This window comes from Vibrio ostreae, assembly GCF_019226825.1.
In the GTDB taxonomy this organism is placed as follows: Bacteria; Pseudomonadota; Gammaproteobacteria; order Enterobacterales; family Vibrionaceae; genus Vibrio; species Vibrio ostreae.
In genome coordinates, this window is sequence record NZ_CP076643.1 from 403,435 (window position 1) to 1,326,180 (window position 922,746).

769 protein-coding genes, 6 tRNA genes, 1 other RNA gene, 30 pseudogenes, 5 riboswitches and 1 other annotated feature (2 of these 812 cut by a window edge) are annotated in these 922,746 nt (G+C 49.7%); of the genes and pseudogenes, 426 read left to right on the forward strand and 380 right to left on the reverse strand.

The annotated features are described in order from the left end of the window. The 4 genes from KNV97_RS08125 to KNV97_RS08140 form a co-directional block, all read right to left on the reverse strand. A protein-coding gene (locus KNV97_RS08125; RefSeq protein ID WP_218562860.1) for an error-prone DNA polymerase crosses the window boundary here: on the reverse strand, window positions 1–2,447 show its 5' portion. The gene continues 625 nt to the left of window position 1, outside the view; 2,447 of the gene's 3,072 nt are visible here — the first part of the coding sequence; the start codon lies at window positions 2,445–2,447; the stop codon falls past the left edge of the window. A gap of 31 nt (window positions 2,448–2,478) precedes the next feature. Next, entirely contained in the window at window positions 2,479–4,008 is a 1,530-nt protein-coding gene (locus tag KNV97_RS08130; protein WP_218562861.1) for a Y-family DNA polymerase, read from the reverse strand. 2 nt (window positions 4,009–4,010) lie between these two features. Beyond that, window positions 4,011–4,685, reverse strand: coding sequence for a translesion DNA synthesis-associated protein ImuA (imuA, locus tag KNV97_RS08135; RefSeq protein WP_218562862.1), 675 nt, complete (start codon window positions 4,683–4,685; stop codon window positions 4,011–4,013). Window positions 4,686–4,812: 127 nt separating this feature from the next. After that, window positions 4,813–5,556, reverse strand: coding sequence for a YciK family oxidoreductase (locus KNV97_RS08140; RefSeq protein WP_218562863.1), 744 nt, complete (start codon window positions 5,554–5,556; stop codon window positions 4,813–4,815). A gap of 89 nt (window positions 5,557–5,645) precedes the next feature. Between KNV97_RS08140 and sohB the strand changes: the two genes are divergently transcribed. After that, the gene (gene sohB, locus KNV97_RS08145; RefSeq protein ID WP_136482773.1) at window positions 5,646–6,707 is read left to right on the forward strand and encodes a protease SohB; all 1,062 of its coding nucleotides are present in this window, start codon (window positions 5,646–5,648) and stop codon (window positions 6,705–6,707) included. A gap of 188 nt (window positions 6,708–6,895) precedes the next feature. Here the strand turns inward: sohB and KNV97_RS08150 are convergent, their stop codons facing one another. Further along, window positions 6,896–7,843, reverse strand: a complete 948-nt coding sequence (locus KNV97_RS08150; RefSeq protein WP_218562864.1) for a LysR family transcriptional regulator — start codon at window positions 7,841–7,843, stop codon at window positions 6,896–6,898. Between the two features lie 125 nt (window positions 7,844–7,968). Between KNV97_RS08150 and KNV97_RS08155 the strand changes: the two genes are divergently transcribed. Further along, a complete protein-coding gene (locus KNV97_RS08155; RefSeq protein ID WP_256612643.1) occupies window positions 7,969–8,442 on the forward strand; it encodes a GNAT family N-acetyltransferase in 474 nt (157 codons plus the stop codon). Window positions 8,443–8,561: 119 nt separating this feature from the next. On the opposite strand, the gene KNV97_RS08160 is transcribed toward KNV97_RS08155, so the two are convergent. Beyond that, window positions 8,562–9,455 (reverse strand): DMT family transporter, encoded by an 894-nt coding sequence (locus KNV97_RS08160; RefSeq protein WP_218562866.1) that lies wholly within the window; start codon window positions 9,453–9,455, stop codon window positions 8,562–8,564. Beyond that, entirely contained in the window at window positions 9,452–9,721 is a 270-nt protein-coding gene (locus tag KNV97_RS08165; protein ID WP_136482779.1) for a hypothetical protein, read from the reverse strand. The genes KNV97_RS08160 and KNV97_RS08165 overlap by 4 nt, the downstream gene beginning before the upstream one ends. A 97-nt stretch (window positions 9,722–9,818) precedes the next feature. Between KNV97_RS08165 and soxR the strand changes: the two genes are divergently transcribed. Next, on the forward strand, window positions 9,819–10,271 hold the full coding sequence (gene soxR / locus KNV97_RS08170) for a redox-sensitive transcriptional activator SoxR (RefSeq protein ID WP_240798103.1): 453 nt from the start codon (window positions 9,819–9,821) through the stop codon (window positions 10,269–10,271). A 174-nt stretch (window positions 10,272–10,445) separates the two neighbouring features. On the opposite strand, the gene KNV97_RS08175 is transcribed toward soxR, so the two are convergent. Then, window positions 10,446–11,642 carry an MFS transporter gene (locus KNV97_RS08175; protein WP_136482783.1) on the reverse strand — a complete coding sequence of 399 codons (1,197 nt, stop codon included), beginning with the start codon at window positions 11,640–11,642 and terminating at the stop codon, window positions 10,446–10,448. Window positions 11,643–11,834: 192 nt separating this feature from the next. Between KNV97_RS08175 and KNV97_RS08180 the strand changes: the two genes are divergently transcribed. Further along, window positions 11,835–12,728 carry a LysR substrate-binding domain-containing protein gene (locus KNV97_RS08180; protein WP_218562867.1) on the forward strand — a complete coding sequence of 298 codons (894 nt, stop codon included), beginning with the start codon at window positions 11,835–11,837 and terminating at the stop codon, window positions 12,726–12,728. A gap of 34 nt (window positions 12,729–12,762) precedes the next feature. Here KNV97_RS08180 and rrtA read toward each other — a convergent pair whose 3' ends face one another. Continuing rightward, complete coding sequence (rrtA, locus tag KNV97_RS08185) at window positions 12,763–13,314, reverse strand: rhombosortase (RefSeq protein WP_218562868.1); 552 nt, start codon at window positions 13,312–13,314, stop codon at window positions 12,763–12,765. 3 nt (window positions 13,315–13,317) lie between these two features. Between rrtA and KNV97_RS08190 the strand changes: the two genes are divergently transcribed. Further along, window positions 13,318–13,929 (forward strand): tRNA-uridine aminocarboxypropyltransferase, encoded by a 612-nt coding sequence (locus KNV97_RS08190; protein WP_218562869.1) that lies wholly within the window; start codon window positions 13,318–13,320, stop codon window positions 13,927–13,929. Window positions 13,930–13,968: 39 nt separating this feature from the next. On the opposite strand, the gene KNV97_RS08195 is transcribed toward KNV97_RS08190, so the two are convergent. The 3 genes from KNV97_RS08195 to KNV97_RS08205 form a co-directional block, all read right to left on the reverse strand. Beyond that, window positions 13,969–15,297: an anti-phage deoxyguanosine triphosphatase gene (locus KNV97_RS08195; RefSeq protein WP_218562870.1), complete on the reverse strand. Its 1,329-nt coding sequence runs from the start codon at window positions 15,295–15,297 to the stop codon at window positions 13,969–13,971. Between the two features lie 45 nt (window positions 15,298–15,342). Then, window positions 15,343–15,927, reverse strand: coding sequence for a 5'-deoxynucleotidase (gene yfbR, locus KNV97_RS08200; RefSeq protein WP_136482795.1), 585 nt, complete (start codon window positions 15,925–15,927; stop codon window positions 15,343–15,345). A 106-nt stretch (window positions 15,928–16,033) separates the two neighbouring features. Then, entirely contained in the window at window positions 16,034–17,248 is a 1,215-nt protein-coding gene (locus KNV97_RS08205) for a pyridoxal phosphate-dependent aminotransferase (protein ID WP_136482797.1), read from the reverse strand. Between the two features lie 314 nt (window positions 17,249–17,562). Between KNV97_RS08205 and KNV97_RS08210 the strand changes: the two are divergent. From KNV97_RS08210 to KNV97_RS08240, 7 genes and pseudogenes are all read left to right on the forward strand, one after another. Continuing rightward, window positions 17,563–18,871: pseudogene (locus KNV97_RS08210) on the forward strand (isochorismate synthase). Further along, entirely contained in the window at window positions 18,868–20,616 is a 1,749-nt protein-coding gene (gene menD, locus KNV97_RS08215) for a 2-succinyl-5-enolpyruvyl-6-hydroxy-3-cyclohexene-1-carboxylic-acid synthase (protein WP_218562871.1), read from the forward strand. Before KNV97_RS08210 ends, menD begins: the two are co-directional and overlap by 4 nt. Beyond that, window positions 20,606–21,439 (forward strand): 2-succinyl-6-hydroxy-2,4-cyclohexadiene-1-carboxylate synthase, encoded by an 834-nt coding sequence (gene menH / locus KNV97_RS08220; protein ID WP_218562872.1) that lies wholly within the window; start codon window positions 20,606–20,608, stop codon window positions 21,437–21,439. The genes menD and menH overlap by 11 nt, the downstream gene beginning before the upstream one ends. Next, window positions 21,432–22,298, forward strand: coding sequence for a 1,4-dihydroxy-2-naphthoyl-CoA synthase (gene menB, locus KNV97_RS08225; RefSeq protein WP_218562873.1), 867 nt, complete (start codon window positions 21,432–21,434; stop codon window positions 22,296–22,298). The genes menH and menB overlap by 8 nt, the downstream gene beginning before the upstream one ends. A 131-nt stretch (window positions 22,299–22,429) precedes the next feature. Beyond that, window positions 22,430–23,425, forward strand: coding sequence for an o-succinylbenzoate synthase (gene menC, locus KNV97_RS08230; protein ID WP_136482807.1), 996 nt, complete (start codon window positions 22,430–22,432; stop codon window positions 23,423–23,425). Further along, the gene (gene menE / locus KNV97_RS08235) at window positions 23,422–24,846 is read left to right on the forward strand and encodes an o-succinylbenzoate--CoA ligase (protein ID WP_218563401.1); all 1,425 of its coding nucleotides are present in this window, start codon (window positions 23,422–23,424) and stop codon (window positions 24,844–24,846) included. Before menC ends, menE begins: the two co-directional genes overlap by 4 nt. Before the next feature lie 56 nt (window positions 24,847–24,902). Beyond that, complete coding sequence (locus KNV97_RS08240; RefSeq protein ID WP_240798104.1) at window positions 24,903–25,115, forward strand: hypothetical protein; 213 nt, start codon at window positions 24,903–24,905, stop codon at window positions 25,113–25,115. Here the strand turns inward: KNV97_RS08240 and KNV97_RS08245 are convergent. From KNV97_RS08245 to KNV97_RS08255, 3 genes are all read right to left on the reverse strand, one after another. Next, window positions 25,066–26,013, reverse strand: a complete 948-nt coding sequence (locus KNV97_RS08245; protein WP_136482809.1) for a YeiH family protein — start codon at window positions 26,011–26,013, stop codon at window positions 25,066–25,068. The two genes, KNV97_RS08240 and KNV97_RS08245, sit on opposite strands and share 50 nt — an antisense overlap. Window positions 26,014–26,155: 142 nt before the next feature. Continuing rightward, complete coding sequence (locus KNV97_RS08250) at window positions 26,156–28,027, reverse strand: MFS transporter (protein ID WP_136482811.1); 1,872 nt, start codon at window positions 28,025–28,027, stop codon at window positions 26,156–26,158. A gap of 16 nt (window positions 28,028–28,043) precedes the next feature. Beyond that, a complete protein-coding gene (locus KNV97_RS08255) occupies window positions 28,044–28,634 on the reverse strand; it encodes a TetR/AcrR family transcriptional regulator (RefSeq protein WP_136482812.1) in 591 nt (196 codons plus the stop codon). 406 nt (window positions 28,635–29,040) lie between these two features. On the opposite strand from KNV97_RS08255, the gene KNV97_RS08260 reads away from it, so the two are divergent. Next, a complete protein-coding gene (locus KNV97_RS08260) occupies window positions 29,041–29,916 on the forward strand; it encodes a Tim44 domain-containing protein (protein ID WP_218562874.1) in 876 nt (291 codons plus the stop codon). Between the two features lie 204 nt (window positions 29,917–30,120). Further along, window positions 30,121–30,438, forward strand: coding sequence for a DUF1244 domain-containing protein (locus tag KNV97_RS08265; protein WP_168796926.1), 318 nt, complete (start codon window positions 30,121–30,123; stop codon window positions 30,436–30,438). Window positions 30,439–30,506: 68 nt separating this feature from the next. Here the strand turns inward: KNV97_RS08265 and KNV97_RS08270 are convergent, their stop codons facing one another. The 4 genes from KNV97_RS08270 to flgA all read right to left on the reverse strand — a co-directional run bounded on the left by KNV97_RS08270 (window position 30,507) and on the right by flgA (window position 32,852). Continuing rightward, window positions 30,507–31,163, reverse strand: a complete 657-nt coding sequence (locus KNV97_RS08270; RefSeq protein ID WP_218562875.1) for a lytic transglycosylase domain-containing protein — start codon at window positions 31,161–31,163, stop codon at window positions 30,507–30,509. Window positions 31,164–31,234: 71 nt separating this feature from the next. Continuing rightward, on the reverse strand, window positions 31,235–31,678 hold the full coding sequence (gene flgN / locus KNV97_RS08275; RefSeq protein WP_218562876.1) for a flagellar export chaperone FlgN: 444 nt from the start codon (window positions 31,676–31,678) through the stop codon (window positions 31,235–31,237). 23 nt (window positions 31,679–31,701) lie between these two features. Beyond that, the gene (gene flgM / locus KNV97_RS08280) at window positions 31,702–31,983 is read right to left on the reverse strand and encodes a flagellar biosynthesis anti-sigma factor FlgM (RefSeq protein ID WP_136482818.1); all 282 of its coding nucleotides are present in this window, start codon (window positions 31,981–31,983) and stop codon (window positions 31,702–31,704) included. Window positions 31,984–32,162: 179 nt separating this feature from the next. Further along, window positions 32,163–32,852 carry a flagellar basal body P-ring formation chaperone FlgA gene (gene flgA / locus KNV97_RS08285; protein ID WP_256612660.1) on the reverse strand — a complete coding sequence of 230 codons (690 nt, stop codon included), beginning with the start codon at window positions 32,850–32,852 and terminating at the stop codon, window positions 32,163–32,165. 216 nt (window positions 32,853–33,068) lie between these two features. Between flgA and flgB the strand changes: the two genes are divergently transcribed. From flgB to KNV97_RS08345, 12 genes and pseudogenes are all read left to right on the forward strand, one after another. After that, entirely contained in the window at window positions 33,069–33,431 is a 363-nt protein-coding gene (flgB, locus tag KNV97_RS08290; RefSeq protein WP_218562878.1) for a flagellar basal body rod protein FlgB, read from the forward strand. Window positions 33,432–33,433: 2 nt separating this feature from the next. After that, complete coding sequence (flgC, locus tag KNV97_RS08295; protein ID WP_136482823.1) at window positions 33,434–33,865, forward strand: flagellar basal body rod protein FlgC; 432 nt, start codon at window positions 33,434–33,436, stop codon at window positions 33,863–33,865. Next, on the forward strand, window positions 33,865–34,548 hold the full coding sequence (gene flgD / locus KNV97_RS08300) for a flagellar hook assembly protein FlgD (protein WP_136482825.1): 684 nt from the start codon (window positions 33,865–33,867) through the stop codon (window positions 34,546–34,548). Before flgC ends, flgD begins: the two co-directional genes overlap by 1 nt. Before the next feature lie 27 nt (window positions 34,549–34,575). Further along, on the forward strand, window positions 34,576–35,820 hold the full coding sequence (gene flgE, locus KNV97_RS08305) for a flagellar hook protein FlgE (protein ID WP_136482827.1): 1,245 nt from the start codon (window positions 34,576–34,578) through the stop codon (window positions 35,818–35,820). Window positions 35,821–35,831: 11 nt separating this feature from the next. After that, window positions 35,832–36,564, forward strand: a pseudogene (gene flgF, locus KNV97_RS08310) (flagellar basal-body rod protein FlgF). Window positions 36,565–36,589: 25 nt separating this feature from the next. Then, window positions 36,590–37,375: a flagellar basal-body rod protein FlgG gene (flgG, locus tag KNV97_RS08315; protein ID WP_136482832.1), complete on the forward strand. Its 786-nt coding sequence runs from the start codon at window positions 36,590–36,592 to the stop codon at window positions 37,373–37,375. 28 nt (window positions 37,376–37,403) lie between these two features. Next, window positions 37,404–38,075: a flagellar basal body L-ring protein FlgH gene (gene flgH / locus KNV97_RS08320; RefSeq protein ID WP_136482834.1), complete on the forward strand. Its 672-nt coding sequence runs from the start codon at window positions 37,404–37,406 to the stop codon at window positions 38,073–38,075. Then, window positions 38,060–39,196: a flagellar basal body P-ring protein FlgI gene (locus tag KNV97_RS08325; protein WP_136482836.1), complete on the forward strand. Its 1,137-nt coding sequence runs from the start codon at window positions 38,060–38,062 to the stop codon at window positions 39,194–39,196. Before flgH ends, KNV97_RS08325 begins: the two co-directional genes overlap by 16 nt. Beyond that, window positions 39,196–39,783, forward strand: coding sequence for a rod-binding protein (locus KNV97_RS08330; protein ID WP_136482838.1), 588 nt, complete (start codon window positions 39,196–39,198; stop codon window positions 39,781–39,783). Before KNV97_RS08325 ends, KNV97_RS08330 begins: the two co-directional genes overlap by 1 nt. After that, window positions 39,770–41,143: a flagellar hook-associated protein FlgK gene (gene flgK, locus KNV97_RS08335; protein ID WP_218562879.1), complete on the forward strand. Its 1,374-nt coding sequence runs from the start codon at window positions 39,770–39,772 to the stop codon at window positions 41,141–41,143. The genes KNV97_RS08330 and flgK overlap by 14 nt, the downstream gene beginning before the upstream one ends. 9 nt (window positions 41,144–41,152) lie before the next feature. Next, entirely contained in the window at window positions 41,153–42,052 is a 900-nt protein-coding gene (gene flgL / locus KNV97_RS08340; RefSeq protein WP_136482841.1) for a flagellar hook-associated protein FlgL, read from the forward strand. Window positions 42,053–42,063: 11 nt separating this feature from the next. After that, window positions 42,064–43,104: a flagellin gene (locus KNV97_RS08345; protein WP_136482843.1), complete on the forward strand. Its 1,041-nt coding sequence runs from the start codon at window positions 42,064–42,066 to the stop codon at window positions 43,102–43,104. A gap of 138 nt (window positions 43,105–43,242) precedes the next feature. Here the strand turns inward: KNV97_RS08345 and KNV97_RS08350 are convergent, their stop codons facing one another. The 19 genes and pseudogenes from KNV97_RS08350 to KNV97_RS08440 form a co-directional block, all read right to left on the reverse strand. Beyond that, the gene (locus tag KNV97_RS08350; protein ID WP_136482845.1) at window positions 43,243–43,755 is read right to left on the reverse strand and encodes a copper resistance protein NlpE; all 513 of its coding nucleotides are present in this window, start codon (window positions 43,753–43,755) and stop codon (window positions 43,243–43,245) included. 128 nt (window positions 43,756–43,883) lie between these two features. Further along, on the reverse strand, window positions 43,884–44,171 hold the full coding sequence (locus KNV97_RS08355) for a hypothetical protein (RefSeq protein WP_136482847.1): 288 nt from the start codon (window positions 44,169–44,171) through the stop codon (window positions 43,884–43,886). A 77-nt stretch (window positions 44,172–44,248) separates the two neighbouring features. Next, on the reverse strand, window positions 44,249–45,247 hold the full coding sequence (locus KNV97_RS08360) for a flagellar motor protein MotB (protein ID WP_136482849.1): 999 nt from the start codon (window positions 45,245–45,247) through the stop codon (window positions 44,249–44,251). Beyond that, window positions 45,247–46,105: pseudogene (motA, locus tag KNV97_RS08365) on the reverse strand (flagellar motor stator protein MotA). The gene KNV97_RS08360 and the pseudogene motA overlap by 1 nt, the downstream one beginning before the upstream one ends. A 9-nt stretch (window positions 46,106–46,114) precedes the next feature. Continuing rightward, window positions 46,115–46,843, reverse strand: a complete 729-nt coding sequence (locus tag KNV97_RS08370) for a FliA/WhiG family RNA polymerase sigma factor (RefSeq protein WP_136482853.1) — start codon at window positions 46,841–46,843, stop codon at window positions 46,115–46,117. A 10-nt stretch (window positions 46,844–46,853) separates the two neighbouring features. Beyond that, window positions 46,854–47,351 carry a flagellar basal body-associated FliL family protein gene (locus KNV97_RS08375; RefSeq protein WP_136482855.1) on the reverse strand — a complete coding sequence of 166 codons (498 nt, stop codon included), beginning with the start codon at window positions 47,349–47,351 and terminating at the stop codon, window positions 46,854–46,856. 21 nt (window positions 47,352–47,372) lie between these two features. Next, a complete protein-coding gene (locus KNV97_RS08380) occupies window positions 47,373–48,512 on the reverse strand; it encodes a flagellar hook-length control protein FliK (RefSeq protein ID WP_256612669.1) in 1,140 nt (379 codons plus the stop codon). Between the two features lie 2 nt (window positions 48,513–48,514). Then, window positions 48,515–48,829: a LafD gene (locus tag KNV97_RS08385; protein WP_136482857.1), complete on the reverse strand. Its 315-nt coding sequence runs from the start codon at window positions 48,827–48,829 to the stop codon at window positions 48,515–48,517. Further along, entirely contained in the window at window positions 48,813–49,199 is a 387-nt protein-coding gene (gene fliS / locus KNV97_RS08390) for a flagellar export chaperone FliS (protein ID WP_136482858.1), read from the reverse strand. The genes KNV97_RS08385 and fliS overlap by 17 nt, the downstream gene beginning before the upstream one ends. Window positions 49,200–49,220: 21 nt before the next feature. After that, a complete protein-coding gene (fliD, locus tag KNV97_RS08395) occupies window positions 49,221–50,558 on the reverse strand; it encodes a flagellar filament capping protein FliD (protein WP_218562880.1) in 1,338 nt (445 codons plus the stop codon). A gap of 495 nt (window positions 50,559–51,053) precedes the next feature. Continuing rightward, window positions 51,054–51,926, reverse strand: a complete 873-nt coding sequence (gene lafA / locus KNV97_RS08400; protein WP_136482862.1) for a lateral flagellin LafA — start codon at window positions 51,924–51,926, stop codon at window positions 51,054–51,056. A gap of 229 nt (window positions 51,927–52,155) precedes the next feature. After that, complete coding sequence (locus KNV97_RS08405; RefSeq protein WP_136482864.1) at window positions 52,156–52,968, reverse strand: EAL domain-containing protein; 813 nt, start codon at window positions 52,966–52,968, stop codon at window positions 52,156–52,158. Further along, window positions 52,961–55,054, reverse strand: coding sequence for a flagellar biosynthesis protein FlhA (gene flhA / locus KNV97_RS08410; protein ID WP_136482866.1), 2,094 nt, complete (start codon window positions 55,052–55,054; stop codon window positions 52,961–52,963). The genes KNV97_RS08405 and flhA overlap by 8 nt, the downstream gene beginning before the upstream one ends. Before the next feature lie 27 nt (window positions 55,055–55,081). Then, window positions 55,082–56,212, reverse strand: coding sequence for a flagellar biosynthesis protein FlhB (gene flhB, locus KNV97_RS08415; protein ID WP_136482868.1), 1,131 nt, complete (start codon window positions 56,210–56,212; stop codon window positions 55,082–55,084). Continuing rightward, window positions 56,209–56,985 carry a flagellar biosynthetic protein FliR gene (gene fliR, locus KNV97_RS08420; protein ID WP_136482870.1) on the reverse strand — a complete coding sequence of 259 codons (777 nt, stop codon included), beginning with the start codon at window positions 56,983–56,985 and terminating at the stop codon, window positions 56,209–56,211. Before fliR ends, flhB begins: the two co-directional genes overlap by 4 nt. Continuing rightward, on the reverse strand, window positions 56,985–57,254 hold the full coding sequence (gene fliQ / locus KNV97_RS08425) for a flagellar biosynthesis protein FliQ (RefSeq protein WP_136482872.1): 270 nt from the start codon (window positions 57,252–57,254) through the stop codon (window positions 56,985–56,987). Before fliQ ends, fliR begins: the two co-directional genes overlap by 1 nt. Window positions 57,255–57,271: 17 nt before the next feature. Continuing rightward, window positions 57,272–58,030, reverse strand: a complete 759-nt coding sequence (gene fliP / locus KNV97_RS08430) for a flagellar type III secretion system pore protein FliP (protein ID WP_136482874.1) — start codon at window positions 58,028–58,030, stop codon at window positions 57,272–57,274. 30 nt (window positions 58,031–58,060) lie between these two features. Then, window positions 58,061–58,429 (reverse strand): flagellar motor switch protein FliN, encoded by a 369-nt coding sequence (gene fliN / locus KNV97_RS08435; protein WP_218562881.1) that lies wholly within the window; start codon window positions 58,427–58,429, stop codon window positions 58,061–58,063. Further along, entirely contained in the window at window positions 58,426–59,244 is an 819-nt protein-coding gene (locus tag KNV97_RS08440) for a FliM/FliN family flagellar motor switch protein (RefSeq protein ID WP_218562882.1), read from the reverse strand. Before KNV97_RS08440 ends, fliN begins: the two co-directional genes overlap by 4 nt. Before the next feature lie 484 nt (window positions 59,245–59,728). Here KNV97_RS08440 and KNV97_RS08445 point away from each other — a divergent pair, with 484 nt between their 5' ends. From KNV97_RS08445 to fliJ, 9 genes are read left to right on the forward strand one after another with little or no spacing between them, the layout of a single operon-like run. Continuing rightward, the gene (locus KNV97_RS08445) at window positions 59,729–60,253 is read left to right on the forward strand and encodes a hypothetical protein (protein WP_218562883.1); all 525 of its coding nucleotides are present in this window, start codon (window positions 59,729–59,731) and stop codon (window positions 60,251–60,253) included. Then, complete coding sequence (locus KNV97_RS08450) at window positions 60,202–60,726, forward strand: OmpA family protein (protein WP_218562884.1); 525 nt, start codon at window positions 60,202–60,204, stop codon at window positions 60,724–60,726. Before KNV97_RS08445 ends, KNV97_RS08450 begins: the two co-directional genes overlap by 52 nt. Beyond that, complete coding sequence (locus tag KNV97_RS08455; RefSeq protein WP_168796928.1) at window positions 60,726–62,057, forward strand: sigma-54-dependent transcriptional regulator; 1,332 nt, start codon at window positions 60,726–60,728, stop codon at window positions 62,055–62,057. Before KNV97_RS08450 ends, KNV97_RS08455 begins: the two co-directional genes overlap by 1 nt. A gap of 13 nt (window positions 62,058–62,070) precedes the next feature. Further along, the gene (fliE, locus tag KNV97_RS08460; RefSeq protein WP_136482882.1) at window positions 62,071–62,427 is read left to right on the forward strand and encodes a flagellar hook-basal body complex protein FliE; all 357 of its coding nucleotides are present in this window, start codon (window positions 62,071–62,073) and stop codon (window positions 62,425–62,427) included. A 2-nt stretch (window positions 62,428–62,429) separates the two neighbouring features. Further along, window positions 62,430–64,178, forward strand: coding sequence for a flagellar basal-body MS-ring/collar protein FliF (fliF, locus tag KNV97_RS08465; protein WP_136482884.1), 1,749 nt, complete (start codon window positions 62,430–62,432; stop codon window positions 64,176–64,178). After that, window positions 64,141–65,160 (forward strand): flagellar motor switch protein FliG, encoded by a 1,020-nt coding sequence (locus KNV97_RS08470; protein WP_136482886.1) that lies wholly within the window; start codon window positions 64,141–64,143, stop codon window positions 65,158–65,160. Before fliF ends, KNV97_RS08470 begins: the two co-directional genes overlap by 38 nt. Window positions 65,161–65,163: 3 nt before the next feature. Further along, window positions 65,164–65,907 carry a flagellar assembly protein FliH gene (fliH, locus tag KNV97_RS08475; RefSeq protein ID WP_136482888.1) on the forward strand — a complete coding sequence of 248 codons (744 nt, stop codon included), beginning with the start codon at window positions 65,164–65,166 and terminating at the stop codon, window positions 65,905–65,907. After that, window positions 65,900–67,246: a flagellar protein export ATPase FliI gene (gene fliI / locus KNV97_RS08480; RefSeq protein ID WP_218562885.1), complete on the forward strand. Its 1,347-nt coding sequence runs from the start codon at window positions 65,900–65,902 to the stop codon at window positions 67,244–67,246. The genes fliH and fliI overlap by 8 nt, the downstream gene beginning before the upstream one ends. Window positions 67,247–67,290: 44 nt before the next feature. Further along, window positions 67,291–67,731 carry a flagellar export protein FliJ gene (gene fliJ / locus KNV97_RS08485; protein WP_136482892.1) on the forward strand — a complete coding sequence of 147 codons (441 nt, stop codon included), beginning with the start codon at window positions 67,291–67,293 and terminating at the stop codon, window positions 67,729–67,731. A gap of 62 nt (window positions 67,732–67,793) precedes the next feature. Here the strand turns inward: fliJ and KNV97_RS08490 are convergent, their stop codons facing one another. Then, window positions 67,794–68,861, reverse strand: coding sequence for a PLP-dependent cysteine synthase family protein (locus KNV97_RS08490; RefSeq protein ID WP_218562886.1), 1,068 nt, complete (start codon window positions 68,859–68,861; stop codon window positions 67,794–67,796). 120 nt (window positions 68,862–68,981) lie between these two features. On the opposite strand from KNV97_RS08490, the gene KNV97_RS08495 reads away from it, so the two are divergent. Continuing rightward, window positions 68,982–69,443 (forward strand): Lrp/AsnC family transcriptional regulator, encoded by a 462-nt coding sequence (locus tag KNV97_RS08495; protein WP_136482896.1) that lies wholly within the window; start codon window positions 68,982–68,984, stop codon window positions 69,441–69,443. A 221-nt stretch (window positions 69,444–69,664) separates the two neighbouring features. On the opposite strand, the gene tesB is transcribed toward KNV97_RS08495, so the two are convergent. After that, the gene (tesB, locus tag KNV97_RS08500) at window positions 69,665–70,528 is read right to left on the reverse strand and encodes an acyl-CoA thioesterase II (RefSeq protein WP_136482898.1); all 864 of its coding nucleotides are present in this window, start codon (window positions 70,526–70,528) and stop codon (window positions 69,665–69,667) included. 133 nt (window positions 70,529–70,661) lie between these two features. Here tesB and KNV97_RS08505 point away from each other — a divergent pair. Beyond that, a pseudogene (locus tag KNV97_RS08505) lies at window positions 70,662–71,123 on the forward strand (YbaY family lipoprotein); the annotation flags it as partial. An 82-nt stretch (window positions 71,124–71,205) separates the two neighbouring features. On the opposite strand, the gene KNV97_RS08510 reads toward KNV97_RS08505, so the two are convergent. Further along, the gene (locus KNV97_RS08510; protein WP_136482903.1) at window positions 71,206–71,511 is read right to left on the reverse strand and encodes an MGMT family protein; all 306 of its coding nucleotides are present in this window, start codon (window positions 71,509–71,511) and stop codon (window positions 71,206–71,208) included. A gap of 61 nt (window positions 71,512–71,572) precedes the next feature. Here KNV97_RS08510 and KNV97_RS08515 point away from each other — a divergent pair, with 61 nt between their 5' ends. From KNV97_RS08515 to ffs, 3 genes are all read left to right on the forward strand, one after another. Continuing rightward, on the forward strand, window positions 71,573–72,310 hold the full coding sequence (locus KNV97_RS08515; RefSeq protein ID WP_218562888.1) for a VP0952 family biofilm-associated protein: 738 nt from the start codon (window positions 71,573–71,575) through the stop codon (window positions 72,308–72,310). 127 nt (window positions 72,311–72,437) lie between these two features. Then, a complete protein-coding gene (locus KNV97_RS08520; RefSeq protein WP_218562889.1) occupies window positions 72,438–74,450 on the forward strand; it encodes a GGDEF domain-containing protein in 2,013 nt (670 codons plus the stop codon). Window positions 74,451–74,589: 139 nt separating this feature from the next. Continuing rightward, an RNA gene (gene ffs / locus KNV97_RS08525) (signal recognition particle sRNA small type) lies at window positions 74,590–74,686 on the forward strand. Window positions 74,687–75,156: 470 nt separating this feature from the next. Here the strand turns inward: ffs and nagK (KNV97_RS08530) are convergent. Next, window positions 75,157–76,104 carry an N-acetylglucosamine kinase gene (gene nagK, locus KNV97_RS08530; RefSeq protein ID WP_218562890.1) on the reverse strand — a complete coding sequence of 316 codons (948 nt, stop codon included), beginning with the start codon at window positions 76,102–76,104 and terminating at the stop codon, window positions 75,157–75,159. A gap of 618 nt (window positions 76,105–76,722) precedes the next feature. Between nagK (KNV97_RS08530) and KNV97_RS08535 the strand changes: the two genes are divergently transcribed. The 8 genes and pseudogenes from KNV97_RS08535 to KNV97_RS08570 all read left to right on the forward strand — a co-directional run bounded on the left by KNV97_RS08535 (window position 76,723) and on the right by KNV97_RS08570 (window position 88,107). Further along, window positions 76,723–78,732, forward strand: coding sequence for a methyl-accepting chemotaxis protein (locus KNV97_RS08535; RefSeq protein WP_218562891.1), 2,010 nt, complete (start codon window positions 76,723–76,725; stop codon window positions 78,730–78,732). A gap of 205 nt (window positions 78,733–78,937) precedes the next feature. Next, window positions 78,938–79,946: pseudogene (locus KNV97_RS08540) on the forward strand (LacI family DNA-binding transcriptional regulator). Between the two features lie 17 nt (window positions 79,947–79,963). Beyond that, window positions 79,964–81,208 carry an ABC transporter substrate-binding protein gene (locus KNV97_RS08545; RefSeq protein ID WP_218563403.1) on the forward strand — a complete coding sequence of 415 codons (1,245 nt, stop codon included), beginning with the start codon at window positions 79,964–79,966 and terminating at the stop codon, window positions 81,206–81,208. Between the two features lie 56 nt (window positions 81,209–81,264). Further along, window positions 81,265–82,251, forward strand: a complete 987-nt coding sequence (locus KNV97_RS08550) for a carbohydrate ABC transporter permease (protein ID WP_136482913.1) — start codon at window positions 81,265–81,267, stop codon at window positions 82,249–82,251. Between the two features lie 37 nt (window positions 82,252–82,288). Next, window positions 82,289–83,149, forward strand: a complete 861-nt coding sequence (locus KNV97_RS08555) for a carbohydrate ABC transporter permease (protein WP_136483189.1) — start codon at window positions 82,289–82,291, stop codon at window positions 83,147–83,149. A 20-nt stretch (window positions 83,150–83,169) separates the two neighbouring features. Further along, window positions 83,170–84,520 (forward strand): annotated as a pseudogene (locus KNV97_RS08560) (GH1 family beta-glucosidase). Continuing rightward, window positions 84,520–85,611 carry an ABC transporter ATP-binding protein gene (locus KNV97_RS08565; protein WP_136482917.1) on the forward strand — a complete coding sequence of 364 codons (1,092 nt, stop codon included), beginning with the start codon at window positions 84,520–84,522 and terminating at the stop codon, window positions 85,609–85,611. Before KNV97_RS08560 ends, KNV97_RS08565 begins: the two are co-directional and overlap by 1 nt. Before the next feature lie 81 nt (window positions 85,612–85,692). After that, a complete protein-coding gene (locus KNV97_RS08570) occupies window positions 85,693–88,107 on the forward strand; it encodes a GH36-type glycosyl hydrolase domain-containing protein (protein ID WP_218562892.1) in 2,415 nt (804 codons plus the stop codon). Between the two features lie 32 nt (window positions 88,108–88,139). Here KNV97_RS08570 and KNV97_RS08575 read toward each other — a convergent pair whose 3' ends face one another. Continuing rightward, window positions 88,140–89,087, reverse strand: coding sequence for an aldose 1-epimerase (locus KNV97_RS08575; RefSeq protein ID WP_218562893.1), 948 nt, complete (start codon window positions 89,085–89,087; stop codon window positions 88,140–88,142). A 66-nt stretch (window positions 89,088–89,153) separates the two neighbouring features. Here KNV97_RS08575 and KNV97_RS08580 point away from each other — a divergent pair, with 66 nt between their 5' ends. Then, window positions 89,154–92,234, forward strand: a complete 3,081-nt coding sequence (locus KNV97_RS08580; protein ID WP_218562894.1) for a GH116 family glycosyl hydrolase — start codon at window positions 89,154–89,156, stop codon at window positions 92,232–92,234. 110 nt (window positions 92,235–92,344) lie between these two features. Then, window positions 92,345–93,364: a LacI family DNA-binding transcriptional regulator gene (locus tag KNV97_RS08585; protein ID WP_136482926.1), complete on the forward strand. Its 1,020-nt coding sequence runs from the start codon at window positions 92,345–92,347 to the stop codon at window positions 93,362–93,364. Between the two features lie 71 nt (window positions 93,365–93,435). On the opposite strand, the gene KNV97_RS08590 is transcribed toward KNV97_RS08585, so the two are convergent. After that, the gene (locus tag KNV97_RS08590) at window positions 93,436–95,775 is read right to left on the reverse strand and encodes a glycoside hydrolase family 9 protein (RefSeq protein ID WP_136482928.1); all 2,340 of its coding nucleotides are present in this window, start codon (window positions 95,773–95,775) and stop codon (window positions 93,436–93,438) included. 543 nt (window positions 95,776–96,318) lie between these two features. Between KNV97_RS08590 and KNV97_RS08595 the strand changes: the two genes are divergently transcribed. The 11 genes and pseudogenes from KNV97_RS08595 to KNV97_RS08645 all read left to right on the forward strand — a co-directional run bounded on the left by KNV97_RS08595 (window position 96,319) and on the right by KNV97_RS08645 (window position 110,259). Continuing rightward, window positions 96,319–96,930 carry a family 16 glycosylhydrolase gene (locus KNV97_RS08595; RefSeq protein ID WP_168796930.1) on the forward strand — a complete coding sequence of 204 codons (612 nt, stop codon included), beginning with the start codon at window positions 96,319–96,321 and terminating at the stop codon, window positions 96,928–96,930. Window positions 96,931–96,968: 38 nt separating this feature from the next. After that, window positions 96,969–98,189: a putative glycoside hydrolase gene (locus KNV97_RS08600; protein ID WP_218562895.1), complete on the forward strand. Its 1,221-nt coding sequence runs from the start codon at window positions 96,969–96,971 to the stop codon at window positions 98,187–98,189. A gap of 166 nt (window positions 98,190–98,355) precedes the next feature. Then, window positions 98,356–99,546 (forward strand): carbohydrate porin, encoded by a 1,191-nt coding sequence (locus KNV97_RS08605; RefSeq protein ID WP_136482934.1) that lies wholly within the window; start codon window positions 98,356–98,358, stop codon window positions 99,544–99,546. A gap of 521 nt (window positions 99,547–100,067) precedes the next feature. Continuing rightward, the gene (locus KNV97_RS08610; RefSeq protein WP_218562896.1) at window positions 100,068–100,733 is read left to right on the forward strand and encodes a response regulator transcription factor; all 666 of its coding nucleotides are present in this window, start codon (window positions 100,068–100,070) and stop codon (window positions 100,731–100,733) included. Further along, complete coding sequence (locus KNV97_RS08615) at window positions 100,730–102,160, forward strand: sensor histidine kinase (RefSeq protein ID WP_218562897.1); 1,431 nt, start codon at window positions 100,730–100,732, stop codon at window positions 102,158–102,160. Before KNV97_RS08610 ends, KNV97_RS08615 begins: the two co-directional genes overlap by 4 nt. After that, a complete protein-coding gene (locus tag KNV97_RS08620; RefSeq protein WP_240798108.1) occupies window positions 102,157–103,218 on the forward strand; it encodes an ABC transporter substrate-binding protein in 1,062 nt (353 codons plus the stop codon). The genes KNV97_RS08615 and KNV97_RS08620 overlap by 4 nt, the downstream gene beginning before the upstream one ends. 118 nt (window positions 103,219–103,336) lie before the next feature. Beyond that, window positions 103,337–104,401, forward strand: a complete 1,065-nt coding sequence (locus tag KNV97_RS08625) for a 4-oxalomesaconate tautomerase (protein WP_218562898.1) — start codon at window positions 103,337–103,339, stop codon at window positions 104,399–104,401. A 169-nt stretch (window positions 104,402–104,570) separates the two neighbouring features. Continuing rightward, complete coding sequence (locus KNV97_RS08630; protein WP_218562899.1) at window positions 104,571–105,686, forward strand: Bug family tripartite tricarboxylate transporter substrate binding protein; 1,116 nt, start codon at window positions 104,571–104,573, stop codon at window positions 105,684–105,686. Between the two features lie 137 nt (window positions 105,687–105,823). Next, the gene (locus KNV97_RS08635; RefSeq protein WP_218562900.1) at window positions 105,824–107,809 is read left to right on the forward strand and encodes a tripartite tricarboxylate transporter permease; all 1,986 of its coding nucleotides are present in this window, start codon (window positions 105,824–105,826) and stop codon (window positions 107,807–107,809) included. A gap of 33 nt (window positions 107,810–107,842) precedes the next feature. Continuing rightward, window positions 107,843–108,673, forward strand: coding sequence for a universal stress protein (locus KNV97_RS08640; RefSeq protein WP_256612689.1), 831 nt, complete (start codon window positions 107,843–107,845; stop codon window positions 108,671–108,673). 622 nt (window positions 108,674–109,295) lie between these two features. Beyond that, window positions 109,296–110,259, forward strand: a pseudogene (locus KNV97_RS08645) (OmpA family protein). Between the two features lie 517 nt (window positions 110,260–110,776). On the opposite strand, the gene KNV97_RS08650 reads toward KNV97_RS08645, so the two are convergent. The 12 genes from KNV97_RS08650 to KNV97_RS08705 form a co-directional block, all read right to left on the reverse strand. Further along, the gene (locus KNV97_RS08650; protein ID WP_136482951.1) at window positions 110,777–110,998 is read right to left on the reverse strand and encodes a hypothetical protein; all 222 of its coding nucleotides are present in this window, start codon (window positions 110,996–110,998) and stop codon (window positions 110,777–110,779) included. A gap of 110 nt (window positions 110,999–111,108) precedes the next feature. After that, window positions 111,109–112,767 (reverse strand): pilus assembly protein TadG-related protein, encoded by a 1,659-nt coding sequence (locus tag KNV97_RS08655; protein ID WP_218562901.1) that lies wholly within the window; start codon window positions 112,765–112,767, stop codon window positions 111,109–111,111. A gap of 2 nt (window positions 112,768–112,769) precedes the next feature. Continuing rightward, complete coding sequence (locus KNV97_RS08660; RefSeq protein WP_136482955.1) at window positions 112,770–113,036, reverse strand: DUF3613 domain-containing protein; 267 nt, start codon at window positions 113,034–113,036, stop codon at window positions 112,770–112,772. Continuing rightward, window positions 113,033–113,707 (reverse strand): tetratricopeptide repeat protein, encoded by a 675-nt coding sequence (locus tag KNV97_RS08665; RefSeq protein WP_136482957.1) that lies wholly within the window; start codon window positions 113,705–113,707, stop codon window positions 113,033–113,035. The genes KNV97_RS08660 and KNV97_RS08665 overlap by 4 nt, the downstream gene beginning before the upstream one ends. After that, the gene (locus KNV97_RS08670; RefSeq protein ID WP_240798109.1) at window positions 113,708–114,544 is read right to left on the reverse strand and encodes a type II secretion system F family protein; all 837 of its coding nucleotides are present in this window, start codon (window positions 114,542–114,544) and stop codon (window positions 113,708–113,710) included. Window positions 114,545–114,639: 95 nt separating this feature from the next. Next, complete coding sequence (locus KNV97_RS08675; protein WP_136482961.1) at window positions 114,640–115,518, reverse strand: type II secretion system F family protein; 879 nt, start codon at window positions 115,516–115,518, stop codon at window positions 114,640–114,642. Continuing rightward, complete coding sequence (locus KNV97_RS08680) at window positions 115,512–116,771, reverse strand: CpaF family protein (RefSeq protein ID WP_136482963.1); 1,260 nt, start codon at window positions 116,769–116,771, stop codon at window positions 115,512–115,514. Before KNV97_RS08680 ends, KNV97_RS08675 begins: the two co-directional genes overlap by 7 nt. Before the next feature lie 59 nt (window positions 116,772–116,830). After that, window positions 116,831–117,952, reverse strand: coding sequence for a type II and III secretion system protein family protein (locus tag KNV97_RS08685; RefSeq protein ID WP_240798110.1), 1,122 nt, complete (start codon window positions 117,950–117,952; stop codon window positions 116,831–116,833). Window positions 117,953–118,000: 48 nt separating this feature from the next. Beyond that, window positions 118,001–118,921, reverse strand: coding sequence for a Flp pilus assembly protein CpaB (gene cpaB, locus KNV97_RS08690; protein WP_136482965.1), 921 nt, complete (start codon window positions 118,919–118,921; stop codon window positions 118,001–118,003). A gap of 9 nt (window positions 118,922–118,930) precedes the next feature. After that, window positions 118,931–119,476, reverse strand: coding sequence for a TadE family protein (locus KNV97_RS08695; protein WP_240798111.1), 546 nt, complete (start codon window positions 119,474–119,476; stop codon window positions 118,931–118,933). Window positions 119,477–119,478: 2 nt separating this feature from the next. Next, window positions 119,479–119,889 (reverse strand): prepilin peptidase, encoded by a 411-nt coding sequence (locus KNV97_RS08700; protein ID WP_136482967.1) that lies wholly within the window; start codon window positions 119,887–119,889, stop codon window positions 119,479–119,481. Between the two features lie 38 nt (window positions 119,890–119,927). Further along, the gene (locus tag KNV97_RS08705; RefSeq protein WP_136482969.1) at window positions 119,928–120,158 is read right to left on the reverse strand and encodes a Flp family type IVb pilin; all 231 of its coding nucleotides are present in this window, start codon (window positions 120,156–120,158) and stop codon (window positions 119,928–119,930) included. Between the two features lie 414 nt (window positions 120,159–120,572). On the opposite strand from KNV97_RS08705, the gene KNV97_RS08710 reads away from it, so the two are divergent. The 6 genes from KNV97_RS08710 (at window position 120,573) to msrQ (ending at window position 127,767) form a co-directional block, all read left to right on the forward strand. Next, on the forward strand, window positions 120,573–121,148 hold the full coding sequence (locus tag KNV97_RS08710; protein ID WP_136482971.1) for a YfbU family protein: 576 nt from the start codon (window positions 120,573–120,575) through the stop codon (window positions 121,146–121,148). A gap of 15 nt (window positions 121,149–121,163) precedes the next feature. Further along, on the forward strand, window positions 121,164–122,438 hold the full coding sequence (locus KNV97_RS08715) for a collagen-like triple helix repeat-containing protein (protein ID WP_136482973.1): 1,275 nt from the start codon (window positions 121,164–121,166) through the stop codon (window positions 122,436–122,438). 62 nt (window positions 122,439–122,500) lie between these two features. After that, the gene (locus tag KNV97_RS08720) at window positions 122,501–124,153 is read left to right on the forward strand and encodes a ShlB/FhaC/HecB family hemolysin secretion/activation protein (RefSeq protein ID WP_168796931.1); all 1,653 of its coding nucleotides are present in this window, start codon (window positions 122,501–122,503) and stop codon (window positions 124,151–124,153) included. 253 nt (window positions 124,154–124,406) lie between these two features. Then, entirely contained in the window at window positions 124,407–125,699 is a 1,293-nt protein-coding gene (locus tag KNV97_RS22130) for a methyl-accepting chemotaxis protein (protein ID WP_168796932.1), read from the forward strand. A gap of 446 nt (window positions 125,700–126,145) precedes the next feature. Next, on the forward strand, window positions 126,146–127,150 hold the full coding sequence (gene msrP / locus KNV97_RS08730; RefSeq protein ID WP_136482979.1) for a protein-methionine-sulfoxide reductase catalytic subunit MsrP: 1,005 nt from the start codon (window positions 126,146–126,148) through the stop codon (window positions 127,148–127,150). Beyond that, window positions 127,147–127,767, forward strand: coding sequence for a protein-methionine-sulfoxide reductase heme-binding subunit MsrQ (gene msrQ / locus KNV97_RS08735; protein WP_407701898.1), 621 nt, complete (start codon window positions 127,147–127,149; stop codon window positions 127,765–127,767). Before msrP ends, msrQ begins: the two co-directional genes overlap by 4 nt. Before the next feature lie 70 nt (window positions 127,768–127,837). Here the strand turns inward: msrQ and KNV97_RS08740 are convergent, their stop codons facing one another. Further along, window positions 127,838–128,320: an Lrp/AsnC family transcriptional regulator gene (locus tag KNV97_RS08740; protein ID WP_136482983.1), complete on the reverse strand. Its 483-nt coding sequence runs from the start codon at window positions 128,318–128,320 to the stop codon at window positions 127,838–127,840. A gap of 222 nt (window positions 128,321–128,542) precedes the next feature. Here KNV97_RS08740 and KNV97_RS08745 point away from each other — a divergent pair, with 222 nt between their 5' ends. Together KNV97_RS08745 and KNV97_RS08750 are read left to right on the forward strand one after the other, a co-directional pair. Continuing rightward, window positions 128,543–128,797: a hypothetical protein gene (locus KNV97_RS08745; RefSeq protein ID WP_218562902.1), complete on the forward strand. Its 255-nt coding sequence runs from the start codon at window positions 128,543–128,545 to the stop codon at window positions 128,795–128,797. Next, a complete protein-coding gene (locus KNV97_RS08750; protein ID WP_256612700.1) occupies window positions 128,746–130,206 on the forward strand; it encodes a 2-isopropylmalate synthase in 1,461 nt (486 codons plus the stop codon). Before KNV97_RS08745 ends, KNV97_RS08750 begins: the two co-directional genes overlap by 52 nt. A 235-nt stretch (window positions 130,207–130,441) precedes the next feature. Here the strand turns inward: KNV97_RS08750 and KNV97_RS08755 are convergent, their stop codons facing one another. The 4 genes from KNV97_RS08755 to mtgA form a co-directional block, all read right to left on the reverse strand. Further along, the gene (locus KNV97_RS08755) at window positions 130,442–130,870 is read right to left on the reverse strand and encodes a hypothetical protein (protein ID WP_136482987.1); all 429 of its coding nucleotides are present in this window, start codon (window positions 130,868–130,870) and stop codon (window positions 130,442–130,444) included. Window positions 130,871–130,893: 23 nt separating this feature from the next. Continuing rightward, on the reverse strand, window positions 130,894–131,820 hold the full coding sequence (locus tag KNV97_RS08760) for a zinc dependent phospholipase C family protein (RefSeq protein ID WP_136482989.1): 927 nt from the start codon (window positions 131,818–131,820) through the stop codon (window positions 130,894–130,896). Window positions 131,821–132,109: 289 nt separating this feature from the next. Continuing rightward, complete coding sequence (locus KNV97_RS08765) at window positions 132,110–134,143, reverse strand: PhoX family protein (RefSeq protein WP_136482991.1); 2,034 nt, start codon at window positions 134,141–134,143, stop codon at window positions 132,110–132,112. 219 nt (window positions 134,144–134,362) lie between these two features. Beyond that, complete coding sequence (mtgA, locus tag KNV97_RS08770; RefSeq protein ID WP_218563405.1) at window positions 134,363–135,040, reverse strand: monofunctional biosynthetic peptidoglycan transglycosylase; 678 nt, start codon at window positions 135,038–135,040, stop codon at window positions 134,363–134,365. Between the two features lie 523 nt (window positions 135,041–135,563). Between mtgA and KNV97_RS08775 the strand changes: the two genes are divergently transcribed. Further along, window positions 135,564–135,851 (forward strand): hypothetical protein, encoded by a 288-nt coding sequence (locus KNV97_RS08775; protein WP_136482993.1) that lies wholly within the window; start codon window positions 135,564–135,566, stop codon window positions 135,849–135,851. 151 nt (window positions 135,852–136,002) lie between these two features. On the opposite strand, the gene KNV97_RS08780 is transcribed toward KNV97_RS08775, so the two are convergent. Beyond that, window positions 136,003–136,668 carry a pyridoxamine 5'-phosphate oxidase family protein gene (locus KNV97_RS08780; protein ID WP_136482995.1) on the reverse strand — a complete coding sequence of 222 codons (666 nt, stop codon included), beginning with the start codon at window positions 136,666–136,668 and terminating at the stop codon, window positions 136,003–136,005. 134 nt (window positions 136,669–136,802) lie between these two features. Between KNV97_RS08780 and pdxR the strand changes: the two genes are divergently transcribed. Continuing rightward, window positions 136,803–138,224 (forward strand): MocR-like pyridoxine biosynthesis transcription factor PdxR, encoded by a 1,422-nt coding sequence (pdxR, locus tag KNV97_RS08785; protein WP_256612704.1) that lies wholly within the window; start codon window positions 136,803–136,805, stop codon window positions 138,222–138,224. 65 nt (window positions 138,225–138,289) lie between these two features. Here pdxR and KNV97_RS08790 read toward each other — a convergent pair whose 3' ends face one another. After that, window positions 138,290–139,462, reverse strand: a complete 1,173-nt coding sequence (locus KNV97_RS08790) for an MFS transporter (protein WP_218562903.1) — start codon at window positions 139,460–139,462, stop codon at window positions 138,290–138,292. 281 nt (window positions 139,463–139,743) lie between these two features. Between KNV97_RS08790 and KNV97_RS08795 the strand changes: the two genes are divergently transcribed. Next, entirely contained in the window at window positions 139,744–140,562 is an 819-nt protein-coding gene (locus tag KNV97_RS08795) for a pyridoxal phosphatase (protein ID WP_218562904.1), read from the forward strand. Window positions 140,563–140,691: 129 nt separating this feature from the next. Here KNV97_RS08795 and KNV97_RS08800 read toward each other — a convergent pair whose 3' ends face one another. From KNV97_RS08800 to KNV97_RS08815, 4 genes are all read right to left on the reverse strand, one after another. Beyond that, window positions 140,692–141,231: a histidine phosphatase family protein gene (locus tag KNV97_RS08800; RefSeq protein ID WP_218562905.1), complete on the reverse strand. Its 540-nt coding sequence runs from the start codon at window positions 141,229–141,231 to the stop codon at window positions 140,692–140,694. A 216-nt stretch (window positions 141,232–141,447) separates the two neighbouring features. Further along, window positions 141,448–142,476, reverse strand: a complete 1,029-nt coding sequence (locus KNV97_RS08805; protein WP_256612707.1) for a TRAP transporter substrate-binding protein — start codon at window positions 142,474–142,476, stop codon at window positions 141,448–141,450. A gap of 28 nt (window positions 142,477–142,504) precedes the next feature. After that, window positions 142,505–143,455, reverse strand: coding sequence for a PDR/VanB family oxidoreductase (locus tag KNV97_RS08810; RefSeq protein WP_218562906.1), 951 nt, complete (start codon window positions 143,453–143,455; stop codon window positions 142,505–142,507). A gap of 28 nt (window positions 143,456–143,483) precedes the next feature. After that, window positions 143,484–144,554, reverse strand: a complete 1,071-nt coding sequence (locus KNV97_RS08815; RefSeq protein ID WP_218562907.1) for an aromatic ring-hydroxylating dioxygenase subunit alpha — start codon at window positions 144,552–144,554, stop codon at window positions 143,484–143,486. 269 nt (window positions 144,555–144,823) lie between these two features. Between KNV97_RS08815 and KNV97_RS08820 the strand changes: the two genes are divergently transcribed. Then, the gene (locus tag KNV97_RS08820) at window positions 144,824–145,531 is read left to right on the forward strand and encodes a GntR family transcriptional regulator (protein ID WP_218562908.1); all 708 of its coding nucleotides are present in this window, start codon (window positions 144,824–144,826) and stop codon (window positions 145,529–145,531) included. A 41-nt stretch (window positions 145,532–145,572) separates the two neighbouring features. On the opposite strand, the gene pdxY is transcribed toward KNV97_RS08820, so the two are convergent. Then, window positions 145,573–146,430, reverse strand: a complete 858-nt coding sequence (pdxY, locus tag KNV97_RS08825; RefSeq protein ID WP_218562909.1) for a pyridoxal kinase PdxY — start codon at window positions 146,428–146,430, stop codon at window positions 145,573–145,575. Window positions 146,431–146,850: 420 nt separating this feature from the next. Between pdxY and KNV97_RS08830 the strand changes: the two genes are divergently transcribed. Beyond that, entirely contained in the window at window positions 146,851–148,233 is a 1,383-nt protein-coding gene (locus KNV97_RS08830; protein ID WP_218562910.1) for an MFS transporter, read from the forward strand. Between the two features lie 135 nt (window positions 148,234–148,368). On the opposite strand, the gene KNV97_RS08835 is transcribed toward KNV97_RS08830, so the two are convergent. Then, the gene (locus tag KNV97_RS08835) at window positions 148,369–150,084 is read right to left on the reverse strand and encodes a S8 family serine peptidase (RefSeq protein ID WP_218562911.1); all 1,716 of its coding nucleotides are present in this window, start codon (window positions 150,082–150,084) and stop codon (window positions 148,369–148,371) included. Between the two features lie 333 nt (window positions 150,085–150,417). Here KNV97_RS08835 and KNV97_RS08840 point away from each other — a divergent pair, with 333 nt between their 5' ends. Further along, window positions 150,418–151,923: an EAL domain-containing protein gene (locus KNV97_RS08840; protein ID WP_240798112.1), complete on the forward strand. Its 1,506-nt coding sequence runs from the start codon at window positions 150,418–150,420 to the stop codon at window positions 151,921–151,923. A 53-nt stretch (window positions 151,924–151,976) separates the two neighbouring features. Here the strand turns inward: KNV97_RS08840 and KNV97_RS08845 are convergent, their stop codons facing one another. Next, entirely contained in the window at window positions 151,977–153,449 is a 1,473-nt protein-coding gene (locus KNV97_RS08845; protein ID WP_218562912.1) for a mannitol dehydrogenase family protein, read from the reverse strand. A gap of 199 nt (window positions 153,450–153,648) precedes the next feature. Between KNV97_RS08845 and KNV97_RS22135 the strand changes: the two genes are divergently transcribed. From KNV97_RS22135 to KNV97_RS08875, 7 genes are all read left to right on the forward strand, one after another. Next, window positions 153,649–154,164, forward strand: coding sequence for an enolase-like domain-containing protein (locus tag KNV97_RS22135; protein WP_322972725.1), 516 nt, complete (start codon window positions 153,649–153,651; stop codon window positions 154,162–154,164). A 97-nt stretch (window positions 154,165–154,261) separates the two neighbouring features. Beyond that, window positions 154,262–154,858: an enolase C-terminal domain-like protein gene (locus KNV97_RS22140; protein ID WP_322972726.1), complete on the forward strand. Its 597-nt coding sequence runs from the start codon at window positions 154,262–154,264 to the stop codon at window positions 154,856–154,858. Between the two features lie 20 nt (window positions 154,859–154,878). Next, window positions 154,879–155,559: a FadR/GntR family transcriptional regulator gene (locus KNV97_RS08855; protein WP_136483020.1), complete on the forward strand. Its 681-nt coding sequence runs from the start codon at window positions 154,879–154,881 to the stop codon at window positions 155,557–155,559. Window positions 155,560–155,568: 9 nt separating this feature from the next. Further along, window positions 155,569–156,582, forward strand: coding sequence for a Zn-dependent oxidoreductase (locus tag KNV97_RS08860; protein ID WP_136483022.1), 1,014 nt, complete (start codon window positions 155,569–155,571; stop codon window positions 156,580–156,582). A gap of 59 nt (window positions 156,583–156,641) precedes the next feature. Beyond that, entirely contained in the window at window positions 156,642–157,595 is a 954-nt protein-coding gene (locus tag KNV97_RS08865) for a TRAP transporter substrate-binding protein (RefSeq protein ID WP_206208365.1), read from the forward strand. A gap of 71 nt (window positions 157,596–157,666) precedes the next feature. Beyond that, complete coding sequence (locus KNV97_RS08870) at window positions 157,667–158,203, forward strand: TRAP transporter small permease (RefSeq protein WP_168796935.1); 537 nt, start codon at window positions 157,667–157,669, stop codon at window positions 158,201–158,203. Continuing rightward, a complete protein-coding gene (locus KNV97_RS08875) occupies window positions 158,204–159,481 on the forward strand; it encodes a TRAP transporter large permease (protein ID WP_136483029.1) in 1,278 nt (425 codons plus the stop codon). A 183-nt stretch (window positions 159,482–159,664) separates the two neighbouring features. Here the strand turns inward: KNV97_RS08875 and KNV97_RS08880 are convergent, their stop codons facing one another. Next, entirely contained in the window at window positions 159,665–161,806 is a 2,142-nt protein-coding gene (locus KNV97_RS08880) for a TonB-dependent receptor (RefSeq protein ID WP_218562913.1), read from the reverse strand. Between the two features lie 355 nt (window positions 161,807–162,161). Here KNV97_RS08880 and KNV97_RS08885 point away from each other — a divergent pair, with 355 nt between their 5' ends. The 4 genes from KNV97_RS08885 to arsC all read left to right on the forward strand — a co-directional run bounded on the left by KNV97_RS08885 (window position 162,162) and on the right by arsC (window position 167,019). Further along, on the forward strand, window positions 162,162–164,534 hold the full coding sequence (locus tag KNV97_RS08885; protein ID WP_218562914.1) for a glucose/quinate/shikimate family membrane-bound PQQ-dependent dehydrogenase: 2,373 nt from the start codon (window positions 162,162–162,164) through the stop codon (window positions 164,532–164,534). Between the two features lie 309 nt (window positions 164,535–164,843). Continuing rightward, window positions 164,844–165,584 (forward strand): arsenical resistance protein ArsH, encoded by a 741-nt coding sequence (gene arsH / locus KNV97_RS08890; protein ID WP_218562915.1) that lies wholly within the window; start codon window positions 164,844–164,846, stop codon window positions 165,582–165,584. Further along, window positions 165,560–166,606, forward strand: a complete 1,047-nt coding sequence (gene arsB / locus KNV97_RS08895) for an ACR3 family arsenite efflux transporter (protein ID WP_136483037.1) — start codon at window positions 165,560–165,562, stop codon at window positions 166,604–166,606. Before arsH ends, arsB begins: the two co-directional genes overlap by 25 nt. Then, the gene (arsC, locus tag KNV97_RS08900; protein WP_136483039.1) at window positions 166,603–167,019 is read left to right on the forward strand and encodes an arsenate reductase (glutaredoxin); all 417 of its coding nucleotides are present in this window, start codon (window positions 166,603–166,605) and stop codon (window positions 167,017–167,019) included. The genes arsB and arsC overlap by 4 nt, the downstream gene beginning before the upstream one ends. A 128-nt stretch (window positions 167,020–167,147) precedes the next feature. On the opposite strand, the gene copI is transcribed toward arsC, so the two are convergent. The 7 genes from copI to KNV97_RS08935 form a co-directional block, all read right to left on the reverse strand. Next, window positions 167,148–167,675: a copper-resistant cuproprotein CopI gene (gene copI / locus KNV97_RS08905; protein ID WP_136483041.1), complete on the reverse strand. Its 528-nt coding sequence runs from the start codon at window positions 167,673–167,675 to the stop codon at window positions 167,148–167,150. 2 nt (window positions 167,676–167,677) lie between these two features. Next, window positions 167,678–170,866, reverse strand: coding sequence for an efflux RND transporter permease subunit (locus KNV97_RS08910; protein WP_256612716.1), 3,189 nt, complete (start codon window positions 170,864–170,866; stop codon window positions 167,678–167,680). Then, window positions 170,863–172,575 carry an efflux RND transporter periplasmic adaptor subunit gene (locus KNV97_RS08915; protein WP_218562916.1) on the reverse strand — a complete coding sequence of 571 codons (1,713 nt, stop codon included), beginning with the start codon at window positions 172,573–172,575 and terminating at the stop codon, window positions 170,863–170,865. Before KNV97_RS08915 ends, KNV97_RS08910 begins: the two co-directional genes overlap by 4 nt. 2 nt (window positions 172,576–172,577) lie before the next feature. After that, window positions 172,578–173,960 carry a TolC family protein gene (locus KNV97_RS08920; RefSeq protein WP_218562917.1) on the reverse strand — a complete coding sequence of 461 codons (1,383 nt, stop codon included), beginning with the start codon at window positions 173,958–173,960 and terminating at the stop codon, window positions 172,578–172,580. 759 nt (window positions 173,961–174,719) lie between these two features. Beyond that, entirely contained in the window at window positions 174,720–175,691 is a 972-nt protein-coding gene (locus KNV97_RS08925; protein ID WP_136483046.1) for a LysR substrate-binding domain-containing protein, read from the reverse strand. Window positions 175,692–175,905: 214 nt separating this feature from the next. Further along, entirely contained in the window at window positions 175,906–176,055 is a 150-nt protein-coding gene (locus KNV97_RS08930) for a PA3496 family putative envelope integrity protein (RefSeq protein ID WP_168796936.1), read from the reverse strand. Between the two features lie 456 nt (window positions 176,056–176,511). Further along, window positions 176,512–176,724 carry a cold-shock protein gene (locus KNV97_RS08935; RefSeq protein WP_136483048.1) on the reverse strand — a complete coding sequence of 71 codons (213 nt, stop codon included), beginning with the start codon at window positions 176,722–176,724 and terminating at the stop codon, window positions 176,512–176,514. Between the two features lie 487 nt (window positions 176,725–177,211). Between KNV97_RS08935 and KNV97_RS08940 the strand changes: the two genes are divergently transcribed. After that, a complete protein-coding gene (locus tag KNV97_RS08940; RefSeq protein WP_218562918.1) occupies window positions 177,212–178,735 on the forward strand; it encodes a DEAD/DEAH box helicase in 1,524 nt (507 codons plus the stop codon). Between the two features lie 77 nt (window positions 178,736–178,812). Here KNV97_RS08940 and KNV97_RS08945 read toward each other — a convergent pair whose 3' ends face one another. From KNV97_RS08945 to KNV97_RS08955, 3 genes are all read right to left on the reverse strand, one after another. Next, entirely contained in the window at window positions 178,813–180,768 is a 1,956-nt protein-coding gene (locus tag KNV97_RS08945; RefSeq protein WP_218562919.1) for an LTA synthase family protein, read from the reverse strand. Further along, window positions 180,756–181,010, reverse strand: coding sequence for a diacylglycerol kinase (locus KNV97_RS08950; RefSeq protein WP_240798114.1), 255 nt, complete (start codon window positions 181,008–181,010; stop codon window positions 180,756–180,758). Before KNV97_RS08950 ends, KNV97_RS08945 begins: the two co-directional genes overlap by 13 nt. 145 nt (window positions 181,011–181,155) lie before the next feature. After that, window positions 181,156–182,748 carry a phosphoethanolamine transferase gene (locus tag KNV97_RS08955; protein WP_136483056.1) on the reverse strand — a complete coding sequence of 531 codons (1,593 nt, stop codon included), beginning with the start codon at window positions 182,746–182,748 and terminating at the stop codon, window positions 181,156–181,158. A 425-nt stretch (window positions 182,749–183,173) separates the two neighbouring features. Here KNV97_RS08955 and KNV97_RS08960 point away from each other — a divergent pair, with 425 nt between their 5' ends. Further along, window positions 183,174–185,240, forward strand: coding sequence for a bifunctional metallophosphatase/5'-nucleotidase (locus KNV97_RS08960; RefSeq protein ID WP_218562920.1), 2,067 nt, complete (start codon window positions 183,174–183,176; stop codon window positions 185,238–185,240). 230 nt (window positions 185,241–185,470) lie between these two features. Here KNV97_RS08960 and KNV97_RS08965 read toward each other — a convergent pair whose 3' ends face one another. The 5 genes from KNV97_RS08965 to KNV97_RS08985 all read right to left on the reverse strand — a co-directional run bounded on the left by KNV97_RS08965 (window position 185,471) and on the right by KNV97_RS08985 (window position 190,999). Then, entirely contained in the window at window positions 185,471–186,376 is a 906-nt protein-coding gene (locus KNV97_RS08965) for a DMT family transporter (RefSeq protein WP_218562921.1), read from the reverse strand. 252 nt (window positions 186,377–186,628) lie between these two features. After that, on the reverse strand, window positions 186,629–187,108 hold the full coding sequence (locus KNV97_RS08970; protein WP_136483064.1) for an LPXTG cell wall anchor domain-containing protein: 480 nt from the start codon (window positions 187,106–187,108) through the stop codon (window positions 186,629–186,631). Window positions 187,109–187,644: 536 nt separating this feature from the next. Beyond that, complete coding sequence (locus KNV97_RS08975; protein WP_136483066.1) at window positions 187,645–187,998, reverse strand: hypothetical protein; 354 nt, start codon at window positions 187,996–187,998, stop codon at window positions 187,645–187,647. Window positions 187,999–188,296: 298 nt separating this feature from the next. Continuing rightward, window positions 188,297–188,728: a DoxX family protein gene (locus tag KNV97_RS08980; RefSeq protein WP_136483068.1), complete on the reverse strand. Its 432-nt coding sequence runs from the start codon at window positions 188,726–188,728 to the stop codon at window positions 188,297–188,299. A gap of 351 nt (window positions 188,729–189,079) precedes the next feature. Beyond that, window positions 189,080–190,999: a monovalent cation:proton antiporter-2 (CPA2) family protein gene (locus tag KNV97_RS08985; RefSeq protein WP_218562922.1), complete on the reverse strand. Its 1,920-nt coding sequence runs from the start codon at window positions 190,997–190,999 to the stop codon at window positions 189,080–189,082. Between the two features lie 318 nt (window positions 191,000–191,317). Between KNV97_RS08985 and KNV97_RS08990 the strand changes: the two genes are divergently transcribed. Next, window positions 191,318–192,508 (forward strand): sugar transporter, encoded by a 1,191-nt coding sequence (locus tag KNV97_RS08990; protein ID WP_136483072.1) that lies wholly within the window; start codon window positions 191,318–191,320, stop codon window positions 192,506–192,508. Between the two features lie 388 nt (window positions 192,509–192,896). Here the strand turns inward: KNV97_RS08990 and KNV97_RS08995 are convergent, their stop codons facing one another. The 4 genes from KNV97_RS08995 to KNV97_RS09010 form a co-directional block, all read right to left on the reverse strand. Continuing rightward, window positions 192,897–193,901, reverse strand: a complete 1,005-nt coding sequence (locus KNV97_RS08995) for a LacI family DNA-binding transcriptional regulator (protein ID WP_136483074.1) — start codon at window positions 193,899–193,901, stop codon at window positions 192,897–192,899. Between the two features lie 105 nt (window positions 193,902–194,006). Continuing rightward, window positions 194,007–195,443: a 6-phospho-beta-glucosidase gene (locus tag KNV97_RS09000; RefSeq protein ID WP_218562923.1), complete on the reverse strand. Its 1,437-nt coding sequence runs from the start codon at window positions 195,441–195,443 to the stop codon at window positions 194,007–194,009. 212 nt (window positions 195,444–195,655) lie between these two features. Continuing rightward, window positions 195,656–196,552, reverse strand: coding sequence for a response regulator transcription factor (locus tag KNV97_RS09005; RefSeq protein ID WP_256612720.1), 897 nt, complete (start codon window positions 196,550–196,552; stop codon window positions 195,656–195,658). After that, complete coding sequence (locus KNV97_RS09010; protein ID WP_256612722.1) at window positions 196,542–199,913, reverse strand: ATP-binding protein; 3,372 nt, start codon at window positions 199,911–199,913, stop codon at window positions 196,542–196,544. Before KNV97_RS09010 ends, KNV97_RS09005 begins: the two co-directional genes overlap by 11 nt. A 421-nt stretch (window positions 199,914–200,334) precedes the next feature. On the opposite strand from KNV97_RS09010, the gene urtA reads away from it, so the two are divergent. The 13 genes and pseudogenes from urtA to KNV97_RS09075 all read left to right on the forward strand — a co-directional run bounded on the left by urtA (window position 200,335) and on the right by KNV97_RS09075 (window position 211,570). After that, window positions 200,335–201,558 carry an urea ABC transporter substrate-binding protein gene (gene urtA, locus KNV97_RS09015; protein WP_407701905.1) on the forward strand — a complete coding sequence of 408 codons (1,224 nt, stop codon included), beginning with the start codon at window positions 200,335–200,337 and terminating at the stop codon, window positions 201,556–201,558. Between the two features lie 862 nt (window positions 201,559–202,420). Beyond that, window positions 202,421–203,299: pseudogene (gene urtB / locus KNV97_RS22250) on the forward strand (urea ABC transporter permease subunit UrtB); the annotation flags it as partial. Between the two features lie 3 nt (window positions 203,300–203,302). Continuing rightward, a complete protein-coding gene (gene urtC / locus KNV97_RS09025; RefSeq protein WP_136483084.1) occupies window positions 203,303–204,385 on the forward strand; it encodes an urea ABC transporter permease subunit UrtC in 1,083 nt (360 codons plus the stop codon). Beyond that, on the forward strand, window positions 204,382–205,212 hold the full coding sequence (gene urtD / locus KNV97_RS09030; protein ID WP_218562926.1) for an urea ABC transporter ATP-binding protein UrtD: 831 nt from the start codon (window positions 204,382–204,384) through the stop codon (window positions 205,210–205,212). The genes urtC and urtD overlap by 4 nt, the downstream gene beginning before the upstream one ends. A 2-nt stretch (window positions 205,213–205,214) precedes the next feature. After that, window positions 205,215–205,910, forward strand: coding sequence for an urea ABC transporter ATP-binding subunit UrtE (gene urtE, locus KNV97_RS09035; protein WP_136483088.1), 696 nt, complete (start codon window positions 205,215–205,217; stop codon window positions 205,908–205,910). Between the two features lie 4 nt (window positions 205,911–205,914). Then, window positions 205,915–206,778: an urease accessory protein UreD gene (locus KNV97_RS09040; protein ID WP_136483090.1), complete on the forward strand. Its 864-nt coding sequence runs from the start codon at window positions 205,915–205,917 to the stop codon at window positions 206,776–206,778. Between the two features lie 11 nt (window positions 206,779–206,789). Next, entirely contained in the window at window positions 206,790–207,092 is a 303-nt protein-coding gene (gene ureA, locus KNV97_RS09045) for an urease subunit gamma (RefSeq protein ID WP_136483092.1), read from the forward strand. A 9-nt stretch (window positions 207,093–207,101) separates the two neighbouring features. Beyond that, a complete protein-coding gene (locus tag KNV97_RS09050) occupies window positions 207,102–207,407 on the forward strand; it encodes an urease subunit beta (protein WP_136483094.1) in 306 nt (101 codons plus the stop codon). An 11-nt stretch (window positions 207,408–207,418) separates the two neighbouring features. Next, window positions 207,419–209,125, forward strand: coding sequence for an urease subunit alpha (gene ureC / locus KNV97_RS09055; RefSeq protein WP_218562927.1), 1,707 nt, complete (start codon window positions 207,419–207,421; stop codon window positions 209,123–209,125). Window positions 209,126–209,142: 17 nt separating this feature from the next. Further along, window positions 209,143–209,709 (forward strand): urease accessory protein UreE, encoded by a 567-nt coding sequence (gene ureE, locus KNV97_RS09060; RefSeq protein WP_218562928.1) that lies wholly within the window; start codon window positions 209,143–209,145, stop codon window positions 209,707–209,709. Beyond that, a complete protein-coding gene (locus KNV97_RS09065) occupies window positions 209,709–210,371 on the forward strand; it encodes an urease accessory protein UreF (protein WP_136483196.1) in 663 nt (220 codons plus the stop codon). Before ureE ends, KNV97_RS09065 begins: the two co-directional genes overlap by 1 nt. A 3-nt stretch (window positions 210,372–210,374) precedes the next feature. Beyond that, complete coding sequence (ureG, locus tag KNV97_RS09070) at window positions 210,375–211,013, forward strand: urease accessory protein UreG (protein ID WP_136483100.1); 639 nt, start codon at window positions 210,375–210,377, stop codon at window positions 211,011–211,013. A 20-nt stretch (window positions 211,014–211,033) separates the two neighbouring features. Continuing rightward, complete coding sequence (locus KNV97_RS09075; RefSeq protein WP_136483102.1) at window positions 211,034–211,570, forward strand: HupE/UreJ family protein; 537 nt, start codon at window positions 211,034–211,036, stop codon at window positions 211,568–211,570. A gap of 185 nt (window positions 211,571–211,755) precedes the next feature. Here KNV97_RS09075 and KNV97_RS09080 read toward each other — a convergent pair whose 3' ends face one another. The 4 genes from KNV97_RS09080 to thiD all read right to left on the reverse strand — a co-directional run bounded on the left by KNV97_RS09080 (window position 211,756) and on the right by thiD (window position 214,911). After that, window positions 211,756–212,451, reverse strand: a complete 696-nt coding sequence (locus tag KNV97_RS09080) for a pirin family protein (protein ID WP_218562929.1) — start codon at window positions 212,449–212,451, stop codon at window positions 211,756–211,758. A 128-nt stretch (window positions 212,452–212,579) separates the two neighbouring features. After that, window positions 212,580–213,227, reverse strand: coding sequence for a thiamine phosphate synthase (gene thiE / locus KNV97_RS09085; protein WP_218562930.1), 648 nt, complete (start codon window positions 213,225–213,227; stop codon window positions 212,580–212,582). After that, window positions 213,224–214,048, reverse strand: coding sequence for a hydroxyethylthiazole kinase (thiM, locus tag KNV97_RS09090; protein ID WP_218562931.1), 825 nt, complete (start codon window positions 214,046–214,048; stop codon window positions 213,224–213,226). The genes thiE and thiM overlap by 4 nt, the downstream gene beginning before the upstream one ends. Beyond that, entirely contained in the window at window positions 214,045–214,911 is an 867-nt protein-coding gene (gene thiD / locus KNV97_RS09095; protein WP_136483110.1) for a bifunctional hydroxymethylpyrimidine kinase/phosphomethylpyrimidine kinase, read from the reverse strand. The genes thiM and thiD overlap by 4 nt, the downstream gene beginning before the upstream one ends. A gap of 136 nt (window positions 214,912–215,047) precedes the next feature. Next, window positions 215,048–215,172: riboswitch (TPP riboswitch) on the reverse strand. 160 nt (window positions 215,173–215,332) lie between these two features. On the opposite strand from thiD, the gene KNV97_RS09100 reads away from it, so the two are divergent. Both KNV97_RS09100 and KNV97_RS09105 read left to right on the forward strand, forming a co-directional pair. After that, window positions 215,333–216,208: an AraC family transcriptional regulator gene (locus KNV97_RS09100; RefSeq protein ID WP_218562932.1), complete on the forward strand. Its 876-nt coding sequence runs from the start codon at window positions 215,333–215,335 to the stop codon at window positions 216,206–216,208. A gap of 92 nt (window positions 216,209–216,300) precedes the next feature. Then, a complete protein-coding gene (locus KNV97_RS09105; protein ID WP_218562933.1) occupies window positions 216,301–218,448 on the forward strand; it encodes a TonB-dependent siderophore receptor in 2,148 nt (715 codons plus the stop codon). Window positions 218,449–218,524: 76 nt separating this feature from the next. Here the strand turns inward: KNV97_RS09105 and KNV97_RS09110 are convergent, their stop codons facing one another. After that, on the reverse strand, window positions 218,525–219,964 hold the full coding sequence (locus tag KNV97_RS09110) for a sucrose-specific PTS transporter subunit IIBC (protein WP_136483115.1): 1,440 nt from the start codon (window positions 219,962–219,964) through the stop codon (window positions 218,525–218,527). A gap of 254 nt (window positions 219,965–220,218) precedes the next feature. Between KNV97_RS09110 and KNV97_RS09115 the strand changes: the two genes are divergently transcribed. From KNV97_RS09115 to KNV97_RS09125, 3 genes are all read left to right on the forward strand, one after another. Further along, window positions 220,219–221,208 carry a LacI family DNA-binding transcriptional regulator gene (locus KNV97_RS09115; RefSeq protein ID WP_136483117.1) on the forward strand — a complete coding sequence of 330 codons (990 nt, stop codon included), beginning with the start codon at window positions 220,219–220,221 and terminating at the stop codon, window positions 221,206–221,208. 234 nt (window positions 221,209–221,442) lie between these two features. Beyond that, complete coding sequence (locus KNV97_RS09120; protein WP_218562934.1) at window positions 221,443–223,074, forward strand: glycoside hydrolase family 32 protein; 1,632 nt, start codon at window positions 221,443–221,445, stop codon at window positions 223,072–223,074. A gap of 6 nt (window positions 223,075–223,080) precedes the next feature. Continuing rightward, window positions 223,081–223,269 carry a hypothetical protein gene (locus KNV97_RS09125; protein WP_218562935.1) on the forward strand — a complete coding sequence of 63 codons (189 nt, stop codon included), beginning with the start codon at window positions 223,081–223,083 and terminating at the stop codon, window positions 223,267–223,269. Window positions 223,270–223,357: 88 nt separating this feature from the next. Here KNV97_RS09125 and KNV97_RS09130 read toward each other — a convergent pair whose 3' ends face one another. Continuing rightward, window positions 223,358–224,746, reverse strand: coding sequence for a carbohydrate porin (locus KNV97_RS09130; protein WP_218562936.1), 1,389 nt, complete (start codon window positions 224,744–224,746; stop codon window positions 223,358–223,360). A gap of 344 nt (window positions 224,747–225,090) precedes the next feature. Then, window positions 225,091–226,014, reverse strand: coding sequence for an aminoimidazole riboside kinase (locus KNV97_RS09135; RefSeq protein WP_218562937.1), 924 nt, complete (start codon window positions 226,012–226,014; stop codon window positions 225,091–225,093). 251 nt (window positions 226,015–226,265) lie between these two features. Here KNV97_RS09135 and KNV97_RS09140 point away from each other — a divergent pair, with 251 nt between their 5' ends. The 6 genes from KNV97_RS09140 to oppF all read left to right on the forward strand — a co-directional run bounded on the left by KNV97_RS09140 (window position 226,266) and on the right by oppF (window position 233,034). Continuing rightward, window positions 226,266–226,649 (forward strand): DMT family protein, encoded by a 384-nt coding sequence (locus tag KNV97_RS09140; protein ID WP_218562938.1) that lies wholly within the window; start codon window positions 226,266–226,268, stop codon window positions 226,647–226,649. 830 nt (window positions 226,650–227,479) lie between these two features. Continuing rightward, window positions 227,480–229,111, forward strand: a complete 1,632-nt coding sequence (locus tag KNV97_RS09145) for an ABC transporter substrate-binding protein (protein ID WP_136483127.1) — start codon at window positions 227,480–227,482, stop codon at window positions 229,109–229,111. Window positions 229,112–229,210: 99 nt separating this feature from the next. Next, complete coding sequence (oppB, locus tag KNV97_RS09150) at window positions 229,211–230,131, forward strand: oligopeptide ABC transporter permease OppB (RefSeq protein ID WP_218562939.1); 921 nt, start codon at window positions 229,211–229,213, stop codon at window positions 230,129–230,131. Window positions 230,132–230,146: 15 nt separating this feature from the next. Next, window positions 230,147–231,049, forward strand: a complete 903-nt coding sequence (gene oppC / locus KNV97_RS09155; RefSeq protein ID WP_136483131.1) for an oligopeptide ABC transporter permease OppC — start codon at window positions 230,147–230,149, stop codon at window positions 231,047–231,049. A 24-nt stretch (window positions 231,050–231,073) separates the two neighbouring features. After that, window positions 231,074–232,045, forward strand: coding sequence for an ABC transporter ATP-binding protein (gene oppD, locus KNV97_RS09160; protein WP_168796943.1), 972 nt, complete (start codon window positions 231,074–231,076; stop codon window positions 232,043–232,045). Next, complete coding sequence (oppF, locus tag KNV97_RS09165; RefSeq protein ID WP_168796937.1) at window positions 232,042–233,034, forward strand: murein tripeptide/oligopeptide ABC transporter ATP binding protein OppF; 993 nt, start codon at window positions 232,042–232,044, stop codon at window positions 233,032–233,034. The genes oppD and oppF overlap by 4 nt, the downstream gene beginning before the upstream one ends. Before the next feature lie 94 nt (window positions 233,035–233,128). On the opposite strand, the gene KNV97_RS09170 is transcribed toward oppF, so the two are convergent. From KNV97_RS09170 to KNV97_RS09195, 6 genes and pseudogenes are all read right to left on the reverse strand, one after another. After that, complete coding sequence (locus tag KNV97_RS09170) at window positions 233,129–235,243, reverse strand: type I secretion system permease/ATPase (protein WP_136483137.1); 2,115 nt, start codon at window positions 235,241–235,243, stop codon at window positions 233,129–233,131. Between the two features lie 11 nt (window positions 235,244–235,254). Further along, window positions 235,255–237,166, reverse strand: a pseudogene (locus tag KNV97_RS09175) (bifunctional diguanylate cyclase/phosphodiesterase). Window positions 237,167–237,171: 5 nt separating this feature from the next. Beyond that, on the reverse strand, window positions 237,172–237,834 hold the full coding sequence (locus KNV97_RS09180) for a transglutaminase-like cysteine peptidase (protein WP_136483141.1): 663 nt from the start codon (window positions 237,832–237,834) through the stop codon (window positions 237,172–237,174). Between the two features lie 126 nt (window positions 237,835–237,960). Then, the gene (locus tag KNV97_RS09185) at window positions 237,961–239,352 is read right to left on the reverse strand and encodes an HlyD family type I secretion periplasmic adaptor subunit (protein ID WP_218562940.1); all 1,392 of its coding nucleotides are present in this window, start codon (window positions 239,350–239,352) and stop codon (window positions 237,961–237,963) included. A 263-nt stretch (window positions 239,353–239,615) separates the two neighbouring features. After that, entirely contained in the window at window positions 239,616–240,245 is a 630-nt protein-coding gene (locus KNV97_RS09190; protein ID WP_136483145.1) for an OmpA family protein, read from the reverse strand. Between the two features lies 1 nt (window position 240,246). After that, window positions 240,247–241,560, reverse strand: coding sequence for a TolC family outer membrane protein (locus KNV97_RS09195; RefSeq protein ID WP_218562941.1), 1,314 nt, complete (start codon window positions 241,558–241,560; stop codon window positions 240,247–240,249). Between the two features lie 417 nt (window positions 241,561–241,977). Here KNV97_RS09195 and KNV97_RS09200 point away from each other — a divergent pair, with 417 nt between their 5' ends. The 3 genes from KNV97_RS09200 to KNV97_RS09210 all read left to right on the forward strand — a co-directional run bounded on the left by KNV97_RS09200 (window position 241,978) and on the right by KNV97_RS09210 (window position 266,023). Next, window positions 241,978–263,304 (forward strand): Ig-like domain-containing protein, encoded by a 21,327-nt coding sequence (locus KNV97_RS09200; protein ID WP_218562942.1) that lies wholly within the window; start codon window positions 241,978–241,980, stop codon window positions 263,302–263,304. 331 nt (window positions 263,305–263,635) lie between these two features. Continuing rightward, window positions 263,636–264,580, forward strand: coding sequence for a glutathione S-transferase family protein (locus KNV97_RS09205; protein ID WP_218562943.1), 945 nt, complete (start codon window positions 263,636–263,638; stop codon window positions 264,578–264,580). 165 nt (window positions 264,581–264,745) lie between these two features. Further along, on the forward strand, window positions 264,746–266,023 hold the full coding sequence (locus KNV97_RS09210) for an MgtC/SapB family protein (RefSeq protein ID WP_218562944.1): 1,278 nt from the start codon (window positions 264,746–264,748) through the stop codon (window positions 266,021–266,023). Between the two features lie 125 nt (window positions 266,024–266,148). Here KNV97_RS09210 and pta read toward each other — a convergent pair whose 3' ends face one another. Together pta and KNV97_RS09220 are read right to left on the reverse strand one after the other, a co-directional pair. After that, complete coding sequence (gene pta, locus KNV97_RS09215) at window positions 266,149–268,293, reverse strand: phosphate acetyltransferase (protein ID WP_136484409.1); 2,145 nt, start codon at window positions 268,291–268,293, stop codon at window positions 266,149–266,151. Window positions 268,294–268,447: 154 nt separating this feature from the next. Next, on the reverse strand, window positions 268,448–269,644 hold the full coding sequence (locus KNV97_RS09220; protein ID WP_218562945.1) for an acetate kinase: 1,197 nt from the start codon (window positions 269,642–269,644) through the stop codon (window positions 268,448–268,450). Between the two features lie 348 nt (window positions 269,645–269,992). Between KNV97_RS09220 and yfbV the strand changes: the two genes are divergently transcribed. The 4 genes from yfbV (at window position 269,993) to KNV97_RS09240 (ending at window position 273,872) form a co-directional block, all read left to right on the forward strand. Next, on the forward strand, window positions 269,993–270,445 hold the full coding sequence (gene yfbV, locus KNV97_RS09225; RefSeq protein ID WP_136484411.1) for a terminus macrodomain insulation protein YfbV: 453 nt from the start codon (window positions 269,993–269,995) through the stop codon (window positions 270,443–270,445). A gap of 661 nt (window positions 270,446–271,106) precedes the next feature. Next, on the forward strand, window positions 271,107–272,072 hold the full coding sequence (locus KNV97_RS09230) for an ABC transporter substrate-binding protein (protein ID WP_218562946.1): 966 nt from the start codon (window positions 271,107–271,109) through the stop codon (window positions 272,070–272,072). An 88-nt stretch (window positions 272,073–272,160) separates the two neighbouring features. Next, window positions 272,161–273,081 carry an ABC transporter permease gene (locus tag KNV97_RS09235; RefSeq protein ID WP_136484413.1) on the forward strand — a complete coding sequence of 307 codons (921 nt, stop codon included), beginning with the start codon at window positions 272,161–272,163 and terminating at the stop codon, window positions 273,079–273,081. Further along, complete coding sequence (locus tag KNV97_RS09240) at window positions 273,078–273,872, forward strand: ABC transporter ATP-binding protein (RefSeq protein WP_136484414.1); 795 nt, start codon at window positions 273,078–273,080, stop codon at window positions 273,870–273,872. Before KNV97_RS09235 ends, KNV97_RS09240 begins: the two co-directional genes overlap by 4 nt. A 67-nt stretch (window positions 273,873–273,939) precedes the next feature. Here KNV97_RS09240 and dusC read toward each other — a convergent pair whose 3' ends face one another. Further along, on the reverse strand, window positions 273,940–274,899 hold the full coding sequence (dusC, locus tag KNV97_RS09245) for a tRNA dihydrouridine(16) synthase DusC (RefSeq protein WP_136484415.1): 960 nt from the start codon (window positions 274,897–274,899) through the stop codon (window positions 273,940–273,942). Between the two features lie 203 nt (window positions 274,900–275,102). Here dusC and KNV97_RS09250 point away from each other — a divergent pair, with 203 nt between their 5' ends. The 5 genes from KNV97_RS09250 to KNV97_RS09270 all read left to right on the forward strand — a co-directional run bounded on the left by KNV97_RS09250 (window position 275,103) and on the right by KNV97_RS09270 (window position 280,817). Then, on the forward strand, window positions 275,103–275,732 hold the full coding sequence (locus KNV97_RS09250) for a YecA family protein (protein ID WP_218562947.1): 630 nt from the start codon (window positions 275,103–275,105) through the stop codon (window positions 275,730–275,732). A gap of 170 nt (window positions 275,733–275,902) precedes the next feature. Further along, window positions 275,903–276,502, forward strand: coding sequence for an outer membrane lipoprotein chaperone LolA (gene lolA / locus KNV97_RS09255; RefSeq protein WP_136484417.1), 600 nt, complete (start codon window positions 275,903–275,905; stop codon window positions 276,500–276,502). Between the two features lie 76 nt (window positions 276,503–276,578). Beyond that, window positions 276,579–277,928: a replication-associated recombination protein A gene (locus KNV97_RS09260; RefSeq protein ID WP_218562948.1), complete on the forward strand. Its 1,350-nt coding sequence runs from the start codon at window positions 276,579–276,581 to the stop codon at window positions 277,926–277,928. A 102-nt stretch (window positions 277,929–278,030) separates the two neighbouring features. After that, complete coding sequence (gene serS / locus KNV97_RS09265) at window positions 278,031–279,338, forward strand: serine--tRNA ligase (RefSeq protein ID WP_218562949.1); 1,308 nt, start codon at window positions 278,031–278,033, stop codon at window positions 279,336–279,338. Window positions 279,339–279,857: 519 nt separating this feature from the next. After that, complete coding sequence (locus tag KNV97_RS09270; protein ID WP_240798161.1) at window positions 279,858–280,817, forward strand: glycosyl transferase family protein; 960 nt, start codon at window positions 279,858–279,860, stop codon at window positions 280,815–280,817. Window positions 280,818–280,995: 178 nt separating this feature from the next. On the opposite strand, the gene bioA is transcribed toward KNV97_RS09270, so the two are convergent. Next, window positions 280,996–282,276, reverse strand: coding sequence for an adenosylmethionine--8-amino-7-oxononanoate transaminase (gene bioA / locus KNV97_RS09275; protein ID WP_218562951.1), 1,281 nt, complete (start codon window positions 282,274–282,276; stop codon window positions 280,996–280,998). Between the two features lie 131 nt (window positions 282,277–282,407). On the opposite strand from bioA, the gene bioB reads away from it, so the two are divergent. The 4 genes from bioB to bioD are packed head-to-tail and all read left to right on the forward strand — an operon-like array spanning window position 282,408 to window position 286,093. Next, a complete protein-coding gene (bioB, locus tag KNV97_RS09280) occupies window positions 282,408–283,460 on the forward strand; it encodes a biotin synthase BioB (RefSeq protein ID WP_136484422.1) in 1,053 nt (350 codons plus the stop codon). Further along, window positions 283,447–284,601 carry an 8-amino-7-oxononanoate synthase gene (gene bioF / locus KNV97_RS09285; protein WP_256612745.1) on the forward strand — a complete coding sequence of 385 codons (1,155 nt, stop codon included), beginning with the start codon at window positions 283,447–283,449 and terminating at the stop codon, window positions 284,599–284,601. The genes bioB and bioF overlap by 14 nt, the downstream gene beginning before the upstream one ends. Next, a complete protein-coding gene (gene bioC, locus KNV97_RS09290; protein WP_136484424.1) occupies window positions 284,598–285,401 on the forward strand; it encodes a malonyl-ACP O-methyltransferase BioC in 804 nt (267 codons plus the stop codon). The genes bioF and bioC overlap by 4 nt, the downstream gene beginning before the upstream one ends. Further along, a complete protein-coding gene (bioD, locus tag KNV97_RS09295; RefSeq protein WP_218562953.1) occupies window positions 285,398–286,093 on the forward strand; it encodes a dethiobiotin synthase in 696 nt (231 codons plus the stop codon). Before bioC ends, bioD begins: the two co-directional genes overlap by 4 nt. Window positions 286,094–286,223: 130 nt before the next feature. Here the strand turns inward: bioD and KNV97_RS09300 are convergent, their stop codons facing one another. Then, on the reverse strand, window positions 286,224–286,388 hold the full coding sequence (locus tag KNV97_RS09300) for a hypothetical protein (protein ID WP_168796999.1): 165 nt from the start codon (window positions 286,386–286,388) through the stop codon (window positions 286,224–286,226). A gap of 305 nt (window positions 286,389–286,693) precedes the next feature. Between KNV97_RS09300 and htpX the strand changes: the two genes are divergently transcribed. From htpX to KNV97_RS09365, 13 genes are all read left to right on the forward strand, one after another. Further along, the gene (htpX, locus tag KNV97_RS09305; RefSeq protein WP_218562954.1) at window positions 286,694–287,557 is read left to right on the forward strand and encodes a protease HtpX; all 864 of its coding nucleotides are present in this window, start codon (window positions 286,694–286,696) and stop codon (window positions 287,555–287,557) included. Window positions 287,558–288,353: 796 nt separating this feature from the next. Then, window positions 288,354–289,202: an MIP/aquaporin family protein gene (locus KNV97_RS09310; RefSeq protein ID WP_136484427.1), complete on the forward strand. Its 849-nt coding sequence runs from the start codon at window positions 288,354–288,356 to the stop codon at window positions 289,200–289,202. Window positions 289,203–289,282: 80 nt separating this feature from the next. Then, window positions 289,283–290,800, forward strand: a complete 1,518-nt coding sequence (gene glpK / locus KNV97_RS09315) for a glycerol kinase GlpK (RefSeq protein ID WP_136484428.1) — start codon at window positions 289,283–289,285, stop codon at window positions 290,798–290,800. 155 nt (window positions 290,801–290,955) lie between these two features. After that, entirely contained in the window at window positions 290,956–291,732 is a 777-nt protein-coding gene (locus KNV97_RS09320; protein ID WP_136484429.1) for a DeoR/GlpR family transcriptional regulator, read from the forward strand. A 166-nt stretch (window positions 291,733–291,898) separates the two neighbouring features. Beyond that, window positions 291,899–293,443 carry a glycerol-3-phosphate dehydrogenase gene (gene glpD / locus KNV97_RS09325; RefSeq protein WP_136484430.1) on the forward strand — a complete coding sequence of 515 codons (1,545 nt, stop codon included), beginning with the start codon at window positions 291,899–291,901 and terminating at the stop codon, window positions 293,441–293,443. A 397-nt stretch (window positions 293,444–293,840) separates the two neighbouring features. Further along, window positions 293,841–294,260: a nuclear transport factor 2 family protein gene (locus KNV97_RS09330; protein ID WP_136484431.1), complete on the forward strand. Its 420-nt coding sequence runs from the start codon at window positions 293,841–293,843 to the stop codon at window positions 294,258–294,260. Further along, the gene (locus KNV97_RS09335; RefSeq protein WP_136484432.1) at window positions 294,257–294,982 is read left to right on the forward strand and encodes an SDR family oxidoreductase; all 726 of its coding nucleotides are present in this window, start codon (window positions 294,257–294,259) and stop codon (window positions 294,980–294,982) included. The genes KNV97_RS09330 and KNV97_RS09335 overlap by 4 nt, the downstream gene beginning before the upstream one ends. A gap of 12 nt (window positions 294,983–294,994) precedes the next feature. Then, window positions 294,995–296,272, forward strand: a complete 1,278-nt coding sequence (locus KNV97_RS09340; protein WP_136484433.1) for an NAD(P)/FAD-dependent oxidoreductase — start codon at window positions 294,995–294,997, stop codon at window positions 296,270–296,272. Beyond that, entirely contained in the window at window positions 296,272–297,096 is an 825-nt protein-coding gene (locus KNV97_RS09345) for a DUF1365 domain-containing protein (protein ID WP_136484434.1), read from the forward strand. Before KNV97_RS09340 ends, KNV97_RS09345 begins: the two co-directional genes overlap by 1 nt. Next, complete coding sequence (locus KNV97_RS09350; protein ID WP_136484435.1) at window positions 297,090–298,334, forward strand: SAM-dependent methyltransferase; 1,245 nt, start codon at window positions 297,090–297,092, stop codon at window positions 298,332–298,334. The genes KNV97_RS09345 and KNV97_RS09350 overlap by 7 nt, the downstream gene beginning before the upstream one ends. After that, window positions 298,331–298,885, forward strand: a complete 555-nt coding sequence (locus tag KNV97_RS09355; RefSeq protein ID WP_240798162.1) for a DUF2878 domain-containing protein — start codon at window positions 298,331–298,333, stop codon at window positions 298,883–298,885. The genes KNV97_RS09350 and KNV97_RS09355 overlap by 4 nt, the downstream gene beginning before the upstream one ends. Continuing rightward, complete coding sequence (locus KNV97_RS09360; protein ID WP_136484436.1) at window positions 298,809–299,366, forward strand: chalcone isomerase family protein; 558 nt, start codon at window positions 298,809–298,811, stop codon at window positions 299,364–299,366. Before KNV97_RS09355 ends, KNV97_RS09360 begins: the two co-directional genes overlap by 77 nt. Beyond that, on the forward strand, window positions 299,363–299,905 hold the full coding sequence (locus KNV97_RS09365) for a DUF3833 domain-containing protein (RefSeq protein ID WP_136484437.1): 543 nt from the start codon (window positions 299,363–299,365) through the stop codon (window positions 299,903–299,905). Before KNV97_RS09360 ends, KNV97_RS09365 begins: the two co-directional genes overlap by 4 nt. Window positions 299,906–300,079: 174 nt before the next feature. On the opposite strand, the gene purB is transcribed toward KNV97_RS09365, so the two are convergent. From purB to mnmA, 3 genes are all read right to left on the reverse strand, one after another. Next, window positions 300,080–301,450: an adenylosuccinate lyase gene (gene purB, locus KNV97_RS09370; protein WP_136484438.1), complete on the reverse strand. Its 1,371-nt coding sequence runs from the start codon at window positions 301,448–301,450 to the stop codon at window positions 300,080–300,082. 203 nt (window positions 301,451–301,653) lie between these two features. Next, complete coding sequence (hflD, locus tag KNV97_RS09375; RefSeq protein WP_136484439.1) at window positions 301,654–302,271, reverse strand: high frequency lysogenization protein HflD; 618 nt, start codon at window positions 302,269–302,271, stop codon at window positions 301,654–301,656. Window positions 302,272–302,306: 35 nt separating this feature from the next. Next, complete coding sequence (gene mnmA, locus KNV97_RS09380; RefSeq protein WP_218562955.1) at window positions 302,307–303,425, reverse strand: tRNA 2-thiouridine(34) synthase MnmA; 1,119 nt, start codon at window positions 303,423–303,425, stop codon at window positions 302,307–302,309. Window positions 303,426–303,810: 385 nt separating this feature from the next. On the opposite strand from mnmA, the gene KNV97_RS09385 reads away from it, so the two are divergent. Further along, window positions 303,811–305,115, forward strand: a complete 1,305-nt coding sequence (locus KNV97_RS09385; protein ID WP_136484441.1) for an inosine/guanosine kinase — start codon at window positions 303,811–303,813, stop codon at window positions 305,113–305,115. 331 nt (window positions 305,116–305,446) lie between these two features. Here the strand turns inward: KNV97_RS09385 and KNV97_RS09390 are convergent, their stop codons facing one another. Next, window positions 305,447–305,851 carry an H-NS family histone-like protein gene (locus KNV97_RS09390; protein ID WP_136484442.1) on the reverse strand — a complete coding sequence of 135 codons (405 nt, stop codon included), beginning with the start codon at window positions 305,849–305,851 and terminating at the stop codon, window positions 305,447–305,449. A 407-nt stretch (window positions 305,852–306,258) separates the two neighbouring features. Further along, a riboswitch (Lysine riboswitch) is annotated at window positions 306,259–306,442 on the forward strand. 111 nt (window positions 306,443–306,553) lie between these two features. On the opposite strand from KNV97_RS09390, the gene KNV97_RS09395 reads away from it, so the two are divergent. After that, on the forward strand, window positions 306,554–308,140 hold the full coding sequence (locus tag KNV97_RS09395; protein ID WP_218562956.1) for a Na+/H+ antiporter NhaC family protein: 1,587 nt from the start codon (window positions 306,554–306,556) through the stop codon (window positions 308,138–308,140). Window positions 308,141–308,302: 162 nt separating this feature from the next. Here KNV97_RS09395 and KNV97_RS09400 read toward each other — a convergent pair whose 3' ends face one another. Further along, on the reverse strand, window positions 308,303–309,172 hold the full coding sequence (locus KNV97_RS09400) for a sigma-54 interaction domain-containing protein (protein ID WP_256612987.1): 870 nt from the start codon (window positions 309,170–309,172) through the stop codon (window positions 308,303–308,305). A 469-nt stretch (window positions 309,173–309,641) separates the two neighbouring features. Continuing rightward, window positions 309,642–309,778, forward strand: a sequence feature (His leader region). Window positions 309,779–309,832: 54 nt separating this feature from the next. Between KNV97_RS09400 and hisG the strand changes: the two genes are divergently transcribed. The 8 genes and pseudogenes from hisG (at window position 309,833) to hisIE (ending at window position 317,012) form a co-directional block, all read left to right on the forward strand. After that, window positions 309,833–310,729, forward strand: a complete 897-nt coding sequence (hisG, locus tag KNV97_RS09405; RefSeq protein ID WP_218562958.1) for an ATP phosphoribosyltransferase — start codon at window positions 309,833–309,835, stop codon at window positions 310,727–310,729. Window positions 310,730–310,734: 5 nt separating this feature from the next. After that, window positions 310,735–312,027 (forward strand): histidinol dehydrogenase, encoded by a 1,293-nt coding sequence (gene hisD, locus KNV97_RS09410; RefSeq protein ID WP_136484446.1) that lies wholly within the window; start codon window positions 310,735–310,737, stop codon window positions 312,025–312,027. A 5-nt stretch (window positions 312,028–312,032) separates the two neighbouring features. After that, window positions 312,033–313,073 (forward strand): histidinol-phosphate transaminase, encoded by a 1,041-nt coding sequence (hisC, locus tag KNV97_RS09415; RefSeq protein WP_218562959.1) that lies wholly within the window; start codon window positions 312,033–312,035, stop codon window positions 313,071–313,073. 76 nt (window positions 313,074–313,149) lie between these two features. Continuing rightward, entirely contained in the window at window positions 313,150–314,223 is a 1,074-nt protein-coding gene (gene hisB / locus KNV97_RS09420; RefSeq protein WP_218562960.1) for a bifunctional histidinol-phosphatase/imidazoleglycerol-phosphate dehydratase HisB, read from the forward strand. Next, window positions 314,223–314,841 (forward strand): annotated as a pseudogene (hisH, locus tag KNV97_RS09425) (imidazole glycerol phosphate synthase subunit HisH). Before hisB ends, hisH begins: the two are co-directional and overlap by 1 nt. A 46-nt stretch (window positions 314,842–314,887) precedes the next feature. Continuing rightward, entirely contained in the window at window positions 314,888–315,625 is a 738-nt protein-coding gene (gene hisA / locus KNV97_RS09430) for a 1-(5-phosphoribosyl)-5-[(5-phosphoribosylamino)methylideneamino]imidazole-4-carboxamide isomerase (protein ID WP_136484450.1), read from the forward strand. Beyond that, a complete protein-coding gene (gene hisF, locus KNV97_RS09435; protein WP_218562961.1) occupies window positions 315,607–316,380 on the forward strand; it encodes an imidazole glycerol phosphate synthase subunit HisF in 774 nt (257 codons plus the stop codon). Before hisA ends, hisF begins: the two co-directional genes overlap by 19 nt. Then, window positions 316,377–317,012 (forward strand): bifunctional phosphoribosyl-AMP cyclohydrolase/phosphoribosyl-ATP diphosphatase HisIE, encoded by a 636-nt coding sequence (gene hisIE / locus KNV97_RS09440; RefSeq protein ID WP_136484452.1) that lies wholly within the window; start codon window positions 316,377–316,379, stop codon window positions 317,010–317,012. The genes hisF and hisIE overlap by 4 nt, the downstream gene beginning before the upstream one ends. 102 nt (window positions 317,013–317,114) lie before the next feature. On the opposite strand, the gene KNV97_RS09445 is transcribed toward hisIE, so the two are convergent. Then, window positions 317,115–317,828, reverse strand: a complete 714-nt coding sequence (locus KNV97_RS09445; RefSeq protein WP_218562962.1) for a pseudouridine synthase — start codon at window positions 317,826–317,828, stop codon at window positions 317,115–317,117. A gap of 481 nt (window positions 317,829–318,309) precedes the next feature. On the opposite strand from KNV97_RS09445, the gene KNV97_RS09450 reads away from it, so the two are divergent. After that, complete coding sequence (locus tag KNV97_RS09450; protein ID WP_136484454.1) at window positions 318,310–320,538, forward strand: NADP-dependent isocitrate dehydrogenase; 2,229 nt, start codon at window positions 318,310–318,312, stop codon at window positions 320,536–320,538. 186 nt (window positions 320,539–320,724) lie between these two features. On the opposite strand, the gene cspD is transcribed toward KNV97_RS09450, so the two are convergent. Next, window positions 320,725–320,946 (reverse strand): cold shock domain-containing protein CspD, encoded by a 222-nt coding sequence (gene cspD / locus KNV97_RS09455; RefSeq protein WP_136484455.1) that lies wholly within the window; start codon window positions 320,944–320,946, stop codon window positions 320,725–320,727. 533 nt (window positions 320,947–321,479) lie between these two features. On the opposite strand from cspD, the gene clpS reads away from it, so the two are divergent. Together clpS and clpA are read left to right on the forward strand one after the other, a co-directional pair. Beyond that, the gene (gene clpS / locus KNV97_RS09460) at window positions 321,480–321,800 is read left to right on the forward strand and encodes an ATP-dependent Clp protease adapter ClpS (RefSeq protein WP_136484456.1); all 321 of its coding nucleotides are present in this window, start codon (window positions 321,480–321,482) and stop codon (window positions 321,798–321,800) included. A 40-nt stretch (window positions 321,801–321,840) separates the two neighbouring features. Next, window positions 321,841–324,108, forward strand: a complete 2,268-nt coding sequence (gene clpA, locus KNV97_RS09465) for an ATP-dependent Clp protease ATP-binding subunit ClpA (RefSeq protein ID WP_218562963.1) — start codon at window positions 321,841–321,843, stop codon at window positions 324,106–324,108. Between the two features lie 324 nt (window positions 324,109–324,432). On the opposite strand, the gene infA is transcribed toward clpA, so the two are convergent. From infA to aat, 3 genes are all read right to left on the reverse strand, one after another. After that, window positions 324,433–324,651 (reverse strand): translation initiation factor IF-1, encoded by a 219-nt coding sequence (gene infA, locus KNV97_RS09470; RefSeq protein ID WP_006075347.1) that lies wholly within the window; start codon window positions 324,649–324,651, stop codon window positions 324,433–324,435. An 81-nt stretch (window positions 324,652–324,732) separates the two neighbouring features. Further along, a complete protein-coding gene (locus KNV97_RS09475) occupies window positions 324,733–325,434 on the reverse strand; it encodes an arginyltransferase (protein ID WP_136484458.1) in 702 nt (233 codons plus the stop codon). A 2-nt stretch (window positions 325,435–325,436) separates the two neighbouring features. Then, entirely contained in the window at window positions 325,437–326,165 is a 729-nt protein-coding gene (gene aat, locus KNV97_RS09480; RefSeq protein WP_136484459.1) for a leucyl/phenylalanyl-tRNA--protein transferase, read from the reverse strand. 42 nt (window positions 326,166–326,207) lie between these two features. Between aat and KNV97_RS09485 the strand changes: the two genes are divergently transcribed. Further along, window positions 326,208–326,663, forward strand: coding sequence for an outer membrane lipoprotein (locus KNV97_RS09485; protein WP_136484460.1), 456 nt, complete (start codon window positions 326,208–326,210; stop codon window positions 326,661–326,663). A gap of 195 nt (window positions 326,664–326,858) precedes the next feature. Continuing rightward, window positions 326,859–328,145 (forward strand): 3-phosphoshikimate 1-carboxyvinyltransferase, encoded by a 1,287-nt coding sequence (gene aroA / locus KNV97_RS09490; RefSeq protein WP_136484461.1) that lies wholly within the window; start codon window positions 326,859–326,861, stop codon window positions 328,143–328,145. A 61-nt stretch (window positions 328,146–328,206) separates the two neighbouring features. Here aroA and KNV97_RS09495 read toward each other — a convergent pair whose 3' ends face one another. Continuing rightward, window positions 328,207–328,455 carry a YciN family protein gene (locus KNV97_RS09495; protein WP_136484462.1) on the reverse strand — a complete coding sequence of 83 codons (249 nt, stop codon included), beginning with the start codon at window positions 328,453–328,455 and terminating at the stop codon, window positions 328,207–328,209. 339 nt (window positions 328,456–328,794) lie between these two features. On the opposite strand from KNV97_RS09495, the gene topA reads away from it, so the two are divergent. From topA to KNV97_RS09515, 4 genes and pseudogenes are all read left to right on the forward strand, one after another. Beyond that, window positions 328,795–331,425 (forward strand): type I DNA topoisomerase, encoded by a 2,631-nt coding sequence (gene topA / locus KNV97_RS09500; protein ID WP_218562964.1) that lies wholly within the window; start codon window positions 328,795–328,797, stop codon window positions 331,423–331,425. A 471-nt stretch (window positions 331,426–331,896) separates the two neighbouring features. Continuing rightward, a complete protein-coding gene (gene glgC, locus KNV97_RS09505) occupies window positions 331,897–333,114 on the forward strand; it encodes a glucose-1-phosphate adenylyltransferase (RefSeq protein WP_136484464.1) in 1,218 nt (405 codons plus the stop codon). Continuing rightward, window positions 333,104–334,569: pseudogene (gene glgA / locus KNV97_RS09510) on the forward strand (glycogen synthase GlgA). The gene glgC and the pseudogene glgA overlap by 11 nt, the downstream one beginning before the upstream one ends. Window positions 334,570–334,803: 234 nt before the next feature. Continuing rightward, on the forward strand, window positions 334,804–335,637 hold the full coding sequence (locus KNV97_RS09515; protein ID WP_136484466.1) for an alpha/beta fold hydrolase: 834 nt from the start codon (window positions 334,804–334,806) through the stop codon (window positions 335,635–335,637). Between the two features lie 15 nt (window positions 335,638–335,652). Here the strand turns inward: KNV97_RS09515 and KNV97_RS09520 are convergent, their stop codons facing one another. From KNV97_RS09520 to torD, 5 genes are all read right to left on the reverse strand, one after another. After that, the gene (locus tag KNV97_RS09520; RefSeq protein ID WP_136484467.1) at window positions 335,653–335,970 is read right to left on the reverse strand and encodes a putative signal transducing protein; all 318 of its coding nucleotides are present in this window, start codon (window positions 335,968–335,970) and stop codon (window positions 335,653–335,655) included. A gap of 15 nt (window positions 335,971–335,985) precedes the next feature. Next, window positions 335,986–336,669, reverse strand: coding sequence for a TVP38/TMEM64 family protein (locus KNV97_RS09525; RefSeq protein ID WP_218562965.1), 684 nt, complete (start codon window positions 336,667–336,669; stop codon window positions 335,986–335,988). A gap of 176 nt (window positions 336,670–336,845) precedes the next feature. Next, on the reverse strand, window positions 336,846–337,436 hold the full coding sequence (locus KNV97_RS09530) for a TfoX/Sxy family DNA transformation protein (RefSeq protein WP_218562966.1): 591 nt from the start codon (window positions 337,434–337,436) through the stop codon (window positions 336,846–336,848). Window positions 337,437–337,553: 117 nt separating this feature from the next. Beyond that, window positions 337,554–337,638, reverse strand: a riboswitch (cyclic di-GMP riboswitch). A gap of 163 nt (window positions 337,639–337,801) precedes the next feature. Beyond that, a complete protein-coding gene (purR, locus tag KNV97_RS09535; protein ID WP_136484470.1) occupies window positions 337,802–338,809 on the reverse strand; it encodes an HTH-type transcriptional repressor PurR in 1,008 nt (335 codons plus the stop codon). A gap of 339 nt (window positions 338,810–339,148) precedes the next feature. After that, a complete protein-coding gene (gene torD, locus KNV97_RS09540) occupies window positions 339,149–339,793 on the reverse strand; it encodes a molecular chaperone TorD (RefSeq protein ID WP_218563409.1) in 645 nt (214 codons plus the stop codon). Window positions 339,794–340,038: 245 nt separating this feature from the next. Here torD and torR point away from each other — a divergent pair, with 245 nt between their 5' ends. Further along, a complete protein-coding gene (gene torR, locus KNV97_RS09545) occupies window positions 340,039–340,746 on the forward strand; it encodes a two-component system response regulator TorR (RefSeq protein ID WP_218562967.1) in 708 nt (235 codons plus the stop codon). A 134-nt stretch (window positions 340,747–340,880) separates the two neighbouring features. Here the strand turns inward: torR and elyC are convergent, their stop codons facing one another. Further along, complete coding sequence (elyC, locus tag KNV97_RS09550; RefSeq protein ID WP_136484472.1) at window positions 340,881–341,690, reverse strand: envelope biogenesis factor ElyC; 810 nt, start codon at window positions 341,688–341,690, stop codon at window positions 340,881–340,883. Between the two features lie 115 nt (window positions 341,691–341,805). Here elyC and cmoM point away from each other — a divergent pair, with 115 nt between their 5' ends. The 5 genes from cmoM (at window position 341,806) to KNV97_RS09575 (ending at window position 349,530) form a co-directional block, all read left to right on the forward strand. Further along, window positions 341,806–342,588, forward strand: a complete 783-nt coding sequence (gene cmoM / locus KNV97_RS09555) for a tRNA uridine 5-oxyacetic acid(34) methyltransferase CmoM (RefSeq protein WP_136484473.1) — start codon at window positions 341,806–341,808, stop codon at window positions 342,586–342,588. An 11-nt stretch (window positions 342,589–342,599) separates the two neighbouring features. Continuing rightward, window positions 342,600–343,937, forward strand: a complete 1,338-nt coding sequence (mukF, locus tag KNV97_RS09560) for a chromosome partition protein MukF (protein ID WP_136484474.1) — start codon at window positions 342,600–342,602, stop codon at window positions 343,935–343,937. After that, window positions 343,918–344,646 (forward strand): chromosome partition protein MukE, encoded by a 729-nt coding sequence (gene mukE, locus KNV97_RS09565; protein ID WP_168797000.1) that lies wholly within the window; start codon window positions 343,918–343,920, stop codon window positions 344,644–344,646. Before mukF ends, mukE begins: the two co-directional genes overlap by 20 nt. After that, window positions 344,643–349,103, forward strand: a complete 4,461-nt coding sequence (mukB, locus tag KNV97_RS09570) for a chromosome partition protein MukB (RefSeq protein ID WP_218562968.1) — start codon at window positions 344,643–344,645, stop codon at window positions 349,101–349,103. The genes mukE and mukB overlap by 4 nt, the downstream gene beginning before the upstream one ends. 73 nt (window positions 349,104–349,176) lie before the next feature. Then, the gene (locus tag KNV97_RS09575; RefSeq protein WP_218562969.1) at window positions 349,177–349,530 is read left to right on the forward strand and encodes a hypothetical protein; all 354 of its coding nucleotides are present in this window, start codon (window positions 349,177–349,179) and stop codon (window positions 349,528–349,530) included. Window positions 349,531–349,651: 121 nt separating this feature from the next. Here KNV97_RS09575 and fhuB read toward each other — a convergent pair whose 3' ends face one another. The 4 genes from fhuB to KNV97_RS09590 all read right to left on the reverse strand — a co-directional run bounded on the left by fhuB (window position 349,652) and on the right by KNV97_RS09590 (window position 353,330). Continuing rightward, a complete protein-coding gene (gene fhuB / locus KNV97_RS09580) occupies window positions 349,652–351,655 on the reverse strand; it encodes a Fe(3+)-hydroxamate ABC transporter permease FhuB (RefSeq protein WP_218562970.1) in 2,004 nt (667 codons plus the stop codon). 84 nt (window positions 351,656–351,739) lie between these two features. Further along, window positions 351,740–352,405 carry an ABC transporter substrate-binding protein gene (locus tag KNV97_RS09585; RefSeq protein WP_256612763.1) on the reverse strand — a complete coding sequence of 222 codons (666 nt, stop codon included), beginning with the start codon at window positions 352,403–352,405 and terminating at the stop codon, window positions 351,740–351,742. 7 nt (window positions 352,406–352,412) lie between these two features. Next, complete coding sequence (locus tag KNV97_RS21965) at window positions 352,413–352,553, reverse strand: hypothetical protein (RefSeq protein WP_256612765.1); 141 nt, start codon at window positions 352,551–352,553, stop codon at window positions 352,413–352,415. A gap of 9 nt (window positions 352,554–352,562) precedes the next feature. Beyond that, window positions 352,563–353,330, reverse strand: a complete 768-nt coding sequence (locus tag KNV97_RS09590; RefSeq protein WP_218562971.1) for an ABC transporter ATP-binding protein — start codon at window positions 353,328–353,330, stop codon at window positions 352,563–352,565. 133 nt (window positions 353,331–353,463) lie between these two features. On the opposite strand from KNV97_RS09590, the gene KNV97_RS09595 reads away from it, so the two are divergent. From KNV97_RS09595 to KNV97_RS09610, 4 genes are all read left to right on the forward strand, one after another. After that, window positions 353,464–354,039, forward strand: a complete 576-nt coding sequence (locus KNV97_RS09595; RefSeq protein ID WP_136484481.1) for an MSMEG_1061 family FMN-dependent PPOX-type flavoprotein — start codon at window positions 353,464–353,466, stop codon at window positions 354,037–354,039. Window positions 354,040–354,168: 129 nt separating this feature from the next. Next, entirely contained in the window at window positions 354,169–356,193 is a 2,025-nt protein-coding gene (locus KNV97_RS09600) for a TonB-dependent siderophore receptor (protein WP_218562972.1), read from the forward strand. Further along, complete coding sequence (locus KNV97_RS09605) at window positions 356,181–356,342, forward strand: hypothetical protein (RefSeq protein WP_322972727.1); 162 nt, start codon at window positions 356,181–356,183, stop codon at window positions 356,340–356,342. The genes KNV97_RS09600 and KNV97_RS09605 overlap by 13 nt, the downstream gene beginning before the upstream one ends. Before the next feature lie 70 nt (window positions 356,343–356,412). Continuing rightward, complete coding sequence (locus KNV97_RS09610) at window positions 356,413–356,811, forward strand: VOC family protein (RefSeq protein ID WP_218562973.1); 399 nt, start codon at window positions 356,413–356,415, stop codon at window positions 356,809–356,811. 198 nt (window positions 356,812–357,009) lie between these two features. Here KNV97_RS09610 and KNV97_RS09615 read toward each other — a convergent pair whose 3' ends face one another. Continuing rightward, window positions 357,010–358,965, reverse strand: a complete 1,956-nt coding sequence (locus KNV97_RS09615) for a HAMP domain-containing methyl-accepting chemotaxis protein (RefSeq protein ID WP_218562974.1) — start codon at window positions 358,963–358,965, stop codon at window positions 357,010–357,012. Window positions 358,966–359,565: 600 nt separating this feature from the next. Here KNV97_RS09615 and KNV97_RS09620 point away from each other — a divergent pair. Further along, entirely contained in the window at window positions 359,566–360,333 is a 768-nt protein-coding gene (locus tag KNV97_RS09620; protein ID WP_407701899.1) for an EAL domain-containing protein, read from the forward strand. Window positions 360,334–360,598: 265 nt separating this feature from the next. Here the strand turns inward: KNV97_RS09620 and KNV97_RS09625 are convergent, their stop codons facing one another. The 6 genes and pseudogenes from KNV97_RS09625 to KNV97_RS09650 all read right to left on the reverse strand — a co-directional run bounded on the left by KNV97_RS09625 (window position 360,599) and on the right by KNV97_RS09650 (window position 367,006). After that, a complete protein-coding gene (locus KNV97_RS09625) occupies window positions 360,599–361,585 on the reverse strand; it encodes an alpha-L-glutamate ligase-like protein (RefSeq protein WP_168797002.1) in 987 nt (328 codons plus the stop codon). A gap of 1 nt (window position 361,586) precedes the next feature. Further along, window positions 361,587–363,095 carry an inactive transglutaminase family protein gene (locus KNV97_RS09630; protein WP_136484487.1) on the reverse strand — a complete coding sequence of 503 codons (1,509 nt, stop codon included), beginning with the start codon at window positions 363,093–363,095 and terminating at the stop codon, window positions 361,587–361,589. Between the two features lie 15 nt (window positions 363,096–363,110). Further along, on the reverse strand, window positions 363,111–363,851 hold the full coding sequence (locus tag KNV97_RS09635) for an ATP-dependent zinc protease family protein (RefSeq protein ID WP_136484488.1): 741 nt from the start codon (window positions 363,849–363,851) through the stop codon (window positions 363,111–363,113). 178 nt (window positions 363,852–364,029) lie between these two features. After that, window positions 364,030–365,004 carry a tRNA 5-methoxyuridine(34)/uridine 5-oxyacetic acid(34) synthase CmoB gene (cmoB, locus tag KNV97_RS09640; RefSeq protein WP_218562975.1) on the reverse strand — a complete coding sequence of 325 codons (975 nt, stop codon included), beginning with the start codon at window positions 365,002–365,004 and terminating at the stop codon, window positions 364,030–364,032. Window positions 365,005–365,214: 210 nt separating this feature from the next. Next, window positions 365,215–365,943 (reverse strand): carboxy-S-adenosyl-L-methionine synthase CmoA, encoded by a 729-nt coding sequence (gene cmoA / locus KNV97_RS09645; RefSeq protein ID WP_136484490.1) that lies wholly within the window; start codon window positions 365,941–365,943, stop codon window positions 365,215–365,217. A 195-nt stretch (window positions 365,944–366,138) separates the two neighbouring features. Then, window positions 366,139–367,006, reverse strand: a pseudogene (locus KNV97_RS09650) (DUF72 domain-containing protein). 415 nt (window positions 367,007–367,421) lie between these two features. Here KNV97_RS09650 and aspS point away from each other — a divergent pair. Further along, on the forward strand, window positions 367,422–369,197 hold the full coding sequence (gene aspS, locus KNV97_RS09655; protein ID WP_136484491.1) for an aspartate--tRNA ligase: 1,776 nt from the start codon (window positions 367,422–367,424) through the stop codon (window positions 369,195–369,197). Window positions 369,198–369,376: 179 nt separating this feature from the next. After that, on the forward strand, window positions 369,377–369,955 hold the full coding sequence (locus KNV97_RS09660) for a thymidine kinase (RefSeq protein WP_218562976.1): 579 nt from the start codon (window positions 369,377–369,379) through the stop codon (window positions 369,953–369,955). A 99-nt stretch (window positions 369,956–370,054) separates the two neighbouring features. On the opposite strand, the gene KNV97_RS09665 is transcribed toward KNV97_RS09660, so the two are convergent. Genes KNV97_RS09665 through KNV97_RS09675 form a run of 3 tightly spaced genes read right to left on the reverse strand, consistent with a single transcriptional unit; the run spans window position 370,055 to window position 372,397 of the window. Next, complete coding sequence (locus tag KNV97_RS09665; RefSeq protein WP_218563412.1) at window positions 370,055–370,687, reverse strand: YdcF family protein; 633 nt, start codon at window positions 370,685–370,687, stop codon at window positions 370,055–370,057. Further along, a complete protein-coding gene (locus KNV97_RS09670; RefSeq protein WP_218562977.1) occupies window positions 370,680–371,510 on the reverse strand; it encodes an NAD(P)H-binding protein in 831 nt (276 codons plus the stop codon). The genes KNV97_RS09665 and KNV97_RS09670 overlap by 8 nt, the downstream gene beginning before the upstream one ends. Beyond that, window positions 371,507–372,397: a LysR family transcriptional regulator gene (locus KNV97_RS09675; RefSeq protein WP_218562978.1), complete on the reverse strand. Its 891-nt coding sequence runs from the start codon at window positions 372,395–372,397 to the stop codon at window positions 371,507–371,509. The genes KNV97_RS09670 and KNV97_RS09675 overlap by 4 nt, the downstream gene beginning before the upstream one ends. A 105-nt stretch (window positions 372,398–372,502) precedes the next feature. Here KNV97_RS09675 and KNV97_RS09680 point away from each other — a divergent pair, with 105 nt between their 5' ends. After that, complete coding sequence (locus tag KNV97_RS09680) at window positions 372,503–372,922, forward strand: PACE efflux transporter (RefSeq protein WP_218563413.1); 420 nt, start codon at window positions 372,503–372,505, stop codon at window positions 372,920–372,922. A gap of 116 nt (window positions 372,923–373,038) precedes the next feature. On the opposite strand, the gene KNV97_RS09685 is transcribed toward KNV97_RS09680, so the two are convergent. Then, entirely contained in the window at window positions 373,039–373,272 is a 234-nt protein-coding gene (locus tag KNV97_RS09685) for a TIGR02647 family protein (protein ID WP_136484496.1), read from the reverse strand. 402 nt (window positions 373,273–373,674) lie between these two features. Between KNV97_RS09685 and focA the strand changes: the two genes are divergently transcribed. Further along, window positions 373,675–374,517: a formate transporter FocA gene (gene focA, locus KNV97_RS09690; protein ID WP_136484497.1), complete on the forward strand. Its 843-nt coding sequence runs from the start codon at window positions 373,675–373,677 to the stop codon at window positions 374,515–374,517. A gap of 309 nt (window positions 374,518–374,826) precedes the next feature. Here focA and KNV97_RS09695 read toward each other — a convergent pair whose 3' ends face one another. Together KNV97_RS09695 and KNV97_RS09700 are read right to left on the reverse strand one after the other, a co-directional pair. Continuing rightward, complete coding sequence (locus KNV97_RS09695; RefSeq protein ID WP_136484498.1) at window positions 374,827–375,627, reverse strand: ABC transporter permease; 801 nt, start codon at window positions 375,625–375,627, stop codon at window positions 374,827–374,829. A 101-nt stretch (window positions 375,628–375,728) separates the two neighbouring features. Beyond that, window positions 375,729–376,400 (reverse strand): substrate-binding periplasmic protein, encoded by a 672-nt coding sequence (locus KNV97_RS09700; RefSeq protein ID WP_218562979.1) that lies wholly within the window; start codon window positions 376,398–376,400, stop codon window positions 375,729–375,731. Window positions 376,401–376,671: 271 nt separating this feature from the next. On the opposite strand from KNV97_RS09700, the gene KNV97_RS09705 reads away from it, so the two are divergent. After that, the gene (locus KNV97_RS09705) at window positions 376,672–378,411 is read left to right on the forward strand and encodes a glycoside hydrolase family 36 protein (protein WP_218562980.1); all 1,740 of its coding nucleotides are present in this window, start codon (window positions 376,672–376,674) and stop codon (window positions 378,409–378,411) included. Between the two features lie 21 nt (window positions 378,412–378,432). On the opposite strand, the gene KNV97_RS09710 is transcribed toward KNV97_RS09705, so the two are convergent. Beyond that, a complete protein-coding gene (locus KNV97_RS09710; RefSeq protein ID WP_218562981.1) occupies window positions 378,433–379,632 on the reverse strand; it encodes a putative manganese transporter in 1,200 nt (399 codons plus the stop codon). Window positions 379,633–379,919: 287 nt separating this feature from the next. On the opposite strand from KNV97_RS09710, the gene KNV97_RS09715 reads away from it, so the two are divergent. After that, window positions 379,920–380,309 (forward strand): DUF2750 domain-containing protein, encoded by a 390-nt coding sequence (locus KNV97_RS09715; RefSeq protein ID WP_136484502.1) that lies wholly within the window; start codon window positions 379,920–379,922, stop codon window positions 380,307–380,309. Window positions 380,310–380,397: 88 nt separating this feature from the next. Here the strand turns inward: KNV97_RS09715 and KNV97_RS09720 are convergent, their stop codons facing one another. The 6 genes from KNV97_RS09720 to pspF form a co-directional block, all read right to left on the reverse strand. After that, window positions 380,398–381,186: a peptide ABC transporter ATP-binding protein gene (locus KNV97_RS09720; RefSeq protein WP_136484503.1), complete on the reverse strand. Its 789-nt coding sequence runs from the start codon at window positions 381,184–381,186 to the stop codon at window positions 380,398–380,400. A 2-nt stretch (window positions 381,187–381,188) separates the two neighbouring features. Continuing rightward, the gene (locus KNV97_RS09725; protein WP_136484504.1) at window positions 381,189–382,178 is read right to left on the reverse strand and encodes a peptide ABC transporter ATP-binding protein; all 990 of its coding nucleotides are present in this window, start codon (window positions 382,176–382,178) and stop codon (window positions 381,189–381,191) included. Beyond that, a complete protein-coding gene (locus tag KNV97_RS09730; protein ID WP_136484505.1) occupies window positions 382,178–383,065 on the reverse strand; it encodes an ABC transporter permease subunit in 888 nt (295 codons plus the stop codon). The genes KNV97_RS09725 and KNV97_RS09730 overlap by 1 nt, the downstream gene beginning before the upstream one ends. Further along, on the reverse strand, window positions 383,052–384,014 hold the full coding sequence (locus KNV97_RS09735; protein WP_136484506.1) for an ABC transporter permease: 963 nt from the start codon (window positions 384,012–384,014) through the stop codon (window positions 383,052–383,054). The genes KNV97_RS09730 and KNV97_RS09735 overlap by 14 nt, the downstream gene beginning before the upstream one ends. Then, the gene (sapA, locus tag KNV97_RS09740) at window positions 384,014–385,636 is read right to left on the reverse strand and encodes an ABC transporter substrate-binding protein SapA (RefSeq protein ID WP_136484507.1); all 1,623 of its coding nucleotides are present in this window, start codon (window positions 385,634–385,636) and stop codon (window positions 384,014–384,016) included. The genes KNV97_RS09735 and sapA overlap by 1 nt, the downstream gene beginning before the upstream one ends. Window positions 385,637–385,832: 196 nt before the next feature. Further along, the gene (gene pspF, locus KNV97_RS09745) at window positions 385,833–386,855 is read right to left on the reverse strand and encodes a phage shock protein operon transcriptional activator (protein ID WP_218562982.1); all 1,023 of its coding nucleotides are present in this window, start codon (window positions 386,853–386,855) and stop codon (window positions 385,833–385,835) included. 219 nt (window positions 386,856–387,074) lie between these two features. Between pspF and pspA the strand changes: the two genes are divergently transcribed. From pspA to KNV97_RS09765, 4 genes are read left to right on the forward strand one after another with little or no spacing between them, the layout of a single operon-like run. Then, on the forward strand, window positions 387,075–387,734 hold the full coding sequence (gene pspA / locus KNV97_RS09750; protein ID WP_218562983.1) for a phage shock protein PspA: 660 nt from the start codon (window positions 387,075–387,077) through the stop codon (window positions 387,732–387,734). 30 nt (window positions 387,735–387,764) lie between these two features. Next, window positions 387,765–388,004: an envelope stress response membrane protein PspB gene (gene pspB / locus KNV97_RS09755; protein ID WP_218562984.1), complete on the forward strand. Its 240-nt coding sequence runs from the start codon at window positions 387,765–387,767 to the stop codon at window positions 388,002–388,004. Continuing rightward, window positions 387,991–388,380 carry an envelope stress response membrane protein PspC gene (pspC, locus tag KNV97_RS09760; protein WP_136484513.1) on the forward strand — a complete coding sequence of 130 codons (390 nt, stop codon included), beginning with the start codon at window positions 387,991–387,993 and terminating at the stop codon, window positions 388,378–388,380. Before pspB ends, pspC begins: the two co-directional genes overlap by 14 nt. A 36-nt stretch (window positions 388,381–388,416) precedes the next feature. Then, a complete protein-coding gene (locus KNV97_RS09765) occupies window positions 388,417–388,995 on the forward strand; it encodes a DNA-3-methyladenine glycosylase I (RefSeq protein WP_218562985.1) in 579 nt (192 codons plus the stop codon). A 122-nt stretch (window positions 388,996–389,117) separates the two neighbouring features. Here the strand turns inward: KNV97_RS09765 and KNV97_RS09770 are convergent, their stop codons facing one another. Both KNV97_RS09770 and cls read right to left on the reverse strand, forming a co-directional pair. Next, window positions 389,118–390,323 carry a cystathionine beta-lyase gene (locus KNV97_RS09770; RefSeq protein WP_136484515.1) on the reverse strand — a complete coding sequence of 402 codons (1,206 nt, stop codon included), beginning with the start codon at window positions 390,321–390,323 and terminating at the stop codon, window positions 389,118–389,120. Between the two features lie 131 nt (window positions 390,324–390,454). After that, window positions 390,455–391,909, reverse strand: a complete 1,455-nt coding sequence (gene cls, locus KNV97_RS09775) for a cardiolipin synthase (protein WP_136484518.1) — start codon at window positions 391,907–391,909, stop codon at window positions 390,455–390,457. Between the two features lie 390 nt (window positions 391,910–392,299). On the opposite strand from cls, the gene KNV97_RS09780 reads away from it, so the two are divergent. The 5 genes and pseudogenes from KNV97_RS09780 (at window position 392,300) to KNV97_RS09800 (ending at window position 397,353) form a co-directional block, all read left to right on the forward strand. Continuing rightward, a complete protein-coding gene (locus tag KNV97_RS09780; protein ID WP_256612988.1) occupies window positions 392,300–393,628 on the forward strand; it encodes a sodium-dependent transporter in 1,329 nt (442 codons plus the stop codon). A gap of 111 nt (window positions 393,629–393,739) precedes the next feature. Further along, on the forward strand, window positions 393,740–395,125 hold the full coding sequence (locus tag KNV97_RS09785; RefSeq protein WP_218562987.1) for a class II fumarate hydratase: 1,386 nt from the start codon (window positions 393,740–393,742) through the stop codon (window positions 395,123–395,125). A 122-nt stretch (window positions 395,126–395,247) separates the two neighbouring features. After that, window positions 395,248–395,943 (forward strand): TIGR01621 family pseudouridine synthase, encoded by a 696-nt coding sequence (locus tag KNV97_RS09790; RefSeq protein WP_218562988.1) that lies wholly within the window; start codon window positions 395,248–395,250, stop codon window positions 395,941–395,943. Between the two features lie 6 nt (window positions 395,944–395,949). Then, window positions 395,950–396,883, forward strand: a pseudogene (locus tag KNV97_RS09795) (class I SAM-dependent methyltransferase). A 125-nt stretch (window positions 396,884–397,008) separates the two neighbouring features. After that, complete coding sequence (locus tag KNV97_RS09800; protein ID WP_136484529.1) at window positions 397,009–397,353, forward strand: YajD family HNH nuclease; 345 nt, start codon at window positions 397,009–397,011, stop codon at window positions 397,351–397,353. A 29-nt stretch (window positions 397,354–397,382) separates the two neighbouring features. Here KNV97_RS09800 and KNV97_RS09805 read toward each other — a convergent pair. After that, window positions 397,383–397,799, reverse strand: a pseudogene (locus tag KNV97_RS09805) (LPD1 domain-containing protein); the annotation flags it as partial. Window positions 397,800–397,824: 25 nt separating this feature from the next. Here KNV97_RS09805 and KNV97_RS09810 point away from each other — a divergent pair. The 4 genes and pseudogenes from KNV97_RS09810 to KNV97_RS22255 form a co-directional block, all read left to right on the forward strand. Next, a complete protein-coding gene (locus KNV97_RS09810; protein ID WP_407701906.1) occupies window positions 397,825–397,911 on the forward strand; it encodes a hypothetical protein in 87 nt (28 codons plus the stop codon). A 216-nt stretch (window positions 397,912–398,127) separates the two neighbouring features. Then, a pseudogene (locus KNV97_RS09815) lies at window positions 398,128–400,536 on the forward strand (LysM peptidoglycan-binding domain-containing protein); the annotation flags it as partial. Between the two features lie 666 nt (window positions 400,537–401,202). Continuing rightward, window positions 401,203–401,502 carry a hypothetical protein gene (locus tag KNV97_RS09820; protein ID WP_218562989.1) on the forward strand — a complete coding sequence of 100 codons (300 nt, stop codon included), beginning with the start codon at window positions 401,203–401,205 and terminating at the stop codon, window positions 401,500–401,502. Window positions 401,503–402,010: 508 nt separating this feature from the next. Beyond that, window positions 402,011–402,088 (forward strand): annotated as a pseudogene (locus KNV97_RS22255) (YajD family HNH nuclease); the annotation flags it as partial. Between the two features lie 29 nt (window positions 402,089–402,117). On the opposite strand, the gene KNV97_RS09825 reads toward KNV97_RS22255, so the two are convergent. Further along, the gene (locus KNV97_RS09825) at window positions 402,118–402,909 is read right to left on the reverse strand and encodes a CLCA_X family protein (protein WP_218562990.1); all 792 of its coding nucleotides are present in this window, start codon (window positions 402,907–402,909) and stop codon (window positions 402,118–402,120) included. Between the two features lie 248 nt (window positions 402,910–403,157). Between KNV97_RS09825 and KNV97_RS09830 the strand changes: the two genes are divergently transcribed. After that, a complete protein-coding gene (locus KNV97_RS09830) occupies window positions 403,158–403,538 on the forward strand; it encodes a hypothetical protein (RefSeq protein ID WP_218562991.1) in 381 nt (126 codons plus the stop codon). Window positions 403,539–403,722: 184 nt separating this feature from the next. Here the strand turns inward: KNV97_RS09830 and KNV97_RS09835 are convergent, their stop codons facing one another. Next, the gene (locus KNV97_RS09835; RefSeq protein ID WP_218562992.1) at window positions 403,723–404,394 is read right to left on the reverse strand and encodes a flavin reductase family protein; all 672 of its coding nucleotides are present in this window, start codon (window positions 404,392–404,394) and stop codon (window positions 403,723–403,725) included. Between the two features lie 629 nt (window positions 404,395–405,023). Here KNV97_RS09835 and KNV97_RS09840 point away from each other — a divergent pair. The 3 genes from KNV97_RS09840 to KNV97_RS09850 all read left to right on the forward strand — a co-directional run bounded on the left by KNV97_RS09840 (window position 405,024) and on the right by KNV97_RS09850 (window position 406,994). Beyond that, on the forward strand, window positions 405,024–405,371 hold the full coding sequence (locus KNV97_RS09840; RefSeq protein WP_218562993.1) for a hypothetical protein: 348 nt from the start codon (window positions 405,024–405,026) through the stop codon (window positions 405,369–405,371). Between the two features lie 139 nt (window positions 405,372–405,510). After that, window positions 405,511–406,197, forward strand: a complete 687-nt coding sequence (locus KNV97_RS09845; RefSeq protein WP_218562994.1) for a DUF4336 domain-containing protein — start codon at window positions 405,511–405,513, stop codon at window positions 406,195–406,197. Between the two features lie 176 nt (window positions 406,198–406,373). After that, window positions 406,374–406,994, forward strand: coding sequence for a peptidase E (locus KNV97_RS09850; protein WP_218562995.1), 621 nt, complete (start codon window positions 406,374–406,376; stop codon window positions 406,992–406,994). A 100-nt stretch (window positions 406,995–407,094) separates the two neighbouring features. On the opposite strand, the gene KNV97_RS09855 is transcribed toward KNV97_RS09850, so the two are convergent. Then, the gene (locus KNV97_RS09855) at window positions 407,095–408,264 is read right to left on the reverse strand and encodes an alkene reductase (RefSeq protein WP_206208401.1); all 1,170 of its coding nucleotides are present in this window, start codon (window positions 408,262–408,264) and stop codon (window positions 407,095–407,097) included. Window positions 408,265–408,432: 168 nt separating this feature from the next. Between KNV97_RS09855 and KNV97_RS09860 the strand changes: the two genes are divergently transcribed. The 3 genes from KNV97_RS09860 (at window position 408,433) to KNV97_RS09870 (ending at window position 411,821) form a co-directional block, all read left to right on the forward strand. Beyond that, window positions 408,433–409,329, forward strand: coding sequence for a LysR family transcriptional regulator (locus KNV97_RS09860; RefSeq protein WP_218562996.1), 897 nt, complete (start codon window positions 408,433–408,435; stop codon window positions 409,327–409,329). Window positions 409,330–409,698: 369 nt separating this feature from the next. Beyond that, window positions 409,699–411,174 (forward strand): LA2681 family HEPN domain-containing protein, encoded by a 1,476-nt coding sequence (locus KNV97_RS09865; protein WP_218562997.1) that lies wholly within the window; start codon window positions 409,699–409,701, stop codon window positions 411,172–411,174. Between the two features lie 431 nt (window positions 411,175–411,605). Continuing rightward, window positions 411,606–411,821, forward strand: coding sequence for a TIGR02450 family Trp-rich protein (locus KNV97_RS09870; protein ID WP_218562998.1), 216 nt, complete (start codon window positions 411,606–411,608; stop codon window positions 411,819–411,821). Window positions 411,822–411,890: 69 nt separating this feature from the next. Here KNV97_RS09870 and KNV97_RS09875 read toward each other — a convergent pair whose 3' ends face one another. The 5 genes from KNV97_RS09875 to KNV97_RS09895 all read right to left on the reverse strand — a co-directional run bounded on the left by KNV97_RS09875 (window position 411,891) and on the right by KNV97_RS09895 (window position 416,705). Beyond that, a complete protein-coding gene (locus tag KNV97_RS09875) occupies window positions 411,891–412,511 on the reverse strand; it encodes a CDP-alcohol phosphatidyltransferase family protein (protein ID WP_136484557.1) in 621 nt (206 codons plus the stop codon). Then, window positions 412,504–413,151, reverse strand: a complete 648-nt coding sequence (locus KNV97_RS09880) for an ATP-binding cassette domain-containing protein (RefSeq protein ID WP_218562999.1) — start codon at window positions 413,149–413,151, stop codon at window positions 412,504–412,506. Before KNV97_RS09880 ends, KNV97_RS09875 begins: the two co-directional genes overlap by 8 nt. Continuing rightward, complete coding sequence (locus KNV97_RS09885) at window positions 413,148–414,833, reverse strand: ABC transporter permease (protein WP_218563000.1); 1,686 nt, start codon at window positions 414,831–414,833, stop codon at window positions 413,148–413,150. Before KNV97_RS09885 ends, KNV97_RS09880 begins: the two co-directional genes overlap by 4 nt. Window positions 414,834–414,851: 18 nt before the next feature. Further along, window positions 414,852–415,997 carry an ABC transporter substrate-binding protein gene (locus KNV97_RS09890; protein ID WP_218563001.1) on the reverse strand — a complete coding sequence of 382 codons (1,146 nt, stop codon included), beginning with the start codon at window positions 415,995–415,997 and terminating at the stop codon, window positions 414,852–414,854. A 264-nt stretch (window positions 415,998–416,261) separates the two neighbouring features. After that, window positions 416,262–416,705, reverse strand: coding sequence for an META domain-containing protein (locus KNV97_RS09895; RefSeq protein ID WP_218563002.1), 444 nt, complete (start codon window positions 416,703–416,705; stop codon window positions 416,262–416,264). 162 nt (window positions 416,706–416,867) lie between these two features. On the opposite strand from KNV97_RS09895, the gene KNV97_RS09900 reads away from it, so the two are divergent. After that, window positions 416,868–417,116 carry a DUF1289 domain-containing protein gene (locus tag KNV97_RS09900; protein ID WP_218563003.1) on the forward strand — a complete coding sequence of 83 codons (249 nt, stop codon included), beginning with the start codon at window positions 416,868–416,870 and terminating at the stop codon, window positions 417,114–417,116. Window positions 417,117–417,450: 334 nt separating this feature from the next. On the opposite strand, the gene KNV97_RS09905 is transcribed toward KNV97_RS09900, so the two are convergent. The 5 genes from KNV97_RS09905 to KNV97_RS09925 form a co-directional block, all read right to left on the reverse strand. Continuing rightward, complete coding sequence (locus KNV97_RS09905) at window positions 417,451–417,672, reverse strand: hypothetical protein (protein ID WP_218563004.1); 222 nt, start codon at window positions 417,670–417,672, stop codon at window positions 417,451–417,453. Window positions 417,673–417,902: 230 nt separating this feature from the next. After that, entirely contained in the window at window positions 417,903–419,000 is a 1,098-nt protein-coding gene (locus tag KNV97_RS09910; RefSeq protein WP_218563005.1) for an ABC transporter permease, read from the reverse strand. Continuing rightward, on the reverse strand, window positions 418,997–419,923 hold the full coding sequence (locus tag KNV97_RS09915) for an ABC transporter ATP-binding protein (protein WP_218563006.1): 927 nt from the start codon (window positions 419,921–419,923) through the stop codon (window positions 418,997–418,999). The genes KNV97_RS09910 and KNV97_RS09915 overlap by 4 nt, the downstream gene beginning before the upstream one ends. Beyond that, window positions 419,920–420,879 carry an HlyD family secretion protein gene (locus KNV97_RS09920; protein ID WP_218563007.1) on the reverse strand — a complete coding sequence of 320 codons (960 nt, stop codon included), beginning with the start codon at window positions 420,877–420,879 and terminating at the stop codon, window positions 419,920–419,922. Before KNV97_RS09920 ends, KNV97_RS09915 begins: the two co-directional genes overlap by 4 nt. Window positions 420,880–421,107: 228 nt before the next feature. Then, window positions 421,108–422,364, reverse strand: a complete 1,257-nt coding sequence (locus KNV97_RS09925) for an aromatic amino acid transport family protein (protein ID WP_218563008.1) — start codon at window positions 422,362–422,364, stop codon at window positions 421,108–421,110. Between the two features lie 360 nt (window positions 422,365–422,724). Between KNV97_RS09925 and KNV97_RS09930 the strand changes: the two genes are divergently transcribed. Then, the gene (locus KNV97_RS09930; RefSeq protein ID WP_218563009.1) at window positions 422,725–423,585 is read left to right on the forward strand and encodes a DMT family transporter; all 861 of its coding nucleotides are present in this window, start codon (window positions 422,725–422,727) and stop codon (window positions 423,583–423,585) included. A gap of 105 nt (window positions 423,586–423,690) precedes the next feature. On the opposite strand, the gene KNV97_RS09935 is transcribed toward KNV97_RS09930, so the two are convergent. The 4 genes from KNV97_RS09935 to xylB form a co-directional block, all read right to left on the reverse strand. Then, window positions 423,691–424,818, reverse strand: coding sequence for a 5-methyltetrahydropteroyltriglutamate--homocysteine S-methyltransferase (locus KNV97_RS09935; RefSeq protein ID WP_218563010.1), 1,128 nt, complete (start codon window positions 424,816–424,818; stop codon window positions 423,691–423,693). Between the two features lie 236 nt (window positions 424,819–425,054). Beyond that, entirely contained in the window at window positions 425,055–425,348 is a 294-nt protein-coding gene (locus KNV97_RS09940) for a hypothetical protein (protein ID WP_136484586.1), read from the reverse strand. Window positions 425,349–426,365: 1,017 nt separating this feature from the next. Further along, window positions 426,366–426,698 (reverse strand): hypothetical protein, encoded by a 333-nt coding sequence (locus KNV97_RS09945; RefSeq protein WP_136484588.1) that lies wholly within the window; start codon window positions 426,696–426,698, stop codon window positions 426,366–426,368. A 197-nt stretch (window positions 426,699–426,895) separates the two neighbouring features. Further along, entirely contained in the window at window positions 426,896–428,353 is a 1,458-nt protein-coding gene (gene xylB / locus KNV97_RS09950) for a xylulokinase (protein ID WP_218563011.1), read from the reverse strand. Between the two features lie 196 nt (window positions 428,354–428,549). On the opposite strand from xylB, the gene KNV97_RS09955 reads away from it, so the two are divergent. Beyond that, on the forward strand, window positions 428,550–429,743 hold the full coding sequence (locus tag KNV97_RS09955) for a XylR family transcriptional regulator (RefSeq protein ID WP_218563012.1): 1,194 nt from the start codon (window positions 428,550–428,552) through the stop codon (window positions 429,741–429,743). Window positions 429,744–429,828: 85 nt separating this feature from the next. On the opposite strand, the gene KNV97_RS09960 is transcribed toward KNV97_RS09955, so the two are convergent. Next, complete coding sequence (locus KNV97_RS09960) at window positions 429,829–431,232, reverse strand: sugar porter family MFS transporter (protein ID WP_136484595.1); 1,404 nt, start codon at window positions 431,230–431,232, stop codon at window positions 429,829–429,831. A 326-nt stretch (window positions 431,233–431,558) separates the two neighbouring features. Between KNV97_RS09960 and xylA the strand changes: the two genes are divergently transcribed. After that, window positions 431,559–432,878, forward strand: coding sequence for a xylose isomerase (gene xylA, locus KNV97_RS09965; RefSeq protein ID WP_136484598.1), 1,320 nt, complete (start codon window positions 431,559–431,561; stop codon window positions 432,876–432,878). Between the two features lie 298 nt (window positions 432,879–433,176). Here the strand turns inward: xylA and KNV97_RS09970 are convergent, their stop codons facing one another. Continuing rightward, on the reverse strand, window positions 433,177–433,620 hold the full coding sequence (locus KNV97_RS09970; protein ID WP_168797005.1) for a DUF2798 domain-containing protein: 444 nt from the start codon (window positions 433,618–433,620) through the stop codon (window positions 433,177–433,179). Between the two features lie 68 nt (window positions 433,621–433,688). On the opposite strand from KNV97_RS09970, the gene KNV97_RS09975 reads away from it, so the two are divergent. The 20 genes from KNV97_RS09975 to KNV97_RS10070 all read left to right on the forward strand — a co-directional run bounded on the left by KNV97_RS09975 (window position 433,689) and on the right by KNV97_RS10070 (window position 452,104). Continuing rightward, window positions 433,689–434,126, forward strand: a complete 438-nt coding sequence (locus KNV97_RS09975; protein WP_136484602.1) for a MarR family winged helix-turn-helix transcriptional regulator — start codon at window positions 433,689–433,691, stop codon at window positions 434,124–434,126. Between the two features lie 161 nt (window positions 434,127–434,287). After that, window positions 434,288–434,923: an HTH-type transcriptional regulator RutR gene (gene rutR, locus KNV97_RS09980; protein WP_218563013.1), complete on the forward strand. Its 636-nt coding sequence runs from the start codon at window positions 434,288–434,290 to the stop codon at window positions 434,921–434,923. 408 nt (window positions 434,924–435,331) lie between these two features. Continuing rightward, on the forward strand, window positions 435,332–436,423 hold the full coding sequence (gene rutA / locus KNV97_RS09985; protein WP_218563014.1) for a pyrimidine utilization protein A: 1,092 nt from the start codon (window positions 435,332–435,334) through the stop codon (window positions 436,421–436,423). Beyond that, window positions 436,420–437,142 (forward strand): pyrimidine utilization protein B, encoded by a 723-nt coding sequence (rutB, locus tag KNV97_RS09990; protein WP_218563015.1) that lies wholly within the window; start codon window positions 436,420–436,422, stop codon window positions 437,140–437,142. The genes rutA and rutB overlap by 4 nt, the downstream gene beginning before the upstream one ends. Window positions 437,143–437,153: 11 nt before the next feature. Next, window positions 437,154–437,543, forward strand: a complete 390-nt coding sequence (rutC, locus tag KNV97_RS09995) for a pyrimidine utilization protein C (RefSeq protein ID WP_136484612.1) — start codon at window positions 437,154–437,156, stop codon at window positions 437,541–437,543. Window positions 437,544–437,567: 24 nt separating this feature from the next. Beyond that, complete coding sequence (gene rutD, locus KNV97_RS10000; RefSeq protein ID WP_136484614.1) at window positions 437,568–438,332, forward strand: pyrimidine utilization protein D; 765 nt, start codon at window positions 437,568–437,570, stop codon at window positions 438,330–438,332. Window positions 438,333–438,418: 86 nt separating this feature from the next. Further along, entirely contained in the window at window positions 438,419–439,009 is a 591-nt protein-coding gene (locus tag KNV97_RS10005; RefSeq protein WP_218563016.1) for a malonic semialdehyde reductase, read from the forward strand. Further along, window positions 439,002–439,559, forward strand: coding sequence for a flavin reductase (locus tag KNV97_RS10010; protein WP_218563017.1), 558 nt, complete (start codon window positions 439,002–439,004; stop codon window positions 439,557–439,559). Before KNV97_RS10005 ends, KNV97_RS10010 begins: the two co-directional genes overlap by 8 nt. 341 nt (window positions 439,560–439,900) lie before the next feature. After that, window positions 439,901–441,394, forward strand: coding sequence for an NCS1 family nucleobase:cation symporter-1 (locus KNV97_RS10015; RefSeq protein ID WP_218563018.1), 1,494 nt, complete (start codon window positions 439,901–439,903; stop codon window positions 441,392–441,394). A gap of 127 nt (window positions 441,395–441,521) precedes the next feature. Next, window positions 441,522–442,283, forward strand: a complete 762-nt coding sequence (locus tag KNV97_RS10020; RefSeq protein ID WP_218563019.1) for an SDR family NAD(P)-dependent oxidoreductase — start codon at window positions 441,522–441,524, stop codon at window positions 442,281–442,283. Between the two features lie 78 nt (window positions 442,284–442,361). Further along, window positions 442,362–443,366 carry a 3,4-dihydroxy-2-butanone-4-phosphate synthase gene (gene ribB / locus KNV97_RS10025; protein WP_218563020.1) on the forward strand — a complete coding sequence of 335 codons (1,005 nt, stop codon included), beginning with the start codon at window positions 442,362–442,364 and terminating at the stop codon, window positions 443,364–443,366. Between the two features lie 357 nt (window positions 443,367–443,723). Then, window positions 443,724–444,662 (forward strand): universal stress protein, encoded by a 939-nt coding sequence (locus KNV97_RS10030; RefSeq protein WP_218563021.1) that lies wholly within the window; start codon window positions 443,724–443,726, stop codon window positions 444,660–444,662. A gap of 488 nt (window positions 444,663–445,150) precedes the next feature. Then, window positions 445,151–447,817, forward strand: a complete 2,667-nt coding sequence (mbhE, locus tag KNV97_RS10035) for a hydrogen gas-evolving membrane-bound hydrogenase subunit E (protein WP_218563022.1) — start codon at window positions 445,151–445,153, stop codon at window positions 447,815–447,817. Continuing rightward, window positions 447,817–448,170, forward strand: coding sequence for a Na+/H+ antiporter subunit C (locus tag KNV97_RS10040; RefSeq protein ID WP_218563023.1), 354 nt, complete (start codon window positions 447,817–447,819; stop codon window positions 448,168–448,170). The genes mbhE and KNV97_RS10040 overlap by 1 nt, the downstream gene beginning before the upstream one ends. Further along, window positions 448,167–449,663 carry a proton-conducting transporter transmembrane domain-containing protein gene (locus tag KNV97_RS10045; protein WP_218563024.1) on the forward strand — a complete coding sequence of 499 codons (1,497 nt, stop codon included), beginning with the start codon at window positions 448,167–448,169 and terminating at the stop codon, window positions 449,661–449,663. Before KNV97_RS10040 ends, KNV97_RS10045 begins: the two co-directional genes overlap by 4 nt. Then, the gene (locus KNV97_RS10050; protein ID WP_136484636.1) at window positions 449,660–450,136 is read left to right on the forward strand and encodes a Na+/H+ antiporter subunit E; all 477 of its coding nucleotides are present in this window, start codon (window positions 449,660–449,662) and stop codon (window positions 450,134–450,136) included. Before KNV97_RS10045 ends, KNV97_RS10050 begins: the two co-directional genes overlap by 4 nt. Next, complete coding sequence (locus KNV97_RS10055) at window positions 450,129–450,407, forward strand: cation:proton antiporter (protein WP_136484638.1); 279 nt, start codon at window positions 450,129–450,131, stop codon at window positions 450,405–450,407. The genes KNV97_RS10050 and KNV97_RS10055 overlap by 8 nt, the downstream gene beginning before the upstream one ends. Next, complete coding sequence (gene mnhG / locus KNV97_RS10060; RefSeq protein ID WP_218563025.1) at window positions 450,407–450,700, forward strand: monovalent cation/H(+) antiporter subunit G; 294 nt, start codon at window positions 450,407–450,409, stop codon at window positions 450,698–450,700. Before KNV97_RS10055 ends, mnhG begins: the two co-directional genes overlap by 1 nt. Before the next feature lie 150 nt (window positions 450,701–450,850). After that, complete coding sequence (locus KNV97_RS10065; RefSeq protein ID WP_218563026.1) at window positions 450,851–451,351, forward strand: hypothetical protein; 501 nt, start codon at window positions 450,851–450,853, stop codon at window positions 451,349–451,351. Window positions 451,352–451,636: 285 nt separating this feature from the next. Continuing rightward, a complete protein-coding gene (locus KNV97_RS10070) occupies window positions 451,637–452,104 on the forward strand; it encodes a GNAT family N-acetyltransferase (protein WP_218563027.1) in 468 nt (155 codons plus the stop codon). Window positions 452,105–452,297: 193 nt separating this feature from the next. On the opposite strand, the gene KNV97_RS10075 is transcribed toward KNV97_RS10070, so the two are convergent. The 6 genes from KNV97_RS10075 to KNV97_RS10100 form a co-directional block, all read right to left on the reverse strand. Continuing rightward, window positions 452,298–453,260 (reverse strand): transposase, encoded by a 963-nt coding sequence (locus KNV97_RS10075; protein ID WP_218563028.1) that lies wholly within the window; start codon window positions 453,258–453,260, stop codon window positions 452,298–452,300. 447 nt (window positions 453,261–453,707) lie between these two features. Continuing rightward, entirely contained in the window at window positions 453,708–453,986 is a 279-nt protein-coding gene (gene rplY / locus KNV97_RS10080; protein ID WP_136484765.1) for a 50S ribosomal protein L25, read from the reverse strand. Between the two features lie 282 nt (window positions 453,987–454,268). After that, window positions 454,269–455,615: an ATP-binding protein gene (locus KNV97_RS10085; RefSeq protein WP_218563029.1), complete on the reverse strand. Its 1,347-nt coding sequence runs from the start codon at window positions 455,613–455,615 to the stop codon at window positions 454,269–454,271. Next, window positions 455,605–456,264, reverse strand: a complete 660-nt coding sequence (locus KNV97_RS10090) for a response regulator transcription factor (RefSeq protein ID WP_136484769.1) — start codon at window positions 456,262–456,264, stop codon at window positions 455,605–455,607. The genes KNV97_RS10085 and KNV97_RS10090 overlap by 11 nt, the downstream gene beginning before the upstream one ends. 66 nt (window positions 456,265–456,330) lie before the next feature. After that, complete coding sequence (locus tag KNV97_RS10095; RefSeq protein WP_136484771.1) at window positions 456,331–456,720, reverse strand: PepSY domain-containing protein; 390 nt, start codon at window positions 456,718–456,720, stop codon at window positions 456,331–456,333. Between the two features lie 150 nt (window positions 456,721–456,870). After that, window positions 456,871–458,607, reverse strand: coding sequence for a DEAD/DEAH box helicase (locus tag KNV97_RS10100; protein ID WP_218563030.1), 1,737 nt, complete (start codon window positions 458,605–458,607; stop codon window positions 456,871–456,873). Between the two features lie 86 nt (window positions 458,608–458,693). On the opposite strand from KNV97_RS10100, the gene rsuA reads away from it, so the two are divergent. From rsuA to KNV97_RS10115, 3 genes are all read left to right on the forward strand, one after another. Beyond that, window positions 458,694–459,395 (forward strand): 16S rRNA pseudouridine(516) synthase RsuA, encoded by a 702-nt coding sequence (gene rsuA / locus KNV97_RS10105; RefSeq protein WP_136484775.1) that lies wholly within the window; start codon window positions 458,694–458,696, stop codon window positions 459,393–459,395. Window positions 459,396–460,033: 638 nt separating this feature from the next. After that, complete coding sequence (locus KNV97_RS10110) at window positions 460,034–461,242, forward strand: Bcr/CflA family multidrug efflux MFS transporter (RefSeq protein ID WP_218563031.1); 1,209 nt, start codon at window positions 460,034–460,036, stop codon at window positions 461,240–461,242. Beyond that, complete coding sequence (locus KNV97_RS10115) at window positions 461,242–461,910, forward strand: DUF2913 family protein (protein WP_218563032.1); 669 nt, start codon at window positions 461,242–461,244, stop codon at window positions 461,908–461,910. Before KNV97_RS10110 ends, KNV97_RS10115 begins: the two co-directional genes overlap by 1 nt. Window positions 461,911–461,985: 75 nt before the next feature. Here KNV97_RS10115 and KNV97_RS10120 read toward each other — a convergent pair whose 3' ends face one another. From KNV97_RS10120 to KNV97_RS10130, 3 genes are read right to left on the reverse strand one after another with little or no spacing between them, the layout of a single operon-like run. Further along, on the reverse strand, window positions 461,986–463,968 hold the full coding sequence (locus KNV97_RS10120; protein ID WP_218563033.1) for an MtrB/PioB family decaheme-associated outer membrane protein: 1,983 nt from the start codon (window positions 463,966–463,968) through the stop codon (window positions 461,986–461,988). 9 nt (window positions 463,969–463,977) lie between these two features. After that, window positions 463,978–464,940: a DmsE family decaheme c-type cytochrome gene (locus tag KNV97_RS10125; protein ID WP_218563034.1), complete on the reverse strand. Its 963-nt coding sequence runs from the start codon at window positions 464,938–464,940 to the stop codon at window positions 463,978–463,980. A 57-nt stretch (window positions 464,941–464,997) separates the two neighbouring features. Further along, the gene (locus KNV97_RS10130) at window positions 464,998–467,268 is read right to left on the reverse strand and encodes an OmcA/MtrC family decaheme c-type cytochrome (protein ID WP_218563035.1); all 2,271 of its coding nucleotides are present in this window, start codon (window positions 467,266–467,268) and stop codon (window positions 464,998–465,000) included. Window positions 467,269–467,776: 508 nt separating this feature from the next. Here KNV97_RS10130 and KNV97_RS10135 point away from each other — a divergent pair. After that, the gene (locus tag KNV97_RS10135; RefSeq protein WP_136484788.1) at window positions 467,777–468,400 is read left to right on the forward strand and encodes a c-type cytochrome; all 624 of its coding nucleotides are present in this window, start codon (window positions 467,777–467,779) and stop codon (window positions 468,398–468,400) included. 23 nt (window positions 468,401–468,423) lie between these two features. Beyond that, window positions 468,424–469,053, forward strand: coding sequence for a NapC/NirT family cytochrome c (locus KNV97_RS10140; RefSeq protein WP_136484790.1), 630 nt, complete (start codon window positions 468,424–468,426; stop codon window positions 469,051–469,053). Window positions 469,054–469,095: 42 nt separating this feature from the next. On the opposite strand, the gene KNV97_RS10145 is transcribed toward KNV97_RS10140, so the two are convergent. Next, the gene (locus KNV97_RS10145; RefSeq protein WP_136484792.1) at window positions 469,096–470,529 is read right to left on the reverse strand and encodes a DUF2867 domain-containing protein; all 1,434 of its coding nucleotides are present in this window, start codon (window positions 470,527–470,529) and stop codon (window positions 469,096–469,098) included. Window positions 470,530–470,628: 99 nt separating this feature from the next. On the opposite strand from KNV97_RS10145, the gene KNV97_RS10150 reads away from it, so the two are divergent. The 5 genes from KNV97_RS10150 to nhaA all read left to right on the forward strand — a co-directional run bounded on the left by KNV97_RS10150 (window position 470,629) and on the right by nhaA (window position 477,847). Further along, on the forward strand, window positions 470,629–472,005 hold the full coding sequence (locus KNV97_RS10150) for an MATE family efflux transporter (RefSeq protein ID WP_136484794.1): 1,377 nt from the start codon (window positions 470,629–470,631) through the stop codon (window positions 472,003–472,005). Between the two features lie 123 nt (window positions 472,006–472,128). Further along, window positions 472,129–472,800 carry an ABC transporter ATP-binding protein gene (locus KNV97_RS10155; protein WP_136484796.1) on the forward strand — a complete coding sequence of 224 codons (672 nt, stop codon included), beginning with the start codon at window positions 472,129–472,131 and terminating at the stop codon, window positions 472,798–472,800. Next, window positions 472,781–475,234 carry an ABC transporter permease gene (locus KNV97_RS10160; protein ID WP_136484798.1) on the forward strand — a complete coding sequence of 818 codons (2,454 nt, stop codon included), beginning with the start codon at window positions 472,781–472,783 and terminating at the stop codon, window positions 475,232–475,234. Before KNV97_RS10155 ends, KNV97_RS10160 begins: the two co-directional genes overlap by 20 nt. Further along, on the forward strand, window positions 475,234–476,364 hold the full coding sequence (locus KNV97_RS10165) for a lipocalin-like domain-containing protein (RefSeq protein ID WP_136484800.1): 1,131 nt from the start codon (window positions 475,234–475,236) through the stop codon (window positions 476,362–476,364). The genes KNV97_RS10160 and KNV97_RS10165 overlap by 1 nt, the downstream gene beginning before the upstream one ends. A 298-nt stretch (window positions 476,365–476,662) precedes the next feature. Then, a complete protein-coding gene (gene nhaA / locus KNV97_RS10170) occupies window positions 476,663–477,847 on the forward strand; it encodes a Na+/H+ antiporter NhaA (RefSeq protein WP_136484802.1) in 1,185 nt (394 codons plus the stop codon). Between the two features lie 149 nt (window positions 477,848–477,996). On the opposite strand, the gene KNV97_RS10175 is transcribed toward nhaA, so the two are convergent. Together KNV97_RS10175 and KNV97_RS10180 are read right to left on the reverse strand one after the other, a co-directional pair. Then, window positions 477,997–478,608: an OmpA family protein gene (locus KNV97_RS10175; protein ID WP_218563036.1), complete on the reverse strand. Its 612-nt coding sequence runs from the start codon at window positions 478,606–478,608 to the stop codon at window positions 477,997–477,999. A 1-nt stretch (window position 478,609) separates the two neighbouring features. Next, window positions 478,610–479,887, reverse strand: coding sequence for a TolC family outer membrane protein (locus KNV97_RS10180; protein WP_136484805.1), 1,278 nt, complete (start codon window positions 479,885–479,887; stop codon window positions 478,610–478,612). A gap of 376 nt (window positions 479,888–480,263) precedes the next feature. Between KNV97_RS10180 and KNV97_RS10185 the strand changes: the two genes are divergently transcribed. The 4 genes from KNV97_RS10185 to nspC all read left to right on the forward strand — a co-directional run bounded on the left by KNV97_RS10185 (window position 480,264) and on the right by nspC (window position 492,628). After that, complete coding sequence (locus tag KNV97_RS10185) at window positions 480,264–486,656, forward strand: VCBS domain-containing protein (RefSeq protein ID WP_218563037.1); 6,393 nt, start codon at window positions 480,264–480,266, stop codon at window positions 486,654–486,656. A 555-nt stretch (window positions 486,657–487,211) separates the two neighbouring features. Further along, on the forward strand, window positions 487,212–490,097 hold the full coding sequence (locus KNV97_RS10190; protein ID WP_218563038.1) for a pyridoxal phosphate-dependent class III aminotransferase: 2,886 nt from the start codon (window positions 487,212–487,214) through the stop codon (window positions 490,095–490,097). Between the two features lie 15 nt (window positions 490,098–490,112). Further along, complete coding sequence (locus tag KNV97_RS10195; RefSeq protein WP_218563039.1) at window positions 490,113–491,357, forward strand: carboxynorspermidine synthase; 1,245 nt, start codon at window positions 490,113–490,115, stop codon at window positions 491,355–491,357. A 137-nt stretch (window positions 491,358–491,494) separates the two neighbouring features. Next, window positions 491,495–492,628, forward strand: coding sequence for a carboxynorspermidine decarboxylase (gene nspC, locus KNV97_RS10200; RefSeq protein ID WP_136484813.1), 1,134 nt, complete (start codon window positions 491,495–491,497; stop codon window positions 492,626–492,628). A 93-nt stretch (window positions 492,629–492,721) separates the two neighbouring features. Here nspC and KNV97_RS10205 read toward each other — a convergent pair whose 3' ends face one another. Beyond that, the gene (locus tag KNV97_RS10205; protein WP_136484815.1) at window positions 492,722–494,320 is read right to left on the reverse strand and encodes a methyl-accepting chemotaxis protein; all 1,599 of its coding nucleotides are present in this window, start codon (window positions 494,318–494,320) and stop codon (window positions 492,722–492,724) included. A gap of 392 nt (window positions 494,321–494,712) precedes the next feature. Further along, window positions 494,713–495,225, reverse strand: coding sequence for a glycine cleavage system protein R (locus KNV97_RS10210; RefSeq protein WP_136484817.1), 513 nt, complete (start codon window positions 495,223–495,225; stop codon window positions 494,713–494,715). Between the two features lie 334 nt (window positions 495,226–495,559). Here KNV97_RS10210 and KNV97_RS10215 point away from each other — a divergent pair, with 334 nt between their 5' ends. From KNV97_RS10215 to KNV97_RS10240, 6 genes and pseudogenes are all read left to right on the forward strand, one after another. Then, entirely contained in the window at window positions 495,560–496,576 is a 1,017-nt protein-coding gene (locus tag KNV97_RS10215) for a TRAP transporter substrate-binding protein (RefSeq protein WP_136484819.1), read from the forward strand. A 69-nt stretch (window positions 496,577–496,645) separates the two neighbouring features. Beyond that, a complete protein-coding gene (locus KNV97_RS10220; RefSeq protein WP_136484821.1) occupies window positions 496,646–497,203 on the forward strand; it encodes a TRAP transporter small permease subunit in 558 nt (185 codons plus the stop codon). Then, window positions 497,196–498,515, forward strand: a complete 1,320-nt coding sequence (locus KNV97_RS10225; RefSeq protein ID WP_136484823.1) for a TRAP transporter large permease — start codon at window positions 497,196–497,198, stop codon at window positions 498,513–498,515. The genes KNV97_RS10220 and KNV97_RS10225 overlap by 8 nt, the downstream gene beginning before the upstream one ends. A 69-nt stretch (window positions 498,516–498,584) precedes the next feature. Then, window positions 498,585–499,082, forward strand: a complete 498-nt coding sequence (locus tag KNV97_RS10230; RefSeq protein WP_136484825.1) for a gluconokinase — start codon at window positions 498,585–498,587, stop codon at window positions 499,080–499,082. A 279-nt stretch (window positions 499,083–499,361) separates the two neighbouring features. Continuing rightward, a pseudogene (locus tag KNV97_RS10235) lies at window positions 499,362–500,602 on the forward strand (CinA family nicotinamide mononucleotide deamidase-related protein). A gap of 278 nt (window positions 500,603–500,880) precedes the next feature. Further along, complete coding sequence (locus tag KNV97_RS10240; protein WP_136484829.1) at window positions 500,881–501,126, forward strand: 30S ribosomal protein S6 modification protein; 246 nt, start codon at window positions 500,881–500,883, stop codon at window positions 501,124–501,126. Window positions 501,127–501,378: 252 nt separating this feature from the next. Here KNV97_RS10240 and yfaE read toward each other — a convergent pair whose 3' ends face one another. The 4 genes from yfaE to ubiG form a co-directional block, all read right to left on the reverse strand. Further along, window positions 501,379–501,657: a class I ribonucleotide reductase maintenance protein YfaE gene (gene yfaE, locus KNV97_RS10245; protein ID WP_136484831.1), complete on the reverse strand. Its 279-nt coding sequence runs from the start codon at window positions 501,655–501,657 to the stop codon at window positions 501,379–501,381. After that, window positions 501,657–502,790 (reverse strand): class Ia ribonucleoside-diphosphate reductase subunit beta, encoded by a 1,134-nt coding sequence (nrdB, locus tag KNV97_RS10250; protein ID WP_136484833.1) that lies wholly within the window; start codon window positions 502,788–502,790, stop codon window positions 501,657–501,659. The genes yfaE and nrdB overlap by 1 nt, the downstream gene beginning before the upstream one ends. A 71-nt stretch (window positions 502,791–502,861) precedes the next feature. Next, complete coding sequence (gene nrdA, locus KNV97_RS10255; protein WP_136484835.1) at window positions 502,862–505,144, reverse strand: class 1a ribonucleoside-diphosphate reductase subunit alpha; 2,283 nt, start codon at window positions 505,142–505,144, stop codon at window positions 502,862–502,864. A gap of 582 nt (window positions 505,145–505,726) precedes the next feature. Continuing rightward, window positions 505,727–506,434 carry a bifunctional 2-polyprenyl-6-hydroxyphenol methylase/3-demethylubiquinol 3-O-methyltransferase UbiG gene (gene ubiG / locus KNV97_RS10260; RefSeq protein ID WP_136484837.1) on the reverse strand — a complete coding sequence of 236 codons (708 nt, stop codon included), beginning with the start codon at window positions 506,432–506,434 and terminating at the stop codon, window positions 505,727–505,729. A 350-nt stretch (window positions 506,435–506,784) separates the two neighbouring features. Between ubiG and gyrA the strand changes: the two genes are divergently transcribed. The 10 genes and pseudogenes from gyrA (at window position 506,785) to KNV97_RS10310 (ending at window position 519,425) form a co-directional block, all read left to right on the forward strand. Next, entirely contained in the window at window positions 506,785–509,499 is a 2,715-nt protein-coding gene (gene gyrA, locus KNV97_RS10265) for a DNA topoisomerase (ATP-hydrolyzing) subunit A (protein ID WP_136484839.1), read from the forward strand. A gap of 678 nt (window positions 509,500–510,177) precedes the next feature. Then, the gene (locus tag KNV97_RS10270) at window positions 510,178–510,357 is read left to right on the forward strand and encodes a hypothetical protein (RefSeq protein ID WP_136484842.1); all 180 of its coding nucleotides are present in this window, start codon (window positions 510,178–510,180) and stop codon (window positions 510,355–510,357) included. A gap of 171 nt (window positions 510,358–510,528) precedes the next feature. Continuing rightward, complete coding sequence (locus KNV97_RS10275; protein ID WP_136484844.1) at window positions 510,529–511,176, forward strand: GTP cyclohydrolase II; 648 nt, start codon at window positions 510,529–510,531, stop codon at window positions 511,174–511,176. Window positions 511,177–511,349: 173 nt separating this feature from the next. Further along, window positions 511,350–512,609: an imelysin family protein gene (locus KNV97_RS10280; protein WP_136484847.1), complete on the forward strand. Its 1,260-nt coding sequence runs from the start codon at window positions 511,350–511,352 to the stop codon at window positions 512,607–512,609. Between the two features lie 117 nt (window positions 512,610–512,726). Continuing rightward, window positions 512,727–514,109 (forward strand): di-heme oxidoreductase family protein, encoded by a 1,383-nt coding sequence (locus tag KNV97_RS10285; protein WP_136484849.1) that lies wholly within the window; start codon window positions 512,727–512,729, stop codon window positions 514,107–514,109. A gap of 8 nt (window positions 514,110–514,117) precedes the next feature. Further along, window positions 514,118–515,143 carry an imelysin family protein gene (locus KNV97_RS10290; RefSeq protein WP_136484851.1) on the forward strand — a complete coding sequence of 342 codons (1,026 nt, stop codon included), beginning with the start codon at window positions 514,118–514,120 and terminating at the stop codon, window positions 515,141–515,143. Then, window positions 515,133–516,209 carry a DUF1513 domain-containing protein gene (locus tag KNV97_RS10295; protein WP_136485000.1) on the forward strand — a complete coding sequence of 359 codons (1,077 nt, stop codon included), beginning with the start codon at window positions 515,133–515,135 and terminating at the stop codon, window positions 516,207–516,209. Before KNV97_RS10290 ends, KNV97_RS10295 begins: the two co-directional genes overlap by 11 nt. Window positions 516,210–516,383: 174 nt before the next feature. Then, the gene (locus KNV97_RS10300; protein ID WP_136484853.1) at window positions 516,384–517,937 is read left to right on the forward strand and encodes a L,D-transpeptidase family protein; all 1,554 of its coding nucleotides are present in this window, start codon (window positions 516,384–516,386) and stop codon (window positions 517,935–517,937) included. Between the two features lie 179 nt (window positions 517,938–518,116). After that, the gene (locus KNV97_RS10305; protein ID WP_136484856.1) at window positions 518,117–518,665 is read left to right on the forward strand and encodes a YcbK family protein; all 549 of its coding nucleotides are present in this window, start codon (window positions 518,117–518,119) and stop codon (window positions 518,663–518,665) included. 104 nt (window positions 518,666–518,769) lie between these two features. Then, a pseudogene (locus KNV97_RS10310) lies at window positions 518,770–519,425 on the forward strand (MBL fold metallo-hydrolase). Between the two features lie 57 nt (window positions 519,426–519,482). Here the strand turns inward: KNV97_RS10310 and KNV97_RS10315 are convergent. Beyond that, window positions 519,483–520,175 (reverse strand): DUF2982 domain-containing protein, encoded by a 693-nt coding sequence (locus KNV97_RS10315; protein ID WP_136484860.1) that lies wholly within the window; start codon window positions 520,173–520,175, stop codon window positions 519,483–519,485. 221 nt (window positions 520,176–520,396) lie between these two features. On the opposite strand from KNV97_RS10315, the gene KNV97_RS10320 reads away from it, so the two are divergent. The 6 genes and pseudogenes from KNV97_RS10320 to KNV97_RS10345 all read left to right on the forward strand — a co-directional run bounded on the left by KNV97_RS10320 (window position 520,397) and on the right by KNV97_RS10345 (window position 526,267). Next, window positions 520,397–520,786: a MarR family transcriptional regulator gene (locus KNV97_RS10320; RefSeq protein ID WP_136484862.1), complete on the forward strand. Its 390-nt coding sequence runs from the start codon at window positions 520,397–520,399 to the stop codon at window positions 520,784–520,786. Window positions 520,787–521,152: 366 nt separating this feature from the next. Then, complete coding sequence (locus KNV97_RS10325; protein ID WP_136484864.1) at window positions 521,153–522,241, forward strand: TRAP transporter substrate-binding protein; 1,089 nt, start codon at window positions 521,153–521,155, stop codon at window positions 522,239–522,241. A gap of 94 nt (window positions 522,242–522,335) precedes the next feature. Further along, window positions 522,336–522,876 (forward strand): annotated as a pseudogene (locus KNV97_RS10330) (TRAP transporter small permease subunit). Window positions 522,877–522,887: 11 nt separating this feature from the next. Beyond that, the gene (locus KNV97_RS10335) at window positions 522,888–524,171 is read left to right on the forward strand and encodes a TRAP transporter large permease (RefSeq protein WP_136484868.1); all 1,284 of its coding nucleotides are present in this window, start codon (window positions 522,888–522,890) and stop codon (window positions 524,169–524,171) included. Window positions 524,172–524,277: 106 nt separating this feature from the next. Then, entirely contained in the window at window positions 524,278–525,645 is a 1,368-nt protein-coding gene (locus KNV97_RS10340; RefSeq protein WP_136484870.1) for a cache domain-containing protein, read from the forward strand. After that, a complete protein-coding gene (locus KNV97_RS10345; protein WP_168797009.1) occupies window positions 525,629–526,267 on the forward strand; it encodes a response regulator transcription factor in 639 nt (212 codons plus the stop codon). The genes KNV97_RS10340 and KNV97_RS10345 overlap by 17 nt, the downstream gene beginning before the upstream one ends. A gap of 138 nt (window positions 526,268–526,405) precedes the next feature. On the opposite strand, the gene KNV97_RS10350 is transcribed toward KNV97_RS10345, so the two are convergent. Further along, on the reverse strand, window positions 526,406–526,882 hold the full coding sequence (locus tag KNV97_RS10350; protein ID WP_136484875.1) for a MarR family winged helix-turn-helix transcriptional regulator: 477 nt from the start codon (window positions 526,880–526,882) through the stop codon (window positions 526,406–526,408). Between the two features lie 379 nt (window positions 526,883–527,261). On the opposite strand from KNV97_RS10350, the gene KNV97_RS10355 reads away from it, so the two are divergent. Then, window positions 527,262–528,839 carry a BCCT family transporter gene (locus KNV97_RS10355; RefSeq protein WP_136484877.1) on the forward strand — a complete coding sequence of 526 codons (1,578 nt, stop codon included), beginning with the start codon at window positions 527,262–527,264 and terminating at the stop codon, window positions 528,837–528,839. Between the two features lie 206 nt (window positions 528,840–529,045). After that, window positions 529,046–530,929, forward strand: a complete 1,884-nt coding sequence (locus tag KNV97_RS10360) for a methyl-accepting chemotaxis protein (protein WP_136484879.1) — start codon at window positions 529,046–529,048, stop codon at window positions 530,927–530,929. A 174-nt stretch (window positions 530,930–531,103) separates the two neighbouring features. Here KNV97_RS10360 and KNV97_RS10365 read toward each other — a convergent pair whose 3' ends face one another. From KNV97_RS10365 to KNV97_RS10390, 6 genes are all read right to left on the reverse strand, one after another. Next, a complete protein-coding gene (locus tag KNV97_RS10365) occupies window positions 531,104–531,820 on the reverse strand; it encodes a 3'-5' exonuclease (RefSeq protein WP_136484881.1) in 717 nt (238 codons plus the stop codon). A 9-nt stretch (window positions 531,821–531,829) separates the two neighbouring features. Continuing rightward, a complete protein-coding gene (locus KNV97_RS10370; protein ID WP_136484883.1) occupies window positions 531,830–533,719 on the reverse strand; it encodes a DUF294 nucleotidyltransferase-like domain-containing protein in 1,890 nt (629 codons plus the stop codon). 441 nt (window positions 533,720–534,160) lie between these two features. Further along, window positions 534,161–535,351: an amino acid aminotransferase gene (locus KNV97_RS10375; RefSeq protein ID WP_136484885.1), complete on the reverse strand. Its 1,191-nt coding sequence runs from the start codon at window positions 535,349–535,351 to the stop codon at window positions 534,161–534,163. Between the two features lie 403 nt (window positions 535,352–535,754). Continuing rightward, the gene (locus tag KNV97_RS10380) at window positions 535,755–535,994 is read right to left on the reverse strand and encodes a hypothetical protein (protein ID WP_136485003.1); all 240 of its coding nucleotides are present in this window, start codon (window positions 535,992–535,994) and stop codon (window positions 535,755–535,757) included. Between the two features lie 234 nt (window positions 535,995–536,228). Beyond that, window positions 536,229–537,629: an asparagine--tRNA ligase gene (gene asnS / locus KNV97_RS10385; RefSeq protein ID WP_136484887.1), complete on the reverse strand. Its 1,401-nt coding sequence runs from the start codon at window positions 537,627–537,629 to the stop codon at window positions 536,229–536,231. A 193-nt stretch (window positions 537,630–537,822) separates the two neighbouring features. Then, on the reverse strand, window positions 537,823–539,436 hold the full coding sequence (locus KNV97_RS10390) for a methyl-accepting chemotaxis protein (protein WP_218563040.1): 1,614 nt from the start codon (window positions 539,434–539,436) through the stop codon (window positions 537,823–537,825). 285 nt (window positions 539,437–539,721) lie between these two features. On the opposite strand from KNV97_RS10390, the gene queD reads away from it, so the two are divergent. Beyond that, window positions 539,722–540,081: a 6-carboxytetrahydropterin synthase QueD gene (gene queD / locus KNV97_RS10395; RefSeq protein ID WP_136484889.1), complete on the forward strand. Its 360-nt coding sequence runs from the start codon at window positions 539,722–539,724 to the stop codon at window positions 540,079–540,081. A 143-nt stretch (window positions 540,082–540,224) separates the two neighbouring features. Here the strand turns inward: queD and KNV97_RS10400 are convergent, their stop codons facing one another. The 7 genes from KNV97_RS10400 to KNV97_RS10430 form a co-directional block, all read right to left on the reverse strand. Next, window positions 540,225–543,629, reverse strand: coding sequence for a hypothetical protein (locus KNV97_RS10400; protein WP_218563041.1), 3,405 nt, complete (start codon window positions 543,627–543,629; stop codon window positions 540,225–540,227). 402 nt (window positions 543,630–544,031) lie between these two features. Beyond that, window positions 544,032–545,399 (reverse strand): efflux transporter outer membrane subunit, encoded by a 1,368-nt coding sequence (locus KNV97_RS10405; RefSeq protein WP_218563042.1) that lies wholly within the window; start codon window positions 545,397–545,399, stop codon window positions 544,032–544,034. A 2-nt stretch (window positions 545,400–545,401) separates the two neighbouring features. Continuing rightward, the gene (locus tag KNV97_RS10410) at window positions 545,402–547,360 is read right to left on the reverse strand and encodes a MacB family efflux pump subunit (RefSeq protein WP_136484895.1); all 1,959 of its coding nucleotides are present in this window, start codon (window positions 547,358–547,360) and stop codon (window positions 545,402–545,404) included. Further along, a complete protein-coding gene (locus KNV97_RS10415) occupies window positions 547,360–548,547 on the reverse strand; it encodes an efflux RND transporter periplasmic adaptor subunit (RefSeq protein ID WP_136484898.1) in 1,188 nt (395 codons plus the stop codon). The genes KNV97_RS10410 and KNV97_RS10415 overlap by 1 nt, the downstream gene beginning before the upstream one ends. A gap of 194 nt (window positions 548,548–548,741) precedes the next feature. Continuing rightward, window positions 548,742–550,103, reverse strand: coding sequence for an L-serine ammonia-lyase (locus tag KNV97_RS10420; protein ID WP_218563043.1), 1,362 nt, complete (start codon window positions 550,101–550,103; stop codon window positions 548,742–548,744). 86 nt (window positions 550,104–550,189) lie between these two features. Continuing rightward, entirely contained in the window at window positions 550,190–551,443 is a 1,254-nt protein-coding gene (locus KNV97_RS10425) for an aromatic amino acid transport family protein (protein ID WP_136484902.1), read from the reverse strand. Window positions 551,444–551,734: 291 nt separating this feature from the next. After that, window positions 551,735–552,340, reverse strand: coding sequence for a CoA pyrophosphatase (locus KNV97_RS10430; RefSeq protein WP_218563044.1), 606 nt, complete (start codon window positions 552,338–552,340; stop codon window positions 551,735–551,737). Between the two features lie 83 nt (window positions 552,341–552,423). On the opposite strand from KNV97_RS10430, the gene KNV97_RS10435 reads away from it, so the two are divergent. Together KNV97_RS10435 and KNV97_RS10440 are read left to right on the forward strand one after the other, a co-directional pair. Next, window positions 552,424–552,969, forward strand: coding sequence for a heme NO-binding domain-containing protein (locus tag KNV97_RS10435; RefSeq protein WP_136484906.1), 546 nt, complete (start codon window positions 552,424–552,426; stop codon window positions 552,967–552,969). Between the two features lie 117 nt (window positions 552,970–553,086). Then, window positions 553,087–554,379 (forward strand): sensor histidine kinase, encoded by a 1,293-nt coding sequence (locus tag KNV97_RS10440; protein WP_218563045.1) that lies wholly within the window; start codon window positions 553,087–553,089, stop codon window positions 554,377–554,379. 60 nt (window positions 554,380–554,439) lie between these two features. Here the strand turns inward: KNV97_RS10440 and pabB are convergent, their stop codons facing one another. Continuing rightward, complete coding sequence (pabB, locus tag KNV97_RS10445) at window positions 554,440–555,807, reverse strand: aminodeoxychorismate synthase component 1 (RefSeq protein WP_407701900.1); 1,368 nt, start codon at window positions 555,805–555,807, stop codon at window positions 554,440–554,442. A gap of 217 nt (window positions 555,808–556,024) precedes the next feature. Here pabB and KNV97_RS10450 point away from each other — a divergent pair, with 217 nt between their 5' ends. The 8 genes from KNV97_RS10450 (at window position 556,025) to KNV97_RS10485 (ending at window position 563,880) form a co-directional block, all read left to right on the forward strand. Continuing rightward, window positions 556,025–557,542, forward strand: a complete 1,518-nt coding sequence (locus KNV97_RS10450) for a fumarate hydratase (protein WP_136484912.1) — start codon at window positions 556,025–556,027, stop codon at window positions 557,540–557,542. A 122-nt stretch (window positions 557,543–557,664) separates the two neighbouring features. After that, a complete protein-coding gene (locus KNV97_RS10455) occupies window positions 557,665–557,850 on the forward strand; it encodes a hypothetical protein (RefSeq protein WP_136484914.1) in 186 nt (61 codons plus the stop codon). Window positions 557,851–558,053: 203 nt separating this feature from the next. After that, complete coding sequence (locus KNV97_RS10460; protein WP_218563047.1) at window positions 558,054–559,433, forward strand: YcjX family GTP-binding protein; 1,380 nt, start codon at window positions 558,054–558,056, stop codon at window positions 559,431–559,433. Further along, a complete protein-coding gene (locus KNV97_RS10465; RefSeq protein ID WP_218563048.1) occupies window positions 559,430–560,452 on the forward strand; it encodes a YcjF family protein in 1,023 nt (340 codons plus the stop codon). The genes KNV97_RS10460 and KNV97_RS10465 overlap by 4 nt, the downstream gene beginning before the upstream one ends. A gap of 102 nt (window positions 560,453–560,554) precedes the next feature. Continuing rightward, window positions 560,555–562,099, forward strand: a complete 1,545-nt coding sequence (gene tyrR / locus KNV97_RS10470) for a transcriptional regulator TyrR (RefSeq protein ID WP_218563049.1) — start codon at window positions 560,555–560,557, stop codon at window positions 562,097–562,099. Further along, window positions 562,099–562,674 carry a ribosomal protein S5-alanine N-acetyltransferase gene (gene rimJ, locus KNV97_RS10475; RefSeq protein ID WP_136484922.1) on the forward strand — a complete coding sequence of 192 codons (576 nt, stop codon included), beginning with the start codon at window positions 562,099–562,101 and terminating at the stop codon, window positions 562,672–562,674. Before tyrR ends, rimJ begins: the two co-directional genes overlap by 1 nt. A gap of 143 nt (window positions 562,675–562,817) precedes the next feature. Further along, entirely contained in the window at window positions 562,818–563,396 is a 579-nt protein-coding gene (locus KNV97_RS10480) for an HD domain-containing protein (RefSeq protein ID WP_407701907.1), read from the forward strand. A 10-nt stretch (window positions 563,397–563,406) separates the two neighbouring features. After that, window positions 563,407–563,880, forward strand: coding sequence for a DUF2947 domain-containing protein (locus KNV97_RS10485; RefSeq protein ID WP_218563050.1), 474 nt, complete (start codon window positions 563,407–563,409; stop codon window positions 563,878–563,880). Window positions 563,881–563,985: 105 nt separating this feature from the next. On the opposite strand, the gene KNV97_RS10490 is transcribed toward KNV97_RS10485, so the two are convergent. From KNV97_RS10490 to KNV97_RS10520, 7 genes are all read right to left on the reverse strand, one after another. Beyond that, window positions 563,986–564,864, reverse strand: coding sequence for an EamA family transporter (locus KNV97_RS10490; protein ID WP_218563051.1), 879 nt, complete (start codon window positions 564,862–564,864; stop codon window positions 563,986–563,988). A 320-nt stretch (window positions 564,865–565,184) separates the two neighbouring features. Continuing rightward, window positions 565,185–566,126 (reverse strand): LysR family transcriptional regulator, encoded by a 942-nt coding sequence (locus KNV97_RS10495; protein ID WP_218563052.1) that lies wholly within the window; start codon window positions 566,124–566,126, stop codon window positions 565,185–565,187. A gap of 162 nt (window positions 566,127–566,288) precedes the next feature. Further along, on the reverse strand, window positions 566,289–566,585 hold the full coding sequence (locus KNV97_RS10500) for a putative quinol monooxygenase (protein WP_218563053.1): 297 nt from the start codon (window positions 566,583–566,585) through the stop codon (window positions 566,289–566,291). Window position 566,586: 1 nt separating this feature from the next. Then, a complete protein-coding gene (nfsB, locus tag KNV97_RS10505) occupies window positions 566,587–567,240 on the reverse strand; it encodes an oxygen-insensitive NAD(P)H nitroreductase (RefSeq protein WP_136484933.1) in 654 nt (217 codons plus the stop codon). A 333-nt stretch (window positions 567,241–567,573) separates the two neighbouring features. Next, window positions 567,574–569,118 carry a tripartite tricarboxylate transporter permease gene (locus KNV97_RS10510; protein WP_218563054.1) on the reverse strand — a complete coding sequence of 515 codons (1,545 nt, stop codon included), beginning with the start codon at window positions 569,116–569,118 and terminating at the stop codon, window positions 567,574–567,576. 9 nt (window positions 569,119–569,127) lie between these two features. After that, complete coding sequence (locus KNV97_RS10515; protein ID WP_218563055.1) at window positions 569,128–569,625, reverse strand: tripartite tricarboxylate transporter TctB family protein; 498 nt, start codon at window positions 569,623–569,625, stop codon at window positions 569,128–569,130. A gap of 211 nt (window positions 569,626–569,836) precedes the next feature. Then, on the reverse strand, window positions 569,837–570,808 hold the full coding sequence (locus KNV97_RS10520) for a tripartite tricarboxylate transporter substrate binding protein (protein WP_218563056.1): 972 nt from the start codon (window positions 570,806–570,808) through the stop codon (window positions 569,837–569,839). A gap of 344 nt (window positions 570,809–571,152) precedes the next feature. Here KNV97_RS10520 and KNV97_RS10525 point away from each other — a divergent pair, with 344 nt between their 5' ends. From KNV97_RS10525 to KNV97_RS10570, 10 genes and pseudogenes are all read left to right on the forward strand, one after another. Continuing rightward, a complete protein-coding gene (locus tag KNV97_RS10525; protein ID WP_218563057.1) occupies window positions 571,153–571,758 on the forward strand; it encodes a LysE family translocator in 606 nt (201 codons plus the stop codon). Further along, window positions 571,759–572,583: a helix-turn-helix transcriptional regulator gene (locus KNV97_RS10530; protein WP_218563058.1), complete on the forward strand. Its 825-nt coding sequence runs from the start codon at window positions 571,759–571,761 to the stop codon at window positions 572,581–572,583. Window positions 572,584–572,730: 147 nt separating this feature from the next. After that, on the forward strand, window positions 572,731–573,429 hold the full coding sequence (locus KNV97_RS10535) for a GntR family transcriptional regulator (RefSeq protein WP_218563059.1): 699 nt from the start codon (window positions 572,731–572,733) through the stop codon (window positions 573,427–573,429). Between the two features lie 10 nt (window positions 573,430–573,439). Continuing rightward, complete coding sequence (gene prpB / locus KNV97_RS10540; protein WP_218563060.1) at window positions 573,440–574,345, forward strand: methylisocitrate lyase; 906 nt, start codon at window positions 573,440–573,442, stop codon at window positions 574,343–574,345. Between the two features lie 175 nt (window positions 574,346–574,520). Next, window positions 574,521–575,666: a bifunctional 2-methylcitrate synthase/citrate synthase gene (prpC, locus tag KNV97_RS10545; protein WP_136484946.1), complete on the forward strand. Its 1,146-nt coding sequence runs from the start codon at window positions 574,521–574,523 to the stop codon at window positions 575,664–575,666. 247 nt (window positions 575,667–575,913) lie between these two features. After that, on the forward strand, window positions 575,914–578,520 hold the full coding sequence (gene acnD, locus KNV97_RS10550) for a Fe/S-dependent 2-methylisocitrate dehydratase AcnD (RefSeq protein WP_218563061.1): 2,607 nt from the start codon (window positions 575,914–575,916) through the stop codon (window positions 578,518–578,520). 12 nt (window positions 578,521–578,532) lie between these two features. Beyond that, on the forward strand, window positions 578,533–579,729 hold the full coding sequence (gene prpF / locus KNV97_RS10555) for a 2-methylaconitate cis-trans isomerase PrpF (protein WP_218563062.1): 1,197 nt from the start codon (window positions 578,533–578,535) through the stop codon (window positions 579,727–579,729). A 24-nt stretch (window positions 579,730–579,753) separates the two neighbouring features. Beyond that, window positions 579,754–581,630 (forward strand): annotated as a pseudogene (locus tag KNV97_RS10560) (propionyl-CoA synthetase). 228 nt (window positions 581,631–581,858) lie between these two features. Next, entirely contained in the window at window positions 581,859–582,248 is a 390-nt protein-coding gene (locus tag KNV97_RS10565) for a hypothetical protein (RefSeq protein WP_218563063.1), read from the forward strand. 38 nt (window positions 582,249–582,286) lie between these two features. Further along, on the forward strand, window positions 582,287–582,721 hold the full coding sequence (locus KNV97_RS10570) for a GNAT family N-acetyltransferase (RefSeq protein WP_218563064.1): 435 nt from the start codon (window positions 582,287–582,289) through the stop codon (window positions 582,719–582,721). 66 nt (window positions 582,722–582,787) lie between these two features. Here KNV97_RS10570 and KNV97_RS10575 read toward each other — a convergent pair whose 3' ends face one another. Further along, window positions 582,788–583,183, reverse strand: a complete 396-nt coding sequence (locus KNV97_RS10575) for a hypothetical protein (RefSeq protein WP_136484958.1) — start codon at window positions 583,181–583,183, stop codon at window positions 582,788–582,790. A 376-nt stretch (window positions 583,184–583,559) separates the two neighbouring features. Here KNV97_RS10575 and KNV97_RS10580 point away from each other — a divergent pair, with 376 nt between their 5' ends. The 3 genes from KNV97_RS10580 to KNV97_RS10590 all read left to right on the forward strand — a co-directional run bounded on the left by KNV97_RS10580 (window position 583,560) and on the right by KNV97_RS10590 (window position 585,932). Beyond that, window positions 583,560–583,865, forward strand: a complete 306-nt coding sequence (locus KNV97_RS10580; RefSeq protein WP_218563065.1) for a hypothetical protein — start codon at window positions 583,560–583,562, stop codon at window positions 583,863–583,865. Window positions 583,866–583,964: 99 nt separating this feature from the next. Continuing rightward, window positions 583,965–584,486: a class I SAM-dependent methyltransferase gene (locus tag KNV97_RS10585; RefSeq protein ID WP_322972728.1), complete on the forward strand. Its 522-nt coding sequence runs from the start codon at window positions 583,965–583,967 to the stop codon at window positions 584,484–584,486. 600 nt (window positions 584,487–585,086) lie between these two features. Next, entirely contained in the window at window positions 585,087–585,932 is an 846-nt protein-coding gene (locus KNV97_RS10590) for a DUF2971 domain-containing protein (RefSeq protein WP_218563066.1), read from the forward strand. A gap of 121 nt (window positions 585,933–586,053) precedes the next feature. On the opposite strand, the gene KNV97_RS10595 is transcribed toward KNV97_RS10590, so the two are convergent. Beyond that, a complete protein-coding gene (locus KNV97_RS10595; protein ID WP_218561663.1) occupies window positions 586,054–587,253 on the reverse strand; it encodes an IS4 family transposase in 1,200 nt (399 codons plus the stop codon). Between the two features lie 171 nt (window positions 587,254–587,424). On the opposite strand from KNV97_RS10595, the gene KNV97_RS10600 reads away from it, so the two are divergent. The 4 genes from KNV97_RS10600 to KNV97_RS10615 all read left to right on the forward strand — a co-directional run bounded on the left by KNV97_RS10600 (window position 587,425) and on the right by KNV97_RS10615 (window position 591,309). Further along, window positions 587,425–588,204: a S1 family peptidase gene (locus tag KNV97_RS10600; protein ID WP_218563067.1), complete on the forward strand. Its 780-nt coding sequence runs from the start codon at window positions 587,425–587,427 to the stop codon at window positions 588,202–588,204. 599 nt (window positions 588,205–588,803) lie between these two features. Next, a complete protein-coding gene (locus KNV97_RS10605; protein WP_218563068.1) occupies window positions 588,804–589,550 on the forward strand; it encodes a hypothetical protein in 747 nt (248 codons plus the stop codon). A 354-nt stretch (window positions 589,551–589,904) separates the two neighbouring features. Beyond that, entirely contained in the window at window positions 589,905–590,555 is a 651-nt protein-coding gene (locus KNV97_RS10610; RefSeq protein WP_218563069.1) for a SatD family protein, read from the forward strand. Next, window positions 590,548–591,309: a DUF3307 domain-containing protein gene (locus KNV97_RS10615; protein WP_218563070.1), complete on the forward strand. Its 762-nt coding sequence runs from the start codon at window positions 590,548–590,550 to the stop codon at window positions 591,307–591,309. Before KNV97_RS10610 ends, KNV97_RS10615 begins: the two co-directional genes overlap by 8 nt. A 60-nt stretch (window positions 591,310–591,369) precedes the next feature. Here the strand turns inward: KNV97_RS10615 and KNV97_RS10620 are convergent, their stop codons facing one another. Further along, window positions 591,370–591,987 carry an HAD family hydrolase gene (locus KNV97_RS10620; RefSeq protein ID WP_218563071.1) on the reverse strand — a complete coding sequence of 206 codons (618 nt, stop codon included), beginning with the start codon at window positions 591,985–591,987 and terminating at the stop codon, window positions 591,370–591,372. 34 nt (window positions 591,988–592,021) lie between these two features. After that, a pseudogene (locus tag KNV97_RS10625) lies at window positions 592,022–592,376 on the reverse strand (DUF805 domain-containing protein). Between the two features lie 336 nt (window positions 592,377–592,712). Between KNV97_RS10625 and KNV97_RS10630 the strand changes: the two are divergent. From KNV97_RS10630 to KNV97_RS10660, 7 genes are all read left to right on the forward strand, one after another. Next, entirely contained in the window at window positions 592,713–593,195 is a 483-nt protein-coding gene (locus tag KNV97_RS10630) for a GNAT family N-acetyltransferase (protein WP_136486336.1), read from the forward strand. 31 nt (window positions 593,196–593,226) lie between these two features. Continuing rightward, window positions 593,227–594,669, forward strand: a complete 1,443-nt coding sequence (locus KNV97_RS10635) for a bifunctional NUDIX hydrolase/phosphatase PAP2 family protein (protein WP_136486338.1) — start codon at window positions 593,227–593,229, stop codon at window positions 594,667–594,669. A 457-nt stretch (window positions 594,670–595,126) separates the two neighbouring features. Next, window positions 595,127–596,281, forward strand: coding sequence for a 4-hydroxyphenylpyruvate dioxygenase (hppD, locus tag KNV97_RS10640; protein WP_218563072.1), 1,155 nt, complete (start codon window positions 595,127–595,129; stop codon window positions 596,279–596,281). Beyond that, window positions 596,274–597,410, forward strand: coding sequence for a homogentisate 1,2-dioxygenase (locus KNV97_RS10645; RefSeq protein WP_136486649.1), 1,137 nt, complete (start codon window positions 596,274–596,276; stop codon window positions 597,408–597,410). Before hppD ends, KNV97_RS10645 begins: the two co-directional genes overlap by 8 nt. A gap of 8 nt (window positions 597,411–597,418) precedes the next feature. After that, window positions 597,419–598,468 (forward strand): fumarylacetoacetate hydrolase family protein, encoded by a 1,050-nt coding sequence (locus tag KNV97_RS10650; RefSeq protein WP_218563073.1) that lies wholly within the window; start codon window positions 597,419–597,421, stop codon window positions 598,466–598,468. After that, entirely contained in the window at window positions 598,468–599,115 is a 648-nt protein-coding gene (gene maiA, locus KNV97_RS10655) for a maleylacetoacetate isomerase (protein ID WP_218563416.1), read from the forward strand. Before KNV97_RS10650 ends, maiA begins: the two co-directional genes overlap by 1 nt. A 71-nt stretch (window positions 599,116–599,186) precedes the next feature. Then, the gene (locus KNV97_RS10660; protein WP_136486344.1) at window positions 599,187–599,792 is read left to right on the forward strand and encodes a DedA family protein; all 606 of its coding nucleotides are present in this window, start codon (window positions 599,187–599,189) and stop codon (window positions 599,790–599,792) included. Between the two features lie 9 nt (window positions 599,793–599,801). Here the strand turns inward: KNV97_RS10660 and KNV97_RS10665 are convergent, their stop codons facing one another. Continuing rightward, the gene (locus KNV97_RS10665) at window positions 599,802–600,653 is read right to left on the reverse strand and encodes a CPBP family intramembrane glutamic endopeptidase (RefSeq protein WP_218563074.1); all 852 of its coding nucleotides are present in this window, start codon (window positions 600,651–600,653) and stop codon (window positions 599,802–599,804) included. A 208-nt stretch (window positions 600,654–600,861) separates the two neighbouring features. Here KNV97_RS10665 and KNV97_RS10670 point away from each other — a divergent pair, with 208 nt between their 5' ends. Beyond that, the gene (locus tag KNV97_RS10670) at window positions 600,862–601,332 is read left to right on the forward strand and encodes a YhcH/YjgK/YiaL family protein (protein ID WP_136486348.1); all 471 of its coding nucleotides are present in this window, start codon (window positions 600,862–600,864) and stop codon (window positions 601,330–601,332) included. Window positions 601,333–601,369: 37 nt separating this feature from the next. Here KNV97_RS10670 and KNV97_RS10675 read toward each other — a convergent pair whose 3' ends face one another. Then, a complete protein-coding gene (locus KNV97_RS10675) occupies window positions 601,370–602,086 on the reverse strand; it encodes a glycerophosphoryl diester phosphodiesterase (RefSeq protein ID WP_218563075.1) in 717 nt (238 codons plus the stop codon). 459 nt (window positions 602,087–602,545) lie between these two features. Between KNV97_RS10675 and KNV97_RS10680 the strand changes: the two genes are divergently transcribed. Continuing rightward, entirely contained in the window at window positions 602,546–603,499 is a 954-nt protein-coding gene (locus tag KNV97_RS10680; RefSeq protein WP_136486352.1) for a lactate/malate family dehydrogenase, read from the forward strand. Between the two features lie 118 nt (window positions 603,500–603,617). On the opposite strand, the gene KNV97_RS10685 is transcribed toward KNV97_RS10680, so the two are convergent. Then, entirely contained in the window at window positions 603,618–604,136 is a 519-nt protein-coding gene (locus tag KNV97_RS10685) for a lipocalin family protein (RefSeq protein ID WP_322972742.1), read from the reverse strand. Window positions 604,137–604,324: 188 nt separating this feature from the next. On the opposite strand from KNV97_RS10685, the gene KNV97_RS10690 reads away from it, so the two are divergent. The 9 genes from KNV97_RS10690 (at window position 604,325) to KNV97_RS10730 (ending at window position 612,224) form a co-directional block, all read left to right on the forward strand. Then, complete coding sequence (locus tag KNV97_RS10690) at window positions 604,325–605,092, forward strand: DUF3450 domain-containing protein (RefSeq protein ID WP_218563417.1); 768 nt, start codon at window positions 604,325–604,327, stop codon at window positions 605,090–605,092. Beyond that, the gene (locus tag KNV97_RS10695; RefSeq protein WP_218563077.1) at window positions 605,093–606,463 is read left to right on the forward strand and encodes a MotA/TolQ/ExbB proton channel family protein; all 1,371 of its coding nucleotides are present in this window, start codon (window positions 605,093–605,095) and stop codon (window positions 606,461–606,463) included. A 9-nt stretch (window positions 606,464–606,472) separates the two neighbouring features. Next, complete coding sequence (locus KNV97_RS10700; RefSeq protein WP_136486360.1) at window positions 606,473–607,018, forward strand: MotA/TolQ/ExbB proton channel family protein; 546 nt, start codon at window positions 606,473–606,475, stop codon at window positions 607,016–607,018. Beyond that, window positions 607,015–607,419, forward strand: a complete 405-nt coding sequence (locus KNV97_RS10705; protein ID WP_136486363.1) for an ExbD/TolR family protein — start codon at window positions 607,015–607,017, stop codon at window positions 607,417–607,419. The genes KNV97_RS10700 and KNV97_RS10705 overlap by 4 nt, the downstream gene beginning before the upstream one ends. Then, window positions 607,419–608,039, forward strand: coding sequence for an energy transducer TonB (locus KNV97_RS10710; protein WP_218563078.1), 621 nt, complete (start codon window positions 607,419–607,421; stop codon window positions 608,037–608,039). The genes KNV97_RS10705 and KNV97_RS10710 overlap by 1 nt, the downstream gene beginning before the upstream one ends. Then, window positions 608,039–609,214 carry a tetratricopeptide repeat protein gene (locus tag KNV97_RS10715; RefSeq protein WP_218563418.1) on the forward strand — a complete coding sequence of 392 codons (1,176 nt, stop codon included), beginning with the start codon at window positions 608,039–608,041 and terminating at the stop codon, window positions 609,212–609,214. The genes KNV97_RS10710 and KNV97_RS10715 overlap by 1 nt, the downstream gene beginning before the upstream one ends. Before the next feature lie 169 nt (window positions 609,215–609,383). Then, the gene (locus tag KNV97_RS10720; protein ID WP_256612846.1) at window positions 609,384–610,241 is read left to right on the forward strand and encodes a siderophore ferric iron reductase; all 858 of its coding nucleotides are present in this window, start codon (window positions 609,384–609,386) and stop codon (window positions 610,239–610,241) included. Between the two features lie 132 nt (window positions 610,242–610,373). Next, window positions 610,374–611,204, forward strand: a complete 831-nt coding sequence (locus KNV97_RS10725) for a patatin-like phospholipase family protein (RefSeq protein WP_136486369.1) — start codon at window positions 610,374–610,376, stop codon at window positions 611,202–611,204. A 171-nt stretch (window positions 611,205–611,375) separates the two neighbouring features. After that, complete coding sequence (locus tag KNV97_RS10730; protein ID WP_218563079.1) at window positions 611,376–612,224, forward strand: DNA ligase; 849 nt, start codon at window positions 611,376–611,378, stop codon at window positions 612,222–612,224. Window positions 612,225–612,307: 83 nt separating this feature from the next. Here KNV97_RS10730 and KNV97_RS10735 read toward each other — a convergent pair whose 3' ends face one another. Together KNV97_RS10735 and KNV97_RS10740 are read right to left on the reverse strand one after the other, a co-directional pair. Next, the gene (locus KNV97_RS10735) at window positions 612,308–613,300 is read right to left on the reverse strand and encodes a DUF3080 domain-containing protein (RefSeq protein ID WP_218563080.1); all 993 of its coding nucleotides are present in this window, start codon (window positions 613,298–613,300) and stop codon (window positions 612,308–612,310) included. Between the two features lie 155 nt (window positions 613,301–613,455). Then, the gene (locus KNV97_RS10740) at window positions 613,456–614,826 is read right to left on the reverse strand and encodes an MATE family efflux transporter (protein WP_218563081.1); all 1,371 of its coding nucleotides are present in this window, start codon (window positions 614,824–614,826) and stop codon (window positions 613,456–613,458) included. 128 nt (window positions 614,827–614,954) lie between these two features. Here KNV97_RS10740 and KNV97_RS10745 point away from each other — a divergent pair. Continuing rightward, window positions 614,955–615,562, forward strand: a pseudogene (locus KNV97_RS10745) (riboflavin synthase subunit alpha). 182 nt (window positions 615,563–615,744) lie between these two features. Here the strand turns inward: KNV97_RS10745 and KNV97_RS10750 are convergent. Next, window positions 615,745–615,948 (reverse strand): CPXCG motif-containing cysteine-rich protein, encoded by a 204-nt coding sequence (locus tag KNV97_RS10750; RefSeq protein ID WP_136486381.1) that lies wholly within the window; start codon window positions 615,946–615,948, stop codon window positions 615,745–615,747. A 49-nt stretch (window positions 615,949–615,997) separates the two neighbouring features. Then, on the reverse strand, window positions 615,998–616,864 hold the full coding sequence (locus KNV97_RS10755; protein WP_218563082.1) for a fructosamine kinase family protein: 867 nt from the start codon (window positions 616,862–616,864) through the stop codon (window positions 615,998–616,000). A 382-nt stretch (window positions 616,865–617,246) separates the two neighbouring features. Between KNV97_RS10755 and KNV97_RS10760 the strand changes: the two genes are divergently transcribed. After that, window positions 617,247–617,588, forward strand: coding sequence for a DUF3802 family protein (locus KNV97_RS10760; protein WP_136486385.1), 342 nt, complete (start codon window positions 617,247–617,249; stop codon window positions 617,586–617,588). A gap of 33 nt (window positions 617,589–617,621) precedes the next feature. Here KNV97_RS10760 and KNV97_RS10765 read toward each other — a convergent pair whose 3' ends face one another. Then, window positions 617,622–618,149, reverse strand: coding sequence for an NlpC/P60 family protein (locus tag KNV97_RS10765; protein WP_218563083.1), 528 nt, complete (start codon window positions 618,147–618,149; stop codon window positions 617,622–617,624). A 112-nt stretch (window positions 618,150–618,261) separates the two neighbouring features. Between KNV97_RS10765 and KNV97_RS10770 the strand changes: the two genes are divergently transcribed. Continuing rightward, window positions 618,262–620,298, forward strand: a complete 2,037-nt coding sequence (locus KNV97_RS10770) for a methyl-accepting chemotaxis protein (RefSeq protein ID WP_218563084.1) — start codon at window positions 618,262–618,264, stop codon at window positions 620,296–620,298. Window positions 620,299–620,498: 200 nt separating this feature from the next. Here the strand turns inward: KNV97_RS10770 and KNV97_RS10775 are convergent, their stop codons facing one another. Then, window positions 620,499–621,290, reverse strand: coding sequence for a sterol desaturase family protein (locus tag KNV97_RS10775; protein WP_218563085.1), 792 nt, complete (start codon window positions 621,288–621,290; stop codon window positions 620,499–620,501). 228 nt (window positions 621,291–621,518) lie between these two features. On the opposite strand from KNV97_RS10775, the gene KNV97_RS10780 reads away from it, so the two are divergent. Both KNV97_RS10780 and nagK (KNV97_RS10785) read left to right on the forward strand, forming a co-directional pair. Next, window positions 621,519–622,244 (forward strand): tRNA-uridine aminocarboxypropyltransferase, encoded by a 726-nt coding sequence (locus tag KNV97_RS10780; RefSeq protein ID WP_136486656.1) that lies wholly within the window; start codon window positions 621,519–621,521, stop codon window positions 622,242–622,244. A gap of 218 nt (window positions 622,245–622,462) precedes the next feature. Next, window positions 622,463–623,374 (forward strand): N-acetylglucosamine kinase, encoded by a 912-nt coding sequence (gene nagK, locus KNV97_RS10785; RefSeq protein ID WP_218563086.1) that lies wholly within the window; start codon window positions 622,463–622,465, stop codon window positions 623,372–623,374. A 71-nt stretch (window positions 623,375–623,445) separates the two neighbouring features. Here the strand turns inward: nagK (KNV97_RS10785) and KNV97_RS10790 are convergent, their stop codons facing one another. The 6 genes and pseudogenes from KNV97_RS10790 to KNV97_RS10815 form a co-directional block, all read right to left on the reverse strand. After that, entirely contained in the window at window positions 623,446–623,718 is a 273-nt protein-coding gene (locus tag KNV97_RS10790) for a DUF2960 domain-containing protein (RefSeq protein WP_136486396.1), read from the reverse strand. A gap of 40 nt (window positions 623,719–623,758) precedes the next feature. Then, the gene (locus KNV97_RS10795) at window positions 623,759–625,570 is read right to left on the reverse strand and encodes a bifunctional molybdopterin-guanine dinucleotide biosynthesis adaptor protein MobB/molybdopterin molybdotransferase MoeA (protein ID WP_218563087.1); all 1,812 of its coding nucleotides are present in this window, start codon (window positions 625,568–625,570) and stop codon (window positions 623,759–623,761) included. Next, window positions 625,567–626,154: a molybdenum cofactor guanylyltransferase MobA gene (gene mobA / locus KNV97_RS10800; RefSeq protein ID WP_136486400.1), complete on the reverse strand. Its 588-nt coding sequence runs from the start codon at window positions 626,152–626,154 to the stop codon at window positions 625,567–625,569. Before mobA ends, KNV97_RS10795 begins: the two co-directional genes overlap by 4 nt. After that, complete coding sequence (locus tag KNV97_RS10805) at window positions 626,132–626,842, reverse strand: energy-coupling factor ABC transporter ATP-binding protein (protein ID WP_136486402.1); 711 nt, start codon at window positions 626,840–626,842, stop codon at window positions 626,132–626,134. Before KNV97_RS10805 ends, mobA begins: the two co-directional genes overlap by 23 nt. Before the next feature lie 177 nt (window positions 626,843–627,019). Next, on the reverse strand, window positions 627,020–627,718 hold the full coding sequence (locus KNV97_RS10810; protein ID WP_218563088.1) for an ABC transporter permease: 699 nt from the start codon (window positions 627,716–627,718) through the stop codon (window positions 627,020–627,022). Between the two features lie 9 nt (window positions 627,719–627,727). Beyond that, window positions 627,728–628,542, reverse strand: a pseudogene (locus tag KNV97_RS10815) (substrate-binding domain-containing protein). 454 nt (window positions 628,543–628,996) lie between these two features. Between KNV97_RS10815 and KNV97_RS10820 the strand changes: the two are divergent. Next, a complete protein-coding gene (locus KNV97_RS10820; RefSeq protein ID WP_136486408.1) occupies window positions 628,997–630,439 on the forward strand; it encodes a sigma-54-dependent transcriptional regulator in 1,443 nt (480 codons plus the stop codon). Continuing rightward, on the forward strand, window positions 630,426–632,495 hold the full coding sequence (locus KNV97_RS10825; protein ID WP_136486658.1) for a sensor histidine kinase: 2,070 nt from the start codon (window positions 630,426–630,428) through the stop codon (window positions 632,493–632,495). The genes KNV97_RS10820 and KNV97_RS10825 overlap by 14 nt, the downstream gene beginning before the upstream one ends. 150 nt (window positions 632,496–632,645) lie before the next feature. On the opposite strand, the gene KNV97_RS10830 is transcribed toward KNV97_RS10825, so the two are convergent. From KNV97_RS10830 to KNV97_RS10840, 3 genes are all read right to left on the reverse strand, one after another. Beyond that, window positions 632,646–633,554: a mechanosensitive ion channel family protein gene (locus KNV97_RS10830; RefSeq protein WP_407701901.1), complete on the reverse strand. Its 909-nt coding sequence runs from the start codon at window positions 633,552–633,554 to the stop codon at window positions 632,646–632,648. Then, complete coding sequence (locus tag KNV97_RS10835; RefSeq protein WP_218563089.1) at window positions 633,554–635,920, reverse strand: ATP-binding protein; 2,367 nt, start codon at window positions 635,918–635,920, stop codon at window positions 633,554–633,556. The genes KNV97_RS10830 and KNV97_RS10835 overlap by 1 nt, the downstream gene beginning before the upstream one ends. Before the next feature lie 226 nt (window positions 635,921–636,146). Next, window positions 636,147–636,977 carry a formate dehydrogenase accessory sulfurtransferase FdhD gene (locus tag KNV97_RS10840; RefSeq protein ID WP_218563090.1) on the reverse strand — a complete coding sequence of 277 codons (831 nt, stop codon included), beginning with the start codon at window positions 636,975–636,977 and terminating at the stop codon, window positions 636,147–636,149. 429 nt (window positions 636,978–637,406) lie between these two features. On the opposite strand from KNV97_RS10840, the gene KNV97_RS10845 reads away from it, so the two are divergent. The 11 genes and pseudogenes from KNV97_RS10845 (at window position 637,407) to cobB (ending at window position 648,973) form a co-directional block, all read left to right on the forward strand. Further along, complete coding sequence (locus KNV97_RS10845) at window positions 637,407–637,874, forward strand: DUF3305 domain-containing protein (RefSeq protein ID WP_136486413.1); 468 nt, start codon at window positions 637,407–637,409, stop codon at window positions 637,872–637,874. After that, window positions 637,864–638,547, forward strand: a complete 684-nt coding sequence (locus tag KNV97_RS10850; RefSeq protein WP_218563091.1) for a DUF3306 domain-containing protein — start codon at window positions 637,864–637,866, stop codon at window positions 638,545–638,547. The genes KNV97_RS10845 and KNV97_RS10850 overlap by 11 nt, the downstream gene beginning before the upstream one ends. A 245-nt stretch (window positions 638,548–638,792) precedes the next feature. Then, window positions 638,793–640,454 carry a 4Fe-4S binding protein gene (locus KNV97_RS10855; RefSeq protein WP_218563092.1) on the forward strand — a complete coding sequence of 554 codons (1,662 nt, stop codon included), beginning with the start codon at window positions 638,793–638,795 and terminating at the stop codon, window positions 640,452–640,454. Between the two features lie 14 nt (window positions 640,455–640,468). Next, window positions 640,469–641,155, forward strand: a complete 687-nt coding sequence (locus tag KNV97_RS10860) for a TorD/DmsD family molecular chaperone (protein WP_218563093.1) — start codon at window positions 640,469–640,471, stop codon at window positions 641,153–641,155. 59 nt (window positions 641,156–641,214) lie between these two features. Then, a complete protein-coding gene (locus KNV97_RS10865) occupies window positions 641,215–641,418 on the forward strand; it encodes a twin-arginine translocation signal domain-containing protein (protein WP_136486664.1) in 204 nt (67 codons plus the stop codon). 10 nt (window positions 641,419–641,428) lie between these two features. Further along, window positions 641,429–644,285, forward strand: a pseudogene (locus tag KNV97_RS10870) (formate dehydrogenase subunit alpha). A gap of 11 nt (window positions 644,286–644,296) precedes the next feature. After that, a complete protein-coding gene (gene fdh3B, locus KNV97_RS10875) occupies window positions 644,297–644,905 on the forward strand; it encodes a formate dehydrogenase FDH3 subunit beta (protein WP_218563094.1) in 609 nt (202 codons plus the stop codon). 5 nt (window positions 644,906–644,910) lie between these two features. Next, window positions 644,911–645,969: a formate dehydrogenase subunit gamma gene (locus tag KNV97_RS10880; RefSeq protein WP_136486425.1), complete on the forward strand. Its 1,059-nt coding sequence runs from the start codon at window positions 644,911–644,913 to the stop codon at window positions 645,967–645,969. After that, window positions 645,956–646,378, forward strand: a complete 423-nt coding sequence (locus KNV97_RS10885; RefSeq protein WP_136486427.1) for a hypothetical protein — start codon at window positions 645,956–645,958, stop codon at window positions 646,376–646,378. The genes KNV97_RS10880 and KNV97_RS10885 overlap by 14 nt, the downstream gene beginning before the upstream one ends. Before the next feature lie 421 nt (window positions 646,379–646,799). Further along, on the forward strand, window positions 646,800–648,020 hold the full coding sequence (locus tag KNV97_RS10890) for an ammonium transporter (protein ID WP_136486430.1): 1,221 nt from the start codon (window positions 646,800–646,802) through the stop codon (window positions 648,018–648,020). A 215-nt stretch (window positions 648,021–648,235) separates the two neighbouring features. Continuing rightward, the gene (gene cobB / locus KNV97_RS10895; protein WP_136486432.1) at window positions 648,236–648,973 is read left to right on the forward strand and encodes a Sir2 family NAD+-dependent deacetylase; all 738 of its coding nucleotides are present in this window, start codon (window positions 648,236–648,238) and stop codon (window positions 648,971–648,973) included. A 99-nt stretch (window positions 648,974–649,072) separates the two neighbouring features. On the opposite strand, the gene KNV97_RS10900 is transcribed toward cobB, so the two are convergent. The 5 genes from KNV97_RS10900 to potA form a co-directional block, all read right to left on the reverse strand. Then, on the reverse strand, window positions 649,073–650,110 hold the full coding sequence (locus KNV97_RS10900) for an extracellular solute-binding protein (RefSeq protein WP_136486434.1): 1,038 nt from the start codon (window positions 650,108–650,110) through the stop codon (window positions 649,073–649,075). 124 nt (window positions 650,111–650,234) lie between these two features. Continuing rightward, a complete protein-coding gene (locus KNV97_RS10905) occupies window positions 650,235–651,266 on the reverse strand; it encodes an extracellular solute-binding protein (RefSeq protein WP_136486436.1) in 1,032 nt (343 codons plus the stop codon). 88 nt (window positions 651,267–651,354) lie between these two features. Further along, window positions 651,355–652,125, reverse strand: a complete 771-nt coding sequence (gene potC / locus KNV97_RS10910) for a spermidine/putrescine ABC transporter permease PotC (protein WP_218563095.1) — start codon at window positions 652,123–652,125, stop codon at window positions 651,355–651,357. Then, the gene (potB, locus tag KNV97_RS10915; RefSeq protein ID WP_218563421.1) at window positions 652,125–652,982 is read right to left on the reverse strand and encodes a spermidine/putrescine ABC transporter permease PotB; all 858 of its coding nucleotides are present in this window, start codon (window positions 652,980–652,982) and stop codon (window positions 652,125–652,127) included. Before potB ends, potC begins: the two co-directional genes overlap by 1 nt. Further along, window positions 652,966–654,081, reverse strand: coding sequence for a spermidine/putrescine ABC transporter ATP-binding protein PotA (gene potA / locus KNV97_RS10920; protein WP_136486442.1), 1,116 nt, complete (start codon window positions 654,079–654,081; stop codon window positions 652,966–652,968). The genes potB and potA overlap by 17 nt, the downstream gene beginning before the upstream one ends. Before the next feature lie 352 nt (window positions 654,082–654,433). Between potA and KNV97_RS10925 the strand changes: the two genes are divergently transcribed. From KNV97_RS10925 to KNV97_RS10935, 3 genes are read left to right on the forward strand one after another with little or no spacing between them, the layout of a single operon-like run. Continuing rightward, window positions 654,434–655,231 carry a hypothetical protein gene (locus tag KNV97_RS10925; RefSeq protein ID WP_136486444.1) on the forward strand — a complete coding sequence of 266 codons (798 nt, stop codon included), beginning with the start codon at window positions 654,434–654,436 and terminating at the stop codon, window positions 655,229–655,231. Beyond that, window positions 655,224–656,018, forward strand: coding sequence for a glucosaminidase domain-containing protein (locus KNV97_RS10930; RefSeq protein ID WP_136486446.1), 795 nt, complete (start codon window positions 655,224–655,226; stop codon window positions 656,016–656,018). The genes KNV97_RS10925 and KNV97_RS10930 overlap by 8 nt, the downstream gene beginning before the upstream one ends. After that, complete coding sequence (locus KNV97_RS10935) at window positions 656,018–656,680, forward strand: DUF2987 domain-containing protein (RefSeq protein ID WP_407701908.1); 663 nt, start codon at window positions 656,018–656,020, stop codon at window positions 656,678–656,680. Before KNV97_RS10930 ends, KNV97_RS10935 begins: the two co-directional genes overlap by 1 nt. Before the next feature lie 170 nt (window positions 656,681–656,850). Here the strand turns inward: KNV97_RS10935 and ttcA are convergent, their stop codons facing one another. From ttcA to ccoN, 11 genes are all read right to left on the reverse strand, one after another. Further along, on the reverse strand, window positions 656,851–657,783 hold the full coding sequence (ttcA, locus tag KNV97_RS10940) for a tRNA 2-thiocytidine(32) synthetase TtcA (protein ID WP_136486450.1): 933 nt from the start codon (window positions 657,781–657,783) through the stop codon (window positions 656,851–656,853). 140 nt (window positions 657,784–657,923) lie between these two features. After that, window positions 657,924–658,871 (reverse strand): universal stress protein UspE, encoded by a 948-nt coding sequence (gene uspE, locus KNV97_RS10945; RefSeq protein ID WP_218563097.1) that lies wholly within the window; start codon window positions 658,869–658,871, stop codon window positions 657,924–657,926. Between the two features lie 135 nt (window positions 658,872–659,006). Then, window positions 659,007–659,759, reverse strand: coding sequence for an FNR family transcription factor (locus KNV97_RS10950; RefSeq protein ID WP_136486454.1), 753 nt, complete (start codon window positions 659,757–659,759; stop codon window positions 659,007–659,009). Between the two features lie 90 nt (window positions 659,760–659,849). Then, window positions 659,850–660,524, reverse strand: a complete 675-nt coding sequence (locus tag KNV97_RS10955) for a sulfite exporter TauE/SafE family protein (protein WP_218563098.1) — start codon at window positions 660,522–660,524, stop codon at window positions 659,850–659,852. Next, complete coding sequence (ccoS, locus tag KNV97_RS10960) at window positions 660,521–660,760, reverse strand: cbb3-type cytochrome oxidase assembly protein CcoS (protein WP_218563099.1); 240 nt, start codon at window positions 660,758–660,760, stop codon at window positions 660,521–660,523. The genes KNV97_RS10955 and ccoS overlap by 4 nt, the downstream gene beginning before the upstream one ends. Beyond that, window positions 660,761–663,133 (reverse strand): heavy metal translocating P-type ATPase, encoded by a 2,373-nt coding sequence (locus tag KNV97_RS10965; protein WP_218563100.1) that lies wholly within the window; start codon window positions 663,131–663,133, stop codon window positions 660,761–660,763. Window positions 663,134–663,137: 4 nt separating this feature from the next. Beyond that, on the reverse strand, window positions 663,138–663,617 hold the full coding sequence (locus KNV97_RS10970) for a FixH family protein (protein ID WP_218563101.1): 480 nt from the start codon (window positions 663,615–663,617) through the stop codon (window positions 663,138–663,140). A gap of 83 nt (window positions 663,618–663,700) precedes the next feature. Continuing rightward, window positions 663,701–664,678: a cytochrome-c oxidase, cbb3-type subunit III gene (ccoP, locus tag KNV97_RS10975; protein ID WP_136486465.1), complete on the reverse strand. Its 978-nt coding sequence runs from the start codon at window positions 664,676–664,678 to the stop codon at window positions 663,701–663,703. After that, window positions 664,678–664,851, reverse strand: coding sequence for a cbb3-type cytochrome oxidase subunit 3 (locus KNV97_RS10980; protein WP_218563102.1), 174 nt, complete (start codon window positions 664,849–664,851; stop codon window positions 664,678–664,680). Before KNV97_RS10980 ends, ccoP begins: the two co-directional genes overlap by 1 nt. Before the next feature lie 9 nt (window positions 664,852–664,860). Continuing rightward, a complete protein-coding gene (gene ccoO, locus KNV97_RS10985) occupies window positions 664,861–665,481 on the reverse strand; it encodes a cytochrome-c oxidase, cbb3-type subunit II (protein WP_136486469.1) in 621 nt (206 codons plus the stop codon). A 12-nt stretch (window positions 665,482–665,493) separates the two neighbouring features. Next, a complete protein-coding gene (gene ccoN / locus KNV97_RS10990) occupies window positions 665,494–666,921 on the reverse strand; it encodes a cytochrome-c oxidase, cbb3-type subunit I (RefSeq protein ID WP_136486471.1) in 1,428 nt (475 codons plus the stop codon). A 259-nt stretch (window positions 666,922–667,180) separates the two neighbouring features. Between ccoN and KNV97_RS10995 the strand changes: the two genes are divergently transcribed. The 4 genes from KNV97_RS10995 to KNV97_RS11010 all read left to right on the forward strand — a co-directional run bounded on the left by KNV97_RS10995 (window position 667,181) and on the right by KNV97_RS11010 (window position 672,327). Next, window positions 667,181–667,537: a hypothetical protein gene (locus KNV97_RS10995; RefSeq protein ID WP_136486473.1), complete on the forward strand. Its 357-nt coding sequence runs from the start codon at window positions 667,181–667,183 to the stop codon at window positions 667,535–667,537. A 104-nt stretch (window positions 667,538–667,641) separates the two neighbouring features. Further along, window positions 667,642–668,832 (forward strand): FIST signal transduction protein, encoded by a 1,191-nt coding sequence (locus tag KNV97_RS11000; protein WP_136486475.1) that lies wholly within the window; start codon window positions 667,642–667,644, stop codon window positions 668,830–668,832. Between the two features lie 6 nt (window positions 668,833–668,838). Next, window positions 668,839–670,590 (forward strand): ATP-binding protein, encoded by a 1,752-nt coding sequence (locus tag KNV97_RS11005; protein WP_218563103.1) that lies wholly within the window; start codon window positions 668,839–668,841, stop codon window positions 670,588–670,590. Window positions 670,591–672,087: 1,497 nt separating this feature from the next. After that, complete coding sequence (locus KNV97_RS11010) at window positions 672,088–672,327, forward strand: hypothetical protein (RefSeq protein WP_136486478.1); 240 nt, start codon at window positions 672,088–672,090, stop codon at window positions 672,325–672,327. 84 nt (window positions 672,328–672,411) lie between these two features. Here the strand turns inward: KNV97_RS11010 and KNV97_RS11015 are convergent, their stop codons facing one another. Continuing rightward, window positions 672,412–672,729, reverse strand: coding sequence for a DUF3634 family protein (locus KNV97_RS11015; protein WP_136486480.1), 318 nt, complete (start codon window positions 672,727–672,729; stop codon window positions 672,412–672,414). Between the two features lie 11 nt (window positions 672,730–672,740). Continuing rightward, on the reverse strand, window positions 672,741–673,190 hold the full coding sequence (gene matP / locus KNV97_RS11020; protein ID WP_136486482.1) for a macrodomain Ter protein MatP: 450 nt from the start codon (window positions 673,188–673,190) through the stop codon (window positions 672,741–672,743). Between the two features lie 265 nt (window positions 673,191–673,455). Here matP and KNV97_RS11025 point away from each other — a divergent pair, with 265 nt between their 5' ends. Then, complete coding sequence (locus tag KNV97_RS11025) at window positions 673,456–675,105, forward strand: S16 family serine protease (protein WP_218563104.1); 1,650 nt, start codon at window positions 673,456–673,458, stop codon at window positions 675,103–675,105. 65 nt (window positions 675,106–675,170) lie between these two features. Then, window positions 675,171–675,689 (forward strand): bifunctional 3-hydroxydecanoyl-ACP dehydratase/trans-2-decenoyl-ACP isomerase, encoded by a 519-nt coding sequence (gene fabA / locus KNV97_RS11030; protein ID WP_136486486.1) that lies wholly within the window; start codon window positions 675,171–675,173, stop codon window positions 675,687–675,689. A 159-nt stretch (window positions 675,690–675,848) separates the two neighbouring features. Here fabA and rmf read toward each other — a convergent pair whose 3' ends face one another. The 14 genes and pseudogenes from rmf to KNV97_RS11100 form a co-directional block, all read right to left on the reverse strand. Further along, window positions 675,849–676,022: a ribosome modulation factor gene (gene rmf / locus KNV97_RS11035; protein WP_136486488.1), complete on the reverse strand. Its 174-nt coding sequence runs from the start codon at window positions 676,020–676,022 to the stop codon at window positions 675,849–675,851. 165 nt (window positions 676,023–676,187) lie between these two features. Then, window positions 676,188–677,897 (reverse strand): DUF3466 family protein, encoded by a 1,710-nt coding sequence (locus tag KNV97_RS11040; protein WP_407701909.1) that lies wholly within the window; start codon window positions 677,895–677,897, stop codon window positions 676,188–676,190. Window positions 677,898–677,905: 8 nt separating this feature from the next. After that, the gene (locus KNV97_RS11045) at window positions 677,906–679,822 is read right to left on the reverse strand and encodes an ABC transporter ATP-binding protein (protein WP_218563106.1); all 1,917 of its coding nucleotides are present in this window, start codon (window positions 679,820–679,822) and stop codon (window positions 677,906–677,908) included. Next, on the reverse strand, window positions 679,800–680,042 hold the full coding sequence (locus KNV97_RS11050; RefSeq protein WP_206208420.1) for a glutaredoxin family protein: 243 nt from the start codon (window positions 680,040–680,042) through the stop codon (window positions 679,800–679,802). Before KNV97_RS11050 ends, KNV97_RS11045 begins: the two co-directional genes overlap by 23 nt. 26 nt (window positions 680,043–680,068) lie before the next feature. Continuing rightward, on the reverse strand, window positions 680,069–682,192 hold the full coding sequence (gene rlmKL, locus KNV97_RS11055; RefSeq protein ID WP_218563107.1) for a bifunctional 23S rRNA (guanine(2069)-N(7))-methyltransferase RlmK/23S rRNA (guanine(2445)-N(2))-methyltransferase RlmL: 2,124 nt from the start codon (window positions 682,190–682,192) through the stop codon (window positions 680,069–680,071). A gap of 524 nt (window positions 682,193–682,716) precedes the next feature. Next, window positions 682,717–683,262 carry a cell division protein ZapC gene (locus KNV97_RS11060; RefSeq protein ID WP_136486498.1) on the reverse strand — a complete coding sequence of 182 codons (546 nt, stop codon included), beginning with the start codon at window positions 683,260–683,262 and terminating at the stop codon, window positions 682,717–682,719. Between the two features lie 209 nt (window positions 683,263–683,471). Further along, window positions 683,472–684,482: a quinone-dependent dihydroorotate dehydrogenase gene (gene pyrD / locus KNV97_RS11065; RefSeq protein WP_136486500.1), complete on the reverse strand. Its 1,011-nt coding sequence runs from the start codon at window positions 684,480–684,482 to the stop codon at window positions 683,472–683,474. Between the two features lie 73 nt (window positions 684,483–684,555). Beyond that, complete coding sequence (locus KNV97_RS11070) at window positions 684,556–689,397, reverse strand: NAD-glutamate dehydrogenase (RefSeq protein WP_218563108.1); 4,842 nt, start codon at window positions 689,395–689,397, stop codon at window positions 684,556–684,558. Between the two features lie 185 nt (window positions 689,398–689,582). Continuing rightward, window positions 689,583–689,804 (reverse strand): DUF2835 domain-containing protein, encoded by a 222-nt coding sequence (locus tag KNV97_RS11075; RefSeq protein ID WP_136486505.1) that lies wholly within the window; start codon window positions 689,802–689,804, stop codon window positions 689,583–689,585. A gap of 110 nt (window positions 689,805–689,914) precedes the next feature. Beyond that, window positions 689,915–692,521 carry an aminopeptidase N gene (gene pepN, locus KNV97_RS11080; RefSeq protein ID WP_218563109.1) on the reverse strand — a complete coding sequence of 869 codons (2,607 nt, stop codon included), beginning with the start codon at window positions 692,519–692,521 and terminating at the stop codon, window positions 689,915–689,917. Between the two features lie 304 nt (window positions 692,522–692,825). Continuing rightward, window positions 692,826–693,501: pseudogene (locus tag KNV97_RS11085) on the reverse strand (hypothetical protein). Between the two features lie 308 nt (window positions 693,502–693,809). Further along, window positions 693,810–695,810, reverse strand: a complete 2,001-nt coding sequence (gene prc, locus KNV97_RS11090) for a carboxy terminal-processing peptidase (RefSeq protein WP_218563110.1) — start codon at window positions 695,808–695,810, stop codon at window positions 693,810–693,812. 17 nt (window positions 695,811–695,827) lie between these two features. Continuing rightward, window positions 695,828–696,451, reverse strand: coding sequence for an RNA chaperone ProQ (gene proQ / locus KNV97_RS11095; RefSeq protein ID WP_136486512.1), 624 nt, complete (start codon window positions 696,449–696,451; stop codon window positions 695,828–695,830). A gap of 99 nt (window positions 696,452–696,550) precedes the next feature. Next, window positions 696,551–697,024 carry a GAF domain-containing protein gene (locus KNV97_RS11100; protein WP_136486514.1) on the reverse strand — a complete coding sequence of 158 codons (474 nt, stop codon included), beginning with the start codon at window positions 697,022–697,024 and terminating at the stop codon, window positions 696,551–696,553. Window positions 697,025–697,111: 87 nt separating this feature from the next. On the opposite strand from KNV97_RS11100, the gene KNV97_RS11105 reads away from it, so the two are divergent. The 4 genes from KNV97_RS11105 to rsmF all read left to right on the forward strand — a co-directional run bounded on the left by KNV97_RS11105 (window position 697,112) and on the right by rsmF (window position 704,478). Continuing rightward, entirely contained in the window at window positions 697,112–698,908 is a 1,797-nt protein-coding gene (locus tag KNV97_RS11105) for an ABC transporter ATP-binding protein (RefSeq protein ID WP_218563111.1), read from the forward strand. Window positions 698,909–699,019: 111 nt separating this feature from the next. Then, entirely contained in the window at window positions 699,020–700,276 is a 1,257-nt protein-coding gene (locus KNV97_RS11110) for a paraquat-inducible protein A (protein WP_136486518.1), read from the forward strand. Then, window positions 700,269–702,905: an MlaD family protein gene (locus KNV97_RS11115; protein WP_218563112.1), complete on the forward strand. Its 2,637-nt coding sequence runs from the start codon at window positions 700,269–700,271 to the stop codon at window positions 702,903–702,905. The genes KNV97_RS11110 and KNV97_RS11115 overlap by 8 nt, the downstream gene beginning before the upstream one ends. 148 nt (window positions 702,906–703,053) lie before the next feature. Continuing rightward, a complete protein-coding gene (gene rsmF, locus KNV97_RS11120) occupies window positions 703,054–704,478 on the forward strand; it encodes a 16S rRNA (cytosine(1407)-C(5))-methyltransferase RsmF (RefSeq protein WP_218563113.1) in 1,425 nt (474 codons plus the stop codon). Window positions 704,479–704,829: 351 nt separating this feature from the next. Here rsmF and KNV97_RS11125 read toward each other — a convergent pair whose 3' ends face one another. After that, complete coding sequence (locus tag KNV97_RS11125; RefSeq protein WP_218563114.1) at window positions 704,830–705,666, reverse strand: CvfB family protein; 837 nt, start codon at window positions 705,664–705,666, stop codon at window positions 704,830–704,832. A gap of 102 nt (window positions 705,667–705,768) precedes the next feature. Here KNV97_RS11125 and KNV97_RS11130 point away from each other — a divergent pair, with 102 nt between their 5' ends. Further along, window positions 705,769–707,118, forward strand: coding sequence for a hypothetical protein (locus tag KNV97_RS11130; protein ID WP_136486526.1), 1,350 nt, complete (start codon window positions 705,769–705,771; stop codon window positions 707,116–707,118). 80 nt (window positions 707,119–707,198) lie between these two features. Here the strand turns inward: KNV97_RS11130 and KNV97_RS11135 are convergent, their stop codons facing one another. After that, window positions 707,199–707,681 (reverse strand): PaaI family thioesterase, encoded by a 483-nt coding sequence (locus tag KNV97_RS11135; protein WP_218563115.1) that lies wholly within the window; start codon window positions 707,679–707,681, stop codon window positions 707,199–707,201. 165 nt (window positions 707,682–707,846) lie between these two features. After that, on the reverse strand, window positions 707,847–708,734 hold the full coding sequence (locus KNV97_RS11140) for a putative PEP-binding protein (protein ID WP_218563116.1): 888 nt from the start codon (window positions 708,732–708,734) through the stop codon (window positions 707,847–707,849). Window positions 708,735–708,939: 205 nt separating this feature from the next. On the opposite strand from KNV97_RS11140, the gene KNV97_RS11145 reads away from it, so the two are divergent. Together KNV97_RS11145 and KNV97_RS11150 are read left to right on the forward strand one after the other, a co-directional pair. Then, on the forward strand, window positions 708,940–709,998 hold the full coding sequence (locus KNV97_RS11145) for a 3-deoxy-7-phosphoheptulonate synthase (RefSeq protein WP_136486532.1): 1,059 nt from the start codon (window positions 708,940–708,942) through the stop codon (window positions 709,996–709,998). A gap of 37 nt (window positions 709,999–710,035) precedes the next feature. Further along, the gene (locus KNV97_RS11150; protein ID WP_136486535.1) at window positions 710,036–710,518 is read left to right on the forward strand and encodes a YajQ family cyclic di-GMP-binding protein; all 483 of its coding nucleotides are present in this window, start codon (window positions 710,036–710,038) and stop codon (window positions 710,516–710,518) included. 78 nt (window positions 710,519–710,596) lie between these two features. Here the strand turns inward: KNV97_RS11150 and msrB are convergent, their stop codons facing one another. The 3 genes from msrB to KNV97_RS11165 all read right to left on the reverse strand — a co-directional run bounded on the left by msrB (window position 710,597) and on the right by KNV97_RS11165 (window position 712,130). Then, the gene (gene msrB / locus KNV97_RS11155) at window positions 710,597–711,043 is read right to left on the reverse strand and encodes a peptide-methionine (R)-S-oxide reductase MsrB (RefSeq protein ID WP_218563117.1); all 447 of its coding nucleotides are present in this window, start codon (window positions 711,041–711,043) and stop codon (window positions 710,597–710,599) included. Between the two features lie 177 nt (window positions 711,044–711,220). Next, window positions 711,221–711,952, reverse strand: coding sequence for a chromosome partitioning protein ParA (locus tag KNV97_RS11160; protein WP_218563118.1), 732 nt, complete (start codon window positions 711,950–711,952; stop codon window positions 711,221–711,223). A gap of 19 nt (window positions 711,953–711,971) precedes the next feature. Continuing rightward, a complete protein-coding gene (locus KNV97_RS11165; RefSeq protein WP_168797035.1) occupies window positions 711,972–712,130 on the reverse strand; it encodes a hypothetical protein in 159 nt (52 codons plus the stop codon). A 304-nt stretch (window positions 712,131–712,434) separates the two neighbouring features. After that, window positions 712,435–712,539, forward strand: a riboswitch (glycine riboswitch). Between the two features lie 102 nt (window positions 712,540–712,641). On the opposite strand from KNV97_RS11165, the gene KNV97_RS11170 reads away from it, so the two are divergent. After that, on the forward strand, window positions 712,642–714,024 hold the full coding sequence (locus KNV97_RS11170) for an alanine/glycine:cation symporter family protein (RefSeq protein ID WP_218563119.1): 1,383 nt from the start codon (window positions 712,642–712,644) through the stop codon (window positions 714,022–714,024). 86 nt (window positions 714,025–714,110) lie between these two features. Here the strand turns inward: KNV97_RS11170 and KNV97_RS11175 are convergent, their stop codons facing one another. From KNV97_RS11175 to KNV97_RS11185, 3 genes and pseudogenes are all read right to left on the reverse strand, one after another. After that, a complete protein-coding gene (locus tag KNV97_RS11175; RefSeq protein ID WP_218563120.1) occupies window positions 714,111–714,749 on the reverse strand; it encodes a LysE family translocator in 639 nt (212 codons plus the stop codon). 221 nt (window positions 714,750–714,970) lie between these two features. Next, a pseudogene (locus KNV97_RS11180) lies at window positions 714,971–716,905 on the reverse strand (type VI secretion system Vgr family protein); the annotation flags it as partial. A 192-nt stretch (window positions 716,906–717,097) separates the two neighbouring features. Next, complete coding sequence (locus KNV97_RS11185; RefSeq protein WP_136486549.1) at window positions 717,098–717,616, reverse strand: Hcp family type VI secretion system effector; 519 nt, start codon at window positions 717,614–717,616, stop codon at window positions 717,098–717,100. Window positions 717,617–717,962: 346 nt separating this feature from the next. Here KNV97_RS11185 and KNV97_RS11190 point away from each other — a divergent pair, with 346 nt between their 5' ends. Beyond that, the gene (locus tag KNV97_RS11190) at window positions 717,963–719,447 is read left to right on the forward strand and encodes a carboxypeptidase M32 (RefSeq protein ID WP_218563122.1); all 1,485 of its coding nucleotides are present in this window, start codon (window positions 717,963–717,965) and stop codon (window positions 719,445–719,447) included. A gap of 73 nt (window positions 719,448–719,520) precedes the next feature. Here KNV97_RS11190 and KNV97_RS11195 read toward each other — a convergent pair whose 3' ends face one another. From KNV97_RS11195 to hrpA, 3 genes are all read right to left on the reverse strand, one after another. Then, entirely contained in the window at window positions 719,521–719,850 is a 330-nt protein-coding gene (locus tag KNV97_RS11195) for a hypothetical protein (RefSeq protein ID WP_136486554.1), read from the reverse strand. Window positions 719,851–720,074: 224 nt separating this feature from the next. After that, window positions 720,075–720,551 (reverse strand): porin, encoded by a 477-nt coding sequence (locus KNV97_RS11200; RefSeq protein WP_218563123.1) that lies wholly within the window; start codon window positions 720,549–720,551, stop codon window positions 720,075–720,077. Window positions 720,552–720,669: 118 nt separating this feature from the next. After that, complete coding sequence (gene hrpA / locus KNV97_RS11205) at window positions 720,670–724,593, reverse strand: ATP-dependent RNA helicase HrpA (protein ID WP_218563124.1); 3,924 nt, start codon at window positions 724,591–724,593, stop codon at window positions 720,670–720,672. Between the two features lie 183 nt (window positions 724,594–724,776). Between hrpA and KNV97_RS11210 the strand changes: the two genes are divergently transcribed. From KNV97_RS11210 to KNV97_RS11225, 4 genes are all read left to right on the forward strand, one after another. Continuing rightward, window positions 724,777–725,364, forward strand: coding sequence for an FMN-dependent NADH-azoreductase (locus tag KNV97_RS11210; protein WP_136486560.1), 588 nt, complete (start codon window positions 724,777–724,779; stop codon window positions 725,362–725,364). 321 nt (window positions 725,365–725,685) lie between these two features. Then, window positions 725,686–726,054, forward strand: coding sequence for a VC1380 family protein (locus KNV97_RS11215; RefSeq protein ID WP_136486562.1), 369 nt, complete (start codon window positions 725,686–725,688; stop codon window positions 726,052–726,054). Between the two features lie 9 nt (window positions 726,055–726,063). Beyond that, window positions 726,064–728,001, forward strand: coding sequence for an alkaline phosphatase D family protein (locus tag KNV97_RS11220; RefSeq protein WP_218563125.1), 1,938 nt, complete (start codon window positions 726,064–726,066; stop codon window positions 727,999–728,001). A gap of 147 nt (window positions 728,002–728,148) precedes the next feature. Next, the gene (locus tag KNV97_RS11225; protein WP_136486566.1) at window positions 728,149–728,592 is read left to right on the forward strand and encodes a tellurite resistance TerB family protein; all 444 of its coding nucleotides are present in this window, start codon (window positions 728,149–728,151) and stop codon (window positions 728,590–728,592) included. Between the two features lie 215 nt (window positions 728,593–728,807). Here KNV97_RS11225 and KNV97_RS11230 read toward each other — a convergent pair whose 3' ends face one another. After that, entirely contained in the window at window positions 728,808–729,338 is a 531-nt protein-coding gene (locus tag KNV97_RS11230) for a 3'-5' exonuclease (RefSeq protein WP_136486569.1), read from the reverse strand. Window positions 729,339–729,788: 450 nt separating this feature from the next. Here KNV97_RS11230 and KNV97_RS11235 point away from each other — a divergent pair, with 450 nt between their 5' ends. The 4 genes and pseudogenes from KNV97_RS11235 to KNV97_RS22260 all read left to right on the forward strand — a co-directional run bounded on the left by KNV97_RS11235 (window position 729,789) and on the right by KNV97_RS22260 (window position 735,295). After that, window positions 729,789–730,421, forward strand: coding sequence for a DUF2760 domain-containing protein (locus KNV97_RS11235; RefSeq protein WP_218563126.1), 633 nt, complete (start codon window positions 729,789–729,791; stop codon window positions 730,419–730,421). Further along, window positions 730,421–732,346 carry an Hsp70 family protein gene (locus tag KNV97_RS11240; protein ID WP_218563127.1) on the forward strand — a complete coding sequence of 642 codons (1,926 nt, stop codon included), beginning with the start codon at window positions 730,421–730,423 and terminating at the stop codon, window positions 732,344–732,346. Before KNV97_RS11235 ends, KNV97_RS11240 begins: the two co-directional genes overlap by 1 nt. A gap of 134 nt (window positions 732,347–732,480) precedes the next feature. Beyond that, window positions 732,481–734,655, forward strand: a pseudogene (locus KNV97_RS11245) (Hsp70 family protein); the annotation flags it as partial. A 94-nt stretch (window positions 734,656–734,749) separates the two neighbouring features. Further along, window positions 734,750–735,295, forward strand: a complete 546-nt coding sequence (locus KNV97_RS22260; RefSeq protein WP_407701902.1) for a hypothetical protein — start codon at window positions 734,750–734,752, stop codon at window positions 735,293–735,295. A gap of 132 nt (window positions 735,296–735,427) precedes the next feature. On the opposite strand, the gene KNV97_RS11250 is transcribed toward KNV97_RS22260, so the two are convergent. Continuing rightward, complete coding sequence (locus tag KNV97_RS11250; protein WP_256612891.1) at window positions 735,428–736,393, reverse strand: GGDEF domain-containing protein; 966 nt, start codon at window positions 736,391–736,393, stop codon at window positions 735,428–735,430. 779 nt (window positions 736,394–737,172) lie between these two features. Here KNV97_RS11250 and KNV97_RS11255 point away from each other — a divergent pair. Further along, window positions 737,173–737,721: an MSHA operon transcriptional regulator gene (locus KNV97_RS11255; RefSeq protein ID WP_136486580.1), complete on the forward strand. Its 549-nt coding sequence runs from the start codon at window positions 737,173–737,175 to the stop codon at window positions 737,719–737,721. Here the strand turns inward: KNV97_RS11255 and KNV97_RS11260 are convergent, their stop codons facing one another. The 6 genes from KNV97_RS11260 to queE all read right to left on the reverse strand — a co-directional run bounded on the left by KNV97_RS11260 (window position 737,722) and on the right by queE (window position 744,344). Beyond that, entirely contained in the window at window positions 737,722–739,065 is a 1,344-nt protein-coding gene (locus KNV97_RS11260; RefSeq protein ID WP_218563129.1) for a diguanylate cyclase domain-containing protein, read from the reverse strand. Further along, on the reverse strand, window positions 739,062–740,081 hold the full coding sequence (locus KNV97_RS11265) for an ABC transporter substrate-binding protein (protein WP_218563130.1): 1,020 nt from the start codon (window positions 740,079–740,081) through the stop codon (window positions 739,062–739,064). Before KNV97_RS11265 ends, KNV97_RS11260 begins: the two co-directional genes overlap by 4 nt. Window positions 740,082–740,359: 278 nt before the next feature. After that, window positions 740,360–740,584 (reverse strand): hypothetical protein, encoded by a 225-nt coding sequence (locus tag KNV97_RS11270; RefSeq protein WP_218563131.1) that lies wholly within the window; start codon window positions 740,582–740,584, stop codon window positions 740,360–740,362. 184 nt (window positions 740,585–740,768) lie between these two features. Further along, the gene (locus KNV97_RS11275) at window positions 740,769–742,712 is read right to left on the reverse strand and encodes a GGDEF domain-containing protein (protein ID WP_218563132.1); all 1,944 of its coding nucleotides are present in this window, start codon (window positions 742,710–742,712) and stop codon (window positions 740,769–740,771) included. 263 nt (window positions 742,713–742,975) lie between these two features. After that, the gene (gene queC, locus KNV97_RS11280; RefSeq protein WP_218563133.1) at window positions 742,976–743,665 is read right to left on the reverse strand and encodes a 7-cyano-7-deazaguanine synthase QueC; all 690 of its coding nucleotides are present in this window, start codon (window positions 743,663–743,665) and stop codon (window positions 742,976–742,978) included. 10 nt (window positions 743,666–743,675) lie between these two features. Further along, window positions 743,676–744,344 carry a 7-carboxy-7-deazaguanine synthase QueE gene (gene queE / locus KNV97_RS11285; protein ID WP_206208415.1) on the reverse strand — a complete coding sequence of 223 codons (669 nt, stop codon included), beginning with the start codon at window positions 744,342–744,344 and terminating at the stop codon, window positions 743,676–743,678. Between the two features lie 255 nt (window positions 744,345–744,599). On the opposite strand from queE, the gene yidA reads away from it, so the two are divergent. Next, window positions 744,600–745,424 (forward strand): sugar-phosphatase, encoded by an 825-nt coding sequence (gene yidA, locus KNV97_RS11290; protein WP_136486594.1) that lies wholly within the window; start codon window positions 744,600–744,602, stop codon window positions 745,422–745,424. A 72-nt stretch (window positions 745,425–745,496) separates the two neighbouring features. Here the strand turns inward: yidA and KNV97_RS11295 are convergent, their stop codons facing one another. Beyond that, window positions 745,497–746,438 carry a precorrin-2 dehydrogenase/sirohydrochlorin ferrochelatase family protein gene (locus KNV97_RS11295; protein ID WP_218563134.1) on the reverse strand — a complete coding sequence of 314 codons (942 nt, stop codon included), beginning with the start codon at window positions 746,436–746,438 and terminating at the stop codon, window positions 745,497–745,499. Window positions 746,439–746,900: 462 nt separating this feature from the next. Here KNV97_RS11295 and KNV97_RS11300 point away from each other — a divergent pair, with 462 nt between their 5' ends. The 6 genes from KNV97_RS11300 (at window position 746,901) to KNV97_RS11325 (ending at window position 752,779) form a co-directional block, all read left to right on the forward strand. Continuing rightward, on the forward strand, window positions 746,901–747,929 hold the full coding sequence (locus KNV97_RS11300) for an amino acid ABC transporter substrate-binding protein (RefSeq protein ID WP_218563135.1): 1,029 nt from the start codon (window positions 746,901–746,903) through the stop codon (window positions 747,927–747,929). An 88-nt stretch (window positions 747,930–748,017) separates the two neighbouring features. Next, a complete protein-coding gene (locus KNV97_RS11305; protein ID WP_136486601.1) occupies window positions 748,018–749,226 on the forward strand; it encodes an amino acid ABC transporter permease in 1,209 nt (402 codons plus the stop codon). A gap of 1 nt (window position 749,227) precedes the next feature. Then, window positions 749,228–750,325 (forward strand): amino acid ABC transporter permease, encoded by a 1,098-nt coding sequence (locus KNV97_RS11310; protein ID WP_218563136.1) that lies wholly within the window; start codon window positions 749,228–749,230, stop codon window positions 750,323–750,325. A gap of 22 nt (window positions 750,326–750,347) precedes the next feature. Then, entirely contained in the window at window positions 750,348–751,103 is a 756-nt protein-coding gene (locus KNV97_RS11315; RefSeq protein ID WP_136486605.1) for an amino acid ABC transporter ATP-binding protein, read from the forward strand. A 413-nt stretch (window positions 751,104–751,516) separates the two neighbouring features. Continuing rightward, window positions 751,517–752,179: a Bax inhibitor-1/YccA family protein gene (locus KNV97_RS11320; RefSeq protein ID WP_136486607.1), complete on the forward strand. Its 663-nt coding sequence runs from the start codon at window positions 751,517–751,519 to the stop codon at window positions 752,177–752,179. 270 nt (window positions 752,180–752,449) lie between these two features. Beyond that, complete coding sequence (locus KNV97_RS11325) at window positions 752,450–752,779, forward strand: TusE/DsrC/DsvC family sulfur relay protein (protein WP_136486609.1); 330 nt, start codon at window positions 752,450–752,452, stop codon at window positions 752,777–752,779. A 37-nt stretch (window positions 752,780–752,816) separates the two neighbouring features. Here KNV97_RS11325 and yccX read toward each other — a convergent pair whose 3' ends face one another. Next, window positions 752,817–753,092 carry an acylphosphatase gene (yccX, locus tag KNV97_RS11330; RefSeq protein ID WP_136486669.1) on the reverse strand — a complete coding sequence of 92 codons (276 nt, stop codon included), beginning with the start codon at window positions 753,090–753,092 and terminating at the stop codon, window positions 752,817–752,819. Window positions 753,093–753,358: 266 nt separating this feature from the next. On the opposite strand from yccX, the gene KNV97_RS11335 reads away from it, so the two are divergent. Continuing rightward, the gene (locus KNV97_RS11335; RefSeq protein WP_136486611.1) at window positions 753,359–754,552 is read left to right on the forward strand and encodes a class I SAM-dependent methyltransferase; all 1,194 of its coding nucleotides are present in this window, start codon (window positions 753,359–753,361) and stop codon (window positions 754,550–754,552) included. 142 nt (window positions 754,553–754,694) lie between these two features. On the opposite strand, the gene KNV97_RS11340 is transcribed toward KNV97_RS11335, so the two are convergent. The 5 genes from KNV97_RS11340 to KNV97_RS11360 all read right to left on the reverse strand — a co-directional run bounded on the left by KNV97_RS11340 (window position 754,695) and on the right by KNV97_RS11360 (window position 762,166). Beyond that, window positions 754,695–755,615 (reverse strand): DMT family transporter, encoded by a 921-nt coding sequence (locus KNV97_RS11340; protein ID WP_218563137.1) that lies wholly within the window; start codon window positions 755,613–755,615, stop codon window positions 754,695–754,697. A 365-nt stretch (window positions 755,616–755,980) separates the two neighbouring features. Then, the gene (gene katG, locus KNV97_RS11345; RefSeq protein WP_218563138.1) at window positions 755,981–758,155 is read right to left on the reverse strand and encodes a catalase/peroxidase HPI; all 2,175 of its coding nucleotides are present in this window, start codon (window positions 758,153–758,155) and stop codon (window positions 755,981–755,983) included. Window positions 758,156–758,581: 426 nt separating this feature from the next. Further along, the gene (locus KNV97_RS11350; protein WP_218563139.1) at window positions 758,582–760,084 is read right to left on the reverse strand and encodes a sensor histidine kinase; all 1,503 of its coding nucleotides are present in this window, start codon (window positions 760,082–760,084) and stop codon (window positions 758,582–758,584) included. A gap of 8 nt (window positions 760,085–760,092) precedes the next feature. Further along, on the reverse strand, window positions 760,093–760,770 hold the full coding sequence (locus tag KNV97_RS11355) for a response regulator transcription factor (RefSeq protein WP_136486619.1): 678 nt from the start codon (window positions 760,768–760,770) through the stop codon (window positions 760,093–760,095). Between the two features lie 196 nt (window positions 760,771–760,966). After that, complete coding sequence (locus KNV97_RS11360) at window positions 760,967–762,166, reverse strand: type III PLP-dependent enzyme (RefSeq protein ID WP_136486621.1); 1,200 nt, start codon at window positions 762,164–762,166, stop codon at window positions 760,967–760,969. Window positions 762,167–762,647: 481 nt separating this feature from the next. Between KNV97_RS11360 and KNV97_RS11365 the strand changes: the two genes are divergently transcribed. After that, on the forward strand, window positions 762,648–763,670 hold the full coding sequence (locus KNV97_RS11365; RefSeq protein WP_218563140.1) for a GlxA family transcriptional regulator: 1,023 nt from the start codon (window positions 762,648–762,650) through the stop codon (window positions 763,668–763,670). Window positions 763,671–763,798: 128 nt separating this feature from the next. On the opposite strand, the gene KNV97_RS11370 is transcribed toward KNV97_RS11365, so the two are convergent. Further along, a complete protein-coding gene (locus tag KNV97_RS11370) occupies window positions 763,799–764,260 on the reverse strand; it encodes a DMT family transporter (RefSeq protein ID WP_218563141.1) in 462 nt (153 codons plus the stop codon). Between the two features lie 9 nt (window positions 764,261–764,269). Next, a complete protein-coding gene (locus tag KNV97_RS11375) occupies window positions 764,270–764,704 on the reverse strand; it encodes a DMT family transporter (protein ID WP_136486627.1) in 435 nt (144 codons plus the stop codon). A 98-nt stretch (window positions 764,705–764,802) separates the two neighbouring features. On the opposite strand from KNV97_RS11375, the gene KNV97_RS11380 reads away from it, so the two are divergent. The 5 genes from KNV97_RS11380 (at window position 764,803) to KNV97_RS11400 (ending at window position 768,087) form a co-directional block, all read left to right on the forward strand. Continuing rightward, a complete protein-coding gene (locus tag KNV97_RS11380; RefSeq protein ID WP_136486629.1) occupies window positions 764,803–765,735 on the forward strand; it encodes a LysR family transcriptional regulator in 933 nt (310 codons plus the stop codon). A gap of 64 nt (window positions 765,736–765,799) precedes the next feature. Then, a complete protein-coding gene (locus tag KNV97_RS11385; protein WP_218563142.1) occupies window positions 765,800–766,120 on the forward strand; it encodes a DUF1840 domain-containing protein in 321 nt (106 codons plus the stop codon). A 164-nt stretch (window positions 766,121–766,284) separates the two neighbouring features. Beyond that, on the forward strand, window positions 766,285–766,806 hold the full coding sequence (locus tag KNV97_RS11390) for a DUF2058 domain-containing protein (RefSeq protein WP_218563143.1): 522 nt from the start codon (window positions 766,285–766,287) through the stop codon (window positions 766,804–766,806). A 116-nt stretch (window positions 766,807–766,922) separates the two neighbouring features. Beyond that, window positions 766,923–767,360, forward strand: a complete 438-nt coding sequence (locus KNV97_RS11395; protein ID WP_136486636.1) for a DUF3859 domain-containing protein — start codon at window positions 766,923–766,925, stop codon at window positions 767,358–767,360. Between the two features lie 394 nt (window positions 767,361–767,754). Next, window positions 767,755–768,087, forward strand: coding sequence for a PBPRA1643 family SWIM/SEC-C metal-binding motif protein (locus KNV97_RS11400; protein WP_218563144.1), 333 nt, complete (start codon window positions 767,755–767,757; stop codon window positions 768,085–768,087). Between the two features lie 223 nt (window positions 768,088–768,310). Here KNV97_RS11400 and KNV97_RS11405 read toward each other — a convergent pair whose 3' ends face one another. From KNV97_RS11405 to KNV97_RS11450, 9 genes are all read right to left on the reverse strand, one after another. Further along, on the reverse strand, window positions 768,311–768,724 hold the full coding sequence (locus KNV97_RS11405) for a GFA family protein (protein ID WP_218563422.1): 414 nt from the start codon (window positions 768,722–768,724) through the stop codon (window positions 768,311–768,313). A gap of 138 nt (window positions 768,725–768,862) precedes the next feature. Then, window positions 768,863–769,381, reverse strand: a complete 519-nt coding sequence (locus KNV97_RS11410) for a GNAT family N-acetyltransferase (protein ID WP_218563145.1) — start codon at window positions 769,379–769,381, stop codon at window positions 768,863–768,865. Between the two features lie 148 nt (window positions 769,382–769,529). Further along, complete coding sequence (locus tag KNV97_RS11415) at window positions 769,530–770,267, reverse strand: SDR family NAD(P)-dependent oxidoreductase (RefSeq protein ID WP_218563146.1); 738 nt, start codon at window positions 770,265–770,267, stop codon at window positions 769,530–769,532. A 243-nt stretch (window positions 770,268–770,510) separates the two neighbouring features. Then, window positions 770,511–770,813, reverse strand: a complete 303-nt coding sequence (locus KNV97_RS11420) for a type II toxin-antitoxin system RelE/ParE family toxin (RefSeq protein WP_136486642.1) — start codon at window positions 770,811–770,813, stop codon at window positions 770,511–770,513. After that, a complete protein-coding gene (locus tag KNV97_RS11425) occupies window positions 770,801–771,058 on the reverse strand; it encodes a type II toxin-antitoxin system Phd/YefM family antitoxin (RefSeq protein ID WP_136486645.1) in 258 nt (85 codons plus the stop codon). Before KNV97_RS11425 ends, KNV97_RS11420 begins: the two co-directional genes overlap by 13 nt. A gap of 550 nt (window positions 771,059–771,608) precedes the next feature. Further along, window positions 771,609–772,172: a pyridoxamine 5'-phosphate oxidase family protein gene (locus tag KNV97_RS11430; RefSeq protein ID WP_218563147.1), complete on the reverse strand. Its 564-nt coding sequence runs from the start codon at window positions 772,170–772,172 to the stop codon at window positions 771,609–771,611. A gap of 219 nt (window positions 772,173–772,391) precedes the next feature. Continuing rightward, entirely contained in the window at window positions 772,392–772,604 is a 213-nt protein-coding gene (locus tag KNV97_RS11435; protein WP_218563148.1) for a hypothetical protein, read from the reverse strand. A gap of 138 nt (window positions 772,605–772,742) precedes the next feature. Continuing rightward, complete coding sequence (locus tag KNV97_RS11445) at window positions 772,743–773,585, reverse strand: DUF5677 domain-containing protein (protein WP_218563149.1); 843 nt, start codon at window positions 773,583–773,585, stop codon at window positions 772,743–772,745. Window positions 773,586–773,700: 115 nt separating this feature from the next. Then, window positions 773,701–775,251, reverse strand: a complete 1,551-nt coding sequence (locus KNV97_RS11450) for a sigma-70 family RNA polymerase sigma factor (RefSeq protein WP_218563467.1) — start codon at window positions 775,249–775,251, stop codon at window positions 773,701–773,703. A 715-nt stretch (window positions 775,252–775,966) separates the two neighbouring features. On the opposite strand from KNV97_RS11450, the gene KNV97_RS11455 reads away from it, so the two are divergent. From KNV97_RS11455 to mrcB, 3 genes are all read left to right on the forward strand, one after another. After that, a complete protein-coding gene (locus tag KNV97_RS11455; RefSeq protein ID WP_218563150.1) occupies window positions 775,967–776,560 on the forward strand; it encodes an undecaprenyl-diphosphatase in 594 nt (197 codons plus the stop codon). Between the two features lie 236 nt (window positions 776,561–776,796). After that, on the forward strand, window positions 776,797–777,834 hold the full coding sequence (locus KNV97_RS11460) for a CobW family GTP-binding protein (protein WP_218563151.1): 1,038 nt from the start codon (window positions 776,797–776,799) through the stop codon (window positions 777,832–777,834). Between the two features lie 153 nt (window positions 777,835–777,987). Continuing rightward, on the forward strand, window positions 777,988–780,330 hold the full coding sequence (gene mrcB, locus KNV97_RS11465) for a penicillin-binding protein 1B (RefSeq protein ID WP_218563152.1): 2,343 nt from the start codon (window positions 777,988–777,990) through the stop codon (window positions 780,328–780,330). Window positions 780,331–780,434: 104 nt separating this feature from the next. On the opposite strand, the gene lamB is transcribed toward mrcB, so the two are convergent. The 6 genes from lamB to KNV97_RS11495 all read right to left on the reverse strand — a co-directional run bounded on the left by lamB (window position 780,435) and on the right by KNV97_RS11495 (window position 788,620). Beyond that, window positions 780,435–781,676 (reverse strand): maltoporin LamB, encoded by a 1,242-nt coding sequence (gene lamB / locus KNV97_RS11470; protein ID WP_218563153.1) that lies wholly within the window; start codon window positions 781,674–781,676, stop codon window positions 780,435–780,437. A gap of 143 nt (window positions 781,677–781,819) precedes the next feature. Continuing rightward, a complete protein-coding gene (locus KNV97_RS11475; protein WP_256612907.1) occupies window positions 781,820–783,889 on the reverse strand; it encodes a beta-galactosidase in 2,070 nt (689 codons plus the stop codon). Then, the gene (locus KNV97_RS11480) at window positions 783,889–785,121 is read right to left on the reverse strand and encodes a glycoside hydrolase family 53 protein (RefSeq protein WP_218563154.1); all 1,233 of its coding nucleotides are present in this window, start codon (window positions 785,119–785,121) and stop codon (window positions 783,889–783,891) included. Before KNV97_RS11480 ends, KNV97_RS11475 begins: the two co-directional genes overlap by 1 nt. 158 nt (window positions 785,122–785,279) lie before the next feature. Further along, window positions 785,280–785,981 (reverse strand): sugar ABC transporter permease, encoded by a 702-nt coding sequence (locus KNV97_RS11485; protein ID WP_322972729.1) that lies wholly within the window; start codon window positions 785,979–785,981, stop codon window positions 785,280–785,282. Window positions 785,982–785,984: 3 nt separating this feature from the next. Continuing rightward, a complete protein-coding gene (locus KNV97_RS11490) occupies window positions 785,985–787,289 on the reverse strand; it encodes a carbohydrate ABC transporter permease (protein WP_136487550.1) in 1,305 nt (434 codons plus the stop codon). Between the two features lie 92 nt (window positions 787,290–787,381). After that, a complete protein-coding gene (locus KNV97_RS11495; protein WP_136487478.1) occupies window positions 787,382–788,620 on the reverse strand; it encodes an extracellular solute-binding protein in 1,239 nt (412 codons plus the stop codon). Between the two features lie 222 nt (window positions 788,621–788,842). On the opposite strand from KNV97_RS11495, the gene KNV97_RS11500 reads away from it, so the two are divergent. From KNV97_RS11500 to KNV97_RS11515, 4 genes are all read left to right on the forward strand, one after another. After that, window positions 788,843–789,946, forward strand: a complete 1,104-nt coding sequence (locus KNV97_RS11500; protein ID WP_136487479.1) for an ABC transporter ATP-binding protein — start codon at window positions 788,843–788,845, stop codon at window positions 789,944–789,946. An 88-nt stretch (window positions 789,947–790,034) separates the two neighbouring features. Further along, window positions 790,035–791,042: a LacI family DNA-binding transcriptional regulator gene (locus tag KNV97_RS11505; protein ID WP_256612910.1), complete on the forward strand. Its 1,008-nt coding sequence runs from the start codon at window positions 790,035–790,037 to the stop codon at window positions 791,040–791,042. A gap of 197 nt (window positions 791,043–791,239) precedes the next feature. Continuing rightward, window positions 791,240–792,283 carry a glycoside hydrolase family 53 protein gene (locus tag KNV97_RS11510; protein WP_218563156.1) on the forward strand — a complete coding sequence of 348 codons (1,044 nt, stop codon included), beginning with the start codon at window positions 791,240–791,242 and terminating at the stop codon, window positions 792,281–792,283. A gap of 194 nt (window positions 792,284–792,477) precedes the next feature. Next, window positions 792,478–792,717 (forward strand): hypothetical protein, encoded by a 240-nt coding sequence (locus tag KNV97_RS11515; protein WP_136487481.1) that lies wholly within the window; start codon window positions 792,478–792,480, stop codon window positions 792,715–792,717. Window positions 792,718–792,825: 108 nt separating this feature from the next. Here KNV97_RS11515 and KNV97_RS11520 read toward each other — a convergent pair whose 3' ends face one another. Then, window positions 792,826–793,767 (reverse strand): D-2-hydroxyacid dehydrogenase family protein, encoded by a 942-nt coding sequence (locus tag KNV97_RS11520; protein WP_218563157.1) that lies wholly within the window; start codon window positions 793,765–793,767, stop codon window positions 792,826–792,828. Window positions 793,768–793,882: 115 nt separating this feature from the next. Then, window positions 793,883–794,188 (reverse strand): YkgJ family cysteine cluster protein, encoded by a 306-nt coding sequence (locus KNV97_RS11525; protein WP_218563158.1) that lies wholly within the window; start codon window positions 794,186–794,188, stop codon window positions 793,883–793,885. 238 nt (window positions 794,189–794,426) lie between these two features. Between KNV97_RS11525 and KNV97_RS21980 the strand changes: the two genes are divergently transcribed. Together KNV97_RS21980 and KNV97_RS21985 are read left to right on the forward strand one after the other, a co-directional pair. Next, entirely contained in the window at window positions 794,427–794,723 is a 297-nt protein-coding gene (locus KNV97_RS21980) for a chorismate mutase (RefSeq protein ID WP_256612913.1), read from the forward strand. Beyond that, window positions 794,659–794,958, forward strand: a complete 300-nt coding sequence (locus tag KNV97_RS21985) for a chorismate mutase family protein (protein ID WP_256612915.1) — start codon at window positions 794,659–794,661, stop codon at window positions 794,956–794,958. The genes KNV97_RS21980 and KNV97_RS21985 overlap by 65 nt, the downstream gene beginning before the upstream one ends. Window positions 794,959–795,223: 265 nt before the next feature. On the opposite strand, the gene KNV97_RS11535 is transcribed toward KNV97_RS21985, so the two are convergent. From KNV97_RS11535 to KNV97_RS11575, 9 genes are all read right to left on the reverse strand, one after another. Continuing rightward, window positions 795,224–795,820: a DJ-1/PfpI family protein gene (locus KNV97_RS11535; RefSeq protein WP_218563159.1), complete on the reverse strand. Its 597-nt coding sequence runs from the start codon at window positions 795,818–795,820 to the stop codon at window positions 795,224–795,226. A gap of 454 nt (window positions 795,821–796,274) precedes the next feature. After that, complete coding sequence (locus tag KNV97_RS11540) at window positions 796,275–797,654, reverse strand: L-serine ammonia-lyase (protein ID WP_218563160.1); 1,380 nt, start codon at window positions 797,652–797,654, stop codon at window positions 796,275–796,277. Between the two features lie 14 nt (window positions 797,655–797,668). Continuing rightward, window positions 797,669–798,538: a formyltetrahydrofolate deformylase gene (purU, locus tag KNV97_RS11545; RefSeq protein WP_218563161.1), complete on the reverse strand. Its 870-nt coding sequence runs from the start codon at window positions 798,536–798,538 to the stop codon at window positions 797,669–797,671. Between the two features lie 65 nt (window positions 798,539–798,603). Beyond that, the gene (locus tag KNV97_RS11550; RefSeq protein WP_218563162.1) at window positions 798,604–799,272 is read right to left on the reverse strand and encodes a sarcosine oxidase subunit gamma; all 669 of its coding nucleotides are present in this window, start codon (window positions 799,270–799,272) and stop codon (window positions 798,604–798,606) included. Next, window positions 799,265–802,282, reverse strand: coding sequence for a sarcosine oxidase subunit alpha (locus KNV97_RS11555; RefSeq protein WP_218563163.1), 3,018 nt, complete (start codon window positions 802,280–802,282; stop codon window positions 799,265–799,267). Before KNV97_RS11555 ends, KNV97_RS11550 begins: the two co-directional genes overlap by 8 nt. A gap of 12 nt (window positions 802,283–802,294) precedes the next feature. After that, window positions 802,295–802,579 (reverse strand): sarcosine oxidase subunit delta, encoded by a 285-nt coding sequence (locus KNV97_RS11560; RefSeq protein ID WP_218563164.1) that lies wholly within the window; start codon window positions 802,577–802,579, stop codon window positions 802,295–802,297. A gap of 13 nt (window positions 802,580–802,592) precedes the next feature. Beyond that, entirely contained in the window at window positions 802,593–803,846 is a 1,254-nt protein-coding gene (locus tag KNV97_RS11565; protein WP_136487491.1) for a sarcosine oxidase subunit beta family protein, read from the reverse strand. Window positions 803,847–803,894: 48 nt separating this feature from the next. Further along, a complete protein-coding gene (gene glyA, locus KNV97_RS11570; protein ID WP_136487492.1) occupies window positions 803,895–805,157 on the reverse strand; it encodes a serine hydroxymethyltransferase in 1,263 nt (420 codons plus the stop codon). A 277-nt stretch (window positions 805,158–805,434) separates the two neighbouring features. Then, window positions 805,435–807,210 carry a methyl-accepting chemotaxis protein gene (locus tag KNV97_RS11575; protein ID WP_322972730.1) on the reverse strand — a complete coding sequence of 592 codons (1,776 nt, stop codon included), beginning with the start codon at window positions 807,208–807,210 and terminating at the stop codon, window positions 805,435–805,437. Window positions 807,211–807,518: 308 nt separating this feature from the next. Between KNV97_RS11575 and KNV97_RS11580 the strand changes: the two genes are divergently transcribed. Continuing rightward, complete coding sequence (locus tag KNV97_RS11580) at window positions 807,519–809,162, forward strand: BCCT family transporter (protein ID WP_218563166.1); 1,644 nt, start codon at window positions 807,519–807,521, stop codon at window positions 809,160–809,162. Window positions 809,163–809,311: 149 nt separating this feature from the next. Here the strand turns inward: KNV97_RS11580 and KNV97_RS11585 are convergent, their stop codons facing one another. From KNV97_RS11585 to KNV97_RS22145, 3 genes are all read right to left on the reverse strand, one after another. Beyond that, on the reverse strand, window positions 809,312–810,169 hold the full coding sequence (locus KNV97_RS11585; RefSeq protein ID WP_218563167.1) for a mechanosensitive ion channel family protein: 858 nt from the start codon (window positions 810,167–810,169) through the stop codon (window positions 809,312–809,314). 77 nt (window positions 810,170–810,246) lie between these two features. Then, window positions 810,247–811,218 carry a calcium/sodium antiporter gene (locus KNV97_RS11590; RefSeq protein ID WP_136487496.1) on the reverse strand — a complete coding sequence of 324 codons (972 nt, stop codon included), beginning with the start codon at window positions 811,216–811,218 and terminating at the stop codon, window positions 810,247–810,249. 237 nt (window positions 811,219–811,455) lie between these two features. Next, the gene (locus KNV97_RS22145; protein ID WP_218563168.1) at window positions 811,456–812,772 is read right to left on the reverse strand and encodes a methyl-accepting chemotaxis protein; all 1,317 of its coding nucleotides are present in this window, start codon (window positions 812,770–812,772) and stop codon (window positions 811,456–811,458) included. A 463-nt stretch (window positions 812,773–813,235) separates the two neighbouring features. Between KNV97_RS22145 and KNV97_RS11600 the strand changes: the two genes are divergently transcribed. Further along, the gene (locus KNV97_RS11600; protein ID WP_218563169.1) at window positions 813,236–814,129 is read left to right on the forward strand and encodes an MBL fold metallo-hydrolase; all 894 of its coding nucleotides are present in this window, start codon (window positions 813,236–813,238) and stop codon (window positions 814,127–814,129) included. Between the two features lie 84 nt (window positions 814,130–814,213). Here KNV97_RS11600 and KNV97_RS11605 read toward each other — a convergent pair whose 3' ends face one another. The 4 genes from KNV97_RS11605 to KNV97_RS11620 all read right to left on the reverse strand — a co-directional run bounded on the left by KNV97_RS11605 (window position 814,214) and on the right by KNV97_RS11620 (window position 818,465). After that, window positions 814,214–815,290: an iron-containing alcohol dehydrogenase family protein gene (locus KNV97_RS11605; RefSeq protein ID WP_218563170.1), complete on the reverse strand. Its 1,077-nt coding sequence runs from the start codon at window positions 815,288–815,290 to the stop codon at window positions 814,214–814,216. Between the two features lie 180 nt (window positions 815,291–815,470). After that, window positions 815,471–816,793, reverse strand: a complete 1,323-nt coding sequence (locus KNV97_RS11610) for a D-serine ammonia-lyase (RefSeq protein WP_218563171.1) — start codon at window positions 816,791–816,793, stop codon at window positions 815,471–815,473. Window positions 816,794–816,903: 110 nt separating this feature from the next. Further along, window positions 816,904–817,179 carry a M20/M25/M40 family metallo-hydrolase gene (locus KNV97_RS11615; RefSeq protein WP_218563172.1) on the reverse strand — a complete coding sequence of 92 codons (276 nt, stop codon included), beginning with the start codon at window positions 817,177–817,179 and terminating at the stop codon, window positions 816,904–816,906. A gap of 269 nt (window positions 817,180–817,448) precedes the next feature. Next, window positions 817,449–818,465: a 1-aminocyclopropane-1-carboxylate deaminase gene (locus KNV97_RS11620; protein ID WP_218563173.1), complete on the reverse strand. Its 1,017-nt coding sequence runs from the start codon at window positions 818,463–818,465 to the stop codon at window positions 817,449–817,451. A 192-nt stretch (window positions 818,466–818,657) separates the two neighbouring features. Here KNV97_RS11620 and KNV97_RS11625 point away from each other — a divergent pair, with 192 nt between their 5' ends. Continuing rightward, window positions 818,658–819,122 (forward strand): Lrp/AsnC family transcriptional regulator, encoded by a 465-nt coding sequence (locus KNV97_RS11625; protein WP_256612926.1) that lies wholly within the window; start codon window positions 818,658–818,660, stop codon window positions 819,120–819,122. Window positions 819,123–819,145: 23 nt separating this feature from the next. Here the strand turns inward: KNV97_RS11625 and KNV97_RS11630 are convergent, their stop codons facing one another. Both KNV97_RS11630 and KNV97_RS11635 read right to left on the reverse strand, forming a co-directional pair. Then, entirely contained in the window at window positions 819,146–819,679 is a 534-nt protein-coding gene (locus KNV97_RS11630) for a hypothetical protein (RefSeq protein WP_218563175.1), read from the reverse strand. A gap of 194 nt (window positions 819,680–819,873) precedes the next feature. Continuing rightward, window positions 819,874–821,469 (reverse strand): ABC-F family ATPase, encoded by a 1,596-nt coding sequence (locus KNV97_RS11635; protein ID WP_136487510.1) that lies wholly within the window; start codon window positions 821,467–821,469, stop codon window positions 819,874–819,876. Between the two features lie 215 nt (window positions 821,470–821,684). After that, window positions 821,685–821,783: riboswitch (TPP riboswitch) on the forward strand. Between the two features lie 91 nt (window positions 821,784–821,874). On the opposite strand from KNV97_RS11635, the gene KNV97_RS22000 reads away from it, so the two are divergent. Genes KNV97_RS22000 through KNV97_RS11650 form a run of 4 tightly spaced genes read left to right on the forward strand, consistent with a single transcriptional unit; the run spans window position 821,875 to window position 824,503 of the window. Continuing rightward, a complete protein-coding gene (locus KNV97_RS22000; protein WP_256612930.1) occupies window positions 821,875–822,003 on the forward strand; it encodes a hypothetical protein in 129 nt (42 codons plus the stop codon). Then, window positions 821,996–822,760, forward strand: coding sequence for an ABC transporter ATP-binding protein (locus KNV97_RS11640; RefSeq protein ID WP_218563176.1), 765 nt, complete (start codon window positions 821,996–821,998; stop codon window positions 822,758–822,760). The genes KNV97_RS22000 and KNV97_RS11640 overlap by 8 nt, the downstream gene beginning before the upstream one ends. After that, on the forward strand, window positions 822,753–823,541 hold the full coding sequence (locus KNV97_RS11645) for an ABC transporter permease (RefSeq protein ID WP_218563177.1): 789 nt from the start codon (window positions 822,753–822,755) through the stop codon (window positions 823,539–823,541). The genes KNV97_RS11640 and KNV97_RS11645 overlap by 8 nt, the downstream gene beginning before the upstream one ends. Before the next feature lie 17 nt (window positions 823,542–823,558). Beyond that, the gene (locus KNV97_RS11650; protein WP_218563178.1) at window positions 823,559–824,503 is read left to right on the forward strand and encodes an ABC transporter substrate-binding protein; all 945 of its coding nucleotides are present in this window, start codon (window positions 823,559–823,561) and stop codon (window positions 824,501–824,503) included. Window positions 824,504–824,561: 58 nt separating this feature from the next. Here the strand turns inward: KNV97_RS11650 and KNV97_RS11655 are convergent, their stop codons facing one another. From KNV97_RS11655 to KNV97_RS11685, 7 genes are all read right to left on the reverse strand, one after another. Continuing rightward, complete coding sequence (locus tag KNV97_RS11655) at window positions 824,562–825,248, reverse strand: response regulator (RefSeq protein ID WP_136487513.1); 687 nt, start codon at window positions 825,246–825,248, stop codon at window positions 824,562–824,564. Window positions 825,249–825,487: 239 nt separating this feature from the next. After that, complete coding sequence (locus tag KNV97_RS11660; RefSeq protein WP_256612933.1) at window positions 825,488–827,056, reverse strand: ATP-binding protein; 1,569 nt, start codon at window positions 827,054–827,056, stop codon at window positions 825,488–825,490. A gap of 371 nt (window positions 827,057–827,427) precedes the next feature. After that, on the reverse strand, window positions 827,428–828,930 hold the full coding sequence (locus KNV97_RS11665; protein ID WP_136487515.1) for a tripartite tricarboxylate transporter permease: 1,503 nt from the start codon (window positions 828,928–828,930) through the stop codon (window positions 827,428–827,430). Window positions 828,931–828,941: 11 nt separating this feature from the next. Then, a complete protein-coding gene (locus KNV97_RS11670; RefSeq protein ID WP_136487516.1) occupies window positions 828,942–829,436 on the reverse strand; it encodes a tripartite tricarboxylate transporter TctB family protein in 495 nt (164 codons plus the stop codon). Window positions 829,437–829,536: 100 nt separating this feature from the next. Next, complete coding sequence (locus KNV97_RS11675; RefSeq protein ID WP_136487517.1) at window positions 829,537–830,520, reverse strand: tripartite tricarboxylate transporter substrate binding protein; 984 nt, start codon at window positions 830,518–830,520, stop codon at window positions 829,537–829,539. 544 nt (window positions 830,521–831,064) lie between these two features. Next, window positions 831,065–831,141, reverse strand: a tRNA-Val gene (locus KNV97_RS11680). 37 nt (window positions 831,142–831,178) lie between these two features. Continuing rightward, a tRNA-Val gene (locus tag KNV97_RS11685) sits at window positions 831,179–831,255 on the reverse strand. A 277-nt stretch (window positions 831,256–831,532) separates the two neighbouring features. Between KNV97_RS11685 and KNV97_RS11690 the strand changes: the two genes are divergently transcribed. Next, a complete protein-coding gene (locus KNV97_RS11690) occupies window positions 831,533–832,588 on the forward strand; it encodes a GGDEF domain-containing protein (RefSeq protein ID WP_218563179.1) in 1,056 nt (351 codons plus the stop codon). Here KNV97_RS11690 and KNV97_RS11695 read toward each other — a convergent pair. The 5 genes from KNV97_RS11695 to KNV97_RS11715 all read right to left on the reverse strand — a co-directional run bounded on the left by KNV97_RS11695 (window position 832,580) and on the right by KNV97_RS11715 (window position 837,869). Next, entirely contained in the window at window positions 832,580–833,263 is a 684-nt protein-coding gene (locus KNV97_RS11695) for a DUF2726 domain-containing protein (protein ID WP_218563180.1), read from the reverse strand. The two genes, KNV97_RS11690 and KNV97_RS11695, sit on opposite strands and share 9 nt — an antisense overlap. Window positions 833,264–833,682: 419 nt before the next feature. Then, a complete protein-coding gene (locus KNV97_RS11700) occupies window positions 833,683–834,657 on the reverse strand; it encodes a chemotaxis protein (protein ID WP_218563181.1) in 975 nt (324 codons plus the stop codon). Between the two features lie 23 nt (window positions 834,658–834,680). Beyond that, window positions 834,681–835,457: a substrate-binding periplasmic protein gene (locus tag KNV97_RS11705; RefSeq protein WP_407701910.1), complete on the reverse strand. Its 777-nt coding sequence runs from the start codon at window positions 835,455–835,457 to the stop codon at window positions 834,681–834,683. A gap of 106 nt (window positions 835,458–835,563) precedes the next feature. Then, a complete protein-coding gene (locus KNV97_RS11710; protein ID WP_218563183.1) occupies window positions 835,564–836,247 on the reverse strand; it encodes a response regulator in 684 nt (227 codons plus the stop codon). After that, window positions 836,244–837,869 (reverse strand): ATP-binding protein, encoded by a 1,626-nt coding sequence (locus tag KNV97_RS11715; protein ID WP_218563184.1) that lies wholly within the window; start codon window positions 837,867–837,869, stop codon window positions 836,244–836,246. The genes KNV97_RS11710 and KNV97_RS11715 overlap by 4 nt, the downstream gene beginning before the upstream one ends. A gap of 350 nt (window positions 837,870–838,219) precedes the next feature. Here KNV97_RS11715 and KNV97_RS11720 point away from each other — a divergent pair, with 350 nt between their 5' ends. From KNV97_RS11720 to KNV97_RS11740, 5 genes and pseudogenes are all read left to right on the forward strand, one after another. Next, complete coding sequence (locus tag KNV97_RS11720) at window positions 838,220–838,438, forward strand: hypothetical protein (RefSeq protein ID WP_218563185.1); 219 nt, start codon at window positions 838,220–838,222, stop codon at window positions 838,436–838,438. A 203-nt stretch (window positions 838,439–838,641) separates the two neighbouring features. Further along, window positions 838,642–840,078: a TolC family protein gene (locus tag KNV97_RS11725; protein ID WP_218563186.1), complete on the forward strand. Its 1,437-nt coding sequence runs from the start codon at window positions 838,642–838,644 to the stop codon at window positions 840,076–840,078. Further along, window positions 840,075–841,050: pseudogene (locus tag KNV97_RS11730) on the forward strand (HlyD family secretion protein). The gene KNV97_RS11725 and the pseudogene KNV97_RS11730 overlap by 4 nt, the downstream one beginning before the upstream one ends. A gap of 2 nt (window positions 841,051–841,052) precedes the next feature. Next, window positions 841,053–842,300 carry an ABC transporter permease gene (locus KNV97_RS11735; RefSeq protein WP_218563187.1) on the forward strand — a complete coding sequence of 416 codons (1,248 nt, stop codon included), beginning with the start codon at window positions 841,053–841,055 and terminating at the stop codon, window positions 842,298–842,300. Further along, the gene (locus KNV97_RS11740; protein ID WP_218563188.1) at window positions 842,287–843,444 is read left to right on the forward strand and encodes an ABC transporter permease; all 1,158 of its coding nucleotides are present in this window, start codon (window positions 842,287–842,289) and stop codon (window positions 843,442–843,444) included. The genes KNV97_RS11735 and KNV97_RS11740 overlap by 14 nt, the downstream gene beginning before the upstream one ends. 86 nt (window positions 843,445–843,530) lie before the next feature. Here KNV97_RS11740 and KNV97_RS11745 read toward each other — a convergent pair whose 3' ends face one another. Next, a complete protein-coding gene (locus KNV97_RS11745) occupies window positions 843,531–843,905 on the reverse strand; it encodes an AAA family ATPase (protein ID WP_218563189.1) in 375 nt (124 codons plus the stop codon). Between the two features lie 140 nt (window positions 843,906–844,045). On the opposite strand from KNV97_RS11745, the gene metA reads away from it, so the two are divergent. Further along, entirely contained in the window at window positions 844,046–844,987 is a 942-nt protein-coding gene (gene metA, locus KNV97_RS11750) for a homoserine O-acetyltransferase MetA (RefSeq protein WP_218563190.1), read from the forward strand. 312 nt (window positions 844,988–845,299) lie between these two features. Further along, on the forward strand, window positions 845,300–845,998 hold the full coding sequence (gene pilW, locus KNV97_RS11755; protein ID WP_218563191.1) for a type IV pilus biogenesis/stability protein PilW: 699 nt from the start codon (window positions 845,300–845,302) through the stop codon (window positions 845,996–845,998). A gap of 44 nt (window positions 845,999–846,042) precedes the next feature. On the opposite strand, the gene KNV97_RS11760 is transcribed toward pilW, so the two are convergent. The 3 genes from KNV97_RS11760 to KNV97_RS11770 are packed head-to-tail and all read right to left on the reverse strand — an operon-like array spanning window position 846,043 to window position 848,044. Then, a complete protein-coding gene (locus KNV97_RS11760) occupies window positions 846,043–846,273 on the reverse strand; it encodes a hypothetical protein (protein WP_136487531.1) in 231 nt (76 codons plus the stop codon). A gap of 53 nt (window positions 846,274–846,326) precedes the next feature. After that, window positions 846,327–847,538: a 23S rRNA (adenine(1618)-N(6))-methyltransferase RlmF gene (rlmF, locus tag KNV97_RS11765; protein WP_218563192.1), complete on the reverse strand. Its 1,212-nt coding sequence runs from the start codon at window positions 847,536–847,538 to the stop codon at window positions 846,327–846,329. A gap of 2 nt (window positions 847,539–847,540) precedes the next feature. After that, window positions 847,541–848,044, reverse strand: a complete 504-nt coding sequence (locus KNV97_RS11770; protein WP_218563193.1) for a M48 metallopeptidase family protein — start codon at window positions 848,042–848,044, stop codon at window positions 847,541–847,543. Between the two features lie 221 nt (window positions 848,045–848,265). Here KNV97_RS11770 and KNV97_RS11775 point away from each other — a divergent pair, with 221 nt between their 5' ends. Further along, window positions 848,266–848,499, forward strand: coding sequence for a glutaredoxin family protein (locus tag KNV97_RS11775; RefSeq protein WP_136487534.1), 234 nt, complete (start codon window positions 848,266–848,268; stop codon window positions 848,497–848,499). An 81-nt stretch (window positions 848,500–848,580) separates the two neighbouring features. Here the strand turns inward: KNV97_RS11775 and KNV97_RS11780 are convergent, their stop codons facing one another. Continuing rightward, window positions 848,581–849,450 (reverse strand): LysR family transcriptional regulator, encoded by an 870-nt coding sequence (locus KNV97_RS11780; protein WP_136487535.1) that lies wholly within the window; start codon window positions 849,448–849,450, stop codon window positions 848,581–848,583. A gap of 118 nt (window positions 849,451–849,568) precedes the next feature. Between KNV97_RS11780 and KNV97_RS11785 the strand changes: the two genes are divergently transcribed. The 4 genes from KNV97_RS11785 to KNV97_RS11800 all read left to right on the forward strand — a co-directional run bounded on the left by KNV97_RS11785 (window position 849,569) and on the right by KNV97_RS11800 (window position 852,773). After that, a complete protein-coding gene (locus KNV97_RS11785) occupies window positions 849,569–850,795 on the forward strand; it encodes an MFS transporter (protein WP_218563194.1) in 1,227 nt (408 codons plus the stop codon). Window positions 850,796–850,899: 104 nt separating this feature from the next. After that, a complete protein-coding gene (locus KNV97_RS11790; protein WP_218563195.1) occupies window positions 850,900–851,460 on the forward strand; it encodes a DUF1415 domain-containing protein in 561 nt (186 codons plus the stop codon). Window positions 851,461–851,668: 208 nt separating this feature from the next. After that, on the forward strand, window positions 851,669–852,019 hold the full coding sequence (locus KNV97_RS11795) for a DUF2750 domain-containing protein (RefSeq protein WP_136487538.1): 351 nt from the start codon (window positions 851,669–851,671) through the stop codon (window positions 852,017–852,019). Between the two features lie 178 nt (window positions 852,020–852,197). Beyond that, window positions 852,198–852,773: a nucleoside triphosphate pyrophosphohydrolase family protein gene (locus KNV97_RS11800; RefSeq protein ID WP_218563196.1), complete on the forward strand. Its 576-nt coding sequence runs from the start codon at window positions 852,198–852,200 to the stop codon at window positions 852,771–852,773. An 87-nt stretch (window positions 852,774–852,860) separates the two neighbouring features. On the opposite strand, the gene KNV97_RS11805 is transcribed toward KNV97_RS11800, so the two are convergent. From KNV97_RS11805 to KNV97_RS11850, 10 genes are all read right to left on the reverse strand, one after another. Next, window positions 852,861–853,265 carry a MazG nucleotide pyrophosphohydrolase domain-containing protein gene (locus tag KNV97_RS11805; protein ID WP_218563197.1) on the reverse strand — a complete coding sequence of 135 codons (405 nt, stop codon included), beginning with the start codon at window positions 853,263–853,265 and terminating at the stop codon, window positions 852,861–852,863. Window positions 853,266–853,302: 37 nt separating this feature from the next. Next, on the reverse strand, window positions 853,303–853,611 hold the full coding sequence (locus KNV97_RS11810; protein ID WP_136484021.1) for a DUF1272 domain-containing protein: 309 nt from the start codon (window positions 853,609–853,611) through the stop codon (window positions 853,303–853,305). A 361-nt stretch (window positions 853,612–853,972) separates the two neighbouring features. Beyond that, window positions 853,973–854,728, reverse strand: a complete 756-nt coding sequence (gene btuD / locus KNV97_RS11815; protein WP_218563198.1) for a vitamin B12 ABC transporter ATP-binding protein BtuD — start codon at window positions 854,726–854,728, stop codon at window positions 853,973–853,975. Window positions 854,729–854,763: 35 nt separating this feature from the next. Next, window positions 854,764–855,753, reverse strand: coding sequence for a vitamin B12 ABC transporter permease BtuC (gene btuC / locus KNV97_RS11820; protein WP_136484023.1), 990 nt, complete (start codon window positions 855,751–855,753; stop codon window positions 854,764–854,766). 117 nt (window positions 855,754–855,870) lie between these two features. Then, window positions 855,871–856,899, reverse strand: coding sequence for a succinylglutamate desuccinylase (locus KNV97_RS11825; RefSeq protein WP_218563199.1), 1,029 nt, complete (start codon window positions 856,897–856,899; stop codon window positions 855,871–855,873). A 249-nt stretch (window positions 856,900–857,148) separates the two neighbouring features. Beyond that, complete coding sequence (locus KNV97_RS11830; protein WP_218563200.1) at window positions 857,149–857,769, reverse strand: histidine phosphatase family protein; 621 nt, start codon at window positions 857,767–857,769, stop codon at window positions 857,149–857,151. Then, window positions 857,766–858,311 (reverse strand): bifunctional adenosylcobinamide kinase/adenosylcobinamide-phosphate guanylyltransferase, encoded by a 546-nt coding sequence (gene cobU, locus KNV97_RS11835; RefSeq protein WP_136484026.1) that lies wholly within the window; start codon window positions 858,309–858,311, stop codon window positions 857,766–857,768. The genes KNV97_RS11830 and cobU overlap by 4 nt, the downstream gene beginning before the upstream one ends. 7 nt (window positions 858,312–858,318) lie before the next feature. Next, a complete protein-coding gene (locus KNV97_RS11840; protein WP_218563201.1) occupies window positions 858,319–859,131 on the reverse strand; it encodes an adenosylcobinamide-GDP ribazoletransferase in 813 nt (270 codons plus the stop codon). After that, window positions 859,131–860,129 (reverse strand): nicotinate-nucleotide--dimethylbenzimidazole phosphoribosyltransferase, encoded by a 999-nt coding sequence (gene cobT / locus KNV97_RS11845; RefSeq protein ID WP_218563202.1) that lies wholly within the window; start codon window positions 860,127–860,129, stop codon window positions 859,131–859,133. Before cobT ends, KNV97_RS11840 begins: the two co-directional genes overlap by 1 nt. Window positions 860,130–860,170: 41 nt before the next feature. Beyond that, window positions 860,171–860,782, reverse strand: a complete 612-nt coding sequence (locus KNV97_RS11850) for a flavin reductase family protein (protein WP_136484029.1) — start codon at window positions 860,780–860,782, stop codon at window positions 860,171–860,173. A 477-nt stretch (window positions 860,783–861,259) separates the two neighbouring features. Between KNV97_RS11850 and KNV97_RS11855 the strand changes: the two genes are divergently transcribed. Together KNV97_RS11855 and KNV97_RS11860 are read left to right on the forward strand one after the other, a co-directional pair. Continuing rightward, window positions 861,260–861,961, forward strand: a complete 702-nt coding sequence (locus KNV97_RS11855; protein ID WP_218563203.1) for an NAD(P)H-binding protein — start codon at window positions 861,260–861,262, stop codon at window positions 861,959–861,961. A gap of 341 nt (window positions 861,962–862,302) precedes the next feature. Beyond that, window positions 862,303–863,679, forward strand: coding sequence for an L-cystine transporter (locus KNV97_RS11860; RefSeq protein WP_136484031.1), 1,377 nt, complete (start codon window positions 862,303–862,305; stop codon window positions 863,677–863,679). A 202-nt stretch (window positions 863,680–863,881) separates the two neighbouring features. Here KNV97_RS11860 and KNV97_RS11865 read toward each other — a convergent pair whose 3' ends face one another. Together KNV97_RS11865 and KNV97_RS11870 are read right to left on the reverse strand one after the other, a co-directional pair. Next, the gene (locus KNV97_RS11865; protein WP_136484032.1) at window positions 863,882–864,931 is read right to left on the reverse strand and encodes an NAD(P)-dependent alcohol dehydrogenase; all 1,050 of its coding nucleotides are present in this window, start codon (window positions 864,929–864,931) and stop codon (window positions 863,882–863,884) included. Window positions 864,932–865,207: 276 nt separating this feature from the next. After that, window positions 865,208–866,830, reverse strand: a complete 1,623-nt coding sequence (locus KNV97_RS11870; RefSeq protein ID WP_218563204.1) for a methyl-accepting chemotaxis protein — start codon at window positions 866,828–866,830, stop codon at window positions 865,208–865,210. 422 nt (window positions 866,831–867,252) lie between these two features. Between KNV97_RS11870 and sbcB the strand changes: the two genes are divergently transcribed. The 7 genes from sbcB (at window position 867,253) to purT (ending at window position 874,076) form a co-directional block, all read left to right on the forward strand. Next, window positions 867,253–868,698 (forward strand): exodeoxyribonuclease I, encoded by a 1,446-nt coding sequence (sbcB, locus tag KNV97_RS11875; RefSeq protein ID WP_218563205.1) that lies wholly within the window; start codon window positions 867,253–867,255, stop codon window positions 868,696–868,698. Between the two features lie 194 nt (window positions 868,699–868,892). Continuing rightward, entirely contained in the window at window positions 868,893–869,267 is a 375-nt protein-coding gene (locus tag KNV97_RS11880; protein WP_218563206.1) for a CidA/LrgA family protein, read from the forward strand. Then, window positions 869,258–869,938: a CidB/LrgB family autolysis modulator gene (locus KNV97_RS11885; protein WP_136484036.1), complete on the forward strand. Its 681-nt coding sequence runs from the start codon at window positions 869,258–869,260 to the stop codon at window positions 869,936–869,938. The genes KNV97_RS11880 and KNV97_RS11885 overlap by 10 nt, the downstream gene beginning before the upstream one ends. Window positions 869,939–870,157: 219 nt before the next feature. Next, complete coding sequence (cdd, locus tag KNV97_RS11890) at window positions 870,158–871,048, forward strand: cytidine deaminase (RefSeq protein WP_218563207.1); 891 nt, start codon at window positions 870,158–870,160, stop codon at window positions 871,046–871,048. Between the two features lie 320 nt (window positions 871,049–871,368). After that, window positions 871,369–872,250: an AEC family transporter gene (locus tag KNV97_RS11895; protein WP_218563208.1), complete on the forward strand. Its 882-nt coding sequence runs from the start codon at window positions 871,369–871,371 to the stop codon at window positions 872,248–872,250. Between the two features lie 236 nt (window positions 872,251–872,486). Next, complete coding sequence (locus KNV97_RS22005) at window positions 872,487–872,792, forward strand: ferredoxin reductase domain-containing protein (RefSeq protein WP_256612992.1); 306 nt, start codon at window positions 872,487–872,489, stop codon at window positions 872,790–872,792. Window positions 872,793–872,900: 108 nt separating this feature from the next. Then, complete coding sequence (gene purT, locus KNV97_RS11905) at window positions 872,901–874,076, forward strand: phosphoribosylglycinamide formyltransferase 2 (RefSeq protein ID WP_136484039.1); 1,176 nt, start codon at window positions 872,901–872,903, stop codon at window positions 874,074–874,076. Window positions 874,077–874,266: 190 nt separating this feature from the next. Here the strand turns inward: purT and KNV97_RS11910 are convergent, their stop codons facing one another. Next, window positions 874,267–875,580, reverse strand: a complete 1,314-nt coding sequence (locus tag KNV97_RS11910; protein ID WP_136484040.1) for a methyl-accepting chemotaxis protein — start codon at window positions 875,578–875,580, stop codon at window positions 874,267–874,269. Between the two features lie 191 nt (window positions 875,581–875,771). Continuing rightward, window positions 875,772–876,419 carry a thiopurine S-methyltransferase gene (locus KNV97_RS11915; RefSeq protein ID WP_136484041.1) on the reverse strand — a complete coding sequence of 216 codons (648 nt, stop codon included), beginning with the start codon at window positions 876,417–876,419 and terminating at the stop codon, window positions 875,772–875,774. A 319-nt stretch (window positions 876,420–876,738) separates the two neighbouring features. Between KNV97_RS11915 and KNV97_RS11920 the strand changes: the two genes are divergently transcribed. Then, window positions 876,739–877,515, forward strand: coding sequence for a nucleotidyltransferase family protein (locus KNV97_RS11920; RefSeq protein WP_136484042.1), 777 nt, complete (start codon window positions 876,739–876,741; stop codon window positions 877,513–877,515). Window positions 877,516–877,590: 75 nt separating this feature from the next. Here KNV97_RS11920 and ihfA read toward each other — a convergent pair whose 3' ends face one another. The 3 genes and pseudogenes from ihfA to pheS all read right to left on the reverse strand — a co-directional run bounded on the left by ihfA (window position 877,591) and on the right by pheS (window position 881,726). Continuing rightward, the gene (ihfA, locus tag KNV97_RS11925; RefSeq protein WP_136484043.1) at window positions 877,591–877,887 is read right to left on the reverse strand and encodes an integration host factor subunit alpha; all 297 of its coding nucleotides are present in this window, start codon (window positions 877,885–877,887) and stop codon (window positions 877,591–877,593) included. Window positions 877,888–878,337: 450 nt separating this feature from the next. Beyond that, window positions 878,338–880,725, reverse strand: a complete 2,388-nt coding sequence (gene pheT / locus KNV97_RS11930) for a phenylalanine--tRNA ligase subunit beta (RefSeq protein ID WP_218563209.1) — start codon at window positions 880,723–880,725, stop codon at window positions 878,338–878,340. A gap of 18 nt (window positions 880,726–880,743) precedes the next feature. Next, window positions 880,744–881,726 (reverse strand): annotated as a pseudogene (pheS, locus tag KNV97_RS11935) (phenylalanine--tRNA ligase subunit alpha). A 376-nt stretch (window positions 881,727–882,102) separates the two neighbouring features. On the opposite strand from pheS, the gene KNV97_RS11940 reads away from it, so the two are divergent. Both KNV97_RS11940 and KNV97_RS11945 read left to right on the forward strand, forming a co-directional pair. Continuing rightward, window positions 882,103–882,603 carry a GNAT family N-acetyltransferase gene (locus KNV97_RS11940; RefSeq protein WP_218563210.1) on the forward strand — a complete coding sequence of 167 codons (501 nt, stop codon included), beginning with the start codon at window positions 882,103–882,105 and terminating at the stop codon, window positions 882,601–882,603. Between the two features lie 194 nt (window positions 882,604–882,797). Next, on the forward strand, window positions 882,798–883,880 hold the full coding sequence (locus KNV97_RS11945; RefSeq protein WP_218563211.1) for a PQQ-dependent sugar dehydrogenase: 1,083 nt from the start codon (window positions 882,798–882,800) through the stop codon (window positions 883,878–883,880). 61 nt (window positions 883,881–883,941) lie between these two features. Here the strand turns inward: KNV97_RS11945 and KNV97_RS11950 are convergent. From KNV97_RS11950 to uvrY, 7 genes are all read right to left on the reverse strand, one after another. Further along, window positions 883,942–884,017, reverse strand: a tRNA-Gly gene (locus KNV97_RS11950). Between the two features lie 22 nt (window positions 884,018–884,039). Continuing rightward, window positions 884,040–884,126, reverse strand: a tRNA-Leu gene (locus tag KNV97_RS11955). Between the two features lie 68 nt (window positions 884,127–884,194). Next, window positions 884,195–884,270, reverse strand: a tRNA-Gly gene (locus KNV97_RS11960). Window positions 884,271–884,273: 3 nt separating this feature from the next. Next, window positions 884,274–884,347 (reverse strand) — tRNA-Cys (locus KNV97_RS11965). A 273-nt stretch (window positions 884,348–884,620) separates the two neighbouring features. Then, the gene (pgsA, locus tag KNV97_RS11970) at window positions 884,621–885,178 is read right to left on the reverse strand and encodes a CDP-diacylglycerol--glycerol-3-phosphate 3-phosphatidyltransferase (protein WP_136484048.1); all 558 of its coding nucleotides are present in this window, start codon (window positions 885,176–885,178) and stop codon (window positions 884,621–884,623) included. Between the two features lie 46 nt (window positions 885,179–885,224). Next, on the reverse strand, window positions 885,225–887,054 hold the full coding sequence (gene uvrC, locus KNV97_RS11975) for an excinuclease ABC subunit UvrC (protein ID WP_136484049.1): 1,830 nt from the start codon (window positions 887,052–887,054) through the stop codon (window positions 885,225–885,227). Then, entirely contained in the window at window positions 887,054–887,698 is a 645-nt protein-coding gene (gene uvrY, locus KNV97_RS11980; protein WP_024374216.1) for a UvrY/SirA/GacA family response regulator transcription factor, read from the reverse strand. Before uvrY ends, uvrC begins: the two co-directional genes overlap by 1 nt. A gap of 581 nt (window positions 887,699–888,279) precedes the next feature. On the opposite strand from uvrY, the gene KNV97_RS11985 reads away from it, so the two are divergent. Beyond that, on the forward strand, window positions 888,280–890,643 hold the full coding sequence (locus tag KNV97_RS11985; protein ID WP_218563212.1) for a DNA polymerase II: 2,364 nt from the start codon (window positions 888,280–888,282) through the stop codon (window positions 890,641–890,643). On the opposite strand, the gene KNV97_RS11990 is transcribed toward KNV97_RS11985, so the two are convergent. Further along, window positions 890,625–892,706, reverse strand: coding sequence for an EAL domain-containing protein (locus tag KNV97_RS11990; protein WP_218563213.1), 2,082 nt, complete (start codon window positions 892,704–892,706; stop codon window positions 890,625–890,627). The genes KNV97_RS11985 and KNV97_RS11990 overlap by 19 nt on opposite strands. Window positions 892,707–892,855: 149 nt before the next feature. Next, window positions 892,856–893,623 carry a nucleotidyltransferase domain-containing protein gene (locus KNV97_RS11995; RefSeq protein WP_218563214.1) on the reverse strand — a complete coding sequence of 256 codons (768 nt, stop codon included), beginning with the start codon at window positions 893,621–893,623 and terminating at the stop codon, window positions 892,856–892,858. 214 nt (window positions 893,624–893,837) lie between these two features. Here KNV97_RS11995 and yeiP point away from each other — a divergent pair, with 214 nt between their 5' ends. Both yeiP and KNV97_RS12005 read left to right on the forward strand, forming a co-directional pair. Further along, complete coding sequence (gene yeiP / locus KNV97_RS12000; protein ID WP_136484053.1) at window positions 893,838–894,404, forward strand: elongation factor P-like protein YeiP; 567 nt, start codon at window positions 893,838–893,840, stop codon at window positions 894,402–894,404. Window positions 894,405–894,406: 2 nt separating this feature from the next. Beyond that, window positions 894,407–894,727, forward strand: coding sequence for an HI1450 family dsDNA-mimic protein (locus KNV97_RS12005; RefSeq protein ID WP_136484054.1), 321 nt, complete (start codon window positions 894,407–894,409; stop codon window positions 894,725–894,727). A gap of 138 nt (window positions 894,728–894,865) precedes the next feature. Here KNV97_RS12005 and yqfB read toward each other — a convergent pair whose 3' ends face one another. Then, window positions 894,866–895,180, reverse strand: a complete 315-nt coding sequence (gene yqfB / locus KNV97_RS12010) for a N(4)-acetylcytidine aminohydrolase (RefSeq protein WP_218563215.1) — start codon at window positions 895,178–895,180, stop codon at window positions 894,866–894,868. A 163-nt stretch (window positions 895,181–895,343) separates the two neighbouring features. Here yqfB and KNV97_RS12015 point away from each other — a divergent pair, with 163 nt between their 5' ends. From KNV97_RS12015 to hutH, 6 genes are all read left to right on the forward strand, one after another. Then, a complete protein-coding gene (locus tag KNV97_RS12015; protein WP_218563216.1) occupies window positions 895,344–896,312 on the forward strand; it encodes a DUF3187 family protein in 969 nt (322 codons plus the stop codon). Window positions 896,313–896,414: 102 nt separating this feature from the next. Next, window positions 896,415–897,128, forward strand: coding sequence for a histidine utilization repressor (gene hutC, locus KNV97_RS12020; protein WP_136484057.1), 714 nt, complete (start codon window positions 896,415–896,417; stop codon window positions 897,126–897,128). Between the two features lie 320 nt (window positions 897,129–897,448). Continuing rightward, a complete protein-coding gene (gene hutI / locus KNV97_RS12025; protein WP_218563217.1) occupies window positions 897,449–898,666 on the forward strand; it encodes an imidazolonepropionase in 1,218 nt (405 codons plus the stop codon). Next, the gene (gene hutG, locus KNV97_RS12030) at window positions 898,659–899,675 is read left to right on the forward strand and encodes a formimidoylglutamase (protein ID WP_218563218.1); all 1,017 of its coding nucleotides are present in this window, start codon (window positions 898,659–898,661) and stop codon (window positions 899,673–899,675) included. Before hutI ends, hutG begins: the two co-directional genes overlap by 8 nt. A 148-nt stretch (window positions 899,676–899,823) precedes the next feature. Further along, on the forward strand, window positions 899,824–901,521 hold the full coding sequence (gene hutU, locus KNV97_RS12035; protein ID WP_136484060.1) for a urocanate hydratase: 1,698 nt from the start codon (window positions 899,824–899,826) through the stop codon (window positions 901,519–901,521). Between the two features lie 11 nt (window positions 901,522–901,532). Further along, window positions 901,533–903,068: a histidine ammonia-lyase gene (gene hutH, locus KNV97_RS12040; RefSeq protein ID WP_218563219.1), complete on the forward strand. Its 1,536-nt coding sequence runs from the start codon at window positions 901,533–901,535 to the stop codon at window positions 903,066–903,068. A gap of 115 nt (window positions 903,069–903,183) precedes the next feature. Here hutH and KNV97_RS12045 read toward each other — a convergent pair whose 3' ends face one another. Then, the gene (locus KNV97_RS12045) at window positions 903,184–903,336 is read right to left on the reverse strand and encodes a DUF2256 domain-containing protein (protein ID WP_136484062.1); all 153 of its coding nucleotides are present in this window, start codon (window positions 903,334–903,336) and stop codon (window positions 903,184–903,186) included. Window positions 903,337–903,516: 180 nt separating this feature from the next. On the opposite strand from KNV97_RS12045, the gene KNV97_RS12050 reads away from it, so the two are divergent. Then, window positions 903,517–904,242, forward strand: coding sequence for a DUF3581 domain-containing protein (locus KNV97_RS12050; protein WP_136484063.1), 726 nt, complete (start codon window positions 903,517–903,519; stop codon window positions 904,240–904,242). A 96-nt stretch (window positions 904,243–904,338) separates the two neighbouring features. Here the strand turns inward: KNV97_RS12050 and KNV97_RS12055 are convergent, their stop codons facing one another. After that, window positions 904,339–904,800, reverse strand: coding sequence for a methyltransferase family protein (locus tag KNV97_RS12055; RefSeq protein ID WP_136484064.1), 462 nt, complete (start codon window positions 904,798–904,800; stop codon window positions 904,339–904,341). 120 nt (window positions 904,801–904,920) lie between these two features. Then, window positions 904,921–907,959: a D-2-hydroxyglutarate dehydrogenase YdiJ gene (gene ydiJ / locus KNV97_RS12060; protein WP_136484065.1), complete on the reverse strand. Its 3,039-nt coding sequence runs from the start codon at window positions 907,957–907,959 to the stop codon at window positions 904,921–904,923. A gap of 322 nt (window positions 907,960–908,281) precedes the next feature. Between ydiJ and KNV97_RS12065 the strand changes: the two genes are divergently transcribed. From KNV97_RS12065 to KNV97_RS12095, 7 genes are all read left to right on the forward strand, one after another. After that, window positions 908,282–908,965 (forward strand): DUF3334 family protein, encoded by a 684-nt coding sequence (locus tag KNV97_RS12065; RefSeq protein ID WP_218563220.1) that lies wholly within the window; start codon window positions 908,282–908,284, stop codon window positions 908,963–908,965. Window positions 908,966–909,142: 177 nt separating this feature from the next. Continuing rightward, a complete protein-coding gene (locus tag KNV97_RS12070) occupies window positions 909,143–909,826 on the forward strand; it encodes a DUF2786 domain-containing protein (RefSeq protein ID WP_168796994.1) in 684 nt (227 codons plus the stop codon). A gap of 186 nt (window positions 909,827–910,012) precedes the next feature. Next, complete coding sequence (locus KNV97_RS12075; RefSeq protein ID WP_136484068.1) at window positions 910,013–910,681, forward strand: OmpA family protein; 669 nt, start codon at window positions 910,013–910,015, stop codon at window positions 910,679–910,681. 226 nt (window positions 910,682–910,907) lie between these two features. Continuing rightward, the gene (locus KNV97_RS12080) at window positions 910,908–911,936 is read left to right on the forward strand and encodes a J domain-containing protein (RefSeq protein WP_218563221.1); all 1,029 of its coding nucleotides are present in this window, start codon (window positions 910,908–910,910) and stop codon (window positions 911,934–911,936) included. A gap of 142 nt (window positions 911,937–912,078) precedes the next feature. Continuing rightward, entirely contained in the window at window positions 912,079–912,273 is a 195-nt protein-coding gene (locus tag KNV97_RS12085; RefSeq protein WP_136484070.1) for a hypothetical protein, read from the forward strand. 416 nt (window positions 912,274–912,689) lie between these two features. Beyond that, window positions 912,690–913,085, forward strand: coding sequence for a SulA-like leucine-rich domain-containing protein (locus KNV97_RS12090; RefSeq protein ID WP_218563222.1), 396 nt, complete (start codon window positions 912,690–912,692; stop codon window positions 913,083–913,085). A 287-nt stretch (window positions 913,086–913,372) separates the two neighbouring features. Beyond that, window positions 913,373–915,211: a hypothetical protein gene (locus tag KNV97_RS12095; protein ID WP_218563223.1), complete on the forward strand. Its 1,839-nt coding sequence runs from the start codon at window positions 913,373–913,375 to the stop codon at window positions 915,209–915,211. A 406-nt stretch (window positions 915,212–915,617) separates the two neighbouring features. On the opposite strand, the gene KNV97_RS12100 is transcribed toward KNV97_RS12095, so the two are convergent. Next, window positions 915,618–916,457, reverse strand: coding sequence for a MurR/RpiR family transcriptional regulator (locus KNV97_RS12100; RefSeq protein ID WP_218563224.1), 840 nt, complete (start codon window positions 916,455–916,457; stop codon window positions 915,618–915,620). A gap of 363 nt (window positions 916,458–916,820) precedes the next feature. On the opposite strand from KNV97_RS12100, the gene KNV97_RS12105 reads away from it, so the two are divergent. Further along, window positions 916,821–918,656: a nitrilase-related carbon-nitrogen hydrolase gene (locus tag KNV97_RS12105; protein ID WP_218563225.1), complete on the forward strand. Its 1,836-nt coding sequence runs from the start codon at window positions 916,821–916,823 to the stop codon at window positions 918,654–918,656. A 318-nt stretch (window positions 918,657–918,974) separates the two neighbouring features. Continuing rightward, window positions 918,975–920,174 (forward strand): annotated as a pseudogene (locus tag KNV97_RS12110) (IS4 family transposase). A gap of 236 nt (window positions 920,175–920,410) precedes the next feature. Here KNV97_RS12110 and KNV97_RS12115 read toward each other — a convergent pair. Further along, entirely contained in the window at window positions 920,411–920,890 is a 480-nt protein-coding gene (locus KNV97_RS12115; protein WP_020329986.1) for a YehS family protein, read from the reverse strand. A gap of 437 nt (window positions 920,891–921,327) precedes the next feature. Here KNV97_RS12115 and KNV97_RS12120 point away from each other — a divergent pair, with 437 nt between their 5' ends. After that, on the forward strand, window positions 921,328–921,771 hold the full coding sequence (locus KNV97_RS12120; RefSeq protein ID WP_256612956.1) for a MerR family transcriptional regulator: 444 nt from the start codon (window positions 921,328–921,330) through the stop codon (window positions 921,769–921,771). A 23-nt stretch (window positions 921,772–921,794) separates the two neighbouring features. On the opposite strand, the gene KNV97_RS12125 is transcribed toward KNV97_RS12120, so the two are convergent. Beyond that, window positions 921,795–922,746, reverse strand: partial view of a coniferyl aldehyde dehydrogenase gene (locus KNV97_RS12125; protein WP_218563226.1) — the 3' portion only. The gene runs 443 nt beyond the window's last position; the window shows 952 of its 1,395 coding nt (coding positions 444–1,395); the start codon falls outside the window, past its right edge; the stop codon is at window positions 921,795–921,797.

Below are 922,746 nucleotides of genomic sequence, written 5' to 3' on the forward strand. Positions count from 1 at the left end.
CGCTGCTCAATCAGTGCCTGAGCGCCGGCCGCGCTGAGCCCTTTGATCTGGCGCAGACCAAGCCGTATGGCCAGTTGCTGCTGATGTTGCACGACCTGATGATCAATGGCGGAGTGGTTGACACACACCGGTAGGACACTGATGCCATGGCGGCGGGCATCCTGAATCAGCTGTGAAGCGCTGTAAAATCCCATCGGCAAACTATTGAGCAGCGCAGTGTAGAACGCTTGCGGGTAATGGTATTTCAGCCAGGCGGAACAATAGGCCAGCACAGCAAAAGACGCGGAATGACTTTCCGGAAAGCCGTATTCACCAAAACCACAAATCTGCTGATAAATCCGTTCGGCAAAGGCTTGCTGATAGCCACGTTGTCGCATGCCATCGACCAGCTTGTGTTTGAACTTGGCCAGCTCACCATTCTTCTTCCAGGACGCCATAGCACGGCGCAGTTGATCGGCTTCACCGCCGCTGAACCCGGCGGCGACCATGGCCAGTTTGATCACCTGCTCCTGAAAAATCGGTACACCCATGGTGCGTGACAGTACCGCTTCAACCTCCCGGGAGGGGTAAGTGATGGGCTCAAGGCCATCGCGCCGTTTGAGAAACGGATGCACCATATCACCCTGAATCGGCCCGGGGCGAACAATCGCTATCTGGATGACCAGATCATAGTAACAGCCGGGCTTCAGGCGCGGCAGCATACTCATCTGCGCCCGAGATTCTATTTGAAATACCCCGACTGTATCAGCACGCTGAATCATGCCATAGACATTGCTGTCATCCTGCAAACGGGTGATAGCGGCAATGTTCAGACTGCGCTGGTGGTGCTCTTCTACCAGGGCAAAACATTTTCGAATCGCAGTCAGCATGCCCAGCGCCAGCACGTCGACTTTAAACAGCCCGAGACTTTCCAAATCGTCCTTATCCCACTGGATAATGGTGCGCTCCGGCATGGCGGCATTCTCGACCGGAACCAGCTCATGCAGTGGTCCGGAAGAGATAACAAAACCGCCGACATGCTGAGATAAGTGACGCGGAAAACCGATCAGCTCACTGACCAGTTCAATAAACTGCTGGCCTTTAAGTGATTGCGGCTCCAGCCCCAGCTCGGTCAGTTGTGCCTGCCAGCCAAGAGCTTTATCCCGGCGGTTAACGTTCTGGATAAAAAAATCGAGCTGCGCCTGGTTGATGCCGAGTGCTTTGCCGACATCGCGTACTGCACTTTTAAAGCGATAGGAAATGACGGTGGCCGCCAGTGCGGCCCGCTCACGGCCATATTTTTGATACAGGTACTGAATGACTTCTTCACGACGTTCATGTTCAAAATCGACATCAATATCCGGCGGCTCGTCGCGCTCTTTACTGATAAAGCGTTCAAATAACACGCTGATCTGGCGCGGGTCAACCGAGGTGATTTCCAGGCAGTAGCACACCACGGAATTGGCTGCCGAGCCACGTCCCTGATAGAGAATGCCACTGCGTTTGGCAAACATCACAATGTCATGGATGGTGAGAAAATAGTAGGGCAGGTCAAGTTCGCCAATCAGTGCCAGCTCTTTTTCAATCAGTATCTGAATGTCTTGCGGTACCCCGTCAGGAAAACGCAGTGCTTTACCGCGTTCCACCAACTGGCGTAAATAGGCCATCGGTGTGATGCCCTGCGGTACCAGTTCGCTGGGATAGTGATAGTGCAACTCGCTGAGCTGAAACTGGCAGCGCTTGGCAATCCGCACACTCTCTGCCAGCCATTCGGCGGGAAACAGCTTGCTGAGTTTATTCTGACTGCGCAGTGCACGTTCGGTATTGCTTAGTAGATGGGCCTGAACCTTGTCCAGTGGCTGGCTATGGGCAACAGCGGTCAGTACATGCTGCAGGGGCAAGCGGGTCGCGTTGTGCATCAGTACGCCGCCGCAGGCGGTCAGCGGTAGTGCCAGTTGCTGGGCTAGCTGACAACAATGAGCGAGATACTCTTGATCCTGCGGCCCCAGATGGCGCTGTACTCCTATCCATAGACGGCCGCTGTGATGGTGTGTCAGCCATTGCCCCCAGTGCGTGTCACGCTCGTGGTGGCCCGGCAACCATACCAGCAGGCAGTGGCGCGCGGACATTACATCCCATTCCGACAGTTGATAGTGGCCTTTTTCACTGCGGCGACGGGCGTTGGTTATGATGCGGCACAATTCAGTGTATGCCTCGCGATCCGGGCACAGCAATACGAAGCGGCATTCATCATTCAGGGTAAATACGCTGCCGACAATTTGCCGGATGCCAAGCTGATGTTGCTTAATCGCAGTGTGAGCACGTACTACGCCGGCCAGTGAGCATTCATCAGTGATGGCAATCGCGTCATAGCGCAGAAAATCAGCTTGCATCACCAGCTCTTCCGGATGGGACGCGCCAGCCAGAAAGGAGAAATTACTCTGACAAAACAGTTCTGCGTAAGCCATAAAACCTCTTCAATTCAAACGGGTTGTGAAATTAACTGAACTGCCCGTGCACAAACCACTGCTGCTCGGGGGTACGAAATACCCATAGCCAGCGTCCCTGAGGAGTGCGGGCAATGAAATAGTCACGAATAATGTTGTGGCCGTCCCACCATCCGGTCGCAATCCGCTCCGGACCGTGGATAAGCGAGATCGGTTCCTGTAACGGCTGCGGCTGCGGTAAACGAAGGCTCGGTCTCAAGCGGCCAGAAGCGCGATGACAGGCAGAGTTAAGGCTTTGGGGCGGGGTACTCATTACGCTGACCGGTTGATCGGCAGGCAAGTAACGGCTGCGCAGCTCTGGACGGGGATCGTCACTTAACAGCAGTTTACACACTTGCTCTGTGCCCAGTTTGGCCTGCAGAAGGGTGATCAGTTCTGCGGAGCTCTGCTGACCCTGGCGGGCGCGAAAAAAGTCACCAGGAGTTTGTTCGGCAAGGCCGGAGCGAATGACTCGCAGGCTGAGGCTAAGTACTGGCCGGGTCAGTTGCACAGATTCCATGCTCAGCCAGCACAGCCGAGACCATTTGAGCGCCTGATATTCCCCTTGCGCTGAAGTAAAGCGCACCACATCGCATGCGTCATCGCGCTGTTGCAGCATCAGTTCCAGCTCAAACGCGACCTGATTACGCAGGGTGAGAAAGGCTTCCAGTCGTTTGAGCAGGCGGCGGAGGGGCTTTTCCAGCCACTGTACATTGTCTATCTCATACAACAGATCAAGATGGGCGTGGAAGGCCTGCGGAGGATGATAAAAGCTGAGCGGGTGTTTAAAGTGGCCAAGCAGGCGCCCGACATAGTTGACCAGGTCGATATCAAAGCGGCGTGCTATCTCTTGCATGGGTAGCGCCAGCAGAGCCTGAATATTCCGAATCCCCACCCGGGCGAGTTTGTCGATCTGCTTAGCATCCAGCTCGGTGGCACTGAGGGGATAATGCTCCAGTCGCTGACGCAGCGCTTGCTCGTCGCCGCAGATCCAGTCGGCTGCACTTTTGGCGAGCAACGTCGCAGCAAGAGGAGAGAAACCGCTGGCGTAGTGATAACGCACCTGACGCTGGTCCAGATGCTGACTCAGCGCCTGCCAGTAATTATTCAGTCCGGCGTACAGCGACAGCATATTGGTCACCCGCAGCAGCAGCCCCTGCGGCGGACAGAGCACGATATCGCACGTCAGCAGATACAGCCATTGAGCCAATTCCTCAATCGCTTGCCGCTCTCTGTCCGCTTCATACGGATAGACCTGAAGCTCGCTGCATAAAGCTGCCGCGCTGCCAAGCCCCATGCCCGGTTTGATGCCCTGCTTAAGCGCGGACTGACTGGCCTGCACCACCTGATGAGCAGGTCCGTTGACGATCACCACCGGTGCGGCAGCACGCTCTGCTGCGGTTTCAGACGCAGCCGGTGCCGTATCCGCGGACATGTTCTCAGCAGTCATACTTACTGCCGTCATATTCTCTGCGCATGGGGCCTCTGCAAACATCGTATCGAGCTGCAGGTTAGGAAAATGCAGATAGATCCATAGAGTCATGGTCAGCCCTGTTTACGCAGCGGAAATGGCACCACCACTGAAGAAGGCAGCGGCAGTACGAGACGTGACCAACGCTCTGCCATCGACAGGGTAAACGCACCGAGCGGCCAGCCGCCTCTGCGCTTCGGCACTCGTATTTCGAGTCCCTGCGGGTGGGCACTGAGGGATAGCGTCAAAGTAACCGGCAGTGAAAATAGGTTATCTTGTGCCGAACGGAAGAGAAAATTCAGACAATTTCCTGTTTCGCAGGCAACCTGCAGGCGCCGGGCGTGATGCACTTCCAGTTTATCCTGCCACAGCAGAACCTGGCTGCAGGCGCCGCTTCTGGCACACTGTTCGGCTGACCATAATCCATCTTTTTCTGATTTTGGCGTCACAATGAGTACGTTTTCGATGTTAATTCCGTCATTTCTCAGACTTTCAGCATCGACAATACCTGGCGGGTTGATCAGCACGGTCAGGCGCTCACCATGTTGCTTAAGGTAAGGATACACCAGGCGCAGTTCACCAATCCCGCTCTCGGAGTGGATATCGACAACACCATGCGCCGGGAAGCCGCCGCACAGCTTGTGGTCCAGCTCGTTGAAGCCGGTTGAATGAGTATCCGGTTCAGACTGGGTTTGCGAACCCTGCCAGAGCCAGTGTTTATTTTTGAGGTGTTCGATCAGTTCATACATAACAATTTACCTGTATATATGTACAGTATATTTTGTTGTGTTGAACATTCAAGGAAAATGTCGGCTCTGAAAAACACAAAGCCCTGCTCACAGAGCAAGGCTTTGAATTAATGAGATCTTTTGTGACTTATTTTTTCGGTTGCGCGTCAATGCACTCGCCGTGTACGGCTTTGCCTTCCGGTGCCATCAGGTACAGATAGAGCGGCATAATATCGAGCGGTGTCTTCAACTGATTGGCATCTTCCGCTGGGAACGCTTTGGCACGCATACCGGTACGGGTGCCGCCCGGGTTGATGGCATTGACACGAATCCGGGTATCGCTCAGCTCATCGGCCAGTACCTGCATCATACCTTCAGTGGCAAATTTAGATATAGAATAGGTGCCCCAGTATGCACGGCCAACGTGGCCCACGGTTGAACTGGTGAATACCAGGCGGGCATCGTCTGATTTGTGCAGTAGTGGCAACAGCGCCTGGGTCATCAAAAACTGGGCTCTGACGTTGACCTGCATCACTTCATCAAAAGTCTCTTCACCAATTTGATCGAACGGGCTCAGCACCCCCAGCAGGCTGGCATTGTGCAGCACACCATCCAGACGACTAAACTGGCCTTCAATCGTATCGGCCATATCGAGATAATTCTGTTTGCTCGCGCCTTTCATATCGAGCGGAATGATGGCCGGTTGCGGGTAGCCTGCGGCTTCGATTTCATCGTAAGTCTGTTCCAGCTTTTTCACTGTGCGGCCGAGCAGGATCACGGTCGCGCCATGTGCGGCATAAGAGAGTGCCGCTTGTTTTCCGATGCCGTCACCTGCGCCGGTGACCAGAATGACTTTATCTTTGAGGGCATCTGCAGAAACTGAATAATCCACGTTACGTTTCCTTATTCTTATGATTTGCTTTAAGTCTTCGTGACAAGGTGGTTACAATACACCAATTCGCATTGAAGAGGATGAACACATTGGAATTTTTATTAGACTACGGCCTGTTTTTGGCCAAGATTGCGACTGTCGTCGTCGCTATCGTAGCAGTGTTAGTCATTGTTAAATCCAGCGGCGGAAGACAAAGCTCAGCCAAAGGTGAACTGGAAGTGACGAACCTGACCGAGCAACATAAACAAACCGTGGAGCAGCTGGAATCACATCTTCATGACGACGCCTTTCTGAAAGCCCGTCATAAAGCGGATAAGAAAAGCGAAAAGGAAAAAGCCAAAGCGCGGGGAAAAGAGATCAAAAAAGCAGCGAAAAGCGGCGAACTTGAGGCGAAACATGAGCCTCATCTGTTCGTGCTCGATTTCCATGGCAGTATTGATGCTAAAGAAGTCGCGGCGCTGCGGGAAGAAGTCACCGCGATTCTGGCGGTGGCGAAACCTGGCGATGAAGTGCTGCTGCGTTTAGAAACCGGTGGCGGTATGGTGCATGGTTACGGCCTGGCGTCATCTCAGCTGGATCGCCTTAAAGCAGCCGGCCTGCCGCTGACGATCTCGGTCGATAAAGTTGCTGCCAGCGGTGGTTACATGATGGCGTGTATTGCCGATAAAATCGTCTCTGCACCGTTTGCGATTGTCGGCTCCATCGGGGTCGTGGCTCAACTGCCAAACTTTAACAAATTGCTGAAAAAGCATGATATTGAGTTTGAACAGCTGACCGCCGGTGAGTACAAACGTACTCTGACCATGTTTGGTGAAAACACCGATAAAGCGCGTGACAAATTTAAGCAGGAGCTGGAAGAGACTCATGTACTGTTTAAAGATTTCATTCGCGAACATCGCCCGGCACTGGAACTGGATAAAGTCGCCACCGGTGAACACTGGTTTGGTACTCAGGCCAAAGAACTCGGTCTGGTCGATGAGATCACAACCTCAGACGATCTGATCGTTGAAGCGTGCAAAGACAAAACCGTACTGGCTATCCATTACGTGCAGAAGAAAAAGCTGACCGCTAAACTGGCTGGCGCAGCAGCTGAAACTGCGGACAGTGTGCTGCTGAAACTGGCAAGCCGTGGCCAGCGTCCTATCGTGTAATCAAAGTCTAATACTTATATGAAAGCGCTTCCTCGAAGCGCTTTTTTTATCGCCGCAGAACCAAAAGAAAATAAACGGGACACACACCGTTATTACAGCGTTACAAAGTTGATTGCAGGATGCCGGTTTAGCTGAGTATTACTTCTCATAACGGATGTGTGTCCCTTAAATGGATATCAGAGTTGCCTTTATCTGCTGGTATTAGTGAGTGTCGTGCCGTTCTGGCCTGATAGTCGGCAGAGTAATTGAATCAACCAACTGACTTTGGCCTCTTTTTCGCGCACTTTATGCCAATATAATTTTATCTGGAAGTCGGGGATAGTGATGGGCGGTGCACGGTAAATCAGACCGAGCGAATTACTCACAGTTTGAATATACACTTCCGGGATAGCGAGAAAATACGGGGTGTTTTTCAGCAAGTAAGGCGCACTAAGCACGCTGGGCAGTGTCATTACGACCTGGCGTTTTTTGTTTATTTTTGCCAGCGCGCTATCCACAATCCCTCGTGACTCATTCCAGGGAGTGACCAGAATGTGCGGATAGTCCAGAAAGTCTTCAATCCGCATAACTTTCTTTGTATCGGCCATTTCATGCTGGCTGTCCATCGCAATACAGTAACGACCTGTGGTCCAGACCGCGTTGCCGATGTGGGCTGATTGCTCGGCTTCGTGGTCAAATCCTAACGCCAGATCGACGTCACCGGATTCAAGTTTTTCTGCTGGTATCTGTTCATTACTTTGCACTATCCGAACACCGATATTCGGGTAGTGTCTGGCAAGATAAGCATTCAATTCAGGCAGTACACACCAGATACTGAAATCGTAGCCGGAGATAATGAACTGATGTTGCCCGTTGGCTGGTTCAAAGGGGACGGCATTATTCAGACCGGATTGCAGCAGGCTGACAGCCGGTAATACCGATTCTGCCAGCAACAGAGCGCGCTCTGTTGCCACCATCTTGCCGTTAATACGAATAAACAGCTCATCATCCAGTCGCTCACGCAGACGAGCCAGGCTATGGCTGCAGGCCGACTGGCTTAGATGAAGTTTTTCAGCCGCCAGGTGAACAGACTGAGTCTGATAAATGTAATAGAAGACCTTGATCAGATTGAGGTCCAGATTTTCCAGCGTCGCCATAAGCTTCCTTTATCACCTTACCGCATATGTGAATATGATGCAGATTAACTATGAATACAATGCACTTAAATCATAATGTCCGGGTCGATATACTGTTCATACACCACAAAGAAAGGAAAGTAGTGATGAATATTCGACCGGCAACCCTAGGTGATGTCAGAGTGATTTTGGTTTTTATTAAAGAGCTGGCGCAATATGAAGAGGCACTGCACTGCGTACAGGCCAATGAAGCGGATATTGTGGCCAGTCTGTTCAGTTCAACTGCAACCGCAAAGGCACTGATTTGCGAGGTTGAGGGACGCCCGGTGGGGTATGCGGTCTACTTCTTCAATTATTCCACCTGGCTGGGTAAAAATGGTCTCTACCTGGAAGATCTCTACGTGACGCCTGCGTACCGGTCCTGCGGAGCAGGAAAGCGCCTGATGAAAACGCTGGCCGAGATCGCGCTAGAGAATAATTGTGGACGGTTTGAGTGGTCAGTACTGCACTGGAATCAACCGGCGATCGATTTCTACCAGCATATTGGTGCCGAAGAGCAATCCGAATGGCGAATCTATCGTTTGACCGGCGAGGCTCTGCAGCAGTTTGCCGAGGCGTAATTAACGTTCAGATGTAACGTGTGGAACGGATAATATTTAAGGGGACACACCCCTTGTTGAGTGATATTTTGGTGTGTGTCCTGGATAGAAAACCAGAGTGTTTGCTCGTTGTCCTTTTGTTATGACTGCTTCGTGCGGCTTGGCATCTGATTAAGCAGCAAAGCCAGCAGTATCACAGCCAGTGCCAACCAGGTTGTGAGAGGCAGCATTTCATCACTGAAGATCAGGCCGAAAACAACACCAAATGACGGAACCAGATAATTTGTCATTGATGTGAACACCGCACCGGCATTTTTCACGCTGATCATGTACAGATAATACACAACACCTGCGCACATGACTCCGAGGTAGATAACGGAAAAGACGTTAAAGACGGAGAGTTGATTGAAGTGCAAAGAAGCTAACTCAGTGGGGGCTTCAAGCAGGGTCAGAGCAGTAAGCTGCAGGCTGGCCATTATCAGAACATTCCTGGCGACCATCAGCGGGTGTTCATCGCGAACGCGGTTAAGCAGAAGCAGGGCGATGGCAAAGCAGGCAGCAGCGAGTAAAATGGCTCCCGCACTAGTAAGCGGAATGGTCTGGTCTTGTGAGGATAGCGCGGGATAAAACAACAATAATAAGCCGCCAAATCCCATGACCACACTGAGTAAACTGTACACACCTATTGTACTCCCCCTGATCAGCAGTGGCGCTAACAATAGGGTACAGAAGGGAACTGTACCCATTAATACGGCGGTCGTGGCGCTGCTCAGTTGGATCTGCCCCCAGGGAACAAGAATAAAAGGTATAACGGCTTCCAGCAGGCCAATAATGCAAAACAGCCCCCATTGTTTATTTTTGCTCTTCAGACCTGAGCACTTACACAGAATTATCAGTGTCAGCGCACCGAATAATGCTCGTAAAGTGGCTATCCACAGTGGAGAAAAGAGCGACAGTGCCTGTTGCTGAAAAATAAACTGTGAGCCCCAAATACCACCGATAATAAACAGGACTGAATAATTCCTTACCTTCATGATTTCTCCTCATCGACAGCAGGAGCACATTGGTCAGAGATCGATTTAAAGGCTGTGGCATCGACTTCAACTTTCATTCCGTCCAAAGCAAGGCGAGGTACCGGAATCACCGTACTGGCCGACAACTGATTTTGCGGCCAATATCGCTGTCCGGAAATAAAAATTAATCTGCCATTACCGGGAGCCGATATGGAGTGGCAAAAGCCGAAAGGTATCGGGTCAAACAGATTATCGGGATTAAGCCCAAAGGGCAGATTAGATTTCATAGGGTAACCTTTTATGATGATTAAAAATAAGATTGGCCAAGTATAAAAGTTCAAGTTAACTTGAGGTCAATAAAGGATGTTGAATTGGCGTTGGCTTGTGACAAAAAAGGTAAATACAAACTATCTGACTATCGGTCAGCTCGCTGAGCGCAGCGGGGTTGCGACCTCGGCACTGCGTTTTTATGAAGCTAAAGGTCTGATTGTTTCGATTCGGACGGAGGGGAATCAGCGCCGCTATTTGTTATCGATGCTGCGCCGTATTGCTTTGATTCAGGTCGCGCAGGCAGTCGGCTTTACTCTGGAAGAGATCACGCAAGAACTGCGTGGATTGCCGCTACACAAAGCTGCAACGAAGCGGGATTGGGAGCGGGTAGCTAAAAAATGGCAAGCGGACTTAGACCGTAAAATGGCTCAAATACAATCTTTAAGAGCGAATCTGACCGGCTGCATCGGTTGCGGGTGCCTGAGTATGAAAAAATGTCATCTGTTGAATCCGGAAGATAAACTCAGCCAGCAAGGAAAGGGTGCCCAACGAATCGGAATGGAGTAACGAGAACAGGTGAATTTTTAGCTCACTCGGGCTAAATCGACAGGACGCCCGCGAGTGTCCTGTCACATCATATTGCTGTTGCCAAGAGACGGTTTAGTTTGCTGCCTGTAACTCGGATGAGTTTTGATAAGGCGGGTAGTCAACATCGCCCTTTGTATCATCGGCGGTGAGCGGTTAAATCGCTCTGGCAATCGGGCGTTTGACCTGGCGCTCGGTAGCATAGATATAAGTGGCCAGCGCAAACAACGTTATGCTCAGGGCAGCGATCAGCCAGAAGACATCCAGCAGACTGCCGGTGTTTTCATTGACGATGCCGGCCAGCAGATTACCCAGCGCGCCACCCATGCCGAACGTGACCATACCGATGCCGTTGATCTGCATGGTTGACTTGGAGCTGTAGCGGCGGCTTATCCAGCCGGAAACGACGCCCCAGACCGGGAAATACATCAGGCCGTAGCCAAAGCCTGCCACCATAACGAATTTGGCGGGGTTGTAGGTGAAGGCGATAAGTCCCAGGGCAAAAGCGCCGAAAATCAGTAATAGCGCGAGGCTGTGACCACGTTTATCAGCCAGTTTACCGATAAAGAAGCCTGCCACCATGCCAGTAAATCCGATCACACTCCAGGTATAGCCTCCCAATGCCGAAGGTAGATTAAGCTGGGCCAGGAACGTATTCAGCCAGGTTGAAAAGGTCATGGTTGAGCAACCGACCAAAAACAGCATCAGACAGGAGAGGAAAGCAGTGCGTTCACGCAGTACGATGGAAAACAGCTCGCGGGTGCTGAGTGCTTTGGTCACTTTGATATTGTCCAGGTGCGGTTGACTGCGGAGATGTTTGAGCAGGTACATGGTGGCTATCAGCGTTACCAGCCCCATCACAGAGGCGACAATCCAGCCACTGCGCCAGCCCAGAACCGGTACAACCAGTAAAATGATGAGGCCGTTCAGGCTGCAGCCCCAAGCTGTGCCGCTGGCGGACACGGAAAGGTTGGTTGCGGTGCGTTTTTCTTCACCATAGCTGGTGGTCAGCTCAACAATGCCTCCCCAGCTCATAGCGGCGCTGGCGGCTAACACGGTCAGTACGCCAATCATAACCAGCGGATCGTTGAGCCAGGCCATAGTAAACAGCAAGACAGTGGTCAGTGAACCGGTAGCTAACAGTAAACGGCCGGAATCGATGCGATGCCCGATCACACCGAGAGCCATGGCGCCGGACAAATAAGAGATTTGGGTCAGAGCCCCTGCCGCGGCAAGGTACCAGCTGCTGATCTCAATTGAGGATTGCATCATCGGCATCATGGCCGCAAACAGAAACAATCCAAAGCCGTGACTGATAACCTGGTTAAAACCAAATGTCATTGCCATGCGCATCGTAATCCTCCTTGTCCAAGGTACTTTGGCCTCAACTGATTACCATCTAACCAGGAAAAGTCACTGAACCTAAAATGTTAAAAATTAACAATCCAGCTACAAAATAGCGATGACGCTATACTATGGGCTTGCGTTTATTCGGTAAATCGATAAATATTCAATTCTACGTTCGGATTTATTGAAAACTCAGCCATGCATGACTTACCTATTAATCTGCTGCGTACTTTTATGATGGTGGCAGACACTCTGAATCTTACCGAGGCGGCCAGGTTATTACACAAGGCTCCGTCTACGGTGAGTATGCAACTCAACCGCCTGGAAGACCTGGTGGCGAATCCGCTGATGGAGCGCGGCCAGCACGGCGTGCGCCTGACGGCGGCAGGAATGCAGCTCAAAACCCATGCCCAGCAATTGCTTAATCTGCACGATCAAATTGTCGGCTCTTTCCTTAACATGGATATTGACGGGGTAGTGCGACTGGGAACGCATGATCAGTATGCCAGCCAGACACTGGCCCCGATTCTGCAGGATTTTATCCTCAGTTATCCGGAAGCGGAGCTGGAAGCGTTTTGCGACTATCGTCCCGATCATCTGGTTGACTTACTGGATAAAGGCAAGCTCGATATCGCGTTAGTCGAAATGCTGGCCGGAACCCAAGGCGGAACGCGGCTGCGGCGCGATGAATTAGTCTGGATTGGTTCGAAAGATCACTTCGTCCATACCCATGCAGTGCTGCCGCTGGTGGTGTTTTATGAGGGGTGTCAGCATCGTCAATATGCCTGCTCTGCGCTGGAAAAAGCCAGGATGCCTTATCGCATTGCGTTTACCAGTCAAAGCCGATCCGGAGTTCTGGCGGCGGTACGTGCCGGAGTCGGGATTGCCGTGATGCCTTATCATACTCTGGAGGACGATCTGGTTATTTTAAGCGACCTGCCGGAGCTGCCGGATATGGAAGTAACCCTGTTCACATCTCCCAAAGTCAATGAAGCCACCCGGCGCCTGGAACAGATCATTATTAACAGCCCGGTGTTTAACCCGGTAGTAGTGGAAGTCGGGCCATCCATCGAAATCCAGACTAAGGGATAGCAGGAAAATAGCCACCGGCTTTGCATTCAAATAGTTATTCCGTTATTGAGGGACATTGTCGCTGATTAACCATTGCCAGCAGCAAACCACCCAGTACACCAGCCAGGTGCGCCTCGGTTGCCACCCGGGCCTGAATCAGCGCTTCAGTGCCGAGTGAGCTGCCGTAGCACTGCTCCCAGATCACTTTGGCTAGCACGCCGGCAACCAGCAGCCAACTGCTGCGCCGCCCCTGCCTGGCTTCTTGCAGGGCAAAACAGGCAAACAATCCGTGCAGGGTGCCGGACAGACCGACGTATGAACTCATGTCGGTCATTAATAGCGCAATACCGACCCAGAGACTGATAAGCACAAGAGCGGACAGTAACAGCCGAACGGTGGGCTTGAAGATATAGCTGATGAGCCATAACCCGGCCAGATTCATCGCCAGATGAGCAAAGTTGGTATGGGTGAAGTTTCCTGTTAGGATGCGCCACCATTGGCCGTGTTGAATGGCACTTAACTGCCAGGCTGCGGCAGAAGAAAGCGGTTCGAACTGCAGTCCGGCACAGACCATACTGATTATTACTAGCCACAGGTATAAATTCACACTATGTCCCGTTATTGTTCCCGGTGCGGTAAAGCACATAAAGCCTGTATCTGCGCTGCGATAGTGCCGATCGATTCACAGGTGGAGCTTATCATTCTTCAGCACCCGACAGAAGAACATCGCGCCATGGGGACTGCACGTATCCTCAGTCTGTCGCTGGCGAACTGCCGCTTGTTGGTCGGCGAAGATTTCCGTCAACATGAGGAACTGAATCGCCTGCTGGCAGAGAGCAGCGTGCAGCATTTTGTGTTGTATCCGAGCGAGCAGTCACAATCCAGTGCGCAGCTTAAGTTACAAGCTGAGCGGCCGATCCGGGTGATTGTATTGGATGGTACCTGGAAAAAAGCCTTTAAGATGTGGCAGGTGAATACCCAGCTTCATCACTTACCCGCCTTGCATCTGCCCAAAGATCTCAAGGGCAACTACCGGATTCGCAAAGCGCCGAGTGAGAATGCACTATCAACGGTGGAAGCTGGCTATCACTTACTGCAGACTCTCCAGCCTGAACAGGACTTTTCGCCGCTGATGACTGCATTTGACACCATGATCAATTATCAGATTCAGCAAATGCCACCCGGTGTGTTTGAGCGTAATTACCTCAATAAGGAAGAATAAGGGGCACAGATGCCCCTTGTCTTCGTTAAGTAGTCAGATTCAGTAATTAACGTGGGCCGAAAACAGCTGCTGATGCAGCCGCTGGGCATAACCATCGGTCATAGCGGCAATATAATCGCAGATGACCCGCATTCCATCTTCCGAGGCATGCTCCGCGGTGCGCCATTTCTCCTGGGTTGCATCCGGCAACAAGCGTTCCGGATCGGCGGCCAGTGCTTCAAACAAGTCCATTATGATCTGTTGGCCTTTATATTCAAAACGCTGCACTTGCGGCACTTGGATCACGTACTGACTGACAAAGCTTTTCAGTACTTCCAGCGCGTTATGCATGTTCGGCTCCAGATAGGCGTTAAAGGCCAGCAGATCGCTGTTGAACGCCGTATCAACCGGCTGGACGCTGACACTGGTTAGCAGGGCATTAACGATGCCGCCAATGGCATCTTTACGCACATGATGCTGGCCGGAAAACAGCATGCGGCTCAATGCTTCAATATGCTCAGCAAACCACTCATCACCGCACACGGCTAACTGGCTGGCCGCGGCCTGTTGCCACTGGGTCTGCGTGACCATACCGAGCACAATCGCATCTTCCAGATCGTGCACCCCGTAAGCGATGTCATCGGCCAGCTCCATAATTGAGCAATCGAGGGATTTAAAACGTGTCTTCTGGTGCTGATAAGGCGAGCGGGTTTCTGCCCGCATCTCGCCCAGCAGCTGACGATCATGGGTGCTAAGCGGCGCCAGTACCCAATCCAGTACTGCACTGTCACAGTTGTAGACACCTTTGGCCGGTGCCCAGTCTTTGGCTTTCAGCTGACGCTGGTGCGGGACTGATTCGGGCAGTTTTTCCGCCCGGGTGCGGCTGAGCAGCGCCGGGTATTTAAGCAGGCCGAGCAGGGTACGGCGTGACAGGTTCATGCCGTGATGCTCGGTATAGGGTTCGAGACAGGTGACGATACGAAACGTCTGCGCATTGCCCTCAAAACCGCCGTGCTCACGCATCATGTAGTTGAGTGCGATTTCACCGCCATGGCCGTAGGGCGGATGGCCGATATCATGCGCCAGGCACAGCGAGTCAATCAGGCTGTCTGACGGTAGCAAATGACGGAACTGGGGCTGCTTGAGTTTTATCTGCGCGACAATACCGGTTCCGATTTGCGCGGCCTCTAACGAATGGGTCAGCCGGGTGCGGTGGAAGTCGTTCAAACTGGTGCCGTGCACCTGGGTTTTGGCCTGTAAGCGGCGAAACGCGGCCGAGTGAAGAATTCGGGCCCGGTCACGCTGATATGGACTCCGGTGATCATTGCGACGAATCTTATGCTCGTCGTTGTTACGTTCTTGCCAGTCTGAACTGATGGTTACCTGCATGGATGGCTCCCGATATGACACGGTTTTTATAAAACCTACAGCGAGTTAGCTGATCTCGTCCAGTGTTAATTCAAAGCTGGGCGCAAAGGTTTGCAGAAAATAATCCATTTCTTCGGTGTAGCGCTCACGCAGCGTCACATCGAGGCGCTTTTTCGCCAGAGCAAATTCATGGTTACCGGCGCTGAGTTCTTCCAGACATTTCAGATAAGCACACAGGCAGTCGGCTTGTTTGACGATCGCGGAATCCTCGGCATGTGCTGCATCGGAGACCAGAAACGGCGCAAAATCGTCGTGGAATTCTTCCGGTAGCATCGACAGCAGGCGGCGTTCTGCGGCTGCTTCGATTTTTTTGTACTCTTTGGCGATGTCCGGGTTGAAGTATTTGATGGGCGTTGGCAGATCGCCGGTCAGCACTTCACTCGAGTCATGATACATGGCCAGAATCGCAATCCGCTCGGGATTGAGCTGTCCGCCGAACTTTTTGTTCTTAATCACGGCCAGTGCATGGGCAACAAACGCTACCTGCAGGCTGTGCTCGGAGATGTTCTCTTTGGAGACGGAACGCATCAGCGGCCAGCGCTGAATGAGTTTCATACGGGCGAGGTGGGCAAAAAAATGGCTTTCTTTCATAACGCTCGACATCCTGGTTGATCGCTGAATAAAACAAAAGGCGCTCTTTTAGTTTAGAAAAGAGCGCCTTTTTAGCCTAACTGATCAGGAAAGGGAGAGGAAAGCGTTATTGGCTGTAAGTGCTCAGGAAACGCTCAAAACGGCCGATCGCCACTTCCAGATCTTCAACATGGGGCAGGGTCACGATGCGTACGTGGTCCGGTTTCGGCCAGTTGAAGCCGGAGCCCTGTACCAGCAGGACTTTTTCCTGTTTCAGGAAGTCGAGTACCATTCGCTGATCGTCTTTAATACTGTACTTCTTGGTATCAATTTTCGGGAACAGATACATCGCGCCTTTCGGCTTCACACACGATACCCCGGGGATCTGGTTAATCAGTTCCCAGGCACGGTCACGCTGCTCCAGCAGGCGCCCGCCTGGCAGGATCAGTTCATTGATACTCTGATAGCCGCCCAGTGCAGTCTGGATCGCGTGCTGCATCGGTACGTTGGCACACAAACGCATTGAAGCCAGCATATCCAAGCCGGAGATATAGCCGCTGGCCTGATGTTTTGGCCCGGTCAGGAACATCCAGCCGCCACGGAAACCACACACACGATACGCTTTAGACAGGCCATTAAACGTCACGACCAGCACATCTTCAGTCAGCGTCGCTACAGAAGTGTGAGTCGCGCCGTCGTACAGAACTTTGTCATAGATCTCGTCTGCAAAGATAATCAGTTTATGTTTGCGGGCAATTTCAATTACTTCCAGCAGGAAGTCACGGCTGTAGACCGCGCCGGTCGGGTTGTTCGGGTTGATCAGGACGATGCCGCGCGTGTTCGGCGTGATCTTTTTCTTGATGTCGTCCAGTGAAGGATACCAGTCGGCCTGCTCATCACACAGATAGTGCACCGCTTTACCGCCGGACAGGGCAACGGCTGCCGTCCACAGCGGGTAATCCGGGGCCGGAACCAGCATTTCATCACCGTTATTCAGCAGCGCCTGCATCGCCATTACGATCAGTTCGGAGGCGCCATTACCAATGTAGACATCTTCGACATCCAGAGAACGGATGCCTTTTTTCTGATAGTGCTGTACGACAGCTTTGCGTGCCGAGTAGATACCTTTGGAATCACAGTAACCTTGTGAGGTTGGCAGGTTACGAATCACGTCGACCAGGATTTCATCCGGGGCGTCGAAACCAAACGGGGCCGGGTTGCCGATATTAAGCTTTAGTATTTTATGCCCTTCTTCTTCCATGCGTTTAGCATGTTTGAGCACTGGACCTCGAATGTCATAGCAGACATTATCGAGTTTTGACGACATCCCGATATTTTGCATTGTCTTGTTCCTGAAAATGATGAAATTTGTTTATTAAACCTCTACAGATTGCCTTTTTTTAGGATATAAATCTAGGCCATATTGTCCTTTCGAGGTTAAATTTTGTCAGTACCCCAAGTGGCTCAATTCAGAGGGTAGATAAGCTGTCCGAAAGTTTTTATGGCCTTATATTCGTTAAGGTAATGAATTTATATACAGAATGTGGCTGTGGCACGCAGAACTGGTGGGAAAAGATACGATATACCCTTGATTTTAGTGGGTTCTCTCAATAGAGTAACCGGGTTAGATCGAGTCTCAGCTAAGTCGAGGTCGTTTTGTTGAACTTTTATCAAGCCATTGCTCGCTTAACAGAGCAAATTCACGACGCGCAGGAAAACGACGTCCGTTTCATCCAGGAGTTGGCAGGCAAGCCGCCATTCGCGCTGATCGATTGGCTTGAAGCCCAACCGGTTTACCCTAAGTTTTACTGGCAGTCACGGGACAGTCGCGAAGAAGTGATTGCGCTCGGGCAGTTATATACTTTCACTGATCCAGCCCCGGCGTATGCCATGGTCGGTGAGAATCAGCGTGTCTGGGGGGGGACGCTCGTTTGACGGTCATACCGATAAAAACCAGCGCTGCATGTCGTCTTTCTTCTTTTTGCCCCAGGTCGAGCTGATACGGTTAGATAACACCTGGCACCTGGCGGCCAACGTTAATCAGGAATCGGCCCGGACACTCGCCACGCTCAACAAGCTGGTGGCGGACGTTAAACCGTTGCCTGCGATCCACCGTGAAGTCAGACAAGTCAGGCATGCTCCGAGTGAGTCCGGCTGGGCGCAGCTGGTACAGGACGTGTTGGACGGTATTGAAAAGCAGGATTTTAAAAAAGTCGTCCTCGCCCGTCAGACCCGTTTGACTCTCGATGGCCCGCTCAGTGCTGCTCAGCTGCTGAAAGCCAGTGCGCGGCAAAACCATCACAGTTTTCACTTTATGCTGGCGCTGGACAGTAAACACTGTTTTATGGGCTCGACGCCCGAGCGGCTCTATTTACGCCAGAGTCAGGAGCTGTATACCGAAGCGCTGGCCGGCACTATCGGGCGCGGCGCCAATGCGGCGCAGGATCTGCAACTGGCGAACTGGCTGACCCAAGACCGTAAGAATCTGCATGAGAATCAGGTGGTAGTGGATGACATTATCGAACGTCTTACGCCTTATGCTGAGTCAATCAATGTCGATCCTGAGCCGCACCTGGTGCGGCTGAGCAAAGTGCAGCACTTGAAGCGGGCGATTCACGCCAATCTGCAACCCGGGGTTAATGGCGTACAGCTGCTGAGAGCTTTACAGCCGACCGCTGCTGTAGCAGGGCTGCCGCGTAAACCGGCTCTGGATTTTATTACCCGACATGAACCTTTTGCCCGCGGCTGGTATGCCGGTTCGATGGGCTATTTTAGCCATCAGCAGGCAGAGTTTTGTGTTGCAATCCGCAGTGCTCTGGTACTGGAAAATGAAATCCAGCTTTATGCCGGGGCCGGGATTGTACCGGGCTCAGAAGCGCAGTATGAGTGGCAGGAGTTGGACAAGAAGATGTCCACTCTGCTCAGTTTGATCAGTGACGATCTGCCGCTGGGAGTTGCCTCATGAGCCACGACCAGGCACAGCTCAACCGTATCTGGAGCCGAACTTTGCTTGAAGAGCTGACCCGCTTTGGGGTCAGTGAGGTGTGTATCGCGCCCGGCTCTCGTTCGACACCGCTGACACTGGAAGCCGCCGCGCATCCCAATCTGACTCTGCATACCCACTTTGATGAGCGCGGGTTAGGCTTTTTAGCCCTGGGACTGGCCAAAGCCAGTACCCGGCCGGTGGCGGTGATCGTCACGTCCGGTACCGCGGTCGCCAATTTGCTGCCGGCGATTGCCGAATCCGGTCTGACCGGAGAAAAGCTGGTGGTGTTAACCGCCGACCGGCCAGTTGAGTTAGTCGGTTGTGGGGCTAACCAGGCGATCGATCAGGTCGGTATTTACTCTTCCCATGTCACTGCGGCGATGAATTTACCCAGTCCGGGAGTGCACTTATCTTTAAGCTGGCTGCTCAGTGCCCTTGATGATGCGCTGTTCAAACAGGCGCAGCAGGGCGGCGCAGTACATATTAACTGCCCGTTTCCCGAGCCGCTTTATTCGACCTCATGTACGGATTTATACCGCGATTATCGCGCGCGGGTAGCCGACTGGCACAATGCAGATGTGCCTTATACTCGGCGTCTGATGCCACAGACTAGCGTCATGCCACTCGAGGCGGCATCTTTTCATCGCAAAGGTCTGGTCATTATCGGTTCTCTGCCGTTGTGTCAGGCTCAGGTGGCGCGTGATTTTGCCCGTCAGCTCGGCTGGCCGGTGCTGGGTGATATCCAGTCCGGTGTCAGCAGTGAGTGGGCACATTATGATTTGTGGCTGCAAAATGCCACAGCCAGTGCCCGCTTGAATGAGTGCGAATTGGTGCTTCAGTTTGGTGCCAGAGTGGTATCAAAACGGCTTAATCAGTGGCTGCAACGCCAGATCAGCGCCGCCGACTGTGACTATTGGTATGTGTCGCCGGATGCCAGTCGTAACAACCAGTCTCATCTGCCGCAACAGCACTGGGTGGCCGATATCCGTGACTGGGTTGCGATTCAGTCCGCCGTCGTGCACTCCTCCGTTAAGCCGCCACTCAACAGCGCCGGCCGTGGCTGGGCAGATGAACTGCGTCATATTGCCGGTGCAACCGCGCAACTGGCAGTATCAACGTTGTCTGACGAGGGATTGAACGGCTCTGCCGGTGCACTGACCGAAGTCGCTGTTGCGCTCGATCTCAGTCAGCGCGTGCCGTGGGTGCCGCTGTTTATCGGTAACAGCCTGATAGTGCGTCTGACGGATATGCTGAGTGAACTGGATGATCGGGCAGTTTATTCCAATCGCGGAGCTTCCGGGATTGATGGCCTGGTGGCCAGTGCTTCCGGTGTGCAGCGCGCGCTTAACCAGCCGTTAATGATTCTGCTCGGTGACACCTCACTGCTGTACGATCTCAATTCACTCACTTTGCTGCGTCAAACTTCGCAGCCGGTTGTGATGGTGGTGACTAACAACGACGGCGGTGCCATCTTTGATCTTCTGCCCGTACCGGAGCAGGAGCGTCAGGCTTTATATCAGATGCCACACGGCATGCAGTTTGAATTCGCAGCCAGGCAGTTTGGTCTGGCTTATGCCCGCCCGCAAACCCTGGCCCAGTATCAAACCGTAATCGATGTCCATTTTGACTCGGGGCAGGGCACCTTGCTGGTGGAGGTTGTTACGCAGCCGCAGCAGGCCGCACGACACATCCAACAGCTTAGTGCGCAGATCCATGCTTTATAGTCGCTCGTCCGGTCATGTCTCCGTTAACACGCTATCGGTGGCAGAACGGCCGCTACTGGTGTTTCTGCATGGTTTGCTTGGTAGCACGGACGACTGGCAGCCGGTGTTGGATCGTTTACCGGATGCAGACTGGCTGGTTATCGATTTACCCGGACATGGTCATAGCCAAACGATTTGCTGCGACGATTTGCAGCAGTGCTGCGAGTGGGTTGCACAAACTATTGCCAGCCGGGCCGGAGCGAAACGCCCGGTATGGTTGGTCGGCTATTCACTTGGCGGACGCATTGCCATGACCGGGGCTGCGTGTGGCTGGTTCAGTGGCTTTAACCTCTCAGGTCTGCTGATTGAGGGGGGCCATTTTGGTTTGCCAACCAATCAAGAACGAGAGCCGCGCTGGATTCATGATAGTCGCTGGGCGATGCGCTTTGCGCACGAACCGATTGAACAGGTATTGAGCGATTGGTATCAACAAGCGGTATTTAGTTCACTAAACCATGCGCAAAGACAAACCTTAATCACTAAACGCAGTGCTAATCTTGGTCAGGCAGTGGCAAGTATGCTGTTATCAACCTCGCTGGCAACCCAGCCTTATTTGCTACCTGCACTGCAACAAGCCCGTTTAACCACGCATTACGTCTGTGGCGAACGGGATAAGAAATTTTCGCAGCTCGCGACACAAAGCGGGCTGAGCTTTAGTCAGGTCGGGCAGGCCGGGCACAATGTTCACCATGAGCAGCCTGATGCGTTCGCCCTGATCATTCAGCGTTTAATTGGCTCGTTGTCATCAACAACGAGTAACAACAATGGGAATCAGCATGGCTAAAACAGTAGGCATTTCAGAACAAGAACTTTATGCTCCGGTCGAATGGCATGATTGTGGCTCAGTTTATGAAGATATCGATTATCACAAGTCGCCGGATGGTATGGCCAAAATTACCATTGCCCGCCCGCAGGTGCGCAATGCGTTTCGTCCGCAGACTGTCAAAGAGATGATCAATGCACTGGCCGATGCACGCTACGATGAAAATGTTGGTGTCATCATTTTAACCGGTCTGGGTGAAGAGGCATTTTGCTCGGGCGGCGACCAGAAAATTCGTGGCGATTACGGCGGTTATAAAGATGAATCGGGTACCCACCATCTCAATGTGCTCGACTTTCAGCGCCAGATCCGGACCTGTCCGAAACCTGTGATCGCCTCTGTGGCCGGTTGGGCAGTTGGTGGTGGTCACGTACTGCATATGATGTGTGACCTGACCATTGCGGCAGAAAACGCCCAGTTTGGCCAAACCGGGCCAAAAGTCGGCTCTTTTGATGGTGGCTGGGGCGCATCTTACATGGCGCGGATTGTTGGTCAGAAGAAAGCGCGCGAGATCTGGTTCCTGTGTCGGTTCTATGACGCCAAAGAAGCGCTGGATATGGGGCTGGTGAATACCGTGGTACCACTGCAGGATTTGGAAAAAGAAACCGTACGCTGGTGCCGTGAAGTTCTGCAACACAGCCCGATGGCGCTGCGCTGTCTCAAAGCAGCACTGAACGCTGACTGTGATGGGCAGGCTGGCCTGCAGGAACTGGCTGGTAACGCCACTATGCTGTTTTATATGACAGATGAAGGCCAGGAAGGCCGTAATGCGTTTAACGAAAAACGTCGCCCGGATTTCAATAAATTCCCGCGTAACCCGTAAAATCGTTGCGGCCCGTGCAAAAGTGGGCCGCTTTTTGCTTACGACGTATAACCCTTTGTGATGTCATTGTCTTGGCGCATTCCGTGCCGACAGTGTGAACATCCAGGAATAACAACAGAGTTAGGTTGGATATGCGCAGCGCAAAACTGTATCGCTATCGTCTGCCGATGGATAGCGGTGTCATTCTTCGTGAAGAGAAGTTAACCGAACGTGAAGGATTCATTGTCGAACTTCAGGAAAATGGCCGAATAGGGCGTGGTGAAGTCGCGCCGTTAAAAGGATTTAGCGTCGAAACCATTGATGAGGCGGGAGCCCTGGCTAAAGAACAGCTGGAACTGTGGGTGAAGGGGCAACCTCTCGGACTGGACGAATTATTTCCTTCTGTCGCCTTTGGTGTGTCTATGGCGGAGCTGGAACTGGCCGGTGAGTTGCCCCAAGATGGGCAATATCAGGCTGCACCGCTGTGCACCGGTGATCCGGATGACCTGATCCCGCAACTCGAAGCCATGCCAGGTAACAAGGTCGCCAAAATTAAGGTGGGCCTGTACGAGCCGGTACGTGATGGCATGCTGGTTAACCTGTTTCTCGAATCCATGCCGGATCTGACGTTGCGTCTCGATGCCAATCGGGCCTGGAACAAAGAAAAGGCGGCTAAATTCGCTCAGTATGTCGCTCCGTCACGTCGTGGCCGGATTACTTATATCGAAGAGCCGTGCCATACACCGAGTGAGAGTCTGTCGTTTGCCATCGATACCGGGATCGCAATTGCCTGGGATGAGACGCTGCAGCAGGCGGTACGCATGGATGACTTTCGTCTCGAAGAGCTGACCGGCGCCAAAACCATCATTATCAAACCGACCGTGATAGGGTCCGTACCTTTCTGTATTCGTCTGGTTGAGAAAGCGAGAGCACTCAATCTTCAGGTGGTGATCAGTTCCAGTCTGGAATCGAGTCTGGGTCTGACCCAGTTAGCCCGCCTGTCAAAATGGTTATTACCGGATGAAATTCCGGGGCTTGATACCATAGGCCTTTATCAGGCGCAGCTTGAAACCGCCTGGCCGGGTTGTGAACTGCCAGTGCAGACACTGCAGGAGCAGGAGCTGGTGTGGCAGTCGCACCACGCATGACCCCCTGGCAACAATGGCAGCAGCGTACGCCGGATAAGGTGGCGCTGCGTCTTGAGCAAGAATCTCTGACCTGGCAGCAGCTGGCTGATCGTATCGAGCAGTATGCTCAGGCACTTCATCAGCAAGGTGTACAGGGCGGAGACGTACTGACACTGGTCGGTAAAAATCATCCGCATACGTTGCTGTGGTTACTGGCCGCGGTGTCGCGCGGTGTCATTTGTGCCCTGACGATGCCTCAGCCTGGCGAGGCTTTACACCTCAAACTGGACGCCCTTTATGGCGCGCATCAAACGCCCCATCTCTGGCTGGCTCCCGGGGCCGACGTTTCCCGGCACTCTATTTCCCGGCACTCTGATAGAGCCGTCAATGTCATTCAGATACCCAAGGCATTACACGTTACTGAACCGGTTGGGTGGCATGGCGATCTCTATCAGGCTGACAATCTGGCCACTTTGATTTTTACCTCTGGTTCAACCGGCGTTCCGAAAGCGGTGGCGCATACTCATGCCCAGCATTTGGCTTCTGCGCAGGGCTTATTGCAGGAGTTTGTGTTCAGCGCTGAAGATACCTGGCTGCTCAGCTTACCGCTCTATCATGTGTCCGGTCTGGCGATTGTTTACCGCTGGCTGCTGGCCGGCGGCTGCCTGAAAATTGGCCGTGGTGATCTGGCTTATGACATGGCTCAGGTCACACACGCGTCTTTGGTGCCGACCCAACTCAAACGGCTGCTGGAGGCCGGAATCGAGCTCAATCTGACCCATGTGTTACTTGGTGGCAGCCATATTCCGGTCCGGTTGGCGCAGCAGGCCGCGGCAATCGGCATTGAAACCTGGCTTGGCTACGGCATGACAGAAGCGGCCTCAACCGTGACGGCGAAACAGGTCGACGGGCACAGCGGAGCCGGGCATGTATTGGCCGGACGCCTGGTACAACTGCGCGGACAGCGGATTTATATTGGTGGCGAGACCCTGGCCAGCGGTTATTACCGCCGTGGGCTGCTGCATCCTATCCTGGAATCAGACGGCTGGTTTGACAGTCAAGATCTCGGCGAATGGCAGGATGAGCAACTGGTGATTATCGGACGCGCCGACAATCAGTTTATCTCTGGCGGCGAAAACATTCACTGTGAAGAAATTGAGTCCGTACTCAACCGTCATCCGGCGGTGCAACTGGCGATGGTGGTGGCGGTTGAAGATGACGAATTTGGCGCCAGGCCGGTTGCGATAGTGCATAGCGCAGAAGCGGTATTTTCATTGACGCAAGGTTCAGCCTGGTGCGAAGGGAAGCTTGAGAAATTCAAATGGCCGGTGGCTTATTTCACTATGCCCGAGCAACTGATGAACAGCGGCATTAAAGTATCGCGCCAGGCCCTGAAGCAATGGCTGGCGCATCATCAGACTCAATATCGGGTTATGAGTTAGACCAAAACAGAATTTTGCTTCTTATAACGATTGGGCATAATGAATCCGGATTAATAATGATTCGGGATTATCTGACCATGAAGAAAGGCTTACTTGTTGGCGTCATCGCCCTGCAACTGCTGATTGCACTGACCCAGGATGGCTGGCCGCGTTCGGTGGCTGAATTAAGTGCTTTCCTGTTGGTGCTGCTCGTCGCCTGGGAAGTGCAGCGCTCGCCTGTTATCCGTTCGTCTGGCTCAGCAGCCAAGCCAGAGACGAAGTCGATATAACTATCCAGAGTACAATACCGAACATCAGCGGCTTGGCACCGGCAGCGCGTAAACGGCGCACCGACAAGCTGCAGCCAATCAAAAACAGACACACCACCAGGGCTTGCTTGGCCAGGCCGAAAATCTGCTGATATACCACCTCAAACTGCGGCAACTGATCGCTAAATCCTATCGCCGCGCAGTAAAAGAGAATGAAATACGGGATTGTCACTTTTTTCGATTCACTGCGAAACATCCAGGCACTGAGCAGGGCAACGGGTACAATCCACAATGCGCGCGCCAGTTTGAGGGTGGTGGCTGTTTTTAGCGCCTCTTCACCGTATGCCGAAGCGGCGCCGACCACAGATGACGTATCATGAATGGCGATGGCGGCCCAGGTGCCAAAGGTATGCTGATCAAGATTGAGGGCATGGCCGATAAGCGGAAACAAAAACAGCGCCAGTGAATTGAGCAGAAATACCGTACCCAGGGCCACTGCGGTTTGATCGTCATCGGCATTGACTGCCGGAGCCACGGCCGCAATCGCACTGCCGCCGCAGATGGCTGTCCCCGACGCAATCAGGTGACCTGCAGTCGCATTAAGGCCGATAAACCGCGCCAGCACTGTGCCGAGAATCAGAGTGCCTGCAATACTGGCCACAATCAGGCCGATGCCGTCGCTGGTCACGCTGAGTGCTTGCTGTAGCGGAATACCAAAGCCGAGGCCGACAATCGAGTAAGCCAGCAATCTTTTGGTGATCTTCGCAAGTGGCAGTCCGCCGGGAACCCAGCCCAATGTTGCCAGCAAAAAGCCCAGCACCAGCGCAGTGGGCGAGGTGAGATAAGGGGTAAGACAGGCCAGCAGAATCAGCACAAAAGGCAGATATCTCAGCTTAACAGGCAGTGAGTTGCATGACATAGGATTGACCTTCAGCGAAGTGGAAACTGATTGTAACCCATTGCTAATGGTCAGAAAGTCTTAATGTTTTGAACAAGCGTTCAGTTAAACTGAACGCTTGTTCTTAGTGAACGCAAAGCAGCGAGCTGAAAGTCGTACAAAGCTACTTCCAGTCACCACGCAGCGCTGCGACTTCGGCGTGCATCAACTGGGTGTTAGCGTCGCAGGCGGCAACGGCGCGACCGGCTTCTATTTCAATCCGTGAGCGGAAACGACAGGGCAGGCTGCTGCAGGCACGACCTTTATATCGGCTGAAGAAACTGCCCCACAGTCCTTTAATCGCCATCGGAATCACAGGTACCGGACTGCGCCTCAGTATCAGGTCGATACCGCGCATAAACGGGTTCATCTCGCCATCTTCGGTCAGGCGACCTTCCGGGAAGATACACACTAGATGGCCTTGTTCCAAAGCTTGTTCTACCTCGGTAAATGCGCGGCGGATAGAGGCGCGGTCATCGGAGTCTATCGGGATAACGCCGGCCCGCTTGAGGAAACGGCGCGCAATGCGGATATTGGCGTACTCTTCGTGCATCACAAAGCGAATCAGGCGCGGGCAAACCGCACTCAGCAGCAGGGCATCCATATAGCTGACATGGTTACATACGATCAGAGCGCCGCCTTGCTGCGGCAAATGATGCAGATTTTTATGCCGGACGCGGTAAATGGTATGAGTCAGCGCCCAGACCAGAAAACGTACCACAAAAATAGGCACTTGCAGGAACAGGTATACGGCCATCAGCACATTCATGACCGACAGCAGGATAAACAGCTGCACTATGCTCAGGTTGAGCAGTGACAAACAGACAATGCCGAGCAGCGCGCTGCCGACCATAAACAGGGAGTTGTAAATATTGAGTGCGGCGATGACCTGAGCCCGCTCGCTTGCTTTGGCGCGTTGCTGCATCATGGCATACAGCGGCACGATAAAGATCCCGCCGGACACGCCCAGTAACAGCAGATAAATATACAGTGGCCACAACGGGGTGTAGCTGACGAATTCGCTAAATTGCTGGAAGAGCGGTAAATCATCGGGAATGCTGCTGGCCATCAGGTAGCCGAAAATACTTATCCCCAGACTGCCGAGCGGCACGATACCCACATCAATCCGGTGGCCGGACATTTTGTCACAAGCCAGTGAACCGGCAGCAATACCGATAGAAAACAGCGCCAGTAAGAAAGAGACTGAGCTTTCGGTACCATTAAGAAACAGTTTGGTGAAGTTGGGGAACTGGGTTAGGTAGGCCGCGCCAAGGAACCAGAACCAACTGATGGCCATCATCGACTGAAAAATGGTGCGGTCGCTGCGTGCGATAGCCAGAGTCTGGCGGGTCAGTTGAATAGGCCGCCAACGAAATTTGAGATCCGGCGCGCTGGCTGGCGCTTCAGGGATGGCCCGGCTGGCGAGGTAACCGAACAGGGCAAACAGCAGCACGGCTCCGGCAGCGATGTAGCGCGCATGTTCTGCAGAAGCGATGATGCCAGCTCCCAGCGTACCGAGCAAAATCGCTAAAAAAGTGCCGGTTTCGACCAGGGCGTTGCCCGGAACCAATTCGCTCGATTTCAGTTGCTGGGGTAGCAGCGCATATTTGACCGGACCAAAAAAAGCAGATTGGGTACCCATCAGAAACAGCATCAGCAGTAACAGGCCGTAGCTCTCAGTAATGAAGCCCAGAGCGCCGACACACATGATGGCTATTTCTGCCAATTTCACTTTACGGATAAAAGCAGACTTTTCATATTTGTCGGCCAGCACGCCGGCAGAGGCGGAAAACAGAAAAAAAGGCAGGATAAATAAGCCGGCAGCCAGGTTAATGAACAGGTCACTGGATACCGGCAGAGCGCTAGAGCCTGCAAAGGCAACCAGCAGCAACAATACGTTTTTAAAAATATTGTCGTTGAATGCGCCAAAGAATTGGGTAATAAAATAGGGCAGAAAACGCCGCTGGGTTAACAGTGACGTTTGAGAATGTGGCATTACGTTTCCTTGATGCTTACCAGTTGGCCAGATAGTTAGAGAGTAGATCTTCAATCAATGCCTTGCCATCGACAGGCTCAGCAGCAAAGAATTTGTCGTCTACACTCAGCAGGGTGATGCCATGCACTCCTGACCACAAAACTCGGCTGGTGCGCAGAATTTCACTGTCGGTACGCTGAGGGGCCATGACGTGCAGCAGGCCTTCCAGCATGCTGGTCATGTGTTCAATCCGCTGTGACTGCCACTCAGGCAACTGTTCGCCATTCATGTTATGGGCAAAGATTAACTGCCAGCGATAGGGGTTTTGCTTGGCAAAGTCGTGATAGCAGTAAGCGAGCTGATAAAGTGCCTGAGCCGGATCTTTACTCTGGCTAACCACGGCTTTGGCTTCGGTGGCCAGTTCGTCCAGCGTTTGTGCCACCACATGCAGCAGCAGCAGGTTGTAATTACCAAACACGTTCACTAATGTACTCGGTACATAGCCGATCATCGTCGCGATTTTACGCAGGCTCAGCTCGTGGTGAGAGTGAGTATGGAGAAATTCTTTTACCGTATTGAGCGTCAGCGCAATAAGCTCGTCTCGTGTATGGTCGTTTCGTCTTGCCATGTGGGATAATACTTAATGAACAATGTTCAATTATTCTAATAACCTCCCGATGGAGCGTCAACTAATCTCTCAATAAGCGTGTGCTTTTGAAAGCGTGCACAACGGACTTTGGCTGCGAAGTCGGCCTTTATTGCTGCCGTTTGTAACATCGCTTGTCGGTTGAGTTCCGTTCGGGATCCATGAAAATCTACAGCAACGCTTTGAAAATCAAAGGCTGTTGATGGGGTTTAGACAACCTAACACCGCAAATGGTTCATTATGTCCGAACGAAGTTTGCAATATCCTGATACAAGTCAGCAAAAGCAAAATGTTTGATTGTGATATTGAAGCCGCTATGATGACCCGGTATCAAAATAGGTTTAGGGTCCTTTTGAGGGCCATTACCAGTAACGAGCTAAGGATAAGTATGAAACGTCTGTTTTCTCTGGTCGCATTAGTGATGGTTTCTGTTGCGTTTACTCCAGTGGCGGATGCTGCCAAAAAATTTGGTGGCGGTAAGTCATTTGGTAAAAGCTACAACACATCGCCTGCGCCGACGCAAAGTAGCCAACCGACCAATTCGCTAAAACAACAAAACGGCACACAAACAGCACAGAATTCCTCTAAAAAAGGATTAATGGGTGGTCTGCTGGGCGGCCTTCTGGCTGGTGGTTTGCTGGCTGCCTTCTTCGGTGGCGCTTTTGAAGGTATCCAGTTTATGGATATCCTGATCATGGGTCTGATTGCCTTCGTGATCTTTAAACTGATGCGCGGAGTGTTGGGGGCCAAGCAGGGCAGTATGAACCAGCAGCAACCGGCGTTTGGCGGAATGAACCGCAACCAGTTTGAACAGCCGAATGTGCACAACTTTGAGCAGCCGCAGGCATCGGCAGGTGGTTTTGGCAGCACGATGCAAAGCGATGTACCGCACAATTTACCGGCCGGTTTTGATCGCGTGGCGTTCATCAACGGTGCGCGTGAGCATTACCGTATTCTGCAAGGTGCCTGGAACCACAACCAGCTGCACACCATTGAGGAATATGTGTCACCAAGCCTGTTTGAAGATCTGAAACAAGAGCGTGCCAAGATTGACTCGGCTCCACAGACAGACGTGATGTATGTGGATGCAGAAATCGTACGTGCAGATTATGACGCCAGCAAAGCACAGCTGAGCCTGCAGTTCAGCGGCCGTTACCGTGATGCGGGTGAAGGTATCGAAGAGGATATCGAGGATATCTGGCACCTGGAACGTGACCTGACAACGCCGAATGCACCATGGCTGATTGTTGGTATTCAAGGGTAATTTCCCTCAGTCACCAGTGCGGAATCTCAGCGCCCGGGCTCGTCCCGGGCGTTTTTGTTTGCTTGTTTTATAATGACTTTATGAGTTTTAAAATAGCGGTGTGAGTTTTATAAATAACTGGCAGCGTGTTATAAATAACAGATACACCTCTGTGACTGGTCTGCTTTGGCCGGTGGCAGGCAGACAACAAGAAAGGAAAGTCCCGTGGCCGAATTTAAACATAAAGATCTGACCCAAGAACAACAGGATAAAATGGATGCAGCGGTGTTCCGTCGCCTGCTGGCGCATCTGGATAATAATAAAGATGTGCAGAATATCGACCTCATGATTCTGGCAGGGTTCTGCCGTAACTGTTTCAGCAAATGGTATCTGGCCGAAGCGCAACAGCTGGGATTAGATCTGGATATTGATGATGCTCGTGAGCGTGTGTACGGCATGACCTACGATGAGTGGAAAGCCAATCATCAGCCAGCGGCAACGCCAGAGCAGATGGCCGCGTTTGAAGCGCGTCAGAAAAAATAATGGTCTAAAGCCGCCTCTTCTGGCGGCTTTTTTGTCGTCGTTGAACGACGATGAAGGGGCTTTGCTCGCTACAGTTTGACCAGAGGGGGCAGAGGCTGAAGGTCAATCAGCGGCTGGCGGGTGATCCTGGGTTGGCTGCTGAACAACATCAGTGGACTAAAGCTCCCGCTATCGAGCTTGTCCACATCAACCAGCCCATTGAGGGCATAAAAACGAGCCACGTACTGGCGGGTTTCAGCTGGCAGGATTAAGTGTTCAAACTCGCGGCTGTTGGCTCGCGCCATCGCGCGGGCAACACGGCCTTCTCCGGCATTGTAGGCAGCGATGGTCAGCGCCAGGTCGCCGCTAAATTTGTTATATAAAAATGTCAGGTACTGAAGCGCTGCATCGGTACTGTGAAATACATCCAGGCGTTGATCCTGCGGGGTAATCGTAAGACCAAAACGCTGCGCTGTGGCGGGCATCAGTTGCCACAGGCCTCGTGCACCAGCATGGGAAATAGCGTCAGGGTTCAAAGACGATTCGAGCATGGGCAGCAGAGCTAGTTGAGGTGGCAGGCTGCGCTTTTTAAGCTGGCTGAATATATGTCCGAGCAGAGGCTGATAAAGGTCAAAACGAGCGGAAATCTGCGTCTGATAAGGTGATAACACCTCGTGCTGGCGATCAATTTGCTGCTGAAAGGTTTGGGCGGCGCTCTGGGCGTTGGTCAGCGGAAGCACCAGCATGACAAAAAGGAGACTCCCGGCTAACCGACACAACTTGGAGTGGGAAAGGCGGTACAACAGGGAACCTTGATTCATAGTGTCGCGCTGCTGCGCTCTTGATAGAACGGGGACGGATTGGTCATTTCTGCCAGTAATTCGTGCAGCATAGCTGAGCTGTGGCCGTTGCTCTGATTGAGGTGCTGGCACTGTTCGATCATTGTGTTCAGCGCACGCCATTGCTTGCGTACCCGTTCCTGCAGATGCTGAGGCAGAGCACCAAACAGAAGTTTCACGCCAGCCTGGTCATTAGGTAAAACCAGGCGTTGCAGACACTGTGAGCGCTGGGTCGCGTTGCGGTTGAGCTGATTGAGCAGCGGAACCTGCTGACGAATATTGTTGCCAAGAGACTCGCCGTCAAACTGCAGATAGAGTGCTTTTTGCTGCTGCAGCAGTTGATGTAGCTGACGATACATTCTGACATCTTCATTGATGGTGTACAAAAAGCTCTGGATGAGTTGTCCGCGGTTTAAGGCCATGACTGCTTCCCTTTCTTGACGCGTTATTCGTGGCCGGTATGAAATTGCATCAGCGCCTGACTTAATGCTTTGCTGTCCAGGTTTAACTCGCCTTTAGCCAGCATCGCTCGCACCTGTTCCACTTTAGCCATGTCCACATCCGGCAGCTGAGCCAGTTCGGTCTGAGCTTTATCCAGTGCAACGGTGTTGGCGTTCATCGCCGGTTCGCTGGTCGGAGTGGCACTTTGAGTTTGCAGCGGTTGTTTACTGCTCTGTTGCAGCGCCGTTTGCGGTACGTGTCCACCGGAGACTTTGTCAATTTTCATAGCTGGGGTCCTCAATCTTCGTCGTCAATACCGATAGGCGACCGACCGCCGTGCTGAATTAAATCTGACGGCTATTTTGGTAAGAAAAATTTATCGCGCGGTTTTGTACCCGAAATCCGCGCTGCCATTCGAGTGCTGAGGGCTAAAAATGTTACCTTGAGTCAATAAAATCCGCTCAGTCAAAATTGAGTTCGAACCTGATTCAGGCCGCTGACCACGGCATGGATGACTTTCTGTGACGTGCTGTTTTGCACCTCAATCTGGTCTCCTTGGCTTCCATCTTCCAGTGCGACGCCTTGGGTACTGGCATTGATGCCGTTTTTAGCGGCGATGATGACAACCTGATTGCCCTTAAGAACCCAAGGCGGCTTGCTGACTAATGTCGGGCTGAGAATGTCGCCGCTGCGCACTCTTCTTGATACTTCCATTCCGATCGCGTCCCGGATATCTGTGAAAAATTCATCGGCCCGATCGAGCGTTCGTTTCTCGATCATCAGCATGGAGGCATCCAGCGACTGACCACGTGACAAGGCTGTTTGAGTGACGACAACCGGTAACGTCAGCGATGCTTTGATGGTGACATTGATATGCCAGGGGGATTGCCCTTGTTCGCAACTGACCTGACGTTTCAGACGTCCGACCGGCAGTAACTGGTTATCGCGTCCGGTGACGACAAGCTTGCCGGGACATTCCGGCAGGTGACGGGCCGCGCCCGGCACCCAGATCTCCCAGTCCGTTTGGTAAGCAGGCCATTGATGTAGCGCCGCGGTCTGCTCAGTTTCTTGCTGCAGTGCGGATCGCACAGTATGGCGTATTAACTGTTCCTGCTGGGGATTGGCACTTAAAGGCAGGCTGATGAGCAGCAGCATTCCACCCAAGACGAAGCCGGCACGGGGCTGCGTTATTGGTTTTGGTCTGGTGTGTTCTCGCCCTGAGGCTGTTTCCCCTTGCCTCGCTCTTGCTTCCGATGTGCGGAAGTCTATCTTCCTTGTTGTTTTGTAAGTCATTGATAATAAATATTTTGTTTTATGGCATGCATCTTGTTTCTTCTCAGGGCTACTTGAGCCAACTTGTAAGGAAGATGCATGGCTATTTCATTTGAAAGCGCGTTAGGAGTTCATCCCGAGGCTCTGAATTTTCGGGTTCAGCGTACCAAAGTCCTCGCGAGTAACCTAGCAAATGTTGATACCCCGGGGTACCTCGCCAGAGACCTGAGTTTCACCACCGCGATGCGCAGCGCGGGTCTGCACGGAGTGAACCCGGACGTACCGGAATTGCTGGTTAACACTCAATATGCAATTCCTTATCAGAACAGCAAAGACGGTAATACGGTTGAGCTGGGTGTCGAGCAGGGCAAATTCACGCAGAACAGTATGGATTTCCAAACCAGTCTGACATTTCTCAATATGAAATTCAGTGGTTTAGCCAAAGCAATTGAAGGACGTTAATCATGGCATTTACTGATATCTATTCCATTGCCGGCTCGGCAATGAATGCTCAGACCGTGCGTCTGAACACAGTGGCCAGTAACCTGGCGAACGCCGATGCCGTGTCGGCTAACCCGGATGATGCCTATCGGGCACTCAAGCCGGTGTTTGCGACGGTATACAACAAGAGCCAACTGACCGCAGGCGAAGATTATCCGAGTGCGGAAGTACGCATTGTCGATGTGGTGAAAGCGCAGGGCGAAGCGGAAAAACGTTTTGAACCGAGCAACCCGCTGGCAGACGGCGAAGGTTATGTCTATTACCCGGATGTCGATGTGGTGGCGGAAATGGCCGATATGATGTCGGCGACCCGCAGTTTCGAGACTAACGTTGAAGTGCTCTCCAACGTGAAGAGTATGCAGCAGGGGCTGCTGCGTCTGGGGCAGGGCAGCTAATGACGATTGCACAGTTTAATGCTTTATCGGCCGATACCAGTGGCGCTGCCACCACAACCGGCGGCGCTATCGCGGCTAATGGTGTCGATGCTAACTCGGCATCGTCGCTGCAAAATGAATTTATCAGCCTGATGGTGGCGCAGATCCAGAATCAGGATCCGCTCAACCCGCTTGATGGCACCGAATACGTTAGTCAGTTAGCGCAGTTTTCTCAGGTGCAGAGTACAGAGAACATGACCAGCCTGATGCAAAACAGCATGGTGCTGCTGGATAACATGCAGGTACTGAGTACCGCAGGTCTGGTCGGTCAGACCGTGCTGGTGTCCGCTAACCAGTTTGAGCTCGGTGCAGAAGCGCCACAAAGCGGCAAAGTCGAACTCGAATACGCGTCGAGTCAGGTCAATCTGCTTATCACTGATGAGTTTGGTCAAAGCACCAAGCTGCCGCTTGGCGCTCATCCGGCCGGCGATGTCGATTTCACTATTGATCCCCAGGAACTGGGCCTGAAACCGGGCAGTTATCAGGTCACGGTCGAGGTTCAGGATGGCCAGGCCAGTCCGAACGTGTTGCTGGCCGGCGCGGTCGAGCAGGTACGTATTCCGAGTAACGGCGGTTCGCCGCTGGTCAATATTGCCGGTCTTGGCAGTATTCCTTTTTATCAGATCACCCAATTTGGTGCTTAATCCCCTTAAGGACACAGAGGTTATTTTATGAGTTTAAACATTGCGCTGAGTGGCTTAGATGCATCCAACTCGGAACTGAACACCATCAGTCACAACATTGCCAACGCTTCCACTTATGGCTTTAAAGGCTCGCGCACCGAATTCTCTGCCGTTTATAACGGAATGCAGCCTGGGGGGGTGGAAGTGGCGTCCATTTCACAGAACTTTGATGAAAACGGTTCAATCAGCGGCACCGGTCGTGCAATGGATCTGGCTATTAACGGCAGTGGCTTTTTCGTCACTAAAGACAGTATGGGACAAACCCTGTACACCCGTGCCGGTGTGTTCGGTACCGACAGCAACAACTACGTTGTGGGCAACACCGGTGCCAAATTGCAGGGCTACAGCGTGGATGCCAACAACAACCTGATGACGGGTACTGTGGGTGATGTGCAAATCGCGACCTCATCTCTGGCGGCGCGTGCGACTGACTCATTGCAGTTTGTGGCTAACTTTGATGCCAGCGCGAGCGCGATCAATCTGGTTGCGGCGGGCGATCCGGCTCTGGACCCGGCGAATCCGGCTTATGACTCGACAGCGGTGGCTTTTGATCCCAATGATCCAACCTCGTTCAACTCGTCATATACCTCGCAAGTGTTTGACTCGCTCGGTAACAGCCACACCGTCACCCAGTATTTTACCAAAACCGACGCCAACAGCTGGGAAGTGAATGTCCAGGTGGACGGTGGAGCTGTGGTTGACACCGTTCCGGTCACTTTCAATACCGACGGTACGCTTAACTCTCCGGTCAGCGCGTTTAACGTCACTTTCCCGGCTGCCGGTGCCGAAGCCATGAGCATTGATGTGTCACTGACCGGCAGTACCCAGTTTGGCGCTGACTTTGGTGTCAGCACTAACAATCCAAACGGTTACACCTCGGGCGAGCTGGCCGGGGTACGGGTTGAAAATAACGGCATGGTTTACGCCACATACACCAATGGTGAGTCACAGCTGCAAGGTCAGGTTGTATTGGCTAATTTCGCCAACCCGCAGGGCTTGACCAAGGTCAGCGGCACTTCCTGGACGCAAAGTTTTGGTTCGGGTAACCCGACTGTGGGTGTGCCGGGTACCGGAACTCTGGGCGATCTGACGCCGGGTGCGCTGGAAGGCTCAAACGTCGATCTGACTGGTGAGCTGGTTGGTCTGATGACTGCGCAGCGTAACTACCAGGCTAATGCCAAAACCATCTCAACTGAAGATGAACTGATGCAAGTTCTGTTCAATTCAATCTAACGGAGCGGAACATGGATAGTTTGCTGTTTACTGCAACGTCAGGCGCGAGCCGGGTTCTCAAAGCCCAGCATGTGCGCTCCAACAACTTGTCCAACGCGGATACAGCGGGGTTCCGCGCCGATATGGAGCGGGTACGTAGTGTGCCGTTGCAGGGGGCAGGGTTCGATGGTCGTACCATGGTGGTCACCAACTCGGCCGCGACCCGTTTTGACAGTGGTGATGTGGTCAAAACCGGTCGCGCACTGGATGTGGCGATCATGGGTGACGGCTACCTGACCGTACAGACCCCCGATGGCGGGGAAGCTTACACCCGCGCCGGTAATATCTCGGTTGATGTTAATGGCGCTCTGACCATTAACGGTTTTGCCGTTATCGGTGAAAACGGCCCGTTAGTACTGCCTGACTTTCAAAAGGTGGAAGTGAGTGAACGCGGTGTGATCTCCGTGATGCCGCCGGGCGGGGGGGGCCGAGATTGAAGTGGGGACTTTAAAGCGGGTTAAGCCGGAGCCGGCTCAATTACAAAAAGAGAGTGATGCTCTGCTGCACAGTGTGAATGGGGTGCCGTTCGCGGCCGATGATACGGTGCAACTGGCACCGGAACATATTGAAGGCAGTAACGTTTCGGCGATTGATGAGCTGGTGAGCGTGATGTCTCTGACACGCAATTTCGAAATGCAAATCCGCATGATGAAAAGCGCCGAAACCCTGGCTCAGGCCGGAAACCGATTAATGAGCAACAGCTAAGCGCTCACACTAAGGAGAATTTCCCATGCATTCAGCATTATGGGTCAGCAAAACCGGTATGGCGGCTCAGGATACCAAGATGACCGCCATTTCCAACAATCTGGCCAACGTCAATACGGTTGGTTTCAAACGCGATCGGGTGGTGTTTGAGGATCTGTTTTACAGCATCCAGCGTCAGCCGGGCGCTCAGGTCGATCAGGTCAATGAACTGCCAACCGGGGTTCAACTGGGTAGCGGTGTACGCGTGGTCGGCACCCAAAAAGTCTTTACCCAGGGCAACACCCAAAACACCGGTCAGGATATGGACCTGGCGGTGATGGGGCAGGGCTTTTTTCAGATTGAAAACTCTGACGGCGAAATCATGTATAGCCGCAACGGCCAGTTTCACGTCAATTCTGAAGGACTGATGGTCAACAGCCAGGGCCTGCCGTTGCAACCACAGATTCAGATTCCTGATAACGCCACTTCTCTGTCGGTCGGTGTGGACGGTACGGTCAGTGTGACCAGTGCCGGCGATCCGGCGCCACAGCAAATCGGTCAGATCACGCTGGCGCGTTTCATCAACCCGGCCGGTCTGGAAGCGGTGGGCGGTAACCTGTTCCGTGAAACGGAAGCCAGTGGTGTTGCTGATGAGGTCGTGGCGGGTGAAGACGGCGTTGGCAGCATCAAACAAGGTGTGCTGGAAGGCTCAAACGTTGAAGTCGTGGAAGAAATGGTGGATATGATCACCACCCAGCGCGCCTACGAGATGAATGCCAAGGTGGTCTCGGCCGCCGATGACATGCTGCAGTTCGTTGCGCAGTCAATGTAAGGGGCAGTGAGCGATGAAGGAAAAGGTGATGACAACGCTGAGCAAAGTCGGATTACTGAGTGTATTAGTGCTGGCTGGTTGTGCCGGACGGGAGGAGTTTGGCCTGCCGTCACCGGACGAAGAAAAATATGGTCCGCCGGAGCTTGATTACTCTCTGCCTGAGGCTCAGTCCGGCAGCCTTTATCGCCATCACTATGCGATGACTCTGTTTCAGGACCGCCGGGCCTATCGGGTCGGCGATGTCCTGACCGTGCAGCTGTCTGAGTCGACCCAATCGAGTAAAAGTGCCGATACCCAGTATGGTAAATCCTCCAGTGTTGGCCTGGCGGCGCCGATTATTGGTGCCAAAACGTTTGACGATGTTTCTGCCTCGATAGATGGCAATCGCGCTTTTGACGGCAGTGCGTCCAGCTCGCAGGGCAACCGTCTGCAGGGGGCCATTACGGTCACTGTGAGTGAGGTTTTACCTAATGGCGTGATTCGTATTCGTGGTGAAAAGTGGATTCGCCTCAATCAGGGGGATGAGTTTATTCGCCTGACCGGCATTGTGCGTGTGGATGACATCAGCCGCAGCAACCAAATCTCTTCACAGCGTATCGGCGATGCGCGCATTACGTACTCCGGTCGCGGCGCGCTGGCAGACAGCAATGCCTCCGGTTGGCTGACGCAATTCTTTAACAGTCCATGGATGCCATTCTGATGATAAAACATAACGCATTTTTGACCACGCTGTTGCTGGTGCTGAGCTTGGGTCTGACGCCGGGAGTGAAAGCGGAAGCTGCTATCCCGCTGATGGATCTGGTGGATATTCAGGGCATTCGTCAAAACCAGTTGGTTGGTTATGGTCTGGTAGTGGGACTGGATGGTCAGGGTGACCGCAACCAGGTCGAATTTACCTCCCAGTCCATCACTAATATGCTGCGCCAGTTCGGGGTGCAGATTGATGAATCGTCCGATCCTAAACTGCGCAACGTGGCTTCAGTGAGTGTCACCGCATCGGTTGATCCTATGGCCGGGCCGGGCCAGACGCTGGATATCGTCGTGTCATCGATTGGTGATGCAAAAAGCCTGCGTGGCGGTACGCTGCTGATGACACCGCTGCGTGGTGTTGACGGCGAAGTGTACGCGGTGGCCCAGGGCAATGTCGTCGTTGGTGGCGTGTCGGCCCAGGGACGCAGTGGCAGCAGCATTGCCATCAATACCCCAACCACGGGGCGTGTGCCAAACGGCGCGACTCTGGAGCGTGAGATCCCGACCGACTTCAACCAGCGCGATACGGTGACGCTCAACTTGCGTGAAGCGAGCTTTACCACGGCGAAAAATATCGCCCGTGAAATCAACGATACGTTTGGTCCCAAAGTCGCGGTGGCGATCAACAAAGGTCGGGTTGAAATGCGCGCGCCGCAGGACACTCAGCAACGTGTCATCATGATGTCGATGCTGGAAGAGATGAGTGTGGTGCAAGGCCGTAAACCAGCCCGTATTGTGTTTAACTCCCGCACCGGCACTGTGGTGATTGGTAAGAACGTCAAGGTTGGCGAAGCCGCGGTAAGTCATGGCAACCTGACGGTCAGCATCAGCGAGTCACAGCAGGTCAGCCAGCCGAACGCGCTTTCTGGCGGCCAGACCCAAACCGTCGACCAGTCGAATGTGGATATTAATGAAGAGCAGGCGCAGATGATGATCTGGCCGGCAGGCACCGAGCTCAATACCATAGTCAATGCGGTTAACAGCCTGGGTGCAACGCCGACCGATCTGATGTCCATTTTACAGGCCCTGCATGAAGCCGGCGCCCTGAATGCCGAACTGGTGGTGATCTGATGAAAATTGACCATTCCAACCAATCCGTCGCCGGCGATGCTGTGCTTTATCATGACAATAGCGCGCTGGCCAATATCAAACATGCCGCGGATAAAGGTGAGGCGTTGCAAAAGGTGGCCGGCCAGTTTGAAGCCATGTTCCTGCAACTGGTGCTGCGTCAGATGCGCAGCAGCAGCGATGCGCTGGCTGACCAGGACAGCCCGTTTTCCTCCCAGCAGCAGGGGGTATTTCGCGATATGTACGATGGTCAGTTGGCGATTGAACTGGCCAAGAAGAACAATGCCGGCATCGCCGATATGCTGGTGCGCCAACTGGGGCCGGCGGCAGGACTCAGTGCGGCGCAAGCCAATTCAGTCAATGACAGTTCATTTGCCGCGATTGGTGCAGATATCGTACCGGTAGAGAGCGTGATGTTTTCTATCCCGGAAGCGGAGTCACAAAATGCAGCCGGATTACAGGCAGAACTTAACCCGGCTCCGCTGCATGCCGCCTTAGACCCAGAGCAAAACAGCAAAGTGATGGTCAATACGGCCTTCGCTCAGCCACTGATTCGACCATGGAGCGAGATCGGACATGAACTTGACTAACATAGCTTTAACCGGACTGAACGCGAACCGCGTTGCGCTCGATGTTACCGCGCAGAATGTGGCTAACGTCAATACGCCCGGCTACAGCCGCCAGCAAGCCCTGATGGCCTCAGTCGGTGGCGGCAAATATGACAGTTTAAGCGCGGGGATGGGGGTTCAGGTGACCAGCATCCGTCGCGTGACTGATCAGTTTCTGGTCAAACAGACCTGGTCGACCGGCAGTGAATCGGCCTATGCCTCGCGCTATACCACCAATATGAGTCAGATTGAAAATACGTTGGGTGCGGACGGTTTCAGCCTTTCCGCCGGGCTCGATAGCTTGTTTGCGGCGCTGCATGATGCCTCGACCAAACCTGAATCGACCCCGCTGCGTCAGCAGATTATCAATGAAGCGGAAGCGCTGTCGCGCCGCTTTAATACCCTGACTGAGTCGCTGTATAACCAGCATCAGGATATGAGCGAACAGCGCAGTGCGGCGGTCAGTCAGGCCAACAGCCTGCTGAGCAACATTGCCGAGATTAACCAGCAAATCGTTGAACTGCAGGGGACCGGCGGTAATCCGGCCCAGTTGATGGATACACGTGATGCGCTGGTCGGTGATTTGTCGCAGATGGTCGAGGTCAAAACCACCAATCAGGCCAACGGCAGTATGCAGATTTCGCTCAGCAATGGTCAGCCGTTAGTGATGGGTTCTGAATTCGGTACTTTACAGGCTGTTCCGGACAGCAGTGACGCTTATATGGCGAACATGCAGGTGGTCTTCGGTAATCAGAGTTTTGCCATTCCCGGTCAGATGGGCGGTGAAATCGGCGCGTTGAACGACTACCAGGCCGAGGTGCTGAAACCCTACATGACTGCCGTGGATGACATGGCGCAGTCAATGGCGGATGCCTTTAATTCAGAGCTGGCCCTGGGGCTGGATTTGGATGGGATGCCTGGCAAAGCATTGTTCAGTTACGATCCCGATAACCCGGCAGCCAGCCTGACCATGACGGATATTACCGCCACTGAGCTGGCACTGTCCGGTGACGGAAACCCCGGCAACAGTGACAATCTTCAGGCCTTGATTGCGATAGGTAATCAACCCTTTTCCATTGCCGGTTTTGGCACTCAGTCACTCAATGATGCGTTTACCAGTATGGTAGGAGAAGTCGCCATTAAAGCGCGTCAGGCCGAGTCGGATTCTCAGGCGAAAACCACCATGAATGAACAGGCTATCGCCAAACGGGACAACGTCAGTGCCGTCAACAGCGATGAAGAAGCGGCCAATCTGATGACCTTTGCTAATGCGCACAATGCCAATATGAAAGTGATCAGTACCGCCAATCAGCTATTCGATACCGTATTACAGTTATTTTAAGGAGTCAGGATGAGAATCAGTGACACTCAATTCAGTCAGATGATGTTGCAGAGCCTGCAGACTAATAATGCCGGTCTGGGCACTGTCATGCAGCAGATGGCGACCGGTGACCGCCTGACTAAACTGTCGGATGATCCGATGGCCTCGATTAAGTTGCTCAACCTGGATCGTGAAGACAGCGCCATCAGCCAGTATCAGAGCAATATCGCCAATGTGAAAACTACCTTGTCGAGTCAGGAAGTGTATCTGGATGCGGCGAACAGCAGCCTGATGAACATTCGTGACCGCATTTTGTGGGGGGCGAATGATACCCTGACTGATGCGGACCGCACCGCGATTGTGACTGAACTGCATAGCCTGCGCGACTCGGTCGCCTCTTCTTTTAATGCTCAGGATGAAGAGGGCGCTTATCTGTTTTCCGGTACCGCCAGTAATACGGCTGCGCTGGACGACAGTACAGGGTCTTATGTGATTCAGGGTAATACGGATAAACGCGTGGTTACGGTGGCCAAAGGGGTGAGCATGGAGTCCAATATGACGGCTCGCGATCTGCTCGATTTAGGCGCTGGCAGTAATGTACTCAACTCGATCGATGATCTGATTGCCGAATTTGAGGCACCGACGGCCAATTTTCAGAACCAGGTCGCGACGACACTCAACGCTGTGGATGGCACGATGGATAATGTGCTGGCGGCCATCACCGAACTGGGTGGACGGCAAAATAACCTGGATCTGCTCGACAGTGCCCATGGTGAGAACAAGTTGTTCGTGGATAAGGTTACCAGCGATCTGTCGGCATTAGATTATGGTGAAGCGTCAGTGCGTCTGAGTAACTTCATGGCCGCACTGCAGGCGACTCAGGCCAGCTACGTCAAAATTGACGGTCTGTCGCTGTTTGACCGGATTTAGAGGTTAACACTATGGTGATGAGTACAGTGGAAGTGCGCGGTCAGGGAATACGTCTGACCGGGCAGGATCAGACGAGTATTACTCCTTCCCGCACGACACAAAGTCCGCGCTTTAATCCACCGCGTAACCGTACTTTCCAGGCTGACCCACCGTCAGCCTATTCCATTTCTGCATTACGGCTGACGGCCGGGCAGCAGCAAGCGACATCGGTGCAGATCGCCACGAAAACCCTGCAGGTTGCCGGTAAAGAACTCACCCATATTAAGCGCAGTCTCACTCAGGCAGTGACACAGGGCGTTGAGCGGGTCCCCAATCTGAAAGAGACGCTGACCCGTTCTAAAATGCAGCTCGACAGCACGCTGGAACACGCCCGCTTTGATGGTCAGCGCGTGGTGAGTAACGAGCTGAAACTGCAACTGAATCAGGGCGATCTGCGCCGCTTTTCCGTGCCGGGGCTCAATGTACAGCGTTTGCAGGATAAGGCTGAGCAGATTCGTCTGGATTTTCCGCAGGGTCAGTCGGTGCTGATGCAGTTTGATGGTCGTAGCGATGGCAGTAAAACGGTAAAAATGCTGGATCGCAGCCTGATCCCGCTCGGGATGCGAGCTTCTCTGGGCAGTGATGGCAATATCGTGTTTGAGGCCACAGATACGGCCTATAAGCAGATGAAGCAAAAGGTGATGGTCACCGGACAGGGCCACCGTTTCCCGGCCGGGCAGGCCAATACCCTGACGCTCAAATCTGAGCCGGATGGTATTGCTGAATTGCGCTTTGATCTGGGTTCACGTGACGGCATCAAAAAAACCATTGCTAAGGTCAATCAGCACTTACAGCAGGTGCAGGTCAGTCTGGATCAGGCACGCAGTTATCACAGCGAACTGAATAGTCAGATGCAGACGCTGCGTGAGCAGAACCAGGTGTTGGCGGTGGATGGCGTGGCAGATAAGCTGGAAAGCTTTTATGCCGCGGGTGATACGTTTACCTCTACTTATCAGGCGCTTAATGCGCAGGCTAATGTACGTCGTCACACGGTTGTGGCACTGCTGCGCTGAAGATTCGACTCATTGCAGAATAATCCGTTTCATTACAGAATAAACAATAACGCCGGCCTCTGGGCCGGCGTTATTGTTACATCCGCATACAGCACGAATAACTGTTTTTACCGATTGATTACTGTAGTTGTCCGATGATTACTGCTTTTGCAGATTGTACAGTGCCGCCATATCGCCGGTCACTTTCTCACCATTGATGTCCAGTTTCATCAGCATATCATCACCAACAAAGTACTGGTTTGGTGTCTCGGAACCATCTTCCAGAGTAATTACGCTGCCGGTGTCGTTCCAGTGGAACTTACCTTCAGAAGTGGTTGGCTCTGCACCTTCTTTACCCTGATAAGCCTGCACCAGGCTGTAGCTCTGATCTTCGTTCAGAGTCAGGGTGTAGTCGATACCTGCGCAGTCAGCACAAGGAAGAGTGCCTTGATAGGTGCCTTGCCAGTTGGCTGCGTCGCCATCTTCAATCGATTCAGTCACTGCATTAGCCGCTGAAGAAACACTGTCGGTTACGGTTGCAACTGAATCGCTGACTTTACTTGGCAGGGTATCGGCAACCGGTTCTGCTTGTTGCGTTGCCGCGTTTTCCGCAGTGTCACAGCCAGCCAAAATAAACGTCAGTGCACTCAGGGCGAACATCGCTTTTTTCATCTTTTATCCTTATCTATTTGTTGTGTGGACAGGGTTGAAAAGATTATTCACCAAACTCATGTCAGAACCGTCAGTGCGTGGTCATGCTTTCTACCGGCGCGGTCAGGAAGTTGTTAGATTTCTGTGAATTAGATAAGGAAGAAGAAATAAAGGAAACAAATGAACGCCAGCAGCGTCGCTGAAAGGGTCGGATAGATGATATAGGCGTCGCGCTGACTGGTGCGCTGAAAACAGAGGAAACTGAGCAGTATATTGTAGATCAGCAGCAGCAAGCTGATGCTGGTGCCGGCATGCAGGGTCAGGTTGGTCAGTTGGGTCAGAAACAGGGCCAGCAGACAGTAATCCAGCACAATCAGCCATAGAAAGGCTTTCTTTAAAGTGTCTTTGTGGTTGGTGTGTCGGGTTAGCTGCGGCATAACGTTCTCTGAATCATGCTGATGGAACCTGCCCCGGAGCTACAGGGCAGGTTATGACGGTCCGTTAGCAGACCGTTTTAAGAGTCTGCTTGGTGATTGGCATTGATCTCAAGCCTGACCTCTTGCTGGCGGCTGATGGCAGGCTCGCGGCGAACCGGCTGATTAAAACTGGCCTCGCCTCGGGCCTTGTCCAGTTCGCCCGGTTGTTTATCACCAAAGAAAGTTTCCAGCACTTTGGCGGCTGGTGTGGTCAGGACAAACAGCTCAATCCGGCGGTTCTCACTGCCATCTGGCTCTTCCGGATTAAGCAGCGCCCGGTCCGACATCCCGGTCACCTGCAGTACACGCTGGTCCGGCATTCCGCCTGCGACCAGCGTCTGACGGGCAACATTGGCGCGGTTTGCCGACAGTTCCCAGTTCGTTTTACTGCCAAAGCGTTGTTTAAACGCGGTGGAGTCGGTATGACCACTGATGATCAACGGGTTTTCAACCCGTTTAAACACCGGTGCCAGAGCCAGCAGGAGATCTTCAAAAAACGGCGTGATTTCGCTGCCGCCGCGGCTGAACATATTCTGCTTAAAGTCATCTTGCAGAACGATGCGCAGGCCCTGCGGGGTCACCGAGACGTTGACATTACCCTGCGCATTGATTTGCCGCATCATTTCCTCAACCACTTTGGCCAGCGTCGCGAGCTGAGCCTGGGTATCAAAGGTGCCCGGCAGCAGAGCATCCGACTCCGGCCCTTCACCGTTACCATTATTAAATGAGGTTACGGTGTGATTGGAGTCATGCTTGCTGAGCACCGACGAATCGGCGGCCAGATCGATCGGTGAGATGCTTTGCGAAGTATCAAACGGGTTACCGTAGCTGCGGTCAAACACACTTGAGCTGTGCAGGTGGGCGACAATCGCTTTGCGCTCTTCTTTATCGACCACCTGCATGACCCACAGAACCAGAAACAGCGCCATCAGCGCTATCATGAAATCGGCAAACGCGACTTTCCATGCGCCGCCATGATGCTCTTCGTCATGACCACCTTTCGCGCGCTTGAAAACCACGTGCTCCTGTTTCTGCATTATGCCTCCTGTTCCGCCAGCCATTTCTCCATATCACTGAAGGTCGGTTTAATGTCTAGCTGGATGTGTTTACGGCCGGCGTCAATCGCCAGCAAGGTCGGTTTTTTTCGCTACGTAAGCAACCAGGGTTGCACGTACGCACTCATAAGCGGTCATGTCACGTTTGACCCGCTGCGCCATTGCATTGCTGGCCGGATCAAAACAGCAGTAGCAGCCGAAGATGCCGACAAACGTACCGACCAGCGCCGCAGCGACATGGTAGCCAATCATGGCGATTGAGCCGTCGATAGCCTGCATGGTGATAATGATGCCGCCTACGGCCGCCAGAATGCCAAACCCGGGCAGAGCCTCTGCGGTGCGCTGCAAAGAGCGGGACGGAAGGAGTAAATCGGTCTGAATCGCTTCGATTTCCTGCTCAAGTAACCCCTCAAGTTCATGAGGCGACATCTGTCCCATTGCCATTAAACGTAAATTGTCGGCAATGAAGGAAACCAGACGATTGTCCGCCGCGATAAGAGGGTAGCGAGAAAAGATCGGGCTTTGGTCCGGGTTTTCAATATGGCGGTCGAGCGATTTAAAGCCACCGCTGCGTACGGTTTCCAGCAGTACCTGCAATACCGCCATCAACTCCATGTAGTAGTCTTGTTCATTTTTCGGCGGCGACAGCAACTGACGCAATTGGCGGCGCATCTCTTTAATCACGTGCGGCGGGTTACCGATGATGGTCGCACCGAGCGCCGCGCCGAATATAATCAGATATTCGGCAGGCTGCCAGATGGCGCCCAGATTACCACCGGCCCACATATAGCCGCCAAAAACACATATCAGGATGGTAATGGCGCCAAGAAACTTTTGCATAACTGACTCCTAAGAGGACATATAGAGATTAAGTTGTTTGAGCGCCTGTTTATGCAACTGACAGATGCGCGGAGGCGTCAGATCAAGCACGAGCGCAATTTCGTGTAAGTTCAATTCATGTTGGTAAAACAGCGTCAGCAGCAGTTGATCGCGCTTCGACAACTGACTGACCGCTTGTTCCAGGCTGCGGCGCAGGTTTTCCTGCCTCATGCCGTCATCACGGCCTTCGGCGACCTGTTCCATCCCGTTTTCCAGCAGTTGATCCAGGCTTTGCATTTCACCGGCCAGTGAGGCATTGAGACGGGCGTAGTAGTCTTTTTCGTCGCTACCCAAGGCCTGGATAATTTCCTGGTCATTGGGTTGACGACCCAGTTTGCGGGTCAGATCCCGGGTGACGTCGTTCAGCTCGTGCGCCTGCTGGCGGGTTTTACGCGAACGCCAGTCGAGTCGGCGCAGTTCGTCCAGAATGGCGCCGCGAATCCGACATACCGCAAAGGCAGGAAAATTAGGATCGTCGAGGTTGCCGTAGCGACGCCCGGCTTCAAGCAGGCCAATCAAACCGATTTGCTGCATGTCTTCAATGCTGCAATGGGTCGTGGCATGCACGCGTAGCTGGTTAGACACCCGTTTAACCAAGTGCTGAAACTGGCTCAGCAGACGGTTTTCATCAATCGGTAACGTGGGCGAAGCGATATCATCCGAGATGTCATAGCTGTCCTGATATTGCATATCCAACATATCAGCGCCCTTACTGTACGACGTATTTCGTCAGCAGGACGTCATCGATGTGGCGGATGAGCGGGGTCTTGTCAAACGCGGTCAATATGGTCTGTTTGACCTCGCGCTGCAGATGATCCACCGCACCGTCGGCTTGTAAATCTTCATAGGTTTTATCGCTGAACAGTTTGATCAGTGAATTTTCGACCACCGGCATGTAATCGTTAAGGTTGGCGATTTTCTCCGGATTGCGCGTTTCCACGGCCAGTTCCAGCATCAGGAAGTGATTCTGCTGTTTACCTTTGACGCTCAGTACCACTTTTTCCAGCGAATGATAACTGGGCGCTTGTTCAGTACTGTTTTCTTCAGTCAGGAAAGCAAGCGGAGTGCCGCTTAGCCAGTCTTCGGCGGACTGATTGGCAGACGATTGTTTCATATACCACAGGCCACCGAAAACGGTACCGGCTGAGACAAGAATACTGGCCACCAGCATGATGATAAAAATAAGAGTGAGTTGCTTTTTGGTCATGATTTTTTCCTGCTATGAGCCTCAGGCCTGAGTACTGAGCCAGTGCTCAGACATCGAAAGGTTGGGCGTCGATGAATCGCTGTTCCGGGCGGCGAAAACCGTCGTGGTATTGTCTTCCTGCGCATCGGATTGATGTTGCGGCTGACCGCCACGCTCCGAGCCGACATTGACGTCGACATGCACAAAGTTCTGGTTTTGTAATTCCGCTCGTAAACGGTCAGAAACCTGCATCAGCGCTTCGCGGGTGGCGGCACTATTGGCGTGGATTTGTACGCTGAGACGATCGCCTTCAACCCGTACCGTCAAATCCAGTTTGCCCAGATCCGGCGGGTCAAGTCTGATTTTGGCTTCCTGCAGATTTTGCTGCGCTTGCAGGGTTACCCTATCCTGCAGAACCTGCAGCATTTGCTCACCCCATTTACCCGCCTGAGTGTCAATGCGGACACTGGCCCATTCTGCGCCGCCGTTACTGCTGGCTGTCGAACCGGTCAGTACTGACGATAAGGCCGTCGTCGTTGCAGTTGTTACTCCTGTGGCAGATGGCACGGGCTGCACATTGTCCAAACTGAGCGATGCGGTTTTATGCAGAGGCATGTCCTGGTCGCCGGTTAACCCAGGCAGCAGCTGTGAACTGAGTGCAGATACCTGAGCGGCTGAGCCAGTCGTGTTCTGATTGAGTGAGGATGCGGAATTGCTGATTGACATTGCGCTCTCAAAGCCCGCGTTGTTTGGTAGAGCGCCTGCTGACAGCGCCTGAGCGGTCATTACCGGTTTATCACTCGGCATGGCAACAGCAGCAAAGAACTGCTGCATCAGATCAGACATTTCTTGTTCTGAGTCTGTGTTATCACCGTCATTGTTCGCGTCCGCCTGTCCGGTTTTGTCGGCGCTCAATGCAACGACTGGCGCCTCCGGCAGTGCAGAGCCCTTCTCAGCAATGGCCGCATACTGACTGGCTACTTTATCTTCTGGTGTCGATTGAGCAGAACCTGAGCGAGATGCCGTCGAATTTGACGCCAGACGAAAACCATCTGCCTGGCCGGATGACTGGCCGTCAAACTGACGTGCTTGTTTGATTTCGCTGCGGGTGGCGCTTTGCTTATGCTGCGCCGCCGATGTCTGGGCAGGCATCACACTTTGCATTGTTTGGCTACTTGGCATCGTTACATCTCCATCGTCATTGCCAGTTGGTAGGCGAGGGCACGCTCCTGCTGGGCGTTCATGGTTTCCATTTCTGACTCGAGTGCTTTGGTGGCTGCCTGTAGTGCGCGCAAGGCGATCTGATGCTCGCTTTTTACTTCATTGATGACGTCAGCCAACAAAGGTTCGCTCACAAACGGCTTGTGACTGTGCAGTAACTCGCGCAACTCGCTGTCACAGCGTGCCAGTGCCCGCCAGTCCTCTAGTTTGGCGGCAATTTTGATTTTTTGGGCCAGGTGCCGGAAACGCTCCGGCGAGACCTTATGCCTGTTGACCAAAATTCATCCATCCCTGTTTGATGTTTTCCATCACGCTTTCAACGGCGCCGAGTCGTTCGACGTCGTTGTTCACGCTGGCCTGATATAGTTCGACCTGACAAAAGTCATACAATTGATGAAGGTTTTGCGCCAGCTCGCCGCCGTTGTCTAAATCAAGTGCGCTATCCAGACCAATCAGAATATTCATGCATTTATTAATGCCGGTGCCTTTCGCGGCCAGGCGGCCCATTTGGATGTGGCCACGCACGCGTTCCACTTCATCCAGCAGACCGTCGATCAGCATCACCACCAACTGATGTGGGGTGGCTGCGGCGGCTTGTGCGTCCAGATCGACCTGTTGGTAAGAGTCGTAGCCTGAATCCATTAACATAAAAAGTTCTCCCGACCCGTTTTAGCTGAACATCGACATGGTCTGGTTCATCTGGGTCATTAGTTGGTTCATTTGAGTAAACTGTCTGAGGTAGCGGTCGTACGCCATGTCATATTTGCGCTCCAGGCTGGCTTGTTTGTCATCGATGCGATCAATGCTTTGTTGCAGAGAGTCTTTGCGCGATGCAAACAGGCTGCCGGAAAATTTCAGATAGGGATTGAGCAGTTCATCCATGCTGTCGAACAGATTGCCGTCACCATTGAAGAACGACTCCAGTGCTGCGCCGTTGGTGCTTTGTGCCTGTTCGAATTTATCGTTATCTATGCTCATCTTGCCGTCACGGCTGATTTCAAGCCCAAGGTCGCTAAGGCGCATGCCGTCAAACTGACCACGGACCATGCTCTGAATCTGGCTCTTGATAGAACGCACCGTCGGATCACTGGCTAGTGCGCCGCGGGCGGTATTTTCATCGCCGATACCAGTCAGTGAATCGATCTTGCTGATCAAGCTGTTGTAAGCATCGATAAAACCATTCATCTGCTCTTTGGTCGCTTCATCGTCAGTGCCGACCGAGAGCGTCAAAGGCGCTTCGCCGCTGGTCTGTGCCTGACTCACCGTCAGGTCGACACCGTCGATAACGCCACTAAAGGTATTGCTGCTGTTGGTCAGCTGCAGGCCAGTACCTTGTGCGCCAAGCCAGATGGTTGCATCCTGGGCGGCACTGATTTCGGTAACATTGCTGAATGCGTCTTCAAACCAGGTCTGGCCTGTGCCACTGGCGGAGACATTGATGCGGTTGGCCACCCCGGTTTCCGTGCTGGAGAGCATGAAATAGGTTTGCCCGTTAGAACGTACCAGCGTCGCATTCACGCCCGGATTGGTACTGTCGTTGTTAATCGCTGAAACCAGGTCTGCGACGGTGGCGGTGCCGTCACCATCGGTGTCGACGGTGGACAGATCCAGGCTCATGGTTTCGCCGTTCACACTGAAATCAAGTGTACCCGTGGTTGGCACCTGAGTGGTGGCGTCGAGGTCTGCGGGCATGCCTGCGGAAATCTGATGGGCAGTCGCCAGTTGCTCGACAAAAATCTGGTAGCTGCCGGACAGCGCGCCGGCATCAGCCGTGGCTGAGAAAAAGCCATCCTGAGAAACGGTCGCGCTGTTTTGCAAGATGCTGCTGGTCGAGCTGTTCATTTCATTGATGGTGGTGCGGAACTCACGCAGTGCACTTTCAATATCGCCCAGTGCTTTGAGTTGTGACTGGTACTGATTGGCCTGGGTCTGATAGCGCTGCTGAAACGATTGCACATCAAATGTCGCCAATTGTGTTGCCATAGTAATTGGATCTAATGAACTCATTTGGAGTCTCCCTGTTGCTCGGTCTGCCGCCACGACTGGCCTGCCAGAATTCACACCCTGAATAGAATCTTGGTCTGATTACAAGATGCGTGCCATTGGTTTGTCTTTTTTAAAACAACAACTTACTTTGATCTGCTTTGCAAAGCGGAAGTGGATTTTCCTGAGCGGTAGTTCCGCTGATTCCTCAGTAACAAAGCGATTGTCCCGCTAGTAGTGCGACCAGAAATGACGGGGCATTAAACGTATGGGCATCAAACATGTGGGTATAGAGATGCGTGCGGTCGCTCAGCGTGAAGTGGCATTCAGCAGACCGGCGGAATGAGAAGGGAAATGTTCAACCACTGGCCGGAGGAGAAAAAAGCGCCGATGTGAGTCCCGATAGTAAAGGCTTGTTGCAAGGTGGAGGCGCGGCGCTGTTTCAAATCGGGCAACGAAAAAAAGCCCCCGCGGTGCGGGAGGCAAACACAAACATACAGATTGTGTGGCTTAAAACGCTTAGCGCAGCAGTGACATTGCCATGCTTGGCATTTGGTTAGTCTGAGACAGTACAGTGGTACCTGCCTGCATCAGCATCTGGTTCTTAGTCATGTTTGATGATTCAACTGCGAAGTCAGCATCGGTGATACGGCCTTTCGCGGCAGAGGTGTTTTCTACCATGTTGCCCAGGTTAGCAATGGTGTGATCCAGACGGTTCATATTTGCACCGAATGCAGAACGTGCTTCACCGATTTGACCCAGTAGGCCAGCTTCACCGTCTGCGCCAGTCAGAGCTGTCAGAGCAGTTTGTGCCGTTGCTGCAGTAGTCAGATCACCCAGTGCCAGAGCACCAGAAGTACCGACAGCAGTATTGATCGCTTGAACTTCAGTGCTCACGTCTACCGCCAGTTGGTCACCCGCTTGAGTGCCGATTTGGAAGTTCACTGCGCCAGCTTCAAACGTACCGCCGCCAGTTTGCAGCAGTTTGTTACCACCAAAGCTGGTGGTGTCCATGATGTTCGCGAGTTCTTCGCCCAGTTGCTGGTATTCAGTATCCAGAGCAGTACGGTCAGTATCAGTCAGGGAACCGTTCGATGCCTGCGTTGCCAGGTCGTTCATACGGTATACGATGTTGGTCATCTCATCCATAGAACCTTCAGCAGTCTGCATCATAGACTGACCATCTTGCGCGTTACGCATCGCTACGTTCATACCACGAGTTTGCGCATCCAGACGGGTAGAGATTTGCAGGCCGGCTGCATCATCGGCTGCTGAGTTGATGCGGTAACCCGTGCTCAGACGCTCCATCGCTGTGTTCAGCAGGTTGCTTGTGCTGTTGATAGTGTTCTGAGTCACTAGTGAAGCGTAGTTAGTGTGCATTGATAGAGCCATCGTAGTCTCCTTGGTTGATAACGATAATCAGGCTTGGGAAGTTTCCCGGTTCAACCACTAGAGGCGGACGCTTTTCCCCGGCCATTAATTAAAAAAATAAAAATTTAGCGAAAAGCAGTGAAAAGGATGGTTTTAGGTGAGTTGTGTTCCAGAAATGGGGCGATTTTAGTCGCTGTTGATCTTTATGAGCGGTAAAAATCAACAGCGCGACCGACATCAGTGATTATGTTTACCAGCCATCGTTGTCGGCTTCATCAAACGTTTTAAAGCTCAGTGAAGTCGGAATATCGCTGAAATAACCAAAATAGTAACTGGCACCCAGCAGTTTATAATGGTTAAGCTCTTTTTGGCTGGCGACACGTCCCGCGACCCAGGGCAGGCGATAGCGGCGCAGAAAACGCATCAACGGCAGCAGGTCGCTGCGATCCTGTTTATCTTCCAGCGATACTGCCAGTTTGATCATGTCCGGTTTAAAACGAATGACTTGCTCAAAATGCTCGGCATGGGTGTAGAGTTCAAACCACAAGGCGTAGGTCTGGCTGCGCATCTTGCTGACCAGGTTGTCAATTTCAAGCGGTAAAGGTTGACTAAAATTGATCTGCAAAGAAGGGACAACATGGGAAAAAGCCAGTGCGTGATAGTGCAGAATGTGCTGTAAAAATTCAAAACCGGGTGGCCATAACAGCGCATCGGTCCGGATTGGCACCACAACATTACTGATTAAATCGGGATGGAAGGTTTCCATCTGAAAATGGGTCTGGCGCAGGGCAAGGTAGAGGCTGAACAGGTCAAGACAATAGGTCATATGCGGCGAAAGCTGGAACTGATATACGCTTTGCTCGCCGCGACTGCCAAAGCGCAGGGTCAGGTGCTGATATTCGACCTCGGCGCTACCGGCGTGGCGTATCGCCTGGCAGGCATGTCGGATATCGTTGCACTTAAAGGCCTCGAACACCAGCATGTCGTCCTCCGTGACGACATGCTGTTCAATAAGGTCGCGCAGATAATGGAACAGCGCATGATGTGAAGTGAGATTAGCCAAGGTTTCCTACCACGTTGATTTGTTTATTCTCAGGGATTTCATTGTACGACAACACCGCTAATCCTTGTGAGAAGGTTCGTGCATAGCGTGCGATAAGCGGACGCAGCTGCGGCATCACCAGCAAGATAGGCGTTATGCCCTGCTGCTTGAGCTGCTGACGGATCAGCGGCAGATTTTGCTGGAACTGACCCAGAATATTGGGCTCGATCGGAAAGCTGTCCAGCATGACGCTGCCACTGGCTTGCGCCTGGTGCAGTGACGTCATCAGCATTTTTTCCAGTTCATCCGACAAGGCATAAACCGGAATTTCGCTTTTTTGCCCGGCCAGCAGATTAATCAGGGTGCGGCGCAGCGCGCAGCGTACATCCGCAGCCAGCAGAATGGGATCTTTGGTGTTTTCCGCAGACTCCAGCATGGTATTGGCGATGGTTCGTACGTCTTTCAGTGGCACCTGATCGAGCAGTAACTGGCGGTACACTTTCAGTTGCTGGGCCGGACGCAGCGCAGCGCCCAGCGCTTCTGCCAGCTTGGGCGCCTGGGCGGTCAGACGCTGGTTCATCGCTTCCACGTCATCATGGTGGAACAGTTCCGCGAGGTGGGTTTTCATCACTTTGCTGATATGGGTTGCCACCACGGTCGCGTCATCCACCACCTGATAACCCATGTTTAGTGCGCGGGCCTTTTGGCTATGTTCAATCCATACTGCCGGTAACTGATAGGCCGGATCACTGCCAAGAATACCGTCGATTTCGCCGTACGTTTCGCCAACCGCGATTGCCATCAGGCGATCCGGCTCGATAAAGCCTTGTTCAATCTGTTCGCCATTGAGGGAAATGGTGTATTGATTCGGTTTCAGACTCAGATTATCGCGAATGCGCACCTCAGGCAGCAGAAAACCGACCTGCTCGGAGAGATTGCGTCGTACACCGCGAATGCGCTGGGTCAGTGGTGCACCCTGCTCTTTATTGACCAGGTGCACCAGGCGGTAGCCGAGGGCGAGCGATAAAGTATGCACGTGAGGAATATCTTCCCAGCCAAGCGGGCTTTCTGCCTCTTGTTGCATCGCCTGCGACATTGCCGCCACTTCATCGAGCTGATGATCGTCGGCCGGACGCTTACTCTGGCGCCAGCCGGCAAACGCGAGGGCGGCGGCAAAAGCAAAAAACGCCAGATGCGGCATCCCAGGTACAATACCAATCACCACCATAATAGCGGCCACGGTATACAGTGTGGCCGGGCTAGCCAGTAACTGCTTGTGCATGGTTTGCGACATGTCGTTGTCGCTGTCATTAATGCGGGTCACTATGATGGCGGCCGCGGTCGCGAGCAGCAGTGACGGGATCTGGGCTACCAGACCATCACCGATTGTCAGCAGGGCGTAGGTTTTGAACGCTTCGGATGCTGGCAGGCCATACTCGAATACACCAATGCTGATACCGCCGATGATGTTGATAAACAGGATCATCAGACCGGCAACGGCGTCACCGCGCACAAATTTAGACGCACCGTCCATCGAACCGTGGAAGTCGGCTTCGTTGGCAACTTCGCGGCGGCGCAGGCGGGCAGCTTCCTGATCAATCAGACCGGCATTGAGATCGGCATCGATCGCCATCTGTTTACCCGGCAGGGCATCCAGGGTGAAACGCGCCGATACTTCAGAAATCCGTTCACCACCTTTGGTGATCACCACGAAGTTAATGATCATCAGGATGATAAACACCACCATACCGACCACATAGTTGCCGCCGATCACCACTTCACCAAACGCCTGGATCACTTTACCGGCCGCGTCACCCCCATTATGGCCTTCGAGCAGCACAATCCGGGTCGACGCCACGTTCAGAGTCAGGCGCAGCAGGGTAGCGACCAGCAAAATGGTCGGGAAAATGGAAAAATCGAGCGGCCGTTTGGCGGTGGTACTGACCAGCAGCACCAGGATGGCCAGCACAATGTTAAAGGTAAACAGAGCGTCCAGCAGCAGTGGTGGCAGCGGCAGGATCACCATTGCCAGTACCATCAGCAGGACGACCGGAATGCCGATATAGCCCTTGCCGGAGTGTTGCCAGTGTTTTAACCAGTTACGCATGGTTATCAGTCCTTTCTGTAATGCGAATCAGTGCTGCAGATGTTTTGGAATCGTAAAATGCGGCAGTGGGAGCGGCTCTTGGCCTTTACCGCGCCGAAACGATTTCAATTGCAGGACGTAGGTCAGGATGTGAGCCACCGCGATGTAAAGCTGGCTGGGAATCGCCTGTTCAATCGCAGTGGTGTAATAAATGGATCGGGTCAGCGGCGGAGAATTAATAATTTCCACCTGGTTTTCACGGGCGATGCGCTGGATATGCATGGCGGTTTCATCCACCCCTTTGGCGACCACAAACGGCGCTTCAGACATTGAAGTATCGTATTTGATCGCGACCGCATAGTGGGTCGGGTTCACGATCACCACATCAGCCTGCGGCACCATTTTGTCAATTTTACGCCGCGCAAACTGTTGCTGAATCTGACGAATACGCTGTTTGACCTCCGGGCGGCCTTCATTGCTTTTGTACTCTTCTTTCAGTTCCTGCTTGCTCATCTTCAGTTGTTTGAGGTGCTCCCAGCGCTGGTAGGGCACATCGACAAAACCAAACAGCAGCAAAGCGAATCCCATCAGCAGCAGGCCATCAAACAAGATCTGCATGATGAGCACAAAACCTTCGTTTAGCGGTAGACGCTGGATACCAATAAGCGGCTGCAAATGGTTATCCATATAGCCATACAGCAGCGCGAAGATGACGCTGACTTTGAGGCTGGATTTAATCAACTCAACCACAGATCGGCTGGAGAAAATTCTTCCGATGCCGGTTATCGGGTTCAGTTTGCTTAGTTTGGGCTGAACATTGGCCGGGCGGAACATCCAGCCGCCAAGAAGCATACTGCCGGCCAGCGTGACCGCAATGATGACGATAAACAGCGGCAGCAAGAGTTCAATCAGGATACCCAGGGTATGGCCGAGCTGTTCCATCATCTGCATCGGATTGGCCAGGTCTTGTTTGGTCAGCGACATGTTGTAGCGGAATACACCGGAAACCGCCTGCCAGATAGCTGGCATCTGCGCGGAAAAGTAGACCACCACAGCCAGAAAAATCATCGCTGTGGTCAGTTCTTTCGCTCTGGGGACCTGGCCCTGCTCACGCGCTTTTTTGATTTTCTGCGGCGAGGCCTTCTCGGTCTTGTCCTGAGAAGAAGCTGAATCGCTCATGCGCCCCCCGCCATAAACTGGTTAAGAAAGCGCAGCGTGTCATGTACCAGCGACGTATAACGGCCGGGTACCCCGGAGACAGAAATCAGCACACTGAACAAACCCAGCAGCATGGTCATCGGAAAGCCGAGCGCATAGACGTTGAGGCTGGGCGCAGCACGGTTCATGACCCCGAAGCTGATGTTGGCCAGCAGCATGGAGACGATCGCCGGCAGCGCCAGTGCCAGCGCGGCGGAAAACATCCAGCTGAAATGATGGATCACTCCCTGCAGAGAAAGCGTGGTAATGCCTGATCCAACCGGCCAGACAGTAAAACTCTGAATAAGCACATCAATCACCAGCAGGTGACCTTCCAGCGCCAGAAACAGCAAAGTTGAGAAAATCAGAAACAGGCGACCCAGTACCGCCACGGATAAACCATTGACCGGATCGTTCATCATCGCCATACCAAGGCCCATTTGCAGTGAGACGACCTGACCGAGCATGGTAAAGACAGTGAACAGCATATGCAGAATGAGGCCGAACATCAGCCCCCAGATCACTTGTTCAAACGCCAGAAACAGCGAGGTCATCGAAAACAGATCAACGGCTGGCATGGCCGGCATCAGCGGCGCGGTGATCACGGTGATCGACAAGGCCAGCAGGCTGCGCACCCAGACCGGGATCAGATTGTCGCCAAAAAAAGGCATCGCGATAAACGCGGCGCCGATGCGAAAAAACGGCCACCAGAGTTGCCCCATCCAGGCGGACAGTTCGGCAAAGGTCAGCGTCATCAGCCAATCATCCCCGGTATGTTGTGGAACAGATAATCAAACAGCTCCATGATTTTGCGCAGCATCCAGTGTCCGGCAAAGATCACCATCAGCAGGGTGACCATCAGGCGCGGCAGAAAACTCAGGGTCTGTTCGTTAATCTGGGTTGCGGCCTGAAATACGGCGACGCACAGGCCGACAATTAACCCGGGTACAACCAATACCGCAACGAGAAGGATCACCATCCAAACCGCATCGGAGATCAGGGTTACCACCAGTTCAGGTGTCATACAGCGTGTTCCTTACATCACTGGGCAAAACTGGCGGACAGTGTGCCGACCGTCATTGCCCAGCCATCCACCAAGACAAACACCACCAGTTTGAAAGGCAGCGACACAATCAGCGGCGACAGCATCATCATACCCATCGCCATCAGTACGCTGGCGACCACCAGGTCAATGATTAGAAACGGAATAAACAGCATAAAACCAATTTGGAACGCAGTTTTCAGTTCGCTGATCACAAAGGCCGGCAGCACGACGGCAAATGAAATGTCGTCCAGGTTTTGATCGAGTGGTTCGTTGGCAATGCGCAGCATCTGTTCGAGTGAACTTTGCTGTGTCTGTGCCAGCATGAAATCACGTACCGGTTTTTCTGCGGTCGAAAAGGCTTGCATCAGGGTGATGTCACCCTGGTCATAAGGCTTAAAAGCGTGTTCGTAAACGTCGCTCCACACCGGGCGCATAATCAGTACAGTCAGCGCCAGCGCGATCCCGACCAGAACCCGGTTGGGTGGGCTCTGTTGCAGGCCAAGCGCCTGCCGCAATATCGCCAGTACCACAATGATGCGGGTGAAACTGGTGGCCATCAGGATAAAGGCAGGCAGAAAACTGAGCGCAGTCATCAGCAACAGAATTTGCAGTTTAACGCTGTACTCTTGCTCGGTATTGCCGTCTGAGACCGTAAACAGAGTCAGGCCGTTATCGGCAGCCAGAGTCGGCACTGAAAACAATATCAGTGCCAACGCCAGAAGGCCGAGACAGCGGAAGGAGCGCGGTTGAGTCATGTTAGAAACCTGTATTACTGACCGACAGAATTACTGACCGACAGAGCTTAGCGCGCTGTCGAGCACGTCAATCAGGCGCAGGCCATACTTATCGTTGACGACGACGACTTCAGCGTGACCGAGCAGAGAGCCGTTGACTTTCACATCCAACGGCTCACCGTTGAGCTTATCCAGCTCAATCACACTGCCTTCACCGGCTTGCATCAGATCACCCAGTGCGATTTCCTTGCTGGCGACTTCCAGAGTGACGGTGACCGGGATGTTTTTAAAAAAACTCAGATCACGTTCCACTTTCGCCGGGGCTTCAACCACGCTGTCTGCATCTAAATCTTCCAGGTGAAAATCATCGAAATTGAGTTCGTCGCTGTCAAAGTTCACGTTGTCCAAAGCGTCACTCATCTTAGGGATTCCTTATCTTGGTTTAAAATCAGCACCAGTTGCTCATCCTGCTCGGCAATACGTCCGCTGAACAGGCGTTCACCGCCAATGCTGACCGGCACAGTAGTCAGTAGGTCAATCGGTAAAATATCGTTGGGGGCCAGGCTCAGTACATCACTGAGCGGCATAGTCTTCTTACTCAACAGGGCCGTCAGGCGCACCGGAGTCTGCTGCAGAGAGCGGTTAAATTGTTGCGCTAATTGTTGGTTGGGCTGGATATCCAACTGATTAATCAGGGTCTGCACCAGCTGGCTTTCAAAAATCAGCGTGAGCAGGCCGCTGTGGTCACGATAGCGCAGGGTAATCTCTGCTTTCAGGCCGACGCCACTGCTCATTTCTCCGTCACCGCTGCGCCACATGTCTCCGGGGGCTATCCAGCGAGTCGCGATTTTGCCCATGCGTTCTTGCAGGCGTAAATCACTGCTGGTGATAACACTTTGTGAGCGTTCTATATTGGCACCGTAAAAACGATCCGCCAGCTTGATCAGCAAATCACTGTTGAGGCTGACGAACAGACAGCCGCTATCCTGATGGCGAAATTGGGTCACCGCCGATTTATCAATATCGGAGGGTTTAAGGGTATGCAGTTCCACAGCGCTGAGTTCGGCATCGATGTGATGGGTATTGAGCCAGGTTTGCAGCTCACCACTTAATCCGTGACACGATTCTGTGATAATGGTTTCCAGTTTTTCCCGAATGATATGTATGGGTTTTCCCAGTAATTCCACATTGAGGGCTCTCACTTCGGGAATAGTGTTCTGGATATGTGTTTCCATTTATATTTTACCGTGCGTTGACATTGCGGAGATGTTTACTCGATGGCGCACAGTCTATACAGAAATTTTTAATTATTTTTAGTATCTAATTATAACTTTGTGAGGTTGGTTCACATGTTGATTTGAAGTGGCTGTTTTATTCTTCAATAAATAAAAGAAAACGGGTAGTTTGTGAGGGTTATAATATACAGATAATTATTCAAAAAATGCCCAACAACGGGACTTTGTTAAAAGTTTATTAAGATTTACCTATGCTGCTATATTCATGTGGTAGCATTTTGTTTATCCACAACGCTATGTATTGTTCAACAACCAATAATTGTTCAATAAGCAATATATGACGAATAAACTTTATATGCTTAATAAAACGTCTGTAGCCAGTCAGCATAGCTATTAAGCTGTTTTTTAAACAGGTGCACAACTTGCATGTCTATCTTGTACAGAGTACCCAAGCTGTGGCATAAGGCCAGATTGGAGTTTCACTATGAAATCGTATGCCAGTTATGATAATTCCATGGCATATTTCAATGACAGGGAAGTGTCAAAAAAGTGTCAGAAATACTTTTCCAGTTTTATGGTTAAATTATGTTCTGTGGCTTTTTTTTCTTCAGCTATATTATTATCGCCAAAGTCTTTTTCGGAAGATGAGATAATTTATCCCATGGATGAATCTTCATGGATATATAAAGGAGGTACTTTCAATTGCACGCTGATGCATACGGAAGTTCCGCAGGGGAAGTTTTATTTCCGCTCAAATAAAAAAGATAACGTTACTTTAGAATATCGTTTTAATAGTAATCAGTCTGAGTGGATATATGCACAGGCTGGCTTATTAACCCCGCCATGGATTAAGCCGTTACAAGCGGACACTGTTAGTCAAGGGCAGATAAATTCACAGCGTGGTTTTTCATTTAGTTCAGATATTGAGCGAATTCTTCACTCAATGAAAAACGGGAAGTGGTTGACGGTGTCTGTGGGGGAAGTGAGGCTTCCTCCTCGCTCAAGTTGATTCTGCCGACGATTCGTATTCAGTCCGCACTGGATCAGTTTGCCGAATGTCGTCAGCGACTGCCGTTAATCACCTATCGTGAAGCGCGTGATATGACGCTGCACTACCAGGCTGGGCAGCAAAACTTAACGGCCGCCCAACGTGGTCAGTTGAAGGCGTTGATGAGTTATGTCCGTCTGGATAAGCGCGTCACCCAGGTGTTGATTGATGGTCATACCGATAGCGACGGTGCTCGTTTGGCGAATCTGGCCGTATCGCGCAAGCGTGCTGAGCAAGTCGCCGAGGCACTAAAAAATCTGGGACTGGATGGAGCGAAAGTGCAGGTTCGAGCTCATGGATCGCGTTATCCGCTCGCCAGTAATCACAGTGAACAAGGGCGGGCGAAAAACCGCCGGGTCGCGATACGTTTAGTCAGGGATAACGAAAGCGTGGTCAATTCTGCGCATACCAACAATAAAATAAAGGTCAAATAATGACGAAGTCAGATGTTCTGTTGGTTGAGCCCAATGACAATCTTGCTCAACCTATGATTGATGTCTTGATGGAAGCCGGTTATCGCGTGCGCCATGTGCGTACCGGGCGCAGCGCATTGCTTGAGCAATCGGCAGCAATAACCGTTGTTAGTGCAAACTTACCAGATATGGGAGTACGCGAATGGGTCGCGTGCCACCAGAAGCAGGCCGGGGCAGGCGTGGCGATCGCCATCGTCGATCAGGATCAGGGTATCGTTGCGGCGGAAACGATGAAAGCCGGAGCGACCGATTACCTGCTGCGTCCGTTTGAGACCGGTCAGTTACTTAACCTGCTGCGCCGCGTTGAAGCTTTAGGTAAGCCGATGGCTAATATCGTGGCTGAATCCTGGCGCAGTAAACAGGTGTTGCAGCTGGCTCATCGCGCCGCCTGTACCAGCGCCAGTGTGTTGATTACCGGTGAATCCGGTACAGGTAAAGAAGTGTTGGCGCGTTATGTCCATCAGCAATCCAGTCGCGCTCAAGGCCCGTTTGTGGCGGTCAACTGTGCAGCGATTCCTGAATCTATGCTGGAGGCGGTGCTGTTTGGCCATGTTAAAGGGGCGTTTACCGGCGCGCTGGCCTCGCAAAGTGGCAAATTCGAAGAAGCCAACGGCGGCACCATTTTGCTGGATGAAATCGGTGAAATGTCTCCAGCGGTACAGGCCAAACTGCTGCGTGTGCTGCAAGAGCGTGAGGTGGAGCGGGTTGGCAGCCATAAGGCGATTCAGCTCGATATCCGCGTTATCGCCGCCACCAATAAAGATCTGCGTGAACAGGTTCAGAAAGGCTTGTTCCGGGAAGATCTCTATTATCGTCTCGATGTTCTGCCACTGCACTGGCCTCCGCTGCGGGAGCGTAAAGAGGACATTCTGCCTATCAGCCAATTTTTTATTAACAAGTATCAGGATGGCAGCCAGTGTTTTCTATCTCAGGACGCGCGTCAGGCCCTGAGCCAGTATCCTTGGCCGGGTAACATCCGGGAGCTGGAAAACATTATTCAACGTGCACTGGTGATGCGCCACGGTGATTACATCACCGCGCAGGATCTCATGCTGCCAGTCGAATATGCTGCAACGTCTGCCCCCAGTGTTACCGATACCACGATGGGGCACGTTGAAGCGAAAAAGCAGGCGGAATATCAGTATATCCTGGACAAACTACGTCAATTTGGTGGCAACCGTACTAAAACCGCCAACGCGCTGGGTGTGACGACCAGAGCTCTGCGCTACAAACTTGCCGCCATGCGTGAGCAAGGTATCGATCTACAGTCAGTATTAGGTTCAGCCGCCTAAAGGAAGGGGAAACATGGCAAATCAAATGATAGCGAATGCAATGTCAGCCGAGCAGCTGATGCTGGGCAAAATGGACGCGATGCGTGACATGGCGACACCGCAATTTGTGGTGCGTCCGAATCCGGTTGATGAGCCGTCGCTCAATCAGCCGCTCTCTTTTTCGGCGGCGATGACCAGTGTCTTAGACCGGGTTAACGCTCACCAGTCGGTTGCCAGCCAAATGATGACGGATGTTGAAACCGGTAAAAGCGATGACCTGGTCGGAGCGATGATTGCCAGCCAAAAGGCCAGCCTGTCTTTTAACGGCCTGCTGCAGGTTCGTAATCAGGTGGTCGGAGCGTTTGATGACATTATGAAAATGCCGGTGTAATCATGTCTGAACTTTCTACTCAAGTGGCTGGCGCGGCCAGTCTCAGTCCGCAAGTCTCCGCAGCTTCAGCGGCGCCGGGCATGGAAAACATTACCCGTAAGGCCAAGCAGCTTTGGTCGAGCAGCCAGCGTAACCTGGTGTTGTCGGCAGTACTGGCGGCGATTGTGGCAGCGATCATTGTGGTGGCGCTATGGAGTTCATCCCAGAGCTTTCGTCCGCTGTATGGCCAGCAGGAGCAGTTTGATGTCGGCGAAATTGTTTCTGTGCTGGAATCGGAAAGCATTAACTACCGCCTGCAGGAGCAAAACGGCCAGGTTCTGGTGCCGGAAGGGGATGTGGCGCGGGTACGTATGTTACTGGCGGCGAAAGGCATCAAGGCCAAGCTGCCAACCGGGCTGGATTCGCTCAAAGATGACAGCTCGCTCGGCACCAGTCAGTTTATGGAAACGGCGCGTTATCGGCATGGTCTGGAAGGCGAGTTAGTACGTACTATCATTGCTCTTAACGCGGTCAACAATGCACGTGTTCATCTGGCGATTCCGCGCCAGACACTGTTTGTGCGCCAGAATGCCGAAGCGCCGTCAGCCTCAGTGATGCTCGAGCTCAAAGCGGGGGAAGATCTGAAAGCGGAGCAGGTTGAAGCGATCATCAACCTGATTGTCGGCAGTGTGACCGGCATGAAACCGGAACACGTCTCTGTGGTGGATCAGTATGGTCGCCTGCTGAGTGCCGATGTGGCTTCCGGCGAAAGCGGTAAAGTGAATGCCAAGTATCTCGACTATCAGAAAAACCTCGAGAAGCAGGTGATTCAGCGGGCGTCGGATATGCTGACGCCGATTGTCGGACCGAGCAACTTCCGGGTTCAGGTTGCCGCTGATATGGACTTCAGCCGCGTGGAAGAGACGCAAGAGATTCTCGACAACGCGCCGGTGGTGCGCAACGAACATACCATACAGAATAATTCGATTGATCAGATTGCGCTGGGAATTCCCGGTTCACTGAGTAATCAGCCGCCGGTGACCGGTGAGCAGCCGACCAATGACAGTGAAAACAGCAACGCCCGTCTGGAAGTGAATCGTCAGTACGCGGTCGGCAGCAGTGTGCGTCGTACCCAGTATCAGCAAGGCCAGGTGCGCAAGCTGAACGTGTCCGTGCTGCTCAATTCGGCGTCAGCCCCTGGTGCGGAAGGCTGGAGCGATCAACAGAAAACCGAGATTTCCGCCATGCTGATGGATGCGGTCGGGATTAACGCCGAGCGTGGCGACAGCCTGAGCCTGATGACGTTCAACTTCACTCCGGTAGAAATCGAAGCACCACCAAGCATTCCATGGTGGCAGGATCCGACCGTGCAGCAGCCACTGCGTTACGTGATTGGCGGCTTGCTTGGTCTGGCAATGATCTTCTTTGTGCTGCGTCCGTTGATCATGCACCTGACCGGCGCGGATCGTCGCGATCGCGAACTGGACGTGGCGCCGCCACCGGAAGAGCCGTATTACGAAAATCTGCAGACGCGTGAAGAGCGCGAGCGTGAAGAAGCGCTCAACCGTCGTCTGGAAGAGAAAGGCATTAAAGCCAGCACGGGCCTGGATGTGACCAGCGATATGCTGCCACCGCCGGGATCGCCGTTAGAAATTCAATTGAAGCACCTGCAACTGATCGCCAATGAAGAACCGGCACGGGTAGCAGAAGTACTGAAACAGTGGGTAAATGTGAATGAGCACAGCACAGTCAACGCAGAACCAGAAGTTTAACCATATCGAGCAGACCGCGCTGGTACTGCTAGGTATGGGTGAAGACGCGGCGGCCAAAGTGCTGCGTCATTTCAGCCGTGATGAAACTCAGCGTGTCACCCGCGCGATGGCCAAACTGAGTGGCATCAAGAGCGACAGCGCCAAGGATATCATTCAGCACTTCTTTGAAGATTTTCGTCAGCACAGTGGTATTCGCGGTGCATCGAAAGAGTATCTGTCGAATACCCTGCGCAAAGCGCTGGGTAATGACCTGGCTAAAGGGTTGCTCAACAATCTGTATGGCGATGAAATTCGCAATAACATGCAGCGTTTACAGTGGGTTGATGCCGAGGTGCTGGCGCGCTTTATTGCCAATGAGCACCCGCAGATGCAGGCGATTTTTCTCGCTTATCTGCCACCGGACAGCTCTTCAGCGGTGCTGAAAAATCTGCCGTCTGACTATCAGGACGAGTTGTTGTATCGCATTGCGCGTTTGCAGGATATCGACCATCAGGTCGCCAACGATCTGAACGAACTGATTGAGCGCTGCATTGAACAGGTGTCCATGACGCAAAGTGCACCCCTGTCCGGCGTTAAGCAGGTGGCGGATATTATTAACCGCTTCGAAGGCGATCGTGCGACCCTGATGGAAATGCTTAAACTGCATGACGAACAAGTGGTGAGTGAAATTGAACAGAACATGTTTGATTTCATGGTGCTGGGACGTCAGCGTGAAGAGACTATGGACCGTCTGGTGCAGGAAATTGCGGTCGAGCAGTGGAGTATCGCGCTGAAAGGGGCCGAGATTACCCTGCAACAGGCAATCAAACGCTCCATGCCACAGCGGATGGCGAAATCACTCGAAGATGACATGCAGGCCCGCGGCGCAGTGGCGCTGAGCCGGGTAGAACAGGCACGTCAGGATATCATGCAAACGGTGCGTGAACTCAATGATGCCGGTGAAATTGAACTGCTGCTTTATCAGGAACCGACGGTGGAGTAAGCCATGGCAACGGAAAAAATTATGCGTCTGCCGAGTGGCAGCTATCGTCGTCACCGTTTCCCACCCCTGGCTCAGCCGGTCAACGCTAAGTCTGAGCCGGGCATGGAGGATGAGTGGTTAGACAGTCAGGTTGATGTTCAGCAGCAACTCGAAGCAGGTTTTCAGCAAGGTTTGCAGCAGGGCTACGATGAAGGTGTGCGTCAGGGGATCGAACAGGGTCACAAGCAGGGGCAGCTGGAAGGTCAGAAAGAGGGCTTTCAGAAAGGATTTGTCTCGGGCGAACAAACCGGTAAACAGACATTTCTTGACGCCGCCAAGCCGGTGAACGAGCTGTATCAGCGTCTGTCGGATTGGCAGGCCGAGCGTGAGCAGCAGCAGCGCCATATGATTTGCGAACTGGTGCAGAAAGTGGCGCAGCAGGTCATCCGCGCAGAACTGACGCTGATGCCGCAGCAGATTTTGTCGTTGGTGGATGAAACACTTGATGCGATGCCGGGTAAAACCGAAAGCGTGACCGTACATCTGAATCCGCAGGATCTGGATCGCATCCGCCAGGTTAATGCCGATCTGCCGCAAAGCTGGAAACTGGTCGCCAACAAAGAGCTGCCGGCTGGTGGCTGTCATCTGGTGACGGATGATGCCGAAGCGGACGCCAGCTGTGACTCACGTTTGGAAACCTGTATGGACAGTGTCAAGCAGCACTTGCTCGAAGAGGTGATTAACCCGGCTGAGGCTGAGCATGAGTAACCCGGTTGCGTCCGGTCAGTTGTCAGAGCGGCTCAATGATGCTCTGGCATCACTCGATTCGGTTCCGGTGGCACGCGTCACCGGACGTCTGGTCAAAGTGAATGGCCTGATGCTGCAGGCGGTCGGCTGTCGGTTTAAGCTCGAGCAGCGCTGCATGGTTGAAACGGCGGAAGGCGACATGATCGAAGCGCAAGTGGTTGGTTTTGACCACAATGTCGCCTATTTAATGCCCATTCGTCGTTTGGGCGGCTTGTTTGCCGGCGCCAAGGTGATTCCGCTTGAAGGCGATAGTATGGTGCAGATCAGCAGCCAGTGGCTGGGGCGGGTGGTGAATGGTCTCGGCGAACCACTCGATGATGGCCCCGCGCTGCGGGGTGGTGAACGGGTATCGCTTGAGCCAAAGCCAATTAACCCGCTTAAACGCCGTCCGGTCGATACGCCGCTGGATGTAGGCGTACGGACAATCAATGGCTTACTGACGGTCGGCAAGGGCCAGCGCATCGGCCTGATGGCGGGCAGCGGCGTGGGGAAAAGCGTACTGATGGGGATGATCACGAAGAACACCGAAGCGGATGTGATTGTGGTGGGCCTGATTGGCGAGCGCGGACGCGAAGTGCGTGAATTCATTGAGCGTAATCTGAGCGAACAGGCTCGCAGAAAGGCGATTATTATCGCGGCACCGGCCGATGAGTCCCCTTTGATGCGCCTGCGTTCAACCTTATTATGTCACCGGGTCGCGGAGTATTTCCGCGATCAGGGCAAAGATGTGCTGCTGCTGATGGACTCTCTGACCCGTTATGCCATGGCGCAGCGTGAAATCGCGCTCTCGCTCGGCGAACCGCCGGCGTCACGTGGTTATCCGCCGTCGGTGTTCAGCATACTGCCGCAACTGTTAGAGCGGGCCGGTAACAGTGACAACCTGGATGGCAGTCTGACCGCTATTTATACCGTGCTGGCGGAAGGCGATGATCAGCAGGATCCTGTGGTTGACTCAGCCCGGGCAATCCTAGATGGTCACGTTGTGCTGTCACGCCAGTTGGCCGAGCAGGGGCATTACCCGGCCATCGATATTAATGCGTCAATAAGCCGTTGCATGTCGGCTTGTACCCAGCCGGCACATGTCACTGTGGCGAACCAGTTCCGTCAGCTTTATTCAAATTATCTGCAGGTCAAAGAGCTGCTGCCATTAGGTGGCTATCAGCCGGGGCAGGATAGCGAACTGGATCGGGCGGTTGCCATGTATCCACAACTGAAAGCCTATTTACAGCAGGCCGCCGGTGAAGTGGTCGATTATCCGTCCAGTCTGACCCAGCTCGCTCAGCTGTTTCAGAATCAGTAGCTTATCCTGCATCAGACAGGGCGCGCAGGCAGAAAGAGGTGGTGATGAAAGATAAAATTCGCGCAGTCGGTAAATTGCAGCAGGTTGAAGAGAAACGCCGGGATCGTATTGGTCAGCAGCTTGACACCATGCGACAGCGTCATCAGCATATGCAAAATCAGCTGGAGCAGCTAGCGCAGCTCAAGTCCGGCAACGGCGAATCGACCCGGCAGGCCTCGGCGCTCAACAGCACGGTACTGATGAATCTCAGCCGGGTTGATCACATGCTGCAAAAATTGCTGGTGCACCACGAGCAGGAACAGGCGGTGATGGAAGCACAGTGTCACTCGGTACAAAAAGAGCTCGCCAGTCGTCACGCAAGAGTGAAAGGTATTGAGCAGGTACTGGATCGCTGGCGCAGGAAGCAGGATTACGACAAAGCGCGCAAAGAGCAAAAGCATATCGAGGATATTCTCAATGCGCGCTATCGTAAGCGTGAGCTGTAACGACAGCATTGAAAACCCGCTGATAGCAAAACAACAACCGCGAGCGCTTAACGTTCTTTTTATCAGGCCAGCTTGCCGCTGGCCTGAAATCTTTCCAGCTGCCTCAGGTACGGCGTCAGATCGCCGATACGGGAAGCCAGCCAGGCCGGATTATAATACGTATCAAGGTAGCGCTCGCCGCTGTCACACAGCAGGGTCACAATCGAGCCCTGTTCACCTCTCTGCTGCATCTCACTGGCCAGTTGTAACGCTCCATACAAGTTGGTAACGGTCGAGGCTCCTGCTTTACGACCAATCACGCGCTCAAGCCAGTGGATGGTCGCGATGCTGGCGGCATCATCAATAACCCGCATTTCATCAACCACATCGGCGATAAAACTCGGCTCCACACGCGGGCGGCCAATACCTTCTATTCGGCTGCCACAATCGCGGGTCAGATGACCATCGCGGGTACGGTAATAGTCGGCAAAGACCGAGTGCTCTGGGTCAACCACACACAGTTTGGTGGTGTGCTGCTGGTAGCGGATAAAACGCCCTATGGTTGCGGACGTACCGCCGGTACCGGCGCTCATTACGATCCAGCTTGGCACCGGATGCGGCTCAAGCTGCATCTGGCGGAAAATACTGTCAGCGATGTTGTTATTGCCGCGCCAGTCGGTCGCGCGTTCCGCGTAGGTAAACTGATCCATATAATGGCCGCCCAGTTCCGTTGCCAGCCGGCGCGATTCGGCATAAATCTGATCCGAACGGGCGACAAGATGCGCTTTACCACCATAAAATTCAATCTGTTCAATCTTTTTACGCGCGGTGCATTCCGGCATGACCGCGATAAACGGCAGTCCGAGCAGACGGGCAAAATAGGCTTCAGACACCGCAGTACTACCGGAAGACGATTCAATAATCGGCGTATCACGGCCAATCCAGCCATTACAAATCGCATACAGAAACAGGGAACGCGCCAGGCGGTGCTTGAGTGAACCGGTCGGGTGGGTGCTCTCGTCCTTGAGGTAAATATCGATACCGTCCAAACAGGGCAGGTCAAGCTTGATCAAGTGAGTATCTGCTGTACGTTGTACATCAGCTTCGAGGATGCGGATGGCATCGGTTGTCCATTGGGTATCGCGCTGCATGACTGTGCTCCTTAACAGGTAATGGAAATAATTTACCCACCTTCGGTGAGAAAAGCTTGGCTAAATTCGGCCTGGGTTGCTAGGTTTGGAGAATAATTTTCTCCCAATGATGAAGTTGTAATGGAACTGGATAAAGTGGACCGCCAAATTCTGGCCATGTTGCAACAGGATGCGACCCTGTCACTCAATGAGCTGGCAGAGGCCGTCAACCTGACCACCACGCCGTGCTGGAAACGGCTGAAAAAGCTGGAAGAGAGTGGTGTACTGACCAAGCGGGTGGCATTGCTCGATGCCGATAAACTCGGCTTAGCTTTTATCGCGTTTGTGATGGTGAAAACCAGCGATCACTCCCATGAATGGTATCAGCGTTTTGTCAGTAGCGTTGAGTCTTATCCGGAAGTGATGGAGTTTTACCGCATGGCGGGAGAGTATGATTACATGATGAAAGTACTGGTCAAAGACATGAAACACTTTGACCAGTTTTATAAGAAGTTAGTCAACGGCGTCGACGGGCTCAATAACGTGACCTCCACCTTTGCAATGGAATCATTAAAATACACCACCGAGTTGCCACTGTCTTAACGTGTTCCGGGCGCACGCCCGATTGTCAGCCAAACAGCCAGGCGAGCAGCAGAACGAAAATCAGCAGACCGGCAAATGCTTTCAGCAGCGGTTTGATATCCGAACTGCCGCCGTTTGGTGGTTGATTACAGCATCCCATAAGATGACCTCCAGTAGGTGAATTCCGCCAACAGTGTAACGCTTACCCTAAGGGCAAGGTAAAGCATGAAAAGGCTGGCTGCCTAGCGATCTTTAAATCGCATCACCCCTTCCTGTACAGCACTGGCGACCAGGTCACCCTGCTGATTGTATATTTCGCCCCGTACCAGACCGCGTGTATTGCTGGCCGTCGGGCTCTCAATGGCATACAGCAACCATTCATCCATTTTAAACGGACGGTGGAACCAGATAGAGTGGTCAATGGTGGCAACCTGAAACTTAGGCGTCATCAGCGTGACTTCATGAGGATGCAGGGCGGTCACCAGGAAGCCCCAGTCGGAAGCGTAGGCCAGCAGATACTGGTGAATCAGCTGATTGTCGGGCATAGCGCCGTTGGCACGAATCCAGAGGTACTGTTTGGGTTCTGCCTTTTCTGGTTTGAGAGGGTTAATCACGGTGACCGGGCGCATTTCAATTGGCTTTTCACCGCACAAGATTTTTTTCACTTGTGGCGGCAGCAGGTGAGCAATCTGCTCCGCAAGTTCCGATTCGGAAGCAAAGTTTTCCGGCCCGGGTACATCCGGCATGGTTTTCTGATGTTCAAAGCCCGGCGCTTCACCGTGATATGAGGCGGTGAGGTAGAAGATAGGGCGGCCGTTTTGAATCGCTTTGACCCGGCGGGTAGAAAAACTGCGTCCGTCACGCAGGTTCTCGACATCATAGATGATTGGTTTTTCCGGATCGCCCGGATAAAGGAAGTAGCTATGGAAAGAATGTACGGTGCGCCCTGCATCCACGGTATAGCGCGCAGCAGAGAGTGCCTGACCAATCACTTGCCCGCCGTATACCTGTGGCAGGCCAAGGTTTTCACTTTCGCCGCGGTACAATCCTTCTTCCAGTTTTTCCAGCTGGAGTAAACTCAACAGCTCTTGCAATGGTTTGCTCATAGCGCCTCTCTTATTGTGTTTTTACTCTACTATTTTGTGAGCCAGGTCAAATGCTTGTCAAGACCTGCGTATAAGGATGACACGCCAATCTTCGTTATCTACAATGAATACAGGTTCACTAAATAAAAACACGATGAAAAATATTCTGATTTTGACGTCAACGTTAATTATTGGCTCGGCTTTATCCGGTTGCCAGATGACCGATAATGGCATGCTTCAAACCACGCCTGCTCTGGAAAAAGCTGAAATTATGCCCGACAAGGTGCTGGATACCGTGAGCGGCACAGTTGCTTATCGCGAGCGTATTGCGCTGCCGGATAACGCGATTGTACGGGTTTCCCTGTTTGATGTTTCAAAAGCGGATGCGCCGGCTACACTGCTCGGAACCCAGGAGTTTACCACCTGGGGGCAGCAGGTGCCGTTTGAGTTTTCTATTCCTTATGATTGCGCCGACATTGATCCGAAACACCGCTATTCAATCAGCGCCCGCATCGAAGTGGATGGTCGTCTGATGTTCATCAGTGACAGTCATTATGGCGTGATTACCGACGACAAGCGCACGCACCAGGTCGAGATGAACCTGATCCGTGTTCATGAGGCACAGGGTAACAATGACGCGCTGAGTAACTTAAATCGGTTGAGAACTGAGACCGGTGAATGACTAAACCAGCGTATAACTAAACCGGCTGCCAGCGGAACAGACGCAGTGCAATCTTACCGGCGCTGCTTACCGCGATACCTTCCGCAACCAGTTTCTCCCTTTGTCGCTCCCAATCAGGGCCGGTGAGGGAAATCTCACCTTTACTGTTAATAACCCGAAACCACGGCAGGGTGCTGTCCGGAGGCAGATTTCCGAGCGCCTTACCGACGTGGCGGGCATAACCCGGATAACCGGCCATACGTGCAATATCACCGTAAGTGGAGACTTTTCCACAGGGAATTTGGTGAATAACGGCAAAGATCTGCATTAAAAATTGGTCCATAATGACAAAGTCCTATTTTATTCTAGGGTAAGGATTCCAGGGACAGGATAAGGAGCGGGCGTTGCTATTGTCTACTTTTCAGTTCATCACCACAATACTGCTGGCGATGGTCTGTGCGCGAGCACTTGGCCTGAGTGGTGGTGACATGCCATTTATTGCGTTTGTCATTCCGGCTTTGTGGCTGCTAAGCCGCAGCGGCTTCAGCGGTGTTATTCTGCTGCTGGGCGTATTAAGTTATGCGTTAACCATTCCTTATCAGCCTGCCTCGCTTTCGGTCAGCATGTGGGTCATTTTCCCTCTGTTGATGGTGGTATTTTCCCACCCGCGTAATATGCCGGTGATCGCAGTGGGTATTTTGATTGTGGTGACCCTGGAAGTCGGCATCATGGTCACTCAGTCGGCCGGGAAGCTGTCAGGGACACCGGCCATGACCATGGTGCAGATCATCGCGATAGGCATGATTTGGTGGGCGGCGGCAAGCTGGAAACCGACCCAGCAACACAGCTGGTGGCCGTTGGCTCTTGTGGTTCCGCTTTGGGTTGCCGGGCTGCAGATGGCAGCGGTGCTTGCTTTGTGCCTGACCGGATTAGTGGCAGTGATCGAAAACCTGAGCCAACACAAAAAATTCCAGTGGGGTAAATTGCTATGCTGGACACTGCCTTCAGTCGGATTTATGGCCGTGATTCTGTCACCGGAAATTGACGTCCCTAATCCGGTGTTTGTCGTGTGGTTATGTCTGCTGGCAACGGCCTGGATGACCGACTACATCCTCAAGAGTAATGAGCAACAACCGCTGTAAAATATGCATGAAAAATCTAAGTCAGTGCAAAGTTATGAGCTGGGCTCAATGAAGTCTTTATGCATATGCCTAAAAAATGGTTATTATCAGTCACTACTAAAATAAAAATGTATTTATACCAACGTCAATGCTTAAAACTCTAGTCACTCGTGCTTGTTTGGGTCTGGTGCTGTTCGTCTGTTCAGTATCGGTCCATGCAGAGCAAACTGCTGACGCGCCCTATTTAGTCGCTACCGAAGCCGACGATGTGGTCACGCGCGTGCTGTTTGATACCATCGCGTATCAATTCAATGTCGACATTCAATATGTCAATTATCCCAGCTTTGATGCGATTCTTAAATCCGTTGAGTCTGGCGAAACAGACTTTGCCGCCAATGTTACCTATACCAGTGAGCGCGCTCAGCGGTTTGATTACTCTGCGCCGACCAATATCGAATACACCTATTTATACAGCCATAATAATGCGACGCTAACCGGGATTAAGCGTATCGGTATCCCGAAAGGGACGATTTATGGAGAGCTGGTGGCGAAAAACTACCCCGATATTGAGCAGGTTGAGTACGACAGGGCCGAAGATGCGCAGGCGATGCTCAAAAGTGGCGAAGTGGATGGCGTGATCGATGCCATCAATCAGCTCAAACCTATGTTGAGTGCAGGTATGGATGCTCAGCTATTGAATGACCATATCTCTATTCAGCCGGTGTCGATTGTGGTGCCGAAAGGTCAGCACGGGGCGTTGCTGAATCAGTTTGAGGCCTATATTCATTCGGCGAAAGTGCAGAAATTACTGCGCGAATCGATACAAAAATATCAGTTCGATATCCGCAAGCAGGCTCTGCGCCAGGCGGTACTCGACAGTGATATCAATTTACAGCGTCCGCTGCGGGTTAAGCTGGAAAATATACCTCAGTTTGCTCACTACGCCAGTGACGGTTCGGTGCGTGGTATCAGCGCGGATATCCTGTTTCAGGCCTGTGATCTCTTAGTACTAAAATGCGATTTGGTCAGCAAAGCCGACGAAACCTGGGAAAGCATGTATAACGACATCCAGCAGGCCCGCATCGATATGATCGCGCCAATCACTATCTCACCGCCGCGCAAAGAGAAAGTCTATTTCAGCGAAAGTTATTACAGCCCTCAGGCCATAATGGTTAAACGTGAGGGTTATAAGGATAACGTCTACAGCAATGTGTCGGAGTTGGTGGTTGAACGCATTGGTGTGGTGAAAAACGACTTTTTCGAAGAGCTAATGATGCGCATGCTGCCCAACAAAACCTTGCAGACCTTCGATTCGCAAAATGAACTGATTCAGGCACTGGTCGAGAAGCAGGTTGATTACATTGTTCTCAGCCTGGGTAACTTTAACGATGTATTACGTCACTCCCATTCTCTCTTACCTATTGTTGAAGATGAGCTGATCGGCAGTTTTTATACTTATCATGTCGGCATTGCGTTTCCGAAAAATGCCTTTGGTGCCGCACTCGCTCCGCTTATCAGCCGTGCGATCAAAATTATCGACTCACAGAAAATCGTTAAACATTATGACTATCAGCCGGATTGGCGTGCGACACTTTTGACTGAACAACGAGTTGCCCGGCATAGTCAATGGTTGTTTGCATCTCTGAGCGTGTTTTTATTGCTTATCGCGGGTTATCTGCACTTTTTGTCAGACACCGATAATCTGACCAAACTACGTAACCGCCGAGCCTTGTATCGTCGCTACCGACGCGGAATTTCGCCGAGTAACACGCTGATATATTTGGATGTGAATGACTTTAAATCGATTAATGGCAACTATGGTCCTGAAATCGGTGACAAGGTACTAAAGCAACTGGCCAGCCGCATCAATCATGTCTGGCGTGGCAAAGCTTATCGAACCGGTGGTGATGAGTTTGTGCTGATTGGCGATGTAAAAGGTGAAGAGCTGAAGTCGGTAGTGAATAAACTGCACAGCTTCCTGTTTATTTGCACCGAGCGTGACATCAGTTTTGAGGTAACGATGGCCGTTGGGGTGTCAAGCGGGCGCAGCAAGCAATTGTCGCTGCATGATGTTATCCAGCAAACCGATGGCGCCATGACTGATGAAAAACGCAGCTGGGCAGGTCAGGATACACGCGACGCGCTTTATCATGGCTTGTGATTCGAACACCGAATCGCTCAATTGCTGGACAGTTGAAAGAAAATCAATGCTTTTGGTCTGATTTGGGGTTGCAATGAGGATGGGGATGCTTGATAATCCTCCCCACTCTTCGGCCGCAAGCTGAAGTGAACTATGGGGGCCTTGGTCCTCCCGCAACACTAGTTCGTGAACCTGGTCAGGTCCGGAAGGAAGCAGCCACAGCGGATGATGTGTGTGCCGGGATGTGGCTGGGGCCTCCACCCAATTTGGCGCTGAAAGCATAAAGCGTCCCAATAAAAGCATAAGCTGTCCTTTTAAGCCCCATAAAGTGCCCTAAACTGAATTGAGTTGTTTTCTTACAACATTTAGGGACAAGTTATGTCCGTTCGAAATCTGCGTAAACCATCCGTAACAAAAATGTGTACAAGTTTGCGATTCCTAAAAATCGACGTATCATTTTGTGTGAAAGTTCTTTAGAACGAGATTGTTGTTATCATCTCGAATACGCTAAGGACGTTATATCATTCCCATCACAATCCGAAGGTTTCTATTATTCTTCAGGTAACAAGCTTTATCCTTACACTCCTGATTATCTAGCACTCACCCGATTTGTGGTTATCAGCAGGATCAGACTCTCACGATTTCGATCCCGATCAATTGATTACACAATCAATTGTTTCTAAAGCCAACTTTTTACCGTTGGCTTTTTGAATCTAATCATGAGTGACTATACTGCTGAGGCGGCTGATTCAGAATGACTCGCTGAGCGGATATTCAAAAATGCCGCGCCGCGCACCCCTCCGGCATCGCCGTGTTTAGCCTGAACGATTCTAGGGCACTGAGCTATCGGTAACAGATACTTCGGGATACGCTTAGGCAGTTCATCATAAATAAGACTGAAGTTGGATAAACCGCCGCCGAGCACCACTACGTCTGGATCGTTCGCCGTAAAAATATTGGCGAAACAAATGGCCAACAGTTCCATAAAACGCTCAACGTGTCGCTGTGCACTAATCTCGTTTTGTTGGAACCCATGGATGATATCGACTGCCGAGCGTTGTTCACCAAAGTAGTGTTGATAAAGTAGTTCAAACCCCCGCCCAGATAAGTAGTTATCCATGCAGCCCTTTTTGCCGCAGCCGCAACTGAGTAACGGTGCTTGTTCCGCCCCAAGGTGGAACCAGGCATCGACCGGTATTCGCATGTGGCCGACTTCTCCGGCAACGTGGTTATGACCAGAAATAATCTGACCGTTATAGACAAAACCACCACCAAACCCCGTACCTAAAATCAGTCCCAGAACGGACCGAGTCTGTTTTAGTTCTTCATCCCAGGCCTCTGATAGTGCAAAACAATTAGCGTCATTTTCAATTTTGACCTGACGGCCGATCGTTTCCTTAAGATCGGTGCGTAGCGGCTTGCCATTGGCGGCTGGGATATTTACCGTAAGTACGGTACCGCTCAGTGCATCTTCCATGCCGGGCAAGCCAAGGCCAATGCTGCCCTTGACATCGAATTGCTGATCATACTTAGCCACCAGACCAGTGATGGTCTCCAGCAGTAATGCATAATCGTGTGTCGGGGTCGTGACACGTTCGGTGGCAATCCGTTCAAGTTTATCGTTGAATGCACCAAACTCGATTTTGGTCCCACCGACATCAAAGCCATAATACATCTGATTATCTCCTGATACAGGGTCTGTTTCAGGTACCAGCCAGTCATGACGAGTGCACCCAATCCAGATAAAAATGAAGACATAAATAAGGATACTATCCGTAATCGCACAGGTTCATTAATAGGGGGTGATATGTCCTGTCAGGTCATAATAAATCAGAACCCTGGCAGTTGGATACGGATAGTATAATCATCATGCCTTGTTTTAATATATTTCTACCCAAATATCAATGTAATAATCTGATAGTGATAAATAGCAGTAATGTTAATTACGGATAGTTTCGTTGAAATTTTCATCTATTTGAATGTTTTCATTTGTTGATTTTTATATGGAAGTTTATTGTTTGCTATTGGCAGTGCTATTTTGGGTGTAATCCAGATTTGAGATGATTTCTTTGTTTTAACTTATTGATATTTATAGTTTGCTTTTTGTCTTTCTATTTTTATGTTTTTGCATTGAACAATTGTGAAATACCAGATGGTTTTCATTATTTTCATAGACATAATATTGTTGTTTTTATGGGTGTTTAAAGTTAATCACAACATGTCTGAGTAGGTGTCTACAGATACCTTTACTTGGATGCCAATTTTATTTTTAGCCATATTGTAGAGTTGTAATATGTTATTGGGTTCGATTGTCTCTAGAGTGTATCTTGGATTTTTCCTGATTATTTTTATGATGTTATTTCTGGCCGGGGTGTTACTAAAGAGTAACAAGGAAGTGAATTCCAGTTTGGCGTTTATGGTACAAGAATCTACCCCTTTGATGCTCCATTCCGGAGAGCTTAAAACCAGTTTGCTCGATATTAATCGCCACCTGGACGCATATTTGTTTTCTGTCTACTGGGATGAACTGGAGGGAGTGAGCCAAGTTATTGATGCAAAAATCGCCAGCCATAACAGTCTCCTTGAATGGTTTGAGGATGTCGCGGTTCAGGATCCCCGGGTGGACGACGTACTTGCGAAAATAAAGCAAAAAACTAAAAATAGCTTTATTGATATCAATGAGATAGTACAGAACTATGCACATTATCTTGAGCTGAAAGAACAAGCTATGCATCAGCAGTCTCTGTTTCAATCGCTGGCGATGCAGTTAAATAGCAACCTGTTGGGTAATCTGGCAGTAACCAAACAAGATGATAAACGCCAAGTGGTGGAGAGGCTTCTTACTCAAGTGGGGATAATTGTCGGAGAGATGAATGAAGCGTTTGCGTTGCAAGACGTAATAGAAACTCGTGCGATAGGGCGGCGCTTTCACCAGCGCAAACAACGATTTGATAAAGCGGTACTTGAGTTTAAATCTCTGGTCCCCTCTTTTTATCAGCAAAGCGACACTTCGTTAAGTTTATTTCAGCAGCAATTGTTTTCTGCGATGGGTGCACTCGCACAGCATGTCGCTGTTGTTGAGCTTTACGACACGTTACAGCAGCAAAGAGAACGCTTGAGAGAGCAAATAAATGCTCAATTAGAAACAATCGATAGCTTGTCGGATTACGCGGCTTCTTCCGCTAAGTTACGTTATGTCGAAGCCGAAAATCAGGCTGATAGGACGTTAAGCACCCTCATCCTGATGTCATCGCTCTGTGTCGTGTTTGCGTTGTTTATTGGCATCCATATTGCGAACTTGATTCGCCGTCCAAGCAAAAACCTGCTGCAGGTTCTCAATAAGGTCTCTGCAAAAGACTTGACCGAAAAAATCAAGCTATCTACCCGTAATGAGCTAGGTTATGTGTCAGCCCAGGTCAATGTCGTAATCGACGACTTGGCCCATATTATCAGGCAGATAGGTAACGCCGCCACACAGTTGACTCATGCTTCGTTACAAAATCAGCAAACGAGTGAAGGGCTCAAGCTGACCATTGCGGAACAAACATCGCAAACGGCTTTGATAGCGACAGCGATGGAGGAAATAGAGTCAGCGGTCAACGATATTTCTTGTTCCGCCAATCAAACGTTATCCATTGTGACTTCGGCAGTCTCAGATTCTACTTATGGTCAACAATCAATGATAAGTAATGTCGAGCTGTTAAATCTACTGTCACTCCGTCTGAATGAGACCACGCAGACGATTCATCAGCTGAACTGTGATTCTGAGGGCATTGATTCAATTCTGGATGTCATTTCCGGTATTTCTGAACAAACCAATTTATTAGCGCTCAATGCGGCGATCGAAGCGGCGAGAGCTGGAGAACAGGGACGGGGATTTTCTGTGGTTGCGGATGAGGTTCGCGTACTTGCGGCAAAAACTAATATCAGTACCAAAGAAATTCAATCCAAAATAGAGCAACTGCAAACTCGTGCCAGTGAAGCGGTTCAGCAAATAACAGCGTGTGTGGGTGATATGGCTAGCTGCATTAGCCAGACGGACAGCGTCAATTTATCATTGCGTCATGTGCATGCCCTGTTGAACCAGATCGAAGATCGCAGTCACCACATTGCTGCTGCAACGACTCAACACCAATCGGTTGCAAAAGAAGCGACAAACCATGTCAACCACATCCAGGTATTAGCCGAGCAAAATTTACTTCGCGCCGAGCAATTGACGGCTCACAGTCAAAGTCTGGAGCAGATGGCAGAGCATCAGTCACAATTAACCGAGCAATTTCAGTTGCCTATAAAAATACAATAGATTAAATCGCAACGGATGTTTAGCAGGTCAATTCTTCAGCTAGAGGTTATGAAAGTCTTTCATGATATGAAATGAAACTGTTGGAGTTTTCAATTTTTATTGTATTGCTTGTTGTAAGCCTGGGTTTGCCGTGATGAATCTCACAATCCACGGAGACAGGATCCGAAATACTCTGTCTGTAAGCGATTTCAAGCATGAGGTTCTTTTGGTCACGATTAAGCATGTATCAGAACTTGCAGGTGTTTCCCAAGCAACGGTTTCAAGAGTGGTCAACGGGACAACGCGCGTAAGTCACGATAAGAAATTGAAAGTTGAGAAAGCGATTAAAGAGCTTGGATATCGACCTAATTCAATAGCTCAGGCGTTAGCATCCAGCCGAACCGGTAGCGTTGGTGTCGTGGTGCCTGAACTGGGGGGGCTCGTTCTTTTCAGGGATTTTGCAGAGTATCGAAGGCCATTTGCGCCGTTTAGGTTATCACGCCGTGGTTACCGCGGGATCTAACACCGAGCAAGGTCAGCGAGAGTCAGTCGAATTTTTACTGGGTCGTCGGGTGGATGCATTGATCCTGCATACTCAGCAGCTGTGTGATGATTATCTGATTGCGTTAGAAGCGAAAGGGATTCCGATAGTCCTTATTAACCGAGTGATACCGGAAATGCAGGCCAGTTGCATCGATATCGATAATGAAGAGGGAGCTAGGCTGGCCACTCAGTATCTATTGCAGAAGGGACACAAGCGCATTGCATGTATTACCGGTCCTTTGGATAAGTCCGATGCACGGGGGCGTTTGCAAGGCTACAGGCGCGCTTTAGAGGAGGCCGGGCTGGTATATAACCCGGCGATTGTTTCTGAAGCGAGTTTTACCGAAGAAACCGGAGTCAGTGCCATGCAGAAACTGCTGCGAAGAGGGGGGCATTTTACAGCCGTCTTTGCCTCAAATGACCATATGGCTTTTGGGGCGTTTGAAGTATTAAAAAGGGAAGGATTCTCGGTTCCTGAGGATGTTTCACTGGTGGGGTTCGATAATGTTCTGTTTGCTCGTTATCTCACGCCAGGCTTAACCACGGTCAATTTTCCAATCGAGGAAATGAGCATCGAGGCCGTACAGTTAACCATTCAAAAACTAAGTAAAAATAAATGCGATGTGAATTTCCAACTGTCACCAGTTTTGGTGGTGAGAAATTCCGTGAAGGATTTACTAAAAACGTTATAAATTATTAAGGATGTATGATGAAACTTAAGACTCTTCTGCTATCCAGCGCAGCGGCATTTGGGCTCGTTGCCACTGCGACTGCGGCCAATGAACCGATTCGCTTTGACGGATTCCCTGATTTCGACAGTAGCTTAAAAGTGCTTCTCCCCGACTTTGAAAAAAAGACCGGCATCAAAGTAGATTACCTGATGAATAATCATGGTGATCACCATACCAAGTTAACCACCAACCTCGCGACTGGGTCCGGTGCAGGGGATGTGATTGTGGTGGATGTTGAAAAAATTGGCCCTTTTGTCGCCTCTGGCGGGCTGGTCAATTTATCCAAACAGTATCAGGCCGACCAGTATAAAGAACGGTTCGCTCCTTATGCCTGGGCGCAAGGCAAGGGCGCGGATGGCGATATGTACGGCATTCCGGTCGATTTGGGGCCAGGTGTCATGTATTACCGCACCGATATCTTTAAACAAGCCGGGTTAGATATCAATGAAGTGCTCAAAAGTTGGGATTCTTATATCGCGGCGGGTGAGAAACTTAAGCAGCTGAATATTCAGCTTATTCCGTCAGCAGCTGACGTCGCTCAGGCGATTATTTTTACTACTGTGCCTGAGGGCGAAGGCCTTTACTTTGATAAAGACGGTAACCCGGTTGTCACCTCTGAGCGTTTTGTGAATGCGTTTAAAATCGCGAAAGAGATTCGCGATAAAGGGTTGGATGGTCGCATTCTGGCGTGGTCAAACGAATGGTACGAAGGTTTTCGTAAAGGTACATTCGCGACTCAGCTTTCGGGTGCATGGCTGCTAGGTCACTTGCAGAATTGGATTGCTCCGGAGACCAAAGGAAAGTGGGCCGTGTCACATTTGCCTAACGGAATTTATGGCAGCTGGGGTGGCTCCTTTTTATCGATACCAAAACAATCGTCACATCAGGATGAAGCTTGGGAATTGATTAAATATATGACGACTGAACGTGATGTCCAACTGAAACATTTTTCTACGATTGCGGCATTCCCTGCCAATACGACCACTTATGATGACGACATGTTTAAAGAGCATATTGAGTTTTTGGGTGGCCAACAAGCGAGATTACTGTTTGCCGAAGTGGCGAAAAATATCAAGCCTGTCCAGCCATCAAAAGGCGACCACATCGCTCGTTCCATTGTATTAGAAAATGCACTAATGGAAGTATTGGATGAAGATAAGGATATAAAAACGGCGCTTAAAGAAGCCGAACGTCTAATTAAGCGCCGTACGCGTAATCTATAAGAATCAGTGCTCAGGGAACCTTAAATTATCGGTTCCCTGGGCAAGAGGTCGTTATTATGAATTTCTCACAAAGTAAAACGATGGAAGGTGTATCGGATAAGCGTTTTTTTCATTTAAATTTGAAAGCGCTTACACCCTACGGTTTCTTGTTGCCATTTTTATGTATATTTTCCGTGTTTGGCATTTTTCCTTTACTGTTTTCGGTCTATCTTTCCTTTCACGCCTGGAATCCGGTGGAAGGTTTGGATGCAATGAAATACGTTGGGCTTGAGAATTATCAAGTAGCGCTTACCGACCCATGGCTGTGGCGCTCACTGAAAAATACCTTTTGGCTGGCAATTACATCGGGTGTGGCGCAGCATTTAATTGCGATTCCTGTCGCCTATATTCTCGTTTCTATGGGTGACCGTTTGCGTCACTGGCTTACCTCGGCGTATTTTTTACCTTATATTACCTCGACCGTCGCCGCATCACTGATATTTTTTAATATGTACTCACCCAGTACAGGCATTATTAACCAAACATTAGTTGCGCTGGCTGACAGCTCTTGGTTTGGTTGGGCTTTTGCGTGGGTGAATGATTTCCAGCCTATCCGCTGGTTGGATGATGCGACTCTGGTGAAACCTTCTATCGCGATTATGGTGTTCTGGAAATATACCGGTTTTAATATTGTCCTTTACACTACAGGTCTAATGACTATTCCTAAGGATATATTAGAAGCGGCACGCATGGATGGCGCCAATGCCTTCCGCCGTTTCTGGAATGTATCTTTACCTATGATCCGTCCTTTTATCTTCTTCGCTGTAACCATGACCATTATCGGTAACCTACAGCTATTTGAAGAACCTTTTGTTCTGACTCGCGGTACCGGTGGTACCGGCCAATCTGGACTGACCATTTCGATGTATTTGTACAAAGTGGGTTGGGAATGGCTCGAGATGGGTACAGCTTCGGCCATTTCCTGGCTGCTGTTTGCCCTGATTGCAACCTGTACCATGATTCAATTTTTCTTTTTTGGTAAGAAAGGCTTAGGGGAACAATAAGATGCCAGTTAACGCTCTTAACACTAATACTTCAGTGATGCTCGCATTAAAGCCAAGTGACAGGTCAGTTGAAGTTTTCACAAAAGTACTGTTGGTTATATTAGGTGTGATTCTGATCGTTTCTGCCATCGTAACGATATTTCCTTTTGTTTGGTCGGCATTGTTATCCACACGGGATCGGACGGAAATTTTTGGATCCGGGATTAGTTTTGCTATCGGAGACAGCCTGGCAATCAACTACGAGAAGCTAAAAGAAATCATGCCATTCTGGCAGGCGATGTTTAATTCAATTTATGTCGCTTTCCTTGGTACCACTATTTCGCTGTTGTTTTGTAGTATGGGTGGTTATGCATTTGGTGTATTTCAGTTCAAAGGAAAAAAACTGCTGTTTGGCATGTTGGTTGGTTCAATGATGATACCGCCGGTATTGAGCTTAATTCCTTACTTTATGATTATTAAGTTTATTGGTTTGTTGGATAACCATATTGCGGTTTGGCTGCCGTTTACTACGACTCCATTTGGTATTTTTTTGATGCGTCAGCATGTGGTGGCTTCTATTCCCAAAGAACTATTAGAGGCAGCTAAATTGGATGGTGCCGGACAGATAAGAACATATTGGAGTGTGGTGCTTCCCTTAATGAAGCCGGCATTGGCGACATTGGCCATTGTGCAGTTCGTTTTCTTCTGGAATATGTTTATGCAGCCGTTAGTGGTGTTGACGACGCCGGAAAATTACGTCATTACCCAGGCACTGAGAAGTGTTCAAGGCATCCCTAATACGCCGTGGGGAGCGGTGATGCTCGGTACGACAATTTCGATATTACCTCTGGTAGTTGCCTATTTGTTTGCTTCTAAACAGATGATCAGTGGTCTCACTTCTGGTGCGGTAAAAGGTTAGATTTTTTAAAGGTTAAGACAATGAATAAATATGAACTTCCTCAGGCTTCTCAGTTACGTAACAGAGACTTTGTATTCGGTGTCGCCACATCATCTTATCAGATTGAAGGTGGTGTGGCGGAAGGAGGGCGAACGCCATCGATATGGGATACCTTCTGCCGCAAGCCGGGTAAAGTCGACAAAGGGGATAATGGTGATATCGCTTGTGATCATTATCATCTGTGGAAACAAGATATTGAAATGATCGCCAGTCTGGGGGTCGATGCTTACCGTTTCTCTATTGCCTGGCCGCGTATCATGCCACAGGACGGGGTAGTGAATCAGGAGGGGCTGGACTTTTATGAGCAGATCATTAATGAGTGTCATGCACAGGGTATGCAAGTTTATGTCACTCTCTATCACTGGGATCTGCCTCAGTACTTAGAAGATAAAGGGGGGATGGCTGAATCGTGAGACTGCCTATAAATTTGCTCACTATGCGGATGTCGTCAGTCAGTATTTTGGCAACAAAATCGACGTTTATACCACCTTGAACGAACCGTTTGTTGCTTCGTTTTTAGGATACCGCTGGGGGATTCATGCTCCGGGGATTGAAGGCGAGCGTGAGGGATTTTTAGCATCACACCACATGATGCTAGGACACGGATTAGCTATGCCTGTGTTACGTAATAACGCGCCAGCCTCGAAACATGGCGTGGTGTTTAATGCCTCACCGGCCTATCCCTATTCTGAACACGATCAGGGGGCTGCCGACTATTCCGACGCAGAGAACTATCACTGGTTTATTGACCCTGTTCTTAAAGGCGAATACCCGCGTCTGGTGGTTGAGAAAGAGTCGGCCAATATGCCGATGATTCTGCAAGGCGATCTGGAGATTATGTCTGCACCTGTTGATTATATTGGCATCAATTATTACACCCGAAATGTGGTGCGATTTAATGACCAGGGTGATATCGAAACGGTCAAGCAAAGCCAGAATGAACATACCTACATTGATTGGGAAATCTATCCACAAGGGTTAACGGATCTGCTGGTACGTTTAAAAGAGCGTTACCCGAATTTGCCGCCTCTTTATGTCACCGAAAATGGTGCCGCTGGTGATGACCAGTGCGTTGATGGTCACGTCAATGATGAGCAGCGGGTGCGTTATTTCCAGCAACACCTTTGCGCGGTGGACGAAGCCATTCGGTCAGGGGTGCAAATTGATGGCTATTTTGCATGGAGTCTAATGGATAATTTCGAATGGGCATTTGGTTATTGTCAACGCTTTGGAATGGTTTACGTCGATTATGAAACGCAAAAAAGAACACTTAAACAAAGTGCTATTGCTTATCAAAATATGTTGTTAGAACGCACTGAGGAGAATAAGTAATGGCTCGAGTCGAATTCAGAAATATTCAGAAGTCTTTTGGTAATGTCGATGTGGTTAAACACTTTAACTTTACCGTGCAGGATGGCGAATTTGTGGTTTTTCTTGGTCCTTCCGGTTGTGGCAAATCAACCACACTCCGCATGCTGGCTGGTTTGGAAAGTATATCATCGGGCGATATCTATGTCGGCGACAAGTTGATCAATAAAGTGGACGCGAAAGACAGAGACTTGGCCATGGTCTTTCAAAGTTACGCGCTCTATCCGCATATGACCGTGTATGAAAACATTGCGTTTGCTCTCAAACTGAAAGGGATGAAGAAAGCGGATATTGATGTTGAGGTGCGCAAGGCGGCCAAGATGCTTGAGCTTGAGCCGCTGCTTGACCGTAAGCCGAAAGCGTTATCGGGAGGTCAAAGGCAACGGGTCGCGATGGGACGAGCCATGGTGCGCACGCCCAAGGTGTTTTTATTCGATGAACCACTCTCGAATCTCGATGCTAAACTGCGCGGCGTGATGCGTGAAGAAATTAAGCAACTGCATCGTAAGTTAAAAACCACCACCATCTACGTGACTCATGACCAAATTGAGGCGATGACATTAGCGGATCGTATTGTCATTCTCAAAGATGGTTATGTGGCTCAGGTTGGCACGCCAACCGAAGTATTCCAACGTCCGGAAAATAAATTTGTGGCCCAGTTTATCGGTAATCCTTCGATGAATATGCTCGATGCCAAATTGAGCAGTGCCGGTCATGAGTTTTTGGTTGAATTGGGCGATGTTGCTATTCCGCTTCCGGATCGATTTAAAGCACATGCGTCGAAAAACTTGGCACTACATTTAGGGATCCGTCCCACAGATGTTCACTTACGTGCTGAACATATAGATCACGACCGTGTGTTACCGATTACGGTAAAAGTCATTGATAAAGAGCTATTGGGCGCAAGTATTCTGTTGAGAACAGAAATTGCCGGTCAACCTCTGATGGTAGAGACCCAGTCGGCAGAAGTGATGCAAGATGAGTTAACTCTCTATTTAGATCTGGATGCTATTCATTTATTTGATGCATTAAGTGAAAACTCTTTGGCCAGTTAATACGGTTCTTTAGAGCAATAATATAAATGGAAAAATACTAAATAGCTTCTTCTGTTCGGGAAGAGGCTAGGGATAGTGACGATGAAATTTGGATATTTTGACGATAATAATAAAGAATATGTCGCAACCACACCTTGCACTCCGATTAAATGGTGTAATTACGTGGGCACGTTAAATTTTGGTGGTTTAGTGGATAGCAATGGCGGGGTGCTGCTTTGTAAGGGCGATCCTGCGCTCAACCGCATTACTAAATATATAGCTCAGTTGCCCAATTCGGATTTTAAAGGCTCGACGCTCTACTTGAAAGTACGGACCAAAGACGGTCAGGAAACCGTGTTCTCACCGTTTTATACCCCGACACTCAAGACGTTGGATAAATTTGAGAACCACACCGGCTTATCGTATACCACGATAGTGTCTGAGGCCTATGGCGTTCGCTGTGAAAGTACCTTTTTCGTACCGAGACAAGATCCGGTATTGCTGCAAGATATTAAAGTGACCAATATCTCGGATACAGAGCTGCACATTGATGTGGTTCCTGTATTTGAGTTCACTCACTTTGATGCACTTAAGCAGTTGGTGAATGCTGACTGGGTGCCTCAGACCATGATCGTAAAGGCGCACCCGCAGCAAAGTGGTCATACAGTGCTGGAGCAGTACGCCTTTATGAAGCGCGATTATGCGGTGAACCTGATGACGGCCGATCGTCCTGCCAGTTCATTTGATGGAGATCGTCAGCGATTTCTCGGCAATCGCGGATATGCAAGCTGGGCTGCGCCGCAAGCGCTGAATCAGCCGGAACTGACGAACAGCGAGTGCTTACGCGGTGATAACATCGGCGCTCTGAACCTGCGCATTGGTTGGTTGGCACCAGAACGTACCGAGCGTACCGTGGTGCAACTTACCCAAATGGAGAGTCTGGCCGCTGCTCAACCGTTACTGGATAAGTACCGCGACCATAGTGAGGTTGACCGCGCTTTTGCTGAACTGGCAGAGTTCTGGCAGGATTATCTCGCGACGATCCAGGTTGAGACGCCTGATCCTGCGATGAACTCAATGCTCAATGTGCATAATCCGCGTCAATGTCATACCACCAAAAACTGGTCACGATATCTGTCACTTTACCAGTTAGGTTATGGCGCTCGTGGCATCGGATTTCGCGATTCTTCACAAGATATTCTTGGCGTCATTGCACATATGCCGGATGAGGCACGGCAGTTTATTGAGCGTCTGCTCTCGGTACAAAATATCGATGGCTCAGCGATGCATCAATTTTTTCCCTCAACCATGGAAGCGAATGGGGGTGATTCACGCGAAGAAGAGGACCGTCCCGACTACTACGGTGATGACCACTTGTGGATCATTTATTCAGTGACTCAATATGTTAAAGAGACGGGCGACGCCGACTTCTTGAATAAAGTTATTCCTTTCTATCAGAAAGATAAGCAAGGCAATGCGATTGAATCGGCGACAGTATGGCAACATTTGTGCCGTGCGATAGCGTTTACTCAGGCTAACACCGGCCAGCATGGCTTGCCGTTGCTTGGTTTCGCAGATTGGAACGATACCGTCAATTTGCCGACCGGGGCAGAATCACTGATGGTTGCCAATATGTACGGTAAAGCGCTGTTAGATATGCTTGATTTGTGCCAATTGCGGGACGAAGTGTCATTGGCAGAGCACTATCAGGCGCAGTACACACATATGCAACGGATTGTGAATCAATGTGGTTGGGATGGGCAGTGGTTTGTGCGTTATTTTGATGAAGAGGGAGCGCCGATTGGTTCTCATCGCAATCAGCAAGGACAAATTTACACCAATGGCCAAAGTTGGCCGGTTATTTCCGGGTTCGCGACTGCGGAGCGCGCGCGCCAGGCCCTCGATTCTGTTTATGCAAAACTCAATACTGCGCACGGGATTAAATTGTCGACCCCTGGTTACCAAGGGTTTGATCCTGATCTTGGCGGCGTTTCTACCTATCCGCCCGGGGCGAAGGAAAATGGCGGCATATTCTTACATTCCAACCCATGGGTGATGATCGCTGAAGCCAAAATGGGTAATGGTGACCGAGCTTACGAGTACTACCGCCAAATCAACCCGGCTTCAAAGAACGATCAGATAGAGGCTTTTGAATCGGAGCCGTACTGCTATCCGCAAAATATCCTGGGTGATGAGCATCCACAATTTGGTTTGGGACGTAATGCCTGGTTGTCGGGTACCTCCTCGTGGACCTATATCGCGGGTACGCAGTGGATCTTGGGCATCCGTCCAGACATTGATGGTCTGGTGATTGATCCTTGTATCCCGACGGATTGGCCTGAGTTTAAGGTTTGTCGCCAATTTCGCGGTGCACGTTACCACATCCATGTCGTTAATCCGCACCAAGTCAGTAAAGGCGTTGCCGAGATGCAAGTGGACGGGGTTACAGTGCAAGGCAATAAAGCACCGATCTTCACCGAAGGGGAGCACCACATTCAGATCGTACTAGGTGAATAAGTAAAGGGCACCTGAGTGCCCTGACGATGTGATTAATACGGTTTGTAGATAGCCTGGCACTGCCAACGGAAGCTTTGCTGCTGATGCGGTGCCAGGTGTATCAAACCCAGTTGATTGTTAAAGGCATCGGCGGGACAGGTCATGGGTTCAATCGCAATCGATGATTCATCACTTGGTGTGTAGAGTTGAAGGTAGGGATAATTCGAGTCTTGTTGATAAAGCAGTGCAGCGCGTTGATCGTGGCGCTGCAGAGCCAAATCAATCGATTGATCCCCTTTGAATAAAAAGCAGTGATTGAGGGACTGATTGTTAAGAGTTGCGCCCTCGACAAAGCGAGAGCAGGGTTGTAAGTCCCCGCTGGGAAGATCGTCCACATGCTTGACCTCGTGGCAGGCCGGCATGGTCAGGGTACATTGGTTAAGTGGGACTCCCAGGGCAAAATAAGGATGCCATGCGTCTCCGAACGGCAAGGAACATGAACCGTCGTTTCTGACCGTTGTGGTGCAGCTTAGTAAGCCATTAAGCTGTAGTAGGTATCTGATATCAATCTGAAATGCGAAAGGATAACCGGGGTGTAGGCAATCCGTGTTGAAGCGAAGCGTGATTTGGGCGTATTGCTCCGTGGCTTGTGAATCCACCAATTGAAAAGGCTGATTATAGAGTAACCCATGCACAGCATGCTGCGACCATGAGAAGTTGGCGGGTAATTGATAGTGTTTACCTGCGTATTGATAGCGGCCATGTTTGAGGCGATTAGGAAAAGGAAACAGTTTTGCACTGCGGGAATAATAGGGATGTGTGTGGAGTAATTCATCACTATTTTGATAACCGGATATAAATGAGAATGGACTATGGTTAACGATAAATTTATTTATCATCGCACCAAACCCACTGATTATATTTAGCTCTATTCCATGATTAGGGTTGGTTATGATAATGTTTTCCAGTAATCCGAACTGGTGTGTGTTTATTTTAAACATTGTTAATACCTCCATTTTTATCGATATTAACAATTGGTATTAATTATTCAATATTGGACTTCGATTATGATAAATAAAATTCCATATACAAGCTATTCAGGTTGGTCGAGCCAACTCAGCAGTAAAGGTGAGGCAGTTGAATTTCTCCAACCTTGGTACACACCCATATCAACCACCCCGGAAAATACCGGTATGGCTGTGGGCGGAATAGGTTCGACATTTACCTTGACGCCGCAGGGTACTACACCGAATTTTAGTTTTATTCCGGGTATCTATGTGGATAGCTCAGAAGTAAAAATCAATTTTAATGATTTTTATATCTCCGTGATGGATGCTCCAGAAATCGATAATCTTGATATTAGTAATCTGGCTGATCTGCAACGATTCAATGAATTTTATCCAGCTAGTTTTTGCGGTAAGAGGTTAGTGGTTGATGATATCCCGCACACATTAGAACGAATTAGAACCGCACTGAAGAGTTTAGATTTTTATCTGGATAACCAAGAGGCATTTTCTCGTTGGAATATAGCTTTTACTGACCATACTCAACGTTTGATTGCATTGGAACCTAGAGGGTTAAATACTCAGGTTTCGGTGGCAATAGACTTTTTTAATGGTCTGATCATTAATCAATCAGCGCGTGCATTAGCACTGTCGCCACACGGTTTGGGTAGTATTTCCTCAGTGAATCCTGATGCCATTCACTATCAGGCTTTGTACCCCCAGGCTCAGTACCAATATCACAGTTTTGATAAGGTACGCGTTGAGCGCAACGTTGTTTCTCCTATTGTGAAAGGTGATAAAAAACTGTGTTCTTTGCCAGTGCACTGGAATCAGTTTACGTTAACCAACGATTCTGAGAAAACGCAGCGGATTGTATTAGCCCAGCCTTTAGAAAACCTGATAGGTTCTACTTATCAGAAACTTCGTCATGGGATGCAGGATTCGGCCTGTCGCTTAGTGCGGAATACGATAAAACAGTGCCACACCGGCAAGGCAATACACAGTGGTGATGACCGCTTCGTTGGTGTGAGCCTATGCAGTGACTCACCGTATCCCGCTGACATCGAAGGCGAGATGCTGTATGGAGCGGTGGTGAACAGCGCAGATGTGCAATCAGGCAAAGTCGTTGTGTCAGTCAAACCTTCTGTCTATATGGCAAAGTTAGAGCAAGAGTTGATTGCATCACTCAATACTGGTCGTACCAATGCGCATTTTGACGCGGGTACCTACAGTGGCCGAGAGCCGCTGGCAGCCTTGGTCGTGGTTCAAATCGAATTACAACCCGGTGAAACATTCGATCTGCGTTTTTTACAGATCATGGATCACAGTAAAATCTGGTTAGATGACTGGCGCTCAGAAAAAGCGTATTGCCAGTTTTTTACTGAAAAAGAACGCGCCACTCGGATTGCAGAGGAAGTCTTGCCTCAACTGAAGGAGATTGAAGCGCGGATAGTTCAGCAACAAGTCGAGTTACTGGATTCTGCAACCCGGCAGATACAGGATGCGTCATGTGCCACGCGATTTGCCACCATGGCGATGAATACCCTTTCTTTTCTTGCTGAATCAACAGTGTGGGATCGAAACGATCGTTTTTTAGTCAAAGAGTGTGTGGATTATCCGTTTTTTAACTCCCTCGATGTTTACTTCTATGGTTCATTTGCGATTTTATACCTGCTACCAGAGCTTGATGGCAAGGTCATGGAGGCTTTCGCTCAGGCTATTCTGACCCAGGAGGAGACGCCGCGCCGCTATTGGGAGTATGCGGATAGACCCTACGCTGACTTAACGGATCACAAATATGCAGGCGTGCGGGCGGAGTATGGTGCCGTTATTCATGATTTAGGCAGTCCTTTTGACATTAAGCCTGATGCGTATCACTGGCACAATGTGAAAGAGTGGAAAGATCTCGCACCGAAATTCATTTTAATGGTTTACCGTCATTATCAGCAGACAGGTAATAAACACGTCGTTGAGGCCTGCTGGCCAGCAGTGCAAGAGAGCATCAACTATCTGTCCTCTTTGATCGAGGAAGGTGATAGCCTGCCTTTGGTACATGGAACCGATGATACCTTTGACAATCTATCCTCACATGGTATCGCGATTTACTGTGCAAGTTTATGGGCAGCGGGACTCAGAGTGGCCGGCTATTTAGCCGACATCATGGGTGAGCATACCCTGGCGAAGGCATATCAGCAGCGTTCGGAGACATCGCTCGCGATATTGGAACAAAGTTTGTGGGATGAGCGGCAAGGATATTACCACTTCTATGCTACGCCTATCCAAGTGAATCACCTGACCGGAAAGGATTTCCAACCATTAGCAGCGCTGGGACTCCGTCTGTGCGGAGATAAAGTTGCCGATAAGCAGCAATTAAATGATTATCTTAATCAGGTGGATGAAAACAGTCCGCTTTCAAAATATGAGCAGCGATTAACTAAGAAACAGCAGTTACTGGCGACTGCTCCACTGGCTTTTAGCCCTGAATACCAGGTGATGGTACTCGATTCAGAGAACAGTTTTGGTGATGCGCTAATTGCCGATACCTATTTGAAACTGATGGGGCTTGACGGACTTTTCGCGTCAGAAAGGGTGAGCCGGACACTGGATTTTATCTATCAAACCAACTTCCTAAAAAATAGTCCCCATCTTGGTGTGGCCAATATGACACTGGCCGACGGCAGTCCTGATGAGGCGTTTCAAGCGCAAGACGTGTGGGGCGGAGTGCAGTTTAGTCTTGCCAGTGCGTTGAAATTATCCGGTAAAAAACAGCACGCAGAACACTTACTCAATACGGTGTATGAAACGCTTTACCTTTCGGCCAAGATTCCCTTTGCGGCTCCCGAGGGGTTTAACGGGTCATACCAGGTGACAACGCATGATCTGATGGACGTTTTATCGTTGCACGAGACGGATGCGCAAGACTGTTTATACCGGCTGAAAAACATCGATGCGCTCAGAGTTGACGGCCGCGTGAATCCCGATTTGCGTTTCAATAAAGCGGCCTTTGTTCAGGCGTTTGCTTTCGAGGGCATCGATAGTGATCGGATTGAAACACTTTATCAATGGCTAATCCGAAGTAGTATGAAATATACTGCCGGACGTTATTTCAGGCCAGGAATGATATTCGCCTACCTTTATTGTTAATTCTCAGATCGCAAAGGGTTGATTTTAATCAACCCTTTTCTCTTCACTAATCTATAAAGTTATGTTAGAAAAATTGATCAAAATCAGTTTTTAATGCCTCGGGTCTTCACATGGATAGAACAACAAAGAAGAAAGCGCCGACTGCCTACCAAGTAGCTAAAGTGGCTAATGTTTCGCCCAGTACGGTATCACGTTACTTTAACCGCACCTCATATGTCTCGAATGATAAATCGGAAAAAATAGAGGATGCGATCCGCTCGTTAGGCTATAAACCGCAAGTCTATGTTGATAAGTTAGTAAAAACACGCTCCCTGACTATCGGGGTTCTGGTGCAGAATCCAGACAGTCCTTACACGAGTAGTATTTTGATTGATATAGAGAAAGTCCTGGCTGAGCATGGGTACTCAATACTTATGTCGGTCAACAGTTGGCAGGAGAGGCTGGTTTCACACTCTTTAGACTACTTGCTAAAAAGTGATGTGGATGCCCTCATTATTATTTCTGGCAATGTGGATAAAAAACTGATCAAAAAGTGTGCTGATAAAATTCCTGTTGTCGCTGTTGGCTACAACATCGAAGGCGAGAATATCCAATCGATCGCGTTGGATAACATTATGGGAGGATACCTGGCGACGCTGCATTTAATTCAGCTGGGACACGTCAACATTGCTCATTTAAAAGGTTTACCGAATCATGAAGATGCCATCTCTCGATTTGATGGTTATAAAAAATCGCTGTTTGAGGCAGGAATTGAATTTAAGGAAAAACTGGTACTGGAAGGAGACTTTAGTATCAAAACAGGCTATGAAAAGACCGTAGAGCTCATTCAGTCTCAAGTCTATTTCTCGGCAATATTTGCGGCCAATGACCTGACGGCATATGGGGCTATAAAGGCGTTACACGATCACGGTTTAAAAGTGCCGGAAGACATTTCTGTGATTGGTTTTGATGATCTGCCTAGTTCGGCTTACTTTACGCCATCGTTGAGCACGTTGCGCCAGCCATTGGATGAAATAGGCGCTATAAGCGCACGATGCATATTAAAATTATTGTGTGGTGAGGTAGAAACCGTTCGTCTGCCGCCGATCAATTTGATTGCTCGGGAGTCCACTAAATCCCGCTATCGCTAGCAGAGATAAGAAAAAAGCCGAAAATGGTGTCTATTTTCGGCTTTGCCATTGAGATGTCACGGTTTCTCTATTTACTGCACAGCATCCACGCTGTCATCCAAGAAACTGACTGCCCAGAAGAATGGCGCATTCCAGTTGATGGTGATTTCATTCAAGGTCCAAGCTCCGATATCGTCCTTCCAGCAAGTCTGGCCGGTACATTTTCCTTTCATCGCGGATGCGACGGGATCACTGAAGCTGATCGAGTTCGGACCACCGGACATCACGCCAGGGGCTACCATAGGTGATTGAGGATCCGCGGCATGTGCCCAGAAGCGATGGTGTGGATTAAGCAATGGGCGACTGCCGTAGCCGGAAACATAAGATTGATCGAGCGGATTACGGCCTAAGATATAATCCATAGCGTCAATTATAGCGTTGATATACTTAGGATCCTTGGTGAAATCGTAAGCCAAGCCTAAGAAGATACTGCGATTCATTAAATTGGAATTTGAACCCCATGGGTACTCTTTCGTATTGTAGGGAATACGATAGCCTTGTGTGGCAATGGACTGATAATATTTGTCTGCGGTTTGAATAATATTAGCGCGTGCTTTTTCAATATCTTGGGCCGGTAAGCTATTCGGTACGATGGCCAGGGTTAAAGTACCCGCGCTACTGACACCTTGCCAGTACAGATCTCCGGTCGAGTCTATATCTCCTTTCGGCGTACTTAAATAGTAAGGCGATGCTTGAATAAACTGTTTGTATTCTTCTTTACCGGTCGTAACAAATAACTCAGCGGCTGCCCAGTAAAACTCGTCAGCCAGCTGTGTATCATCGTACGGACCTGAGCCGGTGAAGTTGTCGTAAGCATAAATATTGTTGTGTTGCTTAGCGGCTTGCCACGCTTTTTCCGCTGCAGTCAGGCAGCGGTTAGCATAGTTGGGATCTGAGTCTTGCCATACTCGTGCACATTGCGCGGCGGTGGCAGCCAAGTTCAGTGTCGCTGCTGTGGTCGGATGGCTCAGGAAGCGTTCGCGAGGATCCTTGTGTGGAGGTAATGGCATACCGGTCCAGGCATCATCGGCAACCTTGTGAAAAACCATGCCGCCGGCATCAATTTGAGTCAAGGATAACTGGTCCAATTGCTTGGATTGATCACCTACAGGAACCCAAACGGAACTGTTTTCCGGCACTTGCATCGCCATTAAGAAGTCCGTCATCCAACGCGCTTCATCGAGAAGATCGTTGTTGCCGTTTTGATTTTCCGGGATTTTGACTTTACCGTCTTTAAATGCACTGAACTTGGTTGGGTGGGCTTGCTGCTCTCGTTCATAGTAGTTGGTCAGGGTCCATACAGAGATCCCGCCGTTGACCACATATTTGCCATGATCACCTGCGTCATACCAGCCACCGGTCACATCCAGGGTCAGGTTACAACCGGGCCACTGGTTGCCTTTGGCATCGGTTTGATTAAAGCAGGTCACCACTTCCGGCAGATGGCCCGCCGGACGTGCGAGATTAGCTCTTTGGACATACTCGGGAACAATCTCAATGCCGCTGCGTTGCTGATAGAAGAATGATAGCGCATCGTATTTCATATTGTGATAGAGGGTGTTGTCAATCGCAAAAGGATGGCTTCGACTGCCGTCGACTTCAAGAATGGCTTGATGAAGCGGTGTTTGAACCTGACTAAAATTAATCCATTGTACCTGCTCACCGGACGCGTTATTGGTGCCAAAGGGTGTGGTTTGTCCTTTGGCTACCACCTGCTGATTTTCATCCAACAGCTTCCAAGCGACGGGCGACGTGGCTTCAGTCGCCACGGTTGCGTATTTAGGTCCATGCACAAAATAGCCAACTTGGTTCACTCTCACGTCAGCCAGGTTGGTTTCTTTCACATATTCCGGGCCCGATAATTTCACGTCTTTGACACAGACAGTTGTCGGGGATTCGGTGCCCATTTGAAACTGTAATTGGACTTTGTCGTCATTATCTGCAGGCTTAAATGAAAACTGAAAAGGTTTAAGCTCTTGATTTAAAGAAATATCTTTGAGCAAATGAGTTGTGTATGGTGCACCATTGTGCTGCACGAGAGCCTTGACATTCGTTGCCTGCTTCGCCAGCGCACTGAATGTTAATTGGTAATCTTCGCCTTTTTGTAACGCCAGGCCCGATTGGCCGAGGATAACATCCCACGGATTTTGCCCTTGTTGGTTAAAGGTAATGCACCCCATGTTGTCATTTGCAGTCAGCTCCGCACCAGCCGCCCACCAGGAATCGGTGCCTTGTGAAAAGCTGCCATTGGTGAGTAGGTTTTCTCGGTGCTGGCTGGTACCAGCCGATGGCCCTGAATCGACGGCACAGCCACTCAGTCCAATAAAGCCACAACTGAAAAGAGTCACTATACATAAACGTTGTTTATTCATTATAACCTCTGGGATTGTTTAGCAGAAATAATAAGGGTTATCTATTCTGATGACCGTTATAACCTAAATATGCAAGGGTTTAATTAGGTCAATTCACTTAGAAATATAAGTATTTTGATAAAACGACATGTTGCTTAACAATGCAAGCGCTATTTTTTAAACTGTGAAGGTTACAGCTAATTAAATAAGCGATATAAAGAGGATTTTTAAAGATGAATTCATCTTTCAAGAAATCGTTTCATGACGTTTATGGAAGTGTGATTGAATTCATTTTTCTATTTATTTTCCGATAACTCAAATATGTTTTTATGGCTTAGATATAGAAAAAAAATTTTTAATGTCATTAAAGTTGACTCATCGGTCATAGGGACAAAGCTCGATAGTTAGAAGTAGGTGATTGTCATGCACAATGATCGAACGATACATGAGGTTTCATTATTAAGGATGAGGTTAACAATGATTACTACTTTTCGATGCAGTGTGTACGCCATATTACTCAATAGCTTGTTTGTTTCGTCTAGTTTTGCTTTGAATTGGAGTGGAATGAACTGGCAGGTATCAGACGGCTGGAAGAATGAAGGCAGTGAATTTGACTGTACTTGGCAGGCTAACAATGTTTGGCAAGAGGCTGATTTGTTAATTATGCACGCCAAGTCAGAATCTTACGGCAAGAGCTGTTCTGAAATTCGCACTTATGATTATGTCCGCAGGGGGCGCTATGAAGTGGAAATGCAGGCAGGTGCGGTGCCCGGAACCATCAGTTCATTTTTCACTTATGCGGGAGAATCTGGTACAGCGAGCCATTATGAAGTAGATATCGAATTGATGGGCGGGACCAACTTACTCCACACGAACGTATGGATTAGAGGTCAACAGTTTCCCGTTGATATCGATTTAGGTCAATATGGCATGTCAATCTGGAATATGGAGAAATATGCCTTTTCCATTGATGAGTATGGCGTGACGTGGGAGGTTTTTAGCCGCTATCAGAATAAATGGGTTCAAGTTCGAAGAGCGAGTACCAATGTGAGTAGCTATATGCAGCTATTTATTAATAACTGGATCAGTGCTAACCCTCAGTTCCCGCCAAGCTATTATAATGGCTCTCCAGCCTACGCTAAGTATCGTACAGTTAGATTTATTCCTTACGAATGAATGCGATTAAAAAATTGCCAATAATGAGAGTGTACATAATGAATATAATAATTAAAAAGTCGGTTCTTTTCTCTTTATTCCCTCTGATCATTACAGGGTGTAAATTTGATAAAGAGATCGATCATCTGGACGTTCAACCAACGGAGCAATCAAAACTGTTGGGTGTGAATGCCCTCGGATCGGTATCTGCTTGGGTTCAATCAGAAAGTGACGGTTGGAATGTCACGGAGGTCAGTGGTTCACCTGCCAGCATGACCGGTATCAATGCGGTGTTGATTAACAATAACGGGCAAAATGATACAGCCGACATACAGATTTCGGGTACTGGCAGTCATATTTTCATGCTCAAATCTGAATCGGCTATGAATCTGAGTCAGTATCAGTCCGGCTTTTTGCAATTTAAACTCCGAGCTAAAAGTGCTCTGCCGTCATCCATCGTGGTGTCAATTGATAACGAATGGCCAAACAGGAGCAGTTTGGTTGTTTCTGACGCATTAGAGGAATTAGCAGGGGGCGGGCAGTGGGAAACCCTGACTGTGCCAGTACAGTGTTTCCAACCTTTTGATGGTGCCACCGCAATTGATTTAACTAAAGTGGGGACGCCGTTTCATCTCGATGTCCAGCAGCCGTTTGATTACGAGATAACCGACGTAGAATATAGATTGAATGCGGGCACGGACTCCGTCCTGATTAGCTGTGGCTCAGATCCGGCTTCAAGTGGCGTTAATCAACCACCTGCTCTGCAAAGTACGGATATCGCGCTTTACTATTCCGGTGATAAAGCGCAGGCGCAAGATTACTCTTCTGTTTATCCATTGAATAGCTTTGGGTTTGATGTAGCAGAAAACAATCAAGTGATTCACGTTTCATCGTCTGATAATGGCGGCGTTTTTCTTGGAAGCGATAGTGCAGACAAGAATTTTTCTGCAGTTCAGGATAAGTTCATCAGCCTCGACCTGATGGTTAAGAGTTACGGAGAAACCAATGGTATCCAGCTTCGAATGGATGGGATTACTGAAGATTTCAATACATTCTTGACCCTGGATAATGCGATTTTACCCGCTGATAATGAATGGTATCGCTGTCAATTACCGATAGGCTCATTGATCCCACAAGGTAATCTGACTCAAGTTAGAAAAGCGCTATATCTGTCCGGGCCTTGGGATAGCATGAATAATTTGGATTTTTCCTTTACTAATGTTGCCGTCAGAAGCGAAGAGGAGGGCTATAACCCTTCATCCCCATGCGTAAAATTATAATTTTTTTAAATTTCACCATTTATAAGAATATCAATTCTTAATAGAAAAAAACATTAACTGATACAGTTAATGAGTGACATCGCTTTCTCTATAAATTTACTAATAAGTGTATTAATAGCGTTGTCAATTTTAAATAAAAATTACTGTCTAATAATAGGTATAAGAAATGAAAGCGTTAAAATTAATCTCTGCTTGTATTGCTTTGAGTTCTCCATTTTTATCCACCTCTACTCTTGCAGCAAATATAGAAGGTTTCAACTTTACCGGTTACGCTCGATACGGCGGCGCATTTCAAAATAGTGACGAAAAATTAGTAACCACGGCCGGAGCATTGAACGGCAATGCAACCGGTCGCCTGGGAAATGAAAACAACGGCGGAGAATTTGCCCTGTCGAGAACATTTACCAGTGATCAAGGGGCAAAATGGGACATCGTGGTGATGTTTGACCATTACTCTGATGAGTCCTGGGCCCAAAACGGCGGCGTGAAACTGAAAAAAGCTTATGCCAGTGTTACTAACTTCCTGCCTTCACAGCCAGAGTTGCGTGTCTGGGCGGGGCGTGACTTTCATCAGCGACCTCAAACGGATCTCAATGACTATTTTTGGATGACTCATGATGGTCAAGGGGGTGGTTTTTATAATCTGAACTTAGGCGGAGTAAAGCTTGACCTGGGAGGTATAGCGCAGGTTCAAGGCGATATGGTCGGAGACAGCGGTAAATATGGCATTACCTCGAAAATACACGGGATGCGGATTTTTGATAAAGCTGATCTGTCTTTCTATGCAAACTACGGCTTCGCATCTGAGAAAGCCAAAGAACAGCCTTATTATGATACCAAAGCTTATCAGTTGGCAGCGGATCTTTCGATGAATGGACATCAGTTATTATTCCGTTATTCGAATAATGCCAAAGATAGTGTGTTTGATCTGGTTGAAGATCAGGAAGCCTGGTTAGTGAGTTACAATGGTAAAACCGATTTTTCTGACAAAGCCGGAGTACAGTATTTAGCTGCTTATCAGTTCCTGGATGTCGCCGATTATAATGATCGAGCGAACTACAACGTAATTATCAGACCAACGTATGCGTGGGACAGTATTAATTCCACCTGGATTGAGGGTGGTTACAGCATCGTGGATTATAAAGATGTTGATGCCACAAACTCTTCATGGAAAATAACTGTTTCGCAAAACATTGCCATCGGCTCTCAAACTTGGGCACGTCCGATGTTACGTTTCTATACCACAGTGGGCAGTGCAGACAATGAATATGTTGGTTTTGATTCTGCCACGGGTGAAATGCAGTCAACTCGTCTCGATACGCTCACCTTCGGCGCAATGTTTGAAGCTTGGTGGTAAATGATATTGAACCATGAAGGTGGCTAGAACCAGCCTGATGTCATCGGCCGTGGTCAAGTTAAATCTGGCACTTGATCCCGGCCTAGTCTGCTCTATTGCTCAATACCGTTCCATTGCTCAATGCCGTATGGATGCAAGCTTCGGTGTCTTTTTGTCTGATACTCTTTCTCTTCTGATATGCTGTGATTGCCATTTCATTGAAGCATCAAATGTCGACCTATTAAATTAAAATACAATTAATACAGTATGTTAATTTATTCATGAAACTAATGTGATCGGCTTCGAGTCGCTCACTCATCTACCACCGACATGCATTTCTTTTGATAGAATTGTTATATGTGTGATCAAGGTTAAAAATAAGTGAGCATGGGTGCGTAAATGAGTAAGATTAGTGTAAATTTGCGCCTTGGCTGACACGTTAGCGTGGTCGGCCGATATGTGATGTCGGTATTGGGCACTTTTTACTCATTATCATATGAGTTGAATAAGCCATTTGCTATTCAGGGAAGTCAAAAAGAGCAATGCGAGTTTTAATTGTTGAGGATGATCGATTAATCAGTGAGTCATTAGAGCAACGCTTCAATGACCTTGGCCATGGCGTAGACTGTGCTTATGATGGTGATGTTGCCTATTCACTGATCAGTCACACACAGTATGATTTGATTATTTTAGACCTTAATTTACCCAAACGAAGCGGAGAAGAAATCACTAAAAAAATCCGCCAACTTTCAAATACGCCTATCCTGATTCTAACTGCGCGAAAACAGGTGTTCGACCGAATTAATTTACTTGATCTCGGCGCGGATGATTTTTTAAGTAAACCTTTCGACTTAGGCGAACTTGAGGCACGCTGCAGAAGTATTGTTCGGCGTAGTCGTGGCAATGATCATAATGTAATAGAGTTGGGTAATCTTAGTTTTGATTCAGTCACGGCGACAGTGAAAGTTAATGGAGAAAATATACAGCTTAAACAGCGGGAATATCGTCTGCTTGAAGTGTTTATTACTCACCCTAATCGAGTTTTGAGTAAAGAAGAAATTATTGATCACTTATATGGCTATGATAATCCGCCCAACCAAAATGCTATTGAAACTTATGTTGGGCGATTACGCAGGGCACTTGCGAATAGCGATGTAGAGATTAAAACTCTTCGAGGGTTGGGTTATGTTTTAGCTGTGCCAGCATGATGTTTGGCCTTCCTATATCAACAGGTTCCCTTCGCTTTCGTTTACTTGCTTATTCCACCAGTGCATTACTGTTCATCGGTTTAATATTTATGGTGGCAGTCAAACGTTTTGCTTATGAAACCGCTCAGCACACCTTCGATCGCCCGCTTGCGTATGCCGCATTACAAATTTTGGATGAAGTTCGCTTAGACGGTGAGGAATTGAGTGTTGATCTGCCGTTTTCAGCCTTTAGTGGCCTGGCCGACTCTCCGCGTGACAAGGTGTTTTATTTGGTGACAACGAGGCAGCGAGAGTATGTCACAGGGTACCAATCTCTGTTATCCGAACAGATTGTAATTGCTCAAATTAACGCGAACCCTCTTAATTTAGAGGTGGTTCCGCACTTCTTTGATCTAAAGTTCAAACAACAGCATGTACGCTTTGCCTTGGTTGGTCGGGTGATCAACACCAGGAAAGGACCACATCATGTGTATGTATTGATCGGACAAACGACAGAAGCGAGAAAAAATTGGGAGCAAACCTTGTCAGATACGGCTTCTAAGCTGATATTTGGTGTCGTACTTTGTATCATTATTGTCATTGTTGTTTTAATCACCCAAGTACTCAAACCACTCAAGCGGATTAATCAAAAAATATCTCAACGTTCGAATATTGATCTGACTCCCATCGATCTGCAGGGGCCAGAGGAAGTCATCAATCTTGTTAAAACAATTAATAGCTTCATGTCCCAGTTGGATAATACGTTAATCAATTTGAAGAACTTTACCAGTGAGGCAGCTCATCAGCTTAAGACGCCGGTCGCGGGGATGCGCTCTCAGGTTGAGTTGATGTTAAGCCGGGAAACATCCCCTAAAACGGTGTATTCGCTGCATCGTGTTTTAGAAGCGTGTGGCATTTTAGAAAGAACTATCGAACAGCTTTTGAATCATGCCACCATTAAACATCGCTTTCAGAGCCTGGAGCCAACCAGCATTAATATTAATCAGCTGGTGCAGTCGGTTTGCCGTGAACTGGCTATCAACGCATTAAAACGCAATATAGGACTCAGTTTTCAGCACAGTGGACAATATCAAATCAAAGGTGATGAGTTTGCACTCAAGCAGATGCTGTCTAACCTCATAGAGAATGCGATTAAATATTCTTCGGAGAATAGTCAGGTTGAAGTTGAAGTGATGCGCCGTGGAACTAAGGCTATTATCTTGATTCGAGATTTCGGCATTGGCATAAAAGATGAAGACAAGCCGTATGTTTTTGAGAGGTTTTATCGTACTTCAGGAAATAAGCAAACTGGCTCTGGACTCGGTATGTCTATCGCCGCAGATGTGGCTAAGAAATATCATGCCAGATTAGTGTTGTATGACACGATTCCACAAGGGTTAACGGTAGAGATACAATTTCCGTACAGAAAATGGGAGGAGATTCAATGAAAGCTTTTCGTACGATGCTGTTAATCATAGTATTTGGCTTCAGTACTTATAATGTTTGCGCCAATCAAATGAATCCGCGCATTGTTAGGGTATTTGGGGCAGCTTACTTGTCGGAAATGCAACCTTTGCTCGATGATTTTTCTCAGCGTAATCCGAACATCGAACTACGCTATCGCTGGATGACGAGTGAAAAGCTTGACCAATATGTACGCCAGAAGATTCTTCCTCAACCGGATGTCGTCATCAGCTCAGCGATGCACCTGCAACTGGGCTTGGTTAATGATGGCTATTCACTTGAGTATCACCATGAAAGATCGAGTGAAGACGGGAGTTTTGTTGTATTACCCGACTGGAGCCGATGGCGTGATGAGCTGTTTGGTGTCAGTTTTGAGCCTGCTGTGATTGTGTTTAATAATGCCTTTTTAGAGGGTAAACAAGTCCCGACTAATCGAGTTGAATTGCTTTCATTCATCCGGCGATACAGTCACGAGCTCATGGGAAAAATAGGACTTTATGATATACGCTCAGTGGGTATTGGTTATTTATTCTGGTCTTTTGAACGACAGCAGGCTCGTAATTATGGACAATTTTTGGAATTATTTAATCATCATAATGCTCGGACTTTTAATAGCACACGTGAGATGTTAGAGGCGCTAAGCAATGGCGAGATTGCCATGGCTTATAATATATTAGGCTCATATTCAAACAGTTGGAAAGATCAGCGCGCTAATGTCACCATTACCGCAATGAAAGATTATACGCCGGTGATTATTCGTACCGCTCTTATCAATCGCACCACTCAGAACAAGCAAGACGCAAAACGGTTTATTGATTATTTACTGTCATCATCCGGGCAATGGACAATGGCACAATACACGAATATGCCACCGATACGTTCGGATATAAATAGCGTCAATTCAGCCTCATTTCTACGACAACAATATGCTGAGCAACTCAAGCCTTTGCCTCTGGACGTCCGTTTACTTGTGTTCGCCGATAAAAGTAAACACGAGATCGTCACTACCGAATGGGAAAATGCACTGAAAAATTATGACTGACTGAACGTTTACGACTGTGAGTCAGTCATGAGTCAGTGAATTGACAGGTTCATTTTGTAGCTTGATACCGCCACTTTTCCAGGACTGGAAAAGTGGGTCTAATGGTAAGGAGCTAAAAATGACATTTCCCCAATCTATTCCCTGTATGTTGATCCGCGGTGGTACATCAAAAGGGGCTTATTTTCTCGCCTCTGATCTACCTCAATCCCCTGATGAGAGAGATAAATTACTGATTAAAGTCATGGGATCTGGTGACGCGCAGCAGATTAATGGCATTGGCGGTGGTACTACATTAACGAGTAAAGTGGGTATCATCTCTCGATCTGAATCCAGCGATGCGCAGTTGGATTATTTCTTTGCCCAAGTCGGCGTAGAAGAAAAAGTCGTTGACACCAGACCTTCTTGCGGAAATATCTTATCCGGTGTTATCGCCTTCGCTACGGAAAAAGGCTTGATCGAACTGACAGAAGGCACGACAACCGTACGTGTTAAAAATATTAATACCAATACGATTATTGAAGTGACAGCCGAAACGCCGGATAAACAACTGCAGTTTGAGGGGACGACAGCCATTGATGGTGTGCCCGGTTCTGGGTCTCCGGTGCTGCTTAATTTCTTAGATGTTGGCGGCGCTAAAACGGGTAAACTCTTTCCGACAGGTTCTGTCAAAGAAATAATTCATGGCATTGAGGTCAGTTGCATTGATGCTGCTGTTCCCATGGTTCACATCCCTGCGCAGGCTCTGGGCTTAATTGGCAACGAATCGAAAGCGGAGATCGATAGTAATACCGAGTTACTTAGTAAGATTGAAGCGATTCGCCTTGTAGCAGGTGAAAAAATGGGCTTGGGTGATGTGCGCGGTAGCGTGATACCTAAAGTTGCGATTGTCTCTCCTCCTCATGATACCGGTACAATAACTTCTCGGTATCTTGTTCCTCACAATTGTCATGCCAGTCACGCGGTGACCGGCGCGATTTGCGTCGGCGCAGCCAGCCTGATTGAAGGCACAGTCACGCATCAGTATGCCAAAGCCTCTGCGGGCTCGGTCATCATTGAGCATCCGAGTGGCAAAATTGAAGTAAAGATTACCGTTCTTGAAGGTGAATCTGAACCTGTGATTGCCCAGGCGGCGTTAGTGCGGACCGCAAGACCGCTGTTTAAAGGCGATGTCTATCTAGCTTAGTTGTGCGTGTCGGCGTACAGCACATTCCATTTATCCCGAGATCTATGTAGCAAGTTTGTTAATAAGCTGTGGGTGTGTCAGTTTGGTGACAGTTTGACCCCCTACTGTGACCCTATCGCACTGCCGCGATTAACACTACATAAAGCCACAAGAATTTAAGGAGGCACTAATGCTGCTTAGCAATACTATGAATCGCACCGTGTTACGGATCAGCAGTAAGATTGTATCTGCTACGTTTATGACATTTTGTCTGGCATCGCAAGTGAATGCGCAATCAGTGAGTTTCGAAGGCGAACGTATTGAAATGACCGTCCCTTACAAAGAAGGAGGGGGGACCGATACTTGGGCTCGTTTTTTTGGCCCTTACATGACTCAATCGCTGCCAGGTGAACCTGTCGTGGTGATAAAAAATGTTCCTGGCGGTGGCTCAACCAAAGGTGCAAACCAGTTTGCTCGACGAGCCAACGACAATGGTTTGGATATCTTGGCGAGTTCTGCATCAACCCACTATACCTATTTGCTTGGTGACCGCCGGGTTCAATATGACTATAAGGATTGGAGCGCGGTACTGGCAACACCAACCGGAGGCGTTGTGTATATTTCAGCCAACGAAGGAATCAACAATGCCGAGGAGTTTGTTAACAATCTCGACAAGCTGGAGTTCAAATACGCAAGCCAGGGTGCAACCAGCATCGACCTCGTGCCATTACTCGCCTTGGATTTACTCGGTGCGGATGTGCAAGCCGTCTTCGGTATGAAAGGACGCGGTGCAGGCAGACTGGCATTTGAACGAGGTGAAGTGAATCTGGATTCACAAACCACTTCAGCGTATCTGAAAAAAGTTGTGCCTCTTGTTGAAGAAGGTAAAGCGGTTCCTTTGTTCAGTTTTGGTGTGATCGATGCTCAAGGCAAACTGCAACGTGATCCTAACTTTCCTGACATCCCGCATTTCGGTGAAGTGTACCAGATGGCGAAAGGTGATGAGGCGACTTCACAGGGTTTCAACGTGTGGAAGTCTTTCTTCGTGGCCGGATTTGTGGCTCAGAAGGTGTTCTTATTGCCTAAGTCAACCCCAGAAGATATTAAACTGGCTTGGCGTGATGCGATGAATAAACTGGTTGAAGTGCCAGACTTTAAAACAAGAGCTGATGAGGTGTTAGGTAACTATAAACAGCTGACAGGTGTTGAAGCGGATCAAGCGATGGATTCAATTCTTTCACTGGATGAAGAAAGTAAAAAGTGGATTGCTAAATGGCTGAAGGATAAATATAACACTGTGCTTTAAGCTTTTTATTACTTACTTTAATTTCTATTAAATATATTGAGAGAAATAGGTGGTTTACTCTGACATTATCGTTAGGCGTAAATATAAATAATTTTATTAACTATTATATTGCAATGTGAAATTATAAGGATTCAAGGATGTTGAATGAATTACTTACCGCTTTGCAGACAATTTTATCAGTTCATCACCTCATATATATGCTTGGTGGCGTGCTGCTTGGTCTAGCAATAGGTATCTTCCCAGGACTGGGAGGTATTGCCGGTTTATCATTACTGCTGCCATTCTTATATGGGATGGAGCCCATTTCTGCACTCGCTATGCTGATTGGCTTAGTTGCGGTTATTCCGACCTCAGATACCTTTACTTCTGTATTGATGGGGATTCCCGGTTCGAGCGGTTCCCAGGCGACGGTACTGGATGGTTTCCCTATGGCTAAAAACGGCCATGCGGCGCGTGCTCTGTCTGCGGCTTTTACTGCCTCATTATTCGGAGGGTTGTTTGGTGCGGTAGTATTGACTGGCTTTGTTTTGATCGCCCGTCCGGTCATTCTGGCATTTGGGTCTGGTGAACTTTTTATGCTCACCTTGCTCGGACTGACTATGGTTGGATCGTTGGCCGGGAAAAGCTTAGTAAAAGGCTTATCCGCGTGCGGTTTGGGGATTTTGCTGGGCAGTGTTGGCAGTGCGCCGGCAACGGGTGAATATCGAATGTCATTCGATAATTTCTATCTCATGGATGGCATACCTTTGGTTGTCGTCGGGCTTGGCATTTTTGCGCTGCCAGAAATTATTGATCTGTTGCGGCAAAACAAACCGATCGCAAATGCCAGTAAGCTGGGGTCAGGTTGGTTCTCTGGTGTTAAGGACTTTTTCGCCAATAAATGGCTAGCGCTGCGCTGTAGTGTTATCGGCTGTATCATCGGTGCACTTCCTGGTCTCGGTGGTAGTGTCGTTGACTGGATAGCTTATGGTCACGCGGTACAAACAACAAAAGATAAACCGAGATTTGGTCACGGTGATGTAAGAGGGGTTATTGCACCTGAATCATCCAATAACGCAAAAGAAGGCGGTGGCCTTGTCCCGACTTTGTTATTTGGTATTCCCGGCTCGGGCAGTATGGCGGTCTTTCTGGGAGGAATGGTTTTAGTCGGTCTTGAACCTGGTCCTGCGATGGTAAGTACTGATCTACATATTACTTACACCATTGTTTGGTCCCTTGCTCTGGCGAATATCTTTGGCGCCGCGGCATGTATGCTCATTTCACCTTGGGTGGCACGATTAACCACGGTACGTTATGCGCTTCTGGCTCCATTTATGGTGATGGTTATCTGCTTTGCGGCATTCCAGGCAACCCGTGATCTGGCTGATCTGGTGACTTTGCTTGCGATAGGGGTTCTCGGGATCCTGATGAAGCGATTTGACTGGCCACGACCTGCTTTTCTGATTGGTTTTGTTCTCTCTTCCGGAATGGAAACCTATCTGTATCAAGCCATTCAGTTTGATGGTATCGAGTTTCTACTTCGTCCAGGAGTGATGATCATTGGTGCTATCACTTTGTTATCTCTAATCTTTATGATTCGTCAAAATATGAAGAAAAGTAATGAAGGAGAAGGGAATGAGAACAAGCTTCAACAAGCACCGAGTCGCAAACCTCAAATTTTGTTCGCAGTGATGATCAACTTGATTTTTGCCTACGGTATTTATGACGGTTATCAGCGCAGTTTCCTTGGCGGTATTTTCCCTATCGTTGTTGCAACGGGAATGTGGTTACTCTCGGCCATTGTGGTTGTGCAACTATTGACAAGACCAGATGGTTCTCCGGTCTGTTATGATAATGAGTATGTACAAGGGTATGCTTATGACAGTAATACAGCATCAATCATGCATTATGTGTATTGGCTGGCTGCACTGATTATTGGTAGCTATTTAGTCGGATACGTTATTTCAATTGTGCTCTTCTTCTGTCTGTTCCTAATGAACAAAGCAGGAATGAGTTTGTGGAGGTCATTAACGGTTACGGCGGCGGCATCGTCATTCTTGCTTGGCCTGACTCATATCATGATGCTGGAGTTGCCAACGGGCTTATTACAAGAATCCGTATCATTACCATGGCCATTAGGTTAGGAGGAGAGCTCAATGTCAATCCGGTCGATAATCATGCCATTTGCTTCTCAGGAAGATGGCGAGCAGCGATTAGAGGGCGCACTGCGTGTCGCCCAATTTTTCAACGCACATTTAGACGTATTGCATGCTCAAACGGGAGCTGAAAAATTAATGCCCAGTGAGCGCCGTTTAGTCTCAAGAAAATTTTACGACCAGATCGATAAGCTGGTTCGTGATTACGTTCATGATGACATGGCGCAGGCTAAGCAGAGCTTTGAGCAATTACGCACTCAATATAGTATTCATGATGAAATCAGCGGCTCTGATGCTGTCAGTGCCAATTGGCATGATATCTTTGGTTATCGTGGTGAGGTCGTGGCAGAGTGGGGTAAAGTCTCTGATTTAATCATTATTCCTCAATCGCTTAATGGGCAAACCAGTGTCAGCTTCGAGGCGGCAGTGAATCATGGAGGCAAACCCATTTTGGTTATGCCTCGCAAACAAACCCATTTCGCTCCCGAAACGATTATGATCGCATGGAATGGCGATAATGCGGGAGCCAACGCAGTGAATAGTGCGCTGCCATTACTCAAAAAAGCCAAACAAGTGGTGGTGGTCACCAGTGAGAAATACCTGTCAAAGAAACCGACTCAAGTGGATTTGGCTCGTTATCTTGCGCGGCATAAGATTGAGGTGGAGTGTCTTGCTTTTGCTCATAAGAGTAGAAAAACTGGCGCGCAACTGTTGGAGGTCGCATCGGAGTTGAACGCGGATTTGATTGTTTCTGGTGCCTTTTCTCACCAAAATCTTCATCAAAAAGTGTTTGGTGGTGTGACTCAGAAACTACTCATGCGCTCGGTCATTCCGTTGTGGATGATGAGTTGATGATTATCAATATGTCAGCTCAATGACAGTTTAATCTGTTATCTTCACTTTAGGCTGGTTAGCGATTAATTCGTCCGCCCAAGAAAACAACAAGGTACCAATCTCTATCCTTGTTTAGCTAACCAGCCTTACTTTCTTGCTAGCTCGTGAGCACGGCAGCAAGCGGAGTTGCCACCGGCATTGTTTCACCTGATGACAGTTGAAGTAAGTCACTTTTTTAAAACAATAATCAGTTTTATTTGCTTTGATGAAAAATTCGCGAAATGCGATCCACTTGCGTAAGTATTATACGCCTTCCTCATTCAAGAGCGTTTTCGATGTGACTGGTTAAAAATATCATGTCACAGCGTTGATTTTTAGAATCAGATAGTTAGTGTCTATTATTTCCCAAGCTATTCTTCTGTATTTTCCGTAATGCTGGTTCAAACCTTGGATACACTTAATCATCGTTAATGTGCATTTTTGATTAGAAAACCTCTTACCTATTAGGCAACTTTTTGAATTGTTTATTATAGTGAATGATGAGGTTTGCGATTTAATGGTCAGTCAGTTGTCAAAAATTCCATTTATAGGTTTCAGTCGCGAGTCCTACGATCACAATAATGAACCGTGAGGAATAGTTATGCAAAAGTTAACAGCAATGGTATCCGCGTCCATGTTAGTCGCATCAACGGCGACCATGGCAGATCTGTATGTTGGCGCTAAAGTCGGTAAAACCTGGCTTGATGACGCGTGTCATAATTCGGAATCCTGTGACTTGGATGGTACGACGGCAGGAGCTTTACTCGGTTATAACCTCACCGATTGGCTGGCACTGGAGGGGGGGTACGACTATTTGGGGAAATTTAATGGCGCGGGTATTTATCGTGACACCGCAGAAGCATTCACCATTGCGCCCAAATTGAGCGTTGGCCTGACAGACGCGCTCGATCTGTACGGTAAAGTTGGTGGTGCACGGGTATTCTACGGGAATTCTTCGGATTACTCATACTTAGGTGCTGCGGGTCTGGAATATGCAGCAACCAGCAATCTTGGTGTTCGTCTTGAGTATCAATACCTGAGTGATATCAATAATGATGTTGTACGTGCTAAAGCGCACACAACCACGCTAGGCCTGGTTTACCGTTTCGGGGGGCAGTGCAGAGCCTGCTCCAGTTATGGCACCTGTGAAACCAGCTCCCGTAGCAAAACCTGCACCTGAGCCACAAATTGTGACCAAAACCTTTGAGTTCCAGCGTCTGGATAGTAAGACTTTCGCTAATGACAGCGCAGAGCTGAGTGCTGAGAAAAAAGCGCAACTCAATGATCTGGTCATATTCATGAAAGAGCACCCGCAGGCGAAAGTAGAAGTAACAGGCCATACTGACTCAAGTGGTCCTGAGGCCTATAACCAGAAGCTGTCTGAGAAACGAGCTCAGGCCGTGGCCGCAGTACTGGAAGAAAAAGGCATTGCAGCTTATCGTATCAAAGCGACTGGTCAGGGGGAAAGCAGCCCGGTTGCTTCGAACAAAACGGCAGAAGGTCGTGAGCAAAACCGCCGCGTAGAAATAGTGATTCCGGCATTTAAATACCAAGTGCAACAATAAAAACTTTTTAATCAAATAGATATAGATTTGAAATATCAAAAGGATATATTGATTGGCAGTCAATATATCCTTTGCTTTCTGGCCTGATACTTAATTTCATATTTTGTAAAATTAATTGATATAGAAATTGGATGGGTTAGAAATACAAGTTTGATTAAGTATTAGCGTGATATTTCTAACCTGGTGATTTTCGTTAAGAATAGGTACTAAAAAGAGCGGATTATAACGCCAAATTTTGGGCAGAAACCAAGTGGTTATGTCTGGCGCGTTATCTATTTTGCCAGGTAAGCAATAAGTACCTATGTGGGAATAAATCCAGCACACTGTCATTCTCAAAGGAGGTTAGGATGAATTGTCGTCACCTCGACAGCTTAAAGAAAGTTCGGCGTAGATTTTGGCACACAATATTCGGTGTAAAAGAAATTTATTTGTGCCAGACGTGTGGAAAAAGAATTATGATGCGTTAATCATACAATTAGCAATATATTGTTATTGGCCCCATGTTATATAGATCTACCTATTTTATCGATAACGTTAACTCCATCGCTTTCAGTAATGCCAGATAAATTTTTTCAGCTTCCTTATGCTTAATCACTGAGCCTTGCAGCGATAACACGACTTCGCCTTGAACTTTAAAGCGATAGAACTGGCCATCATATTCAAATATGGGGATGAGTGTTTCTTGCAAACACTGACTTTCACTTAATCTTTTTACACTATGAATCATATTGTTATCCATTCTACTATCCAACTTGACTTGCTGCTGCGTGGTAGTTTTGAATCATTCAAATGATTGACCGTAATACTAAGGGTGATAGCCGTAGCTCACACGTCACTGCATGGCTAAATTCAAAGAATCAAACCATGTGAGGATGCCTGGATGGAATCTACCCATAAGTCTGCACCTCCGACTTGCACGCCAAGTGTATTTAAGATCGGAATTAAAATGCTAGAAATAATATTGGATAATAATGGATTAAGAACAGCTTCCAATCCGGAGGTAATAGAATTTAAAATTGTCGTAACTACTGTACTGTTACCCAATACAACGCCAACCCCCACATCAATATCAAAATTTTGATTTGCAGAAATTTGTTCGGGATAATCATTCGGTGTTGGTATCGGGATCGTGTATGAAGTTAATTCAGGATTGGTGTTGAAGATGTTAATTTCAGCTTGTAATCCTAAGTTTATGGGAATGCTCAAGACAGTAAGCCCGGCGGTAATTGCGACAGGCTGAACGGTCACTTCAACTAGCGGGCTTTCAGCTTTCACTTCTCCCAACATTTCTTCTTGTGTTCGAGTCACGCTTGTTAGTGTAGCATTTGCCTTAGCTGCGGAAACATTGACGACAATGGGGTCGATTTTGAGTGTTAATCCCAGAATAGGATTATCTAAAATATTTAGCAGTGAATCTAAAACGCTATTCTGCCCTTCTTGCAACAATGAAACAGTGAGACCTAGTTCAAGCTGAGAGGTTGTTGCGGTTGGTTCGTGGCCTTCAACTACCGGTAGTGTTGCAACCGTGTACTGCGGCGGTTCGATGATCTGGGTTTTCACTGTTACATCGGTAATGCCCGGGACACCAAGAGAAAGAGCGGGAATATTAACAAAATGGTCTTTATTGGCAGCAAATATAGTGGTTTTAATTAAATCCAGTGCACGGAGCGATGTCTCCAGTGCCGCGCCCTGAGTTCCGTTTTCACTCAGTGTGAATACATCCCCCAGGACAATGTCAGGAATACTTTCGACCAGAGCAAGTTGGTTGATAATGATGTTCAGTCCATCCGGAAACTGATCGCCGTTGTCCAGGACATTGAGGTAAGTTTCAAGCACGGACAGGAGAGATATGTTGGTTTCGAGTACTTCCTGCGGTGAGCCTAAACCGAGATCAAGTGCCAGTGCGTCAAGGACACTGCCCAGTTTTAATGAGGTGTTCGCTAAGCCTTCATAACTGGCTACGCCTAAATTGAGGCTGGTGCCTAGCAGTCCGCCCAGCAATCCATTCAAGATCCCTCTGTCTGTTGAGCTGAGGGTTTTACTGCCAATGCCAAAACTGATGATACCTGCTTTCTGGACTGCAGCTTCTGCCATCAGGGTGATTTCATTGTCGTTGAATAACCCGCCGGCAATCATACTTTGGGGAACCGTTTTGGTGACCACAACTTTAGATGCCGGGTAGCCATTAGCGACCGCGGCAGTGCTGGTGTCGATGACCCAGCGATTGTTTTGAATGGTGGCATACCCATTCTGAACGGTCAGGCTGTCCACCTGATCCTTATATTTGTCCGAGAGCATCGTGGTCAGGTTTGAGGCACCTTCAGACTGAATAAAGTAAGGGTTGTTGAGCCCGATTTCCGAGGCGGCAAGATCAGCGATAGACTGCAGTTGCTGACGCTGAAAAGCCAGGCGTGCGGTATCAATAGCGACGGAAGTAAAGATAACCAAACTGAGTAAGGCAGCCGAAAGCCACAAAGTGATGGCGCCTGACTGATCGCGTTTCGCCATGATTATTCTCCGAAATCGTTCTTAATGAATTTTTCCGGAATCGCGTGCGAAAACGATTTTTCAGCACGTTGCTGGGTCGCCTTCGCCGCTTCGGGCGTTAGTGTATCTTTATGGCTGGTTGCGAGCATATTTTGCCGCTGGATTTGCAGCCAGATACGCGTCTGCTGGCCTGTCACTTCTTCACCTTTCTGTGGTTTGGCCGGTAACGTCTGTGCAACCGTTGCGGATGCGTACGTGATTACGCTAACTAAAAGAAAAAGTGCTTTCATTGTTCCGTCTCCTCGCGACTTAATGGATTAAAACTACGCAGGGCAGTGACTAACTCCCGATTTTCTTTATATCCCCAGCCGTATCGCTTGATGAGGCTTTGCGCGCCTTTACGATCATTGTCGCGTGATAAAGCCAGCCATAAGTTTTTGGCCGAACGGTGATTGTTTGGGTTGAGCTCTAACGCGGTTAAAAACTCTCTTTTTGCCGCGTCTGTGTCGTCATTAAGTAGTAAGAAGAAGCCGTAATCGTTGCGGATCGCCGAGTTATCGGGCTCCACATCGACGGCCAGTCGCAGCCACTTGCCGGCCTGTTGGTAGTTTTGCCGGTATGCGGAAATCAAACCGAGCCCATGTGCTGCCTCACCTTTCAAGCAGGTATCCAACAAGCGATCATATACTTTACTGGCCTCGTCCCATTGGCTCGTTTTCAGCAAAGCTTTGGCCTGCAAAGCGGACTGGCTGACGGATGTCGTCTCCATTTTCTTTAGCATCGCCAAAGTGGAATAGTATTGCTGTTTAGAAAAAGCTTGTTGGGCCATCGACAGCTTCATCCCCTGCGATTGAGATAACTTTTCGTTACACGCACCTGGCGATTGAGTATATTCAACGGGTTGTTGGCTGGATGAGCAGCCTGCCAATATCAAAGGAATCAACACCAATAAAGACTTCATTTAACCTCCAAAGGCTGCCATCAGCGCCAGGGCTGCCGGACCACCGAGAACAATAAACAGAGCGGGAAACATCAGCGCCATCATGGCAATGGATATTTTTCCGGATAATTTGGTCACTTTTTCCTGCAATTCGACCCGTTTGTGCTGATATATCAACTCCGCCAGGGATTGGAACGATTCCTTTAAACCACCGCCGGTTGCTGCTGCTTGCGATAACATGGTCAGAAAGTCCTGGAATCCACTGGATAAGGTGAGTTGCGCCATATCATTAAACACGATCTCGCGGTTTTGACCTGCGTCGATGCGAGCCACGATAAGCTCTATATCCTTATTGACCTCAGGGGTCAGTTCTTTCGCTTCTTGGAGGTAAGCTTTGAGCAGGCCTTCCAACGAGAGGCCAACCTGCCAGAGAATGGCCATCATATGCACCGTGGTCAGCATTTCTTCATCAATTCGTCGTGCTCGTCTTCGTGCCTGAATTTTGAACCAGTAGAGCGACAGTAACGCGCCTAGTGCCATGAATAAGGCATAAAACAGGAAGGTGCGCTGCATGGTTGAGGAAAAGAGGTACTGTTGGCCGGTAAAAATTAAAAACAGCCCGGACCAGATGATGAACATCTTGAACAGACACAACACTTGCTGCCGCCCACTGATATACCCGGCCTGACGCATGGCAAGCACAATGTCGGACAGAGATTTTTGATGATCTTGTTTGGATTTTCGCCACCATTGCAGCGAATATTGCATCAATGGCTCGCGCACAGATTGTGTCTTTGGTGTCACTGCCATCGATTCGTCAGATTCAAGCAGTAACTTCTCCTGGCGAATGGCGATCAAGTGGCAAATCCCTGCGCAAAGCGTTAACACCACTGACAGTACAAAATAGGTCTGAGTCATGGCTCTTTTCCTTGGCTGTAGACATTTCACATTGGCTATAAACTACGAAACATTCGCCAGATCACGACGATGCCCGATAGCTGCAGGACGATACCAAACAGTAACGCCTGACGACCTGTCTCTGAGTACCACATATTGATCAACAGCTCTGGGTTCTGCGTCAGCATGTAGGCACTGACCAATACTGGCGCGGATCCGATAACCCAGGCTGTTATTCGGGTTTCTCCGGTGATCGATTTAAGCTCACGTCGGCTCAGATCTTGCTGCCTGAGCAATTTAACCAGGCTGTCGAGGGAGTCCGTAATACTGCCGCCGTATCGTGTATTGATGCTGAATATCGAGCCCAATAACCGCAATGCCGGAACGCCGGTAATCTGACTCTCTTTAATAAAAGCATGTTGTAATTCAATGCCTATTGCTCTGCGGTCATTGACGCGTTGCAGTACGTCTTTGAGCGGGCTGGTGGTCACTTTTGCTGACTGGTCTACCGCTTGTGGTACAGTCAATCCGACTTTGATACGGCGATGAACCTGATCGATAAAAGAGGGAAGTTGTTGTGTCAGGCGTAATCTCATTTTGGCTTTACGAAGGCGCGCCAAGAATGTAACGATCAAAAGACAGGTGACGAAACTGATCACAAAAGCCAGGCTACCAAACATTCGTCCCACGATGAAACTGACGCTAATGATGAGTAATAATAACAAGCCATTTTTTAACCATGACTGGCTAAATCCCATCTGCTGGGCTTTCTCTATTACGTACGCTTGCGGGCCTTCGTGACGCACTCTGGTTTCAAGTTCCGTTGTGTGACTTTCTTGCGTGGCCTGTTTCTTCTGGACGTAGGCGGCTAAGGCATAGCAAACACCGGCGACTGCCATGATTCCCAGACTCAGCAGCAGGTAGAGGTTTACCATAGCTGCTCCTCAAGCTTCATTTGCAGCTCATTGGTCGGGATGCCACTTGGCTTAAACGTCCTTTGTGTATATTCGTAAAGCTTATGAGTTTTGATATGTCCATCTTCAACCGCGCCGACTTCCACCACTTCTGAAACAATTCTTTTGCCATTCGGCAGGCGACTTATCTGTATCACCATGTCGACCGCGGATGAAACCACTTTTCGGATGAAGTTCTCACTGGAATTAAAACCGGTCAATGTCACCATCATTTCCAATCGGAGCAGGGCATCTCGTGGTGAGTTGGCATGTAAGGTGCTCATGGATCCCAGATGTCCTGTGTTCATGGCTTGCAACATGTCCAGCACTTCACCGCCACGACTTTCGCCTAAAATGATACGGTCAGGTCGCATTCGCAGAGCATTTTTTACCAGCTCGCGCGCGGTCACTTCACCGCTGCCTTCCGAGTTTGGTGGTCTGGTTTCAAGACGCACGACATGGGTATTTCGCAACTGCAGTTCGGCTGCATCTTCAATGGTGACAACCCTTTCATGTGGCGAAATATATTGACTGAGAATATTTAACAACGTGGTTTTGCCTGATCCGGTCGCTCCGCTGATTAATATATTCAGGCGTGATGCAACACAGCGTTTCAAAAAAGCCAGCATGTCGGGTGACAGTGTGTCATTATCCAGAAGGTATTGTTCCGTTAAGCTATCCTGTTTGAACTTGCGCACCGAGAGGCAAGGGCCATCCAGGGCCAGAGGCGGAATGATGGCGTTAATACGACTGCCGTCAGGAAGACGAGCATCAACCATTGGATTGGACTCATCTATCCGTCTGCCGAGCGGGGAGAGCATTTTTCTAATGACTCTGATAACGTGTTCGTCGTTGAGAAAGTGATGATCCACTTGTTCCAACAGGCCTTCGCGTTCGACGAACACCAGTTTCGGGCCATTGATCAGAATATCGTTGATCGATGGATCTTTGAGTAAGTTCTCGATCGGGCCATAACCTAGCATCTCATCGACTAACTCTGCGGCCAGAGTGTCGAGTGGTGTTGATTGGCTAATATGTTCTTTGATTAAATATCGCTGGATATACGTGATGACCGGCAGCATCAGGTTCTCGCGGCTATCAGAGGCGAGGCCAAACAGGACACCATCATCTTCCATTTGCTCAAGCACGTACTTATGTAAGTCGGCCTTTAACTCCAAATCTAAAGGCTGACAGACAGAATTTTTAAAGGCATTCAACCAGTTGATTGTCGTCATAAACGGCTCCTGAAGCTGCGTTAGCTGATTATTAGAAAGAGAATCAGCACGGGCCAAAGTTATTTAGAAAATCCTATGTCACTGGGAAGATCTTCTGGCTCTGCATGCATGAAGACCATCTTGAAAAAGTCCGGTTGGTAATTGCGGTAAATCTCTCCCGGTAGCGGTGGTAATGTGGTGCCTTTTGCAATCGGGCGTACCAAGTGGGGCGTCACGACCATCATCAGCTCTTTGTCATTTTTTTCCAGGCGACTGGAGCTGAAAAAGGCGCCAAGAATCGGGATGTCACCCAAGCCAGGAAAGCGGTCGGCATTTTTCATCGTAGTACTGCTGATCAATCCACTGATAATAAAGGTCTCTCCGTCACCAAGTTGCACCGTGGTGTCGGTGCGTCGTACGCTAATTCCGGGTACCTGAACACCGCCGGTACTGACGGAATTACTGTAATTGAGTTCACTGACTTCGGGGGCCACTTTCAACATGATGCGGTTGTCCTCCATCACGGTAGGAGACAAGTTCAACCTCACGCCAAATTCTTTGAAGTCGATGGAAATATCCCCATCATTGGAAGACCTCGGATACGGGAATTCACCGCCGGCTAAAAAGGTCGCGGTGTGCCCGGACAGGGTAACGAGGCTCGGTTCAGCCAAGGTGTAGGCGAAACCATTGGCATTCAGTGCGCTGATGGTCCCTAAAATCCCTTTTGATACATCGCCAATGACCACATTAAACGCATCACTCAGAGATAAAAAGTTGCTGCTGGAGGAGAGTTCCCCGCCAAATGAAGCGCCATTTAAAGCAGAGCTGCTGCCAATGCCAAATGTTGTATTGCCAGTTTGCCGGCCAAGGAAAAAACCTGCCTGTTTCAACGCGCTTTTACTGATTTCTACCACTTTAATGTCGGTTTGAACCTGAACATTATTGTAACTAACGGCAGTTGGCTGAACCTTGAGCATGTATTCTAACGGTGTGTCCTGAGTTGTGGTCCAGACGTTCAATGTCGTTGAACCGATCTGTTGACCGGTGAGTAATAGCGTTTTGTCGTTGAGTACAGTGAGTGAGACAATATCCGGTGTGGCGATAGCGGCTCGTTTCAGGTCACCTGTTGGGATGTGAATACTTTGCTGAGCATGCTCTTTAAGAATAATGGTTTCTGCCGCTTGAGAGACAAACGGTAACATGAGCAAAAATAATACAACCAGTCTGTGTAGGCTCATAGACAACATTCCTTATTGTTGAGGTACTTTCACGACAGAGCGCTCATTACCCTGAATGACTTCGACGTATCGGGTGCGTGTAGCGACACGTTGACGAGCGGGGTCGGGCTTAGATGTTTTTTTAGTCTCTTTTTTCGGCGGCTCAAACTGTTTGAGTTCTGCCACCAGTGTGTTTGTTGTGGTTGCACTGGGCTGGCGTGTTAATGAAACGGTTTGCAACAGTGACGCTGGATCCAAATCGTTGGATGGTTGCTCAAAAGCCAGTTCTTGGCTGCCTACTGCCGCGAGTCTGAGTTCACCGCTGCTATCGGCTAGCAAAATCGTCGGAGCCAGATCTTCCCGCACCGAAAGAACCACAGACTTGGCATGATTCTCGCGGTTGTCACTGTCTGTGCCTAATTGAAGATCTCCCACTGCCAGCACTTTGAGACTGGAGGCGATTTTTCTCGATGTTGTACTGGTGCCAGATTCTCGATTGGGTTTGAGCAACAGCATCACATCCACATAATCACCTGGCTGAATGTAGCCTCCGACGGTTAAGACTTCACCCGCTTTGATCGCAATCGCTCTATGATGAGGCGGAAGGTCGTCGATGACTGGCCGGTCAGGAGCAAGCAGATCATCGGTTACGTAGTCGCCAACGTCTACGGATTGATTCAGGCGTCGCCCAACAACAAATTGTTTGTTCTGAATGTAGCGTTGGCTGTGTTGCGGAGTATTCACCTGTTTGAGCATCTCTGACGCGATCATCGTCCCTTGATCAAGGGGTTGATCAAATACCCAGGCACTATATAAAGGGGCAGGCGATTGCGACGGCTGCGGCTTGGTTTTGGGTGCGGTCAGCACACCAATAAGCACGACGATCAGCGCGATGGCGAAAAGAACGACAGACGCCAACTTTAGTGCTTTGACTTTGTTGTGGGTTAGATTCATAGCTGGCTCCTAGTTCAACTTAAGCACGGCAGTGCCGACAATCTGGTCGGGAAAAACGGAAGCGTCTCCAGGAAGCAGACCATCAATGATACCGATCGGTAGAAATGGGGTCGTTCGGTAGCCATCTAGGACAATCGATACCTGACAGCAGACCTCAGAACCACCTGCGGGATCGGTTATGGTTGATACGCGTATCAGTTGCTCTGCCGCCGGCAGAGTAATGCCGAACAGCGTGCCCGGGTTGTTTCCTTCTCCGTGGGTAAAGCCCTGGATAACCATCACCGCATTGTTTCGTATGGTGGGGGTCACTTGGTTGAGTACTTCATCGCCGGAGCAACTGTGGTAGCTGAAATAGCACTCCTCACTGACGAACGCCATTGACTGGCGAATGCTCTCTTTCGCCGCATGGTCGAATATGCTGGCGGCAAAGAAAATCATGCAATAGTGGATCACGGCAAACAGCAAAACGATAATAACGGGCAGCAGGCAAACCGTCTCAATGGCCACCGAGCCCGTTTGCCTCTTTAATTTTGTTATCGATTGCGACATATTCATTCCTACACACCCGTGACAAAATTGAATCCAATCGCGGTGATTGCGATGGCCGGAACAAAAGGGGCTTCGTTTTTCCTTCCAAAAAAAACGGTAAAATAAATCGTGAATATCGACAAGCAGACCAATAAAAACATTGCCATTACATCTATCGGTAATATAAATGAAATGCCGAGTAATATTTTTCCGTCCGCGCCACCAAAACCAAACGCAACGTATCCAATAAAAACAATCAGAAACGTAAAAATGATGGAAAGCAGAACTTGGTGATTGAAAGTAAAATTGCCTAATCCATAAAGAATTAAAGCGGGTGCCAGCATTAAAACCGCAATTAACAGTGCGGGCACCCGCTGGGTTTTTATATCGTAGGCACTAGCAATCAACAAGAGTCCGCAATAAGTCGCGAATAAACTCATCGTATCACCAAACTAAGATAATTAATCTTCGGCTAGCCTTAGGTTGTTGGAGAAGTAGTTGTAGTGGCAGGGAGCGCATCTTTGACGGTGTTTAACACGTCTTCAATGCGCGCTGCGATGTTATCATCACCTGTCGAAAACAGTGCGATCGCAATCGCCGCGATGGTGGCAATAATGGCGTATTCGATACCGGATGCGCCTTTATTGCAGTGTAGGAATGAGATGAGTGAGCACCACGCTTTGGTGGTTAAGTCTTTGAATAGAAACATAGTAACCTTCCTCAAACTGACGCTTAGATGATGAAATTCATCCTCGAGCACTTTTAGTTATTCTCAGAAGTTAAACAGTGTTGCACTGTTGCCTTCAACCTAATCGTAGTCAGGTTATATGAGTGATGATGAATATTTTTTGTGATTAAGATCACGAAACTAATAATGAATTTTGTTGCGTAAAACCGTGGGCATATTAACCATGAATACACGGTGGTTATTAATTGATTTTAAGCTATTGATGAAAAAGAAATTAGCTATATAACCACATTATAATTAATGTTTTAATGTTGATTTATCCATGCTGGTGGTGTTTTTTAATTTCTGGATCTTTGCGAAATCTTTATCATGATTATTATTAGTGTCGTATTTAGGCTGTTTGGATAATAGCTTTATTGTCACGGTGGTACAGATATGATTCTAAATAAAATAAAAGAAGTATTAGCAGCATTTTACAACGTCGACAGTGCTGGAAAACATACGGAGGGGATTTCTGAATTAAACTCTGTCTGGTTCAATGCGAGGTTTTTATATTTCTTTAAATATCATGGATTAAAAAAATCTGACGACTCAGAGGAGCACGTATTGTATGAGAAGGATGCTATCAGTCCATACAAATACGTCCTTTTTGTTGTCGATGTTTTAGAGCTTTTTAGTTTACTTAACGCTTCATGGTACCGACTCTCAACAGAGCAAAAACATCAACTGCATGATATTGAACATGCGTTTCGTGGTTTCTCCTCTGCCAAGGAGTCCAAGTATCTTGAAGCACTGAAAATTATCACGGTTGAAATGATGGTTTTCAGCGAGTTCTCGCACAATCAAAAATGTTCGCCGCTGAAACCTATGGTCGAGCAATACCGGCGCATGCTTACCGTGTTTGAACTGATGGGGCGACCGATCCCGCTTAGTTACCCGCAGTTATGTCGATTATTGGCGGTGCTAGAAATTGGACCGGCGGCTAAACAAGGTCATAAGGAACGTATCTGAGTAAAGGAGGATACCATGACTGTTTTAAATAGAAATTCCATTTTTTCACTCCTGTCTTTGTTGGCTATTACGGCATGCAGCGGCAGTGGATCAGGTTCGATGGCGTCAGGCGGTAGCGGCCAGGAAGTGACGGAAGATGACGTTGCAGTAAGTACGCAGTCGAGGAACATTGTGTCGGAAACGGGAAGCAGCGTGTCACAAAGTGAGTTAAGCACCACATTAGATACCTTAACCACCGGGTCCGGAGAGGTTCTGGTGAATCTCGGCGAGGTCGTCACGGCTCTTGGGGATGGCTTGCCACTCGGAACCACATCCCTGGAAGTCGATGACGCTTATGTCACTAATACATTGCAAGGCGCAGCTAATGCAACGGAAAAACTGGGTACAACGGTGGTTTCTGCCGGTGATGCGGTCGCGCAACTCGACGCGTTACCTGTATTTGTTCAGCTTAACGAACGCACTGGATTATTGACTTATACTGGTATGACGGTCTCCGACTTAGGTGGCACAGTCGAGAATGTCGGGGGATGGCTGCAGTACCAAACCTCAGAGGAGGGCAGTTTGTATGGCCTTTCTGAACATCTTGGCGCGATGACAGCCCCGATTTTAGTTCAGGCAGGAGACATGATTGATCTTAAAGGCAACGCGTTGATCCTTTTTAATGATGTCGGTGACATCAAAACGACCTTGCCTAACTTCGTTTACGTTTCCGCGTCGACACTGACGAAAGGGACCGTTGCATTATTGATGGATACGCGAGGCACGGTTGAAGATGTTGGCCGGTTATTTGTCGGAGAAAATGGCCTGACTGCTCTGCTGACCAGTGAGTTGCAGAGAGATGACACCTTGTTGGCGAGCTTGAAAACAGGGCTTGAAGAGCGGTTGAATGCCAACCCGTTGTCTGACTTAGGTGATAATAATTTGCTTGCCGGAACTGGGTTATTTGCCGATGCAGACGGAAATCTCACACTGGTCTCTCAGCAATTGGGTGACATATTGAATCTGGAAACCGGATTAGTCGGATCTTTGGATTTGAGTTCAACGTTACTGAACTTTAATCAGCTTGATGGCTCATCAACGCCTCTGGCCAGTTTATTAGGCTCAACGGCACAAAGCTTACAGGACGTTATAGGCGGCTTAACGGGCTCTTCACTAAGTTCGCTGTCGTTCACCAATGTGACAGATAGCATAACAGGCGACGATCAACAGGCATTGTCCGATGTTAGTGAGAAGAAAGGACTGCTGACCCATATTACAACCAACGTTTTGAAACCTATTTTGGGCCGGTAACCGTTTTCTTTCGCTATAACAAGAGCCAGCAAATGTTGGCTCTTTATTTGATAAGGAAATCTATGTTGAGCAAAAAAAAGTCCTTTGTTGTTATTGCAGGCTTGTTTGTTACCAGCCGCTGTTTGGCCGTGGAACCGCCGTTATTAGTCCAACCTGAACCGATGAGCAGAATGCAAGCCGAGTCTTCTCCAAACGTGAACCTGGATGAGATGCAGGGTGAAGTGGAGGTACAAAGCTCAGATATTATTCAGTCGATCCATTTTGCAGGTGGTACATCGGTGCAGCTTGAGTTACTGGCGCTGGATGTGCAAGCTTTGCTAAATCAGCCCTACTCGGCGGATTTCGTCGGACGGGCGCTTGAAAAACTCACCGCGCGTTTCCATACCGCCGGTTATCCCTTGGCATTTGCAACCGTTAAACAAGACGGTTTTCGTGATGGTCGTTTAACCATCACAATTGTAGAAGGCTATGTGGTGCGAAGTGAACTAGACATAGCCGATGATGCCGTGAAGCAGGAAGTGCGTGCGATATTGCAACCTGTGATGAATGAGAATCCAGCGACCCAGGCATCATTAGAGCGTGCGATTCTGCTGATTAACAGAATCCCGGGCTACCAATTTGATATCGCGCTGCCGAGACCCAAGACTATCTCCGGCGCTACGTCTATCCGTGTTATTGCCCGCGATAATTCCGTATTCGAGCCCTTCGTCGGTTATGCAATGCAGCAGGACTCCGATCGGAACTTTTCTCTAGGAGCCAGGATTAATGTGAATCGGATGTCAATCAATCGTGTGACTTTCATCGGATTAATTCCACGTGATAACAACAGTGATGAACAATATTATTCAGTGCGACTGGAGCACGATATTGGCAATAATGGAATGATCGGGCAACTGAGCGCCAGCTACTATACCGATAGTGAAGAGACGGCGATTGATGTCGAAGACGTAGAAGTTGGGGTTGAAAACAAACTCAAGCGGCGCAGCGTAGATTACTCTGTCTCTTACCCGATAATCTTAAGTCGGGCGACAGACTTGAGCTTGTCGTTGGGGGTGACTTATGAGAGTGAGGAACGCAATTATGATCTCTCCTTCAACGGTATCGCTTTGGGGGAGTTAAACGATAAGCTCGATTATGTCCTGAGCCGACTTTCGATTGATATGATTAAGCGTCTTGATAAGCTTAATTTCTCGCTGGGTTTGGGTATCAATCAAAGTATTGGCAGCGCATTTAAGTATCGGAGTGACTTAGAGTCGGAAGACATCTACAACGACGATTTTACTTTTTACGACCTCCAGTTTTCCTCCTCTTATGAATTTATTGAGGATTACGTGTTGTCGCTCAGAGCTACCGGAATGTATGCAGACCAACGCATCGTCCCGTCACAACGTGTGAATTTCGGTGGGCTCAATTATGGTCGAGGTTATCCGGAAAGCACATTAGAGGGCGACAAAGGTTATGGCACAGAAGTGAAGTTGTTGCAACGCAACCAGCATGGTCAGTACTTTTTCAATCCATACATCACCTATGATCACGCGTACGCTGAGCAAGAAAATGCGGCTATGAGGTCAGATCGAATTTCGTCGGCAGCCGTTGGTGTCGAAGTTGGCTACGGAGCGAATTTGTATGTAGCGGTTGATTACGCCAAGCCATTAAAAGAGAGAGAAAACAGTAACGATTACGTTTACAACCTAAGCGTGAGTTGGCGACTCTAGTGGAATATCGCTCCGGTAAGCCAACAGGCTTGATATAGGCGTTGTCTGAATGGTTTTCACTGCTGTTATGCAATAGGCACTGATGCCAAGCTAAAGCATTCATTATCAAAATCATTCCCGGCTTAAGGTTTCTTTTATATGAATCAGCACCGGTTATATTTGTTGCCTATAGTTAGTAAGAGGTTGTACCTGAATGGAATCAGGGCAACGACAAACATCTCTGAACAGATACAGTGCGAATAGGGATCATGCTATGTGGTTAGGTCATAAACGAGCAGAAAAAAATACGACGTCTGATGTTGATACTAAGGCCCACCTTTTTGATGATATGAGTGCTATCAGTCAGCATTTAGCCATTGTTAACTACGATGCAGAGGGAAACATCATCGAGGCAAACCGACGGTTCTTAGATATGGTCGGGTTAGAGCTGTCTGACATCATGGGGAAAAATCAGCGTCAGTTTTGTGATGATTCTCCGCAAGCTTTGTCCGAGAATCAAGAATTGTGGCAACAGCTGGCGAATGGGAAAAGCCACAGCGGCACTTACAAGCGGAAAATTAAGCAAGATGTGGTATACCTCGACTGTACCTATGTTCCCGTTTTAGATGATTCAAAACAATTAGTGAAAGTCATCAACGTCTGCAAGAACATTACCCATTCACAAGAGGAATTTATTCATTTAAACGCCATTCTACAAGCGCTCAATGTGTCGTTGGCCGTGATTGAGTTTTCACCAGACGGAACGGTTCAGCATGCCAATGAAAACTTTTTGCGCGGTATGGGGTATTCATTAAATGAAGTGGTCGGCAAACATCACAAGATGTTTTGTTTTCCTGAGTTTTACCGTGATAACGCGGACTTTTGGCAACGTTTAGAAAGAGGTCAGCCTTTTAGCGGTAAGTTTCAACGTAAGGACAAGCAGGGCAATAGTCTTTGGCTGGAAGCGACCTATAACCCAATTGTAAATGAGAAAGGAAAAGTCTATCGGGTTATAAAATTCGCCTCGAATATTACCGACCGGGTGAATTTAGCCATGCAGGCGGTCGAGATGGCGGCATCAATTTCTGAGCAAACATCTCATATTACAGATTCAGCGGTTCAGGTCCTCAATGGTGCGGTTGAAACGGCTCATAATGTCGCTAACCGAGTTAAGGGTGCGAGTGCGCTGAGTCAGCAATTGCTGGAACAATCCAAAACCATTAACGGAATGGTGAACACGATTAACGGTATTGCCAGTCAAACCAACTTATTGGCATTAAATGCCGCGATAGAAGCTGCCCGCGCGGGTGACACTGGCAGAGGTTTTGCGGTTGTGGCGGATGAAGTACGTCAATTAGCTTCCCGCACATCTGCTGCAACCGAGGAAATTACGGATGTGGTCGGTGAGAATGCCCGTCTTATTGCTGAAATGGAACATCACCTGATCTCGGTAAACCAAGTGGCATTAGAGGGGGAAGACAGCATGCACTCCGTATCTCATGGCTTGGAGGATGTCAGAGTCGGGGTCAGTCGCTTTGTTGGCATCGTAGAACAGTTGCGCGCTTAGTCACTCCGTCATAATTTTAGTTGACCACTACAATTTAGTTGACCACTACAAATAGACTAGCCAAACCAAACTCCATACGAGTTATCATCCATCATGTGTTCTAACCAAGAGCTGGCTGTTTTGGCTGGCTCTTTTTGTTTGCTAAAACGCGTATCGATTACGTATTCCATCATCACTATCCCTTTTAAACGGCCTTTGATAACAACTGATGAGAGCGGTTGTTTATCTCATTCCTGCGCGTTGCTGTGATCCGGAGTGAATCATTCCATTTAAATCAAAGTATAAATAGGAACTAATCATTTATTTATTATTCACTTAGAGTAACAGTTGTAAACGATTGAAGATTTTCATGTTGTCCTGTGAAAGAAAATCGTTATACCAGCGGTCTGGTTCACAATGCGTGTTTCCATTTTTACAGCAGTGTGCATGACATTCGGAGGAAGATTATGTGGATAAAAAAGAATCATAGCTGGAACTTGCCTGAAAGCGAAGCAACGCCAGAATCGGTGTATAAGGAACGTCGCGATGTATTGAAAAAGCTTGGCATTGCTGTGGCCAGTATGCCTGTCGCAATGAATGCCCAAGCAGGCATTTTTGATCTCTTTTCGGCAACAGAAAAATCAGTGCCTGACCGTCGCATCGCTCTCTCGCCAACCAAACCGCAGCAGTATCAGGCAGATTTGTCGCTCACGCCAGAGAGCAAAGTGTTGTCGTACAATAACTTTTATGAATTTGGTACCAACAAATCCGATCCGGTCAATAACTCATCAGGGTTTGTCACTGACCCATGGACCGTTGAGATCGATGGCTTAGTCAATAACCCGGTAAAACTCGATTACGACGATATCTTGCGTAAATTTACCTTAGAAGAACGCATTTATCGATTACGCTGCGTTGAAGCCTGGTCGATGAACATTCCTTGGATAGGTTTTCCGTTAGCGGACATCATTAAGCTTGCTGACCCCAAAAGCAGCGCCAAGTACGTCGCTTTTGAAACCCTCTATGATCCTAAACAATTTCCGGCTCAGAACTCTTTTAGCAGTATCGATTACCCGTATGTTGAGGGGCTCCGTCTCGATGAAGCGATGAACCCGCTCACACTGATTTCGGTTGGCTTATACGGCAAGACACTTGCTCCACAAAATGGCGCGCCACTACGGCTTGTGGTGCCGTGGAAATACGGTTTCAAAAGCATCAAGTCGATTGTACGCATTCGCCTGACCGCTCAAGAGCCGCCCACAACTTGGAATCGCTTAGCACCCGATGAATATGGCTTTTATGCCAATGTGAATCCGCAAGTCGACCACCCGCGCTGGAGCCAGGCAAGCGAGCGCTTTATCGGTGAAGGCAGTGTATTTAACTCCAGGAGACAGCCAACATTAATGTTCAATGGGTATGAAGAACAAGTCGCGTATCTGTACAAAAATATGGATTTGAGGAAATTCTATTGAGCAAGAGAAGACCGACAGCGATCATTGCCCTGAAAACCCTAATTCATATCGTTTCTTTGGGGTTCTTCGCGTTGCTCGTGATCGCTGTGAATAACAATACATTAGGTGGGGACCCTGTACAGAGTGTCATTCACTTCACGGGCATCAGTTCGCTGAATACCTTGCTTGTCACTCTGCTGGTGTCACCGATTGCGCGCTGGACAAAACAGGGCCAGCTGATGCGTGTCCGGCGTCTGTTGGGGCTGTACAGCTTTTTCTGGGCATTGCTCCACCTCATCGCATTCGCGACGCTCGACTTAGGGCTGGATGTGAGTTTACTGGCCTCTGAAATCGTTAAACGTCCTTACTTAACGGTAGGTGCGGCCGTATGGATTATTCTGTTCCTTCTCGCCGTCACTTCAACGCATTCGATGCAACGTAAAATGGGCGCAAAATGGCAAAAGCTGCATAATTGGGTCTACCTCGCGACAATACTGGCAGTGGTACATTTTTATTGGTCGGTCAAATCAGAAGTGGCTGAGCCGATTATCTATATTGTCATTGCAGGCGGCATACTGTTAACGCGCTGGAAGGGCGTTAAGAAAACAGCGTTCAGGTTTTACAGTAAACGCTTCTAAGCTTGTGCCATGACTACATTTTCCAGCTAGATTTTCTGCTTAGTCGTGGCATCACCGCAGCGACGTGACATCAAATGTCTCGCTGCGCGTAGTGTAACGGTAAGGGGGCAGATTCGACGACTTTACGCATAATAAATGACGAGTTGACGCCGGAGACGCCCTGAATACGGGTGATTTTGCCGAGCAGAATATCGTGGTAGCTGTCCATGTCTGACACGGCAACTTTGAGCTGGTAATCGGCATCGTGACCGGTGATCAGATAGCATTCGATCACTTCAGGGATCTCTGCAATCGCTTGTTCAAACGCGGCGAAACGCTCCGGAATGTGCTTATCCATGCTGATATAGAGCAGCGCCACCAAATTCAATCCGACCTGTCTTTCATTAACACGCGCGACGTAGCGCTCAATCACTCCGTTATCCTGCAACTGGTGTACCCGACGCGAGCAGGGGGCGGGCGTCAGCCCGATGCGGTCGGCCAGCTCCTGGTTCGACAGAGAACCGTCCTTTTGTAACTCGGTCAAAATCTTGATGTCGTAGCGGTCAAGCTTCATTACATTTCTCGTATTCGATGTTGAAAGCAATAAAAATAAAGTTGTATGTATTTTTGCTTTGTGAATATTGCTCATTATTTTGGTTTATCGCTAATTACGCAACCTTATTGTGCTCTGTCTTGAGTAAACTATGCCCTATAACAACACAACATCTCTCCACGCTGTCGTGAGGCGGTCCGTTCACCGCCCGGCAGCAACCCAACTCAAATTAGGATTATGGCTATGTTTAACCATCGCAAGTACAGCCCTTTTACACCGGTTCGTTTAACAGACCGCACCTGGCCTGATCAGGTGATTACTCAGGCGCCGAACTGGTGCAGTGTGGATCTGCGCGACGGTAACCAGGCACTGATCAATCCAATGGGAGTGGAGAAAAAACACGTTTATTTAAGCTGCTGGTTAAGCTGGGCTTTAAAGAGATCGAAGTGGGCTTTCCATCGGCGTCGCAGCCGGATTTCGACTTTGTCCGTTCATTGATCGAAGAGGATTTGATTCCGGATGACGTGACGATTCAGGTGCTGACCCAGGCGCGTGAAGAGCTGATTGCCCGCACGTATCAAGCACTTGCTGGCGCGAAAAAGGCGATTGTGCATGTTTACAATTCAACCTCGACTGTGCAGCGTGAGCAGGTATTTGGCAAAGATAAAGACGGCATTAAACAGATTGCGATGCAGGGCGCACGTTGGGTGCGTGACTACGCTGAGCAGTATCCGCAAACCGACTGGGCGTTCCAGTACTCCCCGGAAAGCTTTACCGGCACGGAGCTGGATTACGCGCTGGACGTCTGCAATGCGGTGATTGAGGAATGGCAGCCGCAAACCGGACGCCGGGTGATCATTAATTTGCCGGCGACCGTCGAGATGTCGACCCCGAATATTTTTGCCGACCAGATTGAGTACTTTTGTCGCAACATTCACCAGCGTGACCAGATTGAGATCAGCCTGCATACCCATAATGACCGAGGTTGTGGCGTTGCGGCCGCTGAACTGGGTGTAATGGCGGGCGCCGATCGCATCGAAGGCACCTTGCTGGGTAACGGAGAGCGCACCGGCAATATGGATCTGGTGACGATGGGCATGAATCTGTACTCGCAGGGTGTTGATCCGCAGCTCGATTTCTCAAATGTACAAGAGATTATTGAAACCGTTGAATACTGCACTGAACTACCGGTCTCACCACGTCACCCTTGGGTCGGTGAACTGGTTTACACAGCCTTTTCCGGCAGTCACCAGGACGCGATTCGTAAGTCGATGCTATATCATGACCAGCATCAGTTACCGCACTGGCAGGTCGCTTATCTGCCAATTGACCCATGTGATATCGGCAGAGATTATGAGGCGGTAGTGCGCATCAACAGCCAAAGCGGCAAGGGCGGTATTGCTCTGATCCTGGAGCGGGATTTCAACATCAGTTTACCGAAATGGATGCACGCAGAAGTCAGCAAACTGGTACAAAAAGAGTCCGAAACCAGCGGGGCGGAAATGACCTCATTCGCGATTAAGTCTATCTTTGATCACTATTTCTCTAATCAGGATCCGCAATGGCTGATTGAAGGCTACGATGTGCATACGCAAAACGGCAAGGTGTCCGGCGAGTTTCGTATTCCGGCCATGCATACCACACTGTTCGGCGAAGGTAACGGTATTGTTGAAGCCTTGGTTAATGGTTTAGAAAAACGCTTTGGTATTCGGATTGAGGTCACCCATCTGGATGAGAGTGCGCTATCAGAAGGCACGAATGCCCAAGCGCAGGCGTGTATCGCCTTGGTTATCGATGGCCAGAAATATTGCAGCGTGACCACAGGCGAGGATACCTCTTCCGCGGTTCTGCAGGGTGTCCTGAATGCATTTTCTCGCAGCGATTTGCCTCAGGCCCTGGTTGCCTGAGCCAATGGTTGCCTGAGCCAGTGGTAACATCAGTGAGTGCAGGCTGGTGTCGCTCAGTGCAAGCAGGTTAACGCGTTGCTCAGTTTTTCAATGTGCGATTGGTATTCAGACATATCATCCAGCGCAAAGCTGTCTTTGGTGACGGGGTAATGGTCCGGGTAATATTCTGAGAGCAAGGTACTGACGATAGAGGTAGTGGTGATGTCCGGATGACGTATCGGACATCACACGCTCATCACTGCGCGCACAGCTGGGTTGCATCGAGGTGAAATTCACAACTGTTGCGCTGTGGCTGATGCCAGTAGACTTTATCAAACGAGGCGTTACAGCCGGCGTCTTCCATCAGGGCGATATCGCCATCACACACCAGAACCACCGCATGGTTTTGCTGGAAATCATATAAAATACGGTAATCTTCCACCTTGGCTTTACCAGCCAGCTGTTGCAGCTGGCTAAATTTGCCGCCGTTATCTGTCATGGCATTCTGCACGATCTGCGCTTGTGATAAACCTTGCGTATCACCGAACTTGAGTTCGCCGTCTACTGACTGAGCGATATCTTTGACGACGGAGGCCATGTCATACATCGCCTCGCCCTGATACTGAGGCGAAGAAGCACAGGCCGTCAGGGCCACGCAAGAGATGAGTAACATGAGTCGTTTCATCGTTGCTCCAAGTTCTTTTTGGATCATAGCTCCTCCCAGGCGGTCAGGCGATTGTTCTCGCACAAGCCGGTATCAAGATTCCAGTTTTTAAAGAAGTCAGTTGGTTGATTGTCAAACACGGCCAGGCACAACTGTTGCCAAAAGCAGTGAATCGTGTGAATTGCCTTATCAAAGATTGCGTCGTAATGCATCTCACCATCTGGTGTAGCGAGGTTTTCGATAAATTCACTACCGACTTCCTGTTGTAACGGATAGGTGATGCCATGTTTGGCGGCCACGTGCCGGGCCCAGGCAAACAGGTGATGCCCTTCTTCAACGTTATCGACCACGGTCTGAAAACCGTGGTGCCAGGCATTAATATCCGGTTGGCACTGCTGGGCATAGTCGGGATAGGCGTTAATCAGAGCTGTGCGCCACAGGGTAAGAATCGTCAGGTCGAGAGACTGTGGATTTTCGCTGTCGACACAACTGCCGAGGCTATCGCGTACGCGATCAGCATAGCCGACTTCACCTAAACCCATGCGTTTTGGCCAGATGTAAGCATCCTGGTTCATCTCGCAGATTCGGTGCTGCTTGGCATTTTCAGCGTAGGGCCCGACTTTGAGCTCAACCACAGGGTGAATCGTGATATCGGCTGCGACGTGTGCGACAAAGCCGCACAGCCAGGCAAAGGCTTTGTCCTGCTCGCGCCCTTCCATGACTTTAATCAGCGCAATCAATTCGGTAATGAGCCCGCCGATGTTGGTGTAGTGCATCTCGTCGGCCCATTTATTCTGCTCAGAATCAAGGATGGCCAGATACGGGTAATCCGGACTGACACAGCCCAGTTCGATAAAGCTTTTATTTTGTGATAATACCTTTTTAGCCCGCTTGGGAATGTTCAGTTTCATCAGACTGTTGTTCGCCGCTGCGACATGTATGCTGGTTATGTGGGCAAAGGCGCCGGGCATACTCACCTCCATTGATAAAATGTATGCAAGCCTACCATTAAACAGCAATGAGAAATGTGATGGGAAACCTTAAAGCCGCGCCATCTGCTTGGCAATCTGCATGATAAGACAAAGTCAGTACGTACATGGAAAGTGACAAGGCCTTGAACCGCAGAGGAAATTCATCAGGCGGGTGCATCAGGTGAAAAGGGTGCATCAGGAGAAGAGAATGCATCAGGTGCCAGATTTAGGCGCTGAGAAGAACGGGAAGCCGTGTGGCTTCCCGTGCAGTCAGGTTCGGTTTGACAACTTATACCCCGATTTCACCGCCATCTTCACGACGGATCACCACCGTTGCCGCCCGTGGTCGTACGGTCACGCCGTCTGGTGTCGCTTCAGCCGCATCCTCGCTGTAAGGCCAGTTGCCCGGATGCTGGATGTTAACAAACACCGACTTGTAATCCGGACTGATGGCAAAGCCGGTGACTTCACAGCCATTTGGCCCGACGAAGAAGCGTCGCAGATCTGCCTGGTTATCGGCGCTGATCGCGACCTGATCACCGTTTTCGTCAGTCAGTTTGGATGGGACTACACACAGCATCTGGTCATTGGTGTAAGATGTAACTTCGCTGGCGCCGTTATCGGTCTGAATCCACAAAATGCCGCGTCCGTCGAAGGATAAACCATCCGGGCTGGCGAACTGGTTGAGTTCAGTCAGGCTTGAACGGTTGGTGTCGGCATCTTCTCCGGCGGCTGAACCAAAGACGAAAATATCCCAACTGAACTCGCTAGAGCTGTCGCCTTCATCCCAGCGGATGACGTGACCGAACTTATTGTTAAGACGCGGGTTTGCCGGGTTAGTTTCGCTGGTACGCGACGTGTTGTTGGTCAGGGTCAGGTAGACCGAACCAGTGTAAGGGTCAACCGTACACCACTCAGGACGGTCCATTGGCGTTGCGCCGACTAAATCCGCGGCACCGGCTGTATTGATAATGATGTCTGCCAGTGTGTCGAAGTGATCCGCCAGAGTTCCGCTGTCTGTGGTGACGCTGTCCAGCGTTAATGGCAGCCAGGTACCCGTGCTGTCTTCATTGAAGCGCGCGACATACAGTGTGCCTTCATCCATGTATTTGTCACCGGTCACCAGGCGGTTGGCCGGATTGGCATCCGCCGGATCCCAGTTGGCTGCTGACTCAAACTTGTACAGATATTCAAAGCGCGAATCGTGGCCTGAATAGAACACCACAGGTTTACCTGCTTCAAGTTTGGCGAAAGTACAGCCCTCATGGCGAAAACGGCCCAGTGCAGTCCGTTTTTTCGCGCGAGAATTTGCGGTGTAAGGATCGATTTCAACGATGTAACCGTGGCCGTTCGCTTCGTTACGATAGTCATCGCTCGAGCTTGCCCCGGTTGGTGCCAGATTAAAACGGCTGAACTCGTCGAGACGTTCTTCCGCATTACCCGCAAGTGATTCCCACAGATAGCGAGTGCTGCTGTTCTCGATGCCGATACGATCCTGTTCTTCAGTTCGTGTACCCGCGTTTACAAAGTAGCCAGGCCAGTTTTCTTCACAGGTTAGGTAAGTGCCCCAAGGTGTGTAGCCGTTACCGCAGTTATTTAGTGTGCCGCGTGCCTGACTGCCGTCCGGCGAGAAACGCGTCACCACGCTCTCGGTATAAGCAACCGGACCAGACAGATCCATCACAGTTGCGCCGGTGTAACGGCGGTTGAGCGGATCGTCATCAACCAGTTGCCAGGTATTGTTTTGCAACTGGATACGAACCACAGACACGCCGTGCGCGTAGATCTCTTTACGCACTTCATCGACTATGGTACGTACGCCGCCTGAGACAGTCGGACCGCTTGGGTGCAGCGCCGCCTGATCGATGTATTCGTGGTTGATACACAGCAGGCCGTCGGTCGCACTGTCATTGATCGGAAAGAAATGCATGCCATCGTGATGCATGCCTAAGGCATTAAGCTGATCGGTACTGGTATTGCTGCCGTCACTCAACCAGGCACTGCCTTGTGCGTTAAGTGGTGTGCCCCAAGGTACCAGTACCTGAGCCACATAACCTGGTGGTACAGCAACCGCGTCGATTCGTGATCCGGCGATGGATTGGAAATTGAGTGTCGCCGAAGAGACGCGCGCACTGCTTGCGGCTGAGTCACTGCTGGATGAGTTACAACCCGTCAGACCAAAAGCGCCAAATGCGGTCATCGCACTGATGCCGAGGCCACCTTTGAGAATACTGCGGCGCGACAGGTTCGCTTCCAGTACTTCTTCAAAGGGTTTGTTGTCACTGTGGTTATAACGTGTTGGATTGAAGGTTTCCTTACTCATGGTGTGCTTTCCCGATAATTAATATTAACTTGATATTTATAAGTAATTGAGCGGGATGAAGTTTAGAGAGCCAACGTGACGGAATGAATAAAAATAGATGAAGGTTATGTTGCTTGGCATCAGATTGCCCCACAACGGTAACCTTGCGGGGGCAGATCAGAAGGCGCGCCTAGTCATGTGGTTGAGTGCTGACTGCCTGATCACAACCAGAGGACGGTATTATAAGGAGACACTACCGAGATTTCGCATTTGTCGCAGCACCCAGTTCACACGTTGCTGAACGTAACGGGTCATCGGCTGCGGGCGAATACGGTACGGATTGGGTAGAACCACTGCCAGTTGAGCGGCCTGGTAACGATTAATCTGGCTGGCAGAGACTCCGAAATAGTGCTGGCTGGCCGCCTGGACGCCATAAATACCGGGGCCAAATTCCACCACATTTAAGTACATTTCCATGATGCGTTCTTTACCCCAGATGAGTTCCAGCAAAACGGCTATGTAGAGTTCATACGCCTTACGCAGATAAGTGTGGCTCGGAAACAGAAACACATTTTTAGCGGTTTGCTGGGTAATGGTACTGGCGCCACGATCCGGGCCGTTGCTGCCGCTATTTTCCAGAACTGACAGTAAGGCGTGCATATCGACGCCCCAGTGTTCGGGGAAACGCTGATCTTCGGACGCAATCACAGCCGCAGGCATGGCGGGTGAGATTGAGGTTAACGCTACCCACTGATGCTGAGTTTGGGCAGGGTAGTTCTGCGGTGGAAACAGGGTGCGTGCGATTTCCCAGCCCCAGAAAGGCGGGTTGGCAAACTTAAGCAGCAGGACAAGCAGCAGCGGCAAGCCGAGCGCCAGACCAATTAAGGTCAGCAGCACTCGTTTAATCTTGCGTTTGATTGTCCGGATATAAGTTTTCACACCTGCATCTCTGTGTCATGGTCAGATAAACTGTGAAGTTAACCCCATTCTCGCCATGGGGTTGTCCGCGAAGTGTCAGATTGTTGCCGGAGTTTTGTACAAATCTTAACTGACCTCATTTTAATTTATTGAGTTTGTTCACTCAGGCTAATTGACGCAGTGCGCCCGGCAATAATATATAGAGGGCTGTTATGGTTGGTGTTAATGTTATCAAGAGAGGGGATAACATAACCTAGGGGCATTCATTGAGGTCCTTACAACCAGAAATACTGCGACATTAAGCCAATACCGGGAAAGTTCGCTCATTGTTTGAACGTCTACAGTGGCTAAGTTATCCGGAAGCTTTTATTAACAATGCCCCTAACCGTGTCAGAGTGAAAATAGGTTGATTTCGAACAATGTATGACATATATGTTACACTACGAATAGTAATCGGTTACATATCAAGTAAAGCCGTGGTATTGGTATAGGTTAATAAGCCTTTGGCATAGGTTGTAAAGTTGTGATGAAACGTTTTCAGTTGGGCCGGGCCACCATCCTCGATGGTGAGGCGCCGGAGTATATGTGGCTTAAAAAGATGCTTACCGATCGAGTGCCCAGAACGGACATTCTCCGTTCAGTCATGCGCTGTTTAGGCGGGAATGAACTGCTGGCCGATGCCATGGTGAAAGTGGCGGAAGGCGGCATGAGCCGCGGAGAATTTGCGGCTCTGGTGGAGCAGTATCAGGCGGGCATCACCGCTCAGCCTCAGGTATTTCCCAAACGTGGCGCAGAGTTGTCTTGTTTCTGAGAGGCTCTGTGATTACAGCGTAGAGCCCGGCATTGTCTTTGGTCAGCAGTAATACCAACGCCGTTTGGGTGACGCTCCTGAATCTCTTTCAGACCCTGAACGGCCTGGCGATATGACTCTTTTGGGCTACGGGCATTTTAGTAGCGCTTCTCTATGGTCTTTGATGCCAGCGTTCACCATAAGCACTGCGGTAGTCCGGCGTTTCTATTGTCTCCCCCTCCAGTTCTTTTACTGGCACCAATGGTCCGACTTGGGTACGGTAAGGCAGATATCCGGCCCAAACTGGTAAGTCGAGATCGGCTTTATCATCACTCACTTCTCCCGCGCTGATTTTGACTGACGCTTCATCTAACCCGATTTTCAGCAGCTTCGTTGCGGCTAATTCCTGTTTGCTGCTTAAGCGGATATGTTGTGTGCGTCCCGGTGCGATTTGTTCGACAAAGTGATTCAATAAGCGGTCTTTTTCCTGCGCGTCCTCCACGCTGACAAACTGACCAAACACCACGGCCGAACGATAATGGGCACTGTGGTGAAAGGCGGAACGGGCCAGTACCCAGCCATCAAACAGGGTAAACGTCAGGCAGGTTGCGCCGCCTTGTTGCAGCGTTTTGAGCAAACGGCTGTTGTTAGCGCCATGAATATAGACCGCATCATCGACTCGCCACGCCAGCATCGGGATCACCACCGGGCCGGACTCTTCAGCAATCGCGATATGGGCGATCAGACTTTCATCAATGATTTGATACAGTTTATCTACATCGAAAACGGCTTTATGGGCGCCTTTTTTGATTTGCGTTCTTGAACTTTGTGACAGCATAACGATCCCTGTAATTGAATGTGTTTGAGTGCGCGGCAATGCGTTGTAATGACGCGATAGCGCGCTTTGATTGCAATATAATGGCTAGCTGGTATGTTTTTTAGAGCCAGTTTTTGAAAAAGGATGGATCCGGTTTGGCCCTGATAGATAGTGGTGATTTGGCATTCGATACCCGGCATGGCTCAATGCAAGCGCAGTTGTTTCATGCCATTCGTGACAAAGTGGTGCACAATTTGTGGCCAACAGGCGGTAAATTGCCATCAACCCGCCAGTTGGCGCAGGAACTGAGAGTAAGCCGAAACACTGTCATTGCCGCGTATGAACAGTTGGTGGCGGAAGGGTATATTGAAAGCCGGCCCGGCGCCGGATTTTACGTCGCGGTCGAACTGCCGGAATTCTTCCTGCCAGCTCAAAGGGCGCCTGAGTCGGTTACTCCAATTGATCCGGCGTTGGGAGTGAATCGTCCCTTTGCACCTGGTGTGCCGGATCTGGCACAGTTTCCGCTCGCCAAATGGCAACGCTTGCTGCAGCGCCATGCTTCCCGCACGACGATATTGGGTAACCATATAATTCAGGGCCGGCTGGAGTTACGCACCGCTTTGGCTGATTATCTTGCCTCCAGCCGCTCGGTACATTGTGATGCCGGCCGAATCATTATTACTTCCGGTGCGCAGCAAGCGTTATCGATTGCCATTATGGCGACGCTGGGCGCAGCGGATACCTTGCTGATGGAGCAGCCTGGTTATAGCCAGATGCGTAAAATCAATACGTTGCTGGGTATTCATCAGCAGCCCGTCGCTGTGGTCGAGAAAACCGGGCTGGACGTGTCTGCCGTACTGAAAAGTGACGCGCGGGCACTGTACATCACGCCCAGCAATCAATATCCGATGGGTACAACACTCAATACCGCGCAGCGCCTCAGCCTGATTGAATGGGCAGCAAGCCGGCAAAGCTGGATCATTGAAGATGATTATGACAGTGAATTTCAGTTTGCCCACCGGCCATTTACCAGTTTACAAGGTCTGGCCGGACAGATGGGGATGGATGAGCGGGTGTTGTATGTCGGCTCGTTCAGTAAGGTGATGTTTAACGGGCTGCGGCTGGGCTACCTCGTGGTGCCGGACTGCCTGGTTGAGCGGTGTTTGATGATTAAAGATGCGTTGAGCGGCGATTCGCCGGCCCACACTCAGGCAGCACTGGCAGACTTCATTGTCGAGGGCGACCTGCTGCGCCATATTCGCAAAATGCGCCGCCTGTATAAGAGTAAACATGCGGCGATGTGTGAGGCGATTGCGTGTTACTTCGCCGATAAGGTGGAGATCATCAGTCAAGCGGCTGGGCTGCATATTACCCTCAAGTGGCAGCAGGGGATTGATGAAGTGAGCTGGGCGCAACGTGCTGAACAGAAGGGGATTATTGTTCGTCCGCTAGCTTTTTATGAGCCGGCTACGGCACCATTTCGAGGATGGCATGGCGTTGTACTTGGTTTTGGCAATGTCGCGCTGGAAGATATCGCCCCTAAAATCCGGATATTGGCCGAACTGTTTCACGATTAACCGATCAATCACAGCATGTCAGAACAGGTAACGAAACCGGGTGTCCTGACATGCTGCCGAGCGCTTTAACTGGTGACGGGTTCGGCTTGTCCGGCCTTGTCCATTAAGCCCGATACCAGGGCCAGGATTAATGCTCCAAAGGATAGCAGTCCACCGGCCCAGTTAGGCGATTGCAAACCATAACCGGCGGCAATGACTACACCACCTAACCAGGCACCTAATGCGTTGCCGAGGTTAAACATACCAATATTGACCGTTGCGGCGAGAGTTGGCGCGCCAGCCGCTTTGGCTTTATCCATCACCAGTTTCTGGATCGGAGATACGGTGGCAAAGCCAAACGCCGCCATCAGAAAAATACACAGCGCGGTCATGAACTGGCTGTGAATGGTGAAGTTGAACACCAGCAGCACAGCGCCCTGGGCGAACAAGGTGGTATACAGCATCGGCATCAGTGCTTTGTCAGCATACTTGCCACCAAGCTGATTACCGACAAACAGGCCAAAGCCGAACAGCAGCATTAACCAGGTAATATGGGCGGGGCTGTAACCGGCGAGTTCAATCGCCATCGGCGCCATGTAGGTGATGGAGGTAAAGAAAGCGCCCGGACCCAGGACGGTGATCCCCATCGCGACCAGCACATTACGGCTGCGAAACGCATTGAACTCCTTAGAAAATTTATGCTCTTTGTCTTTTGGCTGATGAGGGATCAGACGCCAGATACCCAGAACGCCCACGACACCAATCAGCGAGATAACGGCAAAAGTAGCACGCCAGGAGACATGCTGGCCAAGCCAGGTCCCGGCCGGAACGCCCACCAGGTTGGCGACCGTCAAACCCATGAACATGAACGCGATGGCACGCACCCGTTTAGAGGGTTCAACCATCTCAGCCGCAATGATGGATCCGATACCGAAAAAGGCGCCGTGGGTCAGCGAGGTGACGATCCGGCCCAGAATCGCGATGCTCATATCCGGTGCCATCGCGGTAATCAGATTACCGGCAATAAACAGCAGCATCAGCACAACCAGCATGGCTTTTTTCGCAATTCTGGCCCCAAAGATAACCAGTGCCGGTGCGCCGACAAACACGCCCAGAGCATAAGCGGTGGCGAGGTATCCGGCGACCGGAACAGACACATCAAAGTCTGCAGCAATAACCGGCAGCAGGCCGGCGATGATAAATTCAGTCGTGCCGATCCCAAAGGCTCCGATTGCAAGAGCCCATAGTGCAATTGGCATAGTGTTGTCCTCAAAAATGGTTTGGTCTTTAAAGCTTGCCTTTAATGGCGGCGGTGAGCGCTTCGAAAGATGGTGCAACAGGCTGAGCTGTTGGTGGTTTATCTACTGACCACTATTGTATGGACTCGCAGCACAGACTTAAAGCTTAACTATGCACTAAATTTGATACCCTGGCGCGATTTGCGGCAATGATGAGCGCGATTTGGGTTTAAACCGGCATAGGCAATGAATTACACTGGGAGCAGATGAACCTTAAACCAACACAGACCAAAGGTGGAACTATGCAGCGTAAATTACTGGCACTGGATCTCGACGGAACCGTATTAACGTCAGACCACACCGTCAGTCCTGCTCTGATTGAAGCGGTAAAATCCATTGCCGAAGTTGCGCATGTGATGATTGTGACCGGACGTCATCACGTGGCTGCGGAACCGTTTTACCGCCAGCTTGGGCTGAACACGCCGATCATCTGTTGCAACGGTACCTACCTGTATGATTTCGGCCAGCAGAAGGTACTGAGCGAGAACTCTATCGCGAAAGATACTGCCGCACAGTTTATTGATTTGTCAGAGCAGCATGATTTGAAAATGGTGATGTATGTCAAAGACGCCATGCTGTATTCCAACCAGCGCCCGATTAACTACATGGAAGACATGCTGACCTGGTCACAGACGTTTCCTGCGCACCAGCGTCCGAATATTCGCCGGGTGGAAGACTTCCGCCAGGAGCTGGCCGCAACCGACTATGTGTGGAAATTTGTGGTAGAAGGCGGTGACGTCGAAACGTTTGCCAACATCGATTTTGTCAGCCAGCACTTTATCGGCGAGCAGTCCTGGGTTGACCGGGTCGATTTTTCTGCCATTGGTAACAGTAAAGGCAATAGGCTGACACGTTACGTTGAACAGCTCGGTATCCCACTTGAAGCCTGTGTTGCTGTGGGTGATAACCACAATGACATCTCGATGCTGTCGAAAGTCGGCCTGGGGATAGCGATGCAAAATGCAGACGACAAAGTCAAACAGCATGCTGACCGGGTAACTGAGCACAATAACAATCACATGACCGGGCTGGCGGATGAGTTAAAAGCGCTGTTTCTGTAAAATCACCACGGGTTCGGAGTCTGGCAACTTATTGTCAGCGGACAAAGAGAAGTTCAGTGAATAAAAACATGTCCAGTGCCTAAAACAAAGGGATGCCTGGTGGCATCCCTTATCGTTGCTAGCGTGTGTCTAGCCGGTGATCATCTCAATAAACTCAAACTGACCATCATGGTATTGGTATTTTAAAATGGCGCAGTTGGGAATCGTCATCGCTGGATCGGCATCCTGATTCCAGTGCAGATGGAACTGCTTACACGCACCGTAATGAGAAACGGCCAGTACGCAGTGGTGATCCTCGTTTTGCATTATCGCGCGGCAGGTATCGACCATACGCTCTCTGACTGCCGTTTTGGACTCGCCGCCAAACTGGACGTAGTGGTGCTCCCGCGTTTCCAGATCCGGGTGCAGATCTTCACTCTCGCCTTCGTAGAGGCCAAAACTGATCTCTTTTAAGCCTTTCAGGCGCTGATACGGCAGGCGATTGCGAGTGGCCAGCTCAGCGGTATCGCAGGCACGTTCTGAGGAGGAGCTATACAGGTGGGTCAGTTCAATCTCATCAAAATAGGCGGCGGCTTGCGATGCCTGCTCAATGCCCAGTTCGGTTAACGGTGAGTCACACCAGCCCTGCATTTTTCTTCTGACATTAAACAGTGTTTGCCCGTGTCTCATCAGGTACAGCACTTTTTCACAGCGAATCCTTAGCTATTCAGCCGATTTTAATCGTGCGCTCTGTTATATCACAGCTGCGAGGTTGGCTGAAGTGAATGACGGTTATCAAGGCCGCTGTTGTTGGCGCTGAGTGCATCGCCACATGACCATCGTGCCGGGGCGATTGTCGAGCGAACACCTTCGAACAACAGGCTGCGAAGGCGTTGCATCTTCGGGTTAGATTGTACAGTCAGGCTGCAACTGGCGGGCGCGGTCATACACGCGTTGGGCCGGCAGGCCTTTTTGTTGCAGGCCATCCAGGTACTGTTGTGTAACCTGCTGCAAAACCGGCTGCCAGGCGGATTTAGATTGTGGATCCATTTCTTGTAGGTGATCGTTGCGTTGGCGAACCTCATTGATGGCTTGCTGATCCAGCTGGTCAAAGATTTTGGCCATATGCTGAGACCACTGATGTCCGGAGTGGCGGTCGATCACTTGCTGTAAATCCTCTGGCAGCTGTTGATACACCCGTTTGTTCATGGTTACCACAAAGCTCAGGCGGTACAGGTTTAACTCGGTATGGTAGGGGGCAATCTCGTTGAGGCGGAAGATTTTTGCGCCATCCCAGGAAATCGCAACGCCCTCTAACACGCCTTTTTCCAGGGCTTCGTAGGTTTCGGGAGCTGGCAGCCCCGTCGGCTGCGCTCCGATACTGTCAAGCAGTTGGCCTACGACGATATTGGGGCGCCGTATCCGCTGCCCCGCCAAATCCTGCGGTAGGACAACAGGCTTATCTTTCATATGAATATGGCCGGGGCCATTGGTATAAACATACAGCGCATGGGTATCGCTATACTCGTTGTTGATTAACCCTTCATCGTACAGGGTCTGGATGATGCAGGAGCCACCTGCTGCGGTATCAACCAGGCCCGGCAGTTCAACAATTTGGGTTAAAGGAAAGCGATTGGCATTGTAGCTCTGGACGGTAGCGGCAATATCAGCAATGTTATGGACTACGGACTGATAGGCACTTGCCGCTTTCGACAGGGTTTGCGCCGGATAAATATCGATTGTAATGCGCTGCCCGGAGTCTTGCTCGACCGCTTTTGCCCAGTCGGCTAATCCCTGGTGGACGGCGGATGTGGATGGCCAAGGGTGGGACATGCGTAAATTATAGTCGGCCGCCGCGGTTTTGGCGGACAGCAAGCTGGCCGAGAGCAGGGTTCCGCCGGCCAGCAGGTAAGAGATCATCTGTTTACTCTTCATAAGGTGCTTCCTGGTTATCAGTATGGGTTTACAGCTCTATGGTCAGAGAGGCCGATTTAGCGCGTGAGCAACAAGGCAGAAACTCCTGATTGCTGGCTTGCTCCTGCGGAGTGAGGTAATGATCACGATGATCCGGCTCGCCTGCCAGCACCCGGGTTATACAAGTGCCGCATACGCCCTCTTCGCACGAGAACGGAACATCCACACCGGCATCGAGCAGTACTTCAAGTACCGTGGAGTGTGCGGGGACGGTGAACGTCTGCCCCGTGTTGGCCAGGTGAAGTTCGAAGGGCTGGTTGTCACTTGAGTTTGCGCACGGGTCAGCGTGAAATAACTCACGGTGCAATCGGGATTCTTCCCATCCCTGTGTTCGTGCACACTCGAATACATAGTCGATGTAGCCCTGTGGGCCACAGACATACAGATTACTGGTTTGAGACTGCTGAGCCAGCACGGCGTGGGCATCCAGACATTGCCCCTCTCTATTGAAATAAAACTGAGTGTGGTGCTGGAGTCCCGAGCTGGTCATCTCCTGATAGAAAGCGGCTTCATCCGGTGATTGTGCTGAATAATGCAGCTCGAAGCTGGCGTCGGTTTCGAGCAGAGCCTGAGCCATACTGAGCAGCGGCGTAATACCAATACCGCCCGCGAACAGCACATGATGTTTGGCCTCATCAGCCAGGTGAAAGACATTTTTTGGCTCACTGATGGTCAGAACGTCTCCCACCTTCAACTGGTCGTGGATCCAGGCTGAGCCGCCACGTGAAGGCTGTTCTAGTTTGACAGCAATCTGGTAGTCATGGTGGGAACTCGGAGAGTGGCATAGTGAGTACTGGCGTATTAGCCCATTGCCGAGATGAAGATCAATGTGCGCACCCGCCTGAAAATTGGGTAAGGTGGGCTGGTCGATGGGGCTTAACGTCAGGCTGATGACATTATGCGCCTGAGGTTGTCTGGCGGTCACTTTTACTTGTTGCATGATAAGTCCTCTGTCTGCGGGGTGTCGCTTAACTGGCATGTGCTTCACACGTGGAGAGAGCGCTCGCAGCCTGGCTGCGTTCTTGTTGCAGCATTTTGTCAATCATGCGTCGTGCCTGAACGCCACCGGCATCAATATCAAGCTTGAGTAACTCACGCTGTGGGTTATCGGATAGGTTGCGTTGCTGACGTTCCAGCATTTCCAAATCTTCACTGAAAATGGTGTGCTGGCCGGCACGGATTTGCTCAGTTAACTGCACATCATCGGTTTTGAAGTTGCGCGCCATGCCCCAGAAATACCACATACTGGTTTCGCTCTCTGGAGTAATAAAGTCGACGACAATACTACCGGCTCTCACATCCTGCGCAGAGTCAAACCCGCCGCACCCGGCCAGTGCCACGCCGACATCAATTAACACGTGGCTTGGCGGAGTAAAACGGCAGATTTGCCAGCGATCTACATCGGCGTTTGGATCCAATCCATTGGCTTCCATGCCCAGTTGCCAGAACGGCGGGGCTTTAACCGACTCCATCATACGTGATGTGGTGACCTGATCTCCTTCTAGACGGGTGCGGACCGGAGCTTCGTCGATCTCCTTCTGGCCAATACTCGACGCATGGACGTAAGTTTCGTGAGTAAGATCCATCAGGTTATCAATCATCAGCTGATAATTGCAGTTGATATGGAACAGGCCGCCGCCATAGGCCCAGTCAGGGCTTTCAGCCCACTCCAGATAAGGAATGTCTGCCGGATCGGCAAGCGCGTTCTCGCCCGGCCAGATCCAGATGAATCCGTGGCGCTCTTCAACCGGGTAAGAACGTACGCACGGAAAGCGAGCTACACGTTGTTTGGGCATTGAGGCGGTTTGGCCGTCCCGGCCCATTCTCAGGCCATGGTAGCCACAGACCAGAAGGCCGTCTTCGACATAGCCCAGCGATAGCGGTGCACCACGATGCGGGCAGAAATCCTGCACCGCAGCGACTCTTCCCTCGTTGTCGCGGTAAAAAGCGATCGCTTCACCGCATATTGTTCTAGCCAGAGGTTGTTGTTCAAGTTCATCAGGAGTACAGGCAACGTACCAGCAGTTTTTAGGATACATAGATGGGTTCCTCATGTTATTTTTATGTTTGTTTTTTGTTTTTTAATTGCTTTATTGGATCCAAAATAGCATTAATATGAGGGTTATCTAGCCAGTTTTGTCAATTTTGGGATCCAATAGGCAGGTTGCGTCGAATGGGCGAGAAACGGGTGAAGTGTTTGTTTGGGTAATCATTTAACTTTCAATTAGTTAAATTTTATGGTGTTGTAAATATTCGCAAAGCAGCGATTCGGCTACGACTAAAGTATGAGTGAAATCAGGAACAACCAATGGCAAATGCAGGGATAGAGGTCATTTCAACTCTCAGACAAATGATTGTCTCTGGGGAGATGGCTCCAGGTGAACGTTTGGCGGAAATCCCCACCGCTGAGCGGCTTGGTGTGTCACGCACTCCAATCCGAATTGCCTTTCGTGCTCTTGAGCAGGAAGGGCTAATCAGTAAGTTGCCCGGCAGAGGCTATCGGGTGCGGCAGATTACCGCAGAATCGGTGGCCGGGGCGATCGCAGTACGCGGTGTGCTGGAGGGATTGGCAGCACGTCAGGCGGCAGAAAAGGGATTGTCAGAAACGCAATTGGCCGGGCTGCAACAATGTCTGAGTATCGGCGATGCAATTTTTTCGAAAGGCTATGTGACTCGCGACGATTTGAACTTATATCACGAGATCAATCAGCAGTTTCATGAGTTGATTCTTGAGGCCAGTGACAACCCGGCTATTGCTTCTTCGCTGCAGCGCAATGAGCATCTGCCGTTTGCTTCGGTCAGTTCATTGACCTTCAATTTTGAGCAAATGGAACAGGAGTTTCGGCGATTTAACTTTGCTAATATGCAACATCATACTGTTGTTGATGCAATCGTTCGCCGGCAAGGCGCGCGAGCAGAAGCGATAATGCGTGAGCATGCCAACGTGACATTAAATTATGCGGAGGTTTTTGCTGAGGATTCACGGCCAGGAAGTAAAGCGCAGAGCACTCGATAGTAGTGTATAACGCGAGTGCTCTGTTGGATGGTCGTTATTGGTTAGGCAATCTTGTCGGTAGCAAAGCTGTGGCTTGGATTGACGATCTCATCCTGGCCCAGCACGGTCATCAGTTCCCACTCGCCATGCGCCTTGGTCACTTCCATTACGCCGTAAACGGCATTGTTGGTATGCGCGAAGGCTTCAAGTGGAGAGCGGCCTTTGACCAGACACGCGGTAAAGATGCCGCTGATCAAATCGCCCACGCCGACCGGAGCTTTGTCAAACGGCAGTTCCGGGCGCTGAATCAGATAACAGCCTTCTTTTGTTGCCAGGATTGAACTGAACATCTCATCGGAAATTGAGTGCAAATGTTTGACCAGCACAATTTTAGGGCCGAGCTCAAGCGCCTTATTACAGGCGGCGATCGCATCGTTCAGTGAGTGAATGTCCATACCGGTAAAGGCGGTCAGTTCAAACTGATTTGGCACAATCACATCAGCGATAGGCATCAGGTTCTGAATTAACTGTTCGGCCACACCGTCTGACACAATACAGCCTTTTTTTGGATCGCCCATGACCGGGTCACACACATACAGCGCGGACTCATTTTGCTGCCTAATTTGTTTGACTGCGTCTGCAACGGCCAGGCATTGCTCGGCGCTGCCCTGGTAGCCGGAAATAACCGCCTGACACTCAGCAAGCTGGCCGATGTTGTTCAGACCTTGGATCAGAGTGGTAATATCATTGGAATCAAAACTCTTCCCGGTAAAGCCTTGCGGGTACTGGGTGTGGTTGGAAAACTGAACCGTGTGAATCGGCCACACTTCTAATCCCATACGTTGAATCGGGAAGACGGCAGAACTGTTGCCGGCATGACCAAATACCACATGACTCTGGATGGATAAGATTCCTTTCATGACTCTCTCTGTTAAATAACGCTATTGACGCAACCTGAAGCGGGTGCAGTGATTTATGGCACCTAAACATACCCTCAAACGCAGTAGTGTCAAACGCTATCTGCATGCTCACGCTATATTGTCTGGTGAACGCCGGCTTTCTCGCTCCGATTGAGCTAAATTGTGGGTAAGGAGTGAGCAAGGTCGGGGAAAATACGTGGAACGACTCAAAGCAACCGTTTGCGCTAAGTTTAGTGCTACGATTGAGGCTAAATGAATATATTTGGCTGGTTCTATTATTTACTTGAAATAAATTCATAACCTTTATGAGTAAACTTACCTTGCTCACTGGCGCACAGCAAGTGAATATGCAGACTTTCGGCCGTATTTATGTCTCAGGTTGTATATCAGCCTTGTTTTGCTTTTTTGAGGATAGCCGCCATGACCCAGTTAGCCGTGGATCCACGCACTCGCATTGACGAGTCACCGATGACCTGGATGCAGGTTGTGATTGTCACCATCACGGTATTGTTCAGTGCTGTGGATGGCTTCGATGTACTGGCAATTAGTGTGTCCGGCTCTGGCATTATGGCGGAGTTTGGCCTCGTTCGCTCAGGGCTTGGCGCCGTGCTGTCGATGGAACTGCTGGGGATGGCGCTGGGTTCTATTGTGCTCGGTGGCGTGGCGGATAAAATCGGCCGTCGAAAAATGGTACTGGGTTGTTTGGCGGTGATGACCAGCGGCATGTGGTTAGTGGCTCACGTTGAGAGTATCGAAATGCTGTGCGCCTGGCGGGTTTACACTGGTCTCGGCATAGGCGGGCTGCTTTCAACCACTAATGCGGTGGTGGCAGAATTTTCCAATAAGAAGCAGCGCGGTTTGTGTATTTCTCTGATGGTGATTGGTTATCCGCTGGGCGGTATCATCTGTGGTCTGATCGGCAGTGTGGTGCTTGAACCGGGTGCGGTGAACTGGCGTGATATGTTTTTAGCCGGCGCGGTGATTTCAGTCGTGATGATCCCGTTCAGCGCTCTGCTACTGCCAGAGTCGGTCGAATGGCTGTGCCGCGTTCAGCCTCAGCAAGCATTGGCACGTGTCAATCAGGCGCTGATAAAAATTGGTCATGCGCCGGTACAAGCGCTGGCATGCAAACCGGCGGCAGAGCACAAAACGTCGATCCTGGATATTTTTTCGCGAAAGTTGCTGGTCGCGACACTGCTGATGACGCTGGCCTACCTGTTTCAGATGATCACTTTCTACTACGTCCTGAAATGGACGCCGACCATAGTGGTGCAGATGGGGATTGGCGCAGCATCCGCCGCTGGTGTACTGTTCTGGGTCAATGTCGGTGGTGTGCTGGGCGGATTGCTGTTTGGTCTGCTTAGTCAAAAAATCGGCCTTAAACCACTGACCATGGCGATTCTGGTCCTGACGTCAGGTGCGGTGACCTTATTTGGCCGCGCGGAGCCGCAGCTCGCGCAGCTCAGTATATTAGCAGCGCTGGCGGGCTTTTTTGCCAACGCGGGGGTGTCGGGCATTTACACTCTGGTGGCGTATGTCTTTCCGACTCATGTTCGCGCGACCGGTACCGGCTTTGTAATTGGTGTTGGCCGTGCGGGCGCTATTATCGCGCCGTGGCTGGCGGGTATTCTGATGCAGCAAGGGCTGGATGATGGTAGCGGCTTAACAGAAGTATTGTCCTATGTGGCCTTGCTGATGGGGCTCTGTTCGTTGCTCGCTGCAGCAGCGCTGTTGTTTCTTCCATATCACCAGCGGGCAGACAGCGCCCGGCAAAGTCAGGCGGAACTGGTTGAAACCGTCTGATTCAATATGAGCAAAGCCTCATTAAAGGGAGGCTTTGTGGTTTGCAGGTGGTGGTTGTTTGCATGTGTTAGTTGGTTGCCGAAGCTAATTGTCTGCAGAAGTTAATTGTCTGCAGAAGTTAATCGGCTGCGACGGCTATGGGAATGAGACACATCGTTCGGTCTCGCTCCAACTGGTGGCGCTGCTGGCGATGTTCGTGACACAGAAACTGAATGTGATGCTGCCTTTTGCTGAGTATTGTGATGTAAACACGGCATTACCGGCACTGTCAGTCACCTGTGTGACGGATGTGTGGCTGTCGACGTCAAAATCGCCTTGCACCACCGCGCCGTTGACCGGATGACCCAGATTATCTCTGACGGTGACAGTAACCCGCCCCTGTTTGCTGCCTTTGCCAGCATTGACGGTTTCTGCCAGGATGGCAGTGACAGAGTGGGTTTCGGCGATGATCGGAGCTGAGCCGTAGTTTAATGCAGCCAGCAAGTTGACCCGGCCATAGATTGACCAGGCATGAAAGTTTTGACCGAGCGCTCCAATCGGATCGGCACTGCCTTCAATTGCGGCGCGAATCTGCGCGTTAGTTAACTGCGGATACTGAGCGGCCATCACTGCGGCAACACCTGCCACGTGGGGTGCGGCCATCGAGGTGCCGGATTTATAATCGTAACAGTCACTCGGGTCATCAGCAGGTTGACCACAAGCACCACCCGGAACAGTAGATAAGATAGCGGTTCCCGGTGCCAGAACCGATACCCAGTGACCAAAAGTGGAGTAGGCGGCCAGATTGTCATGATAGTCCGTTGCGCCAACAGCGATCACTTCATCATAGCCGGCAGGATAATAGACCTCTGATGAATAAGCATTACCTGCGGCACCAATGATCACCAGCCCTTGGTCCCAGGCATATTTAATCGCCGTGCCCAAGGTTGACGATACTTCCGTCCCGGCCAGGCTGATATTGATGACTCTGTACAACCCGGAGTCAGCAACATAAGTCAGTGCGCTCGCGACATCCGCATCCTCGCACTGGCTGATGATAATACCAAGCCACGCTAAGCTGATGTCTTCCCAACATACTTTCATCGCACCAATTTTTGCTTGCGGTGCAACGCCAGCGATGCCGATGCCATTGTTTGTGGTTGCAGCAATAATACCAGCGACATGAGTACCGTGGCCGAGAACGTCTTCCGGGCCGGAACCATGAGAGGTAACGAAGTTGATTTCTTCAATACACTTACCGGCTAAATCAAGGTGAGCACAGGTGACACCACTGTCAATTACCGCCACCGCGACCTCAGCCTGGTTGTTTGCTGCGGCCCAGCCCTCCGGTGCGTTAATGTCTGCATCAGGTGTGGCCTGATAAGCAGGAACAATTAAATTTCCTAACGCATCTGCTACGGCGCCAAACGCCTGACCTGTGTTGTGAAGGCCATACTGTTGATCAAAGTTGTTGCTGATTCCCAAGCCGGGCTCGCTACCTTCGTTGGTGGCGGGGAAATAGAGCGGCCGAACATAGTTAGGTTCTGCGTAGACAACATTGGGATTGTTGCTGTACAGCGCAATGGCAGCGGAGACCGATCCTTTGGGGACTTGCACCACATCAACGCCAATGGATTCAATGCGTTTTCTCACGTTGCCCTGAGCTTGAGTATGGGCTGAACGTCTCTCATCCGCTGCCGAGCCGGGCTTAAACTTTACCAGTACAGTGTCTTCAGAGGCTCTGGTCTGCAATGCCTGAGCTCGGGTCTGCAATGCCTGAAATGGTTGGGCGGCTTGAATACACATAGGTAGCATAGCCAAGGTCAGTGCCATCCAGAGTGAACGGGGGAGTCTGAAAGCGCGAGAAACCATAAGTCATCCTTAGCTTAATTTTTACAATTATGGCAATTGTCCAGCGTCATAGCGGGAAAAGACGCAAGTATTATTGGTTAACTTTAGACACTGAAGATGGCTTATTCGAACCGATTTTAGCGCCGACAACTGCTGTTGTGGCGAAAGTTCCCCTAATTCAGATAATTAAGTAACAATTCTATCATTAATTATTTTTTTATCCGGATTCTCGGTCACCGTTGCTGGACGGAATATGATTGGCACGTTCATCATGTTTGTGATTGACCGCAATATCATTTATCGAAAAATCAACTACATTGATGATTCTAATCGCCGTACTTATTTAGGATTTCAGTGAACAAATTCGCATTTAAAGGACTGTTGTTTTCGTTGTTCATGGTCGCGATACTGTCTGTGGTGACTTTTATGGCGTATCAGGTTCAGCAGGAAAAGCAGCAAGAATTTGCGCAGGACATGCTGGAAAACTCGGAGCTGGTGACCTCGCAGGTGATTGCGGTGCTGGCAGAGGCCGATGCACTGGGCGGAGGGGGTTGCGAAGAAGAGAATCTTAATGTGCTCAGAAAGTTGGTACACAAAAACTCAGAAATCTATGACATGGGTTATATCAATGGTATTCAGGTTTCCTGCACGGCGAACTGGGGGACTTTTACACCCATAGAGATAGAGGCCAAAGAGGTATCCGCTTTTAAGGGTTATCGTTTCTATTCTGATGCGTCCAATCTGTTTGAGCTGGATGATAAATACAATATCACGATACTGAACAACGTTTTTACCGTCAGTCTGGCGACGCCTTATACACGTAAAGTGCGTCAGATGCCGGATTTTGAGTTTGATGTTACCTCGTCCAGAAATAATCACGTTTTCATTGCTTATTCTCCTCCTAATCTTGATGGTGAACAGTTCGGAATTGACTTAGATACCAACATCTGCAGCCAGAAATACAGTTACTGCGTGAATACCCATAATCCTAACGCAGGGCTGTTTTTCTACTCCGGCAAAGTGATTTTGGGCGTTACCGTGATTTGTGGGCTGTTTTGCTGGTTACTGACTTATTCATTCTGCGCGTTTTTGCAGAGGCGCAATGCGATGGAAGTGCGCTTTCGTCAGGCGCTCAGGCAGCAGACACTTTATATGGAGTATCAGCCGATAGTTTCCGTTGCCGACAACCAAATCATCGCGGTGGAAAGTTTGGTGCGCTGGGAAGACAAGGTGTTCGGTAAAGTGTCTCCGGAGCTGTTTATCGGTATTGCGGAAAAGCTTGCCTTGTATCCGCGGCTGGCTTACTTCACCGCCCAGAGAGCCATTATTGAAATGACGCCCGTATTAAAACAGCTGCCGTACTTTTCTGTTAGCATCAATATTGGCACATTTGAAATTCAGGATACGAGATTTTTGCCATTTCTTAAGCACTTGGTCGATGAACAAGGCATCTTGCCCGAACAGCTTAAAATTGAAATTACCGAACGTATTGCTGTGCCACTTAAAGAACTGGCTGATTTTTCCGAACAGGCCCGGGCAATGGGTTTTATGGTTGTACTGGATGATTTTGGCACCGGCGTATCGAATCTGGTGTGGCTGACCGAAATCGACTTTGATTACATTAAAGTTGACCGGGTATTTGTTAATGCACTGAACTACGATCTGAAAAAGGACATGGTGTCACCGGTTATGGAATTGGTGACCAGTCTGCAAAAAGAAGTGGTGTTTGAAGGCGTTGAAACTGAACGTGAATACCAGATGATACAAAAGCATTGCCCGACCGCATTTATCCAGGGCTGGTATTTTTATAAATCGATGCCTTTTTATGAGCTGAATAAGTTGCTCAATCGTTATGGATAACGCAGGAAGAATCATATTTGTCTTCCTGCGTTGCCTTAATCGTATTGCTACTGTTAGAACCGTTGAGGGCGTTCAGAATTCTGTGTCGCTTTAATTAACTCTGATACGGCGCGTTTTGCCCCTATCAATTCAACCCGTTGATAGGCTTGCGTCACAGCATCAACAAACTGGTATTCAGCTGGCAGCTCACTACCAAAGATTGCAGGTATGTCTAACAGAGTTCTTACTCTCGCGACCTCGTTGTTACAGCTGTGGAAACGGTTATAAAGTTCTTCAGCTTTAGGATCTCGCACATCAATTCGTTGTCCTTTTTCATCCACTCCGCCGACATATTTGATCCAGGCAGCGATAGCGAGTGCAAGATACGGATATTCAGATTGGTGTGTAATATGCCAGGATACAGATTCTAGCATTCGCTGTGGTAGCTTTTGGCTGCCATCCATCGCAATTTGCCAGGTACGATGTTTGATGTTTGGATTGCTGTAACGTTCAATCAGGGATTGCGCGTAGGCTTGCAGATCAACCTGTTGACCTATAGACAGTGTTGGTGCTTGTTCTGCCATCATCAGATTGTAGGCTGCCTGTTTAAATTCACTATCTTGCATACAGTCTGAGATATGCTCATAGCCTGCCAGATATCCCAGGTAAGCAAGAAATGAATGCGAGCCGTTGAGCATGCGCAGTTTCATCTCTTCGTAGGGAAGGACATCATTAACCAGTTCAACCCCGACTTTTTCCCACTCCGGGCGGCCAGCTGCAAAGTTGTCTTCTATTACCCATTGTCTGAAGGGTTCACAAATAATACCGCATGGTTCATGTTCTCCCACCAGGCTATCGATTTCCGCTTGTGCTTCTTCACTAAGCGCAGGAACGATTCGGTCCACCATGGTCGACGGGAAGGCAATGTGGTCTTGGATCCAGAGTGCGAGTTGAGGATCAACGATTTGGGCAAAGTCGACTATCGCATTTTGAGTTTTACGGCCGTTCTCCGGCATGTTATCGCACGACATCACACTAATCGGAGTCAGGTTACGCTCCATACGTCGTTTTAAACCCTGAACGATGCAACCAATAGCGGACTTTGGCTTATTAAAATTGTCCAGGTCAATTTTAATAAATGGGTTGTTTGTATCGAGACGTTCACTATGCAGATCAATGCCATAGCCTTTTTCGGTGATAGTGATTGAGACTATGCATGTCTCTGGCGCAGCAATCTTTTCGATGATTTTCTCGTGGCCATCGAGTTTCAGATGTAAAGACTCACATACTGAACCGACAGTCTTGATACTAGGACCGTTGACCCCCTTCTCAACTACAGTAAATATATGATTTTGTTGCCTTAAATTCTCTATTAGCTTGTCTCCACCCAATAAACTGATTTCACAGTACCCCCAGTCGGATTGACTGATTTGTGCCAGCTCATCTGCAAAGAGAGCCTGGTGCGCACGGTGGAAAGCGCCAAATCCAATGTGGACGATTTTGGGCTTTAACTGACTTCTTGAATATAGGTTATGGAATACAGGCATAACGGTTCTCTGATACGTTGTTGGGAAAGTCACTCTATTTTGACCTGAGAACCTTAAAAAAGTGTGATCCAATTTGTAAAAATTGTACAGACCAATTTTGTTAAATTGGAATTACAGCTTGGATCACAAAATAAACCAAGATTTATCGCTTTAATAACATCTGTTGATAGAAACTCATGTTGATGGCCAGGAGAATGAAATGAAAATTACCAATGCCAAGGTGATTGTCTGTAGCCCAGGAAGAAACTTTGTCACGTTGAAGATTGAAACGGACGAGGGCATCTATGGATTGGGAGATGCAACGGTAAACGGCAGAGAGTTGGTGGTAGCGAAGTATCTCGAAGAGTATGTCATTCCTTCTTTGATTGGTCGCGACGCCGGGCGTATTGAAGATATCTGGCAATTTTTCTACCGCGGTTATTACTGGAAGAAAGGTGTGATCGACATGTCAGCACTAGCCGCAGTCGATATGGCGCTATGGGATATCAAAGCGAAAGCGGCTGGCATGCCACTTTACCAGTTACTCGGTGGCAAAAGCCGGGAGTACATCAATGTTTATACCCATGTTAATGGTGAAACCGTTGACGATGTTTTAGAGGGATTTGCTGCTGCGCTGGAGAAAGGCTACAAGTTCATCCGCATTCAATGTGGTGTGCCTGGTTTGGCGAAAACCTACGGAGTGTCTAAGAAGGGGGGAGGCATACGAACCTGCTAATGCCAGCCTGCCGGAAGAGCAGGTTTGGGACACCACCAAATATTTCAATAGTGTTGAAACCGTATTCAAAGCGGTACGTGAAAAATTTGGTTATGGCGTGGAATTGCTGACTGACGTCCATCATCGTCTGACGCCAATCGAAGCTGCCCGATTGGGCAAAATGCTTGAACCCTACCGTCTGTTCTGGATGGAAGACGCGACGCCGATTGATAACCAGGAAGCATTCAAACTGATTCGTCAGCATACCACCACTAAGTTGGCGGTAGGCGAAGTGACCAGTTCAATTTTTGATGTCAAAGATTTGATCACTAACCAGCTGGTCGATTATATCCGCACCACTATCGTTCATGGTGGCGGGATTACCCACGTCAGACAAATAGCCCAACTGGCCTCTTTGTACCAGATTAAAACGGGTTTTCACGGTGCGACCGATTTGTCTCCGATCACCATGGGATGTGCGTTGCACTTAGGCACTGCAATCAATAACTTTGGTATTCAGGAACATATGGCACATTGCGATGTGACCGAATCTGTCTTTACTCATGCTTACCAGTTTGATCACGGTACATTCCAGCCTGGAGAAGTTCCGGGGCATGGCGTAGACATCAATGAAGCACTTGCCGCAAAATACCCATACAAGAGAGCGAGTTTGCCTGTAAACCGCTTGGAGGATGGCACACTTCATCCATGGTAACCAAATGAGGCACAGTAACGGTGAGTGAACGTTTATATATAAAAATTGCGACTGACATTTTAGCTCAGATTAAGCAAGGGGTGATTACGGTCGGTGAACGTATTCCGCCTGAGCGAAAGCTGGCTGATGAACTCGGTGTGAGTCGCACTGTTATCCGCGAAGCGATGGTATATCTGGAGTTACTCGGAGTCGCAGAAATAAGAAAGGGCTCAGGAGTTTATGTGATCCATGAAGAGCCGATTCATTTACCAAAAGAGCTTCCGGATGTTACGCCGTTTGAAGTGACTGAAGCACGACGCGTTCTGGAATCCCAATTGGCGGCTATTGCCGCTGAAAAGGCCAGTGATGGCTTGATTCAAGAATTGGAACAATGCGTGATTTTGATGGAATCGGCCAAGCGTTTCTCCCGGCCGGAACTACGCAAAAGTGCCTCGGTTGATGCGGATATGCAATTTCATGTGCTGATTGCTCAAGCCAGTGAGAACCCGTTGCTGATCAAGTTCCATGCGGAACTTATGCAGAATCATATGGGAGGCGAGATGTGGGCCCGTTTGAATATCATGGCGGACGAGCCCGCAGAACGCGGAGTCTGGACTGACGATCATCGCAAAGTATTAGAAGCGATTAAGGCGCACGATCCCGAGGCGGCTTACAACGCAATGCAGAATCACCTAAATAATGTGATTTCTGAAATAACGTAGGACAACTGTATGAAATCTCTTGTTATTCAAAAACCGAATCAATTCCAGATGGTGGACAAGGTTCAACCGGAATGTGGGGCGGATGAGGTCGTAGTTAAAGTGGCATATGCGGGGGTTTGTGGCTCAGACATGCATATTCTGCATGGCAACAACCCGTTTGTGGTTTATCCGAGAATCAGTGGTCACGAATTTTCTGGTGTGGTTGCTGAACTAGGTAACGATGTGTCGGGACTGGCTATAGGCGATCACGTCGTGGTTGATCCGGTCATTAACTGTGGCCACTGCCGCCCATGTCGTAACGGCCGTGCCAACAGTTGCCTGAATCTGCAGGTTATTGGTGTTCATCGCGATGGTGGTTTCTCTGAATATCAAGTCGTTCCAGCCGGTAATGTTTATCCGATTTCCAACAAAATTCCATTGAAGCAGGCAGCCTTGGTTGAGCCTTACACTATAGCCGCTAACGTATTTGAACGCCTCAGACCTTGCGATGGCGACAGCGTGCTTATCTATGGTTCGGGTGTGATTGGCCTGACTCTGGTGCAAGTAGCAAAAGTGCTTGGCATTCCGTCGATTGTGGTTGACATCGTGGATGAGAAGTTAGCGGTGGCGAAGCAGCTGGGTGCTGAGCATGTCATCAACTCTAAAAAGCAGGATGTCGAAGCTGTAGTGATGGAATTGACCGGCGGCGAGGGAGTTCCGTTGATTGCTGATGCCGCTTGTATTCCATCTCTGGTACCGCAAATCCTGCGTCTGGCTGCTCCAGCTGGCTCCATTTGTCTGCTTGGTTTCTTGTCTGAGCCAAGTGAGTTGATGCAAATGGAAGTGATTAAGAAAGAGCTGACGATTGTGGGGTCACGTCTGAATAACAAAATGTTTGCCAAAGTGATCCCATGGATTGAATCAGGGCAGTTGAATACTGAGGCTATCGTTAGTCATGAATTTGCTTTTAGCGAGTTCTCTGAAGCGGTCAAACAGTTAGAAAACTCGCCGGAATCTACGCGTAAAGTCATCTTAGCGTTTTAAATCCACCGATACCCTACACATTAAAATATAACTATATAGAGGCAATAACGATGAAACTTATGACCAAAGCTTCCTTGCTTGCTCTGTCTGTGCTGTCGACGTCAGCATTCGCGGCAGACTACACACTGAAACTTGGCCACGTTGCCAATGAAGCACACGTATGGCACCAGGCATTCGTGCATTTCGCCGATACTGTTAATGAAAAGTCAAACGGCAGACTCAACATTGATATTTACCCAAACTCCCAGTTGGGTGCGGAACGTGATGTGATAAGTGGTATCCAACTTGGCACAGTGGATATGACCATGAGTGGTGAAACTCTGCAAAACTGGGCGCCTAAAGCCGCTCTTCTGGCCGTGCCTTACGCTATTCGTGACAGTGAACATATGGCGAAAGTCGCCAATGGCGAGATTGGTCATGAGATTGAAAAGCAGATCACTGAACGCACCGGTTTAGTTCCTATTACCTGGTTTGAACGTGGCGCACGTAACCTGACGTCGAACAAACCTGTGACCACGCCGGCGGATTTAAAAGGGATGACACTGCGTGTTCCTAATGTGCCAATTTTTGTTTCGACCTGGAGTGCTTTAGGTGCTAAACCGACGCCGATGGCATTTAGTGAAGTCTTTACCGCTTTGCAGCAGGGCACGGTGCATGGTCAGGAAAACCCATTGTCTCTGATCCAGAGTGCTTCTTTCTTCGAAGTACAAAAATATGTCAATAAAACTGAGCACGTGCGCAGTTGGATCTATGTGTTAATCGGCAAGCGTCAGTTGGACAAGCTGCCACAGGATCTGCAGACTATTTTGCTTGACAGTGCGAAAGAGATGCATACCTACGAGCATAAACTCGCGGTAGAGGCAGAAGCGAAACTGATCGATGAACTCAAAGCCGAAGGTATGCAGTTCCATGAGGTTGACCTAGAAAAATTCCGTGAGTTGGCTATCCCAGCGGTGAAAAACAGCCTGAAAGGTGATGTATTAGCGCTGTTTGAACAGATTCAAAAGCTGTAATTTCCGCTTTAAGCAAAGGGGGGAGCCTGGCTCCCCCCCAATACGGAACACTGGGGTAGAGTATGGACGTTATGAATGTAAACAATGTCAATAAAAACCGGGGTTTTTCGCCGCCTTTGACCTGGGTGATCAAGATTGAGAATGGGGCCGAAAAGTTATTGGGATTGGGTGCGGTTGCCGGCATCGTTGCACTGTGTGGCGTGGTAATGTTGCAGATTTTCGGACGATTGTTCATGGATGTGCCGCCGGTCTGGACTGAGGAATTGTCACGTTATCTGTTCAGCGGTACGGTCGCATTGACGATAGGTATTGCTTACAAGCGCGGTGAGCTCGTGGCTGTGGATCTGCTGTGTAACTCGCTTAATCAACGTAACGCACATTTTTTTAATGCGTTTGTCGCGCTGGTCATTTTTGTTTTTGGTTTGGTTTTATATCCTTCTGCAGTGCAGTTTACCCAGATAGGTGAATACCAGATGTCTCCAACCATGTTTTTTCCGATGAGCTATGTATTTGGTTCCACTATTTTAATTTTGCTGAACCTGATGTTTTTCGCACTGCTGGCATTTATCCGCCACTTACTGAGTGCCTTTCATGGTGGAGATATTTAAATGGAAGTTGTTATTTTATTTGCCGTCTTTTTTGTTCTCCTGTTTGTCGGTTTACCGATTGCGATTACCTTGGCTTTATCAGCGATGGCATATCTGCTGATGATGGATATTCCCTTAACCGTCATTCCGCAGAAAATGTATGCGGGCATGGATAGCTTTGTACTATTGTGCGTGCCGGGCTTTATTTTGGCCGGTAACCTGATGAACCGCGGTAACATCACGGAGCAGATCATTAACGTCAGCAACGCCATGGTCGGGCATATCAGAGGTGGGCTTGGACTGGCTAACGTTGCCGGTTCTATGTTGTTTGGTGGCGTGTCTGGCACTGCAGTTGCTGATACGGCATCGATCGGTGGCGTAATGATCCCCGGCATGGCGAGGGCGGGATACGACAAGCCATTTTCTGCTGCTGTCACAGCGGCGTCCTCGACTATCGGGCCTATTATTCCGCCAAGCGTACCGATGATTATTGTCGGGACACTGACGGGTATTTCTGTGGGCCAGATGTTTCTGGCCGGGGCGATCCCGGGTCTGTTGCTCGGCTTTGGGATGATGATTACGGTGTATATTCTGGCGGTGAAGCGTAATTACCCGAAAGAAGAGAAAGTTTCTTTTAAACAATTAATGATAGAGATGCGTCGCAGCAGCTGGGCTATATCTCTGACTATGCTGATTCTGGTCGGCATCATTGGCGGATTCTTCACACCGACAGAAGCTTCTGTTGTTGCTGCTTTTTATGCATTGATCATCGGTCTTTATGTCTACCGCGGCCTAAAATGGAAAGAGGTACCATCGGTGCTGATTGCTACTGCAGTAACCAGTGCGTCTCTTTTGATTTTGGTTGGTTTTGCTAATGTGTTCGGTTGGATACTGACCTCGGAGCGTATTCCGCAGATGATTGCCGATGCGATTCTGACGCTGAGTGAAAATAAGCTGGTGGTGCTGTTGATCATCAACCTGTTGTTGTTACTGGTTGGTTCGTTTATGGAAACCATTGCCGCGCTGATTATTTTGTTCCCGACTCTACTCGGAGTGGCGACTTCAGTTGGGGTCGACCCGGTGCACTTTGGTATTATTGCGGTATTGAATCTGATGATTGGCCTGTCGACACCGCCGGTGGGAGTATGCCTGTTTGTGGCTTCCTCGATAGGCGGTATATCGATGGAAAAAGTAGCTAGGGCGATTGTTCCGTTTCTGGTGTGCAACATTATCGTGTTGATGATGGTGACTTACATACCGGCTATCTCGTTGTGGCTTCCAAGTATGTTTTATCGTTAGTTAACTTCGATTAAATGATTATAAAGGGATAGCCATCAGGCTATCCCTTTTGCTTTTCGTAACAGCAGACTCAAGAGAGATTTCAGCGGACAAGAATCCAGTGCAGTTCAGAGTGGACCTGTTTGCCGCCTGAAATGGACGGGATTTGCGTGCTCAGTCTGAGATCGTCACCGTCTGTTTCATTCAGTCAAAGCTGTAGCTTGCCGTCAGGCCAACGCCATAGTTGCGACCCGGTGCCGGTTCGTAGTAGCGGCCGTAGGTATCATTGACGCTGACGTTACCGGAGTAATTACGGTCAAACAGATTATCGACGCGTACAAAAGCGTTGAACAGCCATTGGTCAAGCTCATATTTGTAGCCGCTGCTCAGGGACGACACTGCGTAAGAGGAAAGGTGCTCTGAGTTGTCATCATTGACATAAGTGCGGCCAATAAACTGAACATCGGCTTTACCGTACCAGCCCACCTGAGGTTGATAGCCCAGAGACGCATAGCCCACCTGGCTGGCTACTCCCGGCAAGTAGTTATCGCTCAGATTGTTGCATCCGCTGTCATCGCATTGGTTATCGCGGAACTTCGCTTCGATATAAGACCAGGCCAGCATCAGTTGCCAGTCATCCATAAAACGCTGCTGATAGGCGGCTTCTACGCCACGACGGCGGGTCTTGCCTGCGTTGGTGTAGGTTGTACGACCATTGGCACTGTCATCGACGATGATTTCATCATCGGTATCGGTCTGGAACAGGGCGAAGGTCAGCAGACCGCCATCCACGGCTTTTTTGGTACCGACTTCCAGGGTGGTATTGGTGGAAGGTTGTAAAGCCAGATTCAGACCACCCAGGCCCGCGTTGCTGTACGAAAGCTCGGTGATGGTCGGGGTTTCGAATCCACGACCAATCGAGGTGTACACGTTCCAGTCAGGGCGGATATCGTATTGCAGCGAGGCCGCTGGCAGCCATTCATGGTAGCTGGTGCTGCCGCTGTCATCACCGTTATCCGCGGTGACGTACTGGTCGTTCGAGTCGAAGTAAACCGAGCTATAACGCAGGCCGACATCGAGACGCAGTGCCTGAGTCAGTTGCCAGGAGGTTTGCACATACGGGTCGAGGTTCCACATCAGGTTACGCTCTTTACGACGCAAATCGCCTTTCACCCCTGTGGTGTAGTCGCCGCCGTTTTCCACGTAGTTTTCATAGCCGCGACGATGCTCTTTCATGTTTTCATAATCGAAGCCGCTGGTGACAGTGAATGGCACACTAAATGTGTCATTACTGTGGGTCCAGCGTGTATCAATGCCCTGGTATTCACGGGTCAGGTCGACCACACCACCGGCATGCAGTGGGTTGCTTTCCTGAGTTGAGTAGGGAATTGCCTGGTATTGATTCATTTTACGTTCACCGGCATAGCCGGTCACGCTGAGTTGGTCGTTGTCGGTCAGTTCACGCTCGTAGCGCAGGCCGACCTGGGTCTGATTGATATTCTTACGGGTGTTGTAGGTATAAACCGCATCGCGGGCCTGGCTTGGATTATTTTTCCAGTCACTGCGGTTGAGTGTGCCCGGATCGTAGGCATCCAGGTCAACGGTATTGAGGATCAGAGTCGCGCTGCTTTTATCATCAATAATGACATTCAGCTTGGCGTTAGCGATGTTCTTGTCTGCTGAGCTGTGATCGCGAAATCCGTGGGTCGCAAAACGGGTACCTGAAACAGTGTAATTCACGTCCCCCGGTTCGTAACCGCTACCAATACTACCGGTCGCCTTCACGCCATAGCGCCAAGTGCCGTAACTGCCGTAGTAGCTGCTCATTTCAACCCGGTTTGGCTGAGCGCCGGTTTCGGTTTCGATATTAATCACGCCGCCGGAAGAGTTGCCGTATAACGCGGAAAACGGACCGCGCAAAACCGTCATACTATCAATTGAGCTGATATCGATATTTGAGGTTTGCGACTGGCCGTCCGGCATGGTTGCGGGAATACCGTCTAAATACATACGAATGCCGCGCACACCATATCTCGCCCGAGCACCGTAACCGCGAATAGAGATTTGCAGATCCTGAGCGTAGTTGTGGCGATTGCGGATAAGCAGGCCCGGGATACCTGAGGTATTTTCTGACAGGTTGATGCCTGCACTTGCGTCGCGCAATTCATCGCCATACACCACACTCAAAGCGGCGGGAGTGTCAAATTCTGACAGTTTTTGCGAAGAAGCGCTGATGACCATGGTTTCCATCGGCTCAGTGTCAGCACTTTTTTCATCGGCGGCCAGGGTACCGAAGGCTGGCAAAAGCAATACCAGCATTCTGGTATCAAGATTGTTTCGTTTCATTGCTGTTCCGTTTCTGTTGGTGTTTTAGGTTGTCACCCAGACAAAGCGGCAGTTTAAATATGTACATCAGTGCTTAGTGTGTCTAAATTTAAAACAGTCAGTATCGATATGCGTTAAACTGCCGACAGAATGGTGTACGATATACCTGTCAGGTCATGTATCCAGATAGAGAATTTAACGCCAATTAAACTTTCCCTAACAAATCTGATTGTCTAAATCTACCGAACCGATCATAATTATGTAACGAAGTGTAAAAGAATTACAGCGAAAAATTACATTCCAACCTAGGAGAATGCACGTCATGCCTGAAAAACCTGTTCAGTCAACACCGAAGTTAAAACTTTGGAGTTGGCTAATGGCGATTATCCTGGCTTGTGTCGGCCTGTTCTTTACTATAGCAGGTGCCAAGCTAGTTTCATTGGGAGGTAGTCTTTACTTCCTCATCGCCGGTATCATCACTCTTGTTTCCGCCATCCAATTTTTCCGAGTTCGTTCCTCTGCCGTGACTGTTTTCGGCCTTGTTTTCATCGGAACACTCATCTGGGCTTTAGCCGATGTCGGCATTGACTTCTGGCCGCTGGTTTCACGTCTTATGGTTCCTGCGGGCCTGATGATGCTGGCTCTGGTGACGTGGCCGTTCCTGCGCGCCCGTGAGAGTAAGTCGTCTTGCAGCAAGCCATCTTTTACCCTTGCTGGTGTGATTCTGGTATGTATGGTGGCAACTCTGGTCAGCATGTTCCAGCCACACCCGACGGTTGATAACGGCAGCGAATTACCTCTGATCCCAGTGACCAAGGAAACTCAGCAGAAAAACTGGGAACACTATGGCAACACGGTTGAAGGCAGCCGTTTTGTTGCACTGGATCAGATCACGCGTGATAACGTTAAAGATCTGAAAGTCGCCTGGACTTACCGTACCGGTGATATCGCATACAGTAATGGTAACGGTGCTGAAGATCAGCAAACACCGCTGCAAGTGGGCAACCGTATCTTCCTGTGTACGCCGCACAACAATGTTATCGCGGTAGACGCCGATTCTGGTAAAGAGATCTGGAAGCATGAGTTTAACGCTCAGGCACAGGTCTGGAACCGCTGTCGTGGTGTGACTTATTTTGATACCACGCGTCCGGTTCAGCAGCCAACGGTTCCTGGTTCCACTCCGGTAAAAATCATGGATGTAGCGGCTGAATCTCAGTGTCAGCAACGCATCATCATGAACACCATCAACGCAGAGCTGGTCGAACTCGATGCCAACACGGGTGAGCTTTGTACCAGTTTTGGTGACAACGGTATGGTTGATCTGAAAAAAGGCATGGGTGATGCCTCGGATCCGACTTATCAGCTGACCGCAGCACCGACTTTGGCCGGCACCACGATTGTGATTGGTGGCCGCGTTGCCGATAACGTGCAAACGGATATGCCTGGTGGCGTCATGCGTGGCTTTGACGCATACACGGGTGAAATGCGTTGGGCATTTGACCCGCGTAACCCTAACCCGAATGCAGAACTGCAGGAAGGTGAAACCTACAAACGCAGCTCGGCTAACTCGTGGTCGGCGATGTCGTATGATCCGGCGATGAACACCGTGTTCATCCCAATGGGTAGCCCGTCAGTTGACTTGTGGGGAGCAAACCGTACTGAGCTGGACCACAAATACTCAACCTCGGTACTGGCGCTGGATGCGACAACCGGTAAAGAGAAGTGGGTATACCAGACAGTTCACAACGACCTTTGGGACTTCGACGTTCCAATGCAGCCAAGCCTGATCGATTTCCCGATGGAAGACGGTTCGACTAAACCGGCAGTGATTGTTGGCACTAAAGCGGGTCAGATCTTCGTGCTGGATCGTCAGACTGGTCAGCCATTGACGAAAGTGGAAGAGCGTAAAGTTAAAGTCGGTGATATCCCGAACGAACAGTACTCTGAAACTCAGCCGTTCTCGGTAGGTATGCCGCAAATTGGCGCGCAAACACTGACTGAGTCGGACATGTGGGGTGCAACACCGTTTGACCAATTGATCTGTCGTATTCAATTCAAGTCAATGCGTTACGATGGTTTGTTTACGGTTCCGGGCACTGACCTGTCGCTGAGCTTCCCTGGCTCTTTGGGCGGGATGAACTGGGGCAGCATGTCGTTTGACCCGAATAATCAATACGCGTTTGTGAACGATATGCGTCTGGGTCTGTGGGTACAAATGATTAAGCAAGACACCAGCAACGCGCAAGCCAGCAGTGGTGGTGAAGCGGTGAACGCTGGTATGGGCGCAGTGCCTCTCAAAGGTACGCCGTATGCCGTGAACAAAAACCGCTTTATGTCACCTCTGGGTATTCCGTGTCAGAAACCGCCGTTTGGTACGCTATCTGCGATTGACCTGAAAACGCGTCAGGTCGTTTGGCAAGTGCCGGTTGGTACGGTTGAAGATACTGGCCCGTTCGGAATTAAGATGAAAGCGCCGATCCCGGTTGGTCTGCCAACGTTAGGTGGTACGCTGGCTACTCAGGGTGGCCTGGTGTTCATCGCTGGTACTCAGGACTACTATCTGCGCGCATTTGACTCGGCAACCGGTGAGCAAGTGTGGAAACAGCGTCTGCCGGTTGGTAGTGGCGCCACACCAATGAGCTATGTTTCGCCGCAAACAGGTAAGCAGTACATCCTGATTACCGCCGGTGGCGCTCGTCAGTCACCAGACCGCGGTGATTACGTGATTGCTTACACGCTGGATGACTAATCATCTGTGAATTGTGACGTTATCGCAAAGCCAACCTCAACCGGTTGGCTTTTTTTGTGTACATTTCCCATCATTTGGGCGTCATTCACGCCGGACGCCACCGATAGCCTGGATGATTTAACACAGGAAAGCGGGGCATAGCTGAGTATGTGGCGGGCTGTCACGGTTTTGTCATTGACTTGTCATGCATCTTATATATGCTAATCCATATATACGGTATTTCACATTTGTTCGTTGGCTGTCACAGCCCAAATGTAATATCGACTGACTATCATTATGACTCTCTAACATTAGGCCAAGGTATTCGCCATGTCATTACCTAATATCGATGAATCCCTGTTTCATCTTCCCCAACCATCGCAACTTTCTGCTCCTCGTTCAACTCACGCTCCGCGTATTCTTCTCATGTACGGCTCGTTACGAGAGCGTTCATACAGCCGTCTGGTGGTAGAAGAGTGTGCGCGTTTGCTCGAGCGTATGGGCGCTGAAGTGAAAGTCTTTGATCCGCAAGGTCTGCCTTTACCAGACAGTGTCGATGCGAGTCACCCTAAAGTCGCGGAATTGCGCGAGCTGGTCACTTGGTCAGAAGGGCAGGTATGGTGTTCCCCGGAACGGCATGGCTCGATGACTGCCATCATGAAAGCACAAATTGACTGGATTCCGCTTTCAATCGGTGCGGTGCGCCCAACTCAGGGCAAAACTCTGGCTGTGATGCAGGTTTGTGGCGGTTCACAATCGTTTAATGCGGTGAATCAGCTGCGTGTATTAGGGCGCTGGATGCGGATGATCACCATCCCGAACCAGTCTTCGGTGGCGAAGGCGTTTCTCGAGTTTGATGACGAAGGCCGGATGAAACCGTCGGGTTACTACAACCGCATCGTTGATGTGATGGAGGAATTGGTGAAGTTTACCTGGCTGACGCGTGATAATAGTGATTATCTGGTGGATCGATATTCAGAGCGGGTTGAAAGTGCTGAGCAACTGATGCAGCGCGTTAACCAAAAAAGAGATTTAGGAGCAAATCGATGGGACTTTTTGAACGTTACCTGACTGTTTGGGTCGGTTTAGCCATTATTGGTGGTATTGCGTTAGGCAGTGTGGCGCCAGATGTGTTTGCCGCCATCGCCGGGCTGGAATATGCCCACGTGAACATCGTGATTGCGCTGCTGATCTGGCTGATGATCTTCCCGATGATGGTACAGATCGACTTCTCCTCGATCAAAGATGTGGGTAAAAAACCGAAAGGGCTGGTACTGACTCTGGTCATCAACTGGCTGATTAAGCCGTTTACCATGGCGCTGCTGGGCTGGCTGTTTTTCAAAGGTCTGTTCGCGGACTGGGTTGACCCGCAAACTGCGAGTGAATACATCGCCGGGATGATTCTGCTGGGTGTCGCGCCGTGCACGGCAATGGTGTTTGTCTGGAGTCAACTGACCAAAGGCGATGCCAACTACACTCTGGTGCAGGTGTCGATTAATGACATCATCATGATTTTTGCCTTTGCACCGATCGCCGGCTTCCTGCTCGGGGTGACTGATATCACCGTACCGTGGGATACGCTGCTGCTGTCTGTGGTACTGTATGTTCTGATCCCGCTGCTGGCGGGGGCCTTTACGCGCCAGAAACTGGATAAAGCCAATGACCACTCAAGGCTTAATAGCTTCCTTGCCACGATGAAACCCTGGTCGATTGTCGGCCTGCTGGCCACGGTTGTGCTGTTGTTTGGTTTTCAGGCTGAAACTATTTTGCAGCGCCCGGAAGCCATTCTGCTCATCGCGATTCCACTGCTGATCCAGACCTACAGCATTTTTGCCATTGCTTACTGGGCGGCGAAGCGCATGCAATTACCGCACAATGTTGCTGCGCCGGCCTGCATGATTGGCACATCGAATTTCTTTGAACTGGCGGTCGCCGTTGCCGTCTCTCTGTTCGGACTGCACTCAGGGGCGGCCCTGGCAACCGTGGTTGGCGTGCTGGTCGAAGTGCCGGTAATGCTGTCGCTGGTCTGGTTTGCCAATCGCACCCGCCATTGGTTTGGTCCTGTTAATGCATCTTCGGAGCAATCAAAATGATCGTAATTCACCACAATCCAGAATGTGGCACATCACGTAATGTGCTGAGTATTATTGAGCAAGCCGGCTATCAGCCGGAAGTGATCGAGTATCTCAATGAAGGCTGGACCCGCCCGCAGTTGCTGGCGTTGTTTGCCGCTGCCAACCTGACACCGAAAAGTGCGTTGCGCACCAGTAAGTCACCGGCTAAAGAGCTGGGTCTGATGGAAGAGGGTGTTACCGACGAGCAGATCCTGGCTGCCATGCTGGAGCATCCGGTGCTGGTTAACCGTCCGATCGTATGCAGTGAAAAAGGCGTTAAGCTGTGTCGCCCGAGTGAGCTGGTACTGGATCTGCTCGAGCAATGGCCGCCGGGCCCGCTGTACAAAGAAGACGGCGAGCTGATCCTTGATGAGCAGGGTAACCGCGTATAAATGCAGTTGTGCAGCCGCTGGTCAGCCTACCGTTGACCTGACACAGACAAAACCGCCCTGAAGCCGATAAGGCTCCATGGCGGTTTTTTATTTCACGCTATCTGTAACCTGACAGCTCCCCTTGCGTATCAAAGCGCGATTTTCTTCACCATCCCTGCCTCAGCATGGCCTGGCATATTACAGGCAAATTCGACATTGTTGTCACCGTGGAAGTGCCACATCAGCTGCTTTGCCTTACCTGGCTGTACGGTCACGGTACTGCCGGAATCATGCATATGGTGGTCAATCATGTTTTTCATCATATCGCGGTGTTTAAGTTGTTCACTGGCGGATCCAATTGAGAATTCGTGATCGATTTTACCGGTATTCATGATGACAAACTGCACCACGTCATTGGGCTCAATGTCGACTTCTTTCTTGAAAGTGACTTTCATATCATCGGAGAGCAGGACATGCACCACTTTGTCTGGTTTGGCGCCTTGGGCCGGCATACCGACCGCAGACATACCGTCCGTATTCATCATGGCAGAGTGATTCATTTTGCTGTTGTCCGTCATCATTGCACTGTGGTCTATACCTGCATGATCAGTATTCTTATTGGCCAGTGTATACCAAGAAGCCAGGGCAAGTGTGATTGCCAGAGCGAGAGTCTTCATTGTTATTTCCTTATGTTTGAGTCATTGCTAACAACGACCTGAGGGGTTGATGTAGGTCGAATGGTTTGAGGTTGTTTAAGTTCACGCTGTTTCCACAGCCGGAAAATGGCCGGGATGATCAGCAGGGTTAACAGCAGCGCTGATGCCATACCGCCGATCATTGGTGCGGCAATGCGTTGCATCACTTCAGAACCGGTACCATGGCCGTACATAATCGGCACCAGGCCAATGATCACGGTCAGTACGGTCATCATGACCGGGCGCACGCGTAAACCGGCGCCTTCTCTGATCGCCCGGTTCAAATCATCGCTGTCTGGGATGTGCTGCTTTTGCGCTGCATCGATTTTGGCGTAGTGCCAGGCCTGATTAAGGTAGACCAGCATGATCACGCCGATTTCCACCGCAACACCGGCTAGGGCAATGAAACCGACCCCGACTGCAATCGACAGGTTGTAGCCGAGCAGGTGCATCAGCCACAATCCGCCGACCATGGCCAGCGGTAGCGTTGCCATGATGATGAGCACTTCTCCAAGGCGACGGAAGCTGAAGTAGAGCAATAGCATGATGATGGTCAGAGTGACCGGTACCACGATACTGAGCCTGTCTTTAGCGCGCTGCATGTACTCATACTGACCTGCCCAGGTCAGGGCATAGCTAGGTGGCAGAGTCAGTTGCTGAGCGACAATTTGCTGCGCTTCAGTGACGTAAGATCCAAGATCGCGACCTTCAATGTCGACGAACACCCAGCCATTCGGTCGTGCATTTTCGGTTTTGATCATCGGCGGTCCGTCTTCGTAGCGGATATCGGCGACATCAGCCAGGGCAATACGTGCACCGCTTGGCGTAACAAGTGGCAGGTTCTGCAATTTCACCACCGAGTCGCGATAATCCTGCGGATAACGTACGTTAATCGGATAACGTTCCAGCCCTTCGACTGTTTCACCAACATTCATACCGCCGACTGCGGTGGAAATCACCTGCTGGACATCTTTGATATTCAGACCGTAACGCGCTGCAGCCCGGCGCTTGATACCCACCGTGACATAGCGTCCACCAGCAACGCGTTCGGCGTAAACGGAAGCGGTACCGCTGATTTGATTCAGAATTGGCTCAATCTGCGCGCCAATCTTCTCTATGGTCGCCAGTTCCGGACCGACGATTTTGATGCCAATCGGGGTTTTGATTCCGGTCGCCAGCATGTCGATACGGGTTTTGATCGGCATTACCCAGGCATTGGTCAGGCCCGGAAACTGCACCAGACTGTCGAACTCTTTGCGTAATGAATCGGTGGTGACACCTTCGCGCCACTCTGCCTTTGGTTTTAGCTGAATCACAGTTTCCAGCATGGTCAGCGGTGCCGGGTCGGTCGCGGTTTCGGCGCGGCCGATCTTGCCCCACACGGTTTTGACCTCAGGCACGGTTTTGATCAGTTTGTTGGTTTGCTGCAGCAGTTCGCGTGCTTTACCAATTGATATCCCCGGGTACGTGGTCGGCATATACATCAGATCGCCTTCATCCAGTGGCGGGATGAATTCACTGCCCAGTTTGCTGGCCGGATAGTAGGCTGACAGCATCAGTACCACGGCAAAGGTAATTATCGTCTTCGGGTAACGCAGGCTGAGCTTAAGCAGCGGTCGGTATAAGCCAACCAAACTACGGTTGACCGGATTTTTGTGTTCTGGCAATACCTTGCCGCGAATGAAGTAGCCCATCAGGACCGGAACCAGGGTAATCGCGAGGCCAGCAGAAGCCGCCATGGCATAGGTTTTTGTGAAGGCGAGGGGAGAGAACATTTTCCCTTCCTGACCTTCTAAAGCAAAAACCGGTACAAAGCTCAAGGTAATGATCAGCAGCGAGAAAAATAGTGGCGGGCCGACTTCCTGTGCTGCCTGGCCGATCACCTGCCAGCGGTTCTGATCGTTAAGCGGGGTACGTTCAATATGCTTGTGCACGTTTTCGATCATCACAATCGCCCCATCCACCATGGCGCCAATCGCTATCGCAATACCACCGAGTGACATGATATTAGCGTTGATCCCCTGCCAGTGCATGACGATGAATGCCGACAAAATGCCTATCGGCAGACTGATAGCAATGACCAAGGATGAGCGGATGTGGAACAGGAACAGGGCACAGACAATAGCCACCACGATGAACTCTTCCGCCAGCTTCTTCCACAGGTTCTCGACGGCGGAATTGATCAGAGTAGAGCGGTCATAGGTCGGCACAATTTCGACGCCATCCGGCAGGCTACGTTGAAGTTCGGCCAGTTTCTGTTTGACGTTGGCAATCACCTGACTGGCGTTCTCACCGTAGCGCATGACAATCACCGCGCCCACAGCTTCGCCTTCTCCGTTCAGCTCCGAGATGCCACGCCGCATTTGCGGGCCAAGGGTGATATCGGCAATATCACCAAGCAACAAAGGGGTTCCTTTACTGGTCACTTTAAGCGGCAGGGCCTGGATATCTTCAATACTCGACAGATAACCGGTTGTACGCACCATATGTTCAGCTTCTGCGACTTCAATCACCGATGCGCCGGTTTCCTGATTACCGTTTTTGATCGCCGTATTGACTTGTTGCAATGTCAGGTTATAAGCGCGCAGCTTGGCCGGGTCGATCTGAATCTGATACTGCTTGACCATGCCGCCGACCGTAGCTACTTCCGACACTCCGGACACAGTCTGCAGTTCATACTTCAGAAACCAGTCCTGCAGGCTACGCAGCTGAGCCAGGTCATGCTGGCCGGTTTTGTCCTGCAGAACATAGTTGTACACCCATCCGACACCGGTGGCATCCGGGCCGAGAGTCGGTTTAGCATTGTCCGGCAGACGCGGTGCCACCTGACTGAGGTACTCGAGCACGCGTGAGCGCGCCCAGTACATGTCGGTCTGATCGTTGAAAATGATGTAGACATACGAGTCGCCAAAGAACGAATAACCGCGCACGGTGACCGCCCCCGGCACCGCCAGCATGGCAGTCGTCAGCGGGTAAGTGACCTGATCTTCCACCACCTGCGGCGCCTGACCCGGATAGCTGGTTTTAATGATGACCTGCACATCAGACAGATCAGGCAGGGCATCAACCGGTGTGTTTTTGACACTGTACAGACCGCCCAGTATCAGAGCTATGGTGGCAATCAGTACCAGCAGACGATTGTTGAGTGACCAGCGGATAATGGCATTGATCATTGCTCGCCTCCGGTTTTTTCAATCGTCTTCAGAGCGAAATCGGCACCTTGTTTAGTGACCAGAAACCGAACGCTATCGCCTTCTTCCAGACCGCTCAGGTCAACGTCGTTTCCGACGCTAAAGTTCATTTCACCGGCTTGCCAGTTCCACTCTTTCACCGCTTCGTGATTCACAGTGACCATACCAAAGTCGGCCATCAGCATGCTGATATTGCCGCGCATCCATACTTCTGCTGCCAATACGCTGTCATCGGCTTTGTAATCGAGAATTTCATAGCCGCCATCGGCGGTTTTCTGTAACTCAAACTCAATCGCCTGGCCGGGTTGCAACCGCGATGCGTCAAGGCCTGCGGCCAGATTGAAATTCATCGTCATGCCCGGCCAGTCCCACTCTGGTACAGGTTGGTGAATGATAGTGACCATGCCGTGATCGGCCATTACATCGCTGATTTCCCCTTTGGCCCAGATCCGGTCGGTATTTTGTGTCTTATCATCCACGCCGTTGATGCGCGCCAGATCAGCCGACTGACTTGATTCTGAGTCAAGCAGGAAGTGAGCGGAGGTGACAATCCTGTCTTGCTGTGTCAGTCCTTGCAGCACTTCGGTCTGACCGCCTGCTTCGCGCCCGGCTTCAATTCGTGCCGAGCGATATTTACCTTCTCCCAGCGCTAATACCACCCGGGTCATGCCACCGGAGCGGATAACCGCTGAAGACGGTATGGTCAGTACCGATTCTTCGGTCATCGGTTGCAGGGTGATGTTGGCAAACATGTTCGGTTTAAGTTTGTCGTGCGGATTGGCGAATTTGAGCCTCAGGCGCAGAGTACGGGTTTGCGGGTCGAGAATCGGATAGACATAATCGACTTCTCCCTGCCATTGCTCGCCAGGTAAAGCGCCCAGTGTCATGAGTGCTTTACTGCCAGATTTGACCCAATGCGACTGGCGCTCAAATACTTCGGCATCGACCCACACCTCGTTCAGCGGACCTGCGCTGATCACGGCCTGAGCCGGTTGCAGGTAGCCGCCTTGACGAATATTGAGACTGGCGATAACACCATCGGATTTGGCTTTGACCTCAATGAAATCAGAAGCTTTTCCCCGTCGGACAATGGCTTGAATTTGTGCCCGGTCGACGCCTAGGGTGATGAGACGATCGGTTGCCCCTTTAACTAAACCACTGCGGCCGGTCCGATAAGCGTTGAGCAGTTCTTGCTGCGCTTTGATTAATTCAGGAGAATAAAGTGTGAATAATACATCGTCTTTGTGGACCTGATCGCCGACTGCATTGACGTTCAGCTGCTCAACCCAGCCAGCGACCCGCACGTTGGTCTGCCACAGACGACTTTCATCAAATCCGATATAGCCGACAGTGTCTATACTGGGGGATAGGGGACCCATGGCGACTGGCGCGCTTTTAACCCCGAGATTATTTTCAACCGCTGGATTGATAGTGACGGTACCCGGTGCTTCCTTGGTACCGGTCAGATCCTCGGCATACACTGGGATTAAATCCATACCCATCGGCGATTTGCCCGGTTTATCCCGTTTGTAGTTCGGATCCATCGGTGCCACCCAGTACAAAGGGTGGTTGCTGGCACTGCTTGCCTGTGCGCCTGAGCTGTTGTGGCCGTGGCTCACCCAAGACTGGACTCCGTATCCCAACGCGGCGCCGATGACTAGCGCGATTGCCGTTACCTGAATTGTTTTCATCGTTATTTACCTTGTTGCTGTTGGGCTGGATTAACGGCCAGTGCTGGCTGCGTGACGTGATACGGGTAGCGACTGAGCAGCTCCGCGAGGTTGTTGTTAACCTGATTCAGGTCGGTCAGCAGGCGCTGATATTCAAGCTGCAGGGCGAGTTCATCATTGCTGGCCATAATCACATCATTAAACTGTGCGGTATTGTTCTGATAGCCGCGCTCGACCGCTTTCACTCGTGCTGTTACCTGAGGTAACAAGGTCGACTGATAACGTTGTAGTCGTTGGGTGAGATTGCCGCGCTCGACGAGAAGCGCATTGACTTTGGCATTCATCTGCATCAACAGGGTGTCTTTTTGTGATTGCGCAGCACCAACCTGATACTGGGCTGCTGACAGGTTACGGTCCTGTCGGTTGCCGGTGAACAGCGGCAAATCCATGGTCAGATACGCGCTGATCAGATCGGACGCGGGTTCACCTCGCATGTCATTGGACTGACGGTACGCATACATCACCTCAACCCCAAACTGCGGTGAATACGCTTCGCGGGCCAGGTCGACCTGAGTACGGCGTGCCTCAATGGCGCTATCAATCAGGCGTATATTAGGGTGGCGACTGAGCTCTGCGTAGTAATGTTGTGACGTGGAAGCGGTCGTCAGCCATTGTTCCAGATAAGACCAGTCGAGCTGGTTACTGGCCTCAAGCTGAGCAGCGTAACGGAGCCAGTCTGCGCCTAACCATTCTGACAACTGTGCGGTCAGTTTTTGTTGCATCTGCTGATTGGCCTGCAGTTTTTCGTCCAGGCGTGACACCTGTAACTGGGCGTTAAGCAGATCCTGTGCTTCGCTTTTACCGATGCCGTAGTTGGTCTGGATAAACCGTTCCATATCGGTCAGTAAATACCGGTTTTGCTGCATGATGTGATAGGCGGTTTGTTGAAAACCCAGCTCCAGCCAGACGGAGGTCAGGTTATTGATGATGTCCTGTTCTCGGGCCTGAACCCGCACCACCAGTCCTTGTGCCTGCTGGTTTGCTTGCGTTTGCTGCAAAGCGAGCGTATTTCCGCGTTCGAATTGTTGCATGATGCCCAGTGAAATATTGGTCATCGGATCTTGGTCAAACTCGAAACTATCGACTGGTAGACCGGTGACACCTACTCTGAGTTTGGGATCCATCAGGGTAGAGTGCGCGACGCCGGTTTGGCGCATGGCCTCGGCTTCGGTATAAAACTGGCGTCGAATGTTATCGCTGACCAGTGCTGTCTCAATCAGTTGAGTGAGCGTATTGTTTGTCTCTGTGGTGACGGCTGATGATGCTGTCTGCGCAGCGTATACAGGCGTCGTCACCCAGCCACAGGCACCAATGGACAGTGCTAAAAGGCATGGTTTGATATTCATGGGGTAATCCACAACTGGGCGCATCGCTGACGTTAAAGCTCAAGTGGGAGCTGCAGCTATTGCGCACGAATCTTCCTTCGCATCACAGTGCGAAGACCAAAAGGTTCAGTCGGGATTAAGCTATCGGAGGCCGGTAGAGGGTCTGGATTCGGTTAATAATGCTGCCGTTCGCTGTGGTTGGGGCAACCATCATCACGCTGGACAGAGATGAAATAGTGCAGGACCCAGATAAAACAGCAGGTACGTTGGTGCAAGTGGTATCACAACACGTGTGGCCCATATCGATATTGTTCGCACTGTCGCAAGATGCGGAGTGAACGGTATCTGGTTCTGATTGGCTCATGTGTGACACGGTCATGCTGTGATGCTGTGGTATCTCTGGTTCAATTGCATGATGAGCCGGAGGGGGCATTAAGGTCTGACTGCTGCACGAGATCATCATCTCATGTGAGGATTGTAATGGTCGGTGTTGCATTGATGCGTCCATCCCCACTGACGCGGAGACAAAACCAGACACAAGCAGAAATGCCAGTGTCAGTAATGTAATCCAAAGAGTCTGGGTTATGGGTAGCCGCATAATGTCATCAATTAAAGCTATATTAACCTCAGTATAGAGCTTCCCCTAGGGGAAAGGTCAATAAAAAGAGGCAGAAAAATTGTACATCAATAAACAATATATGGCGGATAAGCGGGTAGGCTCACAGGTTAGTGTTAGCTTACAGATAACCTGTGAAATTTGCATGTTATGCGCTAATCAGATTATTGATAAGTCATCAGCTGACGTTCATCAAAATACTGCATCATCGCCTTCTTGGATAAATGAGCGGTATTCTGAATGATGGTCCGGGTCAGATGCGGGGCAAATTTTTCGATAAATTCGTACATGTAATGCTGCAGATAGATATTTTTGTTGTAGCAAATCCAGGCATAACAGTCAGGTATCAGGCCTTCCAGGGATCGTACTGTAATCGAGTCGCTGATTTGGTGCGTCGCTACCGAGGCGATAATGCCCAGGCCGACACCAAGGCTGACATACTCTTTGATGACTTCAGCATCCATGGCGGTTACCACGTAATTTGGCGTCAGACCCGCCTTAGCAAAGGCACTGTCGATAGCACTGCGCCCGGTTGATTTTAGCTCGTAGCTGATCAGTTTCTCGTTGGCCAGTTGTTCCAGCGTGATGTTTTGCTGTTTGGCAAGAGGATGATCGGACGGAATTATCAGTGCCAGAGACCACTTGTAAGCCGGTAAAATAGCCAGGTCAGTCTGCTCGTCAATATCTTGTGCAACGATAGAAAAGTCATAGGGCCCAATCGGCAAGGCATTACCACGAGTTTCTGGTTCTATAGTCCCCATATGCAGCGCGACTTTAGGGTATTTCTTCATAAAATGCTGCACGGTTTGCGGCAACAGAAATTTGGCAATCGCGTTAGTGGTATAGACGTTAAGGCGCCCCATATCCGGTGAGGTGACACTGGCAGAAAGGGCTTTGATCCGCTCTTCGATTTCCAGCATCTGGCTGGCTTCGTGAATGATCTGCTTGCCTATTTCGGTCGGGCCGGATAAATGTTTGCCCTGACGCTCAAAAATTTGCACGCCAAGTTCGTCTTCTAATAAAGCGACTTGTTTACTGATTCCCGGTTGCGAGGTAAACAGCTTGTCTGAAGTTAGAGAAATATTATAACCATTGCGCTGTATCTCGCGGATATAGCGTAATTGCTGCAGCTTCATTATGTACTCCCGGGCTACAAAACGATGACGTAACGATCACTTGAGCGATATAGGCCTGTATGGAATGCCTCCATCAGGCGCTTAGTATACCTTATTCTCTAGAACTTTGAGTGTATTGAGGTATATCAAGCCGTTACGCAGTAGGCGTTAATGGGCCGCAGTGTAAGACGGGCAGAAAAGCAGAGCAACGATTTTCCCACAATGGCGGGTGGGTTTATATCTCGAATTGCTTGTCAAACTCGCGTTGTTCGAGGATATCCTCGATGCGACGGCGGGTTTGATGCTCACTTAACTTTTTCGGCGTTTCTTCGGTTTCGCTGCTGTCATGTTTACTTGGTGCGGTTTTCTTTGATGGTCGGGCCATACCAATATCCTTTTGGTTACGATAATGTGATGTTAGCTGAAAATTGGACTGAAACTTTGAAAATTTATCAACACTTTGACAAGCATTGGAGAAATGAGTTTCACTTTTACTCGTTTGTGAACTGCGTTCTCAATTTCAACAGTGCGTCTGTTAGTCAGAATAGAGCGTCTGAGTAGCAAAGTGCAGCGTACGGGGCTGGTTAAGTGAGTAATAAATTAGAAGAGATTGGTAGAGTAGAAATTAGTGAGCTTGATGAGAGGTCGGTTTAGTATTGCTTTTTGCTGGCGCAACAACTGATACCAGTGGCGTTGCCTGGAAGTTCTTCTGGACATTGATTTCCTGTGATTAAGATAAGCGTAGATCGGGTGAAATGCAGTGGAATAAGAGAGAGGGCGGTACGGGACAGAGTCAGGGGATTTTGACGCGGCCTGTCGTCAGGCCACGTCCAAGTAATGCTTACAGCGGAGTTACTTGAGTTGCTTGAGGGCCTTTTTTGCCGTCTTCAACGTTGAAGCTTACTTTCTGACCTTCAGTCAGAGTTTTAAAGCCGTCAGCAACAATTGAGTTGAAGTGAACGAATACGTCACTGCCGCCGTTGTCTTGAGAAATAAAGCCGAAACCTTTAGTTTCGTTGAACCATTTTACTGAACCAGTGATTTTACCAGACATAGATACCTCGGTATTTTAAATTTTTACAATAGATAGTTGACGCTGACTACGAAAGCTATTGATGGCGTATGAAGAAAAGTTGTCGCAGGTGCTTATACGAAGGGTATCGAAAGGTGTCTGAGAAAAAACTTGTACTTGATGTTTCATTAATAGCTCTTCGGTGAGAGCTGTCAGCATTATACATAGAGTGAGAGGAATAACCAGCATTATTTTTCTCTTCTTAAGGTAATTATTAGCAGCATGCGGATATGACCACTCTCTTTATCAATAACAAGACCGCTTTGACCGTGCTATGTCGTTGAGCTGTGGGTATAACGTGTATTCGGCTCGTTGGTTCTTACAGCTTGGTTCCTCAGCCAGTGAGGGGCACGGTTGTTCCGGTCGTGATTAGTTGTTGCGAGCCGGGCATAAAAGATTCAGAATGCCGCACCTTTTGTTGTGATCTGCACAACGCCTGTTTTTTTATTTTAACTATTGAGTATCGACTATGGGTTTTACCTCGTTAGGTTTATCTGCGCCAATTCTGCAAGCCATTCAAGAAAAAGGCTACACGACACCTTCTCCGATCCAGGAGCAGGCGATTCCTGCCGTGTTAACCGGCCAAGATGTGATGGCAGCAGCGCAAACCGGTACAGGTAAAACAGCAGGCTTTACTCTGCCTATTCTGCAACGTTTGTCACAGGGGCCGCGTGTGCGTGGTAACCAAGTGCGAGCGTTGATTCTGACCCCAACCCGTGAACTGGCCGCTCAGGTACAGGAAAGCGTGTTTACTTATAGCCGTCATCTGCCTTTGAGCAGCGCTTGTGTGTTTGGCGGCGTTAAGATTAACCCGCAAATGCTGCGCTTGCGTAAAGGGGTCGATGTGCTGGTGGCGACGCCGGGACGTCTGATGGACTTGTATAACCAGAATGCGGTCAAATTTGATCAGCTTGAAATTCTGGTGTTGGATGAAGCTGACCGTATGCTGGATATGGGCTTTATTCGTGATATTCGTAAAATCATCGATTTGCTGCCGGAAAAACGGCAAAACCTGCTGTTTTCAGCCACTTTCTCGGATGACATTCGTCAGCTGGCTAAAGAACTGGTGAATCAACCGGTCGAAATTTCGGTCAGCCCGGCGAACTCAACGGCAAAAACGGTTGAGCAGTTTGTTTATCCGGCAGACGTGAAAAAGAAAGCGCCGATGTTGGTCAAACTGATTAAAGAAGGTGACTGGCATCAGGTGCTGGTGTTTACCCGTACTAAACGTGGTGCCAATCGCCTGGCCGCATTCTTAAATGAAGAGGGCATCAAGGCCGCAGCGATTCATGGTAATAAAAGTCAGGGCGCGCGTACGACTGCTCTGGCTGAGTTTAAATCGAATGATCTGCGCGTGTTAGTGGCGACTGATATCGCGGCACGCGGTATTGATATTCCTCAGCTACCTCAGGTGGTGAACTTTGAGCTGCCGAATGTGGCGGAAGATTACGTGCACCGTATCGGTCGTACTGGTCGCGCTGGTGAGGCGGGTAAAGCGATTTCTCTGGTGTGTGCGGTTGAAGCGCCGGACCTGTTTGGGATTGAGCGTTTGATTCAGCAAGTTCTGCCTCGTCTTGAACTGGATGGATTTAAGCCAAGTAATACCGTGCCGGAGTCAAAACTCGATACTCGCCCGATCAAAGCTAAGAAGCCGAAAAAACCAAAGGTTAGTCAGGCTCAGTCTGGGCAGGGTGAAGCGAAATCAGGTGCACAGCGTCAGCGTCGTAAGCCAGCCAATGCCTCCGCTAATAAAGGGACGGGTAACAGTAACCGTGGCGCAAACAACAATAGATCGGCTAACACTAGCTCGGGCAGTCATGGCGCGGGTAACAAACCGTCGTCTCAGTCCAATTCGAAGCTGGGTGGTCAGGCGACTGGTGCGAAGCCAGGCAATAAACCACGTAATGGGGCTGGTCAAGCCAATTCAGGCCAGGCTGCCAAACCGAATCGCCGTCGCGCCAGGCCGCGTCAGGATTCAACGCTGCAAGGTTAACCTAAGTAAAAACGCCAGAGTGAACTCTGGCGTTTTTTTACCGCTAAACGGCGGCCAGTCGCGGCCTGCATAAGCGGTCAGGGTTTATACCAGCCTTTCTGATATGCAACGCTGCCAAAGTTGGCGTAGGCATGTGCTTCTTTAGTCAGGGCGGTATCTGTCTCGGTCGGAGTCAGGTTTTCCCCTTGTAGCAAAAATGTCTGAGGTGCTTTGTCTGGTTGGAAAATAACCGCCTTATCCTGTTTCAGATAAGCAAAGTTTTTATCGTATTGCAGTAAGGCACGTCTCTGATCAGCCGCAACGGGTTTGGTGAAGTCATTACCCAGCATTGGATGTTCGCCGGATGCGCCAATCAGTGACAGCAAGGTCGGCCCCAGATCAATTTGGCTTGCCAGGCGGTCATCCTGCTTAGGTGGGACATCGTTACCGAATATCACTGCCGGGATATGGAAATGACGCACAGGCACCAGGCTGGCACCATACACCCGTGAATCGTGATCAGCGACGACGACAAAAATAGTGTCTTTCCAATAGTTGGAATTCTTGGCTTTTTTGACAAATTCCCCTAGGGCGAAATCGGAATATTTCGCAGCGTTATTGCGCGTTTGTTTCTCGGTATCGTAAGGGGTGATTTTACCGTCCGGATAATCATAGGGAGAATGATTCGATGAAGTAAACACCAGACTGAAGAACGGCTTATTTTCTTTGTATAACTGGCTGAATTCGCGATCAGCCTGGTCGTAGAGATCTTCGTCAGAAGCGCCCCAGGAGCCGGTGAAGTTTACCTTGTCGAAGTCACTGCCCTGGACGATGTCCTGAAAACCATTTCCAAGGAAAAACGTCTTCATATTGTCGAAGTGTGCTTCGCCACCATAGATAAACTGGGTGTGGTAACCCTGTCTGCCTAAGAAATCTGCCAAAGTGAAAAAGTTTTGTTGCGATTTGCCGAGTTTGACGACCGCGCGTGCCGGAGTCGGCGTAAAACCAGTGACCACAGCTTCGATACCACGCACTGAACGGGTTCCGGTTGCGTATAGACGGGTGAAGTTCCAGCCTTCATCCATCAGCTTGTCCAGGTTCGGGGTCAGCGGTAGTCCGCCCAGTTTGCCGACATAGCGCGCACCTAAGCTCTCCTGTAGCAGAATCACCAGATTCTTTTTACGTTCTGGGAAGCTGCTGATATGCAGGGTTTTGGTCGGCGCGGTCGTGTCCAGATAGTGTGCATCCGGATTCTGCTGACTGGAACGAATCTCACTAAGCAGAGTCTGTTGGTTCATGGGGCCGTAGAAGTCGGCGCTCGACATCTCCTTTTGCGCCTGTTTCCAGGCAAAAGCAACGGAGTAGGCCGAGTTGAGACTCAGATCATTGAGCAGGTGATCGGTTGAGAATGCTACCAATGCCGGGTTAATCGGACGGTGATCCAGCGTACCGCGGCCTGCTAAAACAAACAGGCAAACCAAAACCAGTTGCAGCGCAAGCTGGGGGAGCATCGCCCCTGTTATATCAGGATTCCAGATCCGGTTAAATACCTTACTCAGCCCGCTACCGAGCAAAAACAGGACCAGCAAGGTCACTGCAATTTCGGTCTTGTAGCCGGAGGCGAGCATAGAAAATACTTCTTTGGGATAGATCAGGTAGTCAATGAATAAGCGGTTCGGGCGCAGATCATATTCAAGAATGAAGGTCGGGGTAATGAGTTCAAAGAACAACAGTAATAAGGTGCTACCCACCAGGTAGACTTTGAGTGGCAGACGGATAAAGCGTGTTGCACGCAAAGCCGCTGCCAGCAGCATCACAAGCAGAGCCGGCGCGAGCAGATAGCCCAATGTTGAGAGGTCAATGCGCAGGCCACCCAGGAAAATCTGGCCATAGTCACCGGCAGCAAATACTCGCTCACTTTGCCAGATCGACAACATTAAACGTGACAGGCTAAGCAGAGCCAAATCAATCATAAAGAAGCTCAGCAAAGGTAGTAAAGCCCCCGCTTTAAATCTTGCACGTTCGCCTGAAAGAACGGAAATCAACGTAGCCATAACACGGTTCCCCACACGGCTAAAGAGCACACCATACTGAGCAATACAATCGCCGAGCCGATGTTTTTGGCGACACCAGACAGGGTGTGGTATTCAAGGCCCACCCGGTCGACCACTGCTTCAATGGCGGTATTAACCATCTCTGCAAACAGAACAAACACCATGCTGAGCATCACCAGCAGGGTATGCATGGCCGGCAAATCCAACCAAAACGCAAAATAGGTGAGTGGCGCGAATAACATAAGCTCTTGCTGGAAAGCTGCTTCGTTTTTGCACAACCACTTAAAACCGTTAAAGCTGTGTATGAAAGTATGAGCAACTCTGCTCATACCGGTGCGTTTAATGATAACTTCCTGTTGCATGTTAACGGTGCTCTATAGTTATGGGTCATGAATTTAGTTGGCAGTTCTGGGTAATATCCAGCTCTGGGTTGTGGGCTTGTGATGTCACGCCGTACAACCCCAGCAAACTGTGAAAAAGGTTGTCATGTGAGAGCGAACGGGTCTGCGCTTCCTGTTCAAGGCATTGGGTATTCAGCCCTTTTTGCTGAGCGTACTGATGCGGAATCCACATGAGCCAAGGCACATGGGTCTGCTCTTTAGGGGCAATTGAGTAAGGCGTGCCATGCAGATAGAGGCCGCTTTCACCCAATGATTCGCCGTGATCGGAGATGTAGGTCATCATTACGTTGTAATCGTTAGAGACACTTTTTAGCTCATCAATGACCTGGGCCAGAACATAGTCGGTATAGACCAGGGTATTGTCGTATACATTGACGATTTGCTGGTCGCTGCAGTTTTCGATATCGCTGCGATCACAAGCAGGCTGGAACGGTGCCTGTGCGTCCGGATAGCGCTGCCAATAGGTCGGGCCATGGCTGCCGATGGTATGCAGCACCAGCAGCTTGTCGTGTTGGCCATCATCAATAAATTGTTTGGCATCTTTCATCATTGCCACGTCAAAGCAGGTGGTACCGTTGCAGTCTTGATTTTTCAATGAAGAATTAATGGTGCGGTACGGGAGATTATCTGCCACGCCTTTGTCGCCGCCGTCATTGTCAATCCAAAGTACGTCCACCCCTGCATGCTGAATGACATTCAGGGCATTATCCTGAGCCAGAGCACGTGGTTTGTTATAAGTCTCACGGGTCATATTCGAGAACATACAAGGCACTGAGAGCGCGGTGTAGGTGCCGCAGGATGAGACATCCTGAAAGGCAATCAGACCCATGTCTTTGGTGTAAGGGTTGGTATCGCGTGCATAGCCGTTATAGGCAAAGTTTTGCGCGCGGGCGGTTTCACCCAGCACCACGACCATTAACGTAGGTTTGCCGTTAGGATTGGCCACTACCTTGGCATCTTCGCCTTGGGTTTTATAAACCAGAGTCTGGGTAAAATAGGTTTTTTCCAGATATTTGACCCCGTTGTAAATATGCGCCGGGATGATCATCTTGTTAAGGTAGTGGTTGTTGCGTCCGACTGAGGCGTAATCTTTGTAACTGGTTGCGGCAGTCAGCCCAATTCCAGCCAGAGCAATGACAATAATGCCGACCCGGGACAGCGTTGCTCTCAGTAAGGTGCGCTGCGGTACAATACGGACCATGAACAGCAACAGGGTTGGCAGCAGACCAAAACCGGCCAGATAAGCCAGTGTGGCTCCATTCATGTAGAAGGATATTTCTGAGCTGTTAGTCTCAAACACACTTTCCATCATGGTGGAATCAAACAGCGTGTGGAAGTTAACTTCGGCATATAAAGCGGCTGCTGAAGTCAGCAGCACAAACGCCATAAACGGCTTAAAAATATAGGGCCAGGCGACGAGAGAAAAAATAATGATGAAGGCGCAGGTCAGCAGCAGAGGTGCACTGGCAGCAAACAGCGGATTAGAGACATTGCTGCTCAGGTTGAAAATAGCAGACAGGACCGGATAGTTCATCACGGTGCCAAAATAGACCGCGCACAAAACAATCAGTGTGCTCATGGTCATCGGGATTCGGGGCCAGCTAAAACGGCGCGTATTTGTCATCACAGTCAATCACAGTTATCGGACAGTGTGGTTATGATGCGCAGCAAAACTTAAGAGTTGCTTAAGAGTTGTTAAGAAATATTGGGGCTAGAGAAATTCGTAAACATTGACGTACTGGCCACGGTTGCAACGGTTGAATTCAAACCATTTCTGCTAATTGATGTGATTTTATTATTTTATTTATCAATAGCTTGGGTTGCTACCAACGATGTATGCGATTGCATGCATGGAATTGATGAATGAATAGGATCTTTCTTCCAAATATTACTGCAATTTCATATCACGTTCATGATTCGTTGCCAGTCTTGTGACTTGTTTCATCGTCGGTTTTTCGCGTATGGACACTCAATATCAACGTTAGACAGGTCTCGGAGACATAAATGAAAACCGCTAAGCTTAACAAACGCTTTTGGTCGCACTCTCTTGTGGCAAGTGCAATAGCGCTGGCACTGGTGGGCTGTAATGACAATGACAGCAATGATTCACAAGCCGCGTTTACCCTGCAGCTGCTGCATGTGTCAGATATGGACGGCTCGAATGCATTGGCCCTGGCGAATGCCGGTAATTTTGCCAGCAACGTCAGTTCACTGACCGCGCTCTATCCGCACAACACTTTGTTCCTCAGCTCGGGTGATAACTATATTCCCGGTTCACGCTATCAGGCCGGTGACAATGAGACGATGGCGGCGGTGAATGGGATCGGGGTTCCTGGTGTCGGACGCGCGGATATTGCCATGCTCAATGCCATGGGTCTGCAGGCTTCCGCGGTCGGAAACCATGATCTGGATGGCGGTACCGCTGAGTTCGCTGCTATTATTTCTGCCGAGACGGCCACCGGCTCTTACAGTATGGATTACCCGGGAGCCCGCTTCCCTTATCTGAGCAGTAACATGATCTTTGCTGATGACGCGAATACCGCGCCGCTGGTGGTTGCTGACGGGCAAGTCGCAGATGATGTTCCCAATAGTCTGACGTCAAGCACGGTGATCACTGTGAATGGTGAACGGATTGCTATCGTGGGCGCAACCACGCCAACCAATGAGGTGATTACCAGTACCGGTGATATCACGGTATTACCCGCGAATGATTCCACAACGGAGCTGGCGGCGTTAACTCAGGAAAAAGTCGATGCCCTGACCGCCAGCGGGATAAACAAAGTCATCGTACTGGCTCACATGCAGACAATGACGCTGGAGCAACAGTTGGCAACACTACTGAAGGATGTCGATATTATCGTCGCCGGTGGCTCCAATACCTTACTGGCTGACAGCAACGACCGTCTCTGGGCCGGTGACAGTGCGATTGGTACCTATCCATTGCTTTACAAAGATGCCGACGGCAAAGATGTTGCTGTAGTGAACGTCGATGGTGACTACAAGTATCTGGGGCGTTTGGTGGTTGGTTTTGATGAAAACGGTGATTTACTGACCGGGACTATCAACGCCGAGGAAAGCGGTGCCTATATCAGTGATGATGCTATGGTGAGTGAGCTGGGCGGCAGTAATAATGCAGAGGTTGATGCGATCGTCACGGCGGTCAACAATGTGATTGTTGCAGATGAAAGTAACATTCTCGGCCATACGACTGTGTATCTGAATGGCCGGCGTGCCGATGTACGCTCCAATGAAACTAACCTGGGCGATCTGACTGCCGATGCGAACTTGTGGTATGCCAAGTTAGAAGATGCCGGCGTACAGATTTCTATCAAAAATGGCGGCGGGATCCGCGCACCAATCGGTTACTCGGCTTATCCGGCAGGTTCGACCAATGCCGATGACCTGCAGTATTATCCACCTGCTGCTTATCCGGCGGCCGGTAAAGCAGAGGGCGATATTTCGCAGTATGATCTGCAGACTACGTTGGCCTTCAATAACGCCTTGGGTATTCTCGATGTGTCGGCGGCTGAGCTAAAGCAGATCCTCGAGCATACGGTGGCTGATATTGATCCGGATGATCCGACCGGCAACGCGGGTGGCCGTTTCCCGCAGATTGCTGGGATGCGTTTTAGTTTTGATCCGACCCAGCCAGCTTTGGATACGGGGGCCGGGGAGTCAGGCCAGCGCATTACCGAACTGGCGGTCGATACTACTGGCGATGGTGTGTACGATGATGTAGTGGTGTCTGCTGGTGTGATGCAGGGGGACAGCAGCCGCTCATTTAGCGTAGTAACCTTAAGCTATCTTGGTGAGGGGGGCGATGGCTATCCATTCCCTTGTACGCAAGCTGTTGACGGGCAGGGCAACAGCTATTGTCAGAACATGGACTATTTGCAAGATAACATGAGTGCTGATACTGGTTTGGCTGACTTTGCCACTACCGGTACTGAGCAGGATGCATTGGCTGAATATTTACTCACTCATTATCCAGACAGCGCGACCCCATACACCAGCGTGGATGCGGTTGAAGACAGCTCTGTCGTTGATACGAGAATTGTACGCATCAATTAATTCATTTAGCAGATTCCCGATTTTTCACTGGCCACCCATTAATTGGTGGCCTTTTTATTTTGTAAAAACAGAGGATTAATGGTGCGGCTTTATTAGCGTGCGACCTGGTTTGATTTTTTGTGTCTCAAAAACACTCTATTTTTAAATAAAGACGGAGTGAATATCAGGGGAAAAACCGCCTGGTGGTTGCCAGCACGGCTTCCTGAGCGCGGAACAAGTTCAAGGTCGGATTAGCTTCGCAGAATTCCGATGAATATCAGTGCCACTCCGGTCAACTGATACCAATGCAAACTCTCACCCAACAGGCCAATTGAGAGCAGAACACCAAACGCCGGGATGAGATGAATCGACAAACCAGCCTTGGCCGGTCCTAAACGCTCGACGCTGGCGGTATAAAGCAGGTAAGCCAGCACAGAGGGCACGATGCCTACATAGGCCAGAGCCAGCAGAGTGTGACTGTTCCAGATCGGGCTTGCACCTGAATACACTTCGGCAGCGTAAAATGGCATAACCACCAGCAGTCCGACAAACATCTGTACTGACATCAGCCCTAACCGGTTCATTTCTTTTGGCATTCTCTGGATCACCAGGGTATATACAGCCCAGCTGACCATCGCCAGGAAGACCACCAGATCACCATGATTAAAGCTCAGTGAGCGGAGGATCTGCCAGTCGCCACGGGTGAGAATCAGCAGCACTCCGCTAAACGACACTGCCATGCCCAGCCATTGTGAGCGCTTGAGGTGCAGTTTGAAAAACAGTGAACCGAACAGGCTGATGAGTAATGGAATGAAGGAGTTTAGGATCAGGGCGTTGCTGGCGGTTGTCGTTTGCAAGCCCACATAGATCAGTGAGTTAAATGCCGCCACGCCAGTGATCGAAGCGATCAGGATACGGTAGCGATATTGCCAGTACAGACGACACTCGCGACGTAATATAGCGTAAGTAAATGGCAGCAGCACCAGGCTGGCAATCACCCAGCGATCAAAGGAAAGCGTTAAAGGCGGAATATCACCACGCACAGAGCGTCCGACAATAAAATTACCGGCCCAGAATAGTGGCGGCAGTGCCAATAGGCAGAGAGTGGCCCAGAAGTTTCCTGAGGGGCTTTTGAGGCGTTGCACAAGGCTGGTCATACGTATTCTTTCGCTGACATTATGAATGACTGTGTTTCGAAAACGAAGATGTGGATGAGGCGCGCAGAGCGATGATAGACCCAGCGCGGCGATTATAGGATTGAAAGTAAGGCTTGCCAGGCGGAAATGCCACTGTTTATTGGATGCAGAGGTCAAAATGAGAGGTTGTCTGGAGCACAAGGGCTTGTCGTGCTGAAATAAAAACATAGCCCGCGAATGCGGGCTATTAAAACGGGAATCCGTCAGGAGAAATTAAACGCCGGCGCGTTTTAGCAGACCTGCCATCAGAGGTGAGCTGGATTTCACTTGTTTCGATTTATTCTGGAAGTTACGAGCCAGTTGAGTGTCATTGATGTTTTTCGCGATGTAAGCCATGGCGTGATAGAAGTCAGTGCCCGATTTTACTTTTGATTTATCGTTCATCGGCGCCAGCAACTGAACCATCTTAGTGCCGGTCATTTTGTTCTCAATCGCGTAGTTTTGCACTGAGTCCAGCAGCAGATCCAGATCAGCCATGGATTCTGCGCTCTCTACGCCTTGCTTTTGCATTTCTTTACGGTTGCGTTTGCGCAGTTGTTTGACAACAAAAGCAGGTTGGTTGATTTTTTTGTAACCGAAGTAGCCCGCGGCTAGGACCAGGACGATACCGCCGATGACATAACCCCAGATAGAGGAGCCAGTCGCTTCGGCAACAGGTTGGATAGAGTCAATGCTCGTCGTTAGGTCAGACATAATTATGGATCCTTTGAATGGTGCTTTGTTAATAAAGCTAAAACTAATCTGGCAGGGAATAAGGTGTATTGCGGTGAATCAAGAATTCATTAAAAGCACGTTTCTGCCTCATTCCCCATTTATTGGGCTTTTTATCCCTTAAAGCAAGGGGCGCTGGTCTATCGTTAATAGTTTTGTGTTTAATAAGTCGAGTAGATCACGCGAAGGCCACTATTTGAACATAAAACAGCTCTAATTTCGAACCAAATTTTCAACCGATTTAGCGCGCAACGCAATGAAATCAAGCATTCTGAGCCGATATGATGGTCATTGGTCCAACGCGGTAAAATTGAGTGAATCAGAGATTCAATAAATCAGCGAGTTAGCTTATTTATTTTTCGGCAGGCTAAAAATTGTGGCTGCAGGCGTGGAATGCGAGATAAATCAGCCGATGGCTGAACATGGACGATTGAAAGAATGGCTGGCCGCAGAAATAAAGAGCAAAAAGTAAAGGCCACCTGGGTGACCTTGATGAATCCTAGCCGATAAGATGATTGTTAGTGGTGGTGTCTGCCGCCTCTGTCTTCGTAGCGCCACTCTTCCTGGTAAATGACTTTTTCACGTTTTTTCCAGTGACCCTGACCATTTTTCCAGTGTTTATCGTGTTTCCACTTATTTTTACGCTGCCAGTGAGACGGATGTCTGTGATGGTCGTGATCTTCGTAAACGCGTACGGTTTCACGGTAAACACGTCTTGGGCGACAATCACCGGCACCGATACTCAGTCCGTCGACTTTAATGTTCAGACAGTCGGTTTCTACGCTGACTCCGCTCTGGCGTACAGCGACGTCGGCATGAGCCATACCCAACGGCATGACTGCCGCTCCAATTAGTAACCATTTATTAAACATAAGATGTCCTGCTTCGTCCCATCTGGTGCTATTAAAGATGGCAGGACTGTAGGGAGCAAGTCATCGCACGGCTTTATGACGTAAATCTGACCATAGCACAACCTGATGCTTTAATAGGCCGTATGCTGTGGGGTTAAGTCAGAATCGGGCAAGGAAAATCAATATGCAACCGAATGCGATGTGGCTCAGAAGAAGGGTACTTTTAGTGAGAGCGAAGGACTGAACAAGTCGTAAGAAGCGTGGGGATGAGCCGAGTTGCATGTTGCGGGCAAGCAAACCGCAACCGGCTCAGAGATACTCAGGCCGTCTGGCGGCGAGATTCCAGTGCATATTTGCCCGGACCAATCAGCATAATCGCCAGTGCCGCGAACAAATAAACCCCGATGCCTTCCGCTGCCCAGGCGCCGACTTTATTGACGGTAAACAGGTTGTCTGCATGCATCAACCAGATGACCATCAGGCTGGTGCCTACCCAGATGATGGCAGACAAGCGGGTAAACAATCCGATGATAATTAGGATCGGTACAATCACTTCTCCGAGGTAAACCCCGTAGGCGAAGAACGCCGGCAGGCCATGTTGCACAAATAACCCCTGAATAAATTCGGTACCGCCATAGATTTTGTGGATACCGTGCAGTAAAAACATAAATCCAAAGCTGACACGAAGAATGAGTTTGCCGAGGTCGTCTTTGTCTAACAGTGAATCCAGCCAATTAACCAGTGCTTGCATAGTGATATCCCCAGTGATTTTTTTCTAACTTAGCATCAGCCGAAAGTCTTGTTGGCTAACAGACCTTGTTGATGATCGTCAATTTTTTCGAATAACTTTGTTGATATGTATCAAACTGAATTATTCCCTTTTATGCACCAGCAGAAATCAGTTCTGCTATCGGTTGATTTAAGTGATTCAGTGCACAGAAATAGTCGTGAGCCGGACAGGTCGCACGGCCCTATCCGTCGGGAGCACAGGCAGGATGCGGAACGTCGGTGTGCTTAATTGTGAGTGAGTCGACATTCCGTTTTGGGTACTGAATCTCAAAAAACTCAGCCGGCAGAGTGAGCTGGTCAGGAAAGCAGCAAACTAGCCCATGTTACGCCGGTTTTCTTTGGCTTCCATCCTGGCGCCGCGATCAAACTCATGAGTACTGTCAGCACTTTCAAACGCCATTTCTTCTTTGAGGCGCTGCTCCAGTTCGATAAACAGTTTAATGTAGTTATTGTCCACGCGCTCTTTGCCCTGGGCCTCACTTAACCAGGCTTGATACAATCCATCTGAATGACTGGCTTCGACTTTTTTGTACACCTTCTTCTGCTGTTCAACCAGATAGGGATGAAAGCCCAGCGCTTTCATGGCCGAAGCGCCGACTTCCAGTGCGGAATGGTAGGTTTCTGATACCGCCAAATCAACGCCGGCCTGACGCAGGCGGTAACCGTGGCCACGGTCAAACGCCCGTGCCAACACTTTGACGTGCGGGTAGGCATGTTTGACATATTTAACCAGTTCGACGCTGCTCTCCTGATTATCAATCGCCACCACTAACATGGTGGCTTCTTCGATTCCCGCTGTGTGTAGCAGGCCCGGGCGGGTCGCATCACCAAAATAGGCGGGGGTATTAATTTGACGCAAGTTGTCTATCTGTGACGCCTGGTGGTCAAGGACCACGGTTTTCACCCCGTTGGCAACCAGAAGACGGTTGACTATCTGACCGAAGCGGCCGCTGCCGGCAATAATGACGGTGCCGTGTTCGTCGATGACATCAGCTTCACGTTGCGGATTGGTTTGCTGTTCAAAGCGCGGCATGATGACTTTATCAAATAAGATAAACAGCCCCGGTGTCAGGAACATAGACAAGGTCACCACCAGCGACAAGACCTGAGCCATTTCGGTAGGCAATACGTGGCGCTGCTCGGTAAAGCTCAGCAGCACAAAACCAAATTCACCGGCCTGCGCCAGGCTGAGGGTGAACAGCCAGCGATTGCTGCCACGAATGCGGAAGATGACCGCCAGCAGATACAGCACAACGGCTTTAAGCAACATGATGGCCAGAGTGGCACCCATGATGACGACAAAGTGACTGAACAGCAGGTCGAACTTAATCCCTGCACCGACCGTAATAAAGAATAACCCGAGCAGCAGGCCTTTAAGTGGTTCAATGTTGGCTTCCAGTTCATGACGAAATTCACTGTTGGCCAGCACGACGCCAGCGAGGAAGGTGCCCAGCGCCGGGGAAAGACCGACCAGGTTCATTAATATCGCAATACCAATCACCAGCATCAGTGCGGTCGCCGTGAAAATTTCGCGCACACCGGCGTTAGCGACAAAACGAAACAGCGGCCGGCTCAGGTAGTGACCTCCGACAACGACAATCGCGATGGCGGCGGTAATGATTAATCCATATGCCCAGCCGGGTAAGTGAGTCATCACTAGCAACTCTTCCGCATGCTGAGCCGCTGTGCTGGCGGCGTTTTGTGCCTGTTCAACCAGCTCCGGCAATGCGAGCAGAGGAATAAAGGCCAGCATCGGGATCACGGCAATGTCTTGGAACAGCAACACAGAAAATGCATTCTGACCACCCTCGGTACGATTGAGGCGTTTTTCGGTGAAGGTCTGCAGCACAATCGCAGTCGAAGAGAGCGACAAAATCAGACCAATGGTCAGTGCGATGGTGTAGGGAATATCAAACAGCAGGCAGCCTGCCATCGTCGCAAGGGCCGTCAACCCAACCTGTAAGCCGCCCAGTCCCAGTAACCGGTGACGCATCGCCCACAAGCGTTGCGGTTCCAGTTCCAGCCCCACCAGAAACAGCATCATTACCACGCCAAATTCGGCAAAATGCTGAATAGCCTGGGTTTCATCACCCACCAAGCCAACAATCGGGCCAATCACCACTCCGGCGATCAGGTAACCGAGCACGGAACCAAGCCCGAACCTTGTTGCCAGTGGAACAGCAATCACCGCTGCAATCAGATAGATAAAGGCCTGGATAAAATAACTTGTCATGCTGGGTGCCGGATTCCTTGTCGGTAAATGGGACTTGATTGTAACGGGCGAAATGCCGGATGACGCAGAGTGCCTGTATTAAGAGTACCTGTATCAATAGTTGTCTAAACCGCCGTGACTGGCAAATGATCTTTACTGTTTTTGTAACACATTGCCAGCTTGAGATCGCGCAGTGAATTCAAGTGATTATCGGTGGGCGGGAAATATGTCAGCAAAAGTTAGCAGTATAAAAATTGTTGTATAAAATCTTTCCTTATTGTGAACAAAAGTGAGACAATGGTCACTCTTTTGTCCTTCTAGTTAAACATCTGGTTGCGTATGACCCACACCGTTTCGGCGGCGAGCAAAAACTCGCGCCACAATCAATATTTGCGTGTCTTTGCTCTGGGCTTTAGTGCCTTTATTTTTAACACCACAGAATTCGTGCCGGTCGGTTTGCTGACTGATATTGCCCGCGATCTGAATGTGCCGGTGGCGTCGGCAGGTTGGATGCTGACCATCTATGCCTGGATTGTGGCTTCAATGTCATTACCTATGATGATGCTGACTAGCCGAATTGAGCGTAAGAAACTGCTGATTGGCGTATTTACCCTGTTTATCGTCAGCCACGGCTTTTCCGTTATTGCCTGGAACTTTGAAACCTTGGTTGCCAGCCGGATAGGAATTGCATTTGCGCACGCTGTTTTCTGGTCAATAACCGCGTCAATTGCGATTCGGGTCGCTCCTGCGGGTAAGAAAACGCTGGCTTTAAGTGTATTGGCGACGGGGACATCGCTGGCGATGGTGCTGGGGGTTCCTCTGGGACGGATTATCGGCCAATGGTTCGGCTGGCGGGTGACCTTTGCTGCTATCGGCATTGTGGCTTTGCTGATTCTGCTTGCTCTGGTGCGTTTATTGCCAGTGATGCCAAGCCTGTTCAGTGGTTCAATGAAGAAACTGCCTGAGCTGCTGCGTAATCCAAAACTGATGGGCTTGTACCTGTTCATCTTCCTGTTGTTCACGGCGCACTATTCCGCCTACAGCTACATTGAACCTTTCGTGAAACAGATCGGCCAGGTAAGTGAGAACTTTACCACCTTGTTACTACTGGTGTTTGGTGGTGCTGGTATTCTCGGCAGTATCATCTTTGGCTACTGGGGTGAGCGTGCTAACACCAAGTTATTGATGAGTAACACCTTCTTACTGCTGCTCTGTCTGGTTGTGCTGATGTGGTCAGTGGGCAACCTGTGGGGCATCAGTGCGCTGTTGGTGGTTTGGGGGACGGCGTTGATGGTCGCGTGCCTGGCAATGCAGGTTAAAGTGCTGAACATTGATACCCAGGCGTCGGACATGATTATGTCGATGTTCTCCGGCATTATTAACCTCGGCATCGGTGCTGGTGCCTTGATTGGCGCTAAAGTAATTCATTTCAGTTCGCTGGAAATGATTGGTTATGTCGGTGCTGTCTTTGCCTTGCTGGCTCTGGTGCTGATGGCAACGTTGCTGAAGAAGTTTCCGGCATTACGCTAAAAATACGCGCACGACAATAAAACCCAAGCCCGCCTAATCGGGTTTGTAAGGCAGCCATTTGGCTGCCTTTTTGTTGGCCAAATAAAGTTGTTGGCCAGATAACGTAAAGATTGCTTGCGCTAGGTAAAGGTTATTTGCCGGAGAAAGGGAGCTAGGCAGCTTCACTGTTTATATCTGGCAAATAAAAAAGGTTGTTTTGCAAATAAAGAAAAAGGCGCAAGCTAACTGGGCTTGTGCCTTTCAGGAGGAGATGTTGTCGGCGCTCTGGCTGTCATGTTGTCTTGGGGAGGCGAAAGCCAGAGCAGCGTACAATGTTAAGCTTAGCTATATATTTGCCAATAGCAATAATTATCATTTAAATCTGTTCAAGCACTTACAACATGAGGGGTCAGCTGCGGCTGCGGCTGGATTCACGCACCACCAGTTCACCACCATAAGTCTGATGCTGACTGTCAATCGGCTGCTTGTTGGCCAGGTTAATCGCCAGTTGCACTGCATCTTGGGTCAGTCGGGAAATCGGCAGTGAGACGGTAGAGAGGCTGGGAATGGCGTAAGCGGCCGCAGGTTCATTATCGATGCCGATAACGGAAATATCGTGCGGTACCTCAAGACCGTGATCGTGCAGGGCACGGATCGCGCCGATTGCCATGTCATCGTTACAGGCGAAAATGGCGGTGAAACTTACCTCATGTTCCAGTAAGAGCTGAGCTGCCTGGTAACCGCTGTCGAGTGTGTTTTCACCTTCTGCGACCCAGTTTTCCTGCGCAGGTAACTGGTTGGCTTGCAACATGTGCTGATAGACCCGGTAGCGACGGCGGCCGGTTTCACTGTTGAGTGGTGAGGTAATACAAGCAATATGCTGGTGGCCGAGCTCAATCAGATGCTGCATCGCCAGAGTGGCGAGCTGCGCCTGATCCAGACCAAAGCTGGAGATGCCCTCGTCGTTCAGCAGACGATTGATGATAATCAGTGGTACTTTGACGGACTGTTGCAGCTGTTTTAGTTGTGATTCACTCAGGTGACGGCTGTAAAGCATGATAGCGTCACAACGCTGATTGGCCAGAGTAAAAACGGCTTCACGTTCGCCATCTGCGGCGTCTTTGCTGTTAACGACCAGCAATTTCTTGCCAGCTTGCTGCGCGCCCTGTTCGGCATGATAGAGCACGCTGCCGAAATAGCTGCTCTGAAACTGAGGGAGTACCAGACCGATGGCGTTGGACGTATTGGTGGCTAAAGCCTGAGCCAGGGTATTGGGCTGGTAACCTAACTCTTCGATGGCAGCCATTACTGCATTGCGAGTGGCCTCTTTGACCAGTTGACTGCCATTGAGAACCCGGGAAACCGTTGCTTTTGAAACGCCAGCGGCCTTACATACGTCATTGATTGTTGCCATCACTGCTCCTTGATTACACTCACTGGACTGAGGTAATACTCAGGCCAGTGAGGATTTTAGCTAATTTCGCTAACTGATTGAAACAGTTATCTTCATTGGTGCGAATTACAGCTCTTCGCCATTGGTGCTAATCACATTCTGGTACCAGAAGAAACTCTTCTTCTTCGAACGGGCCAGGCTGCCGCTGCCGTCATCGTGACGGTCTACGTAGATGAATCCATAGCGTTTTTTATATTCACCGGTAGTGAAGGAAACACAGTCGATGCAGCCCCAAGGGGTGTAGCCCATCACTTCAACACCGTCATAACTGATGGCCTGTTTCACCGCGTTAATGTGCGCGCCAAGGTAGTCGATACGATAATCGTCATTGACTGAGCCGTCGGCTTCAACCTGATCGACCGCTCCCAGACCGTTTTCGACAATAAAAATCGGTTTTTGGTAGCGTTCATACAGCTCGGACAATGCAAAGCGCAGACCGTCCGGGTCAATCTGCCAGCTCCAGTCCGATGCCGGCAGATAAGGGTTAAGCTGGCTGCCTTCGAACAGAGAACTGCTTGAGCCTTCTTCATCCTTTTGCGCGGATACGATGTTGGTCATGTAGTAGCTGATAGCCAGGTAATCGGCACAACCGGCACGCAGAATCTCATCATCACCAGGCTGCATCTCGACATTGATACCTTTGCGTTGCCATTCTTTCAGCAGGTAGCTTGGGTAGTAGCCGCGCACCTGAACATCACTGAACAGGTATTTTTCACGCATCATGTCCTGTGCCAGCAGAACATCTTGCGGACGACAGGTTGCCGGGTAAAGTGGCATCATGTGGATCATGCTACCGATTTGGAAGTCGGGATTGATCTCGTGGCCAAGTTTGACCACTTTGGCGCTGGCCAGGAACTGGTGGTGCAGTACCTGATACAGGGCTTGTTCTGGATTTTCGTGCTCGGCGTAGATCATGCCTGAGTTACAGTACCCCCAGATTGGCAGTTTCCAGTTACGCTGGTTGTTGATCTCGTTAAAGGTGATCCAGTATTTCACCTTGTGTTTATAACGCTCCATCACGGTCTGGCTGAACTTGACAAAGAAATCCATCACCTGACGGTTCATCCAGCTGCCATATTGCTTCACCAGATGGTTTGGCATCTCAAAGTGAGACAGCGTGATGACCGGTTCAATGCCATATTTTAGCAGTTCATCGAACAGGTCATCATAAAACTGCAGACCGGCTTCGTTCGGTGCCGCTTCGTCACCATTCGGGAAAATACGCGTCCAGGCAATCGAGGTACGAAAACATTTGAAACCCATTTCAGCAAACAAGGCTACATCTTGTTTGTAGTGGCCGTAGAAATCGACCGCTTCGTGGTTAGGGTAGAACTGACCGGCTTCTACGCTATCGGTAATCACACGTGGCACTTCATGCGCGCCGCGGGTCAGAACATCTACCACGCTGACGCCCTTACCATTCTGGTTCCAGCCGCCCTCGACCTGATGCGCCGCTACCGCGCCGCCCCATAAGAAATCTTTAGGAAAACCCTGCTGAGACATTCTTCACCTCTTTGCTATCGTCATTTTTGTCCGGTTTGCCCTTTGGGGCGATGGACTCATAGTAGATCATTGTCCGCCATTCTAGATCAGATAAAGCAAAAGTGTAACCGGTTTCTGTAACCGGTTACAAAGTGGTGCCGCTAAACTTGGCGCCAGTGGAAAGCCCGGTTGAGGCCACAAAATGATGTTTCCTTAAATTTAACCCTTTTGGGTCAGGAGGCGTGGCCTTCAAGGACACGGATGCAGATACTGGCAGCGGCGGTGCGATTATCCACACTGAGTTTTTTGTACACTTGTTCGAGGTGTTTGTTGACGGTGCGCGGGCTCATGGAAAGAATTTGCGCTATCTCCCAGTTGGTCTTGCCAAAGGAGAGCCAGTAGGCGACTTCAGACTCGCGTCTGGTCAGTTGCAACGCATGTTGCAGATCCTGTTCATTGCCTTTTTGCTTGGGCTCAGAGAGGCGGATTAACCGGTGCAAGTTGTTATAGTCACCCGCATACTGCGCATCAAGCGGCGGGCTGAACTCATCCAATGTCAGGTGGGCAGGGCGCTGCTCATCGGCCAGCCAGGTTGCAATGCGCGGCTGAAGTTTGGCCCATACTGTGGCCACCTCCCCTTTGAGCTCGCTGATCAGCTGCTGGGCCTGCGGGGTGGCCCATTCGAGTTCACCTCTTTGATTGACGCAGAATATATACTGACCGGCGTAGTCGAGCGCAACTTGCGCTGACTGGGCCAGACGGGCGTTGTGGCTGTGAACGCGAATGCGGGCCAACACTTCATCCGGTACCACGGGTTTGGTAATGTAATCGACGCCACCGGATTCAAATCCGCGCAGCACGTGGGCTGAGTCATCCAGTCCGGTCATAAAAATGATCGGCGTGGCCGGCAGACGTTCTTTCAGCTTCTGACAGGTATCAAAGCCGTTCATCTCCGGCATGATGGCATCAAGCAGAATCACATCCGGCTGAATGCGCTCCACGATCGACAGGGCTTGCAGTCCGTTTAACGCCACCAATACCGTCAGCCCGGCCTGATTGAGGGTCGCGTTGAGCATACCCAGTGATTCCGGTGAGTCATCGACCACCAGGACAATTATGTTATTCGGCATGATGGTACTCATTGATCCACTCTTCCAGTTGCTGACTGATTTTGGCGAAATTGCATTGCTGCATCTGTTCTTCCATTCGACTGATAAAACTTTCCCCGGCGCTCTGTTGCTGTTTTATCTCTTCCAGCTTTTCACCAAATGCACTCATAAAGCCGATTTCGGCATAGTTTTTCAGTTTTTTCATCGTTTTCACGGATGGTAAACGCATGCTGTCGGGAGCGGATACGTCTGGTGACTGTGCCGTTTGGGAGTCGATCTGCCAGTCGATATCCAGCCACTGGCTCAGTTTACCCAGCAGTTGCGCCATCGACACCGGCTTGGTCAGATAGTCATTATGATGATGGTTTTTCTGGTGTCGCTCCAGTTCACGAATGTTGGCTGACAGCATCAGGATAGGCTGTTTGTAACCACTGTGGCGCAGATGACCGGCCAGTTGCCAGCCATCAACGTTGGGCATAAAGATGTCGAGCATAAATAAATCGACCGATTCGCTTTTTGCCAGCGTCAGTGCCGCCTGCGCGCCGTTGGCCTGCAGGACGTTAAATCCAAGCGGTGTTAACAGATTCGCGATTAACTGGCGCTGGTCATCAATGTCATCCACCACCAGAATCGTGCGGGTGCGGCCATGATAACCACAGATACGCTGATCGTAAATTTCCGGCTCCAGATCAGGGTTCGCAACACTCGACAGCATCAGGCGCAGGGTAAATGTACTGCCTTTGTCGACGTCACTCTGGCAGGTAATCTCACCGCCCATCAGTTCGGCCAGTGCATTGGAAATGGTCAGGCCAAGCCCCGTGCCGCTGATATCCATGGTATGCGGGGTGTGAATGCGTTCAAAGGGCTTAAAAATCAGCGCCTGATCGGCGGCTGAAATGCCGATGCCGGTGTCTTCGACAATAAAACGCGCCACCTGATTGCGATACATCACCTTAAACGTGACCGTGCCGCTGGCGGTGTATTTAATCGCATTGTTGAGCAGATTAATCAGGATTTGGCGCAGGCGCTGCTTGTCGGCGACGATAAACTCCGGCAGGTATTGCGACATAATGAATTCAAACTTGAGTCCTTTACGTGACGCCTGCAAATCGAAGATCTCTTTGATCTGGCTCAGCATCATACGCAGGCTGAACGCGTCACGGTGCAGCTCGAGCCGGCCTGCTTCGATTTTGGATATTTCCAGCAGACCTTCGAGTAAATCGGCCAGATGTTTACCGTTACGTTTCAGGATTTCGGCATAGCCGCGTTTTTTATGGTCGAGATCCTGATCATTGCTTAGCAGTTGGGCGTAGCCCAGTACCACATTGAGTGGGGTACGCAGTTCGTGGCTCAGACCAGCCAGATAACGACTTTTGGCCTGGTTAGCGTGCTCGGCCACCCGGCGGGCTTTCTCCAATTCACGTGACGTGTTTTCGTGGGCGCGGATTTCACGCAGCAGCAAATCGGCGTGATCCTGCAGCTCTGAAATCGCGCTGTGGCTGCCTTTACGCGCCAGCACCAGCAGCCAACTGATCACGCCCAGTGGGATCAGCAGCAGGACAAACGCTTTAATCAGCCCGTTGGCGATAGTGTTCATCTGGGTTTGTTCCAGCAGCGGCACCTGGGTGTAGGCCAGTAACAGGATGGCACCGATGACACTGGTCATAATGAACACCACCAGCAGAAACTGCCCCAGTGATGAGGCTTGGTCGTTGAGCCAGGCGCGCGGGAGCACTTTGGCCAGAGCGCCGGAAATTTGCGCCGAGAACGTCGCTTGCGGCCGGCAGGCATCGTGACAGCGGACATCGAGTGAACAGCACAGTGAGCAGATGGGGCCCTGATAGGCGGGGCAAAAGGCGATGTCTTCATGTTCAAATGAGTACTCGCACACCACACAGCGGTGTTCACCAACAGAAATCGGCCGCAGCGTGGCAGGCGTCGGAGCGAGATAATAGCGGCTGCGGGTCAGCAGGGCGATTAGGGGCACGGTCAGAAACGGCAGACCAAAGGCGATGTAAGAAGCGAACGCCTTGATGACGTCATTGCACAGATCAAGATGGGCACCGATGCCGACCAGAGACGCGATCAACATTGAACCGACACCGACCGGGTTGATGTCGTACAGTTTGGCGCGTTTGAACTCGATGATTTTCGGGCTCAGTCCCAGCGGCTTGTTGATCACCAGATCGGCGACGATACTGCCAATCCAGGCCAGCACTAATACCGAATAGATTTGCAGGGTTTTTTCCAGCATCTGATACACCCCGAGCTCCATCAGCAGCAGGGCAAACATGACGTTAAACACCATCCATACCACCCGGCCCGGATGACTGTGGGTCAGACGCGAGAAAAAATTCGACCAGGCCAGAGAGCCGGCATAAGCATTGGCGACATTGATTTTCAGCTGGGAGATGACCACGAAAATGCCCGCGGTCAGCAGCGCCAGCTTGGGGTTGTCGGTCACATAGGAAAAAACAGTCTGATACATGTGGGCCGGATCGCCGGCTAAATCAGCCGGTGTACCCGCTGACAGCGCCAGCCAGGCGAGAAAACTCCCCAGCACCAACTTAGCGGCTCCGAACAGCATCCAGCCCGGGCCGCCGAGCAGCATTGCCAGCCACCATTTGCCTTTGCCGCACTGCTCCTGCGGGGGCAAAAAGCGCAGAAAATCGACCTGTTCACCAATCTGGGCCACCACCGACAGCAGTACGGCCGATGCGGCGCCAAACAGCAGCCAGTCGAATCCACCGCCATTACCATCGACTCCGGCAAAAGAGAGCCAGCGTTCGATATCGGCGTCTGGGTGGGTGAAGACATAAAACAGCGGCACCACCTGCATCAGCAACCATAATGGCTGCGACCACATCTGGAAGCGGCCAATGTGAGTGATGCCCAGGATCACCAGAGGAATGACGATGACAGCACTGACGATATAGCCGATGTAGAGCGGAATGCCGAACAGCAGTTCCAGCGCCATTGACATGATGGCCGCTTCCAGCGCAAAGAAAATAAAGGTGAATGAGGCATAAATCAGTGACGCTATGGTCGAACCGATATAGCCGAAACCAGCGCCGCGACTGAGCAGGTCGATATCGACACCGTATCTCGCTGCATAATAACAAATGGGGATTCCGGTTACGATGACCAGTAAAGCGACAGCGCCAATAGCCCAAAGCGAATTGACCACGCCATAGTTGAGTGTGATAGCGCCGCCAAGCGCTTCCAGTACCAGAAACGAAACAATTCCAAGTGCCGTATTGGCAATCCAGCCAGCGGACCATTTCCGCGCTCGTTTGGCGGTAAAACGCAGTGCGAAATCTTCCAACATCTCGTTGGCAACCAGTTTGTTGTATTGACGCCTTGCCCTGAGGACTTTATGCATTTGATCTGACTTGCTATTCCGTGTTTCTGCTGCCGGCTCTTCCTGAGCCGGTTGATGACACCGGGCCGGCGAAATCTTTGGGTCAGCCAGCACTATAAGAGTGTCTGACAAGCTTGAGTGCATGATCACCTGAAAATCATCATCAACTTAAGACCATCCAAAAAAACGCGCGCCCGGATGCAAGCGCACAGTATAGCGTGAAAGCGGATTGCCGCTATGCGTCATTTGACGTAGGTGTGATGCACGAACTGCGCATATTCATAAAAACGTGATTCATCAATACTGTGCACAGTCGCCCGGTTTATGCCAGGAAGTCGTAACCGGAGCGTGATGACCAAAACCGAAACGGACGCAAAGGAAACAAAACATGAAAAGGAAAGTTCTCGCCAGTGCTGTACTGGCTGCTTCATTGTTGACCAGTATGCAGGCGTTAGCGGAAGAGACGATTAAAGTCGGTATTCTGCACTCGCTCTCCGGCACCATGGCAATCAGCGAAACCACTTTGAAAGACACTATGCTGATGCTGATTGATGAACAGAACAAACAGGGCGGCTTATTGGGTAAAAAGCTGGAGCCTGTGGTCGTCGACCCGGCGTCTAACTGGCCGTTATTTGCCGAAAAGGCGCGCGAACTGATATCAAAAGATAAGGTCTCTGCGGTGTTTGGTTGCTGGACTTCGGTCTCGCGCAAATCTGTTCTGCCAGTGTTTGAAGAGCTCAACAGTCTGCTGTTTTATCCGGTTCAGTATGAGGGTGAAGAGTCATCGAAAAACGTGTTCTATACTGGCGCGGCGCCAAATCAGCAGGCGATACCTGCGGTGGATTACCTGATGGATCAGGGCGTACAACGCTGGGTACTGGCGGGGACTGACTACGTCTACCCGCGTACCACCAACAAAATTCTCGAAGCCTACCTGAAATCCAAAGGTGTCGCTGCAGCGGACATCATGATCAACTACACCCCGTTTGGCCACTCTGACTGGCAGTCGATCGTCTCGGATATTAAGAAATTTGGTGCAGCCGGTAAGAAAACCGCCGTGGTATCGACCATCAATGGCGACGCGAATGTCCCGTTCTACAAAGAACTGGCTAATCAGGGTGTGAAAGCGGAAGACATTCCTGTGGTGGCGTTTTCTGTCGGCGAAGAAGAGCTGTCCGGTATGGATACCAAACCACTGGTTGGCCACCTGGCTGCCTGGAACTATTTCATGAGTGTTGAGTCGGACGCCAACGACGAGTTCATCGAAGAGTGGCACAAGTTTGTGAAAGACGACGAGCGCGTCACCAATGACCCGATGGAAGCGCACTATATCGGTTTCAAAATGTGGGTCGAAGCGGTTAAGAAAGCTGGCACCACGGATCCCTCTGCAGTCGAGGATGCCATGATTGGTATCACGGTGCCGAACCTGTCTGGTGGTTACTCGGCGATGATGCCGAATCACCACATCACCAAACCGGTCCTGATTGGCGAGATCCAGGATGACGGTCAGTTCCAGACGGTATGGAAAACGTCCGGACTGGTGGCCGGCGATGCGTGGTCTGATTACCTGCCGGGCTCTAAAGACCTGATCTCGGACTGGCGTCAGCCGCTGTCGTGCGGCAACTACAACGTCAAGACCGGCAAATGCTCGGGTCAGAATTTCTGATCCCGGGCGGGCAATCCGTGGCGCTGCATGCCACGGATTGCTGCAATAAGTGACGGGCGTTAACGATTGACGCTAACGCCCCAAATTTGCGCTTCATGGATGAACCCCTATGTTAAGCATTAAAAAATCTCGTCTGGTGTCGATGATTTTTATTCTGGTTGGTCTGTTAATGACAACCCGGATTTATGCCGCTGAGCCGGCCTCTTTTCAGCAAGGTCTGGATGCGCTGGCACAAAATACCTTCGAGCAGGTGGAAAGCGGCGTCGGACTGATTGCCCAAAGCGGCGATGAGCGTGCCGACCAGGTTCTTAATCTGCTGCTCAACGGCGATTTGTATGTACAGAAAAAAACCGATGTCCTGGTAACTGTGCGTGATAAGCAGGGCAGTAAATCAGACATCGTGGCGTTGTTTGCGCCGCAACAAGCGCAGGCTGAAACGGTCAGCTCGCGCTCAATCCGCAAAATCGTGATCAATAACCAGTTGCGCGGCCTGCTGCGCTCTGAACTGGCGTCGCTCAATCTCAGCCATCGCGACCCTGATGTGCGCGCTGAGGCGATAAAGCAACTGCTCGGCACGTTAGACGCCGGGATGTATCAGCGCCTGCAGCAGCGTTTGACGGTGGAAGGTGATGATACAGTGCAGGAGCTGCTAAGCGTTGCGCTGGCTATCTACGATCTAAAAAACAGCAGTGACAGCGCGCGACAAAGCGCGGCAATCAGCACGCTGGGTGACAGTTACCAGCCGCAAGCACGTATCGCTCTCAACAGCTTTGTCGCCGGACCGCATTCTGATGTCTTACTCAGTGAAGCTAACAAGGCGCTCGGTATGATCGCCCAACGCGCTTCGCTCGCGGAGATGTCGGAGACACTGTTCTTTGGTCTCAGCCTTGGCTCGGTACTGGTGCTGTCCGCGATTGGTCTGGCCATTACTTTTGGGGTGATGGGTGTCATCAACATGGCGCACGGTGAACTAATGATGCTTGGCGCTTACACCACTTATGTGGTGCAGACACTGATGCCGGATCACATCGGCTGGTCTCTGGTTGTTTCCATACCTTTGGCATTTTTAGTTGCCGGTGCAGTCGGTATTTTAATTGAACGCAGCGTGATTCGTTTCTTGTACGGCCGCCCGCTGGAAACGCTGCTTGCCACGTTCGGCATCAGTTTGATCCTGCAGCAGACCGTGCGCACCATTTTCTCACCGCTTAACCGTTCGGTTGCCACCCCGGAATGGATGCAGGGTGTGATTGAAATTAACCCGCTGCTTAGCCTGACGTTAAACCGGCTTTATATCATCGGCTTTTGCCTGGCGGTATTTGCGCTGCTGTTTATGGCGCTGCGCTATACCCGGCTCGGGATTGAAGTGCGTGCCGTGTCGCAGAACCGCAGTATGGCGCGCGCCATGGGGGTTCGCTCCGACTGGGTGGACGCCATGACCTTCGGCCTTGGCTCTGGTATTGCCGGTATTGCCGGCGTGGCGCTGAGCCAGTTGACCAACGTTGGACCGAATCTCGGTCAGTCGTACATTATTGATTCATTCATGGTGGTGGTGTTTGGCGGAGTCGGCAATCTGTGGGGCACGCTGGTGGCCGGTATGTCGCTGGGTATTGTCAACAAGGTGCTGGAACCCTGGGCTGGTGCCGTGCTGGCTAAGATCCTGGTTCTGGTGTTCATCATTCTCTTTATTCAGAAAAAGCCCCGGGGATTGTTTCCTCAGAAAGGGCGCTCGGCGGAGGGTTAAAGGATGTTACAACCCAAATTGTTTGACCGTTCAACCCAGACGTTTCTTCTGGTGCTGGTGGTGGCGGTGGCACTGATTCCGCTGCTTAATCTGGCCACTGGCGCAGACAGTGCGCTGCATGTTTCGACCTATACCCTGACCCTGATGGGCAAATATCTGACTTATGCCCTGCTGGCGGTGGCGGTCGATCTGGTGTGGGGATATCTCGGTATTCTCAGCCTTGGTCATGCCGCGTTTTTTGCTCTCGGCGGTTATGCGATGGGCATGTATCTGATGCGTCAGGTCGGCGATCGCGGCGTATACGGCAACCCGGAACTGCCGGATTTTATGGTATTCCTCAACTGGCAGGAGCTGCCGTGGTTCTGGCACGGGTTTGACCAGTTCTGGTTTGCTGCACTGATGATTGTGCTGGTTCCGGGCGCACTGGCGTTTGTGTTCGGCTGGCTGGCGTTCCGTTCCCGGGTGACCGGTGTGTATCTGTCGATTATTACCCAGGCGCTGACTTATGCGCTGATGCTGGCGTTTTTCCGCAACGAAATGGGCTTTGGCGGCAATAACGGTCTGACCGATTTTAAAGATATCCTCGGATTTGACCTGCAGTCGGATGCAACCCGGGTCGGCTTATTTGTCGCCTCCGGTATCGCGCTCGGACTGGGGTATCTGGCGTGCCGGATGATTGTGGTCAGCCGTCTTGGCCGGGTGGCTATGGCGGTAAGGGATGCTGAATCACGTACCCGTTTTACCGGCTATAAAGTGGAATATTTCAAGCTGGCGATTTTCTGTTTCTCCGCCATGCTGGCCGGGATTGCCGGTGCACTGTATGTGCCGCAGGTCGGCATCATCAACCCTTCAGAATTCTCGCCGCTTAACTCGATTGAACTGGTGGTGTGGGTGGCACTCGGAGGCCGCGCCACGTTGTATGGTGCCGTGGTCGGTGCTCTGGCGGTTAACTATGCCAAAAGCTATTTCACCGCAGTCCTGCCGGAAGTGTGGCTGTTCAGTCTCGGTGCTATGTTCGTGCTGGTGACACTGTTTCTGCCGCGTGGCGTGGTTGGGTTGATCAATCTGAAGGAGAAACAGGCATGAGTGTACTCAATTTCGCCCGACAATTGACCGACCGTGAGCACGTCTACGACTTTATGCTGCCGAGCGTTAACCCGATGCTCAATGTGGATAAAGGGGTATTGCTCTATCTGGAAGGCATCAGCGTCAGCTTTGATGGTTTTAAAGCAATCAATGATCTCAATCTGTACATCAAACAGGGTGAACTGCGCTGCATCATCGGCCCTAACGGGGCGGGTAAAACCACCATGATGGACATCATCACCGGCAAGACTCGACCGGATTGCGGCAGCGCCTGGTTCGGCCAGAACATCAACCTGCTGACCATGAGTGAGCCTGAAATCGCTCAGGCCGGCATCGGACGTAAGTTTCAGAAACCGACAGTGTTCGAGTTCCAGAGCGTGTTCCACAATCTGGAACTGGCGATGGCGGGCGACAAAACCGTGTGGTCGACCCTGACCGCGCGTCTGAGCAGCAGCCAGATTGATTTTATTGATCACGTGCTGGGCCAGATTGGTCTGACTGAGCAACGTTTTCAGCTGGCGGGTGCCTTGTCGCACGGACAGAAACAGTGGCTGGAGATCGGCATGTTACTGATGCAAAACCCCAAGTTACTGCTGGTGGATGAACCGGTGGCGGGCATGACGCATCAGGAGATGGATAAAACCGGTGAACTGCTGACCTCGCTGGCGGGTGAACGAACGGTGATCCTGGTTGAACATGATATGGATTTTGTCCGTTCACTGGCACGGCAAGTGACCGTGTTGCATCAGGGCAGCGTGCTGGCGGAAGGCAGTATGGAGCAAGTTCAGGCCAACCCGCAGGTGGTTGAAGTCTATTTGGGAGAATAAGGATGTTACAGGTTAAAGGACTCAACCAGTTTTACGGCCAGAGCCATACGCTGTGGGATCTCGATCTTGATGTGACAGAAGGGCAGTGCACTTGCCTGATGGGGCGCAACGGCGTGGGCAAAACCACCCTGCTGCAGAGCATCATGGGCCTGCTGCCGGTCAAAAGCGGTCAGATTGACTATCTCGGTCAGAATATTGTCCCGCTGGCGGCGGAAAAGCGCGCGCCGCTCGGTATTGGCTATGTGCCGCAGGGACGGCAGATATTTCCGCTGCTGACAGTGGAAGAGAACCTGCGCATCGGGCTGCCGGTGCGCGCTGACCGCGCCAAACAGGTGCCGGAATTTATCTATGAACTGTTTCCGGTGCTGAAAGAGATGTTACACCGTCGCGGCGGCGATTTATCCGGTGGTCAGCAACAGCAGCTGGCGATTGGCCGGGCGCTGGTGATTAATCCCAAGCTGCTGATCCTCGATGAGCCGACCGAGGGTATTCAGCCCAATGTGGTGGCGGAAATCGGTGACATTATCCGCCGCCTCAATCAGGACATCGGCCTGACGGTGTTGCTGGTGGAACAGAAACTGCCGTTTGCGCGCAAAGTGGCGGACCGGTTCTGTATTCTCGATCGTGGCCGTCAGGTGGCAAGCGGTGAGATGGCCGCGCTTGATGACAAGCTGGTCAAACAGTACCTGACGGTGTAGGGCGATGGGCGAACTCTCTTTTCTCAATTTATCCCAGCAGGCCGAGCGTCACTGGCCGGCCTATCTTGCCCTAGGTTTTGACCGGACGGAGGGCCAGACCCGGCTGCGCCATATGGAATTTCGCGGTCCGCTGCGGGTACAGCGGCCATTTTATCCCGAACAGGGGTTGTGTCATGTTTACCTGCTGCACCCTCCGGGCGGGCTGGTATCTGGCGATGATCTGACGATTCAGATCCGCTGTCAGCCTGACAGTGAAGCGCTGCTGACCACTCCGTCGGCCGGTAAGATTTACCGGGCTGACAGTCAGGGCGTGGTGCAAAAGCAGCTGGTCGAAATCGAGGTGGAACAGGCTTGCTGTGAGTGGCTGCCGATGGAAACCATCGTGTTTGACGGTGCGCACGGCAAACTGGAGACCACGGTCAACCTGCTTGGCGATGCTCGTTTTATCGGCATGGATGTGTTTTGTCTTGGCCGGCCGAAAAGTCAGTTGCCGTTTGTCTCCGGCAGTATCGAGCAGCGCTTTGCGGTGTATCACCAGGGGCGGCCTTTGTTGCTTGAGCGTCAGTATCTGGCCGCCGATGACCCACTGCTGCAGGCCAGCAGCGGTTACGCCGGTCATCTGGTCTCCGGCATGCTGGTGGCTTTCGGGCTCAAGGATGTTGATGCCGTACTCGAACGGTTGCGAGAGGCGTTTCCGGCCGGCGCCAACGCGACATTAAGTATCACCTACCGGCTCGATGTGCTGGTGGTGCGTTATCTCGGTGACTGCAGCGAACAGGCCCAGCAGCAGCTCAGACGCTGCTGGCAGCTGATCCGCCCGGCCCTGCTCGGGCGCGAGGCCTGCATTCCCCGTATCTGGAATACCTGAAGGAGAACACAATGGAACTGTCACCCAGAGATAAGGATAAATTGCTGCTGTTTACCGCGGCGCTGGTGGCTGAGCGTCGTCTGGCGCGCGGCATCAAACTCAATTATCCCGAAGCGGCGGCCTATATTTCCGCTGCGATTATGGAAGGTGCGCGTGATGGTAAAACCGTGGCGCAACTGATGAGCGAAGGGCGTCATCTGCTGAGTAAAAATGATGTGATGGATGGTATCGCCGAGCTGCTGGATGAAGTGCAGGTTGAGGCTACGTTTCCGGACGGAACCAAGCTGGTTACCGTTCACAACCCGATTCAGTAGGAGACGGTGATGAAACCAGGTGAGTACTTACTTCGACCCGACACGCTCGATTTAAATGTCGGGCGGCGCACGGTGACGTTATCCGTGGTCAATCACGGCGACCGGCCGATTCAGGTTGGTAGTCATTACCATTTTTATGAAACCAACCCGGCGCTCGATTTTGACCGCGAGCTGGCGCGCGGCATGCGCCTCAATATCGCCGCGGGCACGGCAGTACGGTTTGAACCGGGCCAGAATCGCAGCATTGAACTGGTTGAGCTGGCCGGTGAACAGACACTGTATGGCTTTCGCGCGGCAGTGATGGGCAAATTGTAAAGGATGAACACATGGCACAGATAAGTCGGCAGGCTTACGCCGATATGTACGGACCCACGGTCGGTGACCGGGTGCGACTGGCGGATACCGATCTGATCATTGAGGTTGAACAGGACTTCACCGTCTATGGCGATGAGGTCAAATTTGGCGGCGGCAAGGTGATTCGTGACGGCATGGGGCAGGGGCAGAAATGCCGTGCTGACGTGGTGGATTGCGTGATCACCAATGCGCTGATTGTCGATCACTGGGGGATTGTCAAAGCCGATATCGGCATCAAAGACGGCCGTATCCATGCGATTGGCAAAGCTGGCAACAGCGATATTCAGCCGCAGGTGACCATTCATATCGGCGCCAGTACGGAAGTGATCGCCGGGGAAGGTCACATTGTCACCGCCGGTGCGATTGACGCCCATATTCACTTTATCTGTCCGCAGCAGATAGAAGAAGCGCTGATGTCGGGCACCACCACCATGATTGGCGGCGGTACCGGCCCAGCCACGGGAACCAATGCGACCACCTGTACGCCGGGGGCGTGGAATATGGCGCAGATGCTGCGCAGTACCGACCTGCTGCCGATGAACTTCGGCTTTCTTGCCAAAGGCAATGCCAGCCTGCCGGAGCCGCTGATTGAGCAGGTTGAAGCCGGCGCATGCGGCTTTAAACTGCATGAGGACTGGGGCACCACGCCCGCTGCGATTGATAACTGCCTGAGCGTCGCTGAACAGTATGATGTGCAGGTGGCTATCCATACCGATACGCTCAACGAGTCCGGTTTTGTTGAAGACACCATTGCGGCATTCAAAGGCCGTACCATACATACCTATCACACCGAAGGTGCAGGCGGCGGTCACGCGCCGGATATCATCGTGGCCTGCAGTCAGCCGAACGTGTTGCCGTCATCGACCAACCCGACCCGGCCTTATACCGTTAACACCATTGATGAGCACCTCGACATGTTGATGGTATGCCACCATCTGGACCCCAATATTCCGGAAGACGTAGCGTTTGCCGATTCGCGCATCCGCAAAGAGACGATTGCCGCCGAAGACATTCTGCATGATCTGGGTGCGTTTTCGATGATCGCCTCAGACTCGCAGGCGATGGGGCGGGTTGGGGAAGTGATCTGCCGCACCTGGCAGACCGCCCACAAAATGAAAGTGCAGCGTGGCCTGCTGGAGCAGGATCGGGAGCTGGGCGCGGATAACTTCCGGGTCAAACGCTTTATCGCCAAATACACCATTAACCCGGCGCTGGCGCATGGCATCGACCATATGGTCGGTTCACTCGAAGTGGGCAAGCTGGCCGATATCGTGCTGTGGAAGCCGGCTTTCTTCGGTATCAAGCCCGCGCTGATCCTTAAAGGCGGCTTTATTGCGGCCGCGCCGATGGGCGATGCGAATGCCTCTATTCCGACGCCGCAACCGGTTCATTACCGTTACATGTTCGGCGGTTTTGGTCAGGCCGCGGCCGCCACTTCGGTGACCTTTACCAGTCAGGCTGCGATTGATGGTGAACTGCGCAGCCGCCTTAATCTGAGCCGTGAGCTGGTGGCGTGTCGCAACTGTCGCAGCGTCACCAAACACGACATGGTGCATAACAGCTACATGCCGAATATTACGGTCGATCCGCAAACCTATGAAGTGCGTGCCGACGGCCAGTTGTTGACCTGCGACCCGGCCACTGAACTGCCGCTCGCACAACGTTATTGTTTATTTTAATCCATAAGGAGAAGGGGATGTTTCGTGTGATAAGACGCATAGCGGATGCTGAGCATCAATCTCCCGTACAGGTGGCTGATCAGGTCATGCTGCCGTTTGATGTGCGCCAGAAAGGCCGCTTTCGCACCCAGAGTGCGCAGGGGCATGATGTTGGTGTATTTCTGGAGCGTGGCGAAGTGCTGCAAAGCGGCGATCATCTGCTGACCGAATGCGGGCAGAGATTCGCCGTCGTGGCAGAACAGGAGGCGGTGATTGAAGCCAGTTGCAGTGACTGGCAGGTATTTGCGCGCGCCTGTTACCACATGGGTAACCGGCATGTGCCGATGCAAATTGGTGAGCGCTGGCTGCGTTTTCAGCCCGATCACGTGTTGCAGGAAATGCTGGAATTGCTTGGTATGGCGTGCCGCGCGATGACAGAGGAATTCAGTCCGGAAAACGGGGCTTACCATGGTCGCGGCGGGCACACTCACGGCGGACACAGTCACGGCCATGCTCACAGTCATGACCATAGCCTCAATCCAAATCATCGTCATGATCACCATCATTCACACAGTGATCATCAGCATGAGGAGCACAACCATTGATGAAGACCCAGGCACTGCTTTCGCTGCTGCATCTGAGCAGTCCGAGCCTGCCGATTGGTGCGTTTGCTTACAGTCAGGGGCTGGAGAGTGCCATTGAGCACCAGCTGGTCACCAATGAGCAAAGCCTGATGGCCTGGCTGGAGCCGCTGTTGGCGCAGGGTCAGGCCAGTCTGGATATTCCCATGCTGGCACGTTGCTACCATGCGTGGCAACAGCACGACCTGGCTGCGTTGCAACACTGGCAACAGATCTTGCTGGCTTATCGTGAGACGGCGGAGCTGGTGAAAGAAGAGCAGATCCTCGGTCAGACTTTATGCCGCTTGCTGACCAGCCTGGAGGTTGAACTGCCTGCTGAGGCACGGCAGATGAGTTACCTGCCGCTATACGCCAAGGCCGCACACCATTTTGGCCTCGATCTGGAGCAGGCGGTGGTGGGCTGGCTCTGGTCCTGGCTGGAAAATCAGATCACGGTGGCGTGTAAAGCCATTCCACTTGGCCAGACGGCCGCACAAAAGGTGCTGCTGGCGATGATGCCGAAATTCGAGTCGGCGATAGACAGGGGCCTGTCACTGGATGACGCCTCGGTCGGCTTAACCCTGCAACGTTTTGCCATGCTCAGCAGCTGGCATGAGACGCAGTATTCAAGATTATTCAGGAGTTAAACAATGAGTACACAATGCTTACGAGTCGGGGTCGGTGGCCCGGTCGGTTCAGGTAAAACCGCGCTGCTGCGCCAGTTGTGTCTGGCGATGCGCGAACACTACAACCTGGCGGTGGTCACCAATGATATTTACACCAAGGAAGATGCGGAATTTCTGCTGCGTCATCAGGCTCTGGAAGCGGACCGCATTCTTGGGGTGGAAACCGGCGGTTGTCCGCACACGGCGATTCGTGAAGATGCGTCGATGAACCTGGCGGCGATTGATGAACTGCAGGCGCGTCACGCCGGGTTGGAACTGGTACTGGTGGAAAGTGGTGGCGATAACCTCAGTGCGACGTTCAGCCCTGAGCTGTCGGATCTGACCCTGTATGTGATTGATGTGTGCGCCGGGGATAAAATTCCGCGCAAAGGCGGGCCGGGGATCACCAAATCGGATTTGCTGATCATTAATAAAACCGATTTGGCGCCGATGGTGAATGCTTCACTGGAGGTGATGGATCGGGATGCGAAAAAAATGCGCGGCGAAAAACCGTTTGTATTTACCAACTTGATGCGTGGTGACGGGCTGAAAACCGTGATCGATTTTATTGTCCGCCAGGGAATGCTGGCTCAGCGTGACGTCAAGGTCACGGTTACCGAATAATAATTGACAAGGAGAGTGTGATGAAAGTAACCAAATTAATGATGGCCGCGAGCGGATTGCTGGCCAGTCCTGCGGTCTGGGCTCATCCGGGCCATGACACCACGGCCAGTTTTGCACACGGCTTCATGCATCCGCTGACCGGCGCCGATCATCTGCTGGCGTTGCTGCTGATTGGCATGTTTGCCGCACCTTACGGCTGGAAGACCGCGTCTAAAGCGATTGGTGTGGTACTGGGCGCACTAGCGATGGGTTTTGTGGCCGGCATTGAGTGGGTTAATACCAGCCATATCGAAACGGTGGTGATGGCATCGCTGGTTCTGCTGCCATTGGCTCTGATTGCGATGCGCCGTTCTGCGTTGCAGGCGCTGGCGCTGGCCGCGGTGGCGCTGTTCAGTGCCTGTCACGGTATCGTGCAGGGCGCTGAGTCTCAGGGGGCCTTGCTGCAATATGCCCTGGGCACGCTGCTGGCGAGCGGCGTAGTGATTGTTGCCAGCCTGCTGGTGAGTAAAGCGGTGCGCCGTGCAGTGCTTGCTACCCGTCAGTTCAGCCGGCGTTAGACGCCATTAAACCGTTATGTGTACTGAAAACAGGATATGTGTTGAAAACAGGGATATGTACTGAGTTGCTTGACAAAGCTTAATCCGGATAGATAAAAGGGCCTGCAGATAGGCAGGCCCTTGTTATACTTTTCTCACGCTGCTAAACAAATGCTGGTAAACAAATGTTATACCGTGCTGCCAGCTTATGGCAGATCAAACACCAGAGCTTTGACCGCAACATCGCTGGCGTTACGCAGCTGCAGCTCGCTTTCGGCGCTGATTTTCGCGCCATCGCCCGGCGTGAGCACGACGTCGTTGACGTTCAGTTCGCTGTCTATCTGATGGATATAAATCCGGCGACCCGGCGCTACATCCAGATGTAAATCAGTGCCTGGCAGCAGGATTAGCTGGTGCAGGGTTACATCCTGTTTGATGTGCAGCGTGCCATTTTCACCCGTTGGCGTGGCAATGGTGGTCAGCCCCGGCTCCTGTCCGAAATCTTTCTGCTGGTAACCCGGCTCGCCGCCCAGCGTATCAGGCTGAATCCAGATTTGCAGAAATTTCAGCGTATCGCTGTTGGAAGCATTGAATTCACTGTGGTGAATTCCGCGCCCGGCCGACATCAGCTGAAATTCACCGGCCGGCAGGGTTTTCACATTGCCGGCACTGTCTTTATGGGCGATGGTGCCCTCCAGCACATAACTGATGATTTCCATGTCTCGGTGACCATGGGTATCGAAGCCCGCGCCAGGCGTCACTTGGTCATCATTGATGACGCGCAGCTCGGAAAAGCCCATGTGCGCCGGATCGTAATAGTGGCCAAACGAGAAGGTATGTTTACTGTCCAGCCAGCCAAAATTTGCCCGGCCACGCGCTGCTGCCGCTCTTACTTCAATCATCTTGTGCTCCTCACCCGCTTGCTGCGGATTGCTTTTATTGCTTTCAACCGTTGGTGTACTGTTGCTTGATGGCGCCAGTCTACGGCGTTATGGATAGCCTCAACAGCAAGTCAGGTTGTCGCACTTGTTCAATTATTTGCAATGACTTTGTGCGGGGAATGTGCATCAATCAAGTCACGCAATGCTCTGGCGGCCTGTTCAGGTTGGCTGGCATGGCTGATCGCCGATACCAGAGCAACGCCGTCTACGCCGGTCGCGGCCACACGGGCAAGGTTTCCCTGATTAAGACCTCCGATCGCCACCAGCGGCAGGCGGGTGTGCTGCATCGCCCAGGTCAGTCCTTCCAGCCCCCAATGTTTGACTGTATCGGTTTTGGTCGGGGTGGCAAAAATCGCACTTAACCCCAGGTAGTCGACCGGTAACTGATGAGCCGCCTGAAACTGCTGCTCATTTTCGACCGACAGTCCAAGGAGTTTATCCGCTCCCAGCAACTGGCGGGCGATGGTGGCGGGCATATCGCTTTGCCCGAGGTGCACACCGTCAGCATCAACAGCCAGGGCGACATCGACCCGGTCGTTGATGATCAGCGGCACCCCTGTACCGCTCAGGAGCTGTTTTATCGCTTCAGCGCGTTGGATAAAGGCGCGTACATCACCATGTTTTTCACGGATCTGCACCATGGTTACCCCGCCACGTACGGCTTGCTTTACCACCTGACATAAGTTGGTGAGATCCTGCTGGTCATCGGTGACCAGGTATAAACGATAGTCACTCATAGTTCGAATGCCTTCGGGTCAGTTGGATGCGGCATAGTTTGCAGCTTTACTCTGTCGATTAAGGTGTTTTCATCCAGCAGGTGTAGCGTATCGAGCAGGGCAAGCTGCAGGCTGCCCGGCCCTTGAGCCTGCTGAGCCGCCAGTTCGCCGGCGACACCCATGATGGCTGCGGCGCTCAGACCACTCAGATCACCACATGCCGCGCAGGCGCCGGTTAAAGCACTCAGGCTGCATCCCATCCCGGTCACTTTGGGCATCATGGCGTCGCCGTTACTCAGCTGTGCGACTTGATCGCCGCTGATGATAAAATCCTGCGCGCCGGAAATGACCACGCTGGCATGGTATTGCCTTGCGAGTTGTTGCCCGGCGGAGATGGCGCTGTGGCTGGCATCTCTGGCATCCACCCCTTGCCCCTGTGTATCACTACCGGCCAGCGCCATGATTTCTGAAGCATTGGCACGGATGATTAGCCGCTCTGCCTGAGCGGCAAAACGACGTGAGGTTTCTGTACGTAACCGACTGGCGCCGCAGCCGACCGGATCCAGGATGACGGGTTTGTGGTGACGGTTGGCTGCATCAATGGCAAATGCCATGCGCTCAATCCAGATTTCATCCAGGGTGCCAATATTAATGACCAGCGCTCCGGCAATCTCTATCAGTTCATCCATTTCGCGGCGTGAATGGGCCATGATCGGAGACGCGCCGACGGCCAGCAACGCATTGGCACTGTTGTTCATCACTACATAATTGGTAATGCTGACTACCAATGGCTGATTGGCGCGCAGGGCCTGAAAGGTGCGCGCGATAAGCTCAATATTCATAAAGACTCCAGCTGAGATGATGGAATAGGCGAAAGGGCAAAGAAATGATGCACCGGGCCGTGACCGCGTCCAACATCTAGCTCATCGGCATGGGCAATCGCCCGAGAGATGTAGTGTTTAGCGTGGCGAATGGCATCTTGCAGCGTAAATCCCTGAGCGAGGTAACAAGCAATCGCTGACGACAGCGTACAACCGGTGCCATGCGTGTTTTGGGTGTCGACCCGCTGAGCGCGGAATACCGCCGTGTCCGCGCCGCTCAGTAGCCAGTCATCGCTGTGACTGGTACCTGGCAGATGACCGCCTTTGAGCAGCACGGCCTGGCATGGCAGGGCGCGCAGTGCTGCGCTCATCGCTTCAAGCTGTGACTCCTGCTCGCAGAGCGGCAGACCAGTCAGCGCCGCGGCTTCTGGCAGGTTAGGCGTGATCAGGGTCGCCAGTGGCAGTAATTCCCGCTGCAGGCTGTCGATTGCCGCACTTTGCAGCAGTAAATCGCCACTGGTGGCCACCATGACCGGATCCAAAACCACAAAACGCGGCTGATACTGACGCAGTTTACGCGCCACAGCGGCAATGATGTTACTGTCGGCCAGCATACCAATTTTGACCGCGACGATATCGAGATCGCTGAACACCGCATCGAGCTGACTTTCTACATGTTCAACCGGCACCGGCAGAATGGCACTGACACCTTGGGTGTTTTGCGAGGTTATGGCAGTAATCACGCTGCAGGCATAACCGCCTGTTGCTGAGATGGCTTTGATATCGGCCTGGATACCGGCGCCGCCGCCACTGTCTGAACCGGCAATGGTCAGCACAATCGGTGTATTAAGAGAGGATTGGGATTGATTATCTGATTGAGGCATTTGGGCTCCTAATCGTCCGACAATCAGGAACCGGTTTAGCACCACCTGTCAGGTTTTGCTAAACAGCCGCCGCGAGGCGGTCATGTTGGGGGAGATGACAGGGGGAGCTATTAGATCTCAACCCGCCTACAAGCCTTACCACAACACTATAGTTCCCTACGTCAGTACTAACTGAATCAGGTTCTACGGGTCTCGCGATGACGCTTTGCCTGTGGCAAATCTTCCGGCGATCTCAGCTTTACAGCTCCCCGACTATAAGGCGCAGATGATAACAGATATTTTTACTACTGTTGATCACTGAGCGCTACTTTTGCTCGATTGACGCACTCAATCTTGTCTAGAGTGGTTAGTTGATAACACTTCTCACTAAGATTGGTTTTATGCGACACTAGTAGGTAAAGGTACTCAGGAGTCAGTTTACATGGGCGCTGTATCCGCTTCATTTACGCGAATCTGCAATTTGCTCGAATATATTCACCAACATCTAGACCAGCCTTTATCGCTGGATCGGCTTTCACAGCAGAGTTGCTGGTCGCGCTGGCAGTTGCAACGGGTATTTCACAATGAAACCGGTCTGACGGTGGCGAACTATGTACGCGAGCTTAAGCTGAGTGAAGCCGCTGAGCGTCTTGTATGCAGTCAGGAGCGAGTGATTGATATTGCACTGGCCCTCGGTTTTAGCTCTGAAGTCAGTTTTAGTCGCACCTTTAAACATCATTTCGGTATCAGTCCGCGCCAATATCGCCAGCAAGGGCAGCGCACAGGCTTACGTAAACCATTGCAGGTGCAACAATTTGCGCCGCGTGGTGAGCGCTGTACTCGTCTGGTTGATGTTCGGCTGGAAAGCCAAGCAGAATTTGAGTTGTTCGGTGTCGCCACGACTATCCGCGGTTTACTCTCTTCACAACCGGATTTCACGACTCAGGTGCCGAAAATCTGGCAGACATATTTTTCTTGTCCAAGCGATAGCAAGCCTGGTCCCTTAACGGGCGTCATCGATGTGACCCGGGTCGGCAGTGAACATGGTCAGCTGCGCTACTGGGCGACTGGAAGTCATTGGATGGCGGGGTTAAATTCGGTGCGTATTCCGGCGCAAACTTATGCGGTGGTGAAACATTGCGGACCGGTTTCGCAACTGGCTGATACTCTGGAATGGTTTATTTTTGAATGGCTGCCGGATTCTCCTTATCGGGGAGTGGACGGATTTGAGCTGGAGCGCTATCCGGCTGATTACAACTGTGCCTGCGATAACGCGGCAATGGAATACTGGTTACCGATTACCGCACGAACGGATTAACATGCTCCAAATTGTTAACTTTCCGTGGTGTACTTTGCTTAGAATACAAATGATATGTATTCTCATAAATAAAAGCAGGGTAGTTATTTCACATGGCTGTTGTTAAGCATTCTACATTTTCTCCGATCGCTGTTGCGATCATGGCGGCTTTCGCCACTCCATTTGTCTTGGCAGCGCAAGCAGACAATCCACCAGTCGATACGGTCACTATACTGGGCAAAACCTATCGCAACACCGCAACGAAAACCACGTTAGCACCGCAAGAAACGCCTCAGGGCATCAGCGTGATTGAAGGGGAGCAACTGCAGCAGCGTGCTGTCACCTCACTTGGCCAGGCGGTACGTTACGCGCCGGGTGTGGTGACGGAAACCAAAGGTGGTTCAGTCACCTTACTTGATAATTTCTATATTCGTGGTTTTGAATCTAATCAGAGCTATTACGATGGTATGTTGGTGCAGTACCTGAAAGGCTGGAACCTGCAGCCGCAGATTGATCCGATTGCGATGCAACAGGTGGAAATTTTTAAAGGGCCGACCTCTGTGCTGTATGGTGCCATGCCGCCTGGCGGCATGGTGAATGTGATTGCTAAAAAACCGCAGCCCCAGCGACATACTGAGCTGTCGGTTTCCGGCGGTTCGCGTAACCTCAAACAGGTCACACTCGATACCACCGGTCCGCTTGGGGATGGCGACCTGCGCTATCGTTTGCTGGCTAAATCCCGTAAACAGGATGGTCAGGTCGATGGCACTGAAGAAGAACGTTACGTGATTGCCCCGTCTCTGGACTGGCAAATTACGGACGATACGTTACTCAACCTGAATCTGTACTATCAAAAAGATCCGGATATGGGAATGAATTCCGCTTTGCCGGCATCAGGTACCGTAACCGGAAATCCATATGGTTCAACGTCGCCATCGACCTCGGCCGGTGACCGTAACTGGAGCAAGTTTGAGCGGGAATTTTGGATGCTAGGCTACAAAATCCAGCATGATTTCAATGCCGAGTGGTCTTTGCTGCAAAGTCTGCGTTATACCGATGCCACGCTTTATCAGGAAAACACCTATCACAGCGCCGGACAATTTGATGCCGTGACGGGCAATCTGCAGCGCAACATCTACAGCACGGATGAAGATTCGCACGGCATTGTGGTCGATAACCAGTTGTCAGGTCAGGTTAGCTGGGGCAGTGTTGAACACAACCTGTTGTTGGGTATCGATTATCAGCGTCTCAAGGGCAATTCGGACTATCGGACTTATCAGACTACTGAGAGCGATTTTGGCGCATTCAACCTCTTTGCACCTGACAATAACCTGTTGGATCGCAGTAGCCTCACGCAGACGGATTTGTATGCCTACGATATATCCATCAAACAGTTGGGTTTCTACTTTCAGGATCAGTTACGCTGGAATCGCTGGGTGCTGATTGGCGGCGGCCGCTTTGATCATTATACCAGCAGCAGTGAGGTGTCCGGTTACAGCACGGATGCGGATGATAATGAGTTTACCTATCGGGTCGGTGCATTATACGAATTTGATTCTGGCCTGGCGCCTTTTGCCAGCTTCGCGACCAGCTTCTCTCCGGTTGCCGGGGGCGACAGCCAATTCGGCCAGCCGTTTAAGCCTGAAACCGGTAAACAGGTGGAAGTCGGGGTCAAATATCAATCGGCGGATATGAGCAAGCAAGGCAGCATCTCTTTGTACCATATCCTCAAAAACGATGTTGTGGTGACCGATCCTTCTTCCGCGGATTATCAGGATGATATTCAGGTCGGCGAAGTACGTTCACAGGGGATCGAAGTCGAAGGGCGCTGGTGGGTAACACCTGGCTGGGATATTGCCGCCAGTTACACCTATTCCGATGTTGAGGTTACTAAAGACAGCGCCAACGGCCTGCAGGGCACGACACCGATTTACGTCCCTGAGCACAGCGCCACACTGTGGAGCACCTATCAGATTGATCAGGGAGTGCTTGATGGCAGCCGGGTCAGCGCAGGCGCACGTTATGTCGGCAGCATGATGATGGATGCGACGAATACCCAGGGCAAAGTACCGGACTACACCATGGTTGATTTGTCGCTGGGCTACGACTTGGGCAAAATCAGTGAGCGTCTGCAGGGCGTCAGCGCCGACGTGATTGCCAGCAATCTGTTAGATGAAAAATCCTATACCTGTTACGACAATATGAACTGCTGGTACGGAGCGGAGCGTACGATTGAAGTCAAACTGGGTTACCAGTTCTGAGTTAAGCACAGAGAACAAAACGCCCGGCGAAAGCCGGGCGTTTTGTTCGTCATCAGCCAGTGATTATCTATGTAGATCAGGCTGTAGCACTGACGCCTTGCTTGGCTTTTTGACGCATCCCCAGCACTATGGTCAGACCGAAGGCGACCGCAAACGAAATCACCATACCCACCACGTAGTAACCGATTTTTTCCGGATTGATGGAGATAATGCCCGGAATACCGGCTGCGCCCAAAGCGTGTGCTTTTACGTGGAACAAGGTCAGGAAAGCGCCGGATACCGCAGCACCAATAATCGCAGCGATAAACGGGTAGCGTAGCTTGAGGTTAACGCCGAACATGGCGGGTTCAGTGATGCCAAGTAGCGCTGTAATACCCGATGGCATCGCGATGCCTTTTTGTTTCACGTCTTTGGTGGTAAATGCCACTGCCAATGCAGCCGCGCCCTGTGCAACGTTCGACATTGCTGCAATTGGGAAGATGAACGTACCGCCTGTGGTGACGACATCAGCCAGCAACTGGGTTTCAATCGCGATAAAGCTGTGGTGCATACCGGTAATGACAAACGGAGCGTAAATCAGGCCAAATACCGCACCGCCAACGAAACCCGCTGAGTCATATAACCAACTCAGGCCATCACCGAGCATAAAGCCAACATCACGGGTAATAGGGCCAACCAGAGTGAAGGTCAGAAAGCCGGTGATAAAAATTGCCAGCATCGGAGTCAGCAGGTTATCGAGTACCGAAGGGACAACCTTACGCAGCCCCAGCTCAACTTTGGCCAGAATAAATGCCGAGACCAGAACCGGCAGTACAGAGCCCTGATAACCGACTTTTTCGATTTCCAGCCCGAGTATATTCCAGGTCGGTACCGTGCCATGGACAGCCGCGCTGCCAAAACCCCAGCCATTAAGCAGGTCCGGGTGCACCATCAGCATACCCAGTGCCGCGCCCAGGAAGGGGTTACCACCGAACTTACGTGATGCGGAAAATGCCAGTAAGACGGGTAAATAAACAAAAGGCGCATTGGCAAAGGTGTTGATCATGCTGGCCAAATCAGCCAGTCCCGGGTTGGCGTCAATCAGAGATTGCCCGTCAATAAACAGCCCTTTTGCGGTCAGAACATTAAACAACCCCATCAGCAGACCGCCGGCGACAATGGCCGGAATGATGGGGACAAAAATATCCGACAGGCCTTTAACCGCGCGCTGCAGCAGATTTTGCTTATCTGCCCCGGCTGCGGCAACGTCATTGGTCGACATTTCAGCCATGCCAGTCAGTTTAGCCATTTCGGCATAAACCTGGTTGACAATGCCGGATCCAAAAATGATCTGGTATTGACCTGCGACTTTAAACTGGCCTTTTACGCCCTGCAGTCCGTCAATGGCCTTTTCGTCAATCTTATTTTCGTCTTTGACTGCAAGACGCAGTCTGGTTGCGCAGTGTGCCAGCGCCTGAAGGTTTTCTTTACCGCCCAGGTGCTCGAGAAGTTGCTTTGCTATGACTGGATAGTCCATAACTCACTCCGGTTCTTGTTACTTGTCAGTATAGTGGTTAACTGCGTTATTTTTGAATTTTCGGGAACGTTTGCAAGACGCATTCTTGTCAATAAAAAACCGCCGGTCAAAAGCATCTCGTTTATTCTGTGAGAAAGATCAGCAAAACCGAGAAGGAAAAAGGGCAAAACAAGGTTAAAATCACGCTAGTTAAGTGGTTGATGTCGGTTCATTCTGCAATCAATCCCAATTTTCGCAGCGTAATAGGATATGGCATGGCAAGTTTGCACGATGTGGCCAGGTTGGCCGGGGTGTCAAAATCGACGGTCTCGCGCGTCATTAATGATGAATACGGGGTCAAAGAGTCGACTAAAGTTAAAGTGCTTCAGGCGGTGTCCGAGTGCGGCTACGTCGTCAATCAGGTAGCTAAAGATCTTAAATCACAGAAGACCAATCTGATTGGTGTGATTGTGCCACGGGTGTCTTCCCATGCCACCGCACAGGGTGTGGATGGCCTGACCAAGATACTGGAACAAAATGGTAAGCATGTCCTGCTGGCCAACACTCATCAGATGCATGCCAAAGAGCTGGAATACATCCGCATCTTCAATCAAAAACGGGTCGAGGGCATTATTTTTTATGCGACCCACCTCGACATGCCGCTGATTAAAGAGATTCAGAACTCTGCAGTGCCGGTCGTGCTGGTCGGGCAAGATGGTTCTCTGCACGATATTCCCAGCGTGGTTCATGACGATACCCGGGTTGGCTTTGAAGCGGGCAACCGTCTGGTAGCGGCAGGCTGCCAGCGCGTTGGCTTTATCGGCGTACAGAGTGATGATATCGCGGTCGATGTGCAGCGCGGTCAGGGGCTAGAGCAGGCGCTGACGATGCATAACCAGTCGTTGGTTTGTCATCTGCGTGGTGACTTTTCGATTGAGTCCGGTCATCGGCTGGCACAGCAAGCGATGCGCGACTATCCGCAACTCGATGGCTTGTTCTGTGCGACAGACCGTCTGGCAGTAGGGGCGGTAAAAGCGCTGCAGGCGGCCGGTATTCAGGTTGGTAAGCAGGTGAAAGTGCTGGGCGTCGGGAATGATGAACTGGCGTTTGTCAGTAATCCCGGGTTATCAACCTTCAATTATGCGTTTGATAAAGCAGGTGAAAATGCCGCTAAAATGTTGCTGGACCGGATTGCCGGTCAAGGACAGGAAATGAGTAAAGTGGTGCTGACATTTCAGAACATTGTCCGTGAAACCTGTGCGTGACGATCCTGCTCTGATCATCGTTGCCGACCATTCTCACATAACATTTGTTCTCACATAACATTTGTGTTTCACAACCGCCTGAATGTTCGGCTTCGGCCACCTATCAGGCGGAGTTTGTGTGTCCGGCTTCACACACATCTGCATAACCTTGCTATAAAAATTGGAAACACTTGCCTGACAGTGGTTAGTTGTATATTTTGAGAACGTTCCCGAAATTAGCTATTAGGTCAGTTTATGTCGTTACAGAGACTTATCGAACTCGCGGGCGGGCTCGATAACATTCAACGGATTTTGGCGCCGGACGGGCGCATAGTCGTTGCGGTATCCGATCGCCACGCTGTCTGTTCACTACCAGATGAGGTCACGGCGGAGTCCGTACTCGGAGAGTGGCAACTGAGTATAAAACGTGATAATACCATTCAGGATGAGGATCTGGCCTTGGTCGGCCGCTCTATTGCCGCCAGGCAGCAGAGAAAAGCCGCGCAGTATCGTGTCGCCCGGCCATCTCACTATCGCCCGCAGTGGCATATTTCTCCGCCGCAAGGCTTGCTCAACGATCCCAATGGTTTTATCTACCATGATGGGGCTTACCACCTGTTCTATCAATGGTATCCATATTCCTGTGAGCACAAAGACAAATACTGGGTTCATCTCACAAGTGATGATTTGATTAGCTGGCACTGGCAGTCTGTGGCCTTAACCCCGTCCGACTGGTTTGACAGTCACGGGGTCTTTTCCGGCCATGCAGTCAGTCATGGCGATGATTTAATGCTGTTTTATACCGGCAATACTCGTTTGGGGCCTGATCGTCAACGCCAGACTATGCAGTGTGCGGCCCGTATGAACGCAGACGGGCAGTTTGAAAAATTAGGACCGCTGATTCGAGAGTTGCCGCCGGGGGTGACCGAACATATCCGTGACCCGAAAGTGGCGTTTCATCAAGGGCGCTGGCATATGTTGCTGGGTGCTCAGACCGAATCTCTGCAGGGACGACTTGCCGTTTATCATTCTGATGATCTGCTTAACTGGCAGTTTGATAAGCTATATGGTGATGAGCTTTCTCCTTACGGTTATATGTGGGAGTGCCCGGACTGGTTTGAGCTTGGCAATGAATGGTTTGTGGTGTTTGGCCCGCAAGGCATTGAATCTGAAAACCTGCATCACAATATTGTGCATCAAAACCGTATCTTCCGCGTTAATCAGGATGAGCAGGGCGGCTTTGATTTTATCGAAGGCTGGGCCCTGGACGAAGGGTTTGATTTTTATGCGCCGCAAAGTGTACAAACCCCGGACGGACGCCGTGTGATGTGCGGCTGGATGGGATTACCGGATGAGTTAGATCAACCGAGTTGTGATCATGGTTGGCTGCACCAGTTAACCTCGATGCGTGAATTACGCTGGCTTAACGGGCGGGTGCTGCAACAGCCGGCGGCTGAACTGGATTTACTGCGTGGTGAAACCCGTCAGGTCAACTTGAATGATAAGCCGCTTGACCTGAGTACCAAGAGTTTCGAGCTGGTGGTCACGCTGGCGTGGGGCAGCGAACTGCATCTGATGCATGACGATAAACATAAAGTGGTACTGACGCTGGATAAACAGCAGGGTGTGCTGCGTTTTGATCGCTCCCAAACCTTGATCCGCCAGGGCGATACAATCCGTGAACTGGTGTTGAACAGTGAGTCGGTAACATTGCAGATTCTGGCCGACAGCTCATCACTGGAAATTTTTATTAATGGTGGTGAGCAGGTAATGACCGGACGTGTATTCACTCCTGAGCATGCAACCCGGATCTCTCTGCAAGGTGCCGCTGTCAGTGGCAGAGTGACTCTTCTTCATTCTGCTCACGCGCCGTTTGTTGACGCATAAGAGGTTATGAGCAGCCAAGCCATCCCGTCGGGATGGCTTTTTTTGTTTCTATGCCGGCTGTTTTCTGGTTTGCTGTTTTGCAAGGCAAGGCAAGGCAAGGCAAGGCAAGGCAAGGCAAGGCAAGGCAAGGCAAGGCAAGGCAAGGCAAGGCAAGGCAAGGCAAGGCAAGGCAAGGCAAGGCAAGGCAAGCTGTGAGTGCCGGGGTCAGGAACACTGACAGAAAAAAGCCCGGCTTGCGCCGGGCTGAATGGGAGGGATTACTTTTTGAGATCAGGTATTAAAATCAGAACCAGGTTTCCATTTGCAGTGCGAATACGGTTTCACCGCCGTTACCCATGGTGCTGGCGTCGCTTGCCAGGCTGACCGCGTAGTCATCCAGTTCGCTGCTCCAGTCAACGTAGCTGACTGCAAAGCGAATTTCCGGGCGGTCAAAGAAGCCGGCGGATGTCGCCAGTTTAAAAGTGGGTGCCAGTGTCGCTTTGTAGAAACTGCCCTTGGCTTTTTCAACGCTGTTGTCCATATCCATGTACTGATAGGTGCCTTCGTAAACCATCTCAAAGTTCTCGGTCAGCTCTTGCGCGAAACGAACGTTGGCGGTTGCCCAGATAAACTCGTCGTTGTTTTTAATGCGATCCTGGCTGTATTCAGCCATCAGCGCTGGTGCGATGCGCCAGTTGTCGGCAAATTGGGTGACACCGTAGCTGAACAAACGAACCGCTTTGGCATCATCATTCAAATCGCCGTTTGAACCTATACCTTTTAGTTCAGCACCTAATCCCTGACCCAACAAAATACCGGTCTTGGAGAAACCGTCTTGTATGCCATAGAAGCTGTCGCCATGATACGCGAACAGAGCATGGATACCGTTTTCAGCGCGCTGAGTCGGGGATGCTGCTTCACTGGCGCGATCTTGGTTATCAGCCGATTTCATGCCACTTAACATCACCTGAAAAGGACCAATATGGTTATTCATGGTCGCCACATAGTTTTCGATGTCCGTGCTTGAGCTGTCAATGTCACCAAAGTCGCGGCCGTAAAGCGAGAAATTGGCTTTCCAGCTGTCACTCATCTGCACATCATAAATCCCTGCGCCGCTTCCGGACAGGAATACAATATCTGAATCAAGGAAGTGGATGTCAAAATTATCGCGGTCAAAGCGTTTTCCCGCCCAGAGTGTTGCATTAGCAAAGGCGCCGCTGAACGAGGGCAGCGAGCTCAGCTCAGCATACACCTGGCGTACATTAAGCTGGCTGTCATCCGCGGTCCATTCATTGTTGGTTTCGACTCCGTCGGCCAGCATGATCTTAAATCGTGCTTTTGAACCATCGTCCATCACCCGGTTATGAATCAGATTCGCTTCGAGGTAATTGTCATCTTCCAGTCCGAGACGGCCAACCGGTGCGCCCAGCGCGCCTGCGGCGGTCATGTAAGGACCGGTGCCGACCGCACCGTTAAAGTTGTCATTGATTAACAGTCCGGCACGGGCATAACCGTGAAATTCGAACGATGATGCTTTCTGTTCCGCCTGCTGGGCGGTTTGCTCGTTCTGGGTCAGACGTGATTCCAGCTCGTTAATCCGGGCTTCCAGAGTTGCTAAATCACTCTGTGCGAATACAGAAGTGGTCGGTAGCAGGGCAAGCGAGATAGCGATCGTCAGGGCTTTTGTCTTCATTGTTATTGTCTCCACAAATGGATGAAAAATAGGGGATTGCTGCAAACGTTCCCGTTAATTCATGACACAGTGTGGGTTGTTTTAATTTTTTGGTCTCATCGATTCAGCAAAGTGCGTTTCACGCTACGCTCTCTGAATCTGAAGACTTAATTTGATTAGCAATATACCTAACATTTCGGGAACGATCCCTGAAAATAAACTGATAATTCTACTCAACGCACGATCTACGGTGATTTTGTGATCCAGATATGGGGAAGTTGATGCATAGACAGCATAAATAAATAGGGAGAAATAAGAAGAAAGGCGAGCGTCAAGCTCGCCTGGCAGGATACGAGTAAGCAGGCTTACGACTGCAGGAATACCATTAATGCCTGTTGATTGGGTAAAGCGGTCATCGCCCCTTTTTCAGTGGTCGCCAGAGCGCCACAACCATTAGCCGATTGCACCGCCTCATGGATAGAAGGCTCGGTTTGCCATTGTTCATGTTGTGCCAGTGTGGCCAGTAACCCGCCGACAAACGCATCACCGGCCCCTGTAGTATCGACCGGTTTTACTGCTTTGCCGCTGAGCAGTTGTTGCCCCTCTGCGGTCACTGCCAGCGCGCCTTTCGCGCCCTGTGTAATCACGGTCAGCGGCAGGTCGTAACTGCGCAGGGCTTGCAGACCATCCTCGATAGACGCTGTGCGTGTCAGTTGCGTAAGTTCTTGTTCGGAGAATTTGGCGACATCGGCCAGCGCGACCGCCTGCATGACCACGTTAATGAGTTCACTCGGATCGTTCCATACTTCCTCACGTAGGTTAGGATCGAAGCTGATAAATCCACCGGCTTGTTTCATTTTCTTCATTGCCGCCAGAGTTGAGCTGCGGCTCGGTTCGTTAGCAAGCGCGATAGAACATACGTGTAACCATTCTCCTGCCCGAAAATCAGGAATATCCTCAGTTTGCAGGAACTGGTCTGCGCTTGGCTTCACCATAAAAGTAAAGCTGCGTTCACCGTCATCATCCAGATCAACAACGACCGTAGAGGTGCGATGTAAAGGGTCAAAGTGAAGGTGGTCAATATTGACCCCTTCACTTTGAAGTGTCTGTGCCAGAAATTGTCCGAAGGGATCTTTACCCACCCGGCCAAAAAAGGCGGTGTTACCACCGAGTCGGGCGATAGCGACAGCCACGTTGGCTGGCGCGCCGCCCGGACACTTGAGGTAATGTTGCTCGCCGTCCGGAATCAAATCAATCACTGCGTCTCCGGTGACCCATACTCTGTTCATAGTCAATCTCCTGTAAATTTGCTTCAGTTTAATCCAAGCCCGATTGATGAAAAGTGGTTGGCGGGATGGTTTGTTAGTGCAGGATAAAATCTGTGATCAACAAGAAAGATAAAGCGTCTATCAGGAGCAATTGGCTTGATTTGTTGGTATCGTTCCCGACATTTTGCTTTTGTATTTCGCTTGCTGAGATTGACGGCAGTCAGACGCAGGCGCAAACTGCGCTGGTTTTTCATTTATTAGCGGAGTTAATCATGTTTGGTCTTCCACCGATTGTGTCCACCATCGGGCTGCTTGTCATCAGTAACGTATTCATGACTTTTGCCTGGTATGCCCATCTGCGTGAGTTGGAACATAAACCCTGGATTGTGGCCGCGCTGCTCAGTTGGGGGATTGCTTTGTTTGAATATATGTTTCAGGTGCCGGCAAACCGTATTGGCTACACCGTACTTAATCTTGGTCAACTGAAGATCCTGCAGGAAGTGATTACGCTGAGCGTGTTTGTGCCTTTTGCGCTGATTTATATGAAAGAGCCGTTTCGGATGGACTTTATCTGGGCGGGCTTATGTCTACTGGGGGCGGTGTTCTTTATATTCCGGCCACAAATCATCGAAGTGGTCGCGCGTGCTCTGGCTTAGAGCTGGCTTTGTCTTACTAAACTTAAACCACTTTTCAGCCGGTTTATTCTCCTTACTCTCTCTATTGGTGTTGGTTTCCGTCTCCCTCTGGGCCTGATAACCGCGTGCCTGCTGGCACGTGGTTATGTATCACGCACGCTGTGTCGTTAACTCTCCCTGTTTATAGACTGATAGGCTCGCCACTTAGGGTGTGTCATTCTATTTATTGTACAAAATGATGCTTTATAACGGATTATTTTGGACTAGGGTTAATAGTTAGAGGCGAAATTTAATGCTCCGTATTCGCTCACGTTCAACCTGGCTGTATATCCCGCATCATGCGGTAATTAGCGTTATGATACCGCTTTCATTTTGTAACTGATACGCAAACGTTTCCTAAAAAGTGCGTTGTGGATCACAATGGTGCAACAGGTGACTCTGTTCACAATTTCTGTCATCTGATGAGTGGATCATCACTTTCAATTAGACGTCATGTGAGGCAGATGTTAAATTTTCCGCCGAATTTCTAGCATAAGATGCTGAAAAAGTAATCTTGGTTAGTATATGTGGCATTTACGGTTGGCTCTAAGTCCTTATTTGTACTGAAATTCTGCGTTACTGACGATCAATTAAGTCATTTCACTGATTTATTGATTCTGCGCAGTGCATAGTTTTTGTTAAAGACTATTTTTAGGCAAGTTAGTTTGATGGTCGCCGTTCTACGCCGCTTTCTTTGTATGGGTTAGGTTTTGTGTTTGGTTTTTTGCGTTAAACACCCTAATTATGGCAGTCAGATGCCTCATGCCCCACAAGGAAGTCATGGATGCAAAATGAAAACTTGGAGTTTATGCATGTATAAAAATAAAATCACTCAGGCCCTGCTTCTGGGGGCTGGCCTTGCAGTGGCAAGTGCTTCTTTCTCATCTCTCGCCGCGAATGTTCCCGCTGGTACTAAACTCGCTGACAAACAGGAATTTGTCCGTGGTAACGGTACTGAAGTCGCTTCTATCGATCCGCATAAAACGGAAGGGGTGCCAGAGTCACACGTGATTCGTGACCTTCTGGAAGGCCTGGTAAACCAGGATGCGAACGGTAAGACGGTTCCGGGTGTCGCAGAAAGCTGGGAAACGACAGACAACAAAACTTTTATTTTCCACCTGCGTAAAGATGCGAAATGGTCAAACGGTGATCCGGTTACCGCTGACGACTTCGTGTACAGCTTTAAGCGTGCGGTTGATCCTGCAACGGCTTCTCCATACTCGTGGTATATTGAAATGACCACTATGGTGAACGCGGCAGATATTATCGCCGGGAAAAAAGATAAAGAGACACTGGGTGTGAAAGCGCTGGATGCGAACACCCTGGAAGTGAATCTGGAAACATCGGTTCCATATTTTGTAAAAATGATGGGCCACACCACAGTGAAACCTGTTCACCGTGCAACGGTTGAGAAGTGGGGCGATCAGTGGACCAAACCTGAACACTTCGTTGGTAACGGCGCTTATGTGGTTGATAAGTGGACGGTAAACGAACGTTTAGTGCTCAAGCGTAACCCATACTATTGGGATAACGCACACACCGTTATCGATCAGGTCACCTACCTGCCAATCGAAAACCAGGTAGCGGAAATGAACCGCTTCCTGTCGGGTGAAATTCAGATGACGTATGAACTGCCGCTGGAGCACTTCAAACGTCTGAAGAAAGAGTACCCGGAATCGGTGAACGTGAAAGGTAACCTGTGTACTTACTACTACGGCTTCAACAACCAGAAAGCGCCGTTTGATGATGTGCGCGTGCGCAAGGCGCTATCGTACGCTATCGACCGTGACATTGTCGCCAATGCGATTCTGGGTCAGGGTCAGAAGCCTGCTTACTTCATGACGCCGGAAATCACCGCTGATTTCAATCCAGAGATGCCAGCTTACGGCAAAATGACTCAGAAAGAGCGTATTGCCGAAGCGAAAAAACTACTGGCAGAGGCCGGCTTTGATAAGTCTCACCCACTGGAATTCACCCTGCTGTACAACACCTCTGAAAACCACAAGAAAATCGCAACCGCGATTCAGTCAATGTGGAAACAGGCGCTGGGTGTGAACATCACTTTGGAAAACCAAGAGTGGAAAACCTTCCTGGATACCCGCCGTGAAGGTAACTATGACGTGACTCGTGCTGGTTGGTGTGGTGATTATAACGAAGCATCCAGCTTCCTGTCGCTGATGCAGTCCAACAACAGCTCCAACGACCAGAAATATCACAGCGCAGAGTACGACGCCGTGATGGAAAAAGCGTTGAATGCGAAGACCGATGAAGAGCGTGAAGCACTGTACGTTGAGGCAGAAAAACTGCTGGCGCGTGATATGCCAATCGCCCCTATCTATCAGTATGTAACTTCCCGTCTGGTGTCGCCACAACTTGGTGGTTACCCGGTTAATAACGCGGAAGACAAGATCTACACTAAAGATCTCTACATCAAAGCTCAGTAAATCCTGAGCATTAAAACTATAAATATATAGACACTGTATGTGCCCGGCACATACAGCGTCTTTTCGTTTTCTATTGTCACAGACTGAAAGAGTGAGTTTATGATTAAATTCATAGCAAAAAGGATATTTGAAGCAATCCCAACCTTGTTGGTATTGATCACGATATCATTCTTTCTGATGCGTTTTGCACCAGGTAACCCATTTTCTTCTGAGCGTCCGTTACCGCCGGAAGTGATGGCCAACATCAATGCGAAATATGGCCTGGATAAACCAGTATCCGAGCAGTACTTCACCTATCTGACTAACATTTTGCAAGGCGATTTTGGTCCGTCATTCAAATACAAAGATTATTCGGTTAACGAACTAATCAGCGCGGCTTTGCCTGTTTCAGCTAAAGTGGGCTTTGCTGCTTTCATCTTCACTGTCATCATGGGGGTCGGAGTTGGCACCATTGCCGCGCTAAGGCAAAACACTTGGGTCGACTACACCATAATGTCGACCGCCATGCTCGGGGTGGTGATGCCATCCTTTGTGTTGGCACCGGTTCTGATCTACATCTTCTCCATCAATCTCGGCTGGTTCCCGGCGGGGGGGTGGCAAGACGGATCGTTACAGTACATGGCGCTACCTGTCATTGGTATGTCCTTGTTGTATGTGGCCACGTTTGCCCGTATTACCCGTGGTTCGATGATCGAAACCCTCAACAGTAACTTTATCCGTACCGCTCGTGCGAAAGGTCTGAGCTATCGCTATATCGTGTTTAAGCACGCATTGAAACCGGCGCTGTTACCTGTGGTGTCCTACATGGGCCCAGCGTTTGTCGGCATCATTACCGGGTCGGTGGTGATTGAGACCATTTTTGGTCTGCCGGGGATTGGTAAACTGTTCGTCAATGCGGCGTTTAACCGTGACTATTCATTGGTGATGGGCGTAACGATTTTGATCGGTTTCCTTTTCATTCTCTTCAATGCGGTGGTGGATATTCTGCTTGCTTATATCGACCCTAAAATTCGCTACTAATCGGACACGGATATTATGTTGAGCAAAAAAGAAAATTTAGAAGCGATCGAAAAGTTCTCTGAGAACCTGGAAATTGAAGGTCGCAGTTTATGGCAGGATGCGCGCATTCGTTTTATGCGTAACAAAGCGGCGATGGTCAGCCTGTTTATCCTGACGTTAATCACCCTGGCGGTGATTTTTCTGCCGATGTTTTCGGCTTATACCTATGAAGATACTGACTGGTATGCCATGCACGCTGCGCCGAATGCCGAGCATTGGTTTGGTACCGATGCGCTGGGGCGTGATTTGTTGGTACGTACCCTGGTCGGTGGCCGCATTTCTCTGATGGTCGGTATTATGGGCGCGCTGGTGGCGGTACTGATTGGTACCCTGTATGGCGCCGCATCGGGCTTTATCGGTGGTCGTACCGACCGAATCATGATGCGCCTGCTGGAAATCCTGTACGCGATTCCGTTTATGTTCCTGGTGATTGTACTGGTGACTTTCTTTGGTCGTAACATCATTCTTATTTTTGTGGCGATTGGTGCCATTGCCTGGCTGGATATGGCGCGTATCGTACGTGGCCAGACGCTGAGCCTGCGCAGTAAAGAGTTTATTGAAGCGGCTCATGTGTGCGGTGTCAGCAAGTGGAAAATCATTACCCGCCATATCGTGCCTAACGTGCTGGGTATTGTCGCGGTGTATTCAACCCTGCTGATCCCGAGCATGATTCTGACCGAATCTTTCCTTTCTTTCCTTGGTCTGGGTGTTCAGGAACCAATGACCAGTTGGGGAGCATTGTTGCAAGAGGGCGCCAACACGATGGAAGTGGCGATCTGGCAACTGCTGTTCCCAGCGGCCTTTATGGTGATCACCCTGTTCTGTTTTAACTACGTGGGTGATGGTCTGCGCGATGCGCTGGATCCAAAAGACAGATAATCACACAAGATTAAGGAAGTAATGATGAGCTTATTAGATGTCAAAGATCTGCGCGTCGAATTCACCACTCAGGATGGGATTGTCACCGCAGTTAACGATTTAAACTTCTCGCTTAATCAGGGAGAGACTCTCGGTATCGTGGGCGAGTCCGGGTCGGGTAAGTCCCAGACCGTGTTTGCGATTATGGGTTTGCTGGCTAAAAACGGAATCATCTCCGGTAGCGCGAAATTTGAGGGCAAAGAAATCCTCAATCTGCCGGAAAAGGCACTCAACAAGGTGCGTGCCGAGCAGATCGCGATGATTTTCCAAGACCCGATGACGTCACTTAACCCGTATATGAAAGTCAGCGACCAACTGATGGAAGTGCTGATGTTGCACAAGGGCATGGGGAAAGCGCAAGCATTCGAAGAGTCAGTGCGTATGCTGGAAGCGGTCAAAATCCCGGAAGCACGGAAGCGGATTACCATGTATCCGCATGAATTTTCGGGCGGTATGCGTCAGCGTGTGATGATTGCGATGGCACTGTTGTGCCGTCCGAAACTGCTGATCGCCGATGAGCCGACCACGGCACTGGACGTGACCGTCCAGGCTCAGATCATGGACTTGCTCAACGAGCTCAAACGTGAGTTTAACACTGCGATCATCATGATTACCCACGATTTGGGGGTGGTGGCCGGCTCGTGTGACAAAGTGCTGGTGATGTATGCCGGTCGTACCATGGAATACGGCAGCGTGAACGAAATTTTCTACAATCCAAGCCATCCGTATGCGGAAGGTTTGCTGAAAGCGATTCCGCGTCTGGATACCGAAGGCGATATTCTGCCGACGATTCCGGGTAACCCGCCAAACTTACTGCGTCTGCCGGTTGGCTGTCCTTATCAGGAACGTTGTCACCGTGTGATGGACCGTTGTAAGCGTGAAGCACCAATTCTGACGCCGTTTGGTGATGGTCGTCAGCGGGCTTGTTTTTCTGACTGGGAGGCGTGGACAAAATGAGCGCAGATAAAGCATTACTGTTAGACGTAAAAGATCTTAAGGTTCATTTCAGCATTGCCGCTAAGTCGGCCTGGCCATGGACCAAACCATCGACACTGAAAGCCGTGGACGGCGTCAATGTACGCCTCTATCAGGGTGAAACTCTGGGCGTGGTAGGTGAATCCGGCTGTGGTAAGTCGACCTTTGCCCGTGCCATTATCGGATTGGTTCAGGCTACCGAAGGTGAAGTGGTGTGGCTCGGTCAGGACCTGACCCGGATGCAGGAAGTCAAACGCCGTGAAACGCGTAAAGAAATTCAAATGATTTTCCAGGATCCGCTAGCGTCTCTTAACCCGCGAATGACGGTTGGTGACATTATTGCTGAGCCGCTGCAGACCTTTTATCCGCAACTGTCCAAGCAGGAAGTCAAAGACCGGGTTAAAGAGATGATGGCCAAAGTGGGCCTGCTGCCGAACGTCATTAACCGCTATCCGCACGAGTTCTCCGGCGGCCAGTGTCAGCGTATCGGCATTGCCCGCGCTCTGATTCTGAAGCCGAAAATGATCATCTGTGATGAGCCGGTATCAGCACTGGACGTCTCGATTCAGGCCCAGGTGGTTAACCTGCTCAAAGAGCTGCAGAATGAGCTGGGTCTGAGCCTGGTATTCATCGCGCACGACTTATCCGTGGTGAAGCACATTTCTGACCGTGTGCTGGTGATGTATTTGGGTAATGCGGTCGAGCTGGGGGAGTCGGATGCACTGTTTGCCAACCCGAAGCACCCATACACCAAGGCCCTGATGTCAGCGGTACCGATTCCGGATCCGAATCTGGAGCGCAGTAAAACCATTCAGATGCTGGAAGGGGATTTGCCGTCTCCGATTAATCCGCCATCGGGTTGTGTATTCCGTACTCGTTGTCCGCAGGCAACGGCGGAATGTGCTAAGACCAAGCCCCAAATCAAAGGGAGTGACGTCCACTCCGTCTCTTGTTTACACGTTGAGGTGTAAATTCAGCCTGTGACAGGCTTAAGCGCGGTGCCTTTATGGACCGCGCTTTTTTTATCTCTGTCGATTGTTGTTAGTTTGTCTCTGGCCGGTCAGTTTAGTTCGCAGCCCGCACTTTACCGTGGCGTAAGTCGGTCAGTACCATCTCTTTCGGACCATCTGCGATGATGGAACCTTTTTCCATCACAATCACCCGGTCCACCACATCCAGCATGGTGGTTTTATGGGTAATCAGTACTAAGGTTTCGCTCGGGGTTAACTGACTGAGCTGGTGCTTAATCTGCATCTCGGAGCGGTTATCCATCGCACTGGTCGGTTCATCCATCAACAACACAGGCGGACGTCCCAGCATGGCTCTGGCAATCGAAACGGCCTGGCGCTGACCGCCGGAAAGCAGTAAGCCGCCTTCACCCACCTGGCGTTCAAGACCCGCCGGATCTTGCTGAGTAAACACGGTGACGCCAGCCCGGTTCGCTGCGTCCATGACATCACGGTCATCAGCCAGTGGCCGCCCCAGAGTGATATTGTCGCGAATGGTACCGTAGAAGAGTAAGCTCTCTTGCGGTACACAACCGATATTACGGCGGATATCGATATGATGCAGCTGGGCGATGTCTGTGTCATCAATACGAACGTGTCCTTCGGTGGGTTGATACAGACCCATTATGAGTCGCTCAAGCGTGGTTTTACCGGAACCAATCCGGCCGATAATCGCCACTTTTTCGCCCGGGTTAATGGTCAGGCTGAGATCGCGAATCGAAGCAATCGGTGAGTCCGGATAATGGAAGGTCACTTTATCGAGTTCAATTTTGCCCTGAATCATCGGACGGTGAATGTAGCGTTTACCGGCCTCTTGCTCGTCAGGCATCGCCATCACTTGTTCAATGATGGTGAGCGATGATTTTGCCTGGTTATAACGGGTTGAAAGCAGAGACAGCTGGACCAGAGGGCCAATCGCTCGTCCGCTCAGCATGGTCGCGGCAATCAGTCCGCCCATGGTCAGGTCGCCCGCTGCAATCAGATAAACACCTAGAATAATCATGCCAACGTTAGTCGACTGCTGCACAAAGCCCGCGGTGTTCTGAATTCCGTCGGTAATACGGCGACTCTTGATGTTCCAGTTTGCCATGTGGGCGACGGCTTCTTCCCAGCGGTATTGATACTGGCTTTGCGCACCGAACAGCTTAAGCGTCTCGAGACCGGCCAGGCTCTCAATCAGGTTGGCGTATTTTTGCGATGCCAGTCTGGAACCCTCTTCGATTGCACGGCGTAACGGCGCCTGAATCAGCAGTGAGTACACCACCAGGATCACTACGCCAACAATCGGCACCAGCACCAGTGAACCGGCCATCAGCCAAATCAACAGTAAAAACATCAGTGCGAACGGCAAATCGATCAGAGAAGCGATAGTGGCAGAGGTGAAAAACTCACGAATCGACTCAAACTCCTGCAAGTGGCGCGCGAAAGCACCGACCGATGGCGGACGTGACTCCATGCGGATCCCCATGACCTTGGCAAACAGCTTGGAGGAAATCAGGATATCGGATTTTTTGCCTGCCACATCAATGAAGTAGTTCCGCAGCAGTTTGAGCACTAAGTCAAACAGGAAGATGACCAGCACACCACTGGCCAGTACCCACAGAGTTTCGAACGCCAGATTGGGGACCACTTTGTCGTACACCAGACGGGTAAACATCGGTGCTGCGATGGCAAACAGGTTAATCAGGATCGAAGCGATCAGCACATCGCGATAGATGCGCTTTGACTGCCAGATCGTACCCCAGAACCAGTGACCATGGCGGGTTTTCAGTACTTCCGGAGAGCGCTCATCAAAACGGAACTGCTTTTTGACCATAAAGTAACGGCCAATATAACGCGCTTTAAGTTCATCAAGCGGATAGGCGATCGGCACCATGCCCGATTCGGCGGTCACCACTTCCGCTTCCTGCTTTTCCTCGTTAATACTGTTGAGTACGCACGCCTCGCCACTTTTTAGCAGCACAATGACCGGGAATACCAGTTGTGGAATTTCATGCAGTGCGGAGCGGTTCTCTTTCGCAACCAGGCCGGCACGTTCCGCGGCGCGCGGAAATAAAAATGGTGTCAGCTTGCCATCTGACATTGGCAAACCGTTGATCAAAGCCTCGGGAGAATTGGCGAGGCCGTAATAGCGGCTGACGTAAATCAGAGAGTTCAGCAGCGTGTCTTGCATTGCGCTCATCCTTATTTATCGACAATAAAACCCTGGAACACATCGACGAAATGCTCGGCGAGCAGATCGAGCTGATCCTGGGTCTCGACGCGGGATGCGATAGTGGTGATATCCAAATCGTGAGCGGTACGCGAAATGGACGTCAGAGTAAATTTCTGATTCTCATCATCAAGGTGGTGAGTAAACAGATAATCGAGTTTGACGTAGTTTGGTCGAAACTCATTAATGTAATCCAGCGACTGGAAGTTACGGCCGTAGTTATCAACACCAAAATCAGCGCCCGCGCCGCGCAGAGCGTTACAGAACAAGGCAGTATGGTGCGGAGCATTAACAAAGCAGTTCTCCGGAATTTCAAACTGCAGTAATCCTGCCACGGCTTTGTGTCGGGTCAGTAACTGAGTGACCCAGCGAATAAAGCTTGGCTGCTCGATACTGCTTTGCGAAATGTTGATGGCAAGTTTATCGGTCACTTCACCGGACACCAGCTTATTAATCATAGACTGGAGTACGTATTGGTCGAACAGGTGAGTGGCGTGTAGCTGCTCCAGCGCGAACAGATATTGGTTGGCGCTGTAACGTACCCCCGTCTTTTTCAATCGCAGAGAACACTTCGCGATGGAAAGTTTTACCGTGTGTATCCGTTGCCGCCTGGAAGCGGAAGGTGAACCAGTCATGGTGAATCGCTTCTTCAACCAGCGCTTTCCATTGCTGTTTACCCATTACCATCTGATTGCTTGAGCTGGAAATAAAGCCGTATTTCAGCTCCGGATTCGATTTGGCCGTGGCCATCGAGTTGTCGAGCAGGGAAAGCAGCTCGCGTGAGCTCTTCGCTTTTTCATTGAACACCACGCCGAGCGCCGCATCGGCAGCGGCCATACCGGTTGGATCCGGATTAATATCGTTCACGCAGTTCATGATGTTGTCAGCGGCCTGGCGCAGTTCTTCCTCTTCCATATTAGGCAGGATGAGCGCAAATTCTTCGGCAGAGATACGGGCAATGGTGATGTTGGGGGCAGTCATCGATGCTTTGAGGTGAGTGGCGAGTTCACGCACCATGTTATCGCCGGCTTCGTAGCCTTTCTCTTCATACAAATCTTTGATGAACTGAACCTGCAGCATAGCCACGCCACCAACCGCGTTTTCTGTCAGCCAGCCGTTCAACTGGTTCATGTAGTAAGAGCGGTTGCCCAGTTGTGAAACCGGATCCATGTAAGCGCGCTCGCGCAATTGCTGTGCTTCCTGAGCCTGGGCTTTAAAATGCTTTTCAACCTGTGCCGACATGTTATTGATCCCTTGTACTACCGCGACCAGGTCTTGGGTGTCGGGTAGCGGCAACGGTTCGCCAAACTGGTTGTTGGCGATTTGCTTCATCTTGTTCACTATGGTTGTCAACGGTTTAAGGGCATGATGAACGATGTAGGCAATCGAGAGCATACCGATCACAACGATGGCGCCGAATGCGATCGAGAGGCGAATCAGCGCGTGCCATAGCTGAGCATAGGCTTCACCCGGATGACTGACGATTTCGACCTCTGCCAGTTGCATCCAGCCGCTGGTCACAACACGGCGGTCATGGATAGGCTGGAACAAATCCAGATCAGTAAACCATTGCGGAACCTGGCTTGGCTTAATCGGATAAGAGCGAACGATTTCACTGTGGTCATCGAGAAAGGTAAGGCGCACGACCGAGTAGGTACTGCCGTCAAACAGAGCATTGATGACGGATTCGACCGCAACGCTGTCCTTCTTTTCCAGATAGGGCGCTAAAGCAAGACCCACGGTGTTAATCGTGTTGCTGACTTCAGAACGTTGCTGCTGTTCAAGGTTGTCGCGTGTGGTATTAAATTCGATGATGAATACGGAAATCATCAACAAAATCAGCACCATTATCATTCCGGCGACCAGTTGTTTGTATAGTGTCATTCTAGCTACTCATCGTAATTGACCAACGGTTTATTCAAATTCAGCGAACGCTCGCGTGAACGTAAATCATTCCAGAGGCTGAGCCGGGAAGCGTTACCTGCCAGCTCGCCATTTTTCGACTTCATCAACCACAGATGTTGACCGTTAAAGCTGTATATAGGTAGCAGGTCAGGGCGCGCGGAGGCCGGTTTTATCTGCGGATTAATGTTATCCAGAATCAAAGGTTGTGAGCTGGGTGTGGCGTAGTAGGCCAGTACCATGTGAAACTGATTCAGTTCAATGGCTTTGACGTACACCAGGCGCAGTTTGTTATCAGCAACACCAAGTTCCAGCAGCGAAAAATATTTGGCGATAGTGAAGTCCTCACAATCACCGGCATTACTGCCTAAAAATTCCAGTGGTGTCGCCCAGTAGTCATTTTTGCCCCACAATACATCGTCGTTGACAAAGTAGAGCTGATTGAAAAAACGGTTTACTTCGGTCAGTTGAGCGCGTTCTGATAATGATCGGTAACGCACCATCTCCTGCCGCCAGGTCTCAACTCGTTTACCCGCGCGTGGCCCGTAGGTTGCTGTCACTGCATCAACCCACTGTTGCTCTTTGGTACTGAGCGCGCCAGCTAGTGATGAAATCACCAGCGCCGCCAGTAAACATAGCCAGCGTTTCATCGCATACCTGTTGCTACGGTGTGACTAAAGGTCATCTCTCTTCCACTATCCTTTGCATCCGGTTGTATAAATTTAGTTATACATCAATCAGCGCTTTTCATCACGGACCGGTTTATCTTTGCCGGATTACTCTCGCAGCGCATTGTCTTTGGCGCGCAAAATTGGCTTAAGTAAATAATCCAGTACGGTGCGTTTACCGGTGATGATATCCACCGACGCCGTCATGCCGGGAATGATTGGCAGCGTGTCATCCTGACCAAATGATGTTTGTGTGGTGCGTACCCGTACCAGATAAAAACTGTTGCCTTCTTCATCCTGCGTGGTATCGGCGCTGATGTGTTCAAGGGTGCCTTCCAGGCCGCCATATTTAGTGAAGTCATAGGCACTGAACTTTACAATCGCCGGCAGGTCAGGGCGCAGGAATGCGATATCCTGTGGCGCGATCTGTGCTTCGACCAGCAAGGTGTCTTCGGTCGGGACGATTTCAACAATATCCATACCCGGCTGGATAACACCACCGACAGTATTGACGTTGAGGGTTTTGATGGTGCCGGTGACCGGAGAGACGACAACGGTGCGGTTGACTCTGTCTTCCAGCCCTACGGTAGATTCAGTCATCGCCGACAGCTTATCCTGAGCTTCGTTGAGTGCATCTTGCTGCTGCGAACGGAACTTCTGTGCGGCATCGATACGGCTCAACATTGACTCACGAATACCTGAGCGTAATACCGGTATTTTCAGTTCACTGGAGGTGAGTTCGCGACGAGTGTCATTGACCTGCCGTTGCAGTTTTAACAGCTCAATCCGCGGGACCACGCCTTCATCCGCCAAGGGTTGGGTGATCTCCAGCTCTTTGTTAGCATATTCGTAACTTCGGCGTAGGTTGCGAACCCGGGCCTGAATTTCAATCAGATCCTGTTGTTTTTGTTTAACCTGCTGTGAAATCACAGACAGTTGGTTGCGCAGGTTATCAAGATCTTGCTGATACTGGTCGCGCTGACGCTCAACCAGTCTGGGCTGCAATTCAAGCAGTGAAGGAGGAAAAGCCAGCTTGTTGTAATCAATGCGCACACTGTTTTGCCAGTCCTGTTCCGCAAAATCTTCATTAATGATGACACTGGCGATGGACGCAGTCAGCTGCAATACGTTGGCTGTCAGGTTGGCCATTTGCTGCTCACGCTCACGATAGTCGGAACGAAAACGGGTGTCATCGATAAGTAATAGCTGCTGGCCTTTTTTGACCTGCTCGCCTTCACGGACCAGGATCTGTTTAACCAGGCCGCCTTCCAGGTTCTGAACCACCTGGATTTGCGAAGATGGCACGACTTTACCCTGACCGACAGTGACTTTATCGATCTCTGCCCATGAGGCCCAAACGATGGCCAGCAAAAAGAATACGACCATAACCCAAAGCATGATACGCGCGCTGCTGGGAGTATTAAGCAGCAGTGCGGCGGTTTGATCGTCGACAAAATCCAACTCATCACTAGAGAGCTGGTGATATTTATGCTGACTCATTGGACTATCCTGCGTTGATATTCCTCGGGCATTAACAGACTGAGGCCACAACGATCTAAAGGGTAAAGAATAACCCAATTGTGCCTGAGGTTTTGATAACTAGCGAGGCGGTTTGAAAAAAAATCATACATAGTCAGAAGAATGGGTTGCGGGAAACAGGGAGTCAAGTTGTTCGAACTTTCCAACCCGTTTACCTGTCACTCAATGGAGAAACGACCTGGGGAAACTCAGGTCGTTTTCGTTACGGTTTAATCGGTAAGCGATTAAGAATTAGGTAAAGCAGTGAACACAGTCCACTCTTTCAGCATTTCGTCTTTCAGACCGACGACGGTCGCCGTTACGCGACGGTTCTGGGCGTGACTGACCTGGTCATCGCCATCAGCAACCAGAACCGTATCACCAAAACCGATCACACGAATGCGGTTCGGCGTAACACCATAACGAATCAACTGCATACGGACGGCTGCTGAACGACGCTCAGAGAGTGCCTGGTTATACTTGGCACTGCCGACTTTGCTCGCATAACCTTGTAGCTCAATTGAGGCTTCCGGATAAAGTTGTAGAAACTCCGCCATCTGACGAATCTGATCATCAAAAAGAGGGGCAATGGCAGAGGAATCGCTGGCAAACAGGATATGAAGTTTTTGCTGTTCAGAGCTGTTGATTTGCTTGCCACAACCGTCATTGTCGACTTGCGCACCTTGTGGGGTTTGCGGACATTTGTCACGGGCGTTAATGACACCATCATTGTCGTCGTCGAGCAAATCGGCACCTTGTTCTGCAACAGGTGTTGCCATGTAATCGTAAACGTCCGAACTTTCTTCTTGAGCGGCGTAGGCAGAATGCGCCAATGTCATACTCAAAACAGCAATCATCACATTTCGAATTGTCATATTAGTAATCCACCTTTTCCAGCCACTCTTTCGGAACATCGACGCGCAGAGCCGCCAGCAGACCGCCGGTTGCGTTCAGAACGCGGTATTTTGCGTATTGCTCTGAGTACTTCGCATCCAGATAATCGCGGCGAGCTTCGAACAGCTCATTTTCACTATTCAGCAAGTCGAGCAGGGTGCGCTGGCCAATCTGGTACTGCTTGCGATACGCCACAACGGTCTTTGATGTTGCGTCGACATGGTCGGCTAGGAACTCTTTCTGCTGCAGGGTAATATCCAGTGCGTTCCAGGACAGGCGCAGACCCTCTTCCACGGTACGGAAAATATTGGCACGTAAGTCTTTAGCGCGATTAAGCTGATAGGCGGCACTTTTTGTGTTCGCACTGTCGGTACCACCGTTGTAGAGGTTGTAGCGTAAACGCAGCATGGCGGTGGTTTCTTGCTGATTGCCGCGGTCACCGCCTGCATCATCCATCCAGCTTTGTGACGCTTCAAAAGAGAGGGTCGGAAAGTTAGGTGCTTTAGATTGTTGATACTGGAAGCGTGCAGCGTCGACGTCTGTCTGAGCCACTTTAATCACCGGATGCGATTGCTGTGCCTGCTCAAGAGCCTGGTCAACAGAGGCCGGTAAAGCTTCACTGTCTGCTCTCGGGAAGACCAACGCTTGTGGCTCTTGTCCTACCAAACGGTGAAACTGTGCCTGAGCATCAAGCAGGTTGTTTTGCGCAGCCAGCAGGTTGCTTTGTGCACGCGCCAGACGGGCTTCCACTTGGGTTACATCCGCCGTTGAGCCGATACCCGAATCCGCACGACGTTTAATGTCGCGGTAAATTTCCTTGTGTGTCGTCAGATTACTTTCCGACAGTGCAAGCACTTCATACGCCTGTGTCACATCCAGGTAGGTGTTCGCCACTTGCAGAGCCTTATCTGATGCATCGGCAAGTAACTGGTAGCGGTCCGCTTCTGCTTCTGCAGAGGTGCGGTCCATGTCGTTTAAGGTCGCTGAACCATCCCAGATAAGCTGGTTAAAAGTAAGAGTTAAGTCCTTACGGGTCAGGTCGGTGTCAGCGCTACCGCTTGATTCTGTCGGTCTGATCCCTTCGTAGCCGATGCCAGCATCCAAGTCGAGACTTGGCAGATAAGCCCCCGTAGCTGCACGTGAATCAGAAACACGAGCTTTAAACTGGTTAAAAGCGCTTTTTAACTCCGGATTGGTGGCAAGTGTCAGTGAAACTGCCTGCTCAAGTGTTTGAGCATATGCTGGACTGGACAGTGCAAGAGCACAGGCCAGAGCCTTTACGGAAAACCCTTTCAAAATCAAACTCCCATGTTGGGTTATTAACGATTGAAGCCAAAGCTTAATCCAGAATCGATCTTATTAATGAGACGCCGGGAAGGAGTGTCAATAAAGTGACTCAAAATTTCAGTTAGTTTTAAACTTGTTGCATATACAAGAAATTATGCATTGATAACTCACTAATTAGAAATGGATTTTATCGGTTAAGTACCCGAATTAAAAGCAAAGTATCGAATATGATCCCGTTTGAATTTTGTGTTGTATCAGCTTTGAGAATATCGGAAATGCGTCAAAAAAACGTTAACAGTACAACGTTTTAACCTTTGTTTAACTATGGATTAGTGCTAAATTTAACTGAATTTTTCCAGGATAAATGTATCGCACCAAGTTGCATACCTTGCGGTATATCATCTTCTATTATGTCCGAGGCTTTTTATGGGATTAAACTCTCTTGTCACTAGTGGAATTCTGTCTGCTAACCAAATGATTGTTATCGATCCGACTGGTAACGTCAGAATGGCGACCGTGGGTGAACGGCTACCACAGGGTACCGTTATTGTTCAAATCGGTAATGATGTGGATGATGACGCAGCGGTTCAAGCACAACTGGTTGATGCCAATAATATGCCTCAGGACATCACGGATGATGTGGCACAGATCTTTGCTGCACTAGAAGAGGGTCAGGACCCGACGCAGGTCGATGGCGATCTGGCTCCGGCTGCTGGTGGAGTGCTGAGTTCGGCAGTGACCGACTCAGCGACGATTGATCGTACTGACATTCAGATTATTGCCACAACGAACTTCGATACAACAGGACTGGAAAGTCTTGGCCTTTCACAAACGCAAAGTCTGGCGCTGACCAACTTAGTGGCTGCAGACGCTGCAGACATCACTCTGGCTGTTGCCGGCACCGTTACTGTTGACCCGATCGCAGATGACGGGGTTATCAACTTTGATGAAAGCGAATCAACCATCACTGTCAGTGGTGCCGCGACTGGAGGCGATATCTCTGAAGGTGATACGGTGAGCATGCTCATCAACGGTACGTCTTATACGACGACTGTAGATGCCGATGGTAACTGGTCAGTGGATGTGGCCGGTAGCGATCTTGCTAACGATACAGAGTTTGATGTCACCGTGACATCAAGCAATGCTGATGGAAGTACGGTTGAGTCTAGCGCGACCTCTACTCATACCGTGGATCTGTCTGCGGATCAGGGAACCGTAAGTATCAACCCAATCACCGACGACAACACCATCAACAGTGACGAAAGCACCGGCCGCGTGACCGTGTCAGGGACGGCAACCGGCGGCGATATTGCCGAAGGCGACAGTGTGTCGATGGTGATTAATGGCACGGAATACACCACCACCGTCAACGACGATGGCAGCTGGTCGGTCGACGTGGACGGCGACGATTTAGTGAATGACAGCGAGTTTGATGTCGTTGTGACCTCAACGGATGACGCTGGCAACACCGTGGCATCAAGCGCGACCGCTAATTCCAGCGTGGACCTGACCGCGGACGCGGGCACAGTGACGGTCAACCCAATCACCGACGACAACACTATTAACAGTGACGAAAGAACCGGCCGCGTGACCGTGTCAGGGACGGCAACCGGCGGCGATATTGCTGAAGGCGACAGTGTGTCGATGGCGATTAATGGCAGCGAATACCGCACCACCGTCAACGACGATGGTAGCTGGTCGGTCGATGTGGACGGCGACGATTTAGTGAATGGCAGCGAGTTTGATGTCGTCGTGATTTCTGACGATGAAGCCGGCAATACGGTGGAATCTAGTACGACCGCGAACTATGAAGTTGATCAAAGTGCGCCGGAAAATAATGACGGCAGCAACAGCATTAACTTTGTTGATGGCGGCGATGAGCTGCTGAGCCGCAGCGAAGCGAGCAGTGTGACGTTGACCGGTAAAGTGGAAGCGGATGCGACCGTGATGGGTATCACCATTACTGACGGCGACACCACGCTGACTGTAGCGGCGGCAGACATCACGGTTGACGCAGACGGCAATGTCTCTGTCATTGGCCAAAACTTGTCTGGCCTGAACGACGGTGAGCTGACCGTGACCATGAATGTGACTGACGCGGCCGGCAACCCGGGCGCGGTGACTGACACCACCCAACTGGATCAAAGCGCACCGGAAAATAACGATGGCAGCAACAGCATTAACTTTGTTGATGGCGGCGATGAACTGCTGAGCCGCAGCGAAGCGAGCAGCGTGACGTTGACCGGTAAAGTGGAAGCGGACGCGACCGTCACTGGCATCACCATCACCGACGGCGACACCATGCTGACTGTAGCGGCGGCAGACATCACCGTCGACGCAGACGGTAATGTCTCTGTCACAGGCCAGGATCTGTCCGACCTGAACGACGGCGAACTGACTGTGACCATGAGTGTCACCGACGCGGCCGGTAACCCGGGCGCGGTGACTGACACCACCAAACTGGATCAAAGCGCGCCCACCAACAACGATGGCAACAATAGCATCGCGTTCAACGATGGCGGCGATGAGCTGCTGAGCCGCAGCGAAGCGAGCAGTGTGGCGCTGACTGGTAAAGTCGAGGCGGACGCCACCGTGACCGGCATGACCATTACCGATGGCACGACCACATTGACGGTCAACAGCGATGACATCACGGTCGACGCAGACGGCAATGTCTCGGTCACAGGCCAGGACTTATCCGGCCTGAATGACGGCGAGCTGACCGTGACCATGAGCGTCACCGACGCGGCCGGCAACCCGGGCGCCGTGACCGACACGACCGAACTGGATCAAAGCGCACCGGAAAATAATGACGGCAGCAACAGCATTAACTTTGTTGATGGCGGCGATGAACTGCTGAGCCGCAGCCAAGCGAGCAGTGTGACGCTGACTGGTAAAGTGGAAGCGGATGCCACCGTGACCGGCATGACCATCACCGACGGGACGACCACATTGACGGTCGACAGCGATGACATCTCCGTCGACGCAGACGGCAATGTCTTGGTCATTGGCCAGGATCTATCCGGCCTGAATGACGGCGAGCTGACCGTGATCATGAATGTGACTGACGCCGCGGGCAATCCGGGCGCCGTGGCCGACACCACCGAACTGGATCAAAGTGCGCCCACCAACAACGATGGCAGCAATAGCATCGCGTTCAACGATGGCGGCGATGAGCTGCTGAGCCGCAGCGAAGCGACCAGCGTGACCCTGACAGGGAAAGTGGAAGCGGATGCGACGGTAACGGCGATCACCATCACCGACGGGACGACCACATTGACGGTCAACAGTGATGACATCACGGTCGACGCAGAAGGCAATGTGTCGGTCATTGGCCAGGACTTGTCCGGCCTGAATGACGGCGAGCTGACCGTGACCATGAGCGTCACCGACGCGGCCGGCAACCCGGGCGCCGTGACCGACACCACCCAACTGGATCAAAGTGCGCCCACCAACAACGATGGCAGCAACCGCATTGTGTTCGACGATGGCGGCGATGAATTGCTGAGCGGCAGCGAAGCGACCAGCGTGACGTTGACCGGTAAAGTGGAAGCGGATGCGACGGTAACGGCGATCACCATCACCGACGGGACGACCACATTAACGGTCGACAGCGATGACATCTCTGTCGACTCAGAAGGCAATGTCTCGGTCATTGGCCAGGATCTGTCGGCTCTCAACGACGGCGAGCTGACCGTGACCATGAATGTGACTGACGCGGCCGGTAACCCGGGCGCGGTGACCGACACCACTAAGCTGGACCAAAGCGCGCCCACCAACAACGATGGCAGCAATAGCATCGCGTTCGACGATGGCGGCGACGAGCTGCTGAGCCGCAGCGAAGCAAGCAGCGTGACGCTGACAGGGAAAGTGGAAGCGGACGCGACCGTGACTGACATCACCATCACTGATGGCGACACCACGCTGACGGTTAACGCCAGCGATATTAGTGTCGATGCAGACGGCAATGTCTCTGTCGCAGGCCAGGACTTGTCCGGCCTGAACGACGGCGAGCTGACGGTGACCATGACTGTCACCGACGCGGCCGGCAACCCGGGCGCCGTGACCGACACCACCGAACTGGATCAAAGTGCGCCCACCAACAACGATGGCAGCAACAGCATTAACTTTGTTGATGGCGGCGATGAGCTGCTGAGCCGCAGCGAAGCGAGCAGTGTGACGTTGACTGGTAAAGTGGAAGCGGACGCGACGGTAACGGGTATCACCATCACCGACGGTACAACCACATTGACGGTCAACAGTGATGACATCACCGTCGACGCAGACGGTAATGTCTCGGTGAGAGGCCAGGACTTGTCCGGCCTGAACGACGGCGAGCTGACCGTGACCATGAATGTGACCGACGCGGCCGGCAACCCGGGCGCGGTGACCGACACGACCGAACTGGATCAAAGTGCGCCCACCAACAACGATGGCAGCAACAGCATCGCGTTCGACGATGGCGGCGATGAACTGCTCAGCCGCAGCGAAGCAAGCAGCGTGACGTTGACCGGTAAAGTGGAAGCGGACGCGACGGTAACGGACATCAGCATCACCGACGGCGACACCACGCTGACTGTAGCGGCGGCAGACATCACCGTCGACGCAGACGGCAATGTCTCGGTGAGAGGCCAGGACTTGTCCGGTCTGAATGACGGCGAGCTGACCGTGACCATGAATGTGACCGACGCCGCCGGCAACCCGGGCGCCGTGACCGACACCACTAAGCTGGATCAAAGTGCGCCGGAAAATAATGACGGCAGCAACAGCATTAACTTTGTTGATGGCGGCGATGAGCTGCTGAGCCGCAGCGAAGCGACCAGCGTGACGTTGACTGGTAAAGTGGAAGCGGACGCGACGGTAACGGACATCAGCATCACCGACGGCGACACCACGCTGACTGTAGCGGCGGCAGACATCACCGTCGACGCAGACGGCAATGTCTCGGTGAGAGGCCAGGACTTGTCCGGTCTGAATGACGGCGAACTGACTGTGACCATGAGCGTCACCGACGCCGCGGGTAACCCGGGCACGGTGACCGACACGACTGAACTGGATCAAAGCGCACCGGAAAATAATGACGGCAGCAACCGCATTAACTTTGTTGATGGCGGCGATGAGCTGCTGAGCCGCAGCGAAGCAAGCAGCGTGACGTTGACCGGTAAAGTGGAAGCGGACGCGACGGTAACGGGCATCACCATCACCGACGGGACGATCACATTAACGGTCAACAGTGAGGACATCACGGTCGATGCAGACGGCAATGTCTCGGTGAGAGGCCAGGACTTGTCCGGCCTGAATGACGGCGAGCTGACCGTGACCATGAATGTGACCGACGCCGCGGGCAACCCGGGCGCGGTGACCGACACCACCCAACTGGATCAAAGCGCGCCAGCCAACAACGATGGCAGCAACAGCATTAACTTTGTTGATGGCGGCGATGAGCTGCTGAGCCGCAGCGAAGCGAGCAGCGTGACGTTGACCGGTAAAGTGGAAGCGGACGCGACGGTAACGGGCATCACCATTACGGACGGCGATACCACGCTGACTGTGGCGGCGGCAGACATCACCGTCGACGCAAACGGCAATGTCTCTGTCGCAGGCCAGGACTTATCCGGTCTGAACGACGGCGAGCTGACCGTGACCATGAATGTGACTGACGCCGCGGGCAACCCGGGCGCCGTGACCGACACGACCGAACTGGATCAAAGTGCACCGGAAAATAATGACGGCAGCAACAGCATTAACTTTGTTGATGGCGGCGATGAGCTGCTGAGCCGCAGCGAAGCGAGCAGCGTGACCCTGACCGGTAAAGTCGAAGCGGACGCGACGGTAACGGGCATCACCATCACCGACGGGACGATCACATTAACGGTCAACAGCGATGACATCACCGTCGATGCAGACGGCAATGTCTCTGTCGCAGGCCAAAACTTGTCTGGCCTGAATGACGGCGAGTTGACCGTGACCATGACTGTGACTGACGCGGCGGGTAACCCGGGCGCGGTCACCGACACGACCGAACTGGATCAACGTGCACCGGAAAATAATGACGGCAGCAACAGCATTAACTTTGTTGATGGCGGAGATGAGCTGCTGAGCCGCAGCGAAGCGAGCAGTGTGACGTTAACAGGTAAAGTGGAAGCGGATGCGACCGTCACTGGCATGACCATTACGGACGGCGACACCACGCTGACTGTGGCGGCAGCAGACATCACCGTCGATGCAGACGGCAATGTCTCGGTCAGTGGCCAGGACTTGTCCGGCCTGAACGACGGCGAGCTGACCGTGACCATGAATGTGACTGACGCGGCCGGTAACCCGGGCACGGTGACCGACACGACTGAACTGGATCAAAGCGCGCCAACCAACAACGATGGCCGCAATAGCATCGCGTTCAACGATGGCGGAGACGAGCTGCTGAGCCGCAGCGAAGCGAGCAGCGTGACGTTGACCGGTAAAGTGGAAGCGGACGCGACGGTCACTGGCATCACCATTACTGATGGCGACACCACGCTGACTGTGGCGGCGGCAGACATCTCCGTCGACGCAAACGGTAATGTCTCTGTTACAGGCCAGGACTTGTCCGGCCTGAACGACGGCGAGCTGATCGTGACCATGAATGTGACTGACGCGGCGGGCAACCCGGGCGCCGTGACCGACACGACCAAACTGGATCAAAGCGCTCCGGAAAATAATGACGGCAGCAACAGCATTAACTTTGTTGATGGCGGCGATGAGCTGCTGAGCCGCAGCGAAGCGACCAGCGTGACGCTGACTGGTAAAGTGGAAGCGGACGCGACGGTAACGGCGATCACCATTACTGACGGCGACACCACGCTGACTGTGGCGGCGGCAGACATCACGGTCGATGCAGACGGCAATGTGTCGGTCATTGGTCAAAACTTGTCTGGCCTGAACGACGGCGAACTGACTGTCACCATGAACGTCACCGATGCGGCGGGTAACCCGGGCACCGTGACCGACACGACTGAACTGGATCAAAGTGCGCCCACCAACAACGATGGCAGCAATAGCATCGCGTTCAACGATGGCGGCGATGAGCTGCTGAGCCGCAGCGAAGCGAGCAGCGTGACGCTGACCGGTAAAGTGGAAGCGGACGCCACCGTGACCGGTATGACCATTACCGATGGCACGACCACATTGACGGTCAACAGTGATGACATCACGGTCGACGCAGACGGCAATGTCTCGGTCACAGGCCAGGACTTGTCCGGTCTGAATGACGGCGAGCTGACCGTGACCATGAATGTGACCGACGCGGCCGGTAACCCGGGCGCCGTGATCGACACCACCAAGCTGGATCAAAGCGCGCCGGAAAATAATGACGGCAGCAACAGCATTAACTTTGTTGATGGCGGTGATGAGCTGCTGAGTAGCAGCGAAGCAAGCAGCGTGACGCTGACCGGTAAAGTGGAAGCGGACGCGACCGTGACCGGCATCACCATCACCGATGGGATGACCACATTAACGGTCGACAGCGATGACATCTCCGTCGACGCAGACGGCAATGTCTCTGTCGCAGGCCAGGACTTGTCCGGCCTGAATGACGGCGAGCTGACCGTGACCATGAATGTGACTGACGCCGCGGGCAACCCGGGCACCGTGACCGACACCACCCAGCTGGATCAAAGTGAGCCCACCAACAACGATGGCAGCAACAGCATTGCGTTCAACGATGGCGGTGATGAGCTGCTGAGTAGCAGCGAAGCAAGCAGCGTGACGTTGACCGGTAAAGTGGAAGCGGATGCGACGGTAACGGGCATCACCATCACTGATGGCGACACCACGCTGACGGTTAACGCCAGCGATATTAGTGTCGATACAGAAGGCAATGTCTCGGTCGCAGGCCAAAACTTGTCTGGCCTGAATGACGGTGAGCTGACCGTGACCATGAATGTGACTGACGCCGCGGGCAACCCGGGCACCGTGACCGACACGACCGAACTGGATCAAAGCGCACCAACCAACAACGATGGCAGCAACCGCATTAACTTTGTTGATGGTGGCGACGAACTGCTGAGCCGCAGCGAAGCGACCAGCGTGACCCTGACCGGTAAAGTGGAAGCGGATGCGACCGTCACTGGCATCACCATTACTGACGGCGACACGACGCTGACGGTTAACGCCAGCGATATTAGTGTGGATGCAGACGGCAATGTGTCTGTGAGTGGCCAAAACTTGTCTGGCCTGAACGACGGTGAGCTGACCGTGACCATGAATGTGACTGACGCAGCGGGCAACCCGGGCTTGGTCACCGACACCACCGAACTGGATCAAAGCGCGCCAACCAACAACGATGGCGACAACAGTATTGCGTTCAACGATGGCGGCGATGAGCTGCTGAGTAGCAGCGAAGCCAGCAGCGTGACGTTGACCGGTAAAGTGGAAGCGGACGCGACGGTAACGGGCATCAGCATCACCGACGGCGACACCACGCTGACGGTTAACGCCAGCGATATTAGTGTCGATACAGACGGCAATGTATCGGTCACAGGCCAAAACTTGTCTGGTCTGAACGACGGCGAACTGACCGTGACCATGAATGTGACTGACGCGGCCGGCAACCCGGGCGCGGTGACTGACACCACCCAACTGGATCAAAGCGCACCCACCAACAACGATGGCAGCAATAGCATCGCGTTCGACGATGGCGGCGATGAACTGCTGAGCCGCAGCGAAGCGACCAGCGTGACGCTGACTGGTAAAGTGGAAGCGGACGCGACCGTGACCGGCATCACCATCACCGACGGGACGACCACATTGACGGTCGACAGCGATGACATCTCCGTCGACGCAGACGGCAATGTCTCTGTTATTGGCCAGGATCTGTCGGCTCTCAATGACGGCGAGCTGATCGTGACCATGAATGTGACCGACGCCGCGGGTAACCCGGGCGCCGTGACCGACACCACCGAGCTGGATCAAAGTGCGCCCACCAACAACGATGGCAGCAACAGTATTAACTTTGTTGATGGCGGCGATGAACTGCTGAGCCGCAGCGAAGCGACCAGCGTGACCCTGACAGGGAAAGTGGAAGCGGACGCGACGGTAACGGGCATCACCATCACCGACGGGGCGAGCACATTGACGGTTAACAGTGATGACATCACCGTCGACGCAGACGGTAATGTCTCAGTGAGTGGCCAGGATCTGTCCACTCTCAACGACGGCGAGCTGACCGTGACCATGAATGTGACCGACGCCGCGGGTAACCCGGGCGCCGTGACCGACACCACTAAGCTGGATCAAAGCGCACCGGAAAATAATGACGGCAGCAACAGCATCGCGTTCAACGATGGCGGCGATGAGCTGCTGAGTAGCAGCGAAGCGACCAGCGTGACGCTGACCGGTAAAGTGGAAGCGGACGCGACGGTGAATGGCATCAACATCACTGATGGCGACACCACGCTGACGGTTAACGCCAGCGATATTAGTGTGGATGCAGACGGCAATGTCTCAGTGAGTGGCCAGGATCTGTCCGCTCTCAACGACGGCGAGCTGACGGTGACCATGAATGTGACCGACGCCGCGGGTAACCCGGGCTCAGTCACCGACACCACCAAACTGGATCAAAGTGCGCCCACCAACAACGATGGCAGCAACAGCATTAACTTTGTTGATGGCGGCGATGAACTGCTGAGCCGCAGCGAAGCGACCAGCGTGACGTTGACCGGTAAAGTGGAAGTGGACGCGACCGTCACTGGCATCACCATTACTGACGGCGACACCACGCTGACGGTTAACGCCAGCGATATTAGTGTCGATGCAGACGGCAATGTCTCTGTGGCAGGCCAAAACTTGTCTGGCCTGAACGATGGCGAGCTGACTGTGGCCATGAATGTGACCGACGCCGCAGGCAACCCGGGCGCCGTGACCGATACCACCCAGCTGGATCAAAGTGCGCCGGAAAATAACGATGGCAGCAACAGCATTAACTTTGTTGATGGCGGCGATGAACTGCTGAGCCGCAGCGAAGCGACCAGCGTGACGTTGACCGGTAAAGTGGAAGCGGACGCGACGATCACCGGTATGACCATTACTGACGGCGACACCACGCTGACGGTTAACGCCAGCGATATTAGTGTGGATGCAGACGGCAATGTGTCGGTCATTGGCCAGGACTTATCCGGCCTGAACGACGGCGAGCTGACCGTGACCATGAATGTGACTGACGCGGCCGGCAACCCGGGCTCCGTGACCGACACGACCGAACTGGATCAACGTGCGCCGGAAAATAATGACGGCAGCAACAGCATTAACTTTGTTGATGGCGGCGACGAGCTGCTGAGCAGCAGCGAAGCGACCAGCGTGACCCTGATAGGTAAAGTCGAGGCGGATGCCACCGTGACCGGCATGACCATCACCGACGGGACGACCACATTGACGGTCAACAGTGATGACATCTCCGTCGACGCAGAAGGCATTGTCTCTGTCGCAGGCCAAAACTTGTCCGGCCTGAACGACGGCGAGCTGACCGTGACCATGAATGTGACCGACGCCGCCGGCAACCCGGGCATCGTGACCGACACCACCAAGCTGGATCAAAGTGCGCCCACCAACAACGATGGCAGCAACCGCATTAACTTTGTTGATGGCGGCGATGAATTGCTGAGTAGCAGCGAAGCGACCAGCGTGACGTTGACCGGTAAAGTGGAAGCGGGCGCGACGGTGACGGGCATCACCATCACCGACGGGACGATCACATTAACGGTCAACAGCGATGACATTACCGTCGATGCAGACGGCAATGTCTCTGTCACAGGCCAGGATCTGTCCGACCTGAACGACGGCGAACTGACCGTGACCATGAGTGTCACCGACGCGGCCGGTAACCCGGGCGCCGTGACCGACACCACCCAACTGGATCAAAGTGCGCCCAACAACAACGATGGCAGCAACAGCATTAACTTTGTTGATGGCGGCGATGAGCTGCTGAGCCGCAGCGAAGCAAGCAGCGTGACGTTGACCGGTAAAGTGGAAGCGGACGCGACAGTAACGGGCATCACCATTACGGACGGCGACACCACGCTGACTGTAGCGGCGGCAGACATCACGGTCGACGCAGACGGTAATGTCTCTGTTATTGGCCAGGATCTGTCGGCTCTCAATGACGGCGAGCTGACCGTGACCATGAATGTGACCGACGTCGCGGGCAACCCGGGCGCCGTGACCGACACCACCGAGCTGGATCAAAGTGCGCCAACCAACAACGATGGCAGCAACAGCATTAACTTTGTTGATGGCGGCGATGAGCTGCTGAGTAGCAGCGAAGCAAGCAGCGTGACGTTGACCGGTAAAGTGGAAGCGGACGCGACCGTGACCGGCATTACCATCACCGATGGGATGACCACATTAACGGTCGACAGCGATGACATCACGGTCGACGCAGACGGCAATGTGTCTGTGAGTGGCCAAAACTTGTCTGGCCTGAACGACGGTGAGCTGACCGTGACCATGAATGTGACTGACGCTGCAGGCAACCCGGGCGCCGTGACCGACACCACCGAACTGGATCAAAGCGCACCGGAAAATAATGACGGCAGCAACAGCATTAACTTTGTTGATGGCGGCGATGAACTGCTGAGCCGCAGCGAAGCGAGCAGTGTGACGTTGACCGGTAAAGTGGAAGCGGACGCGACCGTCACTGGCATCACCATCACCGATGGCACGACCACATTGACGGTCAACAGTGATGACATCACGGTCGACGCAGACGGCATTGTCTCTGTCGCAGGCCAGGACTTATCCGGCCTGAACGACGGCGAACTGACCGTGACCATGAACGTCACCGACGCCGCGGGCAACCCGGGCGCGCTCACCGACACCACCAAACTGGATCAAAGCGCACCGGAAAATAATGACGGCAGCAACAGCATTAACTTTGTTGATGGCGGCGATGAACTGCTGAGCCGCAGCGAAGCGACCAGTGTGACGTTGACCGGTAAAGTGGAAGCGGACGCGACCGTCACTGGCATCACCATCACCGATGGCACGACCACATTGACGGTCAACAGTAATGACATCACGGTCGACGCAGACGGCAATGTCTCTGTCATTGGCCAGGACTTGTCCGGCCTTAACGACGGCGAGCTGACCGTGATCTTGAATGTGACTGACGCGGCCGGTAACCCGGGCGCCGTGACCGATACCACCCAGCTGGATCAAAGTGCGCCCATCAACAACGATGGCAGCAATAGCATCGCGTTCAACGATGGCGGCGATGAACTGCTGAGCCGCAGCGAAGCAAGCAGCGTGACGTTGACCGGTAAAGTGGAAGCGGATGCGACGGTAACGGCGATCACCATCACCGACGGGACGACCACATTAACGGTCGACAGCGATGACATCTCTGTCGACTCAGAAGGCAATGTCTCTGTGGCAGGCCAGGACTTGTCCGGCCTGAATGACGGTGAGCTGACCGTGACCATGAATGTGACCGACGCGGCGGGCAACCCGGGCGCCGTGACTGACACCACCGAACTGGATCAAAGCGCACCGGAAAATAATGACGGCAGCAACAGCATTAACTTTGTTGATGGTGGCGACGAACTGCTGAGCCGCAGCGAAGCGACCAGCGTGACGCTGACTGGTAAAGTGGAAGCGGACGCGACGGTAACGGCGATCACCATTACTGACGGCGACACCACGCTGACTGTGGCGGCGGCAGACATCACGGTCGATGCAGACGGCAATGTGTCGGTCATTGGTCAAAACTTGTCTGGCCTGAACGACGGCGAACTGACTGTCACCATGAACGTCACCGACGCGGCCGGTAACCCGGGCGCGGTGACCGACACCACCCAACTGGATCAAAGCGCACCGGAAAATAATGACGGCAGCAACCGCATTAACTTTGTTGATGGCGGTGATGAGCTGCTGAGTAGCAGCGAAGCAAGCAGCGTGACGCTGACCGGTAAAGTGGAAGCGGACGCGACGGTGACGGGCATCACCATCACCGACGGGACGATCACATTAACGGTCAACAGCGATGACATCACCGTCGATGCAGACGGCAATGTCTCTGTCGCAGGCCAAAACTTGTCTGGCCTGAATGACGGCGAGCTGACCGTGACCATGACTGTGACTGACGCGGCCGGTAACCCGGGCGCCGTGACCGACACCACTAAGCTGGATCAAAGTGCGCCGGAAAATAACGATGGTGACAACAGCATCGCGTTCAACGATGGCGGCGACGAGCTGCTGAGCCGCAGTGAAGCGACCAGCGTGACCCTGACAGGGAAAGTGGAAGCGGACGCGACGGTCACTGGCATGACCATTACGGACGGCGACACCACGCTGACTGTGGCGGCGGCAGACATCACGGTCGACGCAGACGGCAATGTCTCAGTGAGTGGCCAGGACTTGTCCGGCCTGAATGACGGCGAGCTGACCGTGACCATGAGTGTGACCGACGCGGCCGGTAACCCGGGCGCGGTGACCGACACCACCCAACTGGATCAAAGCGCACCGGAAAATAATGACGGCAGCAACCGCATTAACTTTGTTGATGGCGGTGATGAGCTGCTGAGTAGCAGCGAAGCAAGCAGCGTGACGCTGACCGGTAAAGTGGAAGCGGACGCGACGGTGACGGGCATCACCATCACCGACGGGACGATCACATTAACGGTCAACAGCGATGACATCACCGTCGATGCAGACGGCAATGTCTCTGTCGCAGGCCAAAACTTGTCTGGCCTGAATGACGGCGAGCTGACCGTGACCATGACTGTGACTGACGCGGCCGGTAACCCGGGCGCCGTGACCGACACCACTAAGCTGGATCAAAGTGCGCCGGAAAATAACGATGGTGACAACAGCATCGCGTTCAACGATGGCGGCGACGAGCTGCTGAGCCGCAGTGAAGCGACCAGCGTGACCCTGACAGGGAAAGTGGAAGCGGACGCGACGGTCACTGGCATGACCATTACGGACGGCGACACCACGCTGACTGTGGCGGCGGCAGACATCACGGTCGACGCAGACGGCAATGTCTCAGTGAGTGGCCAGGACTTGTCCGGCCTGAATGACGGCGAGCTGACCGTGACCATGAGTGTGACCGACGCGGCCGGCAACCCGGGCGCCGTGACCGACACGACCGAACTGGATCAAAGCGCACCGGAAAATAATGACGGCAGCAACAGCATTAACTTTGTTGATGGCGGTGATGAGCTGCTGAGTAGCAGCGAAGCAAGCAGCGTGACGCTGACCGGTAAAGTGGAAGCGGACGCGACCGTGACCGGTATGACCATCACCGACGGGACGACCACATTGACGGTCAACAGTAATGACATCACGGTCGACGCAGACGGTAATGTCTCTGTTATTGGCCAGGATCTGTCGGCTCTCAATGACGGCGAGCTGACCGTGACCATGAATGTGACCGACGTCGCGGGCAACCCGGGCGCCGTGACCGACACCACCGAGCTGGATCAAAGTGCGCCCACCAACAACGATGGCAGTAATAGCATCGCGTTCAACGATGGCGGCGATGAACTGCTGAGCCGCAGCGAAGCGATCAGCGTGACGTTGACCGGTAAAGTGGAAGCGGACGCGACCGTGACCGGCATCACCATCACCGACGGGACGACCACATTAACGGTCGACAGCGATGACATCACCGTCGACGCAGACGGCAATGTCTCTGTCACAGGCCAGGACTTGTCCGGCCTGAACGACGGCGAACTGACGGTGACCATGAGTGTCACCGACGCGGCCGGTAACCCGGGCGCCGTGACCGACACGACCGAACTGGATCAAAGCGCACCGGAAAATAATGACGGCAGCAACAGCATTAACTTTGTTGATGGCGGCGATGAGCTGCTGAGCCGCAGCGAAGCGACCAGCGTGACGCTGACTGGTAAAGTGGAAGCGGATGCCACCGTGACCGGCATGACCATCACCGACGGGACAACCACATTGACGGTTAACAGTGATGACATCACGGTCGACGCAGACGGCAATGTCTCAGTGACTGGCCAGGATCTGTCCGGCTTAAATGATGGCGAGCTGACTGTGACCATGAATGTGACTGACGCAGCGGGCAACCCGGGCTTGGTCACCGACACCAGCGAACTGGATCAAAGTGCGCCGGAAAATAACGATGGTGACAACAGCATCGCGTTCGACGATGGCGGCGATGAACTGCTGAGCCGCAGCGAAGCGACCAGTGTGACGTTGAGCGGTAAGGTGGAAGCGGACGCGACCGTGACCGGCATCACCATCACCGACGGGACGACCACATTAACGGTCGACAGCGATGACATCTCTGTCGACGCAGACGGCAATGTCTCGGTTGCAGGCCAGGACTTGTCCGGCCTGAATGACGGCGAGCTGACGGTGACCATGACTGTGACCGACGCCGCGGGTAACCCGGGCGCGGTGACCGACACCACCGAGCTGGATCAAAGTGCGCCCACCAACAACGATGGCAGCAACAGCATTAACTTTGTTGATGGCGGCGATGAACTGCTCAGCCGCAGCGAAGCGACCAGCGTGACGCTGACTGGTAAAGTGGAAGCGGACGCGACCGTGACCGGCATCACCATCACCGACGGGACGACCACATTGACGGTCAACAGTAATGACATCACCGTCGACGCAGACGGTAATGTCTCTGTCACAGGCCAGGATCTGTCCGACCTGAACGACGGCGAACTGACTGTGACCATGAGTGTCACCGACGCGGCCGGTAACCCGGGCGCCGTGACCGACACCACTAAGCTGGACCAAAGCGCGCCCACCAACAACGATGGCAGCAACAGCATTAACTTTGTTGATGGCGGCGATGAACTGCTGAGCCGCAGCGAAGCGAGCAGCGTGACGCTGACTGGTAAAGTGGAAGCGGATGCGACCGTGACTGGCATCACCATTACTGACGGCGACACGACGCTGACGGTCAACGCCAGCGATATTAGTGTGGATGCAGACGGCAATGTGTCTGTGAGTGGCCAAAACTTGTCTGGCCTGAACGACGGTGAGCTGACCGTGACCATGAATGTGACTGACGCGGCCGGCAACCCGGGCGCGGTGACTGACACCACCGAACTGGATCAAAGTGCGCCCACCAACAACGATGGCGACAACAGTATTGCGTTCAACGATGGCGGTGATGAGCTGCTGAGTAGCAGCGAAGCGAGCAGCGTGACGCTGACCGGTAAAGTGGAAGCGGACGCGACCGTCACGGGCATCACCATCACCGACGGCGACACCACGCTGACTGTGGCGGCGGCAGACATCACGGTCGACGCAAACGGCAATGTCTCTGTCACAGGCCAGGACTTATCCGGTCTGAATGACGGCGAGCTGACCGTGACCATGAATGTGACTGACGCCGCGGGTAACCCGGGTGCCGTGACCGACACCACCGAGCTGGATCAGACCGGTCCTTCTCCAATAGCTAACAGCATTGTGTTTGAAGACGGCGGCGATAACTTCGTCAACAGTGATGAAGCGAGCAGCGTCGACCTGAGCGGTGAAGTGGAAGCGGGCCACCGCGTGAGCCGCATAGTAATCAGTGATGGTAATGCTGAGCACGATATCGTAGTGGCTGACGAAGACATCTTGGTGGCTGCGGACGGCACGGTGACCGTGGCGGATCAGGATTTATCCGGATTCAACGAAGGCACACTGACCGTCACCATGACCGTGGTCGACCCGGCGGGCAATGACCTGGCGGTGACGGATACCACGGTGCTGGATCTGACTTTTGCTACTGCAGGTAACGCTACAAACGATGATGCGGTAACTAAAGAGGATACCGCGATAACGGTTGACGTTTTGGCGAACGATTCTGACTCCACTTACAGCGGAGAGCTGACTTTGGTTGCCGGATCTGTCTCTTTGGCAGAAGGCTTTGAAAATGCAGGTACAGTGGCAATTGTTAACAACCAGATTGTCTTTACACCGGCAAATAACTTCAGTGGTGAAGATATCGTCGTGAATTACACCGCGATGGATGCTGAAGGCAATACTGCTAATGCGACACTGACTTTGGATGTTACACCAGTTGCAGATGCGCCTAAATTTGAAGACTCTGCTGTCAATTCGAATCCGGGAGATGGTCTGACTATAGAGACCTGGACCGGAGTTTATCCAGAAGATTCTCAAGGTAACTGGGATGGCTCAGGTGTCTCTGCTGATCGACTGGAAGCTGTGGTGCGTGCTTATGTGAGTGGAAGTGCTACCGCTGATAGTTATAACTCTTCAACCATTCAGACCGTGACAGGAAGTACCTACAGTGGTCAGGGGACATTAACGGTTATTTCCGGGTTCATTTATCTTGAGGCGAATACAGTGTATGCCTTTGGTGGTCAAGCCGATGACAGCCTGTATGTGAAAGTCGGAAGTGATATCGACGCTTCGGCAACGTGGGGAACTGGGGCACAAGTTTCAGGTGATACGGTGACGGTGGAAGAGTCCGGCTACTATCCAATTGAAATCGCGCATCACAATGAACACGCTGATGGCTCTTATGAGGTTAATATTACCGCGAATGGTGTTACATCGAGCTTAAGTACTGAGCACTTCTCGCTGTTTAGCGATATGGATGCCATTGTTGCATCTGGTATTCGTTTAGCCGGGACCGTCAGCGACGAACAAGGGAACCTGGATCACTACATTGCCTATTTAGTTAACGAGGGCGATGAAGACACAAGTATTCCATTGACGTCATTCACTGTAGATGTGACAGATGACTCTGAAACTATCACCGAGGTGACTGTAACCGGAGCTCCGGTCGGAACGGTACTCACTGACGGGACCAATACGATTACTTTTGTCACTGAAGGTCAGGTGATTTCAGTTAAAGATTTTGACTTTGAAAACATGTCACTGACGCCTCCGCAAGATTTTAACGGCACGATCAATCTAACCTTAACCGCCACTTCGACAGAAGGGGAACTGGCTGCGGTTGAGTCAGAACAGAGTGCTACAGCGACAAAACAGATCAGCGTTGAAGTGCATTCGGTAAATGATGCGCCAGAGTTGGAAAATATCACCTCTGTTTCGGTATCTGAAGAGGGACTTCCGGGCGGCAACCCTGATACTAATGGATCTGTTGATACTACAGACAACAAACAAGCGAGCGGAACATTCGATGTCAGTGATGCTGATGGCGATGCTCTGGTACTGTCACTATCCAGTTCTGCGAGTTTGACCAGCGGTGGCGAAGACGTTGTCTGGCTTTGGGATACTGATAGCAACACCTTAATTGGTTATGTTGGTGAAATTGGTGGTGACGATTATCAGTCTGTGGTGACGGTAACTCTGACCGAGCCACAAGCGGGTTCAACCCAATGGAGCTATAGTGTTGAATTACAGGCACCGCTTGATCATCCTGATACCAATTCAGAAGACGTTGTTGATTTTAATGTGACATTGGCAGTCTCAGACGGGCAAACTGTAACGCAAGGCACTATCAATATTGCGGTTGAGGATGACTCACCGATTGCAGGGTACAGCCCGTCACAGGCACTAACTATCAACAATATTCCGGATATTCTGGTTGGTGAATTTAATCTGAGTAATTACAGCCCTGCGGCTAATCAGGGATTCACTATCAGCGCGAAAAGTTTTGCTTCGGACAATGATTTGACCTTGGTCGATGGCACGGTTACTTCGTCCCATGAAGGTATTGGTGTTAGTGGTCCATCGCCTTATCACCGTTTAGATAATGAAGTGGATTATCGTGAGCTTGGTGGTGAAGGTGCATCGGAAGAGATCATCATTACGCTGGACGAGGGCACGGTTGCGTACGGCTTTAATGTAGATTTCGGTTATTTCTATGGTGGTGAAAAAGAGTCGGGTGAAGTTGAGTTCTGGCGTGATGGGGTACTGATTTCGACTCAGTCCTTTGAATCTGAAGATGACGGTGGTAATCAGTCAGCAGATTTTGTCCTTGCTAAAGATGGTGGCTTTGACAAAGTGGTTATCCGGGCCACGGACAATGGAGTTGGTAACCACAGCGACAACAGCGATTTCACCATTAAGTCGATAGAGTTTCTTGGCTCAGATACGACCGAACCTCAATCGATTGCTTATGGAAGCGGACAGGTTGATGTTGATTGGGGGGCTGATGGTGCAGGTTCTATCTCGTTGGGCTTTAATGATGCGGATTGGGTGAATTCTTCAAATGTAACCATCGTCACGAATGGAAACCGGACCAACACTATTACAGGCGAAGGCATTGATGGCTCATTAGTATTCCGATTGGAATTCACGCCGGCAACAGGACAATGGGAGTTCTATCAGTATCAGGCAATGTCGGCCACTGATGGTGACACAGATATTAATTTCACTGTCTATGCCACAGATGGTGATGGTGATATTACGCTTGGCGGCTTTGCTGTTACTCCGCTAACACCTCCCACAGTCAGTAATCTGATGCTGACTGTCTCGGAAGAAGGTCTGGACATCGGTATTGCGGATTCTTCATTGGATCAGCCAAACCATGGCACCACTGATTCTGTCACGGATGAAGGTGATGTTACGTTTACTGGTCAAGGGACATTGTCACTTGGTAAACCGGATGAGAGTCTAACGTCCAATGGACATACGATTCACTGGCAGTTGTCGACCGATGGTCAGACTCTGAGCGGCTCAGCAAACGGCTCTCAGGTGATTGAAGTCGTGGTGGACAGTGATGGGCACGTAAGCACCAAACTATTCGGAGCGATTGACCATCCTCAGGGGGCAGACAGTCTGACTGTTAATGTGCCGGTTACTGCGACAAACGGTGTTGGCTCAACTTCGGGTAACATTGCGGTTGTGATTGAAGATGATGCGCCGGTAGCACAGGAAATCGTTCAGGTAGCAGAATCAGAAGTGAAGCAGGGTGCGAACGTTCAGTTAATGCTTGATTTGTCCGGCTCGATGGCGGGAGAGCGTCTTACTGTGATGAAAGCGTCTGTGACCGAGCTTCTTCATCAATATGAGCAACTAGGTGAGACGCGTGTACAGCTCATCACATTTAATGACAGTGCAAAAGTAGAATCTGAGTCGTATGGAAAGGGACAACACAAATACACGACCTACTGGCTGAGCGTTGACGAGGCTTTGGAAAAAATCAGTAAATTGGGGACCGGTGGTCAAACCGATTACGATGATGCTTTAGATAAAGCAGAGCGTTTTTGGGCAAGTTCTGGACGTTTGGACAATGCAACCAACGTAAGTTATTTTCTGTCTGATGGAGAACCAACAGGTGAGGATCGCCACTGGCTTGATCTATTCCGTTTTTTTGATAATCCGAACGCAATTAGCGTGAGCGAGGCTAATCAATGGACTGACTATCTGACAGCCAACAAGATAACAAGCCATGCCTACGGTATCGGCACAGACTTAAATACCAATCAGCTCAACTTGGTCGCTTATGATGGGTTTACATCAAGCAATACTGATGCCATTACGGTGGCGGATGTATCACAACTGCCGCCGGTTATGCTGCAATCAGTGATTAAGCCGATTGAAGGGTCGGTGGTCAGCAGTGGAAATGGTGCAGGGTTTGGTGCCGACGGTGGCTTGGTTAGCGCAATATCGATTAATGGTGTTACGTTTAGTTTTGATGGTTCTACTGTGCAGCAATCCGCCTATTCATCTGATGTATCGGCGGTGATTAACTACCACACTAATGTGTTATCCATCTATATCGATAATAAGCACTCACTGGTGATAGACCTCGACGACGGCAGCTACCGTTTCTATGGTGCGGCAGACGAGACACCGCAGCGCATCGAGTTTGGTTATACTCTGACCGATAACGATGGAGATTCCAGCTCCAGCACCATGACGTTTGTTACCGGTTATGACATCAACTCCACGCTTGATGCTGTTGATACCGTACATGTATACAATGATGGCGATTCGGTCCAATGGTCTTCGGTTCCTGTGGATATCGCGAGTACATCCAGCAGTGTTGACTACAGTGAAAATGGCCTTGTAGTAAACGTCGGTGCCGGTGGTGATGATGTGTTCCTTGGCGATGGTGATGACGTTATCTTGCTTGGTGACAGCCATATTGAAGGTCTGGATGACAATGCCACTGCTGCACAGAAGCAAGCAGCTGCCCAGGAAGTCATGGAGGCCTTTGGTTCGGGTCATGACAGTGATTGGCTGGTCGATGCTGATGATGAAGACAGTGCACTGAATATAAGCGCAGCAAGTAATGCCTATGTGGATATTGCGCACGGCGGCGGCGGTGATGACTACATCTATGGCGAAGGTGGTGTCGATCTTATCTTCGGCGGCTCTGGTAATGATCATCTGTTCGGTGGTGACGGCAACGATACCTTACGTGGCGGCACGGGCGATGACGTACTTAACGGCGGCGCCGGTGATGACATCCTGGTGGGTGGTCTGGGTAACGATATCCTGACCGGTGGCGAAGGTAATGACCTGTTTGTGTTTGATGGCGAGTTCCAGAATGACCATGAATACAAACACCAGATGGATGTGATTACTGATTTCCACCAGGGTGACAAGCTGGATCTGTCACTGATGATGGAAGATCTGGGAAGTGATTCGATGGAAGATCTGCTGGCACACGTTAATGTCAAAGTGGAAGACAACGACATAGAACTGACGTTTGAAACCGGTACGGGTGAAGACAGTCACAGCCAGTCTATCGTGTTGAGTGGAAGTGCGAGTCAGTTTGGTCTTAACGACCAGTCGAGTAGCTCGGATATCACTAGCATGCTGCTGAGCGATATCATTAAGCACGATCCAACAAACAGCTAGTACTGTTCAGGTAAGTATGTAAAGGTTCGGCACATATTCCCGGCTTCGGCCGGGTTTATGGCCGAATTTTTTTGTTTGTGGATGCTCACTCTGGATTGATTGGTCTCTGCGTTTGTTTCAGCTCCACCTGCTGCAATCGATGAGGTGATTGCTCTTGAGTGCTAATTGGTGAGTCACTGCTGGTTATCTTTCTGTTGTGACATTTACCGTTTGTTTCTCACCTAGTTCAAATTTTTCGAATATCTAAGCCAATCCTTCCCGGTTATTTCCCGATTTCGCCTATCTATAATGGTCTTAATTAAGAGTCAAAAACATTTTAACGAGGTGAATCATGGGTAAATTAGTCGAGGGTGTATGGCACGACGTTTGGTATGATACCAAAAACAGTGGCGGCCGTTTTGTGCGTGAAGACGCAGGCTTTCGTGACTGGGTTGAAAATAAACCAGACGCAAAATTTACTCCGGAGTCCGGACGCTATCATTTGTATGTATCGCTGGCGTGTCCGTGGGCGCACCGAACTCTGATTTTCCGTCAGCTCAAGCAGCTACAAGAGCATATTGACGTCACTATCGTTTGTCCGGATATGCTGGCAGAAGGCTGGACTTTTGGTATCCCTGAGCCGCTGTTTGGTCATACCCGTATGCATCATATTTACACTCAGGCTAAATCGGATTACACCGGTCGGGTGACCGTACCTGTCTTGTGGGATAAGAAGACGAACACCATTGTCAGCAATGAATCGTCTGAAATCATCCGGATGTTCAACACGGCATTTAACGCCTTGACGGGTAACCAGGATGACTACTATCCGCAGCATCTACAGGCGTTAGTGGATGAGTGGAACGAGTTTATTTATCCGAACATCAATAATGGTGTTTATCGCTGTGGTTTTGCCACCACGCAAGAAGCGTACGAAGAAGCGTATGATTCGCTGTTTGCGGCACTGGATAAGGTGGACAGTCACCTGGCGACCCATCGTTACTTAGCTGGTAATGTGATCACGGAAGCGGACTGGCGTCTGTTTACCACACTGATTCGTTTTGATGCGGTGTATGTCGGCCATTTCAAATGTAATAAAAAACGTATTGCGGACTATCCGAATCTGAACGGTTATCTGAAAGAGCTGTATCAGGTGCCGGGCGTCAAAGAGACCACCGATTTTTATCATATTAAGCGCCACTATTACTTCAGCCATACCACAATCAATCCGACTCAGATTGTGCCGGTAGGACCGAATCTGGATCTGGACACATCGCACGGTCGTGAAGGGATTTAAATACCTGAACCTGCCGATGTAGCAATACTGATAAACCCTGGCCAATCGGCTGGGGTTTGTTTTATCTGAAATGTGAACTCCATTTTTATCAAAACCTTATACACTTATTAGAGGGTACATCTGCCATTGTCCTGCTCACCGGGATCAACCCGTGATGGAGTTATTATGGAGCTTACCAACGTCAGTCAAAGTGTTATCTGGAATCTACTTATTGCTCTCTTGCTGGGTGCCATTGTCGGTACGCAGCGTGGCTGGGTAACGCGGCATAATGTCGAGGGGTCGCGGGTGGCTGGTATTCGCACCTTCTCTTTGGTGGGTCTGTATGGCGGCTTATCGGCGGTGCTGGCTGAACGCTATTCGCCGCTGCTGCTTGGCTTTGCGCTATTGGCGCTGGTGACGGTTACCTGCATCGCGTTTGTGCTTAAGCAGCGTAAATCACAGGACATCAGTATTACCGGCGTGGTGAGCTTGTTAGTCACTTTTGTCATCGGCAGCCTGGCGGTGTCCGGTAATCCTGTGCTAGCGGCCGTCGCGGCGGTCATTACTGCCTTGGTGCTGGACAATAAGCAGGAGCTGCACCAGGCGCTGCAAAAGCTGCAGGAATATGAACTGGATGCCGCACTGCGGCTGATGTTGATTTCGATTGTGATGCTGCCGCTATTACCCAACCAAAGCTACGGCCCTTGGGGAGCACTGAATCCGTACGAGATTTGGTGGATGGTGGTACTGATCGCCAGTATCTCTTTTATTGGTTACTTTGCCATTCGTATCGGTGGGGCCCGACGCGGCGTGCTGTTTACCGCTGCGTTTGCCGGGCTTAGCTCGTCGACCGCCTTAACCTTACAATTTTCCCAGTTGTCGCGTGAGCGGGCTGACATCAGTCCTTTGCTGGCGTGTGGTATTCTGCTTTCGTGCGGTACCATGTTTCCGCGGTTGTTGGTGGTACTTTCATTAATTAACAAGAATTTATTGCCGATGCTGGCGCCTGTGGTGGCAGTGATGATGCTGGCGCTTTACCTGCCGGCATGGTTATTGTGGCGCTGTGCTGAGACAGTGGCCCCTGAACAACAAAGTGAACAGGAAAAACGCCATAATAATCCGCTCGCGTTGCAATCGGCGTTGTGGTTTGGCCTGGTTTTGGCCCTGATCATGTTGCTATCGCATGCTTTGTCAGAGTGGTTTGGCGAAGCGGGTACCCTGGGCCTGGCTGCGGTGTCCGGGATTACCGATGTCGATGCGATTACTCTGGCACTGGCGAGGCAGAGCTCGGACGGACTGGATAATCATACTGCGGCGCTGGGTATTGTGATTGCAGCCTCGGTCAATACTCTGGTGAAAATGGGGATGGCCTGGGTAGTGGGTGACAGGCAGGTCGGCATAAGAGTGATGCCGGTGATGCTGCTGTCTGTCGGGCTGGGTTTACTGACGCTGTGGATGATCTAAATATCGTCAGCTGATTGTTAAATGTGTCAGTGCTTTTTACAAGGGCAGGGCTTTTCACAAGAGCAGGGCACAAATAAACAAAAGGCCTTCGCAGTGCGAAGGCCTTTATCTTCAGTCAGAAGCCATTATTTTTGCTCTTGGTCTGCCTGAATTGCAGTCAGAGCGATGGTGTAGACGATATCGTCAACCAGCGCGCCGCGTGACAGGTCGTTGACCGGCTTACGCATGCCTTGCAGCATCGGACCGATTGAAACCAGGTCAGCACTACGCTGTACCGCTTTGTAAGTAGTGTTACCTGTGTTCAGATCGGGGAACACAAATACCGTCGCTTTACCTGCAACCGGAGAGTTAGGGGCTTTAGAAGCGGCTACGTTCTCCATGATCGCTGCGTCGTACTGTAGCGGACCGTCGATAACCAGGTCAGGACGTTTTTCCTGTGCCAGGCGAGTCGCTTCACGGACTTTATCAACGTCAGCGCCTTTACCTGAAGTACCGGTCGAGTACGAGATCATCGCTACGCGAGGATCAATACCGAATGCCGCTGCAGAGTCTGCTGACTGGATAGCAATCTCAGCCAGTTGCTCAGCGGTCGGATCCGGGTTGATGGCACAGTCACCGTAAACCAGAACCTGGTCAGGCAGCAGCATGAAGAAGATCGAAGAAACGATCGACGCATTTGGTGCTGTCTTAATGATCTGGAACGGAGGAACGATGGTGTTGGCCGTTGTGTGAACGGCACCAGAAACCAGACCGTCGACTTCGTTTGCTTCCAGCATCATAGTGCCCAGGAATACTGAGTCTTCCAGTTTCTCGCGAGCAACCACTTCAGTCATGCCTTTCGCGCCGCGCAGCTCAACCAGACGAGCAACGTAGTTTTCGCGGATAGCGTCAGAGTCGATGATTTCAACACCAGCGCCCAGTTCAACACCCTGTTGCGCTGCTACGCGACGGATTTCATCCGGGTTACCCAGCAGGACACAAGTCGCGATACCACGTTCAGCACAGATAGATGCAGCTTTAACGGTACGTGGCTCATCACCTTCAGGCAGAACGATACGTTTACCGGCACGACGAGCGAACTCAGTCAGCTGGTAACGGAACGCAGGCGGGCTCAGACGACGAATCCCCTGCGTACCTTCACTCAGAGAGTCGATCCAAGGGCCGTCGATGTGGCTGGCAACGTGATCGTTAACGAACTCGATACGCTCTTTATCGTCCGCCGGAACTTCCAGGCTGAAGCTTTGCAGGTTCAGCGAAGTTTGCCAGGTGTTACCTTGTGCCTTGAAGATTGGCAGGCCTGATTCGAAAGCTGGTTTACACAGCTGTTCGATTTCGTGCGGGATATCGTAACCACCGGTCAGCAGGATAGCGCCGATCTCAACGCCGTTCATCGCCGCCAGAGATGCCGCAACGATAACGTCCGGACGGTCTGCTGAAGTGACCAGCAGTGAACCTGGTTTGAAGTGCTCAATCATGTGTGGCAGTGAACGGGCACAGAAAGTGATGCTCTTCACGCGGCGAGTGTTGATCTCACCTGCATTAACGATTTCAGCTTTCAGGTGCTTCGCCATGTCGATAGCACGGGTCGCGATCAGTTCAACATTCCATGGCACGCAACCCAGAACGCGGATTGGGCTGGAGTTGAAGATCTGCATCACTTCCAGGTTCGCTTTGGTCGCTGCGTCAGAATCGTCAAAGATTTCAGACAGATCAGGACGAGTACGGCCAGCTTCATCGACCGGAGCGTTCAGTTTGTTGATGATCACACCAGCGATGTTTTTGTTCTTCACGCCGCCGAAGTTAGAACAGGCAACTTCCAGACGCTCTTTCAGCTGAGATGGGTTGTCGGTGCCTGGAGTGGCAACCAAAACGATCTCTGCGCCCAGCGTTTTTGCTACTTCGTAGTTAACCTGGTTAGCGAACGGGTGCTTACGGGTCGGAACCAGACCTTCGATCAGAGTCACTTCCGAATCTTTATTGATTTGGTTGTAACGCTCAACGATGGTTTCCAGCAGCACGTCCATTTTCTCGCCGCCGATCAGGCCTTCAGCTTCAGGCATCGACATTGGCTGAGCCAGTTTGATGCTGCTGTTTGCACTGATGATGGTCGAAGTCAGGTCAGGCTGGTCGCCGCCACTGCGTGGCTGTGCGATTGGCTTGTAGAAAGAAACATTTACGCCTTTGCGTTCCATAGCACGCAGCAAACCCATGCTTACGCTGGTAAGACCAACGCCGGCACTGGTTGGGATAAGCATAATAGTACGGGACATTCTTAAAGTACCTCAACACTATTGTTTAAAATCTAAGGAGCTTAGATTGAAAGGAACAAAGCCCAACAGGCGATCTGCAAGATGAGAGTGACAGAGCGGGTGTTGAGCCCCTAAAAAACACTGGCTAACTCGAGGAGTTAGCCAGGGAATCTGATTAGATGTTGGTCAGACGAGCTGTGTCTTCAGCGATAACCAGTTCTTCGTTGGTTGAGATAACCATCGCTGGGATACGGCTGCCTTCAGTTGTGATAACACCTTCGCCGCCGAAACGTGCTTTCAGGTTCGCTGCGCCATCTACTTCGATACCGAAGATAGCCAGGCGGTTCAGAACCATTTCACGGATTGGTGCAGAGTTCTCACCGATACCACCGGTAAATACGATAGCGTCCAGACGACCGTCCATGCTAGCTGTGTAACCTGCAACGTATTTTGCCAGGCGGTGGCAGAATACGTCCATTGCACGAGTCGCTTCTTCTTTAGTGCCGTAGTTGTCTTCAACGAAGCGGCAATCAGAAGTGACTTCGGTCAGACCTTGTAGGCCAGACTCTTTAGTCAGCATCTTGTTGATGTCAGCGACTGAGTAACCCAGCGTGTCGTGCAGGTGGAATACGATCGCAGGATCGATATCGCCACAACGAGTACCCATAACCAGACCTTCCAGAGGAGTCAGACCCATAGAGGTGTCAACTGACTGGCCGTTCTTGATTGCACAAACAGACGCACCGTTGCCCAGGTGGCAGTTGATGATGTTCAGTTCGCTGGCTGGTTTACCCAGACGCTCTGCGGCTTCACGTGCGATAAACAGGTGAGAGGTACCGTGTGCGCCGTAGCGACGGATGCCATGCTCTTTGTACAAATTGTATGGCAGCGCGTACAGGTACGCTTCTTCTGGCATAGTTTGGTGGAAAGCAGTGTCGAATACGGCAACGTTCTGCAGTGCAGGGAATGCTTTCTGAGCTGCTTTAATACCAACGATGTGCGCCGGGTTGTGCAGAGGAGCGAAGCTAGCCGCGTCTTCAATACCTTTCAGAACGGTTTCGTCGATCAGAGCTGATTGAGTGAACTGCTCACCGCCGTGTACAACACGGTGGCCAATGGCTTTCAGTTGCTCTGCCAGTTCTGGCTTAGAAGCAAGGATAGTTTCAACGATGAAAGTCAGAGCTTCATCGTGTGCAGCGCCATCACCCAGTTGAGCTTCGTGCTTGCCGTCAAGTTTCCACTTGATACGTGCTTCTGGAAGGTGTAGACATTCAGCAAGACCTGAAAGGTACTCGTCGCCATTTTGTGCGTCGACAACAGCGAACTTAAGTGAAGAACTACCGCAGTTTAAAACTAAAACTAGCTTAGACATGAGTAACTACCTGTAATAATCGGTTAGGACAAAAATTAATCTCAAGAATAGTCAACCCATGCAGGACTGCTACTAATCTTGGTCAATAAAGCTTCAATTTCCGTATAAAAAGACGTGACAGTGTCAGTGTAATCGTCGGTGCAATCCGTGCAGCATTCATCGCAGAGTTGCTTAAATAATAATTACGGGCAACAATGAGATTGAGAATGCGCAAAGGATAGCGATATTAGGTCAAGATAACAAAAAAAATTTGAAAGAATATTATAATTTGTCAAATTTTTACGCCATTTGTTGAATCGTTCAACTATTTTTTAAAGAACGATTGGCAGCTTTAACGAGGGGAATGGTATGAGTAATAAAGCAGGAATCATCCACAGCCTAAAAGATGGTCAGAAGTACATGGACACCTGGCCAATGCGCAAAGAGCTGAATCTGCTGTTTCCGGAACCGCGCATCATTAAAGCAACGCGCTTTGCGATTAAAGTGATGCCGGCGGTTGCGGCGATCAGTGTCCTGACGCAGATGACCTTTCATAACGCTGGCGCGATGCCGCAGACGATTGTGATCGCGTTGTTCGCGATAAGCCTGCCGCTGCAAGGGATATGGTGGCTGGGCAACCGAGCCAATACCCAACTGCCGCCCGCATTAGCGCATTGGTACCACGAACTGCATGAAAAAATCATTGAGACGGGGTTTGCGCTGGAACCGGCTAAGGCCAAGCCACGTTATAAAGAACTAGCCGCTATTCTCAATCGGGCATTTCGTCAACTGGATGAAACCTCGCTAGAGCGTTGGTTCTGAGTCTTGATGGCAGCTTTAGCCGTTCTATTAGCACTGAAGTTGCCGTTACTTAAGGTGAGTGATGAGTTTAAATACTCGATAGTAAATCTGTTATTCAATTAATTTAATACAGGTTCAAAGATATTAATATAATGAGTCACTTTTGTTGCTATCTTGATATTATTTTGTTGGTCGTGCGATGTTAAATTGTACGGCCTTTACTTTATATACAGATGTTTTTGTAAACAGATGTTTTTGTAAAGTGATGACTATTTCAACATAACCGCTAAGTTTAAATAATAGTCAACCAGTTGCTTTTTCTAATGGCTAATGCCTCTGAGATGACTGATGGCTGATGGCTGATGGCTCTAGTGCATCGCTCAGCGCTAATAAGATGGTTAGTTAGCCCAAAAACAGCAGCAGTCACGGCAGCTTCTTCAACTTAATTTACATGAGTGGCGCCGGTCAGCGCCCAGACGCCACATGCTCAAATAGTGAACTCTTCTCAAATTTGCGCGCGATACCATATTCCCAGCTCTCTTTTTGTTATTTTCCTGTTAACTCTCACTTCCCTTTCCCCGAACTAACTGGTAATAATGTTGTTAGTTGTACGCAGTGGATACAACAAACAAAAAACACAACATAGCACTAAAATAAAAAAGCTTTATATCAAGGAGTTAAGATGAAAGCACGCAAAGCTATTGCGACCGCCGTTCTGGCGGGCGCTGCATTACTCTCGTCGCAAAGCATTATGGCGAAAACCGCCAAAGTCGCAGTATCACAAATTGTTGAACACCCGGCACTTGATGCCGCTCGTCAGGGCCTGTTAGATGGTTTGAAAGCCAAAGGTTATGAAGAGGGCAAAAACCTCGAGTTTGATTTTAAAACCGCGCAGGGCAACCCCGCAATTGCCGTTCAGATCGCTCGTCAGTTTGTGGGTGAAAACCCGGATGTACTGGTTGGGATCGCAACCCCGACCGCGCAGGCTCTGGTTGCTGCAACCAAATCTATCCCTATCGTTTTTACTGCAGTAACCGATCCTGTCGGTGCCAAACTGGTGAAGCAGATGGAACAGCCGGGCAAAAACGTCACCGGTCTGTCGGATCTTTCTCCGGTAGAACAGCACGTAGAGCTGATTAAAGAGCTGATGCCAAACGTGAAATCGATTGGCGTGGTTTACAACCCGGGTGAGGCTAATGCGGTCAGCCTGATGGATCTGCTCAAATCATCTGCCGATAAACATGGCCTGACTCTGGTTGAAGCAACTGCACTGAAAAGTGCCGATGTTCAGTCAGCTACTCAAGCTATCGCTGCGAAGTCAGACATCATTTATGCGCTGATCGACAATACAGTGGCGAGTGCAATTGAAGGCATGATCGTGGCGGCGAACCAGGCGAAAACGCCGGTATTTGGTGCTGCAACCTCTTATGTTGAGCGTGGTGCTGTGGCAAGCCTTGGCTTTGACTACTACCAGATTGGTGTGCAGACCGCAGACTACGTAGCCAAAATCCTGGATGGTGCTAAACCGGGCAGCCTGAACGTTGAAATCGCGAAAGGTTCTGACCTGGTGATCAACAAAACCGCGGCCGACAAACTGGGTATGACCATTCCGCAATCCGTCCTGGATCGTGCGACCAGCGTAAAATAATAAATGGCAGTGCGGCAGTGAACTGTTGCGCTGAACCTGACTGAGCGGCCTGCGGGCCGTTCAGAATTAAGCAGAAAAGGGAGTTTGTATGTCTGCTTTTGCATTTTTTGGGGCCTTAGAAGTTGGCCTGATTTACGGGTTGGTTGCTTTGGGCGTTTATCTGACGTTCAGGGTGCTCGATTTTCCCGATTTGAGTGTCGATGGCAGTTTTCCGATGGGCGCAGCGGTTGCGGCTACCGCCATTGTATCGGGCATCGATCCTTGGCTGGCAACCGGCCTGGCGATCGTTGCTGGTATGGCAACGGGCTGGGTGACCGCCTTTCTGACCGTACGTTGTGGCATCTTGCATCTTTTGGCCTCGATTCTGACCATGATTGCCGCTTTCTCTATCAACATCCGCATCATGGGACGTCCGAACCTGGCACTGCTCGGGGAAGATACCATTCTGACACCGTTCGAAGCGATGGGCGATGCCATGTGGATTCGTCCGTTAGTGGTCGGTGTGCTGGTCGTTATCTCAGCGCTGTTTATTATTCGTCTGCTCAACAGTGACTTTGGCCTCGGTCTTCGTGCCACAGGCGTTAACGCGCGTATGGTGGCGGCTCAGGGGGCCAGCACAGCATTTTATACTTATTTTTGTCTGGCGATTTCAAATGGCTTTGTCGGTTTCGCCGGCGCACTTTTCGCTCAGACCAACAGTTTTGCCGATGTCACCTCAGGTGTCGGTACCATAGTGGTCGGCCTGGCCGCGGTGATTCTGGGTCAGACCTTGATCCCGGGGCGCAAAATTTGGGTCGCGGTGGTCGCTGTGATTGTCGGCTCGGTGTTGTACCGCCTGGCAGTGGCATTTGCTCTGAGTTCCGGTATGTTTGGCCTGCAGGCATCAGATCTGAACCTGGTGACCGCGGTCCTGGTTGCTGCAGCGCTGATCATGCCGCGTGTGAAACGCAATATGAAATCCAAAACACCAAAAAGCAAGCAGGGTAAGTCGTCAGGAGAAGCGGTATGATTCGGTTAGAAGATATTCAAGTGACCTTTAATCCCGGCACAATCCTCGAAAACCGCGCTCTGCGCGGCGTGAATCTTGAAGTGCCGGAGCATCAGTTCCTGACCGTTATTGGGTCGAACGGCGCCGGTAAATCGACGCTGCTTGGCGCTGTCACCGGTGAAACGCCGATGGTGGGCGGGCAAGTCTTGATTGATGACATTGATGTTACGCGCCAGAGTGTCGATCGCCGCGCAAATTTGTGTGCGCGGGTGTTTCAGGATCCGCTGGCCGGTACCTGTGGTGCCCTGACCATTGAAGAGAATATGGCTCTGGCCTACATGCGTGGTAAACGTCGTGGCTGGAAACATGCTTTGTCCAGCAATCGTCGTAAGTTGTTTCAGGAGCGGATCAGTATTCTGGGCTTAGGCCTGGAAGATCGCCTCGGAGACAGTATCGGCCTGTTATCCGGTGGTCAGCGTCAGGCTGTCAGTCTGGTGATGGCGACGTTATCGGACAGTAAGCTGTTGCTTTTAGATGAACATACTGCTGCGCTGGATCCGCGTATGGCGGCATTCATCATCGATCTGACCAAGAAAATCGTGACCGAGTTTAATCTGACGGTGATGATGGTCACCCACTCGATGAAAGATGCATTGGCGTGTGGTGATCGCACTGTCATGCTGCATCAGGGTAATATCGTTCTGGATGTGGCAGGTGAGCAGCGTGCCAATATGGATGTGCCGGATCTGCTGGAGATGTTCTCCAAAGTGCGCGGTGAAGAGTTGTCTGATGATAGTCTGCTGCTGAGCTAGTTGGTCGCTGACGACATATGAGTGAAAGATTCAGGCCCCGGGTGAGTCATCCGGGGCCTGATTTATTTTAAGCGCTTTGCGTTGCTAGTTCATCGCGGTAACGCTTGAAATGGTCAACAATAGGTTCGACCTGAGTCATGGTGCGGATTTCGCGGAACAGGTCAGCCGCTTGCGGATAGGCCTGACGCAGGTAAGAAAACCACTGTTTAACCCGGTTAGGATAGTACTTCCCTTTGTCGCCGCGCACTTCGTAGGCGGAATACTTGAGCAGCAGATCCACCACTTCGTTCCATGGCATGGCTGTGTGGTTGTGCTTAACAATATTACCCAGGTTAGGTATGTTCAATGCACCCCGGCACACCATCAGCGAATCGACTCCGGTGGTTTCGATACAGGCCTGTCCATCCTGATAGTTCCAGATTTCACCGTTGGCAATCAGCGGTAGTGACGTTTTCTGGCGAATCTGGTCAATGTAATGCCATTTAATTTCATTCGCTTTGTAGCCGCCGGCTTTGGTACGGGCATGTACGGTGAGTTCATCGGCTTTTGCCTGTTGCACGGCATCGACAATTTCAAAGCAGTCATCAGGATTTTCCCAGCCGAGACGAATTTTGGCCGTTACTGGGATATCAGCAGGTACCGCCTCACGGCAGGCTTTGATCACCTGGTAAATCAGTTCAGGATGTTGCAGCAGTGCTGCACCGCCTTTGCTCTGGTTGACCATCTTTGCCGGGCAGCCGAAGTTCAGGTCAACGCCACATGCGCCCAGTTCCGCCGCGCGAATGGCATTTTCTGCCATCCAGTGCGGATCCTGACCCAGTAGCTGAACCTTGACCGGGACGCCGGATGCGGTTTGTGAGTTTTGTTTCAACTCCGGACAGAGACGATAAAACACATGGTCCGGTAATGGCTGGCTGACCACGCGCACAAACTCAGTCACACAGAAATCGTAATCGTTAATCTGTGTCAGCATTTCACGCATCAGGTGATCCAGTACGCCCTCCATCGGGCCTAAAATTACTCGCATAGTGTGTTTTATCATTGCCGTTCAAAATGGAGGCGAGATTGTAGTGTGGCGTACCCCAAATGTCACGTCATACCCGGTTAGCAAGGCGGTTGTTATTGGTTTTGTTGGCCAGTAAGCCAGCAGTTGTGAGGAAATCGGCACACACAAGCGGGTCAGTTTGGGTATAATGCCGCTTTCGCCATTGATGAAATATAAGAGACCCCATGAGCTATCAGCTAGTCAATCTGACTCAGGATGAGTGTGACCAATCACCGTTGTTTATTGAAGGTGCAGTATATGCCGCCAATCTGGCGACGAAACCGCTCGACCCTGAAGAATGGTTGCAAGCCGTGTTTGGTGAGCAGGCCGGTGCGATTAAACCAGCTGTCGTGGAGCAAATCCATGCTCAGTACAATCAGTTAAAGCAGAACAGCTACGGCTTGCTGGCACTATTGGCAGCGCAACCTGAGTCCAGTGAAGAGGCGTTGGCTGATTTTGCCGAAGGTTTTATGAATGTCTGGCCGCACGTTGAGCCGTTGTGGCATGAAGTCCATCTGTCAGATGGATCGGTGCGTATGCTGCAAGCTCTGCTGACGACCCTGATGCTGGCGATTGATGAAGAGCAGACGCACGCGGAAATGAAAGCGGCAGGCTACGATTTACCGCCCGACCTGGCCTCGATGATCAAGCAGTTGGATCTGATGGTCCATGAAGTTGCTCTGGCTGCCGATGAAGCCATGCTTGGTTCAAAAGCGCAGAGTATAAATCCATTTAAAGATATCGGCCGTAATGACGCCTGTCCTTGTGGCAGTGGCAAAAAGTTTAAGCAGTGCTGCGGATTGGCTGTTGGCTGATATCGTCGCGCTAAGTGGATGATATAGGCACCGGATAGCGAATCACCATGCCGTGAGTTTTTTATGGCCTTGATTGTGGTGAATCGAACTTTTCCCACACAGGATTGACACAATAAGAAAGTAAAACGCCTATAACTTTCTTATCCCCAATAGCTAGGAGCTGTGACAGAATGAACAAATGGCTAGCACTGTGTTTTTGCAGTTTTTCCGTTTTCGCCTCACCCAAAGAGACATTGAGTGAACGTCTGGCGATGACCGAGGGTTTTAGTGCTAAATTTGAGCAACAGGTAGTCAGCCCGGACGGTGACGTCGTGATGGAAGGCAACGGTGAAGTGGATATTGCCCGCCCGAGCCTGTTCCGCTGGCAGACTGAAGCGCCAGATGAAAACTTGTTAGTCTCAGACGGCAAGTCATTGTGGTACTACAGTCCGTTCATTGAACAGGTGACGATTTATGATCAAGCGCAGGCCACAGAACAGACACCGTTTGTTCTGCTGACCCGTAACCGCGCCAGTGATTGGGACGCATACCGGGTTGAAGAAAACGGCGATGTGTTTACCCTCACGCCAACGGCCGTTGATTCCAATCAAGGCCAGTTCCAAATCACCATTAACAACGCTGGTGTCGTCAAAGGTTTCAATGTGATTGAGCAGGACGGCCAGAAAAGTCTTTTCACCTTTGATGATGTTACGCAGCAAACACCACCGAAGAGTCGTTTCACCTTTAAAGTGCCGGATGGCGTAGAAGTGGACGATCAGCGCTCAGAGTAATCACTCTGTGACGTACGGATTTCACCTATACGACAAGCTGGTACTAGAGTAGCGATAACCTGAGTAACGGATAACCTTGAGTAATTACAATTTCGACTTTGCCGGGGATGAGGATTTTCGTCCCCTGGCTGCACGCATGCGACCGCAAACCGTTGACCAGTATATTGGCCAACAGCATATTCTCGGACCGGGTAAACCACTGCGCCGGGCGCTGGAGGCAGGTCAAATCCACTCAATGATTTTGTGGGGGCCGCCCGGCACCGGTAAAACCACCTTAGCTGAAGTGGCCGCGAATTATGCCAACGCGGAAGTCGAACGTGTCTCTGCGGTGACCTCAGGGGTAAAAGAGATTCGGGCTGCGATTGAAAAAGCGCGTGAGAACAAACTGGCGGGCAGACGGACCATTTTGTTTGTCGACGAGGTGCATCGTTTCAATAAATCGCAGCAGGATGCTTTCTTACCGCATATCGAAGATGGCACGGTGACCTTCATCGGAGCGACCACCGAGAACCCGTCATTCGAACTCAATAACGCATTGTTATCGCGTGCGCGGGTTTACAAACTGACATCGCTCAGCAAAGACGAAATCCTGCAGGCGCTTAATCAGGCGATCGCCGATAGCGAACGCGGGCTGGGCAAAGAGACAGCTCAGTTTCACGATCAGGTTTTGGAACGTTTGGCAGAACTGGTGAACGGCGATGCCCGTATGTCCCTCAATTATCTTGAGCTGCTGTATGATATGGCGGAGCAGGATGAGCAGGGTGTCAAACAGGTCACGATCAGTTTGCTGGCCGAAGTGGCCGGTGAAAAAGTAGCGCGCTTCGATAACAAGGGTGACATTTGGTATGACCTGATTTCTGCGCTACACAAATCGATTCGTGGTTCAAATCCGGACGGCGCCTTGTACTGGGCAGCGCGAATGATCAGCGCTGGGTGCGATCCGCTGTATATTGCCCGCCGTTTACTGGCGATCGCATCAGAAGATATTGGCAATGCCGATCCGCGTGCGATGCAGGTTGCTTTATCGGCCTGGGATTGCTTCCATCGGGTCGGTGCTTATGAAGGAACCCGCGCCATTGCCCAGGCGATTGTCTATCTCGCGTGTGCGCCCAAAAGCAATGCCGTTTATACCGCCTGGGCTCAGGCCCTCAATGACGCCCAAAATCTGCCGGAGTATGAAGTGCCGATCCATCTGCGTAACGCGCCGACCAAGCTGATGAAAGAGATGGGGTATGGCGAAGAGTACCGTTACGCCCATGACGAACCGGGTGCTTATGCCGCCGGTGAACGTTACCTGCCACCGGAAATGACCGGAACTCGCTACTATGAGCCAACCAAACGGGGCTTAGAAACCAAGATTGGTGAAAAGTTAGATTATCTGGCCGACCTGGACGCAAAAAGCCCACGAAAGCGCTATGAAAAGTAGTCACTTTTCGTTATCTTTGACCCAATAAATTTCAATACGCGTGGCTTTGATTAAAAAGGAAGCACACGCGTTTTTTCGTAACTCAAAAGCATAGGATTAGCAATGCTGGATTCTAAATTACTTCGTACAGAGCTGGATGAAACAGCTGCAAAACTGGCGCGTCGCGGTTTCAAACTCGACGTAGACGCAATTCGTACACTTGAAGAACAACGTAAGTCGATTCAAGTAGAAGTTGAAAATTTACAATCCACGCGTAACTCCATCTCCAAGCAAATCGGTCAGTTAATGTCACAAGGTGACAAAGCTGGTGCCGAGGAAATTAAACAGCAAATCGGTAACCTGGGCGCCGACCTGGATGCGAAGAAAGTCGAACTGGACGCGGTTCAGAACCAACTGGAAGCGATCACGCAAAGTGTGCCTAACCTGCCAGATGATTCAGTACCCGATGGTAAAGATGAGAACGACAACGTTGAAGTGTCTCGTTGGGGTACACCGAAAGAGTATGACTTTGCAGTCAAAGATCATGTTGACCTGGGGGAAATGGGCGACGGTATTGATTTTGCCAGCGCAACCAAGATCACCGGTGCACGTTTTGTGGTGATGAAAGGTCAGTTTGCCCGTCTGCACCGCGCGATTGCGCAGTTCATGCTCGATCTGCATACCGATGAGCACGGTTACACCGAACTGTACGTGCCATACCTGGTCAACGCTGACACGCTGTTTGGTACTGGTCAGCTGCCTAAATTCGGTAAAGACCTGTTCCACACAGAGCCTCTGGCAGAAAAAGCCAGTGACGAAGAGCCTCGTCGTCTGTCTCTGATCCCAACGGCTGAAGTTCCGGTAACAAACTTGGTACGTGACACCATTTCAGAAGAAGCTGATCTGCCGCTGAAGATGACGGCACATACCCCATGTTTCCGTTCAGAAGCCGGTTCTTACGGTCGTGACACGCGTGGTTTGATTCGTATGCACCAGTTCGACAAAGTGGAGCTGGTTCAGATCACCAAGCCAGAAGATTCAATGGCGGCACTGGAAGAGCTGACCGGCCACGCAGAGAAAGTCCTGCAACTGCTGGAGCTGCCTTACCGCAAAGTGGTTCTTTGCACCGGTGATATGGGCTTTGGCGCTCGCAAGACTTACGATCTGGAAGTCTGGGTACCGGCGCAGAAAACCTACCGTGAAATCTCTTCGTGCTCAAACATGTGGGATTTCCAGGCGCGTCGTATGCAAGCACGTTTCCGCCGTAAAGGTGAGAAGAAACCTGAGCTGGTTCATACTCTGAACGGTTCAGGTCTGGCAGTCGGCCGTACTATGGTTGCTATCCTGGAGAACTACCAGCAAGCCGACGGCCGTATTGAGATTCCGGCAGTACTGCACAAATACATGGGTGGTCTGACTCACATCGGTTAACCTCCGATTCAGAGATATAAATCAGAAACCGGCATTGAAACTGCCGGTTTTTTTTGTACCGAAAAATAGGCGCCGTCACTGAGCCTGAATGATAACTGATAGGGCATGATGCACAAACTGGGTGCGTTGTTCCGAAGGGTTAATTTATAAATTATTGAATTTACTTGGTTTAATTTTTGGTACGTGCTTTGCAACGGTTAAATTGATTAAAGATAACTCGTCCAAGTTAGTACCTAGAACAAAGCGCCCTGTTTTATGCAAAATAGGGCGCTTTTATTTTACTAATCCCGCTATTTTTATGACTTAGCATGCACGGAATACACGGCATGAAGGGAATCCTATGCGATATTCGCACAGCGGATTTTGTCAGCCTTTCGCTGCTAAGCTGTACGATACTGAAAGAGAAAAGAGTGTTATCACTGCTGGCTATTGACCCGTAACGATTACGTGGTAAAACAAAGCGATAAATAACAAAATAACCACGGCCGGACTATGGCTGTGCAGAGGAATGAGGTCGCAATGAGTACGATTCTGGAATGTATTCGCACGGTCGGGCGCGGAGAACGCGGGCGTAAGCCGCTGACTTTTGATCAAGCCTATCAGGTGATGGATGAGTATCTGAATGGAGAGGTGGGTGATGACCAGATGGCCATGCTGCTGATGCTGATCCGGGTCCAGAATGAGACCAATGCGGAAATCGGCGGGTTTGTTAAAGCATTCCAGTCAAGAGTGCCAGCGATTGGTGCAGAAATTGACTGGCCATGTTATGCCGGTAAACGCGCTGCGGCGGGAAAACCATGGCATCTGCTGGCGGCCAGAATCATGGCAGATAATGGTCACAAGATCTTAATGCACGGTTACAATGACAAACCCGCATCCCGTGAACATGCCCAGGATTACCTGACCGCTTGCCAGGTACCGCTGGCATCCGATGCAGACCATGCCGAACTCCTGCTGCAAACCGGTAATATCGCCTATTTGCCGCTGAGCGCGTTTGCACCTCAGGCTGAGCTGATGATGAGCTGGAAAAATCGCTATGGTTTGCGTACACCGATCAATACCGTGGTGCGGGCGCTTAATCCTGGTGGTGCTGAGATAGGTCTGCGCGGCAGCTTTCACCCGGGTTTTCAGCAACTGCATGCAGAAGTTGAGCACGTGATTGGTAAGACGGCACATGCTGTCGTGTCGTTTAAAGGGCAATCCGGTGAGTCGGAGTATAATCCGAAAGTGAGCCAGACGGTGTGGCTGAGCCAAACCGACGGTGTGCACAGTTATTACTGGCCTGAACAATACCTGTCTGATATTGCATTACCTGCTGATTGCCCGCTTGGCACTGCGGAAGAGGACAAAGTGCAGATGGCGAATAGCGTGGTTGCCACCATGACTGCAGTGCTGTTTGCCAAAACCCTCGATCGCGAACAAGCCATGGCCACGGCTTACCAGTACTGGCAGCATTATGTGACCCAGCACGCGGTATAATCATTGGCGAATCTAGCAGTAAAGCAGTGCTGCTAATCAGACATCTTTTATCAATGGCCATCGGCGCGTGAGCGCCGGTGGCCATTTGGTATCGCTAACAAATTTGTATCAATAACAATCAGTGCTAAGTCTGAAGACGAGATTTGTCCTGAAAACGGTCCTTGTGCTGAAAAGCTGGCTACGACTGAAAACATTCCGGGGTCTGTAAGGCCGCTTCTACCGCGTTAAGCAGTTGGTCGAGATGATGAGCTTCACTGATAAATGGTGGCATCATATAGATCAAACGGCCAAACGGGCGAATCCACACTCCATGTTCGACAAATAATGCCTGAATCGCTTCCATGTGCACCGGATGATGTGTTTCTACCACCCCGATGGCGCCAAGCCAGCGCGTTGCTTTGACTTGCGGATAGTGGTTGAGGAGAGGTAAACGCTCAGCAAAGCATTGCTCAATCTGTTTAACCTGTTGTTGCCAGTGATTTTCTGCAATTAATTCCAGACTCGCAGCCGCGACTGAACATGCCAGCGGATTGCCCATAAACGTTGGACCATGCATAAAGCAGCCGGCCTCACCGCCGCACACTGTATCGGCGACGTCTTTGCTGGCCAGGGTGGCCGATAAGGTCATGTAGCCACCTGTCAGCGCTTTACCGACACACAGAATGTCCGGTGCAATGCCTGCGTGTTCGCAGGCAAACAACTTGCCGGTGCGGCCAAATCCGGTCGCAATTTCATCCAGGATCAGCAAGACGCCAAATTCGTCGCACAAGGCGCGCACTTCACGCAGGAACTGCGGGTGATAGATACGCATTCCTCCTGCACCCTGCACGATGGGCTCTAAGATCACTGCGGCTATCTGGTGATGGTTATCGGTGAGCTGTCGACGGAAATCGACGATGTCGTTGTCATCCCACTCTTGCCAAAAACCGCCTCGCGGCGACTCAGCAAACAGATGCTCCGGCAGGAAGCCTTTATACAGACTGTGCATCGAATTGTCCGGATCGGTGACTGACATCGCGGCGAAGGTATCGCCGTGATAGCCGTGGCGCAGAGTGAGAAACTTCGGACGCTGTTCGCCTTTGGCATGCCAGTACTGCAGCGCCATTTTCAGGCTGACTTCAACCGCGACTGAGCCGGAATCAGCCAGAAAAACATGTTGCAGATTGTCCGGAGCCAGCTCCAGCAGCTTGCGGCAGGCATCAATCGCCGGCTGATGGGTAATGCCGCCGAACATGACGTGAGACATCTTATTAATCTGTTGGTGAGCGGCCTGATTAAGGCGCGGATGATTATAACCGTGAATGGCGGACCACCAGGAAGACATGCCGTCTACCAGCTCTGTACCATCCTCAAGATAGAGCGAGACACCGTCGGCATGGGTCACCGGGTAGCAGGTCAGAGGTGTAAGGGTCGAAGTGTAAGGATGCCAGATGTGCTGGCGGTCGAAGGCGAGATCCATAGATAATCCGAACTGAAAATTAGATTAAAAAGAAAACAAGTGTAAACTTGTTGATTTTGTTGTTGTTGACAGTCTAACGCTTGTCGGTAGACTAGCCAACATAAAACTAATAACCCCAACAAGGATTACACGTGGAAACTCGTCATAACTGGACAGTGGCTGAAGTCAACGCCCTGCTTGAAAAACCGTTTATGGACCTGTTGTTTGAGGCACAGCTGGTGCATCGCCAGTTTCACCCCAATAACTATGTTCAGGTCAGCACTTTATTGTCGATAAAAACCGGTGCCTGCCCAGAAGACTGTAAGTATTGTCCGCAAAGTGCTCACTACCGTACTGACGTTGATAAAGAGCGTCTGATGGAAGTGGAACGTGTATTAGACGCCGCGCAAAAAGCGAAAAACTCAGGTTCCACCCGTTTCTGTATGGGCGCGGCGTGGAAGAACCCGAAAGCGCGTGATATGCCATTGCTTAAAGAGATGATCTCAGGCGTGAAAGGCATGGGGCTGGAAACCTGTATGACGCTGGGTATGCTCGATTCTGAACAGGCGAAAGAGCTGGCTGACGCCGGGCTGGATTACTATAACCACAACCTGGACACCTCGCCTGAGTTCTACGGTAACATCATCACCACGCGTACTTATCAGGATCGCCTGGATACCTTGTCCCACGTGCGTGATGCCGGCATGAAAATCTGTTCAGGCGGTATTATCGGCATGGGCGAAAGCACCAATGACCGAGCCGGACTACTGGTTGAACTGGCTAATCTGCCGGTACACCCGGAAAGTGTGCCGATTAACATGCTGGTTAAAGTCAAAGGCACGCCGCTGGAGACAGCTGAAGATGTGGAGCCGTTTGATTTTGTTCGTCTGATCGCGGTTGCCCGCATCATGATGCCACAGTCGGCAGTGCGCTTGTCAGCCGGTCGCGAGAATATGAATGAGCAGATGCAGGCACTTTGCTTCATGGCTGGAGCTAACTCTATTTTCTATGGTTGCAAGTTACTGACCACACCAAACCCGGCTGAAGACAGCGATATGATGCTGTTCAAAAAGCTGGGCATAAATAGTCAACAAGTGGCTCAAAAGCCAGATGAAATTACTGAAAATGAACTGCTGGATCGCGTGGTAGAGCGTGTGGCAGCTCGTCCAACCGCGGATGACATTTTCTACGATGCCAGCGTTTAACTCCAGAATCGAGCAAGCCCTTGCCGCGCGCAAGCAGCAGGGGCTGAGCCGGACTCTGCAGGTGCTGCAGGGCAGCAATAAGGTTCGTTTTGAACAAAACGGCCGCCAGTTTGTCAATTTTTCCAGTAACGATTATCTCGGGCTGGCGGCGGATCCTGAACTGGTCAAAGCCTGGCAGGTTGGTTTGGATAAATATGGCTGTGGCAGCGGTGCATCGCCTTTGGTCACCGGCTTCAACTATGCCCATCAGGCTCTTGAACAAGAGCTGTGTCAGTGGCTCGGTTACGAGCGTGCGGTGCTGTTCGGCTCTGGTTTCAGCGCAAACCAGGCGCTGTTGTTTACCCTGCTCAACAAAGACGATGTTGTCATTCAGGATAAACTGAATCATGCCTCGCTGCTGGAAGCCGGATTACTCAGTGCAGCGACTATGAAGCGCTTTCGTCATAATGATATCAAGCATCTCAACCAACTGCTGAATGCCGATAGCGCCGCTAAGCTGGTCGTCACTGAAGGCGTATTCAGTATGGATGGCGATCAGGCTCCGTTGGCGCAAATTCAGCATAGTATTGAAGGGAAAGCCTGGCTGACCGTCGATGATGCGCACGGCATTGGAATTCTGGGGCGCAAAGGGGCAGGCAGTTGTGATGCTGCGGGTATAAAAGCGGATATTCTGGTGGCGACCTTCGGTAAAGCGTTTGGTCTGTCCGGTGCCGCGATTTTATGTAACGCTTCGGTCGGGGATTATCTGACCCAGTTTGCCCGTCATCATGTTTACTCTACCGCGATGCCGCCTTCCCAGGCCCACGCCCTGACTCACGCCGCGCAGATGATTCAGTCCCAGCAGTGGCGCCGGGATAAGTTGGTCGAGTTATCCGATACCTATGATGCCATGCTCAAAGATTTGCCTGGCTATATGGCAACTGATACCACCATTAAGCCTTTTGTTCTCGGCAGTGCCGCAAGGACCCTGGATGTTGCTGAGCAAATGAAACAGTCCGGATGCTGGATGACAGCGATTCGCCCGCCAACTGTGCCGCAGGGCAGTGCAAGGCTGCGTATTACGCTGACTGCCAGTCATCAGGTCGCTCATGTCCAGCATATGGCAGAGAGCCTGCTGCGCTGTCTGGAGGAGCAAACATGACAGTCACTATGCTATCGGATTCCTCTTTGAGTACCGACAAAGCCGCGATTGCCGAGGCGTTTGGTAAAGCAGCGGCTCACTATGACCAGCATGCAGCTTTTCAGCGCGATGTCGGTGAGCGTTTACTTCGTTTTCTGCCTGCAGACCTGACCGGCTATCAGGTGCTGGATCTGGGGTGTGGCACCGGTTATTTCTCGCTGTTACTGCGTCAGCGTGGCGCTCGTGTCGTGTGTGCAGATTTATCTGCCGGTATGTTGGATACCGCCCGAGAGCGTTGCGGTGATGACAGGATGCGCTACGTGTTGGCGGATGCTGAGCGTCTGCCGTTTGCGGCCCAATCATTCGATGTCGTATTTTCTAGCCTGGCATTGCAGTGGTGTGATGATTTATCACAACCTTTGCGCGAAGTGCGTCGGGTCTTGAAAGCTGACGGCATCGGCTTATTTTCTACTTTACTTGATGGCTCGCTGAGTGAACTTAAATCTGCCTGGGCGAAAATTGATGCACATCAACACGTTAATCATTTCATCACGCTCAATCAGTTAAAAATTGCGTTGGCGCAAGCCCAGTGTTTGCAACATCAAATAGACTTACCGACGATTACAGTCTGGTACGAGTCTGCATTTTCGTTAATGCGCGATTTGAAGGGAATTGGCGCCAATCACGTCAATGGCCGTTCGCGTGGCTTAACCAGCCGACGCGTGCTCACTCAGGTCGAGCAGCACTACCAGTTGTTTGGTAACCATCAAGGTCTTCTGCCTGCAACATATCAGGTTTGTTTAGGGGTAATACATCGATGATAGATGCATTTTTTATTGCGGGTACGGATACCGACGTTGGCAAAACAGTGGCATCCAAAGCCATTTTACAGGCATTATCTGCCAGGGATTTAACGACGATTGGTTATAAGCCAGTAGCCGCCGGTTGTGAGAAAACTGAGCATGGCTTTCGTAATTCAGATGCGCTGCACCTGTTGCAGGCTGCGTCGAAGAAAATGGATTACGAAGATATTAATCCTTATGCACTGGAACTGGCCACTTCGCCTCACATTGCTGCCAAATATGAAAATGTGACGATTGAATATGAAGTTCTCAGCGACAAGCTGGCGAAGCTAAAAGCGAATTCTGACATGGTATTAGTGGAAGGTGCCGGTGGCTGGCGGGTTCCGGTATCAGATTCAGACTATCTGTCTAGCTGGGTTAAGCAAGAGCAGTTACCGGTGGTGCTGGTGGTTGGTATTAAGCTGGGCTGTCTGAGTCACGCGCAACTGACGGCCGAGAGCATCAAAGCCGACGGACTGAACCTGGTGGGATGGGTCGCGAACCGCATCAATCCCGGCACAGAACATTATGCCGATATCATCACCATGCTGGAGCAGCACATCGACGCGCCTAAGTTGGGTGAGATCCCTTATTTACTCAGCGCTAAACGCCAGGATCTGGGCAAATACATCGATGTGACGCCGTTAGTCGGCGAGCCTGAGCACGCGTAGCGGGCCAGTAGGGGATAACTGATTTCCCGGTCGATGACGTGATAGCAAAACAAACGATCAAAAAAGGCTGCCTTGGCAGCCTTTTTCAGTAAAACTTATGTGCATTGCAAGTATGGGTTTGATTCAAACCTTAGTTTTTATTTAAACCCATCAGCGCATAATGCGTGTCAGCGATATTCTGCTGTTTGGCTGAATCAGTACTGATACCCAGCTCTTTTTTGGCTTCTTCTTCAGTTAAGCCTAGGTGACAACAAAGTAAATCAATCGCCATTTGGTAGCTATGCGCTTCAGCCATGATACTTTCCTTTCATTATCGGTTAATCCCTGAACTCCCAAAATGTAGTTTCTTTCCCGGGATCCCTCAATAAGACCAAAGTCTAAAGTTATACTGATCCGACCTGACGCTGAATGGGCATTGAAGACAGACATTAAATGTTGCAATTTACTGCTTAACCTTGAATATCAAATCTTAGACACTATCTATTAGATTAGTCTTTCAGTATTAGTTACGTCTTAAAGTAAAAGAATCAGTCTATAAGCCCTGACTTAAAACAGACAACTAAGGGCGTTATATTTCACATCCTGTGCGGAGAAAAGTAAATGAAGCGAGTGTTATTATTCCTGGCGACCAACCTGGCCGTGGTGCTGGTGTTAAGTGTTGTTTTGAATATTGTGTATGCCTTTACCGGTATGCAGCCAGGCAGTCTGTCTGGTCTGCTGGTTATGGCGGCAGTGTTTGGTTTCGGCGGTGCCTTCATTTCGCTGATGATGTCGAAAGGTATGGCACTGCGCTCTGTGGGCGGAATGGTGATTGAAAACCCGCGTAATGAAATGGAGCACTGGCTGATGCAAACTGTGAGTCGTCAGGCACAGCAAGCGGGTATTGGTATGCCGACAGTGGCGATTTACGACGCGCCGGACATGAATGCATTCGCAACCGGTGCTAAGCGTGATGATTCTCTGGTCGCTGTTTCTACGGGACTGCTACATAACATGACCCGTGATGAAGCCGAAGCGGTACTCGCCCATGAGATAAGCCACATTGCCAACGGTGACATGGTCACCATGACACTGATGCAGGGTGTGGTGAACACCTTCGTTATCTTCCTGTCGCGCTTTGTTGCCAACCTGATCGCATCCCGTGACTCGGAAGAGGGTGAGGGCAGCAACATGATGGTTTATTTTGCGGTCTCTATGGTGCTGGAGCTGGTGTTCGGCTTCCTGGCAAGCTTTATTACGATGTGGTATAGCCGTCATCGTGAATTCCATGCCGATGCTGGTGCCGCGCAACTGGTCGGTAAACAGAAAATGATTGCCGCACTGGAGCGTCTGAAGATGAGCTATGAACCTCAGCTTGAAGGTTCAATGATGGCATTTGGTATTAACGGTAAAAGCACATTAACAGAACTGCTGATGAGTCACCCTCCGTTGGATAAACGAATTGCCGCGCTGCGCAATTCGTAATTCCCCAAGATACCAATGCACCAATAAGCCAATGTGCCGATAAACCCATTGGCCAATAAAACAATCACTCCGGACACGGCCTGCTCTGCCCGGGGGGATGTCAATCCAAGGCCCTGAGTTCACCCTCAGGGCCTTTTGTTTTGCCCTCATAATCCCACTGTATGTTTCTTCTGGACCTGCTTCTTCTGAGTCATGATCGTTTAACGGAACATTACTTGCGCACAGACAGAACTGTTCTTGTCATGACCGCTTGCTCTATGCTTGCTGCTGCGTTTATTGACAGCGGCTTATTCTGTCCGCGCTTACCTTTATGCGAATCGGCGATTTTGTTATCGGCTACTTATTGATTTACCGATTCATTTTAAAATTTTTGTTTATTTTCCGAGCGAACGAACGTTGTGTTGTTAATCATTTGCTATTTATGTTGCCTAACTGTGTTGTTTTTAGTGTTTGTTTAGTGATTTAATTGTCACTTTCGAAAGTTTTATGGATTAAATTATTTTAAAACAATAGCTTATGGTTATTTGTCGGGGTGGGTTACGCAATGACCTGGTGTGTGCAGAGGACTTAATGTGCGAACTTTAGCGCCTTTTCCATGATCTGAGGCAGCAAAGATGCGGGAATAAAGTGATCTATGTAACAAACAAGAAATGAGTTTGTCATTTAGTTATGAGTGAACGCGCATTTTTTGTGTTTCTTTGTTTTCGTATTCGATAATGAATGCATAATTACGTCAGCAACAACACAATTATAACGAGCAACTATAACGAGCCGTGAAAACAAAAGGACGAACATTATGACCACTCTTAAACAACCTAGTTTGCTAGGACAATGTATTGCTGAATTTATTGGCACCGGATTACTGATATTTTTCGGTGTTGGCTGCGTTGCGGCACTGGTTTTAACCGGTGCGCAGTTTGGCCAATGGGAAGTGAGTATTATGTGGGGCTTTGCAGTTGCGATTGCCATCTACTGCACAGCGGGGGTTTCCGGAGCGCATATTAATCCGGCAGTCACAATTGCATTAGCCGTATTTCACGGCTTTGAAAAGGAAAAGGTAATCCCTTATATCGCTGCTCAGTTGTTGGGGGCTTTCAGCGCAGCCGCGCTGGTTTACGCTCTGTTCGGCCCGCTGTTTACCGACTACGAAATTGCCCACAATTTCACCCGAGGTAGTGAAGAGGCTCTGGCTACGGCAGGTATTTTCTCGACTTACCCGAATCCGGCTCTCTCTTTTTCTGGTGCTTTTGCGGTCGAGTTTGTCATTACCGCAGTTTTGATGTTTGTCATTCTGGCGCTGGGTGATGAGCGCAATGGCGCGTCACGTGGCGCAATGAACCCTTTACTGATCGGTATCCTTATTGCGATTATTGGCGGCTCACTTGGCCCGCTGACCGGTTTTGCTATGAACCCGGCGCGTGACTTCGGTCCCAAGCTGTTTGCTTACCTTGCTGGCTGGGATTACGCATTGTCCGGCGCTAAAGATATCCCGTATTTCATCGTGCCGATTGTCGCTACCATTTGTGGTGCGTGTTTTGGCGGATGGCTGTATCCGAAAGTGATCGGTGCACACTTACCTCAGGAAGGCCAGGGTTGCACTATCCCGAATCAATGTGATGAAACGGTGGAAAACGCATCGGCGTAACCACAGACTTATTGATCTGTAAAGTCACCATTAAAACGATTTTAAAATAGAACATAATAGAAAACAAAAGGAATCCTGACATGAGCGACCAAAAATACGTTGTAGCACTCGACCAAGGCACAACCAGCTCACGCACTGTTATTCTCGATCACGACGCTAATATCGTCGCGGTATCACAACGTGAATTTACCCAAATTTATCCGCAGGGTGGCTGGGTTGAACATGATCCGTTGGAGATCTACGCTACCCAAAGTTCAACGCTGACTGAAGTCCTGGCGAAAACCGGTATCAGCAGTGATCAAATCGCCGCTATCGGTATCACCAACCAGCGTGAAACTACTGTGGTGTGGAACAAAGAGACAGGTAAGCCGGTATATAACGCGATTGTGTGGCAATGTCGTCGTACCGCTGACATTTGTGATGAGTTACGTGCTCGTGGTCTGGAGTCTTACGTGCGTGATAATACCGGTCTGGTTCTTGACCCGTATTTTTCCGGTACCAAGGTGAAATGGATTCTGGATAACGTCGAGGGCGCTCGTGAAGATGCTGAAGCGGGTAAACTGCTGTTTGGTACCGTTGATACTTGGCTGGTGTGGAAGATGACCCAGGGCCGCGTTCATATTACTGATTACACTAACGCATCGCGTACTATGCTGTTTAATATCAATGACATGTGCTGGGACCAAAAGATGCTCGATGAGCTGGGTATTCCTGCCTCTATGTTGCCGGAAGTGAAATCATCATCTGAAATCTACGGTAAAACTAACATTGGTGGTAAAGGCGGCACACGTATTCCGATCGCAGGTATTGCCGGTGACCAGCAGGCAGCACTGTACGGTCAGATGTGTGTTGAACCTGGACAGGCGAAAAACACTTACGGTACCGGCTGCTTCCTGTTGATGAATACGGGGACCGAGCGCGTAGCTTCAACCCATGGTTTGTTGACGACTCTGGCTTGTGGCCCGAACGGTGAGCCTAACTATGCACTGGAAGGTGCGGTCTTTATGGGTGGTGCTTCGATTCAGTGGCTGCGTGATGAACTCAAACTGTTTTCGGACGCACACGACTCTGAATACTTTGCCACCAAAGTAGACAGCTCTAACGGCGTTTACGTGGTGCCTGCATTTACCGGCCTTGGCGCACCTTACTGGGATGCACATGCCCGTGGCACCATTGTTGGTCTGACTCGCGGCACCAATACCAACCACATTATCCGCGCCACGCTGGAAGGGATTGCCTACCAGACTCGTGACGTACTGGATGCGATGCAGGCCGACTCAGGTATCCGTCTGGAGACGTTGAAAGTCGACGGTGGTGCGGTGGCAAACAACTTCCTGATGCAGTTCCAGGCTGATGTGTTGGATACTGAAGTACAGCGTCCTGAAGTGACGGAAGTGACTGCACTGGGGGCTGCTTATCTGGCTGGTATCGCGGTAGGTTACTGGAGTGGTATCGAGGAAGTGCGTAATAAAGCGGTTCTGGATCGTACCTTTACACCGCATGAAGACGAAGACAAGCGCGCCCGTCGTTACAAAGGCTGGAAGCGAGCGGTGAAATGTGCTCAGGTTTGGTCAGAATTACGCGATAGTGAAGATTAATCGTCTGATTTATGGGCAAACCAACAAAAAAGAGCGCGTAAGAGCGCTCTTTTTTTGCATCAGCTCCTGATTTGGGGCTTCACAACTTCTCATAGGGTTGTAATTGGCGCACAATGCCCTTTATAACAACAAGATCACTATCAGGAGTAGAGTACGTGAAGCAAGTTCCACGACACCAGCAGATTGTCGAGCTGGTTACTAAACATGGTTATGTGAGCACCGAAGAGTTAGTCGAACGTTTTAATGTCAGCCCGCAGACCATTCGTCGTGATCTTAATGAACTCGCCGACGAAAATAAAATCCGCCGTTATCACGGTGGGGCGACGATTCCGTTAAGTTCGGAAAACATCTCTTATAATACGCGTAAATCGATAAATTTCAGCGAAAAAGACATTATTGCTGAGGAGGTCGCCAAGTCAATTCCGGATGGTGCGACACTGTTTATTGATATCGGAACCACACCTGAAGCGGTTGCCCGCGCCCTGAATAAAAACCACAAGCAACTGCGTGTTGTCACCAACAATATGAATGTGGCAACCATCTTGTTACCTAATCCGGAAGTGAGGCTGATTCTGGCGGGTGGCGAAGTACGCAACCGTGACGGCGGCATTGTTGGCGAGGCGACACTGGATTTTATTAAGCAGTTTCGTCTGGACTTCGGTATTCTTGGTATCAGTGGCATAGACTTGGACGGTTCATTACTGGATTTCGACTACCATGAAGTTCGGGTCAAACAGGCGATTATCGAGAACAGTCGCAGCGTACTGCTCGCGGTGGACCATTCTAAATTTGGTCGTAACGCCATGGTGAAACTGGGCAATATTTCCCAAATTCACAGTCTGTTTACCGACCAGCGCCCGCCGGAACAGATTATCAATATCCTTAACGAGCACAACATAACTCTGAGTGTGATCGAAGGTAAGAGCGCATAAACTCATTTAAGCGCTATTAAAAGCCCATTAGTTAATACTTGTGGGCTTTTTTTGTGGCTGAATCACACAAATCGAGCATAAACGAACATTTTTGGTGACTGAAAACGAAAATGGATCTACCATGAGTCATATTCGTTCGCTCATTAGAATACTAAGGTCAGCAAAAATGAACACAAAGACTCAACATAATAATGACCATCTTCTCGATATGATTATTATCGGTGGAGGTATCAACGGTGCCGGTATCGCAGCGGATGCTGCCGGCAGAGGCCTGTCGGTCGGTCTCTATGAAGCTCAGGATTTTGCCAGCGCGACGTCATCGGCAAGTTCCAAGCTGATTCACGGCGGACTGCGTTATCTGGAGCATTATGAGTTTCGTCTGGTTTCAGAGGCACTGGCCGAACGTGAAGTACTGCTGCGTAAAGCGCCGCATATTTCGATTCCGATGCGATTCCGCCTGCCTCATCGCCCGTTCCTGCGTCCTGCGTGGATGATTCGTTGCGGCCTGTTTCTGTATGACCACCTGGGTAAGCGCACCACACTGCCAGCGAGTCGCAAAATTGATCTGGCTAAATCCGGTTTGCTGAAACCAGAGATGAAGGTTGGTTTTGAATATTCTGACTGCTGGGTTGATGATGCGCGTATGGTGCTGCTGAATGTGTTGTCTGCCCAGAATAACGGAGCAGAAGTGGCGAACTACTGTAAGGTTGAGCAAGCGGAACAGAAAAACGGTATCTGGCACGTCACGATTCATAATGTGCTGACCAACACGCGTTTTGAGCGCAAAGCCAAAGTTCTGGTGAATGCGGCAGGGCCTTGGGTCAAGCAGGTGTTTGACGACGGCTTGCATGCAGCGTCACCGCGTAACATTCGTCTGATCAAAGGCTCCCACATCGTAGTGCCAAAAGTTCATCACGAAAATAAAGCTTACATTCTGCAGAATAAAGATGGCCGGATTGTATTTGTTATTCCTTATCTGGGGGATTTTTCCATCATAGGCACCACAGATATGGAGTACAAAGGCGATCCGCGTAAAGTCGAGATCTGCGATGAGGAAGTGGAATACCTGCTCGATATCGTAAACCAGCACTTTGTTAACCAAGTACACAAAGATGATGTCGTATGGACTTACAGTGGTGTGCGTCCGCTGTGTGATGATGAATCAGATTCACCGCAGGCGATCACGCGTGACTACACTCTGGAACTGACCAAAGATGGCGAAGCGCCGATTTTGTCTATTTTTGGTGGTAAGTTGACGACTTACCGTAAACTGGGTGAGTCAGCGATGAAAAAACTGGAGCCGTTTTTCCCGAACATGGGACGTCCATGGACTGCGTACAGCACATTGCCGGGTGGCGATTTCAGCTGTAGCCGGGAAAAACTGGCCATCACCATTCAGCAGCAATATCCGTGGCTAAGTGATAAGCAGGCGTTTCGCTATGTGACTCAATTCGGTATGTACACCCACAAAATGCTGGCGGGTGTTTCTAACGCTGAACAGATGGGGCGCGAGTTTGCGCCAGGTGTATACCAAATCGAAGTGGATTACATGCTGGAGCATGAATTTGTCAAAAACAGTGACGACCTATTATGGCGCCGTACCAAGTTAGGTTTGTATCTCAACCAAGAGCAGCGGGAACAAGTGGCTGAGTACATTGCCGCCAATCTACCGGCTCAGCCAGCCGTCAGTTTATCAGTCGTCAATCATTAACCCGAAGCCCTTGATCGGTGATCGTTGACTGGTGAACAAAGTTTCAAGATAAAACCAGATTTCGAAGCAATGAAGCAATGAAGCAATATCGGAGTCTGGTTTTTTGTCGCTACCGTAAACGTCAATCGGGATGTGCAACGGATTGCCGCACATCTCTGCCCTTGATTTACCCTGCTTTTTACCGTGCTCACTTTTGGGTGCCGTTTTCATTTTGTTACTTATTTATCCTCCAAACTCAGCATCTTACTTAGCGCCTTAGTGATCGGCTTCGCTGCCCCTTGCGTACACCCTAATATAAAAAGTTGTACAAATATTTTTTTGTACAACTTTTGCGAAATGCTCTACAGTAGAGTTGTGTTGTACGAAATTATGTTTTGTATAAGTATTGAGGTCGGTCATGGATGTACAAACGGTTGCGCATTTTTACACTAAGCTCAACAAAAGCACCTTGCATACATTGCAGGATATTTATCATCACGATGTCGTGTTTGAAGATGCGGCACATCGTATCGAAGGCTTTGCGTCTTTGGCTGATTACTTCGATAACCTGTACCGCAATGTTGACCGGTGTGACTTCGTTATCCACGAACAGCATCAGGCCGGGCAGAATGCCTTTCTGACCTGGACCATGCAGCTCCAACATCCCAAATTGGCCGGAGGGCGAATGGTACAAGTGCAGGGCATGAGTCATGTGAAGTTTCATGAAGCGAAGGTGATTTACCACCGCGACTATTTTGATTTAGGTGAGATGTTGTATGAGCAGTTGCCGTTACTCGGCAGCGTTATCCGCTCGATCAAACGGAGGCTGGGGCAATGAGGTCTGTGCTGATTACTGGGGCAACGTCGGGTATTGGTAAAAAACTGGCCGAAGACTATGCACGTCTTGGTTGGCAGGTGATCGCCTGCGGCCGTAATCAGGAGAAGCTGCAGCAACTCTCTTCGCTTTCAACCTCAGTGCACTGTTTGCAGTTCGATCTCACCCAGCGTGAGCAGACTCTTGCGGCTTTGTCACAACTGCCTCTTACTCCCACATTATGGATTTTAAATGCCGGTGATTGCGAGTACATCGATGACGGAGTGATGGACGCCAAACTTATGGCGCGTGTGTTTGAGATTAATGTGATTGGTCTCGCCAACGCCATAGAGGGCATCCAGCCTCATCTCAGCGCCGGACACAGGGTGGCCATCGTTGGCTCAATCGCCAGTGAGCTCGCGTTGCCAAGAGCTGAGGCGTATGGCGCTTCGAAAGCAGCCGTCGCCTATTTGGCCAACACACTGCGCCTTGACTGGAGTCAGCGTGAAATCGCGGTATCAACCATCTTTCCCGGTTTTGTCGCCACTCCGCTGACCGATAAAAACACGTTCAATATGCCAATGATAGTGACTGCTGAGCAAGCGTCTCAACGGATTCGTCACGGGCTTGAGCGCGGGCAGGACTGCATTTACTTTCCGCGCCGGTTTACCTGGATAATACGCTGCCTCGGCGTGTTGCCGTATAGCTGGCAACACCGCCTTATCCGTCGTTTTTTCCGTACTTAGAAGGACATTACAATGAAAATAGCCATTGTCGGCACGGGAATTTCTGGCCTGACCTGCGGGTACTACCTGCATCAGGAGCATGACATTACATTATTTGAAGCCAACGATTATATCGGCGGACACACGGCGACAGTAGATGTTGAACTGCAGGGGCAATCTTACTCTGTGGATACCGGATTTATTGTCTACAACGATCGGACCTATCCTAACTTTATCCGCATGATGGATGAAATCGGGGTACAAGGCGTGCCGACTCAAATGAGTTTTAGTGTGCGCAATGATAGTAATGGGCTGGAGTATAACGGCCATACGCTGCGCACCTTGTTTGCCCAGAAGCGCAACTGGTTACGACCCAGTTTCTATCGCTTTATCCGGGAAATTGTCCGCTTTAATAAGCTGGCCAAGCAGGCTGAACGGGACGAACAGCAAAGCTTGCAAACCCTCGGGCAGTTCCTGCTCCATCACCGCTTTTCCGACTACTTTTGCCGCAACTACATTTTACCAATGGGGGCTGCTATCTGGTCTTCGTCGCTGGCTGATATGCGCGCTTTTCCGCTGATGTTTTTTCTGCGTTTCTTTCTCAATCACGGATTACTGGATATTACCGACCGGCCGCAATGGTATGTGATTGAAGGCGGCTCCCGTGCCTATATTGAACCATTGACCCGGGGATTCTCTGACCGTATCCGCCTAAATTCGCCGGTAAGTCAGGTGCGACGAACTCTGCAAGGTGTTGAGCTGGAAGTGAATGGTCGGGTTGAGCATTTTGACACGGTGATATTTGCTTGTCACAGCGATCAGGCTCTGAATATGTTAAATGACCCAAGCCGGAACGAAACAGATATTTTAAGTGCCATGGCTTATCAGGCCAACGAAGTGGTGTTACACACGGACACTGCACTTCTGCCTAAACGCAAAGCGGCATGGGCCTCGTGGAATTACTGGCTGAGCGGGCAGGCAGGAGAAGATCAGCAGTTGCCGTCTCTGACCTATAATATGAACATCCTGCAGCATATTCATTCGCCGCACACTTTTTGCGTGACCCTCAACAGCACGCACTCGATAGAACCGGACAAGGTTCTGCGCAAGTTTGTTTATCACCATCCGGTATTCACCCTGCAGTCTGTTCGGGCGCAGGAGAGAAAGCAGGAAGTGAGTGGCTTGAACAATACCTGGTATTGCGGTGCTTATTGGCACAACGGTTTTCACGAGGATGGGGTGCGCAGCGCACTGGACGTTATCACCCAAATTCAGGCTCAGGCGGCAAGAGATGCGAGAGGAGCAGCGTAATGCAGCAGCAAACAGCGGGCAGCGCTCTAATGGTTGGCCAGGTACGTCATCGCCGGTTTACCCCGGTGACGCACTCACTCAATTATCCGCTGTTTATGCCCTGTATCGACCTTGATGACTGGCCGGCACTGTCTCAGAAAGTGTGGGGACTGGGCGAACGTTGGTGGCACTGGGCTCGGTTTCGCCGTGATGATTATCTCGGTCAGGGGCCGCTGAAACAAGCGGTCCAGGATAAAGTGTATGAGCTGACCGGTGAGCAGTGCGACGGCAAAGTGCTGGCTGTGATTCATCTGCGTTATCTCGGTCTCTATTTCAGTCCTGTTAATTTTTACTATCTTTATGACAGGGGAGGACACTGGCGTTACTTGTTGGCTGAGGTCAGTAACACTCCCTGGAACGAGCGGCATTACTATGCAGTGGCGGCAGACAGCGGCGCCGACGGCGCGAACTGGAAGCACGAGAAAGTGTTTCATGTATCGCCGTTCAATCCCGTTGAACAGGAGTACCAATGGCGGCTGAAGCCGTTGGACCATTCATTAATGGTGCACCTCGAATGTCATCGGGATCAAAAGGAATTTGATGCCACTCTGGCGCTTAAAGCGCGTCCTTTTACCTCTTCCGGGTTACTAAAGTTGTTGGTACGCACTCCGGCAATGACGGTAAAAGTTGTGTTCGGGATTTATTGGCAGGCGTTCAAGCTGTGGGTGAAAGGCGCACCGACTTATTTACATCCTAAGGATAACTTTCATCCCAAGTATCGCTCACACCCCGAGAGTCGCCAGAGCAAGGCGGATAAAAACAATAAGGAGAATTCTCAATGTTAAATTCCTCATCATTAGAACTACCCAAGACCTTGTCGCAGTGGCAGAAAGGGGCGCGTAGCCTGGCCCTGCAGTCACTTCGTTTTCTGAATAGCGGGTCACTGACCATCGAAGAACACTTCTGTGGTAATACGATTAATCAGGAGCAGTTTGGCGAATACAAAGCCACAGAGCCTCATGCTGTGATCCGAGTGTCAAATCCGGACTTCTACGCCCGGGTCCTGAAAGGCGGCAGTATCGCCGCCGCAGAAGCCTATATGGACGGCTGGTGGGACAGTCCTGATCTGACGGCGCTGACTGAGCTGATGGCTCGTAACCTCGCCGCGTTGGATAAAATTGAGGCGCAAAGCAGCGTTATAACGCGCGCGGTTAATAAACTTGGGCACTGGCTGAAACGTAACTCGATTGTGCGTGCCAAGCAAAATATCGAGGCCCATTACGATTTGGGTAATGATTTGTACCGCACCTTCCTTGATGAGCGCATGCTGTATTCCAGCGCTCTGTATCTGAATACCTCAGATTCATTGGAGCAGGCACAGGTTCAGAAAATGGATCGCTTATGTCAGCAGCTCAAACTCACAGCCGATGATCACGTGATTGAAATTGGTACCGGCTGGGGCGCGATGGCGATCTACATGGCGCAAACCTATGGCTGCCACGTGACCACGACGACGATCTCTGAGCAGCAATATGATTACGCTAAACGTAAGATCGAGCAGTTGGGCCTGTCGGAACGTATCACCTTACTTAAGCAGGATTACCGAGTACTGGAAGGCACCTTTGATAAGCTGGTCTCGATCGAGATGATTGAAGCGGTCGGTAAAGCGTATCTGCAATCGTATATGACTCAGTGCCAAAAGCTGCTCAAACCGGGCGGTTTGATGGCGATTCAGGCGATTACTATCGCGGACCAGCGTTACGATTATTACAGTAATAACGTCGATTTTATCCAGAAGTATATTTTCCCTGGTGGCTTCCTGCCGTCGATTACGGCGCTCACCAGCATGGCGACTCGCAGTACGGACTTTGTGGTGCGTGACTTGTTAGATATTGGTCAGGACTATGCGAAAACTCTGGCCGACTGGCGGCAGCGGTTTGAGTCGTCTTTAGCTCAGGTTCGTGAGCTGGGGTATGACGAGCGTTTTATCCGCATGTGGCGTTATTACCTGTGCTATTGCGAGGGAGGATTCAAGGCGCAAACCATCAGTACCATTCACCTCACTCTGCAACGAGCCAGATGATGCGTTCATTTCTCCTGGTTTCAGTCTGGTTTGAGCTGATTTGGCTATTGGCCGTCCTGGGTCAGGAGCAGTGGCAGTGGCTGACCACTTTGCTGGTGGTCGTTACGCTACTGTTTTCAGCCTGGCGGCTATCCGTTGCCGTAGGGCGGATATGCGCCGTGGCCGTCACCGGTATAGCGATTGATGTGGCCAATATGCATCTCGGGCTATTTTTCTTTATTAATCCGCATCTTCCGGTGTGGTTAATTGCGCTTTGGTTCATTTTTGTCTGGTTTGCAGCTTTTGCTATCCCGGCATTGAGCCATTTGCCATCTTGGCTCGTAATAATAGCTACGGGCTTAGGTGGCGCGCTAAGTTATTGGGCGGGTTATCGTTTCGGGGCTGTTGGCTTCGGTTTGCCCGTTTTTTATACAGTGTTGGCACTGTTTTTGGAATGGTTAGGTGTGTCTTTGTTACTGATAAAGGTGTTTAGCAATGAAAACGTCAATCGCCACACTTTTCCTGAGCACACTGCTGTGGACCGGCGTAACAGCCAGCGCGGCAGAGGTTAATGGAACACAAAAGCCACAATGGAATGAATGGCCTGTCGTTGGGCAGGCTACTTTGTCCTGGCTGTGGTTAGATATCTATTCTTCCCGGTTGAGAACGCCGGACGGTAAATATCAGCAGCAGGATGATGTGCCTCGTCACCCGCTGGCGTTGGAGATCCGCTATTTGCGTGATATTGAGCGTGAAGACCTGGTCGAGGCCACCCGGGATCAGTGGCAGAAAATGGGCTATTCCAGTGATGAGATTGAGCGTTGGCTCCCGCTGTTAGAGACGATGTTACCGAATGTCCTGTCAGGCGAAAAGCTGGTCTATGTGTCTGACGGACATCGTGGACAGATGATCCATATGTCACTACAGGACAAGTCTCAGATTCTGGGAGAGGTTACAGATACGAAGTTTAACTCAGCCTTTCTTGCCATCTGGTTATCACCCAACACCCAATATCCGAAACTTCGCAGTCAATTAATAGGGATGAACCGATGACATCGACAGCAAAACTCTGGTGGGTAGTCAGAGCCTGGTTACTGATGGCCGCAACCATGTTGGCGGGTTGCTCGGCTGAGCTCAAGGATTATAAAGCGAGTCAGCCGACTTTCGATTTATTTGGCTATTTTTCCGGTCACACTCAGGCCTGGGGAATGGTACAGGATTATACCGATAAGCAGACCCGGCGCTTTGAGGTTGATATCGTAGGGACTGTCTCTGGTGATGTTTTGACCTTGGTTGAAGACTTTGAGTTTGACGATGGTGAGCAGAGTCAGCGTATCTGGACCATAACTCGCACTGGCGAGGGGATGTATCAGGGGCAAGCCGACGACATCATCGGAGTGGCAACCGGACAGGAAATCGGTAATGCCCTGCAGTGGCAATATGATTTTTTGCTGAAAACCGACGACAGCGAAATTGAGGTGACATTTGATGACTGGATGTATCGTCAGGACGAAACGCGCCTGTTCAATGTGACCACGATACGTAAGTTTGGCATTGAAGTGGGCAAAGTGACTTTGTTTTTTAGTAAATAAAAATTTTTAGTAAATAAAAGTTTTTTAGTAAAGGAAAGCTTTGCAGTAAATCAAAATTTTTCAGGACATCATTTTTTCGGAAATAGAGTCACTTGGTTTTTCTGCACATGATGGTTGGTGATTGACCAACAAAAAAGGGTAGCCGAAGCTACCCTTTGACGTATTCGCTTCAGATTAAAGCTTGTCAGTCAGTTCGATTGCGTAACCGATGTAACTGGCTGGCGTCATCTCTTTCAGGCGTGCTTTTTCTTCAGCTGGCAGCTCAAGGCCATCGATGAAGTTACGCATCGCTTCGCCGTCAACACGCTTACCACGAGTCAGCTCTTTAAGCTTCTCGTATGGCTTTTCGATACCGTAACGACGCATAACGGTTTGCACCGGTTCGGCCAGAACTTCCCAGTTCTGATCCAGCTCTTTCAGCAGTGCATCACGGTTAACTTCCAGCTTGCTGATACCTTTCAGAGTCGAAGTGTAAGCGATGATAGCATAACCCACACCTACGCCCAGGTTACGCAGCACAGTTGAATCTGTCAGGTCACGCTGCCAGCGTGAGATTGGCAGTTTTTGCGCCAGGTGGTTGAATACTGCGTTCGCCAGACCCAGGTTACCTTCTGAGTTTTCAAAGTCGATTGGGTTAACTTTGTGCGGCATGGTTGAAGAACCGATTTCGCCGGCGATCGTTTTTTGTTTGAAGTGACCCAGAGCGATGTAGCCCCATACGTCACGATCGAAGTCGATCAGGATGGTGTTGAAACGAGCAACGGCATCAAACAGCTCTGCGATGTAGTCGTGTGGCTCGATTTGCGTGGTGTACGGGTTCCAGGTTACACCCAGAGACTCAGTCACGAACTCTTCGCTGAACTGGTGCCAGTCGATGCTTGGGTAAGCCGACATGTGTGCGTTGTAGTTACCTACAGCACCGTTGATCTTAGCCAGAATTTCAACGTTTTCGATCTGCTTGTACTGACGCTCCATACGGTAAGCGACGTTAGCCATCTCTTTACCCATGGTTGACGGAGAAGCCGGTTGGCCGTGAGTACGAGACAGCAGAGGGATGTCACGGTATTCGTTTGCCAGCTTGCGAATCGCATCGATGATGTTGCGAATCTCAGGCAGGATCACAGTTTCACGCGCTTCGTGCAGCATCAGAGCGTGAGACGTGTTGTTGATATCTTCAGAAGTACATGCGAAGTGGATGAACTCGTTCACCGCGTGCAGTTCAGGAACGCCCGCCACTTTCTCTTTCAGAAAGTACTCAACCGCTTTTACGTCGTGGTTGGTGGTGCGCTCGATTTCTTTGATGCGCGCTGCATCTTCTTCACTGAAGTTTGCCGCGATCTCATCTAGAAACTGGTTTGCTTCCGCACTGAATGCTGGTACTTCTTTGATCGCATCTGTCGCTGCAAGTTTTTGTAACCAACGGATTTCAACGATAGAGCGGTACTTTAGTAGGCCAAACTCGCTAAAGATGCTGCGTAGTGCAATAGTCTTACTTCCGTAACGGCCGTCTACTGGTGAAACAGCAGTCAATGCTGACAGTTCCATGGGGTTCTCCTGAATTGAGTTTCTAAATTTCGTGTGCTTTATACCAATAACTGTGGCAATTGTCACGAACATTGCGCAATCGTTTGCGGTTGGTTGGTTTCAGTTTAAAAAACATCTTCGGTTGCGGTAATTCCGGCAATTTAAACATGACAGCAACCGAAAAAAATTAGCTCGCGACTAAGCGCGAGCTAATGAATCAATCTTTACAGCCTGGCTAACAGGATTTTAGCCTGCTCAACCATCTTCTTGCGTCCGAAAATCAGGTGACGACGTTTGCCTCCGACCTGACGCCACAGCACTGCACAGCGGATCCCAGACAGCAACAGGGCGCGTACTTTCTGCTGATTACCGGTTTGCTGCAGTACCGCAGGTGTGCCGGTGACCTGAATGCGTGGGCCGATTGGGCTGATGACATCCAGATAAATGCTGGCCAGGTTACTGATCATCTGGTCATCCAACAGATCGAAATGCTCCACCTGACGTTCGATCATCTGGATACGATCCCCTAGCTGAGAAAGGGCATCGCGGCGCTGAGTCAGTTTACGCTCCAGCGCCATCAGGCTGATGATGTAGCGGGTCACTTCGCTGCCTGCAGGCGTGCTGTCGATTCCGTTGACTAAACACTCAAGGCCGACTTTTAGATTAGCCTCACTGCCGAATACGTTGAGTGTATTGGCAGGGTTGGTAGATAAGATGGCCTTGAGAGAAGTTTCAAACGCGTCTGAATCACAGGAACCGTTTTTTGCTACTTGTTGAACCAGGGCAACGGCCTGGCAAATACCGGCAAAAGCGATGGTACGGTCGTAATTTGTGTTAGCCACGTAAATACTCCTAAAGTTGACTAAGTCCTGAATGCCTAAACGATGCGCTCTTCGATGATACCGCCACCCAGACAAACTTCGCCTTGGTAGAATACCGCTGACTGACCCGGGGTCACTGCAACCTGCGGTTCATCAAACATAACTTTGATATTACTGTCATCAAGAGGGATGATAGTACATGGTATATCAGCCTGGCGGTAGCGGGTTTTGACTGTGCAACGTGTTGGTGCTGTAATGATTTCGCGATCTACCCAGTGTAGTTGAGAGGCCACTAAACCCTCTGATTTCAGCAGTGGGTGATCGGCACCCTGAACAGCAATCAGCACGTTACGTTTCAGATCTTTCTCTGCTACATACCAAGGCAATTCGGAACCGTCTTTTAAACCACCGATATGCAGGCCTTTACGCTGGCCCAGGGTGTGATACATCAGGCCTTGGTGTTCGCCGATGACTTTACCTTCCGGTGTTTCGATTTTACCCGGCTGAGCCGGTAAATAGCGAGAAAGGAAATCGGTAAATTTGCGCTCACCGATGAAACAAATACCGGTTGAATCTTTTTTCTTCGCCGTGATCAGCCCTTGCTCTTCAGCAATACGGCGTACTTCTGGTTTTTCCAGTTCACCAACAGGGAACAGGCTGCGTGCGACTTGCTCGTGACTCAGCGTGTACAGGAAGTAACTCTGATCTTTATTGCTGTCCAGGCCTCGCAGCATCTGAGGCTTCTCACCCTGCTCAGGGAAAGTACGGCGTACGTAGTGGCCCATCGCAATGTAGTCTGCATCGAGTACTTCATCTGCGAATTCCAGAAACGCTTTGAACTTAATTTCTTTGTTACAAAGAATGTCCGGGTTTGGGGTACGGCCGGCTTTGTACTCTTCCAGGAAATACTCGAACACATTGTCCCAGTATTCTGCTGCGAAGTTGATGGTATGCAAATAGATACCCAGTTTGTCACAGACCGCCTGAGCATCAGCAAGATCTTCGGCAGCAGTGCAGTATTCTTCGTTATCATCCTCTTCCCAGTTCTTCATAAACAGGCCTTCGACCTGGTAGCCCTGCTGTTGCAGGAGATAAGCTGAAACGGAGGAATCAACGCCACCTGACATGCCGACAATAACTTTCTTTTGGCTGTTTGCGTTGCGGTTTTCTGACATGACTAAACACCACTTAATTAACTAGGAGGCAGATTCTAACAGAAAGATTTTTTTTGAGGACAGATCCGCGACTCGAATCACACTTCACACAGACGCTCTCTGCGGTTGTTTAAACGCAGTTTTTGACCAACAACATCATTTCCATGAGGACAGTGTTGCCTGTAAAAACACGGTTAAAGTTGGGGGATGTAAAACAGCGATTAATATAAGGAGATGGGCGTGATCTCATTGTCTAAATAGCGGAGTTCAGAGTGCAATCGTTATTATTTTTGCTATTGCTAAAAATATCATCATTGCAAACGTTTGCTATAATTGTGTGAGTTGCCGCAACATTGGACGCGGGGTAGAATCGCGCATCCTTTCCATCCGAGCCTATACTGACGTTATGAAATTTCCCGGCCAACGCAAATCCAAACACTATTTCCCGGTTCATGCCCGTGACCCGCTTGTGATTCAAGCACAAGAAAGTAAAAGAATGTCACGTACCCACATTATTGGTATTGATCAGACATTGGTTGATATTGAAGCAAAAGTCGATACCGGCCTGATTGAGCGTTATGGGTTGAGCAAGGGGCATTCGCTGGTGATCAGTGATGAGAGTGCAGAAGCTCTATATAGCGAGTTGAAGTCTGAGCAATTGATTACCAATGAATATGCAGGTGGAACTATAGGTAACACGCTTCATAATTATTCGGTATTAGCTGATGACCGTTCAACGTTATTAGGGGTTATGAGTCAGGATATAAAGATCGGCAGCTACGGATACCGCTATCTATGTAATACATCCAGTCGTATGGATTTGAATTACCTCCAAGGTGTTGACGGCGCGATTGGCCGCTGTTTTGCGTTAATTACTGAAGATGGTGAACGAACTTTTGCGATTAGTGAAGGTCAGATGAATCAGCTCAGTCCGGATAATATCCCGGAAAAGATTTTTAAAAGTGCTTCTGCATTAGTGCTCACAGCGTATTTAGTGCGTTGCAAAGAAGGCGACCCTATGCCTGATGCAACCATGCGAGCGATAGAATACGCCAAAAAACATGACGTGCCTGTGGTGCTGACGTTAGGGACTAAATTTGTTATTCAGGATGACCCAGCATTCTGGCAGCAGTTCCTCAATGATCACGTGTCTGTGTTAGCCATGAACGAAGATGAAGCGCAAGCTCTGACCGGCGAAAGCGATCCGCTTGCGGCTTCGGATAAAGCGTTGGATTGGGTTGATCTGGTGTTATGTACGGCAGGTCCTGTCGGTTTGTTTATGGCAGGTTATACGGAAGAATCCAGTAAGCGTGAAACTTCATTGCCTCTGTTACCCGGCTCTATTCCAGAATTTAACCGCTATGAGTTCAGTCGCCCGGCAACCAAAGTCAGCTGTATTAATCCGCTGCGTATTTATTCTCATATTGCGCCTTATATGGGGGGGCCGGAGAAAATAAAAAATACCAATGGAGCAGGGGATGCGGCGCTGTCGGCGTTGTTACACGATATGGCTGCAAATAAGTATCATAAAGAGAACGTTCCTAACTCCAGCAAGCATCAGCACGAGTTTTTGACTTATTCGTCTTTCTCTCAGGTGTGTAAATATTCCAACCGAGTAAGCTATGAAGTCCTGGTTCAGCACTCGCCGCGCTTGTCTCGTGGTCTGCCTGAGCGTGAAGATAGCCTGGAAGAAGCATACTGGGAACGTTAATCGCGGCTCATCAGTGAGCTAGGCTTGATTGCGGCAATAAACTTGATACGTATCTGTAAGCACTGCCAATTTGGTAGTGCTTTTTATTTACCTGCGGGATAAAAATCAACAACAGCGCTGCTTGCTGATTTTGAGTTGATGCCTTTATTGGTTATTGAGTTAAATTATGGAAAGCATGTCGTTTATTGTTTAAGCCACTTATCTGTAACAAAATCTAACGGCGACCTGTGTTAAATCTGTAAGCGGTTTCATGCTCATTCTGTAGCGCATAAATATTTATATCAATAGAAAAAAAGGCCCCCATATGGGAGCCTTATTAAAAGATAAGCTATTAAAGTGCGAAGTCTTCGAGAGATTTACCTTCGTCCAGAGCTTGTTGGATAACCGATGGAGTACGACCTTGGCCTGTCCAAGTCTTTTCTACACCGTTGTCCATGTATTTATACTTAGCTGGGCGAGGAGCACGTTTGCCTTTCGTTTTTGTTTTAGTTTCACCAGCAAGTGCAGTAATAAGAGCATCAACATCAATGCCGTCTTTTGCAATTTGCTCAGCGATAGCGGCTAATTTAGCCTCTTGAGCTTCACGTGCTGCACGTTCTTCTTCTTCCGCTTCTTTGCGTTCTTCAACAACAGTAGATAATTTATCCAGTGCTTCTTCTAGTTGTTCAACAGTCAATTCACGAGCGTACGCACGAAGGCTGCGAATATTCAACAGAGTTTTTGTAATTTCCGACATTACCGATTCCTATGAAATAAATTCTTTTAACAGTTCAATAGTAAACCCAGCGATTTATTCTGGCAACAATGAAAGTGTAATATTAAGAAAAATATTTGTAAAAATAAAATAACTGCGCCGTGGGCAATTTATTACTCCCGCTTCACCCTTATCTTATTTATGGTTTTATTCGCTGAATTGGTTAAAAGGAGCAATTTATCGCACAAACGCAAATAAGCGAAGTGATATTCATTGCATAATTGTATGAAATGGGTCTCAGCAATGAAATGGATTTCAACATTTTGTGATCAAAATTGAGTAACAGGATGTGTTGCATTGATAATTATCATAAGTACAATAGCGCGCACCTGATGCGAAGTTCGGGATGAGAATCTGTTACAACTGCTTAACAGAGATGTTTGTCCTGGTTTCGATGTAGAGGCGCGATATCGATAAGTAGTCATGATTAGGGTGATGCCAGTGAGTTATGACAAAAGGTGATATCGCCGAAGTCAGCACGCCTGTCAATGCGTCTGGCTGGGGTTGTCAGCGAATAGGGACAACACTGCCATAGTCTATTTTTTCCTTAAACTATGGAGCGCTACTGTAGGGTTGGGTGAAGTGTTCGCTTCCCTTTCGCTTAGTTCAACATAAGTTACGCGTTAGTTCGTGTAGTTTGTCTGCAGTAGATCTCTAGCCATTTATTACTGGTTTTTGAAGATCATGAATTTAATTGATTTTGCTACCTCACCGTTTTCTGTACTTCCGCCTTTGGTGGCATTGACGCTGGCGATCGTAACACGCCGTGTTCTGGTTTCACTGGGTGTCGGTATTATATTGGGTGCGCTTTTACTGGCTGATTATTCAGTGGGTGGAGCATTGAGTTACATCGGTGAAAAAGTCTCAAACGTTTTTGTCGAAGACGGCGGACTGAACACCTGGAATATGAGTATCGTCGGATTTCTTCTGCTGCTTGGCATGATGACGGCGCTGTTGTCTCTCTCAGGTGGTACCCGTGCGTTTGCCGAGTGGGCCCAGGTCCGGGTTAAAAGCAAACGTGGTGCTAAGTTGCTGGCGGCATTTCTGGGCGTATTCATCTTCGTTGATGATTACTTTAACAGCCTCGCTGTTGGTTCTATCTCGCGTCCTGTGACTGATCGTTTTAATGTATCGCGCTCAAAGCTGGCGTACATTCTTGATTCGACCGCAGCCCCTATGTGTGTTGTTATGCCAGCTTCAAGCTGGGGCGCTTATATCATGACCATTATCAGTGGTATCCTGGTCTCTCACGGTATTAGTGACTATTCTCCGCTGGGTGCTTATCTGCGTCTGGTACCGATGAACTTCTACGCGATTTTTGCCTTAATCATGGTGTTTGTCGTGGTCTGGTTCCAGATGGATATCGGCCCGATGCGCAAGCACGAAATTGCCGCATCTATGGGTAAAGGTTCCGATGCGGATGCCCAGGCTCGCGATCTGAATGATGAACTGGATATTCGTGAAAGTGAAAATGGAAAAGTGTCTGACCTTATTTTTCCGATTGTGGCGCTGGTTATCGCCACGATTGGCGCGATGTTGTGGACCGGTGGTCAATCATTGTCAGAACAGGGTACTGCGTTCAATATCTTGGGTGCTTTCGAGAACACGAATGTCGGTACATCACTGATATATGGCGGCTTGGTTGGCCTAGCAGTCGCTCTGTTTACCGTCGTGAAGCAGGGGATTGCGATCAGCGAAATTGGCGCGACACTGTGGGTTGGCGCAAAGTCGATGTTTGGTGCCATCCTGATTCTTATCTTTGCCTGGACGATTGGTGCGGTGATCGGTGATATGAAGACCGGTGCTTACCTGTCGTCTCTGGTGCAGGGGAATATCGATTCGCAGTGGTTGCCGGTCATCCTGTTTGTGCTTTCGGGCATCATGGCATTCGCAACGGGTACATCATGGGGTACCTTCGGTATCATGTTACCGATTGCCGGTGATATGGCCGGTGCGACAGACATTGCATTAATGCTGCCGATGCTGAGTGCGGTTTTGGCCGGTTCTGTATTTGGCGATCACTGTTCTCCAATTTCAGACACCACGATTCTTTCTTCTACCGGCGCGCGCTGTAACCATATCGACCACGTTTCGACTCAGCTGCCTTACTCACTGGCTGTAGCGGGTGTTTCGGCGATTGGGTATGTCGTACTGGGTATGACAGCATCGGTATTCCTGTCTCTGGCGGCAGCAACGGCGGTATTTATTGCGGTCTGTTTTGCCTTTGTGACGCTATCCCGTGCCAAAATGGCGAGCCTGAAAACGGCCTGATAACCGTCTGATAACCAGGTGGCTGTTTGGTAAGCCTGAGCTGGATTATAAAAACTGGCCCGGTTGATAAAAAACTCCGCAAGCGCGGAGTTTTTTATTTGTGTTGAGATGGTCACTGAAGGCGGTATAACCCGGCATGACTCAGAGCAGGCGCCAAAACGCCTATTTCTGCAAATTATATTTCTTTAATAGTCGATAAAGTGTCGTACGTGATATTCCCATATAGCGCGCTGCAGCACTCATATTATGCTTGTGGTCACTGATGACCTGCAGCAGGTAATCAGAATCAATCGTGTCCGATGCCGGTAGCATTTGCCGATCTGCAATTTCAAGCCCCAAATCCGCAATGGTGATGTTTTTGTCTCCGCACATGATAATTGCACGCTGAATGACATTTCTGAGCTCACGCACATTCCCTGGCCATGAGTGGCGGGTCAGATAGTCGACCACGGCTTTACTGAGGTGTTTTTTCTTGCCGTCGCTCAATAAGTTGAGGAAATACTGGGCATAATCAGGAATATCTGCCTTACGTTCTCTTAATGCCGGAATATACAGCGGCAAGATATTGAGTCGGTAATACAAGTCCTCTCGGAAACCGCCCTGAATGATGTCGTGTTTGAGATCGACGTGACTGGCCGCAATGATACGACAGTCAACGGATACCGAACTGTCAGACCCCAGACGTTGCATTTTTTTAGATTCAATAAAGTGCAGCAGATGAATCTGCAAATCAGAGGGCATATCTCCGATCTCATCCAAAAACAGGGTGCCGTGATTGGAACGCTGGATATAACCAATGTGGTCGGCAATAGCGCCGGTAAAGGCGCCTTTTTGATGGCCAAACAGTTCGGACGCGATCAGACCACTGGCTATGGAGCCACAATTGACCTCAATAAACGGATACTGGGCTCGTGCGGACAGTGAGTGAATCAGTTTGGCACACAACCCTTTACCCACCCCGGTTTCACCCTGGATCAGTACTTCGGCATCGCTGGCGGCGTATTTGGAGATTTTGTTGCGTATATCTGCCATACTCGAGCTACTGCCAATCAGCTCCAGAGTTTTATAATCATTCGGGCATAACACATCGACATGGGTGCTCACAGCTTCGTACCTTGTTAAACAAGACTCCATATAACCCTAGTGCTTCTGGGCTAATTAGGGAGCGATTGGCTGTCTTATATATGAGAAAGCTATCGCTCAGACACGTTTTTTTGTGAAGGTAATTGCTGTGCAACGGTTATTTTAAGGTGTTCGCTGAGTAGCAACTCATCAGGCCGGCATTATCAGTGTTGCCGCTAAGATCAGTAAAAGTGATGTCGATCAGCAGAAGTGACGTTGTTTTTTTTAAAGGTTGTTAGGGTATTTCATACTATTTAACCCGTGGCAGGAAAAAAAATGCAATTAGCAGTTGCAAATTCTGTCGAGCTTAGTTAGTGTTGAAACCAATCAAGTTAACCAGTTCAGAAGTAAATAGTATGCGTAATTTTGTAATGAATATTCATCATCACCATCATCCCTAAGCAGTCTTTCGGGAGATGTACGCATACCCGGGAGGCAGGACTCTCCCGGTGGTTATATGAAAAAATTTTCAGAAATCAGACCCTCGGGAGACAAATCTCTCGAGGGTTTTTTTCTATCTGGCTCAGATAAATCTGAAATAAATTCAATATCTTACAAAGGAATCATGTAATGCAGACACAACGCCTACGAATCGCCGTTCAGAAGAAAGGTCGCCTGAGCAAAGAGTGCCAGGAACTACTGAAAAAGTGCGGTGTTAAATTTAACATCATGGGTGAGCGTCTGGTGGTTCACTCACTAAATATGCCAATCGACCTGCTGCTGGTTCGTGATGACGATATTCCGGGCCTGATCATGGATGGCGTGGTTGACCTTGGTTTTGTCGGTGAGAACGTCCTGGAAGAAGCCTGTCTTGATCGCCAGGCTCTGAACCAGCCAAGCAACTACGTGCCTCTGCGCCGCATGGATTTTGGCGGCTGCCGTCTGTCTATCGCTATCGATAAAGAAATGCCTTACAACGGCCCTCAGGACCTGCGTGGTAAGCGCATTGCAACCACTTACCCTCAACTGCTGAAGTCTTACATGGACAAGCAGGGCATTGATTTCAGTACCTGTATGCTGACGGGGTCTGTTGAGGTCGCTCCGCGCGCTGGCCTTGCTGATGCGATTGCCGACCTGGTATCTACTGGCGCAACACTGGAAGCCAACGGCCTGAAAGAAGTGGAAGTCATCTATGAATCAAAAGCGGTTCTGATTCAGCGTGGTGGTGATTTTGCAGCGGATAAAGTGGCGTTGATCGAGAAACTGTTGGCGCGTATGCAAGGTGTTCAACAGGCGAAAGAGTCGAAATACATCATGCTGCACGCTCCGGCTGACAAACTGGCTCAGATTAAGTCTCTGCTGCCGGGTGCGGAAGATCCAACGGTTCTGCCTCTGTCTGAAGACAAAACGAAAGTAGCCGTGCACATGGTGAGCTCTGAGAACCTGTTCTGGGAAACGATGGAACAACTGAAAGCGCTGGGCGCAAGTTCTATCCTTGTACTACCGATTGAAAAAATTATGGAGTAGTCGCCATGAGAACCGTTGTATGGCAATCATTAAGTGAAGAGCAGCAGGATTCTATTCTGCAGCGTCCGGCAATCGCTGAAGGAGCAAACATTACTGCTGCTGTTTCAGAAGTGATTGGTCAGGTCCGTGCCCGCGGTGATGCCGCATTATTGGAACTGACGGAAAAATTTGACCGCGTGAAGCCGGAATCGATCCGCGTTTCTCAGCAAGAAATTGATGCAGCGTCTGAACGTCTGACTGATGAGATGAAACAGGCTCTCGATCAGGCTTACACCAACATTGCTAAATTCCACAAAGCGCAGAAGCCACAACCGATCAAAGTGGAAACCATGCCAGGCGTGGTTTGTGAGCAGGTAACTCGTTCGATCAACAAAGTAGGCCTGTACATTCCGGGCGGCAGTGCGCCGCTGCCTTCAACGGTTCTGATGCTCGGTGTGCCTGCACAAATTGCCGGCTGCCGTAAAGTGGTGCTTTGCTCACCGCCGCCAATTGCCGATGAGATCCTGTACGTCGCCAAACTGTGTAACATCGATGAAGTGTATAACGTTGGTGGTGGTCAGGCGATTGCGGCGATGGCTTACGGCACAGAAACTGTGTCTAAAGTGGATAAAATTTTCGGCCCTGGCAACGCTTACGTAACCGAAGCTAAGCGTCAGGTCAGCAATGATTTCCGCGGTGCAGCGATCGATATGCCGGCGGGCCCGTCTGAAGTGCTGGTCATCGCTGATGAAACGGCTGATGCTGACTTTATCGCGGCAGATTTGCTCAGCCAGGCAGAACACGGCCCTGATTCACAAGTGGTTTTAGTGACGCCGTCACCTGTTATCGCTGACCAGGTCACTGATGCGGTGCAAAAGCAGTTGGCGCAGCTTTCCCGCTCTGCAATTGCTGAGAAGGCACTGGCATCAAGCCTGATTATTATTGCCGAGTCCCTGACTCAGGCGGTCTCTATCTCTAACTACTATGGCCCGGAACACCTGATTGTTCAGACTAAGAATCCACGTGAACTGGTGCCTTTGCTTGATAATGCAGGTTCTATTTTCCTCGGTGACTGGTCACCGGAATCTGTCGGTGACTACGCTTCCGGTACCAACCACGTATTGCCGACATACGGTTATACCCGTACGTACTCGAGTCTTGGTCTGGCGGATTTCAGTAAACGTATGACAGTGCAGGAGCTAAGCGCAGATGGTCTGCAGGCTCTGGCTCCGACAGTGGTTGCAATGGCAAATGCGGAAGGTTTGGATGCACACCGACGTGCAGTCACCATCCGGGTTGAAAAGTTACAAAAGGCGTAATCATCATGGAAAAACTCGCTCGTAAACAAGTTCAGGCACTGACACCTTATATGTCAGCGCGCCGCATCGGCGGTAGTGGTGATGTTTGGCTCAATGCCAATGAATCACCATTCGACAACGAGTATAAAACGGATTTTACCCGTCTTAACCGTTACAGCGATTGTCAGCCGCCTGCACTTATCGAGGCTTATGCGGCCTACGCTGGTGTGCAGGGTAATCAGGTGCTGACCTCACGTGGTGCCGATGAAGGCATTGAGCTGCTGATTCGCGCTTTTTGTGAGCCGAATGAAGACGCGATTCTTTACTGCCCGCCGACCTATGGTATGTACGCGATCAGCGCTGAGACAATCGGTGTTGAGCGTAAAGTAGTGCCTCTGACGGCTGAATGGCAGCTGGATCTGGATGCGATCGAAGCCAATCTGGACAACGTCAAACTGGTCTTTGTCTGCAGCCCGAACAACCCGACCGGTAACCTGGTCAAGCGCACTGATATCGTTAAGCTGCTGGAAATGACCAAAGACCGTGCCATTGTCGTCATGGATGAAGCTTATATTGATTTCTGTCCGGAAGCCTCGACGGTTGATCTGCTGGCACAGTACTCAAATCTGGCGATTCTGCGCACGTTGTCAAAAGCGTTTGCGCTGGCAGGATTGCGTTGTGGTTTCACCCTGGCGAATGAAGAGCTGATTAATGTACTGCTGAAAGTGATTGCGCCGTATCCGGTACCGGTACCGGTCGCCGATATCGCGGTGCAGGCACTGTCTGAAGCCGGCCTGGCTCGTGCTAAGTTCCAGGTTCTGGATCTCAACGCCAACCGTGCTTATCTGCAGGTGGGTCTGCAGATGATTGCAGGTCTCACCGTATTTGAAGGCTGGGGTAACTACCTGCTGGTGAAATTCCCGGATGGCGATGCGCTGTTTAAAGCCGCCTGGGACCACGGCATCATTCTGCGTAATTCACCGATTGAAAACTGCGTACGAATTTCAGTCGGAAACCGGGAAGAGTGTGAAAAAACCGTTGCGTTTATTCGCAATTATTACCAGTAATCGATAATTAATGAACACTGATCTGTGATGAGTGTGGCAGTGCTGTCCGCGCTGCCGTTAAGAAAAGGATATTCCCGTGAGCAATCAACAAAAAATTCTTTTTATCGACCGTGATGGCACCTTAATTGTTGAGCCGCCGGTTGATTTTCAGGTTGACCGTTTAGATAAACTGAAGCTTGAACCTTATGTCATCCCAAGCCTGCTGGCGCTACAAGATGCCGGTTACCGTTTGGTGATGGTAACCAACCAGGACGGTCTTGGCACCGACAGCTATCCGCAGCAAGATTTCGATGCACCGCACAATATGATGATGGACATTTTTGCATCGCAGGGTGTGAAATTTGACGATGTGCTAATCTGCCCTCACTTTGAGAAAGACAACTGCTCCTGCCGTAAGCCTAAACTGGGTATGGTGAAAGAATACCTGCAAAGCGGCCGGGTGGATTTCCAACACTCTGTTGTGGTTGGCGACCGTGCGACGGATTTACAGCTGGCTGAAAACATGGCAATTCGTGGTATCCAGTACCACCCGGAAACCATGGGTTGGCCAGCAATCGTTAAAGATCTGACGATCAAAGCGCGTACCGCTCAAGTGGTGCGCAAGACCAAAGAAACCGATATTCAGGTGGCTGTCAATCTGGATGAAACCGGCGGCAACCAGATTGAAACCGGTCTGGGCTTTTTTGACCATATGCTGGATCAAATCGCCACGCACGGCGGCTTCCAGATGAAACTGAAAGTGGTGGGCGATCTGCACATTGATGATCACCACACGGTTGAAGATACTGCACTGGCCCTGGGGCAGGCATTGAAAGATGCGCTGGGCGACAAACGCGGTATCGGTCGTTTTGGTTTCAGTCTGCCGATGGACGAGTGTCTGGCACAGTGTGCGCTGGATCTGTCTGGTCGTCCTTACCTTAAGTTTGATGCTGAGTTCAGCCGTCCTCAGGTGGGCGACTTGTCGACTGAAATGGTGTATCACTTCTTCCGTTCTCTGACTGACACGCTGGCGTGTACGCTGCACCTGTCTTCAGCAGGTGAGAATGATCACCACATCATTGAGAGCCTGTTCAAAGCCTTCGGCCGTACGCTGCGCCAGGCCATTCAGGTGCAAGGCAATGAGCTGCCGAGCAGTAAAGGGGTGTTGTAATGAGCCAGAGTCAGAAGGTCGTTATCATTGATACCGGTTGTGCCAACGTTTCTTCCGTGCGCTTTGCGATTGAACGTCTTGGCTACCTGGTGACCATCTCCAAAGACCCTGCCGTAGTGCTGGCGGCAGATAAACTGTTTTTACCTGGGGTGGGCACTGCGAGCGAAGCGATGCAAAACCTCAAGCAGCGCAATCTTATTGAGCTGGTCAAGAAAGTTGAAAAGCCGATGCTGGGTATTTGTCTTGGCATGCAGCTTTTGGGCAAACTGTCGGAAGAGAAAGGTCAGAAGGCCGATGAGATCGTTGACTGTCTTGGCCTGGTAGAAGGCGAAGTCCGCCTGATGCAAACCGGCGACCTGCCACTGCCGCACATGGGCTGGAATACCGTATCAGCCACGCCAGGGCATCCGCTGTTTAAAGATATTGAAGAAGGTGAGTACTTCTACTTTGTGCACAGCTTTGCGATGCCGGTGGGGGATTACACCATTGCTCAGTGTCAGTATGGCAACCCGTTTAGTGCAGCGATCCAGAATGGCAATTACTACGGCGTGCAGTTCCACCCGGAACGTTCTTCAAAAAGCCGGTTCAAAGCTGATTCAAAACTTTTTGGAATTGTAAGGATGAGTGCCTGATGACGGTTATCAGGCCTTAATAAGGAATAGTGATGATCATTCCCGCATTAGATTTAATTGAAGGCCAGGTGGTACGTTTGTATCAGGGCGATTACGGCCAGGTCACCGAATATAAAGTGGACCCAGCAGAGCAGTTCAATCTGTATCACCAGGCTGGTGCGAACTGGCTGCACCTGGTTGACCTGACTGGCGCCAAAGATACCACGGCACGTCAGCTCGATCTGATTGCCAGACTGCTGGCCAGCACTCCGGCTCACATCCAGATTGGTGGTGGTGTGCGCAGTGAGCAAGACGTGATTGATTTGCTGGAAGCGGGTGCACAGCGTGTTGTGGTTGGTTCTACCGCAGTAAAACAACCAGAATTGGTTAAAGGCTGGATGAGCAAATACGGCGCAGAAAAGATTGTTCTGGCGCTGGACATCAACATTGATGCTGACGGCGTGCGTAAGGTCGCGATTTCCGGCTGGCAGGAAGACTCAGGTGTAACCATCGAAGCTCTGATAGATGACTACCTGACGGTCGGTCTTAAGCACGTGCTGTGTACCGACATTTCCCGTGACGGTACACTGGCGGGCTCGAACGTTGATCTGTATGTTGATTTATGTAAGCAGTATCCTCAGGTGCAGTTCCAGTCTTCGGGCGGTATCGGTAGTCTGGCGGATATCGAAGCACTGAAAGATACTGGTGTAGCAGGTGTGATCGTAGGTCGCGCCCTGCTGGATGGTAAATTTACCGCACAGGAGGCGTTCGCATGTTGGCAAAACGCATAATCCCTTGTCTCGACGTTCGTGATGGTCAGGTGGTGAAGGGCGTTCAGTTCCGTAACCACGAAATCATCGGTGATATCGTCCCGCTGGCACAACGTTACGCCGCAGAGGGCGCGGATGAGCTGGTATTTTACGATATCACCGCATCCAGTGATGGCCGCGTGGTGGATAAAAGCTGGGTGTCTCGTGTGGCGGAGGTGATTGATATCCCTTTCTGTGTCGCCGGCGGCATCAAGTCAGCAGAAGATGCAGCGCGTATTCTGGAGTTCGGCGCGGATAAAGTGTCGATTAACTCTCCGGCTCTGGCCAACCCGCAGTTGATCACGGATTTGGCGGATAAATTCGGCGTGCAGTGTATTGTGGTGGGTATCGACTCTTACTTTGATAAAGAGACCGGTAAATACCAGGTGTATCAGTTTACCGGTGATGAAGCATGTACCAAAGCAACCCAATGGGAAACCAAAGACTGGGTGCAGGAAGTGCAGAAACGCGGTGCCGGTGAAATCGTGCTGAATATGATGAACCAGGACGGCGTGCGTAATGGTTACGATCTTGAGCAGCTCAACATGGTGCGTTCAGTGTGTAAAGTGCCTTTGATCGCGTCTGGCGGTGCCGGTGCGATGGAACATTTCGCCGATGCTTACAAGCTGGCTAATGTCGATGGCGCCCTGGCGGCATCGGTGTTCCACAAACAGATCATCAATATTGGTGAACTAAAACAGTATTTAAAACAACAAGAGATCGAGGTAAGACTATGAGCCAAGCAGTACCAAGCCTGACAGAGCTCTCAGACCGCATTAACTGGGAAAAGGTCGATGGTCTTGTACCGGCAATTGTCCAGGATTTCGCATCCAGCCAGGTGCTGATGATGGGTTACATGAACCAGGACGCTCTGGCAAAGACGCTGCAAACTGAACAGGTGACGTTTTTCTCACGCACCAAAGAGCGTCTTTGGACCAAGGGTGAAACCTCGGGCAATGTGTTACAACTGAAAAATATCGCTTTGGATTGTGACCAGGACACGCTGTTGGTTAAAGTCAACCCAATCGGTCCAACGTGTCACACCGGTACCACGACCTGTTGGGATGGCGACTCGCAAGAGGAGTCACAAATGGTGTGGCTTCATCAACTTGAGCAGCTACTGGCTGCCCGCAAGAGTGCCGACCCAGAGTCCTCTTACACTGCCAGCCTATATTCGCGTGGTACCAAACGTATTTCGCAGAAAGTGGGCGAAGAAGGCGTTGAAGTCGCGCTTGCGGCGACGTCGGGCGATAAGGCGGAACTGATTTGTGAATCGGCTGACCTGATTTACCACCTGCTGGTGTTGTTGCAAGATCAAGGCCTGTCGATGAGCGATGTGATTGATAAGCTCAAAGAGCGCCACAAGTAACGCTTAGTGATACGACAGTACGACATAATACAAAACGCCCTTGAGGGCGTTTTGCTTTTGGCCTGAGAAACAACAATGGGCCGGATAAGTTTGATCTGTGTGTCAGAGCTTGATCTCTTTCCATTCACCCGGCTGCAGGTCGCCGAGTACAATATCACCCATAGAATAGCGGATCAGGCGTAGGGTAGGGAAGCCGATATGTGCGGTCATGCGGCGCACCTGACGGTTGCGTCCTTCGATGATGGTGATGGCCAGCCAGGTGGTAGGGATTGCAGCGCGATAGCGTACCGGCGGATGGCGATCCCAGAGTTTTGGCTCGGTCATAATAGCCACCTTTGCAGGCAGAGTCGGGCCATCTTTGAGCGTGACTCCGCGCCGCAGCTGTTGCAGATCTTGCTCTTGCGGGGCGCCTTCCACCTGCACCCAGTAGGTCTTCGGCGATTTAGACTGCGGCTGAGTCAGGCGGGCCTGCAAAATACCATCATTAGTCAGAACCATCAGTCCTTCACTGTCACGGTCAAGGCGACCGGCGGCATAAATGTCCTTGAGCGGAATAAAATCCGCCAGAGTTTTACGCCCTTCACCGTCGGTAAACTGGCTCAGCGTGTCAAACGGCTTATTGAAGATCACCACTTTACGGTCTTGAGGAGACACTCTTGGCTTATCGGCACGCGCACGTTGCCCGTTTGTTGGTTTGCGATGACGTTGTGGACTCTTGGCATTACGCACAGAATCGGAAGATTTTGCTCGTTTAAAATGCGGCTTTGGGGCGCCGTGTGTTGAGGTAGCAGAAGCTCGCGGCGAGCGGGATGACATGTTAAGTACCTTGCAAAAATGTGAATGACTTGTATTTCAAAGTTTCCAGACGGGCGGATTTAAGCTATTATTTGCGCGCCCGAAAACAGTAATGACGAACAAGATGATAGACTATTATCTTAGTTTTGTTTAATTATAACTGCCTTCACTCACGGACTGTATCCCAAGTCATTGGATCTGCTGTCAGACCAGAAGCGCATCGGCCCTCAAAAGCAACTTATTGTATGGAATTGAGTTGTATAGAATTGAGGACAGGGAGCGCGGCGTCGGCATCAAAGCAGCGACAAAGCGACTGGGTATTGGACGGACGCGCAGATTCATCGTGTTCGGCCCGGGACTTGAAGACCGAGACTTGAAAAAGTGGGATTATCGTACCCTGGTTGGACGGCGCTTCCTGCTGGGCAGGAGGGGTCAACAGAGTACGGACATTCACACAGTGTGATGCAATTCATTGCGCTGTTAGAACAAATAGGGAAAGTTCATGCCTACAGAAAAACCTACAATTATCTACACCATCACTGACGAAGCTCCGGCACTAGCCACTTATTCATTGCTGCCAATCATTCAGTCATTTACAGCATCGTCAGGTATCAACGTTGAGACGCGTGACATTTCGTTAGCAGGCCGAATTCTTGCCAACTTCCCTGAGCACCTGAAAGAAGACCAGCGTATCGGTGATGCACTGGCTGAACTGGGTGACCTGGCTCAGACTCCAGAAGCGAACATCATCAAGCTGCCAAATATCTCTGCATCTGTTCCTCAGCTGCGTGCAGCCATCAAAGAGCTTCAGGAAAAAGGCTACAGCCTGCCTAACTACCCAGATGAGCCAAGCACTTACGAAGAAGAAGCGATCAAAGCAACTTACGACAAAATCAAAGGTAGTGCGGTAAACCCTGTACTGCGTGAAGGTAACTCAGACCGTCGTGCGCCTGCATCAGTGAAAAACTATGCGAAGAAGAACCCGCACTCAATGGGGGCCTGGTCTGCAGATTCTAAGTCACATGTTGCAAGCATGGACGACAAAGATTTCTTCGGCAGCGAAAAGTCACTGACTGTCGATGCAGCCACTCAGGTTTCAATTGAATTTGTTGGTAAAGATGGTTCAAGCAAAGTGCTGAAAAAACCATTTGCACTGCAAGATAAAGAAATCATCGATACCACAGTAATGAACAAGAAAGCTCTGGTTGAGTTTTTCGAGAAAGAGATCGCTGAAGCGAAGAGCCAGGATGTACTGCTGTCTCTGCACATGAAAGCGACGATGATGAAAGTCTCTGACCCGGTGATTTTTGGTCACGCGGTTAAAGTGTACTACAAAGAGGTATTTGCTAAATACGGCGAGCTGTTCGAACAGCTGGGTGTTGATGTGAACAACGGCCTGGGTGATGTATACGCGAAGATCCAGACTCTGCCAGAAGCCCAGCGCACTGAGATCGAAGCGGCAATCGCAGCGGTTTATGAAACCCAGCCTGCACTGGCGATGGTTGACTCAGACCGTGGTATCACCAACCTGCATGTACCAAGCGACATCATCGTTGATGCCTCTATGCCAGCCATGATCCGGTCTTCCGGCCAGATGTGGGGCCCGGATGGTAAACAGAAAGACACTAAAGCACTGATCCCGGATCGCTGCTACTCAGGTGTTTACCAGGCCGTGATTGAATTCTGTAAGGAAAACGGTGCTTTCGACCCAACCACTATGGGCAGCGTACCAAACGTCGGCCTGATGGCGCAGAAAGCAGAAGAATACGGCTCACACGATAAGACCTTCATCCTCGACGCTGAAGGTAGCGTGCGCGTTGTAGACGCGGCGGGTAACGTGCTGCTGGAACAAGCGGTTGAAGCTGGCGACATCTTCCGTATGTGCCAGGTGAAAGATGCACCGATCCAGGATTGGGTTAAACTGGCGGTTGCCCGCGCTCGCGCAACGGGTGCACCAGCGGTATTCTGGCTGGATGAAGCTCGCGCACACGATGCAGAGCTGATTAAGAAAGTGAACCAGTACCTGCCTGAGCACGACACTGCGGGTCTTGAAATCAAGATCCTCTCGCCAGTCGAAGCGACTAAGTACTCTCTGGTTCGCATTAAAGAGGGGCTGGATACGATTTCTGTCACTGGTAACGTTCTGCGTGACTACCTGACTGACCTGTTCCCGATTCTGGAACTGGGTACTTCAGCGAAAATGCTGTCTGTTGTTCCTCTGATGAACGGTGGCGGTCTGTTCGAAACCGGTGCGGGCGGTTCTGCGCCTAAACACGTTCAGCAAGTAGAGAAAGAGAACCACCTGCGTTGGGACTCACTGGGTGAATTTTTGGCTCTGGCTGCATCTTTGGAGCATCTGAGCGAAGTCAGCAATAATCCTAAAGCTCAAGTGCTGGCGGATGCACTGGACAAAGCAACCGGTCAGTTCCTGGATACCAACAAGTCTCCTTCACGTAAAGTGGGTGAACTGGATAACCGTGGCAGCCACTTCTATCTGGCTATGTACTGGGCACAAGCTCTGGCTGAGCAGACTGCAGATGCCGACCTGGCCGCAGAATTCGCACCAATCGCGAAACAGATGCAAGACAACGAAGCAAGCATTGTTGCTGAGCTGAACAGCGCGCAAGGTGTGAGTGTTGACCTGGGTGGTTACTATGCACCGGTATTTGAAAAAGCATCCGCTGTTATGCGCCCAAGTGCGACTCTGAACAGCATCATCGATCGTGCGTAATACCTGACACGGAGTCGTTACTCACATACAAGTAACCGTTACTCACATACGGGTAACGGTTTCACGGTAGTCAACGCTCAGATGTATCAGATGTAATAAAAAGAACACCCGCCATATGGCGGGTGTTCTTTTTACGGCAGTCGGTAACGCTTACCGAACAAAATATCTATCATCTTTTGGCAGCGATTATTTTGCTTGTTGACCCTCAATCGGTACAACGCTGCTGGCGTGGTAACCTTTAGGGCCTTGTTCAACTTCATACGATACTGTCTGGCCCGCTTTCAACGTCCGATAGCCATCCATCTGGATCGTTGAATAATGGGCAAAAATGTCTCCGTCTTCACCTTCCGGACAAATAAATCCAAATCCTTTGGCGTTGTTGAACCATTTAACTGTACCTGTAGCCATGCTTTACATCCCTCATGCATTTTCGTTACTGATGTTGTTTAAGAGAAAACTCACTTGTTCTCCATCGTCGTGAGCTCTCCAAGTAGTGAATAGCCATTTAGCCGCTGCCAAATTTTTAGTCACTATTTGACCAATGTAGCCAATGATTGAACACAGTCAATAGGAAAACCGTATAAAGATATGTAGTTTTATAAGTAAATCACTATTGGTCGTACGTAACTCAAACTTATGGCACATGTTGGTGAGTAATTTGCAATTTGTTAATGGCAGGTTGCTAATTTGATAATTTTGACAGTTGCAAATAGCGAAGCATATTGTGAGTTTATTTGCATATTGACGGTTGCTTTTTGTTCAAATGCATGGGTGATGGCACTGAATAGCAATCTTTTATTTGCAGCGATACAATTGCTGCATTAGTCTCTAATTAAGGGTTGTTTTTCACCTGAAGTGACAGCATGTTAGGTTATGAAACCGTGTTGTGAATGGGACTGAATAGGTTATTGATTTGAGAAACAGTCTGAATAACGGCCGTCATGAGCAAAAACTTTGAATGGGTGTCTCCGGGCTCAGAACTACTGGAGCGAGAAGAAACAGGGATCAAGCCACCGGCTATGTATAACGTATTGTTAAACAATGACGATTACACACCGATGGACTTTGTCATCGAAATCCTGGAACGTTTTTTCTCGATGGATATCGAACGAGCGACGCAGGTAATGCTCAAGGTGCATTACGAAGGTAAAGCAATTTGTGGCACATTTACTGCAGAGGTTGCAGAGACGAAAGTCGCACAGGTGACAATGTACTCAAGGGAAAATGAGCACCCACTGTTATGCACCATGGAGCAAGCTTAGAACTTGCGACGACGATGTGGTTGTTCCTTAAGGAGGCCTTATGCTTAACAAAGAACTAGAGTCGAGTCTAAATGGCGCGTTCGCTCGAGCGCGGGACAAAAGACATGAATTTATGACCGTCGAGCACCTCCTACTCGCATTGTTGGAAAACGATGCCGCGAAGGAAGCACTGCTGGCGTGTCAGGCTGATATCGACACATTACGTCGTGAGCTGGATACATTCATCGATCAAACGACGCCCCTCATCCCGGAAAATGACGAGACGCGTGAGACACAACCAACGCTGAGTTTTCAGCGCGTTTTGCAGCGTGCCGTTTTCCATGTTCAGTCATCCGGGCGTAGCGAAGTGACCGGAGCTAATGTCCTGGTCGCCATTTTTAGTGAGCAAGAGTCTCACGCAGCTTACCTGCTAAAGAAAAACGACATCAGTCGTCTGGATATTGTTAACTTTATTTCACACGGCATCACCAAAGCGTCCAGCTCCGGCGAAGACTCTTCATCCGATTCTTTCGGTACCGAGAGCGGTGAAGAGGTGAGTGCAGACGAACGTCTGGAAAGCTTTGCCACTAACCTCAATCATCTGGCCAAACAAGGTAAGATTGACCCGCTGATTGGCCGTGACAAGGAGCTGGAAAGAACCATTCAGGTGCTGTGCCGCCGCCGCAAGAACAACCCGCTGCTGGTGGGTGAGGCCGGCGTTGGTAAAACGGCGATTGCTGAAGGTCTGGCATGGCGTATCGTTGAAGGCCAGGTACCTGAAGTGATCAAAGACAGCGTGATTTACTCGCTGGATATCGGCTCTCTGCTGGCGGGTACTAAATACCGCGGCGATTTTGAGAAGCGCTTCAAGTCGATTCTTAAACAACTGGAAAAAGAGAAAGACGCTATCCTGTTTATCGATGAAATCCACACTATTATTGGCGCGGGTGCAGCATCGGGTGGCCAGGTTGATGCCGCTAACCTGATTAAACCTCTGCTGAGCAGCGGTAAACTGCGCTGTATCGGTTCGACGACTTATCAGGAATACAGCAACATTTTTGAGAAAGAGCGTGCGTTATCGCGCCGTTTCCAAAAAATTGATGTGGTAGAGCCATCTTTGGATGACACCACCAAGATTCTGATGGGGCTAAAGCCTAAATACGAAGCGCACCACGACGTCCGCTATACCAACAAAGCACTGCGTGCGGCTGTTGAGTTGTCGGCGAAATACATTAATGAGCGTCACCTGCCAGATAAGGCTATCGATGTGATTGATGAAGCCGGTGCGCGAATCCGTCTGCTGCCAGCCAGTCGTCGTAAGAAAACCATCGGTGTGGCTGAAATTGAAGCCATGGTCGCAAAAATGGCGCGTATTCCGGAAAAATCAGTGTCGTCTTCTGATAAAGACATCCTGAAAAATCTGGACCGCAAAATGAAGATGCTGGTATTCGGACAAGATAATGCGATTGACGTACTGACCGAATCCATCAAGTTAACCCGTGCAGGGCTGGGCTCGGACAATCGTCCGGTGGGTTCCTTCCTGTTCGCCGGTCCGACCGGGGTAGGTAAAACAGAAGTCACAGTCCAGCTGTCTAAGTTGCTGGGTATTGAACTGCTGCGCTTTGATATGTCTGAGTACGGTGAACGCCACTCTGTGAGCCGCCTGATTGGTGCGCCTCCGGGTTACGTTGGTTTCGACCAGGGTGGTTTGCTGACGGATGCGGTGATTAAGCACCCTCACTCGGTGGTACTGCTGGATGAGATTGAGAAAGCTCACCCGGATATCTTTAACCTGCTGCTGCAGGTGATGGATAACGGTACGCTGACGGACAACAATGGTCGTAAAGCGGATTTCCGTAATGTGATCCTGGTGATGACGACCAACGCCGGTGTGGCAGAAACCGTGAAGAAATCGATCGGGATGATCCAGCAAGATCATAGCCATGATGCCATGGCTGAGATCAAGAAGGTATTTACACCTGAGTTCCGTAACCGACTTGACCATATTATTTGGTTCAACGCGCTGGATGAACGGGTTATTCATCAAGTGGTCGACAAATTTATTGTCGAACTGCAGGTCCAACTGGATGCTCGTGGCGTGTCTCTGGAAGTATCCGAAGATGCTCGTCACTGGTTGGCAATCAAGGGCTATGACCGTGAAATGGGTGCACGCCCAATGGGCCGTGTTATTCAGGATAAACTGAAAAAACCATTGGCGAACGAATTGTTGTTCGGCTCACTGGTTGACGGCGGTACGGTGAAAGTTGCGCTGAGTGACGATAACCTGACCTTTGAATACATGGGAACCCGCGAAGAAGTGGTTCACTGATTCACTTGTCATCGAGCCAGGTTGACCTATCTGCAATAAATGCAAAAAGCGCACTGAAATCAGTGCGCTTTTTTGTGTTTCGGATCTGGACAGTCTGTTCGATTTGCCAGCCAATTCAAGTAGTACAGAACACGGGCTATCGGCTTGTGTGAATCATCCGGTTGCCGGTTTGTCAGCTCTTTGCAGAGAGGCATCGTAGCTCTGTAGGGAACTCGCAGACTCAATAGCGGACGATACAAGCAGGGGAAGACGAGCTGCCCCGGTGGGCCGAAAAACAAAAACGGAGCATTAAGCTCCGTTTTTGTTGCATTCGAAAATCAATGATTAACGAGCACGGAAGACGATGCGCCCTTTTGTCAGGTCGTATGGTGTCATCTCTACAGTCACTTTATCACCCGTCAGGATACGGATGTAGTTCTTACGCATTTTACCAGAGATGTGAGCAGTCACTACGTGACCGTTCTCTAGCTCAACGCGGAACATTGTGTTTGGAAGAGTATCAAGGACCGTACCTTGCATCTCAATTACGTCTTCTTTAGCCATTTAATCCTCTTTAGAAATTAGGCAAATATTAACGGCCGCATTCTGCCGCTAATTAAACAATATGTAAAGTTGGGCAGTATTCTACCCTTGCCAACGCTGATTTACTAGCCTTTGATGACGTCTGAAACGTACTTTGTAGTTCATTGCCGGACATTCATCAATTTGATATCCCAGATAAAGCCACTGTTTATCCAGCTGTTTACACAGCTCCAACTGGGTCAGCACGCCCAACGTGCCCAGCGACAGCGGATGGTCCGGGTCGAAAAAGGTGTAAAACGCACTGGCACTGTGGGGAAGGATATCGGTTATTGCGACGGCCACCAGTTTATCCTGGTGGTATATATGCAAATAGCGGGTATCTAACCAGGCGCTGCGGGCAAATTTATCAAATTCATCTTTACGCGGTGGGTACATGGTACCATCGCGGTGACGTGCTTTGATATAGCGCGAATAGAGACTAAACCAGTTTTTATCCAAATTCTGTTTAAGTTGCCACGAAAATTCGCTACGCATCTTGCTGAGCAGACGCTTTTGGCTTTTGGATGGCACAAAGTCGCTGACCGAGACACGCAGAGCTTCACAAGCGTTGCATGCATCACAGTGAGGTTTATAGATGGTATCGCCGCTGCGACGGAATCCGTTTGCCAGCAGAATTTCATAGTTTTCGGCGGATTGCATCTGGCTGTCGATAGCGACAGCGACACGTTCCATGCGATCTTTGAGGTAACTGCACGGGTGATTACTGGTCAGTCCAATACGAATATTTTGCAGCTCAGAGCTCATGTTTATTCCTCAGTCGTTGTTTGCGCCGGACAAGGCAGCCACTGGGGCTCAAAACAACGTTTGCTTACGTCCTGTTTCTTTAAAGATAGCAACAAATCCATGAATTTGTCGCGGGATAACTCCTTTGCACCCAATGATTTAAGGTGAGGGTTCATCACTTGGCAGTCAATGAGTTCTCCCCGATGAGCGGCAAAATGGTGGCAGAAATACCATAGTGCTATCTTCGAGGCATTCGGTTTGAGACTGAACATTGATTCGCCGCAAAAGAGCCTGCCGACCTGAATGCCGTACAGGCCACCAATAATTTGCTGGTTGTGCCACACTTCAACGGAATGGCAATGTCCTTGACGCGCCAGTTGCTTATAAGCTTGACGCATTTCGCCATTCAACCAAGTTTCTTCAGGTGTGCGCACGGCGGCACACATATCGATGATATGGGGCGTATTGTGATTAATACTGACGGTATAAGCGTGCTTACGTTGAAATTTTTTCACACTTTTGGCGGCGTTGAATGTCTTAGGATCAAACACAGCACGTGGAGACGGGCTCCACCATAAAATCGGTTCGCCCGGGCCATACCAGGGAAATATACCGTTCTGGTAGCCGTTAAGAATCCGGTTTGGGTGCAGATCGCCACCAAAAGCCAGCAGGCCGTTTGGCTCTTGCAGAGCAAGGTAGGGGGATGGAAAACTAAAATCATCCCTGGCTAACTCGGTGAGATAAATCGTCATAGTAAGCGTTTCCGGTAATCAAGAACCCGACAGGAGTAAAACATGAACAAGTGGATTTGGATCTTATTGATTTTTCCTCTCTTTGCCAATGCTGCCTATCAGCGAAATCAGGCAAGGCCGGTAAATGAGGTGGTGTTTGGTACTGTAGATACAGTACGTTACATCTCTCAGCAGGACATTGTCCATTCTAAGGCGAATGGTTGGGAAACCCTGCTTGGTGCAGTCGTCGGTGGTTTGATTGGCCATCAGTTCGGTGATGGGCACGGACGACAGGTTGCGACAGCGGTTGGTGCTATTGCCGGAGCGGGTATCGTCCGTCATCAGGGCGATCAGAGTTATCAGGTTGAATACCGTCTGGTTGAAATCCTGATTAAGACCGAGGATGGCCAATTGATTGACGTTATTCAGGACATTGATAACCAGATGCTGTTTGCCGCCGGTGATCGGGTACGTATCCTCTATTTTAATGACGGAGTGCGGGTTGATAAAGAGATGTGAGACGCGTTTGGTACTGCGTGATAGCGAACAATGTACTGACCCAAGCGCAAACCGTCAGAATTTCATTTCAAAGCCCCGATTAACACTGGCATTGGGGGGGGATTTTGGTTAGTCTGCGGATACGAAGAATTTTCACTGCCGTAACGATCATTGCACAAGACAGGAGTAGCGGCAGTGCAAGGAAACACAACTTTAATGGAAAGCCTCACTTTACAACCCATTGCAAAAATTGACGGACAAGTGAACCTGCCAGGTTCAAAAAGTGTATCAAACCGCGCGTTGCTGCTGGCAGCGCTTGCTAAAGGCACAACCCGCCTGACTAACCTGCTCGACAGTGACGATATCCGTCATATGCTGAATGCCCTGACTAAGCTGGGGGTGGTATTCCGCCTGTCTGATGACAAAACTGAATGCGAAGTGGAAGGATTAGGTAAGCCGTTTACCGCCACTGATGTGCAGGAACTGTTTTTAGGTAATGCAGGCACAGCGATGCGCCCGTTGGCAGCCGCTCTGTGCCTGGGCGAGGGGGATTTTCTCCTGACCGGCGAGCCGCGCATGAAAGAGCGTCCGATTGGCCACCTGGTTGATGCACTGCGTCAGGCCGGCGCTCAAATCGACTATCTGGAAAATGAAAATTATCCTCCGTTGCGTATCCAGGGTACAGGTCTTCAAGCCGGCAGCGTATCGATCGACGGCTCAATCTCCAGTCAGTTTCTGACGGCGTTCCTGATGTCAGCTCCGCTGGCGCAGGGGCAGATTACCATCAATATCGAAGGTGAGCTGGTTTCTAAACCATACATTGATATCACGCTGCACATTATGGAACAGTTTGGTGTGCAGGTCGTTAATAATGATTATCAGCAGTTTGTGATTCCTGCAGGTCAGTCTTATGTTTCGCCAGGTAACTTCATGGTGGAGGGCGATGCATCCTCGGCTTCTTATTTCCTTGCTGCCGCCGCAATTAAAGGCGGTCAGGTGAAAGTGACCGGGATTGGTAAAAACAGTATCCAGGGTGATATTCAGTTTGCTGACGCATTAGAAAAAATGGGTGCACAAATTGAATGGGGCGAAGATTACGTTATCGCGCGTCGTGGTGAGCTGAATGCGGTTGACTTAGATTTCAACCATATTCCGGATGCAGCAATGACCATTGCGACTACAGCACTGTTTGCCAACGGGACGACTGCGATTCGTAACGTCTACAACTGGCGAGTCAAAGAGACAGATCGTCTGGCGGCAATGGCAACCGAGTTGCGTAAAGTCGGTGCGACAGTGGAGGAGGGTGAAGATTACATTACCATCACGCCACCAGCACAACTGACGCACGCTGCGATCGACACCTATGATGACCACCGCATTGCGATGTGTTTTTCACTGGTCGCATTGAGCGATACGCCTGTCACCATCAATGATCCTAAGTGTACATCGAAGACGTTCCCGGATTACTTCGATAAGTTTGCTCAGCTGAGTCACGCCGAGTAAAATTAATTTAAAATTAGTTACACAAAGTTGTTGATATAAAAGCCTCTTTAAGAGGCTTTTATTATTTTTGCAGCGTAAACTCGTTAGAGAGTTGGTGAGCCAGATATTTAAACATGTTGAACACCGCTGTTGTCTTTTCGGTCGGCATACCGTTTGAATCGAGAAAGTAAGTTCCTTTGAACACCAGAACATCGGCTTTCTCTTCCACACTATCTGCGCGCATGCCCTCGATGTAATTTTCATGCTCTTGAATCAGTTGGTTGGCGATGAGCAGCAGATCGAATTCGCTGATGTGAGTTTTGCTAGTCATAACTTGTCTCCTCGGTAGTCATGTGTTGCCAGTTTAGGGTTGTGACACGCAAATACCATGATCAAAAACAGGAAAAATGAGAATGGTGCATTTGACTAATCTGTGATTTGTTCCATATTTCACCTGTTTGCAGTCGCGCTGCCGAGTAAGTCATTTTAGTATGTGCGGGATTTCCTGCGACGGGTGAGGTTTCGTCGATTTGTCGAGCAAATAAGTGGATTTTTTTAAAAACCTGTTGATCTTCTCTTTATTCGGCTCGATAGTAAAAAAAGAAGCAATATTGTAGAACGTCATGCGATTTACTGTTCGCATAGTGATTAAGGACATTTGAGTCAAATTATGGGTAAATCACTCGTTATAGTGGAGTCGCCAGCCAAGGCCAAAACGATCAATAAATATCTTGGCAAAGACTTTATTGTTAAGTCTAGTGTCGGTCATGTCCGCGATCTGCCAACCGCCGGTCAAAGCACGGCGACGAAAAAGAAAGCCGCACCTGTCTCAACCAAAGAGCTAAGTGCAGAAGAAAAAGCACGCCTGAAGAAAGAGAAGGACCGTGCTGCACTGATCAAGAAAATGGGTATTGACCCATACCATGATTGGGAAGCCAACTACCAGATTCTACCCGGCAAAGAAAAAGTCGTTGCCGAACTGCAAAAGTTAGCGAAAGACGCAGACAGCGTTTATCTCGCAACCGATTTGGACCGCGAGGGAGAGGCTATCGCTTGGCACCTTCGTGAGATCATCGGTGGCGATGAAGAGCGATATAAACGTGTTGTGTTTAACGAAATCACTAAAAACGCCATTCAGCAAGCTTTCCAGCAGCCTGGAGAGTTGAACATGGCTGGCGTGAATGCTCAGCAGGCCCGTCGTTTTATGGATCGCGTGGTGGGCTTTATGGTGTCACCGCTGCTTTGGAAAAAAGTGGCACGAGGCCTATCAGCCGGTCGCGTTCAGTCTGTGGCGGTAAAACTGTTGGTGGAGCGTGAGCGCGAAATTAAAGCGTTTGTACCGGAAGAGTTCTGGGATATCCACGCTGACACTCTGACACCGGGTCACGAAGCATTCCGTCTGTTGGTGGCTCAGAAAGACGGTATGGCCTTCAAACCGTCTAACGAAACCGATGCCATGGCTTCAGTAGCTGCGCTGCAAAAAGCGCGCTACGAAGTGTGTAAGCGCGAAGACAAGCCAACCAGCAGTAAACCGTCGGCGCCGTTTATCACCTCAACCCTGCAGCAGGCGGCCAGTACGCGTCTGGGCTACGGTGTTAAGAAAACCATGATGCTGGCTCAGCGTTTGTATGAAGCGGGTTATATCACTTATATGCGTACCGACTCGACTAATCTGAGTTCAGAGGCGGTAGGCGCGGTACGTGACTACATTACCAGTGAATTTGGTGATGCCTACCTGCCTGGTAAGCCGAACGTTTACGGCAGCAAAGAAGGTGCTCAGGAAGCGCACGAAGCGATTCGTCCTTCAAGCGTGTCCGTTAAAGCGGAAGACCTGGAAGGGATGGAAGCGGACGCTCACAAACTGTATGCACTTATCTGGAACCAGTTTGTCGCTTGTCAGATGACGCCGGCCAAATACGATTCAACCACCGTCAGCGTTAAAGCGGACGAGTACACGCTGAAAGCGAAAGGTCGTATTCTCAAATTTGATGGCTGGACTCGCGTACAGCGTCCTCTGGGTAAAAATGAAGACCAGATTCTGCCAGCGGTCCAGGTTGGTGAAACTCTGGCTCTGGAAAAACTGGATCCGAAACAGCACTTTACTAAGCCGCCGGCACGTTACACCGAAGCTGCGCTGGTTAAAGAACTGGAAAAACGTGGTATCGGCCGTCCTTCAACCTACGCATCCATCATCTCGACCATTCAGGATCGTGGCTACGTCAAAGTTGATCAGCGCCGTTTCTACGCTGAGAAGATGGGTGAGATCGTGACCGACCGCCTGGATGACAGTTTTGAAGATCTGATGAACTACGATTTTACCGCCCGCATGGAACAGAAACTGGACCAGATAGCGGAAGGTGAAACCAACTGGAAAGGTGTGCTGGATAACTTCTTTGAAGACTTCAGCCACAATCTGGAACAAGCTGAGCAGGATGAAGATCACGGCGGTATGAAGCCGAACCATATCGTGATGACCGATATTCTTTGCCCGACCTGTGAGCGCCCGATGGGGATTCGTACGGCCTCGACCGGTGTGTTCCTGGGGTGTTCCGGTTATGCGCTGCCACCGAAAGAGCGTTGTAAGACAACGATCAACTTAGGCGATGAAGAGGGCATTATCAACGTTCTGGAAGAAGACGTTGAAACCGCTGCACTGCGTGCCAAGAAGCGTTGTCCTATCTGTGAAACCGCAATGGATGCGTACCTTATCGATGATAAGCGTAAGTTGCATGTGTGTGGTAACAACCCGAACTGCGACGGCTACATTGTTGAGAAGGGTGAGTTTAAGGTGAAGGGCTACGATGGCCCTGTGGTTGAGTGTGACAAATGTGGTTCTGATATGGTGCTGAAAAACGGCCGTTTCGGAAAATACATGGATTGCACCAGCGAAACCTGTAAGAACACACGTAAGATTCTGAAAAACGGAGAAGTGGCACCGCCAAAAGAAGATCCGGTTCACTTCCCTGAGTTACCGTGTGAGAACTCAGACGCGTACTTTGTTCTGCGTGATGGCGCGTCAGGTCTGTTCTTTGCGGCAAGCAACTTCCCGAAATCACGGGAAACCCGTGCGCCGTTGGTAGAGGAGCTGGCGAAATACAAAGATCGTATTTCAGAGAAATTCCATTATCTGGCCGATGCGCCGACTCATGACCCGGATGGTCGTCCGGCAGTGGTCCGCTTCAGTCGTAAAAGTAAAGAGCATTACGTACGTACTGAAGATGACGGCAAACCGTCAGGATGGACGGCGCTGTTTAACGACGGTAAGTGGGAAATCACGGATAAGCGTAAGAACGCCAAATAACGGGTTATTGTAAACCAGTGTGTTATACATATCTGCAGGCAGCCAATCGGCTGCCTTTTTTATCATTGTTATACCGGGTAAAAGTGAGTTTGTGTCGCAATTTTCTGACCTGGTTATGAACATCGTCACTTGACGGTATCCTCTGTCACATTTCACTCCTACACTGCTGGTTGAAAGTTCGTCACTTTAGGCGAAAGCCGTAACGGAATTGTTAGTTTTTAGGTAGTAATAACCCTCTATTTTGTGAGCGTTATTAGGTGTTGGAAACGCAACAACAGATTCCATTAGAGAATGCTGATTCCTGAATTGTATTCCTGTACGGTTTAGATAAAGTAGATAACTAACTGGTTGCATTTTGCGTTTCCCCACGTATCTGCTAGCTGTATGTAATGTTGCCGGTTGAAAGGAAAACGCCGTCATCCCCCCACTTTTCAGATATGACGAGCGCAATACAAAAAATGGAGAATAATAATGACTGGTGTACTAGGTATGATTTTAGCCGGTGGCGAAGGTTCCAGACTGATGCCGCTGACCGCTTCCAGAACCAAACCTGCCGTGCCGTTTGGTGGCAGTTACCGATTGATTGACTTCGCGCTGAATAACTTCGTCAACGCGGATATAATGCGTCTCTACGTACTGACGCAGTTTAAATCTCAATCACTCTACCTGCATATGAAAAAAGGGTGGAATGTCTCCAGTATTCGTGACCGTTTTATTGATACCATTCCTGCCCAGATGCGCGATGGCAAACGCTGGTATGAAGGCACGGCAGATGCTATTTATCAGAACCTGCGTTTTGTCGAAATCTCAGAGGCGGATCAGGTGTGTATTTTTGGCTCTGATCATATCTACAAGATGGACATTCGTCAGATGCTGGATTACCACCGTCGTCAGGAAGCTCGTATGACTGTTGCTGCGATTCGTATGCCTATTTCGCAGGCATCCTCGTTCGGGGTTATCGAAGTCAATGAAGAGGGGCTGATGGTTGGCTTTGAAGAGAAGCCTGAATGCCCTAAATCCATTCCGGGTCAACCGGAGTGGGCGCTGGTATCAATGGGGAACTACATTTTTGATACCGAAATTTTATGCGACGAATTACGTCAGGATGCCGCGAACGCAAACTCCAGTCATGACTTTGGTAAAGACATCATTCCGAAGATGTTCCCGGAAGGCGGAGTGTACGTGTACGATTTTTCTACCAATAAAATCAAGGGTGAGAAGGAGTCAAGCTACTGGCGCGATGTGGGTACGATAGAGTCTTACTGGTCAGCGCATATGGATCTGCTTGATAAAGAGCCGCCATTCTCTCTGTATAACCGTAGCTGGCCGCTGCATACCTATTATCCACCACTGCCACCGGCTACCTTTGTCGATGTTGGGGATAAGAAGGTCACCATTAAAGACAGCCTGGTATCAGGCGGCAGCTACATCCAGGCTTCGAAGATTTATAAGTCGGTTTTGGGGTATCGCAGTAACATTGGCACTGGCTCTTACATTAGTGAATCTGTTATCTTGGGAGACGTGAAAATTGGTGCAGGCTGCACAGTTAAGCGCGCCATTATCGACAAAAATGTGGAGATCGCCCCAGGGACTGTTATCGGCGAAGACTTGGAATTGGACAGACAACGTTTCCATGTGTCCGACGAGGGGATCGTTGTCATAGCAAAAGGAACAAAAGTTGGATTCTAACCTTGAACACATTAATGTTTGGTTTGTTGTATCAGAAGCCGAAGGGTTGGTGAAGAGTGGTGGCTTAGCGGATGTCGCTAAGGCACTGCCTAAAGCACTGGCTGAACTTGGTCACCAGGTGGCGATTGTACTGCCTGGATATCGCACAGTTGCAGACAAAGATTCAGCTCCGGTGATCCTTGATACCGAACTGACCCATTGGCCGCATATCCGTTATCAGGTACGCCAGCGTGAACTCGATGGTGTGCCGGTCTATCTTATCGATTGCGACCAGTATTTTGACCGTCCTCAGCTTTATGCTGAGGGCAACCAGGCGTATCCGGACAATGGAGAGCGTTTTGGTTTCTTCTCTTCCGCCTGTCTGGACGTACTGCCTAAACTGGGTATCAAACCGGATATTATCCACGCTAATGACTGGCATACCGGTCTGGTTCCTTTTTGCTCAAAACCCGCTATCAGGATGATGGGTATTTTGAGGATGTAAAGAGTGTCCTGACCATCCACAACGCCATCTTCAAGGGGATTTTTTCTTACCATCAGCTGGAAGTTATCCCGGAACTGAATTTATCGGGAATGGAATTTCTGCAATATGGTCATGATCACATCAGCATGTTGCGCGCCGGTATTGCGTTTGCCGATAAGATTAATGCGGTTAGCCCGAACTACGCATCGGAGTTGCTGACACCACTCGGCTCGCACGGTCTGGTTGATGATTTTGTCCATCGTGCCCGTGATTTGCACGGCATTGTCAATGGCTGTGACTATTCAGAATGGAACCCGGCAACCGATAGCTACCTGCCTCAGACATACACAGCCGAAACGGATTCTTTGCTTGCCGGTAAAGCCGCCAGCAAAGCCGCATTGCAAACTGAACTGCAATTACCGCAACGCGATATTCCGATGTTTGGCATGGTGTGTCGTCTGACTCATCAGAAAGGCTTTCACTACATTCTGCCAATTCTTGCGCAGTTCCTGCGTAATGATGTGCAGTTGGTGATTGTGGGGACTGGTGAGCCTGAAGTTGCGGCTAAGCTGCATAAGATTGCCGCAGCTCACGCTGATAAGTTTGCGTTTGTCGAAGCCTACAGCAACCGGTTTGCCCACCTGGTCGAAGCTGGCTCAGATTTCTTCCTGATGCCATCAGAGTTCGAGGCCTGTGGTCTGAACCAAATCTACAGTATGGCTTACGGTACCTTGCCTATTGTACGTGAGGTTGGCGGGCTGAAAGACACAGTACATGATTATGACAAGTACCCGCATGAGGCGACCGGTTTTGGCTTTCAGGAGCCGTCACCTGAAGCTCTGCTGATTACAATGCAACGTGCTTTGCTGTTTTACCTGCAACATCCCGATGAGATGCTCAAAGTGCAGCAGCGCGCGATGGGCACCGATTTCAGCTGGAGCGAGTCGGCGCTGGAATATGTCAAGATGTATCGTCTGGCCCGGTTTGATTAACCCGACGCAGATAAAGGCCGATATCCGTCTTTAAAGAGCTGCCCGGTTGCACTGCTGTCAAAGCAGAGTTCGGATATCTGGTGTTGAATCGACAAGGTTTATGAGCGGAATGTGAAAGCATTCCGTTTTTTTATGGTAAGTGGTTTGTTTTGTGCACAGTTGTCGGTGTTGGATGACTTACGCTGGCGCAGATTATGGTAGTCTGTGCGCGAGTGATTACTGAGCCTGTTACTAATGTCTGACAACATTTTGTTCCATAAAACGTATCTGCATCCATTCAGCTCGGAGTGGGTGGTATTTGTGCATGGTGCCGGAGGCAGTTCGTCGATTTGGTTCAAGCAAATTAAAGCCTATAAACAGCACTTCAATTTATTGCTGATTGATCTGCGCGGGCATGGTAAGTCCGGCAAATTGCTCAAAGAGTTAATCTCTCATCGTTATACCTTCCACTCCGTGACTCAGGATGTCCTGTGTGTGTTGGATCACCTGCATATCCGCACTGCTCACTTTGTTGCTATGTCTTTGGGGACCATCATAGTGCGTAATATTGCGGAAGTGTCGGCTGACCGGATTTCGTCTATGGTGCTGGGCGGGGCGGTTACCCGCTTTAATGCCCGCTCTCAGATACTGGTTCAGCTCGGACGCCTCGGCCAGCACATCATTCCCTACATGTGGCTGTATCGTTTATTTGCCTACATTGTCATGCCGCAGCGCAGTCAGAAAGAGTCACGCCACTTGTTTATTCGTGAAGCGAAAAAGCTGTGTCAGAAAGAGTTTAAACGTTGGTTTACTCTCGCGGCTGATGTCAATCCGCTGATGGGCTATTTCAAACAGAAGGACAGTGCGATTCCTACGCTCTATCTGATGGGAGAGAAGGATTATATGTTTATTCAGCCGGTCAAAGAGATGGTTGCTGCGCACCGTCACAGTGAATTATACCAGATACCTGATTGCGGTCATGTGTGTAACGTTGAGCAACCTGAGCACTTCAACCAGGTTTCAATTGGTTTTATTCAGCAGCATGTTGCTGTTTCGCCGAGCATCACCAGATCGCTTGTGCAGAGCTGACCGTGGTTGCTCTCGCTACTCTTGGTCAGCTTTTCCGCACTGCCAGCAGAGGGCAAATTGCGCGTCATTCATTTCACCACAATAGTGACAACGCCATGCCGCCGTTTTGCTGTCGGCAGCCGGACGTGTGTATTCTTCAATCAGTGCTTGGGCCTGTGCCAGCTGTTCAGGATGAAAGAGCCAGATATACGGAGCAGTATCATCATTGAGCGGCAATTCGCCGCGCAGGCCAAACAATCCTTCACCTCGTACATCACAGATTATTCCTGCTTGCTTGAGTAATTCGCATAATAAGTGTGCGTCGGTTGGGTTAGCGGCAATGAATATTTTCATAGACTGAGCATCCGGTTAAGTGGCATCGGAGCGACGATGGGGAAGCTTATTGAGCAGCCACTTCATTAGCAATGGGAATACCCCCAATAGTGCAAAAGCCAGCAGCACGGAAGGCGAGACGATACCTGCCAGTGAGTCAATTTGGGCAAGCTGAGTGCCGGCATTCAGATACACCGCAGTGCCAGGCAGCATTCCTAATTGGCTTACCCAATAATAACGGGTGGCTTTGATGGATGTCAGCCCCATAAGTAAGTTAATCAGAAAAAACGGAAACACCGGGATCAGGCGCAAGGAGAACAGGTAAAAGGCGCCATCACGATCCATACCGCGGTTGATGGTTTCCAACTTGGCCCCAAATCGCTTTTGCACCCATTCACGCAGCAGAAACCGACTGCTGAGAAAAGCCAGTGTGGCACCCAGGGTACTGGCAAATGAGACCAGCAGCAGGCTTAACCAAAAACCAAACAGCGCGGCCCCCAGTAGTGTGACAACCGCTGCGCCCGGAATAGATAATGCTGTGATCACCAGATAGCTGAAGAAATAGAGAGCGGCGGCTGAAATTAAATGGCTCTGAATATACTCATTGAGTAATGATTGCTGTAACTTCGCATTCTCCAGAGTCAGGGAAGGGCCCAATACAATACTGGCTGTTAAGATAATCCCGATAAGCAGAATTCCCCAAACCCACTTGCGACTCATATGTGCTCCTGATGGTGATAACCTGAAAGATAAATAGCGATGTTTTGCTAGATAATTAGTGAGACAGGTTTTATCGTGTTTTTCTTTCACCATAAACCAAATTTCACCCAACAACAAAAAAAGCACCCGCATTTGCGAGTGCTTTATTAAGTGAAGTTGCTCTGATTTTTAAGGGATTAAGACAAACGTTGTAACAACTCGTCGCGACGTGCCTGAGGGATTACTGACCAGTGCTTGCCCTCTATCGCGCCTTCCAGTGCCCACAGAAGTTCCAAACCGACATCTGAAGTATGTGACTGTCTAACTGCTTTGTAAGCTTCTACGGCGCCTTTTTCCTGCAAGTCTTCAACGCTTTGAATGCCGGCTTTTTTCAGCATTCGTTCTGTCGCTAATCGCAGGTTAGGTAAGTCTTTTAAACGATCTGGTTTTGCCTGGGCTTGTGTTTCCCGTTCTGCTTTTGCAACGGCAAGTGCAGCTTTAGCATCTTCCAGAATACGTCCGGTGTCTGACCAACAGTCTTCCGGTAACGCAAAATATTTGGTTACGACCGGGAAACCCCGCTTCTTATAAACATAGGGTTCGAAACCTTGTTGCTTAAATTTTGCAGTTGAAGCGTCGTCGGCACGTATGTGTAATTTATCATTAACTACTAATGCGAACATGGTGTCATCGACAAAAATGCCGAATCCGCCGAACATTGAACGAGATTTAACGCGTCCTAATTGTTCGAATAGCCGCATTGAATCTTTAAGTATTGGTTTATCCATGCTTTAAGTCTCGGTGTATTAATTAATACGCCACCAAAATCAGGTCCGAGAGAGTAGCAAAAGAATGCAGTATGTGTGTCAGTAGGGAGTCAACTTCGTAATTAATGCATTTTTGCCATCGGTAACCCCGCTACCTACCAGAAACTGGTTCAGGCCGGAGGCTTTGCGTCCCACCTTTTCAGATGGTTTGCCCTGTGCGTGACATCTCCTTTTTATCAAAGGATGATTAAATCATTGAATGAGTATCACATTTACAGTCTGCAAATGTGATACTCATTCTAAAGTTTATATTTAACGGGTGCAACAAAATTAACACAACTAACGCGTGCTCATATGGGATGCGATGCGTATTTTCGATAAAACCCTTATTTTGTCAAGTGTTTTACCGTATCACGTACTACTATTTCCGGATGCATCTCGAATACACGGCGCTCGTGTTCTTTATCCTTGATGCGCTCCAGCAGGATCTCAAATGCGTTTTTACCCACGCGACGTTTTGGCTGGTGGATAGTCGTCAGCGGTGGTGAGAAATATTCGGCTAATTCGATGTTGTCGTAACCAATCACAGACATATCATCCGGTACACGTACACCGCGTTGTTGCAGACGGCTGATCAGACCCAAAGCCATGGTGTCATTGAAACAGAACACGGCAGTTGGACGCTTATCCATGGCAATCAACTTGTCTGCCGCCAGTACAGCGGTATCACATTCGAAGTTACCTTCCAGGATCCAGTCTTCACATACCGGCAGATTGGCTTCAGCCATCGCACGACGGAAGCCCGCAATACGTTCCTGACAAGCCGCTTTGACAAAATGGCCGCTCAGACAGGCTATATCCTGATGTCCATGGTCAATCAGATATTTTGTCGCGAGGTAACCCCCTTCTTCTGAGTTGTCCATGATTTTATCGGCCTGAGAAGTTTCCGGGCCCCAGTCCATGATCACTTTCGGAATGTCTTTATGTGCTTCAAGCATTTCCAGCAGTTCTTCGGTCAGATCCGAACACATCACCAGCATGCCATCAACACGCTTTTCTGCCAGCATGCGGATGTAGTCACGTTGCTTTTCATAGATGCCGCCGGTGTTACATAAAATCAGCGTGTAACCCTGCCGGTAGCAGTAACTTTCTACGCCATCGATCACTTCTGAGAAAAACAGGTTGGTTGACTGGGTTACCAGCATACCGATCGTACGGGTGGTGTTGCATTTTAAGCTGCGAGCTACGGCACTTGGTGCATAATTCAGCTCTTTTACCGCTTCCATCACTTTTTCTTGTGTAGCTTCTGCAACGAAACGGGTTTTGTTAATTACGTGAGATACGGTTGTTGTTGAAACGCCGGCCAGGCGAGCAACGTCTTTAATCGTAGCCATAGGTTTGTCCTGTCGATGACTGCCGATGCAACAATATTGTGTCATGAACGGTATACGTCATGATGGATGTTGCCCGTTGAGCAGTATATCCCGCCGTTCGGGGGAAGCCATGCTCAGGTTCAGCAGCGGTTAGGCTTTTACACAAAGTGAAGCCTATAAGTAGTAAAAACACAAAAACCGCCCTTAAACAGCGGTTTGCATCTTAACGTTGTATTTTATCGTTTGCGGCCAAGATTCTAGACTGCAACGCTCTAAGTCGCAACGAAATTCATCGGATGAGTCTAAATTATCATCACTAAATCGGACCGGTTAGGTCACCTAAAGCGCTATAAAAGCCTGTTACTCGTTGGTGAGATAGGCTAAGTCGAGTTTTAATAACGCAACCAGCAGGTCAGTGACGGCCGCGTAAAATCCGAAGGTGTCATGCTCACGGCACCGCTGGGCAAATTGTGGCACCCAATTGATTAAACTGTTCTCGATAAAAATGGCCTGTTCAGCGAATGCCTGCTCCATATGGACCGGTTTCTCCAGCTCATTGCTGCGCATGATCATATGACCGAGAAAGTCGAGTTCCACCGCGATGTGATCGGCAGGTTGCGTCGGTGAGGGATTAGCAATGCCGGCGGCTTTCATCAGCTGCGCCATTTCTGACGCAGCTGTGTCATGGCCGGGAGTGGATGTGTTGTTGTAATGAGAAGCGCAGGGGATAGGCGCTTGAGGTTGGATCCCCTGAAACAAACGGCAAAAATCGGCGGCGAGCTCAAATTGCGCGTCCTGTCTTTCCAGTAATCGGTTAAGGGCGTTGATGATGTTGCGGACGGCGGGCTTGAGTTCGTCATTTTCACCTAATCCGGAAAGGAAACCACGAATCTGCGGAGAATGATATTGGGCCAGCTCTTTGGCGCTCAGTTCCTGGTTGAATAAACTGGATAACCACCAATAGAGTTCGGCGCGTTGATCATTGAAAGCTTTCAGTTCTTGCATGTCTTGCATGGTCAGACTCCGGCTGCGTGTACTTGTAGTAAGTCTAATCAATAATCATCAATAGTAATAATGCGTTAAGTGAAAAAACGGTTAAACAAAATAGGTTTTGTTGTTTGTGGGGAGAAGCCATTGCTGTCAGAGCTTGTCTTGAATCAATAAAGGCGTGGATTTTTGCCGTGAATGCTAGAATTGCCATTGGCAATATTTAAAATTGGTTGCATCGTTTTTATGGGTCCAATTATGCCATGAGCAATCATATTCTTGTTGTTATTGACGATGATGTGACACGTAATACCCTGGTTGGTTATTTTGACAAAGAAGGATATCGGGTTTCACAGGCAAGTGATGCTGCGGGATTACGGGCGATATTCACACAACATCATGTGGACATTTTGATCCTGGATATTAATGTATCCGATGAGGATGGTCTGCTGCTGACCAGAGAGCTGCGCGGGGAATCAACCGCCGGTATTATTTTGCTGACTGGCCGTGTCGACAGTATCGACCGGATTATCGGCTTAGAGATGGGCGCTGACGACTGTATTACGCATCCGATAGCCTTGCGTGAGCTTTTAGCCAGAGTTAAAAATCTGCTGTGGCGGGTCTCTTTGATGGCTGGAGATATGGTCTCTGAAAGTGTGCTCCCGCCTGGAACGATTTCCTTTGGGGACTGGCGTTTTGATATAGCCCGGCGCGCGCTCTTCCATGATGACAAGCCGGTGCGACTGACCAAGGCCGAGTATGAGCTGCTGGTCGCTTTGACTTCTTGTCCGAATCAGGTGCTCAGCCGGGAGAAAATTCTTAATCTGCTCAGTCATCGGGTGGATATGCCAAATGACCGAACGATCGATGTTCTGATTCGTCGTTTACGCGCCAAAATAGAGTTTGACCCCAAGAACCCGCAAATTTTTGTCACAGTGCATGGCGAGGGCTACATGTTTGCCGGTGACTAATTTCGCCGGTGACTAATACTTTTGTCAGTGGTTAACACTAAGGTGAGGCGTGATGTAACCAGCCTGTCAGTAGGAGTCATTCACTAGTGAGTAAAAAGACCAGCCTGAAGCTGGTCTTTTTATTGTATCTGCCATTATTCCAGTGTGGTTTCAGAACCTTGTAGCGGAGCGGTTTGCTGATGTCCCGCTACCCAGTCCCGCAGAGATTGCCAGATAAGCCCCATACTTTCGTACCAAAAGCGTTCAGTCTGCTCGAGATAGAGTGCTTTGGGCGTGTACTTGTCCCATGGCTGGGTAATATTGCTCTGTGCCAGATAATTAGTCGGTGCAGGGATCGGTTGCAGACCGGCAGAGTGAAACTCGTTCAGCGCCCGCTGCATATGACTGGCGGACGTCACCAGAACCAGGGTTCTCTGCTGCACAAACGCCGCAGCCTGACGTGCCTCCTCCCAGGTATCCTTGGCGGTTTCCAGCAAGATGATATCTGATTTAGGGACGCCAAGCGCTAACGCTACACGAGCCAGCATGCGCGCATGACTGAACTCACTGCCGCCTGCATAACCAGACAGTATCAACTTAGAGCCGGGATACATCCGCATCACCCGAATCCCCTCACTCAGGCGCATTAATGCCGCCCGGCTCAGTTCGGATGTCGGCGGAATCTGGTCATCAACCACATGGCCATTACCCAGCACCATGATGTAGTCAACGGTGCCATCCACCGGTAAAAAAGCCGTGTACTGACGCTCGAGCGGCATCAGCAAACGACTGGAGACCGGCTGAAAAGAGATCAGAAAAATACCGGACAGGGAGAACAGTACAACAAGGCATCCGGTTTTGCGTTTGGCCGTGAACATGATCAGCATCAGGCCCACAAAACCAATCAGCAGCAATGCCGGAAGTGGCATCATTAAAGAAGAAACAATTTTTTTCAGCTCAAACATAAACAAATAGTCCGAAAAAACAGCACTTGATAATAAAAAGGGCTAAAAGCCTCTTTATTCCTGCCATTCCTATGACAGAATAGCAGCACGATTTATTATCATAACGCATGCTACAGTGACAGAAGATCGCAATTTCGACGATATTGCCCACAAATTTGCAAAAAACATATACGGTTCTGACAAAGGCGAGATTCGCCAAGTCATTGTTTGGGAAGATTTACTCCAACTGTTAACGCATTTTGATGGAATAAGCAAACCTTTGCACGTTTTAGATGCAGGAGGCGGTCTTGCTCAGATGTCTCAAAAACTGGCCCGCCTGGGCCATCGCGTTACCTTGTGTGATCTGTCTTCTGAAATGCTGCAACTGGCAGAGAAGGATATTGCAAATAACGGGTTGCTTGAGCAGTATCGCTTGGTTCATTCACCGGTACAGTCAGTACAGGAACATTTATCAGAACCGGTGGATATTGCCATGTTCCACGCTGTGATGGAATGGTTGGCTGATCCAAAAGCTGCACTGGACAACCTGCTCGCTCAGGTAAGACCGGGTGGCATGGTCTCGGTGATGTTTTACAACTATCATGGCCTGGTCTACAAAAACGCCGTGTGTGGCAATATTCCGCATGTCCTTGATGGCATGCCACATCGTAAAAGATTTAAACTGCAACCGCAGCAAGGGCTTATCCCGATCGATGTTTATCAGTGGATAGAAGCGGCCGGATTTGAGATCTGCGGTAAGTCAGGCATTCGCTGTTTTAGTGATTACATCGGTAACATGAAAAACATGGGCGAATACCAATATGAGGATGTGCTGGCCCTGGAGCAGAAATTTTGCCGTCAGGAGCCGTACCTCTCATTAGGCCGATACATCCATGTATGGGCCCAGAAAAAACAATAACAGGAATAACAATGAGTGAGTTAACTCAGAACGCTGCGGAGCAGCCAATCGACGAATTGGTCAGTTGGGTCAAGCAGAACGATTTCTCATTGAACCTGAGCACCGAACGGTTGGCGTTTCTTATCGCCATTTCGGTGTTAAGCAACGAACGGTTCGATGAAGAGCTAGGTGAAGGCGAGTTGCATGATGCGTTTGTGATTGTGACCCGCATGTTCGAAGACACGGGCGAAGCGTCTGCTTTTCGGGCCAACAACGCGATTAATGAGCTGGTAAAACAGCGTTTGATCAGTCGCTTTACCAGTGAAGTCACCGATGGTGCCAGTATCTACCGTCTGTCTCCGCTGGCCGTCGGCATCACCGACTATTATGTTCGCCACCGCGAATTCTCCAAGCTGAAACTGTCGATTCAGCTCTCGATGGTGGCTGACGAAATGGCGAAAGCGGTGGAGTCTGCGCAGCAGGGCGGCACGCCGGGTCACTGGAAGAAAAACGTCTACGGAGTGCTGAAATACTCGGTAGGCGAAATTTTCGATCGTATCGACCTTAACCAGCGTGTCATGGATGAGCAGCAGCAGTCCGTCAAACAACAGATAGCTGAGCTGCTCAATAAAGACTGGCGCGATGCGATTATCAACTGTGAATCTCTGCTGTCGGAGACCTCGTCCACACTGCGAGAACTGCAAGACACCTTGCAGGCGGCGGGCGATGAATTACAGACCCAGATCCTGGATATTCAGGAAATTGTCTATGGCGATGAGGAACTGGACTTTATCGGAGAAACCCTGTTTGGGTTGCAGATGAAGCTCGACCGGATCACCAGTTGGGGCCAGCAGGCGATTGACCTGTGGATTGGCTACGACCGCCATGTGCATAAATTTATCCGTACAGCCATCGATATGGACCAGAACCGGGCCTTCAGCCAGCGTCTGCGTCAGTCGGTGAATGATTACTTCGATCAACCATGGTATCTCACTTACGCCGAAGCGGAGCGCCTCAGTGATCTGCGCGATGAGGCTCTGGTGCTGCGTGACGAAGAAGTGACGGGTCATGTGCCGGTCGAAGTAGAATATGAAGAATTCCAACAGGTCAATGATGAGCTGGCAGAGCGCATCGGCGAAATGCTGAAAGGTCATAAAGAGCAGGGCATGCCGATTGATCTTGGCAGCGTGTTGCGTGATTACCTCGCCGCTCACCCGAGAACTCATCATTTTGATTTAGCACGAATTGTGGTCGACCAGGCGGTACGTCTCGGTTACTCAGGCTCGGATTATCGGGCAATTCAGCCAGACTGGCAGGCGATCAACGAATTTGGTGCAAAGGTACAAGCAAATGTCATCGACCGATATTAATGAATACATGCCAGAAAATCTGGCCAAAGCGATCGCGAACCCTCTGTTCCCGGCGCTGGACAGCCTGCTGCGTGCCGGCCGTCATATTTCCAGTGACGACATGGATAACCATGCCCTGTTGTCCGACTTTGAGCCGGAACTGGCTCAGTTTTATCAGCGTTATAACACCGAACTGGTGCGTGCGCCGGAAGGCTTCTTTTATCTGCGTCCACGTTCAACCTCACTGATTAGCCGCAGTGTGCTGTCTGAGCTGGACATGCTGGTAGGTAAAGTGTTGTGTTTCCTGTACCTCAGCCCGGAGCGTCTGGCTCACGAGGGCATCTTCACCAATCAGGAGCTGTATGAAGAGCTGCTGGCGTTAGCGGATGAGAAGAAGCTGATGAAGTTGGTCACCAACCGTGCCAACGGCTCTGATTTGGATAAAGAAAAACTGTTTGAAAAAGTGCGTACCTCGCTGCGACGTTTACGTCGCCTCGGTATGCTGATCAATATTGGCGATACCGGTAAATTCCGCATTTCAGAAGCGGTATTCCGCTTTGGTGCTGATGTCCGTGTTGGCGATGACATGCGGGATGCACAGCTGCGTCTGATTCGTGATGGCGAGGCGGTCGTGCATAGCCAAGAGCCGAATCAGCAAAGCCTGCTGGATAACGATGATTTATTGGATTCACAAGATGATGAGCAATCAGAGCGGGAAGGTGATGCATGATTGAACGTGGTAAATATCAATCACTGACCATGGTCAACTGGAACGGCTTCTTTGCCCGTACGTTTGACATCGATAATCTGGTCACCACTTTGTCCGGCGGTAACGGTGCGGGTAAATCGACCACCATGGCCGCGTTTATTACGGCGTTGATCCCGGACCAGACCCTGCTTCATTTCCGTAACACCACAGAAGCGGGCAGCTCCCAGGCCTCACGTGATAAAGGTTTGTACGGTAAATTGCAGCCGGGTGCCTGTTATGCCGCGCTGGATGTAGTGAACTCACGTAATCAGCGCGTACTGTTTGCGGTTAAGCTGCAACAAGTCGCCGGCCGTGATAAAAAAGTCGATATCAAACCATTTTTGATTCAGGGCCTGCCAAGTCATGTTAAGCCGACCGATGTCCTGGTTGAAAGCGTGTCAGACAACCATGCCCGCGTGCGTCAGATCAATGAAGTTAAAGACGCCGTTACGGCGATTGAAGGCGCGCACTTTAAGTCATTTGCTTCGATAGTCGATTACCATAACCAGATGTTCGAACTGGGTGTGGTACCGAAGAAACTGCGTAACAGCAGTGACCGTTCAAAATTTTACCGCCTGATTGAAGCCTCTTTGTACGGCGGTATCTCCAGTGCGATTACCCGCTCGCTGCGAGATTACCTGCTGCCACAAAATGGCGGGGTGAAAAAAGCGTTCCAGGACATGGAATCCGCGCTGCGTGAAAACCGAATGACGCTGGAAGCGATCAAAACCACTCAGGCGGATCGTGATCTGTTCAAACATCTGATCACTGAATCGACCAACTATGTGGCTGCCGACTACATGCGCCATGCTAACGATCGTCGTCAGAAAATGGATCAAGCCCTGGCGCTGCGTGGCGAACTGTTCAGCGCCCGTGAAACCTTGATTGAGCAGAACAGCCTGCTTAATCGGGTGCATGAAGAGCTGGAACTGCTGGTGGAAACGGAAGCGACCCTGGAGCAGGACTATCAGGGGGCTTCCGATCACCTGCAACTGGTGCAGAATGCACTGCGCCAGCAAGAGAAAATTGCCCGCTATCAGGATGATCTTGAAGAGCTTAATATTCGTCTCGAAGAGCAGATGATGGTGGTTGAGGAAGCGCAGGAGCGCGTCCTGACAGTGGAAGAGCAGGCGTTGATTGCTGAAGAAGAAGTCGATAGCCTGAAAACGCAACTGGCTGACTACCAGCAGGCACTGGATGTTCAGCAAACCCGCGCTCTGCAATATCAGCAAGCGGTGACCGCACTGGAGAGAGCACGCACGCTGCTCGATGATCAGCATCTGAGTGCCGACACGGCTCAGTCGTTGGTTTCCGGACTCAAAGCTGAGCAGGAGAGCCGTACGACTGAACTGCTGGCGCTGAAACACAAGTTGGATATGTCATCCGCAGCAGCGGCCCAGTTTGATAAAGCTTATGCTCTGGTGAAAAGCGTGCTGGGCGAAGTCGCGCGCGGTGACGCGGCCGATAAAGCCAAAGCCCTCGTCCGTCAGGCGACGGATGCCAAGCAGGTGGTACAGAACGAACACCAGTGGTACTCGCAGCAGCGTGACCTGGAACGCCGCATCGAGCAGCAGAATGTGGTTCGCCATCTGGCAGAAAGCTATCAGTCGCAGCATCAGGTAACTCTGAGTGATGAGATGACGGTTGAGCAAGAGCAGGAACGCCATGCGGCGTTGCTGGAAAGTGTTGAAGCCTCATACGAAGAGCTGCGTGAGAAACGCAGTGAGCAACGCCGACTGGAACAGGATTACCAGGCTGAGATTAGCCGTCTGGAATCCATTGCACCGGCCTGGATTAAAGCCAGCGATGCGCTGGAAACGCTGCGTGAGCAGAGTGATGCTGAACTGGCTGACAGCCAGTCAGTGATGGCGCAGATGCAGATCGTGCTGGAGCAGGAAAAAGCTCAGTCGATCGCCAAAGATCGTCTGGCTGAGCGCCGAACTCAGCTTGACAGTGAAATTGAACGCCTGGCGTCGCCGGGTGGTTCGGACGATCCGCGTCTGAAAGGTCTGGCGGATACGCTGGGCGGTGTATTGCTGTCAGAGATCTATGATGATATCACCATCGACGATGCGCCATACTTCAGTGCCATGTATGGCCCGGCGCGCCACGCGATTGTGGTGTCGGATCTGTCTGGAATCAAAGAAAAACTGGTTGAACTGGACGACTGTCCGGAAGACTTGTACCTGATCGAAGGCGATGTGGATGCCTTTGATGACAGTGCGATGAATGCGGAAGAGCTTGAAGGCGCGGTCTGCGTGCAGCTTAATGCACACCAGATCCGTTACTCACGCTTCCCGAAAATCCCATTGTTCGGCCGCGCGGCACGTGAACAGCGCCTGGAACTGCTGCGCAATGAACGTGAAGAAGTGGTTGAACAGCATGCGAAAGCAGCGTTTGACTCGCAGAAACTGCAGCGTCTGTACAGCAGCTTTAACCAGTTCGTTGCCCAGCACCTGCAGGTGGCGTTTAATGACGATCCGGAGCAGGCACTGCAGCAGATTCGCGATAAACGCAATCAGGCTGCGCGTACTCTGGCTGAACTGGATAACCAGGAGCAGCAACAACGCAGTCAGCTGCAACTGAGCAAGCAGGCCCTGACGGCACTGGACAAAATTGCGCCGAATATGCTGCTGCTGGAAGATGATTCCCTGCCAGAGCGTTTAGAAGAAATCAGCGCCAATATTGCTCGTCTGAGTGAAGCAAAAACCTTCCTCACCGCGCACGGTAAAGCGGTCGCCGAACTGGAGAATATCGCCTCAGCGCTGGAAGCGGACCCTGAGCAGTTTGATGCGCTGGAAACCCAGTACCAGCAGGCTGACCAGGCACTGCAGACCCTGAAGACTCAGATCTTCGCCTTGTCGGATCTGCTTGAGCGTCGTCATCACTTCGCTTATGAAGATTCGGTTAATCTGCTCAATCAGAGCAGTGAACTGAGTGAGCAACTTAAAGCCAAGCTGGTACAGGCAGAAAATCAGCGTGGACGTCAGCGTGAAGAGCTGAAACAGGCTCAGTCACAGCTCAACCAGTATAACCAGGTTCTGGCGTCGCTGAAGAGTTCGCATCAGGCCAAACTGGAAACCGTACAGGAATTCAAAGCCGAGCTGCAGGAATATGGTGTGCACGCAGACGAAGGCGCCGTTGAACGCGCTCAGCGTCGTCGTGATGAACTGCAACAGCGCCTGCACAGCTCGCGCAGTCGTAAAAGCGAATATGAGCGTACCATTACCTCGACTGAGCTGGAGATGAAGTCTCTGGCCAAGCGGATGAAGAAGGTCGAGAAAGACTACAAAGAGCTGCGTACTTTCGTTGTGAATGCCAAAGCGGGCTGGTGTTCAGTACTGCGTCTGGCGCGTGACAATGATGTCGAACGTCGTCTGCATAAGCGTGAACTGGCTTACCTATCGGCTGGTGAGCTGCGTTCGATGTCAGATAAATCATTGGGTGCACTGCGTCTGGCGGTGGCGAACAATGACGATCTGCGTGATGCGCTGCGTCTGTCGGAAGACAACAGCCGTCCTGAGCGGAAGGTTCTGTTCTACATTGCTGTCTACCAGCACCTGCGTGAGCGGATCCGTCAGGACATTATTCGTACCGACGATCCGGTGGAAGCAATCGAAGAGATGGAAGTGGAACTGGCCCGTCTGACCGAAGAGCTGACTCAGCGCGAAAACCGCCTGGCGATCAGTTCAGATTCCGTCGCCAGTATTATCCGTAAGACGATTCAGCGTGAGCAGAACCGGATTCGGATGCTCAACCAGGGCCTGTCAAACATCGGGTTTGGTCAGGTCAGTGGCGTGCGCCTGAACGTGAAAGTACGTGAAAGCCATGAAATTCTGTTGTCCGGTCTGGCGGAGAATCAGGCTCAGCACAAGGACCTGTTTGAAACCTCGCGCTATACTTTCTCTGAAGCGATGGCTAAGCTGTTCCAGCGTGTGAACCCGCATATTGACATGGGGCAGCGTTCACCGCAGGTACTGGGTGAGGAGCTGCTGGATTACCGTAACTACCTTGAGCTGAGTGTTGAGGTTAACCGTGGCTCTGATGGCTGGTTGCAAGCCGAGTCCGGCGCGCTGTCGACCGGTGAAGCGATTGGTACCGGTCAGTCTATTCTGCTGATGGTAGTGCAGAGCTGGGAAGAGGAATCGCGCCGCCTGCGCAGTAAAGACATTATGCCGTGTCGTCTGCTGTTCCTGGATGAAGCGGCTCGTCTGGATGGTAAGTCGATTGCGACTTTGTTTGAGCTGTGTGATCGCCTTGATATGCAGTTATTGATTGCTGCGCCGGAAAACATCAGTCCTGAGAAGGGTACGACCTATAAACTGGTACGTAAGGTGTTTAAGGACCATGAGCACGTGCACGTGGTCGGACTGCGCGGTTTCGGTCAGGGTGACAAGCTTAAATCTGCACAACAACTCCTGGCTGAAGAGCTGAGTTAAGTGGATAAAACGCCTTCCTTCGGGAAGGCGTTTTTGTGTTTGGTATCCTAATCGATTGATACGGAGGGAAACGATGCCATTGATATTTAAAGCCAGCCCAGAGCATGATGAAGATTTGTGTCGGCAGTTAGCGGTTTTTCTAGATGCTCATAAGACGGAGTTTGAAACGCGTTTAATTCCGGATTTAACCCATATCGACCTGATGGCTCACAATGTCAACGGGATTGAAGTGCTGAGTGTTGAGCATATCAGCGATCATCAGTACCGGTTGCGCTATCGCTATGACTGGCAGCTGTTTAACGGCTGTGCCGGAAAAGACGAGTCAGGCATCGAACGTGACAGTGTCCGCTTTACTCTGGATGACAACGGGGTTATCGATATCGCGTTTTTGGTCACGGATGAAAGAGGTACGGCTGATGAACTATAGCCCTGAAACGGATAGCGTTAAAACTGATCTTGTTAAAACTGATCGTGTTGAAACTGCTAACCCTGAAGCGTGATGCAAAAGAGTGATGAGATGACCCATCACTCTTTTTGTTGCGGATGAATCAGTTCTTACGCATCAGATAAAGGAAGTAAATTCCGCCCAGCATGGAAGAGATTAATCCGGCCGGGAATTGCCACGGGAACCAGACCATACGCCCGACCCAGTCTGACAAGGTCATGACAATCGCACCAATCAGGCAAGCACTGATTAACTGCGAACGGGCATCGTAGCGTCCCATCGCTCGGGCCATGTGCGGTGCGAGCAGGCCGATAAAGGTCAGCGGGCCGATGACGATGGTGCATAATGTGGTCAGTGCGGCGACCATCAGCAGAATACCTTGCCGCACCCGGCCGACATGCATGCCGACACTGCCGGCAGAGACCTGTCCCAGGCTGACCACATTAACATGACGCGAAGTCACCAGGGCAATCAGCATAAGTGGGCTGATTCCGCCAATGAGCATCAGCACATCACGCCACGACGTCAGATAGGTAGAGCCGGATAACCAGGTCAGTAATGCCTGGGCATCTTCGCTGCTGCTGGATAAGGTGATACGCAGCAGGGCATCCAGTGCCGCGCTGAGTGCGATACCGGTCAGGATCACCGTCATCGGAGCGAAATGTTGCTTACGGCTGGTGGCCCAGATCACCGCCGCGACTGTCAGTGCGCCCAGTGTGCCGACCAGTATCTGGCCGTCGCGGCCAAGTTTGATACCAAACATGACACATAATACCATGGCCAGAGAGGCTCCGGAGCTGATTCCCAGCACTTCCGGGCTCGCCATCGGATTGGTGGTCATACGCTGAATGAGCGTACCGGCGACCGCAAGACCAATGCCGGCAAGCAGAGCGCTGAAAAGACGTGGTGCGCGCAGTGCCAGTACGTCTGAACTGATGGAGAAAAACCAGCCGCTGTCTTGATTGCCGAGTGTTGCTGCAACGGCGATGACCGCCACTAAACCGGTACCGAGCCACAACAACTGGCGTGTGAACGAGGTCTGTTTGTAATGCAGGGCTGCGTCAGCGGTTTGTGCGTGTTGCGATGGCCAGATGTTTCTGGTCAGCAACCAGAGGAAAAAAGGTGCGCCGATTAACGCAGTCATGGCCCCGGTAGGCAGTAACTGGCTGGTCACTTCTTTGGGTATCGCCTGAATCAGTAGATCCGATAGCAACAGCATTAAGGAGCCCAGTAGGCCGGAGAGCAGGATACGTGCACTCAACGCGCGCACTTTGAGCAGACGCACAATATTAGGCGTGACGATACCAACGAAGCCAATCAGGCCGACTTCACTGACCACAACAGCAGTCAGTAAGATAGCCAGACCTAAGCTAATAATTTTATAGCGCTTTACGTTAACGCCGATTGAGTCTGCAACGGTATCACCGAGCGCCAGCGAACTGAGCGGGCGTTGCACCAGCAGCAACAATGCCGTGGTAGCGGCAATGACCGGTGCGAGATGCCAGACACCATCCCATCCATTCTGATTGAGAGAGCCTGTCCCCCACACGAAGACATTGGTCAGATGTTTTTCATTGACCAGCATCAGCATGGTGTTCACTGAGCCGAGAAACAGGCTGACGACCATGCCTGACAGCACCATCTGAACTGCTGCGAATCCCTTCCTGGCTGACAACCAGAACACCAGAGCGGTTGAAAATACCCCGCCGATAAACGCAAAAGTCACTGCGGGAAGCATAGCTAAACCCGGCGCCAGCAACATGCTGATAATCAGGCCGAATTGAGCACCAGAGGCAACACCTAACGTCGTCGGCGCCGCGATCGGATTACGCAACACAAACTGCATCACGCAACCGGCAACCGAAAGTGCAAACCCGCACAGCAGTGCGACCGTGAGGCGGGGCAGATAGGTCAAACCAACCACAATATGCTGATAATTAGCGCTGTCGTAGTCAAATAGTGTCCGGAACAGCAGCTTGCCACCGCCAAAGGGAGCGGTCAATTCGACAAGCACCGCCAGCAGCAAGAAAGTAAACCCTAGCCCCAGCCAAATCCGCCATGAGCGGAAGGGTTGAGAATGAGGGGCAGAAACGGTTAAGTCATTCATGGTTGTTCGGTCAGAAGGCGGGTAATGTTATCACTTAGCCGGCGCGCGGCTATCAGGCTGCCGAATGACCAAATTGCCGGCAGTTCATACACCTGCTTGTTGCGGGTGAATGCCATCGCCTGCCAAAGCGGAGACTGGGTCAGGGCTTCTCGGTCTTTTTGGACGCAGCGGGCCAAAAATCAGTACACGCGTGTCCTGATGCTCCGCTATTTTACTGATCTCGGTGGTGGCGAATCCCCAGCTGTTGGTTGCTTGCTGCCATTCATTATGCAAGCCCATCTGGGTAATGGTGTCGTTAATCAATGAACCTTTACCGTGGATACGCAGCGTTTGCTTATTGACGAAGCGAATGAACATCAGATTGCGATCATCGGCGCCGGCCTGGCGCAGTTTAGCACCATTGTCTTGCAGATGTTGGCGGGTTTGCTTTATCAGATCCTCGGCCTGCTGTTCACGGTTAAGAATCTGCCCAAGCTCACGTGTCAGTTGTTCAGCATTCGCCAGCGGTGTTTGGCTGTCATTGTAAATATCGACCACTGCGACCGGTGCGATGCGGCTCAGCGTGTCATAAGCGGGCAGCAGGTAAGAGCTGATCAGGATCAGATCCGGCTTGAGTTTAGTCAGCAGCTCAACATTGGGTTCGGTGCGTGAACCAAGATCGGCGACGCTGTCGGGTAATGACGGCTTGCTGACCCATTGGTTGTAATTCTGTGTGTCTGATGCGGCAACAGGTGTCACGCCCAGACTCATGACGGTCTCACTCAATGCCCAGTCGAGCGTTGCCACGCGGGTAGGGGGGATGGTCGAGATGCAGAGCGGAGAGGGGGTGAACCGTGTCCGCTGCGGCAACTGCCCAGTTGGTGTAAATAAAAAACAGAGCCAAAAGCATTTTTTTCATCGGGGCGTCCTATGGAATATAGCTGATCAACTGGCCGTTAGCCGGATTACGAAATAGTGCGAGATCCATACCGTAGATGGATTTGAGAACGTCTGTCTGCATGATCTGCTCGGGGTTTCCCTGTGCGATCACCTGGCCTGACTTGAGCGCTATGATATGATCGCTAAAGCGCGCGGCCATATTGATATCGTGCAATACGATCACCACGGTCAGATTAAGGCGCTGGTTGAGCTCGCGAATCATCTCCAGCAGTTCGTACTGATGATGGACATCCAGAGCGGAAGTCGGCTCGTCCAGCAATAGGCATTCGCTTTGCTGCGCAAGTAACATCGCAACCCAGGCACGTTGGCGTTCGCCACCGGACAGGGTCGCAACAAAGCGGTCCGCATAAGCCGTCAGGCCGGTATGCTCAATCGCTTGTTCAATCGCCTGATGATCTTCACTGTTGAGCTGGCCAAAAGCGCCTTTCCACGGATAACGGCCAAAACTGACCAGCTCACGCACAGTGACCCCGTCTGTGACGGGCGGATGTTGCGGCAGGTAGGAGACTTTGCGCGCAAATGATTTATGTTCGAAGCCTTGCAGTGGCTTACCCGCAATATCAATGCTGCCACGATTGGCATGATACTGGCGGCTCAGCAGTTTCATTAAAGTGGATTTACCACACCCGTTATGTCCCAGCAGCGCTGTCACCTTGCCTGGCGGAAAGGTGAGATTGGTGGGGTGTAAAATTACAGTATTATCTATCTGATAGCTGACGTCTTTTAATGTGAACATGATTTCTTAGCAGCCATAACCTTTGGCTCAGTGTCATCCGGTGATAAATATGGTAATGTAAATTATTAACAATTAAAAGTAAGTCGCATTTTCAAATGCATCATTCTTTGACGTGTAGGGATAAATAATAACAATGACTCAGATTACGACACTGGAACAACTCCGCGAACTCTATCCAATGCCGGCCCCACTGGTAGTGGAAAAAGATGTTCACCATATTGATCAGCACAGCCGCACTTTTCTCCAGCACAGTACGCTGATGTTTCTGGCGACTGAAGGTAAAGAGGGGTTTCTGGATCTATCGCCGCGTGGCGGTACTCCGGGTTTTATCAAAGTGCTGGATGATCACACCATTGCTTTTCCGGACAGTCCGGGCAACAACCGCCTGGATACTCTGAGCAACTTGCTTGCCAATCCCAAAGTCGGACTGTTGTGCATGGTGCCGGGTGTGGAAGAGATTGTCCGTATCAAAGGAACCGCGTCACTGCACATTGATGAGGAGCTGCGTCAGCAATGTCTGGACGGAAAAAGTAAACCTAAGCTGGTGGTTAAAGTGGCGGTAGAAGCGCTGTTTTTCCACTGCCCGAAAGCGTTGATGTTATCCAAAATCTGGAACAGTGATTCGTACCAGGATCGCAGTTTCCTGCCTTCACTACTGGCGATCATTAAGGATCAGCAGGTGGAGAAAACACAGCACGGCGACTGTTGATGTGAGACTTATGTCACATTAATGAAGCAAAAATTGAACTTGTCAATTAATCTTAGTTCATGGCGTTGAAATAAATGCAAATGATACCTACTATCATTTGCATTTTGATAAAGACAACAGCGTAACACTATGAATAAAACAATGATTGCGACAGTGGTCGCCATGCAATTTGCTTCGGCTGCAATCTATTCTCCTTCTCTCTTTGCCCAGCAAGAGGGCTCATCTCAAACATCTCAAATAGCTCAAACGACTCGATCATCCGAGCTGGAAATGGACACCCTTGTGGTGACCGGTCGATATACAGCGACCGAACAAGTATCCAGTGCAACCGGTATGAACTTATCCGATATGGAAACGCCGCAGTCGGTCAGCGTGATCACCGAGCAGCGGATCAAAGACCAAGGCTTGTCGAACGTTAAAGATGTGGTCAATACTGCGGTTGGACTCTCAGTCGATCCAGCAGACACCGAGCGAAACACCTTTATATCCCGCGGCTTTGTGGTTGGCAGTTATCAGGTAGACAGTGTTCCGCAATCGCTGGGTGATCTTGGCGGTGCCTTAGGGGAAACCCTGATTGACCTGTCTATCTATGACCGGGTTGAAATAGTACGTGGTGCAACTGGCCTGATGACAGGTTCGGGGAATCCGGCCGCTGCGATCAACTTCGTACGTAAGCACGCGGACAGTCAGGAGTTTCGTGGCTATGTCAATGTCAAAGCGGGCAGTTGGGATCGACGTGAGATCACGACCGATTTATCCGGCTCGCTCAACGACAGCGGCTCTGTACGGGGTCGGATTGTGGCGAAGTACGACAAACACGGTTCGTTTATGGATCGTTACAGTAAAGAGACTTCGGTACTGTATGGTGTGGTCGATGCTGACATGACTGACAATACGCTGCTGAGAGTCGGGGCCGGCCTGCAAAATAATAATGCTGACGGTGCAACCTGGGGTTCACTGCCGTCCCATTACACTGACGGCGAGAAGATTAACTGGTCACGCTCCATGTCGACAGCGACCAACTGGAGTTATTACGACACCGATGCAAAATACTACTTCATTAATCTCGAGCACTATTTTGCTAACGGCTGGCGTCTCAAGACCGATTACAGCCACAATGAATACACTAATGATGACAAACTGTTCTATATCGGTGGTCAGATAGACAAGGCAGATGGTGGTGCTTCACTGGGACAGTGGCTTATCAATGGAGATTCAAAAGCCACCATCGATAGTATTGGTACACAGCTGAATGGTGACTTTGGTTTATTTGGCCGTCAGCACGACTTTGTTGCCGGTGCGCTGTTCAGTCATCAGACCCGAAAAATCTATTACGGCTATCCGGCTGAAAGTGGCCAGAATTTCAACCAGAGCTTACTGGATTATCAGGGCAACGTATCGGTATCAGGCTGGCCGCAACGTTCACTCGATTCCGACTACACCACTGAAGAGCTGGGTTTTTATGCCGCAGCCCGTTTCGATGTAACAGACGATTTGAAATGGATTGTAGGCAGCCGGGTCTCCAACTGGAATCGTGATGGCCTGTATTCGACAGCTTCGGCAACCAGTAAGGTCGACTATGGTGATAACGGGGTGATCACGCCATACACCGGATTACTCTACGATTTGACCGCCCAGCATCGTGCCTACGTGAGCTATGCTGAGATCTTCCAGCCGCAATTCAATAAAGATGCCAGCGGCGACTTCATCGATCCGCTGACCGGTAAAAACTACGAAGTGGGACTAAAGAGCAGTTTTGCTGATGATCAGATTCATACTGCCATCTCGGTATTCCGCATTGAGCAGGATAACCTGGCTGAATCGACCGGCACGCTGAACAGCAAAGGTGAAACGATTTATCGTGAGGTTGACGGGGTGACCAGTAACGGCTTTGAGCTGGAGGCGAACGGTCAGGTGACGGACGGATGGAATCTGAGTGCGGGCTACTCGCAATACACGGCTAAGGATAAAGATGACCAGCCAGTTAGCACAACTCGCCCGCGTAAGCAGTTCAAACTGTTTACTACCTATAACTTTACCTCAGCACTGCCTGAGCTGACTTTAGGGGGGGTGTCAAATGGCAAAGCCGTATTTTCGCTGATGACAGCAGCGGTTATCGCACCGAGCAGGGTGACTATGCTTTGGTTGATCTGATGGGGCGCTACGACATTACCCGCCAGACTCAGGTACAGGTCAACATCAATAATGTGTTTGATAAAAAATATTACGCCGGGATCTGTACGACCTGTTACAGCTATGGTGATCCTGCTAATGTCACCGTCAGTCTGCAACATAACTTCTGATGGTGTGACAAGCGTTTACCGCTGACGGACTAGTAAAGTTGCACGACAAACATAATCAATCAGGAAAGCTATGATTTCTAAAAATACCAAGCTCAGGGTCGCACGTCCGACCGACAATCTGGAAACCATTGCCGATATGTATATCCGGGGACTTGGTTTTGAGCTGTTGGGCAGTTTTAGCGACCACAATGGTTTTGACGGTAGCATTATCGGCCACCCGCAGCATAACTATCATCTGGAGTTCACCCATCATCGGGGGACTCTGGTGGGCAAAGCGCCGACGCAGGATAATTTACTGGTGTTTTATCTGCCCGAGCAATCAGAGTGGCAGCAATGCTGTGCACAGATGCTGGAGGCCGGTTTTATCCGGGTCACTGCATATAATCCTTACTGGGATGTGGTTGGTAAAACATTCGAAGATGTTGATGGCTATCGGGTGGTATTGCAGAACCGGGAGTGGTCAGCCTAGCTTAACGAGAATCTACAACACTTAACGCCGCAACGCGTCTGCATAAACATCATACGCTGGCAGAACATGGCACACGTATTAATGGCTGGTGCATTGCGCGGTATCGAGCTGGAATAACAAGCGCTGTGATATATTGCGGGCTGACTGTGATAGATGCGGCCTACGGCGATGTTTGCCGATAAGGCCGCTACAGGCTAGTTAGGCGCTAAGTTTAAACAGAGCAACCAGATCATTCAGTTGGTCGGCCAGGCGGGCAATTTCACTGCTTGAACTGCGGGTCTGGCTTGATGCCAATGCGTTTTCCTGGGCAATGCGTTTTACGTTGACTACGTTTTCATTGATGGTTTCGGCCACGGTGCTTTGTTGCTCTGAGGCGCTGGCAATCTGCATGTTCATATCATTAATGACACCGACCGCATCTGTAATCGACTGCAGCACAACCCCGGTTTTACCCGCTTGTTCAACACAATCGTCCGCCAGGGATTTGACCTGATTCATCACTTGCACCGAGCTTTTAGTTCCGGACTGCAACTGCTCAATGATCGACTGGATTTCTGACGTTGAACCCTGCGTTCTCGCAGCAAGCGAGCGCACTTCATCGGCGACAACAGCAAAGCCGCGCCCTTGTTCGCCGGCGCGAGCCGCTTCGATCGCAGCGTTGAGGGCTAGTAGGTTGGTTTGATCGGCGATCGCGCGAATCACATCCAGAATCGAGCTAATATTCACCACATCTTGCTGGACCATGTGCAGTTTCTCTGAGGAGAGATTTACACTCTCAGACAAGGTGCCGATGGAGTTGACCGTTTCTGCCACGACTTTGGCGCCATTTTCTGCCTGTTTATCGGCATCACTGGCGGCATCCGCTGCCCTGGCGGCATTCGACGCCACATCATGCACGGTTGTCGCCATTTCATTCATCGCCGTCGCGACCATATCGGTCTCGGTTTCTTGTCGTACAATGCCTTGTGTGGTTTGGTCTGTCACCACAGCCAGTTCTTCTGAGGCAGAGGCGAGTTCGGCACTGGCACTGTGGATGGTTGATATCATGTCGGTCAGATGATCGGCGGTATTTTGAATAGCGTTCAGCAGTGTGCCTGTCTCGTCTGTACGATGTGTTGCGACTTGTATAGTGAGGTCACCCTGGGCAAGCTGATTGGCGGCCCCGACCGCGGCCTGAATTGGTTTGGTTATGTTGATAGTAAGCAGGTAAGCGGCCAGGACTCCCAGCACGATCGCCGCAACGGACAGTATCAGAGTTAACTGAATACTGCTGTCGGTGTTACGCTCTACTTCTGTGCCAAGAGCGTTCTGATCACCGATAATCGACAGTTTCACCTGCTCAACCTGACGGGCGACATTAGGCCCCTCGATATCCAGAACCTGAGTTATCATCTCGTTACGCTGATTGATCATACGGTTAATATCGCGCATCTCAGCCACATAAGCGCTGTGAGCCTGCTTGAATTCACTTAGCATAGCGAGGTGTTGTGTAGTGAAGAGATTCTTTTCAAGGTTGGGCAATACCTGCTTCATCGCCTCGTCCATATTGGCAAGAGCCTGCTCAAAATCCTGCTTTGAATTGGTTTGTAAGAACTTAGCGACGTAGAGGCGGCCGGTGAGCATGACTTTTTGTACCTGACTGGCGTCATATGCGGCTTCGGTGTTGCCATCGTCGTACACGGACTGGATAAGGTTGTCGATTTGACGGCGCATTTTTTCCCCGCTGGGCACCAGGCGCTGATCATGGGCAGTATTGCGTTGCTCTATCAGGCGGGTGACGTTCTCAAATGCGTTCTGGTATGTGATGACCGATGAGGCGATGGACTGGATCAACTGTACACGAGAAGGTTCCTGAATATCGTCTTTAGCTTGCTGTAAAAGATGGTTCATTTTGGACAGATAGTTTTTATAGTCCTGCAGACTCCGTTCATCCTGAGCAATCAGGTAGTTTTTTACATTCATGCGAACCATCAGCATATTGGCCTGCAGCTCTCCTGCCAGGTTACTGTCATCGGCGAGATCACCGTAACTCATCAAGCCCTGATTGGTTTTAGTTAATGCCAGAATGCTGATTGCCAGAACGACAGAAAGCAGTGTTAACAAGGCACCAAAGCTCAGCGCCATCTTCTTGCCTAGTTTTAGGTTATTAAACATGCCAACTTCCTTGTATCTAAATAAAAGCCTGTATGCAGAATAGTCTAGTTTTTATTAGTTAAATATAGGCAATAAGTTATATCGTACATTGTTTTAATTCTAGTGATAATAGAAGTATCAATATATTTTTCATGATGGTGGTTATTAATATCAATAATATAACCAAGCTTGAGGTGGGTGTTTTTTTCTAGGAGAAGTGCTGTTTTTTATATTGGTAACAGTCACATGGTTATTCTTCAAGAAAGTGCAATAAAAACATATTGTTTAAATGTTAATTTAATTATTGTTAGTTGCAGTGTTTTATCGGATTCCAGTTGTTATTGATTCAATATAACCGGAAAAATTGGAATAGAGATAATTAATCTATCGCTTTATCCAGCTCGTTTCGTGGGAAATACTGCATCAATCATTCATCCAGTAGAAAATCAATAAAAAATTGAAATGATATTTTTTATTGATTTGTGATCCGAGTCGATGATTCATTCTGTTGCAAAGCACATTTCAGGATAAATTATTTTTCATGCTGCATGATTCGGTGATGGTTGCGTTCTTGTATAAATATGACTACTCTGACCGACTGATATACCAGTAGGCTATTTTATGAAAGACAGTCTCAATCACAAAAACGTGGCGTTGTGCCGACAATGTTCCGGGTCCAGTAAGCTCGAATTTGATTTCACGATGGCATTCCAGCCCATTATCGACTGCACATCACAAACAGTGTTTGGCTACGAAGCTTTGGTCAGAGGGCTTGATAATCAATCCGCGTATTCGATTATTTCTCAGGTCAATGATGACAACCGCTACCTGTTTGACCAGTTGTGTCGTGTCAAGGCGATTACCTTAGCGGCCAGGCTGAAAATGAATTGCATGCTCAGTATCAATTTCCTGCCTAATGCGATTTATAATCCTCAGCGCTGCATTCGAACCACGCTAGAGGCCGCCAATACTCACCAGTTTCCAATCCAAAATATCCTGTTTGAGTTCACCGAAAGTGAGAAGGTCGAGGATAGTCACCATATCCGTGCCATTGTAGAGTCCTATCAGGCGATGGGATTCAAAACTGCGATTGATGATTTTGGAGCCGGCTATTCTGGGCTCAATCTTCTGGCGGACTTTCAGACTGATATCGTCAAGTTGGATATGGCGTTGATTCGTAATATTGATGCTGATAAAGGGCGTCAGACCATAGTTACACACACGTTGAATATGTTACGTGATCTTGGGGTCAGAGCATTAGCAGAAGGGATTGAAAGTGAGGCAGAGTACCGCTGGTTAAAAGCGGCCGGGGTGGAGCTGATGCAGGGCTATTACTTTGCTAAACCTGGTTTTGAATCATTACCTGAAGTCGACTTTTCTGCGCTTTAGACTTTCTCCACGTTTTCAATGCAATGTCAGCCATTCGATACAGGGTTAGTGGCTAACTACTGGCTTATCGATTCACGACTGATTTGCTATTAACGGCGGCCTCAGCGGTTAACGGCTTGCTCATCGCTTAAACATCATGTTTGTGATGAAAGAGTGAGCCAGAAGTTCGCTAAAAATAAAGAGATAAAAAACGGAAGTCACCGTGACTTCCGTTTTCAGATTAGGATGTGTTTAAATATTTCCGTTGTTAGGTCAGAACACGCCGTTAGAAGCTGACGGCTTCACCCTTAACGCCAAACTTCTTCATTGAATAGGCGACACGCTCGGCCGGGGTCGGTGGGATCAGCACGCTGCCCAGATTCTCAATGTGGTGCAGGCGTGGTAACAGGCCGGCACCATTGGCAATCTGGATCGCAAGCCCTGGACGGGCATTCAGTTCCAGTACCATAGGGCCTTCTTCTTTATCCAGCACCATATCCGTCCCCACGTAGCCAAGGCCGGTCATTTCCCAGGCGCTGGCCGCAAGCGTCAGCAGTCTTTCCCAGTGCGGCACTTCGAGAGTAAACAGATCTTTACCTGTATCGGGATGATGAGTCACCGGACGATTAAACTGCACCGCTCGCACCGCTTTGCCGGTCGCGATATCAATCCCGACTCCGACAGCGCCCTGGTGCAGGTTCGCTTTACCATCTGACGCTGAGGTAGAAAGACGCATCATCGCCATCACTGGGTAGCCTTTGAAGACGATGATACGCACGTCCGGCACCCCTTCGTAGCTGAAACCGTCAAAACAGTCATCGAACTTAATCAGGTTCTCAACCACAGCCACGTCATTCTTACCACCCAGAGAAAACAGGCCAGCCAGCGCGTTACTGATATGACGTTCGACATCTTCTTTACTGATGGTTGCGCCAGACGGTTTAGTGTACACCCCATCTTTGTGAGAGGTGACTACCAAAATCCCTTTCCCACCGCTGCCTTGTGCTGGTTTGATGACAAAGCCTGGCCATTTTTTAACCATATCATGAATGTGTTTCACATCGGCCTGGTTAGCAATGACACCAATCAGCTTCGGCACGGTACAGCCAGCCTGCTGCGCGATCAGTTTAGTCTTGAGTTTATCATCCACCAATGGGTATTTTGAACGGTCGTTGTAACGACCGATGTAACTGTGGTTACGCTTGTTCATACCCATGATCCCCTTGCGACTTAGCTTGAAAGGGGAGGTGTAGTCAGAGAGAGAAAACCGCATATTAATCTCCGTCAGCCAGTGGTTTGAAGCGACGCAGTTCTGTGATGCGGTAACCGGTATAGGTACCAAATAGCAGAATCGCAGCCAGTACAATCAACTGCAGACCGATGAAGTTAAAGGTCAGGTGCTGCACGTAGGAGTTCGTCATGGCCAGATAGATCAAGACCGCAGTAAATAGCGATCCGCCACCTTGCAGAATGACTTCCTTCGCACCTTCTTCCTCCCAAAGAATCGACATACGCTCGATGGTCCACGACAAAATGATCATCGGGAAGAACGTAATGCTCAGACCTTCGGTCAGGCCGACTTTAAACGCCACGACGGTAAAGACCGAGATAATCAGAATCACCGAGATGATTACCGCGGATATTCGCGCCACGAGCAACAGGTTGAGCTTCGACAGATAACTTCGGATGATGAGACCTGTGCCGACGATCAGCAGGAAGCCGATAATACCTGTGGTGAGCTGAGTCTGTACAAATGCCACCGCGATCAACACGGGCATAAAGGTGCCCGATGTTTTCAGACCGATAATGACCCGCAGGAACACCACAATCAGCGCGCCGATAGGGATCAGCATGATGGTTTTAAACATCGCCTGTTCTTCCAGCGGTAGGCTGTGAATCGACAGGTTGAGCAATCCGTCAGACTGAACCTTGTTACTGGTGGCCTGTTGCGGGGTCACATCCTGGGCAATCATGCTGAAATGCACCTGGCTATTCTGACCGCCCATTACATCCAGCAGTGAAATGTTGGATTCATCCCACACCAGCAGATTCGGATGGCTTGGCTGGGTTCCGGTTTCCGGATTAAACAACACCCACTTTTTGCCATTCCAGACTTCATTCATGTGCTGGATGGTCTGGCGGCGACGGCCGTCTTCCAGCTCGATCACGCCCACCACTTTATTCGGAACCTGAGCGTATGACAGCAGTTTTTCTGCCGCATCGACCTTGCTCATGTTATTCAGCAGCAAGGAGGCATTCTGACTTTCTGCGTCATTGAGGGTTTTGATCAGCTCGCGTGCAAAGGTGATGTGATCGGCGGAGCGTTGTGTTGCGCGTTCGATCAGAGCAATAGCGGATGCCTCTTCCGGACCGTTAAAGGTCGGTTTAGCCGGTTTGCCGGTCGGCGGAACAGGTTTGGCTTGTGACTGAGGATCAACCAGGAATTGAGTTTTGTAGTAAATAGTTTGCGGGCCACTGGCGTGGCGAATGGACCATTCGGCGCGGCGACCGCTTTCGGTCGTGATGTAGGAGACGCCATAACCTGGTGAAGAAGCATTTTCGCCCACTAGGGTAAAACCGTCCTGGGTGTGCGGCGCGGCCAGAGAAACTTTGGCTTCTTTGCCTTGGGCGACAAATTCGATTCTGGCTTCAATATCCCAGACCTGACGAGTCTCACCCGGCGTCCAAGGGACACCGTAGCTCTGATGGCGAATCACACTTAAGGTAATGCCGATTGCGACCAACAGAATAATCGATAGATAAAACGGAATTCTTGACGTCATAAGTGACCTTATTTCTTATTTTGATCCTGTCTGAATGTGTTTGCGACTGACATCCACTACGGCGATATCGCGAATAAATTCGCGGCCAAGAAGAATCGGATGGCTCATCTGTGAACGGTCAGCCAGAGTAAATTGAGTTTTTTCATGAATAGCGCCGAGTTTGACCCAAAGTTCAACCACTGCGCGACGCTCGGTATCCTCACTTGTTGACTGGCGAATACGCACATAACGTAAGATTGGCGCTTCGATCCAGTTGGTGTCATCTTTCGCACCTTGCTCATCACTTAAATGAAAGCGTACCCAATTTTTACCATTGCGTTCGAATTCTTCAATATCCACTGCGTTGAGCGATGAAGTTGCAGCGCCGGTATCAATGCGGGCATTAAATGATTTGTTAACGACATCCAGTGTCACGGTTTCAATTTCACCCAACACAACTTCATGACGCGGCTTGGTCTGAACGACAGTCGGTTGCGGTGAAGGCGCAGGGGCAAGGGCTGCTTGCTTTTTATGTTCTTCAATAGTGGTTTGCAACTCGTTAACTTGAGTCGTTAATGTGGAGACGTGATTTTCAAGACTATCGATATAATCCATCTGGTTACTGATATGCAGTTCCAGGTTAGTCATCTTATTGGATAACGTGGATTCGGACTGTTGAATCGCGTCCAGCGTAGCATGATGATACTCATCGCCTTTCAATAGTGTACAACCAGAAAGCATTGTCAGTGCGACGACGGGTGCAATTCGCTTAAACATTTGCGACCTTATTCTTCAATTATCAGTTGATGTAGTTATAGCAAAGGATGAGCAAAGCATCCTTGGCTAGATTATTCCTATCTGAGGAATAGCGAGTTAAAACTGTGTCAAATATCCCTGTTTCTTCAACAGATTCAGGGAATATTAATAGCATTAAGTGACAGCAGTGTCGCCCGATTCAGACGGGTTTTTTGGCGACCAGAATAGCGCGACGTGGCGCCGGATATCCTTCCACGGTTTTTGACGGGTCATTCGGATCGATATAATCCGGCAGGGAATTGTGCGTCATCCATTCCGTGGTGCGTTGTTCGCCCAGTGAAGTAACATTCTCATCGACTATCCGTACGTCTTCAAAGCCTACTTTCTCCAGCCATACCTTAAGTGCTAGAGCGGAAGGGAAGAAATAGACGTTACGCATTTGCGCATAGCGGTCAAACGGTACCAGCACCGCGTTTTCATCACCTTCAATGACCAGGGTCTCCAGGATCAGTTCGCCACCGGCAATCAGCTGATTTTTCAGTTGCAGCAGGTGATCAAGCGGTGAACGGCGGTGATAAAGAACCCCCATACTAAATACCGTATCAAAGGCTTCCAGCTCCGGCAGTTGTTCAATACCCAGCGGCAGCAAATGAGTACGCGGGTCACCCCCCATCAACTTGCGCACGGCCTCAAACTGAACCAGAAACAGTTCGGACGGATCGATACCAATGACCTGATGGGCTCCTTCCCCGAGCATACGCCACATGTGATAGCCGTTGCCACAGCCCACATCAAGCACGCTGCGACCTTTTAAAGGTGTGATGTGCGGCAGCAGGCGATCCCATTTCCAGTCTGAGCGCCATTCGGTGTCGATATGAATACCGTGCAGGTGGTAGGGGCCTTTACGCCACGGGTGAAACATTTTTAATAAGCTTTCTAGCTTTTTCTGTTCACCCAGAGCCAGGGGCTGCTGGTTAGTTACACTTACCGACTCTTTCAGGTCAATGTTGTCTGGTTTGAAGTCCGGGAGCTTCTTTAAAGCACGTAACCAGCGGTCCATATCACCGTGGCTTTTGTCTTGCCAGTCAGCGAGTTGCTGAGGCAGGATTTTGAGCCAGGGTTGCAGACGCGTATCCTGAGCAAGTAGCGAGTAAACATTACCAAAGTCAAACATGGCAGGGGATTCCTAATTCCGACATCTTTGCCCTGACCAAATAATTAATGCAATCACTGATTCCGTCAGGGCAGGGAAACGCGTTGCCTAAAGCTGATTTGTGCGCCAATCGGTTCAGCGCGAGTTGATCCGTTTTCGCAACGGATCTGTGTTCGAACAGAGACGCTTTTAAACTGAGCGGCTTTCGAGCTTCGCTGCTTGAAAACGTACTTACTTAATCGCAAACATCGAGCCGAAGTTAAAACACTGGAACCAGACTTCGTAACTGGAGAAACCGATTTTTGCAAAGCGCTCTCGGTGGATTTCTACTGAGTCGGGGCGCATGACATTTTCAATTGCGCTGCGCTTCTGGCTGATTTCCAGTTCGCTGTATCCGTTGGCGCGTTTAAAATCATGGTGTAAATCAATTAATAATTCGTTCGCCACCTGATTTTCAAACACATATTTTTCCGACAGTATTAAAATACCGCCAGGACGCAAACCGGCGTATATTTTTTCCAGCAGCGTGAAACGATCGTGCGGAGAAAGAAACTGCAGGGTGAAATTAAGCACCACAACCGACGCATTTTCGATCGTCATATTGCGGATATCGGCTTCAATAATTTCAACCGGCGTATCTGACCGATAAGCATTCACGTGCAATTTGCAGCGCTCAACCATCGCCGCGGAGTTATCGACACCGATGATTTTGCAGCCTTCTTGTTTAATACCACGACGCATGGACAGGGTAGCCGCGCCCAGTGAGCAGCCCAGGTCATACAGGTTGCTGTGGGGTTTAGCAAAACGCTCAGCCAGCATACCAATCGCAGAAATAATATTGGCATAGCCGGGAACCGAGCGCTGAATCATGTCCGGAAAGACTTCAACCACACGTTCATCAAAGGTAAAGTCGCCAATCTTATCGATTGGTGATGAGAATATAGTGTCTTTGTTGCTCATGGTGACCTCAAGGCGGCTAGCGTCAGCCTGACCAACAGCATCAGGCTCAATAAAAGGCGCATATTTTATGAAAAATTTAGTCTTATGTCATTACTACCCGGACTGCGATAACGTATTCCGTCTCATTTGTTTAGAAAGTGCTGAAAATATCAGCGCGTCAGGGCAGAGAAACCACTAAAACGAGTATGTAAACAGCTAAAACATGCTGATTTGGCTGTCGCCCTGGCTGGCCGGAAAGGTGGCGAGATCCGGCAAAGGCAGTTGTTGCTGCAGTTGCTGATAAAGCGACAGCGCAAGGTCCGGCGCCAGATTGTTATCCGGGGTATGTATCATCACATAAGGCTGTTTACCCTGGGCGACCCACAGCGGGAGTTTTTTTAGCCAGGGCTGGAAAAAAGCGAGATTGGCGTCAAGATCCGGATGGCCGATAAAACGCATCATCGGATGGGTGGCCGTAGCGATGGCATGCACCGGCACTTTAGGCTTTTTCATCTGCGCATCAATGATCACTTCATTGACCGGTTCAGCCGCAAACACTGGGCGACTGTCCATAATGATGCGGTCTATGCCTTGTTCCAGCAGCCATTGATTGAGGCGGCGCTCTTCTTCTCCCTTAGCGAAAAAAACGGGATGACGCACTTCAACTCCGAGCGGAAATTGTTTGGGGAAATAGCTGCAGAACTTTTTTAACTGCTCCAACTGAGCCGGACCGAAGGCCGCCGGTAACTGAATGGTCCACATGCCGACACGTTCATGCAGCGGCTCCATCAGCGTCATGAAGTTTTTTTAACTCGTCCTGGCAGCCCAGTAACATTTGCTGGTGGGTAATCTGTTTAGGCAACTTAAAGGTGAAGCGAAAATCGTCATGGGTGGCCGCTTTCCAGTTACTGACGGTCACCGGGGAAGGGGACGCATAGAAGGTGGTGTTACCTTCTACGGTATGAAATACCCGGCTGTACTTTTCCAGTCTTTCCGATGCCTGGGTGCCCCGGCCGTAAAAGCTGCTTTGCCAGGCAGGGTGGGACCACATTGTCAGGCCCAGTCGTAGGGGAAGTTCCGTCATGATTGATTCTCGTCTGCGGTGACTTGTTTCTGGTTTGTATCGCTATTTTATCGGTGGCCGTGACTTGTGGGTAAACGCCACGGGCGCGTTCAGAGAGTGATTCAGTGTCGGGCAGGATACGACAGATTGACGCTTTGCCCAAGTACGAAGCAATCTGAGGGGCGCTAATCTCGCAATTCGCCGCCGCTTAGGGTTATAATCAGCGCCAATTTTTCGTGTTGCGCCGCAGCTATATGTGGATTTGACGCATTATTGTACTAAAAAAGCGCGACACTGGATAAATCACAACAAATTGTATTCTGTAAGGTCGATTTTAGCTGCCTTTCAGCGTATAAATGAAACTTTGCGCCGCGCCGGAGGCTGTTTCTGGCGCGGCTTAGAATTTGATGACTAATTAGAGATTGGGAATTTCACTATGCGTAGCCATTATTGTGGTCACCTGAACAAGTCCCTTGCAGGACAAACTGTAGAACTGTGCGGCTGGGTAAACCGTCGCCGCGATTTAGGCGGACTGATCTTTATTGATATGCGAGATCGTGAAGGCGTCGTTCAGGTGGTGGTTGATCCCGATATGGCAGACGTTTTTGAAGTGGCAAACCAGCTTCGTAATGAATTCTGTATCAAACTGACCGGTGAAGTGCGTGCACGTCCTGAGAGCCAGGCGAATAAAGACATGGCGACAGGTGAAGTGGAAGTGCTGGCGACGGGTCTGGCGATCATTAACCGTTCCGATGTTCTGCCACTGGACTTCAATCAGAAGAACTCAGAAGAGCAACGTCTGAAATATCGCTATCTGGATCTGCGTCGCCCTGAAATGAGTGATCGCATTAAACTGCGTGCTAAAGCGTCAAGCTTTGTACGTCGTTTCCTCGACAGCAACGGTTTCCTGGATATCGAAACCCCGGTTCTGACCAAAGCAACCCCGGAAGGCGCTCGCGACTACCTGGTACCGAGCCGTGTGCACAAAGGCAGCTTCTACGCGCTGCCACAATCACCACAGCTGTTCAAACAGCTGCTGATGATGTCAGGCTTTGACCGTTACTATCAAATCGTAAAATGTTTCCGTGACGAAGATCTGCGCGCTGACCGTCAGCCAGAATTCACCCAGATCGATATCGAAACGTCATTCATGACGGCAGATGAAGTTCGTGCAGTGACTGAAAAAATGGTTCGTGACATGTGGCTTGAGCTGCTGGACGTTGACCTGGGCGAGTTCCCGGTGATGCCATACAGCGAAGCGATGCGCCGTTTCGGTAGCGACAAACCAGATCTGCGTAACCCGATGGAAATGGTGGATGTCGCTGACCTGCTGAAAGATGTTGAGTTCAAAGTGTTCTCTGGCCCGGCTAACGATGCGAAAGGCCGCGTTGCTGCACTGCGTGTACCTGGTGGTGCTGCACTGAGCCGCAAGCAGATCGACGAATACACTTCATTCGTTGGCATCTACGGCGCAAAAGGCCTGGCATGGCTGAAAGTGAACGATCTGGCTGCAGGTATGGAAGGTATCCAGTCTCCGGTGGCTAAATTCCTCAACGAAGAAATCATCAGCTCTATCATCGAGCGCACTGGCGCGCAAACCGGTGACATCATCCTGTTTGGTGCTGATAAAGCGAACGTGGTTTCTGAAGCGATCGGCGCACTGCGTCTGAAAATCGGTAAAGATCTGGGGCTGACTAACGAGTCAGCTTGGGCTCCGCTGTGGGTTGTAGACTTCCCGATGTTCGAAGCGGACGATGAAGGTCATGTCTCTGCGATGCACCACCCATTCACTTCTCCGCTCAACATGACAGCGGAAGAGCTGAAAGCGAATCCGGAAAATGCACTGTCTAACGCGTACGATATGGTACTGAACGGCTACGAAGTCGGCGGTGGTTCGGTACGTATTCACGATGCGAAGATGCAGGCAGCAGTATTTGACCTGCTGGGTATCGATGCAGCTGAGCAACAACTGAAATTCGGCTTCCTGCTGGACGCGTTGAAATTCGGTACGCCACCACATGCGGGTCTGGCATTTGGTCTGGACCGTCTGGTGATGCTACTGTGTGGCACGGAGAACATCCGTGACGTAATTGCATTCCCGAAAACTACGGCAGCGGCGTGTCTGCTGACTGACGCACCAAGTGCAGCGAACCCGGCGGCTCTCGAAGAGCTGGCGATCGCAGTGACGGCAGCGAAAGAAAAAGCGGAATAAGCAATAAATAAATCAGGGTGGCTAAGCCGCCCTTTTTTTGTCTGGTGCCTTGGTATGTTTACCAGGGCACATTTGTGTAGTGCTTTGCTTGTTCCGTCCCCGCGTCTTGAGGGGCGGGTGAGTGCAGGGCACCAGTTTCTGGCTTTACACAGCCAATATTTGCACAGGAATCAGCTCTCTTGGCTCAGATGTATTTTTATTACTCGGCGATGAACGCGGGTAAGTCAACCACACTGCTTCAATCTTCGTTTAACTATCAGGAACGTGGCATGACACCGGTGATTTTCACCGCAGCCATCGATGATCGTTTTGGGGTCGGTAAAGTCAGTTCACGCATTGGTCTAGAAGCCGATGCACACCTGTTTACCGCAGAAACCAATCTGTTTGATGCCATCAAGCAGCTGCACCAGAATGAAAAGCGTCACTGTGTCCTGGTTGATGAGTGTCAGTTCCTGACTAAAGAGCAGGTATATCAGCTGACCGAAGTGGTGGATAAACTGGATATCCCGGTATTGTGCTACGGCCTGCGTACCGACTTCCTGGGAGAGTTGTTTGAGGGCAGCAAATACCTGCTGTCCTGGGCGGATAAACTGATTGAGCTGAAAACCATCTGTCACTGCGGCCGTAAGGCCAACATGGTGATTCGTACTGATGAACATGGCAACGCCATCTCAGAGGGGGATCAGGTTGCGATTGGCGGCAATGATAAATATGTATCAGTGTGTCGTCAGCACTATAAAGAAGCGTTGGGTCGCTGATTAAAAGTGCGTTGAGAAAGAAAAGGATGGGCTAGCCCATCCTTTTCTATTGGTTACCTAGCGCTTCTTATCGGTTACCTAACGGCAAACACGTGCCTATTATGCGGCCAAAGGTTTGAGGGCAAGATAAGCCTGCTCCACATCGGCCGGGATCACCTGTTCAATCTGAAAACCTTTCTGAGGGTAGTGCTGAATACGCTCAAAGTCGCCGATGACGGCTTGCATAACGAAGTCCAGGGTCAATTCTTCGGTCAGGTAGTCGAAAATACCACAGCCGGTTGAGGTCACTTGTAGCGATTCGATTTCACCCGGCCACTGTTTGACGAAAGTCGCATAGGCACGACGCTCCATATACGGTTTTTGTACCAGCAGAATACGCTTGGCTTCAATCCCTTTCGCTTGCAACATGTCATAAGTAAAGCGCACATTTTCGCCGCTGTTGCTCGAGCGTGGTTCTAGTAACAGGGCTTCTGCGGGCACGCCGCAATCTTTGGCGACGGTGGCAAAAGTAACTGCTTCACTGTGCTCAAAAATACCATCGGTAAAACGCCCGTGACCACCAGAAAAAACAATCAGCGGGGCGAGCCCTTTGTGATACAGCGACGCCGCATATTCCGCGACACGAGTATCATTGCTGCCAGGGACAAAAATCACATCGGCCGGCGTCAAATCATGACCCAGCTGCATGTATTGCCACAGTGTTTCCAGATGTTGATAAAGGTGTTTATCCATCGGCATTTAAAGCCTCCAGTGTATTCAAATAATGGAACTGATAACCGGCGCAAACCAGTTTATCAGCCACAATGAGTTTGTCGGCGACATCCACCACCGCTGGCAGCGGGTCGGTTGATGCAACCGCATCCAGTGCCGCCTGATAGAATTCCGCTTTGCTGACCGTGTTCGGCGTGGTGGCATTGACCACGTCACTCTGCAGGTGCTCGACGGCAAATGTTACTGCGCCGATGGCATCATCAAGATGCAGCATGTTGGCCGGTGCCAGCGTACTGACTTGTTTCAGTCTGGCCGCAAAGCGCGACGGGTGGCGGTCCGGGCCAATCAGGCCGCTGCAGCGTACAACGGCGTAATCCAGTCCTGAGTCTAAAACGCTCTGTTCCGCTTGCAACATCACTTTTGCATTGGCTGAGAAATCGGCATCAGATTGAGCCAGCGCCAATGAGGCTTGTTGCTCGGTCATGGCTTCAGCGCGGCTCGGATAGACGGTCGTCGAGCTGATCATGATGATTTTTTTACACTGCGCGCGTTGTGCTGCTGAAACTAAATCCTGCCATTGCTGGGCATATTCGTCGCCCTGACCACGGCGGAACCCGGGCGGAAAACTACCGACTACCGTATCGCAGCCTAATGACGCTAATGTGTCAGCCAGATGAAGGGGATTGTTCAGGTCGCAGACAAACCCCTGAATCTCCTGTGCTGCCAGTTGCTCGATACCGGCCTGGCTGGTGCGGCTTGCGCTGACCTGGTAGCCAAGTGTCTGTAAATGTTTTGCCAGTGGTAAACCTAACCAGCCGGCTCCGATAATAGCAATGTGCTTCATGAGGCAGATCCTGTAAACAGTTGTCGCAAAAGTTGACGAGTGCGTTGATGAAGTGTGTCGGACGAGGTGTGGTGATGTTGAATCACATCCACATTGGTGTACCAGGCCAGTTGCTTAAAAGCAACCGGGACACGAACCAGTTCACCGTTATCCACATGGGGCCTGGCAAGGTGAGCAGGTAAAAAGCACCAGCCACAGCCGTGCAGCGCCATATCCAACAACAAATAATAATGATCAGCGTACCATACATCCGGGCTGTGCGGTTGATGAAAGCTGCTGGATGAGTGGTTTCTGGAACGTATTACCAGTTGGCGGTGCAGACGTAGGGTATCGACATGTGGTGCCACCGATTGTGCCAGGGTATGTTGTGCCGCGACGTAGACGTCAAACTTAATTGAGCCGATCGATTCGAAATCCAGACTGTGCGGCAGGATCTGTTCACCGAATATCAGGCCGCAGCTTGCGCGCCCGGTTTCGACCATCTCGATGATATCTGTACTTGATGCGCTCAAGCATTCTAGCTCAAGGCGGGGAAATTCGTGTTCCAGGCGGGTGATAAGCGGGGCAAGACCCGACAGCAGAATACCCTCATCCATCGCTAGAGTCAGAAGCTGGTTTTGTGGTGCATGCAGACTCTCTGCCAGAGACTGAAAACGTTGATGTTGCTGTAACGCCGCTTTGGCGTAGGGCAAGAGTTTATGTCCGGCAGCTGTTAATACCGGGTAGCGGCCACTGCGTTCAAATAAGCGCATATCGCAGTCGATTTCCAGGTTAATAATATGCTGGCTGATGGCTGACTGTACTTTACCCAGTTTACGCGCTGCGGCTGAAAACGAGCCTTGTTCGGCGGTCGCTATAAATGCAGCCAGTTGTTCAATGCTGTACATGTATCGTTATTAGTGATGGTGTCTAATTATTTAATATCTAACTATTAGATGATAATCGCCGTGTGTTCAACGTTAAAATGAAGATCTGCTATGCAAAAACATATGATGTCCGGTTGGGAGCGAGTATTCCATGCCGTCAGTTTCGAACTGCTGGCATTAATGTGCCTGGTGCCAGTCGGCGCTCTGTTTTCCGGCCAGCAAGCGACGCATCTGGCGTTGGTTGGTCTGGGACTGAGCTTGTTTACCGTGGCATGGAACTTCTTATATAATCTGATGTTTGATCGCATCATGCAGGATGTTCGCAGTCTGCGGACTCTACGCCTGAGAGTTGTGCATGCGTTGGGCTTTGAAGGTAGCCTGGTGTTTGTCACTGTGCCTGTTTTGGCCTGGGTATTGAGAATTTCTCTGCTTGAGGCGCTGGTGGTTGAAGCGGGCTTTTTACTGTTTTTCTTTGTTTACACCATTGTGTTTAACTGGCTGTATGACAAGTACCAGCCTTACCAGCGCTGGTTTGTGACCGGATAACGGATTTATTCGGCCGAAAAGATATGTGACGGAATAACGAATGGGTTAGCACACAGAGCAACCTGATGCCCTGAACAAAAAAGAGCGTCGAAGGACGCTCTTTTGGTGTGTCTGGATTATTCGCTCAGAACGCGCAGTAGGCGATCCGCCTGCTCGGCCATTTCAATGCCTTCGTTAGTCAGATAGCCACCATCAGGCAAAGTGCATAAGCCTTTGTCATGCAGTCGCTGTACGGCACTTATCAGTGAATCGGATGCATCTTGGTGGACTTTAATCCCGGTCGCCGCACTGCCGATATCAAACTGAAGCAGAACGTTCAGTTCGTCGATATGCTGTTGAGAAAACTTCATCTTAAGTCCTTCTTGCAGGTTGAATAAGTTTTACAATAGGCGGGCATTGCTGTGGATGCAATCTTGCTCTGACAGATTTGTTAGGTCGAACAGCTCTGTTACTTTTTTGCGCAGTTATTAGTTCCGAAGGGAATAAAAGCAGCTAAAAATTGGCATAGGATTTATAAAGCTAACGGGTGGGGCAGCATACGGTAAATTATCATTTTAATTGATTAATATCAGTGTAATAAATATGTATTCATGATAATAACTAATACTAGTTATGGTTTATCGCTTTATTCCCAGTAATGACGTCTCGTACCATAGAATTTATCTATTACCTAATAAATTGCACTTGAATAAATATGGAAATAGAGCGATTATCCGCCACCTCTCTATGTTGTATCAAAATGTAACCGTATTATGGATCTTAATCAATTCGACTCATTACTGCCTCCTCAAATGGCAGAACGCGCCGCAGATGTTGGCGTAAATAAAGCGACCAAACCTGCCTCTAAATCTTTTCTTCTTGCTATCTCTGCTGGTATTCACATTGGTATTGCTTTCGTATTTTACACTGTAGTCACGACCGGCGCGCAAGATATGCCTTATGGCGTGACTAAACTGCTGGGTGGCCTGGCATTCAGCCTGGGGCTTATCCTGGTTGTGATTACCGGTGGTGAACTGTTTACCAGTTCAGTTCTGACTTTAGTGGCCAAAGCGAGCGGAAAAATCAGCTGGCTGCAATTAGTCAAAAACTGGGTAGTGGTATACTTCGGTAACATGGTCGGTTCGATCCTTCTGGTCGGAATCATGTTTGCGACCAAGCAGTTTATGGACAATGGCGGTAATTTGGGCCTAAACGCATTAGCGATTTCTCAGCATAAGTTACACCACAGTTTCTTCCAGGCATTTTCCCTGGGTCTGATGTGTAACATTCTGGTTTGTCTGGCGGTTTGGATGACGTTCAGTGCTCGTTCTCTGACCGACAAAGTCATGGTGATGGTATTACCTGTGGCGATGTTCGTTGCGTCTGGTTTTGAACACTGTATCGCAAACATGTTCCAGGTTCCGATGGCGATTGCGATCAAGAACTTTGCTCCGGATACGTTCTGGCAGATGACGGGGGCGGATATTGCCCAATACGCTGACCTGACGTTAAGTAATTTTTTCTACAGCAACCTGTTACCGGTGACTCTGGGTAACATCGTTGGTGGTGGCGTGTTTGTCGGTATCTGGTACTGGATGGTTTACCTGAAAGACTGATGCAGTTGATGCCAGTTCAACTTGATTGCCATAAAAAACGCCACGAAGTGGCGTTTTTTATGGGCGTGAGAAACCCCATCACCTCGAACGGAGGAAATTGCTTATCATGGTTATCCACATTTTCTGTGGATAAGTTGTTTCAAAGTGAGTGAGTAACCTTAAATTGATGATTTATGGTGCAAAAAGTGCACAATTGTCGTGCGGGGCGCAGACACTTTTTCCTTCATTCTATCCCCAAACGACTTGAAGCCGCAGCGGGGTTCGCGGCAACGCCAAGTCGTTTGGATAAAACGTGGGAGAATTGAGCATTTAATGCACATTTTCGTCGGTAAACCGGACGTTAACTTTGCCTTCTTTACTTAAAGCCGCCCGCAGCGAGAGGTGGACCGATAAAGTTAACGAGATATTCATCATCACGAAAATAGCGATCATGATCAGCAGTTGATATTTGATGGCAATGAGCGGGGATGTGCCACCTAAAATTTGACCTGTCATCATGCCTGGCAGGGTAACCAGACCCGTTGCAGCCATGGATGCCAACAAAGGAGCACTGGCCTTACGCAGCGCGTTTTGTACAAAACTGCGTGAGGCATAAAATGGCGAAGCACCCAGCGACAGGGCGGCTTCGTATTCGCTGCGTCTCTCTTTGTAGGCCGTGAACAAGTTCTGTAACGCGACAATATTACCACTCAGACTGTTACCCAGTAACATCCCTGATAACGGAATCATATATTGGGCACTAAACCAGGGGCTGGGCTGGATGATGACCAGACATAACACAAAAATCAGCGGAAATAAGCCGGCGACTAATCCTATCATTACCGGGCCGATTAAGATTTTAACCGGTAGTTTGGCTTTCGATACGATTGAACTGGCACCGACACTTATCATGATCAACAGCCATAATAAGTTGACCCATAAGCTGTTCAGCGAAAACAGATATTCCAGATAGATACCCACCAGTAAAAGCTGTATCGCCATTCGGGCGATAGAGATGATAATTTCTTTCCCAATCTGCAACTGATGATAATGGTTGACGGCTAGCGGGATCACCAGCAGGCAACTGAACAACCCAAGTTGCCACCAAGTGATATCCAGGACACTGCTCATGATAACTCCTTCATTTTTTTCTTTATTATAGCGAATATCCGGAGCCACTCAGAGCGATTTAAAGCAGGATTTTTGAGGCGGAGCGGACTCGCTCCTTGCTGTCAGGGGGTAGAATATGATTCGTATTTAGTCATGATGGCCGCGTATTCTCCGTTGTCCCGAATTGCCTCCATGCCTTTTTCAAAGACATCCAGATACAACCCAGCCTTGGGATTATTCTTACCGACCATGATATGGACCGGTGTTCGCGAAAGCTCGGGTTCGAGCGGGATCAGGCTACCAGGTTCGATGTGGTTGGCGTGCATTGTCCATAAAGCAACTCGTCGTTCACCGGCCAGTAAATCAATCCGGCCGTTTTGCAATTTACGCAGGTTAATGAGGAGCGTCTCAGCCGGCAGCAGGGTTAATTCCGGATGAGTCATCAGGCTTGAGTCATAGGCATAATTCTGCACTAGGCCTATTCGTTGACCTTTAAAGTCGTTCAGGCTGGTGTAGTGCGCCGGGTAACCACGGCGGGCGAACAGATGAATATCACTAAACAGGTAAGGCTTTGAAAAAGCAAGGTTCTGGGTGCGCTGTTCGGAATACCAGGCGGCGAGTACAATTTGATCACGTCCGTACTGCGCTTCTTTTAATGCCCGGTTCCAGGGTTTTATTGTAAGTTGCAGAGTGTAGCCTTGCGTGGCAAAAGCACGGCTGACCAATTCGACGGCCAGTCCGGGCATTTGCGGATTATCAATAACGTAAGGGGGGCCATTCAGCCTGAATGGCATGAATGATGTTGTCGCCACGCGCCGCAAAACAAAACGCTGCTAAACTGAGAAGAGCAAATGAGTAGTGATGGCGCACTGACTTTCCTTGTGAATCGTACACTGGATAAAGTGTAGTGTATGAGGTGTATTTGTGGTGTCGTATAGCGCCAAATTTTATTGGTTAACTATGATAAACAGGCATTTGCGTTAGGTTGCGTGATTCTGGTTAGGTACCGATTAACATAATAACAATATACTTAATAGATATTGAGACTGAGTGAGCGAGGATGTTATGACTCTGCTAACGCTCGATAATTTGCGCGAAGTCGAGATTTTGCAACCTCGGGATACCGAAGTATCGCGTCATTACAATGAACTGAGTTTTTCTTACCAGGGGCCGTTAACCCAGGTTATGGCAGAGGTTTTTCCACTGTGCCGGACTCTGCTTGATATCGAGCCGGGCGCCCGGATCTATGGTGATGGTTTTCAGATGCTGTCGCAGACCGCAGGAACCATAAGCGCTGTCGAAGAAGTCGGCCGATGCCCTGACAACGGGCAACTCTATCATCTTTATGCCGAGCGGTTACCAAAGCGCTTTTATAATTATCTGGTGATTGAAAGTGCCAACGGTTATCTGCTGTTTGGCTTTTCATCCTGTCGCCGTTTTGCCGGTTATTTCGAATTAAGCATGTTGAACGGCCACTATTGTGTAACTGCCTATCTGGACGGCGAAATGAGCCCGCCGCGCTATTGGGCTTTCAACGCACTGGAATCCGTGGTGATGCTGGAAGCGGAATCACTCGCCGGATTATTTAATGATTATGCACGTTATCTGCGTCTTCATCATGGTTGCCGGCCACATTGTGACGCCAACGCTCCACAAGGCTGGTGTTCCTGGCCCGCTTATGCCACCGATGCCAGCGAGCCACGTATTATTGCTAATGCAGACAGGATGACCGCCGGGTTAGACAGTCTGGAATGGGTGGTCATTGATGACGGCTATCAGAAATATATGGGGGACTGGCTTTCTCCCTCCACTCGTTACCCTGGCGGGATCCGGGCATTAACCGAAAAACTGCGCCGGCGCGGTAAACGGGTTGGTATTTGGCTGGCCCCGTTTATTGCCGAGGCAGACTCCTGTCTGTTCCGCGCTCATCCTGAATGGTTTGTCCGTCATTATGACGGCACGCTGCTCAAAGCAGAGGATGTGACCTATGGCGGATGGCGGCGTACCCCCTGGTACATTCTCGACTGTTCCAATCCTTATGTCCGGCAATACCTGACCCGGGTCGTGCGCACTATGCGTGAAGAGTGGGGCATCGGGTTGTTTAAACTCGATGCCGGTTACTGGGGAGCGCTGAAGGGCAAGCGTTTCCGACCGGGTATTACAGGGGTAGAAGCCTACCGGCTCGGATTGAGGGCGATAGCTCAGGGCGCGGGTGACGCCTGGTTACTGGGATGTAACGCACCGATGTGGCCGTCACTGGGGCTGGTGGATGCGATGCGTATTGCTGATGATGTGGATCGGAATATTGACCGTTTCAGTCAGTTAGCGCGGCAAATTTTTTATCGCAGCTGGCAGCATCGCGTGCTATGGCAAATTGATCCGGACTGCCTGACGCTGACCTCGTTACCCGGGCAAGAGGTTTCAAAAGCCGCTTACCACTTTCATCGTGATGTTCTGTTGGCAAGTGGCGGATTATTGCTGTCCGGTGACCGTTTACCTGAAGCTGAGGAGTTCACGCGCCATAGTCTGGAAAAGCTGATCGCACGCCAGAGGATGTGTCAGCGCAGTGCTGCGATGAGTTGTCTGAGCCTTAACCACGCATTTTTACATCTTACCGAGGTTAGTGACCTGCACTGCCTGTTCAATTATGGCGCTGAAGCGCGCGATTTTACCCTGGTGGCTGACAGTCCGGTGCATTGGTACGATTTTTGGAGTGGAGAACGTTTGTGCAAGGAAGCACGCAAAGTCCTGCCGATCACGCTACCAGCAGGAATAGCCAGCCGGGCGATAGTGACCGCTTGCTAGACGATCGCAGCGTCGCTGCCGCTAGATTTCAAACAGCCAAAAGTAGCCGTAACCAACGACAATGGCCGGGATTGATGTATATATCGTGGCAAACAGAGCGGCTTTGGGGGCCAGTGCGATGGCAGGAAACAGCGCGTCACCATCGTTTGAAATCGCGTTCGCTAACTGGGTGGAAAGCGGCACACTACCCGCCAGATAAAAGCTGGTGATCAAAATCTGTGGGCCGCAACCGGGCAGCATACCGACAATAATGCCGACCGCCGGCATCCAGACTTCCCACTGCTGCCAGTCGTTGCTCATCTCCCAGCCAGTGAAATGGCGCATTAATTCGAAGATCAGAAAAGCGATAATTACCCAGGCACTGACGAAGTTGGTGTCTTGCGCGGCTTTTTGCAGTGGATGAGCCTGCCGGACTTTCTCATTTTCACTCACCGCAGACTGATAGCTGTCTATCTCACGGGTCAGCGCCCACAATACCATCGCGGTAACGGCCAGGCTGGCACCAAGCCATTCGATACTGTGCGCAGGTAATCCCAGACGGGTATTAACATCAATCTGGAACGACTGGGCAAAAGCGACCAGTGAGGCCGGGATGATTGCCCATTGCCAGAATATGCCCTGTAAGTTAATTGCACGGTGATTCAGTGCTGTGTGGGTGTTTGCTGGTGGCTGCTGCGCGGCTTGCGTGTTTTTCGGGCGCATAAAATCATCGCCGTGCAGCGTGTTCACCACCAGCCCTGTGATACAGCCAGTCACAATACCAATCGCGATCACGCCCAGTCCGGTTAACGGACGGCTGGCCAGCAACAGGAAGGCAGCATCGCCCATGGTCGCTGTCAGTACCGCAACCAGAGAGCCGAAACCGAGTCTACCATTGACAAACTGGGTGGTGACCACAATAGCGCCGCCACAGCCCGGCAGCGCGCCGAGTAAAGAGGCGATGATGACTTGCAGGTGACGTGAGCGCTGAAAAGCCACCACGAAACGATGAGTGCTGTTAATCCAGCGTGATAAATAATGATAAATGGCCAGAGTGAGAGCCACATAAGTTGAAACGGCCCAGAAGGAGTCAGACAACGTGGTTATTGCCAGCTCACGTGTGTTTGGGCTGAGCACTAACATGGTCAGGGCGATGGGCAGCAGCAGTCGTTTGTAGCCGAGTGGGGCTGCACCGGAGCGTAACGAATCTGTCAACGCAGATGGCCATCGAATCGAAAACATAGTTACCACCGTTGAGAATGCGAATAATTATCACTATACGATAATGAGAATGATTATCAAGTGAATTATGACGATTTATTGAGTACGATAATTTTTATAAATGCGAATCTCGCGTCGGCTGTCCGCTGGCTCGTGGCAGGTCAGAAAAAGGACAGGCGCTCAGTGCTGGCGAAGTGGGTCGGCATGGTGAATTGGCGTCAGCGTATCAATCGGGTATCATGCCTGCCTAAGCAAAGCTTTAAGGGTTTACAGCCTGATTCTGTAAGCCCTTTTATTGGGAGGCCGACATGGCGACAACACTGAGTGCGGAACAAATCGCGACCATTAATCAATATGATCAGGAGCAGCGTTTTAATTACTGCATTAAAGAGATCGTAGCAAACCAGCAAGTGTGGATTCTGAAAGACGAACACGGTTGTGTGATGCTCAATACCGAAGAGGACGATTGTGTGCCGGTGTGGCCTAACCGTGAGTTTGCCGAAGCGTGGGCAACGGGGGAGTGGGCCGATTGTGAAGCGGAAGCGATTTCGTTTAACAAATGGCGCAGCCGCTGGACTCAGGGGCTAGAGCAGGATGACTTGTCTGTTGTGGTGTTTCCGAACGACAACGAAGAAGGCGTGGTACTGTTCCCGGATGAGTTTGATTTCGAACTCAACAAACAAAACGCGCGTCGCTAATCGTGACTCGGCTCGTAAAATTAAGGCCTGTTATACAGGCCTTAATTATTGTGAGTGCTTGGTTTTTTCACTAATCACCGCGGCCTAATTATTTAAAGCTCGGCGCCTTGTTAAAGTGACTTTCCACCATGCGCTGGGTAATCGGGTGCTGAGGCTCGGCCAGCACCGTACTGGTATCGCCAAACTCGACCACTTCCCCTTCATGCATCACCATCACTTTGTCGGTGATATGCTTTATCACGCCAAGATGCTGCGAAACATAAATAAACGAAACGCCCATCTCTTCCTGTAGTTCCAGAAACAGGTTGAGGATCTGCGAACGCATTGCCATATCCAGGCCATTTAACGCTTCGTCGGCAATGATGATTGAGGGTTGCAGGATCAGCGCCCGTGCCAGACAAACCCGCTGCTTCTGACCTGTCGCCAGCATTTGCGGATAAAAGTACGCGTGCTCCGGTAGCAGACCGACCCTTAACAGGGTGTCTTTAACCCGCTTCATCCGCGCTTCCGGCTCCATGCTGGTGTTTCGTTTCAGCGGGCCTTCCAGAATTCTGCCGATCTGAATTCGCGGATTTAACGAGGTGTTCGGATCCTGAAAAATCATCCGGATGAGCTTGCAGCGCGTGGCGTAATCTTTGTGTTCGAGCAGTTCGCCATTGACCCGGATTTCTCCGCCGCTTGGTTCGACCATGCCGGCCAGCATACGCGCCAGCGTCGATTTACCTGAACCATTCTGGCCGATAAAACCTATGGTTTGTCCCGCTTCCAGCGAGAAGCTGACCGGTTTAACGGCGCTCTGGACTTTTTTTCTGAACAGGCCTGAGCGTGTTACAAAGTCTTTCGATAAGTTACTGACCTGCAGTAAGGCATCGCTCATGGTTACTGCTCCATATTCAGCGGGAAGTGACAGGCATATTTATGGGTTTTGACCCAACGGGTTTGTGGCATTTCGACACATTGGCGCTGCGCATACGGGCAGCGTGGTCCGAGGCGACAACCGATTGGCAAATGCTGCAATGGAGGAATAGACCCCGGTAGTGACTGCAATTTTTCCTTATGAGGGATCCAATCACTGAAATCCGGCATTGCTCTGAGCAGAGCGACCGTGTACGGGTGCTTGGGCTGACTCATCAGGCTTGCAGTCTTGGCAGATTCCACCGACTGGCCGCAATACATCACCGTGATGCGGTTAGCCCATTGAGTTATGGTGGTCAGGTCATGGCCGATCAACAAGATCGAAGTGTTGTTGAGTTGGTTCATCCGACTTAGCAGACGCAGGATCTGCGACTGAGTGACCGGATCCAAATCGTTGGTCGGCTCGTCGGCAATCAGCAGCTTAGGCTTGGCGGCGATAGCCATGGCGATCATGATTTTCTGACACTCACCATCGGTGAGTTCATAAGGGTAGCTTTTCATCACCCGGCGGTGATCTTTAATGCCGACCTTGTGTAACAGAGCAATCGCTTGTTTTTTACGCCACGCAAAGCGCTGCCACCAGCGCCCATCAAAGGTACGCGAGGGGATAGATTCAATTAACTGTTTGCCCACCTCGTCTGACGGATCGAGACAGGTCGACGGTTCCTGAAAAATCATCGCCACATCACGAGCGATAACTCGGCGGCGTTCACGCGGAGTTAATTGCAGCAAATCAATATTGCCGAGCCGCATCCGGTCAGCGGTGATGCGCCAGTTCTCTTTACCCACGCCCACAATGGCTTTGGCCACCAGGCTTTTACCTGAGCCTGATTCACCCACCAGGCCACGAATTTCACCTTCATTCATGGTCATGCTCATGCGGTCAACCGCTTTCACCAGACCTTGAGGGGTATCAATCTCAATTGTCAGGTGACGAATATCAAGTAACGGCATTATTCGACTCCTGCATTCAGTGCCTGACGGATGCCTTCACCCACCAGGTTAATCATAATTACAGTATACATGATAGCGATACCCGGTAACGTGACTGTCCAGGGAGCCAGATAAAGCAGCTCGACCGAATCACCCAGAATCGCGCCCCATTCCGTGCTCGGCGCCTGAGCTCCAAGGCCTAGAAAACCAAGCGCAGTAATGTCGAGAATGGCAATCGACAGCGCCATGGTGACTTCTGCGGCGATCACCGGCAGGATGTTGGGGAAAATTGAGTGCCACAGCAGATAACTGTCATTGGCGCCATCCAGGCGTGCTGCCATCACGTAATCTTTCTCGACTTCGTTATGCACCGCGATGTAGAGCGAACGAATAAAGCGCGGAATCAGGGCCAGACACAGCGCCAGCAGAATATTAAATTCACCGAACCCGAGAAAGGCGACAAAGATAATGGCCAGCAGCAGAGTCGGGATCGACATGACCGTATCAAGCAGATGGTTGAGTACGCTCGACAGCAACCCTTTAGTCATACCGGCCATAATGCCGATACCGCATCCGATCACGGTTGCGAGCAGGGTAATCAGCACTGATGCGCCAAATGTCAGGCGCGAACCGTCAATCAGGCGTGACAGAATGTCACGGCCTAAATCATCGGTACCGAGGAAGTACTCAACACTGCCGGACGGATCCCATGACGGCGGCACCAGAAGCTCGCCGGACTGCATATTCGGGTCGTGTGGGGTGAGCCAGTAAGAAGTCAGAGTAATCAGAATGATCAGGATCAGGCACCACAAGCCGAACATCGCCAGATTGTTGGCTTTGTAACTGCGCCAGAAGCGTTCAAACTGCGTCGGGATATGCTCTTCCTGATAAACGCTATTTGTTAGCATACCATTCCTTCCTTACCAGAGGGTTGATCATTGCACCGATCAAATCGGAGAGAATGTTGGCAGTTAGCACCAGGGCACCAACGGCAATCACACCAGCCTGGATAGACACGTAGTCCTGATTAGACAACGCATCGAGCAGCCAGCGGCCGATGCCCGGCCAGTTGAAAATCGATTCGGTGATGATAGCCAGTGTCAGCATACTCGACAGCTGGACCCCGAATTTAGGAATAATCGGCGGAATCGCGTTACGCAGTACGTGCTGGATAACGATTTCGTAGTACGACAAACCCTTGATACGCGCCGCGCGGATGTAGTTCTGCGTCATGACTTCAGCCACCGATGCCCGCATCAGGCGTACAACCTGTGTGGTCGGCGCCAGAGCGAGTACCAGACACGGCAGAATCATGTGTTCAATCACACTTTGCAGCGCAAAGTTGCGGTAAGGGCCTTCGGCCAGAAACGCATCTATGATGGCAAAACCGGTCACGTGTTTAATCTGATACAGCAAATCGTAGCGGCCGGACACCGGCAGTAGCTCGTAATTGAGCGAGAACACCATGATCAGGATCAGTGCCACCCAGAATAAAGGCGCTGAGTAGCCCGACATTGAGGTGAACGAGATAACGGTATCAATCCATTTACCTTGTCGCATTCCCGCTATGGTGCCGACCGGAATACCAACCAACAGCGAAAGGGTAAATGCAATCAGGCACAGTTCCAGCGTGGCCGGAAACACCGAGGCCAGTTCGGTCACGATTGGTGTGCCGTTTTTGGTCACACCGAAATTGAGTTTGAGTAACTCACTGAGATATTGTGACCAGCCGGCCCAGAAATCGAGTTTGCCCCAGGCTGAGTCCGGCTCCAGACGCAGCAGGCTGTAGCCGACCATGGTCAGGATCAGCAGGGTAATAACAAACAGGTTGAAACGACGCAGCGTGTAGTTAAGCATTATTCAGACACCCTCTCGACGGTATTAAACGGCTCGACACTGAAGGGGCTGAGACGAAAGCCGGTCAGGGTTTTGTTGTATGCTTTAAACTGCATGCCATGCGCGATCGGGATCACCGGAAACTCCTGGTTCAAGATATTTTGTGCCTGGCGGTATAAATTCAAACGATAGCGCGGCCGCTCCACTTCCAGAGCCAGATCGAGCAAAAAGTCAAAATCGGCATTACACCACATCGCCACATTCAGCCCGGCACGGTTTGAATCACATGAGAGCAGCGGACGCAGGAAGTTATCCGGATCACCGGTATCACCGCTCCAGCCGGTCAGGAACAGATCGATATGAGAGCGCTCCGCCAGTTCGGTGCGGTCAAGGCGATCTTCCGGGACCAGATGCAGGGTGACGCCGATATCAGCCAGGTTGGACTGAATCAGCTCCGCGGTTTTTCGCGGGCTCGGGTTGTAGGCTCTTGGCTCTATCGGCACTGACATACTCAGCTCCAGTCCCGACTCAAAGCCGGCTTCACGCAGCAGTGCCAGAGCGTAGTTACGATCGTAACGCACCTGGACGTTATCTCGGTTGTAAGCCCACGATGTCGGCGGCAGGATGTTGTAAGCGATACTCCCGGTGCCGTAGTAAACAGAATCAAGAATATTCTGGCGGTTGATAGCAAAGTTAAGCGCTTTACGGACCCGAACATCACGCAGACCCGGATGAGAAGTATTTACGGCAATAAACGCCACGTTCATCGCCGGCTTGGCATCCAGAACGATGTTGGCCTGCTTTTCGATGATCGGGATCTGGCTCGAAATCGGCGAGCTCAGCACATCACACTCATCGCGCAGTAATTTGGCCAGAGTGCCGGTGCCGCGCTGGGAAATATCAAACACCACCTGCTCCATATTCGCCGGACCATTCCAGTAACCGCCATGGCGACGCAGACGGACTAAATCATGCATCTGGAATTCGTCGAGATAGAACGGCCCGGTACCGACCGGATGACTGTCGAGCATCGGTTTTTCGTCCTTCAGCTCCAGCTGATGGGCGTATTCCTCAGACAGAATCACGGCGTGCGTGGTGGCAATGTTGGACAAAAAGCTGTTATCAGCGCGGCTTAAGGTAAATTTGACCGTATGATCGTCCAGCGCCTGGACATCAACCAGCAGGTTGGAAAAATCGATACCGGCAAACCAGGGATAACCACCGCTGTGAACGTTATGGTAAGGATTGGTGGTGTCGATAATGCGGCGGAAGCTGAATACTACATCCTCGGCCGTCAGCGTACGGGTCGGAGAAAACCAGCGGGTCGTCTGGAATTGGACCCCGTCACGCAGTTTGAAGATGTACTCGGTACCACTGCTGTTGACATCCCATTCGGTGGCAATGTTAGGGACAGGCAGGTGAGTTTCAGGATCGAGTTTAATCAGCGTATCGTAGATCTGAGGGCTGAGGGCTTCAGATGTAATGCCGCTGTCGACCAGTTGCGGGTTAAATGTGCTCGGGCTGCCCTGACCACAGTAAACAAATCCGCTCTCGCGGATTTTACTATGATCGATTTCCTCGCCACATCCTGCCAGCAGGCTGATGCCGCATAATCCCAGAGTAAGTCGTAATAAAGTTTTCATAATGAAACTGAGTTGAGAACCGAGGCGGATTCTTGCGCATGAACGCCTCAAAATCCCGCTAATTTACCATTGTTTGTAGGCTGAAACCATGCCTAGTGTTGATGAAAAGCGTGCCCTGTCAGTGAAAACTCAGCTTTAGCCGAGTTAAGCCGCGCAAAGATTGATCGGACGGGCCAGTTGGTCGGCAAGCGCCTGTTTATTCAGGGTTGTCTTGCAGTAATTGATATTTACGCACCATGCCCCTAAATTGATGATAGCTCAAGCCAAGCAGCTCCGCGGCCTGACGCTGGTTAAACTTAGCCGCCTGCAGAGCCTGGTTGAGAATCGCTTTGTCCTGATCCTGCTGCCACTGCTTATAATCCATTGGAAAGCTCGCCACAGTGTTGGAGGCCGAAGATGCTGCGGCCGGAGATGCTAAGGCTGAAGAGTCTTTGTGCGGCGGCGGATTATGCCAGGGCTGGCTGAACGGGTCGAAAACCAGATTGTCGATCGGCGCTTCGTGCTGACCATGTTGATAGACGGCACGCTCAATGACATTTTTGAGTTCACGCACGTTGCCGGGCCAGGCGTAATCGAGCAGAGCCTGAACGGCGCGGTCTGTAAAACCGACAAACAGTGGCAGAGCCAGTTCGCGGCACATGCGGATAGCAAAGTGCTGCGCTAACAACTGAATATCTTCACGCCGCTCGCGCAGCGGAGGCAGGGCAATGACGTCGAAGGCTAGCCGGTCGAGCAGGTCAGCGCGAAAAGAACCTTGCTGTGCCAATTGTGGCAGGTCGGCGTTGGTGGCGCAGATCAGACGTACGTTAGCGGTCAGAGCCTGGTGGCCGCCAACCCGTTCGTACTGGCCATATTCGATAACCCGCAGCAGCTTTTCCTGCACTGACAAGGGGGCCGTCGCCAGTTCATCGAGAAACAGGGTGCCGCCTTCAGCTCGTTCAAAGCGTCCCTGATGACGGCCTTTCGACCCGGTAAATGAGCCGGATTCATGGCCGAATAGCTCTGAATCAATCAAGCCTTCACTCAGAGTTGAGCAGTTGAGCGCGACCAGAGGTTGATCCCAGCGGCGTGATAAGTAGTGCACGCGCTGGGCGATCAACTCTTTGCCGGTACCGCGTTCTCCGGTGATCAGCACTGGGCGCTCAATCGGCGCAAGGCGAGAAACTTTATCGAGTACGGCCAGAAACGATGGCGATTCACCGATCAAATTATGGGGCATATCTTTTCCTCAACAATCCTGTGCTCAACACGGCTTGGTGAATTTAACCAACTGTTAGCGAATTCTTTCACAGCATAGTGAAGAACGTGTCACTATTCAAACTAAGCGACTGAAAAATAAAGGTCTGATTATTGGCACGCTTTTTGGAACTCTGAGATTGAGGCGGTCATGAGGTCATGACCGGCACCACATGCAGAGTTCATCATAAGGAGTGACATTATGGGCATCTTTTCGCGTTTCGCAGACATTGTGAATTCCAATATCAGCGCACTATTAGATAAAGCTGAAGATCCGGAAAAAATGATTCGTCTCATTATTCAGGAAATGGAAGATACTCTGGTTGAGGTCCGCACCAACTCGGCCAAAGCCATAGCAGATAAAAAAGAGCTGGCGCGCAAAGTCGAGGCGCTGGAGCAGCAGATTGAAGACTGGCAAGCAAAAGCAACCCTGGCACTCAATAAACAGCGTGAGGATCTGGCACGTGGCGCACTGATTGAGAAACAGAAATTGCACAATGTATTGAAAGGATTGCATACTGAGCAGACGCTGGTGGAAGAGACGATTGATAAGCTGACCGGTGAAATCACCAAGCTGGAAAGTAAGATCACCGAAACCCGGGCTAAACAGCAGGCGTTAGCGATTCGCAGCCAGGCCGCCGGCAACCGCCGTGACGTGCAGCGTCATCTGCATACCAGCCGCACTGATGAGGCGATGGCTAAATTTGCACAGTACTCGCGTAAAGTCGATGAACTGGAAGCCGAAGCGGACCTTTATGCTCAGTCAGGAAAGTCGCTTGATCAGGAATTTGCCGAGCTGCAGGCTCAGGATGAAATTGAACAAGAGCTGGCAAAGCTCAAACAAGATATGAATAAACACTAATAATCTCAGTGGATTAATCAGGAGCGAACTATGGCCACATTTTTTTTAGCAGGACCGCTGGTCGTCTTTTTGATTTTTGTGGCACCGTTGTGGCTGCTGCTGCATTACCGCAGCAAGCGTAAAGCGGCCAACGGTTTGTCGCAGGAAGATTATGAAGCACTGCAGGGGTTGTCCGATAAGGCAAAAGGGCTGCAAGATCGCATCAATACACTGGAGCGAATTCTGGATGCCGAATCGCCAAACTGGAGAGGTCACTATGACAGGTCGTGAACTGTATCGTGATCCGGTCAACGGTAAGATATCCGGTGTGTGTGCCGGCCTGGCTGACTATTTTGGCCTTGAAGTCTGGGTGGTCAGGATTTTAGTGATCACGGTATCCTTGCTGGGCGCGTTTGCATTAGTGCTGATTGCCTATATCGCGCTGACTCTGATGCTGGAGAAACAGCCGCAGCAGTACCGGGATACTTTGCGCAGCCAACAGTCACATACACTGAAAAGCTCACCCTGGGAGCAGGGCAAAACAGCGCAGGAGCTGCTGCAGACACTGCAAGATGATCTCAGTGACGCAGAATTGCGGGTACGCAGGTTGGAAGCCTACGTCACTTCTGATGCCTTTAAAGTGAACCGCGAATTCCGGAATTTATAAGCTACTTACATTTAGCCAATGAACAAGGCAGGAAGCATGACCTTAGCTGAACATATCCTTCAAAGCGACACCACCTGTGCCTGGGCGATGAAACATCCGCTTGAGCGAGAATATCATGATGCTGAATGGGGCAAACCGGTGCATGATGATAAGACGCTGTTTGAATTTCTTACCCTGGAAGGGGCGCAGGCCGGACTCAGCTGGATCACCATCCTGCGCAAACGCGAAGGCTACCGGCAGGCATTTGAAGATTACGATATTAAGCGGCTGGCGCAGTACGATGAAGCTCGGGTCGAGCCGATCATCAGCCAGTTTGATGTGGTAAAACATCGTGGCAAAATTGCATCGGTGTTTTCCAACGCGCGCGCTGCATTAGCTTTGCAGCAAGAATTTGGTTCGCTGGATAAAGCGTTGTGGCAATTTGTTGACCATCAGCCGCTGATGAATCACTGGACTACGATGGAGGACGTGCCGGTTTCCACCGATCAGTCGCGCGCCATGAGTCACTTTCTGAAAAAGCGCGGTTTTAAATTCGTCGGTGAAACGATCTGTTACTCGTTTATGCAGGCAATGGGCATGGTTAATGATCACCTGCAAGGATGTCCGTGCAAGTAGTTGCCTGAATGGCGTTTAAATGACTCATTGTTTGTGCTATCAAAAAGCCCTGCGGTTGCAGGGCTTTGCTGTCTCTGGCACTTATCACGTACCAACGCTCAAGCCATCAGGTTTAACTCTGTTCAGGCAGTGGCTTCCTGCTCCAGAATAACCGCGTTGTAACGCGCCAGACCTTGCTCCAGATCGGCAATCAAGTCGTCGACGTCTTCCAGACCGATATGAATACGAATCAGCGTGCCGCTGAAGTTAGGATTTGCCACCGTACGCAGGCTGTTAAAGCTCTTTGGCTCATTGGCCAGGATCAGGCTTTCGAAACCGCCCCAGGAATAACCCATGCTGAAGTGCTGCATACTGTCCAGCAGGGCAGTCGTTGCACGCGGGTTACTGGTTTTCAGCACAAACGAAAACAGGCCGTTACCGCCGGTAAAGTCGCGTTTGAAGAATTCATGCCCCGGGCAGCTTTCCAGTGCCGGGTGACGGACGTGGTCCACTTCCGGACGCTGCTCCAACCATTTCGCTACTTTCAGGCTGCTTTCCGCGTGCTGACGCAGACGCACATCCAAAGTACGAATGCCACGCAGGCCTAAGTAAGCGTCATCCGGCGAGACACACTGACCCATCAGATAGCTCTGCTCGCGCAGTTGATCCCAGTATTTTTCACTGGCAACCGCAGTGCCCAGCATCACATCTGAGTGACCGACGATATACTTGGTTGCCGCCTGAATCGAAATGTCGACGCCGTGCTCAAATGGCGAGAAGTTAACGCCGGCACCCCAGGTGTTGTCGAGCATGACAATGATATCCTGCTCGTGGGCGATACGAGCCAGAGTCGGGACGTCCTGCACTTCCATGGTGATCGAACCTGGTGATTCGGTAAACAGAATCTTGGTGTTTGGCTGAATCAGGTCACGGATGCCTTCACCAATCGTTGGTTCGTAGTAGGTGGTTTCTACGCCGAATTTCTTCAGGATCTTGTCACAAAAATCACGTGTCGGCTCGTAACAGGTATCCACCATCAACAGATGATCGCCAGATTCTACGAACGAAAGAATCGTGTTACTGATGGCGGCGGTCCCGCACGGGTATAGCGCACAACCGGCGCCGCCTTCCACTTCCACCATGGCTTCCTGAAACGCAAAGTGGGTGGTGGTCCCGCGACGTCCGTAAAACAGCGTTTTATTGGCGCGGTTGATCGTGGCGTGATTTTTTTCAGCTACCGTATCGAATACGACTGTCGAAGCACGTTGTACGGGTGGGTTGACCACACCTTGGGTCCATTTTTTATTGCGGCCGGCGGTGATGAGTTTGGTCTTGTTGCCTTCTGACATTTACGATCCTTGTCTGGAAATTTGAATGCTCTATTTAAAACATGGAGCTATAGGTCAATGCAAGCCAAAGTACAATAAAAAACTCATCCCGGCCCGGGCAGGGCGCTGAGGTCTTTTCCCGGCCCTGTCGCTTATAACAGCGGGTTGAATAGATAGAAAAGACGTTCTAAAAAGCGATGGCCGAGTGAGCGCTGTTCCCATACCTCATAATCCACTTGAGTGGATTGTTCAATGTAACTCTGCTGTTGCCAGTAAAGCTGTTGGGTGAATTCCTCATCATCCACGGCCAGGGTTACTTCAAAATTGAGCCATAAGCTGCGCATGTCGAGGTTAACCGTTCCGACCAGGCAAAACTGGCGATCAATGACGACCGATTTGGTGTGCAGCAGGCCACCGGAAAACTCGTGAATAACCACACCGGCCTCAAGTAACTCGCCGTAAAACGCACGCGAGGCCCACTTGACCATCACAGAGTCATTCTTGTGCGGGATAACCAGATCCACCTTAATGCCACGTTGAGCTGTCATCTTCAGCATCGCGAGCAGATCGGCACTCGGGACAAAATAGGGCGTGGTAATACACACAGATTCGTTGGCCTGGTTAATCGCCAATGTCAGCACCTGGGAAATCAAATGCTCTGGCATGCCGGGGCCGGACGGCACGACCTGAATCGGGTGATGCGGTGAGCTGCTGTCAATTCCGCATTCCGGCACATGAGGCAGGTTACGTTCACCGGTCTCGACTTCCCAGTCCCAGCAGTGGATAGCCGACAGCACGTTAACCGCAGGGCCGGTCACGCGCACCATGATATCAATCCACTGGCCGACGCCGGAATTTTGTTTGAAGTAAGCCGGATCGACCATATTCATTGAGCCGGTATAGGCGACTGCATCATCGATCACGATGATCTTGCGATGCTGGCGCAGATCGAGACGGCGCAGAAAAATACGCCACGGGCTCACTTCCAGCGCCTGGACGACGTGAATACCGGCATCCTCCATCATGGTCAGCCAGTGGCTGCGGAAAAAACGCGGGCTGCCAGCTGAATCGAGCAGTAACTTGACGTCGACACCACGTTTGGCCGCCTGAATCAGTGCCGACGCGACTGAATCGGCCAGCCCGCCCGGATGCCAGATATAAAACACCATGCGAATACTGTGCTGCGCTTGCTTGATATCATCAATGATGGAGTGAAGAATCTCGTTGGGTGAATTCTGCAGCGACAAGGTGTTACCACTCAAGGCCGGTATGCCCATACGGTGATTACATAACTCGTCAATTTTATAGATGTGCGCACCCATGCCGTCCGGCCGATGCGCCTGGCAATCATTCAGTGAGCGGAACCAACTGCCAAACGGCTTAAACATCTCTTTGGCGCGCTCAGCACGTTTGCGGCCCAGGTTCAGTTCACCGAACAGGAAATAGCACAGCACTCCGACGATCGGGAGAATGTAGATCACCATCAGCCAGGAAAGAGAGACACTGACGGCGCGTCTTTTTAAAACCACTCTGAGTGAGACACCCGCGACCAGAAACCAGTACAGCGCGATGCTTGCCAGAGTTAAGAAGTGATAAACCTTATCCATGCACTAAGTATACTCAAATTCAGTTGTTCGAATAGTAAATTGAAAGCATAAGCGTGAAAAGAAAACCAGCAAAAACAATATGAAACCAAGATAACAGAAAAGTTTGTTAATTGAGTGTAATTCTAGTGTTATATAAGGAAGGGTAGGTTAAAAACGCATCAGATAGTCTGACAAAAGCGGGTGGAGTCCGAAAAATATACTGTTCGGGCTTCCAATTTTATTCCTAAACTGTTCTACTTGCCACAACCTTGGTGTCACTCTATTTTTAAATGTGTGTAAATAAATTTATACACCTACTTTTGGACACCGCACTGACAAACACAACATATTGGTACAGAAACAATGGCGAGTAGTTCTCGAGGTCAATTTACATCGCGGTTCGGCTTTATTATGGCCGCCGCGGGCTCGGCCGTGGGCCTGGGTAACGTTTGGGGTTTCCCGACCCAGGCAGCGAGTAATGGTGGCGCGGTCTTTTTGATCGTATACCTGTTGATGGTCTTTTTGCTGGCATTCCCGATGCTGGTGGCGGAACTGACCATTGGTCGTTATGGCCAGTCCAACCCGATTCGCTCGTTTCGTGCTGCGTGGCCGAAAGGCAAACTGGGTGCCATTTTACTAGGTATCGGCGGGATGATCGTCGTCTCCCTGATCCTGAGCTTCTACGCGATCGTGGCTGGCTGGCTGGTCGGCTCTTTCTTCAGCAGTGGCCTGGATTTTATCGGCATGCAGAGTGCTGGTCACTGGCTGACCACTTTCGGCACGGAGCGCAATCTGGTACTGATGGTGCTGTTTATGGCGCTGACCATGTTTGTGGTACGCAACGGTGTGGCGGACGGGATTGAAAAATGGTCAACTCGCCTGATGCCGCTGTTGTTCGTTCTGTTTGGTCTGCTGACTATCTACATCTTCACTCAGGATGGTGCGGTTGAAGGTCTGAAAATGTACCTGGTACCGGACTTCTCTCATCTGACACCGCAACTGGTTGTGAGCGCAATGGGGCAGGCGTTCTTCTCACTGTCGCTAGGGGTGTGTGTAATGACGACGTACGGCTCTTACCTGAAAAAAGACACGAACCTGCCGAAAACCGCAGCGCAGGTCGCCCTGATTGATACCGGTGTTGCCTTTATTGCCGGCCTGATGATTCTGCCAGCGATGTTTGTTGCCAAACACAACGGGGTTGAAATTTTCTCTGAGTCGGGTGAACTGCTCAACTCAGATACACTGGTCTTTACTGTACTGCCGGCGATGTTTGATACCATGGGTTCCGTTGGTGCCCTGATTGGCTTGGTCTTTTTCCTGCTGATGATCATCGCGGCCCTGACGTCTTCAATTTCCATGCTGGAAGTGCCGGTTGCCTGTGCGACCGAAGAGCTGAAGCAGAGCCGCCGCACTGCGGTATTGTGGATTGGCGGTCTGGTCACGGTGATTTCTGCGGTGATTGTGATGAACTTCTCCAGCCTGTTTGGCCTGGTGATTCAGTTCACCACAGTGTACTCGCAGCCTATCATTGCTCTGTTGATCACCCTGATTGTTGGCTGGATCTGGAACCGTAACCAGATTCTGACTGAGCTGAAGCAGGGTTGCCCGGAGATTGAAAACAGCTGGTTCTGGAAAATCTGGCCACTGTACGTGCGCCTGGTTTGCCCGGTACTGATGCTGCTGGTCTTTTTGCCTGATCCGCGCGGAGCCAAGCTCAGTTATCGGCGACGGCTTAGATAACTCTTTAATAAAAAAGCCACCTGCGTCAGCCGGTGGCTTTTTTGTATCTGCTATTCTCAAGGCGTAGGTTGGCACTGACCTGCCAGCACTAAACAGAATAAGGAGCCTGAAATGGATACTACGTATCGGATTGAACAAGACAGTATGGGCGAAATTAAGGTACCCCAAGACGCCTTATACCAGGCTCAGACTCAGCGAGCAGTGAACAACTTTGCTATCAGTCGTCATCAGATGCCGAAAGCGTTTATTCAGGCGCTGGCGCGGATAAAGCAGGCGGCAGCGATGACCAACGCCCAACTCGGTTTACTTGATCAGGATATAGCGGATGCGGTGCAGCAGGCCACCAAGCAAATCATTGAAGGACACTACCTTGACCAGTTTCCGATTGATGTGTTCCAGACCGGTTCCGGCACCAGTTCGAACATGAACATGAACGAAGTACTGGCTACACTGGCGTCCAGAATCACCAACAAGACAGTCAGCCCTAATGACCATGTCAATATGGGACAGAGCAGTAATGATGTGGTCCCGACCGCGATTCAGCTCAGCTGCGCGATTCAGATTGAGCATCATTTGTTGCCGTCACTGTCCCATCTTAGCTCGGTGCTGGCCAATAAGAAGCAGCAACTGGCGCATGTGGTCAAAACCGGGCGTACTCACCTCATGGATGCGATGCCGATAACCTTCGAGCAGGAACTGGGCGGCTGGCAGGCACAGATAGAACACGCCAGTCATGCGATTGAGCAGACCCTGCCTGCGTTGACGGCTCTGGCTCAGGGCGGCACAGCGGTGGGCACCGGGATTAATGCCGACCCGCAGTTCGCTGAGGCGTTTGCGGAAAATCTGTCGCGTATGACCCGGATTGATTTTGTGCCCAGTGACAACTTCTTCTTTAATCTCAGCAGTCAGGATGCAACCGTGGCTTTGTCCGGCCAGTTAAAAACCACGGCCGTCGCTTTAATGAAAATGGCCAATGACCTTCGCTGGATGAACTCCGGCCCGCTCGCCGGACTGGGTGAGATTGAGCTGCCGGCGTTGCAGCCCGGCTCTTCCATCATGCCGGGCAAAGTCAACCCGGTGATCCCGGAGGCGGTGGCAATGGCCTGCGCTCAGGTCATCGGCAACGACACCACCATTACCGTGGCGGGGCAGGCGGGTAACTTTCAGCTCAATGTGATGCTACCGGTGATTGCGCACAATATTCTGGAGAGCATTGAATTACTGGCTAATTCGGCCATCGCGCTGGCGGATAAAGCGCTAGTGGGCTTTACGGTGCGGGAAGACCATCTGGAAGCGGCACTAGCTAAAAATCCGATTCTGGTCACCGCACTCAATCCTGTGATTGGTTATCTCAAAGCGGCCGAGATCGCGAAACAGGCCTACCGCCAGGGCAGGCCGGTGATTGATGTGGCTGAAGAGCTGACAGAGATAAGCCGTGACGAACTGGAACACTTGCTTGATCCGGCACTGCTGGTGAAGGGAGGGATCGTCGAATAGGGCTCTGACTGCCTGGATCGCTGGCAATGGACAAATATCGGTCAGCCAACATCGCGTAAGCGAGAGTTTGCTGACCTTTGGCGTCACTTGAGTATAATGGCGGTCCATTTTAGTGAGGCCGTATGTTCGATATTCTCTATAGTCATGCTGATTTTCTGATCATCAACAAGCATCCCGATGTGTCTGTACACAAGGATGACGGCGACACCATGTTGCTGCAGGACGTGGGTCAACAGAGCGGCGACAGCCAGCTTTATCTGGTGCATCGTCTCGACAAAATGACTTCGGGTATTTTGCTGTTGGCTCGCAATGCCAGTGCTGCGTCTGAGTTGTCCAAAGCGTTTGCCGACCGGGCAGTCGCAAAATTTTATCTGGCGCTGGGCAGCAAAAAGCCGAAGAAGAAACAGGGCCTGGTGAGCGGTGATATGGAACGCTCACGTCGCTCGGCGTGGAAACTGATGCCGAGCCAGCATAACCCGGCCGTGACCCAGTTTTTTTCCGCCGCTGCAGAGCCGGGTGAGCGCTTGTATTTATGTAAACCGCATACCGGTAAAACCCACCAGATTCGGGTGGCGCTAAAATCGGTCGGCTCGGCGATTGTCGGTGACCCGATTTACAACCCGGGCAGCAGTGCCGATCGTGGTTACCTGCATGCCTTTGCGCTGCGCTTTCCATATCAGGGGGAAATCTACAGCTGGGTGTGCGATCCGCGTCAATATAACGCGCTGGGCGAGAAATGGCACAGCGTTATCGTCAGCCAGGGCATTGATGCCTGGCTTGAACCCTGGTCACTAAGCTGGCCAAGCGTGAAAAAGTAATTATATATGCAAACAACTGCTTTATCTCAATTTTTTTCAGAAATCACGGCTCAACTGGCCGACGTTCCCAATGAAGTCCGCCGCCTGTTTCATGGCCGTGGTCAGCGCTTCGCCGGATTAGAGCAACTGACCGGTGACTGGCTGCAGGGACAGTTGATCATCAGCCTGTTCAAACCGGTTGAAGATGAGTTTCTTGATGCACTGGTAAAGGGCCTAACTGAACTGGCTGCTTCGCCACTGTGGGCGCACAAGGGCGGGCGTTGTATTGTATTGCAACACCGCTATGCCGATGGCGCGCCATCGCAGGTGCTGGTGGGGGAACTCGATGACCGCCCGGTGGTGGAAGAAAACGGCCTTAAGTTTCAGCTTGATATCGGCCGCAATCAGAATTCCGGCCTGTTTCTCGATATGCGTTTGGGCCGTGACTGGGTGCGTGAGCACGCCAAACACAAAAAACGTGCTCAACTTGTTTGCCTACACCTGCGGTTTTTCTGTCGCGGCGATTGCCGGTGGTGCCGATAATGTAGTAAACGTGGATATGGCCAAGGGCTCGCTGTCGAAAGGGCGCGAAAATCACAAGCTCAATGATCATAACCTGAATCAGGTCAGTTTCCTGGGTCATGATATTTTCAGAAGCTGGGGTAAGATTAAGAAATACGGCCCGTACGATCTGGTGATTATCGATCCGCCGTCGTTCCAGAAGGGCAGTTTCGCCCTGACCAAGGATTACGCCAAAATCCTGCGCCGCCTGCCTGATTTGCTCAACCCGAATGGCGAAGTACTGGCCTGCGTTAACTCGCCGATGGTGAGCAGTGAGTTCCTGATTGAAGGCATGCAGGCAGAAGCGCCACAACTGACCTTCCAGTACCGCCTGGATAACCCGCCGGAGTTTGCTGATATTGATGATGAGTCAGCGTTGAAGGCGTTGGTATTCAGTTAAGTTCGGAAGATAGCACAGCTCAGGCTGTGCTTTTTTTCGCATTTGTCTGCCGGGCCGCGTGGCGATTCTTTCCGGTCTCGGCTCGTGCTAAAATCTAGCTTATCACCACTGTTAAGGATTACGACATGGCCTCAGATTATTACGGCACCAGTGCCGGTTACGCGCGCAAAGAAGCCGGCTACCGGGAAAAAGCACTCAAACTGTATCCTTGGGTATGCGGTCGTTGTGCACGCGAATTTGTCTACTCTAATCTGCGTGAATTAACCGTTCACCACAAAGATCACGACCACACCAACAACCCGGAAGACGGCAGTAACTGGGAATTGCTGTGCCTTTATTGCCACGACCACGAGCACAGCAAATATCTGGATCATGAGCGTTACGGCAGCGAAATCAAACCCGGTGATGATGAGCATCAGGGTGCCACGTACAATCCGTTTGCGGATTTAGCCAAGATGATGAAGAAGTAGGGATTAGGGCGCAGCGGATAAGATTGCTGTCAGCGGCTTAATGCTGCACCGAGCGGGTGGAAGTAGGCCTGCCGCGCAGCGTGAATAACATCTCTGTGCCCAATATCCGGATAAACCGCGATGCTGTCAGGTTTCGTGGTGCCTGAGACTAAATACGGGTTTTCAATTCCGGAACATGACTCTACCACCGCCTCAAAAGCGCGCGCCATCATCTCAGTTGGCTGAGAAAAGTAATTTGACCCCATCGCTTTATCCGCTTTGACGCTGCGCAGGACATAATCGTGCATGTCCTGGCCGTTATTAATCAGAAGTGTTGCATCGAAAATACGGAGTAAACGCTGATTCAGCGGATGCGGATAATGGTCGAGATTTTTTAACCAGCAATCACTGGCGAACAGGATACTTCTTTGCGGCCCGAAGCGGTCGCCGATGGCAAACGCCTCTTTGATATCTTAGATTGAAGCGCCATACTTGACTTTTCAGTACCGCCTCGATAACCGACCGGAGTTCGCTGATATTGATAGAGAATCAGCGTTAAAAGAGTTGGTATTCAGTTAATCTGGCAAAATGGTACTGCTTAAGTTGTGCCATTTTTGTTTGTTTTTTAGTTAGTTCATGAGTCGTAATCGAAAAGTCTACCAATGAGAGTTAACCGTTTTGGGAACCACTGTTATTTATCCCTATATATCCAGATACAAGGTTGTAACTAGTAGAGTAAAAGTTCGTTTGAAGCGGTATTTTTCGGTTTAGATGATGTTGTTTGTAACATTGATTCTGGAACAATTGAAAAGAGGTGAACTAGCGCTGCTAACGGATTCTCCCTCTAGGCCTGTTTTGTTCAGAGACGGAATGAGCAAATCGTGGAGCTTGTCGGCGGAAGGGCAAGAGGCGTTATCGCCAGAAGCGAAAAGTGCCTATCTTTCCAGAACGAAAATGTCTGGCGGTGCGGCGGGCAGTGCTGTACCCATTCAAAGCGCCGCTGTCTATGCGCCTAACATTGAAGAGACCTACGTTCCTGAGCCCGTAAAACCTGATACCTCAGATACACCACCAAAACTGCAATACGAATATTGCTTTGAAGTGGCTTGCTCGGATGAGACGTATAGAAAAAGCGTGGGGTATGCGTTTGAACTGGCGAAAACCAAACAGGAAGCCCTGATTGGCCGCTGGCAGACGGAGGCAACCGAGCACGGTACAAAATATACGGCGCTCACCGCCTTTGATGAACCGAAAAAATTAGTCGCTAAAGTAGCGTCCAATGCTCTGGGAATTAGTGTTCCCGACAATGTGCAGGTGAAGCCTATAGGCTCTGGTGTAGTGCGAGAAGCCTTTATCCCAGTTGTCCCTTCAGTACAGCTTGGTGAGCGTTTGGGGCTACCAACAGAAGGCTACTACTACCATTTCTACAATGGACGCTTAGTTCAAGAGTACAAGCTGCTAGGAAATGGCAAGTGGGCCTTCTATGCGACACGTTCCACCCACGAGCAGCTCAATGATGAGCAAGGCTACAACATCTATCAAAGCGCCATTCTGGTTTACTGGAAGCTCGAAGGTAAAGACGTTGAAAACCAACATCTGATTTATCTTGAACAGCCAATTACCCGAGAAGAGCTAGACAAACTCGATGATGACTGGTTAGCTCAACATGGTATCAAGCTCGATATAAACGAATTGCTTGCTGCGCCCAAGCAACCTGTTGCGGAAAGGCAAACCACTCACCCCTCCGATACGGAGAAAGCTGAGAATAAACCAGAGATACATACTGTTGGAACGGACTCTAAAACCAACCAATGAGAATCATGGGGAGCCATTGCAGAGCAATATGGCTTGTCGGCGAAACAATTACTTGATTTGAATCCGCAGTACAACGCTGACCCGATGTCATTGAAAGTCGCGGATAAGCTCACGGTTCAAGAGCCTGTAAATCTTGAAAGTACCAAAACAGTTCAACGTGATTTACCACTAGTGGAGCCCAAGATATACAACCAAGCTGCAAACACTCACTATGCTTACAACGGTAATTTTCAGGGAACGTCACTTAAGCCTATCGGCAGCGAGACTATTTTGGACAATGATCTTGTTGTGGCAAACTTAGCCAGCATACCTCCTCAGGACGTCGATGATGTGTATCTTGTCTTCGCTGATAAAAAAATGAGCGTGGAGGATTTTGCCCAAGAAACGTATCTATCGAAAGGCAAAAGCATTATTGATCATGTATTAAAGTCAAACCCTCATCTTAAACGTAGCTTTAGCCAAATTATTGAAGGAATGCCTTTAGTTGTATCGCCATGGATAGAAAAGCACCCAGATGAAGAGTTCGCTATCAAACAAGCTAATGAACTTATGACTGAGTTTTTGCAGCTTTCTAGTGAAGAGAAGAAATGGTTTGCAGAGCACCATGAAACGGCAACCAATGCTTTACTTGTTGCGGCGACATCCGGCCTAGATGTTTACCAAGATGAGTCAGCATCATCAGGCCTTCGTGATTTTAGTTTAAATGATATCGTTGCCGGAGCTGGTACTGTGGTTGCGGGAGCTCAGATACAAGGAGACAAACTTAGCCAGCGAATGAAGTCATTTGCAGAGTATTCGCGTTATACTGCAGAGAAAACCAAAGGCTTATCAGGGCAAGCGCTTTATTCTAATCCTGACTATAAAGTATGGAGAAAAGAAGCGAGAGCATTTCAAAGTGAGATGAAATCGATTCTCTCGGAGGTTGGTAAACCGGGCTACATTAAAAATGTTCAAGCGAAGCGTATCAATGACTACCTTAATGTCGGTAAGCGACAATTGTATCGCGCGAAAGATTTCTCTAAGGCGGTATCAGGGATTGAGATGACGAGTTTGTATAAGCGAGCTATGTCTTTCAGCCGATTTTTGGGTGTTGCCAATGGGTTAGTGATTGGGGCTGGCTTGTATGGTAATGCTGTGGATGTAGTAAAGACATGTAATACTAGTGGTTGGTTTGAGGAAACCTGTAATCGTAGCTTGGTGAAAAATACAGCTTCCGGTGCTGTAAATGTTGTTGCTGGTGTTCGGATAGGTATAGCTTTAGCTGCCATTCCTGTTACAGGAGGATTATCGATAGCTTTAGTTGCAGGAGGAACACTCTTTTGGGGATTATATGGTGGTGACATATCGAATAACGTGGGCAAGTTTGCAGAGGAAGTGATTTTTGATTGATAAAGTGCCTGAAGTAAGTTTATACGTTTTTTTACTTACTTTTTTTCCATGGATGACGATATTAACATATTTATCTATTAAGTTTAGGAAGAATAAATATGCGTTGATATACAGTATTTCAGACAGTGCCCCAGATCGGTTCCGTGAACGTTCAAAAATGATGATGGAAAGCAATGTATCTTGGCTTGCTGCGAGTGGATTTGCGTTTGAGATCTTTGGGTATGTGATGCTCAGGTATGCTTGGGGAATTTCTCATTCAGATATATTTCTTTGGAGAAAAAGCATTAAGTCTATATTTGGAAAAGATTTTCCACTTTATTTCATTATGACATGCTTAATGGATATCTCTTTGACAAGTCTCTCAATCATCTTGATAAGCATGCTATTTCGTTAAAAATAATGTAATACAACTTAGGTGGACTGCTATAGGATGAGGAATCACTCTTATACCTGTTACTGGAGGACTATCAATTGCATTGGTCGCTGGTGGATCTTTTATTTGGGGAATGTATGGTGGAGAAATCTCCAATGGCTGGAGAGCGTTGGTAGAAGAGGTGTTATTTGATTAGTGGATATGCGGCAGTAATAGGCTCTACGACTGGATTAATATTTTTCGCGACTAATATATTTCTAACTATAAAGTTAAGACCAAGAAAATATGAGTTAATGCAATTAATTTATCAAAGTGCTCCTGAGGAATTTAGAAGCAGAGCTTTATTACTTATGGAAGCACATATGTCTTGGGTTGCAGGAAGCGCTGGCAGCTACATTTGGTTCGTGTCCCCCATGTTGCGATTCGCTTGGAAGATCTCCGCTGATGATATTTCAAGCTGGCAACAAGAGATTAAAAAGGCATTGGGTACAATGTATCCCCTTTATTGGTTATCTATCATGTTGCTTAATGTAACCTTTGCTAGTTTGGCAGTTTTTACTATCAATGAATACGTGATAAGCAAACTAATTTAGGAAGATTGGTAGAGGCGAAGAGCTTTGATTGATTTAGTGATTAAAGTCGGCGTGTTACTGCTAGTAGTAGGTGGGTTCCCATGCTTGATCTTGAATCTCTACTTGTCAATTAAGCTTCGGAAGAGAAAGTACGAGATGCTTCATAGCATTGTGATTAGATTAGTACGCCATCTAAGTTTAAAGAACGAGCTAAATTTATTTTAGAGAGTAATCTTTCATGGGTGTTTGCTAGTTCCACAAGTCACATATGGTACGCATACCTGATGCTTAGGTACGGTTGGCGAATACCGAAGGAAGAGATTCAAGAGTGGCGTCAAAGCATCCAATCTATTTATGGTTCTGATTATCCTGTATATAGACTGTCGACTCTATTGACTAATGTGTGGCTAACAGGTCTCCCCCGTTTTGTTATTAATCGCTTTTCGTAAATAGGCTTTACAGATAACAGAATCGAGACGAAAAAGAATGGGGAGTCTGCTAGATCGCCTTGCCGTTGAGACTGAACATAATCAAACCCGGTGATGATGAGCATCAGGGCGCCACGTACAATCCGTTTGCGGATTTAGCCAAGATGATGAAGAAGTAGGGATTAGGGCGCAGCGGATAAGATTGCTGTCAGCGGCTTAATGCTGCACCGAGCGGGTGGAAGTAGGCCTGCAGCGCAGCGTGAATAACATCTCTGTGCCCAATATCCGGATAAACCGCGATGCTGTCAGGTTTCGTGGTGCCTGAGACTAAATACGGGTTTTCAATTCCGGAACATGACTCTACCACCGCCTCAAAAGCGCGCGCCATCATCTCAGTTGGCTGAGAAAAGTAATTTGACCCTGTCGCTTTATCCGCTTTGACGCTGCGCAGGACATAATCGTGCATGTCCTGGCCGTTATTAATCAGAAGTGTTGCATCGAAAATACGGAGTAAACGCTGATTCAGCGGATGCGGATAATGGTCGAGATTTTTTAACCAGCAATCACTGGCGAACAGGATACTTCTTTGCGGCCCGGATCGGTCGCCGATGGCAAACGCCTTCTCTGCAATATAGTGATCAAACGCGTGCCAGAACTCATGTGCCAGCGCACCGGCACCGGCATTTTTCGCCAATGCCAGTTCACGTTGATTGGGAGCATAATGGGCCTGAACACCTTGGCGGCCACCAGTGCCGAATGCCAGATTCAGGTTACCGCGCAGGCCAATTGCCTCCGGCGGCAGAGCCAGGATATAGGCCAGATCGGCCAGTGAATCAAAAATCAGATTAGCCGCGAGATCCTTTTCTTCCGCGTTCACCCATTTACCGACACGAATACTGCCGATGCCAAACGTTTCTTTTATATCAAGAAATGACATCTGCTCGCCGTGGCGATAGTCGGGGCCTTTACGCGTCTTGTATTTAAAGCTGGTTAACTGCAAGCGATTCCTCGGAGATGGTATGCCACGGCCCGTCATTCGACACGGCCTTAACTTCGCAGGCCAATTGTACATGAATCCGTGACTCAGGGAGAGGGCGACTTCAGCTACCTGCGTTGAAAATGCGTTGAGCTAATAAGGCAGCACAGAGCCAGTAAGTTGGAGTAAAGCCAGTAAGTTAGAGTAAAGATAGCAATTTAGCATAAAAAGCGCATAATCTGCTTTTACGACACTGACAAAAGACATTCCCTATGGCTGACTTTCAATATTACTTTGAGCAACTTCCTTGTTTTAACTGTAAAAAGACCACGGTAAGCACCGATCTTGGCTGGTTAACGGCTGCCATGAAAGCAGATGTACAGGCGCAAGTGGCTGAGATTACCGCGCAAGATGGCCTTGACGCCGATATCGCGGTCAACGTGACCTGCACCAAAGACGAAGCGCGCGATTATTTGCTGCTGAACTTCTACGGTTACTCTGACGAAGAACTGGCGGATCAGGTGGAAGCTGACGACGAAAAAGAAGTCGCAGATGAAATCGCAGAGCTACTAGAAGCAGGCAGCAGCACCATCGTGTTTGAACACGAAATCGCGCTGCAAAGCTGCACCGCGTGCGATGTTGATGCTGAGTAACAGCAACCGTCAACACCACCGCTAAACCGGTATGAATATGGAAGGCGTGAGCGGAATAAATCTGCTCACGCTTTTTTGTGCTGCTGGTTTGGAGTCAGCGGCACAAATTTGATGCGCATGTTATGGATGGTCTGGACTGATTGCAGGCTGGCCGCAATCTAACCTCATTAAGCTTCCGCCACGGCTAGTTATTCCATGTGGCTTTGTCACCGCACACCGACAGCGGCTGTAACGGCTGGTCGGGTTTGGCGTACTGCAAACGATACAGCCTCTGCGTTACGTGGTAACTATCCAGTCCACTGATCGTCACCCAATCGAGTGATTCAATATCAAGATAGCCGTCCGGTTTGATGATTTCATCCGGCAGGTGGATTTGTTCTATTTGACCAATCACCATCTCCGTATTGTTGGCCTTGATGGTGTGGTGTTCTATCAGACGCAAGGCGATTTTTACCCGGCTTTCTTGTACAAACGGCGCGGCAAAGCCATGTTCAAATTGCGCGGTTAAGCCAACCGCTTCGAATTCACTTTGTTGCCTTGGATAGCGTGCCGAAGTCTGATGGGCGAGGCTTGTGAAAGCGGCTTCAACCGAATTGAGACTGAATACGCCGGTCTGGAGAATATTTTCTAAGGTGTGGCGCTGCACCGAGTTCGGACGGCTGATAAAACTCAGCAAAGGCGGATTGGAGCCAAGATGAGTGACTGAGCTGACAATCGCCAGGTTTGGTTGCCCTTTGGCATCAATAGTGCCCACCAAATTGGCACTTTTGAAACCGCTTAAACTGCTGACCAGGCGCGCGCGATAGCGGCTTTCCATCTCAGCGATTTGTTTACTATTCAATGTACGTTGCAGCATGTCGGGTCCTATTGGGTTCAAGGTAAGGGCGGTGGTTAGTGTGCCTCAATGACGCGGATTTGTTGTTAAGTGGTTGTTTTGTGTTGTGGGGATGGTACGAGAATGGGGGAAGGTTAGATCATTGTGTGGCTTATCCCGTTTGGTCTGGCCCGGCGCCACAAATTTTCAAATCGTATCGTGTCAGAGCGGGTATATAACGGTTTCGTTGCTTTGTACTTCAAGCTTTGCTTACGCCAAAGAGTAACCAGCAAGGCGCTTTGTTGTTTGATGTGGAAAAGGCCGGTTTTAAACGTTCCCGACGCCGAAAACCTAAAAAGTCGTCCTGATTTTTTGCCTTTGTGCCGTGATTTCAGGGAAAACGCTAAAGCGGTGTTAGCCCAAAATCATTTAGTATCAACTTCCTGACCACTTTCTTATGTCAGTTCTTGACCTAAATACCCTAATTGAAGATTATGAGCCTAGTTGAGCACTTGCGTTTATACAGACATGTTCTGTAATTTGTGGGTGTAAGGATTATAAAGACAGTTAGAACAGTATGTTGCTGATATGGTGTCTATATTTTCTGAAAATATTATACAGACAGTGTCTGCTGAAAAAGCACTGTTATGTAAAAAATTGGAGATGAGAGTATGCATGGACTGATGAATAATACTAAGTGGAGAGAATTACTATCTATGCTAAGTAAAAATCAAGTCTACATCCAATTAAAGCTAGTGGGAGATGATGATTTTCCAATTGATACAGAGCAATCAAATTTAGTCATTAGAGCACTTGGCCCGTCTTCGTTTATTTTCGTGAGAAAAGAGCTTGAGTATAAGCAAATATCTCAGCTAAAAATCATAGTAAATCAGCTACCAAAGAGTCATTCTCAGGTAGAGAAAAGCTATTTTACATCACTAATAAGTCAAATTAAGCGTATCACGATAAATGAGTTATTGGTGGTAGAAAATGGCTTAATTTTAAATGCTTACGATTAATTTTTACATAGCAAGTCGCTCAAGCGGACTGCCAACGTGTGACATTTTAGGTTTAAGTTTGTTTTGTGGTTACGGTGCAATGTTTGAGTAATCTGGGCGTTGGCAGCCACTTAGCTCAGCGTTATGTGCTTGGAGGTATATGGAAAAATTAGCGCACGAAATATGGATATTTGACGGGAACTCTGTGCAGTTCTTGGGACTCCCTTTTTCTACACGGATGACGGTTGTCCGACTATCAAATGGAGATCTTTGGGTTCATAGTCCGATCAAATTGTCAGAAAAAATCATAGAACAAATCGGATATTTAGGTCGGGTTAAGTATTTGATAGCACCGAATCATCTTCATCACCTTTTCTTGCCTGAGTGGATTTCTGCTTACCCCAGTGCTGAAATATATGGTACCGACGAAGTTATCAAAAAACGAAATGACCTAGCTTTTAATGGCTCTTTGAATAACCATCAAAGCTGGGCTTGGAGTTCAGACATTGATCAAGAATTGTTTTCAGGCTCTCCATTAATGGAAGAATGTGTGTTTTATCATAAAGGCTCTAGCACACTCATTGTTACCGACTTGGTCGAAAATTTCCCTGGTCAAGACTTTAACTATTGGCAAAGGGTTATTGCGAAAGGCGCAGGTATTCTAGCTCCCAATGGGAAAATGCCTTTGGATTGGCGTTTAAGCTTCATGTTTGGCAAAACAGATGCACGTACACATATCAATCGTCTATTAGCGTGGGATCCTAAAATTCTAGTCATGTCTCATGGCGAAATAGTCAAAGAAAATGCAAATAAGTTTTTAGCTCGCTCATTCGAATGGCTTATCTGAGCAAGTAGCGAGAAAATCCCATACAAACGGCTCAACGGGACAAAAACACGTGCCACTTTTGGTTCGGTTTGCTTTTGGGGTTCCGGCTGGTTAAATTGAGTGCATATGATATTGGTTTTTTCCCATTAGCCGGGCGTTAAGTTTCTATAGAAGTGGTCGGGAAGAAAGGAGACGTAATGAAAAAGATGTTTTTAACTTCATCTTTCGTGGATGTAGCTGATTTATTCGTGGAGTTCGCCGAGGAAAAATGTACAGGTAAAACTGTTACATTCATACCCACGGCGAGTCTTGTCGAAGATATTACATTTTATGTGGATGCTGGCAAAAAGGCCCTTGAAGAACGCGGGCTAATTGTTGACGAACTTGAAATTTCAACGGCAACCAAAGAAACAATAGATAGTACGCTCCAAAAGAATGACTATATCTATGTTACTGGTGGTAATACCTTCTATCTGCTTCAAGAGCTGAAAAGAACAGGCGCGGATAAAATCATATCTGAACAAGTAAATTCAGGGAAGATGTATATTGGTGAGTCTGCCGGTTCCATTGTGCTTTCACGCAATATTGAGTATGTAAAAGACATGGATGATTTCACTGCCGCGCCGAACATTGGCACGTTTTCATCATTAGGCATGATTGATTTTTATCCGGTTCCTCACCACACAAACTTTCCATTCAAAGAGTCAGTCGAGAAAATCATCTCTAGTTATGAAGAGGAAATAGATCTTTGTCCCATTAGCAACACACAAGCGATTGTCATACATGACAATCAATTTGAAGTCTGGGGACTGTCCTGAAGTCTGGGGACTGTCCTGATTTCAGTGTTTATTCGTTTGACTCAAACCTGTACTCAATACGGCTTCTGACATCGCAGTATTCATCATGCAGCGTTTCGGTTTAACCGCCACACTCACTTTCGTTGGTATGGCGCAAAGCATAGTTATCCGATGTGTAAGTTGGGTAATCGATGTAACCTACGTCAGTACCACCGTACATAGTGGTAGGATCGACAGGGTTGAGTGGCCAATCGTTACGAATACGTTCCGGTAGATCCGGGTTGGCGATAAACGGACGACCAAACGCGAACAAATCACCATACTCTTTATCCAAGATGCGCTGCGCTTTTTCTACGGTATAACGGCCTGCATAAATGATGCGGCCGCTGAACGTGGCGCGAGCAGCCTGATAGAACGCATCAGGCAGATCGGGGGCGTTATCCCAATCCGCTTCAGCAATAGAGAGATAGGCAATGCCCGCGTTTTCTAGCACTTTAATCGCTTCTACATAGGTTTCCAGCGGATTGCTTTCCACCAAACCAAGGTAAACACGATCTTCATCGGTGCTTTCAAACAGAGGGGCAAAACGCACGCCCAGTTTTTCCGGGCCGACCACGGCAGAAACGGCTTCAACCACTTCCTTCAAAAAGCGCAGACGATTTTCTAAGCTGCCACCGTATTGGTCGTTGCGCTGGTTGCTGTGCTCAGAAATAAATTGGTTCACCAAGTAGCCATTCGCACAGTGTAATTCCACTCCATCGAAGCCTGCTTCCAGAGCGTTGCGTGCCGCTTGTGCATACAGTTCGACAATTTCTTGTACTTCGTCGGTTTCCAGTGCGCGAGGCATACTCGGGTCAGTCAAAATACCTTCGCCAGGACCTGTTTCAATAAACACTTTGACCGAATCGGTCGCGATGGCAGACGGTGCCACAGGCGCGTCGTTATTAGGTTGAAGGTTGTTATGCGATACTCGCCCGACATGCCATAGTTGACAGAAAATCACGCCATCATTGTCATGCACCGCTTGAGTGACCGATTTCCAGCCTTCAATCTGCTGTTGAGAGTGAATGCCCGGAGTCCAGGCGTAGCCTTGGCCGCGAGGCTCAATTTGCGTGCCTTCTGTCACCATAAAGCCCGCACCAGAACGTTGCTGGTAATATTCTGTCATCAGCGCATTGGGAATGTTGCCCGGCTGTGAGCTGCGAGAGCGGGTGAGGGGCGGAAGTACGATACGGTTTTTTAATGTGTTTTGACCAAGCGTAATGGCATCGAATAGTGTTTTTTCACTCATAAGATTTAAGAATGTCCTGCTTAGCATGATTTACCGCTGTCCTTGGTTAAATCACCTAGATAAAAAGAATGGCCTTGCTACCTTGCGAGGTGGGCAGATTAGGTGAGGTTGGGTACAATGTGAAACAAGACTTTTTGGTAATTGCTACAATTATAAATGGTAGATAACATGAGCGGGATACAACGACTCGATATTAAACAGCTGCGTGTGTTAGATGCCTTGCTGGTAGAAAGAAACCTATCCCGGGTGGCTGAACAAATGGGTTTAACTCAACAGGCTATTAGCGAGCAACTGCGCAAATTGCGTGATTTGTTTGCTGATCCTTTATTGCTGCGCCAAGGCAATACTATGGTGCCGACCCCTTTAGCACTAGAGCTTGGTAAGCGTATTCGTTCTATTTTAGATAATGTGGAAGGGTTGTTAACGCTGCATGAGTTCTCGCCCGGCAGCTATCAAGGTGTGCTGACCATCAGTGCGACCGATTACGCCATTGACGCACTTTTGCCGCTGTTTTTGAAAAAGGTACGCCAAGAAGCCCCGCTGCTAAAAATCATTGTGACCGATTTTGAATCCGATGATGTTGGGCCATTGCTCACCTCTGGAGAGTTGGATGTTGCATTAACGTTTCCGCCGTTTATTCCCGATTACATTCAGTCCGAACGGTTATTTGACGAGCAACACATCTGTATCGCCAGTATCGATTCCCCTCTGCATCACCAAACCTTGGCGCTGGCGGACATTGCTGCTTTACCACAATTGGTGATTTCGCCATCGAAAGCGAACTTAAAAGGCTCGCACGACGATTGGTTCGCGCAGCAAGGGTTACAACGCAATATCGTGATGTCGATCCCTAGCTTCAAAGCCGCCCCCGATGTGCTTTACACCACAGATATGATTGCCTTTTATCCCTCGCGCTTATTACCTCATCCCAAGGTCAAACCGCTCAATATCGCCATCAAGCCACCGAAGTTTGATGTGATCGTGGCTTGGCACGAAAGAACCGCACAAAGCCGAATCCATCAGTGGCTAAGAGAGAAACTCAAAGAGGTGTGCGGGGAGGTGTAGCGCAGTAATGAAGTGCACAATGTACGTTGCAGTATGGCGGATCCTATTGGGTTCAAGGTAAGGGCGATGGTTAGTGTGCCTCAATGACGCGGATTTGTTGTTAAGTGGTTGTTTTGTGTTGTGGGGATGGTACGAGAATGGGGGAAGGTTGGAGCATAGTGTGGCTTAACCCGTTTGGTCTGGCCCTGCGCCGAAAACCTAAAAACCGGCCTGATAGATTACCTTCGTGTCGTGATTTCTGGGAAAACGCTAAAACGGTTTTGCCCCAAAGTGTGTAACGGCCGATCAACTACTCACTTCACTAAAGCGTCAATTGACTTACTTTTTCTCATGCCAGTAAAGTACGTAGAAGATAGGGGAAATATCACTATGCACGGTGAAAAGATAGAAAAACTTGGACTGGAAATCGATTTAGCGGCTGATAATAGCGATCAGGTGAGATTAGAACAGCTTCTGCTAGATTGCGATACTCTCATGAATAACGAGACACGCAAGAATCGTTCAGTCTTATTTTTCTATAAAGCTAACTGTTATTCAGCACTGCGAATGATTGAGCGAAAAACACTCGATGATACTTGGAGTTGGCATCAGGAAAGACAAATCGCCGAGGTGCTAAACCTACGAAGCGCCGTCGTTGAGACTGGTTTCGAACAGCTTAGCGATGGGATGCGGTGTAAAATGCTTACCAATATAGCTAATGGACTAAGTTCACTGGGGCGAACGATCGAATCAATTAGCTACTATGACAAAGTTCTGTCTCTTATTGATAACTTCGCGATGGCTGTAGGTAACAAAGCCATAAATCAATTTCACTATGGGCAGCATTTGTATGATTACGGGCATAGTGGTGTTTTCTTTTTCCACGCGAATAAGGAGCTTAGTCGCTTCGGCACTGAGCCGTTGTTATGGGACAGTGGAGTTCAGAAGGACGCTCTTGATGCTTTTATTAGTTACAGGGACGTCACTGATGAGATATTGAATAACATTGAGTTCGACAGTAGTTTTGATTTCAATGATTTTTCTCTAGGTGAGAGCAAAAAAGAACAGGATTACAGAAAGTGGTGCTTAAAACAAAGGCTGTTTATCAACCCACTGAATGACGTGCTCGATGCGACCATTGCAGCAAACGATATTCTTCACTTACCTAGTCATGTGTATGCAGTCGGTGAAGAACCTAGATTCCCAAAATACTTTAACTTGCTAAAGCAAGAGTTCATAGTTTCTCGGTATATGCTATACGAGTTTACCACTAGTAATTTAGACCACTATTCTGACAATGACGTGCTCCTAGAAAATGGATTAGATGGGGTGCAATTCGGTTACCGAAACGAGCTGTTGAAAAACTCTTTGCGAGTGTCATATTCTATTTTCGATAAAATTGCTTTATTTCTCAACGACTATATGAACATAGGTCTAAAGGTAGATGGTGTTAACTTCCGTAACATTTGGGGGATGTATAACAAGAAAGAGAAAAAACTGGAAATCCACCCGTGCTTCTTAGAGAGCGAAAACTGGATGTTACGCGGGTTGTACTTTTTATCAAAAGATTTGTATGCCCCAAATTTTCAAGATGTCAGTGAACCAGAAGCTAAGGAATTACATTACATACGAAAAATGGCAGAACATCGGTATCTAGGGATTCAAGAGTACCCAGCTCAAGTCGATGATACTGAGTATTTGAAGTACATAACTGTCGATGACTTGGAGGGGAAGTCTCTAAAAATGCTGCGGCTAGCGCGTGAAGCATTGATTTATCTTTCTTTGGCAATGCACGTCGAAGAACGTAAACGCGAAGAAGCAAGAGGTGACGGTTTGATAGTACCCATTCAATCAACAAGACTATAACAAACTTATCGAGTAACAATAGGGTCACTGTGTAGTTGATCTGCAACACTTAGATTGAACACTTCATTAAGCGAGTTTGACATACCTAAACTAATTCATTGATTGCTAATTTAGCAAATTCACTGGCACGTTTCTGTCCAACTCTGTGCTGCAGGAGGTAATGCCACTTTTGTCAGTCTTCAACTCAGACTAAGTTCAGCGTCAGAAAACCCCAAATCCGAAAAGCCAGGTCTTGCAAGCGCTGGCCTGCTGACCGCTCAGCAAGTAATGCGTATCTGGCATTTTGCTTTCAAGCGCTTGAATGAGCGGCCAGAAATCTTGCTGAAAGGTCGTAAACACAAAGCCGCCAGGTTTAGCAGCATTGAACCTAATCCGTAAAAGTGCGTAGAACCATTCAGTTACCCCAACACCAACCCGATTACGGAGCAAAAATGAACCCAATTAACCCCGCCAAACTGCGCAACAGTAAATGGACCGCTGTGACACCGATGAACCGGGAAAAGCATTTTCTGGTCTCAGATATCGAGTTTAACGAAGAGGGCGTTGTGGTGTCCTGCACTCTCGAAGCGGTGTTGTCGAGAAACGAATATCCGATTGACTGGCGCGAATTGAAAGATGAGCAAAAATGGGCTCAGGGCTGGAAGTAGCGCCCGTTTATCTCTGTGTGCCCACGCGTTGACGTGTGGGCAGCAACCAAGATTAAGTGAATGATGACGTTATGGCTGCTCGGCATCCCGCAGGGTGTGATAGCCGGAATAAATACGCGTCGCGGTGGTAAACCAGCACGCAGTACCGAACAGGTAGGCTATCAGGGCAAACTGTTCGGGGAACAGGCAAAACAGCACCAACGCGCCGATGGTCTCTGTGCCTTCGGTCAGGCCGCTCATATAGTACAGTGATTTATGCTGGTAGACCGGGTTCTGAATGCCGCGCTTGCCTGCCATCACCGCAAAAGCGAGAAAGCTGCATCCGGTACCGATAAAGGAAAAAATCAGAAAGGCACCGGCCACCGCATTATACTCCGGGTTGGCCACCACAAAGCCGAACGGGATCAGCGAGTAAAACAAAAAATCGAGGCTGATATCAAGAAAGCCGCCGGCGTCGGTCAGGCCCTGAATTCTGGCCAGAGCGCCGTCTAGCCCGTCACACAAACGGTTGAGGGCGATCAACAGCAGTGCCAGCAGGTATTGCTCCAGCACCAGCGCCGGAAAGGCCAGGCAGCCAAGGAGAAAACCAAACAGGGTAACCTGATTGGCAGTGATACTGATTTTGTCGAGTACGACGGCCGATTGGTTCAGCGGCCAGCGAATCAGGGGGATAACATGGCGATCAAGCATGGGAATTCTCCGTCGGCCAGTGAGTAATGCGTCCGTCGGGCAGGACGTCTTCCGGGTCGTGTGTGACCATCAGTGTCGGGATGCCTGCGGTCTGTAAGCGCTCAAAAACCCAGTCACGAAACTGGCCGCGCAGTGCTTTGTCCAGTTTATTAAACGGTTCATCAAGCAGGGCCAGTTGCGGCCGGGCAAGGAGCATGCGTATCAGGCTGATTCGCGCTCGCTGTCCGCCGGAAATCTGCTGCGGAAATGACTGCGCCAGAGAGCCCAGCTGAACATGGCCAAGCGCCTGCAGGGCCTGCTGTTTACGCTCACTGCCTTTGATATGGTCCGGCAGGGCGAACGCGAGGTTTTCCCACACGTTGAGGTGAGGGAACAGCAAATCGTCCTGGAACAGCATTCCGATATGGCGCTGATGGGGCGGCAGAGTATCAATGGTCACGCCATTCAATTGCATCTTGCCGTGATAGCGGAAATCCGCGCTCAGGTGCCCGGCGATGACATTCAACAGGGTGGATTTACCGCAGCCGCTTGGGCCCATTAGGCTGACGATTTCGCCGGCGGCAATGGTGAGGTTAAAATCTGCGAGCAGTACGGCACCACTCTGATGGCGGATAGTAAGGTGTTCGGTGCGAAACATCATGGTTTTTCACTTGTCGATACGGTCACTGCGGTGGCCATGATGCGCTGGCGGTGAGGTTGCGCCCGGCTTATCAACACCGCAAGGGTAAAGAAAATAAACGGCAGCAACGCCTGCCACAGTGCATAAATTGCCATCACCCGGCGGTCAAAACCACTCGACAGGGCGACTGCTTCGGTGGTGATCGTAGTAATGCGACCGCCGCCGAGCATTAAGGTCGGTAGATATTGTGCCAGGCTGACACTGATCCCGACCGCCCAGGCATAGAGTATGGCCGGTAGCAGTAAAGGTACTTTAACGGCCAGAAATTGCTGCCAGGGGCTTTTGCCTAAGCTGAGTGCGACCCGGGTATAGCCAGGGTTAAAACTGCGCCAGGGGCCGTCTAGTGCCAGATAAACGAGCGGAAAAGCGAACAGCAGATGCGACCAGATGACCCACAGTTGATAACGGTCTGCGGCCAGCCATAAGGCCGAAATCTGGATGCCGAGCAGCAGCGATAACTGCGGCACCAGCATAGGTAGCACGATGATCCACAGCGGCACAGCCGCCTGATGGCGCAGCTTGTATTCATGGGCGAATAACGCGGCAACCAGAGCCAGGCTACCGCTCAGCAGGGCTATCCAGATACTTTGCCACAAGGTCGGCAGCATAGTTGGCCACTCGCTGAGCCAGAAACGGCTGCTGAACTGGCTAGGCAGCAGATCCGGAAAGCGCCAGCGCTGGGCAAAGCTCCAGACCAGCATTAATGGCACGATCAGCGCGGCAATCGTGCTCACCAGCCACAAACTGCTGCGGCCGGGCAGGGGAAAGCGGCTTTTGCCGGACCACTGCCAGCCACGATAACAGTGCAGCAGTGCTTTTTCGATCAGCACTACGGTCAGCAACATCAGTCCGGTCACGAGCAGCAGTACGATCGCTCCGGCAGCCGCGCGTGGCAACTGTTGCAGATCCGGGTCGTTAAACCACTGCCAAACCAGCACCGCAAAAGTGGGTGGTGTGTTGGGGCCGAGGATCAGGCTGACATCGACAACCGCCACCGCATAGGCAATCACAGCAAACAGAGCGAAACGCAGTGCACGCAACCATTGCGGAAACAAAACTTTAAACCAGGTTTGCGCTGCGGAATAGCCGAGAGAGGCTCCGACCTGAAGTTGGCGCGATACGTTCAGCTGCTGCAACACCGGAATGCTCATCAGCAACAGAAATGGTGTCTCTTTCAGCGCCAAAGCCAGCGTCAGACCCAGCGCGTGGTTGTCCTGAACCAGCCAGGTACCAGCCTGAGTGGAAACCTGATAATCCAGCAGCGCACTGGCCAGACGCGCTGTGATTCCGGTCGGGGCAAACAGAAAAGCGAACCCGATTGCAAAGGCAACATGAGGCAGAGCCAGCAGGCCGGAAAGCAGGTGCTCAACCCGGTGCCAGTGCCTGCTTTGCCACAGGGTCTGGACGATACTGAAACAAAGCAGCAGGGCCAGGTAGGTACTCAGCAGAGCCGAGGTCACTGACAGCAGAAGAGAACGGCCGACTCCCTGCCATTGCGCCACGCTAATAAACGCTTCCAGATTAAAACGCTGCAACCCGACCGCTGGGATGTAACCGAGCGCAGAAAGCACTGCCCCTGCCAATCCGGGCAGCAGCGGGGCGACACAGGTCAGCAGCAGCAGGCTGTATGCGATGCGCATCATGAAGTCAGTTCGCCCGGTTTACTGGCTGGTTCCGTAACGCTTTTGCCATTCGGCTTCCAGCGCTGTCTGCCAGCTCGGATGCGGCTCGGCGATCGCTTTAAACAGTTGCGTTTGGGCTGCACTGCCACTGAGTGACGAGGCTTTTAGCACCGACGGGTCGCCCCAGGTATTAATGTCACCTTTGAGCGACTGAGCCTGCGGGCTGAGCAGAAAGTTAATCGCCACCTGAGCACCAGCTTTGGCTTTGGCATTCCAAGGAATAGCCAGGAAATGAATATTGGTTAACGCACCCGCTTGCATTGCGTAACTGCGAGTATTTGGTGCCAGTTTGCCGGACACCTGAGCAGAATAGACCGCATTAGGATTGAAGGTAATAGCCAGATCAATCTGTCCGTCATCAAGTAACTGCATCATCTGCGCCGAGCTATTGGGAAACTGCTTGCCCGCGCGCCAGGTCAGGGGATGCAACTGATCAAGATAGTGCCACAATGGTGCGGTCACGGCTTGAAAGCTTTGCTCGTCGACGGGTTGATGCAGAGCAGGATCGCTGTTGGTCAGTTCAATCAAAGCCGCTTTGAGAAAGCTGGTGCCGTGAAACTCCGGCGGGCGCGGGTAGGTGATACGGTTCGGAAATGCTTTGGCATAACTGAGTAATTCTTTAAAAGATTGCGGTGGATTATTGAGGGTTTTAACATCGTGAATAAACACCAGCTGACCCACGCCCCACGGAGCTTCCAGTCCTTCGGTGGGTTCAGAGAAGTCGGTCTCTACCGGTAGAGCTTGATTCACATGCTGCCAGTTAGGCAGGGAAGCAGCGAACGGGCCATATAAAAGGCCATTGCTTTTCATTGACTTAAAGTTCTCGCCATTAATCCACACCATGTCCACGCTGCCGTCCTGATCCTTGCCGGCGGCTTTTTCTGCCAGCAGACGAGTGGCGGTTTCTGCGATATCGGTGACTTTAACCTGCTTCAGCTCTACCCCGTATTGCGACTGCAACTGTTCACCGGCCCAGCGGATATAATTATTGATCTCCTGGCTGCCTCCCCAGGCATGAAAATAGACGGTTTGACCACGTGCCTGCTCGGTAATCTCCTGCCAGGATTGGCTCCATCCCGGGAGTGAGAACAGGCAAGCGCAGACGAAGGTAAGCAGTTTTTTCATGAGAATCCTTTGCAATACGAGATGAAAATGAGGTTGTGGCGTCATCCTGAGCTGAAACGGCGTTACCGCATACAGAGACAGACCGGGCCGCAGGACGTTATCATTCATTATGAATGATAAATCGCAAAAGATCTGATTAGTAAGGAAATAGTTCGCGTCACGCTTCACGATCTCAACATCCTCACCAGCGGACAGCGGCAGGGTTTCGCGCTGGCTATAAAAAAGGCAGCCAACTGGCTGCCTCATAAAACCGGAACCTAAAGGTTACTGTTTCCAGTCACTCAGGGTAAAGGTCAGGGTATGAACATCGTTTTTCAGGATCATGCTCTGTTTGGTCAGCGTGATGTCGTTCCACTCTTGTAAAGACTGGGACACGGCCTGTTCGGTATCCATAATGTCGCCGATACACATCTTCATCGTCATGCCCATTTTTTCAATGCGCAGACGGTTGTCTTTCAACTCGGCTTTACCGAAAAAGTTGTTACAGCCGGCGTTGCCGCTTGCCATCATTTTTTCGCCAATTTCGAGACGCGGTACCTGATGACGATCACCCTGTTTGACCGCCTGGCCATCAATTTGGGTTAGTTGCCAGTTATGATGTTGCAAATCCTGTTCGCTGATTTGCGCATCATCACCATTGCTTGCACACGCTGCGAGCAGGACGGGCAGTGTGATTACGGCAAGTAATGATTTTGAACTAAGCTTCATAATATTCACTCCAAATGTGGAAAACGCCGACAGTATAGACAATAAAACACTGTTTTTGTCAGTAAAAGGTTATAGTTTAATATGCAACACGATCGAAAAATAGAACGAATGTCTCTATTTTACAGAGTGTTACACGCACATTAGAGGATATTTGCGTCGCTTATGGAGCAGCTAGAATTTTTCCAGGTTCCCAGCCCGTGCGTCGGGGTGTGCAGTTTAGACGATAAAGGCTACTGCCGCGGCTGCATGCGCAAGCGCGAAGAACGCTTTCGCTGGCTGGAGATGACTGCCGCAGAACAATTGCACGTGATTAAGCTGTGCCAGCAGCGCTATCGCCGCAAAATGGCGGCCGGAAAACAGGCCGCGCAAAGCCATGAAGAACCAGACAGCCCGCAACAAGAGTTGTTTTGATCCGCGCGATCGGCTTTGATCGCTATGTCGCCGTTCGGCGACCTTTATCGGGTATCTGGTGCCAAAAGATTTAGGTCTATAGCGCAGCGAGCCCGACAAAGCCGTGCGACAGATAGCGAGTGCCGCAAGACGTCTGAATGCGGATGAGCGATAGGAACTCAGTGTTTGGAAGCGCGTGTTCCTCGCTGATAGTAAAAGATGTTCGCGATGACTTTATTATTTTTATCAGATACTTAATTTATATTTATCAGATACTAATTTATTGTTATTAAACACTTAGGCTAATGTTGGCACTAGCCTAAGTGACATTCTGTTCGTTGCGGTCGGGCTTGTATTATTTATTGAGTTGCCAGCGATCACTGACCCAGCCACCGGCATGCTCATCAAAGTGTGCACCGCTGAAACTTCGTGTCGATTCTTTTTGGAATTTGCTGTCGGATTTTTTAGAAAGTAACGTTCGTATATAGTTCGCCATCGGATCGAGAGTAGAGGATTGCTTTCGTAAGGCGACTTCTTTAATGAGCTGAAGACGGTAACTTGGGTTGGCACGTTTCATTGGTGGGACCTCCGTTGTGATGACGACTAATGTACAAAGTTAGAACCTGGTTACTTTTTAGTCAACGAAGTCGGTGCCCTATATTTTCTAATGGATTTAGCACATCAATCGCGCACCCAAGCGTGATATAGAAAGGCTTTATATATTAATAAAGGCTGATTATCTAATCACAAACCTACCAACTGTATGGCTCAGTTTACTGTCTTTTGTGTCACTTTAAGGCATTGAACTTAATCGAGAGATTTTTTGAAGCGTAATGAAGCCACCACCAGACCAAGCAGGGTGAAACCCGCCAGCCATAAGCTGTCGCGCCATAGATCGGCCAGATCCGCGCCGCGCAGCACAATGCCACGAATCAGGCGCATAAAATGGGTCGCGGGCAGGGCTTCAGAAATCCACTGCGCTGCCAGCGGCATACCTTCATAGGGAAACATAAAACCAGACAGCAGAATCGAGGGCAGAAGAATAAACACCGTCATCTGCATTGCCTGCAGTTGCGTGGTGGCAATGGTTGAGATCATTAGTCCGAGAGTCAGGCTGGCGGAAATAAACAGCAGGGTGCCGAACAAGATCTGACTGACAGCGCCATTGATCGGCACGGCAAAAATTACATGACCAAGGCCGAGAATAATGAACACCTGAATCAGGCCAACAAAAATATACGGGATGATTTTGGCGATCATCAGCTCCATCGAGTGGACCGGTGTGGTGATCAGCAATTCCAGATTGCCTCTTTCCCGTTCACGTACAATCGCCGCGCTGGTAAACATAATCATGGTCATGGTCAGAATGACGCCCAGTAAGCCGGGAACAATATTGACGGCCGCGCGTTTGCTCGGATTGTAAAACAGGGTGATGGCGAAGGTCGCAGCCACTTCGGGATGCGGGTGAAAGGCAATGTCTGCAGTGGGCATGTGCTGCAGACCCGATATAGCGCTGGCAATCATGGTATCAGACCCGTCTATCAGCCACTGCCCGAGTTCACGTCCATCCAAAATGCGCCGGTTGAGATCGGGCGGAATGATCAGCGCGGCACGGACTTCGCCGCTGGCGATGGCTTGTTGTGCCTGTTCCGCGGTGCTATACACTTGTTTAATCTCAACCACCTGACTGACCCGGACCGATTCGGTCAGCCAGCGCCCGGTTACAGATTGGCTGTTGTCGACGACGGCAATTGGAATACTGCGAACATCGGTATTGATAGCAAAACCAAACAGCAATAACTGAATCAGCGGGATCATGATCACCATGCCAAAGGTGATACGGTCACGCGATAACTGGCGAAACTCCTTAATCATCACCGCTTTAATCCGAAACAGGCTGTTCATTGGCGGTTCTTCCCGGTCACAGTGACAAATACATCTTCCAGGCTGGGCCGTGCCAGACCGATGTTGGCTTGCGCTAATTGCGGGAGCGTGCTGCGCAGCCACTGTACCGGATCTTGAATATGACGGTAGATAAGTACCCGTAATCGTACGCCCAACTGCGCCGCAGAGCGGATTTCAGGCCGTTGTAACAGTGTCTCTTTTAAGCAGCGCAAGTCCGGTGCGGTGACCTCAACCACGTGCACGCCCATCTGCTGCATTAGTTTTTCCGGTTCGTCATCGGCACGAATTTCGCCCGCATCCATGATGGCGAGACGATGGCAGCGCTCCGCTTCGTCCATGTAGTGGGTCGTCACCAGTATGGTAGTACCTTGTGATGAGAGATCGAAAAGCTGCTCCCAAAATTCACGCCGGTTTTCCGGATCCACCGCCGAGGTGGGTTCATCAAGAAACAGCAGTTGCGGGCGGTGCATGGTGGCGCTTGCCAGTGCCAGGCGCTGTTTTTGCCCGCCGCTCATGCTGCCGACCCGTTGCTTGCGCCGTTGATCGAGGCCGTAAGTGGCTAACTGCTGATTGGTCCTCTGTTTCAGGGCCTGACGATTCATGCCAAAGATCTGACCGATAAACTGCAGGTTTTCTTCCACGCTCAGATCGTCATACAGGGAAAATTTCTGCGTCATATAGCCGATATTGAGCCGAAGGATTTCCGACTGACGCGGGATATCAAGGCCAAGTACATTCACGCTGCCCCGGGTTGGCGTCAGCAGGCCGGTCAGAACCCGGATGGTGGTCGACTTGCCACATCCGTTGGGGCCGAGAAAGCCGTAGATGCTGCCGGTCGGCACATTGAGGTTGATGTCATGAATCGCGGTAAAATCGCCAAATAACTTACTGACGCCGCGTGCCTCGATAGCCAGTTCACTCATTTTGCCTCCTGCGGAAAGTCAACTTGGGCCGGTACGCCGGACGGCAGATCGCGTGCGGCGGCAGGTAAGTCAATTTCAGCCAGAAACATCAGCCGCGCCCGTTCATTTTCAGTCAGTGCATAGTAAGGAGTAAAAGAGGGCTCAGTCGCCACCCAGCGCACTGTGCCCTGATAGCTGTTTGGTGTACCGTCGACATGCACAGTCACACTGCGGCCCGGAGTAAAATGCGCGCGCACCCTCTCCGGCACGTAAACGCGTGCAAACGGCGCGCTGTCTGACTGCAACACGGCAACGACGGCGCCGTTTGGTACCCGTTCGCCGAGATGATAGGGCAGGTTATCAAGAATGCCGGCACGGGTCGCGGTAACGGTGAGCCGGGTGAGTTTTTGCTGCTGCAATGCCACTTCTGCCTGTGCCGCGGCCAGTTGCGCCCGAGCCTGATCAATATCTTCGATTCGCGCGCCGGCGGTCAGTTTCGTCAGTTGCTCAGTGGCAGAGGCCCACTCTGCCTGTGCGGTATCACGGCTGGCCTTGGCCTGGTCTAGCTCGGCCTGGCTGAGCAGGCTTTTGCTGACCAACTCTGCTACGCGGCGGTAAGTCTGCTGTGCTTCGGTCAGTTGTGCTCTGGTGCTGTCTAGCTGCGCTCTGGCGACCGCAATGTCTTCGGCTCTTTCACCATGGGTCAGTTTCGCTAGTGCGGCCTGAGCCTGAGTCTGACGGGCGAGGGCCTGGTCGAGCAGGGCCTGTTGCTCTGCCGTATCCAGTACAACCAGTACATCACCGACACGCACGCTGCTGCCTTCGGTTACGGGTAACTGACGGATTATTTCGTTACTGGTGGCTGAGAGTGTCACCCGATCACGTTCAAGCGTGCCTAAAGCCTGTGACGCGTCCTGGCGGTCACCACAGGCCGACAGCAGCGGGATAGCCAGTAACAAAAAACAAGTGCGCAGCATCCATTTTTCCTTTTCCGACCAAATCAACACCATCCAATAATCGTGGCCAGAGCGGCAACCATCGTATGGTTATCATCAGTGTATGACAGAGAAGGCCTGCTATCCGCCGGACAGCCCGCATAATTGAAGTTATTCGCAACGGATGCCGAGCACAAGGTGTGGCGCAGGATGGGGCGTACCTGGTAAAACGGCCCGCATCCGCGGACCGTTGGTCGTTATCGCGCTGAATCAGCCCAGCAGGCTGAACAACAGTGCCGAGACCGCCAGCATTCCGACCAGGAGCACGAAGTAAGTACCGAGATGTTTACGATAGTTCCGGAGGGCATCCACTTTAAACACCGCCAGCATTGGCATAATAAACAGGATCATGGCGATGACCGGCCCGGACAGGGCTTCCATCATGCCGAGAATGCTTGGGTTCATCACTGCAGCAAACCAGATAGCGATAAACATCAGTGCGATGCCCAGCTTATCTGCCACGGCAAGTGGTAGTTTAGTGTACTTGGTCAGCAAGCCATTCAGGCTCTCACGCGCACCGAGGAAATGGCCCAGGAATGATGAAGTGATAGCAACAAACGCAACCAAAGGTCCCAGGGTCGCGATAAACGGGTTATTGGTGGCGTTGGCGAGGTACGACAGCACGGATACATTTTGCGCTTTGGCCTCCAGCAGTTGCTGTGGCGACAGTGCGAGTATGCAGGAGAACACGAACATCAGCACAAACGCAATCAGCATCACGCTGGTACGCTTGAGGATTTGCTCGGATTTCACCACCGCTTGCTTGCGGTAGTGACGGCGCTGAATATTGGCAAAGCTGGAAATCGCCGCGGCGTGACTGAATGAAAACACCACGACAGGAACAGCCAGCCATACGGTTTGCAGGAAATCGGCAGCGGCTGGGATGGCCAGTGATGGCATGCTCCAGTAAGGGATCAGATACAGCGACAGTGCCGCCAGAATCGCCGCCAGCGGGTAGACCATCACGGCAAAGGCGCGCAGCATGATTTTTTCACCGCCCAGCATGATGGCAATCAGGCTAAAGACCAGAACGCCGGACAGCAGTGTCCGTGGCGGGGAAACCATTTGCGCCTGGTTGACCAGAAAACTGTCCACCGTGTTGGTGATGCCTACGCCGTAAATCAGCAGGATCGGAAAAATTGACAGGAAGTAGAGCAGCGAGATCAGACGGCCGCCGCGCGTGCCGAAATGCTCTTCTACCACATCGGTAAAATCTGCATCAGACCGTTTGGAAGAGAGGACAAAGCGGGCCAGGCCACGGTGGGCAAGGTAAGTCATCGGAAAAGCGAGCAGTGCCATCAGTACTAGTGGCCAAAAACCGCCCAGGCCAATGTTGATTGGCAGGAATAAAATCCCGGCACCAACGGCAGTGCCAAATAAACTGAGTAACCAATGTGTGTCGTGTTTGTTCCAGCCGGTTTGAGTAGTGGATACTCCAAAATCGACGGTTTCTTGAGTTTCTTTCACTGAAATATTGCCATGGTGTGAATTATAATATTGCAAATCCTACTACCATTGGTAGATATGATCACATTGTGACGCTGGTCAAATTGACTGACAGATTTATAACTCTCTGATGAATGAAACTAGGTTTTTCGCAATATAACAGAATATTATTCTATTTTTATGGTTGCTTAATGAAATTAAACACTAAAAAATATCTATTTTTTAGTGTTGGTATGTGTTAACAAACGGTTGTCGGCCTTTAGAAAACTGGTGTGGGAAGCTTTGGCTAAGCTACAGAAATAAAAGCGTTTTATAGTGGAGTTGTGTTTGGATATGCCTCACAATTAACATCTGCCTGTTTAACAATAATAACAACTGCTCATGTTTGCTAACCTGCGTGCTGAATTCATTCTGATTATCACAACTTTACTGGCCGCGGCCGGTTGGGTGTTTTCTAAACAAGCCATTGAAGGACTTCCGCCGATAGGGTTTATCGGCTTACGTTTTGTTACGGCGTCCTTACTGTTACTGCCGTTTTGTCTGCCGGCGCTGCGCAAAGCGCCGCGTGGCGAAATTTTGCGTTCGATGGGCGTTGGCGTCTTTCTGGGCGGCTCTATTTTCTGTTGGATTTATGCCATTTCGATCAGTGAAACACTGGGCGAGGGGGCGTTTATTATGAGTTTGTCGATGCTGTTTGTGCCCTTGGTCGCCTGGGTTCTGTTTAAACGCCGGCCCGGTCGCCCGTTCTGGCTGTCACTGCCAATAGCCGTGATCGGACTGTTTTTACTGGCCTGGAGTGGTGAATGGAATATTGCCGCCAATCAGATGTGGTTCTTGGTCGCGGCGGTGGGACTGGCGGTACATTTCAACTTTAACAGCCAGTATTCGGCACGTTTTTCACCGATGTTGCTCACCACGCTGCAGCTGTTCGCGACTGGCTGTCTGGGGTTGGTACTCTCTTACAGTATTGAAACCTGGCCGGACAATGTCAGCATCATCACCTGGCAGTGGTTCGCGCTCAGCGTATTGCTGGCAACGAGTTTGCGTTATCTGATGCAGACGCTGGGGCAAAAACACGCCAATCCGACCAATGCGGCACTGCTGATGCTGCTTGAACCGGTCTGGACCATGATATTGAGTGTCTGGATCTACGATGAGTCGATGCCGCTGAATAAAATAATCGGCTGCGCTTTGTTGCTTGGCTCTTTAGTGCTTTATCGCCTCACTAGCATGAGAGCTTAGGCAGCACCCACTGATTCAGAGTGCTGGCTCATCAAAGACAAAGGGCGCCGCGGCGCCCTTTGTCTTTTCCGTTACGATGATGCGGTTACCATCGGCACTGCACCATTAAGACCAGATCTGTTTCTCGATTTCAGTCAGGAAGCGGATCTTATCCCACTGCTGTTCGACAGTCAGTTTGTTGCCTTCTTCGGTCGAAGCAAAGCCACATTGCGGGCTGATGCACAGGTTTTCTAACGGTACGTACTGAGTGGCTTCCTGGATGCGCGCTTTCACTTGCTCTGCATCTTCCAGTTCCGGGAACTTAGAGGTGATCAGACCCAGTACGATTTGGCTACCGTTGTTTGACCAGTGACGCAGCGGCGCGAAATCGCCAGAACGCTCGGAATCATACTCCAGGAAGAAACCATCGTACTTGGTCGCAAACAGAGCTTCTGCCACCGGCTCGTAGCCGCCCGAAAACAGCCATGAAGAAGCGTGGTTTCCGCGACAGATGTGAGTCGTCACAATCAGGTCTTCCGGCTTGTCACGCAGTGACTCGTTAATGATTTGCGTACAGACGTTGGCAATCTCATCCGGGTTGATGCCTTTTTCGAACAGGCTTTCGCGCTTGCTTGAATCGATTAGAAACGCCCAGTTGGTATCATCAAATTGCAGGTAGCGACAGCCACGTGCGTAGAAGGCCGCAATGGCATCACGGTAAGTCTGCGCCAGATCTTGGTAGAACTCTTCAATTTGCGGGTAAAGCTGGTGGATTTTTGACGAACCATCGTTAGCCAGAATTTCCTGACGCAGAATCATGGTCGGGCTAGGAATCGTCGCTTTCGCCACGAATTCACTGTCTGTGCCTACAGCGTTAAGCAGAAATTCAAAGTGGTCCAGGAATGGGTGTTCCGGATTGAATGCAATTTTTCCGGTTGCACGGATGTTGTATGCCGGCGCTGCTTTGCCGTGGAATTTCTGGTTGTAACTGTCAGCGGTGTAACCTTCGATACCGGTCAGATTTTCGAGAAAGTCGATATGCCAGAAGCCGCGGCGGAATTCACCATCGGTAATGGCCTTGATACCAACTGCTTTTTGTTGGTCGATCAATTCAAGAATTGCTTTATCTTCAACTTCGGTCAGCTGAGCACGATTGATGGTTCCCTCTGCAAATTCGCGGCGAGCCTGATGAAGATAAGCTGGACGAAGAAAGCTGCCGACGGAGTCAGTGCGGAAAGGAGGGCGATTAGCCATGACAGATACCTCTTGTTATTTATTCTGCGTTGTTAAGGCTAGAGTAATGGATGGCTAGACGTCCTGTTAATCCGTATTTTTTTCATACATAACATGAAGAAAATTCATGTTGCTATTTAATTACACGCAAGTAACAGAAGACATAATAAAAGAACCGGAAAACGCTAAAGGTTTTCCGGTTCTGAGGTTAGAGGGGTGATTAAAAATAACTGTCGGCTTGGTGGTCATTGCCACAATTAACACAGATCACGCATTAGTGTTTCATACTCTTCTTTCGCTTCTTCAATCAGAGTCACGAGTTCTCTTGCATCCTGACCCTGCAGAGCAATACGCCAGTCGTGCTCGGCGTCTTGACAAGTCAGCTCAGTTTTCCTGTCCTGAGTTTTGAAACTCAGGCTTTCAAACTCACCGTCAAGTTCGTCGCTTTCCTCCATGATGTCGATGTGTAAATAACCTGTCGGATCGACCATGACCCGTGCATGGTAGTGTTCCTTTCCAGCCAAAGTGTAAGAACGATGTTTAGTGTACATAGTAAGCTCAATTGAAACGTATGAATTTACGCAGCCGTATACAGCAAGGATGCCCCAACTACATTGTAAGTATAGCGAAGCAGGCACAGAGCTCTTGTCGCGGGCAGGATTTTTTTAGACCGAATCTTTGTAACACGGCGCAGATTATTAACTAAACGGAATGACGCCTGAACTGGATTTGATCCGAATCAAATTCATGCTGATTGAGTGAAAATATCGCTCGATACGGTGTGAACTTTGCTAACCAATTTGACGTTGGGGCATGGTTCATCGGTTCTGAAAAACGAGCGTCTGTGCGGGGGATAAGACGGAGGCTGGATCACAGCAGGCTATTTTCGAACTGGCAATATTAGGGAAGTGGAGGGATAGTTACCTCCCGGCATTGCCAGTTCTGTTGGGTTAGCCTCTGACTATTGCGTTGAGGCTGTTTGATTTGTCACGATTTGACTTGTTACTCGCTATTGCGTGTCAATAGCTGGTTTTTGCGGATTAGCTTGCGGCTAATCGCTTGGTCACTATGATTTTTTCTCTGCTTGTTTCGTATCTTTCCAATATTGAATACGAACACGATGCAGCTGAGCTTTTCTCATTTTTTTCATAGTAATCTCCTTTATAAGTAGCGCCCTTGGTGGGCTTATTTTTCAGGTTTACTTTGTGACGCTTCTGCTTCAACAGAAGCACATAATACGTTATGGCTTAGCTAATACGACTGAAGCAACATAACAGAAGATGCCTGCTTTTTCGCAGCGCTTATCTTACAAGTTACGATGTTTCTCTCAACAGCCTGGAATCACCTTAACCGGCCTGTGTGACAGAAAAATGTCAAACTTATCTTTGTCTGACATGTCATCGAATGTTCATATTCATACACCCAAATCTATAGTGAATGCAAGCATTAAAATAACGTTGTGCGTAGCTGTTGGCAACTTGTCGCGTTTGCTGTGGATAAGTGTCGGTTTTATAAGGCGCAACATCAGCGCTGCGCCCCGTATTTATCTAAAATGACAAACCAGTGAGCTAAGGTAAATACATCCCCAAAGTGTTTAAAATCGGGTCTAACTCTTGCTGGTGACGGTGGGAAGTGTCGATAATTGCACTCAGTTCCTGCGGACTGAGGGACGATCCAAAGATAATAAAGCAGCGCCATTGATTCTCTGCCAGACTGAGCTGGGAGAGAAAGTGCGGGTAACTGATTTCACCCTCTTCATAGACCAGGTAATAAGTCAGCATGGTTAACAAGCGCGGGTAGCACGCTTCACGAGCGATAGGACAGGTGGATAGTGCAGTGATTAAGCGTTCTTTTAGGTCACGACGAATTTCACTAAGCGAATGATCGATGATATCAGCCATAACTCTTCTCCAAGCGACGTGGTACCTACAAATTAGCGTAATTTTTATCCGATAGACACTATTTTATTCTTGTGAAACGTGATTATTGCGTTGCGGGGTGGCAAAAAACAAGGTGGAGATGAGTTACCACATAAGCGGACAGACCGATATGAGCAAGAAGGGGATGGTCTGCCCAGGCAGAGGACAGACCGGATGGATCAGGCGTTGAACAGCGGCTTTAATTGTCGATAGAGGCTGGTGTAAGTCTGACGTTTTACCGCCAGTTGCTGATGTATCTCAGGATTTGGCGTGTGGGTCTGCAAAACCCGCGGTTGGGCGCAGATTTGCTCTACTGCAGCCTGCTTGCCTTCAATCGCCAGCTGCGCAAGACGGGCAGCACCCAGGGCCGGACCGACATCGCCCCCCTCGCGATACACCAACTCGGTATTGAAAATGTCTGTCAGTAACTGGCGCCAGTATGCGCTGCGCGCCCCGCCACCAATCAGCGTAATGTTATCCGGCACATCACCGGTCATGTGCAGCGCATCCAGACCATCCTGCAAAGCAAATCCCACACCCTCTAATACCGCCTGTGCCATATGCAGCGGTGTCGTATTATGAGTCAGGCCAAAAAATACCCCTTTGGCATTCGGATTATTGTGTGGTGTCCGTTCACCAGACAAATAAGGCAAAAAGATAACATCGGTTTGCGGTTGTTGTGCGTCAAGCGCTTGCATCATCGCCGGGACAGCGCTGAAACCGGTCATCCGGGCTACCCAATCCAGACAGGAAGCTGCACTGAGGATCACCGACATGGTATGCCAGGTGCCCGGTAAAGCGTGACAAAATGAATGCAATGCAGCGGCCGGGTTGGTGGTGAAACCTTGGCTGACCGCGAAGTAAACCCCGGATGTGCCGAGTGAAATCATCGCCTGGCCCGGTTTGACAATACCGACCCCAACGGCGCCAGCGGCATTGTCACCGCCGCCCGCAACAACAGGGACACACGCCATACCAAGCTGCTGAGCCAGTTCCTGATTGAGCGTGCCTGTTATTTGGTTGCCTTCAAACAGTGCCGGCATTTGCGAGCGGTTGAGGCAGCAAGCGCTGAGCATTTCGTCGCTCCAGTCGCGCATGCCGACATCGAGCCACATTGTGCCGGCGGCGTCAGACATGTCGGTGGCGAAATCTCCACTGAGCAGAAAGCGCAGATAATCCTTCGGCAGCAACACTTTAGCGACGCGTGTAAAACACTCCGGCTCATGTTTGGCGAGCCATTTCAGCTTGGGTGCGCTAAATCCTGGCATCATCAGGTTGCCGGTAATATCGCGACTCTCCGGTACGAGTTGTTCTAGTTCAAGGCACTCCTGCTCGCAGCGTCCGTCGTTCCATAATATGGCCGGACGTAACACCTGGTTTGCGCCGTCGAGCAGAGTCACGCCGTGCATCTGTCCGGACAGACCAATGGCCTGGACCTGCTGCAGGCTGTGTTGTTTTCCCAGCTCGGACAGTGAATTGAGCGTGGCATCCCACCACTGTTTTGGGTCTTGTTCAGACCATAAAGGCTTAGGGCGAGAGACCGTCATCGCTGTGGTTGCTGAGGCGAGTATCTCGCCGTTGGCAGAGAGCAGAATGGCTTTGACACCTGACGTGCCCAGATCAATCCCGATATACATAATTTATGTCCTCTTTGGCGTAGGCCAGTTTGTTATTTTTAGGGTACTGTAACCAGTCTATTCATTTGCTGTGCGGTCTCAATTATGATTTTTATTAATTGAGTTTAGATATTTAGCGACTCCCTTAATGATCACATTATTTTTTCTGTCATTTTGATAGACTCCGGCAAATTCTTTGACCAATTGGTTACTGCCTATGGATAAAAATTATCGAATCTCTTTACTATTTAATGCCAATAAAGTTTATGACCGGCAAATTATGGAGGGTATCGGCGAATATTTACACGCATCGCAAACCCATTGGGACATTTTTGTTGAAGAAGATTTCACCACCAATATTGATCATTTCCGTGCCTGGCGCGGTGATGGTGTGATTGCCGATTTTGATAATCCGGCGATCGAGTCACTGCTCAAGGACTCAGGGATCCCGGTGGTCGGTATTGGTGGCTCTTACAAAGATGAACAGCAATACCCGGATGTGCCTTATGTGGCGACGGACAACTGCGCGCTGGTGGAGATGGCGTTTAATCATCTCAGGGATAAGGGAATTGAGAAGTTTGCCTTTTACGGTATTCCCCATGAATCCTGGGAGCGCTGGGCTTCAGAGCGGGAAAGTGCGTTTGTTAATCTGGCGACACAAAATGATTATTTTCATTCAGTCTATCGTGGCAATAAGACCAACCCGCTCAGCTGGCAATATGACATGAACCGTCTGGCGGATTGGCTGCAACGGTTGCCTAATCCGATTGGGATCATTGCGGTGACAGACGCAAGAGCGAGACATATTTTGCAAGCGTGTGATTCTTTGGGGTTAATGGTGCCGGACCGCATTGCTGTTGTCGGTATCGACAACGAAGAGATGACGCGCTATCTGACCCGGGTGTCACTGAGCTCGGTTGGGCAGGGTTGTAAATCGATGGGCTACACTGCGGCCAAGATGTTGCACCGTTTGCTGAATAAGAAGGAGCAGGGCGAGCCGCTCACTATCAACCCTGCGCGGGTGTTAATCCCGCCAACTAAGGTGTTTGAACGGGAAAGTTCGGACTTTCAGGCTCTGAACGACCCCTACGTGATTCAGGCTCTGCACTTTATCCGTCATAACGCCTGTAGAGGCATCAAAGTCGAGCAGGTACTGCATCATGTCGGTATCTCCCGTTCCAACCTGGAAGCGCGTTTTCGCCAGGAGCGCGGTTACTCGATTCATAATGAAATTCATGAAGCAAAATTAGAACGAGCAAAAAGTTTATTGATTTCCACCGAATTGCCGATTGCAGAAATCGCTCAGGCATGTGGTTATCCATCATTGCAATATATGTATTCTGTATTCAAGAAAGCGTTTGGTAAAACGCCCAAAGAATATCGCTTGAGCGGAAGTGAAGAAAATAATTAATTCCGATCACGAACGCTGCCAATAAATAAGCCTGCAGATTGCAGGCTTATTTATTATTGTTTTAGATTTAGTAATTGTTTTAGGTTTAATGATTAGTAATCATTTTCTCTTCAGCGGATTTGGCAGATTTCTCCCATAACTCTTCCAGTTCTTCAAGCGATTTACCTTTGGTTTCAGGTACCCACTTGTAGATAAAGTAAATGGTAAAGATCCCCATCACGCCGTATAACCAGAACGGGAAGCCACCGTTAAAGGTTTGGTAAACGCTGCTTTGTGGATCGTTCATCATAGGGAAAGTCTGCGAGACCACAAAGTTCGCGGCCCACTGAGCAAACACGGCGATGGATAACGCTTTAGAACGAATGCTGTTAGGGAAAATTTCTGACAGCAACACCCAGACCACAGGACCAAGTGACAGCGCAAACGCGCCGATGTAGAGCAGCACGAAGATCAGCAGGTATCCGCCGATGGCGTTGAGATAAGCCGCGGTACCAATTGCAATCATACTGACCGCCATTAAGGCTGCACCCAGCATCATCAGCGGGCGGCGGCCGAATTTATCCACGGTCAGAATCGCAACCACGGTAAAGCCGAGGTTGACCGCACCCACCAGAATGGTTTGCAGTAATGCAATATCGATACTGGAGTTACTAAAGCCTTTCAGAATGGTCGGTGCGTAATAGAGGAATACGTTGATGCCGGTGACTTGCTGCAGCACACTGAGCATAATGCCGATCACCAGAACACCAAAGAATCCGCTGGCGACGATTGATGTGCTGTTGTGTTGTTTGAATGAAGACTGGATGTCCCGCCATTGGTGATCAACATCCGCACCATTACCGTTATTAAGAGCTTTGAGCAGTGAGTAAGCCTCATCGTTTCTGCCTCGCATCGCCAGCCAGCGCGGCGTTTCCGGTACAGTAAACAGCAGTAGCAGGAACAGACCCGCCGGAATGACCTCAGAAGCAAACATATAACGCCAGCCGGTGGTATTCAGCCAGGTTTCCGTGCCAATCAGAGCGATACCGTAGTTAACGAAATAGACCACCAGCATACCAAAAATGATCGCGAACTGATTGCAGGCGACGAGGCCGCCACGCTTTTTCGGTGGGGCGACTTCAGCAATGTACATTGGCGAAACCATGGACGCGATACCGACACCGATCCCGCCGATAATACGGTAGACGACGAAGGTCCAGTAGCTTTCCGGAATCGCCGAACCGACGGCTGAGATCAGAAACAGCAAGGCAGCGATTTTCAATGCGCCACGCCGGCCGTAACGGCTACTGAAATCACCGGCGACAATCGCACCAAGCACACAGCCGATCAGAGCTGAAGAGGCGGCAAAGCCAAGTTCAGCGGGGGTGAGTTGAAAATAGGATTGCAGCGCTTCGGTTGCTCCGGATATGACGGCGGTGTCATAACCAAATAACAGCCCGCCGAGTGCTACCACCAGCGTCAGGCGCAGCACGTTGACTTTATTATTCATGTTTATTCCTCGTTATATTTTTTGTAGGGCGCTAATATTCTTGTCAGTAAATCCTGATAAATAAATTACGGAATAAATCATCATCGTTATGATATTTTGTAATTGTGATCTTAAAGTTACTTTTGAAATAACTTGTTGTTTTTATTGAATTGATTGGAAGTGTGTCGAGTCTCACAGTTGAAAGATATCTGAATTAGGTTGTGAAAATTCGTAATTGAAGATTCTCTGTTATCAATGAAAATAACCTTATTCCTGACATTTGATAGCTAGAAAGTTATTCAAATGCAATGGATTGACATACTCACTAAAATAACGAGAGCAAGATTATGAATGATTTTTTTCCTAATGTAGATTCAATCAAGTTTGAAGGCCCTGAATCCAATAACCCGCTGGCTTTCCGTCATTACAATCCTGATCAGATGGTGATGGGTAAATCGATGAAAGACCATCTGCGTTTTGCCGCTTGTTACTGGCACAACTTTGTCTGGCCGGGCTCTGACGTATTTGGCAACGGTACCTTTGACCGCCCTTGGCAAAAAGCGGGCAGTGAGATGGAACTGGCAATGATGAAAGCCGACGTAGCGTTTGAATTCTACCAAAAACTTAACGTACCGTTTTACTGCTTCCACGATGTGGATGTGGCGCCGGAAGGCAACAGCATCAAAGAGTATGTCAATAACTTTGCTCGCATGGTCGATAAGCTGGAAGCCAAACAGCAGGAAAGTGGCGTCAAATTACTATGGGGTACGGCGAATGCTTTCTCTAACCCTCGCTATATGGCGGGTGCAGGCACCAACCCGGACCCGAAAGTATTTGCTTATGCGGCAACTCAGATCTTTAACGCGATGAATGCTACCCAGCGTCTGGGCGGTGAAAACTACGTATTGTGGGGCGGCCGTGAAGGTTACGAAACCCTGCTTAATACCGATTTACGTCAGGAACGTGAACAACTGGGTCGCCTGATGCAAATGGTGGTTGAGCATAAACATAAAATTGGTTTCAAAGGCACCATTCTGATTGAGCCTAAACCGCAGGAGCCGACCAAACACCAGTACGATTACGATACGGCAACCGTGTATGGCTTCCTGAAACAGTTTGGCCTGGAAAATGAAGTGAAGGTCAATATCGAAGCCAACCACGCGACGCTGGCAGGTCACAGCTTCCAGCATGAAATCGCCACCGCAACATCGCTAGGTATCTTCGGTTCAGTTGATGCTAACCGCGGTGACCCGCAACTGGGCTGGGATACTGACCAGTTCCCGAACAGTGTGGAAGAAAATACTCTGGTAATGTACGAAATTCTCAAATCAGGCGGTTTTACTACCGGTGGCCTGAACTTTGATGCGCGTCTGCGCCGTCCGTCTATCGACCCTGAAGATCTGTTCTACGGTCATATCGGTGGTATGGATACCATGGCGCTGGCTCTGAAAAAAGCGGCACGTATGCTGGAAGATGACAAGCTGGGCAAAAACATCGCGCAACGTTACGCTGGCTGGAATGAACCGCTGGGTAAAGCGATTCTGTCTGGCGATCACAATCTGGAAACTCTGGCGAAATACGCGGTCGATAATGACCTGCAGCCACAGCGCGAGTCCGGTAAACAAGAGTATCTGGAAAACGTGGTTAACCATTATATTTTCGACTAATCACTATATTTTCGATTAACCACTATATTTTCGACTAAACCCAAAGGGGGATGACCCCTGAGTTTAGCGCTGTCATTTCACTTCGTCTGTAGGGGACGGAAAGTTGGGTAGGGCAGAAATGACAGCGGTCGGGCTGGTCACAGGAACTGAATAAGATTCAGCCACCTGTGCCCAGCCCGACTTTTTTGTGCCCGCAAATCTTGGCAGGACACACACCCAAATCGCCTGTGCGTGAGCGCTCTCTGAACAAGCGTGTGTCCTTACTGCGCCCACCTCGTACCGTTCACGGTTTTTACCATCAGGCGGCAGCCAGAGCGCGTTGAATTCTCGGGCGTACGATAAAGACCATGATCATGGCAATCAGGTAACCCAGTGGCAGCGCTTTGAGCAGAGTCAGCGCCCAGAAAGCAATGAACTGGCTGGCACTTTCTGCCTGTGACGTTGAAAGTACGGACATCAGGCTGATAATGGATTCCAGGCTCAGCGCAATCAGACCACACAGAATGAGCTTACGGCCAAGAGGTTGAATATGCGGCAAGCGGCGTTCAACTAACTGAGCCAGTTTCATGATCAGCAGACCGGCAATCGGCAGGATCACGACCAGAGAGAATAAGAACGACTTCAGCCATTGGGTTGCGAATTCAGCATTCAGGCCGTGGTTAATGTAAGTAATGAAAGCAGAGATGCTTGCCACAATACAGACAGGAGCAGGCAAGGTAATAGCCAGTTTTTTAAGATTCATATGGTCGACGTGTTGGTTAGTTGATATAGTCAACCATATTAAAGCCATTAGTTGACAATATCAACCATATGAATAGTAGTCCTATAGAACACCACATTGCCTATTTAACTCAGTGTATGCGTGAAAACATTACTCATGAACTTGAGCGACAAGGCGTTTTGCTACCGTTTTTTCAAAGTCTGGCACTGCACTATATTGCCACCCATCTTCCTTGCACTGCTCATGATGTTGCGATGGCGATCAAAAAGGATAAAGCGCAGGTAACCCGACTGATTAATGAACTGATCAAGCTGGAGTTAGTTGACAGGGAACAAAATCCGCACGATAAACGTGAGTTGATACTTTCATTGACGGAGTCTGGCCAGACGTTAGCGCTGCAGATAAAAGAGGTGCGCCGCGTGGTATCGGCACGTATGACCGAGGGGCTGGATGATGAGCAGCAAGCGCAGATGCAGCAGTGGTTGGTCAGGATGATCGATAATTTGGCATGCCAACAGAGTCGGTAGAAGAGTTCAACAAACGATTGAATTTATTCGTGATATCTAGTGCAATATAGTATAAAAACCAGATGGTCAGTGCTTGGAATTGGCTGCCCCCCACAGACAGCGTTTAAAGTGATAAACTTGCTGCTTAGTTTCACGACAATCATACAGTTAGAGTCGTACTCATGGTGAGAGAAAATATTTCGTTAAAGGGAGCTAAGGTCGAGGGCCTGAAGAAAACACGCACTAATGTCGAGCCTGGTACCCGGCGGCGTAAAAAATTTGAAGACAAAAGACAATTTATTCTTGAAACCGCATTGTCAGTATTCTCAAAATTTGGTTTTCATGGTACCACCATGGAGCAAATTGCTACGGCGGCAGATATCTCCAAAACCAACCTGTTTTACTATTTCAAAAGTAAAGAGGCACTTTATCTGACCATTCTGGAGAATATTCTCAATGACTGGCTAGCGCCAATTGGTAGTTTTGAAGAACCGGATGATCCCAAAGCGGCGCTGGAAAAGTACATTCGTCTTAAGCTGGAGTTATCGCGTGATCAGCCGCAGGCTTCACGTCTGTTCTGCCTGGAAATTATCCAGGGCGCGCCGATCCTGAAAAATTACCTCTCCGGTCCGCTTAAACAGATAATGAGCGAAAAGTCGAAAGTGATTGAGCAGTGGATCAGCCAAGGCAAACTAAAGCCTATCGAGCCTGCCCAACTGATCTTTATCATCTGGTCTACGACCCAGCACTACGCTGATTTCAGCGTTCAGGTGAAAGCGATTACCGGTAAAGATCTTAATAACAAAGAATTTTTTTGAGGAGACCTGCCAGACCATTCAGGGAGTGGTATTGGGCGGTCTTTTCTGACTTTTATCCATTCTGAATCTCTTAATCATCCTAAATTGTGATTTGGCGCGTCATCTGACGCGCCTTTTTCTTTCCTGCATAGCTGTTTGTTGTACCGCTTCAGCCTCTTTGTCTCGTTTCTGCCTGCATCCTTACCTGTTCTCTATTTGTCCGTTTTAGCATCGCTTTGAACAAAAAACGCGCACTCAATTAGTGCTATTGCACCATTTTTATTGCAATAAAACAGACCAAGTGGTCTGTTTTAGAGTGAATGGTTTGATTTAACTCATTGTTATATAAGTTAAATTAACTTTTGGCATAAAGTTTGATTAGGATCAATGCGAAGAATCGTTAAATGCATGTCGAAAAAAGGAGTTTATATGCAGATTGGAGTATTCATTCCCATTGGCAATAACGGCTGGCTGATTTCAGAAAATGCCCCGCAATACATGCCAACCTTCGAGTTAAACAAAGAGATTGTGCTGCGCGCAGAACATTACGGATTAGATTTCGCGCTATCCATGATTAAATTGCGCGGTTTTGGCGGTAAAACTGAATTCTGGGAACACAACCTGGAATCCTTCACCCTGATGGCAGGTCTGGCGGCAGTGACCTCAAAAATTAAGCTGTTCGCCACCGCAGCAACTTTAACCCTGCCACCTGCCATTACCGCGCGTATGGCATCGACGATTGATTCCATTTCCAACGGCCGTTTTGGCGTTAACCTGGTGACAGGCTGGCAAAAGCCGGAGTACACCCAGATGGGGCTGTGGCCGGGCGATGAGTTTTTCGCGTCACGCTATGACTATCTGTCGGAATACGCTCAGGTATTACGTGATTTGTGGGACGAGGGGGTTTCTGATCTGAAAGGTGATTACTTCACCATGCAAGATTGTCGTTTGAGTCCGCGTCCGCAAGATACGATGAAAATTATCTGTGCCGGTTCCAGTGATGCCGGGATGGCATTTTCGGCCCAATATGCCGATCACAACTTCGTATTTGGCAAAGGCGTGAATACGCCGAAAGCCTTTGCGCTAGCCGCTGATCGCCTGCTTGAAGCGACACAAAAAACGCAGCGTGATGTGAGCTCGTTTGTGCTGTTTATGGTCATCGCCGACGAAAGCGATGAAGCGGCCCGGGCGAAATGGGAAAGCTATAAAGAGGGCAAAGACGTCGAAGCGCTCAAATGGCTGGGTGACCAGGCGGCTAAAGACAAAACGTCGGGCTCGGATACCAACGTGCGCCAAATGTCGGATCCGACATCAGCGGTCAACATCAATATGGGCACGCTGGTGGGCTCTTACGAAAAGGTGGCCAGGATGCTCGATGAAGTGGCCGAAGTTGAAGGCACTGGCGGTGTGCTGCTGACATTCGATGACTTTATCTCCGGTGTGACGGCATTCGGTGAGCGTATTCAGCCGCTGATGAAAACCCGTCAACACATTGGTTACCAGGGAGAGTACGCAGCATGAGTCATGACGCGATTTCCGGCTACACACTCAATCACACCGATTCTCCCTTGGTGGTCAAAGCCGAGCCTGAAGCCTTAGCGATTAAACCGAGTGAAACTGCGCTGATTGTGGTGGATATGCAAAACGCCTATGCCAGTCAGCAAGGCTATCTCGATCTGGCCGGATTTGATGTTTCCGCCACCGGCCCGGTGATTGAAAACATTAACCGTGCGATTGCGTTGTCCCGTCAGGCAGGCATGCAGATCGTGTTTCTGCAAAATGGCTGGGATGCCGATTATGTCGAGGCGGGTGGCGCAGGTTCACCGAACTGGCATAAATCCAATGCGCTGAAAACCATGCGCAGTAAGCCGGAGTTATCCGGTCGGTTTCTGGCCAAAGGTGGCTGGGATTATGCCCTGGTGGATGAGATTGTTCCGCAAGAAGGAGACTGGATAATCCCTAAAACCCGTTACAGCGGTTTCTTCAATACGAACCTCGACACCATGCTGCGCGCACGTGGGATCCGTAACTTAGTGTTTACTGGTATCGCCACCAACGTGTGTGTTGAATCGACCCTGCGCGACGGCTTTCATCTCGAATATTTCGGCCTGGTTTTATCGGATGCGACCCATCCGGCAGGCCCGCTGGCGGCGCATGAGGCCGCGCTGTTCAATATCCGTACTTTTTTTGGCTGGGTTTCCAATCTGGAAGATTACGCCCAGGCTCTGGCAAATAAATAAAGGAGATTATTATGCCTAAACAAATAGTTGTCCCTGAAGGAACCGGTACCCCTCTTGCCCCGTATTCCCCGGGTACTCAAGCCGATGGAGTGGTGTATGTATCCGGCACACTACCGTTTGACCACGACAACAATGTGGTGTTTCCCGGCGATGCGGCGGCGCAGACCCGTCATGTTCTCAACACCATTAAAGACGTAGTGGAAGAAGCAGGCGGCACCATGGCTGATGTGACGTTCAACATGATTATGATCCGAGACTGGAAGGACTACGCGATGATTAATGCGGTGTACGCGGATTTCTTCCCGGGCGATAAACCGGCGCGTTATTGCATTCAGTGTGGCCTGGTGAAAGAAGAAGCCTTGATCGAGATAGCTTCGATTGCCCATGTTGGCCAGGCGTAAACGCACAGAGTGAGGTAGGGCAGCATGTATTTTGAGATCCATGGCGATAATCACCCTGACACTGTTTTGCTCTCATCGGGTCTGGGCGGATCACACCACTACTGGGACAGTCTGATCCCTGAGCTGGCAACGCGCTTCAGAGTGGTGGTGTACGACCAGTACGGAACCGGCAACAGCGATGGTGCAATTGGTGAAGGTTACAGTGTCACAGATATGGCGCAGGAAGTGAATGCGTTGCTGAGCACCACTAAAACGCAGCAAGTCCATTTTATTGGCCATGCATTGGGCGGTTTGATCGGCTTGCAACTGGCGCTCGATGCCCCGCACAAAGTGGCCAGTCTGCTGCTGATCAACAGTTGGGAGAAAACCGATGACCATACCCGGCTCTGTTTTGAGATAAGAAAGCGTTTATTGCATGAGTCCGGAGTTGAGATGTTTGTTAAAGCCCAGCCGCTGTTTTTATACCCGGCGCAATGGATCAAACAGCATGCTGCACTACTGAGTGAAGAGGCGCAAAAAATGGCCGCCGCCTTTGCGGATACTTCTAATTTACTCAGACGAATAACAGCTATTGAGCAATTTGATCTCTCCGGGCAGTTGCACAATATACGCTGCCCGACCGGTATTATTGCCAGTCGTGATGATTTATTAGTGCCTTATTCTTGTTCGGAGCAATTAAATCAGGCTATTCCCGATTCATATTTATATTTTATGCCGTATGGCGGGCATGCCTGTAATATTACAGAGCCGGAAGAATTCAGACAGATACTCGATCACTTTTACAGTTAAATTGATTAATAAAACTGACTAACCAAAAATAGTTACGAATCAAAGATACTCACTAATCAAAAAATTTTATACGCAGGAGACAATAAATGGGTCATATCATGGATGAAGCAGTACTGCAGCAGTTATTCACCGAGGCTCGTACTCATAATGGCTGGCTGGATAAAGCCGTCAGTCAGGAACAAATTGAGCGGCTTTATCAACTGACCTGTATGGGGCCGACATCCGCCAACTGTTCACCGGCGCGTTTTGTGTTTGTCACCTCAGCAGAAGGGAAAGCCCGTTTGGCACCGACCTTATCCAAAGGCAATCTGGACAAAACCCTATCGGCACCTGTGACTGTGATTGTCGCTTATGACAGCCAGTTTTACGATGCGCTGCCCACACTGTTTCCGCACGGCGACGCGAAAAGCTGGTTTACATCCAGTGAGGCGCTGGCTCAGGAAACCGCAATGCGCAACAGTTCCATGCAGGCGGGATATATGATTCTGGCCGCGCGTGCCATGGGGCTGGATACCGGTCCGCTGTCAGGCTTCGACCCGCAGGCGGTGGATGATACCTTTTTTGCCGGCACCAGATGGAAAACCAACCTGATGATCAACATTGGCTATGGCGACCGCAGCAAACTGTATGGGCGTTTACCGCGTTTAACTTTCGAGGAGGCATGTCGTTATGAGTGAAATGAGTCTGGATTTAGTCGCCAGCAAACCAGTTAGTCATGAGATGAATTTTACCGAGTTTGCTCAGGTGGCAGATAACGGCGTGCAGGCTTTTAAAGATGGCATGGCAAGTCTGGGGTCTGCGGTCAATGTAGTGACCACTATGGTTGACGGGCAGGCAGCCGGGTTTACCGCAACGGCGGTGACCAGTGTTACCGACACGCCACCAACGCTGTTGGTGTGTTTAAACCGTTCTTCATCGGTGTTTGCCGCATTCGATAAAGCGCAAACCTTGTGTGTCAATACGTTAGCGGCGGACCAGGCGCAAGTGTCCGGCTTATTTGCCGGTAAGCTGAGCCAGCAGGAGCGTTTCGACAGTGTGGCATGGCAGTCATTTGTCACCGGCGCTCCGGTGTTAGCGGCCAGCTCGACCGCCTTTGACTGCAAGATAGCGTCGCGCTCGACGGTCGGCACGCACGAAGTGTTTTTCTGTGAAATTGTCGGTATTGGTGCCGCGCAGCAGATTTCCAACCTGGTGTATTTTGATCGTCGTTATCACAAGTTGACCTGATAATCGCTGGAGGCTGAATCATGATATTTGCTTTGGAGGCGTTTTATTTAATTCCGTACACGCAGGACCATTTTTTGAGTGACGGCTTGATTGTTACCACACAAAATTTTGACTGATTTTACCTATTATCATCTTGATAATGTGCTGACGGTTTTAGTGGTCATGCTTAATTATTTATGGATAGTTAATTCGATAATTCGATAATTCGATAATTCGATAATTCGATAATTCGATAATTCGATAATTCGATTGCAATAATTGTACTACCAAGTGGTTTGAATAATTCAGCGTTGTAAAAGCGAAGGACAGCAAATGAATCTCAACGGGATGAGGACATTGTTATGCAAACGCAAATGAAGAAAGTGGGTGACTTCTATGAATTAGAAGTTGGGGAAGATTTATTAAACAGTAAAAACTTTAATCAGGATTTAGCTCCAACTAAGGTCAAAGAGCGCAGTTGGAGCCAGTGGAATATTGCTGCTCTGTGGGTGGGGATTGCGATTTGTGTTCCGACCTATACGCTGGGCGGGATACTAACCGCTTATTTTGGTCTGTCGGTGGTAGAAGCGCTGCTGACCATTTTTATCGCCAATATTATCGTGTTGATCCCGCTGACGCTGAACGCGTTTGCCGGGACTAAGTACGGATTACCGTTTCCAGTGCTGCTGCGCTCGTCGTTCGGGATCGTGGGCTCGAACGTGCCGTGCCTTATCCGCGGCTTTGTTGCCTGTGGCTGGTTTGGTATCCAGACCATGTTTGGCGGGCTGGCGATTCACCTTTTATTAGCGGAAATTTCAACCAGCTGGGCGAGTCTGGGCAGCCAGGGTGAGGTATTGGGTTTCTTTATATTTTGCCTGCTGAATATCGGAGTCGTCCTCAAAGGGGCCAATTCCATTAAGTGGCTGGAAACCTTGTCGGCACCGCTGCTGCTGATTGTGTCGCTTGGACTGCTGTTCTGGGCCAGTGATAAGGTCTCTTATGCTGAGTTACTGTCAACGCCGGCTAATCGCCCGCCGCAGGATGGCGTGGCAAAATACTTCTTTTCCGGGTTAACCGCTATGGTCGGCTTCTGGGCCACCTTGTCGCTCAATATTCCTGATTTCAGCCGTTATGCCAAGTCACAGAAAGATCAGATCGTCGGTCAGGTAATTGGCTTGCCACTGACCATGTTTCTGTTCGCGGCGTTGGGTGTGGTATTAACCGCTGCGTCGCAGACGCTGTTTGGCGAAACCATTTCAGACCCGATCAACTTGATCGCGCAAATTCAGAGTCCGTTCTGGGTCGCGGTCGCAATGGTATTGATTATCATCGCAACCTTGTCGACCAATACCGCGGCCAATGTGGTTTCTCCGACCAATGATTTTCAGAATATTGCCCCGCGCTACATCAATCACACCAAAGGTGTCCTGCTGACCGGTGCGGTGGGGATTGTGCTGATGAGTTGGGAACTGCTGAAAAAAATGGGCTGGATTGAGTCAGACGTCAGCGTAGAAGCTTTTATCTCCAACTGGTTGTTGGGTTACTCCAGTCTGCTGGGGCCGATTGCCGGAATTATGATTGTCGATTACTTCATGATTCGTAAGCAGCAGCTCAATATCCTGGCGCTGTATCAGGAGAATGCTTATCCGGCGGTCAACTGGGCTGGTTTTATCGCCTTTTTGATCCCGGTCGGATGTACCTTCTTGGCGATTTCGTTTGATGTGATGACCTGGTTCTATGATTACGGCTGGTTTACCGGGGCCATCAGTGGTGCTGTGCTCTATTTTGTTGCCAGCAAGTATCTGACCGCACCATTGGCTAAACCGTTTATGTCAGCGGGTTTGAATAAAGCCTGACCCTAAGACGGCCAATATAACCAATATAACCAATATAACTAAGATGACCAGAAGTGACATAGACAAGCAGCGCGAGGCTATGTCACTCTGAATCAGCACTGTTACTGTTTTAAAGAAGGAATGAGAAATGTCGAAAGTTGCATTTATTACCGGCGCAACATCAGGTTTTGGCCGCGCTGCGGCGCGCAAGTTTGCCTCACAAGGATGGTCGGTCGTGATTACCGGGCGGCGAGAAGAGCGACTGCAGGCATTGAGTGACGAGTTAGCTGAACGGTCTCCGGTGCATTATCAGGTACTGGATGTACGAAACAACGAAGAAGTGGTGCAGATGGTGCAATCACTGCCTGAGACCTTTAAAAACATCACTTGTCTGGTCAACAATGCCGGCCTGGCTCTGGCGCCGCAGCCGTCGCAGACCGTGGACATCAATGACTGGCACACCATGATTGACACCAATATCACCGGTCTGGTCAATGTGACGCACGCTCTGCTGCCGACACTGATTGAAACGGGGAGCGGCGCGTCCATCATCAATGTCGGTTCGATTGCCGGCCAGTGGCCGTATCCGGGCAGCCATGTTTACGGCGCGAGCAAAGCGTTTGTGAAACAGTTCAGCTACAACCTGCGCTGTGATTTGCAGGGCACGGGTGTGCGTGTCACTGATCTGGCGCCGGGCATTGCGGAAACTGAGTTTACCCTGGTGCGTACCAAGGGCGATCAGGCTGCATCGGATGCGTTGTATGAAGGCACCCGGGCGCTGGCAGCAGAGGACATAGCCGAAACCATGTTCTATCTCGCGACCTTACCGCCACACATCAACGTTAATCGCATGGAAGTGATGCCGACCGATCAGGCCTGGTCTCCATTTGCGATTCATCGTGAAAACTGATTTATCGTGAACACGGTCTGGCGTCAGAAGAGTCTGAAGCTGGTCCCTGTTTGCAATGATTGTAACAAGGGAATGATTATGCAGCTTAGTACAACGGAAGCAATTATTAACGATATCCGCTCAGGTAAGATGGTTATCCTGATGGATGATGAAAAGCGTGAAAACGAAGGTGATCTGATTGTCGCAGCCGAAAAAATAACCCCTCAGATGGTCAATTTTATGGTCAAAGAAGCCCGGGGTTTATTGTGCCAGACCATTACGGCAGAGATAGCGGAGCGGCTTGAACTGCCGTTAATGACCAAAACGAATGGTGACAAGTTTACCACTAACTTCACGGTTTCGATTGAAGCGGCTCAGGGTGTGACTACCGGTATTTCTGCTTTTGATCGTGCTGCTACCATTACCACGGCGGCCGCCGTTAAAGCTCAGCCCCAGGATATTGTTTCTCCAGGTCACATTTTCCCGGTGGTGGCTCAGCCTGGCGGTGTGTTACATCGCCCCGGTCATACCGAAGCGGGCTGCGATCTGGCCCGTTTGGCCGGATTGGCACCTTCATGTGCGATTATTGAAATCATGAACCCGGATGGCTCGATGGCGCGCCGCGCTGATTTAGAACGTTTTGCCAGTCAGCATGACATCAAACTCGGCACCATTGCGGATCTGATTCGCTACCGGTTAGAACATGAGATGTTATTGGAACTGACCGAACAGCTGCCGCTCAATACACCTTTTGGTCAGTTTGATCTGTATCGCTTTAAATATTGTCCTGATGATTCCGACTGTTATGCGCTGTTAAGTGGACAGGCGCGCAGCCACGTGTTCTCTGACAAGAGGACAGACGTCTTCGAGAAGGTACCGATTGAGAGTCATACCCTACAGCATGAACTTGACTGGTTGTCATTCTGCGGCGGCGAAGTGATGCAATCACTGCAACGCATGTCCCAATCTTCCCAAGGCGGCATGGTGGTTATTAGCAGTTCTTCATCATTATCTAAGTTCGATATCCGCGATCAGGTGTTGCGTTTCCTGCAGCAAAACGCACCAGCTTGGCAAGCTATTTCACGCAGCTGCCACGCGGCATAATCAAAGAGGTCAAACAAAAATGGCCTGTTATTTTTATCGGAGCGATACCGCCTCAATACAGCGCCGGCCTGCTGCATTTTGTTAATGGCGGTATTATTTCCACTCTGATCGATAGTCATTGTGTATGTATTGCTATCGCCAAGGGTTACCAGTTGCAGCGGCGCCCGATTGGCAGTGGCGAAGCGGTGGAGTCAAAGTATCCAGCCAGTGGTTTAAGTCGCTAAATAGCCCCGCCAGCGGGATAGAAGCAACAGGTTGGCTATCGTGTGACCTATGTAAATTAATACGCCGTTACAATTGTGGGTTAGGTATTATACTTCCCGGGTGGTTAAAATTTAACCACTTAAGGAGGTGTGTATGAAACGATTTGAGAACATACTGTATGCCACCCAAGGGTTACCTGGTCATAGTGACGCGCTCGACCAGGCTATTCGAATCGCTCTGAACAATGGCGTTTCTGTCACTGGTCTGATTGCCTGTCCGGCTTTCCCGCAAGAGTGGGCTCATTACCAGCAAAGTTATGAACACTCTTTGTCTAATTCGCTGCAGGAAAAGGTGGCCCGTTTCAGATCAGAACATGACCTATCTGAACAGCAAGCACCATTTCCGCTCCTGGTCAAACACAGTGAGCAACCCGCTATCTGTATCATTAAACAAGCCCTTGAGAACGACCACGATTTGATCATCAAAGAAGCGGAGCCGCTGCGCAACGGGGCCGGTGGTTTTAAAGCGCTGGATATGACCTTGTTACGAAAATGCCCGTGTGCCGTTTGGCTGCATCGTCCCACAGATAAGCCCAAAAACAAACGAAGAGTTGCGGTAGCGATTGATCCGACGCCAAGCGGTGAGGCACAACATGCGCTCTCTTTACGTTTACTGGAGCTTGCGCGATCGATTGCTGATTCCTGTGACAGCCGGCTCCACCTGATTTCATGCTGGGAATACTATCTCGAGCATTATCTTGAAGATAACAGTTGGATCCATGCCGATCCGCAAGAGCTTAATCAGGAAATTGATAAAGCCAAAAACAGCCATCAACGCGCGTTACAGCAATTGCTTGAAGAGTCGGGTATTGCAGGCGAAACGGTCACTCATTATCTGCACGGTAATCCCGATGACGCCATTCCGGAATGCGTGCAGCAGGAGGATGTGGATGTCCTGGTGATGGGCACTCTGGCGAGAACCGGTATTGCCGGATTTGTGATTGGCAACACCGCGGAGAATATTCTGCAATCTATTCGCTGTTCTCTGGTCGCCCTCAAGCCGGAAGGGTTTGTTTCTCCGATCAAGTCGTGACCGAAGAGACTGGGCCGCCTGGTAGCAGGAGATTAAACGGCTGACCATCAAAAATGTCAAATAGCTAGTCAGATGTTAAATAGCTAGTCAGATGTTAAACAACGGGTCTGATGTTCAATAAATAGGGAGCTCGATATGCAACGATTTTGCCCACGATGTAAAACAGAAATGATAGAACGTCTTAATGTCTACGTCTGTCCCAGAAATGATATCGGTGATTGCACTTACGATGCATTTGACAGCACGGATGGCGATTACGAAAGCACGCGAGGTCAGTCGGTTCACAGTGATCTGCGTTCTTTTAATACTGCCGGCAGCAACAAATAGCTCAAACGGGCAATCAACATACACCGGGTGGTGTAGCGCCATACCTCTGAATAAATATCTGCTATTGAAAATTGCTGCCTGGGCGAGCTATCCGGCCGTTGTGATACGCCGTTTAGCTCCCCTTCGCGCTATCATCACCGCTGTATCAGATTGTAGCTGAAATGCCTGAATTGACTCTTCATGCTCGTTCGCAGCCTATAGCCTGGCTTTTGTTTCCGTTGTTGCCGCTGGTTATCTTTGTTGCGTTGCTTTTCTGCTATGACGCGCAGGGGAGTGACGCACAGGGGACAGTCTGGTCTGTACCTTGGGTGGCGTCGATGGGGATCAACCTGAGTGTACGCCTCGACGGATTATCTGCTCTTTTCGCGGGATTAATCAGCGGTATCGGTTTTTTGATTCAGGTGTATGCGCTGGCATATCTGCGTGGCAAACCGGCCCGGTTGTCATTTCACTGTCAACTCACTTTGTTTATGCTGGCCATGCTCGGCTTGGTGGTCAGTGACAACTTGTTACTCCTGTTTGTTTTTTGGGAGCTAACTACGCTCACTTCTTATTTGCTGATCGGGTTTAACCATGAGAGCCCGACTTCACGTCAAAACGCCCTGCAATCGTTACTGGTTACCGGAGCGGGTGGGCTAGCGTTGCTGGCCGGGCTCATAATGCTGGGTGACATAGCAAATAGTTATGAGCTCGACGTGATATTGCAGCAGACTGAAGTGATAGCCAGCCATGCGCTGTTTTTGCCCTCCATGGTGCTCATCTTTCTCGGCGCCGTGACTAAATCGGCACAATTTCCTTTTCATTTTTGGCTGCCCAATGCAATGGCGGCGCCGACACCGGTCAGTGCTTATCTTCATTCGGCGACTATGGTCAAGGCCGGGGTCTATTTACTGGCTCGCTTTTCTCCGATCTATTCCCACAGCGAGGTATGGTTTTATACCCTGGTGATCATCGGCGGAATTACGGCGGTCTGGTGTACGCTGGTCGCTATCCGTCAAACGGATCTCAAGTTAATGCTTGCATACAGCACTAATGTTGCACTGGGTAAACTGATGTTGTTACTTGGCATCGGTACTCAGTTATCGGTGTCCGCATTGCTGCTTTTTATCGTGGCGCACGCTCTGTACAAAGCGGCTCTGTTCATGGTGGTGGGAAACGTTGATCTGGCGACCGGGACCAGAGATATACGGCGCCTGTCCGGCTTGAACTCAGTTCTGGTCATGAGCACAACAGCATTGGTGATTGCGGCGTTATCGAAGGCCGGTCTGCTGCCCATGATGGGATTTGTCAGTAAAGAGTATATGTACAAAGCCTCGCTGGAAATCGGGATTATGGTTACCGCGACTTTGGTAGCGGCCAATGCATTAATGGTATCGGTGGCTATTTTGTTAGTACGCAAGCCGTTTTTCTCGCGTCAATCCGGGACGGCGTCAACCATCAAACCGGTCGAAAAAAGGTGGGCTTTGTGGCTTCCCGCGACCTTATTAGCGTCAGGCAGCCTTCTTTTACCTCTGTTTGGCCTGAACTGGCTGGATGATCAGGTCATTACGCCCGGTGTCGCGGCAATCTTGCCCGGAGCTGAGCCTGAACCAACCAAACTTTGGCAAGGGTTCAACTTCGCGTTATTGCTGAGTGTCATCACGGTTTTGCTGGGGGTGGCGGTGTACGTGTTATGTCCGGGCCTGCTTTCGCGCTGGCGCAGTGCAGGGGAGCGAGTTATCAAGGCCGAGGTGGTCTTTTCCGGGTTGATTGGGGCTATGACGCAGATTGCCCGCTGGCAAACACAGTGCCTGCAGCACAAACCGCTGCGCAGTTATGTATTACGGTTTTTTAGCGTACTGGCCGGCTTGCTGCTCATCAGTTCGATGGCGTTTACCACGCTGCCCTTTGATTCCCTGTCTGAGGTGGTTTTTTACGAAATTGCGATAGCACTGCTGATGGTGGCGGCGGTGTTTGTTTGTATTACCACCGGTGCACGCCTGTTGGCGATTGCGGCGCTGGGCAGCATAGGTTTTATGACCACACTTGTGTTTATGCTCTACAGTGCGCCGGATGTGGCTAAAACCCTGCTGCTGGTTGAAACCTTGATGGTGGTATTTATGGCGCTTCTGATGCGCCATATTCCCCGTCTGGAAACGGTGCACGCTCATTCCGCTCTGCGTAAGACTGTACATGCGATCGTCGCTGTGACGATAGGGCTTAGCGTTTGTATGCTTTTGCTCTATGTGACCAAACAGCCGCTGGACCTGACAGTGACCGACTTCTATGCACGCAACAGTGTGCCGGGCGGGCACGGGCGTAATATCGTTAACGTTATCCTGGTTGACTTTCGTGCGCTGGACACACTGGGTGAAGCGCTGGTGGTTGTCCTGTCAGGCCTGGCTGCGGTGAGTTTACTTTCTTCACGCTACGGTAAACAAAATCGTATCCAGTCGCTGATTTTTGCGACGACCTCTCATATTGTTGCGGCGCTGATGCTGGTTTTCTCTCTGTACTTATTGCTGCGCGGACATAATCATCCCGGCGGTGGTTTTATCGGCGCGTTAATCGCGGTGATCGGTTTCTCTTTGCTGATGTTCGCTAAATCACCGCGTTATGTGCGCGACAGACTGCATTATCCGCCGTTTCGGATTGCGCTGTTCGGGGTGCTGTTGAGCCTGACGGCCGGCAGTTTCAGCTATGTTGCCGGTTTACCCTTATTAACCGGTTTGTGGTGGACAGAACCAGTTACGATCGGCACACCGCTGATGTTCGACATCGGTATTTACCTGGCGGTGATCGGCGGCGTGATGGGAATGCTGCTGCGCATCAATGAGGAGCTGGACTAATGGAACTGCTCTGGAGCATGGTCGTCGGGGTATTTGTTTCGGCAGGCATCTATCTGATGTTAGAGAGGCATGTGCTGCGTTTACTGTTCGGGCTGATTCTGCTCAGCAGCGCGATTAATCTGGCGATCTTCACCGCCGGCCGGCTGACACCGGGCTTACCGGCACTGATTGAAACCGAACAGGTATTACCGCCGGAAGGGGCGGCTAATTCGTTACCGCAGGCCTTGATCCTGACCGCTATTGTGATTGGCTTCGGTTTGCTGATATTCACTTTGATACTGCTTTACCGTGCCAATTCTGAAGCAGGCTCGGCCGATGCGGATTGCATGCAATCATCGGAGGACGACAAATGATCTCTGTGCTGCTGACTCTGCCGGTGGTGATCGCTTTGTTTACTGCGATCGGGCTGTTTTTTGTCCGGGATTCTCATCGTGTCTCGGAATGGGTCAGTGCGATAAGCTCGATTTTTACTCTGATCGTGAGTTGGGTACTGGGTGTTACTGTGCTTGAACAGGGGCCACAGGCGGTGGCATTTGGTCAGTGGCCGGCACCGTTTGGTATTGTGTTTGTGGCTGATCTTTTTAGTGTGGCGATGGTGACGGTCACTGCGCTGATCGGCGTGGTGAGTGTGTTTTATGCTATGGCAGATTTGTCGCATAAACCAGCATACGGGCTTTATCACATGCTGATGCACGTGCTGCTTGCCGGGGTGTATGGCGCGTTTCTGACCGGTGATATCTTTAATCTCTATGTTTGGTTTGAAGTGATGCTCATCGCTTCATTTGCACTGATGGTAACCAACGCACGTAAGCAACAAATTGACGGTGCGGTGAAGTATGTCGTCCTCAATCTGGTTTCTACCCTGGTGTTTTTACTCGCGATTGGTTTGCTCTATGGCGCGACCGGTACGCTTAATCTGGCAGACTTACATGGCAAAGTGGGCCGTTTGTCGGTTGAAATACAGACCTCATTAGCTGCGTTATTTCTATTTGCGTTTGCGATTAAGTCGGCGCTTTTTCCGCTCTTCGCCTGGTTGCCGGCGTCCTATCATACCTTACCCAGTGGCGTTGTGGCCCTGTTTGCGGCTTTACTGACCAAAGTGGGCGTGTATGCGTTGATGCGGGTTTTTACTCTGGTATTTCCGCTGCCCGGCAGTGGATGGCAGTCAACCTTGATATGGGTTGCCGCATTGACGATGTTAACCGGTGTGCTCGGTGCAGCCAGTCAGTTCAGTATTAAAAAAATATTGTCATTTCATATTATTAGTCAGATTGGCTACATGATCATGGGGCTTGCGTTGTATACACCGCTGGCGTTATCCGGTGCCATTTTTTATATCGTTCATCATATTATCGTTAAGGCTAACCTGTTCTTGATCGGCGGTTTTCTGGAACGTAGATATGGTTCGGACCAACTTGCGCAATTAGGTGGCGTGTATAAGGCAATGCCGTGGCTGGCGGTGCTGTTTTTGATACCTGCGTTCTCGCTGGCGGGATTTCCGCCATTGTCGGGGTTCTGGGGCAAGTTTCTGGTAATAAAAGCCAGTGTGGAAACAACGTACTACGCACTGGCCACGGTCGCTTTGGTGGTCGGATTGTTAACGATATTCTCAATGACCAAAATCTGGAGCGAAGCATTCTGGAAGGCTTCTCCCGAGGCCCGGAAAGAGGCCTCGCTACCGCTGAAAATCCAGTGGTTGTATTGTGCACCAATCGTGCTGTTAACTTTAATCACTGTGCTGATTGGTCTGGTGGCGGAGCCATTTTATCAGTTTGCGCTTCAGGCGGCGGGACAGTTGTTGCAACCTGATGGCTATATTCATGCTGTGCTGGGAGAGAAGGAATGACGTATTTATTACTCAATCTTTTTTTAGCCCTGATCTGGATGATGCTTAACGGCAGCTACACCAGCCTGAGTTTTATCGCCGGATTTGTGATTGGTTTCATTATCTTGCGCCTTAGCCGGCCTTTTGGGCTCAAAAGCAGCTATTTTCGACGTTTCAGAGCGGTGTTCGTTCTGTTGCTCTATTTCAGCTATGAAGTGATTCTCTCGTCTGCGCGTGTTGTCTGGGATGTGATTACGCCGACTCATCTCAGCGACCCCGATATCCTTTATATCCCACTGGATGTGCAGTCTGACCTGGAGATCACGCTTCTGGCTAATATGGTTTCTCTGACTCCGGGCAGCCTGAGCCTGGATGTTACACCGGACAAGAAATACCTTATTGTGCATGCTATGTTTGCTTCCAAACAAGATCAGGTGGTACGAAGCATTAAACAGGGACTGGAGAAAAAAATTCTGGAGGTGACTCGTGACTGACTGGTTAGTACTCAGTATCAATATCGCCTACGCCGGGTTATTAGTTAGCATATTATTTGCGTTTATCCGCTTGATTCTGGGACCGACGCTGGCAGATCGGGTCGTTGCGCTTGATCTGATCTCATTTACCACCATAGGTTTTGTGACGGTCTACACACTCGATAGTGGTCAGCAAGCTTTGTTAGATATTGCGATTACACTCGGGTTGGTTGCATTTCTGGGGACAGTCGCGTTTGCCCGGTTGATCATTAAACAGAAGGGAAACGAATAATGGAAGCCATCACGGGAATTCTGCTGTGTCTGGGAACCGTATTCATTGTGATTGCCAGTTTAGGCGTGCTGAGAATGCCCGACCTTTACACACGCATGCACGCGGCGACCAAAGCCGGTACGGTTGGCGTCAGTTGTTTATTGCTGGCATTAGCGTTCAGCATCCCGGAAATTACGGTCATTTCCCGCGTTATTGGCACGATTTTATTTATTGTTCTTACCGCTCCGGTTGCAACTCATCTGCTTGGCCGCGCAATGATAAAAACCGGTTATAAAATCTGGCGCAATGACTAAAAAGGTTTCAGGTATTCGCATGTTTGCCTTTCATCTGTCAATGGCGGTACTTGCCCTGCTAATCCTTAACTGACCTGAGCATCGCAGGAGTTTCTGGCAAAGTTATGTGATAAAAAGAGGATTAAATTCATTCTTTTATTCGGGTTTACTATGCAAAGAATTTTAACTGTACTTGCGCTGACACTGTCATTGCCGTTGACGGGGTGTGCTACCTCTGAAGTACCGCCACTGGCTATCGGTGATAAAGTGAATCTGGATGGTCTTCAGGACCAAAATGAGAACACTTTCACTCATCAAAATAACATGCAAGCCTTGTTGTTTGTCGATGGGATGGCGGGTAAAGACCTGATTCAGAACGCACTGAATACCATCGATACGCAATGTATGGAGCAGGGGAAATTAGTTTATCTTGCTGATATCAGCGCGATGCCGGGTTTGATTTCAAAATTCATCGCGGTGCCTAAAATGCGTGATTACGGCTATCCCGTCTGGCTTGATCGTGACGGTTCGGCTTCTGCCGCTTTACCGCTACGGGAAGATGAAGTGACGCTGCTTAGTATTGATGATCAGCTGATTAGTGGCGAAGAATTTTTTGCTAGTAGTGAAGCCCTGACCCAGCGTTTGGCCAAGATGTGTGGCGTGGCTAAATAAACCGCTGTTGTTTGCTGTTACCCGAATCCCGAGGAAAGACCTTCGAGGACACACGCCTTCTGGAGAAGGATCTAGAGGATGGAGTATCAAGGACACTCGCGATTGTCGAGTCGAAATTTATGTCTACGCGAGTAAGAATTCCGAGGACACACTCTTTAGAACGGAATTATTGGGACACACGCTTTAGCATGGTATTACTCGCCAAGCTGGTATCGGACACGCGCGATTAATTATATCCTGCTGTGATACGAAACCACCCCAATAAGTGGCCTGACGGAGGACGTTTTGTTAAAGATTCGTCGTTATAAAACCGATGATGCCCTTACTTTACGAGAGCTTTTCATCAGCACGGTTCGTCACATCAACCAACGCGATTACACTCAGGAGCAATTGTGTGCCTGGGCTCCGGTCGAATTTGACGCTGTTTTGTGGGACACACAGCTAACGTTGTTAAATCCTTATGTTGTACATCTCAATGGCAAAATTGTCGGTTATGCCGACTTACAACCCGATGGTTTAATTGACCACTTCTTTTGTCATTATCAGCATCAGGGGCAAGGCATCGGACGATTTTTAATGCAGCATGTCCTGATTAAGGCTCAGCAACGGGGTATTAAACGGCTCCATGCTCATGTCAGTATTACTGCCCGTCCTTTTTTCGAACATATGGGCTTTCGGGTAGTCAAGGCACAGCAGGTGACTGTACAGGAACAGACGCTGACTAACTATCTGATGGAACGACCGGCGTGGTAGCGCTGCCAAATGAGTCCAGCGCTGGCTTACATCTACGATGGGGTTTAAAAAGGTCAGGGAGTTTGCGGGTATGAGGTATAAATTTGAGCAGACGATTTCAGTCGACTATCGGCAACTGACTTTTACCGTTTAACGCCCAGGTTAAACCGTTCTATGCTCGGACCAATAATCCAGAGTCGTGACTCAGACATCGTCAGGATATATGAACGCCACACATACGTTTACGCTTGAGTTTGTCTTTTGCGCGCAGTAACTCAGGGGTTGAACCTATCCATAGCCCAGACTGCTTTTCTAACTGGGTGCAGAGTCTCAGGCACGTCTGCTGGGGCAGGGTTAACTGCTGCAGGATGAAGGGATGAGTGGCATCGAGTCGTCCTTTTTTGTCAGGTCTTAACTGACGCCCGATCCAATCAAGCAGTTCCAGGTAATCACTGAGCCGGAAAGGGATACCTGCCGCCTTATCCTGATGTTGGTAACCAACAAAATCAGATAAAGGCGATGCTGTTGTATTGCCTTTTTCGAGCTCTGACAGTCTGAATTTAATCGACGTGTGATCAGATTGTTTCAGTGACGGTGCAATATTCGCTCTGATCGGGTTAAGATCAACGTAAGCCATTACTGCGAGCAGCGCTTTTTCATCTAGCAGAGCTTGAGATTTAAACCTGCCTTCCCAAAATCGCCCTGTGCAATCATCTTCTCTATTCGCTTGAACGGCAATATCGTAGTTCAGTTCTTTCATAAACCAGCTTAGTGAACACAGGCGTTGTCGCCAGGTATCTATGAGTTGATGGCAGAGGTTCCATTCAGTTTCGCAGGTCAGTTGCTGAGAAATGTATCTCTGTATGATGACAGGTAAGGTGTGTTCTGCGCCCCACCGTTCGACGACTTCAAGCTCTGAAAGAGACTGGGCTGCGTCGGTATCGATAAACGTAACCAGATGGTAATGGTTGCTCATAATGGCATAGGCGCAAATACGGACACAGTAGATTGCGGCTAAGGACAGGATGCGCTGTTCTACCCAGTCACGACGATGTTCGTAAGACTGCCCGGACAGCTTGTCGTATCCGCATAAGTAAGAACGTCTTACGCAGCGAGAAACACAATGATAATAAGGTGTAACATCAGGACGGATGAGCTGACTGCGTGCGGTCGTCATAAGAGTCTTCCGATAGGGGGCGTCATCAGATAATGGTCAATCAAGAGATGATTTTCATGAACGACGTTAAGAGACGCGACTGAGGTCAAGTAAGTGAATGTCCATCAGGGTGGTGCGAGTATGAGATACAGTGACTTTCGTTAGGTGTGTGTCCGCTTTGAACATCAGTCTTGACTCGGATGTGTTCTTGGTAGGTGCGTGTGTTAATCATATGCTGGGATGTTTATCGAAGAGGCGAGTGTCCTTGTTATTTGCTTGGAGGGATTTGGGTGTGTGTCCTGGTTTTATACTCGTTTGATGAACTGAGGACTGATTCAGGACCCAAAAACGGTGAAACCCCGATGTTGGTAGCATCGGGGTTTCGAATTTTTAGATATTTCGGATGGTAAGGCCGATAATCTTTATGCAAAAGGCTGGATTAAATCCGGCTAATTCCCTGGTGAGGAATTAGATGCGGATGAAGTCCATGTGCTCAACTTTTGGCTTGAACGCGTGACGTTGAACGTCTTGTGGTTTAACCTTAACTTCAGCACCATCGATTACTAGAACGATAGTTTCGTAGAATTCAGGCTTATCCATCTGGTTGATCACGTCATCGTGGTTCAGAGCGATAGAAACTGGCGCAGCCTCACCACCGTAAACGATAGCAGGGAATTGACCAGCGTGACGTAGGCGGCGGCTCGCACCTTTACCTAGCTCAGTACGTACTACTGCTTCAAATTTCATAGTATTTACTCTCAAATTAGTAAAAATAGATAGTGTTACAGCAACAATGCGACCTTGTTGCTGTGTTAAAGTTTTGAAACCAACGAAGAGTTAGCATCAAAACGAGCGCGGATACTAGCATTCAAACGGCTTGTGAGCAATAGAATTTCTTTCGGTTCGATGCTGTATGATGCTGATTTGCCCGATTTGCGCTGGCTTTGCAAGCGTATGGTTGATTGATTTTCAAAACTAGCTTGGTTGACTCTGTTTGGGCGCAGACAGCGGCAATGCTGATAGTCCGAGTCACGGTGTAGGCTGTTTCAGGGTCAGTGTGACTTTCAGTCCACCCAGTTTACTGCGTGATAAAGTCAGTTTGCCCTGATAACTGTGCGCCATTTCACTGACAATATTCAGTCCGAGTCCAGTTCCTGGTTCACTTTCGTCCAGGCGTACGCCACGTTTGGTTGCACGATGCAAATCAGCCTCATCGATGCCCGGCCCGTCATCTTCAACGGTAATTTCCACCCGTTGTCTATCAAGGGTACGGCTATAAACTCTAATCAGGGATGATGCCCACTTATAACCATTTTCCAGTATGTTGCCCATCATTTCATCAAAGTCGGTACTTTCGACACTGACTTCGAGTTCTGAATCCAATTCGTTGACCAAAATGATTTCACGTTCGGCGTATACTTTATCAAACGCGATGGATATGGCGTCAACCCGTTCACTCGGGTTGGTTTTGGCTGCCAGAATATTGGCCGAGCCGGCCATTCGGGCCCGGCCGAGATGATAGTCAATCTGAGATTGAATCTGATCAATAGAAGGTTGCAGCTTGTTTTGCTGATCCTGGGGCAGTTGTTCGCTTTCGTTTTTCAGTACCGACAGCGGGGTTTTCAGAGCATGGGACAGGTTACCTGCATGATGACGTGCGCGTTCCAGCAGTTCCTGGTAGTGAAACAGCAGGGCATTGAGATCGCGGATCAGCGGTGCGATTTCTTTCGGGTAACTCTCATCCAGACTCGATTGTTGCCCTTTGCGCAATGCAACCAGCTCTTTTTGCATTTTCGCCAGCGGCCACAGCGACCAGGAAATCTGTGCTCCAATCAATATCAGCACGCCGATAAACAGTAAGCCGAGGATGCCCCACAATTGGCCTCCGACCTGTTTCAAGGTCGCCATGATGGGCGCTTCATCCACTCCGACCACAATGTTAATTGGATTGGAGAATTCCCGCAGATAAATGGTACGCGACAGCACAATCAAGGGTTCATCTTTGGCGCCAAAGTAACGGGTTTTAAGTGCATGGGTTTCTTTGGTCATCGAGCGGTCCCACAGAGAGCGTGAGCGCAACTCCTGGCTGCCGACTTTGGCGGTCCAGTACAGACCGCTGTAGGGCTGATAGAAACGGGGATCTGACAAGCGGATGCCAAGGCTCAGGCTTCCACGGTCATTGGCGCCGAGGTTCGCCGTGATTTCATCCATCGAGAGAGTAAGCTGCTGCTCGGCATCGGCAATCAGGTAATCTTTGATAAGGCTTGGAATCAGATAACCGGCCGCAAGAATCATCACGCCTAGCCATAAGGTTGCAGCAAGCAATAAGCGGGTTTTCAGACTGAGTTTTCTGAGCGGCGAGGACTTATTCGGCATTCAGCTGATATCCCAGGCCGCGCACGGTTTTGATGATTTCAGGTGCGACTTTTTTGCGTATCCGACCGATGAACACCTCTATGGTATTGGAGTCACGATCAAAATCTTGCTTGTAGATGTGCTCAACCAGTTCGGTTCGTGAAATCACCTTATCCGGATTGTGCAGAAAATAGGCGATCACTTTATATTCCAAAGCCGTCAGGCTGACCGGCGCGCCCTGCCAGGTTACCGTGGAAGTGCGAGTGTCCAGACTGAGCTGGCCGTAAGACAAAACCGGTGACGCGCTACCGGATGCTCTGCGTAACTGGGCACGCAAACGCGCGATCAGCTCCAGAACTTCAAACGGTTTGGTGAGATAGTCATCTGCGCCCGCATTCAGGCCGTCAATCCGTTGGGTTAGCGTGTCACGCGCACTCAGAATAACGACCGGTGTGTTGATGTTCTCATCCCGGATGCCTTTAAGCACTGTCAGGCCATCGAGTTTTGGCAGGCCCAAATCGAGAACAATCGCATCCCAGGGCTCAGAAGTGGCGCGATACAGCGCATCGACGCCGTCTTGGGATAATTCTGCGACCCAGCCAGCCTGATCCAGGGCGTCGATAATTTGTTCGCCCAAGCGGGTATCGTCTTCGATAACCAGAATTTTCATGTATTTTCTCTTTGTTATTTTTTATTCAGCATAAGGCGCCCGGTGGACGCCATATCTTATTCCGAGTTAGCGTTTGATAAACTCAAGCACGTTACGTCCTTCAATAGACATTAGCTCAAGGGTGGTGGCGTTGTATTCCACCTCAATCACTTTATTGTCATGCACCAGTTTGAGTTCGTAGATCCATTCGTTGTCGTCTTCTTCGAGTTCGACTTTAATCACGCGGCCATAAAGCTGTTCATCAATCGCCGCATATAATTCTGAGAACGGGCGGATACGGCCCTGTTGTACAGCTGCAAACACTTTGTCTTGGTCTTCATCAATCTCGACTCGCGCTCCATGTCGTTCTGCATCTTGCAGAAATTCATGACCGGCACTTTGCTGAGCCATAACCGGTAATGACAGGCAGCCCAGCAGGGTGATCCAAGTACGAAGTTTTAAGCTTTGATTTAACATATGTGATTCCGTCCGATTGTGGTTAACGATTTGATGCTCAGTATACGAAGCACAAAATGAACCCAAGCTGAATTGTTTGTTAAGCTAACATCTGGTTGCATATTGGTGCAATGTCAACAAATCCATGGTATTGACGTTGGATGCTATCGTTCAACGCAGTTCATCTTCAAAAATTTTATCGCGCATTTTCCAGAAACGACCGGACTTGCGCGCGATGACAAACTGCGGCGGGCGGAAGCGATGCTGGTTGTTGACCACTTTGGCCGGCGATGCTTCGTCAAACGGACGATGTTTGTCTGCCAGATGAGGACGCACAAAACGCTGTTTAAAGGTTGCTTTTTGTTTCGGGGTACTTAATGACCAAAATTCATGCACTTGGGCGTTGTTGTCTCCGCGGTAGGTGACTTTCAGTTGGGACTTGCCTTTGTCGTCTTTAAGTACTGATAAGTCCATTTCCAGGCATTCGAACACCAGCGCATCTTTCAGATTGAGCGCTTCTTTAAGCTTTTTGTCCGGATCAACCAGGGTCGCGTCACACTCATGGCAGATGCGTGCGGCGATGTCATTATCAGCGCCGCACTCGCCACAATATTTGGCACGGAAACGGTAGCCACAATGTTCCCGCTCGCCGGTCTCTTCATCGGTAAAGTAGCCTTGGCAACGGCGGCCAAAATGTTCAAGCAGAAAGCCGTTGCTGTCGAGCTTACCCCAGAAATTATTATTGAAGCCGCATGCCGGGCAGGGAATAGTGATGATTTCACTGTCTGAATCCGGTTTCGGATCGCCGACCTCAGGCTGATACAAATCGTAAGTGTTGCCAGCATAGTCTAATACCAGACATTCGGTTTTACCCGGTGACAGACGCAGTCCGCGCCCGACGATTTGCTGATAAAGGCTGACTGACTCGGTCGGACGCAGGATCGCAATCAGGTCAACGTGCGGAGCGTCAAAACCGGTTGTCAGGACAGACACGTTAACCAGAAATTTTACTTCACGCTGTTTAAAGCGTTGAATAATGGTGTCACGTTCCGGTGAGGGCGTATCACCAATCACGATGTCGGACTGTCCTTGTGGCAGTAAGGCGAGAATTTCCTGCGCGTGACGCACGGTCGCCGCAAATATCATCACGCCTTGTTTGTCTTGGGCGAGGTGAATGATTTGCTCCACAATTTGTGGTGTTGCCCGTTTGGATTGCTCAATCACCATATCCAGTTCTGACTCTTTATAGCGGCCGGTATTCGCTGGCTTCAATTGAGAAAAGTCGTAACTCAGTACCGGCGCGTCAATCAATTTGGCCGGGGTGAGGAATCCCTCATCGAGCAGATAAGTGATCGGCAGTTCAAAAATACAGTCGCGAAAAAAGCGCGCGTCTTCACTGCGCACCAGGCCGCGGGTGTGATACTGGTAGATCCAGCCCATGCCTAAACGGTAAGGGGTGGCGGTCAGTCCCAACACTTTCATACCCGGATTGAGGCTGAGTAAGTGGGTGATGACTTTTTGATAACTGCTGTCTTTGTCATCCGGGACACGGTGACACTCATCAATCACCAGCAACGAAAACTGATTTTTAAACGCATCCAGGTTGCGCACCACAGACTGCACGGACGCAAACACCACCTGCTGATCGGTTTCTTTACGGCCCAGGCCGGCGGAAAATATAGCGCCCTTCTGGCCATAGCCTTCATATTTGGCGTGGTTTTGCTCAACCAACTCTTTGACATGGGCAAGCACTAATACCCGGCCTTTGGCCAGACGAGCCAGTTCCGCAATCACCAGGCTTTTACCGGCACCTGTCGGCAGGACGATAACCGCTGGCGTATTGTTGTGACGAAAATAATGAATGACGGCTTTTACCGAGTCAGCTTGATAGGGGCGAAGTGTATACATACAGTCGGACGATGAATTTTGTGAAATAGCTCAACTATTTAATGTGGGCTCTGTATAATACCCGACTTCGAGCAGATGAGGTATGCATGCGTTTAGATAAATTCCTGTGTGACGCCCTGGGCACCACACGTAAAGAAGCCACTCAGATCCTGAAAAGCGGCGATGTCACCGTTGATGGTCAATCGCAAAAAAGTGGCGCATTCAAAGTCAGCGAGACATCCGTTGTCGAATGGCAGGAGCGTGAAGTTACGCTGAGTGGCCCACGATACATCATGTTGTTCAAACCGGAAGGGTTTGTTTGCTCTCACGAAGATGGTTTTAATCAGACTGCATTTGTGTTGCTGGATGAAGCGAACATGCGCGGGCTGCATTTTGCCGGCCGCCTCGATGTGGATACCACCGGTTTGGTATTGATTACCGACGATGGTCAGTGGTCGCATCGTATTACGTCGCCAAAACACAAATGTGATAAAACGTACCGTGTGTGGCTGGCTGACCCAATTCAACCGGATTACGCAGAGAAACTGGCGCAGGGGATTGAGTTGCGTAATGAACGTGACATGACGCTGCCAGCTCAGATGGAAGTGGTGGATGAAGCGGAAAACGAACTACTGCTGACCATCCATGAAGGAAAATATCATCAGGTTAAGCGTATGTTTGCCGCTTTGGGTAACAAAGTCATTGGCCTGCATCGCGAACGGGTGGGGGATATCGTGCTGGATGATACCCTGGAGCCGGGTGAGTACCGCTTCCTGACTGAAGACGAAGTCGCGTCGATCTGGAAATAACCCTGTTAGAGGCTTGAGTCACAGTCGCGTCTGTCCTCTCTATTCCCACTCTGTTGTTTACTGAGTAAACAGGAAGATATAAGCGGGACACTCGCAGTTCAGAGGTTTATACAGGTGCGAAATAGGCATCTAAGTGCATATTGGCGGTAAGAGAACAAGGACAGATGTCAGAAAAGGTGTGTGTCCTTTTTTTTTATTTTCTCCTTAGTAAGAGTGTGTGTCCCCGTAAATGGTCGCCCATAAATGCCTGACTGATTGCAACGACTTGTGTGTCTGAATAGGCGTTACTCAGATACTGCATCGATGCTGGTAAAGGCCTGGTTGGTGTTTGTTCTGTGCTGGACACTGAGTTCAATTAGGAACTAAAAATCGAATTAGGAAATAGTTTATTTCCTAATAAGAACTAGAAGTTTCTCGGCTTTGCCATAAGCTAGAGAGTGGAATCAATGTTATCGATATTACCCTGTCGATTTGAGTCTGACTTGGCGTTATCTGCCTTCGTTTCTCCGCGCATGAAATTTTCTGTTGCGGGCTCACTCATTTCTCGTCGTTAGACCTGATTGTTCGGGATGTCGAAATCGAATCAATAAGTGCGGCACCTGGTGTCGCACTTCGTATTTTTATCAGAGTGGAGATGTATGACCTCAACGAATTCCCCCCTTAACTACGATGCGTCGAAGATAGGCTTTTTGTTATTTATTGTGCTCGGTGCGATTGGTGCACTGACTCCGCTGGCCATCGATATGTATCTGCCAGCCATGCCAGCTATCGCCCAAGATCTGGGGACCACTGCTGGCCAGGTGCAGATCACGCTGACCGCTTACACGGCAGGCTTTGCTATCGGCCAACTTTTGCATGGCCCTCTCGCTGATAGTTATGGACGTCGCCCGGTGATGTTGGGCGGTATTTTCCTGTTTGCGGTAGCGGCTATGGTCAGCGCCACCACGCATGGTATTGACGCGCTGACTTATGTGCGGGCGGCACAAGGTTTTGCTGGTGCTGCTGCTGCCGTGGTGATTCAGGCTGTGGTACGCGATATGTTTGACCGTGAAGATTTTGCCCGCGCGATGTCGTTTGTCACCTTGGTGATCACGATTGCACCGCTGGTCGCGCCGATGATTGGCGGTTATCTGGCGGTTTGGTTTGGCTGGCGGTCGATCTTCTGGTTACTGGCTGCTTTTGCTGTGGTTGTTATTGCCATGGTGTTGTGGAAAATTCCGGAGACCCTGTCTGACGAAAACCGACAGCCGCTGCATTTTCGCAGTACGATGAAGAACTATCTGCGTCTGTGTCGCAGTGGTCAGGCGATGGGGTTAATTATGGCCGGAGCTTTCTCGTTTTCGGGCATGTTTGCCTTTTTGACCGCAGGTTCATTCGTCTATATTGATCTGTACGGCGTGAGCCCGAGCGAGTTTGGCTATCTTTTTGCGCTGAATATCGTCGCGATGATCGGTATGACGACTCTCAACGGCCGTTTGGTGAAAAAAGTCGGTTCGCATGCCATGCTGCGTTTTGGTCTTTTTGTACAGTTACTGGCTGGGCTGGGGCTGTTTATCGGCTGGTTCACCGGCGCTGGCCTATGGGGGACGGTGCCGTTTGTGGTGATGTTTATTGGGACCATCTCTACTATCGGCAGTAATGCAATGGGGCTGCTGCTCAGCGGGTATCCGCGCATGGCCGGGACGGCGTCTTCTTTAGCGGGCACGTTACGTTTTGGTACCGGCTCGGTTGTTGGCGCATTGGTGGCAGCGATGCCTGGCGGAGAAAGTTGGCCAATGATTTTCGTTATGGCCGGATGTTCGTTATTATCTGCGAGTTTTTATTGGACATTAGGAAGAAAAGCATAGTGTCAGACTACTATCTGGAAATTCAGAACGTCGTAAACGCGGCGTTAGCAGAGCTGAGCGCAGAGCATAGCGCCGGAAAAGTGGCCGATGCTCCGGTCGCAAACAACCATTTTCTGGTGCACTGGGTGACTAAGGCGATCAAAAGTCAGCGTTTCCACCGCTGTGTGAGTGACGATTTGCTGCGTTGGCAAAAGGCTGGCCGCTCAAAGGGCAATCAGTCTGAGCTGCTTTTTACGTTTAAGCGCATTTCTGCTTACTACGCGCAATTTTTTGCCGGTGATGCCGCCGCGGAGTGCAACGTCATTACAGATAAAAAAATTGAGCAGTTCCTCGATACGATGGAGCAGGCGGATTGGGAAGTGTCAACTTCAGAGCCTCTGGTAGGTTGCGGTAAGGTGCAGATCTTTACCGACGGCCAGAACTCGCTGGCACTGTGTGCCGAGCAGTGCGAGTCGTGTTTTGACGGTGAGCTGCTGGTTAAACCGATGAGCTGGTTTGTCCGTGGTTACCACGCCGGCTTTATTGAGAAGGCGGCCGAAGCAGGTTTTATGGTACATAAGCGCACTGATTATAAGTCGAACGTGAAGTACCACGGCGAGTATTTGATCTATCCGGGCAATCAGGGTCAGCAAGTGGCTGAAATCCCTCTCAGCTTTAAAGCTGATTAAGCCGGTAAATCACGCTTGAGTTTTGTAACAGGAGAGGAATATCTCTCCTGTTTTTTCATCTTTAAACAACCTACCTCAGAAACGGTAACGCCAATAGACGGCCCCAAATATCCCCTCATAGCTTTGCATCACATCCCCCATGTTCTCTTCCTGCACGAACAGGTAGTCACTTTCACGGTATTTTTCATAGCGGATATTAAGTAATACATTCTGGTCGTCGGAGATTTGATAGTCACCGGTCAGCTCGAAGCGATGTGCGCTTGCTCTGTTATCAGGATAGCGGTAACTGTTTGAGCTGGCGTCGGTTTCACCTGTACTGCGACTATGGGAATAGTCGAAAGAGATCTGCAGGGCATCGTGGAAAAAGTCATCTTTGCTTAATCCCAGACCAACCGTAGTGACGTAATCCCTTGAACGGGTGGTATAGCGGTTCCATCCGACTACGTCACTATTAGCATGATGTTGTGCTGCGCGAATATATTGCTGAGTAATAAAGGCGTGTCCGTTTACACCACTGTCGAGTGCAAAGTTGACCGAAGCATCATAGCCGTAATCTTTGCCATCACTGATGCCGATATCCGGAGTCGGGTACTGGTCATCGGCATACCAGGTTTCGACAACCAGCTGCAGGCCGGGGGAAAACTGATAACTGCCGTCAGCGCGCAGTTCCAGCCTGTCGCGATCGGCGAGATAATATTGTCTCAGGTGCGGGGCGTCGGGATCGCTGTTATTCCAGTCAGACCCGTCACGAGAGGCATAAGTGAGTTTGCCACCCAGTGTCCAATCGGCCTGAGGCCGATAGCGTGCCCCGATATAACCCGCTTGCTGTTCGGTCTGCTTCCGGTCGGCGTAAGGGCGTCTGTCCCGTTTATATTCATAGCCGGCGTTAAGACGCAGAGAGCGCGACAGTTTATGATTTGCCGCGACCTCTAACCGGGTGCGGTCGCGGTCATACGCTTTGCGTGTGGTGCCTATCACGGTGTGACGATCTGAATCATCGTTGCGATCCAGATAATCAGCACTGACTTTAACGGCGGTCTTGCGGCTGAGCTGATTATGGTAATCAGCACTGAGCTGGACAGTGTTGATCTCACCGCGAAAGCTGTCTGACAGCACCGGGGATTGAGGAAATGGGTTCATGCCACTTTCTGATGTGCTGCGTGACCACAATAATCGACTGTTAAAGGTTTGTTCTTCGAGCCTGTAGTTGCCGGACAGTGCCAGTTGGTGGAAATCATTGTCAGGCTCATAGGCGATCTGGTTTTGATACGGGTTAGCGGCCAATCCGTAGTGTAGCGCGGGCTCATCATTACGGAAAAATGAGCCTTGGTAGGAGAGGTCGGTCATCCAGTCCTTGGCAATATAGCTGATACCGAAATCGGTATTGAGGGATTGGTTATCTATCGGCTTAGGAATAAAGCCAGGATTATTGCCAAGGCCGGGATTCACAAAAGTATATAACGCGCGAGTGCCGGTCTTACGCTCGTGTTTCATCGCTGCATGAGGTTGCCACGGCGAATGGGGAGTATATTTAACGCTTAATTTGACGGATTCACGCGTGGTTTTTGGGCTGAACGTATCAAGTGTGCCACTAGTCAGGTAGCTGCCATTGTCGTGATAAACGCTGAGCCAGGAATAGCCAGCAAAATAAGGGGTTTCACTATAACTGCCCAGGAAACGCAGACCATCATAGCGACCGTTTTCCCATTCTAGCAGGAATCGTTGCAGGCCGAGGTCGAGGGCCGTGATGCGATTGTAGTAGCCGTCGTCTTCATACTGTTCCATGTTGATACTCAAAGCGGGATTAATCGATTTATTGAGATCACCCGTGCCGTAGACCGGTGTGTTCCAGTTATTAAAGCGGGCGCCTTGATCGTTATCCAGATACCCCAAGCCGAACTGAATATCGCCGTGCCAGTTTCCATCGCTGCTGCAGGGCTCACATTGCCAATTTGCTGTATCGAAACTGGCGCTGCGCTGCAAAGAATAATCTGCGTGGACAACGCTGGCCGCGGGCAATGCCAAGGCAATCAGAACCGATAGTAAGGATAATTTCATCTCTGCTCCTTAGTTTCTCAGCGCCTGTCCACGAGGGTGACTGGAACCGTGCACCTGGCTGTGACAGTTGAGACAACTTCCGCCGCGTACGCGCAGGTCATTGGCGGCGAATTCGACGTTAGCATGTGGGACCTGATGACATGACTGGCACAGCTGAGGCAGTCTCTGTTTCAGCATCGCCGGGTTGACAGAACCATGCGGGGTGTGACAGGCAGTGCAATCTTCACTGACCGGTTCGTGCTCCCATAAAAACGGGCCGCGTTTTTCTGCATGGCAGTCGTAACAGGCCGCGTTGACGGACGGTTGATTCAGGCTGAATTCATTGACGCTCTGGTGCGGGTTATGGCAATCGCTGCATTGCATTGTCCCGTTGAGCATCGGGTGACTGGTGCGTTTATGTAAGTCAGCTTTGGTCTGGCTGTGACAGGTAGTACAGGTCTGAATTTGTTGCCCGGCATCGAGCATGGGATCTTGTTTTTTATGCACCCGATGACAACTGGAGCAGGACAGGCCTTCAAAGGCGTGTTCGCTACTGTGCCAACTGGCTCGTTGTGTGTCCTGATGGCAGGATAGGCATACGCTGTTTTGTTTTTCAGCCGGAACCGGCGAGTCCGGGCCAAAGGTGACCATGGGCTCACGTAGCTGGCCCTTACGCGGAGAACGGGCATGATTACCGGCCGGTCCGTGGCAGGCCTCGCATTGCTTATCCCGCATCGGACCGTGGATGTTGGCTATCTTGCCGTGAACATTGGCAAAAATGCCGCTGGCCGGGTGGTCCGATTCGTCATCATGGCAGCGCAGACAACCCTCTGCGCCGCGGCGTGAATAATTTCCCGCGCTGAACTTTTGATCCAGCGTTGTCTCAGCTTCGAGCCTGGCATCATCGGCAACGCTCTCTTGCGCATTTAGCGTTGGGGACAATACCAGTAGCACGAGCATGATAAAACACCACAGCTGCACACCTTTTTTCATAACCCATTCCTGTTTTGATGCGTTATTGATCATTCGTTGGAAGGTTGTCTTGAAGCCTCAGTCGCGATAATCATAAACTTGGTGAACCTTATCAACGCCTTGCGATTGCCCGATGGCATGACAAGATGCGCACTGCTCTGAACCGACAGCGTCTGCCGCATTATCGGCGGCAAATACTGCGCCATTACTGAGCATATGCGTCAGTATTGCGTCGCCGGCAACATTATCGGGGTCGGCGTTGGCCAGCGCTGATTCCAGATGGCAGGCTCCGCAGGCAACCAACGCCGGGCTGAAATATTTGCCTGATGCCAGTGATGGGCGGGTATTTTCGCTCGTCGGCAGGTTGTATTGGCTGTTGGTATGGCAAGCTTCACAATTGTTGAGTGCGCCCGGAAAACGTGACTCTCCCGCTCTTGCCGAACCATAAGCATGAAAAGAGTGGACATGGTATTTGAGATCCGCGGCCATACCGGGATAGAACGCGGACCGCTCAGAATTGTGGCAGTTTTTACATTGCTGGAAGTCGCTTGCCGCATGAGGATGCTCGCCCAGTTTATGAATCGTTAACGCTTGGTGACAGGTATTGCACCTATTGATATCCGCCGCCACCGGCAGTTTGTGGGTCAGGCTGACACCACCGCTATCAAAGGAAGAGGCGCTATTATTGGCCGCGATGACAAACGGGTATTTAAGCAGGTCTATCCCGGTGAAGTTGCTGCAGTCGCTGAGTACGGCATTTCTTCTGTCGCCACAGAGCGGAATGTCAGCCAAATTGACCGTCAGTTTGGAGAGCGCCCCGGGTTTGAGAGCTGCCGTGCTGAAATCTTTGTGGCAGGTAAACAGACCACTTCCCAGGGCAATACAACCGTCACCCAGATTACCGTCTGCAGCCATATCCAGCCCGTTATTGGCTAACATCAGGCCATCGCCATTATCCCAGTTGAGTAATAAGTTAAGGTGACCGTGTTCATTGATGAAGGAGTTAATATCATCCAGACTACTCACCGCGCTGCCGTCTTTTTCGATACGCACATCGACTTCAAATTGACTGTTAATGAAACGGGCCTGTTCAATCGAGATCTGCAGTGAATCTCTTGCGACAGCCAGATTTTGTAAACGAGTCATGTGGACGGTTTTAGCGCTTCGGCTGGCATCCTGGCCAATAATGGGTTCGTTGTTACTGTCGAGATCGTATGGGCGATGGCACCCGGTGCAACTGTTTTGCGCGACGCCGTTACGAACCCAGTTGGTGCCGACCTGATTACTGTGCGCGCCACGATCCCGGTACAGGTGGCAGCTTTCACAGGCCACCTGAGTAGGATGTTCGAACCAGTTGTTGGCATCCGAGGCAAGCGTGGTATTGTCCGAGTGGCAAGTGGTACAGTTGCGGGTATCTTGCGGGAAAGGGTTGCCTTCAATAACCAATCCATCGATGTCCGTCACCAATTGGTCATTACTATCAACGGGTTGCTTGTAGGTGGTCAGATCGCTGCTGCTGGTGCCGATTTTAAACACATTACCGTGATACTGATGCACCAGCACTGCCAATGGACGGCGCCGGGGAGCCGCTGCCGGATTACTGTCGTTATGGCACGCAGTACACACAGCAATGTTGTTGTCGATTGAGCGATAACCGGGACCGTGATGAAGGGGCTCATTCATATGACAGTTGGCACAGGTACCCTTTTCAATCACGTTTCTGGACACAGTATTGTCTGAACGGGTGCCGGGTACCCATTCAAAAATCTGAGTGAAGCCAAGGTCGTGATCGCCATAGGCCATCACAATGCGATGTAATTTATCCTCATCCCAGGCAATAAAACCGCCGTTATCGGCAGAGTCGGCGGGGTAGGGGTCGGCAACGTTCAAAATATCCGTGATAGCGAAGGTGTAACGATAACCTTGGGCGGTCTGTACAAGCTCTCCGTCCCAGACACTTTCCATTTGTGCCCGGTTATCGCTGGCATTGCTGCTGTGATGATAACTCTTCCAGAAGGTGTTGCCGTTGCGGCCGTTGTAGGCATAAGCGGCGCTGGTGCTGTCATCGGTATCCATCCGGGCGGGCATCGCTTTCAGCACGGCAATGCGAAAGTCTTTGCTACTGTCGAATGTGACACGGCGTCCTACGCCATCTGTGACTTGAAAGTCGACGACCAGTTTGGTGTCTGTCCCGTTCTTTGCGGTCAGCAGTGCGGGGGTGTCAATGTTGACACTGAAGGTGGTTACGTCAGGTGGCGCCTGATTTTGATCATTTTTGCTGCCGGGCCCACAGGCGCTCAGTAACAGGCTGAGCCCCAGGAATAGCACAGCTGTTTTACTTATTGTCATTGTCGTGCTCCCACCTGAACTTTATCCCTACTTCAATGGAATAACAGCGCAACGGATTTCTTGTTTGCAGATTGTTTATTACTTATATGGCCGTAAACTGCTTATATATTTGAATCATCGGAATTTATTTTTTTGATTTCTGATAATCATTTTCCGCCGTTTTTAGGGCTGGTTTAGCCATGTTTTACAAAAGTATAGACAGAGAAAAAATCATCACCATATTTTTATTGTGGATTTTAATCTATAATCACAAAACTCGATTAGAATGATTTTTGCAATGTCATCGTGAGAGCTGGCTGGCTATTTTTATGATATTAGATAAGTAGCAGAACAACAGTAGTAAGTGAGAAATCCGGGCTGGTTATGTTTATAAAATATGTTGCTTATCTTGTCGTTGCCTTGATGGTTGACGCTGTTTATTAATTAAAAATATTCTACTTACTAAACATGGAATTATAACATTGGATATAAGTATTAGTTTTATTACTCTAATTTAGGATGAGCGAACATGTTTAACTCTTTAAAATTAATAATGCTGCAACTATCTTTAATAACCACTAGTACATTTTTTAGCATTGCTTCATGTGCTTCCGGCACTGATCTAATCCAGCGCTTTGAATGTGAAGCCTGCCATGGCAAGGATGGTGTATCACAAAGTACAGACATCCCGACCATTGCCGGTATTGCTGAGTTTAATCTTATCGATCAAATGCTGAGTTATCAGGAGGGTCGACCAGCTGCCAAAGTGCACCATGTCAGCGGTGACACCAGTCAACAAGGGGATATGGCCACCATCGCAACTGCGCTCACTGAACAGGAAATTGAGCAACTGGCCGCTCACTACAGTGGGTTGCCTTTTGTTCGAACTAAGCAGACATTCGATGCAGCGCTCGCTGCCCGGGGTAAAGTGATTCATGCTGAAAACTGCGAAAGTTGTCATATCCAGGGCGGTAGTGATGCGATGGAAGAAGTGTCGGTTTTAGCTGGTCAGAAAAAAGGTTATTTAATTAAAACCTTGCAGCAATTTTATAACGGACAGCGTTACGTAGATAAGAAAATGGATCAGGCAATTAAAAGCCTCACTCAGTCAGACTTATTATCGTTGGCTGAATATTATGCGAGTATGCAATGAATTGCTTTTAGCGAGTGGTATCTATGAACTGGTGGAAAAAGCCTAATTCAAAATGGCTACTTGGAATCCCTTTAGGCGGAATGTTAGCATTTATTTTAGGTGCGCTGTCCCTTGGTGCATACCATGGAGTGATGGACTATACAAATAACAATGCTTTCTGTTTCTCGTGTCACATCGGCATGGATACCATAGTTGAAGAGTATCAACAGTCGGTTCATTTTAACAATACCAAAGGGGTTATTGCTGCCACTTGTGCCGATTGCCATGTACCACGTGAATTGATACCCAAGTTAATAGTAAAAATAACCGCCAGTGCGGATGTAATTCATAAACTGACGGGAGATATCAGATTAGATAATTTTGAAACTGAGCATCGGCCGCGTCTGGCAAAACACGTGACGCAGCAGTTTATCGACAATAAATCCAAACAGTGCCGTTATTGTCATCAGATAGAGCGGATGGAGCTTGAGAATCAGGCGCGCACAACAGCCCGGCGTCATCAGATGATGGAAGAGCGGGGACAGTCGTGCATAGATTGTCACGCCGGTATTGCTCACAAGTTACCCCAATCTGAGCAATCTTCCCAACCCGCGCAATCTGAAAATACCCAAGATGAAAGCAGCGAGCCGTCATCGAGGGCTGTGAATCCTTAGTCCTGGTGACGACTTGCCCCGATGTTGTTGTGACCCTTGGGGCTAATCGTCGTGCTCCGCCAATTGGCAGATTGCTCTCACCATGCCGTTAAAAATAAACAGGTGGGCCGGCATCATGGCAAACCAGTAAAGTAATCCTGCAAACCCTTTTGGGTGCCACCAGGCGGTAATATTCAGCTCCCTTACGTCACCTTGATCTTTAATCGTTACTTCTAAGCGACCAAGCCCCGGACCTTTCATACCAAATAACAGGGAGAGGAAATGCGGCTTTTCGACCCGAATCACTTTCCAGGAGTCGATAAAGTCACCCACCTTAAGTTCCGGGCCGGGAGGCGATACCCGGATTGGCTTGCCTCCACCGACCAGAAAATCCAGCCATTCTCGGGTGCGCCACAGAATGTTGGCAAAGAAATAGCCCTTCTCCCGGCTACCGATCTGCTGTGCCACCTGCCACAATGCGTCAGCAGAGGCGTGTGTCCTTATAGTGGCTCCGGCACATTTAGGATAATAGCCGTAGCCGGCTTGCCAGCGCTGCAAAGCGGCGGGGTCGAATCCCCAGACGTTGCTGCGCACGAAAGTGCCTTCCTGTTCGATGGTGGATTTCGCTGCGTCATAGTAGCTGATTAACGGTTGCGGATAACGAGTGCGAATCGTGTCGGAATCGGTGACGTAATCATGTTCCAGTCCGGCTAATAACGCCCGGCCAATGCTTGATGGTACTGAGGTGACCAGACCCAGCCAATAGGACGCCATGGCTGGCGTCAGCATGCGGGTTGACCAGAGTCGAAAAGGTTTGCCGGTCAGCTGACAGATGACTCTGAACTGATCACGATAAGAGAGTGTATCCGGGCCGCCGGCTTCCAGTATCTGATGTCCAGATGGATTTTCCTGTGCCAGTTTGAGCAGATAGTGATTCAGATTTTCCAAAGCGATCGGGTTGGCTTTGGAGTCGACCCATTGAGGCGCAATTAACAGAGGCAGGTTATAGACGAAATCACGCATGATCTCGAACGCTGCTGAGCCTGGGCCGACAATCACCCCTGCGCGCAATTCTGTCACCGGGACGTGACTCTGGCGTAGAATATCACCGGTCTCTTTCCTTGCCTTAAGATGGTTCGACTGGCCTGTGGCTGGTTGCAGCGCGCTGAGATAGATGACGTGGCGTACCTGGCTTTGGTCCAGTGCGGATTTAAAGTGATGAGCAAGGGATAACTCATATTCGATAAAGTCATGGCCTTGCGCCATACCGTGCACCAGAAAAAACACCAGCTCGAACTGAGGCACGAGCTGAAGTGTTGCCTGCTCATCAGCCAGGTCCAGATGGGTAATCGTCAAGTGCGGATGGGGTGAGGTTCTTAGCGTCAGGTAGTCGGTCTGGCGAGCAGCCGCGGTGACATCGTAACCTTGTTCCAGTAATAGAGGGAGGAGCTGCGATCCCACATATCCGGACGCGCCCAGAACCAGAACTCTCTTCATGATCGCCTCTTGCAATGGAGTGGTGTGATTAGGTGCATAAGCGTATAATAACGGTTCATTTTTAGCCTTGCTATCAAACTCTTGTCCAGAGGTGGTCGGTTGTCTGTTGTGTCTCAAGTTTTACATTACACCAAAGGTGATTTTTTTCGTCATCTGATTGCGATTGCGCTGCCGATCAGTTTGCAAAGCATCATGTTTTCCAGTCGCGGCTTAGTCGATGTGTTGATGCTGGGACAACTGGGCGAAGCTGAAATTGCCGCTGTCGGCGTCGCTGCGCGTGCAACCTTTGTGACCACGATTATGTTGGTGGGCGTGACAACCGGTGGCGCTCTGCTGACCGCACAGTACTGGGGGGCCGGTAATCAGCGCGGGGTGCGCGAAAGTACCGCATTAACCTGGCTGGTTTCTATGTTTTTTGCGCTGTTCACTGTGGCACTGTTTCTGATTTTTCCCAGTGAGATTATGGCACTGGCCACTGAGTCGCAGCGTGTTAATGGGCTAGGCTCCCAGTACTTAATCATCACTTCTTTCAGCATGCTGGCGGTTGCATGCGTCAGCAGTATGGCAGTCGGATTACGAGCCATGCATAAACCGGGTATCAGCACTTTTTTCAGCGGGATTGGGATCCTGGCGAACGTTTTCCTCAACTGGTTACTGATATTCGGTAAATGGGGATTTCCTGCCCTTGGTATTCAGGGGGCGGCGATTGCGACTGTGATCAGTGGATTGGTCGAAGTCGGCTGCCTGTTTGGTTATTTGTATGCCAAGCAGCATTTGTTGGCGTTCCATCTTGGCGATATTCGCGCGGTACTGGTGTGGAAAACGATAGTCCGGTTTCTTAAGCTCTCTTTGCCGACCACCGTCAATTTTCTCGGCTGGGCGGGTGGGCTGTTTGTCTATCATGCCATTATGGGGCAAACCGGTGTTCAGGGTTTAGCGGCACTGTCTGTGATGACGCCGGTAGAGTCAATCTCGCTCAGTCTTTTGATTGGGATGTCGAATGCGGCCGCGGTGTTAGTCGGCAACCAGCTTGGCGCCAGAAACTTTGACGCGGTTTATTATCAGGCGATTGGTATTGCGGTAGTGAACGTGGTCGCCGCCGTGGTGGTGGCATTTTTACTCTATCTGGTGCAGATCCCCATTCTGAATTCGTTTAGTGCACTGACTGAGCAGACTCGCGATCTGGCGGACAAATTCATCGTGATTCTGAGCCTTGGAATAGTTCTTCGTTCTGTGCCTATGATGCTGATTGTCGGGGTATTACGAGCTGGCGGCGATGTCAAATTCTGTCTTGCCCAGGATACCGTCGCCCAGTGGTTGATTGGCATTCCTCTGGCGGCATTTGCAGCCATCTATTTACAGGTGGCGCCGGAATGGATTTATCTGCTGTTTCTTACCGAAGAAGTGGTGAAATGGTTTGGTTCTATTTGGCGTACAAAAAGCAAGCGCTGGATGCGCAATTTGATCGAAAACTAGATATATGACATCTTACCAATGCATCTTGATGTATATTTTGTGACCCCATGTCCAAAATACTTTCTAGAGTGCGGGAATTAGTGTAGATTCTCAGTCCTTAATTTATCGACGGTGAGTGATTTAATGTTACAACTGATAGACCTGTCCAAAGGATTTATGGATGGCGATGAGTTTCACCCTGTATTACAAGGGGCAGAGTTGACGTTAAATCGGGGCGATCAGTTGGCATTAATGGGCGAAAGCGGCTCGGGCAAGAGTACGCTGCTCAATCTGATTGCAGGTCTAGACACCGTCGATTCGGGTGAAATCTGGTTTCCTGATTTTGCCATGCACAAGAATGCAGAGCATAAACGCACAGCCTTTCGCCGTAATAATATTGGTCATATTTTTCAGCAGTTTAATCTGTTACCAACCTTGAATGTTGCCGACAATATTCGTTTTTGTCGTCAGCTTAAAGGGCTGCCAGAGGATCAGGGATTATTGCGCCAGATTTTATCGGCGCTGGATTTAATGCCTTTGCTTGGTCGTTATCCGGAAGAAGTCTCCGGTGGGCAGCAACAGCGTGCTGCGATTGCGCGCGCCTTGTATATGGAACCGACATTATTGCTGGCCGATGAGCCGACCGGAAGCCTGGATGAACGTAATGCTGAAGCGGTAATGCGCTTGCTGACCTCACTGGCGCATCAACTCGAGTGTTCCCTGCTGTTAGTGACCCACAGTGAAAAAGTCGCGAGCCATATGGAAGGGTGTATCCGCCTGCAAGGAGGGCAGTTACATGTTATGGCCCGTAGTTAAAGCACTACTCGGGCATTACCGTCGTTACCCGCTACAAATTTTTCTCGTCTGGCTCGGCCTGACACTCAGTGTTTCCCTGTTAGTTGGCGTTACCGCAATCAACAACCATGCTCGTCAAAGTTACGAACATGGCGAAAAGCTGTTTTCTAACCCTCTTCCTTATCGAATCCGTACCAAACACGTCGCCAATAAAATTCCGCAGGGCTTCTACGTCCAGTTGCGTCGGGAGGGTTTCAACCAGTGTGCTCCGTTTGACAGTTACCGACTGACAACCAAATCCGGTGCTGATTTCACTCTGCTCGGTATTGATCCGGTCGCCATGCTGCCGCTGGGGAATGGTCTGACATTAGATCAGATGAGTATGTTGGCACTGATGCAAAAACCGTCCCCTTTGATGGTGAGTCAGGATTTTGCTGCGCTGCAAGGCTGGTCCGCCGGCGATCCGGTGACTCTGGACGATGGCACTGAGCTCGGCCCTGTGGTGATTGATACGCACAACTTGATTAACGGCACTCGGATTGTTGCGGACCTGTCATTAGTTCGTGAGCTGAGACCAAGCGCTGGCTTGTCGGTTATCGCCTGCACGGATATGCCGCCGGAGAAGCTACAACAACTGAAAAGAGCTCTGCCAAATGGAATGACGTTAGTGCGCAGTTCGCGCGCAGAGCTGGAATCTCTCACTCAGGCTTTCCATATGAATCTGACCGCGATGGGAATGCTGGCGTTTTTGGTTGGGTTATTTATTTTCTACCAGGCGATGTCGCTGTCGCTCATCCAGCGTCAGCCTTTGGTTGGTATATTACGTCAAACCGGGGTCTCTGGCTGGCAACTGGCGAAAGCGTTATCACTTGAGTTGCTTGTTCTGGTTATTCTGAGCTGGCTGTGCGGCAATGTGTTTGGCCTGATGCTGGCCAATAAGTTAATGCCAGCGGTATCGGCCAGCCTGGCTAATCTGTATGACGCCAACGTAGGGCTGGCGATAGACTGGGATTGGAGCTGGAGTTCATACAGCTTATTTATGGCGATTTTCGGGGCGTTTGCTTCTTGTGCATGGCCATTGATCCGGTTGCTAAAATCGCAGCCGATACGACTGACAACCCGTCTTTCCCTGATGCGTTTTGCCCGTTCTGAATTCACCTTACAAGCCTTGATTGCGAGCTGCCTGTTTGTGGCAGCAATGGCGGTGTATCAGGCGCCGAAAACTCAGTCGTCCGGCTTTGCCATTATCGCGTTACTGCTGATCAGTGTGGCTCTGATGACGCCATTCATAATCTGGAATGTATTTAAGAGTTTCTCTTACACCATGCGCTGGGTAAAAGTACGCTGGTTCTTTGCCGATGCAGCAGCGAGTATGAGTTATCGTGGCGTAGCGACAATGGCATTTATGCTGGCTATGGCGGCCAATATCGGGGTGGAAACCACGGTCGGCAGTTTCCGTGAGACGACAGAAAAATGGCTGTCACAGCGTCTGGCGGCTGACTTATATCTCTATCCAACCGTGAGTTCGGCTGCCCGGATGAGTGAATGGCTGTCGAAACAACCGGACGTCGATAATGTCTGGTGGCGCTGGGAGAAAGATTTCTCGACCAATAATGGTGCTTTGCAGGTGGTCAGTACCGGTACTTCGCAAGGGGAACTGGATGCTCTGACGGTGAAGCTAGGTGTGCCTGACTACTGGTATCATTTGCATCATTCGCGTGGCGTGATGGTCAGCGAATCCATGGCGATTAAACTGGGCATACGACCGGGTGATTATATCGATCTCTCGATGCCATTGGGCCAGGGCTGGCTGGTGGTCGGCGTCTATTATGACTATGGTAACCCTTATAATCAGGTGCTGATGTCTCATCGCAACTGGCTGTACGCTTTTGCTGGTACGGGGAATGTCGCTCTGGCCGTGAAGATGAAAGATGATACTCAGGTCAACGTGCTGAAAAAGCGTCTTGATTCGGTATTCAGGCTCGATTCGGAACGGGTGTTCGACAACCATAGCCTGCATAAAAAAGCCATGCGGGTCTTTGACCGGACTTTTGCTATTGCCGATACCCTGGGTAACATCACCTTGTTAATTGCGGTGTGTGGTATTTTCTTTGCGACCGTTGCCGGTGAAGTCTCCCGTCAGCGGCATATTGCTTTGCTGCGTTGTCTGGGCATGTCTGGAAAAGAACTGGTCGCAGTCGGGGCGTTACAGCTGTTTGTGTTTGGCGCGATTTCTCTGATTATTGCGCTGCCGTTGGGGATTGTATTGGCTAAGTTAATGATTGATGTTGTGATTCGTCAATCGTTCGGGTGGACAATGGCATTGCAAATGATTCCGTCTCTTTATATGCAAACCGCCATGTTGTCGATGCTGGCTCTGATTATTGCAGGGGCTCTACCTGTGATGCGATTGGTTCGTCGCTCGCCAATGAAATCATTAAGGGATGCGCTGTAATGGCAGTACTGAATAAAAGACTGGTGAAGCTGTTGGTGGTTACGACCGTATTGGCGGTTATCGCATTGATCGGTTCATTGCTGTATGCCATCTTCGCTCCGACCCAATACCAGCCCGATGACAACGATTTGGATTCTCTGTTTGCCTCACAATCGCAAAAAGTATTTGAATCGGCACTGCCGGGTAAGTCTGTGGTTTTACCCGCAGACTTCGCTATGCATCCGGACTATCAACATGAGTGGTGGCACTTCTTTGCCAATGTCAAAGATACGCACGGCAACGAATATGGTGTGCAATGGAATTATTTCCGTATCGCGCGTGATGATCTGGAGCATCCGGGCTGGGATAACTCCCAACTCTATTTTTCACATGTGGTGATCTCGACCCGTGATCACGTCTGGCGTGAACAACGTATGGCCCGCGGTGGTATCGGACTCGCCGGGCTCAATGCAAAACCTTTTCGGATGTGGATTGATAACTGGTCCTGGAGTGCTAAAGATGAGAACCCGTTCCCCGGGCGTTTGAGCGTTAATACCGATTCTTTCGCGTTGTCGCTGAAGATGGAACAAACCGGACAGTATGTGATTCCCGGTGAGCAGGGTTATCAGGCCAAGCATAACCTGATGCCGGTTGCGTCATATAATATTCAGGCGCCGTTTATCAAGGTACGTGGTTCGCTTAAACTTAGCAATAATATGCCTCCGGTTGCAGTTGAAGGGACGGCGTGGATGAGCAAAGAGTGGGGCAGCGGTTTGCTGGCAGAAGGTCAGCGTGGCTGGGACTGGTTCGTGCTTGACCTCGATCAGGATACCACACTGACAGTCAGTCGATTCCGACACAATCTGCAGTTACCCTATGTATTCGGAACCTTGTCGACCCGCAATGGTAGAGTGATCACACTGAATGAATCTGATGTGATGATCACCCCTCTGCACATGATGTCTTTGGCGAACGGTAAATTAGTCCCGTTGCAGTGGAATATTTCGATCCCGAGCCAGAATATCAATATTACCACCAGTGTACTCAACCAACATTTGTGGCTACCCTTCGCTCTGCCATACTGGCAGGGGCCGATTTACTCGTTCGGAACACACCGTGCTCACGGTTTTATGCAACTGACGGGTTACTAAACTATCATTTTCTGTAATACGTTAAAAACGACAAACACTTCATACTTATGAGTCGGAACGGGAACATCTTAGATCTTCCCGTTTTGTTATTTTCCCTCAAAAGCGGTTTTCTTTACTCGATTTCCTATACTTAGAGTTTGGGATTGTTTAAACGGAATAAACGTAACATGAAGCTTAACTGTTCGGGATTTTCGAGGTTTATGTTCATTACAAGCGATTTCTCAAGCGATAAGTGAGTGGATACACTCAATTTATTCTTTTGTTTATCGTTGACTAACATAACGACAAGGACGATTTAATGACTGACACAATTCGTGACTTTTTCAAAATGGAATCAGCCGGAGGGATCATCTTAGTGATCGCTGCGGTGGTTGCCATGACCATTGCAAACTCACCTCTCAATGAATTCTATCAGGGTGCACTGCACAGCTACCTGTTTGGTATGTCTGTTTCTCACTGGATTAACGATGGCCTGATGGCTGTGTTTTTCATGTTAATTGGCCTGGAAGTAAAACGTGAGCTGCTGGAAGGGGCACTGAAGTCGCGTGAAACGGCCATTTTTCCGGCTATCGCCGCTGTAGGTGGTATGCTTGCGCCGGCACTGATTTATGTGCTGTTTAACTCGGGAGATCCTCAAGCTATTCAGGGGTGGGCGATCCCGGCGGCAACTGATATCGCGTTTGCTTTGGGTATCATGGCGTTGTTGGGAAATCGGGTGCCGGTGAGCCTGAAAGTATTCCTGTTGGCGCTGGCCATCATTGATGACTTGGGTGTGGTTGTGATCATTGCGCTCTTCTATACCAGCGATTTATCAACCATAGCGCTGACAATTGGCTTTATCATGACGGGTGTGCTGTTCCTGCTTAATGCTAAACACGTTACCAAAATCAGTGTTTACATGGTGGTTGGCCTGATTTTGTGGGTTGCGGTACTGAAGTCGGGTGTTCATGCGACACTGGCCGGTGTGGTGATCGGTTTTGCAATTCCTCTGAAGGGCAAACAGGGTGAGCACTCTCCGCTGAAACATATGGAACATGCACTGCATCCTTATGTGTCGTTTGGTATTTTGCCTCTGTTTGCATTCGCTAACGCAGGTATTTCACTGGCCGGTGTTTCTCTGGCTGGTCTGGCTTCAACCCTGCCTTTAGGTGTTGCGCTTGGCCTGTTACTGGGTAAACCTCTCGGGATTTTCACCTTCAGTGTTGCAGCGGTAAAAATGGGTGTGGCTAAATTGCCGGAAGGTATTAACCTTAAGCACATCTTTGCAGTATCTGTGCTGTGTGGTATTGGTTTCACCATGTCGATCTTTATCTCCTCACTGGCGTTTGGTAGCGCCAATGCAGACTACGACACCTATGCTCGACTGGGTATTTTGATGGGTTCCACCACAGCAGCGATTCTTGGTTACGGCTTGCTGAGTCTGTCACTGCCAAAGAAGAAGGTTGAGAATGCGGCGTCTGCTCAAGTAGACAACAGAACCTGATAAGGGCAAATGTCCGAAAAATATAAACGAAAGGCCCCGCAGGGCCTTTTTTGTTGTGTCTGGCTTCGTTCTTTACCACTTTTGCTGTTCATGACTTTCATTATGACGCCCGTTTCGTGGTGGCGAAGGCCTAAGATGAAGATGGTCAGCTATTTCTTTTTGGTGGTAAAAATCGTCCATTCTTCAACTACTTTTTCTTTTAAGCCCACAACGGTTGCTGTAACGCGCCTGTTTACCGCATGCGCTGAATTGGAATCGCCATCGTCGACTAAGCGGCTTTCACCATAGCCGACAATCCTCACGCGCTTAGCGTCAATACCGTAAGAGAGTAATTTGCGTTCTACCGCGTCTGCGCGTTGCTTCGATAAGTCCAGGTTATAATCATTTGTGCCGACTTTACTGGTATAGCCCTGAATCTCAATAGAAGCACTGGGATATGTTTTCAGAAACATCGCCATTTCCTGAATTTGATCGGAAAATACCGGGTTGATTTCATAGGAGTCATGGGCAAACAAAATATGTAGCTGGCGCTTATCTGAATCCTGAATCACTTCACCGCAACCATCATTATCGATCAGTGCTCCTTTGGGTGTATCCGGACACAGATCACGTGCGTTGATCACGCCATCCCAATCGTCATCTTGCAGATCGGCAACCTGATTCGCCAGCGGCGTTTTGATGTAATCATATTCGTCACCAGCCAAGCTGGGACAAGCTGCCAGGCTGATCATGACAGAGAGTGAGAGAATGGTTATTTTCATATCAGTACTCCACTTTCTTGGTCCATTCCTGCGGAATATCGACCAGCAGGGCGTCAATCAATACGCCAACCGCATTCATAACACGATATTTTGCGTATTGCTCGGCATAGTGCGCATCCAGATAATCCCGGCGAGCTTCAAACAGTTCATTTTCTGTGTTTAGCAGGTCAAGCAGGGTTCGCTGGCCGATCTGATACTGCTTCTCGTAAGCAATCACGGTTTGCGATGCAGAATCGACATGGTCTGCCAGAAAGTCCTTTTGTTGCAGAGTTAAGTCGAGCGCGCTCCAGGATAGTCGCAGTCCTTCTTCCACCTGACGGTAGGCGTTATCGCGTAAATCTTTTGAGCGATTGAGCTGATATGCAGCACTTTCACTGCGGTCACTGTCGCTGCCCCCGTTATACAGGTTGTAGTTTAAGCGTAGCATCGCGATGGTTTCGCTCGCTCCGCCGCGATCACCACCTGCATCATCACGCCAAGTCTGGCGTGCTTCAAAATAGATGGTCGGATAGTAGGGGCTTTTCGACTGCTTATACTGGAAGCGGGCAGCGTCGACATCCGCGGCTGAGACCTTGATGACCGGATGGTTGTCCAGAGCAAGCGCCATAGCATCGGTCAACGACAACGGAATTTTAGCGGCGTCTGCGCGGGGATAAATCAGGCCGAGTGGAGCCTGACCGACCAGACGTTCAAACTGTGTGTGAGTATCAAACAGATTATTCTGGGCAGCTAATAAGTTGCCCTGTGCCCGGGCTATCCGTGCTTCAACCTGCGTCAGGTCCGCAGTCGAGCCGATACCGGAGTCTACGCGTCGCTTGATATCCCGGTAGATGCGTTTATGCACAGCCAAATTACTTTCTGACAGAGCCAAAACTTCTTTTGCTTTAACTGCATTGAGATACACATCAGTCACCTGTAGCGCAAGGTTAGAGGCGTCATCAAGCAGTTGTAACCGCTCGGATTCTGCATCAGCGGCGGTACGGTCCATATCGTTCAGAGTGGCATTACCATCCCAAATCAATTGGTTAAGAATAATGCTGGCTTCTTTGCGGGTCAGGTCTGTGTCTTCGTTGCCGGTGGATGAAGCAGGGCGGATACCTTCGTACCCGATGCCTGCATCAAGGTCCAGCGTAGGGAGATAAGCTCCGGCGGCAGCATCACTCTCTTTAACACTACTGACGTATTGGTTGTAACTGGCTTTTATTTCAGGATTATTTGCCAACGCAAGCGCTACAGCCTGCTCAAGTGTCTGAGCTGAAGCTTGCAAGGATATAGACAACAAACATCCTGCCAAAAGGGGAATGGTCCGTTTCACAGGGTCGCTCCTATTAGTATTTAAATGATTTGTTGAGGCATTCTGATTCGCACTGCAGACACGAATTTACAGCGATTGCTATCTCAAATCGGAGGTTACTGGAAGCTTAGTTGATAATTTAGAAAGTTGAGAGATTAGTTCAAAAAAGTGCTAATGAATAATTTCTATATATATTGATATCTTAGTCAGTATTAGGATTAAAACTCTAAATATTGAGTTGATTGTCATTAGTGAGGTCACTACGTTTGTGTTATGAGAATAGTTGATTAGGTGTCGGGTCTTTTCAGACCAGGCATCTGCATGCATACCGAGCCTATTCAAACTTCAAGGAATGATGCTCATGAACACACGTACTCTCGCTTCTACGATGCTGGCTAACGTTACCCTGATCATTGATAGAAATGGTCAGTTCCGCGAACAAGCTGCAAATATGCCCCTCAGACCGGGCGACGTTGTCGTTCAGGTCAGCGAAGGTCCTAATCCACAAGTCACCGCCGAGTTGGTGAGCCCTGCCAATACTGCAAACACCAATCTGGACGGAGAAATAGCCCAGATTATTCAACAGTTAGAACTGGGAGCTGACCCGACGCAAAATCCTGATTTGGCGACCGCAGCAGGCGGAACTAACGGTTCCAGTCTGACGACTTCTGCCAGTATCAGTCGTACCGGCGATGAAGTGCTGGCGTCCACCAGTTTTGATACTTCCGGCCTGGAAGGTCTGGGGTTGTCGGCAACGCAAAGTCTGGCGCTGACCGATTTGGTCGCAGATACCGTTACGACATTACTGTTGAGTGGAAGTGATAGTGCTGAGGCGGATGAAACGGATGAGCCGGTGACTCTGGAAGGTGTGTTGCAGGTAGAAGGTGCCGATGGACTGACATTTATTGCGCAGCAGGATGTGGCGGGAGATTATGGTCAGTTTTCGATTGATGCCGATGGCAACTGGGTGTTCGTTGCTAATAGTGCCTTCGATGAACTTAACACCGGTGATTCGATTGTTGACCAGTTTCAGGTGGTGGGTACGGATGGCAGCACCCACACGGTTACTGTGATAATTAATGGTACTAATGATGTGCCGGTGTTTGTCGATGTGAATGACGCGGGTGATTATTCATTTAGTTATGATGAGGGTCAGACAGAAGGACAGACGATTGGTCAGGTAAGCGCTATTGACCCCGATAATGAGGTTCTGGCTTTTTCGATTAAGAATAACGTTCAGGACGAGCAGGGTAATGATCTATTCCAGATTAATAGTGAGACTGGTGAAATCAGTTTGACCGCTGCGGGTGTTGCTTCGCTTGCCAACGATTACGAACTCCCGGCTAACACGCACGGCATAGTGGTGACGGTAACGGAAGTTGACGGTAACGGTACGCCTCAGTCGGCGGATATTGATGTCATATTGATGGAACGTGATATTGACGACAATGCGCCGGTATTTAACCCCAACGATCCGGATAACCCGGACGGGGCGCAATACGCGTTTGAATATAACGAAAACAGCACGGTCGATGATGTACTGGGCACGGTGCAGGCCACGGATGCGGACGGTGAAGAAGTCACCTACAGCATCAAACAGAACGTGTTTGACGGCGACAACAACGCGCTGTTTACCATCGATGCCACCACAGGTGCGATCCGTCTGACTGACGCGGGCGTGGCGGCGTTTGCCAACGACTTTGAACTCGACCCGAACGAGCACAAGCTGATGGTGACCGCGACCGAAGTGGCGGGGCTGGGCGAGCAGCAATCGACTGATATTCCGGTCGCGCTGAGCGAGCTCAATCTCGATGATAACGCGCCGGTATTTAACCCCAACGATCCGGATAACCCGGACGGGGCGCAATACGCGTTTGAATATAACGAAAACAGCACGGTCGATGATGTGCTGGGCACGGTGCAGGCCACGGATGCGGACGGTGAAGAGGTCACCTACAGCATCAAACAGAACGTGTTTGACGGCGACAACAACGCGCTGTTTGCCATCGATGCCACCACAGGGGCGATCCGTCTGACCGACGCGGGCGTGGCGGCGTTTGCCAACGACTTTGAACTCGACCCGAACGAGCATATGCTAATGGTGACCGCGACCGAAGTGGCGGGGCTGGGCGAGCAGCAATCGACTGATATTCCGGTCGCGCTGAGCGAGCTCAATCTCGATGACAATGCGCCGGTATTTAACCCCAACGATCCGGATAACCCGGACGGGGCGCAATACGCGTTTGAATATAACGAAAACAGCACGGTCGATGATGTGCTGGGCACGGTGCAGGCGACGGATGCGGACGGTGAAGAAGTCACCTACAGCATCAAACAGAACGTGTTTGACGGTGACAACAACGCGCTGTTTACCATCGATGCCACCACAGGTGCGATCCGTCTGACTGACGCGGGCGTGGCGGCGTTTGCCAACGACTTTGAACTCGACCCGAACGAGCACAAGCTGATGGTGACCGCGACCGAAGTGGCGGGGCTGGGCGAGCAGCAATCGACTGATATTCCGGTCGCGCTGAGCGAGCTCAATCTCGATGATAACGCGCCGGTATTTAACCCCAACGATCCGGATAACCCGGACGGGGCGCAATACGCGTTTGAATATAACGAAAACAGCACGGTCGATGATGTGCTGGGCACGGTGCAGGCCACGGATGCGGACGGTGAAGAGGTCACCTACAGCATCAAACAGAACGTGTTTGACGGCGACAACAACGCGCTGTTTGCCATCGATGCCACCACAGGGGCGATCCGTCTGACCGACGCGGGCGTGGCGGCGTTTGCCAACGACTTTGAACTCGACCCGAACGAGCATATGCTAATGGTGACCGCGACCGAAGTGGCGGGGCTGGGCGAGCAGCAATCGACTGATATTCCGGTCGCGCTGAGCGAGCTCAATCTCGATGACAATGCGCCGGTATTTAACCCCAACGATCCGGATAACCCGGACGGGGCGCAATACGCGTTTGAATATAACGAAAACAGCACGGTCGATGATGTGCTGGGCACGGTGCAGGCGACGGATGCGGACGGTGAAGAAGTCACCTACAGCATCAAACAGAACGTGTTTGACGGTGACAACAACGCGCTGTTCACCATTGATGCCACCACAGGGGCGATCCGTCTGACCGACGCGGGCGTGGCGGCGTTTGCCAATGACTTTGAACTCGACCCGAACGAGCACAAGCTGATGGTGACCGCGACCGAAGTGGCGGGACTGGGCGAGCAGCAATCGACTGATATTCCGGTCGCGCTGAGCGAGCTCAATCTCGATGACAATGCGCCGGTATTTAACCCCAACGATCCGGATAACCCGGACGGGGCGCAATACGCGTTTGAATATAACGAAAACAGCACGGTCGATGATGTGCTGGGCACGGTGCAGGCCACGGATGCGGACGGTGAAGAGGTCACCTACAGCATCAAGCAGAACGTGTTTGACGGCGACAACAACGCGCTGTTTACCATCGATGCAGAAAGCGGAGAGATCCGTCTGACCGACGCGGGCGTGGCGGCGTTTGCCAACGACTTTGAACTTGACCCGAACGAGCATATGCTGATGGTGACCGCGACCGAAGTGGTGGGGCTGGGCGAGCAGCAATCGACCGATATTCCGGTCGCGCTGAGCGAGCTCAATCTCGATGATAACGCGCCGGTATTTAACCCCAACGATCCGGATAACCCGGACGGGGCGCAATACGCGTTTGAATATAACGAAAACAGCACGGTCAATGATGTGCTGGGCACGGTGCAGGCGACGGATGCGGATGGTGAAGAAGTCACCTACAGCATCAAAGAGAACGTGTTTGACGGCGACAACAACGCGCTGTTTACCATCGATGCCACCACAGGGGCGATCCGTCTGACCGACGCGGGCGTGGCGGCGTTTGCCAACGACTTTGAACTCGACCCGAACGAGCATATGCTGATGGTGACCGCGACCGAAGTGGCGGGACTGGGCGAGCAGCAATCGACCGATATTCCGGTCGCGCTAAGCGAGCTCAATCTCGATGATAACGCGCCGGTATTTAACCCCAACGATCCGGATAACCCGGACGGGGCGCAATACGCGTTTGAATATAACGAAAACAGCACGGTCGATGATGTGCTGGGCACGGTGCAGGCCACGGATGCGGACGGTGAAGAGGTCACCTACAGCATCAAGCAGAACGTGTTTGACGGCGACAACAACGCGCTGTTTACCATCGATGCAGAAAGCGGAGAGATCCGTCTGACTGACGCGGGCGTGGCGGCGTTTGCCAACGACTTTGAACTCGACCCGAACGAGCATATGCTAATGGTGACCGCGACCGAAGTGGCGGGGCTGGGCGAGCAGCAATCGACTGATATTCCGGTCGCGCTGAGCGAGCTCAATCTCGATGACAATGCGCCGGTATTTAACCCCAACGATCCGGATAACCCGGACGGGGCGCAATACGCGTTTGAATATAACGAAAACAGCACGGTCAATGATGTGCTGGGCACGGTGCAGGCGACGGATGCGGACGGTGAAGAAGTCACCTACAGCATCAAACAGAACGTGTTTGACGGCGACAACAACGCGCTGTTTGCCATCGATGCCACCACAGGGGCGATCCGTCTGACTGACGCGGGCGTGGCGGCGTTTGCCAACGACTTTGAACTCGACCCGAACGAGCACATGCTGATGGTGACCGCGACCGAAGTGGCGGGGCTGGGTGAGCAGCAATCGACTGATATTCCGGTCGCGCTGAGCGAGCTCAATCTCGATGATAACGCGCCGGTATTTAACCCCAACGATCCGGATAACCCGGACGGGGCGCAATACGCGTTTGAATATAACGAAAACAGCACGGTCGATGATGTGCTGGGCACGGTGCAGGCCACGGATGCGGACGGTGAAGAGGTCACCTACAGCATCAAGCAGAACGTGTTTGACGGCGACAACAACGCGCTGTTTACCATTGATGCCACCACAGGGGCGATCCGTCTGACCGACGCGGGCGTGGCGGCGTTTGCCAACGACTTTGAACTCGACCCGAACGAGCATATGCTGATGGTGACCGCGACCGAAGTGGCGGGGCTGGGCGAGCAGCAATCGACCGATATTCCGGTCGCGCTGACCGAGCTCAATCTCGATGATAACGCGCCGGTATTTGACCCCAACGATCCGGACGAAAACCGCTACGTGTTTGACTACTATGAAGGTCGGGTGATCACCAGTGAACTAGGTCGAGTATCGGCTTCAGACGCCGATGGGGAAAGAGTGACTTATAGCATCACTCAAAATGTCTACTTTAACGGCATGGCATTATTTGCCATCAATGCCGTCACCGGTGTAATTAGCTTAACTTCAGAGGGGGTCGCGGCGTTTACGAATAATTATGAGTTGGCTACGAATACGCATAACCTGGTAGTGACAGCTACAGAGGATGAAGGCTTGGGCATGGTTAAGTCGACAGATATTGATGTGATACTTAACGAGTTAAATATCGATGATGCCCCGATTGCGGAGAACTTTACCGTTCTGCTCAGCGATAACGTTGAAAGCACGATCGTGTTCGATTCGGATGACCCACAGCAAGACCATATTTCGGATATAGACGATGATGCTGCCGGTATTCAGGTCATGATTGTGCTGACATCATTGCCTGAGACAGGAACCTTGCTCTATACCGATGAATTCGGTGTCACCCGTGAGCTGACAAACACCGATCTCTATGTGGAGGGAGGAGATAAAGTCTTGCTCGATCCGCATTACATCAGCTTCGTTCCTTCCGGGGATGAAGTGGTGATTGGCTCTTCAGAAGATGGCTCTTTAACTGATAACAACGATGGGACCTACACCTTTACGCTAGAGAATGGTAATCAGGTTGAAATCTCAGCAACTAAGGTCAACGGAAACCGGACCGTTGCTTCAGATGTTGATCTGATTAACCATAATACTCAGGGGACTGGTTTCTCTGTGGAAGGAGGGGGTGGTATCAATACTACCGAGACCCTGACCGTGGATTTTAGTGACAACCCATTCTACAAGATCAGCTTCGCGGTGGACGGACTGAATAATAACCACGTTGCGACCGTAACGTTTACCTTCCTGGATGGATCGACGCACGTCGAATATTATGATGTGAATCAGGTTGATTATAGTTATGTGTCAAGTCAGCCAATTGTTCAGATGGACTTTTCTGCATCCAGCAACGATGAAACGGCGGGTTCCAATTATGTCGTGACCTATCTGTCTGGCTCTGAAGTTGTTACCGAGGATACCAGCTTTAATTACATGGCGGTCGATTCTGATGACCAGCTCAGTAACCAGGCCACGGTCACCCTGGATGCCGACAGTACCACGCCATCTTTTGATGTCGTCATTGGAGAAGACGGTGAGCCTATCATCCACGCGCAAATGGGCAATGATCTGCTCATTGGCTACGGCGGTCAGGCGGATGTATTCACCTGGCTGGATGCGGCCCTGGACAACAGTACTGACGTGGTCAAAAACTTCGAACGAGGCAGCGATACTTTAGACCTGACATCGGTGTTGAGCGATGATGAAACCTTCAACGATCTGCTGGCAAAAATCAGTATTGATGAAGTGGAAAGCGGCGATGAAGACCTCACGCTGAGAGTGGACCATGATGGTGGCGAACAGACCATCATCATTGAAAATGGTGTTGATATTTTCGACATCACAGGTGCGCTGGATACGGATACCGCCAACGCGATACTTAACCAAATAGTCAAAAATGATACCGTTTAATTAAGTGACCTGACATAGCCTCCGTTTAACCGACGGAGGTTGTGTAATTTCTTACTTTTATAACTTTCTGAATATTCGATAATTGTTATATTTTCTGTTGACTTAGTTGTAATTTATCGTTGAAAAGTGATTGCAGCGGAAAGTCATTTTATGGTAATTTCCGCAACAATCTCGGACAGTGCTTCTGGGGGATACGCGTAGTGACCATTCAGGCTGATTGGGACATTACGTAGGGTAGGTATCAGCAAGCCCTTTTGCTGATAGACGGGATACTCTTGCTGTGGGAACAGCATGTGAATGGGAAACCCAACATTGAACTCACTTAACTTACACACATTAATCAGCTTTGTACTTCCTCTGTGCCCTGTTCGCCAGGACAGTAGCATAACCGAACCTTGATTCCTGTTTTTTAGTGATTAGTCATCAAGCTGATGACCTTTAAGTTAATTCCGAATTTGTCTGCGGACACAGTCGGGACGTTTTGCTATTTGTCATTTCTCTTATCAACCATTTCCCGAGAAATAGACAGAACTTTAACCATTCAAGGGGACGAAGATGAGTACAGCCTTTGAAGTCGATAACGCTATCGCAACTATGTTTTCCAACCAAGTACCAGTATTAGACGGTACTTATGATCTAACTCCGGATGACGTCCTTCTTGAACAGGCAGAACATGAGTCCGCAGTGCGTTCATACCCACGCCGTTTACCGATTGCTATCAAGCAGGCTTTTGGCTGTCTGGTAGAAGATACCCGTGGTCAGATCTTTTTGGACTGTCTTGCAGGTGCAGGTACGCTGGCACTTGGTTACAACCACCCAGAAATCAATCAGGCTCTGAAAGATCAACTGGATTCAGGTCTTCCTTACCAGACTCTGGATATTGCCACTAAAGCAAAAACCAACTTCATCAAAGCGGTGAAGGGATTCCTGCCAGAAGAACTGGGTAACAACTGTGTGATTCAGTTCTGTGGACCATCGGGTGCTGATGCGGTAGAAGCTGCTATCAAACTGGCTAAGCAAACCACAGGTCGTAACACCCTGTTCGCGTTCCGTGGTGCATACCATGGTATGACGAATGGCACCATGGGTATGATGGGTAACCTGAATACGAAAGCACGTCGTACCGGCCTGATGTCAGACGTACACTTCATGCCTTTCCCATACAACCTACGTTGTCCGTTTGGTCTGGGTGGCGATGAAGGTGCGAAAGCGAGCATCCGTTACATTGAGCGTCTGCTGAACGACGACGAAGCGGGCATCATGAAGCCGGCTGCGATCTTCGTAGAACCGGTTCAGGGCGAAGGTGGTGTCATTCCAGCACCAGCATTTTTCCTGCGTGAACTGCGTCGTATCTGTGACGAGCACGGCATCCTGCTGATTTTTGATGAAATCCAGTGTGGTGTGGGTAAATCTGGCTACAACTTCGCATTCGAAGAAGCGGGCATCGTACCTGACGTACTGTGTCTGTCTAAAGCGATCGGTGGTGGTATGCCAATGTCTCTGCTGGTGATTAACAAGCAACACGATACCTGGAAACCGGGTGAGCACACCGGTACATTCCGTGGTAACCAGCTGGCAATGGTATCGGGTGCGAAAGCACTGGAAATCATTCAGCGTGATAACCTGGTTGAACAGGCGAATATCAAAGGCCAATACCTGCGTATGGGTCTGGAAAAAATTCAAAGCCGCGTAAACTGCGTTGCAGAAGTGCGTGGTAAAGGTTTGATGCTGGGTCTGGAAATCAAAGATCCAAGCGGTGAGCTGAACAAATTTGGTGAGCCAAAAGCGGCACCACAACTGACTCTGGACATTCAGCGTGCAGCGCTGGAGCGTGGCCTGATGGTTGAAAAAGGTGGCCGTGAAGGTTCGGTTATCCGTTTCCTTCCACCGCTGGTCATCTCATTTGAACAGATTGACTTTGCTCTGCGCGTGCTGGAAGAAGCAATGCTGGTTGCCGGCGGCGGTCAAAAAGACCCTGAGCAGGCAAACCAAGAGTGGAAAAAGCATTTCATTCATACCGGTCATATGGGCAGCCAGGAGTTTGCTCAGGTAATGAACCACACGACCGCTGCAATGAAAGCCGTATTTGAAGAAGTCGATGCACCGTACTCTGGTATTGATCCTAAAGCGCTGGAAGCAGCGATTTACGCGGTTGATCTGGATAACAAGAATGCGTCACTGAAAGAGGTGATTACCGATACCGCTGAACTGGTGGCTAAGAACTCTATCATCGTTCAGCACCCGGATTGTATTGCACACCTGCATACGCCGCCGCTGATGCCTTCTGTTGTGGCTGAAGCCATCATCGCGTCTCTGAACCAATCAATGGATTCATGGGATCAGTCTTCTGCAGCAACCTTCGTTGAGCAGAAAGTGATTGACTGGATGTGTGAAAAATATGAGCTGGGCGCGCAAGCGGACGGTATCTTCACCAGTGGTGGTACTCAGAGTAACCAGATGGGTCTGATGCTGGCGCGTGACTGGATTGCTGACAAGCTGAGCGGTCACTCGATTCAGAAACTGGGTCTGCCTGACTATGCTGACAAACTGCGTATCGTGTGTTCGAAGAAATCACACTTTACTGTTCAGAAGTCTGCTTCTTGGATGGGACTGGGTGAGAAAGCGATCCTGGCTGTCGATGCTCTGCCAAACGGCACCATGGATGTGACCAAGCTTGAAGCTGTGGTTGAACAAGCGAAAGCAGACGGCCTGATCCCATTTGCTATCGTAGGTACTGCAGGTACTACTGACCACGGTGCTATCGATGATCTGGTGACGATCGCTGACGTTGCTGACAAGCACGAAATGTGGATGCATGTGGACAGCGCATACGGTGGCGCTCTGATTCTGAGCAGCCATAAAGATCGTCTGAGTGGTATTGAACGCGCGCAATCAGTGAGCGTTGACTTCCACAAGCTGTTCTTCCAAACCATCAGCTGTGGCGCGCTGCTGCTGAAAGATAAGAGCAAATTCAAGTACCTGCTACACCATGCAGATTACCTGAACCGTGAGCATGACACGCTGCCAAACCTGGTTGATAAGTCTATCTCAACAACAAAACGCTTTGATGCCCTGAAAGTGTTTATGACCATGCAAAACGTAGGTCCTAAACAAATGGGCGCAATGTACGATCACTTGCTGGATCAAACCCAACAAGTGGCCGAATTGGTTCGTCAGCATGAAGCTTTTGAGCTTCTGGCTGAACCATCTTTGTCTACCGTGTTATTCCGCGCGGTAAACAATCAGGCGTCTGACCTGGATGCACTGAACAAAGTTGTTCGTCTGGAAGCCCTGGTACGTGGCGTAGCTGTACTTGGCGAAACCATTGTGGATGGCAAAACTGCCTTGAAATTCACAATCTTGAACCCATGCTTAAAGACTTCGGATTTCGAAGCTTTACTGGCTAAAATTGAAACTCTGGCTATTGAGCTAGCGAAATAAAGGTATACGGATACTATGTCTATTCTACAGATTGGGGCGGGCGGCGTTGGCTGGGTGGTCGCACATAAAGCGGCACAGAACAACGACGTGCTGGGTGATATTACCATAGCTTCGCGTTCTATCGCGAAGTGTGAGAAGATCATTGAATCAATCAAGGGTAAACAAAACCTGAAAGATTCTACTAAGAAGCTAGAAGCTCGTTCAGTGAATGCTGACGATGTAGACGCTTTGGTCGCGTTAATCGAACAAGTAAAACCGGACCTGGTGATCAACGCCGGTCCTCCATGGGTTAACGTGCCAATCATGGAAGCCTGTTATCGTGCAAAAGTGTCCTATATGGACACTTCTGTTGCGGTTGATCTGTGCTCTGAAGGTCAGCAAGTACCTGAAGCGTACGATCAGCAGTGGGCATATCGTGATAAGTTTAAACAAGCGGGTATCACCGGCATACTGGGCGCGGGTTTCGACCCGGGCGTAGTGAGTGTGTTTGCCGCTTACGCGGCAAAACATCTGTTTGATGAAATCGATACTATCGATGTGATGGACATCAACGCGGGTGACCACGGTAAAAAGTTCGCCACTAACTTTGATCCTGAAACCAACATGCTGGAAATTCAGGGCGACTCTTTCTTCTGGGAAGAGGGTGAGTGGAAACAAGTACCGTGTCACACTCGTATGATGGAGTTCGATTTCCCTAACTGTGGTCCTTTCAAGGTGTACTCTATGGCGCACGATGAAGTTCGTTCGCTGAAAGAGTATATCCCGGCTAAGCGCATTGAATTCTGGATGGGATTCGGTGACAGCTACCTGAACTACTTCAACTGCATGCGTGACATCGGTTTGCTTAACCCGGAACCTGTGACTCTGCACGATGGTACCAGTGTTCATCCTCTGCACGTGCTGAAAGCACTGCTGCCGGATCCGACGTCTCTGGCGCCGGGCTATACTGGTCTCACTTGCATCGGTACCTGGGTTCAGGGCAAAAAGAATGGCGAGCAGCGCAGTGTCTTCATTTACAACAATGCGGACCATGAAGTGGCTTACCAGGACGTTGAGCATCAGGCCATTGCTTACACTACAGGTGTACCGGCAATCACCGCTGCTCTGCAATTCTTCCGTGGCGAATGGGCTCAAGCTGGCGTGTTCAACATGGAGCAGTTGAATCCGGATCCGTTCCTGGAAACCATGCCATCAATCGGCCTGGACTGGGAAATTCAGGAGCTGCAACCTAGCGAACCAGTTATCAACATTCTGAAGTAATTTTGACTTACGGTTTGTCAGTTGAAATGAACTTAGATTGAGATGCAATAAACAGCCGTCACTTGTGATGGCTGTTTTTTCCATTTAAAGACTCAAATGATGATGCCTGCAGCAGGCAGTAATCAGGAAGCGAGACAATGCAAAAAAGCGAATTGAAAACCCCATACTTCATGATTGATGAAGGGAAATTGATCGAAAATCTGGAAATAGCCAAACGTCTGAAAGAAGTGTCAGGTGTTAAGCTAGTTCTGGCTCTGAAATGTTTTTCTACCTGGGGTGTGTTTGACATCATCAAACCTTACCTGGACGGCACCACAAGTTCAGGCCCGTTTGAAGTTAAACTGGGCTATGAAAAATTTGGTGGTGAAACTCACGCTTACAGCGTGGGCTATAGTGAAGATGACGTAAAAGAAGTCGCAGATATCTGCGATAAGATGATTTTTAACTCCCAGTCACAGCTGGCAGCTTATCGTCACCTGGTAGAAGGAAAAGCCTCTGTGGGTCTACGCCTTAACCCAGGTGTAAGCTACGCTGGCCAGGATCTCGCTAATCCGGCACGTCGTTTCTCTCGCTTGGGTGTGCAGGCAGACCACATTGATCCGGCCGTGTTCGAGAGTATCAATGGTGTCATGTTCCATATGAACTGTGAGAACAAAGATGTCGATGCCTTCATCAGCCTGCTGGATGCTATCTCTGAGCGCTTTGGCGCGCATCTGGATAAGCTGGACTGGGTGAGTCTGGGCGGTGGCGTATTCTTTACCTGGCCGGGCTATGATGTCGATAAGCTGGGTCTGGCGCTGAAAGCTTTTGCTGAAAAACATGCGGTGCAACTGTACCTGGAACCGGGTGAAGCGATCATTACCAAAACCACTGATCTGGTGGTCACCGTTGTTGACCTGGTTGAGAACGGCATGAAAACCGCGATTGTAGATTCTGCAACCGAAGCGCATCGCCTGGATACGCTTATCTACAATGAGCCTGCCTCTGTCCTGGAAGCAAGCGACAACGGTGAACACGAATACGTGATCGGTTCTTGTTCTTGCCTGGCAGGTGACCAGTTCTGTGTGGCGAAGTTTGAGCAGCCACTTAAAGTCGGTCAAAAACTGCATATCCTCGACAGCGCTGGTTATACCATGGTGAAGCTGAACTGGTTTAATGGCCTGAAGATGCCTTCTGTGTACTGCGAACGTACTAATGGCGACATTCAGAAGCTGAACGAATTTGGTTATGAAGACTTTAAGCGTTCTCTGTCGCAATGGTCAGTAAAATAATACCGTTGCCGCTTTGACAGCATAAAAAAATCCACCGCTAACGGTGGATTTTTTATTCGTGCCGATGTGGTTATGTGGTGGCCGGAACCCTTATCAAAGTTTAAAGCGGGTCAGCTTACCATCTAACTGGCGTGACAAGTCGGCCAGCTTTTCGCTCTCTTCAGCCAGATAATTGGCGGCTTGCGACATCTCCAGCGCAGCGTCATTGATACCGCTAACGTTACGGTTCATATCTTCTGCAACGGCACTTTGTTCTTCGGCTGCCGTTGCGATTTGCGTTGCCTTGTCACTGACGTGCTGAATATGGCTCACTATCTGTGACAAATCACTGCCTGCATTTTCTGCGCGTTCGACGCTGTTATAGGCCAGGTCCTGGCTCTTCTGCATCGCGCTGGCGGTCGTCACGGCAAGTTGCTGCAGCCGATTAATAGTCGTCTGAATCTCTTCGGTGGAGTGGTGGGTGCGGCTTGCCAGGTTACGCACTTCATCGGCTACCACGGCAAAGCCGCGACCTTGTTCGCCAGCGCGGGCAGCTTCAATCGCGGCATTGAGTGCCAGTAAATTGGTTTGTTCTGAAATGCCGCTGATAACAGCCGTCACTTCACTAATCTGCATCACGCCTTCTTTCAGTTTGTTAACCTGTTCGGCAGCCACTTCCAGTTCGTTCGATAAACTTTTAATGCTGTCGACACTTGAGTGGACATCATTGTTGCCGGTACCGGCTTCGCTGCTGGCATCGAGAGTATCTCGCGCGGTCTCTTCGGCGTGTCCGGCAACTTCTGCCACGGTCGCACTCATTTCGTTCATTGCCGTCGCTAACTGGTTTAACTGATCCCGTTGTGCGACCACGGCCTGGCTGGTCTCCTCGGCCGAAGAAGCTATTCGTATCGCAGCCTCAGCGACTTCACCGGCTGAATGGACGGACTCGCGCAGCGCCGAGCGCATCGAGCTAACGCTCTCATTGATACGCCGGGCGACAACACCGATTTCATCTTTACCTTCTATCTGAACTTCAGCCGTTAGGTCGCCCTGTGCCACAAGCTTCATGGTATCTTTAATGCGTTCGAGCGGCGTCACAATAGCCCGGCTGATGATAAAGCCGAACAGCGACATCACCACGATCACTGCCAGAGTGGCGAGCGCCATTTTCAGAAACTGTTGTTGTACCGCCGTTTGAATATCATCGACCAGCATGCCTGAGCCCAGGATCCAGCCCCAGGGTGCAAAACCTTGTACGGAAGAGAGTTTTTCGGCAGGCTGACCTTTATCGTTCTGCCAGTCGTAAGTGAGAATACCTTGCTGACCATTGCTGGCCAGGTTAACCATATCGAACCAGAAACGTTCGCTGTCGCTTCCCATCTGCTGACCGACCAGTTCCGGGTGCAAAGGATGAACAACCGCCTCGCGTGACTCATTAATAACGAACACATAATTGTCGCCGTCAAATCGTAACGCGTTAATCAGTTTCTTCGCTTCAGCCTGAGCCTGATCTTTGGGAAGTGTTTTTTCAAGAAATGAAACTTGTGAGAGAGTGCTTTTTAAAACGGCATTGAGGCGTGCTTCACGTTCAGTACGCAGATTATTTTGCAATGCGTTCGATGCGATCAGCAGTAAACTGATGAAGCCAATGATCCCGACAGCAATAATGATCGCCAGCTTGTGGCTGACTTTAATATTCTTAAGCTTAAACATCTTTATCCTACCCAACGTTGATTGACAGCATGCTTGTTTTGGCTTTGTACAGAAGGAATATTGTTCGAATTATAAGTGTTGTATCAGAGTACGTTGTTACTGCTGGGACTCTGCTTCTAAGCATCAAGTTAATTTCAAAAAAAATCAATATAAAAAATGTGGTTTGTTATCTGCTTCAAGAAAACACAGGCAGTTATTTTCATCATTATTTATTTGCTAAAAAATAATTATTTGCATTCGAGAAGAGAATTATTCTAACCGTACGTCATGTTATTTTTTGTATGAATTTCCTTCATAAAAAGAAAGGCCATCGACCTCCTGAATAACGATATATTCTATATTGTTGTCATTTTATAACGTCCTGATAGGGCGCAATTATAATGAGGTCGGTTTTATGTCTCGATAATTACCCGGGTATCTTCGCTCAGAGCTTCGAGTTCCTTAGCGACGTCTTGTATGGCTATTTCCGCGGGCAGACGAATGGCTAAATTAGCCGTAAACAAACTTGAACTGACGCCGCCACCTCCGGCGATAAATACCCGTTGGCAATCCATATCGAGAATATGAATGCCCTGGTTATCCAGCACATGAGTGATCTCGTTGACAATTCCATAACGGTCATTAGCATCAAGCCGAATCTGATAAATCGTGTCTGATTGATGTGGGGTCGTATCACAGTCGACAATTTGCACCAGTAAATCGGGGTAGGAATGAAAGGCCTCTTTCACCGTTTGGACTTTTGCGGTGGGGACTTCAACCTTAATCACAGCAGCCACTTGTTCCTCGATAAAATTAACCTTACTAATTAGCCACTTACCATCATTCTCATGGGTAATCGCAGCAAGTTGTTTAATCGTTGACGGGGTTGCTGTACCAACAAAGTTCACTATAAAAGTGCTGTTCATTCCGACCTCCGAACCTCATTCAATTCATCGCTATTAAAGAGTTTAGATGTTGTGTGTGTTTAAATATTGACCGCTATCAACCTTTTCGATAACCAGCGCGGAAAATTTTGGATTAATCCGCCGCTGTTCGCAATTTTAACTAAACTGCACAAAGGCTTATGTTGTGGTGGTTATAAAAATAACATCAGTAAGCTGGATGTTAATGAATGTTTAAAAGCTGTGATCAACTTCATGGACAGCCAATGGGAGTTACCAGTAACATTCACACCGCAAGTTACCGGTAACATAATATTCATAAACCGGTGTTAGACGTGAAACTCGAAAGGATAATTCAATGAAAGCTATGACGAGAACAATTATCGCCGCAGCGGTAACAGGTTTGGTATCTATGTCTGCAATGGCTGCGGATTTCAAGCTGAAAATCCAATCTTCGGATCCATCCGGAGATCGCAACTTCCAGATTCAGCAAGACTGGGCCGAGCGGGTCGAAAAAATGTCCGGCGGACGTATCGATATTGACCTGTTACCTGTTGGGGCAGTGGTTAAACACACCGAAACCCTGAGTGCGATCAAAATGGGGATCCTGGATGGTCATCTGACCGCGACTGAATTCTTCTCTGGTCAGGATCCGGCTTTCGGCCTGTTAGGTAACATGGTGGGTGCCTGGTCAGATACAACCCAACTGCTGCAATACATGAACTACGGTGGTGGCAACGAACTTTTAACCGAACTTTACAAACCATACGGTGTTCATTTTGTTGGTGCTTCAACAACAGGTGTTGAATCTCTGGTATCTAAGAAGCCGCTTGATGGTGTTGCAGATCTGAAAGGTCTGAAACTGCGTGCGCCAGAAGGGCTGGTGCAGCAAGTCTTTGCGGCGGCGGGGGCGACACCGGTTAACCTGCCGGGTTCTGAAGTATTCACCGGCCTGAGTAAGGGCGTCATTGATGCGGCTGATTACACCGTATTCTCGACTAACCAAAAAGCAGGCATGAATGATGTCGCGGCTCATCCGGTTCAACCGGGTTTCCACTCTCTGCCTCTGATCGATGTTTCTATCAGCGAGAAGAAATGGGAAAAAATGCCGGCAGATTTGCAACAAATTCTTGTGACGTCAGTACGTGATTTCTCTTATGACATTACCACTCAGCTGAAAATTGCCGACCAGGCAGCGGTGAAAGAAGCCAATGCCAATCCTAAAATTACCATTCATAACTGGTCTGATGAAGAACGTAAGAAATTCCGTGCTATCGCCCGCGATCAGTGGGCGGTATTTGCAGAGCGTTCTCCGAATGCGAAGAAGGTCTATGATTCTGTGACTACCTTCCTGCAAAACAACGATCTTCTATAACTATCCTATATATTTTCTTTCCATTGAGAGAGGGCGACTTTGCCCTCTCTGTTAAAGCAAGAGTTCGTTATGAGCGAGAAGAAGCTACCGGCTGCGCCTATTCATGATGAGCAGCCTAAAAACGCGCTGGACGTTTGGATTGTGCGTGCTGGTAATGCGTTCAGTCTGCTGTTTCTGGTAACGGTTGCGATTTCTTTTTATGAAGTCGTCATGCGTTATGTGTTTGACTCTCCCACCACTTGGGTACATGAGACGGCGGCCTTTATCGGTGGTGCGTTATTTGTGTTTGGCGGTGTCTATGCCATGGCATCGAATAAACATGTTCGTGTGGTGCTAATTTATGATCATGTGTCACCACGTGCACGTCATTATCTTAATTTAGTCCATCACATTGTCGGATTAGCCTTTGCCGGCATGATGGCGTATGCCTCTTATATTACTGTTGAAGCTTCCTGGTTTGCACCGTGGGGCGAGATGCGTCTGGAAACCTCAGGTTCTGCTTTTAACCCGCCTTATCCGGCGCTGCTGAAAGCGGTTATTTTTGTCACTCTGGTGATTTTGGTCGTGCAATTTGTGTTGCACCTGATTCAGGAAATTCAAGCCCTAAGGAAAAAGCGCGATGTTTGATCTTTCTTCAATTGGTATTGAATGGGGCAGTCTGCTCATGCTGGTGATGATGATCGGCTTGCTGCTGACAGGTATGCAGCTGGCGTTCGTTACCGGTTTCGTTGCCATCTTCTTTACCCTGGGATGGTTTGGTGTCGATGCTATTCCTCTGATTACCAGCCGTATGTACAGCTTCGCTTCGGACTACATTTTCCTGGCTATTCCGATGTTTGTACTGATGGCGGCGATGCTGGATCACTCCGGGATTGCGCGCGATTTATTTGATGCGATGAAATCCGTCGGACGCCGTGTGCGTGGCGGTGTGGCCGTACAAACGCTGCTGGTTGCAGTACTTTTGGCATCGATGTCCGGCGTTATCGGTGGTGAAACCGTTCTGTTGGGTATCCTGGCACTGCCACAGATGCTGCGACTCGGTTATGACCGCAAACTGGCTATCGGTACAACCTGTGCCGGTGGTGCGTTGGGTACTATGTTGCCGCCAAGTATCGTACTGATTATTTATGGTATGACCGCCAGTGTATCAATCGGCGACCTGTTTAAAGCCGCCTTTGTTCCGGCGTTTATTTTGGCGATGTGTTACGTTGCATATGTGCTGATTCGTTGTTATCTGAATCCTTCACTGGCACCGGAATTTGATCAGCAAGAGCTGGAAGAAGATAACGAGCGCCCGAATTACTTTAAAGCACTGTTCTTCCCGCTACTATCGGTGGCTGTGGTATTAGGCAGTATTTATACCGGTGTGGCATCGGTCACCGAAGCATCGGCCCTTGGTGTCGTCGGTATTATGTTCAGTGCGGTTATTCGCGGTGAGATGGGCTGGACGATGCTCAAAGAGAGTGCCATCGCCACTATGCGTACCTGTGGGATGATCATCTGGATCGGTATTGGCGCGACGGCTCTGGTCGGGGTTTACAACCTGATGGGTGGTATCGACTTTGTTGAAGAGACGATTCTGGCTCTGTCGGGCGGTAGTGCCATTGCGACTTTGCTGATCATGATGGTGATTCTGCTGGTGTTGGGTATGTTCCTGGACTGGGTCGGTGTTGCTCTGCTTACCATGCCTATTTTCGTACCTATCATCATCAATCTGGGCTATGACCCAATCTGGTTTGGTGTTGTGTTCTGTCTGAACATGCAGGTTTCTTTCCTGTCACCACCATTCGGTCCGGCGGCTTTCTATCTCAAATCGGTAGCGCCGAAGGACATCAGTCTGGGATTGATTTTCTCGTCACTGATTCCGTTTATTTGTATGCAAATTCTGGTACTGGGACTGGTTATTGTGTTCCCGCAACTCGCGATGTGGTGGCAGTAACCTTAAGCGACCAATTTCAATTTGAGCACAAAGGCCCCATTTGAGTGGGGCCCAGGGAAGTATTGTCCTATGAAAGCGAAAAAAATCTTAGTAATGGGTGTATCCGGTTGCGGTAAGAGTTCAGTTGGCAGCCAGATGGCGCAGCGATTGGGTCTGACCTTCTTTGACGGTGATGACTTTCATCCTCAGCACAATGTCGACAAAATGAGTCAGGGTATTCCTCTGACCGATGAAGACCGTTACGGTTGGCTGCAAACGCTCAATCGTCTGTTTATTGATAATGACTCAGCGGTCATTGCCTGCTCGGCGCTTAGGCCGCAGTATCGCGATATCTTGCGCGAGAATAATGACGAGTTAGTGATCATCTATCTGCAAGGCGATTACGACACCATTTGGTCGCGCTTAAGTCAGCGTGCAGACCACTATTTTCAGGGTGAAAAAATGCTGCGTAGCCAGTTTGAAACTCTGATTGAGCCTGGTGCTGATGAAGCGATATTTATCGATATTACTCAGCCGATGGATGAGGTGGTTGCGAAAGCGCTACAGGCGATTGCGGACAAAACCTGAACTCGATAGTAGGATCATAACCTTCATTGCTGCTGTGATGACTATATCGATAACAAAGCGCCTCCGGGCGCTTTGTTGTTTATGTAACTCAAGGATTGGCTCTGAAGCTGAGCCACAAAGTGCCAGAGCCGCTGGGTTGCACCAGCACATCGATATGAAATTGATATAAAACTGGGAAATTGACATGAAACTAATAGAGAGATACGGTCGATCGGCGATATAGTGAAACAACAAGCAGTCTGTCCTATCAGACGCAATGAGAACAACAAGGTTATATCTATGCTTAAAATAGCAATGTTAAGTACCGGTGAGGAAGTACTGCATGGTGACATCGTCGATACTAATGCAGCCTGGATGTCCCGCGAATTTTTTGAACACGGCTTTTCTTTATCCAAGCGTTCGACAGTCGGCGATGCACAGCCTGTATTAGCAGAAGAAATGCTGATGCTGAGCTTTAATAACGACATTGTGATTGTGAATGGTGGCCTTGGGCCTACCACTGATGACTTAAGTGCGGCTGCGGCATCACAGGCCGCTGAGCAGCAACTGGTTCTGTTCCCGCAGTGGCTGGAGCGTCTGGAGACCTTTTATGCGGCCCGAAACCGCACCATGCCGGAAAGCAATATTAAGCAGGCGATGTTGCCGGAAAACGCGACCATTATCGATAACCCGATCGGTACTGCGTGTGGTTTCAAAATGCAGATTAACGACTGCTGGTTCTATTTTACGCCCGGTGTCCCAAAAGAGTTTAAGCGTATGGTGGCTGAGCAGATCCTGCCTGATCTGAAGCGTAACTATCCGGAGCAGGCTGGGCTGGAGTGCAGCCGTTTGTATACCTTTGGTTCCTCTGAATCAGGGATCGCAGACAAACTGGATAAGCTGCATCTGCCGCAGGGCTATGTGCTGGGTTACCGTTCCTATATGCCCTTTATTGAGGTGAAGCTGTTTGGTCCGAAGAGTGATCTCGATACGCGGGTGAAATTCCTCCAGCTTATGTATTCCCTCCTGGAGCAGCATGTGGTGAGTGTTGATGAACCGATGCTGGCCCATATCGGCCATCTAATGGCCGATAAAGGTCTCTCATTGTCGATAGCAGAACAAGCAACCAAAGGGTGGTTATCGCACTGGTTGCTCAGTAATGAGCAGGTCGAAGTGTTGAGTGGCCATAGTTGGGTTCTGAGTCATGGTACGGATGCCGGACTGGGTGAAAAGATCCGCTCGCAGCGGTGTTTGCTCTGGCCGGTGCGACCAAAGATAAATGCACGACCGACCTGGCACTGGTTACCGGCCCTCTGAATGAGGATACATTCAGTGTCGCGCTCTCTTCTCCGCAGGGAGAGTGGGGGCAACTGTTTAAATTCAGCCGTGCGTTCAGCGCTCAGGAACAAAAGGAGCTGATGGGTACCGTTGCGGCCGATATGCTGCGTCGTTATTTGTCCGGTAAAAACGTTCTGGCACAGTACGGTTCGCTGTCGACGTTGAAGGAACTCTACTTGCCGGCCAATGTACTTAAAGGCTGAGTAGATGGTTAACGGTTAATGAGTCGGTCTGATTTCTCTTTAGAAATAACCCGAATGCTAATAAACGGATTGTCTATCCATCGAATGGGTAATAAGACATTGAATTATATGCTTATTACCCATCTGACTTTATCCCCGCCAGTTATACCAAAATTATCTAAATGTTAAGCACATGATTTATTGGGTGATGCTAAAACTGTCTTAAATCTGAGCCATCTCGTTTGCGTGATTGCACTTAAACTAAGTTCTGTTGTGTTCCATTTCAGCGGGAGGCTGGTATGTTCCATCAATCAAGGATTTTGGTTTGGTATGAAGTGGCAAGTCAGAAAGTGGTTCTGGGAGAGGCTGTAGGGAGTGTGAATCGGGATGTGGTTTCTTTATGGCTGCATGCCCCGGCAGACAGCAATCAGATCGATTATCAGGGTTATCGTTTGTCTCTGTATGATGATGGTGGAAGAGAGATCGCCAATAAGTCGGTCTCTATGGGGACCGCCGATCAGATTTTAGGTGGTGAGTTTAAGTAGGGAAGGAGCACAGCCGCTGTTAATGCCTGCATTTTATATTGTTCCGCTTAAAAATTCGTATTGTTCCAGCTAACTCGTATTGCTTCACTTAAATGTGTGGCGACAAGAGGTGTATGTGGATAGATGTGCTTAGGGCAGGCAGCGAGTTGAAGAAAAAGCGCAACTAAAAAGCCAGAGTCGTGCACTCTGGCTTTTTTCATTGCGTTGCTCAGTGTGTTCGGACGGTGACACCGCTAAACCACTGAGTGGAGACTAGGCGCGTTTGGCTTTGACATGATAGTTGACGTTGACCAACTCTACAGCCGTTTTGGCCTTACAGATACACGGCAAGATTTCATCACTTTCCGTGTAGGCCATAGCAAAACCAACGTATTCGACTTCACCTGATAGCAGAGTACAGCGGCAGGCGCCACAATGGCCGTCCCGGCAGTTGTATTCAGGGTTCAATCCGGCCTGCTCCATGGTTTCGAGCAGAGTATTAGACGGATTGGACTCAATGTTGACGATTTTGTTGATTTTAATCGAAGCCATTACAGTTCAAAGCCCTCGAAGTCATTGGCTTTGACTTCGTTGTCGATTTGACCGACGAGGTAAGAACTGATTTCTGCTTCCTGTGGCGCAACCTGAACGTTGTCAGAAGATAACCAGGCATTGATCCACGGAATCGGGTTGCTGGTCGCACCAGGGTACGCAGGCTCGAGACCAACCGCATGCATACGAATGTTGGTGATGTACTCAACATACTGACACAGGATGTCTTTGTTCAGGCCAATCATCGAGCCGTCTTTGAACAGATATTCTGCCCATTCTTTCTCTTGCTCAGCGGCCTGCTTGAACAGGTCAAAACTCTCTTGCTTACACTCTTCAGCGATCTGCAGGAAGGCAAAATCATCCATACCGTTGCGCAGCAGGTTGATCATATGCTGCGTACCGGTCAGGTGCAGTGCTTCATCACGGGCGATCAACTTGATGATTTTGGCATTACCTTCCATCAGTTCACGTTCGGCAAAAGCGAATGAACAGGCAAAGCTGACGTAGAAGCGAATCGCTTCCAGCGCGTTAACCGACATCAGGCATAGGTACAGCTTTTTCTTCAGGCCGTTTAGCGTGATGTGAACAGTTTCGCCGTTGATTTCGTGGCTACCTTCACCGTAACGGTGGTAATCGTTACTCATTTTGATCAGATCATCGTAGAAGTGAGCGATGTCTTTCGCGCGCTTGATGATGTGCTCATTCTCAACGATGTCGTCAAACACCAATGCAGGATCGTTCACGATGTTACGGATGATGTGCGTGTACGAACGAGAGTGGATGGTTTCAGAGAATGACCAGGTTTCAATCCAGGTTTCCAGCTCAGGAATAGAGACCAGTGGCAGCAGAGCGACGTTCGGGCTGCGGCCCTGGATTGAGTCAAGCAGGGTCTGGTATTTCAGGTTGGAGATAAAAATGTGTTTCTCGTGATCTGGCAATTTCGCGTAGTCGATACGGTCGCTGGAGACATCAACTTCTTCCGGACGCCAGAAAAAAGAAAGCTGTTTTTCAATCAGCTTTTCGAAAATATCGTATTTCTGCTGGTCGTAGCGTGCGACGTTAACCGGCTGACCCAGAAACATAGGTTCTTTAAGTTGGTTATTTTTTGTTTGAGTAAAAGTACTGTAAGCCATTGTGCCTTCATCCGTTTCGCCCCCTGCAGAGCAGAGGGCATTCAAGTCAATTAGTGTCAGTTCAAATCTGATTAGATCTTACAAGCACCGCTTGCGCAATCGTCGTCGGCTGGTTGAACCGCATCTTTCTGATCGTCTTTCGCACCATCACGAGTGTTATGGTAGTACAGTGTTTTCACACCAAATTTATACGCAGTCAGCAGGTCCTGAAGCAGTTTCTTCATTGGAACCTTGCCGCTTTCGTAACGACTTGGGTCATAGTTAGTATTGGCTGAAATTGCCTGGTCAACAAATTTCTGCATGATACCGACTAAGTGCAAATAACCATCATTTGAACCGATGTTCCACAGCAGTTCATAGTTGTCTTTCAGACGAGTGAACTCAGGAACAACCTGTTTCAGAATACCATCTTTAGACGCTTTGACGGAAACGTAACCACGTGGCGGCTCGATACCGTTGGTTGCGTTTGAAATCTGTGATGACGTTTCTGAAGGCATCAGAGCAGTCAGCGTTGAGTTACGCAGACCGTGCTCCATGATCTCGCTACGCAGTGCATCCCAGTCGTAATGCAGTGCTTCGTCACAGATCAGATTGATGTCGTTCTTATAGGTATCAATCGGCAGCAGACCTTTCGCGTAATTGGTCTCGTTAAATGCCGGACATGCACCTTGCTCTTTAGCCAGGTTCACCGACGCTTTCAACAGGTAGTACTGCATCGCTTCAAAGGTTCGGTGAGTCAGGGCATTCGCGCTGCCATCTGAGTATTTCACACCGTGTTTCGCCAGGTAGTATGCATAGTTGATCACGCCCACACCCAGAGTACGACGATTCATGGTTGACTTGTAAGCCGCTGGCAGAGGGTAGTCCTGATAATCCAGCAGTGCATCAAGCGCACGTACCACAAGCTCAGCCAGTTCTTCAAAATCATCCAGATTCTGGATTGCACCCAGGTTAAATGCAGACAGAGTACACAGCGCGATTTCGCCGCTGTCATCTTCAACGTTCACCAGAGGTTTGGTCGGCAGAGCAATTTCCAGACACAGGTTAGACTGACGTACCGGAGCAACGCTCGCATCAAACGGGCTGTGAGTATTACAGTGGTCGACGTTCTGAATGTAGATACGACCAGTTGATGCGCGCTCCTGCATCAGCAGGGAGAACAGCTCAACCGCTTTAACGCTACGCTGTTTGATCGAAGGATCGTTTTCGTATTTAACATACAGGCGTTCGAACTCGTCCTGGTCCTGGAAGAATGCATCGTACAGGCCCGGTACATCAGACGGTGAGAACAGAGTGATGTTGCCACCTTCCACCAGACGTTTGTACATCAGCTTATTCAGCTGCACACCGTAGTCCATATGACGTACACGGTTTTCTTCAACACCGCGGTTGTTTTTCAGTACCAGCAAAGATTCAACTTCACCGTGCCAGACAGGGTAGAAGACAGTCGCTGCGCCACCACGAACACCACCTTGAGAACAGCATTTCACCGCCGTTTGGAAGTATTTGTAGAACGGGATACAACCTGTGTGGAACGCTTCGCCACCACGGATCTCAGATCCCAAAGCACGAATACGACCCGCGTTAATACCGATACCGGCACGTTGGGAAACGTATCGTACGATCGAGCTCGCTGTTGCGTTGATTGAATCCAGGCTGTCACCACACTCGATCAGTACACATGAACTGAACTGACGGGTAGGCGTGCGCACGCCAGACATAATTGGTGTAGGCAATGAAATCTTGAACGTCGATGTCGCATCGTAAAAACGTTTTACGTAATCCAGACGCGTATCTTTCGGGTACTTAGCGAACAGGCATGCTGCTACCAGAATGTACAGGAACTGTGCACTCTCGTAGATCTGACCGGTTACGCGGTTTTGTACAAAGTACTTACCTTCCAGCTGTTTGACTGCAGCGTAAGAGAAATTCAAATCACGGCGATGGTCGATGAAGCCATTCATCAACTCGAATTCTTCGCGTGTATAGTCTTCCAGCAGGTGTTTGTCGTACTTACCTTTTTCCACCATCGCAGATACGTGATCCAGCAGCAGTGGCGGCTCATACTGGCCATACGCTTTCTTACGTAGGTGGAAAACCGCCAGGCGTGCAGCCAGGTATTGGTAATCCGGCGTCTCTTCTGAAATCAGATCCGCAGCGGATTTGATGATGGTTTCATGAATGTCAGAGGTGGTAATGCCATCGTAGAACTGGATATGAGCACGAAGTTCTACTTGTGATACAGAGACATTGTCCAGACCTTCAGCGGCCCATGCGATCACACGGTGGATCTTTTCTAGATCAATCTTTTCTTTGCGGCCATCACGCTTGGTGACAGTGAGTTGTTGGTTCATTCTACTTTATTTCCCTAACAAAACTGATAAAAGCCGTATTTTTGAGTAATTCTTGTAAAGTGAATCCCGGCTTTGTGATCAAGTTCGCCCTACATATAGAGTCCTAAACACTATATGTAGGGGTGCATCAGTATTCGGGTTACAAGATAGTGCTATTGAGGGGGTAATGCAAGTTGGAGATCTTGAACAGTTTGTGGATAACTTGCGAAATAAAAAAATTCAGTTAGTAGACACTCACCGATGACGAAAGGGCAGAATTACGTGTAAGAAATTGTGATTCTCAGATCGCTTTTTTCGTAACCAAGAGAGAAAAAAAATCTCTTGATCTTTAGGTAAAAACTCTATCGCCGTTTTCGTCAGATCAACGGCGAGGATCAATACAAAAATACGCTAAAACTTGACCATGTGGTGATAAACCAGACGGCGGGTTTTAGCGTACACTATATGTAATTAATGTAATTAAAGAGTCCGTTGCCAAAGCATACAAGTTAATACTGTCGTCGTTTACGTCTTACGCCAGCTCACTGAGGTCTGAAACCGACGTTACTTATGCTCGGGTCATCAGATTAACAGCTTGGGCCATCAGATTAACCTTGTGTGCACAATGTAATTGACATCCACATTGCGACCGAGGCGGTAGGTATCTGTCAATGGATTGTATTGCAGACCGGTAATCCCTTGCTCTTGCAGGGAAGTGGTGTCAATCATTTTCATCATTTCTGAGGGACGAATAAACTTCTCGTGATCGTGAGTGCCTTGCGGAACAATCTTGAGTAACTTCTCTGCGCCGACGATGGCGAACAGATAAGATTTAAAGTTACGGTTCAGGGTCGAGAAGAAGACATGACCGCCAGGTTTGACCAGCGCTGCACAAGACTGAATGACGGACAGCGGATCCGGGACATGTTCCAACATTTCCATACAGGTTACGACATCATAAGCCTGCGGGTTTTGCTCTGCGTGATCTTCAATAGTACTTTGGATGTAATCGAGTTTGGTTCCCGTTTCCAGGGCATGCAGTCGGGCTACTTCCAGCGGCTCTTTGCCCATATCCAGCCCGGTCACCTGAGCGCCTTCACGCGCCATGCTTTCTGCCAGGATGCCTCCGCCGCAACCGACATCGAGAACTTTTTTGCCAAACAAGCCGTTGACACGTTCTTGTACATAGTTGAGACGTAGTGGGTTGATCTGATGCAGTGGTTTAAACTCGCCTTCCAGATCCCACCAACGTGATGCCATTTCTTCGAACTTCTTGATTTCGTTCGGGTCGACGTTTTGAGGTTTACTCATACTTGTTATGCCTGTATTACGCGTCCATGGATGAGTCCGCATTATAGCGCTGATCGCTTGTTACACCAGTTGTTCTGCCTGAATAAAAAAAGAACGAACAAAAAATAATCTGTTTTCAGTTGGATATGGGAGTAGTGTGTAAATTCTCGGCAGTTGATTCACAACAAAGGTCACAACCTGATAAAAGGGGAGGGAAAGTGATGCCGAACCTTAGAAACTTGTGTTATATTTTTTCACCTTATAAGTATCAATAATATCCAGGTGTGTGGACGAAACCATTTATGTTGATTCCGGCATAGGGTTCGTTTTGTCTGGATATACCGATCAAACTATAGAGGGATAATGGCTCTATGAGCGATCTAGCTAAAGAGATCACGCCCGTAAACATTGAAGATGAGCTACGAGGTTCATACCTTGACTACGCGATGTCAGTTATCGTGGGTCGTGCTCTTCCTGATGTGCGTGATGGCCTAAAACCAGTTCACCGTCGCGTACTGTTCGCGATGAATGTGCTGGGTAACGACTGGAATAAACCATATAAAAAATCTGCCCGTGTGGTTGGTGATGTAATCGGTAAATATCACCCGCATGGCGACAGTGCTGTATACGATACCATCGTACGCATGGCGCAGCCTTTCTCGCTGCGTTACATGCTGGTCGATGGTCAGGGTAACTTTGGTTCTATCGACGGTGACTCCGCCGCGGCAATGCGTTACACCGAAGTACGCATGTCTAAAATTGCCCATGAGCTGCTGGCTGACCTGGACAAAGAAACGGTTGATTACGTACCGAACTATGACGGTACCGAACAGATCCCTGCGGTTCTTCCGACTAAAATTCCAAACCTGCTGGTGAACGGTGCTTCCGGTATCGCTGTAGGTATGGCGACCAACATTCCTCCGCATAACCTGACAGAAGTTGTTGACGGCTGTCTTGCTTATATCGACAACGAAGAGATCACTATCGATGAACTGATGGACTACATTCCAGGTCCTGATTTCCCGACAGCGGCTCTTATCAGTGGTCGTAAAGGCATTATCGATGCTTACAAAACGGGTCGCGGTAAGATTTACATGCGTTCCAAAGCGGATATCGAAACAGACAAAAATGGCCGTGAGACCATTATTGTCAGCGAGATCCCGTACCAGGTAAACAAAGCGCGTCTGATTGAAAAGATCGCTGAACTGGTGAAAGACAAGAAAGTTGAAGGTATTAGTGCACTGCGTGACGAGTCGGATAAAGACGGTATGCGCATTGTTATTGAGTGTAAGCGTGACGCTGTCGGCGAAGTTGTTCTGAACAACCTGTACACGAACACCCAACTGCAGACCACTTTCGGTATTAACATGGTCGCGCTGGACAATGGTCAGCCTAAACTGTTTAACCTGAAAGAGATGCTGAAGTGCTTCGTGGATCACCGCCGTGAAGTGGTGACGCGCCGTACTATTTTTGAGCTGCGTAAAGCACGCGAACGTGCCCATATCCTGGAGGGTTTGGCACTGGCTCTGGCGAACATCGATGACATCATTGATCTGATTCGTAAAGCGCCAACGCCGGCAGAAGCCAAAGCGGGTCTGATTGCCCGTGGTTGGGATCTGGGTAATGTTGCGGCTATGCTGGAACGCGCCGGTACTGATGCTGCTCGCCCTGAATGGCTGGAGCCTCAGTACGGTATTCGTGATGGTCAGTACTTCCTGACTGAACAACAGGCTCAAGCGATTCTTGACCTTCGTCTGCACAAGCTGACTGGTCTTGAGCACGAGAAGATCCTGGACGAATACAAACAGTTGCTGGAGCAAATTGCAGAACTGATGCACATCCTGGCGAGCACTGAGCGTCTGATGGAAGTGATTCGTGAAGAACTGGAAGCGATTCGTGACGGATTCGGTGATGCTCGCCGCACTGAAATCACGGCAGCCAGCCACGATATCGATCTGGAAGAGCTGATTGCCCGCGAAGATGTAGTTGTGACGCTGTCACATGAAGGTTACGTTAAGTACCAGTTACTGAGCGACTATGAGTCTCAGCGTCGTGGCGGTAAAGGTAAGAGTGCGACCCGCATGAAGGACGAAGATTACATCGAACGTCTGCTGGTGGCGAATACTCACGACAATATTCTGTGCTTCTCGACCCGTGGTAAGACCTATCGTCTGAAAGTGTACCAATTGCCGCTGGCAAGTCGTACTGCACGTGGTAAGCCTATCGTCAATCTGCTTCCTCTGGAAGAGAACGAACGTATCACTGCGATTCTGCCGGTAACCGAGTTTACGGAAGATAAGTTTATCTTCATGGCAACCGGTGACGGTACAGTTAAGAAGACTTCGCTTGATCAGTTCGCTAACGTACGTGCGAACGGTCTGATTGCCGTCAATCTGCGTGACGACGACTCGTTGATTGGTGTCGATATCACTGATGGCGAAAATGAAATCATGCTGTTCTCGAAATTCGGTAAAGTCGTTCGCTTTAAAGAAGCCGAAGAATCTGTGGTTGTGGATGAGAACGGAAATCCGGTTCTTGATGAGAATGGTCAGCCAGAGATTAAGTTCAAAGGTGTTCGTCCTATGGGGCGTACCGCTTCAGGTGTACGAGGTATGAAACTGGCAGAGGGCGATAAAGTGGTATCTTTGATCGTTCCTAAGACTGACGGTGACGTTCTGACGGTAACTGAAAACGGTTATGGTAAACGCACGGTGTTGGCGGAATATCCGACCAAAGGTCGTGGCACCCAGGGTGTGGTTTCTATCAAAGTTTCTGATCGTAACGGCGAAGTCGTAGGTGCGGTACAGGTCGACGAAGGTGATGAATTTATGATGATCACTAACGCCGGTACTCTGGTACGTACCCGTGTCGCTGAAGTGAGTCAGGTTGGTCGTAACACCCAAGGTGTGACACTGATTCGTACCGCTGAAGACGAGAAAGTCGTTGGCCTGCAGCGCATTGAAGAAATTGAAGATGCGGATTTACCGGAAGATATCGATGCTGAAGCGCAGTCGGTTTCATCGGATGAATCAGAGCAGCCAGAGAGCAACGCAACTGATTCAACAGATAGTGACTCTGACGAGTAATGACTGTCGTTGTTAAAAAGTACTGTCGTTGTTAAAAAGTACGATGCTTGAAAAACACTATAGTTGACAAAAAGCCGGGCCGTTGAGCCCGGCTTTTTTATAACGCCACTGACGGTTTATTATGAACAGATAGTCTGTTACGGCACTAATGGGTTATCACTAAATGGGATATCAGGAACGGATAGTCTATTAAGTCATAAATAGCTATATCAGCCGAGTCACTGCTCAATCAAATCACGACTGCGAAAAACACACGCCTTGCCAGACTCATTATTGTTAAACCATATTTTGGCGTATGGGAAGGTTTGGTATTTGGATTAGCTTTGAACCAAGGATCATTGGTTTTGATCCGGAGGCGGTGACGATCGCTAAATCTCAATTAGTGCACAAACAATCATCAGGATGGCTATAAAACCCGATTAAATACAGTGCGTTAAGTGAGTTTGAGTTTAATTGTGTATCTATTAATAATATAGATTTGATGGTTGTATTTATTGAATATATCTATTGGCATGATCATTAGTATTTATATTGCGATCATATTGATAAGCAGAATCTAAATAAAAATAACAACATATAAAATGTGACAATTATTCCAAAAATTAAATTTCAGTCACATTGATTTCGATAAAATGATATTATTTTGACATAGAGACAAATAATCAGCGGGAAAAGGCAGTGGACTATTCAGTGATTAAGCAATTAAAGCAGGACTTTTATGCACAGATTAGTGCATTGCAGTCTTATGCTCTGCCACAATCAAAACCTACTTTGTCTTTCCTGACGCCGGAAGAACTTAAAGAGCTGGAACAGCTTTGGGTTGAACTGGCGGTATGGAAAAAGACACAGAGCCATTAATTTACTGAATTATAAGTACTTTTCTCAAACCCAGCCCTTATCAAAAAGCGCTGGGTTTTTTATTGCAGTTTTTCTAAATTGTTATATTATAACATTTAGATGTTTTTGTGATCTTTTCGTTGAAAATTGGGGTATCAGTCCCCATAGTATGTTCACAGAGAGAGTTTTAGAATGCATACAATAACAAGCATGCATCCAGTAATGATTCAGGTGAGTGCAGATATGGCGGAAGTTAGAGCCAGAGTTGATTTTAAAGTAGGTGCGCAGAGCAATATTGATGCAGAAATCCTCTCTTTCAGAGGGTTGAAGACCGATAAAGAGCATGTCGCTGTTATTTTCAAATCAGCAGATAAAAATCAAGAAGTTCCTTTAGTGCGTATGCATTCAGAGTGTCTGACCGGCGATGTTTTTCATTCGTCGCGCTGTGATTGTGGCGAGCAGCTGGAGGAAACCATTAATAAGATGGGTGAGCATGGCGGGATTATTTTATACCTGCGCCAGGAAGGTCGCGGTATCGGTTTATATAACAAAATCGATGCGTACCGTCTGCAGAGTGAAGGTATGAACACTTATGAAGCTAATAACCATCTCGGTTTTGGGGATGATCTGCGTGATTTCAGTGAAGCTGCACAAATGCTGCAGGCTTTAAACGTAGAAAAGATCCGTCTGGTGACCAACAATCCGAAAAAGGTACGTGAACTGAAAGAGTACGGTATCGACATCGTGGAAGTGGTACATACTGCAGCCCACATTAAATCAGGTAATGAGAATTACCTCCGTGCCAAAGTGTCTCACGGCAAGCATCAGCTCAAGTGGTAGTTTTGTAAGCGCTGATAAGCCGACTTCACATTTCATTGATAAAAACCTCACTTCGGTGAGGTTTTTTTTGTTACCACTTGAAAAAGAATTGTAAATTTGTATTATCGCGGCTAAGAGTGAAAATGATAATAATTAGCACTACGTATTAATCAAAGCAAAACAAGGATGCTTTAATGAAAGTTAAGTCACTTTTAGTCCAATCTATTGCAGCCTCTTTGGCCCTCTCTTCTGCGGCCAGTTTCGCGGCTGTGAGTCAGGACCAGGTCGTTGAACATTACGCAGACGTTGCCCACGCCGTGTTCGCGGATGCTCTGGTTACTGCGAAAAAACTCAATCAGTCAATCGATGCTTTTCTGGCTCAACCGTCACAAGCTCAGCTACAACAAGTCAAACAAGCCTGGTTACAAGCGCGTGTACCATACCAACAATCTGAAGTTTTCCGTTTTGGTAACGCGGTTGTCGACGACTGGGAAGGCCAGCTGAATGCCTGGCCGCTGGATGAGGGGCTGATCGATTACGTAGCGGATGATTATCAGTATGAACTGGGTAACGCGGGCGCAAGCGCTAACATTATTGCCAATAGAAGTCTGACGATTGGCGCGACGACGATGGATGTGGCTGAAATTACCCCTGAGCTGATTGCCAGCCTGAATGAACTGGGTGGTTCAGAGGCGAATGTGGCATCAGGCTATCACGCGATTGAATTCCTGCTGTGGGGACAAGATCTTCATGGCACGCAGCCAGGTGCGGGCGAACGTCCATATACGGATTATGTCCAGGGCAGCGAATGTACTCATGGCAACTGTGACCGTCGTGCGCAATACCTGAAAGCATCCGCTCAACTGCTGGTACAGGATCTGGAGTGGATGGAAAAGCAGTGGTCTGCGGATGAGAAAGGTAACTACCGTCAGGAGCTGCTTGCTGATTCTGCACAAAATGGCCTGCGTAAAATGTTGTTTGGTATGGGTTCGCTTTCACTGGGAGAGTTGGCTGGCGAGCGTATGAAGGTCGCTCTGGAAGCGAACTCTACAGAAGATGAGCATGACTGTTTCTCTGATAACACTCATAACTCTCACTTCTATAACGAGCAGGGTATTTACAACGTTTATACCGGTACTTACGCTCGCGTTGACGGTTCAACGTTAAAAGGTGCGTCAATCTTTGATCTTGTTGCCCAGAAAGACGACAAAGCCGCCAAAGAAATCATGCAGCAGTTTGACGCTGCACGCGATCAGGTTGGTGAGCTGGTGACGTCAGCAGAGAAAAACAATCAACACTTTGATCAACTGATTGCTGCCGATAATCCGCAAGGTAACGCTCTGGTTAATAAAGCCATTGCGTCTTTGGTTGCACAGACCGCATCTATTGAGCGAGCCGCGAACGTGATTGGTATTGATAACCTGAATCCGGACACCGCTGATCACGAGTTCTGAGCCAGTAGTTATAGTTATTGAACCTCTGAATTAACACGACCCAATCGCCCGGGAGTTCACGCCAGTGACTTTTCGGCCGGTTGGGTTTCTCGCTTTGAATAATAAGAGAATAACGGAATGAAATGGGTTTACTCTGCGCTCCTTGTGGGGATAATTTCAGCTCAGGTATGGGCCACTGATGTTGCATCAGGCGGGGCAACCAGTACCCGTAAAGATGGGCAGAATGCCTATTCGATGCCAGCCTCAAATCTCCCGTTATCGAAACGACTCGATTTCAGCGTAGGAAATAGCTTTTTTCGTAACCCCTGGGTGGCCGCGCCATCTTCTACTGAAGCTCGTGACGGTCTCGGACCTCTGTTTAATACCAACGGGTGTCAGAATTGCCACATTAAAGACGGGCGAGGGCATCCCCCTGAACAGGGTGATCAACAAGCGGTATCTATGCTGGTTCGTCTGAGCATTCCGGCGTTGACTGAACAGCAAAAATCGGTTTATCGTCAACAAGGCGTGGTACCCGAACCAACCTATGGTGCGCAACTGCAGGATTTTGCATTGCCTGGCCACAAGGCGGAAGGACAAATTCGTATTACCTATGATGAAGTCTCGATTCAGTTTGCTGACGGGACACCGGTGCTGCTGCGAAAACCGAATCTTGCCATCACCCACCTTGCTTACGGTCCGATGCATCCGGACACTCAGTTTTCCGCCAGAATTGCACCGCCTATGATTGGTCTGGGGTTGCTGGAGAGTATTCCTGACAGTACGTTATTGAGTTGGCAGGATGTTAACGACCATGATAACGATGGCATATCCGGACGGGCGAACAAGGTCTGGGATATCGAGCAGGATAAAACCGTCATCGGTCGTTTTGGCTGGAAAGCCGGACAACCTTCACTGATGCAGCAAAATGCCTCAGCATTTAACGGTGATTTAGGCCTGACCAGCCGCCTGTTTCCTACTGAGAACTGTTCGCCACATCAAGCATTGTGTGCCAGTCTGCCGAATGGCGGTGAACCTGAAGTGAGCGACAATATATTGAATTTTGTCGAGTTTTATTCACGACATCTGGCGGTGCCGGTACGACGTAACGTCGACGACCCTGACGTCTTAGCCGGAGAACAACTGTTTCAAAGTGCAGGCTGCGCAGGTTGTCATAAAACAGAGGTTAAGACGGATAAGCGTCCTGAATTGCCTGCACTATCTGAACAAATCATTCATCCGTATACCGATTTGTTGTTGCATGATATGGGAGAAGGCCTGAGTGATGGCCGGCCGGAGGCACAAGCCCGTGCCAGCGAGTGGCGCACACCGCCGCTGTGGGGGATTGGTTACACTCAGGAAGTGAACGGTCATACCTATTATCTGCACGACGGACGCGCACGTAATTTAATGGAAGCCGTACTATGGCATGGTGGTGAAGCCCTCACTGCACGTGACCAGGTACTGCAGTTTGATCACAAGCAGCGCGCCGCGCTGATCGCATTTTTGAACTCTTTATAGGTGTGAGAATGACATTCAAATCTATAACACCGTTTGCTTTGACACTCCTTGTCTCTGCTTGTCAGAGCACTGGCTTTGGGCAGGGACAACCGCAGCAGACCCATCATATCAGCCAGCCGGTTTACCTGGCCGAGTATCAGGCAGCTTATCGTTTTAAACACCAAGCTGAACAGCTTCAGTCCGCTTTTACTGATTTTTGTGACAATTCTAATCTGTCCGGTGACGCATTAAAGCAGCAGTGGCATAGCACTATGCTGGCCTGGATGGCACTGCAAGGCCAGGAACGTGGCCCGGTAGCAGCACTGGAGCAGAGCTGGAATGTTCAGTTCTGGCCGGATAAAAAGAACACCACAGGCCGTAAGATGCAGAGACTGCTGAAGCAGGACCAGAGCTGGAGCAGCGCCGATATTGCCCGGCAAAGTGTGACTGTGCAGGGGTTGGGTGCGTTGGAATGGGCACTGTATGACAGTCAGTCACCATTGATGTCAGCGCCTGAAAAGGCGTGCCCGGCTGTCACAGCGATCAGTGCAAACCTGGCGACCAAAGCCGCTATCATTGAACAGGCCTGGCAACAAAACCCATGGACGAAAATGGATGAGCCGACCTGGCTGTCGGCGTATATTGCTCTGCTCTCAAATCAGCTTGAGTACAGCATGTCGAAAATGAGCCGTCCGCTGGCCAATATCGGTCAGCCACGTCCGTATTTCTCTGAGTCCTGGCGTTCAAAAACCTCGATGCTCAATCTGAAGGCGAACATTGAAGCGATGCAGACGCTGTATCTGAGCAGCCTGGATGGTGAACTGCGAGCACGCCAACTCAATGCTCTGGCGGATCGGGTCAAAACCCAGTATGCCAACCTGGTCTCGACCTGGCCACAAGATCCGAGTCTATTTGACATGCTGCAAAGCAAAGAGGGCTATCGTGATGTTTTGTCGCAATATAACAAGCTAGAACAATTAAAATATCTGCTGCATGACGAAGTCGCCGTTGAACTGGGCGTTGTAATAGGATTTAACTCAAGTGATGGTGACTGATCAGAATCGTCGTTCGCTGTTAAAAGCGGCATTATTCGGCGCGTGTGCTCCGGTAATGCCACTTGGCTGTGCGAGCCAGCCTGCATCGAAGCCTGCCTTGATTGGCTGCGCAATCAAAGGACGAGATAAGTTCAGTGCTGTGATTGCCGACCGGAATGGGCAAGCGATCAAGCAACTGCCTCTGCCGGGGCGCGGGCATGGCGTCGCCGTACATCCTAAACTCACCCAGGCCACTGCGTTCGCGCGTCGCCCGGGGACATTTCTGATGGTGTTTGATTATCAGAGCGGTGAAATGATTCAGCTGCGTCCGGCAGATGATCAGCGTCACTACTATGGTCACGGGGTGTATTCCAATGGCGGTGAGTGGTTATATGTCACTGAGGGAGAGCGCGGAACCAGTCGCGGCATTATTGGTGTGTACGATGTTGCCCACCAGTACCAGAAAGTTGCCGAGTTTTCCGGTTTCGGAATTGGTCCGCATGAAGTGATTGTGATGCCGGATGATCGTCTGGTGATTGGCGTCGGCGGTGTGCATACCAACGGCCGTGAGCCCCTCAATCTGGACAGCATGCAGCCAAGCCTGACTTACCTGACTCCGAACGGGACGATCCTTGAACAGGTGGCGTTGCCTGACCATCATCTCAGTATTCGCCACCTCGCGCACGATGGCAGTGACACAGTACTGTGCGGCCAGCAATATCGCGGCAAACCAGAGGATTACCCGTCACTGCTGGCAATGCATACCCAGGGAGGGGCGTTAAAACCGTTGCTGGCAGAACCTGAACAGTGGGCTCGTTTTAACCATTACATTGCCAGTATAGCGGCTAACGAACAATGGATTCTGGCGACATCGCCACGCGGAAGCTGTTACGGCATCTGGTCCAAACAAACCGGTGAGCTGGTTGAGCTGGCTGCGTTACCTGATGCATCCGGCGTGGTGGCTTATGGTGATGAATTCCAGGTGAGTTCCGGCTCGGCTTTAGTGATTAACCATCGTTATCCTGAGCGCGCGGTTCAGCATGTCTCAAATGTGCAGTGGGATAATCACTGGTCGCCAATAGCGTAAACCGCAGCACAAGGCAGAAAAAATTCCCAGTGCAGGAATCGTGTGTCAAGGCTGTAACAGGGTAAATGCCCTGGACGTAATGAAAACGACGCAGTTTTAACACACGTCAGAGTTATCATATGCCCATATCTTTTGCCATACTGAAGTATTGGCGGGCGACATGGGCATAATATCATGCAACGTTTAGGCATCCTTTTCTTGTTACTGATTTGTATCAGCACTCCGCTGTCTGCTTCTCCCTATTTCAATAAACTGGGCTGGCTTGAAGAGCCTTCTTCGGTCGAACCACTGTTACAGTTCCCCGCGCAATTAGAACGTATTTACCATGAGAATAATGATCAATTGATCTGGGGGGATATGCGGGATACTCAACATTTTGAACGCCAGCTTGATTTGGTGCGTCTTGCCAATATCAGCCCGTTGTTTGAACGTCAGTTACAAGCCCTCATTCATTATCGCAACCAGGGTAACTGGTTTGAATATGAGCTGCTGGCGACCGATACGCTGATGCTTTACTTAAGTTATGCCGAACAGGCACCACAGCAGGGGGTTAGCTGGTTTTTTGAACAGAAAAAACTGTTGAGTCTGCCTCAGCCAAGCGAGCAGGCATTGCTGGATCTGCATATTGCCATCGGTACGCAAAACATCAGTAGGCTGATTGATCAATACACGCCGTCCGATCCCGCTTATCGACAGCTACTCAGTGCCTACCGTTACCTGAATCAGCAAACGCCATTGATTATGCCGGTCTATGTTCAGGCCGGACTTAAGAAGCCCGGTGATAGTCTCGAGGACCGTAACACGTTGATCACGCGGTTGGCTTTGGTGAATATTGATGTGAGCGAGGTAAGTGACGCTGTCACGTGGTATGACAATACTCTGGTCGAGCCGGTCAAACAGTTTCAGCGTATGCATGGACTGAAAGTGGATGGTTTCATCGGGAGCAACACTCTGAAATGGCTGAATCTCAAGCTGGAGGATCGTTTGGCTTTGCTGGCTATCAATGCGGAGCGGATGCGATTATGGCCAACTGATACTGACACCAGTATTGTGGTCAATGTCCCCGGTTTCGAACTTAAATACTGGCACTCGGGTAAAGAGGTGTTTCAGTCCAAAGTGGTGGTAGGTAAGGTCAGCCGGCCGACCCCCGTGATGAATACCCGGCTTGACTCTCTGATTCTCAATCCGACCTGGAATGTGCCTTATAAAATTATGGTCGAGGATATTTTGCCGCTGGCTAAACGTGACCACACCTATCTCAGCCGGCATCATATTGATATTATTGAGAGCTGGAACTCCAGTCAGAAAATGGACCCGACTCAGATTGACTGGACTAGCGTCAAACCTAAAGCCTTTCCGTATCGTTTACGTCAGCAGTCAGGCAATCAGAACGCGCTGGGTTTGTATAAATTTAATACGCCGAACAAGCGCGCCATTTACTTGCATGATACACCGAGCAAACACCTGTTTAATAATCCGTCCCGCGCGTTCAGCTCCGGTTGTATCAGGGTTGAGCATGCCGATCGTCTGGCTGTGACTTTACTGGAGATGCAGGGAATCAATGATAAAGATTTGATGCAGGAGCAACGGGGAAGTAATCATTCGATCCCGCTTAAAAAACGCATACCTGTGCATATTATCTACCAAACAGTGTGGTACGAGGCCGGAAGCATCCACTATCGGGACGATATTTACCGCTTTGACCGCCTGAAAAATGACAGGGGATGATCCAAATCTAAATTTGCGAAAAAAATGACACAGGGAAAATCCCTTTATTGGTCAAATAGTAAACTTATCTTATGACGTTCTGTGACCAAACTAGCACAAATTATGCATTTGATCTTGTCTGAGGAGTCCGGTAGTTTGCCGGATTATTAAGATCGAATTCCGTAGTTAAAGGTGTTGTTTTGAGTCTGTCACGTCGCGATTTTTTAAAGTTCGCCGGTTCTGGTTTGGTGCTTGCAACCTGTGCTCCGGGCATAGCCCATGCTTCTTATCCCCATAAACCTCGTGTGTTGGCTCTGAATAACCTGCATACCGGTGAATCATTAGAATCTTGTTATTTTAATGGTCAGCGCTATGTGCGTTCTGAGTTACAACGCCTGAATCACATTTGCCGTGATTTCCGCCAGGACGAAACCCATCCGATGGATAAAAATCTGTTCGACCAGATTTCTCGTATTCAGCAATTACTGGGGGTAGAAAGCGAAGTTCAGATTATTTCTGGTTATCGTTCGCCGGTAACTAATGCCATGTTGCGCAATCGCTCTTCCGGTGTGGCGAAAAAAAGCTTCCATATGCTGGGACAGGCAATCGATTTTCGCCTTGATGGTGTGTCACTGAAACAAGTGCATGATGCAGCGTTAAGTCTCAACGCGGGCGGTGTCGGGTACTATCCCAAGAGCCAGTTTGTCCACATAGATACTGGCCCGGTGCGTCGCTGGCAAGGCTCGTAAACGAGGCTCGGAAATTATCCACAATCCGGGGCGCAACTTGTCAAAATGAGGCGGTAATGTCATAGTTCGGGCAACTTATTTTATTGTTTCGAACAAGGTTGCCCATGTCTTTAAAATACCAGATCGTTCCTGTGACGCCTTTTGCGCAAAACTGCTCCATTGTATGGTGTGATGAAACCATGCAGGGGATTGTTGTCGATCCGGGGGGGATGTTCAGCAACTCAAAGCGTTGATTGATGAACTTGGTGTCAAGGTCGAGCAACTGGTGTTGACTCATGGCCACCTAGATCATGTTGGCGGTACTGAACCACTGGCTGACATGCTGGGTGGGGTGGCCATTGTTGGTCCGCATCAGGACGATGATTTCTGGCTGCAAGGGCTGGAAGGTCAGAGCAAGATGTTTGGTTTTCCTCTGACCAAAGCGTTTACGCCGTCTCAGTGGCTGCAGGAAGGGGATACCATCACCTTCGGTAAGCAGGTTCTTGATGTCGTTCATACCCCGGGCCATACCCCGGGCCATGTTGTCTTGTTCAGCAATGAAGCTCGTCTGGCTTTCGTTGGTGATGTACTGTTTAACGGCAGTATCGGACGTACAGACTTTCCGCAAGGTGACTTCAATACCCTGATCAATTCCATCAAAACTAAATTGTGGCCGATGGGTAATGATGTGACTTTTGTCCCCGGTCATGGCCCGATTTCCACCTTTGGTCACGAGCGCGCCAGCAACCCATTTGTTGCGGATGAAATGCCGTTGTACTGATCACATTGAACGGACAGCTTAGTACTCAGACTCCGTTAATGTAGCATTAGGAATCTGCTAATTTTCTGCACTGTGATCAGGTAAAGGTTCTGGCTCGGCCGCGGCAAGATAGCGCCGGGTCAGACCGACAAACGCCTCCGCACTGCGATCCAAATCACTGCTGGCAATAAACACATCATAGCCGTAAAAGCGGCGCTGATAGCACATGCGATTGGCCAGCATCGCCATCAGACCACGATAGATCTTGCCGCCATGTTCGCAAAACGGGCGACTGTCGAGCACCATGTCTTCAAACTGATGATGCTGGTTGTGTTGCCTGGCACCCAGATAAAGCAGTGCCCGCTGCCGGAGCAGGATCTCGGTGGCAATACGCGGGCAAATAGCGTCCAGATACGGCTCGTAGCTTTTGAGTCGTATGCCAATCCAGGGCAGAGGTTGATGCCATCCTTCCTGTTCGTAGCTGCAAATGCCTATCTGGCTGATGTTATTCCACTTTACTACCCAGCCGCCATGAAACAGGTGCTGCTGAAAATGGGTGGGTGTCAGCGTATAACCGATCCAGCTTTTACGGATCAGCCAGTAGCCGCTACCACACAATATGCTCATAGCGATGAGAGACAAAAGGGCTTGTTGCCACCCCGGAGCCAGAATGACCAGAAACAAGGTCGCGACGATGGCAATAAAACCAATCATGCGCAGATAGGGAGAGCGCAGATCAAAATGGTGGTTGGATAAATGAACGGTTTGCATAAGGTTCACGGCAATTGTCTGTTATTTCTCTGTATTTATACTCAGTAGTGCAACAAGGGATCAGTCAGGCGTATGTCTAAATTGTAGCCAATTATGGCCGAATATCGTGTTTTTGTAGCCTAACTTGACCAACACCCTACAAAAGGCTGACGAATTTTGATATAAAACGCGCTTCAAATTTTCACCACTGCGCTTTGTGCAGTGAAATGGAGACATACTCGATGAGACTTGCTCATAAGCGTAACGTGCAGGCTAAACTGCAAAAACGCATTAAAGCGATTGCAGCAAACCTTGCTTCAGCGCCGAAAACAGCAAAGCCTGCAACTGCAAAACCTGTTGTTGAAAAGAAAGCCACGGTTAAGCCAGTGGCTCAACAAGTAGCAGCAGCGAAAAAAGTAGACGTAGCATTAACTCCAAAACAGCAACAGGTGCTGGATATCGTTGCCGCCAATGCTGAAGGCATCAATCCTAAGTCGATTGGTCTGGCAGCAGGTCAGGAAGATACCAAAGCAGCTTCCTGGGCAACCGGCGCTCTGAAAAAACTACTGGACGAAAACCTGGTCGTTAAAGAGCAACTTTCAGGCAACAAAGTTATCTACAAAACGATTTAACGTCATCTGTTTCGGATCACTGTTGTTTGCAAAAAAGCTCCGTGTGTCGGAGCTTTTTTCGTTTTCATTCCTGCCGTTTGTCACAAATTGGCCACTTTTTGCCTGAGTCACCTCCAGACAAACAACTACGTAGTTCTGACCGTCGTTATCCGCATTTTGATTTGTGACTGACCTGTAAAATTAAGCAGATAGACAAAACTTATCATTAATCACTTACGTGGTTCTACTTATCCCTTTCGTTTGAGCCCTCTACAAGCCTGTTAATTACTGCGTAATCACGCTCATTTCATCATCACGTAAGTTATCCCAAAGTAGAGGAGGAGATAAGGCTCACCAGAGCCTTAATAAAAACAAAGGGACGTGAAAATGAGTCTGATTTCAAAATCTGTAAAACGTGTCGTCGCCGGAGTGGTTGCCGTCACTGCCTGTTTTACTCTGTTGACTGCCAATGTAAGCGCGGCTGAAAAAGTGTATCGTCTGAAACTTGCCGAAACCTGGGGGCCAAACTTCCCGGTTTTTGGCGATACCACGAAAAATATGGCTGCCATGGCAGAAAAAATGTCAAATGGTCGTCTGCAGATCCGGATTGATTCCGCCAACAAACATAAAGCGCCATTAGGCGTGTTTGATATGGTCAAATCCGGTCAGTACGACATGGGGCACTCGGCTTCTTATTACTGGAAAGGCAAAGTACCGAATACCCTCTATTTCACGTCCATGCCGTTTGGCATGACCGCGCCTGAACAGTATGCCTGGTTCTACCACGGTGGCGGTATGGAACTGATGCAGAAAGTGTACGCGCCGCATAACATGTTGTCTTTCCCCGGCGGCAATACTGACGTACAGATGGGGGGCTGGTTCCAGAAAGAGATCAACTCAGTAGAGGATTTGCAAGGTCTTAAAATGCGTATCCCTGGTTTTGCCGGGGAAGTGCTGGCAGAACTGGGTGCTAAACCGACTAACATTGCCCCTGGAGAGCTATACACCTCGCTGGAGCGCCGTACTATCGATGCGCTGGAATGGGTAGGTCCTTCACTTGACCTGCGTATGGGATTCCACAAAATTGCACCTTATTACTACACCGGCTGGCATGAGCCGGCGACAGAACTGCAGTTCCTGATTAATAAACGCAGTTGGGAACGCCTGCCTGCTGATTTACAGGAAATTCTGCGTGTTGCAATGCGTGAAGCGGCCTATGACATGTATATCCAGTCTGTACATGAAAGTGGTAAAAACTGGGCGTCCATCACGACTGAATACCCGGATGTGAAGGTAAAAACTTTCCCGCCACAAGTGATTAAAGCGCTGCGCGAGGCCAATGACCGTCTGTTAGCTCAACATGCGGCGGCCGATCCTGAAGCAAAAGAAATTCAGCAATCCCAAGCCAAGTATATGAAGGAAGTTCGTGCCTGGACTGACATTTCAATGCGTGCTTACCTCAATAGCGAACAGTAGAGTCTGGGCTGAAGCATTAACCTGATAATAACAAACCAAGCTCCGTGTTTCACTGATGTCACGGAGCTTATATTCGAGTTTCAGGGAGTTTGAAATGAGAAGTCTGGTCTATATCGAGCGCTTGTTTAATCGTATCAGCGATTTCTGGGGATGGGTCTCCAGTATTCTGTTTATTCTGCTGGTGCTCAACGTCGTGTACGACGTTGTGATGCGTTATGTGTTTAATGATGTGTCGATCGCTTTTCAGGAGCTGGAATGGCATCTGTTTTCTGCCGTTTTTCTGCTGGGTATTCCTTATACCGTGAAAGCGGGCGGTCATGTTCGGGTCGATATTATTTATGAGCGGCTATCGTATAAAGCTCAGGCCGTGGTCGATATTGCAGGCACCTTACTGTTTTTACTTCCGTTTTGCCTGCTGGTGGCTTACTTCGGTATTGATTTCGCCAAAGAAAGCTTTGAACTGGGGGGAAACCTCAGGTGATCCGGGCGGGTTACCGTATCGATGGATCATCAAAGCCATCATCCCGCTGTCCTTTCTGTTTATGGCGATCAGTGGCCTCGGGCTGATACTTCACTCCGTGAATAAATTTGCCAACCCTCGTCTGTTATCCGCTGGCAACACTGACTCGAAGTAAAGGATGACCTTATGATTGGTATTGTGATGTTTTTTGTGGCGCTGTTTGCGTTGCTGATCGGATTCCCTGTTGCGTTTACCTTTGGCGGCATTGCGTTAATTTTTGGTGTGTGGGCGGAAGGGATCGATATGTTCGCGTTCATGCCATATCGTATCCAGTCTATTATGGAAAACACGGTTCTGATGGCGGTGCCGCTGTTTGTCTTCATGGGATTGGTTTTGCAAAAAACCAAGCTTGCAGAGCAACTGCTGGAGTCGATGGGGCGCCTGTTTGGCGGTGTTCGTGGTGGTATCGCTATTTCGACGGTATTGGTTGGTGCTCTGTTGGCTGCATCCACTGGTGTGGTAGGTGCGTCGGTGGTGGCAATGGGGCTGATCTCACTGCCGGTGATGCTGAAATACAATTACGATAAAGGCCTGGCGTGCGGCACTATCTGTGCCTCCGGGACATTGGGGCAAATTATCCCGCCATCCATTGTCTTGATCCTGCTCGGTGATGTACTCGGTGTACCGGTCGGTGACCTGTTTCAGGCGGCCCTGTGGCCTGGTTTAGTGCTGGTGGGCGCTTATGTTCTGTATATCCTGATTTACGCGAAGCTGAATCCGCTCGCCGCTCAGCCGATAGAACGCGACAGCAGTAAAAGCCGTTCAGAGGAAGTCATAGAGGCATTGAAAGCCGTTGTTCCGCCTCTTGCTCTGATCATTGTTGTACTCGGGTCGATATTTGCCGGTGTGGCGACTCCGACTGAATCGGCTGCTTTAGGGGGAGCGGGTGCACTGCTGCTGGCGTTAGCCTACCGTCAGTTCAGCTGGAAGATGGTCTATGCTGCATCGAAGGAAACGGTGAAAGTGACCGCCATGGTGTTTGCTATTTTGATTGGTGCAACGGCCTTCTCCATGGCGTTTACCTACACCGGCGGTGACTTATTGGTAGAAGAGTGGATGCTGGCGATTCCGGGCGAAAAATGGGGATTCCTTGTTGTGACCATGCTGGTAATTCTGGTGCTGGGGTTTTTCATCGATTTCGTCGAGATCTGTTTTATCATTGTCCCTATCATTGCTCCGGTTGCCAGTCTGCTCGATATTGATATGACCTGGTTTGCCATTTTGATTGCGATGAACCTGCAGACTTCATTTCTGACACCACCATTCGGTTTCAGCCTGTTCTACCTCAAAGGTGTCGCGCCCAAAACAGTAACAACCGTTGATATCTATCGTGGTGTCGTTCCCTTTATCGCGATTCAAATTGTGGTTTTGGCTTCTTTGCTGGTTTTCCCTGGGTTTTATGGAATGTGATCGGATTCGAGGTTGTTACTTCCTTATTTCTTAAGTTGAAAACAAATTGATAAAGTAGGGCGGCTTGCTGATATGCAGTGAGCCGCTTTTATATTTGGGGAAACGGATGCCTCTTAAAGCCAAATTGATATTATTGACACTGTTACCTCTGCTGTTGGTGACGGCAAGTATCAGCTGGATCTCGATACATCAGGCCAAACGCCTTGGTGAAAGGGAGGTGGAGAGTTTCCGCGCGAATCTGATTAAAGCGCGTGAAACGGCTCTTAAAGACAGTGTCGATTTGGCATTGGACTCTATTAGTCTGGTGTACAACGATCCCCAGTTGTCACAGCAAGATGCACAGGACAGGGTAAAGCAGATCCTCACCCGTTTGCGTTACGGCGCAGACGGATACTTTTTTGTTTACGACCAACATGGCGTCAATCTGGTGCATCCCATTCAATCGGAGCTGATTGGTCGCGATTTACTGAAACTTCAGGATAGTGAAGGTGACTACCTGATTGAGGCGTTGCTGTTTCAAGCGCAGTCAGGTGGTGGATTTCATCAGTATCTGTGGCAGAAACCATCCAGTGGCGAGATTGTTCCCAAGCTGAGTTATGTTGAGTGGCTGGACAAATGGGGCTGGATGGTTGGCACTGGGCTGTATATCGAAGATGTCAGTCAGGAAGTGGCTGCCATGCAGGCCACGATAAATAACAATATCGATACCACCTTCTTTTCAGTGGTTGTCATTCTGGTGGTCACGGTCGCAGTCATTATCGTACTGACATTGGCTATTAATTTGCACGAGCATCGTCTGGCCGATAAAAACCTCAAAGAACTGGCGCATCAAACCGTCATGTTTCAGGAAGATGAGAAAAAACATCTCGCGCGGGAACTGCATGATGGCATCAACCAACTGCTGGTCTCGAGCAAATGTCATCTGGAGCTGCTGAGTTATAAGCTGAAAGATGACGTACTGGCCCGGCATGCCGAGAAAGCGCAGCAATCCTTGATGACCGCGATTAATGAGGTACGCAGAATCTCGCACAATCTGCGTCCTAGTGCGTTAGATGATATCGGTCTCCAGGCTGCGATCGTCACCTTGCTTGATGATTTTCAGTCGCATTCCGGCATTCAGGCCGAAAGTCTGTTTGATACTCCGCCTGGTTATAAACTCAAATCTGAGGTGTCCACCACCTTATATCGAGTGGTGCAGGAATCGCTGAATAATATTGAAAAACACGCGCGGGCGAAGCATGTCAGTGTGATCGTGCAGCAAATGGGGAGCATGCTGCAACTGATTATTCGTGACGATGGCGTCGGTTTTCATCTCAAGGGAGCGTTGGCGAAAAGTGGAATCGGGTTACGCAACATGCAAGAGCGGGTCGAGTTTCTCGGCGGTGATCTGGAACTGATGAGTGAGCCCGGATTCGGTACCGAAATTACAGTTCTGCTGCAACTGGATGGATCAATGTATGGAAAAGCCAATTAGAGTCGTGATTGTGGATGACCATCAGGTCGTCCTCGAAGGTTTTATGGCCCGTCTTGAAATGGAGCCGGAAATAGAGGTCGTTGCAACGGCAGGAAACGGGGTTGAAGCACTAGAAGTGGTGAAGCAGCATCGACCGGATGTGATTCTGATGGACGTCAGCATGCCGATTATGAACGGTATTGATGCGACCCGTCTGATTAAGGAAGCGGTCCCCGATGCTAAAGTTTTGATGCTGACGATGCACGATAACCGTGAATACATCATGAAAGTGATGCAGGCTGGTGCAGTGGGCTATATGCTTAAGGAAATTTCAGCTGAAAAAATGGTTCAGGCGATTAGAACCGTGAATCTTGGCTCAACTTACTTTTGCGAATCCGCGACCCAGACGTTATTTACGCAGGATGTGGAACCTGTGGCGCTAAAGCCGAATCCGCTCAGTCGCAGAGAAGAGGCGGTATTGAAGCTTGTCGCACAGGGCCACAGCAGTAAGAAAATCGCGTCCCTGCTTAGTATCAGCTACCGAACGGTCGAGACGCATCGTCAGAACATCAAGCACAAATTAGATATTCACAGTACCGCTGAACTGGCCCAATACGCTGTTCAGCATGGGTTGCTGGAATAAACTGTACTATGGTTAACAAACAAAGGGTTAACAAACAAAGGCTGGATGTGGCAAACCTTTTGCATTATCTCGATATAAGAACAACGGATTACGTTTGCAATCCGTTGATTAGGCGAAAGTAGTATGGATTCAAACGATTTATTCAGCTTTAGTAATACTGCCGATTTCCAGCATGGGTGCCACATCGTAGTTTTCGGCATTCATCATTGAGGATAAACGCTGAACTGAAGAAAGCAGGAGGCTCTGTTCCCAGTCTTCCAGTTTTTGGAATCGCTCAACAAAGTCTTGCTGCAGTGGCTGAGGTGCATCTGCAAGCAGCTTAAGGCCTTCGTCGGTCAGGTGCGCATGGACTTTACGCTTGTCAGAGACACTGCGAATGCGCTGTACATAACCATTACGTTCGAGGCGATCAAGGATAGTCGTCGCTGTTGCCTGACTCATATTGGTATGCTTGGACAGTTCACGAATGGTGACTTCACCCAACTCCTGAATTGATCGCATTAAAATCAACTGAGGACCAGTCAATCCAGCGTTTTTGCTAAGCTTTTTAGAGTGCAGGTCAATGGCTCGGATGATCTGGCGAATGGCAACCAGTACTTCTTCATGTCTTTCCAAAATGTTCATCCACGACTTATAGGAGAATTTAGGCGCGACGATACATTAGTTGAAGCGCGATGAAAAGTGTTGACATCATACTTTTTTTACAGGGATTTTAGACGCTTTTTATGTATCTAAAACGACATAAAATGTTTTGTACACGAAGTACATGCTTGTTCTTTTTGAACAAAAAGTCTACGCTCGTTAACGAATTTAAGTAAAAACTGGTTACAAAACAATCTTTGGGTAGATTTGAGATCAATGGTGTGTAAACTGTAAGTCAAGTGTTGTATCGGACAATAGTTATGACCACGAAATATATTTGATGTGTTTAATAGCAAATTGTGTCGTTGTTATGGTTATAGAGTTCAACAAGGATCTGTAGAAGAGAGGACAAATGACGAAGGGTATTGATAAATATAGTATCGACAGTACCGACTATACCGTGGGGCAGGATAACGTCCAGAAATGGGGTTTTGATGTTCACAATCCGGTATTCGGTATTAGTGCGGGTCTGATAGGTCTGTTTTTGTTGGCGACACTTTTAGTGGACGCAGACACGGCAAAAACAGCGTTAGACGGAATTAAGTGGCAGATTATCGGTTCCTTTGACTGGCTATTTATATGGTCTGGTAACATTTTTGTGATTTTCTGTCTGGTTTTGGTGGTATCTCCATACGGTAAGATTCGTCTGGGCGGAGAAGACGCTGTTGCCGATCACTCAATGATTTCGTGGCTGTCTATGTTGTTTGCTGCGGGTATGGGTATCGGTCTGATGTTCTGGAGTGTGGCTGAGCCGGTGGCGTATTTCACCGGTTGGTACGAGACTCCATTAGGTGTTGCTCCTAATTCTCCGGAGGCGGCGACGCTGGCTCTGGGCGCGACCATGTTCCACTGGGGGCTGCATCCTTGGGCTATTTACGGCGTTGTTGCGCTGTCACTGGCTTTCTTCTGTTACAACAAAGGTCTTCCGCTTTCTATCCGTTCTATTTTCTACCCGATTCTGGGCGATCGCGCCTGGGGCTGGGCAGGTCATATCGTGGATATCCTCGCGGTATTAGCGACGTTGTTTGGTCTGGCAACCTCGTTGGGACTCGGTGCTCAACAAGCGGCAAGCGGCATCCACCATGTATTTGGGGTTGAAGCGGGTATCGGTCTGCAGATTGTGGTGATTATTGGTGTGACTCTCTTGGCAACGGTGTCGGTTATGCGTGGCATTGATGGCGGTGTGAAAGTCATTTCAAACATCAACATGGTCGTCGCATTCCTGCTGCTTATTCTGGTTGCTCTGATTGGCTATGCGGTGACGTTCGGCTCGATTCCGACCACGTTTATGGCTTACGTTGAGAACATTATTCCGCTGAGTAATCCGGTAGGTCGTGAAGACGTTGCCTGGTTCCAGGGCTGGACTGTGTTCTACTGGGCATGGTGGATCTCATGGTCGCCATTCGTCGGTATGTTTATCGCACGTGTTTCCCGTGGCCGTACTATCCGTGAATTTATTGTCGCAGTGCTGCTGGTTCCGACTGCTGTCACCCTGGTGTGGATGTCAGTATTTGGTGGCCTGGCGATTGAACAAGTGGCTGACAAAATTGGTGAGTTGGGTGCTAACGGTCTGACCGACGTATCACTGGCGATGTTCCAGATGTTTGATGTACTGCCGTTTGGTACGCTGCTGTCAATTATTGCTGTTGTGCTGGTTCTGGTGTTCTTCATTACCTCATCAGACTCAGGCTCTCTGGTTATCGACAGCATTACGGCGGGCGGTAAGATGGATGCTCCGGTACTGCAACGTATCTTCTGGGCGTTGATGGAAGGCGCGATTGCGATTGCTCTGCTGTGGATTGGCGGCACGCAAGCGGTGCAGGCTCTGCAAGCAGGTGCGATCTCTACCGCGTTGCCGTTTACCTTTGTACTGTTGCTGATGTGTGTCAGTTTGGTAATGGGCATGCGGACAGAACCGTTTAAACGTTAAATTCGTTTTGTGATAAAGCCGGCATTTGCCGGCTTTTTTTTGGCCATAATAACATGACGCATGTCACATTATTGACGACCTGTTGGTTAACTCCTTAATTGGTCAAATAATATGCAATTATCTTTACATAACACGTGCAACCTTGTCATATTCCCGTTACTATCTGCGCCGTACTATTCAAACCCAACCTCTTATAAAGTAATCAGATGAAACTGACTCTTAAGCAAAAACTCATTGGAGCAAGCTTGTCAGCTGTGGTGGTCATGGCCGCCGTACTGACCTGGCTGTCTGCTGACAAATTAAGTCAACAAACTCACCGTGGCGTTCTTGATCGGGCTGAAGCGATTTCAATTGCCGCTTCAAAAGGTATTTCCGACTGGATCTCCATTCGTAAAGATATCACTTCGGCGTTCAACGATTATACCGAACAACAGGACATGGTTCCGTACCTGCAACAAGCACGTAATGCTGGTGGTTTCGACGACATCTTCTTTGGTACACCGAAAGGAGAAATGTTTCGTTCTCATCCAGAGCGTAACCGCGCCGACTATGATCCTCGTACCCGTCCTTGGTATAAAGATGCCTCAGCGGCTGGTAAACAGCTGATCACAACAGCGTATCAGGACGCGATTACTAATGCTTTACTTGTGACCATCGCTGAACCTGTGCGTCACAACGGCCAGTTTGCCGGTGTGGTTGGTTCTGATGTACTGATCGACCAACTAGTGAATGATGTTCTGGCTATTGACGCCGGTGAAAATGCTTTTGCTATGTTGATCGATACCCAAGATGGTACGTTCCTGGCTCACCCGGATAAAAAGCTGCTGCTAAAACCAGTCAACAGCGTTTCGAAAACATTCAACATGAATATGATCGAAAAAGCATCAGGCGAAAGCCGTCTGGTTGAACTTGAGCTGAATGGACGTGACTCACTGTTTTACTTCAGCAAAGTACCCAATACGCCATGGATTTTTGCGATTCAGATGGATCGTGATACTGAATTCGCGGCCGAAGATGAATTGCTGACCGGTCTGCTGATATCTGCCGTGATCGTGACCATCATTGTGGTACTGATTGTGTCATGGCTGGTGAGCTTCCTGTTCCAGGATCTGGGCCGCGTATCGCGTGCTCTGGCTGAAATTGCTTCTGGTGAAGGCGACCTGACTCAGCGTCTGGAACCGCGCAGTGACGATGAAGTGGGCCTGTTGGCCACTAACTTCAACGTGTTTGTCGGCAACATGCACACCATGATTCTCAAGTTAAGCCATGTATCACAATCTCTGTCTGAGCAGTCGAAAATGACCGCACAGCATGCAGAAGAGCGTAGTGCTCGTATCCGCATGCAGCAGGATGAAATCAACATGGTGGCGACGGCGATTAATGAGATGGCGGCGGCCACTCATGAGATTGCCCACAACTCAGAAAATACCGCTCGTCACTCAGAAGAGTCTGTAACGGCGTGCCGTGATGGTTCAAACCAGGTATCTCAGGCGCAGAACTCACTGAACTCTTTGGCGGATGAAGTTCGTCTCGCAACCAATGTTGTGACTGAACTGGAAGAGCACGGTAATCAGATCAGCACTATTTTGTCGACCATTCAGAACATTGCTGAGCAAACTAACCTGTTGGCTCTGAATGCCGCGATTGAAGCGGCACGTGCCGGTGAACAAGGTCGTGGTTTTGCGGTGGTTGCTGATGAAGTGCGTATTCTGAGTCAGCGTACCCACGCATCGACAGAAGAGATCCAAACCATGATCGAAACGCTGCAGTCTACGACTAAGAAAGCGGTGGGTATCATGAATGACAGCCGTATGCTGGCTGACACCAGTGTCGATGACTCACATGCCGCGGCAGCCAGTCTGACACAGATCCAGCATGCTGTTGAAAGCATCAGTGATATGGCCACTCAGATTGCCTCAGCGGCGGAAGAGCAGGCATCAGTGACCTCGGAAATCACCCGAAATACTGAAGGCATCCGTGATGTGTCAAATGAACTGGCAGAAGAAGCACATGATGCTGCTGCTCAGGCAGCTGCGCTGTCTGACCTGTCAGGTGAGCTGGAGCAGGAAATTCGTCGCTTTAAGCTGTAATCACACCACAGAGATGTGACCCAAAAAAGGAGCCTGATGGCTCCTTTTTTTATCGGCCCTGTTCTATTTATACCGCCGCCTGCGATACATTGACCTAATGATGCGGACGGTATGGCCTTTGCCAGAACGGGGAGCACAAGGCAGCTAAAACAGCTAAGTCATGCTAATTTGCGTTTAGAGCCAGAACTGACGCAGCGGTTGATCACCGGAAAAGTGGTGGGCAATTTGTGCCTGCAGCAGCTCAGCTGTAGCGATGGCATCGGTCAGCGCGTGGTGCGGCGTGTAGGCGGGCAGGTTGTAGCGCATACGCGATTGCCCTAATCGCACCGAGTCAGGCCGTTTACCCATGATTTTATTGACAATACCAGCGGTCTGCCGTTTCTGAATCTGGCTCTCAAGCTCCATAGTATCAATCACCGGAAACTCGATGCCTTCACCAATCCGGCGTTTCAGGGCGCGGTCAAGAAACTCGCGCTCAATCTTGTGGTAATGCACCACCAGGACGTGTCCGGCCAGCTCATTAAGCACTTCCTCAACGATTTCACTCAGATCCGGAGCATCCATGATATCGTTATGGGTGATGCCATGAATGACAATCGAGTTCTCATCGAGTTTTTGCCGCGGTCTGACCGTCCAGTGTTTAGCCCGGTTGAGATAGACCCGGTTGAGAGTAAACGGCACCAGCCCGATAGTAATGATTTCGTCTTTGTCGGCGTTAAGGCCGGTCGTCTCAAAATCCATAGCCACAAAGGTCATCTCACTCATCGGTGTGTCCGGGTTGGGTAACTCGGTCTGGTAGAACTGCTGTAACAGCGGATCTTTCACCACATTCTGTTTGGCTTTGTACTTATACTGCCAGTCTATACTGGGCGGCTGAAAAAGTTTTATCATGCTGCGACCTTACTTAATGCTGCTGCTGGCTTGGTAACGGTACTTGAGGAAGTTCTGGGCGTTACTCAGGATCTGGAAAGCATCTTTGAGGTTACGGCGTTCAAAATCAGACAGATGTTCCGGTTCGATATTGTTATCGGCGGCAATGTCATTCTCAACATCAATGGCCTGGTGACGGATACGTACCATGGAGATAAATTCCAGTGCATCACGCAGGTCCATACCGCGGCCTTTAGGCAGGATGCCAGCGTTAATAATATCATCCAGACGTTCAAACGAGTTCTTCGCTCGTGAGCCGACGGCCAGCGCATGCACGCGGATTAAATCGGCCAGCGGCGCAGTACCACGGCGTTTAAGGTTAATGGAGTTATTATGACGGCCATCTTTTTCCATCACGAAGCTCTTAAAGAAGCCGAGTGGCGGGGTACGGTTCAGCGCGTTGCGTGCCAAGCAGGCCAGAAAACGGTTGTTACGACGCGCACGGCGCACGATAAACCCGGTCAGCTGTTCTGCCCATTTCAGGCGGCCATAAACGCCGTCCAGATCGAAGAAGATTGAGGCATTCAGCAGCGCTTTAGGATTCGGATTGTCGATCCAGTCAGCAAAGCAGTCTTCCCACTCACGACGGGTCATACGCCACATCGGGTTGGTGGCCATAATGTCGCCAGTGCAGTAGCTGTAGCCACATTCGGCCAGACCATCACAGACGAACTTGGAGAACTGGGCAAAATATTCACCGTGTTCAGCTTCGTTATAACTGTCATCCAGAATGATGGCGTTGTCCTGATCAGTGACGACTAACTGTTCATCACGACCCATTGACCCAAGGGCCAGGAAGCAATAGGGAATTGGGGCGGGGCCGAGATTTTCTTCAGCCAGTTCAATAATGCGCTGTTTGAAGCTGCGGCCGATCACCGACATTGCGGTACCGACCATGTGCGAGTTGGCATCTTCATTAACCAGACGCACAAAACTGTTCTTCACCTGTTTGGAAATCTGTGCCAGGTCCTCAATGCTGTTTTGCTGGAAGATGCTGCTGACCAGTAACAGTGAGTTTTGTGATTCATGACGAACGATGTCCGTGATATCCAGAATCCCGATGGGTTTACGACCTTTCAGGATCGGCAGATGGTGCACGTTGTATCGCAACATCATCAGCATGGCTTCATAGACGTAGGCGTTGTGATCAAGCGAGATGACATCTGATGTCATGACACTTTCTACCGGTTCAACGTATTTCACGCCCTCAGCCACAACTCTGCGACACAGGTCGCGGTCCGTCAGAATGCCAATCAGGGGACGGCTGTCTTCCTCATCATCTTCAAGAATGTCCGGGTCGATGATCAGCATGGACGAGACGTTCTCTTCCGCCATTTTGACCGCGACGTCCTGGATGCTGGCGCCTTTATTCACATATGGGGCTTCGCGGGTAATAAGACGTTTGACTTTCACTGTGGTCAAGTCGTTCTGTTCCGCAGTACTGGAAACGGCCTGGCGTAAACGGGCATTATCCTGTACTTCGACAAAATCAGCGAACGTATCGTAGGATTCATACAGAGACTGAAATACGGCTTCAGGAATACAGTACACCAGAGTATCTTCAATCGCGGTAACCGGGAAACGCACTTTGTTGTTGGTCAGTAAGCCCATCTGACCAAACAGGCCGCCTTCTGTCAGACGGTTATACAGTTCCCCTTTACGACGGTACACTTCCACCACGCCACTACGGATCATATACAGTTCTTCGGTATGGTCGCCAAAGCGAATGATCGGAGTATCTTGTCGGTAATAAGTGATCTCGACGTTGTGTGCAATGTCTTCCAGCGTTTCTTCAGGTAAATCGCTGAACGGCGGATGTTGGCTGAGGAAGTTTTTTATTTCTAATAGTTCCGCTTCCATCTATGGCTCCTTGCGTGGTGACGTGTACGCTGGTTAAGGATATACAGCTCAGTGCTGTTGGAAAGTATTCATACTACACGAATTTTTCCGATAACACAGAAATGCACGCCAAAATAGCGGTCGGCTGATGGCTATCTGTGCGTTGCTGGTTACCTGCCTGATAAATCATGTCTTGAGCTGACGGTTATCATCCGGCTGTGTGACCTATCAATGCAATAAGCAAAAGGCGCTGATGTGATTTCAGTCTAGCTTAAGTGGCTGGGTATTCAGAACTATTTTCAATTTTCGAACGACTTGCCAGCTTCTCAACCATTCCTGGAGAGGTTCTCAACAATCTTCCCGGTTTAAACCAGTGATGTGCACAAAATGCGGGGAGAGGGAAAACAACAAAGCCGGCATGGGGCCGGCTTTGTAAAACAGAGAAACGGATAACAGCGCGAGTTACAGAACCGCTTTGATGCCGTCACACAGAGGCTGCATGTTGGATTTGGTCATACCGGCAACGCTGATACGGCCAGAACCTACGATGTAGATACCGAACTCGTCTTTCAGACGGGTCACTTGCTCTTTGCTCAGGCCAGAGAAAGAGAACATGCCGTTTTGACGCTCAATAAAGCTGAAGTCTGCAGTAACACCTTTCTCTTTCAGCGTTGCAACGAAGAGTTCGCGCATTTCCTGAATACGTTCACGCATTTCTGCCACTTCTGCTTCCCATTCCTGACGCAGTTCTGCATTGTTCAGAATGTGAGTCACTACCGCTGCACCGTGGGCTGGTGGGTTTGAGTAGATAGAACGGATGATCGCTTTAACCTGAGAAAATGCAGTGGTCGCCACTTCTTCTGATTCTGCCACCAGAGTGAAGGCACCGACACGCTCGTTGTACAGACCAAAGTTTTTAGAGAATGAGCTCGCAACCAGGATCTCTTTATTGTACTTAGCAAAGGTACGCAGGCCGGCAGCATCGTCTTCCACACCTTTTGCAAAGCCTTGGTATGCAAAGTCAAACATTGGCAGCAGACCTTTGTCTGCAACCAGTTTAGCCAGGGTTTCCCACTCTTCAGCCGTTGGATCGATACCGGTTGGGTTGTGGCAGCATCCGTGCAGCAGCACGACATCGCCGGCAGAAGCTTGCTCAAGGTCTGCGACCATGGCCGCAAAGTCTTTATCTTTCGCTTCTGCGTTGTAGTATGAATAGGCAGCAGTTTCCAGACCAGCAGCGTTAAACACACCGTGGTGGTTTGCCCATGTCGGGTTGCTGATCCACACCTTAACATCGCCAATTTGACGTTTGATGAACTCACCCGCGATACGCAATGCGCCAGTACCACCCGGGGCTTGAGCAGTTTTCGCCAGCTTCTGAGCAACGATATCAGAATCTGCACCGAACAGCAGTTTTTGTACAGCCAGGCTGTACTCTGCCATACCTTCAATCGTCAGGTAAGATTTGGTTTTTTCTGATTCCAGCAGCGCGGCTTCTGCTTTTTTCACTGTCGCAAGAACGGGAGTTTCGCCAGCTTCATTCTTGTAAATACCAACACCCAGGTTGATTTTGTCTGTACGAGGATCATTTTTAAACTCTTCAGTCAGACCAAGAATCGGGTCAGCCGGAGCTGCGACAATTTTTTCAAACATAATGCTCATCCATGTTAGTTAAGGTGGGAAGAAAAATTTCGATGAAATTTATCGTATTTATACCTTTCTGCCCTTGTTGTGACAACAGCACTTCACAGAAAAATTTAAAAAATTTTAATGAGTTGATGAAGTCACACTAAACCTGGGATTTTGGCTGATTAATTTGGTTCTGTTTTGTCAAATTAATCAGGGTTTAATGAGAAATCGATGCATGTATCGTCGGGATAAAAAGCCGTTTATCGGCTCTGCGATAAGGCTTGGCTGAATATTGAGTGACGGCAAAATGTCAGGTAATCGTTAACTTTTACGTAACAAAGCGAAGGTGCGCTATTCTCACAGTTTGTCGGGGATTATCCGGTTCGGGTTGAACCGGATAATGGTTGGAGTGGCGATAAAACAACCACTAAGATGATTGCTCATCATTGAGATGTTTAATGATGGCTTTCTTGGCGTCTTCTTCAGTGGCCTGTTCACCATCTTGGACATCCAGTGGTTGTTTCGGATACAGCCCAGTTGCATCTTCGGCAATATGCAACCAGTCCGGGTGCCAGTAATAGGGGTTTGAAGCGTTAGGATGGTCCCAGCTATGAACCCCGTCTTTGACCCCGTTGTAATAGAGGTCCTCGATTTTAAACACTTTCATCATCTGCTCCCTAAGTTCTTCACTTGGTCACTATCAACAGAGCTGAATAGCAATATCCTAAGTATGAACAAGCCCCGTCACTTGATCGAATTAAATTCGCTGCAAATTGAGTTTACATTTGGCATGACGCCGAAGTAACGGAAGCGGGAGAGGCAATAAAAAAAGCCTCCGTAAACGGAGGCCTATGCGATGTTTGCTGCGCTGGCTTATGATGTTAGCGCCGCTAGCGCAGGCTTAGAAGTTTGCGCTGCGTGGTGTACGTGGGAATGGGATCACGTCACGAACGTTACCCATACCGGTTACGTAAGAAACCAGACGCTCGAAGCCCAGGCCGAAACCTGCGTGTGGTACTGTGCCGTAACGGCGCAGATCACGGTACCAGTTCATGTGCTCAGGATCGATACCCATTTCCACCATACGTGCATCCAGTACGTCCAGGCGCTCTTCACGCTGTGAACCACCGATGATTTCACCGATTCCCGGTGCCAGAACGTCCATTGCTGCCACAGTTTTGCCATCGTCGTTCATACGCATATAGAACGCTTTGATGTCTTTCGGATAGTTCTTCACGATAACCGGAGCTTCGAAGTGCTCTTCGGCCAGGAAACGCTCGTGTTCTGAAGCCAGGTCGATACCCCATTCAACCGGGAATTCGAACTCTTTACCTGATTTCAGCAGGATCTCGATGGCGTCAGTGTAGTCAACCTGAGCGAAGTCAGAAGAAACGAATTTCTCCAGACGAGTCACGGCATCTTTGTCGATACGTTGCGCGAAGAATTCCAGGTCATCACGGCGCTCTTCCAGTACCGCTTTAAACACGTATTTCAGCATGTCTTCGGCCAGTTTTGCGACGTCGTTCAGATCAGCAAACGCGACTTCAGGTTCAACCATCCAGAACTCCGCCAGGTGACGGCTGGTGTTTGAGTTTTCAGCGCGGAACGTCGGGCCAAAGGTGTACACTTTGCTCAGCGCACAAGCGTATGCTTCGGCGTTCAACTGGCCAGATACGGTCAGGAAGGTTTCTTTACCGAAGAAATCTTCGTTGTAATCCACAGCACCTTTGTCGGTACGTGGCAGGTTTTCCATATCCAGAGTGGAGACTCTGAACATCTCACCGGCACCTTCGGCATCGGATGCGGTGATCAGTGGTGCAGATACCCAGTAGTAGCCTTGCTCGTGGTAGAAACGGTGAATCGCTTGTGACAGACAGTTACGCACACGGGCAACCGCACCGATAACGTTAGTGCGCGGACGCAGGTGCGCCACTTCACGTAAGTACTCAATTGAGTGACGGGTTTTTGCCATCGGGTAGGTATCAGCGTCTTCAACCCAGCCAACCACTTTTACGCCCGTTGCTGCCAGTTCAAAATCCTGACCGCTCGCCGGAGACTCAACCACTTTACCTGTTACTTCGACAGAGCAGCCGGTTGTCAGCTTCAGTACTTCGTCGTTGTAATTATTCAGATTATTAGGGACCACGGCCTGAATCGGGTCGAAACAAGAGCCGTCATAGATGGCAAGGAAAGAAATTCCAGCTTTGGAATCGCGACGTGTACGGATCCAGCCGCGAACAGTTACTTCACTGTCAACCGCCAGCTTACCGCTTAGTACGTCTTTTACAGGCGCGTAAGTCATGTTTGATATAATCTCCATTGAGGTAAAAATTCCACCCGAATTTCAAACGGTCGCCACTGTTTCAGCGCAGTTGTTGATGCGCTTGTTGTGGTTAACAAATAAGCGAACTTTCGGATGGATTGAATTTTACAGATTCAACGGAACATATTACCTGTCAATTCGTCAGCATCAACCATTAATGTTACCTAACTGCTCATTTCTTATGCGAAATCGTGAATTGATTGAGCAGAGCTTCCAGCTGCTGGGACAATTGTTCGAGATTCAGGCTAATTTGCCGGGTTTGGGTGGCAGACTGGGAGGTCTCATCAGCATGTTTGGTGATGATATCAATCTTAACTTCCACCTCCTGGCTCACGGTTGCTGTTTGTCGGGTTTGCTCCTGAATACCACTGGCATGGTCAAGTACCTGTTGCATTTCAGCAACCACTCGGGTCATCACGGATGACAACGCCTCAATTTCGGTAGAGCGCTGGTGCGCCTGGGCAGAGACGCTATCGACCGATGTGAGAGACGTTTCACTATCACGCTGGAACTGGGCAATGATATTTTCAATATTACCAGTTGCTTCAGCAGTCCGTGAGGCGAGTTGACGTACTTCATCGGCCACTACTGCAAATCCGCGTCCTTGTTCGCCGGCACGGGCCGCTTCAATCGCCGCATTGAGTGCAAGTAAATTGGTCTGTTCGGCGATGCCTTTAATCACTTCAAGAATTGAAGTGACTTCATTGGTCTGGTCGTTCAATTGGGCAATCTTGTTTTTTACGCCATCAATATCGTCGACCAGAAGCTTGATGTCCTGGCTGGCGATGTGAGCCTGTTGTGCACTCTGTTGTGCGGCGTTGGTGGTGTGATTGATCAACGCTGCAGCGTCGATAGTGGCTTGTTCAACCTGACGCTGTTTGGTTTGCATTTCTTCAATGTTCATCTGCACCACGGCCGTTTCACTCTGTTGGTGGTTGGCAGCCTGATCGGTAACTTGTGCCACATCGGTCAGTTTGTTGGCAGAGTGACTCAGGCTGCGCGAGGTATCTTGTACCTGGCTGAGGCTGTGTGACACGGTATCAATCAACGAATTGATTGAGGAGGCCAGTTGGCCTAATTCATCCTGGTTGCCTGGTCTGAGCCGTTGCGACAGATCCTTACTGTCACTGACACGCTGCATAAACAGTGAGGTGTGCTGGATAGGGCGCACGATCAGTTTACGAATCAGCCACATGGTGAGCAGGAAACCGAGCAGGGCAATGGCAGCCATGATACCGATCCCAATCAGCGTGCGATGATCAACCCGTTGTGTCAGCTGGCTGAGATTATATTCAAGGCGAATGACGCCGAGTACTTCACCTTCGGCGGCCATATGGCACGCAACACAATTTGTACCGCGATAGTTTTCACTTGACCTCATTGGTAGCGCCACGACCAGTCCTTTGCCCCAGTCGGCCTGATAAGGCTCCAGTACCAGTTCGCCGCCCAACGCGCGGCGGTCAATCTCATCTTGCGGCTGCTGGTAATCCTCACCGGGTCCGTAAAGCTTGGTGACGGTGTCGCTTCTCAAAACCCGAACCTGTTCTATGCCTTGTTGGGACAGTGCTTTTTGGCGCAGTGTTTCTTTTTGCGCCATGGTACCGGTCAGCATCATCATGTTGAGGCTGTCGAAATAGTTGCTGGCTTTATCGTGCAGTTGTTCACTGAGTACGGAATGGATAAGGTCACGTTGCTGCCAGTATTGATAGGCAGTCGAGCCGGCTAAGACCATGAAAAACACAGTCACAAGTGTGAACAGCAGTTTGGCAGTGATGGTTAAGCGCATGATTATTTATCTTATTATCGTTGTAGGGAACAGACCTAATGACTTTAGCGGTAAAGAGCCAGCGCTACAAAAAATGAAACTTAAGTTATTGTGACCTTAGACAAAATGTGGATTTTGGATTTGTGACCCAGGGAGAATGTTGGGTGATCTTTTTTCATTGGGTACGTCATTCTTTATCTGCTGCGTCGCTTTTCGCTGCTAAACGATTAATTAGTGTTAGAGTGACTTGTCTCACACTGTGAGATTCCGTAGTATTGCGTCTCTTTTGAAAGCCTGAGAACCGAGATGAAAACTGAGATTTACAAAGAGTTCATGTTTGAAGCAGCCCACCATCTGCCACATGTGCCTGAAGGTCACAAGTGCGGTCGTCTGCATGGACACTCTTTTTTAGTTCGCCTGTATGTAGCAGGTGACGTGGATCCTCATACAGGTTGGCTGGTGGACTTTGCGGAAATCAAAGCCGCGTTTAAACCGATTTACGATCGTCTGGACCACTACTACCTGAATGACATTGAAGGTTTGGAAAACCCAACCAGCGAAGTGCTGGCCAAATGGATTTGGCAACAGCTGAAGCCTGATCTGCCGATGCTGAGCAAAGTCGAAATTAAAGAAACCTGTACCGCAGGTTGTATTTATACCGGCTGATTAGGTCACAGATGAAAAGAAGCCCGGCATAGTTCCGGGCTTCTTTTATTTTGTTTTTCAGGTGAATGTTCAGCTTAAATGACACGGTTTTTTAAATCACAATGTCCTTTAAAAAAACAGCACTTGAAAACAACACCGCAGGTTTACTCGAAAGAGTAGACGTCCGTCCACACTTCACCTTCGTCTGTTTCCTCGATGCCTTGCCATTCTGTTGAGCGTGACATCACTTTCAGTGAGAAGTTAACCCCGTCAGTATCGACAATATGCATGTTGTCAACATAAATGGTCGTTCCCGCGGTCAGGGTTACTGTCAGCTCACCACTTGCATCATCAACTGTCCAGGTGAATGCGTAGCTGTCGGTACCGTCAGTGAAGCTGCCGACTCCATCCGCGTTAAAGATGTAGGCTTCGCTATCTTCCGGATTCGTGCTCGACATTGTGCGTGGCAATTGCGCCATAAATGCGTTGCTGAATGCGGCTTGAGACTCACTTTGCAGTAAGCAGTCGTTCACCGCCTGGAGATAGGTGCTGTAATCGACGTAGGATAGTGGCACATCATTCACATCGTCCCAATCCGTATTACCTTGGGTGCACTCGCTGATTTCAGGATTGCCATCGATGCTGGTGTATTGGGTCAGCCAAATCTCTGCATCTTCCGGGCTAAAGACGGCAAACTCCAGAACATCATCTCCCTGCGGTTCAGCCAGCAAGGCGAGGTATTCCGCTGTGCTGTCGTCGCTGTAACGCAGTTCAATAAAGCCATCGTCATTAATCAACCACTTGCGTGTGCGTACCATGCCATCGCGATAATATTCGGCGCTGCCGTCCGTGGCGAAGGTGTACAAACGAGTCTCGCCATTGGAACGTATCCGCAGCAGTTCAGCACCGTACAAATCGCTCGCGCTGACGGTTGGCAGGACGCCACTACAGCTTTGATAGGTGTCCAGTGTAGCGGTAAAGTCAGTGTAACTTTTGCCCAGACCTTGTTCGACTGAACAGGCGCCCAACTCTATGAGCGCGACGGTGTCTGACCAGATTTCTGTGACAACGTCACCGTTTCCGTCGCTGTAGGTTTCAAAGAACTTGAGTGACCATTGCGTGTCTGACGAGTCGACTAATGCCCAGTACCAGCTTTCGTCTGGCAGACTACTATCGGTGATCTTTATATAACCGTTTTCAATGGCCCAGGTCGTGGTATCGCCTTCCTGACCGTCACGGTATATGGTCATGGTGTAATCGGCATTAAAGCTGTAATCACGAGTAGAACCGTCACCGCGTACCCGGTGGAAATTATTACCGGCGACCATATCCTCGCTGATCGCGGCTGACCCATAACAGCTTTCGATAGCAGCTTCGAAGTCGCTCATGGTCACGCTGGTTAACCCGTCATTGTCACCTTCACTGCATTGATTTAGCGGGATATCGGCAGCAGCGAGCAGCGCGTTTTTAGCACTGTCACTAAACAACGTGATATCTTCGTCATCCAGCATAATGCCGGCCATTTCCATGTTACCTATGTACACCGCTCCCTGATAAACACTGGCCAGCATATGTGGCGTTGGCTCATCAAATGCGTCACCAAACGCAGTCAGTGCATCCTGCGGAAGAGTGAACAACAGCAGTGACTCATTATTGATGGTCTGCTGTTCCCAGGTTGAAGATGCGACCAGAGTTGCGATGCCTGCTTGCCAGTCGGCCTGATAGTACTGCGCTACGCCGCCTTCGACAAACTTAACCAGGATACTGTCGCCAATACTCATTCCCTGCAGTTCTGATGTCGCGAGACTCGAACTGCCAGCCTCAGCAAAAATTAGTTCTGACAGGCTGGTGGCACCTTCATGGCTGTTGTCCGGTCCATCGTGAATGTACGGCGTCCAGTCCCACATGTAGTAGTTATTCTGAGCCGGAGTCAATCCGAGAGAAATCAGATAAGCATCTTGCGGATAGGTCGCGGTTTGGTCGTTGAAGTTATCCCAGTCGATATCGGTGTCAGCCACCAGACTGCCTGCCAGGGAACGTAAACTACCACTCAGGGAATAACGCAGATTGGTGTGATCGCTTGGATAAGCCACCAAAGCGTTATCAGAGAAATCGATAGTGTAAAGCCCGGTTTGGGTACTCCAGCCCGATTCCGTCAGCACCAGATCTGAATTTTCGCTGCTGACATTAACCTCGGTTTTATCGGCTTTGACCAGTGTAGTACTGTCCATCATTGCCATTGTACCGTTGATGGTCAGCATTTCACTGTATACCCGAACCTGGTCGTTGTCGTCATCATCGGAGTACAGAGCGTAGACGGCCGTTTGTTGCTGCAAATACTGGATTATCTGACCGGTGTCGCCTGCACCGACTGAATCATCGAGCGGATCATCGTCAATCGCATCTGGAACCCCGTCATCATCGTCATCGGTATCTGCGTTGTTACCGGTGCCGTCACCGTCTGTATCGACACTCTCATCTTCATCGAGCGGGAAGGCGTCATCGCCGTCTGCGACGCCATCGTTATCATCGTCTGGGTCAGCGTTGTTACCGGTGCCGTCGCCGTCAGTATCGAGGCTCTCGTCTTCATCAAGCGGGAAGTCATCCTCACCGTCTGCCACACCATCGTTGTCATCGTCGGTATCGGCATTATCACCGATACCGTCACCATCGGTATCGACACTTTCGGCCGGATCAAACGGGAAAGCATCGTCTTCATCTACGACGTTATCGCCGTCATCATCGGTGTCGGCATTGTCGCCGATGTCATCATTATCACTGTCCGCCCATTCAGTGGCATCATCGGGAAACGCATCGTCGCTATCAGCAACGCCATCACCGTCAGAATCAGTATCCACTGCACCGTCACTATTGATATAGGTTGAATCGAGTTGTTCCGGGGATTTGCTTTCTACCTCAGCTTTGATCACAACGGCAACGATAACCGCGTTGTCGAGTAATTCATTGCTACCATCATTATCCGTCGCTGCTGCATTGAGATCTTGCGGAGTCTGAGGCATTGAACCCGACGATACCAGACTGCGTGCAGCAAAGGCGGCACCGCTGCTGCCACTGGCTTTATAGTCAGAAAGCGTATCTTGTTCACTGATGCCGAGTTGATTGGCTATTTTTGTTTGCGCGCTGGCCACATCGGCTGAGCTGCCTGACGTCACTTCAATATGGACTAGGGTGGAAAGGGGCGTGACCTGCGCAGTGCCCGGTGGAGCGGAGAGGGTAAAGTCGTTTGAAACCGTATTTCCGGTATCTTCATCGACCGTTTCTCCGCGGATGGCCTGCACCACAACCGGGTAGTCTTCCGGATTGGTGATGCCACTGACATCAAGCTCCGCCACGCCACCGCTTTGTGAGGTTGCCGAAGGCTCGTTGTCATCCAACTGGAAATCCTGATCCAGATCGAGCCAAACCAAAGCTCCGCGTAAGTAGCCATCAATCGCTTTGACACTGTAAGTGGAACTGGCAGCTGCGGGTGAATCGTTATCACTGCCGCAGCCGTACAGCGTCAGGCTGCTGAATAATCCCAGCGCCATCACTGACGTTTTCATTCGCATAGACAAATCCTTATTTCTGATGTGTATTGTTCTTTATTTTTAGTATTGATTGAATGAATATCACAAAAGAAGCTAATTGAGGCTGATGCTTTATTCAAGTTAAGGAATTTTGACGAAATAGCGATTCAGGAAATGGATTTAGACCAATATTAACGGTCTATATTTTATGTAAATATCAATAAGGCAGCAGGTAGATAGAGGACAATCAGGAAATACGCTTAAGAAACAAAACGATGCTCAAGATGAGGTGGTTTTTACAGAAGTGTCGGTAACGAGAGGTGAAAGCTGTGACTTATGTCAAAATAAACCTGAGTAAATGCAACGAAGTCTCAGCATGAAATCAAAATATCCACCCAAGTTGTAAGTGGATATTTAAACGCCATACTGAAACTTCTTCATAACTTATTGGAGAACATCTTCCCCGCCGAGGCTCTGATATATGGTTGCCAGGTTGACTAAGCGGTTATAGCGGTTTTCCAGTAAAGATGCTTTGGCACTGCGCTCATTTTCCTGAGCGTCGAGCAGGGTGGTGATATCGATGGCACCATATTGGTACTGGCTTTTGTAGATACCTGCGGCCTCTCTGGCGCTGTCGTATTGTTGCTGTAATTTTTCTGCCTGATAACGGTAGTTGTCACGGGCGGAAAGCGCGTTGTCGACATCCTGAAAGGCACTGTACAAGGTCTGGCGATAGTTAATGATCGCTGACTGATAACGTACATCGGCAATATCGCGGTTGAGCTGCATCTCATTCCAGTTAAGGAATGGTAAAGCCAGATCTGCGCCGAGGCTGCCAATCGGGTCGCTGAGCAGATGACGTAGCTGAGTCGAAGAGCCCCCCAAAGCGCCGGTCAGGGTCAGAGACGGGAAGTAACTGTTATCTGTATTGTCTTTGTCAGCCAGCGCCGATTTAAGCTCAAACAACGCCTGTTTTACGTCCGGACGGCGGCTGAGAACGTCGGCAGGAATACCTGCTTCGATCTCTGGCAGAGCCGTGTCGGGCAGGGTACTGATACCTGGTTTGCTCTCTTGTGGCGGTTGGTTGAATAACAGCGCAAACGCATTTTTGGCTTCGGTGTACTGCTGAAGATAATCACGATGGGTGGCTTCAATCCCCGCCAGTGAACGCTGCGCTTCCAATACATTGATGCGCGAGACTGAGCCATAACGATACTGGCTTTCCGTTAAAGCCAGGGTTTGGCGCGCTTCATCAATATCGGCGTTACTGAGCGCGATACGCTGGCTGAGGTAGCCGATTTGCCAGTACAGCTGAGCTGTAGTCGCTACCAGAGATTGCGCGGTTGCTTCACGCTCTTCCTGGCTGGCCATAGCCGTCCACATCGCGGCGTCTTTCGCGGCCGCCAGTTTACCCCATAGATCCAGCTCATAGCTCACACCCAATGATGCCTGATAGCTGGCAGAGCTGTCACCGCCGTCCAGCGGTTTGCTGCGCTGCGCTGAAGCGTTGGCAGACAAGTCAGGGTATGTGTCACTCACTGCAAGGCCAGCCTGTAAGCGGGCTTCACGCAGGGTCAGTGTCGCTAAAGCCAAATCGTTGTTGGTTGCCAGAACCTGATCGATCAGAGTGTTTAGTTGAGGATCATTAAAGCTCTTCCACCACTGTTCGATAGTTGCCGAGGAAGATTCACTTTGGCTGCTTTGCCAGTTGTCCGGCACCTGCACATCCTGTGGCTCCAGCTCAGAGCGGGTAACACAACCTGTGGCCAGCATGACACACAGAGCCAGAGTTGAGATCTGATAACTACGCATTCTTATTCCCTCGCCAAGGCATCAATCGGATTCAGTCGCGCTGCATTACGCGCAGGCAGATAGCCGAACAGCACACCGATTAGGGTGGAACAAAGGAAAGCCGAAACGATCGACGTGGTGGAATAAATCATATTAAAACTACTACCCAAGGTGGCAAACAGCACACCAATTAAATAAGCAAGACCAATACCTATCGTACCGCCGCATAAACAAACCAGCACCGCTTCAATCAAGAACTGACGCAAAATATCATTTTGTCGTGCACCCACGGCCATGCGGACACCAATCTCGCGGGTACGCTCTGTCACTGACACCAACATGATGTTCATCACGCCGATGCCGCCGACAATCAGTGAAATCACCGCAATCGCCGAGATCAGTAACGTCATGGTGGCGGTGGTCTTCTGAATATTCTGCTGAATGGTATCGGTGTTGATGGTGAAGAAATCCTGAGTACCGTGGCGCATTTTCAGCAAAGTAATGATCGCCTGTTCCGCCGCATCACTGGGTGTGTTGTCATTGACCCGCACCGAGATACGATTAAGGTAATTCTGGCCCATCATTCGTGCGCTGACTGTGGTGTAGGGAGCCCAGATGTTGAGTGAATCACTATTACCAAAAGCGCTCTCTTTCGGCGCAGTGACTCCGATAATTCGCAGTGGCAGATTGCCGGCAAAAATGACTTTACCAATCGGATTCTCATTTGGAAACAGCGACTTAAGGGTATTGCTGTCAATCACCACATCTTGGGCAATGCGCTCGACGCTGCTTTGATCCCAGAACTGGCCGTAATCCAGGGTGTAACCTTTAACCCGGAAATAGTCCGGTCCGACACCTTGTACTGACGCGGATACCGCCTGATTACCGAATTTCACTGTTGCGGATGTACTCAGGGTCGGAGTGACACTGTCAACAAAGCCCAGGTTGGTTAAAGCATCGGCATCGGCAGCGGTTAGCGTGCGTACCTGCCCGGAGCGCCGGTCGCCAAAGCCGCTACCCGGCATGATGTCAATGGTGTTGGTACCCATGGACGAGATGCTGTCGAGGATCGACTTTTGCGAGCCGTTACCCAATGCCACCACAGAGACCACGGAAGCAATACCGATAATAATCCCCAGCATAGTCAGGAAGGTGCGCAGGCGGTGATTGGACATCGCCAGCAAGGCCATCTTGAGCGCTTCCCAAAACGAATCCCACAGTCTGCGGCTGCTGGCAAGGGCATTATTATTGCTGGCCGCTGCGACAAAATCCTGATTACTGACTTTCTGACCGGTTTTATTGACGGTATCACTGAGTATTTCACCATCTTTGATCTCGATGATACGGTTGGCATATTCAGCCACCTTCATGTCGTGGGTGACGATGATAATGGTGTGACCCAACTGATGCAGCTCCTGCAACAGGGTCATCATTTCTGAGCCGCTTTTACTGTCCAGTGCGCCGGTCGGTTCGTCCGCCAGAATGACATCCCCACCATTGACCAGGGCGCGGGCAACGGAAACACGTTGCTGCTGACCACCACTGAGCTGGTTAGGTTTGTGATCGAGGCGGTCGGACAGTCCAAGGCGGCCCAGCAGGCTCTGCGCTCGTTCCTGACGCTCTTTTTTGTCATAGCCGGCATAAATCGCCGGGATTTCCACGTTGCCCAGTGCAGTCAGGTCGCCCAGCAGATGATAACGCTGGAAGATAAAACCGAAATATTCGCGGCGCAGACGTGCCAGCTCATCAGACTCGAGTTGTGACGTGTTCTGACCATTAATCCAGTATTCACCGGAGGTTGGCTGATCGAGACAACCGAGAATATTCATCAGGGTCGATTTACCGGACCCGGACGTACCGACAATCGCCACCATCTCACCACGATCGATGCTCAGGTTGACGTTATTCAGCACCGTCAGGGTTTCATCACCGGCGGAAAAACAGCGGGTGACGTTGCTGATATTAAGTAGTGGCTGGGTCATTAAAAACGCATCCCCCGTGGGCCCATACGACGGCTGGCGGTGTCACCATTTTGTCCTTGTGTGCCTAAGATGATCTGGTCACCTTCTTGCAAACCGGATGTGATTTGCGCGTTGATTTTGTTATTGATGCCGACGGTCACGTCACGCATCTCTTCCTGACCATTGACCAGCACAGGTACCTGGTATTGCTCCTTGCGGCCCGGCTTGCGGATCAGCACCTGGGCCGGAACCAGCAGTGCTTGTTCGGCTTTGTCGAGTACAACCGACACTTGCGCCGTCATACCTATACGGAGCGTGCGATCCGGGTTATCAACTTCAAACAGACCATGGTAGTAGATCGCTTCATCGTTGCTGACCGCGAGATCTTTGTCATCACCGTCCATCAGAGTAGGGCCGGGTTCGATCGCACGCAGGGTACCGTGGTAACGCTTATTTGGCTTACCCAGGATGGTGAAGTAAACAGGCAAGCCGGGCTGAACGTTCACCACATCCGCTTCAGAAATCTGCGCTTTGATGGTCATTTTATTCAGCTGAGCCAGTTCAATAATGGTGGGCGTGGTCTGGTTGGCGTTCACCGTCTGACCTTCTTCCACTGCGCTGTAAACCACAGTACCGTCAAACGGCGCACTGATGGTGGTATAGCCGAGGTCGACTTGTGCGCTGTCGACATTGATATTAGCTTGTTCGAGTTCGGCGTTCAGTTGCTCAAGTTCTGCTTTATAAACGGTGAGTGTCGCTTGCGCGCTTTCATAGTCAGCACGTGAACTGGCGTTATCGGCCAGCATGCCTTTCTGGCGAGTGAACTCGGCCTGTGCCTGAGCAATTTGCGCGCGTTTGGCACGAATCTGGGCTTTCAGGCTGTTGAGTGAAGCATTGGCTTCTTTGAGATTGTTTTGTTGGGTCAGACTGTCAATCTGGGCGACCAGATCGCCTTGTTTAACCTCATCGCCCAACTGTACCGCCAGCTTTTCGATCTGACCTGAAACCTGAGCACCGACAGCGACCAGTTTAGAGGCCTGCAACATGCCGGTCGCGAGTACGGTATTTTCAATATTACCTTTCTGTACCGGCTGGGTAGCAAAAGTGAGCGGGGCTTCTTTGGGGTAAAAATAATAACTGGCACCGCCAATGACGAGCAAAAGGCCCCCGATGACGAGAAGTTTTTTCTTTATAGTAGTTTTTGGCATGAGAATGAACATCGTTACTTGAAATAGAAATTATTATCATATTTATAAACTGATGCTGATTTGAAACAAGCGTTTAGTGCGTAAAACTAGGTAAAGAAGCGTAAATCGGGCGATAACTCTTTGTTGGGAAGGGAAAATAATAAAAAGCCCGCGGTCGGGGACCGCGGGCTTGAGATAATTTAATGCTCAATAAATCAGCAAATTACTTTAACTGCCAAGCCGCCTTGAGACGTTTCGCGGTATTTCGCGTTCATGTCTTTCCCGGTTTCCAGCATGGTCTCGATCACTTTGTCCAATGACACGCGTGGCGCAGAAGAGCGGCGTAGTGCCATGCGGGTCGAGTTAATCGATTTGACGGCTGCAATACCGTTGCGTTCGATACAAGGAACCTGTACCTGACCAGCAACCGGGTCACACGTTAGGCCCAGGTTGTGCTCCATCGCGATTTCCGCCGCCATACACACCTGCTCCGGACTACCACCCAACAGCTCAGCAAGGCCCGCTGCCGCCATAGAACAGGCAACACCCACTTCACCCTGACAACCCACTTCCGCACCTGAAATAGAAGCGTTCTGCTTGTAAAGACCACCTATTGCGCCTGAAGCGGCGAAGTAGCGGATGTAGTCTTTCTCGGTCACGGTCTGGATAAATTTGTCGTAGTACGCCAATACCGCCGGAATGATACCGCAAGCACCATTGGTCGGCGCGGTAACCACACGGCCACCGGCTGCGTTCTCTTCATTCACCGCGAATGCGTACATGTTGACCCAGTCGACCACAGCCATCGGATCGTTGGTGATCTTTTCTGAAGTCAGCAGTTGCTGGCGCAGCGCTGCAGCACGGCGCGGTACGCGTAGCGGGCCAGGCAGGATGCCTTCAGTGCTCATGCCGCGTTCCATACATTCTGTCATGGTACGCCAGATGTTAGCAAAGTAGTCGCGTACTTCTTCATTCGAGTGCAGGGCTTTTTCGTTTTTCATCACCAGCGTGCTGATCGACAGTCCACTTTCACGGCACTGCTCAACCAGTTGTTCTGCGGTGTTGAACGGGTAAGGCACCTGAACCGGAGATTCAACCGCTTTACCGAAATTCTCTTCATCGACGATAAATCCGCCACCGATAGAGTAGTAAGTTTTCGAATACACTACTTCATCGTTTACCCAAGCATGGATCTGCATACCATTTTCATGCAGCGACAAGTTGGTTTTGTGGAAATTCATTCCGCCGTCGCGCGGGAAAGCAACCGAATGATCGTGCGTACCGACAGTCAGGCGTTCGGTCTGTTCAACATTGGCGATGAACCCCGGGATCGCATCAATATCCACAGACTGTGGCGAATTACCCGCCAGGCCCATGATGATGGCGATATCTGTATGGTGACCTTTCCCTGTCAGTGATAGTGAACCATAAACATCGACGGTAATTTTAGTGACGCTGAGCAGTTTTCCGTCTGCAACCAGATCATCAATAAATTGTTTACCTGCTTTCATTGGTCCAACGGTATGCGAGCTCGAAGGACCGACGCCGATTTTATAGATATCAAATACACTAATCATATTGATTACCTCAAAATTAAGCCCCCCTTATGATAAGGGAGGCCTTTATTATCGTTATATTCTGTGTTCTAAGCTGGTAACTGAGATTACAAAGCGCCGTAGATTACAGAACTAATAGCAGCAAGACCACAAAAAACTGTAAACAGTTGAACAGCTGCTGAAGTCTTGTACTTCGCCATTGCTGGCACCTTGTGCATGGCAAAAACTGGCAGCAAAAACAGGATCGCTGCAATCATTGGAGCGCCCATAGTTTCGATCATGCCAAGGATACTTGGGTTGATGATCGCGACGACCCATGTTGTCACAATGATAAAGAATAGTGAAATTTTCTCGATAGATTTAACCGGCATTTTACTGCGTGATTTCACCAGACCAACCAGACCTTCATGTGCGCCCAGGAAGTGGCCGAAGTAGCTCGAGGTAATTGCCGCAAATGCCACAATTGGCCCCAGGTAAGAGATCAGTGGTGACTCGTGCACGTTAGCCAGGTAAGACAGTACGCTGATGTTCTGTTCTTTTGCCATCGACAGCTGCTCCGGTGACAGAGACAGCACAACCGAGAACACGAAGAACATCACAAAGCCCATCAGCATCATCGCTGCACCGCCAGTGATCATGTCGGTTTTATTGACGGCATTGTCGCCATACTGTTGGCGCTGCTCTTTTGCAAACTGACTGATAATCGGGCTGTGGTTAAACGAGAACACAATGATAGGAATCGCCAGCCAGATGACGGTCGGCATTGACGACCAATCAGGAGACACTTCGATCATCGAAGTATTCCACTCCGGGATCAGGAAGACAGACAGAGCCAGCAGGATAAATACCAGCGGGTAAACCATAGCCGAGGTCGCTTTCAGCATCAGGTCTTTACCAAACACTACGCCAGCGGTCATCGCAGCAATCAGCGCACCAGATAATAACCAGCGAGGAATGGATGCCATACCTACCTGGTTGACCAGGAAAGAATCGACCGTATTGGTAATACCAACGCCGTAAATCAGAACAATCGGGTAAATGGCAAAAAAGTAAGCGAAAGTAATAAGATTAGCGCCAGTTTTACCAAAGTGTTCTTCAACAGTGTCTGTAATGTCTGAATCTGCTTGTTTTGCTGAAAGAACAAAGCGTGCCAGACTCTTGTGGGCAAACCAGGTCATCGGGGCAGCAATAAGGGCTAGAATTACTAATGGCCAAAAGCCGCCTGCACCTGCCTTGATTGGCAAAAACAGTACGCCGGCACCGACCGCAGTGCCAAATAATGACAGTGACCAGACAAAATCTTTATAGGTCCACTTGCCAGCAGAAAGTGTGGCAGCAGAAGCCTTTGTGGTTGTATTCATAGTGGATTACTCATTTTTGGGAACAGGAAATAAGTCGGGAGCAATTTTGCAGAATTTTTCTCTGAAAAAATAGACTTAAATCATTAAATGTTTCCAACAGAGCAATGAGATAACAAAAACCTATGGAGAGTCACAAAAATCACGTGCCACTTGTGAAAGTTATTAACATAAGTAATTAAAAAAACTAATCCAAAAACAGGTAATGATGAGGAAAAGTTATCCTAATGATCTAGAGTTAATGCTCGATAAAAATAATCGTTTTCAAACCAGTCAATCCCTTCTATATAAGGGCTAGCGAATATAAGAGATGTGTTTTTGTAGCGATTGTATAATTTGAGCTGTCACACCCCATATAAAATGATGTTTATAAGGGATGGCGAATACACGGTGCGCGGCATTTTTAATTTGAAAGGTATCACTGAACAAACGGCGCTGGTCGAGTAAAAAATCCGCTGGTACTTCAAACACCTCCTCAACTTCGTTGCAGTCAATTCTGGTTTGGTAGTCTGAGTCGATAAACGCGACCACTGGCGTGACCGCGAACTGACTGACGGTAACAAGCTCAGGCAACTGACCCAAAATATCGATCTGGTGCTGCTCGATACCAATTTCTTCCTGCGCCTCACGCATGGCTGTCTGGTAAAGGGTGCCGTCGCCATCTTCATATTTACCACCGGGAAAACTAATTTGCCCGGGATGATGTTTCAGATGCTCGGCACGTTTGGTGAGCACGACGCTAAGCCCTTGCGGGCGTTCGACAAAGCCAATCAGAACCGATGCCTTGCGCAGCGAACGCTCGCGCAAATGAGCAACTCGATGTATGGATTCAGCGTGATACCCGACGGGCGTTCTCAACTGGAAGCCCTGAATAAGTTCAGTTTTGCTGATGCGGCGCACAACGACGTCTCCTATATTCATATATATGTCTATACTTTAATAATCATGCTTTTATGAGCCTAGTTTAAGGATAGTTCAATAAGATGAAAGGCATTATTTTTGCCGAGTTTCTCGAGTTGGTGGAAGACAAATTCGGCCTCGATGTACTTGACAAAATGTTGCAGCAATCTGCAGATTCTGGCGTCTATACCTCAGTCGGCAGTTACGATCATAAGGCGCTGGTGCGGTTGATTGTTGAACTGAGTCAGATTACCGGCATTGATGTTAATGAGTTGCAGCGTGTATACGGTGTCAGCGTATTTCGTTCTTTGTACCAAACCGTGCCTCCGTCAGACAACTTGAGTGCGGTACAGGGCTGTTTTGCATTTTTGCGTCACGTGGAAGATTACATTCATGTTGAAGTGAAAAAACTCTATCCGGATGCAAACCCGCCCCAGTTTGAGTTCATCAGCCAATCGAGCGGAGTCATGACGTTTGATTACCTGAGCGCCCGTTGCTTTGGTCAGGTTTGTCTTGGTTTGATTGAGGGATGCGCTGCTTATTTCAATGAGCAGGTCGATATTTGTATGCAGCCCCAAAACGAAGATAACAGCAGGGTACGCTTTACGATCACAATGGTGGATGACTGAGACAAAACTCGCTCATTGGGTGTCTAAACCGGTGATCAAGATTAACAACAATAAGCCGCGTCATTAAAAGCAGCATGAGCTGTATCTCGTTAAAGAAAGTCATTGGGTAGGTGGAAAATGGATTTTAACTCGCCACTGGAACGCAAACTAGTCCGGGAGAAGGCCGCCCGCAAAGAAGCTGAAAAGTTGCTGGAAGAAAAAAGCTATGAGCTGTATCACGTCAACCAGCAGCTCAGTCTGGCGCTGAAGCAATTGCAGAAACAATCGTTGCAGGATTTGCAAAAGTTTGAGTTTGAAGAGCAGATAGATGCCACCTTAATCTATTTTGGCCGCGCTTTCCTGTCACGTCCTTTGGATAGCGGACTGCTGGCAACCTTTATTGAACGTCTGGCGCAAAGTTCAGCCATACGCTCAGCCTTAGTCCACATAGACGCAGGTCAGTTGGATGGTATCGAAAGCACACAGCTCGGCAATCCCGCGCTTGCTGAGGTAAAGCCTTTTGTCGATGTGCCGCACTGGCAGCAAGATTACCTGTGTCTGCCGCTGGTGGTTGACCGTCTTAAGTCAGGTTATTTAGTGTTTGAGATGGAAGATGAGCGGGTTGAGCGCGAGTTTGTCGTCAAGCAGTTGTCGCTGGTGGCAGAACTGCTTTGTAGTGCGTTACATCGTCAGTCGATCATGCAGCGCCAGCAGTCGTCACGTAAACGCGCGGAAGTGTCGGAAAAGGCCACCACGCAATTTGTGGCCATGATCGAACAAACGCTGCACGGCTCGCTCAATGAATTAATGCAACAGTCGGATAAACTGATGGCCAGTAAACTCAATAAAGAGCAGCTGGAGCATTTGACGGCATTGCAACGGTGCGGTGACCGGATGCAGGCCATCATGAAAGATTTGTACGAGTTCAACCAGCTTCAGTCGGGGAGCATTCAGTTGTCACTGACTCCATTTAGCTGGCAGGAGGTTGAATCCTACCTTGTAGCAGAGTTCGGGCAACGGGCTAAGGATAAAGGACTGACTTTCACTATCGACAGTTGTGACGAATTGCCCAAACGTTGGGTCGGGTCAAAAGAGCAGATTGAACAGATACTGCATCATTTGGTGGACAATGCGATTAAGTTTACGGATCAGGGTGAGGTGATGGTTTCCGCCCGCTGGCGTCATGATCAATTATTGCTGCGGGTCAGAGACAGCGGTATTGGTATCCCGCTTTCAGCGTATGCAGCATTATTTGATCCCTACAGCGCGGTCAATCACAACACAGCGCAAAACAGGCAAGGAGCCGGACTCGCTTTGCCGGTGTGCAAGCAACTTGCGCAATTGCTGGGCGGAGAGCTGGATATGTCCAGTGAGGAAGGGGTAGGGAGTGAATTCTTTCTCACCTTACCAATTCAGGTTGCCAATGTCTGAGCACACAGTGGCGTTAAAGTAAAAAAAACGCGCTTGTGGCGCGTCTTTTTACGGTGCGACTCAGTCGGCAAGGACCGGTAAAATACGGCTTAGCTTATCGAGTGTTTCCTGATATTCGGCGCTCCATTCGCTGTCTGCAACCAGGCCGCCACCGGCCCAGGCATACAACTGCTGGTTTTGCGCGATCAATGTACGGATGGTGATACTGGTATCCATACGACCGTGGCGGCTGATGTAACCGATGGAACCACAATATGCGCTGCGGCGATGCGGTTCCAGCTCTTCAATGATCTCCATCGCACGCACTTTAGGTGCGCCGGTAATCGACCCGCCCGGGAAACTGGCGCGCAGCAGGTCCGCACATTCATATTGGTCATCGAGTTGAGCGCGAATCGTGCTCACCAGGTGGTGAACGGCGGGGAAACTTTCAATCTCGAATAATTTCGGAACGTGTACTGTGCCCGGCTTCGCCACCCGGCCAATATCGTTACGCAGCAGATCAACAATCATCAGGTTTTCGGCCTGATCTTTTTCGGCATTGGCCAGCTCATCGGCAAAGGCAGCGTCTTGTTGCGGATCTTCACTGCGAGGGCGGGTACCTTTAATCGGCTTGGTTTCGATTTCCCGCTCTTTGACCTGCAGGAAACGCTCCGGAGAAACACTCAGGATGGCACACTCGTCGGTGCGGATAAACGCAGAGAAGGGGGCCAGGTTAAAGCGTTCCAGCTTGAGATAAGCGAGCCATTCGCTGCCTTGATAACCGGCCTGAAAACGCTGGGTCAGGTTAATCTGGTAACAGTCACCTGAGCGCAGGTATTCCTGCACCTGGTTAAATTTAGTGCGGTAGCTTTCCCGCGTCATGTTCGACTGCCATGGGGTCGTCAGAGCAAACGGTGCCTGGCTCTCTGCGGCATGCTGCGCGAGAAGGGGGGCAGCCTGTTCAATATTCTGGCCAACCACACAAGCGGTTTGGGTTTGATGATCCACCACCACTGCCCATTGGTAAAGGCCGACCGCCATGTCCGGTGCGGTCAGATCTTTTTCGGCAATACTCGGTAAACGCTCGACCCGACGGCCAAGGTCATAGGCAAAATAGCCGACCGCGCCACCGACAAACGGTAAATCGTGCGGGTATTGCAGCTGCGGCAGGTAGCGACTTTGTAATTGTGCCAGCAAATGGAACGGATCTTCCTGTGACATGGTCTCGCCACTTGGCTCACTAATGCGTGTCTGCTCATCGGCTGTGGTCAGTGTCACGACAGGGTTCATCACTACGATATCGAAACGGCTGTCGATATGCTGCTCGGAAGCAGAGCGAAGCATCATCGCCCAGGGTTGGTGCTCAACCTTGGCAAACAGCTGATTGGCGAGTTCCGGGTAATAAGTAAGCGGCTTGGACTGAATGTGAGTAAGTTCGTTGTTATTCATTTGTGTAAATTGTGACAAAGGGACTGATCACTGCGTAGCGTGTTGAGGAAAGCGAGAGTATCATATTCGCCACGATAAAACTTCAATAATAAGCAGCGACTTGACGGTTGCAGGCGGCGAACGTTCAGTCGAATTTCGCTATCTGGCTTTACTGCGTTCCTCTGTGTGCCGATCAAGTCTCTGTTTTGGAAGTAACATAACGATAACGAGGCATGCAATGACGGTTATACGCAAGCAGGACGTCATCAGCAGTGTGGCTGATGCACTCCAGTACATTTCTTACTACCACCCTTTAGATTTTGTTCAAGCCCTGGAACAAGCTTACCATCGTGAAGAGAGCCAAGCGGCGAAAGACGCGATTGCTCAGATTCTGATTAACTCAAGAATGTCGGCAGAAGGCCACCGTCCAATCTGTCAGGACACGGGTATCGTGACCTGTTTCGTCAATATCGGTATGGCGGTGCAGTGGGATTCGCACGATATGACGGTTCAGCAGATGGTTGATGAGGGTGTGCGTCAGGCCTACACCAACCCGGATAACCCGCTGCGCGCCTCTGTGCTGATGGATCCTGCCGGCAAACGTATCAACACCAAAGACAACACCCCGGCTGTTGTGCACATCAACATGGTGCCGGGCAATACGGTTGAAATCCAGATCGCCGCGAAGGGCGGCGGCAGTGAAAACAAAACCAAGATGGTCATGCTCAACCCATCCGATGACATTGCTGAGTGGGTAGAGAAAACTTTGCCGACCATGGGTGCCGGCTGGTGTCCACCGGGTATGCTGGGTATTGGGATCGGCGGTACGGCAGAGAAAGCAGCGGTACTGGCAAAAGAATCGTTGATGGAACACATTGATATTCAGGAGCTGATCGAGCGCGGTCCGCAAAACGCGGAAGAAGAGCTGCGTCTGGATATCTTTAATCGCGTTAACAAACTGGGTATCGGTGCCCAGGGCCTGGGCGGCCTGACCACTGTAGTTGATGTTAAAATCAAAACGGCGCCAACCCACGCAGCTTCTAAGCCAGTGTGCCTGATCCCGAACTGTGCGGCGACGCGCCACGTGCACTTCACGTTGGATGGTTCTGGTCCGGCGGATCTGCAGCCACCAAAACTGGAAGACTGGCCGCAAATCACCTGGGAAGCGGGGGCCAACACACGCCGTGTTAACCTGGACACCGTTACTAAAGAAGAAGTGCAAGAGTGGAAAACCGGTGAAACGGTTCTGCTGTCAGGCAAAATCCTGACCGGACGTGATGCTGCACACAAACGTATTCAAACGATGCTCGATAACGGCGAAGGCCTGCCAGAAGGCGTGGATCTGAATGGTAAGTTTATCTACTACGTCGGCCCGGTTGATGCGGTCGGTGACGAAGTGGTTGGCCCTGCAGGCCCGACCACGTCAACCCGTATGGACAAGTTTACCGACATGATGCTGGAGAAGACCGGCATTATGGGCATGATTGGTAAAGCGGAACGTGGTCCGGCAACCGTTGAGTCGATTAAGAATCACAAAGCGGTTTATCTGATGGCTGTCGGCGGCGCTGCTTACCTGGTTTCAAAAGCGATCAAGAAAGCTCGCGTCGTCGCGTTTGAAGACTTGGGCATGGAAGCGATCTACGAATTTGAAGTCGAAGATATGCCGGTGACGGTTGCGGTTGACTCGCAGGGTGTCAACGCGCACCAGGTGGGTCCGGATACCTGGAAAGTGAAAATTGCCGAAGCGGCGAAGTAATTTTTTTCACAAATGTTCCAGGCGCGACATTGTTCGCGCAAAAATGACGAAGGTGCAGCGTAAGCTGCGCCTTTTTGTGTTTATAATAACCCTCTAAATAGTTGAAACGTCAGGAGTGCAGAATGCCTCGCTTTATTCAAATCCTGCAAATCGTTATTGCGGTTGTTGTCGGTGCCCTTATTGGCTATGACCTGATTTTGCATGGTATCAGTATTTTCGATAATAAATATGTCACCACAACATGTGTGCTGTTTGTATTGTTAGAAATTGCCCTGTTTGTGGTTTACAAGCTGATCGAAGACGATTAAACGCCGCCTGTGCTCTGGTGTGGTTGTCCGCCGACAAGCTGCAATATTTAAATCCTAAGCCTCTGATTTTATTCAGGGGCTTTTTTATTCATCTCGTATTAAGATTAGGTAAGGTAGGCTTGGGGGCGTTAAGCAACGTACGGTATTGCCTGACATGGCATCCAAATGATAACGGAGCATTTAAATAATTACGGAGACGATGAATGAAGCGTATTAGCCAAGAAATGACTGATTTAATCCATCGCGGCCTGGACTCTCATGTTCGTCTGGCGGTGACCGGGTTGTCGCGCGCCGGGAAAACCGCCTTTATCAGTTCTCTGGTTAATCAACTGGTGCATACCTCAACGCATGACAATCTGCCACTGCTCGCGGCGGCGCGTGATAAACGTATCATTGGCGCAAAGCGGGTTCCGCAAAGTAATTTGATGGTGCCAAGCTTTGGCTACGATGAAGCCATGAGTCAGTTACATGCCAACCCGCCACACTGGCCGGTTCCGACCCGGGATGTGAGTGAAATTCGCCTGGCAATTAAATATAAGACGCACAGCCGCACCCGCAAGCTGATCAGTAAAACCTCGACCCTGTACCTCGACGTGATTGATTATCCGGGAGAGTGGTTGCTGGATTTACCGTTGCTGCAACTCGACTTTGAAACCTGGTCTGCGCAGCAGTTTAATGCTCTGCATGGCAAGCGGGCTGAGCTGGCACAAGAGTGGTTAACACAACTGGATCAGCTGGATTTGCAGCAAGAGGCCAATGAAAAACACTTGGCTGAAATTGCGGCGCTGTACACTGATTATCTGCACCGTTGTAAAGAAGCGGGACTGCACTGGGTGCAGCCGGGGCGTTTTGTTCTGCCTGGAGAGCTGGCCGGTGCGCCGGTGTTGCAGTTTTTCCCGTGTCGCCCGGATACGTTACAGCACAAAAACGGCAAACACTCGATGCTGGCGCTGCTGAAGCAGCGTTACGAAGAGTATCAGAACAAGGTGGTTAAGGCGTTTTACAAACATCACTTCGCAACGTTTGACCGCCAGATTGTGCTGGTCGACTGTTTATCACCGCTCAATGAAGGGCATGAATCTTTTATGGATATGCGCGATGCGCTTGAGCAGATCATGCAGAGCTTCCGTTATGGCCGCAGCGGCATGCTCAGTCGTCTGTTTGCACCCAAAATTGATAAGGTGTTGTTTGCGGCGACCAAAGCCGATCACGTCACGCCCGATCAGCATCCGAATATGGTGGCCTTGTTGCAACAGATGATTCATCCGGCCTGGCAGCATACCGCGTATGAAAATATAGAGATGAGCTGTCTGAGTATGGCATCGGTGAGAGCGACCCAGTCGGGCCATATTGAAACCGGTCAGGGCAGAGTGTCTGCCATCCAGGGCACGACTCTGCAAGGCGACAACATGACAGTTTATCCCGGTGAGGTGCCAAAACGTCTGCCTAACGCCGACTTCTGGCACAATCGGTCGTTCGATTTTACCGCGTTCCGCCCGATGTCAGGTCATCAGGATGAGCCGCTGAAACATATTCGTCTGGATAAAGCGCTGGATACACTGATTGGAGACAAACTGAAATGAGCGAATACAAAACTCGTCAGGTTTTTGAGCAGCCACTGAGCAGTGAAGAAACGCACATTGAACTCAATACCCAGCAGCAGTTTGCTGAGCAGGATAAATTCGTTCCCAGTGTCGCGGAGCCGCAAGAGACACCAGCGGAAGCCGAACTTGAGCAGGTTATTCGCCCTAAGCGCGGGCGTAAATGGTTTACTGTCACTATGCTGGGTGCGTTTTCCGGCCTGGTCGGCTGGCAGGCCATCGATAGCGTGGTCACCTCTGTGCAAACGGCCGATTGGCTCAGCCTGGGCTGGAGCGGCTTTGTTTCAGTTCTGGCCGGTTTGGGTATCGGTGCGATTGGGAAAGAGCTGTGGAAGCTGCGTCAGCTCCGTCACCACTTTTCAGTTCAGGAGCAGGCCGAGAGTCTGATTGCCAATAATGCGGTGGGCCAGGGCGAAGCATTTTGCCGCGATCTAGCGCAACAGGGTGGTATTCAGCCGCAGAGTGCGGCATTTCAGCGCTGGCAGAATTCGCTGGATAATAGCCACAGCGACGCCGAAGTGCTGGATATGTACGATGCCATGGTAGTCAGTGAACAAGATAAAAAGGCGACTAAGCTGGTGTCGCAATACGCCACAGAGTCCGCGGCGCTGGTAGCTATTAGCCCGTTAGCCGTTGCGGACATGTTGTTGGTCGCCTGGCGCAATTTTAAAATGATCGATCAACTGGCCGAATTGTACGGTGTTGAGCTGGGTTACTGGTCACGCCTTAAGCTGTTTAAAGCGGTGCTGGTTAATATGGCAGCAGCCGGTGCCAGTGAGCTGGCGGTGGATGCCAGTATGGACCTGCTCACCATGGATCTGGCCGGTAAAGTGTCGGCCCGCGCCGGACAAGGGCTGGGTATCGGTATCCTCACCGCACGCCTGGGGCTGAAGGCGATGTCTTTACTGCGCCCGTTACCGTGGCATAAAGATCGCGCGGTCAAATTAGGTGCAATCCGTAAACAAATCGTGGCGAAAGTCACGGCGCTTACGGTCAAATAGCGGAAAGTAGCCGTTGAAACAAGAGATTGCTTGACGCCATTCGGGCCTTGATAGAAACTACTGTCAACTTTTCGTGACACTTTCTGATTAGGAATAAATTCAGTGCGTCTTGAAGTCTCTTGTGAAGACAGACTCGGGTTGACCCGGGAACTGCTCGATATTCTCGCATCCAAAAATATTGATTTGCGCGGCATTGAAATCGATGTGATTGGTATTATTTACCTCAACTGCCCGGACATCGATTTTGAAACCTTCAGTGAACTGATGGCCGAAATTCGTCGGATTCCCGGTGTCAGGGACGTGCGAAAAATTCAGTTTATGCCGATTGAGCGTCACAATACGGAACTGATTTCCCTGCTCAACAACCTGCCTGACGCGGTACTGGCGATTGATCTGAAAGGCTCAGTCGATATGGCGAACCACTCTGCCCAGTCACTGTTCCATAAAGATGAACAAGAGATGATCGGCGCGCATGTCTCGACACTGCTGCCGGCGTTTAATTTCTCACGTTGGGTGGAAGGTAGCAAGTCACGGGTACGTGAAGAAGTGGTACTGGATGGTCTCGATTATGTGATGGATCTGATGCCGGTTTACATTACCGGTGAGTCGAAAGAGTCCACCCTGGCGAGCTCCATGATGATCATTCGTTCAGCCAACGCCAACGTGGTCGCTGACGATAAGCTGCCGCTGCACAATAACCTCGGATTTGAACACTTTGTTGGTGTGTCTAACCGCCATAAGACGCTGATCAATCAGGCGAAAAAACTCGCGATGCTCGATCAGCCACTGCTGATTGAAGGCGAAACCGGTACCGGTAAAGAGATGCTGGCCCGTGCCTGTCACAATCGCTCTAATCGTTCGGATGCGCCTTTTCTGGTGTTGAGCTGTGCATCCATGCCGGATGATGTGGCCGAAACCGAACTATTCGGACACGCTCCGGGGTCGTTTAACCATCAGCAGGGTCATAAAGGTATTTTCGAACAGGCAAACGGCGGCACGGTATTCCTGGACGAAATTGGCGAAATGAGCCCACACCTGCAGATCAAACTATTGCGTTTTTTGCAGGACGGCACTTTCCGCCGGGTCGGTGAAGAGCATGAAGTGCATGTCGATGTGCGTGTGCTGGCCTCGACCCGCCACAATCTGGCTGAGCTGGCCGAATCGGGTAAGTTTCGCGAAGACCTGTTTTACCGCCTCAACGTGCTGACTCTGCGTATTCCGCCGCTGCGAGAACGTCCGAGCGATGTACAACCACTGCTGGAGCTTTTCGTTGCTAAACATTGCCACAAAATGGGCATGCTGAAACCGAAACTGGAAGAGGGATTGCTCGATCAACTGGCCCAATATCAGTGGCCGGGTAACATGCGTCAGCTGGACAACATGGTGCTGCGTGCCCTGACCGAAATGCCGGATGACAAACTGGATGTCGAATATTTCCATCTGCCACAGTTAGAGACCGTCTCCTCGGGTATAGCGAATGTCAACCTGGACGGTGCGCTGGATGACATCATGAAAGAGTACGAAGCTCAGGTACTGGATCGTCTGTATCAGTCGTTCCCGTCGAGTCGTAAACTGGCTAAACGACTCAACGTTTCACATACGTCGATCGCAAACAAGCTGCGCGATTACGGCATCAGGAAGCGCTAATGGAAAGTTACAGTACCGCCAGCCATGTCTATGAAACGGATGGTGAGATCCTGCTTCGCACGGCAGAACCTGACGATGCGAAATTAATCTCGGACTATTTCATCGCCAACCGGGCGTTCCTGAAGCCTTGGGAACCATTGCGCGAGAGTGAGTTTTTCACTGAATTTGGCTGGCAGCAGCGCTTGATCAAACTGCATGAACTGCACAAAATGGCGCTCGGCTACTATCTGCTGATCATTGATGTGAAAACTCACGCCATGTTAGGGACCATCTCGTTCAGCAACATTTCGCGTTTTCCGTTTTATGCCTGTAATGTCGGTTATTCTCTGGCTGAGCAGGCTCAGGGACGCTATATCATGTCACGAGCACTCAAAATGGCCTGTGATTACATGTTTCGCGTACAAAATATGCACCGCATTATGGCGGCGTATATGCCGCGGAATAAGCGCAGTGAAGCGGTACTGCTCGGTCTGGGTTTCGAACCGGAAGGGCATGCGAAAGATTACCTGTTGATTGACGGTAAGTGGGAAGATCATAATCTGACTTCGCTGCGCCACCCGCACTGGAAGATGTAGCCGGGCGTTGAACTGGTGTTGAGGCGCCGGTTGAACGGCCTTGCAAACAGTAATTGAGATGAGAAATGACGATGCCCATAGAGCCCGATACCACTCCGAATCAGCCTGAAACGGCCCACTCTGCAACCGATAAGCTGACAAGAATGCAGCAGCAACTGGCGTTGGTGCTGGAGCTGGATCGCCTGAAAAGCGTGTTACGCCGTACTCGGGTCAAAAGTGCGCAGGGGCGGGCCGAGAACAGTGCTGAACACAGCTGGCATGTGGCGATGATGGCTTTGCTGATGGAAGAGCATGCCAACCAGCCGGTCGATATCGGCCGGGTACTCAAAATGCTGCTGATGCATGACATGGTCGAAATTGATGCCGGTGACACCTTTGTCTATGACAGTGTCGCCAGCGCGCAGCAAGAAGAAAAAGAGCTGGCCGCGGCTGAGCGTCTGTTCGCTATACTGCCGCAAGAGCAGGGTGAAGAACTGTTTGCCCTGTGGCGTGAATTCGAAGCGGCGCAAAGCGCTGATGCACAGTTTGCCAAAGCATTGGATCGCCTGATCCCGATGTTGCTGAATTATCATAACCAGGGTCAAAGCTGGTTAGAACATGGCGTTACCCGCCAACAAGCCCTGACCGTGAACCGCCGCATTGATGACGGTTCACATGCGCTGTGGGATTACGCACAGCAAATGATTGAACACGCCACCCAACAAGGTTGGCTTAAAGCCTGAAGGACATTGCATGTCGTATTTGCCTTTGGAACAGTACCAAAGAAAATGGATTTTCACGCACCAGTCTATGCCGGTTCCGGCAGAGGATCTGGAACAGATCAAACCTATGTCTCAAATGCGCGCGGCTCAGTTCTGGAAAGAGAACCTCAGTGCGCAAAGCCCTGATGCCGAGCGTTTCAGCTCGCAGGACTGGCCGAGCAAAACCAACAGCTGGCTGCATGAAGTGGAGTGGATGTCAGAGTGGGAGAGTGATGATGAAGCTCTGCCTGAGGCGATCCTGGAGCATATCGACTGGCAGGATGATGTGACGGTCTACTTCTGCTATGAGAAATACAACGTCATCGAGACCAAGTGGTCGGTATTCAAACGCCACTGGAAAAACTTCCTGTTTTACGATGACGGCCCGATCCTGCTCGGGCGTCGCCGTCAGCAAGCGCTGTGGTTCAATACCAATGGTACAGTCAAACTGGGTCAGCACGAATAATCGCGCAACTTAGTGCTATTACTTTTCTTAAACAACAAGAGTAAATAAAAAACCGGCGTCATGGCCGGTTTTTTTGTATCCGGAGCGTCGCAGGCCGCTGTCGGATCAATCCTGTATGACCACCACCCGGCTGCGGCTGGCGGCCAGTGTACTGCCAATAGAGGCACTGATGATAAACAGTATGGCTCCCCATTGCGACAGGTCGAGCGTTTCACCCAGAATAGCCAGTCCGGCCATGGCGGCAATCGCCGGCTCCAGGCTCATCATGACACTGAAATGTTGGGTCGACAGACGGCTCAACGCCATCATTTCCAGGCTGTAAGGTAGTGCACTGGACAAAATGGCAATGGTCAGTGCCATTGGCACAATCGACCAGGTAAACAGCGGACCTTCCGCTAAATTAGCCCCGAGCGGGAAATAGATCACAGTGGCGATACACAGGCCAAGCGCCACGGTGGCACCGCCGCTGCCAACCGAGCCGGCCCGCTGTCCAAACCAGATATAGGCTGCCCAGCAACCGCCTGCCGCCAGTGCCAGCGCAACTCCTATTGGGTCAAGCGCATCGACACCGGACATGTCCGGTAACAATAAGGCCAGCCCAGCAACCGCCAGCGCGACCCAGACAAAATCCCGTTTACGCCGCGAAGAGAGTAACGCCAGCATCAGGGGGCCGGTAAACTCCAGTGCAACACCAATGCCGAGCGGAATGCGTTCCAGCGCGAAATAGAAGGTCATCTGCATGCCGCCAAGCGCAAAGCCATACACCGCCATAGCCCGCCATTGGCTGCGGCTCAGCCGCAGTCGCCACGGACGGAAAATCAACACCAGCAGCAGGGCGGACAAGCCGATGCGCAGCGCGACGGTACCGCCGACACCAACCACAGGAAAAAATTGTTTGGCGATGGATGCACCGGACTGGATTGTGATCATGGCACAAAGCAGGCAGCCGACAGCAAGCACAACCGGAGATTTATTCAGTAACATAGGCACCGTTATTATTGTAAAAGCCAACCCAATGATTATTAAAGCTAACGCGAGGATTATGCCGCAATTGTTGCGCAGCGAATACCCGATCCAGAGCGATTTATCTGCTGGCGACAACGCCAATTTGTTGAATAAACAGTAAGAAAGCGCCAGGTATTGGCTCGTTTGACAACGTTACTCGCTGATTTATGAGTGGAATTTGATTGTAACTTGCACAGTAATGGTGCGCCATGTTCGTCATGCAACGCTGTGCACAGCGTCGCATTCAGACTGCCTCACTATTTCAAACTGCCTCATTATCATCGCGTATCAGCGATGATTCACATGGCGAGGCTGGAGCGTTGTGACATGATGTCTTTCACCTGGCGCATACGTTGTTCGCATTTGCTTTGCAAGAACTGATGCAGCGCACGGGTGGAGTGATTGAGTAAACGTTTGTCGGCACACACCAGATAGACCGGACAGGGTTCCGATTGCCATTCGGATAACAGCGGTAGCAGACGGCCGTCAATAATGTCCTGACTAATATCGAGCAGCGATTTATAGGCCACGCCTCGTCCGTTGACGGCCCAGCGATGCACTACATCACCATCGTTAGCACTGAGTCTGCTTTTTACCACCACGGTTTCCGGATTGCCGTCTCTCCAGAAGGTCCAGCGGTTGTGGTAAGTATCTGACAGCATAAAACAGAGGCACTGGTGAGCGAGCAGATCACTTGGCTTGACGATGGCCGGTTTGTTTTGAACATACTCAGGACTGGCGCAGATCACTCGGGTATTATGGCGGCAGATAGGTAAGGCAACGAAGTTGGAATCCGGTGGTGTGCCGTAGCGAATCGCCAGATCGATCGGGCGGTGATACAGATTGGTGATGCCATCCGATAAATCGAGGTTGATCGACAGGTTAGGATGCAACTCCATAAATTCATCCAGCCAACTCAGCAACTGATTACGGCCGAAATCCGACGGCGCGGACAGATTGAGCGTACCGGAAATTTCGCCCTGGCTTTGCGCAATCTGATCCAACCCTTCCTGAATGGTACTCAGTGCAGACTGAGTCCTTTGCAACAGAATATCGCCCTCGTTGGTCAGACGCAGGCTGCGGGTCGAGCGGACAAACAGTGCAAACCCGAGCTGGGATTCTAGGCGTTTGATGGCAGCGCTGACCGCAGCCGGAGTCAAATCCAGGCTATGCGCTGCTTGTGAGAAGCTGCTTTGACGAGCGGTTTCGACAAAGATATTAAGATCGTTTAATGCTTTCATGAGGTTCTGTAACCAATAAGGACAGTTTATCTCACCATACTTCGTGAATATTGGAAAGCATTTCGCAGCTATAGAAAAGCGCCGTCTCCCTCACAGAGAAACGGCGCCTGGTTTTTTCAGCAGGTCGACAGGCATCAAGCCGTGTACTTAACGCAGGCGTTGTCAGGCCAGAGCGGTCAGAAAGCGCAGGTTAAGCGATTCCAGTAACCCGTCTTGCTGGGTTTGATGCACAAACGCCTGGAAGTGTTCGGTCTGCTCATGCAGTTGCAATGCTTCACGGCTGGCCCAGATTTCGTCCATCACGAATAACCCGCTTTGCGCGTCATCCTGATAGAGGTTGTACTGCACACAGCCTTCGTCCTGGCGAGAAGGCTCAACCAGAGCCTGCAACGCCTGAGCCAATTCCGCTTCTTTGCCTGCTTTGGCGGTAATTTCCGCCAGCAGTTTGACCTGGCTCATATCAGTACTCGCGGATGATGTCGGCTTCTGGCCAGCGTGCTTTCGGCAGTTTGGCGTTAAAGTCATCTTCACTGCGGTAACCAAGCGGAATGATCACCAGACTGGTGTAACCTTGCTCACGCAGACCAAATTCTGCATCCAGAACTTTAGGATCAAAGCCTTCGATAGGCACGGCATCGATACCCATAGAAGAGACACCCAGCAGTACAGTACCGGCATTCAGATAAACCTGTTTCTCCATCCAGTGCTGCGCATCTTTCAGATCAAAGCGGTGCATGTTAACGAAGAAGGTACGGCCTTTGTGTCCGCCTTGTTTGGCTTCTTCGGTCGGGAAACGGCCTGCCTCATCTTCCAGTTCCATCAACTGCTCAAGGTATTGCTCGTCAATGCTGGTTTTGGCACACATCACCAGAACATGTGATGCATTCAGAACTTTACCTTCGTTGAATGCATAAAGGCCCTGAGTCGCTTTAGCGATACGTTGCTTGCCTTCGTCAGTACTGGCCAGGATGAAGTGCCATGGCTGTGAGTTAACACTGGACGGGCTGAAGCGGATCAGCTCTTTGATCGCTTCTACGTGTTCATCACTGATACGACGTGTCGCATCAAAGGCTTTGGTTGAATAGCGTTGCTTAGCGTGAGTTGCAATGTTCATGTTTATTTTCCTGGTGAACAACGAATTTAGCGCTACGATAACGGTTTGATGTAAGGAGAGAAAGAGGGCGCGACTTAAAGCACTTTCAAAAAATATTTGAAAGTGACGCCCTTGAATCACAGGCAACCTGCCTCAAAGTGCTCTATTGTGGCTTAAAAGTACTATCTTATGGCTTAAAAACGCTATGTTGTAGCTTAAAAGCGCTATGTAGCGGCTTATTCATGCCATCCTGGCTGATGAGAGTGCGCTGCCGAGTGAACAATTATCAAACAAAAGGGCGGTAAAACAATAAGCCCGGAGTTGCGTCCGGGCTTGGAATGCTCGCTGAGACGGTTATTGTTCGACTTTATTGCTCTGGCTGTCTGCCGCGTTAGGACCACGCAGTTTATTCAGCGCGGCGACGATGATCGGGCTGGTCAGGATCAGTACCGACAGAACGGTAAAAACCAGAGTAATCGGGCGTTCCCACAGGAAGGTCAGTTCGCCATCAGAAATCATCAGCGCACGGCGCAGGTTCTCTTCCATCAGACCGCCGAGAATAAAGCCCAGCAGCAGCGGAGCCAGCGGGAAGTTTGCCAGGCGCAGCGCTATCGCGCCCATTGCCACCAGTAGCATGATGAAGACATCCATGGTGTTAAATGACACCAGATACACACCGGTGATAGAGAAGAACAGAATCATCGGCAGCAGCACGGTTCTTGGCACCGCGAGCAGTTTCGAAATATACGGGATCAGCGGCAGGTTGAGGATCAGCAGCACGATATTGCCCACGTACATTGAGATGATCACAGACCAGAACACATCCGGATGGTCAACAAACAGGCGCGGGCCCGGCTGAATACCATAAGCCAGCAGCGCACCGAGCATGATAGCCGTCGTACCTGAGCCAGGGATACCCAGCGTCAGCAGTGGTACAAAAGAGCCGCTTGAGGCTGCGTTGTTAGCAGACTCAGGAGCCACCAGACCGCGCAGTGAGCCGTGACCAAACTCTTCACGTTTCGCTTTCGGAGCCAGGTTACGCTCCATACCGTAACTCAGGAACGCGGCGATCGTCGCTCCGGCACCTGGCAGAACGCCGGTAAAGAAACCAAGGATAGAGGAGCGAATGGTGACCGGAGCGGCCTCGCGCACTTCTTCTCTGGTCAGTTTCATACTGCCGATATTGCTCAGCTTGCTGTTTTCCTCATCACGGGTATCTGTATCCGGCTTAAGAATGCCCATCAGGGTTTCACCCAGTGCGAACGTCGCCATCGCCAGCAGCAGGAAGCTGAAGCCGTCCATCAGGTCGGTCAGGCCAAAGGTAAAACGCTCGACGCCTACACCTTTATCAATGCCGACTGTTGACAGCATCAGGCCAAGAATCGTCATCATCCAGGCTTTAATTACCTGACCTTTACCGGCAAATGCGGCCACGGCAGACAGGCCAAGCAGCATCAGCGCGAAATAGTCCCCCGACTGGAAGCTGAGTGATACCTGGGCCAGCGCCGGAGCGGCAACCAGCAGCATGACAGCGGAAATCGTCCCGCCGGTAAATGATGCGTAGGCCGCCAGTGCAAGGGCTTTGCCCGCCTGGCCTTTCTGCGCCATCGGATAGCCATCAAAAGCGGTGACAACCGTGGATGAACAGCCAGGGGCATTGATCAAAATGGAGGAGGTTGATCCACCGAAAATGGCGCCGTAGTAAACTCCGGCCATCAAAATCAGGCCGGAAGAAGGTTCCAGGCCGTAAGTGATGGGGATCATCAGCGCAATGGCTGAAATCGGGCCCAGACCAGGCAGCATGCCGATGAAGGTACCGACAAAGCAGCCGACAATCACCATCAGCAGGTTAAATGGCATGACCGCTGTGGTCAGGCCCTGAAAAATTCCGTCTAACATAATCCGTTCCTACCAAAGTGTGAAAATCAGACCCGGTTCCAGATACACATCCAGTCCCTTGGTCAGCAGTAAATAGAAAGCGATGACAAACGGGAACGAAGCGCCAAGCAGCACCGCTTTGCGGCGTTCACCCAGAATGTAAAAGCCCGCCAGCAGGAAAAAACCGGTTGCCAGTACGAAGCCAAGGTAGGTCAGGCCGACACCGTACAGCGCCATCAGCACCAGAAAGCCAATCAGCAGTTTCCAGTTGAAGCTCAGCACAGCGCCGCTCTTTTTATCCGGTTGACCCATGACAAGCAGCAGCAAAGAGAGCGCCACTCCGGCATAAGTCAGCAGGATAGGTAAAGTCCGGGCGGTGAACGGTTCGTATTCATCGCCGGGAAACATAGGAATGTTTGTGGTTTGATAGCCGTAACACAGGCTAAGCACCAGAAAAATCATCGCGCCGACGCGATCACGGCACAACAAGTTTTCCTTGCTGAAAATTTTGGTTGGCAGGTCCGACATATCCAACTCCATGGCAACAGGATTGCGGTAAAGAAAAGGCCGCAGACAAGCAAGAGTTAACAACAAGATAAACTCAAATCAGGAATGATATGCTGCTAGTCAAATCAAACCCATAAACAAAGGAGTCATAGTGGGCTTGTCTGCGGCGAAAGTGTGGGACGGGAGATTGGTATCAGCCCATCCCTGTTTCTGGAAACGTTAATCAGTCAGGTTATTTAAGAAAGCCCAGCTCACGCATCAAATCGCCCATCTGCTTTTCCTGATCTTCCAGGAAGGCGTAAAACTCTTTGTCTGCCTTGTAGCTGTCGATCCAGCCGTTGCGGTCACGCACAACTTTCCATTCGTCTGTTTCAAACATTTTCTTCAGCGCAACGTTCCACTCATCGATCTTTTCCTGACTCACGCCAGGAGCGGCAAAGAAACCACGCCAGTTAGCAAATACGGTCGGGTTGTCATATTCAGTCAGGGTCGGAATATCCGGTGCGACATCGAGACGTTTCGGCGCTGTAATGGCGAGGATCTTCACCTGACCGGTTTTAGACATCTCCAGTACTTCGCCCAGGCCAGTAGACAGCACCTGAGTTTCGCCGGACAGCAGGGCTGCCATCGCTTTACCGCCTGCATCGTAAGCGATGTAACGAACTTCTTTCGGGTCCAAGCCCTGACCTTTGAATGCGGCCGCAGCGACCAGGTGGTCCATACTGCCGCGCGCAGAACCGCCGGCGATTTTCACTTTGCGCGGATTCTGTTTGAATTCATCAACCACTTGTTGCCAGTTGTCGTATTTTGAATCACCGGCCACCACCAGTGCGCCGTAGTCAGACACGGTGGCTGCGACAGGGGTCAGGTCGCGGAACGATTGCGGGAAAATGCCCGACAGTGAGCGCACAACGATTGGGGTTGAATTCACCATCAGGGTATCTTCCTGACGATCGGCCGTCTCAATAAGGTGTGCAATGGCTTTACCACCGCCACCGCCGGAAAGGTTTTGATAAGAGACATTGTCGATCAGTTGCGTTTTCATCAGTACGTCACCGGTTCCGCGCGCGGTCATATCCCAGCCACCACCAGCACCACCCGGGATCAGGAAGTGGATTTTTTCCAGATCAGCAGCAAAAGCAGAGAAAGAGAAAGCAGCTGCCAGCAGAGATGCTGCCAGAGTCGGTTTGAAATGCTTCAACATGTTCACGTTCCTTATGTGGGCGCATCATTCGGGTCAAATGACACTTATCGTTATGTTTATTTATCTGTGCCAGCCGATAATGCACAGCTGGCAATTGGTTTATCAGGACAGAGGGTTAGCAGATCAGGTGTTTGCTACCGTGTGAACAGAGGTTACGAAAGTGTTAATACCTTGTCTTTAAAACGGTGATAAAAATATTATTGGGCATAAAAACGGTTTTGTTCATAAAGTTCACGGCGGGGAGTCTTTTGGCCTGATCCTCCGCCATGCGCACTTTTGTTCAATAATCGCGAGTCACAGAAGGTTAATCTGAATCCTAAGTGATTCGTTTAAGGCAAATATTTATGTATTCTGTTCTCGGCGCCATGGCGCTGTTCGCATTCGTTGGTTCCATTTCACCGGGCCCGGTGAATGTGATGGCCACCTATGCCGGTGCCCGTTATGGCTGGCGCAAAGCCAGTATCCAGGTTCTCGGGGCATCGCTGGCCTTTGTATTGGTGGTCATGATTTGTGGAATGACGCTCAGTGGAATGAGTGCGCAGGTGCCGGTGGTCGTGCCTGTGATGCGCTGGATTGGCAGTGCGTACCTGCTGTATCTTGCGGTGCGGATTCTGTTACTTCCTGGGCTGGATCTGCAGCAATCGGTTGAAGGGTCATCCGCAGGCCTGTTAAGTCAGGGGGCGCTGGTACAATTGTTCAATCCTAAGGCTTGGATATTTGCCAGTTCAGGGGTGAGTTTATATGTACTTAATCAGACCAATCTGACCCATGCGCTTGGCTGGTTTTGTCTGATTGCTCTGGTGGTCTGCTTTACCGGTGTCGGAATATGGGCTCTATTGGGACAGTCGCTGGTTCACTGGCTCAACTCACGGCAGCGTCAACGCCTGTTTCAGGTGACGCTGGCAGCAATGCTCGCCGTGTCGGTTTTCATGATTTGGATGGTAAACTAAATGGTCAAGAGCACTCACTTAAATATCATGCGTCCGACGCAGTTGCCGCAGATTGAAGCGCGCATCGCAACCCGCTCTGAAGTCTGTTATAACAAGCATTCCCACGATGAATTCTCCTTTGGGATTATTGATGCGGGCAGTGCTCGTTATGACAATCGCTCGCGTCATCATCCGATAGGTCGTGGTGATCTGGTGACCATCAATCCGGCCGATATCCATGCCTGTAATCCTCATCAGGGACAGTGGTCGTATCGGATGCTGTTTGTCGATACCTTGTGGTTAGGAAAGATGCAGCATGAAGTGCTCGGGCGCGATACTCTGGATTACTACGCGTTTGTGGCTGATTTTGAACGCGGCCAGCGCTTTCGTACTCAATTTGAGGCGCTGTTTGACGCCTTACTCAACGATTCGTCTTCACTGTCAGCTGAGACCCTGCTTTATGAACTGCTTGAGCAACTCTACGGTCACGCGCAACGCCACACAACGCCTCGTGCCAGCAAAACTGTTCCGCACTATTTGCTGCGCGCCAGAGAGAAATTGTTTGATGAAATTGACAGATCGGTTGGTCTGGAAGTGCTGGCTCAGGAAGTGGGCGTAAGCCGCTACCATCTGATTCGCAGTTTTAAGCAATGGTTTGGCTTGTCTCCACATGCTTATCTGATGGATGAACGTATCAAGCGTGCCAAGCAGATGTTGAAGCAGGGGACGCCAATTGTCGACACATCGCTGGCATTGGGCTTTGCTGATCAAGCCCATTTTCAGCGTAGCTTTAAAAGCAGAATCGCATTAACACCCAAGAAATATCAATCCTTCTTTACACTTTAGTGTGTCATTGCCTACGCTGCATCTCACTGCGTAATACCTTAGTCTAAATTGTCGGTAATTTGCTTGATTGTCGACAATCTGATCGTCTATCTTAATCTCATACCTTTGGTGTGGGTTTGTCTAACCACGCCCCGTAAAGAAGATGAGATGATGAGCAGCGAATTAAGCAAACGCGTAAACGGTGAAAAAGAACACACCAAATCAGAGAGTCTGACCGAGTTTCTGATTGAGGCAATCGTAGAAGGCAAGATGGCACCGGGCAGTAAGATTTCTGAGCCTGAACTGGCCAAGCGCTTTCAGGTCAGCCGTGGCCCGCTGCGTGAAGCGCTGATGCGTGTGGAAGGGCTCGGACTGATCGAACGCATTCCGCACGTTGGAGCTCGCGTGATTCAGTTTTCGACTGACAAACTGCTCGAGCTGTACGCAGTGCGTGAAGCGCTGGAAGGCATGGCGGCGCGTCTGGCGGCCCGTAATATCACCGAAATCGAACTGGCCGGGCTGGAAACGGTGTTGTCGACACATTCCGAACATATCGATCAGGTCGACGGTGCCTCTTACTTTCACCAACAAGGCGATTTCGACTTCCATTACCGCATTATCAAAGCCAGCCGTAACTCCCAGTTGATCGCGCTGCTGTGTGATGAGTTGTATCACTTGCTGCGCATGTACCGTTACCAGTCTCCTCGTTCCCATTCCCGTCCGGTGGAAGCACTGGAAGAACACAAATTTATTCTGCAGGCGATTCGCAACCGCGATGAAGAGCTGGCAGAAATGCTGATGCGCCGCCACATTTCCGGTAGCCGGCGCCTGATTGAAAAACAGATTCAAAACGAAGCCCAAAATTAAGGAGAATCCCATGAGCTTAAGTCCGGGTGCGAAGTTCAGGCTCGCCATTCAAACCAACCATCCGCTACAGATTGTCGGCACGATTAACCCATACTGCGCCATGATGGCAAAAAAACTGGGTCATCAGGCGATTTACCTGTCCGGTGGCGGTATTGCCAATGCGTCATACGGCCTGCCTGATCTCGGGATCACGACGCTTAACGATGTGCTGGTGGATGTTGATCGCATCACCAATGCCTGTGATTTACCGCTGTTAGTCGACATCGATACCGGTTTTGGCGGCGCGTTCAATATCGCCCGCACCATCAAAGCAATGGAAAAAGCCGGCGCTGCTGCGGTGCATATGGAAGATCAGGTGGCGCAGAAGCGCTGCGGCCATCGTCCTAACAAAGCGATTGTCAGTCAGCAGGAGATGGTTGATCGAATTAAAGCAGCAGTCGATGCGCGTGATAATCCCGAGTTTGTCATTATGGCCCGTACCGATGCGCTGGCCGTGGACGGTATGGATAGCGCGATAGAACGCGCGATTGCCTATGTGCAGGCAGGCGCAGATATGATTTTCCCCGAGGCGATGACCGAGCTGAAGCAGTACGAACAGTTTTCAACCGCGCTGCACGCAGCAACCGGTAAAAAAGTGCCGATTCTGGCCAATATTACCGAGTTCGGCCAAACCCCGCTTTACAGTTGTGAGCAACTGGCCGCGTCTAATGTCGACATGGTGCTCTATCCGCTCAGTGCGTTCCGCGCCATGAACAAGGCGGCCGAAATGGTGTACAGCCATCTGCTTGAACACGGCAATCAGGAATCATTGCTCGATAAGATGCAGACCCGTAAAGAGCTGTATGGCTATCTGAATTACCATGATTACGAAGACAAGCTGGATCAGCTGTTTTCCGATCAATCTTCGCAGGGCTAAACATCTCAAGCGGTCACTGCGGGGAAGCCCGGAGAAATAAAGTTAAATAGAAATCCACAACGGCTGAATACAGGCCTGACTAATAACGTGAAACCGCTGCGCTGACGAGCTTAAGCTGACCCGAAAGAGGTCGCTCCATACAGGAGCCGAAGCGCAGCCAGAAAAGGAGTTCAACATGTCTCAATCCTTAGCGAAAAAAGGAGAGCTGGGTGGCGCTGGTCTGCGTGGGCAGAGTGCCGGGAGCACCGCTTTATGTACGGTCGGAAAAACCGGCACTGGTTTAACCTATCGTGGCTATGATATTACCGATCTGGCTAACAACGCTCAGTTCGAAGAGGTGGCTCATCTGCTGCTGGTCGGCCATCTGCCGACCCAGGCTGAGCTCGATCAGTACAAAACCCGCCTGATTGGTCTGCGCGGGCTGCCTCAAGCGCTCAAAGAAGTGCTGGAACGGATTCCGGCTGACGCGCATCCGATGGATGTCATGCGTACCGGTTGCTCGATGCTGGGTAACCTGGAAACCGAAGCGGACTTCTCGCAGCAGCAAGCGGCAACCGAACGCATGCTGGCACTGTTTCCGGCCATCATCTGTTACTGGTATCGCTTCAGCCATGACGGCGTACGCATCGATACCGAAGACAGCAGCGAATCCTGCATTGGTGGCTACTTCCTTAAAATGCTGACCGGAGAAGCGCCCAGCGAACTGTTCAGGCAGGTGATGCATTGCTCGCTGATCCTTTATGCCGAACATGAATTTAATGCTTCAACCTTTACCGCGCGCGTGTGTGCGTCGACGCTGTCCGATCTTCACTCCTGTGTGACCGGTGCGATTGGTACCTTGCGCGGGCCGCTGCACGGCGGCGCGAATGAAGCGGCCATGGAGATGATTCAGAACTGGAAAACCCCGGAAGAAGCCGAGCAGAATATTCTGCGTATGCTCGACAACAAAGAGAAGATCATGGGCTTTGGCCATGCGATTTACCGCGAGAGCGATCCGCGTAATGCGCTGATCAAACGCTGGTCAAAAGCTTTGTCCGAGCAGGTTGGTGATACGCATCTTTATGCGGTTTCTGAGCGGGTTGAAGCGGTGATGAAGCGTGAGAAAGGCCTGTTTTGTAATGCCGATTTCTTCCACGCTTCGGCCTACCATTTTATGGGCATTCCGACCAAGTTATTTACGCCGATTTTTGTGATGAGCCGCTTAACCGGCTGGGCCGCGCATGTGTATGAACAACGCGCCAACAACCGCATCATCCGCCCGAGTGCCGATTACACCGGCCCGGAGCATCAGGATTGGTTGCCGATCGAAAAACGCGGCTAACAGTGACGTTGTCACCTTGCTCTGCCAACGGCTTTCTCTGTAAACAGAGAGTTTTGTAAACAAAGAGCTCTGTAAACAGAGAGCTTTGCAAACAGGTAACTCTGCAAACCGACAGCACAGCCAGCAGGGGTGACAACGCCTAATTTTCTGCATGGCGTTGCTTGTGACTGACTGCCCGTACTCGGTGTCAGTTAGTCGCGCCGCTGTGCAGGCCCAAGCAGTCAGGCCAGAGCCTGACGATATTTGGATGGATTCTATGAACAGCGAGTACAGAAAAACGCTGCCCGGTAGTAATAACAGCTACGCGAGTCAAATCAGCTACTATGATGCCCGGCAAGCAGTTAACGACCTCTCTCCCGGTGCTTACGACACTTTACCTTACACCTCACGCGTGCTGGCAGAAAACCTGGTGCGCCGCTGCGACCCTGGTTTACTGCCCGATGCGCTCAAACAGCTGATTGAGCGTAAACGCGACCTCGATTTCCCCTGGTATCCGGCCCGGGTCGTGTGTCATGACATCCTTGGTCAGACGGCACTGGTTGATTTAGCCGGCCTGCGCGATGCGATTGCGGATCAGGGCGGTGACCCGGCCAAAGTCAACCCGGTGGTGGAAACCCAACTGATCGTCGACCATTCGCTGGCGGTGGAGCATGCCGGTTTTGAAGCCGATGCGTTTGAGAAAAACCGCGCGATTGAAGATCGCCGCAATGAAGATCGTTTTCACTTTATCGAATGGTGTAAAACCGCGTTTAAAAACGTCAGCGTGATCCCGGCCGGTAACGGCATTATGCATCAGATTAATCTGGAGAAAATGTCGCCGGTGGTGCAACTCCAAGACGGCGTAGCGTTTCCCGATACCTGCGTCGGCACCGACAGCCATACGCCGCATGTTGATGCGCTGGGCGTGATCGCCATCGGCGTCGGTGGTCTGGAAGCGGAAACCGTGATGCTGGGCCGTCCGTCGATGATGCGATTGCCGGATATTGTCGGCGTCAAGCTGACCGGTAAACGCAAACCGGGCATCACCGCGACCGATATCGTGCTGGCCATCACCGAGTTTTTGCGCGCGCAGCGCGTGGTGTCTGCCTATCTGGAATTCTTTGGCGAAGGGGCGAAAGATCTTACCATCGGTGACCGCGCGACCATTTCTAACATGACACCGGAATACGGCGCCAGCGCCGGGATGTTCTATATCGATGAGCAGACCATCAACTACCTCAAACTGACCGGGCGTGACGCCGAGCAGGTTGAACTGGTCGAGCAGTATGCTAAACAGACCGGCTTGTGGGCCGATGATTTGGTCGGTGCTGAGTATGAGCGGGTACTGGAATTCGATCTCTCTTCGGTCGAGCGTAACCTGGCCGGTCCGTCTAACCCGCATCGCCGCCTGCCGACTTCTCAGCTGGCGGAGCGCGGCATTGCCGGACAATGGCAACAGAAAGAGGGTGAACTGCCCGATGGCGCTGTCATCATTGCTGCCATCACTTCGTGCACCAACACCAGTAACCCGCGTAACGTGGTGGCGGCCGGTTTGCTAGCCAAAAAAGCCAACGCATTAGGCCTGGAGCGTAAACCCTGGGTGAAAAGCTCATTTGCGCCGGGTTCGAAAGTGGCCAAGCTTTACCTAGAGGAAGCCAACCTGCTGCCGGAACTGGAAAAACTTGGATTTGGCATTGTGGGGTACGCCTGTACCACCTGTAACGGGATGAGCGGCGCACTGGATCCTAAGATCCAGCAGGAGATCATCGAACGTGATCTCTACGCCACCGCCGTTTTGTCCGGAAACCGTAACTTTGACGGCCGCATCCATCCCTATGCGAAACAGGCGTTTCTTGCCTCGCCGCCTCTGGTGGTGGCTTATGCGCTGGCCGGTACCATCCGGTTTGACATTGAACGCGACGCGCTCGGCAGCGATGCAAACGGCAAACCGATTTACCTCAATGACATCTGGCCAAGCGATGAAGAGATCGACGCGGTGGTGGGTGAATTTGTTAAACCGGAGCAGTTTAACCAGGTTTATATTCAGATGTTCAAACTCGACGACCAGCAGCACAGCAGTGCACCGTTGTATGACTGGCGTCCGATGAGTACTTATATCCGCCGCCCGCCTTACTGGGAAGGCGCTTTGGCCGGAGAACGTACCCTGAAGGGCATGCGTCCGCTGGCCGTGGTCGGTGACAACATCACCACTGACCATCTGTCACCGTCCAACGCCATTATGGCCAGCAGCGCTGCTGGGGAATACCTGACCAAAATGGGTGTGCCGGAGCAAGACTTTAACTCTTACGCCACCCATCGGGGCGATCACCTCACCGCGCAGCGCGCGACGTTCGCCAACCCGAAACTGTTTAACGAAATGGTGAAAGAGAACGGCGAAGTGGTGCAGGGCTCACTGGCACGTATTGAGCCGGAAGGCAAAGTGACCCGGATGTGGGAAGCCATCGAAACCTACATGCAGCGTAAACAGCCGCTGATCATTGTCGCGGGTGCTGATTACGGTCAGGGCTCTTCCCGTGACTGGGCCGCCAAAGGGGTGCGTCTTGCCGGGGTAGAAGCGATTGTCGCAGAAGGATTTGAGCGTATTCACCGTACCAATCTGGTCGGCATGGGCGTGCTGCCGCTGCAGTTTAAACCGGGTGTGACACGGTTGACCTTAGGGCTGGATGGTTCTGAGCTGTATGACGTGGTCGGTAACATTAAGCCCGGCGCTGAGCTGGCACTGGTGATCACCCGCAAAACCGGCGAAAAACTCGATGTGCCGGTCATCTGCCGTCTGGATACCGCTGATGAAGTGCACGTGTATAACGCCGGTGGCGTGTTGCAGCGTTTCGCGCAAGATTTTCTGGCGGGTTAAGGGAGTAAAATCATGAGCAATGTCAGCACTCCTTCACAAATCAAAGTGCCAGCGACCTATATGCGCGGCGGAACCAGCAAAGGGGTTTTCTTCCGTTTAGAAGACTTGCCTGAGGCGGCGCAAAGCCCGGGCCCGGCGCGCGATGACTTGCTGCTGCGCGTCATCGGCAGCCCGGATCCGTACGGCAAACAAATTGACGGCATGGGCGGGGCAACATCCAGCACCAGTAAAAGCGTCATTGTCAGCCTGAGCACTCAACCGGATCACGATGTGGATTACCTGTTTGGTCAGGTTTCAATTGACCAGCCGTTTGTTGACTGGAGCGGCAACTGCGGCAATTTGTCGGCCGCGATCGGCCCGTTTGCGATGCACGCCGGTTATATTGATCCGGCGCGGATCCCGCACAATGGCGTGGTCGCGGTGCGGGTGTGGCAGGTCAACATCCGCAAAACCATCGTAGTGCATGTGCCTGTCGTCAACGGCATGGTGCAGGAAACCGGCGAGTTTGAGCTCGACGGAGTCACGTTCCCGGCGGCAGAAATTCAGGTCGATTTTGTTGACCCGGCCGACAGCGACGGCGCCATGTTCCCGACCGGCAACCTGGTGGACGATCTTGATGTACCCGGAATAGGCACCTTAAACGCGACCCTGATCAACGCCGGCATTCCGACCATTTTTGTTGATGCCGCATCAATTGGCTACCACGGTACTGAGCTGCAGGATGACATTAACGGTGATGAAAAAGCACTGGCGATGTTTGAAACCATCCGCGCGTACGGCGCGCTCAAGATGGGGCTTATCAGCGATCTGGAACAGGCAAAAGCCCGCCAGCACACGCCGAAAGTAGCCTTTGTCGCAGCGCCGCAAACCTATCACGCTTCCAGTGGTAAAACCGTACAGGCCGAAGAAATTGATCTGCTGGTGCGCGCTTTGTCGATGGGCAAATTGCATCACGCCATGATGGGCACCGCAGCGGTCGCGATAGCGGCAGCAGCCTGTGTACCGGGAACTCTGGTCAATTTAGCGGCCGGAGGCGGTGAAAAACAGTCAGTGACCTTTGGTCATCCGTCCGGAACGCTCAAAGTCGGTGCCAGTGCTGTTCAGACCGAACAGGGCTGGGTGGTCGAGAAAGCCGTGATGAGTCGCAGTGCACGTATTTTGATGGAAGGCTGGGTTCGCGTCCCGGCGCAAACCATCACGTTTGGCTAAGCCAGAATTTGAAGGAGAAGCACCATGTCTGCATATTTAAAGGAATATCAATGGGCACAGCAACAACCGGAAGAATTCTGGAAGGTTCAGGCCCGGCACATCGACTGGTTTGAGTTCCCGCAAACCATTTTAAAAAAAGACAATCACGGCATTGAGCGCTGGTTCCCGGACGGCCTGCTCAATACATCCTGGCTGGCGCTGGATTATCACTGTGAGCAAGGGCGCGGCGATCAAATCGCGCTGATTTACGACTCACCCGTGACCGGCAAAAAGCAGCGCTACAGCTATTTTGCTCTGCGTGACAGCGTCGCCCGGGTGGCGGGCATGCTGGCCGAGCAGGGCGTAACCAAAGGTGACCGGGTGATCATCTATATGCCGATGATCCCGGAAGCGGCCATGGCGATGCTGGCTTGCGCGCGTCTGGGTGCGATTCATTCGGTGGTGTTTGGCGGCTTTGCCCCGAACGAGCTGGCGGTGCGGATTGAAGATGCCGAGCCGAAAGTGATCATGACCGCATCGTGCGGCGTGGAAGTGAATAAGGTGATTCCATATAAGCCGATGGTGGATCAGGCCATTATGGACAGCCGCTGGAAGCCGGAGAAAGTACTGATGTATCAGCGCAGCGAATGCCGGGCCGAGATGACCAGCGAGCGCGATCTGGAATGGAACAGCCTGATTCAGGATGCACTGCCGCACGCCTGTGTGCCGGTTCTGGCGACCGATCCTCTGTATATTCTGTACACCTCAGGCACGACCGGTAAACCAAAAGGCGTGGTACGCGATAATGGCGGTCACGCGGTGGCGATGAAGTATTCGATGAGCTGCATCTACAACATGCCGCAGGATGGCGTGTTCTGGGCGGCGTCGGATGTGGGCTGGGTGGTGGGGCACTCTTACATTGTTTATGCGCCGCTGATCCACGGGTGCACCACGATTCTGTACGAAGGTAAACCGGTACGCACGCCGGATCCGGGCGCGTTCTGGCGCGTGTGTCAGGAGTACAAGGTGAATGCGCTGTTCTCGGCCCCGACGGCTTTCCGGGCGATCAAAAAGAAGACCCGAACGGCGAGTATCTGAAAGATTACGACTTATCCTGTCTGACGACGATTTTTATGGCCGGTGAACGTCTCGATCCGCCGACGCTGGAATGGGTTCAGGCACAGACCGATAAGCCGGTGATTGACCACTGGTGGCAAACTGAGACCGGTTGGGCCATCGCCGGTAATCCGACCGGACTGGAGCTGATGCCGGTTAAAGCGGGTTCTGCCACCAAGCCGATTCCGGGTTATCAGGTCGAGATCTTAAACGAACTGGGCGAAGTGGCGGCACCAAACGAGCAGGGTTTTGTGGCGCTGAAGCGTCCGCTGCCACCAAGCTGCTTGCCGACGGTATGGCGCAACCACGACAGGTTTGAATCCGGTTATCTGGCTCAGTTCCCCGGTTATTACGTCTCCGGTGACGGCGGTTACCTGGATGAAGAAGGCTATCTGTTCATCATGGGCCGGATTGACGATGTGATAAACGTCGCCGGGCACCGCCTCTCGACCGGTGAAATGGAAGAAATTGTCGGCGCGCACCCGGCGGTCGCCGAATGTGCGGTAGTCGGTGTGCATGATGAGCTCAAAGGGCAACTGCCACTGGGCCTGGTGGTGCTGAAAGACGGGGTGAAAGTCGATAGCCTGGCACTGGAATCCGAACTGGTGTCGAGCGTACGCAGTCAGATTGGTGCGGTGGCCTGTTTCAAACATGCCCTGGTGGTCGAGCGCCTGCCGAAAACCCGCTCCGGTAAAATTTTACGGCGGATTATTCGTCAAATCGCGGACGGAGAAAGCTACAGTGTGCCGTCGACGATTGATGACCCGGTCAGTCTGACTGAGCTGGAGAAAGTTCTGCATTCATAACTGGAAAAAGCGCCCGCTCTGACCGACCGGGCGCTTTTTATTGTGGCACTGTAACGTTGTTACCTTTGAGGACGGTTAACTTGGCTTGACCTGTTGAACCCAATAATGAATTATGTGTTTAATTTTATATGCCGGTTCAATGTTGTTGGTATCAATCAACCCCATTGCAGCGGCTTAACCGGAAATTAAACACAGGCAGAATATATGGGATTGATAATCGGACCAATAATGATTCTTTGGCTGGGCGCGCTGTTATTTACGTTACGCATGGGCTACCTCTTTCTCATCGATAAGCCTTTCTTTCCCTATGTGTGCGTGGTGGTGATAGCGGCTATCCTTGGCTCGCTGCTTTACGTCGCCGGTGGTTTGTCGACATTCCGGGGGCACAGCGAACTTTGGGTGTTTGAAATATCATGGTTTTTCCTTGCCAATAAGTACGCGATTACGTTGTTTGTCTTAGCAGCCATGGCGTATCTTTTTGGCAGCAATTTGTTTAGCGGCGATATATCAAAAGCGGTTATTTTTATTCTCGCTTTTTCTGTCACGTCCGGCAGCCTCATCGGTAGCCTGAGCGCCAGCTCATTTATGCAAAAGTACGGTATATCCGCAACCTACTGATAATTATTCATTTACAATATCGAACAAGGAGAGTGGGTGTGGTCAGCATTCGTCTAATGGAGATTGCCGATTATGATCAGGTGATTGCCCTGTGGGCACAAACTGAGGGGATGAGTATCCGCGATGCGGACTCACGCGACAGTATCGCAAGCTACCTGGCGCGTAATCCGGGATTAAGTTTTGTCGCGCAAAGCGGCGCGGACATTGTTGGTGCGGTATTGGTTGGTACTGATGGCCGGCGCGGTTATTTGCAGCACTTAGCGGTGGCATCCCATTGTCGCGGGCAAAATCTGGGGCGTGATTTGGTTGCACATTCCACCCAGGCGCTGGCGGACATCGGTATTGCTAAAACGCACCTGTTTGTGTTGAACGACAACCTCAATGCCCAGCAGTTTTATCAAAAATTAGGCTGGTTCCCGAGAGACGAAGTGCGCATGTATTCGTTCAACAGCTCAAGCAACAGTAACGTTTAGTGCTGTGCCGTTCATTGCCATATTCACAGCCGCAAGTACGGCTTACTGCTCAAATGACGGCATTCATTAGCGTGGATAGTGTTCTGGTAACAGGCCGTGCCCCTGAATCTCCGCCAGATAGATAAGCCCGTCAATGACCCGAATCGGCGTCAGCAGGTTATCTTGGTCGCAATGGTCGAGTTCAAAAGCCAGGTACAGGCGCTCATTTTCAATCTTGATAAACAGGTTGCCTTGCGGCGCTCGTTCCTGAGTTAACGCAAAGGTGCCGATAGCGAGAAAGTGCGAGCTTTTCAGGCTGTTGGTGGCGTAGATGTCACTGTGCATTTTGTGGGCGAGGGTTAAGAAATCGAGCAGCAGGTTAATCTGGTCGTCAGAAACCGTATCCAGTGCTTTGATATGTGGCTGTTTACAGAATCGTTCTAAGTAGCTCAGCATTTGGTCGATATCGTTGTCAAATAGCATTTGGGTTTCTCTTGGGGGAAGGCGAGGGGATTTTAGCGGTATCGCTTTGATATAACAAACTTGGCGTGGTGTTTTTATTTTGGCTTCTGGCTTCTGGCTTCTGGCTTCTGGCTATTGGTTGTTTGTATGTCCCGCTTTGACGGTTTCAATTCTCTTGAGCTTGGTGCAAGCGGGCCAGTCACTCTTTGCTTGCGCCAAAGAGTAACCAGAAAGGCGCTTGGGTTCTTTGGCGTTGTGCAGGCCGGTTTTAGGCGTTCCCGACGCCGAAAACCTAAAAAATCGTCCTGATTTTTTGCCTTGTATCTCGATAACTTAAGCTCTTTGACGCCGAAGTTTGTCAGAATATGCCGACTAGCTTTCTTTAGAAGTAAAAATAATGAAGTTATTTTCAATAATTACACTGCTACTCCAATTGGTACTCATCGCCTGGGCGAAGTACTACGGGTACATGATGGATATGGCCTTAACAAAGCTGTCTTCAGCTTCAGAATCTGAAGTTTTAAAAGATCTGGTAATGATTAAACACTACCAGGATTTAGACAGCTATTTAGGTTTGGCAACGGGTGTGGTTTGGATCCTGTTTATCCTTGTCGCCATTTTCAAGAAAGTTCTCAATACTAAAGAGGCTCAATTGACTATTTATGTACCGATGATCGCGAGTTTGGTCGCGGGTATGTTTTAGTTTGGGGAGAGATAAAAATGAAGCCTGAGGATATCGCCAAGGCATACAATCAAATTACTCATATCTGGACGGATGGTAAGTTTGATATGAGTAATGGTATTGCACAGCACAAAAAAAGCGATCAGTTTTGTTAGTGAGCGCGGACGGGCTCTGGATGTGGGTTGTGGTTGTACTTGTCGTTTCATTGAGTTGCTGGCGGGGGAAGGTTTTACTCCTTCCGGGTTGGATATTTCGCCCAAGATGCTCAGTATCGCGAGGGAAAAGCTGCCTGGTGTGCAGTTTTTTCAAGAGGATATTTGTGAGTGTGATTTAACCGAGAAATACGATTTTATCACCGCGTGGGACAGTATCTGGCATATTCCTTTATCACAACAAAAGCCGGTGCTATGTAAAATCGTCGCCAGTCTCAATCCCGGTGGTGTGTTTATCTTTTCATTCGGCGGTACAGATGAAGAGGGTTGCCATCGAGACGATTTTATGGGGCCGGAAGTCTACTATTCGTCGCTGGGCTTGAACGGTTTCTTAACTCTGTTTATGGAGCTCGGCTGTATTATCCGCCATCTGGAGTTTGATCAATATCCTCAGTTACACAGTTATCTGATTGTCGAGAAAGGAAAGTAAGGTTCCAGAGATATCGATTATGAGTCAGGTCGTTCAGTATGTCCCGTTTTCGGAATTTTCGATGTCCAAAGCTAAAACATCGACGTGGTTTTTGCGTTTGTGGCGAGGAGTGAAACGGTTTGCTGTGTTGTATGTCACGCTCTGACTTGGTCGATTTCTTTAGTTGAGTGCCAGCGTGCCAGTCACTCTTTGCTTGCGCCAAAGAGTAACCAGAAAGGCGCTTGGGTTCTTTGGCGCTGTTCAGGCCGGTTTTAGGCGTTCCCGACGCCGAAAACCTAAAAAATCGTCCTGATTTTTTGCCTTCGGACAGTGGTTTCAGAGTGTTATTGGTAAGTTTTTACTTAAAAACTTAATGCGATTAACAATGTTGACTCGTTTCTTTTGGTGCTTGTTGACCTGGTCTGACGAATGGTTGATTATGTATTCAGTTTACTATGGTGTGTTAGATAGAATCTGTCGGTATTTTGTGAATTCGAGCGGAAGTGACGCTCTTGTTTAACGTTATGTTACGTTAAACCTAATCAGTGGCTTATGTTGGTTTGGACAAGTTCTGGCAGACATTGTCTGTCTAATAACTGTTAGTTTATTTGGAGTGTTTTTATGTCTTTGGATTTTAATAAAATAAAGAACTTGTATCGTTTTTTTAACGATGAGGCATACAATCTTGACGGCTTTGAGCAGTCTTATTTATGGTTTAACGAACTTAGTAGGTTCAACGATCCTTTTGAAACAATAATTAAGGAATCTGATATTGATCTAGATAAGCTCTCAATCGAAGAGTTAGCTACTTTTTGTAAAGTAAATGAAGGGTTAAGTTGGCATGACATAGAAACTGGTCAAACTATCTTCTCTAGTCAAGTACCTTATGAGGCGTTAAGAGGGTTTATCGCTTCTAGAAAAGAGGTTGTAGTTGAACAATTGAATGAATATGTCTTTAAAACGATGCATTCTATGCAATCCAATAAGTTTCACTGTTTAGTGCATGATGTAGACAATAAACCTCTTCAAAGTAGATTAATGTGGTCTCACTATTCAAATGGAATGAGAGGGTTTGTGATTGAATTTGATTGTGATTTATTACTGAACTCTCAAAATTCATTAAACTCAAGCTTTAAAGGGATGTCTGATATCAATTATATGGAGCTAGAGTTTAATGAATATATAAAGTCAATGGTGCGCGATGAAAAACCTTTATTTTTGCAACATTTGATATTCACTAAACACAGTGATTGGAAATATGAAAATGAGATTCGTCTCATAGGTGGTGAAAATAAAATGAAATATAGTGACAGTGCTATAAAGAGAATTATCATCGGTGAAAAAATGCCACAGCCAAAGTTATCTCACCTACTCAGAATCATTGAAAACAAAGGACTCGAAAATTGTACCTTTGTAGCAAAGATTGAAAGGAAATCGTTTTCAATTAACTTAGAAAAATTTTATTGAACAAATGGAGAGTAATAAACTAACAAAGCATTTAAGAGTGATTCGCAACGCTTGGCAGTTTCGCTTCGCTCAAGTTTAGCCAAGCGTTGCTCACACCTTAATGCGGCGCTGGCGGATCCCCTCATAATTCACCTAAGCCACAAGTGTGTGTGAGACGTTGATATTCCATCATAGCCCAATGATATTGCGACCCTTTTATTTGGTATCTTCGATGACAACGTACCTCTTTACCCAATCTAGGGATGGATAGTACTCGGCGATGTTTGATAGTGTTGGCTTGGAAGTCATAATGCCATTGAGCTTGCATGGCGATTAAGCCATTCCACCACATGATGATTTCTGCCATTAGCGCCATGAGCAGTAGGATATCGATACGATTCGTACAGCGAGTTCGATTATGGCGCAGTGCCAATCCGTAAGCGGGGCTTTTTAGATCTCGAAACGACTCTTCAATCTGCATTCTTTTGGCGTATAAGCGAGTGATTTTAACGCCATTCAATACCTGATTGGGGATGTTTGTTACTAGAAGCCAAGGCTCTTTTGCACCTCTGTGGAATACTTTTCCTGCTGAATGCTTTTGGCAGGTTCGGCTGTGTCGATGGGGGTTTCTGCCTTTAGGTTGGCTCTTGTATAAATAGGCAAAGCATGTGAGCGGCGAACGCCGTGCTAATTGGCTTTCCCCTAAAAACCGCGGTTTGTCAGTTGCCTGAGGATAGAAGGTCTTGTTCCATAGCCAAGGGGCATCACCACATTTGATCGAGACTTCGCCACGTACGCGTCCCAACCAGAACCAACCTTTGTTGGCGACTTGCCGAAACCATGTATTTCTAAATCCAGCATCCGAGACAATGATGGGAGTGCAGCCTTCGGGCAGGAGCGTTTGAAGCTTATCGAGAAAGTATTGATGGCTCTTTGGAGAGTTGTAGTTTTTGTATTCAAACGCTTGCTCATAAAGCGTGATGGCTCGACCTTTAACGGCAACTGAAGCGCGCAATGTCATATAACGTAGCTGCTCGCGAACATCTGACCAATCAACGAGCACCACAGGAAAAGGGTTGGCACGGGTAATAAAGGACGCATGCCACTTATAAATGGTGTCTTTTTCACGGTGTAGGTTGCGATTACCGAGCAATCGGTCGATGCGTTTAATCGCATGCTTTACGGTGGTATCGGTGTCGAGTGCGCGCCCAATTTTGGTCAATGTGAGATCAGAGCCGTCGAGTACAGTTTTGGTTGCAAGCATCAGAGATTTCAGTCGTTTTTTGTGAATGTCGGGGCATTGATTCTCGAGAGTTTGCTGTAGAATTTGAATGTCGCGCATCGTTAGGGCTCCCTATTAAATCCATTTAATCAGGTGTGTTTTTGGCGAAATTCATTAGATCAGAATGAGCGATGCGCGTCTACTCATTGTTTTATATAGAAATTATGAGGGGATTCGTAAGAATGCGGCGTTAGCTAACCGAGTGCTCAGTTAGAGTTAATGGAGATGTATATGACAGAATTTTACGAACTAAATCCAGAGAATTTAGAGTTTATCGACAATCTTGTAGAGCGTTGGCAAAAGGTAGTTGTTGCTTTCTTAGCTTATGGTGCAGACCGCAAAGTTGATGCAAGTGGTTTTGGATCTGGTGTTATTGTAAATGTTGATAGTATTCCCTATTTGATTACAGCTAAACACGTGGTTGACGATGCATTGAATAAATACAAGTGCTCTTCAATAGTGGTGAACGGTACAAATATTTTGTTGGAACATGTAGCTTTTGCTACTGATGAAAAGAGGGATCTAGCAGTTGCAAGGTTGGACTATGTTCTAGCTAGAAATGGGATTGACCGATATACAAGTGTACCGCTGATTGATGAGCAGCTGGGTTATAGTAAACTGCCGTATCAACTGGTCATGGGTTTTCCAGCCAATAAGAACAAACTAAAGGTGCAATATGGGAAAAGCACTCCTGAGTTATTAAGTATTACCGCTGAAAAATTTGATGGAACAATTAAAACCCCTTCACCAATCGTCGATCCTTTTTACATTAAGTTTTCAGATAAAAAGCAGATTGATACATATAATAATCGCATTGGGGTTGCCCCAAAACTTAAGGGTATGAGTGGCGGGCCAATTATGGGGCTACTTGTTAAACCAACAGGTTTAAATCAATATCATTTTTCAATGGAATGTGTAGGGATCTTAGTAGAGGGTTACCCTAAGCAGAAATGCCTAGTTGGGTCACATATCAATGCGATTTTAGATTTGTGCAATCAGTTTGTTAGCTAACAAAGCATTTAAGAGTGATTCGCAACGCTTGGCGTTTTCGCTTCGCTTAAGTATAGCCAAGCGTCGCTCACACCTTAATGCAGCGTTAACTAGCTTTACTGCCGTGTCGGTCTTTTAACTTTAATTCTGTTGTGAGACAATGCGCATAGAATATTTTGATGTAGGAAACGTATGAAAACTGGCTTCAAAAGCTTATCTTGGTTGGTTCTTATAGCTTTTTTTGGCTTGCTACAACTATGGATGCTTCTAGGGTACGAGAAGATAAACACCAATTTCCAGTTAGATCTCAAGTCATTGACCTTGGACGGTGTCTTTTTTTTTTTTTCTACCGCAATCGTTACTTCTATGACAGTAGACTACTACTTTGACCGAAATTTGGAACTTTCAAAATTGGCTAGTGGTTTCTTATTTTCACTATTCCCTGGTGTTATAGTCTTTCTAACTTCGATACTCTATTGGTTTACTTATACGACAACCAAAACAGCAGTAAATGTAGAATTTGTCATTGTAGCCAACCAAGTGATAATGTTCATGTCACTTATATATTGTTTGATATCAAAAGTATTACTATTTAACTGTGATAGTAAGGATGGTAAATAGTGTTTTTTCAAGAATTTTTCATACCTGTAGCGATTGCAACTACAGTTCTATATTTACTTATCGCTCTTGTGCTTTTTAAAAGGACTAAAGAAACTAAAGATAATATACAAGAAATCGGTTCGAATCATGAATATGTCAAAAAAGGCGTGGATGGAATGACTTCGAAGGTTGATAATATTGCTGATGAAATCAACTCTACTATATCTCCGCTACTTAAAAGTGTAGAAACAGAAGTAAAGAAAATTCACTGTGATTTTAATAAAGACATTATTCTTAAGAGACTTCAAGAAAATGGCTACACTAAAGCAAGATTTCTAGAGAGTGGTAAGATTTTTAGCATTATAGCTTGGAATATTTCTGACGATGATGCTGACCCAGAATACATTGACATTCATCATATGATTACTATTGATACAGACAATAGCACTATATTAATTGAGTCTTTGAGCGTCGCGATTGAAGGTGAAGTTAAAGCGGAGGTTTATAAAGAAATATTAGAAGCTAACTATGACCTTAAAAGCTCTGATTTTGGGATTACAGAGTTATCTGATGGTATCACTGCGGTAATTGCGCAAGACTATTTGGTTTTTCCAAAAAACACCTTCCATATTCACCCTTTGATTGAGGCATTGGATGACCTTGAAAGAGCTTTTGTTTCACTTCGTAGTGTTTTTCAGGATAAAAAGTATGACTTTATTGATGTCGATTTGGAATACATGGCAAGTCTGCGCGCAACTAAAAGCTAGTTAACAAACGGGTATAAGAACAAAGGAAGTTCGTTACTCCGAACGTAGGGTTGTTTTATATTTTCTTCCCGCTAATCGTGTTGTTTAAAAAATCACAACCATAGGGCAAAAATTCAGGACGAATTTTTAGGTTTTTGGCGTAGGGAACGCCTAAAACCGGCCCGCTTGCACCAAGCTCAAGATATCGAGATAGTAAAAGCGGGACATACCATCCAATAAAACCAGCACTCCCAAAGTCAAAAGCAGATCTTAGCCACAAACCACCAAAACCCCACAATTAGCCATAAAAAGCTAAATTTGCACATTTAGCCAAAAGTAGCTAAATTAACTCCAGGTGAAAAAAGGAGTGTTCGCGTGGAGTCGACCGATCAAGCCATTGCCGTGATCATCGGTGATGTCGTCAATTCAACTAAGCTCAGTTCAGAGCAGTTTGAGCAGTTGCTTAAACAAATCAAACGGATACAACAATGGATCACTGCTGGTGGTGCAGACAATGTGCACAGTATTGAACGCGGTGATGAGTTCCAGAGTGTGGTACGCGATATTGAGCAGGCGCTGCGCTATACCATCTTGTACCGGGTTGGGATTAAAGCGCTCGGTAAGCCGTTTGACAGCCGCATCAGCTTTGCCATTGCGGCCAAAGCGGATCTGCGTGAGGCGGTATCTGAATCCATGGGGCAGGCGTTTGTACTCTCCGGGCGCGGTTTGAAAGCGCTGAAAAATGAGCGCCTGGTGTTTCATTCCGACAGCAGCGTATTGACGGATCAGTTCTCGCTGCTGTTTAAGTATCTCGACCGCCAATTGAGTGAGTTAACCGCGCGCCAGTGTGAAGTGCTGCTGCCGATGCTGATAAGCGAAGACGGGCTGACAGTGAGCGAACTGGCTGAACAGCTTGATATCGCCACGGCGACCGCAAGCAAATCACTCAAGGCGTCCGGCTGGACGTTGCTCAGTGAACTGAACGAACGTTTTATCGGCGAAGTTAAGGAGTACCAACGTGGCTGATTTCTTCACGGCTTGGGTGCCGTTTCTTCTGGCGCATATCCTGTGCGAATTCTATCTGCTGCCCAAGCGCTGCATAGCGGCTAAACGTGAACACGGTTACCGCTCAGCGGCGATATATTGGCATGCTTTGCTGCATGGATTGGTGTTGATCATTCCGGCGATGGCACACAGTTCAGACTGGTCTTTGGTTCTGAGCCTGGCCGCGCTGACTACATTCAGTCACGTGGTGATTGGGTGGATAAGATTCAACCCGCGTCATGGCGATAAGTTCGGCTACTTTGTTTTCGACCAGATGTGGCACGCCGCGCTGCTGGCAGCAATGGCTTTTTACATGACCGACAGTGTGACTCTGCAGGCGATTGTGCACCATGAGCAGTTTGCCGATGGGGTGATGGTGCTGTTTGCTTATCTGCTGATCCTGAAACCGACGTCGGTGCTGATTGGTTTGATTCTGAGCAAGTATCCGATTGCGGTATCGGATGAAGAAGAGGGCAATGTCAGCGGGCTGGTCGCGGGTGGCGAGTTGATTGGCTATTTAGAACGCTTGCTGATCCTGACCTTTACTCTGCTTGGCAGTTACGCCGCGGTTGGTTTTGTCCTGGCGGCCAAGTCGATATTCCGCTTTGGTGAACTCAATAAATCGGCTGATCGCAGCATGGCGGAATATGTTCTGATCGGCTCGTTAGTGTCGGTTGTGATCACCACGCTGGTCGGTACTTTGGTTTCTCTCGGGCTGGATGTAAAAATTAAGTGACTCTGAGTCGGACTGTCTAAGAGCAGGGCACAGACTGTGCCCTGCTCAATCAATGACGAATTAAATCTCTAAGCCCAAAGCTCTGAGTTCCCGTTGACATTGTTCGGCATTCTCAAACTGAATGGCGCTGATGCCGACGGCCTGCGCGCCGCGCACGTTGTTGGGCATGTCATCGATGAACACCGTGGACTCTGCTCTCAGGCCGTTTTGCGCCAGCAGAGCGTGGTAAATGGCGGGCTGTGGCTTAAGGCAACCGACCTGAGCGGAGATGGTGGCACCGTCGAATAGCGACCAGAAGTCGTAGGTAGTTTTGAGGTAGTCGACCACTTCACGCACGTTATCGGTCAGGGCATACACGCCATAACCGGCCGTTTTGACACGCTTGATTAAATCCACCGTTCCGAACAGCAGGATCTGGGTCTGTTTGACGTAGTAAAACAGGCGCTGGCACTCGAGTTCAGATAAACCAAGGTTGAGCTGATACTGCTCTTTGGCCTCGGTTTCGGTAATGACACCGATATTGAGATCCATCCAGGTCTGCGATTTAAAGATGGAGCGCACTAAGGATTCACAAAACTTTTCTTCGCCGAAGGCGAGGCGGGCGATCTCCGGCGGTGACCAGCGCACAATCACGTTACCGACATCGAATACGACATTCTCAATAGGTTGTGGTTTCATTCCGACTCCTTATTACACCAAGATCAGTTTTAAATTAGAATGTGTGACCCGCCTTGGGATCCGGGCCATATTCGTTGTCACCGTGCATGCCTTCGCTGGCGGCAAAAAACAGCAGAACCACAACGCCAATCACAGGGATCACACTCAGTAATACCCACCAACCAGTGCGGCCGATGTCATGTAAACGGCGCACCAGCACCGCGACGCTTGGCAGCAGGATAAACAGGCTGTACAAACCGCCGATTAACGAGGTGCCTAAAAAGCGATCAATCAAACCTGCGGCAAGCGTAAACAGCAGGTTGAACAGGAAAAAACATCCAATATTCTTGTCGTCGTGCCCGGCCGTTAAACACGGCGTATTTTCTGAGTACTGCGATATACCAGTCCATGCTCATTCCTCTTTGGTTGCACTTTGGTCTGCTGATCAGAGTGTGATAACCGGGCTCAAACTGCAACCCAATTATATGAAATGTAAAAATGATACCTTAAAACTCAACCTGCATTAGCCAGGTGGGCGTGGATCCAGGGCTTTAAACGCCGGGAAAATGAGCAAAATGAACCGGAAAAAATTTATATCATTCAGGGCATAATGAGCAACCTATTGATTTAAATAGTCAATAACGTCGGGCTGACAAGCTTTCTGGTAAAAACCAAGTTACTAAGGTGCTTTTTAACGGCCAATCTTATAAAATTGTGCAACGACTCCAATTATAATTGTCACAGCCATGACCACGCTTGCATTGTCTGCAGCTAAACCAGCCGATTTAGAAATTCTCAACCAATTGATGTTCGATTTGCATCATGAACATCACATCGCTTGCCCTGAGTATTTTAAGACCGCAGAAGAAGTCGAACAGGAAAAAAGTATCGCGCGTTATCTCGATAATCCTGATTGCCTGGTGTATGTCGCACGTATCAACGACGAGGTGGCCGGGTTTATTACCGGCCATTTTTGTGAGTTGACCTCTTCGGTCAGCAAGCCATTGCAGATGGGCAGTATTGATGAGCTGTATGTGAGGCCCGAGTTTCGCCAAAAGGGCGTGGCGCGTGGGTTGATGGAACGTCTTGAACAGACCTTTATCGACTACGGCGTGACAGAGATATTTGTTGAAGTCTGGGAGTTTAATAAGGAAGCGCAACTCTTTTATCAGGACGCAGGATTTACCCACCATATTCATTGGCTGAGAAAATCAGCGCGTCGCCGTTAGGTTAAGCTCTGCAAACAACAGGTTGATTAAAGTGAACAAACGATTGTCACTACTTGGCATCACTTTCATTCTTACATTGATGACGTCAATGTATTCTTATGCCGCTCCTCAGGCGCCTGCCGATCTGAAAGGCGCATTGTGTCTGGTGCGCGCCGACGATAAGGTCGTGCTTATCGATGAGCTTATTACCAAACAACTCTCTTTACCGGGCGGAACAATCACATCGGGTGAAACACCTGCTGAGGCAGCGCAGCGTGAAACCTGGGAGGAAACCGGCCTCGTCGTGTCGGTTGGCCAGTTACTTGGTTATGCAGGTAAAGCCGCGGTTTTTGATTGTGTCAGCGATTCAGACATTATTACCTATCAGTATATTAATCAGTGGGGCGGTTTTGAACTGCCGGTCTGGTATGCGCCGCACTATGGCATTGAGGTCGCACGTGCGATGTTGATTCAACCTCAGCGGGTTGATACGGGTAACTACCGTTATCCCGAAGAGTGGCCTGAAATAGAAAAAATGTTTGCTTCGGCAACAGAGCAGTCAATCAATTCGGTGCCTGATTTGATCAAAGCTGCCCCCGCGATTTCCCAGTATGAGCTTGGCTGGATCAGTGCTCTGCAATACTCAATTGCGGAATTATCAGCCCCTGTTAGCCAGTTCATCTCGCGCTTGATCCTGCTTGGTGGAGCGTTCGCTTCACCGGCTTTTGGATTATTGCTGTTCCCACTCCTGTATTGGCAAAGTGGTAAGGCATTTTGCTTTAAGGCCTTCTTTTCTGTCGCAGTAACCTCGCTGATCTGCCTGATTGCGCAGCAAGGATTTGTGTTACCGCGTCCTTATGCTTATCTGCCATCGTTGCAACTGGTGGAGAGCTCCGGTTATGGCTTTCCAAGCTTACCGATTGCAGTGTGGGTCAGCCTGGGCATTTTGTGGTTGCTGGATAACGAAAAGCTGGGCTGGAATAAAAGCAGTGCTGCACTGGGCGTTTCCGCGCTTTGTCTGGCATTCTCGCTGTTCTATTCCGGCCGGGCATTCATGGTCGATATGATTGTCGGTGCGATGTTAGGTGCTCTGGTTGCCTGGCATATTGTGCGCCTTAACGAAAAGCCGAACATCAATGTCGATAAGTTGCTCAGTTCGCGCCGGGTTTGGCTGGGATTGACCGCAGTCAGTGCCGCCGTTGCTTTCTGGTGGCAAATGCCGGTATTTGGTGCCTGGTTAGTGATACTGGCACTGCTCACTCTGATTGTGATGACGGTAATGCCGAAGATGGAGGAGATCTCCTTGCGTCAGGCATTGCTGATGAGCGTGGTTTTGCTGGCTGGTCATTACCTGGTGAACTATGCCGCGACGTTTGTTTCATCCAGCGGTATGCTTTCGCTGGTGATTGATCTGCTGCGTCAGCCGCTGCTGATTGGGCTGTTTTGTCTGATGGTGCGCACCATTAAACTCAGGCCTGCGGTAAAAGTGGCCTGAGCGCTTCACCATGATGCTCTTTGAGCTCAGACGTTCGATACCTCTCTGCAAGCCCGGTTGAGTTAACCGGGCTTTTCTGTTTGTTTTCACTTCTGTCTGTTGTCATTGCTCACTGCCTTTTCATCTGATTAGCGTGACGGCTGCGACTATGTCCCGAGTTTGTGCCTGTGTACGAAAATCTGTACTTATAGCAATGGCCAGTGCAGATAGGTGCGCTTGTTACAGGCGGGAAAATAAATCATCTAATTCAGTTAGATAGGTTGGTGTTTTTTCGTTTAAATGCATTTCTTCATCGCTGCGCTGGTGATGTTACCGCTCTGTACCGAAAAAATTACACCTCAAACACCGGCGGACAAAATTGCTTTCCGTCGCGTCACAGTTTCCTTTTCGTCGTTAATGATGCAGCTTTATAACATATTGTTAACAACTGGATGTAACAGTACGTTAGGAGACGAACATGACTGCCCACGTTCATGCGCAAACGAACCAACCCGAAGATAGCCATAACCACAACCATAACCACGTGCCGCTGAGCGCTCATCACGCATTGGCAAATCCGCTCGGCACCGACGGGTTTGAATTTGTTGAGTATACCGCTGCCGATTCAGTCGGGATTGAGCAGCTGAAAGCCCTGTTTTCTGCGCTGGGTTTTGCCGAAATCGCCAAGCATCGCTCGAAACGGGCCTGGTTGTACCGCCAGGGCGACATCAATTTCATCGTCAATGCTCAGCCGCGTAGTCAGGCGGAGGCGTTTGCCAAAGTGCACGGTCCGTCGGTATGCGGTATGGCATTTCGGGTCAAAGATGCCGGCCAGGCACTTGAGCACGCGTTACAAAATGGTGGCCAGGAATATAAAACCGAGATAGGCCCGATGGAGCTCAGTATTCCGGCCATTTATGGCATCGGTGAGAGCCTGCTCTATTTTGTTGACCGTTATGGTGACCGCAGTATTTATGATGTCGATTTCCAGTTTTATCCCGATGCCAAAATTCGTCTGGTGAATGCCAACGCCGGCCTGCTCGAGATTGATCATCTAACCCACAACGTTAAACAGGGCCACATGGATACCTGGGCTGGCTTCTATGAGCGCATCGGTAACTTTCGTGAAATCCGCTATTTTGATATCGAAGGCAAACTAACCGGCCTGGTCAGCCGCGCCATGACCGCGCCGTGCGGCAAGATTCGGATTCCGATTAATGAATCTTCGGATGACAAATCGCAGATCGAGGAGTTTATCCGCGAATACAACGGCGAAGGGATCCAGCACATCGCGCTGAGCAGCGATGATATTTACCACACGGTACGCATGTTGCGCGAGCGGGGGATGGAATTTATGCCGACCCCGGATACCTATTATGAAAAAGTTGATGAGCGGGTGGCCGGGCACGGTGAAGATCTGGAACAGCTTAAAGCGCTGCGCATCCTGATTGACGGCGCGCCGATGAAAGACGGCATTCTGCTGCAGATTTTTACTCAAACCGTTATCGGGCCGGTGTTCTTTGAAATCATCCAGCGTAAAGGGAATGAAGGTTTTGGCGAAGGGAATTTCAAGGCACTGTTTGAGTCGATCGAAGAAGACCAAATTCGTCGCGGGGTACTTGATGATGCATAAATGGATCACCTTTCCGCACCGGGAAGGCACCTGTTCTAAACAGGCGCATGCCGATTTTCCCGACGATGCGATTTATGAACGTGAAGCGGGACGCAGCGGTTTCTTTGGGCCGGCGGCCCATTTTCATCATCAACATGCACCCACCGGCTGGAGTGAGTGGCAAGGCGAGTTACGCCCGCGCGCGTTTAATTTTAACCAGGTTGCGCAGGCGTCTCAGCTCTGTCCGTGGTTTGTGCCGCATCTGCTGCACAACCATGATGTGAAGATTCGGGTGTGGAAACTCGCTCAGGCGATGCCGGGTCTGGTTCGTAATGCGGACGGGGATGAACTGCTGTTTGTCCATCAGGGCCAAGCTGAACTGTTTTGCGATTATGGTCACCTCACGATTCGTGAAGGGGATTATGTGATGATCCCGCGCTCAACCAACTGGCGTCTGGAGCCGACTCAGCCGCTGTTTTTACTCATGATTGAAAACAGCGATGCGGCTTATTCACTGCCGGAAAAAGGCATTGTCGGTAATCATGCCGTGTTTGACCCGGCGGTACTGGACGTCCCGGCGATTGATGAGGCGTTTAAAGCGCAGTACAGCGAAACGACGACCCAGGTGCAGGTCAAACGCCATGAACAGGTCAGTGTCATCACTTATCCGTTTAATCCGCTGGATGCGGTTGGCTGGCATGGTGATTTGGCGGTGGTGCGCCTCAACTGGCGCGATATCCGGCCGCTGATGTCGCATCGTTACCATTTACCGCCATCGGCGCATACCACTTTTGTCGGTGACGGATTTGTGGTGTGTACCTTTGTGCCGCGTCCGATTGAAAGTGATCCGGGCGCGCTTAAAGTGCCGTTCTATCACAATAATGATGACTATGACGAGGTGCTGTTTTATCACGCCGGAGACTTTTTCAGCCGCGACAATATTGAAGCCGGTATGGTGACGTTTCATCCTGCCGGTTTCACTCATGGCCCGCATCCGAAAGCCTTTCAGGCCGGGCGTGAGCATAAAAAAACCTTTACCGATGAAGTGGCTGTGATGATTGATGCCCGCCATGCACTGCAGTTTAGCCAGGCGGCACAGCAGGTAGAAAACCCGGATTACGTCTACAGTTGGAAGCAGGCAGCAGAATAGGAGTCTTCATGAAACTCGCGACATTAAAAAATCATACCCGTGATGGCATGTTGGTGGTGGTCAGCCGTGATTTGAACCATTGTGTTGCTGTTTGTGAGGTGGCGGCAACGTTGCAACAGGCGCTGGATAACTGGTCGCAATGTCAGCCATTGCTGGAGGCAGTTTATGTTGAGCTGAATGCGCTGCTGGGCGACATGCCAGGCGTGATGCCGTTTGATCAAACCCGGTGCGAATCCCCTTTGCCGCGTGCCTATCAGTGGGCAGACGGCTCTGCATACGTTAACCATGTTGAACTGGTGCGCAAGGCGCGTGGCGCTGAAATGCCGCCCAGTTTCTGGAGCGACCCACTGATGTATCAGGGCGGATCCGATGCGTTTTTAGGCCCGCGGGATGAGATTCGTATGGTCAGCGAAGAGTGGGGCATTGATTTTGAAGGTGAGGTCGCCATCATTACCGGTGATGTGGCGATGGGTACGCCGCCGCAACAGGCGGCAGATTCGATACGTCTGCTGATGCTGGTCAATGATGTGTCGCTGCGCGGTTTGATTCCGGCAGAGCTGGGTAAAGGCTTTGGCTTTTTCCAGTCCAAACCTTCGTCGGCCTTTTCACCGGTCGCGATTACGCCTGATGAGCTCGGCCCGGACTGGGATGGCGGTAAAGTAACGCTGCCGCTGCTCACTCAATACAACAATGAAGCGTTCGGCTGCCCTAATGCCGGAGTGGATATGACGTTTGAATTTCCGCAGCTGATTGCTCATGCCGCCAAAACCCGGCCGCTCAGTGCCGGTACGATCATCGGCTCCGGTACGGTTTCCAACAAACAGGGCACGGACTACGGAACGGCGATTGCGGAAGGTGGCGTGGGTTACTCCTGCATCGCTGAAGTCCGTATGATCGAGACCATTCGTGATGGTGAACCTTCTACCTCATTTATGCGCTTTGGCGACAAAGTGACGATACGGATGGAGAGCCGCAACGGCGACGATTTGTTTGGCACCATAGAGCAACGTGTGGTGCGTTATGTACCGGAAGGTGACTATACCGAAGGGGACCTATGATGACTAATATCACCTTATATGGTTACTGGCGCTCTTCGGCGGCCTATCGGGTGCGTATCGTGCTGAATCTGAAAGGACTGAACTATCAGATGTCGCCGGTTCACCTGGTCAGAAATGGCGGTGAGCAGCACAGCGATGCTTTTCATCAGCTCAATCCGAGTGAGTTGGTGCCGGTGCTGACGGACGGCGACATTACCCTGTCACAATCGCTGGCGATCATCGAATACCTTGACGATGTCTACCCGCAGATGCCGATGATTCCGGCCTCGGGGCACGATAAATATCAGGTCTTATCCCTGGCGCAGGATATCGCCTCTGATATCCATCCTCTTAACAACCTGCGTGTTTTGCAGTATCTGCGCCAGCACCTTGCGGTCAGTGAAGAGCAGAAAGACGCCTGGTATCGGCACTGGATTCAGGTCGGGTTTACCGCCTTTGAGCAGAAATTGCTGCGCCGCAGCGGCCAGTATTGTGTCGGTGATACTTTGTCACTGGCGGACGTATGTCTGGTGCCGCAAGTGTATAACGCGGAGCGTTTTCATGTGCCGATGCAGGAATATCCGCAAATTCAGCGCATTACCGAGCGGTTGCGGCGCATTCCCGGATTTGCGCGCGCCGCACCGGAGCAGCAACCAGACAGCGAATAATTGCCTGCTAAAGATTGTCGCCGGCGCGCAGTTGGATTAACGTAAGCCTATCAGTCTGGTTGAGTAATTGTATGTCTCTTGAACAACTTATTGCGGATTACGGCTACATAGCGATTGCGGTCGGGACTTTCTTTGAAGGGGAAACGGTACTGGTGCTGGGCGGGTTTGCCGCGCACCGCAGTTATCTGGAATTACCCTGGGTTATTGTATGTGCGTTCTGCGGCAGTTTGCTGGGAGACCAGCTCTATTATTATATTGGCCGCTATAAAGGCAAACAGGCCCTGATGAAAAGGCCGCACTGGCAAGCGAAATCTCAGCGGGTACTGGATCTGCTGGATAAACATCAGGTGCTTTTGATCCTGGGTTTCCGATTTCTGTATGGTTTGCGCAGCGTTACCCCGTTTCTGATTGGCGCCAGTTCAGTTAAACCGACCCGTTTTCTGTTGTTTAACATCATCGGTGCCGCGATTTGGGCTTGTGTGGTCGGTGTCTTGGGCTATCTGTTCGGCAATACGATTGAAGTGATTCTTGGCGATATCAAACATTATGAACTGCAGGCCTTCGGCGCAATCGCTCTGGTTGGGATGCTGGCCTGGTTGTATCGCCATCGGATCAGGCGACGTAAAGCCTCTCAAAGTGAGGCCTCAGCTGCAACGCGGGATCGTCATCAGCCCTGAAACTCGCCGCTATCCGGCGGCAGCCGGGTAGGTGAAGAGCACTAAATGGGTCAGATTAAACAGGAAATGAAAGCCAATCGCTATCCATAGCCGATGGCTGAAATAATACGCCAGGCCATAACCTGTTCCGGCCAGTGCAGCAAATAGCACCAGCATTGCGCCTCCGGCCATATGTGCGAGGCCAAACAAGGCTCCGGCTAGCACAATTCCGCCGGCAGAGCCGAATATCTTAATCAGCCACTGCTGGATTACACCACGAAACAGCGCTTCTTCCACCACACAGGTGATGAGTAAATTGTTGAGGACAAATAGCCACAGCCATTCCGGCACACTCCATTCCGGTTGGACGGCTCCAACCGCCCAGGCGAGCGGCAGCAGAGCCAGCAGGCCAGGCAGGATAAGCCAGGTAACTGGCCGGATACGCTGATGATGGTCGCCAAGTAATCCGGACTGTGCCAGCCAGAGGGCAAAAAACACCAAAGGTTTATCCAGATTGAGATAGAGGGTGAACGGCAGGCTGTCTGGTCCGGTGTGTACTTTGTCCAGCACCAGTATGTTGTTAAAGCCGGGTACCGAGTGCAGCAGCAATGCTGTACACCACAGCAGCAGGAATACCCAGGCGAGCTTTTTCACATCACGGTTAAAGCGCGGCAGCAGAAAAGCGCCTCCCAAACCTACGGCACTGTAGACTAAGGCCTGCAAGGTTATCTGTCCGCTCACTAGCGCGCTCAGCAAGGTGACGAGCATTAATCCCAGGCTGACTGGTCGCAAGGTGCGGTAGTAGAAACTCATTAAGGCGGCAATAATGGCAAGACCGAATAAGGCCCAGATCCATAAATGGCTGACTTGAATCCATTCCATGCGCGATATGTCTCCGCTGGCTATTGGTTGTAAAGAACGGTTGTGTTAAAGATCGATTGTTATAAAGAACGATCGTTATAAAGATCAGTGGTGAATGAATATTGACTTCGTCTGTTGTTATTTTGAACCGTCGTTTTAAATAGTTCTTTTCCCCTTTGTGAATAGGAGTACTATAAGAGCCAGTCACAACAAACAAAGGAATAGATTTGTGTTTATTGGTCATTTGTCACAACTTGAGTTTACCCAGTCACTGTCACCAGCGCTCAAACAATGGATTCAACGGGTGGCTGAGCGTCTGCAATCGCCGATAGAAGACGGCCGCTACGAACTTGAGGGTGATGCCGCGTTTTTCTTTGTTACCCATGACCACACCCAATTGCGTGATGAGCGCATCGCTGAATGCCACCGCCGTTATCTCGACGTGCAAATTCTGCTGCAAGGCAAAGAAACATTCGGTTACGGCGTCACTCCGTTTGATGGATTAGATGACGATCGTCTGGAACAAAGGGATATTGCGTTCAGTAAACAGCAGAGCAAGGAGCGTTTTGTCGACGTGGAAGCCGGCGACTTTGTGATCTTTTATCCCGGCCAGCCTCATCGTCCGCTGATTGCCACCGATGATCAGCCGATGCCGATCCGCAAAGCGGTCATCAAAGTGGACAAAGCTTTGTTCTTTTGAGCTAAGCCCCGCTGCACAATTGCCGGGGCTGACCAGATTAGCGCGCCGGGTGTAAGAAGCGTGCAGGCCAGTCACTAAAGATGGCATCGACCTGGTCAAGATAACTAAACTTAGTCGCATCGTTTACGGTGTAACACCAGATCTGGTAACCCTGCTGGCGTAAATAATCAATGTGCGCCTGATTCACCCAGCGATAATTGAGGTTGGCACTGAATGCTGCCACTTCTTGTAACAGGGCTTTGTCTTTGGCAGACAGCCTTTCGGTCAGCACCCCGAGACGGTAGCCGGGGCAGTGCTGATGCAACTCGCGAATGATATCGTGACTGAAACTGGATAGTAAGAGCTGCTCTGCGGGCATTGGGCTGCTATCGAGTTGCCGTTTTAACTGTGCAGCGACTTCGCTTGCGTCGTGGCGATCAACCTTAACCTCAATATTTAACCCTAGCTGATAGGCATGGGCCAGTTCCAGCAATTCTGCCAGCGTCATGATTGGTTCGCCCTGAAATTCGGAGGAGAACCAACTGCCAAAATCAAACTGACGTAATTCAGCCAGTGTGTACGCATCAATCCGGCCTTTGCCGTTGCTGCAGCGGTTAATGGTATGGTCGTGACAGACCACCAGCACATTATCTTTGGTCGGCTGCACATCGATTTCGACCCAGTCCAGTTTCAGGTCGATGGCAGCCTGTACGCTGACCCGGGTGTTTTCCGGGTAACTTCCGGCCACGCCGCGGTGGCCTATAATGATTGGCATTCTCTTTCTTCCTTCATATCCAAAATCCGCTGTTTGCAGCATAGCGCTGCTGCGCGTGTTTGTCTGCAACAGATTCTTGATAAGCCATTGGCTGAAAAAAGAAAAAATATGGCGCTATTCCCTTATGTGCAAAGTGAAACTTAACCGTACCGGCACTACACTCACTACAACAACTCGCATCTGATTCAGCAACCACTGACATATTTAGTGACAGACGTGAGAAGCAGCTGGCTTCACAAAGAGTGCACTAGTTTGGCGCATTTGTTTGTTGTGATGAACTATCAAGGCGCAATAGTGTAGATAAATTGGCCATATAATGCTTATTTTGCGACATATTATTGGTATGGAGTTTGCAGTTAACGTTATTAAAGCGGTTAGCGAGATGAACGTACTTAACGCAACTAAAGTACTTCACAAAATTAAAATGAGTCACGTGTTCGTTGTATCAAGGACAGCAAAATGAAAATAGGTGTGATTGGAGCCGGCGCCGTCGGCGTGGGAATTTGTAACTATCTGCTGACGCTTGGCAGTGTCAGCGAACTGGTGCTGCTTGACCGTGATGTGTCACGTGCCGAGGGGGAAGTGTTCGACTTTCGCCACACAGCAGCGCTGACGTTTTCGAAAAATACCCGTATTATTCCGACTGATGATTATCTGGAACTGGTGGGCGCAGATATTGTGGTGATTACTGCCGGCGCTCAGATTCAGCAGGATCAGTCACGCATGGACCTGGCGGAAGTCAACAGCAAGATTGGCGTGGATATCGCCAAGAAAATAGAGCGCGTCGCGCCACGAGCGATACTTATCATAGTGACCAACCCGTGTGACATCGTCACGCATAGTATTGTCGCCAATACCGGTTACAGTCCGCAGCAGGTCATTTCTGCCGGTTGTGTCGTCGATACCGCCCGCCTGATGACCATAGTGGCACAGCGGGTTAATCTTGATCCTAAAAATGTATTTGGTTATGTGCTGGGGGAGCACGGCAGTCACTGTTTTACCCCCAAAAGCCTGATCAGCATTGCGGGGCAGAACGCGGACTATTACTGCGATGCCAATCGCCTTGAGCGCATCGATGCCGATGAACTGCTTGAGTCAGTAAAACGCGCCGGCTATGAAATATTTAAACGTAAAAATAATACTACGCACGGCATTGCCGCCAGTGTGTTCCGGATTATTCAGGCCATTACCATCAACGAGCATTCGGTGTTGCCGGTCGGTACTTTGCTGCGCGGAGAATACGGGTTGAATGATGTGGTCTTGAGTTTACCTGCGGTGGTCGGCCGAAATGGAGTAGAAAAAATCCTGATTCATCCGTTTACTGATGATGAGATGCAGACGCTCAATACGATTGCCAATAACCTGCGCGAGTGCATGATTAAAGTCGCTAAAAACACCGGGCTGAGTTATTAGCCCTAGGTTTATAAGTTTAATACAACATGAGAACGGACGGGCAATCCCGTCCGTTTTATTACCTGTACAGGACGATATAGCCTGTACATTCCGATATAAGCGGCTCAGTCAAATGCGGTTATTTTCCTTCCTGACTGGGAAAGATAAGCTTCGAGGTATCAAATCCGGCGCTCTTGGCCACGCCGATCGCGCGTTGCAATTCATCATCGCTAATCGTCGGGGTGCGTGACAATAACCATAAGTAATCGGTATCCGGACCGCTGACTAATGCCAGTGAATAGTCATCTTTCAAATCAAACACGATGTAACTGCCATAAAAAGGTCCGAAAAACGAGACTTTAAGATAACCGACATCATCGGACTGGACGAATTTCGCTTTGCCTTCCGCCTGTTGCCAGGCTTGCTCTTCTTGGTTCCAGCCGCGGTTAATGACTTTCACAGTTCCGTCGTCGTTAAGAGAATAGGTCGCACTGATATTCGATAAGCCACGTTCAAAACTATGGTCCAGACGGGCGATTTCATACCAGGTGCCCAGATAACGGGACAGATCAAACCCTTTGACCGGCGTGACCTTGTCCGGCATACCGGTACAGGCTCCGAGTAAAACACTCGCCAATAATACGCAGGCAAACTTCAATAATTTCATTATGTTGTCCTTTTTAGTTATGCAACAAAACGTGTACGGTGAAAATTCTAACAGCGATCAGTCCGTGGCGTAAGATTGATGTCCGAAAGAAAACGTATTCAATTGGAAAAAAGCCAGTTGAAAATGAGAGTGGTTATCACTAAGATGTGGGCATTCTCTCGCGGTAAATGATTACGATGATGAACCTTTTAAAACCTAGCTTAGTACTGCTTTCAGCGGCGGCCATGCTTCCAGCTTATGCCAATTCTCTGGACGACGCGAAAGCCATTCAGAACAAAACCAACTCAGCGTCTGCTGCCAGTCAACGTCAAGTCGATAAAAGCTCTGCTGCTGCGCTGCAACTGCAATCAGAAATCGAACAGTTAAACGAAGAGGTGAAAAACCTGGTCGTTTATCGTGACCACTTGTCCTCACTGGTGACCAGTCAGGAAGGTGAGATTACCAGCCTGCAAGAGCAGATCGTTGATATCAACGAGACGCGCCAGGGTATCGTGCCTCTGATGTATAAAATGATTGATGGTTTGGAAAACAATCTGAGTGAGGATAAGCCGATTCGTTTGTCAGCACGCGAAGATCGCATCGAGAAGCTTAAAGCGCTGATGCCGCGTGCAGATGTCAGCGATGCAGAAAAATATCGTCGCATTCTTGAAGCGTACCAGATTGAAATGGATTACGGTTCGAAACTGGGGACTTATCAGGACAAGATTGAACTCGCTCAGGATGACAGCGTTGAAGCGGACATTCTTTATCTGGGCCGCGTGGCGTTGATTGCGCGTAATCTTAACGCGACTAAATACTGGTCTTGGAGCCAAGAGCAACACAGCTGGCAGGAGCTGGATGATGGCGTGAAGATGGACGTAGATACTGCGTTTGATCTGGCTGATCAACAAATCGCACCCACCTTGCTGAATCTACCGATTTCACTGACTCAAGCGGAGACGAAATAAATGATGTTAAAAAAACTTGTCTCAGTGATGGGGCTTAGCCTGGCGTTAACCGCGACTTCCACTTATGCGGCGGGCGAACTGACTCAGCAAGCTCAGGCCGAAAACCGCACTCAGCAAGCGCATAATGTGCAGCGCGAAGCCGAGTTTCGTAAAACCGAACAAGAGCTGCGAGCTGAAAAAGCCGCGTTAGTTAAAAAACGTGACGCGCTGCAGGCTGAAGCGGACAAACTGTCCGACCAGTTCAGCAAAAATGAAAACAGTCTGGCGCGTCTGGAAGAAAAGCTGCGTCTGGAAACCGGTAGTTTAGGTGAGATCTTTGGTGTGGTTCGTCAGAACGCCAAAGAGATCCAATCGGAACTTGAAACGTCAGTCACCGGTGTAGACCGTCAGCAATATGCAGGTGTGATTGATGCTATCGTCGCGGCCAAATCACTGCCTTCGATGAAGCAACTGGTTGGTCTGTGGCAAGCCATGGATGAGCAGATCAAGGCGAGCGGCGAGATCAGCACCAACCCGATCAACTTCATCGATGGTGAAGGTCGTACTCAATCCGTTTCAGCGACCCGTATTGGCTCACTGGGCCTGGTTACAGAACAAGGTTATGTTGACTGGAACAACGGCCGCAAAGATGCGATCGCTTACCAGAAACAACCGGACAATGCTCCGACTCAGGATTCATTGCAGGCAGTAAAAGACGGCAACACCGAATCTGTGGTGCTGGATCCGTCGCGCGGTACTCTGCTTGAGCAACTGGCGCATGCGCCAACGCTGGGTGATCGCCTGGCGGCCGGTGGCGTGATTGGTCAAATCATTCTGGTACTGCTGGCGGTTGGTTTGATTATCGGTCTGTATCGGGGTGTTTCTCTGGCGATCGCTCGTCAGAAAATTCAGGCGCAACTGAAAACGCCTTCTCAACCGGGTAACAATCCGCTGGGCCGTATTCTGTCGGTTTACCAGAAAGAGCAGAACCGCAGTGTTGAAGCGCTGGAACTGCGCTTGCTGGAAGCGGTTGTCGATGAGCAGACTGGCCTGGAAAAGGGTTTATCGATGCTGAAACTGCTGGCTGCACTGGCGCCGATGCTGGGCCTGTTAGGTACAGTGACCGGTATGATTGAAACTTTCCAGGTGATCACTCAGTTCGGTAACGGCGATCCTAAAGTTATGGCGGGCGGTATCTCGATGGCACTGGTGACCACAGTTCTGGGTCTGATTTCAGCGATGCCGCTGCTGCTGGCACACAATGTACTGAGCACTCAGGCAGAAAACATCCGTAATATTCTTGAGAAGCAGGGCATCGGCCTGGTTGCGGAAGAAGCGGAACGCGAATGCAGCCAGAACAAGGCTGGTCAAGTGGTCGGCAACGCAGCGTAAGGAAGTATCATGAACCAAGCAGACGGGTTATTTTCAATACACAACCTCTTTCTGCCGTTGTCTGAGTTTATGGCTCAGGGCGGAACCGTGCTTTGGTGGCTGGCTGCAGTAGTGGCACTTTGTTGGCTTTTGGTGGTGGAGCGGGTTATTTTCCTGGTCTTCACCTATCCGAAACAGCGTCAGGTTTGGATCGAGAAATGGCACGCGCGTCAGGACCATAACTCCTGGCACGCCCGTGCCATTCGTGAAGGCTGGATTGGTCAGGCTCATATCAGTCTGACCCAGAACCTGAATGTGATCAAAGTGCTGGTTGCTATCTGTCCGATGTTGGGATTGCTGGGTACAGTTACCGGTATGATTTCAGTATTTGATGTGATGGCGACCCAAGGCAGCAGTAATCCGAAATTAATGGCCTCAGGTATCTCTCTGGCAACTCTGCCGACCATGGCAGGAATGGTTGCCGCACTGGCCGGTATGTTTGTGCATGCGCGTCTTGCCAAAACCTGTCGCCTGTTTGAAATTAAGTTAGAAAAATCGCTAAGGAGCCAGCAATGAGACTTGGCCGACGTCAGTCAAAACAAGAAGAGGCACAAATCGACCTCACATCCATGTTGGATATTGTTTTCATCATGCTGATCTTCTTTATTGTCACCAGCTCATTCGTACGTGAATCCGGTGTGGAAGTGAATCGTCCTTCAGCATCCAATGTGGTGGCACAAAAAGACGCGGGCATTTTTGTCGCGATCACTTCTGCCAACGACATTTATATCGACAAACGTCAGGTTGATGTGGAACGTGTTGAAGCCGCTCTGGAGCATTTGCTGCTGGAGCAGCCGGATGCGTCACTGGTTATTCAGGCGGACGAACATGCTTACAACGGTACCGTGGTTAAAGTGATGGATGCGGCGAAAGGGGCCGGCGTGAAGAACATTGCATTGGCAGCGGAGCAACGCTGATGATGCGGTTACTGTTAGCTATGCCATTTGCTGCGGGAATTGCAGTGGCCTTGTTTGCCTTTATGGCCTGGATGGTGAATAACGATGGTATGCGGGCACCCAAGCAAGGCGAACCACTCAGTTTTAATATGGTGATGGTTGAGCAGCAGCAGGATGTGCAGCGTCGTCAACGCAGTGTACCTGAGCAACCGAAAGCGCCACAAAAGCCGCAGGAAGCGCCGGTATCACAGCAGCAGACCGCTGCCACCAACTCAGTATCACCAACCAGTGTGCCGTCGTTGGGACTGGATACCGCAATTAACGGTATTAATATCAACGCGCCGACATTTGGTGATTTCGGCGTCAATCAGCAAGCTGTACCGCTGTATCGTGTTGAACCAAATTATCCTTCGCGTGCTTTGAAACGTGGTGCTGAAGGGTATGTGGTATTGCGCTTTACCATTGATGAAACCGGTCGTCCGACCGATATCGAACTGGTGGAGGCGAATCCAAAACGTATGTTTGAGCGGGAAGCCATACGCGCATTGAGAAACTGGAAATACCAACCCAAACTTGATGGGGGGAAAGCAGTGACTCAGCCAGGCCAAACGGTAAAATTGGAGTTTAAGTTAGCCAAATGATGAAACGATTAATCGTCTGCTTACTGCTGATGAGCTCGGCATCGTGGAGCGTTGCGGCAGAATTAAGCCAGTATGCCGCCAACAAAGCCATGAAGGCCAATCAGCTGGCACAAAATGACAAGCTTAGTGAAGCAATCCGTACGCTTAAGGATGCGGAAGTATCGCGCGCGTATGATAAAGCCTACCTGGCTCGCATGCTGGGTGTGTTCTACTGGCAAAACGAGCAGTTACAGCCTGCGCTAAAATCACTGCAACAGGCGGTGAGCAGCGGTGAGCTGGCGGATGATCAAGCCTGGACAACCCGTAAAATGCTGGCCGATCTGCTGTTGGTCGATCACCAGTATGCTAAGGCGCTTCCTCATTATTATCAACTGGTCAAAGCGGTACCGAAAGATCAGAATGGGTATGAACTGTGGCTGCGTATCGGCCAGATTCATTATCAGTCTGAGCAGTGGCAGAAGTCGCTGGACGCTATCGCGCAATATGAGAAATTCCGTCGCCCGGATGAAGTGACCCCGCTGTCAGTTAAGTTAGGGGCGCAACTGCAACTGGAGCGCTGGAAACCTGCGATTCCAACCATTAAGCGCCTGCTGGCTCTCGAGCCGGAAAAAAGCAACTGGTGGCTACAGTTAGTCAGTCTTGAGCTGCGCACAGGTCAGAAACGTGATGCGCTGAGCAGTCTGGGTTTGGCGAAACTGCAGGGTATTGATTTGAGTCAGCAGGATTTGCGTCTGCTTGCCCAGCTGTACGCTCAAAACGGCGTGCCTGAGCGTGCGGCACAAGTCCTTGAAATGCTCGATGATGCGGACAGCGACATCCAGCTGATCACTGAACGTGCTTTCTACTGGCAACGCGCTAAAGAGTGGGACCAGGCGATTTCAACCTGGACACTGGCTGCGCGTTTTAATCAGAAATATCACTGGAATGTGGCGCAGCTGCTTAACCAGCAAGGCCAGTACCGTGAAGCTCTGGTTGAACTGGATAAAGTCAAAGAGAAAGATCGTCAGTCGCAGGTTGCACTGGCAAGAACCCGCGCTCTGTACAAGCTGAACCAGCTTGAAGATGCGTTGATTCAGGCCAAAAAGGCCAATAATATTGACCCGTCCAAAGAAGCGGAAGGCTGGATTAAATACTTGTCTCAATTAAGAAAGATTCAAGACCAGCGCACATCGTAAAACCCAAATGATGAAGAAGACCTCCTCTGCGAGGTCTTCTTTTTACCTGCTTGTCCGGCCCGGAAATAGCGGTCATTGGATACTCTCACTGCTATGATAATCATTTGCAACTGCGAATGATTATACGTATCCTTACGATAAAAGAGTCAACAATCAAAAAGACAATAACGTGACCCCGGCAACCGAACAGCAATCTCACTCTCAGCAGCTTCCTGAAGCAAGCGTTAATCCTGAGGCAAGCGCCTTCTCTGATGCAAATGTCGTCCTGGATGAAAACGTAAGCCTGCAAGCGTTTGAATCTCTGTTTCACTATGCGCAGCAAATCACCCCGTACCTGCATGGCCAGGTTTCTGCTGTGGATACCCAGCGCGATGCGATAGTCCCCGGACAGGATAACAGTGCCGTGATGGCAGCGATTTTTGACGAAATCAGTCAGGCAACGCCGGCGGCGGGTCAGGCGTTCTGGCTGACCCGAACCTGGGGCCTGCTGTGCTGGCAACCGATATTTTTGTCGTTTATTGCCATCTACAGCGCGAAAAAATTACCCAATATGACCCGTATCGCTCAGTACCGCCAACCGTTGTTTGTCGCTGGGTTCAGTTTTGAACCGCATGCGTGGCAAAGCGGGCGTCGGGCAAATCTGATTCGCCAGGCGGCAACGCAGCTCAACCACCTGTTTGAACAGTACCGGCTTGACCTCAACGAAAGCGTCCGTATTCGTCCCGGCTTCACCCAGCATCTTTTGGCTGATTCACTGCTTAATTGCCTGATCAGGCTGCAGCAAATCCGGCCGGCTTACACCAATCAGGATATCGTCGCCCAAGCCCGACTGTGGCTGGAGGCGTTTGGTTTACCGGATAAGCACCTCAGCAGCCTCAAACTGGATGAAGACTCAGGTAAGGTCAAACTGGTTCGCACCAGTTGTTGTCTGGTATACAAATGCGAGGGGCGGGCGTTGTGTGGCGATTGTCCGCGTCTGGACACCAACAAACACTGTACACCGCTCGACATTACTCTGGTGGATTAATCAAACCTTCTGAGTCATGTTCGTCGGTTTGTATATAAGCCACCTATCTGATTAATAACTAAAACCCATTTGGCGTTAAACCTGTGACCACTTATCCTTGATCTGATAACAACAAACAGAGAAGGATCAGTCATGGCAGATCAAAAGGCTTTAGTGGTGGAAGGCGGAGCAATGCGTGGTATTTTTGCCAGCGGCGTGCTTGATTCCTTTATGGACAGTGATTATCGCCCCTACGATTTTGTGATGGGGGTCTCGGCCGGAGCTTCGAATCTGGTTGGCTACTTATCTCATCAGCCACTGCGCAGCTATCAGGTCATCACGCAACTGGCGACCAGTAAAACATTCTACAATCCGCGCCGTTTTCTTCAGGGCGGTAATCTGGTTGATGTGCGCTGGCTGATTGACGAAGCCAATCGACGGTATCCGATTGATGAAGAGCGGCTGTTTTCGTCAATTCCCTTTTTTGCCGCCGCGACTAATATCAGCACCGGTCAAGCCGATTATTATCAGGTGACACGCGATAACTTTGTGACAGCGATTGAAGCCACTTCTGCACTGCCTTTGGTGTATCGTAGAACCCCTTGTTTTTCAGGTAGTTGTTATACCGATGGTGGTGTTGCTGATTCGATTCCGGTCAAAGAAGCCTATCGGCGAGGTGCGCGCGACATTACAGTAATTCTGTCACACCCGCTCAGTTATCAGATGCGTAAACCGAAAAGTGAGTGGATGATGAAACGTTTGTTTGCCCGCTATCCTGAGGTTGCCCATTCCATCATTCATCGTGCTGAAAAATATAATGGTGCGCTGGAGTTTATTCATAATCCGCCCAAAGACGCGCGTATTCAGGTTATTGCACCACCTGAAACATTCGCAGTTAAGCGACTGACGATGAAAAAGCCGCTCCTCGATCGCGGCTACGAAATGGGACTCAGCGCAGGCCGGCAACATATTCAAAGTCAGTAAAACGTCTATTCAAAGCCAGTAAAACGTGCGTTGACTCGCAGCTCGGCACACCAGCACGACAGCAGCAAAACGTTTTGCTCATGCTGTGCGCCGCATTGGTCAGCCCGCTCGGTGGCCTGAGGTTCAGGTGATTGGAATAATGAGGTAAACCCGCGAAAAAGAGTGAACCTCATGCCCTCAAAAACAACCTGGCTGGCACTAAGTTTGTTAGTTCCGGCCTCATTGGAAGCGCAAACCTTACCGCCGCCTTTTATGGCCGTGATCGAAGCCAACAGCTACTATGACGAGTTAGATCTCGCTGAATACTGGGCGAGTGAAAAACTGGACGGGATTCGTGCTGTCTGGAATGGAACTCAGCTGCTCACACGAGCTGGTCATCCAATTCATGCTCCTTTGTGGTTCACCCGTGTACTGCCTGATCATGCGCTGGAGGGGGAATTATGGGCTGGCCGCGGCCACTTCGCGCTGGTGCAGCAGACAGTCCTGGACCAAATGCCGTCTGAACAGGCCTGGGAGCAAATTCGCTTTATGTTGTTTGATTTGCCACGTGCAAACGGGGATTACCGGCAACGTTACCAAAGCCTGATTAAACTGGTTGAGCATATCGATGCCACTCATATTGATTATGTGGAACATCAGGTAATCAAGTCCCGTGAGGCGCTGATGCAACAGCTAGAACGCCTGTCCGATGCCAACGGTGAAGGTATTATGTTACGAAAAATCAGCGCGTTGTACCGGCCCGGGCGCAGCGATGATTTAATTAAACTCAAGCAGCATCAGGATGCGGAAGCACAAGTTATTGGCTATCGTCCCGGTAAGGGCAAATATCAGGGCTTGATGGGGGCCGTACTGGTGAGAAACTCAGATGGAACTGAATTTGCTATTGGCAGCGGGTTTAGTGATGAGCAGCGCCACAGTCCGCCGGAAATTGGCAGTGTGGTCACCTATCGGTTTAACGGACTGACCTCGCAGGGCAAACCGCGTTTTGCCCGTTTTATGCGTGTGCGTCGAACCGATTAAAGGGTAAGAGTGCTCGAGCACCTTGGGCTGATTCTGTGCCTCTTACTTTACTCGCGCCGGCTTACATTTCTGGCGCCGGCTTATTAGACGCTGCTGCCCACTTGCACTGAGCAGCGCTGAAACAACTGCTGCCAGTACTGCATATGCTGGCGCGTGGCGTCACGAAATGCCTGATGACTCTTTTCAATGGCAAAATGATAGTGAGAAGACTCTTGCTGCTCAAACATACTCAAAGACGGCGCGAGCTGCAGGTAAAGGGCGTCCAGCCGGGCGAGGTAGGGCTGAATATTCTCCACATAATAGGACTGGAACACATTACGCAGATAGGTCAGTTTGGTCTGGTTTCGGTTTGGCCCGCAGATAATTTGCTGATCGTTGTCTGCCAATTGGTGATGGATGGTGATCAGCCACAGTGTTGCGTTATCGAGTGAATACTTGAGATCGCCGAGCAGGGGTTGTTTGTCGAGCACTTCCTGAAACGGCGTCAGTCTGGGCAGGTTAATGGCTAACTGTTGACTGGTCACGGCTTGCTGTATTTGCTTCATTGCCTGCAATGCCCGGGTAATCTGACTGACATCCCAGCCGCTGTCCAGCCAGCGGTGACTGGATAATTGCGACCGCATTGCGTTACTGTTGTAGAGTAAATTGTACCAATGCAGCGGCAAATCATGCCGTTTAATGGTTTCGATTTCACTGAGTTGCTTGTGCAGTTTGGCCGATATGTCCGGGTTCGCTAGGCAGCGTGTCAGCCCCTGCAGCAGTTGCACCTCGTAATCGAAACGATGAAAACCGTCTTGCACTTTACCCAGCACGGAATTGCGTTCAGCAATCAGGTTGAACAGATCGCATTTTCGCAGTTCATAGCTGTCGAGCAGACCTATGGTGAGGGATTCGACAGGCAGAGTCACGTCACGTTTTTCTGGCAGACGTTGTAACTGCTCGTCAGGCGCAGGCAGAGCATCGGTATCTTGCACATTGGCAATCCGGGTCAGATATTCATTAAAATCGTTCAGTGCCGGCGCCTGGCCACAAGCCGACAGCATCACCGCACCAAGAATGACAATCAGTATGCGCACAGCGACTCCGTTTAAATTCACTCTGTGTCAGTAAGCTGGTGTCAGGCTACCACAGATAATCGTCAGATGAACAGAATACAAAAAAGGTCAGCATGTTGCTGACCTTTGTACGTTTATCGCCGTTACCTGGTGCAAAACAGCAATGATCTTTACGCTTATCGGGATGCGAACTGCATATGCAGTTCATCGTCCTGTTTTTGCATCCAGTAGAGACGCTGCCCCAGCATCACAGCCGCAGAACTCAGGCCGACAATAAAGCCAATCCAGAAGCCTTTTGCACCCAGCGGCTCGACTATCCAATCCGTCATGGCCAGAATGTAGCCCGCAGGCAGGCCCAAAATCCAGTAGGCAATAAAGGTACGGTTGAAGATCGCCGCCATGTCCTTGTAACCACGCAGGGCGCCGGCGGCAATGACCTGAACTGCATCCACCATCTGGTAAAATGCCGCAAATAGCAACAGGGTCATCGCCAGGCTGACTACCTCCGGGTTATCGGTGTAAAGCAACGCCACGTGTTCACGAAATATCACGGTCAGAGCGGCTGTAATTACTGCCGTGCCGACGCCGACCATCAAACCAACGTTAGAGGCAATCGCGGCGCCTTGTGAATCTTCTTCACCCAGAGTATGCCCAACCCGAATGGATACCGCCGCACCAATGCTCATTGGCAGCATAAAGATCAGCGATGAAAAGTTAAGTGCAACCTGGTGAGCGGCGACCACCAACGAACCCAATGGCGCAACCAAAAGTGCAACCACTGCAAACAGGGTGACTTCAAAAAACAGTGCGGCCGCCACCGGAAAACCGAGTCGCAGCAAGCGCAGTTGCGCTTTCCAGTCCGGTTTGTGAAAGGTTTCGAACAGCTTGATGTGCGCCAGACGCTGTGACGTGACGACGTAAAACAGCAGCATGAAAAACATCAGCCAGTAGACAATCATGGTTGCGACACCACAGCCGATACCGCCCATCGCAGGCATGCCAAATTTACCGTACACGAATATCCAGTTGAGCGGAATATTAAACAACAGGCCGAGAAAGCCGATGACCATGGCGGGTTTAGTCAGTGACATGCCGTCGGTATAGCTGCGCAGGGCCTGAAACAGCAGAAAAGCGGGCACAGCAAACACCACGGCATGCATATAACCGATGGTTTTTTCCTGCATCAGGGCTTCGACATCCATCAGCCCCAGTATGGTTTCGGTTTGCAGCAGCACCAGCACGATAGGGACTGAGACCAGCAGCGCCATCACACAACCCTGATGGATTTGAAACGGAATCTGGCTTTGTTTACCGGAACCATTCAACTGGGCAACGACGGGAACCAGTGCCATTAACAAGCCGACTCCGAACAGGATCGAAGGCAGCCAGATACTGGCAGCAATCGACACGGCCGCCATATCAATCGCGCTCACGCCACCGGCCATCACGGTATCGACAAAGCCCATACCGGTTTGTGCGACCGAAGCGATCAGCACCGGTGTAGCCAGTTTGATCAGAGTTGAGGCTTCTTGTTTATGTAAATGCACAAATTTCTCCGCAGTCAGGTGATCACGCGATCGGTGGTTTTTCGATGCAACAAAAGACGTTTTGATGCTGGAGGGAATGATAAAGAAATGTCACACTAAGCACCACGAAAAACTGTCGGAATCACAAAATGTTTACAGGTATTGTGCAAGGCACAGCAAAAGTTGTGACCATCGAGAAAAAGAAAAATTTCAGACCCACGTTTTGCAGCTGCCTGCTGCATTAGGACAGGGCCTGACGATAGGCGCATCTGTCGCCCATAACGGGTGTTGTCTGACGGTAACTAAAATTGATGGCGAACAGGTGTCATTTGACCTGATGCAGGAGACACTGCGGTTGACCAACCTCGGCGATCTTGAAGTCGGTGCCGAGGTGAATATTGAACGCGCAGCTAAATTTGGCGATGAAATCGGTGGCCATCATATGTCTGGTCACATCAGTGAAGTCGGCACCATTGTTGAGATCATTGACTCACCAAACAACAAAACCATCTGGTTTGAGCTACCACCGCAGCATATGAAGTATGTGTTAGCGAAAGGGTACATTGGGCTGGACGGATGTTCACTGACGATTGGTGAAGTGAAAGATAACCGCTTCAACGTCCATCTTATTCCTGAAACCATGCAGCGCACCCTGTTCGGCGCGCGTCAGGTCGGGGACAAGATCAATATCGAGTTTGATCCGCAGACCCAGGCCATCGTTGATACTGTTGAGCGTGTTCTGGCGTCCCGCACCTGATACAACGTTGCCTTTTACCAAGTTAGTGCTACTTTACCAAGTAGGTACAATCTTACCGAGTTAGTACAATCTTACCGAGTTAGTACATCCTGAGGCCGAAATTTTGTTCAGCCTCCGTCTGGTCAGCTTGCTTGCACCTGTGGCCTGATGTCTGCCGGATTCTGCTGCCACATGTGGGTAAATCAGAAAATCTGCTCGTCGTCGGCATCGACACGCAGCTCAATGGTATCCTGCAATTCATCCACCATCATATTCAGGTGCATGGTGTTGCAGCAGGCCGGGCAATCATCATAGAACTCCTGACTGCCATTCGACGCATCAAGCTCGATACGTACCGAGTGCCCGCAATGGGGACAAATAATGGTTTTTTCAGTGAACTCTTTCATGGTTTGTACCTCGCACAGGTAAAAGCGCTCCGGGACAATCCCTGGTCGCCTAAAACGACAGTATGCGTTTAATTTGCTGATCGGCCTGTTCTAAAAACTGACCGCCAAAATGGTTGGTGTGATTAAGCAGGTGATAGAGGTTATAGATATCCCGGCGCTGCTCATAACCCGCTTCCTGTGGCATTACACTGTAATAACCATGATAGAAATCATTGTGGAATCCGCCAAACAGCTCAGTCATGGCAAGATCACATTCACGGTCGCCCCAATAGCAGGAAGGATCGAAACAGACCGGGCCGAACGCAGAGTTAGCCACATTACCATTCCACAAATCGCCATGCAGCAATGAGGGGCGGGGATGATGACTGGCTAAGCGTTGTGTGACCAGATCGACGAACTCCTCAATGTTGACCAGTTCAATGCCTTTCTCTCTGAGCAGTTGCAACTGCCAGCCGATGCGTTGTTCGGCAAAAAAGTGGTTCCATTTTTTTGTCCATTGATTGGGCTGGACAATATTGCCGATAAAGTTATCGACATCGAAACCATACTCTTTTTGGTCGCCCCATTGATGCAGTCGTGCCAGTTGCTGGCCGAACTGATAACTGTGTGCGGCGTCATCGAGCGGTTTGGTCGCGAGATAATTGAGAATAATGAATGCGTGGGTTTTGCTGGCGCCGACCATCACCAGCTCGGGGACAAAAACCGTGTTACTCTCTCGCAGTATACGCAGGTTTTCGGCCTCTAATTCGTACTGAGGCAGGTAATCCCGTTGATTGAGTTTAACAAAGTAACGCTCTCTGCCGTCAGAGATCATGTAGCACTCGTTAATGTCGCCACCATCCAGGCGCGTTTTTTCTGTTATGTCGTACTGGAACATCAAAGTGTCTGAGAGTTGCTGAGCGATCGCTTGCCACATAATCTCTTTCCTATACGGTTACCCTGTTGTAACCAGTTTAGGCGACTTTTAGTAATATTTCAGAGTGTGAATGCGCAGAATTTCATTCACTTACTACGAAATTCCTCTCGGTGCATATAAATGTGACTGTTATCAAGAAAGCAGGTTACTAACAGCACTAGTTATCGTCATTGTGATGGTATAGGGTGGCATAATGTCGCCTTAGTCTGCTGTTACTTCAGGATAAACTGTCAACACAGAGCGAGAGTTGTGCCTGCTTTCTGAGCAGGTGATACGCTCGTTATCAATAATCCGGGTGGCAGAACTGTGCAAACACGAGCACATAGCTTAGTATTAGTCAGGTATTATCAGACTTGGTCAAGCGTTAAAGCGGAGAAGAAAAGTGGTTGTAGAAACCGATGGTTATTTAGCCCTTATTGAACATCTGGCCATGAACATGGATGTATTTACACGTGATGGCGATATAGGCAAAGAGAGTGTTGAAGATGTCATTACGGATATGGTTGCCAGCAACATCATGGCAATTTTTGAGCAGAACCCTGAACTTCACTCTAGCGTACGTTTTAAATTACTGAAAGAGGCCGACTCAGTGGTTGAGGATCTTGGTGAAGTTCTGGCTGGCGTGTGGGCCAAACCTGCTACCAACGAACAAATTGAGTTCCTTGATGAATACATTGCCCTGGTCAAAAACCTGTTTGACTCCGCGGTCAGTAAATATGATTAAAAGGCCGGAGATAATCAATTAACCTCGGGATAATCAATTAACCTGAGGGGCCGCCTCAACCCGGCGAAATTGCCAGAATGTTGAGGCCCAGTAGGGATTGTCCAGCCTGGAGATCATCACGCCTTGTGAAGTAGACGCGTGCATAAAGCGCTTATTGCCGATATAGACTCCGACATGACGGGTTTGCGATGCCGTCTTGAAAAATACCAAATCGCCATATTGTGCTTGTGCGTAACCGATTTTTGCGCCAAGCCGGCTCTGTGAATAAGTGGTGCGCGGCAGGTGTTGCTGCCACGCATCGCGAAATGCTATCTGTACAAAAGCAGAGCAGTCGATACCGTCCTTGCTTTTCCCGCCCAGTTGATAAGGCACACCGCGCCACTGGTTAAACACCTCAAACAGCGCTGCTTCTTTTTGTTCTGTAGCGATTTGTTCCGGCTCAGCCTGATGACTGAGTGTTGGTAAGCTTTGTCCACTTGCTGTTGGCGTGCTGGAGCAGCCATTGAGCAGAATAAATACTGTGGCAATAATGAGAATTCTTGATTTTGAATAACTTAGCATCTTGACGTCTTTCATTTGTCACTCAACTGAAATCTGTGTGAAATATTTCTGACACATTTGCTTTTTACCATGGCGGCGGACCTTCAATTGTGGAATGGGATTCTCAATTTTTATGACTCAGCCGACTCAACAGGGCAAAGTGCTGTCACTTATCCAGACCCTGACCGCCATCTTCATGACGATTACCTTACTTGTCATTATTCTCTCTGTCACTAGTATCAAAGGTATAGGCCGGGTTGGCGATCAGTTCAACCACCTTTCCCAGCAAGCATTACCTCTGGCGATGAATAACGCGGCTTTGACACAAAATATCCTCGAACAGGTAAAGTTTCTCGGATATGGCACGCGTGCAGCCAGTGCCGAAGAGCTGGGCAAGACTCAGCAACAAATTGCTGATTTAGCGCAGCAGGCGCAAAAAATTCTGCTGGAAATGGACGGTTTTTCGACCCAGTTTAATGATCTGGTCGACAAGCAGAAGCAGCAGGCATTGGTACAAAATATTAAGCAGCTCAAACAGTTATCCGGCGCGATACTGCAAGCGCAGGATCAGCAGCTGCAACAACAAAAGACGATAGCCGAGCAAGCAACCGGTTTTCGTTATGGCATGAGTTCTATGGGTCCGGAAATGAGTCGGATTGCCTCGTTTCTGGCGGTGGACAACCCCAGCTCTATGGATGCCGCGAACCGTTTTACTGCGTCCGCCAGTTCGATGGAAAGCACTTTCCTGATGCTGATGATGCAAGATGACCTGACTCAGGCGAATAGCCAGTATAAAGAGCTGAAAAATCGTATTGCCGGCTTAGAACTGGCCTTTGATGATTTTAAAGAGTGGCATCCCGACGTGACGGAATTTGCCAGCCTGACCGCTCCTTACGCTATGGTGCAAGACGGGTTTAAAAAAGGTGGCATTCTTGACCAAATCCTGCAAAAACTGCACACCTCCCAACAGCAAAACCAGGACTTCAGTCAAGCTGCGGTAGTGGCTCAGAAAATCATTTCTCAGCTCAATTCGATGTCGAGTGATGCGCGCATCCTTATTGCTGATCAGAAACAGGAAGTGCAGGCGACGATACAAAATGTACGCTGGACACAGATAATCGGTGGCGCGATCCTGGTAATGATGATTGTGCTCGCCTGGTTTGGTTTACGCCGTTGGGTCAATCTGGGGATGAATAACATCAGTGCTCAGCTGACTGCGATGACCGCGCACGACTTTTCTCATCAGGCTGGTTTAAGCGGACCTCAGGAATTCCATCATATCGCCGCTCAGCTCAACCAGGTGATTGACAGTACCCGTGATTCACTGGCAACAGTGACTCGTAACTGTGAGACCTTATATCAAACTGCAGAACTGAGCCATGATGCGGCCAGTGAATCGGACAAAAGTCTGGCTGCACAGAACCAGTCACTGATTAATATGGTCACTACAATTAACCAGCTTGAAGCATCGATTCGCGAAATTGCGTCGGTGACCAATGACTCCTATACCGATGCGGTTTCGGCGGCAGAGCACGCTTCGCACGGCGTAGCGGTCGTGGACCAAAACCGGACGCGTCTGCAGTCACTCGAGTCTACCCTGAATATCAATGAAACGGCGATGCATGAACTCAATATCCATGTGAGTAAAATCCGCGAAATGGTTGATGTGATCAGCGGCATTGCTGACAGTACCAATTTACTGGCTCTCAACGCGGCGATTGAGGCGGCGCGGGCCGGAGAGCAGGGACGAGGGTTTGCGGTGGTGGCCGATGAAGTGCGTAAACTGGCCAGTGATACCAGTACTCAAACGGGCAATATCCGCGCCATGATGACCGAGTTAGTTCAGGCGGCAAGTCGCTCGCGCCGGTCGGTGGAGGATTCACGAGTCGAAATGGTCGATGCACTGAGTTCCAGTGAGGCGGTGAAGACGACATTTACTGACATTGCCCAGGCAGTGTCACACATCCGCGCACGGGTTGAGCAGATTTCTGTGGCCACGGAAGAGCAGGAGAGAGCGACCGCAGATGTCAGCCAGTCAATCAGCCAGATTTCCGACCAGGGCACGCACACGAAACAGCAACTGGAGGCGATGTTGGAGAGTTCCCAGCAGGTTGCGGACATTGCCGGTCACCAGCAAACCATGCTGCATAAGTATACTCTGACCTCCTAAACACTTTCCGGCTCTTCAGTCTGTTGCGATTTAGCGAGCAGGTTCAACCCAGCATGGCGCGGTTTTCACTGCGCCTTGCTGCTTTAATCATTGGCTGATTGACTGATTGATGTGATCCGCAAATAGAATAAATCAGATGAAGCGAAGGTGAGAGATTACTCGCTTAAGCTTCAGCGCGGCTTATTCACCGCTGCTTAGTGTTAACGATCACGGAAAGGCTGAGTCAGCATTTTATCCAGCCACTGCTCCCTAGCGCGTTGAAACTGCTTAAGTCCGATTTTCATCTGTTCATGCCCCTGCTGAGGCTGGGCAATGTAAGTACCAAACACGCGATCCCACACCGAGAGAAAAAAGCCGAAGTTCGAATGCATTTCCCGTTCAATCACCGAATGGTGTACCCGGTGCATGTCTGGCGTGACAATCACATTTCTTAGCCAGCGGTCTACGCTGAGCGGTAACCGGGCGTTACTGTGATTAAACATCGCACTGGCATTGAGCAACACTTCAAATATGACGACGGCCAGCGCAGGAGCACCGAGCAGGGTAATCGCACCGACTTTCACCCACATAGACACAATGATCTCAAGCGGATGAAAACGTGCGCCGGTTGTCACGTCGATATCCTGGTCGGCATGATGCATCCGGTGCATGCGCCACAACCAGGGAATGCGGTGAAACAGAACATGTTGGGTGTAGATGATCACATCGAGCGCGATGATGGCGACAGGCACAACGAGATAAGCCGGAATATCGAACCAGTGCAGCACCCCGAAACGGGTGTGTCCAGACCACATTGCCGCCGATAACGTGGCGACTGGCATCACCAACGCCAGAATGAGGCTGTTGAGGCCGACTAAGCCTAAATTGTTGAGCCAACGCAGCCATTTGCTGCATGACAGGGTTTTACGTGGTTGATTCGATTCCCACAGCGCGCAAGCAAGGAGCACCAGAATGAAAATCAGCAACCGAATCATATCCGTATGTTGTAACATCAAAGCCTCCGAACCCTCAGGTTCCTTTTGACTATCTGCTGGCAGCTACCCGCCGGTGACCTTTTCTGCGTGTCCGCTTGCCGTTACTGCTCATCTTAGTTGTGCGTGCTTTATGACTGGCTGGCGTTGTTTGTCGGGCTGTTTTACGCATACCAGGCCAATCAGGGCTGGCATGTGCCACGCCAGGACAGTAAAATCCGCTGTCCATTTTTATCATCAACCCGGGTTATGAGAATACACGCCTTTCACCATTTGTATCAGTATCGCTTAGAACGATCAACTAAACCATTTATTGCGCGCGGATCACGCATCAGGCGCTGTCCGTTTTGTCATGTCGCTGAAGCGCATTGCCTGTGTCCTCATCAGCCGGATGTGGAGACCGGTGTGGCTGTGATGTTGATCGTATCGGAAAACGAAGTCTTCAAACCAAGCAATACCGGGCGTCTGATTGCCGATACCATCAAGGAAACCTATGTTTATCAATGGCACCGCACTGAGCCGGATGAAAAAATGTTAGCGCTGTTAACTCACCCGGACTATTACCCGGTACTGGTGTTCCCCGCGCAAGATGAAGCTGACAAACCAAGAGTTCTGGACGATGTGACGGCCACGATCAATGGCCGAAAGCCATTACTGATTCTGATTGATGGCAGTTGGCGAGAAGCAAAACGTATTTTCCGTAAATCACCCTATCTGGCGAGTCTGCCGTTGGTGTCGATCGAGCCGGAAACGGTATCGCGTTACGTGATGCGCAAGTCCGATAACGAGCAACATCTGGCGACCGCAGAAGTGGCCAGTCTGGTCCTGGAAAAATTTGGTGAACATGCTGCCGCCGATACTTTGCGACTGTGGTTTGATGCGTTTCGGGAAAGCTATCTGCTCGCCAAATCGCGCATGAAAAGCAGTGAAAACAAGCAGGCATTGCAGGCGTATCTTACCCAGCAGGCGCGCTGATGACGTTTTGATGCCCGATGATGCTGATCAAGACTGGTTGCATCTTACGCAAACAGTCTGTATCGCCAAATAAACCGGTGTTTTGTCACGGAATGGGGGAATCGGGTTGTGGATAATAACGCGGTTTGATTTTACCTGTGTGGGTGTATTGCGCCCGTATTGGTTATTGTTGCCAGGAATGGCTTTCCCCGACTCGGGATTTATTAGGAGAGAATCACATGTACTACGGCTTCGATGTCGGCGGGACCAAAATTGAGTTTGGTGCCTTCAATAATAAGCTTGAGCGCATGGCGACCGAGCGCGTTGCTACCCCAACAGACGATTACGCGTTACTGGTGGACACGATAGCAGATCTGGTGGCGAAGTATGACCAGCAATTTGGTGTGCAAGGGACGATTGGCCTTGGCCTGCCAGGCATGGAAGACGCGGATGATGCGACTGTACTGACGGTGAATATTCCTTCAGCCAATGGCAAGCCGCTGCGCGCTGATCTGGAAGCGAAAATCGGCCGCCAGGTTAAGATTGAAAACGATGCTAACTGTTTTGCATTGTCTGAAGCCTGGGATGAAGAATTGAAAGATGAGCCGGCAGTGATGGGCTTGATCCTGGGTACTGGTTTTGGCGGTGGCTTTGTGTTCGAGGGTAAGATTTTTTCTGGGCGTAATCACGTTGCCGGTGAAGTCGGCCATATGCGCATGCCGATCGATGCCTGGTTCCACTTAGGTGCCGATAAAGCCCCTCTGCTGAGTTGTGGTTGCGGCAAGAAAGGTTGTCTGGATAACTATCTGTCCGGCCGTGGCTTTGAATTACTCTACCAGCACTATTTTGGCGAGAAGAAAGCGGCGATCGAGATTATTAATGCGTATCAGCAGGGCGAAGCGAAAGCCGCGGAACATGTTGAGCGTTTTATGGAAATGCTGGCGATTTGTTTTGCTAACATTTTCACCGCCAACGATCCGGATGTGGTTGTGCTGGGCGGTGGTTTGTCTAACTTTGAACTGATATATCAGGAACTGCCGAAACGTATTCCCAAACACCTGTTGTCTGTTGCTAAGTGCCCTAAAATTATTCAGGCCAAACACGGCGATTCAGGTGGCGTGCGCGGCGCGGCGTTTTTAAATATTAAGTGATTGCTTTTCAATATTATCAGTACCCAAACACTGAACACAAAAAGGGCCTACCGTTTGGTAAGCCCTTTTTATCATTCTGCTTTTGGCTTTTTACCCACACCAAAGTTTTCCTTTGGTTGCAGTGTAATGATGCCAAAACCCAGCTTTTTGAAGTGATTATCACGATAATTACGTACCGCTTTACTATCTGAAATGGCCTCAATCTGTTGTTCCATTTTCAGATAGGATGTCAGGTCGATGCCTTCTGCTTCGGCAACCGCTTCGTGAATATTGCGGTGCTTTTCATACGAAAACGACAGCGTTTTATCCTGATTTTTGTACGTATAAATAATGGTACGAGCCATGCTAATTCTCTCTCCAACTGCTTTAAGGCTGTTTAGCGGCCTAGATTCTGCCTTGTAGTGGGATGATTGTCACGCTTTCACCGACTTTTACTGTATCAATAGCCGGGCCGATCTCAATCAGACAGTTGGCTTCACTCATCGAGCGCAGAATACCAGAACCTTGTTTACCCGTGGTTTGCACCACCAGTTGCCCCTGATGATTGACATGATAGATCCCGCGACTGAATTCTGTTCGCCCTTGGCGAGAACGCAAATCTTCACTGGCCAGCGCCTGAACTTTAAGTGGTTGCCAGTCATGTTCACCCTGCATTTTACGCACAGCAGGCTCGACAAAATTAATGAATGACACCATCACTGCGACCGGATTTCCCGGCAACCCGAAAAACGGGGTATTGTCGACTTCACCAAACGCTAGCGGACGGCCAGGGCGCATATTAATGCGCCAGAAATCAATCCGGCCCAGCTTTTCCAGCGCAGACTTAATGAAATCGGCGTCACCGACGGATACGCCGCCGGACGTCATGATGATGTCGGCCGACTGGGCAGCCTGCACCAGCGTGTCCATCATCAGGATTTCATCGTCTTCGATGATGCCAAAGTCGATCACTTCACAATTCAATTGCTGCAAAAGGCCCATCAGCGTATAGCGGTTTGAATCATAAATAGAGTGGCCGTTGGTCTCTGTTCCTGGTGCCTGAACTTCATCACCGGTCGAAAACAGTGCCACCTTGAGGCGGCGATAGACGGGTACCGTCGTCATGCCCAGCGATGCGATCATCCCCATTTCAGCTGACTGGATACGTTGCCCCGGCAGAAATACTGACTGGCCTTGGGCAAGATCTTCTCCTGCCTGACGGACATTTTGTCCCGCTTTAATCACGGCGTCGGCAAAGGCGACAAATTGACCATCCTGCTTTGCCTGCTCGCGCATGATAACGGTATCGGCACCCGCCGGAACAGGTGCTCCGGTCATAATTTTTACGGCTTGCCCGGCTTGTAACGGCTGCGGATAGCCGTGTCCGGCCAGCACTTCGCACATAACTTCAAACTGCTCAAGGCCAACGTCTTCACTACGAATCGCGTAACCATCCATCGCAGAGTTGCGATACGCCGGAACGTTAATAGGGGATTCAATGGCATCGCTCAGTACGCGGCCATAACTGGCTTCAACGGCGAGCATTTCTGTGTCGCTGATCGGATGGACTGCAGACAGAATTTTTTCCACGCCTTCTGTGACCGACAAAAACGCGGGAGACAAGGTATCGCAGCTGGCCGGTTGCGACGAAGCGGGCTTCGATGCTGCGTGAAACTCGTGCGCATAGTCGAGCACAAACTGACTGATGGCCTGCAGATCATTAATGTTGAGCTGAGGTAATTCGGATTCAATCTTTTCGTCAGCGGCAACAGCGATGATGTTGCTGTCATTCGGATAGAGCCAGGGTTTACCGACTGCTGCGCGACGCAGTTCAATTTTGGGAAAGGCGATGTTTTTACAGCCTTCAACCAGAATCAGATCCAGTTGCTGATGATCAAAGCGGGTCAGCAGGTAATCAAATTCGGCTTCCGCATCCGGGGTTTCGGTCATTAGTGCATGGCGGTTACGGGACGCAATCAACATCTGGGAAGCGCCGGCTTTACGCAGACGATAGCTGTCTTTACCCGGCTTATCGACATCAAAATGGTGGTGGGCATGTTTTAGTACGCCCACCCGCAGCCCGGCTGCAGTCAGTTTAGGCAGCAGAGCCTCCAATAAGGTTGTTTTACCGGTTCCTGAGTAGGCGGCAAATCCGAGCAGCGGCAGTTTAAGGGCTGAAGTCTGACGATCATTCGTCTGACGAACAGGAATAGTCATGGCTGTAATGCTCCGAACTGAGCCAGCTCTTGTGGCGTATTCAGGTTAAAAAAGCAATCTGGACAGTCGCGGAAATCGACTTCACGAGTGTGGCATTCATTGTAAAGTAATACAATTTTACGGTCGCCACGTTCAAGAAACGCGCTCAGTTTAGGCAGCACCCGTTTATGGAACAGGGTAAAGACCGGCTGAGTGTGTTGCCCGTCGCTGGCGACCAGAATGTCACACTCCGGAGTGACGGTGTCACAAAAACGCTGCACTAAATCGGTCGCAATCATAGGGCTGTCACAAGGGACAAATCCGACCCAATCGGTTGATGCCGCTTTGAGTCCGGCATGAATGCCGCCCAGCGGACCGGGAAAGTCAGCAAATTCATCGCTCACCACGGGAGCAAATTGCTGATACCAATCCTGATTACGGTTCGCGTTGATCAGGATATGTTCGGCTTGTGGGGTTAACCGTTCCAGCACATGCTGGATGAGCGGCTTGTTGTTGAGTGTAATCAGACCTTTGTCGTTTCCGCCCATCCGGCTCGCCTGGCCACCGGCTAAAATAACCCAACTAGTTTGAGAGGGAAGTAACATAGGGATTCTCTTGTTCTTCTTTAACAATATGCAGTAATGGCGACTCAATTAAGGTGCGATCTTTTATCCACCACTGCTTTTTACATAATGCGGTCAAAGCGTTGCTCTGGTGACTGGTAATCACCAGGCTGGAGCCCCTGTCCAGTAAGTCTTTGGCCATTATAACTAATCTCTTGATGGATTCCTGGTCTAATGACGCACTCGGCTCATCCATCAGCAAAATAGAGGGCTTCAGAATCCAGGCTCTGGCCATGGCAACGCGCTGCTTCTCACCGCCGGACAATACCGAGACATGCTCATCGGCTAAGGTTTCCAGACCGACCATACGCAGTGCGGTGATCACTTCAGCACGTTTGTCTTTGGCAGACAAAGCACAATAACGAATCCCGTACACTACATTTTGATAGACAGTATCATCGAACAGATAGGGGCTTTGATGAAGATAAATAACGTCGCGATGAGCCCGGCCGTGCCACAGACGGCGCCACCAGGTCCGGGACTGCGAAACGGAGCCCATACTGGGTGACAGCAATCCGGACAAAATCTTGAGTAAGGTCGTTTTACCGACACCGTTATCGCCCTTGAGATAGATAGCGTCATTCGGCCCGATCGACAGATCGGCAATATGAAATAGAACGCGATCTTTAAAGCGCATTGATAACTGCGTCGCGGTTAATTTAATCGACATTCAACGTCCTTATGCAGCAGCTTAACTTTTTGACAAACCAAATCAGCACTTTGTACGAGCCCCAACGATTGAATAAACCCGTTGAGGTACAAAAACACAAGCGGTGCCATGGTCGGTATTTTCGTTGTCAGTCATACCTTATTAACGGTGATATTAACGGTGATCGTTTGGTAACGATCAGGTACGTAAATATCCTTTACCACGCATACTTGAGAGCAAAAAGTTTAACGCCAATGCCAAACAGAGTAGCACCATACCGAGTGCTACGCCTTGAGCAAAAGCGCCTTTATGACTTTCCATTGCGATTGCCGTCGGAATATTGCGGGTCAGACCCATGATATTGCCGCCGACCATCATCGAGCAGCCAACTTCAGTCACGATACGGGAAAAAGCGGTAATGGTGGCCGCACATAAAGGAAAACGCGTTTCCCATATCATTGTAGCGGTAATACGCGGTATTGATGCACCGAGTGTCATAGCGGTTTCCACTGAGCGGCGATCACTGGATTGCAAAGCGCCATGCATCATGGAAACAAGTATGGGGAAACAAATCAGCATTTGGCCGAAGATCATCGCCTTTTGAGTGAACAGCATTTGCCAGTCACCCATCGGACCTGAGCGCGACAACAACATATAAAGCAGCAGGCCGATAACCACAGTCGGTACCGCCTGCAGGGTATTAATCAGTGACAGCAGAGCCCACTTACCACGAAAGCTGGTATAAGCCAGCATAAATGCCAGCAGCACCGCTGGGGCGATAACCAGGCACAATGCGGCCAGTGAGACACTGAAGGAGACCGCAACGATCTCCCACAGTTCAGAGTCAAAGTTGACCAGTAATGTCAGCGCATCCAGGGTAGTTTGCCAAAGACTCATGAATAGCGCTTACTCGTTGGCGTTGGCAACAAACAGTTGTTGGCCATTGAGTTTAAACTCGTTGATCATCTTCTGGCCTTCGGCATTGATCAGCCAGTCGTGAAACGCTTTTGCGCCTTTGACGTTGAGGGTTGAGTAGCGCTCCGGGTTGACCAGAATGACCTGATACGGGTTAAACAGCGCTTTATCCCCCTGGAACAGGATTTTCAGATCCAGTTTATTGGTGTAAGCCAGCCAGGTACCGCGGTCGGTCATGGTGTAAGCCTGCATTTCTGACGCCATGTTCAGCGTCGGGCCCATGCCCTGGCCAACAGAACGATAGCCACCGAAGTTAGGCTCAATCTTGGTTTGCGCCCAGATACCCATCTCTTTTTGTGCGTACCGGAATCGTCACCGCGAGAAACGAAAGTCACGCCCTGAGTGGCAATTTGCTTAAATACCGCGCCAATGTCTTTTTGCTCTGCCACGTGTGCTGGGTCGTTTTCCGGGCCGACGATGACAAAGTCGTTGTACATCAGCTTGTGAGGTTCGATACCGAAACCTTGTTCAACAAAATTCGCTTCTGCTTTCGGTGCGTGGGTCATCACCAGATCCACGTCGCCGTTTTCGCCCATTTTCAGTGCTTTACCGGTACCGGCAGCAATCACATCCACCTTATAACCGGACTCTTTTTCAAACTGAGGCAATAAATAATCAAGCAGGCCGGAGTGATAGGTACTGGTGGTCGTGGCCAGTCGGATACGTGAAGCGTCTTCGGCACTGCTGGCAGAATAGCTGACGAGCAGAAGTGAGGTAGCAGCAAGACTCAGAGTCACTTTTTTCATGATAATTTCCGTATTGGTTGAGAATTGAACGAATGCCAGACCAGGAACGTATGTACTGACGCTTACTTTGCTTGCGCGCGCAAATCGCTTACGTTGCTGAGCGATAGTGGATTAATCGTTATGTTGTTTATCCGGGTTCTTGTTAATCAGAACTCTTATTAAACACACTTTGGATAACCAGGCTTTTGTTATCCAAGATCAAGAGCAATCAGTACTTTACCTTAGCCAGACAGACTTTAAGGCACCCGACACAATGCAATCGCAATGCCAGATTACAAGAGGGGGCATCCAGCATTAATTGTTTATTATCTAAGCAAAAAACACGAGCAAATGACGAAAATTGTCGTAAAAGTATGTGTTAGTGCACATAGCTTGGACAAAATGTCCCACTCTATGCGTAATGAGTCTATGGTTAATTGCGTCTTTCTGTCCCAATTGGAGTGAATAAGCCAACATGTCGCAAATTTTAGATTCTCAACCTGCACTGAAATATCAGGCATTTTCTGTTCTGGTGGTCGATGATGAACCCGGTATGCAGGCTATTTTAAAAAAATCCCTCGGCAAATGGTTCTCCAAGGTAGATTGCACCGGCAGCATTGAGCAGGCCGAAGTTCTGCGCTGTGAACATCATTATGATCTGATCATTCTTGACATTAACCTGCCAGGCCGCGCCGGCACCGAATGGAACGAGGTGTTCAGCGATGAGGAGCGCCGCGCAGACGTCATCTTTATGACCGGCTATGCGGATCTCGATACCGCAATCAGTGCATTGAAACTTGGTGCCTCCGATTTCATTCTTAAACCGTTCAATCTGGATCAGATGCTGCAAGCGGTCACCCGCTGCATGGACAAACGTCTCAATGAGCGGATGCAATACGCGCTGCAACGCGATTACCAGCGTCACTGCGCCACGCAGATCATTGGTCACTCACAACAAACAGAGCTGCTTAAACAGCTTATCCTGCAATTCGCGCCGTCTCGAGCGTCGGTATTAGTTGAGGGCGAATCGGGAACCGGTAAAGAGTTGGTGGCACGCGCGATTCATGAGGCCAGTGAGCGTTCAGGGCCTTTTGTGCCGCTTAACTGTGGTGCGATTGCCCCGGAGCTGCTGGAAAGTGAGCTATTCGGGCATACATCCGGCGCGTTTACCGGGGCTAAAAAAAGCCGTGAAGGTCTGTTTCGGGTTGCCAATGGCGGTACGCTGTTTCTGGATGAAATCGGTGAAATGCCGCTTGCCATGCAATCGGCGTTGTTGCGCGTTCTGGAGCAGAGAGCGATTCGTCCGGTTGGCTCGGAAAAAGAAGTGGCGATTGATGTCCGGGTGGTGGCGGCAACCAACCGTAACCTGCAGGATGAAGTCGACCAGGGGAATTTCCGCCGCGATTTGTACTACCGCCTCAATGTACTCAAAATTGATGTTTGTCCGCTGCGTGAGCGCAGCGCCGATTTAAAAGAACTGGTGCCGTTTTTTACCAAAAACCTCTGTGCAGAGCTGGCTATGCCGGTACCCAAGTGGGCCCATGAGGATGTGTCGGCCATGCTGACCTATGAGTGGCCGGGTAACATTCGTGAACTCAAGAACCTGATTGAACGCTGCATTCTGTTAGGTAAGCCGCCAGCGCACTATTGGCGTGAGTTACATGGTCTTTCTGAGTTGGATGTAGTGACAACGTCACATGATATTGACAGCCAACAAACATCAGCAGCAACCGAGTCAGGCGGTGAGCAAGTGGGATATCCTAACCACTGGACACTGAAAGATGTCGAGAAAGCGCACATTATGCAGTTGGTGGACTTCTACCAAGGCAACAAATCCGCTGCCGCGCGCGATCTCGGTGTCGCGAGAAAGACGCTGGAGCGAAAATTCAAAGAGTGGGACGGTGATGAAGCTAGCTAACCGGACCCTGCTGCAAAAATGGCGTTATCGCTTAAAAACCACAGTGCGCTACCGTCTGCTGATCCTGACATCCGCTCCGATCTTGTTCACGCTGGTGGCATTGATCGCGATCTCCATTTACTGGTCGCTGCATTACACCTGGCAAAGTGCGTTAGTTGATGTTTCCGAGCGCCTTGGTGTCGCGCGTAACAGCGTCAGCCTGCTGCAGCAACGTCAGGCCAATGAGGTCCGGGCTTTTGCTGAGTCATACGCGTTTCGTCGCCGTGTATTGCAGATGAGTAATGGCGCTGCCAATAACCCGCTTTCGCTCCGGCAGTGGGTTTCTGCGCAAAAGGCTCGCTACTCTCTCGACTTCCTCAATTTTGCGCCGATTGATCCCTCACAACATGGTTTATCGCAACAGCAGGCTCGCTATCAGGCACTTAGCGCCCGTGACTCGTTTTTCGATGTGCTCAGTCATGAAGAATTGACAAAGTTGTCGCCGGCATTAGCCGAGCGCGCCAAGATCCGGAACGACCACAGCCACAGCGAAATAGTGGAAACTCGTGGCCTGGTGAGCCGCACGATTGTCGCGGTTAACGATGAACATCAAAACCTGATTGGATTTCTCGATGGTGGCCTGTTGCTCAATAACAGCAGCGCTTTGGTCGATCAACTCAGGGATCTCATTTATCCGATGCGACGTGAGCAGATGCGCTCTGTGGGTACGGTCACCATTTTTCTCGATGCTTTGCGGATCAGCACCAACGTGCCGCTCGACAGTTCAGAGCAACAGGGCCGTGCAGTCGGAACCCGGGTATCTGACGCGGTGCAGACCCAGGTTTTACAACAGGGCCAGCAATGGGTTGATCGGGCTTATGTGTATGACGCCTGGTACATCACTGCTTATGAGCCGATTCGTGACTCGAATCAGCAGGTCATCGGTATGTTATATACCGGCCATCTGCTGTGGCCGTTTGTCAAAAGCTACCTGACCAACATCGTGGAAATAGCCATTGCGACTCTGTCTCTGCTGCTGGTTTCAGGCATTTTTGTTTACCGTGGCTCGCGCGATTTGTTCCGGCCGATAGAACGAATCCATCGTGTCGTGAAGCTGGTTCAGTTAGGCAAAAATCAGCGTATTGGCGAGCTGGGCCTGGATCATGACCATGAACTGGCTCAATTGGCGCGGCAGTTTGATAACATGCTTGATTTGTTGCAGCAACGAAATGAAGAGATTCAGCGCGCGGCTCATGAGCTGGAAGGAAAAGTCAGCGAGCGGACCGCCAGTCTGCAGGACAAAACAGCCGAGCTTGAGCACCATATTCAACTGCTGAACCAGACCCGTGACAAACTCATTGTGCACGAGAAACTGGCGGCTCTTGGTGAGCTTACTGCAGGCATTGCACATGAAATCAATAACCCGACCGCAGTGATCCTGGGCAACACAGAACTGATTCGGTTTGAACTCGGTGATGATGCTAAACGGGTCGAAGAGGAGATTGACGCCATTCTGTTACAGATTGACCGCATACGGAATATCACCCGCAGTCTGCTGCAATACAGCCGTCATGGCGGCGTCCAGGATGAAATCACCTGGCAGCACATCAATCCGATTATTGAAGAGAGCATCACGTTGGTGAAAACCGGCACCAAGAAGCGCGACATCGAGTTTGTTACCCGGTTTGAAGCTCAGAGTTCAGTTGAGGTGAATCGCCATCAGTTGTTGCAGATCCTGGTGAACCTGCAGATGAACGCGATTCATGCCATGAACGGACAGGGAAAATTAACGATTAGCAGTGAAGACTGGTGCGAGCAGGGTGAAGTGCTTGGCGCCGTGGTCCATATCGAAGATCAGGGGTGTGGTATTAAACCCGAACACCTCAAGCGGGTGTTTGACCCGTTTTATACCACAAAACGGGAAGGAACAGGTTTGGGTTTGTCGGTTTCGCAGAGTCTGCTCAGCCAGACTGGTGGTGAGATACGAGTTCGGTCTGAATATGGTAAAGGCAGTACCTTCAGTGTCTACCTGCCGAGTAAGGCAGATGCACACCTGCTGATTACTAAAGCGTCCTGAGTCGTTGTGTTTCAGCTAAAAGCGGCCATGCCCAAGAGCGGCATGGCCGCTTTCTATAAACTCGTTACGCTTTAAACTGATTACTTTGTAAAAACAATCAGTTTGAAACCTGTCACGCTTGGTGCAGGAATTTGTCAAAACGGTCTGGCATCAGATATTCTGAAAGGCACTGTTTGGCGGTTTAATGCCGTGGGTTTTAAATTCTTTCATGACCCGCAACGTAATATCGGTTTCAAATAATTTTTCGTAAGCCGTATCGACCACGTAGGCTTTGCAGGTAAGCTGCACCGCCAGATAGCTTTCGGTCATGGTCTGTTTGACCAATACTACGACTGGTTTTGGCAGATGAATGTAGCGGCTTGATGAGGCCGCTTCTTGTATCAGATCGCGAGCCAGCGCAATATCTTCATCCAAACCGACATAAAACGGGATCACCACCTGCATATCCAGCGCGCCATAGTTACCGCTGGAGGTGATTTCATTGAGAAATTTGTTATTGGGGATGGTGATGATGTCATCGGATAAGGTCCGCATCCGCACCGAGCGCAGCCCGATTTCAATAATATCACCATAATGACCTTCGAAAGTGACGCGGTCACCAACCTGGAACGGCCGGTCAATCACCACCGTGATTCCGGCAATAAACGAAGCCGCGAGATCTTTTAACGCAAAACCAACCGCGACCGCCAGCGTACCGCCAATCAGTGCCAGCATGTGGTCATTAATGCGGAAGCTGAGCATCAGCACAATCGCCGCAACGCTGAGATACATAAAGAACTGGAAAAACGACTGGAATTTCTGCAGTAACATGCGGTACTGGACGAACTGAGTTCCCAGCGTTCTGATCAGAGATTTGACGAACTTGAGCAGCAGCCAGGTCGCGGCGACGACCAGTAGCGAAAAGAACACACCACTCCAGCGCACCAGGCTGGCAATCTGTTTAATATCCTGTATGTCTGAAACGGCTTCTTCGGCGGCTGAGGGGGCACTTATCATCAGCGCAAGGCTGCACAACATAATAATAGCGAGATGCGGTATGGGTATATGGGATACTTTCATTACTTCACCAACAAATGTTGTCTGTCCAGAACATTGGTAATGGCGCGATACCAGTGGTCGGAAATTCGGGTTTTATCTTCCGCCCATTCCAGATATCCCCGACTTTCAAAGTAGCGCATAATGCCAATCACCTCAGGGATGGTCAGTTGAGTACATTCCGATAATTCATCCGGAGAGGCGACTTCCAGTTGCACGATTGAGCGCAGCACAGCCAGCATGGGTTTGGGCATGGATTCCAGATCATGCGCATCAGGGGTATGAAACAAGCGCACCACAACCTGATGGTTCTCCTTATGACGATGCAAAGAACGGCGAAAAAAGCGCAACGCCACGGTCGGGTTGCCATCGGAGTAGTGCAACAGAATACGATAGAACCCCAGGCGTGAGCGTTCTTCATCACTGTGCTCTTCATCGCCCCATTGGCGGGGAACCAGTAACCCCTCAAAGGATATCGGCGACTGCTTATCCTGATTGATGCGGCTGTCGAGCAATTCACCTAGCTGTACTTCATTCCAGCGCGGCAAAATAGTCACCCAGTCAAACAGCAGTCGTTCACCACGTGCGCGATCGACAAACCGCCAGCTCGATTTTTCAATTGCCATCACCACACGGTGATTCTGCTTACTGCGGCGCAGTAAGTTGGTCAGATGCAGTAATCCCTTGAGGCCACCGACGGTCGGCTTAACCAGGCGCTGTGCATTATCAATCGCAATCAGATAACTTTGCTCACTCTGTCGCAGCGCCGCGATGATCTGCACTTCACTGGCATCCTCGCTCAGGTTAAGTTCTACCGCCAGTTGGGATAGCAGGTTATCCAGACCAGAATAGGGGCAATTGAGATAAACCGGTCGGGCGTTTTTCACTTTATTCAGCAGGCGATGCAACAAGGTCGTGGTGCCAATCCCACGCTCGCCGGACACCACACACATCGCCGGACTGTCACTGAGCAAATAGCGGCTCAACTGCTGAAATTCATCTTGCGCGTACTCAACCAGGGGACTGTCCATATGGCCCGGTAGTACATAATCAAAGGTTTCGTCGCCTTTAACACGGGTGTACTCCTGTTCATTACAGCGGTTATTATTCTGCTTGGCCGCCTCGATACGAAACAGGTAGGCCAGCGCCTGACTGCAAAAGGAATAGCTCGACATCAGTGACACGAGTTGACGTTGTAGCGTGTTCAATCCTATCCAAAGTACACCAAGAACCGTCGCCGGAATGCATGCCAACCAGGTGCTCTGTTTTTTCTCTGCCCATTTTACCCAAAGTGGTTTATCCGTCTGCTTGTCGATAACCGCAAAGGTGCGCTCTCGCCATAGCATCAGTACTGAAACCACCATCAGCACAATCCAGACGCTCAGCGCATCGGTGAGCCAGTCATAGAGGGTGTTTTTGGCCAGTAAGGCTAAGGATAACTGGACGATCAGGCCGCTGATGACCGCAGTACGAACCAGACGACGAATCGAAGTCTGGCGTAAATCGATCAACGCTTGATTGGACGTGCGACGGGTACGATAGAAGTACTCGCTGATCAGACTGATGGCGATGCGACCGCCCAACAGCCACCAGATGGCCCATTGCAGATAGCGCAGCGCCTGCAGGCTCTCCAGCTGAATAAGACTCTGCAGGACAAGAGTCAGCGCTATCATCCAGGCAATCGTGCGGTTGGCTTTACTCACATACCACACCAGTCGTGCCCAGATAGCCGGTTTCTGTTTGTTTTGCAGATAAGTACGCCAGAACAATTTGATCAACGGCTGGCTGTGACCCAGCCACCAGAACAAGACGGCAAAGATCACCATGACTCTCAGTACCATTCCGCAGAAGGAAAGAGGCGCTCTGCTAACGTTGTGCCATAGAGTATCTAACTGCCTTGTTTGCCAGTGCCATTGATAGTGCAGCATTAAACGCGCCTGCTGCAGTTCAAGCCGGGCCTGACTGACACCTTCTGAACTGAAACCGGTCAGGACGCTGCGGGTATACACATCACTAAGTTCAAGCAAACGTTGTTTGCTGCGGGACAAACTGGTCAGGGCTAAATAACTTTGCTGCAGATTAAACCAATTGAGTTCATCCGCTTGCTGCTGGTAGTGCTCCAGCAAGGTCGAAAATTCGTCAACCGTGTTCTGCTGTTGCAGCAAAGTTGCTTTCAATAACTGTTGCACACGTTGTTGCTGTGCGCGATCCATCATTGTCCGTTCAGGCAATTCACGGACGTTCTGTTCCAGATCCCGCATGCTTTGTGGCGTCTGGGCAACCAGATTGACATCATCGTGCTGCCACTCAGCGGTGACGGAAAAGCTCAGCAGGCCGAGTAATAATGGTAAGAGCCAAGCTCGTAACCTAAAATGGAGGATAGCCGACATTGACGAGTTCACTTAATAAGTTATTGATTATCAAATTAAGTGTAGCTTAAGCAACTCGAACAGCGGGCCAAAATTTGTGATGGTGCTGCGAATTCAGTGAAGGCGGCAACGATGAACTGCCGTTATCTTTTCATCTCCTCATCTCCTCATCTCCTCATCTCTTTTCAACGTATTCTTTCAAATGGTACTAGCTGGTTATTAGTTATTGGCTATTGGTTATTAAAAACTAATCGGCCAGATGTCCTTTGACATCAAACTCGATTTTATCTGCGCCGCTGTAGACCTGAAAACGCAGGCCTTTTGCTCTGGCAATGGTTGTGATGCCGAACTGTTGCGCCAGATCGAGTCCCATCTGGGTCACGCCGGAGCGGGAGAGCAGTACAGGTATCCCCATCTGGGCAACTTTGATCACCATTTCTGAGGTTAAACGACCTGTGGTATAGAAGATTTTATCCTCGCCACTCATGTTGTTAAGCCACATTTCTCCGGCCAGAGTATCCACCGCATTGTGGCGACCGACATCTTCGACAAACGATAACACCTGGTCTTCAAAGCAGATTGCGCAGCCGTGTACGGCACCTGCCTTTTTATAAGTGTCGTTGTGATGGGTTAACGCTTCCAGAGCGGCATAAATCTGAGACTGTTTAAGCGGGCGTTGCGGAACCTGATAGTTCTCCAGCTGTTTCATCACGTTGCCGTACATGGTGCCCTGACCACAGCCTGAAGTAACGGTCTTTTTCTTTAACGCCGGCTCAAGGTGATCAATGTTTTCCCGGGTAACCACGGCGGCAGAATTGGTCTCCCAATCGATAATGACCGAGTCGAGCGCGTCAGGATCGGAAATAAAACTCTGATTTTTCAGGTAACCCAGCACCAAAGCGTCAGGCCGTGATCCTAACGTCATCAGAGTCACGATTTCTTTCCAGTTAAGCAGTACGGTCAGAGGACGCTCACAAGCGATCGATTTGACCAATTTCTCCCCATATTCGTCATACACGTCTACATCCATGGTTTGTAACGGGTTTTCACTGGTTTTGATAACAGATAACTTGCTCACTGCGGCATCCTTTTTATAAGGTCAGGTTTCTTTTGCTATACGGTCCGGCTGGGGTGAAACATCAGCTCGCGCCTAAACCCTAGCTAAAAAGTTGTAAGTGGTCTAATCCAAGTGGCGTAAATTGTGTCTAAAGTACCAGAGTCGCCAACTCAAAGTGACGGAGTAACGAGTTAAAGTTCTCAAGCCATGAATTAAAGTTCAAAAATAACGAACAGATGGCTTAGTTATTGCTAAGTCACTATTTCAAATCTTGAAAAAACAACGTTCCGGGTGTGCTGAAATCAATTGACAGTCACAGACCAGGGCGGCAGTTTTAAAACATCATCTGCACTTTTAAGTGCTTAGATTTGTTCTAGACTATGAAAAAAGGCGCGATGTCGTGCCGATAAGAAAGTCAGACAGCTTAACGAGAATATTACGGAAACTCCCATGTCAGAACTGCAAATCAAAATCATGGATACAGAAAAGACCGAGACCCTTTGGCCCTTGGCCTGTGATCTGGTTGAGCACGAGATCACAACCGGAATGTGGATGACCACCCAATGGCAATTAACCGGTTTTGATCTGCATCCGAACCAGGACAGTGCATTTATCGCCGTGCTGGAACTGTATCGTGATGAACGAACCGACTATCGTTTCAACCTGAGTTCTCAACAACCTAAACTGTTTCTGGTACTGGAAAATCCAGACGCTGAAGGAACCCCTCCAAATATCATTACGCTCACCGCGTCACAGAGCGTGGCAGGCCAATATATGGATGGTGACTATCTGGTGCTTTCGGCCGATATGCCGCTGCCGATTCAGGCCTGGATGGAAGCCTTTATTGGCCGACATGGCGAATTGCTGGAAGTGAAACGTAAAAAACGCAAAGGGGCGGGCAGAGCCAGTGGACAATAATTCGTTTCTTTCCCGCTGGTCAAAGCGCAAACTTGAAGAGCAACATGAGGACCTGGCTTCGTCGGCAGAAGACAGCTCTGGTTCAGAAACCGGCACGGCAGACATCGACTCAGCCACTCGAACCGATGAACTTGATTCACCGGGTTCAGATCTCGCTGATGGTTTTGAACCACAAACTGGCACCGAGGCAAACAGCCTCGCAGAGGACAGTGCCAATGAGCAACCACAGTCGGTCGCTGCCTTACTGGCATCCCAAGCTAGTCAACAAGTAAAAAAAGCAGCGCTGCGTAAGCTGTTTTTGAGTGGTGAGTTTAGCGAAGTCGATCGGCTTAATGATTACGATCACGATTACTCCAAAGTAAAAAGCTTGTCGACTGAAGTCGCGCAGGGTTTGCGTGACTGGCTGAACAAGGCCGACGATAAGCCGGAAGATAAGCCTGGCTCAGAGACACAACCTGTGCACAATAAGCCCGAAATAAGTGGCGCAGCTTCATCGGATGATCTGGTGGATGAAGAGAGCGATGTTGAAGCTATTAATGTTAATCTCAATGGCACGCCAGGCAGGGAGGATGCGACGGCGCTGGACGGCAAACTTGCTGCATCCGCTCAATCTGAAACAGATCGTGCCGATCATCTCGACCACAAGGACGATGAGACTAAATCGACCACTTAATTTCTGATTGTTCAAAAACTCTTATCCCTTTAACTATTATCTCGATAACGACCAGGTACATTTTGACCTAATACCTTTTCGACCAGATGAGACAATTTGTCTCATCTTTTTTATTTGTGCCGATACATTGATTAGTTTTATTTTTAACCGTTTGTTTTAAATCATTTTTATGGTTGGAATGCTAATTGCTAAAGTAATCAAAAAGAGCGGGCACTCAAGATTCGCTCATATGATGGAAACGAGCAATGTTAAAGCAATATTTACAACAAGCGACATCTCCGAATGGACGTGCACGGTGGTCTGCCATTGAAAACACCGTTGAACTCACCAATTTAATTCCGCCTACCGTCAGTTACGAAAGTGGCGGGCATACGCTTATTCTTGGTCCAAGCAGCCTTATCGAACGGGCGGCGCTGCAATTATCGCAAATGGCGTCTGTCACTCTGTTGTCTGTGGACGGAGAGCCTTCCGAGAGTCATCATCTCTATTATGCAGACAGTGTTGAAATCAGTGGATTTCTCGGTGCATTCAGTGTTTCGGTCGAAAATCGCGGTCAGGAAATTAATTTGGCTCAGGCCGCAATCTCGCAGGACTGTTTTGATATCGTGCTGGATATGTCTCTGAATGGCGTTATGACTGAAGAAGTGCCTGTTCCCGGATATTTTCCGGTCGGGCGCGGACATCCCAAGTTGTCTGATGCGTTAGAAGAGATCCCTGACCTCATGGGAACCTTCGACAAACCGAAGTATTTCCGTCTCGATACCGATTTATGTGCTCACTCTTCACGAGGTGTGAAAGGCTGCGAACGTTGTGTTGATGCTTGCCCGGCGGGTGCATTGTCCAGTGAAGGCAGTGACAAAACGGGTCATCGGATTCAGATTAATCCGTATTTATGTCAGGGCATAGGAACATGTGCGACATCTTGTCCCACTGAAGCGATTCATTATGCATTGCCTAACCCGACTGACACACAAAAATTCATTGAGCGTCTGCTACGTAACTATGCGCAAGCCGGTGGTGAACAGGCTGTCATTCTGATCTGCAGCTCACGTCATGAGCAATATAACCTGATGGCGCTGCAGGCGCTGCCGGATAACGTGATTCCGGTCACTGTGGAAGAGCTGCCTTCAGTGGGCATGGACTCGTGGTTTGCGGCTTTGGTTAATGGTGCGACTCAAGTGCTGTTTGCAGCCAGTCGTCATATGCCACCTACGGTGATGCGTATCCTTAATCAGGAAGTCACGATGGCGCAGACATTCCTGAATCAGCTCGGTATTGATAAAGAGACCGTTGATATTCTTTTTCTCGAATCGCTGCGAGACGGTACACCGACCCTGTGTACGGAGCCACTCGGACTTCATCTGGGTGAACTGGAAGGCAATAAGCGTCAACGACTGTATCAGGCGCTTGACGCTCTGGCGGAGCACAAACAGATCGAGCCCGCTATTCAACCTTTGCCTGCGACCGCGGCCTACGGCGCGATTGAATGCTCTACTCAGGATTGTACCTTGTGTATGAGTTGTGTCGCGGTTTGTCCGACTCGCGCTCTTCATCATGAAGGCGATATGCCATCACTCAAATTCGTCGAGCAAGATTGTGTGCAATGTGGCTTGTGTGTCAAAGCCTGTCCTGAAAGCGCGCTGACCTCATCCTCACGCATCAATTGGGACAAACAACAACGCCAGGCCGTCGTCACACTGCATCAGGAAGAGCCTGCCCATTGTCTGCGCTGTCAGAAACCATTCGCGCCACAATCGATGATCACCATGCTGCAAGATAAGTTACGCGGTCACTCACATTTCTCTGATCAGACTTCGCTGAATCGTATCGCGATGTGTGAAGACTGTCGTGTTGTGGACGTGTTTGAGTCCATGGCTAACGATCCGGAAAAACAGCTCAATTACTAGGGAAGGAAAACATAATGCCAAGTGATCAGGCCATTCAATTTGATCCTGCACAACACCTTGAACAAACCGAACAGGGTGATGATGCATTGCGTTGCGACATTTATCTTTTGCTGGCGACTCTGTTGCGCGATGTGCCCTCAGCGCCATTAATTGAGTTTCTGACTGATCTGCAAAGCGAAGAGAATGCCACGCCGATGGCGAAGGCATGGCAGTCACTGTCCGCTGCCGCTCGCGCGGTAAAACGTCCGGATCTGGAACAAGAATACCAACAACTGTTTATCGGCATCGGGCGCGGTGAAGTCGTCCCTTTTGCTTCCTGGCATTTAACCGGTTCTCTGATGGAGAAACCGCTGGCCGACATTCGTTTCCACCTCAGTCAAATCGGCCTGGAGCGTGATGAAGCGGTAAAAGAGCCGGAAGATCATATCGCAGCCCTGTGCGAAACCATGGCGTATCTGATCGAAAGCCGGGACATGGTGCAAAAAGCCTTTTTCAACCGTCACATTGCGACCTGGTACAACAAGCTGGTGGATCAAATGAATCAGGCCGAGCACGCCCAGTTTTATCGCGCTGTGGCCGAGTTGCTGGGCGCGTTTTTGACTCTGGAAAATGTCAGCCTGACCCAGGCGCCATCCAGTCGCAAGAATACACACAAAATTGAGGTGAAAAACCTCACCGATAAAGCTGAACAGCAATCTTAACCGATCAGCACAGGCTCCAATCATGCGGGTAACAGCAAGAACGGATAAAGGAAGCAATGATGAAAAAAGAACAAAAAGACATCAACCAAAGCAGGCGTGACCTGCTGAAAGGGTTGGGAACTGCAGCGGTCGCGGGTGCGGTCGTTACGGGCGTTTCTCAGCAAGCCATCGCCAGTGAAACACCGGTGCAGGCAAATAAGAATGAACTGAAGAAAGGGTATCACGAAACCCAGCACATTCGTGATTACTACGACACGCTATAGGAGCGCAGCGATGAGATTAACCAAACGTTCAGACAGCACGAGCAAAAACAGCAACCCGCTTGGGATCAGTCGCCGTGCGTTTATGAAAAAATACTTCGCTGGCTGCTGGTGGCGCCGCTGTCGGTGCATCACTGTTTGCGCCGGGAATGCTGAAAAAAGCCCAGGCCGCAGACGTTGATCACAATGCGAAAACAGAAGTGAAGCGCACCATCTGTTCCCACTGTTCGGTCGGATGCGGTATTTATGCCGAAGTACAGAATGGCGTGTGGACCGGTCAGGAGCCAGCGTTTGATCATCCGTTTAACGCCGGTGGCCACTGTGCAAAAGGGGCGGCACTGCGTGAACATGGTCACGGTGAGCGCCGTCTCAAATACCCGATGAAACTGGAAGGTGGTCAGTGGAAAAAGATCTCCTGGGATCAGGCGATCAACGAAATCGGTGACGAAGCACTGCGTATTCGTCAGGAGTCAGGTCCGGACTCAGTCTATTGGCTGGGCAGTGCCAAACACAGCAACGAACAGGCCTACCTGTTCCGCAAACTGGCATCGCTGTGGGGAACCAACAACGTCGACCACCAGGCACGTATCTGTCACTCAACAACCGTCGCCGGGGTAGCGAATACCTGGGGTTACGGAGCCATGACCAACTCCTTTAACGACATGCATAATTGTAAGTCGATCCTGTTTATTGGTTCCAACCCGGCCGAAGCTCACCCGGTTGCGATGCAACATATCCTGATCGCCAAAGAGAAGAACAGCTGTAAGATTGTTGTCGCAGACCCGCGTCGCACCCGTACAGCGGCCAAAGCGGACTATTACATTTCACTACGCCCGGGAACTGACGTTGCTTTTATCTGGGGTATTTTGTGGCATGTGTTCAAAAACAACTGGGAAGATAAAGAGTTTATCCGTCAGCGTGTGTTCGGTATGGATGAAATTCGCACCGAAGTGGCGAAATGGAACCCGCAGGAAGTCGAACGTGTTACGGGTCTGACTGAAGCCGAAGTATACAAAACGGCCAAAATTTTGTCGGAGAACCGTCCTGGTTGCGTGGTTTGGTGTATGGGCGGAACTCAGCACACCACGGGTAACAACAACACTCGCGCTTATTGTGTATTGGAACTGGCGTTGGGCAACCTGGGTAAATCCGGTGGCGGTGCCAACATTTTCCGTGGTCACGACAACGTGCAGGGCGCAACCGATCTGGGTGTACTGTCGCACACATTGCCGGGTTACTACGGTCTGGCGGATGGTTCATGGAAACACTGGTGTGGCGTTTGGGATGTGGATTTTGAGTGGGTGCAAAACCGCTTTGATCAGAACGAATACCGTGGTCAGAAACCCATCAATAACATGGGTATTCCTGTCTCACGCTGGATCGATGGTGTGCTGGAAGACAAAAAGAACATTGAACAGCGCGATAACATCCGTGCCATGTTCTATTGGGGTCATGCGGTGAACTCGCAAACCCGCGGCGTCGAAATGAAAAAGGCGATGCAGAAGCTGGATATGATGGTGATTGTTGACCCGTATCCGACCGTTGCCGCCGTCATGAGCGAACGTACCGACGGTGTGTATCTGCTGCCGGCCACTACTCAGTTTGAAACTTACGGCAGTGTGACGGCTTCCAACCGCTCGCTGCAATGGCGTGATCAGGTGATTGAGCCGCTGTTTGACTCCAAACCAGACCATGAAATCATGTATCTGATGGCGAAAAAACTCGGTATCGATGAGCAGTTGTGTAAGCACATCCGGGTTGAGAACAACCAACCCGTTATTGAAGACATTACCCGTGAGTTTAACCGTGGCATGTGGACCATTGGTTACACCGGCCAAAGCCCTGAGCGCCTTAAAGCTCACCAGCAAAACTGGCATACCTTCCACAAAACCAGTCTGGAAGCGGAAGGCGGCCCGGTCAACGGAGAAACCTATGGTCTGCCTTGGCCATGTTGGGGTACACCGGAAATGAAACACCCTGGCACCCATATTTTGTACGACACGTCGAAAACAGTCGCACAAGGTGGCGGTACGTTCCGTGCCCGTTATGGTGTTGAGTTTGAAGGTAAAAACCTGCTGGCAGAAGACAGCTTCTCGAAAGGCAGTGAAATTGAGGACGGTTATCCGGAGTTCAGTGATAAATTGCTGAAACATCTGGGGTGGTGGGACGATTTGACTCCGGAAGAAAAAGCGGCGGCCGAAGGTAAAAACTGGAAAACCGATATGTCCGGCGGCATTCAGCGCGTTGCGATTAAGCATGGCTGTATTCCGTTTGGTAATGCCAAAGCTCGAGCCATTGTCTGGACCTTCCCGGATCGCGTGCCGCTGCACCGTGAGCCTCTGTACACGCCGCGTCGTGACCTGATAGCTGATTATCCGACCTGGGATGACGCGGAGTCTATCTACCGTCTGCCGACCCTGTATAAATCGATTCAGGACAAAGATGTTTCACAAGAGTATCCGATTATCCTCACCTCTGGCCGCCTGGTTGAATACGAAGGCGGGGGCGATGAAACCCGCTCCAACCCTTGGCTAGCCGAGTTGCAACAGGAGATGTTTGTTGAAGTGCACCCGAAAGATGCCAACGATCTTGGCTTTAAAGACGGTGAATACGTTTGGGTAGAAGGCGCTGAGAAAGGCCGTATTCATGTAAAAGCCATGGTGACACGCCGCGTGAAACCGGGCATGGCGTTTATTCCGTTCCACTTTGGCGGCATCTTCTCAGGTGAAGATTTGCGCGATAAGTATCCGGAAGGCACTCAGCCTTACGTTGTTGGTGATTCTGCAAATATCGCCACCACTTACGGTTACGATCCAACCACCCAAATGCAGGAAACCAAAGTCACTCTGTGTAACATCCGTAAGGCGTAAGGAGCTCAATCATGGCAAGAATGAAATTTATGTGTGACACCAAGCGCTGTATCGAATGTAACGGCTGTGTCACGGCATGTAAAAATGAAAACGACGACGCGTTAGAGTGGGGGATTCAGCGCCGCCGCGTTGTTACTCTCAACGATGGTGAACCGGGCGAAAACTCAATCTCTGTTGCCTGTATGCACTGTACCGATGCGCCGTGTATGGCAGTATGTCCGGCAGACTGCTTCGTGCATACGGAAGATGGCATTGTGCTGCACAACAAAGATCTGTGTATCGGCTGCGGTTACTGCCTGTTTGCCTGTCCGTTTGGTGCGCCGCAGTTCCCTAAAAACTCAGCGTTCGGCGAGCGTGGCAAAATGGACAAATGTACCTTCTGTGCCGGTGGTCCGGAGACAGAACCCGGTTCTGAGGAAGAGCGCAAGAAATACGGTGCAAACCGCATTGCCGAAGGCAAGTTGCCGATGTGTGCTTCACTGTGTTCAACCAAAGCTCTGATGGCCGGCGATGCCGAAACCGTTTCTGACATTTTCCGTCAGCGTGTGGTTGAGCGTGGCGCAAAAGGCGCGGGTTGGAGCGATGGAGAAGATCTGTCTTACGACGCAACAAGGAGTTAATGGTGATGCGACATTTGATGACGCGCGCCATGCATTTTGTGCTGCCTTTGCTGACAGCACTGATGTTTTTTGCTGTTCAGCCTTCGTTTGCTGAGCAGCAAAGCAAACCTGATGTGGCGCAAAGAGAGTTCACGCAACTGGCCGGCGCAGATTACTGGCGTCAGATCCGTAATGGTGAAGCGGGCTATACCACTTCGCAAGGCCCGGAACACGGCGTGTTGATCAGTGCTCCCGGAGAAGCCTGGTACATACTGAAAGAGAAGTGGATGTCACCGGCGGGTGCGATTGCGATCTTTGGCAGTATCGCGATGGTCATCCTGGCCTACGTGCTGATGGGGCCAATCATGCTGAGTAAGCCTCGTACCGGGCGTAAAATTAAACGCTGGTCGCGGCTGGATCGTGCGATGCACTGGAGCATGGCGTTTACTTTTCTGACTCTGGCGTTCAGCGGACTGACTTTAGTCTACGGTAAACATTTTTTAAAACCTTATGTGCCGTCTGAAGTGTGGGGCTTTATTGTTTATTCCGCGAAGCAGTACCACAACTATATGGGGCCGCTTTTCTTCCTGCTGCTGTTATGTATGTTGTTCAAATGGTGGAAGAAATCCCTGTTTGATAAAGTGGACTTGCAATGGTTTATGAAGTTCGGCGGTATGTTTGGCAAGCATAAAGGCACGCATCCTTCCGCCGGCTTCTCTAACGGCGGTGAAAAAATCGTCTACTGGATGCTGATTTTCGTCGGCGCGTTTGTCGCAGCGAGTGGTCTGATCCTTGATTTCCCTATTTTCGGCCAGACCCGACGTGATATGGAGCTTTCTAATCTGGTGCATATGATTTCTGCACTGGTGCTGATTTGCGGATTCATTTTCCATATCTACATCGGTTTGTTTGGTATGGAAGGGGCGTTGGAAGGCATGGTGACCGGTAAAGTCGATGAAACCTGGGCTAAAGAGCATCATGACTTGTGGTATGAAGAGATGAAAGAGCAGGGACAGATTGAACCTGCGGAAACCTCTGTCAACGCATCAACGGTTGATAAGGAGCCAAAGCATGAGACCCGCTAGCCAGAATAATTCGGTGTGGTTTGTTTATATTGCCAGCCTGCTGACCCCCTTTACCTGTCTGCTTTCAGGTGTTATCGGGATTATTTACGCGGGCTATCGCCTGGACAAGAATGAAGATGGTGACGTGGCGAATTCACATTACTATGGCCTGATTCGTACCTTCTTCTTGTTTTTGACCTTCTTTGTGGTACTGATTGTCTCGGTGGCGACCACCAATGGACTAATTATGGGGGTTCACCGATATTGGTACGCCCACAGCTGGCTGACGACAGTCGGGTCATTAATCCCATATTTAGGTGCTTTAATCGCCTTATTTGCGATTACGATTTGGGTGGTACGTATGTTCCAGGGCATGCAGCAGCTCAAAAGTAACATTCCTCACAAGCCGTCTAAAGGGCCAAACCTGTAAGGTATGCTTACATCCCAGTCAAACACCCGGCCTTGTCCGGGTGTTTTTTTACCCAGCTGCGATATCTGTTGCTCAAAATGACATGGCTCGTAAGTGGCAGCCATTTAGCAAACAAGCCAGGTTATTAACTTTACTGCTACATATTTGTGCGCTCGAAATTGGTGCCAGAGATCCAATATGGTGCATTTAAGCGACGATAATTAAGTGGCAACGCGATATTCGTGCCACTGACTTATACATTTAAAGCATTATAAAACAATGAATTATCATGTGATTTATGATTATTAACTGAATTGTTTATAGTTGGAACACATTTTGCTCCATGTAACGAAAATTATAATTCGCTCACCAAAATGGTGAGATAAAAATTGAGTAGCACTTGTTTTGTGCGCGTTTATTTTTGCTATGGAGTATTACGAGAATGAATGAAACAGTAAGTCAGGTACATGGTGCCGTACAAACCCTGACCCAAAGTTCAGATACCTTATTTCTACTGCTTGGCGCCATTATGGTGTTTTTGATGCATGCAGGTTTTGCATTTCTGGAAGTAGGGACCGTACGTAAAAAGAACCAGGTCAATGCACTGGTCAAGATTCTGGCCGATTTTGGCATTTCGACCGTCGCCTATTTTTTCATCGGTTACTGGATCGCTTATGGAGCTAACTTCTTTGCTGACGCAGAAACACTGGCTCAGGGGAATGGCTACGAACTGGTGAAGTTCTTCTTTCTGCTGACTTTTGCGGCGGCGATTCCGGCTATCGTCTCTGGCGGTATTGCCGAAAGAGCACGTTTTTATCCGATTTTGCTGGCAACCTTTTTTACCGTCGGTCTGGTTTACCCGTTTTTCGAAGGCATTATCTGGAATGGCAACTATGGTATCCAGGACTGGTTTGCAACCAGTATGGGGGCAGGGTTCCACGATTTTGCCGGCTCGGTTGTGGTTCACGGTGTTGGCGGCTGGATTGCATTGGTTGCGGTGATCTTCCTGGGCATGCGCAAGGGGCGTATCCGCGCGGGTAAACACACTAACTTTGCGCCCTCTAATATTCCTTTCCTGGCGTTGGGTGCCTGGATTTTGTGTGTTGGCTGGTTTGGCTTTAACGTGATGTCAGCACAAACACTCAATGGGATCAGTGGCCTGGTTGCGATGAACTCGCTGATGGCAATGGTCGGCGGTATTCTGGCAGCTCTGATCGCAGGCAAAAATGACCCGGGCTTTATCCACAACGGTCCGTTAGCCGGTCTGGTTGCGGTGTGCGCCGGTTCTGATCTGATGCATCCACTGGGCGCTCTGGTAACGGGCCTCGTTGCTGGTGCACTGTTTGTATGGCTCTTTACTTACATACAGAATAAAACCAGGATCGATGACGTACTGGGCGTGTGGCCGCTGCATGGTGTGTGCGGTGCCTGGGGTGGCATTGCTGCGGGTATCTTTGGCCAGCAAGCGCTTGGTGGCCTGGGCGGCGTGAGTCTTTCCGTTCAGGTGATGGGGACGTTAATGGGCATTGCGGTTGCACTGATCGGTGCGTTTGCGGTGTACGGTACTCTGAATGCTGTGATGGGCTTACGCCTGTCTGAAGAAGATGAATTCAATGGCGCAGACCTGGCTATTCACAAGATCTCATCGATTAACGAAGAGTAAACGGGAATAGATGATAGAGTCAGTGACAAAGTGCTGTTATGACAAGATAAACGATAAAGAGCAGGCATAGCCTGCTCTTTATCGTTTAAGGCACGTTGACAGTCACAGAACAGACGAGGGCCACGATAAATTCCGACTATGGTCTAATCCGCAACTCTAGGGTTGTCGGTGTATCGGTGCTAAGCTAGCAGAAAAGTAAAATAAAAGGATGTTGTATGAATTTTCCGTATCGCAACGTTGTCATTCTGACTGGCGCTGGTATCTCGGCAGAATCGGGTATTCAAACTTTTCGTGCTCAGGATGGATTGTGGGAAGACCACCGCATCGAGGATGTCGCCACGCCGGAAGGCTTTGAGCGAAACCCGGAGCTGGTCCAGGATTTCTATAACCAACGCCGGCGTAAGCTGCAATCCGCAACTATCGAGCCCAATGCTGCCCATATCGCCCTTGGCCGTCTGGAAAAAGAGCTGGACGGCAAAGTGACCGTCATCACTCAGAATATCGACAATCTGCATGAGCGGGGCGGCAGCGAACATGTGATCCACATGCACGGTGAACTACTTAAAGCACGCTGTGCGGTGACCAATCAGGTGATCGAACAGAAAGACGACCTCGTCAGTGGCGACTTATGCCATTGCTGCCAGATCCCGTCTCAGTTACGTCCTCATATTGTCTGGTTTGGCGAGATGCCACTGCGTATGGGTGAAATCTATGAGGCGTTAGAACAAGCCGATCTGTTTATTTCGATTGGCACATCGGGCGTCGTCTATCCTGCAGCCGGTTTCGTACATGATGCGAAAATGCACGGTGCACATACAATTGAAATTAACCTGGAACCCAGCGCGGTTGAAACGGAATTTGCTGAGAAACGCTACGGTAAAGCCAGTGTTGAGGTACCACGTTTGGTGGATGAACTGCTTGCCCTGCAGGCGCCCGATTGCAAGCACGCCTGATAAGAGCATCGGGTGACAGATGTAAAAAAGCGGCTCAATCGAGCCGCTTTTGTTTGATAAGCATGGACTGTCTGACGTGGTCAGACACATCGAAAAGGATCAGTTATTTACTTTTAGCTTCTGGAAGTACTCTTCGTACAGCGCAGCCGCTTCACCAACTTCGTCTTGCCATTCACCACTTTCCATGACCGATTGTGGCGGGAAGATGTTCGGGTCGTTAGCAAACTCTTTTGGCAGCAGTGGGTAAGCCGCTTTTACCGGCGTCGGATAACCAATTTCCATTGCAATTTTCGCGGCATTATCCGGGCGAAGCAGGAAGTCGATCATCTTATGAGCGGCCTCAAGGTTTTTAGCACCGGATGGGATAGCCAGGCTGTCCATCCAGAAAATTGCCCCTTTTTCCGGCCAAATGATTTCAATCGGTGCGCCTTCTTCGCGAGCCATGTACGCAGAACCATTCCACAGCATACCCAGCGACACTTCGCCCGCCAGATAAGGGTTAGCCGGGAAATCTGAGTTAAATACCAATACGTTCGGCATCAGCTTCTGCAATTCGTGGAACGCCGCTTCAATCTCTTTTGGATTGGTGGTATTCGGTGAATAGCCCAACTTACTCAATGCGATGTGGAAAACTTCACGTGAATCGTCCATCATCATCAACTGGCCTTCCCACTTGCTATCCCACAGATCGCCCCAGTTTTTCACTGAAGATTTATCGAGCATATCGGTGTTAATACCGATACCGGTCGCGCCCCAGATATACGGAATAGAGTAGTGGTTATCCGGATCGAAAGATTTGTTCAGATAGTTAGGATCCAGGTCTGCAAAATGACTCAGTTTGGAGTGGTCGATCTCCTGCAGCATCCCTTCTTTACGCATTTTTGAAACAAAATAGGTCGAAGGTACTACCAGATCGTAACCCTCGCCCTGAGTTTTCAACTTAGCGTACATGCTTTCGTTGGACTCGTAGGTCGAGTAGATTACTTTAATACCGGTTTCCTTAGTGAAGTCTTCCAGAACTTCATTAGGAATATATTCAGACCAGTTGTAGAAATACAGTTCTTGGTCTTCAGCCATCACGTTACTTGTGAATAGAGTCGCAGCACATAAAGCGCCAGCATACAGTTTACTTTTCATGAGATTTCCATGTTTGCTGTAAGAGCCTAGCCAGGCAAGAGCATGTTTATGCATAAGCGACGATTATAACAGCTCAAACAAAAATAGGCAGCTTAAGCTGCCTATTTCATTCATTTTATTGGGATTATTGACCCGCTTTAAGCTTCATGAAGTAATCTTCATAACGTACAGTTTTGTCGCCAACAGCAGCTTGCCATTCAACACGGTCCAGATCTTCCTGAGACGGGAACAGGGGTGCGATGTCTTTAAACTTGTCGTTTGATGCTTTCACGCCAGTCAGGTAACCAGTGTCGCGAGAAATCTGCTCCGCGATTTCCGGACGCAGCAGGAAGTCGATCATCTTATGCGCGGCGTCGACGTTTTTCGCACCTGATGCGATAGCAAAGTTATCTACCCAACCAATACCGCCTTCTTTAGGGAATACCAGTTTAAGTGGCAGACCTTCTTTTTGCGCTGCCGCTGCAGAACCGTTCCACAGCATACCCAGACCTACTTCACCAGACAGGTAAGGTGCTGCCGGGTTGTCTGAGTTGAATACCAATACGTTTGGCATCAGCTTCTGTAGCTCAGCGTATGCTTCATCAATCTGCTTGTCGTCAGTGGTGTTACCAGAGTAACCCAGTTTACGCAGCGCGATGTGGAACACCTCACGGGTGTCATCCATCAGCATCAGTTGGCCAGCCAATTCAGGCTTCCACAGATCGCCCCAGCTTTGGAAATCATTCGGATCGTACATATCTGTATTGACAGCAAGGCCCGTAATTGCCACTACGTGCGGAATCGAGTAATCGTTGTTTGGATCATAAGGTTTGTTCAGATAGTTTGGATCCAGGTTACCCAGATTCGACAGTTTGGACTTGTCGATTTTCTGCAACATGCCTTCATCACGCATTTTAGATACGAAATAAGTTGATGGAACAACCAGGTCGTAACCTTCATTGTGTGTTTTCAGCTTGGCGTACAAAGTTTCATTTGACTCATACGTTGAGTAGATCACTTTGATGCCGGTTTCTTTTGTAAATTGTTCCAGAATACCGCTGTTGATGTACGGTCCCCAGTTCATAAATACCAGTTCATTGTCTTCTGCCGCGACATTTGTTGAGATCAGCGACAGCGCACACATACTACCTGCCAAAAGAGTAGTCCATTTTTTCATTGACGTTAGCTCCAAACCAGACGTTGCCCAATTAAGGCGTTAGATGAAGATGAAGCAGGAGGAAAGCGCTCTTCCTGCTTCGGTGCTTTTACTTGACTTTTTCCCGGGTCAGAACCTGGGAAAGAATTACCAACGCAAGAGACACAATCAGCATGACCGTTGCAAGTGCGTTGACTTCTGGTGAGATACCGACTTTGACCATTGAATAGATCTTAAGTGGCAGGATCTCATAAGTTGGGCCGGTGACAAATGAACTGATAATCACGTCATCCAGTGACAGCGTGAAGCTCAGCAGCCAGCCAGCCGCAACGGCAGGTTTGGCCAAAGGCAGGATAATCTTTTTCAGAATTACCCATTCGCTGGCGCCCAGATCCTTGGCCGCTTCCAGCATCTTGACATCAAACCCGTTGAGGCGACTGTAAACAGTCACCACAACAAACGGTAAACAGAACGTAATGTGTGCAATCAGCAGGGTAAAGAACCCCAGATTCGCACCCAGTACCAAAAACAGCGCTAACAGCGCAATTGCCATCACGATATCCGGAGACATCATGACGACAAACAACATGCCGTTGACCAGCCCTTTACCCTTGAACTGGTAACGGAATAGGGCGACTGCCGTCAAGCTGCCAATCAGCGTTGCTGCAGTGGCGGAAAACACGGCCACATTCAGCGAGTGCCAGGCGGCTTGCATCAAACTGTCGTTAGCGACTAATGCATGGTACCACTTGGTGGTAAAGCCTCCCCATTTAATGCCGAATTTATTGTCATTAAAAGAGTTAGCAATCAATACGATAATTGGCAAATACAGGAACAAGTACACCAAGCTCATAAAGCTAAATCTAACTGTCTTACCCATTAGTCTAGCTCCACTTTCTTATTCAACAATTTACCGGCACGGTAGTAAGCGTACAGCATGACCGCCATTGCCAGTGTCAGGGCGATACTGGTCGCCGCACCAAATGGCCAGTCACGAGCATTGAGCACCTGGCTCTTAATCACGTTACCAATCAGCAGGTTCTTCGCACCACCCAGCAGGTCGGCGATGTAGAACATACCCAGCGCAGGCAGCAGAACCAGCAGACAACCACCGATGATGCCAGGCATGGTCAGCGGTAGAATGACCTTGGTCAGAGTCTGCAGTTTATTTGCTCCCAGATCTCGCGCTGCTTCAATGTATGTGCCGTCGAGTTTCTCGATAGCGGAGTAAAGCGGCAAAATCATAAACGGCAGCAAAATGTAAACCAGGCCAATCATCACTGCGGTTTCGGTATACATAATACGTAACGGAGCATCGATCAAACCAATGCCAATCAGCGCTTTGTTTAAAATGCCCTGGGTCCCAAGCACAATTTTCAGACCATAAGTACGAATTAACGAGTTGGTCCAGAATGGCACGATGACCAGAAACAACATAATTGGGCGCCAGTTCGGCGGCATCTTCGCAACAATGTACGCAAACGGGTAACCGATGATCAGACAAAGAATCGTTGCCACAATCGCCATATAAAACGAATGCAGCATCACTTTGCCATACAGGGGATCCAGCAAGCGGGCATAGTTATCTAACGTGAAAGTCATATCGATTAGATTGGCTTCATCACGAGTCAGAAAACTGGTACCGATAATCATCAGGTTAGGGATGAGTACAAACAGCACCAACCAGCCGACGATTAAGGTGATAATCGCGTTCTGAAGATTAAACTTTTTGCTCATCATTGAGTACCACCTCCCAGCTTTCAACCCAAGTGATCGCGACTTTCTGACCGATGGAGTGGTCCACGTCCGGATCGTCTTCGTTAAAGAATTCGCTTACCAGCACTCGCATGCCGGATTCGAGTTCGACCATGGATTCCAGCGTCATACCTTTGTAGGTACGATCGGTGATATGACCAACAATGCCGTTTGACTCCGATTCTTTGATTTCTTCGATACGCAAATCTTCCGGACGCAGCAGAACCTGTAGCTTAGTACCGTTATTGACCGGTTGATCGAAATAAACCACAGAGTCAACGCCTTCAATCTCAACGCGTACACGTTTGTCATCCAGGCGTTCCCGCATCACAGTGTTAAACACGTTAATTTCGCCGATAAAGCGAGCCACAAACAAGTTCTTCGGTTCTTCATAAATTTCACGCGGCGAGCCGTCTTGTTCGATGACACCATCACGCATCACGATGATACGATCAGACATCGACAGGGCTTCTTCCTGGTCGTGGGTCACGAAAATGAAGGTGATGCCCAGCTGACGTTGCAGTTGCTTCAGCTCGGTTTGCATCTGTTTGCGAAGTTTGTAGTCCAGTGCCGACAGTGATTCATCAAGCAGCAGAACTTTAGGCTTGTTCACCACAGCTCGGGCAATCGCGATACGTTGCTGCTGACCACCAGAAAGCTGATGAGGTTTACGCTGCGCCATTTCTGCCAGACGAACCATCTTCAGCGCTTCCATTACACGCGGTTCAATGTCTGCAGAAGGCACTTTTTGCATGCGCAGACCAAAGGCGACGTTTTCAAATACCGTCATATGCGGGAACAGAGCGTAGCTCTGGAACACAGTGTTTACGTGTCTTTGCTCTGCAGGAACCGACGTGACATCTTGATTATCCAGTAGAATTTGCCCAGCATCTGCTGTTTCAAAACCTGCGATTATCCGAAGTACGGTTGTTTTACCACATCCTGACGGGCCCAGAATCGTCAGGAATTCACCGTGATTCACATCAAGATTGAACTCACTGATGATCTCTTTGCCATCAAAACTCTTGCTTATACCAGATAGACGGATAACTGGTGTATCTACTGAATGTCGTTCGTTCAACGTCTGTTTTTCTCCCTATTAAAACCAAGGATTGCTCATTGAGAAATGCTCTATATGCATAGGCTCATAATCGCCGAATCATAATCATCAAAACTACGAAATCAAAGTGTTTTCTTATTCTGAAACAGAAAAAATTTTGCACCTAAAAGTAAAGATTAATTACCATAGGCTTTGCGTTAACTTTGAATGCTTTCAAACGGTTAATTATCAACCATAATGTACAGAAAGCAACACACATTTGTTACTCAGAGTTTAGACTCTGTAGCATTTCAGTATAATGACCAAAAAATGTATCTGACTTGCTGATTTATTATGTTGACTCGTGTTTTAGCAAGCCAATCTAGGGCCAATTATGAACAATGATATCGAAAGAGATTTCAATTTAGGGGGAACGGTTGAGCAAGCTCTGTCGGGCCAGTATCAACTGAAAATCGGTGATGTACTCAAGGAAGCCTGGAGCCACACCATCAAGCATTTTCTTTCTTTTTCACCTGCGATTGTCATGCTGATTGTGGCTCAACTTGCCATATTTTTCATCGCACTTAAGCTACAAATTGGTGATCTTTCAATTATTAGCGATGTTTTCACCGGGCAAGCCGAGTTCCCGGAAGGGCTGGGGCAGGCTATTTTTATCGCGAATTTCAGTTACGAAGTTGTCAGCGCGCCGATCTATGCAGGGGTGTCACTGATGGCGATGAGTCATGCTGCTGGTTTGGCGACGAAAACACGTCATATCAGTAAAGGGCTGCAGTTTACTGTACCTGTTATTATTGCCACGCTGTGTGGATTGATGCTGCAGGGTATTGCCAGTGCGTTGTTTCCAATCCTGTCTATGTATATTTCTCTTGCTTTTAGCAACTCAGTGCTGCTGATTTGTGAGAAGCACATATCTCCGCTTCAATCGCTGTGGTTGTCACTGCGTGCGGTAAACAAAAAGCTGTTACAACTGGCGGTGATTTATGCGCTGATGATGATGATGTTTATCGCTGCCGTGTTGTTCTACGGTATTGGCCTTGTCTTTGTGTTACCATTTTTCTTCCATGTTAAAGGTATTATTTACCGTAACATGTTTGGTATCCGTTTAAAGATCGTTGCCTCTAATCATAGCGACGATGACCAGAACCAGAATCCACAGGTGTTTGATGCGTAAGATTCTTGCTTTATTGACCGTTGTTCTCATCGCCAGTTGCAGCGTTTATTACGTCAAGCAACATGAGAGCGACACCGTCGAGATGTCGGTAAATTCGGGACAGGCCGTCAGTGATGCGCCGGATTTTAGTGCAATCAGTAATGTGACAGAGAAAAAGCAGTCGTTTTTCTCTTATCTTAAACCGGGTATTGAACTGGAAAATGCCCGAATAGTGAAAGAACGAAAAACTCTGAAACGTATCCAGACCCACTTCGATCAGAATAATGTCACCACCAAAGATAAGCAGGATGCGAAGCACTTGGCATCACTATATAAAGTGGACATGAATGACAACAAAGTCACTGCGAAGTGGCTGAGTGTCATGCAACGCCGGGTGGATGTGTTACCACCTGCGTTGGTGCTGACCCAGGCGGCGAATGAATCTGCCTGGGGGACATCACGCTTTGCAGTGGAAGGTAATAACTATTTTGGTCAATGGTGTTACTCTAAAGGCTGCGGATTAGTGCCTTTGGCTCGTCAGGAAGGCATGACCCACGAAGTCGCTAAGTTCAGATCGGTGCAGGAATCGATTCACCGCTACTTTATGAACGTCAACCGCAACGCGGCATATTATGAGCTGCGTAAAATTCGTCAGCAGCTGCGTCAGCAAGAGCAGGATTTGCTCAGCACAGATACCGCTGAGGCTTTAACCCAAGGCTTGCTGAAGTACTCTGAACGCGGAGCGGATTATGTGACAGATTTGCAGACCATGATTCGCCACAATGAGACTTACTGGCAAAGCGAATGATCAAAAAATCCATATCTACTATTCTCCTGGCCGGGATCTGTAGCAGTATCCCGGTTACGAGCTGGGCTCAGGAATATATGTTCACTTATTCCAAGCTCTTTTCACAAATGAAAAATAACGTCGAAGATGATCACAAAGATGTCAAAGTGGGATTTTTCTTCGTCAATGCGGATAACAAAACGCTCTGTCGCATAGACAAGGCCTGGATGGAGAAAGAAGCGCACTATGAAGAACTTCATCCTTCCGCGATTAATGAATTGATTGTTCCGTTGGATAACAACTTACGCCAGGCGAATCCTTTGGTGTTTGTCGACACACCCAATGACCAACGTTGTGATTTTTCGATGGTTGTCATGACCAAACAGCCGCTCCAGGGCCGTATCAGTTACAGTGAAATTGAATCTTTGCTGCCGCAAATGCAGAGCATGTTGGAAGACTTAGGGGGCATGTTTGCCAGTTGGTTTACGCCAGATGTTAGCGGATTAACGCTCGAGTTTGCCAATCACCTCGACAGTGAAATCCAACTGAGTGATGGTGGCGTGGTGCCGATTGTTAACGGTAAAGCGCAGGTCGGACTTGAGCAGATTGGGGAAGAAGGGTGGATGGAATTGCCGCAAATGACCCAGCGGGTATTACCGTACTTACCTAAAGCTCAAAAGTGAAGCCACAAAGTGGTTACTGTTGAGGTCAGTCTGAATGAGTACATGTCAGGTCAAGTGAACTGAACTCGGCTTATCATCAGGTTGATTTATAAAATTTTTCGACAAAAAAGGCTGCATTCGCAGCCTTTTCCATTCATCAGAATGCTAAATCTGATGTTCCGTTTACGGAATCAGATATTAGTGACATCCAGCTTCAGGCTTGGATCAAATTCCATCACTAAATCTTCATCTTCAACCTGTTGTACCGGCATGTCTTCTTTATCAAAGCCGATATCTCCGCCATTGATAACGCCAGATTCACTGTTGATCGATTTGAAGTCAAACAGATCGAAGTCCGCCAGGTGGCTAGGCACTACGTTTTGCATTGCGCGGAACATGGTTTCAATACGACCCGGGAACTGTTTGTCCCAGCCGTTTAACATTTGCTTAATGTTCTGACGCTGCATGTTTGGCTGAGAGCCGCACAGGTTACATGGGATAATCGGGTAGCCACGTAGTTCAGAATATTTAATGATGTCTTTTTCACGGCAATAGGCCAGTGGACGAATGACAACGTGCTCGCCGTTGTCAGACACCAGTTTTGGTGGCATGCCTTTCATCTTGCCGCCGTAAAACATATTCAGAAACAGGGTTTCGAGGATATCATCGCGGTGGTGGCCCAAAGCGATTTTGGTTGCACCCAGCTCTTTTGCGGTGCGGTATAAAATACCGCGGCGCAGACGTGAGCACAGAGCACAAGTCGTTTTCCCTTCCGGTACTTTGTCTTGAACAATCGAGTAGGTGTCTTCTTCAACAATCTTGTACTCAACACCCAGTTCCTGCAGATATTCCGGCAGAATATGCTCAGGGAAGCCTGGTTGTTTTTGGTCGAGGTTAACAGCAATCAGCTCGAAAGAGACCGGCGCACTTTTTTGTAAGCTCATCAGAATATCCAGCATGGTAAAACTGTCTTTACCTCCGGATAAACACACCATGATGCGGTCACCATCTTCAATCATGTTGAAGTCAGCAATCGCCTGACCTGTATTGCGACGAATGCGCTTTTGCAATTTGTTGAAATTGTATTGTTGAGCTTTGGTCAACTCTTGGGTTTGCTCTGTCATCAGCTTGCGGTCTTAATCTTCAAAACAAAATGAAGTGCGTATGATACGGATAAATTTGTCAGATGCTAGTGCTATCGGAACCTGAAAGCAAAAATCCTCAGGGAAACCTGAGGATTTCGGATTATGCAGCGAGATGTAGATTAACTGGCGTGGGTAGGATCCAACGGGCTGATATAACCGCGCGGTTTCAAGGCCAGAACGTCACAGTTAATTTTGTCGATCACTTGTTCCGCCGTGTTGCCGATAAATACCGCTGATAAGCCGGTGCGACCGGTCGTACCCAGAATCACCATCGCGGCATGCAGTTCTTCTGCTGCCTTGGGAATGACATCTTCCGGTAAGCCTTGTTCGACAATCGTGTGCTCTTCATCAATACCATGTTTCTGGCGCAGAGCCTTCATCGACGTGAGATGATGGCCGCGTACGGCATCGGTATATGTCGTCGGGTCAAACTCCGGCAGCTCAATGGTGATGTTTGCTGGCGTAAGCGGATAAGCATTCACCAGATAAGGCGTCGCACCAAGCCGTGAGGTCAGGTTCAGCAACTGATCAACCATGATATCGTTCAAATCGAGATGAGCCTCGACTTCTGAACCAACATGTACCGATGCGATGATATTAGCATCCAGAGGCCACTCAGCATTTTTCACCAACAACACGGGAGTCGGGCACTTGCGCAGCAGATGCCAGTCGGTAGGTGTGAAGATAACTGACTCCAACGCATCGTGTTTACGGGTACCTTTGATCAGAATATCGTGTTCGCCAGCAAAGACTTCGCCAATAATCGCTTCATAAGGGCGGTTATGCCACACCACTTTGACTTCAAAGATTACCGAATCATTAACATAAGGTTGAGCGACTTTGTGCATCCACTGTTCGCGCTGATGAATCACACCTCTGCGCATAGCATCCCGTTCATCTATTGAAAGCATCGACGTCATGTCATAGGAAAAGTCATAGATAGACAGGAAGAAGGTAACACGGCTTTGCGACTTACTTTTTGCGGCGAGTTGCATAGCGCGGGCAAGAGCAGGCTGTTCATCGTGATTGATGTCAGCGACAACTAAGATCTTGTTATAGATACTCATAACAAAACTCCTTATTGAGTGAGGAGACTTCTTAGATTTACTTTAGCGCACTTGAACAGAGAGGTTGAAGAAATTTAGACAGGAAAGTTGGAGAAGTATGATGTAGCTCATTAAAGAGCTACATCATTGATTTTATTACTTAGAATCTGAAGATACGCCAGCCAGTTCTTTCAGGGCATCATGATTCAGAATAGTGATGTATTTACCTTTCACACTCAGGATCTCTGATTTCTGGAAGCGACCCAGCAGGCGACTGATCGTTTCGACCGTCAGGCCAAGGTAGTTACCAATATCACCACGTGTCATCGTCAGACGAAACTCACGCGGGCTGAAGCCACGTTGCGAGAAACGAGTCGACAGGTTGTATAGGAAGGCTGCCAGACGCTCTTCAGCGTTTTTCTTCGATAGCAGCAGGATCATCTCCTGGTCACCTTTGATTTCATTGCTCATCAGGCGCATGATTTGTTGACGCAGTTTCGGCATTTTACCTGACAGGTCATCAAGAATCTCGTAAGGGATCTCACACACCATGGATGTTTCCAGCGCCTGAGCGAAGCTAGGGTGAGAATCTTCAGTAATCGCGTCAAAACCGACTAAATCACCAGCCAGGTGGAATGCAGTGATCTGCTCATCACCTTGCTCTGTAATGGTGTAGCTTTTGATTGTACCTGAACGAATCGCGTACAAAGAACGCAAATCGTCGCCAGCCTTAAACAGTTCCTGACCTTTTTGAATGGGCTTCTTACGCTCGATGATCTGGTCAAGCTGATCCAACTCTGCTTCATTCAGAGTAAATGGGATGCAAAGCTGACTAATACTGCAGTCTTGACAGTGAATGGCACAACCACCGGATTGAACGCGTTTTGCAGCATGCTTTTCAGAAATCATAACAACCTTCACTATTTGATATACATCAATATTTTAGCATCCCTCAATCGCAAAGGATAGATAAAATAAACGTATAGCTAAATCAATCACCTAAATTAAGGTAATCAGCATATTTATGGCACCGTAGCCGGTATAAAAACCATAAGTGATAATAAATACTGCCGCTATATGACGAAATATTTTAGACTGTTGCAACTGTTTTATTTTTGTTGCACCAAATCCGACCAATAACATCGCGGGCAAAGTACCTAATCCAAAGGCCCCCATGATTAATGCGCCCTGCAAAAATCCACCAGAAACCGCGGCCCAGGTCAAAATGGAATAAACTAAACCACACGGCAGCCAACCCCAGATAAAACCGAAGGGTAGAGCGTACCAGCTTTTTTTGAGTGGTAACAGCGCTGTGCCGGCCGGAGAAATGTGTTTCCATACAGATTGTCCAAGCCGTTCCAGTTTCAGAATACCAAACCACCAACGCCCGACATACAGACCAAGACCGATCATAAGCAGTGCCGCCAACAGGCGAAGCCATACCAAAACATGATTCAGAGCTGCCAGGGTAGATAAGGATGCGACGAGACCGCCGATGATGGCACCAAACAGCATATAACTCAGGATTCGGCCTGCATTATATAACAGTAACGGAGTGGCCTGTCTGCCGGCCTGATTGAGAGTCAGTAGGGAGGCGATGCCACCACACATCCCCATACAGTGACCGGCACCGAGTAACCCGATCACAAATGCACCGAGAAAGTCCGGCGTCATTGTTTATCCTCATCTTGTCCCTGTTTTGCGCAGGCGGATGTTTTTTTCTGGTGAGAAAGTGGTGGCGAGGCATTAACTGTAGAAGAATGTGTTTCTTGTTCATCTTCAAATAAAATATTGTGCCCCTGGCGTTCTAAATCTTCAAATTGTTCACTTTTAACCGCCCAAAGAAATATTGCCACTGCCACACAAACCAGCACAATGGCGATAGGAATTAATATATACAAACTTTCCATTTACTTACCTGAATCTTTTAATAAGCGCAGCGAATTGGATACTACTATAATCGAACTGGCAGACATACCCACAACCGCGATATAAGGTGCGACCAACCCCGCAACCGCTAAGGGCAGAATTAACAGATTGTAACCTAACGACCAGGCCAGGTTTTCGCGAATGACACGCCGGGTCTGTATGGCCAGTTTGCGCGCTTCAAGTAACTTATCCAGTTTGTCGCCCAGTAACACCATGTCTGCAGACGCTTTGGCGACATCAGTCCCTCCTCCCATCGCTACAGAGATGTGCGCGCCGGCCAGAGTCGGCGCATCGTTGATGCCATCTCCGACCATCATGGTGATATCATGCAGATTTATCTGATTCAGGCTGGCCAGTTTATCTTCAGGTTTCGCCCCCGATATCACCTGATCAATCCCTAGTTGATCGGCAACAAGTGCCGCATTAGCCTGAGAATCACCGGTTAACAGAGTGATTTTGATGCCTGCCTGATGGAGTTGCTCGATAAACGGACCGGCCTCTTTACGAATCGGATCCTGGTAATAGAAGGTCGCGGCATGTTCACCGTTAATCGCCAGATAAACCGCATTTACGTCCTGGTGATTGTCAGTGCCGAGGACAAAACGGGCGTTACCAATGGCGACTGGCTGGCCATCAAACAGACCTTGCAGTCCTGAGCCAATGACATTACCGACGCCAGTGACAGTAACGTTCTCATCGCGGTAAGGATGGAATGCTGTGGCCAGCGGATGATTCGCGTGTTGCTCTAGCGCGGCCGCAATCGCCAGGCATTGCTGTTGTGACCAGTCCGAATACACGCGGGTATCACGCAGCTCAATTTTACCCCGAGTCAGGGTGCCGGTTTTATCGACGACCAGATGATTGACCTTACACAGGGTTTCAAATACATGGCTTTTACGCAGTAAAAGACCAAAGCCTCCCATGCGGGAAGTCGCGCAGGTCAAGGCGGTGGGTGTCGCCAGTGACAGGGCACACGGACAGGTCGCTACCAGAACCGATAACATGATCCAAAACGCATCCTCGGGATGAGTCTGATGCCAGAATAACCAGGTTGCCGCCGCAATCAGTAAAATAATCGCAACGAAATAGCGCGCGACGATGTCGGCGAGCTCCGCAATTCTGGGTTTCGATGACTGCGCGGCGTCCTGCAAGCGCACAATATTCGAGATCACGGAATCATTTTTTGTCGCGGTCACTTCCAGTTCAAACGCCTCTTCACCATTGAGCGTGCCGGCAAAGACCGAATCACCAGGCTGTTTTACCACCGGGAGTGATTCACCGGTCAACATGGACTCGTCAACGTGGATGCGGCTGGTGAGGATTTTTCCGTCAGCCGGGATATGCTCACCGGGTAAAACCCGAATTTGCTCGCCGGGTTGCAGCGTTTTTACCGGAACCTGTTCCCCATCAAGCCGATTGGCGATAGCCGGTATCAATTTAAGCAGATTCCCGCTCGCGGCCGCGGCTTTACGCCGCGCACGCATTTCCAGAAAGCGGCCAACCAACAGAAAGAAGGTAAACATGGAGATGGACTCAAAGAATACTTCTCCTTGCCGGGTGACCGTAGCGATGAGACTGGCCACATAAGCAAATATCAACGCGATCGAGACAGGGACATCCATGCCCAGAGTACGGCCACGAAGACTGCGCCAGGCATTGAGATAAAATGGCAAGGCAGAGTAAAGCAGCACAGGAGTGGCAAAAATCAGACTGACCCAACGAAAGTAGTTTTTGAATTCCGGGTCGAGATCGCCAAACGCTTCAAGATAAAGCGCAACAGCCAGCATCATGACCTGCATGGTTGCCAGTCCGGCAATACCAAGACGATAAAGATACTGTTTCATCGTGGCGTGATAAAACGCCTCCTGTTGATCGGCCTCAAACGGGGCGGCTTTATAACCCAACTGGTGAATCCGGTTCAGAATACGGCTGAGCTTAGTTTTTGAGTCATCCCAGCACAGCAGAGCCCGATTAGTGGTGGTATTGACCCGAATCGTCGTCACACCGGTTTCGCTGTTAAGTTGCTTTTCAATCAACCAGGCGCAGGCAGCGCAAGAGACACCATCTAGTGACAATGTCACTTCTTTATGAGCGCCATCATCACGTACGAATTCTGCCTGAACATCGCTGTTGTCGTAATGGATCAGTGCCTGCAATTGCTCCGGTACCAAATCCACTTTTTCGGCCGGCGCGGTGCGGAACTGGTAATACGAAACCAGGCCGCTGGTAACAATCGTTTCGGCCACGGTCTGACATCCGGGGCAACACATGTCACGTTGCTCACCAAGAATCTCGACTTTAAAGTCCGTGCCCGCCGGGACATCTTCACCGCAGTGATAACACGAATGACTCATAGCATTAATTCATTAACTGGGTAGGCGATGCGGAAGGGAACGTCACTCGTCCCTGGACCAGCCACTCGCTGTTATGCGGTGTTAATTCAATAAACCACGGTCCCTGTAGTTCACTGTCACGTTTAATACGATAGCGACCCTTCGCATCTGAAGTCAGCAGTATTGAAAAATCACGGTCTGGCAGGGTTCGGTGGGCAAACATCGCTTGCAATGCCGGGAAATGTTCCAGCTGACCTTTATTCAGCTCGATGACAATATCGTTGCCGTCGGAGTATACCGACGCATTAAGACCCAGTTGTTTGGCAACCTGAATCTTGCTGAGATCGACATTAATGCCTTTGCCTTTTTTATAGTAATCCTCAGTGACCAGGGATACGGAGTTATTGGAAAAAATGATAACAGTAATGACAGTCCAGATAACAACCGTAAGAGGAAGGATAATCAGAAACCACGGCCAGAATTGTTTATACCAAGGCTTTACCATAAAAAAGTTCTCTACAACGTAAGGGAAAGTAATAACTTAAGAGAAAGACAGCCCCTTGAAAAGGGGCTGTGATGTGTTGTTACTTATTGGTCGGAATTACTCAGGCTCCAGACATAAGCAGCAACTAACTGCACCTTATCTTCACCTAAGATATCCAACCAGGCTGGCATAACACCAGAACGACCATTCATGACCGTTTCTGTCACTGCTGCGCGCGAGTCTCCAAATAACCAATCCTGGTCAGTTAGGTCCGGAGCGCCGACAGCCGGGTTACCTTTACCGTCTGTACCATGACAAGCTGCACAGACCACGAAGCGTGCTTTACCAGCTTCAGCTTCACGAGCATTCACAGAACGACCAGAAAGGCTCAGCGCATAGCTCACCACTTCCTGTACACCTTGTTCGCCCAATGCATCTTTCCAAGCTGGCATCTGACCGATACGGCCATGACGAATCGTAGTCACGATCGCAGCAGGCTCACCGCCATACAACCACGCATTGTCAGTCAGGTTAGGGAAGCCGGTTTGACCGCGCGCGTCGGAAGCATGACACTGGGAGCAGTTCTGTAGGAACAGACGCTGGCCAACTTTGAGCGCATCCGGATCAGCGGCAATATCTGGAATCGGACGTAATTCAGAGCCGCCTTCCTGATAAGCCAAACGTTTAAACGCTTCACCAAAGTACGCATCGGCGTCATCGAGCTCTTTTGCATACTGCACCAGCGTTTTGCTTTCCTGGGCCGCCGCAATCGACGCTTTAGACTCTTCAAGAGTGCGAACGCGCTGATCTGAACTCTGCCAGCCCAAAACACCTTTGAAGCTACCCAAACCCGGATAGAGAGTCAGGTATATCGCCGCAAATATGAATGTGCTGATAAACAGATAAGTCCACCATTTTGGTAGTGGGTTGTTGATTTCGCGAATACCGTCGTACTCGTGCCCCATATCAACGCCTTCTTCCACGCCCATTTTGTCTTTAAGACACCAAAAGAGCAGGAAAGCACAGCCAAACAGGGTTCCGAGTGTGATGACAGTAATCCAAAGACTCCAGAATGTAGTCATTACTTAGTCACTCCTTGTTTTTTTGCAGGGGGCTGCTGTTCATCAGCAAAAATCAGATTGGCTGCTTCATCAAAGCGAGCCTTACGTTTTTTTCCGTAAGCCCACCAAACAACGCCGATAAAGCAGACAAATAGCACTATGGTCCAAATACTGTGAATAGTACCGATATCCATAATTACCCCTTATTTCATTGCGTGACCAAGAGACTGAAGGTAAGCGATGATGGCATCCATCTCCGATTTACCCTCGACATCTTTTGCCGCATTCGCGATTTGTTCGTCTGTGTATGGCACACCAAACTGATTACGGAAGACTTCCATTTTCTTCTGGGTGTATTGTCCATCCAGTAGGTTGTCTGCCAACCACGGGAAGCCCGGCATGTTAGACTGAGATACCAGTTCACGCGGATCCATCAGGTGCACGCGGTGCCACTCATCCGAGTAACGACCGCCCACACGCGCCAAATCCGGACCAGTACGCTTAGAGCCCCATAAGAACGGATGCTCCCACACACTTTCACCCGCCACCGAGTAGTGACCATAACGCTCTGTCTCAGAGCGGAAAGGACGAATCATCTGGCTATGACAAACGTTACAACCTTCGCGAATATAGATATCGCGACCTTCAAGCTGCAGGGCAGTATATGGCTTGAGATTTTCTACCGGCTCAGTGGTTTGCTTTTGGAAGATCAACGGTGTGATCTCAACTAAGGCGCCCCAACTAATAGCGAATACGATGAAAATAGCCAGCAAGCCCACATTGCGCTCAATAATTTCATGGCGATTATTAGAATTAGAACTCATTCTTCAATCTCCTTAAGCCGGTTGCTGGATAGCTTTCAAGCTATGTTTCGGTGCAGAAATCGTCTTATACGCGTTGTACGCCATCAGGAACATGCCTGACAGGAAGATAAAGCCACCAATAAAGCGTATGGTATAGAACGGGTAAGAGGCCTGAACTGACTCGACAAAGCTGTAAGTCAGTGTGCCGTCGGAGTTAACGGCACGCCACATCAGGCCTTGCATTACACCAGAGATCCACATCGCGACGATGTACAACACGGTACCGATCGTTGCCAGCCAGAAGTGAGCATTGACCAGACCCATAGAGTACATACGTTCCTGGCCGAACAGGCGAGGAATCAGGTGATAAACCGAACCGATCGAAACCATCGCAACCCAGCCCAACGCGCCAGAGTGAACGTGACCAATCGTCCAGTCAGTGTAGTGAGACAGAGCATTGACCGTCTTAATTGACATCATCGGGCCTTCGAAGGTCGACATGCCGTAGAAAGACAGTGATACAATCAGGAATCGCAGAATAGGGTCATAACGTAACTTATGCCATGCTCCGGACAGCGTCATGATACCGTTGATCATGCCGCCCCATGAAGGTGCGAACAGAACAAGCGACATCACCATACCCAGAGACTGAGTCCAATCTGGCAGTGCCGTGTAGTGTAGATGGTGAGGGCCTGCCCAGATGTACAGCGAGATCAGGGCCCAGAAGTGAACGATTGACAAACGGTAAGAGTAAACAGGACGCTCAGCTTGTTTCGGAACGAAGTAATACATCATTCCAAGGAAACCCGCTGTAAGAAGGAATCCTACCGCATTGTGGCCGTACCACCACTGAACCATTGCATCGACAGCACCGGAATAAATCGAGTACGATTTACCCATGGACACCGGAATAGCCATACTATTCACGATATGCAGAACGGCAACAGTAATAATAAACGCACCGAAGAACCAGTTTGCTACGTAAATATGAGAGGTCTTACGCTTGACCAGTGTGCCAAAGAACACCACCGCGTAAGAAACCCATACGAGCGCAATCGCGATATCGATAGGCCATTCAAGTTCCGCATATTCTTTACCTGAGGTATAACCCAAAGGCAGAGTAATTGCGGCAGACACAATGATTGCTTGCCATCCCCAAAACGTAAACGGGACAAGCGCGCCACCAAAAAGACGAGTTTGACAGGTGCGCTGAACAACATAATAAGATGTTGCGAACAGTGCACTGGTACCAAACGCGAAAATAACCGCATTAGTATGCAGAGGACGTAAGCGACTGTACGTCAACCACGGCGTATCAAAGTTTAGCTGTGGCCATACTAATTGAGCGGCGATCAAAACACCCACACCCATGCCGACAATGCCCCAAAGAATGGTAACCAGGGTAAACTGACGGACGACTGTATAGTTGTAGTTTTGCTCAAGCTGCTGTTCTTGGCTCATTTTGCATGCTTCCAATGTCTAATTAACTACACTTTACTTCCAACACGACATATGTCGTAATGCGCCCCAAGTTAACAATAAAAATTAAAGTATTTTCATGACCTTAATCACTATTGTTGGCTTTAAAAAAAGGTGCATTTTCAAGCAATAACTATACTGCAATTAACAATTCAATGACAGCGCAGTAACCTTACTATCCGTCTGGATTTGGCCTTTTATTTCAAAACTTTGAAGTTTGTTGCACGAGGAACTCACGAATATGGCAGCTGAAAAGCTCACTAAGCTCAGACTGACTCAAATCGTCATCACATTAGCTATTTTGACCGTGGCTTTTTTTTGGCGAACGATCACATTTCAGGATGTATCTACCCAAAAATGCATTGCGACGCCACAATGTTCACTTTTTGTTGATGGAAGACAAATAACTGTTACAAAAAGTGAAACGGAGCAGGGTGTGTATATTATTCAATCGATCCCGTCCGATTGGAGTGTGACATCGGATCAAAAAATCATCCGCGAGGGCGAAAATATTGAGTTAAAATTTTATGACAACAATTCCAATACAACTGGTGTAATTAATATTAATGATTCTGTAACGATAGAAATCAGCGATTAATTAGTTATAGGATAGAAAAGATATTTCTTTCCATTAGGGTATTTAATTTAATATCATCGCAAGTTGATGTATAAAGAATAAATAACCCTATAACGTATTCGTTCATGCGATTAAAAACAGCATTTACTCATATTTCTAACCCTGCCTTAGCAGTTCAGTACCTGAAAGAGGCATTATTCAGCCCAGAACTTTCAAGTTTAGTCTGTTATTATACTGACGAATATCCGGCTGACATCCTGACGACAGAGTTTGGCAAAGCATTTGCAGATGTTCCTCTTGTTGGTTGCTCATCTTGTAAGGGAGTGATGACAGAGCACGGTTTCCATGCCGGACCGGTGATCGCTTTGATGGCTATTTACGATGGTCCCAACAGCGCATACGGAAGTGCGCTGTTGTCGCTGGACAACGCGTTAACCGATTACAAAACCGTCACGGCAGAGGCCATCAATCAGGCGCTGAAGTCGGCAAACCGGATAGGTGAAATCCCCAGTTTAGTGATTTTACATGCTACTCCCGGCAATGAAGAACTTTGTATTCAGGCAATTGATGAAACCTTTGGTACACCTGTTCCAATCATCGGTGGCAGCCCGGCAGACAGTTATATTCAGCGGCAGTGGTCAGCGATAACTGAACGCGGCACAGTAAAAAATGGCTTATCGCTTCAACTGATGTTTCCTTCCAAGCCCAATACCACCGGATTCAGTGCCGGCTATTCACCGACGGAATTTACCGGTACCGTCACTCGCGCTACCGGCCGCTACATTCACGAAATAGACGGAGAACCCGCAGAGCAGATTTATAAAGAATGGGTCAGTGATCATTCAAGCGTGCAAATATCCGAGCACTACTTGTTTAAACATGTCACACGTTTTCCACTTGGACGAATAGCCGGTTACGTACATAATCGTCCTTACTATAAATTATCCCACCCGGTGCGTATGACGCCCGATGGTGCGATGGAGATGTTCGCGACCATCTCACAGGGAGAGGAAGTGACACTCATGACCGGCTCCAGAGAACAGTTAATTCAGCGCGCATCGCGTGTCGTTGATCAAGCGAACACACAAAACTACCAATCGTCTCAATTACTAGGTTCAATCATTATTTACTGTGCTGGCTCTATGTTGCGTTTAGGCGACGACATTGTGGGTGTACAGGAAAAAATCAAAGCTCAGATGAACGGACAACCCTTCATCTGTCCGTTTACTTACGGAGAACAAGGTCGCTTTACCGGTGGTGAGACAGCTCATGGTAATCTGATGATTTCATCCGTCATTTTTTACGAGTCCGAGTAATCGAACATGGAACAAGAGATCATCGAACAGTTTAATGAAGCATTACTAGAACTGAAACGAAGTAAAGAACGAGAGCAACGCTTAGCGGAAGAAAACCGGGTTATTCTCGCGGCACTGTCAGCGTTCAGTCATGCCGACAACAAGTATCAGATTTTCGAGGAATTGAAAAAGGTACTCAGTCGTTATATTGAGTTCGATGATTTCATTGTGATTTCGAAGCCCAAACATCGTCAGATATACCTGACGTTTCTTGCGTCTAATCTTGCCTTCCAGGGCAAGGAATGGCTCAATGGCGACAAGTTTCAGCGTGTCCTTGATGGTGAAAGCATTATTTTGTTTGAACCGGGCAAACTTGATGAATTCCAAAATCTGAACGCCTTCCTTAAGGACCAGATTCAGTCGGCATTGATCGCCGGAATCCGGGCACAAACCAGTGACTCTGTTTTGCTGCTACTGGGGAATAGGAAAGGGCAGTTCAGCCTCGAAACCCGCTCAACTTTACTGCGTTTCCGGCCGCTTCTCGAACGAGCCATCAACGATATTGAGCATAAAGAAGAGCTGCAAAAGCTGGTTGATTTAAGAACCCAAGAACTGCAAATTGCTCAACAACAAGCGGAACAGGCTAACCAGTCCAAATCAAAATTCCTGGCCATGATGAGCCATGAACTGCGAACACCACTTAACGCCGTGTTAGGCCTTATCGATATTTTACGAGAAAATTCAGAGATCTACCAATTGGAAATGCTAGAGCAGATGGAAAATTCTGCCGAGCTTTTGCTGGTGATCATTAACGATATTCTTGATTTTAGTCGCATCGAGTCCGGCCACTTCTCGTTACACTGTCACTGGATTAACCTACGTAAGAAATTGCACCAGGCTCTGGAACATCATCATCAGGTCGCAACTGCAAAAGGCATTCAGTTCAACCTCCAGGCAACCATCCATGATGGCTACGAATACTGGGTGGATGAAGTTCGTTTAACGCAAATATTGTTTAACGTTGTGGGTAACGCGATCAAGTTCACCCAACACGGCAGTGTTGATGTACGTTTGGTCACGACTCGGGATGGACTCGAGATTAATATCGAGGATACTGGTATCGGCATCGACAGCCAGCGTATTGATAATCTGTTCTCGCCATTTATTCAGGCCGACGATTCTATTACACGTAACTTCGGTGGCACCGGGCTTGGATTAGCGATTACCAAGCATCTGGTCGAGTTGATGCAGGGAAAAATCAAAGTCGAGAGCGAGCTTGGTCAAGGCTCTAAGTTTTCTATCATTCTGCCATTAAAATCACGCTCAAGTGATCAGGTTACAACAGTGCTAGTGCCAGACAATGAGCTATCAACCAAAGCTGTTGTAGCAAACGTCGGACAACATATCTTGGTCGTTGAAGATACCAAAACCAACCAGATGGTCATCAAACTGTTGCTAAATCGCATGGGTTACAACGTCACGATTGCGGAAAATGGCCAGCAAGCGATAGATATCGTCACAAGGGAACCGGCGTTTGATCTGATCTTCATGGACATTTCTATGCCAGTGATGGATGGAATTGAGGCGACTCGTATGTTGCGGGCTAAGCAGATATCAGCACCAATCATCGCTTTAACTGCACATTCGATGCATAGTGACCATGAGGTTTGCCTTAGCGCTGGCATGAACGACATCATTATCAAACCAATTCGCAGTAAAGAATTACAGCGAATCACAGATCGTTATCTGCAGTCACGTAATGTCATCAATCCAGTTTAACTCAATGAGAATGAGTCGATCACAGACACAGATTTAATTAATTACCGTATTGCTAAAAGTTAGAGACTTTTAGCAATATGGTAATTATATACTTTATGGTAAATTGGTTATGTTCAATAGAAATCATGCAGATAAGAGGAAAGGGAAGCTACATCAGTGCCGTACCTATATCTACACACACTTAATTTAACATAATACATATAATGCGTACTATGATTGTAAGGGCAACGTTGCTAGTTCTTGCTTGATCTTCGGTAAATTTTAGCCAAATTACCGCTAGTTCGCGGTGAACTACGCACCTGATATTACTTAATCAATTAATGCTGCTAACGATTCAAAATCAGGGTTAAATCCGTATTCATTACTCTGAATACTACGATGAGATGCGCCGCTGTGCTTTCTGTGTTTTTAACTCGTGACTCTTTGTTCAAATTCATAACGACAACCCGTGGCTCGTTGTCTAGCGACCAGGACTTTTGTCTGATCGTTTGTCATGATCACTCATGATGTCCTCGACGTTGAATCTTCTACTTTTGACTTAATCTGGGTATCTGCCAATCCGACATCAACTCGGTCGCTAAGTTTACGGTTTGCGTTAATCTTCCATTCAATTCTTAATTCGTTCCATCGTGTACAACAGTCTTCAAGACATTGGCCCAGAGTGACCGGTTGCTGCCGTTGCTCTAATAACCAACAACGGGTTGTTTTGAATAGATTGAAGTCTTATCTTTTTGTTGGTCTTAGTCATTCTGCTACATAAAGCCTGAACTATTGTGTATTGTGGTTGGCTGATTTTTTCTGTCGGTATCGCTGATAGATCCTAGCGTCATATGCCTGGACGGATTCTTGTTTGTGTCAGATTAGCCTGGCTTGTTATTTGGCGTGAGAGAACCGCTGTGAGTATCACATCTGATTTTAAATGCCGAAGTGTTGGCATTCATCTTTCTTAACTTCAGATCTACTCTGATAGCGGAGAAGCAGCAGCCTTAGCTACACAACCAACACCGAAATTAACAATATACATAAAAGTTACAGTGTCATGATTACAGATAAAGCCATCTTCTCTATCCGGATTTTAAACTGGCAACTTCCCTACTTTATTCGCTTGGTTATGGCCAAGTCAGTGACGTTGGGGCCGTGTCTTGTACCAATGAAGTTCGGACGGTTTGGCTTGTGGATTCACGGATTGAAACACCTCCTAAACTAAGCAATTTACAACGATGATATTGGGCAGTTGTGTGAGGCGTATTGAGACTAGATGTGTTGTTGTTTTAGATTCGACCTTAAAAATAGTTATAGTGCGTCAGATATGGCTATTTAGGTCATATTCATGCTTTTCCAGATAAACCTCTGATAAGCGATTTCATACCATTTGCTATCAATTTGGACAAATCAAAAGTATTCACCCTAAGAGCCTTGCAATCATAGTTGGTTATACTTTTGATATATAATGAATTTTGCTATCATAGCCAGCCACATAGATGATATGAAATTACCATGGCAATAACTATCCGCGATATAGATAACCACCAACTGATGTTATCGCAACTCAAAGAGCTGACTGAGCTCCCTACTATGTCAAAAAGCCTGATTCAGGGCGGCTACCTGGCTTTGCAGTATCACCAACTTTACCAACAGCAACAAGAAGAGAATCAACAGCTGCGCGCAGAGCTAGAAACCTTACGTGCCAAAGTCGATGGTTTTGTCGATGCATTTGAAGCCTTGAAACGACGTTAGGCTAAGCTTTCGTCACCCAAAGAAAAACGGCTGAACACAGAAGTGCTCAGCCGTTTAGCATAAATATGTGACCTGGTAACTTAATCAGCGCCCTTTCTTGGTATTGCCGTTACTGCTCTTAAAGCCTTGATGCGGAAAGACATTACGAATGCGCTGCTGAATTTTTTTCGGAACCTGATTCGAGAAGACCAGTTTCATTCCCGTGCGTTGTTGGTAGACTTTCAATTCCCCATCAAAGGGGGTCACCTCACCGATTTCACTGACATTATGTTTAAATGCCGGCGGAAAATGGCCTTTCACATTTTGAATGGCACCATCTTTAAATTTCACTTTAAGTACCGGTCGGTCAACCGCAACCAGCCAGAAAATCACAATCGCAGCTACTAAAATCACATACAGCATATTGCTTACTCCTAGTCAGACAGCAACTTACTCAGGTCTTCTTTCAAGTTAGATACAGTGCGGCTGGCCTTTTCGCTGCGCGATGCTTCACTCAGCAGATATTCAATCGCGTCCGATAAAGTACAGCCTAAGTCATTAGCGCGAACCGACAATTTTTCCCACACACGGTAGTCCAGATCGATCGACTTTTTGCGCGTGTGTAGCTGCTCGGCATTGAAATGGCGTTTACGCTTGGCACGAATAGCCTGCTTGAGTTTATTCTCAAGCTCGGGAGCCATATGCTGTTCAATCCACTCGAGCACCAGGGTTGGCTCATGTTCGATGGACTTCAAGTTCTGAACGGCGGCATCCGCTTCACTGCGATCGATATGGCATGTGATTGCTTCGCCATCTTTCCACTTTTTAATGAGATACTGCCACTTCCAACCACATTCAAGGTTTTCAAGTTGTTGATATTTCATGCCAGGCAATTCCGGTTAACGTTAGGGTGACAGCGTAACCCAGAAGTGACTTAACTTTCAATTCAATCCGCAAAAAACACGACTGGGATCATCAAACTTTCAGTCAGTTACCTTAGATTAAAACGGTGCTGTATGCTGAAGAGTATAGCGTGAGTTCGCTGGCTATTGAGACAAATCGAAAATATCCACTCTGTGTTCATCTTAGCTATTCGTGCATCCGGTTTTTCTATATAATTTGGCTCTTTTTCATCATTTCGACGATTCAATGACACAAGATATCTGGCGTCTGGCGACGCCTCAGTATGACCAGTTCAGCGCTGACTTTTCTCAATACCCGAGCCTGCCATCTGTTTCTCTGTTTGAAACCCAGAGCAGACTTTCTCTCGCACTTGAACGATTCATACATATCAAGGGTTTTAGTCGCATTCTGCTGGTGAACGGGCCTGACAACTCGATTTACCGGACATTAATCAAAGAGCAGCTAGAGCATGCTAATCCGGCCCTGCCGATCATCACTACCGAAACGCTCGACATCAGTGCCATATTCGGTCAGGTGAAAGCGCAACGTGGCGAAATCATCAGTCAAATTCCGGGGTTACTGGATAAAGCCAATCATGGCTATCTGATTGTTTCAGCGAATTTATTGCTGGCAAACCCTCTGGCGTGGCCAATGCTTAAGTCTGCCGTTCTTGGCGACCCGATCTCTCCGATCAACTGCGATCCTAAGTCACCATTGCACACCACGATCAGTAAAAATTACAACATCAAACTAATCGTACTTGGCGATCGCACCCAACTCGGTGACATCGATTATCTTGATGCTGATATTCACTCAGGCCTGTGTCTGTTTAGTGAACTAGAGATGGACATTAAAATCGATACTGATTCAATTCAGAATTACCTCGGCTATCTGCGTTGGATTACTAAGCGTTACACACTGCCTGAGCTGGACAGCGGCGCCATTATCGCGCTGATGACGGCCGGCGCACGTTATACCGAAGATCAGCACTATGCCCCGCTATGCGTGATGTGGCATCGTTCACTGCTGGAAGAAGCGGCCCTGCTGAGCCAGGGACAATTAATTAACAAAGCGCACATTGAACAAGCGCTTGACCAACGCTACTACCGTGAATCTTATCTGCCGCAGCGCGCACTGGATGATATTCTCGATGGCCAGGTCATTATCGAAACTCAGGGCGAACAGATTGGCCAGGTGAACGGCCTGACCGTGATTGAAGTGGCCGGCCACCCAGTTTCATACGGTGAACCGGCGCGCATCTCCTGTGTTATCCACTTTGGTGATGGCGATATTTCTGACGTGGAACGTAAAGTGGAGCTTGGTGGTAACCTGCATGCCAAAGGCATGATGATTATGCAGGCGTTCGTCAGCAGCGCGCTGGATCTGGATATGCCATTGCCATTCTCCGCTTCGGTCGTATTCGAGCAGTCTTACAGTGAAGTCGATGGCGACAGCGCATCTCTGGCAGAACTATGTTCACTGGTCAGTGCCCTTTCTGAATACCCGATTGACCAACAGATTGCGGTAACTGGCGCAGTCGACCAATTTGGCCGTGTGCAGGCCGTTGGCGGCCTTAACGAAAAAATTGAAGGCTTCTATCGAGTATGCCAGCATAATGGCTTTACAGGTAAACAAGGTGTCATTCTGCCCAAAAGTAATCTAAAACATCTTGCACTTCATCAATCTGTCGTCGAAAGTATTAAGAATGGCGAGTTCAACATCTGGCCAGTATCCAATGTGGATGAAGCGATACCTGTCCTGATGAAGAAGCCGTTCCGTGGTGATGATGAAGAAAGTGTCATCAGCCGAATAGCGGAACGAATTGATAACTTTGAAAAACACGTTCAGCCACAAGGATTTGTGGAACGCGTCAAAAACTGGTTTGTTTCGAACTGATCGGAGTTGTTTGGCGTACACGTGTTCACTAACATGCACCCTATCAAAAATTGGAGTAATTGATAATGCAGAACAAACGTGACTCTTATAATCGTGATGACCTTCTAGCCTCTAGCCGTGGCGAGCTGTTCGGTCCTGGATACCCTCAACTTCCTGCGCCTAACATGCTGATGATGGATCGCGTGACTAAGATGTCTGAAACAGAAGGCGATTTTGGTAAAGGTCTTATCTTAGCTGAGCTGGACATCACTCCTGATCTTTGGTTCTTTGACTGTCACTTCCCCGGCGATCCGGTCATGCCTGGCTGTCTTGGCCTGGATGCGATGTGGCAACTTGTTGGTTTCTTCCTTGGCTGGGTTGGCGGCAAAGGTAAAGGTCGTGCACTGGGTGTTGGCGAAGTGAAATTCACTGGTCAAATCCTGCCTACAGCGAAGAAAGTGACTTATGAAATCCATATGAAGCGTGTTGTTAACCGCAAACTGGTTATGGGCCTGGCTGATGGTCGTGTTCTGGTTGACGGCAAAGAAATTTATGTGGCTAAAGACCTGAAAGTTGGCCTGTTTACAGACACTTCAGCGTTTTAAGCACCTGATTTTATCAAAACCGCTCAAATGAGCGGTTTTTTTATAGCTAGCACACTTAGTTATAGTGCATTAGATTATACGTATTGAAGTCAAACCCACTCGTTGTGCGGGCAAATAAAAAGCCCCTTTCGGGGCTTAACTTCCTGAGTATGTGGAAAATTATTTATAGAGACCTAAAGTTTTATCTTCTCTAGCTTCTCGCCAACCACCTAGCCAATTAGATCGGGCATCCATCTGCTGATACGGGCATTCTTCTTGTGAACGGCCGTTAAGACCCGCTTTGTACCCTTGAGATTGAGCTCGTTCCAGGCGATCACGCTTCTGTCTCTTCATAGTGCAGTCCTCATACAGTAACTTGTGTCTAACTTACAACTATTAAAATAGTGTGGCATTTACATGACCACACCAATAAGAATTGCTCAAAAAACGCACTTTCTCAAGGTAAAAAAAAGCACAAGTCCAGATCTGTGAACTTGTGCCTCGTTTGACAAATTTTTGCTATTTTCTACGGAACCCAAGCAAGCCCAGAACCGCCAGCATCCACACCCCGAAGCTACCACCACTGCGTTCTGTGGTCATCTCGTCTGTGCCACGCGCGCTGATGTCTGCGCTGGTTGCACCAGGAATTGGCATCAGCTTAACCGCAACCGTGGTCTCAGTACCGTCACAGCTCGCGTTATACGCCGTGGTTGAGTAGCCACCGTCACACTTAATCGCTGTTGCAGCAATCACGCCCGCATCGTTAATATCAGATGCATCGATAATGCGATACTGGTTGTTGCCACTTGAGTACGTGCCGCCGTTGGTCAGGTTGTCCAACCACCACCCTTGGTCGTTAAACACCGCGCGACGGGTTTCATCGGTACCTGTTCCATCATAAGGGTAGATAAACGCGCGCTTACGACGTGGTTTACCATTTGATTCACGCACAGATTCCGCGTCAACCTGGCCGACAATCTCATTGTAGTTATTGATGCCGCCCGCCTTACCGCCAGCGCCATCAAAGAAGATACCACCGCTCAAATAAGTTGCCCTTGGCGATGCCACATCATCCACCACAAACACGCGATTTGAGGCCGCACCGTTGTAAATACGGCTGCCACTACGTTTCGCTTCACCGATCGCAACCCGGTTGCTGTTGACCGCGGTAGCAACAGTGTTACTGTAAATGTACTCACCGCTTGCATAGCCGCTTTCACGGATAGTGGCGTTAGAGATGGGGGTTGAGGTCCAGTTGCCGGCCGTCATTACATCACTGCTACTGCTGACCGAATACACTACCGCGTTCATGTAGTTACTTGAATCGCTTTCATAAGTGTTGTAACCGACGCCATAAATATTACCGTCACTGGCCTGAACAAAATCGCGCATACTACCCTGCGCCAGACGGTTATTACGCTCATCACGTACACCGGTTCCCCAGCCAAGCTGAACAGAATTACCAGAAGCGTCCCAAACTGCAGCTTTAGAGGTGTAATAAGTGCCTTCAGAGTTAGTATCACTGGTCGCGATGCTACCCACTGTATAGGTGCCGTCGGTCTTCCATGCTCGTGTCTGGAAAGTATCGGTAAACGTATCGCTGGTCGTGCCCACAAAGCCCGTCACCTGATTACGACGATACGTTGTCACGTCACCAGTGGTAGCAGCAATCCCCACCGGCTCACCTGCGTCAGTCAGGCTGTTAACCACCACGTTTTGGGTCTCGTCCACCGGCGTCCCCGTGGTCGAGCTGCCAGTAAAGGCGATCGAATTTGGTGTTGTGTTACCGCTCAGTTCGTTGTACCACTGATTCCAGCGTACTGAAGCCCAGGCTTCACACGTTGCATAGCGCAGCTGGTTATCACAATAGCTTTCGAAATCGTCCCGGCTCTGGATATAGATGAATGCGCTATCCATACCAAACGGCACTTCTTCACGATAACTCAGACCATCCACTGCTTGACCAGAGTTGATTTCTGCCGCACGAGTCTCGCCGGCCAGCGTGAAGTCGTCTGCCGTACAATTGGTCGCAGCCGAGTCAAAACAACCTAATGCGGCCTCTGAACCACCGGTCGCCGTTCCGGGCTGAATGGCAACACCAAAGCTGCTTTGATAGTCAAAGGTGGTACTTGGTTCGACTTCCACCACCTGATATAGCGCAGCAGAGGCTGTGCCGGAAGACAGAATCGCGGCGGTAATCAGTGTCAGTTTAAACTTGTTACTTATCATCGGTTTCATTAACTTTCCTGTTGCATTGCCTCGAGCTCTTCCCAGCGCTCGAAAGCAACTTCAAGCTCCTGCTCAGTCGCAGCTAACTTGTCTAAAATGGGTTGTGTCTCTTCGACAGGCCGACCGAAAAACTCCGGGTTATTGACCTGCTGTTGCAGAGCTTCAATCTCCGCTTCTAATTCTTCGAGTTTGACCGGCAACGTTTCCAGTTCGCGCTGCAGTTTATAGGATAACTTCTTCGACTTCGGCTTTGCAGCCGCCGTTTTGGGAGTTTCCTCAACCACTTTCTCTGTCTTGATGGTTTTTTCAACACTGCGCGTCTGGCGTACTTGCTGACGTTGTTGCTGAGCGTCATGGTAGCCGCCAACAAACTCTTCTATCACACCGTCGCCTTCGAAAATCCAACTGGAGGTCACGGTATTGTCAACAAACTCACGATCGTGACTGACCAACAATAACGTACCCTGATAATTGGCAAGCAATTCTTCTAAAAGTTCCAGAGTTTCGATATCTAAATCGTTGGTTGGTTCATCAAGCACCAATAAGTTGTTTGATTTAAGGAAAATCCGCGCCAATAACAGGCGGTTTTTCTCACCACCTGACAATGCTTTGACCGGGGTACGTGCGCGTTTAGGCGCAAACAGGAAGTCTTGCAGGTAACTCAGAGCGTGGCGTGGACGCCCGCCGACCATCACTTCCTGTTTACCGTCTGCCAGGTTATCAATCACCGATTTTTCCGGATCGAGCATTTCACGATACTGGTCGAAGTAAGCCACTTCCAGCTTGGTACCGCAATGGAGGCGGCCGCTGTCCGGTTGCAGTTCTCCCAGCAGCAGTTTCAGCAGCGTACTCTTACCACAGCCGTTTGGCCCCACCAGCGCGATACGATCACCGCGCATAATGTTAAAGCTGAAATCACTGACAATCGCTTTACCATCGATGGCATATTGCAGGTGTTCCGCTTCGAACACAATTTTGCCTGAACGCGCGGCATCATCGATTTGCAGATTAACTTTACCCTGCACTTCGCGACGTTCACCACGTTCTTCACGCAGCTTTTTCAGTGCCCGAACCCGGCCTTCGTTACGGGTACGACGCGCTTTAATGCCCTGACGAATCCACACTTCTTCCTGAGCCAGTTTTTTATCGAACTCCGCATTTTGCATCTCTTCGATTCGCAGTTGCTCTTCTTTATCCACCAGATACTTGTCATAGTTACCCGGGAAAGAATTCAACTGGCCGCGGTCCAGATCAACAATGCGGGTCGCCATAGACTTGATAAACGCGCGGTCGTGGGAAATAAAGATAATCGAACCACGAAAATCTTTCAGGAAGCCTTCCAGCCATTCGATGGTGGTCACGTCCAGATGGTTGGTAGGTTCATCAAGCAACAGCACATCCGGATCGCACACCAGCGCGCGAGCCAGCGCGGCTTTACGCTGCCAGCCACCGGACAATTCGGTCAGCTTAGTGTGGCCATCCAGATTAAGTGCATTGAGCACGTTGTTGATGCGGTCTTCAAAGCGCCAGGCACCTGAGTGCTCCAACTGCTCTTGAATGCGCGCCAATCGGTTGATATTCGATTCGGTTGGCTCGACCGCCACCAGATCCAGCAGATCCTGATAGATCTTGAGCTGATGTCCCACTTCTGCCAGGCCACCAGCCACGTAATCATACACATTGCCCTGTTGGTCGCGCGGCGGATCCTGCTCGAGACGTGACACGACGACATCCTGGGTGACCTGCATTTTGCCGTCATCCATTTGGACTTCGCCGGCTAACACTTTCATCAGCGTAGACTTGCCTGCCCCGTTACGGCCTACCAGACAGACGCGCTCATTTTCCTGCAGCGCAAAATCTGCATGATCAAGCAAAGGGTGATCGCCAAATGCGAGTAAACCGTTATGAATGGTAATTAATGCCATTATCTTCTAACCATTGAGTTAATTCGTTGAGATCAAAAGGCCAATTCAGCTCTGAATGTTGATAAGCGAGGACAGGAATAGTGACCCCGTAACGAGAAAACAGAGCGTCGTCGAACGCAATGTCGACGACCTCTACATGATGAGCTGCATTAGCCTGCGTTATTAATTGATATGCCATTTCACAAAGGTGGCAGCCTTCCGTACTGTACAGTGTAATCATATCCATTGTGCCAACCTTCTGAGCTGTTATTGCTGATGAGTCACCAGCCAGCAGTTGTGAATGTGTTTGTTGCGTTCAAAGTCCAGCGGCAGTGTCTGAGAAGAGATGTTATTCGCTTCCAGCCCCAATGCTGCCAGCTGTTCCAGATCCATCTTAAAATGGCGCTTGTTGTTGGAGAACACAATGGTTCCGTTCGGACGCAGAATGCGCTTCAGGTGTGTCATCAACTGGATATGGTCGCGCTGAACATCAAAACTCTGCTCCATACGCTTGGAGTTAGAGAATGTCGGCGGGTCAATAAAGATCAAATCGTACTGACCAGTTGCTTTCTCCAGCCATTGCAGGCAGTCAGCCTGAACATATTGATGCTGACGCCCTACCTGGCCATTTAATGCCATGTTCTCTTTTGCCCAGTCCAGGTAAGTTTTCGACATATCGACCGTCGTCGTCGATTTCGCACCACCTACAGCAGCATGCACTGTGGCAGAACCGGTATAAGCAAACAGGTTAAGGAAGTCCTGCCCTTTGGCCATCTGGCCCAAACGACGGCGAGTCAGTTTGTGATCCAGGAACAGACCCGTATCGAGATAGTCGTACAGGTTAACAATCAGCTGTACGCCATATTCGTGCGCATGCATCTTCTCGGCCTGCTGACCCAGTTTCTGATACTGATTCGTGCCTTTTTTCTTCTCACGAACTTTCAGCACCACACTATTGGCGTCAACGCCGGTAACCTGAATCGCTGCACGAATAATATCGGTCAGACGACGTTTGGCTTTCTCTTCCGGAATATTCTTCGGCGCCGCGTACTCCTGAATCACCAGGTGATCAAGATAGACATCAATCGCCACGTTGTATTCCGGCAGGTCCGCATCGTAAATACGGTAACAATCCAGCCCTTCTCGTTTGGCCCACTTACCAATTTTGCCGATGTTCTTCTTCAGGCGATTAGCAAAATCCGGCGCAATCAGGCTCTGTTGTTGCTCGCCCTGTTGTTCAGATGCTTCACGTGCAGAAATACTGTAGTTCTTCTGATGACATGGCAGTGCACCGTTATTCATCTTGAACTGTTTCTCAGCCCGCATACGCAAGCAGCTCAGCAACTCATCGGAACTGGAGAAAATCGATGCCTGACAGCCGCCAAACTCCGCTTTCAGTTGGGCGCCAAAGGCAGTATACAGCGCAATCAGGCCCGGATGAGTACCAAGTCGCTCACCATATGGCGGGTTACACACAATCACGCCTTGCTCGAAACCGGCCGGACGTTTAACCGTCGCAGCATCGCCTTCCGCAAATTCAATCAGCTCACTGACACCAGCGCGACGTGCGTTGTCTTTAGCAACCTGTACAACACGCGGGTCGTTATCGAAACCAAAAAACTTAGCGTCAACTTTCTTGACGCCTTTACGTGCCTGAACGTTAGCTTCGGACTTAATGGTCGCCCAAAGCTCCGCATCAAAATCTTCCAGTGCTTCAAAGCCCCATTTTTCACGCTTTACACCGGGTGCAATATTGGCGGCCATCATTGCCGCTTCAATCAGCAAGGTACCAGAGCCACACATCGGGTCGAGCATTGACTTGGTCGCATCCCAACCGCTACGCAAAATAATGGCAGCAGCCAGAGTTTCACGTAGTGGTGCTTTACCCGACTCCGGGCGATAGCCACGTACATGCAGGCCGCTACCAACCATATCGATCCCCAACAGGGCTTTGTCTTTATGCAGGCGAACGTGCAGACGAAGATCAGGTTGATCTTTACTGATCGACGGACGAGGCAGATTTTTCTTCTCGAAACAATCAACGACCGCGTCTTTAACTTTCATCGCACCGTATTGGCTGTTACGAATCTCGCGGTTGGTACCATTGAAATCAACCACGAATTTCTTCGAACTGTGGAAATGGTTAACCCAGTTGATTGCAGTCGCCGATAGGTAAAGATCCATATCGTCCTGACAAGTGAACTCTGCAACCACACGTACGAATCGAGAAGCGAGGCGGCTCCATAAGCAACAACGGTAAATTTGCTCCTTTGTCGCCTTAAATTTCACCCCTGCCTGGACTGGCTTGGCGTCGGATATGCCTAAATTTGTTAATTCTTCGACTAACAGGTTTTCAAGACCGTTCGAAGTCACCGCTAGATACTGATTCATAGTGCTCTTTAACTGGTAAAAATGGTTTCAGATTATAACTGACATTAAAGGTCATGCCTAAATCTAAACGAATCATTTCTTTAAAAACCTGCCTGGTTGGCGAATAGAGCAGCAATAACTCCTTTCGTTATCCAACAACCACTCTGCCTTCCCATCGAGCATTATTTGACCTGGTTATCAGCCTTAAAGCGATAGTGAGTATTTATTCACATCTAATTTGGTCTATACCAAATGATAAACATGGCTGTAATTTAGTTACAAAAGCAGGGAAAACCGGAATAAACTGGTGAATTTACACTCGGCATCAGGCAGAAAAAACGTCACTTCAGCCTTGCAGACGGGAAACTAATTAGTGAAAAGTTTGAACTTGAGCCCAATTTTTTGGCAGCACTAAGTCAGATAAGTGAACGAAGACGGGTCAAAGCAGGAATTTCAGGCAAAAAAAATCGGCCTGAAGCCGATGGGAAATATAAAAAGAAACGAAATAAAGTAGGGAAACGTTTGTGATGCGTAGCTAAAGCTGATTAACCAACCAGAGCCATGGTCGGTTCCGCAACAAAAATATGGTTGGCGTTGGCCATGCGGTCATGCATGACTTTAATCACCTGACCGAATTCAAGCTGTTTACTTCCATTCAGTACAAAGGCATCTAAATCAGCTAAAGCACACAAGCTGGCACTCTCTCCGACTTCCAGAACAATGAAATAGCCCTGATTATAACCGTTAACCAGGCTGACGATGTCCCCTTCCTCAGGTACAGACTCATCGCCCTGGTAATCAAAGAACCAACTCTTAGGCTGAACCGGTTTATGAAAACGCTTGGCCGCCACACAATACAGGGCGAGTTCAGCTTTACGTGGTTCGCTTAAATCAAGGCCGCTGATGCGTTCCTTGTATGTTTGATAGTCTGATGCGTCATCAACACTAAAGTGATTATCGGTGAACCCGCAGTCCACCAGCAGGTTGCGACTGAGATTGGTACGGAATACCATCTCCTCGCCCAGGTCCAGCATCAAATAGCCTTCGCTATCTGAATAGTACCAACTCCATTTGTCACTTGGTTTAAGCATTGTTCCGATTCTCAATTTATTAATTTTCAAACGATTAGGTAAAACGCTTAATTACCTTTGCCAACGAATTACTCTAATTCTAAGAACGCAACAGTAAAAAAAAAGAGGAAATGATTATCTCATTCCCTCTCTCGTCACCTTGTCACTTCTGACAAAATGATCTTGCATGTCAGTATCTTGCTAAGATTGGTTGTGCCAGCTTGACTTGCTCACAGATTCTTAACGATGTTGCTGACCAGTTTCGGACCGTGATAAATAAAACCACTGTAGACCTGAACCAGTTTTGCACCCGCCATCAGTTTCTCTTTAGCGGCAACAAAAGAATCAATACCACCCACACCAATGATCGGAATCTCATCACCCAGTTCTTTATACAGACACTTGATCACTTCCGTACTGCGCGATTGCAGCGGACGACCACTCAGGCCCCCTGCTTCATTGGCATTCTTCATCCCTTCCACTACAGAACGATCTAAGGTGGTGTTAGTTGCAATCACACCATCAATCTTATTCTTCAACAGTGACTGACAGATTTGCTTAAGCTCTTCATCGGTGGAATCCGGTGCGATCTTCAGTGCCAGCGGAACATATTTGCTGTGCTGAGTCGCCAGTTGTGCCTGACGCACTTTCAATGCCGCCAGCAGTTCATCCAGTGCTTCACCATATTGCAGTGTACGCAGTCCCGGTGTGTTCGGGGATGAAATGTTAACGGCGATATAACCTGCGTGCGGGTAAACCTTATCCATACAGATCAGGTAGTCGTCTACCCCTTTCTCGATTGGCGTGTCTTTGTTCTTACCGATGTTGATACCGATGATGCCGTCGAAGTTGGATTTCTTTACATTCTCAACCAGGTGATCCACACCTTCGTTGTTGAAACCCATACGGTTGATGATGCCCTCTGCCGGGATCAAACGGAACAGACGAGGTTTGTCATTACCAGGTTGAGCGCGCGGAGTGACCGTGCCTACTTCAACAAAGCCAAAACCCATTGCGCCAAACGCATCGATACATTCACCGTTTTTATCCAGACCAGCTGCAAGGCCTACCGGGTTTTTGAAGGTCAGTCCCATGCATTCGACAGGACGGTCAGGAAGGTGTTGACGATAGAAGAGATCGAGAGGTGTACCAGTGAAACGTTTGAAATTTTGAATGGCGAGTTCATGCGCCTTTTCAGCATCCAGTTGAAAAAAGCCAGCTCTGGCTAAGCGGTAAAGCATTGTGCCTCCGAAAGAAAAAAGCCCCGATTAAACGGGGCGTTATTATTGACGTATTTGTCTGACAATTCAATTGTTATTCGGTTGCCTGACAGTTTAAGTTGAGCAGCATCAATTCCCGCATCGCTACAGAGAACTTAGCAAACTCATGCACAGTACCGACTTTGAACTCATTAAGTATGTTTTCCCAGCGGTGCAACGACATCTCGTTCGCTTCGATCCAGCCGTCCAGCAGGGTCATCACATCATTACACTCGGTATCACAGCCACAATTAAGTACCTGAGCCGTGAGCTGGCGTTGTTGCCAGTCAAGATCTTCGCGGAACGCCGCACGGGCAAGGGCCTGCCAGTTATTGTCGACCGCCTGACCATTGATCTGTTTCAGGAACCAATGCAGTGAGAGTCGATCGCCAAGGTTGAAGTAAAGTTTGGCTGTTTGCTCAACACTTTTACCACTTTCACGGGACACTGTAGATATATCCAGTACTGAATAGAGGCTCGACAGGCGGGCAACATAATGGGCCAGTTCAGACTCTACGCCCTGTTTCACCCAAGCTTCTGCCATTGCACTGTGTTCAGCCACTTCATCAGCCACCAGCAATTGGTCCAGTTGTTTGGCGATGGCTTTTACATCGGCCTGATAACTGTCAATCAACATCTGCACGGAAGGCTTCGCGGTCCGGTTACGCAGGAACCAGCGCGACAAGCGACGCAGGGTGCGGCGTACATGGAACATCACATCATACTGTGCTTCACTGCTCGCTTTGTTATCCAGCTTGCGCGCTTTATCCAACACAGAATCGAGTTGGTAAATTTCGCGTGCGGCTGCATACGCATTAGCAATATCAACGACGTTAGCCCCTGTCTCTTCCTGCAAACGGGTAATGAAGTTACAGCCCATCTCATTGACCATCTGGTTGGCCAGAGCAGTCGCAATGATCTCTTTACGCAGCGGATGGTTGTTCATCTGCTGAGAAAAGTCACGGCGTAACGCAGATGGGAAGTAACGAACCAGCTGAGTGGCATGAAATGCATCATTGGCGATGTCGTCACACGCCAGTTCGTCTTTCAGCACCATCTTACCGTACGCAACCAGCACGGCCAGTTCCGGACGAGTCAAGCCCTGACCCTGTTTTTCACGCTCAAGCAGAGTTTCATCATCCGGAATATACTCCAGACCGCGATCCAGGTGACCGGCTTTTTCCATATGATGGATAAAGCGAATTTGCTCTTTTACTGCGGCAACACCTTGCTGCTCTGTCACAGAAATCGACTCAGACTGAGTGTAGGCGTCTTCAATTACAATCTCACCCACTTCCTGTTCCATCGATTCCAGGATCTGGTTACGCTGCTTGATAGTCAGATCGCCATTCGCTACTAAGCCGTTAAGGAAGATCTTGATATTGACTTCGTTATCCGAACAGTCCACGCCACCGACGTTATCAACAAAGTCGGTGTTAACCCGGCCGCCGTTCAGCGCATATTCCACCCGGCCTAGCTGGGTCATACCCAGGTTACCGCCTTCACCAACAATCCTGGCTCGCAATTCGCCGCCATCAATGCGCAGCGCATCATTGGCACGGTCGCCAACATCAGTATTGGTTTCCCGTGATGATTTCACATACGTACCGATACCGCCGTTCCAGAGCAGATCAACTTCCATTTTCAGGATCATCTTGATCAGCTCATTTGGCGCGGCGCTGGCTTTTTTCGTACCGAGCATTTTCTGTATTTCTGGTGTCAGGCTAATCGACTTCGCTTTACGCGAGAAGATACCGCCGCCTTTAGAAATCAGCTCAGCGTTGTAGTCTTCCCAACTGGATCGCGGCAGATTAAACAGGCGCTGACGCTCATGCCAGCTTGATGCTGAATCCGGATCCGGATCAATAAAGATATGCAAGTGGTTAAACGCGGCCTGCAATCGGATATGTTGTGACAACAGCATGCCGTTACCAAATACGTCACCGGCCATGTCGCCGATACCCACAGCGGTGAAGTCTGTGGTTTGGCAATCGATACCCAGTTCACGGAAGTGGCGTTTGACTGATTCCCAGCCACCTTTCGCGGTTATCCCCATCGCTTTGTGGTCGTAACCGTTTGAGCCGCCCGAAGCAAATGCATCACCAAGCCAGAAGTTATATTCTTCCGATACCGAGTTCGCCAAATCAGAGAAGGTCGCTGTACCTTTATCAGCGGCGACAACAAGATACGGGTCGTCTTCATCGTGGCGCACCACATTCTTCGGTGCGATCAGCTCGCCTTCGATAATGTTGTCAGTGACATCCAGTAAGGCGCGAATAAAGCGTTTGTAACAGCGCTGACCTTCCGCGAAGATCTCATCACGGGTCGTCATCAGGTACTGTTTCTTACACACGAAACCGCCTTTTGCTCCCACCGGCACAATCACGGTATTTTTAACCTGCTGAGCTTTCACCAGACCAAGAATTTCGGTACGGAAGTCTTCCTGACGATCAGACCAACGCAGACCACCACGCGCCACTTTACCGCCACGCAGGTGGACACCTTCAATGTCCGGTGCATAAACAAAGATTTCAAACGCAGGTACCGGGGCAGGAATATCCGGGATCTCGCTTGGTTTCATTTTCAAAGCCAGCCACGGTTTCGGCTGTTTATGCTCGTCGGTCTGAAAATAGTTGGTACGCAGCGTGGCACTGATCATCTCCATATAACGACGCAGAATACGATCATCATCCAGGCTTTCGACGTTATCGAGTTGTTTGGTCAGTCTGGTCATTAAATCGGCCTGACCTTTAGCGGCGCCTTTGAACTTCGGATCAAAGCGGCGCAGGAACAGATCCACCAGCCCCTTGGCCAGTTCCGGATAATGATTGAGTGTTTCTTCAATGTACTGCTGGCTGAACGGGAAACCGACCTGACGCATATAACGTGCGTAAGCGCGCAGAATCGACACTTCACGACCGGTCAGTGACGCACCAAGAACCAGACGGTTGAAACCGTCATTTTCCAGGTTACCATTCCAGATCGCCGCAAACGCCTGTTGGAAACGATCGCGCGCTTCACGTAGATCAACCTGCTTGTCGCTCTTATGCAGCATAGAGAAATCAAGGATCCAGTAGGTCTGACCGTTTGATTTAACGACCTCATACGGTGACTCCCCGATCACGCGCAACCCCAGATTTTCCAGCATCGGCATCACATCCGACAGATGGATAGGTTCATCGCGGTGGTACAGTTTCATGCGTACCGCTTTAGAATCCTTGCTCTCTTCCTGCGGTCGATAGAACAACATACCGAGCTTGTTATCTTCATCCAGAGATTCCAGCGTCTCAATATCCGCCACCGCTGAGCCGGGCATCATGTCTTCTTTATACGAGCGCGGGAACGCGTGCAGGTATTGCTTCGACAGAGGCAGACCTTTACTTTCGCCCAGATTCGCCACGATCGCTTCGGACAAGCGATCATCCCAACTCGTAGATGCTTCCATTAAGTTTTGCTCTATTTTCTTCACATCAACGTTCATGTTGTTGTTGTCCACACGAACAATGTAATGAGTACGGGCCAGCGGGCTTTCTGAGAAATAAGTGGTGAACTCAACTTCTTGCTGACAACCGAAATAATGTTTGAGAATGCGCTGCGTATGGCGACGCAGTTCGGTGTTGTAACGCTCTTTGGTCACATACACCATGCAACTGAAGAAACGGCCAAACGGATCTTTACGCACAAACAGACGGATCAGGTCGCGATCCTGCATCTGGACCACGCCCATGCCCACTTCAAGCAGTTCTTCTTCACGCGCCTGCAGCAGTTCATCACGCGGGTAATTTTCCAGAATATTATGCAGCGCTTTGTAAGCGTAGGAACCCACCCGATAACCACTGGCTACCAGTATCCGCTCAACCTTTTCGCGGATCAGAGGAATACTCTCGACTGCCTGGTTATACACGGCTGAGGTGTAAAGGCCGGTAAAACGGTGTTCGCCAATCACTTTGCCTTTGTCATCAAACTTTTTAATGCCGATATAGTCGGTATAGGCCGGACGGTGAATACGTGACTGTTTGTTGCCTTTGGTCAGAATGAGCAGAAACGGCTTTTTCGCTTCCAGACGTGCCGAATCCGGGAAATTCGACAACTTCACGCAGCGCACCCGACTGGCCAGAGAGAACAGGCCAAGGCCTGCTTCTTCGGTCGGACGTAGCTCGGTATCACCTTCTACATTGACCAGGTCATACTCTTTGTACCCCATGAAGGTAAAGTTGTGATTACCCAACCAACGCAGAAATTTGAGCGTTTCTTCATAACGATCAGCATCAACCGGAATACGATCTTTCTGCTGCTCGAGAGAATGGATGACCTGTTCCAGTTTCGTCGCCATGGGTTTCCAGTCCTGAACCACCAAAGCGGTGTCATTCAGAATGGCCAGAATCTCATCCTTGAGTGCATTCATTTCTTCCTTGCTGCTCAGCCGGTCCACCTCAATGTGAAACAACGACTGCAGTGGCCCTTCGCCCTGATTGATGTTGTCAATCGAACCATCTGCTTTGCGGGCAATTTGAGTCGGGCCATTGAGCATCAGGTGAGCCGTCAGTTCCAACCGGCTTAACGCCATCTTAATCGAATCAACCAGAAACGGGCTGTCCGGCACCACAATCTCAACGATGGTATGCGTGGACTGCCAGCCCTGCTTACTGACGGTTGGGTTAAACACCCGAACCGAGCGCTGCGAAGGCGATTGTTCACTGATGTGATGCCACAGGCTGACTACAGCACCATAAAGGTCGGATTCATTACGTTCAATCAGATCGTCCTGAGCGACGTTACTGAAGAGATGTTGGGCGAGTTGGGTGACGAGGGGTTGATGAGCAAGCTCAAGTTTGTCTTGAATCAGTTGATACACTTTTTCAAGCAGAACCGGCATTAAACTTTCACGCGCGGTCATAGGCGACTCCAGATATTAGAATTATATGCTTGTAAGGTATGCAGTAAGCATAGTGCTTACACTTGGTGATGCATGGACTATTGTAAAAGTTTTATTGATAAAACGTTAATGGTTTTAGGGCCAGAGCGCGGTGAAATGTTTGAGAATGTGACTGATGTACCTGTTTAAATAACTACAAAAATCCTTTATGGCAGAACTTCTAGCTTTACGAACTTGTTATTGTGGTCAGTTGTCAGACGGAATCGACCTTTTACTCCAATCTGACTCAGAAATGGTCGGAAACGACTGGCCGGTAATTGCAGACGCAACCCCTGTTCTGTCACAACCAGTACCTGGCTGGCGGCGCCGCTGTAATGGGAAAGAAATGCCTGATAGGAAATATTGAGTGAAAAAAAATAGTGCTTCACGTTCAGAGCTCTACGGATACCAATGGATTAATAAACTAAGCAACAAAAACAAGTGGCACCGCAGTGCCACTTTTCATCTCAACCGGCGGCAAACAGAGCCGGATTAACGCTTACTGTTCCAGCGCCTTGGTCACTTTCTCGTACAGATCACGCGCCAGGTTATCCATCGCTTTCAGCCCTTCCAGCTCGGCTTTGATTAATGCCTGACGTTCTTCATCATAACGACGGAACTTCAGCAGCGGATCGATAAGACGCGAAGCGACTTGAGGATTACTGCTGTTCATTTCACGCAGAATCTCACCGGCAAAGCGGTAACCTTCGCCGCTCTTAGCATGGAAACGGACCGGGTTCATGTTCAGGAAAGAGCCAATCAGGCTGCGAATCCGGTTCGGGTTTTTCATGCTGAACGCTTCATGACTCATAGTGGCTTTAATCACGTCAAGCGCGTTATCTGCCGGGTTACAACCTTGCAGCGCAAACCATTTATCCATCACCAGACCATCGTGTTTCCATTTAGCGCTGTAATCCGCCATCAGAGTTTCACGACACATCAGACCGGCACTGTTGGCGGCTGCCATCGCGGCCATGGTGTCGGTCATGTTGTTGGCTTGCTGATATTGCGCTTCGGCCAGGGTATTACCCTGCTCAGTAAAGGCCAGATACGCCAGACACGTATTGCGAAGTGCACGGCGACCAATCGCGGCATGCTCAATCGAGTACTCGTCTTGTTTGAGCACATGATAGGTCGCGCTGAACTCATCCTGCATTTCTGTTGCCAGAATCACTTTCAGTGCTTTCAGTACGTTCGCAATCGCATCCACGTCAACACGCTTGTACCAACCCGACAATTCATTATGGCTTGGCAGGGACAGCATTTCCGCAACAAACGCCGGCTCAAGTTCATCACTGAGCAGAACGCCACGAAATGCATCCACAACTGACTCAGGCAGAGTGACGTTGTCACCATTTTGCACACGCTCGACGTTGGCGCGGATATATTTCGCCAGCAGCATCTGACCGGCATCCCAGCGGGCAAACTCATTGCTGGCGTGAACCATCAGGAAGGTCAGTTCGTCATCACTGTATTGGTAATTCAGTTTCACCGGTGCGGAAAACTCACGCAGTAAAGATGGAATCGGCTGCTCTTGCACATTTTCAAACACAAAGGTCTGTTTGGCCTGTTTCACATCCAGGACATGTCCAACCCGCTCGCCATTACATTGTAACGGAATGACCCGGCCATTTTTTGCATACAGTTCAACGTCAAATGGAATATGCAGCGGCTGCTTCTCCTTTTGATCCTGTGTTGGCTCAGTGACCTGCTCTACCGTCAGGGTGTAAGTCTGTGCCGTGGCGTCATACTCACTGCTAACCGTCAGTTCCGGTGTTCCGGACTGGCTGTACCACAAACGGAACTGCTTAAGATCCACGCCAGACGCGTCTTCCATCGCCCCGACGAAATCTTCACAGGTGGCTGCGGTACCGTCATGACGTTCAAAGTACAGTTTCATCCCTTTCTGGAAGCCTTGCTCACCCAGCAAGGTGTGCATCATACGAATCACTTCGCTGCCCTTTTCATAAACGGTCAGGGTGTAGAAGTTGTTCATTTCAATCACTTGATCCGGACGAATCGGATGTGACATCGGGCTGGCGTCTTCCGCAAACTGCGGCCCACGAATAATACGGACATTATTAATGCGGTTTACTGCCCGTGAGCCCAGATCAGACGAAAACTCCTGATCGCGGAATACCGTCAGACCTTCTTTAAGGCTGAGCTGGAACCAGTCACGACAGGTTACGCGGTTACCAGTCCAGTTATGGAAATATTCATGACCGATAACCGCTTCAATCCCCAGATAATCGGTATCGGTTGCGGTTTGCTCATTCGCCAGTACGTATTTAGAGTTAAACACGTTCAGGCCTTTGTTCTCCATCGCGCCCATGTTAAAGAAGTCAACCGCGACCACCATATAGATATCTAGGTCATACTCGAGATCGAAACGCTCTTCATCCCATTTCATCGCGTTGATGAGTGACACCATCGCGTGATTAGCACGATCCAGGTTACCTTTGTCGACAAAGATTTCCAACGCTACGTGACGACCGGATTGAGTGATGTACTGGTCGCGCAGCACGTCAAAATCACCGGCAACAAGCGCAAACAGGTAAGCAGGTTTGGGATGCGGATCTTGCCACTTCACCCAATGACGGCCATTATCACTGCTACCCTCAGCAATTTTATTACCATTGCTGAGCAGGAACGGATACTGGGCCTGGTCTGCTATCACTGTGGTGGTGTATTTCGCCAGCACATCCGGACGGTCGAGATAATACGTAATACGACGGAAACCTTCGGCTTCACACTGAGTACAGAAAGCACCTCCGGATTTGTACAAACCCTCCAGTGCGCTGTTCGCTTCGGGATTGATCAGCGTAACAATCGTCAATTCACATTCGGCCGGTAGCGAGCGAATTTCTAAACCTGCTTCCAGCAAGGTGTAATCCTGCCAGTCAGCGCCATTAACTTGCAGCGCTTTTAATTCCAGTCCTTCTCCATCAAGTGTCAGCGTCGTAGTCTGACCCATTTGTTTGACTTGAGACACCGCGCTCACTGTGGTTGCAGTATCATGCAGATCAAACGTCAATGCGATATCAGTAATGGTATGAGAAGGCTCTTTATAATCGGTACGATATTTGGCCTGTGGATTTTGAGCCATGGTCGGAATCCTTTTGACGTAATAAGATGTGACTAATTGAGGGGCCAGAACGCGGGTTAAGCAATGCACTATCCACCCTGAAAACAATCGTCGCTGCCCATAACGATATCGATCTTAGGCCTGTCAGCGCCAATAACAACCCCCACAATGCAAAAACGAGGTATTTTCACCAAATACCTCGCTCTCTTCAGGCTAATCCCTGCCCGGATGCTTTATTTTTAGTCAACCCGCTTTGTTGCAGTCCAAGTAAGCACACGCCGCTTAACGCATCACCATCAGCAAGCTAAGTGCCTCGTATCCCACATTATCTGACCCTGTCCAGTACGGCGAAGACAGACCCGTTTTCCACTTCCAGCGTCAGTTGGTCATGGTTAAGGGTAAACTGTGTATCGTGTTCACCATCTTCAAACATCAACACAAGATGATCGCCTTCCGTATAGAACACCCCCCTGATGGAGAGCTTCTCCCCCTTTGCCGCCACTGGCCCGAAACAGAAAGACGAAGTCCGGTTGGAGAATTAAATCAATACTTTGCAGGTCTCCGGCAGACAAATCATTACCAGATAACGAAGTACTCGACCAGATTCCCGCCAGAGAGTTAGACAAGGCTTTCGTAAATAGCACCCCATTCAGATGAAGCAGATTATGGCTGCTTTTATACTGGTAAACTTGCGGCTCGTCAGAGTTAAGACCGAGAATAATGGTATCGTTACTGGCCGAATACAGGCCTTCCCAGTGGTCGACACTGTAGTCTTTCTTCTGGATATCAATCGAAAAGGTATAGTCAGATTCAAAATTGAGCCGAATAGCCAAGTAGTTCTCTTTTGATTCCTGTGGATTAGGATTAATCAGATACCAGTCACCCAGCAAAAACGGCTGGTCAAACTGAGTTAAATCCCGGTTGTCTGAATCGCGCACGCTAAAGGCTGAGCCAGAAAACAACAAGCTCAGACAAGCGATCATTATCGCTAACCATTTCATCACGCTTCCCCTCACTTAAAAATATACTTTTCTTTAAGCTTAGGATCGCTACAGTAATAACGCGAAATTATTTGATGCAAATCACAATTACAACCAGATTCAATACTTTACCGACCGTTTTATTGAGCAGGTAACCAATTTGATTTTGTCTTAGTTGAAATTCGTCAACTCTATCCATCAAACCCTAGTGGTTCTTTGGTAAATGCAAATTCCGACATATGAAAACTCTGCCATTTGCCGTCACCTGGCTTTTTGACAATAAAAAAGCGGACTCGAAAGCCCGCTTTTCATTTTATTGTCACCGTCAATTAAGACTGCTTAATCATATCTACCATGATGGAGACAGATTCATCCAGATACGCATCTGGTGCTTCATAATCCTTCGGCACATCTTCGAGTTTCTTGTATTCAGGTTTACCCAGCGCTTTCTGGCGAACGTTAATGCGATCCAGACGTTCCTGATCCGCTTGCTCACTTTCCTGCTTACGTACTTTTTCATTCAAAGACAAACTATTATCGTCTTTTTCAGCTTTGTACTTAGCGATATCTTGCTGAATAAAACCAAACTCGCGGTCGGTCGCGATACGCTTCTGGTGCTGTACATTGAGCGCTTCAATCTGCTTATGGAAATCATGTAACGGGCTGTATTTCGCCTGATCAATGCTATCCCATGGCAGCGCGTTATCTTCCACGCTCTCACCGGTATCTGCAGCGTCGATAGCCGTCGGGAACGCAATGTCCGGGATCACGCCTTTGTTCTGAGTACTTCCGCCATCGATACGGTAGAACTTCTGAATGGTATACTGGACGTAGCCCAATTCTTTATCGAACAAATCATAGATATGATTGAGCGAACGATGCTGTTGTACCGTGCCTTTACCATAAGAGTTTTCGCCCAGGATAATCGCACGACCGTAATCCTGCATCGCCGCGGCAAAAATCTCAGAAGCCGAAGCACTGTAACGGTTTATCAATACCGTCATCGGACCGCTGTAGCTGATTTTGCCATCGGTATCGCTGTTCACATTTACCCGCCCATAGCTGTCACGAACCTGTACAACCGGGCCACTGGTGATAAACAGACCAGATAATGCCGTTGCTTCGGTCAGTGCGCCGCCGCCGTTATTACGTAAATCGACGATGATGCCGTCCACATTTTTCTCTTTCAGCTCAGCGATCAACTTGTCCGTATCCTGAGACAGACCAACGTAGAAACTCGGAACTTCAAGCACACCGATTTTCTCACCGTCTTTGTCGATGATCTTCGATTTCACCGCACGGTCTTCAAGACGAATTTTATCACGAACAATTGTGACAACGTGACTTTTCGCTTCCTTACCTTCCGGCAAGATCTGCAGCTTCACCTTGGTACCTTTCGGCCCTTTGATAAGCTCCACCACATCGTCCAGGCGCCAACCGATGACGTCAACCACCTCCTCGCCATCCTGACCGACACCGATAATGCGGTCACCTTCTCCCAACTGTTTACTGTTAGAAGCAGGCCCACCAGCCACGAGCGAGCGAATCACCGTGTAGTCATCGGTCATCTGCAGCACAGCACCAATGCCCTCCAGAGAAAGATTCATCTCTGACTGGAACTGCTCTGCATTGCGTGGTGACAAATAACTGGTGTGCGGATCAACCTGGCGGGCAAACGCATTCATGTACAACTGAAACACGTCTTCACTATGGGTCTGGGTCAGACGCTTAATCGCGTTGTTATAACGTTTTTCCAGCGTCTCTTTGATCTCAGGCCAGGTCTTGCCTGCCAGTTTCAGATTGAGTGCGTCATACTTGACGCGCTTACGCCACAAATCGTTGATTTCTGCCAGATCTTTCGGCCAGGCCTCTTTCGAGCGATCGAGCTCAATGGCCTCATCACCATCAAACTTGATTTCGTTATCGAGCAGAGACAGTGCGTACTGAAAACGTGCAAAACGTTTCTCCATCGATAAGTTATACAAGTCAAACGCGATTTGGTTATCGCCCGCTTTCAGTTGATCATCAAGTTCGACGGACCAGGTTTTGAACGAATCAATATCCGCTTGAGTAAACAAGTTGCGATTGTAGTCCAACATCTCAAGATAACGTTCAAAAATTGCTTTAGAGAACTGATCGTCGAGAGTGAAATGCTTGTAGTGAGAACGAGTAAATCTGGATGTGACTCGTTTGCTCGCCGTTTCATGCTGAACTTCTGGAGCAAGAAGAGGAAGGTCTTCTTTATGGAGTTTGGCTTCGAGAGCCTGAGCTGAAGACGCTGCCAGCCAGAGGCCAGCAGCGATCAGAGTTAATTTTGAACGGCATTTCATGCGTAGGAGATTCTCCTTTATGCGCGCAGGTGCTCCGCTTTCACAACCATTTGCAGGCCGTTGCCGAGTTGAACACGCACATCTTCCTTATTGATTTCAACAATGGTCGCAGCCATGTTGCCTTTACCCATGTTCACGTTCACTTCTTTACCGACATTCAGTTCATCAGCATTCAGAGCACGTGTCTCTACTGGTTTTTTGTCTGCTTTTGGTGCTTTAGACTGAGGTCGACGTGCCTGAGGCTTCTTCGCCTTAGGTTTTGCTTTCGCATCATCACGCGCCTGTTTAGCCTGCTCTTTACGACGAGCTTCTACACGAGCCTTGCTTTCAGCTAACGCAGCTTTCGCGTGTTCTACATGTTGCTCTTCTAGTTCACCACATGCATTACCATCGAGATCGACACGAACCGCACCAGCTTTAACGCCGTGCAGGTAACGCCAAGATGACGTGTACTGTCTTAACGCTGCACGAAGTTGAGTTTTGCTTACTTTAGGGTCATCGCTGAGACGATCAGCAAGATCTTGAAAAATACCAATTTTAAGAGGCTGTGCCTCACCTTCTAAAGTAAAGCATTTAGGGAAACATTCAGCAATGTACGCAATTACTTCTTTGCTGTTTTTTAACTTTTCAGTGTTTTCCATGAGGATTCCTGGTTATTGCGGCTGGTCCGCGAAGCATTAAATTCAAATATTTCGGTATTATAGTGACCTGAATACGAAAAACCACAGGCAACAACTAAATTATGCCTTGTTCGCGTGTGAATTAAGCAGCTTTTCTACTTCAGTCATCAAAAACGTGAGTCCTTCTTCATCAGTTTCAGAAAAACGACCAATACTTGGGCTATCAATATCAAGCACGCCGGCGACTTTACCATCAATAGAGAATGGAATTACAATCTCTGAGTTGCTCGCCGCGTCACAAGCAATGTGACCTTCAAAGGCGTGAACATCGTAAACACGTTGTACAGTGTTAGTTTCAACGGCAGTTCCGCACACACCACGGCCAACAGGAATGCGAACACAAGCTGGCTTACCCTGGAAGGGACCTAGTACCAGTTCATCGCCATGCATAAGATAGAAGCCTACCCAGTTAAGGTCTTCCAGTTCCATGTTTAGCAAAGCACTTAAATTCGACAAGTTGGCGATAAGGTCTGGTTCTGATTCCAGTAACGCGACAGCTTGCTTGGTTAAGCGGTGGTAATGTTCTATTTTCATAATAACTTCCGGTGGAAAAATAAAGACTTCATTTAAGGTTCTACGTAGAATCACATCACAGATTAAATAGGATGCATTCTCACTACAATGACGTATACCAGTGACACTATTAGCCGTTCTTGGCTCATAACTCAAGTGAAAAGACATAAGTCTAAGTTGTTGTACGCAAATGCGATTGCGATTGTCGCAACTTTAATCAGCGTACCCATTCCTTTGCTTATGCCCTTAATGGTGGATGAAGTTCTGCTGAACCAACCATCGACCGGTATTGAGCTGATGAACCAACTCTTGCCAGACGGCTGGCAGACGGCCACCGGTTACATCATGTTTACCCTGCTGCTGGTGGTGCTGATGCGCGCGGCCAGTCAACTGCTCAATATACTGCAAAACCGCCAGTTCACCCTGGTTTCCAAGACCATCACGTTCCACATGCGCAGCAAGATGATCGATAAGTTGGGGCGGATCAGCATAAAACAATATGAAACCAAGGGCAGCGGCGGTATAAACGCACATTTAATCACCGACATTGAAACGATCGACCAATTTATCGGCACTACGCTGAGTAAATTCCTGATCAGCCTGCTCACAGTATTGGGTACTGCGATTGTCCTTTTATGGCTCGAATGGCGTCTGGGCCTGTTTATACTGCTGGTTAACCCAATAGTCATTTACTTCTCCCGTATGCTGGGCAACAAGGTCAAACACCTTAAACGACGTGAGAACCAGGCGTTTGAGCGCTTTCAAAACCGTTTAGTTGAAACGCTGGATGGTATTTACCAGCTACGTGCGGCCAATAAAGAGCGGGAATTTCTGGCCCAGCTCACCAAACAGGCCGATGATGTTAGGCGTCATGCCGACAAATATGCCTGGCAGTCAGAAGCGGCCGGTCGCCTCTCCTTCTTACTGTTTCTGCTCGGCTTTGAACTGTTCCGTGCCGTCGCGATGCTGATGGTGGTGTTCAGCGACCTGACAATAGGCCAGATATTTGCGGTGTTTGGCTACCTGTGGTTTATGCTCGGCCCGGTTCAAGAGCTGCTCGGCGTCCAGTTTTCCTGGTACAGCGCTAAAGCGGCCTTAAAACGCATTAACGATTTACTTGAACTCGAAGAAGAACATCGCCCGCCAAGCAAGGTCAACCCTTTCAGCGAAGAGCGGGAAGTTGAGGTGACCATCTCGCACGTCGATTTTACCTACGATGGTGAACACAAAGTGCTCGACGATTTAACCCTGACAATCCCTGCCGGTAAAAAAGTTGCTCTGGTGGGAGCCAGCGGCGGTGGAAAATCGACCCTGATTCAGTTGCTGATCGGTGTCTACCGGCAAAATTCAGGCGAAATTCGTTATAATGGCGAAACCTGTGATGACATCAGCTTTGATGTTATCCGGGAACAAATTGCGGTCGTGATTCAACAACCTGTACTTTTTAATGATACTTTGAGGCATAATCTCACGCTGGGCAGCGATTATGATGAGTTGTCGCTGTGGCGCGCACTGGATATCGCTCAGATGCAGGACGTGATCAGCAAACTGAATCACGGTCTCGATACTCAGATTGGCCGTAATGGTATTCGTCTCTCTGGCGGTCAGCGTCAGCGTCTCGCGATCGCTCGTATGGTTCTGAGTAACCCAAAATTCGTCATTCTTGATGAAGCCACCTCTGCCCTGGACACCGCAACCGAAGCGGCTCTGCATAAAGCTTTAACCGAGTTTTTGAAAGGCCGGACAACCCTGATTGTCGCTCATCGTCTGTCAGCGGTTAAGCAAGCGGATCTTATCTACGTTCTGGAGGACGGACATGTCACTCAGTCCGGCACCCATGGAGAACTGGTTGAACAAGAAGGTTTGTATCAGACGCTATATGGTTCTATTCAATCACACGCTTAATCAAAGCGCCGTTCTTGCAGGTCAGCAACAGCCTGATGTTCAAGACATTACATCACGTGACGCCGTCACTATCGTTTGCAGTGAGCGATGCTCATCGTCGGGAAGCAGCCGATGAAAATCAGGTCACTGACCCAGCATAATACCGACAGCCGGACTATTCGGCTGTGTCAGGGCTGCGAGTTACCGGTTGACGTGGTGGATATCCAACATGGCCGCAGTGCCTATTGTCCGCGCTGTGGTACTCAACTTTATCGTGGCGGCAGTCCGTCTTTATCAGGCAATCTGGCGATTGCCATTACCTGTTTACTGCTGTTTATCCCGTCCCAGTTGTTTGACTTTATCAGCATCCGCCTGGTTGGCGTAATGATTCCGGCTTCATTGCCGGCAGGCATTGTCGCCATGTTTGAAGAAGGTTATGGCGTGTTGGCTGTGCTGGTGCTGTTTTGCAGCACTCTGGCGCCACTACTGGTCTGCAGTTCGGTGGTCACCGCTCACCTCGCCCTGCACAAGCGCTGGTTTCAACTGCTGCGCTATTCGCTGGCCATGATCCACCATCTGAAATCATGGTCTATGATTGATGTTTTCCTGATTAGCATCGCGGTCTCCTGCTTCAAGCTAAAAGACTTTTCTGACATCTTCGTCGGCCCAGCTTTATATAGCCTGGTATTACTGCAGCTGTTTACGGTATTGCTGATCAGTCGCATTAGTGTGCGTCGTTATTGGGAAGCCTGGCAGCCGGAAATTGAATACCCGCTGCATAATAAACAGATACACTGCCATAACTGCCATCTGTCCCAGTGTGAATCGAGTCACTGTGTGCGCTGTCACCATGCACTGCACCACCGTCGCCCGCGTTCAATTGAGCGTACCTGGGCTTATGTGATTGCGGCCGCGGTGGCGATTATTCCGGCCAATATCATTCCGATTTCGATATTACTGACCAATGGTCAGCGCCTGGAAGACACCATATTTTCCGGCGTCGCCTCGCTGATTAACAGCGGCATGATAGGCATTGCGGTGATCATTTTCGTTGCCAGTATTGTGGTACCAGTGGCAAAAATTGTCGGATTGATTTATCTGCTGCTGGCCATCCGCTTTAAGCGCCAGGTGTTTCATCGCCAGCGTATGACCATCTATTACGCTATCAAGTGGATAGGTAAATGGTCCGTGATGGACCTGTTTGTGATTTCAATCATGCTGACCCTGGTGGACCGCGGACAGCTGTTGAATTTTACCCCCGGTTACGGCGCTGTGGCATTTGGTATGGTTGTGGTACTGACCATGCTGGCTGCAGAGAGCCTGGATCCGCGCTTAATTTGGGATAATTACCCAAGCGCCGTTTCTAACAATGAGTCTAAAGATGAGTAAAGAACAGTCGACCCAACCCTCATACTCACCAGATATTCGTCGTAATAAAGGAATATCACCGTTATGGATTCTGCCCATACTGACCATGATTCTGGCTGGCTGGCTGGTGGTGAAAGCCATTCATGATGCCGGTGACCAAATACAAATTTACTTCGCCGATGCCCAGGGGCTGGTATCCGGGCGAACCACGATTCGTTATCAGGGTCTGGAAGTCGGTATGGTGCGTGACATCAAGCTTTCGGCCGATTTATCCAACATCTACGTCGAAGCTGATATCTATCCGGAAGCAACCCGCCTGCTCTCTTCTGAAACCCGTTTCTGGCTGGTAAAACCAACCGCGAGTTTATCCGGTGTCTCCGGACTCGATGCGCTGGTTTCCGGTAACTATATCGCCATTCAACCCGGCAGTGACGTCGAGGGTGATAATGATCATCCGAGTGAGTACCGTGCGCTGGACTCAGCCCCGTCCGATTTACTGGCCGACAGCGGCCTGACCATATCTCTGAAAGCGGCGGATTTGGGCGGTATATCGGTTGGCTCACAGATCGTCTACAAAAAAATTCCAATTGGCGAGGTCTACAGTTACCAGTTAGACGAACAATCCAAATCGGTCATCATTCAGGCTTCAATTCAAGAGCAGTACCGCCACATCATCACCTCCGAGAGCCGATTCTGGAACGTCAGTGGTGTCGGGGCCAAAATTGGTTTTAACGGCGTGGATGTGCATTTGGAAAGTCTCAGTGCACTGATCGGTGGCTCGATCGCGGTGGATTCACCAGACGACGGTGAGCCCGTTGAGCAGAATACCCAATTCAGGCTCTACAAAGATTTGCAGACTGCAGGGCGCGGGATCCCCGTGACCATCAACCTGCCTGACAACAACAACATCAACCCGTCCGGTTCACCAATCATGTACCGCGGAATTGAAATTGGCCAGATCACCAACCTGCAGCTTAAAGATGATCACATTGTCGCGTCCGCCGCGATTCAACCGGCCTTCAGCGATCTGCTGACCAGCGGCAGTCACTTCATCCTGGAAGAGGCGAAAGTATCCCTTTCCGGCGTCAAAAACCTCGCCAATCTGGTAAAAGGCAACTACCTGACTCTAGTGCCGGGTGAAGGCACCAGAGCCCGTAAGTTTACCGCCATCCACCAGGTCGAATTTGACCAGAAGCAGTCGAAATCGATTTCTGTTTCCCTGTATGCCGACAGCTCATTTGGCCTTGATACCAATACCCAGATTCTCTATCGCGGCGTACCTGTGGGAACAGTTACCGATGTTGAGCTAACCGAAGATGAAGTGAAATTCACCCTGTTGATCGACGAACAGTATGCGCACCTGATTCGATCGCGCAGCCGCTTCTACGTCACCGGTTCAGCCAATGCCGAGCTGACCGAATCCGGGCTGAGTGTCTCAATTCCTCCGGCCAAACAGCTGCTGACCGGCTCAATCAGCTTCGTCAGCGAAGGCAGTGAAAAAATTGAGCACAGCTATCGTCTGTATCAAAGCCGTTCTCTGGCTGAAATCGCCAAATATAATCAGTCTGGCTCACAAAAACTGACGCTGTTTGCGCGGGAACTACCACCCATCAGCGCGGGGAGTCCGCTACTGTACCGCAATATGAAGGTCGGTGCGGTCTCTGACTTTAAACTGACCCAGGACGGGGTGCAAATTGAAGCAACGATCGAAAACCAGTACAAACATCTGCTGACAGCCCAAACCGTATTCTGGAACCGTTCTGGGGTTGAGATGGATGCCTCTCTGTCCGGTATTAAACTTAAAGCAGCACCACTGCAGACCCTCATCAAAGGTGGCATTGCCTTTGACAATATTAAGGGCGTAGAGAATAAAGTGGGCAAATTGTGGAAGCTCTATTCCGATTACCAACAGGCACAGAAATATGGCGAAGAGATTGAACTGACCGCCAGCGGCGACACAGGTATTTCCGTTGGCACAGCACTTAAGTACAACGGCGTCCAGGTGGGTGAAATCACCCAAGTGACTCCGGACTTTGCCTCAGATGATATTGTGCTTAAAGCGCGTATTCAGCCAGACTACGCGCCGTATATCGCGCGCAGCGGCTCAGTGTTCTGGGTTGCACAGGCCAAAGTCGGCCTGAAAGGAGTGTCCAATCTGCAAAACCTGCTGACTAAATCGATTGAGGTTAAGCCTGGCCAGGGTGCGGCAAGCAAACGCTTTGCGCTGGCCGCGATCCCTTACCAGCCACCAGGTCTTATCCTTACTCTGCAAAGTGAAAGCCGCGGTTCAGTTGATGTCGGTACACCGGTGTTGTACCGGGAAATGGAAGTTGGCCGGGTAACCGAAGTTAAATTGGGCAACCTTGCCGATCGGGTTATCTCAACGATTGAAATTGATGCCCAGTACGCCTATCTGGTGCGGGAAAACAGCGTGTTCTGGAATACTTCCGGACTGGACGTCTCCATCGGCCTGACCGGGGCCGACATCAAAGCAGGTACTGTGGACAGCCTGTTACGTGGTGGTATTACCTTCTCCACGCCGGAGCAAAAACAATTAGCGCCTGCCGCAGGCAAAGGACACACATTCTACCTCTATCCGCAGGCACAAAAAGAATGGACCAGCTGGCGCCCAGCCATCCCAAGGCCTTAACCAGTTAAAGAGTTCGATGACAAAAGGCAGCGCTGAGCTGCCTTTTTGTTTCCCTGCCACCTGCCCTAAAGCAATCCACACCGAAGCTCGCATCAGACATCGCGTTAGGTATATAATTCGGCTCCAAATTCCAGACTGAGACCCTGTTTTGCACTCGAATATCGCATTACCTGAAGAATTTCTCGCCACCATCGCTGAGATCCTGCCCCCGACTCTGAACATGGAGGACTTTGTTGCAGCCTGCCAACGCCCGCTGCGCAAAAGTATCCGGGTTAACACGCTGAAAATCAGCGTGGACTCCTTTGTGCAACGAGCACAGGAGAAAGGCTGGTCACTGGAGCCGGTTCCCTGGTGTGATACCGGATTCTGGATCGAGGCCGACGAAAGCGTGGTTCCGCTGGGTAATACCGCAGAGCACATGGCCGGCTTGTTCTATATTCAGGAGGCCAGCTCAATGATGCCGGTTTCAGCGCTGTTCACGGACGCTCAGGACGAGTTTAATGCGGTGCTGGATATGGCCGCTGCGCCGGGTTCCAAAACTACACAGATTGCCGCACTGATGAATAATCAGGGCGTATTGGTTGCCAATGAATTTTCCGCCAGCCGGGTCAAGGTGCTACACGCCAATATCGAGCGATGCGGTATTCGCAACGCCGCGTTGAGTAATTTCGACGGCCGCGTGTTTGGTGGCTGGCTGCCAGAGCAGTTCGATGCTGTATTGATCGATGCCCCCTGCTCAGGTGAAGGCACCATACGCAAAGATGCCGATGCGATGAAAAACTGGAGCAAAGCCTCAGTGTTGTCGATCGCAGAGACCCAAAAAGACCTGATAGAGAGTGCGTTTCAGGCGCTGAAACCGGGCGGCGTGCTGGTTTATTCCACCTGCACCCTGAGCACAGAAGAGAACCAGCAAGTGTGCTGGCATCTCAAAAACACCTATGGTGATGCTGTTCAGTTTGAGCGTCTTGATAACCTCTTTAGCGAGGCCGACAAAGCCATCACTGCTGAAGGATTCTTACATATTTTCCCGCAGGTGTATGACTGTGAAGGCTTCTTTGTGGCTCGAATCAGAAAACTGGCCGCAGTTGAAGCACCGGCCGTTCAAAAACGCCTGGGTAAATTTCCATTTGAGAAAGCAAGTCACAAAGTCACTGCCGACATCACTCGTCAACTGCAAGAGGCACTGGGAATCACCTTACCGGTTGCGAGCAGTGTCTGGCTGCGTGACAACGATGTGTGGTTATTCCCGGATGCCCTGGAGCCTATGCTGGGTGAACTGAGATTTTCCCGTATGGGGATCAAAATCGCCGAAGCGCATAAAAAAGGCTATCGCTGGCAGCATCAGGTTGCCACCACGCTGGCAACCGGCAATGAAACCCAGTCAGTACAACTGACCACGGCAGAAGCCCGTGAATGGTATATGGGCCGTGATGTTCGCCCGGAGAGTCAAAGTGGTCAAGGCGAAGTGATTGTCTGTTACGGTAACGATGTGATTGGCTTAGGAAAATGGGTTGGTAACCGAGTCAAAAATGGTCTGCCACGAGAGCTGGTCAGAGATAAAAACTTATTCTGACCGGTAAACATCAGCACAATATTCTGCACTATTCGCGCGAAAAACTGAGTCTGTACTACACTTAACGTAAAGTAGTCCTGACGTTTGTTCAGCAGTTTCAGACTCGATAACTAGCGCAGGCTCTGCGGAGCCATTCCCCTGGGCCCAAACGCCTTACGTTTCGGGCCTATTTTTTTGTGTTCTGCTGCGTGCACAGACTGACTGATTAAACTGACCTGCTGACTAAGCGAGCCGTATTATCACAATAAAGCACTGATGCCATAAAAGCACTGATGCCATAAAAAACGGCCGCCATACAGGCAGCCGTTAATGCGTGTGGATATCCCAGAGCATTCACTGTGGCCACAACCATCAGTCAGCCAGACGGATCCCGTCCTGCTCAATCACGATCTTGCCCTGCTTAAACAGGCCGCCGATGGTTTTCTTGAAGGTGCCTTTACTGGTGCGGAAGGTAGCGAAAATCGCTTCCGGGGTAGATTTATCACTCAGTGGCAGGAAGCCACCTTTCTTTTCAAGGGTTTCAAGAATTTTGCTGCTCAGGTCATCCATTTTCGCGACGCCGATTTTCTGCAGCGCCAGATCGATCTTGCCATCTTCACGGATATTCTTGATGTAACCTTTCAGGCGCTTACCGATAAACAGCTTGCCGAACACATCTGACGGGAAAACCATTCCCCAATGTGCGCCGTTGACAATCGCTTTGTAACCCAGCTCTGAACGCTCAGCGATGATCAGATCAACCTGCTCGTTACGCTGATAGTTGGCCGGCGTTTTATCCAGCCACTTATTAAACTTGGTCGTACCAACAATGCGACCAGAGGCTTTATCTGTGTAGACATACACCAGAACGTTTTGCCCGGCAGTAAAGCGCTTACGCTGCTCACTGAAAGGAATCAGCAGACCTTTGTCTTTAATTCCCCAGTCCGCAAACGCTCCGGTGCTGTTCACACCTTCAATTTTCATCAGGCCCCATTCACCCACCTGGGCGATTGGTGTTTCTGTCGTCGCTGCCAGCTGGTTCTCTGAATCGAAGTAAAGGAACACATCAACAAAGTGCCCCACCTCTAGGCCTTCCGGCACAAAGCGGCTTGGCAATAAAGTCGTACCAAATTCACCAGCATCAAGAAAGACACCAAAATCGGCAATTTTTACAACTTCTAGACTATTAGTCTGACCAACGTTAATCATTTAAAACTGTCTCACATCAAATTTGCAGAGATTATACGTGATCTCTGATATGCTTTCCCCCATTGAACAGAGAAAATTGAGCAATTTTTTCAGGAGTTTTCATTGATCACTGTCGATAAACAAGATGCCGTTACCCTTAAGATCTCTTCCGAGATGTCGGACAGCAAGAAGCTCGATCTGGATATGTATCTGTTTATTCCCGGCGAATTAGGTTTAACACCGGAAGTGATGTCCGAGGGAGAGTTTTTCTACAGTTCCATTCATCAAAAACGGTCTTACTACAGTAATAAAATTCTGTTACCGCTGGTGCACAGCCGTCTGGCGCAACGCGGCCGTCTCTCTTCTACCCAGTACCGAGTCAGTCTGAGTTTGTTCGCCTATCAGTATGTTATTGCGCTGGACAAAGCGGTCAACCAGCTCAATGAATCAAGTGACAATGTCACTTCTGATGAAGTGGATACGGTGATTGAGTTGTCGCTCGATATTCTCAAACGTTTACGCCGTAATATTCCTTACGAAGAAACCATCAAACGCTATTACGCCAATATTGATAACTACTTGTCCTGGTATACCGAGCAGAAGTTTCTCTCTATGGTGGCTAAATTAAGCCGCAATTCTGAATACAAGACGATTAAAGATCGCCTGATCACTCTGGTCGAGAAAGAACAGGCTCACCGGGCACTTAATCACTACAACTCGGAAAAAGCCGACACCGACATTACCCGCTTAAGCAATAAAATGCGTCTGCTGCGACGCCTTATTGAACATCCGATTATTCTGCGGGAAAAAGTCACCTCACTGGGTAAAAATATGAAGCGTGCGGTAAAAGGCATCGCCACTGGTTTAGTCATGGTCGTGGTAACCATCACGGCAATTACGGCGCGGGATTACTGGGGCGAAATCACCGCTTCATTCATCATCGCCATGTCGTTCATTTATGCCTTGCGTGAAATTTTTAAAGACGATTTACGTGACATCCTATGGCGCGTTATTCGTAAAGGGAAACCGAAATGGCGCCGTCGCTATTTCGATCCGACCACAGGTAAAGAAGTGGGCCAGAAAGACGAATGGCTCGACTACAAAAGCTTGGCACAACTGCCGGACAGCATACAAAACATTCGCAAGAAACGTGTCGTGCAACGTGAAGAGCAGATCCTCCACTACCGCTCGCAGACCGAGATGTCGACCTCCCATTTTATGAGCGGTTATGAAGCGACACGTGAGAGCATACTCATTGATTTGCGTACCTTGACCCGCTTGATGGATAAAGGCTCCAACCGTATCTATCAGCTAAACAACGGTCAGGTAAGCCGTGAGTCGGTTGAGAAACGTCATCTCATCAATCTGATCGTCAAAGAGCGTAACTATAAAGACAAGCCGCGCTATTATCGCTGGAAAATCGTGTTAAACCGAAGCAAAATCGTCGATATTGAAACCATCGAGCTCAGTTAGCATCACAGCATACCTGCTCAGCGAACACGGTTTAGCGGGCAAGAGAGGCAATCATAGTGACTCGCCTGTGATCAACAGAGTTATCCGCTCTTCACGGCTTTAAGGGATAACGTCAGCCAGAACTCCGCCATCGCTTCATCACCATGCAGCGATGGACAAGTGGCGGTAATTTTTACCGCCTGATTCACTCGCTGACCCGTGGCCAGCGTTTCGTCCAGCATGGCGTCAATCAAAGGACCATCGTCGCAGCGAAAGCAGACATCGGCTTCAGGCCTTTTGAGAAATTTCGCCTCGACTTCTTTAAACGCAAGTGACACCGTCACTTTTCGTTGCTGCGCTTTATACATAGCAAGAAAGCCCCCCGCCACATCTGCGCCAACGGCCAACACGCCAAAATACATGCTGTTGAGATGATTGCGATTGCGCCGTTTAAGCGGGATACGGACTATGACTGAGTTATCGTCAAGCGTGAGCAGTTTCGGCCGGCAATACCAGATGAGCGGCACTTTCATAAAGCCGAAATAGTTAAGGTAAAGATTCGCTTTGGTGAGAGCAGAGAGCATAGGACTGACCTTACTAGTTATGGTTATAATTATCGTGACAACTTCAGTTGTCAGACCAGTTCACTTTAGCGCTGCATTATTGTCAATCTGTATGGTTAAAAAACAAGAAGCCAGCCGTATTTGGCTGGCCTCGTTGCGCATCCTTATCAGATCTCAGGTCGCGTTTCAGAAGTTAAAAATCGCTTCGGCCTGGGTATTTTCAACCAGGTAATTTTGTAGCTTGAGGTGGGTTTCCAGTGCTGTCGTGACAATCAGTACCGGTTTTTTAGCCTGCAGGGCCGCTTTAAACACAATGTCAGCCAGCAGGGTTACAGATTCGCTGTCCGGATTGTACAGGTACGACAGTGCCGCATTGTCCTTATCAAGCCCCAAAGTAAACTGAGTCAAGGATTCCCAGTCAATCACTACGCCATCGAAATATTGCAGCAAACGCTCAGCGACCATAACACTGGATGGCACACTGCAGCTGTAAAGCACTTTAAGGCCGTTCAGGCCGCGCGGCAGCCCCTGCTCAGCCAGACGGTCAATGATAGTCGCTGCATCACTTAAAGTACGAACAAAAGGCACGACAATTTCAATATCCAGCCCCTGGTTGCGCAGCTGCTTGATCACCTGACATTCCAGTGCAAACGCCGGTGCATACGCTTGAGATGCGTAGCGGGAAACACCGCGCACACCCATTGCCGGATTCACTTCATCGGTTTCCAGGCTTCCGCCAAGCAGCGCCTGATAGCCGTGGCTATCTGCCGAACTCAGACACACGCGCAGCGACTGATGATGAGGCTGAACCGCCGCGCCGATTTTTTCCACCAGAGTGTCGACAAAATGTTCGGCAATACTTTTACCGCCCAGCATGGCTTCCAGTGAACTTTTTTCCAGTTCAGACAAACTATCAGTGCCCGTGACCAGAGCCGGATGATAAAAGACGCTCTCGGCAATGAGCTCAGATAAAGAGACAAACAGATAAGAGCTTGGTGCCTGTTCGGTTGCTTTTGGCAAGGTATTTCCCAGAGCCAACTGCTCATGGATGGTTACGTTGTGTTCTAAACTCATTACTGCTCCGTTTATCATTATGTTGTACATGTCGAAAATACCTAGAGAGCCGCAGAAAAACAAGCCCACAACTCAATATTTATTGATTATTTTTGCATAAATTTTCACTTTACAGGAAATAGAACACCTCTTATCGCTTAACAGTTTATTATGCCCCCTAAATTCGTTATCTTTACTACCTCGCAATAAGAGGACAGGCTATCCTATGCCATTACAAACTGATGAATTAAGAACCCAAGCGCTGGGTCCGATGCCTACTCCGGCAGAACTTAGCCAAGCCCACCCGATTACGGATGAGGTTGCAGAGCGAATTGCCAACTCCCGTGGCCAAATTGAACGCATTCTTTCCGGAGAAGATGATCGCCTGCTGGTGATTGTCGGACCTTGCTCTGTACACGACACTGAAGCGGCGCTGGACTATGCACAACGCCTGAGTGCCATTCAGGGTCAGTACGCGAACGAACTGTTTATCGTGATGCGTACCTATTTCGAGAAACCACGTACGGTTGTCGGCTGGAAAGGCCTGATTACCGATCCAAACCTGGACGGCTCTTACGCACTGGAAACCGGTCTGAATAAAGCACGCCAACTGCTGCTGAATATCAATAAACTGGGCCTGGCCACAGCCACTGAGTTTCTGGATATGATCACCGGCCAGTACATTGCTGATCTGATTAGCTGGGGCGCGATCGGTGCCCGCACCACTGAATCCCAGATCCACCGTGAGATGGCTTCTGCATTATCGTGCCCGGTCGGTTTTAAAAATGGTACCAATGGTAATGTGAAAATCGCCATTGATGCGATCCGTGCCTCTCAGGCCTCACATTACTTCTACTCGCCGGATAAAAACGGCCGTATGACCGTATATCGCACCAGCGGTAACCCATATGGGCACGTGATTCTGCGCGGTGGCGACAATGGTACCAACTATGATGCGGCCTCTGTAAATGAAGCATGTGCAGCTCTGGCTCAATTTGATCTGCCACAACGTCTGGTGGTTGATTTCAGCCACGCTAACTGTGAAAAGCAGCACCGCAAGCAGCTTGATGTCGCCAAAGACATCTGTCAGCAGATTGAATCCGGCAGCCACAAAGTGGCCGGCGTCATGGCAGAAAGCTTCATTGTGGAAGGCAACCAGCCAATGGACGATCTGGACAACCTGACCTATGGTCAATCTATCACCGACCCATGCTTAAGCTGGCAAGACACCACCAGCATGCTTGATATGCTGGCTCAATCTATTAAAGTGCGCCGTGCTGGCTGATCAGCCGCATCGGTTAATTTATTAAGGAAAAACTAACATGCCTTCTTTCGATATTGTTTCAGAAATCGATACTGTTGAACTGCGTAACGCGGTCGATAACTCAAACCGAGAGCTTGCGACCCGCTTTGACTTTCGTAACGTTGACGCCAGTTTTGAACTGAAGGATGAAACAGTAAAACTGGGCGCTGAAGGTGATTTCCAGCTGCAACAGCTGATGGATATTCTGCGTAGCAACTTGGCTAAACGCGGCGTAGACCCACGTTCAATGGAAGTGAAAGAGTCTGTTCATTCTGGTAAGAACTGGTACAAAGATGTCCTGTTCAAACAAGGGATCGAGACTGACCTGGCGAAAAAAGTGGTGAAACTGATCAAAGACGCCAAACTGAAAGTTCAAGCGTCGATTCAAGGTGATAAAGTTCGTGTCACCGGTAAAAAGCGTGATGATTTGCAAGCGGTTATGGCGCTGCTGCGAGGGAGTGATCTGGACCACCCGTTCCAGTTTAATAACTTCCGTGACTAACTCACTGACCAATAAAAAATCCAGCCTCAACGCTGGATTTTTTATTACAGATAACTCGTAATCACCCAACTCATCCGGTTACCCAGACTGCTTCTCTATCGCCACCGCATTAACGCAATAGCGCAATCCGCTTGGTGGCGGACCATCCGGAAAAACATGCCCCAGATGCGCATCACAACTGTTGCAACGCACTTCTACCCTTGGCGTCGCTAGTTGAGTGTCGATATGATACGAAATCGCATTCTTGGTCGCCGGTTGTGAAAACGATGGCCATCCGCTGTGAGAATCAAACTTTGTTGCTGAATCGAACAGTAAAGTCTGACAACACACGCAATGGTAGATCCCGGGCTCAAACTGCACACACATGTCTGAAGAAAACGGACGCTCCGTGCCATGCTCTCTGGTCACGTAGTACTGCTCTTCCGTCAACTCAGCCTGCCACTGCTGCGGAGTTTTCTCAACCCGGTGTGAAGGCGCCAGATTCCCCTGCTGCGCTAATTCCACCACATCCTTCCAATTCAGCATATTTCCCCCTCGGTTAGCCTTTTGCACCAACCGTGTGAACAGTGAATTTGTCAGACTGCCTAAAAATCTCATCAGTCCGTCTTAAAAAAATAGCCCATCACCGATGAGCTATCACACATTGTTGCGTTACGCACACGTAAAAAATAAACAGTACCTAGCGAAACAGTATCTAGCGCTTCAAAGCCCGATCTCTTCCGATAAGGCTTTAATCTGCTCCAGATCCATGCGACGCACGCGGATCATCTGATCAATCTCACTGACGCGCGAATTTGCCTCATCCTGCTTATCACATGAGTCAGACTTAGCATCCCAGGAAGCCCCTTCAAGATACGCATCGCAATCATTTTTAAGCGTTTTAATTTTCGGCACTAAATCATCACGCTCTTTTTGCAGCGATTCCAGTTCCTGTTTGATTTTTAACTCTTTTTGGAACAACTCACGCGAACGTTCAAACATCGTTGCCTGCATATCTGCCTGACGATTTAACTTGTCGTTCTTCTCATCCGCTTTAGCCAGATCTTGCTTGCGGTTAGACAATTCAGCTTCCAGCGAAGCATTGACTTTTTCCAGCTCGGTCACTTCTCTCTGTAATTTGGTGAGCTCTGCTTTGTTCTGTTCACGCTGATCGTCCAGCGCAGTCTGCAACTTCTCCTGCCACTCTTGGTTGAGTTTTTCAGTACTGTCCTCTACCTGAACTTTCTGATCTGCACCGTCTTGCTGCGCCTGTTTATACTGAGTTTCCAGCGCCTGATAGGTGGTTTCCCATTTGGAAGCGGTCACCGAAGAGCCGACCAAACCGCCTAAAGCCAGACCCAGTGCAGCGGCAATACCGATATAGAGATAACTGCGTTTATCGCGCTCTTCAATCACGACCACATCGTCGTGGTCGTCTGAATGTTTTTGGTTCAAGTTTTACTCCTAAATCCCATCAGCGAATGAGTTCAGTCACCACGACCGAGATCGTATAAATTACCAAAGCGGCGACCAGTGTCACGACGATGCCTTTTTGCGCTTTTTCACTGGTACCATAGCGAATCAGAAAAAAAGCTAAGGCAATCAATACTCCGATTGTGATCAGTCTGATCATAACTCACCCCTTTATCTATATCTCTTTATACCACTTATAGCGTATCAAAGGTCAGAGAAAAGTTTAATCCGGCACATCTTGACCAAGAATGACGCATTCCATTGAATTTGTAGATGACATCACACTTTGTTTTGGCTAATATTCTCGGGCAAATTATCTAACCATATAGATAATTGTTCCAATGAAGACTGCAGGAGAGAGGTTGTTAACCTATTTTTAACAAATAGGCCAGACATACCCGCCGAAGAAGTAAATCTTTCAGGTGCTTTATTCTTCCCCAAGAAGAATAGCGAGGACTGTAGTTGGAGGAACCTCTGGAGAGAACCGTTCAATCGGTCGCCGAAGGAGCAAGTTCTGCTTATCCACTAAGCAGAGTGAAACTCTCAGGCAAAAGGACAGAGGAGTGAAAGGTTATCCGGGACAGCCTGTCTGTTACTGGCTATTCGCATTTTGATCAATGAGATCCGCCCTTTCTCTCTTCTCCTTAGATTTTGTTTATTAAGGGGAAAATATGACCAACCTTCTTTCATTATTACAAACTATTGATAGCTTCGTATGGGGCCCACCTCTACTTATTCTGCTGGTCGGAACCGGTATTTATTTCACTTTTCGTTTGGGCCTGTTGCAATTCCGTCATCTTCCGACCGCACTTAAAATGGTATTCAGCCGTGATAAATCTGAGTCCGCGCAGGGCGATGTGTCCAGTTTCGCTGCGTTATGTACGGCTCTATCGGCCACAATCGGTACAGGTAATATTGTGGGTGTGGCAACCGCAATCAAACTCGGTGGCCCGGGCGCCCTGTTCTGGATGTGGCTCGCTGCTCTGTTCGGCATGGCGACTAAATATGCTGAATGCCTTCTGGCGGTAAAATACCGTAAAACCGATGCCAACGGTCAGATGATTGGTGGCCCGATGTATTATCTGCAATACGGTGTAGGTTCAAAAGTACTGGCGGTCCTGTTTGCGGTATTCGCACTGGGTGTGGCATGCTTTGGTATTGGTACGTTCCCGCAAGTTAATGCAATTCTGGACGCTACTGAAATTTCATTTGGCGCATCCCGTGAAGCCTCTGCTATCGTTCTAACCCTGCTGGTGGCCTTTGTTACCATTGGTGGTATTCAGTCGATTTCCCGCGTTGCCGGCAAAGTCGTACCAGCTATGGCAGTATTTTATGTCATCGCCTGTCTGAGTGTGATTGTCACCAACGCCGATCAGCTGTTAAGCGCTCTGCAACTGGTACTGACTTCCGCATTCAGCTCATCAGCAGCGACCGGCGGTTTCCTGGGCGCAAGCATCATGCTGGCCATTCAGTCCGGTATTGCGCGTGGCGTCTTCTCCAACGAATCTGGCCTTGGCAGCGCACCGATGGCAGCGGCGGCAGCCAAAACCAACTCTTGTGTAAAACAGGGCCTGATCTCGATGACCGGTACTTTCTTCGATACCATCATCATCTGTACCATGACCGGCCTGGCTCTGATCCTGACAGGTGCGTGGCAAAGTGATTTCTCTGGTGCCGCCATGACCACACACGCCTTTGCCGTGGGCCTGAACTCAGAAACCATCGGCCCGATGCTGGTGTCGGTTGGTCTGATGTTCTTTGCGTTCACGACGATTCTGGGCTGGAACTACTACGGTGAGCGCTGTGTCGTCTTCCTGTTTGGCACCAAGGCAGTACTGCCATACAAGGTGGTGTTTATCGCTCTGGTCGCATCAGGCGCATTCCTGAAACTGGATATGATCTGGGTGATTGCCGATATCGTAAACGGACTGATGGCGATTCCAAACCTGATCGGTCTGATTGCACTGCGCCACGTCGTGGTTGAAGAAACCAAAGTATTCTTTGCCCGACATACCCGCTCTGAACAAACATCACTCGCCTCACAGCAATCATAATCGGGCTGCGGCATCGTAAAGATGCGATTGCAGCGATCAAAAAAGCGCTCGTTTGAGCGCTTTTTCGTATCTGACTCAGACCTAAATTATGCTGCATCTTTTTCCAGCAGTAACTTTACGCCAAGTGCCACCAACACCAAACCGGTCGTGCCTTCCATCCAGCGCATAAAAGAGGTATTTTTAAGTAAGTTCTTGGCTGAACTTAACGCGCCCGCCAAACCGCATTGCCACACCATCGCAATCACAAAGTGAATGGCTGCCATCAACAGAGATTGCAGTAACGGCGAGTATTCCGGATTGATAAACTGAGGCAAAAACGCAAGATAGAACACCGCGGTTTTCGGATTCAGTACATTGGACAGAAAGCCCTCACGCAGCGAGCGTTTCACACTCAGTTCGGTGTGTGACAGCGTCGCCACATTCATGCCCTGCCCGGTTTTCAGCAAGGTACGCAAGCTAGAGATACCGAGCCAAATCAGGTACGCCGCACCAATCATTTTCATAATGTGAAACAGTTCAGCCGACTGAGTCAGGATCGCAGAGATGCCAATCGCGGAAAACGTCGCGTGCACAAACAAGCCGGCACAAATCCCCAAACTGGTGACACAACCATCAACCATACCGGCGCGGGAGGTATTACGAATCACCAATGCCGTATCCAGGCCCGGAGTTAAAGTAAGAATAGTTATTGCGATAAGAAACGCTTCAATGTTCTGGATGTACATATCAATCCCTGAAAATTCACAAGAAAGAACCTTATACCGTAAAGCGCTTGAACTGTCTTTAACAGATTACCATCAACTAAGAAAAGCCCTGCGATCATTGCAGGGCTTCAGCAATTAAAGCTCGACAGTCAGATTAATATCGCCAATAGCAAAGCGTTCAGTTAAAACGATCGATTCCGCTATCCTTTAAGAATAGCTATCGTTTAAGAATAAATGACCTGAGGCAAAACCGGGGACTGCGCTGCCTCGCCGCTAAATCCGCTGCCACTGCCGGCGCCACCGCCTGAGTTGAGGTTAACGCCGGCGCCGGAGAGATGAACACCTGCCGGATCAACTTTGACAAAACTGCCGCCCGCTTTAACCGTGATTTCACTGCCCGCTTCAATCACCACTTTTTGGCCCGCTTTAATGTGCACTTCACTGCCTGAGTCATTCACCCAGACACTGCCAGCTTTAATATGCAAAGAACCATCGATGATCAGAGTTCGGTTGCCGGTTACGGCTTCGCGCTGTTCATTGCCGACGGTCTGGTGCTGATTGTTTTTGATCTGGCTAAAGCTATCGTTTTCCACCGTCAAATGCTGATCGTGCTTCACCACAGTGGTGCTGTCATTTTCCACCACCGCATCGAAATCTTTCTGGGCATGCAGATAAATCTGTTCACTGCCCGCCTGATCTTCAAAACTGAGTTCGTTATAACCTTCACCCTGATGCGTTTCACTACGCAAAATGGTTTTCGTTTTATGGTCCGGTAACAGGTAAGGTGCCGTGTTAGTCGCATGATAGGTACGTCCTGTTACAATCGGCTGATCCGGGTCGCCATTGAGAAACGAGACGATAACTTCGTGGCCGATGCGCGGTATCGCCACCATACCGTATTGACTGCCGGCCCATCCTTGAGAGACTCGAACCCAGCATGAGCTGTGTTCATCCCCATTCGAGTAACGATCCCACGGGAAATGCAGTTTTACCCGGCCGTATTCATCACAGAAGATCTCTTCGCCTTCCGGCCCCACCACCATCGCCATCATCGGGCCATCCACCTGAGGTCTTGGCTGAGGCCGGGCACGCCAGGTCACATGGCCCGGAATCAGAGTAAACTGATTCGCATAAGTCGTCGCGCCGCTTCCCGCCGCTTCTTCCAGAGCTTGTGGTTGAGCGCCCTGGTGAAAAACACTGACCACCAGCCAATCCCGGTTCATTTCATCATCAGAATGGTCTTCGAGATCAAACCGGGTTCCGGCACGCAATAGCGGTTGATTACTGGTGCCGCTCGCTATACGAGCGTCACGACGTAAATACTCAAGGCGGATTTGGCTGAATGCTTTACCATTCACATCATCTTTGTAGCGTCCTGGCGCATCAAAATGCTGATAACCTGCCCGCTGATATTGCATTTCAGTGCCGTCAGCACTGTGGGCAAATGAGTAGGCTGGTTTTTTAAAGCTGTAGTCCTGCATACAGACCTGGCTGACTTCACTTTGTGTATGCTGGTTCAGGCCTGATATGTAAGGGCTGTCCATCACGCCACCGGCTAACGTATTGTAAGCAACCGGATCCGGTAGTTTAGGCAAGCTGTCGGTCGCATCGCTGAACACCAACGTATGCTTCCCTTCTTCATGGATGAAACGGTACACAAGGCCCTCTTCCGCGGCGAGGCGCAGTAAGAAATCGAGGTCAGATTCACGGTATTGAACGCAGAACTCGCGTTGACTGCACTCGCGGGTCAACGCAAAGGCGTAATCATTAATGCCCATTTCCTGCAGTAATACCGACAATATCTCCGGCACTGTTTGCAGTTGGAATATGCGACTGTTGTGACGCAGAGACAGACGTTCTAAGGCCGGAACCAGAGTCAATGCATAAAAGCTGTGGTGATGCCCGGTATCTGCCTGAGTAAACTCACGCACAATGCCGTTCACTCGCTGTACCAACTCTTCGTCCCGATACATTCTGAGTTCAGCCTTTTGGTCAACGACCATATCCGCGCTTAGATTCGCTTGCCGGCTGGCCAGTTGCAGACGAAAACGAAAGCCATGACATGCGTCACCGTTGATCAGTTCACTGGATAAGGTTTCGTGTCCATCAAAGGCACGCACAACCAGTGTGTCTTCTTCCAGTCCTTCCACATGAATCTGATACTTTAACGTTGCCATTCTGCCATTCCTTGATATTTGGTAAAAATTATCGCGAGAATTCAATAAACCCTAAACGCAAAACACCCGACGACCATCTTGCATCAGGCGGTTCGAGGATGCTTTGTGCTTAGCGCTCAGAAGTTGCCCGCAGCAGCGGGCAACATTATTGACTCGTAACGTCATGCAAACGTTACTTGATTCGAGCGTAACTTACGCTTCGATTGGCTTGCGCCAGTCATCAGAACCTGAAGTCCCTGCGTTAACGTGATCCCAGGTAATCTTACGGTATGACATCGCAACCGTCAGATTCTGAGTGAAGTCCGCTTTAGCCGGATCCTGACAGTGCGGCATTTCACAATGGATATCGACAATAGAAGCGTTCTCCAGTTTCGTCGTGAAGAAGTTCTCTTGCTTACCTTCGATCGAAGTACGGTACCACTTCAGCTCAACATTCGTCATTTTCTCACCTGATGCCAGCGCGTTGTAAAGCAGAGGAACCGCTTTGTTCAGTGACACAGTGAAAGTAAATGGTTTGTGGACACGCTGGCCTGAAGGCTGACCAGATTGTGGATCAGTCGGTACAGTCACGTTATGGTCAAAGTACTGAACCAGCATCTGGTCTTCGTGGCCTTCGACGAAAGAATCGCCGATTGAATCAGCAGTACATGCGCCTGCAGTGATAAGACCCTGGGTTTGACCTTCAATTGAGATATAACATGGAGTTGGCATTGCTCATTCCTTTATGACGATGTAATAAAAGTCGTTGTTCATGAGCAAGTGGTGAATCAACAACCAAAGCTTATTCATAAACAAAGATAACTTTGCGCTCTGGCAAACAACTGCATTCAGCGCGGATACACAGATTAAGGAGCAAAGTCGGTGCCAAAAGTGACACCTATAAAAATCAAAGAGTTATAATTTTACAGTTGGTAGTAGAGCAACATCCTGCCCCTGCTCAAGCAACTTCTTGCTTGGCGGGTAAGATTTCACTATGTCAAACACCGACCTGAATCACTTGTTAATCTGTTGCACGTTGATACACTTCCTGCACATTTTGTCTCACAAGGTCATTTCTATGAGCGCATTCAATAAGTTAGTTAAGCATTCCCAAAAGGTTTCTCATTTTAATCATCTGTCCGCGATTTGCGGCTGGGATCAGGCTGCGGTTATGCCGGTCGGGGGTGCAAAAGCCCGCTCTGAAGCGATGGCTGAACTGTCTGTACACATTCACGGCCTGATGACTCAACCTCAACTGGAAGACTGGTTTGCTGAAGCTGAAACCGAGTCGCTTAATCAGGAACAACATGCCACGCTGCGTGAGATGAAACGCCAGTGGCAACAAGCCAATGTCCTGCCAGAAGCATTAGTCGAAGCTAAATCGCTGGCCGGTTCTAAATGTGAGCACGCCTGGCGCACACAACGTAAAGAAAATGACTGGCAAGGTTTCGAGAAAAACTGGGCTGAAGTGGTCAGACTGTCACAGGAAGAAGCGCAGATCCGTGCCGAATCCACCGGTACAACGCCTTATGATGCCATGTTGGATATTTATGAGCCGGGAACCACCAGCGAAGCGCTGGATCGCGTATTTGCGGACGTAAAAACCTGGTTACCGGGCATGATCGATGATGCCATTGAAAAGCAGCGCGGCGACCTGGTTCTGGAACCAAACGGGTTCTACCCGACTGAGCGTCAGAAAGCGCTGGGGCTGGATGTGATGAAACTGCTTCAGTTTGATTTTAACCACGGCCGCCTCGATGAAAGTGTCCATCCGTTTTGTGGCGGTGTCCCTTCGGATGTTCGTATTACTACCCGTTACAATCAGGATGAATTCATTCAATCACTGATGGGAATCGTCCATGAAACCGGCCACGCACGTTATGAACAAGGGTTACCGCGTCACTTAGCGGGAACGCCGGCCGGAGAAGCGCGTTCTATGGGAATTCATGAATCCCAGTCTCTGTTTTTTGAAATGCAGCTAGGCCGCACTCCAGCCTTTATTGATCATCTGGCTCACTTGTCTGCCGAGCATTTTGCTGCTCACAATGACCGCGTATTCCAGGTTGCGAATATTCAAAAACTGTATACCCGGGTGAAAAAAGACTTTATCCGCGTTGACGCCGATGAACTCACCTATCCGGCCCACGTCATTTTACGCTACGAAATAGAGCGCGATCTGATGAATGGTAATATCAAACACACCGATGTGCCCGAGCTGTGGGACGAGAAGATGCGCGCCTCGCTTGGCCTGAGTACCAAGGGCAATTACAAAAACGGCTGCATGCAGGACATCCACTGGACTGACGGCGCATTCGGTTACTTCCCGAGTTATACTCTGGGCGCGATGTACGCGGCGCAGTTTATGGCAGCAATGAAACAAACCGTAGACGTTGATGCCGCGATTCGGAGTGGCGATCTGACTCCGGTTTTCACCTGGCTGTCAGACAACATCTGGAGTAAAGGCAGTACACTCACCACCGATGAACTGGTGAAGCAAGCAACCGGTGAGACTCTGAATGCCAAGCATTTCCGCACTCACCTGACCCAGCGTTATCTGGGCTAAAGCAAACGACTCGGGTAACACGATACCGGTTACCCGAGTCCGGTATTGTTCGTCAGAGTATACGTCGGCTAAATCACCCGAGCCGCTTGTTCCACTTGCCGCCGTGTTGAAGGCGGCAATTCTCTTCGCTGTCGAACCGTACCTGTTTCGCAATATCTTTGACTTGAACCTTGATGGCGGCTAACTCGCTTTTCAGCACCTTCAACAGACTGGCTTTATCAGCGTCATTTAAGTGCTGATTGGTGTCGAATACGCAGACAATGGTCAGTGAACGCGGAAAATCAGCGTAGTTGACTAAGTGAGTCAGCCACTCAAAGCCTTGATGGCTTTGTTTCAGGCTTTCACACACATCCGTCAAGGCAATACGCAGTGCGTTGTCTAGCTTCTTATCGTTTTTTTTCATAAAGATTTGGCTTGTCCTTCTCGCTTCATAACGCCGCGTGACAAATAGCAGCGCAGACTTAAAACGAGCCTTTTATACAAAGGCCGCATTTTAAGCGATTCAGAACTCAGGGTAAAATTACCAAGCATACCCAATATAGTGGAATATCGTTTCACAGCAGATAGCCCAATATTCAGATATAAAAAAACCAGCCATCACAGGCTGGTTTTTCAACGCACTACTTCTTACAGGAAGTGGAACGTCGCATTCAGGCTGAACGTGTCGATGCTGCCGTTATCCACTTCATATTTGTGGTAGCTGGCACCAACGGAAACTGGACCCATAAGGAAGTATTCAGCGCCAACACCGTACATGATATCGATATCGTCATCTTTGTTACCGTTCACTTCTGTTTCCCAACGATGCAGACCACCACGCGCATAAACGTGCAGAGGACCGAAATCGATACTTGGTTTCAGAGCAACATACACCGTTGAGGCATCAAAGCTGTTGCCATCAACATCAAAGTCTCCAAAATCTGTGTAACCCGCTTCCAGGCCAACGATTGGCAGAATGCCGGTACCCACGTGGATGTTGTAAGACGTACTTTCATCGCCTTTGTAATCGGCCTGACCCACAGAAGCACCGCCGTAGATCCAAGAGTCAGCCAGCGCTGTTGAAGATGCACTCAGTAAAGCAAGTGCCAGTAAAGTCTTTTTCATGATTAACCTTCTCATTGTTATTAGGCAATGCTCCCTGCGGTGATTCATTGCCACGTTGCGCCAAATTATAGTGATACTGATAATCTATGCAAATAATATGCCCGGCTTTCAACCACTTTTAGCACGCATCAATGGCATTTTTAACCCGTTTATCCGAAACCGGATACGGTGTGCCTAATTGTTGAGCAAAGAAACTGACCCGTAACTCTTCCAGCATCCAGCGAATTTCTTTCACGTTATCCGGAATCGCTACACCTTTCGGAATCTTATTGAGCAGCTCTTTGTAATCCTGAGTCACCGACTCAATCTTCAGCATATGCAGGCGATCTTTATTCGGGTCAATCGGCAGTTTTTCCATCCGGCGCTCAATCGCTTTCATGTAACGCAGAATATCCGGCAAGCGTTTCCAGCCACATTCTGTGGCGAACCCTTTAAAGATAAGACCTTCAATTTGCGCTTTGATGTCAGACAGCGCAAATGCCATGGTAAAGTCAATTTTGCCTTTGAGACGCTTATTGATGTTATACGCCGTAGTGAGGATCGTCTCGACCTGCTGAGCAATATCGACCACAGTGTCACCCAGCTCCGCACGGACGAACTCTTTCAGCGCCTCAAACTCTTCAGGCTGCCACGCCATACCACCACGCTGCTCAACCAGCTTATCAATACCACAGGCAATACAGTCATCGATCAGATCCATCACCTTACCGTACGGGTTAAAGTACAAGCCAAGCTTGGACTTGTTCGGCAAGTTCGCATGCAGATACTTAATCGGTGACGGCACGTTGAGAAGGATCAGGCGGCGCTGACCTTCACGCATCGCATTGTGCTGCTCCTGCTCCGTTTCAAACAGCTTGATCTCCACACTGTCTTTGTTGTCGACCAGCGCCGGGTAGGCTTTGACTTCAAAGCCGCCACGTTTTTGCTGATAAACGCGTGGCAATTCACCAAACGACCAGGTGTGCAGATCTTTCTGCTCAATATCGTCGTCGGCCACTTGCGACAGCGTTTCCTGCACCTTCTCTTTCAGGCTTTCTTTCAGCTCATGCAGATCCTGGTGCTCTTTCAGCTTACGGTTGCGATGGTCAACGGCACGGAACGTCATGCGCAAGTGTTGCGGCACTTGTTCCCAGTTCCAGTCTTCACGCAGCACTTCCACACCGGTCATACGGCGCAGTTCGCGCTCCAGAGCGCCCAATAACGGCCCCTCCATCGCTTTAGCTCGCGCCAAAAAGGCGTCGGCATAGTTAGGTGCCGGCACAAAGTTTTTGCGCAGTGACTTCGGCAATGACTTGATAAGGCTCATGACCAGTTCATGACGCAGCCCCGGGATCTGCCAGTCAAACCCTTCCGGTTCAATCTGGTTCAGGATCGGCAACGGAATATGCACCGTGACACCGTCACTATTTTCGCCCGGCTCAAACTGATAGCTCAGCTTGAGCTTGATGCCGTTCTGATGCCAGAAATTAGGGTAATCCAGCTCAGTAATATGGCTGGCATCGCCTTTGAACAGCATCTCTTTTTCAAAATTGAGCAGATCAGGCGTCGCTTTACCGGCCTGTTTCCACCAAGTGTCAAAATGTCGTCCCGAGACAACCTCGGTATCAACACGCTGATCATAAAACTGGAACAGCTCTTCATCATCAACCAGAATATCGCGGCGGCGTGATTTATGCTCCAGCTCTTCCACTTCCTGTAGCAGGGCGCGGTTTTGTTTAAAGAAAGCGTGTTTGGTTTCCCACTCGCCTTCTACCAACGCACTGCGAATAAAGATTTCACGGCTCAGCGGCGCATCAATGTTACCGTAATTCACCAGACGCTTAGGCACGATCGGAATTCCGTATAGCATCACTTTTTCGTACGCCATCACTGCAGCGCGTTTTTTCGACCAGTGCGGCTCGCTGTAGCTGCGCTTAATCAGGTGTTTCGCCAGTGGCTCAATCCATTCCGGTTGGATCTTGGCCACCATACGCGCCCAGAGCTTAGAGGTTTCCACCAGCTCGGCCGACATGACCCACTTAGGCTGTTTTTTGAACAAGCCAGAAGCCGGAAAAATGTTGAAACGGGCATTGCGCGCGCCTTGATACTCGTTTTTCTCCGGATCTTTTGTACCGATGTGCGACAGTAACCCGACCAGAATCGCACTGTGTACGCTCTGATAACTGGCCGGCTCATCATTCAGTTTGAAATCCATCTCACGCATTGACTGATGCAACTGGAAATAGACATCCTGCCATTCGCGAATACGCAGATAGTTGAGGTAATCCTGCTTACACTGACGACGGAACTGATTGCTGCTGTGTGCTTTCTGCTCTTTTTTGATGTGTTCCCACAGATTCACCAAGGTCAGAAAATCCGACTCTTCGTGGAAGAAGCGGCGGTGCTTGTCATCGGCCGACTGCTGTTTATCACTCGGACGCTCACGCGGATCCTGAATCGACAGACCGGATGCAATCACCATCACTTCTTTCAGACAGCCAAAACGCGGCGCTTCAATCACCATACGCGCCAGGCGCGGGTCAATAGGCAGACGGGCCAGCTTACGGCCAATCTCAGTCAGGCGCTTTTTCGGATCTTTGGCTTTATCGTTAATCGCGCCCAGTTCTTCGAGCAGACGCACACCATCCTGGATGTTACGTTTATCCGGCGCTTCAACAAACGGAAACGCTTCAATGTCACCCAGCCCTAATGCGGTCATCTGCAGAATTACGGACGCCAGATTGGTACGCAAAATCTCTGGGTCGGTAAATTCCGGACGTGACAGGAAGTCCTCTTCTGAATAGAGGCGGATACAGATCCCCTCTTCGACACGGCCACAACGGCCTTTACGCTGGTTAGCACTGGCCTGCGAAACCGGCTCAATCGGCAAGCGCTGTACCTTAGTGCGGTAACTGTAGCGGCTGATCCTTGCCGTACCCGGGTCAATCACGTATTTGATGCCCGGCACCGTCAGTGACGTTTCCGCCACGTTGGTCGCCAGAACGATACGGCGTCCGGCGTGCGGCTGGAAAATCTTGTTCTGCTCACCGGCCGATAAACGGGCATACAGCGGCACAATTTCGGTGTCGCGCAGCTTACGTTTGCTCAGTGCGTCCGCGGTATCACGAATTTCACGTTCACCGTTCATAAAGATCAGAATATCGCCCAGGCCTTCATCGCACAGTTCATCCACCGCCTCGAAAATGCCTTGCAGCTGGTCACGATCGCTTTCATCTTCGCCGGCCAGCGGGCGGTAACGGGTTTCCACCGGATAGGTCCGACCGGAGACTTCGATGATCGGCGCGCCACTAAAGTGGTTAGAAAAACGCTCCGGATCGATGGTTGCCGACGTGATAATAACTTTCAGATCGGGGCGACGCGGCAGCAGCTCTTTGAGATAACCCAAAATAAAATCGATATTGAGGCTGCGTTCGTGCGCTTCATCGATGATGATGGTGTCATACTGATTGAGAAAACGGTCGTGCTGGATTTCTGCCAGCAGAATACCGTCCGTCATCAGTTTGATTTGCGTCTCGTCAGAAATCTGATCGTTAAATCGCACCTTATAGCCGACGAAGCCACCCAGTTCGGTTTCCATCTCTTCTGCGATACGGTTCGCTACCGAGCGCGCCGCCAAGCGGCGTGGCTGGGTGTGGCCGATCAGGCCAAACTTACCGCGTCCCAGCTCAGCACAAATTTTCGGCAGCTGAGTGGTTTTACCTGAACCGGTTTCACCTGCGACGATCACCACCTGGTGCTGTTCAATCGCTGTGGCGATATCTTCACGTTTCTGGCTGACTGGCAGAATTTCGGGATACTCGATTTTTACTTTATGTGCGCTGCGTTGCTGCACCACCATCATCGACTGAGCGATATCGAGGGCAATTTCGTCCAATGCCGCATCACGTGCCTGCTCGTTTTTAATTTTACTGGCACCGGAAATACGTTTGTTGAAGCGAAAACGGTCTTTGATAAGGCACTGATTCAGTGCCTTTTTCAGCGACTGCACATTGTTGGATTTGGCAACCGCGTTCTTTTCTGTGTTGGGCTGTGACTGAGTCAAAGCAGGTCCTATTCATTTTTCACTTAAAACTGCGCGGATTGTATCACAGAGTTATGCCGACGCAGGTATTTGCAGTCGTTCAAATTTTTTGAATGAGTTCAGCAAATCCACCTACTTAAGATGTCGCGAGTATCTCATTATTATCACTTCCCTAACGTGTTACCTCCAATTAAGGAACTTCTTATGTCTCGTGTACTTGCACTTAAATCCAGCATCCTTGGCGAATATTCTCAATCAAGCAAACTGCTCGATGCTTACCTGACCAAATTTGACCAAAACGAACTGACCGTGCGTGACCTGGCGGCCGAACCTCTGCCAGTACTGGACTTCGCAGTCGCAACTGCGCTGCGCTCAAGTGAAGATCTTTCTGAAGAGCAACAAGCTGTTGTCGCGCTGTCTGACACTCTGATCGCAGAAGTCAATGCAGCGGACACTCTGGTAATTGCTGCACCAATGTACAACTTTACCATCCCAACGCAGCTGAAAAACTGGATTGATCTGATTGCGCGTGCTGGCGTTACTTTCAAATACACGGAATCAGGTGTCGTGGGTCTGTTCGAAAACAAAAAAGCAGTCGTGATCACCACTCGTGGCGGTATCCATAAAGATTCAGCGACTGACGTGGTAACGCCTTACCTGAAAACAGTTCTGGGTTTTGTCGGTATCAGCGAAGTTGAATTCGTGTACGCAGAAGCGCTGAACATGGGTGAAGAACCGGCAGCAAAAGGCATTGAATCAGCGAAATCTCAGCTGGACGCCATTACTCTGTAATTTGTACTCGGCCATATTTCCGAGCACCAGCGCCTGAATACCCAGTATGCAGGCGCACAAGGAAAAAGTGAAGCCCAAGCATCTATTCACTTTGCTGACTAAAAGGCAACGTAGTCATACGCTGCCTTTTTATTTATCTGTTGCCAGCTATCGGATTCCGACTCTTTGCCAACCGGGGAAATGTTGCCCATTCACTCTGCTTTTTCTCACCATTTACGCTCGATCACTCACTTATTGTACAACTGATGAAAATAACTCTTAGTTTTCAAGCAAATTGGCCGCTAAAATAGTAGCTAACCCCATTTTTTAACTGACAACACTGTGAAAGTATCTGAATTCAAAGCCCTGCTAGACGCCTTACCCGCAGACTGCGACCCCGATATAGTGATGGGAGAAGTTTGGCTGCCTGAACAATTAGTGGCGGCGCAGCTGGATCAAAAACTGCTATTTCTGGAATTTGATAACGCGCCGGAAGAAGGTCAGGGTGACGAGGAAGGACGCGGATTTGTCGAGCATGAAATCGAACTGATCCGAGAACAAATTACACAGCTTTTACAGGAAGATAGTTCACAGCACGATAGAATAGAGGCAATGTTAGGTATGCTTCTGGTCGCGCATGAACGTACCAGCTCGGAATTCATCGAGATGCTGGGTACATTGCAAGAGGAACAGTTGCAAAAAGAGCTTTAGGAGCCGGAATTGACCCGATACCATCATCGCCGCTTACCCTTTGTCCTGGCTGGTCCGATCGTCAGAAAAGCGACTGCAAAGGAGCTGGTTATCTGGCTTGCCACCAGTCAGGCGCCCGAGGGCGAGCTGCAACTGTACGACGATAACCAGAACTCTGTGCTCTCCCAGCCGCTGACTTCCAGCGATAGTTATCAAATCGGCGCTCATGCCTGGGTCACCCTTCTCCACATCAGACACGATTTTAACGTACCGGCCAAATACCAGTACGACATCACCACGCCGGACGGTCAGCTTAGCGAACTGTGTGCCGAGCTACTCTATGACGATGAAACCCGCTTTACTTTGTGGCTGAGTGGCCAGGCTGATTACGTACTGCATGGCTCATGCCGTAACCCGCATCACTTCGCCAAAGACGCCTTGGTTGTTGCCGATGAAAAAGTCGCTGCGCAGCTCCCTGAGGAGCGTCCGCATCTGTTGATGATGAGCGGAGATCAAATCTACGCCGATCACGTCGCCGGACCGACTCTTTTCGCGGTACACAGCGTCATTGAGCGGCTGGGTCTTTATCAGGAACGCTTTGAACAATCACAGGTTGAAGCCTGTCATGCACCGGTCAAAGACAGTCATGAGCTTTATCAGCATCCACACTGTTTTTACCAGCGCAATAAATTGCTGCCTCATTCCATCGGCGAACAGCGCTTTTTTGATCGGGTGCTGCCACGTAAGCCCACCCCGATCTTCAGCTCTACCGATAACGATAACCACCTGATTAGTTTGGCCGAGTTTTTTGCTATGTATCTGCTGACCTGGTCACCGGTGTTATGGCAGGACATCGATTTTGATGATAGCCCGCAGCTGCAACTGGCCAAGACAGAGCATCAGATTCCGGCCAACAAACAACAAGAATGGCAAAGCGAGCTGAAACACATCCGGACTTTCTATGCCGGTCTGACACATACCCGGCGACTGCTGGCTCATATTCCGACCTACATGATCTTCGATGATCATGATGTCACTGATGACTGGAATCTGACCGTAGGTTGGGAGCAAGCGGCCTACAGCAATGCCTTTGCCAAACGCATTATCGGTAATGCACTGATCAGTTACTGGCTGTTTCAGGGCTGGGGCAACGAACCGGATAATTTTAACGACGAATTTCACCAACTGGCCCAGAAGTATTGTGCCCAGCCGGACAGCCAGCATCAGGATGACTGGATTGATGCTCTCTATCCATTCGAGAAATGGCACTACACTACCGATACCAGCCCCAAAATGGTGGTGTTGGATACACGCACCCGGCGCTGGCGCTCTGAGTCACGCATGAATAAGCCCTCCGGCCTGATGGACTGGGAAGCGATGATGGAATTTCAGCAGGCGCTGCTCGATGAAGAGAAAGTGATAATTGTCTCTGCCGCCCCCATGTTCGGGGTCAAGTTCATCGAAGCCCTGCAAAGGCTGATGACCTGGCTGGGTAAACCACTGGTGATTGACGCAGAAAACTGGATGGCCCACCCGGGCAGTGCCAATACGCTGGTGAGTATTTTTACCCACACCAAAACACCATCCAATTACGTCATTTTGTCCGGTGATGTGCACTATTCGTTTGCTTATGACATCCAACTGCGCTCACGTAAATCGAGCCCGAATATTTTCCAGATCACCTGCAGCGGTATCAAAAATCAATTCCCGGAACCCTTGCTGTCATTTTGTGACACGATGGACCGCGTACTGTACAGTCCACGCTCACCGCTGAACTGGCTCACCAAACGCAAGCGTCTCAAAATCAGGAAACGAGCGCCGAGTTCAGAAAAAATCAAACGATTAGTGAACTCAGCAGCCCTCGGCGAACTCAAACTAGATAAAAGTGGTAAACCACATTTGGTCTCTATTTTGACCAGCAGCGGTGAATCGATTGATTTCCTGCCGACTAAAGATAGCCATGAATAGCTAAGCAGAGAATAGCTAAGCAGACCCATTCATCGCGATAAAGTTGAGAAAACAAATCCCGTGTTTTATGGTTTCATCATCATCAAACACTGACTCTCAAATTCGATCAACTATCATAAAATTACAGCAAGACAAAAAGGCTTCAGTATGTTTAATGCGATCACATCCATGTTCAAACAACTGCTCGAAGGGCAGGATCTCAGCCAGCAGAAAACCAGCCCGAACCTGGCTATTGCCTGCCTGCTGAGTGAAGTGGCCGGTGCCGATCATCAAATTGAAGAGCAAGAGCAGAAAGCCAAACTGACGTTGTTAAAACGTTTACTCGATTTAGATCAGGAGGAAGCACAGCAACTTTTAACCCGTGCGGACGAGCAGATTAGCCACTCGGCGTCGCTGTATGACTTCACCTCTCAATTGCGTGAGCTGACTCAAGAAACGCGTTTTGAATTGATCAAAGCGATGTGGGAAGTGGCGCATGCCGATGGAGAAATCGACCCGTTAGAAGATGCGGTCATTCGCAAAGCCGCTGAACTGCTGTACGTTGATCACAGCCAATTCATTCGCGCCAAGCTGATAGTGACCGGCAAGTAAGCGGGCGACTCTTGCCCTCATAAAAAGCGCAGTGCCGAAGCGCTGCGCTTTTGAGCTTTCTATTTTATGTATCGGTTGATGCCCATCAAACCAAATAACGTTGTCAGTCTGAACTCACTGCAATCACCTTACCGGTCAGCTGTGACAATACAATGACAGATGAATGAACGCCTGGTTAAACGAATCATCAACAAAAAAACGTGACCAAGAACAGATTACAGCATGACTAAGGCCAGTTTGGCCAGATTATAAGCATCGACGTAACCGGAGTGCTGGCGCCCTTCCCATTCAATACCTTTCGCTTCCTGTGCCGCGCGGTGACCAATGCGTTTGTCTTTAAGACGATTCTGCATCCGGTACAAGGTTGCCAGATTGACAAATTCCTTAAATGGAACTTCAATGCCTTTTGCACGGCACTCATTGATCAAAATCTGATCATCACGGCCCCAGGAAGCATAAATTTTGTTGGTGCCGCCGAAATTCTTCACCATCGACTGGATGACAGCCGCCAGAGGGCGTCCCTGCTTTTCAATTTTACGCGGGGTAATTCCGGTCAGTTCGACACAAAATAACGACACTTCGTCGTGCTCAGGTTTGACGTAATACTGCGCGCGTTTGACAATTTCACCGGCAGTCAAATCGATTTCAGCCAAACCGACTTCAATGATCTCACCCGTTGTGCCGACTCCGTTTTCATTCCAACAGCACATTTCCAAATCGAAGCACACCACACGGTTATAGTTCATTGCCACATCTAGTCCCCAATCGAAAATTCAAAGCGCGCTATGTTACCCAAGTCTGAGATAAAACTCGACGCTCAATCGGCAATTTAATCTGCAATTGAGAGCCTGGCCCTCGCTCATGGCGAGTTTTTATACCAACTTGGTGGCTAATAGATCATCTTTCTGGGCAATACTCTCCTGTCGAGCGACCTAAAATGGGTCATCAGAGCGCTCAGCTTAAGCTAAGGAGGAACCTCTAACTCTTAACGTGCCGCAATTAGCGTCGCTCAGAGCTTAAATTTTGGTTAAAATTTAAGCCATCAAACCGGGAGGAAACCGAGATTCCGGCTTTTGTGCAAGCCTTATCCCTTGAATATGGTAATATCCGCCCTTATTTTTTACTAAATTCTGACTATTCTGTGCAATGAATATTGCAATCGTTCATTGCCTATACACATCTACAGAGATTTCATCATGAACTTCGATTTAAATATGATTCCAACGACCTTCGATATGCTTCATGCTGGTTTAACTGCCACAAGCGTTTTGCTGTTAATCGTGGCGGTAGCACGCAAGTCTAAAGTAATTGAGAAAGTGGTTGAAAAACCGATTGAAAAGATCGTTGAAGTCGAGAAACCGGTCGAAAAGATTGTCGAAGTAGAGAAAGTGGTTGAAGTTGAAAAAGTGGTTGAAAAAGTGGTGGAGGTCGAGTCCAAACTGGCTACTGCGTCTACCGATTCGGCCATGCAGCTGCTCTCTCTGTTCCAGCAGGAAGCTCGCCTTATCGATTTCCTTCAAGAAGACGTGACCAGCTTCTCTGATGAAGAAGTGGGTGCAGCAGCACGCGTGATCCACTCTGGCGGTCAAAAAGTACTGAAAGAATACGTGACCTTGTCACCTATTCGCAGTGAAGAAGAAGAGTCGCGCATTACTATCGCTGAAGGCTTCAACCCACAAGAAGTTCGTCTGACCGGCAATGTCACCGGCAATGCACCATTTACCGGTACTCTGGTTCACAAAGGCTGGAAAGCCGATGCGATGACGCTGCCAAAACTGGCGCAAAATTACGATGCTTCAATCATTGCACCTGCGGAGGTGGAGCTGTAATGGAACATAATCAAGCATCACAAGCACCAAAATACAGCGTGGGTATTGACCTGGGGACCACACACTGCGTGTTGTCTTATGTTGATACCCAAAATGAAGACGCCCGCGTTGAAGTGATGGCGATCCCGCAAATGACCGCACCGGGCACAGTCGAAAGCCGTATGCAACTGGGCTCGTTTTTGTACCAGCCACATGAGCATGAGATGGCGCCTAATGCACGCCGTCTGCCGTGGACAGAAGAGCCAAAAGCTCTGGTCGGTGCGATCGCGCGCAACCTGGGTGCCAAAACACCGATTCGTCTGGTTTCCAGCGCAAAATCCTGGTTGTGCCATGGCGGAGTGAACCGCCGTGACGCATTCCTGCCACAAGGCAGTCCGGAAGATGTGGCTAAGGTTTCTCCGCTACGTGCAACAGAACTGTATCTTGCTCACCTTAAAGAGGCGTGGAATCACCTGCATCCGCAGCATGACCTGTCTGAACAGGACGTCACCATCACCGTACCGGCCTCTTTTGATCCGGCGGCGCGAGATTTAACCGCTGAGGCAGCACGCAATATCGGCCTCGCTCATCTGACCCTGCTGGAAGAGCCGCAAGCGGCGCTGTACAGCTGGATCGATAACAGCCAGGACAAATGGCGTGACCAAGTCAACGTCGGTGACGTCGTACTGGTGGTCGATATCGGCGGTGGTACGACTGACCTTTCGCTGGTCGAAGTCACCGAAGACGAAGGCAACCTGACCCTGAACCGTATCGCAGTCGGCGAGCATATCCTGCTTGGCGGTGACAACATGGATCTGGCGCTGGCCTATCGTCTCAAGATGAAACTGGCTCAGGAAGGCAAAGAACTTCAACCGTGGCAGGTGCAGGCGATGACACACGCATGTCGTGATGCCAAAGAAGCTCTGCTCAACGATGCTGAATTGCAGGCTGTACCGATTGTGGTACCTAGCCGTGGCTCGAAACTGATGGGTTCGACCCTGAAAACTGAACTGACTAAACAAGAAGTGCAACAGACTCTGGTTGACGGCTTCTTCCCTCAGGTCAGCGTTGCCGACCAGCCGGTACAACGCTCGCGCGGCGCTCTGACTCAGATGGGTCTGCCGTACGCGCAAGATGCCGGTATTACCCGTCACATCGCCGCGTTTCTGGCTAAACAAGCCAATGCGCAAGGCCAGGCAAATTCGGAAACTGCACCGTTTAACATGGCAGGTATTCCGGGTATGCCGGCCGCCAGTATCGAGTTTATCAAACCGACCGCTATTCTGTTCAACGGCGGGGTATTGAAATCTGACCTACTGGCACAACGTCTGCTCAGCACCATCAACCAGTGGCTGACCGATGCGGGCACTGCAGCCGCTAAACGCCTGACTGGTCTGGATCTTGACTTAGCCGTTGCCAGTGGCGCGGCGTACTACGGCGCAGTTCGCCGTGGCCAGGGCGTACGTATCCGCGGCGGTATTGCCTCGGCTTACTACGTGGGTATTGAAAGCGCAATGCCGGCAATTCCGGGTATGGCGCCTCCGATGGAAGCACTGTGTGTGGCACCGTTCGGGATGGAAGAAGGTTCCGGTGTCGCTGTACCAAGTCAGGAATTTGGTCTGGTGATCGGTCAGCCGGTGCATTTCCAGTTCTTTGGCTCCACGACTCGCCGTGAAGATGTGGCCGGAACTCACCTCGATTACTGGGCACCGGAAGAACTTGAAGAGCTGCCTGAAATTCAGGTCACTCTGCCAGTTTCCGAAGGACGTCGCGAAGGCGAAGTTGTGCCGGTGACTCTGGCATCACGCGTAACCGAACTGGGTACCTTGTATCTAGAGGCCATCGCCTCTGACAATGGTCAGAAATGGCACGTTGAGTTTGATGTGCGTGAAGGAAACGACGCGCAAGAGAGCAACGCGCAGAGTAGCGACGCTCAGCAGCAATAATGACAAACGGCACCTTAACGGGTGCCGTTCATCTATCTCACACCCGCCCTTGAAAGTGGTCAGCCGTTAAGCGTATTTCCGCCGGCTGCCTTGAGTGTCCGCCTTCACCGTGCCGGGTCTACACGAGGTTAATCATGACAACTCCAAGTTTTCTTGTTGGGATCGATTTAGGCACCACCAATACGGTCGTGGCCTTTTGTGAACTTAGCGACGATCTTGAAAATGCACCGGTTGAACTGTTTCCGATTGATCAGCTTATCGGCCCCGGTGAAGTGGTTCGTAAACCCCTTCTGCCCTCTTTTCGCTATCATCCGGCACTAGGCCAGGTAGCTGGCAGCGATCAAACCCTACCATGGGAGCACGAACCGGTCGCCGGTGATTTCAGCAACGTGATTGTCGGCGAATGGGCGCGCGATCTGGGTGCTAAAGTCGAAGGCCGTCAGGTCTCCAGTGCCAAAAGCTGGCTATCACATCAGGCCGTCGACCGTGAGCAGGAGATCCTGCCGTGGGCTGGAGCCAGCGATGTCGACAAGGTTTCCCCTGTCGTTGCCAGTGCTAGCTATCTGAATCATATTCGCCAAGCCTGGAATTATCGTCACCCTGGTAACCGCCTTGAGCATCAGGACGTGGTCGTGACCGTACCGGCTTCGTTTGATGAAATCGCGCGTAAACTGACTCTGCAAGCGGCAAAACTCGCTGGCCTGCATAATATCGTCCTGCTTGAGGAGCCTCAGGCAGTCTGTTACGACTGGTATGCGCGCCACAAAGCGACTGCGGCACAGCAGTTGGCAAATCTGCCGCTGATCCTGGTGTGCGATGTTGGTGGGGGTACCACCGACCTGAGTCTGATTGAAGCGAAATTTATCGAGGGTGAACTGACGCTCAATCGCATCGGTGTTGGTGAGCATTTGATGCTTGGCGGCGATAACCTTGATCTGGCTTTGGCCCATCTGGCGGAATCCCGTTTTCATCAGGGGAAAAAACTGACAGCTTCGGCACTGACTAAACTGATTCAGCAAACCCGCCAGGCGAAAGAAAACCTGCTCTCATCCCACGCACCGGAGACGGTTAAAATCACAATGCTGGGCAGTGGCTCTAAACTGCTCGGCGGCACTAAAAGCATAGCGTTAAGCAAACAAGAAGTGCATCAGATTGCTCTGGACGGATTTTTCCCGATTTCTGAATTTTCTAAGTTGCCGGATAAGCGCCGCAGCGCGGTGGTCGAGTTTGGACTGCCTTACGTTTCCGATCCGGCGGTAAGCAAGCATGTAGCGGAATTCCTGACTCAGCATCAGGCCGTCGCTCATGCGGCTCTGGGTAAGACCGATAACCGTTCACCCGCCGTCCCGGTCGGCGTGTTGCTCAACGGTGGTGTGTTTAACAGCACACTGATTACCGGGCGTATGTTGCAGCTCTTGGATCACTGGCGTGGTGAACCCGTTACTCAACTGGATAACCCGCACCCCGACTGGTCTGTCGCACTGGGAGCCGTTGCGTTTGGTAAAGCGCGGCGTGGAGCCCAGCTTAAGATAGGGGGTGGCTCTGCCCGCTCCTATTTCCTGCACTTACAGGAAAAGAACAACATGGGCAAAGCCCTTTGTCTGCTTGCCAAAGGGACGGAAGAAGGTCAGGAAATCCGTCTGACCAGCCGCCGTTTTTCTCTCACCCTGGGAGAACCGGTGCGTTTTAACCTGCTGACCTCAACTCATGATGCACTCACGGATAACGTGGCGGTACAGAACGGGGTTTTAGTGGCAGTGAATCCGGATAAATTCCAGCCACTGCCTCCCTATATTACTACGTTACAGGGTGACGAAAATATTCAATTACACGCCAACCAGAAACAGCGGGTGGAGGTTCAGTTAGCCTGCCAACTCACAGAGGTCGGAACACTGAAAATAGAATGTGTTTCGGTCGAAGACGAGCAGCAGCGCTGGCTGATGGAGTTTGAAGTTCGCCACAGTAACCAAGACGGCGACGATGATACACCGAAAACCAACCCACGCCTCGAGCAGGCACAGCAGATGATCACAAAGACCTACAGCGGTAATAAGAGCAGTGCCGATGGCAACACCATTAAAACCCTGAGCAAAGATCTCGATAAGTTGCTCGGCAAACGGGATGACTGGGATTTCTACACGCTGCGCAGTGTGTTTGACACTCTGGCACAAGGCCGTAAGCGTCGGCGCCGTTCAGAGCAACATGAGAAAAACTGGCTGCGCCTGGCCGGATATACGCTGCGCCCGGGATTTGGTGACGTGACCGACAGTTGGCGCGTTGATCAAATCTGGAACCTGTACCAACAAGGTATTCAGTTCGCCAACCATCAAGGCTGGACCGACTGGTGGGTATTCTGGCGCCGTATCGCCGGGGGGGCTCAATCAAGAGCAACAAGAAACAATATTGGCTGATATCGCCAAATACCTCCATCCTGGTGCGGCCCGCAATCCGAAATCCGCAAAAGAAGCACAGGATAAAGGGTATGAAGCCATGGTCCGGCTGGCGGCGTCATTGGAACATCTGGATGTAGAAGATAAAGTGCTGCTGTGTACCTGGTTTATCAATAAAGCACTGAACCAGCCCCAGTTTGTCTCTGCGCACTGGTGGGCCGTCGGTCGTCTTGCTGCACGTACTTTATTGTACGGCAGCGCACATAATGTTGTTTCCCGTGAGCAGACCCAACAATGGTTACCAAAACTGCTGGCTGAAAACTGGCTGAAAGAGCCGATGATCGCGTTTGCCGCAGTGATGATGTGTCGCAAGACCGGAGACCGGACACTGGATATTGCCGATGATTTACGAAATCAGGTACTGGATAAACTCAAACAAAGCAAAGTGCCAGACTCCTGGATCCACCTGGTAGAGGAAGTGTCTGAGTTGGATGAAAATGAATCCAAACGAGTATTTGGCGATGCGCTGCCAAGCGGTCTGACCCTGCTGCCACACTGATCAGCAAAAGATAGAATCTGCACCAGTGAAATGCCGAGCGAGAACCATAAAGCCGGAGCGTTATATTCCGCTCCGGCTTTATTGAATCCCCCGACATCGCCTATCTCGTCCGGGCAATGCGACTTTTAAATGCTAAACCAAAGGAACCAATCGGTTACGTCCAGTTTCTTTGGCATCATACAGCGCAATATCCGCCATCTTCAATGCACGTTGCAGCTCACTCGAATGGCTGACTTCCGCAATACCGATACTGACCGTCATCGCAATATCCAGTTCACCGGCAATCAGATGATTCCGGCTCACTTCTCGGTGAAAATGCTCGAGCCGAAGCTGATTGGTTGCCTGATGACCCGCCAGCATAATAGTGAATTCCTCACCGCCATAACGTGCGACTAAATCACCTTTAAACTCGCGAGACAGAATGTCGGCAATATGGCACAGGGCCAGATCACCGGCATCATGACCATAACGGTCATTGACCTGTTTAAAGTGGTCAACATCGAGCAAGGCAATTGTCCAGGTGTTTGAGCTGTTATCCAGCTCGCTACTCGCTTGCTCCATGAAATAACGTCGATTATACAAACCGGTCAGTTCATCATGCACTGCGCGATAATGATGCCACTCAATTTCGTCATAAAAGAAAAGAGATAAAATAGAACCCAGGCTGACGATGGTCAGTAAATTCTGGCCGACCAGGACACCACTCAGAAAATAAATTGTCGAATCAAACAATTGATACAATGTCGCCGGTAAAAAAACCAATAAACTGGAAAGCACCAGACAAAACGTCAGCAGTTTTTCACCACCGCTTTTTTTGTTCATATGGCGAAATGCAAACCAGGCGCTGTAGAGGTGGACCGCTGAGAAACTAACAGCAGCCAGATTGACCCGCCACTCAAAATGTTGCGGGAAATTCTTTAGCAACCAGAACTGAAATGCGGTGTACACGAAAGTATGCAACGCGGCAAATACAAACCATGTGCGCTTAACCGGATACTTAAACCAACTCATTACACCAAACAGCAGCATATAAGTGACGGCCTGGTACAGAAAGTTGTTGCTTAGTACAACCCATTCAATCGAGACCCAGCCACGCATCACCGTGGTACCGAAAGCAATTGAAAAACATAAAAAATAGGCGGCAAACCACCCTGCCGTCGACACTTTATGATTATTGAGCTTTCGTCTCGATAGCAAAAGAAACAGACAAGCAATAACACTGCAAATGGTATTATTCAAAATGCTCGCCAGTTTTAGCACGTCAATATCAAGCAAAGTTATTCACTTCCATTTTTTACAAGGCCAGGCTCGCAGTCATCAGTTTTAGCGTTGTTTTAATCATTGTGAACCGCACAAAAGCTAACTTTGGCAACAAAGTACCGACGTTAAGATTGCCCGCTAATATTAACCCATTTAATATATGTTGATAATAACATTTCATTCAATAAGTCTGTTTTTTGTGCAATTAAGTCTCGCAATTCAGGCACAAAGCGTAGTAGAATACGCGCCCTCGCTTCATCACGCAGAACAAAAAGTCGACAATTCACACACAGTATATGAAGCGGTATACCCAAACATCATGGAGTTGCAGGTAGGCGGTAAATGAGTAAATCCCTATGAGCATAGAGACATTATGTGATTGGGGTGAATAAAAGTAGCCAGCACTGCTGCAGCTTCAAGTAGGAAGGGTATATAATAATTATTTCGTCTTGGCAGGAAAAATAATCAAGGCTTTGTCCTGGCTCAAGATATCTGAGCTGAAAACGTTTTAATTTGAATTATGGCTTTGAGAAATTACGGTGTGATGTTATCTGACGTCAGAACCGCAGCCGATATGCCACAGTTACCTCTTCACTCGTTAGATTATTGTACAGTCAATGAATCAAGATAAATTTACTCATATCTATCGTCTGCCCGGGTCGCTGCAAATCCGGATTGCCAAGTGGCAAGCGACGTTTAGAGGCACTTCAGACATCGTTCTGCATAATGCGCTGATTGAGCGTAATAAGCAGTATCAAAAACCGGGCTTTCTGCCCCGGGGATGGTGTTTGTCTCCGTTTTCTGAAGACGATATTTCAATTACCCATCACGGTAGTTATATTCAAACCACCATATTGACCATGCTGGATCGAAAAGTGGCCTATAAGCGAGTCTATTTATCACGTATGCCACTTGAACAAGCTGAACCAGCACTGCGTGCATTTAAGCTGGAATGGATGCACAAATACAATCGTGTTTTGAAAAAATACAACCAGATCAAAAAGAAAGAGTTTCTCCAATTTGCACGTGAGGAAGTGGAAACACTCTACCCATCGCTGCCGAAAGGAGAGTTTGACCGTAACTTGTGGAATCGGTTGGTGATATCTGAGCTTGGACCGGAGAAAAAATTCTCTAATCCTTATTATGTTGTTAAAGCAGATTTTTGATCATCCGATTTGAGAACCATCGAAATTACGGTCGAATTTCATCTGCGGACAAAAAAAATGGCTCCCGCTGGTTAATTTCGCCTGATACATAGCTTCATCCGCTACACGCAACAGCTCAGCCATATCCTGACTCTGGTCAGGATAGAGGCTGACACCGATACTCACACCGACCGACAGGCTTTCTCCACCGATGTCCATAGGTGCACTCAACTGCTTAATCAGCCGTTGTGTTTTTTCCGCGACACCATGAAAGTCTTTGATTAAATTCAGGCACACCACGAATTCATCACCGCCCAGCCTGCCACTAAAATCAGACTCACGAATATTCGCTTCCAACCTGGTGGCGATTCGCGTCAATACTTCATCACCGACGTCATGCCCTTTGCTGTCATTAATCTCTTTAAATTTATCCAGATCGATAAACAGCACGGCAAGTTTGACTTGTGTACGTTGGGCATGCACGATGGCCTCGTGCAGATGTTCCTTGAACGCTCTGCGGTTCAACATACCGGTTAGCGGGTCTTTTTCTGAAAGGAATCGCAGTTGCTCTTTTTGTTGTTCAAGCTTGGCGGTCTGCCTGGCGACCTCTTGCTGCAACTCCTCACGCGTGATAATCGAGTTGCGTAAAGACTCTTTCATTTTGTTAAAGAAATGAGCCAGTGCCACAAACTCAGAATCTTGCTGTTTTAGCTCCAGTCGGCTGGCCAAATCACCTTGCGCCAGTTCAGTAATGCCCTCTTTAAACGCCGCGAAACCCGCTTTGACTCGTTTAAGAATTAAAAATGCAACGACACAGACCACGATGCCAAAAACTAATAAATGAATCGCGCTGAGCATTAATGATGAATGTTGGTTATCGGCACTTTGAGTAAGCACGACCTTTTGCAGGTAAAGCAGCTCTTCGGTCATATCCTGCACCAGCATGTTATATCTAGAATGAAGAAGCTCACTTGAAGCAATAAAAGATGTACTACTACTATGCTGCTTACCAAGGCTCAGGCCTAATGCGCGTTCTTTCTCCAGCAACGCCGCCAGACTGTCATTCATGCGCGTCAGATTATTGATATTAATGGTGAGGTCGGACTGACTCGCTAGCTTACGAGCCAGATTTTGCTGGGCAATGTAAACTTGCTCCAGGCTATTTGCGTCATCGTACTGCAGAAATATCCATAACTGGCTGCGAAGCATATCGACACTGCGTTGGATTCGCATTATCTGTTTCAACTCTTCATGGGTGTTATCTTGCTCCTGATGCAGATTGTCGAGTGAAACCGCAATTAACACCACCAGCATGGCTGTGGCACAAAATAGTAAGGTCAGTTTACGCGAGACAGAATTTATCATTTAAAAGACACCTCTGTCTGCAACACCCGCTCAAGAGGTTCGGATGAAAAATATCCCCGGTAATCTGGGAGTTTCCCTTTAACCAGTTTATTTTCAATCGCCCATCGTGCCTGAAGCTGAATATTAGATAATAGTGCATTACCTAAAGAAAGACGGAACGCATAATCCTGCCATGACCATTCAAGTTGATGAATGGGCACATTCAAATCTTTAGCAATCCACTGCCTTGATTCATCCGGATTGTCATGTATCCAGGCTATCGCTTGCTTGAGCGCTTGCAGCAAAGCAACTGAATGAGCCTCTGACTGTTGGGCGTGCTCCTTCATCGCCATCAGGTTGAAGGAAAGGTTATAAATCCCTACGATCCCCAAATTTATTAATTCAGAAGCAGAGGTCATTTCTGTGCGATAACCCCACGGCTCCCAAACCGAGATGGCATCGACATTAAAACCAAACAGAGCCTGATTCAGTTGATCGGGGCTCAAATATACTTTTTCCAGCGGCATTTGTTTCAGATTATTAGCAATCAGGATGGAGTCAAAATAAAACTCGCTGGCGCTGGCTTTTACTACACCCACCCTCTTACCGGCTAAATCACTGAGCTTGGACACACCACGGTTGGGAACCGTCAGCAACTTTAAATCGTTGTCGGAGCTGACAAAGCTGGCCAGTAAAACAAAGTCACTACGTTCAAAGCTTTTGAACATAGCAACCGATTCTGACGCTGTCGCATAGTCGACTTCTCCGGAAAACAGTGCCTCAGCACATTGCACACCGCCACTACAAGGGTTCAGCACAACATTAAGCCCCTGTTGCTCAAATAAGTTAAGCTGGTCGGCGATAAAAAATGGTGCAGACAGAGGCGTTTGAGAAACAGCTATGGTTATAGTCGGGAGCTGAACAGAAGAGAGCCCTTTGGCAGCACGCCAGAAAAAATAGACGAATACAACAATGATAAACGTCGCACATGTGCAGACTAAAATAAGCGACTTTAAGCGTGAATATCGGCGACTCATCCAACCCTGCCTCTGACAAATTTTGTTTTTAGTTATGTTGGCCCTAAATAGCAGTGTAGCTGGTTATTTGTGAACTGTGAGCAACAATCTTCACAAACATTTGAAGTTTTTGGCCGCATTAATAGCACGTTAATCATGTTTGTTCATGTTATTGAAAAATAGATAAAAAAAAGCGCCACTTATCGCATGGCGCTCTATATATCTTTAATTTTTATCATTTTAAATAGATGATGTGTTTGTTAGGTTGACAGAATACTTCATCAGACAGACCTGAATCATTAATGCTCTACGTTATTTGAGTGGTTACCAAATTCAACCTGCTGATAAATATCTGCGAGTGTTTTAGGCCTCGCTGAGACATTTTTACGACGTCGTTGCGGCTCAAATTCCTGTTCAACCTGTTTGAGCGTTTGTTCATGCTCTTTTGCTGACTCAATAAATTCAGGATCGGACATCGCCTTCTGGCGCAGGCGGTTGACGCGTTCGAGTGTATCCCAAAACATAAACACCTCCTTTACCACTGTGTATACATACAGGTTAGTAAAGCAGTATGGAAAGTCAAGAACCACTGTTTATTTACACAGTCTAAAAGGTTTAAGGTTTTCAATACAAAAGAAAAAACTGTAAATTTACGCTAAAAATTCAAGACAGCGCTGAAGCGCTTAACTGCCTATTGGACACGATTGCCTATTGAACACAATTGCGACCGCTGGCTTTACCGCGATACAACGCACGATCCGCCCCTTTCAACAACCCAAACGAATCCTGCACACCACTGCTACTGGTCGCGACACCCAGTGTGATGGTAATTTTAATTTCTTGCCCGTGATAACGAACCGTAAAGTCTTCTACCAGCTTCCTTAACTTGTTGGCTATCGATAGCGCAGATGTATAGTCGGTATTGGGTAACATGATATTGAACTCTTCCCCACCCATTCTGGCCAGAGTGTCATAAGGTCGAATGTGCTGTCTCAGGTGCCCGGTGACCTGTTGCAACACCGCATCCCCGGCATCATGGCCATATTTATCATTAACCTGTTTAAAGAAGTCAAAGTCGACAGCCAGAACAGAAACAGGTTGCTTCTCGCGTACACTACGTTGCAGTTCATCATGTAATTCAGTCATGAAATAACGCCGATTGTACGTCCCCGTCAGAGCATCGGTCGTCGATTCTTTTTTAAGCTGTAACTCGAGCTCTTTTTTTTCAGAAATATCGATAATCTGGCCAGACCAAATGACTTTACCTTCACTGGAGGAAGTCGGAATAGAATGGCCATACAACCAATGCAATTTACCATCAATCTCTACCCTGAATTCGCATTTCCAAGCTTCCAGGGTCTCTTTAGATTGCAAAGCACTGGCGCGCACCCTATCTACATCCTCCGGGTAAATAGCATCAAATACAGCGGTAGAATCAACTGCCGCTTCCTCCGGGGTAACGCCAAACATATCCTTCAACTTCTGGCTGGCGTAAGGAAAACGACTCGTTCCATCCGGCAAGTATTCAAATTGGTACAAGACCGCAGGTGATACTTTCGCTAACGACTGAAGGTGGTTGTTTAATGACACAAAGTCCGTGATATCAATGATTGAACCCAATACTGACGCACCGCGCTCATAATGAGAATTCATCATTCGCGCGCGATCAGCAAGCCAGATGTAGCGACCATCCGCACAACGGAAACGATATTCACATTCCAGAATCGAATCATCACGCCGGGAACGCCACTCTGCAACCCTTTGATTATATTCAGCAATGTCTTCCGGATGAATATGATTACGCCACCAATGCACCCGATTTATAATCTGTTCATGGCGGTAGTTAAGTAACTCTTCTACACCCTGGGTGATGAACTGAACCTGTTCATCATCGTCTGCGGACAGCTTATAAATAACTGCCGGACACAAGTCCATGATCATGTTGAGATCATGACTCAGCAGTTCATTCTGAGTCTGAATCAATTTATAACCGGTGATATCTATGTGTGCGCCAAGTATCCACTCTGGTTCACCCTGTTCCGTGAACGAAACGATTCGCCCGTAATCGCGTACCCAGACCCAGTGACCAGCCTTGTGACGCATGCGGACTTCGCATTCGTAAAAAGGAATCTCGCCGTGAAAGTGAGCCTCAAGTGCATCCTGGGACAATTTCAGATCATCCGGATGAGCCAGTTTGGTCCAGGTATTAATATCTGTCGGTTCTAGCTCAGCAAGGTGGTAACCAACAATTTCCGCCCAACGATCGTTAAACCGGGTCTCACCGGTCTGTACATTCCACTCCCAACTGGCTATCTGGGCACAATCCAACACATGTTTCATGCGCTGGATACGTAAAGCGGAGGGGTCCGCCGCATCTTCAAACTGGAGGAGAAATTGAGGATCACCTTCAGACGCTGTGCTTTTGAGGGTTGAAAGGGTCCCGGTATAGAGGATGCCATCAATCACTGATGTCACTTGCAGAGGTTCAACAGAAGGGAAAAAAGCCTGTATATCTTTTATAGCCAACGGTTCTTCACTACCAGTGGCAGTGAGATAGAGTTGGGATAAAGGCCCGCATGAGCCAAATTCGTTGGGAGAAAAACTCATCAACTCTCCCGTCCAAGTGAACAGCAGCGTTATTGTTCCTTTCACAGCAAGGTTCCTACTCAGTCACTTATTGTTACTTTTATCTATAGTAGTGTAGAAACCTATAAAACTCATACGAATGCCGTTCTGAATGATGCTAATTTTGCCAGCGCTTTCACATTCTCATATTGGAAACAACATCACATTGCGATCGATACATAACTCAAACCAAAAACAACGGGCCGATACTTTGTCCACAAAGATATCAGCCCGTTACTGTGTTTAATTTGTCTTGTTAATTGCCGACGCAGTTTACCTACTGGTTCTGCTTACTGATCCTGTTTACTGACCAGTGCCGCCATGACCGCCTCACGATTTTCTAGGTAATCATTCAGCCCCGCTTTACGCAGGTGACAAGATGGGCAATCACCGCAGCCGTCACCGATGATGCCGTTGTAGCACGTCAGTGTTTCATTGCGTACCAATTCCAGCGCGTCATTTTGGTCAGCCATCGCCCAGGTTTCCGCCTTATTTAGCCACATCAGTGGCGTGCGGATCTCGAGCTCACGATCCATTCCCTGCACTAATGCGTTATTCATCGCTTTGACGAAATCGTTACGACAATCAGGGTAACCAGAAAAATCGGTCTCACACACGCCGGTGATAACGGATTGTGCGCCGATTTGATAAGCGTAGATGCCCGCTAAAGTGAGAAACAGAATATTGCGACCTGGCACAAACGAATTTGGCAGACCATTTTCCTGCAATTCATGGGATACCGGAATATCATCGCGGGTCAGTGAGCTGATCGCCAGTTCATTAAGCAACCCCACATCCATGACTTTATGTGCGGCGACACCCAGTTTCTTTGTCAGCGCCTGAGCCACTTCAATCTCAAGCTTATGGCGCTGGCCATAGTCGAAGGTAATCGCATGGACTTCGTCGAACTCCTTGAGGGCCTGGACCAGACAAGTCGTTGAATCCTGACCACCACTAAAGACGACCACTGCTTTTTTCATGAAATTCACCTTATGCAATGCTGAGATATTTGTGAGTCTGAATAGATAAACGCCAGTTCCGCGCAATACAAGCGTCGATACACAGTTGTGTTGCTCGTGGTTTCTGGCTGATCGGCTGCAGCGCAACCACGGTTGATGATGGAACGTTAGCTCGTGCAAGCAGCTCTTCGAGATTGGTGATGTCTTTTTCAGTCGCCACCGGATGCTTAATTTCATTAGCACGCAACAGCGCCGAATCCACGACAGGAAGTTTACCTTTCATCGCTACTTTAGGTGACACTGTCACCCAGGTATTAGCACTGGCTTTGACTTCAAACGTACCGCTGGTTTCAATCTGGCAACGACAACCGATCTGCTCAAACGCCTGTGTTAAAGGCACCAGATCGTAAATGCAAGGCTCGCCGCCGGTGATAACGATATGTTTAGCCGAATACCCCTGTGAACGATAACGCTCGATGATCTGCTGAGCTGATGCGCTGCACCAGGTTGGATTGTCTTCGGTTTTTACCAAAATTTCATCAAAGGAACGCTCTTCGGCAGGCGTTGCATCCCAAGTCTGTTTGGTATCACACCAAGCACAACCCACAGGACATTCTTGCAGACGAACAAATACTGCAGGAACGCCGGTGAATACACCTTCGCCCTGGATCGTCTCAAACATTTCATTCACTTTATACAAGGTAACTTTGCCTAAACTTGCTAACTAAAAATTACAGGTCGCTGACCTTAAAGTATGCGTCGATGAAGGTCAATTCAAAACACTGCTGCGATCACAAAAATCATGGGATTAACTGGAGCGTTTTATGCTCAGCAATCCATATGGACAGTTCAAAAAACAGACTGAGTTTCGAGGTTCATTTTCACTCAAAACGCGCATTATGTCATATTTTAGGTATAATCTGGCGTTTGGACAGGTAAAGAATTTAGGTAAGACATGTATAAACTGATTGCGCTCGATATGGATGGCACCCTTCTAAACAGCCAGAAGCAAATTTCCCCACGAACCAAACAGGTAATTACTCGGGCTCGTGAGCAAGGCATTCGTGTTGTGCTGGCGTCAGGTCGTCCAATTGATGGTATCCGCAGCAAACTGGAAGAGCTGGACATCCGTTCCGAGGACGACTTTGTCCTGCATTATAACGGCTCGATTGTTGAAAACGTGGCAACTGGTGAGGTTATTTATCAGCAAATTCTGACCGGTAAAGACGCTAAAACGGTTGCTCGCCTGGCTAAAAAAATGGGCGTAAACACGCATGCATTCAGTCAGGTACATGGCCTTATCACGCCGAAGAACAGCAAATTCACCGAAGTGGAAGCTGAAATTAATGGTGTCACTATCACTGAGATGGATTTCGAACTGCTGGAAGATGATCACCCGATCATCAAAACCATGATCGTCGCTGAGCCTGAGCTGCTCGACAAAACCATTGCTAATCTGCCGCCGCAAATGCGCGAACAGTATACTGTCGTGCAGAGCGCAGCCTACTTTCTGGAGTTTTTGAATACGGCCAGCAACAAAGGCGTGGGCGTGAAAGCCATTGCCGACCATATAGGCATCCCTGCAGAACAGGTAATTTGCATGGGTGATGCAGAGAATGATCACCATATGCTTAAATATGCCGGCCTGGGTATCGCGATGGCTAACGCCATGGAAGAAACCAAAAAAATCGCCGACTATATTACTCTGAGCAACGATGAAGATGGTGTTGCAGCAGCGATTGAGAAGTTTGCGCTTAACAAAGAAACCTGCGAAGCATAAGCCTATCTCCAAACCAAAAAAATTAAGGCGGGATTGTTTCCCGCCTTTTTATTCGGCCTGCAGCCTGTGCTGTTAACTCTTCTCGCTGCCTTCACCAAGGACACGCTGCTGCCCTTGCAGTAAGGTGTATTGCTGCGTTCCCTTAGGAATCAGTACACAGACCCGTAACTGTTCCTGATGCGCTTGTTGCAGACGTTCTCCCAGTTGCGCCGCACTGGCAAATGCTTCCCTTTCAGCATCACGACGACACAAATCGATGAACTCAAAACGGCAGCTTGGCGTATGCAGCACCAGCTCAGCCTGTTGCATATAACGTAACGCTTTCAGCGGCAATAGTTCTACATCAGACCCGCATTCAATCCAGGTCACTTCGCCTTGCTGTGGCATTGGCTGTCTGATCAGATGGGTATAGGCACTTTCCAGAGCTTCACGATTCTTGGCATTTTTTACCTTTGGCAACGCAAAAAATTGCTCCCAGAATTTGCGCCGTTCATCAACCGTCGGTAACGCACTTTTGATCGAGTTGCGTTTAGAGGCACCGAAATCTGCCAGCAGGCTCAGATTTTGCGGCAGTACAGCTTCCAATGTCTCACGCACGTTGCGAATCAGCACTGGCGAGGCACCGCCACTGGAGATGGCCAGTTGAATCCGTCCTCTCTCAATCATCGATGGCGTGATGAAATCGCAATATGGCTGATCGTCGACAACGTTGACTAAAACACCGATCGATTTGGCATCTTTATGCACTTGATGGTTAAGGTCGGGATTATCAGTCGTTGCCCATACCTGAATGTACTCTTGAGTAAGTATTGTCGAGGTATAGAAGTTTTGAATCCATTGGCATTTGCCCTCATCGACTAAGGACTGCAGAGTCGGGGCAATTTGCGGGGATACAATGGTCACTTTGGCTCCGGCACGTACCAGGGCATCAATCTTGCGGCACGCAACTTCCCCTCCGCCCACCACAAGTACCGGTTTATTTGCTAAGTCCAGAAAAAGAGGAAAATATCGCATTTTATTTTGACCACAATCTAAATAACTATTCGTTTTATGCTACCAAAAACGGTGCAAAAAAATCACTACCATCGGGAGATGAAAAAATTTATCACCAAATTTTCTCACAAAACCAGAGATTAACTCCAAATCAACCCACTAAGAATGCGTGTTAATATTAAGTTAACAGTCAATAACGTATAACCATCCTGATGCACTATCGGTGTGCTCAGTTGCACTATTTACAACCGTGCAACATTTAGCCATTCTAACTACAGCTCAGGTAAACACTCTCAAACCAAATTCTTTTCTAAATTATACATTTGAGAAAATTCAATTCCTTACCTACGCTTATAAACGGTTAATTTTTAAACAGGCTACCACCGCCAGAATACAACCGAAATCTAATAAAAAACACTACATTTTGTGAACCCTACTTGCGGGCTCACTTGGTCAAATATGGATCATACAGGAAGGATACAAATGGCAAATAAACTAACACTTCTCGCTTCCGTCGTAGCGGCATCTACTGCCATGATGGCGAACACCGCATCAGCTGCTGAAAGCACCCTGGATAAGGTCTTAGAGCAAGGCGTCCTGACTTGTGGTGTAAGTACTGGTCTACCGGGCTTCTCAAACCCTAACTCCAAAGGTGAATGGGAAGGGATCGATGTTGAATATTGTCAGGCTTTGGCCGCTGCTGTGCTAGGTGACAAAACTAAAGTTAAATACGTACCTCTGACCGCAAAAGAACGCTTCACTGCTCTGCAGTCAGGCGAAATCGACGTGCTGTCCCGCAATACGACCTGGACTCTGCATCGCGACAGCGCCCTGGGCCTGAACTTCATTGGCGTTAACTACTATGATGGTCAGGGCTTCATGGTCAAGAAAGACCTCGGTATCAGCAGCGCCAAGGAACTCGACGGTGCATCTGTCTGTGTTCAATCAGGTACAACAACTGAACTCAACCTTGCTGACTACTTCCGTAACCAAGGTATGAGCTATAAGCCAGTAGTATTTGATACTGCAGCGCAAACTTCGAAAGGTTTCGATGCTGGTCGCTGTGACGTGCTGACTACCGACCAATCTGGTCTGTACGCACTGCGTCTGAACCTGCAATCTCCAGATTCAGCCATGGTACTGCCAGAAATCATTTCTAAAGAACCTCTGGGGCCAGTCGTGCGTCAGGATGATGACAAATGGTTCAACGTAGCCAAGTGGACACTGTTTGCTATGGTTAACGCAGAAGAATACGGCATCACTTCGCAAAACGCTGATGCAATGCTGAAATCAGATAACCCTGAGGTCAAACGTATTCTGGGTGTAGATGGTCCGAAAGGTTCAGGCCTGGGTATTCGTGACGACTGGGGCTACCAGATCGTGAAACAAGTCGGTAACTACGGTGAAAGCTTTGAGCGCACGGTAGGTAAAGGTTCGCCTCTGCAGATCTCCCGTGGTGTCAACGCACTGTGGAATGCTGGCGGCTTTATGTACGCGCCACCTATCCGTTAATGCAGAGTGTCCGTAAATAGACATTGACAACCTTTGGGCGGCTTAACACGCCGCCCTCAGTCAAAAATGGATATGAGGTTATCGCTGTATGAAACCTACCAATACTTCTGTGCCAAAGTCAGCGGCCCCTGCTGCGGCTAAGAGCACAAGCTTACTCTACAATCCCACTTTCCGCTCGGTCGTTTTTCAGATTATTGCTGTGTCCGTGCTGGTTCTTTTTTTCTACACCATTGTCAGTAATACGCTGAATAACTTGGAATCACGCGGTATCGCGACCGGTTTTGGTTTCCTTGACCAACCGGCAGGGTTCGGGATCGGCCTTAGTCTGATCGACTATGACGAAACCTACTCCTACGGACGTACATTTGTTGTAGGCCTGCTCAACACGGCGCTGGTGTCGATTCTAGGTATTATTTTCGCTACCGTCATCGGATTCATTCTGGGTATCGCCCGTTTGTCATCCAACTGGCTGGTCAGCCGGCTGGCAGCGGTATACATTGAAACGTTTCGTAATATCCCCCTTCTGCTTCAGATCTTCTTCTGGTATTTCGCTGTGTTACAGGCTCTGCCGTCACCGCGTCAGAGTATGAGCCTGGGCGAAGCGATCTTTCTGAACGTTCGGGGGCTGTACTTCCCGGCACCGGTTTTTGAATCCGGGTCCAATGTGGTGGTGATTGCGTTTGTTTTGGGCATTATTGCCACATTCGCTATCGGGGTTTGGGCTAAAAACAAACAAAAGCTCACCGGTCAGCAAACGCCGATGGGGCGCATCGCACTGCTGCTGTGTATCGGTCTGCCAGTGATTGTCTACTTTATTATGGGTATGCCAATTTCTGCGCAATATCCAGAGTTAAAGGGTTTTAACTTCCGTGGTGGTATCAGCATCATTCCTGAACTGGCTGCTTTATTGGTTGCATTAAGCGTTTATACCGCTGCCTTTATCGCAGAAATTGTCCGTTCCGGTATCAATGCGGTTAGCCATGGTCAGACCGAAGCGGCCATGTCGCTGGGCTTACCACGCGCTAAAACCTTGAAACTGGTCGTCATTCCACAGGCACTGCGCATCATCATACCGCCACTAACCAGCCAATATCTGAATCTGACCAAAAACTCATCACTGGCGATGGCGATTGGTTATCCGGATTTGGTGTCTGTGTTCGCCGGCACCACGCTGAACCAGACGGGTCAGGCCATTGAGATCATCGCCATGACCATGGGTGTGTATCTGGCACTTAGCCTTATCACATCAGCACTGATGAACCTGTATAACCGTAAAGTTGCTTTGGTGGAGAGATAAGATGACAACACATCAGTTTCAACCTAGCTTGCCGCCACCAGCAAACACCACAGGTCTGGTCGGCTGGCTGAAGAAAAATCTGTTCAATGGTCCGGTTAATTCGGTGGTTACTCTGATTCTGGCTTACTTTGCCATCTCAGGAATCTGGTCCGTACTGGATTGGGCAATCATCAAGGCTGACTGGATCGGTACGACACGTGATGCTTGTAGCCGGGATGGCGCGTGCTGGGTTTTCATCAGCGTGCGCTGGGATCAGTTTATGTACGGCTTCTACCCGACGGAAGAATTATGGCGCCCTCGCCTGTTCTTCGCCACGCTAGCTATCTTCGTCGCATTACTTGCGTATGAAAAAACGCCAAAACGTGGCTGGTTATGGCTGTTCTTTATCTTCGTCTACCCGTTCATCATGGCCACATTATTGTACGGTGGAGTCATGGGACTAGAGGTGGTAGATACCCACAACTGGGGTGGTCTGCTGGTCACGCTCATCATCGCTCTGGTCGGTATTATTGCCTCTCTACCCATTGGTATCGTGCTGGCACTCGGCCGTCGTTCAGACATGCCGGTTATTCGCAGCCTGAGCACGGTTTACATCGAAGCCTGGCGTGGTGTGCCGCTTATCACCGTACTGTTCATGGCTTCGGTCATGTTGCCGCTGTTCCTGTCTGAAGGCTCAGAAACAGATAAATTGCTGCGTGCCCTGATTGGTGTGGTGATGTTCAGCTCCGCCTACATGGCCGAGGTTACCCGCGGTGGTTTGCAGGCGATACCAAAAGGTCAGTACGAAGCTGCTGATGCTCTGGGTCTGAGCTACTGGAAGAAAATCGGCCTGATTATTATGCCGCAGGCATTAAAAATCACCATTCCGTCGATTGTGAATACTTTCATTGGTCTGTTCAAAGACACCAGTCTGGTGCTGATCATCGGTATGTTCGATGTGTTGGGCATCGGCCAGGCCGCCAATACCGATCCGGACTGGTTAGGTTTTGCAACAGAAAGTTATGTATTTGTCGCGTTAGTGTTCTGGGTGTTCTGTTTCGGCATGTCGAGATACTCAATTTGGCTCGAAGGCAAACTCCACACCGGCCACAAACGATAAGAAATGATTCAAGGAACGTATTATGACGCCACAAAACTCAAATGAAACCATGATCTCTATTAAAGACATGAACAAGTGGTACGGCGAATTTCACGTACTGAAAAACATCAACCTGGAAGTAAAGAAAGGCGAACGCATCGTTATTTGTGGTCCATCCGGGTCAGGGAAATCGACCATGATTCGCTGTATCAACCGCCTCGAAGAACACCAGAAAGGACAGATCGTTGTCTCCGGTAACGAGCTGACTGAAGATTTGAAAAACATCGAAGCAGTGCGCCGTGAAGTCGGTATGTGCTTCCAGCACTTCAACCTCTTCCCGCATCTGACGGTACTGGAAAACTGTACCCTGGCGCCTATCTGGGTGAAAAAGATGCCAAAAGATGAGGCCGAAGCGATTGCGATGAAATTCCTGAAACGGGTAAAAATCCCTGATCAGGCGGATAAATATCCGGGCCAGCTTTCCGGTGGTCAACAGCAACGCGTCGCCATTGCACGCTCTTTGTGCATGAACCCGCAAGTGATGCTGTTCGATGAGCCAACATCAGCACTCGACCCAGAAATGGTGCGCGAAGTACTCGATGTTATGGTGGAGCTGGCTGAAGAAGGCATGACCATGTTGTGTGTGACCCACGAAATGGGCTTTGCCAAAGAAGTGGCTGACCGGGTGATATTCATGGATGCCGGCGAAATTATCGAAGAGAACAATCCAAAAGATTTCTTCGAAAATCCGCAATCTGACCGGACACAGGCATTCCTTGCGCAGATTCTGCATCACTAAGTTGCTGACATGACTGGCTTGTAATCAAGCACGTATGCAAGTCGCAGACTGATGCAAATACCCCTTAAAGAGGCGAACATTCGCCTCTTTATTTTTTTGCGGCTATATCAATTTTAGCTCCACATTCACTTGGCATATCGTGCTATCTGGCCCCTCATTTCATTACAGCTGAGAATACAAAGCGACATTAGCGTGATGACTAACAATCATTTTTAAAAATAATATTATCAATCATACAATTAGTGATACGAAGCCAACCAAGGTGGTAATAGTGTGTTACAATTTGAACCCACAACAATTCGCCGTTTTTGGTTAAAATTTACGGTACGTGGATGCGGCAGAGACTTGAAAAATGGAACTTTTGCCCGCATAAATGGCCATATAAACATCACAACCTTTCTATGAGGAAGATTATGAACAGTCCTATGTATTCACGCACCTCGTCTTATGACAGTGCATTACAAACTAACAAGGTGCTGAGAAACACTTACGCACTGCTTTCAATGACACTGCTATGGTCTGCGGTTGTGGCTGGTATCTCAATGACGATGAACCTTCCTCGCCCAGGAATCATCATCATGCTGGTCGGTTTCTATGGCCTGCTTTATCTAACTGAGAAAAACCGTAACAACGGCATGGGTCTCGTTTTCACATTCCTGTTCACCGGTTTCCTTGGTTACACCATAGGTCCAATCCTGAACATGTACATCGGTGCAGGTATGGGCGATGTGGTTCTAACCGCTCTGGGTGGTACAGCACTGGCCTTCATGGGTGCGTCTGCTTATGCACTGACCACGAAGCGTGACCTGTCATTCCTGGGTGGCGTACTGATGGCTGGTTTTGTTGTTCTGCTGATCGGTATGGTTGCAAACATCTTCCTGCAAATGCCGATGCTTCATCTGGCAATGAGCGGCATGTTCGTGCTGTTCTCAACCGGCGTAATCCTGCTGACTACTCAGCAAATCGTACGTGGTGGTGAGACAAACTACATCTCAGCGACGGTGTCACTGTACGTGTCGATCTACAACCTGTTCATCAGCCTGCTAAGTATTCTTGGCATCATGAACGACGACTAAGCCTTTGCTGGCTAAGTGAGTTGCCGTATTGGAATTCGACGCAGGCCCAAGTTGCGGAAGATAAATATCGGTAACTAAAAAGTCTATCAAGCCCGGGAGCTCTGCTTTCGGGCTTTTTGTTTTACTTATGGCTGAACCACCGAAAAAATTGAACCGCTGATGAGCGTTTGGCAAGGCTCATGATACTGCATGATAACAAGCCGATATTAGAGCTTGAGCAAAGTCATTCCCTTCGCTACCCTTAGCGCAAATCGTTCACTGGATAATAATATGTTTGAATACAACGGCAAAACTATCGACACCGATGCTCAGGGCTACCTGCTTGATTACACGGTGTGGGAAGAAGGGATGATTGACATTCTGGCCAAGGAAGAAGGCATTACGCTGACCGATGCTCATCTTGAGGTCGTGCATTTCGTGCGTCGCTTCTACGAAGAATTTAACACTTCGCCAGCGATTCGTATGCTGGTGAAAGCGATGGAAAAAGAGCACGGCCCGGAAAAAGGTAACAGCAAATATCTGTTTAAGCTGTTCCCTAAAGGCCCGGCCAAGCAAGCAACCAAACTCGCTGGCTTGCCAAAGCCTGCCAAATGCTTATAAGCGCCATTTGCCAAATCGTGAAATCCTGTAAGCCAATTTACAGGATTTCAAACCCCCGATAGTTTTTATCGGTGACACACTCGGTACGCTCTACCCGCTCGACACTGGCGGTTCTTGGCCCTTCCTGCAGCCATTGATATAACTCTTCAACCTTATCGTGGTCACCACATGCAATCACTTCCACGTCACCACTAAACAGATTTTTCGCATAACCGGTTAAACCCAATACCAATCCCTGGTGCGCGGTGTGGTAGCGAAACCCCACTCCTTGGACGACGCCCGACACAATAAACTTATCGCATTTGATCGACATGTTGCTCTCATCCCGTTCTGATTCAAAATCCGGCTGCTTGCCACCATCCCTGGTAAAGAGCCGTTTTAATATCTTCATTATCATACTGCTACGCCATGCACACAGAAGTTAATCTGCGAGCCAATTATTCAACCTATTCAAGGATAGACAATTTTATCCTGCTCCACCGTGCTTAATCTCAAAGACTATTTTTCATCTGTGTTTGCTTTTCTGCAGCAGTTCCATGAAAATACCCGCCCTTTTCTAATAATCATTTGAGTAACGCAATGACTCCTGCAATCTATCTGGTCAAAGGTCGAGAGAAATCTTTACGCCGCAAACACCCTTGGGTGTTTTCTCGTGGTATCAGCAAAATCGAAGGCGAACCTGGCCTGGGTGAAACCGTTGATGTCTATACCCACGAAGGCCAATGGCTTGCCAAAGCTGCATACTCTCCGCATTCTCAAATCCGTGCCCGTGTCTGGAGTTTTGAAAAAGAAGCCATCGATCGTGCATTTTTCGTCAAACGTATTCAGCAGGCACAACTGCTGCGTGAAGACATCATTGAGCGCGACGGTCTGACCGGTTACCGCCTGATTGCCGCTGAATCGGATGGTCTGCCAGGCATCACTATCGATAAATACCAGGATTACCTGGTATGCCAACTGTTGAGTGCGGGCGCTGAACATCAGAAAGAAGCCTTGGTTGCAGCACTGGTTGAGTGCTTCCCGCAATGTAATATCTATGAGCGCTCAGACGTAGCTGTGCGTAAAAAAGAAGGGTTGCAGGAGCGCGTCGGCGTGCTGCATGGCGAAGAACCGCCTAAATCTGTGGTGATTGAAGAGAACGGGGTTAAGATCAGTGTCGACATCGTTGGTGGTCATAAAACCGGTTTCTACCTGGACCAGCGTGACAGCCGTCAGCAGTCAATCAAATACGTGAAGAATAAAGAAGTGTTGAACTGCTTCTCATACACTGGCGGTTTTGGCTTGTATGCCCTCAAAGGCGGAGCGAAGCGCGTTATCAACGCCGATGTATCTCAGCCTGCGCTGGATACCGCTAAATTCAATGCCGAGCTGAATGAGTTCGATATCAGTAAAAAACGCGCCGTGTTCCTCAACGCCGATGTATTTAAACTACTGCGTGAATACCGTGATCAGGGTACCCAGTTTGACGTCGTGATCATGGACCCACCGAAATTTGCTGAATCAAAAGCTCAGCTTAATGGTGCGTGCCGCGGCTACAAAGACATCAACATGCTGGCGATGCAAATCCTCAAACCAGGCGGCACGCTGCTGACCTACTCTTGCTCAGGCTTAATGGATCAAGTGCTGTTCCAAAAAATCATCGCCGATGCGGCGCTGGATGCCGGTCGTGACGTAAAGTTTGTTGAACGCTTCGAGCAAGCGGCTGATCACCCGACCGATACCGCTTATCCGGAAGGTTTTTATCTAAAAGGTTTTGCTTGTAAGGTGCTGTAATTTATTTGAGTTAATAGCAATATCCGAAAAAGAAAGGCTTCCGCGCATGGAAGCCTTTCTTTTTGATGACAGCCAGAGTTTCTGTACCGTCTTTACTGTTGACACCGTAAGTATGACTGACATACTCGTTTTCTATTCTTGCTTAAATACGAGAGTCATATGCGGGGTCAAATGGCCTGTCCCTGGGTTCACTGGATTGTGTTATCAAACACAGACAAATCAGACCTATACCAACCCAGCCAGGCAGAGGAATCACTTCACCCACCACCAGCACGGCAAGCACTGCGGCGACCACAGGCTCAAACAAAGTCAGCAACGTCGCGCCACTGGCCGATACAGAACGTAAACCGTAACCAAAGGCCAGATAACCAACAAACATCGGAATAAAAGCCATATAGCTGATAACCAGAATATGAGTGGTACGGGTAAATAGCTGCTCACCGGTAAACCATAATGACGGTAATAGAATCAACGCCGCCACACAGAACAGACTACCCATCGCGGCATCGGAGCGAATCCCTTTATCAATCATGTTCTTGGCGACCCAGGAATAATACGCATAAGATGCGCCAGCGATAATACCCAGCCCAATCCCGATGTATTTATCCATGTCAGAAGCAACGCTGCTGTCAGTGGCGGGTTTTGACAGACACAGCAAAACCATCCCAAGTACGCCCAAAAACAGGCTGAACAACCAGCGACGATTGAGGGTCTGCGCTTGGCTAAGGAAACGTTCAAACAGAGCGGAAATGAACGGAGCAGAAGCAATAGTAATAACCGTTCCGATGGCGACACCCGCCATTCGCATCGAGGAATAAAACGCCAGTGGGTAAATTGCCACGGCAATGCCACCGGACAGCAGCCGCTTTTTATCCTCCAGCAGTTGACGCCAGCAACGACACAACTGTCTGCGTGCCAGCAGAGCTTGCAACAAGCCGCCAACTCCCATGGCAAACGCACCAATTGCTAACGCACTGACCTGCGGTGCAAAACTGGCTACCGTCCCTGTCGTTCCCCATAACAATGCTGCCAGCAGCACTGCCCAATGTCCGCTTTGCTTCACTTACCCGCCTTTTCTGTTCTATTCGTCTGTTTTAATTGATAAAGCCAGCCGTTTGTACGTCCGAATAGACATTACCATTCTAATCGCATGATAACGATTAACAATTAATACCAAGATTGTCCTTTCTATCACAATAATTCTAACAATACAGCCTGAAATACGATTGGTGCCTTTAACCCGTTGACACACTGTCGGTGTTAGCCAACGGATTTAAAATCTCTGACATCCGTGATAGATTGCCCCTTGACTAAACAGAACCAGATTCGTCACTTGAGTTTACATATAAGAAGACTCCCCTTGGGGAGTCTTCGCGGTTGTCTGGCCAAATTCAAATTAGATTTGGCCCTTTGTCATGCTAAAGCTAATCACATCAGATCAAAGCGGTCTGCGTCCATCACTTTAGTCCAAGCCGCGACAAAGTCATTGATGAATTTCGCCTGGTTATCATCCTGAGCATACACCTCGGCATAAGCACGCAAGATAGAGTTGGAACCAAACACCAGATCGACGCGGGTTGCGGTCCATTTCGTCGCACCACTCTTACGCTCGACAATATCGTACGAGTTACGACCAGTCGGTTTCCAACGGTATGACATATCCGTCAGATTAACGAAGAAATCATTGGTCAGTGTACCAACCCGGTCAGTAAACACGCCGTGTTCACTACCAGAATGGTTGGTACCCAGCACGCGCATACCACCAATCAGTACTGTCATCTCCGGTGCAGTCAGTCCCATTAGTTGCGCACGATCCAGTAGCAGCTCTTCCGGCTTCACCACGTAGTGCTGTTTCTGCCAGTTACGGAACCCATCCGCCAACGGTTCCAGTACGTCAAAAGACTCGACATCGGTCATGTCTGCACTTGCGTCACCACGGCCAGGACTAAACGGGACTTTAACATCAAAGCCAGCCGCTTTTATGGCCTGCTCGATGCCGACGTTACCCGCCAGAACAATCGTATCAGCCACACTGATGCCTGCGTCAGCTGCAATACCTTCTAGCACCGAGAGCACTTTTGCCAGACGCTCAGGCTCATTACCTGCCCAATCTTTCTGCGGTGCGAGGCGAATACGTGCACCATTCGCGCCACCGCGGTTATCGGAGCCACGGAAAGTACGGGCACTGTCCCAGGCTGTTGCCACCATGTCACTCACATCCAAACCGCTTGCTGCGATTTTGGCTTTAACAGCATCCACATCGTAATCACTGCGCCCAGCAGGAATCGGGTCCTGCCAAATTAGATCTTCCGCCGGTACATCCGGACCAACATAACGAGATTTAGGTCCCAGGTCACGGTGAGTCAGTTTGAACCAGGCACGAGCAAATACTTCATTGAAGTAATCCTGATCTTTGTAGAAACGCTCGGAGATCTTGCGGTATTCCGGATCTTCTTTCAGCGCCATGTCAGCATCCGTCATCATCGGATTGCAGCGCACCGATGCATCTTCCACATCGACCGGTTTATCCTGGTCAGCAATATCAACTGGCTCCCATTGCCAGGCGCCTGCCGGACTCTTCGTTAACTGCCACTCATGTTCAAGCAGCATTTTGAAGTAACCGTTGTCCCATTGCGTAGGATGTGTAGTCCATGCCCCTTCCAGGCCGCTGGTCACCGCGTTGCGGCCAATACCGCGTGATTTATGGTTAATCCAGCCAAGGCCCTGTTCTTCGACATCTGCACCTTCCGGATCCGGTCCCAGTTCAGCAGGATTACCATTACCATGCGTTTTACCCACGGTATGTCCACCGGCGGTCAGTGCAACCGTCTCTTCATCATTCATCGCCATGCGGGCAAACGTGACGCGCATATCCTGGGCCGTTTTGAGCGGATCCGGGTTACCGTCCACCCCTTCCGGATTGACATAAATCAGCCCCATCATTACTGCTGCCAGCGGGTTTTCCAGATCACGTTCACCTGAGTATCGCGACCCTTCGCTACCACTCGGTGCCAGCCACTCTTTCTCCGAGCCCCAGTAAGTATCTTTTTCCGGGTGCCAGATATCTTCGCGGCCAAAGCCAAAACCAAAGGTTTTAAAGCCCATTGACTCATAAGCCATGTTACCGGCCAGCAGAATCAAGTCGGCCCAGCTGATTTTGTTACCGTATTTTTTCTTCAGTGGCCACAGCAGGCGACGAGCTTTATCAAGGTTACCATTATCCGGCCATGAGTTAAGCGGAGCAAAACGCTGGTTACCAGTCGCGCCGCCGCCGCGGCCATCAGCAGTACGATAGCTGCCCGCTGCGTGCCAGGCCATCCGAATCATCAAACCGCCATAGTGTCCCCAGTCGGCCGGCCACCATTCCTGACTGTCGGTCATTAATGCTTTTAGGTCTTTCTTCAGCCCTTCAACGTCGAGTTTTTTTAGCTCATCACGGTAGTTGAAGTCGGCTCCAAGCGGATTGGTTTTGGTATCGTGCTGATGCAGAATATCCAGGTTGAGTGCGTTCGGCCACCAATCCATATTGGATTTCCCCGCAGAAGTCATCGCACCGTGCATTACCGGGCATTGACCTGCGGAGTGACTGTCATGATTTGCCATACATTGTCCCTTTGTCGTTCTAGTGATTTAACTTACTTCCGTCAGTTCTACGCGATGGTGCTTTGTAAGGTAACTGCCAGAAATATCGAAATATTTAAAGACTACGACAATCAGTCTAGACGCTAACCAGCCAATATTCATATTATTTCTGGCAATCAATTTGATAGATGAAAACTATTGATATTAATGAAACTATCCGGAAATTGCGTGGCGAACAAAAGGAACAGCAGCACTGATGCTGGCAACTTCGGCCTATGCTGGACTACCGGAAACCGCAATCACGCGTCACGTCGCCAGCATGTATGCCCGTCTATACAATGAGATCGTCAAGGGTAGCCAAACCGGCCATGTTACCTAGCACACGCGTGCTTTGCATTTATGACTGGTTAAGTTTGCAGCCCTGACAGGTTAATGTTTGCAGCCTAGTTAAACCACTGCCTCTCCCTCTACATACTCGTCTTCAACCTGGGCTCCGATTTTCGGGATCCGAATACTGACCGTGAATTTAAGTGATTCCGGCAAAGAAAAGTCCAGCCCATACCCGTGCTGCTGACAAATATTATTAATGATGGAGAGCCCTAAGCCAAAACGTTCGTTATTAGTGCGCGAGTCGTCAATCTGAAACAGTGGTTGCACCATTTTATCCAACTGCTCCTGAGAAATCGTATGATTGAGATGATTGGAGATACTGAGCTCGTAGTCACCATCCTGTTCATGCCAACATGCTTCTACTTTGGTTTGCGCGGGGCTGTAATAAAGGGCGTTATCAAGCAGATTGATTAAGATGGTTTCCAGGCTGAAACGATCCGTCAAAAACCATTCATCGGTCTCGCACTTCTGCTCCAACCGCTGCGCCACATCCGGGTACTTAAATTCAATATCCTGCTTTACCTGAGCCAACACTGAGCGAATCGACAGTGCCTCTTTACGCAGATTCAGCGACGGTGACGCGGTGCGTTGCAGTAACAACAGTTTCTCGACAATCGATTTCATCCGCTTGGCGATGGCCAGAATATCATCCGGATAGGTTTTGCTGATCCGCTCATCATCCGGATAGCGAAGATACACTTCACTCAGTGTAATCATCTCTGCCAGCGGGGTTTTCAGTTCGTGGGCAATATCGCCGGTGATACGCTGCTCATTTTTAATCAGCTGCTGGTTACTGCGGATAAATCGGTTCAGCTCTTTACGAATCGGCTCAATTTCTTCCACTCGCTTGTCGGGCAGATCAAGTTCAGACACGGAATGCTGGTCAGTCAGACTGAGCGCTTTTAAGTCCTCATTGAGTTTATCCAGCGGCGCCAGGCCACGGCGGATAATGGTTTGGGTGACAAACCTCATCACCACAATCGCTATCAGGAAACTGCTGATTAGTAGTCCGTCCACCAGCCACAGCAGACTATCCAGGCCGCCGGCTGACTCATAAATCGTCATTGATACCGGTTCAATACTGCCGTCATCACTTTGCGGAACAAAATTCGACAACGTCGCTTTACCCAGTTCTCCGTTTGGCATCACCACATCAATAATGCGCTGTTCACCAATGGCAATATCCGGCGCAATCAGATCCACATTCGGATACGATGACAAGTTCGGCGAGCGGCCAATCGTTTTTCCGTCATGCCAGATTTGGAAATAATGCGGATCTTGTTCGGAACTGTATTCAGGTAAAAAACGCAGGTCAGCGGTAAACTCCACTTTATCGTGATTAAAGCTGATTTCCGATTTAAGGTAATTGGCCTTATTCAACATCGCCTGGTTAAACTGATCTTCGACCCAGTCATCAAGACCGATATCAACCGACAAAAATACGGCGAACAGAAAGAAACCAAACACCAGAGAGACAGAATTGATCAGTTTACGTTCTATCGAGGTCAAACGCGCACTCTGACCCGAGGCCAACTGCTGATACACTGATTTTACTGACATCTTCAACCTCAGCTAACTTTTTCCATCACATAGCCAAAGCCGCGTTTGTTTTTAAGCGGCAGTGAACCCTGTGCATCACGTACTTTTTTACGAATCGATGAAATGTGCGCTTCAATGGTGTTCTTCGATAAATAATCGAAATTACCCACCACCGCTTCACTGATCTGCTCAACGCTGACGACCCGGTTGGGCGCACTGAACAGGCAATGCAGAATTTTGTACTCGTTCGGAGTCAGTTCAATACACTGCTCCGCGTAATAGAAAGTTTTATCTTGCTGGTTGAGACGAAAATCATCCACCACCAAATTATGATCGACTTGATCCAACGAACCACGCCGCATCAGAGTCAGGATACGGGCATGTAACTCTTCAAACGAGAACGGTTTGGTCAGGTAATCATCCGCACCGAGCATCAGGCCCTCAACCCGCTCTTCTGTTTTGGTCTTAGCCGACAGAATCAGTACCCGGGTTTGCTTTTTTTGTTTCCGCAGGGCGCGCAAAATATCCAGGCCACTAACGTTTGGCAACATCAGGTCAAGAATTATCAGGTCATAATCGTGATGAGTCGCCAGGCTAAGTGCTTCCTGACCGTCTCCGGTTTCATCAATGGTAAAGCCAAGATGATTGAGACCCACGACCAGACTGCGGCGCAGCGTTTCTGAATCTTCGATGATAAGTAATTTCACGCAAGTATCCGTGGTTGTTGTTTATTTGGTTAACTTAAGACGTGTTCGGTTAACTGATGACGTATTAGCTTACTCGAAATCCGTCCCAATGTGGATCGCCTTGCCAGGCAAGAACGCCAGGGATATGTGAATCGGCCCAAAACAAAAAGCTCCCACCGGAGTGAGAGCTTAACGTATCGTTCAGATTAACGGCTGATTAGCCGATCATGCGTTCGCAGTTGGCCACTTGCTCGTTAAACACCACGGTTTGCGCGCGTTTAAAAAAGTTAAAGTCGGTTGCGGTTGCACTGGTGTAGGCACCCATCATACGACCGATGATCAAATCACCGTTGTCCAGTTTAGGCAGCATGATGTTTTCTGCAATCACATCAATACTGTCGCAAGTCGGACCGGCGAGCACGCTTGGTGCACACTCGTCACCTTGTTTCAGGGTCACCAGCGGGTACTGGGCATCATCAAAGATCAGGCCGCTGAACGAACCATAAACACCGTCATCCAGGTAGTACCAGGTCTGACCATCGCGCTCTGCCTGACCCATCACTGAAGCCACGCTCATCATCGACTGCGCGACAATAAAACGACCCGGTTCTGCGATCACTTGTACGGTTTCTGGCAGCAGGCTCAGCGCTTCGTTGATCGGCACACAGAACTGATCAATCGGCATGACTTGTTTGGTGTAGTTCACCGGAAAACCACCGCCGATATCCAGCGTACTCAGTGCTGGCAGGCCACGTTCAACTGCCTGTTCCATCACCACTCGGCAAGTATTGATCGCTTCCACATATTTTTGCGGGTTCATGGTTTGAGAACCTACATGGAATGACAAACCTTTAATGTGGATATTCCACTCTTTCGCCGTTTCGATGATGGTCAGCGCCTGCTCAGGAGTACAACCGAATTTCTTCGACAGGTCAGCAAAGGCTTCAGAGTTACGGAAACTCAGACGCACCAGCAGTTCAACCTGATCATTGTAAGCTTTGAATTTTGCCAGCTCATTGAGGTTATCCACTACGAACACGTGACAACCGTACGCCAGTGCGTCACGGATGTCGGCATCGCGTTTGATCGGGTGCGTGTGAATCGTGCGTTCTGCCGGTACGCCTTCCTGCGCCACCAACTCAACTTCGCCACTGGTTGCCAGGTCAAAGCTCGCGCCTTCTTGCAGCAGTGTTCTGACTACCGCTGGGTGCGGCAGTGGTTTCAGTGCAAAGTGCAGAGTCACGTTTGGCAGCGCATTACTCAGGGCACGGTATTGCTGACGGATAATATCGCAATCCAGCATCAGTAATGGTGCACCAAACTGCTCAACAGACGTTTCGATCAGTTGAACGTCATCAGCAGACAGAGCCTGAGAAGTGAAAGATTGAAAATTAAGAACAGAACGAGAACTAGCCATGGCAAACCTCCAATGTGGTTATGACACTTTTCACCTGGTGTTAGCGTGATGATGAAAAGTGGAGCGTCAATAAAAGCGCGTAAATGCGCTGTCAAAGTCACTCTTGGATAGTTGCTCTATCGCCTTGCCACAAAACAGACTGTGATGTACTCGGATTGGCTATCATCAAGAAGCGAGGCGATAATAGGGTCATAAGAAACTCAGCGCAATAAAAAATGCGCCTTTGAAAGCAAAAGGTTTTTGTGGTTAAGATTCGATTTATTGATCGTTATTTGCCGCCTCAATTTCAGGGTTTTATGCACAAGAATTGAGGTTAAATTCGCGCCGCTGAGAACTCATCATATACATCGCACCGATAACCTGTTAAAACGCTGTTAGAGCTATCAATGAGTTAACGCTTAACCGCCACAGCAGGCAGGCCGGTGTGGTGAGTGAGATAAAAATTCAGCGCCTTTGTAACCAGCAGTGAACTTAAATTCCTATGTCCGAGATCGTAACTACTTCGAATCCATCCCAGTCCGTTCCGGTAAATATCGGCTTTATTCTGCAGCCCCACTTTTCTCTGATGGCGTTTACCGCCGCGATGGATGCCTTGATTACGGCGAACCTGGTGCACGAACGTCCGCTGTACCAGATTCATACCTTTGGTATAGATTCGCGCAAGGTGCTGAGTGACATCGGCATCGACATCGCAACCGATGCAACGGTGGAATCACTGAACCTGCACAATCGTGGATCGATGGACTGGCTGTTCGTTTGCGGCGGCTATCGCTGTGATACGGCCTCAGCCGATGAACTGACTTACTGCCTCAAAGCGGCGTACAACCAGCAGATCAATCTCGGCAGTATCTGGAACGGCACCATTGCCCTCGCCCATGCGCAGGCCATCGATAAAGATGTGGTTTCAGCGGTGCATCCCAACAGTCACCACTACATTCGTACCACCTTCCCGAACCTAAAACTGGCCACTCACACCTACGAGGTAAGCGAGCACAGCGCGAGCTGCTCCGGTCCTAACAGCGCGATGGAAATGATGCTGAATATGATTGAAGGTCAATTTGACCGTCAGTTAGTGCGGGCAATTCGCGAAATCCTCAGCTGCGATCAGGCTTCGGAAGGTCGTCAGGCGATCCTGCATGGCTCCGCACCTGAGCCGGCCGCACCAGTACAATCTCGTCCAGCGGCTTTACAGGAAGCCATCTCACTGATGGAATCAAATATTGAAGAGCCGCTGACCCCGGAAGAACTGGCACGCTGTCTGGCGATGTCGCGCCGTCAGCTGGAACGTTTGTTCCAGACCCACCTCGATACTTCGCCATCGCGTTACTACCTCAAATTGCGCCTTGCGTTTGCCCATAAGCAGCTGGAAGAGAGCCGCGAATCGATTATTCAGGTGGGCCTCGGCTGCGGTTTCGTCAGCAGCAGCCACTTCAGTAACTGCTTTAAAGATCACTTTGGTTATTCACCCACTCAGCTCAGACAAGGCCTCAGCCGCAAGCACTAATACTTAGGTTACACTGCCACCAATACAAAAGCCCCCGCATCACTGCGGGGGCTTGCGTTAGCCGCTCCGGTCACATCAACTCTAGCCAAATCAACACTGGTCATTCACGCTAAGCGAATCGCGGCGGATTACTCCGTAGTCGCACTCTGATCCCGGCTGCTGGAGTAAATAAAATAGAGCGCGATGCCAAGGCACACCACCGCCGCCAGGCGATAAGGTGAAAACGCCATTTCACTATTGTTCATCCAGCCAAAATTATCAATCAGCAGGCTCATCAGCAGCTGACCAAAAATCACCGCAACCGTGGCAACCGCCACGCCGATGCGCTGCACCGCCAGCACCATAATCACAATATACGGCACGCCGCACATCGCTCCGAGCAGTTGCCATTTCGGTACATCCAGCAAGGTCACAGTGTGTTTCGGCTCAAAGTAGAAGATCAGCAGCGCTGTGACTAAAGCACCGATAGAAAAAGTGAGAAACGCGCAGCGAAACACACCGACTTTGTTACCAAGCTGGCCATTAATCGCAGCCTGAATACTCAGTAACGCGCCGCCCAGCACCGCCATCACAATCATTAACAGGGTCATAGTGTCTCCTTAGCTTTTGGCAATCAGCAGCAGTGCCGCCACGATAAACAGAAGAGCAATCAAACGCTTGCGGTCAATTTTACGATGCGGCGTCCCCAGCAGACCGAAATGGTCAATGATCAGGCTTTTTGATACCTGACCGGCTAAGATGCCAATCATGGTCATCGCGATCCCAATCACCGGCGTGGTCATAGTCAGGATCACCACATAACCGGTCCCCAGAATACCACCCAGCAACTGCCACGAAGGCTGCTCAAAGAACGACGGACTGTTGCGCGGGCTAAAAAACAGCATCAACAAAAACGTCAGCGCCGCACCGACGCCAAAAATACTGAAAGTGGCCCACAGATGGCCGACCTGCTCCCCGAGCGGGCCGAGAATACCCGCCTCCACGGATAAACCCATCCCGCCGACAATCACGAGTAGGATTAACAATAACTGCATATAACAAGGCTCCTAATAAGTCAGGCGCGCATGATATAGTGGTGAATTAAAAAGAAAAACGACATAATATGGTAATCACCTTTGCAGAAGTTGCACAAATGAACCGAACCAATAACATTGATATCCGCGCATTACGGTTTTTTGTCAGCGTGTTTGATGCCCAGAACTTCTCTGTGGTCGCGCGGCGCGAAGATGTTTCTGCGTCCATGATCTCGCGCACGATCCATAATCTGGAAGATGCTCTCGGCCAGCAGTTGTTCTACCGCAACACCCGAGCGGTGGTGCCAACCGAAGCCGGTAAACTGTTTTTTAGTTATGCCAAAACCGTGATTGAACAGCTTAATGAAGCGCAGGAACAGCTGCAGGATCGCGCAGCAGAGCCGTCCGGCTTAGTCCGGCTCAATGCGCCGGTATTTTTTGGTGAGCGTCATATCGCGCCCTGGTTGCAGCAGTTATCTGAACGCTACCCCAATTTGGCGATAGACTTGACCCTGACCGATGAATATATCGATCCGCTTAAAGACGGTACCGACATCATTTTTCGTATCGGTACGCTGACCGACTCCTCGTTTCACGCCCGCATTCTCGGCAATCAGCGCTACCATCTGGCGGCTTCTCCCGCCTATATCGCTAAATACGGCATGCCGGATAGCGGTCACGCTCTGCAGCAGCATCGCTGCCTGGTATACAAAGGTTTTGAAGGGGCCAACCGCTGGTACCTGCGCCAAACAGATGCTGACTGGGTGCACTACCCAATTACACCATCTCTGAGTTCCAACAATGCCCAAAGCCTGCTGACTGCCGCACTGGATGGCATGGGAATCGTCTTGTTCCCAGACTGGCTGATTGGACAGGAATTGCAGCAAGGCAAACTGATCAAAATCATGCCCGACTATGACGCTGCTATTAATACTCAGCCCCAGCATATAGCGGCTATCTATCCGCATGTGCGTCATCCACCGCTTAATATTCGCGCGGTAATTGATTATTTTACCCAGATATACGGCAATCCCTTATACTGGCAGCCATAATTAACAACTGGGTAGCGCACTATTTGCATGTCTTTTGTTACCCTGAACTAAAGCGAGGCTCGTTATGTTAATCACTTTCCGATGTAAAGCGTACGCCAACGTCACCATGTTTGGCTCCGTAGGACTGCAAATGATCAAAATGATGGGTCATAGTGGCACGGTGCCGGGTGCCATTGGAGCTGACGATATCCCCCATGCCCTTGATTTGCTCAAATTGGCCATTACGGCAGAGAGAAAACGGGAAGATCAGAATGATTCAGAGCAGGATGATGACGATAAACGTGACGATCCGCCGGTCAGTATCTCCCATCGCGCCCTGCCGCTGGTCGATATGCTCAATGCTGCCATCAGTGCAGAATGTGGCATCATGTGGGATAGCGAGTAATCAAGGTTTAACCAATAAGTGACAACGTCACTAAAATTACGCCTATTGGGCGTTTATAATGCGACTTAGCGTTGAAAAATCAACATGCTGCCTTTACCCACTGCCTTTATTTGCGCGGCGTGAGCCAGTAGAATACTAAAGATATACAGCAAACCGAGAACAACATGGCAAAACTGACACTCCAAGAGCAAATGCTGAAAGCAGGCTTGGTTAATGAAAAGAAGCTGAAAAAAGCAAAGAAAGGCTCAAAAAAATCACGTGTTCAGGCACGTGAAGTAAAAGAAGCGGTTGAAGAAAACAAGCGCCAGCAACTTGAGCGCGATAAAGCACTCAGCGCACAGCAAAATGAACAGCGCCAGAGCAAAGAGATTCAGGCGCAGATCAAACAGCTGATCTCGATGAACAAGCTTGATCTGGGTAATGGTGACATCAAGTATAACTTCACCGACGGCACGTTGGTGAAATCACTCTACGTTGAGTCACTGGTGCGTGAACAGCTAAGTAAAGGCATCCTGGCGATTGCCCGCTTTGAAGAAGGTTACGCCGTGATCCCAAGCGTGGTAGCCAACAAAATCGCCCAGCGCGACGAGCAAGCTATCATCGATCAGAAAGAGCCGGAATCGGACGCGATCGACGAAGACGATCCGTACGCCGACTTCGTGGTGCCGGATGACCTGATGTGGTAATCCGTCCGCGGCTTGCCTGAACTGACGATGGTTCATCTCCGCAAGTCGCCCCGCTCCCATGCCCCGGCGTGGGAGCGACTATCTTCCCCCTATCCATCATCAACGAGCAATCACCAGTGGCAAAACGTACTCCAGTTATTGAAATAACGTCCTACGGGATTTACTCCCATTGGGACGCGAAAGCCAAAGAGCTGCCGAAAATCAAAGAGTTCACTCAGGTCGTCACTGCCGAGGAAGATGTCGAATTTGGTTTTATCGTCAATATCAAAAAGGCCAAAGGCGAGCTGCTGCAGTTTTGCATCCATCATCCCGGCATCATCAATAAAAAAGGCCAGGTATTGGCCCCGTTTGACGGTGAAGTGTACGTTCGCAGCAATGACTGGGATTTCTACCTGGGCGATACCATCCAATTGCTGTGCCCGGTGAACGGCCTGGAAAGCAATCTCGGTGAATGGCGCATGACGCTGGAAATGCAAGGCAGAACCATCGCCGAAAAGACGTTCAAAGTAGTAGGACGTGATGAGGGGCAGTTCTGGAAGTCGAGAGGGTTTTAGCACCCTTTACCAGGGCGAAGTTATAAATGTTCCAATCAAAGTGTGTAGTCAGTAAGTGCCAAACGGATATGCGCCGATCTCCACGGCTCTTTGGCCTGAATATCGGAACCAGAGACTATGAGTCATATCAGCCGATTCGATTTCAGCAGGCAGGTTGAGCCTCAATTGTTCCTCCTGAGATAACGGCCTTGGCCATAATGAATCATCATTCCCACAAAACTTAAACACAACAACCGAATCGATTACTGCTCAATGAGGATGGCAACGCCACTCGTTAGTCGTACCCCTGACACGTTTGTTATACCGTGCTCCTTGCAGGAAGTTCTTTATCAATTGCCATAGTCCCGTATAATCGCGGCCAAATTACACCACACCAATCATCAGTGAGTTGCACATGTCCAAACTATTTTTCAAAGGTCGAATCGATGCTAGGCAGAACCACGTCATTTCAGGCTACAACGTAAAACGTGATGTAAAAGCAGGCACTGAAGAAGCTCCAATCAATATTGTCGTCCCAACTGAAGCTCGTAAGGCAGAGATCGAAGCATTAGTTTCTGAGCACACTATTGTGGCCCATATTGCCGTAGACTCAGAGCAACCAGAGAACACCGTTGAGCTTGATACACTATTAAGCAAGCCTCAAACGATTACCTATGAAAAAACACCGAACCGTAATGAAGCGTGCATTTGCGGAAGCGGGAAAAAGTACAAAAAGTGCTGTGCCTAAGCGCTCGCTAGTGACACCAAAAACCGTCTTCTGACGGTTTTTTTGTGCCTAGGCTAAACTGATAGAACAAATGGCAAGGATTCCCTTCTACTACCGAGGAACTGTTACTCGCTCTAACTTACTGACCCAAAAGGCACCGCAGTCGTACGAAGTCATCAGGATCACGGTGTTGCGAATTAGATTTAAAGCGCTTGTTATGCGTGCGCAACCTACCGGGCACACACTATTCACTTTCACTGGGCATCGTATCAAATTGCGGCAGGCCATCGTTTATGAAACCCACGTCCCAACTTGCACGAGAACTGACATAGACATGAGCAGAAACCTTTGTATCTACAGGCTCTGACAGCAACCCCGCAGGAACCCAATACGACTTACCATCTGAACTGATATTTGGTACTGGACTACCGCATCGACAACAAAACTCAGATTTAAAACCAGAACTCGTAGAGAATGACCTAATTTCATGTTTGCCGGAGATCCATTTAAAACTAGATGAGTTAACTATCAACGCTGAATTTGATGAAGAGCCTGATACTTTGCGACACAACGAACAATGACACTGATAGATGGCGGGTAATTCACCTGACAATTTAAACGACACTTCGCCACACAAACAATTTCCTTTCAACTTCATCACTCCTAAGTCAATGAGTACGCACAACGCCTAGTTAAGCTGCTAACAAAGCCACAAAAAACTTTCCGTAAAGCACTGACAAAACCATACTCTTTAGAACTAAAATATCACGCGTTGGCAGTCAGTTTGAACCGATTGCTATGTGACAATATTTATTCGTTGGTAAATATGATCTGCATATAGCTGTCCACCAATCTCGTACGCATTAGGGACAATTTTATCTAGTACAAATCCAGATTTTGTCAGCACTTTTTCTGAACCAATATTACCTTCAGTTACCACTGCGCTATATCTTTCGATGCCAATTTGTAAATGAGAGTAGTTAAGCAACGCGCTTAAAGATTCACTTCCATAGCCAAGTCCATGATATTTAGGTAGGAATAAGAAGCCAACTTCAGCGACTCCGCTGTGAAGGCAAAAACCTATTATCCCTATTTTCTTATCCGTAGCTAATTCAGATACAACCAAACAAAGCCAATGACTTGATTCTCGTGACCAAGGGATTAACCTGGACTGAAACTTGGCTTCAATTTCTAAGATTGAAGGCTCATTAAAACAGAACGAAATAACTTTTGGATCTGTATGTAATTGATAAAATAGTGTCCAATCTTTTTCTGATATTGGCTCCATAACTAATCGCTCTGATATTACCTTCATATCGCTGAACCCTCCTTGTCACATGTAGCCCGCTTGAGGTGATGAGCAACGCAATACAAATACGACCGCATGGCGTATTAAACACTATACTCACCGCAAAACAAAACTGCCACGCGGTGCGAATCTGCTTGAATTGCTTGGTAGCCAATCATGCCAATGATAGTCCACCATCAACGACCAAAGTGTGACCGACGATATAGCTGGCTTTATCTGACAATAAAAACTCAATTGCATTAACGATTTCGTCAATTTCCCCAAAACGATTGATCGGTACTACGTCAGCAACATCAGCGCGGATATTGGAGTTTTCAAGTTGCCTTTCTTCCCATCGGGGAGTCCACGTTACACCTGGAGCAACCGCATTAATTCGAACTCCAGATTTGATGCTTTCTAGAGCAACAGATCTAGTCAACCCTTCAAGCGCGTGTTTAGCAGCACTATACATTGCTGCATTCGGTGTTGGTCTAAGACCATTAACGGAACTTACATTTACTATGGCTGCCCCTGCTTCCATGAGTTTTAGTTCAGACCTCAAACACAAGGCTTGGCACAAAAAATCCACATGAAGTGTTTCTTTGAGGAGTGCTACATCGACTTGGGATAGGTAACCTCTAGAGGAAAGAGCCGGAGAAGCATTATTTACCGCTACGTCCAATTTTCCGTATTGAGCTTCAACGTAAGCAAATAAACGGTCTAATTGTTGCTCATCCGCAATATCAACCGACTGGTAATCAACAGATTTTAATTCTGGATATTTTTGCACTACTTCAAGCCAAATATTCTTCGAACGCGAGCAAGTAATAACTTTATATCCCTGCTTCACGAGCCGAAGAACTGAATACAAACCAATACCTTTTGAGCCACCAGTGACTAATGCAACTTTCAATTTAGGACTCCTTTTATATTTATGTACTTTGTCGGCTAACATCCTGTTAAGGTGATTAACAACGCCATACTGAAGCTGCCGCACACTACCTTAAACACGAAATGCACGGCATCATTGCCTGTTTTAGAAAGATGGGGGTGATCCTGAATTCAATGCTAAGGGGCGGTACTATGTGAGATGCAAATATGGCGAAAAATTAACTATTGACGCCATACTCGTTTTTTAGCCGCTCATTCTCAAGGATTATTGCTTACTTAGCAGGAACTTACGCAAATCTCTCTCAACACGCATGACAAACAGAATAAATACTTTATCACCGTCTTGTTTATAGAAAACACGACATGGATTAACGACAACTTCTCGATAACTTAAATGTTCTAGTTCGGGCGGAATCCGACCCGATTCAGGTAAAGTTTCTAAACGTTCAACTTTAGCGAAGATCGTTTGAACCAATTGCTTTGCAGCTACGAAATTTTCAAGTGCGATGTATTCAGCGATATCATCAAGGTCAGATAACACTGGCTCAGTCCAGATTATTTTAGCCATTTTGACATTTTGTCTTTGGCTTCTTCATGACTCACCATTTTACCATCAGTTAGTGCACGTTCGCCTCGCGCAATACCCTCAAGAATTGATAAACGGTTTTGCATAAACTCGTAATCATCAACATCTACCAAATATGCAGACGGTTTACCATGCTCGGTAATTAATACTGGTTCTTTGGTATCGTGAAGATCGGCGAGGATCTTAGTGGCTTGGCGCTTAAGTGATGTTACTAATTCTACTTTCATGAGAGCTGCTCCAAAGAATACTAGAGTGATACTATTCTATCACTTTTAGTATAGCAAGCTCCATGACGGCTAACGAATAGCATGGAATCCCCCTCCCGAGGATCTGCCACACTTACGTGGTACTTATTAGCACTGAAGGCACCATGTCTGATTATTCTTATTTTGGCGGTATCGATTTAGCTAAAAACCACTTCAGTATTCATGTCGTTGACTCGAAAGGGAAAGATGGAGATAGGTTAAGACCACTAGCGGAGAGCCTGTTAATGCGGCGGACACATATGATGTCATCTAACGAATAAGGTACCGCAGTCGCGCAAAGTCATCAGGGTCACGATGTTGCGAACCATCGATTATAAAGACCGAATGTAGAGCGGCAGTCCAAAACCCATCACTTGAAGTTTAGCGGATGTTTGACAACCGGGGGAATCCATGTAGCCGCATTAAGGTGTGAGCGGCGCTTGGCTATACTTGAGCGAAGCGAAACTGCCAAGCGTTGCGAATCACTCTTAAATGCTTGTATACCTGTGGTTATTGGGACGCTTTTGTTCGATTAATCTACGTCCAAACCAGACCTTTTAGCAATTTCAGTTTCAAAACCATCGATACTCTTTTGGTTCTTTTTGAGCCAGTATTTTTCTATACCCTCTGCACCTTGCTTTTCTGACCAATTAGCTAAGTCTTCACGGTCTCCTTCATAGGTAAAGTAAGGAACTGACATTCCACAGGAAGACTGCACCAAATCGACATTTAGGACAAAGATTTGTCTCGCAGCAACACTTTCCGGAAACAGCGGTGCATACTTGTCCCAACTATCGTCTTGAGAGTGCAAAACCGTAGCTTTACCATAAGCTCTCAGGATTAGAGGAGAGCCTTCAAAAGCACAAAACATAACAGTCATTCTTGGGTTTTGAATAACATGTGATGCAGACTCATTGCCACTTCCTGTAAGGTTCAACCAAGCTATTTGCTTTGGGTTGATAACTCGCAAAGAATCTCCACCTTTAGGGGACAAATTCACGCTACCACTTTCTGCGGCAGTAGCTACAAAATAAATTTTTTGCTGTCCAATAAAATCAATATGTTTATCGGCCAACTCTGAAAATTGCTTACCCATAACGATTAACCTCCATGTTAAATTTCGATAAAAAGCATAACGCTAAGCTAAGTGGCTGCAAACCACAATCAAACTCAAAATAATCACCTTAAGCACACTAGCCAATTTGAACCAAAACCGCCATGCGTTTGCAGTCCGACTTAAGCGACTTGTATGTTCGTAGCTATTTGAAACCACTGATATTTACAAAACTAGGTCTGGTCGATGCAACAGACTTGCTCAAGCTAGGTGCTGCAACACTTCAATTTGAATGTCTCTCAGTAAGTTTTGAGTATGCTCCGACTGTAAATTAAGTTCGTACCAGCCATCAGTTCCCATATATTCAGCAGAAATATAGCTGATATTTTTAATACCTCTTTCATTGTTGATGATTCCAGATAGTCGGAAAATACCTAACTTTGTGTGGATTCTGCTAATTTTGAAGTTTTCCATAAATCTCCAAGAACATACGCCCGCTTAAGGGGCAGACAACGCTACTACCAAGTTTCCGCATAACACCGTAATCACACAAACCAACGCATAGTAAAAATGCCACGCGTTGCGAATCACTTTTAAACAGTTTTTATGTATTTATTTTCGGTTCTTAGTATTTTCCTTTGGACCCAAAGTAAACTTAGATTTCTTCCCTTTTCTAACTTTGGCCGCATCAGGAAATAATTCAACCATTCTTTCCGTAGAAATGTTCAACCAATGAGTAGCGTTAACTAAAGAGATAACTATATAAGACAAATCCGTTCGATTTTGAACGCCTGTTCCTCGTCCATTACCTTCACTTCGGCAGTAAGAAATCGGCAGTATGTGCGTGTAATTTGAAACTATGTCATAAAACGCATTAAACTCGCCAGTATCTACATCTAATTTTTCGAGTAGCTCATCTCGTGAAGGGATCATAAGAGCCTTTCCAGTTAATAGCTGCTTTTGAAGCTTAGACGGGAGTTCTTTAAAAAACTCGGATCCTTTTAAACGATTTTTCAGTTCTGTTTGCTGCTCACGAAAACCCTCTTCGTCTTCAGCGCTTCGTATGTTTTGATGAAGCCTAACTCGACGAGTACAGTCATTTAGGTGCATGACATTGAGTTTTACGTACCATTCATCTTCACTAATAGGTGCTTCAGACAAATAGAAGAACAGAAGATAACCTTCCATTAATGCACGGACATGAGGAGCTATAAGACTAAACTCCCAGCACTCGTAATCTCGTTTCGCCCACCGAGTTTTCGGTAATGCAGAGATAAGAGCCTGTGAATGTAAACACATTCTGGTAAAGATGTGAGAAGAGTATCCTTTATAATGAACAACATAGCGGCTCCCTATAAAATTACTTACTGCACACGCTTCACAAACAGCTTTATCAAATGCACTTAAAGCAACATGAAAATCGTCTATATTGCAGCCAGCTGATTCATTTTTCACGCAACTTCCTCATAAACATATAACGCCGCATATAAGGTGTGAGTAACGCAACCACGAAACCCAACCATACCACCGTAAACACTGAACTCAACGATGGAATAAAAAATGCCAAGCGTTAGGAATCACTCTTAAATGCTTGTATGGGCGATTCGAAGTAAGAACTAGAACCTTTAAGCCAGTTGGTGTCAATTTTTTTATTAATTAGCTGTTCAATAATTTTATTTTCTGTGTTTAGAGATATGTTAACATTCCCCTGACATATTATTCCATTCTCAATATAGATATAACGTTTTTCATATAGAAAGTCACATCCAAATGTGCAAAGAGGCATAACAATATATGGATCTAATCTTTCTGCATTGTTGCACTCTGATCTTTTCTTTTTATGTGCAGTTATAAGTGAACTGACATGGAAATCATTTCCACAAATGGCACATTTTTCTTGCTCCTTTCCTTCAAAAAGCCATTTTTGTAACAATGACTGTTCTGTACGTCTTTTGGATTCTACATCAATATCTGTGCCAATTTCAGATAGTTTTCTAAGCTTCCTTAGATATGTTGTATATCTATTATCACTCTTAATATTTTCAGTAGTCTTTTTCTTTGAAACAAGGCTATAGCGATAGTGATATCTTCCATCACTTTTATCAATGTGAACAAGTGGAGATTTTGTAGTTGCCTTAATTATAAGTGGGCGACCATACCCCTTACCTTCTAGATATTCATTGAACTCAGGAAACATTACGTATTCGTATTGTGACAAATAATTCAAAATATCTTTTTCAATTTCAGTATACCCTGTAGTGTCTCCGGAGAATGTTAATACTCCTTTTTCATTTTCAAAGTACATAGAAGATGTTAAATAATCGTGAATTATGTCTTCTGGAGGGTATGGATGTTTGTATGTCCTTGCGTCAAGTGCATTTCTATAAGTATGTGCCAATCTCTTAGAACTACATGCATCAAGTTCAGAAAATACCTTTTCACTGTAGTTTATTAAAGTGTTATCTTTGTGTTCGAATAAATACCAAAATTCATTATTGGTTTCTTTATACCATGAATGATCTGATAATTTTATAATACTCTTTATAAGTAATATTTCACTATCGGATGAAAAGCTTTCAGATAAATAATCTAAATTTGCCACCCCACACCTACCAGGTAAGTTTTTTGCCTTTTTATAAATTGACTGTAAATTCTTTATTTGACTTTTTTTGACAACAATGAAATCCTCAAATAAAGAAAGCTTTTCCCTTGTCACTACTTCAAGGTGAGGCGTGTAAATTTCTAGGTCATGATTAAAATCAAGGTCATCCATCATATTTAAGATGCCTTTAATATTACAATTACCTTTAACAAGATTTAACTCTTCTAATTTTTTTTCAATCTCAGATTTCAACCAAAATTTCTTTGATGCAATTAGATTATATATTGTACTAAGTTCTGAGAATTTACTCTTATCAGCGATTTTTCTGAAATTGTCATTTACAAGCTGCCTTACTCGTTCTCTTGTAATTTCACCAAATCTTTTTCCAGTTTCTTCAAGTGTTGGCCATTCAGAATCAGAGAAACCATAGAAGTAATTTATCAATCTAATATTTCTGTCTTTGGCTTGAGTCTCTTTTAAATTTGTTTCTAGAAAATCAAGTAAACTATCTTCAATCATATTCTATTAACTCCAATGTTTGGGGAGCGCCTAACAGTTCTTAGACAGACAATGTCTGTATTTTATTGTCTATCTATATTTGATGTACTTTTCCCATCACTTTCCTTTCACCATTAGGGCGCCAGTATGAGAGAAGTAGGATTTTACGCTTTTGGGATCACAAAATACCGACATTGTCTGTTTAATCTATCCACAGGCATCACTTACAATAACTGTGCATTTAAACAGCATTGGTGTTTGTATGAAATCGCCCTTTTTGACGAGTCTAAAAGAGTTCATGTTGGCTGAACAGTTTTTGACATTTGTCGTCTTTCAGGTGTGAAAAGCCCTTTATCTGCGTTGTTCTCTGAACCCTGAATTTCAGAAACGCTACCGCCATACCTTGTCGATAGCAAAGTCGATGAATGACAACAGAATGCATAAGTTTATATCAAATTACCGACCTCATTCCTACGGCAATATCAAAGAAAAGGCAGTCGGCGTGATAATTTACGTTGGAGAATACTGCTAACAGAGGCGAACGCCAAAGGAGAAGGCTTAGATGAACCTGGCACTTTGCGTTTATGTATTATCGTTACCAACATCCGCTTGAGGTGGTTCCGACTCGAGTATGCCTGGATTGAAAAACCTCATTGATTCAGTCCCTTAAGCGTTTCTTAAGTTTCGTTGCGTAGCTTTGCTTAAAAGTTTTCATTAGATATTCAATGAGTTTGTTATGGAATCCTTAAACCACTGGCTATTTCTGCTGATTAACCCCTCTCATCAACCCAGTCCTGCGCTGTTGCAAGTCGCAAAACTGTGTGCAGAACTGCCGGTTTTTCTCATCCCATTGTGCCTGGCGCTGCTCTGGATGCGCGATAAACACGCTAAAACGATGGCATTTAACGCCGGGTTAACGACCGTATTGGCGCTGGCGATAAACTATGCCATTTCACTTGTCTGGTATCACAACCGCCCGTTTGTCGATCATTTAGGCATCAAGCTGATCAGTCATGCCAGTGATTCTTCGTTTCCCAGTGATCACATCACTTTGTTCGCCAGTGTTGCTTTCTATCTGTCTTTCGAAAAATCCTTGCGCAAGTTAGGGCTGGTGCTTTTAGCCTTGTCGTTAAGCACCGGATGGGCGCGGGTTTTCGTCGGCGTGCACTATCCTTTCGATATCTTGGGTGGATACCTGATTAGCGCGCTGACTGCATTGCTATTCAAGCAGTATTTAGCCACTCAGTTTGCAGGGTTGGTGAACTTGATGATTGAGTTAAGTGAGCACATCGCTGGCTGGTTGGTCAGAATGAAGAAGTCTGCTTTGTAAGCTTACCGCGCAAATACTAGCGGCTATTTTAAATTTATCGACACATCCCCCCACAGGCTTTTGTTGTTCCTGACGGCAAAAGCCTGCTCTTTCACCTGGTTTCAGAGTCTCTGCCCTTGATATCCAACCAGTTTAAGTTGCCAGACCCCGCGCAATATTGTTATGTTGTAACACTAAATCAGAATAACAACTTCGCATCGCTGTAACTCAAGCCCTGGACGTGAGCAAAAATCACTATGAATGAACAAGCAAACACTATCCCGACCAATATCATCACCGGATTTCTTGGGGTCGGAAAAACCACCACCATCAATGCGCTGCTGGCGAAAAAGCCGCAAGGTGAATCTTGGGCTGTGCTGGTCAATGAATTTGGTCAGGTAGGGATTGACCAGGAGATGATGCCGACCGAAGAGGGTTTGCATATTAAAGAGTTAGCCGGTGGCTGCATTTGTTGTTCACTTGGCGCGTCGCTGGGTCAGACTGTGCGAGCTTTAATCGAACACGCCAATCCTGATCGTCTGATCATTGAACCGACCGGTATCGGCCACCCGGAAGGTATCATCGACACACTGATGGGACCGGGGTTTAAAAACGTGCTGGATCTGCGCGCTACGGTTTGCCTGCTCGACCCGCGCTGTCTGGCGCAGGAAGAAGTCCTCAGCAATCCGATTTTCCACGATCAGCTTAACCTGGCCGATGTGGTTCTGATCAACAAGTGCGATTTGGCAGAAGAGCAGCAAATTGAATTGGCAGAAAGTAGCTTAGGGAATATGTTTCCGCCGAAACAGCATCTGGGCCGGACAATTCGCGGCAGGATTGAACCTGCTCTGCTCGATCTGGTACGCAATGGTCAGCTCAAAGCGCACTTCCCGGATGCTCATGCTCACAGTCATGATCATGAACACGAACTTCATGACCATCACCACGAGCACGCCCACGAACATCGTCATGAGACTGTTCCTGAACCGGGTAAACCGGTGCGTAAAACCGGTCACGGCAGCGGTTTATACAGCTGCGGCTGGCTGTTCCACCGCGACGATTGCTTTGACTACTGGGCGCTGGAAGAGATATTAACCGGACTGACCGATGTGCAACGTATCAAAGGGGTGATCCGCATCGGTAACGCCTGGGTCTTCTTTAACCGGGTTAATGACGAGCACGACTTCGATAAAGTCGCCTATCGCCGCGACAGCCGTATCGAAATCATCACTACCCGGGAATTAGACTGGCAGCAGATCGAGCGCGCTATGTTGGCGTGCCAGATTAAAGGTTAAGCGCCACCCAGCGCGTCCTGAACGCGCTGGGCCTCTGAATTAGTGTCAAAAGTAATAATAAGATAACGACTGTTTACCTATCATTGACACAAATCCGCCACCAAGCGGCTAGGCTTCGCGACAGATATTTCTGAGTGAAACCTGTACCTGCCCATGCCTAGAAGACGTTCATCTCTACCGATCAAATCCCCTTGGTTACGCCGCATCACGCAACTTGTTTGCGCGCTGACGGTTGTGTTGGTTTTGGCCGCGATTTATACCGGAATTCAATTTAACAACCTGGTTAAAGATAAGTTTGAAGGTCAGATGTGGCAGTTGCCAAATGTAGTCTATGCCCGTCCGCTGATCCTGAGTCCCGATAGTCCGGTCAGCCAGCAAATCGTACTCAAAGAATTGGCCGAATTACACTATCGTCAAGTGGCCAATCCGGTCAGCAGCGGTGAATACAGTGTCTCGGGGCGAACTGTCCGTCTGATTCGCCGCCCGTTTGTCTTTCCAGATGGTGAACAACCCGCGGTGCAGGTCAAGATTCGCTTTGCCGGACAAGGGGTAGCTTCCATGAGCGATGAAGCCAGCGGTCATCCAATCGGCCTGCTGTCGCTTGAGCCGAGAATCCTTGGCATGCTGGACGACGATAACACGGAAAAACGTCTCTATATGGCAAAAGACGATATGCCCGAGACACTGGTCGCCGCACTGCTGGCCACCGAAGATCGTGATTTCTATCAGCATGATGGCATCTCACCTCTGGCTATCGCTCGCGCATTTATGGCGAATATCAGCGCCGGACATAATGTGCAGGGCGGCAGTACCCTCACCCAGCAACTGGCCAAAAATCTGTTTCTGTCGCGTGAGCGCAGCCTGACCCGAAAAGTCAAAGAAGCTTATCTCGCGCTTATTATGGATTATCGTTACAGCAAAGATCAGTTGCTGGATGCGTATCTTAACCAGGTCTATCTGGGCCAGAACGGCAATGATTCCATTCATGGTTTTGCCCTCGCTGCACGCCATTATTTTGCCCTGCCCCTTTCTGAACTGCGCCTGGATCAGCAAGCTTTGTTAGTAGGGATGGTCAAAGGACCTTCATATTATAACCCGTGGCGCTATCCGGAGCGCGCCAAAGCGCGCCGCAACCTGGTACTGAAAATGATGGTCGAAACCGGTTCACTCGAAACCGATGATTACCAGCGTGCCATCGACAAGCCACTCTCTCTGCGAGCACAGGGCAACGAAAATGCACTGCAACCGGCCTATTTTGATTATGTGAAACAATCACTGCAGGAACACGGCATCGACTATAACAGCGGGCGCGGTCTGCGTCTGTTTACAACCTTTGATCCTGATATCCAGCAGCATGCTGAGCAGTCGGTGTATAACATCATGCCTCAACTGGAGAAAAAAACCGGCCAGTCGCTGGAAACCGCAATGATTATTGCCGACAAACACAGCGGTGCAGTCAGTGCGATGATTGGCAGCCGTAACCCGACCTACCACGGTTTTAACCGCGCCTTACACGCCGAACGTCAGATTGGATCGTTGATTAAACCGGCGGTGTATTTGACTGCGCTATCGCAGCCACAGGTTTACACTCTGGCTACTCCGTTATCAGACCGACCGATCAGTATTCGTAGCGAAAATGATGAGCTATGGTCACCACGCAATTATGACCGTCAATATCGTGGTCAGGTTGCCCTTTATCAGGCACTGGCCCACTCTTACAACGTTCCGACTGTGAACCTCGGCATGGCTCTCGGCCTGGGGCGGGTCACTCAGACCCTGAGCGCCCTGGGGATCGATTCGCAGCAGGTGCCACAACTGCCTTCGATGCTGCTTGGTGCTGTGACGCTGACACCGCTTGAAGTCACTCAGATGTATCGGACCCTGGGGAATCAGGGGAAACGACAGACGTTATATGCCTTAAGCGCGGTGCTGGATGAGCATGGCAGTGTTCTGTATCGTTATCAGCCTGACGGTGAGCAAACGGTGGATGAGCGTGCCGCCTGGCTGACCGAATACGCCATGACACAGGTCGTCGAGCAAGGTACGGCGCGCTATCTGAAGACTATTGTCCCTTCGCGCACACAGCTGGCAGGAAAAACCGGCACCTCAGATCAGGGGCGTGACAGTTGGTATGCCGGCATTGATGACAGCCAGGTGGTCACCGTCTGGGTCGGGCGCGATGACAACCAAGCCGTGAATCTGACTGGTTCGAGTGGTCCGCTGCGAATTTACGCCGATTTCTTAAAACGCAACGGTTACCGTTCTTTGGACACGCCGCAACCCGATCAAATTGAATTTGCCGACTACCGCTCAGATGCAAATGGCTTCCTGCAGCGCAGCTGTCTTGGCCAGATAAACCTGCCAGTGTGGAACATCTCCGGCGAGTCGCAAGATGATTGCTTAACACCGCTGGAAGATGGCCTCAACGATCTAGGTAACGAAATCAACGAAGCCGGTCGCCAGATTGGCGGATTCCTGAGAAGTTTATTTAATTAATTTTTTAAGTCTTATAGAGCAGCGGGCGATCTAAGAAACTTAGCCGCCCGCTTTTTAAGGGTTAAAATAGAACGTTCAAACTGATAAACCCTGCTTAAACATGATTACCACCAGGCTTCAATTTGTACACCATAGTTAATCGTGTCATCACTTTTACCACTATTGAATGTGTTGCCGTTTTCGTTGTCTTTAAAATAGCTTGCGTAGAAGCGAATCTCTGGTCGAGCGAAGAAGTCCTCACCGGTAGACAGCGCGTGGGCGATGGTAAATTTAGTCCCGCCAGATTTTTCACTCACGCCTGAATCCCAGGTTTTCTCTTGATCAAAGTAGCCAACTTCTAACATTGTTTTGTTATAAGATGACCAGCTATAAGTCGGGCGGGCGACAAAAGAGAACATTTCTTCTTTATCCAGCCAATCACCATGGTCCTGAGCTTTACCATAAGTCAGAACATGATTGATAACGATACTGTCACTGAGCTTCAAATCACCAGTACTGATAAAACGAAAAGCCTTTGCATCGCTGACATCACCGCTCCAGTAATCATACCAACCACCACCTTGCGAAATGGCATTCTGTGCTAAACCACTCGTCATATATTGCATAACAAACTTGTTATACCCTAATGAAAAACTCTGACTTAACTCGGCGGTCACCATTAGACCATCGTCAAAATCTTCTGTCGCGGCTTCCTGTTCGTCAGTTGGATTGACGATTGCATAGTCAACACCGACTTCTGTCCATGCACCTTCCCAAGGACTAAATCCAGCGTAGCGTAAATCCATGTAGTAGGTATTAAGCTCGCCTGTTGTGTCATCAACATCACTATCCGCTCGTACCACAGCTGCTGATATCGCTCCCGAGGTTAACTTAATATTTTCAATACCGACACCGTAACCAGAAATGTTCCAGTATTTAGTATCGATAATATGCAGATCGTGACGCTGATAAAAACGCTTACCAGCCCAAATAACGGCCTCAGGGGATGCCGGTATATAACCTTTCGCCTGAATATTGAGCTGCTTAATGGCAAAGTTAGCGCTATCGTCTTTTGTCGACTCAGATTCAAGATTACCATCTGATGACATTTCAAACATACTTTCAAAATACATTGAATGTCCATCCTGATTGAATAACTCCTGACCCAGACCTATCTCAGAATAGGTATCGTATTCGTTACCCAGGCGACCCAGTTTAGTTTTGTTAAATTCATCGCCTCCTTCCGTGCCACCGCCATCAGCACTTGCTCCGAGCCCGGCGCGAACGTAACCATAAAAATCTACCGCCGAAACTTGTGTTGCCATCAATGATGCGAGTATTGCGACGGTCAGCGTTGTCTTCTTCATTGTGAATTCCTTTTGTTTTAATAAATGGTTATTGGTGGAAAATATTGCCCGCGCAGATATTCGGGCAATACTCATCCCAGAGAAAATAATTTCTCTTATTCTTTTTATTAGGTTTACCAGCCTTAAATTTAGGGCTGATATTATTACAGGTTTAACTTATTTACTATTGTCACAACTTGATATGGGCTTATTTTTATCTCCCCACATAAATTATTATTGTCTTGGTCAATCCATTCACCATCAGGACAATTAAACCAACGGACTTCATTACAAAAGTTCATAATAAACAAGTAACGATTGGCATCGTCTTGCCTTAAACTGATGGAAAGGCCATACGGAACGTTATCAACCAGCGGTTTAATATCAGACAACCTAACGAGTTGTTGATAAAACTGGCTATTGAAGCCATGTTCGGTTCTAGCGGCGATATAATAGCTGCACCCTTTGCCATAGGTGTTTCGTGTAACCACCGGTTTACCTTCAAACATATCTGATCTGTAGCATGCCAGAGCTTGCGCGGTTTCCAGGTGAATGTGTTCCATCAAGTGCTTTGCTTCAAACTCACCCTCTAAAGGAAATTCAGCTGTTGATGTCATAGCAAATTCTACCCGCTCATGATCATACATAGAGTCAATCTCTTCAGCCCAGATCCCAAGCACCTCTCGTAACGGACTATTCTCACCGCCAGGAAAACCACCCAGGAAACAAAGATCGTTTTCATCAACAATGCCGCTCCAATAGGTGGCAACGAGAATGCCGCCATTTTCAACAAATGCTTTTAAACGTTCCGCTACCCCGGGTTTAACCAGATATAGCATTGGCGCGACCACAATTTTATAAGGGGTAAAGTCACTCAGTTGCTCAATGATGTCGCAATTAATTCCCTGTTCCCAGAATCCACGATAGTGATCACAAACGGTTTGTTCATAATGCATACCTTGGTTACGTGGCCCAGAAGCATCATCCAATGCCCAGCGATTTTCCCAGTCAAAAATAATGGCAACATCCGAATTGATTTGAGATCCCGCCACTGAACGTATCTGCTTGAGATACTCTCCTAGCGCTGTAACTTCTCGGCCTGTGCGCGTATCAGCGTGACCGACATGGTCGATGACCGCACCATGAAATTTTTCCACTGAACCACGGCTTTTTCGCCATTGAAAATATTGAACCGAGTCTGAACCATGAGCGATTGCCTGTAATGAAGACAGCAAATGCACACCATCTCGTTTTAACTTAGTAATCGGTTGCCAGTTAGTTTGACTTGGTGTCGATTCCATCAGCAGGAACGGCTGCTGTTTCAACGTGCGCATAAGATCGTGATACATCGCCGTATAACAGGCCAATGCCACTTCATCATGGTCCCGATGCCACAACGGATAACTATCCCAGGAGATAACGTCGATAGCTTTAGCTAATTGCCAATAGTTATAGTCGTAGAAATATTCCATAAAGTTTGCAGTCGTCGGCAACTCAGGATTGATGGCCTTCAACGGGGTAATCTCGTGCTGACAGAAATTAACCACTCGATCAGTACAGAAACGCTTCCAATCCAGCTTTAATCCATGAACTGAATTCTCACCGATTGGCGACGGGGACTCAATTTGCTCCCAGTCACTATAGGTATGGCTCCAAAATGAGCTCCACCAACGCTTATTAAGGTTTTCTAAAGTATGATATTTATCCTGTAACCAAAGCCGAAATTCTTGCTGGCAATAGTGGCAGTGACAATCACCACCATACTCATTTGATACATGCCATCCGATAACTGCTGGGTGATGACTATATCGTTCAGCCAGTTTCGTATTAATGGCTGTGACTTTAGCGCGATAGTTCGGTGAACTGTAACAATGGTTATGTCGCTCTCCATGTAACTGTTTCACTCGTTGACTATTGACGCGTAGAACGTCGGGATAACGTTGTGATAACCAAGCCGGACGTGCACCACTCGGCGTTGCCAGGAAAACAGAAATATCGTGCTGCGCTAAGCTATCCAGTACCTGATCGAGCCATTCAAAGTGAAACTCACCTTCCGATGGCTCAAGTGCAGACCAACTGAATATGCCTACTGACATGACATTACATTTCGTTTGCTTCATTAACTCGATATCCTTTTCGAGGATATCTGGTCGGTCTAACCACTGTTCCGGGTTATAATCTGCTCCATGGAGCAGTCCTTTCATCTTGGGAATAACCAATTTCTTGCTTTTCATTACTTACCTTTAAATACGTTTAATGATGGCAAAGCATTACCTTCAAAGTTAAACAACGCTTGGTTCTCCCATGAATTACCAATATCCCAAGAGTCACCGCTATAATCCATTCCAGCCTTCGTTGACCAAGTTGCCCCATTGATAGGTAACCAGGCAGGTTCCCAGTAATAGATACCCAACCCTTTGTTCTCAGGTAAAGAATTAACTAGTTTCATAATGTCGGATAAATATTGAGCCTGACCTTCAACACTGACGTCATATCCGTCGATTGGCCCTGACTCAGAGTAACTGTTAGATAATCCGTCACCATTTTCGCTGGTAAACGGAAATGCAGTTTCAACGATAATCACGGGTTTATGATAGCGATTGATAACATCCGTCATATTGGCTTTAACTTTAGAAATAGGCCCGTGCCACCACGGATAATAAGACATGCCTATGACGTCAAACTCAACATTGCGCTTGGTAATTTCATCAAACCACCAACGAAATAAACCGTTATCTCCCGCTTCCGCCAGGTGTAGCATGACCTTAATCTCTTGGCCGGCGCTATTCTCACGTACGGCTCTAATTCCCGATGTTAGCAGCACTGAAAGTCGGTCGAATTCATGCCCATCCTGTCCCCAACTTTTTCCATCCGGCCAAAGCATTCCACCATTAAGTTCATTACCAACCTGAACCATATCCGGAATTACACCGGCGCTGATATGGGCCTGCATAACTTCCGACGTGTACTGATAAACTTTGCTACTCAGTTGTTCAAAATTAAGACTATCCCAGGATTTAGGCTTTTTTTGTTTTTTAGGATCAGACCAAAAATCGCTGTAATGAATATCCAGCAGGAAGCTCATCCCTAAAGCTTTGGCTCTCTGGCCCAGTTCAATCGAACGCTGCAAAGTGTTATTACCACCTCCGTATTGGATGCCCTTTTCAGATTCAGGATTCACCCATACTCTGGCTCGAATTGAGTTGACTCCATGTTCCTTCAAGATTTTAAGTAAATCTTCCTGATGGCCGTTTTCGAAGTACTTTCCCCCCAGTAACTCAATTTCTGGTAACATCGAGATATCCATACCCTTAATAAAATCATCTCTCAGTTTAGGAGCGCTGATAGAAATATCTTCATTGATCAATCCTACCTTTGCAGTGTTTGACTTAATTTGGCTGGAAGACTGACAGCCAGCAATAGCCAGTACTGCACCAATTAATGCAATTCTAAATTTAGTATCCATATCGTTCTCTCTGAAATTAGCCTTTCGTACTACCAGCGGTTAAACCTGATACGAAATATTTTTGTAGTGATAAATAAAGCAATGCAACGGGAATAGAAATAATTACAGCACCTGCAGCATAAGTGGTATAACTAGCTCCCATTTTTTCAACCACAAGGTTATATAATCCAATAGGAAGGGTGTAATTTTCTGGAGTTCTTAATATTGTCGTTGCAAGAATAAAATCCCCCCAAAGGTCCCGTGAAAGAGAATAATGCTACTACTGCTATAATTGGCTTGGAAATTGGTAATATTATTTCAATAAAGATCCTTATATTACTTGCCCCATCCATCTTTGCTGATTCATCCAGATCAATAGGGATAGCATCCAGGTAGCCTTTCATTAAGTACGTATTCATAGGTATCATTCCGCCAACGTAAACTAAGACTAAAGCCAGATGGCTATTGATTAGCCCCAACATCTGAGCAAGTACAAAAATAGCAATCAAAGCGGAAAACTGTGGAATCATCTGAAGTAAAAGAAACAACATCAGACCATTTTTTCTACCTCTGAAGCGAAATCGAGAAAACGCATAGGAAGTACAAGACACACTAAACAATGTCAACACCATGGTTAAGAAACTGATTTTCATGCTATTCCAAAACCAAGTTAAATAAGCAACTTTGTCATTAGCAAAAAGAGTTGCATAATGACTCCAGGTCGGTTTATCAGGAAAAATTGATTCACCCATAATACTGTTACCCGGATAAAAAGAAGCCCCAACCGTCCAGATAAGTGGATAAATTATAATAATAGAAACAATTAGAATCAGAGAATAACTTAGTGCCAATCGAATTCGATTACGACGTTTAATACTCATAAACTATCTTGCCTCTTCTTTGAATGAGTTCGTCATACGGAACTGCCACAGAGCTATCCCTACTACAAATATTGATAATAATAAAGTGATGGCAGAGGCAATACTGTATTGAGATGATGACATCGTCAGTTTATAAATCCACGACACCAAGATATCCGTTCCTCCTGCATTACCCCCGATTACCGCAGGACCACCATTATTAAAAAGATAAATAATATTAAAGTTGTTAAAATTGAATGTGTACTGAGTAATAAGAATAGGTGCAATTGAGTAGAAAACTAATGGTAATGTTATTGTCCTTAATTGCTGAATCTTACTTGCACCATCCATAGTGGCGGCTTCATATAAATCATCCGGTATCGCTTGTAGTACACCAGTCGTCATTGCAAATACAAATGGAAAACCTAACCACGTTTGAATCAAAATTAACGCAACTTTAGTCCAGAAAGGATCGGTTAACCAAGCTTTTGGCTCGATACCAAAAAAATCCAAAATGACATTATTAATGACGCCAAAGCTATCGTTGAACATACCGGTAAATATAAGAATGGTAACAAAGCCAGGCACTGCCCATGGCAAAATAAATATTGTTCTAACTAACGGTTTAAACTTAAGATCTTTCTGATTGACCAAAACCGCCAAAAGTACTCCCACGGCACACTGTAAGGTCGAGGCCAACAGCGTCCAGACTATCGTCCATTGCAAGACATCGAAAAATGTATTTCTCCAGAGATTTATCTGAAAAATATTAAAAAAATTCTTGAGACCGACCCAATCTACCAACTTTGCTGGCGGCGAGTTATATAAATTATAATTTGTAAATCCAATAGCAAAACCAAAAATGATCGGGAATACAACAACAAAAACAAGCAGTATAAATCCGGGACTTATCATCAAATACGGAAATCCTGCATTTATAACATTCCGGTATTGAATACGAATTGAATTAAGCGGTCGGCCTTCATCAATTCTTAAGCCATTTTTATACGCATCAAAGAAACTCAATCCGTAAAGTGTCAACCCAAATAACAACACTAATAGTGCGATAACACCTTTTGCTAATAGAAAGACAGAATTGTCCTCAGGTAAGTTTTCCCCTAGTGTGGTAATCCCCCACATTCCATGCAAAATAAATTCTCGGCTAACACCATAAAAGCTCATCAAAAGCACAAAGAACAGTAATCCCTTGGCAAACTGGCGGTTATAAAACTGCCCCATACCAGGTATCAAAGCGCAAAGCATGGCCATAAACCTCTGGGAACGGTAGAAGCCTACTCCAGGTTCTATGTGTCCACTCATATCAGACATCACTTACAACTCCTTACAAGAGACCATCATGTTAATGTCCCCCGCGAAAATAAAAACGGGGGAGACGACCAATACATAGTAATCTCAATCGATTATTGGCCCATCATTGCGTGGTTTGCCTCGATTTGCATATTGATACTAGCAACCGCCGCATCTAATGCACTTTTCGGATCTTGTTTATTAGTTGCAATGAGTTGTAATGCGCTATTAGCCGGCCCCCAAACCTCATTCATTTCAGGAATAGATGGCATAGAGGTTGAATAGATAGATTGCATAGCCACAGCTCGTGCACCAGGATCATTTTTAATCACAGGATCATCGATGAGAGCCTTTACAGCAGGAACCTCACCGGTCAATTCAAAACGGCGTTTGGCATTATTATAATTGTTGATGAATTCGATAAATTCTTGAGCCAGAGGTTTATTCTGAGAGAAAGTAGAAATGCTGTAGCTTTTCACTCCCATGAATGCGCCCATATGTTTACCTGAAGGCAGTTTGGGTAGTGGGGCTACACCATAATTAATGCCCGCTTCTTTATATGGCTGAAGTGACCATGGACCTGTCTGTACAATTGCAGCTTTACTTGAAGTAAACAACGAATCGATGGCATTTAGGCCATTATTTCCAACAATACCTGCCGGAAATACTTTTGACTGATAAAACTTCTGGATATATTTAGCACCTTCGATTGCCCCTGACTCGTTGAGCAATACTTTATTTGAGTTATAAGACCCATCTTCTTTCTTGGCGAAGACATCACCACCCATACCACTGAGGATCCCATAGGTATAATAAAGCTCATCCCATTTCGCCAATAGGCCATATTTACCTTCTGCCCGGAAACTCTTGGAAAGTTCGTATATTTCATCCAGTGTTTCAGGCAATTTATCAATCATATCTTTGTTGTAAACCATAAACAGTGTTTCCACTGATTTTGGTAAACCATACAGTACACCATTATAAGTTAACGCCTCTATCGAAGACTCACTGAATGTATCCACTACGTTTTCACTTTCAGTAATTGGCGCGAGCAAACCCTGTATCACGGCACCGCCAATCTGGTCATGTGGAATAAGTATTACGTCCGGACCAGTGCCAGCCGGTCCATCCATTCGGAGAGATTCGACTTGCCCACCGTAAGGCATTTCAACGACATTAATTTTGACATCATGTTCTTTTTCAAACGCTGCAACGGCTTCTTCATTACCAAAGGATTTTTGAATATCTTCCCAAACCAATAGCGATTGCTGTGCGAAGGTTAATGGTGAACAAAACAGGGCAACAGTGGCAGAAATAAGATTTATTTTTTTACTAAATTTTTTACTATCCATGAAAAATCACACCTTATTTTTATTAGCAGAAATAAAATTTATGGTGCAAATATGCTGTATTGTGTTATTTTTTCCTACAAAGGTTATCTACAGATGTGATTTAAATCACTGTATGTAGTAAAGATTGTGATAACCCAAACATGTATAAATAAAATTTACTAAATAACAAAGAATCTGATCACAGCGATTACTAAAATTTTATCTGATAATAAGGAAAACAAAATGTCTTCTATTCTGCTATCTAACGTAGTTAAGCGCTTCGGTGACAATCAAACTATCCATGATGTCAATTTGTCTATTGAAGAAGGTGAATTTGTTGTGTTTGTCGGCCCATCAGGCTGTGGTAAGTCAACATTATTAAGAATGATCGCGGGCCTGGAAGATATCAGTGATGGTACCATTTCTATTGCGGGAAATATTGTCAATGACACGCCACCTTCTGAACGTGGTGTGGCGATGGTCTTCCAATCTTATGCTCTATATCCCCATATGACCGTAGCCGAAAATATGGGTTACTCGTTAAAAGTGAATAAGGTGCCAAAACCTGAGCGTCAGTCAAAGGTCAAGTTAGTCAGTAAAGCATTGCAACTGGAACATCTACTCGATAGAAAACCCGCCCAACTATCGGGAGGCCAACGTCAGCGCGTTGCCATTGGCCGCGCGATTGTCCGAGATCCTAAGGTGTTTCTGTTTGATGAACCTCTTTCTAACCTTGATGCTGAATTACGTGTCGACATGCGTCTGCATATAGCAAAATTGCATCAGGACTTACGCTCAACCATGGTTTACGTTACCCATGACCAAGTAGAGGCAATGACTCTCGCCGATAAAATCGTGGTATTGAGAGACGGAAAAGTAGAACAAGTTGGCTCACCAATGAACCTTTACCAACACCCAAAAAACAAATTCGTTGCGGGTTTTATTGGCTCTCCAAAAATGAACTTCATTGATTGCAAGGTCGAACATTGGGATGAATTAAGCTTAACCGTGAAACCTCATGTGGGGGATTCATTAACACTACCGATAAAAACTGAATCTTTGCAAATCGGTACAAGCTTAACCATCGGGATTCGCCCGGAACACCTTTCCACAGAGCTGAATATTGTTAAATTAAACTTCCAATGCGAAGTCATTGAACGACTTGGTGGCATGACTTATGTCTTCGGTCAATGTGGTGGTATAGACGATTTCAAATACCTTCAGCATGGTGATACTCTAGTTAGACCGGGTGATATTATGCCTTTGTTTGCATCTCCATCAGCATTGCATCTGTTTGAAGCCAGCGGAGAAGCTATCAATTTTACTCAGGTTGATTCCTTACACTAGTTGGATATTCAAACCATTAAGTTTCGGCCAAAGAATGTTGCGAATCCTTTGGCCTAGTCAGTTTAGATACGATAAGAAGGCTATTATTTTGACAACTTTAAAGGACATAGCTGTAAGAGCGAATATTTCGACTTCGACGATATCACGCTTTTTAAATAATGACCCTACTCTCTCCGTTAGCGATAAGAAGAAGCAAGCGATTCTTGAAGCGGTTGATGCTCTTGGCTACAAGTCCCCACAACGAAGTAAGAAGAACTTTAATCAAACCAGTTCTGATGATACTCAAGATTGTGAGATTAATTACGAATTGGTTTTAGTGAATTTTCTGACTCCCACTCAAGAGATAGATGACCCTTACTTCACTTCAATACGAGCCGGAATTCAAAACCGTTGCCTTGAAAAAGGCATCACCCTACGTAGTTTGCATATCCATCAGATAGAAGCCAATCAGGTATTACTACGAAATGCAGCAGCAGTTGTTGCTGTCGGACACTTCTCCAATGAAGAAGTTTCGTTATTATATCATACCAACAAAAATTTAATCTTCGTCGATTCAAATCCGCTCGGATTAAAAACAGATTCAGTGTTAATCGACCGTACGGCACTTGCACATGATGTCATGAGCTTTATTATCACCAGTCAATGTAAAAAGCCCGCCTTTATTGGAAATAATGAAGAAAGACTCCATGCTTTTCGAGAAGTTACTCAAAGTCATGGCTTGTATATTGAAAGTCTGTGTAAAGTCAGTAAAGAGTATTGTATTGAATCTGGTTACCAGGCAATGAAAGAGATGCTACAACACAAGACATTACCAGATGTAGTGTATGCGGCCACCGACATGGTCGCAGTAGGAGTATATCGTGCCATTTATGAACATGGCCTTTCCATCCCTGAAGATATCCAGGTGATTGGTACCAATGATATCTCATCTGCCAGGCATATGAGCCCCAGCTTAACAACGATGCGGCTTTTTCCCTTTGAAATGGGCGAAGCCGCGATTGATATGTTTATAGAAACACTAGCAGGGCGCAGGCACAAAAAAACCGTTCTGTTTAGTCATGAATTTATTTGGCGTGATAGTTTTACAAAAAAATAGATATTATCTTCGCCTTGGTTAATAGGACTAAAATCAAGGCATCCCATCCTCAACTGTATGATGCCGTATAACATTTAATTAGGTAAATTTTAATAAAACCTGGATCAACTATCACAAACTAAACATTAATTCATTATTCACATCTTACTAATAATCCTAGTCAGGTTTATTTTCTTACATTAGTTGCTAGGTTTTAAATGATATTAACCCAATATCAATTTTATAAATCACAAGGCAAAAATATGTTAAGAAAAGTAAAACACTCGGTATTGCTCTGCTTGTTAGCGTCTACCTCTTATGCAAACGCATTTACTAAAGGTGCGGATATCAGTTGGATAACCCAAATGGAAGACAGTGGTTACGAGTTTTACAACGACTGGGGCTATCGGCAAGATGTACTGTCGATACTACGAGATCATGGTATGAACGCCATACGTCTTCGCGTTTGGGTCAATCCAAGTGACGGATATTATAATTCGTTACAGGACGTGCTGGTAAAGGCTCAATGGGCCAAAGCTGCCGGTATGGATGTGATGATTGATTTCCACTACAGCGACACGTGGGCAGATCCTGCAAACCAATGGAAACCCTCTGCGTGGAATAGTCTCAGCTTTGAAGAACTAATGGATAAAGTCTGGACTTACACCAGAGATTCCCTGATTACCCTGAAAGAGGCAGGAATCACTCCTAAATGGATTCAAATTGGTAACGAGACCAACAACGGAATGCTTTGGAATGATGGGTTAGCCTCCAGTAATATGCGTAACTTCACTTGGCTATTTAATAGTGGCAGAAATGCCGCCAAGGAAATATTCCCTAATGCAAAAGTCGTCGTACACTTAGCCAACTGTCACGACAATGGTAATTTCCGCTGGATTCTGGACGGACTACAGTCAAATGGTGCATGGTGGGATGTGATTGGTGCATCTTCATACCCCAAGAATGCCGCGGGGATTACCTGGCAACAAGCCAACAACCAATGTCTTAACAACTTAAATGACCTCGTTAGTCGATATGGAACAGAAGTCATGATCAGTGAAATTGGCGTGCCATGGGACGATCCAGAATCTAAAACAATAGTCGCTGACCTCATTCACAAGATCCGAAGTGTCAACCAAGGAAAAGGAATCGGTATCTTTTATTGGGAGCCGCAAGCCTATAGCTGGCAAGGTTACACTTTAGGAGCCTGGAACCCTGAAACGAAACAACCAACCGAAGCCCTTGATGCTTTTCTGGAGTGAATTCTGCTCTTTGTGCACAGTAAGGGGACCAGTTCCCCCTTACTGTCAGTGTCCGACCAGCCTATAACTTCTTTACAAGCAGTCTTAGATTCGACTCATGCAATACTAATGTCACATCCGATAGATAACTTATGCGGCCATTACTAATTTATCCTTTCACATCGTAAAGTTAGGTGTGAAATAAGTGAGCATGCATGACGAAAGAATCACATCCTTTGGACAAGCGAATCATCAAGTTGATGCAGGAAAAGCGCGGCCTGCTTAAGAAAGAAGCCAAAGCGGTACTGAAACAAGAGGTGTACCGGCTTAACCCGGATGAAATCCAGAAAGTGAAACTGTACTCAGAACATTTTGGTTTGAACTCCCAGCAGCAACTGTTGAGTGAAATTCTCGATCTGCGCCGTGAAGCCTTAATATCACAACTGTCGATTTGAGATACCGCCCCACCAAATACGTGCCGGTGCCAATTCAACATTTATGCTGATTCAACTTTTTTGATGAATAATTGTCTCGTCCTAAACCACGACTACCACCGGTAATAATTACCGCCCGGCGATAAAGGTCAGCAGATTTTCAAACGCCGTACGAAAATAGAGCTCGTAGCTGTTGCGTTCCACGTAGCCTAAGTGGGGCGTGGCAACGACATTAGGCAGTGATAATAAAGGCTCGTTTTGCGTTGAAGCAGGTTCGTGTGCAAACACATCCACCGCGGCCCTCTTCCCCGGACAGGCATTCAATTCCTGATACAGTGCGTTACTCTCCACCAGCTCGGCACGACTGGTGTTGACAAACAGCGAGTCCGGTTTCATCTGCCGCAGATCGTCTGCAGTCACGCAGCCTTTGGTGACCTCATTCAAACGCAGATGAAGTGAGAGAATATCGGCTTGCGAGAAAAATGCCGCTTTGGACTCTGCGGCCACAAAGCCATCTTCTGTGGCGCGCTGCCGGGACACTTCACTGCCCCACACCAACACTTGCATTTCAAACGCGTTTGCATAGCGGGCAATTCGCTGACCAATCTTGCCATAGCCCCAGATGCCGAGCGTAAGGCCATGCAGATTACGGCCAAGACCGAGTTGGTTGCTGTCCTGCCAGCGATCTTGCCACAGGTTGCTGCTGTAAGCGGGAATATGGCGTGATGCCGCCATGATCAACGCCCAGCACAACTCTGCCGGAGCGACAGGTGAACCGATTCCTTCCAAAACCTGAACCCCAAAGCGGGCGCATAGTGCGGGATCAATATGATTGCTGACCTTGCCGGTCTGACTAATCACCTGCAACTTAGGTAATGCGTTTAATAAGGAGGCGGTAATTTGTGTTCGTTCGCGAATCAGCACCAGAGCATCCATATCCGCCAGTTTGTGAACTAAGACACTCTCGGGTAGTGTTCGCGTGATTACGGTCACATTGTGTCCGGCCAGTAAGCCGAAACAGTCGAGTGATTGCACGGCGTCCTGATAATCATCCAAAATCGCTATATTCAACAGCTTCATCCTTATACTGAAAACATCATTGCCGATGAATAAGCACGGTGCTTATTCAATAGCTCCGCCAATAACATAGCATCTGGATTCGGATAAAAATCTGGTTGTGGAGCAATTATGATGACTGGGTTTGAAAAAACTCGTCGCGCTCGTCACGGCATTCGTACGATCCCATTTCAAACTCACGACAAATCCAGGGGCGGTTATCATAGATGGTGCACATGAAGGTTTCTCGGTCGATGGCCGCGCACCAACCATCATCCAGGCGTTTCATCGTTTCACCACCCCACTTATCACGGCTGATGAATTCATCAGGCACACCGGTATCGGTAAGGATCATGACTTCCAGACGGCAGCAGCAGGCCTTACAGTTAGAGCACAAAACAGGCGGGTTGGTATCGGTTTTAACGGGAATATTCATAGCACAGGCCTTGGTTCAATTGGCCATCATACCTGTTATCACCTGTGCTGTAACCCGAGATCGCGGGTTATTTTTAACGATCACGACCGTCATTCGATGTCAGCGACCATACAAGAGATTGTCAGATGCGTGCAGGTTGAGAACTGGCGATGCAACGTTTTGAATAATTTTAAATTTACACTAACATAACGACTTGTTCTCACTCACTCGCCACCATAATCAAATAAATAGGATCGTTATGCGCTTAACAAGGATTTTAATCGCCTCAGCTCTGCTGTCTTTCAACACGTTTGCCGCACCGGCACCGGATCAACTTTTTTCAACCATCAATCAACGTCTGAGCTACATGGAAGACGTTGCATTATACAAAGCGAATCACCACAGGCCGATTGAAGATATTGAGCGCGAAGCGGTCGTGATCGACAAAGCGAGTGATTCCGCCCAGCAGCAAGGGCTTAACAAGCAAAGCATTGTGGGATTTTTTTCAAGCTCAGATTTCAGCAGCAAAGGCAATTCAATATCGCTACCGCGCTGATTTGCTCAGCCAGAACACCACGGCTCAACCACGTGATTTAAATCAGGTCATCCGTCCGGAACTTCTCAAACTGGGTAAACAGATTAACAGCGAAATCGCGCATTTTCTGCTGCAAGGCGGGACATTCAGCGCCGATGAACTTCCCCGCTTCAAACAGGCACTCACCGCCCGCTATCTGAGTGACAGTGATAAAGAAATGCTGTTTGCCGCTTTGGCTGAGATCAAACTGCAATAGAACTGCGCCGCGCAAAATGAATATTGAAAAATGGGCACCGTCAGTGCCCGTTTAACTGTTGATGAATCAACATCCCCGTTAAATTACCACAGACGCACACCAAAATATTTCGCCACCAGCCAGAACATAGGCCACCTTTGATTGATAGCAACACGACTGCAGCAGCAACTGCCATGAATAACGCTGTCCATGAACTCACTTCTTTGCGTGTTTGTTCAATAGTTAATGATAAAAACCATATATCTGTCAGTAGGTTAAACAAAAATCATAAATACGCGCAAACCACCGACAAGCCATGATTCACCCGCTGCTCCTTTTCCCCTACAGGAGCCGTATAGTGTAGTGCCACACGTGCCTGCTCAGTACCTGCCAGTTTTGCTATCACCCAGGCAGCCAGATACTCAGAGGCCAGACATCCACCGGCCGTCGCGATATTGCCACGGGCATAAAATGCTTGTTCCAGCACAGTCACACCCGATTCCATCACCCAGGGTTTGGTGGTCAGATCGGTACAGGCCGGAATATCATGGAGAAGACCCAGTACCGACATCAACAAAGTGCCGGAACACTGGCCGCCGATCAGTTGAGTCTCCGGACTAAGCTTAAGACGCGACAATACCTGTTCATCATGCGCAATATCCCGGGTGTAGATGCCACTGCCAAACAACACCACGTCCGCCTGATTGGCAAACTCCAGCGGCTGCTGCGCTTCAATCGTCACTCCGTTCATTGATGTCACTCGTTCACTTGGACTGCAGATCTGCACATTCCAGCCGTGGGGCGTCATCCGGTTAAGAATGCCGGCGGCAATAAAGGAGTCCAGTTCATTAAAACCATCAAACGTGAGTACTGCGATATTCATATTGGCTTCCTTTATATTCTCTGCAGGTAACAATCCGGCTTCTGACGAGCTTTAACACGGCTCCTCGGCTGAAGTGACTTTTTGATGTATTCAAAATAAGCAACTTATCTCGTATTAACAAGCATTAATCCTCGATACACCCGGCGCGTTTATCATTCGCTTTGGGTTGCTTATCTCCCGTTTCATCGCAGGTTAAAAAGACCACTGAGTATATTTAAATCTGGGTCCGAGTTGTTGCTGCAGGTTACCTGCTCAACGCCGGCTGGATACTCCTGTGCGGCTTATTCACGATACAAGCGAGCTTCGCGGCGGAAAAGAAAAACGGCGCCCCGAGGGACGCCGTTTCATCTTGGCCGGCAGTAACAGACGAGATCACAGCGAATTTTCGATAGCACTGCAGCTGGTCACACTGACTGCCGCCCTGAGATGAACAGGGCACACGTGAATGTCGCGATTAACATTCGATCACGTTAACCGCCAGGCCGCCACGTGATGTCTCTTTATATTTGTCCTGCATGTCCATACCGGTATCACGCATGGTTTTGATCACCTTATCCAGAGAAACAAAGTGCTCGCCATCACCACGTAATGCCATTTGGGCTGCGTTGATTGCTTTCATTGCTGCAATCGCATTACGCTCGATACACGGTACCTGAACCAGGCCACCAACCGGGTCGCACGTCAGACCCAGGTTGTGCTCCAGACCAATTTCCGCCGCATTCTCGATTTGGCCCGGCGTTCCGCCCAGTACCGCACACAAACCTGCCGCGGCCATCGCACACGCAGACCCCACCTCACCCTGACAGCCCACTTCCGCACCAGAAATCGACGCGTTTTTCTTACACAAGATGCCAATCGCTGCCGAGGCAAGCAGGAAGTCAACGATGTTGTCATCCGTAACCTCAGGCGTGAATTCGGTATAGTACATCAGCACCGCCGGAATGATCCCCGCCGCGCCGTTGGTCGGCGCAGTCACCATACGCCCGCCCGCGGCATTCTCTTCGTTCACCGCCAATGCATACAAGTTGACCCAGTCCATCGCGTTCAGCGTAGAACTGATCACATTCGGCTTGGTGCAGTACACCAGAGACTCATGCAGTTTTTTGGCGCGGCGTTTAACGTTCAAACCGCCCGGCAGAATACCTTCGGCCTTAAGGCCATTGGCAATACAGGTTTCCATTGCACGCCAGATGCCAATCAGTTTTTCACGGATTTCGCTTTCCGGGCGCCAGCTTTTTTCATTTTCCATCATCAGCTGCGCAATGTTCATATTATGACGTTTGCACAGTTGCAGCAGCTCTTCACCGTTACCGAAATCGTACGGTGCCGATACTTCTGCCGGATGTTCGTTAGTGGCCTGAGCTTCTTTCTCATCCAGAATGAAGCCACCACCAACCGAAAAGTAGGTATTACGGTAAAGTGTCTTACCATCATCCGCCAACGCGATAATTTCCATCGCATTAGGATGATAAGCATGGGTATCATTCAAGAACTGCATATCGTCTTTCCAGTTAAATGGAATCGACTTCTGGCGTTTTACCCACAGGTTGCCGCCTTCTTTGAGCTCTTTGGTGACCAGAGGGATAATTGAGGTGTCGACCGTATCCGGCAGTTCACCCATCAACCCGACCAAAATAGCGGAATCTGTACCGTGTCCAACCCCGGTCGCACTGAGCGAACCTAAAAGTTTTACTACGATACGACCGGTCTGTTCCAAGTAGCCGCTCTCGTCGAGTTCGTCGACAAAACGCTTGGCCGCAACCATTGGACCAACCGTGTGGGAGCTCGAAGGCCCCACACCAATTTTAAACAGATCAAATACACTGATTGACATTGCCCCAACTCCTGTCAGTGGCTAAGAATAATTGTGCGATCACCAGACAAGAACACACGACGTTCAACATGATGCTTAAGCGCGTTAAACAGCGTGATACGTTCGACGTCCTGACCTTTTGCGATCAAATCTTCCGGATAATGAGCGTGCCCCACTTCCTGAATGCCCTGTGCGATAATCGGACCTTCGTCCAGGTCATTGTTGACATAATGAGCGGTCGCACCGACCATCTTCACGCCTTTTTCCCAGGCTTGATGGTAAGGTCGTGCCCCTTTAAAACCAGGCAGCAATGAGTGGTGGATGTTGATCGCTTTGCCGTCCAACTGCTCACACAACCAAGGCGACAGTACCTGCATGTAGCGCGCCAGGACCACCAGTTCGATATCATATTCGTCAAGCAGGCGAACAATTTCAGCCTCTTGCTGTGGTTTGGTTTCTGCGCTAACCGGAAGATGGTAGTAAGGGATGTTGTGCCATTTCGCTAACTCTTCCAAATCTGGGTGGTTAGAAATGATCAGTGGCACTTCCACTTTGAGCTGGCCGGTACGGTAGCGATACAATAGATCGTTCAGGCAGTGATCGTATTTCGACACCATGATAGCCATACGGGTACGATGACCCGGAGCCGTCAAATTCCATTCCATAGAGAAGTCTGCCGCACGAGCGCCAAACGCTTCATCAAATGCCTCGGGTGCAAACGCATCCTGTTCGGCCGGCAAAAATTCGATACGGATAAAGAACTGGCCAGAAGCTCGGTCATCAAATGACTGAATTTCTTCAATATAATGCCCTGCTTCAGCAAGGTAACGTGTTACTACGTCGACCGTTCCGACAACACTTGGACAGCGGGCAGTAAAAATCCACGGTTGAGTCATATTCGTCATAGATCCCTCTACTCAAATAAGACCGGCACATAAAGTGCCGGTGAGATTAGATGTTGTGGTAAGTATTATTTTTCAATCGCTAAGCCGTATTCCAGGCTCGCATCCTGAAGCCACAACCACAGGTAATCAGCGAAGCTGCGGCGAATCACTAACTCGAAACGCTCATCTTCGATGCGGCGGATGATTGCGCCGCTTTTTGCGAACACACTCGATACCACTTTACCTGCCGGGAACTCGCTTGGGTGGAAATCGATTGGACACGATTTCTTCAGCACGTCGACCGCAAATGGGCCAGACAGTTCCAGAATGGTTGAGCCGCCACTGCCGTTGACCAGCGAGTAGTGTCCTGGCAAACGCTCACGGAAAGCCGCTTCGACATCAAATGCTGCCAGACCAGGAACGGTGATCAGCCACTCATCAGGAGATAACCAGCGCGCTGCATAGTCACCTTTTGAGGTTGAAGTCAGCGGTTTCAGTGGCAGTGGGAAGCCCAGAATAGACTCCACTGCACTGGTTTGCTCTTCATTAGATGCATCACACCGCAGTGTCAGGTGACCCATCAGTTTCAGCTCTTTCAGGACCACGCCTTTGCCTTTCGCCGGCATGCTGGCCAGTTTATCCAGCTCAGCGTGGTGCAGTGGCGATTCACCCAGGATTTCGCCACCAGGGATCTGGTTCATCAGGTCAACGCCACCTTGAACGTTTGCTTTATCAATCACAACAGAATCAGACATGTTGGCGCTCTCCTTTTGGATCCAAGAAAATAGGGCTACAGATTTCAGCTTCGATAACAGAGCCATCAACCTGCGGGTAGAATACTTTCTCACCCATGCGGTTCAGGCCACCTTTCACAAAGCCCATCGCAATACTGCGGTTCAGGTTCGCACTCCAGTAACTTGAAGTGATATGACCTACCATTGGCATCGGAATTGGTGCATTCGGGTCAAAGACGCCTTGTGAACCTTCCGGCAGTACCACGTTTGGATCAATCGTTTTCAGACCAACCAGCTGTTTACGGTTATCACGTACACAGTCTTCACGCGCCATACCACGCTTACCGATGTAGCTGAATGGTTTGCTGTTCGCCACACACCAGCTCATGCCAAGGTCGTGTGGATGAACACTGCCGTCTGTATCCTGACCTGCGATAATGAAGCCTTTTTCTGCACGCAGAATGTGCATGGTTTCAGTACCGTACGGCGTGATGTTGTACTTCTTGCCGTGTTCAATCAGTTTCTTCCAAACGTGCATGCCGTAGTTAGCCTGAACGTTGATCTCGAATGACAGTTCGCCGGTGAACGAGATACGGAAGATACGAGCCGGAATACCCGCGACTGTTGCTTGCTGCCAGTCCATGAACGCAAAGTTATCTTTACTCAGGTCTGCGTCAGTCAGCTCTTCCAGCAATTTACGGCTGTTCGGGCCGGAAATCGTTGCTGTCGCCCAGTGGTCAGTCACAGAAGTGAAGTACACTTCCATATCCGGCCATTCTGTTTGATGGTAAAGCTCAAGCCATTCCAGAACGCGCGCTGCGCCGCCAGTAGTGGTCGTCATCAGGAAGTGGTTTTCGCCCAGGCAGGACGTTACACCATCGTCGAATACCATACCGTCTTCACCACACATCAGGCCGTAACGACACTTACCGACGGGCAGTTTCGCCCAGGCGTTGGTGTACACGCGCCCCAGGAATTCACGGGCATCTTTACCCTGGATATCAATTTTACCCAGCGTTGATGCATCCAGAATGCCCACTGACTCACGGACTGCCAGACATTCGCGGTCCAGAGACTGTTGCATGGTTTCATTACCTTTCGGGTAGTACCATGGTCGTTTCCAAAGACCGACATCTTCAAATTTCGCGCCGTTCTCCAGGTGCCACTGATGCATTGCAGTGTAGCGTTTAGGATCAAACAGCTCTTTACAGTTACGGCCGGCAATCGCACCAAACGTCACAGGTGTGTAGTTTGGACGGAATACGGTAGTCCCTGTTTCAGGGATGGTCTTGTTCAGTGCTTTCGCAGTGATTGCCATACCGTTGATGTTACCCAGTTTGCCCTGGTCAGTACCAAAGCCCATAGCGGTGTAACGTTTTACGTGTTCGATTGACTCGAAGCCTTCACGACACGCCAGCTCGATACCGGCGGCAGTGACATCGTTCTGGAAGTCTACAAACTGTTTGGGTGCTTTAGACGTTTTCTTATCGTGCGGGATATGGAAAAGCGCCATCGGTTTTGCTGGAGTTTCAGTGTTCAGTGCTGGCATAGCAACGTCAACCGCGCTTAAACCAACTTCCTGAATCGCTTTGATACCAGCTTCGATACCTTGCTGCATTGCCGCTTCAGTGGTGAACTTACCAGTAATAGCACCGGCAATCAGTTGCTTCTGCTTAGTTGCACCCGGTACAAAACCAATCACTTCATCATCCCAAACCGGACGGCTGCCAGTATGGCAAGACAGGTGCACAACCGGGCTGAAACCGCCAGAGGTTGCAATGGTATCGGCAGACAGGATTTCACCTTTACCACGCAAAGCATTACCGTTGGCGTCGATTGGAGCCACGCGAACACCGGTCACACGTTTGCTACCTTGTGCTTCAACCACTGCAGACCCTTTGATGACACGAATGCCAGCCTGAGTTGCTTTGTGAATCAGAACGCTGTCAGCCTGAGCACGGGTATCAACCACAGCCACAACCTGACGGCCGGCTTCATGCCAGTCCAGTGCAGTCTGGTAACCGCTGTCGTTAGTGGTCATGACGACCAGTTTTTCGCCTGGTACAACCGAGTAACGGTTGATGTAGGTTGAAATCGCACCACACAGCATGCTGCCTGGCAGGTCATTGTTACCGAACACCAGTGGTCGCTCGTGCGCACCCGTTGCCAGTACAACCCATTTCGCACGGACACGGTGCATGCGCTGACGGACAGTATTCACCGGAGCCAGATCAGCCAGGTGATCAGTACAACGTTCATGAATGGTCAGGAAGTTATGATCATGGTAGCCGTTCACTGTGGAACGAGGCAGTAGCATCACTTCCGGACAAGATTTCAGCTCAGAGACCACGTCGTTTACCCACTCTGTCGCAGGACGATCGTTGATTTTCTCTTTTGAGCTCAGCAGTGAACCACCCATTTCAGATTGTTCATCAGCCAGAATGACACGTGCGCCGCTGCGTGCTGCAGCCAGAGCTGCCATCAGGCCTGCAGGGCCGGCACCGACAACCAGAACATCACAGTGCTGGTTCACGTTTTCGTAGCGATCCGGATCGTTTTCCAGTGGAGAACGGCCAAGACCTGCAGCGCGACGAATGAATTTTTCGTAGGTTTCCCACATAGACTTCGGATACATGAACGTCTTGTAGTAGAAACCAGGAGGCATCATGCTGCCACCGACTTTACCAATGATACCCATCACGTCGGTTTCAACATTTGGCCAGCCGTTAGTCGACTGACCGACGAGTCCGTTAAACAGCTCTTGCTGTGTACCACGAACGTTTGGAACCTGAGTCGCTTCAGTGGCGCCAATTTGGAAAATTGCATTTGGCTCTTCTGCGCCCGCCGCGACAATCCCGCGTGGACGGCTGTATTTAAAACTGCGGCCAACAACATCAACACCATTCGCCAGTAGTGCCGATGCCAGCGTATCGCCTTTAAAACCACGATAAGACTTTCCGTTGAACTGGAAAGTAACAGGTTGTGAGCGATCAATACGGCTTTCCGCTGCAATACGATTTACCTGTGTCATCCTAACACTCCTTTACTCCGCAACCACTGATGGTTGCTCTCCAATTTTGTAGACTTCTTTGATTTCGTAAGTCTGTGTATCGCGGGTTACGTTGAAGAACTTGCGACAGCCTGCTGAATGCACCCATATTTCGTGGTGCAGACCACGCGGGTTTTTACGGAAGAACAGGTACTGACCCCACTCTTCGTCTGTGCATGAATCCGGGTCCAGAGGACGCTGAATGTGCGCCTGGCCCTTAGCATGGAACTCTTCTTCTTCACGATACTCACCGCAGTGAGGACAATAGATCAGCAACATAATACGTCTCCTGTTAGTGCGCTACGCCTGCGGCACCGTGTTCATCGATCAGTGCGCCATTGTTGAAACGGAACATTGAAAATGGCGCCGCCAATTCATGCATTTCACCTTTCGCCAGGCTCGCAGCAAATACGTTGCCCGATCCCGGGGTCGCTTTAAAGCCACCAGTACCCCAACCACAGTTGAAGAACAGGTTCTCGACCGGAGTCTTAGTCATGATTGGACATGCATCCGCTGTTGTATCAACGATACCGCCCCACTGACGGTTCATGCGAACTCGTGAGAAAATTGGGAACATTTCAACAATTGCCTGCACGGTGTGCTCAATGGTTGAATAAGAACCACGCTGACCGTAACCGTTGTAGCCATCGATACCTGCACCGATAACCAGGTCGCCTTTGTCCGACTGGCTCACGTAGCCGTGAACGTGGTTAGACATGACAACAGTGTCGATAATTGGTTTGATTGGCTCAGAAACCAGTGCCTGTAGCGGGTGAGATTCCAGCGGCATATCGAAACCGGCCATTTTCGCCAGTACGCCAGAGTTACCTGCCACCACACAACCTACGCGGTCGGCCATGATGTTGCCGTAACGGTTGGTTTTCACACCAACAATCGCACCATCTTCGATGATCATGTCAACCACTTCGGTTTGCTGAATCAGGTCAACACCCATGCTGTCTGCGCCGCGGGCAAAGCCCCATGCAACCGCATCGTGACGTGCCACACCTGCGTTAGGCTGCCATGAAGCGCCCATCACCGGGTAACGTGCGTTTTCAGAACAATCCATGTGAGGAACAATTTCTTTCACCTGTTTTGCGTCCAGCACTTCACCTTTAATACCGTTCAGACGGTTAGCAGCAACACGACGTTCGATATCACGCATATCTTGCAGTGTGTGGCCCACGTTCAGACAGCCACGCTTAGAGAACATCACGTTGTAGTTCAGATCCTGTGACAGGCCGTCCCACAATTTCAGTGAGTGTTCAAACAGGAATGCGGCTTCGTCCCACAGGTAGTTTGAACGCACGATAGTTGTGTTACGTGCTGTGTTCCCCCCACCCAGGTAACCTTTTTCAATCACGGCTACGTTAGTAATGCCATGCTCTTTGGCCAGGTAGTAGGCTGTTGCCAGACCGTGACCGCCGCCACCAACGATGATGACGTCATATTTCTTTTTCGGAGTCGGATTACGCCACACGCTCTGCCAGTTTTCGTGGTGAGATAGCGAGTGCTTAAAGAGACCAAAGCCGGAATAATGCTGCATTGTTTTGTTCCTTCATTTCAGCCAAAATCCAAATGTCATCACTGACATTTACTGGTATGCCGGGAAATCACGACATAGCGCTTGGACGTTGTTGCGTACTTGTTCAATCACAAGTGCCAGCGCTTGCGGTTCGTTGAGCACATCCAAGATGTCTGCAATCCAACCAGCCAGAGCTTCACACTCAGTGACACCGAATTTACGAGTCGTCACCACTGGCGTACCGATACGCAGACCAGAGGTGACGAATGGAGACTGAGGGTCACCAGGAACCGCGTTTTTGTTCACAGTGATCCCCGCCTGGCCCAGTGCTGCATCAGCAGCTTTACCTGTCAGACCCTGACGAATCAGGCTCAGCAGGAACAGGTGGTTGTCAGTGCCGCCAGAAACAACATCGAAACCGCGCTCGATGAAGACTTTCGCCATCGCCTGAGCGTTTAGAACTACTTGTTTCTGGTACTCAGCAAATTCAGGCTCTAATGCTTCTTTAAACGCAACAGCTTTTGCTGCGATAACGTGCATCAGCGGGCCGCCCTGACCACCTGGGAATACAGCTGCGTTAAGTTTCTTTTCCAGCTCGGCGTCACGAGAGATGATCAGACCACCACGTGGACCACGCAGAGTTTTGTGTGTTGTGGTTGTGACCACATCAGCGAAAGGAACCGGGTTCGGATAAACACCAGCAGCAACCAGACCAGCAACGTGCGCCATGTCCACAAACAGGTAAGCACCAACTTTGTCTGCGATGTCACGGAAACGAGCCCAGTCAACAACGCGTGAGTAAGCTGAGAAGCCTGCTACGATCATTTTTGGTTTGTGTTCCAGTGCCAGCGCTTCAACTTCGGCGTAGTCAATTTCGCCTGTTTCTTCGTTCAGACCGTACTGCACGGCATTGTAGATTTTACCGGAGAAGTTCACGTGAGAACCGTGAGTCAGGTGACCACCATGAGCCAGGCTCATACCCAGAACTGTATCGCCTGGCTCACACAACGCCATGTAGACCGCTGCGTTTGCCTGAGAACCTGAGTGTGGTTGTACGTTGGCGTACTCAGCGCCGAACAGTGCTTTAGCACGATCGATCGCCAGTTGTTCAACATCATCGACATATTCACAACCGCCGTAGTAGCGTTTTGCCGGGTAACCTTCAGCATACTTGTTGGTCAGCATGGTACCCTGAGCTTGCATAACGCGCGGGCTGGTGTAGTTTTCCGAAGCAATCAGCTCGATGTGGTTTTCTTGTCGCTTTTCTTCTTTAGTGATCGCCGCCCACAGCTCGCTGTCGTACGATTCGATTGTCTGGTCTTTGCTGAACATGTCGTCTCCTTGGTATGATCTTTTTTCCTTTATTCGATTGATGCCGGATTCTGGTGTTATCTGGTACACAGTTGAGCCTTGTGTCATCCAAAAACAGAAACCGTAATCACAACGCAATAGTAACGAATCGGTAACATGCTACTTGCGTAATCGCGCCGTTAGATTGCGAATTTGCGACAAGGTCAAAAAACGTACATAACCTTTTGTTAAATATAAAAAAACCGGAGTTTATAACTCCGGTTTTGCTAAAAACGCCGTTTTACGACAGATAAAATCGCTACAATTTAAAGCGGCCGACAATAGAACCAAGCTGAGAATTGACGCTGGCAATCTCTTCCGCGTCACGCAGTGCCTGCTGTCCGTTCTTGTCGAGATTACTCACGATGTCGCTGATCGCATTCATGTTACGACTGACTTCCTGAGTGACGCTACTCTGTTCTTCAGCGGCAGTCGCGATCTGGGCACTGAGGTCATTGATCTCATCGACAAAGCGGGTCAGGGTTTCTAAGCTCGCTTCCACATCCACTGAACCGTCTGCAGTTTCCTGACAGCGTTCTTTGGTGTAGCGCATCGAATCGACAACCGTCTGACAACCGCTCAGCAGGTCGCTCAGCGCTTCTTCTATTTCACCGGTACTCTCTTTGGTGCGACTGGCCAGTTTACGTACTTCATCCGCCACCACAGCAAAGCCACGCCCCTGATCGCCGGCACGCGCCGCCTCGATGGCCGCATTGAGTGCCAACAAGTTAGTTTGCTCGGCAATATCACCAATCACGGTCAGAATCGTGCTGATATTTTGCGTCTGATCATTCATCTTTTGCACGTCCAGTGACGCTTTCTCTACATCCGCAATCAAGGCCGATACGGTCTGTTTCGATTTGTCGACAATACGCCGTGATTCATCACTGGTTCTGTTAGCTTGCTGAGTCAGACTGGCTGTATTGGCAGCATCGGTCGCCATAGAATTCGCCGTTGCGTCCATCTCCTCTACTGCAGTAACAATTTGCTCAGTTTCGGTGACATGGCTTTGCAGAATATCCCTGTTGCTGCTCGACTGCTGACGCAGACGCTGCACGTTGTCCTGCAATGAGCCACTGGCCTGTTTGACTTCCAGCATCATGTTCTGCAGATCTTCGATAAAGCGGTTTACCCCCTGCGAAATCTGGCCGATGTCATCGTTCGAGGTTACGGTAAGGCGCTGGGTTAAATCGCCGTTACCACTGGACAGATTTGCAATAGTATCTCGCAATGAAATAATTGGCCGGTAGAGGAAATTAATTAGAACGAACGCAATTAAGACACACAGTATTGTCGCCACCACAGTGACCAGAATAGCATTGGTTCTGGCATCTTCTAATTGAGCGAAGGCAACCGACTTATCCAGACCAATGGCGTAATACCATTTTTTGTCGCCGGCATGAATGATGTGAGAGAACAGAATTTTGTCCTGCCCGTTAAGATTGTACTCAAACACGGCTTTGTCTTTCCCGACCGCAGTTAAAGCCGCCTCTTTAAACCACGGATAATCCGTACCTTTGTCGCCACCTTTGATTACAGTCGAAGACGATGCCAGTAACGTGGTGTTCTCATTCATGATCACAGCCACCGCACCCGGGATAGTCGTTTTGACCATATCGTTCAAAAACGATAAGGTCATGTCCGCGGATACGGTACCACCCTGCATTTTTTCGATGATGGTGACCCAGTTAGCTCCGTCAGTGCCCTTATACGGATCGGTGACTGTCACGCCGGAAGCGCGCTGCGCCGCCTGATACCAGGGCCGCTGGGTAACATCACCATTGAATTTGTGGTTTGGCCAGTTGGCGGTCGCGATGTTCCAGTAGGCATCACCGTTATCAAATGCCAGCACCGCGCTTTCCAGATTGAGTGCGTTAGCCAGAAACTTGGTCTGGTTAATCAGTTGATCGGCAGAGCCGCTCATCTGCTGATTTTTGTACTGTTGAGCAATTTTGCTCACGCCGCCTACTTTTTCATTGATGTAGGAGCTGATCATGGCCGCTTGCTCTAGGACAAAACTGTTACTTTGAGCCATAATACTCTTAGTTAAAGAAGTTTTTTGCTCGTAGTACGAGGCGAAATTGGCCAGTGCTACGGAGATTGCAACCAGTAAGATAACGGACAATAATAAAGTCCTTTTTAATCCCATGTTTTTCATTTATTTTTCCATCTCAAATGGTGATTTATGGCAGTATTAACTGGATACTTTGATATTAAGAGAGTTTCATACCTAATGGAAATGACCTAAATCATTTTCTTGGAAAAAGAGTAGCACTCATATCATCTGAGTGCTTAGCTTCTCACGACATCTAGTGAATTTTTATAACCAATAATGGAGAGAAAATGAGTAGCGATAACGGTGGTGTTCCCCACCCTAGTGGCAAAGCAAACCCGATTGATACGGATTACACCGTTGGTCAGGACAATGTTGTTCTGTCCGTCGGTCCGTTTGGTCTGGACATTCATAACCGTGTTTTCGCGGTATCAGGTTTGGCGATTGTCATCTTTGTATTTGCAACCCTAATCTTTCGCGAACAAGTCGAACCGCTGTTCCTTGACCTGCGGGCATGGCTGACATCCAGTCTGGACTGGTTCTTCCTGCTGTCTGGTAACATCTTTGTTGTCGTCTGTCTCGGACTGGCCATATCTCCTCTCGGCCGGGTACGGATCGGCGGTACGGATGCGACACCGGATTACAGCTATTCAGGCTGGCTGGCCATGTTATTTGCGGCCGGCATGGGGATTGGCCTGGTCTTCTTTGGCGTTTCTGAACCCATGACCCATTTTACAACCGCGCTGGGCGGCACCACTGTAGAAAATGGTGTGCGTACCGACTGGGCACCGCTGGGTGGTGCGATGGGCGATAGCGAAGCCGCACGTTCGCTCGGTATGGCAGCGACGATTTACCATTGGGCACTGCACCCTTGGGCAATATACGCACTGCTGGCTCTGGGACTGGCTATTTTCTCGTTCAACAAAGGGTTACCACTGACTATGCGTTCAGTGTTCTATCCGCTGTTTGGTGAACGCGTTTGGGGCTGGACCGGTCACATCATTGATATTTTGGCTATCGTGGCAACAGTGTTCGGACTGGCGACATCTCTGGGCTACGGCGCGTCTCAGGCTGCGACCGGGTTAAACTTCTTGTTTGATATCCCACTGACCGACACCACGCAAATTATCCTGATCATTGTGATCACTGCATTTGCACTGCTGTCTGTATTGGCCGGCCTGGATGGCGGCGTAAAACGCCTGTCAGAAATGAACATGCTGCTGGCCGCGCTGCTGCTGTTTTTCGTGGTAGTCATCGGTCCGACTGCAGCCATCCTGCTCGGTTTTTTCGACAATATCGGTGCTTATCTGACCAACTTCCCTGCACTGTCTATGCCATTTGGCCGTGAAGATGTGAACTATTCTCAAGGCTGGACATCGTTCTACTGGGCATGGTGGATTTCATGGTCACCATTCGTCGGTATGTTCATTGCACGTGTATCACGCGGTCGGACCGTACGCGAATTTATCGTCTGCGTGCTGATTGTTCCGTCAACCGTGTGTGTGTTCTGGATGACGGCATTCGGTGGTACCGCGATCAGTCAGTACGTCAACGACGGTTATAAAGCCGTGATGGACGCAGACCTGCCATTGAAACTGTTCGAAATGCTGGAAGTCATGCCTCTGCATGAAATTACATCCTTCATCGGTATCGTCCTAGTCGTTGTGTTCTTTATCACATCATCGGATTCAGGTTCACTGGTTATCGACACGATTGCTGCCGGCGGTAAAGTTGATGCGCCAACACCACAGCGCGTATTCTGGTGTACCTTCGAAGGCTTGGTCGCGATAGCATTGCTGCTAGGTGGTGGTTTGGCCGCGGCGCAGGCCATGGCGGTGACAACCGGCTTCCCGTTCACTATCGTCTTGTTGATCGCGACAATATCGCTGATTAAAGGCCTGATGAGTGAACCACGGGTTAAGAAAGCCAAATAGCGGTTTACTTTAAACGACAATGGGCAGGCTCCGTGACCGAGTTTGTGTAACGGAGCCACTCATTGATAAAGAGACACAGATACGAAAAAAGCCTCGCAGTCTTCACTGCGAGGCTTTTTATATGAGCACTAAACGCTAACGGCAGAGCATCAGGCCTTGTTCTGGCCCAGCAATTCCTGCGCTTGCGGCTGTGTCATCGTAATATGCAGCTCGCGCTGCGGAAAAGGAATGGTCATGCCTGCTTCCTCAATCTTACCTTTCACCTGGCGCTGAATGCTCCAGTAAGTTTCCCAATATTTATCTGTGGTACACCAGGCACGTAATTGCAGATTCACTGAGCTGTCCGCCAGCATCTGAACCATCACCTGAGGTTTCGGATCCAGCATGACCGCTTCATGGCTGAGCGCTAAATCCTGAAGCACTTTCAGGCCGGTTTCAATGGAATCCTCGTAAGAGATACCCACCACAATTTCCATACGACGACGGCCATTTCGGCTGAAGTTACGAATAGTTGCGTTCCAGACAGTGCGGTTCGGGCTGGAAATATACAGGCCGTCACCGGTTTCAAATACTGAGGTAAACAGACCGATATCTTTTACCGTACCGCTGTAACCGGCAAACTCAACGAATTCACCTTTTTTAATCGGTTTCAGGAACAGAATCATAATCCCCGCAGCAATATTGCTCAGGGTATCTTTTAATGCCAGACCAATCGCTAACCCGGCAGCACCGACTAAGGCAACCAAACTGGTGGTATTGACACCAAACAGGTCGAGAATAATGACCAGAGCGAGAATATAGACAATATAACCACCGACTTTAGACATCAGAGAAGCGACAATCTCATCACCATTGCTCACTTTCATGATGGCTTTCTGAATACCGGCACGCAGCAGTTTTGATGCGATAGAAGCAATCACTAAAATAAGCAGGGTTAAAATTGAGTTCTGGATGATATCCAGAATCAACGCCTGATGTGTCTCGTAAAAGCTGACGAGTAACTCCATTTTTATCTCCGTAACGGGTTATGGATGTTGTAAAACAGTGCCCGGTGATATCCGTCGGGCACCAGCATTTGACAGCGCTAACCCACGCTGCCCTGAATCAGGTAAATGTTATAACTTAAATAACACAGAACGAACACTCCCCCTTCCAGGCGGGAAATGGTTTTCGCTTTGCCAAGTTTGACTGCGGTCAGCAACAACAAAGCTGTAAAGAACAAGACCGATGACCAGTCGCGCCAGAAAATTTCCGCGCCAACATCAGAAATGGGTTCAATGACACCGGCAATACCGACGACCGCCAACGAATTAAACATGTTCGAACCGACAACGTTACCTACGGCCAGATCATGCTCACCTTTGCGGGCGGCGGCTAATGAGGCGGCCAGTTCAGGTAAGGAAGTACCCAGCGCGACAATGGTCAAACCGATTGTCAGCTCACTGACACCCAGTTCCTGTGCAATATTGACCGCACCCCATACTAAGATACGTGAACTGGCGACCAACAGTACCAAACCGGTAACGAGCCAAAAAATAGCGCGGGACAAGGTCATAGATTGCGGCATCACCTGTTGTTCCACTTCAGCCGGTAGCTGGCTTTTTCGCGAGCGCAAAGCACTCAATAGTGACCAGCCGACAATGCTGACGAACGCCGCTAAGAGTAACCAGGCCTCAATAGAACTGATATCGTGATCCCACAGCATCACCCCCAATACCAGAGTGATCAGCAGCAGAATTGGTAACTCTTTCCGAATAATGGTCGAGTGCACAGCTAACGGCGCTATCATCGCCGTCAAACCAAGGATAAGACTGATGTTGATGATATTGGAGCCGAGTGCATTACCCAAAGCCAACGAGGGATTGCCATCCAGTGCGGCCATCGCGGATACCACCATCTCAGGTGCTGAAGTACCAAAACCTATCACCAGCATACCAACCACCAATGGCGGTGTACCGGCATAACGCGCACTGACTGCAGCACCTTCGATAAATCGGTCTGCACTCCACATCAGGAGAATGAATCCGGCAACAATTGCCAGTATCGAAAACAACATAGTTTCAGTCCTACTATCTATACATGCTTAAAAACGGGGAAATAAGAAGGATGTATGAGTCAGTATCAAACTATGGCGTTGTTCTAATAAGTATACCAAATTATCACTTTCAATTGTGACAACAATTTGGGCTCACCATGCTTATTTTTGCAGTCGGTATAAAATTTGTGGTCGGCATAAAATTCAGCCCAGCCGAACATTCGGATGAGCTGACTGATAAATCAGATTAGATAGACGCTAGAGCTTCTGATTGAACTGGCTGACCGCATCCACAACTCGCTGTGAACCACGCTGAATATCTTCCATCACCTGTCCGGCCTCTGTCGACAGCTCCAGCGTTTCGGCGGCCTGGGACTGACAGGCAGCAATCAGTTCCACCGCATTACGGGTTCGTTTCAGGTTTTCGGTGACGACAGTACTGATTTCTTCCGTGGTACTGTTGGTACGTGATGCCAACTGTCTGACCTCATCAGCAACCACCGCAAAACCACGGCCCTGTTCACCGGCACGCGCTGCTTCAATAGCTGCATTGAGCGCCAGTAGATTAGTCTGGTCAGCGATACCACTGATACTGGCAACTAGATCATCAATACGTTTAGACTGCTCATTAAGTGCTTCAATGCCCGCGCTGGCCTGTTTCATCTGTGCGACCAGCGCGTCCATTTTTGCAATAGTCGTACTGACAACCTGTTGCCCTTGCGCAGTCTGTTGGCCGGTAATTTCCGACACATCAAAAGCGATTTTTGCCGCTTGCGACACCGCAATTTCCTGATTAACCAGCTCGGTGATCACGGTCGCGAATTTCACCACTTTATACAGCTCACCTTCCGAGTTATGAATCGGGTTATACGAAGCCTCAAGCCAAACGTCCTGGCCGTGACTGTCTATACGTTTAAAGCGGTCAGAGACAAATTGACCCGTTGCCAGTTTACGCCAGAACTCTTTGTATGCGGGTGAATTTACCTCAGCTGAATCACAGAAAATACGGTGATGTTTACCCGCGATCTGCTCATTATTGCGATAGCCCATGGTACGCAAAAAGTTCTCATTGGCGCGCAAAATAGTCCCGTCAAGCGAAAACTCAATCACCGCGGTGGAACGGTTGAGCGCCTTAAGCATATCCTCATGCTCTCGGGACGTTTTGATGGTCCGTGTCAGCTCAGAACCATAGAGAATAAAGCTTTCCAACTTACCTTTACTGTTCAGGTTCGGCTGCAGAATGACGCGTATCCAGGCGTCATCACCGTTATTTTTTTCGATCTGTAGAGCGCCATTCCAGTGCTCTTTAGTCTCAATAGCCGCTTTCATACGATTAAAATGCTGGGTGGTTCGGGCTTTCTTGGGTACAAGCTCTACCAGAGGCTTGCCCACCAGCTTTTCAGCCGCCAGACCCAATTCCGTTTGCAGACGGTGATTGACGGAAGTCACGACTCCATTAGCATCCAGACTGATTCGCATCATATCTTCGTCAAGACTGTCACGTACCTGCTCTAAAGAATAAAGTGCTTCACGAAGCCGCTGATTTTCCAGCTGTAATGACTTATTGAAAAACATAGTGACCCTTTTAAAACGCCGAAAGTATAAAAACAATTCTAGACCATTACCGTTCACAGAGCGGGTTCTGACCTGAATGATGAAAAATGCTTCTGATTGAACAGTGTAATAGGTAAGCCTCAAAACATGCCAGATTTTTGTTTCTGTTGATAATTTTATGGCAGACCAACGGCAATTTGACGCTTGATACACGTCCATCATGTACCCAGATAAACCAGAGTGTATCGCCGTTGATACATTCACAAAACTGAATACCACACAACAAGAATGAAATGGTCACCGACCATCCAACAACCAATAATAACAATTCAACAACAAGAAGAAATAATGATTCATTGACAAAACCCGTTCGCAATCAGTGAACACGGCACCGCCACTGATCGCAAGTGACGAACGATGTCAGTGCATAGTTATTTATCAAACCGATAACTATCTCTTACCTCGCAACTATAAGGAAATTGCTATGCTTAATGGTCTGCCAGCCGTGATGCTTTGTGTTGTTTCAGTCTCTGCATTTGCTCAAACGGATGTGATTCTACTTGGAACCGGTACGCCGGTTCCTGATCCGGAGCGTAGTGGGGCTTCAACTGCCATTGTCGTTGATAATGAAGCGTACATATTTGATGCCGGCGGCGGCATGGTGCAACGTGCCCTACAAGCTGCGCAGCGATACCAACTGGAGGCGCTTTATCCGACCAATATTCGTCATCTGTTTTTAACCCACTTGCACAGTGACCATATCCTTGATGTCCCTGAATTAGCTGCGACCTACTGGTGGCGGCGCGAGCATCAACTGGAAATTTACGGTCCGGTGGGCACCCAAAAGTTCATGAATGGTTACTATGATATGTTATCGGTGGATACTGATTTACGTAATTCGGGTAAACAGCCAGTGAAAAACCCAACCTACTATCAGGCCAAAGTCACCGAGTACAGTCAGGGTCAGGTAGTGTTTGACGATGGTAAAGTCACGGTCGAAGCCTTCAACGTTCCGCACGGCGCGATCACCCCTGCCTTTGGTTATAAAGTCACCACACCAGACAAAGTGGTAGTGATCAGCGGCGACACCGCCTATACCGACATCATGGCCGAAAAAGCTAGCGGAGCTGATATACTGGTGCATGAAGTCATCAGTGAGCAGGGGCTTTCCCAACTGACTCCGTTCTGGCAAAGCTATCATTCTAGTAGCCACACCACCACATCCAAACTGGCACAAATTGCCCGTAAGGCCAAGCCCGGCAGCCTGGTTTTAACCCATATCTTGCACTACACTGCACCGATTGAAAGCGTGAAGACCGAAATAGAGAGCCAGTATGGCGGTACTGTGGTACTGGGGAATGACCTAGACCGTTTCTGATCAGGCCTTTCCATCCTCGGCAACTCACCGCAAGTAACAAAAAGCCACCGTGATATAAGGTGGCTTGTTAGACTATGGACTGGTTTAACCTAGTTTTGTCGACAACGCCGATACGTAATGAATGGCATCGACCAGCTCTTGTGCACTGATGGTGCGCGGCATATTGCCCATATCTGAGGTATTGACCGACGCAGTGGCAATATCAAACAGTTCCGTCTCCGTCAGTTCGGCAATGTCAGCCAGGGTGACCGGAATACCACAGCGTTTTGCTAAATCAATTTCTGCCAGGATTTCAGCGTCTGTTCGACCTTCCAGCACTTGCAGTACCAGGTTGCCAAAACCGACCAGCAAACCGTGACCAAAATCGCGGGTTTTCGGATTGGTGGTAAAACCGTCAAACAGTGCATGCGATGCCGCAACGTGATCACCCACGCCCATAATTGAGGTAAACCCGGCAAACAGCAAGATAGCATCGGCAGCACCTTCGAGTGCGTCGCTTGCCTGTTGCTTCACATTATCCTGCATCGCCTGCTCACCGTAATCACGGATCAGGTCGTAACACAAACGGCCATTCGAATATGCGGAATAGTTAAAGCTGCATTTAGGCAGGTTATCGGCAATCGCACGGAACTCGTACAGTTTTGCCAGCGTGTCACCCAGACCCGCCGACAGCCAGCGCGGTGGTGCATGAGCAAGGATATCGGCATCAATAACCAGAGCCAGCGGTGCTTTAGCCAGCTGCTTCATGCCCATATAGTGGCCTGACTCATCGTACATCACCGTCACGGTTGAAGATGCAGCACACGTGGCAGCAATGGTCGGAATAGTTACAACCGGCAGTTGCAGGTCATCGGCAACCCATTTGCCCATATCAATCGCTTTACCGCCGCCGATAGCAAAGATCACATCCGCACCGGCACGCTTTGCCTGCTCGCTTAGGCGCTTCATATTCACTTCCGTCACTTCGCCGCCGTACCAGCTGTCGGTTAGTTCACGGCTGCCCTTTACGCGTTGCAGTGTTGGTAATGTCACTGACAGCGCGGTCTTGCCTGCTACAATAAACACACGTTGCAGCGAATCACTCAACGATGAAAAGACGTTATCCAGACAATGACTGCCTTTCAGAATTTGGTGCGGAAGTGAAACGGTTTGAGTTTGCACGGTAATAATCCCTGTATCCTTTATATCTGGCGCCAATCTACAGAGTAGGCCCGGTGATGAGTATCGAATTCTTTGCAACTGAGCCATGAATTAAATTCATCGCTCAGGCTTGTCATCATTATGGACCAACCGGACCAGTTCTTCATTATTCAACCGAATGGGTAATGAATATCGAATCAGTTAAGCCAGATATTTACCCATTTCGTCCGCAGGCACCATTCCGCCGCCGGTTGCCCAGATAACATGCGTGCAATCTGCCAGGCGGTCCATATCAACATCGAGCGATCGCAAATAGTCCTTGTGCTGGCTGACCACGACCGGGCCATACACCGCCGCCGCCGCCGCAGAAGGTTCAACCCGTATATGCTCGCTGCTGTCCAAGGCTTTCAGCCACCGCAGCATGTGTTCATCACTGATGGTGTAGTAGCCGTCAATCAAACGCTGCATGGCTCGGCCGACAAAACCGGACGGACGCCCGACCGCCAGACCATCGGCGGCGGTTTTATTATCAACCCCAATATCTTGCACACAGATCTCGTCATGCAGGCCGGTGTGTACGCCGAGCAGCATCGCAGGCGAATGGGTCGGCTCGACGAAAATGCAGTGCACATGATCGCCAAACGCCAGCTTGAGGCCAAACCCCACCCCACCCGACCCGCCACCGACACCACATGGCAGGTAGACAAACAGTGGATGCTCAGCATCGACCACGATGCCTTGCTCATCAAACTGAGCTTTTAGACGTTCTCCCGCAACCGCATAACCGAGAAACAGCGTTTTGGAGTTTTCGTCATCAATAAAGAAGCAATCTGGATCACTTTCTGCTGCTGCACGTCCCTGCGCCACCGCCACTCCGTAATCCTGCTCATACTCAACGACTGTCACACCATGTGCCCGCAGCTTACGCTTTTTCCACTCGCGTGCATCTGCCGACATATGAACGGTGACATCAAATCCGAGTTTTGCACTCATGATCCCAATCGACAGACCGAGGTTGCCGGTTGAACCGACTGCGATGCGGTGGCGGGCAAACAGCGCCCGGCACTCCTCACTGAGTAACTTGCTGTAATCGTCACTGAGCTTGAGTAACCCGGCTTGCAGAGCCAATTTTTCCGCATGGGTCAGCACTTGATAAATGCCACCGCGCGCTTTAATCGAGCCCGAGATCGGCAGATGGCTGTCCTGTTTGAGATACACCGTGCCGATGGCTGCCAGACCGGACTCCGCAATCAACCGTTGTTGCAGTTGGCTGACCGGCGTCAGAGGCGATTCAATAATACCCTGGCTGGCGCGGGTGTCAGGAAACGCCTGCATCAGATAAGGGGCGAAGCGACTCAGACGGTCACTGGCGGCTTTCACATCATTGGCATCCAGACCCACATCAGGCAGGGCCGTTTTTAGGTCAGTCACCGCGGGGTTGAACCAGCAGGTTTCCTGTAACTGAATCAACTGCTGTACCAAGGGATAACGACTGACTAACTGTTCAATCTCGGACTGATTCAATTGCTTTCCTTGTGATCTCAGACGCTCAGGTCACGGCCAACGTGCACCTGAGCGCGGTATAGTAGAGTAAAAGCCACCTGGTCCTAGTGACGATAATGCCAGAGTAAGCGCTACAATGTCAGACAGCAACGGGCGACCACAGTTGCGCGCTCAGCGAAGGTATCGATAAAGCACGTTTCGCGTTCAGTATGCGCATAAGCGCCAACCGGACCGGTGGCACAAAGCGTCGGAATACCCATTGCCGATGTCCAGCCGGCATCTGAGCAGCCGCCGGTGAACTCTCCGTCCACCGAGAGGCCAATCTTCGCCGCTTGCTGCTTATACAGAGCCAGCAGAGGATTGAGAAATATTGAATTACAAGTTTTAGCGGGCAGAACACTCCCCAAAGCGGTGCAATCTGTGCCCGAATTTTTAATTAACCAGCTAGAACCAAACCGGTGAAAAATTATTTTAATATGATGGCTATTTAAAAATAAATTCATACAACCACAAGAAAAAATTTATTTACACCGTCATAAACCAGTAATGATAAACGTTACTATTTATCTTTGAATCGACCATTAACACCACTGTGTTTAATAAAATTATATCAACGCAAAAAGCCTCGCTCAGCGAGGCCTTAAATAATCATGTCAACTTTAGCTACGGTGTAATGTTAACCGTTACGGTAGATGTAGCTGTAAGCGTTGATAGCCGGTACACCGCCCAGGTGGGCATACAGAACTTTAGATCCTTTCGGGAAAAAGCCTTTACGGGTCAGATCAATCAGGCCCTGCATCGATTTACCCTCATAAACCGGATCCGTCATCATCCCTTCCGTGCGGGCTGCGATACGGATGGCTTCATTGGTCTCTTCAGATGGCACACCGTACTCCGGATAAGCGTAATCATCAATGATGACAATGTCTTCTTCGGTGATTGGTGTCGACAGTTCAACTAAATCAGCCGTATTCTGAGCGATACGCAGGACCTGAGCATGGTTTTGTTGCGGCGTTGCCGACGCATCAATACCAATCACATTACGCGCACGGCCGTCAGCAGCAAAGCCCACCACCATACCTGCCATCGTTGAACCAGTAACAGTACACACGACGACGTAATCGAACTTGATGCCCATCTCTTGTTCCTGCTGACGGACTTCTTCAGCAAACTGAACATAACCCAGGCCCCCGTATTTATGTTCCGAGGCACCAGCAGGAATCGGATAAGGCTTACCCCCTTTCGCTTCCACATCCGCCAGCGCATTTTTCCAGCTTTCGCGAATGCCGATGTCAAAGCCATCATTGACCAGTTCAACCTCGGCACCCATCACCCGGCTCATGAGAATATTTCCGACCCGATCGTACACTGCATCCTGAAACGGTACCCAGCTTTCCTGTACCAGACGGCACTTCATGCCAATTTTCGCGGCGGTTGCTGCCACTAAGCGGGTATGGTTAGACTGCACACCACCAATGGTAACAAGGGTATCCGCCCCTGACGCAATCGCATCCGGTACAATGTACTCCAGTTTACGAATTTTGTTACCACCAAACGCCAGGCCACAGTTACAGTCTTCGCGCTTGGCATAAATGTCGACATCGCCACCGAGAAACTCAGACAAACGGCTCAGCTTTTCAATTGGGGTTGGACCAAAAGTGAGCGGGTAACGTTCAAACTTTTCCAGATTCATGGGCAATCTCCTTATTGTCGCCTGATTCCGATTTCATCAGCAGACATTGTCTGCCGTCTATGGATACAGACTACCCAAACCCACGAGAAATGTGCTTTCTAATTTCGAATTATTTTTAATCAATTATTTCCATAAATACCCATTAGTGTTTAAATAAAAATCATATGTATCGATATTATGGAAGGTTCTTTCATGAACATTTCGTTAGATAAGACCGATCGCAAACTACTGCAACTGTTGCAGCAGGACGGACGCAAGAGCAATGCTGAACTGGCTGAGATGGCCAACATCAGTCCCGCGACCTGTCACCGCCGGGTCGATCGGCTATTTAAACAAGGCGTGGTAAAATCAGTGCGCGCGGAATTAAATCCGGCCGATATAGACCTGGGGGCACTGGTTATCGTCGGCGTGGTGCTGGACCGCTCTACCCCGGAAAGCTTTGCTGAATTTGAAGCCGCGATTGTGAAACTCAAAATGATCATTGACTGCCAGTTGGTCGCCGGTGAGTTTGATTATTTTCTCAAAATCCGCGTAAAGGACATGGCCAGCTTCAATCAACTGCACGCCAATCATTTATTGGCTCTGCCCGGCGTACGTCAAATCCGCACCTTTTTTGTGATGAAGGAAGTCAAAGAGAATGCACCACTGGCGTTTTGAGCCAGACGAGATAGAGGCTGGATTCAGGAACGTGGTGAGTTACCCACCGCAGTATCCGGCTCTATAGAACCCAAACGTGCCAAACGTGATGATTTGTGCCGCTCCTGATGCAGGATGCGCTGCGCACAACGCTCAATGCGCAATAGTTCATAATCCAGTCCGTTATAGTGCTGGGTTTCAAAATGGACGATGACCCGGCGCATACTGCGGATCAACTTGGTATCGTCACTGTCGATGGTTTGATAAGGGTCGAGGCTGAGACGTACCCGGACCCGCAGCTGATTCAATTCTCGCACATCCTGGGCAAAGACTTTCTCAGCCAGCAAGCGGTCTAAATCTTTAACGCTGTAGTAATGCTTCATCGCTAATGCACTGAAAGCAGAGACATCTTGCTTGAGTTGCGCCTGCCACGCCATTCGGTGCCGTGCATAACTGTGCGCCAGGCGATCTCGCCGCCCATGCTGACCGACTTGATAAACCACCCAAACTGTCAGCAACAGTACCAGCAGCCCTGCCACCAGCAAGAATCCATGTGATGCAAGAGTTTGCGCGTCCAATGCCGCCTCCATCCCCGGTCCAGATCCGGATAACCTCTTTGTGAATCTATGCTCAAAAGTGTAGTCGATAGCGCTTGAGATGCTGCGACCAAAAAATACTCCGATAGTCAGACAGTTTTGCGACGCGCATAAAAAAACCACCGCATAACGCGGTGGTTCAGGTAATTCTTTGGCTTGATCGAATTAAACCGTCGTTAACCCATCAGGCCTTGTTTCGCCAGATACTCATCGTAAGTACCGTGGAAATCGTTCACACCTTCTTTGGTGATCTCGATGATGCGCGTTGCAATCGATGATACGAACTGACGGTCATGGGAAACAAACAGCAGTGTGCCTTTGTAGTTTTCCAGAGCCAGGTTCAATGCTTCAATCGATTCCATATCCATGTGGTTGGTTGGTTCGTCCATCAGCAGGATGTTTGGCTTTTGCATAATCAGCTTACCAAACAGCATGCGACCCTGTTCACCACCAGAAATCACTTTTACCGATTTCTTGATATCATTTTGTGAGAACAGCATACGACCCAGAATACCGCGCACGGTCTGCTCATCATCGCCCTCTTTCTTCCACTGACCCATCCAGTCCAGCAGTGACATATCTTCACTAAAGTCGTGAGCGTGGTCCTGCGCGTAGAAGCCGATGTTGTTGTTTTCAGACCACTTGATCATACCCGCCATCGGTTCCATCGCACCAGCCAGGGTGTTCAGCAGGGTTGATTTACCAATACCGTTTTCACCGATGATGGCGATACGCTCACCCACTTCAACCATCAGATTCACACCGTTAAACAGAATGTTCTCTTCGTAACCCTGTTTCAGACCTTCTACTTCCAGTGCGTTACGGAACAGCTCTTTTTCCTGCTCAAAACGAATGAACGGCGACTGACGGCTGGACGGCTTTACTTCATCAAGCTGGATTTTATCCAGTTGCTTCTGACGTGATGTCGCCTGCTTCGCTTTTGATGCATTAGCCGAGAAGCGGCTTACGAAGGTTTGCAGCTCAGCAATCTGTGCTTTCTTCTTCGCGTTATCAGCATGCAGACGCTCACGGGCTTGTTCTGCCGCAATCATGTACTGATCGTAGTTACCGTGGAACAGACGCAGTTCACCATAATCCAGATCCGCCATATGCGTACATACGGTGTTGAGGAAGTGACGGTCGTGCGAGATGATGATCATGGTACAGTTACGCGCCAGCAGAGTTTGTTCCAGCCAGGCGATGGTGTGCATGTCCAGGTTGTTGGTTGGTTCGTCAAGCAGCAGGATCTCTGGCTGCGCAAACAAAACCTGTGCCAACAGCACTCGCAGTTTCAGGCCAGGAGCCACTTCACTCATCAGACCGAAGTGTTGCTCTTCCGGGATACCCAGGCCAAGCAGCAATTCACCGGCACGCGCTTCAGCCGAGTAACCGTCCATTTCAGCGAATTCAGTTTCAAGATCGCCCACACGCATTCCGTCTTCATCGGTCATTTCCGGCAAAGCGTAAATACGATCGCGCTCTTCTTTTACCTTCCACAGCTCTTTGTGACCCATGATCACTGTATCGATGACAGTGAATGCTTCGAAGGCAAACTGATCCTGACCAAGTTTGGCCATACGTTCATTCGGATCCTTTGCAACCGAACCAGAAGACGGCTCCAGTTCACCGCCAAGGATTTTCATAAACGTGGATTTACCACAACCGTTCGCACCGATCAGGCCGTAACGGTTACCATTACCAAATTTAATCGAGATATTTTCAAATAATGGCTTATCGCCAAATTGCATGGTGATGTTTGCAGTCGTTAGCACAGGGAATCCCAAGTTGTTGGATTGTAAATAAGCGAAAAGTTGGCACTGGCCAACTTTTCAAAGTAATCGGATTCTATCAGTTTTTGTGATTAACATCACCCCTAAAAAGCACATTGATAATCAAAGCATCGCTGCGGCGTGAGGCGGCTAAATCAAGATTATCACTAAATCACTTTTCATATATTGTACAACCGATTCATTCATTGCTATGCTGCGCTCGTTAGTCGGGGGGGCCATTTGGCTGAGATCGCAAAGCGAGACCCGTTGAACCTGATTCAGTTAATACTGGCGTAGGGAACTAATCCAATCGCATGGCTCCATCGATTGATTATCTTGTGCTGTGATACGGTATCCGTATTTCTGCACCAGACTGTTCCTGCGCACGACACCCAGCAAGGAACAGTGATGAACCCAATCCAGTCAGTCTCTGCACGACTCAATGTCATTCCAGTCAGTCACCCGAACCGTGCTTTGAGCTTTGCTCACGTCGAACTGTGTTTCCCTGTGATTGAACAAGGGAATCAGCGTGCATAACTCATCCCCTGTCCTTGCCATCGAGGATTTAACGGTGCGCTACGCGCAGCAACCGCAGCCTACTCTGAACCGGCTCAGTCTGGAGCTGGGTGTCGGCCAATGGAATTGCATCCTCGGTCAGAGCGGTTGCGGTAAAACCACTCTGCTCAAATATCTCGCCGGGCTGCTGCCAGCCGAATGTGAAATCAGTGGCGGACTGCAAGCGCAGGCGGGTTCAGGCCTCTCAGGCAATATCGCCTATATGGCGCAACAGGATCTGTTGCTGCCGTGGCTGAGTGTACTGGATAATGTCTGCCTTGCAGCGCGTCTGAAAAATCAAGCCTGCCGGCAGGTCATCACCAAAGCCAAGCATCTGCTTGAACTAGTGGGCCTAACTTCAGCTATCCATCACAAGCCCGGGCAGCTTTCCGGCGGGATGCGTCAGCGGGTCGCTCTGGCCAGAACCTTATTGCAGGATAAGCCGGTCGTGCTGATGGATGAGCCTTTTTCAGCGCTGGATGCCGTGACGCGTCATCAGCTGCAGCAGCTCTCTCACCAGTTGCTGGCTGGAAAAACCGTGGTGCTGATTACCCACGATCCGGCCGAGGCCTGCCGGTTGGCTGATCGCCTGTTTATTCTGGAAAAGACCCTGGACAAAAACGCCGCCCGTCTTGAGTCACTCAACTTACCGGTCACGCCAGCCCCCAGAGACTATGACCAGGCAACCACAGAATTACACAATCAGATTTTTGCCCGTTTGGGAGCCCGTCATGCTTAATCATCCATTCATGCACAGCTCAGCGGCAGCCCAACCACGCCGACTTGCGCGTCTTATCCAACTGACGTTAACCGTGATATTTATTCTGGCGTTATGGCAGGGTGCTATCGCTGTTTTTGAATTGCCGAGCTTTATTTTGCCCAGCCCCCAGCAAGTCTTCCTTAAAGCGCTGGCACGCTACGATATCCTGCTGGCCCATGGTTGGGTGACGTTACAGGAAATCCTGTTTGGTCTGCTGCTCGGTTTGAGCTGCGGCTTATTTTTCGCCTTGCAGATGCTGCTGTTTCAACCCGTGAAACGCTGGTTATTACCGGTTCTTATCATCAGCCAGGCGATACCGGTATTCGCTCTGGCCCCGATTTTTATGCTGTGGCTCGGTTACGGCATTGCTTCGAAAGTGGTGATAGCGGCAATCATTATCTTCTTCCCGATGACCACCTGCGCCTATGACGGTTTAACTTCCACCCCGCAGGGTTACCTGGATCTGGCCAAAACCATGAACGCGACCCGCTGGCAAACCCTGATTCAACTGCAAATTCCGCATGCGCTGCCGTCGATAGCGTCTGGCATTCGGGTGGCCTGTGTTGTCGCCCCCATCGGCGCGATCACCGGCGAATGGGTCGGGTCCAGCTCAGGATTAGGCTATTTGATGCTGCAGGCCAATGCCCGCATGATGATCAGTGAAATGTTTGCGGCTCTGCTGGTGTTATCACTGATTTCACTCTCACTCTATTTTTCCGTCGACCTACTACTCAAGCGATGGATCTCCTGGAAACCTTAAACGTATAGGAATACCCCATGTTTAAAAATCTGATTACCTCACTAAGCTTGCTCAGCCTGACGGCGTTTGCCGCCCCGGCCAGTGCAGAAACGTTGTCCCTGATGCTCGATTGGTTCGTCAACCCGAACCATGGCCCGATCGTGATCGCCAAGCAGAAAGGCTACTTTGAGCAGCATGGCATTGACGTCGACATCCAGGAGCCAGCAGACCCGAGTACTCCCCCTAAACTGGTCGCAGCCAATAAAGTCGATTTGGCGATCACCTACCAGCCCAACCTGACCATGGACGTGGCAGAAGGGCTGCCGCTGGTGCGCACTGCCACCTTAATCGCCACACCGCTCAACGCCCTGATGATGCTGGATAACGGACAGCAGCCAGAATTAAAAGATCTGAAAGGGAAGAAAATCGGTATCGCTCTGGCCGGCAATGAAGAAGCTAACGTAGGAACCATGCTGCGCTCTGCAGGGGTTAGCTATTCCGATGTGAACATCATTAACGTCGGCTGGGCACTTTCTGCATCCCTTGCCTCAGGCAAAGTGGATGCGATTTGGGGCGGACTACGTAATTTCGAGACCAACCAACTGGCGCTGGAAGGCTATAAGGCCGTCTCATTTTACCCGGAAGAACATGGTGTACCCAGTTACGACGAGCTGGTGATTGTTGCCAACCACGATCACTATAACCAGAAAGCGATTGGCGCATTTAATCAGGCACTGCAGCAGGCAGTCACTTACATCGTCAATCACCCTGAACAAGCCTGGCGTGATTTCGTCGCTTACTCACCCGATACACTGGATAATGAGCTCAATCATAAAGCCTGGCAAGATACCCTGACCCGCTTTGCCCTGCGCCCGGCTGCTGTTGATCTGCAACGCTACGATCAATACGCGGAGTTTTTGTATCAGCACAAGCTGATCGCTAAGCTGCCGGCAGCAGCAGACTACGTGGTGACACTTAAATAACCGCTCTGCAGCCAGTGTTTTGAATATATCCGCTTAACACTGGCTGCCTGTGCGACACTTAGTACTTGATATACACTCTTTCCGGTCGCCCTACTTTACCGTACTCATTCTGACTGACGATCAAACCATGAGTTGAGCAGTACTCGAGATAACGGCGCGCGGTGGTTTTACTGACACCGGTACTCTGACTGACATGTTCAACGGTAAACTTTTGCCCGCTATGGCGGGAAAAGTGGCTGATAAAACGGTCTAAAGTGACCTGCTCAATCCCTTTCGGCAACAAATTAACCTGCTGTTTTCGGTGCTGCAGGTTAAACAGATCATCAATATGCTTCTGATTGAGATTGTCGTACGCTTTCATCGCATTGTTGAGGTTGAGATAACGCTGTAAGGTTTCTTGAAAGCGGTCGAATGAGATCGGTTTGAGTAAATAGTCAAAACATCCCAGTTGCATGGCTTCACGCACCGAATCAACATCGTCGGTGGCGGTAATCAGTACCACATCCATTTTTCTTTTCTTTTTCTGGCTGATCAGATCACGATATAAATCGATACCGAGACCATCTGGCAGATAGTTATCGAGCAGAATCAGTTGCGGCTGATAAGCCTGAATGATGGTTTGGGCGGTTTTTAGGGTTTCGGCTATTCCGACAATCTGAAATCGAGTCGTGGTCTTAATGATCTCCTGATAGATTTGGGTAATGTTAGGATCATCCTCGATGATAACAACGTCTATTTTGTCCATTTCACTTCCTCGTTCCAAAACGGCTTTAAGGCCAAGCCCCTGCCCCCAAAGGCATCAGCGTAACACGTGAGCCTTTTATCCCCGGACTGCGGTACACCCGCAGCCGGGAAGGCCCGCGTCTGGTTCGGAATTAAAGCCGATAATTGTGCTGACCCGACTGCAATGGCATCTCATCCAATACCGGGCGTTTTATGTTTATATTTATGGTTATGGTTATGGTTTTAGCGATAGTTATGAGTTTATGGTTCAAGCGGGCTATTCGGGATAAAGACCGAAAAGATACATCCCTGCGGAATGGCATCATCAATGTTGATAAAGCCACCGGCCTGTTCCACATGCCGTTCAACCAGATACAAACCGATGCCATGATTGGCAGCATCGGCTTTACGGGTCGAACCTCTGGCAAAAATAGCCGTCTTCTCTTGCGCGCTTAATCCTGTGCCATTATCTGATATTTCGATGAGCAGATCCTGGCCGGCATCCGTGATCAGAACCCCCACTTCAGGGGCTGCGACACCGCTCAGACGACAGGAATCAAACGCGTTATCGATCAAATTGCCTAAAATAGTACACAGCTGATTTTCATCCAGTTTTCCTTTCAGCGCTAAAAGCTGGCAAGTCGGATCCAAATTCAGTGTGATCCCCAGCTCTTTTGCTCTCAGGGCTTTGCCCAGCAAAAATGCCGCGACCTGATTGAGTAAAATAGCCTGCTTAATAAAATCCAGGGTAGCCTGCTTGTCATCGCTTTCACTGTTGATGAGCTGCAGCGCTTCATCCGCCTTCCCCATTTTTAATAATCCGGCCAGAGTGGTCAGTTTGTTAGAAAACTCATGCCGTAATACGCGCAAATTATCACTGTACTGTTTAATCTGGGTCAGGCTGGCACTCACCGCATGAATATCGTTCTGTTCGCGAAAACTGATGACCCAACCGACCAGTTCATCGCCATGCATGACCGGCTCGCGATTCGCGACAATTTGAAATCCATTGAGCTGATAGAATTCATCTTTTGGCTGACGACGCAACGGATTCAACTCGGTTTGCTCCAGCCAGGCGCAGTCATCGAGATAATCAGCGATGTTCGCCTGATACCGGTTCGCCGCTGCTTCCGGTAAATATTGCTGCGCTGAGGGGTTAACGATCATCATTTGACCTTGGCGGTCCACCGCTATGATACCTTCATAAACCGCATTGAGAATTGAGCGCTGGATTTCCCAGGAGAGAGCTATCTGCTCCGGCTCCATATTGTTCATTTGTTTCTGAATGTGGCGGGTAAACAGCCACACCGATACAAACACCAAAATCAGTAAAACCAGCATGTCCACTATGAGAGGCTGCAAATACTCTTTCAGCCAGTGATCAAAGCGAGTCAGCAGATATCCCACTGAAACGACACCAATGATCTGCCCACTGGCATTCTTGATCGGTGCTTTTCCGCGTACACCATAGCCAAGGAACCCCTCTCTTAATGAGGTGTAAGACTCGCCGCGCAGTAAGGCGCCATCATTATCGCCCCCTTGCATCGCACGCCCAATCCGGTCATCCACCGGATGAAACAGACGAATGCCGTTTTGGTCACCAATGACAATAAAACTGGCATCTGAATCCCGCATCAACCGTTCTGCAATCACCCTGATGGTGTGCTTATCCCGGCGCCCGACGCTGGCAATCAGCTCGGGATCGCTGGCAATTTCCCTAGCCTGAATCAGGGCGCGGGTTCTGACCTGGTGATCCACCGAAGAGGATAAAGTCTGATAGAACCCCCAGGCCATCACCAATGCCTGGATCAGCAATAAGGTCAGTAACAATAGAAAAATTTTATTTCTGAAACGCCAGCGCACCGGCACAGAGCCTAAAACAGGACGGCTCGATAACAAGCTGTGGGTCTTTTTAACAGGGGGCTTGGCTTGGGATCGTCATAGGTGAGACAACATCAGATATACAACAACAAAGACCCGTAAGAATAACACGGAGGTAACAGGATGACATTTGGTTGAAACATATTTACTACCAAACTTTGATATGTGAAACATCTTCCTGCTATGCGAGGTCAATACCGATTCGTTAGGCACTGACACCGAGTGAAATAACGACAAAAGCCAAAATCAGATGATGACTTTGGCTTTTGGAGAATCACTCAATCACATCAGCCCAAGGAGCATGATGTTCTGGGGGGTTGTTATGCCGTTTTCAACTCGGATTGACGACGTAGTTTACTCAGCAGTGGCCACAACACTGAGATCACAGTGACCGCCAACAGCACCTGAGCAATACCGGACTGAACGAAAATGCCCATTTCCTGGTTGGAGATTCTAAACGCCTGACGGAACGACTGCTCCATCTGACTGCCCACAATCACCGCCAGAATCATAGGCGCAGTCGGGATATTCACTTTATGCATCACCATTCCCATCACACCCAGCACAATCAGAATGTAGAAATCGACGACCGCACTACTGATTGCATAACAACCAACGAAAGCCAGACCCAGCACTATCGGGTAAAGAACGTTGGCAGGAATCGCCAGCATACGTACCAGGATCCCAGCGAGAGGAATGTTGACAAATGCCAGAATAATGTTGGCAATAAACAGGCTGGCAATCAGGCCCCAGGCGGTATCCGGATGTTGGGTAAACAGTAAAGGTCCAGGCTGGATACCCAGCATCAGGAGTGCACCCATCATCACAGCCGTTGTACCTGAACCGGGAATACCCAAAGACAACATAGGGATCATCGCGCCGATAGAGGCTGAGTTATTCGCCGACTCCGGCGCTGCGAGCCCTTCTATCGCACCATGGCCAAACTCTTCCTTGTGCGGAGAAAGCTGCTTTTCATTGTTGTAGCACATCAAAGAAGCCATGGTGCCGCCCGCGCCTGGCAACGCGCCGATGATAAAACCAACCGGTGCACTACGCAGAATCGGCCATTTCGAGCGACGCCAGTCATCTTTGCTGATCCAGATACGTTTAAACTTAGTCTGCGCTTTTTTACTGCCATCACTCAGCGCTTCCATACTTTTCATTACTTCGCCCAAGGCGTAGATACCGATAATCACCACCAGAAAATCAACCCCGGTCTGCAGTTCAAGCACACCAAAGGTGAAACGGCTTAATCCTGACTGAGCGTCAATGCCCACGGTCGCAATGGCCAGGCCAATGGCCATAGAGAGGAAACCTTTTAGCATGTTGCCTTTCGACATGGACACGGTCATCGACAGTGCCGCCAGCATCAGCATAAAGTACTCGGCAGGTCCGAATCGAATCGCAAAATTTGCGACTGGCTCAGCCAGGAAGGTCATTAATACCGCGGCTATCGTGCCACCAATCAAAGACGCAATCGCCGAGATCGCCAGCGCCGATTCCGCCCGGCCTTTCATCGCCATCGGATAACCGTCAAACGTCGCCGCCAGTGCCGCGCCGTCTCCCGGAGTATTGATAAGAATCGAGCTACGGGAACCACCAAACATCGCGCCCATGTAGATACCCGTCATGGTGATCAGTGATGCCGTCGGTCCCATGGCATAAGTCATCGGTAGCAGTACTGCCACACCGGTTGCAGGTCCAAGGCCAGGTAACATACCAATAATGGTGCCCATCACCCCACCCAGAGTGATCAACATTAAATAATATGGCTGTAGAGCAATTCCGAATCCATTCAGAAGGCTAGCAAAAATATCTGTCATACCCTGGCTCCTTAGCTAAACATCAGAGAGGTCGGCAGATTAATTGCCAACAACTCACTAAAAATAAAATAGATACCGGTCGAGAACAGTACCGCGATCAATAGCGAACGTTTCCATGCCCCGACACCGCTGGTAATAAGCAGCATCGCGAACATAAATATCGCCGTGCTTAGCATGTAGCCGGCATGCTCAAAAATTAGCGCGTAGACAAAAGCCGCTACACAGCTCAAAACAATCCGATAACGGTGTGTCTTACGTTGCGCGTGCTGCGCAATAAACTCTTGCACTGCTGCCACTGATGGTGCAACACGCCCGTTGATAATCAGCAGAATGCCAATCACAATCGTCAGCGCGGCAATCGCCAATGGCATAAAAATGGGTTCCCACGGGTTACCAAACATGGGCCGTGGTAACAAATAGGCATAGCCGCCATAGCCCAGACCAAACAAAATACTGACCACGCCGGTCAGTCCGTCCCAGTTTGCAGGCTGTGTTTGTTTGTTCATGTTAATGAAGTCCTTATTCCAGCTGAAACATAAAGGGCAATTCCCTTTATCAATCTGTTGGCTCCTTACCTGGAGCCAACAGCTATTGTTGTAATAATTTTTATCGGAACACTTCTTGGATCAGTGTTTTGTATTGTTCATTGGTCGCAGAGAGAAATTGCTCAAATTCAGCCTGATCCTGATACGCAGCTTCCCAGCCATTACGTTTCATCGCGGCTTTCCACTCGGCAGTTTCAGTCATTTTCTGCAGTGCATCACGCCAGTAATCCACCGCCTCTTTTGGCATATCTTTTGGCCCGAACAAACCACGCCAGTTTTCAAACGTGACATCGATGCCCTGCTCTTTCACGGTCGGGATCTTAGCCATCGCTCCCTCGCCAATGCGTTTGTCAGCTGTTTGTGCCAGTGCGCGCAGCTTACCGCTTTCCAACAGACCCGCGACATCACCAAGCCCGGTCGAAATCAGATCAATGTGACCACCCAGTACCTGAGCAACGACGCCACCATCCTGGAAAGAAACGTAATCGATATCTCTCAGGTCTTTAACGCCCGCGGCTTTAGCCACCAGCAGGAACTGAATGTGGTCCATAGAACCCGCGGTGGAGATGCCACCAATTTTGATCGACTTAGGATCCTTCTTGAGAGCGTCCATCACCTGATTAATCGAGGTGTAAGGCGAATCTTGCGGCACAACAAATGCGGCATAATCAGAAATCAAACGAGCCAAAGGCGTGGTGTCTTTGTAACTATATGGCGTCATCCCCGTCAGATTGGTCAGCAGAATTGGCGGAGAATAGACCGAGATCAAATCGCCTTTGCCTTTTTGAGTTTGCATGAACGTCAGGTTAACGGCACCACCACCGCCAGGACGGTTAATAACCGGCAGATTTGAGCTGACAAGGTTCTCGTCTTTCAGTGTTTTGGCCACGGTACGAATGGTTAAATCCCATCCGCCACCTGCGCCGGCAGGTGCGACCATATTAACGGTTCTTGGCGGGTAATCATTGGCAGATGCCGAAGACATTGCACCCAGTGTAGTGGCAGCAATCAGCAGGTGTGCAAAAGCAAATGTTAGCTTTCTCATAGCGCTATCCTTTAATTATTTTGTATTTGGGAATCCATTCATGAGCAACACGCAGGGAACAGTACCTCACCCGCGCGCTTCATTTATTGAGCAGATAGGTTGGACAGTGTGGCAAGCAGCGACTAAGTCCACAGCGAGAACCTGAACTGCTGCAAGCCTGACGATACTAATTAACAATTCGGTAATTTGTTGCGATAAAGGGCAACATTCGCGTGGCAAATAATGACGCTTATGGTTTTTATGGTGTTAATTATTTGCGCCAGATTTTGCGGGCGATATGGCCGAGGTGCTGGCAGCGGAATAAAGATTCGGCGGGCCTATACTTCGAGCGTACAAATCGGCTAAGGCTTGTAATGGAAAGCGTAAACGATATCGGGAAGATGCAGACGTGAATGCCGCTGCGGTCAGAAATTGAAGTGCATTCGAGCAAATGAAATGTATTAGTGCAGATGAAGCGACAGCAACGATAACCAACCGCCACAGAGAAAAACTCACACTTCAGAAACGACAAAACCCGCTAAAAAGCGGGTTTTGTAAGAAATTTTGGTGCGTCCGAGTGGACTCGAACCACCGACCCCCGCCATGTCAAGGCGATACTCTAACCAGCTGAGCTACGGACGCACACTGCATGTTTATACACTTGCTGAGTGTTTTCTCATGGTGCGTCCGAGTGGACTCGAACCACCGACCCCCGCCATGTCAAGGCGATACTCTAACCAGCTGAGCTACGGACGCTTTCCCTGAGAACGAGATGGATATTAACGACAGATTTTCATGCGTGCAAGTCAAATTTCTTTATTTTTGAATCGATTGGCTTTTCTGTAGACACTTTGTTGATTTTTTACCCCAACAGCGTGTCATTAATTGAGTTTTATCATATTAAAACAGTGGGCGCTGTGCTGAAGCAGCTCTCCTTTTGTGACTTTAATTCAACAAAACTCTTGATTGCTACCTACTTAGAGGTAGTATAAATTTTTATTGGTCGCTAAACGTACAATTGAGACAAAAGAACATGGATTCACGGTTGTTTGATCACTCGCACACACTACGAAGCTCTGTTCTGGCTGGTTTGAGTCTATTCTTGTTCGCAGTCGCACTGGCTTTCTCCTGGTTATACTTCAACAAACAGGAGTTTGTGCTCGCTTCAATTTACCTGTTTTTCACTCTTTACTCGCTGTACGTGTCCCGCCTTGCTGCACAGCGTAAGCACAAACATCGTCACATCCAATGTTACGTTTACTTAATGATGTTTATCATCTGCATCAGCACCTACCTGCAACCTTTAGCAGATGGCCTCTATTTGTGGACGATCTTCTGCCCGATAGTGCTCTATGCCCTGCTCGGCCTCAACCAGGGCCGCCTTATGTCGGGCATTGTCCTGCTTGCTCAGGTTATGAGTGTCTACGATGACGTGATTCAGGTTTCGGCTTTAAATGCATTGACCACCATGGTCAACTTAATCTTGTGTTACTGCGGGGTCTGGATTGTTTCACATCGCTACGAATTCAACCGCGAGAATATCGAGAACTCTCTGACTTACCTCGCATCACGCGACGCTCTGACCGGGGCCCATAATCGCCTGTCACTGCGAGCGGCCTTTAACCACTTTGAGAAGCATCGCAGCAGCGTAGATTCACTCAGCCTTCTGCTGATTGATTTGGACTACTTTAAACAGATTAACGATCAGTACGGACATGATTCCGGTGACAAGGTATTAATAGAAACAGCCCAAATACTGGCCAATGTGGTGGGCGAAGATAATTTGTATCGTATCGGCGGCGAAGAATTCTGTGTCACTCTGTTTGATACGGTTCTCGAACAGGCGGAGAAGATGGGTGAGCGCCTGCGCAGCGCAGTTGGAACCCATTTATTCTACTATCGCGAGCAGACAATTCACTTAACCTTAAGTGTGGGCATTTGTGAGTATCAGGCCGGAGATAAACTGACCGATTTGATCAAGTTGGCGGATAAAGAGCTCTACCGGGCAAAACATAACGGACGCAATCAGGTTCGTATTTGCCAGACAGTCGAATATGCCGAGTGCCAACCGCAAGCTGAATCAGGTTAGTGATTCTGCGTCTTCCCCATCATCCAGTTCAAATACCACATTGTAATTTTCTGTATAAGTACAGTGTGGCTGACGGCTGCAGGTAAAAAATCGACGACCTTTGAACTCGCCCTGACTGGCCACTTTGATGTTCATCGGGCTGCCACAACGTTTACAAAAACGAACTTCTTTGTCGGTTTCGATCAAGTCAATATGCGCGGCGAGTAACCGGCGCAGTTTGCCCACTTGATAGCTGTAACGGATATTGGCACCGATTAAAGGGATATTTGCCGTCTTACATACCTGCATCAGCAACTTTTCTCGTTCAACCTTAAGCTTGGTCAGCTCCTTGCCATCATCGAGTTCCACAACCACGCGCGGCTCCAATGTTCTGGCATCACACACCAGGAAATTAAACTGGCTGCGTGCCACCCGGTTGTTGGCAATAAACCACTGCTTCTTATTCAGACCTTTTGAAGGGGTAACCACCTGGGTCATACTGACTTTGGTCAACACAATTCCGTGCTCTCCTACTGCAGCGGTTAACGCGTGATAAAACGTGCTTTCTGCGCTAGTCAAAACTGGCCCTTTACGACGGTAAGCGTAACTTTTGCTGCCATCATGGCGAATCACGTACTTTTGAATCACCACAAAAAAGACCACCAGCAGTGCCACAATGATGAAGATATTAGTCATGACGTTCCTTTAACCGCTATTAAATTCAAGCACTGCTCCCAAAGCCTGAACGATGAAATATCATCCCCGAACTCACCACCATCACTATTAGATTCGGAAGCTAACTCTTTCATAGATAACTGATGTTTTCCCGAAAGGCCAGCACATTTCTCCGATTTTGCAGAATGTGTAAACCTGACACTAAGTTCCTTGAGCTATCTCCAGTCCATAGAATTATCTCCAGTCCAGAGAACTATCTCAAAGCCGAAAAACGTTCGCGAAGCCACACAACTATGGTGAAGCGGCCAAACTAACAAGAAGACCCGCCAATGCGGGCCCCAATCACTCAACAAAAACGCAATAAGCTTAGCCGCGCCCCGTCATTACTGTGACGATTCATGTCACAATGCTGGCTCGCGCTTTAGCTCAGGTCGGAAGACTTAACTGAAGATTAAACCGTCCATTAAGGATACCAGCTTGCCAATTTGTGGTTTGGTAATGGTGTCATTGGCTCCGAGCGACAAAGCTTTGGTACGGTTGTCGTCACTCATCAGAGACGAGAACATCACGATGGGGGTGTTACAGTACGCTTCGGTATCGCGTAATCGCTTCAGTAAATGCATTCCATCCATGCGCGGCATTTCCACATCAGATACAATCGCATCAATAAGCTCACTGACCGCCAGATTTTCTTCTTTTGCGATACGCTCGACGTCCATCAATTTCTCATGCGCTTCACCACCATCTTTGCAGGCAATAACGTTATAGCCAGCGGTACTTAACGTATCTTGAATCAGACTGCGGATGAATGCTGAATCATCGACCACCATCACCGTTTTCGCATTACGCTTACTGACCATGGTCTGATTCAGGTTGACCGAGCGGTCGACTTTCACATCATACTTCTCCATACTCAATTCCGGATTGATGTCAGCAATAATCTTCTCGAAATCGAGGATCATGATCAGCTTGCCTTCTTTACGCACCACAGCAACCACACAGTCCTGTTCACCTGACTCCAGAAATTGACTCGGAGATTCGACATCATTCCAGGAAATACGATGAATGCGGCTGATGCTGTCAATCAGGAAGCCATTGGTCATGCGGTTAAAATCAGTCACAATCACATATTTGTTGCTGTTTACCGAGCTGGTCGGTACACCAAGCCAACCGGCCAGATCCACTAACGGTGTCAAAATGTCGCGTGAAGAGAACACACCAATCATATGAGGCTGAGCATTGGGATAGTCGGTGGTGTCCGGTACACGGATCACCTCTCTGACTTTGGCGACGTTAATGCCGTAATAACAGGTTTTGGTTTCGCCATTTGCCAGTTGTTTTTCGAGATGAAATTCAATTATTTCTAATTCGTTGGTACCGCTTTCAAGAAGAATGTTACTGCTGGGGTTACTCATATTGGTCACTTCAGTTAGGCAAGTTATCGGTATTTGTCTAAAATGGCCTGATATAAGTTCACGCCATCTTTACCGGAAGTATCCCTAATTATATCAATCCCTTTTTGTAAGTCATTCACCAACTGCTGATCTATTTCTTTATTGAAGGCGAAATAGAGTAAGCCTTGCTGCAAAACAAAAATTGTCGCCAGATCTTCTGCCTGGTAGCCCGACCTGATAGCCCACCAGTGCGTCGCCTGTTCGTTATAGGCGATAAGATCGATACGGTTTTTGAGCAGCAATTCGGTCAGCACGCCGACATTGGCCGCTTCCTGCATCAACTCTCGCGGGATGCCGAGTTGGAGCAGGAGCTGTTCACCGACATCATCCCGGATAACGCCGATGCGATATTTCGCCAGGTCAATGGGCTGGTCAATTTTTATTTTGGTGTCACTGCGAGCCAACACGGAAACCCGGATTTCCCCTATCGGTCCGACCCAGTTGAACAGGGATTCGCGGTGCTGAGTCCGGGTTGCAGAAAACAGAACCGAACCGGGTTTGAGCAACACCGAGCGATAAGCTCTCGGCCAGGGCTGCATGACAATTTGCTCACTTGAAATTTCACGGCCAACTTGCTGGCTGGCCTGTTGCAACAAATCCACTGCAATGCCGGTAATCTGGCCATTATTTGAAAAATTATAAGGCGGGTACTCTTCAATGTAGAAAGTCAGCTCACTCATATCCGCAGCTGATGACACAGACCAGACCAAAACCGACACAACAGCCGACTTTGCTAACCGTTTCGTTATTCTCATTCTGATGCCCTTGCGACTCTACTGAACTTTAACGCTAGATGAGTCAGATGGGCTTAGACGAGAGCAAGGTCGCAAAAATTCTACTCTGCAATGACTGGCTGTCCGATTGACCTCATATTCGAGTGACTTTCTTATAGCTGCGCTCAGGACGGCCCACAGAACCATAACGGACATCCGCTTCCAGCTCTCCCGAACCAATCAAATACTCAAGATAGCGTCGTGCGGTCGTGCGGCTGGCCCCTATTTTCTCACCGGCCTCATCGGCTGTGAGAGTGACAGAATCGACAAACAACTGGCGGATTTTATCCAGCGTTACACTGTCTATGCCTTTCGGTAACCGCGAAGCTGACATATCCTGCTGAGCAGAAGAGGTTAACATCTTATCCACCAGTCCCTGATCCAAGTCGGCCAATTTTCCCAACTCAACCTGACGTGCCAAATACTTTTTCAGGGCCGTTTCCAAACGAGGAAACATCACGGGTTTGAGCAGATAATCGACCACACCGCCGCGCATCGCCTGCTGCAGTGTTTCCACATCACGCGCCGCGGTAATTAGGATCACGTCACAGCGGGCATTACGGCTGCGTACCCACTGCAGAATATCCAAGCCCGTGCCGTCCGGCAGATAAACATCCAGTAACACTAAATCCGGTTGCAGCACTTCTAACTGCATCTCGGCTTCCGCTTGTGAGGTTGCAATCCCGACCACATCAAAGCCACCCGTCTGGTTAAGATATTTATGATGCAACTGAGCGATCGCTACATCATCTTCAATGATCAATACCCGGGTTGTCATAGCAGCTCTTCCTTGGGCAGATAAACCGTCATACGTGTTCCATATTCTTTGTCATTACTATACATCTCTAATTGACCCTGATAGCGATCAGATAACTGCTTGACCAGATACAATCCAACCCCCCGGTTATGCTTCGCTTTACTCGATACCCCTTTTTGCAGCAACAGATCCGGGCTGAAATCCTGAGGCAAACCACAGCCCTGATCTTCAACCTCAAGTATGATTTCATTGCCGTAGTCGCTGATCGAGACATCGATAACACGCCTCTCCTTTGGAAAACGTTGCGAGTGGCGTATCGCAGTCAGTGTCGCATCAAAGGCATTGTCTATCAGGTTGCCCAGAATAGTCACTATGTCTTCCGCGTTGATATAACCCGGTAAACAGGCCAGATGCGAGCCATCATCGACATTAAGCTCCAGGCCAATCTCACGCGCTCGCTCTGTCTTACCCAGCAGCATACCGGCGATCAACGGGTCTTTAATCGTTTCACGCAGAAACTCGATCAAACTCTGGTAATGGGCGGTTTCCTGACCAATTAGCTGCTGTACCGCCTCCAGCTCTCCCATTTGCACCAGTCCACTGATGGTATTGAGTTTATTGCGATGTTCATGAGTTTGAGAGCGCAGCATTTCTGCGTACTCTCTGGTCTGGGATAGCTGCTCCGTAAGCTCGCTGATCTCACCACGCAAACGAAAGCTGGATACCGCCCCGACCACTCTGCCTTCAACAACAATCGGACTTCGGTTGGCAATCAAACGCTGTTTGTTGAGATACAACTCGATATCATGGTCTATGGCCCCGGTTTCCAGCACTTTGTACAGATCGCTATTGGGTAATGAGTCGGTCAACAAGCGATTAATGGCCTTATCGCGGTCGATACCTAAAATGTCACAGGCGCTTTTATTAATTGAACGCAATACGCCTTTATCATCAATACTGAGAATACCCTCTCTGATCGTACTCATGGTGACATCCAGCTCGACATACAGACGGCCAATCTCCTCCGGCTCAAAGCCCAGAATCGCCTTTTGAAAACGACGTGACACATAACTTGAGACAATACCATTGGCAATTAACACCAAAAAGGTGATCGCGATAAGGTACGTCAGAAATGGTTCGATCCTGTCTTGTAAACGAGCGAGCAGATACCCCACCGAAACAACGCCGATCACCTGGCCGTTGCTGTCAACTACCGCGGCCTTACCGCGCACCGACTGCCCCAGAGAGCCCTGTGCAAACGAGATGTACTCTTCACCGCCCAGCAAAGCGCGCTCATTATCACCGCCTACCATTGGCTTACCGATTCTCGCGTCAATCGGATGAACAATCCGCATCCCTTTATCATCACCAATCACGATGAAAGTGGCGCCGATCAATTGGGTTAAATCGCGGAAACGTTGCTGGATCTCATCAGAGTCATCCGCACGTTGAATAACGTCAATCACTATCGACGAGCGGGCCAGAAACGAAGCCACGCCCAGAGCCTTGAGCCCCATCTCTTCTTCCTGAGAATGTTTGATGTAGGCAAAGCCGGCGGCGACCAAGACCAACAACTCAATCAAGCCGGACAATGTCATTATGATCAGCATACGTTTGCGAAAGCTGATATCGTTCCATGTCATGAATATCTCCCTGTCCGCCCAAAACTAACACTAATTTAACAAAGGTGCGAAAGCGGGTTCGATAACTGTGAACACAGCGTGTGTTAGCAACTTGCTCATTTTGGTGACAAATTTTCATACATCCTCGCCAGCATCAAATTGAGTAAAAAATCATCAACAACTGGATTTTTTTGCAACAATAAAACATGACATAGATCACATGCGATTTGGTTTTTTTTAGCCTGTAGAGGTTCATTCGGTCATATACTGATTGGGCAGTGAGGGCAGAAACGTTGCAGGCAGGGCCAACATAATAATTAACTCAATCCTGGTTTGTCGCTTGCGCTACTATCGTAAGAAGGATACTCACCATGGAAAGAGATGCGTTTGGAATATGTTTGTCGCAACAAATGCTGACCGAGCACCTGCAGTCAACTTTTACTCATGTTCGTGCTTACGGATCAGAGCAGCAGGATGATCTGCAAGTCGTGCTATCGATACCGCAAATGACAGGACAAGATCTGCTCGATACCATTCAAAGCACAGAAGAGCTGGTGTGGCGCGCCGACTTTCACTGTCCCGGACGATGAGCCTGTCTACAAGCAGAAACAGGACTGGGCTCCTCAGCAACGATAGGGCTCAAAGGCATCATAAAATTGGCCCAACCAACGCTAAATCGACTCTAAGTCTACGCATTTGACTCTTGATGTGTTGATCAGGAAAATGCTGTTATACTCAACGGAAAACCGATAACATAGAGTATAAACTCTAATATCGACGTTTGAGCTTAAGCATGAAAGTGAAATCAATCAGTGTGCTGTTAACTTCTCTGTTGGCGCTCCCGTCAGCGTTTGCAGCGCCGATCTCCTTTGACCAGGCGTGGGAGATTTTGCAGCGTCAAAACCATTCGTTAGCCGCCGAGCGCGCCAACGTAGATCATTTTGAGCACCTGTATAACGCCACTTCCAGTCTGAATTTACCTTCAGTGACCGTGGGAGCTAATTATACCCGCCTCGACCAAGATGTGACATTGTCACTTAAGCAGGTCGCAGACAGCGCAGGGGGCATTGTCGCACCGGCTGCTCTAGCCCCTCTTTTCACCTCTCTCGGCTCTCTGACCTCTACCATCACGGAACGCGATATTTTCAGCTCTTCGATTCGGGCAGTCTGGCCTATTTTTACCGGTGGTCGCATTACTGCTGCGCAAAATGCTGCCGAAGGCAAAAAGGAAGAAGCACAAAGCCAACTGGCGATGGAAGTTCAGGCACGATATGAAGACCTGGCCAAGTATTATTTCAGCGTGGTCTTAGCGCAGGAAGTGCTGCAAACCCGTATTGAAGTAGAAAAAGGGCTGACTCAACATCGGGACAACGCGCTTAAGCTCGAACAGCAAGGCCAGATCGCCAGAGTCGAGCGATTGCAGGCCGAAGCATCGCTTGATAAAGCAACCGTTGAGCGTAAAAAAGCGCAAAAAGATCTCGATATTGCTCAAAGCGCCCTCACCCAAATCCTCAACCAACCACAAATGGTTGAGCCGAGCGGTGATTTGTTTATCAACCCCAGCTTACCGCCAATGAGCGCCTTCATCGATCAGACACTGGCGACTTACCCGGGGCTGGACTTGCTCAACGCGAAAGAAAAACAGGCCAGCAGCCTTATCAAAGCTGAAAAAGGCAAATACTACCCAGAAGTCTATCTGTACGGCACTTACAACTTATACGAAGATGACTCCCTCGCCAGTGACCTGCGCCCGGACTGGTTAGTCGGCGTCGGCGTCAATGTGCCACTGGTGGAAAATACCGGGCGTAGTGAGCAAGTGAAAGCCGCCAGCAGTCTGGTCACCCAGGTGAAATACCGTCGTGAACAGGCTAAGCAAGATCTCAGTGTGCTGGTTGAAAAAACCTATAAAGAAGCCGAGCAAGCTCAGGAAGAAGTGGAAGGACTTAACTCGAGCCTGCAACTGGCTCAGGAAAACCTGCGCTTACGCCAGAAAGCCTTCACTCAAGGACTGTCGACCTCAGTGGATGTAGTCGATGCCGAGTTATACCTCGCCAGCATTCGTACCCAACAGGCGGTGGCCGGCTTTCACTATCTGATCGCACTGACCAAACTACTGGCTATTTCCAGTGAAATGGCCACTTTCCCACAATACCAGCAAAGTGCACAGCCACTCAGTACAGCGCCGAATCCATCTGCTGCCATTTCGATGACGGAGAACCCAATTTCATGAAAACCGTTAAAACGCCTCTGCTCGCGATTATCGCTCTGGCCGCCGCAGGCTGGATCGGTTACAGCTTTTATCTGGCCTATCAACCAGAACCGGTGCGCCTGCAAGGTCAGATAGAATCCCAGCAATACAGCATTTCTTCCAAAGTGGCCGGTCGTATTGATCAGGTGTTCGTGCGTAAAGGCGATGAAGTAAAAAAAGGCCAGTTAATCTTCAGCCTGCACAGCCCGGAAATCGAAGCCAAACTCGAACAGGCGGTCGCCAACCAGAAAGCCGCTGGTGCCATGGCAAAAAGAGGCTGAAAACGGCGCGCGTCAGCAACAGGTACGTGCGGCGCAAGATCAATGGTTAAAAGCTAAAGCCGCTGCAGAACTGGCCGAGAAAACCTACCAGCGGGTCAATAACCTTTATAAAGACGGCGTAGTGGCTGAACAGAAACGCGATGAAGCCAACACCCAGTGGCAAGCCGCCAAGTACACCGAAAGCGCAGCGTTGCAGATGTATAACATGGCACGTGAAGGTGCGCGCAGCGAAACCAAACAAGCCGCTCAGGAAAAAGTCAACGTCGCAGCAGGTGCCGTGGCGGAAGTTGAGGCCTACGCTGCCGATACTAAGATTGAAAGCTGGTTTGACGGCGAAGTCGCGCAAGTCCTGATGCAAAGTGGCGAATTAGCACCACAGGGCTTTCCCGTGGTCACCGTGGTGGATAGACAGGATTCCTGGGCAGTACTCAATGTGCGTGAAGATCTGCTCAGTCAGTTTAAAAAAGGCAGCACGTTCAAGGCCTATCTTCCCGCACTCGATAAGCAGATTGAATTTACCGTTTCCCATATTGCAGTCATGGGTGATTTTGCCACCTGGCGTTCGACAGATTCGGCGCAGGGCTTTGATCTACGGACTTTTGAAGTCGAAGCGCGCCCGACAAATCCACAGGCGGATTTACGTATGGGCATGAGCCTGGTGGTTGAGTTGTAGCCATGAAGCACGCTTCGGTTGACCGCAGTCATAGCGGCGCTCATAACGTGGCGAGCCGTGCTGCCGACGGTACCAGTCCGGCTGCAGGCGACGCTGGTCGCCTGCCTGCACAGTGGCCGCTGCTGCGCAAGGATAAATGGTTGCTGGCCTGCCTGACCTGGTTGCCTATCCTGCTGGCGGCCAGTATTTGGTGGATATTCTCAGCCGGTATCGTTCATAACCTGCCCATCGGTGTGGTGGATTTGTCACACAGTCAGCTATCGCGTCAGTTGCAGCGCCATCTTGATGCGACGTCAACCTTAGCGGTCACCCGCCAATACCAGAATGTCGCTGCAGCGAAGCAGGACATGGTCACCAGCAACATCTACGCGTTTATTGTGATTCCCAGCCAGTTTGATAAGTCGGTCTATCGCAGTGAATTGCCGCAGGTCACCACGTTTTACAACAGCCAGTACATTCTGGTCGGACGGGTCATCAGCTCAGCAATCATGCAGGCCGTCGCAACGCTCAACGCTGAAATAGGGATCGTCACAAGCCTCTCCGCCGGCAATCAGACCACCCAGAGCGCAATGGGCCAGGTCGTGCCGGTACGCACTCAAATCACGCCATTATTTAATAAGAACACCAATTACGCCCAATTTCTGGTGTCTGCCATTATTCCGGCCATCTGGCAGATTGTTATCGTGGTGAGCACCATTCTGATTCTCAGCGCCAATACTCGAATTTATGGATTACATCGCTGGCTTGGCCAACGGCCCTTATTGCATCTGAGCCAGACACTGCTGCGTTACTATCCAATTTTCATGATTCAGGGCGCAGCGTATCTGTTCTGGTTCTACAGCGTATTGCAATGGCCGATGCATGGTAACCTGCTGGTCTTAATCCTGGCCCAGATGATTACCACTATCGGCTGTATGATCATGGGCGCCGTTTTTTTCTTCCTTAGCCTGGATCCCGCACGTGCTATGAGCTTCGCGGGTGCATTTACCGCCCCCAGTTTTGCCTTTATGGGCATTACCTTTCCAACCAGCGATATGGGGACGATTGCCCAGGCCTGGCGCAGTCTGCTGCCGGTCAGTCACTATATCGAAGTGCAGGTCAGTCAGGTCAGCTACGGTCTGGGCGGGTTCCAGTCGCTAACACATCTGTTGCCGATGTTCGGGTATTTATTCCCACTGCTGTTAACGGTCGTCCTGATGCGCAAGCATTTGCGCACGACACCGGTAAGGAGTGACCATGCGACTGACTGATTTATTTAAAGCCGAATTAAAGGCCTTATTGAGCAATCCGGTCGTTATGCTGACTATGTTTGGTGGCGTGCTGTTTTACTCATTCCTCTATCCACTCCCCTACAGCCATCAAACGCCGCGTGAGCAGGCGATCAGCATCGTGAATCTGGATAAGAGTCAGATTAGCTATCAGCTCGAACGCATGGTCGATGCCACCCCGCAGGTCAAAGTGGTGCAACGGGATCATTCGCTGGAACAAGCAAAGCAGGCTTTTCTGGATCGGAAAGTGAGCGGAATACTGGTGATACCCGAGCACTTCTATAAAGATCTGCTACTTGGTACCAGCCCGACCCTGGCATTTGCCGGAGACGCTTCCTACTTTCTGGTCTACGGCACTATCGTTGAAGGTCTGGCGCAAGCGGGCGGCACGCTGTCGGCCCGTGCCCGGGTGACCCGCCTGCTGAGCCAAGGGGAACCTCTTGAGAGTGCGGCCCATCACTATGCCGCAGTGCAATCGAATTTAAAGCCGACTTTTAATCCGCGTGTCGGTTACGTCGATTACGTCGTTCCTGCGGTGTTTATCCTCATTCTGCAGCAAACTCTGGCGATGTCTGCCGGGCTGTTAACCGGCACGCAGCGAGCTGAGTCAGGCGACTGGCAGCAGATTCCGGTACTGCCCCTGCTCTTCATGCGTACCTTCATCATAGTGGCGCTCTACTACCTGCTCAGCATGTACTATTTCGGGGCCAGCTTCAGCTTGCAAGGCGTGAGTACGATAGGTCAGCCGATACAATTACTGACTCTGCTGCTGCCGTTTTTGCTCACAGCCTGTTTTATCGGGATCTGGCTCGGAGCGGTGACACCACGCCGCGAACTGGTCACATTGATCGTGCTGATAAGCTCAATGCCGCTGGTGTTTTCCGCCGGATTTATCTGGCCTCTGGAAGCTATACCTACACCTATCATCTGGCTGTCGAACCTGTTCCCGAGTACACCCGGCATCCAGGGCTTTCTGGCACTCAATCAGATGGGGGCAGAATGGCGCCAAATCGCGCCGCAATGGACCCTGCTGTGGGCACAAGCCGTGGCATGGGGCAGCCTCGCTTGGTGGCAGCTGCAGCGCAATCACGGCGCTTTAACTGTGAAAGTCAGTCAAGCAGGATAGCTGTCAGGCTAGCCCGCCTTCTAACACCGCGGATGTGAGATGAGGGACGGTGGGGCAAAGCGCGCATTAAGCCGTGCTCGCTGATGTTAGTCCTGCCATTTTTTACGCATACGTTCGATGGTCGCCTGCTCTACGCCATGGATGTTGGGATACTCGCCACGACATACCTTAATCACCAGTTTTGCCCGGTGCTGACGGGCGATTTTCTTATACGCAGTCATCTCCCAGTGCCGCACAAACGTGTTGGCGACCACTACGCTTTTGCCCTGCTTGAGGCAATTTTCTGTCTCTTGCTGACACCAGGCGTGTGCCTGTGCTATCTGCTCCGGACGGTAGTGATATTCGCCCTGCGCATTGATAAAAAACATATCCGCTTCAAGATGCACCGCCGGTAAAGACTTGGCTAACGTCGATTTTCCCGAGCCGGGTAAACCACGAATTAAGGTCAGTGTCGGAATCATATGTGTTCAAATTATGCAAATCATAGCCGGCATACTAACTTAATTTTGTGGCGCACGCATTTTGCTATCGACAACGCCTATCAGTTAGGTTATAAGTCTAGATGTATAGACGTCCAAATGTAACGCTTAGGGAGAAAGCTGTGCCGATTAAGATCCCCGATCAACTGCCTGCAACTGATGTTTTACGTACTGAGAATATCTTCGTCATGTCGGAAACCCGCGCATCGACCCAGGGTATTCGTCCGCTGAAGGTTCTGATTCTTAACCTGATGCCAAAAAAAATTGAAACCGAAACTCAGTTCCTGCGTCTGTTATCAAATTCACCGCTTCAGGTGGATATTGAACTGCTGCGTATCGATGATCGCCCAAGCAAGAACACACCAGAAGAGCACTTAAACGAATTTTATCGCCAGTTTGAACTGGTCAGACACCGTAACTTCGATGGTCTGATCATTACTGGTGCGCCTTTAGGTTTAGTGCAATTTGAAGATGTCGTCTACTGGGATCACCTGCAGCAGATTATGAAATGGGCCAAAGAGCATGTGACCTCAACACTTTATGTGTGTTGGGCAGCACAAGCCGGCCTGAAATTGTTGTATAACCTGCCCAAACAGACACGTGAAGAGAAACTGTCCGGGGTTTATGTGCATGAAAACCTGCAGCCGTACCATCCGCTGCTGCGTGGTTTCGATGATACCTTCCTGGCACCGCATTCACGTTATGCCGATTTTGCGCCTGGTTATCTGGAAACTCATACCGACCTGGATATTCTTGCGACATCTGATGTCGCAGGCGTTTACCTTGCATCGACTAAAGATAAACGTAACGTGTTTGTGACTGGTCATCCGGAGTACGACGCACTGACCCTGCATAACGAGTACATTCGTGATCTGGGTGCGGGCCTGGAACCGGTCATGCCGGTGAACTATTATCCGAATGATGATGTTGATAACCCCCCACGTGCCAGTTGGCGTAGTCACGGACACTTGTTGTTCGCTAACTGGCTGAACTACTGCGTTTATCAGCAAACACCGTACGATCTGGAGCATTTCAGCGAAGATAAGTTCACCAAAGACGATTAATTCTCCATCGAGATTCGCCACAGTTCACTAACATGTTTTGATGACATTGGAAGGCCGCCCATCACGCGGCCTTTTTTCATCCCCTCAGCCATTAGGCATCTCTCTCACAAGCCACAATAAATATGCCGGGTGGCTCGCATTATCCTCTCAGACCGCTGCCGCGCCACCACCATGCTGCTTACTATTTGTTAATCGAAGCAAAGCTAGCGGACGCTAAAGGGTTAGCTGCAAGCAAAAGTATCGCAGCAAGCGCGCAAAGCATCGTTAGCTTTGTACTGCAACGCGCGGTTGGGGTATACAGAGGTGGATAGAATGCAATTCAAACAACTGATGCTAGTGGGGATAATAACGACGGCAGGCTGTGTCACTGTTACCGATATCCCTGACAATCATCCTCAGGCGATGGCCGATTCAAGAATTGATCTGGGATTAGGCTATCTCAGCCAAGGTAATATGAATAAAGCACGTGAAAATCTTTACCGCGCTGCGCGTCATGCGCCGGACTACGCCCGTTCTCAATTAGCGCTGGCGCACTACCTGGACCAGGTCGGTGAAACTGAAAAAGCGCGTCACGTCTATCTGCAAGCCCGGCTAGACCATCCTGAAAATGGGGATGTGTTGAACAACTTTGGCACATTTTTATGTAAGCACGGCGACTACCTTTCTGCTGATACACTGTTTAATCAGGCGCTGCAAAGGCCGGATTACAATCAGCCCGCCGCCACTTTAGAAAATGCGGCGCTGTGTGCAAACAAGTCCGGCAACCAAAAACAAGCGATACACTATCTTGACCGCAGCCTGAATTATGACCCGTCTCAAGCCACCGCTTGGCTGGCACTGACCCGCATGCAATTAGCTGCGGGTAACACAGAAGATGCTCGCAACACGCTGCGCGGGTTTAGCCAGCGTTTCGGTAACCCAAAGGCAGTGCAACAACTTTGGCTGGAAGTGAATGCGGCTTGGGGGAGACACAAAAAAACCAGCGCTGAGCGCCGGCTTCTGTTGAAGTGAATGACTTATCATGTAAATCAACAACTACCTCTGTCATTTAGTCACTAACGTTTTTGGTTGATATTGGTCGGACGGCCATCCTTGCCACCTTTGCGATCCCGATAATGGGTCCGGCGCAGGCGACGCACCTTGGTGGAACGGTTAATCTTTTTGTATTCACGATACAGGATGCGAATAAACAGCCCCAATCCGATCAGAAACAACACGGACAAAATGGAAAGTGAAGGCACACACAACCAATCCGGCTGACACGGTGAATAGAATTCGAATTCCATTCTACACCTCCTTGACTGTTTATTCCGTTGAGTAGGTTAACTTCTACATAAGTTTAGCGCTTTAAGCTTAACCACAGCTTGCGTTGCTCCGCATTGTGAAAAGTCCAGGCCACAAAACGACTGATTTTCTGGCCTTGCTGCATCTCTACTATCTGTATCGACGCCGCGCCGACTTTCTGAAGCTGTTTTTTCATCCAGCGTACGTTATCACTTTTCGAGATCAAGGTCGTGAACCACAGAACCTGCCTGGCAAAGTGCTGACTTTCCTGCGCCATATTCTTAATAAACTCGGCTTCGCCTCCGGGGCACCACAACTCAGCCTTCTGACCCCCAAAGTTAAGCGTATTCGCGCTATGTTGCGGCGCTGTCATTTGCACGACCGGCGCTCCACGTTTACGCTGGTTATCACGCAAGTTACGAATTTTACGTTCAGTGCCTTGCTGCGCTTCGGCCAGCGAAGCATGAAACGGCGGGTTACAAGTCGTCACATCAAAACGCTCATCAGCCCCGATAATGCCGCTGAACATCGCCTTACTGTTTTTCTGCAGTCGCGCTGCAATTTTTCCTTTCAATAGCGGATTATTGCTGGCAATCAGATTGGCCTGTTTGACCGATACCGGATCGACGTCGCTGCCGACATAACTCCAGCCATACTCGGTCACGCCGATGATCGGATAAATGCAGTTGGCACCAATGCCAATATCTAACGCTCGTATGGCTTTATGATTCAGCGCCGGAAAATCCTGGCTGAGCAAGTCCGCCACGCGGTGGATATAATCTGCACGTCCCGGAATAGGCGGACATAAATAGCCTTCCGGAATATCCCAGTTCATCACACCATAATGATGAGCCAGCAAGGCTTTATTAAGCAGTTTCACCGCCAGTGGATCAGAAAAGGCAATCGTCCAATCCCCTTTGGGATTTTTGATCAGGTGACGCTTGAGGTCCGGTAAAGCCTGACACAAAGCATCAAAATCATAATTCCCTTTGTGACGGTTACGGACATGCAGACCGGCTTTTCCTGTCTGTTTCGCCGATTGCGGCTTCGCCGAGGGCGATTTGCCAGGCTTCTGACCCGGCGTTCGCTGACTCGCCGTTTGCGGATCTGTTTTGCCAGACGGCTTACGACCAGGTTTCACGTCCGACTTACGTTGATGCTCTGCTTTCGGCTGCTCTGCTTTATCCTGACGGTTTTTATAACAACGCGGTTTGTCAGTGACACGAGCTGGGTGGTTGCCGGATGATTTAAGTGGTGGTTTAGGCATGATTATTTTCCTGCTCTCAGTTCAAGAACCATCATGTATAAGCGCGCATCCAATTCGAGTTGATGGTAATTCGGTTCCATATGGCAACAAAGCTGATAAAACGCTTTATTGTGTTCCTTTTCGCGCAGGTGAGCCAGTTCATGCACCACTAACATACGCAGCAGCGGCTCCGGCGCATTTTTAAATGCACTGGCAATTCGAATTTCATTTTTGGCTTTGATTTTGTTGCCATGCACCCGGGAAACATAGGTGTGCAGGCCCAGCGCGTTGTTAATGAGGTGAATCTTGCCGTCATACACTACTTTGCTCAGTGGCGCGGTCTTCTTCATGTACTGGTTTTTTATCTCCAGCGTGTAGGCATACAGTGCCTTCTCACTCTGGACGTCATGGCGCTGCGGATAACGCTGCTCGAACCAGCTGACCAGTTTATCGGCGTCGACCAGGCGTTCTACCGATTCGATAATGTGAGCAGGATAACCCTGGATATATTTCAGTACGGGATTCATAGTGACAACGCTTTTTCAGATCAAACATGTTCGCGAAAAGTCGGGGGCGCAAAGTGTACCCGAAACCTGGCGCTGAATCATCCGCGATTTACTCGCCACGGATTCAAAAAATCCGTCAAGCCGGGGCAGAAGATTGAACGCTGACAAAACCGATGCGGGTTTGCATCTGATCCGCTGGATGGTTAAACTCAGCGCCCTTGTTCCATTTACAGGCCCGAACCATGAAACGAGTTGTACTTTACGTTAAAGATAAATGTCCGCATTGCAAAGATGCCCAGCGCCACCTGGACGCCAAAGGCATCAAATACCGTTTATGCAACGCGAAAATGGAACGCGGCCGTAAAGAGCTCGACGCTATGGGTGCACGCAGCCTGCCAGCGCTGAAAATCGGCGATCGCGTCATGATCGGCTGGAATCCCAGCAACTTTGAGCGCATTTACAACAGCAAAAACTAAACGCCCGCAGAAAGCCACCGTGCCGGAAAGATTGACCGGCACTCATAGTGGGACGAACCTCTGGATCACTCATGCACGGGATCACACGTACTGCTTCACAAACTCTATAAAGGTCCGGTCGGCATTGGATAAGTAGCCATCTTTGCGCCATGCCAGCGCCAGATCGAGCCACACCGGCGGATGGAACGGAATCGCTTTTACCTCCGGTTCGTTATCCGTAACCAGCTCCAGTAACGCCGTTACCGCATATTCATGCTTCACAATGCTGAGGATCATCGGCAGCAAATTGGTTTCAAACGAGAAATTGGCGTTTAGCTTGTGCTCTTTGCATACCTTGTCGATGAATTCACGGTGAAAATAACCCGGTTTGAACATCACCAGCTCGTGCCGGAAGAACTCTTCAAATTCAATTTGCTGATGCTGCGCCAGTTCGTGCTCTTTACCGACCACCGCAACCATCTGGGAAGCAAGCAGTGGATCCACTTCCAGATCCGGCGGCAAATCCTGATTGAGAATCACCCCGATATCCAGCTCGCCGGATAACAACATCTTACGAATTGATTGCGTGCCTGCGTCGACTACCGTCATCTTAAGATGCGGAAAGTGGCTTTTAAACGCCATCACAATTTGCGGAAAAAAGTAAGAGCCCATCATACTCGGTGCACCAAGGCGCACTTCACCTTTGACTAACCCTTTCAGCTCGTCGATAGCCAGTTGTGCATCTTCGATTTGCTGTAAAATCCGCGTCGCATGCTCCAGCAGTACCTGACCTTCATGGGTCAGCGTCACTTTACGCTCATCGCGCTTAAACAGAACCACACCAAGTTGCTGCTCGAACTTCTTGATTGAGATACTCAGGGCCGGCTGAGCGATATGCAGCGCCTGAGCAGCATGAGTAAAACTTTCATTGCGCGCCACGGTGACAAAATGACGCAGGTGCCGGGTTTCCATCACTGACGTTCTCCATATATAAAATATATTACAACCATATTTTTAATATATTTTATTAATTCGCGTCACACTGGTAGTTTGATCACATTGCCGTAACCGCCTTATCCGAGTTGTCAACATGATCGAATTGCACAGTCCACAGTATCGTAAAGTCACTTTCGCCCTCGCCTTCGGCTCGTTTCTGGTCTTTTGTAATTTGTATCTTTTCCAGCCGATGTTGCCCTACATGGCCAAACACTTTGCGGTCTCTGAAACCCAGATCAACTGGGTATTCGCCGCCGCAACACTCGCGCTTTCCGTCAGCCTGGTGCCTTGGGCGATCAGCTCCGAAGCGATTGGGCGACGCCGCGTTATGTTGCTTGGTCTGTTCGCTATGCCGGCTATTGGCGCCCTGATGCTGATCAGCAGCGAATTCTGGGTACTGGTTCTGGCACGCGCATTAATGGGCGTCGCGCTAGCTGCATTCGCCTCAGTTGCCGTCGCCTATATGGTCGAAGAGCTGTCTCCACAAGCATTCAGTAAAGCGATTGGCGGTTATATTGCGGCGAACTCCCTTGGTGGTATCAGCGGCCGTATCGTCGGCGGGCTACTCACCGATGCCATGGGCTGGCAGCAAGCCGTGATGGCCATGTCCGCCTTTACTCTGGCCGGTGCCGTCATCGTACTCTTCTGTCTGCCGGTACAAGCACACTTTAAGCCCCAGCGCGGAATGTTCTTTCATCACAACCGTGCGCTGGTCAAACACCTTTCCAACCGCACAATATGGCTGGCGATGCTGATTGGCGGCACCAACTTCGCTTTGTTTGTTAACCTCTATTCGGTGATGGGTTTTCGTCTGGTCGCTGAACCTTACAACATGCCGATCGGTCTGGCTTCGCTGATCTTCCTGTGTTACCTGGCCGGGACACTGAGTTCAAAACTGACTGCCAACTGGAGCAGGCGTTATGCGCCGATTCCGGGCATGGTGCTGGGCGCTCTGCTCAGTATGTCCGGTATGCTGATTGCGATGATTGAATCTATTCCGTTTATGATGCTGGGGCTGATGCTGATCAGTTTCGGCGCGTTCTTTACTCACACACTGGCGTACGCCTGGGTCAGCCAGAAAGCGACCGAAGCCAAGGCCACCGCGACAGCCCTGTACCTGGTGCACTATTACGTCGGCGGTAGTATCGGCGGATTCTTCCTGCTCTATTGCTGGCAGCATGGCGGTTGGGAGATGGTAACCAGCGGTGGTATGGCACTGTATGCGATGCTGTTTACTTTGTGCTGGCGCCTGAGCCTGCGCCAGAAAAAGATCGTTAACAACAGCGCAACTGCAGTACTGAACTCATCACACCAGAATTAAGCTTAGTGCTCGCGCGCAACCGCTATCCAAGCGACAAATTATGTTATTCTTGGCGCCAATTTTATTCGCAACACTATTTCTACCGATAAAGGCGACAAAATAACATGAGCTCAACCATCAACAATCAAGCCATTACTGCCAGCGTTAACCAATGGTTAGACGACGTAGTCATTGGCCTGAACCTGTGCCCTTTTGCCGCAAAGCCCCAACGCAATAAGCAGATCAAAATCCAGGTCAGCAACGCAACCCGCGAAGAAGATCTGCTGCAGGATATCTTGGATCAACTGCTGGAACTCGACAGCAAGCAGCCCGACGAACTGGAAACCACCCTGGTAGTGGTGCCGGACATGCTGCATGATTTCACCGATTACAACTTCTTCATCGACTGGGTGGAAGCACTGATCCGCCAGGAAAACTGGGAAGGTGTCTACCAGGTCGCCACTTTTCATCCGGATTACTGCTTTGCCGGCAGCGAACCGGAAGATGCCGAAAACCTGACTAACCGCGCCCCTTACCCGATCTTTCACCTGATCCGCGAAGAGAGCATGGAAAAGGTGCTCAAGCACTATCCGAACCCGGAAGCGATCCCCGACATCAATATCGAGCGGGTCTCCAACCTGAGTGAAGCCGAACGTAAAGCGCTGTTTCCTTATCTGTTTGGTTAATTCCGTTATCCGATGAGCTAACCGCCGATATCCGTAGCGGTTAAATGATGCTATACCCAAACAATCTGGAGTTGTAGCCAGCACCGCTGCAGCTTCGAGTAAGAAGGGGATATTTCTTGCTGTTACGGCAGGACAGGAACCAATTCTTAATGGGATTTAGCCGTTGAAAATGCTACTCTTACGCCATCATTCTTAGTGAGAGAATAAAATGAGCAAATTAACGACAGATATTCAAGCTAACCTTGAGCTGTTCATCAAAGAGTCCAAAGAGAACAACCTGGTTTGGGGTCTGCGCAATGAAGAAGGCTGGTTGTCTTGTGAGTCGACAGAATTTGAAGAAAGCGAAGTCATGCCTTTCTGGTCTTCAAAAGAAGATGCAGAGCTGCATAACGTTGAAGAGTGGGCCGATTTTGAAGTGCTGGAAATCCCGCTTGATATCTTCGTTGAAGACTGGCTGATCACGCTGGATGAAGACGGTGTACTGGTTGGTATCAACTGGAACGCGACACTGGAAGGCAAAGAGCTTGAACCAGTAGAACTTGCCAAGCTGTATCTGTAATTGCTTTTAATTAAGGCGCCTGATGTGGCGCCTTAATTGTTTCTGCCACTCTCTGCCTTTACACCCTGTATCGGCCGACAAATCTCCAATCAGTCTACATCCTTTATCGTGCCAATAGATGCGGGTCGCAACCTCTGTTACCATTAGTGTTTTGATTTTGACTAACCGGACTGACAGCATGCATTTATCTAAGCTGACGCAAGAGATTTTTGATCACCTTTACCGCGATATCACTGAGTTTCGCAGCACTTTTGACCTGCCGGTTGCTGCACCAGCCAGCCTGGACGATAAAGCAGATACGCTGCACACATCTCTGGCGATTGAAGAACTGACCGAGCTTGCTGAAGCCGACAACAAAACTGAACAGGCTGATGCGATTGTCGACAGCGTGTATGTCCTGATGGGCCGCCTGGTGCACCTCGGCGACGCCAAAGTCACTGACAACCTGGCAATCAGCTATCTGATTGACCTGTTGCTCAACGTTGCCGTTAACCGTGGTATCGACTTCGTTCCGTGCTGGGATGAAGTACATAGCTCGAACATGAGTAAAGTGTGCCGTAACGAGCAGGAATACGCGGAAACTGAAGCTTTCTACGCTGAGCAAGGTATCAAGTTAATGGCAGTACAAAAAGGCGATTACATTATCGCGAAATGTGCTGAGGACTTCGTTGCTGAGGGCAAAACCATTCGTCAGGGCAAAGTACTGAAATCCGTGTATTACCGCCCAGCCGATCTGGCCAAGCTGACTCAATAGTATGAGTCCGGCTTAGCAGCCTGAGTCAATGGGCCGGCAGTCATGGCAAAAAGCCAGAGCGATGCGAATCACTCTGGCTTTTTAGTATTATTTCTCGCAGATCACGTTACGCTGGAGCACTACATTCTGAGCGGCTAAGTATTCCTGTTGCAGATTTTGTTGCTGTTTACGCTTAATCTCATCCCATGAACCACCCGCTTCGAGCGTCGCCATACGCTGTTGGTATTTGTCACAGGCCCGTTGAATCACAGATTCTACGCTGACACCCGCCTCTTTTTGCAGAGCTAAGATCGCGTTTAGATAATCCCACAGCACATCACCTAATTCATCTTCCAGATAACAAAGACGATGTTTAGGGATCTCCTCACTGACCTCATCCACTTCACTTTTTAACGCCGCTAAATAGGTTTCAGGCCCGGTGTACCAGGGATTATTTTCATCAAACCCGGCTTTGCGTCTGGCGATATCCAATAATCGTTCAAAATCCTGCATGTCATATCCTTCGCAATGGGTGACCCTAAGGAAAAGCTCAACGCTGTGCTGGCTCAATATGACGGACTTTGGCCGCAAATGCTCTCAGTTCCTGCTCCGAATACGGCGTATGTACCCGTTCGCTTGATGGCGGCCGTTGGGTAAGGCTGACTCCGGTACGCCATTCATTGTGCGGACGAATCGGACGAGCCACAAAGCCACCACCGCAATTAGGGCAGACGTTATCAAGAATCTGTTTAACGCACGAAGCGCAAAATGTACATTCAAAGCTGCAGATCATGGCCTGAGTGGAGTCAGGCTCCAGATCTATATCGCAACACTCACAGTTTGGCTTTATTTGTAGCATGGTTGAGTTCCCTCTCCAATGATGATTTTTCCGCATAGTTAACTTATGCTTTTTCAACTGATAAAAACAATACGCAGAGAAAAATAAATCAGAAAAATATCGTCTTCACCTCACACAACAAAGAAACCAGAAAATAGTCGGAAGACAGGTAAAAAAAGGCCACCTTGGGAGCAAGGTGGCTAAGGAGACTATAAAAAGCCTAACAAGAACGAGAATGTATCGATCTTACTAATGCCATAACTGTGCCAACTTTTAAAAATAACATAACTACTTGTTTTTAATGAAAATAATGGATTGTGCTATTTTTAGCGTTCTGACTCTAAAGGAGTAGCTGAACCAGAGTTGTGCTCAGTGCACCAAATTAGTCGAAGATCAGGTAAGGTTTACCTTCCAGCTCAACCCGCTTAATTGAGGTTTCAAACACTTGGGCCAGATTTTCCGCACTCAGTACCTCATCTGCGCGGCCAAAGCGATGGACAACGCCCTGATTCAGCAACAGCACTTTATCGGCATGACGCAGTGAACGGTTAAGATCATGATTCGCCATAATCACCGTGATACCCTGCTCTGCCATTTGCTCAATCAGGGCATACAGCAAACCTTCCTGAGCAATATCGAGCGGAGCAGCTGGCTCATCAAGAATCATCAGCTTGGCATACGGGTTGAGTGGCAGCCAGACTTGCAGACAGCTGCCGGCTAAACGCACACGCTGCCATTCTCCTCCGGACAGATGATGAATGGAACGATGCAACTTATCCGCAATTTTCAGCATGGCGGTGATGGTTTTAATCGCTTGATTAACCTCTTCTTCCATCCCGGTCGCGCTGGCTGGTAATGACAATGCCAGATACTGGAACACGTCCAGGTTAAAGGCAGGCTTTTCACTTTGTGACAGATAAGCACGATGCAGGGCTAAATCTGCCAAACTGGCACCCCGAACATCCATCTCACCCACCCGAATGTCGCCATCACTGTCGAGTACGCCGGCCAGAGCCGCCAGCAGTGTACTTTTACCGCTGCCATTCGGGCCCACAACGTGCAGCACTTCGCCCGCCTGGCAATCAAACGAGAGAGGTAATAAACGTGAGTCTACATTGAGGCTTTTAATCTGAATCATGGCGTCGCAATTCCGGACAGTTCAAATAACAGGAGCTAGTGGTGATTTTTAATCAACATCCAGATAAAGATAGGTGCACCGAGTGACGTGGTCACTACCCCGAGTGGCAGTTCAGCAGAATTGAGTGCCAGACGTGCGATGGTATCGGCAAACACCAGCAGCAAAGCGCCACTTATCGCTGAAAGCGGTAACAACATACGGTTTTCAGTACCTAGCGCCAGACGCAGCAGATGCGGTACCACCAGGCCAACAAAACCAATCACTCCGCCCAGGGCGACCGCCGCACCCACCAGAACAGAGACGGCCAGGATCAATTGCCAGCGCAAACGAGCGACATCAACACCTAACTGCTTGGCGTGGGTTTCTCCCAGCATCAGCTTATCGAGTGTTTTCCCCTGCAGCATCAGCCAGATGATGACTGGCACCGCGACCAGAGACAAAGTATGCTGATACCAGCTTGCCCCGCCGATACTGCCCATCAGCCAGTACATCAACTGACGTAAGCTGAGATCATCGCTAAAGTAAAACGCCCAGGTCACCACCGCACCGGATAAGATGCCCAGCGCCACCCCGACTAACAGTAACCGAGTTGTGGTGAGACGCATCGCTTTCGCTATTGAGACCAGCAGCAGAGTAAACAGCAAAGAGCCAATCACAGCCGAGATCATGAAAAGCTCCGGGCTGGCAGACTCTGGAAAGAAGAACAGCACCACAACCATAGCCACGCTGGCGCCGCCGGAAATGCCAATCACGCCCGGTTCGGCCAGTACATTGCCGAGCAGCACCTGTAAAGTCGCGCCGGACACGGCCAGCGCAGCACCAATGACGATAGCGGCGAACAGACGCGGCAGACGCAAATCCAGCAATAATTTCTGCTCCAACGGGCTCATGGGTTCGAAGGGTGAGACAAACAGTTCTCCGACCATCACATAGGACAGACTGGCCACCAGCAACAGGAGCAGCATGACCACCGCGGCGCGCTGCCAACGGCGCTGTTTATGTTGTATTAGCTGACTAAAATCCATGAAACTCGGGCGATAAATAAGAATGGCCTAACATTAACGTTAAGCCACTCAAATAGAAAGAACTAACTTTGCTTGCAACCGACGCACCGCCGCATTAAGCGCGAGGCTGGTTACGCTTTAATCGTATACCAGTTGATCGTCTTCGTAACGAACATCAACTTTACACACCATCAAAGCGGCACGTTGACCAATCGCGACCCGGCGGTTGGGGAACACAATGGCTTCCCCTTCATTTTTCGCCATTAAAGGTTTATCACCATCATGACCGAACACTTCACCATGGACGAACGAAGTAAAGTTTTCGACTGCATCATCGAAACGGAAATCGAAATCGTCATGCAGACGCACAATGGTGCGACTGACCCGATACATGACTGCTTTTTTCGGTAAATGCTCGGAAGGTTCGCGCGAAATCAGGTCACGGGTTGCCAAATCAAAAGCAACCAGACGCTTCAAATCGTTCTCACCGATCCGGGCCACCTGGCCCAGTTCCAACGTCAGTGCCTGGGCACCAAATGTCTCAGCGCTATACCAGCTGAATGTCGCCGACGGGGCATTGGACAGCATCACCGCTTCAACATGAGCACTTTCAACAAAATCCATCAGGGCACGGCTGCGCACTGCATGGCGGGCGCGAGGGCTGACCGCAAACGAATAGTGTTTGGAACCACGGATCGCGCAGTGCAAATCAAGGTGCCAGCGCTGATCCATCGGCGTATCGGCAAAAAACTCATGCAGTAAGATTTTAAGCTGATCAGCAATCACCAGCTCAGTGCTGGTTTCTCGCGGCTTGTCATCGAAAAGGCGGTTAAGGTTCTCTTCGATAAAACGGGTGTGCTGATTGGTAGCTTGCGGATGCGCGATAATCAGCAATAGACGCTCGTTGACCGGCTGGAAACCGCTCATGATATCTTCAACCAGCTTATCAATGAGTTCCATCGGCGCGGTTTCATCGCCATGGATACCGGTAGAAATCACAATGTGTCGGGTTTCGTGGTCAAGCCGGGCCGGTATCACTTCGAGAATACCGCGCTCATGGAGCTTAAGTGTCACCCCGCCGCCAGTTTGCATTTCTGCTGCACTGACCGCCTGGTCGAGATCTAAACTGTCAAAAAGAAAAGATTGGCGAAATAGAGACTTCGTCATGCGCTACTCCTTTATTGCACAGCGGTATGTTAAAGAATTGTGCAGCCAAATTATGTTGGTACGATCCCACTTATGGAGACCTGTTGGCCGGGTTCAGTCAAAAACAGCGACTCTTTAAATGCCCACACCGAATCATCAGATAAAAACAACGGGGTGACGAATTGCTGGTTAGCGCGAATTCTATCACTAACTGCTTCAGATACTCTATATTGAATTAGTTCAATACGTTATCTTTTCATTCACTATGAATTACTCACCACTAACCGGCGGGGCCGAGAGCTCACTGCCAATACACTTCACGCTAACCACTGGTGGCTGAGCAGGATAGATATCCAGCCGGGTCAGCGTTTGATTACCAATCGCCAGTGAAGCGAACCAGGCCGGGTTACGCCAGTCCACCTTGAGAATATGCGCCAGTAACAGCCGGATCGTTCCGCCATGGGCGATAATCAGGCTGTTATCCTGCAAAGAAGGCAACCAACGCTGCCAGGCTGCCGTGACTCTTTGATAGCAAGCCTGTAATGTTTCGGCCTGTGGCAGAGGATTATCGGCAGGTGAACGCCAGAACGCTTCCAGCTCCGTCCAGTACGGCGCAAGATCATCAAAGCTGCGCCCGTCATACAGACCAAAATTCATCTCCTGAAAGTCAGCTTCCAGGCTGACAGGCAACTGCGGAGAGTGCTGCTGCAACAACAGCGCTAAATCGGCGCAGCGGCTAAGCGGCGAGCTGATCACCTGCTGAAAGTGGTACGCTTGCAACTGACTGGCTACCTCACGCTGACGCTCCGGTGCCACCAAAACATCAGTCCGGCCGTTTAAGGCCGCCGGACCTTGCGTTTTGGCATGCCGTAACAGGGACACCCGAATCATGAGGAACTCTTCAGTGTCAGTGGCAGACCTGCCGCGACTAACACAACGGAGTCTGCGACCGCGGCAATCGCCTGGTTCATCCAGCCTGCGTGGTCGACAAACAAACGGGAGACCTCGCCCATCGGCACCACCCCCATGCCAACCTCATTAGAAACTAACAGTACCGTGGCTTGCGTGCGCGCCAGAGACTGAGCCAGCTGTTCCACCTGCTGCCTGATTTGCGTGGCATTCATCGTCTGGCCATCATTGTAAATGACGTTATTAAGCCACAGAGTCAGACAGTCAACCAGCACCACATCGCCGGCTTGCATCTCAGCCAGAGTCTGAGCCAGTTGCGTCGGCGCTTCATGCTCTTGCCAGTCACCACCACGCTGCTGCTGGTGATGGACAATACGTTCACGCATCTCGTCATCAAACGCAATCGCGGTCGCTACGTAATGCAAACGCCCGTCCGGAGTACTGGCCAGATGCTGCCTGGCCTGACGCTCGGCATAGCTGGATTTACCGCTGCGGGCACCGCCCAGAATCAGATGAATGCTCATACAACCCCTACCAAAATGCGCATAGCACTCCTCCAAGAATGGTCATGCCGTTGTGTCCTAACCCAATCAAAAGGATGTAGAGCGCTAATTCAGTGATCTGCTGAACCCCGCCCAAACAGTCGCCGGTAAAGCCGCCCAAGCGCTTCATCAACCAGTGCTTCATTGCGTAGCGCAGACCTAAACAGATGAGCACAGCCCACAACCAGACCACTGCAGTGAATGCCAATAACGGCAAGAGACCACACAGACACAACACCACCAGTTCCAGGCGGCTCTGCCGGTTAGCTAACGGTTTGGATTTACTGCTGTTGGGATCGGAGACATAAGGCATGTCATAAATCAGCGTCGCGGCGACAGCGCGGCTTAAGGTGTAGCCAAGCAGCAGCACCGGAACCAGCGAGATTTGCCCGGCCAGCGTAGTCAGCAACACATACTTGCCAAGCAACGCCATGATCAGAGCTGATGCGCCGTAAGTGCCGATACGGCTGTCTTTCATGATCGTCAGGCGCCGTTCCAGCGTCATACCACCACCGATACCATCCGCCATATCGGTCAGGCCATCTTCATGAAATGCGCCGGTCAGCAGTAAGCTGGCTGCCATGGTCAGTAATATCGCGATATTAGTAGGCAGAAACTGGCTTAGTAAGCCATACACCGCGGCACAAATTGCCCCCAGCAGCAAACCGACCAGAGCGAAATAGCGCCCGGCCTGATTCATTCGCTCACTGCTGTAAGGTAAATTTCGGGGTACTGGCAGACGGGAAAAGAAGCTCACTGCCAGCAGAAACAGCTGGCAGTGATAAGTCATACCGCGCAGCATTACACGGTTACTCCTGCCTCAGCAAAGCTGGCCATTGAGTTGTAAAACTCAGCTGCGGCGCGCAGCAGAGGAACCGCCAGCACAGCGCCGGTGCCCTCGCCCAGACGCAGGTCCAGGTCAAGTAAAGGTTGCGCTTGCAGAAGTTCCAGCACCGCTTTGTGGCCTGACTCATGGGAACGATGGGCAAACAGCATATAATCGCGGCATTCAGGTTGGAGCAGAGTCGCAATATAAGCGGCAACAGTGACAATAAAGCCATCAACCAGAACCGGTGTGCGTTGTTCACAAGCCTCCAGAAAAGCGCCCACCATCTGCACTATCTCAAAGCCACCCACTTGTGCCAGGGCGGCTTTTGGATCCGCACGCTCACAACGGCTGACGCCCTGGGCAACCAACTGACACTTTTTCTGGTACTGCTGTGCGGAAATACCGGTGCCTAAACCAACACACTGTTCAACCGGTAAAGCACTCAATGCCGCCAATAATGCCGCTGCGCTGCTGGTATTCGCGATACCCATTTCACCAAACATCACCAGGTTAGATCCGGATTCAATTACCTGTCGGGTAATCCGACGGCCATACTCCAGCCCTTGCTCAACTTGATCTGCCGTCATTGCCGGCTGCTGCGCCAAGTTAGCGGTACGCTCACCCAGACGCTGCATCACAAAATCCTGATGGTCCGATTCCACTGGCATTAAAATGCCACAATCAATCACCTTCATGGCGACCTGGTTAGCACGACAGAAACAGTTAACGGCCGCTCCGCCAGCCAGAAAGTTCAGCACCATTTGTTGAGTGACAGCACTCGGTGCAATGCTGACCCCTTCATCGGCAATACCGTGGTCACCGGCAAATACCAACACTGTCGGTTGGTGAATCTCAATCTGAGTTGTCGCTTCACTGCGTCCCTGACTCTGAATCAAGGCAAGCTGCGCGGCAACAGTTTCTAATTGGCCAAGCGCGCCAAGCGGCTTAGTTTTTTGATCAATTCGCTGCATAATCGCATCGCGAAAAAGAGATCTAACATGTGTGTTCCTGATTATTTCGGTCGTTGAAAACTGAATACTTTATCCAATGTGGCATATTCACCACCGCCCAAACGGGACAGCGGGTTTAGTTTACGTGCATCGACCTTCAGCCCTTCGCCATGTTGCTCTGCGATGTAGCTGGCCAGATAGACTTTTTCTACCTTAGCGATCAGCAGAGTTTGCGGCGTCGCGCCGATTTCCTGAATCTCGTACAATGAGCAACCAAAGGCCACCGGACAATTACTGACTCTTGGCAGCGAAAATCCTTCAAATTCTTCCAGTTCAATATCGTTAGCGGTCACTTCTGACTCGCCATGCTCAAGCGTTGCCGCAGTGCGGGTAACGCTCTTAGCTAATGAGCCATTAGCAATATGGATCACCAACTTACGTGTTTTTTTCACGTTGACCGCAGTGTCCTTGATATCTCCATTGGGCTTTTTACCAATCGAAATCATCAACAGAGGCGGATTACTCGACACCGGAGTAAAATAAGAAAAAGGCGCCAGATTGAAATTATCTTCCTGAGATTCGGTTAATACCCATGCGATGGGACGAGGGACGACGGTCTGTGTCATTAAATGATAAATGTTAGCCGGGTCCCACTGACTTAAATCAATATACATACAATTTATCCGTAAATTGGGTAAACACATTAAGATGAAGTCTTTTAGGCAGTCTAACCGTAATCGTTTACCGATAACAAACGAAACCCACTCGCCAGCCTATTTAAATCACAAAATCGATCAAACATTCACCATCGGATATGTAAAAAGTTGCTCAGAAACTTAATAAGTGGTTGATAGAAATATGGTCTACACTAATTAATGACAAACCATCCTATCAAGGAGATGTTATGTTTGCTAATCAACGTTCACAAAAACAACCCGCAAAGCCTTCTGACCATAAGAAAAGCCATCAGGTCCCTCTGGGTTTAACATAACTGTGATGCTCTTTAAGACCGCCATTATCGTGTGTCTGTTAAACATCCATACACTCACCAACCGACTGTTAACTCACTAACTGTTTCAGTCACGCCGGCTCACCCTACAGCGACAGCAATGAATCATCATCACTCAGACAAAAAGGTACCTTCACCACCTATGGTTTCATCAGCTAAACCTACTCATTGCGTTATGATTGCCGGAGCCAGCGGATTGGTCGGCTCACATACTCTGGACCAGTTACTGCGGCATGCGGCGATCGATCAGGTCATCGCCCTTACCCGCTTTCCTCTCAAGGTTCAGCATGACAAACTGAGCGAAGTGATTTCGCCAGTGCTTGACACCAAAGACGGGGTAAAAGCGGCCATAACAATACAACTTGGCATCATCGCTTTAGGCACCACCCTTAAACAAGCCGGTTCAAAGTCTGCGCTGGAGTTGGTGGACTATACCTTGGTGTGTCAGGTCGCCCAACGCATGAAAGAGGCAGGAGTCACCCGTTTAGCGGTGGTATCCAGTTATGGGGCCAGTCCCAACTCAATGTCGCATTATCTGCGGTGCAAAGGGAGAGCTGAACAGACCATCAGTCAAATGGGGTTTGAACAGGTTATCTTTGTACGCCCCGGCCCTTTACTCGGAAAGCGGAAAGAAATTCGGGCCAGTGAGCTATGGTTGCAGCGCTTCATGACGTTTGGCCGATACCTGATGTTAGGCGAGTTAAAAAATTTTATTCCGATCTCAGCGAAAGATGTCGCTGCCGTGATGATAGACGGATTATTGAATGACCAGCACGCACCTGTTACGTGCTTAAATTCACAAGCCATGTGCCGGGTGCTAACCAAGACCGATAAATCGTTATAAGCACGTATTCCTTTTCGGACTGCTCATTCTTTCTGGGTGAGCTTTGGTTACTGCCCGTCAACACGTCCGCCAAGCCCAGTAGACACTCACTTTATTACCAGTGAATAAAAAATAGGCAAATTAACCAGAATTCACCGACAACACCCAAATAAAACACCAGCAATATAACTTTTAATTATAAATAATTCGGTTTTTATCTTTTCTATTTGAAATCATCCTCGCTAGAGTGCGCCCTGAATCACTGACTCTCTTGTATATCCAATGCAATTCGTCTTAATTGCATCGACGAGTTCCAGCCTGGTCTGGCTCGTGGATATAACCCCAATTTAAGGATTTTGACCATGTCATTTGCCTCTATCGCAGCGATTGCGGTATTTGTCGGCATTCTGTTCTTCCTATTCGGACAACAGAAAAAGTCACACACCCTGTCTCGTATGGTTTTAATGGGCCTGGTACTGGGCAGCGTTTTTGGCCTTGCCCTGCAACTTATCTTCGGAGAAGGCAGCCCTGTCATCAGCGATACTCTGTCATGGGTTGCTATCGTTGGTAACGGCTACGTTGGCCTGCTTAAGATGGTAATCATGCCACTGGTGCTGGTTTCCATGATTTCAGCCGTGGTTAAACTGGATAAGAACGGTTCACTGGGAAAAATCTCCGGTCTGACTATTTTTGTTCTGCTGATCACAACAGCGATCTCAGCACTGATCGGTATCTTTGTGGCTCAGGCTTTTGGCCTGACCGCTGCCGGACTGACTGAAGGTGCGCGCGAAACCGCACGTATCGCTGTACTGGAAAGCCGCGCTTCTACTGTGGCTGATTTAACTATTCCGCAGATGCTGTTGAGCTTTATTCCGACCAACCCGTTTGCCGATCTCACTGGCGCCCGCTCAACTTCGATCATTGCCGTGGTAATTTTTGGGGTGCTGGTCGGCATTGCGGCCCGTAAAGTAATCATCGAAAAAGAACAGCTGGAAACGCCTATCCGTACTTTCGTTGAAGCAATTCAATCGATTGTGATGCGTCTGGTTAAAATGATCATGGCACTGACGCCTTACGGCATTGCCGCTCTGATGGCGAAAGTTGTCGCTACCTCAAGTGCAGGTGACATCCTCAACCTACTGGGCTTTATCGTTGCCTCTTACATTGCTATCGCCCTGATGTTTGTGGTGCACGGCATTCTGGTCTCGTTTGTCGGTGTCAATCCGAAAACCTACTTCAAGAACATCTGGCCAGTACTGACTTTCGCTTTTACATCACGCAGCTCAGCCGCCACCATTCCTCTTAACGTGGAAGCGCAGATCACCAAACTGAATGTGTCTCCGGCAATTGCCAACCTGTCTGCGTCATTTGGTGCCACGATTGGTCAGAACGGCTGTGCGGGTATCTATCCTGCCATGCTGGCTGTGATGGTGGCTCCGACAATGGGCATCAACCCGCTTGATATTCAGTTCATTCTGTCACTGGTTGCGATTATCACCATCAGTTCGTTTGGGATCGCCGGTGTCGGCGGCGGTGCCACCTTCGCAGCACTGATCGTACTGCCAGCAATGGGCTTGCCTGTCACTATCGCAGCCCTGCTGATTTCAATTGAACCGTTAATTGATATGGCCCGTACTGCACTTAACGTTTCGGGCGCGATGACAGCGGGTACCATTACCAGCCGCGTGCTGAACCAAACCGCTGATAAACAGAGCCAAGGTGAACAGGCGTTGGCCTAAACATCCTGTCCCGCAATTCAAAGCCGACGCTCAGCCGTCGGCTTTTTATTATTGTGGACCGTCTAGTCACGCTGCCATGCCGCGTGGTAGCTGTGTCATAAAAAGCAGAAGCATGCGAAATCACAGGTACAAAAAAGGAAGCCTTTCGGCTTCCTTCAAACTATTTGAATCTGAGTGCAATGCACCCTTTCATCATTCCCGATTATTCAGCGCTCAGAGACGCCATATCGATAACGAAACGGTGAGCAAGGTCACCTTGTGCCAGACGTTCAAATGCAGTGTTGATTTGATCGATATTGATCATTTCACACTCTGGGTACACGTCGTGCTTAGCACAGAAATCCAGAACTTCCTGAGTTTCTTTAATACCACCGATCAATGAACCTGCAACGCGGCGGCGGCCCATAACCAGAGGTATCGTCAGTGGCTCATCCATCAGACCAATTTGGCCAACAATAACCAGAGTACCATCGACATCCAGCAGCGGAGTGTAGATGTTCAGGTCATGCTTCACTGGCGCAGTATCAACGATCAGGTCAAATGACGATGCAGAAGCTTTCATCTCTTCAGCGTCTGTCGATGCCAGGATTTTCTTCGCACCGATAGCAACTGCTTCTGCTTCTTTCTTCTTGGTACGGCTGATTACCGTAACTTCAGCGCCCATTGCCACAGCCAGTTTAACTGCCATGTGACCCAGACCGCCCAGACCGATTACCGCAACGCGAGAGCCTTCACCGACATTCCAGGTACGCAGTGGAGAGAACGTGGTGATACCTGCACACAGAATAGGTGCAGTTTTTGACATATCCATGTTTTCTGGCACTGAAAGAACAAACTCTTCACGTACGACGATGTGCTTAGAGTAACCACCTTGAGTGATATCACCAGTTTGACGATCCGGCGCACCGTAAGTTGGTGTCATACCGTTACGGCAGTACTGCTCTTCACCATGTGAACACTGGTCACATTCCATGCAGCTATCAACCATACAGCCCACTGCAACACGATCACCAACGTTATACTTAGTGACGTCAGAACCAATAGAAGTAACCACACCTACGATTTCGTGACCTGGTACCAGCGGGTAAGGCTGTGGACCCCAGTCGCCATTCACAGTGTGCAGATCTGAGTGACACACACCACTGTATAAGATTTCAATCGCAACGTCATTTGAGCGAAGATCACGACGCTCAAAGTGGTAAGGTACTAGCGCTGAATCAGCGGAGTGAGCCGCATATCCTAAAGTTTTCATTGATTTCCAACCTCTCGTTGTATCTATGAGTTTTTCGTAACATGCCCGAAGACATAAAGCCATTATCCAATAATAGATACTCAATTGGGCATACCCAATTTTATTTTTCTTTTGCCCATTCCTACAAAATTGTCCATAAACACTCAGTTGTCGCTCGGAAATCTGCCACAAAGCATCACTCCAACCGCAAAATGAGTTTTACGACGACGAAAAAAAATCCGGCCTGGCTGGCCGGATTGAAGATTCAAGCGAGACGCTGAGAGTGGCGTTCAGTCATCAGAATTTGAAGCGTTTCACCAACTGATTCAGGTGCTCGGCCAGTTTGGCTAATTCAGTACTCGAGGCTGAAGTTTGGTCGGCCCCGGCAGACGTCTGCATCGACAAGTCGCGGATGTGCACCAGGTTCTGGTCCACTTCTCTCGCCACCGTAGACTGCTCTTCAGCGGCACTGGCGATCGTCGCATTCTGGTCATTGATGCTGGAAATCAGTGAGGAGATCTCTTCGAATGCCGCACCAGCTGCATTGGCTACATTCAGGGTTGAACTCGCCATCTCATTACTGTTATGCATATTCTGCACTGCTTTGTCGGTTTCCGCGCCCACTTCCGCAATCATCACCTCGATATCCTTAGTGGAAGTTTGGGTACGATGCGCCAGAGCGCGCACTTCATCCGCCACGACAGCAAATCCACGGCCATTTTCCCCGGCCCGCGCCGCTTCAATGGCCGCATTCAGTGCCAGCAGATTGGTCTGGTCAGCGATATTGCGGATAACATCCAGCACCGAGCTAATTTGTCGGATACTGTCAGCCAGCGCAATAACACTTTGCTCTGACAGCTGAATCTCATTTTTCAACGTATCGACCGTACTGATGGTCTCTACGATCTTCACTTTACCCTGCTGAGTTTTACTGTCCACAACCTCTGCATTGTTACTGGCCGAGTTCGCCGAACGAGCGACTTCATCAATAGCACTGGTCAGTTCGCTCACCGCCGTTGCCGCCAGGTTAACCTGGTCACTTTGCTGTTCGATAGTCGACGACGATTGCTTGGTCACTGCGCTGAGCTCTTCAGAGGTAGTAGCAAGTTGTTGTGACGAGTCTGAAATCAGTGACATCGCTTCTTTAAGCTGGTTTTGCATGTCGGTTAAGGCACGCATCATGTCTGCCGCTTCATCGCGATGATCATCAGAAAAACGTTGGGTCAAATCACCGGTCGCAATGGTTTGAGCGATAGTCACGGCACGACGTAACGGAGTAACCAGGCTGCGGGTGTAGAAAAAGGCGAGCAGCACCATAACCACAAGCGATGCCACAATACCACCTATCATCCAAACCTTGGAGCTTTGGTAATTTTCGGTTGCCGAATTGTTTTCCTGTTCTGCTCTTTCTCGTTGAAAACGGCTGTATTCATCAATCGCATTCTTGAGGACAGTGGCCGCAATTGACACAACCTCCTCTCGATAGTCGGTTGCAGGCTCCATATTACCTATCACGGATAATTCATACAGGCGAGGCAGCGTGGCTAAGAAGTCATCATTTAACTGCACAACGTTGCGGTAAATCGCCTGAGATTCCGATGAGCTCGAATACTGCTGCATTTTTTGCTCAGACTTGTCATAGTTCGCGGAAATACTATTGATATCCTGGACAATTTTATCCATCTGCTGTTGAGTATCGGCATCCGATAGCTGAGCAATACGCAGTTGCATTAACAAAATATCGCGACGCATGTCATTGACGGTCGCAATAGCCGGCATCCGGTGCTCGGTCAGGACATCAGTGATCGTATTCAATTTGGACAGCTGCGAAACGGAGAAAAGCCCTAAAGCCAAAATGATCAGCCCCAAAAATCCAAATGCCACTGAGGTTCGAACCCCGATCCTCAAATTTCTACTCATATTTCCTTACTCCCAATTGACTGCCTCCGCTATTTATCCGGAGTACAGCCGATACATTAATTCGTTGCTGAATAGACAAACACAGCGTCCTGAAGCCCCGAAGCCGAGACTGTCGTGACGTCTCACTCACAATAGGCAAAATTTACGCATTAGTCATCAACTGTATGTCCCTTTTTAACCAAGCGTATTATGTCTTTAACCAGACATAGTATGTTTTTCAACAAACGCATATCGTCCTGTCGGTAATACAAACCAATAGGGGAAAGGAATCATGGAATATTGTCACAAAGGCTAATAGCACCATTGTAACCCCTGCTCAGGTACAATATCATGGCTCATCTATGATGCTCGTCACAGATGCCTGATTAGCTTAGACAAGAAAATACATATAATACATTAACTTAGAAAATATAAGGTTTGGCGTGAAAGACACCGCACCCCACCAGCAGCAAGATCATCAACCGACATTCTTCTTTTTCGACTACGAAACCTGGGGCACCAGTCCGGCGAAAGACAGACCAAGCCAGTTTGCTGGCGTACGTACCGATAAAGATTTCAATATCATTGGTGAACCACTGGTGATTTACTGTCAGTTACCCAGTGATTACCTGCCTGGTCCGGAAGCGGCGCTGATCACGGGCATCACTCCACAGAAAGCAATGTCACAAGGCCTGCCTGAACCTGAATTTATTGCCCGTATCCATCAGGAACTGTCGACCCCCAACACGACCAGTCTGGGCTATAACAGCATTCGTTTTGATGACGAGGTAACCCGTTACACCTGCTACCGCAACTTCTTTGACCCTTATGCCTGGAGCTGGCAAAACGGTAATTCACGCTGGGATCTGCTGGATGTAATGCGAGCCTGTCATGCTCTTCGTCCTCAGGGTATAGAATGGCCGGAGAATGAAGACGGTTTCACCAGCTTTAAGCTTGAGCACTTATCCAAAGCCAACGGTATCGAGCATGAGAACGCCCACGATGCAATGGCAGACGTTATCGCGACTATCGAGCTGGCTAAGAAAGTGAAAGCCGCCCAACCCAAACTGTTTGATTATTTCTACTCGATGCGAACCAAGCGCAAGCTGAATGAACTGATCGACATCGTTAATATGACGCCGCTGATGCATGTTTCCGGCATGCTGGGACGTGAGTGCCAGTATACCAGTTGGGTCGTCCCCGTTGCCTGGCATCCGACTAACCAGAACGCCGCCATCGTTGTTGATCTGGCCAAAGATCCACAGCCACTGCTCGACTTAGATGTCGATGCTCTGCACGCCCGTATGTATACACGACACGATGAACTGGGCCCGGATGAACTGCCGGTACCGGTCAAATTGATTCATCTGAATAAATGTCCGATTCTGGCGCCAGCCAAAACCCTGACGGCAGAAAATGCCGATCAGATTGGGATTGATCGTCAGCAGTGTCTGGCTAATCTGGCACTGATTCGTCAACATCCGGAAATCAGGGAAAAACTGATTGGCCTGTTTAATATTGAGCGCGAATTCGATAACAATCACGATGTGGATACCCAGCTTTACAATGGTTTCTTCTCACCCACCGACAAAGCGTCGATGGATATCATCCGCTCAACGAACCCTGAGTTTCTGGGAGAGCTGGGCATCACATTCAGTGACCCGAGAATTGAACCTTTGCTGTTCCGTTACCGTGCCCGCCACTACCCATGGACACTAAACGAAAGCGAACAGCGTCGCTGGAACGCACATTGCCGGGAGTACTTTGAAACTCATCTGCCCGACTATATGCTGAACCTGGAAAACTTAGTTCACGAACATGAGAGTGACAGCAAAAAAATAGCCATATTAAAATCTGTCTATCAATATGTAGAAAAACTAGCCAGTTAGACGCAGGGTACAAAGTGCTTGTATTGAAGGGGCCAAGGCCCCTGATTTCTTTTAAGTTAACAGGCCGGTCTTTAATTGTTCCACAAACTTGTTAGTTGATTCACAAAACGTTTAGTTGATCCATAAAACGTTTAGTTGATTCACCCTCTTTTTAATTGACTTATCAGGTCAGAAATGGATAACGGCTGATATTCATGGCAAAAACCATCGCACAATATATTGTTTCATTCTTACTGATTTTTCTCTGCCTGCTGGCAGGTACCAATCTGCAGAGCTGGCTGGAAGTCTCTATTCCGGGCAGCATTATCGGCATGCTGATTTTATTCGGCCTGCTGGCCAGCGGCCTGGTACCAGTCGCCTGGGTTAAGCCGGGAGCCAACATCTTTATTCGCTATATGGTTCTGTTGTTTGTACCGGTCAGCGTCGGCTTAATGGTTCACCTTGATATGCTGGCCGCCAATATCTGGATCATTCTTGCCAGCGCCATCGGCGGCACAACGCTGGTCATAGTCACACTGGGATTCATCCTCGATCGACTACTAAAAAAAGGTAAAAAATCATGTGGTTAATCGTTACGATACTGGTTTTCTTCTTTGCCCGCTGGGTCGCAAAGAAAGCGCGTTCTCCTTTTGTGAATCCGCTTTTAGTCTGTATTGCCATACTTATCCCACTGCTACTGACGTTAAAAGTCCCCTTTGATACTTACTATGCTGATAACCGTTGGATCAGCTACCTGTTGCAACCTGCGGTGGTCGCACTGGCATTTCCGCTTTACGAGCAGCTGCCACAAATCCGTGCCAACTGGCGTATCATTACACTGGCCTGCGGGATAGGCAGCGTGATGTCGATGCTCAGCGCCAGCTTGATCGCAGTTTATATGCACGCTGACATCACTTTAATTGCCGCCTTAATGGCCAAATCGGTGACAACTCCCATTGCAATGGAAGTGGCCAGCAATCTCGGTGGTGAGCCGTCGGTTGCCGCTATCATGGTCCTGCTGGTTGGTTTGTTTGGTGCCATCATGGCCTATCCAATCTACAACCTGCTCAATATTTCCCATCCTATCGCCAAAGGGCTGACCATGGGCACGGTTTCGCACGCGCTCGGGACTGCGACCTGTGCGGAGAAAGATCCCCGTGATGCAGCATTCAGTTCTTTGGCACTAGTGGTCTGTGGTGTCATCACTTCGATTCTGGCGCCGACCGTTTTCAGCCTGGCGCTCTGGCTGTCCAACCTCTAACGTTATTCTCTGGCCACTGCTCATACTCTCTTCACTCGCCCGGCCTTCTCTCACAGAGGCCGGGCTAGGCTGTTATGCCTCGCTGCAATCGATACCATGTGTGACGTCACTCTAATTATGAAATATTAAAATACGTTACATTTATTTAAGTGATATTGATCACATCCATTTGGTGTCAGTTGCCTAAAATACACTTCAATACACCAATAAGGATTGAGTATGAAAAGCCGTATTGAACAGGCGCTGGCAGGCATGCCACAACCCGTCAGAGAATATCTGGCTCCGATTGTGCTGGCTGATGACTTTGACGCGACTTTGTCTTCCGATCAATTTGACCAGTTACTTACCATCGCGGAAATGAGCGATGCCGAACTGCGTGTCGCCTTACTGCCACTAGCAGCTGCATACGCCTACGTGCCAATTTCGGAATTTTATGTCGGTGCGATCGTGCGCGGTCTGTCCGGTCGCCTCTATTTCGGCGGTAACATGGAGTTTTCAGGCGCACAACTGAACCAGACCATTCATGCAGAACAAGCAGCCATCAGCCATGCCTGGATGAAAGGCGAAGAAGGATTGGCTGATGTCACCGTCAACTACAGTCCCTGCGGCCACTGCCGTCAGTTTATGAATGAGCTCAACACGTCGCAAACACTGACAATTCAGTTACCGGAACGCGAAGAAAAGTCACTGCAATACTATCTGCCTGAATCGTTCGGCCCTTCAGATCTTGGCATTAAGTCCGCTCTGATGGCCAAAGTTGACCATGGCAAAGTCAGCGACGAAGATGATACGTTACTGCAACACGCTCTCCGTGCACTGAATAGCAGCCACGCGCCTTACACCAACAACCTGAGTGGTGTAGCACTGCAAACTCAAAACGGGCATGTTTATCTGGGTTCATATGCAGAGAATGCGGCATTCAACCCCAGCCTGCCACCACTTCAGGTTGCTCTGATTCAGGTTCGCATGGCCGGCGAAGAGTTTGAGCAGATCCAGGCTGCAGCCCTGGTTGAAATGAACTCAGGTCGCATCAGCCATCTGGCCGCAACCCAGTCAACGCTGGAAGTCATCCATCCTGATATCCCAATGACCTATCTGTCACTGGACTGAAGCCATAACTCGTCTTCAATGGATAAACACATTTCAGGACGACATCGCCGCTAGCAAAAAGCCAGACTTGAAGTCTGGCTTTTTCTGTTTTACTTGGCTTAAACTGAGCCGCTCACTTCTCTCTCGGCTACTGTGAGCCGAACGTCTGCAGGGTCTGCTCTGTACCATCGGCTTGTACAAGTAATAACCCAGAATTTCATCTCACTCATCTAACATTCAGGATTGTTATCCAGCACGACGACCTGAACCTAAAAGCCTGATAGTTTTAAACATCGTCATCACACATGGCGCTATCGTCAGCACTGAAGAAAAGGATTTCTATGTTTGCGCAGGTTGTTAGTATTCTCTTTCCTGTTATGGCCCTGGTTGCGGTCGGGTTTGCCATCGGCTATTGGCTCAAACCCGACTTTCGCCCCATCAACCGCATTAACATGGATGCCTGTCTGCCGGCCCTGGTGTTCTCATCGCTCTCGACCATGCCGCTCAGTGACGGGCAGTTGCCCTTAATTTATGCTTCTCTTATTGCGGTACTGGTACCGGGTCTGCTGATGGTGCCGATTTGCCGTCTGGGTGGCTGGAATTTTAAAGCCTGGGCGCCGCTGCATATGTTTCGTAATAGCGGGAATCTGGCTATTCCACTCTTTACATATACCTTCGGTGATGCCGCACTCTCTTCGGCTGTGCTGCTGTTTGTGGTTTCCGCGTGCCTGCACATCAGTCTGGGGCTGGCTCTGCTCAGCAAAGGCGGTTCGCTGCGCCAGATCCTGACCGCACCGGTATTTATTGCCGCAGCCACCGCAATGGCTTTGAATCTTACTGGCAGCCAGGTTTGGTCACCGCTGCATGAAGCAACAGCACTGCTTGGCCAGGCTGCGGTGCCCGTGATGCTGCTGTCGCTGGGTTCGCAAATGACGAATCTGCGCTTGTCCGGATTAAAAGTCGGCGTCATTGCAACCCTGCAGTCACTGGTTACCGGCGCGATTGCGTTTGCCTGTATCTACTATTGGGTCCCCTTACCTCAAATGCAGTTGCAGATGATGGTGCTCTTCACCATGTTGCCTCCCGCGGTAATGAACTATCTCTTTGCTGAGCGTTTTCATATAGAACCGGAACACGTTGCCTCTATGGTGTTATTTGGTAATTTTTTCTGTGTGCTCACTCTGCCACTGTTATTAGTTTTCGCGTTTTCTTTGGCGAGTTAAAAATAATCACTCTCGCTTGCATTATCGATTATTAATAGTTATGCACATGACATCTGATTTTTAATCAAAAACTTAGGCGACTATACCCATCAACTGTTTGAGCAAGTGTCAGTGAATCAAACGGTCAGAGTCGAGGGAGGCTACGGACGCTTTCAGATCCCCGGCATGAGCAGCAAGTCTGGATTGGTGCGGGTATCGGCATTGTCCCGTTTCTCGCCTGGTTACAGGCACTGCGGATAACACCTTCGTCATCAGGGCGTCACATCGAACTGTTTTACTGCCGTGAAAATGAAAATCAGCGCTACTTTGTCCAGTTGCTGGGTAAATTGGTACAAGTTTTACCAAAGGTAACCCTGCATGTTTACACGGCAAGTCAGAATCAATACCTGTGCGCAGAGAGAGTTGCCCGGCAACTCGACCTGGCCCGCTCCAGTGTCAGCTTCTGTGGTCCGGTCGGATTTGGTCGCAGTCTCAAAAACCAACTGGTAAACATGGGATTAGCTAAGCATTGTTTCTATTCTGAGCGTTTCGTCATGCGATAAGATTACAGCATACCACTCTTGCGCAAACGTTTGCTTTTTTATTTGGATCCAGTATCATTACGCTGTTTTCGCTAAAGTCATAAGCATTTTTATAAGGATTCTTTCTGTATGTTCGGGACTGCAACTCGAGAAAGCGCAACGCGCGTACTGTTACTGGGCTCTGGTGAGCTGGGCAAAGAAGTAGCGATTGAATGTCAGCGCTTAGGGCTGGAAGTGATCGCCTGCGATCGCTACGCCAACGCACCGGCTATGCAAATCGCTCACCGCAGTCATGTGTTTGACATGCTTGATGCTGACGCACTGCAGAAAGTGATCGAACTGGAACAACCCCACTATGTGGTTCCGGAAATCGAAGCCATTGCGACCAGCAAACTGGTAGAACTTGAAGCTCAGGGCCTGAATGTGGTGCCGACCGCAAATGCCACTCGCCTGACCATGAATCGTGAAGGTATCCGTCGCCTGGCTTCTGAAGATCTGGCGCTGCCAACGTCTCCTTACCGCTTCGCTGACAGCTATGAGGACTTTATTGCTGCTGTTGAATTCGTGGGTATTCCATGCGTGTGTAAGCCAGTTATGAGCTCATCAGGCAAAGGCCAGAGTGTAATCAAAACTGCACAAGATATCGATAAAGCCTGGCAATACGCCCAGGAAGGTGGCCGCAGCGGTGCCGGACGCGTAATCGTCGAAGGCTTTATCGACTTTGACTACGAAATTACCCTGCTGACCGTGCGCGCAGTGGATGGCGTGCATTTCTGTGCACCAATCGGTCACCGCCAGGAAGATGGCGACTATCGTGAGTCATGGCAGCCACAAGCCATGTCTGAAAATGCGCTTAAAGCGGCAGAATACGTCGCAGAACAGATCGTTAACGCGCTAGGTGGCTACGGTTTGTTCGGTGTGGAACTGTTTGTCAAAGGTGACCAGGTTATCTTTAACGAAGTGTCACCTCGTCCGCATGACACCGGCATGGTGACCCTGATTTCTCAGGATGTGTCCGAGTTTGCTCTGCACGTCCGTGCTTTCACCGGCCTGCCAATTGGTCAGATTACCCAATACGGCCCGTCCGCTTCAGCGGCTATTCTGGGTCAGGGTCAGTCTGGCGATATCCGCTTCTCGGGTCTGCAGGATGCGCTCAGCGTTACTCAGTCTCAACTGCGTTTGTTTGGTAAACCGGAAATCAACGGTCGCCGCCGTCTGGGTGTCGCGCTGACACGTGGTAAAGATACCACTCAGGCGACTGATCGTGCGATTGAATGTGCTAAACAGGTAAAAATTGAATACTAACGGGACAGTATCCGTATTCGCTGAATAAAAATAACAACGTCAAACACCAAAGACATTCCCAAGGGCTTTTAAAAATAGCCCTGAAGGAATCGTTCAGGTTGGCTACAAACAATAAGCGCGCCCAAGAGCGCGCTTATTCATACCTATTGTTTACCTGCCAGACAAGCGACCAGCCGGACAATCGCCGACTTTAATCGTTAACCAACTGTCCGACCGTTTCAGCAACATTATTAGCGCCACCACGAATTTGTTCGATCAAAGCCTGAGTGGCCTGCAACTGCTGGTTACACTCAATCACTTTACGTTGAATGTCATCCATCGTCTGACCGGATATCTTAGTCAACTCACTGTTACGCTGCACTATATTGCTAATCTCATCGGTCGCATTCGAGGTGTTTGAGGCTAGCTTACGCACTTCATCCGCCACAACGGCAAAGCCGCGCCCGTACTCCCCCGCTCTGGCCGCTTCAATCGCAGCATTCAGCGCCAGCAAATTGGTTTGATCGGCAATGTTAGAAATCGTGGTAACAATCTTCGCGATCTGTTGCGACTGTTCTGTCAGCTGTTCCATCAAGGTCGAGGCTTTCTCTACCGAGCGATCAATGTTGTTGGCGATCTCGGTCACCGCATCCAGGGTATTGGCACCATCGTTAGCCATACCGAGCGTATCCAGTGACGTTTGCTGCGCCAGTCTGGATGCACGCTGGATGGATTGCATATGCAGCACCCGCTCCGTGATCTCACTGGCAAACTTCACCACTCGAACCACATTACCATTATGATCAAAAATCGGGTTGTAGGTCGCTTCCAGCCAGATAATGTCTCCCTGGCGGTTGAGGCGCTCAAACAGGCCGGACTTAAAATCACCGCGCGCCAGCGACGGCCAGAAATCACTCTGCTTTTTCAAAAACTCATCGGTGCAGAACATACGGTGATGTTTGCCCTGAATCTCTTCCAGGCTATAACCGACGGTGCGGCAGAAGTTTTTATTCGCGTTGAGAATATGGCCATCAGGCGTAAACTCAATAAACGCCAGCGACTTTTTCAACGCATAGAAAATGGCATCCTGACGCTTGAGCTGTAATGTTTCTTTCGTCACATCACTGGCGACTTTAACCACTTTCACTGTCTTGCCACTGTCGTCTTGCACCGGGATATAGGTTGCTTCAATCCAAATATCACTGCCGGTTTTGGTTATACGTCGGAACGTACCGTGTTGTGGCTGTCCTTGCGCCAGTTCACGCCAAAAAAGTTGATACTCCGGACTACTAGCCAGTTTAGAATCACAAAAAATACGGTGATGCTGACCTTCTATTTCCTGCGCTGTATAACCAACAGCCTGCAGAAACGCATCGTTCGCCGCCAGGATCCGTCCCTCGGTAGTGAATTCGATATAAGGAACGCTCTGTTTAACAGCATTGAGGATGTGCGAAGCCGAGCTCATCTCACTCACTTGCTCTGGTGACAATTGGGGATTTTGTTTACGGCTACCAAAAAGAAACATACTAGGACCTCTGTTCTTGCGGCAAGCGACCGCGGTTTAAGGAATAGCCACAACGTTCTTTGCGTTGTTTATTTTTTCCACCTCGCAAAAAGGAGGCCACCCAGCGAAAAAAGGAGGCGTATTTTAGCGTATAGCGCCCCCTTTGCAATCTCTATTTTGACAATTCAATCATCAGGTAATCGCGCACTCTGTTACGACTCGATCAGCCACACTTCCTCGGCAAAACGAGTCAATGCCTTATCGCCGCGCTTCGGTTGCTGGGCTTCACTGTCATCACGATGCAAACGGGTGACTTTAAACTCACCAAACAAAGCTTCAACCTCGTGTTGCGGCACACTAAAGGGAGGACCACTCATTTCGTTTTGATCATAATCCAGGCTAACCAGTAAAATACGCCCACCGGGACGCAGTAATTGCTTTAAGCGCTGCGCGTAGTCTGTACGCATCTCTTCGGGCAACGCCACCAAAGCCGCTCGGTCATAAATCAGGTCAACCGACTCCAGCGGCGCTGTAAAAAAGTCTCCGGTGTAAACCGACAGTTCATCAAACTGATACAGTTCGTGCTGACTGTTTACCTGAGTCACCAATGGAGTATAGAAGTGTTCTGCAAAAAACGCGCGTACCGCGATCGGGCTCAGTTCAACACCCTGAACATCATCATGTTTTTGAGCTAACCACACCAAATCTTCGCTTTTGCCACATAAAGGCACCAATACGCGATCTTCGCGCTTGGGTTGTGTCGCATGCCAGTAGTCGGTCAGCAGCGTATTGACATCCATCTGATGGAAACCAATTTTATTTGCGGCCCATTTCTGGTGCCAGAATTCTGGATCTTTCATACCCGCTCCGTGAAGATTTCCGAGCCCGCTAGAGTACCCAATTCCGGCACGATTCGGTAGCCGCTTTTCAAATTCCGGTCAGCATTTTGTGAAAGACACACTTGGTTACATGCTTACACGGAACTGTTTATGCTAATAATCGTCTGAATTAACGAGGATTGTGGTGTGATCTTGACCACAGTGTCTACAAGACGACGCAGCGTAGAATTGAATTTTAGCGCTCTCACCCACACCTCATAGAAGAGCAGCAGCCGTTTATCTCGTGTTAGGGCCTTTTAAATGCCACGTTTGACCTAACAGCGTAAGTTAAGGAGAGGGAATGAGCCTACTGCTACGAACGACTGCTTTAATGCTTTTGGTACTGAGCCGTGCGCCGGCATTCGCCGCGACTCTGCCGTATGACGTGTCAGCGGAAGAGACACGTGAAGAGTCCCGAGATCAGGTCAGTGCCCGATTTTTTAAACATAGCCTGAGTGGGCTATACGCCATCCATACCAGCGAACGTAACGTGCTGCAGCCTTATCAGGATTTAGATACCCTATACAGCCATGCAGCACAGGCGCAAACCGAATTAGAAACTCTGTGTCAAAGCACCGCTATGCTAACCTCTACCCAAGCCTACTTTGCCGGAGTAAAGTCTTACCCGCGTGCCGCAAAAAAAGTTGAACTCGAATTTGATGGCAACGCACAGCGCATTACCGACCTTGCGCGTGCCACATTAATCGCCGACGATGTACCAAGCCTGGTCGAAGCTTATGAAGTACTCAGCCGCGAAGCCACCATAGTCAAAGTCAAAAACCGTTTTAAAAATCCGGCACCTTCCGGCTATCGTGACCTCATGGTTCTGATTCAACTACCCGGCAGCAAACTAATAGCGGAAGTCCAGTTGCATCTGAAAGCCATCGCTGATGTCAAAAGCGGCCCAGAGCATCAATTGTATGAAGAGATTCAGGCGATTGAACGCAGAGCAGGACAGGAAAAACGTGGTCTTAATGACTGGGAGCAGGCCAAAATTCATCACATACGACAGCACTCGCGCGATCTGTACCAGAACGCATGGCAGCCGTATATCACAACCCGGATTCAGGCGGCATAAACAGCACGCTGCGCTGCTTGACCCGGCAGGAAAAATGAAAAGACCACGCAGCGATGCGTGGTCTAATGCGCGGTCTTATTCGGACGGTTCTATATTCTCGACTCGGGCTTTTAGTTTTTGCCCTGGGCGGAACGTTACGACACGTCGAGCGGTGATCGGAATATCCTCACCGGTCTTAGGATTTCGTCCCGGACGTTCATTCTTGTCTCGCAGATCGAAATTACCAAACCCGGAGAGCTTTACCTGTTCGCCACTTTCTAGTGCTTTGCGAATCTCTTCAAAAAACACCTCCACCGTTTCCTTGGCATCCCGTTTACTAAACCCAAGTTTTTCAAACAGGTTTTCAGCCAAATCGGCTTTTGTGAGCGCCATAAAACTTCCCTCAAAGCTATGTTAAACCTTGCTGCCCAGTGGCAACACCAAAGCAACTTTTACTCAGCCAATCAATAACCTATCGGCTTTCTCTGGAAAGTGTATGCCAACCGTATGATTTTCGCCAACTTTTTTATCCTTCTATTACAATTCAATCAGTTACAAAAGGGCGATATACAGGTGAAAAAGCAACACGTGACATCAAATTGAGTAAAAAATCACTGATATTTTAGTCAGTTATCATGAGTATACCAAAATCTTCAGAGGTTCTCTCTAGTTAGAGAGTAGGAAATTTTTTTGTTCCGCCAAAAATTTTTTCAAATTGATCGTAAAATCAGGTGCTTGCTCACGCTATTTCCACCAAATGCAGCAAAATAGCCGATAATTGACAAATCGCGAATAAAAAAAGAGCAGACCGAAAGGCCTGCTCTTTCCACTCATTACACCAGATTAGTCGCGCAGAGCCGCACCAAATGTCTCAGACACATGAGCAACAATCGAGTCAACAGCGCCTGCGATGTCCGCATCTTCCAGCGTACGCTCGCCGGATTGCAGCGTCAGCGCGATAGCCAGGCTCTTCTTACCTTCCTCGACACCTTTACCGACGTAAACGTCAAACAGTTTGGCATCTTTGAGGAATTCACCGCCCTGAGCCAGGCAGGCATTAACGATTTCACCGGATGCTACGTTCTCATCAACAACCACAGCGATATCGCGACGGTTAGACGGGAACTTAGACAGTGCCACCGCTTCTGGGATCACTTTGCTGTTGATTGCAGACCATTCAATTTCGAATACGATGGTGCGACCATTCAGGCCAAACTTACGCTCCAGTTCAGGGTGAACAGTACCCAGGATACCCACTTCTTTGCCGTCAACCACGATAGCCGCTGACTGACCAGGATGCAGTGCCGGATGCTTAGCGGCAGTGAAACTGTACGCTTTGCCATTCGCGGTCAGTTCCAGAATCGCTTCCACATCGCCTTTCAGGTCAAAGAAATCAACCGTGGCGGTATCAATATTCCAGTGCTCTTCGCTGCGGGTACCAGAGATAACACCTGCCAGCATCGGCTCCTGGCGCATACCATTTTCTGCCGCTCGATCCGGGATAAAACGCAGACCTTGTTCGAACAGACGGACACGTGGCTGTTGACGTTTCTGGTTGTGAACCACAGTGTTCAACAGACCTTGCAGCAGGCTCAAACGCATCGCAGACATATCGGCTGAAATCGGGTTAGGCAGAACCAGCGGCTCAACATCCGGCACGATCAGTTTTTGCTGCTCTGGCTCCACGAAGCTGTAAGTGATCGCTTCATGGTAACCACGGTCAACCAGCAGATCACGCACACGTTTCAGTGGCAGATTCGCTTCTTTGTGCAGGTTCATGTTCAGAGCCGCAGCCGGAGCCTGGTTTGGAATGTTGTCGTAACCGTAGATACGGCCAACTTCTTCCACCAGATCCTGCTCGATAGCAATATCAAAACGCCAGGTTGGTGCCGTTGCCGTCCAGCCTTCAGCGTGACTTTCAACACTCAGGCCGAGACGCTGCAGGATTTCAACCACGTCCGCATCAGCAATGTGATGCCCCAACAGGTTATCCAGTTTGCTGCGACGCAGAGTCACAGTGTTTGGTGTTGGCAGATCCGCCGCCGATTCAGCCGCCACCACTGGCGCTACGTCGCCACCACAGATGTCAACCAGCAGTTGAGTCGCACGTTCCATCGCCGCGTGTTGCAGTGCGTAGTCCACACCACGTTCAAAACGCATGGATGAATCGGTGTGCAGGCCGTAGCTGCGAGCGCGACCACGGATATAATCCGGTGCGAAGAACGCACACTCCAGCATCACGTCTTTGGTTTCTGCACTCACACCTGAGTGCTCGCCTCCGAAGATACCGGCCAGCGCCAGCGCTTTCGAATTGTCTGCGATAACCAGAGTGTCTTCGTTAAGTTCCGCTTCGTTGCCATCCAGAAGCGTCAGTTTCTCGCCCTGCTCTGCCAGACGCACCACGATGCCACCGTCGATTTGTGCCAGGTCAAATGCATGCATTGGCTGCCCCTGCTCCAGCATCACGTAGTTAGTGATGTCAACCACAGGGTCGATAGAGCGGATACCGCAGCGGCGCAGTTTTTCCTGCATCCACAACGGCGTTTTTGCTGCAACATTGACGTTTTTAACGATACGGCCAAGGTAACGCGGACAAGCAGCCGGCGCTTTCACTTCAATCGCAATGGTGTCATCAATAGAAGGCGCAACGGCTGCCACTGAAGGCTCAGTCACGTCAGTACGGTTAAGCACGCCCACTTCACGCGCCATACCACGGATGCTGAAACAGTCAGCGCGGTTTGATGTCAGGTCAACATCCACAGTCACATCGTTCAGACCCAGGAACTCACGGAAGTCAGTGCCGATAACCGCATCTTGTGCCAGTTCCATGATACCGTCAGAATCAACGTCGATACCCAGCTCAGAAAACGAACACAGCATGCCGTGTGAAGGCTGGCCGCGTAGCTTCGCTTTTTTGATTTTGAAATCACCCGGAAGCACTGCGCCAACGGTTGCCACAGCCACTTTCAGACCCTGACGACAGTTTGGTGCGCCACACACGATGTCGAGCAGTTCTTCTTCGCCCACATCCACTTTGGTCACACGCAGTTTGTCAGCATCAGGATGCTGGCCACATTCCACAACGTGACCGACTTTAACGCCGTTAAAAGAACCCGCAACTGGCAGGACATCATCCACTTCCAGGCCGGCCATAGTAATTTGATGAGTAAGCTCGTCAGTGGTAACCGCAGGGCTTACCCACTCACGAAGCCAAGATTCGCTGAATTTCATAGTGATTAAACCTCTGGATTACTTGAACTGTTTTAGGAAACGAAGATCGTTTTCGAAGAACGCACGCAGGTCGTTCACACCGTAACGCAGCATGGTCAGACGCTCTACGCCCATACCGAATGCGAAACCAGAGTATTTTTCAGGGTCGATACCAACACTGCGCAGTACATTTGGATGCACCATACCGCAGCCCAGTACTTCCAGCCATTTACCGTTCTTACCTTTCACGTCCACTTCTGCAGAAGGCTCTGTGAACGGGAAGTAAGACGGACGGAAACGCACTTCCAGATCTTCTTCAAAGAAGTTGCACAGGAAGTCATGCAGGATGCCTTTCAGTTGCGCGAAGTTAACGTTTTCATCCACCAGCATACCTTCCACCTGGTGGAACATTGGGGTATGTGTCTGGTCGTAGTCGTTACGGTAAACGCGGCCCGGTGCGATAAAGCGCAGTGGTGGCTGGCTCTCTTCCATAGTACGAATCTGAACACCTGAGGTGTGAGTACGCAGCATCAGCTTCGGATTGAAGAAGAAGGTATCGTGATCAGTACGCGCCGGGTGATCGTCAGCAATGTTCAGGGCATCGAAGTTATGGAAATCGTCTTCGATTTCAGGACCAGACTCAACAGTAAAGCCAAGTTCACCAAAGAAGCTTTCAATACGCTCGATAGTGCGGGTTACCGGGTGCAGACCACCGTTTTCGATACGACGGCCAGGCAGGGTCACATCAATCGTTTCCGCAGCCAGTTTGGCTTCCAGTTCAGCACGTTGCAGGCTGTCTTTACGCGCAGCAATCGCTTTTTGAACCGTTTCTTTGGCGACGTTGATTTCCTGACCAGCAGCGCGACGCTCTTCTGGTGGTAGTTTACCCAGGCTCTGAAGCTGAGCGGTCAGCTCACCTTTTTACCCAGATACTGAACACGCACTTCATCCAGTGCGACTAACGACTCCGCAGCATTGATGGCTGCTGTCGCGTTAGCAATGATCTCTTGTAGATGTTGCATCGTTTCCTCGTCTGCTAAGGAGCAGTTTCCTTAAGGAGCCCGAAAGGGTTACCTTGGTGCCCTTTTGGGGTACCGATAAGGGTAACCATAAGGGTTTCTTGGGGGTTTTTAAATAGCTGTACATAGTAACGAAAGCTGCTGTCAAAGCCAAATTGAAATCCGCTTTGACGCGACTTTCGCGTATTTGTTAGGCAGCTTTTTTCCTCTGGTTAAAGAATTGTTTCCAAACCAGGCCGGAAAAGGGCGCCGCCAAGACAAAAACAGCCCATCACGACTGGTTACGGCAACTAAATTTACCCCTTTCAGCTCAGGTTTTATGCTATGTTGCTGCACTAACCGAGATGAATAAAACCCGAATAATATGAGGTCACTCACTATGCAATCCAAGCAATCCGAGCAATCAGATATTTTCCCCATCTCAGCCGAATTTGATTCGTCAATTGGTGACATTATTCAAAAGGTCGGCGCGGAGTTCGGCGCTATTGGTGAAGGGTTCGGTCCGTCGGATGCCGAGGTCACGCAAATGAGTCACTATTACCGGCTGGATAATGGCTGGGGCTACTGGGTCGCGACACTGAATGGCGACGTGGTCGGCGGTGGCGGTATTGCTCCTTTCAATGGTAGCGACAGCGTGTGTGAACTGCGAAAACTGTTTCTGCTGCCGCAAAGTCGTGGCCATGGACTTGGCAAAAGACTCGCGGAGCAATGCCTGACTTACGCACGCCAACAGGGCTTTCGTGAATGTTATCTCGATACACTGTCGACGATGACCAGTGCTGTGCGCTTGTATGAAGCCCTTGGCTTTCAACATTTATCTGCGCCTATGCCCGGTACTGAGCATAACGGCTGTGATGTCTGGATGCTAAAGCAACTGTAAACACGTCTCCTCTTTACGCACCTCTCCCCTGATGTAAATCCCACCCCTGATTTGTGCGGTTCATCCCCTGAACCGCATGATTCCAGACAGGCAAAATGTAACCGTTTCTTAACGCCTGACCAATTGCATATCTGAACTGCTAAGCTGTCTACAGTGACAACACATGTCTGTCAGAAACTATCAGGGAAAAGATTATGGTACGTTGGTTAAGCGGCTCGGCTCTCAGCGTCGCGGCAGTATTAGCGGTCAATTCGCCAGCCTGGGCCTATCAGGCCGAAAAAGTCATGAGCGGTTTAATGGTTCCCTGGGGAATGAGTTTTGTCTCCGATACGCAGCTGCTGGTGACAGAACGCAACGGCGATTTGGTTTTGGTTGATCTGCCCTCGCAGAGTAAAACGTCGCTGCTCAGTGTTGAGTCTGTGTATGCCAACGGCCAGGGCGGCCTGCTGGATGTGGCCCTGTCACCGCGCGATCCGAAAACCTTCTATTTTACCTACAGCAAACAGCGTGATTCAGGTTCCGATACCACGTTAGCGGTTGCGACATGGGACGGAAAACAAGTTAAAGAGTGGCACGATTTATTGGTTACGACCTCTGGCTCTGACACTTCACGCCATTACGGCAGTCGCATCACTTTTGATGACCAGCATCTGTACTTTTCCGTGGGCGATCGAGGCAAGCGTCCGAATGGCCAGGATCTCAGTGTCCACTCCGGCAGTATTCTGCGCCTCAATCTCGATGGCAGTACACCGGATGATAACCCGTTCGCCGGCCAGGCTAATGCCCAGGCACAGATCTGGAGTTATGGCCACCGCAACCCGCAGGGGCTGTTTTATGATCAGCAGACTCAAAGCCTGTGGGAAATTGAACACGGGCCGAGAGGCGGCGACGAAATTAATCTGATTCACAAGGGTGCCAACTATGGCTGGCCGAGAACATCACACGGCAAAGAATACTGGGGTCCGCTCGATGTCGGTGACAGTGAAGAAGCGCCAGGGATTGAATCGCCGCGTCAGGTTTACATCCCCTCTATCGCCCCGAGTGGTTTACTGCTCTATCGCGGCCAGCGCTACCCGGATTTGAATGGCAAACTGCTGACCGGTGCACTCAAGCTGACTCACATCAACGTGATTACGCTCGATAGCAATCAGATAGGGGTAAAAGAAGAGCGCCTGGTCGATTCACTCGGCGAGCGAATCCGTGATATCAGCCGTTCACCAGACGATTGGATCTATTTCTCCACCGACAGCGGTAATCTGTATCGGCTCAAGCCTTAGCGATGATTAAACCCCGGACACAAAAAAGCCTGACTCATTAGTCAGGCTTTTTTGTTTAGAATGGAGCGACACACGAGGTTCGAACTCGTGACCTCAACCTTGGCAAGGTTGCGCTCTACCAACTGAGCTAGTGTCGCATGTTCTGCATAAGCAGAGAGATGGTGCCCCGGGCCGGACTTGAACCGGCACGACTCGAAAGTCGAGGGATTTTAAATCCCTTGTGTCTACCAATTTCACCACCAGGGCACGCAAAATTGTTGCGATGGTAACGCCATCTAAAAGTATCGCTGTATCAGCCATACTAAAATAAAATCTGGAGCGACACACGAGGTTCGAACTCGTGACCTCAACCTTGGCAAGGTTGCGCTCTACCAACTGAGCTAGTGTCGCAAATGGAGGCGCGTCCCGGAGTCGAACCGAGGTCCACGGATTTGCAATCCGCTGCATGGCCACTCTGCCAACGCGCCTTCGTGTACTTATTCGCTGACGCTTTACAACGTTGCTCCTGAGTACGGGATTGCATTCTACGGATTCGATGCCTTGAGTCAACACAATTTTTTTGATTTTAAATCGTTTGTCTATTTTACATTCAGAAAGCGTTAAATTGCTCATTTTGACGACAAAAAATAGCGTAATTTCCTCAACATAACCGACTTCTCTCCGCCGATTTCACGCTGTCAGCACTGCTAAAACGTCAAAGAAATAATGCCGAAACAAAAAACGGGCCGAAGCCCGTTTTTCTAATGATGTTCTGCGCTGAGTAAATCGTCTTTCGCGGCAGCGAGATACTGCACCATCGACCAGTAAGTCAGAATGGTTGCGATATAAATTGCGGCGTATCCCAACCAGACCATCCAGTCATCGTAATGCCAAATCAGTACCCACAAAGCAAACATCTGAGTCAGTGTCTTCACTTTACCAATCCACGACACGGCAACACTCGCGCGTTTGCCGATTTCCGCCATCCACTCACGTAGTGCCGAAATAATAATCTCACGCGCAATCATGGTGACAGCAGGAATGGTAATCCAGATATTGTGGTAGTACTCAGTGATCAAAATCAGCGCGGTGGCGACCAGTACTTTGTCGGCGACCGGGTCAATAAAAGCGCCAAAACGGGAAGTTTGGCCCAACTTACGCGCCAACATTCCATCCAGCCAGTCGGTGAAGCCTGCGACCCAGAACACCATTGCCGCAGCAAACGGTGCCCAGCTGTAAGGCAGGTAAAAACACACGACAAATACCGGGATCAGGAAAAGTCGTATTAAAGACAAAATGTTGGGTATGTTCAAACGCATATTTTTAGGCTCTTATCAACTGCGCGTTAATGGTGCGGTATTTTTGTCATTGTTTCAATGCTTGATAAATGTTTTCTGCTAAAGAATGACTGATGCCGGGCACTTTGGCGATTTCTTCCACAGTTGCCCGTTTCAGCTCCTGCAAACCACCCATGTATTTCAGCAACGCCTGGCGACGTTTCGGGCCGATACCCTCGATACCTTCCAACGTACTGGTACGACGGGTTTTGCCCCGCTTTGCGCGGTGTCCGGCGATCGCGTGGTTATGACTTTCATCACGAATGTGCTGAATCAAATGCAGTGCGGGTGCATCACTCGGCAGATGGGACTCTTCTCCATCAGTAGTAATCAGAGTTTCCAGTCCCGGTTTGCGGGTCACGCCTTTAGCAATACCGATCAAACGTGGCCGCTTGGGCCAGTCCTGCCAACATTGCTGTAGAATCTCATGCGCCCGGTTGAGCTGCCCTTTACCACCATCAATAAAGATAATATCCGGGATCTTATCGACATCCAGCTGTTTGCTGTAACGTCGCTCCAGTACCTGCCCCATCGCCGCATAATCATCACCGCCGGTAATGCCGGTAATGTTGTAACGACGGTATTCCTGCTTCACCGGCCCTTCCTGATTGAAGACCACACAAGACGCAATGGTGCTTTCACCCATGGTATGGGAGATATCGAAACATTCCATACGGGCGATACTGGTCATCCCCAACTCTTCCTGCAACGCTTTGAAGCGTTGACTGATGGTCATCTTATGATTGATCTTACTGGTCAGTGCCGTCAGCGCATTGGTGTTCGATAGATTCAGATAACGACGACGGATGCCGGTCGAGTTAGCATGGAAGGTGACTTTACGCCCCGCCAGCTGGCTCAGAGCCGCCTGCAGCGCGCTGGTGTCTGGCAGCAGTTCCTGATTGAGGATAATACGGCTCGGGACAGTGCGCGCCTCATTATGGCTGAGGTAATACTGACTGAGAAAGCTTTCGAACACTTCCTGCTGGGTGGTTTTGTTTGGGATCTTGGGGAAATGGCTGCGACTGCCCAGTACCTTACCCTGACGAATCATCAGGATGTGAATACAGGCGATGCCATTCTCCTGAGCAAAACCGAGTACATCCATGTCATCCATGCTGTCTTCCGAGACGAACTGCTGCTCCTGTACCCGGCGGATAGCATGAATCTGATCGCGATACTTGGCTGCCTGCTCAAAACGCAGTTCCTGACTCGCCTTTTCCATTTTGGCGATCAGGATTTCCAGCACCTGTTTATCTTTACCCTGCAGGAAAAGACGAACATAGTTGACCAGTTCGGCGTACTCTTCATCGGAGATAATGGTGCTGACACAAGGCCCGGCGCAACGCCCGATCTGGTACATCAGGCACGGTCGGGTACGGTTGCTATAAACCGTATCTTCACACTGTCGTACCGGAAAAATCTTCTGCAGCAGATGCAGCGTTTCACGCACTGCCCCGGAGTCCGGATAAGGCCCGAAATACTCCCCTTTGCGCTTTTTCGCGCCACGATGCATCGACAAACGCGGATGTTTATGGCCGCTGATAAAGATATAGGGGTAGGATTTATCATCCCGTAACAACACATTATATTTTGGCAAATACTGCTTAATATAATTGTGTTCCAGGATCAGAGCTTCGGTCTCGGTATGGGTCACCGTGACGTCGATTTTCTCAATATGACTGACCAGCGCCTTGGTCTTCTCACTGTCAATTTTCTTACGAAAATAACTCGAGAGGCGCTTTTTCAGATCTTTGGCTTTACCGACATAAATCACTTCAGCCTCGGCGTTGTACATACGGTACACGCCAGGCTGATTAGTGACAGTCTTTAGAAACGAAACAGAATCAAACGCAGACACTACAACTTCTCGGTATCCAGCATTCCGTGACGGATCGCCAGGTGCGTCAGTTCAACATCACCGCTGATGTCGAGTTTGGCAAACAGACGATAACGGTAGCTATTGACCGTTTTAGGACTCAGGTTGAGTTGCTCCGAAATATCGGTCACTTTCTGCCCTTTGGTGATCATCAGCATGATCTGAAGCTCACGTTCGGACAAATCGGCAAATGGATTTTCAGAGGCTGGCGAAAACTGGCTCAAAGCCATCTGCTGCGCTATTTCCGGAGAAATATAACGCTGACCACTGTGCACCACGCGAATGGCATTCACCATTTCATCCGGGGCGGCACCCTTGGTCAAATAGCCTGCCGCTCCGGCCTGCATAACTTTGGTCGGAAACGGGTTTTCTGTATGAACGGTTAACACGATGATTTTCACGTCAGGATTGAAACGCAGAATCTTTTTGGTCGCTTCCAGGCCACCGATTCCAGGCATATTCATATCCATCAATACAACGTCAGCATGGTGATTACGACACCATTTGACGGCTTCTTCACCGCTATCAGCTTCCCCTGCTACGTTCATTCCACGGACGTCTTCAATAATACGTCGTATCCCTGTGCGAACCAGCTCGTGATCATCTACAAGGAAAACACTTATCAAACTTGTATCTCCACACTTAACTAATGGCTCTGCACCCACCGAGGTAGTGGATAGCAGCATGGCTGCCCTAGTCTAACTTAAATTAAACTTTTTGCTTACCCTGAATATGTGCTGAAACGCAAACTTTAGCAAGCACTTATTAATCCTTAATGTCATTGATTATGCATTATTTATTAAATCAATAACTTAAGAAAACTTTCAACCTCAGAGTACCGCGCAGCACGCTTGCCGTCTACCCCTTTGAACAGAGCTTGCGCAAGTGGCTGAATCGGTTCAATGAACAAAAACAGCTCATCTTGCTTAAGGTATCAGCAATCAGGCCCGGATCTGGTGGTTAAAAGCAGGATTGCGTCCGCTTTACACGAAAATTTGTTATAGTGCTCAGTCAACGACACTTCCAGCGACCCAAGAGCATGTCTGATGACGTCCCGGCACTGCCCTACGCGCAGTAACCACCCGTATTATTATATGCAATTTTCTTGGCCCGCTTGTGGACAAAGTCGCAGACTGGCAATGCTGAAGTCAATTATCGCCAGACGGCATAATAACCAGTCAGTCAACATAAATAGCGGATCAGGAACGTGAGTATTCAACAAGGCTTTTTATTAACCAGACAAGCCCGGGACGTCAGAGGTCAAACCCAGATCGAACTGTGGCTGGCGACTGATCAAGGCCCGACTCAACTGCTAATCCGTGGCGAACAGCCGGTGTTTTTTATCCTCCAGCAGGACATCGATGCTGCGCAGGACATCGCCCGTCAACATCGTCTGCGAGCCCAGTTTCGCCCACTGCCGCTCAAATCATTCGAGCAACAGCCATTAGCCGCTTGTTACAGTGATTCCATCCAGCATTCCAATGCGCTTGTCTCGCATCTGACGCAAGCGGAGTTGCTGACTCTGGAAGCGGATATCCGCCTTGCCGATCGCTATCTGATGGAGCGTTTTATCCGTGGTAGTGTCGAATTTTCCGGCCCGGCTCAATCGATGGGATCCTACTCCAGTGCACGGCAGGTCAAGTGTCGACCGGGCGATTACATTCCCAATCTCAAGGTTGTCTCACTGGATATTGAGTGTTCAGAAAAAGGCATTCTCTATTCTATCGGACTCGACTCAGAAATGGACAGCCGGGTTATCATGGTTGGCAAGCCGCAAACGGCTGAGACTCAGATTCAGTGGGTTGAGGACGAATACGCCCTGCTGACCGCGATGGTAGAGTGGTTCGAACATTTTGACCCGGATGTCATCGTCGGCTGGAACGTGATTGATTTTGACTTTCGTCTGCTGCACAAACGCGCGGAGTGGCACAAGCTAAAACTGATGATCGGCCGTGCCCGCCAGCCAAGTTTTTTTCGTACGGCCAGTCAGACGCAGCAAGGCTTCATCACCATTCCCGGCCGCGTCGTACTCGACGGCATCGATACCCTCAAAACCGCGACCTACCATTTCCGCTCCTGGTCACTGGAGTCGGTTTCCCAAGAACTGCTTGGCGCAGGGAAAGCGATTCATAACGTGCATGACCGCATGGACGAAATTAATCGCATGTATCGTGAAGACAAACCGTCCCTGGCCAAATATAACCTGCAGGACTGCGTGTTGGTAAATCGTATCTTTGCGCACACCCATTTGCTTGAGTTTGCCATTGAGCGATCCCGTCTGACAGGTGTCGAGCTCGATCGCGTCGGCGGATCGGTCGCCGCCTTCACCAATCTGTATCTGCCGCAGTTGCATCGCGCGGGTTATATCGCTCCCAGCCTGCATTCGGAAAACTGGCTGGCCAGTCCCGGCGGCTATGTAATGGATTCAATCCCTGGCTTGTACGATTCAGTGCTGGTGCTGGATTTTAAAAGCCTGTATCCGTCCATTATCCGCTCATTTCTGATTGACCCGATGGGATTGATTGAAGGGCTGCAGCTTCAGATTGGCAACGCACCTGACCAGGCTGTGCCCGGTTTTCGCGGCGGCCAGTTTCATCGCAGCCGGCATTTTCTGCCACAGATGATCGAGAACTTGTGGGCCGCACGTGACGTAGCGAAAAAGAATAATGAGAAAGCCTTCTCGCAAGCGATTAAGATCATCATGAACTCGTTTTATGGCGTGCTGGGTTCCTCAGGCTGCCGCTTTTTCGATACCCGCCTCGCTTCCAGCATTACCATGCGCGGGCACGAGATCATGAAGCAGACCAAGCGGCTCATCGAAGCGCGCGGTTATCAGGTCATTTACGGTGACACCGACTCGACCTTTGTCTCGCTCGGCAGTGAACACTCGCAGCAGGATGCCGACCAGATTGGTCAGTCACTGGTACAACACATCAACCAATGGTGGCGCAAACACCTCAAACAAGAATACGCCCTCAATTCGATTCTCGAACTGGAATACGAAACCCATTACCGCAAATTTCTGATGCCGACCATCCGGGGGTCGGAAACCGGCTCGAAAAAGCGTTACGCCGGACTGATTGGCGAAGGTGACAACGAAAGAATGGTGTTCAAGGGTCTGGAAAGCGCCCGCTCCGACTGGACTCCGCTGGCGCAACAATTCCAATCCGAGCTGTACCGGATGATTTTCCATGGCGAGCAGCCTGATGATTATATTCGCCGGATTGTCGAGGAGACGCTGGCCGGTGAACACGATAACGAACTGGTATATCAGAAACGTCTGCGCCGTAAGCTGCATGAGTATCAGAAAAACGTGCCGCCGCAGGTGCGTGCTGCCCGTATGGCGGATGAAATCAATCAACGTCTCGGACGTCCGTTGCAATATCAGAACCGTGGGCTGATTGAATACTGCATGACCATCAACGGACCGGAGCCGAGAGAGTATCAACACAGCGCAATGGACTATCAGCATTACATCGACAAACAGCTCAAGCCGGTTGCCGATGCCATACTGCCGTTTATTGGCCGGCAATTCGACCAGCTCAGTGCGCCTCAGTTAGGCTTATTCTGAGCCTGGCGCACATACTCAAGTAAATCGTCACTATGGAGTGCTTTGGCGTAATACCAGCCCTGAACGGAAACCTCGGAGCGGGTTTCAATGCAGCTCAACTGCTGCTCTGTTTCGACGCCTTCCACAATCACACTCAGATCCAACGACTCAGCCAGAGACTGCAGGCTGGCGAATACCTTTCTGCCTTTCGGATTGTCCAGCGCCAGCACAAAGGAACGATCGATCTTAATACAATCGATATCAAAGCGGTTAAGATAACTGAGTGATGAGTAGCCGGTACCAAAATCATCGATGTGGATTTCAACTCCCAGCTCACGTAAGCGTTTGAAGGCCGACATAATGTACTGCTCGTCCACCAGCAACGATTCTTCGGTAATTTCGATATGAACCAGACCACGTAGCGGTTTAATCAGTGCCGCGATAATATCCAGGCTATCGCGGTCGAGCAGTGTCTGCGGGCAAATGTTGACGCTCACCGGTAAATCAACTCCAAGAGAGCGCCAGTGACTCAAGTCCTGTGCAACCCGGCGAAATACCCATAAATCCATCTCTTTCATCATGCCAGCCTGTTCCAGCCACGGTATAAAACTGCCCGGATATTGCAGAGCACCCTTTTCATCCATGGTTCGAATCAGCGCTTCGCAGCCAGTCACCCGGCCAGTACGCAGGTCCACCTGAGGCTGATATTGCAGACAGAATTCTTTACTGCTGATACCGCGCAGATGTTGCTCGACCGTATGCTGTTCACGTTGTTTTTGCTGCGCGAGCAGAATCGGGTCATCCTGCAGCCACTGCGCTTCTTCTTCACGACGCAGGTAAGAGGTATTCAGTGCAGAAATCTTGATTTCGCTGCCGGAATAGAACTTATTCATACGCTTCACTGCCGGGAAATAGATGGCACAACCCAGCAACACATTGAACAGTTGCAGCAACACCGCGTGCCAGTCCCCTTCTGTCGATACCCAGGCATTAAACAGCACCGGAGTATGAAAAGGCACCGAAACACTCGGGGCACTGACCCAGCCCCACTGTACCACGAGCAGTCCGGTCACCACATTCAACATCGGAGTCAGCACAAAAGGCAGCAGCAGACGCGGATTATAAATGATGGGCAGGCCAAACAGCAGAATCTCATTGACGTTGATAAACGCAATCGGAATGCTGGCCAGAGCAATCAAACGCAGGGTGCGCTGACGCGCAAACAGCAGCAAAGCCAATACCAGAGATAAGGTCGCACCACTGCCGCCGATAAACACAAACGTGCCCATAAAAGACAGGTTCATGACATAGGGCACAGCACCACCGGCAAGGACCGTCGAATAGCTCAGACTGCTGGCTTCCTGAAGCAAATCAACCATAGGTAACAGCGCATAATAACCATGGACACCGACAAACCACAGGAGTGAATTCAGGGCGGAAAACGTCAGACCAAACAACCACGGTTCATTGGCATAATCGGGGCTAAACAAGCTTTCAAACGGTAGATGGGATAAGAGGAGAAACAAACCACGAGTCACCAACATCACCACCGCGGCCACCATGATGGCCGGAATCACCATATTCAGTGACTCTTTAACGATGGATCCGGCACTGTTAGATGAGGTGATATTGAAGCGCTCAAAAGCGAGCAGTTTTGCCAGCAGAGGAACCGAGAACAGCGGGATAACGATCGAGAGCACGATATGAAAGGTCATCAGTGCCACATCAGAATGTGACATTGCCGCTGCCAGCACCAGATAAAAAATGTTGATCAGCGCTACCGGAGGCCTTGGCAGACGCCAGTGCATTGCCAACACGTAAGATAAGGTCGCTGTCATCAGATAAGGAAAAAACTCGCCGATAACCTGATTGGTGTTGTACATCACATCGACCCAACCCGGGCGTTCATCCAGCAGCCATTCCCCCATGCTGGCCAGCAGCAGGGCAAACGATGACAAAATGAGACAAGGAATCAGCCAGACCATGCTTTCACGTACCGCCTGCATGGAACTAACGATAAACCGTGCGCCTTTATCCAGTAACCGCTCCCGACCAGAAGCGAGAGGTTTTGACAACTCAGGCATCTATAACTCCATTTACCCAGAGAACTCGATTTACTCAGAGAGCCAGAGCTTAACATATCAGTCACATATCATGATAATCCGCACGATACGTGGTAAATAAATCTTTCGGATATGGGAGAAATACCTCGATTTGAGCCGAATCTGAGTCTTCAGCCGATACGAAACTCGGTTTTTTCATATTGCTTCACTAACCAAACGCCAAAACTGTCCAGTAAACCAATTACCGAGCGCTTGGGAATGACTCTGGTGGAAAGCAGAATATTCAGCCGCTCTACCTCGAGCTGCTTTTCCGGATGGTAACGGACAAAATGCTGCCCACATTCCTTCGGATCGTCATACCAGTTTTTGTCGCGGTACATAATCAGCGAATAACTGGCGCGCAGCAGCTTTTTAGCAATGGTCTGCTGGGCCCTGATTTGCTCTTTGGCCGTGGCCGCTTTAGCGATTTTTTCCCGGTAGTAAACCAGCCAGTCACCCACATCCATATTCCAGTGTTTGGCGATTTCCCAGCTCGGTTCGTAATCACCAAAACAGTCGCCCAGGTTATCGCCATACACGCACACACAACAGTGGCGCAGCATCGGCCCCCAGGAAAAAATACTCTCCAGCGTCGCCACATCGCTCACCACAGCGGTTTTGATCGCCACATCGGTCACAAACGGGAAACTTTTCTGAAAACGCCAGCGAATCGTATTGAGCAGGGTGGCTTTCTTATCGTCAAAGTCACGATGAGTGACCAGCACCACATCCAGATTAGAGTGTCCGGGCTGGGCGGTTTTACGTGCCACGCTGCCGTAGATATAAATACTGTGCAGCACCTCCCCCAGCCCGGCCCGCAAGAAACGCACTAAGTCGTCAATGGCCGGCTGATAAGCAGGTTGAAAAGGCTGGTTAGGATCGATGACCGACAATGTCATGACAAACAGAAACTCCGCGCTGAATTAACTTATTGCTGTACTCATTGATATAATGTTCGCTGATGACCCGCCGCGAATCAATACCTTGCTGTTTGCGCTGCCGAATAATCATCCACAAATACACTATCTTGAGGTCACTGTGTGCAGAGATATTCCTTTTTGCCCCGCCCTTTAGTTATAATGCCGCCAACTCTAGAACGAAGGATAAAAATCCATGCCAAAGGCAAGTGAACTGAAAAAAGGTTTTGCGATTGTTTCTAACGGCAAAACGCTACTGATCAAAGACATCGAAGTGACCACTCCTGGCGGTCGCGGCGGCTCTAAAATCTACAAACTGCGTTGTACTGATCTGACAACCGGTGCTCGTGTTGACGAGCGCTACAAGTCAGACGATTTCCTGGATACCGTTGAGATGAACAAACGCAATATTTCGTTCTCTTACGTAGACGGTGACGAGTACATCTTCATGGATAACGAAGACTACTCACAGTTCGTGTTCAAACAAGCCGATATCGAAGATGAACTGCTGTTCATCACTGAAGACATTCAGGGCATGCAAGTGGTACTGGTAGACGGTACTGCTGTCGCCATCGAAATGCCTTCTTCTGTTGAGATGGTCATCGAAGAAACCGATCCGTCAATCAAAGGCGCCTCTGCTTCTGCACGTACTAAACCAGCGCGTTTTGCAACTGGCCTGGTTGTTCAGGTTCCGGAGTATATTGCGACTGGCGAACGTGTTATTGTGAACACCACAGAACGCAAATTTATGAGCCGAGCTTAATTATGTCTGATTTAATTTCTTACGACGATGCTATCGACGCCGCTTACGACATTTTCCTCGAAATGGCACCTGATAACCTCGAACCTGCCGATGTCATTCTGTTTACCGCGCAATTTGAAGACCGCGGTGCAGCAGAAATCGTCGAAGTGGGTGATGACTGGGACGCAGAAGTCGGTTTCGAAGTCGATAAGGAAGTGTTCGCAGAAGTACGCATTGGTCTGGTAGACGAAGAAAATGACGTACTGGATGACGTATTCGCCCGAATGCTGATCAGCCGCGACCCGGATCAGAAATCTTGTCACATGCTGTGGAAACGTGATTAATTTTCGTTTTTTGCGTTGATGCGGTTTTTGAGTTCATTCTGAACTGAATAAACTCATCACAAAAAGTAAATACGCAGTGATAAGTCGAACGCCAACCTCAGGGTTGGCGTTCTTGTATTCAGGGCTGACAGCGCTCCGCTACACCAGCTGATAGTGAATCACATACAGCTCTTCGATACCGGGATAGATATCGCCTATCACCCGCTTGAGCTGATCTAACGTCATATTCTCCTGCTCGGCATGAAATTCGGTCAGTTGCGAAAATTGTACCGGTTCTACTTTTTCAATCCGTAAATGGCAAAAATAGCGCCCCTCTTCCAGCGTTGACACTTCAACCACTGTACCCGGCTGATAGTCGCTCTCGCTTTCATCACGAATGGTGATCACTTTCTTGCCCGCCAGAATATCGGCTTTAAAACGGGCAAAAAATGTCATCGTTGTTGGCGCTGCCATACTGCATATTCCTTATTTAATACAATTAACTGGCTGATATTTTACTATATCCAATCAAGGTATCTGCTGGTCAAGCCATACAAAATGTCCATTGGACGACACCAATTTAGATTGGTTAAATATCAACCTCATTTGCGTTGATTAGGTTACTCTAGGATACATCATGATAAACAAGACCCGAAACGGCTTAATCGCTTTGCTGCTCTGCCCTTGTCTGTCGTATGCCAATAGCCAATATGGCCCGTTACAACTCTACGCTCAATCGCCGCTGCAGACCAACTCTCTGACCCCGCAGATACGTTCCGGTTTCTCCCTTCCGCAAGGCTCGATGGAATTTGCCACCAGCGGCACCATGGCCAGTGTCTGGGCTGTGACCGATGATTACGAAGCCGACTACTATCAGAATCAACTGTTTCTTGGTATGAAATGGCAGATGTCACCACGCTGGCAACTGGGCATGAATTATCGCTGGAACGTAGCATTCAACAACCATCTTGATGAAGTCACGATGGGATTCCATCGCATCTTTGGCCTCGATCAGGCAGGGCGAGAGGACGTCGATCGGGATCGGTTTTATCTCGAGGTACCGGATCATGATGTCCATTACGATAACTTCGAGGGCGAAACATTAAGCAGTGCCCTGACGGCGTACCTGCAATATCAGCTGTATCAGGATCAGTACCAGGGCTTGTCATTGGGAGGCTCACTCTATTACAACGACCTCGACCACGGCTTACTCAGTAACAGTCGCTTCGAACAGGCACTGCAGCTCAATTACGCCTATGAATACCAACGCCATCTGTTCAACGTTCTGCTCGGTGTTTCTTTTCATCACAGTGAATCTGTGTTCCGCCATCTTGAATACCGTGACAATACCGCCACATTTGGCCTGAGTTACCAGTATGAGCTCGCCGCCCGCCATCATCTGATTGGCGAGGCTCATGTTTATGAAGGCGTGTCAGATGGCTTTAGTGAGATGTCCAAACCGTCAACCGAATTTGTGCTTGGTTATCGTTACCTGCTGCCAAACAGCGCGATTGAATTCTCTATGATCGAAAATGTATTCAATATGGACAATAGTACCGATATCGCGTTTAGCCTGGCCTACCGTCACCAGTTTAACCCCGGCTAAAACCGGATCCAGCTAACACCTTAAGATGAAAAGACAAACGATGAATTGCATTTTTATGCTCAGTTATAGATTATTTGTATATTCAAATTAAGGTTATTGTGTATGTCCTCTTCGCCCCTCTATCTGCAGATTAAACAGTTTATTCTGGACAACATTGAGTCCGGCCGTTGGCCGGTCGGTCATCGTATCACTACCGAGCTGGAGCTGACCGAGCAGTTCAGTGTCAGCCGGATGACCGTCAACAAGGCGATCCGTGATCTGGTTGCCGATGGTATTCTGCAGCGCCGCCCGCGTCTGGGGACATTTGTCTGCGCACCGGAAGAGAAAGCTGAATCCCCGTTGCTGGATATTCGAAATATTGCCGAGGAAGTGGTCAGCCGCGGCCAGCGTTACCACAACAAAGTCATCAGCCAACACGAGCTTATTGCCGATGACTTTGTTGCGATAAAACTAGGCGTCATGGTCGGCACAGCGGTGTTTTACAGCGAGATCCTCCATTTTGCCAATGAGACCCCGCTGCAACTGGAGGTACGCTGGGTGAATGCCCGCTACGCGCCGCACTACCTCGAACAAGATTTTACCCGCATCACACCCAATCAATACCTGTCTGAGAATTGCCCGTTAAGCGCAATTGAGCATACGGTCGAAGCGATCGTGCCGGATAATCACATCAAAACCACTCTCGCCCTCAGCGCCAGCGAGCCCTGTCTGCTGTTAAACCGGCGCACCTGGAGCGGCGATCGCCTGGTCAGTTCCGCTCTGCTCTATCACCCGGGTTCCAAATACAAACTGACGTCAAAGATCGTTTTATCCTGATTGCCCGCATCTCCTGTTCCCTTTGATCTTTCAGGATTATTCACCTCGTGAAAGATCAAACCTCGCTTTACCGTAAAACCGCCCTCCATCGTAAGACGGAAAGTTGATCACAGTTTTGCAACATTCACCTTGTCGGTTGCGTTTAATTGCATCATTATTTGTATATACATTTAAGCAGACAATTAAATTGTCTTGTCACGACACAGCCAAACCACTGACGTTCAAAACAACGACGTTAAGCAACGAAAGGCCGGTGTCAAACAAGAAATGTCATAAGATCAAAGTACAGGCTAAATGACTTGTGACACCAAGAGGGAATTATGGACCTGATTCTGACCAATGCCCGGCTTGTCAGCATGCAGCCAAAAAATAGTGGCTACCAACCTACTGACCCGGTCAACATCGTGATTCGTGACGGCAAAATTGTTGCAATCAGCAGTGCAGCTGCCAGTAACGAAACCGTCAGCAGTGACAGTCGATACATCGACTGTAGCGGTAAACTGGTCACTCCGGGCTTGATTGACTGCCATACCCACCTGATTTATGCCGGTAACCGCGCTAATGAATTCGAAATGCGCCTTAACGGTGTGCCTTATCAAACCATCGCGGCACAGGGCGGCGGTATTCTTGCCACGGTGAAAGCCACCCGCCAGGCCAGTGAAGAACAGCTGATTGAGCTGGCACTGCCTCGCTTAGACGGGCTGCTGCGCAGCGGTGTGACTTCGATTGAGATTAAATCCGGTTATGGCCTCACTCTGCACGATGAACTGAAGATGTTGCGTGCGGCGCAAGCCCTGCAGCAACACCGCCGGATTAAAGTCACCACAACATTACTGGCCGCGCACGCCCTGCCGCCGGAATTTGCCGGACGCGCTGACGCCTACATCGAACACATTTGTCAGACCATCATCCCGACAGTGGCTGAGCAGCAGCTGGCCAGCAGCGTCGACGTATTCTGCGAGTCGGTCGGTTTTAACCTGCAGCAGACCGAGCGCGTCTTTGCCTGCGCCCGTGAATACGGCCTGCAAGTCAAAGGTCATACCGAACAACTGTCGAACCTTGGCGGCAGTGCGCTGACCGCACGCTATCAGGGGTTGTCTGCCGATCATATCGAGTATCTCGATCAGGCCGGTGTGGCGGCGCTGGCACAATCAGGCACAGTGGCGACTCTGTTGCCCGGCGCGTTCTATTTTTTACGAGAAACGCAAAAACCACCGGTCGAACTGCTGCGTAAATATGGCGTGCCGATGGCGCTGGCCAGTGACATCAATCCGGGCACATCACCTTTTGCCGACCTAACCTTAATGATGAATATGGGCTGCACTCTGTTCGGCCTGACCCCGGAAGAAACTCTGCGCGGTGTGACGCAGCATGCCGCGCGAGCGCTTGGTTTTGCCAAAACCCGCGGTCAAATTGCCACCGGCTTTGATGCAGATCTGGCGATCTGGAATATCGATCATCCGGCTGATCTCAGCTACCAGGTGGGCGTTCCGAGATTACATGCACGAATCGTCGATGGAGTGCTGTGCAATGACTGATGCAATTCAAACCTCACACAACTTTACCTGGCAAGGTCGTCACGATGCCGAAGACGGTGCTTTAGGGACTCGCGTGCATCATGTGATGCAATGCCTGTCTGCGACCGGTCTTGAGCCCAACCAACAGGCCGTATCCATACTCGGCTTTGCCTGTGATGCCGGAGTAGCACGCAATAAGGGCCGCACCGGAGCGCAGCAGGCACCGGATCGGATCCGGCAGGCACTGGCCAATATGGCCTGGCATCGCGCTTCGCCACTGTATGATCTGGGCAACATTCACTGCCACGGTGACGCGCTTGAACAAACGCAAACTGACGCAGCCAGCGTGATTACTCAGGCTTTGCAACACACCCCGGTCATCGTACTGGGGGGCGGACATGAAGTGGCCTGGGCCACATTTCAGGGCCTGGCCGGGCACCTGCAGCAGACGTGCGCGCAGGCGCCGCGCATCGGAATCATCAATTTTGATGCTCATTTTGATCTGCGTGCGTTTAAATCAGAGCAGGCTGAGGTAAAACCCAGCTCTGGCACCCCGTTTTATCAGATTCAGCACTTTTGCGCCGAACATAACTGGTGTTTTCACTATGCCTGCCTGGGTGTGAGCCGGGCCAGCAACACGGCTGCCCTGTTTCAGCGCGCCGATGAGCTGGGCGTGTGGTATGTGGAGGACAAAGCACTCTCTTCACTCAACCACATCTATCACATGACTCAGTTACAGCATTTTATCGATGACTGTGACTACCTGTATCTGACTATCGATCTGGATGTCTTCCCGGCGGCCACGGCACCCGGCGTTAGCGCGCCGGCCGCCCGTGGTGTCAGTATCGAAGCGCTGAGTCCGTTTCTCGATCGTATCCTGCATTACAAAAACAAACTGATGATTGCCGATATTGCTGAGTACAACCCAAGCTATGACATCGATAATCAAACCGCCCGGCTGGCAGCCCGCCTGTGCTGGGATATTGCCAACACCATGGCGGACAAACCGCCTGCTTCACAGTGTGACTGAATCAAACTAACCCACACCAGCCTGCGTACCAGCAAGGCCGGATAAAACAGAAATACGCTCACGGACACCGAGCGATCTAACACTACGGCGCTGCCCCATACCCTACAAATTCAGGCTGCGCCAAGCTTAACCATGAAGGAGCTGTAACATGACCAAGCAAGCCGAACAAGGCACCCGTCTGGACACCAGTCGTATTATCCGCGCCCCGCACGGCACGACCCTGCGGGCCAAATCCTGGCTGACGGAAGCCCCGCTGCGTATGCTGATGAACAACCTGGACCCGGATGTCGCAGAACACCCGCAATCACTGGTGGTCTACGGCGGTATCGGTCGCGCAGCGCGTAACTGGGAATGTTATGACAAGATCGTTGAAGTTCTGGAACGCCTGGAAGACGATCAGACGCTGGTGGTGCAATCTGGCAAGCCTGTCGGTGTATTCCCGACCCACAAAAATGCACCGCGCGTGCTGATTGCCAACTCGAACCTGGTGCCACACTGGGCCAATTGGGAACATTTCAATGAGCTCGATAAACAAGGCCTGATGATGTACGGCCAGATGACCGCCGGATCTTGGATTTACATTGGTTCACAGGGCATTGTTCAGGGCACTTACGAAACCTTCGTTGCCGTGGCGAAAAAGCACTTTGACGGCAACGCCAAAGGACGCTGGGTACTGACTGGCGGCTTGGGCGGCATGGGCGGAGCACAGCCACTGGCAGCCACCATGGCTGGTTTCTCAATGATCGCGGTCGAGTGTGACGAATCGCGTATCGATTACCGCCTGCGTACCGGTTATGTTGATAAAAAAGCCACCAGCCTCGATGAAGCACTGGCCATTATTTATGAATCAGACGAACCGGTTTCCGTCGGCCTGCTGGGGAACGCGGCCGACATCTTCCCGCAACTGCTGGAACGTAATATCACTCCGGATGTCGTGACCGACCAGACGTCAGCCCATGACCCGCTTAATGGCTACCTGCCACTTGGCTGGAGCATGCAGCACGCCGCCGACATGCGCAAAACCGATGAAGCCAAAGTGGTCAAAGCGGCTAAACAGTCGATGGCCATTCAGGTTAAAGCGATGCTGGAACTGCAACAGCGCGGCGCGGCCACGCTGGATTACGGCAACAACATCCGCCAGATGGCGCTGGAAGAAGGCGTAGAAAACGCTTTTGACTTTCCCGGCTTTGTTCCGGCTTATATCCGCCCGCTGTTTTGTGAGGGGATCGGGCCATTCCGCTGGGCAGCGCTGTCCGGCGATCCGGAAGATATCTACAAAACCGATCAGAAAGTCAAAGAGCTGATCCCGGATGATCCGCACCTGCACAACTGGCTGGATATGGCGCGCGAGCGCATTCAGTTCCAGGGCTTACCGGCCCGAATCTGCTGGGTTGGCCTGAAAGACCGTGAACGTCTCGGCCAGGCCTTTAACGAAATGGTCAAAAACGGTGAGCTAAAAGCGCCGGTCGTGATTGGCCGCGATCACCTCGACTCCGGCTCAGTTGCCAGCCCGAACCGTGAAACCGAAGGCATGCTGGACGGCTCAGATGCCGTGTCAGACTGGCCACTGCTGAATGCCCTGCTCAACACCGCCGGCGGTGCGACCTGGGTATCGCTGCACCACGGCGGTGGTGTCGGCATGGGTTTTTCCCAGCACTCGGGAATGGTGATCTGCTGTGACGGCAGTGACGATGCAGCCCAGCGCATCGGACGTGTCTTGCACAATGACCCGGCGACCGGCGTGATGCGCCATGCAGATGCAGGCTACGAGATAGCCAAACGCTGTGCGAAACAACAAAACCTCGATCTCCCTATGCTGAACGACGAACTCGCTCAACTGAAGTAAGGACTGTAACCATGTTGAATCTTGTGATTAAACCAGGCGCTTTGACCCTGAGCCAACTGCGCGCCGCGAGCCACCAACCCGTGACACTGTCACTCGATCCGGAAGCCATTCCTGCCATTGAACAGAGCACTCGTGTCGTTGAGCAGGTGATCGCTGAGAATCGTACCGTGTATGGCATCAATACCGGCTTTGGTCTGCTGGCCAATACCAAGATTGCTCCGCAGGACTTAGAAACTCTGCAGCGCAGTATTGTACTTTCCCATGCCGCCGGTATCGGCAAATTTATGGCCGATGAAACTGTGCGCCTGATGATGGTGCTAAAAATCAACAGCCTGGCACGCGGTTTTTCCGGGATCCGTCTGCAGGTACTCGAAGCACTGATGACGCTGGTGAACCATGAGGTTTACCCGTGCGTACCGCAAAAAGGCTCGGTCGGCGCCTCCGGTGACTTAGCGCCGCTGGCCCATATGAGCACCATTCTGCTTGGCGAAGGTCAGGCACGTTATCAGGGCGAAGTGATTTCCGGCCTGCAGGCACTTAAAATTGCCGGTCTGGAACCGATTACTCTGGCGCCGAAAGAAGGCCTGGCTCTGCTCAACGGAACACAAGCCTCAACCGCATTCGCACTCGAAGGCCTGTTTATGGCCGAAGACTTGTTCGCCTCAGCCACGGTATGTGGCGCGATGTCGGTTGATGCGGCGCTGGGCAGCCGGCGTCCGTTTGATGCGCGCATTCATCAGGTACGCGGTCATCAAAGTCAGATGGATGCTGCCGCCGCATACCGTCATGTACTGGATGAACGCAGCACCATTGGTGACTCCCATCAGGGCTGCGAAAAAGTACAAGATCCTTACTCACTGCGCTGCCAGCCTCAGGTGATGGGGGCCTGTCTGCAGCAAATCCGTAATGCTGCGGAAATCCTGCAGGTGGAAGCCAACTCCGTCTCTGATAACCCGCTGGTGTTTGCCGACGATGGCGACATCATCTCCGGCGGTAACTTCCACGCTGAGCCGGTGGCAATGGCGGCCGATGGTCTGGCTCTGGCGATTGCCGAAATCGGCAGCTTGTCAGAACGCCGCATGGCACTGCTGATCGACAGCGCACTGAGTAAACTGCCTCCGTTCCTGGTCGATAATGGCGGAGTCAACTCCGGCTTTATGATTGCTCAGGTCACATCAGCGGCGTTGGCAAGTGAGAACAAAACTCTGGCTCATCCGGCTTCAGTTGACAGCCTGCCGACCTCAGCCAATCAGGAAGACCACGTGTCGATGGCAACCTTTGCCGGTCGCCGCCTGAAAGACATGAGCGAGAACACCCGCGGTATTCTCGCGGTGGAATATCTCGCCGCCGCGCAAGGTCTGGATTTCCGCGCGCCGAACCTCTCTTCTGCCCGAGTGGAAGAAGCCAGGCAGATCCTGCGCCGTGAAGTCTCGTTCTATGATAAGGACCGTTACTTTGCGCCTGATATCGCCGCGGCGAATGAACTGCTGCTGCAGGCGGTACACAATCACCTGATGCCGGAGCAATTGCTGCCGAGTGTGGGGTAAAAGGTTTTAGGCCCTAGGGTTCTGGAACCTTAGAACCCGAATCCGACATTAAGATTGAATAAAGCAGCCAACACACTGGCTGCTTTTTTCGATAAGCGCCTCTGAGACCTAGGTTCTAGGTTCTAGAAACCGGGAACTTCACTGTCCGACATCTTTGCGAGCAATACTTCACTTCTTCCCAGCAATCGGCCCATTTTTTACGCCAGGTGAATGGCCGAGCGCACACCACACACTGTTTTTGCGGCAAATGCAGTTTTTTATGAGTCATGCTGTGTTTTCCTATACTGTGACGGGTTTCATTACGACTTCCGCTGCCAAAAGATCACGCTTTTGAGCTCTTATTGTGTTGTTATTATGAATATTGTTTGTTCACTTCCAACTGATTGGACCATTAGACTCCGGGTTGAGAGCTATAATCCGTCACAGTTTTGTCGGAATAGCGTAAATTATGTTTCTAGCTCCTTACTTCTCAAATCAAGACCATCAATTCCAGTTCACTCGCGAACAGGCCAGTCACTTCGCCAAACGTGTAGCGGGCGACTTCAACCCGATCCACGATGAAGACAGCAAGCGCTTCTGTGTACCTGGCGATCTTCTGTTTGCAGTACTACTGAAACGTGAAGGCATCAGCCAGAAAATGCGTTTTGATTTCTCAGGTATGGTGGGTGACGGAACGGCTCTGCATATTGAGAACAAGTGCAGCAAAGAAAGCGCTGTCGTCGACGAGTCAGGTAAAGAATATCTGCACATGAACCGTGAAGGCGAAGTAAGCCATGACGCAGCTTTCATCGAACACGTGGTTACAAACTACGTTCAGTTTTCCGGCATGAACTTTCCGCACATCATGGTGCCGCTGATGGAAGAGCAGCAGATGATGATCAACTGCCAGCGTCCGTTAGTGATCTACGAGAGCATGGAAGTTGAATTCTCACGCCTTGACCTGACGCACCCTGAAGTAGAATTCACCGGTGCGACTTTCGATGTTGAGGGCAAACGCGGGATCGTGACGCTGAACTTCGCGTTTAAAGAAGAAGGTGAACAGGTCGGCAGCGGTGTAAAACGCATGGTAGCCAGCGGACTGAAACCGTACAACCAGGCAGATATTGATGATCTGGTCAGCCGTTTCAACGAGCGTAAGGACGCCTTCCTGGCAAAGTTCGCTAAAGCGGCCTAACAGCAGTCGCGTGCAAAAACCACAAATAAAAAAGCTTCACCGTGGTGAAGCTTTTTTATTGCGCCATTACCTGGCCTAAAAACACTGATTTCAGGCTCACAACCAGCGCCGTACCCGGGTTTTATAATCAACATAATCTTCCCCGAACAGGTGCTCCAGCGCCTTCTCTTCCGGAATAATCTGGAAGCGGTTCATGTACATCACAAATCCCGCCACCACAGCAAAACTTATCAGGTTCTGGTGCCAGTAAGCAAAACCAAACAGCAGCAGTAACAAACCAAGATACATTGGATTGCGGCTGTAGTGGAACACCCCGGAATCAACCACAGTGGTTGCTTTATAAGGCTGAATTGGATTGACTGTGGTTTTCGCACGCCGGAACTGCACCACACCGGCAATGCCGATCACAGCAGCCGCGACAAAACACACCGCAAACACCGCATATTTGTACGGCAGACTGACGTCAGTAAACGGAATCAGAACAGCTAAGCGGTTGACCAGAACCAGAGCAACCAGAAACAACGCCACAGGCGGTATTTTCAATTCCAAAAAACGCATAATAGCTCCCAGACAGGTATTGCTTCATTATAAGCCTTTTTCTGTGACGATATAAAAACAAAGCCCGGTAAAACCGGGCTTTATCAATTAAATCAGTGCTAATCTGCTTGTTCCGCCCGATTACATCAACGACAGCAACGCCTGCAGAGGATGTTTCGGTTTGGCCTCTTCAAAGCGTTTTACCTGGCTGCGGCAGGAATAACCGGTGATAAGACAACGCTCTACCGGCAGCTTCTCAATACTTGGTTTCCAGCTCAGGCCGTAAATGTCTTTCGACATCTGGAATTTATCCACTTCGTGACCAAACGTACCTGCCATACCACAACAGCCGACCGGCACTGTTTTCAGTGTTGCACCAAAGTGGGCGAAGATTGCCCCCCACTCCTTCTCCGCGTTTGGCATCCGCGTTTTCTCAGTACAGTGCGCCAGCAGATACCAAGGTTCAGCCTGAGCAGACTCCTTAGCGTGGAATTCAGTCAGGCGCGGCTGCAGCCACTCGTGCACGGTAATAACGCTAAAATCTCCCCGTTCACTACCCAGCACCTCAGCGTATTCATCGCGGTAACACAGCACCAGCGCCGGATCGACGCCCACCATGGGAATGTTCAGATCCGCCACCTGGGACAGGAATCCTGCGGTATTGGTTGCTGTTGACTTAAACTGCTTGAGGAAGCCTTTAATATGCTGCGCCTTACCGTTGGGTTTGAACGGCAGCAGAATCGGTTTTTTGCCCAGTTTCACCGCCAGAGCGACAAAATCTTCCACCACATCCGCATCGTAATAGCTGGTAAACGGATCCTGCACGATAATCACGTGCTGGTTGCGCTCATCCTGCGACAACGACGCCAGGCGCTGCATATCAAACGGAGTCAGCGGATGGCGACGGGTGCGTTGTGCCAGCGTCGGCACAGACAGCATAGGGGCATCAACATAACCCACCGTAGACGCCGTGACCTTCTGTACCCATTTCTGAGCCATCACACCGTTGACCAGTTTTGGCGCTTTAGCCATCACCGGCAGCATGGTTTCAATATTGGCCACCAGGTAATCTTTGGCCGGACGCTGATAACGCGAATGGTAGATATTGAGGAAACGGGAACGGAATCCGGGTACATCAACCTTTATCGGACACTGGCTGGCACACGCTTTACACGCCAGACAGCCATTCATCGCTTCGTACACTTCATGGGAAAAATCATACTCATGACGCTGGTTGATACGGTTTCGCACCCGGTCAATCATGGTCTTGATGGTTGGCGTGGTTTCCAGCGCCTTTTTCTCCAGATCCAGGATATCAATGCCCTGCTCGGTCAGTTGGCGCAGCCATTCACGCACCAGACCGGCACGGCCTTTTGGCGAGTGACGGCGATCGGCGGTGACCTTCATCGAAGGACACATCGGTGAGCTGGTGTCATAGTTAAAGCACAGGCCGTTACCGTTACACTCCATCGCACGTTTAAAGCTGTCGCGTACCTCGACATCAATCTGGCGGTCAAAATAGCCGCGCTTAGTGTCAGAGACTTTAACCAGTTCAAAGTTAGTATCGAGCGGCGTACAAATCTTACCCGGGTTCATCTTGTTATGCGGGTCAAACGCGGCCTTAACGCGGCGCAGTTCAGTAAACAGCTCGTCACCGAAGAATTCCGGACCGTATTCTGAGCGATAGCCTTTGCCGTGTTCACCCCACATCAGGCCGCCGTATTTCGCTACCAGCTTAACCACTTCATCCGACACTTCGTGCATCATCAGCTCTTGCTTCGGATCGCACATATCCAGCGCGGGACGCACGTGCAGAACACCAGCATCAACGTGGCCGAACATGCCGTAAGCCAGCCCTTTTGAATCCAGCAGGTCCCGGAACTCGGCGATAAAGTCAGCCAGGTTCTCCGGCGGCACACAAGTATCTTCAGTAAATGGAACCGGCTTGGCGCGGCCTTTCGCCGCCCCCAGCAGACCAACCGCTTTCTTACGCATGTTGTAAATACGGTTGATGCTCGCCAAATCATCACACACCTGGAAGCCGATAATCCCCGCTTCCTGATTCTCGACCATCACTTCCAGACGGGCGGTCAGCTGCTCCACCAGAGAACGCACTAAGGCTTCATCCTGATCAGCGAATTCAACAATATTGAGGCCGAGCATCTCTTTACCCGGAACGCTGGTGATCAGGTCACTGACGCTGTGCCAGACAATGTCTTCACGCGCCAGATTAAGTACTTTCGAGTCAACGGTTTCCACCGACAGGGCATTCGCTTCCACCATCACCGGTGCGTTACGCAGCGCCGAATCAAAGCTGTCGTACTTGATGTTCACCAGCGTACGCGCTTTCGGAATCGGAGTCAGATTCAGCTTGGCTTCGGTGATAAACGCCAGTGAACCTTCCGCACCACACAGTACGCGGGTGATATCAAATCTATCATTGTCGGTATCAAGGGCGTTTTTCAGATCATAGCCGGTCAAAAAACGGTTCAACGGCGGGAATTTAGCAACAATCTGCTCACGCTTATCACGGCATACCGCTTCGGTCACCCGCATGGCCTCAGCAGCATAACTGCCAGCCTGCGGCAAACCTTGCGATAAATCGGTTTCCAGTACCGAGCCATCAGCAAACACCGCCTGCAGGGAAAGCACATGATCCGAGGTTTTGCCGTATTTAAGCGAACCCTGACCGGACGCATCGGTATTGACCATACCGCCCAGAGTAGCACGGTTACTGGTCGACAAATCTGGCGAGAAGAAGAAGCCATAAGGGCGTACCGCATCGTTAAGCTGGTCTTTAACGACACCAGCCTGAACCCGCACCCAGCCTTCTTCGGCATTGACTTCCAGGATGTGGTTCATATGACGGGAAAGATCTACCACCACCCCTTTCGTCAGAGACTGACCGTTGGTGCCGGTGCCGCCGCCACGGGCAGAAAACGTGACGCGTTCAAATTCAGGTTTAGTGCTTATTCTACCGATGATCGACACATCCTGAGTCGATTTCGGATGGACAACGGCTTGTGGCAGTTGTTGATACACACTGTTATCAGTGGAAACAGCAAGACGACTTGAATACTGAGTTTCAATATCGCCGCTAAATCCCGCTGCTTCAAGTTCATGTAAAAACGTTAAAACAACAGGGTCAACATCGGATTGGAGGTGAAGTCTTGGTAACATTTGCTTCCTGCCCGTACTGCGCTGATCCTATCAGCTCTGGGTTATAAGTTATTTTTGGTATTAATATTTGAGTCATGTCACTTTACAACATTTAAAAAGGTGATCAAATCAGAATCTCAATGCCAGAATGAAATGAAACGGAATTTTTCACTAGTGATACCGACTTATGATTTATCACCAAGCCTGCTATGATGCGGTGTGGATTATTTCGCCCCTAACATGACGTTATACTGCGAATGGTGCATTTAATGGCACATCGGCTTAATGTGACCCAGTTTCTTCCATTACGCTTTGCGTCTAATCAGCTTTTACGGACAAATACATGAAAAAAAGTAAGATCGTCACCACCGAAGATATTTTGCTGAAACTATGCCAATCAGTGTCCAGCGTCCTGACTTCCGCCACCGCATCTAACATCTCTTACTCGGCGATGGTGCAGAAGATCAATAAAACGTCACTGAAACCGGACTTCGGTTGTTTTGTCCTGTTTGATGGCGGATTCAGCGGCCTGGTGGTCATCAACTTCACCGCCAAAGCGGCGCTGGAAGTCTACGCCAACTACATGCGCAACATGGGTATGCCGGAAGAAGAACTGGCCGTGCTGCACACTTCAGACGAAGTGGGTGATGTACTGGGTGAACTGATGAACCAGTTAGTGGGTGACTTCACCAAAAAAATACGCAAAGAGCTGCAAACTAACATTACCCAGAACCAGCCTAAAATGTTGTCGCTGAATAAGCAGGTCAATTTGTCGGTGGACACCAACCTGGATCGCCCGCAAGCACGCCGTGTCACCTTCTCGACCGAAAACAACAATATTTTCTATCTTGAGCTGGCGATGGATAAAACCGAATTTATCCAGTTGGAAGAATTTGAAATTCAGGAAGATGAAAGCCCGGATTCCATTTTAGCGGCTGCGCAACAGAAGATGGAAAGTAAGACACAACCAGGCAGTGCAGCGGCAGACGATGCCACTTCCGACCTGCTGGATGAACTCGGCCTCTGATCACAAGTTAGCCCGGCAGCGCCCCTGCTGCCGGTAAAACGCCCCCAATCACCGAACCGCAGGTACAAGACGGGCACTGATTCACATTCCTATTGGCTGCCCGGCTTTAAATTACGGCATAAAAACGGTAAAATAGCGGACTTTTCTCAATGCCGTAGTAACGTTTTTTTCATGTCGATGGATAAGCAAAAAGCCCTCAAAAAAATCGCAAAGTGCCTTGAACTGGGTAACTCCGCCAATGTGAACGAAGCCGCTAACGCCATAAAAATGGCGCACCGGCTGATGCTCAAGTATGGTCTGGATAAAGATGACATCGAGTTCATCAAAATGGGCAAAACCCAGTCCACCCACCTGCTGCCAGCCTCCATCTCATCCGCCATCTTGCGCGTGATCCGCGGCATCAATACCAAATTTGGCGTAGAAGCCGTGCTGCTTAACCATAAAGGCTTGAAACGAGTTGAATTTATCGGCGAAGCAGACCGGGCGATTTTTGCCGCTTTCGCCTTTGATATCATCTATCGGGAAATGAACGAGCAAACCGGGCAATTTCGTAACAGTTTTGCCGGTAGCGGCACACCAAATACCGAAGTCCAGCGCCGGGTAAACTCCTTTTTGTCCGGCTGGGTAGAAGGTGCGCTAGAGAAGCTGCCAGAGATAGCGCCAGACGATGAATCAGCCAACAAAATCAATAACTATATTGATAAAGAGTTTCAAAACATCGACCGGGAAACCTTCAAGCAACAGCTGCGGGAAGCCATGAAGAATCTGACTGAAGATTACGAAGTCGGACTTAAAAAAGGACGCCGGGTATCTGTAAGCCGTCCGATTGATGGTGGCCAGGCGCCGAAACTCCTTAAGTAAACGAATTAGAATCGACCGGCGGCCGATATGATTAAGCCGCAAATCGATAAGTTACTCAGTTGAATACGGTATTTAAGTAAATCCTAAGTCAAGAGTGAGTAAATTCGTCTATGCTTGCATTGACGTATGATCACTTTTCTCGTTTATTGCAATCCGGAAAACTGAATAACTCACGGAGATGAAGTTGTGAAAAAAATTACATTGGCTCTTGCAGTGTTAATTGCACTTTCAGGTTGTGCCGCCACACAACGCCAAAATGCGACCACGGGTGAAAACGAAACTAACTCAACCACCAAAGGGGCACTGTTAGGTGCGCTGGCAGGTGCTGCGGTTGGTTTAGCATCTGGTGATGACGCTAAAGAGCGACGCCAGAGAGCGCTGATCGGCGCGGCAGGCGGTGCTGCTGTCGGTGGTGGTGTTGGTTACTACTTTGACCAGCAAGAAGAAGCGCTGCGCCAGGAACTATTGAACTCAGGTGTTCAGGTACAGCGTGTAGGCGAAAACCAGCTACTGCTGCGCATGGAAAACGGCATCGGATTCCAGACCAACTCTTACCAGCTTGACTCTTCTATCCACAACACACTACGTGGCGTGGCACGCATTTTGGTTGAATACCCGGATACCAGCCTGGTGATTGATGGCCATACCGACAGCACAGGTAGCGACACCACCAACCAGGTTCTGTCTGAGCGTCGTGCTGAGTCCGTACGTTCATTCCTGTTGTCTCAGGGCGTAGCGGCAGGTCGTGCGGTAGCGCGTGGTAATGGTGAACGCTACCCGTTATGCAGCAACAGCACAGCAGATGGCCGTGCATGTAACCGCCGTGTAGAGATTCAAATCTTACCGCTGAAATGATTTAATAGGCGGGTGAGCAACGAATTGCACCATTCTGCCTGAATCGTTTAGTCGATACCCGTATGGATGTAGCCCGGCCTCAGTGCCGGGCTTTTTTGTTTTGTGGTGTGCCGTCCGCAATGTATTGACACATTGGCGGAGTATCATGACCGCTTCTGATATCCCGGCCAGTTGCATACCGTCGCTCACACGCAATTCACATCATGATAAAGGGAAACCAACCACAATGAAGAAAGCGCTTCAGGCATGGATAATCACATTGGGGTTACTGCTCTCAAGCCAGGCTGTGGCTGATCCTTCCGAGCTGATCCAACTGGCGAATCAAGGGGATCGCGCAGCACAATACCAACTAGGGGTCGATTATCAAACCGGCCACAACTTAACCATCAATCTGAACGATGCATTTTACTGGTTTCAGCAAGCGGCGCAGCAAGGTCATCCGCAAGCCATGCAGCAACTCGCCAACGCTTACCAGCACGGATTAGGCACCGAAGCCGATACGACTCAGGCGTTGTACTGGCTGACGCGCCAACTGCTCAGCGGTGACAGCAACGCAGCCATGGCCATCGGACAGCTTTATGAAAGCCTCGACAGCTCCCCTGCCCCGTCAGCGATGGCAGAGCTGTGGTATCACAGTCTGGCTGACCAGAATCCACAGGCAGAGCAGCGCTACAGCGCCATTTTGCAACAGCAGTTTGACCAGCAGCGTGCCCGCCAGGTCGCGTCAATTGAGCAACTCGAGAGTGCCATCAACCAAACCACTGCAGCCGCACAGAACCAAAACTCCACTCAGTCCGCCCCGCAAACGCCAAGCCTGATGAGCGACTATCTGTTTGTCGTACTGTGCATTTTGGTTTTGATCGCGGGTCTATCCGTCTACCGCTACGTCAAAAAATCCAACAAACAGCAGACCCAGCACCAGAATTCACTCAATGAAAGCCTATCCCAGAAAGACAACCTGCTTAAACAGCAAAAGCGCCAGTTGGACACGCTGTATCATCAGTTGAAGAAGATGCAAAACCATCAGAGCCGTCAGACTCAGGATCAAAAGCTGCACCTGGCCTGCGCGATGTTTGGATTTGCACCGGGACAGTTACCAGAAGAGCGGCAAATCAAAATTCGTTACAAACAATTGTCGAAAATTTATCATCCGGATATGAAAGGCAGTGAAGAGGAAATGAAGCGTCTTAACGGCGCGATGAAGGTGCTCATCAATGAAGTTAATAAATCGTTAAATAAAGTTTCATCCAACTGATATAAAACCCTCAAAGCCCCAATTACGCTTGACTACGCAATCGATTACTCTCTCAATATTTACAACAAACGGTTAACAGGCAAGCCTGTGATATGCGATAATTCTGCGCGAATTTGGCACCTGCTTCAGGTGAGGAGACAACATGTTCACTATCTACGGTATTTGCGATTGGTGTAAAAAACCAAATCAGTTGACCAAACTCGAGTATCTCGACGGCAAAACCAATCACGCTTGTGAAAACTGTAATGACTTTGCTCGCATGGACGTAAGACAATTTAATATTGCCGAGCAAGCACAGCGTGAACGTCTGGCCAGCCAAAACGCAAACCGACCATAAACCCGATAAAAGCGCCAGGACGGCGCTTTTTTGATCGCGCGATTCATCCCCTGCAGTACACACGCTTATACCAACGCCAATACTAACCACTGTATAACAACTCGTATCCATCTCTGCCCCGTCACTTAGGCGCAGCCGTTGTTCATATACAGCTAACCGCCAGTACTGGATAGAAACTACTGTATAAGCCCACTGTTCATGCGCTAAAAAGTTAGTTAGATCACAGAAAATCACACTAATCAGCAACTTTACCCCAGCATTCAAATATTAGATTTATGATTAAAAATCAGTTGTTTAGATTTAATCATGTAAAGAAAAAGACAAAATAAGGTCAATTTTCCATCAAACCTAAACTTGATCAGCACGATATTTAGGAATACTGTATAGACATACAGCATGTATGAAAGGACAGTGTTATGCTTCATGTAGATTTCGATACCACACGTTTTGGCACCCAAACTTACACGACCGATAGCTACCGCCCGGTCACCGTTAATCAAGATATGATGTCTCGTTTAGCGCAGCTATCTCAGCAACAACAATGGATTTTGTACACCGCGCAATGCCCGCGCCCTCAATACGATGCCCTCGCCGCCCATCAGGTGCAGTGCGGAAAAATCATTCATATGAAGCCCTCACAATCCCAATCTGAGCTGGAGATCGTGATGAAAGCGATTCAGTCCGGTAATGCGAGCGCCATCGTCGCCTCCAGCGCGATCGATTTCGTCAACCAAAAACTGCTGCAACAGCTGGCTCGTGATCACCAGTGTGAAGTGTTTTTCTTGCACAGCACGCAGCACCATTTTCATTAACTTCTCATGTGAGTACTCACGGTGATTTTGCGCAATACACAGCGAATTTGAAGCGGGCAGCCGTATGTCCCGCTTAGATTTGGAGTCTGCTTTTTCACTGGATTTAGGTGAATCCACCCTGCCTATATTTTCAACATCAATTCCTTCTGAACCTTTGCTGAAACGAGGTTACGCATACAAAACAAGTGACATATCTAACAGTTTTATGTCAAGGCACCTACATCATTAAATATGTGGTTCTAATATCATTAGAACTATTACGTATTTATTCTCAGGTTTGAAATACTATGAAGCTAAATCAAGTCTTAAATCATACCAATCAAGTAGAGCGTTCCAAGTTTGTAAACTGTATCGATAAACTTTGCCAAGATAACAAAAGCGACCCTGAATTAGCCAAACAGCTCAATAAGATTGATGGCCAGCTCAAATCTGCATCTGGTAACGAAATAAACCAACTTTTTAGCTTAGTAAAAAAACACTTCAAAAAACATATCATTGAGCAAGTATCGATAGGCGGTCCGCAAGCTTTTTTACTCATCAATATCCTATCACGAGATGGTAACTGTATAGCGACTATTCCTTGGATTGAACAGCTTTATACAAAAGAGTATCAGGCGATAGACACGCTCAGCAGGTCGCTATTAGAGGAGATTGAAGCTGACGAATCCAGCAATTTTGAACGATTAAATCGAATCGATATCTATAGAGATTGCATGCGAACCGCTTTTTGTAACGACTTAAAGGTTAATAGAACAGCAAAGATATCTGAGGATGAACGCAGTATTCTTAATGTACTGGCTCAACGCTTGGAACTTTCAAGAGAAGAAGTCAATGCTATTGAGCATTCGATAGACCCTATCCCTGAGCTTGGTATTGATAATGCACTCGAATACCTAAGAGAATGTGGCATCATAATGATCAACCGAAGACGTTCAGAGGTAATGGTTCCGGACGAAGTTGTTGACATTCTGCACGATGTATTAGGCAAAGAATTACACGATAAATATGTATTACGGATTTTGCGGTCACTATCAGATGCAGAGCTTTCTAGTACGTTGAAAAATCATGGGTGCAAAGTAAGAGGTGTGGATAGAAAGGAAAAAATAGCCATCATATCTCGCTCAGGCCTGTCTATTAAAAATATACTAGCAAACGACATACATTCTGAAGATGCAACACAAAATCAGAGAAAAGAAAGAATAAAACAACTCTTTGAAGATATGGATCTTGATATCACCAAAATAGGATCTCGTTTGCAAGAGCGAATAGAGGTTTTAGTTGATCACCTTAAGAGTTCTGAAGAAGATGAGTTTAACTTGCTGAGCGTCAGTGGTTATAAAGAGCTTATGGAATCGCTTTCTCGCACCGAACCGAATGTTGAGAACCGTATACGCTCTGACTTCGAAATTGAAAACAAAGAATCTTTGGATCCTGAATATCTAAGATCGCTAAGTATTACACCTCTGGATATCCTTTATTTGTATACCAATGATGAAATCAAGATTATACGAAATGATATGGGCTTGAGTCGAAGAGGTAATCCGAGAAGCCAAATCATCGATTCTTTCGCCAGTGCCAGTGACCGTTTCATAGAGAACTACCATCTGCTTGCTAGTCGAGATTTACAAGGACTACATGATGCGGGCATCGATATCAAAGAATCCGATATTGGAATTAAATTCGAAGAAATCACTCGTTCAATACTGGAGCAATTAGGAATGAATGTAGATGAGGATCTGAGGAAAGATATTAATACAGCCAAAGATAAGACCGATATCATTGTTTCACTAGAAAACGATGACGTCATTATCGGTGAAGCAAAATCCTTTAAAAATGGCGAATTTGCCAAATACGCTACGACTTCCAGACAGGTAAAATCATACGTAAAACGCTGCGAAGCAAGCGGTCATCGCGTTGCCCAGGTACTTATCGTGGCTCCTGCGTTCTCGGCTGATTTCATTGATGCCGCAGATATGGATACAGAGATCAATATTTCTTTACTAGAAGCGAATGGATTACAAAAAATACTCGCAGCATACAAGCAACGGAGAACCCCAAATTTCTCCCCGAAATTATTGACAAAAGGTGGGTTGTTAAAAGCGGATCTAATTTCAAAATCAATCTAACCATTAGGCGTCAATCCCCCCACATTTTCCTGTGGGGGGCAAACAAGTATATTTTGGCCCCTGTTTACAGGGATGTCGAATGTTCCTCTTTTCAGGTACAAAGCGGAACCAGGAAATATCTTTAGCCCTTAGGCACTATCAGAGCCGATTTTATGCGTTCCCTGCGCGACAAACCTAATACTTCCGTCCTAGATTTTTGCCCTATGTATGAGTTCAAAACTAACGCTCTAGCGCACTTTTGGACATCTTTTAATTTTAGCAATGACTAGATTATAACCTCACAGATTATATCAGCTATTGCAAATATCTTTAGAGAAATTGATTAAGAAACGCATAGAAAGACTTGGTTATATTCACAGAGTTTATACATGATGACTTTCAGAAAGTTTATTTTCCTTGTCATCACTCATAGATAAGCTTTTGAAGATATAAAAAAATGTTCAGATTTTTTTATTTTCTCTAACGCACTTTCTCCATTAATTTTCACTAACTCTGAAGTAAGCCCTTCAACTAAACCAAATGCCGGTGTTAGAGATGGAAAAAAAGTAAGTCCTGTCGTCGGTATGTTTAAAACCATATCCGCCCCTATGGTAGTTGAAGCTGTTAACTTATCAGTAATAAACATCGTATTACACCCGGCAGCTTTGGCTGCATTAAAGACCTGATTAATTTCTTTGGAAATGGGTTTAAAACCAATATGAATTACTACATCACCTTCTTCGAAATCACGAGTAAACTGTTCAAGATTACATGCTAAACCGTCAATCATATATACATTATTTTTAAACAACCTCATAATGTAATAGAGATAATAGGCAACAGAAAAACTCGCTCTAAATCCACATATGTATATTTTCTTTCCGTTATTGATTAAATTTGCAGCACCTGTAAGGAGACCTACATTTAAAGACGAGGACTCCGTCATATTGTCTTGAATAGAAGAAAATAATGAATTGATAAACTCTTCATCGTCATTCATCAGAGATTGAGCTTTATCAGAATACCCTACTTCACTTGTCAGCCCGACTTCCTTTATCAAGTTATCTTTAAGATCCGTCCACCCTTTGTAACCCAACGCTTTAGCCACTCTTAACAGCGTCGAAGGTTGAACATCTGCATACGCAGCCAGAGAACGCATTGAATAGATAGCAATCTCATTCTGGTGCTCTAAAAGATAGCCTGCAGCCTTTTGTAACTCAGGAGTAAGCTCAGGAAAGTGCCTAATAATATTGTCGCTAACGGTCATTATTTTTCCTAAAAAATAAAAATTGATTAATACTGAACTAGAAGCTTAATAGAGTCAATTTAATCCAAACCCATTAGAAGCTAGAAGCGATAAGGTTGCCTCTATAATGGTGCAATTGAACCATTTTGTAGCAAGTTCCAATCAAGTTAACCCAAGCAAAACCAAACTAAACCCTAAAAAACAATAATAAACACATGATTTTTAGTTATTAATTAAAAATAAAACATATGTATCATTTATGGCACAAATAGTGCTTAAATGATACATATGACTCAAATGAGCCATTAATGATTCAAACGAATCATTGCGCCGCAAGCTAAGCAGCTCTGCGACCAAATCAAAATTTTCATTTTAGGATTAGTGATGATAATACATAAGAATCGACATGGAATATTTAGTAAGCTTAAACAAACTTTAGCTACTATGGTGTTGTTACCAATCATTCTAACAGGGACTCAAAGTGCGCAAGCAAGTGATACAGAGAAAATGACAGGCAAAATAAAAGTCGCCTCCGTTCAGTTTAACCCAGAAATGTATGAACTAGACAAAAACCTGGATCGCCTTGCTGAGGACGTTACTGTTGCCGCTAAGAATGGGGCTAAGCTCATTGTGACAACAGAAATGGTTACCACGGGCTATATGTATAGCAGTCGAAAGGAAATCAAACCGTTCGTCGATACTATTCCGGGGAAAACCACTGATTTATTTACCAAAATTGCCAAAGAATACGATACTTACATTGTTCTCGGCATGCCTGAAGTGGATCCTGAAACTGACCTATATTACAACTCTCAAGTTTTAGTCGGTCCAGAAGGTTACATTGGTAAATACCGTAAAGTTCACCAATGGGAAACCGAAGAACACTGGTCTGCCTGGGGTAACTTAGGCGTACCAGTGTTCGATACAAAAATTGGTAAAATTGCCATGATCATCTGTATGGATGGAGCTTATATGGAAACGGCTAGACTGGCGGCTGTACAGGGAGCAGATATTTTGGCTTTTTCTACCAACTCTGGTGGTCAAACAGTATCAGCATTACAGGGGAGAGCCGAAGAAAACGGTATGTATATTATTAGCTCAAACAGGGCAAATACCGAGCTTGGTTATCATAACGTAGGTGCAAGTGCTATCTGGAGTCCTGATGGTGAAAAACTTGCTGAATCACCAGCGGCGCCAACTAAAGACGATGACATTGACGAAACAACATATATCTATGCCGATATTGATACTGAGAAATATGACAACCCAGCTAAACGTCGTATTGCTGACGAAAGACGACCTGAACTTTACAAAGAGCTAATGCTATACATCGCTCCATGGGATTACTCTAAGGATAACACTGAACAAGACATTAGTGCTCTTGCTTTGCAATATGATGTTAATACATCAAGCAAAACAGAAAATATGTCGAAAATAGACAATATTATTCAGGAAAAATTGGATAGTTCTGATAGAGACATCAACCTTGTTGTACTGCCAGAGTTATCTCTGACAGGTTTAGTCAGCGATAAGTCGACTGCTGAATCTTTAGCTGAAGATATGAGTGGCCCAACTGTTGAGTACTTCCGAAAATTAGCTAAAAAATATGACACCTATGTAATTTTCGACATGATTGAACGTGACGGTTCCAAACTATACAACACAGCGGTTTGTGTAGAACCATCAGGTAAAATAAACGGGAAGTATAGAAAAACTCATTTAACTGCAAGTGAAAAAGCATGGGCGACGGCAGGCGATGAAATTCTTACCTTCAAAACTGATATTGGTCGAATTGGGATCATGATTGGGTACGAAGCAGCATTCCCTGAAATGTCTGGTTTAATGGCGGTCAAACGCGCTGATATGATTGTAATCCCATCAGCATTTAACGGTGAATTCGGTAGTGAACTAGATTTGAACTTAGATATCTATGCTAACGACTACCCTGAGCACAACACTAACTCAATTTGGCACGCTATTGGTTTGAACTCTCAAGCAACAACTATTGTTTCTAACTTTACGGGTAAAGATTACATGGGTGGTACTTCAATGTATGGATTAGACCCTATCTTTGCCTTAGACCAAGCGATTGTTGCTCCACGTGATTTCGAGGGTGCGATTGAGGTTGATTTTAAGACTGTTCAAAATGAATGGTGGTTTAACCAGCAAAAACTGATTGCTTCAAGACGGACAGACTACTACATCCCGCTGATTAAATAATTTAAACACCCTAAATTGAAATTAAGTAAATAGTATTTCAACTAAATCAGCCTTACGGTTTTATATGACTGTAAGGCTTTTTATTCACAGACATACAATTAACTTGACCAGTTCCGACCTTTATCATTCGACAAGGGAATTGTTCAGTCCTTGCGTATGCACGTCAAAACCCCGCATTCTAATCGTCTAGCCCGAATCTTACGAATCCCCTCATAATTTCTATATAAAACAATGAGTAGACGCGCATCGCTCATTCTGATCTAATGAATTTCGCCAAAAACACACCTGATTAAATGGATTTAATAGGGAGCCCTAACGATGCGCGACATTCAAATTCTACAACAAACTCTCGAGAATCAATGCCCTGACATTCACAAAAAACGACTGAGATCTCTGATGCTTGCAACCAAAACTGTTCTCGACGGCTCTGATCTCACATTGACCAAAATTGGGCGCGCACTCGACACCGATACCAACGTAAAGCATGCGATTAAACGCATCGACCGATTGCTCGGTAATCGCAACCTACACCGTGAAAAAGACACCATTTATAAGTGGCATGCGTCCTTTATTACCCGTGCCAACCCTTTTCCTGTGGTGCTCGTTGATTGGTCAGATGTTCGCGAGCAGCTACGTTATATGACATTGCGCGCTTCAGTTGCCGTTAAAGGTCGAGCCGTCACGCTTTATGAGCAGGCGTTTGAATACAAAAACTACAACTCTCCAAAGAGCCATCTATACTTTCTCGATAAGCTTCAAACGCTCCAGCCCGAAGGCTGCACTCCCATCATTGTCTCGGATGCTGGATTTAGAAATACATGGTTTCGGCAAGTCGCCAACAAAGGTTGGTTCTGGTTGGGACGCGTACGTGGCGAAGTCTCGATCAAATGTGGTGATGCCCTTTAGCTATGGAACAAGACCTTCTATCCTCAGGAAACTGACAAACCGCAGTTTTTAGGGGAAAGCCAATTAGCACGGCGTTCGCCGCTCACATGCTTTGCCTATTTATACAAGAGCCAACCTAAAGGCAGAAACCCCCATCGACACAGCCGAACCTGCCAAAAGCATTCAGCAGGAAAAGTATTCCACAGAGGTGCAAAAGAGCCCTGGCTTCTAGTAACAAACCTCCCCAATCAGGTATTGAATGGCGTTAAAATCACTCGCTTATACGCCAAAAAAATGCAGATTGAAGAGTCGTTTCGAGATCTAAAAAGCCCCGCTTACGGATTGGCACTGCGCCACAATCGAACTCGCTGTACGAATCGTATCGATATCCTACTCCTCATGGCGCTAATGGCAGAAATCATCATGTGGTGGAATGGCTTAATCGCCATGCAAGCTCAATGGCATTATGACTTCCAAGCCAACACTATCAAACATCGCCGAGTACTATCCATCCCTAGATTGGGTAAAGAGGTACGTTGTCATCGAAGATACCAAATAAAAGGGTCCCAATATCATTGGGCTATGATGGAATATCAACGTCTCACACACACTTGTGGCTTAGGTGAATTATGAGGGGATCCGCCAGCGCTTGGGTTTATCTTGGTAGGGTCATAGGGGGGCGGTGTGTGTCTTGATTCTAAAAGCCGACCAGATTTCAGCGTGGTTTGATAGGTATCTACTGAAGAAAGACAAAGAGTAGACCTGATTGTGAAGCTCTAATATCGGTCTTTAGCATGATAAAAGCGAGTAGCCAAATAAAATGGTTCTCGCTTTTTTAATCAATTACCACGTTCGATTCGAGATAAAAATTACCCAGTAAACTCTTCAGAATCGGGACGATTGGTAAACTGCACACCATTTAAGAAGTCGCACAGCAGTTGGTCTTCACACTGTTTGTAGTTTTTGTTGTTTGGCTTGCGGAAATACGCACCAATTTCGTATTTACTTAAACTAGTACCAACCACTTCTAATACGTCCAACACATCTTCTGCTTTCATGTCTAGCGCAATGCGCAGCTTCATGAGAATCATGTTGTTGGTCAACGTGACTTCTGGCTTAGGTTGCTCGCCGTCTTTTTTTCCTCGCTTGAGGTTAATAAAGCCATTTAAGAATACCGCTAACTCTTGATCCTTCATCTTAACGCAAGATTTGTCGCTTTCATCTTTTAACCAGTTTGCCACTTTATCGTGAGCCACAGTGACTTCGGCCTGCCCGAAAGCTTTCATTATCTGCGCGTTTTTAAGGTTTAACGCGTGTTGGATACGACGTAAAATTTCGTTGTTAGTCACTAGGGATTCCTAAAATGAGTTCTAAGGGTGAATAAAAATCCATCAATGACATGCGTTCTGTGGGTGTCTTTATTCAATAGCGTAGTTGACGGTGACTCTAACAGAGAACACGTTTCTTCGGTAGGTTAAAAAATAGAAATAAGACGGCCTATTCGAACTAGTTGGCTAAGTTTGTAAGACTCCACTTTCATAGACACTATGCTGATTAGAAGAAGTAGGTCAAACCACATCACTATTATTTGTCAGGTAGAAGGTTACTGGCAAAGAATGGGGCAAAATCCATTTAGGTAAGTAACTGAAACCACTCCGCTAAGGCAAAAAATCAGGACGATTTTTTAGGTTTTCGGCGGCGGGAACGCCTAAAACCGTTCCACGCCTAGCCACCAGCGCAACGAAATTGTGTTAGTGTTGTTGCAGGCAATCACAGCACGACGAGCATGATGAATATTGGTGAACTAGCAAAAAGAACCGGTTTAACTGCATCCAAGATCCGCTTTTACGAAAAGATTGGGTTACTCAAAACCGTGAAACGTAAAGCCAACGGTTATCGAACCTACCCGCCTGAAGCGGTGATGGTGCTGGATATGATTACCACCGGACAGCAAGCCGGATTCAGCCTGGATGAGTTACGCACCCTACTTCCAGGCGACTTATCGCAATGGGACCACAATCAACTGCTCGGTACGTTACAGCAGAAAGTGAAAGAGCTAGAAGACATCGAACAAAAGATCGCTCATAACAAGGCAAAATTACTGGCCGTGCTGAATGAAATAGAAGCCAAACCACAAGACATGGACTGCGCGCAAAATGCCGAGCGCGTGATGTCCCAGTTTGGCTGGGATATATTAACCTCACAAGGAAACAGCAAAAAGGAGCAGTAATGCTCCTTTTTGTAGCGGCTTGTTTATCGTCTAAACATGTACGCGAGCGTCATATCCGCCAATTTGCCGAATGGTGCTCTGAGCATCGCGGGTAAACTGTATCGCCCCTGAACAAACGTGCCTTTGGCGTGGCTCATCGCTCTGAAACCTTCAATACCATGATACGCCCCCATGCCACTTGCCCCGACGCCGCCAAATGGTAAGTCATCCTGGGCTACATGCAGTACAGTCGTATTAATGCCCACATTGCCTGACGTGGTGCGTCGCAGCACTGTGTCACACTCGTTATCCCTGTTGCCAAAGTAATACAGTGCCAGCGGTCTTGGCCGGGCATTAACAAATTGAATCACTTCATCAAGGTTGCGATAAGTTTTGATCGGCAGCAAGGGGCCAAAGATTTCTTGCTGCATGATATCGAGTTCGTCACTGACCCCGGTGACTATGGTCGGTGCAATGGTGCGCAGGCGACGCGCCGCAGACTCCGGTTGGCGTCCAACTTCCGTCACCGTTGCACCGTGCCCCCTGGCCTGCTCAAGCAAGCCCATTAATCGCTGATAGTGACGTTCATTGATAATCGAGGTGTAATCCCGGCTAAGCGGGCCATCAGGATAGGATCGCGCAACGGATGCTGAGTACTGTTTGATAAACTCGGCTAAGTCATCTTCATGTATCAAGGCATAATCGGGGGCGACACAAGTTTGCCCGCCGTTGGCGAGTTTACCAAACACAATGCGATCAACATTCTGCTGATTAACATGACCCTTACTGATGATCACCGGACTTTTGCCTCCCAGCTCCAGAGTGACCGGGACAAGGTTATCACTGGCCGCTCTCATAATGTGATGGCCGACCTGGGTACTGCCAGTAAAGAGCAGGTGGTCAAAGGCCAAATGACTGAATTCAGCACCGACTTCCGGCCCGCCCTGCACTACCGTCACCTCCTCGGGAGAAAATACCGACGCCAGCATTTTGCTC

What these genes read in the sequence shown, in the direction of transcription:
- imuA (WP_218562862.1), bottom strand. Translation starts at nt 4,685, where the DNA reads ATGTATGAACTGATCGAACACCTCAAAAATAAACACTGGCTCTGGCAG.
- KNV97_RS08580 (WP_218562894.1), top strand. Translation starts at nt 89,154, where the DNA reads ATGATAAATAAAATTCCATATACAAGCTATTCAGGTTGGTCGAGCCAA.
- KNV97_RS08360 (WP_136482849.1), bottom strand. Translation starts at nt 45,247, where the DNA reads ATGCAGAAACAGGAGCACGTGGTTTTCAAGCGCGCGAAAGGTGGTCAT.
- KNV97_RS10600 (WP_218563067.1), top strand. Translation starts at nt 587,425, where the DNA reads ATGACAGAATTTTACGAACTAAATCCAGAGAATTTAGAGTTTATCGAC.
- KNV97_RS09835 (WP_218562992.1), bottom strand. Translation starts at nt 404,394, where the DNA reads ATGCTGCAACGTACATTGAATAGTAAACAAATCGCTGAGATGGAAAGC.
- hppD (WP_218563072.1), top strand. Translation starts at nt 595,127, where the DNA reads ATGACTGCCCACGTTCATGCGCAAACGAACCAACCCGAAGATAGCCAT.
- flgB (WP_218562878.1), top strand. Translation starts at nt 33,069, where the DNA reads ATGGCTATTTCATTTGAAAGCGCGTTAGGAGTTCATCCCGAGGCTCTG.
- KNV97_RS11600 (WP_218563169.1), top strand. Translation starts at nt 813,236, where the DNA reads ATGCTTAATGGTCTGCCAGCCGTGATGCTTTGTGTTGTTTCAGTCTCT.
- KNV97_RS09345 (WP_136484434.1), top strand. Translation starts at nt 296,272, where the DNA reads ATGCAGCAGCAAACAGCGGGCAGCGCTCTAATGGTTGGCCAGGTACGT.
- KNV97_RS10325 (WP_136484864.1), top strand. Translation starts at nt 521,153, where the DNA reads ATGAGTCTGATTTCAAAATCTGTAAAACGTGTCGTCGCCGGAGTGGTT.
- KNV97_RS09905 (WP_218563004.1), bottom strand. Translation starts at nt 417,672, where the DNA reads ATGAAACGTGCCAACCCAAGTTACCGTCTTCAGCTCATTAAAGAAGTC.
- KNV97_RS08740 (WP_136482983.1), bottom strand. Translation starts at nt 128,320, where the DNA reads ATGAAGCTTGACCGCTACGACATCAAGATTTTGACCGAGTTACAAAAG.
- sapA (WP_136484507.1), bottom strand. Translation starts at nt 385,636, where the DNA reads ATGAAAACTTTATTACGACTTACTCTGGGATTATGCGGCATCAGCCTG.
- KNV97_RS08980 (WP_136483068.1), bottom strand. Translation starts at nt 188,728, where the DNA reads ATGCAAGCACTGGTTAATTGGCTGGATTCACTGTTAGACAAAGACGAC.
- KNV97_RS09140 (WP_218562938.1), top strand. Translation starts at nt 226,266, where the DNA reads ATGTTTGGTCTTCCACCGATTGTGTCCACCATCGGGCTGCTTGTCATC.
- KNV97_RS11790 (WP_218563195.1), top strand. Translation starts at nt 850,900, where the DNA reads ATGAGCTCAACCATCAACAATCAAGCCATTACTGCCAGCGTTAACCAA.
- KNV97_RS09520 (WP_136484467.1), bottom strand. Translation starts at nt 335,970, where the DNA reads ATGAAAATATTCATTGCCGCTAACCCAACCGACGCACACTTATTATGC.
- KNV97_RS09525 (WP_218562965.1), bottom strand. Translation starts at nt 336,669, where the DNA reads ATGAGTCGCAAGTGGGTTTGGGGAATTCTGCTTATCGGGATTATCTTA.
- hisG (WP_218562958.1), top strand. Translation starts at nt 309,833, where the DNA reads ATGCAGACACAACGCCTACGAATCGCCGTTCAGAAGAAAGGTCGCCTG.
- rutB (WP_218563015.1), top strand. Translation starts at nt 436,420, where the DNA reads ATGAGTCATGACGCGATTTCCGGCTACACACTCAATCACACCGATTCT.
- KNV97_RS09680 (WP_218563413.1), top strand. Translation starts at nt 372,503, where the DNA reads ATGTCCGGTTGGGAGCGAGTATTCCATGCCGTCAGTTTCGAACTGCTG.
- KNV97_RS11420 (WP_136486642.1), bottom strand. Translation starts at nt 770,813, where the DNA reads ATGGCTAAAATAATCTGGACTGAGCCAGTGTTATCTGACCTTGATGAT.
- torD (WP_218563409.1), bottom strand. Translation starts at nt 339,793, where the DNA reads ATGCAAGAACTGAAAGCTTTCAATGATCAACGCGCCGAACTCTATTGG.
- KNV97_RS10380 (WP_136485003.1), bottom strand. Translation starts at nt 535,994, where the DNA reads ATGAAAGTGTTTAAAATCGAGGACCTCTATTACAACGGGGTCAAAGAC.
- nrdB (WP_136484833.1), bottom strand. Translation starts at nt 502,790, where the DNA reads ATGGCTTACAGTACTTTTACTCAAACAAAAAATAACCAACTTAAAGAA.
- cdd (WP_218563207.1), top strand. Translation starts at nt 870,158, where the DNA reads ATGAAAAGCCGTATTGAACAGGCGCTGGCAGGCATGCCACAACCCGTC.
- KNV97_RS09790 (WP_218562988.1), top strand. Translation starts at nt 395,248, where the DNA reads ATGTTCGATATTCTCTATAGTCATGCTGATTTTCTGATCATCAACAAG.
- cmoA (WP_136484490.1), bottom strand. Translation starts at nt 365,943, where the DNA reads ATGAGCAACAAAGACACTATATTCTCATCACCAATCGATAAGATTGGC.
- KNV97_RS11460 (WP_218563151.1), top strand. Translation starts at nt 776,797, where the DNA reads ATGAATGAACAAGCAAACACTATCCCGACCAATATCATCACCGGATTT.
- KNV97_RS21965 (WP_256612765.1), bottom strand. Translation starts at nt 352,553, where the DNA reads ATGAAAAAAATGCTTTTGGCTCTGTTTTTTATTTACACCAACTGGGCA.
- KNV97_RS12065 (WP_218563220.1), top strand. Translation starts at nt 908,282, where the DNA reads ATGAAAAAAAGTAAGATCGTCACCACCGAAGATATTTTGCTGAAACTA.
- mnmA (WP_218562955.1), bottom strand. Translation starts at nt 303,425, where the DNA reads ATGTCAGAAAACCGCAACGCAAACAGCCAAAAGAAAGTTATTGTCGGC.
- KNV97_RS11365 (WP_218563140.1), top strand. Translation starts at nt 762,648, where the DNA reads ATGTCCGAGATCGTAACTACTTCGAATCCATCCCAGTCCGTTCCGGTA.
- KNV97_RS10165 (WP_136484800.1), top strand. Translation starts at nt 475,234, where the DNA reads ATGGCAGTACTGAATAAAAGACTGGTGAAGCTGTTGGTGGTTACGACC.
- KNV97_RS10010 (WP_218563017.1), top strand. Translation starts at nt 439,002, where the DNA reads ATGAGTGAAATGAGTCTGGATTTAGTCGCCAGCAAACCAGTTAGTCAT.
- KNV97_RS12050 (WP_136484063.1), top strand. Translation starts at nt 903,517, where the DNA reads ATGTTTCTAGCTCCTTACTTCTCAAATCAAGACCATCAATTCCAGTTC.
- KNV97_RS11920 (WP_136484042.1), top strand. Translation starts at nt 876,739, where the DNA reads ATGAGCCTACTGCTACGAACGACTGCTTTAATGCTTTTGGTACTGAGC.
- ubiG (WP_136484837.1), bottom strand. Translation starts at nt 506,434, where the DNA reads ATGAGTAAACCTCAAAACGTCGACCCGAACGAAATCAAGAAGTTCGAA.
- oppB (WP_218562939.1), top strand. Translation starts at nt 229,211, where the DNA reads ATGATTAAATTCATAGCAAAAAGGATATTTGAAGCAATCCCAACCTTG.
- KNV97_RS09125 (WP_218562935.1), top strand. Translation starts at nt 223,081, where the DNA reads ATGAGCAGCCAAGCCATCCCGTCGGGATGGCTTTTTTTGTTTCTATGC.
- flgN (WP_218562876.1), bottom strand. Translation starts at nt 31,678, where the DNA reads ATGGCCTTAAACCGCGGACAACTCATCCAGAGCTTTTTGTACACCATC.
- prpF (WP_218563062.1), top strand. Translation starts at nt 578,533, where the DNA reads ATGAGCAATGTCAGCACTCCTTCACAAATCAAAGTGCCAGCGACCTAT.
- KNV97_RS09220 (WP_218562945.1), bottom strand. Translation starts at nt 269,644, where the DNA reads ATGTCTAAGCTAGTTTTAGTTTTAAACTGCGGTAGTTCTTCACTTAAG.
- KNV97_RS10140 (WP_136484790.1), top strand. Translation starts at nt 468,424, where the DNA reads ATGAACTGGTGGAAAAAGCCTAATTCAAAATGGCTACTTGGAATCCCT.
- KNV97_RS10075 (WP_218563028.1), bottom strand. Translation starts at nt 453,260, where the DNA reads ATGACGACCGCACGCAGTCAGCTCATCCGTCCTGATGTTACACCTTAT.
- KNV97_RS09700 (WP_218562979.1), bottom strand. Translation starts at nt 376,400, where the DNA reads ATGCCATTCAGGCTGAATGGCCCCCCTTACGTTATTGATAATCCGCAA.
- menC (WP_136482807.1), top strand. Translation starts at nt 22,430, where the DNA reads ATGCGCAGCGCAAAACTGTATCGCTATCGTCTGCCGATGGATAGCGGT.
- KNV97_RS09050 (WP_136483094.1), top strand. Translation starts at nt 207,102, where the DNA reads ATGAAACCAGGTGAGTACTTACTTCGACCCGACACGCTCGATTTAAAT.
- KNV97_RS09190 (WP_136483145.1), bottom strand. Translation starts at nt 240,245, where the DNA reads ATGACAATTCGAAATGTGATGATTGCTGTTTTGAGTATGACATTGGCG.
- KNV97_RS10525 (WP_218563057.1), top strand. Translation starts at nt 571,153, where the DNA reads ATGTATTCTGTTCTCGGCGCCATGGCGCTGTTCGCATTCGTTGGTTCC.
- hutC (WP_136484057.1), top strand. Translation starts at nt 896,415, where the DNA reads ATGTCCTCTTCGCCCCTCTATCTGCAGATTAAACAGTTTATTCTGGAC.
- KNV97_RS11400 (WP_218563144.1), top strand. Translation starts at nt 767,755, where the DNA reads ATGTCCAAACTATTTTTCAAAGGTCGAATCGATGCTAGGCAGAACCAC.
- cobB (WP_136486432.1), top strand. Translation starts at nt 648,236, where the DNA reads ATGAATTTTCCGTATCGCAACGTTGTCATTCTGACTGGCGCTGGTATC.
- KNV97_RS08160 (WP_218562866.1), bottom strand. Translation starts at nt 9,455, where the DNA reads ATGAAGGTAAGGAATTATTCAGTCCTGTTTATTATCGGTGGTATTTGG.
- yidA (WP_136486594.1), top strand. Translation starts at nt 744,600, where the DNA reads ATGTATAAACTGATTGCGCTCGATATGGATGGCACCCTTCTAAACAGC.
- flhA (WP_136482866.1), bottom strand. Translation starts at nt 55,054, where the DNA reads ATGCGTAACTGGTTAAAACACTGGCAACACTCCGGCAAGGGCTATATC.
- KNV97_RS10340 (WP_136484870.1), top strand. Translation starts at nt 524,278, where the DNA reads ATGCCTCTTAAAGCCAAATTGATATTATTGACACTGTTACCTCTGCTG.
- KNV97_RS09945 (WP_136484588.1), bottom strand. Translation starts at nt 426,698, where the DNA reads ATGGCTGATATCATCGATCATTCGCTTAGTGAAATTCGTCGTGACCTA.
- KNV97_RS09630 (WP_136484487.1), bottom strand. Translation starts at nt 363,095, where the DNA reads ATGACGTCAAGAATTCCGTTTTATCTATCGATTATTCTGTTGGTCGCA.
- arsH (WP_218562915.1), top strand. Translation starts at nt 164,844, where the DNA reads ATGTCATTACCTAATATCGATGAATCCCTGTTTCATCTTCCCCAACCA.
- KNV97_RS09960 (WP_136484595.1), bottom strand. Translation starts at nt 431,232, where the DNA reads ATGAATAATAAAGTCAACGTGCTGCGCCTGACGCTGGTGGTAGCACTC.
- KNV97_RS10205 (WP_136484815.1), bottom strand. Translation starts at nt 494,320, where the DNA reads ATGTTTAAGCTTAAGAATATTAAAGTCAGCCACAAGCTGGCGATCATT.
- potC (WP_218563095.1), bottom strand. Translation starts at nt 652,125, where the DNA reads ATGGGTAAGACAGTTAGATTTAGCTTTATGAGCTTGGTGTACTTGTTC.
- mobA (WP_136486400.1), bottom strand. Translation starts at nt 626,154, where the DNA reads ATGTTACTTCCCTCTCAAACTAGTTGGGTTATTTTAGCCGGTGGCCAG.
- KNV97_RS11385 (WP_218563142.1), top strand. Translation starts at nt 765,800, where the DNA reads ATGTTAATCACTTTCCGATGTAAAGCGTACGCCAACGTCACCATGTTT.
- KNV97_RS10415 (WP_136484898.1), bottom strand. Translation starts at nt 548,547, where the DNA reads ATGCCAAAAACTACTATAAAGAAAAAACTTCTCGTCATCGGGGGCCTT.
- KNV97_RS08715 (WP_136482973.1), top strand. Translation starts at nt 121,164, where the DNA reads ATGACTGTTTTAAATAGAAATTCCATTTTTTCACTCCTGTCTTTGTTG.
- KNV97_RS11585 (WP_218563167.1), bottom strand. Translation starts at nt 810,169, where the DNA reads ATGGAGTTACTCGTCAGCTTTTACGAGACACATCAGGCGTTGATTCTG.
- glgC (WP_136484464.1), top strand. Translation starts at nt 331,897, where the DNA reads ATGACTGGTGTACTAGGTATGATTTTAGCCGGTGGCGAAGGTTCCAGA.
- thiM (WP_218562931.1), bottom strand. Translation starts at nt 214,048, where the DNA reads ATGAATATTGAGCTTATCGCGCGCACCTTTCAGGCCCTGCGCGCCAAT.
- KNV97_RS08585 (WP_136482926.1), top strand. Translation starts at nt 92,345, where the DNA reads ATGGATAGAACAACAAAGAAGAAAGCGCCGACTGCCTACCAAGTAGCT.
- KNV97_RS11115 (WP_218563112.1), top strand. Translation starts at nt 700,269, where the DNA reads ATGAGTAAAGAACAGTCGACCCAACCCTCATACTCACCAGATATTCGT.
- KNV97_RS11565 (WP_136487491.1), bottom strand. Translation starts at nt 803,846, where the DNA reads ATGCAGCATTATTCCGGCTTTGGTCTCTTTAAGCACTCGCTATCTCAC.
- KNV97_RS10225 (WP_136484823.1), top strand. Translation starts at nt 497,196, where the DNA reads ATGTTTGATCTTTCTTCAATTGGTATTGAATGGGGCAGTCTGCTCATG.
- KNV97_RS10885 (WP_136486427.1), top strand. Translation starts at nt 645,956, where the DNA reads ATGAGACCCGCTAGCCAGAATAATTCGGTGTGGTTTGTTTATATTGCC.
- KNV97_RS08805 (WP_256612707.1), bottom strand. Translation starts at nt 142,476, where the DNA reads ATGAAGAGTAAACAGATGATCTCTTACCTGCTGGCCGGCGGAACCCTG.
- KNV97_RS11350 (WP_218563139.1), bottom strand. Translation starts at nt 760,084, where the DNA reads ATGTCAGTAAAATCAGTGTATCAGCAGTTGGCCTCGGGTCAGAGTGCG.
- KNV97_RS10440 (WP_218563045.1), top strand. Translation starts at nt 553,087, where the DNA reads ATGGATTTTAACTCGCCACTGGAACGCAAACTAGTCCGGGAGAAGGCC.
- hutU (WP_136484060.1), top strand. Translation starts at nt 899,824, where the DNA reads ATGACCAAGCAAGCCGAACAAGGCACCCGTCTGGACACCAGTCGTATT.
- KNV97_RS08790 (WP_218562903.1), bottom strand. Translation starts at nt 139,462, where the DNA reads ATGCCAATTGCACTATGGGCTCTTGCAATCGGAGCCTTTGGGATCGGC.
- cobT (WP_218563202.1), bottom strand. Translation starts at nt 860,129, where the DNA reads ATGCAGCGAATTGATCAAAAAACTAAGCCGCTTGGCGCGCTTGGCCAA.
- KNV97_RS10365 (WP_136484881.1), bottom strand. Translation starts at nt 531,820, where the DNA reads ATGATAAAACTTTTTCAGCCGCCCAGTATAGACTGGCAGTATAAGTAC.
- KNV97_RS11580 (WP_218563166.1), top strand. Translation starts at nt 807,519, where the DNA reads ATGAGTAGCGATAACGGTGGTGTTCCCCACCCTAGTGGCAAAGCAAAC.
- KNV97_RS08635 (WP_218562900.1), top strand. Translation starts at nt 105,824, where the DNA reads ATGTTGAATGAATTACTTACCGCTTTGCAGACAATTTTATCAGTTCAT.
- flgH (WP_136482834.1), top strand. Translation starts at nt 37,404, where the DNA reads ATGACAACGCTGAGCAAAGTCGGATTACTGAGTGTATTAGTGCTGGCT.
- KNV97_RS10520 (WP_218563056.1), bottom strand. Translation starts at nt 570,808, where the DNA reads ATGTTGAAGCATTTCAAACCGACTCTGGCAGCATCTCTGCTGGCAGCT.
- hisIE (WP_136484452.1), top strand. Translation starts at nt 316,377, where the DNA reads ATGAGCCAAGCAGTACCAAGCCTGACAGAGCTCTCAGACCGCATTAAC.
- fliH (WP_136482888.1), top strand. Translation starts at nt 65,164, where the DNA reads ATGGCAACGGAAAAAATTATGCGTCTGCCGAGTGGCAGCTATCGTCGT.
- pdxY (WP_218562909.1), bottom strand. Translation starts at nt 146,430, where the DNA reads ATGAAAGGAATCTTATCCATCCAGAGTCATGTGGTATTTGGTCATGCC.
- KNV97_RS09100 (WP_218562932.1), top strand. Translation starts at nt 215,333, where the DNA reads ATGGGCGCTGTATCCGCTTCATTTACGCGAATCTGCAATTTGCTCGAA.
- KNV97_RS11405 (WP_218563422.1), bottom strand. Translation starts at nt 768,724, where the DNA reads ATGAAGTTGAAAGGAAATTGTTTGTGTGGCGAAGTGTCGTTTAAATTG.
- KNV97_RS11335 (WP_136486611.1), top strand. Translation starts at nt 753,359, where the DNA reads ATGACTCCTGCAATCTATCTGGTCAAAGGTCGAGAGAAATCTTTACGC.
- KNV97_RS09135 (WP_218562937.1), bottom strand. Translation starts at nt 226,014, where the DNA reads ATGAACAGAGTATGGGTCACCGGAGACGCAGTGATTGATTTGATTCCG.
- KNV97_RS09890 (WP_218563001.1), bottom strand. Translation starts at nt 415,997, where the DNA reads ATGAAAAAACTGCTTACCTTCGTCTGCGCTTGCCTGTTCTCACTCCCG.
- KNV97_RS11840 (WP_218563201.1), bottom strand. Translation starts at nt 859,131, where the DNA reads ATGCTGCGCGGTATGACTTATCACTGCCAGCTGTTTCTGCTGGCAGTG.
- KNV97_RS10855 (WP_218563092.1), top strand. Translation starts at nt 638,793, where the DNA reads ATGTTAAAGCAATATTTACAACAAGCGACATCTCCGAATGGACGTGCA.
- KNV97_RS11590 (WP_136487496.1), bottom strand. Translation starts at nt 811,218, where the DNA reads ATGTTGTTTTCGATACTGGCAATTGTTGCCGGATTCATTCTCCTGATG.
- KNV97_RS08375 (WP_136482855.1), bottom strand. Translation starts at nt 47,351, where the DNA reads ATGACCAAAAAGCAACTCACTCTTATTTTTATCATCATGCTGGTGGCC.
- fliP (WP_136482874.1), bottom strand. Translation starts at nt 58,030, where the DNA reads ATGACTCAACCGCGCTCCTTCCGCTGTCTCGGCCTTCTGGCGTTGGCA.
- pspF (WP_218562982.1), bottom strand. Translation starts at nt 386,855, where the DNA reads ATGCCCCATAATTTGATCGGTGAATCGCCATCGTTTCTGGCCGTACTC.
- pabB (WP_407701900.1), bottom strand. Translation starts at nt 555,807, where the DNA reads ATGAATAACAACGAACTTACTCACATTCAGTCCAAGCCGCTTACTTAT.
- KNV97_RS10660 (WP_136486344.1), top strand. Translation starts at nt 599,187, where the DNA reads ATGTCTCTTGAACAACTTATTGCGGATTACGGCTACATAGCGATTGCG.
- flgL (WP_136482841.1), top strand. Translation starts at nt 41,153, where the DNA reads ATGAGAATCAGTGACACTCAATTCAGTCAGATGATGTTGCAGAGCCTG.
- fdh3B (WP_218563094.1), top strand. Translation starts at nt 644,297, where the DNA reads ATGGCAAGAATGAAATTTATGTGTGACACCAAGCGCTGTATCGAATGT.
- KNV97_RS11500 (WP_136487479.1), top strand. Translation starts at nt 788,843, where the DNA reads ATGTCTTCTATTCTGCTATCTAACGTAGTTAAGCGCTTCGGTGACAAT.
- KNV97_RS08130 (WP_218562861.1), bottom strand. Translation starts at nt 4,008, where the DNA reads ATGACTCTATGGATCTATCTGCATTTTCCTAACCTGCAGCTCGATACG.
- KNV97_RS11515 (WP_136487481.1), top strand. Translation starts at nt 792,478, where the DNA reads ATGACGAAAGAATCACATCCTTTGGACAAGCGAATCATCAAGTTGATG.
- KNV97_RS10420 (WP_218563043.1), bottom strand. Translation starts at nt 550,103, where the DNA reads ATGATTAGTGTATTTGATATCTATAAAATCGGCGTCGGTCCTTCGAGC.
- KNV97_RS11650 (WP_218563178.1), top strand. Translation starts at nt 823,559, where the DNA reads ATGTTTAAAAATCTGATTACCTCACTAAGCTTGCTCAGCCTGACGGCG.
- KNV97_RS09040 (WP_136483090.1), top strand. Translation starts at nt 205,915, where the DNA reads ATGGGCGAACTCTCTTTTCTCAATTTATCCCAGCAGGCCGAGCGTCAC.
- KNV97_RS10770 (WP_218563084.1), top strand. Translation starts at nt 618,262, where the DNA reads ATGACTCAGCCGACTCAACAGGGCAAAGTGCTGTCACTTATCCAGACC.
- KNV97_RS08745 (WP_218562902.1), top strand. Translation starts at nt 128,543, where the DNA reads ATGTTTAACCATCGCAAGTACAGCCCTTTTACACCGGTTCGTTTAACA.
- KNV97_RS10710 (WP_218563078.1), top strand. Translation starts at nt 607,419, where the DNA reads ATGATGCGGTTACTGTTAGCTATGCCATTTGCTGCGGGAATTGCAGTG.
- KNV97_RS11325 (WP_136486609.1), top strand. Translation starts at nt 752,450, where the DNA reads ATGTTTGAATACAACGGCAAAACTATCGACACCGATGCTCAGGGCTAC.
- KNV97_RS10110 (WP_218563031.1), top strand. Translation starts at nt 460,034, where the DNA reads ATGACCTCAACGAATTCCCCCCTTAACTACGATGCGTCGAAGATAGGC.
- KNV97_RS09170 (WP_136483137.1), bottom strand. Translation starts at nt 235,243, where the DNA reads ATGCAAGACACGCTGCTGAACTCTCTGATTTACGTCAGCCGCTATTAC.
- KNV97_RS11175 (WP_218563120.1), bottom strand. Translation starts at nt 714,749, where the DNA reads ATGTACATCCAGAACATTGAAGCGTTTCTTATCGCAATAACTATTCTT.
- KNV97_RS11775 (WP_136487534.1), top strand. Translation starts at nt 848,266, where the DNA reads ATGAAACGAGTTGTACTTTACGTTAAAGATAAATGTCCGCATTGCAAA.
- KNV97_RS08240 (WP_240798104.1), top strand. Translation starts at nt 24,903, where the DNA reads ATGATTCGGGATTATCTGACCATGAAGAAAGGCTTACTTGTTGGCGTC.
- KNV97_RS09665 (WP_218563412.1), bottom strand. Translation starts at nt 370,687, where the DNA reads ATGGATAAACACCTTTATCAACATCTGGAAACACTGTGGCAATACATG.
- KNV97_RS08760 (WP_136482989.1), bottom strand. Translation starts at nt 131,820, where the DNA reads ATGCCCGGCGCCTTTGCCCACATAACCAGCATACATGTCGCAGCGGCG.
- KNV97_RS10500 (WP_218563053.1), bottom strand. Translation starts at nt 566,585, where the DNA reads ATGAGCCAGGTCAAACTGCTGGCGGAAATTACCGCCAAAGCAGGCAAA.
- KNV97_RS10050 (WP_136484636.1), top strand. Translation starts at nt 449,660, where the DNA reads ATGACGTATTTATTACTCAATCTTTTTTTAGCCCTGATCTGGATGATG.
- KNV97_RS11050 (WP_206208420.1), bottom strand. Translation starts at nt 680,042, where the DNA reads ATGATTACACTGTACAGTACGGAAGGCTGCCACCTTTGTGAAATGGCA.
- KNV97_RS11305 (WP_136486601.1), top strand. Translation starts at nt 748,018, where the DNA reads ATGAAACCTACCAATACTTCTGTGCCAAAGTCAGCGGCCCCTGCTGCG.
- topA (WP_218562964.1), top strand. Translation starts at nt 328,795, where the DNA reads ATGGGTAAATCACTCGTTATAGTGGAGTCGCCAGCCAAGGCCAAAACG.
- KNV97_RS10820 (WP_136486408.1), top strand. Translation starts at nt 628,997, where the DNA reads ATGTCGCAAATTTTAGATTCTCAACCTGCACTGAAATATCAGGCATTT.
- KNV97_RS10135 (WP_136484788.1), top strand. Translation starts at nt 467,777, where the DNA reads ATGTTTAACTCTTTAAAATTAATAATGCTGCAACTATCTTTAATAACC.
- mukF (WP_136484474.1), top strand. Translation starts at nt 342,600, where the DNA reads ATGAGTGAGTTAACTCAGAACGCTGCGGAGCAGCCAATCGACGAATTG.
- arsC (WP_136483039.1), top strand. Translation starts at nt 166,603, where the DNA reads ATGATCGTAATTCACCACAATCCAGAATGTGGCACATCACGTAATGTG.
- KNV97_RS09695 (WP_136484498.1), bottom strand. Translation starts at nt 375,627, where the DNA reads ATGAGCAGTGTCCTGGATATCACTTGGTGGCAACTTGGGTTGTTCAGT.
- flgD (WP_136482825.1), top strand. Translation starts at nt 33,865, where the DNA reads ATGACGATTGCACAGTTTAATGCTTTATCGGCCGATACCAGTGGCGCT.
- KNV97_RS09200 (WP_218562942.1), top strand. Translation starts at nt 241,978, where the DNA reads ATGGGATTAAACTCTCTTGTCACTAGTGGAATTCTGTCTGCTAACCAA.
- KNV97_RS09840 (WP_218562993.1), top strand. Translation starts at nt 405,024, where the DNA reads ATGCATGGACTGATGAATAATACTAAGTGGAGAGAATTACTATCTATG.
- glpK (WP_136484428.1), top strand. Translation starts at nt 289,283, where the DNA reads ATGAGCGACCAAAAATACGTTGTAGCACTCGACCAAGGCACAACCAGC.
- KNV97_RS11125 (WP_218563114.1), bottom strand. Translation starts at nt 705,666, where the DNA reads ATGATTAACGTTGGTCAGACTAATAGTCTAGAAGTTGTAAAAATTGCC.
- ccoS (WP_218563099.1), bottom strand. Translation starts at nt 660,760, where the DNA reads ATGGAAAGTTTGTATATATTAATTCCTATCGCCATTGTGCTGGTTTGT.
- KNV97_RS10210 (WP_136484817.1), bottom strand. Translation starts at nt 495,225, where the DNA reads ATGAACAGCACTTTTATAGTGAACTTTGTTGGTACAGCAACCCCGTCA.
- KNV97_RS08355 (WP_136482847.1), bottom strand. Translation starts at nt 44,171, where the DNA reads ATGCCGCAGCTAACCCGACACACCAACCACAAAGACACTTTAAAGAAA.
- KNV97_RS09955 (WP_218563012.1), top strand. Translation starts at nt 428,550, where the DNA reads ATGGATAAAAATTATCGAATCTCTTTACTATTTAATGCCAATAAAGTT.
- flgC (WP_136482823.1), top strand. Translation starts at nt 33,434, where the DNA reads ATGGCATTTACTGATATCTATTCCATTGCCGGCTCGGCAATGAATGCT.
- KNV97_RS10825 (WP_136486658.1), top strand. Translation starts at nt 630,426, where the DNA reads ATGAAGCTAGCTAACCGGACCCTGCTGCAAAAATGGCGTTATCGCTTA.
- KNV97_RS11560 (WP_218563164.1), bottom strand. Translation starts at nt 802,579, where the DNA reads ATGTTGCTGATCTATTGTCCTCACTGCGGTGAGTATCGTGAAGAAGAA.
- clpA (WP_218562963.1), top strand. Translation starts at nt 321,841, where the DNA reads ATGCTTAACAAAGAACTAGAGTCGAGTCTAAATGGCGCGTTCGCTCGA.
- matP (WP_136486482.1), bottom strand. Translation starts at nt 673,190, where the DNA reads ATGAAATATCAACAACTTGAAAACCTTGAATGTGGTTGGAAGTGGCAG.
- KNV97_RS08535 (WP_218562891.1), top strand. Translation starts at nt 76,723, where the DNA reads ATGTTATTGGGTTCGATTGTCTCTAGAGTGTATCTTGGATTTTTCCTG.
- fliS (WP_136482858.1), bottom strand. Translation starts at nt 49,199, where the DNA reads ATGTTAATGGATTCAGGCTACGACTCTTACCAACAGGTCGATCTGGAC.
- KNV97_RS11620 (WP_218563173.1), bottom strand. Translation starts at nt 818,465, where the DNA reads ATGAATCTGGAAAAGTTTGAACGTTACCCGCTCACTTTTGGTCCAACC.
- KNV97_RS09615 (WP_218562974.1), bottom strand. Translation starts at nt 358,965, where the DNA reads ATGTTTAATAACCTAAAACTAGGCAAGAAGATGGCGCTGAGCTTTGGT.
- KNV97_RS08660 (WP_136482955.1), bottom strand. Translation starts at nt 113,036, where the DNA reads ATGAAAGCACTTTTTCTTTTAGTTAGCGTAATCACGTACGCATCCGCA.
- KNV97_RS11945 (WP_218563211.1), top strand. Translation starts at nt 882,798, where the DNA reads ATGGTACGTTGGTTAAGCGGCTCGGCTCTCAGCGTCGCGGCAGTATTA.
- KNV97_RS11855 (WP_218563203.1), top strand. Translation starts at nt 861,260, where the DNA reads ATGGTTTCATCAGCTAAACCTACTCATTGCGTTATGATTGCCGGAGCC.
- KNV97_RS08830 (WP_218562910.1), top strand. Translation starts at nt 146,851, where the DNA reads ATGACCCAGTTAGCCGTGGATCCACGCACTCGCATTGACGAGTCACCG.
- KNV97_RS11240 (WP_218563127.1), top strand. Translation starts at nt 730,421, where the DNA reads ATGGAACATAATCAAGCATCACAAGCACCAAAATACAGCGTGGGTATT.
- KNV97_RS09350 (WP_136484435.1), top strand. Translation starts at nt 297,090, where the DNA reads ATGTTAAATTCCTCATCATTAGAACTACCCAAGACCTTGTCGCAGTGG.
- fliR (WP_136482870.1), bottom strand. Translation starts at nt 56,985, where the DNA reads ATGACGCTGACCTTTGCCGAACTGTCCGCCTGGATGGGGCAACTCTGG.
- KNV97_RS08915 (WP_218562916.1), bottom strand. Translation starts at nt 172,575, where the DNA reads ATGAAAACAATTCAGGTAACGGCAATCGCGCTAGTCATCGGCGCCGCG.
- KNV97_RS10400 (WP_218563041.1), bottom strand. Translation starts at nt 543,629, where the DNA reads ATGCGAATGAAAACGTCAGTGATGGCGCTGGGATTATTCAGCAGCCTG.
- tesB (WP_136482898.1), bottom strand. Translation starts at nt 70,528, where the DNA reads ATGAGCAAACCATTGCAAGAGCTGTTGAGTTTACTCCAGCTGGAAAAA.
- KNV97_RS10675 (WP_218563075.1), bottom strand. Translation starts at nt 602,086, where the DNA reads ATGCCAATCATTATAGGCCACCGCGGCGTGGCCGGAAGTTACCCGGAA.
- KNV97_RS09850 (WP_218562995.1), top strand. Translation starts at nt 406,374, where the DNA reads ATGAAAAAGATGTTTTTAACTTCATCTTTCGTGGATGTAGCTGATTTA.
- KNV97_RS10495 (WP_218563052.1), bottom strand. Translation starts at nt 566,126, where the DNA reads ATGAAAGCATTAAACGATCTTAATATCTTTGTCGAAACCGCTCGTCAA.
- KNV97_RS10285 (WP_136484849.1), top strand. Translation starts at nt 512,727, where the DNA reads ATGAAATGGGTTTACTCTGCGCTCCTTGTGGGGATAATTTCAGCTCAG.
- KNV97_RS10860 (WP_218563093.1), top strand. Translation starts at nt 640,469, where the DNA reads ATGCCAAGTGATCAGGCCATTCAATTTGATCCTGCACAACACCTTGAA.
- KNV97_RS11235 (WP_218563126.1), top strand. Translation starts at nt 729,789, where the DNA reads ATGAACTTCGATTTAAATATGATTCCAACGACCTTCGATATGCTTCAT.
- cspD (WP_136484455.1), bottom strand. Translation starts at nt 320,946, where the DNA reads ATGGCTACAGGTACAGTTAAATGGTTCAACAACGCCAAAGGATTTGGA.
- KNV97_RS10215 (WP_136484819.1), top strand. Translation starts at nt 495,560, where the DNA reads ATGAAAGCTATGACGAGAACAATTATCGCCGCAGCGGTAACAGGTTTG.
- xylA (WP_136484598.1), top strand. Translation starts at nt 431,559, where the DNA reads ATGAATGATTTTTTTCCTAATGTAGATTCAATCAAGTTTGAAGGCCCT.
- KNV97_RS08835 (WP_218562911.1), bottom strand. Translation starts at nt 150,084, where the DNA reads ATGGTTTCTCGCGCTTTCAGACTCCCCCGTTCACTCTGGATGGCACTG.
- aroA (WP_136484461.1), top strand. Translation starts at nt 326,859, where the DNA reads ATGGAAAGCCTCACTTTACAACCCATTGCAAAAATTGACGGACAAGTG.
- KNV97_RS12005 (WP_136484054.1), top strand. Translation starts at nt 894,407, where the DNA reads ATGTCTGATTTAATTTCTTACGACGATGCTATCGACGCCGCTTACGAC.
- rmf (WP_136486488.1), bottom strand. Translation starts at nt 676,022, where the DNA reads ATGAAGAGACAGAAGCGTGATCGCCTGGAACGAGCTCAATCTCAAGGG.
- KNV97_RS11645 (WP_218563177.1), top strand. Translation starts at nt 822,753, where the DNA reads ATGCTTAATCATCCATTCATGCACAGCTCAGCGGCAGCCCAACCACGC.
- KNV97_RS09115 (WP_136483117.1), top strand. Translation starts at nt 220,219, where the DNA reads ATGGCAAGTTTGCACGATGTGGCCAGGTTGGCCGGGGTGTCAAAATCG.
- KNV97_RS08590 (WP_136482928.1), bottom strand. Translation starts at nt 95,775, where the DNA reads ATGAATAAACAACGTTTATGTATAGTGACTCTTTTCAGTTGTGGCTTT.
- KNV97_RS10765 (WP_218563083.1), bottom strand. Translation starts at nt 618,149, where the DNA reads ATGCTAAGTTATTCAAAATCAAGAATTCTCATTATTGCCACAGTATTT.
- KNV97_RS08870 (WP_168796935.1), top strand. Translation starts at nt 157,667, where the DNA reads ATGAATGTAAACAATGTCAATAAAAACCGGGGTTTTTCGCCGCCTTTG.
- menD (WP_218562871.1), top strand. Translation starts at nt 18,868, where the DNA reads ATGAGCCACGACCAGGCACAGCTCAACCGTATCTGGAGCCGAACTTTG.
- KNV97_RS10890 (WP_136486430.1), top strand. Translation starts at nt 646,800, where the DNA reads ATGAATGAAACAGTAAGTCAGGTACATGGTGCCGTACAAACCCTGACC.
- KNV97_RS10980 (WP_218563102.1), bottom strand. Translation starts at nt 664,851, where the DNA reads ATGGATATCGGTACTATTCACAGTATTTGGACCATAGTGCTATTTGTC.
- KNV97_RS10995 (WP_136486473.1), top strand. Translation starts at nt 667,181, where the DNA reads ATGGCAGCTGAAAAGCTCACTAAGCTCAGACTGACTCAAATCGTCATC.
- KNV97_RS10695 (WP_218563077.1), top strand. Translation starts at nt 605,093, where the DNA reads ATGATGTTAAAAAAACTTGTCTCAGTGATGGGGCTTAGCCTGGCGTTA.
- KNV97_RS11060 (WP_136486498.1), bottom strand. Translation starts at nt 683,262, where the DNA reads ATGCTTAAACCAAGTGACAAATGGAGTTGGTACTATTCAGATAGCGAA.
- purB (WP_136484438.1), bottom strand. Translation starts at nt 301,450, where the DNA reads ATGGAACTGTCAGCATTGACTGCTGTTTCACCAGTAGACGGCCGTTAC.
- asnS (WP_136484887.1), bottom strand. Translation starts at nt 537,629, where the DNA reads ATGACTTACGCGCCTGTAAAAGACGTACTAAGCGGTAAGCTGGCGGTT.
- KNV97_RS10580 (WP_218563065.1), top strand. Translation starts at nt 583,560, where the DNA reads ATGAAGTTATTTTCAATAATTACACTGCTACTCCAATTGGTACTCATC.
- KNV97_RS09365 (WP_136484437.1), top strand. Translation starts at nt 299,363, where the DNA reads ATGACATCGACAGCAAAACTCTGGTGGGTAGTCAGAGCCTGGTTACTG.
- KNV97_RS11700 (WP_218563181.1), bottom strand. Translation starts at nt 834,657, where the DNA reads ATGAGTAACCCCAGCAGTAACATTCTTCTTGAAAGCGGTACCAACGAA.
- KNV97_RS09930 (WP_218563009.1), top strand. Translation starts at nt 422,725, where the DNA reads ATGTTTGCTAACCTGCGTGCTGAATTCATTCTGATTATCACAACTTTA.
- KNV97_RS10905 (WP_136486436.1), bottom strand. Translation starts at nt 651,266, where the DNA reads ATGAAAAAATGGACTACTCTTTTGGCAGGTAGTATGTGTGCGCTGTCG.
- KNV97_RS11675 (WP_136487517.1), bottom strand. Translation starts at nt 830,520, where the DNA reads ATGAGAAAGCTAACATTTGCTTTTGCACACCTGCTGATTGCTGCCACT.
- glpD (WP_136484430.1), top strand. Translation starts at nt 291,899, where the DNA reads ATGAACACAAAGACTCAACATAATAATGACCATCTTCTCGATATGATT.
- KNV97_RS09485 (WP_136484460.1), top strand. Translation starts at nt 326,208, where the DNA reads ATGAACAAGTGGATTTGGATCTTATTGATTTTTCCTCTCTTTGCCAAT.
- KNV97_RS10175 (WP_218563036.1), bottom strand. Translation starts at nt 478,608, where the DNA reads ATGAAAATAACCATTCTCTCACTCTCTGTCATGATCAGCCTGGCAGCT.
- KNV97_RS11525 (WP_218563158.1), bottom strand. Translation starts at nt 794,188, where the DNA reads ATGAATATTCCCGTTAAAACCGATACCAACCCGCCTGTTTTGTGCTCT.
- KNV97_RS08675 (WP_136482961.1), bottom strand. Translation starts at nt 115,518, where the DNA reads ATGGTAAACCTCTACCTGCTGCTGAGTCTGGGAATCATGGCAGTCGCC.
- KNV97_RS09830 (WP_218562991.1), top strand. Translation starts at nt 403,158, where the DNA reads ATGGCTGACTTTCAATATTACTTTGAGCAACTTCCTTGTTTTAACTGT.
- KNV97_RS08440 (WP_218562882.1), bottom strand. Translation starts at nt 59,244, where the DNA reads ATGGAAACACATATCCAGAACACTATTCCCGAAGTGAGAGCCCTCAAT.
- KNV97_RS10030 (WP_218563021.1), top strand. Translation starts at nt 443,724, where the DNA reads ATGAAACGATTTGAGAACATACTGTATGCCACCCAAGGGTTACCTGGT.
- KNV97_RS11880 (WP_218563206.1), top strand. Translation starts at nt 868,893, where the DNA reads ATGGCAAAAACCATCGCACAATATATTGTTTCATTCTTACTGATTTTT.
- KNV97_RS12055 (WP_136484064.1), bottom strand. Translation starts at nt 904,800, where the DNA reads ATGCGTTTTTTGGAATTGAAAATACCGCCTGTGGCGTTGTTTCTGGTT.
- cls (WP_136484518.1), bottom strand. Translation starts at nt 391,909, where the DNA reads ATGGATAAGGTTTATCACTTCTTAACTCTGGCAAGCATCGCGCTGTAC.
- yqfB (WP_218563215.1), bottom strand. Translation starts at nt 895,180, where the DNA reads ATGGCAGCGCCAACAACGATGACATTTTTTGCCCGTTTTAAAGCCGAT.
- KNV97_RS10005 (WP_218563016.1), top strand. Translation starts at nt 438,419, where the DNA reads ATGGGTCATATCATGGATGAAGCAGTACTGCAGCAGTTATTCACCGAG.
- KNV97_RS11990 (WP_218563213.1), bottom strand. Translation starts at nt 892,706, where the DNA reads ATGCCTGAGTTGTCAAAACCTCTCGCTTCTGGTCGGGAGCGGTTACTG.
- KNV97_RS08650 (WP_136482951.1), bottom strand. Translation starts at nt 110,998, where the DNA reads ATGGATAACAATATGATTCATAGTGTAAAAAGATTAAGTGAAAGTCAG.
- oppF (WP_168796937.1), top strand. Translation starts at nt 232,042, where the DNA reads ATGAGCGCAGATAAAGCATTACTGTTAGACGTAAAAGATCTTAAGGTT.
- KNV97_RS09355 (WP_240798162.1), top strand. Translation starts at nt 298,331, where the DNA reads ATGATGCGTTCATTTCTCCTGGTTTCAGTCTGGTTTGAGCTGATTTGG.
- KNV97_RS11250 (WP_256612891.1), bottom strand. Translation starts at nt 736,393, where the DNA reads ATGCGTGGCTGGGTCTCGATTGAATGGGTTGTACTAAGCAACAACTTT.
- flgG (WP_136482832.1), top strand. Translation starts at nt 36,590, where the DNA reads ATGCATTCAGCATTATGGGTCAGCAAAACCGGTATGGCGGCTCAGGAT.
- KNV97_RS11145 (WP_136486532.1), top strand. Translation starts at nt 708,940, where the DNA reads ATGCCATTACAAACTGATGAATTAAGAACCCAAGCGCTGGGTCCGATG.
- ureA (WP_136483092.1), top strand. Translation starts at nt 206,790, where the DNA reads ATGGAACTGTCACCCAGAGATAAGGATAAATTGCTGCTGTTTACCGCG.
- KNV97_RS08490 (WP_218562886.1), bottom strand. Translation starts at nt 68,861, where the DNA reads ATGCAGCGCGATACCCAATGGACAACCGATGCCATCCGCATCCTCGAA.
- rimJ (WP_136484922.1), top strand. Translation starts at nt 562,099, where the DNA reads ATGGAAAGTTACAGTACCGCCAGCCATGTCTATGAAACGGATGGTGAG.
- cpaB (WP_136482965.1), bottom strand. Translation starts at nt 118,921, where the DNA reads ATGAATCTAACCCACAACAAAGTCAAAGCACTAAAGTTGGCGTCTGTC.
- KNV97_RS11825 (WP_218563199.1), bottom strand. Translation starts at nt 856,899, where the DNA reads ATGACGAAGTCTCTATTTCGCCAATCTTTTCTTTTTGACAGTTTAGAT.
- KNV97_RS09495 (WP_136484462.1), bottom strand. Translation starts at nt 328,455, where the DNA reads ATGACTAGCAAAACTCACATCAGCGAATTCGATCTGCTGCTCATCGCC.
- KNV97_RS12105 (WP_218563225.1), top strand. Translation starts at nt 916,821, where the DNA reads ATGATAATACATAAGAATCGACATGGAATATTTAGTAAGCTTAAACAA.
- flgM (WP_136482818.1), bottom strand. Translation starts at nt 31,983, where the DNA reads ATGAAAATTGACAAAGTCTCCGGTGGACACGTACCGCAAACGGCGCTG.
- KNV97_RS11720 (WP_218563185.1), top strand. Translation starts at nt 838,220, where the DNA reads ATGGAAAGAGATGCGTTTGGAATATGTTTGTCGCAACAAATGCTGACC.
- cobU (WP_136484026.1), bottom strand. Translation starts at nt 858,311, where the DNA reads ATGAGCATTCATCTGATTCTGGGCGGTGCCCGCAGCGGTAAATCCAGC.
- menB (WP_218562873.1), top strand. Translation starts at nt 21,432, where the DNA reads ATGGCTAAAACAGTAGGCATTTCAGAACAAGAACTTTATGCTCCGGTC.
- KNV97_RS09970 (WP_168797005.1), bottom strand. Translation starts at nt 433,620, where the DNA reads ATGAATCTTAAAAAACTGGCTATTACCTTGCCTGCTCCTGTCTGTATT.
- lafA (WP_136482862.1), bottom strand. Translation starts at nt 51,926, where the DNA reads ATGGCTCTATCAATGCACACTAACTACGCTTCACTAGTGACTCAGAAC.
- KNV97_RS11735 (WP_218563187.1), top strand. Translation starts at nt 841,053, where the DNA reads ATGAAGCACGCTTCGGTTGACCGCAGTCATAGCGGCGCTCATAACGTG.
- KNV97_RS10360 (WP_136484879.1), top strand. Translation starts at nt 529,046, where the DNA reads ATGAAACTGACTCTTAAGCAAAAACTCATTGGAGCAAGCTTGTCAGCT.
- mukE (WP_168797000.1), top strand. Translation starts at nt 343,918, where the DNA reads ATGTCATCGACCGATATTAATGAATACATGCCAGAAAATCTGGCCAAA.
- KNV97_RS09390 (WP_136484442.1), bottom strand. Translation starts at nt 305,851, where the DNA reads ATGTCGGAAATTACAAAAACTCTGTTGAATATTCGCAGCCTTCGTGCG.
- KNV97_RS10725 (WP_136486369.1), top strand. Translation starts at nt 610,374, where the DNA reads ATGGCAGATCAAAAGGCTTTAGTGGTGGAAGGCGGAGCAATGCGTGGT.
- aspS (WP_136484491.1), top strand. Translation starts at nt 367,422, where the DNA reads ATGCGTAGCCATTATTGTGGTCACCTGAACAAGTCCCTTGCAGGACAA.
- KNV97_RS08155 (WP_256612643.1), top strand. Translation starts at nt 7,969, where the DNA reads ATGAATATTCGACCGGCAACCCTAGGTGATGTCAGAGTGATTTTGGTT.
- KNV97_RS08705 (WP_136482969.1), bottom strand. Translation starts at nt 120,158, where the DNA reads ATGTTTCTATTCAAAGACTTAACCACCAAAGCGTGGTGCTCACTCATC.
- KNV97_RS10620 (WP_218563071.1), bottom strand. Translation starts at nt 591,987, where the DNA reads ATGAAACCACAACCTATTGAGAATGTCGTATTCGATGTCGGTAACGTG.
- KNV97_RS09770 (WP_136484515.1), bottom strand. Translation starts at nt 390,323, where the DNA reads ATGTCAGAAGGCAACAAGACCAAACTCATCACCGCCGGCCGCAATAAA.
- purT (WP_136484039.1), top strand. Translation starts at nt 872,901, where the DNA reads ATGTTCGGGACTGCAACTCGAGAAAGCGCAACGCGCGTACTGTTACTG.
- KNV97_RS09765 (WP_218562985.1), top strand. Translation starts at nt 388,417, where the DNA reads ATGACCTTAGCTGAACATATCCTTCAAAGCGACACCACCTGTGCCTGG.
- KNV97_RS11710 (WP_218563183.1), bottom strand. Translation starts at nt 836,247, where the DNA reads ATGACAACCCGGGTATTGATCATTGAAGATGATGTAGCGATCGCTCAG.
- KNV97_RS11300 (WP_218563135.1), top strand. Translation starts at nt 746,901, where the DNA reads ATGGCAAATAAACTAACACTTCTCGCTTCCGTCGTAGCGGCATCTACT.
- KNV97_RS10090 (WP_136484769.1), bottom strand. Translation starts at nt 456,264, where the DNA reads ATGAAAATTCTGGTTATCGAAGACGATACCCGCTTGGGCGAACAAATT.
- fliN (WP_218562881.1), bottom strand. Translation starts at nt 58,429, where the DNA reads ATGAGTGACGCTTTGGACAACGTGAACTTTGACAGCGACGAACTCAAT.
- fliF (WP_136482884.1), top strand. Translation starts at nt 62,430, where the DNA reads ATGTCTGAACTTTCTACTCAAGTGGCTGGCGCGGCCAGTCTCAGTCCG.
- KNV97_RS11390 (WP_218563143.1), top strand. Translation starts at nt 766,285, where the DNA reads ATGGCAAAACTGACACTCCAAGAGCAAATGCTGAAAGCAGGCTTGGTT.
- KNV97_RS22135 (WP_322972725.1), top strand. Translation starts at nt 153,649, where the DNA reads ATGAAAATTACCAATGCCAAGGTGATTGTCTGTAGCCCAGGAAGAAAC.
- KNV97_RS09935 (WP_218563010.1), bottom strand. Translation starts at nt 424,818, where the DNA reads ATGGCTAATCGCCCTCCTTTCCGCACTGACTCCGTCGGCAGCTTTCTT.
- KNV97_RS09065 (WP_136483196.1), top strand. Translation starts at nt 209,709, where the DNA reads ATGAAGACCCAGGCACTGCTTTCGCTGCTGCATCTGAGCAGTCCGAGC.
- KNV97_RS09725 (WP_136484504.1), bottom strand. Translation starts at nt 382,178, where the DNA reads ATGCCGTTACTTGATATTCGTCACCTGACAATTGAGATTGATACCCCT.
- KNV97_RS10160 (WP_136484798.1), top strand. Translation starts at nt 472,781, where the DNA reads ATGTTATGGCCCGTAGTTAAAGCACTACTCGGGCATTACCGTCGTTAC.
- KNV97_RS09075 (WP_136483102.1), top strand. Translation starts at nt 211,034, where the DNA reads ATGAAAGTAACCAAATTAATGATGGCCGCGAGCGGATTGCTGGCCAGT.
- KNV97_RS10830 (WP_407701901.1), bottom strand. Translation starts at nt 633,554, where the DNA reads ATGAAAGTATCCCATATACCCATACCGCATCTCGCTATTATTATGTTG.
- bioA (WP_218562951.1), bottom strand. Translation starts at nt 282,276, where the DNA reads ATGGATCTCGCCTTCGACCGCCAGCACATCTGGCATCCTTACACTTCG.
- KNV97_RS10040 (WP_218563023.1), top strand. Translation starts at nt 447,817, where the DNA reads ATGGAACTGCTCTGGAGCATGGTCGTCGGGGTATTTGTTTCGGCAGGC.
- KNV97_RS10275 (WP_136484844.1), top strand. Translation starts at nt 510,529, where the DNA reads ATGCATACAATAACAAGCATGCATCCAGTAATGATTCAGGTGAGTGCA.
- KNV97_RS10435 (WP_136484906.1), top strand. Translation starts at nt 552,424, where the DNA reads ATGAAAGGCATTATTTTTGCCGAGTTTCTCGAGTTGGTGGAAGACAAA.
- KNV97_RS10665 (WP_218563074.1), bottom strand. Translation starts at nt 600,653, where the DNA reads ATGGAATGGATTCAAGTCAGCCATTTATGGATCTGGGCCTTATTCGGT.
- urtA (WP_407701905.1), top strand. Translation starts at nt 200,335, where the DNA reads ATGCAGGCGTTAGCGGAAGAGACGATTAAAGTCGGTATTCTGCACTCG.
- ureE (WP_218562928.1), top strand. Translation starts at nt 209,143, where the DNA reads ATGTTTCGTGTGATAAGACGCATAGCGGATGCTGAGCATCAATCTCCC.
- KNV97_RS10925 (WP_136486444.1), top strand. Translation starts at nt 654,434, where the DNA reads ATGAACAATGATATCGAAAGAGATTTCAATTTAGGGGGAACGGTTGAG.
- KNV97_RS11005 (WP_218563103.1), top strand. Translation starts at nt 668,839, where the DNA reads ATGGAACAAGAGATCATCGAACAGTTTAATGAAGCATTACTAGAACTG.
- KNV97_RS09860 (WP_218562996.1), top strand. Translation starts at nt 408,433, where the DNA reads ATGAGCGGGATACAACGACTCGATATTAAACAGCTGCGTGTGTTAGAT.
- glyA (WP_136487492.1), bottom strand. Translation starts at nt 805,157, where the DNA reads ATGTTCAGCAAAGACCAGACAATCGAATCGTACGACAGCGAGCTGTGG.
- KNV97_RS09515 (WP_136484466.1), top strand. Translation starts at nt 334,804, where the DNA reads ATGTCTGACAACATTTTGTTCCATAAAACGTATCTGCATCCATTCAGC.
- KNV97_RS11375 (WP_136486627.1), bottom strand. Translation starts at nt 764,704, where the DNA reads ATGCAGTTATTGTTAATCCTACTCGTGATTGTCGGCGGGATGGGTTTA.
- KNV97_RS11490 (WP_136487550.1), bottom strand. Translation starts at nt 787,289, where the DNA reads ATGTCTGATATGAGTGGACACATAGAACCTGGAGTAGGCTTCTACCGT.
- KNV97_RS10575 (WP_136484958.1), bottom strand. Translation starts at nt 583,183, where the DNA reads ATGCTATTTGACAACGATATCGACCAAATGCTGAGCTACTTAGAACGA.
- KNV97_RS10190 (WP_218563038.1), top strand. Translation starts at nt 487,212, where the DNA reads ATGAGTACAGCCTTTGAAGTCGATAACGCTATCGCAACTATGTTTTCC.
- rutR (WP_218563013.1), top strand. Translation starts at nt 434,288, where the DNA reads ATGGTGAGAGAAAATATTTCGTTAAAGGGAGCTAAGGTCGAGGGCCTG.
- KNV97_RS11295 (WP_218563134.1), bottom strand. Translation starts at nt 746,438, where the DNA reads ATGCGATATTTTCCTCTTTTTCTGGACTTAGCAAATAAACCGGTACTT.
- KNV97_RS10900 (WP_136486434.1), bottom strand. Translation starts at nt 650,110, where the DNA reads ATGAAAAGTAAACTGTATGCTGGCGCTTTATGTGCTGCGACTCTATTC.
- KNV97_RS09180 (WP_136483141.1), bottom strand. Translation starts at nt 237,834, where the DNA reads ATGAAACGCTGGCTATGTTTACTGGCGGCGCTGGTGATTTCATCACTA.
- KNV97_RS11045 (WP_218563106.1), bottom strand. Translation starts at nt 679,822, where the DNA reads ATGGCATTAATTACCATTCATAACGGTTTACTCGCATTTGGCGATCAC.
- KNV97_RS09730 (WP_136484505.1), bottom strand. Translation starts at nt 383,065, where the DNA reads ATGCTAACAAATAGCGTTTATCAGGAAGAGCATATCCCGACGCAGTTT.
- yccX (WP_136486669.1), bottom strand. Translation starts at nt 753,092, where the DNA reads ATGTCGATCAAATGCGATAAGTTTATTGTGTCGGGCGTCGTCCAAGGA.
- KNV97_RS09310 (WP_136484427.1), top strand. Translation starts at nt 288,354, where the DNA reads ATGACCACTCTTAAACAACCTAGTTTGCTAGGACAATGTATTGCTGAA.
- KNV97_RS11450 (WP_218563467.1), bottom strand. Translation starts at nt 775,251, where the DNA reads ATGATTGAAGATAGTTTACTTGATTTTCTAGAAACAAATTTAAAAGAG.
- KNV97_RS10750 (WP_136486381.1), bottom strand. Translation starts at nt 615,948, where the DNA reads ATGAAAGAGTTCACTGAAAAAACCATTATTTGTCCCCATTGCGGGCAC.
- KNV97_RS11795 (WP_136487538.1), top strand. Translation starts at nt 851,669, where the DNA reads ATGAGCAAATTAACGACAGATATTCAAGCTAACCTTGAGCTGTTCATC.
- KNV97_RS22145 (WP_218563168.1), bottom strand. Translation starts at nt 812,772, where the DNA reads ATGTTTTTCAATAAGTCATTACAGCTGGAAAATCAGCGGCTTCGTGAA.
- KNV97_RS09600 (WP_218562972.1), top strand. Translation starts at nt 354,169, where the DNA reads ATGAATAAAACAATGATTGCGACAGTGGTCGCCATGCAATTTGCTTCG.
- KNV97_RS08990 (WP_136483072.1), top strand. Translation starts at nt 191,318, where the DNA reads ATGACCCACACCGTTTCGGCGGCGAGCAAAAACTCGCGCCACAATCAA.
- KNV97_RS09445 (WP_218562962.1), bottom strand. Translation starts at nt 317,828, where the DNA reads ATGTCATCCCGCTCGCCGCGAGCTTCTGCTACCTCAACACACGGCGCC.
- KNV97_RS12015 (WP_218563216.1), top strand. Translation starts at nt 895,344, where the DNA reads ATGATAAACAAGACCCGAAACGGCTTAATCGCTTTGCTGCTCTGCCCT.
- KNV97_RS08445 (WP_218562883.1), top strand. Translation starts at nt 59,729, where the DNA reads ATGAAATCGTATGCCAGTTATGATAATTCCATGGCATATTTCAATGAC.
- KNV97_RS11575 (WP_322972730.1), bottom strand. Translation starts at nt 807,210, where the DNA reads ATGGCTCAAAGTAACAGTTTTGTCCTAGAGCAAGCGGCCATGATCAGC.
- KNV97_RS10375 (WP_136484885.1), bottom strand. Translation starts at nt 535,351, where the DNA reads ATGTTTGAAAAAATTGTCGCAGCTCCGGCTGACCCGATTCTTGGTCTG.
- KNV97_RS11865 (WP_136484032.1), bottom strand. Translation starts at nt 864,931, where the DNA reads ATGAAAACTTTAGGATATGCGGCTCACTCCGCTGATTCAGCGCTAGTA.
- btuC (WP_136484023.1), bottom strand. Translation starts at nt 855,753, where the DNA reads ATGGATTTTAGTCAGCTAATACAACATAAACAGCGCCGTTGGCAGCGC.
- KNV97_RS09145 (WP_136483127.1), top strand. Translation starts at nt 227,480, where the DNA reads ATGTATAAAAATAAAATCACTCAGGCCCTGCTTCTGGGGGCTGGCCTT.
- KNV97_RS08190 (WP_218562869.1), top strand. Translation starts at nt 13,318, where the DNA reads ATGTCCCGTTATTGTTCCCGGTGCGGTAAAGCACATAAAGCCTGTATC.
- nagK (WP_218562890.1), bottom strand. Translation starts at nt 76,104, where the DNA reads ATGTATTATGGCTTTGATGTCGGTGGGACCAAAATCGAGTTTGGTGCA.
- KNV97_RS11185 (WP_136486549.1), bottom strand. Translation starts at nt 717,616, where the DNA reads ATGCCAACTCCATGTTATATCTCAATTGAAGGTCAAACCCAGGGTCTT.
- KNV97_RS11785 (WP_218563194.1), top strand. Translation starts at nt 849,569, where the DNA reads ATGATCGAATTGCACAGTCCACAGTATCGTAAAGTCACTTTCGCCCTC.
- KNV97_RS11885 (WP_136484036.1), top strand. Translation starts at nt 869,258, where the DNA reads ATGTGGTTAATCGTTACGATACTGGTTTTCTTCTTTGCCCGCTGGGTC.
- KNV97_RS10320 (WP_136484862.1), top strand. Translation starts at nt 520,397, where the DNA reads ATGAGACTTGCTCATAAGCGTAACGTGCAGGCTAAACTGCAAAAACGC.
- pilW (WP_218563191.1), top strand. Translation starts at nt 845,300, where the DNA reads ATGCAATTCAAACAACTGATGCTAGTGGGGATAATAACGACGGCAGGC.
- KNV97_RS08910 (WP_256612716.1), bottom strand. Translation starts at nt 170,866, where the DNA reads ATGATCAATGCCATTATCCGCTGGTCACTCAACAATCGTCTGCTGGTA.
- bioD (WP_218562953.1), top strand. Translation starts at nt 285,398, where the DNA reads ATGATAGATGCATTTTTTATTGCGGGTACGGATACCGACGTTGGCAAA.
- fliD (WP_218562880.1), bottom strand. Translation starts at nt 50,558, where the DNA reads ATGAGTTCATTAGATCCAATTACTATGGCAACACAATTGGCGACATTT.
- KNV97_RS11760 (WP_136487531.1), bottom strand. Translation starts at nt 846,273, where the DNA reads ATGGAATTCGAATTCTATTCACCGTGTCAGCCGGATTGGTTGTGTGTG.
- KNV97_RS10280 (WP_136484847.1), top strand. Translation starts at nt 511,350, where the DNA reads ATGAAAGTTAAGTCACTTTTAGTCCAATCTATTGCAGCCTCTTTGGCC.
- KNV97_RS11265 (WP_218563130.1), bottom strand. Translation starts at nt 740,081, where the DNA reads ATGAGTCGCCGATATTCACGCTTAAAGTCGCTTATTTTAGTCTGCACA.
- rsuA (WP_136484775.1), top strand. Translation starts at nt 458,694, where the DNA reads ATGCGTTTAGATAAATTCCTGTGTGACGCCCTGGGCACCACACGTAAA.
- KNV97_RS11805 (WP_218563197.1), bottom strand. Translation starts at nt 853,265, where the DNA reads ATGCAGGATTTTGAACGATTATTGGATATCGCCAGACGCAAAGCCGGG.
- KNV97_RS10185 (WP_218563037.1), top strand. Translation starts at nt 480,264, where the DNA reads ATGAACACACGTACTCTCGCTTCTACGATGCTGGCTAACGTTACCCTG.
- KNV97_RS12045 (WP_136484062.1), bottom strand. Translation starts at nt 903,336, where the DNA reads ATGACTCATAAAAAACTGCATTTGCCGCAAAAACAGTGTGTGGTGTGC.
- KNV97_RS11830 (WP_218563200.1), bottom strand. Translation starts at nt 857,769, where the DNA reads ATGATTCGGGTGTCCCTGTTACGGCATGCCAAAACGCAAGGTCCGGCG.
- pyrD (WP_136486500.1), bottom strand. Translation starts at nt 684,482, where the DNA reads ATGCTTTACCGCTTAGCCAGAGCTGGCTTTTTTCAACTGGATGCTGAA.
- KNV97_RS11230 (WP_136486569.1), bottom strand. Translation starts at nt 729,338, where the DNA reads ATGAACTATAACCGTGTGGTGTGCTTCGATTTGGAAATGTGCTGTTGG.
- elyC (WP_136484472.1), bottom strand. Translation starts at nt 341,690, where the DNA reads ATGTTTGAGCTGAAAAAAATTGTTTCTTCTTTAATGATGCCACTTCCG.
- KNV97_RS08575 (WP_218562893.1), bottom strand. Translation starts at nt 89,087, where the DNA reads ATGTTTAAAATAAACACACACCAGTTCGGATTACTGGAAAACATTATC.
- urtD (WP_218562926.1), top strand. Translation starts at nt 204,382, where the DNA reads ATGAGTGTACTCAATTTCGCCCGACAATTGACCGACCGTGAGCACGTC.
- ccoP (WP_136486465.1), bottom strand. Translation starts at nt 664,678, where the DNA reads ATGACTACATTCTGGAGTCTTTGGATTACTGTCATCACACTCGGAACC.
- KNV97_RS10730 (WP_218563079.1), top strand. Translation starts at nt 611,376, where the DNA reads ATGCCCTCAAAAACAACCTGGCTGGCACTAAGTTTGTTAGTTCCGGCC.
- KNV97_RS10405 (WP_218563042.1), bottom strand. Translation starts at nt 545,399, where the DNA reads ATGCGTAGTTATCAGATCTCAACTCTGGCTCTGTGTGTCATGCTGGCC.
- KNV97_RS11455 (WP_218563150.1), top strand. Translation starts at nt 775,967, where the DNA reads ATGGAATCCTTAAACCACTGGCTATTTCTGCTGATTAACCCCTCTCAT.
- KNV97_RS09710 (WP_218562981.1), bottom strand. Translation starts at nt 379,632, where the DNA reads ATGTTTTCGATTCGATGGCCATCTGCGTTGACAGATTCGTTACGCTCC.
- KNV97_RS09475 (WP_136484458.1), bottom strand. Translation starts at nt 325,434, where the DNA reads ATGAGCTCTGAGCTGCAAAATATTCGTATTGGACTGACCAGTAATCAC.
- KNV97_RS10145 (WP_136484792.1), bottom strand. Translation starts at nt 470,529, where the DNA reads ATGAAGAGAGTTCTGGTTCTGGGCGCGTCCGGATATGTGGGATCGCAG.
- KNV97_RS10755 (WP_218563082.1), bottom strand. Translation starts at nt 616,864, where the DNA reads ATGTGGCAAGCGATCGCTCAGCAACTCTCAGACACTTTGATGTTCCAG.
- KNV97_RS11190 (WP_218563122.1), top strand. Translation starts at nt 717,963, where the DNA reads ATGAGCGCATTCAATAAGTTAGTTAAGCATTCCCAAAAGGTTTCTCAT.
- KNV97_RS10465 (WP_218563048.1), top strand. Translation starts at nt 559,430, where the DNA reads ATGAGCGAATACAAAACTCGTCAGGTTTTTGAGCAGCCACTGAGCAGT.
- KNV97_RS08545 (WP_218563403.1), top strand. Translation starts at nt 79,964, where the DNA reads ATGAAACTTAAGACTCTTCTGCTATCCAGCGCAGCGGCATTTGGGCTC.
- KNV97_RS10480 (WP_407701907.1), top strand. Translation starts at nt 562,818, where the DNA reads ATGCAGCAGCAACTGGCGTTGGTGCTGGAGCTGGATCGCCTGAAAAGC.
- prpC (WP_136484946.1), top strand. Translation starts at nt 574,521, where the DNA reads ATGTCTCAATCCTTAGCGAAAAAAGGAGAGCTGGGTGGCGCTGGTCTG.
- KNV97_RS09635 (WP_136484488.1), bottom strand. Translation starts at nt 363,851, where the DNA reads ATGTTTAAGCGAATTGCACCCGTCGTCGCACTGACAATGCTTTCTGGT.
- btuD (WP_218563198.1), bottom strand. Translation starts at nt 854,728, where the DNA reads ATGATTCAGATTAAAAGCCTCAATGTAGACTCACGTTTATTACCTCTC.
- dusC (WP_136484415.1), bottom strand. Translation starts at nt 274,899, where the DNA reads ATGCGAGTAATTTTAGGCCCGATGGAGGGCGTACTGGATCACCTGATG.
- KNV97_RS11170 (WP_218563119.1), top strand. Translation starts at nt 712,642, where the DNA reads ATGACCAACCTTCTTTCATTATTACAAACTATTGATAGCTTCGTATGG.
- KNV97_RS09340 (WP_136484433.1), top strand. Translation starts at nt 294,995, where the DNA reads ATGAAAATAGCCATTGTCGGCACGGGAATTTCTGGCCTGACCTGCGGG.
- KNV97_RS10810 (WP_218563088.1), bottom strand. Translation starts at nt 627,718, where the DNA reads ATGAGTCTTTGGCAAACTACCCTGGATGCGCTGACATTACTGGTCAAC.
- flgA (WP_256612660.1), bottom strand. Translation starts at nt 32,852, where the DNA reads ATGCTGCTGCTCATCAGCCTGCCTTTAAGTGCCAATCCCCAGCAGGAA.
- prpB (WP_218563060.1), top strand. Translation starts at nt 573,440, where the DNA reads ATGAGCTTAAGTCCGGGTGCGAAGTTCAGGCTCGCCATTCAAACCAAC.
- KNV97_RS11535 (WP_218563159.1), bottom strand. Translation starts at nt 795,820, where the DNA reads ATGAATATCGCAGTACTCACGTTTGATGGTTTTAATGAACTGGACTCC.
- KNV97_RS08985 (WP_218562922.1), bottom strand. Translation starts at nt 190,999, where the DNA reads ATGACAAGTTATTTTATCCAGGCCTTTATCTATCTGATTGCAGCGGTG.
- KNV97_RS08520 (WP_218562889.1), top strand. Translation starts at nt 72,438, where the DNA reads ATGCTTAAAACTCTAGTCACTCGTGCTTGTTTGGGTCTGGTGCTGTTC.
- msrP (WP_136482979.1), top strand. Translation starts at nt 126,146, where the DNA reads ATGTGGATAAAAAAGAATCATAGCTGGAACTTGCCTGAAAGCGAAGCA.
- KNV97_RS08800 (WP_218562905.1), bottom strand. Translation starts at nt 141,231, where the DNA reads ATGAGACACGGGCAAACACTGTTTAATGTCAGAAGAAAAATGCAGGGC.
- KNV97_RS11140 (WP_218563116.1), bottom strand. Translation starts at nt 708,734, where the DNA reads ATGAGTTTAGAACACAACGTAACCATCCATGAGCAGTTGGCTCTGGGA.
- KNV97_RS09910 (WP_218563005.1), bottom strand. Translation starts at nt 419,000, where the DNA reads ATGAACAGCCTGTTTCGGATTAAAGCGGTGATGATTAAGGAGTTTCGC.
- KNV97_RS10715 (WP_218563418.1), top strand. Translation starts at nt 608,039, where the DNA reads ATGAAACGATTAATCGTCTGCTTACTGCTGATGAGCTCGGCATCGTGG.
- KNV97_RS10865 (WP_136486664.1), top strand. Translation starts at nt 641,215, where the DNA reads ATGAAAAAAGAACAAAAAGACATCAACCAAAGCAGGCGTGACCTGCTG.
- purR (WP_136484470.1), bottom strand. Translation starts at nt 338,809, where the DNA reads ATGGCTACGATTAAAGACGTTGCTCGCCTGGCCGGCGTTTCAACAACA.
- KNV97_RS12100 (WP_218563224.1), bottom strand. Translation starts at nt 916,457, where the DNA reads ATGACCGTTAGCGACAATATTATTAGGCACTTTCCTGAGCTTACTCCT.
- KNV97_RS11895 (WP_218563208.1), top strand. Translation starts at nt 871,369, where the DNA reads ATGTTTGCGCAGGTTGTTAGTATTCTCTTTCCTGTTATGGCCCTGGTT.
- KNV97_RS11260 (WP_218563129.1), bottom strand. Translation starts at nt 739,065, where the DNA reads ATGATAAATTCTGTCTCGCGTAAACTGACCTTACTATTTTGTGCCACA.
- hisA (WP_136484450.1), top strand. Translation starts at nt 314,888, where the DNA reads ATGATCATTCCCGCATTAGATTTAATTGAAGGCCAGGTGGTACGTTTG.
- KNV97_RS10095 (WP_136484771.1), bottom strand. Translation starts at nt 456,720, where the DNA reads ATGTTAAATCAAAGCTTAAAACTTCGTACTTGGATCACCCTGCTGGGC.
- KNV97_RS08615 (WP_218562897.1), top strand. Translation starts at nt 100,730, where the DNA reads ATGATGTTTGGCCTTCCTATATCAACAGGTTCCCTTCGCTTTCGTTTA.
- KNV97_RS10835 (WP_218563089.1), bottom strand. Translation starts at nt 635,920, where the DNA reads ATGTCGGCTATCCTCCATTTTAGGTTACGAGCTTGGCTCTTACCATTA.
- KNV97_RS09845 (WP_218562994.1), top strand. Translation starts at nt 405,511, where the DNA reads ATGGAAAAATTAGCGCACGAAATATGGATATTTGACGGGAACTCTGTG.
- thiD (WP_136483110.1), bottom strand. Translation starts at nt 214,911, where the DNA reads ATGCCTCAATCAGATAATCAATCCCAATCCTCTCTTAATACACCGATT.
- KNV97_RS10315 (WP_136484860.1), bottom strand. Translation starts at nt 520,175, where the DNA reads ATGCAAACCGTTCATTTATCCAACCACCATTTTGATCTGCGCTCTCCC.
- KNV97_RS12095 (WP_218563223.1), top strand. Translation starts at nt 913,373, where the DNA reads ATGAAGCTAAATCAAGTCTTAAATCATACCAATCAAGTAGAGCGTTCC.
- ccoN (WP_136486471.1), bottom strand. Translation starts at nt 666,921, where the DNA reads ATGAGCCAAGAACAGCAGCTTGAGCAAAACTACAACTATACAGTCGTC.
- KNV97_RS11195 (WP_136486554.1), bottom strand. Translation starts at nt 719,850, where the DNA reads ATGAAAAAAAACGATAAGAAGCTAGACAACGCACTGCGTATTGCCTTG.
- hutI (WP_218563217.1), top strand. Translation starts at nt 897,449, where the DNA reads ATGGACCTGATTCTGACCAATGCCCGGCTTGTCAGCATGCAGCCAAAA.
- KNV97_RS08710 (WP_136482971.1), top strand. Translation starts at nt 120,573, where the DNA reads ATGATTCTAAATAAAATAAAAGAAGTATTAGCAGCATTTTACAACGTC.
- KNV97_RS11555 (WP_218563163.1), bottom strand. Translation starts at nt 802,282, where the DNA reads ATGACACAGGTAAATCGTATTGCAGCGGAAAGCCGTATTGATCGCTCA.
- KNV97_RS11740 (WP_218563188.1), top strand. Translation starts at nt 842,287, where the DNA reads ATGCGACTGACTGATTTATTTAAAGCCGAATTAAAGGCCTTATTGAGC.
- KNV97_RS10790 (WP_136486396.1), bottom strand. Translation starts at nt 623,718, where the DNA reads ATGGCTCGTACCATTATTTATACGTACAAAAATCAGGATAAAACGCTG.
- KNV97_RS09915 (WP_218563006.1), bottom strand. Translation starts at nt 419,923, where the DNA reads ATGAGTGAACTGGCTATCGAGGCACGCGGCGTCAGTAAGTTATTTGGC.
- KNV97_RS11910 (WP_136484040.1), bottom strand. Translation starts at nt 875,580, where the DNA reads ATGTTTCTTTTTGGTAGCCGTAAACAAAATCCCCAATTGTCACCAGAG.
- fliQ (WP_136482872.1), bottom strand. Translation starts at nt 57,254, where the DNA reads ATGACACCTGAACTGGTGGTAACCCTGATCTCCGATGCGGTTTGGATG.
- KNV97_RS11665 (WP_136487515.1), bottom strand. Translation starts at nt 828,930, where the DNA reads ATGACAGATATTTTTGCTAGCCTTCTGAATGGATTCGGAATTGCTCTA.
- KNV97_RS08720 (WP_168796931.1), top strand. Translation starts at nt 122,501, where the DNA reads ATGTTGAGCAAAAAAAAGTCCTTTGTTGTTATTGCAGGCTTGTTTGTT.
- KNV97_RS12070 (WP_168796994.1), top strand. Translation starts at nt 909,143, where the DNA reads ATGGATAAGCAAAAAGCCCTCAAAAAAATCGCAAAGTGCCTTGAACTG.
- KNV97_RS10230 (WP_136484825.1), top strand. Translation starts at nt 498,585, where the DNA reads ATGAAAGCGAAAAAAATCTTAGTAATGGGTGTATCCGGTTGCGGTAAG.
- KNV97_RS09800 (WP_136484529.1), top strand. Translation starts at nt 397,009, where the DNA reads ATGGCCTCAGATTATTACGGCACCAGTGCCGGTTACGCGCGCAAAGAA.
- KNV97_RS08555 (WP_136483189.1), top strand. Translation starts at nt 82,289, where the DNA reads ATGCTCGCATTAAAGCCAAGTGACAGGTCAGTTGAAGTTTTCACAAAA.
- KNV97_RS09450 (WP_136484454.1), top strand. Translation starts at nt 318,310, where the DNA reads ATGCCTACAGAAAAACCTACAATTATCTACACCATCACTGACGAAGCT.
- KNV97_RS22130 (WP_168796932.1), top strand. Translation starts at nt 124,407, where the DNA reads ATGTGGTTAGGTCATAAACGAGCAGAAAAAAATACGACGTCTGATGTT.
- KNV97_RS08175 (WP_136482783.1), bottom strand. Translation starts at nt 11,642, where the DNA reads ATGCGCATGGCAATGACATTTGGTTTTAACCAGGTTATCAGTCACGGC.
- acnD (WP_218563061.1), top strand. Translation starts at nt 575,914, where the DNA reads ATGGATTCTATGAACAGCGAGTACAGAAAAACGCTGCCCGGTAGTAAT.
- KNV97_RS10120 (WP_218563033.1), bottom strand. Translation starts at nt 463,968, where the DNA reads ATGAAATTATCCTTACTATCGGTTCTGATTGCCTTGGCATTGCCCGCG.
- KNV97_RS11745 (WP_218563189.1), bottom strand. Translation starts at nt 843,905, where the DNA reads ATGATTCCGACACTGACCTTAATTCGTGGTTTACCCGGCTCGGGAAAA.
- oppD (WP_168796943.1), top strand. Translation starts at nt 231,074, where the DNA reads ATGAGCTTATTAGATGTCAAAGATCTGCGCGTCGAATTCACCACTCAG.
- KNV97_RS09205 (WP_218562943.1), top strand. Translation starts at nt 263,636, where the DNA reads ATGGGTAAATTAGTCGAGGGTGTATGGCACGACGTTTGGTATGATACC.
- KNV97_RS11150 (WP_136486535.1), top strand. Translation starts at nt 710,036, where the DNA reads ATGCCTTCTTTCGATATTGTTTCAGAAATCGATACTGTTGAACTGCGT.
- KNV97_RS09720 (WP_136484503.1), bottom strand. Translation starts at nt 381,186, where the DNA reads ATGAGCGATGCCTTACTGCAGGTCAGTAACTTATCGAAAGACTTTGTA.
- hisC (WP_218562959.1), top strand. Translation starts at nt 312,033, where the DNA reads ATGGAAAAACTCGCTCGTAAACAAGTTCAGGCACTGACACCTTATATG.
- KNV97_RS08860 (WP_136483022.1), top strand. Translation starts at nt 155,569, where the DNA reads ATGAAATCTCTTGTTATTCAAAAACCGAATCAATTCCAGATGGTGGAC.
- KNV97_RS08330 (WP_136482838.1), top strand. Translation starts at nt 39,196, where the DNA reads ATGAAAATTGACCATTCCAACCAATCCGTCGCCGGCGATGCTGTGCTT.
- KNV97_RS10780 (WP_136486656.1), top strand. Translation starts at nt 621,519, where the DNA reads ATGAGAATACACGCCTTTCACCATTTGTATCAGTATCGCTTAGAACGA.
- KNV97_RS11655 (WP_136487513.1), bottom strand. Translation starts at nt 825,248, where the DNA reads ATGGACAAAATAGACGTTGTTATCATCGAGGATGATCCTAACATTACC.
- KNV97_RS08880 (WP_218562913.1), bottom strand. Translation starts at nt 161,806, where the DNA reads ATGAAACGAAACAATCTTGATACCAGAATGCTGGTATTGCTTTTGCCA.
- KNV97_RS10490 (WP_218563051.1), bottom strand. Translation starts at nt 564,864, where the DNA reads ATGTTACTGAATAAATCTCCGGTTGTGCTTGCTGTCGGCTGCCTGCTT.
- queC (WP_218563133.1), bottom strand. Translation starts at nt 743,665, where the DNA reads ATGAAAAAAGCAGTGGTCGTCTTTAGTGGTGGTCAGGATTCAACGACT.
- cmoB (WP_218562975.1), bottom strand. Translation starts at nt 365,004, where the DNA reads ATGTTTGACTTTGGTAATGTTTACTCGCTACTTGCTCAGGATACGCGT.
- KNV97_RS10390 (WP_218563040.1), bottom strand. Translation starts at nt 539,436, where the DNA reads ATGCGCTTAACCATCACTGCCAAACTGCTGTTCACACTTGTGACTGTG.
- KNV97_RS09785 (WP_218562987.1), top strand. Translation starts at nt 393,740, where the DNA reads ATGGATACTACGTATCGGATTGAACAAGACAGTATGGGCGAAATTAAG.
- fliE (WP_136482882.1), top strand. Translation starts at nt 62,071, where the DNA reads ATGGCAAATCAAATGATAGCGAATGCAATGTCAGCCGAGCAGCTGATG.
- KNV97_RS11210 (WP_136486560.1), top strand. Translation starts at nt 724,777, where the DNA reads ATGTCTCGTGTACTTGCACTTAAATCCAGCATCCTTGGCGAATATTCT.
- KNV97_RS11225 (WP_136486566.1), top strand. Translation starts at nt 728,149, where the DNA reads ATGTTTAATGCGATCACATCCATGTTCAAACAACTGCTCGAAGGGCAG.
- thiE (WP_218562930.1), bottom strand. Translation starts at nt 213,227, where the DNA reads ATGAGTGACTATCGTTTATACCTGGTCACCGATGACCAGCAGGATCTC.
- rutA (WP_218563014.1), top strand. Translation starts at nt 435,332, where the DNA reads ATGCAGATTGGAGTATTCATTCCCATTGGCAATAACGGCTGGCTGATT.
- KNV97_RS11940 (WP_218563210.1), top strand. Translation starts at nt 882,103, where the DNA reads ATGCAATCCAAGCAATCCGAGCAATCAGATATTTTCCCCATCTCAGCC.
- fabA (WP_136486486.1), top strand. Translation starts at nt 675,171, where the DNA reads ATGCAGAACAAACGTGACTCTTATAATCGTGATGACCTTCTAGCCTCT.
- KNV97_RS10680 (WP_136486352.1), top strand. Translation starts at nt 602,546, where the DNA reads ATGAAAATAGGTGTGATTGGAGCCGGCGCCGTCGGCGTGGGAATTTGT.
- KNV97_RS08700 (WP_136482967.1), bottom strand. Translation starts at nt 119,889, where the DNA reads ATGAGTTTATTCGCGACTTATTGCGGACTCTTGTTGATTGCTAGTGCC.
- rlmKL (WP_218563107.1), bottom strand. Translation starts at nt 682,192, where the DNA reads ATGAATCAGTATCTAGCGGTGACTTCGAACGGTCTTGAAAACCTGTTA.
- KNV97_RS10220 (WP_136484821.1), top strand. Translation starts at nt 496,646, where the DNA reads ATGAGCGAGAAGAAGCTACCGGCTGCGCCTATTCATGATGAGCAGCCT.
- pspC (WP_136484513.1), top strand. Translation starts at nt 387,991, where the DNA reads ATGACAGGTCGTGAACTGTATCGTGATCCGGTCAACGGTAAGATATCC.
- KNV97_RS10045 (WP_218563024.1), top strand. Translation starts at nt 448,167, where the DNA reads ATGATCTCTGTGCTGCTGACTCTGCCGGTGGTGATCGCTTTGTTTACT.
- KNV97_RS09080 (WP_218562929.1), bottom strand. Translation starts at nt 212,451, where the DNA reads ATGATTGAAGTAAGAGCGGCAGCAGCGCGTGGCCGGGCAAATTTTGGC.
- KNV97_RS08960 (WP_218562920.1), top strand. Translation starts at nt 183,174, where the DNA reads ATGAAAACCGCTAAGCTTAACAAACGCTTTTGGTCGCACTCTCTTGTG.
- KNV97_RS10345 (WP_168797009.1), top strand. Translation starts at nt 525,629, where the DNA reads ATGGAAAAGCCAATTAGAGTCGTGATTGTGGATGACCATCAGGTCGTC.
- oppC (WP_136483131.1), top strand. Translation starts at nt 230,147, where the DNA reads ATGTTGAGCAAAAAAGAAAATTTAGAAGCGATCGAAAAGTTCTCTGAG.
- fhuB (WP_218562970.1), bottom strand. Translation starts at nt 351,655, where the DNA reads ATGAATGACTTAACCGTTTCTGCCCCTCATTCTCAACCCTTCCGCTCA.
- KNV97_RS08610 (WP_218562896.1), top strand. Translation starts at nt 100,068, where the DNA reads ATGCGAGTTTTAATTGTTGAGGATGATCGATTAATCAGTGAGTCATTA.
- KNV97_RS09625 (WP_168797002.1), bottom strand. Translation starts at nt 361,585, where the DNA reads ATGCGGTTTTCTCTCTCTGACTACACCTCCCCTTTCAAGCTAAGTCGC.
- KNV97_RS11315 (WP_136486605.1), top strand. Translation starts at nt 750,348, where the DNA reads ATGACGCCACAAAACTCAAATGAAACCATGATCTCTATTAAAGACATG.
- bioC (WP_136484424.1), top strand. Translation starts at nt 284,598, where the DNA reads ATGACAGTCACTATGCTATCGGATTCCTCTTTGAGTACCGACAAAGCC.
- KNV97_RS10845 (WP_136486413.1), top strand. Translation starts at nt 637,407, where the DNA reads ATGTCAGAACTGCAAATCAAAATCATGGATACAGAAAAGACCGAGACC.
- KNV97_RS11360 (WP_136486621.1), bottom strand. Translation starts at nt 762,166, where the DNA reads ATGGCTAGTTCTCGTTCTGTTCTTAATTTTCAATCTTTCACTTCTCAG.
- KNV97_RS08250 (WP_136482811.1), bottom strand. Translation starts at nt 28,027, where the DNA reads ATGCCACATTCTCAAACGTCACTGTTAACCCAGCGGCGTTTTCTGCCC.
- menE (WP_218563401.1), top strand. Translation starts at nt 23,422, where the DNA reads ATGACCCCCTGGCAACAATGGCAGCAGCGTACGCCGGATAAGGTGGCG.
- potB (WP_218563421.1), bottom strand. Translation starts at nt 652,982, where the DNA reads ATGAGCAAAAAGTTTAATCTTCAGAACGCGATTATCACCTTAATCGTC.
- KNV97_RS09360 (WP_136484436.1), top strand. Translation starts at nt 298,809, where the DNA reads ATGAAAACGTCAATCGCCACACTTTTCCTGAGCACACTGCTGTGGACC.
- nrdA (WP_136484835.1), bottom strand. Translation starts at nt 505,144, where the DNA reads ATGAACCAACAACTCACTGTCACCAAGCGTGATGGCCGCAAAGAAAAG.
- KNV97_RS11165 (WP_168797035.1), bottom strand. Translation starts at nt 712,130, where the DNA reads ATGATCAGACTGATCACAATCGGAGTATTGATTGCCTTAGCTTTTTTT.
- KNV97_RS11320 (WP_136486607.1), top strand. Translation starts at nt 751,517, where the DNA reads ATGAACAGTCCTATGTATTCACGCACCTCGTCTTATGACAGTGCATTA.
- KNV97_RS11995 (WP_218563214.1), bottom strand. Translation starts at nt 893,623, where the DNA reads ATGACATTGTCGGTCATCGATCCTAACCAGCCTTTTCAACCTGCTTAT.
- KNV97_RS11200 (WP_218563123.1), bottom strand. Translation starts at nt 720,551, where the DNA reads ATGAAAAAGACTTTACTGGCACTTGCTTTACTGAGTGCATCTTCAACA.
- KNV97_RS09595 (WP_136484481.1), top strand. Translation starts at nt 353,464, where the DNA reads ATGACTCAGATTACGACACTGGAACAACTCCGCGAACTCTATCCAATG.
- KNV97_RS11800 (WP_218563196.1), top strand. Translation starts at nt 852,198, where the DNA reads ATGCATTTATCTAAGCTGACGCAAGAGATTTTTGATCACCTTTACCGC.
- KNV97_RS09250 (WP_218562947.1), top strand. Translation starts at nt 275,103, where the DNA reads ATGAGCTATCAGCTAGTCAATCTGACTCAGGATGAGTGTGACCAATCA.
- purU (WP_218563161.1), bottom strand. Translation starts at nt 798,538, where the DNA reads ATGACGAATATGACTCAACCGTGGATTTTTACTGCCCGCTGTCCAAGT.
- prc (WP_218563110.1), bottom strand. Translation starts at nt 695,810, where the DNA reads ATGAAATGCCGTTCAAAATTAACTCTGATCGCTGCTGGCCTCTGGCTG.
- KNV97_RS08685 (WP_240798110.1), bottom strand. Translation starts at nt 117,952, where the DNA reads ATGTTACCGTTTGTCTCTCAAGCGGCAGAAACCATTATTCTTAAAGAG.
- ihfA (WP_136484043.1), bottom strand. Translation starts at nt 877,887, where the DNA reads ATGGCGCTCACAAAAGCCGATTTGGCTGAAAACCTGTTTGAAAAACTT.
- KNV97_RS08255 (WP_136482812.1), bottom strand. Translation starts at nt 28,634, where the DNA reads ATGGCAAGACGAAACGACCATACACGAGACGAGCTTATTGCGCTGACG.
- lolA (WP_136484417.1), top strand. Translation starts at nt 275,903, where the DNA reads ATGAACAAATGGCTAGCACTGTGTTTTTGCAGTTTTTCCGTTTTCGCC.
- KNV97_RS11425 (WP_136486645.1), bottom strand. Translation starts at nt 771,058, where the DNA reads ATGAAAGTAGAATTAGTAACATCACTTAAGCGCCAAGCCACTAAGATC.
- KNV97_RS08930 (WP_168796936.1), bottom strand. Translation starts at nt 176,055, where the DNA reads ATGGCCCGACCATCAAAGAAAACCGCACCAAGTAAACATGACAGCAGC.
- KNV97_RS08680 (WP_136482963.1), bottom strand. Translation starts at nt 116,771, where the DNA reads ATGACGACAATCAACTGGTTGAATGCCTTTAAAAATTCTGTCTGTCAG.
- KNV97_RS11040 (WP_407701909.1), bottom strand. Translation starts at nt 677,897, where the DNA reads ATGATAAGTAACAAGTTTAAACTGACACTGATTACCGCCGCGATTCTG.
- KNV97_RS08885 (WP_218562914.1), top strand. Translation starts at nt 162,162, where the DNA reads ATGGCGATTATCCTGGCTTGTGTCGGCCTGTTCTTTACTATAGCAGGT.
- KNV97_RS12080 (WP_218563221.1), top strand. Translation starts at nt 910,908, where the DNA reads ATGAAGAAAGCGCTTCAGGCATGGATAATCACATTGGGGTTACTGCTC.
- KNV97_RS09270 (WP_240798161.1), top strand. Translation starts at nt 279,858, where the DNA reads ATGAGTACGATTCTGGAATGTATTCGCACGGTCGGGCGCGGAGAACGC.
- KNV97_RS11255 (WP_136486580.1), top strand. Translation starts at nt 737,173, where the DNA reads ATGAATCAAGATAAATTTACTCATATCTATCGTCTGCCCGGGTCGCTG.
- KNV97_RS08625 (WP_218562898.1), top strand. Translation starts at nt 103,337, where the DNA reads ATGACATTTCCCCAATCTATTCCCTGTATGTTGATCCGCGGTGGTACA.
- KNV97_RS09240 (WP_136484414.1), top strand. Translation starts at nt 273,078, where the DNA reads ATGATTCGGTTAGAAGATATTCAAGTGACCTTTAATCCCGGCACAATC.
- fliJ (WP_136482892.1), top strand. Translation starts at nt 67,291, where the DNA reads ATGAAAGATAAAATTCGCGCAGTCGGTAAATTGCAGCAGGTTGAAGAG.
- KNV97_RS11475 (WP_256612907.1), bottom strand. Translation starts at nt 783,889, where the DNA reads ATGAAAAGCAAGAAATTGGTTATTCCCAAGATGAAAGGACTGCTCCAT.
- KNV97_RS11695 (WP_218563180.1), bottom strand. Translation starts at nt 833,263, where the DNA reads ATGACTAATATCTTCATCATTGTGGCACTGCTGGTGGTCTTTTTTGTG.
- hisD (WP_136484446.1), top strand. Translation starts at nt 310,735, where the DNA reads ATGAGAACCGTTGTATGGCAATCATTAAGTGAAGAGCAGCAGGATTCT.
- KNV97_RS10020 (WP_218563019.1), top strand. Translation starts at nt 441,522, where the DNA reads ATGTCGAAAGTTGCATTTATTACCGGCGCAACATCAGGTTTTGGCCGC.
- KNV97_RS10100 (WP_218563030.1), bottom strand. Translation starts at nt 458,607, where the DNA reads ATGTATACACTTCGCCCCTATCAAGCTGACTCGGTAAAAGCCGTCATT.
- KNV97_RS09780 (WP_256612988.1), top strand. Translation starts at nt 392,300, where the DNA reads ATGGCCGCCGCGGGCTCGGCCGTGGGCCTGGGTAACGTTTGGGGTTTC.
- KNV97_RS09920 (WP_218563007.1), bottom strand. Translation starts at nt 420,879, where the DNA reads ATGCTGCGCACTTGTTTTTTGTTACTGGCTATCCCGCTGCTGTCGGCC.
- yfbV (WP_136484411.1), top strand. Translation starts at nt 269,993, where the DNA reads ATGAGTAATAAAGCAGGAATCATCCACAGCCTAAAAGATGGTCAGAAG.
- ccoO (WP_136486469.1), bottom strand. Translation starts at nt 665,481, where the DNA reads ATGAGTTCTAATTCTAATAATCGCCATGAAATTATTGAGCGCAATGTG.
- KNV97_RS08935 (WP_136483048.1), bottom strand. Translation starts at nt 176,724, where the DNA reads ATGTCTGGTAAAATCACTGGTTCAGTAAAATGGTTCAACGAAACTAAA.
- KNV97_RS08550 (WP_136482913.1), top strand. Translation starts at nt 81,265, where the DNA reads ATGAATTTCTCACAAAGTAAAACGATGGAAGGTGTATCGGATAAGCGT.
- KNV97_RS08380 (WP_256612669.1), bottom strand. Translation starts at nt 48,512, where the DNA reads ATGCCAAGTAGCCAAACAATGCAAAGTGTGATGCCTGCCCAGACATCG.
- KNV97_RS09400 (WP_256612987.1), bottom strand. Translation starts at nt 309,172, where the DNA reads ATGGCAGATATACGCAACAAAATCTCCAAATACGCCGCCAGCGATGCC.
- mnhG (WP_218563025.1), top strand. Translation starts at nt 450,407, where the DNA reads ATGGAAGCCATCACGGGAATTCTGCTGTGTCTGGGAACCGTATTCATT.
- KNV97_RS10880 (WP_136486425.1), top strand. Translation starts at nt 644,911, where the DNA reads ATGCGACATTTGATGACGCGCGCCATGCATTTTGTGCTGCCTTTGCTG.
- focA (WP_136484497.1), top strand. Translation starts at nt 373,675, where the DNA reads ATGGATCTTAATCAATTCGACTCATTACTGCCTCCTCAAATGGCAGAA.
- KNV97_RS08570 (WP_218562892.1), top strand. Translation starts at nt 85,693, where the DNA reads ATGAAATTTGGATATTTTGACGATAATAATAAAGAATATGTCGCAACC.
- KNV97_RS08955 (WP_136483056.1), bottom strand. Translation starts at nt 182,748, where the DNA reads ATGAGCACACTGATTGTTTTGTGCGCGGTCTATTTTGGCACCGTGATG.
- KNV97_RS08600 (WP_218562895.1), top strand. Translation starts at nt 96,969, where the DNA reads ATGAATATAATAATTAAAAAGTCGGTTCTTTTCTCTTTATTCCCTCTG.
- KNV97_RS10015 (WP_218563018.1), top strand. Translation starts at nt 439,901, where the DNA reads ATGCAAACGCAAATGAAGAAAGTGGGTGACTTCTATGAATTAGAAGTT.
- uspE (WP_218563097.1), bottom strand. Translation starts at nt 658,871, where the DNA reads ATGAGTATCTATAACAAGATCTTAGTTGTCGCTGACATCAATCACGAT.
- KNV97_RS11770 (WP_218563193.1), bottom strand. Translation starts at nt 848,044, where the DNA reads ATGAATCCCGTACTGAAATATATCCAGGGTTATCCTGCTCACATTATC.
- KNV97_RS10410 (WP_136484895.1), bottom strand. Translation starts at nt 547,360, where the DNA reads ATGACCCAGCCACTACTTAATATCAGCAACGTCACCCGCTGTTTTTCC.
- KNV97_RS10425 (WP_136484902.1), bottom strand. Translation starts at nt 551,443, where the DNA reads ATGAATACAACCACAAAGGCTTCTGCTGCCACACTTTCTGCTGGCAAG.
- KNV97_RS09685 (WP_136484496.1), bottom strand. Translation starts at nt 373,272, where the DNA reads ATGAAGTTTTCTCAACAGCATATCGACGAACTGAACGTTCTGCTTCAG.
- nagK (WP_218563086.1), top strand. Translation starts at nt 622,463, where the DNA reads ATGTACTACGGCTTCGATGTCGGCGGGACCAAAATTGAGTTTGGTGCC.
- ydiJ (WP_136484065.1), bottom strand. Translation starts at nt 907,959, where the DNA reads ATGTTACCAAGACTTCACCTCCAATCCGATGTTGACCCTGTTGTTTTA.
- KNV97_RS09620 (WP_407701899.1), top strand. Translation starts at nt 359,566, where the DNA reads ATGAAAGACAGTCTCAATCACAAAAACGTGGCGTTGTGCCGACAATGT.
- yfbR (WP_136482795.1), bottom strand. Translation starts at nt 15,927, where the DNA reads ATGAAAGAAAGCCATTTTTTTGCCCACCTCGCCCGTATGAAACTCATT.
- KNV97_RS09880 (WP_218562999.1), bottom strand. Translation starts at nt 413,151, where the DNA reads ATGATGTTTCGCACCGAACACCTTACTATCCGCCATCAGAGTGGTGCC.
- KNV97_RS10515 (WP_218563055.1), bottom strand. Translation starts at nt 569,625, where the DNA reads ATGTCGGACCTGCCAACCAAAATTTTCAGCAAGGAAAACTTGTTGTGC.
- flgE (WP_136482827.1), top strand. Translation starts at nt 34,576, where the DNA reads ATGAGTTTAAACATTGCGCTGAGTGGCTTAGATGCATCCAACTCGGAA.
- KNV97_RS10595 (WP_218561663.1), bottom strand. Translation starts at nt 587,253, where the DNA reads ATGCGCGACATTCAAATTCTACAGCAAACTCTCGAGAATCAATGCCCC.
- KNV97_RS08965 (WP_218562921.1), bottom strand. Translation starts at nt 186,376, where the DNA reads ATGACCAGCCTTGTGCAACGCCTCAAAAGCCCCTCAGGAAACTTCTGG.
- KNV97_RS08180 (WP_218562867.1), top strand. Translation starts at nt 11,835, where the DNA reads ATGCATGACTTACCTATTAATCTGCTGCGTACTTTTATGATGGTGGCA.
- hisF (WP_218562961.1), top strand. Translation starts at nt 315,607, where the DNA reads ATGTTGGCAAAACGCATAATCCCTTGTCTCGACGTTCGTGATGGTCAG.
- KNV97_RS10950 (WP_136486454.1), bottom strand. Translation starts at nt 659,759, where the DNA reads ATGATTTCTGAAAAGCATGCTGCAAAACGCGTTCAATCCGGTGGTTGT.
- KNV97_RS09000 (WP_218562923.1), bottom strand. Translation starts at nt 195,443, where the DNA reads ATGTCTCAGCAGGGTTTTCCTAAAGATTTCTTATGGGGCGGCGCGGTA.
- KNV97_RS08665 (WP_136482957.1), bottom strand. Translation starts at nt 113,707, where the DNA reads ATGAAGTCTTTATTGGTGTTGATTCCTTTGATATTGGCAGGCTGCTCA.
- nspC (WP_136484813.1), top strand. Translation starts at nt 491,495, where the DNA reads ATGCAAAAAAGCGAATTGAAAACCCCATACTTCATGATTGATGAAGGG.
- KNV97_RS08195 (WP_218562870.1), bottom strand. Translation starts at nt 15,297, where the DNA reads ATGCAGGTAACCATCAGTTCAGACTGGCAAGAACGTAACAACGACGAG.
- KNV97_RS09110 (WP_136483115.1), bottom strand. Translation starts at nt 219,964, where the DNA reads ATGGACTATCCAGTCATAGCAAAGCAACTTCTCGAGCACCTGGGCGGT.
- KNV97_RS09900 (WP_218563003.1), top strand. Translation starts at nt 416,868, where the DNA reads ATGGAGCAGCTAGAATTTTTCCAGGTTCCCAGCCCGTGCGTCGGGGTG.
- flhB (WP_136482868.1), bottom strand. Translation starts at nt 56,212, where the DNA reads ATGAGCGATTCAGCTTCTTCTCAGGACAAGACCGAGAAGGCCTCGCCG.
- menH (WP_218562872.1), top strand. Translation starts at nt 20,606, where the DNA reads ATGCTTTATAGTCGCTCGTCCGGTCATGTCTCCGTTAACACGCTATCG.
- KNV97_RS09230 (WP_218562946.1), top strand. Translation starts at nt 271,107, where the DNA reads ATGAAAGCACGCAAAGCTATTGCGACCGCCGTTCTGGCGGGCGCTGCA.
- KNV97_RS09940 (WP_136484586.1), bottom strand. Translation starts at nt 425,348, where the DNA reads ATGTACACTAAACATCGTTCTTACACTTTGGCTGGAAAGGAACACTAC.
- KNV97_RS10590 (WP_218563066.1), top strand. Translation starts at nt 585,087, where the DNA reads ATGTCTTTGGATTTTAATAAAATAAAGAACTTGTATCGTTTTTTTAAC.
- KNV97_RS09895 (WP_218563002.1), bottom strand. Translation starts at nt 416,705, where the DNA reads ATGAAGCTTAGTTCAAAATCATTACTTGCCGTAATCACACTGCCCGTC.
- KNV97_RS11370 (WP_218563141.1), bottom strand. Translation starts at nt 764,260, where the DNA reads ATGACCCTGTTAATGATTGTGATGGCGGTGCTGGGCGGCGCGTTACTG.
- KNV97_RS08470 (WP_136482886.1), top strand. Translation starts at nt 64,141, where the DNA reads ATGAGCACAGCACAGTCAACGCAGAACCAGAAGTTTAACCATATCGAG.
- urtC (WP_136483084.1), top strand. Translation starts at nt 203,303, where the DNA reads ATGTTACAACCCAAATTGTTTGACCGTTCAACCCAGACGTTTCTTCTG.
- KNV97_RS08605 (WP_136482934.1), top strand. Translation starts at nt 98,356, where the DNA reads ATGAAAGCGTTAAAATTAATCTCTGCTTGTATTGCTTTGAGTTCTCCA.
- KNV97_RS11725 (WP_218563186.1), top strand. Translation starts at nt 838,642, where the DNA reads ATGAAAGTGAAATCAATCAGTGTGCTGTTAACTTCTCTGTTGGCGCTC.
- KNV97_RS08780 (WP_136482995.1), bottom strand. Translation starts at nt 136,668, where the DNA reads ATGCTGTCACAAAGTTCAAGAACGCAAATCAAAAAAGGCGCCCATAAA.
- KNV97_RS11540 (WP_218563160.1), bottom strand. Translation starts at nt 797,654, where the DNA reads ATGTCAATCAGTGTATTTGATCTGTTTAAAATTGGTGTGGGGCCTTCG.
- KNV97_RS12120 (WP_256612956.1), top strand. Translation starts at nt 921,328, where the DNA reads ATGATGAATATTGGTGAACTAGCAAAAAGAACCGGTTTAACTGCATCC.
- KNV97_RS09120 (WP_218562934.1), top strand. Translation starts at nt 221,443, where the DNA reads ATGTCGTTACAGAGACTTATCGAACTCGCGGGCGGGCTCGATAACATT.
- KNV97_RS11070 (WP_218563108.1), bottom strand. Translation starts at nt 689,397, where the DNA reads ATGACCGCGCGTGAAAGTTTAATGCCGGTTCTGCTTGAAAAAGTGTAT.
- KNV97_RS10645 (WP_136486649.1), top strand. Translation starts at nt 596,274, where the DNA reads ATGCATAAATGGATCACCTTTCCGCACCGGGAAGGCACCTGTTCTAAA.
- KNV97_RS11690 (WP_218563179.1), top strand. Translation starts at nt 831,533, where the DNA reads ATGGATTCACGGTTGTTTGATCACTCGCACACACTACGAAGCTCTGTT.
- KNV97_RS11015 (WP_136486480.1), bottom strand. Translation starts at nt 672,729, where the DNA reads ATGCTGTATGTGATTTTAGTAGCTGCGATTGTGATTTTCTGGCTGGTT.
- KNV97_RS11625 (WP_256612926.1), top strand. Translation starts at nt 818,658, where the DNA reads ATGAACATTTCGTTAGATAAGACCGATCGCAAACTACTGCAACTGTTG.
- KNV97_RS11310 (WP_218563136.1), top strand. Translation starts at nt 749,228, where the DNA reads ATGACAACACATCAGTTTCAACCTAGCTTGCCGCCACCAGCAAACACC.
- KNV97_RS12085 (WP_136484070.1), top strand. Translation starts at nt 912,079, where the DNA reads ATGTTCACTATCTACGGTATTTGCGATTGGTGTAAAAAACCAAATCAG.
- KNV97_RS10705 (WP_136486363.1), top strand. Translation starts at nt 607,015, where the DNA reads ATGAGACTTGGCCGACGTCAGTCAAAACAAGAAGAGGCACAAATCGAC.
- KNV97_RS11715 (WP_218563184.1), bottom strand. Translation starts at nt 837,869, where the DNA reads ATGACATGGAACGATATCAGCTTTCGCAAACGTATGCTGATCATAATG.
- KNV97_RS10125 (WP_218563034.1), bottom strand. Translation starts at nt 464,940, where the DNA reads ATGAAAAAAGGTGTGCAGCTGTGGTGTTTTATCATGCTCGTGCTACTG.
- copI (WP_136483041.1), bottom strand. Translation starts at nt 167,675, where the DNA reads ATGAAGACTCTCGCTCTGGCAATCACACTTGCCCTGGCTTCTTGGTAT.
- KNV97_RS08510 (WP_136482903.1), bottom strand. Translation starts at nt 71,511, where the DNA reads ATGGACCAATTTTTAATGCAGATCTTTGCCGTTATTCACCAAATTCCC.
- pheT (WP_218563209.1), bottom strand. Translation starts at nt 880,725, where the DNA reads ATGAAATTCAGCGAATCTTGGCTTCGTGAGTGGGTAAGCCCTGCGGTT.
- hutG (WP_218563218.1), top strand. Translation starts at nt 898,659, where the DNA reads ATGACTGATGCAATTCAAACCTCACACAACTTTACCTGGCAAGGTCGT.
- KNV97_RS10565 (WP_218563063.1), top strand. Translation starts at nt 581,859, where the DNA reads ATGATTCTTTGGCTGGGCGCGCTGTTATTTACGTTACGCATGGGCTAC.
- KNV97_RS10955 (WP_218563098.1), bottom strand. Translation starts at nt 660,524, where the DNA reads ATGACGCCGGACTTTCTCGGTGCATTTGTGATCGGGTTACTCGGTGCC.
- KNV97_RS09590 (WP_218562971.1), bottom strand. Translation starts at nt 353,330, where the DNA reads ATGTTCACATTAAAAGACGTCAGCTATCAGATAGATAATACTGTAATT.
- KNV97_RS09585 (WP_256612763.1), bottom strand. Translation starts at nt 352,405, where the DNA reads ATGAGTCTGGGCGTGACACCTGTTGCCGCATCAGACACACAGAATTAC.
- KNV97_RS08755 (WP_136482987.1), bottom strand. Translation starts at nt 130,870, where the DNA reads ATGAAACGACTCATGTTACTCATCTCTTGCGTGGCCCTGACGGCCTGT.
- KNV97_RS08630 (WP_218562899.1), top strand. Translation starts at nt 104,571, where the DNA reads ATGCTGCTTAGCAATACTATGAATCGCACCGTGTTACGGATCAGCAGT.
- queD (WP_136484889.1), top strand. Translation starts at nt 539,722, where the DNA reads ATGAAAACTGAGATTTACAAAGAGTTCATGTTTGAAGCAGCCCACCAT.
- KNV97_RS11670 (WP_136487516.1), bottom strand. Translation starts at nt 829,436, where the DNA reads ATGAACAAACAAACACAGCCTGCAAACTGGGACGGACTGACCGGCGTG.
- KNV97_RS10510 (WP_218563054.1), bottom strand. Translation starts at nt 569,118, where the DNA reads ATGTTAGACGGAATTTTTCAGGGCCTGACCACAGCGGTCATGCCATTT.
- KNV97_RS09005 (WP_256612720.1), bottom strand. Translation starts at nt 196,552, where the DNA reads ATGCCGAATAACATAATTGTCCTGGTGGTCGATGACTCACCGGAATCA.
- ureG (WP_136483100.1), top strand. Translation starts at nt 210,375, where the DNA reads ATGAGTACACAATGCTTACGAGTCGGGGTCGGTGGCCCGGTCGGTTCA.
- KNV97_RS09210 (WP_218562944.1), top strand. Translation starts at nt 264,746, where the DNA reads ATGGAGCTTACCAACGTCAGTCAAAGTGTTATCTGGAATCTACTTATT.
- KNV97_RS11480 (WP_218563154.1), bottom strand. Translation starts at nt 785,121, where the DNA reads ATGGATACTAAATTTAGAATTGCATTAATTGGTGCAGTACTGGCTATT.
- serS (WP_218562949.1), top strand. Translation starts at nt 278,031, where the DNA reads ATGCTGGATTCTAAATTACTTCGTACAGAGCTGGATGAAACAGCTGCA.
- gyrA (WP_136484839.1), top strand. Translation starts at nt 506,785, where the DNA reads ATGAGCGATCTAGCTAAAGAGATCACGCCCGTAAACATTGAAGATGAG.
- KNV97_RS10690 (WP_218563417.1), top strand. Translation starts at nt 604,325, where the DNA reads ATGAACCTTTTAAAACCTAGCTTAGTACTGCTTTCAGCGGCGGCCATG.
- KNV97_RS10965 (WP_218563100.1), bottom strand. Translation starts at nt 663,133, where the DNA reads ATGAGTCATTCGTGTTATCACTGCGGTGAAGATGTCCCGGCGGGCACG.
- KNV97_RS09395 (WP_218562956.1), top strand. Translation starts at nt 306,554, where the DNA reads ATGAATTTAATTGATTTTGCTACCTCACCGTTTTCTGTACTTCCGCCT.
- KNV97_RS08565 (WP_136482917.1), top strand. Translation starts at nt 84,520, where the DNA reads ATGGCTCGAGTCGAATTCAGAAATATTCAGAAGTCTTTTGGTAATGTC.
- KNV97_RS11510 (WP_218563156.1), top strand. Translation starts at nt 791,240, where the DNA reads ATGATATTAACCCAATATCAATTTTATAAATCACAAGGCAAAAATATG.
- KNV97_RS08995 (WP_136483074.1), bottom strand. Translation starts at nt 193,901, where the DNA reads ATGGCAACAATCAATGACGTATGTAAGGCCGCTGGCGTTTCAAAAGCA.
- KNV97_RS10535 (WP_218563059.1), top strand. Translation starts at nt 572,731, where the DNA reads ATGATGAGCAGCGAATTAAGCAAACGCGTAAACGGTGAAAAAGAACAC.
- mbhE (WP_218563022.1), top strand. Translation starts at nt 445,151, where the DNA reads ATGCCTGAATTGACTCTTCATGCTCGTTCGCAGCCTATAGCCTGGCTT.
- urtE (WP_136483088.1), top strand. Translation starts at nt 205,215, where the DNA reads ATGTTACAGGTTAAAGGACTCAACCAGTTTTACGGCCAGAGCCATACG.
- KNV97_RS09675 (WP_218562978.1), bottom strand. Translation starts at nt 372,397, where the DNA reads ATGTACAGCATTGAACAACTGGCTGCATTTATAGCGACCGCCGAACAA.
- KNV97_RS09575 (WP_218562969.1), top strand. Translation starts at nt 349,177, where the DNA reads ATGCCATTGATATTTAAAGCCAGCCCAGAGCATGATGAAGATTTGTGT.
- KNV97_RS08595 (WP_168796930.1), top strand. Translation starts at nt 96,319, where the DNA reads ATGAACTGGCAGGTATCAGACGGCTGGAAGAATGAAGGCAGTGAATTT.
- KNV97_RS10700 (WP_136486360.1), top strand. Translation starts at nt 606,473, where the DNA reads ATGAACCAAGCAGACGGGTTATTTTCAATACACAACCTCTTTCTGCCG.
- KNV97_RS10530 (WP_218563058.1), top strand. Translation starts at nt 571,759, where the DNA reads ATGGTCAAGAGCACTCACTTAAATATCATGCGTCCGACGCAGTTGCCG.
- KNV97_RS09870 (WP_218562998.1), top strand. Translation starts at nt 411,606, where the DNA reads ATGAACCCAATTAACCCCGCCAAACTGCGCAACAGTAAATGGACCGCT.
- KNV97_RS09820 (WP_218562989.1), top strand. Translation starts at nt 401,203, where the DNA reads ATGCAATTAATTTATCAAAGTGCTCCTGAGGAATTTAGAAGCAGAGCT.
- KNV97_RS10455 (WP_136484914.1), top strand. Translation starts at nt 557,665, where the DNA reads ATGCCTCGCTTTATTCAAATCCTGCAAATCGTTATTGCGGTTGTTGTC.
- KNV97_RS21980 (WP_256612913.1), top strand. Translation starts at nt 794,427, where the DNA reads ATGCGCTTAACAAGGATTTTAATCGCCTCAGCTCTGCTGTCTTTCAAC.
- KNV97_RS08970 (WP_136483064.1), bottom strand. Translation starts at nt 187,108, where the DNA reads ATGTCTGACCTAACGACGAGCATTGACTCTATCCAACCTGTTGCCGAA.
- KNV97_RS11870 (WP_218563204.1), bottom strand. Translation starts at nt 866,830, where the DNA reads ATGAGTAGAAATTTGAGGATCGGGGTTCGAACCTCAGTGGCATTTGGA.
- nfsB (WP_136484933.1), bottom strand. Translation starts at nt 567,240, where the DNA reads ATGAACATTGCAACTCACGCTAAGCAACGCTATTCAACCAAAGCCTTT.
- KNV97_RS11780 (WP_136487535.1), bottom strand. Translation starts at nt 849,450, where the DNA reads ATGGAAACCCGGCACCTGCGTCATTTTGTCACCGTGGCGCGCAATGAA.
- KNV97_RS10450 (WP_136484912.1), top strand. Translation starts at nt 556,025, where the DNA reads ATGACGGTTATACGCAAGCAGGACGTCATCAGCAGTGTGGCTGATGCA.
- KNV97_RS10300 (WP_136484853.1), top strand. Translation starts at nt 516,384, where the DNA reads ATGCAACGTTTAGGCATCCTTTTCTTGTTACTGATTTGTATCAGCACT.
- rplY (WP_136484765.1), bottom strand. Translation starts at nt 453,986, where the DNA reads ATGAAATTTGAAGCAGTAGTACGTACTGAGCTAGGTAAAGGTGCGAGC.
- KNV97_RS08205 (WP_136482797.1), bottom strand. Translation starts at nt 17,248, where the DNA reads ATGCAAAATATCGGGATGTCGTCAAAACTCGATAATGTCTGCTATGAC.
- KNV97_RS08920 (WP_218562917.1), bottom strand. Translation starts at nt 173,960, where the DNA reads ATGAATATCAAACCATGCCTTTTAGCACTGTCCATTGGTGCCTGTGGC.
- maiA (WP_218563416.1), top strand. Translation starts at nt 598,468, where the DNA reads ATGACTAATATCACCTTATATGGTTACTGGCGCTCTTCGGCGGCCTAT.
- KNV97_RS09885 (WP_218563000.1), bottom strand. Translation starts at nt 414,833, where the DNA reads ATGATGCGCATCGCATACAGCCTGCTGCTGCTGACCTGTGTCGCCCCG.
- KNV97_RS11430 (WP_218563147.1), bottom strand. Translation starts at nt 772,172, where the DNA reads ATGGGTAAGCAATTTTCAGAGTTGGCCGATAAACATATTGATTTTATT.
- KNV97_RS08455 (WP_168796928.1), top strand. Translation starts at nt 60,726, where the DNA reads ATGACGAAGTCAGATGTTCTGTTGGTTGAGCCCAATGACAATCTTGCT.
- hutH (WP_218563219.1), top strand. Translation starts at nt 901,533, where the DNA reads ATGTTGAATCTTGTGATTAAACCAGGCGCTTTGACCCTGAGCCAACTG.
- KNV97_RS10130 (WP_218563035.1), bottom strand. Translation starts at nt 467,268, where the DNA reads ATGACAATAAGTAAAACAGCTGTGCTATTCCTGGGGCTCAGCCTGTTA.
- KNV97_RS10805 (WP_136486402.1), bottom strand. Translation starts at nt 626,842, where the DNA reads ATGTCGATTAAATTAACCGCGACGCAGTTATCAATGCGCTTTAAAGAT.
- fliI (WP_218562885.1), top strand. Translation starts at nt 65,900, where the DNA reads ATGAGTAACCCGGTTGCGTCCGGTCAGTTGTCAGAGCGGCTCAATGAT.
- KNV97_RS09010 (WP_256612722.1), bottom strand. Translation starts at nt 199,913, where the DNA reads ATGCATAAAGTCCTCAGGGCAAGGCGTCAATACAACAAACTGGTTGCC.
- KNV97_RS11410 (WP_218563145.1), bottom strand. Translation starts at nt 769,381, where the DNA reads ATGAAGGTAATATCAGAGCGATTAGTTATGGAGCCAATATCAGAAAAA.
- rutC (WP_136484612.1), top strand. Translation starts at nt 437,154, where the DNA reads ATGCCTAAACAAATAGTTGTCCCTGAAGGAACCGGTACCCCTCTTGCC.
- KNV97_RS10335 (WP_136484868.1), top strand. Translation starts at nt 522,888, where the DNA reads ATGATTGGTATTGTGATGTTTTTTGTGGCGCTGTTTGCGTTGCTGATC.
- KNV97_RS11010 (WP_136486478.1), top strand. Translation starts at nt 672,088, where the DNA reads ATGGCAATAACTATCCGCGATATAGATAACCACCAACTGATGTTATCG.
- flgK (WP_218562879.1), top strand. Translation starts at nt 39,770, where the DNA reads ATGAACTTGACTAACATAGCTTTAACCGGACTGAACGCGAACCGCGTT.
- pgsA (WP_136484048.1), bottom strand. Translation starts at nt 885,178, where the DNA reads ATGCGTTTGAACATACCCAACATTTTGTCTTTAATACGACTTTTCCTG.
- rutD (WP_136484614.1), top strand. Translation starts at nt 437,568, where the DNA reads ATGTATTTTGAGATCCATGGCGATAATCACCCTGACACTGTTTTGCTC.
- KNV97_RS08765 (WP_136482991.1), bottom strand. Translation starts at nt 134,143, where the DNA reads ATGAGTAAGGAAACCTTCAATCCAACACGTTATAACCACAGTGACAAC.
- KNV97_RS10650 (WP_218563073.1), top strand. Translation starts at nt 597,419, where the DNA reads ATGAAACTCGCGACATTAAAAAATCATACCCGTGATGGCATGTTGGTG.
- KNV97_RS08875 (WP_136483029.1), top strand. Translation starts at nt 158,204, where the DNA reads ATGGAAGTTGTTATTTTATTTGCCGTCTTTTTTGTTCTCCTGTTTGTC.
- KNV97_RS08325 (WP_136482836.1), top strand. Translation starts at nt 38,060, where the DNA reads ATGGATGCCATTCTGATGATAAAACATAACGCATTTTTGACCACGCTG.
- KNV97_RS08865 (WP_206208365.1), top strand. Translation starts at nt 156,642, where the DNA reads ATGACCAAAGCTTCCTTGCTTGCTCTGTCTGTGCTGTCGACGTCAGCA.
- KNV97_RS11915 (WP_136484041.1), bottom strand. Translation starts at nt 876,419, where the DNA reads ATGAAAGATCCAGAATTCTGGCACCAGAAATGGGCCGCAAATAAAATT.
- KNV97_RS08150 (WP_218562864.1), bottom strand. Translation starts at nt 7,843, where the DNA reads ATGGCGACGCTGGAAAATCTGGACCTCAATCTGATCAAGGTCTTCTAT.
- KNV97_RS09705 (WP_218562980.1), top strand. Translation starts at nt 376,672, where the DNA reads ATGACTCTGCTAACGCTCGATAATTTGCGCGAAGTCGAGATTTTGCAA.
- KNV97_RS09610 (WP_218562973.1), top strand. Translation starts at nt 356,413, where the DNA reads ATGATTTCTAAAAATACCAAGCTCAGGGTCGCACGTCCGACCGACAAT.
- htpX (WP_218562954.1), top strand. Translation starts at nt 286,694, where the DNA reads ATGAAGCGAGTGTTATTATTCCTGGCGACCAACCTGGCCGTGGTGCTG.
- KNV97_RS09130 (WP_218562936.1), bottom strand. Translation starts at nt 224,746, where the DNA reads ATGAAGACAAAAGCCCTGACGATCGCTATCTCGCTTGCCCTGCTACCG.
- ribB (WP_218563020.1), top strand. Translation starts at nt 442,362, where the DNA reads ATGCAGCTTAGTACAACGGAAGCAATTATTAACGATATCCGCTCAGGT.
- KNV97_RS10065 (WP_218563026.1), top strand. Translation starts at nt 450,851, where the DNA reads ATGCAAAGAATTTTAACTGTACTTGCGCTGACACTGTCATTGCCGTTG.
- KNV97_RS11495 (WP_136487478.1), bottom strand. Translation starts at nt 788,620, where the DNA reads ATGGATAGTAAAAAATTTAGTAAAAAAATAAATCTTATTTCTGCCACT.
- yfaE (WP_136484831.1), bottom strand. Translation starts at nt 501,657, where the DNA reads ATGGCTTCGATTAAAATCAACAAAATCGTCAACATTGAGTCCAATCCG.
- KNV97_RS08165 (WP_136482779.1), bottom strand. Translation starts at nt 9,721, where the DNA reads ATGAAATCTAATCTGCCCTTTGGGCTTAATCCCGATAATCTGTTTGAC.
- infA (WP_006075347.1), bottom strand. Translation starts at nt 324,651, where the DNA reads ATGGCTAAAGAAGACGTAATTGAGATGCAAGGTACGGTCCTTGATACT.
- KNV97_RS08795 (WP_218562904.1), top strand. Translation starts at nt 139,744, where the DNA reads ATGCAGCGTAAATTACTGGCACTGGATCTCGACGGAACCGTATTAACG.
- KNV97_RS08845 (WP_218562912.1), bottom strand. Translation starts at nt 153,449, where the DNA reads ATGCCTGTATTCCATAACCTATATTCAAGAAGTCAGTTAAAGCCCAAA.
- KNV97_RS09875 (WP_136484557.1), bottom strand. Translation starts at nt 412,511, where the DNA reads ATGCTTGATCGCCATGTTATCCCCCTGATTCGCTGGCCGCTGAACCAA.
- KNV97_RS11135 (WP_218563115.1), bottom strand. Translation starts at nt 707,681, where the DNA reads ATGCTCTCTGCTCTCACCAAAGCGAATCTTTACCTTAACTATTTCGGC.
- KNV97_RS09855 (WP_206208401.1), bottom strand. Translation starts at nt 408,264, where the DNA reads ATGAGTGAAAAAACACTATTCGATGCCATTACGCTTGGTCAAAACACA.
- KNV97_RS08695 (WP_240798111.1), bottom strand. Translation starts at nt 119,476, where the DNA reads ATGAATATGTCGCAATCGATAACAAAATTAAAGAGGCAAACGGGCTCG.
- KNV97_RS12090 (WP_218563222.1), top strand. Translation starts at nt 912,690, where the DNA reads ATGCTTCATGTAGATTTCGATACCACACGTTTTGGCACCCAAACTTAC.
- KNV97_RS08370 (WP_136482853.1), bottom strand. Translation starts at nt 46,843, where the DNA reads ATGTTGGATATGCAATATCAGGACAGCTATGACATCTCGGATGATATC.
- KNV97_RS10155 (WP_136484796.1), top strand. Translation starts at nt 472,129, where the DNA reads ATGTTACAACTGATAGACCTGTCCAAAGGATTTATGGATGGCGATGAG.
- KNV97_RS10195 (WP_218563039.1), top strand. Translation starts at nt 490,113, where the DNA reads ATGTCTATTCTACAGATTGGGGCGGGCGGCGTTGGCTGGGTGGTCGCA.
- pta (WP_136484409.1), bottom strand. Translation starts at nt 268,293, where the DNA reads ATGTCCCGTACTATTATGCTTATCCCAACCAGTGCCGGCGTTGGTCTT.
- KNV97_RS08820 (WP_218562908.1), top strand. Translation starts at nt 144,824, where the DNA reads ATGGCAAATGCAGGGATAGAGGTCATTTCAACTCTCAGACAAATGATT.
- KNV97_RS10290 (WP_136484851.1), top strand. Translation starts at nt 514,118, where the DNA reads ATGACATTCAAATCTATAACACCGTTTGCTTTGACACTCCTTGTCTCT.
- KNV97_RS08975 (WP_136483066.1), bottom strand. Translation starts at nt 187,998, where the DNA reads ATGTTTAATAAATGGTTACTAATTGGAGCGGCAGTCATGCCGTTGGGT.
- KNV97_RS10630 (WP_136486336.1), top strand. Translation starts at nt 592,713, where the DNA reads ATGACCACGCTTGCATTGTCTGCAGCTAAACCAGCCGATTTAGAAATT.
- nhaA (WP_136484802.1), top strand. Translation starts at nt 476,663, where the DNA reads ATGACTGACACAATTCGTGACTTTTTCAAAATGGAATCAGCCGGAGGG.
- KNV97_RS09715 (WP_136484502.1), top strand. Translation starts at nt 379,920, where the DNA reads ATGGCGACAACACTGAGTGCGGAACAAATCGCGACCATTAATCAATAT.
- KNV97_RS10355 (WP_136484877.1), top strand. Translation starts at nt 527,262, where the DNA reads ATGACGAAGGGTATTGATAAATATAGTATCGACAGTACCGACTATACC.
- KNV97_RS09975 (WP_136484602.1), top strand. Translation starts at nt 433,689, where the DNA reads ATGAATAGTAGTCCTATAGAACACCACATTGCCTATTTAACTCAGTGT.
- ttcA (WP_136486450.1), bottom strand. Translation starts at nt 657,783, where the DNA reads ATGACAGAGCAAACCCAAGAGTTGACCAAAGCTCAACAATACAATTTC.
- KNV97_RS08245 (WP_136482809.1), bottom strand. Translation starts at nt 26,013, where the DNA reads ATGTCATGCAACTCACTGCCTGTTAAGCTGAGATATCTGCCTTTTGTG.
- KNV97_RS08260 (WP_218562874.1), top strand. Translation starts at nt 29,041, where the DNA reads ATGAAACGTCTGTTTTCTCTGGTCGCATTAGTGATGGTTTCTGTTGCG.
- clpS (WP_136484456.1), top strand. Translation starts at nt 321,480, where the DNA reads ATGAGCAAAAACTTTGAATGGGTGTCTCCGGGCTCAGAACTACTGGAG.
- KNV97_RS11810 (WP_136484021.1), bottom strand. Translation starts at nt 853,611, where the DNA reads ATGCTACAAATAAAGCCAAACTGTGAGTGTTGCGATATAGATCTGGAG.
- KNV97_RS09530 (WP_218562966.1), bottom strand. Translation starts at nt 337,436, where the DNA reads ATGGATAAACCAATACTTAAAGATTCAATGCGGCTATTCGAACAATTA.
- yeiP (WP_136484053.1), top strand. Translation starts at nt 893,838, where the DNA reads ATGCCAAAGGCAAGTGAACTGAAAAAAGGTTTTGCGATTGTTTCTAAC.
- mukB (WP_218562968.1), top strand. Translation starts at nt 344,643, where the DNA reads ATGATTGAACGTGGTAAATATCAATCACTGACCATGGTCAACTGGAAC.
- KNV97_RS08950 (WP_240798114.1), bottom strand. Translation starts at nt 181,010, where the DNA reads ATGTTATTCGCGCCACTCACCTATTTTGCGTTTTGGTTGGATTTGCCG.
- KNV97_RS09185 (WP_218562940.1), bottom strand. Translation starts at nt 239,352, where the DNA reads ATGAGTCAGCATAAATATCACCAGCTCTCTAGTGATGAGTTGGATTTT.
- KNV97_RS11000 (WP_136486475.1), top strand. Translation starts at nt 667,642, where the DNA reads ATGCGATTAAAAACAGCATTTACTCATATTTCTAACCCTGCCTTAGCA.
- KNV97_RS10240 (WP_136484829.1), top strand. Translation starts at nt 500,881, where the DNA reads ATGTTCCATCAATCAAGGATTTTGGTTTGGTATGAAGTGGCAAGTCAG.
- KNV97_RS09335 (WP_136484432.1), top strand. Translation starts at nt 294,257, where the DNA reads ATGAGGTCTGTGCTGATTACTGGGGCAACGTCGGGTATTGGTAAAAAA.
- KNV97_RS09105 (WP_218562933.1), top strand. Translation starts at nt 216,301, where the DNA reads ATGGCTGTTGTTAAGCATTCTACATTTTCTCCGATCGCTGTTGCGATC.
- arsB (WP_136483037.1), top strand. Translation starts at nt 165,560, where the DNA reads ATGGGACTTTTTGAACGTTACCTGACTGTTTGGGTCGGTTTAGCCATT.
- xylB (WP_218563011.1), bottom strand. Translation starts at nt 428,353, where the DNA reads ATGTATATCGGGATTGATCTGGGCACGTCAGGTGTCAAAGCCATTCTG.
- pspB (WP_218562984.1), top strand. Translation starts at nt 387,765, where the DNA reads ATGGCCACATTTTTTTTAGCAGGACCGCTGGTCGTCTTTTTGATTTTT.
- KNV97_RS09670 (WP_218562977.1), bottom strand. Translation starts at nt 371,510, where the DNA reads ATGAAGCACATTGCTATTATCGGAGCCGGCTGGTTAGGTTTACCACTG.
- rlmF (WP_218563192.1), bottom strand. Translation starts at nt 847,538, where the DNA reads ATGCCTAAACCACCACTTAAATCATCCGGCAACCACCCAGCTCGTGTC.
- pspA (WP_218562983.1), top strand. Translation starts at nt 387,075, where the DNA reads ATGGGCATCTTTTCGCGTTTCGCAGACATTGTGAATTCCAATATCAGC.
- KNV97_RS11380 (WP_136486629.1), top strand. Translation starts at nt 764,803, where the DNA reads ATGAACCGAACCAATAACATTGATATCCGCGCATTACGGTTTTTTGTC.
- proQ (WP_136486512.1), bottom strand. Translation starts at nt 696,451, where the DNA reads ATGGAAAACACTGAAAAGTTAAAAAACAGCAAAGAAGTAATTGCGTAC.
- msrB (WP_218563117.1), bottom strand. Translation starts at nt 711,043, where the DNA reads ATGCTGAATTGGAAGGATGTGGTGGAATTAGCGCAGCAGGGGAATCTG.
- KNV97_RS08925 (WP_136483046.1), bottom strand. Translation starts at nt 175,691, where the DNA reads ATGAAGCTGCAGCAATTACGCTATATCCGCGAGATACAGCGCAATGGT.
- KNV97_RS10460 (WP_218563047.1), top strand. Translation starts at nt 558,054, where the DNA reads ATGAAGCGTATTAGCCAAGAAATGACTGATTTAATCCATCGCGGCCTG.
- KNV97_RS22000 (WP_256612930.1), top strand. Translation starts at nt 821,875, where the DNA reads ATGAACCCAATCCAGTCAGTCTCTGCACGACTCAATGTCATTCCAGTC.
- KNV97_RS10970 (WP_218563101.1), bottom strand. Translation starts at nt 663,617, where the DNA reads ATGGTAAAGCCTTGGTATAAACAATTCTGGCCGTGGTTTCTGATTATC.
- KNV97_RS10295 (WP_136485000.1), top strand. Translation starts at nt 515,133, where the DNA reads ATGGTGACTGATCAGAATCGTCGTTCGCTGTTAAAAGCGGCATTATTC.
- KNV97_RS09235 (WP_136484413.1), top strand. Translation starts at nt 272,161, where the DNA reads ATGTCTGCTTTTGCATTTTTTGGGGCCTTAGAAGTTGGCCTGATTTAC.
- KNV97_RS11025 (WP_218563104.1), top strand. Translation starts at nt 673,456, where the DNA reads ATGACACAAGATATCTGGCGTCTGGCGACGCCTCAGTATGACCAGTTC.
- KNV97_RS11860 (WP_136484031.1), top strand. Translation starts at nt 862,303, where the DNA reads ATGTCATTTGCCTCTATCGCAGCGATTGCGGTATTTGTCGGCATTCTG.
- KNV97_RS08940 (WP_218562918.1), top strand. Translation starts at nt 177,212, where the DNA reads ATGGGTTTTACCTCGTTAGGTTTATCTGCGCCAATTCTGCAAGCCATT.
- KNV97_RS10085 (WP_218563029.1), bottom strand. Translation starts at nt 455,615, where the DNA reads ATGCCGAATAAGTCCTCGCCGCTCAGAAAACTCAGTCTGAAAACCCGC.
- KNV97_RS11100 (WP_136486514.1), bottom strand. Translation starts at nt 697,024, where the DNA reads ATGAAAATAGAACATTACCACCGCTTAACCAAGCAAGCTGTCGCGTTA.
- aat (WP_136484459.1), bottom strand. Translation starts at nt 326,165, where the DNA reads ATGACGATTTATCTCACCGAGTTAGCCAGGGATGATTTTAGTTTTCCA.
- KNV97_RS10930 (WP_136486446.1), top strand. Translation starts at nt 655,224, where the DNA reads ATGCGTAAGATTCTTGCTTTATTGACCGTTGTTCTCATCGCCAGTTGC.
- KNV97_RS11485 (WP_322972729.1), bottom strand. Translation starts at nt 785,981, where the DNA reads ATGAGTATTAAACGTCGTAATCGAATTCGATTGGCACTAAGTTATTCT.
- KNV97_RS08655 (WP_218562901.1), bottom strand. Translation starts at nt 112,767, where the DNA reads ATGGCGAAACGCGATCAGTCAGGCGCCATCACTTTGTGGCTTTCGGCT.
- torR (WP_218562967.1), top strand. Translation starts at nt 340,039, where the DNA reads ATGAGCAATCATATTCTTGTTGTTATTGACGATGATGTGACACGTAAT.
- KNV97_RS08945 (WP_218562919.1), bottom strand. Translation starts at nt 180,768, where the DNA reads ATGGCTACGTTGATTTCCGTTCTTTCAGGCGAACGTGCAAGATTTAAA.
- KNV97_RS08640 (WP_256612689.1), top strand. Translation starts at nt 107,843, where the DNA reads ATGCCATTTGCTTCTCAGGAAGATGGCGAGCAGCGATTAGAGGGCGCA.
- KNV97_RS09385 (WP_136484441.1), top strand. Translation starts at nt 303,811, where the DNA reads ATGAAATTTCCCGGCCAACGCAAATCCAAACACTATTTCCCGGTTCAT.
- KNV97_RS10795 (WP_218563087.1), bottom strand. Translation starts at nt 625,570, where the DNA reads ATGACTATTCCTGTTCGTCAGACGAATGATCGTCAGACTTCAGCCCTT.
- KNV97_RS08815 (WP_218562907.1), bottom strand. Translation starts at nt 144,554, where the DNA reads ATGTATCCTAAAAACTGCTGGTACGTTGCCTGTACTCCTGATGAACTT.
- KNV97_RS11105 (WP_218563111.1), top strand. Translation starts at nt 697,112, where the DNA reads ATGACGTATACCAGTGACACTATTAGCCGTTCTTGGCTCATAACTCAA.
- KNV97_RS08350 (WP_136482845.1), bottom strand. Translation starts at nt 43,755, where the DNA reads ATGAAAAAAGCGATGTTCGCCCTGAGTGCACTGACGTTTATTTTGGCT.
- KNV97_RS09300 (WP_168796999.1), bottom strand. Translation starts at nt 286,388, where the DNA reads ATGGCTGAAGCGCATAGCTACCAAATGGCGATTGATTTACTTTGTTGT.
- KNV97_RS11270 (WP_218563131.1), bottom strand. Translation starts at nt 740,584, where the DNA reads ATGTTTTGGGATACACTCGAACGCGTCAACCGCCTGCGCCAGAAGGCG.
- KNV97_RS08270 (WP_218562875.1), bottom strand. Translation starts at nt 31,163, where the DNA reads ATGCTGGTGCTTCCGCTGACCAACGCCCAGAGCGCCGCCCAAACCTTT.
- mrcB (WP_218563152.1), top strand. Translation starts at nt 777,988, where the DNA reads ATGCCTAGAAGACGTTCATCTCTACCGATCAAATCCCCTTGGTTACGC.
- lamB (WP_218563153.1), bottom strand. Translation starts at nt 781,676, where the DNA reads ATGAAGAAGACAACGCTGACCGTCGCAATACTCGCATCATTGATGGCA.
- KNV97_RS09330 (WP_136484431.1), top strand. Translation starts at nt 293,841, where the DNA reads ATGGATGTACAAACGGTTGCGCATTTTTACACTAAGCTCAACAAAAGC.
- katG (WP_218563138.1), bottom strand. Translation starts at nt 758,155, where the DNA reads ATGGCAAATCATGACAGTCACTCCGCAGGTCAATGCCCGGTAATGCAC.
- KNV97_RS11850 (WP_136484029.1), bottom strand. Translation starts at nt 860,782, where the DNA reads ATGTATATTGATTTAAGTCAGTGGGACCCGGCTAACATTTATCATTTA.
- KNV97_RS10370 (WP_136484883.1), bottom strand. Translation starts at nt 533,719, where the DNA reads ATGGAAGCGGAACTATTAGAAATAAAAAACTTCCTCAGCCAACATCCG.
- KNV97_RS11550 (WP_218563162.1), bottom strand. Translation starts at nt 799,272, where the DNA reads ATGTCTGATTCTGTTGTGATTGATAAAGCAAACGTTCAAGGTGGCGTT.
- KNV97_RS10485 (WP_218563050.1), top strand. Translation starts at nt 563,407, where the DNA reads ATGTCGTATTTGCCTTTGGAACAGTACCAAAGAAAATGGATTTTCACG.
- KNV97_RS08345 (WP_136482843.1), top strand. Translation starts at nt 42,064, where the DNA reads ATGGTGATGAGTACAGTGGAAGTGCGCGGTCAGGGAATACGTCTGACC.
- ureC (WP_218562927.1), top strand. Translation starts at nt 207,419, where the DNA reads ATGGCACAGATAAGTCGGCAGGCTTACGCCGATATGTACGGACCCACG.
- KNV97_RS11435 (WP_218563148.1), bottom strand. Translation starts at nt 772,604, where the DNA reads ATGGAAAACTTCAAAATTAGCAGAATCCACACAAAGTTAGGTATTTTC.
- KNV97_RS10775 (WP_218563085.1), bottom strand. Translation starts at nt 621,290, where the DNA reads ATGTTACAACATACGGATATGATTCGGTTGCTGATTTTCATTCTGGTG.
- KNV97_RS08620 (WP_240798108.1), top strand. Translation starts at nt 102,157, where the DNA reads ATGAAAGCTTTTCGTACGATGCTGTTAATCATAGTATTTGGCTTCAGT.
- KNV97_RS08495 (WP_136482896.1), top strand. Translation starts at nt 68,982, where the DNA reads ATGGAACTGGATAAAGTGGACCGCCAAATTCTGGCCATGTTGCAACAG.
- KNV97_RS09735 (WP_136484506.1), bottom strand. Translation starts at nt 384,014, where the DNA reads ATGCTTAACTACACGCTGCGTCGTTTCAACCTGTTTGTTATTACCCTG.
- KNV97_RS08810 (WP_218562906.1), bottom strand. Translation starts at nt 143,455, where the DNA reads ATGCAACAAGTAAAAGTGACCGCCAGACAACCTCAGGCGCATAATGTC.
- pepN (WP_218563109.1), bottom strand. Translation starts at nt 692,521, where the DNA reads ATGGCTCAAAATCCACAGGCCAAATATCGTACCGATTATAAAGAGCCT.
- KNV97_RS11110 (WP_136486518.1), top strand. Translation starts at nt 699,020, where the DNA reads ATGAAAATCAGGTCACTGACCCAGCATAATACCGACAGCCGGACTATT.
- bioF (WP_256612745.1), top strand. Translation starts at nt 283,447, where the DNA reads ATGCCAGCGTTTAACTCCAGAATCGAGCAAGCCCTTGCCGCGCGCAAG.
- KNV97_RS09865 (WP_218562997.1), top strand. Translation starts at nt 409,699, where the DNA reads ATGCACGGTGAAAAGATAGAAAAACTTGGACTGGAAATCGATTTAGCG.